The sequence below is a fragment of the Rossellomorea vietnamensis genome (genome assembly GCF_025398035.1).
Classification (GTDB): domain Bacteria; phylum Bacillota; class Bacilli; order Bacillales; family Bacillaceae_B; genus Rossellomorea; species Rossellomorea vietnamensis_B.
Genome location: NZ_CP104558.1, coordinates 2011256 through 2672500, shown reverse-complemented (window position 1 = coordinate 2672500; position 661245 = coordinate 2011256). Strand labels below are relative to the sequence as shown.

Below are 661245 nucleotides of genomic sequence, written 5' to 3'. Positions count from 1 at the left end.
CGGGTTACCGAATTCAGACAAACTCCGAATGCCAAAGACTTATCCATGGGAGTCAGACTGCGAGTGATAAGATCCGTAGTCGAAAGGGAAACAGCCCAGACCACCAGCTAAGGTCCCAAAGTATACGTTAAGTGGAAAAGGATGTGGAGTTGCTTAGACAACCAGGATGTTGGCTTAGAAGCAGCCACCATTTAAAGAGTGCGTAATAGCTCACTGGTCGAGTGACTCTGCGCCGAAAATGTACCGGGGCTAAACGTATCACCGAAGCTGTGGATTGACACCTCTAGGTGTCAGTGGTAGGAGAGCGTTCTAAGGACTGCGAAGCTAGACCGTAAGGACTGGTGGAGTGCTTAGAAGTGAGAATGCCGGTATGAGTAGCGAAAGATGGGTGAGAATCCCATCCACCGAATGCCTAAGGTTTCCTGAGGAAGGCTCGTCCGCTCAGGGTTAGTCGGGACCTAAGTCGAGGCCGATAGGCGTAGACGATGGACAACAGGTTGATATTCCTGTACCACCTCTTTTCCGTTTGAGCAATGGGGGGACGCAGGAGGATAGGGTAAGCGCACTGCTGGATATGTGCGTCTAAGCAGTTAGGCTGATGATGAGGCAAATCCCGTCATCGTGAAGGCTGAGCTGTGATAGCGAGCGAATTATAGTAGCGAAGTTCCTGATTCCACACTGCCAAGAAAAGCCTCTAGCGAGGAAAAAGGTGCCCGTACCGCAAACCGACACAGGTAGGCGAGGAGAGAATCCTAAGGTGAGCGAGAGAACTCTCGTTAAGGAACTCGGCAAAATGACCCCGTAACTTCGGGAGAAGGGGTGCTCTGGTAGGGTGCAAGCCCGAGAGAGCCGCAGTGAATAGGCCCAGGCGACTGTTTAGCAAAAACACAGGTCTCTGCGAAGCCGTAAGGCGAAGTATAGGGGCTGACGCCTGCCCGGTGCTGGAAGGTTAAGAGGAGTGCTTAGCGCAAGCGAAGGTGCGAATCGAAGCCCCAGTAAACGGCGGCCGTAACTATAACGGTCCTAAGGTAGCGAAATTCCTTGTCGGGTAAGTTCCGACCCGCACGAAAGGCGTAACGATCTGGGCACTGTCTCAACGAGAGACTCGGTGAAATTATAGTACCTGTGAAGATGCAGGTTACCCGCGACAGGACGGAAAGACCCCGTGGAGCTTTACTGTAGCCTGATATTGAATTTTGGTACAGCTTGTACAGGATAGGTAGGAGCCTTGGAAACCGGAGCGCCAGCTTCGGTGGAGGCATCGGTGGGATACTACCCTGGCTGTATTGAAATTCTAACCCGCGCCCCTTATCGGGGTGGGAGACAGTGTCAGGTGGGCAGTTTGACTGGGGCGGTCGCCTCCTAAAGAGTAACGGAGGCGCCCAAAGGTTCCCTCAGAATGGTTGGAAATCATTCGCAGAGTGTAAAGGCACAAGGGAGCTTGACTGCGAGACCTACAAGTCGAGCAGGGACGAAAGTCGGGCTTAGTGATCCGGTGGTTCCGCATGGAAGGGCCATCGCTCAACGGATAAAAGCTACCCCGGGGATAACAGGCTTATCTCCCCCAAGAGTCCACATCGACGGGGAGGTTTGGCACCTCGATGTCGGCTCATCGCATCCTGGGGCTGTAGTCGGTCCCAAGGGTTGGGCTGTTCGCCCATTAAAGCGGTACGCGAGCTGGGTTCAGAACGTCGTGAGACAGTTCGGTCCCTATCCGTCGTGGGCGCAGGAAATTTGAGAGGAGCTGTCCTTAGTACGAGAGGACCGGGATGGACGCACCGCTGGTGTACCAGTTGTCTTGCCAAAGGCATCGCTGGGTAGCTATGTGCGGAAGGGATAAGTGCTGAAAGCATCTAAGCATGAAGCCCCCCTCGAGATGAGATTTCCCATCACGTAAGTGAGTAAGATCCCTAGAAGATGACTAGGTAGATAGGTCAGAGATGGAAGCATGGCGACATGTGGAGTTGACTGATACTAATCGATCGAGGACTTAACCACAAAGAGTCATTATTTTAATGAACAACAATTGGTCGATATTCGGCTTTCTTGACATCAATCCTTTATCTAGTTTTCAGGGAATAAATTTTCATTTATACCTTGATTTTTATCGAAAATATTATATAATAATATTTGTCATTGTAAGCAATATGTCTGGTGATAATGGCGAAGAGGTCACACCCGTTCCCATGCCGAACACGGAAGTTAAGCTCTTCAGCGCCGATGGTAGTTGGGGGATCTCCCCCTGTGAGAGTAGGACGTCGCCAGGCCAAATCATTCCGCAGTAGCTCAGTGGTAGAGCTATCGGCTGTTAACCGATCGGTCGCAAGTTCGAATCTTGCCTGCGGAGCCATTGCTTCCATAGCTCAGCAGGTAGAGTGCTTCCATGGTAAGGAAGAGGTCACCGGTTCGAGCCCGGTTGGAAGCTTTTATTTTTTTTAACAAACCGGCCCATTGGTCAAGCGGTTAAGACACCGCCCTTTCACGGCGGTAACACGGGTTCGAATCCCGTATGGGTCACCAAAGTTTTTTGAGAAAGCAAAATAACTTACCATTACATAACGGAGGATTAGCTCAGCTGGGAGAGCATCTGCCTTACAAGCAGAGGGTCGGCGGTTCGATCCCGTCATCCTCCACCAAAGATTTTTGCGCCAGCAAAATATCTTTCCTTAAGCTCTTATCAATTCAATATGCCGGTGTAGCTCAACTGGTAGAGCAACTGACTTGTAATCAGTAGGTTGGGGGTTCAAGTCCTCTTGCCGGCACCATTGTTTTTTAGCTGGAGGGGTAGCGAAGTGGCTAAACGCGGCGGACTGTAAATCCGCTCCTTCGGGTTCGGCAGTTCGAATCTGCCCCCCTCCACCATTTTGTATATTTCAGTGTAAAATGGACATCCTATAAATGTCCCTTTTTTATGCCATTCACGTAATTATTGGGCTATAGCCAAGCGGTAAGGCATCGCACTTTGACTGCGACATGCGTTGGTTCGAATCCAGCTAGCCCAGCCATTACGAGCCATTAGCTCAGTTGGTAGAGCATCTGACTTTTAATCAGAGGGTCGAAGGTTCGAATCCTTCATGGCTCATCACACATTTTCTCACATCTCTTGGTGTGAGAATTTCTCTATATGGGGCCTTAGCTCAGCTGGGAGAGCGCCTGCTTTGCACGCAGGAGGTCAGCGGTTCGATCCCGCTAGGCTCCACCAAAGATATTTCTTAAATGCAAAAATATCTATCCGTTAATGAAGCGAAAAAATCATCATACATACGACATGATTAGACCTTGAATCTCTTAGGAGATTTGAGGTTTTTTTGTTTCACTAATATTCTTACATCCCATCATCAAAAACCCCTCTGTCCACGTATATATATACACAATCCTGTCCAGTTGAGTCATCGGTCTTACTAGGGATACAATAGGGACAGGACGTAAATTTTGAATAGGGGGAATTTTTGATGAAACGAAATATTTCAATTATTGGTGTACCGATGGATTTAGGTCAAATGCGCAGAGGTGTGGATATGGGACCGAGTGCGATTCGCTATGCCGGTATCGTTGAGCGACTTGAGAATCTCGGATATGACATCAAGGACCTGGGTGATATTGAGATCGGGCAGGCTGAACGTGTACATAATAATCCTGATACAAATTTACGAAATTTGAAAGCGGTTGCTGAAGCGAGTGAAACGCTTGCGGGTAAGGTGAATGATGTCATCGGCAGCGGGGATTTCCCATTGATCTTTGGTGGGGACCACAGTATTGCGATTGGAACATTGGCAGGGGTTTCTCCTCATTATGAGAACTTAGGGGTGATCTGGTATGATGCCCACGGTGATTTGAATACGGGAGATACCTCTCCGTCCGGGAATATTCACGGGATGCCCCTGGCTGTGAGCCTTGGGATCGGCCATGAGGATTTAACGGGTATCGGGCAAAGTTCACCAAAGATCAAGCCGGAGAACATCGTCATCATCGGAGCACGTTCTTTAGATGAAGGAGAAAGAGAGTTAATTAAGGAAAAAGGCATCAAAGTATATACGATGCATGAAATCGACCGCCTGGGAATGACAAGGGTAATGGAAGAATCCATTGATTACTTGAAGGGAAGAACGGATGGGGTTCATCTATCACTTGATTTGGACGGCCTGGATCCAAGTGATGCACCTGGAGTCGGGACGCCTGTCCTTGGTGGGATCAGCTACCGCGAGAGTCATTTGGCGATGGAGATGCTTGAGGAGTCTGGATTGATTACGTCTGCTGAATTCGTGGAGGTAAATCCCATCCTGGATGAGAAGAACAAGACAGCTACGGTTGCCGTTGCGCTGATGGGATCTCTTTTTGGAGAGAAGTTACTATAATAAATGTCAAAAAAGGCTGGAATCCTCTAAGGATTCCAGCCTTCATCTATTTCCCTTCAATGGTGCTTGACCACTTGATATTGATTTAACAGATCGTCAAGACGAGTACTCAAATCAACTACTTGCTCATCGGCAAAGGAAGACTTTAATGCTAGTTCGACCATTTGGCGACGGCAGTCTTCAATTTGAAATAATAAATCATTCATTCTTCTCCTCATTTCGAGATCCTCCCGCAATAGAAATATTAGTTCCTTTATACCCCTTTTCTAATAAATGTAAACACATTTCCCTAAAAATTTGTTAGGATAATAATATAAAAAAATTGAAACCTTTTGATAGGGTACTACGTATATAAATATAGCCGCATAGAGCGGAGGTTGTGAAATGGAAGCGTTAGTGAATAAACGGATAAAACAAGTATTGAAAGGTGATCAAAATGCCTTTGCAGAATTGGTCGAGCTTTATAAAGATAAAGTGTTCCAAATTTGCTTTCGGATGCTGGGGAATCGTCATGAGGCAGAGGATATCGCCCAAGAGGCATTTATTCGGGCATACGTAAATATCGAGACTTTTAATCAAAAGAGAAAGTTTTCGACATGGCTGTTCAGGATTGCGACGAATCTTTGTATCGACCGGATCAGGAAGAAAAAGCCGGATTACTTCCTGGATGCAGAGGTGGCAGGAACGGAAGGATTGACGATGTACTCACAGGTGGCTGCTGATGTTCAGCTCCCGGAAGATGAAGTGGAGAATATGGAGTTGCAGGAGACCATACAGAAAGAAATTTCCAAGTTGCCGGAGAAATATCGATCGGTCATCGTTTTAAAATACATTGAAGAGCTCCCGCTTCAGGAAATCAGCGAAATACTGGATTTACCGTTAGGAACGGTTAAAACGAGAGTACATAGAGGGCGAGAAGCCCTCAGAAAACAATTACGATCACTGTAGAGAGGGTGAGTGAACATGAAGCCTTGTCCTGAAGAAATCATTGACTATATGCACGATTATTTAGATGGAGACTTAAATAGGGAAAAAGAAGAAACGCTGAAACATCATTTGCAGGAATGCAGCGAGTGTCAGCACCATTTCCATGAATTGAAAAAAGCGATTGCGTTTGTACAAAGCACATCCCATATCAGTGCTTCTGCAGACTTTACAGATAAAGTCATGGCGGGATTACCGAAAGAGAAGAAGAAGATAGGGGTACAGAGATGGTTCCGTCACCACCCGTTACTTACGGCTGCGGCCCTGTTCCTGTTCTTTATGACAGGAAGTTTCCTTACCTCCTGGAATGATGAGGACTTCTCATTTACGAAAAATACTAAATTAGTCGTTCAGGATCATACGGTTGTCGTACCTGAGGGGGAAGTCGTAAAGGGTGATCTGACCGTCCGGAATGGTGATGTGAAAATAGAAGGAAAAGTCACAGGGAACGTGACAGTCATCAACGGTAATCAGTATCTGGCTTCTGCAGGCAGTGTGACAGGAGAAATCCATGAAATCGATGAGGCGTTTGAGTGGCTTTGGTACCAGATCAAAAAAGGTGCTAAAGACACGTTGGATTGGGGAAATTCGCAACTTGAAGAAAAGTAGGATAAAATAGAGGGGATGGAATGTAAGGTCCGTCCCTAAAGGGCTGACACTTATGATGTTCGTGTCAGTTTTTTTATGCAAAAACGTGAGTTCATGAAGAGAATAGAAAGAATCATGAAGCCGTGGGTGTCTTTCATTTGACAGTGATAAAATGTGCTATAATAGGAACGTTACGAAAATGGAGAAGCCACACATGGCGGCTTACGCTTTCGATTAAGCTATTGGAGGATGTAATATGCCGTTTATCGATATTTTTTCGGATTACTCCGCGCTGGATTATGTCTCTGATATTGTAGATATACTCGTTGTATGGTTTGTAATCTATAAACTGATCATGCTGATAAAAGGAACGAAAGCAGTACAATTATTAAAAGGTATTTTTGTCATCATCATTGTAAGGGGCCTGAGTAGTATCTTTGGTCTCGATACACTGGGGTGGATGATGGAACAAGCCCTCACATGGGGGTTCCTTGCGATCATCATCATCTTCCAGCCTGAACTCCGCCGGGCCCTTGAACAGCTTGGGCGTGGCCGATTGTTCTCAAGGACAGGGCTTCAGGAGGAAGAAGAGCAGGAACAGATGATTGAATCCATGACAAAAGCCGTAAGCTATATGGCAAAGCGGCGGATCGGGGCACTCCTTACTCTTGAGAGGGAGACGGGGATGAGTGATTATATTGAAACAGGTATACCCCTTGATGCGAAAATTTCGTCCCAGCTGCTCATTAATATCTTCATCCCGAATACACCACTTCATGATGGAGCGGTGATTGTACAAAAGAATCAAATCGCAGCAGCCGCATGCTATCTACCGTTATCAGAAAGTCCTTTCATCTCTAAGGAACTGGGAACAAGGCACAGAGCTGCACTTGGTGTCAGTGAAGTGACAGATAGTATCACCATCGTTGTGTCAGAAGAAACGGGAGCTATCTCCATTACGAAAAATGGGGAGTTGCATCGCGACCTCTCTCTGGAGCGCTTCAGGGAAATTCTTACGTTAGAGCTCATTGGCGATAAAACGAATGCTTCCTCGACAAAATGGAGCTTTAGGGGGAAGAAAGAAAATGGATAAATTCATGGAAAGCCGTTGGTTCATGCGTATCGTCGGACTCATGTTAGCTTTCATTCTTTATCTATCCGTGAACTTTGACGATATTCAGAAGACGGCCAACAATAGTAGCGGTACGTCCCAGAATGCGATTGAAACGATCCAGGATGTCCCGCTTGAAGTGTTCTACGATAGTGAGAACCTGGAAGTGTCAGGCTTGCCGGATACGGTGAACGTGACCGTGGAAGGATCAAAAGCGATTGTCCAACAGACGAAAACCCTGAAAGACTTTCAAGTATATGTTGATTTAAATGATATTGGAATAGGTGAACACCGGGTGGACATCCAAATTCAGAACATCTCTGATAAATTGGATGTGAAGATCGACCCTGATTTCGCCAATATTTCCGTACAGGAAAAGGTCACGGAAGAATTCACCATTGAACCTAAATTCAATGAGAGTATACTATCCAATGGATATGAGGCAGAAGGTCTTGCCGTCGATCCGAAATCCGTGAAGGTGACAGGCTCGAAGGATGAGGTAGAGCGGATCGCCTACGTGATTGCCACACTCGATGTAGATGAAGAGATCAATGAAAATGTGACAAGGGAAGCCAGGGTACAGGTACTTGACCGGGAATATAACAAGATGGATGTCCAAGTGGATCCTGAAGTGGTGGATGTGACCGTGTCGGTCGTGAATCCGAGTAAGGCCGTACCAGTCACCATCAAACAAAAAGGAAGTCTTCCGAAGGGTACCACCCTTGAGTCGATTTCAGTGGAACCTAAAGAAGCAACGGTGTTTGGAAGGCAGGATGTACTCGACACAGTGGAAGAACTCCTGGCAGAAGTCGATCTTTCCAAGATCACGAAGGATTCGACCATTACTGTGCCACTTGCCCTCCAGGATGGATTGAATAAAGTGGCTCCTGAAGAAGTGAAAGTCACAGTTGATGTGAACACAACCGAAGAGAAAAGCTTATCCGGGATCGAAATCAAACCTAAAGGATTGGCTGACGAATATGAGTACACCATCATGGAACCTGAAAACGGAGTAGTGGACGTGTCACTGAAAGGTGAGAACGAAGAAGTGAGTAGTGTGAAGAAAGAAGATTTCTCTCTTGCTCTCGATCTTACAGGGCTCGAACCCGGGGAACATGAGGTAGAAATAGAAGCGGAAGGGCCGGAGAATGTTGAATGGACCCTTTCGCAAGAAAAGGTAAAAGTAGAAATTAAAGAAAAGAACACATCAGCATAGAGCTGTAAAAAGGAGAGAATGACAATGGGTAAGTATTTTGGAACGGATGGAGTAAGAGGTGTAGCGAATACCGAATTGACACCGGAATTAGCGTTTAAGCTCGGCCGATTTGGTGGATATGTTCTGACAAAGGATGCTACACGTCCCAAAATATTGATTGGACGGGATACCCGGATTTCCGGACATATGCTGGAAGGGGCTCTTGTAGCGGGACTTCTTTCAATAGGGGCTGAAGTGATGCGCTTAGGCGTGATTTCAACTCCTGGTGTCGCTTATTTAACGAAGGCACTGGGAGCACAGGCAGGGGTCATGATTTCCGCTTCTCACAACCCGGTAGCCGATAACGGAATTAAATTCTTCGGACCGGATGGCTTCAAGCTTTCCGATGACCAGGAAAGTGAAATTGAAGATCTGTTGGACCAAACCGTTGACGGACTTCCTCGTCCGACCGGCGCGGACCTTGGGCAGGTAAGTGACTATTTCGAAGGCGGTCAGAAGTATCTGCAGTATTTAAAACAATCAGTAGACGAAGATTTCGATGGTTTACATATTGCGTTAGATTGTGCACACGGTGCTACATCCGCTCTTGCCACTCACCTGTTTGCTGATCTGGATGCCGATATTTCCACAATGGGAGCATCGCCGAATGGATTGAATATCAATGAAGGTGTCGGGTCCACTCACCCGGAAACATTGGCAGAAATGGTGAAAGAAAAAGGTGCGGATCTGGGTCTTGCCTTTGATGGAGATGGAGACCGGATCATCGCCATCGATGAGCACGGACAGATCGTCGACGGCGATCAGATCATGTATATCTGCGGTAAGTACTTGAAATCACAAGGGCAATTAAAACAGTCTACCGTTGTATCGACTGTAATGAGTAATCTAGGGTTCCATAAAGGGCTTGAAGCGAATGGCATCCAGAGTATCCAGACAGCCGTTGGGGACCGCTATGTGGTAGAAGAAATGAAGAAAAACGGCTACACACTCGGTGGTGAGCAATCAGGCCATATTATCTTCCTCGATTACAATACGACAGGGGACGGACTTTTAACGGGAATTCAGCTGGTGAACATCATGAAGGTGACGGGTAAATCACTTTCTGAACTTGCCGGAGAGATGCAGAAGTTCCCTCAGAAGCTTGTGAATGTACGAGTGACGGATAAGCACCATGTCACGGATAACGATACGGTGAAAAACGTCATTCAAAAGGTGGAAGAAGAAATGAACGGAAATGGCCGTATTCTTGTACGTCCTTCCGGAACAGAGCCTTTGGTGCGTGTAATGGCGGAAGCACCTACGGAAGAACTTTGTGAGCGATATGTGAATGAAATCGTACAGGTCGTCGACCAGGAAATGGGTCTGAACGAATAGTTGATTTTTCATGCACAAGGGGTCAATGTGAGCCTCTTGTGCATATTTAATTAGTAGAGTCCTTTTGAAAGGGTTTATCACTATACTGTGTCGGGAACATGACAAAGGGATAACAACTTCTTGATGTCGTCAGATTTATATTGACGAAGGGAAACCTGCTGGTGTATGATGATTTTGTTTTCGTTTTTCAAATAAAATGGGAATATGATTCAAGAAGGAAAGGTGGATTGTAAGGAATAATCCTATAAAGCGCCAGGACTAAGCGATGGATACGTAAAGGATCGTTTAGTTGACGAGGTGGAGGTTTATCGAGTATTCGGCGGATGCCTCCCGGTTCGCATATGTCACCGGACCGAAAGTTTCGTCCTTAAAACGTTAAGGCAACTTAATGCACAAAGGGAAGAAAAAAGTGACCTAAAAAACTAATGACAAACAGAGATAAGGGGGCAAGTTGTCCCCAAAAGAGTTCTTGCCCCCTTGCATGTTCAGGGAGGATATATTAATTATGTGTGGAATTGTTGGATATATTGGAAGTTCAGATACAAAGGAAATTCTTTTAAAAGGTCTTGAGAAGCTTGAGTACCGCGGATATGACTCTGCAGGCATCGCCGTTCAAAACGATGAAGGGATTCATGTCTTCAAAGAAAAAGGCCGTATTGCCGATCTTCGCGGAATCGTGGATGACAGTGTATCAAGCAACACTGGAATCGGTCACACTCGCTGGGCTACCCACGGTGTACCAAGCCAGGTGAATGCTCACCCTCATCAAAGTAACTCAGGCCGTTTCACGATCGTTCATAACGGAGTAATCGAAAACTACTCTCAACTGAAGCGCGAATACCTGACAGACGTAACGTTCAAGAGTGATACGGATACAGAAGTCATCGTTCAGCTGATTGAAAAGATCGTGGGAGAAGGAAACACAGTTGAGGAAGCGTTCCGTCAAACGCTTATGCTTCTTAAAGGCTCTTATGCGATCGCCCTTTTAGATTCTGAGAACGATGAAACCATCTATGTAGCGAAAAACAAAAGTCCACTTCTTGTCGGTCTTGGAGAAGACTTCAACGTTGTAGCAAGTGATGCTATGGCGATGATTCAAGTAACGGATCAATATGTTGAGCTTATGGATAAAGAAATGGTCATCGTAACGAAGGAAAAGGTCGAAATTCAAAATCTGATCGGTGAAGTAATGGAACGTGCTCCTTACACGGCTGAAATCGATGCCAGTGATATCGAAAAAGGAACATACCCTCACTACATGCTGAAAGAAATCGACGAGCAGCCATTAGTGATGCGTAAAATCATCCAGGCATACCAAAACGAGAACAACGAGCTTCACATCGATGAGCCGATCGTCGGCGCGATGAAAGAAGCGGATCGTGTCTACATCATTGCATGTGGAACGAGCTACCACGCTGGCCTTGTTGGAAAGCAATTCATCGAGAAGAGCGCAGGGATCCCTGTAGAAGTTCATGTAGCAAGCGAATTCAGCTACAACATGCCTCTACTTTCTAAGAAACCATTGTTCGTATTCATCTCACAAAGTGGAGAAACGGCAGACAGTCGTGCCGTACTTGTCCAGATCAAAGAGCTTGGACATAAATCATTGACGATCACAAACGTAGCGGGTTCTACCCTGTCACGTGAAGCGGATTACACATTACTTCTTCATGCAGGACCTGAGATTGCGGTTGCTTCAACGAAAGCGTACACAGCTCAGCTTGCAGTGCTTGCGATCCTTGCACACGTTGCCGGGCAAGCTTGCGGAAACAACCAAGACTTTGACCTTGTTCAGGAACTGGGTATCGTGGCTACTGCCATGGAAGCACTTTGCGATACGAAAGAAGAGTTTGAAGATATCGCACGCGAATATCTTGCAACTACTCGCAATTGTTTCTTCATAGGCCGTTCACTCGACTTCTATGTAGGTCTTGAAGGTGCATTGAAGCTGAAAGAAATCTCTTACATCCAGGCAGAAGGATTTGCCGGAGGAGAGCTTAAGCACGGTACAATCGCCCTAATCGAAGAAGGAACACCGATCGTTGCCCTTGCAACACAGGAAGAAGTAAACCTAGGCATCAGAGGGAATGTGAAAGAGGTAGTGGCTCGTGGAGCAAACCCTTGTATCATTTCCATGAAAGGCTTAGAAGACGAAGAAGATCGCTTCGTCATCCCGGAGGTTAACCCATTGTTAACACCTCTTATCTCTGTCATCCCATTACAATTAATCTCTTACTATGCTGCCCTGCACCGCGACTGCGATGTGGATAAGCCGCGTAACCTGGCGAAATCTGTTACGGTTGAGTAAGGATTGAATAGAAAAAACCGGTTGGTCCGTTTGGGCTGATCGGTTTTTTTCCTATTCTTAAAGGTAAATCTGGTACTAGTTGTATCTAAAGTAACATATAAATACAGTTAGCTGTACTTTGAACTGCTACTTGATACCTAAGGAATTTGAATTTTTCTGAAAATAGTAGTTGACATGTTCTTTATACAGAACTAAAATGAAAGAGGAATAGATTGGAAGAAAAATAAAAGGGGAATTAGCTCGAATCATAAATTTTCAAATCGATTTTCCAGCAAGGATTCTTTTTTTGTTCTGGTTGTTCGTTATAATGAATTAGGTATTCTCTCATATTGTTTCTAAAAAAACTTCAATAAAGGTGGTTTCCATGGGAAGTTCAAAACAATCAAACTATATGGTGAACAATGTCGCGAGAGAAATAAATTTAAGAGAGTATTATGAAGTCATAAAAAAACGGTTATGGCTTATTATTCTTATCACATTCATCACCACGGTTGCCGGGTATGTATACAACTACTATACACAAACGAATCTATATGAATCTTCCAGACGGGTGATCATCGGCTCAGACAGCGGAAATATGAGCACATTAATGGTTATGATTAAGGATCCAATCATTATGGAGAAGGTCAGGGATGAATTGAATCTTTCACGATCACCGGAAGGAATCGCCAATCAAATTACGGTAGCTCAAATTGATGATTCACAAGTCATCAAAATTTCTGCCGTTGATGCCGACCCTAAAGTAGCCATGGCGATTGTAAATTCCACAGCTAAACTTTTCAAGAGTGAAATCGCTACAATATTAGATTTCAAAGAGGTTCAATTATTATCAGAAGCAAAAGAAAATCCATATCCGATCAATCCCTCAGGGAATCGGATTACGATCATCGCTTTTGTCTTAGGAATGATAACAGCTATTGGATTGGTATTCCTATTGGATTCACTGGATCAGACGATTAAAACGAATAAGGATATCGAAGAGTACTTGGATATTACCGTGCTTGGCAAGGTGTCTAACATGAATAAAAAGAAATTTGTCATAAAGCGGAAATCTCAACCTGAAATGGAGTTAAGGGGTGACACAGTTGGCATTAAATAGGAAGAAACAATTAAGTAAGATGAAACGAAGGCATCTTGTCACGTATTCCCATCCAGAATCGATTATTTCTGAACAGTTTCGCGAAATAAGGACGAATATGAAATTCATCAATAAAAGTGAGAACAAAATCTTTCTCGTTACATCTCCCAAGGCTGGGGAAGGGAAATCAACCATGGTCGCGAACCTAGCCGTTTCCATGGCGCAGCAGAAAGAGAAGATACTCGTCATCGATGCCAACCTGAGGGAGCCGATCATTCATTCGATCTTTAAAATTCCGAATGAGAAGGGACTGACCAATGTATTAACCGGTCATACGTCGTTAGAAGATGCACTCTATCAAACGGAGGTCAGTCGACTGGAAGTATTGACAAGCGGTTCCCATTCTTTTAACCCGGCTGAATTATTAGAAACGAGGGGAATGAAGGAACTTCTTAAGAAGCTGGCTGAGTTATATGATGTTGTGCTGATTGATGCTCCTTCTGCGATAAAGTCCACTGAAACGAGAGTCATAGCCAATCAATGCGATGGAGTTGTCTTGGTACTGAATAAAGGGAAGACAGAGATCGAACTGGCGATTGAAACGAAAAAAGTGCTGGAACTGGCCCATGCCAAGATTGTTGGAGCCATTTTAAATGAAGGATAAAATTTTTTTAATTGCAATGTTCGTTATTAAGAATTAATTGTGCGTTAAACTTAAATGTTTTATCGGTGATGTCTCCTTTCCGTTATCCATGGAGGCACTCGGTCATGCTGTGGGTTGAATAAACCTTAGACGCTAAGTCGTCGGTGGTGTGGTGTGAGGATGGGTTAGATGCCCACCATTTTAATGTTTTTATGTAGGGAATCTTTTTTTGAAGATAGCGTACATAAAGACATTAATGAATAAAAGGAGATGGTATGAAGATATGATTCTATTAGATGAACAGCCTAAATCCATTAAGAAAGCGATCAGGTATATAAAGCAGGATGCCTCGAAAGAACAGCTGAAAGAAATAAGAAAGTTATTAGACTACGCTATTTATAAAAGATTGAAAGTACTTGATGAAGGAAAGGAGGTATAGCATGACCTACAGGCAGAGATTATCTCTATTCATTCTAGTTGATTCACTCATTGTCCTGACCGCTGTCTTCGTCAGCAAAATGCTGACCGGCTCCACCATCCAAGTCATAACCCTTCCTGTTGTCATCAGCTCTATTACAATGCTCATCAGTCACCAAATCTTTTCAATGAAGCACAAACTTTATAAGAAAGCATGGGAATATGCAAGCATAGGGGAATTATTAATCATTTTTAAAGTAGTGAGTTACTCGGTGCTATCAGGAGCGATGGTTCAACAAGTAGCACTGCAGGAAATTCAATTTAGACTTCTTGCTGTTACCTGGATGCTTCACTTGATGCTCATTGGAGGTTCAAGGTTTGTATGGAGAGTCTATCGAGACACCTTTATCTCCATGGTGGATAATCGAAAACGGACATTGGTGGTGGGTGCCGGAGCTGCCGGAACAATGGTAGCGAGACAGCTTCTAAAGAACGAAGGGGATCTTGTCCCGGTTGCATTCATTGATGACAATATCAGAAAGCAGAAACTGGACATATTAGGCATACCCGTCGTCGGCGGCGTGGATCGAATTGAAAAAGCAGTAGCTCAATATGACATTGAGCACATCATTATTGCCATTCCTTCCCTCAGCAAACAAGAGCTGAATACCATCTTCCAGGAATGCTTGAAAACCAAGGCGAAGACGCAAACCCTTCCGATGCTGGAGGATTTGATCACTGGGAAAATTTCCGTCAATCAATTCCGTGATGTACAGGTTGAGGACTTATTGGGCAGGGATACAGTGGAAATCGATATGTCCAGCATCTCTGAATATGTCACAAACAAAGTGGTACTTGTATCAGGTGCAGGGGGCTCTATAGGTTCTGAAATCTCCCGCCAGATTTCTCAATTCAATCCGAAGCAATTGATCCTCCTCGGGCATGGAGAAAACAGCATTTATTCCATTGAGATGGAGCTGAAAGAATCATTTGCAGGAAAGAGAATTGAGTTCATCCCTGTCATTGCTGATTTACAGGATGAAAAGAAGATGATTCAAGTGATGAATGAATACACTCCGGATGTAGTCTATCATGCAGCTGCCCATAAGCATGTGCCTCTCATGGAGAGAAATCCGGAAGAAGCAGTAAAGAACAATCTTATCGGTACAACAAATATTGCGAAAGCGGCAAGCTGGAGCGGAGTCAAAACCTTTGTCATGATCTCCTCCGACAAGGCGGTTAATCCGACGAGCGTCATGGGCGCGACGAAACGGCTGTCTGAAATGGTCATTCAGAGCATGGATCAAACGAGCTCAACGCGTTTTGTGGCCGTCCGATTTGGAAACGTATTAGGCAGCAGGGGTAGCGTCATTCCTTTATTTAAGAAACAGATCGAAAAAGGGGGACCCGTTACGGTCACCCATCCCGATATGGTCAGGTACTTCATGACCATTCCGGAAGCATCAAGACTTGTCATTCAAGCGGGGGCCCTGGCTCAAGGAGGGGAAATCTTCGTATTGGACATGGGTGAACCGGTGAAAATAGTTGATTTGGCAAAGAATCTGATCAAGCTCTCAGGTCATTCCATCGAGGAAGTCGGACTGAAGTTTACAGGGATGAGACCAGGGGAGAAGCTATACGAAGAACTTCTGAAGGATGAAGAAATCCACGAACAGCAAATTTATCCGAACATCTATATAGGGAAAACCGCACATCTTTATTTAGAAGAAATCGATGAAATCATCGAAACCTTTAATGATATGGATCGAGTTGCGCTAAGGGAAAAATTAGTTTCGCTAGCCAATACAAAGGAAATCATTGAACCGAAGCCAGTCATGTCGATATCAAGCTAATAGGAGTGAGAATCAATGAAGGTTAGAAAAGCAATCATCCCCGCTGCTGGACTTGGAACAAGGTTTCTTCCAGCTACAAAGGCCATGCCTAAGGAAATGTTACCGATTGTGGATAAACCAACGATTCAATACATAATCGAAGAAGCCATTGAGTCGGGAATTGAAGATATCATCATCGTCACGGGAAAGGGAAAAAGAGCCATCGAGGATCACTTCGATCATTCATTTGAACTCGAACAAAATCTTCTCGATAAAGGCAAGTTCGAACTATTATCAGAGGTTCAAAAGTCTTCAAAACTTGTAGATATCCACTATATCCGTCAAAAGGAACCAAAAGGATTAGGGCATGCCATCTGGTGCGCCCGCAAATTTGTGGGAGACGAACCGTTCGCCGTCTTACTTGGCGATGACATCGTAAGGGCTGAAACCCCATGCCTTAAACAAATGATCCAGCAATACAACCGGTACCAATCTTCCATTTTGGGAGTTCAAACCGTAAATAATGAAGAAGTATCCCGTTACGGAATTGTTGATTCTAATCAAATCGGTGACCGATTCTATGGAGTGAACGGGCTTGTGGAAAAACCGCTTAGAGAAGAAGCCCCTTCGAATCTGGCGATCATGGGTCGATATATCCTCAGTCCGCGAATCTTCGATGTGCTTGAAAATCAGCCACCGGGAGCGGGAGGAGAGATCCAGCTGACGGATGCCATTGCCGAACTGAATCATCACGAAGCGGTATACGCCTATGACTTTGAAGGGACCCGTTATGATGTGGGGGAGAAAATGGGCTTTATCCAAACGACGATTGAATTCGCTTTACAGCGGGACGATTTGAAAGCCGAGTTGCTGGATTACCTATCAACCGTCATGGACAGGGAACTAGCTAAGAAAGTGGAATGAGGTGATGGGAATGGTTTATTCAATCCTGTTTTGCGCAACCGTCGACTACCATTTTAAAGCTTTCCATTTACCTTATATGAAATGGTTCAAGGAACAAGGCTGGGAAGTTCATGTAGCGGCAAGTGGTGAAAACGAGCTTCCTTATGTAGATAAGAAGTTTACGATTCCGATCCAGAGATCACCGTTTTCTCTGACTAACATAAAGGCCTACCAAGATCTAAAAGATATCATTGAACACCATCAGTATAGGCTGATTCATTGCCACACCCCTATGGGAGGAGTGCTGGCTCGATTGGCAGCTCGAGGGGCAAGAAAGAATGGTACAAAGGTCATCTATACCGCACATGGATTTCATTTTTGCGAGGGTGCGCCCATTCAAAACTGGATGCTTTATTATCCCATTGAAAAAATGCTGTCACGGTATACAGACTGTCTTATTACGATTAACAAAGAAGACTATAACTTGGCCAAACACCGATTCGATATTCCCTCCATTGAACATGTTCAAGGAGTGGGGGTGAACACCGAAACCTTCCAACCTATTTCTGAAAAGGATAGAGCAGAAAGAAAGAAGTCATTTGGATATCAACCAGATGACTTTTTACTATTTTTTGCTGCCGAATTCAACCAGAACAAAAACCAACAAATGCTGATTAAAGCGTTAGCCTCCATCAAAGAAGAGGTTCCAAACGCAAAGCTGTTGCTTGCAGGGGAAGGAACCTTGCAGAAGACATGCAAGGAGCTGGCAAAAAGGTTGGAAGTGGAACATATGGTCCGTTTCCTGGGATTTCGAAAGGATATACCTGAAATCCTCCCTATGTGTGATGTGGCGGTTGCATCAAGCCTGCGTGAAGGACTTCCGGTAAATATTATGGAAGCGATGGCTTGTGGGTTGCCTGTGGTGGCAAGTTTGAATCGGGGGCACCGGGAGTTGGTGAAGGACCATCAAAATGGTTGGATTGTATACCCAACAGATATTGACGGCTTTTCGAATAAGCTTAAACTCCTTGCTGTGTCAGAAGACATCAGAAGGCAGATGGGAATGACCGGAAGAGGCATGATTGAGAGTACCTTTAGTGTCCAACGAATAGTAAATGAAAAAAGTCGAGTCTACCAATCTTATATGAAAGAGAAGGAGGTGGAAAAATGGGCAGTCCATTAAGAGTTCTGCATGTGGTCGTGAATATGAACCGGGGCGGAGCGGAGACACTGATTATGAATCTGTACCGGAATATCGATCGAACGAAGGTTCAATTCGATTTTTTAACATGTAAAGAAGGTGTTTTCGATTCTGAAATTCTTGAGATGGGCGGAAAGATCCATAGAATTTCCTACGTGACAGAAGTGGGGCACTCAGGGTATGTGGAGGAATTAGATATGTTCTTTAAGGAACACTCCTATTATCAAATCGTTCACTCACATCTGGATAAGATGAGTGGGCTGGTGTTAAGAGCTGCCAGGAAAGCGGATGTTCCTGTGAGAATCGCTCATAGTCATAATACCCAGAGTGAGGGAGGCGCAGGGGCAAAGGTTTATAAATGGTTAGTCGGCCAGCAGATAAAACGGAGTGCGACTCACTTATTTGCTTGTTCAAATGCTGCCTCTAAGTGGTTGTTCGGAAATCAGGCAGATAAAGCACAGCTTATAAAAAACGGAATCGAGTTCGATAAGTTCCAATTTTCCTTCTATATTCGAAATCAGGTTAGAGCTGAACTTCAGCTGAATAAAGAAACGTTAGTTTTAGGTCATGTTGGAAGGTTTTGTGAACAAAAAAATCATATGTTCTTACTCGAAACCTTTGCCGAGATTCACAAAAAGATACCCGATTCAAAGCTAGTCCTGGTGGGGGACGGACCTTTAAAAGGGAAGATCAACGACAAAATAAAAAGCCTGCATTTACAACAAGCGGTCATGGTTCTGGGCGTAAGGGAAGACATTCCTTATTTACTACAGGCATTCGACACTTTCATGTTTCCCTCTTTTCACGAGGGTCTTCCGGTTACATTGATTGAAGCACAAGGTGCAGGGTTACCGTGTTATATTTCAGAAACCATTACAGATGAAGTAGATATGGGAAATGAGTTAGTCCGTTTCTTACCTATTACAAATAAGAGTGTTTGGGTGGAACAGATAGTGAATGAGAAACATACACAGACAGCCAGAAATGTCTCACATGCGGCTCTTACTCTTAAAGGATATGACATTCGTAAAACAGCTGAAGATACTGAGAAGTCATACATCATGCTGGGAGGGAGAACGGGATGAAGCAATTAACGGTCTTCACTCCAACCTATAATCGAGCATACTGTCTTGGTAAGTGTTATGAAAGTCTAAAAAGGCAAACCAATAAAAATCTCACATGGCTGATCATTGATGACGGGTCAACAGATCATACAAATGAACTTGTGGCAAAATGGATCAAGGAGGAACATGTTCACATTATCTACCACTGGCAGGAAAATCAGGGCATGCATGGAGCCCACAATACCGCCTATCAGTTAATCCATACAGAGCTGAACGTATGCATTGATTCTGATGATTATATGCCAGATGATGCTGTTGAAAAGATCCTGTCGTTTTGGAATGATCATGGAAGCTCTAAAGTAAGTGGAATGATTGGGTTGGATGCCTACCATGATGGGGATGTCATCGGCACAAGGTTACCAGACACAGTCGGTTCTTCCACCTTATTCGATTTATATAATAAATACGGAGTAACAGGGGACAAAAAATTAGTCTACCGCACAGAGTTAACGAAGAAATACCCTTATCCAATCTTCTATCAGGAAAAATACGTCGGCCTTGCCTATAAGTATTTCATGCTTGATAAGGAATATAAAATGCTTCTGATGAATGAAGTGATTTGTCGTGTGGAATATTTAGCTGACGGGTCTTCAGTCAATATGTTGAATCAGTATCGGAAGAATCCCAAAGGGTTTGCTTTTTACCGGAAGGAACTGATGAAATTGCCATTCGCCAGTACTACGTTTAAATTTAGGCAGGCGATTCATTATGTGTCGAGTAGTTTACTAAGTAGAAATCGGAACTTTCTAATAGAAACCCCGCATAAGTCACTCACATTTTTAGCAATTCCATTGGGATTTATATTATATATATATATTATTAGTAAGACAAAAACGATCATGAGTTGATGATAACAGAGCGGAAAGGGTTTTATTAATGACTGTGTTATGGTTGAATCTTTTATTGGTTTTCATTTTCGCCTTTTTTGCACGTTATTCAGCTGTATTTGCTAATGGTGTCTACTTTAATATAAAACCGAATAAGCTTTTGGTCATGTTAACCTTATTAACCTTGGTGTTAGTATCTGGATTGCGTATAAATATGGCAGATACTTATTTTTATATGCATTCATATGTAATAACCCAGTTTTCTTGGGAAGGAGTGTTTGGACAAAGGGACTTTGGTTTCTATATACTTCAACTCCTCTTGAAAAAATATGTATCTACTGATCCCCAAATTCTAATATTTATTACAGCATTACTTACGAATTTTTTTATTGTATTAGTGTTATATAGATATTCTAGAATGCTTGAATTAAGTCTATATGTATATATTACCGGGGGCCTTTATTTAACTTCCATGAACGGAATGAGACAATTCTTAGCTGCTGCAATTATCTTCATAGCAACAAAGTACATTTTTGATGGGAACTGGTTAAAGTATATATCTTTAGTTATTTTAGCATCTACCTTTCATCAAAGTGCTTTAGTACTAATTCCAATATATTTTTTAGTAAGAAGAAAGGCGTGGACAAAAACAACTCTTGTCTTGTTGTTAATATCAGTCCTAATAGTAGTGGGATATAATCAATTTTCCGAGTTGTTATTTAAGGCAATTGATAATACTCAGTACGGGGGATATGACAATTTCACAGAGGGTGGAGCCAATATACTTAGAGTAATAGTACACTCTATACCGGTAATAATAGCTTATATAGGGAGGGAGAGATTAAGTGAATTATATCCTAAAGGTGATTATATAGTTAATCTAGCTCTATTAGGTTCAATTTTCTTAATCATCTCAACTCAGAACTGGATATTTGCAAGGTTCAATATTTATTTTGGGCTTTATCAAGTCATACTAATATCCTGGGTAATCAAGTTATTTGGGAAAAAGGATCAGAGGATCATATACCTTGGAGTTATAGTGTTTTACCTGATTTATTTTTATTATGAGTGCGTAATATCATTTGGGACAGTTTATCAAAGCGATTACATTAACTTTTAGACTAAAGGAGGTACTGATTTAAATGAAAAATTTTATTGCTGGAAAATTGACTAGACTAGATTCATTAACCTCCTTTAGGTTTATTGCTGCATTAATGGTGTACTTATTTCATGTGGGAATTTGGTCGGAATTTCAAACAGGATATATAGGCGTTAGCTTTTTTTTTATACTTTCAGGTTTCATATTGACCTATAACTACAGTAATAAGTTAATTCACTTAGACAAAAAAATGGTTGGAAAGTTTTATATAGCAAGATTTTCTAAAATATACCCCATCCATTTGTTAACTTTTTTCTTAGCAGTACCTTACTATTTTTTTATTCCATTAAAGCATGAACCTATATTATATGTGTTCCAAGCCATTACGAATATAACTTTAATCCACAGTTGGATTCCGTTCGGTAACATTTCATTCAATGGAGTGTCCTGGAGTCTATCAAACGAAATGTTTTTTTATATGATTCTACCTTTAGTTATAATGTGTGGCTACAAGTTTAGGACTAAAAAGTTAGTACTTGGAGTAGTTATTGCTGGCTTTAGTCTATTATTACTTACTACATTAATCTTATTACCTCCAACTAACAATTTCTCAAGATGGTTTGCCTATTACTTCCCAGTAACAAGAAGTTTGGAGTTCATAATTGGTATATTCTTGGGGTTTGTATTTTTACGAACTAAGAACTTAAAAATGAATGTACCTAGAGGCATTTTTACAACTATTGAAGTCATCACTTTAAGTTTATTGATTCTAATTATAATACTCTCACCAAATGTTCTTCAGAATTTACGTTATGGAATGGTGTTTATTCCTTTTATGGGTTTACTAATAATTGCTTTTGCTTTTCAGAAAGGGCTATTATCCCGTCTACTTTCTAATAAGGTATTAATATATCTAGGAGAAATTAGCTTTTCCTTCTATATGATTCATAATTTAGTTCTTTCATATATCTTCTTTTTATGGAAGCCGCAGATTAACCAAAATTTGTTGATAGTTATTTGCCTACTATTATCTATAATCTTGTCATCAATTATGTATCATTTTTACGAAGAACCAATGAGAATAAAAGTAAAGAACAGACTAGGAAGTAAGTTTTCGACTGATCAAAGTGTAGTAGAGACAAATAAAAAGGTTGTTTGAATAATTTTTGAAGAGGAGAGAATTTATGACGATATTAATTACCGGAGGAGCAGGTTATATCGGAAGCCACACGTGCATTGAACTACTAAATGCAGGTCATGACATTATCGTAGTAGACAATTTTTCAAACAGTAAACCTGAAGCACTCAAAAGAGTTTCTGAAATCACGAGAAAGTACTTTCGAACATACTGCCTGGATTTACAAAACCGGGAAGGTCTGGAAAAGGTATTTACAGATAACGAGATTGAGGCGGTGATTCATTTTGCTGGCTTCAAGGCGGTTGGGGAGTCAGTTCATTTTCCCCTTAAATATTATGAAAACAATATGAACAGCACCATCACTCTCTGTGAAGTCATGAAAAAGTTCCATGTAAATAAACTCGTATTCAGTTCATCAGCAACTGTATACGGTGTGACGGATACGGTACCGATTACAGAGGAGAGCCCTTTAAAGGCGACAAATCCATATGGTCGGACAAAGCAGATGATTGAAGAGTTATTGCAGGATCTTTATGATTCTGACCGTGAATGGAGCATTGCCCTGCTTCGTTATTTCAACCCTGTAGGGGCTCATGAAAGCGGTCGAATCGGTGAAGATCCAAATGGAATCCCCAATAACCTCATGCCATATATTTCTCAAGTGGCGATTGGGAAACTGGAAAAACTTCAAGTGTATGGTGACGATTACCCAACAGTAGACGGCACCGGAGTAAGAGATTATATTCATGTGGTCGACCTGGGCCTTGGTCATGTCAAAGCTCTGGAAAGAATGCTTACTACCAGAGGAATCGATGCATATAATTTAGGCACCGGGAAAGGATACAGTGTGCTTGAAGTCTTATCAGCATACGAAAAAGCAGCTGGGAAAACCATTCCATATACCGTAGTGGAAAAACGGCCGGGAGATGTAGCCGTTTGTTATGCTGATACATCAAAAGCGAAAGAAAAACTAAACTGGGAAGCGGTTAAAGGAATTGATGAGATGTGTAAGGATTCTTGGAGATGGCAACAACATAATCCGTTTGGCTATGAGAAACAATCCAAAATGTTAGTGAAGAACTAGGTACAGGTGCTACTCATAGCAGCTGCTTTTTTTTATGTTCAGTGTAAGGAGAAGAAATATGAATCTAACTGAAAATCTAACACTCGAGGATCTTCAGGAGCTTTTAAAAATAATATATCAAAAGGGTATTCAATCAGAAGAAGTGAATACAAGTGAATTTCTAGATGAAATAAAAGAAAGCATCATCTCCCTCTGTACTACAAATGAGATCATCAAGGAAGTGATTTCAAATGATCAAACGAATGATTGATATTAGTGTTTCAATGATTTTACTTTTGATTCTTATCCCGATTATGGTTCCGATCATGTTATGTATCAAGAATAAAATGGGATCACCTATAGTGTTTTGTCAGCAACGGCCAGGGTTATACGGGAAACCATTCATCCTATATAAATTAAGAACGATGTTAAATGGTGATGATATAGCGGATGAACTGAGATTGACTCCTATTGGAAGGTTTCTTAGAAAGTATAGCCTTGATGAATTTCCCCAGTTAGTCAATGTGCTGAAGGGTGACATGAGTTTAGTGGGTCCCAGGCCATTGTTAATGGAGTATCTGCCACTATATTCTGAAGAACAATACATTCGGCATCACGTGAAGCCTGGAATAACCGGATGGGCTCAGGTGAACGGGAGGAATGCGATCTCATGGGAAGAAAAATTCTTATTGGATATTTGGTACGTCAAGAACCAAAGTTTCCTTCTCGATATGAAAATCCTTGCCAGAACCTTCTTCAAAGTGATCAAAAAAGAGGGAATCACCGGTCAGAATCATGTAACGATGGAAAAGTTCAAAGGGTCGAAAGAAGTGGTCTGATATGAAGGTCGTAATAATCGGAAATGGCGGGCATAGTAAAGTCGTTCAGGAGATGGTGATAAGACAGGGGTACAGTCTTCATGCCATATTAGATGACAAATATGAACGTGAGCAGATTATTGACGGGATTGTGTATGCTCCATTGTCTTCTATTCATAAAATACTGGATCAAGAGACCCAAGTGGTCGTAGCGATTGGCAGTAATATGGTTAGAAAGCGGGTGGTAAGTAAGTTAAAGCTCCCTGGTGAGCGGTATTTAACCGTTATTGATCCTACTGCAGTAGTAAGCAACTCGGCAGCCGTTGGATATGGAACAGTTGTCATGCCAAAAGCAGTGATCAATGCAGATGCCCACATCCATGATCACTGTATCATCAACACCGGAGCTGTTATTGAACATGATAATTTAGTATGGGATTACTCACATATTTCCCCTCATGCCACATTAACAGGAAACGTAACAATCGATGAAGGTGTACATATAGGGGCTGGTGCTACAATCATTCCTGGTGTAAAAATCGGGGAGTGGTCGATCATTGGAGCCGGGGCGACAGTCATTCGATCTGTCCCTGCCCATAGTAAGGCAGTGGGGACACCAGCCAGGATCATCAATAGGAGCATTGGAGCAGTGAAAGATATCATGTAGAGAAAAGGTGGTTGTTAGATGAAGAAGCCGAGAATCTACCTTTCCCCTCCCCATATGAGTGGAAGGGAACAAGAATATATTAAGGAAGCCTTCAGGACCAATTGGATTGCCCCATTAGGTCCGAATGTGGACGCATTTGAAAAAGAACTAGCCTCATACGTAGGAGCCAGTGAAGCGGTGGCCGTTAATTCGGGAACATCCGCCATCCACTTGGCTCTTTCTTTATTGGGAGTCACCCGGGGAGATATCGTTTTCTGTTCAACACTGACATTTGTGGCGAGTGCGAATCCCATACTATATCAAGGGGCAGAAGCGGTTTTTATAGACTCGGACTACGATTCCTGGAATATGTCCCCACAGGCGCTTCAACGGGCATTACAAGATGCTGCTCTTCAAGGAAAGCTTCCAAAAGCCGTCATCATTGTGAACTTATATGGTCAAAGTGCGAAAATGGATGAACTTCTTACTCTCTGTGAACATTATCAGGTCCCAGTTGTAGAGGATGCAGCCGAGTCACTGGGATCCACTTATAAGGGAAAACCTAGCGGGACATTTGGTCATTATGGAGTCTACTCATTTAACGGGAATAAAATTATCACAACATCCGGCGGGGGCATGCTGGTTTCCAATGATGTTGAATCCTTACGGAAAGCACGATTCCTCGCTACCCAGGCAAGAGACCCGGCCCCATATTATCAGCATAGCCAGGTAGGTCACAATTACAGACTGAGTAATATCTTAGCCGGTGTGGGGAGAGCCCAATTGGAAGTAATCGATGAAAGGGTAAAAGCCAGAAGGCTCATATTTGAACGTTACCGGCAATCCCTATCCCATATCCCGGGTATCTCATTTATGCCGGAATTAGAAAACAGTATGACAAACAGATGGCTTACAACCCTTACCATTGATGAGAAAGAAACAGGAATAAAATCATCTCAGTTAATAGAAGCAATGGAAAAAGAAAATATAGAAGCACGTCCAGTATGGAAACCTCTCCATCTGCAGCCGTTATTTAAGGAGGCATCTTTCTTCTCTCATAGTGAAGATGAAGATGTCGCTCAGCAACTGTTTTCCAGAGGTGTTTGTCTTCCATCAGGGTCAAGCATGACGGAAGAAGAACAAGGGAGAATTGTTGAGTGTGTAATGAATACGATTGAGGGTGTGTACGCAAGGCAGGGTATAATATGATGTCAAAAATATGAGGTAATGAGAATGATAGGTTCAAATATAAGTACAATTCGAAAACGCAGAGGGCTTACTTTATCCGAACTTGCAGATCGGGCAAATGTTTCAAAATCCTATCTGAGTAATTTAGAGAGGAACTTAAATAAGAATCCCTCTATTCAAGTCATAGAGAAAATCTCGACTGTATTGGACGTGGAATTAATGACGATTCTTCAATTCAATGCACCTGAAGACAACAGGGAACTCCTTGAAAGCGAATGGCTGGACTTTATTAATGAATTGAAGGATTCAGGGATTGAGAAAGAGCAATTACAACAGTATAAAGCGGTGATTGAATTTATAAAATGGCAGAATCATAAGGTTGAGGAAAAATAATATGTTGGGAGGAGGAGAATGCTCTGATGAGCAATAACATACCTAGTACGATTCATTATTGCTGGTTTGGAGGAAAGGAAAAGCCTGAAATAGTAAAAAGATGTTTGGATAGTTGGGGAAAACACTTACAAGATTACGAAATAATTGAATGGAATGAAAGCAATTTTAATATTGATCAAAATGCATATGTAAAACAAGCTTTTGATTATGGAAAATATGCATTTGTCAGTGATTATGTAAGAGTGTATGCGCTGTACCATAACGGGGGGATATATTTAGATACAGATGTAGAAGTTTTTAAATCCTTCGACGATCTATTACACCATGAATCTTTCTGGGGATTCGAGCAAGGAAACTTTATTGCAACCAGCACAATTGGAGCAACAAGAGAGAACCGCTTAATCAAATCATTTTTAGATTCATATGAATCAAGGACATTTATTAAAGGTGACGGAAGTTTGGATGAGTTGACTAATGTAGCTACCGTCACAAATATTTTAATAGATATGGGACTAAAACGGGATGGGAACTATCAAGAGATTAAAGGTATAGGAGCATTTTATCCTCAATCCTTTTTTTCTCCCTACGATTACATCAATTGTAGATCCTTAAAAAATGAAAATACGTATGCTATGCATCATTTTTATAAAAGCTGGTTACCGTTAAAAGCTAGAGTGAAAAGCAGTTTAAAAAACAAAATAGCATTACTAATTGGTGGAGATAATATAGCAAGATTAAGAAGGTTTAGTCACAAAAGCACTAATTGAAGGGGAATTGAAATGATTAAAATTCTCACAAAAACGATCAATACAATCATGAATGATATTCATAATAGGGGGTTATTTATTACCTTATATATGAATATGTCTCACTTTATTGGGGTACTAAGAGGTTTCTTGTTTAAAGTAATATATTCAAAAAATATTAAATCAACAATCTTCTCTTTACAGTCCAATAGCAGTATTGAAATCTTTAACAAATCATCTAGACTGTATATTGGGAAATTTGCTTTTATCCGCAAGAACGCCAGTATAAGGATTGATTTCAATGGTCTTCTTACAATAGGAGATAAAGTCTTTATAAATGATAATTGCACTATCAATTGCGTAAAACATATCTCAATCGGTAAATTCACCAAAATCGGACCCAATGTTTCTATTAACGACCATGATCATAATTATAAAAATCATTCAAATGGTCATTTGGTCAAAGGAGATGTGTATATTGGTGAAAATGTGTGGATTGGCTCTAACGTAGTAATTGTTAGAGATACTTTTATAGGAGATAACGCAGTCATTGCAGCTGGGAGTGTTGTCAAAGGGAAGGTCCCGGCTAATTCATTATATCTTAATAAACGAGAACCAATTATTAAACCCTTCACAACAGGAGAAAAAGTGAGGGAGATATTATGAAAAAAAATATTTTAATTGCGGTTTATAGCATGGGAATTGGAGGAATCGAAAAAAGTTTAATTAATATGCTAAGCAGCTTTGATTATAGCAAGTATAATGTTGATCTTTTTGTTTTTGATCATTCAGGGGAACTACTGAATGATATACCCGAGGAAGTAAACCTATTACCAGAAATTCCGAATTACTCCGTGTTTAGAAGGCCAATTAAGCAATGTCTAAAGGAAGGTGAAATATCCACTTCGATTATTAGGGTGGTCAGTAAACTACTTGCAACAGTTGAAGCCAGGCTGAAAAAATTCAAGGAAGGACCTGGATACATTCAGATGCAATTGTCTTTTAAGTATTCCAGTCTCATTATGCCTAAAATAAAAAAGGAGTATGAGGCTGTTATTAGTTATTCCTGGCCTCATGACATTATATTTAGAAGCGTGAAGGCGGAGAAAAAAATAGCCTGGATTCATACAGACTATAGTCAGTTAGAAATTAATCATTCAGTTGATTTCAAAGCTTGGAAAAAATTTGACTATATCGTATCTATTTCAGAGGATGTGACAAAAGCTTTCCTCACTCAATACCCTTCATTGCGCAGGAAAATAGTATTATGTGAGAATATCACTTCCCCAGAAGTTATTAAACAATTATCTGGACATGATATCGAGGGATATGATCTGGATACTTTTAAGATACTCTCGGTAGGAAGACTTTCTTATGTGAAGGGGTTTGATATAGCGATCAAAGCTTTGAAGTTGGTACATGAGAAAGGTTTAACGACAATTAAGTGGTATGTCATTGGTTATGGAGGGTATGAGGAAGAACTGAAAAAAATGGTGAACGATTATGGGTTAAATGAATCTTTTGTTCTGTTAGGGAAAAAAACCAATCCATATCCATTTTTGAATAAATGCGATTTATTTATTCAGCCGTCCAGATATGAAGGAAAAGCGGTTACAGTGACGGAAGCTAAGATATTGGGTAAACCCATTTTACTTACAGATTACCCCACTTCTCGCAGTCAAATTGAAGAAGGGAAGGAAGGGATCATTTGCGATATGAACCCTGAAAGTTTAGCTGATTCTATAGAAGAACTATATAAAAATACTCAACTTAGAGAGGGGCTGTGTTCATACCTTCGAAAACAGGATTTTAGCAATTCCGTTGAATTAAAAAAGCTTTACTCACTATTGGAGGGGGATATTAGGAAAGAAGAACCCATGAATGCTGTTAGCGTCCCAATAAGAAAAGGGGGGATTTAATTCTTGATTATTAAAGTCAGTGTCATTATACCAGTCTTTAATGCAGAGAAATATATAGCTCAGTGCCTGGACTCCCTTTTATCTCAAACGCTTTATGAGTGCGAGTTCATTTTTGTAAATGACGGTTCAAAAGATAAATGCAAGGAAATTATTGAAGAATATCAACTATTAGATCAAAGAGTCAAGCTTATTAACCAAGAAAATCAGGGTGTCAGTATAGCTAGAAATAATGGGATGAAGGTGGCAAAAGGTGAGTACATTGGTTTTGTTGATGCGGATGATTACGTGGGAGAAGAATACTTTAAAACACTGTATCAGGCAGCCATAGAAGATAGTCATGATCTAATTATTTCGAATTGTAAAAGCTATTGTGATGGCAAAGTATTTATTACCACTTATTCCTTCCCAAAGAATCAGACTCTTGAAGAAGGTATGATAAAAGAACTAATTTCCTATTTTTTAAAAGAAGACAATTGTAATTCTGTGTGGAATAAATTATATAAACATCTAGTTATTAAAGAGAACAACTTGGAATTTCCGAAGCAAGTAGCTCTGGGGGAGGATGGGTTGTTTAATTTGTATTTTTTATCTTTCTCAAACAAGGTAAAGTATATTAATTACACAGGATACATCTATAGAGAGGTAAAAGGAAGTGCAACACGAAATATCCAAGAAAAGGACTATTTTCAAAGAGCGATTGATGTTTATCAATATAAGTATCCAGCTTCATTACAGCTTCAATTGGATTATCAAAAGGTACGGACCTTTAAAGCAATAAAATTGATAAAGAATGTAATGTCATTTATTCATCTATATTATACTCCCACAAAAGAAGTGAGTTTTAAGAAAAGATATTTGTACATAAAAATGATGCTCTCGCACCCATCAGTTATAGAATCTTTACCGTTATTTTACAGTGAAGATTATCCATTCTTAAGTAGATATGAAAAATTATTTGTTAAATTAATAAATCAAAGATCAACGTTGGGTCTTTATTTAGCTACTGCTTATAGCAGATTTAGGAACAAATAGGAGGAGAAAGAAAATGAAAGTGCTTATGTTTTTTCATGGTGGGAGTCAGAATAGAGGTTGTGAAGCAATCGTCCGGTCTTCCACGAAACTAATAAAAGAGTATGTAAAGGATGCTAAGGTATATTTAGTTTCAGGAAGACCTAAAACAGATGAAATCATATCGGAATTGGATGCTATTTATGATGGTTCTGATTGTTCCATAAATAAATTTTCATATGATTGGCTCTTATCTTCAGTAAAAGTAAAATTATTTAACGATGAGTCATTTGCGTTAGGGAAAATACATCAAAATATCATTAAACATATTAATCAAGCAGATGTTTGTCTCTCTATTGGTGGAGATAACTATTGCTACGGAGAACAACCAGGGTGGTATGAAATTAATAAGAGAGTAAAAGCTCAAGGGAAGAAGCTTGTGCTATGGGGATGCTCCATTGGAGAAGAAGATCTTTCAGAGAGGAAATTAGAGGATTTAAAATTATTTGATCTTATCCTGGCACGTGAAACACTTACATTAAATGTATTAAGAAGCAAAGGATTATCAAACGTTAAATTATGTGCAGACTCTGCTTTTACTTTAGAGAAAGAAGAGCTCCCCTTACCTGAAGGCTGGCAGGAAGGAAACACAGTTGGTATTAACTTCAGTCCACTTGTGTGGAGAAGAAACGAGAAATCAAAAGCAGCTGTAAAGAGCTTAATAAACCACATCCTCGAAACGACTAATTTGACCATTGCCCTTACGCCCCATGTCATTGATGATGGTAATAATGATTATGAGATACTCAAGTCCTTTCATGAAGAATATAAACATACAGGAAGAGTTTTATTGTTACCAGACCATTTAAATGCAACACAATATAAAGGTTATATTGCAAGAATGAGATTTTTTATAGGAGCAAGAACCCATGCAACCATTGCTGCATACTCAAGTTTAGTCCCGACCATGGTATTGGGATACAGTGTGAAATCAAAAGGAATTGCAAAGGATATTTTTGGGGAAGAAAAGCTTGTATTGGGGATTGATGAAATTTCAGAGAGTAAAACTCTTATCGGAAAATTTAATAAATTAATAGTAGAAGAAGAGGAAATTCGTCAGAAACTAGAACAGTCCATCCCTGAAATTAATAAAATGTCACACAAAGCTGTCAGCTATTTAAATAATCTTTTTGCATTGGTGTGAGGAGAAATATGAAAAAAAACATCCTGTTTATTATGCCAAGTCTGTCAGCGGGTGGAGGGGAAAAAAGTTTAGTGAATCTGTTATCACAGATTGATTATACTTTATACAATGTAGATTTATTTCTGTTTAACCATGAGGGTCTTTTTATGGATTTTATACCTAAAGAGGTAAACGTTCTACCTTTACCTAAAATGCTCACTATTTTTTCTTCACCCTTATTATCTTCTGTAACAAAGTTCCTTCTAAAAGGGAAATTAAATTTAGTTTTTAACAGATTCATGTTCTGGCTTAACAACAGAACTAAAAACAGTATCTCAATCAAAGAACAGAAAAGTTGGAAGTATCTATCAGCATCAATAGCTGGAATTCAGAAAAAGTATGATACTGCTATAGGTTTCCTAGAAAAAACCTCTACGTATTTCTGTGTAGAAAAAGTTGATGCCAAAAATAAAATTGGTTGGGTTCATATCGATTACGATAATCTAGGCATGAACCCTGATATAGATGTAAAATATTTCGAAAAACTAGATAATATCGTTACTGTTTCGGAAGAATGCGCTGCAATTCTGCGAAATCGATTCCCGACAGAAAAAGAGAAGATTAGTGTAATCTATAATATTGTATCTCCTACTATGATTAATAAGATGGCAGATCAATATAATGATAAAGTATACAACAAAAAGGAAAACGAAGTGACTATCTTATCCATTGGGAGGTTGCATTATCAAAAAGGATATGAGCTTTCAATTAGAGCGTGTAAAAAGCTGGTAGAGGATGGATATAATATAAAATGGTACGTCATTGGAGAAGGTGAGGAGCGAGCCAAGTTAACGAATTTAATAAGTGAGCTTAACTTATACGATCATTTTATATTATTAGGGTTAAAAGCAAATCCCTATCCTTTCATTAAACAGGCAGATATCTATGTTCAAACGTCTAGATTCGAAGGGAAGTCTATTGCGCTAGATGAGGCTAAAATTCTAAAGAAACCAATTGTTGTAACTAATTTCAGTACAGCCAAAGATCAGATTAAACATAAAGTGGATGGAATGATCGTGGAAATGAATCCATGTTCGGTAGCTTCAGAAATAGAATCAATTATAGAAAATCAATCATTAAGGGAATTACTAATAAATAATCTCTCTAAATTAGACTTGGGGACGGAACAAGAGATCCAAAAACTTTATCAGATTTGTAATTAGGTGGGAGAAAATGAAGAAAAATCTGTTATTTATTATGAATAATTTGAACTGTGGAGGCGCAGAGAAGTCATTAGTTACCTTGTTACAGTCTATAGATTACTCGAAGTATAATGTTGATTTATATCTCTTTAAACATGAGGGATTGTTTATGGGGAAGATACCTGAACAAGTTAACATTCTTGAACAACCAAATGAATTTAGATATTTCAATATGTCATTAAAAAATGCATTAGTTGAATGCTTAATAAAAAAGAAGTTTAGTATTGCTTTAGGAAGAATTTGTACAGGAATAATATACAAGGTTGAAAAGAATGCATTTCGATCAGATCAAAGAGTTTGGAAGTATGTCTCTAAAGCATTGGGAGAAATCGAAAGAGAATATGACAGTGCTATTGCATATTTGGAAATGGCCCCTATTTATTTTATTGTTGAAAAAGTAAAGGCTAAAAATAAGATTGGATGGATTCATACAAACTATACAAACTCAGGAATGGATAAAACGATTGATAAACCTTTTTTTGAAAAACTAAACTATATTGTTACCGTATCGAGTGAATGTGCGAAGTCCTTACAACTCAATTTTTCTCCTATCAAAGATAAAATACAAATTATTAATAATATCGTTTCTCCTAAGGTTATAAATAGTCTTGCAAAAACTAAGAAAGAAATAATAAAAAGTCAAGATCATTTAACGGTTATGACTGTGGCTAGACTGTGTGAGGTAAAAGGAATTGATTTAGCAATAGAGGCATGTGAAATATTAGTTGCAAAAGGTATAAAAATAATATGGTATGTAATTGGGGAAGGTGAATATGCTTATTATAATAACCTTATTCAATTAAAAGGACTTGAAAAACACATTATTCTTATGGGAGTAAAAGAAAATCCCTATTCTTATATGGAACAAGCTGATATATATGTCCAGCCATCTAGGTTTGAAGGTAAGTCAATTGCTATCGAAGAAGCCAAAATACTACAAAAGCCCATTATTGTAACAAATTTTAAAACAGCTAAAGAGCAAATAGTTCATAACGAAAATGGATTAATTGTAAAAATGAATCCATCTTCAATTTCAGAAGGGGTAATAGAGTTGTTATCGAATAGGGATCTAAGGAATAAATTTAGGAGAGCATTAGCATTAGAAGATCTGGGTAACGAAAGTGAAATTAATAAATTTTATCAATTATTATAATTTCAAAAAAATGTATTGGGTGTTATTATAAAACGAATAATGAAGTCAGAGTTCTTACAAGGATAGATGATTATATAATAAACATCAAATAAAATACAAAACGCAAGAGTTAATAATGAAACGTGGACAGCAGGTTGGAACTTCATTAAAAAGGAGTTGCTAAACGAACTGAATAAGGAATCTGGTAATGTAAAATAAGGTATCACCTGAGAAAGGGTAGATAAAATGATTCGTGAAACCGCAATTATTGTTATCGTATTTGTCCTATTGTTAGTTGTTACATTTGATCTGTATCCTATTATTAAAAGGTGGGTATTAAGAATTCATATAGGGAGATATCAAGATCAACAATCGTGGAACAAATCAATAATTAATAAAGCAACTGTTTGGATAAATCATACTCCGAAAATTAAAGTCACGGATAACTCAAGGTTAGTTGTAATAGACATTTTAAAAGGAAATTACACAAAAAGTGCAATCCAGCATTGGCAAGAAGCATCTCTTTTACTGGGTTTAGCAGAATACATTAAATCTCAAGAAGATTCTAAGATTAAGGATAAAATAACAATATATTTAAACTCTAAGTTTACTAGTGATGGGCAATGGGCTCAAAAGCCTGAACATATTGATTGCGCAATATTAGCTTATTCAATATTTAAATTGCCATTTATCGAGGTTGAAAAATATAAACCAGCATTAGATTACACTTGGGAATTAATCAAACAACATATTGGAAATGATGGTACAGTGGGATATAGAAAATCTATGATGAACTACAGGTATGTAGATACAATAGGTTTTATATGTCCCTTTTTGATAAATTATGGAGTCTATTTTAACAGTGAGGAAAGTATTGAGTTAGCAATAAAGCAGATTAAAGAGTATGAGCAAAATGGTATGTTAAATGGCTTTCATATCCCATCCCACGTATATAAGGTGGAAAAAAAATTGCCCTTGGGATTAATCGGGTGGGGAAGAGGGTTAGGATGGTTTGCTATTGGAGTAGTTGACTCGTGGTTAGATTTACCGATTAGTCATAAATACAAATCCACTTTAGAAGAGAGTGTAAAGAAAGTTGCTATAGCAGCAATGAACTTCCAACAAGAAAATGGCAGTTGGAATTGGACGATCACTCGTAATGAAGCAAGAGCAGACTCATCAACAACTGCTATGCTAGCTTGGCTACTCATAAACGCGTCTGAAATAAATGAAATAGGTGAGAGGAGTTATCGAAGTTCTGAGAAAGCTATACAATACTTAATGAGTGTGACCAGAAGAGATGGGGCAGTAGAGTTTTCACAAGGAGATACTAAAGATATTGGTGTTTATTCCAATTCTTATGAGGTTCTTCCATTTACCCAGGGGTTTTGCATAAGAAATATTAATTCTTACAATAGGTTACTCAATAAACTAAAATTAACTTCATAACATGAATGAGTGCGTAAGAATGAATATAAAGCGCAACCCTACTTTTAATAAAATGAAAAAATTCCAAAATTGTTTGAATTCTGTTTGGAGGCTTTCTTAATATTGCATTATGAATTAAGGGGATAGTTATGAGAACCAAACATTCTATTTTTAATATTACTGCAGGACTAGCAAATCAACTGATCATCACTTCATTAAGCTTCATATCAAGGACCATATTTATCAGTGCTTTAGGAATCGAATACTTAGGTATCCAAGGTCTATTCACTAATATCTTTGCTATGCTTTCTCTGGCTGAAGCGGGAATTGGTTCTAGTATTATTTACAGTTTATATAAACCTGTAGCTGATCATAATATTGGCAGGATAAACGCTCTTATGAGGCTATATAAACATGCGTATCTTGCAATTGCAGTGGTAATTCTAATTCTGGGTCTACTATTATTCCCGTTTCTTCCCCTATTTTTAAAAGACTCGAGTGTAGGTCAAATCAACATTATTTACTTTATATTCTTACTGAATACAGTAGCCCCTTACTTGTTTCAGTATAAGATTTCATTTCTGAATGTTAATCAAAAAAACTATATTGTTACTTTAATATATTCGGCATCATCAATCATTACTATGTGCTTAAAAATCGGAATACTTTACTATACTAAAAACTTTATATTATTTCTCATAGTAGAAAGCGTCATTACCATAAGTACTTCAATCCTTTTAGCAGGGTTAGTGGATAAAAGGTATCCATTTTTAAAAAATATTGAAGCAATTAAACTGGACGCTGCAACAAAAAAAGGAATAATAAAAAATATAAAAGCGATTATCCTGCAGAATGTGGGTGTTTTTTTAGTTTTAAGTACAGATAACATCATTATTTCTTCTTTTGTTGGTGTAGCGGCAGTTGGCCTTTATTCAAACTATAGTATGTTGATCGAAATATGTCGTAATTTTTCTTATCAAATTTCAAATAATATTCATCATAGTGTAGGGAATTTAGTAGCTACAGAAAATAAAGAAAAGGTTTATAGTATTTTCAAGGTTTCTATGTTCTCAAATTTTTGGCTGTATTCATTTTCGTCTATTTTTCTGTATGTGGTTATTGAGCCATTTATTACGCTCTGGATTGGTAAAGAGTTTCTAATGAATAAAACTATACTAATTATTTTGCTATTGATATTTTTCGAACGCGGAATGAGAAACTCCATTACTATGGTTAAAAATACAGCAGGAATATATCATGAAGATCGCTTTGCTCCCTTAATTCAAGCTGCGATAAATTTAGGTGCATCTCTGATTTTAGTAAAGTTTATCGGGATTACAGGTGTTTTTCTAGGAACATTAATTAGTGTTATTTCTGTGCCATTATGGCTGACTCCGTTGCTAGTATACCGAAAAGTGTTCCAGATGCATTTCTCTAAATATTTGAGGATTTATTTCTGTTATTTCGTAGTTGGTCTAGCCACATGCCTTATTACCGAATCTCTTTGTAAATACATCCTTCCCCAGGGTGATTTAAACTTCATACTGAAAGTTATTACTTGCTTATTGGTACCTAATATAATATTTACCGCTCTATTTTTTAGGACACAAGAATTTAGTTATCTAGTAAATGTGGGGGTAAGCACATCAAGGAATATTTGCAAAAGAATTATGATAAGGAGCCAACATAGAAAAAAAGTCAGTGCATGAAATAGACTATTGAAGTAATAAACGTTCCGCTTTTGGGTTTAGAATCGAGTTGGGGGGGAAGGGGTAAAGACTTTGTGAATTTGTTGCTGTATGTAATATTAATAGAGTTGTAAGTAGCGGACAAATAATAAAATTTAAAGTGAGGAGTTGAATTAGAAAAGAAAATAGATTTAGTTACTGCTTATTTTTTCCGGTATCCTTTCCTTCCTCTGTATGTTCCAATCTTTATAAAAGATAACTTGTTATTAATACCGAAAATATTTAAATCAAATATATTTTTTGAAGGTTGTCTTTTTTATACCTCGAGATGTTATTGAAGGCAAATAAGAAATGATCGACAACCATCTAAGCCATGGTAAAAAGAATTTTGATAAATATTGCTTCAAAAATCTCTTGAATACTTTATTATCACTTGCGTTCTTTATAAAATTGTAGTATTGTTCTTTATATAGTACAAATTAGGTATTTATAACCAGTTTGGGGGGATGAGTACAATTTGACCCTTTTTCTAAAGAAAATTGTGTTAGGATTACTCACTATAGGCTACATGACGCTCATTTGGTACCAATCAAGTCACTTTAATCCTGAAATCATCTATTACAGTGGTCTCACTCTTGCTCCACGTATTATTTTATTAGCGGGCCTTATACTGGAATCACTTCACTTAATAGAATTTGGCATATTATATGTACTCATTACTTCTTTTCAGCTGTCTTTTGGCAACCTCAACCACCGTAAAGAAATCACTGCAATCATCCTTTCTTTTTTATATTCAGTTACTGACGAGTTACATCAGTTATTTGTTCCATTCCGCACCTTTTCAGTAGGTGACCTTATTAAGAATTTAATTGGAATTCTTATAATGTGGTGGCTATTTAGATATTTACATTACAGAAAAAGAATGAAAGCAAGGGAAAAAACGTTTCCTTATTAAATTAGTATTGATTGTATGTTCGTTATTAAGAATTTAGTGAAAATGGGGGAGGGTTTTCATGAGTGCAATTGCTGGAAGTTACAACATTAATCAAGAGCCGATATCTTATGACCACATATCCACAATGATGAATGCCTTAAACAAATACCCGGCTGATGATATACAGATTCTTCAAAAGGATAACGTGTTTTTCGGGTGCCATTCTCAATGGATTACCCCTGAATCAGTTGGGGAAAAAAACCCTTTATATGATTCTGAAAGGCAACTGGTAATTACAGCAGACGCCATAATCGACAATAGAGAAGAGCTTTTTAATAAATTGAATATAAGCAAGAGTAATAGAAAAGAGATCTCAGACAGTAAACTAATTTTACTATCGTATTATAAGTGGCAAGAAGATTGTCCGCAGTATTTGGTTGGGGATTTTGCATTTGTGATTTGGGATGAAAAGAGACAAAAGTTATTTGGAGCAAGAGATTTTTCAGGAGCCCGTACGCTCTATTATTATAGTGATTCCAATAAGATAGCCTTTTGCTCATTAATGAAGCCGTTGCTTAAGCTTCCCTATGTGGAAAATGAAATTAGTGAACAATGGACGGCAGAGTTTCTGGCCATTCCATGGAATTTTGAAACCGTTGATACTGGAAGCACTGTATATAAAAAAATTAAACAAATTCCACCTTCTCACTCCATTACCTTGTGCGATGGGGAATTGAGACTAAATCGATATTCAACTCTTATAGCAAAAGATAAGCTGAATCTGAAATCCAATGAAGAATACGAAGAAGCATTTTTAGAAGTTTTTAATGAAGCTATTCATTCAAGGTTACGTTCAAACTATTCAATTGGCGCACACTTAAGTGGAGGTTTGGATTCAGGCTCAGTGGCATGTTTAGCTGCAAATTCTCTTAAGGAAGAAAAAAAAGAGAAGTTACATACCTTTAGCTATATTCCTATTGAAGGATTTATCGATTGGACACCGAAAAGCCGAGTTGCAAATGAAAGACCTCTCATCCAATCAACCGTAAATTTTAATGGAAACATCAAAGATCATTATTTTACCTTCGAAGAAAAAAGCCCTCTTAGCGAAATAGATGGCTGGTTAGATGCTCTTGAGATGCCCTACAAGTACTTTGAAAATACATTCTGGCTTAGAGGAATGTTTGAAAAAGCTCAAGAACAAGGAATCAGAATTCTACTGAATGGGCAAAGGGGAAATTGGACAGTTTCTTGGGGACCTGCGATTGATTACCAAGCAAATTTAATGAGGAAATTTAAATTTCTTCGTTTTTACAAAGAAATATCAGAGTATAGTGCAAATGTTGGTGTTCCTAAATCCAGAGTACTGTCTGTAGTTTCAAAAAAGATGTATTCAACTATTAATAAGTATAAAAAGCAGGAATTATTACCCTCAATGATCGATTCAGACTTTGCTAAGAAAACAAGGGTATATGAAACGTTACAACAGCATGAGATAGATTTAACAGGTACTCTAACCGATTCATATGAAATAAAGAAAAAGCAATTTGAACAACTTTTTTATTGGAATATAACGGGTACCTATAGTTCTAAATTATCCATCCATCACGCTGTATGGGATCGGGACCCTACAAACGACTTAAGGGTAGTGAACTTTTGTTTATCCGTTCCAGAGGAGCAATATGTACAAAATGGATTTAGTAGATCGCTTATTAGGAGATCCACAAAGGGTATTTTACCGGATAGCATTAGACTCAACCAGCGTACCAGAGGGGTTCAAGGTGCCGATGGTATACACAGAATGATGCCAGTCTGGAGGGAGTTTATACAAGAACTTGAGGAATTAACTAAAGACTCTTTGGTAGCTGATGTAATGAATATTCCGGCGATAAAGAGTGCGATTGACACGTATAAACACGAACCAAGGGCAGAACAAATTTATGATTTAGATTTTAGACTATTGATGCGCAGTTTAATTTTTTATCGATTTATGAAGAAGGTATCTTGAAAGGGGGTGGGAAAATGAAAAAAGCGTGGGAGAAACCAGTTTTAGAAGTTCTAGATGTGAATATGACAATGGCTGGACCAGGAATCAGAACTCCAGATGGAGTACAGCCGGATGTAGATGAAGTTGTACATTACAGCTAATTATTATTTGTATTAATCTTTGGCCCTTATATCAGTATTTGAAATATAAGGGCTTTTACTAAATATACCTTTGGAGTGAAAAAAATGATTAGTACGATAAATAATACAATTTATAATGCCTTTGGATTACACATATCCAGTGAAATAAGATTACCCGAGGTTCCAATTGCGTCAATTATGTTAAATGACGTCAATGTCAAAATTGTATTAGAAGATCTAACAGAATGTTGGAATCAAAAGGGAATAGAAGGGAAGATTGTAGTTGTAGAAGAAATGGTAGTGTTTAAGGTAAAGAACCTGGCGATCTTTTCAATTCAAGAAGGAAAAAGAGTTATCGTATCACCATTATCTGAATGGGATGAAAATAAAACAAGACTTTATCTGTTGGGAACTTGTATGGGAGTTATTTTACTACAGAGGGGGATGATCCCATTACATGGGAGTGCCATCGTGATTGATGGAAGAGCATATGGGATCGTAGGGGATTCCGGAGTGGGTAAATCAACTTTAACTACAGCGTTTATTAAATCAGGGTATAAGTTTTTAAGTGATGATGTGATAGCTGTTTCTCTTTCTGAAAAGAACATTCCATTCGTTAATCCGTCCTACCCGCAACAGAAATTATGGCAGGATAGCCTAGATGTGTTTGGATTTGATTCTCAACAATTTAAACCATTGTTTGATCGAGAAAACAAATATGCGGTTCCTGTAGAGGAGAATTTTCATTCTGAACCTAAACCTCTCGCAGGAATAATTGAATTAATTAAAACAGAAGAAGAACATATGGAAGTTTGCCAACTGAGCAACTTAAATAAGGTACATACATTATTTAAACACACATTTCGTAATTTCCTGGTTCAAAGATTAAGTTTATTAGATTGGCACTTTCACCATTCAACCGAAATAGCCAATCAAATACAGATACATCAACTGAAAAGACCCTTACAAGGAATGACTCCAGAACAATTGGTTCATCATGTATTAACATTATTTGAAGAAGGGAGAACTTAAATGATTAAGCACAAAAAGTTAACTCCGACTAATCATATTCAACAAAGAAAAGGAAATATTGTAAGCAATATGAACGGAGAAATGGTGATGTTAAGTATTCATAATGGTAAGTATTATAACTTTGGAGAAATTGGAGGACAAATATGGAGGTCGATTAATGGTACAATTTCCATTGATTCCTTAGTAGGTACATTAATGGAAACGTATGAAATTGAGGAAGAAACATGTAGAGAGCAGGTACTTTTATTTTTAGAAGATCTTCTGACTGAACAGTTAATCGAAGTGGTTAAATATGACTGAAGCATATTAGGTGATTACATTGAAAAAGATGACAGCATTTATTTCATTAAATCATAGAGAGCGAGTAATGCTACTTGAGGCATATTTGTTATTAGGGTGGGCAAGAGTTTTAAAGTATTTTCCTTTTTCAAAGATAGCTCCTTCACTTGGTGAATTTATGACTGAATCTACCTATCTCCCTAAAGAAAAGGATATAGAAATAATAAAAAGCGTTAAAAGCTCTATTGAGATTATGAGCAAATATACTTTTTGGGAAAGTCAATGCTTAGTCAAAGCGATTGCCGGGATGAAAATGTTAAGGAGTAGAGGTATTGAATCCACCCTTTATCTGGGGACTGGTAGAGAAGAAGATAAATTAATTGCGCATGCATGGTTACGCAGCGGATCTTTGTATATTTCTGGAGCAGAGGGGATGGAGAAGTTCACGGTAGTTGGAAAATTCACTAAGAAAATAAATGGTAAAGGTGAAAAAAATGACTCCCAAACAGAGGCTTGATTTGAGTGGAATACCAAATGAACTACTATTGATTATAGATATTCTTAAACATGATACATTACAGGAAAATCGATTCCGTGCATCTTCAATAGACTGGGAAGAATTTATTAAACTTGTTAAACATCATCGTGTATATCCTCAGGTGTATATAAAGCTAGTTGAATATCCAATCACCTTAATTCCGCATCATGTAATGGAGCTCCTGAAACAACTCTATCAAAAAAATACCTTTCATATGCTTCACTTAAGTGGAGAGATGGTGAAGGTAAGCCAGTTATTTAGTGATAATAGTATTAAAGCTTTGTTCTTAAAAGGACCTATTCTCGCCACAGATATTTATGGGGGGCTTTCATTGAGAACATGCAGTGATCTGGATGTTCTAATACATATAGATTATCTTGACGAAGTTGACGCCCTTCTTAAATATAACGGATATAAAAAAGATGATTATATCACTACAGTTTTGAGTGACTGGAAATGGAGACACCACCATGTCACTTACTATCATCCAGAGAATAAAGTGAAAGTTGAAATTCATTGGAGGCTTAATCCAGGACCTAGTAAGGAACCAAGTTTTAACGAATTATGGTCCTCAAGAAGAGAAAAGCCCATCAACAGCCATAGTTCCCTTGCGTATTTAGGCAGAGAACATCTACTTTGCTTTTTACTTACTCATGGAGCTAGGCATGGATGGTCCAGGCTTAGGTGGTTAGAAGACGTTCGTTTACTCTTACAACAAGATATCGAGTGGGAAGATCTCGATGGAATATTAAGTGACTATCAATGTACTCATATATACAAAAAAACTCTGCTTTTATGCACTGAGCTATTTAATACAACTACTCATTTGGGAGACGAAAGGATTTTTGTGAATAAACAAACTTTCCGTTTAGCCCAGCAAACACTTTATTATTTGGAGAATAAGGTGAACCTTCACTCACCATCTCTTTCCGTTGAGATTGCTGAGTACCATAAGAAATATTTATTTTTAATTAAACCATTTCAACAAAAGGTATGGTTTTATTTAAGTCTTTTACATCCCTATCCAGAAGACTTACACACATTGTACCTCCCAAAAAAACTACACTTTTTATACTTTCCATTACGACCATTCTTATCAGTTTGGAGAAGAACAAGGAAAAATGCGTTGCAATAGGAGGGGGAAATATGAGTTCGGTTTGGTATTACCTAAATAAATTACGATCTATATCTGGGAAAATATTATATATCAATCTGATAGGTATGGTGATCATCAGTCTGTTGGAAGGGGTAGGTATCTTATTACTTATTCCTTTATTAGAGATAAGCGGTTTATTAGAAATGAATTCTATCGTAGAATCTAACCAACTATTCTCTCAATTCACTTCTTTGTTACCTCCTTCTATGTTACTTATCATTATACTTACAGGATTCCTCCTGATAATGGCTGGACAGCATTTGTTACACAGAAAAGTTTCTATACAAAATGTTAAAATTCAAGAAAAGTTTGGTAGGCAAATTAGAATTGATTTATATAAATCAATTCTTCATTCAAACTGGAGTTTTTTCTTAAGGAAGAAAAAGTCCGATCTAATTAATTCTTTAACTACAGAGCTAGCTCGTGTAATTGGAGGAGTTAACTTAGTTCTTCAGCTAACGTCAAACTTTATCTTTACGGTAATACAAATTGGTTTAGCTTTTTGGTTGTCAGCAGAAATGACATTCATGGTAGTAGTGTTTGGTCTCATTCTTAGTTTCTTTTCAAAAAAATTCATTATCCGATCAAAAAAAATTGGTTCACAAACATCGCTGAATGCTCAGGAGTATTTATCTGGAGTCACCGACCAATTTAATGGAATTAAAGAAGTCAAAAGTAATTTATTAGAAGAAACTCATTTACGCTGGATACAGGGATTAACCGCGAAAATGAGTGATGAGCAAATAAATTATATTAAGTTAACCACCTCTTCTCAATTATTTTATAAGATCTCTTCAGCGTGCTTGATTGTGATCTTTTTATATGTTTCATTAACGTTTTTTACGATTCAGAAAGAACAACTACTATTGGTCATTCTTATTTTTTCGCGTTTGTGGCCAAGATTTACGAGCATACAAACAAATATTGAAAAAATTGCATCAACTTTACCAGCGTTTATATCGATTAATGATCTTCATAAAGAATGTGTAGAAGCAACAGAATTCAATGGTGAAACTAGATATGACGATAATGAGCCAATAAAGATAGTGAAGAGCCTCAGTTGCAGGGACATAGCATTTCGTTACCATAAGAAAAACTCGTTATTCGCTTTAAAGGATATTCACCTAACCTTTCCCGTCAACAAAATGTCCGCAATCGTAGGACCTTCCGGAGCTGGAAAAAGCACATTGATTGATATCCTCATGGGGCTGAACCGTCCTGAGAGAGGGGAAGTACTGATTGATGGTATCCCACTCACCGCCAATAACCTTCTGTCTCTTAGAAAATCAATTAGCTATGTACCACAAGATCCATTCCTCTTTAATGCAAGCATACGTGAAAATCTTCAAATGATTCAGCCGGAAGCCACTGATGAAGATATCTGGGAAGCACTACAATTCTCATCAGCAGCTGAATTTGTTATGAACCTGCCAGAAGGGTTAGATACTCTAATTGGGGACCGGGGCATACGCTTATCCGGGGGAGAAAGACAAAGAATCGTACTTGCTAGGGCAATCTTGAAAAAACCATCGATACTCATACTAGATGAAGCCACCAGCGCCCTCGACAGCGAAAACGAAGCCAAAATTCAAGAAGCAATTGAGCGACTCAAAGGCAAAATGACCATCATTGTCATCGCACACCGCCTATCAACCATCCGAAATGCGGATCAGGTCATCGTATTGGATAAAGGACGTGTCGTTCAAGCTGGCGGATTTAATCAATTGGCAAATGAGAAGAAGAGCATGTTCAGTAACTTATTAGAAAAACAGATGAAGGCGATCCCATAAAAGCAACTGACTGTAGTCATTGCTTTTATGGGGTCTTTTTTGGTGGGGAGAAATAAAACAGCCCATCTAAAAATAGATGAACCTTCACATTATAGGTATTTCACTTCTAACTCTTCAACAACTTTTCGATAGGTCAATTCTGCTTCTTTTGGTTGTCCTTTGTTAATGAAATCCACGCATTTTAATACTAAGTTTTGATAAAGGTTTTGATAGATTTCTAACGAGTTTTCTTCTGATTTAATGCGCTCAGAAATGATTGGGGCATATTCATAATATCTTCCGACTAATTTTCTTCCTTCAACCGTTTGGACCAATATGGAATCTCTAAAATTCCTTATAATGGTTAGTTCTTCGCAATCATCCGGCAGGTGGTTGGCTTTCACACAGGAGTCTGTAATGAAGCAATGGCCAGGCGGTTTCCATGGCTTATGTTTTCTATGTAGTTTGCAGATATAGAATGGTGGCCAGCAACAGCAAACCTTTCCATCGTCTCCGCCTCCACCACCACCTCCACTAATGGTGGTTTCAAATGAGATCGTCTGATGGTCGAGAATCTTTGGAACATGCATCTCCTCTTTCTTCAAAACATCGCCTCCGTCTATAGTAGAAATTGGTTTGTGAAAAAGTGTATCAAAAGTACTATATTTATATTCTATGCTGAGGGTTGTTCTTAATAAAGTTATTCTGTTCGACAAATAATGAGGTTTTTTGAATAAAAAAATAATTTATATGGGTGATTGTCGAATGATTTGTTCTTTAAAAAGAACAAAAGATGTAATATAATGATAAAAGTAATAGGTAAATAGATCTTCGTGGCTAACAAAAATAATTACCTGTTCGATATAGTAAAATCATTCAATCACAAGAGAGGTGAAAGAAATGTCACATGAAACAAGGCAGTATAAAACAAATAATAAACCTGAAGTATTATCACACCAACAAATAGTATTTGAAACGGCACAGAGTTGGAATAAAGGAAAAGGAAACTTAAATCATCCGGGAACGGGTAACGGTGGAGTGAATTACCCTAATGATCCATACACAGGCCCACATCATGGAAATGGTGGAGGAAATGGCAAAGGAAAAGGAAAGAAATAGATAAATAAATTTAATTATGGATAGAAATCAGTGAGTTGATCTCTATCCATAATAGAACCAAGAGGAGAATCTCATGAACAGCTTGCAAGTTGAAATTGGTGAGCACATTATCAACGTATCCTTCGATTCATATCAGTTATTAAATTTCTTTTCAAAAAACTTCTCCATCTTATCTAATAATAAAAAAAATCCGGATTTGATCGTAGCAATATCATCTGGCTATGGAATCCGCTTCGTTCATTACCAAGTGTCCATCACTGAACACGCTCAAAGTATTCAGTATGAAAGACCAGATTACCTCATTAAAGTGGACAGGGATTTTACAAAAGCCGAAATCTTCGCCCATGATGAGCTAGCCCTAAAACATGCACTCATGAATATTTATAGTGCTTTTATTCTCCACCATAACTGGGGATTATTAATCCATTCGTCCTGTGTTATAGATGATCATAAGGCACATCTATTCGCCGGTCATTCTGGAGCTGGCAAATCAACAGCTGCGAAATTGTCCTCACCTAGACCACTGCTTTCAGATGAAGCCACTCTTGTGAAAGTGAGCAAAGACGCGGTCATAATCTATGATTCTCCATTCCGTAGTGAGCAGGAAGGCAGAGGTGATCAATCACCTGTCCCTTTGATCAGTATTCAATTACTATTCCAATCTACGCAAATTGAACGCCTACAATTAATGAAATCTGAAGCGTATATCCAACTTATTGATAAAGTTTTCTATTGGAAACGAAATGGTGAGGAAGTTACAAGGATTATGAAGATGTTAAAAATGATTGTTAACCAGGTACCTGTATATAATCTTAAGTTCCAAAAGAACAATAAATTTTGGGAGTTGATATCATGATGACTAAATTTGTGAAAACCAAGGATTATGAGGCTTCCCGATTCGATGATGAATGGGTCATTTTAAATACAGATCAGTTTACTGCCACCAAGGTCAATGAAGTGGGAGGATTTTGTTGGGGGCTGCTTGATGATGTTCAGACCGTTGATTCGATTGCGGAAGAAGTAAAGCATCATTTCAAGATAGTAGAAGATATAGAATCATTTAAGCAGGACATTGATCAGTTTTTAAGAGATCTTCATCACTATGGACTAGTAACATATGCTGGCTAATCAAGAAGCGATTCATTTAATTTCCAATGTGATGAAGAAGCATAAATGGATCGACTTGCCTGCACAGGGTACCAGTATGTTTCCATATATTCAAGATAGGGATGTATGTACGTTTGTGACGTGTTCACCGGCAGAGCTGCAAAAAGGGGATACGGCTTTGTACCATACTGTGCAGGGGAAATTGGTTACACATCGCTTTGTGAAGAAACAGACAATCAACGATGATACATTTTATATGTTTAAAGGAGATACAAATCTAGGGTTTGACGAGCCTATAAGGGATCAACAGGTTATCGGGAAGCTCATCTACATAAAGAGAAGGAGTAAAAGGATTTCAGCAGGGAGCGTACGTTGTATTTTATGGAGTAAAGCAATCCTTTCGTTGCCTTATTTATCTCAATGGTTGAGAAGTTATCTTAACAGTAGGGATACGGTTAGAATTTAACCCAATCTGGAGTGTAAATATGAAAAAGAGAATCGGTCAATTAATAGCATTAATTAAATTATATCTCAATTTCAGTGACATGAAGAGGACGTTCACCCTGCTTAAGCCATTTCTTTATCGTCAACGGAAAGCCTATGCAGGAATGCTGCTACTTCTATTTACAGATATTTTCTTGACCATTGCGTTTGCCTGGTTTTTTGGGAATATGACAGATGCAGCTGTTCGAAGTGATTTTAATGAATTGAGAAGACTGGTACCTATTGGGGTCTCCCTGGTCGTACTTAGTATCGTGTCAAACTTCGCTTCCATCTTGATTGAGACGGTTACGACCAATGGGCTAAAAAAGGACTTAAAAAATCATTTGTTTCACCATATGTTACGTCTTCCTTTGGGAAGAGTCACCTCTCAACGATCGGGGGAGATCATGTCCCACTTTACAAACGATATTAATAGCGTCGATGGGGTGGTGGGAAGCAGTTTAATCGACTTAATAAGACTTCCTCTTATATATGTTTCAGTATTCATTTATTTATTAAATATTAACTGGAAGCTTTCTTTATTAAGTGTTTCAATTGCTCCTTTAGCAGTCGTTGCAGGTGCTTTTTTTGGTCTGTTGTTACGAAATAACAGTCGGATGATTCATGACATGTATGGAAAAATCAACAGCTTATTAACTGAATCATTACAAGGCTTTCAAGTGATCCGTTCTTTTACAATGGAAAAGCTTATATATAATAAATACGCCTCTCAAAACCAGAAACTCTATGATTTGGAATTAGCGAATGCTAAATTAAGTGGCTGGTTCAATTCAGGGGGACAGATAGTCACCTCCATAACGTATCTAGTTAGTTTGTGTTTGGGTGCCTACTATGTGACACAAAACATCATTACAGTAGGTTCTTTGTTAACCTTTGTTAGCTTAGTGAATCATCTCGTTAACCCTTTAACAGGCCTTGCCGGACAATGGGCTGGATTTCAATGGTCCGTTTCTGCCTTGGAAAGGGTTGTTGATGTATTGGAATCGCCCACAGAGTCTAACACTCTTTCTGCTTACTCATCCCTAAATGATGAACCAACTTCCATCTGCTTTAGTGAAGTGTCATTTGGTTACGATGAAAATAACCGGGTATTTGAAGAATTCAGTTTACACATACCGTCTGGGAAAATGGTAGCCATCGTTGGACCAAGTGGTGCAGGAAAGAGTACACTCCTGAACCTATTACAAGGGTTTTACCTTCCTCAAAAAGGAAAGATATATATAGGGGGTAAGCAGACTGATGAGTTCACGTTATCTCAATTAAGAAGCTCTATCGCTAATGTGCCACAGGAAACTTTCCTGTTTGCGGGCACCATTAAAGAAAACTTACGATTGGCTTTACCTAATCTTTCAGACGAGCAAATTATAACGGCGACGAAAAAGGCGGAAATTTATGATTTTATCGCATCCCTTCCTGACGGTTTCGAAACAGAAATAGGAGAAAGAGGAATAAAGCTATCAGGTGGACAAAAACAGAGAATGGCCATTGCCAGGGCTATATTAAAAGATGCCCCGATTCTATTGCTTGATGAGGCTACGTCTGCTCTGGATAGTGAAACAGAATATTATGTGAAAATAGCTTTGGAATCATTAATGAAAGACCGTACTACGATTGTCATCGCTCATCGGTTATCAACCATTCAACATGCGGATATCATTGTTGTGATGGATCAAGGAAAGGTTACACAAATCGGCAGTCATGAAGAGCTCCTGAATAAGGAAGGTTTATATAAACGCCTTCATGATCTCCAATTCTTTGAAAAGAAAGAGAAAATTGTCGCTTTAAATGCCTAAAGGAAGGGAAGAAGAGATGATGATTAAAACTCTCATTCATTCACTATATGATAAAAAGGCAAGCCGTCCTCACAAGGCTTCTTACTACCACCAGGCAATCGACGAAATAGAATCCCACTCCATCTCCCCCCAGATCTATCACTTGTTAAAGGAGAAGGGAAGCCTTGAAAAAACACCTTTATTCTTTCAAGTACGCCTAAAGCAAAAATACGATGAGGTACTATTCAAAAATATCCTTATCAAAAGTGAAACAGACAAAATCCTTAACTTTCTCGAAAAAGCTAAGATAGAAGCCATTCCACTCAAAGGAGTATATTTTGCCCAGGAATATTTCGGTCACCTGGCTGCCAGAGGGACATCTGATATTGATATTCTTATAAAGAAAGAAACGATGGAAGAAACGGTACAGCTAGTAAAGTCCTTGGGATTCGAACAGGAGGAAGAATGGATCCCGGACCATTTTCATTGTTCCTTTAGTAAACGAATTCCGGGTTCACCTGTGCCACTTGTAGTAGAAATTCATTGGTGTATTGTGAAGGAAAAGACCTCACACTTAAAGATGGCTCCCTTCTGGAAAGATGCTACGTCTTTAGGAGATCATTCCTACATTAAAAGATTGTCTGATCAACATACATTTTATTTCATTTGTCTGCATGGATGGAGACATAACCTGGATTCTCCGCGATATTACCTTGATATCATTCAGTTGATTTATGGCATGAACGATCGAATAGATCTTCATCAATTATTTCAACAAGCCAGAAAAGATGGGACGTTGAAGAGGATGGTTCGTACTCTTTCCATTGTATATGGTGAGTATCCAATGCTCGAGAACATGTTGAAACTGCCTGTAAAAAGACAAATAATGGGTCGTAAACGTGGACTGTTTCGCTATTGGGATTTCATCGACTTTCAATTCTTAAGCTATGACACATTTCAGCATAGTGTGAGAGAGTTATGTAATTGGTTATTTCCTAGAAAGAAGGACATTTTTACGGAATTAAATAAAAAGTATCAAGAGTCTTCCTATATAAATAGTATTATCCTCTTATATAAAGCAAGGTTGGGAAAAGGATTAAAAGCAACGTATCTGTTGGTCAGGGGTGCCAATCAGCCTTAGCAGAAAGCACTTTCCTTTACCCACCCGCCCAAAACCCTTATAATCATACAAATAGATTCCGTTCTCTTCGTGCACCAGCGAATGTGAGTAACCTGCTGCTTCTTGCAGTACAGGTTACTTTTTTATTGGAAAGGGTACGATAAAAGAGAATGAAAAACGGTGCGTAGATAAGGGTTTGATGAGAGATGAAACATTTACATAGACAACATATATGGCTGGGGAGGATCCTTGCTTCCGATCCCGGCAGAAAAAGATTTCAGCAGGCGGGTAAAGCTACGATCAGCTTGATATCGGCTGTGTTTACGATGCTTTTCTTATTGAAGCAGTTCGACCATCCTTCCATCACCCCGGCCATTGTGTCGGGTATGGTGGGGATGCTCGGGATTTTTGTCGTCATGGATGATACGACGGGGAAAAAGAAGATCACGACCTTGCTGGTTGGTGTTTCAGTTGCCGCCGGGATCACACTGGGTTCGGCCTTTGCCCATTACAGTCTCGTGGTGAACGCTTTATTGGTAGGGGTCATTTTTAGCGCTTTTTACTTTTCACGTTTTGCCATCCGCTATTTTTCCATGGGAATGGCAGGGTTTATGTCGATCTATATATCGTCGATTTTACAGCTGGATGTGGCCCATCTTGAATGGTTTTACCTCGGGATCGTCATTGGGCTCGTGTTCGCGTTTCTTTATAACTTCATCATTTTTAAGGATTCTGTCCACATGTTAAGAAGGAGTATGCGTTCGTTTCATATTCAATCCAACTTGACGTTTACCATTTTAATGAAGATGATAGAGGATCCGAATACGAGCGGTAAGCGGAGAAAGCAATTGGACCAGAATGTGAGAAGGCTGAATGAGTATGCGAGAAGCGTAGCGGGTGACATTAATGAAAATGATTTAAAGAAGCTGTGGCCCGGTATCGAAGCGTCGCAACTTCGGTTATATGTCTTTGACACTGAAATGCTCATACAGACTCTCACAGATTCATTGAAAAAGCTGAAGGATCTGGAAGCTTTGGAGGTCATGGAACTCAGGCGCCTGCTCGTATGGGTTATCCGTTCTCTCCGTGACGCCGAGGTACTGGCCCAGGATTATGATCCCCGCTCCCTTGAAGAGGCAGAAAAAGCCATCCAGGCCTTACGTCTCTTATTGTCAGAGGTTCTGAATCAAGAAGAGAAACCTGAAGGCTGGGTGTATCTCCTGAGACGGATCGAGTCCATTGCGAATCATGTCCTGGAAGCGGCCATTACGATTCAGGAATCACTGAAAGTGTCTGAGTACAAGGAATCGACTGTAGAGAGTGATACTGAACCGGAGGAAGAAGACAAGGAAGATGAGTCTGAAGAGGACAAGAGTTTAAAACCGTCTACTCGTAAAGCGATACAGGCCTTGGTAGCGGGAACGCTTGCGATCATCGTCGGGGTTCTGATCGCACCTGCACAGCCGTACTGGGTCTTGCTTACGACCTTTATTGTCCAAATTGGCACTGAAACGGTAGGCAGAACGTATATGAAGGCTTTCCAACGATCGATTGGAACGGTGATCGGCGCCATCATCGGATTCGGAGCCGCAAACCTTGTATCCGGAAATTCACAGCTGGAGGTTGTTCTCCTGTTTGCTGTCCTGTTCCTCGCCTTTTATCTGTTCCCGGTTTCGTATACATTGATGAGCCTATTCATTACGATGCTCATCGCCTTTATGTATGACCTCCTCCTCGGTGGAATCAGCATTCAGCTCATGGGGGCACGTGTCATCGATACGATTGCAGGAGCTATTATTGCCCTGATTGTCTCAGCGTTTGTATTTCCAAAAAGAACAAAAGACAAAGTCGCCGATAGCTTTGATGATTTCTTTGGGGATCTGGAGGGGTATGTTTCTTCCTATATTAACACCTTCATGGTCCCTGAAGACAAAGCGTTGACAGATCAGGCGTTTGATCTGGATCAGAAGCTTCAGGCGATCAAGGACGAGGCACAATCCCTTCTGCAAAGACCGGGATCTTTGACGAGGTCGGGTGTCGGGCGCTGGATCACGGTTGTGACGGCCATTAATTATTACGCAAAGCACCTGCTTGCTTCCTCCCATCGAAAGGTGCCGGCAACGGTTTCAGAGGAGCTCAGCAGTGCGTTTTCAGAAACGGAAGAAAAAATCTCTCAAAACATCGAGACGCTCCGGCAATTGTTAAAAGAACAGGGAAGTGCTCCCGTCATGTGGGATTTAAGCCCGGAGCGGGAAAGAATCGAGACTCAGGCTCCGAGCTGGCGTAAGTCCCAGGTGGACTTTATTCACCATTTCTATTATGTGTGGAGAATCAATCAATCGATCGTGGCACTTGGAGTGGAGTTAGGGGCAGAGGTAAAGAAAGGGTAAAGCGGATTCCGCTTTACCCTTTTCAATGATGGCAGTAGTTTTTTGTCAGTTATTGTTTTAACCTGTCGCAATTCGGGAAGAGCATACCATCGACATGAATTTGAGGTGGAAGAATTGACAACGAACAGTTTATTGCTGACAAAAGAAGATATGACAAACCCTGAGATTGTCCCTCAATGGGTTTTAGAAGAATATAAGAACTTTCATGACGTTGTAACGGATCGTACTTTCCCTTGTTACTTCGGTATGACCGGAGAGAAGAAGGGTGAGCTTCGGTATTCCTATATCAGTCATGACAATTGGGAGCATCTCCCCCAAACGATTCAGGAGTTCATCGACTTGTTTGATGTACCCGAAGGAGAGCGCCTGATCCGTCACGGTTTCTTTTTATTTGTGGAGCCTGAAAGGGAGGAGAGGTCCGTCCCTCATTACAGGGATTATTTCTGGAGAATCCTGCAGTTTCTCCATGGTGAGGATAAGGAGGATTGGCCAGAGGATTATCCAGAGGATCCGGATCATCATTTATGGGCATTTTCCTTTGCAGGGGAACCTTTCTTCGTGTTTGGGAATGCCCCTGCCTACAAGCAGCGAAAGACGAGGGATCTTGGGAATAGCTTAGTGCTTGGATTTCAGCCTAGAAGGATTTTTGAAGGATTGGAGGGTACGTCCAAGGGAGGGATCATGTCCAGGGAAAAAGTAAGGGAGCGGGTCGAAAAATGGGACGGCTTACCGAAGCATCCTAATATCAGTCATTACGGGGACCCTGAACACCGTGAGTGGAAGCAGTATTTTATTGGGGACGATGTGGAACCGATTGAAGGGAAATGTCCATTCCATCATAAATAATGTGAAAGAGTGCCGGGATGTTCCCGGCACTCTTCTTTAATAGATATCCACATTTCCACTGGACACTGAAACATCAATAGTATATTTCCCAGAGCCAGCGACCCCGGAAATATCCCCATCTTCTATCTTCTGATTCTTTAAAGGAAGATTGCAGAAAATATCCCCGCTGCTTGCATTGCCGTTCAATTTAAAGCTCGCGTTCTCCGGTAAATCAAGATTCACTCCACCTGAGCTGACGTCAAAATTCAGGTCTCCCTTTAAAGCATTCATGGTGACCGTCAATTCCCCTGAGGATAAGTCACCTTCAAGGGGACCTTCAAAGTTCGATAACTCTACATCCCCCGAACTGATTTCCACTTTTCCATTCTTTGTGGTGAGTCCGCTTACGACCAGATCCCCTGAAGATCCATCATGTTCGAACACATTTGTCTCGATGTTTTCAAGTTCCATATTCCCTGATCCCATGTCAATGGACAATTCATCAAGCTTCCATTTCGCTGAATCAGATTCTCCCGCCATCACAAAATTGCCGGAGCCGATATCAATTTCCATGCTGTTCCTATATTCTTTCGGAATATAAACCGTTACGTTTGATTTGCGATTGAATCCGATCCATTCATACCATTTATGCTTGACCACAACGTCAATCGTATCTCCATTCCCTTTTAATGTCATCGTCCCTTTTCCCTCTATATCGACCTGTACTTCATTCTTGTCAGTCGGTATGACTTCTGTGTCGCTATTTTCCAGGTCAAGATCGATATGTTTGATATTATTCGTCACTTCAATCCGATCCCCTGACTGACTTTCTTTTGCAAACAATGATGTATTGTCATTTAGGATGACATAGAGCGTCCCCAATGCAAGCAGTGCAATCATGACGGCAAATGCGTTTTTCATTCCAATCCCTCACTTTGGTTTGATTTTCCAATTGATACATTTATTTTAAAGCAGTGGAGAGACTACGACAATGAGCCATAGGATTATTTTTGAATGGGACCAGAGGCGTAGGGGAGCCGGAATTAAAATATCGAAGCGTGGAATCTACTACGATCGTCGCTTGATTTAAATAGGCAAAGGTAGGGTACAAATAGATTAGACAATGCAGATAAGGAAGTGAAATCATGGAAGGAACACCTATGCCCCCAACCTTTTACGAGCAGCCGACCCTGGAGCTTGCGAAAGCACTGTTGGGGTGTGTATTAGTGAAAGAAACGGAGGAAGGAATCGCTTCAGGTTATATTGTGGAAACAGAAGCATATATGGGGCCGATCGACAGGGCCGCACACAGTTATGGAAACAGGCGCACAAAGCGGACGGAAGTGATGTTCCATGAAGCTGGCCGCATATATACATACGTTATGCATACTCACTGCCTCGTCAACGTAGTGAGCGGAGAAAGGGAGAAGCCTGAAGCGATCCTCATCAGAGCGGTAGAGCCTCTCCATGGACAGGAGCTCATGGAAGCGAGGCGCCCCGGTCATGTGAAGAAGAATTGGACCAATGGGCCGGGAAAGTTGACGAAGGCTTTAGGCATTACCATGGAGGATTATGGGGGGAGTTACTTACAACCGCCGCTCATGATTACAGAGGGGTATCAACCTGAAAACATTTCCGCGGGGAAACGTATTGGGATTGATAACACGGGGGAAGCCAGGGATTATCCATGGCGGTTCTGGGTTAGTGGCAATCCATATGTTTCAAGATAGGCCCTCTTTATGAATTTTCTAATAATTTATAGAAAATACACCCCATAAGTACTAGTTATGTGGTATATTTTTCTTATAAGACAAATATCTTTATATGCTGACCATTCGACTGGGGGCTTTGAACCTAAATGATAGATGGGCGCTTACATTTAGGGGAGCCAGTAGCGCAACCGACCACATGCGAACGCGGATAATGCGTTTTTGTGTGGTTTTTTTGTGGGTAAGACCAAAACTAAAGAGAGAGTATAGGGGTCCTATGAACATCTTTACTATTTTCCAAGACGACTTTATCTACCATGATTTTCAGCCATTATATGATATGGGTGAACATCGAACCCTCTATGCTTATGAGGGTCTATTGCGAAATAAGTATAATGAAAATCCCGAAAGTGTATTTCAATCGGCTATGAAGGCGAATATCTTGTACAAACTGGATACGCTGTCCATCTCAAAAGCCCTTGAAAGTTTTTCGGAAAACGGGATCGGGGACTGTAAACTGTTTCTCAATATTTATATCACCACGATCTTGCACCCGAGCTTTCACACTTATTTTTCCGATCTTATGGACCGCCATTCTGACATGAAGGGACGTCTTGTGCTTGAAATTAATGAGTCCAGTGCGGAAGAGCTTTGGCAGAATCCGTTGTTGAAAGAGTCTTTGAAGGAACTGAAGCAATATGGTGTGTGGTATGCGATTGATGATTTCGGGCAGGGGACGTCTTCCATCAAGAAATCCATTGAATATGAACCGGAAATCATCAAGCTTGACCGTTATTTTGCCATGAACCTGGCACAGGATGAAAAGAAACAGCGATTCCTCTCTTTTTTTAGCCAATTCTACGGAAATGATACGTTGATTGTCTTAGAGGGGATCGAAACAAAACAGGATATGCAGGTGGCAAGGGAAATCGGGATAACCATCGGACAGGGCTTTTATTTGGGAAAGCCGAGCCGGTTGCTGGCGTAGACCGGAAGAGTGACTCTGACTTAAAGAGTCACTCTTTTTGTTATTAAATTGTCAGATTTGAAATAAAATTGAAAAATTTTAACATTTCTATTAAACTGAGGAAAAAGAGAATAAAAGGGGATTCAATGTATGAAATATCTCAAGTTTCCGATCAGGTTCATTTTTTATTATATTCTCGGTCTAATTGGGATCCTGGCCGTGAGTATTGCTCCGGAAGTGTTCAAGGAAAGAGGGCTATATAATGTTGTTGGCTACTTGGAGGAGTTCATCAAGTTCATCTTTGTTTTCATGGATGGGGCCAATTGGAGTTACTCATATAAAGGAATTACCGTCGATTTCCTCGATATGCTTTGGGGACCATACTTGTATTCACTGCAAATTATCGGAGGTGCCTTGGGTATAGGGCTTGGTATTGCCTTTATTCTTACCGTCTTCACCGTTTTTTTACCCCGACCGATCACCTCGGCCCTTAAGAAGGTATTGAATCTCCTGGAGACGGTGCCTGATTTAATGTTCGCGTTCATGCTCCAACTGATGATTGTCTATGTATTTAAATATTTCGGTGTGGAACTGATGAATTTTACTGAGTTCGGGGAGGAGAAGATCTTTCTTGCCCCGATGATCACGCTGTCGATCATACCGATGATCTCTTTCTTCCGGATCCTCATTTTCATTATGGAAGAAGAGTTATTGAAGCCTCACATCGAATTTGCCCAAAGTAAAGGGATGTCGAAAGGGCGGATCCTCTTTTCACATGTTTTGAAAAATATCTCACCAAGTCTTTTCTATCATGGAAAGCTGATCATTTGGGGGATGCTTTCGAGTTTATTCATCATTGAAACCATTTTTAACATGAGAGGAATCACCTATTATATCATACAGGATTTCAGGCCGATGGTGATTGCGATCTCATTGATTATGATCTACACACCTTTTTTCATCGTGTACCAGGGTGTCTATCTGTGGATCAATCACGAAAGCAGTGAAGATCACACGAAATATAAGCGGGATAAAACAAAATGGACGGAATGGAAGATATGGGGCTTTCTTTCAACCCTTCGCAGGCTGTGGTGGCAGCATATGCATAATGGCAAGTTCGCCACCGGATTCATGGTGTTATTTGGTTTGATTGCCGCCAGCTTTCTCTATTCGACATTGAAAGAAGAGCCCATCAAACAAATTCAATTTATGAAGAATGACGAGGGGCGGATCATCAGTGCCCCTCCCCATAAACCATTTGGGGACATGATTCTGGGATCCGATTTCTTCGGTTACAGTATTCTCGATCAACTTATTGTAGGGGCCAAGTATACCCTGTTGTTTGCTTTGATTGTTGCTTCCCTGCGGGTGATCGGGGGCTTCTATCTTGGTATTGCCTATCATTTTCACTTAAAAGAAAGCAGGAAGAACTGGCTCGACCGGATGGTGGATTCGATTCACTTTCTTCCTTTAAGTCTTATCGCTTATCTCTTATTAAGACCGGTCCTTTGGGGGCTGCCTGTGTTGGGGTGGGATCACTCGATCTTTGAAAGATTGGTGTTCGAAGCCGTTGTCTTAACGATCCTAGTCCTGCCGTTGACCACTGTGTTAATCGGGAATGAACTTAAATTAATAGGGAAGCAGGATTTTGTCCTGTCTGCGAAGCTCCTTGGAGGTAGCAACAAGCACCTGCTTTGGACGCATCTCTTCCCTCACCTGGCTCCGAGGTTGTTTATTATATGGGGACAGCAATTCATCCAGACGCTTCTTATCCTCGTCCATCTCGGGTTATTTCATCTTTTCCTGGGAGGGACGATCATTACCGGCGGTCTGGTCCCGGATCCACCGAAGTCAGGAACATTTGAATGGTCGGGGCTGATCAGTTCCACGAAAAATTCCCTTATGACAGGCAAGTACTGGATTGTCATTGCTCCCCTCGTTGCCTTCATGATCGCAATCATCGCCATGCAGCTGATTGTACAGGGAGTGAAGGAAATCCAGCAAACGAAAGTCGGGGTGCTGGTGAACGACAAACCAATCAAGGTGAAACGTAAAGCAGTTAAAAAGAAAACGAATCGTCCCGCGGTGGAAGACTTCCAATTTGTCCGCCGGGAAACCTTTAAAGGATAAGGAGGAGACGAAAGGTGAGCAGAAAAAGCGCAAAACTTCCATTGACTGATCAGGAGAGGTCAGCCCTCCGTAAAGCCAAGATACGACTCGGGGATCTACATGAATGTTCTCCTGAACTTCTCCGGGAGAAACTGAACATTACAATGGAAAGATCCCGTTACTTAGTCGGCATGTCCATATTCCAACAGATCCCTTCTATTGGACCCAATATGGCTCACAATGTTGTAGAGGATCTTGGATTTTATACCTTCGAAGAAATCAAGGGAGAGAAGGGGGAAGATCTTATCATCGACTTAGAAAAGAAGTACGGTGTGTGGATGGATCCATGCGTAGAAGACTCACTCAGATGTGTCGTCCACCACGCCAATCACCCTGAAAGCACCCATAACTGGTGGGATTTCACAACAGAAAGAAAAACATATCGCCAAACCCACGGCTACCCTAAAGACCGCCCCACCAAAGCCTGGGATCAATAGGTCCGTCCCTCCTGAATTCCAAGCCGGGAAGCATATTTACGCTTCCCGGCTTGGTTTTTGAGGGACGGACCTCATTCGTATATCCTCCTTAAAATGGACATCATAAAGAAAAAGGAGTGATGCTATATGAGAACCCTTGTTATCTGTTTGCTTATGACGTTTTCTATACCTATGTCCGTTTCAGCAAGAAACATCCTTCCCCTTCCGGCACATCAGAATGAACTCGCGATTGTGATCGATGATTTAGGAAACGACATGAAAGGGACAGAGGAAATTCTGAGCCTTCCTGTCACTTTGACGATCGCGGTCATGCCTTTTCTCCCAACGACCAAGGATGATGCGGAAAAGGCCCATAAAAATGGACATGAGGTCATCGTCCATCTTCCTATGGAACCGATGTCAGGGAAAGCGAGCTGGCTCGGGCCGGGGGCCATCACGACCTCACTATCCGATGAAGAAATCAAGAAGAGAGTGGAGGAGGCCCTGGAAGAGGTACCTTATGCAGTGGGAGTCAATCATCATATGGGCTCGAAGGCCACCGCCGATGAGCGGGTCATGAGGATTGTACTCGGCATATGCAAGGAAAGGGGTTTATTTTATCTGGATAGTAAAACAACAGGAAAGAGTGTCATTCCGAAGCTGGCAAAGGAATTGGGCGTCCCATACCTTGAAAACGAATTATTCTTTGATGATGTCTACACGATCCAGCACATTGGGAAGCAGGCGAGACTCCTTTCAAAGGCATTGGATCGGGATGATGCGACCATCGCGATCGGGCATGTAGGGGTTACAGGCATGAAGGTCGCCACCATGTTAAAAGAATTTCTCCCCCTTTATGAGAAAAAAGCATCAATCGTGCCCCTGTCAGATCTCATCCCCGAATATCATTTGATCGATGAAAGCATGCCTTGATGGCGTCCTTTTTTCACGGACGTATATAATAGGGATTTGTAAAGATTCGGTTCATTCGATGCTTAATTTTTTGAGGAAAGGAAACTCTCCTTTATAATCAGTAGGTAAGAAGGAGATGATTCAGAATGGATTACGCAATCGTGACTGGAGCAACAAGGGGATTAGGGGAGTCCGTCGCCAGGCTGTTTATTGAAAAAGGCATCGGCATGATCAATATTTCCCGTTCGGATAATGACAGCTTACAACAGCTTGCACGTGAAAAAGAAGTCTCGTATGAATTCTTTCCCTGTGATCTATCTCAATCGGGACAAACAGAAGCGGTTTTCCGCGAAGTAGGGTCAAAGGTATTTGGCTCTGAAGCAGAGACGGTATATGTCGTTCAGAATGCCGGCGTGGTGACCCCGATCAATACGTCGGGTGAAGTGGAAAATGAGGCATTGGAAACGAGTGTGCATGTCAATCTGCTATCACCTATGATCGCCACCAATGAATTGCTTAAAGCAGCCAAAGGCTCTGAATCGAAGATGATCATGGTCAACATCAGTTCAGGAGCGGGAAGCCGTCCCGTTTATGGCTGGAGTACGTATTGTGCGACGAAGGCGGGAGTCAATATGCTGACTGAAACGGTGAGCCTTGAGCTCTCAAATACGCATAGCCGTCATCAGGTCATCGCCTTCAGTCCGGGAGTGATGGATACGGATATGCAGGGGGAAATCCGCTCGTCCTCCAAAGAAGCCTTTGCCGAGGTTGAATCGTTCCAGCGCTACAAAGAAGAGGGGATGCTGCGCAGCCCGGACACGGTAGGGGATGCACTGGTGACTCTCGTAACCAAAACCGATATTGAAAGTGGCAAACTGTATCATGTGAATGATTTGTTATAAGAAGAGAGCAGATTCCTGAAAGCGGGATCTGCTTTTTTAGTGGCAACACAAAAAGAGACAAACCCAAGCGGGTTTGTCTCTTTTCCAACAGATTAAGAAGACCGGACCGGGTCTGTATCCGTAACGGATCTCCGGGTGAACTTAGGAAGGGCGAATTGAATCGCAATCAGTCCGCAAACGGCAATCAGGACAGGGTAGAAGGCATATGGGATGATGCTGACAGGTGATATGCCGGCTACTTCCGCCACTAACAGTGCCTGTGCACCGTATGGGATCAACCCTTGAACGGCACAAGAGAAAATATCGAGGATACTGGCTGACTTACGGGAATCTACGCCATACTGATCGCTAAGCGTTTTGGCCAGTGGTCCTGCGATGATAATGGAAATCGTGTTATTGGCTGTGCAAAGATTCGTCGAACTGACTAAACCTGCTGTAGCAAGCTGTGCTCCTTGAGGAGATTTGATCTTACGCGTGGCATGGTAAAGGATCGCTTGAATCCCGCCATTGTGACGAATGAGTTCGACGACTCCACCGATCAGGATGGAAAGGATCACAATCTCTGCCATACCTGTCATCCCGTCGGCTACACTGCCAAAGTAACTCGATGGGGTGAAGCTTCCATCCGCAAATCCGATCATTCCTGCCAACACAATCCCGCCTATTAAGACGACAAATACGTTCAATCCTGCAAGGGCACCGATGATGACTCCAAGGTAAGGAATGATTTTAACCCAATCGAAGCTTCCTGCGTCGACGGAGGATGGAGTCCCCATCGTAAGGACAAAAAGAATCACCATGGTGATGATGGCTGCCGGTAATACAATGAAGAAGTTCACCTTGAACTTGTCCTTCATTTCTGTTTTCTGTGTGCGTACAGCTGCAATCGTTGTATCCGAGATGAACGATAAGTTATCCCCGAACATCGCTCCCCCGATAACGGTGGCCATAGCAAGGGGCATGGAAATGTCGGCTCCTGAGCTGATGCCCACTCCTATCGGGGCAAGTGCGGCGATCGTCCCCATGGAGGTCCCCATTGATAAGGAAATGAAAGCAGCGATGATGAATAATCCAACAATGACCAGATTACCAGGAAGCACGGATAGGGCAAAGTTGACGGTTGAATCAACGGCCCCCATCTTTTCTGCTACACCGGAAAACGCGCCGGCTAATAGGAAGATAAAAACCATGATCATGATATCCGGATGCCCGGCGCCTTTTGCGAACCGTTCAACCTTAGAGGTCAACGATTCTTTACGATTCATCGCCAGGGCAACAACCGCGGCAATGATGATGGATACGAGAACAGGGAATGCATAAAAATCTCCTGAAAGGATCCCCGCTCCAAGGAACAGTGAAACAAATATGATCAAGGGCAATAAAGCCAGTACATTACCTTTTTCTTGGTTCATGTCAAACACTCCTTTGTCGTGTGAAATCAAATAAAAAAACCTCTTCCAACATAAGAAGAGGTTTCATTCAAACGAAACACTCCTCTTATCTTTCAAGCATTACGCTTGCTGGATGTGGCACAGCACTCATTATGAGTCCGCTGCCGAGACATCACAGGGCCAGTCCCTCCGTCTCTCTGGATAAGAAGATATGTTATTCAGTTCATTTAAAATATACTTCCATACTTTAAAGGGTTTAATCGAAAAAGTCAAACGGTAATTTATTGGAAATAAAACGAAGAACCCGGCCACAGCAGCTGGATCAAACAAAAGCGGAGGGAGATTGCTCTAGCAAGGCATGCTTTAGAAATCGCGGGACTTTATCCATAAAAAGGTATAAATTCATAGACAATTGAACGGTCAAGGTCTACTATAAGATAGACAAAAAACATCTTGGGGGATACGGTAGTGGAAAGAAATGTGCGAAATCAGATTTTTACGTTACAAGGGTTTTATCTATTGACCTTCTTCGGGGTTGGAAGTTTATATCCTTTACTCAGTGTCTATTTAAGTGAAAGTGTGGGATTAAATGGGTATCAGATCGGTACCATTATGTCTGTCGGCCCGATCATGATGATTTTCTTTCAGCCGATATGGGGGATGGTCAGTGACACAACCAATAAGCCAACCGTCGTGTTAGGATTAACTTCCTTAGTTGCAGGGATCTTTGCGCTTGGGTATTTATTCATGGATGTTTACTATGGACTATTGGTGGTCGCGATTTTAGTTGCGATCTTCCAAAGTGCCATCATCCCCGTATCCGACAGCATCAGCTTGAAGTATACAAGTAAAGTCGGTTATAACTACGGTAATATTCGTCTGTTCGGCTCATTGGGATTCGGGATCGCCGTGTTCATCATGGGGAGGCTTTCGGAAGGATTCATCGGACCGACGATCATTTTCTACTCTTTCTTTATCTGTCTGGTCCTATCGGGATTCCTATCCTTCCGTTTTCCTAAAGAGAGAGCGGCAGCAAAACTTGATCTAAAAGCCGGGATGAAGGAATTATTCACGATGAAAAAGTTTCTGATCTTCCTGGCCGTCACGTTCCTGGTGTTCGGCCCGAATTTAGCCAATAACGTGTATTTCGGATTATTCGTTGAAGATTCAGGTGGTACGTACGCCGGAATCGGTCTCGCATTTCTGATTGCCGTCCTGTCAGAAGTACCGTTCATGAGAATCGCGGGAGGGTGGATTGATAAGTTCGGTCTCTTGACCGTAGCGGCACTGGCAGGTGCTGCATCCATGATCCGCTGGCTATTTTACTTCACAGAGCCAAGTCTATGGCTGGTATATTCTTCAGCAGTGATGCAGGGTCTTGCCATCGGATTATTCATTCCTGCGGGTCTCCGCTACATTAAAGAAATCACGCCGGCACATATTACAGCTACTGCTGTCACGGTTTATTCCGCCATCGGAAATGGCCTCGGGAATTGGTTCAGTACCTTCGTGGGAGGTTTCATCTATGAAACCTATTCCATCTACACGGTATACCTCTTCTTCGCAGTCCTGTCACTCCTTGGCATCTTCCTCTGCTTCGTCCTAATGAAAGAAGAAAAGAAGAATGCACTAGCTTACTAAAAAACAGGCATCCGCTACCCGTGGATGCCTGTTTTTTATGTAAAATGAATAAAAGGAAGGATTTTCCTTATAGGATGTATAAGTATATATAAGTGGCTTAATCCCCGGTTGATTGTACAGCTCAAAAAAAGAAAACGTTAAAAGGTTTTGATTTTAGATATTTGTGGTACAAAAAGGATAAGTCATTCATTGAAATTTATATAAATACAAGTTAAAATAATATTATTAGAAAATTCTTTCAATTAAAAAGAGAACGATCACTTTAACTAAAAAGGGGACTTTAAAATGGAAAATACATTCGTTTACTCAAAAGAGAATGCAAACCTTGGGGATACGATCCAATTTAAAAGAAAGAAACATGTCATCAATGGTGTCGTCACGACCTTAAGAGAAAATACCGTCATCGTGAAAATGGACAGGGAAATTGCGAAGAAACTGGATTTACCCGATGATCAAACGGTGGTAGCACATAAAAACTATGTGGTGACAGAACGAGCAGAAAACGATACACAGCCTGTATTTGTTTATGATGGGTGGAATAGCGCATTAAAAGCCTAAATTTCAGCCTTCAAATAAAATACCCCTGATACGGCCTCACCATCAGAATGGTTGTAGACGTATCAGGGTTATTTATGTTGTGCAGCTTATTTTAGTCTCGCGACATATTCCTCGACCATTTCCGTAATCACAAGCTTTCTTTGCGGAACGACCCCGCGTCTTGCCAGGGTATTGATTTCATTTGTTACTTGATTAATGTGATCCGTTGTAAAAGGTTTTCCCTCAGAACAAAGCTGAACAGCTTCGTCAATCGCTTTTTCTCTCTGCTCATCCAGTTTCATAAATTGCTGAACAAGCTGATTTTGCATGTTGGAATGCTTGGAAATTTCTTTGTGCACACTCATGATCTCATCCCTCTCTTTTTCTTTCACAATAAGTCTATTATGCCTTTTTCTATCCGCACATGGCAATCTCCAATCAACCCTTCTATAAGATGGGGGACAACAGCCTTGATATGGATTCCTTCACTTTGATCGTCAAAGGTCTTTGATGATAGTCTTCCATCGTTAATTCCGTGCTCTTTTCAATGTCGTTTCTAAACACAGCCCCTAGATTTTCAGAGAGTGCCTGATCATATAAAAAGGCATTGACCTCGAAGTTTAATCGAAAGCTTCGTACATCGATATTGGCTGTACCGACAGAAGAAATGACCTCATCGACGACAATCGTTTTGGCATGTATAAATCCATTATCGTAAATATAAATTTTCGCTCCGGCTTTCAGGAGCTCCCCGATATACGAATACGTCGCCCAATAGACAAATAGATGGTCGGGTTTATTCGGGATCATGATCCGGACATCCACCCCTGTAAGAGAAGCAATCCTTAAAGAATCGAGGAGACTGACGTCTGGAATGAAATAAGGGGTCTGGATGTAGATCGATTCCTTGGCTGATGAAATCATTTTGATATAGCCGTTTTTTATCTGCTCCCATTCCGAGTCGGGGCCGCATGTGACAATCTGAACCCCTGCATCCCCCGTGAAAGAAGGCGGGGGAAAATATCGCAGGTCATAGGCGATCTTCTTGGACCGGCTGGCCTGATTCCAATCGAGGATGAACCTTGTCTGCATGGCGAGTGCAGAACTGCCGGCGATTCTGAGGTGGGTATCCCGCCAATAACCGAACTTTGGATTCAAGCCCAGGTATTCATCTCCGATATTAAATCCGCCTACATAACCAACTTTTCCATCAATGATCACAAGCTTCCTGTGATTTCGATAGTTTAAGCGGAGGTTGATAAAGGGGATCTTCGAAGGGAAAAACACTTCCACCTCACCACCGGCAGAGAGGAGTTCCCTAAAGAATCCCCGCCTCGTTCGCCGGGACCCCATTTCATCGTATAGGACCCTGACCTTTACGCCTTTCTTAGCTTTTTCCGTGAGCTTCTTCAAGATGCGCTTACCTAGTTGATCTTTTTTGAAAATATAATATTGTATATGAATATGATCATCTGCTGCGTCGATGTCTTCTAATAGCGCTTCAAACTTGTCTTCTCCGTGTGTATAGTAGGTGACCTCATTATCCTGGGTCAATAGAGCCTCATTATTGATCAAATGCATATAAATAAGATCCTGATAACGAAAGGCGATTTCATTTTTAAAAGGAAAACGATGTTCCTTCAAGGATTGAATCTGATTGTGAATAAAGCCTTCAATTCCGATCTTTTTCATATCCTCCCAGTCAAATAACCTTTTCCTGCTCAAGTTTTGCCCGAATACCAAATAGAGGATGAAGCCCAGAAATGGAATGAAGAACAATACCATCAGCCAGGCCCAGGTCGCTCCCGCATCTTTCCGCTCCAGGAATATGATGACAGCGGCAAGGATCAGGTTTAGAAAAAATAATACCCCTAGAAGAGCAGATAGGATACTCATCATGTTATGGCTCCTTTGACTAACTTTCTATCAATAGTATACCTGAGAATGGAATAGAAAAAAATGACAAGAAAAAAGAGCAGGGACCTGCTCCTGCTCTTTCGTATAAGTTTGTTATTCATTTACTGCTTTTTTAGGCATGTCACTTTGGCGCTTTGGCCAGCATTCGACATTCTTTAAACCGGGAATGTCATCTGCATAGAAGACCGGATCCAATCCTTGACGACGCTGCGTCATATAGTTGTCCAAAGCTTTAAAGGCAATCGGTGCCAGGACACCGATGGCAGCCAAGTTCGTAAGGGCCATCAGGGCCATTGAAAAGTCAGCCAGGCTCCAGACGATATCAAGACTTGCGACTGACCCGAAGATCACCATTCCCAGTGCAATGAAGCGGTAGATCATAAGGCCGGTCTTGCTTTTATTAATGAATGGGAGATTGGCTTCACCATAATAATAACTCCCAATGATGGAACTGAAGGCAAAGGTAAAGATGGCAATCGCCAGAAAGATTCCGGCCCATGAGTTAAAGTGTTCAGACATGGCTGCCTGAGATAGTTCGATTCCCGTTAAACCGGAACCGTAGGCGTCTGACGTTAAAATGATAAAGGCCGTCGCGGAACATACGAGAATCGTATCAAAGAATACCCCCAGTGCCTGGATGAACCCCTGCTTGACTGGGTGGGAAACCGATGCCGTAGCCGCCGCATTCGGTGCACTACCCATTCCGGCTTCATTGGAGAATAGCCCACGCTTTACTCCGTTCATGATTGCAGCTCCGATACCCCCACCGACGACTTGTTCAAAGCCGAAGGCACTCTTGAAAATCATGGCGATGACGCCGGGCATTTCCGTGATATTCGTAATGACGACAAATAGAGCGAGTACAATATAAAAGCCTGCCATGATCGGTACAATGAAAGATGAAAAGTTGGCTATGCGTTTCACACCGCCAAAGATGATGAGTGCAGTCAAACCGGCCAGCACAATTCCAATGACAAACGTATTGATGCCAAATGAATTACTGAAGGCTGTTGCGATGGTATTACTCTGGACAGCATTAAAGGTTGTCCCAAAGGAAAGGATGATGGTAACCGCAAAGATCGAACTCATCCAGGGCTTGCCCAGTTGTTTCTTCATATAGTAGCCGGGGCCGCCTTTGAAGCCTACCTTATCCTTTTCTTTATAAATTTGTGCCAATGTGCTTTCGACAAAGGCGCTGGCTCCTCCCAGGATGGCGACGAGCCACATCCAGAAGACCGCTCCAGGTCCCCCAATTGCTAAGGCAATGGCTACTCCTGCTAAATTACCTGTACCAATTCGAGTACCTGCTCCAATAAAGAATGCCTGTAAGGAAGAAATCTGCTTTTCCCCTTCTGCTTCCACGACATCTTTATCCCCTAATAATCGAAGCATTTCACCTATGTGGCGAATTTGAACAAATTTAGATCCGATTGTGAAGTATAATCCTAAAATGAGCAGTACACCGATTAAAATATACCCCCATAATATGGAGTTTGCTTCCGTAACTAAATTGTTTAGAATATCCATGATAACCCCCTCAAAAATTTGTGTCGGTTACATATATTATTATCTGAAAATTTAAAATGAAAGTCAAGTTATTATCTGAATATTAAAATATTACCAGCTTTTATTTAGTGAATCGAACTATTTTATCATAGTAATAAAGGTTTTCAGGATGCGGGTAAGACAAAAGTAATAGGGTGAATTATTATCTTGAAATAACTTATTTAGATTTATTTGTATAATGTTTTTATGTGGGGTGTGTAGCTCGGAACACACAAAAAAAGCCATAGAAATCCATGGCGGCGGTTAAGCGTTCAAGCTATTAAAATAGGATAAATAATGGCAGTGATCTTCGATTAGTAAAAATCCCAAAATCCTAAAACAAATAACAAAATCCCCGTGATCATTGAAATACCAAATAACATAAATAAGAAATCAAGAATGCTGTCGGCGAAGACTCTTTTGCGGTTCTCACGTTTAAAATGACGAACTTCTTTACGGTACGATCGTGCAGCACGACTCATACAAAACCTCCTCCTCCATAAACACCTTTTGCATTAATCACAAATTCGTCACAAACAAAGAAAATCCTTCCTGAAAATGAAAAAAATGACGATATACCCATCTCTTCGTCATAATAAGTCGATTAAGATCTCTTTACATGCTGAATAAGGGGCTGCAGAAGCCCCTTATTCAGTAAAAGAAAGCTATGAAGTTTCAGCTCTTAAACCTTTATTAACGAAGGTGATTCTGGGAGATTCCGCTTAAGGCGCTTCCGGCGCTTTGATCGGATTTCTGCTGTACTGCCAAATCTCCTAAAGCCAGCATCCCGACCAGCTGACCGTTTTCCACAACAGGCAAACGGCGCACCTGATGCTGGGACATCAAAGCCGATGCTTCTTCTACGGATGCATCAGGAGAAATGGTCACAACTTGCTGTGACATAACCTGAGAGACATTTCCCTGTGCACCTTGAGAAAGCCCACGAGTCGCAATATCGCGGTCAGTAATCATCCCGACAACCTGTCCATTTTCAACGACAGGAACGGAACCAACGTTTCTGGAACTCATCTTGGAAGCGACGCTCTCAAGTGAATCCTGGTTAGAAGCTGCTTCCACATTTGTCGACATAATATCACGTACTTGCATGAAAAATTCCCCCTTGATCATAATGGCAGTACACCCTTATTATCCACCCTATTTCCGCCCTTATTCTGAACATGTTTTTCCAAACTTAGTTGAGCTTTTGGAGGGACGGACCTTCCTCATTCAGCTGTTTATTTCGCAATAAACAGCTGTGTCCAGTACGACCCGTAAGTCCCACCATCGACATACCCTACGCCTACATGTGTATAGGCCCTGTTGAGAATGTTCTTACGGTGAACCGGACTGTCCATCCAGTCCCGGACAACCTTTGCAGGACTCATTTGACCGGCAGCGATATTTTCACTAGCTTCGCTATATACGATGTGGAAACGAGTGATCATCTCCTCGGGGGTTCCGTAGGTCGGGCTTCTATGGGAGAAATATCCGGCATCCCTCATATCCCGGGACTTATACAAAGCGACCCCAGAGAGATTTCCGTCAGCCTGAAGAGGAGGGAGGCCGTTTTTCTCCCGTTCCTTATTTGTTAATTCAATGACTTGGTTTTCGAATGAACTTTGGGATGTGATGCCAGGGATCTTAATGTTTTGACCCGGATAAATGATGTTTGGATCTTTCAACTGGGGATTCGCACGGATCATTTCAGATAATCCGATTTGGAACTCCCTGGAAATGGTCCAAAGTGTATCTCCTTTTTTTACAATATACGTGCTTACGGCATTTATTTTATGTAGACCAATTAGACTAAAAAAAAGGGACGTTGTGATTAGAATACATGTCAATTTAGTTTTCATGAGTATAAATTGTGTAATTCGAAACAAATTATTCTTCTGAAATGTGTAAAAGTAGGATTATCGTTTCATTTTTAGGGAAAAGGAAAACCATATTACAATAAGTGAAACCTTTTACGGAGTAAAACGTACAAATAGGTAACGATATTTTAAAAAGAGGTGAATAACGTGGTAAAGGAGAACGATCGCTTTAAAAAAGTGATAACGAAATTGTCGAACGTCGGTGTGAATATTTCAAAAACGAAATCAAGACGGGAAATTCTTCATTCACTAAAGCAGTATCAACCATTACCTAAGACGTTAACACAAGATTCATAATCCATGCTTATCCGAATTATGGGACAGACATAATTCCCGATTCTTCCCGATATACTATAGCTAAAGGTAAAGGGGAGGGTTAGGCATGGAAAGAATGATGTTTGATCCACAAGCATTAAAGGAAATCAGAAAGAAGGCAGATGAGATTTCATACTACTGTATGAGCCGGGACCAGCTTGCAGATCCACATCGTATAAGCATGGCATTGGATCAGGTCTGTCGTGCACTGGCTATGTTTGCAGAAATGGAGCTTCATCGCATGCAGCATCAGCATATTCCCTATGACCCCCAAAGCTATATCAAAGGGCGTCTCGGAATTGCCTATCGATCTGTACTCCAAGTCCCTCAGGAAGACTCGAATACGGCATAGTAAAAGAGGTTGACCCAAAATTCATTGGCTTCAAAAGCCGGTAAGTACCCATGATAGGTTGAAATATTTTCTAATCATATGGCCTGGTCCGATAAGGATGATCATCACTCATCGTTTTGGGTCAGCCTCTTTTTATGTACCATACTAAATCTATAGGTTAGGTGACGATATTCATGGCGAGATTTTCGGAAGTATTGCTTATATGCAATGGCAAGGCAGGTCAAGGGACACTCGAAACCCTGTTGAAGGATGCCGTTCCCCCTTTATTGGATATCTGCAACGAACTCATCATTCATAAAACAAAAGAAAAGGGAGATGCAGAAAGGGTCTGCAGGGAATCAGGGAGTCGCTATGAGCTGGTGGTCATCATGGGCGGGGATGGTACGATCCACGAAGCCATCAATGGGCTATCTGTTCTCAGTGATCGTCCGCTTGTCGCCATTCTTCCTGGTGGCACATGTAACGATTTTGCCCGCTCCCTGCGCATTCCGATGAATATTGGACAAGCCGTCCGTCTTATAACCGAACAGCCTTATGAACAGGAAATCGACATTGTGAAAGCAGGAGAGAGGTATTTCAGTAACTTCTGGGGCACGGGATTGGTTGCCCAGACGAGCGATAATATTGATGTAGGATCAAAGAGCGTCCTCGGGAAACTGAGTTATTATATCAGTGCATTCCAATCGATTCAGGATTCACCTATCCTGAATGTGAAGGTCACGACGGAAAATAAGGTAGTGGAAGAAGAGGTCGTCATGCTGTTGGTCGCAAACGGACGTTCGATCGGATCCAATCCACTGCCTACGTGTATCAATATGGACGATGGATTGATGGACATATATGTGGTGAAGAAAAGTGGATTTCCATTGCTGAAGGAATTTCTCGTCATTAAAAGTACTGGCAATATCAGCGAAGAATATGACGATATTATGCACATTCAAGCAAAAGAAGCCCATATTGAACTCGGACAGGATGAGAAGCTTGATATGGATGGGGAACTCTATGAAGGCAGCAGGCAGTCCCTACGCGTATTACATAAGCATCTGCGCTTTGTCGTGGGAGCTTCCGAATAAAAAAGGAGCATGGGATGATCCCATGCTCCTTTTTAGATCAGCTGATCAAGGAGTTTGCTTTTTCTTTTTGATGACCAAGTAGACGAGATAGACAAGAATCAGTACACCGCCTGCAGCAAGTGTCAGTATAGTGAAGTTCTCTTCGATAAAAGGTTTTGCTTTCGCTCCCAATGTGAGAATGATTGCACCCTCCAGGAAAAAGCGAATCCCCCTGCCGATGATCGACCAGATCACAAGTACCCGGATCTTCACGCCGGAAACCCCTGCGAATATGGTGAAAATCTTATACGGGACCGGTGTCAGACCTGCAATCAGTAATGCCATTGGGCCGAACTTTTTGAAGTACTCTTCTACTTTTTGAATTCTTGCTTCAGAGAATAGCCGAACAAGAATCGGGCGACCCAGCTTTTTCCCGATCAACCATCCAAAAAGGGCTCCGATGACGGAAGCGATCGTCGTATAAAGTGCGTAAAGCAGTGCACTGCCGGGGTTGGCAATCGCCAATGGAATCAGTAATACATCAGGTGGAATGGGGAAGAAAGATGAATCTGCGAAAGAGACGATGATCAGTCCCCATACACCGTAATCCATTAACCATGCTTCGAACGTGTGAAGTAGTTCAGACATAAGTAATCTCCTTTATGAATAAAGCGTTAGTTTCGTTTTTAATAGAACATAAGAAAGTATATCACTTTTCATAAAGGGAGTCATGAAATATCCTATTCCACCTGTACTTAAAGAACTGAATCGTTCACATTCTCGAAATAAATCTATTTCTCGGGAAATAGTGACAGTATTCTTTCGGATTCTACATTTCAGCAGGGGATTTCGTCCCCAATAATCGCAATCCTTCGGCAAGGACAATCCCCACGGCATGAACCAGGGCCAGACGGGAATGTTGCTGATTGTCACCCGAAATGATTTTGGTTTTAGCATAATAACGGTTGAAGCTTTGTGATGTGGCGATTAAATATTTGGCAATGACAGATGGAGCATAATGCTGCCATGCTTTTTCGATAATTTCCGGAAATAACCGCAGCTGTTTAATCACGTCCCAGCTTTCGGCATCTTCAAGACCTTCAAATGTCAGTGGCTCGCTCTGACCTGCTTTTCTAAGGAGGGACTGGGCTCTCGCATATGTGTATTGAATATAAGGACCAGTTTCCCCTTCGAACGTGAGCATATGTTCCAGGGAGAATTCAATATCATTGAGCCGGTCATTTTTCAGGTCATGAAAAATGATGGCCCCGACCCCGACATCTCGAGCAACCGCATAAGCATCTTTTAAGTCAGGGTTTTTTTGCTTGATGTTGTCCTCCGCCATTTTGATTGCTTCCTGAAGCACTTCTTCAAGTAGGATGACCCTTCCTTTTCTTGTAGACATCTTCTTTCCATCCTTTAAATACAAACCGAATGGAATATGCTTCATTTCATCCGCCCAATTGTACCCTAGCTTTTTCAACACATTCATCACTTGCTGGAAATGGATGGTCTGCTCCTGTCCTACAATGTACAGGGCTTCATCAAAGGCATATTGACGATGACGATAAAGGGCAGCAGCAAGGTCCCGTGTGGCATAAAGGGTTGCTCCATCAGTTTTCTTGATCAGGCAGGGTGGCAGATTCCCGTCATCCATCCTAACGACTTGTGCCCCTTGGGATTCCTCAAGGAGATGTTGTTTCTTGAGCAGGGTCACGACTTCTTCCATCTTATCATTGAAGAATGCTTCACCGTTATAGGAATCGAACTCGACGCCAAGTAAAGAGTAGATCGTCTTAAAGGCTTGGAGTGATTCATCTTTAAACCATCTCCAAAGCCCGGTAATCTCTTCATCCCCGTCTTCGAGGAGCTTAAAGGCTTTTCTTCCTTCTTCCTCAAGGGAAGCGTCGAGTTCTGCTTCTTCATGAAACTTTTTATAAAGAATGAACAACTCAGCAATGGGATTCTCTTTGACCTTATCAGGGTCTCCCCATTTTTTGAAAGCGACGATCAGTTTGCCGAACTGTGTTCCCCAGTCTCCGATGTAATTGATTTTTTCGGTACGATAGCCGCATTTTTCGGCAATGGTGGCAATGGCATTGCCGATGACCGTTGAACGGAGGTGCCCCATGGAAAACGGCTTGGCGATGTTGGGGGAGGACATGTCTAATACGACGGTTCTGTTTTCTCCAAAGGTGTGGGTTCCATAATCCTTTCCTTTCGCCAATATCCCCGACACGATTTCTTTTCCTGCTTTACTACCGTCAAAATGGATATTGATATAAGGTCCAACCGCTTCCACCTTGGTGAAAAGGGGAGAGGTAATCTCAGCGGCCATTTCCCTGGCGATCTGTGCTGGAGCTTTTTTCATGGTTTTGGCCAACTGGAAGCAAGGGAAGGCTAAGTCCCCTAAATGACTATGCTTCGGAGTTTCAATCAAATCGTATAGTTCTTTCTCGCTCCAGTCCTGCAGGAGCTGAGTCTTTAATTCTTGGGCAAATATTAATTTCAAGTCCATCTTGTTACACCTCCCATTAGTATAAAACACAAAAAAACCCGTCTCTATACAGAGACGAGTTTAGCTCGCGGTACCACTCTTATTCCCGATTAAGGACACTCATTGTATAACGGGAGATCCCGGTCCTTCCCTACTGATTTCAAGAAGAACTTCTCAGAAGTGCGGTTCATCCAGGGCTTCATACCGGGCTCCCACCGCCCCCGGCTCGCTTAAGATCCACGTCGGGATTACTCTCTTCTTCACAGAATATTCCATATCTAATTACTATTATTTTACACATTTCCCGGATGAATGCAACCGGGAATTAGGAATCTTCTGAAGAAAACATATACGTCTTATGATGAAACCTCATACTGAACACAAGGCCGAGGGCCAGCATATTCCCCATGAGGGAGCTCCCTCCATAACTGATGAACGGAAGGGGGATACCGGTGATCGGGAGTAACTGGATCGTCATTCCGATGTTCTGGAACACATGGAACGTGATCATACTGATGATCCCCGCACACACATAAGCGTTGAAAGGCTCTTTCGTATCAAGGGCCGTCTTGGTTAGGTGGTAGATCAGCAGGAAATATAAGCTGATGACGACACTTGCGCCGATAAATCCGTATTCTTCACCGATGACACTGAAAATAAAGTCTGTATGATTTTCCGGGATATACACTTCCCGGTCACTGTAGCCTTTCCCGAAAATCTGTCCCGAACCAATGGCGTTAAGGGAGTTGATCAAGTGAAATCCTTCTAATTTCGCATAATTGTACGGATCGAGCCAGGCATAGATCCGTCCGAATTGGTAAGGTTTCACGTTTAAATATTTCTCCAATAATTGTGGTGCCCATATGACCAGTGAAAGGATGCCTGCACCTAAGACTCCGATCGAAGCATAGATAGGCACAATCAGCTTCCACGTAATACCTGAAACGAGGATGATACCCGTCATGATGGCTAGTATGACCAATGATGTCCCTAAATCCGGCTGCTGCATGATGAAAGCAAGTGGGAGAAGGGTGGTCAAGCCGATTTTAATCAATAACTGAAAGTCTGTCTGCACTGTTTTTCTTGGATTAAGTTCATGATGATTGGTAATGACACGTGCCAAAGCAAGGATTAAGAATGTCTTCATGAACTCTGAAGGCTGTATCGATCCAAGCGGTCCAAGCATGAACCAGCTTTTGGCCCCATTCCGGTGAGGTGCGATGCTTTCCGGAGAAATCAATAATAAAACGAGCAAGAAGATTCCTGCGCCGTATATGTACCAGGCAAGCCGTTTATACTGATCTGAGTCGAGAAATAACGCAGCGCCGATGATGATACCGCCCACTACGTACCAAAAAGCCTGTCTAATCACAAAGTTTGTCCCATATTGCCCTGAGGTCTGGGCACTGCTGATTCCCATTGCACTTACAATAAAGAACAGCATCAATAAAAAGAGAAGACCCCAATCGATCTTATCAGCAAATCGCTGGCGAGTTTCCATAATCTATTCACCTGAATTTCTAAAGATTTCACATTCCTAGTCTAATAGAAATGAAAGGAAATTTCTACTCATGACACGAGAAATTCAAGAACTTCTGTCGGGATATGACAGGTATTTGGAACAGGTGATTATTTGTATTCACTGGGAATGTTGATGGCAGAAGGGATTAGGGGGAAAACAGAGAGGGGATATTCCATTTATTACATGTTTATAGTGGGTAATTGATATTGAAATAGATTCTATTTATAAATATGTGGTTTAGAAGCTGATATCGATGCTAATCTTCAACACATAGTACTGAAATATGACTATTTCCGACAATTCCCTGCGACTTTTGTCATCATTTTGAAATGAAATAGAAAAGAACAAGTAGGTCCTATATTTGATAAAATAGAAACTATGAACTGTGCACCGTGTTAATCAGATGGAGGGAATGTTCTTGAAGGCAAATAACCAAGTTAAAGATATCATCTATGTTCACAAGAATCCGGATCGCCACTATGTCGTTTCGTACGGAATCCATTTCAACGAGTTTGCAATGAATGCCCGTAAACCCTTAAAGAACTTACTTCTCATCAAGCATCAGTACGAACATGGTGCTTTCAATATACATACCCATATGGAATATGTAGAAAAGGACGAAATGAAGAAGATCATCGATGACGGGGTTCAGAGCTATGGAGACTTCTGCTGGATCGATTTCGAAGAAGAGGTCGGAGTCGATGAATTGAACGGACAGGAAATTGCAGAACTCCTTTATATGGGGCATATCAAGCAGCCATTGAACCCTCCATTTTATTCCAAACTGAATAACCGCTACGCCTATCTTTCCCATGATGACGGCTGGTTCAATAAGGTTTATTACCGGGACTTTGAGGACTTCTATCATATGCTGGGGGCGACCCTTTCATCAAAGCTCAGTACGATGAAGAGTGGAAAAGGCCTCTTCGGTATGAAGAAGGAAAAACCCTACCCTGTGATCGGAAAGGAAGTCATTCATTCCTTCCAGGATAAGTTAAAAGAAGGAATGGTCATCTCCCTTGAAAAAGCAGTATTGACAAGAGGGAAGATCGAGATTCCCATATGGGTGATCGGTGATTATTATGACATGGATGAAATGACAGAGGATTATAAGCAGATTCGCAAATTACCGGCGAACGGGTTACTTTCATATGACCGTAAAACCAAGAGCTGGAGCGCCTTACTTAAATGAAGGACCGTGACGTTTTAGCAGATATTTCATTCCATGACACGTTGGTGCAAGCCGTCTTTCTCGAACGTCTCAATCGGTTTGTGCTGGAGTGCGAACTTCCTTCAGGTACAAAAGAAAAAGTCCACTTACCCGATCCGGGCAGGCTCAAGGACTTATTGGTACCCGGAGGGCCGATCTGGCTGCAGGAATCCAAGGACCCCAAAAGGAAAACAAGGTGGTCAGCGGTTATGACCCATGATGCTGTAAATGATATGTATGTTTCCTTGAATACGCAATATCCAAACCGGTTGGTACTGGAAGCCCTGCAGTTGGAAGTACTGGAGGAGCTGAAGGGCTGGCGCTTGGAAAAAGCCGAATATAAGGTGGGGGGTTCACGCTTTGACTTCCTCCTCACTCATAAACAAAATGATGAGAAATTACTACTCGAAGTCAAAAGCGTCACGATGGTCGAGGCCGGAATGGGTAAATTTCCCGATGCCGTCACAGCAAGGGGAGCGAGGCATGTAGAGGAACTGACCCATTTGCAGATGAAGGGAAGCTATCAAGCTGCGGTCTTATTCATTGCCCAACGCACGGATCTCAGGGGAATCACTTCCGCTCCTGAAATCGATCCCCATTTTGCCCGGGTCATGGAAGAAGCCGCAAGACACGGGGTCAGGTTCTTCGGGAGAAAATGCATTGTCACGCCTGAACGCATCTCCCTCAGTGGGTCTATCCCCGTTTACACAGAAAAGGATTAATCTCGCCGTGCCCCGCCCGAGATTAATCCTTTTTTTAATGTCCCTATTCCACCACTACTTTAGCCGTCGCTTTATAGTCCTGATCCCCCTTGGCGGTCATCCAGACGGTCAATGTATAAGAGCCGCTTTCCACCTTTGGGAGGACGATTTCACGGGAAAACGCTTCCCCTTGTTTCACTGTGATTTCCTGTAATGCCTGTGTATACATTTTATTCTTTGAATCTTTATAAACGATCTCGCCTTTTTCGTTTCGAAGTTCATAGTCTATCGTCTGGCCTGATGAGAAAGAAAATATTTTCTCCTGCTCTGTTTGGTTTTTTACACTATATACATACACCATTTGACCATCTGCATCTTTCTTGGTTAATGAAGGTTCCATTTCGCCTGCGACAATTCCTTTCTGTACAGAAATATCTTCACCCGCTCCCTGTTCGGTCTCATCTTTTACCGGCTGGCTGTCGTTTTCATCAGCTGTTCCACAGCCGGCCATTCCCGCTATAAGAATGAATATCATCATGAATCGCTTCACGCTAGAGTCACCTCCTTACTGTATTAGACAGAGTTTGTTCAAAAAGGTTACAAGCCTTCAGAATATGAGCACGAAGGCATGGGGGATGTGCTCTTCTAGTTTCTTTCACCCACAATTCGGGCATTCATTTACATATGTAAGGCAGATTACTTTTTTATATTGTACGGTTTAGTACTATATAATTATAGAAAAGCGCAGAGGAGCATGATGGATGAGAATAGGGTTAACGATTGTAAGTGTATTTTTCTTACTATTAGTATCGGCTTGCGGTTCGACAAATGCAAACGATAGCGGGAAAATACCTGATGAAGAGTGGGGAACGATCACGTCGAAAGCAGAAGGGACCAAAGTGAATATGTTCATGTGGGGAGGAGATGACGGGATCAATCGATATATCGATGAGGTCATGGCCCCCATGATAAAAGAAAAGAACAATATCGAATTGAACCGGGTTCCTTTAGACACACCGGAAATCCTGCAGAAGCTGCAAACCGAGAAGCGGGCAGGAAAAGAAAAGGGGACGATCGATATCATCTGGGTCAACGGTGAAAATTTTAAAAATGCGAAAGAACAAGATCTGTTGGCAGGTTCCTTTACTGACAAATTGCCTAACTACAACCAATACTATGATACGGACAGTGACGCCTTTCAATATGACTTCGGAACCGAGACAGAAGGGTTCGAAGCCCCTTGGGGAAAAGTTCAATTCGTTTTTTTCTATAATAGTGAAAAAGTGAAAAGCCCGCCGGCCACCTTGGAAGATTTAAAAACACTCATGAAAGAGAATCCCGGGAAATTCACTTATCCTAACCCAAGTGATTTCACTGGGAATGCATTTCTAAGGCATCTCCTCTATGCCAAAACGGATTCGAATCTGGCCCGGGACGGGTTTGATGAAGAAAAGTCGGAAGAAATCGGAGCGGAAGTATGGGACGAATTAAACACCCTGAAGCCTTATCTGTGGCGAAAAGGCGAGACATATCCATCTACCTTGACGGACCTTGATAAGTTGTATAGTCAGGAAGAGGTATGGATGACGATGGGGTATAACGAAGCCAGGGCGGAACATTTGATCAAGGATGGCGTGTTTCCGGTAAGCACGAAGTCATTCATATTAGAGGACATCGGGTCGATCGGGAACACTCATTTCCTCGCTATTCCTTTCAATAGTCCCAATAAAGAGGGTGCCCTGGTGGCCATAAATGAGTTTCTCTCCCCGGAAGCGCAGTATGAGAAACTCAAGCCGGATTATTGGGGGGAAAGTTCGCCCATTTCCTATGACAAGCTTGATGAGGAGTGGAGGAAGAAGTTCATGGAGATCGATCGCGGTGAAAGTGTACTGGAGGCATCAAAGCTTGAAGAAAACTTCAAGGGTGAGCTTGATGCTGCCTATGTTGAATGGTTGAAGGAGAACTGGATCCGTGAAGTGGCCAGCCAATAACGCACTTCTCCTCCTGCCGGGCCTCCTCTTTTTCCTCCTGATCCCGGGACTCGGGGTCGTTCTTGCGATGTGGGAAAGTGTAAGGGGCGGGGGAGTCTTTACATTCGAACATTACCGGGAATTGTTTGAGCAAGATCGTTTTATTACATCTGTCCTGTTCAGTCTGACTGTGACAGCGGTCTCAACGATCCTGTCCCTTTTCATTGGATTGGGTATCGTCAAGGGCTTCTCTCCATTGTTAAAGGAAACCAGGCATAAACTGCTGGTGTGGATCCCGATGCTCGTCCCCCATTTTGTATGGGCGTATCTCGTCTACTTACTCTTTAATCAGAGCGGCTTTTTTTCAAGTATCGCCGGGGTGATGGGTTGGATTGACGATCGCAGTCAATTTCCTATATTGGTACAGGACCGGAATGGGATCGGGATCATGTTGACGTATGTGTGGAAAGAAGTTCCCTTTGTGACCCTCATGCTGTTGCCCGTGTATGCCACCCTATCCAAAGGGTATAAAGAGGTCGCTTCGTTATTGGGAGCGGGACCGTATCAAACGTTCAGAGTGGCAGAATGGCCCTTCATCTATCCTGTCCTCATTGAAACAGGGGCCATTCTTTTTGCCTTTATCTTTACCGCCTTTGAAGTTCCACGGTTGTTGGGGGTAACGTCTCCACAAATGCTTGCGATCCTTGCATACGATTGGTTTTATAGCGGTAACTGGAGTGACCGTCCACTAGCGTTTGCCTCCCTTGTCATGACCGGACTCGGCATCGGGGTCCTCATGTGGCTCGTTCTATACTTCACGAACAAGAAACGGATGCACATTACTAAAGGGATTGGGAATTAGGGGGTCATGATGAAAAAAACGTCATTTTACAGCATATCCTTTATCCTTTTTGCCTTTCCCCTTCTCTTCTTGGTGTATAAAAGCTTTTACGGTGTAGCGGCATGGGGGAGTCCTGCTCTGGGTGATCCAAGCGTAAGGGCGTGGGAACTCTTGATGAACGAAGGAGGGTTTCTGAATTCAGTATGGGTGTCGGTATGGATTGCAGTAATCGTGTTGGTTCTCAATCTTCTGATCGGCATCACAGCGGGAAAAGTGTTTTCCTTTTCTTCTTTCAGGGGGAAAGCGTTGATGGAAGCGCTCATGATGCTGCCCCTGTTCATTCCTGTTTTAGTCGTTGCCATCGGACTTCATATTACCTTCATACGATATGGCCTCTCCGATCACTGGCTCGGGGTCGCCCTCGTTCATTTGGTGCCGACGATTCCTTACAGCATTAAAATGTTTAAAACAGGCTATGAGCGGATCGGCTCGAAATTACTCGAACAATCAACCATCCTGGGAGGAAGTGCCGTCAAGCGCTTATACCATATCGAATTGCCTTTGCTCCTTCCAAGCATACGCAGTGTATTGTTCCTGACGATCGTCATCTCTTTAAGTCAATACGTGTTGACGGCGATCATAGGCGGGGGGAACGTCGTAACCCTTGCAATGGTCTATTACCCATTTACCGATACGGCAGATGAAGCGGTCATGGCGGCATTCTCCATCGTGTTCGCCCTTATCCCCCTCATCTTATACATCATACTTGAGGGGTGTTTGACATTCATACTCCCTTATCAGCATCTAAGAAGGAGGAAGAGGAAGTGAGTCCATTCATACATATCCAGGGAGTGTCCAAAACCTTTAAAGAGAAAGAGATTTTGAATGAGGTAACCTTCTCATTGAAGAAAGGGGAGATCCTTTCATTGGTGGGAGCGTCTGGTTCGGGGAAATCAACCTTTTTGCGGATTCTCTCAGGCTTAGAATCTGCTACAAAGGGAAAGGTATTAATAGATGGTAACGATATTTCTTCAACCAAACCTCAAAACCGACCGATTGGAATGGTCTTTCAGCAGCCTTTGTTATTTCCTCATATGAATGTTCTTGAAAACGTCATGTACGGTCTGGAAATGAGGGGGAAAAAGAAACGTGAAAATAAAAGGAAGGCGAAAGACTATATTCAAAGAGTCGGTTTAGGTGAAGTCATGCATCATTACCCCTTTGAGCTATCGGGAGGCCAGCAGCAACGGGTGTCCCTTATCCGCTCCCTCATTCTGAAACCAAAGCTGTTACTCTTGGACGAACCTTTCAGCAGCCTCGATCTGCAACTGAGGAGAGAGTTGAGGCAGTGGGTATTGAACGTATTTAAAGAAGAAGGAACCACAGTCTTGTTCGTCACCCATGACCGTGATGAAGCCTATGAGGTGGGAGACCGGGTGGCCGTGTTACACGAGGGACGATTCCTGCAGGCGGGGACACCGGAGGAAATCTATTACCGTCCGGGCTCCTCCTTTGTCGCTTCTTTCATGAGTGACGGACTCATACTGTCTCCGAGACAATTCATTCATGCTTCCCATCTGTCCATAAGCGCTTCAGGACAGAATCTGCCTTACCCAAAGTGGAAGGGAAAGATCCAGCAAAAGCTGTTTGTAGCTGGAACGAACATCCACGAAATATGGGTGGAAGAATTGAAGCAGAAACTCCATCTCCCCCTTGAATGGGAATCCTCCCACGGGACGGTTTGGCTATATGCCGAGGAAGAGAACATTCAAACGTTTCAGAACGAGGAATAGGAGGGAAGAATATTGAAGAAGAAGGAAATCGGCAAGATCTTTCTATTCATCGCGGTATTACTGTTCCTCATGTGGCTCAGCCGCAATTTCTTTCACATAAAGCCTCATGATATCAGGGATTGGATCGTGTCATTCGGCATATGGGCCCCGATCGTCTTTATTGTCGTTTATACGGTCCGCCCATTGATCCTTTTCCCGGCTTCCATCCTGTCGTTCTCGGCTGGCCTTGCTTTCGGTGCGGTGGAAGGCTTCTTTTACATTGTACTGGGGGCACTGGGGGGTGCGACGGTTGCCTATTATGCAGCAAGCATCCTGGGGGCGAAACTGTTAAAGAGACCATCGCCACGCATCGTGAAGATACGGGAAAAGATGGAGGAGAGCGGCTTCATCTATGTCCTTGTATTGCGTCTGGTGCCGTTCTTGAACTTTGATTTGATCAGTTACCTGGCCGGAATGGGGAAAGTGAGATACCTTCCATTCATTCTCGCCACAGCCATCGGAATATTACCAGGAACGTTTGGCTATGTCTTTTTAGGATCAAGCCTGGTAGGAGAAGATCGGACGAATTTATACATTGCCATAGCGTTTTTCTTGGCCATGATCATCGTACCCCTCATTTTTAAGAAGAAGATGAAAGCATGGCTTGGATTATCGGGCAAAGAAGATAAGTAAGGGGTGTGAAGTACATGTTAGACACGCATGCCCGTAAGTGGGTGCAGCCAAGTATAGAGGGAACGGCGCGTCTGTTCCTGAACAAAGGATTAACGGCCAATCAAGTGACGGTCACCGCCTTCATCATAGGGTCTGTGACCGGCCTGGTCTATTACCTGGGTTTCCCGATCATGGCCGTTCTTTTATTATGGCTGTCGGGATTCCTGGACGCCGTGGATGGAACCATGGCCCGATTGACCAAACCATCTCCCTTTGGCACCGTCATGGATGTCACGTTTGATCGGATCGTTGAAATCAGCGTCATCCTCGGGGTTGCTTTCCTTCATCCTGACATCATGTGGGCCCTCCTCTTACTCAGTGTCTCCATCATCATTTCCATGACCATTTTCCTGACTGTGGGAGCTGTATCAGAGAAGCAGGGTATGAAGTCCTTCTATTATCAAGCGGGACTGGCTGAAAGAACGGAAGGATTCATCCTGTTCAGTCTCATGATGATATTTCCCACCATTGTCTTGTGGACCACCCTCCTGTTTTTTGCAGTGGAGTTATACACGGGAATCCAACGATTTCTAGAAGCGAAACGACTACTTTCATAAGGAGAGATTCAGATGGAACAATACGATTTAATTGTCATAGGAGGAGGGGCAGGCGGATTGACCGTCGCCTCGGGGGCCGCTTCACTGGGAGCTAAAGTGGCACTTGTTGAAAAAAGCGGCCTTCTGGGCGGGGATTGCCTTCACTTTGGCTGTGTCCCGTCCAAGGCGTTCATCCAATCGGCAAGGGAAGTGGCGACCATACGTTCAGCCGCGGATTACGGATTTGAAACAAAAGGATCCGTCGATATGAAGAAGGTAAAAGAACGAGTCAAAGGGGCCATTTCACACATTCAACAGCACGATGATCCCGAGCGCTTCCTGGAGCTTGGGGTCGATATTTATTTCGGGGCAGCCGAGTTCCTGGATCCCCATACCATTCTGGTGGAGAAAGAGGACCGGATCTCCGGGAAGCGGGTGGTTGTGGCGACAGGATCAAGTCCCCTTATCCCGGAAATCGATGGCCTTCTTGATGTTGAATACCATACGAATGAAACAGTATTCGAAGTGGACGAACTCCCTAGCCGGGTGGTCTTCATCGGCGGAGGTCCAATCGGTCTTGAACTGGCACAGGCTTTCTCCCATTTAGGCTCAGAAGCCGTTGTCCTTGAACAGCATGATGAAATCCTGGTGAAAGAAGATAAGGAAATCCGGGAAGTGGCCACCGGGTTATTGGAAAAGGATATTCAGTTTGTATTTGGAGCGGAAATCAAACGTGTGTCGAAGCGGGATGGACTAAAGGTGGTTCATTACGTAAAAGATGGAGAAGAGCAGTCGATTGAGGGGGACCTTTTATTCCTTGCGACAGGTCGCAAGCCGGGTACAGAATCCTTGAATCTTTCCGCTGCCGGAGTGGAGACCGACGACCGGGGATTCATCGAGGTGAATGATGAACTAAGAACGAATCAATCCCATATTTTCGCCATAGGAGATGTGAACGGCCGCTATCCATTCACTCACGGTGCCGGAATGGAAGGGAAGCTGGTCGTCCAGAACGCCGTATTCGGATTGAAACGAAATGTCTCTTATAACAAGCTGCCCTGGACAACCTATACGACACCGGAAATCTTTCATATCGGCTTGACCGAGGAAGAAGCGGTGGAAAAAGGAATGGAATACAAGGTCTATAAGAAAACGTTAGACGAGGTTGACCGGTTCGTGGCAGATCAGAAGACAGAGGGACTCGTCAAAATCATCACAGACCTGAAAGGCAAGATCCTCGGTGCCCACGCAGTAGGCGCGGGTGCAGGGGACTGGATGCAGCCCGTCGTCTTTGCAATGGAAAAGGGGAGCAAGATCGGTGCCCTATCCAACATGGTCTATCCTTACCCGAATCACGCAGCAGCCGTTCAACAGACAGCGGACCTATACTGGAGAGAGAAGCTGTTCGACGGAGTATTGCCTGTGATTAGTAAGAAGTATGTGGAATTGTTTAGATAAGGTGTTTACAGCGCGACTGCTGGGAGGCGGTCGTGTTTTTTTGTGGCGGAAGCTGCTTAACCCTCACTCCCGATACTTCCTCATAAACCGCTGATCGATCCAGTCCTTCAACCTCCAGGCCCATCCGCTGACCAATGAAAAGGATCCGTAGGTTAGGAAGCCACGCTTGTCCCCCACAGACATGATAGCGAGATATCGATTCTGGGGCTCAAAGGGAATGATTTTTCCATTGGCTGCGGCGCCGTTCAAGTTTTCCCATAGGACGGGCCCTTGTCTGACGGCCGTTACGCCGTTTTTAGGCACATCGGGAAAGTCTTGTAAGGTAGCGCAGTCACCGGTTCCAAACACGTTTGGGTATTCCACTGATTGAAGGTAGCTGTTGACGAGCAGGTATCCTTGTTCATCTGTCGGAAGCACGCTGCTCCCGAATAGGGGAGGTGCTTTAGGTCCTCCCAAGAAAATCACCTCTTCATAATCGAGGATCTCCCCTTTATCTGTATATAAACGGGACTCCTCCACTTTCGTCACACGCCCCGGATGCAGGTCGACGCCTTTTGTGAGGGCGATATCCGTCATTTTTTTAGACGAAAAGATACCGGCTTTTTCTAATAGTGGAGAGGAGTGGACGACTGTGATAGCATGATTGTCAAACCCTTTGTCCCTTTTCCATGCTTTCAGGGATAATGCCATTTCAATACTTGCTGCACCGCCACCGATAAAAATGGTTTTTCGGCTTTTCTGCAGTTTCCGGATTTGCTCGGGGAACCGGTAATTTGGTTTGATAGGCAGGTTGTGTGTATGTAAGCCTTTGATCTCCATTGAGTCATTTCGGGATCCGATGTCGAATGAAACAAAGTCGTATGTGAAGATCTCTCCTTTGTCTGTTAACAGGTGCTGCTGATCGGGATCGATGGAGAGAACGGCACTTTCGACAAAGTCACAGCCGGCAGCTTTACACAAGTTCTCTAAATCGATCCGGGTTTCTTCCAATGAATAGATTCCTTCCGTGTACCCGGAGAACATCCCGGAATAATATTGATAACGGGAAGGGGAAATGAGGACCCATTTCACGTTTTCCTCCTGGTGTCGACTCTTTTTTATGCAGTGGAGGTGGCTGTGTCCGCCACCGACTAAGATGATTGTTTTCATTGTGGGTCTTCTCCTTTTTAGAGAGAGCGTTTCTCTTCCCATTCTTCCCTGATTATGCCCATGCGAATGGAGTCATAATAAACCCCGTTGTAGTACCGGCATTTTCTCATACGTCCTTCAAGCTGCATCCCGATTTTCTCTGCGGCCTTCATCATCCGTTCATTCCCTGACCACGTCGTGATGCCGACCCGCCCGATTTCCTTCGTCATAAAGAGGTGATCGACCCATAGGGATAAGGCTTCGGTTCCATATCCACCGTTCCAATAGGCAGGATCGTAGATGACGATTCCCGCTTCAAGCCATCTGGTGGGCTCGTAATCCCAATAGTATCCGACGGTTCCGATGATGGTACCATCGACCTCGATGACCCGTTGGAACTCATCGCTGCGACTTTTGTTTCTGATGGATGATTCCATATACTCTTCAAAGGGGACGTACGTATGTTTAAAATAAGGGGCATCCCATTTTTTCCACTCGGGGGAAGGGTCGCCGTAAATATAGTCCCAAAGACGGGGAAGGTCTCTCTCTTCTATTTTTCTAAGTGTTACACGCTGACCGGTTAATTTCAATTCATGAGCACTCCTTTATTGTGTTACTATTTCCATTATACAGAAAACATCCAGAATAATCAGAATGAATAATAAGAAAAAACAGAGGTCCGTCCCTCTAAGGTGAGGGACGGACCTCTGTGTGGTTAACTTGCTTTAATGGAGGAGACCCGTGCTTTTTTCTTTTGGGTCAGTTTGTCGACGATGGATGTGATGGCACCGTCGCCTGTTACGTTGCAGGCAGTTCCGAAGCTGTCCTGTGCAAGGTAAAGGGCAATCATGAGAGACGTCATAGTCGGTCCGAATCCAAGCATCGTTTCAAGTAAGCCAAGGGCTGCCATAACGGCTCCACCGGGAACACCAGGTGCTGCAATCATCGTGATGCCGAGCATCAAAATGAATGGGAACAGTTGAGTGAATTGCAGTGCTTCACCCTGGATGAACATGACGGCCATGGCGCAGCTCACGAGTGTGATGGTGCTTCCTGATAAATGAATGGTGGCAAGGAGCGGGACAGAGAAGTCGGCAATCCGTTCTCTTGAACCGATTTTTTTGGAACGTTCAAGGGTGACGGGAATCGTTGACGCCGACGACTGTGTTCCGAGTGCCGTGAAATAAGCAGGGAGCATCCCTTTCATCATGGAAAGCGGGTTCTGCTTTCTCAGTGTACCGGCGGCTGTATATTGAACAACTAAAAAGACAAGATGTAATAGAATGATCATGACAAAAACTTTTGCAAATACAGACATGATGGCACTCACCTGTCCGCCTTGTGTCATATTGGCAAAGATTCCAAGGATATGAATCGGTAAAAGTGGAATGATGATCTTTTCAATGACAAGTTCCACGATATTCCTGAATTCATCCATCCCTTTTTGAAGGGTATCTCCTTTAATGGCGGCCATTCCCAGTCCAATGGTGAACGCGATGAGTAGTGCTGACATCACGCCCATGATCGGAGGCATGTCCACAGTGAAGAATCCTTTGAGAAGAGCTTCTTCTGGATTTTCAAATGATTGGGACGTTTGATTAGCGAGTAAAGTTGGGTAAATAGACTTCGCAACCGTAAAGGCGAGTAAACCGGCTAACACGGTGGAACCATACGCAAGGGCAGTGGTCAATCCGAGAAGTTTCCCTGCCCCTTTACCCATGGAGCCAATCCCCGGAGCGATGAAGCCGATGATGATCAATGGAATCGCAAATCCGAGGAAATTACCGAATAGTCCATTGAATGTAGCGAAGATCTTTACAAACCATTCTGGTGCATATGCTCCAATGACAATACCTAACGCGATACCTAAAAGGATCTTAGGCAGTAAACCGAGCTTTCTCATCTGGTGTCCTCCTTGAAAGTACAAATGTTTTTAATACGAGGATTATACACCTAATAGAGTGATAATTTAATAGCTTTTTAAATAGGCGAAATCTTAAGTGTATTCAGAATAATAATTGAAAGAACTGTCGCCGGACTGGTTTTCGTTTGCATACATATATAATGGGTCGTGATCCGAATGCCATTTGAATCAAGACAAATGTGGTAATTTTTATTTTCCAAAGGAATCATTCTTTCCCTTTCCGGTGAAAGTGATAAAATAGAAACATCTATTGTGAATATTGGAGGTAACGAAATACATGAAAACGAAGTTGTGCTTACTGTACGGCGGTAAATCCGCTGAACATAATGTTTCCCTGCAAACAGCCAAGGCCGTAATCGGTGCCCTGGACTTAAATAAATATGAAATCCACCCTATCTTTATTTCAATGGAAGGTAATTGGATGAAAGGACCACAATTGAATGCTCCCGTTGAAGATGTGAAAGCATTGCAGTTTAAAGAAGGCGAAGAGATCGCTCCCAATGCCTTGAGTACTTCGATCGCTCCTTCTGAATCGGAAGGCTATGACATGATCTTCCCATTGCTTCACGGACCGAATGGTGAAGATGGGACGGTTCAAGGGATGCTTGAGCTGTTGAATCTTCCATACGTAGGGAACGGAGTCCTTGCTTCATCTGCCGGAATGGATAAAGTCATTATGAAGAATCTATTTGCTCAGGCGGGCATTCCTCAAGTCAACTACACGTGGTTCATCCGCAGTACGTGGAAGGGGAACCCGGAATCTGCCTATAAACAGGTGGAAGAAGAGATTGGTTACCCATGCTTCGTAAAACCTGCCAACTTAGGTTCATCTGTAGGGATCAGCAAGTGTACGTCCCGTGAGGAATTAGCGGCTGCCTTCAGAGAAGCATTCCAATTCGACCGTAAGATCATCATCGAAGAAGGCGTGAAGGCCCGGGAAATTGAGCTTGGCGTACTTGGCAACGATCAGCCCGAATGCTCCGTGGCAGGAGAGATCGTACCTAAGAAAGATTTCTACGATTATAAAGCCAAATATGAAGATGGGGATACAGCCCTCATCATTCCTGCAGAAGTAGAAGGAAGCATCTACAATGAAATGAAGGAAATTGCGATTCAGTCATACAAAGCCCTGGATTGTTCAGGACTTGTGCGTGCAGACTTCTTCTTGACGGAAGACGGTCAGATTTACATGAACGAAGTGAACACGATGCCAGGTTTCACACCGTACAGCATGTTCCCGCTTCTTTGGAAACACACTGGAGTCGATTATCCTACCCTGATCGGGAAACTAGTGGAGCTTGGTTTGGAACGCTATCAAGACAAACAAACGATCAAACATACGATGTAAACAACTTGGGACTGACCACATCTAGAGGCAGTCCCTGGTCTATTTTGATGAAAAATGAGTAAAAGGAGAAAACGCATGTTCGAAAAGACGATTAGAGAGATATGTACCATGCTTGATGTGAAAAATGACCTTTCTGCATTTGATTCAGTGATTGTAAAAGGTGTTTCCATCGATACGAGAAAAATTGAAAGTGGCAATCTGTTTGTTCCTTTTAAGGGGGAGAATGTGGACGGTCACCAGTTTGTCCGTCAGGCCATTGAGAATGGAGCCTCTGCAGCACTATGGGATGTGAATGTCCCAAATCCTCCTGAGGATATACCTGTGATCGTGGTGGAGGACCCACTCCTTGCCCTTCAGGCTTTAGCGAACAAGTACCGCCATGAGCTGGATCTAAAGGTAATCGGTATTACAGGAAGCAACGGGAAAACGACGACCAAGGATATTGTGGCCAATCTGTTATCTGTAAAGTACCGAGTGCATAAAACACAGGGGAATTATAATAACCATATCGGTCTGCCGTTAACGATCCTTTCCCTGCCACAGGACTCGGAAGTGGCTGTACTTGAAATGGGGATGAGCGGATTTGGCGAGATCGAGCTCCTATCTAACATTTCTCAGCCTGATGCTGCCATCATCACGAACATCGGAGAATCCCATCTTCAGGATCTTGGCTCCCGTGAAGGCATCGCCAAGGCAAAGCTCGAGATTGTCAAAGGCCTTAAACCTGACGGGTTGTTTGCCTACTACGGAGATGAACCGCTTCTGCAGGAAGGCGTGAAGGGGATTGGCATCAAGAATATGGAGACATTCGGAAGAAGTGAATCCAATAATATTTACCCGACAAAGATCGAAATGAACAATCAAGGAAGTTATTTTGAGACTTCTGTTGCTGAAGGCGAAACGTTCTTCCTGCCTGTATTGGGACAGCATAATATCCATAACGCCCTGGCCGGTATCCTGATCGCCCGTCATTTCGGACTCAGTGTGGATGAAATGAAAGAAGGCCTGCGATCATTGAAGCTGACTCAGATGAGGATGGAAATGGTGGAAGGGAAGAAAGGCGAAAGCATCATCAACGATGCCTATAATGCGAGCCCCACTTCCATGAAAGCGGCCATCGGACTGGTGTCAGAGCTGGAAGGATTCCGCACAAAAATCCTTGTCCTCGGTGATATGCTCGAACTTGGAGATGACGAAGAAGAATTCCATCAAGAGATCGGACGCTTGATCGATCAGGAAAAGGTTCAGCAAGTGTTCACGTTTGGTCGGCTTGGAACGTTCATCGCAAAAGGGGCACTCGAGAATTTCCCTGAAGAGCGCGTGCACTCTTTTATGGACAAAGAGAGTCTGGCTCAGGAACTGTCTTCCTTGATCAAAGGGGATGAATTGATTCTATTTAAGGCTTCCAGAGGAATGAAACTGGAAGAAATCATTGAAGGATTAAAGGGATAAGTTTAAACCTTCATTGAAATGAGCAAAATGAGCTTAAGCCGGGAGAGTGGCTCGCTCCCTACCTTTTAATAAGTAAGAGGGGATAACATGATCGGTTGTTTATTAATCCATGGTTTCACCGGGAGTCCGTTTGAAGTAGAACCCCTGGCTGAATTCCTCCAGGACAGAACCGATTGGAAAATCGTCGTGCCGACTCTTCCGGGTCATGGGGAAACCCTCGAACTGAAAGGGATTAAGCATATCGAGTGGATCGAACATGCCGAGTCCGAGCTGAAAGCCCTGTTGAACACATGTGACGAAGTGTACGTAATCGGATTCTCAATGGGCGGATTGATTGCCTCGTATCTTTCGGTCAAATATGATGTAGATAAGCTCGTCCTGTTAAGTGCGGCGGCCTATTATATAAATGCCAAGCAATTACTGAAAGATATTGGAAATTTAATTAAAGAAGGAATACAGGGAAATATACTGGAAAATGAGCTGTACAAACGGTACAAATTCAAAGTGACCCAAACCCCGATCCTGTCCACATACGAATTCAGGAAAGTCGTCCGTATTGCTCGTCCGCTCCTTCGGGAGGTAAGCATCCCAACCTTTATCGCCCAAGGAAAGAATGATGGAATAGTCCCCCCTAAAGCTGCGAAATATATATATGAGACTATTTCCTCAAAGAAGAAAAACCTATTTTATTCCCCTGAAGCCAAACACTTGATATGTCACAGCCAAGATAAGCACGAACTTTTTGATAAGATCTACCAATTCCTTCAAATTGAATAGATTGACTATTTGACATTAGATTGAAATTCATTTCTAGAAGTGGTAACATAACTACAACATAGTTCTTAATTTGTTGGACGTGCTAGCTCTTCTATTTTGAAGAGTGTATTTTTTTGTACCAAACATAAAACTAAACATCTCATATAGACGGTTTTAGATTAGATACCGAAGTCTTTCGGTGGATAAGATTTCGTTCCGACCTAAAAATATAATCAGATATTGATTAGTTATAAAAGATGTAAATTAAAGGAGAATGTAACATTGACTAAGTTTGCAGATTTAAACTTAAGCGCATCTACGTTGAAATCAATCAAACGTATGGGCTTTGAAGAAGCAACACCAATTCAGGCAAGTACGATTCCAGTCGGTTTAGAAGGTAAGGATATCATCGGTCAGGCACAAACAGGAACAGGGAAAACGACAGCATTCGGTATTCCGATGATCGAGAAGATCGATGTCAAGAACCCTAAAGTCCAGGCCCTTATCATTGCACCAACACGTGAACTTGCGATCCAGGTTTCTGAAGAGTTATACCGTATCGGAGCTGACAAGCGTGCCCGCGTCCTATCCGTATATGGAGGTCAGGACATCCAGCGTCAAATCCGTGCGATGAAAAAGAACCCTCATATCATCGTCGGTACACCAGGTCGTCTACTTGACCATATCAAACGTAAAACACTCAACCTTGAAAACGTTGAAACATTAGTACTTGACGAAGCAGACGAAATGCTGAACATGGGCTTCATCGAAGACATCGAAAGCATCCTTGAGACTGTACCAAGCACAAGACAAACACTTCTATTCTCTGCCACAATGCCGGATCCGATCCGTCGCATTGCGAACCGTTTCATGACAGAGCCGGAAGTAATCAAAGTGAAATCAAAAGAAGTAACCGTTTCGAATATCGAACAGTACTTCACGAAAGTAAGCGAAAAAGAAAAATTCGATACACTTTCCCGTTTAATCGACGTACAATCACCTGAACTTGCGATTGTATTCGGCCGTACAAAACGCAGAGTAGACGAATTAGCGCGTGCTCTTAGCATCCGCGGCTACCTTGCAGAAGGTATTCACGGAGATCTTTCTCAAGCCCGTCGTATGACGGTCCTTAAGAAATTCAAAGAAGGACGCATCGATATCCTGATTGCAACAGACGTTGCTGCCCGTGGATTAGATATCTCAGGCGTAACGCATGTTTACAACTTTGATATTCCTCAAGACCCTGAAAGCTACGTTCACCGTATCGGACGTACAGGTCGTGCAGGTAAGAAAGGTATGTCCATCACTTTTGTTACACCAAGAGAAATGGGTTACCTGAAGATCGTTGAACAAACAACGAAGAAGAAAATGACGGCCCTTAAGCCACCTAGCTTAAACGAAGCACTTGAAGGTCAGCAACGCCTGGCACTAGAGAAGCTGGTTGAAGCGGCGAAGGAAAGCGATCTTAAAGATTACTATCCATTAGCAGAAGAATTCCTTGGAGATCACGATCCTGTTCAAGCAGTTGCTGCAGCGATCCGTGTATTGACGAAAGAGCCGGATACGACTCCTGTAGAAATCACGGAAGAACGCCCACTGCCATCAAGAGGCGGCGGAAATCGTGGCGGCGGTAACCGTGGTGGATACAAAGGTGGAGCACGCAGCGGAAGTCGCGGTGGATCTTCACGCAGCGGCGGTGGAAATCGCGGAGGCGGAAGCCGTGGCGGAGACCGCAACCGTACTGGCGGCGGCAGACCACAATCTTCAAGCAAACGTAAATCTTATAACAATTCTTGATTAGATCAATAGGACACGATGACCTTTAGGGGTTGTCGTGTTTTTTTGTTTGGTTCGTTTGGGAAGTGGGGTGGGGGCGGATCGGATGAAGAGCAACGAATTCCAATTTATGTAAAAACACACAATTACCACCTAAAATGACGCAAAGAATCCCTTCAATATGAAACCCAAGGAGAAACAAAATCCGTCACCTATTCAAAACCCGTCACCTATTCAAAACCCGCAAGATAATTCCCCCAGAGAGCGCACATACTAACCCAAAAAAGGAGTCCAACATCCATGACACTCGTAAAACTCGGCTATGTTGCCATGAGCATGAACCTTCAAAATGCATCCCCTTCCCAAACGATGACCTATAAGCAATTCGAGGGCATAAAGGATCGAGAAGCAGCGATCCATAAATTAGAACGGATCGCCCGGTCGAATTTACACAACTGCCTCAGGCTTTTAAAGCATAATGTCCTGAATGAAATCCACTTCTTTCGATTCAGTTCAAAACTGATCCCTCTTGCAAATCATCCTGAATTGAAGGGATGGGATTTCATCTCTCCGTTACAGGAAGAACTCCGGGAGATTGAAGAATACTTGAAGCTTCATCCCATGAGGGTCGGTTTTCATCCTGATCACTTTGTTCTGCTGAATTCCAGTGATGTGGATGTGTTGAAGAACACGTTGAAGACGTTGAAGATGCACGAAGCTTTGTTAAAGGGGATGGGGATCGATCCGACCCACCGCTGTGTTCTTCATGTGGGTGGGGCATATGAAGATAAGGAAAAGGCACTGGAGCAATTTATTCATAATTGGGGGCTGACTCCGGTCTCTCTTCAGCGGATGATCATTCTTGAGAACGATGATACGGTGTTCAGCGCGGCGGATGCCCTTTATTTGTGTGAGAAACTCGGCATCCCTCTTGTGTTTGATTATCATCACCATCTGGCCTATAACGAAAGGGACTGGCTGCTGGATTGGGATAGAGTGGTTGGGACGTGGAGTCAATCGCCTTTGCCGGTGAAGATCCATATATCCAGCCCCCGGTCCCGGGAAGAGTACAAGGCCCATGCTGATTTCATCGATCCCGGGATGTTCCTTGACTTTTTACACGGAATGAAAGGCTCAGTCGATGAAATCGATTGTATGATCGAAGCCAAGAAAAAGGATGATGCGCTATTCAGACTGGTAGAGGATTTGCAAGGAAAGGAAGGAATTGAATGGGTCGATAAAAGTTCCTTTATAGTGAAGTAGATGTCATGAAATTTAATTCTCCCCACAATCTGAAACCATCTCTGTTCCGAAACGTATATTTACTGTAAGATTTAGTAAAAGAGAGAGGGGGATTTGAATGATAGGGGAACCGCAAAAGAGAATATCGCCAATGGCTTTGAAAGTATGGAAGATATATGGAGTGCTGGAATCGTTGATCGTGGCTGCCTTGGCAGTCGGAGCCATTGTTTTGACGTATATATTTGATTGGTCCCATTGGGTGACCGTAATAGCTGTAGGTGTAGTGATCCTCTTTACATATTTGTTCGTATTTTTACTTCCGACCATCAAGTGGAAAAGGTGGCGGTATGAAGTGAGGGAACAGGAAATTGAACTGCAGAGGGGAATACTGATTGTGAAACGTACGCTGGTTCCGATGGTGAGAGTTCAGCATGTTGATACAGTGCAGGGGCCGATTCTAAAAAAATACGGGCTGTCGACGATTACCATCTCCACTGCAGCAAACGTCCACGAAATCCCTGCTTTGGACATGGAAGAAGCGGATGAACTGAGGAATTCGATATCGCAGCTGGCAAGGGTGGCGGAAGATGATGTCTGAACATAAAAGGCTTCACCCAATATCTGCTGTGGCGAGTTTTGTTAAACAACTGAAAGATTTGATTGTTCCGTTCGTATTTTTGTTTGTCATAAACAATCGGGGGGAGAAGAATGGATTTTGGGATTATATGCCGCTTCTATCCATGGCTCTTGTCCTTGTCATCGTTCTTGTTTTCGGAATCATTAAGTGGCTTCGTTTTACCTACCGGCTTGAAGAGGGCGAACTGAGGATCGAGTACGGGCTGTTTGTGAAAAAGAAGCGTTATATCCCGATTGAACGGATCCAGAGTCTGAACTTCTCGGAAGGCATTTTGCACCGTCCTTTTGGGCTTGTAAAGGTGAAGGTCGAAACAGCGGGGTCTTCAAGTTCCAGGGAGTCGGAAGCGGAACTGACCGCGATTTCTAAGGAGGAAGCACTGGATTTAGAACAGATGATTTATCGGGAGAAGAAGGGTGAGAGCGTGACGGAGGATTCTTCTCTGGAGCAGGCTGCCATTCAGGAAGATGAACCTTTTTTCACCCTAGGTCAAAAAGACATCTGGGTTCTTGCGGCGACCTCTGGAGGAGTAGGGGTCATTATTTCAGGGGTTGCCTTATTCTTATCGCAATTCAATGAACTCATTCCCTATAAGGCTGTATATGAAGAAGTGGCCGTGTTTATAAAAAGTGGCGTGTTCATCGTCGCATTGACGGCATTTATAGGTCTGATTCTTGCCTGGTTCCTATCGATCGTCTGGACATTTATCATTTATGGTGATTTTAAAATCAAAATAGTGGATGACCATATTGTCATGACAAGAGGACTGCTTGAAAAGAAGCAGGTGACGGTCCCGTTAAACCGGGTGCAGGGGATCCGGATAGTGGAGAACCCGATCAGGCAGCTGATTGGGTATTGCACCGTGCATATTGAAAATGCCGGTGGATCTGTTTTAGAGAAAGACAGTACGAGTATTAAGTTGTTCCCGATTATTAAGAAGGAACAAGTTCCGGAGTTGTTAAATGGATTGTTTCCCCAATATATCATCCATGATGATTTTGAAGGGCTGCCGGTAAGTGCCATGAGGAGATATGTATTCAGACAATCGGTCTGGGTATTGGTCCCCGTCGCTGCCGCCTGCTATTTCTTCTGGCCATATGGTATTTGGGCAGCGCTCTTGATCCTGCCTTTTGGAGTGCTCGGCTACTATCAATACCGCGCAGGCGGATTCAGAATCGATGGGGGGCAGTTATCTTTACGGTATAGAGGGGTATTGAAGAATACGATGTATATGAAGAAAAATCGGATTCAGTCCCTTGATACGAAAGAGAGCTGGTTTCAGGCAAGAAAAGGATTGGGGAGTCTCACGACTACGGTGAAATCAGGAGCAGCCGGTTATGCGAGTCAGGTGAGGGACCTTAAGAAAGAGGATCTGAAAAGGATTGCCTCCTGGTTTTCCCATAGTATATAAACAAAGAAGCGGCCTGTTCATTCCGGCCGCTTCTTGCTCATTCTTATTTCCTCCCGGAAATCCATCCGATGACGAAGCCTGCGATCAATCCGAAGATATGGGCGGTAATGTTAATGCCTGACTGCATGAAGGTCATTACGACCCCGATGATCACGATAGGAAGGATGATCTGCCGGCTTTCCCTGGTGATGAAATGATTTTTCAGAACGATCATGGCAATATAGAAGCCGAATAACCCGAAGATGGCTCCTGAAGCACCGACGTGGCTATAGGTAAGAGGCTTGATTAGATAAGTGATGATATTGGCAAACACACCGCTTGCTAGGTAAAGGGCAAGGAACTTTGCCTTTCCAAGGTGTTTCTCAAGAGGTGGTCCGAATAGGACGAGAGAAAACGAGTTGAATAATAGATGGGCAAAACCCATATGGACGAATATCGGTGTGATCAGTCTCCACCATTCCCCTTCTTTTATGAATACATTCACACCAGCGAGTTGCTCATACACCCATAATTGAGGGAAGATGGGAAGGGCACTGACTGCAAATAGGGCGATATGAATCAGGACGATCAAGGAAATAATAGGATAGTATCGTAAAAATTGAGAAAAACTTTCCGTTCGTACAAACATAGTGTATCCTCCTAAATGGGCTTGGTACGCAAAAATAACAGTTAGTACTATAGTATAAGAAAAAGATGAAAATCACGAGTGGAGTTCATTATTAAAATATGCAGGACAGGACAAGAGTAGAAGGGGAGACGCATATGATTAAGGGAATAGGGTTGGATATTGTAGAGATCGGGCGCATACGGGAATTACTGGAGCGGCAGCCGAAGTTCTTGAAGAGGATCCTGACGGAAAGGGAAGAGGATGCGTTCTTTTCGTTGAGTGAAGGGCGCAGGATTGAATATGTGGCCGGTCGTTTTGCAGCGAAAGAGGCGTACGCGAAAGCACATGGAACCGGGATCGGGACGGTGCTTTCGTTTCGGGATATTGAAATCAGCAAGGATGGGAACGGCAAGCCATATTTCTCAAAGCCGGAGGGGACGCATACCCATCTATCCATCACTCACAGCAGGGAGTTTGCGGCGGCCCAGGTGGTCATAGAAGAGTAATTAAATTTCAAGCTTGTCATCTTCACTAGCATAATCCCTCAGGTTGTCTCATATATTCAGTAGTGCAATAGGAGAGACAAGGCCAGTTGTTTAACAATCGCGGTTCGTTGGCGAATGGAACCGGGCATTCTTTCAAGGATCGTCCATTCTTTGACAGGTGGCCTTCCCCTCTCTCAATTACGTTTATCCTGGGACAAAAGGGGTTGAAAAAATGAAGAAAAAGCTAGTGATACTAGTGATGGCCATGTTGGCGGTGCTTGCACTCGCTGCCTGTGGAGAGAAATCGAAAGACGATGTAACCAAGGATCTTAAGGCAAAAGTAGAAGATATGAAGGGGTACAAAGCAGATGCGAAGATGACCCTGCAGGTGGGGGAAGAACCTCAAACCTATGATGTGGAAGTATGGCATAATGACCCTAATTATTATCGTGTAGCTTTAAAGAATGCTACGAAAGATCAAAGCCAAATGATCCTGCGTAATGATGAGGGAGTGTTCGTCCTGACACCGGCTCTGAATAAAAGCTTCCGATTCCAAAGCAACTGGCCTGAAAACAGCAGTCAGGCATACTTGTATGAATCACTTGTCAAGGATGTGTTAGAAGACAAAGATGCGACCTTCAAAGAAACGAAGAGTCACTATGTCTTCACAACGAAAACACGTTACCAGAACAGTCAGATGCTCCCTACACAGGAGATTGCTTTCAACAAAAAAGACCTGACGCCTGCATCTGTCAATGTGATGGATTCAGATCAAAACCCGCTTGTAAAAGTGGAATTTTCTAAGATGGACATGAAAGCCGCGTTTGACAAAAAAGATTTCGATATGAAGAAAAATATGACCGGCGCCCAGCTTGAGGTTCCAGTGACAGCGGCAGTGGAAGATACGGAATTCACCGTTCTTTACCCGATGTCTGAAATCACCGGTACGGAATTGATAGAAGAAAAGGAAGTGGCGACGGATACAGGAAAACGCGTCATTTTAACCTATGACGGTGAAAAATCCTTTACGATCGTTCAAGAGAAGACGACTGTCGTCCCTACGATGACCGTTTCTACATCCCTTAAGGGGGAATTGGTGGACCTTGGCTTCACCGTAGCGGCCATGACGGATCAATCCATCCGATGGACGAATAATGGTGTGGATTATATGCTCGCATCAAATGACCTCACTCCTTCGGAAATGGTCATGGTGGCACAATCCGTGCAAGGTTCAATGGTGAAATGATGTATATGATCGGGGTGGGCCTATCTGGTCCGCCTCTTTTCAATTAAGAGATAGAGAGTCAAGTCCCTTCCCCAACCATATGCCCCTCCAACATTCCCCATCAAACCCCAATCGATCTTTCATTCCTTCCGAAAAACCCAAAATCTATTCACCACAATACATGATAATATGAATAATCCGTGGTATTCTTGAATAGAATGACAATGTTTTGTGTAACGATATGAGGAAGTGAACAGAGTGGAAACCCAGACGCAATTTTTTCGAGATACATGGGCTGAAATCAATTTGGATCATTTATATGAAAATGTAAAAAATATTAAGGGTCATATCCCTGATGACGTGAATGTATTTGCCGTCGTAAAGGCTAATGCCTACGGGCACGGGGATGTTCAAACATCTCTCACTGCCCTCGCTGCAGGGGCGCATGGATTGGCCGTTGCCTTCCTGGATGAAGCGATCTCTTTGAGAAGGGGAGGCATCGCCGCTCCGATCCTTGTCCTGGGGGCTACGCGGCCCAAAGATGTGAAGATTGCTTCTCAATTGGACATTTCCTTAACGGTCTTCCACAAGGAATGGCTCGTGGAAGCTGAAAAACAGTTGTCGAAAGAAGATCATTTACGCCTTCACATCAAATGTGACACCGGTATGGGGAGGATAGGCGTTCGGACCTCGGAAGAATTAAAGAGTATCGAGGGGTATATTCATTCTCACCCGAAATTTGAGCTTCAGGGGATCTTTACCCATTTTGCTACGGCGGATGAACTGAATGATGACTATCTTGAAGAACAGTTGAGGCGCTTCGAATATATGCTTCAACAACTGGAATCGCTTCCTGCGTATATCCATTCTTCCAATAGTGCTGCCACTCTAAGGAAAACGAATACCCTTTTTAATGCTGTAAGAGTGGGAATCGCCATGTATGGCCTTACACCATCGATCGAGATGAAACCTGAACTGCCATTTCCATTGAAGGAAGTCTTTTCACTCCATTCCAGACTCATTCATACAAAAGAACTTGAAGCTGGTGAGAAAGTCAGTTACGGAGCTACGTATGAAGCTTCCGAATCGGAATGGATCGGGACGATTCCGATCGGATATGCAGATGGCTGGCTGCGGAAATTACAGGGTCAGGACGTTTTAGTGGACGGAAAGAGAGTTCCAATTGTTGGAAGGATCTGTATGGATCAATGTATGGTCCGGCTGCCTGAATCCCGTCCGATCGGTACCCGTGTCACGTTGATCGGCAAGCAGGTTGAAGCTGCCATAACGATGGATGAAATCGCCCAAAAGCTTGATACCATCAACTATGAGATCCCTTGCATCATCTCGACAAGAGTACCGCGCATATATATACGGAACGGAGAAGCAACGGAAGTGTCGAATAAGCTCTTATCGACAGGAATGGACAGTCAACGGGAAAATAACGCCCCGTTTGATGAATAATTAGTATTTTAAATGGTGGATAATAGAAGAGATTGATAAATTAACTTTTCATTCCCTGTATTTGATGGTATGATAAATATGTTAATGAACAGAAACGGTATGTAGTGATTGGTGGAGGTGTAGTTTGTGTCTGAATCCAGCGCAACAACAGAAATCTTAATTCGTCTACCGCAACAGCTCGTTACAGAATTGGACGGCTTTGCAGATCAAGAAAATGTGAATCGCAATGAGTTTATTTATCGTGCAACCAAAATGTATTTACGAGAGCGTAAGAAGAGACAATTACGTGAATCTATGAGACGCGGCTATATGGAAATGGCGAAGATTAATCTCGCAATCGCTTCAGAAGCGATTCAAGCAGAATATGAGGCAGAACATACAGTCGAACGCTTAGTAAGCGGAGGTTAATCCTTTGATTGTAAAGCGTGGTGACGTATATTTTGCAGACCTTTCTCCTGTTGTAGGTTCAGAACAAGGCGGAGTTCGGCCGGTACTTGTTATTCAAAACGATATAGGGAACAGGTTTAGTCCCACAATTATTGTAGCTGCCATTACCGCACAAATTCAAAAAGCAAAACTGCCTACTCATGTTGAAATTGATGCAAAACGTTATGGCTTTGAACGTGATTCCGTTATCTTGCTTGAACAGATTCGAACGATTGATAAACAACGTCTTACCGATAAGATTACACACCTGGATGATGAGATGATGGAGAAAGTGGATGACGCCCTGCAAATCAGTGTGGGTCTGATCCAGTTTTAACTCATATCCGTCCTTCGTGTTAATCCATTATCACGTATATAATAGAGACAGTTTACCTGCAAACAAGAAGGCTTGCTGATCAACAAATGCTTGATCAGCAAGCCTTTTTGTTTTGCTTTTTTTCGTTTCATACCCATTGAAGCCTGATTCTGCCTTGTAAGAAGAATATGGATAATGGAAATATAGACAATTTTATGACAAAACCAGGTAAACAATTTATAATGGGAAAAGAAAGCAATAAAAATACCCGAAAAGGCATAGGCTTTTTCTTTTCCATATTTATTTGTTAGTATTAAAGTAATTAAGTCATTTTCGTTCTTTGTTGTAAACTACTTTAAGATTGGGTTACATCAATCGGCCTAAATACTGGGGTTAAATTTCATATGATAGAATGGAGAGAACAAAATGTTTAGTGAAGTCACGGCTTATATTCAGGACAATAAATCAGAAATCACCAGTACTTGGATGGATCGTATGCGTAATGAAGCGGATGAGAAGTTTCTTCAAGTCGTTTCAGATCAGGTCTTCACCAAGACAAGCCATGAGTTTGTTGAAATGATTGCCGCTAATTTGAGAGATTCGAAAGAATTCAACAGCCGCCTCGAAGATTTCGCTGAGAAGGTTGTTAGATTAGGGTGGCCATTAACATTTGTAACAACCGCTTTAGGGACATTTGGTAAAGTGGTATACGAAGGCATGACGGAGGATCAGCTGATCACAGATGAAAATCACGCTTCGCAGGTTGAGAAGTTTGATCAATGGCTGACACCGATGTATAACAGAGTGGTAAAAGCTTATACAGAATCATGGGAAAGAACGGTTTCTCTTCAAAAGATAGCATTACAGGAATTATCTGCACCACTAATACCGGTATTCGAAAAGATTTCCATTATGCCGCTTGTCGGCACCATCGATACGGAACGTGCCCGTTTGATTATGGAGAACCTGTTGAATGGTGTGGTGAAGCATCGGGCTGAAGTCGTTCTGATTGATATTACCGGTGTTCCGGTGGTAGATACGATGGTCGCCCATCATATCATCCAGGCTGCTGAAGCCGTTCGTTTAGTCGGGGCGAAGTGCATGCTGGTGGGAATCAGACCGGAAATTGCCCAGACGATCGTTAATTTGGGAATTGATCTTAATCAGTTCAGCACAAACAGCACGTTACGAAAAGGAATAGAAAAAGCTCTTGAAATGACAAATCGAAAAATAGTTTCGGCGGAGGGATTAGAGTGAGAATACCAATTTTAAAGCTGCATGATTGTTTGTTGATTTCCATTCAGTGGGAGCTGGATGATCAGACAGCCCTTCAATTTCAAGAGGATCTTCTCCAAAAGATTCACGAAACAAGTGCGAGGGGAGTTGTGATCGATATTACTTCTATCGATTTTATTGACTCATTCATCGCTAAAGTACTTGGGGATGTGATCAATATGTCCAGGCTGATGGGAGCAAAAGTTGTCATCACGGGCATTCAGCCTGCTGTAGCGATTACGTTGATCGAGCTTGGAATCAGGTTAGAGGACGTCCTGACCGCTTTGGATCTGGAAAAAGGTCTGGAGAAATTACAATTGGAACTGGGGGACTAGGTATGGATAGCCAATCCTGCGTGAAGATCACGAATGAATGGGACATCGTTGCTGCCCGCCAGTTAGGGAGGAATGTAGCGAAAGAGCTCGGATTCGGCACAGTTGACCAAGCTCGTATCACTACGGCTATCAGCGAATTGGCAAGGAACATCTATTTATATGCCGGCTATGGTCAAATTTGTATTGAAAAATTATTCGACGCCGGAAAAAAGGGCGTGCGTATCATCGCCTTAGATGAAGGCCCTGGTATTGCCGATATCAGAAAAGTAATGGAAGATGGATATTCCACATCAGGCGGATTAGGAGCAGGTTTGCCTGGAGTTAAGCGTTTAATGGACGAATTTAACGTCGAATCTGTACCAGGTGAAGGGACAGATATAAGGGCGACCAAGTGGCTCCGCTAGGGGGAGTTATATGAATTTCAGAGAATTGATGGATTCAAAATATAGAGAGATTATTGAGCACTATTTAAACGACCAGGATGAGAAAGCTCTTTATTTGGGACAGAAATTCAGTCGTAAATCAATTGAGCATCACGTATCACCGGAAGAAATCATCAGTCTCCATAAGAATGTCATCCTGGAGATGGAACCGAACATACCGCATCAGGTGCTGCATTCTTTCGATATTCTCCTGGAAGTCATGATAGGTTATGGCTTTGCCTATCGTGAACATCAAAGCTTGAGAACGAAACAACAGGAATTGAATAATGAAATAGATGTAGCATCCAATATGCAGCAAACCCTTCTCGGCACGGTCATTCCTTCAGTCGAAGGATTGGATATTGGAGCGGTGAGTGTACCGGCAAAGAAGATGAACGGTGATTACTATCACTTTGTCCAGGATGAAAACGACAGCGTAAGTGTGGCCATTGCAGACGTGATTGGGAAGGGGATACCAGCGGCACTTTGTATGTCCATGATCAAGTATGCCATGGACAGTTTACCAGAGTATCGCCATGAACCGAATGCTGTCTTGGAAAGCCTGAACAGGGTAGTCGAACAAAACGTGGACGCGAGTATGTTCATTACCATGTTTTACGGCGTGTATAATTCTGAGAAACATCTGTTTTCATACTCATCAGCTGGGCATGAACCCGGCTTTTTTTATAGAGCGTCAACCAATGAATATGAGGACCTTGATGCCAAGGGCCTTCTATTAGGGGTCGATAAAAAAGCAAAGTACAGACAATATGAAAGACGCGTGGAAGTGGGGGATATGATCATTCTCCTTTCCGATGGAGTAACAGAATGCCGCACGGAAGAAGGTTTTATTGAGAGGGAGGACCTGGTCCAGTTGATCAGCCAGTATACACATCTCCCTACTCAGGAGATCATCAACAATGTCTATAAGCAACTTGAGAAGCTGCAGCACTTTGAGCTTAGGGACGATTTCACCTTGATCATCATAAAAAGAAATTCGTAATGTTGTTTATTTTTATCAGAAATAGGGTAAATGAATAAAGACGTATTATAATGTTGCCAAAAAGGTGGTCTTTTTATGAACTTATCAATAGATATGAAAGAAAAAGAAAACGAGCTGCTCGTTAAAGTAGCCGGTGAAATTGATGCATATACAGCTCCAAAACTTAAAGAAACGCTTCAGCCATCTGCTGAATCTGATGATAAAGATATAACAGTCGATCTTTCGGAAGTATCATACATGGATAGTACGGGGCTCGGCGTGTTCGTCGGTCTGTTTAAAACGGTCAAGGCCCGCGGTGGACAGCTTAATCTAATCGGACTATCCGATCGTTTACAAAGATTGTTTGATATTACAGGTTTAGGGGATATTATGAATATCAATTCCAAAGTAGAAGGTGGAGTGGAATGATGCAAGCTTTTGATTACATCGAGATGAAGATCCCCGCAAAGCCGGAATATGTCGGGGTCATTCGTTTGACGCTTTCGGGAATTGCAAGTCGTATGGGGTTTGACTATGATGCAATTGAGGATTTGAAGATTGCCACAAGTGAAGCAATCACTAATGCGGTTCAGCATGCGTATAAAGATAATGATGGAGAAGTCGTTGTCGGATTCGCGCTGTATGGGGATCGCCTTGAAGTGATGGTGGCTGATCATGGTGAAAGTTTTGATTTTAAAGAAATTCGCAGTGCTGTTGGTCCTTATCATGCCGATCATTCCGTTGAGTTCTTAAGAGAAGGTGGGTTAGGTCTTTACCTTATTGAGAGCCTTATGGATGATGTAAAAGTGCATCACAAGGAGGGAGTGACAGTCTTTATGACTAAATTCCTATCAGGGGAGCAGGTGGAGAGGGATGAAAAAACTATCTCAACCTAACCAACAGGCTCAAAAAGAAAAAGTACTCAAATGGATCAAGGATTATCAGGAAACCCAGGACGATGATGCCCAAAGTCAGCTCATTTTACACTATCAAAACCTTGTTGAGTCCATTGCGAGGAAATATTCAAAGGGCAGGTCTTTCCATGAGGATATAATCCAGGTAGGGATGATTGGACTGCTTGGAGCGATCAGAAGGTACGATGAATCGTTCGGCAGATCATTTGAAGCCTTCGCGATTCCAACCATTATCGGGGAGATTAAAAGGTTCCTAAGGGATAAAACGTGGAGTGTACATGTTCCCCGGAGAATTAAGGAACTTGGCCCTAAAATTAAATCGACGGTTGAAGAGTTAACAAATAAATTAGAACGCTCTCCACAGGTTCATGAGATTGCTGAGTACCTGGAAGTAAGTGAAGAAGAAGTTCTGGAAGCGATGGAAATGGGTAGAAGTTATCAGGCTTTATCTGTGGATCACTCAATTGAGGCTGATTCAGAAGGAAGTACGGTGACGATACTGGATATCGTGGGAGATCAGGATGAAGGTTATGAAAAGGTTAACCAGCGACTCGTTCTGGAGAAAGTCCTTCATGTCCTTTCCGACAGGGAAAAAGCGATTATACAACACACTTATTTAGAAAACCTAAGCCAAAAAGAAGCTGGGGAAAAGCTCGGTATTTCACAAATGCATGTGTCCCGCCTGCAAAGAAGAGCGATCAAAAAGCTTCGGGAAGCCATTCAAGAAGAGATGAACGATTCGGAGAGTCATTATTAATGGCTTATCTTCAACAAAATGAAATAGAGCTTTATGCAGAACAAGTATCGAAAAATGGGAATCCCTTTTGTGGAGATAGTTATTTCTATACTTCCACAAACGATTACTTCATCTGTGTCCTGGCCGATGGTTTAGGCAGTGGTAAGTATGCCTATGAGTCGTCACATGCTGTCGTGGAAATTGTAGAAAAACATCATCATGAAGATGTCGAGACCCTCATGAGTCTTTGCAATGATGTCCTTCAGAAGAAACGTGGAGCTGCCGTGGCGATTATTAAAGCGTATTACCATTCCAAAGAATTTGTGTATAGTTGTGTAGGTAATATCCGTTTTTATATGTATGCACCCGAAGGAAAGATGACCTATCCTTTACCGGTCACAGGCTATCTCTCCGGACGGCCTCAAACGTATAAAACCCAACGTTTTCATTATAATGCCAATTCAAGATTTCTCATTCACTCAGATGGATTGAGTATTTCCGGCGTAAAGAATATCCTTCAAAGATATCCGACCCTTCATGGGGCGCTAGGTGATATCCAATCATTAGTAGATGGCACATCAGATGATACAACTTATATCATTGGAAACTTACTCTAACAGGCTTAGGGTAAGTTTTTTTGTTTATCAACACCCTGCGGAAAGCAAGTACTTGGATAAGTGATTCATCTATTACCTAAGCCACCGTTTCAATCCCCAAAGACAGATATGGTAAAATAAATAAAGAATCCTATCAATGGAGGTAATACAATTGGCAGCAACATTAACAAAGCAAGAACCATTACTTCATCAAGTATCCAAAGAATTGAACTTATCAATAAAAAATGTAAAAAACGTCATTTCTCTTCTGGAGGAAGGGAATACAGTTCCTTTCATCGCGCGTTATCGTAAAGAGCAGACAGGCGCACTGGATGAAGTCCAGATTCGCAATATCATGGACAAGTGGAATTATCTGTTGAATCTTGAGCAGAGAAAAGAAGAAGTCATCCGTCTCATAGAAGAACAGGGGAAGTTAACGGAAGAATTAGCCCGGTCCATTGAAAAAGCCGATAAGCTGCAAATGGTGGAAGATTTATACCGTCCATATAAACAAAAGAGGCGTACCAAAGCAACCGTAGCAAAAGAAAAAGGCTTAGAGCCCCTGGCTGAATGGATTCTGACATTCCCCTCAAAAGGAGCTCTTACAAGTGAAGCTTCAAGCTATATCTCTGAAGAGAATGAAGTGACAACAGTGGAAGAAGCCCTGGGTGGAGCCAAGGACATCATTGCTGAATACATATCCGATGAAGCTTCTTACCGGGACTACATAAGAAAATATACATTCCGTAAAGGGTTAATCGAATCAAAGGTGAAGAAAGAAGAGTTAGACGAAAAAAAAGTGTTTGAAATGTATTATTCCTATCAGGAACCCATTCACAAGGTTGTACCCCATCGTGTGCTGGCAATGAATAGAGGGGAAAAGGAAGACATTCTAAAAGTGAATATCCAGCCAGATACAGAGGGTATTCAAAAGTATTTGGAAAAGCAGGTCATTAAGAATATCCACTCCATTTCCGTGCCCCTTGTGAAAGAAGCAGTGGAGGATAGTTATAAAAGGCTCATCCAGCCATCGGTAGAAAGAGAAATCCGAAATGAGTTAACTGACAAAGCGGAAGATCAAGCCATTCATATCTTCTCTGAAAACTTGCGTAAATTATTGCTTCAGCCTCCGATGAAAGGGAAGATGGTATTGGGGGTCGATCCTGCATTCCGGACTGGGTGTAAGCTAGCTGTCATTGATGAAACAGGGAAAACCCTCGATATCAATGTCATCTATCCACATACATCTCAAGCTCAACGAAATAAGGCGGAGGACGCTTTTAAATCGATTTTGACAAAATATTCGATTGAAGTTGTGGCTATTGGAAATGGAACAGCGTCGAGGGAAACCGAACAATTTGTTGTGGATTTATTAAAAGAAGTAGGCGGTAATATCTCTTACTTAATAGTCAACGAAGCGGGAGCAAGCGTATATTCTGCATCGGATGTGGCGAGAGAAGAGTTCCCCGACCTTCAAGTAGAAGAAAGAAGTGCTGTCTCCATTGCCCGGAGATTACAGGATCCATTAGCAGAATTAGTGAAAATTGACCCTAAATCAGTCGGGGTCGGGCAATACCAACATGATGTTTCCCAAAAGAAGTTGAACGAATCGTTAACGTTTGTAGTAGAAACGGCTGTAAACCAAGTGGGTGTAAATGTAAATACTGCATCTTCTTCCTTATTGCAATATGTAGCGGGGCTTTCTAAAACAGTGGCCAATAATATCGTGAAAAAGCGGGAGGAAGAAGGGAAGTTTCAATCCAGGGCGCAATTGAAAAAAATCCCAAGGCTGGGTGCGAAAACATTTGAACAATGCATTGGCTTCCTGAGGATAATGGATGGGAAAGAGGTCCTTGATAGGACGTCTATTCACCCTGAGAATTATACCGTTGTAAAGAAGCTCCTCTCAAAAGTGGGGATGGGTGTAAATGACATCGGGTCAGATAAACTCAAACAGTCTCTGGAACAATTGAATATAGATGAAGTGTGTGAAGAGTTGGAAATTGGAAAACTGACATTGAAGGATATCATCGATGCACTGATTAGACCCGGTCGAGATCCGAGGGATGAGTTTCCTAGACCGCTTCTGAAGAAGGATGTTCTAAAACTGGAGGATTTATCTGAAGGAATGGAATTACAAGGAACCGTGCGAAATGTAGTCGATTTTGGTGCCTTTATTGACATTGGAGTGAAACAAGATGGACTTGTCCATATCTCAAAACTGAAAAATGGTTTCGTGAAGCATCCATTAGATGTGGTTTCAGTCGGGGATGTTGTGACTGTTTGGGTCGATAGTGTAGATGTCCAAAAAGGCAGGGTTGCACTGACGATGGTCCCTTAAGAAATGGATAGGAGCTGACTGAATGATAGGGAGCTATCTTGTGGTCAGCTCTTTATTATATAAGATGGAATAACTTTATAATAGAAAAACACCATTAAGAGCAGTTCTTCTTTCTGTAGAAATTCCAACATTGATTAAGAAGTTTGATCTGGTATCGATCTTTCTCAAGATAAGCTTTCCGCAATTGATTGACAAGCCAATTTGGCATGATTGAACCTCCTTATCCTTTTGAAAGTGCCGCTAAATAGAATACGGTCTTTCTCCGGGTAGTTTGTCAGTTTGAATCAATAAGGGTGATACCTAGTTTATGCTATAATAGGTTGTCATGTTCTAATTAAGAAAGAAGGATTTGTATGACGAATGCTGAGCTGCAGCAATTAGTTGAAAAAATTTCAATCCAATTATTCCAAAAGCCGTTCCGCCATAAGGCATTTTTCAATCCAAGATTACGGACCACGGGTGGAAGATACATGTTAGGCAGCCATGATATCGATATTAATCGAAGATATCTGGATGAGCATGGAATGGAAGAATTGATCGGAATTATAAAGCATGAGCTATGTCATTATCACTTGCATATTGAAGGAAAGGGATATAAACATGGGGATCAGGACTTTAAGAGACTGCTCAAGCATGTCGGGGGACCAAGGCATTGTTCTTCGTTGCCCAATGTGAACAGGAGAAGTCGGGTGTTACACTATGTCTGTTCTCAGTGTGGTCTGAACTTCGAAAGAAAAAGAAAAATCAATACAACGAAATATGTGTGTGGCCGCTGTAAAGGAAAACTTCGCCTCGTAAAGGAAGTTGTGATTGAAAGAGGGTAGTTACAAAAGGCGTTTTTCTTGTGGAAAAAGTGACTGAAAGTAGTTGACAAGAAATTGATGAGTCATTATAATCTAAAGAGTCGATAAGACGAGTTAAGCGTAAGAATACTTCACGTTCCGCAGTAGCTCAGTGGTAGAGCTATCGGCTGTTAACCGATCGGTCGCAAGTTCGAATCTTGCCTGCGGAGCCATTTTTATGGAGAAGTACTCAAGTGGCTGAAGAGGCGCCCCTGCTAAGGGTGTAGGTCGGGCAACTGGCGCGAGGGTTCAAATCCCTCCTTCTCCGCCATTTCTATTTAGAACGTGGCCCGTTGGTCAAGCGGTTAAGACACCGCCCTTTCACGGCGGTAACACGGGTTCGAATCCCGTACGGGTCATTTTACTTACTTAAGGTAAGGATAGTTATTTTCGTTATCGCGAAGGTAATGAAAGTTATTTTGCTAACGCAAGGTAAGGATAGTTATTTTGACTATCGTCAAAAAACTTTGGTCCGGTAGTTCAGTTGGTTAGAATGCCTGCCTGTCACGCAGGAGGTCGCGGGTTCGAGTCCCGTCCGGACCGCCAGATTTATTTTTAAAAAACGATTGACTTCATCGAGGTGGACATGTTAATATTAAAACCTCGTCACTTTTTGAAAAAGTATTGGGCTATAGCCAAGCGGTAAGGCATCGCACTTTGACTGCGACATGCGTTGGTTCGAATCCAGCTAGCCCAGCCATAGCGAGCCATTAGCTCAGTTGGTAGAGCATCTGACTTTTAATCAGAGGGTCGAAGGTTCGAATCCTTCATGGCTCACCAAAGATTTTTGCGCAAGCAAAATATCTTTCCATTGTAATTCAGATTCATGCGGGTGTGGCGGAATTGGCAGACGCACCAGACTTAGGATCTGGCGCCGCAAGGCGTGGGGGTTCAAGTCCCTTCACCCGCACTTTTAAAACCTTTTAAAAAAGTTGTTGACAAAATAGATTTTCCTCAGTTATAATAGTGTTTGTCGCTTTAAAACGCGGTCGTGGCGGAATGGCAGACGCGCTAGGTTGAGGGCCTAGTGGGGGCGACCCCGTGGAGGTTCAAGTCCTCTCGGCCGCACCAAAAGGTTTCAAAGACATATGCGCCCGTAGCTCAATTGGATAGAGCGTTTGACTACGGATCAAAAGGTTAGGGGTTCGACTCCTCTCGGGCGCGCCATCTTGCTTCTACTAGAGAGTATCTGATTCACAGTAATACATATGCTTTTCTGACGGGAAGTAGCTCAGCTTGGTAGAGCACTTGGTTTGGGACCAAGGGGTCGCAGGTTCGAATCCTGTCTTCCCGACCATCATAATTTTATATGCGGGTGTAGTTTAGTGGTAAAACCTCAGCCTTCCAAGCTGATGATGAGGGTTCGATTCCCTTCACCCGCTCCAATTTTAACCTTAATTATTGAACCTTGAAAACTGAACAAAACAAGACAATACGTCAACGTTAATTCTAGATTTATTTTTAAAGAGCTATTCAAACTTTTATCGGAGAGTTTGATCCTGGCTCAGGACGAACGCTGGCGGCGTGCCTAATACATGCAAGTCGAGCGGATTGATGGGAGCTTGCTCCCTGATATCAGCGGCGGACGGGTGAGTAACACGTGGGTAACCTGCCTGTAAGACTGGGATAACTCCGGGAAACCGGGGCTAATACCGGATAACTCATTTCCTCGCATGAGGAAATGTTGAAAGGTGGCTTCGGCTACCACTTACAGATGGACCCGCGGCGCATTAGCTAGTTGGTGAGGTAACGGCTCACCAAGGCAACGATGCGTAGCCGACCTGAGAGGGTGATCGGCCACACTGGGACTGAGACACGGCCCAGACTCCTACGGGAGGCAGCAGTAGGGAATCTTCCGCAATGGACGAAAGTCTGACGGAGCAACGCCGCGTGAGTGATGAAGGTTTTCGGATCGTAAAGCTCTGTTGTTAGGGAAGAACAAGTGCCGTTCAAATAGGGCGGCACCTTGACGGTACCTAACCAGAAAGCCACGGCTAACTACGTGCCAGCAGCCGCGGTAATACGTAGGTGGCAAGCGTTGTCCGGAATTATTGGGCGTAAAGCGCGCGCAGGTGGTTCCTTAAGTCTGATGTGAAAGCCCACGGCTCAACCGTGGAGGGTCATTGGAAACTGGGGGACTTGAGTGCAGAAGAGGAAAGTGGAATTCCAAGTGTAGCGGTGAAATGCGTAGATATTTGGAGGAACACCAGTGGCGAAGGCGACTTTCTGGTCTGTAACTGACACTGAGGCGCGAAAGCGTGGGGAGCAAACAGGATTAGATACCCTGGTAGTCCACGCCGTAAACGATGAGTGCTAAGTGTTAGGGGGTTTCCGCCCCTTAGTGCTGCAGCTAACGCATTAAGCACTCCGCCTGGGGAGTACGGTCGCAAGACTGAAACTCAAAGGAATTGACGGGGGCCCGCACAAGCGGTGGAGCATGTGGTTTAATTCGAAGCAACGCGAAGAACCTTACCAAGTCTTGACATCCTCTGACAACCCTAGAGATAGGGCTTTCCCCTTCGGGGGACAGAGTGACAGGTGGTGCATGGTTGTCGTCAGCTCGTGTCGTGAGATGTTGGGTTAAGTCCCGCAACGAGCGCAACCCTTGATCTTAGTTGCCAGCATTCAGTTGGGCACTCTAAGATGACTGCCGGTGACAAACCGGAGGAAGGTGGGGATGACGTCAAATCATCATGCCCCTTATGACCTGGGCTACACACGTGCTACAATGGACGGTACAAAGGGCAGCGAGACCGCGAGGTTTAGCCAATCCCATAAAACCGTTCTCAGTTCGGATTGTAGGCTGCAACTCGCCTACATGAAGCTGGAATCGCTAGTAATCGCGGATCAGCATGCCGCGGTGAATACGTTCCCGGGCCTTGTACACACCGCCCGTCACACCACGAGAGTTTGTAACACCCGAAGTCGGTGAGGTAACCTTTTGGAGCCAGCCGCCTAAGGTGGGACAGATGATTGGGGTGAAGTCGTAACAAGGTAGCCGTATCGGAAGGTGCGGCTGGATCACCTCCTTTCTAAGGAAGATTTACTAAAACGTTTGACACGTCGAAGTTTTGTTCAGTTTTGATGGTTCAACCATCAAAACATTTTTTATCTCTTACGAGATAGAAGTTGTGTTTGTTCTTTGAAAACTAGATAAAGATAAATTGATAGTCAAGAAATTACCGAGTATCGCCATTTTAGGTTTTAAACCTGATGTAACAACCAATTCGGTTAAGTTATGAAGGGCGCACGGTGGATGCCTTGGCACTAGGAGCCGACGAAGGACGGGACTAACACCGATATGCTTTGGGGAGCTGTAAGTGAGCTTTGATCCAGAGATTTCCGAATGGGGGAACCCATTGTTCGTAATGGAACAATATCCTTACTTGAATACATAGAGTATGGAAGGCAGACCCAGGGAACTGAAACATCTAAGTACCTGGAGGAAGAGAAAGCAATTGCGATTCCCTGAGTAGCGGCGAGCGAAACGGGATATAGCCCAAACCAAGAGGCTTGCCTCTTGGGGTTGTAGGACACTCTATACGGAGTTACAAAGGAATGGAGTAGACGAAGAAGTCTGGAAAGGCTCGTCAAAGAAGGTAACAACCCTGTAGTTGAAACTTCATTCCCTCTTGAGTGGATCCTGAGTACGGCGGGACACGTGAAATCCCGTCGGAAGCTGGGAGGACCATCTCCCAAGGCTAAATACTCCCTAGTGACCGATAGTGAACCAGTACCGTGAGGGAAAGGTGAAAAGCACCCCGGAAGGGGAGTGAAATAGAACCTGAAACCGTGTGCCTACAAGTAGTCAGAGCCCGTTAACGGGTGATGGCGTGCCTTTTGTAGAATGAACCGGCGAGTTACGATCCCATGCAAGGTTAAGTTGATAAGACGGAGCCGCAGCGAAAGCGAGTCTGAATAGGGCGATTTGAGTATGTGGTCGTAGACCCGAAACCAGGTGATCTACCCATGTCCAGGATGAAGTTCAGGTAACACTGAATGGAGGTCCGAACCCACGCACGTTGAAAAGTGCGGGGATGAGGTGTGGGTAGCGGAGAAATTCCAATCGAACTTGGAGATAGCTGGTTCTCTCCGAAATAGCTTTAGGGCTAGCCTCATGTGTAAGAGTCTTGGAGGTAGAGCACTGTTTGGACTAGGGGCCCTCATCGGGTTACCGAATTCAGACAAACTCCGAATGCCAAAGACTTATCCATGGGAGTCAGACTGCGAGTGATAAGATCCGTAGTCGAAAGGGAAACAGCCCAGACCACCAGCTAAGGTCCCAAAGTATACGTTAAGTGGAAAAGGATGTGGAGTTGCTTAGACAACCAGGATGTTGGCTTAGAAGCAGCCACCATTTAAAGAGTGCGTAATAGCTCACTGGTCGAGTGACTCTGCGCCGAAAATGTACCGGGGCTAAACGTATCACCGAAGCTGTGGATTGACACCTCTAGGTGTCAGTGGTAGGAGAGCGTTCTAAGGACTGCGAAGCTAGACCGTAAGGACTGGTGGAGTGCTTAGAAGTGAGAATGCCGGTATGAGTAGCGAAAGATGGGTGAGAATCCCATCCACCGAATGCCTAAGGTTTCCTGAGGAAGGCTCGTCCGCTCAGGGTTAGTCGGGACCTAAGTCGAGGCCGATAGGCGTAGACGATGGACAACAGGTTGATATTCCTGTACCACCTCTTTTCCGTTTGAGCAATGGGGGGACGCAGGAGGATAGGGTAAGCGCACTGCTGGATATGTGCGTCTAAGCAGTTAGGCTGATGATGAGGCAAATCCCATCATCGCGAAGGCTGAGCTGTGATAGCGAGCGAATTATAGTAGCGAAGTTCCTGATTCCACACTGCCAAGAAAAGCCTCTAGCGAGGAAAAAGGTGCCCGTACCGCAAACCGACACAGGTAGGCGAGGAGAGAATCCTAAGGTGAGCGAGAGAACTCTCGTTAAGGAACTCGGCAAAATGACCCCGTAACTTCGGGAGAAGGGGTGCTCTGGTAGGGTGCAAGCCCGAGAGAGCCGCAGTGAATAGGCCCAGGCGACTGTTTAGCAAAAACACAGGTCTCTGCGAAGCCGTAAGGCGAAGTATAGGGGCTGACGCCTGCCCGGTGCTGGAAGGTTAAGAGGAGTGCTTAGCGCAAGCGAAGGTGCGAATCGAAGCCCCAGTAAACGGCGGCCGTAACTATAACGGTCCTAAGGTAGCGAAATTCCTTGTCGGGTAAGTTCCGACCCGCACGAAAGGCGTAACGATCTGGGCACTGTCTCAACGAGAGACTCGGTGAAATTATAGTACCTGTGAAGATGCAGGTTACCCGCGACAGGACGGAAAGACCCCGTGGAGCTTTACTGTAGCCTGATATTGAATTTTGGTACAGCTTGTACAGGATAGGTAGGAGCCTTGGAAACCGGAGCGCCAGCTTCGGTGGAGGCATCGGTGGGATACTACCCTGGCTGTATTGAAATTCTAACCCGCGCCCCTTATCGGGGTGGGAGACAGTGTCAGGTGGGCAGTTTGACTGGGGCGGTCGCCTCCTAAAGAGTAACGGAGGCGCCCAAAGGTTCCCTCAGAATGGTTGGAAATCATTCGCAGAGTGTAAAGGCACAAGGGAGCTTGACTGCGAGACCTACAAGTCGAGCAGGGACGAAAGTCGGGCTTAGTGATCCGGTGGTTCCGCATGGAAGGGCCATCGCTCAACGGATAAAAGCTACCCCGGGGATAACAGGCTTATCTCCCCCAAGAGTCCACATCGACGGGGAGGTTTGGCACCTCGATGTCGGCTCATCGCATCCTGGGGCTGTAGTCGGTCCCAAGGGTTGGGCTGTTCGCCCATTAAAGCGGTACGCGAGCTGGGTTCAGAACGTCGTGAGACAGTTCGGTCCCTATCCGTCGTGGGCGCAGGAAATTTGAGAGGAGCTGTCCTTAGTACGAGAGGACCGGGATGGACGCACCGCTGGTGTACCAGTTGTCTTGCCAAAGGCATCGCTGGGTAGCTATGTGCGGAAGGGATAAGTGCTGAAAGCATCTAAGCATGAAGCCCCCCTCGAGATGAGATTTCCCATCACGTAAGTGAGTAAGATCCCTAGAAGATGACTAGGTAGATAGGTCAGAGATGGAAGCATGGCGACATGTGGAGTTGACTGATACTAATCGATCGAGGACTTAACCACAAAGAGTCATATTTATATGAACAACAATTGGTCGATATTCGGCTTTCTTGACATCAATTCTTTATCTAGTTTTGAAGGAACAAACCTTCAATTGAATATTCGTCTGGTGATAATGGCGAAGAGGTCACACCCGTTCCCATGCCGAACACGGAAGTTAAGCTCTTCAGCGCCGATGGTAGTTGGGGGATCTCCCCCTGTGAGAGTAGGACGTCGCCAGGCGAAACAATTCTTTTTTGTACAATCACTTTATTTGTGAAGGTGCATATAGTAAGATAGAAGATAGAATCATTCTTATCGTCGCGGGGTGGAGCAGTTCGGTAGCTCGTCGGGCTCATAACCCGAAGGTCGCAGGTTCAAATCCTGTCCCCGCAATACCATTTTTGACTTGTTTTATCAAAGGTTATCGCTAATCTTTCATGAGTCACGCATGGATAGTTATTTTCACTATCGTGAAGGTAATGAAAGTTATTTTGCTTACGCAAAAAACTCTGGTCCGGTAGTTCAGTTGGTTAGAATGCCTGCCTGTCACGCAGGAGGTCGCGGGTTCGAGTCCCGTCCGGACCGCCATTTTTGTTCATTCAAACGAAACGTTGTTTCGTTTTTTTTATTGTCTTTTTTCAGAACCTTTACTCTCATACACTAAAAAGGGTAAACTACATATATACATTCTCCCTTAGGGTAACAAACGATCCTAAGGTTTTTTTATACTCTAAATGATGATTGAGGAGATTAACATGAATCAGTTTGAGATTATGACGAATAGTCCGGAGGAAACAGGCCACTTTGCAGAAAAGCTCGCAGGACTATTAAAGCCTGGGGCTGTGTTGACGCTGGAAGGTGATCTTGGGGCAGGGAAGACAACGTTTACGAAAGGACTTGCCAAAGGTCTTGGTGTCACTAAAACCGTGAACAGTCCCACTTTTACCATTATTAAAGAATATAAGGGGCGTCTGCCTCTTTATCATATGGATGTATACAGGCTGGACGATTCCTTTGAAGATTTGGGATTTGATGAATACTTTGAAGGAGAAGGAGTGACCGTCATTGAGTGGGCTCACTTAATTAAGGATCAGCTTCCGAAAGAATTATTAAGCTTGTCGATTTACCGGGAAGGCGACTCCAAGAGAAGGATCGTGTTGAAGCCGTATGGAAATCGATATAGTGAATTGTGTAAGGAGATTGTGTCATGACGATATTATCGATAGATACCTCCAATTATCCGTTTGGGGTTGCCCTGATTGAAGAGGATAAAGTAATTGGGGAATACATCACGTATATGAAAAAGAACCACTCTGTGAGAGCCATGCCGGCTGTCGAACAGTTGTTAAAAGACTGTGGGGTAGGGGCAAAGGAATTAACGAAGATTGTTGTTGCAAACGGCCCAGGTTCCTATACGGGCGTACGAATCGGGGTCACCTTGGCCAAGACACTGGCATGGTCATTGAATATCCCCCTGATCCCGGTGTCCAGTCTCGCGACATTGGCTTCGTCTGGACGATATTTTCAAGGGTTTATCGTTCCGTTGTTTGATGCCAGAAGAGGACAGGTATACACAGGACTCTATGAGTTTCAGGAAGATCGATTGGTTTGTGTGGAAGAGGATCGCAACATCATGCTCGATGAATGGGTGACAAAGTTAAAAGAGTTAGATAAAGATTTGTTATTTGTCGGAAATGATGTCTCCATCCACGAGAGCCTGATTAAGGAAGTACTTGAAGATCAAGCGAGAATCGCACCATTTGTCAGTCATAATCCCCGTCCTTCTGAACTGGCTTATATCGGCCTTGGTTTAAAAGAGATGACGGCACATGAAGTGCTTCCCAACTATATACGGATGGCGGAAGCAGAAGTAAAATGGCTGGAGGCCCAAAAAAAATCTGAATAGAAGATAAGGGATCGTTAAAATATGGATATACGATTTATGACAGTTGATGATTTAAACGAAGTTATGGAAATTGAAAATCAATCTTTTAGCATTCCCTGGAGCCGGGACGCTTTCTTGAATGAACTTGAGCATAACCACCTGTCCACCTACCTCGTTGCAGCAGATGGAGAGAACCTTGCGGGTTACTGTGGCGTGTGGCTGGTCGTGGATGAGGCCCATATCACAAATGTAGCCGTGCTTCCTGATTACCGGGGACGTGGCTTGGGGGAAGGTCTTATGCGTAAGATAATGGACATAGCGATTGAATTTGGCGCTCGCGTGATGACACTCGAAGTCAGGGTTTCAAACATGCCTGCGCAGCACTTATATCGTAAGCTCGGTTTCAAAGACGGCGGGATTCGTAAGAGGTACTACTCGGACAATCAAGAGGATGCTTTAGTAATGTGGGTGAATTTATGAAAAAAGATACATTAGTATTGGGAATTGAAACAAGCTGTGATGAGACAGCTGTGGCGATTATACGAAATGGAACAGAGATTGTGACGAATATTGTTTCGTCCCAAATTGAAAGTCATAAGCGATTCGGTGGAGTGGTCCCTGAGATTGCATCGCGTCATCATGTGGAGCAGGTTACGTATGTACTGGACGAAGCCCTTGAACAAGCCGGGATGACGATGGATGATATCGATTGTGTGGCGGTAACGGAAGGTCCTGGCTTGGTAGGAGCCCTTCTTATTGGCGTTAACGCGGCAAAGGCACTTGCTTTCGCCCATAACAAACCGTTGGTGGGAGTCCATCACATTGCAGGGCATATCTATGCGAACCGCTTAGTGAAAGAGATGAGGTTCCCTCTTCTTTCCCTGGTTGTTTCCGGAGGACATACGGAGCTTGTACTCATGAAAGATCACGGTTCCTTTGAGGTCATCGGAGAAACACGCGATGATGCTGCAGGAGAAGCGTATGATAAGGTAGCACGGACATTGGGTCTTCCATATCCAGGAGGACCGCATATTGACAGGCTGGCACATGTTGGGGAAGCGACTCTTGATCTGCCCCGGGCATGGCTGGAAGAAGGATCCTATGACTTCAGCTTCAGTGGTTTGAAGTCAGCGGTTATCAACACGCTTCATAATGCCAAACAAAAGGGAATGACCATTCATCCACAGGATTTGGCCGCGAGCTTTCAAGCAAGTGTCGTTGACGTGTTAGTAACGAAAACGGTTAAGGCTGTAAAGGAGTATGGAGTGGAGCAAGTATTACTTGCCGGTGGAGTTGCGGCCAATAAAGGCTTGCGTGCTGCACTTGAGGAAGCCTTTGAGGGAATGGAAGCGGAATTGGTCATCCCTCCCCTATCCCTTTGTACAGATAATGCCGCTATGATTGCAGCCGCAGGAACGGTTTTATTCCAACAAGGAAAAAGAGGAAGCATGGATATGAACGCTCATCCAGGACTTGATATCGAAAATTTCTAAAAGGGAAAGCTTGAACGAATATCGTTCAAGCTTTTTTACTATATGTTGATATCCTGTGAGTAACGTACAAAGTTGAAAAGGTGAAAGAGAAATGGGAGGGACGAACATACGTTTTATCAACAGGTTGTGGATAAGTTGTTAATAACTACTTATTTAGTGTGTATACATTGTGAAAAAGACGAGTGTTTTTCACCCTAAATAATGGTAAAAGCTGTGGATAACATAAGTTATTTTTGTGTATAGTGTGGAAAACTACTGTGAATAACGTTATATAAGTATTTTAACTGTGGATAATAATGTGGAATAAGAAAGGATTGGGGAGTGATTGTTATCCCCAATCCTGTGGATTACTGCTCTTCTTGAAGGAGTTCTTCCAGTTCGGTCCATTCTTCCAATAAAGAATCAAGCTCTTCTTTCGCTTTTGTGAGTGATTCATTAATATCCTGGACTTTCTCGTGATCTTGAAAGATATCAGGATCGCAGAGAAGATCTTCTTTTTCCTGAATGGTTGTTTCGAGTGTTTCCATCAGGCCTTCGATTTCTTCGACTCTGCGCTTTCGTTGACGTTCGAGTTTTTTCGCTTCTTTATCAATCTTGTGGGATTGTTTTTGAGTCGGCTCCTGTAATTGTTCACCCTGTTCCATGCGTTCTAGTGCCGCCAGTTCTTCCTGCTGCTGTAATTTTTCTACATAATAATCGTAATCGCCAAGATACTCCGTCGAGCCTTTCTTGGATAATTCAACGACTTTTGTGGCAATTCGGTTGATGAAATACCGGTCATGGGAAACGAAGAGAATCGTCCCGGGATAATCGATCAGGGCATTTTCCAACACTTCTTTGCTATCCAGGTCAAGATGGTTCGTCGGCTCATCCAGAATCAGGACATTCCCTTTTTCCATCATCAGCTTGGAGAGGGCTAACCGTGCTTTTTCTCCACCACTTAAGGTAGAAACGGGCTTTAGGACATCTTCCCCTGAAAAGAGGAAGTTACCGAGGACCGTCCGGATTTCTTTCTCCATCTTCATCGGATATTCGTCCCACAGTTCATTTAAGACCGTTTTGTTCGATGATAGTTCGGCTTGTTCCTGGTCATAGTAACTGATGGTCACATTGGATCCGAATTTAAATGTGCCGTCGAGAGGCTGAAGTTTATTCACCAATGTTTTTAAAAGCGTCGATTTCCCGATTCCGTTCGGTCCGACGAGTGCGATACTGTCCCCTTTTTTGACAGAGAAATCGATATGGGAGGAAATCGTCTCGTTTTTCCCGTAGCCAATGGTAAGGTCTTGGACATGCAGCACGTCATTCCCGCTTGGGCGGTCGATTTGAAACGCAAAGCTGGCAGACTTCTCATCTCCTAGTGGCCTGTCCATCCTATCCATACGTTCCAATTTTTTTCGTCGGCTCTGTGCCATCTTGGTGGTGGAGGCCCTGGCGATATTCCGTTGAATGAAGTCCTCGAGCTTTGCGACTTCCTGCTGCTGACGCTCGAACATTTTGAGTTCTTTCTCATAGTCTTCCGCTTTTTGTTCAAGATACCTGCTGTAGTTCCCAAGGTATTTCTTACTCCTGTTCCGGGAAATTTCATACACTTGATTAACGACGCTGTCTAAAAAGTAGCGATCATGGGAAACGATCAGGACGGCTCCTTCATAGCTTTGAAGATACGTTTCAAGCCATGATAAGGTTTCGATATCCAAGTGGTTGGTCGGTTCATCAAGGATGAGGATGTCAGGCTTGGTCAGTAGAAGCTTACCAAGGGCAAGGCGGGTTTTCTGACCACCGCTCAATGTGGATATCTTTGTTTCGTAATCAAAATCGGCAAAGTTCAATCCGTGAAGGACGGAACGGATATCCGCTTCATACTGATAGCCGCCGGAATCTTTGAAGAGAACCTGGAGTTGATCGTATTCCTTCAATACCCGTTGATAGACATCCTCTTGTTCATATACCGAAGGATCGGCCATTTGCTGCTCCAATGATCGTAATTTCTTTTCCTGCTCTTTCAATTCCTCAAAGACGGTCAGCATCTCAGACCAGATGGAAAGATCCGATTCGAGACCCGTATTTTGGGCAAGATACCCGATGGAGACGCCTTTTGGCTTTGTGATCTCCCCGGAATCGTAGGAAAGGTGACCTGCTATTATTTTTAGAAGAGTCGACTTCCCCGCACCGTTACGGCCTACAAGGGCAACGCGATCTCTAGTCTGTATTTCAAGTTTAATATTTGATAGGATATTATCTGCACCGAAGTTTTTTGTTAATTGATTCACTTGTAAAAGAATCATGACGTTTCACCTCTATTTCATAGTGCTAGTGTACCGTATAAGAGAGGGAAACGGCAATAAAACACCTATTAATCTTCGTACACTTAGGATAAAATATAGTGTATGATGAGTAGTAGAGTTTAATAAATTCTGGATGCTTTCAATTTTGGAAGCGGTATCAGAGGTTTTGAATAGATGTGGGGGAATACAATATGAACCAGGATACAACGAAAATTCCACAGGCAACGGCCAAGCGCCTTCCGCTATATTATCGATTTATCAAGAATCTGTACTCATCCGGTAAGCAGAGGGTTTCATCAAAGGAATTAAGTGAAGCGGTGAAAGTTGATTCTGCTACGATCCGCAGGGACTTTTCTTATTTTGGTGCATTGGGTAAAAAGGGATACGGCTATAATGTCAATTATCTGTTATCCTTCTTCCGTAAGACACTGGATCAGGATGCCCTTACAAAGGTCGTGCTGATCGGGGTGGGGAATCTTGGTACAGCGTTTCTTCATTATAATTTCATCAAGAATAATAATACGAAGATTGAAATGGCTTTCGAGGTAGATGAAAAGAAGGTCGGGACTCAAATCAGCGACGTACCCGTTTTTCATTTAGATGATTTAGAAGAGAAGCTTGTGGGGCATGATATTGAAGTAGCGATTCTGACGGTACCGGCATCTTCTGCTCAGAATATCACAGACCGATTGGTTTCTTCGAATATAAAGGGGATACTGAATTTCACCCCTGCGAGATTGACGGTGCCCGACCATATCCGCGTCCATCATATCGACTTGGCGGTGGAACTTCAGTCACTCGTATACTTCTTGAAGCATTACTCGGAGGATGACACGGAAATGTCACAAGATGGAATCATAACAGAATAGAAAATTCTTCATATTTACGTTATGATAGAATGGTAAAAGAGGAGGTGTCTCATTATGCCAGGTCCAGGTAGCCTCGTATTAATAGCAGTCGTTGCTTTACTTATTTTTGGCCCTAAGAAACTTCCGGAATTAGGAAAAGCGGCAGGAAATACATTGCGTGAATTTAAAAATGCAACAAAAGGCTTAGCAGATGATGAAGACGAAAAAAATAATAGTGCTAAGTAGAGTAGGATGAACGCCATGAGTCAAAGAGACATGACAGTTTATGAACATATAGGAGAATTGCAAAAACGACTCATGTTTGTAGTCGTTTTCTTCTTGTTAGCAGTTGTGGTAAGCTTCTTTCTTGCAGAACCGCTGATCAGATACTTACAGCATGCCGATGAAGCGAAAGAGTTAACCATGAATGCCTTTCGTATCACAGATCCTCTCAAGATCTATATGGAAATGATCATGTTCATTGCTTTGATCATGACATCCCCTATCATTCTCTTTCAAGTCTGGTCTTTTGTGAGCCCTGGTTTATATGAAAGAGAAAGAAAAGTGACGCTTAGTTATATTCCAGTTTCCCTTATCCTTTTCTTAGGCGGATTGTCATTTTCTTATTTTATTTTGTTTCCATATATCGTGAAATTCATGATGGGTTTATCAACGAACCTAAATATAGAACAAGTGATAGGGATAAACGAATATTTCCATTTCTTATTCCAAATCACGATTCCTTTCGGTTTTCTGTTTCAGCTACCCGTAGCCATGCTTTTTCTTACAAGGTTAGGTATTGTCACACCGATGATGATGGGAAAAATGAGGAAAGCAGCCTACTTTATCTTATTGGTCATCGCGGCCCTTATCACCCCACCGGACATCGTGTCCCATCTAATGGTGACGGTACCGTTGTTCATACTATATGAAATCAGCATCTGGATATCCAAGATCGGATATAAAAAGGTGATTGAGGCAGAGCAGAAGCTTGAAATGGAAAAGTACGAGGATATAAATAAGGATTGATCAAATGATCAATCCTTATTTTTTGTGCTTTATTTGTTTTTTGATTTTGAAATGCAGCATGACCATCCGTAACCCGGAACCGAAGTCCAGGGTTGCAAGAAAGATGAGCATATACGTGAAAAATCCCCAACCTTCATCATTCTGTACGTTTTGTACAGCAAAGTATGTGAAGAGCACACCGAGAAGGAGATAGATCACTCCTGAGAATAATGGTGATCTCCTCATAGAAATAATCCTCCAATAAATCCTTGTATTTTTTCAGCTTCATTCATCATTTTATCGATTTCGTCCTTATAGATAGATTGCATTAGAACGACCGTTGTATTCATGGCCACGTGAGCAAATATTGGCACAAGGATCCGCTTCGTTTTTACATAAAGAAAGGCAAAGGTGAATCCCATTGCTGAATACAGGATCACATGCTCAGGCTCGAAATGGGCAAGAGCGAAGATGACCGAGCTGATGAGAGCAGCAAAGAAGAAATGCATCTTCTCATACAGAACGCCGAAAATGATCTTTCTGAATACGATCTCTTCCAGAATGGGTCCGATGATGGCCGCGACCAGCATGGATAATGGAACCTTTTCAATGATGCCGATAATCATCTGGGTATTTTCAGAACCCATTTGGATTCCTAATGCATATTCAACCTGTATGGCAACCGATTGAGCGATGAATGCCATGAAAATCCCGAGAACCGCCCAAACAATCGAACGGCCGGCACCAATGGGAGCACTCCGTTCAAGCCGGGTGCTGGTTTCGCTTTTCCTTAAGATGCCTCCCACAATGAGAAGGGTCAGCGTGAAGCTGATGACAAGCCAGTATCCGGGGACAAGGCTCCGTACCGTCTCATCGGGCTTACTGAGGACGTCGACACCGATCTTATATAAAAGGGGTACCCCGACAATGCTTGAAAGCTGCATGACGATATAGGCAATTAAAATAAATCCGAAATGTTTTTTCAACGTTTGATCTCCTTTAGCACCTGTAAGATAACGGTCATGTTACTCCTGTACAATTCTACTAAGAAAACCGTAACTGTTCAAATCTAAGGGTTTTATTCACCCTGGAATATATGGGGAAAGGAGGGCATAGGATAGGAGGGTGTGAAAAAAAGAGAAAAATGACGAAAAAAATTTTAGGCAGGACTCTTGCAAAATGAAAACGAATTAATTAATATAATAGTTGTGTTAGCACTCACAGTGAGCGAGTGCTAATAAAAAACATTTACATAATTCAAGGAGGTTGTTTCACTTGTTAAAACCACTAGGTGATCGCGTCGTTATCGAGCTAGTTGAGTCAGAAGAAAAAACAGCAAGCGGTATTGTGCTACCGGATTCCGCAAAGGAAAAGCCACAAGAAGGTAAAGTGATGGCTGTAGGTACTGGTCGCATTCTTGACAACGGTGAGCGCGTTGCTCTTGAGGTAGCTGTCGGCGATCGAATCATTTTCTCTAAATACGCTGGTACAGAAGTGAAATACCAAGGCACAGAATACCTGATCCTTCGCGATAGCGATATTCTGGCTGTAGTTGGCGAATAATTTAAATTCCGTAATAGTAAACCATACATTATTTAAATAAGAGGAGGACTTTATAATGGCTAAAGATATTAAATTCAGCGAAGAAGCACGCCGTTCCATGCTTCGCGGTGTCGATCAATTAGCAAATGCAGTAAAAGTAACTCTTGGACCAAAAGGACGTAACGTGGTGCTTGAGAAGAAATTCGGTTCACCACTTATCACAAATGACGGTGTAACCATTGCGAAAGAAATCGAACTGGAAGATGCATTCGAAAACATGGGTGCAAAACTGGTTGCTGAAGTAGCAAGCAAAACAAACGAAATCGCCGGTGACGGTACAACGACTGCAACGGTCCTTGCTCAAGCTATGATCCGTGAAGGTCTTAAAAACGTAACAGCTGGTGCAAACCCAGTTGGCGTACGTAAAGGGATTGAAAAAGCGGTTCAAGCGGCTATCGAAGAATTAAAAGTGATCTCCAAGCCGATCGAAGGCAAAGATTCCATCGCTCAAGTTGCGGCAATCTCAGCAGCTGACGAAGAAGTCGGCCAACTGATTGCAGAAGCAATGGAGCGCGTTGGTAACGACGGTGTTATCACAATCGAAGAATCTAAAGGATTCACAACTGAACTTGATGTAGTAGAAGGAATGCAGTTCGATCGTGGATATGCATCTCCATACATGGTCACTGATTCTGATAAAATGGAAGCTGTCTTAGAAAATCCATACATCCTGATCACTGACAAGAAAATCGGTAACATCCAGGAAGTACTTCCTGTTCTTGAGCAAGTCGTTCAACAAGGTAAGCCACTATTAATGGTAGCTGAAGATGTTGAAGGTGAAGCTCTTGCAACGCTTGTTGTGAACAAACTTCGCGGAACATTCAACGCAGTAGCTGTTAAAGCTCCTGGCTTTGGTGACCGTCGTAAAGCAATGCTTGAAGACTTAGCAGTTCTTACTGGTGGAGAAGTGATCACAGAAGATTTAGGCCTAGACCTTAAATCTGCGAACATCACTCAACTTGGCCGCGCTGCGAAAGTAGTTGTAACGAAAGAAAACACGACTGTCGTAGAAGGCTCTGGAGATCCAGAAAAAATCGCAGCTCGCGTAAACCAAATCCGTGCTCAATTAGAAGAATCCACTTCTGAGTTCGATAAAGAAAAATTACAAGAGCGCCTTGCTAAGCTTGCAGGTGGAGTAGCAGTTGTCAAAGTCGGCGCTGCAACTGAAACTGAGCTTAAAGAGCGTAAACTACGTATCGAAGACGCCCTGAACTCTACTCGCGCAGCAGTAGAAGAAGGGATCGTATCCGGTGGTGGTACGGCACTCGTGAACGTATACAACAAAGTAGCATCAATCGAAGCGGATGCAGATGTAGCAACTGGTATCAACATCGTGCTGCGTGCTCTTGAAGAGCCGATCCGTCAAATCGCTCACAACGCTGGACTCGAAGGTTCTATCATCGTAGAACGTCTGAAGAAGGAAGAAGTAGGTGTCGGATTCAACGCAGCTACTGGTGAGTGGGTCAACATGATCGAAAAAGGTATCGTAGATCCAACCAAAGTAACTCGTTCTGCGCTTCAAAACGCAGCGTCTGTTGCAGCAATGTTCCTGACTACTGAAGCAGTAGTAGCGGACATTCCTGAAGAAGGCGGCGGCATGCCGGATATGTCCGGTATGGGCGGCATGGGTGGAATGGGCGGCATGATGTAATACATCATCGCCCATTTCCTGGAGCTATCCAGATAAAAGTGGTCATTCCTTATGGAGTGACCACTTTTTTTACGTCCTAAGAGAGTTAAAGAGTTTACAAAATCACCATATAGGTAAAAAGTATGATAAAAACACATCCATACCGAAACGATTTACGTATACTGCGTGTGACTTCTACTTTTTAACTAAACCAAAGCAGGTGATAACATGAACTATACAACGATGGATCTCAGGACGCTGGTAGAACGGATCATTGAAGGGGACGAGCGGGCTAAAGAAGAATTTGAAAGACGATGGGAAATTCCATGGGAACAAGTCGGGACAGTACCAATATCGATCGAGAAGAAGCCAAGGGACTGACGTGGTTCCATCCATCCTTCTTATGATAAAGTATGGATAGAACATTTCAGAAAGAGGGTTACCGATGACAGTCAAACAATACTATCAAGATGCCTATATGAAAAGCTTTCACACATCCATTCAGGATCAGCAACAGGATGAGTCAGGCTGGTACGTCGTATTAGAGCAAACGGCTTTTTATCCGACAGGTGGCGGTCAGCCCCATGATACGGGAACGTTAAAGGATAAGAGGGTTATCAACGTTGAAGAGGTGAACGGAGAAATCCGTCATTACATAGAAGAACCGTTTGAAGACATTTCAGAAGTTATCGAAGGGCAGATCGATTGGGAACGCCGATTCGATCATATGCAGCAACACGCCGGTCAGCATATCCTGTCGGCCGCATTTGCAGAAGCACTGCAATATGAGACGATCAGCTTTCATCTCGGGAAAGAGTTCCTCACCATTGACTTAAACGTCAGTGACATCAGCAACTCAGATGCTTCGAAAGCAGAGGAGCTAGCCAACCGGATCATAAGGGAAGCACGTCCGATCGAGACGAAGTGGGTGACGGAAGCGGAACTGTCCGACTATCCGCTGCGCAAACAGCCATCCGTCACAGATGAAATCCGACTCGTCTTCATCCCGGACTTCGACTACAACGGGTGCGGTGGAACTCATCCACGTTCCACGAGCGAAGTCGGGGCCATCAAGATCCTTGATTGGGAAAAGCACAAAGGCCATATCCGCCTGCAGTTTATCTGCGGTGACCGGGTCCTCCATCAACTGCACCGGAAGCATGGACTGCTGAAAGAGCTCACAAGTGTCCTGCAGGCACCGGAAGAAAACATGGTATCGACGGCTGAGCAGCTGATTTCCAAACAGAAAGAGCAGGAGAAAGCACTGGAAGGCTTGAAAGAGGTGCTGTTGACGTATGAAGCTGAAGGGTTACCTGAACTCCCAAAAGATGGCTATATGCTTATCCAAAGAGCTTACAATGACAGACCAATCCAGGAACTTCAGAAGATTGCACAGCACATCATTTCTAAGAGAGAAGATGCGATTGTGATGCTGGTCGTGCATAATGATCAAAAGCTTCAGCTCGTAGCGGCTAAGGGATCGCTCCCGACTATTAACTTAAGAGAAGTCGCACAAAAAGTATTTCCGCTCATCAATGGAAAAGGCGGCGGGAAAGAGTGGTTTGTTCAAGGTGGAGGAGAGGCGATTATGAGTAAGGAAGAGTTGCTAGAAGCTCTGACAAAACAACTATAAAAGATGTGATAGAGCCACCGGGCATGATTGGGTGGCTCTATTTAATATTCAATTATTTTCTTAGGGACAAAAGAATGGATATTTCCACATTCTAATCACCACTTAACGGCATGTGCATAAAATAAAGCATGTCCAACTATTACTTTATTACTATTTTTAAAGAAAAGTGAATAATGGATACTGGATAAGCAAATGTGAATTTAAGAAATATACTAAGGAGGCTGTGTAGATGGCAGTCAACGAATCAGGTAATAATGGAAAGATCATCATTAATGACACGGAAATTGTTGTTTATGATGACAGTGGAATTCAAGCGGAAGTTGATCAACTCGAAACCAGGTTGAATCAACTAGATCAAGAAAAGCATATGCATTCAAATAAATCCATCTTAGATAAAATTGAACAAACGGGTTCTGAGTCTTCCATAGACTTAAGTGAAATCTCAAACCATGAAACGGCTATTAATGATTTAACCACCTCAAGTCATTCCCATCCTAACAAACCCACTCTGGATCGATTAGGGATCTCCTCGTCCAACAAACTTACCATTGACGGTGAAGAACAAGTTAGTACTGAATATACCCATCCTGAATCACATCCGGCAAGTATGATAACGGAAGATGAAGATCATCGATTTGTGACGGATGATGAGAAGGTTAATTGGGATTCTAAAGCGGATGCTGCTCATAGTCATAGCCTGTCTGATCTACTGGATATCGAACTGCCGCCTAATCAATTAACGGATGGGGATGTATTGGTTTATTCCCAGGGTAAGTGGAAAGCCGGTAAACAAAATGTTGGTGGAGGTTCTTTGAGTTTAGAAGACTATTCTGTAGACGAGCCTATTCGTTACGTCATTCCACTGGATGTCATTGAACTTCAAGCGCTTAATATTACGAAAAATTCTATAACGCTCAATTGGAAACCTAACTTCAGGACGAAAGATTCTTTAGAATATCTAGTATTTGTAGGGGAAACTCTGGTAGGTACTACAACAGAAACATCATTCGAGATTACCCAACTAATGAGTTCCACTGTATATTCATTCAGAGTCGTTACGAGAAATGAAAATAATCATGAATCGAATGGTAGGTCGGTTGTCTCTAAAACTCAAGGTGATGTAGTTTTATCTCTTAGAGGAGGAAGCGATTATGTAGAAACTCCTCAAATCACCTTTGACGCTATGGAAATACAATGTTCCCTCAATCCCAAAGTCAATTCCTGGAGTAACTATTTAATAGAGGGGGCAACATCTGGGGTTCAAATTTATACCCAGCACAATGGTGCCAGCTATCGCCGCTCAGGGTGCGAATTATATGTAAATGGAAGGTATGAAGCGAGTACAAGTTATGCAGTGATTCCTTCCGGGCAATTCGTAACTGTTCGGATTGAAGGGGTAAATGAGGCTGAAATAACTGATCGATTTAATTTATTCGCAAGTAAGAATAACACGACAACTATGCAGGGGTTATTATACCGAGTTAAACTTTATGCCAGAAACGGGCGGGGAGATTTAATCCTTAAATCTGATTTTGATTTTACCAATGAATCCACCAATCAATATGTAACGGATATACTGAATAATTCTCCTGCTCTAATGATACATGGAAGTTCATTTATTGAGAATTAAATAGGGGTGATAATGTTGGATGGTAGAATAAAAAAATTGATAGATGAAGAAGGGACACTCGCTTTTCCGATAACGGTAGCAGATTCAGTATTCATAAATAAAGATCAGAACCTTGCGGAGAAGTTATTCTCAGAAAGATATGGGCATGGAACGTATGTAATCGATTTAGAGCATTGGGGGATTCAAAAAGGTTTGCCACAGAAACCCTACTCTGAAGAAGATTATCATAAAGCATATAACAATATTAAAGGCATTAACCGGGCATTAAAATATGCACATGGTAAAGAATATACACTCGTTATGTTACCAAGGGGTGAATATTCAATTTGTTACCCTTTGTCGATTAACTTGGTGGATAACATTACGTTCAATCTAAACGGTTCAACCTTAAAGGTGATGTACGACTCTGACAATAAATCCCCATATGATGAGCGAACTTCTGGAGCGATTCATTTGTTTGCCGGAGTATCCTTTAAGTTTCACCAGGTAAAGAATGCACATTTAACCAATGGGAAAATAATAGGCGATATGTATGAACGCAGTTTTAACGATCCGAGTGAAAAATATGTAGAACACACATATGGAGTATCCTTTACGTATGGAGCTTCTTATTGTTCTTTGAGTCACTGCGATATAAGCGGTTATGCAGGGGACAATGTCAATTTCACTTCAGTTGGATGGATTCGAGGAAGTATACCGGGTACTCCGGTGCTTGGGGACATGGATGGGAATGGAGTAGTCACCCCATCAGATAATAGTATCATTACGGATTATGTTACGATACCTGCTGGTGAATTTAGTGTGATTTCTCTTTCGGGACAAGGTTATTCAAGGCAAACCAGCTTAAACAATAAAGAATTCAATATAGCTTTTTATACAGAGGATAATACATTTATAGGCAGAACCACCAATATGCGTGTGCTATTCCCCATCTCAATCCCTAAAAGAGCAAAGAAAATCAAATTCATATTTAGAAATGAATCCGATCCAGGCAGGAACCTGAACATATTTACAAACTTTGGAGGGATGCCTGCACATAATGTGGTGGAATTCAATGAAATTTATGATGGTCACCGCGGCGGGATCACAATGGGTGGTTCGTATTGTATTATTAAAAATAATCGTATTCGTGATAACGGGAAGTTCAATACGAATTTTTTAGATGGTGCTCCGCAATTTCCTGATTCTACAAAGTATGCGATTAACCAGGAAGATTCATATGGAGACAACAGTATTATTCGAGATAACTTGATCACTGGAGGATTTCATGGGATATTGACCAGGGGATACTCGGTGTTTATTGAAAACAATGTCATCACAAATATGGGTGGATCAGGAATTGTTATATATGATCAGGAATTTGCCACTATTAAAGGAAACTATATGCGACGGGCAGGTTTATATTTATTCGGGGCAGGCGGTCAAAAGAATGCTTTTGTAACTATTTCAAATAATTATATTGAAGGAAGCTTTAATGTAGAAAACCCCAGCTATAATACTATTGTTTCAAACAATTTCTTTAAAAATGGCATAGGAACTTTAGGGAATGCTGTGTATAAGGATAATATAGTGAAATTGGTTGTAGGAGGTGCAATACTAAAGGCTGCGACTAAAATAAGTGATTGTATCTTTTATTCAGATCCCAGCGATCAATTCCAACCAGAGGTGCATTTTTCGAATGACTTCGTAAACTGTCAATTTAAGAACCTACTGGTAACACTTAACACTGGAGTGCCAAGCAATATCTCGATCGGTGATTGTGTGTTCAACGATTGCAGGTTCCGGACACTTCAACATTTTCACAATGTACAATTTGAAAACTGTCGTTTTGTTGATTCTCTCGTCCAATCCACTTGCGTAAACAGTGAGAAAAGAAAAAATAATATGATGTTTAATCAGTGTCATTTTAAATCAACAAAGATGTCTTACTTCTTTCAAGCGATGTCAAATATATCAGAGGGTGTAAAGGTAGGCTTTCATGAGTGTCGGTTTGAAATCAGTAATAGCAGTATTGAATCGTTATTCGATAATAACTATATAACCGATTCAATCATTGCGTCAGTAATAGGAAACACGATTGAATACAAAGGAGACACACCAATCACAATCCCATATTTTAAAAGTGACAAAGAAGTATGGGAAGCTCATATCGCGAACAATAAAACGTATAATATCATCCTGACCCTACCCAATCTAGTTAGATACAAACTATTTGATCCTACTACACATTCCGTCACTTCTCCTTCATCGGGTATTTTTTCAAGAGGCGAAATAATTTATAATGCCATGCCTGAAGCAGGCGGGAATTTAGGATGGATTTGTATTCAGTCAGGTCAGGCAAATACGAATGCATGGATTCCTAACACTCCCTATTCACTAAACGACCTAATCAATTCGAACGGGTTTGTCTATAAATGTACGCTTGCTGGAACATCTGGACAGTCAGCTCCTACTCACACAAGCGGGAGTGCAATGGATGGCACCGTTCAATGGGAATTTATAAAGCCTTTAGCGGTGTTTAAAGAATTTGGTGTTATTCAAGATTAGAGGACTGACTCAGGTCAGTTCTTTTTTTTGCGAACTTAAACATCTAAAGAAGGAATGACGGTTCTTGTGGTTTCATTCCATGAATGGTTATTAAAGCTCTATTTGATTGAAATTTTTCCATTAATATGTTTCAAAAACCATTGCAGTGGTAAATAAGATATGAAATATTTCCAAAATATTGAATTTTAATACCTGAGTCGCATTTCTGAGTATGAATTCGAACAACCTAAAACTAAGGGCAGGAGGGATTGGTCATGTTTCTTATGTATTGTTTATTTACATTCGGGCTGGTTTCCTTATCTATGTTGATGTATTATCCAAGAATTTTCATTAAAGGAATGATAAAACCTAAAAATCAAAATACCACAACGGTCTATTATCGATTCATTCATCTTTATTTTATTATCATTGTATATGGTTTGTTCATATTGTTTAGTTATTTGACTTTTTCACAATTTCCTATCCTAATGGTAACTGAGTCTTTTTTGCTGCTTATTTTAGTGTTGCTTTATTTTATTAATAGAAAAATAGGGGAAACGTTATCTCCCGAAACGGTCAGTGAATACTTTACCTCTTTATTTTCAGGTGATTCCACTTATGGTCCGGAGATTGGCAGCGGTGGAAATTGTGGCGGGGATGGTGGAGGAGCGGGTGCGGACTGAAACTTAACGAATGCACCTCATTTGTTCGTCCCAGCATTACTAAAATTAGCCTGGATGGTTGTGGAAAGCTATCGGATGGTATTAAGCATTTGCCCTGAAATAGAGAAGTAATTTATAAGTGGTACACCCCCCAACCCTAATCATTCGATATCCCACCCAATATTGGTTAAAATAGAAAAGACTCAATCATGTTCAACAATTGGCTATAGCTTAAAGGAGAGAAATACATGACGAACTATGCAGATGATAGTTTAGCGTTGCATACAGATTTGTATCAGATCAATATGACGAAGGCTTACTGGGATGATGATTTCCATAATCGAAAGGCTGTTTTTGAAGTGTTCTTTCGAAAGCTGCCTTTTGGCAATGGATATGCGGTATTTGCCGGGCTCGAACGGATCATTGAATATGTGAAAAAGTTTCATTTCTCGGAGAGTGATATCGAGTACCTACGGGAGCTGGGGTATGAGGAAGCGTTCCTGGAATACTTGGCGGAGCTTCGTTTCACTGGGACGATACGGTCCATGCAGGAAGGGGAGGTTGCGTTCGGGAATGTCCCCCTTGTCCGTGTGGAGGCGCCTCTTGCTCAGGCTCAGTTATTGGAGACGGCAATCTTGAATATCGTGAACTATCAGACGTTGATTGCGACGAAGGCGAACCGGATCAAGCAGGTGGTGCAGGATGAAGTGGTGATGGAGTTCGGGACGAGACGTGCCCATGAGCTGGATGCAGCCATTTGGGGAACCCGTGCTGCGTATATCGGCGGCTTTGATGCGACGAGTAATGTACGGGCCGGGAAGTTATTCGGTATGCCGGTTTCGGGAACTCACGCCCATGCTATGGTGCAAGCCTACCGCGATGAATATCAGGCCTTTCATAAGTATGCAGAGAGCCACAAGGATTGTGTATTCCTCGTGGATACGTATGATACGTTGAAATCCGGTGTCCCGACGGCAATTAAAGTAGCGAAGGAGCTTGGCGACAAGATCAACTTCAAAGGGATCCGTCTTGATAGCGGGGACATGGCGTACCAATCGAAGATCGCTCGCAAGATGCTTGATGATGCAGGCTTTACGGATACGAAAATCATTGCCTCCAATGATCTGGACGAATATACGATCCTGAACTTGAAGGCGCAAGGGGCACAGATTGATGTATGGGGTGTCGGGACAAAGCTGATCACAGCGTACGATCAGCCTGCTTTAGGTGCCGTGTATAAGCTCGTGTCCATTGAAAATGAGTCAGGTGAAATGGAAGACACGATTAAAATTTCGAGCAATGCCGAAAAAGTTTCAACTCCCGGGATGAAAAGGGTTTACCGCATCGTCAATACGGTTAATCATAAATCAGAGGGCGAATATATTGCCCTGGAGCATGAGCACCCTGAAAGTCAGGAACGGTTGAAAATGTTCCACCCTGTTCATACGTATATCAGTAAGTTCGTCACGAATTTCGAAGCGAGGGAACTTCATGTGGAGGTATTCAAGGACGGTGAGCTTGTGTATGATACGCCTCCATTATCAGAAATGAGAAGTTTCGTAAATGAAAATCTTGAATTGTTATGGGATGAGTATAAGCGTTCCATGAATCCTGAAGAGTACCCTGTGGATTTAAGTGAAGAGTGTTGGAACAATAAGATGGATCTGATTCATCGTGTAAAAGCTGAAGTGAAAGAAAAACAAAGCGGAAATTGGTGAGATTCCCTTTGTTTGGGCATGATAAAAAGATATAATATGATGTAATAAAACCTAACATGGAGTGTGAAGACATGGATTCTCTTCAAAAACAAATCGTAAAAGAAATGATGGTCTCCCCGGAAATCAATCCCCAGGAAGAAATCCGTCGCAGTGTCGACTTTATGAAGGCTTACTTGAAGAAGCATTCATTTATGAAAAGTCTGGTCCTCGGAATTTCAGGAGGTCAGGATTCTACTTTATTAGGGAAACTGGCACAGATGGCCATTGATGAAATGAATCAGGAATCCGGTTCGTCGGATTATGCTTTTTATGCTGTCAGGCTTCCTTACGGGGAACAGGGAGATGCCCAGGATGCCATTGATGCCGTGGAATTCATCAACCCGACCGTGTCGATGACGGTCAATGTCCAACCGGCAGTCGATGCAAGCGTCGAAACGTTGAAGAAAAACGGGATCGAGCTTTCAGACTTTGTCAAAGGGAACGAAAAGGCCCGTGAACGGATGAAGGTGCAATTTGCCATAGCCGCCATGAAGAATGGCGTGGTGCTCGGTACGGATCACTCTGCTGAAGCAGTCACAGGCTTCTACACGAAATACGGCGATGGAGCGGCAGATCTCGTCCCCCTTTTTCGCCTGAACAAGCGTCAAGGGAGAGCGCTTTTGATCGAGCTCGGCTGTCCTGAACACTTATACAATAAGAAGCCGACAGCGGACCTGGAAGAAGATCGTCCGTCGCTTCCGGACGAAGAAGCCCTTGGCGTCACGTACGATCAGCTGGACGATTACCTGGAAGGGAAAGAAGTCCCCGCTGAAGCCAAGAAAACCATTGAAGGTCACTACCTGAAAACACAGCATAAACGTCATCTGCCGGTCACGGTTTTTGATGATTTTTGGAAATAATCACAAAAGGTTGGCCTGCTTATTAAGCTGGGTCAACCTTTTGTTTTGGGTTCATTATTATAACTAAGATATGTATGTGAGGAGAGTATGAAATGATCGAAATGCAAGGTGGAGAAGACTTGCGCTACACGAACCAGCTACCGGATTATGCTCTAAGGTTTCACAGGGGGTTAATCACTGTCTTCGGAATCATATCATTAGGTCTGCTCTGGTTAGTCCTATATTTTTTGATCTTTGATTTTTTTCCGGTCATGGCAGGGTTTATCTTCTTTGTATTTGCCATAATGGCCTTTTTAACAAGGTTTAGCTATAACAATTTGAAGCAATATACGAATCTGAACATCATAAAGCATCTTAATCATGAAGGTTATTATTTTTATTATAAAAATAGTAAAACAAAAGAAGAAATAGAAGAGCTGATTACTTACAATCAAATGGATCAGGTGATTATCGGTCACACTTTAAGATATATACCGAATACAAGTAATGCAATAAGAAGCCCACGTATCATTGGGGCTAGGATTATCATTGTTTGGGATAATGGTGGAGAAATGGACTTTCGGATTTTTGATATAGAAGTGCAAGATCAGTTGGACGGTTGGATTGATAGAATGCGATTTCATGACATTCCAATATATATGACTGAAAAAGACGTAGGAAGTGTTCCAGGAGAGGAGTACATTAATAAGTTTTTGGGGGAAGGGAGAGACTTGGAAGAATTAACAACGCGATTTAGTGTCGGTGGAAGAACAACGAAGAAATTGGAAAAATATTAATCTGTGTATTCCTTATGTGGGGCCTCCTGTATTTTATGGGAGGCTTTTTTTAGTAGTGGCGAAAGCAACTCTGTAAATATTGAATGGTTTACTCACTAATGCACCTCATATCCTACCAATTCCCTAAAAATTATCTACCAATTTCCCAATTTATAGAGGATTTTCGACTTTTTAAACGAAAGTAGTAATAGTTAAAGAAGAGTTTGAATCATTCAGGAGGGGTACGATGTCACATGAAACAGTGAATCCAAAGTTACAAAGTATCATTGATAATATAGAGAAAGTCATGATCGGGAAGAGGAAGGTAGCGGAACTGAGTATCGTATCCCTGCTTGCCGGGGGGCATGTTCTGCTTGAAGATGTTCCGGGTGTAGGGAAGACGATGATGGTTCGCGCATTGGCGAAATCCGTTGGGGCGAGCTTTAAACGGATTCAGTTCACCCCGGACTTACTGCCTTCTGATGTGATCGGGGTATCGATTTATAACCCGAAAGAGATGGAGTTTAATTTCAGACCTGGACCGATCATGGGGAACATCATTCTTGCGGATGAAATCAACCGTACATCACCGAAGACACAGTCCGCTTTACTTGAAGGGATGGAAGAAAGCAGCGTGACGATTGACGGGATGACCCGGAAGCTTGATAAGCCGTTCTTCGTTATGGCGACCCAGAATCCGATTGAATATGAAGGGACGTATCCGCTGCCGGAAGCTCAGCTTGACCGATTCCTTCTGAAGATGAAGATGGGGTATCCGGAACCGGAAGAAGAGATGGAAGTCCTTCACCGCGCTCAGAGGACTCCGCCGATCGATGAATTGGAGCCTGTTATGACCCTTGAGGAATTGAGGTATATCCAGGGGGATGTCAAGGAAGTATTGGTGGACGACACCATTAAGAAATACATTGTGGAGATTGCGAACCGTACGAGGATCCATGCGAATGTGTACCTGGGCGCGAGTCCCCGTGGATCGATTGCCCTGATGAAGGCTTGTCAGGCTTATGCCTATTTACGAGGAAGGGATTATGTAGTTCCCGACGATGTTCAATTCCTGGCGCCTTTCGTATTTTCTCACCGGATCATTATGAAGTCGGAAGCGAGATACGAAGGGATTACACCTGAAGAAGTGGTAGAGAGAGTCATGGCGCGAATACCGGTCCCGGTACAAAGGCTTGTGAGATAGATGAAGACGAAACTTCAATTTCTTAAACCGCTGGGGAAGTTTCTGCTCCTGCTTATTCTGATGGGTGTGACTTTTTCGTATGCGATGTTTCAAGGTGGGTTTGTAAGCTGGTTTCTGTTCTATAGTTTCTTGCCGTTCTCCCTTTATTCGGTTTTTGTTTTCTTATATCCGTTATCAGAGTTTTATGTGGAGCGGAGTTTTGAATCTGCTGAGTACAAGGCCGGGGATGAATTGAAGGTGACCATCACCCTCACCCGAAAGCTGCCATTTCCTCTGTTTTATTTGGTGTTGGAAGATGTGGTGACTGATTCTGTCTTTCATCAGTCCGGTTTTCAGAAGGCGAAAGCAATGATCCATCCCGGCTTCAGAAGACGGATCATGCTGACGTATTACATTGATGAGCTTCCCCGTGGAGAACACATCTTTTCTAATGTCAGGTTCAAAACAGGTGATTTCTTTGGTGTTTTTGAAAAGGAAGCCACGGTGGATTGTGTGGACAGGCTCCTCGTGTACCCGTCGATCGTCGATGTCCCTTATCGACCATTGGAGAATCGATATGACCAGGGGATGACGACTTCAAGTGTGAAGATCCAAAAGGATACGACAATGGCGACGGGTATCCGTGAGTATCAACCCGGTGACCGCTTTTCGTGGATTCATTGGAAGACCTTTGCGAGGACCAATGAGCTGATGACGAAGGAGTTTGAGGAACGTCAGTCCCATGACGTCCTCATTGTACTCGACAGGGAGTCCTCGCAAGCGTTTGAGGCGATGGTGACCTTTACGGCATCGATGATCAGGTCCATCGTCAAAAAGGGGGCTCAGGTCGGCCTTGTGTCAATTGGTGGAGATCATGTTTCATTTCCCATCCGGGGCGGGGATGAGCACTTGAGTCAGCTGAATTATCACTTGGCAAAAGTGAGGCAGGACAGCCCGTTTGCTCTGGGGAAAGTCCTGCAGGGAGCGGGATTGAACTATTCTCAATCAGCTGCGGTGCTATTCGTGACCTCATCCGTTTCGAAAAAAATGATCATGAGCGTGAATGAATATGCGAAGCGGAACAGCTCTGTCGTCATCTTTTTGGTGAAGAGGGCAGGGGATTCGTACACGGCAGAAGAGAAATCGCTGAAAGCTTACGCCTCCTCGCGCGGCATTCGTTTGCAGGTATGCTTTGAAGGTGACTTCTCGTCGGCATTTCTGGAGGTGAAACGGGCATGAGGCAAGAAACTCCGCGTTCATTTTTTAAGGTCGTGATTTATTTATTTGGGTTTTTGCTTTTATGGGAGTGGTTAAAACCACTTAAAGTTGTGACGGACACAGCGAGTCTGACCTATTTTATCGTCTTTATCGCCTTGGCACTCACCCTGTCTTATTTCCGGATTCATTATGCTATCACGGCATTTGTGAAAATCCTTTTTATTCTGTACAGTCTGCATGGGTTGTATTACATGGGCTCTTTCTTCTCTCCCAGGTGGTTCAGGGAGTTCAGTCATGATTTATGGGAGAATCTCGGACTGACCCTCGGACGTGAATGGCCAAGTTTGTCTTTTGAGTATAGAAGCCTGTTGTTCTTTGTGCTTCTGTGGCTGATGACGTACTTGATCCATTACTGGTTATCTGTTCGGAAAACGATTCTTCTGTTTTATGTGATGACGGTCACTTATGTGTGCTTGATTGATACTTTCACGGTATATGAAGGGGATAAATCGATTATACGCGTCGTCATTTTCGGCTTCCTTCTCATGGGATTATTGGCCCTTGAAAGGCTGGTGCAAAGAGAGCAGCTCCTTGGTTCCAAGATGAGCCGCCATCGCTGGATCGTTCCGCTGACGGTGATGCTCGGGATCAGTTCGGTTGTTGCTTTTGCAGCTCCTAAAGCCGACCCGATCTGGCCGGATCCTGTTCCGTATCTTCAATCCTTTTCAGAGGGTGCAGGTGGAAGTGGTGTCAACAAGATAGGCTACGATACGGATGATACTAAGCTTGGGGGTCCCTTTGTCGGTGATCCCACGGTCATTTTCAATGCAGAGGTGACACGGGAGCATTACTGGAAGATTGAATCGAAGGATTTATATACGGGGAAAGGATGGGAGCAGTCCATTTCTGACGATCAACAGGACCCACTCACGTTTGATCCGGGGAAAAAGGTTCCGATCCCTTCACCACAATCGGATGAAGAGCGGGACCTGGAAAGTGAGAAGGTCATGGTCGAGCGTACCTATTCCCATGTCGCTTATCCTTACGGGGTAGAAACGATCAACGGGAATGAAAATGGGTATTTCAGCTTCAATCCAATAGATGAAAAAGTGACGAGTTATAAAGAACCAGATGAAACGGTCAAGCTTGAAGAGTATGAGCTGTCCTACCGCTCCCCGTCCTATTCCCAGAAAAAGATGAAGGCGGCCAATGAAGAGCAGGAAATCATGCAGGTCCCTGAATTCGTCGATCGTTACACCCAGCTGCCCGATACGATTCCTCAGCGAGTCAAGGACCTGGCTGTTGAGATTACGGCGGAAGAGGATAATTGGTATGACAAAGTAAGGGCGATCGAGCAATATTTTTCAAAGGAAGCGTATGTATACGATCAGTTCGATGTACCGGTTCCTGAAGAAGAACAGGATTACGTGGATCAGTTCCTGTTTGAAACGAGGCGCGGATACTGTGATAATTTCTCTACTTCCATGGTGGTCCTGGTCCGCTCACTCGGGATCCCGGCGAGATGGGCCAAAGGCTATACAGAAGGGGAATACAGCAGGCAGGTGGATTCCACGTATAAACTCTACGAAGTATCGAACAACAATGCCCATTCATGGGTAGAGGTATTCTTCCCGGAAGTGGGCTGGGTTCCGTTTGAGCCTACTGTCGGTTTCAGCAACAATGTTTCTTATCAGTATGATATTGATATACCTGATTCTGATAATAATGAAGTCCCTATTCCGGAGCAGAAGGAAACACCGAAACAACCCCTGCAGCCTGAAGAAGATACCGCATCTTCCGGTGATGGTTTTTCTTTATCGAAGCTTTGGGATGACATCACGTCATTCATTGCGGACAATTGGGGCAAGATCGTGATGGGAACCATTCTGCTGATCATCATGGGGATTGCATTATTTCTGGTGAGAAGGCGCTGGATGCCGTATGTCCTGATATTATACTACCGCAGGAAGTCATCGGATGACGTATTCTCGGAAGCCTATCTGTCCCTCATGAAACAATTGGAAAGATACGGATTGAAGATGGATGACGGTCAGACATTACGGGGGTATTCGAGATACATCGATCAGTTCTTCGGTACCCGTGAAATGACCAGTCTGACCAATAATTATGAACGTGTACTATACGGTCAAAGCCCTACAAAAGAAGACTGGGCAAAGATGAGGGAATTATGGGAAAATTTAATTAAAAGGACAACCGGTTGACCCCGTTGATCACAAAGTATAAAATGATGTCAAATTCAAATAGCGTTCGTTAGCATCCTTCGTATATCCTCGATAATACGGTTCGAAAGTATCTACCCGGTCACCTTAAATGACTGGACTATGAAGGCAGTGTTCTTAGTTGACATCCGTGTATGCAAAAAACTAGAATTCTGCCTTTTTTTAAGGCGAAGTCTAGTTTTTTTTATATTTTTTTGGAATGCTAACAACAAAAGATGGTAGTAGGTAAATAAATTGAAGAGGTGAACTGAATGCTTGGTAAAGAAGAATTGCACAATCAGGAAATGATCGTCGTTTTGGACTTTGGAAGTCAATACAATCAATTAATCACGCGAAGAATCCGTGAGTTTGGTGTTTACAGTGAGCTCCATCCGCATACAGTTACCCTTGAAGAAATCCAGGAAATGAATCCGACGGGGATCATCTTCTCCGGCGGACCGAACAGTGTGTACGGTGAAGATTCATTCCGTTGTGATGAGCGCATCTTTGATCTTGATATTCCGATTCTTGGGATCTGCTATGGCATGCAGCTTATGACGATGCACTTTGGCGGGAAGGTCGAACGCGCGAAGCACCGTGAGTACGGGAAGGCAGCCATCAATATTGAGAAGCAATCCAAGATATTCTCGAATCTTCCTGAAGAGCAAGTCGTATGGATGAGTCACGGAGATCTTGTGGTCGAAGCTCCTGCAGGATTCGATGTGAACGCAACGAATCCATCTTGCCCGATCGCTTCTATGAGTAACGAGGAAAAAGGGTTATATGCGGTACAATTCCACCCTGAAGTACGACATTCAGAACACGGAAATGAAATGCTGAAGAACTTCGTATTCGAAGTATGTGGGTGCACAGGCGACTGGTCCATGGAGAACTTCATCGAAATGGAAATGGACAAGATCCGTCAAACCGTGGGGGATAAAAAGGTCCTTTGCGCATTAAGCGGAGGTGTCGATTCTTCCGTCGTGGCCGTCTTGATCCACAAAGCAATCGGTGATCAACTGACATGCATCTTCGTCGATCACGGACTTCTTCGTAAAGGGGAGGCAGACAGCGTCATGAAGACATTCGCTGACGGCTTTAACATGAACGTGATTAAAGTGGATGCCCAGGATCGTTTCTTGAATAAACTAAAAGGTGTATCCGACCCTGAGCAAAAACGTAAAATCATCGGGAATGAATTCATTTACGTGTTCGATGATGAAGCGACGAAGCTTAAAGGAATCGAATATCTTGCACAAGGTACGTTATATACAGACATCATTGAAAGCGGTACGGCGACTGCGCAAACGATCAAGTCCCACCACAACGTCGGCGGGCTTCCTGAAGATATGCAGTTCACCCTGATCGAGCCGTTGAACACACTCTTTAAAGATGAAGTACGTGCCTTAGGTTCTGAGCTTGGTATTCCCGATGAGATCGTATGGCGCCAACCATTCCCGGGACCGGGTCTTGGTATCCGTGTCCTTGGTGAAATTTCGGAGCAGAAGCTTGAAATTGTCCGCGAGTCTGATTACATTCTTCGTGACGAAATCAAGAAAGCCGGACTTGATCGTGACATCTGGCAATACTTTACGGTCCTTCCTGATATCCGAAGTGTAGGGGTTATGGGAGATGCGAGAACCTATGACTACACAATCGGAATCCGTGCTGTCACATCTATTGACGGTATGACCTCGGATTGGGCGCGTATCCCATGGGATGTATTAGAGAAAATTTCCACACGCATCGTGAACGAAGTCGATCATATTAACCGCGTGGTGTATGATGTGACGAGTAAGCCACCTGCAACGATTGAGTGGGAATAATGGTATAGAGGGTTGTAAAACTGACAGGTTTCTTCCGTTTCGACAAAGACGGAGGATACCTGTCGTTTTTTGCATTAAACGAACATTATAATGAAAAATATATAATAATGTTCGTATTTTTTATTGACGGGCTCCTTTCCCGTTGGTACAATAGTACTGTAATCATAACAAAACATTATAAAAGTATTACGTCGTATAATTTCGGGAATAAGGCCCGAGCGTTTCTACCAAGCTACCGTAAATGGCTTGACTACGAGGTGATGGATGATAGGTCCGTTTTTTTACGCCTGTCAATCTGGATCTTAACAGTCAAAGCCTTGAACTCTGGTAGTTCGAGGTTTTTTTATTTTCTACGGCGACTCTATAGGAGGAGTACAAGCATGAGGAATTTCTTTCAGTTTGACCAGTTAGGAACGAATTATAAAAGGGAGATCATCGGGGGACTGACCACTTTCCTATCGATGGCTTACATCTTAATCGTAAACCCGCTCACGTTGACTCTTCAATCTGTTCCGGATCTTCCGGATAGCATGAGAATGGATTACGGTGCCGTGTTCGTGGCGACAGCATTGGCTGCGGCCATCGGGTCGTTAATCATGGGGTTGATCGCCAAGTATCCGATTGCTTTGGCACCGGGAATGGGCTTGAATGCTTTCTTCGCATACACGGTCGTATTAACAATGGGTGTACCTTGGCAATCAGCTTTGACGGGAGTCTTAATTTCAGGACTGATTTTCATCGCCTTGACACTTTCGGGCATCCGGGAAAAGATCATTAACTCAATTCCAGCTGAATTAAAATACGCTGTTGGAGCCGGGATCGGTTTATTCATTACCTTCATCGGTTTTCAAAATGCAGGAATTATCGTAAACAACGATGCAGTATTAGTGGGACTTGGAGACTTAACGAAAGGAACCACGCTGCTTGCCATTTTCGGAATCATCATTACGGTGATCCTGATGACAAGGGGCGTTAAAGGCGGTATTTTCATCGGGATGGTCGTAACGGCCGTCGTGGGAATGATCGCCGGCCTTATCGATACACCGGAAAGAGTAGTGGACGCGGCACCAAGTCTTGCTCCGACATTCGGTGCAGCACTGGAACCTTTATTCAATGATGCAGGCAGTATCTTCACGATCCAGATGCTTGTGGTCATCCTGACGTTCTTATTCGTCGATTTCTTTGATACGGCCGGTACCCTCGTGGCGGTGGCCAATCAGGCAGGTCTGATGAAAGAGAACAAATTACCCCGTGCGGGAAAAGCGTTATTCGCAGATTCTTGTGCAACGGTAGTCGGCGCTATCTTAGGAACGTCCACCACAACCTCTTATATTGAATCATCTGCAGGGGTTGCCGCTGGAGCAAGGACAGGATTCGCATCGGTTGTGACTGCCATCCTTTTCGTCCTTTCGATTTTCTTCTTCCCGTTACTTGCCGTCATCACATCGGCTGTGACGGCACCGGCACTGATCATTGTCGGGGTACTGATGGTTTCGTCACTAGGTGAAATCGACTGGAAGAAATTCGAGGTGGCTGTACCGGCATTCCTTACCATTGTCGCTATGCCGCTTACGTACAGTATTGCAACGGGTATCGCCATTGGATTCATTTTCTATCCGATTACAATGATTATGAAAGGTCGCGGAAAAGAAATCCATCCAATCATGTATTTCCTGTTTGTGATTTTTGTACTGTACTTTATCTTCTTAGTATAAGATTAGACAATCATTCAGAAGCTGATCTCTTGCAGATCAGCTTCTTTTTGGTTTTTATCGGAGAAAGTGTAGAAAATAAATAAAGGGAATAGCGACAAAGGTAGAGAAAGTAGTACTAAGGTAAGAAGTATCAATTGAAAAATGGGTCAGTTTTCGTTAAAATCATGGAATCGGGTAGTGTCGAAAATGGTCGAATATATAGGGAGAATTGAGTATGTCTACTTTAAATGTAAAAAAAGTCTTGAATAATAACGTATTGATTGCCGTTCACGAGAGCTACGGTGAAGTCGTGCTGATCGGGAAGGGGATAGGGTTCAACCGGAAAAAGGGTGATCCCATCCAAAATGATATTGCCGAAAAGATGTTTGTCCTAAAAGGGGAAAAAGAACAGGAGCAATACAAAAACCTTCTTCCTTTTTTAAATGAGGATATGTCAAACGTCATTATCTCTGCCATTGAATTGATCAGGAAAAGAACCAATTCATTCCTTAACGAGCATATCCATATCGCCCTTACAGACCATATTTTATTTGCCATTAACCGATTGATGAGAGGGATGGAAATCAGGAATCCGTTTCTGGTGGAAACGAGAACGCTGTATCCTTTTGAATATGAAATTGCGAAAGAAGTCGTCGGCATGATCAATGATATGACCGATGTGCATCTGCCTGAAGGGGAAGTGGGGTTCATTGCCCTTCATATTCACAGCGCCATGATGAACAAAGATCTTTCCGAAGTGAACCAGCATTCTCAATTGATCAGTCGGCTGATAGGGATGATCGAACAACAGCTGGACGTTGAAATCAACAAAGAGAGCGTCGATTACATGAGGCTCATACGACATATCCGGTATACGATTGAACGGGTTTTGAGGGAAGAAAGAGTAGAAGAACCAGAAAAAATAGCAAAACTGTTGAAAGAAGAATATCCTGTCTGCTATAATCTATCATGGAAGCTGATTAAGATGATGCAGCAAACCTTGCAGAAACCCGTGTACGATGCAGAGGCAGTATACCTCACGATGCATCTTCAACGGATTCAAAATAAAGTGAATTAATGTACTTATCTTTCTTACGTGTTACTGATTCGATCAGGCATGAGTGAAGAAGATAATTGAAACGTGTATTTTGGGGTAGTCTATCCATATACGTTCATTATCCTCTTTTCTCATGCCTTTTTTGTTTGGCGCAATCATCTAATTAGTCGGAAAATGAAAAATAAAGGGAGGAAACTCACATGTTTAAAAAGGCTTTTGGTGTACTACAAAAAGTCGGTAAAGCATTAATGCTTCCAGTTGCGATCTTACCAGCAGCAGGACTTTTACTAGCGTTTGGTAATGCCCTTCAAAATCCAACGCTTCTAGACATTGCCCCATTCCTTAATAACGGCGGCGTTGAAACCGTTGCCAGCGTAATGGAACAAGCGGGTGGAATTATCTTCGGAAACTTGGCACTGCTCTTCGCGGTCGGTGTTGCCATCGGTCTCGCCGGTGGAGAAGGGGTGGCCGGTTTAGCGGCTATCGTTGGTTTCCTCATCATGAACGTAACAATGGGTACAGTAGAAGGATTAGGTATTCCTGATGTTACAGGTGATAACGTAGATCCTGCATTTGCACTGGTTCTCGGTATCCCAACCTTACAAACAGGTGTATTCGGCGGTATCATCGTCGGGATCCTGGCGGCGTCAATGTACAATCGTTTTTATCAAATCGAACTTCCTTCATACTTAGGATTCTTCGCAGGTAAACGATTTGTTCCAATTGCAACAGCGGCATCTTCAGTCGTATTAGGATTATTGATGTTATTAATCTGGCCACCGATCCAAGATGGTCTTAACACATTCTCAAACTTTATGCTCGGTGAAAATAGAGCATTTGCAGCATTCGTATTCGGTGTAATTGAACGTTCACTTATTCCATTCGGATTACATCACATTTTCTATGCTCCATTCTGGTTCGAATTCGGTTCTTACACATCCGCAGCGGGCGACGTTGTGCGTGGGGACCAGGCAATCTTTATGAAACAAATTCAAGATGGTGTACAAGACCTTACTGCCGGTACATTCATGACAGGTAAATTCCCATTCATGATGTTCGGACTTCCAGCAGCGGCATTAGCGATCTACCATGAAGCGAAGCCGGAACGTAAAGCCGTTGTAGGTGGAATCATGGCATCTGCTGCCTTGACTTCATTCTTGACAGGTATTACAGAACCAATCGAATTCTCATTCTTATTCGTGGCTCCAGTACTATTTGGAATTCACACAATCTTCGCCGGGCTTTCATTCCTTACGATGCATCTATTAGATGTTAAAATCGGTATGACATTCTCCGGTGGTTTAATCGACTACGTCCTATTTGGACTGATCAACCCGCAAACGAATGCGTGGATCGTCATCCCGGTAGGTATCGTGTTTGCATTCATCTACTACTTCGGATTCCGTTTCGCTATCCGCAAGTTCAACCTTATGACTCCTGGTCGTGAGGACGTAGATGAAGATGATGACGCTCCTGCAAGTTCAGCTGGCGATCTTCCATACAACATCCTTGACGCAATGGGTGGACAAGAAAACATCGCTCATTTAGATGCATGTATCACGCGTCTGCGTGTATCCGTCAACGACGTGAAACAAGTAGATAAAAACCGTCTGAAAAAACTGGGTGCTTCAGGTGTACTTGAAGTAGGAGATAACATCCAAGCGATCTTCGGACCAAAATCAGACACAATCAAATCACAAATGCAAGACATCATCCGTGGGAAAGCTCCACGCAGAGTAGAAACAAACGCAAACGAAGAAGTAGAGCAACAAATCGAAGAGGTGAATCCGGAAGCTCTTCAAACAGAACGCGACAACGAAAAATTCGTAGCTCCGATCACAGGTGAGATCAAAGACATCACAGAAGTTCCTGACCAAGTATTCTCAGGTAAGATGATGGGTGACGGTTTCGCGATCGTGCCGACTGAAGGAACAATCGTTTCTCCAATCACAGGTAAAGTCGTGAACGTATTCCCAACGAAGCATGCCATCGGACTTGAGTCCAAAGCAGGCCGCGAAGTCCTGATCCATGTTGGAATCGATACAGTGAAACTGGAAGGGAAAGGATTCGAAGCCCTAGTAAAAGAGGGAGACCAGGTAGAAGCCGGTCAACCATTACTGGAAGTGGATCTTGACTACATCAAAGCTAACGCACCTTCCATCATGACACCGATTGTCTTCACAAACCTAAAAGAAGGTCAACAAGTCACAATCGAAAAGTCTGGTAAAGTGAATCGTAACGACGAAAACGTCATTAAGATCGACTAATATTCAAATGATAAACCGGCTCACCTGCCATCAGAGGGTGAGCCGGTTTTGTTTTTGTTTATATTATAGAAGATAATGGGTGTTTTAAATAGAAGAATTACGAACTCATAGTAGGAGGGTATGAAAGTTTTTAAATTAAATCTATTAAATCTATTGACGAATATCTAATAGCTTGATATACTTTAAAAACCGTCGCAAGAGAGCAGCGGGTTACATAAACAACATTCAACGAGATCATACCATTTCAAAAAAGTTGTTGACAAACACACTGTATTCTTGATATGATGGTCAAGTCGCTTCGAGAGAAGCAACGGAACATTGAACCTTGAAAACTGAACAAAACAAGACAATACGTCAACGTTAATTCTAGATTTATTTTTAAAGAGCTATTCAAACTTTTATCGGAGAGTTTGATCCTGGCTCAGGACGAACGCTGGCGGCGTGCCTAATACATGCAAGTCGAGCGGATTGATGGGAGCTTGCTCCCTGATATCAGCGGCGGACGGGTGAGTAACACGTGGGTAACCTGCCTGTAAGACTGGGATAACTCCGGGAAACCGGGGCTAATACCGGATAACTCATTTCCTCGCATGAGGAAATGTTGAAAGGTGGCTTCGGCTACCACTTACAGATGGACCCGCGGCGCATTAGCTAGTTGGTGAGGTAACGGCTCACCAAGGCAACGATGCGTAGCCGACCTGAGAGGGTGATCGGCCACACTGGGACTGAGACACGGCCCAGACTCCTACGGGAGGCAGCAGTAGGGAATCTTCCGCAATGGACGAAAGTCTGACGGAGCAACGCCGCGTGAGTGATGAAGGTTTTCGGATCGTAAAGCTCTGTTGTTAGGGAAGAACAAGTGCCGTTCAAATAGGGCGGCACCTTGACGGTACCTAACCAGAAAGCCACGGCTAACTACGTGCCAGCAGCCGCGGTAATACGTAGGTGGCAAGCGTTGTCCGGAATTATTGGGCGTAAAGCGCGCGCAGGTGGTTCCTTAAGTCTGATGTGAAAGCCCACGGCTCAACCGTGGAGGGTCATTGGAAACTGGGGGACTTGAGTGCAGAAGAGGAAAGTGGAATTCCAAGTGTAGCGGTGAAATGCGTAGATATTTGGAGGAACACCAGTGGCGAAGGCGACTTTCTGGTCTGTAACTGACACTGAGGCGCGAAAGCGTGGGGAGCAAACAGGATTAGATACCCTGGTAGTCCACGCCGTAAACGATGAGTGCTAAGTGTTAGGGGGTTTCCGCCCCTTAGTGCTGCAGCTAACGCATTAAGCACTCCGCCTGGGGAGTACGGTCGCAAGACTGAAACTCAAAGGAATTGACGGGGGCCCGCACAAGCGGTGGAGCATGTGGTTTAATTCGAAGCAACGCGAAGAACCTTACCAGGTCTTGACATCCTCTGACAACCCTAGAGATAGGGCTTTCCCCTTCGGGGGACAGAGTGACAGGTGGTGCATGGTTGTCGTCAGCTCGTGTCGTGAGATGTTGGGTTAAGTCCCGCAACGAGCGCAACCCTTGATCTTAGTTGCCAGCATTCAGTTGGGCACTCTAAGATGACTGCCGGTGACAAACCGGAGGAAGGTGGGGATGACGTCAAATCATCATGCCCCTTATGACCTGGGCTACACACGTGCTACAATGGACGGTACAAAGGGCAGCGAGACCGCGAGGTTTAGCCAATCCCATAAAACCGTTCTCAGTTCGGATTGTAGGCTGCAACTCGCCTACATGAAGCTGGAATCGCTAGTAATCGCGGATCAGCATGCCGCGGTGAATACGTTCCCGGGCCTTGTACACACCGCCCGTCACACCACGAGAGTTTGTAACACCCGAAGTCGGTGAGGTAACCTTTTGGAGCCAGCCGCCTAAGGTGGGACAGATGATTGGGGTGAAGTCGTAACAAGGTAGCCGTATCGGAAGGTGCGGCTGGATCACCTCCTTTCTAAGGAAGATTTACTAAAACGTTTGACAGTCGAAGTTTTGTTCAGTTTTGATGGTTTAATAAGGTTTTTTGCGTCAGCAAAATAACCATCCATCAGGGATTTTTGCGAAAGCAAAATATCCACCCAAAATGTCTCTTACGAGACAAATGATTGTTCTTTGAAAACTAGATAAAGATAAATTGATAGTCAAGAAATTACCGAGTATCGCCATTTTAGGTTTTAAACCTGATGTAACAACCAATTCGGTTAAGTTATGAAGGGCGCACGGTGGATGCCTTGGCACTAGGAGCCGACGAAGGACGGGACTAACACCGATATGCTTTGGGGAGCTGTAAGTGAGCTTTGATCCAGAGATTTCCGAATGGGGGAACCCATTGTTCGTAATGGAACAATATCCTTACTTGAATACATAGAGTATGGAAGGCAGACCCAGGGAACTGAAACATCTAAGTACCTGGAGGAAGAGAAAGCAATTGCGATTCCCTGAGTAGCGGCGAGCGAAACGGGATATAGCCCAAACCAAGAGGCTTGCCTCTTGGGGTTGTAGGACACTCTATACGGAGTTACAAAGGAATGGAGTAGACGAAGAAGTCTGGAAAGGCTCGTCAAAGAAGGTAACAACCCTGTAGTTGAAACTTCATTCCCTCTTGAGTGGATCCTGAGTACGGCGGGACACGTGAAATCCCGTCGGAAGCTGGGAGGACCATCTCCCAAGGCTAAATACTCCCTAGTGACCGATAGTGAACCAGTACCGTGAGGGAAAGGTGAAAAGCACCCCGGAAGGGGAGTGAAATAGAACCTGAAACCGTGTGCCTACAAGTAGTCAGAGCCCGTTAACGGGTGATGGCGTGCCTTTTGTAGAATGAACCGGCGAGTTACGATCCCATGCAAGGTTAAGTTGATAAGACGGAGCCGCAGCGAAAGCGAGTCTGAATAGGGCGAATTGAGTATGTGGTCGTAGACCCGAAACCAGGTGATCTACCCATGTCCAGGATGAAGTTCAGGTAACACTGAATGGAGGTCCGAACCCACGCACGTTGAAAAGTGCGGGGATGAGGTGTGGGTAGCGGAGAAATTCCAATCGAACTTGGAGATAGCTGGTTCTCTCCGAAATAGCTTTAGGGCTAGCCTCATGTGTAAGAGTCTTGGAGGTAGAGCACTGTTTGGACTAGGGGCCCTCATCGGGTTACCGAATTCAGACAAACTCCGAATGCCAAAGACTTATCCATGGGAGTCAGACTGCGAGTGATAAGATCCGTAGTCGAAAGGGAAACAGCCCAGACCACCAGCTAAGGTCCCAAAGTATACGTTAAGTGGAAAAGGATGTGGAGTTGCTTAGACAACCAGGATGTTGGCTTAGAAGCAGCCACCATTTAAAGAGTGCGTAATAGCTCACTGGTCGAGTGACTCTGCGCCGAAAATGTACCGGGGCTAAACGTATCACCGAAGCTGTGGATTGACACCTCTAGGTGTCAGTGGTAGGAGAGCGTTCTAAGGACTGCGAAGCTAGACCGTAAGGACTGGTGGAGTGCTTAGAAGTGAGAATGCCGGTATGAGTAGCGAAAGATGGGTGAGAATCCCATCCACCGAATGCCTAAGGTTTCCTGAGGAAGGCTCGTCCGCTCAGGGTTAGTCGGGACCTAAGTCGAGGCCGATAGGCGTAGACGATGGACAACAGGTTGATATTCCTGTACCACCTCTTTTCCGTTTGAGCAATGGGGGGACGCAGGAGGATAGGGTAAGCGCACTGCTGGATATGTGCGTCTAAGCAGTTAGGCTGATGATGAGGCAAATCCCATCATCGTGAAGGCTGAGCTGTGATAGCGAGCGAATTATAGTAGCGAAGTTCCTGATTCCACACTGCCAAGAAAAGCCTCTAGCGAGGAAAAAGGTGCCCGTACCGCAAACCGACACAGGTAGGCGAGGAGAGAATCCTAAGGTGAGCGAGAGAACTCTCGTTAAGGAACTCGGCAAAATGACCCCGTAACTTCGGGAGAAGGGGTGCTCTGGTAGGGTGCAAGCCCGAGAGAGCCGCAGTGAATAGGCCCAGGCGACTGTTTAGCAAAAACACAGGTCTCTGCGAAGCCGTAAGGCGAAGTATAGGGGCTGACGCCTGCCCGGTGCTGGAAGGTTAAGAGGAGTGCTTAGCGCAAGCGAAGGTGCGAATCGAAGCCCCAGTAAACGGCGGCCGTAACTATAACGGTCCTAAGGTAGCGAAATTCCTTGTCGGGTAAGTTCCGACCCGCACGAAAGGCGTAACGATCTGGGCACTGTCTCAACGAGAGACTCGGTGAAATTATAGTACCTGTGAAGATGCAGGTTACCCGCGACAGGACGGAAAGACCCCGTGGAGCTTTACTGTAGCCTGATATTGAATTTTGGTACAGCTTGTACAGGATAGGTAGGAGCCTTGGAAACCGGAGCGCCAGCTTCGGTGGAGGCATCGGTGGGATACTACCCTGGCTGTATTGAAATTCTAACCCGCGCCCCTTATCGGGGTGGGAGACAGTGTCAGGTGGGCAGTTTGACTGGGGCGGTCGCCTCCTAAAGAGTAACGGAGGCGCCCAAAGGTTCCCTCAGAATGGTTGGAAATCATTCGCAGAGTGTAAAGGCACAAGGGAGCTTGACTGCGAGACCTACAAGTCGAGCAGGGACGAAAGTCGGGCTTAGTGATCCGGTGGTTCCGCATGGAAGGGCCATCGCTCAACGGATAAAAGCTACCCCGGGGATAACAGGCTTATCTCCCCCAAGAGTCCACATCGACGGGGAGGTTTGGCACCTCGATGTCGGCTCATCGCATCCTGGGGCTGTAGTCGGTCCCAAGGGTTGGGCTGTTCGCCCATTAAAGCGGTACGCGAGCTGGGTTCAGAACGTCGTGAGACAGTTCGGTCCCTATCCGTCGTGGGCGCAGGAAATTTGAGAGGAGCTGTCCTTAGTACGAGAGGACCGGGATGGACGCACCGCTGGTGTACCAGTTGTCTTGCCAAAGGCATCGCTGGGTAGCTATGTGCGGAAGGGATAAGTGCTGAAAGCATCTAAGCATGAAGCCCCCCTCAAGATGAGATTTCCCATCACGTAAGTGAGTAAGATCCCTAGAAGATGACTAGGTAGATAGGTCAGAGATGGAAGCATGGCGACATGTGGAGTTGACTGATACTAATCGATCGAGGACTTAACCACAAAGAGTCATATTTATATGACCAACAATTGGTCGATATTCGGCTTTCTTGACATCAATCCTTTATCTAGTTTTGAAGGAACAACCCTTCAATTGAATATTCGTCTGGTGATAATGGCGAAGAGGTCACACCCGTTCCCATGCCGAACACGGAAGTTAAGCTCTTCAGCGCCGATGGTAGTTGGGGGATCTCCCCCTGTGAGAGTAGGACGTCGCCAGGCAAATAGGGAAAAGAGTAGCTCTTAGGAGTTGCTCTTTTTTTGTTTTAATTAAATTGTTCGAAGAACATAAGTGTTTTATCCGATTTCTCCTCGACCGCAGTGCGAGGGTAGGGAGGAGCAAGAAGGTCGAGGACGCGAGGGAGTGAAGACCTTCGTTCAGGTTCCCACACGAGGATCTGAACGAGTGAAGCGGACGAAGAGATTCGCCGCTCATCACTAGCCGCAGCCTTCAGTGACGATGGTAGTTGGGGGATCTCCCCCTGTGAGAGTAGGACGTCGCCAGGCAAATAGGGAAAAGAGTAGCTCTTAGGAGTTGCTCTTTTTTTGGTTCTTGTTCAAAGAACATAGGGAAAGATACGCTGTTTTAAGAACGAAGGGGCTGCCTGTTGACGAAGAAGGGAATGGGTGATGGATGAGTGTACAGCTAAGGACGGTGTAAAGAATATTCGACAACTTGGCACGATTATTTGAAATGTCGCATGATAAATCACAACCTCGCATGAAAGCCCCAAATCCAGCACGATAATCATCAATCCGGCATGATTCCCAACAAAACCCGCATGATTGTTCTTTCTAAGAAGAACTAAACAAAAATTCTCCAACTAATCTGTCCCAGGATCCCCATCTAAGATTTCATTCTCAGCTGAAATAGCCAATCTACACTTAAAAAACTAATCAAAAACCTGAAGAGGGGTTATTTTAGGGATCGAACATACACCCACCCCATGTTTCAATCCGCCCAAAACAGGAAACACACGTAATAAGACCTCGGATTTTCTAGAAATTGTCATAGAGTAATCACATGAATTTTTCATGAAGTGGTTCATATTATGAATTTTTTCTAGTAAAATAGAAACTTAATTTGAGCATACTACAGGTAGTAGTGGAGAGAGGAGCATCTTGGTGTTAGACAATAGCTTTGTGATGGTAGCGATCATCTTAATTATCAATGTTGTATACGTATCTTTCTTTACGATCAGGATGATTTTGACGTTAAAGGGTTACCGATATATTGCTGCATTTGTAAGTACATTTGAAGTAGTGATTTACGTGGTGGGCCTTGGGCTTGTACTGGACAATCTGAATGAGATTCAGAACTTGATTGCGTATGCGGTCGGGTATGGTCTTGGTGTGATTGTAGGGATGAAGATCGAGGAGAAGCTGGCTCTTGGATATATCACGGTGAATGTGATTACGAAGGAGTATGATAAGTCACTTCCGAACGAGCTTCGTTCGCGGGGATACGGGGTGACGAACTGGGAAGCGAATGGTCTTGAGGGGAACCGGATGGCCCTGCAGATCCTGACTCCGAGAAAGTATGAGATGAAGCTGTATGATACAATTAAGGAGCTGGATCCGAAAGCATTCATCATTGCCTATGAACCGAAAGCGATTCACGGAGGGTTCTGGGTGAAGGCGGTGCGAAATATACGTAAAGGAAAATTAAAAGAATGAGTAAAAAGAAATTATTATTTGAAGTACAGGAAAACGAGACGATTGCAGACTGCCTGGATCGTATGAAGGAAATGGGCTATATGCCGGTAAGACGGATGGAAAAGCCCGTGTTTGAAGAGCAGAAAGAAGGTAACAAAACGGAATATGTCCCTATTAGACAGACAATTGTCTTTGAAGGGAAGAAGATGGAAGAGTAAACGCTTCAAATCCGAACAATAATTTTCAGACTTTTAGTATCGTTCGATTATTCGTTGACAGAGTCTTCATATCACGTTATGATGGAGACAAATAAACCGAATACCCTCATATAATAATGGGAATATGGCCCATGAGTCTCTACCTGACTACCGTAAATGGTCGGACTATGAGGGAAAGTAGATGTCTGGATGCAGATCTCAAGGTGAGGACCTTACTCTGATATAAGGGACCATTCTCTGTAAAATACCCAGATCAATTGCTTTCTCTCGAGTGTAGAGAACAATTGATCTGGGTATTTTTCTTTGAAAAGGGACTAAGGTAAACTACGGGAGGTGCCTGTCACCATTATGATTTCAGTGATCATGGGAAGTACATCGGACTGGGAAACAATGAAGCATGCGTGTGAGGTATTGGAGGAGCTTGAGATTCCATTTGAGAAACGTGTTGTATCGGCTCACAGGACGCCTGATTATATGTTTGAATTTGCGGAAGGTGCCAGGGACCGGGGAGTGAAAGTCATTATTGCAGGTGCAGGCGGGGCTGCCCATTTGCCGGGCATGGTGGCTGCGAAGACCACATTGCCTGTAATCGGTGTACCGGTTCAGTCTAAGGCACTGAACGGAATGGATTCACTGTTGTCGATCGTGCAGATGCCAGGGGGCGTCCCGGTTGCGACGGTGGCGATCGGGAAAGCGGGGGCAACCAATGCAGGACTCCTTGCTGCACAGATCCTTTCGATTGGAAATGAAGAGTTGGCGAAAACGTTGGAAAATAGAAGAAGTGCACTACGGGAAAAAGTGATGGAAAGTAGTGATGACCTTGAATAAGAAGACGATTTTACCAGGACAGACAATCGGGATCATCGGCGGCGGACAGCTTGGCCGGATGATGGCACTGGATGCGAAAGCAAGAGGCTTTCGCGTGGCGGTATTAGATCCTTCTCCGCACTCACCATGTGCACAGGTGGCGGATTATGTGATCACGGCAGGCTTTGACCAGTATGATGCTCTATATAGACTGGCGGAAGAGTGCGATGTGATTACATACGAATTTGAAAATATCGACTATGAAGCGCTGAAATGGCTGTCGGAACGTGCTTATTTACCTCAAGGGGCTGAATTGATCCGCATCACTCAGGACCGGATCATGGAGAAGGAAGCCCTTACGCTGGCGGGGGTGGAAGTCGCTCCTTATGCTGTGATTAAACAACAAAAGGACATCTATGATAATATAGAAAAGCTTGGCTATCCAGTGGTTTTAAAAACGACGAGGGGCGGTTATGACGGAAAGGGACAGTATGTGATCCGGGAAGCGGGCGATATAGATGAAGCCGCTGCTTTATTGGAAAACGGTCCGTGTGTGTTAGAGAAGTGGATTCCTTTTGAAAAAGAGTTATCCGTGATTGTGACACGTAATCCCGACGGACAGCAGACGAACTTTCCGGTAGTGGAGAACATTCATGTGGATAACATCTTACATGAAACAATCGCACCGGCAAGGGTGAGCGAAGTAACAGCAGAGAAAGCGATCGGGATGGCGACGAGAATCAGTGAGACACTTGACCTTGTAGGGACACTTGCCATAGAAATGTTCCTGACGGCAGACGGGGATATTTATATCAACGAACTGGCTCCAAGGCCACATAACTCCGGCCATTACTCGATTGAAGCATGTGATTTCTCCCAATTCGCCCAGCACGTCAAAGCGGTTTGCAACTGGCCGCTTGTTCAACCGACCTTATTAAAGAACGCTGTGATGGTTAATCTATTAGGAGAGCATATCGAGCCTATTATGAAGGCTGTTCCAAAGCACCCTGACTGGTTTATCCATCTGTACGGCAAGGATGTACCGAAGCCGAAGCGGAAAATGGGGCATGTCACGATCTTAACGAATGATATGGATGAGACATTGTCGAACATAAACGAAGCAGGGATTTGGAAGGTGCAAGAAAAGATCGGAGGACGACTGGTATGATAGAACGTTATACACGCCCTGAAATGGGAGCAATTTGGACAGAGGAAAATCGTTTTCAAGCATGGCTTGAAGTAGAAATCCTTGCTTGTGAAGCATGGGCTGAGATCGGGGACATTCCAAAAGAGGATGTTGCGAAGATCCGTGAAAACGCTGGATTCAATGTAGATCGCATCAAGGAAATTGAAGAAGAAACGCGACACGATGTTGTAGCTTTCACTAGAGCAGTTTCTGAAACCCTCGGAGAAGAAAGAAAATGGGTCCATTATGGATTGACTTCTACTGACGTAGTGGATACGGCCCTTTCGTATCAATTGAAGCAGGCCAACGACATCATTCTAAAAGACTTGGAACGGTTCGTTGAAATCTTAAAGAACAAAGCGATCGAGCATAAGCATACGGTCATGATGGGACGTACGCACGGTGTTCACGCTGAGCCGACTACATTCGGTCTGAAGCTTGCCCTTTGGTATGAAGAGATGAAGCGTAATGTGGAACGATTCAAGGCAGCGGCTGATGGAGTGGAATTCGGTAAGATTTCCGGTGCTGTTGGAACGTATGCAAATATCGATCCTTTCGTGGAGTCTTACGTGTGTGAAAAACTTGGCATCACGCCAGCACCGGTTTCCACACAAACCCTTCAGCGTGATCGCCACGCTCATTACATGGGGACACTTGCACTGATTGCGACGTCCATCGAGAAGTTTTCTGTAGAGGTCCGCGGATTGCAGAAGAGTGAAACACGCGAAGTGGAAGAGTTCTTCGCTAAGGGTCAAAAGGGATCGTCAGCGATGCCGCATAAGCGTAACCCGATCGGTTCTGAAAACATGACCGGGATGGCACGCGTGATCAGAGGATACATGCTGACAGCGTATGAGAACGTGCCGCTGTGGCATGAGCGTGATATCTCTCACTCATCTGCAGAGCGTGTGATCCTTCCGGATGCGACGATCGCCCTTAATTACATGCTGAACCGTTTCGGAAACATCATCAAGAACTTGACGGTCTTCCCGGAGAATATGCAGCGTAATATGGATCGCACACTTGGCTTGATCTACTCTCAACGTGTTCTTTTGGCCCTTATCGATAAAGGGATGACTCGTGAAGAGGCGTATGATACGGTTCAGCCGAAAGCAATGGAGGCGTGGGAGAAGCAAGTGGCATTCCGTTCTCTTATCGAGGAGGATGCAACCATCACGTCCAAGCTGTCGCCGGCTGACATTGATGACTGCTTCGATTACAACTATCACTTAAAACATGTAGATACAATTTTTGAACGTTGCGGCTTGGTATAAGTCCTTCTGACAAATGAATAAGGCAGGGGTTTTTAACGGAATCCCTTCCTTTTTTTATGAAAATATAGACTGAAGATTGGCAATTTTCAATGAACAGGGGGATTTCATATGGAAAAAGGAACGCTTTTATATGAAGGAAAAGCTAAGCAGATCTTCGAAACGAACGATGAAGACGTTGTCTGGATTCAGTATAAGAATTCTGCCACTGCTTTCAATGGGGAGAAGAAAGCGGATATCGACGGCAAAGGGGTTTTAAATAATAAGATTTCAAGCTTGCTATTTTCAAAGCTTGCTGAAAAAGGGATACAGAGTCACTTTATTAAACAGATTTCAGAGGATGAGCAGCTGGTCAAACGTGTAAGGATCATTCCACTTGAAGTCGTGGTCCGGAACGTGATTGCAGGAAGTCTGTCAAAACGGATTGGAAAAGAAGAGGGGACACCCATTCAAAAGCCGATCATCGAATTTTACTATAAAGACGATGCCCTTGGAGATCCACTGATCACCGATGATCATATTGATTTCCTGGAGATCGCTACACGGGAAGAACGTGCCGAGATCAGAGAGATGGCACTCGGTGTGAATGAAGTTCTTCAAGGGATTTTCAAGGAAGCGGGAGTCACGCTTGTCGACTTCAAATTAGAGTTTGGGAAAGATCGAAATGGGACGATTCTATTAGGGGATGAAATCTCACCCGACACATGCCGTCTGTGGGACGCCGAAACGAATCAGAAACTAGATAAAGATGTTTTCAGAAGAGATATTGGGAGTTTAACAGAAGTATACTCAATCATTTTAGAACGCTTAGGAGGAAACAAACTATGTACAAAGTAAAGGTTTATATCACATTAAGAGAAAGTGTATTAGATCCTCAAGGAAGTGTTGTGAAACAGGCGCTGCATTCAATGGAATTCAAAAGTGTTGAAGATGTGCGCGTCGGGAAGTATATGGAGTTGACTCTTCCATCATCTGTTGAAAACGTGGAAGCGACGGTTGAAGAGATGTGTCACCGACTGCTTGCCAACCCTGTCATCGAGGATTACCGATATGAAATCGAGGAGAGTGTCGCTCAATGAAGTTTGCAGTAATTGTATTCCCAGGCTCTAACTGTGACATCGATATGTACCATGCGATCAAGGATGAAATCGGTGAAGAAGTGGACTACGTTTGGCACGATGCTGATAATCTGGAAAACTATGATGCGATTCTATTACCAGGGGGATTCTCGTACGGGGATTACCTTCGTTCAGGAGCGATTGCCCGTTTTTCGAACGTGATGAAAGAAGTGGTGAAAGCGGCGGAGCAAGGAAAGCCGGTTCTGGGTGTGTGCAACGGATTTCAGGTTTTACTGGAAACAGGTTTATTACCAGGGGCTATGCGCCGGAATGACAGCTTGAAGTTCATTTGTAAGACAGTGCCGTTAACCGTCGAGAACAATGAGACGATGTTCACGAATGGCTATGAAAAAAATGATGTGATCCAAATTCCGATCGCCCACGGTGAAGGAAACTACTTCTGTGATGAAGAGACGATGATCACACTTAAGGAAAACAATCAAATTGTCTTCACGTATACGGATGAAAATCCGAACGGGAGCGTTGAGAATATTGCAGGAATCACTAATGAAGCAGGAAATGTTCTTGGAATGATGCCTCATCCGGAGCGCGCCATGGACACTTTACTAGGTAGTGAAGACGGGAAGAAACTATTTCAATCGATTGTGAAACACTGGAGGGAAAAACATGTCGTTAATGCTTGAACCAACTTCAACAAGAGTGAAAGAAGAGCAGCTTTATCGTGAAATGGGTTTAACAGACGAAGAATTTTCAATGGTGGAAAACATCCTCGGAAGAACGCCCAACTACACAGAGACCGGTCTTTTCTCTGTAATGTGGTCAGAGCATTGCAGCTATAAAAATTCGAAGCCTGTACTGATGAAATTCCCAACGACAGGTGAACGCGTTCTTCAAGGACCTGGAGAAGGAGCTGGGATTGTTGATATTGGCGATGATCAAGCAGTGGTGTTCAAAATCGAGAGTCACAACCATCCTTCGGCAATCGAGCCTTATCAAGGAGCGGCAACGGGCGTCGGGGGTATTATACGAGACGTATTCTCGATGGGGGCAAGACCTGTCGCACTCCTCAACTCTTTACGCTTTGGAGAGTTGGATTCTCCTCGTGTTCAGTATCTATTTAAAGAAGTCGTAGCCGGAATTGCAGGATATGGGAACTGTATCGGGATCCCGACGGTCGGCGGGGAAGTTCAATTTGATGCCTCTTACGAAGGAAACCCCCTTGTAAACGCCATGTGTGTCGGATTGATCGACCATAAGGATATTAAAAAGGGTCAGGCCCATGGTGTCGGGAATACCGTCATGTATGTCGGGGCGAAAACAGGTCGTGACGGCATTCACGGAGCCACCTTTGCATCCGAGGAATTAAATGAAGGATCGGAAGAGAAGCGTCCGGCTGTTCAAGTGGGCGATCCATTCATGGAGAAATTATTACTTGAAGCGTGTCTGGAGCTTGTTCAGAACGATGCCCTTGTCGGCATTCAGGATATGGGAGCAGCCGGTCTTACAAGTTCATCAGCTGAAATGGCAAGTAAAGCGGGATCCGGAATCGAAATGGATCTTGATCTTGTACCGCAGCGTGAAAGAGGCATGACGGCATATGAAATGATGCTGTCGGAATCACAGGAACGCATGCTGATCGTCGTGGAAAAAGGTCGCGAGCAAGAGATTGTCGATCTTTTTTCTAAATATGACTTAGAAGCGGTTTCCATCGGAAAGGTAACGGACGATAAACGCCTCCGTCTTCTTCACAAGGGTGAGGTTGTGGCAGATGTGCCGGTGGATGCCCTTGCTGAAGAGGCACCTGTTTATCACAAGCCTTCTCAGGAAGCGGCATACTATAAAGAGTTTCAAGCAATGGAAACACCTGCTCCAAAGGTTGAAGATTACAAAGATACGCTTAAAGCATTGTTACAGCAGCCTACGATCGCAAGCAAAGAGTGGGTATATGATCAATATGATCATCAGGTGAGAACGAGCACGGTTGTGAGCCCGGGTTCTGATGCAGCCGTTGTACGGGTACGCGGCACGAGAAAAGCCCTTGCCATGACAACTGACTGTAATTCCCGTTATTTATACCTGGATCCGGAAGTTGGAGGGAAGATTGCGGTAGCAGAGGCCGCTCGTAATATCGTATGTTCAGGAGCGATCCCACTTGCGATCACCGACTGCCTGAATTTCGGAAATCCTGAGAAACCGGAAATCTTCTGGCAGATCGAGAAGTCCGTTGAAGGAATGAGTGAGGCGTGCCGAGAGCTGTCGACTCCAGTCATCGGTGGAAATGTTTCTTTATACAATGAATCCATGGGGACAGCCGTTTATCCCACACCTGTTGTAGGAATGGTTGGTTTGATTGAGGATATCGACCATATTACGACTCAAAGCTTCAAGGAAGCCGGGGACTCCATTTATGTCATCGGTGAAACACGTGAAGAGTTTGGTGGAAGTGAGCTTCAGAAGCTGACAGAAGGGAAAATCTTTGGTCAGGCACCGACGATCAATTTACAGACGGAGCTACGCCGCCAAATGCAGCTGCTGGAAGCGATTCAGAAAGGTCTTGTGGCATCTGCCCATGATATCTCTGAAGGTGGTTTCGCCGTCGCCCTTGCAGAATCCACTTTTGGAACAAAAGGATTGGGAGCAAACGTCCACGTTTCAGGAGAAAGCAATGTGGCTGACCTTTTCAGTGAAACTCAATCTCGGTTCATCGTTACAGTCAAATCGGAAAACCAGAATGAGTTTGAGAAGCTCGTTCCGGATGCGAAGGTCATTGGGGACGTGACAGACCTTGGAGCCATCAAGGTGTCATCGGCAAATGGGGACACCATTTTAGAAGCGTCCGTTGAAGAATTGGAGTCAGCTTGGAAAGGAGCGATCCCATGCCTGCTGAAATCAAAGGTTTAAACGAAGAATGTGGCGTATTCGGGATATGGGGACATCCCAATGCCGCACAAATTACGTATTACGGGCTCCATAGCCTGCAGCATAGGGGACAAGAGGGAACAGGGATCGTCGTTTCTGACGGCGACAAGTTACGCTGCCTAAAAGGGGAAGGCCTCGTAACGGAAGTGTTCCAGGAAGGCACCATCGAGAAGCTTGAAGGCGATTCGGCCATCGGTCATGTGCGCTATGCGACCGCCGGGGGTGGAGGCTACGAGAATGTTCAGCCCCTCCTTTTTAACTCGCAGAATGGCAGCCTGGCTCTTGCCCATAATGGGAATCTCGTCAATGCGAACGCCTTGAAGCATCAGCTTGAAGGACAGGGGAGTATTTTTCAAACAAGCTCGGATACAGAAGTGCTGGCTCATTTAATCAAGCGAAGCGGTTATTTCAACTTGAAGGACCGCGTGAAAAATGCGCTGACCATGTTGAAAGGTGCCTATGCCTTTGTCGTCATGACAGAAACAGAGATGATGGTAGCGCTTGATCCACACGGTCTTCGTCCATTATCTCTCGGTAAGCTTGGGGATGCTTACTGTGTTGCGTCTGAGACATGTGCCTTTGATATCGTAGGCGCTGAATTTGTACGGGATATCGAGCCGGGGGAGCTTGTGATCATCAATGATGAGGGATTGACCTCAGAACGGTTTAGTTTTTCAGGCGGTAATGCGATGTGTACGATGGAATACGTATACTTCTCACGACCGGACAGCAACATCCAGGGCATCAACGTCCATTCCGCGAGAAAGCGGATGGGGATGGAACTGGCGAATGAAGCACCGATTAAAGCGGATGTTGTCACAGGTGTGCCGGATTCGAGCATTTCAAGTGCCATCGGCTATGCGGAAGCTTCAGGCATTCCGTATGAAATGGGACTCATCAAGAATCGTTATGTTGGACGTACGTTCATTCAGCCTTCACAATCCCTTCGCGAGCAGGGTGTGAAGATGAAGCTTTCTCCTGTAAGAGGGGTGGTAGAGGGGAAACGCGTCGTCATGGTGGATGATTCCATCGTCCGGGGAACGACGTCTAAGAGGATCGTCACCATGCTGAAGGAAGCGGGAGCGAAGGAAGTTCACGTGTGCATCAGCTCACCGCCAATCAAGAATCCTTGCTTCTACGGCATTGATACATCTACTCATGAAGAACTGATCGCGTCTTCGAATTCAGTGGAGGAAATGCGCCAGATCATCGGAGCAGACTCGCTGACATTCTTGAGCCCGGAAGGTGTGATCAAAGCCATCGGCCGTGAGGATTCATCAGAGAACCGAGGTCAATGCATGGCTTGCTTTACAGGGAAGTATCCAACGGAAATCTACCCGGATACACTTCATCCACATGAAAAAGAGTTAGTGAAATAGGGGGAATCATGATGGCAAATGCGTATCGTCAGGCAGGAGTAGATATCGAAGCGGGATACGAATCCGTCGACCGGATCAAGAAACATGTGAAGCGAACGGCCCGTGAAGGCGTTTTGGGTCAATTGGGAAGCTTCGGAGGAATGTTCGATTTATCTTCCTTGAACTTGAGTGAGCCCGTGCTCGTCTCGGGTACAGATGGAGTCGGAACGAAGCTGAAGCTTGCCTTCATGGCAGACAAACACGATACGATCGGGATCGATTGTGTGGCCATGTGTGTGAATGACATTGTCGTCCAGGGAGCGGAGCCACTGTATTTCTTAGATTATATAGCGACCGGGAAAGCACTCCCGGAGAAGATAGAAGGTATTGTAAAGGGTATTGCGGACGGATGTGAAACAGCGGGCTGTGCGCTGATCGGCGGAGAGACTGCCGAGATGCCGGGTATGTATTCAGATGAAGAATATGATATCGCCGGCTTCGCTGTAGGGGCCTGTGAAAAAAAAGAGATCATCACAGGCGAGAAAATTTCTGAAGGAAATGTGTTAGTAGGACTGGGCTCCAGTGGTATACACAGTAATGGGTACTCCTTAGTGCGAAAAGTATTCTTCGAAGATCAGTCGTTTTCTTTGGAAGAATCACTCCCTGAAATCGGGACCACACTAAAGGAAGCATTGCTTGCACCGACGAAGATTTACGTGAAACCGGTACTGGCGGCGCTGAAACGATTCTCCATCAAGGGGATGTCCCATATCACCGGCGGAGGCTTCATTGAGAATATTCCGCGGATGCTTCCAGAGGGATTGCGAGCTGAAATCACAGAAGGCAGCTGGGATATTCCCACAATCTTCACTGCCCTTGAGCACTATGGGGACATCCCCCGGAGTGAAATGTACAACATTTTCAACATGGGGATTGGATTTGTGTTAGCAGTAGAAGAAAGTGAAGCGGAAGACATCCTTCAATTTTTCAACGAACAGGGTGAAGACGCCTTTATCATGGGACGTGTGACGAAAGGAACAGGGGTACGCTTCGTTCGTTAAATGAAGGGTGAGCATGTCAATAACGGGGGCGAGTCATGAGACAGATTGCCATTTTTGCATCAGGAAGCGGAAGTAATTTTCAAAGCTTGGTAGATGCGGTCCAAAGTGGAACCCTTAAGGCGAATATCAGGCTTCTTGTATGTGACCAGCCGGGCGCGTTTGTCATACACCGTGCCCAAACAGCAGGAATACCGACGTTCGTCTTTCGGGCAAAGGACTATGAGAACAAGCAGACATTCGAACAGGAAATCCTGAATGAGCTTGCTCATTTGGGTGTTGATTTTATTGTACTGGCAGGATATATGAGATTAATTGGTCCAACGCTCCTTGAAAGCTTCGGTGGAAGGATCGTCAATATCCATCCTTCACTCCTTCCTTCTTTTCCAGGGAAAGACGCCATCGGACAAGCCATCGAAGGCGGAGTGAAAATCACCGGCGTCACGATCCATTTCGTAGACGCAGGAATGGACACAGGAGAAATCATCGCACAGGAAATCGTCCGTGTCACAACAGGTGAAACCAGGCAGTCACTGCAGGACAAAATCCAGCATGTCGAACATCACCTCTACCCAACCACCCTGAACCATCTCTTCCTCACCACCGGTCACTAGAGATGGGGAAGGATGGTTGCTTTATCTTGGTAGTGTGGTAAAGTGATGAGGGACGGACCTTGGGTTTGAAAATAATGAATTAATTTCAGCAAAACAGCAGGCAGAGGAGGATCAGACATTGAAAAAGAGAGCATTGATCAGTGTTTCAGATAAAAGTGGTGTCATCGAATTCGCAAAGGAATTGAAGACATTGGGATACGATATCATTTCGACTGGAGGAACGAAGAAGCTCCTATTGGAAAATGACGTAGACGTCATGGGAGTGGAAGAGGTAACAGGATTCCCGGAAATTTTGGAAGGTCGTGTAAAAACCCTTCATCCCAATATCCACGGTGGACTACTTGCTAAACGCGGGGAAGAAAGTCACCTCAGGCAGATGGAGGAACAAGGGATCGAAGGGATCGACCTCGTATGTGTCAACCTTTATCCGTTCCAGCAAACCATCGCAAAGCCGAATGTCAGTGTAGAAGAAGCGATCGAGAACATCGATATCGGTGGTCCGACGATGCTTCGTGCGGCTGCTAAGAATCATCAATATGTAACGGTTGTAGTCGATGCGTTGGACTATGATGAAATCATTGCAGAATTAAAGCTTCATGGTGAACCCTCATTGGAAAAACGTCGCAAGTTAGCCGCCAAGGTATTCCGCCATACGGCAGCTTACGATTCATTCATTGCTGAATACATGACAGACGTCTCAGGTGAAGAGAATCCTGAACGCTTTACAAGAACGTATGAATTAAAGCAAACGCTCCGTTATGGAGAAAACCCTCATCAACAAGCTTCGTTCTACCGTGCGCCGCTCGGCTCTGAATTTTCAGTGGCCATGGCAAGGCAGCTTCACGGGAAAGAGCTTTCCTATAATAATATCAATGATGCCAATGCAGCCCTTCAAATTGTAAAAGAGTTCACGGAACCGGCGGCTGTTGCAGTGAAGCATATGAACCCGTGTGGTGTAGGTGTTGGTTCTACGATCAATGAGGCCTTCTCGAAAGCCTATGAAGCAGATTCCACATCCATTTTTGGAGGGATTGTCGCGTTGAATCGTATGGTGGATGAAGACACAGCGAAGCAGCTTCATGAAATCTTCCTGGAAATCGTCATCGCGCCGGCTTTCAGTGATGAAGCCTTTGAAATCCTTTCTGGCAAGAAGAATATCCGATTATTGACGGTTCCATTTGAAACCACAAACAAAATCGAGCGGAAGTTAACGACGGTTGAAGGTGGATTGCTTGTTCAAGCGGATGACACGTTCACCCTTGACGATGCAGATTTGAGAGTCGTGACCAAGCGTGAACCGACGGAAGCGGAATGGGACGCTATGAAGCTCGGCTGGAAAGTCGTGAAGCATGTGAAGTCCAACGCAATTGTTGTCACAGATGCTCATATGACAGTTGGAGTCGGTGCGGGACAGATGAACCGCGTAGGCGCTGCAAACATCGCGCTCGAGCAAGCCGGTGTGAAAGCCAAAGGAGCCGCCATGGCATCTGACGCATTCTTCCCTATGGACGACACCGTAGAAGCCGCTGCCAAAGCTGGCATCACCGCCATCATCCAACCTGGAGGCTCCATCCGTGACGAAGACTCCATCAAAAAAGCAGACCAATACGGCATTACCATGGTCATGACAGGCATCCGCCACTTCAAACATTAATGGGAGGGACGGACCTCGGGTTGTGACCGATACTCCAATGAAACAAACTGTACAAACCTTATGATTAAAGGACTTTCAAGATTCTTAACTGGTTCAGGGGAAGAGAAATGAGGGGCGGACCTTCATTCTATTTCTCTTTCCAGTGCGAATCCTTTTCAATTCATCCATTTCACATATAAACCTCTCCTCATCTGCACCACAGGAGAGGTTTTCTTTAAAGGGGGCTTTTTCAAGATGAAAGTATTAGTCATCGGACGTGGCGGCCGCGAGCATGCCATATGCAAGAAGTTAGCGGAAAGTGAAAGTGTGACTGAAGTGTTCTGTGCGCCCGGTAATGCAGGGATTGAGAGCATTGCAACAAACCTCCCGTACACTGAATCCGACGTGAGTGAACTGATTGATTTTGCCAAGAAAGCAGACATAGCGTATACGTTTGTCGGTCCTGAAAATCCGTTGCTTGAGGGAATCGTCAACCGCTTCCAGGAAGAAGGCCTGCACATATTCGGACCGACCAAAGAAGCGGCCATCATCGAAGGAAGCAAATCGTTCTCGAAAGAATTAATGAAAAAGTACAATATCCCGACGGCATCGTATGAAGTGTTCACAAGCGTGGAGAATGCGATTGAATATGTGAAGGAAGCAGGTGCGCCGATTGTCGTGAAGGCTGATGGACTTGCGGCAGGCAAGGGTGTAGTCGTTGCGGAAACAGAGGAAGAGGCCATCCGCGCATTAGAAGAAATGCTTCTGGATGAAAAGTTCGGGGATGCCTCCTCGAAAGTGGTGGTGGAAGAATGCTTGTTTGGAGAAGAGTTTTCACTTATGGCTTTTGTAAGGGGCGAGTCGGTATATCCAATGGTGATCGCACAGGATCATAAGCGCGCCTATGATGGTGATCAAGGTCCGAATACGGGCGGTATGGGTGCGTATTCCCCGGTTCCGCATATTTCGGAAGAGGTTGTACAAGAAGCGATTTCCACGGTCCTCTACCCTACTGCTCAAGCGATGGTGAAAGAGGATCGTTCATTTACCGGGATTTTATATGCCGGGCTTATGTTGACAAGCGAGGGCCCGAAAGTGATCGAATTCAACGCACGATTTGGTGATCCTGAAACGCAGGTAGTACTGCCGCGTCTGACTTCTGATTTCGCTCTCGTCGTGAAGAACATCATCGAAGGAAAGCCTGTCGATTTGGAATGGTCAGATGACGCGGTCCTTGGCGTGGTGCTGGCAGCAGAAGGGTATCCGGGTGCCTATGAGAAAGGGATCCCACTGCCTGATCTTGAAAAGTCGATGGATGATAAAACACTCGTTTATCATGCAGGAACTGAATTAACAGAAGACGGTTCCCTTGTTTCAAATGGAGGAAGAGTGTTACTGGTCGCTTCCTCTGCTCCCACTGTAGAAAAAGCGCAAACAGCCGTTTATAAAGAATTAGCTAAAGCAGAGTGCAAAGGCTTGTTCTATAGAAGGGATATCGGCCGGAAAGCTATCGAACACGTCTCTTCCTAGATTTACGGACATACACATAGGCAATGGCGACGATGCCGCCGATCAACGAAAACAGAACATACGACATATCGGTTAAATATTCCCAGAACAATACAAACAACTCCTTTATCAATAGAGATACAAGATTGCCGAGGAATGTCCAAATTAGAGGGACGGACCTCGGCAATCTTGCTGTTTCACGGATTTATAGTCAATCAAAATCCCGCCGTTACGGCGTTTTAAGTGTATCGTAAGCCTTCCAGACCCCTAAGAATGAAGGTCCGTCCCTCTAAAATCGTTCCCTTTAGAACCACCCAGCGCTTCCTGGACTTCCTGGTTGGTGAGTTCTTCTGGGTTGAAGTTGGATTCTTTCTTGGTGTGTTTCAGCGGGTCTTGGTTGTGTTCGTGAGTTTGCTCGTGATGCTGCCCGTTGTCCGTGTGATCCTTCTTGTCGGATTTCAGCATGTCTTTAAAGTTCATCATATCCTTTGCTTTAAATCCTCCGAAACCGCCGTTCTTGCCTTCTCCATCTCCACCTTTTTCAAACAGGGCCGTGACAGGGCAATAACGCAGGATTCCTTCTCCGACTTTCATGGCGCCGATTACGGCCATGACAAGATAGGAGTCTCTCCATGGACGTCTTGCAAGCTTTGATGTACTCCACGCTAAAATGGTGAATCCAACGGTGATGCGGATCAGGGCATTGATGATCCCGATGTTTGATGATACTTTCATTTGTAAATTCCTCCTTAATCGAAAATTCACATAATTGTTGTAAACCTTTAATGCGTTAAATAGTAAAATATGTTAACATAAATTGAAACTCAAACTAATACCATTCCACTAGAGGAGTGTTCACATTGGAACAGCGCTACAGATGGAAGAACAAACAACTGCGAGAACATGTACAAGTACTGAACGGAGAATTGTCTCCCAGTCTTCTTTTAAAAAATGCAACATACCTTCACTCGACGTTAAAGAAATGGGTGCAGGGACATATTTGGATTTACGGGGACAGGATTGTCTATACTGGTGACCAGCTCCCTGAAAACCTTGAGCAATGCGAAGTGATGGACTGCGAATCACAGTACCTCGTTCCCGGATATATCGAACCGCATGTACACCCGTTTCAGCTTTATAATCCCCAATCTTTTTCCAAGTATGCATCCCAAACCGGTACAACGACATTCGTCAATGATAACCTGATGATGTTTTTACAATTGGAAAAAAAGAAAGCGTTTACTTTATTGAGGGAGTTCAGCAAAATGCCTGTCACAATGTACTGGTGGACGCGTTTTGACTCTCAAACCGAGATGGTAGATGAAGAGGTTACGTTCTCAAATGGGGAAGTGAAATCGTGGCTCGAACATGATTCCGTCCTTCAGGGCGGGGAACTGACCGCATGGCCGCGGCTCCTTGAAGGAGATGACCTGATTCTTCACTGGATGCAGGAAACCAAACGGATGAGGAAAATTGTGGAAGGGCATCTTCCAGGGGCTTCCGACAAGACGATCGCCAAGCTTCGTTTATTGGGCATTGACGGCGATCATGAAGCCATGACGGGTGAGGATGTATACAAGCGCCTGATTCAAGGACTGACGGTCACACTGCGTCATTCCTCGATCCGACCGGATTTACCGGCTCTGTTAGACGGACTGAAAGAAAAAGGCATCGATTCATACGATTCCCTTCTTTTTACCACAGATGGATCGACACCGGGATTTTATGAACAAGGTGTCCTGGATTTCATGATCAAGATGGCCATCGACAAGGGCGTACCTCCAATCGAAGCCTATAATATGGCAAGTTACAACGTTGCCAATTATTACAATATCACCCATCTGCACGGGATGATCGCCACTGGCCGGGTCGCAAACATTAATTTTCTCCGGTCAAAAGATGATCCGACTCCGGTCTCCGTGCTTTCCAAAGGTACCTGGGTCCGTAAAAACGGTGAACAGATGGAAGATTCCACCGAAATCAATTGGGGACCAAGCGGATTCACCCCGTTATCCCTTGATTGGGAAGTGGGGTATGACGATCTCCAATTCTCCATGCCGTTCGGGATCGAAATGGTGAATGATGTCATCACCAAGCCTTATTCCATCTCCATCAATCCATCAGAGGAATTGCTTGATTCCGATCATGACCAATCATTCCTCATGCTGTTGGACCGGAATGGCAAGTGGAGGATCAGCACCATGATCAAAGGATTCTCTAAAGGTGTGATGGGGTTTGCATCGTCTTACTCCAATACAGGGGACATTATCCTGATTGGAAAAAGTAAGCCTGATTTGATTGCGGCTTTCAACAGGATGAAAGAAATCGGTGGCGGGATCGTTCTTGCAGAGAACGGTGAAATCCTGCACGAGATTCCACTGCCATTAAGCGGATTGCTTTCAGAGAAGGAAATGCCGGAGCTGATTGAGGAAGAGAAAACACTTAAAGGCTTGTTGAAAGAGAGGGGCTACCGCTTCTCTGATCCGATTTATACATTGCTGTTCCTTCAGTCCACTCATCTGCCTTATATAAGGATGACACAAAAGGGAATCTATGATGTAATGAAGAAAACGGTACTCTTTCCAACAATAATGCGTTAAAATAGTAAAGTAAATAGGGGTGTCAAAAACATGCTGAAAAGAGCTTTGATTATTGCGTTAAGCTCGTTCGCACTTGTCGCATGTAGTTCAGATAAAGAGATAAAGAAAGAATCTGATAAAGAAGCCGCAACTCCAGTGGTGAAGGAAGAGACAGGCGTAGAAACAGAAGAAATGAATCAGTATCCTTTAACCGGGATGGCTGAAAAGGAAGAATCAATGAACCGGGCGGTCGCCGTGATGGTGAATAACCATCCGAAGGCAAGGCCCCAATCCGGACTGTCGAAAGCGGATATTGTGTATGAAGTGTTGGCCGAGGGGGATATCACCCGTTTCTTAGCCATTTTCCAAAGCAGGATGCCGAAAGAAATCGGCCCTGTCCGAAGTGCCAGAGATTACTATATAGAGCTTGCAAAAGGGTATGACAGTCTCTATGTCGCTCACGGATACAGTCCTGAGGCGAAAGAAATGCTGACCAACGGTTTTATCGATGACCTTAACGGAATCCAATATGACGGGACGTTATTCAAGCGGGCAAGCTTCCGGAAAGCCCCTCATAATTCTTATATCACATATGAACATATCAAAGAGGGAGCGGAAAAGAACGGCTTTGACATGGAGCGACCGCCTGATGCACTGAATTTCAGTGATAAAGGGAAAAGTAATGGGGAAGCTGCAAATTCCGTGATGATTTCATACAATCATAATCCCCTGTTTAATGCTGTGTATGATTTTAATGATAAAGAAGGCCGATACGAGCGTTTTTCAAATGGGGAGCAGACCATCGACTATAAGTCGAAAGATCCCGTCCTGATCGAAAATCTTTTCATCGTAGAAGCTCCACATAAGATTGTCGATGACAAAGGACGCCGGGATATTGACCTCAAATCGGGTGGGAATGCATACTTGATACAGGAAGGGAAGCTCCGGAAGCTTCAATGGAAGAATGTGAATGGCCGGATCCTTCCTTATGAAAAGAATAAACCTGTGAGCCTGCGAAAGGGCTCGACGTGGATCAATGTCATTCCAAGCTCTCCGGGGCTCGCGGGTTCGGTATCCTACCAAGAATAGAAGGAAAAAGGAGTCTTTTTAATGCAAATAAATAAACTACGAGGCAAGGAGCTGGATCAGTTATTCAACGCTGTTCTTTCCCTGCAAAATCTTGAAGAATGTTATCGTTTCTTTGATGACCTTTGTACGATCAACGAAATTCAATCTCTTGCCCAGCGCCTTGAAGTCGCACGTATGCTTCAGGACGGGAAGACGTATCACAAGATTGAAACTGAAACAGGTGCAAGTACGGCAACGATTTCCCGTGTGAAGCGCTGCTTGAACTATGGAAATGATGCCTATCAGTTAGTATTGGATCGTGTACATCAAGAAGAAAAATAAGAAAAGGGCCGCTGTCTATGACGAGCGGTCTTTGTTTTTGTCCAAAGGAGATCGTTCTTCCCTCTGCTTATACAAAGTTTAACAGCGGACGGGGTGATGCGACTCGCTTCTACAAATGATATAATACGTTAGATGGATGTATGAATGGAGGAACAGAGCATGTATGATGTCCAAAAGTGGAGCCATGTGTTTAAACTAGATCCGAATAAACGAATAGATGATGAAGATTTAGAAGCAGTATGTGAATCAGGAACAGACGCGATCATCGTGGGGGGAACGGACGGTGTAACCCTTGAAAAGGTTCTTGATTTGATGGCACGAGTGAGACGATATACGGTTCCTTGTATTCTGGAGGTATCAAATTTGGAGTCGATTACTCCCGGCTTCGATTTGTATTTCATTCCGATGGTGATGAACAGTCAGAACATGAACTGGGTGACGGGACTGCATCACCAGGCTGTGAAGGAATATGGAGAAATCATGAATTGGGACGAAATCCTTGTAGAAGGATATTGTATATTGAACCGTGACTGTAAGGCGGCGAAGGTAACGGAAGCGAACACAGACATTTCAAGTGAAGACGCGGCAGCTTATGCCATGATGGCAGAAAGAATGTTCAACCTGCCGATCTTTTATCTGGAGTACAGTGGTACATATGGAGATGTTGAAACGGTAAAAGAGGTAAAGGATTCACTGGAAAACACGACATTATTCTACGGCGGGGGAATTGAAACCCGGGAGCAGGCGAGGGAAATGGCTGCTGTCTCAGATGTTGTCGTCGTTGGAAATGCTGTATATGACAATCTGCAAGAAGCATTAAAGACGGTTAAAGCAGTGAAAGGATAAGGATCGAACTGGTGGTCCTTGCCTGATTGATATATAATAGAAATACAAATATAGAACGTACGTTCGTTATGGTGGTGTGAGACTATGCAATTTTTGACTGATCGACTGTTGAATGGAATGAATCCCGAGCAGGCAGAAGCTGTGAAGGCAACGGAAGGGCCGTTACTGATCATGGCAGGGGCAGGCTCCGGGAAGACAAGGGTATTGACGCATCGGATTGCGTATCTAATGGTGGAAAAAGGCGTCAATCCTTACAATATTTTAGCGATTACCTTTACGAATAAAGCGGCAAGAGAGATGAGGGATCGTATTGAAAACATCCTGGGCGGGGCATCTGAGAACATTTGGATCTCCACTTTTCACAGTATGTGTGTGCGAATCCTGCGCCGCGATATTGACCGCATCGGGATGAACCGAAACTTCACGATCCTTGACTCGACGGATCAGCAGTCTGTTATTAAATCAATTTTAAAAGAAAAAAATATCGATCCGAAAAAATTTGATCCCCGTTCGCTTCTCGGGTCCATCAGCTCTGCAAAAAATGAGCTGACGACTCCTGAAGAGTTATCCAAGCAGGTAGGCGGGTACTATGATCAGGTGGTCTCTGATGTGTATACAGAATATCAGAAGCGTTTACGCAAGAATCAGGCCCTTGATTTTGATGATTTGATCATGACAACGATCCAATTATTCCAGCGTGTGCCGGAAGTATTGGAATACTATCAGCGGAAATTCCAGTACATCCACGTGGACGAGTATCAGGATACGAACAGGGCGCAGTATATGCTCGTGAAACTGCTCGCTTCCCGTTTCCAAAACCTGTGTGTCGTAGGGGATTCGGACCAGTCGATTTATCGCTGGCGCGGTGCGGACATTGCCAATATCCTTTCATTTGAAAAGGATTATCCGCGGGCGACCGTCATTTTCCTGGAACAGAACTATCGTTCAACTAAGCGGATCCTCCAGGCGGCGAACGAAGTCATCCAGAAGAATTCGAATCGTAAACCGAAGAATCTTTGGACGGAAAATCATGACGGCGAAAAGATTTCCTACTTCCGGGCGGATACGGAGCAGACAGAAGCTCAATTCGTCACAGGGAAAATCAAGGAATTGATGGAAACCGGTAAGAAGAAGTATTCTGATTTTGCCATCCTGTATCGTACGAACGCACAGTCCCGTGTCATGGAGGAAGTGCTGCTTAAATCGAATATCGAGTACTCCATCGTCGGCGGCATCAAGTTCTACGATCGTAAGGAGATCAAGGATATCTTAGCGTATCTCAGGCTCATTTCGAATCCCGATGATGATATCAGCCTTCAGCGTGTCATCAATGTTCCGAAAAGGGGTGTCGGAGCCACTTCGATCGATAAAATTGCCCGTTATGCACAGGATCATGACATTTCCATGTTCAGGGCACTCGCAGAAGCCGACTTCATCGGACTCAGTCCCAAGATCACCAAAGCTGTGATTGAATTCATGGAAATGGTGAAAGGCTACACCAGTATGCAGGAGTATCTGTCTGTCACGGAACTGGTAGAAGAGATTCTTGAGAAATCAGGCTACACCGATATGCTGAAAGCGGAAAAGTCCATAGAGTCTCAATCAAGGCTCGAGAACTTGGACGAGTTCCTGTCTGTAACGAAAAGCTTTGAACAATCCAACGACGATAAGAGCCTCGTGGCATTTTTAACGGACCTTGCATTAGTCGCCGACATCGATAAGCTTGATGAGGATGACCAGCCGAAGGATTCTGTTATCCTGATGACACTGCACGCAGCCAAAGGTCTGGAGTTCCCTGTCGTATTCCTCATGGGAATGGAGGAAGGGGTGTTCCCTCACAGCCGTTCCCTCATGGAAGAGGATGAAATGGAAGAAGAACGCCGTTTGGCTTATGTGGGGATTACCCGTGCGGAAGAGCAGCTCTTCCTGACCAATGCCCAGATGAGAACGCTCTTCGGTCAGACGAAGATGAACCCGGTTTCCCGTTTCATCAATGAAATTCCTGCAGACCTGCTGGATGATGTGATGGCAGAGAAGAAAACGGCCTTCACTCCATTCGGGAAATCAGCGGCGAAATCACCTTCCCGCCCCGCTCCCAGAAAGCCAGTTGCACGTCCGGTCCAAACCACGACGGGTGGAGAATCCGTTGCGTGGCAGGTTGGCGATAAGGCACAGCATAAGAAGTGGGGAACAGGAACGGTTGTCAGTGTGAAGGGATCGGGAGACAGTGTCGAGCTCGATATTGCTTTCCCGAGTCCGATGGGAGTCAAGCGGCTCCTGGCCAAATTTGCTCCAATTGAAAAAGCATAATAGGTCGGAAGGGGTCCCCTTCCGGCTATAACCGAATATAAGCAAGAAAGGGTTGTGGAAATGGATCGACAATCAGCCGAAAAGCGTATCAATGAACTTCACGAACGACTGAATCAATATAATTATGAATATCATGTCCTCGACAAGCCTTCTGTTCCGGATTCAGAGTATGATCAACTACTCAGGGAACTCATCGAGCTCGAGGACCAGTTTCCGGAATTGAAATCAGCGGATTCGCCTTCCCAGCGTGTTGGTGGGACCATTCTCGATTCGTTCGAAAAAGTCGAACACAGAACGCCGATGCTGAGCCTTGGGAATGCCTTTAATGAAGAAGATCTTCGTGACTTTGACCGCCGTGTCCGTCAAGCGGTTGGGGAGGACTTCTCCTACGTTTGCGAGCTGAAGATCGATGGTTTAGCCGTTTCTCTCAGATATGAAGACGGGGCGTTCGTCCAAGGGGCTACGCGTGGGGATGGATCCATAGGTGAGGATATCACATCCAATCTGAAGACCATCCGTTCCATCCCGTTAAAGATTTCAGAAAAAATGTCCTTCGAAGTCCGGGGAGAGGCATTCATGCCGAAAGGATCCTTCGAAGCACTGAATAAGATCAAAGAAGAAAAAGGGGAAGAACCCTTTGCCAACCCGCGTAACGCAGCGGCAGGTTCACTCCGCCAGCTGGATCCGAAAATAGCGGCATCCCGGAATCTCGACATTTTCCTATATGCCCTGGCTGATATCGGGGATACCGGAATCGATTCCCATAGCGAGGGATTAGACACGCTTGATAAATTGGGGTTTAAAACAAACCCGGAACGCAAACGATGTGCGACCATTGAAGAAGTCCTTGAATTTGTCGGGAAGTGGACAGATGAACGTCCGAATCTATCCTATGACATAGACGGGATCGTCATCAAGGTCGACTCCCTTGATCAGCAGCAGGAACTTGGAACGACAGCGAAAAGCCCGAGGTGGGCCATTGCGTTCAAATTTCCTGCCGAGGAAGTCGTTACGGTGCTGAAGGAGATTGAACTAAGCGTAGGACGTACAGGAGTCGTCACACCGACGGCCATCCTGGAGCCGGTCCGTGTAGCTGGAACGACTGTCCAGCGTGCCTCCCTTCATAATGAAGATCTGATAAGGGAGAAAGATATCAAGATCGGTGATCACGTCGTCATTAAAAAAGCTGGGGACATCATTCCTGAAGTGGTCAATGTTCTTGAAGACAAGAGAACCGGTGACGAACAGGAATTCCTGATGCCGACTCATTGTCCGGAATGTGAAAGTGAACTTGTGAGACTTGAAGGGGAAGTGGCCCTTCGCTGCATCAACCCGAAATGTCCTGCACAAATCCGGGAAGGGCTCATTCACTTTGTATCCCGCAACGCCATGAACATCGATGGCCTGGGTGAAAAGGTGATCAGTCAGCTGTTCAGGGAAAAATTGATTGAAGATGTAGCCGATTTATACAGACTCGAGCGCGATCAGCTTCTTAAGCTGGAACGGATGGGCGAAAAATCCGTTGATAATTTGTTGGAAGCCATTCAAACGTCGAAAGGGAATTCCCTCGAGAAGCTGTTATTCGGTCTTGGCATCCGTCACGTAGGAGCCAAAGCGGCGAAGACGTTGGCGCAGGAATTCAGCTCAATGGAAAGGCTGATGGAAGTGGGGAAAGAGGAACTGACGAATGTGAATGAGATCGGGGATAAAATGGCCGACGCCATTGTCGCTTACTTTGAAAACGATGAAGTGAAAGAACTCATTCAGGAGCTGAAAGATGCCGGCGTGAACCTTGAATACAAAGGACCGAAGCCTGTATCAGCCAGTGACGTCGACTCTTACTTTGCAGGCAAGACCATAGTCCTTACAGGGAAAATCGAACTATTGAGCCGAAATGAAGCAAAAGAAAAAATCGAGATGCTCGGCGGGAAAGTTACCGGCAGTGTCAGTAAGAAAACCGATCTTGTCATTGCAGGCGAAGAAGCGGGATCAAAGCTTACGAAAGCGAATGACTTAAATATAGAAGTCTGGGATGAGGATAAGCTGATGGAAGAACTTAACCGATAAGAGGTGTAACGAGGAATGAAAAAAGGGATTTCGGTCGCTCTCTCCGCATTAGTGTTACTGGGAGGCTGTGCTCCGACATTTGAGAAACAGGATCAGGTCGTCCAGGAAAATCAGGATAGTGAAGCCAAGAAAGCCATCATACCAAGCTTTCAAATTTCGAAAGAATACTACAAGACGATGCTTCCGTATGAAACGAGTAATACCCGGGGAGTCGTCGTGAATGACCTGGGTTCAAGATATGATATTAATGAAATCGAGACGGGCTTATTAAGGGTTGCCCAAAATCGGTTTTCGACGGATGAATATTTCTTCAAAGAAGGCCAATTCCTTACCAAGAAGACGGTGGATAGCTGGCTGCAACGAAAGTACACCAGTGAACAGCTGAAGGAAAAAGGGTTGAAGGAATCTGAAAATGTCGGACTTAATCCCGTGCAGTCAAAAGGGGAAAATGCCCCGATCTATTTGGCCCACGTCGTCGAACATAATTACTTGATGAAAAAAGAAGATAACAAGGTGCGTCTTGGTGGAGTGGCCATCGCCTTGTCCCTGAATTCTGTCCAATATGAGACCAATATGTCAAATGGGACAAGAACTGTAAAGAATCTTTCCAATGAGGTTTTGAAAGAACAGGGAGCGAAAATCGCGGGTGAAGTACTCAACCGGCTTCGTCAGAAAAAAGAACTCCAAAACGTGCCGATTATGATCTCCCTTTATAAGCAGGCTCCGAAAGATCAGGTCGTCCCTGGTCACTTCTTTGCCTACACAACCGTGGAACCGGACCAAAACGGCATTCAGGACTGGAAAGGGATCAATGAAGACTATTATTTATTCCCTTCCCCGGAAGCCCAGGAGAACCACCCGAACGATTTCAAAGTCTTTAACGAACTGAAAACAGACATCGAAAAGTATTTTCCTGTATACACAGGACTGACAGGACAAGCGCTCTATCAAGATCAGAAGCTGTCCAAAATGGAATTCGAAGTGGCCCTTTCCTTCCAGGGGAAAGCGGAAACCATCGGATTCGCCCAGCATCTGACCAATATGATCGGCAAACAGACCCCGGACAGCTGGGAGGTAGAACTCCTCGTCTCCTCTTCCTATGGACCTGAAGCGCTGATCATCAAGAAACCGGGCAGTAAAGAAACCTATTTACACATTTATGAATAAGTAAAGAAAGAACTAATCCAAAAAGGGTTAGTTCTTTTTTTGAGGGACGGACCTTCTGTATTTCCAAAAAAATGAAACTATCAAGTTGATTCATACGTAGAAAGATTAGTGAACCAATCGAGTGGATCGGAAGGATAGACTTTTATACACCAAATTGGAGAAAAGGAGGTAGCTCAGATGATGAGTTTTATCGCTCTTATAGTGGCTGGAACGTCCTTGACATTTGCAACTATAGTCTATGAACAGAATAAAAAAATGGAGAAGAGAATGAAGGAATTGGAGAACAAACTATAAATATCGAAATGGTTATGGGTACTGAAGGTCCGTCCCTCACTGCTTTAATGCGATGAGGGACGGACCTCTTTTGTAGTGCGAAAAATGTCGAATAAAAATTCTGAAAAAAGTGTTCCAAATTCAATCTATCTGTTATACAATACAAACATGTCAATTAATCTGTATTATAACAATGAGATTTGTTTAATACACTTAAGGAGTGAATACGTTCTATGTCGACTCAAATGGTTGGTATCAAGGTAACCGGTGAACTTAAACCGGGCTTTGATGAAATGTTATCCTCTGAGGCACTGCAGTTTTTAGAACAGCTGGAGCGCAGGTTCGGGGAGAAACGCAGGGAGCTGTTACACAACAGAGAGAAGAAGCAGGAGCGGATCAATGGAGGAGAGCTTCCTCACTTTTTGACGGAAACCGAATCGATCCGCCAAGGGGAGTGGAAGGTTGCTCCGATTCCAAAAGCACTGCAGGATCGAAGGGTGGAGATCACAGGCCCGGTTGATCGGAAAATGGTCATCAACGCCCTGAATTCAGGAGCAAAATGTTTCATGGCATGTTTTGAAGATGCCACCTCACCTACATGGAACAACCTCATAGAAGGACAAATCAACCTCCGAGACGCTGTACACCACACGATAGACTTCGAGAAAAACGGGAAGCGTTATGAATTGAACGAAGAGCACGCGGTTCTGATCGTAAGACCCAGAGGACTTCACCTGGAAGAGAAACACATCGAACTGGATGGAGAGCCTCTATCAGGAAGCCTTGTGGACTTTGGCTTATTCTTCTTCCATAATGCGACTCACTTAACTTCACTGAATAAAGGCCCTTATTTTTACTTACCTAAATTAGAAAGCCACGAGGAAGCACGATTCTGGAATGAAGTATTTGTATTTGCCCAGGATTATGTGGGGATTCCCCAAGGGACGATCAAAGCGACGGTCCTGATCGAAACAATCACAGCCGCATTTGAAATGGATGAAATCCTTTATGAGTTAAAAGAACACTCAGCAGGGTTGAATTGTGGAAGATGGGATTATATCTTCAGCTATATCAAAAAGCTTCGGGAACAGGAAGATGTGATACTTCCCGATCGTTCATCGGTCACGATGACGGCGCCATTCATGAGGTCATATTCCCTGCTTACGATTAAGACCTGTCACAGAAGGGGAGCACCTGCAATAGGCGGTATGGCGGCGCAGATTCCTGTCAAGAACGATCCTGTCAAGAACGAAGAAGCGTTCAATAAAGTGAAAACAGATAAAGAACGGGAAGCAAGGGATGGTCATGATGGAACGTGGGTCGCGCACCCTGGTCTGGTACCGGTTGCCATGGATGTATTCAATCGGGAAATGAAAAAAGAGAACCAGATCGAAGAGAAAACCTTGCTGGAGCTGGAAGTATCTGAACAGGAGCTTCTCGAAGTTCCTCAAGGAGCGATAACCGAAGAAGGTGTCCGATTGAACATTAATGTAGGCATTCAATACATTTCATCGTGGCTCAGCGGACAGGGGGCGGCTCCGATCCATAATCTGATGGAGGATGTGGCCACGGCAGAAATCTCGCGTGCCCAGCTATGGCAATGGATCCGTCATCCGAAAGGGATTCTCGACGATGGCCGGACTATCACCTTGGAACTCTATGAACAACTGAAGCAGGAAGAGCTGACAAAACTCAAAAGCCAACTGGGAGAAGACCGATACAAGGAACGACGATTCTCTGAAGCCGTCGACCTGTTCGATCAGCTCATACAGAACGACCAGTTCACAGACTTCCTCACCATTCCCGGTTACCGGATCCTTTAAAGAAGCGGACCCGGTCAACTGTTGGTACAACAGGCATAATCACTTTATTCAATTACCGCTTCACCTGGATGAGGGACGGACCTCAGCCAATGACGCAAGACCATACATCAAACATACACCGGTATGTATAAAAACAAAAAAGGAGAGATTTAACATGGTAAAAGCAAATAACGAACGTGTAACGGCACTACAGGAAAACTGGGAAATGGATCAACGCTGGAAGGGGATTACACGCCCGTACTCAGCTGAAGATGTTATTCGTCTTAGAGGATCCATCGACATTGAGCACACTCTGGCCCGCAGGGGTTCGGAAAAGCTGTGGAATCTCCTTCACGAAGAAGACTATATCAATGCTCTTGGCGCCCTGACAGGAAACCAGGCGGTTCAACAAGTAAGAGCCGGACTGAAAGCCATTTATCTAAGCGGATGGCAGGTTGCAGCGGATGCTAACCTTTCAGGTCATATGTATCCGGATCAAAGTCTGTACCCGGCAAACTCAGTTCCATCCGTCGTAAAGAGAATCAACCAGGCCCTTCAGCGCGCAGATCAGGTCCATTATGTAGAAGGGGATGAATCGATCGATTGGTTCGTGCCGATCGTGGCCGATGCTGAAGCCGGATTCGGTGGCCAGTTGAACGTGTTCGAATTAATGAAGGGGATGATTGAAGCAGGGGCTTCTGCCGTCCACTTTGAGGATCAGCTTTCGTCTGAGAAGAAGTGCGGTCATCTGGGAGGGAAAGTCCTTCTTCCTACCCAAACGGCTGTTAAAAACCTTATTTCCGCCCGTCTTGCTTCAGATGTAATGGGAGTGCCGACGTTAATCGTTGCGCGTACGGATGCCAATGCCGCGGACTTGATCACGAGCGATGTTGATCCATATGATGCCCAGTTCATCACCGGTGATCGAACTCCTGAAGGGTTCTTCCGTACAAATGCCGGCCTTGATCAGGCCATCGCAAGAGGCCTGGCATATGCTCCTTATGCGGATCTTGTGTGGTGTGAAACATCTGAACCAAATCTTGAAGAAGCGCGTCGATTTGCAGAGGCGATTCATGCTGAACATCCAGGTAAATTACTGGCTTATAACTGTTCCCCGTCCTTTAACTGGAAAAAGAAATTGGACGATGAAACGATTGCCAAATTCCAGGTGGAGCTCGGTAAAATGGGCTATAAATTCCAGTTCGTTACACTTGCAGGCTTCCACGCTTTGAACCACAGCATGTTCGAGCTTGCGAGAGGGTACAAAGATCGCGGTATGGCTGCTTATTCACAGCTGCAGGAAGCAGAGTTTGCCAGCGAAAAGCACGGATATTCCGCTACAAGGCATCAGCGTGAAGTCGGAACCGGCTACTTTGACGAGGTATCCATGGTGATATCAGGTGGTACATCCTCCACAACAGCTCTGAAAGGTTCAACGGAGGCAGCACAATTCTAAATTATGATTAATATACTCATAAAGGTCCGTCCCTCAACAGCGAGGGACGGACCTTTATATGTTTCTAGTACTATCGGAGCGAATTTGTGAATAAAGTAACTTTATAGAAAAATTTATAAATATACTATTGATTTTATTAATATACACTCATATAATTAGACCTAATTTAAATTAATTGTGTGGGGTGAGAGGTATTGGATGTTGGTATTGTTGGTAGTACTGGGTACGGTGGTGTGGAGTTGTATCGTCTGTTGTCGAATCATCCAAATGTGGATGGGTGTATTTTATATTCATCTTCTCTGGAAGGGAGTTCATATGCGGAACAGTATCCGCATTTATCCGGGCTTTCCCATGAAAGTGTGAAGCCGATCATGATCGAAGAGATGCAGCAGCTTGATTTCGTATTCCTGGCGGTGCCTTCCGGGGTTTCAAAGGAGCTTGCTCAAAAGCTCATGGGAAAAAAGGCGAAAGTGATCGATCTTTCCGGCGATCTGCGTTTAAAGGTTCCGGGTGAATATGAAGAGTGGTATAAAGGAGAATCTGCTCCGCAGGATGTCCTCGGGAAAGCCGTCTATGGATTGACTGAAATCAATCGACACGCCATCCGGGAAGCAGAACTCATTGCCAACCCCGGCTGCTTCCCGACAGCGACCCTGCTGGGGCTGGCTCCACTCTATCAACAGGATCTTATAGACCCTCACTCCTTGATCATCGATGCCAAAACAGGTTTATCCGGGGCGGGGAGAAAAGCGAGTCAATCCAGTCACTTTGCCGAGACTCAGGAAAATCTACGAATCTATAAAGTTCATCAGCATCAGCACACACCAGAAATTGAACAACAGTTGAAGGAATGGAGCAGCGAAGCGGGCCCGATTACATTCACAACCCATCTCATTCCCATGACCAGGGGAATCATGGTGACGATGTACGCCGACTTAAAGGACAGCTGCACCACTGAGCAGTTACATACCCGCTATCAAAGCTTTTATGAAAAGCATCCATTCGTCAGGATTCGTCCGGTCGGGCAGTTCCCGGGCACCAAAGAAGTATTCGGCACGAATTTCTGTGACCTTTCCATCAAAGCAGATCCACGGACGAACCGGGTCACGATCGTATCAGTGATCGATAATTTGGTAAAGGGAGCGGCGGGTCAGGCGGTGCAAAATATGAACGTGATGCTTGGGTTGGACGAAACGACCGGTCTTCATCACTATCCTATTTATCCATAAGAGGGGGAGAATCAATGAAACTGGTAAAAGAAGAAACAGTGAAACCGATCAAAGGAGGAACGATTCTGTCACCTCTTGGATACAAGGCAGGGGGACTCCACACAGGTCTTCGATACGCAAAAAAGGATTTTGGTGTCATTTACAGTGAGAAACCTGCACAATGCGGAGCGGTTTATACGCAAAGTCATTTTCAAGCGGCTCCCCTCAAAGTCACACAGGAAAGCATCTCCCACTCTCATACACTACAAGCAATCGTCGTGAACAGTGCCATTGCAAATGCGTGTACAGGTGAACAAGGGTTGAGGGATGCGTATCAAACGAGGGAATGGACCGCAGAACGGTTCCAGATCCCCGAAGAGTACGTCGCTGTTGCCTCCACAGGTGTCATCGGGGAATGGCTTCCGATGGATAAGGTGAAAAAGGGCTGCAGTGACATCCAGGTCGAGGCGGGCCCGGAAAGTGCAGAGTCTTTCCAACAGGCCATCCTCACGACGGATACAATCGAGAAATCGTCGTGCTATCAGGTCATGATCGACGGGAAGACCGTCACTATCGGAGGCTGTGCGAAAGGCTCGGGGATGATTCATCCGAATATGGCAACGATGCTCGGCTTTATTACAACCGACGCCACCATATCATCGGACGTTCTGCAGAATGCCCTTAAAACTGCCATCGATCAATCCTTCAATCAAATCACCGTGGACGGGGAAACGTCCACCAACGATATGGTCATCAGTTTGGCGAATGGCATGGTGGAACATGAAGCCCTTCACGAAAATCATCCTGACTGGACTCACTTTCAAAAAGGATTGACCCTTGTATGTGAAGATCTGGCGAAACAAATCGCAAGAGATGGAGAAGGCGCGACCAAACTGGTGGAAGTGAATGTGACAGGAGCCCCGTCTCATCAAGATGCCAACATTTTAGCAAAAAAGATCGTCGGTTCCAATCTGGTGAAGACAGCACTCTTCGGAGGAGACCCGAACTGGGGAAGGATCGTCGGAGCGATGGGACATAGCGGAGTCGAACTAATCCCTCATCAATGTGATATCCGCATCGGGGACACACTCGTTTTTTCAAAGGGGACTCCTCAACCGTTCAATGAAGAAGAAGTCAGCGGGTACATGCAAGCTGAACATGTGAGCATCTCGGTATCACTGCAAAGTGGGAAGGGATTCGGAAAGGCCTGGGGGTGCGATCTTACGTATGACTACGTCAAAATCAATGCAAGTTACCGAACATAAGCCTGTGATTGTTGTGAAACTCGGTGGGAGTATCATTTCCAAGCTGTCGCCCCGTTTCTATAAAAGCATAAAAGATCTTCAGAAGCACTACCATGTGATCCTCGTTCACGGCGGGGGTCCTGAGATTACGGCAACACTTAAGGAGCGTGGAATACAATCCACGTTCATCAACGGCCAGCGAAAGACCACGAAGGATGTTTTCAACATTGCCGAACAAATGCTGAAGGGGAAGGTGAACAGCGCACTGGTCCACCGACTCAACCGGGATGGGGTAAAAGCTATAGGGTTATGCGGGTACGATGCTCAATTACTCGAGGCAAGTTTTATAGATGAAGAGTCTCTTGGATTGGTAGGGAAAATTGAAGAGGTCAATCTCACGCTGCTTCACAATCTACTGTCTTTAAACTACTTACCGGTGATCGCCCCCCTTGCAACGACAGTGGAAGGAGAAAGGGTAAATGTGAATGCCGACCTTGCTGCAGCAGCCGTCGCCCAAGCACTGAAGGCTGAGAAACTGGTGTTTGTCACCGATGTACCTGGGATCTTGAAAGATGGTGAACTTGTTTCACGTGTAACAATCGAAGTCATTCAGCATTATATTGAAACCGGTGTGATCTACGGCGGAATGATCCCTAAGGTGCAGGCGGCCCTTTCGGTTTTAAACAAAGATATTAAAGAAGTGATGATTGTCGGATGCCGGGATTCCATCATCCAGGATGGGGAAATGATCGGCACCCGAATGACAGAAGGAAAAGGGGTTCAAGCGATATGAGTCATGTATTCCCAACGTATAATCGGTTAGACATTGAATTGGTCTCGGGTAAAGGTACGGAGGTACAGGATCAAAATGGTACATCCTATTTGGATTTCATCTCAGGAATCGCCGTTTGTAACTTAGGGCATTCCCCTTCTGTTGTAAAAGAAGCAGTGGAGAAGCAAATGGAGACGCTTTGGCACGTATCCAATCTGTTCACGATCACGAAACAGGAAGAGGCAGCCACACTCCTCGCTTCTGCAAGTGGCCTTGATGCCGTCTTCTTCTGCAATAGCGGAGCGGAAGCGAATGAAGCAGCGATTAAGCTTGCGAAAAAACATACAGGAAAGACGAAGATCCTGACCTTTAAGCAATCCTTTCATGGCCGTACATTCGCAACGATGAGTGCGACCGGACAGGAGAAGATCCATAGCGGATTCGGTCCCTTGCTGCCGACATTTGAATATCTTCCATATAACGATGAGGAGAAGCTATCAGAAGTGAAGGATGGGGATGTGGCGGCCATCATGCTTGAAGTGATCCAGGGGGAAGGGGGAGTCAACCCGGGAACACTTTCCTTTTTGCGGGCGGTTGAAGCCAAGTGCCGCGAATTGGATGCGTTACTCATTATCGATGAAGTCCAGACAGGGGCGGGACGGACGGGACTGCCCTTTGCTTACCAACACTATTCCCTCAATCCGGATATCGTCACGGCTGCCAAAGGACTCGGGAGCGGATTCCCGGTGGGGGCCATGCTGGGGAAGAAAGAACTCATCCCATCCTTTTCGCAAGGCACACACGGATCGACATTCGGAGGGAATCCGTTAGCGATGGTGGCAGCGAAGGCAACCATGGAAACCATTTTCGAAGAGGAATTCCTGAAAGATGTTCAACATAAATCGGAGTATTTCATGGAACAACTGACCCTCAAGCTTCAGGAATATCGCATTGTCCAAGAAGTAAAAGGGATCGGTTTTATGATTGGTATTTCCTTCGATAAGGATGTGAGTGATATTATTGCCGAGCTCCGTCATAATGGATTATTGACCCTTCCGGCAGGAGCACATGTAATCCGGTTATTACCACCATTGACGGTCACCAAAGGGGAACTCGATCAGGCTCTTCACATTTTAGTCCATACAATCAAGCAACATCAATCAGCAGAGGTCTGCTAAATTTTTTTAATTGAAGATGTATAAAAATACTTAAATATAATTATTTATTCATTCATAAAAGGAGGTCAACTCATGAAAGGATACTTATGCTTGAAAAACGGCAGCACTTTTACAGGGGAAATCATGATGGAGGAAGAGAAACCCGTTCAGGGTGAGATTGTATTTTTTACAGGAATGACGGGGTATCAGGAAGTACTGACGGACCCTTCCTATAAGGACCAGATCGTTGTTTTCACTTACCCTCTCATCGGCCAGTACGGTGTGAATGAAGACGATTTCGAAAGTGGGAAGCCTCAGGTGAAAGGGGTCGTCATGCTCGGTTCAGCCGAATTGTTTTCCCACTATAAAGCCACGTCGTCCCTTAAGGACTATCTTCATAAATGGAAGATTCCTTTTATGACAGGGGTGGATACGAGACAGGTTGTGAAAGAGATCCGTCATGAGGGAAGTCAGAATGCATGCATTTCATATACGGAAATGCTGCCTGAGGAAGAAACACTCACCGGCCAAATCGAAAAAGTCGCTGCTTCAGAAATTTTTCAAATGGGAAGCGGCAGCAAGCATATAGCGGTCATTGATTTCGGTGTGAAGAAATCGATTGTATCCTCTCTGTTGGAAATGGACTGCCTCGTGACCGTCATTCCGTATCACCAACTGGAGGAGTTGGAGCAGCTGGATGTCGATGGACTGGTATTATCCAACGGCCCTGGGGACCCGAAGGAAATGATGTCCTTCTTACCTCGGCTGAAAGAGAAAATCCTGCAAATGCCGACGCTTGGAATCTGCCTGGGTCATCAATTGATCGCCCTTGCACTGGGGGGGGAGACGGATCGATTGTTATTCGGGCACAGAGGGGCAAATCACCCGGTCATGGACAACAATTCGGGTGAGGTTTTCATCACATCGCAAAACCATAATTATGTCGTGAAAAAAGATAGTTTATTCGGGACAGGGCTTGAACCGCGATTTATAAATGTCAATGATGGTTCCCTTGAAGGCCTTCAGCATCATAGTAAGCCGATCCTTTCCGTTCAATTCCATCCCGAAGCACGTCCTGGACCAGAAGACGCTTCGTGGATATTCCAGCAATTCTATCAATCGATCAAACAACCGGGGAGAGAGAAAATGTATGCCTAAAGATTCCAGTATTCAAAAAGTCCTGATCATCGGATCGGGACCCATCATCATCGGGCAAGCGGCTGAATTCGATTATTCCGGTACGCAAGGGTGTCTTGCCCTGAAAGAAGAGGGCTATGAAGTCGTGCTTGTGAATCACAATCCGGCCACGATCATGACGGATACGGCTTATGCCGATACAGTGTATTGTGAACCACTGACCGTAAAGACCTTGATGGCCATCATCGAAAAGGAACGACCACAAGGGTTGGTGGCGAGTCTCGGTGGGCAGACCGCCTTGAATCTGGCCGTCGGGCTCCATGAGAAAGGGGTGCTTGAGAAGTACGGTGTGAAACTGCTCGGTACGTCTGTTGATTCGATTCAAAAAGGGGAGGACAGAGAAAAGTTCCGTTCATTAATGGAGGAGCTGGGTCACCCGACGGCGGAAAGCAGCATCGTCCATGACCTGGAAGAGGCACTGATTTTTTCTGAAGAGATTGCCCTTCCGATCATCGTCCGCCCTGCTTATACGTTAGGCGGGAGAGGCGGCGGAATTGCTTCTACTAAAGAAGAATATAAGAAATTCGTCTTATCCGGTTTAAAAGCTAGTCCGATCCATCAAGTGCTTGTGGAAAAAAGCATCGCCGGTTTCAAGGAAATCGAGTATGAAGTGATGAGAGATTCGAAAGGAAATTGTATATCGGTCTGCAATATGGAAAACTTCGATCCTGTAGGGGTCCATACGGGGGATTCAATCGTCGTGGCCCCGTCCCAGACATTGACAGACCGGGAGTTTCATATGCTCCGTACGGCCGCCTTTGATATGGTCAGCGCATTAGAAGTAGTGGGAGGATGCAATATACAATTTGCTTTAGACCCTAACAGCAACCAATACTATGTCATTGAAGTGAATCCCCGTGTGAGCAGATCATCGGCCCTGGCATCCAAGGCAACGGGGTATCCCATCGCCAAAGTAGCGGTGAAGATTGCGGTCGGATACACATTGGATGAAATCATCAATCCCCTGACCAGGACCACCTATGCAAGCTTTGAACCTGCCCTTGATTACGTCGTGGTGAAATTCCCGAGATGGCCGTTCGATAAATTTCCTGAAGCGAACAGGGTCCTCGGCACGAAGATGAAAGCAACGGGAGAAGTGATGGCGATCGAGCGCTCATTAGAGGCGGCGTTTCAAAAGGCGCTTCAATCGTTGGACCTTTCACTGGAGAGCCTGTATGGGGGAATGTCAGATCTGACATTGGAAGAATTGGAGAAAAAGGTTGTGACGCCGACGGATTCACGATTCTTTGAACTGATGGAGTTGTTAAGAGGGGGACGATCCATCGATGCCCTCCACGAAATGACGGGGATCGATAAGCTGTTCCTGTCGGTGATGAGCAATCTTGTTTATATGGAACATAAGCTCAGTACATCTTCATTGAGTGCAGAGCTATTGAAAGAAGCGAAGGAGTTACGGTTTGAGGACAGTACCATTGCAGGGCTGACGGGAATGGCTGAAGCGTCTATCGTCGAATTGCGGATGGAAGAAGGAATCGTTCCCGTATTTAAAATGGTCGATACGTGCGCCGGCGAGTTTGAGGCCATCACGAACTACGCCTATTCAACGTATTATGGGACAAATGAAATCGAGTCTTTACCAGGGGAGAAAAAAGTCCTGATCATCGGGGCGGGACCGATCCGGATCGGTCAGGGAGTCGAATTTGACTACAGCGCCGTCAAGGCCATCAAGCGTTTGAAAGAGCACGGGTACACCACGATCATGGTGAATAATAATCCCGAAACCGTCAGTACCGATTATGAAACCGCGGACAGATTATATTTCGAACCGATTACGAAAGAAGCGGTCCTTGCCATCATCAAGCATGAGAGGATCGATACCGTACTGGTTCAATTCGGTGGACAAACGGCGTTGAACCTTGCCGATATGTTAGAAGGAGAGGGAATCACACTTCTTGGAACGTCATCCGATATCATTGACCGGGTTGAAGATCGGGAGCGTTTTTATCAACTCCTTGATGGATGTGCGATCCCCCGTGTAAAAGGGGACATCTGCCACAGTAAAGAAGAAGCGATTCATGTTGCGGGAAACCTGACCTTTCCTCTTCTATGCCGCCCTTCCTATGTCATCGGTGGTAAAGGGATGGTGAAAGTGAAGAGCCTTGAGGAAATGCAGCGCTTCATCCAAACCGCAGATGAAGAATATTTTCCTGTATTGGTAGATGAATTTAAAGAAGGCCGGGAAGTGGAAATCGATCTTGTAGGAGATGGGGAAGGCGTCTATGTTCCCGGAGTGATGGAGCATATTGAACGGGCCGGCGTCCACTCAGGGGACAGCATGTCCATCTTCCCTTCCGAATCCCTGTCGGGGGAAATCAAAGAGACGATTGAAGAGTATGCCCGTAAAATAGTATCCGCGCTTCAGTATAAAGGAATCATGAATATTCAATTCCTGCTGCAGGATCGAAATGTGTATGTATTAGAAGTCAATCCCCGGGCCAGCCGAACCGTACCGATCGTCAGTAAGGTCCTTGGCTTTCCATTAATCGATATGGCCACGGATCTCATGTGCGGGGAAAGTTTGACCATCGATGCCTTTGACCCCCCTTCCAGTATAAAAGGAGTCGGGGTGAAGTATCCCGTGTTCTCATCCCATGCTTTACCTGAGATCGATCAGATCCTCGGTGCGAATATGAAGTCGACGGGAGAAGGTCTATGTCTCGGGGAAACCGTTGAAGAAGCTCTATACAAAGTATTTGAAGAGCTGCATGGGGGAGTTGAAGCAGGGGGAACCATCTACGTCGATTGTGTGCAGGCTAAGCAATATCAAACGGCTGAAGAAGCATCATTCAGTGAATGGATCAAAACCGATCATGCATGTGTCTACTTCAATGATGAGGAAACGGACGCGAAGAAAAGAATCGCTGCATTGGAAGCGGGTGTCACCGTGATAACCGAAGCGGAAACCCTGCACGCCTTCATGCGAAGCAAAAACGCACACGTCCAGCCGAAGCCTTTAGTCCATTCAAAATCCATTCAGGGAGTGAGCCGAGTATGAACCATTCAACCATTGCACCGTCTCCGGAGAAAGTGTCGTTAAAAGGAAGAGACCTCGTCACGTGGCTCGATTACACGGCGGAAGAGGTCCATGAGCTCTTATCGTTGGCTCAGTACTTGAAGGAAAACCCTTATTCGAAGAGCCTCGAAGGAAAGACTCTCGGAATGATCTTTGAAAAGTCATCCACGAGAACACGAGTGTCATTTGAAGCGGGGATGCTCCAATTGGGAGGTCACGCCATCTATTTGAATTCCCGAGATATCCAGCTTGGGAGAGGGGAGTCGATTGCGGATACGGCACGCGTCCTGTCGTCTTATGTGGACGGGATCATGATCCGCACGTTCGAAACCGAGAAGGTGACACAGCTGGCAGAGTATGCCAGTGTCCCCGTCATCAACGGTCTTTGCGATACGTATCATCCATGCCAGGCGTTGGCCGATGTCCTCACGATCCTGGAAACCAAGGGGACGCTGAAAGGGGTGAAGGTCGTCTATATCGGGGATGGCAATAACGTGGCCCACTCCTTCATGATCCTCTGTGCCATGCTTGGGATGGAGGTCGTCGTTTCCTGTCCTGAAGGGTACGAACCGAAGGAAGATATCATAGGGAAAACGGTGGATCTGACCGTAGAAAGCGGAGGGAGTTTCACCCTGACCCATGACCCGAATGAAGCGGTGAAAGGTGCTGATGTCGTCTACACGGACGTTTGGGCCAGTATGGGGCAGGAAGAAGAAGCGTTCAAGCGCCTTCAGGACTTTAAAGGATACCAAGTGAATGAAGAGCTGTTGAGTCATGCTTCTCCCAATGTGACATTTCTCCATTGTCTTCCGGCACATCGGGAAGAAGAAGTCACTGCAGCCGTCATCGACGGTCCTTGTTCCGCCGTATTTCAACAGGCGGAGAATCGATTGCATGTCCAGAAGGCAATTTTACAATCGTTGTTTATATAAAATGGCAAAGGGTCCGCTCACGTTTTCAGAGCGGACCCTTTTAGTTGCCTGAAAGCATTCCCATAAGAGAAAATGGGACAGAACCAAATGAACACATGTAAACATATAGTGTAGGAGAAACTGTAATAAGACGTTTTGGAGGTGCAATGTTTTTGAGTAAGCCAACCTTAGATGATTACTTGGAAAATGGAATATATGGGCAAAAACAAACCAAGCCAGATGAAAGAAGGAAGTTTCTGGGGACCCTGAGAGAGCGGATCGTCATTGCCCTTACCCAAAGCCAGGTGAGGGAAAAGGGAATATACAAGGAAGTTCAGGATCAATTGAAGAAGCATCCAGATGCAAAGCTTTTACTGAATGGTAACATGAGCTACACCTTTTTATCTAAATACATCAAGCTTGCCGATACGTATCATGTGTCGTTCTCCATGGTTACCAATAAGGAGATTGAAACGGATATCGGGCTTGTTCTCGCTTATGACCATGCCATTGATCAGGAAGAGATCTATGTGCAGAAGAAAAGTGAGAAAGCGGTTGAAGCAAAGTCCAAGCCAAAGCAAAAGAAAAGCCTATTTTCATCCATTAAAAATAAGCTTTTCTAATCATGATTGCCCTTATGAAATATAGAGAGTTTAAAAAGCCCTTTCAAAATCGCTGGGATGATGAACAGAATAAATAAAATCCGGAATAAATGGTATCCGGTAATGATGGAAAGATCTGCGTTGACGGCTTGTCCGACCAGTGCCATCTCTGCCATACCCCCGGGAGCCATGCTAATGAATGCAGTCAAAAAAGACACATCATGCCAGCGGCTCAATAAAAAGCTTAGTCCCACACAACCTAAAAGCAGGCACAGGGAAGTAAATAACGACCATAAGATGAACTTGCCCATCGAGTTGGATGACGAGAAATTCATCATGAAACTAAAATAAATACCCAGGGATAACTGAGCAAGGATAATGAACAGTCCGGGCATATGAGGGACCGGCCATTCAGCCACCATGAAACCGCCGATCACCAGGATCGGGCCAAGTAAAGTCGGGGTGGGAAGGTGGATTCTTCTAGCTAAGAAGCCTGCTGCAATGGCAATCATGAAAAATAGGACAAACCCCCAGTGAAAAGAAGGGATCTCAAATTGACCACTGGCAGGACCCGGACCGTTTCCTCCTCCAGCTAAAAGAGGACTGAACACAAGGAACGGTACCACGAAAATGACAGACAACAGCCGGATGACCTGAAGGATCGTCACGACGGTTAAGTCAATATCCTTCATTTCCTCCCCGAGAGCCACCATTTGTGAAAGCCCACCAGGTATACTACCGGTAATCGTCGAAGACAAACCGATCCCCGTCATTTTGGACGTAATGTAAGCAAGGACCATACTGAAGGCAATGATCGCAACCGTCATCGTCAGCATCGAGGGAAGCTGAGTGAAGATTTCAATCATCGTTTTCTGACTGAACGACTGCCCGATAGCATAGCCGACGATGATCAATCCAAGATCCCGGAGATAAGACGGCCAGGCAAGCTCGAATTTTGTCCATTTGTTAATGAGAAAGACAGAAACCATGGAACCGAGAAGCCAGGACAGGGGAAGATGCAGGAGCGTGAACAGCCCACCGCCTATAACCCCTGCCAAGAAGGCTAATAGAATTGGATGCATTGTGAAAACCCTCTCCATTTACGTACTCTATTTAAAGGTAATCAAATGGAGGAGAGGAAGCAAATGGATTGCTTTAGTTAGAAGGGAGGTATCGCTCGGGGTCGAGTCTGCTTCCTTCGGCTACAATGGCGGTCATACCATCAACGGATCCGGATTCATGCATTTCACCCTCCTGCCAAAAGACAGCCATGCCCGGTTCCACCATGATTTTTTCTCCCCCTTCGATCCTCACCCATCCACGTCCTGACGTGATCATCAGAAGCTGATCGCACATGGCTGGATGCATGCCCAGCACGCTGTTTTCCTCTAAGTAAAAATACCCGATTTGGAATGGATCGTCTGGCTTAAGCAAAGGATGGATCATAACGTTTTGACTATTGAATTGATGAATGGATTTTCCGGTACTTTGTTTAAAACTGTATATTTTCATGAAATCACCTCTTTTTATAGATTCGGTTTAGGGGAGGGGGAGTCCTTTATTTGGGATAGTGAAAAGTTTGATTTTATACATTATATGGTAATTAACGCAATTAAAAGAAAAACGACGCAATCACCGGCCAAAATGACGCAATCCATCCCTATCATTTTTACAGGGGTGGACTGTCTAAACCAGTGTTCCTCACAAACTCACACCCACCCCTCATTTCGTGATAGAATAGACGGAGGTATGGACAAGAATCATCCATGCCCCTAACAATGGTTATCTCTTATCATAGTTGCTTTAATGAAGCGAATTTTGGTATTATCAATAGTATTGTGAGTGTTCGAACATATACGGAGGTGAAGAAGATGTCTAGAATTTCTGAAGAGCAGGTAAAGCATGTTGCACACCTTGCACGACTAGCCATCACAGAGGATGAAGCGAAGAAGTTTACGACTCAGCTGGATGCGATTATCGGGTTTGCCGAGCAGCTGAATGAATTGGATACTTCAAATGTGGAAGCAACGAGTCATGTACTGGATATGAAGAACGTGATGCGTGAAGATAAGCCTGTTGAAGGACTGCCACGTGAAGAAGTATTGAAGAACGCACCAGACAAACAAGATGGACAAGTTCGCGTTCCATCGATCTTGGACTAAGGAGGGGACCTCATGTCATTATTTGACCATAAATTATCAGAGCTTCACGAGCTTTTACATAAGAAAGAAGTTTCTGTCACAGACCTGGTAGACGAGTCGTACAAACGAATCGATGCCGTGGAAGATAAAGTGAAGGCGTTTTTAACATTAGATGAAGAGAATGCCCGCAGTAAAGCGAAGGAAATGGATTCCAAGCTTGGTACGGATGAAAGTAAAGGCCTTCTTTTCGGAATGCCGATCGGAATCAAGGACAATATCGTTACAAAGGGTCTTCGTACAACCTGTGCAAGTAAAATCCTTGAAAACTTCAATCCGATTTATGATGCGACGGTCATCAATAAACTACATAGTGCCGATACGATTACGATCGGTAAATTGAATATGGATGAGTTTGCAATGGGTTCTTCTACTGAGAACTCCGGTTTCCAGAAGACGAGTAATCCATGGAATCTTGAAACGGTTCCAGGTGGATCTTCAGGAGGTTCAGCGGCATCCGTTGCAGCTGGGGAAGTTCCTTTCTCACTTGGTTCAGATACAGGTGGATCGATTCGTCAACCGGCGGCATTCACGGGTACGGTCGGGTTAAAACCGACTTATGGACGTGTATCCCGTTTCGGTCTTGTTGCATTTGCTTCATCTCTTGATCAAATTGGACCGATCACCCGTAACGTAGAAGACAATGCGTACTTGCTACAGGCAATCGCCGGGCTTGATCCAAATGATTCGACATCAGCCAATGTGGAGGTTCCGAATTATGCGGAGGCCCTTACAGGTGATGTAAAAGGTCTGAAGATTGCTGTGCCGAAAGAATACTTGGGTGAAGGTGTCGGGGAAGAAGCCCGCCAGGCCGTCCTTGCTTCATTGAAAGTGTTGGAAGGCATGGGTGCAACATGGGAAGAGGTTTCCCTTCCTCATTCTAAATTCGGTGTTTCAACGTACTACTTATTAGCATCTTCTGAAGCATCTGCCAATCTTGCACGCTTCGATGGTGTTCGTTACGGATACCGTACGCCGAACGCAGAGAACCTTCTTGATCTTTACAAAAAAACCCGCGCAGAAGGCTTCGGGGATGAAGTGAAGCGTCGTATCATGCTTGGGACGTTTGCATTGAGCTCAGGTTACTATGAAGCGTATTACAAGAAAGCACAACAGGCCCGTACGCTGATCAAGAAAGACTTTGAAGATGTATTTGCGAAATACGATGTTATTATTGGACCAACAACACCAACTCCAGCTTTCAAAATCGGAGAAAAAATTGATGATCCATTAACGATGTATGCCAATGATATTTTAACGATTCCAGTAAACCTTGCAGGCGTGCCGGGAATCTCGGTTCCTTGTGGATTCTCTTCAACAGGACTGCCGCTTGGACTGCAGATCATCGGAAAGCATTTTGACGAAAGCACGATTTATCGCGTAGCCCATGCATTCGAGCAGGCTACAGATTTCCATACAAAAAGACCACAACTGTAAGGGGTGAAATCAATGAACTTTGAACCAGTAATCGGACTAGAAGTCCACGTAGAATTAAAAACGGACAGTAAGATGTTCTCTCCGGCACCGAACCATTTCGGGGCAGAGCCGAACACAAATACAAACGTGATCGACCTTGGATATCCTGGTGTTCTTCCGGTCGTTAACAAACGTGCCATTGAGTTCGGTATGAAAGCCGCGATTGCACTGAACTGTGAGATCGCGACGGATACAAAGTTTGACCGTAAAAACTATTTCTATCCTGATAACCCGAAAGCGTACCAAATTTCTCAATTTGATAAGCCGATCGGTGAGAATGGCTGGATCGAGATTGAAGTGAACGGTGAGAAGAAACGCATCGGGATCACTCGTCTTCACCTTGAGGAAGATGCAGGGAAACTGACTCACTCAGGCGACGGCTATTCCCTTGTCGACTATAACCGTCAAGGAACGCCACTGATCGAGATCGTATCCGAGCCGGACATCCGTACACCTGAAGAGGCGTATGCGTATCTTGAAAAGCTTAAATCCATCATCCAATACACAGGTGTTTCCGACTGTAAGATGGAAGAAGGATCGCTTCGTTGTGACGCCAATATTTCCCTGCGTCCAATCGGACAGGAGAAGTTCGGAACGAAAGCCGAATTGAAGAACCTGAACTCTTTTAACTTTGTTAAAAAAGGATTGGAATATGAAATCGTCCGCCAGGAAAAGGTTCTATTATCAGGTGGGATGATTCAGCAGGAAACACTCCGTTTCGATGAATCAACGGGCAAAACGATCCTTATGCGTGTAAAGGAAGGATCGGATGATTACCGTTACTTCCCTGAACCGGATTTACTACACCTGCATATCGACCAAGAGTGGATGGACCGTATCCGTGCAGAGATCCCCGAGCTTCCGGATGAGCGTAAAAAGCGCTATGTAGAAGAACTTGGCTTACCTGCGTATGATGCCATGGTTCTGACATTGACGAAGGAAATGTCTGATTTCTTCCAGGATACCGTTGAAGCAGGTGCAGATGCGAAACTTGCCTCTAACTGGCTGATGGGTGAAGTTTCGGCATACCTGAATGCACAGCAGAAAGAACTGGAAGATGTTAAGCTGACTCCTAAAGGACTCGCAGGCATGATCGAGTTGATTGAAAAAGGAACGATTTCTTCTAAGATTGCGAAGAAAGTGTTCAAGGAATTAGTAGAAAACGGTGGAGATCCTGAACAAATCGTGAAAGATAAAGGCCTTGTTCAAATTTCGGACGAAGGTGCCTTACTCAAGATCGTGACGGAAACGCTGGATGCGAATCCACAATCCATCGAAGACTTCAAGAACGGGAAAGACCGTGCCATCGGCTTCCTTGTCGGTCAAATCATGAAAGCGACAAAAGGTCAGGCCAACCCGCCGCTTGTAAACAAATTATTGCTTCAAGAAATTCAAAAACGCTAACATTTTTCATATTGCCCCCCGAAAACATTTGGTTTTCAGGGGGCTTTCCTATGGGGAAGAGGGACGGACCTTGAAATAGTTCAAGGTCCGTCCCTCTTTTTGTTCAAATTTTCCTGATCCTAGTGGTTTTTACCTGTTTTGTGTAGGTCATTTAACCCGAGGTTGGAAAAGGTGAATATTAGGTCTTTCGGCTCGTTCGTAATATAGAAGGCTTGTATTATAGTATATCTAATGTTTCAAATAGTTTGAAAATTCTTTCAAAGAGGTGTTGTAATTGAAGAAAAAAGTCGTTGCACTAGGATTGACAGCAGGGTTAATGATGAGTCCGGTCTTGGCCTCGGAAGCATTTGGAGCTTCAAATGTAAGTGAAAAGGTGAATTTCAATTCACAGATGGGAACTCCTCAATTTATTTCGGGTCAATTGACGAAGGCATCTTCAAAGGCTCCGGAAACAGTTGTATTTGATTATTTAACAGACAAACAAAAGACGTTCAAGTTTAAAGGTGATTCAAAATTATCGTTCAAAGTAGTAGACAAGCAGAAGGATGATCTAGGATATACATATCTTCGCATCCAGCAAGTATATAAGGGAACTCCTGTTTATGGGGCTGTGCTGACAGCACACGTAAACAAGGAAGGGGTGCTCACAGCTCTATCAGGAGCGCCGGCAGCAAACCTTGATGAGAAACAAAACCTGAAACAAACGAAGAAACTAACTAAAAAAGAAGCCGTTTCATCAGCCGAAAAAGATCTGGTTAAGGCAGTAGGCAGCCAGCCTGATTACGAATACGCCCCTAAGTCCGAATCAGTGATTTATGTGAAAGACGGTGAAGCTCATTATGCCTATCTCGTAAACTATAATTTCCTGGCACCTGAGCCTGGGAACTGGAATTATTTCGTGGATGCGGTCACAGGTGATATCCTTGCCAAGGTGAATGAAATTCATGAAGCAGGGAAAGGAGCCGGTAAGCCTGGAGGCGGTGGAGGTGCCGCTGGAGGTACAGACACTGTCGGATCCGGTAAGGGAGTGTTGGGAGATACGAAGTCACTGAATACGTACCTTTCTTCTTCCACTTATTATTTACAAGATCGCACAAGAGGGAATGGTATTTTCACGTATGATGGTTCGAACCGTACACGTCTTCCCGGCTCCCTGTGGGCAGACAGTGACAATGTGTTTAATGCAAGCTATGACGCAGCAGCGGTAGATGCCCATTATTATGCAGGAACCACGTACGATTATTATAAAAATACCCATAATCGAAATAGCTATGACGGAAATGGAGCAGCCTTGAAATCGACTGTTCATTACGGCAGAAACTATAATAACGCATTTTGGAATGGTCAACAGATGGTATACGGTGATGGAGATGGATCGACGTTCATATCATTATCCGGCGGACTTGATGTCATCGCCCATGAGCTGACTCATGCCGTCACGGATACAACAGCCGATTTGATCTATCAAAATGAATCGGGGGCCATCAATGAATCTATGTCGGATATTTTTGGAACATTGGTAGAGTACGACGCAAATAACAATCCGGATTGGGAAATCGGAGAAGACATTTACACGCCAAATAAGAGTGGGGATGCTCTCCGTTCCATGTCTGATCCTGCGAAGTACGGTGATCCCGACCACTATTCTGTAAGATACACAGGAACTCAGGATAATGGCGGGGTTCATATCAACAGCGGAATCGGAAATAAGGCGGCATACCTGTTAAGTCAAGGTGGGACACACTATGGTGTGAAGGTAACGGGAATCGGAACGGCCAAGACCGGGAAGATCTATTATCGTGCCCTGACTCAATACTTGACACCATCATCCAACTACAGCCAGCTGCGTTCGGCGGCAGTTCAGGCAGCAACGGATTTATATGGTGCAGGAAGTGCTGAAGTGGCAAGTGTGAATGCGGCGTATAATGCGGTAGGCGTCAACTAAACAGGTAAAGAGAAGAGAAGGGCTGAAATGGCTCTTCTTTTTTTGTACCGTATTTTTACAAAGAGTCCGGTGAGGAAACATCACATTTGCTTCCTTTTCGCCTTTTCCAGGATCTGTTTGGCTAAACGGTAATACGTATCGGCTTCTACTTTCGATTCAGCTCTTTTTAGCTGCATCATATAGTTTTGAAATCGAAGTTTGTCGATTGACGAGACTTTCATCACAATTTTTCGCATAATGGCGCTCCTTTAGTGGACAAAATTGCGTCCAATTATCTATTCTGAATTTTCTGTAAATAATATATAATAATAGTAAATGATTCCAGAGGGTGGATAGAATGTCCTTATTCGAAGTGATCTTGTTGCCAATGTTGATGGGTGGTATTGGGGGCTTAGGACATATTCTGGTTTTCAAAAACGGTCATTTCACTTTTCCGCGAAAATTTATTGATGACCAGGGTGAGAAACATTATCTTTTTGGCTCAACGAAGGATATTATCATAGGCGTTCTGGCAGGATATTTGTCCGTGTTACCGGTAGTTGATACAGTCCCGATCTGGTATGTGATCTATATCAGTTTATTATCCGGAATCGGGGGAAGTTCCGTCATCACACGAAAAATCGAACAAAATTTAGCAGCGACCAAAGCATCCTATATTCAAGAGCTATCTCATTATCAGCTCGAACCGACCTCTAAGGGAGGATCTCCAAACCATAATGAGGTGAAACCTGTTGGCGAAGTGGAAGAAAAAAAGAATCAAGGTTGAACTGCCACCAGAAGATTATGAAAAAGCGAACCACTATTTAAAGAGGCTGAAGGAGGCAGATAGCCTAGTCGAGCTGGACTACTACTACAATAAAGTGACAAAAATAATTGAGAAATCACAGGATGTCTAAGATGGTTCAATGGAAAGCGTCGTCCTATATCCATTTAATGTAACCAAAAAGTGAGAGGATGAAACTGACAATTGAGTCAGCTTTTTTTCTGTCAGGGAAAGATGCAAGAAAGAGATGCCTCTTTCCATACTTACCTATTTCCACCCCCCTCTGGAATATAGGTTTTAGGAGTAGCGTAACGCAGCTATTCCTTTTTTCATGGAAGAGTTTCGTCAGGGGCAGTTCATTCGAACCTGTTCACGAAGTTGCTTTTCTTATATTATATTCCTACAGGCATAATCGTACAATTGAAATTTTGATTGAATTCTATATGACTTTCACTTGTAGATTACGAGAAACATGCATATGCTAGAGAGAGAATTTCCAAGAAAAGAGCACAGTGATTCACTGCCTGAGAACCACTGGAGGAGGAAAAAGAATGAACTTGGAACATTGGTTTGATAAAGGACTGACACCGGAAGAATACATAGAAAATATGAGTGCTCATAAAGAAAATACAGAAGCCATCCGAAAAGGTTTTAAGATTCCGCGGGAAGACGTAGAGGTGTTAAATCAACTGGGAGAGCAATCTTTACGGGTGATTGCCATTACGGAGGATTGGTGCGGTGACGCCATGCTGAACATCCCGATCCTTCTTTCTGTTGCGGAGGCGGCCAATCTGGACGTTCGCATGATTTTGAGGGACGAAAATCTGGAACTGATGGATCAATATCTGACCAATGGAACGTCGAGAGCGATCCCGATCTTCATTTTTATCGATAAAGAAGGAAAGGAGAAGCTGGTATGGGGGCCTCGGGCTCCGATGGTGAAAAAAATCGTCGATGATGAGCGGGCGAAGCTTCCACCGAGGGATCATGAACTGTTCCCTGAAAAGCAGAAAGAGATGATCCAGCGCCTGACCTCCCAATACATCAAGGATAGAAGGGTATGGGAGGAAGTATACGAAAGCTTGAAGACGAGCCTCGTTCAAAACGTATTGATGTAGCACGATTAAGATGGGGGAGACTTCCGGGACACGTTCCGGGAGTCTTCTTTCATTTGGTTCATGATGCTTCATGGATGCTCAAAAGGAACTGGTCATAAGTACCCGTCGGGATGGTATTTATTGCCGGTTCACGAATGGGGGTATTCACGTTAATATGATATAGGATGAGGAGTTGAAGCATCATGATTCACCAAAAGACAAATACAATTGTTATAGAAGCGCTAAATAAATTTCCCCATAAAATTCACATTAAATTGGGAGAAATCCTGCGCGAACGAGGATTGACTCAAGGCGATCTTCACCGCTTAACAGGATTAAGAGTGGCTACGATCAATGAGTTAGTGAATTTCAAGAAGAAATCCTTAACAGTGGCTCACCTTGTATCCATTATGATCGCCCTTAGAATTACAGACATTCGTGATCTAATTGAAATAGAATTCGACCAGGAAGTCCAAGACTACTTCAACGAAGAAAATCAGCGAATGAAAAATGGATTCACCCCGGACCTCACGAAAACCGCCGAACAAAACGTAAAGCGGATCGCAGCCGGAGCCAACAGCTAACGTGCACAGCAAACGGTCATCTCTGATGACCGTTTTTTTTTAGGGACGGACCTCTATTCCTTCATGAAATCCCTCTCTAAAATAATAGAAATATAATTTACGATAAGGTTTATCGCGAGTGGAAATAGGATAATTTCTTAAAGTAACCGATCAATTAAAGGATTACAAATTATGACGATATAAAGGTAAGCGAGGTCCGTCCCTCGGCAGGAGTTTCCCCTTGGCATACAGAATGTAGTATGTAGGAAGGCTCTTAGTGCAGGCGGTTGTGATGGAGTTGACATGAAATCGTAACGTTCAGCAGAGTGAAAATCAATTATGATAGGGGAAGAGAGTGAATGGAAGTGAATTTTGGTAATGTGACCTCCCGTTACGCTGCGTCTTGTGATGATATTCCGCATCAATTTTTTGATACGTTGAAGGTAAGAGGAATCGTGTGGGAAGGAAGGAAAGTGGCTGAAATTGGTGCAGGTACCGGAGCCCTGACACGAAAGCTTCATAAGCGTGGAGCCGAAGTGATCGGAGTCGAACCTTCTATTGACCTGAGGAAAACGGCCAAGGCATTGGAAAGCAGGCAATACCTCGAGATCCCTTATCTGACCGGCACTGCAGAATCAACGAATCTGCCAGATCACTACTACGATATCACGATGAGTCATAGAAGCTGGCATTTATTCGATCGCCCGAAAGCGATACATGAAATGAAGCGGATTTTGAAGGAGAAAGGAACGTTCATTGTAAGCGATTCAAGCTTCCTTCCAAATCAGGAAGTCGTAAAGGATACGATGACGTTTTTACATGAATATATTGGTGAAACCCCGGAAGGAAAAGCTGATCCGGGCAATCAAGTAAATGGATTTCCCGTGGAATGGTTGTTAGAATGGCAGCAAGCCGACTTTACGATCAAAGATTTTTATACATTTTACTATATGGTCGATTTCACCATACAGTCCTGGTGCGAGCGCGTAGGATCCCTTTCCTTGCTCTCTCATTTAGAGGATACGGAGATAGAAGGATTACTGCAGTCATTACATACCTTCTTATCCAGACGTCACGATTCCCTCCATGAGTTTACTCTTCAGCACCAGTTTACAGTCTGCCTGATGAAAAAGTAGAAAGAGTGATCGGATTGGAAGCAGTAAAAAAATATGTGAACTATTTAAATATGGATATCGAGCCCCCTACGTTGAACTACTTACAGCGGTTGATCCAACAGCATCTGATACGGATTCCCTATGAGACATTCAGTAAATTTTATTATTTCTCAGAGGGTGGCTCCTTTGTCCCCTCGTTGGAGACATTTGCGGAAAATCTCCATTTGAAAGGGTGGGGAGGAACGTGCTTTACGCTGAATATTAATTTTGGAAGGTTGCTAAAAAAACTAGGCTTCCATTGTCAATTTGTCAGAGTGAACCCGGGACACCTGGGACTGATGATTTCGATTGATAACCGTAAGCTGTATGTCGATGTCGGTTATGGTTCTCCCATCATGAAGCCTGTGGAGCTCGAGGCGAGACAGAAACATCTGCTTCACGGATTTGGAGAGGAAATCATCTTTACCCAGAAGGACATCCGTGAGTTCGAAGTCGATCGCCGTTCGAACGGGAAGACGTTTGTAAAAAAGACCATAGAGTGGATACCGCTAGAAGAAGAAGACCTGGAGAGGGACATACAGGCTTCCTATCTGGATTCCGATGACAACATCACCATGAGAAGAATCACCGCCGTCCGCTTCCAGGGGAACCAGTGTTATTTTCTCCGTAATCGGACGTTGAAGGTCATGACCTACCGGAATATCCGGGAGTATCAAATGAAGGATCTGGATAAGTGGAAAGACATCATCGGTGAAGTCTATCATTTTGATATGAAGTCCCTTGACGAATCCATCCATTTTTTGCAAAAACGGAACATACATCTATTCCCATAACCGTACAGAATATCAGGGTGATATTCTGTACGGTTATTTTTTTGCTTCCCTCCCAGTATAACTCCCCATTTATGAATTCTTTCTGACAATCATGGATCCGGCTCCCATCAGGCGTGGGAAATTTCATATTTCATTAGATTTTTCCTGTGAAAAGAGTTATGATATTGACCGGTGGACGATTTGAAAAATCCTGCCTTTTGAACATATTTTGCATGAATAAATTAAATTGGTATATGATGTTAAAAGATGGTATATACATGGACGAGTTTTTTTAATCAATACAGATTAGGATGATGGGTATGAAACGAGCAAGAATAATATACAATCCGACTTCGGGGCGGGAGCTTTTTAAAAAACACCTCGCTGAAGTATTAATCAAATTGGAGCAGGCAGGATATGAAACATCTGTACACGCCACCATTTGTGAAGGGGATGCAACCGAAGCGGCACGGATCGCTGTTGAACGCAAATATGATATCGTCGTCGCTGCAGGTGGGGACGGTACGTTAAATGAAGTCGTGAATGGATTAGCTGAACAGGACTACCGGCCGAAGCTGGGGATTGTTCCGATGGGGACAACGAATGACTTCGCCCGTGCCCTGCACATTCCAAAGGATATCAGCTCGGCCATTGATGTGATTACGAAGGGTGAAACGATCCCAGTCGATATTGGACGCATGAATGAGCGCTATTTCATCAATATCGCCGGTGGGGGAAGAATCACGGAATTGACCTATGAAGTACCGAGTAAGCTTAAAACCATGATGGGGCAGCTTGCTTATTATCTGAAGGGCATTGAAATGCTTCCTTCCATTAAACCGACGGATGTATCGATCGAATATGATGGTAAGCTGTTTGAAGGACAAGCGATGCTTTTCCTCATCGGATTGACCAATTCGGTCGGCGGCTTCGAGAAATTGGCTCCCGATGCTTCAATCAATGACGGTTTATTTTCACTCCTGATTCTGAAGAAAACGAATCTGGCAGAATTTATCCGCATTGCTTCCCTGGCAGTACGTGGAGAGCATGTGAATGATCCGAACGTCATTTACACACAAGCCAATCGAATCAAAATCAAGGCGAAAGAAAAGGTGCAGCTGAATGTGGATGGCGAGCTTGGAGGGGTCCTGCCTGCCGAATTCGAAAACCTGTATCGTCACCTGCAAGTCTTCGTCCCACTTGATAAGATCCGGCCGGAAGATAAAGCAGAATGATAAAAAGGAATGCCGTTGGGGTTACGGCATTCCTTTTTTTTATGAACATAATTTAGTTAACGAACAAAAAAATGGAAAACGTCAATGGAAATCCGATTAAAAAGCCCCATCCGATCTGTTGTTTATGGCGGAAAGGAACCTTCCGGACGATCCAGGACAATAGATGGGCGACAATCACAAAGGCAAAGACCCATATCAGTTGCCCGACGACAAACACAAATAAATAGGCAAGGATCGATTCTTTATTCAACAAAAGGGATATCCCGAATCCAAAGGTCAAGGTTAAAAAGGTGAGTCCGATCAGTATATAGGGTAGCCACCACCTTCTTGACTTGAGAGCGAATAACACTCCAAGAAAAACATTCCCTACAAGGATAAGGTTTACTAAGAAGTCTGGGTTCATATTTATCTACCTTCTCTTTCTAGAATTGTTGCACATACCATTGTACCCTTTGTAGATCGGATAAAACGCGGTAAGTTTTTACATCCTAACAAGAAAATGTACATTGTGTCTCTTTCTTTTGCAGCCTGTTAAATTTTGTATACCCCGGCACTCCCTGACTGTGTTACAGTGAATAAAAAGCGTGTCTGATCATGTGCCGCTGAGAAGGAGAATATCATGTATATCGTACATTCAACATTTGTAGTGCCTGATGAGAAGGCAGAGGAAGTCATATCAATCTATCATACCCGTTCAGGTCTGGTAGACAATGCAGACGGATTCCAACGGTTCCTCCTGCTGCAAAATGAGAAAAAGCCGGGAGAGATCACCGTCCATATGGAGTGGGATACGAAAGAAGATTTCATGAAATGGGTACAAAGTGAAGACTATAAGCGGATTCATGATCTGGAAAAGAAATACCCGGATCAGGAATTGGCATCCATCATCCCGTCCATTGACCGGTATAAAGTGGTGGCGTACTGATGGAAAATAAATATAAACATGTTATAGATGAAGCCGTTGTGAAACTATACGATCGATACCCGGAATTGGATGAAAAGTTTGGAGAAGCCGGCCGGAAGAAATGCTATGAAGATAATATCCATCACTTCAATTACCTGGAGTCTGCTGCCGATGTAGGTGAATCGAAGGTGTTTTCCGATTATGCCCTCTGGCTGAACAGCGTGCTTGTGAGCAGGGGCATGAAATCCGATCATCTTATCGATAATTTCAAGTGCATCATGGAATCCCTCGAAGAGACCCGTGTTGAAAAGGGTGAAGCCTTCGAGCTTTATCTGAAACAGGCAATCGAATCCATCCAGGCCGCAGACAGGGAAGAACCCGCCTCCTCCTGAACACAAAAAGCATCGGCCCGTCGATGCTTTTTTTCATAGAGAGGGACGGACCTCCATCCATTTCATTCTCCCTATCCATTTATGGTACAATCAGTAGAGTCTTAAAAAGGAATTCGTAAAGGAAGATACACGTGAGTAAAAAAGCACCCGTTCAAAAAAATGATTATATAGATGAAGCCGTATTCGAGGATTTGACCCATGACGGCAATGGAGTAACAAAGGTCGACGGATACCCATTATTTGTCCCCAATGCCCTGCCCGGGGAAGAAGGCCGGGTCAAAGTCGTGAAAACGAGTAAAGGATACGGGTTCGGCCGACTGTCAGAACGCACGAAAGATAGTCCGTTTCGTCAGGAGCCTCCTTGTCCGATCTACAGGGAATGCGGAGGCTGCCAGATCCAGCACATGACGTATGAAGGTCAGCTGGAAGCGAAAGAGAAGAACGTAAAGGCCGTCATGCAGCGTATCGGTAAGCTTCATGACCTACACGTGCACCCGGTCCTTGGAATGGAAGAGCCATGGCGCTACCGCAATAAAGCCCAGGTTCCTGTAGGGGAAAAGGACGGACGGTTTGTAGCAGGATTCTATCAAAAACGAAGTCATGAAATCATCGATATGGACAAATGTATCATTCAATATGAAAAAAATGATGAAGTGATCCAGCATGTGAAGGAAGTATGTGAAAAATTGGAGGTCCGTCCCTACGATGAGAAGAATCATAAAGGGACTCTCCGCCATATTATGACCCGGACGGCGTATACGACGGGTGAGGTAATGGTGGTATTGGTCACGCGGACGCCTGAGCTTCCACACAAGAAGGCGATAGTGGATGCACTTATCGAAAATATTGAAGGCTTAAAATCGGTCGTTCATAACGTGAACTCTAAACGAACAAATGTGATCATGGGCGATACAACCCGCGTCTTATGGGGGGAAGAAGTGATCCACGATTATATCGGTGATGTGAAGTTCGCAATCTCAGCAAGGTCCTTTTATCAGGTGAACCCGGAGCAGACGAAGGTGCTTTATGATAAAGCGTTGGAGTATGCCGATTTGCAGGGAGAAGAAACGGTCATCGATGCGTATTGCGGAATCGGTACAATCTCCTTATTCCTCGCTCAAAAAGCGAAGAAGGTATACGGGGTGGAAATCGTTCCACAGGCGATAGAAGATGCGAAGCAAAATGCCGAGTTAAATGGTATGGCGAATGTGGAATTCAAAGCGGGACCTGCAGAAGTCGTCATCCCCGATTGGTATAAAGAAGGGATCAAAGCGGACGTCCTTGTCGTGGATCCACCGCGAAAGGGCTGTGATGAAGCACTTCTGAACACAATCCTTGCCATGAAGCCCAAGCGGGTGGTCTATGTATCCTGCAACCCGGCAACCCTTGCCCGTGACCTTAGAATATTGGAAGACGGCGGGTATAAAACAGCGGAGGTGCAGCCGGTCGATATGTTTCCACAGACGATGCACTGTGAAGCCGTTGCGAAGATCGAGTTAGTAGAATGAAAAATGTAGAGGTCATCGGCCTCTACATTTTTTTCATTCGATCTAACAATAATCCATCGGTGGTATCGTTCTTACCAACGACGAAGTCTTTCATATAGTATTGAACATACTCACCATAGCGACTCCCTGTTTCGGTCAATAGTTCATCTACATATCTCACTCCGTTCGGCAAAGGATCAAGAAGAAGGGAAGCGAAACCGGCATAAATCCCACAGGCCACTTGAAAATAGGTGGCGTTCGTTTGATACGTTTCATAGATCTCTTGATTGCTCAGCTCATTATACATATATAGCTCCCGGTCGTTATAAACGAGCAGGACCCCTACTAAATCTTTTCCTATTAAAGGGTGTTTGCCGGGATCAAGAGTTTCCATTGGGAAATCCCATATCTTATCCACATCATCGAGGTTATTTCGGATGAGAGTTGTGGTATGATCATTCACTTTATATAGAAAGCCCCCTTCCATATTGAACCTCCTGCATAATGTGTACACTTCTTCATGGGGCATCAGGCATCCATTGAACGTCACTTCACCAAGGGTCACTTTGAATTCCAAATCATATACATTTTCATAGAGAAAGAGTGGTGTTTTCTCTTTCATCATCATCGGAAAACTTAGAATCGCTTCATCAAGGAAACATTCAGGGGACCATGTGGTGTAGACACAATTCTCCTTTGCAACGGTTTCATCTTGAAAGAAAGAGGTATCATGCTCCACAATGTAACAGGCGAGGGGCGGCTCTTTCATGGCCTTCATTCTTTCGATGGCCATCCACTGTACCACCCCCGGATTCATTCCAGAGCATACAATCCCTTTCATATTCGTATAGGCAGACTTGTTCTCTTCAAAGATACGGAGGCGTTCCATGAGGGGAAATCCTTCAAACTCATCTTCGTTATCGTCTACCATTTTATTTTCCAAAGCGGTATTGATATATTGTATTCCCAGTTCATTGCAGCATTGAAGCATCTCTACTGTGTCGGCCCAAGAAACATCCAATACAATCGATGTGTTGGAATCCCTTAAATGTTTTTGAAAGAGGGGGAGGTTATGAAGGTCAAAGTTCATTATACGGAATTGATTGAATAAATGGGGGAAAAGAGCGGAGTAATAGCTGGATTCTTTTTGATTGTGATCGATTAAATAAATCACGGCATCCCGGATTACGTTGTGGATGGGGTCCTCATGATCCTGAACAGATTTGTTGAGGATGGAAAGGACTGATTTTGCCACACCTCCTGCACTACCAAGAATCGTTATAATCGCTTTCGTTTTTAGCACGTTTCTTTCATCCCTTCATTATGGAATCTTCGTTACTTTTAATTTTCCTTCTCCTCTGGTGAGTTTGATCATTTCCTGTTTTTTAGGGTGCAATACGGAAACCAAATAGAGAACCGCATCCATGGGATCGATTGTATCTCCACATGTGTATCCATCTATGGCTGCAAATCCCTTTTCAGGATACGTGTGAATGGAAAGGTGGCTTTCGGATAAAACAACAAATACAGTCACTCCAAAAGGTTGAAAGGTTTTACTTTCACATGAAAGAATAGTAGCGCCAATATCCTTTGCAGCCTGTACTAAATGTTTCTCCAGCAATACTGGGTCATTTAATAGATTGAACTCCACTCCCCAAAAGTCAGCAATAATATGGGTTCCGGATGTACTGTACTCCACTTCCACAACTCCTTTCCTAAATGTAATTACCTACTATCAGATTATGTCCTCTCTCATTTGATGGGACCGGCTATCCATCATTTAACGGGAAAATCCACCGTATCACTAGTATGATATCTTCCCAGCAGGATAAATGGCTTAGCGTGGACCCCTGTCGGGTCAAATAGGCTGGGTTGAGGTGAACGTATAGGGCTGAAGGATAATACACTATTTTGATATCAAAAATTCTTAGGTGCAGGGAGGAATGAAGGTGAGTAGAAAAAAAGATGAGCCATGGCTTTCAGATCAATTCAACCCCTTAAAGAATACGGATAAAAACCAAGGAGGCGGTCATGATCCTGAACCTGGTTCTTCCGGAGATGAATGGGATCGAGTGGGGCTCAAAGAAATACTGGCGGGGGATCATACCGAACTTTATCAAGGGAAAAGTAAGTTTCAGGATATTCACTTGTTATGTACAGAGGATATTCGGCTATATTTAAATGGCCAATTGCAATTCAGTTCAGTGGATGAACGGATATATCATGAGGCATTTGTACACATTCCGTTTTATCTGACAGAAAATGTTCAGTCAGTGTTGGTATTAGGAGGAGGGGACGGGCTCGCTCTCAGGGAAATCCTTAAATATCCGGAAGTGAAGTCTGTGGATCTTGTTGATATTGATTCCAAGATGGTTGAGCTCGCTCAACATAATAATGACCTGATGAATTTAAATAACCGGGCGTTTAATGATAAGAGGGTAAATGCCTATATCAAAGATGCAAAGCAATACGTAAAGAAGAATAGAAAGGTGTATGATTTGATCATCATCGATTTTCCTGATCCATCAAATGAACTGCTGGCGGGCTTATACACAGCGGAATTATTTATGGATCTCCGAAATGTCCTCAGTGATGATGGGGTGATCGTTTGCCAATCTAATGCGTTGGACGCAGCGCCGACAGTGTTTTGGAGCATTGGATCGACATTTGAAAGAGCAGGATTTTATACGGATCAATACCACACGATCATTCCTTCGTTTGGGGACTGGGGATTCACACTGGCTTCTAAAAAACGGATGAAAAGGCGATTTGCCAGAAGAAATGGCTACCACCGAACGCTGCCCGATGACATTGAACGATTATTTCAATTTCATCCTGATTATCTGCATTATAAGAGAAGGGCAATCGTAAATTCAGAAAGAAACCTGAAGCTCCACATCATATTTAACGAGGAAAATGACTGGTAACATGATTCTTCCATACCAGATGTGCTCCATTTGGTATGGAAGAATGATGTCGACAGGTTTTGAAAAAAGATGAAAGGTAAAGTATGATAGAAGATAGTTATTCAAACTTGTACAAGCTAAGAAAAGTGAGGAAGAACGTTATGTATCTCACCATCAAAGAAACAGCCGAATATTTGTCTCTGCCTGAATCGTATATCGAAAGCCTCGTGCAGCAAAGGAAGATAAGGGCAGTTCATGACGGAGAACAGTATTTACTATACCGGGATCAATTCAATCAGCATCTCGAGCAAATGGAGAAAATGAAGCGACAGCTCGCAGAATATCTAAGTGAACCGATCCCTGAAGATATTGATGTGAAGGATGAAGACTAGTCCTGGACGAATCCAGAAATTTTTTGAGAAATGGAGAATACAATGAACGGACAACAGCGTTCCAATATAAAACCGGGTCTTGAAGTGGACATCGTCCTGAAAAAAGACCAGCGCACAGACAAACTGACCCGGGGGATCGTGAAAGACATACTAACGAATTCCCCCAATCACCCACACGGCATCAAAGTCCGATTAGCAGATGGACAGGTTGGCCGGGTGAAGAATATTATTGAGAAATAAGAGGCCGGTGCGGTCTCTTTTTTCTATATCTTGAAAAGTGATGTACCAAAGTGGTGTACCCGGTACAATTCAATGGGATTGTACCGGGTACAAAAAATCAGCTGACAAAAAAAGACCTCGATCTCCTCAAAGGGACCCGAGGTCTTTCGATTTTTATTTAACTAAACAATTGAGGGATGCCTTGAATCAACGAGTACACACCCATATAAGACATGGCCACGACAATCAGAACACCGAATACGGTCATCCAGATCGGGTGCTTGTAGTCACCGACGATTTTTGCTTTATGGGCGGCAATCAGCATGACACCAAGGGCGATCGGAAGGATCAGTCCATTGAGGGACCCGACCAGGATCAAGATGGCAACCGGTTTACCGACAATCACGAAAACAAGTGTTGAGATCGTAATGAATCCGACGATCAGCCACTTATGATATTTCTCAAGGAGCGGGCTGAATGTACGGATGAAGGATACAGACGTATAGGCTGCCCCGACAACGGATGAAACAGCGGCAGACCACATGACGATTCCGAACATTTTGTACCCGATATCACCGGCAGCCAGTTGGAATACTGACGCAGGTGGGTTCTTAGGGTCTAATGTAAACCCTTGAGCGACAATCCCCAATGCGGCAAGGAATAAAAAGATCCGCATGATGGACGCGATCCCGATGGCTGATACGGAGCTTTTGGTGATTTCAGGAAGAGCTTTTTTTCCTGTTATCCCGGCCTCCAATAATCGATGCCCCCCCGCAAAGGTGATGTATCCACCGACGGTCCCACCGACCAGGGTGATGATCGCGAGAAAGTCGATGGTGTCGGGAGCGAATGTTTTCGTTACGGCTTCGCCGACAGGTGGATTGGCTGTGAACATGACATATACCGTAAGGATGATCATTAATAGTCCCAGAATTTGAGCGAATTTGTCCATCAATCTGCCCGCTTCCTTTACCAGGAAGATTCCGACAGCGACGATCCCGCTGAACAATGCGCCCATTTCAGGTGAGATCCCGAACAGGACATTCGTACCCAGTCCTGCACCGGCGATATTTCCGATGTTAAAGGCAAGGCCACCTGCAACGATGAGGATGGCAAGGAAATACCCTAATCCGGGAAGGACATCATTTGCGATATCCTGAGCCCTTTTTTCAGAAATGGCAATGATGCGCCAAATATTCAGCTGGGCGCCAATATCGATAAGGATGGAAATTAAAATGACGAAACCAAAGCTTGCGGCCAGCTTTTCGGTAAAGACGGTTGTTTGAGTCAGGAAGCCCGGTCCGATGGCGGAGGTCGCCATCAGGAACGCTGCTCCCAGTAATAGGCTGAAATTCGATTTTTTCTTCAAGTGGTTCTCTCCTTTGTTGTGAACTAAGAGTTAAATTTCAAGGCGATTCCTTGCTTTAAGTGGTTTAATTGTCGCTCGCGATCTATGTATAGCTCCTGAGCCTTTTCATGGGAGATCATGGTGAATGTAATGTCTTCTCCCGGCTTCGTTTGAGCAATGAGGGGAAGATCCACGGATGCAATGTATCCCATTCTCGGATAGCCTCCCGTCGTTTGCCTGTCAGCCAAAAGAATGATCGGCTGCCCATTCGACGGAACCTGAATCGTTCCAAACACCACCGCTTCTGAAATCATATCGAACTTCTCATCAAGATGGAGGGACGGACCTTCAAGACGGTATCCCATCCGATCTGATTGCGAAGACACTTTAAAAGGCTGCTTGAAAAACTTCTCGCGGCTCTCTTCGGAAAATAAATCGTACTCCGTTCCAGGGATGACCCGAATGACTTTCTTCTGATGATAGGATGAAATGAATTCAGATGATATCGACCAGTCGATTTCCGTGAAGTCACTCTTCTCCACATAGGGAAGTAAGTAGTCGATCATATTGGCAGATTCTTTGTTGAGAGGTCCTGCTTCCAACGTATCGCCAGGCTTAAGGGGACGACCTTCGAATCCCCCAATTCCCGCCCTTACATATGTGGACCTGCTGTTCATGACTTTTTCGACACGAAAACCTCCTGCAACCGCAAGATAACTGCGGCAGCCATTCGTGCATGACCCGAACTTCAGGATGCTCCCGGCTTTGATCAACAGGGATCTCCTTAAAGGAACGGGCTTCCCGTCAATGGTCGGAGTTAAATCTCCCCCGCAGATCGAGATCAGGGAGGTTTCCTTGAATTCAAGGACAGGTCCCATCAGGGTGATTTCAAGGGTTGCCTCGTCCACTTCGTTGCCGACGAGGAGGTTCGCAATTTTGTGGGCGAGGGGATCCATGCTCCCGCTCACGATGACGCCATGTTTTTGGTAACCGTTCCTTCCTAAGTCCTGAATGGTCGTCAGGAGGCCGGGTTTGATGACATTAATCATTGTTCCTCCTCCAATGCTTTATATTCTTCAAGGGAAATCGGAGTGAAGCGGATTCGGTCCCCGGCTTTCAATAAGCTTGGTGACTCGTCATTATCAGGTTGGAACAGTTTTAAGGGTGTACGGCCGATCAGCTGCCATCCACCTGGTGTTTCGATGGGGTATACCCCTGTTTGTTCCCCGGCTATTCCAACTGAGCCTGCCGGTATTTTCAGGCGTGGGGACTCTCTTCTCGGCGTCGCGATTTCCGGCGACATGCCTCCGATATAAGGGAATCCTGGAGCGAAGCCGATCATGTATACGAGATAGTCACCGTTAGTATGTTTCGTGATGACTTCTTCAGGGGATAATTGATGATGGGTGGCGACTTCTTCAAGGTCAGGCCCGAATTCTCCGCCGTAACATACGGGGATATCGATGATTCTTGCTTCTCCTTTTTCTTCGGTTTTCAGGGTTGAAAGCATGTGTTCGATTTCAGAACAGACGACCCTATATGGAAGTGTGTTTTGAAAGGGTTTGTGAGATTCGGTGATTTTGATTGGATCGTAATAGAGTGTGACAGTTGTGAAGGCCGGGATATATTCTACCAGCCAGTCGAATGATTGGGTTTCGATTATGTTTGTTACCGCTTTCACCAAGTCGTGCGTTTCTTGCTGGATCGAGCTGCCTAATTGGATGACGACGGCGTGGTCGCCTAATGGGCGTAACGTATAATTCAAAGAATGACCTCCATTCATGGTTGTATTTTTATAGGAAATAAAAAGTAAATATGTATGAGTGGCCGTGTAAATAAGATTATTCAGAAAGTTTGGCCATGTTGTTATTATAGTATAATTCTTTGTGTTTTCAATAAAAGTATGGGAAATAGCTGTGTGAATAAGGAAGATTAAGACTTTGCACCTAATGATAGTGCAGGAGTTTTTTGGCTTATTCGAGTGAAACGTTCGTTTCACTCGCCTTTCAGCTTATGCTGAAAGGCCGGGGATAGGGGGACAACCGACAGAATAAAATGAATTTTCTCCTGTCGGTTGTCCCCCTATCCCCGGAATAAGCCAAAAAACAGTAAAGAATTATTTTCTTCATAATAGTGAATGTAGGCTCATTGTTACTATTTGCATTCTGTTAAAAACTTACACATTTCCGTTGTTTTATTTCGTATCACAAATGTGTTTTATGTGCTATTATTTAGTAATCCGAAATAATATCTCCATCATCTGATGGGGTTTGATAGATGGGAAGGGAGGTTTTTTTATGAAGGTGAAGGATCCTTTATGGACGAGGTCTTTTATTATGTTAATGGTGGGGAATTTGTTTGTGTTTATGTCGTTTCAGATGTTGATTCCGACGCTTCCTCCTTATATTAAGTCGATTGGGGCTTCAGGGCTTGAGATTGGATTGGTTACGACGCTGTTTTCCATCGGGGCTGTGTTAAGCCGGCCGTTCATTGGGTTTATGTTGGAATACAGGGACAGGAAGCCCCTTGTCTTGATAGGGGTGATCTCGTTACTCGCGATTACGGTGATTTATCCATTGTCGAGTGTGGTGTTCATCTTTCTTTTATTCCGTTTTGTGCACGGACTCGCATGGGGCTGGTCCACAACGGTTAATGGAACGGCAGCCGTCGATGTGGTGCCTAAATCCCGTTTAGGAGAAGGAATGGGGTACTACGGTTTGTCAATTACGATCGGAATGATCATCGCCCCGAGTCTCGGAATCTATTTGTTCCAGGTCACGACCTTCACGAATCTGATCATCACTTCAAGTGTACTGGGTGTCATCGCGATCTTCCTGTTGGGAATCGTTCATTATCAGACACCTAAAGTGGTCAAAGAAACGAAGAAAGAAGATTTGAAGTTTTCCTATCTTGGTTCTTTAGTCGAAAAATCCAGCTGGTTCCCGGCTTTCATTACCATCATGGTGACCTTTGGATACGGATCGATCGTAACATTCATCGTTATCTTCGGGGAAGAACGCGGAATACAGCATATCTTCCTGTTCTATTTATGTAATGCGATCATGGCGTCCCTTTCAAGACCGATTGCAGGAAAGTGGTTTGATGAACGGGGACCAAAGGGACTTGTGCTCTTCTGTATCGTCGTGACGTTTGTCGGCATGTGGGCACTGTCTTTCGCTCATTCCGATTTGCTGATCGTCGTATCCGGTCTTCTTTTCGGAGTTGGATTCGGCTCACTGATTCCGACTCTTCAATCGTGGACATTGTCCATGACGCCGGATCATAGACGTGGAGTGGCGAACGGCATGTTTTTCTCTTCCATCGATCTTGGTATCGGGTTGAGCGGCCTGGTATTCGGCGTGCTGGCTCAGTATGTCGAGACGGGTGTGCTATTCCAAATTTCCAGTCTGTTCTTACTTATTGCCCTCGTCGTGGCGATTCTTGAAGGCAGAAAACAAAAAAAGCTTGTCCATCAGACTTCCGCATAGTTTGATGGGAGAATAATAGTGGTAAGTATAAAGGACTATCTATTTTGAAAGGGCAGCAAAGCCTTTCGTAATGGATAGTCCTTTCTTCTGTAATGGAAGTGATTCCATTGAATCACGGCAGAAAGTATCAATCGGAAAATGAAAAGGAAATGAAATTTTATCCCCATGAAATTCTGTTAGAATGAGAGAAATAGACAAGTCTGTGAGGTTTCCGGCAAGGGAGGCCCACATATAACGGAGGACATTATGACAGAAGAAAAATTACTGATGGAGAAGTCATTTTATCGAACTTTTTTAGTAGATCAGGACACGAACCGTCATCCAATAGAAGTACTTGGAGGAGCATTTGTCGAAGAACAGCAAAACGAACCGTATGATTTAACGTATATCCGCTATGCCCAGGGGGAGGTTTATTTTCACAGCCGGGACTATGAAGCGGCCATCTTCAAATGGGAAAGCATCCTGAACGAACTGGAGCCATGGGCTAAGAAGAACATTGCGGATTCTTACTATGAGCTTGGGATGCTGTCATCGGCCGAGGATGTATACACAGCCATCCAAACCGATAGTACGATCCTAACCATGGAGGTGTCCCTGCAGCTATTCTCCCTTTACATTGAGAGGAACAAGATCCAATCGGCCTATCACACGATCGAGAAAGCTTTATCGATCGAACCGGATTATCCGAACGTCACGGAACTTGCAAGGTCCTTTTATGAGGAGCAGGGGGACTGGAATAAAGCGGTGGAACTGGCGGTGAAGGAATCCATCCGGACGAGGCAACCTGCATGGTTCATGATTTTGAGAGAGTATGGTGATCAAGGGTACACAAGGTCATTTGCTCCGGATTATTTCTATGATCTATTGATCGCAGTGTATGAAAAAGACCGTAAACAATTCAAGGATCTCGTATCCAGTCTCTGGGCGAGTTACAGAGGCCACTCCGCTGCCCATATCGAATGGATGCTGACGGTGAATACGATCTTTGAATATGTGGAAATCCTTCCGAACGACTCTTGGCAGGAAATTCTTTCCCACTTCAAAGAGGCATATATCGGATTCCTTGAAGGTGACTACCTTGTGAAAGACCTTGAAGGCTTCATGCCGAGTATGCTGACGAACTGGTTGAAGGTGAGCAGGGATCAAGAGCCGCTATTTCCGGCGGCAGCCGTTCTGGCCTGGAACGATGTCTTTTCCTACAGCATCGAACCAATGGTGACGGAAGAAGCGGAAATGATCCTGTTAGAGGAGAATTCCTATCAGGCGAGGTTTGATGACATCATCCTGTTCTTGAATAAAATCATTCAGTGGGCGGAACGGAATGACGCACCTGTCGGATACAAAACTCAGTGGATCGCAGAGCAGTTGATGGATCTGAGTGAACACCATCTACTGATTGCAGGTAGTGCATCAAGCGGGAAGTCCTCTTTTGTCCAATCCGTCCTGGGTGAAAGTGTCGGAGAAGCGGAAGATTCAACGATCATCTACAGCTATCATGATCAGCAGGTGGAAGTGAAGGAGATTCATGACCAAGGGGTCCACCAGGTGGAAAGCATCGCAGACTTCGAAGAGTTGATGCAGCGTGAAGCCTTTGTCGAGTATAAGCTTCCATCAGAGTTCCTTAAGAAAAATGGAACGGCCCTCATCGATGTTCAAACGGGTAAGAGGAAGCTTGACGATCTGACTGCCTTTTATCCTGCTGCGGATGGTTTATTGTATGTCCTGAATGCCGATGCCCCGTTTAATGCAGAAGACCGTCAGACCTTACGGAAATTAGCGGAAATCGGACAGCCTGTGAACGTACATTTCTTATTAAATAAGATGGATAAAGTATCCCACACAGAGAGAACGGAAGAAATCATTGAATCTGCACGAAACAAAGCCCGTGAATGGTTCCCGGATGCAGAGGTGCTGCCTTATTCGTCCCTTGAAGCCGTTCATCTTCAACGTAAAGATGTGGAGACGTTCCTCGGGGATCATTATCAGGTGAAGAGCGGTGCCCTTAAGGGAGAGCGTGGAAGCAAACTATTTTATTTAGTGAGAAAAACGTTAAGGGATCTATACTCCAAACGAAAGAATCATGAAAAAGAGTTGAAAGAGAGTATTGAGAAAAATGAGGACATCCTCACACGTCTAAATGGATTTGAGAACTACTTGGGAGACATGCAAAGCGATAAGGTTTCCATCATCAAGGATTCCTTCCATCAAAAGAAGGAAGCCATGAAGAAGGAAATCTCTGAGAAAATCCCTGCGATCCTCAGCGGTTGCTCGGAATTGATCAGCGAAGAAAGTGATTTCAAACAAATCCATACGGAATTAAATGATGCGATGAACACAAGGATCCAGGAGTACATCCAGGACGATCTCATGCCCCGTTACGTCACGTCGCTTGAGGAATGGCTTGCCTTTTCAAAACAGGAGTTGCAGGACAGCCAGGACTACTTGAATGAAATGAGTGAAACATTCAACGGACTATTCGGAAAAGATAAAGTCGTTTTACAATGCGATTTTCAAGTGGTTGATGATTGGCGCAGAGACGTCAGCAGAATGGGAACGAGGGCACAGATCGACAAAGAGAATATACTTCTGCGGTTTAAGCCGGCTCAGTTCCTTCTGAAAAGCGCAGGAAAGCTGCTAGGGGTCCTGCCGCAGAATAAGTCATTATTATATAACCAGTACAAGCGTTATCTGGAGAACGAAGATTATCAGGATATTACGGCATCCGTTGTCCAGAAGTTCTTCCTTCAGTTTGATCTGTTTGAGAAATCTCTGCAGCAGGATGTTCATTCATTCTTCGCGGAGCCGTTCAAGCAGCTGGAGGTAACGATCAAGGATACGGAAGCGGAGATCGCATCCGATCAGGATGCATTGAAGTTAATGAAAGCAAATCCGGAACGATATTTCGATCCGATCACCCTGTTTGAGGTGAAACTTCTTCAGCATGAATACATGGTGAAGGCAAGTTACAACGCTTCACATCATTTTTCATAAGATAAAAAGACTGATTCAATCCATTGGCCACACCTTGGATTGGATCAGTCTTTTCTTTCGTTCGCTACTTACATATGCAAAAAGCTGCTGTTTTCCTGGATGACTTCGGCGATGATCCGTTCCAGGGAGTTTTCGGTATGGATGGTGGAGAAGTCGAGTCCGAGGTGGATCGCTGTCTGGGCGACTTCAGGTCGGATACCCGTGATGACGGATTTGACTCCCAGCAGATTCAAGGCATCGATGAGGCGGAAGATCTGCTGTGCCACCATGGTGTCCACCAATACGACCCCGGACAAGTCGATAATCAGCATGGACAGATGGGCATCTGCACTTTGCTGAAGGGTCGAGTCCATGATCATTCGTGCACGGGTTGTATCAATATCCCCAATGATCGGAAGCAGCCCAACTTCCGAGGTTAGAGAAATGACAGGTGTACTTAATTCCTGGATCAATGTGGACTGAGCCTGAAGCCTATTCATTAAGATACCAAGGAATGTCGAAGTGAACGTTTCCAGGACATAATCCAAGGCGAAGTTAATCTTGCGCTCCCACTCGAAGACCTCTTTCAATTGGATGTGTAGTTCAGAGTGTTCGTCGACGAATCTTTCGACATACGTCCAATACACCCTTCTGAAAATACCTGAGTTTCGCACGACTTCATCAAGGGTCGTACTGGATTTGCTTCGGTCGGTCGCCGTTTCCTTCGTCCACTCAGAAATCAATTGTTTTGATTCCTCATCTGAAAGTAATAGGCATCTTGCAATGACCTTAACATAATTGGAGTTCTGTTCTTTGATTTTATTCAGAACCTCCGGTGGAGAATCAAGAGAATAGTGCGATCCAGTTTTAATATTCTGAAATCTCAGCCAGTCTTCTGTGAAATCTAAGGCGTGGTCAGTTAAGTATTCATATAAATGAGACGAATGAGTGTCCATAAACTCTCCCTTTGAGAATGACTTATTCTTCTATTTTGAAACCTATTGGAAGGGCTGTCAATGATTTGGGTTGAAATGACCAAAAAGCCAATACATCATATAAATCTTTTAATCTCTAGGATCTACGACAAAAGGAGCCCTCACCAAGGCTCCTTTTCTTATGCAGATATTTTCATTTGTACGATGGAATACAATTGCTTCCTGGCCCGGTGAAAACGGGTTTTTACGGTGGAAGGGGACAGGTTCAGCTTTGTGGCGATTTCACGGTCACTCATGTCTTCCGTGACTTTCAGTGCCATGACTTCCTGCTGAGTGAGTGGAAGATGTGTGATATGATCCTGGATGCTGCTCTTAAGGAAGCGGGCATCGATTTCATCTTCCAGGGAGCGGTGATCCTCTATGGAATGGAATTCTTCGTGCTCTTCTATGCAGGTTTCATTGCGCTTGGACCTTTGGCGGACGATGTCGATGGCTGTACATTTTGCAATCGCAGTGAGCCATGATTTAATTTTTGCCGGGTCTTTAAGAGTATCCATTTTGATATAAGCTTTAAGGAACGTTTCCTGGACGGTATCCTGTGATAAATGAACGTCCTTGGTTATGTTATAAGCAATGTGATAAATCAGCTTATGGAATTGTTCATACATCTCCTCGAAGTTCAGAGGAGATGATGATGTATTTAGTGTGTCCATAGGATCACCTCGACTTTCTATAATCAATCGTTCAGTTCTCTTTTGATGAAGGAAGGGGCATCTTCCTTCTGTAATCCAAGAGTTTGGATGGATCCGTGGTTTTTGTACTTGATGGTGACGGTGTACGAACTGGTCATAGGATCGTATACAAGATCATCCATGATAGATTCGATCTGTTCCGCATCTTTCACTTCGATTCCCTTATTTTCTTTCTTTAACTGGAGGACCGCCTCTTCCACCGGTTGAGAGAAAGGATCGGTGTAATCAACTGGCTGCGTCACATACATCCATTCGATATCAGATGCCGTCATCTTAAGATCTTCTAAGTATCCTTTATCCTCAAGCCATGCAATAAACTTCTTATCGCTCTTTTTAACGCCGGTATTTGCCCATTTGTCTTTGGACATGAGGAATTCAACATTATAAAGATTGATTTTGTCACGGTTTTCAAAGGAATCATTGTACGTTTCTTCTTTCAGGATATCGATGGCTTCCTTGATATCTGCGGGGTCTGCTACGGTGATGGCAGGTTTATTCCCCATCTCGTTATAAATGGTGAGTTTGTCGACTTTATCTGAGTCCACACCAAAAAGTTGTTGTGTTTTTTCTTTATAATTCTTGCTTTCATAAAGAGAAGCATACTGAGATTTCACATCATCAATATCGATCAGGTAATTCCGTACGATTTTGCTGCCGTCTTTCATCTTGTAATAAAGAAAGATCTGTTCGTTTTTCTCAGTTACTTCCTTCTTAGAACTCTGATGTTCCACAATCGCTTCATGAAGATCCAGGACGGCTTCAATCGCTTTCGGATCATTCATAAAAGGATCTTTAATCAGATTGTCAGGGTTGTCCGTCAGGGAATAATAGCTCTGACTGACATGAACCTCCTCTACATCTGCCAATTCGGGCACTTTCTGCTCATAGTGAAACAGGTCGAATTGAATGATGAACCCGAGAAGGGCAATGACGATGGCAAATCCTGCGTATCCCTTCCATCGACGGAATACTCTCCAATGTTTCTGCAAGATCATTTCACCGATGTAGTACCCGATGAGTGAACCGAAGAAATATCCGAATAAGGTCCAGCCATCAGACTGATAAATGCCTTCGAAGTACATCCCGCCGACCAGCATGAAGCAGAAGGAGATACCATATTTAAACAACGGTCTCAAGAAAGGATAGACAATCGCCTGGGAGGCAGCCTCCACTTTTCTCATTTTGTATAACACATATGAGAAACCATAGAATACGAGAGTGATCAAGGTGAATAACAAGACATCTGTACCGGACAGGAGATCGTTCTCAAGATAGACCGTTTTGATGAGTGGGGAGTATTTCTCGATTTGTACATTGAAGAAATAGTCCTCGGGAAATCCGAATAATAGATTTTTCAAACTATAGCAAACAAGCATAAACATTCCTGCAGGCAATAGGAGGAGAATATATGTCAATGCACCCTGCACGGCAGTCAGTCCCGTTATCATCGCAACGAAGGTAGAGGCTGTGAACAGGAGCATACTCATGAGTACCGTAATGCCGCACCATGTGAAAATATCCTGAACCCCTATATATTGCTGAAGATCCGTGAATGAATAAAGGGAAAGTAATATCACGGTATTCAGTACAACCGGAAGGATGAGGATCCCAAACCCCGTCCCGGTAAAATGGAAAAACAATGTTCTGCGAGTGATCGGCAGGCTGTGGATAAAGTCCCCAGCCTGTTTCACATGCAGATAACGAAATAGAAATAAGGAGAGAATGACCGGGATGATCAGCAACAATCCTATTTGGATCGGGTATTGCATTTTAAACAGATTTTCATAAATCGCAATCGGGTACGATTGAGGATCCCTGGATAATTGTCCGATGATGTCGACAGGTAGAGAAAACAGAAGTCCGGTAAAGTAGACGATGCCGACCCATCCAACATTCCGCAGGCTTTGAACGATGATTTCCTTATTGATCCATGATGTTTTGGATGGCATATCCGACGTCCTCCATTTCATAAACAAAAATTTCTTCTAGTGTCAGGGGCAATAAGTCGAAAATGACCGGGTGGTAGGACTGAATCAAGCTCCTCACCCGCTGCTCGTCGCCGCGGACGATACAGAGGGACACGCTTCCTCTTGTTTCGTTATGCAGAATGTCAAGATCACTAAAGAGCTGCTCAGGGATATCCCCCTTGAATGCCAGCTGTACTTTGTGGATGCCGGACTTTAAATCATCGAGTTCCTTCTCCAGCAAAAATTCCCCTCCATGCAAAATCCCGATATGGTCACAAATATCTTCCACTTCCCGGAGATTGTGAGAAGAGATGATGATGGTCATGTCCCGGTTGGCCACTTCTGAAATCAGTACGCTTTTGGCTTTTTTCCTGACAACGGGATCAAGGCCGTCCATCGGTTCATCCAGGATCAGCACATTGGGTTGAGTGGCCAGGGCCAAGATGAAAGCCGCCTGCCGCTGCACACCTTTAGAGAATTTATGAAGGTTTTTGTGAGGATCAATCCCGAATAATTTACTCAATGATTGAAAGCGATCCTCATCCCAACGGCTATAAGTGTTCTGATAGAAACGAGCCATTTGAGTCAATGAGTAATGAGCAAAGAAAAACGGTTGATCAGGAATGAAAAACAAGGTTTCCTTCGTCGGGATATTTTCATAGACGGGCTGGGCGTTCACTGACACCTCTCCGCTTTCAGGCTTCAACACTCCCGCAATAGTCTTCAACAAAGTGGTCTTTCCTGCACCGTTCGATCCAAGCAGACCATAGATCGAAGCTTTTTGAACAGAGAAAGAGATGTCATGTAAGATTTTTGTGCCTTCAAAGGCTTTATTTATGGATTTAATCTCGATCATCAGTTTGATTACCCCCAACCGTTGCCTCGATTTCTGCAATCATCTGTTTTAAGTCTTCCGTTGTGATCCCCAAGTAAAGGGCTTCAGACAAAAGTTTAGACAACTCTTCTTTTACTTTCATGATTTTCTCCGCGTTTTGAATGTGACTTGAAGGATTAACAAAGCTACCCCGTCCTTTCACAGAATAAATGAATCGTTGAGATTCCAGTTCCCTGTAGGCTTTTTGGATTGTGTTTGGATTTATGGTCAGTTGCTGTGCCAGGGCACGAACGGAAGGCAATTGTTCATCCGGCTTCAGCACTTCATTAATGATTAATTCTTTTAGCTTTTCGACTAATTGTTCATAGATGGGTTTACGACTTCTTAAATCAAGCTCAAACATATCCACCCTCCCGACTGTATGTAGTGTACTACGTGTCTTAATACAGTTAAAGTATATAACAAGTTCTGCCAGTTTGGGAAGGGGGAAATGAAAATATTTTAACAGGAATAAGTTTAGTGATATTTAGTATTCGCTGACCATAAAATGGAATTTATGTTAGCATATAGGCATATCTAAAGAAAAAAGGGGATTGTTATGGACGGACGTGAACCGGTTTTGTCGATCAGGGATTTGAAGAAGAATTTTGGGAGTAAGGAAGTGTTGAAGGGTGTCCGGCTGGATGTGTATGAAGGACAGATCATCGGCTATATAGGTCCGAATGGTGCCGGGAAAAGTACGACGGTCAAAATCATCCTTGGCCTTGAAGAAGGGTACTCGGGCCAGGTGACGCTCTTTGGTAAAGATATATCTGATAGTTCCGTAGAATATAAGAAACGGATTGGCTATGTGCCTGAGATGGCAGATCTTTATGATAACCTCACGGCAGAAGAGTACCTCACATTCATGGGGGAACTATATGGAATGGAACAAAAAAAGGCGGGGGAGAAAGCGGAGAGACTCATCGGATTGTTTGGACTTTCAGAAGTGTATGAGTCAAGGATTGCCTCTTATTCAAAAGGGATGAAGCAGAAGATTCTGATCATCTCGAGTTTATTACATAATCCCGATGTTTTATTTTTGGACGAGCCCATCAATGGATTGGACGCCAACTCGGTCATGATTTTTAAAGAGCTCCTCGCCCAGCTTGCCGCTGAGGGGAAAACCATCTTCTACTCCTCTCACATCATGGATGTGGTAGAGAAGATCAGCAACCGGATCGTTCTTTTGCATAACGGGCAAATCGTGGCGGATGGAAGTTTTGAAGAATTGAAGAATCAGAATATGGAAGGATCACTGGAGGAAATCTTCAACCAATTAACCGGATTCAATGAGCATAAAGAAACGGCAGCGGAAATTGTTTCTGTTGTGCAAGAGGCGTAGGGGGGATGAAGGAATTTCGTACCCTTTTGTTTCTGGATTGGTTTCAAGGATTGATTACGAGGCTTGGATTCGATTACAGGTTGTTGAGAAGAATCCTTCAAGTCAAGCTGACGATGGATCAAAGACGTGTGCCTACGATATTCCAACAGCAAGGCAGGAAGAAAGGGAAGGATGAAAATCGTTTCATTAAATCCCTCTGGGTGTATGCGTTGTTTGGATTATTCGTCATCCCTTTCATTGTGATGGGAGATCAATATATCTTTCAGATGAGCATCACCTTTACCGTGCTCATCTTCATCGTCATGACATCAATGATTTCAGATTTCTCAGTCGTCATACTGGATATCCGGGATCATACGATTCTCTTTACCAAGCCTGTTGAAAGGAAAACCATCAGCCTGGCTAAAACACTTCACGTATTTATTTATCTGTTTTTCCTGACGGGCTCCCTGACCGCCATTCCACTGGTCGTCGGCTTAATCAATCAGGGTCTTTCCTTCTTTATTATTTTCCTGACAGGGATCATCCTGATGAATATCTTCATCGTTGTGTTTACGGCCATGCTCTATTATTTCATCCTCCAATACTTTGATGGGGAAAAACTGAAGGATATCATCAACTATGTGCAGATCGGTTTATCCATTGGACTTGCAGTGGGATATCAGGTTGTGGCGCGTTCCTTTGAATTTGTGGATTTGACGGTTTCGTTTACAACGGATTGGTGGAATATCTTTCTGCCTCCCATCTGGTTCGGGGCTCCGTTTGAATGGTTCCTGAACGGTAATCACGAGACCATGATCCTGGTTCTTTCATGTACAGCTGTACTGGTTCCATTCCTGGCTCTTATCGTTTATGTGAAAGCATTGCCGACCTTTGAGAAGAATCTTCAGAAGTTATCCTCCCATGGCGGTAAGAAGAAGAAAGCCCGTTTCCGGTTGGGGGATGGACTCATGAAGGTATTGTCCAAGTCGAATGAAGAGCGGGCATTTTACCGGTTCGCCCATTATATGATGAAAAATGAAAGGGAGTTTAAGCTGAAGGTGTATCCCGCCCTTGGGTTTGCCATCATCATGCCGTTCATTTTCATCTTCAATGGATTGATGGATGGGACGAGGGAAGATCTCCTGACTTCAAGCATGTACCTATCGATCTATTCAAGCTTCATCGTTATACCGACAGTCGTGATGATGCTCAGTTATTCAGGGAAATACAAGGGGTCCTGGATATATAAAGTAGCGCCTGTCTCAGGCAGGGCGGCTATCTACAAAGGGACATTGAAGGCTTTTCTAATGAAACTGTTCCTTCCGTTGTATTCCATCATAAGCATTGTCTTCATCATTCTGTTTGGGTACCGTGTGATCCCTGAAATCATCATCGTCTTTGTCAGTGCCTGTATATTCTCCGTCATTTGTCTGAGCCTAATGAGGGGGACACTGCCATTTACAGAAAGTTTCGAAGGTGTCCAGCAAAGTGACAGCTGGAAGGTGCTGCCCTTCTATCTCATCGTGGGGGTCTTCTTTGGCCTCCATTACCTTGCCCTGCAGATTCCATTCGGTATCCCGGGCTACCTCATCCTTCTGTTCGTCTTGAACCTTATTTTATGGAAAACAGCCATAAGGGACGAATAGGAAGCACGTTCCTGTCTTTAAGGCAGGGGCGTTTTTTTTGTATAGTCTTTAGATAAAGATGGAAAGTATAAACGATACATACACCATTTGAAGCGAATGACATATACATAGAAAAATGATGGGCTCTGGTAAATAGGTAGTATGACATTTCCTTTGACAAAGAAAGTTTCCTTGATGCAAGATGGTAGTATTCAAAATGTTTGATCGGAGGAGAGTGGTTCGTATGTTCATAGACTGGTTAAGTGGATTTAACCCCACGATGCAGGCGCTGTTCGGCGGTCTGGTGACATGGGGGCTGACGGCCCTTGGAGCGGCTACGGTGTTTTTCTTTACGAAAATTGAAAAGCATACGTTGAATATGATGCTCGGGTTTGCCGCAGGAGTCATGATAGCGGCATCGTTCTGGTCACTGCTTGCGCCTTCAATAGAGTTCAGTGAGCAGAACGGGCAGATTCCCTGGCTTGCCCCTGCGATTGGCTTTTTACTTGGAGGCATATTTATTAGACTTTTAGATTTTGTCGTACCGCATTTACATTTGGGCAATGAATCGGAAGATGCGGAAGGACCTCCAACTAAATTCAAGAAATCGACCTTATTATTCCTTGCGATCACCCTCCATAATATTCCGGAAGGTCTTGCCATCGGGGTTGCCTTCGGTGCTGCCTCACTCGGTCTCGGGGATGCAACATTAGTGGGGGCCATTGGCCTTGCCATTGGAATCGGGATCCAGAATATGCCTGAAGGGGCTGCTCTTTCCATCCCGCTAAGGGGAGAGGGGCTGTCCCGTTTGAAATCCTTCCATTACGGTCAGCTATCAGCCATTGTAGAGCCGATAGCCGCTGTGATCGGGGCTGCTGCAGTCTTGATGGTGCAGCCCCTCCTGCCCTATGCCCTTGCTTTCGCGGCAGGAGCGATGATATTCGTCGTCGTCGAAGAACTGATTCCTGAGTCACAATCTTCAGGGAGTACGGACTTGGCTACATTGGGACTGATGCTCGGGTTCGTCGTGATGATGATTCTGGACGTCTCCCTGGGCTGATCGAAAAGAAGGCATGCGTCCAAAGCGCATGCCTTTTCTCTTCCATAAACTAGTATAATGGATGGGGGAGGGGATGTGTATGAAGGTTGGTCTCATAAGGCATTTTAAAGTAACGAGGGGCTATCCGGCTTCATATGTAACGAGTGATGAGCTGATGAAGTGGGTGGAAGAGTATGATGCCTCGGACGTAGAGGGCAATGAAGTTGATCTTAAAGATATTGATTGGGAAGGCTGCTACTCCAGTGACTTATCCAGGGCACAAATAACGGCTGAAGCGGTTTATGAAGGAGAAATCACCTTTCTAAAGGAACTGAGGGAAATCAGATTATCTCCCATCTTCCGGTCTGACAGGAAGATGCCGCTCTTTCTTCATATGGCATCCATCAGGCTCGCCTGGTGGTTCAACCATCGTTCCCAGCCTGAAAGCAAGCGGGAAATCGAAGAGAGGATCCGTGTGGTGGTCGATCGGGTCGTCCATGAAGGGAAGGATGTACTCATCGTAGGTCATGGAGGAATCATGATATTCATGAGGAAAGAATTACGAAAGCGGGGATTTACCGGACCGTCGTTCAGGAGACCCTCCAACGGAAAGGTGTACGTTTATCAAGGCGGGACAGGGTGATCATTTACCCAAACCATACAATTATAGAAGAAGGGAGGCCGTAAAATGGAAGAAGTTCATACACTAAAAGCCATCCATGAAAAGCTGGAAGCTGAGAAACTGCTACTGCTATACATATCAAGGCCCGATTGTTCTGTTTGTCACGCACTCCTGCCACAGGTGGAAGAGATGTTGAAGGATTTCAAATCTGTGAGGTCCATCCATGCCGATGCAGAAGAAATCCCGGAAATGGCAGGGGAGTTTTCCATTTTCACCGTTCCAGTCATCATCGTATTTGTAGACGGCAAGGAGATGTTCAGAAAAGCACGCTTCGTTCCAATCGACGAACTCCACAGCCAAATTTCCCGTCTTACTGAGATGTTAGACAACTAAACAAACGTTTGATTAGTACGCGAAAACGTTGGTTGGTCTGGCCTGGATGGGTTAAACAGTTGTTTAAGGCAAAGAATGAAACAAATAGTGACCAACTGGAAGAGCTGTTATCATAATGGCTCTTTTTTTGTTTGAATGAAAATTTTTCCTGAGGATTTGAAACCAAAGCGGTTACGGTAACGACTAATAGATACAGTAAAAGGGGGGATGACTTTGAATGAGGGTCAATACCAATTAGAAGAGCTTTATGAAAAGTTCTTTCATGATGTCTATCAGTACTTATTGTATTTTACAAATAATTCATCTGAAGCAGAGGATTTAACGCAGGATACATTTATGAGAGTGTTCAAAAGTTATCAAAGCTTCAAAAATCAATCCTCTTTGAAAACATGGATCATCTCCATCGCCAAACGAACAGCCATCGACCATTACCGGAAGAAAAAGCTTATCTCCCTTCTCCCTGACGTCCTTTTAAATATACGTAAAAGTGAGGATGGCCTGCCGGAAGAGGAGATGGAGAAGAATGAAGAGTGGGAAATGGTTCAAGCTGCCCTTTCAAAGCTGAAACCCGATTATCGGAATGTTGTCATTTTAAGGGGGTTAAGGGAATACTCGGTCAAGGAAACAGCGGAGATCCTCGATTGGAAGCCTTCGAAGGTGAAGGTGGATTATCACAGGGCACTAAATCTGTTGAAAAAATCATTAGGAAATTCCAGTGAAAAGGCGGTGCAGGTATATGAACGAAAAATTCAATGATGACTTCTTGCAATCTTTGAAAAAACGACCAGACCTTGCTCCGCGAAAAGAGTTTAAGCAAGAGTTGAAAACCAAACTATTGAATGAAATGAGTGACACGGAAAAGAGCAGGGGGAAAATGAGAAGTTTGGTTCCGAATATACTGGCAGCAGCTTTTATATTGGCGGGGGTGTTTTTGACCTTTGAACTGATAGGGATCGGAAGGGACGGTCAAAATGCTTCCCGGGAGCAAGACAGCATAGAGCAGGTAGAGCCAACCTCACAGGAACCGACTGAGCTGGATGAATCCACAGCCGACAAACTGATCGGAGAAGCGTTCTCTCGATATGATCATATCCTTAACGATGAAGGGACCGGCGAAACCTTTATATTTGAAGGAAAACCTTACCGGTATATGAGTGGAGAATTGGATTCAAAAGAAAAAGTGATCCGTTATCTATCAGAAAGTTTTACGCCTGATGCTGCGGAGAAACTCATCGGGGATCTTCCTTTCATTACGTTCAAAGGAAAATTAGCGCAGCCTGATGTATCATATGAACCTGGGCAGTTGTGGACAGCCACTACGGCAATCAAAGTGAGGACTTCAGAAACGATGAGTGATGTGACATACGAAATACCGGTTTCAGAAGGTTACCAGAAAGCAAGTGTTCAAACTTTCAGATTGCTTTATGATGATGGATGGAAGTTTAGTGTGGTGATGCCATTTTCTTTTAGAAAAGTGGAAAAGGTGGAAACAGATAGTCGCTCCCCATTCACGCTGACACAGGAAGAAAAGGACGCCTATCAGGAGTTCTCCGAAGATCCAACAGAAGTCCATTTGAAAGGACTGTCACCCATCAGTCTAGCCAAACTATATGTCCAGGCATCGCTGGACGAACGATACGACCTTGTTTATGAAATGTACACGGACAGACCGGATTATATACGATGGACAAAAGAAGAAGACGAGGAAATACCGAAAACGGACAGGGGTACAAAAGAAAATATCCTCAATACCTTCAAAGGAATCGAAAATGGTGAATTTATTCAAACAAGCGATATCGATGGCTATATCAAGTATGATAACGTCGGTGAAGGCACCATGGGCTTTCAGATGATAAAAGATGAAGACGGCTATTGGAGCGTAGGCTTCATGCCTACTCAGTAGACAATTTAGTTTAGTTTAAATTGAATAGAGCACAACACTCGCTTATGAAATAGGAACAAGAAATAAATAAAGATAAAAGAGCTGCTGAAAATGGGTATTTTGACACACACCATTAGAGTAGCTCTTTTGTCATGGTTCAGTGAATAGGTATATAATAGAGAGTATAAGAGTATAGTAGTTATGAGAAATGAAAGGGGGCTTGATGAATGATCAGATTGTCCAGGACAAAGAAAGTCATGTTACTCTGTTTCGCAATCATCCTCATAATAGTAGCCAACCGGATTTCAACTGTACAACATCTGACAGCAAGAATCGCCACCAACCTGTATGTGAGCCTGAAATACCAGGACCTTGACCTTGAATACCAAAACGTCGAATTCTCACCCCAGTTCGGAGATTATTCTGTAGCGTATAAGGACAAAGATGGAAAGGTATATGGATTCATGGTAACCCCTAAGTCAATGCCCGTCATCATCCTTCATGATCCTCTAAGAGAGACACCTTAATGCTTTTCAAATATCATTCTTCATGTATAATGAACCTTAACAACTTTATAAACGGTACCACAAGGGGAGCGAAAGCTGAGAGTGAACAATCTGTTCTGACCCTCTGAACCTGTTAGTTAGGACTAGCGTAGGGATGTGGAAAATAGGCAGCATTGTGCTTATTTCGATTGTTCCATTCTCCCTCCTTATGGTTTCGTTTCAGTTCATAAGGAGGATTTTTTTATGAAAAACACACGACTTGTCGTATTGCTTGAAGCTTCATTGATGGCGGCTTTTGCGGTCATTCTCGATTTGCTGCCTTCTATTAAGCTATCACCGAGTATCTCGATTTCGATTGCCATGGTTCCGATCTTTCTATTATCTTATCGAAGAGGGTGGAGAGCCGGACTGATAGGAGGCTTTTTATGGGGGATCCTGCAGATTGCCCTCGGGGATGCCTGGATTGCGACCCCGGTCCAAATGGTGATTGAGTATTTCATCGCTTTTGCTTTTATCGGTTTTGCCGGGATGTTTGCCGGGAAAATCCAAAGCGCATTGGGAAGCGGACAACGGCCCAGAGCGTTCTTCTGGGTAGTACTGGCAACATTCGCAGGAAGCCTTGCCCGTTACTTCTGGCATTTCATCGCCGGCTTCGTGTTCTTTGCGGAGTATGCACCGGATGAGATGTCCCCGCTGCTATTTTCTCTTATAGTAAATGGGATCACCATGTTGGGGTCGGCAGTTTTATGCTCCGTTGTGATGGTGATCATCGTCAATATCGCACCAAGATTGATCAAAGTGCAGTCGCATCAACAGGAAATCAGCCGAAAGGCATCATAAAGGAACGAAAGACCGGCCTGTCTCAGGGCCGGTCTTTATACTGTCAATACATCTCAAGACTTAGCGCAAATTACCTCTGCGGATTCTGTTCGTATAAGAAGGTCTCTTCTATACTGAAGATACAAGCTTACAGGAGTGATTCACATGACGGAATGGTTGATAAATATAGCAGAAGAATGGGGGATATGGGGTGTACTGTTTTCTCTATTGATTGAAGGGAGTGCTTTTCCTTTTATTGGGACGTTCTTTATCGTAACAATGGGATTCATCCTCCACCTGACGTGGCTGCAAATGGTGTTCATATCTTTAGCGGGAAGTCTCCTATACACAGTGGGAAGCTATGTTCCTTACTATATCAGTTTAAGACTGGGAGATAAGATAGAAGAAAGGCTTAAGCCCCAGAAACTTGAGAAGCTCCGAACAGCCCGGAAAAAATTCAATCGATACGGTGTTTGGAGCGTGGCGATTGCAAGCCCGCTTCATATAGGGAATGTCATCCCGTTCCTTGCAGGTATGGCGAGAATGGATGTGAAGGCGTATTCCCTTCTTACCATGCTCGGTATTGCGCCATCCACTTTTCTGTTTTTGACTATTGGGAAATTATATGACGGGGAAAAAGAAGTGATCCTTGAAGTGATCGAAAACTACCAAATGGTTGTCCTCATAGGGTTTATGGGGATGACGGGTGCGTACATAATATATAAAAGAAAGATAAAAAGGGGGTCCCTGCCACCAAACAACCCATCGGAACATAAAGCATTCCAGGAGAGAGAGGAACGTTAATGATGATTGAACCTGCCTTCTTTCCAACCCTCAAGATTAAATCTAAGGAAAATCCCCCCGTTCCTCATTGCTTACACCTCTGCTTTCCTATAAACTAGACCTATTCAAAAAATAGTACGTGTGGAGAGATCGTATGGAAGCAAAAATGATAAGAAGATATGACATTATGGAGGTCAGCCTGCTGGCGGGGAAAATCATGCTGCAAAGCGGGGCGGAGACGTATCGCGTCGAGGACACGATGATGCGCATCGCCGCTTCTTATGGGATATCGGAATCGCATAGCTATGTGACCCCCACTGGGATCATCTTCTCGATTGAAACGTCGGAACCGACCAAAACGAAGCTGATCCGAATTAATGAAAGGTCTACGGATCTAGAGAAAGTGACCCTCGTGAACAGCATCTCAAGGCAAATCAGTAAAGGGCATTTGACCCTTGAAGAAGCATACAATGCACTTGAAAAGCTGGATCAGTCCGATCTATCTTATTCCTTCCTGATTCAAGTGGCTGCGGCTGCGATTGCAAGTGGTTGTTTTCTCATCATGTTCCAGGGGATGTGGAAGGACTTCATCCCTGCTCTGATTACGGGAGGCGTCGGATTTACGAGCCTGATTTATTTACACCGCCTCGTTCCTATAAAGTTCTTCGCAGAGTTTCTTGCTTCCTTTATCATTGGCATGGTGTCCTACGGATTTGTCCAGCTCGGTATCGGACAGGAATTGGATAAGATCATCATTGGATCCGTGATGCCCCTTGTTCCCGGTCTCCTGATCACCAATGCGGTCCGGGACTTGATGGCGGGTCATCTCGTTTCGGGTCTGTCAAAGGGCGCAGAAGCTTTTTTAACGGCATTTGCCATCGGGACGGGCATTGCTGTCGTGTTTACATTAACGTAAAGTGAGATTGGAGTGAAAAGGGAATGCACATCATCGAACAATTAGTGACCAGCTTCATTTCCGCCGCTGCATTCGGGATTATCTTCAATGCTCCAAAGCAGTCCCTTTTCAAATGCGGAATTGTCGGGATGCTGGGCTGGATCATTTACATACTCATGAGTTTAAATGAAGCCGACACCGTTCTTGCCACGCTGCTTGCCTCCTTTGTGGTGGCTGTGGTGAGTCAGGTATTTGCGAAGATGTACAAAACCCCGGTCATCATCTTCTCTGTTGCCGGGATCATCCCCCTCGTACCCGGGGGCCTGGCGTACGATGCCATGAGAAATTTCGTCCAAAATGATTACAATGCCGCCATCAACCTGGCAGCCAAAGCCTTTATGATCTCCGGTTCCATTGCCATCGGGCTCATATTTTCGGAAGTCATCAACCAGGTCATCCGAAATGCGCGCCTGAACGCCAGTGCACGGAGGATGAGATAGAGGGACGGACCTTACTCTTCGGAGGTCTTGGTTTGAGAAGCTTAATAAAGGTCGATGAATCACATATATAAAGAAGAGACCGCGCAATTGTCGCGGTCTCTTTTTGAATCCATATTTGGGAGCACGGCCGGTGCTTCCAACTACCACCCTGCATAAAAAAACGATATGATGATACATATAAATAATGGCAGATATTTGTTTAGAGGGGTGTTCGTTTGAAGGTCATACGTTTCTTAAAGCCTTACCGTGCTGCCATGGCCGTTGCCTGGAGTCTGATGCTGGTAGAGCTTGCAGTAGAACTGTTGAATCCGCTGTTCATGGCGCGGATCATCGATGAAGGAATTCTGAATAAAGATTTGGACACCGTGTTGAAATGGGGATTCATCATGGTCGGGATGTCTCTCGTAGCCTTCTTTTCAGGTGTGACGAATTCATTTTTTGCGGCACATACGAGTCAGGGATTCGGGTATGATGTGCGGGAAAGCCTGTATAGGAAAGTTCAGTCGTTTTCGTTTGCGAGTTTTAATAAGCTTCCGGCCTCTTCTCTCATCACGAGGATGACGAATGATGTCAGGCAGCTCCAGAATACGATCTTCATGAGCCTCAGGATCATGCTAAGGGCTCCATTGCTTGTAGTGGGTTCCACCATCATGGCCCTGATCGTCAATGCCCGGCTTGCGCTGATTCTAATCGTTGTGATTCCGGTGTTATGGCTGTTCCTGTTTTGGGTGTTGAAACGCGGGTGGAGTCTGTTTGAAAGAGTTCAATCAAGGCTCGATAAAGTAAACGAGGTCATGAAGGAAAACCTTTCCGGAATGAGATTGATCAAAGCGTATACAAGGAGTAATCATGAAGAAAGCCGATTTCATGAAGCGAATGTAGATTTGAAGGATCGAACGGTACGTGCCCTCAGGTTCATGGAAATCATTATGCCTCTCTTGATGCTTGTCATGAACCTTGCCCTTCTTTCCGTTCTATGGTTTGGAAGTATTGATGTGGCCTCAGGTGGTACCAAGGTTGGGGAAGTAGTAGCGATTGTCACCTATGTCACGAGAATCTCATCTGTATTTTCCATATTCTCTTTTATCATCACCAGTTTTTCAAGAGCAAGGGCTTCTGCTGAAAGGGTCGAGGAAGTACTTGAATCGGAGATCGACTTGAAGGATGGAGAGGATGTAGACTCCCGCAACAAAGTGGTCAGAGGAGAAATATCGTTTAAGGATGTATCGTTTCAATATCCATCCACCAGGGGGAAGGTGCTTCGGGATGTTTCCTTTACGGTGGAAGCGGGACAAACCGTTTCCATATTGGGGGCTACGGGATCAGGTAAAAGTTCACTGTTTCAGCTCATCCCCCGTCTGTATGATGCAACAGAAGGGGCCGTTCAATTGGACGGGCGGGAAATCCGGACCATTCCTTTGGCTAAAATAAGAAAAAATATCGGATATGTCCCTCAGGAAGTCATCCTATTCTCCGGATCGGTTTCAGAAAATCTCTTGTGGGGAAAGGAAGATGCCACAAGGGAAGAAATGATTCAAGCGGCAAAAGATGCCCAAATCCATGAAACCATCCTGAATCTCACGAACGGATATGATACGGTCCTCGGGCAAAAAGGGGTCAACCTTTCTGGGGGTCAGAAACAAAGGCTTTCCATTGCCAGGGCCCTCATTCGAAAACCGAAGATCCTCCTGCTGGACGACAGTACGAGTGCATTGGACTTGAAAACGGAGTCGAAGCTCCTTCAAGCATTGAAGAAATATGAGTGTACCACGATGATCATTACACAAAAGGTCAGTACGGCGATGGAATCTGATTGTATCCTGCTTCTGGAAGATGGCGTATTGATCGGAGAAGGGACTCACGAGTCACTCGTAGAGGATTCCGTCCTCTATCAACAGATTTACCAGTCTCAATTCGGAGAGGGGGAAATCCATCATGTCTAGGCATATACGAAAGAAACTGGGGGAGAACGACAAGGCGAAAGATGCAAAAGGCACACTCAGGCGTCTGTGGAGCTACCTTTCCAAAATGAAGATTATTTTGTATTTGGTCATTTTAATGGTGTTCATCAGTTCGGCAGCGGCACTTCTCGGACCCTTCCTTGTAGGGAAGGCGATTGATGACTATATCGTCACGAAGGAGACCTCGGGGCTGGTGGGACTGATTACAGGCTTGATTGCGGTGTACATCCTGCATTCTCTGTCCGTGTGGTTCCAGAATTATTGGATGATCGGTGTCGCGCAGGATACGGTCTACAGGTTGCGGAAGGACCTCTTCCATCAATTGCATCAACTCTCCATCCCATTCTTTGATAAACGGAAGCATGGCGAACTGATGAGCAGGGTGACCAATGATATTGACAATGTGAGTGCCACCTTGAATAGCTCGTTCATTCAAATCATATCCAGTGTCCTTACATTAGTGGGGACCGTCTCGATCATGCTTTGGTTAAGCCCGCTCCTCACTCTCATTACCTTGACCATTGTCCCGCTCATGGTCTTTGGCATGAAGTGGATCACGAAACGGACAGGCCGTTTATTTAAACAATATCAGCATAATATCGGTGAATTGAACGGATATATCGAAGAAACGATCTCTGGTCACAGCATCATCAAAACGTTTTCCAGGGAAGAAACGGCCATCAAAGAATTCGGTGAAAAGAATCAGAGGCTAAAGACAGCTGCTTATTGGGCGGATACGTATTCCGGTTTCATCCCGAAACTAATGAACGTTCTGAATAATCTCAGCTTTGCCGTGATTGCCGGAGTAGGAGGTGTCTTTGCCCTGAATGGCATGATCACGATCGGTGTCATTGTCATATTCGCAGAGTATGCCAGGCAGTTCACGCGGCCACTGAATGAGCTTGCGAATCAGTATAATACGCTCCTCTCAGCGATTGCAGGTGCCGAGCGTGTATTTCAAATTTTAGATGAAGAAGAAGAAGCGAAGGACGAAGGAGATGCCGTGGAAATCGAGTCCGTTGAAGGAAAGGTCGAGTTTCAACATGTTTCGTTCTCCTATGAAAAAGGAGAACAGACCCTTGAGGATGTATCCTTTTCCATACGACCCGGTGAAACCGTTGCCCTGGTCGGACCGACAGGGGCTGGTAAGACAACGATCACGAATCTCCTATCCCGGTTTTATGAATTGAATGAAGGCAGGATAGAGATCGACGGCCAAAATATTCAGGCCATCAAACGTAAAAGCTTACGTCAACAGATGGGCTTCGTTCTACAGGATAGCTTCCTCTTCCAGGGGACGATTGCCGACAATATCCGTTATGGCCGGCTCGATGCGAGCGATGACGAAGTGAAGGATGCCGCTAAGCTTGCCAATGCCCACACCTTCATTGAGAAGATGCCCGAGGGCTACGATACGATGCTGAGGGCGGATGGAAGCGGAATCAGTCAGGGTCAGAAACAGCTGCTGTCCATTGCGAGGGCCATCCTTTCCAATCCGTCCATCCTGATCCTGGATGAAGCAACGAGCAGTATCGACACGATTACGGAGCTGAAGATCCAGGATGCCCTCAAACGGTTGATGAACGGACGGACGAGCGTGGTGGTGGCGCATCGCCTTAACACGATCCGGCAGGCTGATCAAATCCTGGTCCTTGATGGAGGAAGAATCATTGAACAGGGCACTCATGATGAACTTCTTGAGACGAAGGGCTTTTATCATGGGTTGTATCACAGCCAGTTGAAGGAGAGCGGTTGAGATTCAACGAGTACACAAAAAAACACCTCAAAAGTCAGCGCTTTTGAGGTGTTTTTCCTTATAAAGGGGCTAATCATCCCGTTAGCGATCCCTTTGGTACTGCCTTTAATCGGATAAAGGCAATTCTGTAACTTGCAACATCACAAGTAATATATTTATATCTTGAACGTTGTTTGCAGATAATAAACAGCCGCGGGCAATTCCTTGAGTCGTTTGATATACCTAAACGACGTAAGCCCTACCTCTCTTACATCCTAACGGCTCCGAAGCCGATCCAGTGTGAATAAGTTGTTAAATCAAAACAGAATAGAATTACGAATTATCTTCTCTATCGTTTCAATGTATGTTACAAGATTACAATAACTAAATATATCATTAATCTTATAACATGTCAAGGAATCATTTTAATTATAATTCAAGCGACTGCGGCGAATCTTCTTCATCGTTCATCAGACGAATGGCTGTCGGCTGGATTTTCAGGACGATGTAATTGGGATCGTCCGGGCCTTCAAACCATCTCTTCATATGGTCATTCCATAGTTTTTCTTTGTAATGGGCAGAATCTTCGACGGAAGCGCGTCCTTCGATTTCAACGAATGTGTCGCCGTATCCTTCCCCTTCATAGCCAAGGAGGATGTGGACATTGGGATTATCTTCGATTTCATCGGTTTTATGCGTTTCATTGCTCGTTGGCGTATATAAAGTGAGTTCATCATGTGAGAACGTCATATAGCGGGAATGAGGCTTATTATTCTTCACAGTCGCCAGCGTACCTACTTTGCTTTCGTCAAGAACCTTTAAGATTTGTTGTTTCAATTCGGCTTGTGACAATCAATCCATCTCCTTTAATCTTTCTTTTACCCATACTATTCCTTTTCTGAGAGGGAAATAAACATGTGAATGTGTAGACTCCTATCACATCGGGAATAACGAAAATAATAAGGAGTGAAGGATGATGCGCGTGATACCGGAAACACTGGTGAATCTGTGTAAAGAGCGGATGGAAGGGTATAACTGTGAAGGCTTTGTCTATGGGAGGGGACCGATGAACCCTGCCATCATGATTGTAGGGGAGGCACCGGGGGAAACCGAAATTCATAATGGGATGCCCTTCAGCGGGAGAGCCGGTAAGGTGCTGGATCAGTTCTTTCATTACCTCGGTATAGGAAGGGAAGACATATACTTTACCTCTACTGTCAGAAGCAGGCCTTACAAAATCGTACAAAAGAAGACCGTGGACAATGAAATGATCGAAAAGAAATACAACAGGGCGCCGAATCTTAAGGAACAGCTGGCCCATGCACCGATATTGGATTATGAGCTCCAACATGTGAAGCCGAAACAGCTTGTCACATTGGGGAATATAGGGTTGCAAAGGCTGCTGGGGAGGAAATATACGATTTCGGACTGTCACGGCCAGTTGATTCAGTCGAAGGTCAGGCGGTTGAAAGAATTCGATTCCAACGAATGGACCTGGAGCGAGGAAACCTACTCCATCTTTCCAACCTTTCATCCAGCTTCGATTTTCTATAATCGTTCGTTGGAAAAAGACATCTATGAGGATCTTGACCACTTGAAAGATATACTACACAAGAAGAAAAGCTGACATCAGGTGTATGTCAGCTTTTTGAATGATCATTTTTTCGACATATTCTCCTGAGCCATTCTGACAAGTTCCTTCACCATATTACCACCGATCGACCCACCGACTTTCCCCGCTTGTTCGGACGTTAATTTCCCATTATAACCTCTTTGAAGGGGGATTCCCTGTTCCTTTGCGACTTCATATTTGGCTTCTTTTGGATCCAGGGTACCCGATACTCTCGCTTTGAGCTCATCCATTGCGGCTCGGGATTCAGGGACGAGAAGTTTTCTTTTCGACATTTTATCACCTCTTTTATAGAGTGCCCCAAATTTTTTTTGCAAGTATAAAGTATTGTCATATAAGGGTTTTTCTACGTTTATAAAATTTTCGTTATAAAAAAGGATTGTCTATTTTGTGTCAAATAAAATATAATTCTTAATAGTTAGAAAATTTCTATAAAAATAAAAGGGGGAAATGCCGTGGAAGAATTCGTTGGCAAGCTCGTAGGGATCCTTTGGTCCCCGGTCATGATTTATTTTTGTTTGGGCGTAGGCTTACTATTTTCTATTTTAACGAAGTTTTTGCAGGTCCGGTTGATTAAAGATATGATTGTTCAAATGTTTAAGGGTGGAAGCTCAAGTGCAGGGGTGTCTTCATTCCAGGCTTTGGCTCTTTCATTATCCGGACGTGTAGGAACGGGTAACATCGCCGGTACGGCTACTGCCATCGCCTTTGGTGGTCCCGGAGCCGTCTTCTGGATGTGGGCGATTGCCTTCATCGGTGCAAGCAGTGCCTTTATTGAGTCGACATTAGCTCAAATTTATAAGGTGAAGCAGGACGGGGAATACCGTGGTGGACCAGCCTATTATATTGAAAAGGGTATTGGATGGAAGTGGTATGCCGTACTATTCTCATTTGCGACATTACTCGCTATGAGCATCCTAATGCCGGGGATCCAGTCAAACTCCATAGCATTAGGACTGGAGAATGCATTTGGTCTTAATACGACGGTCACAGGTATCGGTCTTGTCGTATTAATTGGGGTCATCATCTTTGGGGGAGTCAAACGTATTGCGGGAGTGGCTTCATACGTCGTGCCGTTCATGGCCATTGCATATATTCTTCTTTCCCTTATCATCGTCGGAATGAATATTGCGGAAATCCCGGCTGTCTTTGGCCTTATTTTCAGAAGTGCATTCGGTGCCGATTCTGTATTCGGCGGAATCATCGGTATGGCTGTTTCATGGGGAGTAAAACGCGGAATCTATTCCAACGAAGCAGGTCAAGGAACAGGACCCCATGCTGCTGCGGCGGCAGAGGTTTCCCATCCGGCGAAACAAGGATTGGTTCAAGCTTTTTCGGTTTATATTGATACCCTTCTTGTTTGTACGGCAACAGCATTCATGATCCTGTTTACGGGCTCATTCAATACGGAAGGTCCTGACGGGACGATGCTTGCCAACAATCTGGATGGTATCGAAGCGGGTCCTGGTTATACACAGGCTGCCATTGAATCCGTCATTCCTGGATTCGGGGCATCATTCGTCGCGATCGCTTTATTCTTCTTTGCCTTTACGACGATCATGGCCTACTATTACATGGCTGAGACGAATGTGGCTTACTTGTTGAGAGGCAAGAATTCAAAGGCGGCCATGGTGGTCCTGAAGGTAGTCCTTCTTGGAGCCACTTTCTACGGAGCGGTAAGAGAAGCGGCCCTTGCGTGGGCGTTGGGAGATATCGGCCTTGGCCTTATGGTATGGCTGAACCTGATCGCGATCCTCATCCTTGCCAAACCGGCACTTAAAGCGTTGAAGGATTACGAAGAACAGAAGAAGCAGGGACTTGATCCGGTCTTTAACTCGAAAAAACTCGGTATCAAAAATGCAGAGTTCTGGGAGCAGGAATACAAAGTCGAAGATAAAGAAAATGCATCATAAACTATAAAAAAAGAAACCTGTTGCCACTGTGGCAGCAGGTTTTTTACTGAAGTGGGGCTTTGATTTTAGAATAAAGCCTTTCCCCGATATATTTTTGGAAAGCATACATGAGCAGTGATTTCATGAAAAACAGAAGAGATAGCTTGTATTGCTTTAAATGAGTCAATTTCCACACACCCAGTTTTTTGAAAAGGGAATAAAAAGGGTATGTAAAAAATGTATCAACCACAATGTTGACGAATACATAAAGGTATATGTTTTGATAAGTGAATTTAAGGATCCACACCGATCCTGTCAGGAAAACCCCGATGACAAAAGGCATAACGCCGTTTACTTTCGGGAAAAGCCTTGTTGAGATGGTCCACCAATTGATTCTCTCTGCCAACACATTCTCAGAATACACAAGAAGTGACATGAACATAGAGGCGGGTAAATATCTTTTTAAGGTTTCTTTTCCTGCCAATAAGAGAAATACCCACGATATGAGCATCAGTATCAATATGTACCGTTTATTGCGTTTGTGGCTCAAGGTCATTTCCTCCTTAGTGTGTGATGTTATTTATAGAATGTTCATTGTGAAAACAATTATTCGGTTTAAGAAGAAAATGTAAACCGATCAGATTAGTAAGCTTTATCTTTGAGTCAGGCATTGAAATTGATTATGATAAACGTAGAAGAAAAACGTCATTTTATCATTGGGAGGTGCTGTTTCATTGGATGTATATCAATCGTTTATACAGAATGAACGCCAAAGGAAATTGGTTGACTTAGCCGGGGAACTTGCCGATGCGTTTTCTGAACGGGGGGAGAAGTACGATAGAGAGGATGCGTTCCCTTATGAAAATTTCGACGACCTCAAAAAAAGTGGATACGGGACTCTGTCTCTTCCGAAAGAATATGGGGGAGAAGAGATCAATTTATATGAGCTTGTCATGATCCAGGAGAGACTGGCTACAGGGGATGCCGCAACGGCATTGTCCATTGGCTGGCATTTGGGGGGATTGATGGAGCTTACAGAGACCCGTGTGTGGGAGGAAGAGGTCTTCAAGGATCTGTGTGAGAAGATTGTATCAAACAAAGCTCTCGTGAACCGTGCGGCCACAGAACCGGCAACGGGCAGTCCGACACGTGGGGGACTGCCTCAGACCAAGGCGATCAAAACCGAAAAGGGATGGAGAATAACAGGCCGGAAATCCTTTACTTCAATGGCGAGGGTGCTGGATTATTCCTTAGTATCGGCTGTGATCGGTGATACGGAGGAGAAAGGCTTCTTCCTTGTGGATCATGACTTGGAAGGTGTGAGCATTGAGGAGACGTGGGATACGATTTCCATGAAGGGAACAGGGAGTGATGACCTCGTTCTTAAAGACGTCCAGTTACCGTCTTCTTCCCTCGTGGAGCGGGACAGCGATCAAGGGAAGAGTGATCTTCCCAAAGCATGGCTGCTACATATCCCTGCCTGTTATATAGGGGTGGCGATGGCAGCGCGTAATGATGCCATCCAGTTTGCCAAAGACTACTCCCCGAACAGTCTGCCCGGTCCGATCAAGGATGTTCCCGAGGTCCAGCGGAAAATCGGTGAAATTGAATTAGAGTTGTTTAAAGCCAGGCAGATCCTGTATTCCGTGGCAGATAAGTGGGTAAGGGAGCCTGCAAAACGGGGGGATATGGCTGCAGAACTTTCTTCTGTCAAGCACATTGTCACAAACAGCGCCTTTCATATCGTGGACACTGCCATGAGGATCGTGGGAGCGAGGAGCCTCTTCCGGACCAATTCCATGCAGCGCTATTATCGTGATGTGAGGGCAGGGCTCCATAACCCTCCAATGGATGATATGGTCATTTCAATGTTGGCGAATAACGCCTTGAAATAAGGTTTGAGACAAATGCGTTTCAGACTAAAGAAATCCGAACGATCACTCGACATTCTTTAGTGAATATCGAATTCGTTCGGATTTTTTCGTTTTTGTAAAAGGACTAAATCATCATTCCGGGTACAGTGCTTTTTCCAATACGTTACGATGCTGTGCCTCAAGGAGATGGATCTCACTCAGCTCTTCAATAAGATCATGAATGGATAACAGTTCATAAAGCATGATGGTTTCGCAGGAGAAGTGATGCTTCATGGATTGAAATGGTTTCATATGAAGCCCCTCCTGATCCTCCCAGAATTCCTCCAATAAATTCTTCATAAGGGTAAAATGCTGGTCTGGAATTTGAAATGAAGGGTGGTGCATGATTCCTTTTAAACTTAATGTCGCATCCATGATCCGTTCTTTTTCTTCTTCGCTGAAAGAGTAGTGGACGGGTAGATAGATGATGTTACCGATATGAAAAAGGATCTGTCTCAAGATGTTCAGTTTCTTATACTCATAATGGAAGCAGCGCATTTCCTGTCGGTTGGAGCGGTGGAGCTTCCATTCTTCTTTCTGGTATTCGCAAAGAGTATCCGTCAAATCAATCTCTCTTAAAATATCATTGAATATCAATTTCGTCTCTCGGTGCAGAGAATGATTCTGGAGTACCTCAGAGCCCCTTCTTTCCAACAGATTCCCTGTTTTGAAATAGAGATTATGAATATTGGTTGAAATCGTGTTGCTGTACTTAGGTGGAAGGATCCACAGATTGACCAAAGTCGATACAATCAGTCCGATGGTCGTCGTTCCCAGACGAATGAAAAACGTCGCTACGTAGTGATCATGGATTGTGGGGATCATGGCGATTCCCGTTAGTGTAGCGACGAGGATACCCGCACCCAGATGAAGCTTATGGCAGGTGATGATCGTCAGTAGCGCGACCAGAGCATAGGTAAGGGCATGGTCCCCTAACGTATGAGTGATGATCACGGCAAATAACGCACCGATAGCCGATGCCGGAAAGCGGACATACGCTTTTTTGATTGAATTGGCAGCCGTCGGTTCAATGGTGACGATAGCGGTTATGACGGCAAAGGTCGCCGGCCAGTTCAACAGTTCACATACGAGGGCAGTAAGAAAAACGGCAAGTCCTGTTTTGGCAATCCTTCCCCCGACAAATTGAAATTTTTTCAGAAAACCCATAATAAGCCCCTCTTTAATAAAATCACTATGTTCTATTATAAAGTAAGAAAAAACCAAATTAAATAAATTGACAAAAAAAGAACTGTTCAGGGAACAGTTCTTTATATATGATAACTCATCTTAGAGGCAATGGCCGTAATAGGATTTGGATTGACTGAGGCATCTTCCGTTCGTTCTGTGCCTCTTTTAAATACTTGAACATTCTTTTGCCCGCGCCAGAGTTTGCGGAATGAATCGTGATTCTTTCTGCAAATAACTGTTTTTCCACCATGTAGTGGACGAGCATTAAACCATTACGTGTCTTACTCTCTAAGTCGTGATCCAGTGAGAGATGAGCGATAGAAAAATTAAGTAGCAGGTCAATACATTCATCGATGTCTTTCGCGAGAATGTACCCTTGTGGACAGTGACGATAATCATCTAAAAACACATTTACTGTCATATTTATTCTTCTTTCGTCATTTGACTTAATTTAAGCCTAACAGAGATTGACAAATACTTATATAGGTCAATAGTATGAATAATACAAATATATTTGTAATTTTTTTGTAGGTTTTTGGTGAGGAATCTTTATGTCTTACAATTTTCGTAGAGAAGAAAGTATTATCTCTCCCCGAGTATGTTCAATAATAAATCAGGTCGATCGGTGATGATGCCGTCTGCCCCGAGGTTTATGAGTCTTTCCATGGTTTCCCGGTCGTTGACGGTCCAGTAATGTACCTGAAGGCCGATGCGGTGGGCGCCTGAGATCAGAATCGGTTGCGTCAGGTCCAGATTTCCTTCTTGCAGGGGAAGTTGAAAAGCGTCGACACTCGTTTTATAAAGATTTCGCATGAACAGTTTATGCAGGATGACGAATTTTTTTGCCTCTTGTTTGCCTCCTTGTGTGGCAACCATTCCCTTGGAGTAGGTTTCGACTAAATTGATAATGTCCTGGTCGAAAGAGGCGATGAGGACTTTATCCTCCATATCGTATTCTTCAATCAGTTTTATTAACTTCTGTACCATTTCCTCTATCCGTTCTTCCGGGTTGTCGTCTTTCACTTCAATATTGATCCTCATATCGGGAAACCGCTGAAATACTTCCTCTAGGGTCGGGACATATATATGTTTTCCTCTGAATGAGTATTCCCCCTTCAGATCTTGGAAATAGTATGCCGCATCCAGCCGTTGGAGCTCTTTCAACGTATAATCCTTTACATAGCCACGTCCGTCCGTTGTCGCATCAACTGTGGGATCATGAATCGTTACCAAATGGCCGTCTTTTGTAATATGTATATCCGTTTCAATGACATCGGCTCCAAGGTCCACGGCATTTTGGAACGCTTCAATGGTATTCCCGGGTGCAAGATGCTTCCCCCCCTGATGGGCAATGACGAGGGGACGCTCATTTTCCTTTTGCAAGAAAGGGGGTGGTGTGCCCTTTTCAACTGGCAGCCAGTATACGATGATGGAAAACAGGACAAAGAAAGCGATCATCATCTCGATGACGATGCGCTGTTTTTTGGGTGTTTGGGGTACATGCGTATTTTTCATCTGCGTTCATCCTTTTACATAAAGAATCTTATTTTTCATTATAAGTACGACCTTGGATATTTAGGACAATAATGTAAGAGAAATTCAGATTAATATAAAAAGTGGAATAAGTGATCATGAATGATTATTACTTTTAAAAGTAAAAAAATTACGCTTTAAATATAAAAAAGTGTTGCTTTTGGAAGTAAAATCGATTACCTTATAAAGTAAGGAGGGGATATTTACCATGAAAGATCATTTGAGGTTAAATGTTTCATTGCTGCGCAAGCGTGTACCGAATCTCACATCTGCGGCCAAAACGGTGGGATTAAGGCCTGCCACTGTGTCCAATTTATGTACAGGGAAAATATCGGTGGGCCGCGCCGAAGTGAAAACGATCGTGACCCTTGCAAACCTGGCAAATTGCACGTTGGATGAATTAATTATTCAAGGAGGGAAAGTAAGTATGATTGAAACGGGGATTAAACCGCTTGATTTATTTGCACCCATTGTTCAGGGGGGGACCAACGGATTCGTTGCGAGATCCCAGATCGGCCAATTTGTCGTTTTGGCTGAAATGACACAAGTATTGAAAGAGAAGGGTTACCATGCCATTTTAATAACTCCGGATCAAACTTATCCCGGTTTAAGTGACCTTGAAGGATTCGTCGATGCGAAATGCCACACGATCGGGGATGCCTTTGCGGAGGTTTCATTGGTGGGGGATAAGGAAAGTATTCTCTTGTATGTTGATCGTTCGTTTATTGTCTCAGGGGAGCTGTATGAATTGAGAGAGAGGTTCGAAGCAGAGGGCTATCCGGATATCACCACCATTTTATTTGATCCAAGCGGAGAAGCAGTGGATGAAGATGACCCGTTTGGTCCACTTGATACCTTGTGTTATTTCGACATAGATCTTGCTACCCGTGGAATGTACCCGGCCATTCATCCCGTTCAGTCGACATCTATCCTGCTCGAAGACGAAGCTTTGGATGCAAGCCACGCTGCGACCCATAAGAAGGCAAAGAAAGTGTTAAGGCGATATAAAGAAATCCGCGTCTTGATGAATACGATCGGTAAGGATAAAATCCCCGACGCAGACCTTGAGCTGTTCGAAATAGGAGAGAGACTCGAAGCATACTTGAGTCAACCTTTCTATGTCGCGGAGGAATTCACCAAGGTGAAAGGACAGAGTGTACCGGTCCAACAAACCATCGGGGACATACAGAACATACTCCAGGGCAACTACAACCACCTCGACCCCAAAGACCTCACCTATAAAGGACAATTGAATTAACCTTCTTATGAGGGACGGACCCCGGGCAGGAGTGCCGAGGTCCGTCCCTATGACTTTTTTCGTTATTTTATGTCTATTGAGAAAGGATTTATCCAAATTTTGTCGTATGTGTAAAGTAATACTTTTTTCTGGGAGACATTTCGATGCTGATTGAGAAATTATTATTACATGTACTGATTATATTGGCTCCTGTTCTCATTCAAACCTCTCTCCTGGAAAATCACAGGCTGGGGAAATCCCCTGTTTTCATTGGTGTATTACATGGGATTGCAGCGTTCATGTGTTTGATTTTCGCCTTTGAAAGCTTTGGGCTGTATTGGGATTTCAGGTATATCCCATTGGTTCTTTCCATGTTGTACGGTGGAAGGAAAGCCGGGGGCATCGTCTTCATGTTTATCTTGGCGGCACGTATCATCCATGGGGGTGATGCGATTCTCTTTGGATTCATCAGTGCTTTCCTGGCAGGAGTCCTGCCATTTTTGATTTCCAATCGCTTTTGGTCATTCCCTCCACGAAAACGAGTGACATTTGCTGTGTTACTGGGGTTTTGGCCGGCCCTGGTCATGCTCGGGATCCTGCTTTCCTTTGCCTTCCTATCCGGTGTCCCTGTTTCGGGTAACCGGGAGATGGGTATCTATGTCCTTATATTCGGAGGGATCCAGGTGCTGGGAGTGGGACTCGCAGCTCAACTGAATGAATGGATGATTGAAAAGAAGATCATGCGGGAAGAAATCATGAAGTCGGAGAAACTCAATACTCTTGGTGAACTCGCCGCCTCCATCGCGCATGAAGTGCGCAATCCCCTGACGGTTGTGAAAGGATTCCTTCAATTAATGAAAAAGCAGGTCAAAGGTGATCATGAAGAATATTTGAAGATCGTACTAAGTGAATTGGGAAGGGCAGAGGACATCATCAACGATTATTTGAACTTCGCCAAGCCGGAGCTCGAAAAGGTCGAGAAGATCAATGTCAAAGAAGTCCTTTCAGATGTCACCGTCCTCCTCAATGCCTACGCATTGAAGGAAGGGGTTTATCTTGAGGCGGACTTGAAGGAAGACGGGTACTTATTGACAGACCGGAATAAATTGAAACAAGCATTCGTCAATATCATCAAGAATGCCATTGAGGCAACCCCTCCCCAAGGAAGTGTCACCATACATCTGGAAGTCACCCATACACAGGTGATCATCACCATAACAGATACAGGCAAAGGAATGACGAAAGAACAGATCGCACGAATCGGGACACTCTTCTTCACGACAAAGGATCAGGGGACCGGTCTCGGAACATCCGTGTCCATGCGGATCATCGCCGCCATGGGTGGGCATGTCCATTATTCAAGCATTGTGAATAGAGGAACAGTGGCAACGATAAGCCTGCCGTTAAATCAGTCTGCTAAATTTGATTCGAATCTTGAAAATGCTTATATGAATAATCAAAACGCTTAGGGAAAGGACTAAGTGTTTTTTTGTTGAATCAAAAAATCCCTCAGCTCCATTTCCCGTACATACGTTCCATGATAGGATAGAAGATATGAATGATAAAGCCTAACGTGCAGGCGACAATGACCGTTCCGATACCGACAGCCCCGTGGAAGACCATGGCGAGGGTGATGGCAATCGCTTCATTTAGCAAGCGGGAATTGCGCAAGTTTAACCCGAACCGGTGATGGATCGCCACCATGAACGTATCCATGGGGCTTGAAGGGAGCTTGGCTTGAAGATAGATGGAAATCCCAATCCCCAGGAGCAGGATGCCGATCAAGACAAAAGATAGTTGTTGAACAAATCCAATGGGTTCAATTGTTTTGAGACCGGACGTGATCCAGTAATCAACCATCATCCCGATCACAAAGATGGAGAGGGCGGCTAACCATTGGATCCCTTCTTTTAATAAAAGTGCGTTTATGAGGATGAGAATGCATCCATTCATGAAAATGCATGTCCCGATAGAAAGGTGAAGCAGGGTGGATTCCCCGACGGCCAGTGCATCCCAGGGAGCTGCTCCCAAATCCCCTTTGATAATAAGTGACACCCCTAATGATAGAGATAGTAATCCAATGCAATAAAAGATGAATCTTGCCTTCATTCTCCCGAATCCTCCGTTCCGAACAGCTTGTCTAATATATATGTACATCTGAAAAAAGTTAGAATATCAATTTCCTTTGAAAACTGGAGGTGAAACGTACGTGAAGAAAATCATGAAGGTATCCATCAGGGAGTTAGTGGAGTTTGTGTATAAGGAAGGGAGCATCGATCTGAGATTTCAGGCTCGTTCCTCTGCGGTCAACGGCACAAGACTCCATCAGAAACTGCAGAAACAATATAAAGAAGGCGATGAAAAGGAAGTATTCCTGAAAGGAGAGAAAGCAGCCGGTGGTCTCGTCTATCATCTTGAAGGCCGTTGTGATGGCATTCACTATGATGACAGTGAAGTGACCGTGGAGGAAATCAAATCGACGGCAAAAAAACTGGAATTGATTGAAGAAGGAAGCCGGGTTCACTGGGCTCAGGGTGAATGCTATGCATACCTGCTGGCAAAGGAAAAGCAGCTCTCCCATGTGGGTGTTCAATTAACCTATATCGAGGTTGAATCAGAAAGAACGAAGTCATTCAAGCAAATCTATTCCATTGGAGAGCTTGAACGCATCGTGAATGAAACCCTGGTCGCGTATACACCGTTTGCCAATGTGATTCTGACAAATGAAGAAAACAAAATGAAAAGTGTCACCGATCTGATATTTCCCTATCCTTCGTACCGAAAAGGGCAGAAAAAACTTGCAGGTGCCGTATATAAAACCGTATCCGAATCGAAATCCCTTTATGCCAATGCTCCTACGGGAACAGGAAAAACCATCTCCACCCTTTTCCCTGCCATAAAAGCAATGGAAGAAGGGAACAGCAGGTGGTTTTATGTGACGGCAAAGACGATCACCCGTACAGTGGCAGAAGAGGCCCTTCTTCTTTTGGAAAAAGAGGGTCTGGCCCACAGGACGGTTACGATCACGGCAAAAGATAAAATCTGCTTTAAAGAAGAAACAATTTGTCAGAAGGAGTATTGTGAATTTGCAAACGGATATTATGATCGCATTAACGGAGCGCTGATTGATATTTTGACACAGGAAACCATCATCACGCGTCCCATCCTTGAATCCTACGCGAGAAAGCATAAGGTATGTCCTTTTGAATATTCCATCGACCTTTCCTACCTGGTGGACGGAGTCATCTGCGATTATAACTATATCTTCGATCCGAGGGTTTCCTTGAAAAGAATGAGCGATGAAAGTAAGAAAAAGACGAATCTGCTCATAGACGAGGCCCATAATCTGGTAGGAAGGGGAAGGGAAATGTATTCTGCCTCCCTGAAAAAGTCTGCTTTCTTACAAATCAAAAAGATGTACCCTGACCATGACGGGTTGAGGCAGGGAATTACTGCAGTTAATAAACAATTACTGCGATTGAAAAAAGAAGACGGTGCTGACACCCGGGCCGAATTGGATGATCAACTCGTTGAGTCGGTAGTAAGCTTCATTGAAATTGCTGAACAGTGTCTGGGGGAAACGGGCAGGGAATGGTCGGACGAATTTATGCAGTTGTATTTCGATAGCATCAGTTTTGTGAGGATTTCAAATCTCTACTCTGAGGAACATCGTTTTCTCATTGAGCGAAGCTCCCGTGAATTAGAAGTGAAACTTTACTGCATCGATCCATCGAAGCTTATTAAACAGGTTACACGTCCGTATCAATCATCGGTATTTTTCTCTGCTACACTGCATCCGTTTTCGTACTATTTTCAGCAGCTGGGCGGGAGTGAAGAAGATTATCGGTTCCTGATTCCTTCCCCATTTGAGCATAACCAGTGGAAGGTAGGAATCCACCCGATTTCCACCCGATTCAGGGACAGGGAACGGACCCTTCCCATCATTACGCGTTCCATAGAGGAGACGTTCAATGGGTACAAAGGAAATTATCTCGTCTTCTTTTCTTCTTACTCTTATATGCAGGAAGCGTATGACAGGCTGAATAAAGAATCATTGGACGCCGTGGTCCTGATTCAGGAACCGAATATGAGGGAGGGAGAAAGAGAAGAATTCCTCGGGGAGTTCCGGAGTGATAGAGAACAACCCGTTATCGGTCTTGCGGTCCTGGGAGGGATCTTCTCAGAAGGGATCGATCTGAAAGGAGACCGGTTAAAGGGTGTGATCGTGGTAGGGGTGGGGCTGCCCCAGCCTTCTGTGGAACAGGAAATCATCAGGGATTATTTTAATGGCATGGGAATGAACGGGTATGATTATGCCTATGTGTATCCCGGGTTGAATAAAGTATTTCAATCAGGAGGAAGACTCATCCGTTCGGAAGAGGACAGGGGAGTCCTGAAGCTGATCGATGATCGGTATCTGACCCCTAAATACCAGGCTTTATTGCTGGATGAATGGAAAGGGTATCGCATCGTAACGTAAAAAAGACCGCTGAAAACAGCGGTCTTTTATCATTAGTTAAAAGAAGGATCCTTTAACAGACGGTCAAATTCTTCAAGGTGATGCGTTTCATCGGCGATCATATCATCAAGCTTGATGCTGAGCTCAACAAGACCCAATTCCTCGGCTTGTTCTTTACGCTTCTTATAACGCTCAATGGTATCTGCTTCGGCTTTACGGCCTTCTTCCAGCATTTCCTTCACATTATCCGTTTGTTTAACTGCAGCAGGCGTCGTTGTCGGCTGACCACCCAATGTTTTAATCTTTTCAGCAAGGTATAAAGCGTGACCCTGCTCATCAGGAATTTCTTCTTCAAAGAAAGGCTTTAAGATTTGACGATACAAGCCGCTCACTACAGCAGCGTAGTTAGTGTAAAGAATGACTGCCGCATATTCATTGGCTAAATCTTCGTTTAACCCATCAATCAATTCATGTAATTTTGCTTCATCCATGTAAATACCACCCTTTTTCATTGTTGTTATAGAGACTATTTACCCGGGCTGATGTAAAAATAAACATTCCGGCGGGAATCGAATGCCCTTCAAATATTTTGCCTGAAAATGGGGATTCTAATTCTATAAAAGTCAGAGGAGGGATGAGCATGTCTAAGCAGGGTAGGAAGAGTATGGACCAAACTTCTCAACAGCTGGCAAAACAAAAGGCCAAAAACGATGTGGAATTTGCATCTGATACCCAGATGGGAAATTCAGAGGGACAAAGTCAGAAAAAAAGCGGCAGACAAGTAAATAAAAAATAATGGACGAATATCTTTTTCATTGAAAGAAAAACCTATATGTAGAACCAGGAGGTGTAAAGGCATGAGAATTGGTGTTGAACAATCCTTAACTAACGTTGTTGAAGCCTTACGGGCACAGGGGCATGAAGTAGTGGAGCTTAAGCAGGAATCAGATGCAAACGGGTGTGACTGCTGTGTCGTGACAGGAATGGATACAGATGTAATGGGTATTCAAAATGTAGCGACTCAAGGCCCTGTCATCGAAGCAAGCGGACTGAGTGCCGATCAAATCTGCCAAGAAGTCGAAAGCAGACTGCAATAACCCCAACACAAAAGAACAGCCATCAATGGCTGTTCCAGCTTGTAGACAAAGTCTAAGAATTAGACCAAGTCTACAAGCTTTTTTTGTATAATAGAAAGGAATAAAGCTTTTGTGGGGGATAAAAATGTTATCAAAACACACTAAAGAAGGAAGAAATCAAATTGAAATGGTTGCGCTAGATGAACTTGTTCCTGAGGATCATCTAGTTAGGAAAGTTGAACAAGCGATTGATTTTGAATTTATTTATGACTTAGTAGAAGATAAATATTGTTTAGACAATGGGCGGCCTGGTATTGATCCCGTTGTTCTCATTAAAATGGTCTTTACCCAATACCTCTTTGGCATACGCTCCATGCGTCAAACCATCAAAGAAATCGAAACCAACGTTGCTTATCGATGGTTTATTGGGTATTCGTTCAAAGAGAAAATCCCTCACTTTTCAACCTTCGGTAAAAACTACGTTAGGCGCTTCCACGATACGGATCTCTTTGAACAAATTTTCTACCGCATTTTGAAAGAAGCGATGACCAAAGGATTGGTGGATCCATCCGTTGCGTTTATAGATTCTACTCATGTAAAAGCGAATGCGAATAAGAAGAAATTCGAAAAGAAAATAGCCCGAGTCGAAACTAGAACGTATCAGGATCAGCTGGATAAAGAGATCAACATTGACCGAGAGGAACACGGAAAAAAGCCCTTCCCCCCACAGAATAAAGAAGAGTCAAAAGAAATAAAGGTCAGCACGACAGACCCTGAAAGTGGGTATTACGTAAAAGATGAGCGCGAAAAGCTGTTTGCGTATTCTTTTCATACGGCAAGCGACTCCCGGGGTTTTATCTTAGGATCTCTTGTCACGGGAGGAAATGTTCACGATAGTCGGATGTTGGACAAGCTCGTCACTCAAGTCACGGATAAAGTCGGTAAGCCCAGTTCTGTCGCTGTTGATGCAGGATATAAAACACCCCACATCGCTAAATTCCTCATGGACCAAGAAATCAGACCCGTTATGCCTTATACACGGCCGAGAACGAAAGACGGATATCTTAGGAAATACGAATACGTTTACGATGAATATTTTGACTCCTATCTTTGTCCCGAAGGACAAATTTTACCTTACCGTACTACCACAAGAGACGGGTACAAACAATACGCTTCAAATCCTTTGGAATGTAAAGACTGTCCTCTGTTAGAACGTTGTACACAAAGTAAGAATCACACCAAGATGATTCATCGACATGTGTGGCAGGATTACATAGATGAAGTAGAACATTTGAGACATACAGAACTTAATAAAACTCTATATGCGAAACGCAAAGAAACGATCGAACGGGTCTTTGCGGACGCAAAAGAAAAGCATGGCATGCGTTGGACGACCTTAAGAGGTCTTAAAAAAGTTTCAATGCAGGCGATGCTTACATTCGCTGCCATGAATCTTAAGAAGTTGGCAAACTGGACATGGCGAGGGCCATGTCCAGCCTAGAAACAGGAGAAAAATCTTTTAAAATATCAGAAAACCCCACCTTCGGTTAAAGTGAAGGTGGGGTTTGTCTACAGTCTGGAACAGCCATCAATGGCTGTTCTTTTTGTGTCCATCACCCAATCTGGGCAAGAGGCTGGTTTCTCAAGTGCTCGCGCAGGAGGTCAGGAGCAGTTAAAAAGACCAGGCCATTCCCTTCCAAAGTTTTCGGGAATCCAAGTGGTACAGTCCGCTTAATGAGCTGCGCATATACTTCACATTCAGAAAGTTTCCGGTCAAAGGATGCTTGTTCAAATTCTTTGATCAGGGCTAATGCTCCAGAGATGTGGGGAGCTGACATGGAGGTTCCGCTGAGCTTGGCGTATTTTTCTCCGGGAATGGTCGATAGGATTTGTTCGCCGGGGGCCACCAGGTCAACTTCATTGTTGGAATTGGTAAAGTAGGAAGACTTTCTTTGAAGATCGATGGCGCCGACCGAAATGACTTCATTGTAGCAGGCAGGGTAGGAAAATTCATCAGTGCCGCTATTGGAGTCGCCTTCATTCCCTGCAGCGCACACCACGAGGATATTGGCATCCACCGCTTTTTGAATGGCTTCATGCAGAGGATCATAATCCGAAGGCCCCCCCAAAGACATGGAAATGATGTCGACCTTTTGCTCGATGGCATATAGAATACCGTTCACGATCCAATCATACTGACCACTTCCGCGGCTGCCGGCGAGAACTTTAATCACCAGTAAGTCAGCCATTGGAGCCACTCCGATGACCCCGTCACCATTTTCGTTTGCGGCAATTGTCCCAGCCACATGGGTACCGTGTCCGCTGTAATCCGTCACATTATCCTCTGCACCGTCATCATCGTCGGTGAAATTTCGGAATCCTTTCACCCTTCCTGTAAGATCAGGGTGGTTCATATCACATCCCGTATCAAGGATTGCGATGGTGACACCTTTCCCTTTATACCCATTTTTCCACATGCTTGGGGCTTGGATTAAGTCAACGCCTTTAGGAATTTCATTTGCATCCACAATCATTTCGTCCATGAAATAGGGAATTAACCTCATTTCACCTTGCATAGCAATCCCTCCTAAAATAGTGTTGCACACAGGAAAATAAATCAGAAGTTTCTGAAAATATAACATTTTTTGGACAAAATGAAAAGGGATAATAGTAATAGGAAAATAAAACCAGTCATATTTTCTTTCACCTTTGCATATAGGGAGGACTGACCCATCTGATTGAGGGGATGAGCGGGGAGGTCGCTCATTTGGGTGATGAAAATTTAAACAAACGTTTGAATAACGGTACGAACCCTTGATAGGAAAAGGATTTTCGATGTTAAACAAACGTTTGGTTAAAATCACTGTTCCAGGTTTTTCATCATGTCGCCCCGGGTTCCAACATAAAATAAGGTGAAGAAAGGGGGCACACGGATGAATTATTATCAATATGGCTATCCTGCCTATTCCCATTACCGAAATGCTCCGAACATGGCATACGCTCACATTCAGGGTGGTCCACTCGCTCCAGGGCTCAAAGGATATGTGTTTTTTCGGGAAGTGCAAAATGGTGTTGAAGTATTTGCCGAGGTGACAGGTTTACCTTCCTATAAAGAAGGAGAGGGTGATCAAAAGCCGATCGGTCCCCACGGATTTCACCTCCATGAAAAAGGGGTATGTGAAATAGGGGAACCCAATGAACCATTCACGTCTGCAGGAGGGCATTGGAATCCGACCAACCAGCCGCATGGGAATCATGCAGGGGATTTTCCTGTTTTGTTTTCAAATGACGGCTACGCAAAGATGTCCTTTTTCACGAATAAATTCAACGTGAAAGATGTGATAGGGAAGGGTGTCATCATTCATCAAAACCCGGATGACTTCAGGTCACAGCCTTCAGGAGATGCAGGGAAACGATTGGCGTGCGGAGTGATCATGGGGTATGGAGCATCATAAAGAAAAGGGTTGACCCGCGGCTCGGGTCAACCCTTTTGTATGTCCTGGGAGGGGTTAAAACACTCCCAGGACATCAAGCATGACGAATAGTATTAACACCGGCGCCACAAAGCGGATCAAGAAGAACCAGGTTTCAAACAATCCCCGTTTCAACCCGCTGCCCTGCTTCAATTCATCATATAAAGCAGTTTTCTTCATTTTGAGCGGTACAAAGAGAGCTATGAGCAATGATCCGATGGGAAGCAATACATTACTTACTGTAAAGTCGGCTAAATCAAAGATGGTTTTCCCAAACAATGTGATATCACCAAGTACCCCGAAAGATAAAGCCGATGGGATACCGCAAACGAAGATGGCGAGACCGATGATCCACGACCATTTCGTACGCTTTCCGGGGTCCCCCTTCGAAATGACCGATACGATGATCTCAAGCATCGAGAACGCTGAAGTCAATGCTGCGAACAAGAATAGTACAAGGAATGCGATAAAGAAGAGCATCCCGAAAGGAAGCTGACTGAACACAGTGGGCAGTACATTAAATAGCAGCACCGGACCTGCGCCGGGCTCCAGATCAAAAGCGAATACTGCCGGGAAAATCGCAAGTCCAGCCAGTAATACGATGAAGATATTCATCGCCACGATCGAAATGGCCGAACGGGGAAGACTTTGTGTTTTCGGAAGATATGAGCTGTATGTCACCATCACCGAAACCCCGACACTTAACGTAAAGAACGATTGACCCATCGCCTCTAAAATCGTCTGTGACGTTACTTTGGAAAAGTCCGGCTGGAGCAGGAATGTAACTCCTTCCGCTGCACCATCAAGGGTCACTGCGCGGATCACTAACAAAATGAAAAGAATGAATAATGCCGGCATCATAATTTTACTTGCGAGTTCAATCCCTTTTTCAATCCCCTTGGCCACCACGATGATGGTCATCAGGATGAAGAGGAGCTGGACGAACACACTTATCCCGGGGTTTGATATCGTTGCCCCGAATACTTCTGCGTATTGATCTGAAGAAAGGCCGTTTAATTGTCCTGTAACAGCTTTGAATAAATAAACGACGATCCATCCCCCGATGACACTGTAGAAGGAAAGCAGAATGAAGGATGTGACCATCCCGAGGACCCCCACCCAGTGCCATTTGGTCCCGGGAGCAATCTTTCGGTACGAATCCACCGCATTGCTTCCCGCCGTACGTCCGATTGAGAATTCAGCCAGTAATAATGGAAGGCCGAGTATTAAAGTAAATAAAATAAAGATCAGGAAGAATGCTCCGCCTCCATTTTCACCGGCAATATAAGGGAATTTCCATATGGCCCCCAATCCGATGGCAGACCCGGCTGCCGCCAAAATAAAGCCGATTTTCGATGACCATTGTTCACGCTGACTCATTCTCATACTCCTTTCGGTTATTATTGACGTGTGAGGGTAATTTCTGACCAAATAAAAAAATCGCCCCTACATATCGTAGGGACGATTTGAATATCGCGGTACCACCCTAGTTATGAGAAAATGTTTCTCATCACTCTTCACACATAACGGTCTTACCCGTCTTTTGATCTCGTCAAAAGAAGCTCCGGAATCGAAATTCGCTTCATCTATGTACCGGTTCACACCAACCACCGGCTCTCTTAAACAGGGAAATGTCCGCTACTAGTTTCCTTCAAAGCTTATTCAATATTAGGTTATACAATTTTTATCATGAATCAAAACAACTTGTCAATCTATTTTGGGAAAAGTAGTGAGAATTGTCTGGAATTGATGGTGGTTTTTGGTTTGGTGATGATTGTGTACCTGGTCCATATAGGAGGGGATGTACCTGGTACAAAAAGGGCAACTTGTACCAGGTACAAGCTGATTCCCATCCATTGAAACGTCCAGCCATTGAGTTCGCCCCTCTTCTCAAGTAAAATAAAGAAAAAATGGACTGAAAAGGTGTTTTGCATGAAATCATATATCATCATTGGGGGAGGCATTCTCGGGGCTTCCGCAGCGTATCATCTTGCGAAAGCAGGAGCGGATGTCACGATTATTGACCGGAATGACCCTGGACAGGCAACGGATGCAGCGGCAGGGATCGTCTGTCCATGGCTTTCACAGCGCAGGAATAAAGTGTGGTATCGCCTGGCAAAGGGTGGGGCGAAGTATTATCCGAGCATCATAGGACAGTTAGAAGCAGACGGAGAAACTGAAACAGGTTATAAACGTGTGGGGGCCATCAGCCTCCACACGGATGTGAATAAGCTCCATAAAATGATGGAGAGAGCAGAGAAACGCAGGGAGGATGCTCCGGAAATCGGTGAACTGACGCTTCTGACTTCAGAAGAAACACGTCAGCGCTTTCCGCTGTTATCAGAAGAGTTCCAGGCTGTTCACGTAAGCGGCGCAGCCCGGGTGGATGGCAGGGCAATGCGGGATGCGCTCTTGAACGGGGCTAAAAAGAACGGAGCAACACTACGACAAGGGGATGCCGGATTGTTACACGAAAAAAACAGGGTCACCGGTGTCCAGATAGCGGATGAAGTGCTTCGGGCGGATGGAGTGATCGTAACTGCCGGTGCCTGGGCAAAGGAACTCTTTCAGCCTCTCGGAATAGACTTTCTTGTAACCTCCCAGAAAGCCCAAATCCTCCATCTGGAAATAGGAGGGGGAGAGACGGGTGAATGGCCCGTCGTCATGCCTCCGAATGATCAATACCTCCTTGCCTTCCCCGAGGGGAAAGTCGTGGCTGGAGCCACACATGAAAACGATGTGGGCTTTGATCACCGGGTGACAGCGGGCGGTCTATACGAAGTCCTTCAGAAGGCAACGGCTGTCGCACCTGGGATTGGAGACGCGGCAGTAGTGGAAACGAGAGTCGGATTCAGGCCGTTCACTCCTGGATTCCTTCCGGTTTTCGGACCGGTACCGGGGCTGGATGATGTCTGGGTGGCAAATGGTCTTGGGGCATCGGGTTTGACGGTTGGTCCATACCTTGGATCGGAACTTGCCAAACTGGTGATGGGTGAAACGACTGAACTTGATCCCGCTGACTATGACGTAGCCGGGGCCCTCGGGTAAGCGTTAGTAAAAAAACACCAGCTCATTTCCCCCTATCTTCTAAGCAAAAGGACCCTTATAATAGAGAGAGCGAATTTTAGTATAGAAAGAAAAGGTGTTTACGACATGAGTTTATTAACAGTCAAAAATTTAACCCACGGTTTCGGTGACCGTGCGATTTTTAATGACGTTTCTTTCCGTTTGTTGAAGGGTGAGCATATCGGCTTGATCGGTGCCAACGGAGAAGGAAAGTCTACATTTATGAATATCATTACAGGAAAGCTTGAGCCCGATGAAGGAAAAGTCGAATGGGCGAAGCGGATCCGCATCGGTTATCTGGATCAGCATGCGAAGCTGAAGCAGGGGATGACGATCCGGGATGTATTGAAGACGGCCTTTCAATACCTCTTTGATATGGAAACGGAAATGAATGAGCTTTTCGCCAAGATGGGGGAAGCTACCCCTGAAGAACTGGAAGAATTACTTGAGGAAACCGGGACCCTTCAGGATGCACTGACGAATAATGATTTCTACATCATTGATGCCAAGGTGGAAGAAATCGGCCGTGGACTTGGGTTGGATGATATCGGATTGGATAAGGATGTCCACGATTTAAGTGGAGGGCAGCGGACGAAAGTATTGTTGGCAAAGCTTTTACTTGAGAAGCCGGATATTTTATTACTCGATGAGCCTACCAACTATCTTGATGAGCAGCATATCAATTGGTTGAGACGTTACCTGCAGGAATACGAAAATGCCTTCATCCTGATTTCTCATGATATCCCGTTCTTAAATAGTGTCATCAATTTGATCTACCATATGGAAAATCAGGAATTGAATCGCTATGCGGGGGACTATCACGAATTCAAGCGTGTCCACGAAATGAAGAAGCAGCAGCTTGAGTCAGCTTTCAAGAGACAACAACAGGAAATATCGGAGCTGAAGGATTTCGTGGCCCGCAATAAGGCCCGTGTATCCACCCGTAACATGGCCATGTCCCGTCAGAAGAAGCTTGATAAGATGGATATGATCGAACTGGCTGCGGAAAAGCCGAAGCCGGAATTTCATTTTAAACAAGCGAGAACCGCAGGCAGGGTCATCTTTGAAACGAAGGATCTTGTGATCGGGTACGATGAACCGTTATCAAAGCCTCTCAACCTCAAGATGGAGCGCGGGCAGAAGATTGCTCTATCAGGAGCCAACGGAATCGGGAAGACGACTCTATTACGGAGCATCCTCGGGGAAATCAAACCGATCTCCGGTTCAGTGGAGCTGGGTGATTATCTTCATATCGGTTATTTCGAGCAGGAAATCAAATCAAAGAACAATAACACGTGCATCGAAGAGGTATGGAATGAGTTTCCTTCCATGAACCAGGCAGAAGTACGTGCAGCACTTGCTAAATGCGGATTGACGACGAAGCATATCGAAAGCAAGGTAGAAGTGCTGAGCGGTGGGGAAAAAGCAAAGGTACGCCTATGCAAATTGATGAACAAGGAATCGAACGTCCTTGTATTCGATGAACCGACCAATCACTTGGACGTTGAGGCTAAGGAAGAGTTGAAGCGGGCATTGAAGGAATACAAAGGAACCGTGCTCTTAATCAGCCACGAACCTGACTTCTATCAGGATGTAGCGACGGAAGTATGGAACTGTGAAGACTGGACAACGAAATTGTTTTAATGAAAAAAGCCGAACCCCGCAAGTTACGGGATTCGGCTTTTTTTGCGTTATTATAGTTATTCCTCCAACACAGACTCCAACGAAGAATACCCACTCTCCTCTAACCGGAGATCATCAAAGCTGTGCTTCATGTGAAGATCAATCAATTCCAGCAGCGTCTGCTGATCCCTGTTTTCAATGGCCTTCACCATTTCCTCATGTTCCCGGAAACGGACATTTTCCCCAGGTTCAACATGATAAAACACATCAAATAAAAACAAATAGACATTGGACTGGGTAAGCATTTCATCCATATAGCGGATCAGAAACTTATTTCCGCTTACCTCCGCAAGGAACAAATGGAATTGCTTATTAAGCTCGACGTATTTTAACAAATCCTTTTGTCTATACGTTTCCTGTTCTTCTTCCAGAAACGAATAAAGCTTAGGTATATCGGATTTTCTAACTTTAGGAAGGCCGTACTTTACAGTCAGGAATTCGATTTCTTTCCTCAATTCAAAAAAAGAAATGATCTCTTCCCTGGTAGGATGGACGACGAATGCGCCGCGATTCGGTATGATCTGAACCAGCCCCTCTGCTTCCAGCCGTTTCAACGCATGTCGGATAGGGGTCCTGCTTACAGCCATCTTCTGAGAGATGATTTGCTCGACCAGCTGGGTACCGGGTGCGATCTTCCTCGCCAATAGCGCGTCCTTCAGATGGCTATATACTTTTCGTTCTGTGGTCTGTCTTTTCTTCACGGTCATCATCCATTCAATCGAATATTTCCTTTTCCTATCATATATGAAAAAGGGGCCGAACCAAAATCAGGTGCCTTCTATCCGAAGACACCTGACTTGCGAAACAGCCATTTAAGCAAATGATTTAAAGTTATTTCCCCAGATTTCGTTCATGCTGTGAACCGTAATGAATGCTTTCTCATCGGTCGATTGGATATATGATTTCAATTTGGAGAAGTCTTTGCGTCCGACAATGGTCGTGATGACTTCTTTCTGATCATCGGAAAAGGCTCCCTTGGCCGAATGGACGGTGGCCCCTCTTTCCAGGTCACCAACGATGTACTCCTTGATTTCTTCACTGTGTTCGCTGATGATGACCACTTCTTTGTTTTCATTGAAAAATTGAAGCGTGCGGTCAATCATCATCCCCTTGAGCAACAAACCAAAGAATGCATATAGTCCGACCTGCAGTCCGAAGAACCAGGCAGACGCAAGGACAATCAGAACATCCGAAGCAAGAACGGCACGTCCCAGTTCCAGTCCGGTGAATTTGTGGATGATTTTTGCCAGGACGCCGGTACCTCCGGCGGAAGCACCCTGGTTAAAGATCATGGCGACTCCGATGGCTCCAATCAGCGTCCCGATGACAATTTGAATCAGGACATCATGACCGATTGGGTTGCGGAGAGGATGGAACATCTCCAACCCCCACACCATTCCGCTGAGTGAAAGACTGGCGAACACGGATTTCAATCCGAAACTTGGGCCGATCAATAGCAGGCCGAGAACGAATAATAACATGTCCAGTGTAAACATGATGACGCCTACAGGTAAGTCCATGAATTGAGAAATCACGATGCCGGCTCCGCTCGTGCCTCCCGTACCCACCTTATTGGGTGAGAGAAAGAAATGTATATTCAATGCGATTAAAAACGCACCAAGAGATATGTTTAACAAAGATTGAACTTGTTTCATCATGGAGCACGCTCCTTTTGAATTGCGGTAGTTTGAAAAACAATCAACCCGATTATAAAGAGTGTATAACCCCATGTAAATGATAAATTCTTATGAAAGCATTTACGTATAAAAGTTTTTATAATGCATGTTTTCTGATATTTTTGCTGCCGAAAATAGGGGAGAAAAAAATATTGACTTTTTTACATAAGGTGATTAATATTTAAACAGGTTAAATATTAAATGGTTGAATAGAAATGGGGGATGATCTTGGACCTGGAACAGATCCAGCACTCTTATATAGATCGCTTGTTTACAGCATTTCACGTAACGAATCGCCATATTCAGCAGGAAATGGCGGTTGCATTGAAAGATATGAATTTAACGGGTCCTCAGTTTTTCATACTATATCTTTTGTCGACTTCAGAAGATATGAAATCGACGGAGCTTGCTGAGAAGTTAGATGTTAAGCCCAGTGCGATCACGGTCATGATCGATCGATTGCTGAAGAACGATTTTGTATCAAGGCATAGAGACGAAAGCGACCGCCGGATTGTAAAGTTACAGCTTACGACAGACGGGCGAGAGGTTTTCGAGAGTGCGAAAAAGGTGAGGAGGGGGATCTTCTCCCGATACCTGTCCTATCTTGAAGAAGAAGATGTGGAACAACTTGTCACCATCTATGAAAAGCTCGCTGCAGCCGTTGAGAACAATACAGAAGAATAAGGAGAGAAACATATGTCAGTACAACCAGGGATAAATAAACGTTTAGTTCTGACCGGCCTGATCATCGGTATGTTCTTTAGTGCCCTTGAACAAACGGTGGTCGGGACGGCGATGCCGACAATCATCGCAGAATTGAACGGGTTTTCCATTTTTGCGTGGGTGACCACGGCTTATTTGATCACTTCCACAACGGTTACACCGATCGTGGGTAAATTATCGGATTTGTATGGCAGACGATTATTGTATTTAATCGGAGTCATCATCTTTATTATCGGGTCAGGTCTATGTGCCACGGCCACTTCCATGGAGCAGCTCGTGCTGTACCGCGGTCTTCAGGGGATCGGCGGAGGGATGATCATGCCATTATCCCAAACCATCATCGGAGATATCTTCACCGCTGAGCAGCGTGCAAAATGGCAGGGTGTGTTCGGGGCTTTATTCGGATTGAGCTCGGTCATCGGCCCGTTCATTGGCGGCTTCATTGTCGATACGATCAGCTGGCACTGGATTTTCTTGATCAACGTACCATTTGGCTTATTATCGGCCCTTTTATTATTCATCGGTTTGAAATATGAAAATGTCGGTCGCCCGACGGATAAGGTAAGCATTGATTACCTGGGAATCATCACCCTGATCCCGGCATTGGTCCTCTTATTACTAGGACTGAATTTCGGTGGGGATAAATTCGAGTGGGTGTCAGGAACGAGCTTCATGCTATTTGGCGGATCCATCGTCTTGCTTCTGGTATTCGGGTTCATTGAAAACAAAGCGAAGGAACCGATTCTCGATTTAAGCCTGTTTAAAAACCGGGTCTTTGCCACAACGAATGCTTTAGGGTTCCTTCTCGGATTAGGAATGTTCGGTGCGATCATGTTCGTACCGATGTTCATGCAGGGGATCCTCGGGGTGACGCCTACTCAAGCGGGATCTACCATGACACCGATGATGATCGCCTTGATCACGGCGAGTATCATCGGCGGAAGATTATTATTAAGATTGCGATATCGTACAGTCCTGACGGCAGGGATGCTGATCACCGTGGTTGGATTCTTCCTGATGAGTACGATGGGTCCTGAATCGAAGGAATATACAGCGTATATGTACATGATCGTGATGGGATTCGGAATGGGTCTTGTCATGCCGACCCTTATGATCGCGGTTCAAAATGAATTCCCTAAATCGAGGCTGGGAGCCGTCACCTCTTCCGCAACGTTCTTCCGGTCCATCGGGGGGACAATCGGAATCACCGTATTAAACGCTGTGATGAATCAATCCCTTCAGGAAAATATGAAGGATGTAGCGGCACAGCAGGATAATCCTGCGGCAGCTCAGATCCTTGGCGGATTAAGCGAAAAGACGGATGCGCTATTCGGACTCCTCGTGACCCCGGGGTTACTGGAAGTACCGAAAGAAATCGGCAGCATCGTGATTGCATCGATTGAAACCGCATGGTCCGATGCGTTCACAACCGTCTTCTTAACTGGCCTGATCTTCATTGCGATCGGTGTCGGAGTGGCCCTGTCGGTTGGAAACGGGAAGATTAAACGTGACAAAGAATTACAGGAAGAAGCTGAGAAGGAAGAGACAATCCTTAAACCGGCTACTGAATAAGATGGAAAGAGCCTGCCTTGGAGGAATTCGAGGCAGGCTTTTTTATATTTAATTGTTTTTTCGGACCTCATACAAATGAAACGACAATCCAAATGGATCCGATATCATTTCACTTTTCGAATGATAGACATGATCTACCCTGCAGCCGCTGTCCAGGAGCTTTTGCTTACTTCTATCAAAATCATCCACAGCGAACTCGAAATGCACGGTGTTATGATCACTATCTTCAATGAAGAAATTCCGCCCATTCATCGAGAACTTTGTTTCCTTTTGTCCCTGCTCTTCAACCTTCATTCCAATGATATTCGTGTAAAATTGAATCGCTTCATGGTAATGCTTCACTCCAACTGCAACATTATGAGTGAGCTGAAAGGATGAACGAAGGTTATGCTTCAGCTGAGGGACAAAATCTTCAGATGGAGCATGTAATAAATCCAGTAAAGAATAAATGACGCAATATTCGTCTCCGGGCCCGAAGTAAGCAGAGCTGCAATGATAAATCATGCCTTCTTCATTTTTTTTGAAAGTGGATACTCCAGGCATGGAGGTTTTCCCGTTTTTAAACCCGAGATCTTGTGAAAAAGTGTTTTCTTTCGATGATACAAGTGGAAAGGCCCACCCTTTTGAAGCTGCAAAGTCTTCTTGAACGGCCGGGTCGTCTGGAGAGGATAGCACAAATTCACAACGACTTAACAAATGATGATACACCCCATTAAAGCCATCTCCCCACATGGAACAATAGCGACAATTCCTCCCCATATTATGGATGATGATAAGTTCATCCTTGTCTTTGAAAAGTTCCTCCAATGTAACGGTTTGTTGATCAGTTGTTAAAAAGAGGTAGTTTTCAACCTTTTGCGGCGCTTGTTCTTTGCGTAGCTGTGCAAGCTGCCTTTTCTTTTCCATGATTTCCAACTCTAATGCCTGTATTTCCTTCGTTCCTTCAAAAGTGGTCATATTATTGCCTCCTATTTGAACGTGTCATATGTAAGATTCTGTATTTGTATGAGATGTCCTTCTTTTCAGGAAATAGATTGTACCTTGCCTTGCCGTCAACAAATGTACTTTAATTAAATTTTCTGAAAATATATTGACAATTTTCAGCAGACACGTTATCTTTTGAGTAGTTGAATATAACACATATTTTTATAAACGAATTAATAACGTTATATAAATATATTTTTATATCATATCAGGGAGGCCGATACTTTGATTTTGCATGAGATTGAAACCGCCGGTCGAACGCAAATGGAGCGCCTTCAACTAGAGAGACTGCAACATGTTGCTTCAGTCGTTTATGAGAAAGTTCCCTTTTACCGGGAACAGTTTGAGAGAAGGGGCATCAAGCCGAAGGACATAAAGTCTTTGTCAGACTTAAAAATGTTACCGCTTACAATCAAGAAAGACCTTCGGGATCATTATCCATTCGGCCTGTTTGCCGTAGAGCGCGAGGAAATGGTAAGGGTTCACGCTTCAAGCGGTACGAGCGGGAAGCCCACTGTCGTAGGCTATACCCAGAATGATATTGATATGTGGGGCGGAATCGTTGCACGGGCAATCAGCATGGCAGGCGGGAAACCGGGGGATGTCCTGCATAACGCATATGGATATGGTTTATTTACCGGGGGCCTTGGCCTTCATTATGGTAGTGAGAAGCTCGGGATGATCACAGTTCCGGTGTCAGGAGGGAACATGTCCAGGCAGATCACATTATTGGAAGACTTCAAGCCGTCCATCATATGCGGTACGCCTTCTTACGTTCTCAATTTAGCTGAATCCATGGAGGCACAAGGAAAGGATCCGGCGTCCCTTTCTGTGAAATATGGAATCTTCGGGGCCGAGCCTTGGTCAGATTCAATGAGGAAGACGCTGGAGCGGAAGATGGATATTAAAGCATGCGACATTTACGGGTTAAGTGAAGTCATCGGGCCCGGGGTTGCCATGGAATGTCATGAAGCACGGGACGGTCTTCATATTGCAGAGGATCATTTCCTTGTGGAAGTCATTAACCCTGATACATTAGAGACCCTGCCGGAAGGCGAAGTAGGGGAGCTTGTGTTTACAAGCTTGACGAAGGAAGCCTTTCCGATCATCCGGTACAGGACCGGCGATATCGCTTCGATTCAGCACGGAACATGCTCATGTGGACGAACCACGGTGAAGATGTCCAGGGTGAAAGGAAGAGTCGATGACATGCTCATCATCAGGGGTGTGAACGTGTTTCCATCGGAAATGGAGCATTTTCTGCTTCAGATAAGTGAACTTGCACCCCATTATCAAGTCCATTTAAAGAAAAAAGGGGCACTGGATTTGGTGGAGCTGCAGGTCGAGGTGACGGATGAATGTTTCAATGGGGTATCGAACGACTTACATCATGACCGTCTGAGTGAACTGGAAAGAAAAGTGAAGAGCCTGATGAAAGATCGTTGCTATGTTTCCATGGATGTCAAAGTGAGAGCTCCCAGGGAAATCCCCCGCTCGGAAGGTAAAGCCATCCGGATTGTCGATTTTAGGGGAGAAGCCATTCTTCAATAAATTTTTTTGAGAAAAATACCTATCACACGATTTCAGTATAACGTTGAAATGGTGTGATGAAGGAGGGACTGTAATGAGTGACGTATTAACCAATCAACCATTGACGGATGATGAGCGTATGGCTCATTTTATGAAAAAGATCGAAAATGACGAAAAGATAGAAGCCGATGATTGGATGCCGGATGAATACCGGAATGCACTGATCAAGCTGATCTCCATGCACGGCATCAGTGAAATCATGGGGGCGCTCCCTGAGAAGGAGTGGGTTCCGAAAGCACCTACCCTCAGAAGAAAACTGGGGATCATGGCGAAGGTTCAGGATGAAATGGGGCACGGACAGCTTCTGCTTCGTGTAGCGGAGGATTTGATGAAGCCTTACGGGAAAACGAGAGAGCATATCATGAGGGATTTGTTTTCCGGAGATTTAAAGTTTCATAACGTCTTTCATATGGAGGCACCGACCTGGGGGGATGCAGGATTGATTGGCTGGCTTGTGGACGGGGCGGCGATCATCACGCAAACGAATATGCTTCATGCTTCCTACGGACCGTACGCCAGGGCGCTGAAGAGGATTTGTGCCGAGGAGGTATTCCATGCCCAGCATGGTGAGGCCATCATCATGGCCCTAGCAGAAGGAACACCGGATCAGAAGGCATTGGTTCAGGATGCGGTGGACCGTTGGTGGGAATCGCTTCTGATGTTCTTTGGACCAGGTGATGCGAAGACGACGGGCTCTTCCAAGCAGGATATCACCATCAAGTACAACATCCGGACGAAAACGAATGAACAGCTTCGTCAGGACTTTTTCACGAAATATGTTCCAAGGATGCTGTCATTGGGACTGACGCTCCCGGATGAAACCATGTACTTTGATGAAGAACAGGACTTATGGATCTATAAGCAGCCCGACTGGAGCCGCTTTAAGGAAATCATCCGCAACAACGGACCGAAATCGAAGGACCGCCTCCGTTTAAGGGAATTATCCTACGATAACAATGCGTGGGTCCGGGAAGCGTTAAGCCCTGGTGACCGAGTAAGTTAGAAGGGAATGAGATGAGATGTCAGACAAGGGTCAGAACTTTTATCAGGAATTTGAAGTGTTCAGTAAACGGTCGGACGGAGCACAGATGCAGCATCAGTTCAGTCTGCTGGCTCCCAACCATGAGCTTGCCATGGTGATGGCTCAGGAGAATTTCATGAGACGGGAGCCTGTTTCGGATATATGGGTCGTGAAACGGTCGGATGTCCGGATGATGACGCCTGAAGAAAGAGAGAGCGTCTCCCGCCTTGATAATAAAGATTACCGTAACGCCAAGGGCTACGGCTATTTGAAAAAGAAGTGGAGACAGTACGAACAGGAAATGCTTGATGAGAAAGAAATCATGTCGTGGGGAGAGTTGGTGAAGAAGAAATGAACGTGAAACGTCCACAGGATATTCCGAATGCTGATTACAGGGAAGCCCTCTTGAGCCTCTTATATCAACTGGCTGATGACGATTTCATCCTTGCTTACCGGGGATCTGAATGGCTGGGGCTCGCTCCCCATATCGAAGAAGATGTCGCGTTTTCTTCCATCAACCAGGACACCATGGGACATGCGACCATGTTTTATCAGCTGCTTGAAGAATTGGGAGAAGGGGATCAGGACCATCTCGCCCATGGTCGGAAAGCGGCAGAAAGAAGAAATGCCATTCTCCTTGAAGAAGTGAATGGACCCGGAAACTACATGGAAGAACCACGTTATGATTGGGCCTTTGCAGTGGTGCGGCATTATTTTTACAGTGTAGCAAAAAAAGTGCGGATCGATGCACTTAAGAATTCTTCCTATGAACCACTTGCCGAGATGGCCGTCAAGATCAACACTGAATTGTACTATCACCTGCTTCACTGGAAAACCTGGTTCATACAGTTGATGAATGCCGGCGGGGAAGCAAGGGAGCGCATGAAAAAGGCAATGGAAAGAGTACTGGGAGAATTCGGGGGAGTCCTGACCCTTGGGCCAAGGGGGAAAGAAATGTCCCTTATGGCTTTGATCGAAGGGGAGGAAAGTTTAACAAAACGTTGGGAGCTCGCACTCGAGCCGGTCTTCAGGTCCTGTCAACTCTCCTTTCCACCGATTGTAGGCATGAAAAAGGGGAATGGACGCTTAGGTGAACACACCCCTGAACTGGATACGGCACTTTCGACCTTAAGCGAAGTCTATCAAACAAATCCGGCTGCAAGCTGGTAAAGGATGAGGGAAAATGACTGCAACCGTTTTAGATGTTCTTCAAACAGTGAAAGATCCTGAAATCGATTCCATCAGCATTGTGGACCTCGGAATGGTCAATCGCGTCGATCAACAGGCAGGGAATGTTGTGATCGAACTTCTTCCCACTTTTGTAGGCTGTCCTGCACTGGACATCATTAAAGGCAATGTGGAGAAGGCGTGCAGGGAACAACTGGACGTCCGAACCGTACAGGTGGAGTTCGTCTATTCTCCGCCATGGACATCGGATCGACTGACGGTGAATGGACGGGAGCGGCTGAAGGAATTCGGCATTGCGCCTCCGCCGGAACATTTTACAGGGGAAGAAGATTGGGAGATTCACTGCCCGTACTGTGATTCCCCCTATACATCCATGGAGAACCTGTTCGGGCCAACCGCCTGCAGAAGCATCCTCTACTGTAAACAATGCCGGAACCCGTTCGAAGCCATGAAACCTATATCCACGATGATGTGAAAAATCTAGTAAACTACTGAAAATCAAAGGAGAGATTCCATTATGGTAAAACTAATCGCGTTATATAAGCACCCTGAAAACAAAGAGACATTCGATGAACATTATTTCAACACCCACGGTCCGATCACAGCGAAGATCCCTGGCTTGAAGAAGATGGACGTCACTCGCATTGTCGGATCTCCGATGGGTGGGGAAGGCAAATATTACTTAATGTGTGAAATGTACTATGAAAGCCATGAAGCACTGAAGGCAGCCATGAAATCCGACGAAGGAAAAGCTTCCGGGAAGGACCTTATGGGCTTTGCCGCAGATCTTGTCACCCTTATGATCGGCGAAGAAGTGAATGAATAAAGAGTACGAATATATCGTTGTGAGCGAGAGGGACGGACTTGGTTTCATCGAACTGAACAGACCGAAAGTCCTGAACGCCATCAATCGTCCCATGGTATCGGAACTGGTCCATGCAATCGAAGCGTTTGACCGGAACGACAATGTGAAAGTGATGGTGTTATCCGGCAGGGGGAGAGCGTTCGCCGCAGGAGCTGACATCGATGAAATGGCAGAGGACGGGGCCATTGATCTGGAGCTCTTGAATCAATTCACCGAATGGGACCGCCTTGCCTGGATCAAGAAGCCGATCATCGGAGCGGTCCAGGGGTTTGCGTTAGGCGGAGGATTTGAGCTTGCCCTCTGCTGTGACCTATTATTCGCAACGGAGGATGCAAGCTTCGGTTTTCCCGAAGTGAATCTTGGGGTCATGCCGGGAGCAGGCGGGACACAAAGGCTCACGAAGCTGATCGGGAAATCCCGTGCCATGGAATGGTTGTTATCAGGAGACATGTTTACAGCCGCCCAAGCACTCCAATGGGGAGTCATCAACCGGACGATTCCTAAAGAGTTATTAATGGAAGAAACAGAGAAATTTGCGAGGAAACTGGCTGCCAAGCCTCCGCTTTCCCTTCGCTTGATCAAGGAGTCTGTACATAAAGCCGTGGATTCCTCGATTTATGAAGGAATGCAGTATGAGCGTAAGAACTTCTATCTCCTTTTTGCCTCTGAAGATCAGAAAGAAGGCATGAAGGCTTTCGTGGAAAAACGCAAACCTGATTTCAAAGGAAAATAAGGAGGCTGCAGGATGTTTGAAACGATTACCTATGAAGTGAAAAATAACGTAGCCTGGATCACCCTGAATCGTCCCGATAAGCTGAATGCCTTCATCCGTCAACTGAATCTCGAAATCCAAAAGGCGATAAAAGAGTCTTCACGAAATGAAGAAGTGAGGGCTATCGTCATCACAGGGGAAGGCAGGGCCTTTTGCTCGGGGCAGGATCTGAGTGAAGTGGATGAAAGCATGGACCACGGTGAAGTGCTGCGAAATAATTACGGGCCGATGGTGAAGGAAATCGAGCAGTGTGAAAAACCTGTCATCGCCGCTGTCAATGGAGTGGCCGCAGGAGCGGGATTTAGTCTGGCGCTGGCTTGTGATTTCAGGCTCGTGTCAGAGAAAGCGAGCTTCGTTCAGGCATTTGTGCATGTCGGACTCGTTCCGGATTCAGGAAACCTTTATTACTTATCAAATATTGTTGGATACGCCAAAGCACTTGAGCTTGCCGTATTCGGCGAGAAGATCAAGGCAACGGATGCTGAAAAACTTGGTCTCGTCACGAAAATCATCACAGTGGATGAGTGGCAGGAAGAGACGGCTGCCTTTGCCGAAAGGATAGCCTCCATGCCAACGAAGGCAATCGGCTTGATGAAGCGCTTATTAAAGGGAAGTGCCGATCTATCCTTCAACGAATACTTAGAAAAAGAAGCCTGTGCCCAGCGGATCGCAGGTAGGACTGAGGATCACCGCGAAGGCGTGACAGCCTTTATGGAGAAAAGAAAACCAGCCTTTCACGGAAAATAATTCAATCAAAAAGGAGATGGAGTTATGTCTACAGTAAAAGAGCAAAGCTTTGAAGTCCTTGAAATGAAAAGAGAGCATTATTCATTGGTGATCAACGGTCAGCGTATGGAAAGCACGTCTGGGGAAACCTTCACGACGTACAACCCTGCAACAGGTGAAGCGATCGCAACCGTATCACTTGCTTCAGTGGAAGATGCGGGAAAAGCGGTGGAGGCAGCAAGGAATGCATTCGACTTCGGTAAGTGGAAGAAGTTCCCGATCAATAAGCGTTCCCGTGTGCTCAATAAAATTGCCGGCATTATGAGATCCCGTTTCAATGAACTTGTTTCCCTTGAAATCATGGACAGCGGGAAATCGTTATCTGCGGCACAAGGTCAAGTGATGCAGGCAATCGAAGACTTTGAATTCTATGCAGGTGCGATCGTAGGTCACCGTGGATCGGTCAATAACGTACCGGGTCAATTCACAAACGTCGCAGAGAAAGAACCGGTCGGTGTCTGTGCTCAGATCATCCCTTGGAATTATCCACTGATGATGGCCGCATGGAAAATTGCACCGGCTATCGCAGCAGGCTGCTCGGTAGTAGTGAAACCGGCGACGCTCACACCACTTACGGCCATCGTCCTAGGTGAAATCTGTATAGAAGCGGGAGTACCTGAAGGGGTCGTCAACATCATCCCGGGTGCAGGTTCTTCTGTCGGTAATTACTTGGTGGAGCATGAAAAGGTAGATAAAGTGGCCTTCACCGGTTCCACTCCGATCGGGAAGAACATCATGGAAAAAGCGTCTCAAACGTTAAAAAGAGTCACTCTTGAATTAGGCGGGAAATCCCCTAATATCGTGTTTGAAGATGCAGATGTGGATGCTGCTGTGGATGGTTCCCTATTCGGAATCTTCTATAATACAGGGCAATCCTGTGAAGCGCGTTCCAGATTATATGTGCACGAAGATATCTACGATGAGTTCATGGAGAAGTTCGTTGAGAAGACGAAGAAGCTGAAACTCGCTGATCCTCATGACAAAGGAACACATATCGGGGCAATCATCAACCAGGGTCAGCTGGATACGATCGATGGATATGTCCAGTCCGCCAAAGAAGAAGGAGCAACAATCCTCGCCGGGGGTAGCACGGCCAAGGTGGAAGGCTTCGAAAATGGCTACTGGTATGAGCCAACCATCATCACCGATGTGAATCACGATATGAAGGTGGTAAAAGAAGAGATCTTCGGACCTGTTGTGGTCGTAATGAAATTCAAGGATGAAAAAGAAGCGATCAAACTGGCGAACGACAGTGAATATGGATTGGGTTCTGCCGTATGGACTCAAAACCATGGACGTGCGACAAGAGTATCGAAGGCGATCCAGGCTGGGATCGTCATGGTGAACTGCCCGTTCTCGGCATTCCCGGGGACACCATTCGGAGGCTATAAGCAGTCCGGGTTCGGCCGTGAGCTCTGTGTAGAAACCCTGGATCTGTATACTGAAACGAAGAGTATCATTTCGTACTTCGGAAACCGTCCGTTAAATCCATTTGGCGTATAAAAAACATCAAGCAGGGGTTGTCCTAACAAGGTCAACCCCTTATTGCAAGAAAGGGGAAATGTAGGATGACACAGCATATCGTGGTAGTGGGTTCGGGTGTGATGGGTAGAGGGATAGCCTATGTAAGTGCAACAGGAGGTTTCAGAACCACACTGGTTGATATTAAACAAGAGCAGTTGGATCACGCGAGAGAAGAAATCGAAATCATCTTCCGGAAGGGGATCGAAAGAAACAAGCTTACACAGCAGGAGTATGTAGAAGCAAAAGAGCTGATGAGCTATTCAACGAATCTATCGATTGCCGTCAGGGATGCTGACGTTGTCATCGAAGCCGTTCCGGAAAAAACAGACATCAAGCGTGGCGTATTCGAGGTACTGGATGCCCATGCACCTGAGTATTGCTATCTGGCGACCAATACGTCCACCATGAGTCCGACTGAAATCGGATCCTTTACGAAACGTCCGGATAAAGTAATTGCCATGCACTTTTTCAATCCTGTACATAAAATGCCACTCGTCGAAATCGTGCGGGGATTGGAAACGAGTGATGAAACGGCAGAGGTCATCGGGCAGGTTGCCCGTCTGATGGGGAAAGAAACAGTGGTCATCAATGAATTCCCGGGGTTTGTTACAAGCAGGATCTCGGCGCTCGTCGGGAATGAAGCCTTCTACATGCTTCAGGAAGGACTAGGGTCTCCCGAGGAAATCGATAAAGCGATCAAGCTTGGCTTGAATTACCCGATGGGTCCCTTTGAACTCGGTGATTTAGTCGGATTGGATGCAAGACTGAATAATCTAAAGTACCTTCACGAAAAGCTTGGAGAGAAGTATCGCCCGGCGCCATTGCTGGAGAAGTATGTAAAGGCAGGCCGCCTTGGCAGAAAAACAGGCAAAGGGGTCTATGATTATTCAGAAACAAAAGAAAAGGAGCATCAATCATGAGAGAGGTTGTCATTGTAGATGCCGTCCGGACCCCGATCGGAAGATACAAAGGAGCATTAAAGGAAGTGCGTCCCGATGACCTTGGAGCTCATGTCATCAAAGCCCTGGTGGAAAGAAATCCCCTCGTGCCCGTCCATACGATCGAAGAAGTGGTACTGGGAAATGCCAACGGCGCCGGAGAGGATAACCGGAATGTGGCACGGATGTCGACTCTCCTTGCGGGTCTTCCTGTCGAAGTCGGTGCGACGACCATCAATCGTCTATGCGGCTCGGGACTGGACGCTGTAAACTATGCAGCAAGGGCCATTTTAGCAGGAGAAGGGGAGGTCTTCATTGCAGGTGGCACCGAGAGCATGACCCGTGCACCGTACGTCATGGCCAAGCCTTCAAAAGAATTCCCGAGAGGCAATATGGAAATGTTCGATACGACCATCGGCTGGCGTTTCGTCAACTCCCGTCTGAAAGAAAAATACGGGACCGATTCCATGCCGGAAACGGCTGAAAACGTGGCGAAGCAGTTCGGCATTTCACGTGAAGAACAGGATCACTTTGCGTATTGGAGCCAGGTGAAGGCGAAGCGTGCCATGGATGAAGAACGTTTCAAAGAGGAGATTGTACCGTTGGAGCTTCGTGACCGCAAAGGAAATGTCTCTACCTTTATGATGGATGAGCATCCAAGACCCGACACCAATAGTGAGAAGCTCCAGAAACTAAAGCCTCTGTTCCAGGGGGGGACCGTGACGGCCGGGAATGCTTCCGGTGTGAATGACGGGGCCTCAGCCCTTTTACTCATGAGCAGGGAGAAGGCCGAAGAATTAGGCGTCACCCCCCTTGCCCGCTATGTGACGTCTGCCACTGCGGGCCTTGAACCTTCTGTCATGGGACTGGGTCCGATTTATGCCACACAAAAGGTCTTGAAGCGTTCAGGCCTTGCCCTTGATCAAATCGGTTTGGTGGAACTGAATGAAGCCTTCGCGGCCCAGTCCCTCGCCTGTATCCGTGAACTTGGACTGAATGAAGAAATCGTCAACGTCAACGGAGGGGCCATCGCCTTCGGTCATCCGCTTGGAGCAAGTGGAGCCCGTATCCTTACCACCCTTCTCTATGAAATGAAGAAAAGGAAAGTACGATACGGCCTCTCCACCATGTGCATCGGAGTAGGTCAGGGAATCGCGACCCTCGTTGAAAATATAGAATCGTAAGTGCCCTGTTTTGCAGGGCTTTTTGTGATTAAGAGGTTTCCTTTTTAGAAAGGATAGACGTGAGGTGATAAAGATGGAATTTGAAATCATGACAGTCGAAAGCGAAATTCCTTGTCTCGTCGTCGCAGATGAAGATAACGGCAGATTTATGATCAGGAAGGCGGACACGAGCGGGGAAGTGTTCAACAGTCAGGAGGAGCTTGTAAAGTGGATCGAGGCAAACTGGTCCAGGGAAAAGGTCGTAAACACGTATGACTTTGTGAAGATGCTGGAGATGTTGAGGGTGTATCATTGAGGGGCAGGCTCTTTGGGGGAGCCTGATTTTTTAATTTAAAATATGTATCCAAGAATATTCATTTATCTTCCTGGATTTTTTATGCTATTATATTTACTAAACGTAAAATTAACGTCATAAATGAATGCGATAGGATAAAAGGAGAGGCAGCGATGAATACAAGATCAATGATCTTTACACTATACGGAGACTATATCCGCCACTACGGAAATAAAATATGGATTGGCAGCTTGATTCGCCTGCTGAACGAATTTGGTCATAATGATCAGGCCGTCCGTGCCGCGATTTCCCGGATGAACAAGCAGGGATGGGTCCAAGCAGAGAAGCAGGGGAACAAAAGCTATTACTCCCTGACTGAACGCGGTGAAATACGCATGGAAGAGGCGGCAAACAGGATATTTAAACTAAAGCCTGAGCAATGGGATGGTAAGTGGAGGATCCTCATGTATTCCATTCCTGAAGAAATCAGGAGTATCCGTGATGAGCTGAGAAAAGAACTGGTTTGGAGCGGATTTGGAACGCTGTCGACGAGTACGTGGATTTCTCCCAACAATCTGGAGAAGCAGGTGCAATCCCTTATCGATAAGTACGATATTAAAGAGTACGTGGATTTCTTCATCGCAGAACATAAAGGTCCAAATGACAATCAACGGTTAATCGAAAAGAGCTGGGACCTGAACGAGATCAATGACCGTTACCAGGAATTCATTTCCCGGTACAGCCAACAATACATGATTGATAAGAGTAAAATCAGTAAAGGGCAAATGAGCGACGCCGAATGCTTCGTGGAAAGAACGAAGCTCGTCCATGAATACCGGAAATTCCTCTTCGTCGATCCTGGCCTGCCGGAGGAACTACTGCCTGAAAAATGGCTCGGAGCCCACGCAGCCACTCTGTTCGGAGAGTACTACAAAGAACTCGCAGAACCGGCATCCCGATTCTTTGAAAGTGTGTTTGAAGACGGAAACGAACTGAAGAACAAAGATGTGAGCTATAACGTGATGACACATCCGTTATTACTTGACTGAAAAAACCACCTGCCGTTTTGAATCGGCAGGTGGTTTTTTAGAGGGACGGACCTCTTGAATTTGACGAATGCTCTTGTCGAACAACACCAAAAAGTATAACATAAATTTAACGAAGGGGGATTATGATGAATAACCTATCGAACGTCTTACATATAAAATATCCTATCATTCAAGGTGGCATGGGGAACATCAGCAATGCCCCGTTGACGGCGGCAATCTCTGAAGCAGGAGCACTTGGCACGATCGGAGTCGGGACCATGGGCGTGGAGGAAGTGGAAGGGATCATTGTTGAAACGAAAAAGAGAACCAGTAAGCCTTTTGCCCTGAACATTCCGATTTCCATCACACCGCATCTGAAGGAGATGGTTCGCTTAGTGGTGACACACAGCATACCGGTCGTTTCCTTATCAGCGGGAAATCCATCCCCGCTCATTCCCTATTTCCATGAGCACAATGTAAAGGTGATCTGTGTCGTCGCTTCGAAAAAACAGGGAAAGAAAGCGGAAGAGGCAGGGGCGGATGTGATCGTCGCGGAAGGATATGAAGCCGCCGGGATCAACTCCAATCTGGAAACGACCACTCTGGCCCTTATTCCTCAGCTCGTGGATACGGTAAAAATTCCGGTAGTGGCAGCAGGTGGGATCGGTGATGGACGGGGACTTGCTTCCATGCTTGCCCTTGGTGCAAGCGGAGTGCAAATGGGAACACGGTTCATCGCGACCATGGAAGCTCCTTTTCATGAAAACTATAAATCTACCCTGGTGGATGCAAAGGACGATAGCACGGTCATCGTGGGCCGTTCTGTCGGCAGGGTGAGACGTGTGATGAAGACACCTTATGCAGATGGGTTGCTTCAAAAAGAGCGGGAGGGGGTCGCTCCTGATGAGTTCAACCACATGACATCCGAGGATCATCACCGGATTGGGGCACTTGAAGGGAAACTGGATCAGGGCTTCATCAACGGCGGGCAGGTGTCCGGTCTTGTAGGGGATATTCCAACGGTAGAGGTGCTGCTGGAAAGAATGATGAGCGATGCAAACAGGATTTTTAAAGAGCTTTCCAGTTACGGAATGCGCTCTTAGTAAGATGGAGGTTTTTTAAGCGCTGCTCCTTATAGGGAGGGCGCTTTTTTTGGTAGGGTTCACAAAGTGGCACAGATTCCATCCTCATGTCAGAAAGCTATTGCACAAAAATTTTCCGTAACTTCCTCTAGATATTCCCCCCAAGACCGACTATACTAGTATTAATTTTTAAATTTTCCGAATATTATTGACTATTTTGTGACTGGAGTGATAATATAACGTTGTATTTACGTTCGTTCATATTTTTATCATACATGGATTTGCTAGTCTAGTAGACTACTGATCATATATCAGGAAGAGAAAAAGGGGGATTTCTGTGAAGAAGAAGAGTTTATTACTTGTTGTGATCTCTATGTTATTTGGAATGCTGATTCTATCAGGATGTGGTAGTGATAAGAGTTCCGGCGGTGGAGATGGTGAGAAGCAATATGTCATCGGGGTAACCCAGATTGTGGAACATCCATCACTGGATGCGGCATTTGAAGGTTTTAAGAAAGCATTGGATGAAAACGGTTTCAAAGAAGGCGAAAACGTTAAGTATGATGTTCAAATCGCTCAAGGAGACCAAAGTAACTCACAAAGCATTGCGAAGAACTTTGTCGGGGACGGTGTAGACCTCATCTTTGCAAACTCTACCCCAAGTGCCCAAACTGCCCTGAATGCAACGAAAGACATTCCAATCGTATTCACCTCTGTCACGGATCCTGTCGGTGCTGAACTGGTCAAGTCATTTGACGAGCCAGGTGAGAATATAACAGGTACGACAGATACTCACCCAGAAGCGATTTCAAAGACACTCCACTTTATTACAGATGAAATGAAAGCGAAGAAGATCGGGGTTGTGTATAATTCCGGAGAACAAAATGCTGTCGTGCAGGTAGCTGAAGTGAATAAGCTTGCGAAAGAAGCCGGTGTTGAAGTGGTTGAGGCCACTGTTTCAACGTCTGCAGATGTCAAACAGGCGACTGAATCCATGGTAGGGAGGGTCGATGCCCTTTACATCCCGAAAGATAACACAGTCGTTTCAGCTCTTGAATCGGTCATCACGGTAGCGAATGAAAAGGATATTCCTCTATTCGTCGGGGAACTCGATTCATTGAAAAAAGGAGCCATTGCAGCGAGTGGATTCAACTATGAAGATCTTGGTTACCAAACCGGGTTGATGGCGGTGAAGATTTTAAAAGGAGAGAAAAAGCCTTCTGAACTCCCTGTACAGGCTCCGGAAAATTTCGAGTTGATGTTCAATAAAGCGGCAGCTGAAGAACAAGGTGTGGAAGTACAGGAAGCCTGGTCAGATCTTGGGAAGTTTATTGAAGAAAAATAGAAAGGGATGATGATTCGTGCCAACAGCAATATTCGCATCCTTTGAATCTGGAATCATTTACGCTATTATGGCCCTCGGAGTCTATCTGTCCTTTCGGATATTGGATTTTCCTGATTTAACAGTCGATGGCAGCTTCGTAACAGGGGCCGCTGTCGCTGCAACCATGATCGTCAGTGGCGTAAACCCCGTCATCGCAACGATTACGGCGATAGTGATCGGATTTGTAGCAGGATGTATAACAGGTTTACTTCATACGTTTGGTAAAATCAATGCCTTATTATCAGGGATCTTGATGATGATCGCCCTATATTCCATCAACCTCCGGATCATGGGAAGATCGAATGTACCCCTGCTCAGTCAGGATACCGCGTTTACAGGGATAGAAGGATTCTGGTCCCCTCTTGGAATCGATGCCGCCCTTAATAAAGTATGGACAGGCATCGGACTTGGAGAACCTGTTCCGGGAACGTGGAGCATCCTATTTATCATGACGATCATCACGCTTGTGATCAAATTTTTGACAGATGCATTTTTGAAAACGGAAATCGGGTTGGCGCTGAGAGCGACAGGGGATAATCAACGGATGATCCGCAGCTTCTCTGCCAATACGAATCTGATGATCATACTAGGATTAGGGATCTCGAATGGAATGGTGGCGCTATCCGGTGCCCTGATCGCCCAGTACAGCCGTTTTGCCGACGTGGGAATGGGGATCGGGATGATCATCATCGGGCTTGCCTCTGTCATCATCGGGGAAGCATTATTCGGAACGAAGACGATTGCCCGTACAACCTTAGCTGTTATCGGCGGGGCGATCATCTATCGATTGGTCGTTTCCATGGCTCTTCGCGTAGATTTCCTTGAAACAGGAGATATGAAACTGATCACGGCGACCATCGTCATTCTGGCCCTTGTCATGCCTAAGGTGATGGATCGTTATAAGGATAAGAAACGAAAGGCGCAGCGGATGGCGGAACGGGTAAACCAAACGCCGATTTCAGAGAGAAAGGGTGATGGCGGTGTTACAATTAAATCGAATTCATAAAGTATTCAATGAAGGGACACCCGATGAAAAAATCGCCCTTGATGATATTCAGCTCTCTCTGAATCCAGGTGATTTCGTCACGGTCATCGGGAGTAATGGAGCCGGGAAATCGACACTGATGAATATCGTCTCAGGGGTGTTGATTCCTGATATCGGAAATGTGTTGATCGATGACCACGAGGTATCGAAGGTTTCTGAGTATAAACGTTCAAAGCTGATCGGGCGCGTATTTCAGGATCCCATGGCAGGGACGGCACCATCCATGACCATAGAAGAGAACCTGGCCATGGCGTATTCACGCAACCGGACGAGGACCTTCAGGATGGGGGTCACGAAGAAACGGAAAGTGTTCTTTAAAGAAGTACTTGAAACCCTTCATCTCGGACTTGAAAACCGCCTGAATGCCAAGGTAGGGTTATTGTCGGGTGGAGAACGGCAGGCCCTTTCCCTCTTGATGGCAACATTCACAGAGCCATCGATCCTGCTGCTGGATGAACATACGGCTGCCCTTGATCCGGCCCGGGCGGATCTGATTACGAACCTGACAAAGGAAATTGTGGAGAAGTACAAGCTCACTACATTGATGGTCACCCATAACATGCAGCAGGCCCTGGATCTCGGGAACCGTTTGATCATGATGGATAAGGGACAGATCATCCTTGAAGTGAATGAAGAACAGAAGAAGCATCTCACCGTCGAAGGACTGCTTCACGAATTCCAGAGGATTCGAGGCAGTCAACTGGCAAGTGACCGTGCCCTTCTATCATAGAACGTTAAAAAGAATAAACAACCTTCTGTAAAAAGCAACGGGACTTTGATTCCGTTGCTTTTTTGCGTTAATAGAATCACTTTGCATAACTTATATTAATATAATATTTTAAATATTATAACAATTCATTGACTATTTATAAAACAAAATGTTATTATATCGTTGAATTAACGTTATATAAAAATATATGATTCGTTGGTTTAAAGGGGGAAAGCAATGAAGTCTGGATTAGCAGTAGGACATACCGCCGTCATTACGACTGAAGTCACCCCCGGCATGTATGCCCAGTTTGAAGGAAACGTGGTTCATCCCGTGTATTCAACGGTGTCGATGGTATATCACATGGAATGGGCATCCAGGAAAATCATTCTACCCTATTTGGAAGATGACGAAGAAGGAATGGGGGCAGAGGTGAACGCCCGGCATGTGGCTCCGGCGAAAACAGGTTCCCTTCTTGAAATTAGAGCGAACGTTATTGAACATGAACGAAACGTCATCGTAACGGAAGTGACTGTCAGAGATAGAAAGAGTGACAGACTCATCGGAAAAGGTGAAGTGAAGCAAGTGGTATTACCGAAAGAGATAATCAAAGAAAGAATACAAGATAGCTAGAATCATTTATGAAGCGGGTAGTAAAAGGAGGAAGCAAAGTGTCTAAAGTATCGACTGAATTGAAAGCGGTTACAAACAGAGAGCTTGTAGGGGGAAATGATATGGATATGTTCCAGAAAATACAGAACCATGAGCAGGTCGTGTTTTGCAACGATGAAGAAACAGGGCTTAAAGCCATCATCGCCATACATAATACCACCCTCGGTCCAGCTCTTGGCGGATGCCGCATGAGACCTTATTCATCAGTAGATGAAGCGCTTGAGGATGTGCTGCGCTTATCCAAAGGCATGACGTATAAATGTGCAGCGGCCGACGTCGACTTCGGTGGAGGGAAGGCGGTCATTATCGGTGATCCGGAAAAAGATAAACATCCGGAGTTGTTCCGTGCCTTCGGTCAATTCGTTGAATCCCTTAACGGACGATTTTATACAGGGACGGATATGGGGACCACGCCTGAAGATTTCGTTTATGCCTTGAAAGAGACAAATTGTATCGTCGGCGTCAATGAAGAGTACGGCGGGAGCGGTGACTCATCCATCCCGACAGCGATGGGCGTGATTTATGGGTTGCAGGCGACAAATCAAAATGTCTGGGGCTCAAAAGACCTTCATGGAAAAAGCTACGCCATTCAGGGGCTCGGGAAAGTCGGGTTTAAAGTAGCCGAGCGACTGCTGGAAGAGGGAGCAGATCTATATGTAACGGATATCAGTCAGAAATCCATCGATCTATTGGTTGCGAAAGCGAAGAACATGGGTGCGGCCATCAAAGTCGTATCGGGAGAAGAAATTTATTCTGTCGATGCGGATGTCTTCGTTCCGTGTGCGATCGGGGGAGTCATCAACGATCACACGGTGGATCAGTTGAAAGTAAAGGCGGTCGTGGGTTCTGCCAATAATCAGCTATTAGATCTTTCCCATGGGTTGAGGCTTCACGAAAAAGGGATCCTGTACGCACCTGACTACATCGTCAATGCCGGCGGGCTGATCCAGGTGGCGGACGAATTATATGAGCCGAACAAAGAACGGGTCCTCCAAAAGACGAGTGCCATCTACAACAGCCTTCAAAACATTTATCTGCAGTCAGAAAATGAGCACATGACCACGGTGGAAGCGGCCAACCGTTTCTGCGAAGACCGGATCCACGCACGCACGAGAAGAAACAGCTTCTTCTCCCATGCGAAGCGTCCGAAGTGGTCGGTGAGAACGTAAATCCAGGCAGTTTCATGATTATCCCTAATCTCCAACAATATTGCACCACACGAGGTGATGAAATGATCGAGGAATTTCAACTGGTCCAAGTGATGGACCAACAAGGACAACTGGTTCAAAGCGAGTATGAAAAAGATATTTCAGAAGTATTGGCCCGTACGTTTTACCGGCATCTCATCAGGATCCGCACTTTCGATCGTAAAGCCGTCAGCCTCCAGCGCCAGGGGCGGATCGGAACGTATGCACCATATGAAGGCCAGGAGGCATCCCAGGTGGGGAGCGCACTTGCCCTGCAGGAAAAAGACTGGTTATTTCCATCCTACCGCGATCATGGCGCAACCATGACATTCGGACATTCGCTCCTTCACATCCTTCTTTTCTGGAAAGGGAGGAATGAAGGTTGTGTGCCTCCTGAAGGGAAGAACATCTTTACTCCAGGCATCCCGATTGCGACCCAGCTTCCACATGCGGTAGGCGCGGCTTTCGCCGAGAAGAGAAAAGGAACCCGGAATGCGGCGATTGTCTATTTCGGAGACGGCGCCACTTCTGAGGGGGATTTTCATGAAGGATTGAATCTGGCAAGCGTATGGGGGGCTCCGGTCGTCTTCTTCAATCAAAATAATCAATATGCCATATCTGTCCCCATGCACAAGCAAATGAAGACGAAGACCATTGCCCAGAAAGCACTGGCCTACGATATCCCAAGCGTCCGCATCGACGGCAATGATATTTTTGCCGTTTATTTTGAAACATTGAAAGCACTGGAGCGTGCAAGGAACGGGGACGGACCTACCTTGATCGAATCGGTGACATGGAGATACGGTGCCCATACGACAGCCGATGATCCGACGAAGTACCGTAACCAAGAGGAAAGCGAGTCCAGGCGTAAAGATAATGACCCCGTCGACCGTTTAACCAAATACATGAGGCTAAGGGGCTGGCTTGACGAGGAATGGACGGCTTCTGTCCAAAAGGAATGTGCGAAGGAAGTGGACCTTGCCGTCGACGAACTGGAAGCATATACAGCCGCGGATCCGAGTTTGATCTTCGACTATGTGTTTGCCACCCCGACTTGGACGATCCAGGAACAAAAAGAAAAGCTCCTTGAGCAATTGAGAGGTGAATAGAATGAGCACCTTAACGAAAATGAAGACATTGACGATGGTTCAGGCCATCACGGATGCGATGAGAGTGATGCTAAAGGAAAACGAGGATGTCCTGTTGATGGGTGAGGATATCGGGGCGAACGGGGGAGTGTTCCGGGCGACTGACGGCCTGCAACAGGAATTCGGCGAAGACCGGGTGCTTGATACACCCTTAAGTGAAGCCGGCTTTATCGGTGCCGCCATCGGGATGGGATTGAATGGATTCCGCCCGGTGACGGAGGTACAGTTTTTAGGATTCATCTACCCGGCATATGAGCAGATCATGACCCATGCTTCCAGATTACGTGCACGGACACTCGGCCATTTCACCTGCCCATTGGTCATCAGGGCTCCTTATGGGGCAGGGGTCCGGGCACCTGAAATCCATTCCGATAGCACAGAGGCACTTTTCACTCATATGCCGGGAATCAAGGTTGTCTGTCCGGCCACACCGTATGATGCAAAAGGTCTTCTGATCGCGGCGATTGAAGACCCCGATCCTGTCCTCTTCCTTGAGCCCATGAGATGCTACCGGTCTTCCAAAGAGGAAGTGCCGGAAGAGAAGTACACCGTGGAAATCGGGAAGGGCAAGGTAGTAGCAGAGGGTGAGGATGTCACGATCATTGCTTGGGGTGCGATGGTGAAGGTAGCCGAGGACGCAGCGAAGGAAGCGGCGGATAAAGGCATCTCCTGTGAGGTGCTTGACCTCAGAACCCTCTATCCCCTTGATAAGGATCTGATCTCGAACTCTGTCCAGAAGACGGGGAGGACCGTCATCGTCCACGAAGCCCATGCAACGGGTGGGGTTGGAAATGATGTGCTTGCGATCATCAATGACACATCCTTTTTATATCAAAAAGCGCCTACAGAACGCGTAACAGGATTCGATACGCCTGTTCCGTATTTCGGGTTTGAAGATTTCTATTTGCCTGACAGTAAACGAGTGCTTGCTGCAGTGGAGAGAGTGGCACGCTATTAGACAAGGAGGGAGTCCATGGAAGTTAAGCTTCATGATATCGGGGAAGGGATGACCGAAGCTAATATCAATCACTTTCTTGTGAAGGTGGGGGATGTGGTGAGAGCGGATCAACCACTTGTAGAGGTACAAACAGATAAAATGACGGCGGAGATCCCGGCACCGTTTTCAGGTGTGATCAAGGAATTCACCGTAAGTGAAGGGGAGACCATTCCCGTTGGATCGACGGTATTGTTGATGGAAAAGGAAAGCAGGGATGAAAGCCGCCGTACCGTTCCCCAAACGATTCAGTTCACGAAGAAGAAGAGGATCCTTGCTTCCCCGTATACGAGAAAAATCGCAAGGGAAAATGGAGTCAATATAGAAGAAGTGGTCGGTTCAGGGGCCGGGGGCAGAATCGTCGATGAAGATGTTCTCCTCTATATGAAAGGCGAAGTAGGGACACCTCCAAAACCTGAAGTGGAAACTGTGCCTGCTGTTCAGGTAAGTCCAGCAGAAACCGCGCCGAAGACCATCCCTTTCAGGGGCAGGCGAAAACAAATTGCTTCCAAGATGGCTCAATCACTCAGAACCATCCCTCACTGCACCCATTTTGAAGAAATCGACGTGACGAATCTATTAATCTGGAAAGAGACAATGAAAAGAAGTGGTCAGTCCATTTCCATGGGTGCTTATTTTATCAAAGCTCTTTCTGTCTGTTTAAAAGAGTTCCCAATTTTCAATGCCCGCCTCAATGAAGAAAAAGAATGCATCGAGCTTCAGCCACACCATAATATCGGTGTCGCAGTCGACACGGATGATGGTCTGATCGTTCCTGTCATCAAAGGGGTGGAAGGAATGACAATGGTCGAAATTCAAGCTGAAATGAAGGCCCTCACCGTCAAGGCTCAGGAAGGCAAGCTTACGATGAAAGAGATCAAAGGAGGTACCTTCACGGTCAGTAATGTCGGCCCGCTGGACGGCTCGATCGGGGCCACCCCGATCATAAATGAACCGGAAGTAGCCCTCATCGCTTTTCATAAAACGAAGAAGCGTCCGATGGTGAACGAACACGATGACATTGTCGTCCGCTCCATGATGAATGTCTCCATGTCCTTTGATCACAGAGTGGTGGATGGCGGGACGGCCGTGACATTTACAAATCGTTTGAGAGATTTGATCGAAGAGCCTCAATCCATGCTTTTGGAGTTGATATAAATGGTAGTAGGGGAAATTACAGAAGAAAAAGATGTCATTATCATCGGAGGAGGTCCCGGAGGCTATCACGCAGCCATCAGAGCAGCCTGCCTTGGCAGACAGGTCACCCTGATCGAACGGGAGGACCTGGGGGGCACCTGCTTGAATAAAGGCTGCATCCCGTCAAAGGTATTCACTCATTTTGCCCAGGAATTCAAAAAGACGAAGCATCTGAAGGAGATGGGGATGGAGTTCGGGGAAGTGGAAGCAAACCTTGCGACTCTTCAACACTATAAAAATAAAAAAATCACCCAGCTCCGGACCGGTGTGGAATCCCTCTGTAAAGCAAACAAGGTTGAAATCATTAAAGGGACGGCTTCATTCCTGTCCGAATCCCGTATCGGAGTCGAAAACGGACATGAATTCAGTCTTCTGAATTTTAAAGAGGCGATTGTCGCAACAGGTGGAGACTTTCACTATCCGGATGAAATCATCTTCAATGATGATACGGTCCTGAAGGAAAGACAGGTGTTCGAGCTGGAAGACATCCCCAGGGAACTGATCATGTATGGGGCAGATTATATTTCACTGGAGATTGCCTCCGTTTTCTGCACATTGGGTAGTCGGGTCACGTTAATCCTGAGGGAAGAATTAGCATTGGATCCCTCCCTTTCCAAAGAATTGTCCAGGCAGTTAAAAAAGCAGAAAATCAGTGTCATCAAAGATTGCGTACTGAAAAAGGCCAGTGAGAGGGAAGGACATGTCCTTGCAGAGCTCAAAAACGAAGAGGGAGAAACGGTCTCCATCGAAGGTTCTCACTTTGTTGTGAGCGGCCAAGTAAAACCGAATCTATCAGATCTCGGTCTCGACCGCCTTCGTATCGAAACAACCGGGCGGGGATATATCCAGACAGATCGGGAGGGACGGACCTCCATTCCCCATATTTGGGCGATCGGGGATGTGACGGAAGGTCCGTCCCTCGCCGTGAAGGCGATCAAGCAGGGGAAGGCAGCTGCAGAGGCAATGGCGGGACTTCCGGTAGAGGTGGATCTGCGGTTCGTGCCTACGGTGGTGCAGATGAGTCCCCCGATTGCGTACGCAGGCCTTACAGAAGAGGAAGCGAAGAGTGAAGGGTATTCGGTCACGGTGAGTGAGAACCCTGTCAGGGGAAATGGGTACGCCCAGCTCACAGAGGAGAAGGACGGATTCGTCAAAGTCGTGTCTGACAGTGAAACGGATGTGATCCTTGGTGTCCATATGATGGGAATGGGGGCGGTCGAGCTGATCACGGCAGGTGTAATGGGACTCGAAATGGCAGCGAGGGATGAGGACTTTCGCTTTCCGCTCTATCCCCACCCCAGCATGAATGAGACCATGCTCGAAGCGGTCGAAGGGTTAAAGGGGGACGCCGTCCATATGCCTCCCAGAAAAAAGGAACCAGTGAGATGAAAAGAGGGACGGACTTCATCACAGAGAAGCGTTTAAGCTTTACTAGCCATTCTTGAGAAGTTATACAAAACGATTTAATATAATATTCAGAATATACTTACGTTTAATGGAGGGGTTAATATGCAAGAGAACGTGGCAAAAAAACAGGTTAAGGCAGAAGAGGTCTTCCCGGTAAGAGATGTCGATTATTTAGAATATTATACAGGCAATGCCAAGCAGGCAGCCCACTTCTTCTGTACAGCATTCGGATTTAAGACCGTTGCCTATTCAGGGCTCGAAACGGGCAATCGGGACACGGTATCCTATGTACTGCAACAAAACAAGGTGAGATTGCTCATTACAGGAAGTCTGCATGAAGGAAGCCGGGTATCCCAATTCGTGAAGAAACACGGAGATGGCATCAAAGACATCGCACTTGTCGTGGATGATATTGAAAAGGCTTACAGTGGAGCGGTGGAACGTGGTGCCATTGAAATCATGCCCCCTTCCACACTGGAAGATGATAACGGAACAGTGAAGAAAGCCGTGATTGGTACATACGGGGACACGATCCATACACTTGTGGAACGTAAAGATTACAAAGGGATTTTCATGCCTGGATTTGAAAAATATGATACCGCGCTTAAAAATGAAGATGCCGGCATCATCGCTGTCGACCACGTCGTCGGAAACGTGGAGCGCATGGAAGAGTGGGTGGAATACTACGAAAAAGTGATGGGCTTCAAGGAAATGCGTCATTTCACGAATGAGGACATCACAACAGAATATTCTGCCCTGATGTCCAAGGTCATGCATAACGGGGGCCGCATCAAATTCCCGATCAATGAACCTGCTGAAGGGAAACGCAAATCACAAATCCAGGAATATCTTGAGTTCTACGGTGGTCCGGGAGTGCAGCATATTGCCATCCTGACAGAGGATATTGTGAAGACAGTCGGGATCCTGAAAGAAAATGGAGTAGAGTTCTTAAGCACTCCTGATTCCTATTACGAAATGCTCTCAGAGCGTGTAGGTGAAATTGATGAAGAGATTTCGCAGATCAAAGAGTTGAATATTTTAGTAGACAGGGATGACGAAGGATATCTGCTTCAAATTTTCACGAAGCCGATCGTGGATCGTCCGACACTATTCATCGAAGTGATCCAGCGTAAAGGGGCGAGGGGATTCGGCGAAGGAAACTTCAAAGCATTATTCGAATCCATCGAACGCGAACAGGAACGCAGAGGGAACCTATAAAAAAATAGATAGATAGAATATATATAACGGGGGTCAAAGGACCGGTCAGGGGGTTAACTCATGAAGAGATTAGCTGCTTCTACGCTTAATATCGTACCGATTGCAGGTACATATTTGAACGGGGAGATAAGCTAACACATGAGTCAACCCCCTTCATCCATGAGGAAGGCGAGGGTATATGTATGGCATTGAAGTTCAAAACAAGGGAAGCGGTCACACATATCGCTCCATATGTGCTAGGGAAGACGCTTCTGGACTTAAAGAAGGAGCATGGACTCAGCTCCATCAGAAAGTTATCAGAAAATGAAAATATATATGGCTGCTCCCCGAAAGTGAAAGAGTGGTTTAAAGAAAACGGAAGCGACCTGTTTTTATATCCCGACGGGGCTGCGGTGGATCTGAGTCAAAAAGTTTCAGCGTTCTTGGGCGTTCCGAAAGAACAACTCGTATTCGGGAACGGATCGGATGAAGTGATCCGGCTGTTGACGAGGGCCTATTTGAGCAGCGGAGACGAGGCGATCATGGCCGACGTGACGTTTCCAAGGTATCAGACCAATGTGTTGTTAGAGGGAGGCACACCCGTCATTGTCCCTCTCGTAGCCGGTACCCATGATTTACAGGGCATGCATGACCACATCACTCCAAGAACAAAATTGATCTTTGTCTGCAACCCCAATAATCCAACGGGGACCATCGTTGGTAAAAGGGAACTCCTGCAGTTTATCGAAAGTGTCCCATCACACGTTCTCGTGGTGGTGGATGAAGCCTATATGGAGTACGTGACAACCGATGATTATTTAGAAACCCTGCCGCTTCTTACGGCATTCGAAAACCTGATCGTCCTCAGGACATTTTCAAAAATTTATGGCCTTGCCGGGTTAAGGGTCGGGTTCGGAGTCATGAATGAGGAAATTGCTGAACAGCTCCGTAAAGTGAAGGATGTCTTCAATGTGAATACCGTTGCCCAGAAATCGGCGATCATTGCCCTGGAAGATCAGGCGTTTATAAGGGAATGCACCCATAAGAACGAACAGGGTCGTCATTACTTGGAGGGGGAATTCGACCGGATGGGCTTATCCTATTTCCCTTCTCAATCCAACTTTATCATGGTGGACACAGGCTTGAATGGGGACGTGGTGTCCCATGAACTCGTAAAAGAGGGTCTCGTCGTTCGTTCAGGAACTCTACTGGGATACCCGGACACGGTCAGGGTCACGGTTGGAACAGAAGAGGATAATAAACGATTTGTTGCAGCGCTGGAATCCATTTTGAATAACAAAGGGGTGAAGTGAAATGGACATCAAACCCCAGACCCTTGAGTGGCAGTCAGCGTATAAATTGATGATCGGCTCGATTCTGCCAAGACCGATTGCCTTTGTTTCATCCATTGATGAAAAAGGGAATGCGAACCTCGCTCCATACAGCTTCTTTACGGCGATTTCTGCAGAGCCTATGCTCGTCTGCTTCTCTCCTATGAGAAGAGGGAAAGATGGCAGCAAAAAGGATACTCTTCGAAATATCGAGAAAACGAAGGAATTTGTCATCAACATCGTCAGTGAAGAGTTTGTGGAGGAGATGAATAACTGTGCCATCGAATTTGATTCCGACGTGGATGAATTTGAACAGGTCGGACTGACGAAGAAAGAGTCCATCACTGTAAAGCCTCCTGGAGTGACGGAAAGCAAGGTTCAGTTGGAATGCGTGCTTCATGAGGTCCTTCACTTCGGCGATCATCCCGGTGCAGGAAGCCTTGTCATCGGGAAGGTGGAGTGTGTCAGGATCAATGATGAACTCTACTATGACGGGAAAATAGATTCAGAGAAACTCAAACCGGTGGGAAGGCTTGCCGGCCAGATGTACACCAAACCATTATCCGATTCATTTGAATTGATTCGAAAAAGGTGATGACACGTGAAGTTGGTTAGTTTTTTAATAGATGGAGAAGTAAAGGCGGGGATGGTTCAGGATGAACTTGTCGTGGATATCCATGCTGTGAGCGGAGGCTCACTTCCTAAAGATATGATATCCATCATCAATCTTGGTGACGAAGGACTGAAACGGATGAAGGAGCTGGGTGCTTTTTCAGAGGGAGAAGAGGGAGTGTATCCATTACGGGACGTCACACTGAAGGCACCGATTCCAAGACCTGTGAGCATCCGGGATTTCTATGCCTTCGAAGAGCATGTGAAAACGGCCCGTAAACGGAGGGGGCTCGACGTGGTGCCGGAATGGTATGACATTCCCGTGTTTTATTTCACCAATCACTTAGCTGTAAAAGGTCCAGGCGATCCCATCGCGAAACCTGCCGGCTGTGAGTGGCTCGATTACGAGCTGGAAATCGCCTGCGTCATCGGAAAAGAAGGCAGGAACATTTCCCCAGGAAGCGCGCAAGACTTCATTTACGGCTATATGATCATGAATGACTGGAGTGCAAGGGACATCCAGAAGCATGAAATGAAAGTCGGGCTCGGTCCTGCGAAAGGAAAGGATTTTGCCACGTCATTCGGACCTTATTTAGTGACGAAGGATGAGATGGATACGTATCGAAACGGGGAACGTCTTGATCTGCCCATGACGGCAAAAGTGAATGGGAAGCACTTATCCGAGGGGAATTATCAGGATATTCATTATACATTTGAAGACATGATCGAGCGCGCATCGAAAGACGTCACCCTGTATCCCGGTGAGGTGATCGGATCCGGTACGGTCGGCAGCGGCTGCATTTTAGAGCTTGGTCCCGAGAAGCATCCGTGGTTGAAGCCCGGGGACGTAGTGGAATTAGAGATTAAGGGATTAGGAGTATTAAGGAATACGATTGTAGAGAGAAGAAAGGGGGAAGACCATGTACTATCGTCAATTGGGGAACATACCTCATAAACGTCACACCATGTTTAAAAAGGAAGACGGAACGCTTTACAGGGAGCAGGTCATGGGAACGAAGGGATTTTCGGGAACCCAATCGATCCTGTATCATCATCACTTGCCCACGGCTGTGGCGAAAACAAAGTTTTTAGGCAGTTATATGCCGGAATTTGAGGAAGAGGGTGCTCTGCGTCATCGACATTTCTTTACAGACAAAGTCGAGAAGAAAGGCTGTGCCTTAAAGAGCCGTGAGTATTTACTTGGTAACTCCGATTTATTGATTGGAACCGCCTATGTCACGGAAGAGATGACAAGCTTTTACCGGAATGGTGACGGTGATGAAATGCTTTATATCCATTTTGGTAAAGGAAAGGTAGAGACGATGTTCGGAACGATCACGTATGGAAAAGGTGATTATGTGGTGATTCCGATCGGAACCATCTACCGGGTCGTTCCTGAAGAAGAGACGAAGATGCTGATCGTCGAGTCCTTCAGCCAGATCACCACTCCTCGTCGCTATCGTAACGAGTACGGGCAGCTGCTGGAACACAGTCCGTTTTGTGAGCGTGATCTGCGGGGACCTGAGAAGCTTGAAACGAAGAATGAAAAGGGAGAGTTTGAAGTGATCACCAAATCCAGGGGTGCGCTTCATTCCCATGTCTTGGATCATCATCCACTGGACGTCGTCGGATGGGATGGATATTTATATCCATGGGTATTCAACATAGAGGATTTCGAGCCGATCACCGGCCGTGTCCATCAGCCGCCGCCTGTCCACCAGACGTTTGAAGGTCATAACTTCGTCGTATGTTCATTCGTGCCGCGATTATATGATTATCATCCTGAATCGATCCCGGCTCCCTATAACCACAGCAATGTGAACAGTGATGAACTGCTGTATTATGTGGAAGGGAATTTCATGAGCAGGAAGGGGATCAAGGAAGGGTCGATCACCCTCCATCCGAGTGGAATTCCACACGGGCCTCATCCAGGAACAACGGAAGCCAGTATCGGAAAAAAAGAAACCTTGGAGCTCGCTGTCATGATCGATACCTTCAAACCGTTGAAAATCGTCAAAGAAGCAAACGATGTCGAAGATCAGAATTATATGTTTACATGGGTATAAAAGAATCAATCCAGGGGACCGGCTCTGGATTGATTCTTTTTTTGTGCAATGGAAAAAGCATGTCGCTTGTAAGGTGGTGAAAAGGATGCACCAGACCCAAATCCGACTGGGTACAAACTCCCCCAAACCCCATCCCTGTAGGATTTTGTCGAAAAATTTTTGATTGGTATATACGCCGCTTCTGAATACCGATTCACCCCTCTAATGAAAAAAATCTTAAATATTTTTTTCTCATGCTAAACTCTATTAGGACAAAGATGTAAGCGTTTACTTATAATCAGATTAATCTAAATAGTCAAATAATTTACAAAAACCCTGTTGACCTTCCGGGGAAACGGGAGTAATATTGTCCTCAATATAAAAACCTGAGCCGGCGGGAAGAGGCAATCATAAACCGATTCAGCCCCCTCTCAACAGGCTTACAGTCAACGTACTTTCGTTGCAAAAATAAATTTCCGAATAATCAAATAAATTTCAACCGGGAAAGGAATGATTAACATGAACGAACAGTGGATCTACTTAGACGGGCAATACGTAAAAAAGGAAGACGCAGTTGTATCTGTGTACGACCATGGTTTTCTATATGGAGATGGAGTGTTCGAAGGGATTCGAATGTACGATGGGAACGTGTTCCGTCTGGATGAACATGTTGATCGCCTTTATGACTCAGCAAAATCCATCATGTTGCACATTGAACTCTCTAAAGAAGAAATGAGCGACATTATCGTTGATACATTGAAAAAAAATAAACTCGAGAATGCCTACATACGTGTGGTCATTTCCAGGGGTGTTGGAAACCTGGGGCTGGATCCATTCACTTGCAGGAAGCCACAGATCATCGTCATTGCTGAACAGCTGGCTCTATTCCCTAAAAGCTTATATGAAACGGGCATCGATATCGTTACCGTCGCAAGCCGGCGAAATCGTGCAGATGTACTTTCACCTAAAGTTAAATCATTAAACTATTTAAATAACATTCTCGTTAAAATCGAAGCAAATCTTGCAGGCGTCAGCGAAGCATTGATGTTGAACGATCAAGGATATGTAGCAGAAGGATCGGCCGATAACATCTTCATTGTGAAGAAAGGAAAAATCCTTACACCGCCGGGGTACGTAGGGGCCCTCGAAGGGATCACCCGGAATGCCATCATCGAAATCGCCGAAAAAGCAGGTTTCGTGATGAAAGAAGAAGTTTTCACCCGACATGATGTATACACGGCAGATGAAGTGTTCTTAACAGGGACAGCCGCTGAAGTCATCGCCGTTGTAAAAGTTGACGGACGTGTCATCGGAGACGGAAAACCTGGGAAGTATACGAATCAATTATTGCAGGAATTCAGAAATACTGTCACGCAGGATGGAAGAAAAGTTTACAAACAAAATGCTCAAGTCGGCTAAGTTGGAGGTGATGACGTGCGAAGTGACATGATCAAGAAAGGGATCGACCGGGCTCCCCACCGCAGTTTACTCTATGCGACGGGAGTCAAGCTCGAAGACATGGAAAAACCATTTATCGGGGTATGTAATTCTTATATCGACATCATCCCCGGTCATATGCATTTAAACGGATTCGCCCAGGTGGTGAAAGAAGCGATCCGGGAAGCGGGGGGAATCCCGTTCGAATTCAATACGATCGGTGTCGACGACGGGATCGCCATGGGACATATCGGGATGAGGTACTCACTCCCGAGTCGCGAACTGATCGCCGACTCGGCAGAAACCGTCATCAATGCTCACTGGTTCGACGGAGTATTCTACATTCCAAACTGTGACAAGATCACACCGGGAATGCTGATGGCATCAGTCAGAACCAATGTCCCTTCCGTTTTTGTATCGGGTGGCCCGATGGAAGCAGGAGTCTCAAGTGAAGGGAAGCCATTATCACTCGTATCCGTTTTCGAAGGGGTCGGCGCCCACCAGTCAGGAAGGATGACGGCAGAACAGCTTCTCGATATCGAAGCAAATGCCTGTCCGACCTGTGGGTCATGCTCCGGGATGTTCACGGCGAACTCCATGAATTCCCTGATGGAAATGCTAGGAATGGCTCCACCGGGGAACGGGACGATCGTAGCCACCTCAGAAGAACGTCACAAATTGATCAAAGACGCAGCGAAACATCTTGTGGAAATGGTGAAAAAAGATATCAAGCCACGAGACATCATAACAGAGGACACCATCGATGACGCATTCGCCTTAGACATGGCGATGGGAGGCTCGACGAATACCGTCCTCCATACGCTGGCAATTGCCAATGAGGCGGAAATCGATTACGACATCAACCGGATCAATAAAGTCGCAGAAAGGGTTCCCTATCTATCCAAGATAAGCCCGGCCTCGGATTACTCCATGCAGGATGTTCACAATGCCGGAGGGGTCAGCGCCATCATTAAAGAGCTCTGTGAAATGGAAGCCGTACACAAAGACCGCATCACCGTTACAGGGAAATCCCTTTATGAAAATGTGAAGGATGCTCATATTCAAAATGATGATGTCATACGCCGCAGGGAAAATGCCCACAGTCCAGTCGGGGGATTATCCGTCCTCTTCGGGAATATCGCTCCTAATGGCGGTGTCATCAAAGTGGGGGCAGTCGACCCATCCATTAAAACATTCATGGGCGAGGCGATTGTATATGAATCCCAGGATGAGGCACTTGCCGGAATTGAAAGCGGAGAAGTGAAAGAAGGTCATGTTGTCGTCATCAGATATGAAGGTCCAAAGGGCGGACCGGGAATGCCGGAGATGCTGGCACCGACGGCAGCCATTGCAGGACGCGGACTTGAGAAGCAAGTCGCACTCATGACAGACGGCAGATTTTCAGGAGCATCCCGGGGCATTTCAATCGGGCATGTCTCCCCTGAAGCAGCTGAAGGAGGACCGATCGGTGTTGTGGAAAATGGAGATCCCATCTTCATTGATCTAACGAACCGGACGATTTCCCTTATGGTTTCTGAAGAAGAGTTGAGGTTCAGACAACAGGAGTGGGTACAGCCTCCTCCGAAAATCAAAAAAGGGTATCTTGCAAGATACGCAAAACTTGTTACATCAGCAAGTACAGGTGGGATCTTGAAAACCGAATAAGTGAAAGCGTTGAAGAGGTAAAAGGATTGGGAACCGTATTTTCAGAGAGCTGGTGGTGCTGCAAACCGGCAATACACCCAATACCGACATCCCCTCTGAGTATCGTTCTGAACCGTGTAAGTAGGAACGATCGAGTAGATGATACTCGTTACAAAAACAAAGGCTGGTGAAACCGATCAGCCTGCCAAGGGAGATGATATCGATCATCTCTGAACGAGGGTGGTACCGTGGAAAGGATGTAAGACCTTTTCGCCCCTGCGAAAGATGAACTCTGTCGTAGTGGGTGGAAAGGTCTTTTTTGTTTGAATCAAATGGATGAACAATGCTCCGGGAAAAATCAATCACAGCAATTTAAAAAAGGAGAGGAGAGATAGGCAATGAGAGCAAAGGTAGAGGCAGAACCGGCTTCACAGACACTGACAGAAAACGTCAACGGTGCTGATATGCTCATGAAAGCTTTGAAGGAGGAAAAGGTTGAGATTCTGTTTGGGTACCCTGGAGGAGCGGTCTTGCCGATTTACGATGCTCTATACAAAGCCCCGATCAAGCACGTACTCGCCCGCCATGAACAAGGGGCCATCCACGCAGCGGAGGGATATGCAAGGGTATCGGGTAAGCCGGGTGTGGTCATTGCGACCTCTGGACCTGGAGCGACGAATCTCGTGACCGGGATTGCAGATGCCATGATGGATTCACTTCCGCTGGTAGTGTTCACGGGGCAGGTGGCGTCGGGTGTCATCGGAACCGACGCATTCCAGGAAGCGGACGTGGTAGGCATCACGATGCCGATCACCAAGCATAATTACCAGGTACGGGATATTAAAGATTTACCGAGGATAGTGAAGGAAGCCTTTCATATCGCATCAACCGGGAGGCCCGGACCCGTACTCGTCGATATTCCAAAAGATTTGACCTTAGAGCAGGCCTATCCGGTACATGAAGTGGAAATGGACTTACCCGGTTATCAGCCCAACTTTTATCCGAATCCCCTCCAAATCAAGAAGCTGGTGGACGCGATCAAGGTGTCGAAGCAGCCTGTCATCCTTGCAGGGGCAGGAGTGCTGCACGGGAAGGCGACAGAGGAATTGAAGGCATTCGCTGAACAATATGACATCCCGGTGGTTCACACCTTATTGGGATTAGGGGGATTCCCGGCAGACCATACACTGTTTCTTGGCATGGCAGGGATGCACGGATGTTATGCGAGTAATATGGCCATCCATGAATGTGACTTGCTCATTAATATCGGTGCCCGTTTCGATGACCGTTTAACAGGGAATCTCGCTACCTTTGCACCAAGGGCCAAAGTGGTTCATATCGATATCGATCCGGCTGAGATTGGTAAGAACGTTGAAACCCAGATCCCGATCGTGGCCGATGCGAAGCAGGCTCTTGCCAGACTCCTTCAGCATGAACCCGAGAAGCCTGATTTTGATAGATGGCATCAACACCTTACATCATACAAAAAGGAATATCCTTTCTGGTATAACCAGGCCCATGATGTGTTATCACCTCAGCGGTTGATTGAGCAGGTATACGAAATGACGAACGGCGAAGCCGTCGTCACAACGGACGTCGGTCAGCATCAAATGTGGGCGGCCCAATACTATTCTTTTAAAAAGCCGAATAACTGGGTCACATCCGGAGGACTTGGCACGATGGGATTTGGATTCCCCGCAGCGATCGGGGCACAGTTAGCAAACCCGGACAGTACAGTTGTCGCCTTTGTAGGGGATGGGGGCTTCCAGATGACTCTCCAGGAGCTTGTTCTCCTGAAAGAATTGAACCTTCCTGTAAAAGTGGTCCTTCTCAATAACGGCACACTTGGAATGGTGAGGCAGTGGCAGGAAACGTTCTTTGAAGAGAGATATTCCCAATCGGTGTTCTCCACCCAGCCTGATTTTGTGAAACTGGCTGAATCATATGGAATCAAAGGATATAAAGTACAAACCCAGGAAGAAGTCGATTCTGTTTTGAAAGAAGCCTTAACAAGTGATGAACCGGTGCTCATCGATTGCTGGGTGAACCCGAAGGAAAATGTCTACCCGATGGTGGCTCCAGGAAAAGGATTACATGAAATGTTAGGAGTGAAACCATGAGGAAACGGATTGTAACAGCCCTTGTTCATAACCGGAGCGGTGTCTTGAACCGGGTGACCGGATTGTTTACAAAGCGTCAGTTCAACATTGAAAGTATTTCGGTCGGATATACAGAAACGGAAGGGATTTCGAGGATGACCTTCGTTGTCAACGTAGAAGACGATCGTAAAATCGAACAGCTCCTGAAGCAGCTCCATAAACAGATCGATGTCCTCAAGGTGTCAGACATCACGGATCAAGGAGTCGTTGCCAGGGAACTGGCCCTTATCAAGGTGTTGAGTACGGGGCAGACACGATCTGAAATCAACGGCATTGTCGAACCGTTCAGAGCGGCCATCATCGATGTGGCAAGGGACAGTGTAACTGTCCAGGTAACGGGGGAAACCTCCAAAATAGAAGCGATCATTGACTTATTAAGGCCTTATGGCATCAAAGAAATTGCCCGAACAGGCATCACAGCTTTCGCCAGGGGAAATGGAAAGTCGGTCACAGACCTGAAACAGTATTCAATTGTAAACTAGAAGTATCCTGAAAAAACTTATTATTCAAAAAATGGAGAGGATGAGGGAAATGGTAAAGGTATATTATAACGGAGATGTGAATGAAGAGGTTCTAAAAGGGAAGAAAGTAGCGGTTGTCGGTTATGGCTCACAGGGTCACGCACATGCTCAAAATCTGAAGGAAAGCGGATTTGATGTTGTAGTGGGATTGAGAAAAGGAAAGTCGTGGGACCAGGCGGAAAAGGACGGCTTCGATGTCTACTCAGTGCGGGAAGCATGTGAACAGGCGGAAGTCATCATGGTCCTCCTTCCGGATGAGCATCAGCCGAAAGTGTATGAGGCAGAAATCAAGCCGGCCCTGTCATCAGGCAAAGCACTCGCATTTGCACACGGATTCAATATCCATTTCCATCAGGTCGTCCCTCCGGAAGATGTGGATGTCTTCCTTGTTGCCCCTAAAGGACCCGGACATCTTGTAAGAAGGACCTTTGAAGAAGGAGCCGGGGTACCTGCACTCTTCGGGGTTTACCAAGACGCTTCAGGTCAAGCTGCAGAACTGGCCCTGGCGTATGCCAAAGGTGTAGGCGCAGGACGTGCAGGAATCTTGGAAACATCCTTCCAGGAAGAAACAGAAACCGATCTCTTCGGGGAACAGGCAGTCCTTTGCGGAGGGGTGACATCCCTTGTGAAAGCAGGATTTGAAACACTGGTCGAAGCCGGTTATCAAAAAGAAGTCGCCTATTTCGAGTGTTTACATGAATTGAAGCTCATCGTCGACCTGATGTATGAACAGGGATTGGAAGGAATGCGCTATTCGATCTCAGACACGGCTCAATGGGGAGATTTCGTTTCAGGTCCAAGGGTCGTGAACGAGGAAACGAAAGCCCGCATGAAGGAAGTATTGACGGATATCCAAACAGGAAAATTTGCGAAGGGATGGATCCTGGAGAATCAGGCGAACCGTCCGGAATTCAACGCTATCAATCAGCGTGAAAGTCAGCACCCGATTGAAGTCGTTGGAAGAGAGCTTCGTAAAATGATGCCATTTGTACAGAAACCTTCAACTAAAGAAAAGGAAGTGGTAGCGAGTGCGAACCATTGAGATCTTTGACACGACTCTACGGGACGGAGAACAGTCAGCGGGCGTAAATCTGAATACAATCGAAAAGATCGAGGTGGCGAAACAGCTGGAGAGACTCGGGGTGGACGTCATTGAAGCTGGATTTCCTGCAGCTTCAAAAGGGGATTTCGATGCCGTGCAGCGGATCGGTTCCACCATCAAGAACAGCTCGGTAACAGGGCTTGCACGGGCGCAGCAGCGGGACATCGATGCCGTATGGGAATCCCTTAAAGGCACGGCGGAACCAAGGCTGCATGTTTTCCTTGCTACCTCCCCGATTCACATGACCCATAAGCTGAAGATGACACCGGATCAGGTCATCGATACGGCCGTCCAGGCGGTTCAGTACGCGAAGAAATTTTTCCCGGTCGTTCAGTGGTCGGCGGAAGATGCTTGCAGATCGGATCTCAATTTCTTAGTCAAAATCATGGAGAGGGTCATTGATGCCGGAGCTTCCGTCATCAATCTTCCCGATACGGTGGGGTATATCACCCCTCATAAATACGGAGAGCTGTTTCGATACGTAAGAGAAAATGTACCGAATATCGGCGGGGTAAAGCTATCGGCACACTGCCATGATGACCTTGGCATGGCGACAGCCAACTCCCTTGCAGCCATCGAAAACGGAGCCGATCAAATCGAGGGGACCATCAATGGAATCGGTGAACGTGCAGGGAATGCCGCCTTGGAGGAAGTCGCTGTTGCCCTTCGCATCCGTGAAGATTTCTACGGGGCGACGACCAGACTGAAGCTGGATGAAATCAAGAAAACAAGCTCTCTTGTCAGTAAGCTGACGGGGATGAGGGTACCGGCTAACAAAGCGGTTGTGGGGGATAATGCCTTCGCCCATGAATCTGGCATCCATCAGGATGGCGTATTGAAAGAGAAGACAACGTACGAAATTATCACACCGGAACTGATCGGAGTGAATTCCAACCGACTCGTTCTTGGAAAACATTCAGGACGTCACGCGTTCAAGAATAAAGCCGTCGAGCTGGGCTTTGACTTAACGGATGAAAAGTTGAACGAAGCGTTCCACACCTTTAAAGATCTTGCGGATAAGAAGAAGGAAATCGTCGATGAAGATCTCTTCAGCATCCTGACGAATAAACAGACGGAAATGACTGAAGGTGTCGGATTCACACTGGAAAGAATGCAGGTTCAATATGGGATGGACAATATCCCGACGGCTACGATCGAATTGAAGTTTGAAGACGGAAACGTCACCCGCCTTGCTTCAACGGGATCCGGAAGCGTGGAAGCCATCTACAATACCATCGAAAAAATCCTTCCGGGCAAGTCAAAGCTCTTGGATTACAAAATCAACTCAGTTGGTGGCGGCCGTGATGCCCTTGCCGAAGTGTATGTCCGACTGGAGTATGACGGTGAAAATACAAGCGGACGCGGAACCGCTCAGGATGTATTGGAAGCATCTGCCCGCGCGTATCTAAATGCTGTGAACCGGTCGGCACAGCGATCACACTCAAGAGGGAAAGAAGCGGTGCAAGCCAGCTTATAAACCACGGGAGCCTTGAATTATAAGGCTCCTCATAAACCAAAAAATCAGGAGGTAATTCTAATGAAGAGAAAAATCGCTGTACTACCAGGAGACGGTATCGGTCAAGAGATTATGGACGGGGCATTAGAAGTACTGAAGGCAGTGGGTGATTGGTTCGGTCATGAATTCGAAGTCGAGAAAGGATTCATCGGGGGATCGGCCGTTGATCGCTTCGGTACACCGGTACCTCCTGAAACGATCAAGCTTTGTAAAGAGAGCGATGCCGTCCTATTAGGGGCAGTCGGAGGACCGAAATGGGAGCACTTGCCGAAAGAAATCCGTCCTGAAAAAGGGCTCCTGGCCATCCGAAAAGAGTTCGACCTTTTCGCGAATCTGCGCCCGGTGAAGGCATTTGAAAGTTTACTGGGGGCATCCCCGCTTAAACGGGAGATTGTGGAAGAAGTAGATTTGGTGATTGTCAGGGAGCTGACGGGTGGATTGTATTTCGGTCAGCCGTCCGGCCGCCAGGGGAAGCGGGATGAAGTGGCCGTTGACACCCTGGTCTATGAAAAAAGTGAAATTGAACGGATCGTCCATAAAGCATTCAAGCTGGCTCAGAAACGCAAGAAAAAACTAACGTCCGTCGACAAGGCAAACGTTCTGGAAACCAGTCGAATGTGGCGTGAAGTCGTGAACGAAGTGTCCGGTGAATATCCGGATGTAGAAGTCGAACACATGCTTGTGGATGTCGCAGCCATGAAGCTGATGTATCAGCCGAAACAATTCGACGTGCTTGTGACCGAGAACATGTTCGGTGACATTCTGAGCGACGAAGCTTCCATGATCACAGGCTCACTTGGGATGCTTCCTTCCGCCAGTTTAAGAGGGGATTCATTCGGTCTTTACGAACCGGTTCACGGATCCGCCCCTGATATCGCCGGAAAAGGAAAAGCCAATCCACTGGCTATGATTCTATCGGTTGCCATGATGCTTCGCCATTCCTTCGGCTTGAAAGAAGAAGCGGAAATGATCGAAATGGGGGTCCAGGAAGTCCTGAATGCAGGTTACCGGACAGGAGATCTTTGGACGATGGGACGCGGTACCGTCGTCGGAACGGGTGCCATGAGTCAGCTGGTCGTAGAGCGTCTGGAAGCGGATCATGCCTTGTCCTCCATCCTGGCAGCGTACTTGTAATAATAAATTTTATGGAGAAGGTGACCGAAGCAAAATCTACGGTCACTCTCTAACCGAAACAATCTTCATTGAAATAAAATCTTACCAAAACAGGAGGGAGTTCATGGCAGGGAAAAATATCATCGAAAAGATATGGGAAAAACACATCGTACACAGGGAAAAGGGAAAGCCGGATTTATTATACATCGATCTTCACCTTGTACATGAAGTAACATCCCCCCAGGCATTCGAGGGGTTGCGCCTGAAAGATCGCAAGCTAAGGAGGCCGGATCTGACTTACGCGACCATGGACCACAACGTGCCGACAAGGGAGCGTCACATTGTCAGAGATGAAGTCGCCAGGCTGCAAATGGAGACATTGAAGAAAAACTGTGCAGAATTCGGCGTCACCCTGGCAGACATCCATCATCCCGATCAAGGGATCGTCCACGTCATCGGTCCTGAACTGGGTCTGACCCAGCCGGGGAAAACGATCGTGTGCGGAGACAGCCATACTTCAACCCACGGAGCGTTTGGGGCACTGGCCTTTGGGATCGGGACGAGTGAGGTGGAGCATGTACTGGCGACCCAGACATTGTGGCAATCGAAGCCCCGGACCCTTCAAGTCGAAGTTTCAGGGGAGCTCGGATTCGGTGTCACGGCTAAAGACGTGATCCTGAACATCATTTCCACCTATGGAGTCGGTTTCGGCACCGGATATGTCATCGAATTCACGGGAGACGTGATTCGCAATCTGTCCATGGAAGAAAGAATGACCGTCTGTAATATGAGCATTGAAGCAGGTGCGAAAGCCGGATTGATCAGTCCCGACGAAACGACTTTTGACTATTTAGAGGGCAGGGAATACCTTCCCAAGAATAAAACGTTCCAGCAGTGCAAGGAAGAGTGGCAATCCCTGACAAGCGATCGTGACGCCACCTATGATCACAGAATTGAGGTGAGGGGTGAAGAAATCGAACCTCATGTAACATGGGGGACGAACCCGGGGATGGGTGCCGGGATTTCAAGGTCCGTCCCTCATCCGGATGAGTACGGGGACCCTTCTGAAAGGGAAGGGGTGGAGCGGGCGCTTCATTATATGGGACTTGAAGCCGGAATGAGAATCGAGGACATTGAGGTTGATTATGTATTTATCGGTTCTTGTACGAATTCACGCTTGAGTGACTTGAGGACGGCGGCTGAAGTGGTGAAAGGGCACAGCGTTAAGCAGGGTGTCACCGCTTTGGTTGTGCCAGGCTCGTTTAAAGTGAAGAAAAAGGCAGAAGAGGAAGGCTTGGATACGATCTTTACAGAAGCTGGTTTTGAATGGAGGGAAGCGGGCTGCAGCATGTGTCTCGCCATGAATGACGACATCGTCCCACCCGGCAAACGCTGTGCATCGACTTCCAACCGGAACTTTGAAGGCAGGCAGGGGAATGGTTCAAGAACCCATCTTCTCAGTCCTTCCATGGCAGCAGCCGCGGCCATCACAGGGAAATTGACCGACGTACGAAAGCTTGAAAAAATGCCGATTTCATAGGAGGTGAAAAGGGTGGCAATCAATCATGTGGAAGCGAATGTATTTCCTCTCAGGAGGGACAACGTAGACACGGATCAAATCATACCGAAACAATTCTTGAAAAGGATCGAGCGTAAAGGCTTCGGTCAGTTCTTATTTTATCATTGGCGGTTTGAAGACGATGGGAAGTCCTTGAGAAGAGACTTTTTATTGGATACCCCAAAATACCGGGATTCCGAAATTCTTCTCGGTGGAAAGAATTTCGGATGCGGGTCTTCACGGGAACATGCACCCTGGGCCCTTCAGGACTATGGATTTCAGGTGATCATCGCGAAGAGCTTCGCGGACATTTTTTATAACAATTGTTTAAAGAATGGGATCCTGCCGATTCAACTGGATGAAAAAACAGTCGATGCCCTTTTGAAGAATGAGAGTCAAGTGGACTTATATAAAATCGAAGTGTCCCTTGAGCACCAGACCATCTGTGATTCTGAGGGGCTGCGTGTCTCCTTTGACATTGATCCTTATTGGAAAACAATGCTTCTGAAGGGTCTGGATGAAATCGATTTAACGTTGCATTACGGTACACAAATCGAAGACTACGAAAAAAAATATGAGGTGAGTGACTTGGGAATTTAATGGATAACACTGAAGTGGTAGAAGCAATGGAAAGAATCAGTCATCAGGTGCATCGAACACCGTTAAAGCAATCGTCGACGCTGAATGCGTTCACTGGTGGAGAAGTCTATTTGAAAATGGAGAACCTGCAGCGGACAGGTTCCTTCAAAGTAAGGGGCGCCATGAATAAAATCATGTCATTGTCTGAAGAAGAAGCAGGGAGGGGGATCATTGCCGCATCTGCAGGAAATCATGCCCAAGGGGTGGCGCTGGCTGCTGCTAAGCGCGGGATCCCTTCAAAAATCTTCATGCCAAAGCGGACGCCGTCCACTAAAGTTGCGGCAACGAAACATTACGGAGCTGAAATCGTTTTGACTGGAGACACCTATCAGGAAGCCTACGGGGCAGCACTTGAGGAGAAAATCAAAAAAGGCTCGACGTATGTTCATGCATTTGATGATCATAAAGTGATGGCTGGACAAGGGACAGTCGCACTGGAAATGCTTCAACAGCTCAGTGATTTAGACATGATTCTCGTCCCCGTCGGTGGAGGGGGCTTGCTCGCAGGGATGGCACTGGCCGTGAAAGCCTTTAATCCCCGCGTACAGATTGTCGGCGTGCAGGCACTGGGGGCGCCGGCCACGTATAACTTTTTCACGGGAAGCAATAAGGGTTCACTTGAGCATGTTCATACCATTGCTGACGGGATCCTCGTCAAGAAGCCTGGAGAGCTCACGTTTCCGATCATCCGGAAGTATGTGGATGATATGGTCACCGTGACCGATGAAGAAATCTCCTATAGCATCATGTTCATGCTTCAACGGGAGAAAACCCTGGTTGAAGGAGCGGGAGCCGCATCCTTGGCGGCAGCCATGTGTCAAAAGGTCAAGGTACAGGGGAAGAAGGTAGGGTGCGTCATCAGCGGCGGGAACGCCGACCCGAGTAAAATCCCTGTTTATCGGGATTTGTCCAAAATGGCCAGACAGCTGCATCATATTGTGTAAAGATGGGACGGCTCTTAACTGCGTGAGTAGTTGGGGGCGGTCCTCTGTTTTTAGCAAGTTGATATGATTTTTCGTGGAGATAACTAGAACGATCATAATCAATTAAACTTGTAAGCTCTTACATTCTGAAAATACGCAAAAACCTATTGTAATAGGTAATTTTTTCAACTATAATGTCCACTATACAAATACAAATGTACATCAGAAATAAACAAATGGAGGTTTTCGGCTTATGGAATCAATTTCAATCGGACTTTTAGGACTCGGAACGGTGGGAGCCGGAGTGGTGAAGATAGTAGAGAATCATCAGGATAAATTGTCTCATCAGATCGGCTGCCCGGTGACGGTGAAAAAAGCCCTCGTTCAGGATTTAGAGAAAGACAGGGGACTGGATATCGAAAACAGCATATTGACCTTGAATCCTGAGGAAGTCCTGTTTGACCCTGAAATTGATATTGTGGTCGAGGTCATGGGTGGAATCGAAGCAACGAAGGAGCACCTCCTGCATGCGTTACACGAAGGTAAGCATGTCGTCACGGCAAACAAAGATCTCATGGCCCTCCATGGACCTGAATTATTAAGAGCGGCCTCGGAAAATGGCTGTGACTTATTCTACGAAGCAAGCGTCGCAGGAGGCATCCCGATTTTAAGAAGCTTAGTAGACGGCCTTGCCTCGGATCGCATCACGAAAATGATGGGAATCGTCAACGGGACCACGAACTTCATTTTGACAAAGATGACGAAAGAGGGACGGACCTTCGATGATGTCCTAAAGGAAGCCCAGGATCTCGGCTATGCTGAATCGGATCCGACGGCAGATGTCGGTGGATTGGATGCAGCAAGGAAGATGGCGATCCTGTCCACCCTGGGGTTCTCCATGAATGTGGACCTGGCGGATGTGAAAGTGAAGGGCATCACGGAAGTAACGGGAGATGACATCCAATATGCCGAACAGTTCGGCTACACGATGAAACTCATCGGTTACGCCCACCGGGAAGGGGAAAAGGTCGAGGTAAGCGTCGAGCCGACCCTGCTGCAAAATGAACATCCCCTCGCGTCTGTACATGATGAATATAACGCCGTGTACGTGTACGGCGAAGCAGTGGGGGAAACGATGTTTTACGGTCCCGGTGCAGGAAGTCTCCCTACTGCGACTGCTGTAGTATCCGATATGGTGGGAATCATGAAGAATATGAGATTGGGCGTGAATGGGAAGAGTGCCGTGAATCCGCAGTTCCCGAAGAAACTAAAAGAACCTGATGAAATTCATTCGAAATATTTCCTGCGGCTGCACGTTCGTGACGAAGTGGGCGTATTGGCCAAACTGACGTCCATCTTCTCGAATCACGGAGTCAGTTTCGAAAAAATACTTCAGAATCCCCTGGACAGTGATGAGTTTGCTGAAATCGTCCTGGTGACTCATAAGGCATCCCTGGAGCATTACGAAGATATCCTCATGGAGCTGAAGGATTATGAAGCGGTTCATTCGATCGAAAGCTCATACCGCGTAGAAGGAGGAGAAAAAGGATGAGATGGAAAGGACTACTGGAAGAGTATGGAGAACATCTTCCATTAAATGCAGATACTCCCCTTTTAAGTCTGAACGAGGGAAACACACCATTGATCGAGCTGAAGTCGTTGTCCGAGGAGTGGGGCATTGAGCTTTATGCAAAGGTTGAGGGGGCGAACCCGACAGGCTCCTTTAAGGACCGGGGGATGGTCCTGGCCGTTGCGAAAGCGGTGGAGTCAGGCAGCACGACGGTCATTTGCGCTTCGACAGGCAATACTTCTGCTTCAGCTGCAGCTTATGCAGCAAGAGCGGGGATCAAATGCGTCGTCGTCATTCCGGAAGGGAAAATCGCTCAAGGGAAATTGGCTCAAGCCGTCATGTACGGGGCCGAGATCATTTCAATCGAAGGGAATTTCGATGAAGCCCTGGAGATTGTCCGTGAGCTGAGTAAAACGGAATCCGTCACGCTTGTGAATTCAGTGAATCCATATCGACTGGAAGGACAGAAAACGGGGGCCTTCGAAGTCATCGAAGGATTAGGGGAAGCCCCTGATGTGCTCGCGATACCTGTCGGGAATGCAGGGAATATTTCAGCATACTGGAAAGGATTCAAGGAATATTCTGAGCGCAGATCTTCATCGCTTCCCCGCATGTTCGGCTTTGAAGCATCGGGGGCAGCGGCTCTCGTCCACGACCGCGTGATTCCCCAGCCCGAAACGATTGCCACTGCCATTCGCATCGGGAACCCGGCGAGCTGGACATTGGCCGTCGACGCATTGAAGGAATCCAACGGACATATTGATGAAGTGACGGATGAAGAAATCCTGGAAGCCTATCAGCTGATGGCAAGGAAAGAAGGGATCTTTGCGGAGCCGGCTTCCTGTGCTTCCATCGCAGGGATCAAGAAGTCATTGGAAAAAGGGCTCCTTGAACCAGGGTCGAAGGTTGTCGCGGTATTGACGGGGAATGGATTGAAAGATCCGGTTACGGCCATGGAGTGCAGCCCGGTGACACCGGTGAAGCTGCCAAATGATCGTGAACTGGTGAAGGATTATATCAAGGGAACGATCGGGGTATGAAGGGCCGGGAACCTCGCTCGTGGAAAATCATCGTCCCGGGGAGTACAGCCAATTTAGGAGCAGGATTTGACTCACTCGGTTTGGCTTTGGATGTCTTTTTAACCGTGGAGGCACATGAAGCAGATGACTGGCATGTGATCCCTTTGTCAGCGGCCCTGGAGGTATTTCCTGAAGATGAGTCGCATTTCATCGTAGAAGTCGTCAAGGAAGTGGCAGATGAATATGGAAGGAAGCCTGCTCCATGTCATTTATACGTATCAAGTGATATCCCATTAACCAGGGGTCTCGGATCCAGTGCAGCGGCTGTCGTGGCAGGGGTCGAGCTCGCCAATGCTTTATGCGACCTCAAGTTGACCCAGGAAAAGAAGCTGGTTCTGGCAAATCGTTTCGAAGGTCATCCCGATAACGTCGGGGCATCGCTCTACGGAGGGTTTGTCGTCAGCTGTCAGGATGAAAAGGGTGTTAACCTGATCACGGTTCCTGACCTTCCAATCGATGTTGTATGCGTCATTCCGAAAGCGGAGCTGAAAACGTCGGATTCGAGAAATGTCCTCCCATCATCTCTGTCGTTTGCAGAATCCGTTGGTGCTGGAGCGGTATCGAATGTTTTGGTCGCGGCGTTCCTTAGCGGTGATTGGGAAATGGTCGGGAAGATGATGAAGCGGGATCGTTATCATCAACCTCACCGTAGAAAGCTTCTTCCCCATTACGATGCCGTTGAAAAAGTGGCAGATCGATTCGGTGCTTTCGGCGTCGCTTTAAGCGGGGCCGGCCCAACGGTTGCCTGCTTTGTGGAACGGGAAGCAAGTGAATGGCTCTTCCGCCAGCTCGAACAATCCTTCCCGACCATGGACGTCCGCAAACTATCCATCTCCCAAACGGGCAGCAGCATCACAACCCAACAACCAAAGGTCCGTCCCTCATCGCTTTAAAGCAGCGAGGGACGGACCTTATTTTATTCTTTCTCCGTTGTGATCATAAAACAGTTGTCTTTTTCGTTGACGTGCAGGCAGTAGGAGGATGGATACGCCATGCCCATTTCTTCCCGGAGTTCCTTCGGGATGTGGACCGTTCCTTTTTCTGAGATGTAGCGTTTGTTGTGGGTTGAGTCCCGCGTGGCCTGCTTAATATAGAGGCAGTTGTTTTGATAGACGAGCTCTGCAAGTTTTCCCGGCAACAGTCCAAACTTCTCCCTCCATTTATGGGGGAGAGTGATTGTACCGCTTTTACTGAAAGGTTTGCTCCCATACATCATACTTAACATTCGCATCACCTGCCTTCACTATCATGTTGTTCTCTTTTTACCTTTCCTGAGAAAAATAAACACCAATTTGAAAAATTAGGAAAAAGGGCGGAGTTTCTTTGATGGGGTGGGGGAAACCGCAGGGTGAAAACGATCATTTAAAATCCGATGGCTCATACTATTATTTATTCTCTTCCTTCAGGCTCCCTATGTTATGATTAGGTGTGTTGTCAAAGTAAATGAAACAGATGAAGATACTCTCGTATTTCAGTCTTATGAGTATTTTTGATAAATGGATAAGAACTGAGAAACCATAGGGGAAAGACTATTGGAATTTAGGTGAATTTCACATCATGAAACAAGCTAAAGATATTGCCTTGAGAATATCCGTCACCTATGTATTGTTAGGCGCATTATGGATTGTGTTTTCAGATTATGCTTCCATGATCATCGCACATGAGAAGCTTAGTATGTATATTTATTTTCAGCGCTATAAGGGCTGGCTATTTACGTTTGTAACAGGTATCATCATATTCTTCCTGATATACCGCAGGACCAATGAGCTGATTCTCTCCAACGATAAACTATCGAATAAAGAGAAACAGCTTCAGATAAGGAATCAGCATTATCATTCATTGTTCGAACAAAATCCCGATGCCGTCTTGGAGCTGAGTTTGGATGGACATGTCATATCTGTCAACGCAGAAGCCGAGGGATTGCTTGAATTCACCCATGAAGAGTTAAAGGAAGTGAAATTCAGTAAGTTCCTGGATGAAGAAGAAATGAAGCGGGTGACAGACTACTTTTTCGCTACGTTCAAAGGCTTCGCATCCACCTTTGAAACGATGATCCGTATCGGCGATAATAAAGGAAAGATCCTCAGATGCTCCCTCGTTCCGATTATCATTAATCGTGAGGTGACAGGAATGTTCGCCATCGCAAGGGATATCACATCCAATCGGGAAAACGAAGAAATGGTCGTCGCATCGGAAAAGCTTTCCGTCATTGGTCAGTTAGCAGCTGCCGTTGCACATGAAATCCGCAACCCGCTCACATCTCTCAAGGGATTTATCCAACTTATGCAAACGACCAATACCATTAACCACGATCATTTAGACATTATGCTCTCTGAAGTGGATCGAATTGATTTGATCTCAGGTGAGATGCTGATCCTTGGAAAACAACAGGAAACCCACTTCCGTCCTGAAAGACTCGATGATATCCTCCAGCAGGTCCTCGTCCTGATGGAAGCACAGGCTAATCTTGATAATGTGTCCATTACATATGAGAACCTGTCTGAAAAACTTTTGTATGTGTCAGCCGAGTCCAATCAGCTTAAACAGGTTTTCATCAATATCATAAAAAATGCCGTGGAAGCCATCCCCCCATCCAGGGATGGGAAGGTCTCGATCACGTTGGAAGAGCAGGGGACGAACGCTCAAGTAGTTGTGAAGGATAATGGAGTCGGCATGGAGCCTGAAAGAATCGAACATCTGGGTGAACCGTTTTACTCGACGAAAGAAAAAGGCACGGGCCTCGGTCTTGCCGTGTGCAAAAAAATCATCCAACGCCATAAAGGACAAATACACTTTCAAAGTGATATAGAAAAAGGAACGGCAGTGGAAATCAGCTTACCCATTGAGGAAGAGCCTTCTGCCTTTACCGATTAAGAAAGGACGAAACGAATGAATTCAATCTCAAGCATCATCCATTCGCCAATACTACAGAAAAACTGGGAAGAATCAGGTTTTACTGCATTCACTCCCGTACAGGAAAAAGTTGTGCCCCTTATCATGGAAGGGAAGGACGTTGTGTGTGAATCACCAACGGGGACAGGGAAAACCCTGGCTTATTTACTCCCGATCATCCAGGCCATCGATCCATCAAGAAAACAGGCACAGGCTGTCATCCTTGCACCATCAAGAGAGCTGGTCATGCAAATCCACCAGGAAATCCAGAAATGGGCTAAGGGGACGGACATTACGAGTGCTGCCTTCATCGGTGGTGCGAACGTCAAGAAACAAGTTGAGAAGCTGAAGAAAAAGCCTCATATCGTAGTCGGCACAACGGGTCGCCTGATCGAACTGATGAAAATGAAAAAACTGAAGATGCATGAAGTGAAAACCATCGTCGTCGATGAGTTTGACTTAATGATTTCATCAGAGCATATCCGGGAAGTGAAGGATATCATCAAATCGACTTTGAAAGAACGTCAGGTGCTGTTCTTCTCGGCAACTTTATCAGATGAAACGGAACAAGTAGCCGAATCTCTCTTACAGAACCATGAAATTGTCAAAATGGAAGCCAACCTCGATAATCCGAAAGTAGACCATGTCTTTGTATATAGTGAATTGCGGGATAAGGTGGAAGCCCTCAGAAGTATCTCTTACTTCAAAGGTATCAAGGCACTTGTATTCTTCAATCAACTGGAGAGACTCTCTGAAATGGAAGAGAAGCTTAAATATAAGGGAGTCGAGCTTGAAGTCTTAGCAGGAGAATCGAATAAGATGGAGCGTAAGCAATCCCTGGATCGTTTCCGCTCAGGGAAAGTGTCCATGCTCCTGACAACCGATGTCGCGGCACGCGGCCTCGATATCACCGATGTCACACACGTAATCCATTTCGATTTCCCGAGCGACACGAAGCAGTATATCCACCGTTCAGGAAGAACCGGCCGCATGGGGGCAGAAGGAACCGTCATCTGCCTCGTATCCAAGCGCGAACTGAGCTTCCTTGAAAAACTAAGTAAAGAACTCAACCTGCCATTCCAGGAAAAAACCATCCGCGGCGGCGGACTGCAACAACCGGAAACAAAATAAAAAGATAGGTCCGTCCCCGGGTTTGAGGGACGGACCTCTTTTTCGTTATACACTGCCGCTATTTTTCATACACAATCCTGCCGTCCATCAGTGTCATCCATACACCCGTCTCAAGGAGTTCTTCCGCACCGACTTCGAAAGGATTCCGGTCCAAAACGGCTAAATCAGCTTTCTTTCCGACTTCGATCGTTCCTAAATCATGCTCCCTGAAGTTTCCGTAAGCAGGGGATTTCGTGTAATGAATCAGGGCATGGGCCAATGAAATTTTCTCAAGAGGATTCCATCCGCCTTGGGGAGAGCCGTCTTCGTGCTTCCGTGTGACGGCCCTGTAAAGGCCGAGCATCGGATTCAAGTCCACAATCGGAAAGTCCGTTCCAAACGCAATGGCTGCGTCATGCTTGTCCAATGAACCGATCGGCCACGTATAGTGTGCCCGCTCCATCCCGAGTCTGTCCAGATATGCATGGGAATCCATGGAACCCGACGTGAGATGCTCGGGCTGGATGGATGCGATGACCCCGAGCTTCCGGAAGCGCTCGAAATCATGTGGGTCGCATACTTCAATATGTTCGATCGTATGTCTGGAATCCCTTGCACCATTGACCTTCCTCGCATGCTCATACACATCCAGGCCCAACCGGACAGCTGCGTCCCCGCAAGCGTGCAGGCGGATCCGGAAGCCTTCCCGGTCAGCATCCTCGATCCACTTTTGATAAACATGTGGTTCATAAATGGTCCCGCCAATTTCCGTCGGCCGGTCTGAGTATGGCTGAAGCAAATACCCCGTATACGTCAGGGGGACCCCATCGAGGAACTGCTTCAAACCAGAAAACTGAAGCTTATCCGATTGATACTTCTCCCTGAATTGAATGCCACGCCCGAGGTCACCATCCAGCACGTCCAGGAAGTGAATGCGGGTCGTCAGCTCGCCTTTTTCTTCAAATTCCCGATAAAACCCGGGATCTCCCAATGTATAGCCGGGAAGAGGCAGCATGTCGGCTACAGATGTGATCCCGTAGGATGCCGTCTTCTTCAGCATTCCGTTCATCAATCTGTTCTTTACTTTCTTCTCGAATGTAAAAGCTTCCGTCACATACTGAACGGCCGTCTCATATAAGAATCCGGTTGGTTCACCGTCGGCATCTTTTTCAATTTTACCAAAAGGAGGTTCGGGAGTATCCCGGTGAATCCCCAATTTCTCGAGGGCAGCTGTATTCAGCCATGCGCTATGAGCTTCTTCATTGAGGAGGACAACGGGGCGGTGGGGCAGGTATCGATCAAGTGAGTGGCGAGTGGGGGTGGTCTGGTCCGGCCAGCGGACATGATGCCATCCGAATCCAAGCACCCATTCCTCATCGGGATGTTCCCGGGCATATTCAGCCACCATTCTCGCTGTCCTATCCTCTGTTGTCCCGAAGGTCAGTTGACAAAACCCCTCAAACATCGCTCCTAAAAACCAATGAAGATGAAAGTCATGGAACCCTGCCGTCACCAGGCGGTTTCCGGCATCCCTGATGTCCGTAGAGGGCCCTATGAAACTCTCCATCTCTGAACGGGGGCCAACCCCAATGATCACATCATCCTTTACGGCAACGAAGCCGTCGATGGGAGCAGCTGCATTCCCGGTGAATAGGGCAGTGCTTACCAGTATTTTATCGGCCTTCATGTCATCCCCATCCTTTTTCATCTATTACATCGATTGTAACCAGATGAAGGAAAGAACACAAACGGTGAATTAATAAAAATTTACTCTTATAAGAAGGCATTGGAAAATCCCATGTTGAATACATAAGGAGAACAAGAAGAAAAGGAGAATGAAAATGTTGACACGAACCTTTCCGGCATTTGAAACAGATAGATTTCGCTTAAGACAGATGAAAGAAGGGGATGCTCCCCGTGTTTTTGATTATTTCTCAAAAGATGAAGTCACCCGATATTATGATCTGGAATCGTTTCAAGAGGAAAAACAGGCACTGGAGATCATCGAGAAGTGGAACGAAAGGTTTTATCTGAATGAAGGGATCCGTTGGGGGATTGCCCTGAAAGAATCCGGCGACATCATCGGCAGCTGCGGGTTTCATCAATGGGAGAAAGAACATTTTAAAGCCGAGGTGGGGTTTGAGGTTCATCCATCCTATTGGAGGCAAGGGGTCATCACAGAAGTATTACAGCCGGTCCTGAGATACGGCTTTGAAGAAATGAATCTTAATCGTATTGAAGCGTATTACGATCCGGAAAATGTGGCATCGAAGAGGAGCCTCGAAAAAGCAGGATTTACATTTGAAGGCGTATTGAGAAAAGCGGCATTTGAAAAAGGCGTTTTTTGTGATGCGGCTGTCTGCTCTTTATTAAAAGATGAATATTGAACACAAATTTAAGACGCTGCTTATGCCTATACCACATAAACAGCGCCTTAACTTAAGTAAATCTTATTCAATTAACTTTACTATCCTTTCTTACTAATACACATACGTAACATTCATTTAACATTAAATTAATGGTCTTGCATGGTTTATTAGTTTATTTTCATTTGCCGCTGATTTTCCCACACGCCCACATGTTACGAAGATAGTTTTCACGGGCTATCTTCTTGCGTACCATGATGTTAGCATGCTTCGCTTACATTCTTCATTGGAATCATCTCCTGAAATAAGATTGCGCATTCCCGCATATCCACACATCTTGAAATCAGTTTTCACGGGCCGATCTCAAAAGCGAGATGTGATGCTGACATGCTTTGCTAACTCACTTCATTGGAATCACGCCTTCCTTTAAAGATTGTTTTGTAAATCATTTATTAATTATATATTAACAAATTATAAAATTAATGCAAATGTTCAGAATAATCAATATAGTGCGATTTTGGGTGGTTTTTGAATTGAAATGGGCGGTTATCTTGGTTTATCTCATTTTTTCTTGTTTTTTAAAAAATTTTATTAGTCCTAAAGAGTAAATTCAATATAACGGAGACCGTTCCTTTTCGCTGCAGGTGCTCGCTTTCCGCGGGGCGTGAGTTGAGCCTCCTCGGGCTTGCCCTGTGGGGTCTCAACTTTCCCGCTATTCCCGTCGGAGTCGAGCACCTTTCGCTTCAATCCACTCTGTGCTTTTTCATAATATTTTCTTTGGATAAAGATCAAACAGTAAAAATCATTTGAAATCAGTGTTGAACTTTACTTCAAAATCAGACATTCTACATTGGAACAGCGCTAATTTCATTATATGAACAAAAAAGAGCGTTAATCCAATCTCCTATTAAGGTAATTCTCCTCCAGATCCATTTCCCTGTTCACCAGCAGTTCCATTTGTTCTAGGTGATGGGTTTCGACGACGGGGTCGAGGTGGGACCAGTGGATTTTGTTGATGAAGTAGTAGTTTCTGATTTTCCTCAGGATGACGAGGGAGTGGGGGAAGTGGTCGAATTCTGCTTTTATGCTGTTGAAGCGGGTGTAGCCCCATTTTGTCAGTTTCATTGTTTATCACCTATTGTTCTATTACCTTTTCTTTCGATAGATTAATCCTCTGGGAGCATATCTGATTTAAACAAACGTTTGTTTAGTGTTTCAAAACATTTATTCTACTAGGGTTCGGGGGATTAAACAATCGTTTAACAGTATTTACATATCGTCCCGTGCATCTGTTTCGTCCTGAGATTGTCATTGCTATTCACGGAGGGCTCTTGTTATGATGAGAAGGTTATGAATCGAAAGAAAAGCTAGGAGAATGAGCTTTGAATAAAGTAGTATCCAACTATTCCATTTATCCATATGAAGCAGATAAGAAGGAGATTCCCGTGGCTCCGCTCCATAAGGGGGAAACCACGAAGCAGCTGATATCCTCCCGTGACGAGGATGCTTTTTTCTTTCGGACGATGGAGGAAGCGGGGATTCATCTGAATGCGGCTCAGGTTGAAGCGGTCCGTTGTGTGAAAGGACCATGCTTGACTCTTGCCGGTGCAGGAACGGGAAAAACGACGGTGCTCGTCTGCCGTGCAGGTTACTTGATGGCCGTGAAAGACATTCAGCCAAGAAATATTTTGCTTGTCACATTTACCAAGAAAGCATCGGAAGAGATGAAGCAGCGGATTTCAAGGCTTCCGGGAGCAGAACATGGTGGACAGGTACATGCCAGCACGTTTCATGCCCTGTTCCTTTACTTGCTCAGATCCCGCCATTACACACAGGAAGTGATCGGGAACGAGCGCTATAAACAAATCATCTTGAAACAGATCCAGAGAGAAATGAATATATATGATCCGTATGATGCTGAGACGCTCCTTGCCAAGCTTTCTCATTATAAGCTCAATCAGAAAGATATACGGGAGCTCCCTGAGAAGTCCAAGTCAGAAAAAGAAGTGCGAAGCATCCTCTTAAAATATGAAGAGTGGAAGCGCGTGAATCATAAGATGGATTTTGATGATATTTTGACAGAGGCCTATCAACTACTGTTGGGAAATCCGAATCTGCTGACTTCCCTTCAGCACCGGTTTCAATATGTGATGGTCGATGAATTCCAGGATACGAATCTGGTTCAATATGAATTGATCAAATTGATTGCGGCTCACCGTAATCTGTTCGTGGTCGGGGATGATGATCAAACGATTTACACCTTTAACGGAGCTCGGAACGAATTCATTTTGGATTTTGATGAGGAGTTCACGGATGCCAAAGTCGTGACTTTAAAAGAAAATTACCGGTCTGACGCTTATATCATCGGACTCGGGAATGAAGTCATCGGGCGGAATGAACACCGGCGGAAAAAAGAGCTGATCGCAACAAAAGTGGAGGGACAGAAGCCCCTCTATTCAAGACCCGCCACAGCCGATGAAGAAGCCGTCTGGATCACAGAAGAGATTCAGAGATTACGAGAAGAAGGCTACGGTTATGGAGATATGACGATTCTCCATCGCACCATGAGCAGTGGGCGTGCCGTCTTTGAACAGCTCCTGTTAAAGGAGATTCCTTTCACACCATACAATCAGAAGGATTCCCTTTTCTATGATAACTGGACCGTGAAGCCCGTGGTGGATTACTTGCGATTATCGATCGTCCCACGAAATTTCTCAGCCATGGAATCGCTGTTGCCCACCCTTTTCATACGAAGAGACCGGGGAATGGCTCACATCCTGGAAGAAGAACAGAAGGAGCGGAAGAAGTATCCCCTCATTCACTTAACGACTTTATCCGGGCTGAAGCCTTTCCAGGTGAAGAATGTGAAAGAACGGATGAAGTTCCTGAAGGCGATCGGTGACCAATCACCGGAAAGTGCCATCAAACGTATCCGGAAGGAATTCTATCACCAGTACATCGACGCCCAGGAATCCCACGTGGTGACGGAGCAGAAGGAGCTCATTAAAGAAATGCTGGACGAGCTTGAAGGCTCGGCAAAGCGCTTTGATACGATTTCAAGCTTCATTACCTTCATTGATGAAATGAAGGCGAAGTATGAGGAAATCTATTCGAATCAAAGGGGAAGCAGGGATACGGACAGTGTGTCCCTCATGACGATTCACCGGTCAAAGGGCCTTGAGTTCCCCGTCGTGTTTTTAATCGGGGCCATCGAAGGGAATCTTCCCCACAGTTCAGCCCTTAATGCCAATAAGCTTGAGGATAAAGTCTACAAGGACCCGGGCCAAAAAGAGAAGACAACGGGTGCTGTGGAGGAAGAAAGGCGCCTTGCCTATGTAGCCATCACGAGGGCAAAAGAGAAATTGTTCATTTCTTCCCCGGCCTATTATCAAGGCGAACAGCGTAAGTGCTCGCGCTTTATTGCGGATTTATTCAAACAGACGCCACACGCTGATCCGAAGCCAGCTAAAAAAGTGAGAAACGGAAAGGTGAGCAAGATTCTTGCCTGGGTGTGCACAAGCTCTGAGTGCATTGCCTGGCAGAGGCCCGACACCCATGAAGATACCGAATCCAAGGTTTGTCCCCTTTGTTCAAGCCCTATGAAACTGGGAGAAAAGGACATTATCGAATAAAAAAAGCCCCGGCGTCCTGGAAAGTGAAGGACGCCGGGGCTTTTTGCGGTTTATCGACCGTTCTATAACATGCTGCACATACAAACGAGCATCAATAAACCGGCCCCTCATTGCGAAAAATGATCATCCCGCGAATCAACCTTCTTCGAATCATTCGGATCCAAGGCCTGTCTTAAAAAATAAATAAGAATTCCCATGATGATTCCAAGTATCGCGATAAAACCGATGGTAATGGTGATTCCCATCATAAACCCCACTCCTTTTTATAGCTATCACTATAAGATTTCAGCCGTCTACTATCAGTCTATGAAAAAGGAGTGGTGATATATTCGAAGCGAAGGACAAAAAAGGTTTGCGATTTTACGTCCGGTCAATCAAAACGGCACGAACCGGGGATCCGTCCCCTTCTTTAAGAGGAAGGGGAAGGGCTACCAGCTCGTATATCCCAGGGGTTACATGGGTAAGGTCGATCCCTTCGAGAATCCCGATGTCATGTTCCCGCAGTGAGTGATGGGCGTCCAATTCCTTGCTGTCCAAAGGATCAACAGAGGGAAGGTCCACCCCGATCAAATCAATGCCCTTTTCCTTTAAAAAAGGGGCAAGTTCTTTCGTGACAGGGGGAATGTGCCCGGGGAATCGGGTTGAATCACTCCAGGCGTTGGTTTTGAACAGAACTTTTTTGACATCAGTCAAGTCGATCTCTATTAATCGTTCAGGACTGATTTCAGGCTCGCCTTCCAACGAAACCACGATGGCCGGTCCCATAAAACGTTCCGGGGCCATATCGAGGACCCGATTCCCGTCACTGTCGAAGTGGAAGGGGGCATCCACATGGGTCCCGGTATGGGAGCTCATGATCAGCTGGCCGACATTGACGGATCCTGATTCTTCCTTCGTCCAGTTCAAGGAAAAGGAAAAAGGCGTGTCTCCCGGCCAAACAGGGGTTTCATTATGCAGGGGTCTTGAAATATCGATCATTTTCATGAGTGCCTCATCCTTTCTGTATTAAGCGACGACGTTCCGTGTATTTTCAAACTGCTTGTATTCTTCTTTTTCCATGATGCTTTTTAAGATGTAAATCGTTTCCCATACATCTTCGTACGACGAATAAAGAGCCACAGGTGCCAGTCGGATCACATTGGGTGCCCGGAAATCAGGTGTCACCCTGTTTGCTTTCAAGGCTTTACAGATCCTCGCCGCTTCCTCATGCTGCAGGCTGATATGTCCGCCCCGGCGTTCATCTTCAAGGGGGTTACAGATGGTAAAGCCATAGCCGTTAAGCTCCTGCTGGAATACATCCATCATGAACTTTGTAAGAGAAAGGGATTTCCGTCTCAGATTCTCGATCCCGGCTTCTTCAAATAACTGGAGGGAGCCGAGGAGGGGGGCACTGCTCAAAATATGAGGAGTCCCGATTTGGAAAGCGCCGGCAGAATCAGCATGAGTGAGCGTATGATCCATATCGAACTGGGCATCCTTCCGTGAACTGAACCAGCCGGAAAGACCGGGCTTTTTCCCTCTGTGGCGGTTGTGAACGAATAATCCCCCGACACCACCCGGGCCGCTGTTTAAGTATTTGTAATTGCACCACACCGCAAAGTCCACGCCGTCTTCGTGGAGCTGATGAGGAAGGGCGCCGATCGAATGGGCGAGGTCGAATCCGATGACAATGCCCCGTTTGTGGGCTTCATCCGTCAAGCGTTTGATATCCAGCAGCTGCCCGCTTCGGTACAGGACGGACGGTAGGAGGATAAGGGCGATCTCATCGGTCATTTGATGAATGATGTCTTCCTCATGCAGGGTAAACCCATCCCTGCTTTTTACCTGAACCAGATGCTCTTCAGGGGAATACCCCTTTAATTCAAGCTGACTTTGAACCGCGTAAATATCCGACGGGAAAGTCAGTTCATCTGCCAGGATCCTCGTTCGTTTTCCTTGAGGTTGATAGAAGGTGGCCAGTAACTGATGAAGATTCGTCGTGATGGAACCCGTCACAATGACTTCTTCCTTTTCTGCACCCACTAAAGGAGCCGTCATGTCTCCAAGCTTCTCAGAATAATAGAACCACGGCTCCTGCCCGTCCATCCAGCCATCGATTCCATGTTCCTTCCAATCATTCAATGAGGTCAAAAGTGACTCCTCGGCTCGCTTCGATAATAGGCCAAGGGAGTTCCCATCCATATAATAGTGATTTTCCTTTATGTAGAATTCCTTTCGGAAATGGGCAAGCGCATCCTGTTTATCCATTTCTTTGGCGTGTTCCAACGTTAAAGCATGTGTCATCCTTATCCCACCTTTCACAGTCTTACCAAAATGATAATCGAAATGATTTGAATAGTAAAATAATTGTTTTGTAAGAGAACGGGTTTTTATACATTTATAAATAAATTATTCAAAAATGTATAAAAAGTCAAAATAGTCTGGTATAAATGGATTAATATAATAAAATTCAGTGAAATTATTCATATTTGAATAATCCGGAGAAGATGAAAGGGGTGACCACGGTGAGTGAGACGAAAAAAAGTTGGAATGAAAATGAAGCAATCCTGCACTCATTGCAGGACGATATTTTAGTAACGAATACAGATGGAATCATTTTGAAAGTCAGTGAGGCGACAGGTGGTATTTATAATGTGAAGTCAGAGGATATGGTAGGGAAATCCGTCTATGATCTTGAGAGAGAGGGAATCTTCACGCCGATTTTGACTCCATTGGTTTTAAAGGAAAGAAAGAAAATCACCCTGGTTCAGACAAGTAAGGATGGAAAGAAGCTCCTGGTTACAGGGATCCCGGTTTTCCATGAAAATGGGGAGCTTGTGCGGATCGTCAGCTATTCACATGACGTAACGGAATTATTGAATATGAAGAAATACTTAGAGGACATGGAAGATCAAATGGAAAGGGTGAAAAGTGAACTCGAAATCCTCAGGAGCCGCCATTATTATTCGGAAGGGATCATTGCCACAAGTGATGAGATGAAGAGGGTTCTCCAAATTGCCCTGCAGGTGGCGGAAGTGGATGTGAATGTCCTGTTGCTGGGGGAATCCGGTGTCGGCAAGTCCCATATTGCGAAATTCATCCATAATAAAAGCCAAAGAAAAGGGGGGCCTTTCATTGAGGTCAATTGCGGTGCCATACCGGAATCCTTATTTGAAGCGGAGTTCTTCGGTTATGAACCCGGCTCGTTCACCGGGGCCGATCGCAAGGGGAAGGTAGGATTGGCTGAACTTGCAGAGGGAGGTACTCTGTTTCTTGATGAAATCGGGGAGCTGTCTCAACCCAATCAGGTGAAAATCTTGAAATTCATCCAAGAGAAACAATTTTACAGGGTAGGCGGTACGAAGCAAAGGAAGGTGGACTTCCGGGTCCTTGCAGCGACGAACAGGGATTTGGAGATGGCCGTGGAGAACAGGGAATTCAGGCAGGATCTATTCTTCCGCCTGAATGTCGTTCCCATAACCATCCCGCCTTTAAGGGAACGGACATCGGATATTATTACGATGATCGATTACTTTGTGGGCTATTTTTGTGAAAAATACCAGCGCCGGAGGACATTGGATGGTGGGGTGATCCATCAGCTTCTTATTCAGGATTGGAAAGGGAATGTCAGGGAGCTGATGAATCTGATCGAGAGGCTGATTGTCACATCTTCGAGGCAGCTCATTGAAATGGAAAACCTGCCCGGGCGATACATAAAGCATAGTGGGGATCTGTCAGAGTTTGACCGTGAAGGACAATCATTAAAGGACGTCCTGGAAGCGGTTGAAGAGCAGGTGCTGAAGAAAGCGAGGCAGCAGTATAAAACGACGACTATAATGGCTCGAAATCTTGGAATCAGTCAGCCTTCGGTTGTCAGAAAAATGAAAAAATACAGCATTAGATGAAAGGTTGGCATGATACTTGCAAGTTCTTTGGTGAGTAGAAGGAAAATAAATCATTTCAAAGGGGTGTTTGACAATGGAGGTTGGAAAACAGAATGTCAGTCAGTTACAAACCCGGTCCGGGAGATCAGCTAAGGAAGCAATGAAGTTTATCATTCCTTCCTTAATAGGAGTATTGCTGTTTTTGGTTCCTGTGACGTACGAAGGGAACATGACTATCGGGGTCGGGATCTTTGCTTCTTATTTTCAGGGGATGTTAGAAGGAGTATTGCCATTATTCATGACAATCATATTTGGGATTTCCGCTCTCATGGCCATTTATACAAAGCTTCTTCAACCTAAGTGGATCGTCACCCAGCCATTTTTAAAAGGGCTGTTCGATGTAGGTACGTTCTGGATCGCCATCCGAGTCATCGGTTCAGTCTTTGCCATCATGACCGTCAACGGGATCGGCCCGGAATGGATCATATCCGACTATACAGGCGGAACGGTTCTGTATTCGTTGGTCCCTGTTTTAACCACATGGTTTTTGTTTGCAGGATTATTGATGCCTCTTCTATTAGATTTTGGACTGATGGATTTCTTCGGGACCCTGCTGCAGAAGATCATGAAGCCTTTATTCCAGCTGCCGGGACGGTCTTCCATCGATGCCCTCGCTTCCTGGATGGGGAGTGGGACCGTCGGTGTCCTCATTACAACGAAACAATTTGAAGAAGGCTACTACACAAAACGGGAAGCTGCCGTCATTGCAACCAACTTCTCTGTTGCTTCCATCGCTTTCAGCCTTGTGATCGTCAGTTTCATAGGTTTGGAATCCATGTTTGTGCAATTATACGGTACCGTCGTCATTGCCGGGATCGCAGCCGCGGTGATCTGCCCGCGCATCCCGCCACTTTCCAGAAAAAAAGACACATACTATGAGCCCGTTGGAATGCAAATCTCTGAATCAGTACCTGAAGATGTTTCCCGTCTTCAATGGGGCTTCGAAAAAGCTGTTGAAAAAGCTTCTGAAGTGAAAAGTGTCGGTGAAGTGACCAAAAAAGGACTGCAAAACGTATTTGATATCTGGTTCGGACTCATTCCACTCGTCATGGCCCTTGGAACGCTTGCTTTAGTCGTGGCAGAATATACACCGGTGTTTGATGTGCTGGCTTACCCGGTCGTTCCACTCCTTGAGCTATTGCAAATCCCGCAGGCTGCGGATGCTGCCCCTGCCATGATCGTAGGGTTTGCCGATATGTTCCTGCCTGCAGTGGTGGGTAGCGGGATCGAAAGTGAGTTAACGAGATTCGTGATTGCGGCCATGTCTTTGACTCAATTAATCTACATGTCTGAAATCGGGATCCTGCTGATCAAATCCAAGATCCCCATCAGCTTCCTGGATTTATTCATCATCTTCATCCAACGAACCATCATCACGTTACCAATCGTCGCATTACTGGCGCACTTTTTCTTTATGTAAAACCTCGACAATCTAGCATTATACTATAAGAATATCTGGGGGTACTGAAATGGAACGAACGTTTGAACAGCTTATCGAGAGGATGCCGGATCGTCTGGCACCGAGCATGGCAAAGGATCATCCGAATTTACCGGTAGTGAAAGAAGAAGGGTGCTACTACTATGGGCTTGACGGGAGGAAGTATCTTGACTTCACCTCTGGCATCGCCGTGACAAATGTGGGCCATCGTCATCCGAAAATCGTCCAGGCGATCAAGGATGCAGCGGACGGCCTGATGCACGGTCCTTCCGGTGTCATCATGTATGAATCGATCCTTCGCCTGGCTGATGAACTGGCAGAGATCCTTCCGGGTGACCTTGATAGCTTTTTCTTTGCCAACAGCGGGACGGAAGCCATCGAAGGGGCGATCAAGCTTGCTAAATATGTAACGAAGCGTCCTTATGTCATATCCTTTACGGGGTGTTTTCATGGCCGCTCATTGGGTGCACTCAGTGTCACGACCTCAAAGAGTAAGTATCGGAAGTTCATGCAGCCTTCGGGTTTGACGTATCAAATTCCGTATGCGAATGAACGGGAGTGTCCGGAGGGAGAGGATTCAGCCTGGTATGTTGTCAGCAAGCTTGAAAAGGATTTTGAAACGCTTTTTGGCCACCAGGTCACCCCGGAAGAAGTGGCGTGTGTCATTTTAGAACCGGTGTTGGGGGAAGGGGGATATATCGTCCCTCCGAAAGCATGGCTCAAGAAGGTAAGGGAGATTTGTGACCGGCATGATATTTTACTGATTTTCGATGAAGTCCAAACGGGCTTCGGACGTACGGGTAATTGGTTTGCGGCACAAACCTTCGATGTGACGCCGGATATCATGGCGATCGCGAAAGGAATTGCGTCGGGTCTTCCCCTTAGCGCGACGGTGGCGTCCAATAAGCTGATGAAACAGTGGCCCCTTGGAAGCCATGGCACGACGTTCGGGGGGAACCCGATCGCCTGCTCTGTCGGTCTTGCCACCCTTGAGGTCATGAAGGAGGAAAAACTCCTTGATAATACGAAGACGATGGGTGCATACGCCGTTTCAAGGCTCGAGAAGTTGAAAGAAAAACACCCTGTGATCGGAAGCATCCGGGCTGTGGGATTGATGATCGGGATAGAAATCGTCCATCCAAAAACGGGTAAACCGAATCAGGAAGGCTTGATGGACATTCTTGACCGGGCGCTTGAAAAAGGGGTCTTATTTTATCTGTGCGGAAATCACTCCGAAGTGATCCGCATGATTCCACCCCTTACGGTGACAAAAGAGCAGATCGACGCCGGTCTTCACATGTTGGATGAAGCGGTGACGGAGTATGAGGCGTCACTGATGAGTCATCTGGATTAAAATAAAAAAAGGTTGATCAGTTCTGAACTGATCAACCTTTTTTTATAGCCTTTTAACCGAAATGGCCTTTCTCATCTTCCGGAGGGCATCCTGTCCTTCTGTTTCCCTTCTCATCATTAAGTTCACATAGAGAGCATCAATCAATGTTAACTGAGCAATCCGGGAAGACAGAGCTTCTGAACGGTAGTCGGTTTCCTCTGAAACGGTGAAGAGGGGTGTGTCGACCCTCTGGCTTAATGGGGACTTGGCGAAATTGGTGATGCAGATGGTCTTTGCCCCGGTTTCTTTGACGATGTCGAGCACTTGGAGAATATCCTTCGTCGATCCTGAATGGGAGATGAACACGGCACAATCGTCACTTGTCATCTGGGAAGCGGTCATCAACTGAATATGACTGTCACTAGCCGCATGCACGCGTAAGCCGGTCCGGATGAATTTATGGTAGGCGTCAAGGGCGATGACACCGGACCCGCCGCTTCCGAAGAACTCGATGGAACGGGCACTATTCATAATATCCACAGCTTTCAACAGCTTCTTCTCATCTACCACCATCAACGTGTCTTCGATCGTTTTAATGTTGGACCTGAACACTTTTGTGGCGATCGTCTGTGCCGTGTCTCCTTCATCTATGCGTTCGTGAATGTCCTTAAGTCCAGTCACGATTTCAGAGGCAAGGGCGATTTTCATCGCCTGATAGCCTTTAAAGCCGATTCGTTTACAAAAGCGAAAGACAGTAGAGTCGGCCACTCCCAAGTCTTCCGCCAGACCGTTGATCGTTGAATGGATGATCTCGTTCGGATTTTCGAGTATATAGTCGGCAATTTTTTTCTCCGTCACACTGAACTGAGGATAGTGAGAACGGATGCTTGCTAAACAATGTTGATGTTGACTCATTGACACCACTCCTGTAAGGGTTTTCATAGTTTCATTATACAAGATTCCAAGAAAAATAAAAATAATTTCTGTAAACGGTTGCAAAAAGAAAAATATTTTTTATAATAGAGATAGACAGAAAATAATTTTCCTGCTTATTTTGTTCCCTCGAATTGGCAACTTTCATACTGAAATGGGAGAGTCATAGTTACATAGAGTGTTTTGCAAACGCTTTACTTGTCCGTCGGGAACAAATAAGCAGGATCAAGTGGTATAAAAAATTTGGCAGCAGGGCTGCCGTGAGGAAAGAAAGGTAGGGATACACAATGTCAGATCAAATGCTCATTTTAGTGGCACTGGCCGGAATTTTTCTTTTATTATTTTTAGTTATTAAAACAAAGCTTCACGCTTTTGTTGCCCTATTATTAGTCAGTTTAATCGTAGGGATCGCTGCCGGCATGCCGCTGCAGGAAGTAGTGGCATCGATACAGAGCGGTATGGGCGGGACCCTCGGGTTTGTCGCCGTCGTCGTTGGTTTAGGTGCGATGTTCGGACGCATGCTTGAAGTATCAGGGGGAGCGGAACGACTGGCTCAGACCTTGATTAACAAATTTGGGGAAGATAAGGCACAATGGTCCCTTGGGATCACAGGTTTCCTCGTTGCCATTCCCGTATTCTTTGATGTAGGATTCATCATCCTTGTCCCGATTGTATACGGATTGGCCAGAAAAACAGGCAAGTCACTCCTGTACTATGGAATTCCATTGCTTGCAGGTCTTGCCGTCACACACAGTTTCATCCCACCGACTCCGGGACCGATCGCGGTTGCTGATTTGATCGGGGCGGACCTTGGATGGGTCATCCTGTTTGGTGCGATTGCCGGTGTTCCATCCATGATCATCGCTGGTCCACTTTTTGCAAAATGGATTTCAAAACGAATTCATGCAGTGGTTCCTGACTATATGCAGGCGGAAGAAATGGAATACGATAAAGAGCTTCCAAGTTTCGCTCTGATTGCTTCTCTTATCTCGATTCCATTAGTATTGATTCTATTGAATACGCTTTCGGGTGTTGTGTTAGATGAAGGAAACATGATTCGTTCCATCCTGACTTTCTTGGGACATCCATTCGTCGCTTTGACGATTGCCACACTGCTTACGTTCGTTCTATTAGGAACGAAGCGCGGATATTCCCGTCAGGAAGTTCAGGACATTGCAACGAAAGCACTTGAGCCTGCGGGGATCATCATTCTTGTAACAGGTGCCGGTGGAGTATTCAAGCAAGTATTGATCGACTCCGGTGTTGGAGAAGTATTAGGGAATATGATGGCTGGTTCAAGCCTGCCGCCGATCGCCCTTGCCTTCTTGATCGCCATGGTCGTTCGTGTCGCTCAAGGTTCAGCGACTGTTTCAATGGTAACAGCGGCAGGATTGATGAGCCCGCTGATCGAAACCCTTGGTATGCAAGGTCCCGTTCTTGGTTTGATGGTTATTGCCATCGCTTCAGGGGCGACAGTCTTCTCCCATGTGAATGACAGTGGTTTCTGGTTAGTGAACCGTTACTTTGGATTAGATGTAAAAGATACGTTAAAATCCTGGACAGTGATGGAGACACTCATCGGGTTTGTAGGATTTGCCGTTGTGTTCATTTTAGGGATATTCATTAGCTAAAATAGGATAGAATAATAGTAGAAGAGGGAAGAGCCATGTCGCTTCTTCCTTTTCTCTATTTATTTAGGAGGAACGAAGATGTCAGAATTCATGATCGGTGTCGATATCGGGACCACCAGTACAAAAGCCGTACTATTTAATAAAGAAGGAAAAGCGATCGAGCGTCACGGGATCGAATATCCATTACATACACCCACGCCCGGGACGGCTGAACAGGATCCTGAAGAAATTTTTCAGGCAGTCCTGAAGTGTGTCAAGGAAGTGGCTTCAAGTACAAATGAAACGATTTCATTTGTGTCGTTCAGTTCTGCCATGCACAGTTTGATCCTTGTGGATGAAAATGACCAGCCATTGACCCCTTCGATTACATGGGCTGATAACCGAAGTGCTGCGTGGGCCGAGAAAATTAAGAAAGAAATGAACGGGATGGAGATTTACAGAAGGACCGGTACGCCGATCCATCCGATGTCACCCCTTGTGAAGCTTGCCTGGCTGAAGGATGAAAAGCCGGAATTGTTCGGAAAAGCGGCCAAGTTCATCTCGATTAAAGAATTTGTTTTCCATCGTTTGTTTGGGAAGTATGTAGTGGATTATTCCATTGCTTCTGCTACAGGGATGTTCCATCTGGAAAACCTGGCTTGGGATGAGGAAGCCATGAAAGTGGCCGGAGTCTCGAAGGATCAGCTTTCGGTTCCGGTATCCACAACTGAAAGTCTCGTCGGCTTAAAGTCCGAATACACAGAAATGCTGGGATTGCCTGCCGACACCCCATTTGTTGTTGGAGCAAGTGACGGGGTTCTATCAAATTTAGGAGTGAATGCCATCGAACCTGGTGTGGTGGCTGTGACGATTGGAACGAGTGGGGCGATCAGAGCCGTGACCGACCGTCCTGTGACAGATCCGAAAGGCCGGATCTTCTGCTATGCTTTAACAGAAAAGCATTGGGTGATCGGAGGTCCCGTGAACAATGGCGGAATGATCTTCAGATGGGTCCGGGACGAGCTTGCTTCCGGTGAGGTGGAAGTGGCAAAACGATTAGGGAAGGATCCCTATGAAGTGCTCACGGACATTGCGGCCAAAGTGGAGCCGGGATCTGAAGGACTGCTATTCCACCCTTATATGGCGGGAGAACGTGCTCCCCTTTGGAACGCGAAAGCCCGCGGCTCCTTCTTCGGACTCGGGATGCATCACAAAAAAGAGCATATGATCCGTGCCGTCCTTGAAGGGATCGTCATGAACTTGTACAGTGTTCTTCTTGCCCTCGAGGAATTGATCGGTACGCCGAAACGGGTGCAGGCAACCGGTGGATTTGCCCGTTCTGAATTATGGCGCCAAATGCTTGCCGACGTTTTCGACCAGGAAGTCGAAGTACCGGAAAGCTTTGAAAGCTCATGCCTTGGCGCCGTCGTACTTGGCATGTACGGGAGCGGAATGATCGACTCTTTGGAAGCAGTAAGTGAAATGGTCGGCTCCGTCCATTCCCATCAGCCCGATCCGAAAGCAACCGAAGCGTATACTAAACTCATGCCAATCTTCATTCGTGTACCACGCTTGCTGGAAGAAGAATACGAAGCCATCAGTGCTTACCAGGAAAGAAGCTGACTCATCTGAGTCGGCTTTTTTTCGGGAGGGGATGGAAGGGAATCACTTAGCCAAAAGGTGCCCTTTTCATGTATAATAGAAACGAATATACCTTTTATGATCAGAAACTATCCATAGATATATGAAAGAGAGTGAAACGATATGGGACGTAAGTGGAATAATATTAAAGAAAAGAAAGCGTCTAAGGATGCCAATACGAGTCGTATATATGCCAAATTCGGCCGCGAGATTTATGTGGCAGCGAAACAGGGAGAGCCGGATCCTGAACTTAACCAAACGCTGAAATTCGTTCTTGAACGTGCGAAAACGTATAGCGTTCCGAAACACATCGTCGATCGTGCCATTGAAAAGGCAAAGGGTGGATCTGAAGAGAACTACGACGAATTACGCTATGAAGGCTTCGGACCGAATGGTTCCATGGTCATCGTGGATGCACTGACAAACAACGTAAACCGTACAGCTTCCGAGGTGCGTGCTGCATTCGGTAAGAATGGCGGTAACATGGGCGTGAGTGGATCTGTCGCCTACATGTTCGATGCGACAGCCGTCATTGGGATCGAAGGGAAGTCCGAAGAAGACGTCATGGAAATCCTGATGGAAGCGGACGTGGACGCACGTGATATCATCGAAGAAGAGGATTCCGTGATCGTCTATGCCGAGCCGGATCAATTCCATGCGGTACAAGAAGCATTCAAGGGTGCAGGAATCACTGAGTTTACAGTAGCGGAACTTACGATGCTTGCACAGAATGATGTAGAACTTTCTGAAGACGATCAAGCTCAATTCGAAAAAATGATTGATGCGATTGAAGATCTGGAAGATGTTCAGCAGGTATATCATAACGTTGATCTAGGTGAATGATAGAGTAGAAACAACCCCTGATGCCGGATGCATCAGGGGTTGTTTTATGTCGTAGTTTATGTCAGTTTAACACTTTATTTGTCGAAAAGACTGAAAATTCAGCATAATACTTCATTATCATAAGGCCCTTTGTTATGCTAGGGGAGAATCTGAATAAATTCGTGAAAGAGGGAGAGGAAACTATGGGACTAGATCAACTTGAAAGACAGCAAGCAGAACAGAGCGCGAAGGATAAAACCAAACCATATCTAACGGCACTCATCGGCTGGAGCCTGCCGGCGATCGAGGCGTGTACCAAACTGAACAGACCATTCGTCGTCGTTGGACCGCCTGATTTCGAAGCCTATGCGGAAAAGCATGATATCGCTTTTATCGGCTGGGACTTCGACCGCTTGAATGAAGGTTCAGATCATCTCTACAAACAACTGAAAGCCCTTGGTGCTGAAGTCGCCATTCCGTTATATGAAGAATGCGTGGAGTGGGCAGGGGCGTTGAACTCCCGTTTCCGCAGTGAACCCCGTGTCTTTAACCGGTCTCTCCTCTTAAGGGATAAAGGGATGATGAAGCGTAAAGCTCAAATTGCGGGAATCAAGGTGGGTGTATTTGAAGAGGCACGGGATAAGGAAGACGTGAGACGTTTCTTGAAACGGGTGAATGAAGCCTTATTGAAGGTCGAAGGAGATAAGAATGATCCGATTCACGTCAAACCGCTGGATAAAGCAGGATCGGTCGGCCACCGGGCCATCGAGAACCCGGAAGATATCGATGCTCTCACGGAGTCGGAATTCCCTCTATTAATGGAAAGTCATTTAGACGGGCAGGAATTCTCGTGTGAAGCATTCATTCATAAAGGAAAGATCCAGTTTTTAAATATAACGGAATACGTGCGATTGGGTTATTCCAATTTCGTACCTGCTTCTCCAACCCTTGAAGAAAAGCGACCGATTATACGTGAGGCCATACAACAGCTCATTGATGCGTTTGAAATAGAATATGGAGTCATCCATCCTGAATATTTCATCACGTCCGACGGTACACTTCATTTCGGTGAGGTTGCGGCAAGGGTGCCGGGTGGACATATCTTTGATCTGATTGAGCGGGCGTATGGGTTTAATGCGTACCAGGCACAGATTCTTTGTGGAGATCCGAACACAACGGAAGAGGAGCTGAGAGAATTCTTTCCTTCGACAGGTGAGAAAGCCGAGGCACATGCAGGATGTTTAATGGTTCACCCGCATGTCAATTATGTAGAAAAGCTTGAGGTGCCTGACGAGCTTGAGAATCATCCATATTTCGAAAAACATGATATGTTCAGCCCGGCCCAGGGAAAAGTGGCCCAGAGGATCGGGTTCGGAAACCATTACGGGACCATCTTCTTCTATGGGGAAGACAGCGAAGTGATGAGGAACCTTTTAAAAGAGTACGAACAATTTAATTTCTATATTTAGACTGGTCTTTTGCCTGAACAACCTGTCCGATATTCTGATCGATAAAGGAGTTTTGAAATGGCTTTTGAATTAACTTCCAAGCTGGAAGAGCGATTTTTGCAGGCGCTGAATGAATTGGAGAGTGCAGCTTCATTTGCGAAATCAATGTATCAAACGGACGTCTATCAGGAAGCTCAACGATTACTGGACACTGACGAAGGGCTCGGGATTTTATACCAAAGTGCAAGCCGCTTTGAAAAAGCCGGGGTTTTCCAGGACGGTCCATGGGAAAAAGCATCCAAGCTTCAACCGCCTCTTGTGGCGGGATCCCTGCAGGCAAAGGGTCTGCCTTCGATTATTGAAATCCTGAGCGAGCTAAGGATGCTTTCCATTGCCGAAGCTCAATATGAACATCCCGATGTGACGGCAGAGATGGCGCAGGATTTCCTGAATGAAGTAATGGTACTGAACCTGAATCTGCTTTTCCCTGAAGCGACGGAAGCGGCTCGGATAGAAGGTGGAGAGCAGAGTGAAAGGGCTACAGAATTGTTTCACTTCCTTTCAGATAAATTGTCTTATCAAGCCCTTACGACTACGCTGATCAAAGAGATTGAACGGTTGACGGCACAGCGTCCGATCATGGTGAAGCGAACCGTTTCCATGATCGAGACCGCAAAGAAAATGCTTCATTCCGATCTTAGTGCAGCGGAACGTCTGGTGTTGGAGAAATACGTTTCGGCGATTGAAGGCCCGACCCCGTTAAGTAAAAGTATTGTCAAACCGGGGGAATACCGCAAGAAGCTGTTGGAACTATCTCAAGGGGAGCTTGAGAAGGAGGCGGTTCATTTTGCAGGGTCCATGCGTGACACGGGATTAGTGGCTCCCCAACACGCCATCCTTCTGAGATATTTATGCAGAAAGTTTCCGGAGCTTGTACCCACAGCTCTTCAGTTAAATGATAAAGGTAAAGCAAACCTGGATGAAAATGCCGAGCTTGTATTTCAACTTGTGAAAGTGGCGATCTACCCGGCCACGAAGCAGTCCGTATACGGACTTGCCCTCATGCTTGAACGAGGGGTTCTATCTTATCCCCCTGTCTCCCCGGGACTCAAAAGACTGATCGAACTCGATATCAGGGCCGAAGTGAGAAAGACGCTTCTGAATTCATGCAAAACGGGAGACGGCATTACAGCAAACTCCGTACTCCTTGCAGGTGTCATCAATGTACTCGGGCAGCCCATCGGTATCGGACAAGGCCTGAACCCAACCTGTCAAACAGCGCGGGGAATCAGCCTCTGGGCCCAGCATGCTCCCGGGTATCTCCTTGAACTGATCCCAAGGGCTGCAAGGGATGGCGACATCGATATCATGTTTGAAGGTACACCGGTTCATTCCAAGGACTTGAGCGGAGGACTGGCGCCTGAGCTTCATCAGGAGCTTGATCCCGTTTCACTCGTTCTCGTCCCCCATCTTGATCGTATTTATAGTGAAATGATGAGAAGGGTTTCTCTCAGAGGGGAAGATGGCCATCGTTGGGTGAATCCGGAGTTTTATGGAGATTGGGTGCAGAAGGGTTTCAGCACGGTCATCGATCCGTTGACCGGACTTATTTCTGACTATCCGGGTTTTGTCAGGCTGTTTTATGCGACTCATCATCCAGAATACAATGATGATTACGGATTGATCTATCCGAATCCGGTAGGGATTTTCATCACGAATGTCCACGGGAAGCTCCTTGGATTCCACGCCGTATCCATTCTCCGGATCACACAGGATCCGAAGGGTGAGTACCGGATTTATTTCTATAATCCGAACAATGACGGTTCGCAGAATTGGGGCCAGGGAATCGAACCTTCCGTTATGGATAACGGGGAACTGGAAGGCGAATGCTCCCTTCCGTTCCATGAGTTCGTATCCCGGCTCTATGCCTTCCACTACAATCCGTATGAGCAGGGGGATGCATTTGCGGTTGAGAATGAAATAGTCGACGAAATCAAGGTCCTTGCCAGGGAAAGCTGGGGAAAGGATTATACATGGGTTTAATAGGTTGAAATGCGCCTGAGCGACGGTCGTTGCTCAGGCGCTTTTTAAATTGGAATGATTCTCCTGTAGTGAGCCATACTAAATAGTGGAGGTGATACAAATGAGTAACGACAAGAAATCGGATGATGTGCTTATGGACACCCCGTTGAATCCTGAATTCACCATGAATGACCGGCGACGCAATCCGAGCCAGGTGTACGTTCCGGGAGAATCGTTGGATGAACACCATGCGGTGGAAGAAGGAAACGCGGTCATTGCAGAGAAAGTCATCGGTCAATCAAATGAGAATGGATAGGAGGGGTCGGCTATGAAAGAATATCCCGTAGCGGATTTGTCTGAAGATGCCTTGAATAAAGTGAAGAGTATGGAAAATGAACTTTGTCAGCAATCTGCGGATGACATCGTTTTGATTGCTTATAAAAATACGGATAGAAGCAGGGAGGGGGCAAGATAAGATGGATAAAGGAAATAAAGATATGCCAGACTTCAACGAGTTGAATGACCGTGTCATTGCCGAGGAACCAAAAGGTCCATTTTTCGCTATCAAAACAAATTTGGATACACAAGGCGTAAAAGATAATCCTTATGCGTCAGAAAAAGCAAGCCCTGAGCAAGAGGAGAAATTACAGCAGTTTTTTGAAGATGAAGAGCTATAGGGGTAACCCAAAGGCGTTAATCACCAACCGTTGATTAACGCCTTTGCAGTTGGAACCGTCCTCTGGCTATAGAGAGAAGGCTATTAGTGGTTACATAAGGATTTTATTCGAAAATGCATTATACTTAAGAAAGAACACTCATATAGAGAGGGGGAAATAATGTGTCTAAAGTAGCCTTAATCGCAGGGGCGACGGGCCTGGTCGGTTCCCACCTGGTGGATATACTCCTAAAGAGTCCTGAATACACAAAAGTGATTTCCTTTGTAAGAAGGGATAGCGGAGTGAAGCATGAGAAGCTGGATGAACGGATCATTTCATTTGATGGGATGAAGCTCTTGCCCCATGAAGAAATTGATGATGTGTTTTGCTGCCTCGGAACCACGATTAAAAAAGCCAAGACGAAACATGCTTTTAAGAAAGTGGACTATGAGTATCCCATTCAACTTGGGAAGCTCGGGAAAGCGCATGGAGCAAGACAGTACCTCGTGATCTCCTCGATTGGTGCAAGTCCGGAATCACCGTTTTTTTATAGTAAGGTCAAAGGGAATTTGGAGAAGGAATTGAAGGAGCTTCATTATCCTTCCCTTCATATATTCAGGCCATCCCTTTTACTGGGGGAGAGACAGGAGTTCCGATTGGGAGAAAAAGCGGGAGAAATCTTCTCGAGAGCGGTCCGCCCTGTCATGGTAGGCAGGTTGAAACGATACAGAAGCATTCCGGGTAAACAGGTTGCCTATGGTATGTACCGGGCGGCGATAGGTACGTTCAGTGAAGAAGTCACCATACATGAATCGGAGCAGATTCAAGCGTTTTAGGAAATAGGGGAAACGATGAAAGACCCGCGTGAGGAGCGGGTCTTTCATTATGATTGTATTTGATAGAAATGTTTTAATGCATTTATAAGATGCTTCATTGAAGAGTCTTCGGCAAGATTCATAAGCATCCCTTTAATGACGACGGGGCGGGTTTCGTCTTTTTGTATTTCTTCTCTGATGACTTCGAGGGAAATCCGGATACTCTCTTCCTCGGCAACCTCCAGCGCGTCCTGGATCATGTGAATGAGTGTTGACTCATTGATTCTAGACGAAGAGGTAAAGTCCTTCACCAGATCATCCAGTTTTTCAAAGGATAACACCGGCTTATCTCCACTTTTGAGCAAACCATCCACAAGGTCATCGGTTCGTCTCAATATAAAATGGGATAGGTATGAAAAGTCCAGATCGATTTTATCCAGCATGACCAATTCTAAATAAGAATGGAAAAAACCTTGAATCATCATGGTAATGTCCCAAAAATAGGGTTCGATCTTTTTTCCATAGATCCCGAACAATCTTCTTCTGTAATACCGGTGAGTGTTCATCTTCATCTCGCTGAGTAGATCATGGATTTCATCATTGAACGGCATGGCGTTCTCCCGGATCTGCATGATGATGAACTCTTTATGTTTACAGATTTCAATCAGCTGACATTCTAATTGCTTTTGGAATTTATCGTATGGTGATAAATCCTCGTTCTCGATCTCGTTTACTTTGTCCGTGATCATGGTGAAATAGTAATTCATAATGGCGAGCAGAAGGGCTTCCTTTGACTTGAAATATAAATAGAAGGCACCCTTCGATATATCGCATTCATTCACGATTTCTTGAACGGAGGTAGCGTTGAACCCTTTCGTGGCAAAAAGCTTAATGGATGTTTCAATGATTAATTTTTCTTTTTCCTTCATACTTTCCTCTCCTTGATAAACTCCTTATCTATATTATGACCGATTGGTCACAAAAAATAAACCTTTTCTTTTATAAGTATATTGACTTATGACTACATGGTCAGTTATATTAGATTGTGTTATGACTAGTCGGTCAGAATAAGAGTGAAGGGATGAATACAACGTGAATAGTATTATTAATTTCGTACTTAAGAATAAGTTTGCTGTTTGGCTGATGACGATCATCGTCATTGTGGCAGGCTTATATTCAGGATTTAATATGAAGCTCGAAACCCTGCCGAACATCAATACGCCGATTGTCAGTGTGACAACCGTGTATCCTGGCGCCACGCCGGAAGATGTTGCAGACAAGGTTTCAGAACCGATTGAAAAACGCTTGAAGAATTTAGATGGGGTAAATGTCGTCAGCTCTACCTCATATCAGAATGCTTCAGCCGTTCAGATAGAATACAAGTTTTCAAAGGATATGGATGAAGCCAAGACCGAAGTGGAAGAGGCTCTTTCCGATCTTCCTTTCCCGGATGGAGTCAATGAACCTGAAGTTTCAAGACTTAACTTTAACGCCTTTCCGGTCATCGCTCTCAGTGTAGCAAATGAAGGCCAATCATTGGCACAATTGACCTCAACAGTAGAAGATACGATCGTTCCGGAACTCGAAGGAGTGGACGGGGTAGCTTCTGTACAGACTTCAGGTCAACAGGTGCAAGAAGCTCGTCTTGTATTTGACGAAGAAAAGCTTCAAGAGTACGGACTTACAGAAGAAACGGTTCAAAACATGATCAAAGGCTCGGACGTGACGGCCCCATTGGGATTGTACACGTTCAAAGACAGCCAGAAATCCGTCGTGGTCGACGGGAATATCACGACGATTGAAGATTTGAAAGAAATGAAGATTCCAGTGACGCCAAGCACTGGTGAAGCCTCAGCACAAGGGCAGCAACAGACTTCTGCACAAGGGCAAACGCCACAAGCACCTCCTGCTGGAGCAGCATCTTCAGGCATGAAGATCCCAACGATTCAACTTTCAGATATTGCTGATATTGAACTGGTTGGTAAAGCAGAATCCATTTCCAGAACAAATGGAAAAGAATCCATCGGACTTCAGGTGGTGAAAACGGCAGACGCCAATACGGTGGATGTTGTCAATGCCGTCAAAGATAAGGTCAAAACGTTTGAAAAAGACATTGATGGTGTAGAAATCATTTCTACCTTTGATCAGGGGGAGCCGATTGAAGAATCAGTCAGCACGATGCTGAACAAAGCATTATTCGGTGCTGTGTTCGCGGTCATCATCATTCTCCTGTTCTTACGAGATATCAAATCGACGCTGATTTCCGTCGTTTCGATTCCGTTATCGCTATTAATCGCGATTCTACTATTAAAACAAATGGATATCACGTTGAATATCATGACCCTTGGTGCGATGACTGTGGCCATCGGGCGGGTTATCGATGACTCCATTGTCGTCGTGGAAAACATCTATAGAAGGATGTCACTGAAAGGTGAAATGCTGAAAGGGAAGGACCTGATCCGTGAAGCGACGAAAGAAATGTTCGTTCCGATTGCGTCTTCCACGATTGTCACGATTGCCGTGTTCCTTCCATTAGGATTGGTTCAAGGGATGATCGGGGAACTATTCCTGCCATTCGCCTTAACGATTGTGTTTGCCCTGCTGGCTTCCCTTCTTGTAGCGGTTACGATCGTACCGATGCTTGCCCACTCCATGTTTAAAAAAGGAGTAGGGAAAAAGCACATTGAAAAGAAAAGCCGTTTAGCCAACTGGTACAAAGGCGTACTGAATTGGACGCTGAACCATAAGATCATCACATCGATCCTTGCCATCGCCATGCTGGTCGGAAGCTTGTTCCTGGTTCCATTGATCGGTGTCAGCTTCCTTCCATCCGATGAAGAGAAGATGATCATGGCGACGTATAAACCAGAACCTGGTCAAACGGAAGATGATGTCCAGAAAATCGCACAGGATGCAGAAGGATATTTCCAGGACCGTAAAGGGGCTCAAACGATTCAGTACTCTGTCGGCGGGGAAAACCCGATGAGTCCGGGAAGCAACAATAATGCGATTTTCTACGTTCAATATAAAGACGATACAGAGAATTTCTCTGAAGAAAAAGAAAAGGTCATCAAAGACCTGCAACAAGCAACAGACAAAGGGGAATGGGCTTCACAGGATTTCTCTGCAAGTGCCGGCAGCAATGAGATTGTCGTGTACGTATACGGGGAAACCTTGAAAGACATCGAACCTGTTGTCAACGATATTCAAGACATGATGGAAGACAAGAAAGACTTCAAAAAAGTCGGATCAAGCATTTCTGAATCCTATGATGAGTACTCGTTCATCGCCGATCAGGAAAAGCTGAGCGAACTGGGCCTCACTGCAGGTCAAATCGCCATGGAGCTTGGACAGACTCGTCAGCGTCCGGTCCTTACGACCATTGAAAAAGACGGGGAAGAAGTAAATGTCTATCTTGATGTTGAAAAAGAAAAGTATGAAAACATCAACGACTTAACGGATAAAACCATCCAGTCACCACTGGGTGTGGAAGTTCCGATTAAAGACGTTGTTGAAGTACAGGAAGGTGAAACATCCGATACCGTTTCACGTCGGGACGGAAAAGTCTTTGCTCAAGTGAGTGGGGAACTGAAAACTGACGATGTGTCGAAAGCATCCCAGGATATTCAGAAAGAAATCGATGAAATGGATATCCCATCCGGTATCGACGTGAACATGGGCGGGGTAACGGAAGACATCAAAGAATCCTTTACACAATTAGGATTAGCAATGCTTGCAGCGATCGCGATTGTCTACCTGATCCTTGTCATCACATTCGGTGGCGGTCTTGCACCATTCGCCATCCTGTTCTCACTGCCATTCACGATTATCGGAGCACTGGTAGCGCTATTGATTGCAGGGGAAACGATCAGTATTTCCTCTATGATCGGGGCACTGATGCTGATCGGTATCGTGGTCACCAATGCGATCGTTTTAGTCGATCGTGTCATTCATAAAGAAAACGAAGGCCTATCCACACGTGAAGCCTTGCTGGAAGCCGGTTCCACCCGACTTCGCCCGATCCTCATGACAGCCATTGCCACAATCGGGGCCCTGTTCCCACTGGCACTCGGTCTTGAAGGAAGCGGACTGATTTCGAAAGGTCTCGGTGTCACCGTTATCGGAGGATTGACCAGCTCGACCCTATTGACGCTCGTCATCGTGCCGATCGTGTATGAAATCCTAATGAAAATCAAAGGGAAGATCGGCAGGCGTAAACGTAAAGTAGTGAAAGAATAGTTTGATAGAAAAGCAGTCCTTCAGGGGGCTGCTTTTTTGATTTGTGAGGACTTGAGGGAGAGAGGGTGAGGGTTGTATGTTCCAAAATATGTAAAAAGGCTGGATACTCTGTTAATTCGGCTGGATTCCGTCCAGTTTCGGCCGGATTTCCGCTCATTCCGGCTGGATTTTTATCCGAAGCGGCCGGATTACAACCTATTTCGGCTGGATTCCATTCATCCCCACACTCATTAACTCAGCGGCATGGCAGCATCTCCGAAACTTTTTAAAGTTTTCTAAAAATAGTATTGATTCCATCAAAAGTCTGGACTATAATAACAATTAACGAAAGCGCTTTCGATGAAGAGGAGACAGCAATGGTTACAATCTATGACTTAGCAAAACGCACTGGGTTTTCCAGTACGACAGTTTCTAAGGCTCTTAACAATTATTCGGATGTGAGTCAAAAGACGAAGCAAAAAATCCTCGATGCAGCGGCTGATATGGGTTACTTACCCAATGCCCATGCCCAGTCCTTATCAACGAAGAAATCATGGACGATTGGGGTCATGTTTGCAGAGGACAATGAGGTCGGATTGAAACATCCTTTCTTCAGCGCCCTTATTGAAAGTTTCCGCAAGTATGTGGAACGGGAAGGGTATGATTTGATTTTCGCATCAAGGAATCTGCGAAATCGGGATACAAGTTACCTGGAGCACTTCTTATATCGTGCCGTGGATGGAATCGTCGTGATCTGTTCAGATCCCCACGATCCCCAGGTTCAGGACATGATCAATAGCCACCTGCCGATTGTCGTGATCGACATGAGCAACCAGAACTGCTCTGTTGTCTATTCCGATAATATCGAGGGTGGAAGGTTGGCCGTCAAATATCTGCATTCGTTGGGCCATACCAGAATCGCCCACATTTCAGGGGATCCGTCGATCGATGCGGGAGCACAGCGGATCAAAGGCTTCACGAAGGGTATGGATGAGCAGAACCTCCCAATTCTTGATGGGTATCTTGTTAACGGCGGGATGTTCTCGATTGAAGAAGGAAAAGCTGCAATGGAAACACTCCTGGAACTTGAAACCATCCCTACGGCAGTCTTCGTTGCAGGTGATCACATGGCCATCGGTGCCATGGAAGCCATCAAAGAAAAGGGATTAAGAATTCCCGAGGATATCTCCATCATCGGCTATGATGATATCGAAATGTCTTCCTATCTCACGCCGAAGCTGACCACGGTCAGACAGGATACGGACCGGATCGGGGCACGGGCGGGTCAATTGCTGATGAAGCAGATCATCCAGAAGAAGAAGCTGTTATCCACAGAAGTCATCCCGGTGGAACTCATTATCAGGGAATCTTGTACGATGGTAAAAAAAGAAAAAAAGAAATAATCTTATATTTTTTCGGGAATTTCGAAACCGGTTTCGAAATTTTTAATTGAAGGTAACCGAAACCGCTTTCGTATCTATATCTACAAATGTAAAAGGGGGATTAAAATGAAGAAGATTTTGGCAATATTCATGACGGTTGTACTGGTTGCAGGGGTACTTTCGGCCTGTTCGGGAGATTCCAAGTCGTCTGGCTCGAAAGATAAAGACGTAGATTTAAAGGTATGGTCCTTCACGGATGAACTGAAGAAACCGATCACGAAGTTTGAAGAGAAAAATGGTGTGAAGGTAGAATTGACGATCGTTCCGATTGCCGATTATCCGACGAAATTAAAGCCTGTTCTTGAAAGTGGCGTAGGGGCACCTGATGTATTCACAGGAGAAATCGCGTTCCTTAAGCAGTGGGTGGACGCAGGCTACTGGGAAAACTTATCAGAAAAACCATACAATGTTGATGAAATCAAAGATAAATATGTACCTTATGTATTTGACCTAGGTAAAGATAAAGACGGTAATGTAAGAGCATTATCATGGCAAACGACTCCTGGTGGAATCTTCTACAGAAGAAGCATCGCGAAAGAAGTACTTGGTACAGATGATCCAACTGAAGTAGGAAACATGATGAACTCAATGGACAATGTATTTAAAGTGGCTGAAAAGATGAAGGAAAAAGGTTACAGCATGTTCCCGGATGAAGGCTCCATCCGCTGGTTCTCTCAAGGAGATAATCCACAACCTTGGGTAAATGACAAGAATGAGCTTCAACTGACAGATGAAAAGATCCAGTACATGGAATCAGCGAAGAAACTTCGTGAAAACAACTATACAGCTCTTGCTGCAGAATGGTCTCCATCATGGTTCGAAGCGATGGATAAGCCGATCAAAATGAAAGAAAACGGTAAAGAGAAAGAAACACAAGTATTCTCTTATGTTCTTCCTACTTGGGGACTTCACAGCGTCCTGAAAACGAACGTAAAGGAAACAACAGGTGACTGGGCTGTTACAAGTGGACCAAGCCCGTACTTCTGGGGTGGAACATGGTTAGGGGTTTACAACAAATCAGAAAACAAAGAACTTGCTTATGACTTTGTGAAAATGATGACTCAGGATGACGAATTCCTGACAGATTGGGCGAAAGAAACGGGCGATGTCCTTGCCTACAATCCTGTAACGAATGCGATCAAGGATGACTTCAGCAGTGAATTCCTTGGTGGACAGAACAACTATCAATTCTTCCTTGAGCAGGCGAAAGAAATCGAGCCTGGTATAGTAACGAAATACGATCAGCAGCTTGATACGTTCTACGGAAATGCCGTTCAACAATATGTGGACGGAAAGAAATCCAAAGACGATGCCATCAAAGAATTCTATAAAAAAGTACAAAACGCATATCCGGACATTAAAGTACCAAAAAACTAATAGAGTAAACATTTAATGGCAGGCGGCGTGGCTTCATGTCGCCTGCCGAAAATCTATTAATCAACTAGGGGGGCTGGGGAATGAAGAAAGTAGATCGATTTGGTTATCTGTTTATCGCCCCGTTTTGGATCATCTTTTTAATATTCAGTATTTATCCTGTTGCTCTTACATTCTATTACAGCTTTACAAACTATTCAGGAAGCGGGACAGCGGAAGTCGTCGGTCTTGCCAACTACACCCGTTTACTCACAGACAGCTATTTTGTGGAAGCATTTTTCAACACGTGGAAAATATGGGGAATCAACTTTGCCCTGCAAATTGGTCTTGCCCTTGTACTCGCATTAATCTTCTCTGATATGAGAATGAAGTTGAGAGGTTTGGCGTTTTTCAGATCAATCTTTTATTTACCTAATTTAATCACGATTAGTTCGGTCGCCCTGTTGTTTGGTATCTTACTGGACTGGCAGCATGGATCATTAAATATGATTCTATTAAATATAGGTCTTATATCAGAACCGATTAATTGGCTGAACGAGCCTGCGACTGCACAGTTGTCAGTATCCCTGATCCTTACGTGGATGTGGTTCGGTCATTCGTTCATCGTCGTCATGGCGGGGGTTTCCGGAATTTCGAAGGACTACTATGAGGCTGCTTTGATCGATGGTGCAAACAGATGGCAGACGTTTACGAAAATCACGATCCCTTTATTAAAACCGATCTTGCTTTATATCATGATCACATCCCTGATCGGCGGTCTTCAATTATTCGATCTGCCAATGCTTCTGACAGATGGTATCGGTTCTCCGGATGGATCGCTGAATACGATGGTACTGTATCTATACAATCAGGCATTCAAGTTTAATAACTATGGATATGCTTCAGCTGTCGCATATGGATTGTTCGTCATTACCTTGATCTTCTCGGCGATTGTCTTCAAAGGGATGTATGGAAATGAACGCAAACAAGCAAGGAAGGTGTAAAGCATGTTGGGGAAAACAGCGGTAGAAAAAAATGTACCGGCTCAAAAGGTAGAAAAGTCAAAGCCTGAACTTTTGCCACATGAGTCCAAACTGAAAACCAGAAATACCATTGTGAAGAGCATCATTTACATCGTACTGGTGTTGATGGCGATTGTCTGCTTCATTCCATTCCTGATGATGCTTGTGAATGCGACAAGGTCAAATGAAGCGATTCTGTCTGGATTCACCTTGGTACCGGGGAGTTCTTTAGTTGAAAACTACACGACGATGATGGAGTACGTAAACATCTGGTCGGGGTTCAAGAATAGTCTGATCATCTCTGTCCTTACGACTTTATTATCAGGGTATTTCTCAGCATTGACTGCCTATGGATTTGCCTTTTACACATTCAAGGGGAAGAATTTTCTGTTCGTGTTCATGCTTGTGATGATGATGGTTCCAGGACAATTGGGGCTGATCGGCTTTTATGAACTGAGTAAGAATCTGGGGATCCTCGATTCCTTCATCCCACTGATCGTTCCGGCCATCGCAAGTCCGTTCGTCGTATTTTTCTTAAGACAATACATCCAGACGACGCTTCACCCAAGTTTAATCGAGGCTGCCCGCATCGATGGGGCAAGTGAGTTCAAGATTTTCCATACAGTGGCGATCCCGATCATGATGCCGGCAGTTGCGACGATGTCGATCTTCACGTTCATCGGATCATGGAATAACTACATCATGCCACTCGTCATCCTGTTCTCACCTGAGAAATATACCCTGCCAGTATTGATGGGATTCTTGAAGGGATCTCAAGTGGCACAAAATTTAGGTTCAATGTACTTAGGAATCGCGATTTCAGTCGTACCAATCATGATTGCCTTCCTATTCCTGTCTAAATATATCGTCAACAGCATTTCAGCAGGATCAATCAAAGAATAGAGGAGAGAATGACCGATGAAATTTGATCAAACATTTACCTTTGGAACCGCCACATCATCGTATCAAATCGAAGGTGCACATAATGAAGGAGGAAGAACTCCGTCCATCTGGGATATGTTCTGTGACATTCCAGGGAAAGTATATAAGCAACATAATGGTGATGTCGCTTGTGACCACTACCACCGATTCGAAGAAGACATTCAGCATATCAAGCGCCTTGGTGTAGACACTTATCGTTTTTCCATTGCCTGGCCTCGTATCTTTCCTGAAAAGGGGAAGTACAATCAGGAAGGAATGGACTTTTACAAAAAATTGGCGGCAAAACTTCAAGAAGAAGGCATCAAGCCAGCTGTGACACTGTATCACTGGGACCTGCCGATGTGGGCCCATGAAGAAGGTGGATGGGTCAACCGTGAATCTGTAGAATGGTTCATGGACTATGCAAGAGCGTGCTTCGCGGAACTTGATGCGGTCGTCGATTCATGGATTACCCATAATGAACCTTGGTGTGCAGGGTTCCTTGGCTATCATCAAGGCGTCCATGCACCGGGTCATACGAATCTGGATGAAGCAGTGAAAGCGGTCCACCATATGCTTCTCTCCCACGGAAAAGCGGTTGAACTGCTGAAGAAAGAATTTAAATCTCAAACCGACATCGGCATCACGTTGAACCTGTCACCCGTGTATCCAAACACTGATTCAGTGAATGACCTTCTTGCTGCCAACAACGCGGACGGATACTCGAATCGCTGGTTCCTGGATCCTGTATTCAAAGGGGAATACCCGAAAGACATGATGAACCTGTTCTCGAAATATGTTCATACGTATGACTTCATCAAAGAAGGCGATATGGAACTGATTTCGACGGAATGCGATTTCTTCGGCATCAACTATTACAGCCGTGGAATTGTCGAGTTCAGTGCCGCCAATGACTTTATGCATAAGGGAGCTTTCTCCGACTATGAGAAAACAGGCATGGGCTGGGACATCGCGCCGAATGAATTCAAGGACCTCATCCGCCGCCTGAGACAAGTTTATACGGATCTGCCAATCTATATCACGGAAAACGGAGCGGCGTATGATGATGTGCTGGAAAATGGAAGAGTGCATGATCACGAACGCGTCAACTACTTGAATCTGCATCTTCAAGCGGTTTCTGACCTTAATGAAGAAGGCATGAACATTCAAGGGTATTATTTATGGTCACTGATGGATAACTTCGAGTGGAGTTTCGGGTATGATAAGCGTTTCGGCATCCTTTATATCGACTTCGATACGCAGGAGCGGATTTGGAAAGACAGTGCCTTCCGTTATGCTGAAGTCATTCGGGATCATAAAAAGAAGCATGGCCTTCATACCAATGCCGAGGAAGTCGCTCAATGAATATGAAGGTGATTTTGACAGCCAAAGAAACAGGAGATCGGTTCTCTGAAAAAGAACCGGTTTCTTTTTCTGAAGACCGTGCTTCTATCCACATCCAACTCGATCGGGAGCTTAAATATCAGGAAATATTGGGATTTGGCGGTGCATTCACCGAAGCGGCGGCTCACAGCCTTTCCCTCATCAGCCCTGAAAAAAGGAAAGAAATCATCCACCGTTATTTTGATCCGTCTGAAGGACTTGGTTACCGCTTCGGCCGGACGCATATCAACAGCTGTGATTTTTCATTAGGAAACTATTCCTATGTGGAAGATGGAGATACTTCGTTGGAAAGCTTCTCCATCGATCGTGAGAAGAAGCTCGTGATTCCCCTTATCCAGGAAGCAAAGGAAGTAGCGGGAGGAGAACTTTCTATCGTGGCTTCTCCGTGGAGTCCTCCTTCATGGATGAAAACGAACGGTGAAATGAACAACGGAGGGAAACTATTGCCCGAATTTCAATCCGTGTGGGCAGACTACTACTCGAAGTACATAGAGGCGATGGAAGAAGAGGGGATCGGAATCTGGGGATTGACGATCCAGAATGAACCGGAAGCGAAGCAGGTGTGGGATTCATGTCTGTACACAGGGGAAGAAGAACGGGACTTCATTAAAAATCATCTAGGTCCGTCCCTCGTCGGACATGGCCACGGGGATGTAAAGGTCATCATCTGGGATCATAATCGTGATGTGATTCATGAGCGTGCGAAGGCGGTCCTGTCCGATCCCGAAGCGGCCAAATATGTGTGGGGAACAGGGGTTCACTGGTATGTATCAGAGGAGTTTGAAAACCTCTCTAAAGTGCATCACGACTTCCCTGATAAGCATTTGATCTTTACAGAAGGATGCATCGAAGGCGGAGTCAGACCCGGCGCCTGGGATACGGGTGAACGCTATGGCCGGAATATCATGGGTGATTTGAACAATTACCTTGAAGCGTGGATCGACTGGAATATCGTACTGAACGAAGAAGGCGGACCGAACCATGTCGGGAATTACTGCGATGCACCGGTGATTGTCGACACTGTGAATGACGAGGTCCGGTACAACAGCTCATACTATTACATTGGGCATTTCAGCAAATATATCAAGGTCGGAGCAAGACGTATCGGATGTCAGATTTCCAATGACGCTGTATCGGCTGCTTCCTTTGAAAATCCAGACGGGGAGATCGTCGTCATTGTGATGAATGCGAATGACCGTGAGGAAGAGATCTCGCTTGCCATAGGTGAGGGAAATTTCAATATGACTCTTCCATTGCATTCGATTGCCACTTTTATTATCGGTTAGTTGGAAAGCAGTCCTTTTGGGGGGCTGCTTTTTTATGTATTAAGCACACCCCCCTGATCTACCCACACCCCGCCTCATATTCCCCGGACAACCATCATAGAATAGACCATCTTACATAAAGGCAGGGTACAAGCATATGAGTCTGTTTTTAAGGGGTACATTGGTGTTGGTGGTGACGGCATTCTTAGGGGAGTGCCTGGAATTTATCATTAATATGATCCTGGCCAGGGAGCTTGGGGAAGCAGGGCTTGGCACATACATGTCGATTCTTCCGACGGTCTTCCTGATCGTCATATTGTCGAGCATGGAACTGCCGATCAGCCTTTCCAAATTCTTTGCAGAAAAGGAGGAACGGTATCACAGGGGGATGCTGCACTATGCTTTCAGGTTTGCGGTCATCACGACATGCATTCTTTTATTGATCATGGTGATGGTTTACGCCTGGACTCCTTTATTCCAAGGATATCATTCCGGGATTCGCTGGCTCGTCCTGATCGTGATCCCGATTGTAGCCTTCACCTCCATAACAAGAGGGTATTTCATGGGGATCCAGCAGATGGGGAAAATCGCGGCAGCTAATTTTCTTCGTAAAGGAATCCAGTTATTTTTATTGGTGTCCATCTATCAATTTTTATCCTTTGGCATCGATACATCCATCTTCATTGCCCTTGGGACGTTAATTGCCAGTGAAGTGGTGGTTTTTGTATATTTGATTCATGCTTACGTTCTTGAAATTAAGGGTAAAAGAAAGAACAGCCATTCTACACTATCAACAGGTGAAATGAGAAAGTCAGTGCTATCTGTTTCGATTCCGACCACGGTCCTTCGCATCTTCCATGCGCTGACCCATGCCATACAGCCTTTTTTGATCAAATGGGCCCTCGTCCTTTCGGGGATGGGAGCGGTGGATGCGAATGAACATTTCGGGATGCTGGCGGGAATTGCCCTCACCATCGGGTTCTTTCCTTCGTTCATTGCTTTTTCGATGTTGATCGTGTTGATCCCGACCGTATCGGAAAAAGTATCATCGAATGATTTTAATGGGATCCTGACCCACCTTAAGCAAGTGATGTGGCTCACATTGGGCTACGGTGTACCGGCCGTGATCATTTACTATACGCTCGGAGACTACATAACAGGGACGTTTTTTCACTCTGTTTCCTCCGCCTATTATTTAAAGCTGCTCTGGCCGTACTTCCTGTTTCATTTTCTGGTATTTCCCCTTCAGGCCTTTTTGATCGGTCTTGGACTGGTGAAGGATGCTCTCCTTCATACCATCTGGTCGAGTGTCTTTTCGTTTTCACTCATTTACCTGCTTGGTTCCCGTTTTGGAATGGAAGGCGTCATCCTGGGCATGAATGCAGGAGCCGTCTTGATCACCATGCTCCACTATGTGACCATCTGCAGGGAATTGGAAACGACTCTTTGGTTAAAATCAGCCATAAAAATGTAAACTATACAAAACAAATGTGCTGACGCGAGGCATTTGTTTTGCAATAGGAGGGACACTCCTTTTATTCTATTTGTAATCTGTAACACCTACATACCATTCTTTTGTTATGATGGCTGATTTCATAACCTTTAAAGGAGAAATCTATGATCGATTCTATTTTATTCAACATCATGTTAGTCGGAGTACTCGGGATCGCTTCCCAATGGCTTGCCTGGAGATTCAGGCTGCCGGCCATCGTCGTCATGTCGATTGTCGGATTGCTCGTAGGTCCAATTTTTGGCCTCATCAATCCTAAGGACGATTTTGGAGATGTATTTAAACCTATTATATCGATGGCTGTGGCCATCATCCTCTTTGAGGGAAGCTTGAATCTTGATTTCCGCGAAGTGAGGGGACTCGGGAAACCGGTCTTCAGGATCGTGACGTTCGGGGCCCTCCTTGCCTGGATCCTTGGTTCCCTTGGAGCCCATTATGTTGCAGGTTTATCGTGGGCTGTTGCCTTCGTGATCGGAGGGTTATTCATCGTAACAGGTCCAACGGTCATCCTTCCGCTGCTCAGGCAGGCGAAGCTTAAGCCGAGACCTGCAGCAATCCTGAAGTGGGAAGGGATCGTCGTCGACCCATTCGGCGCATTGATTGCCGTATTTGCCTTTGAAATCATCAACTTTTTGATCAGTGAAGATGTAACCGGACTTTCTTTATTGCTTTTCTTTGCCGCTTCCCTGTTTGCCGTCGTCTTTGGCTGGGCACTCGGGAAGTTCACAGGCTTTATCTTTGAAAATGGACATGTTCCGGAATTCCTTAAGTCACCTGTCGTGTTCGCACTTGTCCTGGCCTGTTTCACGATTTCGGATCATATTACTCATGAAACCGGCCTTCTTGCTGTAACGGCCATGGGGATGACGTTAGCGAATATGCATATTTCATCCATCGACGATATGCGTCACTTTAAGGAAAATATTTCGGTGCTGCTCATATCGACCATATTCGTGATGCTGACGGCTTCCTTGACCGTCGATACCCTATTCCAGATCTTCAATTGGAATATCATTGCATTCGTCCTGCTCATGCTATTCATCGTACGGCCGGTGTCCATCTGGCTTTCCACGATAGGGACGGACCTCTCCATCAGGGAGAAGATCCTTGTGGGATGGATCGCACCGCGGGGAATCGTCGCTTTGACTGTATCAAGTTACTTTGCGTCGGTATTGTTGGAGAAGGGGTTCGAGGATGCGAAGATTTTGACATCCCTCACTTTCGCCCTTGTATTCTCAACCGTATGCGCACACGGATTTTCGATTAAATGGCTGGCTAAGAAACTGGATCTTGCCATCAGTGAGCAGCCGGGTGTCATGATTGTCGGAGGAAGCAAGTTCAGTACCGAATTTGCCAAAACCCTTCAGAATATGAAGATACCGGTCCTTATCACAGATTCCTCCTGGCAGCGATTGTTTTCGGTCAGAAAAGCCGGGATCCCATTTTACAGGGGAGAGATTTTATCCGAGCAGACCGAGTACTATCTGGATATGACCCCATATGAATATATGATCGCAGCAACGGAACTCGATTCCTATAATGCCCTCGTCTGTACGACATTCGTACCTGAGGTCGGCAGGAATAACCTGTTCCAGCTAAGCCTCAGAAGTAAGAATGATGATGATCTAGAGGACATGGTCCATACGATTGGAGGACGTATCCTTTTCCAAAATCATGTGACGTGGGAAGAGCTGAATAAACGTGTCGAACGAGGGGACGTCTTCAGAAAAACAAATATTACGGAGAAATATACCTTTGAAGAGTATCTGAAAGAACGGGATGAAAATACCCTTTTACTGTTTGCTCATAAACCAACGGGCAGAATTGAGTTCTTTACAGAAGGTTCTTCGCCGAAGATCGAGCAGGGAGATGTCATTGTCAGCCTGACTCAGCCATGTAAAGAGCTGAACAAGATCCAGGAAAAGCTGACCGTTCAGCGGGAAACGAAAGCAAAGGAAGACAAAAAGAAAGCAGATAAACCGAAAGAAAGCGCCGATTGAGTCGGCGCTTTCTTTTACTTTTTACCGGTATACTGCTCTCCAAGCATCTGTTTAACCTGATTGTAGGTGAGGCCTGAATGGGCGTTCTGACGTTTGACTTCATCAATATCCGTCCCTGTCTTCGTTACCTTTTTGTTCGGCTGATCCATGCTGACACCCCCTGTACTTAATGTCAGTCAGGGGAGGTTATTCTATGCAAGAAAAAAGGTCCGTCCCTCCGTTTGAGAGACGGACCTTCGAATCATTTATGCGTGCGCTTATAGACAAGGTCAAAAATCAGGATGATGACGGCAAGGGCATAGGCGGTATATGAATAGGTGGAGTGATCTGCCATGTTCTTCACGCCGATACCGATGAAGGCCCATACAAAGACGAGTGGGTATAGGAGATCATGCTGGGTGATGCGGAACCAGAAGGCAAGGACAGTAGCGACAATCAATCCGTGATAGGCCCAGACAAGCTCGGAAATCCCGAATCCGTTCCAGCCGATATCCGTTAAATAATAGGTGATATTCACAATCGTCGCAATCGAAATCCATCCTAGATAAATCGAGAAAGGGGCCGAATCCAAGAGGGACGGACCTGTGCTCTTCACCCGTTTATACAGGGCGATGAGGGTTAATAAAAGTCCGAGCATAACAAACACGGAAACGAGAAAATAATTATAGTGCCATACCAGGATCCATCCGGAATTCAAAAGGCAGCTGAGGACAAATAATCCGCTTGTTTCCTGATAAAGCGGGAGCTCCCGTCTTGCTTTAGGGAATTGACGGATGATCCAGATGGCAAGCAGAAGGTAAATGAGGCTCCAAATGGAAAAAACATAGCCTGCAGGAGTGATCATGATATCCAGCCGGTCACTGATTTCGCTCGTGGATTGATTGTTCAAAGGCAGTGTGACAGCCAGTGTATTCATGACGATCACCAATGCGAAGGCTAGAATATTTAAAATCAATTTCATAATGTATCCTCCTTGAAAAATAATGGTGATGCAGGAAAGGATCCCTTTCAAGACCTGTTGTTTGCTATATACTATTCCACTTTTATCCGTTTAAAAACCAAATGAAGAGAGTTTAGGTAAAAGGAATTGTAAAAGATCATGAAGGATTTAGAGGTTTTATCGAGAATTAAAAGATAGGATAGGGACAATTTACATATTACATTAGGGGGACATTATGGACCATACAACTCATACATATTCAACGGTTTGGAATTTAGATGTTTTTTTCCAAGGAGGAAGTGAATCACAGGAATTCAGGAATCATCTCGATACATTGGAAAAGAAGAAAAATGATTTCGCAGAGAATGCCCTTGCCTTTCATCCGCCTCAATCGGCGAACGATGCGGAGCTGGTGTGGAAGCTCATTGATGAAGCGAAGGACGTGATGTTGTATTTGCGCCAGGCCGGAGCTTTTGTCAGCTGTCTGGAAGCTCAGAATATGCATGACCGGAAGGCGGATGCTCTCAGAAGCGAAGTCACAACCCTGAGCGCCGATTTCTCATCGACCTTCACGAAATTCCAGCAGCAGCTTTCAGATTGCAGGGAAGAAGTGTGGGAAGAACTGCTGAAGCATGATCGTCTGAGTGAAATCACGTTTGTGCTGAATGAGTGGAGACATAAAGCGAAGGACAAGCTTTCAAGCAGTGAGGAATCCTTGATCGGGGCGCTCGCAGTCGACGGATATCACGGCTGGGGACAGATGTACGACACGATCGTGGGTGCGATGGACATTACTCACGACGGAAAAAGCCTCTCGGTGGGACAGGCCAATAATCTACTATCAAGCCCCGATCCGAAAACCCGTAAAGAGGTTTTTGATAAACTGGAGAACGCATGGGAACAGAATGAAGAGCTTTTTGCCCGTACCCTTAATCATCTTGGCGGCTTCCGCTTGAATGTGTATAAAAAGCGGGGCTGGGACGAATTGATGAAGGAGCCCCTTGAGTACAACCGAATGAAGCAGGAAACCCTGGACGCCATGTGGGGGGCCATCAGCAAAAACAAAAAGCCTTTCGTCCAGTATCTGGACCGGAAAGCGAAATTGATCGGCAAGGATAAACTGGACTGGTATGACATGGACGCTCCGGTGGCGGAGTCGACGAGCACGATGTCATACGATGAAGGAGCGAAATTCATTCTGAAACAGTTCGCCCGTTTCGGAAGTGAAATGGCCCAGTTTGCAGAAAAAGCCTTTGAGGATGAGTGGATCGAAGCAGAGGACCGTTCAGGAAAACGTCCCGGCGGCTTCTGTACATCATTCCCGTTAAGCGATCAATCACGGATTTTCATGACGTACTCAGGCTCGATGTCGAATGTTTCGACACTAGCCCATGAATTAGGCCATGCATTCCATTCCTATGCGTTAAAGCCAATGCATACGTTAAATCGCAATTACGCCATGAATGTCGCAGAAACGGCCTCCACTTTTGCCGAAATGATTGTGGCGGATGCAGCCGTGAAGGAAGCGGAAACGAAGGAAGAAAAGATTGCCCTTGTCGAAGATAAACTTCAGAGGAGCGTGGCGTTCTTCATGAATATCCATGCCCGCTTCTTATTCGAAACCCGTTTCTATGAAGCACGCAAAAAAGGGGTCGTGTCTGTCGATACGTTGAACGATCTGATGGTGGAAGCCCAGAAGGAAGCATTCGCCGATTCTCTGGGAGAGGTCCACCCGCGTTTCTGGGCATCAAAGCTCCATTTCTATATCACAGGAGTGCCGTTCTATAACTTCCCGTATACATTCGGCTACCTGTTCTCGCTGAGCATTTACGCGAAGGCACTGGAGTCCGGCGAAAGCTATGAAGAGAAATACATGGCCCTGCTCCGTGACACAGCCGTTATGAACGTGGAAGACCTTGCCATGAAGCACCTCGGTGAGGACATCACCAAAGAAGCCTTCTGGCAAAAAGGAATCAACCTCTGCATTGCGGATGTAGAAGAATTCCTCGAACTGACGAAGTAAATATACGTATTGAGGTCCGTCCCTTGTATTGAGGGACGGACCTTTTTAATGTTCAGTCCTATCCCTCCTAAGCCTCAAGTCTGATAGTAAAATAAAGCTCCGGCTCGTTATGGGAAATCCGGAAACCAGGTAGGATAGAGACATGAAGAAGAAAGGAGGCAACAACATATGAAGAAAGTTGGATTGCTTTTAGCCGGAGGAATTGCAGCGATCGTACTGCTGGCCAATTTAGGACCGATTGTGGGGCTTGCGATCTCTTTATTGATCATGTACTACAGCTTTAAAGGTTTCGTCAAGACGGACTCCACAGGGAAGAAAATCCTCTGGGCACTGATCGGTCTTGCCGCATTCAGTGCAACCGTATCGAACTTCCCGGCCATCATCGGGCTCGTTGCTCTGTATGTCCTGTATGTCATCTATAAGAACTGGAAGAAAGAAGATGTCATCATAGAGGAAAAATCGTCTGACCCTTTCACGAACTTTGAAAGAGAATGGTCACAATTAAAAAACTAAAGGAGAGATTTAATAATGGCTAATTTATTTCAACGATTAAAGAATACCGTCATGTCCGACCTGCACGAAGCATTAGATAAGAAAGAGAAGAAAAACCCCATCGCCGTCCTGAATCATTACTTAAGACAGTGTGAGCAGGAAGTGGAAAAGGTAAGAAAGCTTGTCGAAAGGCAGTATCTCTTGAAAGAAGAGTTTCAAAAAGAGTACCAGCAGGCTTCGGTTCTTGCTGACAAACGGAAGTACCAGGCAGAGGTAGCGTCAAAGGCAAATGAAGAAGGCCTGTATGAATTTGCCCTGCAGGAACAAAAATACTATGAAGAACGTGCCGTCCGCATCCAGGAATCCAAGCTGCAAGCGACAAAAGAGCTTGAAGAGCTTGAACGTAAATATGAAGAGATGAAGCACAAGCTGAAGGATATGTACATCAAGCGCATGGAGCTGATGGGCAGGGAAAATATCGCCCGCGCTCATAACAAAATGAACTCTGTCCTGGAATCATCTTCAGGGTATAACAATCAGGCATTTTCTAAGTTTGATGAAATTGAAACGTACTTAGACCAACTGGAGCATGGAGTGAATTCCTCGTATTACCGAAACACGATCGACGCCAAGATCGCCAAATTGGAAAAAGAAATGAAAAATGAGGAAACAGAAGCCATTCCGTCCTGAAACATGGTATTCTAAATGAAGAAAAACATGATAACGTAAAAAAAAGGGGGAGCCCATGATGGGTTCACCCCGTTTTATCTTAGGATTTGAGCCGTTACATACATAACCGGAAAGGAGGGACCCCCATGTTCAATCGCTTACGCTCTGACGGAATCAGTTGGATCATCTTAATCGGGACATTACTTATACTGTTGGAAGTATCCTTTTATGATGGGGGGGTTCTTGTCTTTCTATCCATTGCGGCATTCTGCATTTATATCGGACGAAAAAAACTGCCGAGGACGTCGGGGAAGATTCTGCTGTGGTTTGGGATCATCAGCTTAGCGATCAATATTTTCAATACGGTCGCATTTAAATTCCTGCTATTTGGCATTCTTCTCTTTATCATTGTACGCTTTGCCGATTCAAAGAAACATCCGAAGTACATCACGCCGTCCATCAAGGAAACGTTTACCCAAAGCCATGAACCGCTCATGATGAAAAGGTCGGCTCTTCAGAATGAGTGGTTCGGTCCAAAGCGGACGCCGGATGATGTGTATGAATGGAATGATATCAATATCCAGGGTGTCATCGGGGACTCGGTCATCGATATCGGGAATACGGTTCTTCCAAAGGGTACTTCCATTGTGTCCATCCGGAATATACTGGGGAATATCGAAATCCTGATCCCGTATGACGTGGAAGTGAGTGTGCATCATTCGGTCCTGGCGGGATCGATCGAGATTTTTGATGAAGTCGAGCCGAAAGCGATCAATCAGTCCCTCTATTATCAAACACCGGGATACGATGAGGCGGTCCAGCGTGTGAAGATCATCACCTCCATGTGGATCGGGGATTTTGAGGTGAAGAGAATATGAGTACGGTCAGTAAGCAGGTCGTTGCAGGTATCCTCTTTTCCCTTGTCATGGTGCTGTTTTTATCCTTTTCCTTCTTCTATTTATATCCGTTACAGGATTGGTCCCTTTTATGGGAAGTGGAAATCATGGATATCCCTGGAGCGGGGTTTATTCTCGTTTTCAGTATTGTGATCGGGATTGGTTTCGGCATCCGGAGCGGCTTGAAGGATAAGCGGCAGCTGCGGGAAATGGAAGATGCCCTCCATCACGTGGAGCAGGGGCGCACGATCACCATCCCTGAAACGGCAACCTCCGAGGTGCAGCAGGTGTGGAAAAAGGTCGACGCCCTTGGGAAACATCTCACCGATCAAGCCCGGTACTCCCAGAAGCTTGCCAATGAAAAAGCCGAGGAACAGGAAAAAAGGATCCAGGAAATCGTATCTCAGGAGCGGAACCGATTGGCGAGGGAATTGCATGACTCGGTCAGTCAGCAGCTGTTCGCCGCCTCGATGCTCATGTCAGCGATCACGGAGACTCCCTCCTCTCACAGGACCCCCCATGAAGAGAAGCAGCTGGGAATGGTCGAACAGATGATCCATCAGTCGCAGCTTGAAATGAGGGCGCTCCTCCTCCATCTTCGCCCCGTGGCGTTAAAAGGAAAGAATCTTCAAGAAGGAATGAAGGAGCTGTTGGTCGAATTAGCTCAGAAGGTCCCCCTTGAGATCGAATGGAAAATTGAGGACATGAGCCTGGATAAGGGAATTGAAGATCATTTGTTCCGGATTTTGCAGGAGTCGGTTTCGAACACACTTCGCCATGCCAAAGCGACTTCCCTCGACATCCGCCTCATTAAGAGGGAATCGATCATCATCTTGAGGGTGGTGGACGATGGCCTCGGGTTTGATGTGAATGAGTCGAAGGTGACGAGCTCGTATGGGCTTCAAAATATGAGGGAACGGGCCATTGAAATCGGAGGGACGTTTAAAGTCATTAGTGTGCCAAATAAGGGGACGCGATTGGAAGTGAAGGTTCCCGTTGTAGAGAATGAAGGTGAAAAGAATGATTAAAGTAGTATTTGTGGATGATCATGAAATGGTGAGGATCGGTGTATCATCTTATTTGTCGGCCCAGGCGGATATCGATGTCGTCGGGGAAGCGTCAGATGGGAAAGAAGGTGTACAACTGGCCTTAGAACTGCGGCCGGATATCATCCTGATGGACCTTGTGATGAAGGAAATGGATGGGATTCAGGCGACGAAAGAAATCATCCGGGAGTGGCCGGATGCGAAAATCATCATTGTGACAAGCTTTCTCGATGATGATAAGGTGTATCCTGCCCTTGAAGCGGGTGCCGTCAGTTATATGCTGAAAACATCGAAGGCCAGTGAAATCGCAGAAGCGGTTCGCAAAACCCATAACGGTCAGTCGATACTCGAGCCCGAAGTGACGGGGAAGATGATGACACGGATGAGGCAGAAGACCGTTTCCCATCCCCATGAGGAATTGACGAACCGGGAGCTTGAAATCCTCCTTCTCATGACGCAGGGGAAAACGAATCAGGAAATCGCAGACGAATTATTCATCGCCCTGAAAACAGTGAAAACCCACGTGAGCAACATCCTGTCAAAGCTCGGAGTACAGGACCGGACCCAGGCCGTCATCTATGCCTTTAAACATGATCTCGCTAAATAATATAAGAAAAGTGACCCAGAATGAAAACTTTTGGGTCACTTTTTCGTATAGAAAGAAGAAGGCAGGGAGCATCAAATGCAAATGGAACCATATGAATAGGCATAGGATGCGGATAGTAAATTAGTGCAGAAAAATGACAAATATTTCATCAACTGAAGGAGGAATAATGTTAAAATAAGCGATATATTGTAAAAATTTGAAAAATAGCGGAGGGTCAGAATATGAACGCACAATTCAGTAAACCAAAGCGATTCGGTGAAATACTGGATCATACATTTCGACTAAGTAAGAACCATTTCAAAGATTTTTTCCTGATTGTCCTTGTATTATTGGGACCTGTCTATTTGTTACAGGCTCTCATTGATCTTGCGTCTGGAGTCAGTTTCTTTAGAACGACAGGGTCAGGGGAAACCTGGTTTGAAGGAATTGTCAACAGCTTTTCAGGAGAGTTTTCACCTGAGGAAGGGCCGGCTGTGAATGTGGGAGCGGAACTCGGCGCGGCACTGATTGGTCTTATCACGATGATTCTGTCACCGATCGCCCAGGCGGCGATATTGTTCACCCTGAATCATATGAGGAAAAATGAGGACTACTCGGTCAAGCTGGTCATCAAAGAAGGATTCTCCCGTTTTTGGCCGATCATCGGAAGCAGTATCCTATTCGGATTGATCGTGTTTGGATTCATCTTTGTCCCTATTTTCACAATCGGGATCGCTGGGGTATTCAGTGCTGCCTTATTTGATACAGGGGTCGGGGTAATCATTACGATCATCGTCTTATTCCTCCTCATTGCTGCTGTAGTCGCTTATCTCTTAACACGATGGAGCTTCTACCTGGGAGCTGCGGCCATTGAGCATGACGCACCCGGACTTGGAAGAAGCTGGAGACTGACGAAAAAGCGCACATTCACCATCATTGGATTGTATATTGTGTTCGGGCTGATCATCGGGATCGTCAATACAGCATTTGAATTGACGTTCGGCCTGGTATTGGGGAATAGTGTTTTATACGGGATGATCCTCAATGTGGTGACATTATTTACGACCATGTTGTTCGCTGTTGGTTTCGGAGTGATGTTCTTTGACCTGAAAACAAGGCATGATGCAGATGATTTAAATGAGATGATCGATGACTATACGACGATTTAACCATGAAAGTAAACAGTCTGGCCCGGGGTTCCGGGCTTTTGATCTGAAAGCCAGGTGAAGAAAGTGTTGAATGAAAACAGAGCACGGGATCAACTCGAAGAAATTCTGGAAAGGGAAGAATACAAAGCCTATCTTCAGGATCATGAGGGCCTGCTGTCGGGCTTGTGGGAAAAGGCAAAGGAATGGATCAGGGATCTGCTCGGAAACATTGACCCTTCTCTTGAGCCGACAGGCGGGGCGGCATCGGGGATCCTGATCACACTCATCGTCATCGTTGTGGGCATCCTTCTCCTCATAGCATTCAATGCGGTGCGTAACGGGGTGAGAAGGCGCAGGTTCCGTTCGAACAAGCCCCTTCAATCCATGAACGAGATGGAGTGGTCCTATACAAGGCATCTTGAGGAAGCCCGTAAGCATGAGGACCTGGGTGATTATTCGAAAGCCACCCGTCACATGTTCCTTGCATTGCTTCTGTACTTTCACGAAAGGGAGTATCTGGAGGCGCGGGTGTGGAAGACGAACTGGGAGTATTACGACGAACTGCGTAAAGTGAATCAAAGATGGGCGGATCGATTCTACCGGCTTGCCCTTTTATTCGACGAGGTTGCGTATGGTGAACGTGTAGTAGAGAAAGAGGAGTATCTACACTATAAACAGGAAGCCCGCGGCTGGTTGGAAAATGGAGATTCATAGATGGACAGTGTAAGGGAAAGGAGGTAGGATCGGGCATTGAAGTTAACTATAAAAAGGTGGATCCCCCTGGTGGGTCTTCTTGGTGTATTCATCGTGATCGGGGTCTTTCTTTCTCCGGAAAAGCTGAAGGAGTATCCCGCTTATGTATCAGAATCCCCCTCGCCAACAGGGATAAAGGCCCTTTACACCTATTTAGAGGACGAAGGGGATGCCATTTCCAGATGGTCCCTTTCACCTGACCGGTTGTCCAAAAAAGAAACCGGCCAGCTTCTGATCATGGCGGAGCCCTTTACAGTCCCGGATCAGGAAGAAATGGAAGAATACGAGGATTTCATGAGGCGGGGAAATACCATCCTCCTTCTGAAGGATAATCCAAAAGGGATGTTCGATATCAAGACGGAAATGATAGGAGACAACCCCATTCTTCCACTTGTACGTGACGGGAATGGAAATACATATAAGACCGATACTTTATCCGGCGTCCGCCTTGAAGAAGAGGCGGGAGACACGGTCCTCCTGGATGACGTGGACGGAACGATCGCCTACAAAACGGACGTAGGTCAGGGGTCACTGATTGTTTCCACCACACCTGCCTGGATGACGAACGGCAGTATCCTGGAGAAGGATCATCTTTCTCTCATTCTTCTTTTGTTAAAAGAAGGTGGTGCAGAAGAGGGGACCATCCTGTTTGATGAATTCCTCCACGGAGGAGAAAGCGGGGCAACCCCTGCGAATCTTTATCCGCAATGGCTATTGCTCCTGCTTCTCCAATCAGCCATCTTCACTTTACTTGGGCTATGGATGCAGGGGAAACGGTTCGGGGGAATTCTCACCCCCCGGGAGGAAACGGTCCGGTTCAGCGATGAGCGAATCAAGGCCCTTTCAGCGTGGTACTTGAAAGGGAAACAATACAGGGACTCCCTTCTGATCCAGTCTGATTATGTAAGACTCCTGTTCCAGGAACGGTGGGGGATCCCGACGAGTAAAGAGTGGGGGGACTTGAAAGAACCGCTGGAACGGAGACTGCAAACCGTCTCCGAAAAGGAAATTGCCTCTTTTTTAATGGGGATAAAGGGTGTACTGAATAAAGAAAGAATCAGTAAACAGGAATACATCATGTGGTCGAAAAGATTAGAATTATTCAGGAAAGAGGTGGAGGATCGTTGAAAACAGAAATCACATCCTTAATGGAGATATTTGAAGAGCGCATCGTAGGACAGGGGACGAATCTTAAACTCTTGCTGTCTTCGATTCTCGCAGGAGGACATGTATTGATCGAAGGGGTCCCGGGCACCGGGAAGACTCAAATGGTCAAAACATTGTCCCGTTTGCTTGGAGGAAGCTTTAACCGGATTCAATTCACCCCGGACCTGCTGCCGAGTGACATAACGGGAAGTACGATTTATAACATGAAGGACAACCGTTTCCAAACGATTAAGGGACCGATTTTCACCAACGTCCTATTAGCCGATGAAATCAACCGGACACCCGCGAAGACCCAGGCGGCACTCCTTGAAGCCATGGAAGAAAAGCAGGTGACGATCCAAGGATCGACGTACCCCCTTGAAGAGGTATTCTTTGTGGTGGCAACCCAGAATCCGATTGAATTCGAAGGTACCTACCCGCTTCCCGAAGCTCAGCAGGACCGATTCCTGTTCAAGCTCGATATTGATTTCCCTTCATTTGAAGAAGAGAAATCGGTTTTAAAACAGGTGATCGAGAACCATGTTGACCGGAGTGAAGTGGGGGCGGTCCTCGACATTGAAACCTTCTTATCCATCAGGAAAGAAATCGAGGAGGTCACCTTAAGCGACGCAGTATTGGATTATATCATGCAAATCGTCAGGAAAACCCGGGAAACGGAGACAATCCGCTTCGGTGCAAGTACAAGGGCGGCCATTTCGATCGGCAAGGCAGGCAGGTCGTGGGCCTATCTGTCAGGGAGGGACTATGTCACCCCTGATGATATCAAAATGGTGGCAAGACCTGCCCTCAGACATCGCATCCAGCTATCTCCGCACGTAGAATTGGAGGGACTGACCATTGACCAAGTCATCCAGGAGCTTATTGGGTCGATTACTGTTCCAAGATAAGGGGATCCTGCCGACTGGGCGGCTGCTGATCGTGTACACATGCTTTTCAGGTATCCTTTTTGCAGGTACGCTGGTTGGGCTGTCATGGACATGGATCTTTGTATTGAATGGTTTGTTTCTCGCTTTGAGTCTCATCGATTTAACGTTCTCTCCTTCAAAGAAAAATATTGAAGTAAAGAGGAGCATCCCTGATCAAATGGAAAGGGGACTTGATTATACGGTCGAGTTAACGATCCATAACACATCGGATCGGGATATGTCGTATCGTCTCTTGGACGGGACACCGCAAAGCTTTCAAGCCACATTCCCGCTTAAAGGGAAGCTATCCGGACATTCAACTGTTAAGCCCTCTTACCATGTGGTGACCCCTGTACGGGGGGACTATGAGTTAACCCGGCTCTATTTCCGCTACCGGAGCTCACTGGGACTCTGGGAGAAACAAAAAACCGTTGAAACGGTGGAGAAGGTGAAAGTCATCCCCGATCTCACTGAAACGAGAAAGGTACTCGAAGATGCCCAGCTGTTTTTACTGTATGAAGGGGTGAAAATCCGGAAGATGCAGAGTGGCGCAGGGGAGTTTTCTAAAATAAGGAATTACGTCGTCGGGGATGATCCAAGAAAGATCAACTGGCGTCAAACGGCAAAGCTCAGAGAAGTGATGACGAATGAATATGAACCTGAGCATGGAAAGTATATCACGATTCTCATTGATTGCGGACGGATGATGGGGGCGGAGCTGAAGAAAGGGAACCGTTTGGAGAGGTCCCTTGAAGCCGCCATGACCGTCACGGCGGCTGCCCTTCAGAACGGGGACTATGTTTCGGTCCTCGCTTTCAGTAAGAATGTGAAGGTCTACATCCCGCCTGCCAAAGGGATGGCGCATCTCCAGACCATCCTCCACCGCATTTATAATCTCGAGGTGGACGCGGCGGAATCCAATTATGCCGCCGTCCTCCATTACGTCCAGACGGTCCAGAAGAAACGGAGTCTGCTGTTATTATTCAGCGATATCCACACATTCCTCCATGAAGATAATGCTCTCTATTATCTGCAGCGACTGCGCAGGCAGCATCTCTTTTTAATGATCGGGATTGAAGATGAGATGTTGGTGAAAAGGATCAAGTCGGAGCCGGTTGACGAGATCCAGGCGATGATGAAGAGTATGGCCCAGAAACAGATGCTCGTTAAAAAGAGGGAGAAATCCAAGTGGGAAAAACAGGGCCTCCTGATGGTGGAGGCCCGTGAAGAGAAACTGGCAACGACCGCCGTTTCGTACTATATAGATCTGATGAACCGCGGATTAGTGTAGCCTGCTGAGTCGGAGCTTACCGATGGCCACATAGAGAATCAGTCCGGCAACCGTCAACAGAGCGACCATGTACTTCGCAGGAAGTGAAATCGCTGCCGGTGTGATGAAGCCTTCGATGATACCGGCGATGACAAATAGCGGGATCGTACCGAGGAGGAGCTGGACGGATCGCTTCGCCTGCTCCTTCAGTTGATATCCCCGCGTGAAGCGTCCGGGTACGAAAAGCTTATAACCCATCAACAGTCCCGCACCACCGGCTATGAAAATGGCCGTAAGCTCAATCATGCCGTGTGGGACAATATATGCCCAGAATTCGTAGCTCATTCCCTGATGCCAGAAGACGGCGGCAAGGGCACCGACTATGATGCCGTTGTATACAAGCATATACATCGTCAATAAGCCGAACGTAACACCGCCTGCAAAAGCAAGGAAGGCCACTTTGATATTATTGGTCATGATGGCAGCGGACATGATGGAAGAATTCACTTCCCCGTCACTTTTCCCCAGATTACCGGGGTCCACTCCCTGAGACATTTCAGGGGGGAGGATGGAATAAAGATGCAGGGGATCATTCACGACAGAAAGAAAGGCAGCCAGTGCACCGATCGTAAACAAGACCATTGCCAGGACAACGAATTTCCATTGATCGAGAAGGAGACCGATAAACGTCGTGGAGAAAAAATGCCGGATTTGCTTTCCGCTTGTGATCTGATCTTTATAAAAGAGATTGTGAGATTTCGACACGAGTCCGTTTAAATAATCCGTCACTTCTTCTTCAGGGAAATAGGTCTGGCTGTAGGATAAATTCTGGGCAGCCTTTTGATAGAGGCGATTGAACTGATCGATGGACGTCCCCGTCATATTCTTTCTTTTTCGCAACGTTCCGAGGAGATCCTCAAGAGACTTCCAATCATCCCGGTGCTGTTTGACAAATTGCTTCACTTTCATTGTGACACCTACTCGTTCATTGGATTTCTTATCTCTTATTATAGTAAGTTTAGAAAAAAATAGAAACTATTAAAGGCAAATTCAACCAAAAGGAGGGGATGGATATGCATGAAGAACAGGTCGATATCCGGACGCCCGAATATGTATCCCTGAAATTTCAGCCGGCGGGACTGGGGAGTCGTGCCGCTGCACTTATGATCGATCAAATCATCTTGACCATCATTAACATCTTGATTGTGGTGCTCCTGTTTTTCGTCCTTGCAGACGATAACCTGAAACTAAATATGTTCGATTTCAATTCCGTTTTTCTCGGGTTCTTCTTGATCACCATCTTCGTCATTAATTGGGGATATTTCTTCGCCCTGGAATACTTCTGGGGAGGGAAAACAGTGGGGAAACGGATGTTGGGCATCCGCGTGATACAGGAGAATGGACACAGTGTCACACTCTTATCCTGCTTCATCCGTAATCTGATGAGAATCATCGACATGCTTCCGGTCTCTTATTTTCTCGGGATAATCATGATCTTCCTTCACTCCAAGCACAAACGGCTGGGTGACATCGTGGCAGGAACCATCGTCGTGCATGAACGGCGGGTCAAAGGAAAGAGAAAAGAGAAAGCCATTGAAAAAGAAATCCAGCAGCGTGGGCTCAGGCAGGAAGACCTGTCAGTCGAAGAATGGACGTTGAAGCAGCTCGGTACGAAAGAATGGAACCTGGTCAGGACGTACGCGAATCGCTTCCTGCAGCTGCCCCTTTCAGAGCGAAATCATTTAAGCAAAAAATTGGCCGATATCCTGTTTCCGAAATTGGGGATGGATATGGATGGGATGACCTATGAAGAACTTGAAAACACCCTTCTTCTTCTGTACCTGGTAATGAGGGAGGACTGGGAAATTGAATTGTAAACAGCAGAGTCTGAAGAGGACTTTGCTGTTTTTTTATTGGGTCTTTGTACCTGAATGGGTTTCTTCCTTTAGTTTAAACGTTTGTTTCCAAATAGACCAAATATATTAGTAAATAAAGTAAAACTAGTAGGAATATAGTGATGACGATTTACACTGAATCTACAAAATTTACAAAATGGTTAGAAAAATCATGTCCATTCTCCCCTTACATTACAAAATGCGACAAAATATACTTGTACTGTAATCATTTTAATATCTTTGCATTCTGAAAGGGGAAAGGGCATGAGGACCAAAAAGGTATCATTATCGATCATCAGTATCCTGTTTTTATTGACGGGAGGATTCATACAGCCACAGGGTGGGATGAATAAGAGCGTGGAAGCGGCCACCCAGTCAGCCGTCATCAATGAAGTGGCCTGGATGGGAACGACAGGTTCCTACAATAATGAATGGATGGAACTCCACAATCCGACTTCAACGGATATTGTCCTTGATGGTTGGACACTTGAAGCCGGGGACGGTTCACCGAGCATTGCTTTAAGCGGAACGGTTGGGGCACAGGATTATTTTTTGCTGGAAAGAACGAGCGACAGCACGATCTCAACTGTTACAGCTGATCAAGTATATACAGGAAGCCTTGGGAATTCCAATGAAACCCTGTATTTGAAAGATGCATCGGGTACCATCATCGATGAAGTGAACGGATGGTATGCCGGGGACAATACGACGAAAGCGACGATGTCGAGGATCGATCCGTCTGTCAGTGGGATCGTCACAACGAATTGGAGTACGGCAACCACTTCATACGAAGGTGGATTCGGGACACCTAAAGCGGCTAATGCCGAAGCTCCGGCGGGTGATGGGAGTGAATCCCTTACGAATGTGAGCGAGGAGCTGGGGGCCATCAATGTCTATTTCAATAAAAGCGCCTCTACACAATACGCCATGCCGGGTAATGAAGCAAACTACAATGTCAATCTCGAAGATCGATTATTAAAGCGATTGAATGCAGCGACAACGTCAATCGATTTCGCCACATATGAAATCAATCTGCCGCGGGTGGTGGATGCGCTAATGGAAAAAGCCGCTCAAGGAGTGGACGTACGCATTCTGGCAGACGCAAAGGACGGAAGTGATCCTCACTATGCAGAACGCTATGAGACGATGCGTCTAAACTTGGAAAAGCTTGTCCGAGGAAAGGATGGAGTAGTCGGAACTGGGGACGATGCCCATATTTTATCGGATTCTCCCATGTTTGTCGTTGAAGATGCAACGAAGCGTGGGGCCTATGGTTTACCAGCAAGCTTCAATGACTTTCCAAAGCGTAATGTGACAGTCGGAAGTACGGCGACTACAGGCTATATGTTTGTCGAAGGAGAACTGAAAGCCACGGACAGCTACTATTCTCCCGGTAATCAGATGCATAATAAATTTGCTGTGATCGATGGGCAATGGGTCTTCACCGGCAGCTGGAACTTTACCGTTACAGGACTTTATGGAACAGAAGAAAACATGGAGCAAGGAATCCTTGACGGAAATCAGCAGCATGTCGTAGAGGTCCATTCACCTGAGCTTGCCTCTATCTATAAAACAGAATTTGAAGAAATGTGGGGAAGCGGGACGACGACACCGGATAATACGGTTTCTAATTTCAGTACCCGCAAAATCGATAATACGCCTCATACCCTGACCATCGGTGGCGGTAAAGTTGAAATTTATTTCTCTTCAGGGGATGACGCTGTTGGACGCATGAGGGACCTTGTGAAAACGGAAGCGGACGAAAATGCGTACTTCACCATTTTCGCCTGGAGCGATCAGGCATTGGTGGACGAATTGAAGAACAAATGGGAAGGAAGCTATGTGGATAATCAGGGGACACGGACTGGCTTTGACGTAAAAGGCGTGTTCGATCCAAGCTTCTGGAATCAATGGTGGTCAGCGAGCATCGAAATGACAGGAAGAACAGCCACCCAAACGAGTACGAATAACCCGAATACACGCTGGGCGAATCCTGCACCTGTCTACGCAGCCAATGAAAGTCGCAAGCTGCATGCCAAAACGATGCTCATCGATGCGGACACAAACAGTGATCCAACGGTCATTGTGGGGTCGACCAACTGGAGCGAAAACGGTAATAATGTGAATGATGAAAATATGCTCATCATCCATGACGATAGCATCACGAATCAATTCCTGCAGGAGTTCAATGCAAGATACGAGAATGCAGGCGGAATGCTTCAATAAATATAAAAAAAAGGATGGTCCTCATTTCGGGAACCATCCTTTTTACTTGTTCATTCCATCCCGGGGGCCTTCTGAATTTCAAAGATAAGGACAATTGCAGTGATTGCATGGGCAATCAATCGGATAATCGGGAAGAAGTTCAGAAAGGAAGCAAGAATTCCAAGGAGACTGCCAAGGATCGGCTGATCTTCCGACCTGGAAATGTACAATACGCTCGCATGCCACAGAGCTATTAGACAGAGGAGAAAAGGAATCGATTCTCCGGCGATATTACCAAAGATGGGGACAGCGAGAAATAATTCAATTGAAAAGGACAGCCATTTTATTCGTGAAAGCACGGACACACACCTCCTTATTTCAGTGTATGAACGAAGGGGGGACGTGTGCCTGTTTGAGTGGAGGATTATCCAACAAAAATCCACCGTCCGGATAAAGGACGGTGGGCGCTAAGGTTATGCCAGTATTTTCTCCACGACTTTATGTTCATTTTCATTCAATAAGTTTTTTCCGATGGTTTCATGGACTTCTTTATTCATGCTCTCTTCCAGTACAGCGGCTTCTTCCTTATCCCCGACGAGGATGATTCGTTCCCATTTTTCATCGGCTGCTTTTTTGTCGAGGATGCTGCCGAGACTTTTCCACCAACGTTGTTGATTGGCTTTCAAGCGGTTTTCGTACTCCTCCTGCTGATTGGCTTTTCCGCCGCCGCTTCCCATGCTGACATCAGCATGATGCGGTCCTTCGTGCTTACGCCAGTCATCGGTTTCCAGATCGAATTCCATGAACTCGCTGGACTGAATTTCTCCGAACGCAGAAGTGAGGATTTTGATCTGATTTTGTTGAAGAAGCACGAGCCCCGTAAAGGGATGCTCTTTATGCAGAGCCTTCAATTGGTCAAGATGAGGGTTCTCCTCCCAGTAGAAATTCGTTTCCACAGGCACCTGAAGTTCAAACGTTTCCCAGATCCCGCTATCCGCGGAAGCGAAAATGATGAAACTCCGTGGCAGCTCGCGTTCAAGGCTATGCACGTGGTTCTCCACTTTCGGCCGGATGGTTTGGAGCCTTTCTTTTTCTTCCGGTGCGCTTTCAAGATATTCTTCGAGTCGGTTGAACCCATTCTTGAGGGCGATCTTCCACTCCCCGCCCTGCTGATCAGGATCGCTGCGGTCGGTATTTAAGTAGATTGTCAATAACTTGTCCGGCTTCTGTAAGTATAAGTTTTCCAACACACTGATGGTCTTACTTAAAGACATGGAATTCCTCCTTATAGAATCGTTACTTTTCATATAAACGGTGAAGGAGGTGTTTAAACATTATTTTGTAAAATAAGGGAATTTAATCTGGGGAAACGGGTAAAAAGCTGCAATGTTCCTCTGTCCATTTTTTCTCCAAGAAATCAGATAAATCATGTTTTATGTTCTTTACACCGGGTAAATATGTACTAAATAACAATCGACGGGAGAGAAAAAACATGAGCTATATTAACCAGGGCAGAGAGCGTATTCAATTTGATCGGAAAGGGAAGACAAAGGATTTACATATACTGGAGTGTACGCGTTGTTCGAATGAGTTCCGTTCGACGATGAATGTAAATCAGATAGAGTGTTCGAATTGTTCTACATCGACCAATCCTAAACTGGATCTGTCCCTCTTTAAAGTCATCGGTTTCATTGAAAATCTTCAAGGGAGTGAAGTTCGTTGCTAAATAAAGATAAAATGGCTGATTTGAAAATGGATTTTAATGATATTCTATGGATGAGTTCCGGTGTTGCAATCATTCTATTATTAATTGCGTTGGCGAATTTCTTTATCATCTCTTAAGTGTCTCATATACCGTTTATTAAAAAGTCCTGAATTGCAGGGCTTTTTTTGTTGGGAAAATGTATCATAATAAAAAAGCCTGACCCGAGGCCAGGCTTTTCGTTCTGTTAACCTTTATAGTTTTCATCGTACTCGAGATAAACAACATGTGTTTCAAGGTATTCATTCAGTCCGTGTTTCCCGTCAGCTCCACCGATTCCGGATTGACCACGGCCGGCATGGAATCCATTGATGGCTTCGAAGTTTTCACGGTTGACGAAGGTTTCCCCGTATCGAAGCTCGTTAGCGGCTCTCATGATCTCATGCAGGTTCTCGCTGAAAATCGAAGACGAAAGACCATACTCCGTATCGTTGGCAAGCTCGATCACTTCATCAAAATCCTTGTACGTCATGATCGGCAATACCGGTCCGAAGATTTCTTCCTGGATGATGTCCATCTCCTGCTTTACATCGACAAGGATGGTAGGTTCATAGTAGAATCCTTTTTCCACGTTTACCGGTTTCCCACCCGTAAGAACTCTGGCTCCGTTTTCGACGGCGGTGTTGACCATTTCCGTCACGGTTTCAAGGCGGTCTTTGTTGACGAGAGGACCGATATCATTATCGCGGTTTGTCGGATCCCCGACCGTTGTGTTTTTCATGGCTTCGGTCATCTTGCTGATAAATTCTTCCGCTACATCCTCATGCACATAGACACGTTCCGCGTTTGTACACGCCTGACCTGAATTCGTAATTCTGGACGTTTTGATCTTTTCGACGGCAAGGTCGATATTAGCATGTTTCGTGACAATCGCAGGAGCTTTACCGCCGAGTTCAAGATTTACTTTCGTAATGGACTTGGATGCTGCTTCCATCACTTTCGAACCTGCAGGATAACTTCCCGTCATGGACACCATACGCACTTTAGGGTGACTGGACATTGGATTTCCGATATCGGAGCCTTTTCCGGTCACCAGATTGAAGACCCCTTTAGGCAGTTTCACTTCATCTATGATTTTAGCAAATTCACATGCCGTATTCGGTGTGTACTGACTTGGTTTCAGAACGATTGTACATCCTGTCACGAGTGCAGGTGCCACTTTTCTGGCCAGGATGAACATTGGGAAGTTCCAAGGTACGATCCCTGACACAACCCCGATCGGTTTCTTATAAACGAGTATGTTCTCGTTCGAACGCTCACTCTCTAGGATCTCTCCTTCGTAGCGAAGCGCCCAGCCCGCCATGTAGCGGAAATACTCGATGGCAAGGTCGACTTCTCCTTCGGAAGCTGCAAGGGTCTTCCCGTTTTCATCTGTCAGCATCTGAACGAATTGATCACGGCGTTCCTCCAGCTTATCAGCAATTTTATATAAATAGGAAGCCCGTTCCTTGGAAGGAACCTTGCTCCACGAAAGGAAAGCCGTATGGGCAACATCCACGGCGTGGTTGACATCGTCTTCCGTACCAAGCGGAATAGAAGAAATCGTCTCCTCATTCGCCGGATTAATCACATCCCACGTCTCTTTCGACATACTATCCACAAACTCACCATTCACATACATCTGGTACTTCTCCACTATACTTCCTCCTTCAAGAACTGTTTTCTCACATATCTCTTTCTTTTCCCGTCCGGTGGGGAGGAGTAAACATAGGGATGTGCAAAAGGAAGAGGGACGGACACCCTTCACACTTACCTGAATGTTGTTTTATCAGGGTTATGGGTGTGAATATGGAGGTCCGTCCCTCAAAAGGGCTTATTTAGATGGTTCGGCGATTTTGACGAGTTGTTTGCCGATGTTCTTGCCTTGGAAGAGTCCGAGGAAGGCGTCGGTTACGTTGTCGAGGCCTTCTGTGATGGTTTCTTCGTATTGGAGTTTTCCTTGTGAAAGCCACTCCCCAAGCTTTGTTGCGCCTTCTTTGAAGCGGTCGTTGTAGTCATTGACGACAAAGCCTTTCATGAGTGCGCTTGATTTGATCAGTCTTGATTGAACACGTGGTCCAAGGTCACGATCTGTTTTATTATAAGACGAAATAGCCCCACACACTGGTATACGCGCATGTTTATTTAGTAAACTAAGGGCAGCGTCTCCGATTTCACCACCGACGTTTTCAAAGTACACGTCGATACCATCCGGACATGCTTCTTTTAACGTTTTATAGATGTTGTCTGTTGTTTTATAGTTGATGCCTTCGTCAAATCCGAGAGTATCCGTCAGGTAGCTGACTTTTTCATCAGATCCTGCAATGCCGACGACACGGGCACCTTGGATCTTCGCAATTTGCCCTACGACTGAGCCGACTGCACCTGCAGCACCGGACACGACGACGGTTTCTCCTTCTTTCGGCTGACCGATGTCCATGAGTCCGAAATACGCAGTAAGTCCTGTCATTCCAAGGATACTTAAGTATGTGGAAATCGGTGCGACATCCGGATCGATGGTGCGGACCTCTTTCTCTTTCGCAACGGAATACTCCTGCCAAGGAAGCATGCCGACTACGAAGTCCCCTTTTTGGAAGTGTGCAGATTTTGATTCCACGATCTCTCCTACCACTCCGCCGGCCAATGCCTCGTTTAGCTTGAAAGGTTCAACATACGATTTGGCATCAGACATTCTTCCGCGCATATAAGGATCCACGGAAAGGTAAATCGTTTTGACAAGCACTTCCCCATTTGAAGGCTGTGGCACATCGATTTCTTTATAAAGGAAATCTTCTTTTACAGGCATTCCTTCTGGTCGGGAGACTAATTGAATTTGCTGCTGTTTTTCAGGTAACATTACAATTCCTCCTTGATATTTGACTATAATCATTTTTTCCGATTACTTGAAACTTATCACAAGAAGTTCTGGTTCTACAAAGAATAACACTTGAGAAAGGTGTGGTAATGTGGCGCATCTATGGGACGCAGAAGTAGCTGTCACCACTTGTCAGGCCAAAAGGTTGATCGAGTCCCAGTTTCCGGACTTGATCCCTGCTGACATCCAGATCATGGATTATGGTTTTGACAATACGGTCATGAACGTAAACAATGATTGGGTTTTCCGGTTCCCAAGGAGGGAGATCGCTGTAAGGCTTTTGGAAACGGAAGGAAAGCTATTGCCACTCCTTGCAGAAAGCGGTGGGGGCCTTCAGATTCCGGTTCCGACTTATTACGGCATGCCTTCGTCTCAGTACAAGTGGCCATTTCTCGGATATCGTTTTGTGAATGGGACCATCCCGTCACGGGCAGCATCTGTCGTGAGAGAGGGGGAGTCTGCCATTGCATTGGCCCGGTTCCTTAAAAAGCTTCACGGAACGAGTGTGGAGGCAGCAGAAAAACATGGGGTTCCTTATGACGAGCTGTCTCGGTTGGATGTTGAAAAGCGGCATCCCATATTGGAAAAAAACAAGGATGAACTCAAAGGTCTCAATCTATTTCATCAAGTGGATAAATTAGAGACGTATCTTCATAACCTACCAAGTAAGGCTTTGCCTGAAGAAACCACACTGGTACATGGCGACCTTCACTTTAAAAACATTGTGGTGGACAAAGAGGGCATTCTGTCAGGGATCCTTGATTGGGGAGATGTCCATCTTGGTCACCGTGCCATTGATTTAAACCTGATCTACAGCTTTCTTACTCCTGAAGGAAGGACCCAATTTTTAAAAGAATATGGAGAGGTCGGGGAGGAAGAATTGGACTATGCCCGATTCAAAGCGGTGTATACGAACGTGGTGTTACTGCTTTACGGCTACCATGAAGGGCAGCCTCATACAGTGATGGAAGCCCGGAACAGCCTGGAGCTTGCCCTGACATGAAAAAGCCGGGTTGACTACACAGTCAACCCGGCTTTGCTTCTTACTTTACATTCTTTTGAATATATTTCACGATTTTACGAAGTTCATTGGCATGGGGACGGCCGAAAGGACTCGTTTGTCTTTGTTGGTACATGGCTTGTCCTTTTTCGTTCACTAGGAAATAAGCAGGTTCTCCATGTTGGCCATGATCTTCGTAAGGGGCATCCTCGCCATGATAGAAGACATCATAGGCTTTGATCGCTTCTAATTTTTCGTCGGCCAATACAGGGAAGGTCAGGTCTTCTTTATTGGCGAACTCCTGTAAATCGGCCATCTTATCACTCGAAATCGTCAATAAGTGCACATTATGTTTCTCAAAGTATTCTTTGTTCGCTTGAAGCTCCCTTAACTCTTCCTGACAAACCGGACACCATGATCCACGGAAGAACACAATGAGATGCCAGCTTTGATGTTCCTTCTGATGATCCTCAAACGAGAATGTTTCACCAGAAACTGCGGGGAGCGTGAAATTTGGTACCTTATCTTTTAATTGAAAAGCCATTATTCATTCCTCCTAAGTGTTTTCTTATTTGTCAAATAGGCGTTAGGACAAACCCGAACTTTTTCCATCACATACAGTATAGTAATGTAAATTTCTTTCATAAGGTGTATTTCCCTTTTGGTGAGAAATAAAACGTACAAATGTGCAGATCATGAATGGAGAGGAAGAATACGATGAGAAATAATGACAGACCGAAACTATGTATTTTCCCGGAATACAAGTGGTGCGGTCCGGGATGCAGTGGACCGGGGGCACCCGTCAATTCGGTGGACGCCGCCTGCAAAGCCCATGACCTTTGCTATGACCGGTACGGACCGACATGTGAGTGTGATCGGATGTTCATGAAGAAACTGGAGGGGGAAATCGACCCGCATACACGAAAAGGGCGACATGCTTTCCTCTTTTATCAATACATGCAGCTGCAGACGAAGGTGAAGTGCAAGGGGAGTCGATGTGAGAGGGGCCGGTGCAGGGGGTCTTGGATATAGAGATAGACTGCTTGAATTGTTCAAGCGGTCTTCTTTATTAGGGTAAATAATGCTTTGTATCCATTTATATCCTCTAATTCAATTAAGTTGATGTTGAAATTGGTCGCTATTTGTTGAAAAATGTCTAATATACCTTATAAGTCATTATTCTTATTTTTATGAATGTAAAAATATAGAAATTCTTATTTAATAAGGTTTTACCCTGCTTCAGACGATTTTCTAAGCGGTTGTTGGTATGAAAGTATCCGAAATGAATTTAGAACTAAAGTTGCTTTTTAAGTTAGCTCAGGGATTTTCATGCTTGATTCTATTACAATTACCTATGATATCAACAGAAAGAAAGGAGAGAGACCGTGTCAACAAAAAAGAAGAAATATCTTTTTGAAATCCATTTTTTGAGAGCATTTGCTTGTTTAGCTGTATTGGGAGTTCACGTATCAGCTACTTATTACTCAATGAATGATAATACATTTAATTGGTTTTCATACTTTCTAAACCAAGTTGGACGTTTTGGAACGCCTATATTTGTTGTGATAGCCGGGTTTCTCTTATTCTATCAGGTGAAAAGAAACACGTATTCCTTTAATAAATTTGTTACTTCCAGAATATCAAAAATCATTATGCCACTAATTTTATGGAGCTTGGTTTACCGTTTCTTACTCTATTATTTTGATAACCAACAGATTGGAGCAATAAAAACAGAAATTGTAAAGATCTTTACTGGCGGTCACTTTTATCATCTCTATTTTATTGCCATAATTGTTCAATTTTATTTTATCTTTCCCATTCTTCAAAAAGTTTTCAGAACTAAAATGGGATTGGTTGTTTTAACCGTTATCTCCTTCTTTATCAGTTATCAAATGATAGGTTTTGATCCCGAAATTGATGGATTCATCGGCAACTTCATGGCAAGTAAATCGTTTATGCCGTTATGGATTTTCTATTTTTCATTCGGTGGGTTGTTGGCATTCTTCTGGGAGGATATCAGAGATTTTGCAACTGACTTCCCCTGGACGATGTTAACCCTGTCATTACTCCTCACGGCAGGGGCAATCATAGAGTATACAATTAATGGAGACCTTACCAATAGGAGACCAAGTAATTTATTGAATATACCTCTATTGAGTATTGCGACTATTGGTATGTATCCTTTACTTTCTAAGTGGAGTGTTTTGAAAAAGCCCCTGACGTTATTAGGAAAGTATTCAATGGGGATTTACCTGATCCATCCCTTTGTTCTTCACTTGATGAAATTTTATTTACCTTCTTCGACGTGGAACATGGTGTATCTGCCAATAACATTTGTCGCAGTATTATTAATTTGTGTAGGAATGATTCGACTTATTCAGTACGTACCATTAAGCAGTTATTTCATTCCTGTACCAAGAATTAAAACACCAAACAAAGAAAGCATGAGAACTATTTCATCTAATGAAGCAACAGCATAGACGAAAGAACCGGGCTGGTTTTAATTATCCCCCGGTTCTTTTTTTATTGATTGTTTAGCTAAGTGGAAGTGTATAGTGATACACCATCTCTTCCTTTATATACCCATTCTTCTCATACAATGCCTGAGCCTGAACGTTGTCCCGGTCCGTTTCCAAAATAACCGACTTTGCACTGGTTTGCACCGCATGTTCCTTTGCTGCGTCCAGTAACATCTGTCCGGCACCCAGTCTGCGAGCTTTTTTGGAAACATAAAGGTCATTCAGCTTCCAGATCCGCTCCATATAAACGGAGGAGAAAGAAGGATACAGCTGGGTGAACCCTGCATATTCATCATCGTGAATGGCCACAAAGATTACAGATTCATCATGTGATAGACGCTTTTCGAGATACTGCCTCGCTCCCACGGGATCCGACTTCTGATGATAAAACATGCGATAATCATTAAAAAGTTCCATAAGGCCTTCCAGGTCTGAAAGGCGAGCACGAAATACCTTCATCCAATTCCTCCTTCCATACACTATTTTATGAATGGTGGGGAAGAAAATGACGGTGAGGTGCAATATGAAAAATTTCGAGAAATGACTTCTTAAAATAAAAAACCAGCCTGCACTAAAAGCAGTCCGGAGACTCAGATTAAAACGGTTTGATAGACATTAAGATAATAAGAATAATAGCGGCACTATGTATAATGATGTTGTATGGTTTTAATTCTGAGTTTATTTTTCCATAAGATTCAGGGACATCTTCACCTTCGTGGCTGTGGATGATTTCGGCCATCAGCTTTACTTTTTTCGGCATGATACCGGCAACGATGAACTGGACACCGATATAAATCACGATGGAAGCAATGTACCAGCCGGTTTTGAATAGATAAGGGTTGATGATGCCCATAATCAGACCGGTGATAAGGAGTACAATACTGCCCACTTTTGCAAAGGTCTCGATTTTTTTACTGAGATCTAACGAGAATTTCGCCTGATGGGACGTTTCAGGTGTTCTCATCACGACAGGCATCGAGAAGCTTGCACCAAGGCCTGCGACCGCTGCAATAATATGGACAAGAACCAATAAACCGTAAATTGACATGTTATTCACCTCCATATTAGGTAATTTTGAACAGGTTTCATTGTATAGTAAAATAGTACCTGTTTCCAGGTTTTTTTGAAAAAAGGGGAGAAAAAAGTATGAGTGTGAAAGATGAAATCAGGCATAAAGTATGGAATGCGCTGACAGAAAAGAAATTGGGCCGGTTTCCTTTTCCATTAGTGGGAAGGATCCCGAATTTCAAAGGGGCAGAGAAAGCTGCATCATTTGTGCAGAGTATGGACATCTATAAGACGGCGAGTGTGGTGAAAGTAAATCCTGATGCCCCGCAGCTTCCTCTGCGGGCAGCGATTCTAAAGGACGGCAAAACGCTCCTCATTCCGACACCAAGGTTGAAGGATGGGTTTGTCATGATCAAGCCTGATTCTGTTCCAGCGGGAGAGGAAAGGAAAGCAGCGAGCATCAAGCATATGAATACTTACGGGAAAGTGGTGCCTTTGACAGATATTCCAAGTATTGACCTCATCGTGGTCGGTTCCGTTGCCATTCACCCCGATGGAAGAAGACTTGGAAAAGGGGAGGGGTACGCCGACCGGGAATATGCCATCCTGCGGGAAATAGGAAACAAACCGGTGCCGGTCATTACGACGATAAACTGTGAACAGCTGGTAGGGGACGACATTCCAAGAGATTCCTATGACCTTGCAGTCGACTGGATCATCACAGAAGAAGGAATCACGGAAACCAACACCCCGTACCCAAAACCACAAGGCATCCAATGGGAGCACGTAACCGAAGAGGAACTCGAGAACATGCCGATCCTCAAAGAATTGAAGGGATTTAGAAGAGGGACGGACCTCTGATTTGATGTTGAAAAGCTTGATATGACAACGTTTACCATCTCAATGTTGCCGAATTTCGAGGTCCGTCCCTACACAAGGGATATGAAAAAACCATGAAGGCGAATTTGCCTTCATGGTTTTTTAGAAGTTATGCTTGTCTGAACTGACCAAGCCGCCTCCGCTTTTCTTAGTACCCTTCTACTACCAGATCAAGTTTCCCGGTTTCGGGACTGATGACAAGTCCGTGAACAGGGATCTTTTTGTCCATCAATGGATGGTTCTTGATCATGTCGACGCTGTGGGCGACGCTTTCCTGTACGGAGCTGAAGCCTTTCAGCCAGTCGTGGAGGTCGATTCCCGAGTAGTTGACGGTATCGAGTGTTTCTTCCGTAATGCCGCGTTCCTTCATTTTGTCAAGGATACTGTCGCTGTTGATGGCGCTCATGCCGCAGTCGTGATGACCGATGACAATCACTTCATCCGCCTGCAGTTCGTAGACGGCCACAAGCAGGCTGCGCATGATGCTTCCGAATGGGTGGCTTACGATGGCACCTGCGTTTTTGACGACTTTTACATCTCCGTTTTTCATGTTCATGGATTTAGGGAGCAGCTCTACTAAACGAGTGTCCATACAGGTAAGAATCACTAAGCGTTTGTCCGGGAACTTGGTGGTCCGGTACTCTTCATACGATTGCTCTTCTACAAATTGTTGGTTGTACTCAAGTATGTTCGTTAATAAAGTCATATCGTCTCTCCTATAAAATAAAATTATTTCACATTTTGTTGAATGTGATGTTCGATCTCTTTTATTTTATCCATAACTTCTTGCCGATTCCAATCAGATGTATTGGAAAGCTTTAAAAATAAAGAAGAAATTTTCGCCAGTGCTTCTGTGAGGTTCGGTTCTCTCCTCGAATATGCGGGGTTACCCATCAAATCGAACAAGCCGTTCATTTGTTCGGATACTTTTTTGTATTGATGATCCTTGGCAATCAGGACCACATGGTAATATTGCTGAACATCTGAAAACTGGAAGAAGATATCGAATAGCTCAAAAGTTTCGTTTTTCTTTACATTCAGTTCCATTTCGCCTTTTGGATGCTTATGAATGATCCGGGCGAACTTTGGTGAACTTTCTTCTTCCACGATGCTCATGAAGTTTTCGCCGGGCATCAAGAAGTCATAACCGGTATTTGAAGCATCTATTAAGTTAAACTGCCTATCCAGTAAGAGATATGGAATAGGGCATAAGTGTAAATTTTCCACATGATCACTCCTTAGAGAAAGGTTCCGGACGTCACTCTTGCGTCTCGTAAATTAAGACCAATGGTACGAATACCAGAACCTCATATTGTCGGCTGCATGTGATTAAGGAGTTAGCCCTTCAAGGAAACAAGCCCGTTGGACATATCGTTAAGATACTCATTGAGTTCCAACAAGTCATAAAAGCTTGTTACCTTTGATTTTTCCAAGAAATCGAGAGAGTAGTGGGAGACGAGTCTGCCACCGACGAGAATGTCAGTCTCCTGATGGTGCGCTCTGATTTCTTCGATGCACTCTTTTAATCGGGTCAGTTCCGTGGTCATACCAATGGATATTCCAATGGCATGTGGTTTCCAGGCGCTAATGAAGGTTAACGCATCTTTGACCGGGACGTTGGCTCCCAAGTAACGGGTATTCCATTGCTTTTCTTTGAATACTTCGTTCGCAAGCTCCAGTCCCAAACTGTGATGTTCACCCTCAATACAAAATAAAAGAGCTTTAGGTTGGTTTTCTAAAGCCTCTTGATGGGTAAAAATAGTTGCAAGTAAATATTTAAGGGTTGCAGTAGCCAAATGTTCATCTGCAACGGTAATTTGATTTTTCTCCCAAAGCTCACCAATTCTATACATAGATGGTTTAATGATTTTTTCGTAAAAAGTAAAGTTATCTATTTTTGAATCGATGGAAGACGAATACAGTTCCAGTAGTGCATGCACGTCTCCTGCAAGAATAGACTTGGTGAAAGCCTTGACCAGCTGATTCATTCATCATCACTCCCAGCAAAAATACCAATTACTATATTCCATAGATAGAATCGAAATTCCTGCTGCAAATTTCAACCTATAATTGGATTGACTTTCCCAAAATTCTTATTTAATATAACCTCTGTAACACTAATTATCGCTCACGTACCTGAGAGAGGTTCATAGCATTAACCCTCTATAAAAAACTATGGTTCTATGAATCTAACATGAAGTTTTCTTAAACATGTTATCCTTTAAGCATAACAGGATATAACAATTTTTTCAATTCACCTGCCTGTTATGTCGATTCTTAGGCTAATGCTATGTCCTCCTTCATTCGAGGCACTCTGAAGGGGAGGATTTTTTACATGTCAGGAAGAAAAGACGAAGATTTAACAGATTTATCATTATTAGGGAATCAAGGGACAAATTACTTGTTCGAGTATGCTCCACACATCTTGGAAGCATTCGATAATAAGCATCCGAACCGGGATTATTTTGTGAAATTCAACTGTCCTGAATTCACCAGTCTCTGCCCGAAAACGGGTCAGCCGGATTTTGCTACCATCTATATCAGCTACATCCCTGGTGAAAAGATGGTGGAGAGTAAATCTCTCAAGCTCTATCTGTTCAGCTTCCGTAATCACGGTGATTTCCATGAAGACTGCATGAACATCATCATGAACGATCTCATCGAACTGATGGATCCCCGTTATATCGAAGTATGGGGGAAATTCACCCCGCGTGGAGGAATCAGCATCGATCCATACTGTAACTATGGAAAGCCGGGGACGAAATATGAGACGATGGCCGACCATCGCCTGATGAACCATGATTTGTATCCGGAGAAAATTGATAATCGATAAAGTGTAAAAACGATCCCTGAGTGGGATCGTTTCAGACTGTAGACAAACCCCACCTTCACTTTAACCGAAGGTGGGGTTTTCTGATATTTTAAAAGATTTTTCTCCTGTTTCTAGGCTGGACATGGCCCTCGCCATGTCCAGTTTGCCAACTTCTTAAGATTCATGGCAGCGAATGTAAGCATCGCCTGCATTGAAACTTTTTTAAGACCTCTTAAGGTCGTCCAACGCATGCCATGCTTTTCTTTTGCGTCCGCAAAGACCCGTTCGATCGTTTCTTTGCGTTTCGCATATAGAGTTTTATTAAGTTCTGTATGTCTCAAATGTTCTACTTCATCTATGTAATCCTGCCACACATGTCGATGAATCATCTTGGTGTGATTCTTACTTTGTGTACAACGTTCTAACAGAGGACAGTCTTTACATTCCAAAGGATTTGAAGCGTATTGTTTGTACCCGTCTCTTGTGGTAGTACGGTAAGGTAAAATTTGTCCTTCGGGACAAAGATAGGAGTCAAAATATTCATCGTAAACGTATTCGTATTTCCTAAGATATCCGTCTTTCGTTCTCGGCCGTGTATAAGGCATAACGGGTCTGATTTCTTGGTCCATGAGGAATTTAGCGATGTGGGGTGTTTTATATCCTGCATCAACAGCGACAGAACTGGGCTTACCGACTTTATCCGTGACTTGAGTGACGAGCTTGTCCAACATCCGACTATCGTGAACATTTCCTCCCGTGACAAGAGATCCTAAGATAAAACCCCGGGAGTCGCTTGCCGTATGAAAAGAATACGCAAACAGCTTTTCGCGCTCATCTTTTACGTAATACCCACTTTCAGGGTCTGTCGTGCTGACCTTTATTTCTTTTGACTCTTCTTTATTCTGTGGGGGGAAGGGCTTTTTTCCGTGTTCCTCTCGGTCAATGTTGATCTCTTTATCCAGCTGATCCTGATACGTTCTAGTTTCGACTCGGGCTATTTTCTTTTCGAATTTCTTCTTATTCGCATTCGCTTTTACATGAGTAGAATCTATAAACGCAACGGATGGATCCACCAATCCTTTGGTCATCGCTTCTTTCAAAATGCGGTAGAAAATTTGTTCAAAGAGATCCGTATCGTGGAAGCGCCTAACGTAGTTTTTACCGAAGGTTGAAAAGTGAGGGATTTTCTCTTTGAACGAATACCCAATAAACCATCGATAAGCAACGTTGGTTTCGATTTCTTTGATGGTTTGACGCATGGAGCGTATGCCAAAGAGGTATTGGGTAAAGACCATTTTAATGAGAACAACGGGATCAATACCAGGCCGCCCATTGTCTAAACAATATTTATCTTCTACTAAGTCATAAATAAATTCAAAATCAATCGCTTGTTCAACTTTCCTAACTAGATGATCCTCAGGAACAAGTTCATCTAGCGCAACCATTTCAATTTGATTTCTTCCTTCTTTAGTGTGTTTTGATAACATTTTTATCCCCCACAAAAGCTTTATTCCTTTCTATTATACAAAAAAAGCTTGTAGACTTGGTCTAATTCTTAGACTTTGTCTACAAGCTGAAACGATCCCTGAGTGGGATCGTTTTTTTAATAGAAGCTAAAATTCTTCCTATACCCAGAAATAAAGTCAGTAAACCTGACCCTTGCCCTCATCACATCTGCAAACCCTTCCAATTTTCACAATTATTAAACCTTATTTTTTTGACCGGATTCCCTTTACAAAGGGTCTTGATGGGCTTTATAATCCCGTTGTTCAACTATTTACGGAAAACCAACATAAATTTTAAAGAAAAAGGAGGTTGCGGTGATGCGACAAAGAATATTTTCCTTCCTAATGATGAATCTCGGGGCATTTCTTGTTTCGGTGAATGTCCATTTTTTCTTATCGCCTAATAATTTAGCGACAGGGGGAGTCAGTGGATTGTCGATCATCATGAACGATCTGTTTCCGGGAATGTCCCTTGGACTGTTCATGATTATCATCAATGTGATTCTGTTTATCGTCGGTGTGATATTTCTTGGTTTTAATTTCGGAGCGAAAACGATTTACGCGAGTTTCGCCCTTTCGTTCTATGTCTGGTTACTCGAGACAATTGCACCGATGAGCGCGCCGCTCAGTGATGATATCTTGATTCAATTGATCATCGGTCAATGCATTGCCGCAACCGGAATGGCGATTGTGTTCAACCAGCAGGCATCAACAGGTGGAACGGATATCGTGGCCCTGATCTTTAATAAATATTTCAATATAGATGTAGGCAGAGGCGTGTTATTGGCGGATTTATCCATCGCCCTGTCCTCAGCGGTCCTATTCGGACCTCAAGTCGGAATGTACGCATTCTTCGGGGTCATCTTGAACGGACTGGTCATCGATTATGCACTGCAGCAGTTTAATTCAAATAAGGAAATTGTGATCATCAGCCGTTACAGTGATGAAATCAAGTCGTACATCGTCCACGAGCTTGGAAAAGGGGCGACGATCCATACGGCAACGGGAGCGTTCACTTCCGATGAAAAGGAAGTCATCACGACCATCCTTGGACGCAAGGACTTCTCCAGGCTGAAAGGCTTCATCACCCAAATTGATAAACGTGCATTCATCACGGTTCACACGATGAATGAAATCCTTGGACAAAACTTTAAACGATTAGCATAGAAACGAAACTCCACCTGCTTATAGGGTGGGGTTTTTTTATTGTAACTTCAAAAAAATATAGGAAAATATTCCATTCTTCCTGTATAAATAGAAGTAGGGGGGTGGAAGTATGGAAAAGGAAGAACTGAAGAGGTTGGAGCAAAAAATCAACTTTCTCGAAAAAGAGCTTTATCTCGTGAAACGGCAGTTGATTCAGGCAAAGAATGAATACGAATCACCCGTTATCCAAAAAGCAGAAGTCTACACAGAACCTGAAAAACCAATTCCTGCTGAATCATCAGCAGATCCCATCGTGGAAAAAGAACCCTTTGATTTCTCAGTCGAACGCTGGCTCCCGAAAGTATTCTTGTTCGTTCTATTAATAGGAAGCATTTGGGGATTCATGGCGGCTTCCCAAAACGGCTGGGTCTCACCGCGACTCCGGGTGCTGACGGGTGGAGCGATCAGTATCGTGATGTACGCACTTGGTGAAAGGTTCAGCCGGGATCAGCATAAACTGTCCATCACGCTCCTTTCTGGAAGCATCGTCCTCGCTATCATTACGCTGTTTTCAGCAAATATCCTATACGGTTATATCGGGGGACTCATCACGAATCTCTTATTGATCCTTATCATTTCTGTTGGGCTGTGGGCATCCCATAAGCATGGATCCCAACTGATTCTTTGTTTGATAGGCGCAGGGGCATACCTGTTTCCGTTCATTTTCGCAGGGGATGAGCGGAATGAATGGCTGTTTTATGGTTATGAGCTTGTGCTGTTCTTTGTATTGATGACGTTCAGCACGTGGAAAAGGTACCGCATAGCCTGGAATATTCATTATTATCTACTGTATTTCTCACTGTTTTTCTTTGCAGTGTTTGGTGTCGGGGAGATGACACTGACCGTCCTTATTCCATTTGCCATTCAGCATGCGTATATCTTGCTCCTGATCATCCTTAACGGGGATGAACGGGTGAACGCTGAGATGATACCGGCCCTCGTGACAGGCAGTTTCATCCTTCTGGGTCTGCTGAATGATGTTTATACGGCGATTCCTCTTAGCTACTATGCCATCTTTGCAGCTGTTTATATCGGGGCTGCCTTTATTGAACCGAAGCAATTGAAGAGAACGAAGGATACTTTGCTCGTCCTAGGATTCCTGCATATGCTTCTTTTCCTCTTTGATCTGTTTGAATATGATTGGCGCTTTGTGCTGATTGCCATACAAGCGAATGCCCTTCTGTGGCTGGCGGGGAGAAGAGAAAGCTATGTCAGCCTTGCAGGTTCATTCCTGTTGATGCTGCTCTCATTCCTTGGAATGGTGACGGGATCACAAGCCGATTTCATTGCGATTGAACTGCCGATTTTTATCCTGGCATTTGCCTATGTCTATTTGTTTGCCCATTTCAATCAGCAGGAATCCTCCTTCCTGAACGTCTCAACGACGACAATGAAAGTCGTGCTGACAGGTCTCGTGATGTTCTTCATCCTGAGGTTGACCGAGTTCATCGTGATCGGTTGGGATTATACCCCGCGGACGACTGCCTACACCGTGGCGATTGCCGCCCTGTCCATCGGGTATCTCATCTATGGGGAAAGCAGGAAGGACATGTTCTACCGGTGGGTGGGAATCATCTTCCTTGCACTGGCTCTGTTGAAGTTTTTCCTTGCCGATCTCGTGTTCCTCGATTTCACGATCCGTGCCATGATCCTGATTCCAATCGGTGTGATCGGCCTTGTGCTATCAAGGATTCTTTATAAAAAAGAATAAACACATTGCAAAAGCTTTCAGAATAATTATATAATGGTGGTATCAATATTCGTGTAATGAAAAAGGAGGTGGAATTGAGATGAATCGTTCTGTAGGATTGCGTGGGAAGTATTTAGACTATATTTACATTTGCCGTGCAATTTTTCATGCATTTGCGTTCAAGGGGACACGTATGCCCTTTTTCACCAAATGAATATGAATACTGAACGGTAAGAGGTCTCAATTCCAATCACTTTTTTATTAAGAATCGGAAAAAATGGGGGCGTTTTCGCTCTCTTTTTTTGTCCCTTCTTTTATGAAAGGGGAAGTGCGGTGCAGTAAAGTCCCGCACTTCCGTAGAGCCATGGGCGAGCCTTCTGCTCCCCCATGGCTTTTTCTATGAACCTCTTACCTCTGAATAGATACCCGAAAGGAAGAGGAAAATGATTATTTGCAGCGCACAGGAAATCAGTAAAATGTTTGGTGGTCACTTGATATTTGAGGATTTGAGCTTCGAAATACCTGAGAGGGCCCGGATTGGCCTTGTTGGGCGGAATGGGACCGGGAAGACGACCATCTTTAAATTATTGTCAGGGGTGGAAGCTCCGGATAAGGGGCTCATTCATCTGAAAAAAGGGGCAAAGGTAGGGTACTTGGCTCAGATTCCACAGTATAAGGAAGGTACGAAGGGAATCGATGTATTGCGTTCCGCGTTTTCAGAACTGATCCAGATTGGTCTCCGATTAAAAGAGCTTGAAACCAAAATGGGGAATGAACGGAACCCGGATACTCTCAACCGATTACTAGAAGAATACGGAAAGCTTCAGGATCAATTCACCCTTTCTGGAGGATATGAGATCGAGTCCGATATTGCGAAGATCGTGAACGGCCTCGCCATTGGGGAACTGGTTGAGAAGGATTTTAACGCGTGCAGCGGCGGGGAGCAGACAAAGCTTTGTCTCGGTCTGATCCTCCTCCAGAAGCCGGATCTGCTGCTTCTTGACGAACCGACGAATCATCTGGATATCGGGGCGGTGGAGTGGCTTGAGGATTTTTTGAAAGAATATGATGGAACCGTGGTTTGCATCTCCCATGACCGCTATTTCCTCGATCACGTCATTACAAAGGTATATGACCTGGAGGACGGGGAGCTGACGATTTACCATACGAACTACTCCGGATTTGTAAAGGAAAAGGAAGAGCGCCTGATGATCGAGTTCCAGGCGTATCAGGAGCAGCAGAAGAAAATCAAGAAGATGAAGGAGGCCATCAAAAGGCTGAGGGAATGGGCGAACCAGGCGAACCCTCCGAATGAAGCCCTGCACAAGCGGGCACGGAATATGGAGCGTGCACTGGAACGGATGGAGAAGATCAAGCGGCCGATCCTGGACCGGAAGAAGATGGGGCTGGAATTCGACGAAACCGACCGGAGCGGGAAAATCGTCTTTTCCATGGAAGAAGTGACGAAAGCCTATGGAGAAAAGACCTTATTCGAAAAAGTCGGCCTCCATGTCCATTTTAAGGACCGCACAGCGATCGTCGGTCAAAATGGTACAGGGAAATCAACGATCATCAAGATGCTCCTCGGGGAGGAGTCAGCGGATCATGGCGTGGTGAAACTCGGAAGCAATGTGAAGCTCGGCTACCTGTCCCAGCACTTTACTGTCGCCGATCCGTCGGTCAGGTTGATTGATGCGTTCAGGGAAGAAGTGGCGGTGACGGAAGGGGATGCCCGGCATATCCTCGCGAAGTTCCTGTTTTATGGACCGAATGTGTTCCGGAAGGTCGGTCAGCTAAGCGGCGGGGAGAAGATGAGGCTCAGACTTGCCCAGCTTATGCATCAGGACATCAACTTCCTGGTCCTCGATGAGCCGACGAATCATCTGGACATTGATTCAAGGGAAGTATTGGAGGATGCCCTGGAGGATTTCAAAGGCACGATTCTCGCCGTCTCCCATGACCGGTACTTTTTGAATAAGCTGTTTAAGAAAACCTATTGGATCCACCGGGGTGAGCTTTATTTCTTTGACGGGCCATACAGCTGGGCGAAGGAAAAGCTGCCTGAACTCGCGCCGGAACAGCCCGTCGTACAGGTGGTGAAACAAGCGGGGCCTCAAGCAACCCCTGTGAAAACTTCCCGCACGATGGAAGAAATCGAAGCCGGCCTTGAAAAGGTGGAAGAAGAGATCTTTGCCATTGAAGAGAAGCTTCTCTCACAAGGAGACCTTGATGTCATCCAGGAGCTGTACAAGGAAAAAGAACAAAAGGAACAGGAACGGAACAAGATGTATCAGGATTTAGAAGAATTATTGGCATAGGAAAAGGGAGATGACGGATGGAGTCATCTCCCTTCCAATTTTTCAGAATAAATTCGTATAATAAAAGGAAGAGAGGATGAGAAGATATGGAGACATACGAAGTGATCATCATTGGAGGAGGCCTGTCAGGTATCATGGCAGCGAGGACGTTGATGGAAAATGGTGTAGAGGTCCTCATAGTGGAAAAGAGCAGAAGCGTCGGTGGCAGGCTTGCCACCAGGCGGATCGGGGAAGGGAAAGCAGATCACGGAGCTCAGTTCTTCACGGTCCGTTCCCCGGAGCTGCAAGAGGACGTAGAGAAGTGGCTGGAAGCGGGATGGGTGAAACGCTGGTTCGGCACACCTTATCCAAGATACACATCGACGGCCGGCATGAATGCCCTCGCGAAACAACTGGCAGGGTCCATCCCAGTCAAACTGAACACCAGGGTTTCTTCCATTCGAGACGGGAGGGACGGACCTCTGGAAGTGGAACTTGAAAATGGTGAAAGGATCACCGCAAATCATTGCATAGTGACGGCTCCCGCACCCCAGGCGTTACAACTGCTTACAGGAATCGCACCACCGGAGGTATCCACTATTTCTTTTGCCCCATGCTTCGTAGGCATGTTTACCTTTGACGGGCCAAGCAGCATTCCGTCCCCAGGTCATGTAGATGAAGGGCTTCCTGACGGCGTGGAGCGGGTGGTGGATCACAAAAAGAAAGGCATTTCATCCACTGTTACGGTCAGCGTATATATGACCGGGGATTGGTCGAAGAAACACGTAGATATGGAAGAAGACAGCATTATAGCTCCCATCCAAAAGGTGGCCGAGGGTTTTCTTGAAAAAGGAAGCAGGGTGACGGGGGTTCAGCTGAAAAAGTGGAAGTACGCGGAAGCAGAAGCTGTGGTACGCACCCCATTTGTTGAAATGGGTCACAAAGGGCGGATTGTCCTATGTGGGGATGCATTCCTCCGGGAGAATGATGAAGCCGGACGTACGCGGTTTGAGAGTGCTTATTTATCAGGGATTTCAGCAGGCAAAAGGGTCCGAGAGAAACGGTAATGAACAGATCAGTCCGTATAACGGCTGTATTCCTGACAAACACTACAAAGAGTTACATAAACTAATTGATAAGCAGGGGAATAGCATGAATATACAATTAAGACAGGCAACGGAAGAACAGATTGACACCATCATGGACGTGTATATCAGGTGTAAACATGATCTGGACGAAAAAGGGTTGCTGCAGTGGAATGACCATTACCCAAGCAGGGAATATTTCGAGGAAGAATTGGGTGACGGGAACCTTTATGTATTGATGGTGGACGATGAACTCGCAGGGTCCGCGACTCTCAACGAGTGGCAGTCACCTGAATGGTCGGACATCCCATGGAAACTTGGAAACGAATGGGTGATCCACGCGTTGTTTCTCGACCCCCTTCAGCAAGGGAACGGATTGGGGACAGTATTCATGAAAAAATGTGAGGAACTGGCTGGGGAAAAAGGGTATGAAAGTATCCGGCTGGATGCTTACTCCAGAAACACAGGGGCAAACGCCCTCTATGAAAAGATCGGTTATGAATACCGGGGCTCGGTTTATTTCACCTCGAAGCCAGAGGGGCATCAGGAGTATCGATGCTATGAAAAAGAGGTCACCCTCTAAAATTCAAGGGTTGTTCAAATGTACCAGGGAAAAAGGTATGAGAAAAATGATATACTTCAAGGTACAGTATACGCTGAATAAGATAGCAGGGAAGCGATTATATTGACACCGATTTTGGATGAGGCGAGGTCCTTTATAGAACAAATGTTTAAGGAACTGAATAAAAGCGAAGCGGACATAGCGATCCGCCTTCAACATATAGAAAATGAACTTGCTGAACAAGGAACGTATACCCATACTCACGAAGAACTGGTCCATGGTGCGAAGATGGCCTGGAGAAACAGCAATCGCTGCATCGGCCGCTTGTTCTGGAATTCACTGAATGTGTTTGACGAACGGCAGGCGGCCTCAGAGGAGGAAGTGTTCCAGGCCCTCGAGCGTCATTTGGAATATGCTTCGAACGGGGGGAGGATCCGTCCGACGATTACGGTATTCAGACCCTCACATCCGGACAAGCCTGACATCCGATTGTGGAACCATCAGCTGATCCGATATGCGGGCTATGAGGAAGAAGGCCGATATACCGGCGACCCCCATTCCATCGAATTCACTCAAAAATGCCTGGAACTTGGCTGGGAGGGGGAGGGAACAGACTTTGATGTCCTGCCCCTGGTCGTGCAGATTGGGGATCGGCCTCCGGAGATGAGGGAAGTTGAGCCGCGTCTTGCCCTTCAAGTATCTCTTCGTCACCCTGAATTTGATTGGTTCGGGGACCTTGGACTGAAATGGTACGGCGTCCCGATCATCTCGGACATGGAATTGAAGATCGGTGGGATCTCATACAAGGCGGCACCGTTCAACGGCTGGTATATGGAAACGGAGATCGGGGCGCGTAATCTTGCTGATGAGAACCGCTATAATCAGATTCCGAAAGTGGCAAGCTGTATGGGACTCGATACATCGAGAGCGGCCACATTGTGGAAGGATAAGGCGCTGCTCGAATTGAACATCGCTGTGCTTCATTCGTTTAAAGAAATGGGTGTAAGCATCGTGGACCATCATACGGCTGCCCAGCAGTTCCGCCTTTTTGAAGAAAATGAGAAGAGTGCCGATCGCGATGTAACCGGAGATTGGACGTGGCTGATCCCGCCCGTATCTCCTGCCACGACTCATATTTTTCATAAAGAGTTTGATAACACATGGCATTCGACCAATTACTTTTATCAAGATAAACCTTACTAAGAGAAGCTGTTTTCTGTCCTGTGCAGAAGACAGCTTTTATTTTGCGTTAAAAAGTGAACGGCGGCCGCTTGGATACTTCATAATATTGAAACCAGAATCTGAACTCGTCGAATAATACGGGACCATCGAATGTGAAGTTCTCAAAGAAATCTTCAATTAATCCGGCATCGGCATCATCCATGATCCCGGTGACATAAAGGGGAGTCTTAAATCGCTTGTACAAATCTTCATATCCATAAAAATGAAACAGATCTTCCAATTGCTCCTCGTTCATGCTATCACCTTCCTTACTAGTAGCTTTTCTATTTCTTCTAAAAATATCCATAAAAAAACAGCATCGGAAGGGATTCCATGCTGTTTCATCAGGATTTCAATTCAGTATAGACGACCAGTCGTTTGCTGTAATTTCGAGCAGAATGGTCAAAGTCCCCGGTACAGGTGATGAGGTTAAGAGAGCTTGCAGGGGAATAGCCAAAGATGGATTTCAAGGGGGCATCATCCCATGGGTATTCTTTCTTTTCCATCACCACAAAGGTCCTCTTTTCACCTTCTTTATTTTTGACGATGATTTCATCGCCCTTTGAAAGCTTATTCAGCTTATAAAAAACGGCGGGGCCATTCCGGCTGTCCACATGACCTCCGATCACGGCATTTCCGGGTTCACCGGGCTTGTAACCACCCTCGTACCAGGCAGTCGTCTCAAAGCTTTCTGTTACGGCCATTTCGCCATTTTCCTTCAATCCGACAGCTTCGATGCTTGTGGAAACATCAATGGCAGGGATTTCAATCGTGGCCGGTACGATTCCGCTGCGTTCATCTTTGATGATCGTGTCTGCAAATTGGGATGGGGAAGTGGTGGTGCTGGCCATCTGAGTTGTCGGTTTTTCCTGCTCCTTGGGGGTTTTCGCCTTTTCTTCTGAAGGATTTGAACTAATTCCTGCAGAACAGGCAGAAATGGGCAATAGTACAAGCACAAGTAGTACAACCCTCATAGTATACATTATGTGAAGCCACTCCTTTCATTCTTCACACTGGGGGACGGACCTATAATAGGTCCGTCCCTCTCATGTTAAAGATTATTGTTTATGTGAAGCGTATTTTTTCATTCCAAGGGTTGTACCACCCGCGATGATCAACAGGGCTGCAAGAAGGTATTCGAATGGGAATTCGTTGTTGTCAGCCGTTCCACCCATCCCGGTATTTGGCATTTCAGAAGGCATGTTGGCTTTGAACTTGTCAGGGAATTGATCCGCGAAAGCTCCTGATAAACCTTTTGCAGGGTTCAGCATATGTTCATATGCCATGCGGATTCCATCCCAGGCCTTTTCATAGTCGCCTGCTACGTAGCTGTCAAAAGCACCAATCAATTGTTCAACGTGCATTTGAAGGCCATCTGCAAGAGCGTCTGATTCTAAACGTCCGTCTGTAGCTGTTTCCAGGAATTTAGAGAATTCAGCACGGTAGCCATCAAGATTCTTGATTGCTTCTTCTTTTGCGGCTTCATCTTCAGCACCGGTCGCCTTTACATAGTCCACGAAGAACCCGATGTGTTTTGACCACATGTCCTTAAATTGGTTTCCGGCCTCTTCACCGTATACAGAAGCAATCGCTGCTGAAAGATCTTCCGTATTGGCATTCAGCGCATTGACGGAAGCATCGAAGTCTTTAGAACCGTCGATCCCGTTTTGCATCGCCATTGTCGCAAGGGCCGCATGCTCTGTTAAAAGATGGTTAAGTGTAGAGCGTAAATCCGTTGCCGGTGTTACCGCCATCGTATTTTCGAATTTGTCCGGGTATTGGTCCGTGATCGCACTTGAGAGACCTTTTGCTACCATTCCCATATGACCGATCGCTTCACGTTCATATTCGTAAGCCTTTTCATAGTCGCCGGCTACATAACTGTCAAATGCGCCGATCAGCTGGTTGATATGCATTTGAAGCCCTTCTGCCAAACTATCGGATTTTAATCGTTCACCCGTTGCTGTTTCCAGGAAATTAGAGAATTCTTCTTTATATCCTGATAGATTCTTAAGGGCTTCATCTTTGGCAGCCTGGTCATTGGCACCAGTGGCTTTAACATAATCAACGAAGTATCCGATATGATTGGTCCAGATCGTATTGAACTGATTTCCTGCTTCTTCACCATAAACGGAGGCAATTGCGCCTTTTAAATCGGCTGCGTTATCATTTAAAGCACCTGCTGCTGCGTCGAAATCTTCAGCGCCTTCTGCTCCGCGTCTCATGGCTTCAACCGCTAAGTATGCATGCTCTGTAAGTAAGCGATCCAGTGTAGTTCTTAATTCCCCTGCCGGCGTATCTACTTTAGCGTCATGTGAATGATCTTCACCGTTGTGTGCTGATACTGCACCTGCAGTTGGAATCAGTAACGTCATACTTAAAGGGACGGCTAAATAACTTTTTTTCATTTTCATAATGTAATCTCTCCTTTTGGTTTTTTATATTTTCATAAAGCTAACGACAGAAGTTGAAACATGGATCACTTTTTTTGAAACTTTTTTCTATTCTTTTTAATTAGGTTAAAAAGTAGGGTGATAGATATTGAGTGAATCTAGCTTCTTTTACTATGTAATCCATTATAAAAAAAGTAGAATGGAAATAAGTGAACATTTGTTAAATATTTGTACAACTTCTGTTATATAGGACTTAATTCCCTGGTTCGAATTCCTTAAACATTTCGATGTGCGAAAAATCTGAAACCACAAGATCAATCAGACATAAAAAGAGCCCGGCAATTAAGGATTGCCGGGCGAATAACAGTGTATAAAATTTTTTTTTTAAATTTCGGAAGCCAACACGATGTCCCCCTGAGGAAGCTGGCTATTGGCATCGGGTTCAAGGGTGATCGCCACCGTATCCCAATCCTTTTTCGTAAACTCTTCGTTGAATTTGAATACAACCGAGCCTTTTCCGTCCTTACTCGTGACGAATGTACCGGCGCGCTCAGGTTGATCATCTTTAATGAGCCATACCTGATACACCTCTTCATTTGAAAGTTCCTGCAGTTCTGAAGCCTGGACGACCATACTTGTTTGTGCACCCTGCTTGATGATGCTTGCAGTTCCTCGTGCGTTTCCATTGACTGCAGCCAGATCGACATATTGTACGACCTGATCGATCGTTGCCTGTTCCACGACTTCATCCTGATCTTCAAGCTGTGAAAATAAATAGGCATTGCCGATCAAGGAGAGGAATAGAGCGGCAGCGACAGAAGGGAGGAACCATGTTTTCTTTTTCTTTTTGGCTGGAGGTTCGACATTTGCGGTTCGTTTCTCTTCTCCTAGAATGCCGGCCATCACACGGTCTTCCAGGTCCTTGGGAGGTTCGACAACATCAGATGCGAAAGGCATATAGTCCATTAACTGCTCCAGTTCATGAAGTTCCTCCTGACACTGCGGGCAGCTCTTCAAATGTTTCTCAAACTGAGCTTTCTCAAGTTCTGATAAATGTCCGTTGTAGTAATCCAGTAATTGATCGCATTGTTGTGTGGTCATTCGAATGTACCTCCTTTCCCTTTTAGACACGTGTGTAAATGTTTAAGAGCCAAACGGATCCTTCCTTTAACCGTCCCGATTGGAGTGTCAGTGGATTCTGCGATGGATGCTTGAGTCAAGCCTTTAAAGTAGAATAGTTGCACGATTTTTTGCTGATCCTCTTTCAGGGTTTTTATGCAGTCCCTGATCGCATTCCCTTTTTCTTTCCACTCCAATTGATCGGCTGGCGTTTCATAGGTGACTTGAAGGGAGTCTTTTTCTATATATTCAACAGACTCATGCTTCTTTCGTTTTCGTATGGCATCGAGGCAGGTGTTCCGTGTCATCGTCAACAACCATGATGAAAATTTCCCTTTGCTATGGTCATATGGAGAATGTTTCTTCCAGAGCTTCATGAAAACCTCCTGGATCACTTCCTCCGCGATCTCACGGTCTCCTGTCATTTTATATGAGAAGGAATAGATCAATTTTTCATATTGCTGATAAAGCTGTCGTAATGCAGTCGAATCTTTTGCCAAAACTTGTTGATACAGTTCTAAATCCTGACGATCATTGGGCATAGTACGCTCCTTATCTTTGACATATAAAATAAGGATACTAAACAACGGGACGGAACTCAATTTTAATAAGCTAACGAGGGAAATAAGAATTTGGATCACAAATGTTTGAAAAAAATGTTAGTGGGGTACATAGAAGAGTTTGGTGTTTTTTAAGTGCAAAAAAATCCCCCAAACGAATGGGGGATGTCTTCTTGCTTATTTGACTTTTTGCAGTTTGTGGATCACGGATAGGGAACGTCCTGTTCCGATGGCCACTGATTCAAGCGGGTTGGGAGCTAAGTGAACCGGTACAACGATTTCCTGGCTCAACCAATCTTGAAGTCCGTTCAATAGGGCTCCGCCACCTGTCAGGATCACACCGCGGTCAACGATATCCCCACTCAGTTCAGGTGGACAATTTTCCAGTGTCGCACGGATTGTCTCCAGGATATGAAGGAGGGATTCCTTCAATGCATCCTGGATTTCGTTCGATGATAATTCAATCGTTTTCGGAAGACCAGTGACGAGATCACGTCCACGGATATCCATTGTTCTTTCTTCATGATCAATCAAAGCCTGTCCGACTTCGATTTTCACTAATTCAGCCGTTCTTTCACCGATCAGGAGATTATAACGTTTACGAACGTATTGGACGATATCTTCATCCATTTGGTCTCCACCGATACGGATCGTGTTACAGGAAACGACACCACCGTAAGAGATGATCGCCACTTCCGTCGTTCCACCACCGATGTCCACGATGACGTTGGCAACAGGCTCTCCAACCGGTAAGTCTGCTCCGATCGCGGCAGCTACAGGTTCCTCGATAAGGGTAACGGATTTCGCACCGCTTCCTCTCACAGCATCCTGAATCGCCCTTCTTTCAACACTTGTTGCACCTGAAGGCGTACATACGACCACGGTCGGCTTACGGATAGAGAATCCAAGTTTTTTACTCGCTTTTTTCATCACTTGCTTCAGCATCTCAGTCGTCACATCAAAGTCGGCAATCACACCATCTTTAAGAGGGCGTACAGCCACGATCTTTCCCGGTGTTTTCCCAATCATGCTTTTCGCTTCTGTACCAACGGCCAATACCGTTTTGTTTTCGGTGTCAATCGCCACAACTGATGGCTCATTAAGTATAATTCCTTTATTTTTACTATAAACAAGTATATTTGCAGTTCCTAAATCGATCCCAATTTCAGAGTTTGATAACATCAGTATTCCTCCAACTATAAGAATTCTACACACACTATAACCTTCTATACAGTATAGGAGATTTTCGGGGGTTATGAAGGTGGAGATATTTACCACCGACAAATTGTTACAAAGTATGACAGATATGAAAGCGCTCCTCAAAAAATAAAACGTTTCTACAGAGCCTTTTTAAATACCCATATATGTATGCAGGGACGGACCTTCCCTTTTTGTTCGTTAAAAAAATTTAAACGTTCTGTAATAAACATAGGGGTGATTTTGACTAGTATTTTAGGATCCGGGAGGGTGGACGTAGGGGAATGGTGTGAGGTTATTGTCGGAATGTGGAAGATTCGTGGTCTATGAGGGCACCGGGACATTTCGTATCAGAAAAACGTCCAAACACCGCAGCTTTTCTAATCAACAAAAAGAGAATGCCCAATTTAAAAGGCATCCTCTCAATCTTCTAAAGGGTAAACCGTTCCAACTCTTTCTTCATGTCTACCGTCATTTTATTCAATTCGCCAACTTGCTCATTCATGCGTTCAAAGTATCGAAGCTGTTCTTCCGTGGATGAAGAAATTTCTTCTGTACCCGCAGCGGTTTCTTCCGTGATGGCTGAAATGTTTTCAACGGCGGCAATGACCTGACTGGTTCGCTCGGAAGAAGCAATCATCCCCCTCTCGAGCTTGGAGAGATTATCGAATATAGTAGAAACATTTCCTGAAATCTCTTCAAAAGCCTGCTCCGTCACAGTCATGGAATCAACTTGCTGGGTGGAAAGGGTTTTCCCTTTATGGGAAGCATCCATGATGGACTGAATGCCCTGTTTAATGTTCCCTACCATGCTGCCGATCCGCTCTGTTGCAACGGAAGAGTCTTCCGCAAGCTTCCGCACTTCCTGGGCCACAACGGCGAAACCTTTCCCGGCGTCTCCTGCACGGGCCGCTTCGATCGCTGCATTCAATGCAAGGAGGTTCGTTTGATCGGCAATTTCCCTGACCGCCTGGGCGGCATTTTCAATTTCCCCCGTATATTGGGCGAAGGATTCCACCGAGTTCATGATCGATGACGAAGATTCGGCGATCATCCCGGCAAATTCCTGCTGCTTATTTAAGGAAGTTCGACCGTTTCCGACCGAGGTCATGGCGACTTTGCTGCTCTCGGAAGATTCTGCACTCTGTTCGACATTCCGGGCAAAGTCATCCCCCATCACAGCCATAAGGGAAGCGGTGGATTGGATATCCTCAGAAATCGATTGGCTTCCTTTTGCGAGCTCTTCTGTGGAAAGTGCCACCTGGTTGCTGCTTTCCGTCAGACTCGACATTTGCGAGCGGACATCCTGAGTGAATCTCTCTACATTGGATCCGATGTCATGCACAGATTGGACCGTACTCCGCAAATTTATGACCATATGGTGAAATACCGTTTGCAGCTTATCGACTTCGAATCTGCTGTTCTTCTCTTTAACTGCGTCGATGGTGATCGTTAAATCCCCATCGGCCAATTTTTCAGCGTTTTCTACCATCCGGTTCAATGGTTTGACAATTCTCCTGGTAAGCAGGTTCGATGCTAAAAGAGAGAGGAAGATCGTCACGATGAAACCGATGACGGAAGCCCAGACGATGAATTGGATTTCATTTTTGTTTTCTTTTAATAAACCCTGGTACCAATCATTTGTTTGTTTATTCAGTAGATGCATATCGTTTAGAACGCCGGAAATACGTATCGACTGCCGTTTGATCTCTGCTTTATTCATTTCACTGAGAGCGGAATCCGAAGCCGACTTCAGTTCAGTGAATTTGGACTCTATGGAAGACAGGGTCTCCTTTTGATCTTTAACGGAAATAAGTTTCTTCAACTCAGTGATTTGAGCCGTGGTTTCATTCAATAAACTTTCGACCATTTGCTTATTTTCTTCCGTCGAATTGACCGAGTAGTTCGATAGGGCTTGTTTCGTAACGATGAGATCCCCTCGTAATGTTTCCGTTTCGAGCAGTACCTGCACATCTTCCTTTGCAGAATTCTGGAGGGAAATCAATTGAGAAACGATGTAGCCGATAATGATGGTTGAAAGGACAAGGGGAATCAGCCCCAAGATCAATAAACGTTTTTTTAGTGGCATGACTTTTCTCCTTAGATGAATTTATGGCAACTTGACCGAGATATCTCCCGAGATGATTTTGTTTTTAGCGTCTTCCAGTTTTTTTGTTTCCTCCGGAGACAGACTGGTGACACGAATCGGGGCAAGGCCGACACCGTCTTCTTTAAGACCAAGTTCATAAGCGTGCTGAGAGATTTTTCCGTCGGTGATAAGTTCGTTTGTAATATTAAAAACAGCGTTGTCTACTTTTTTGACCATGGAAGTGACAACCGATTTTTCGGCAATGAAATATTGATCCGAGTCGACTCCTCCAGAAAGATGGCCAGCTTTTTGAGCAGCCTGGATGGCCCCGACCCCTGTAAATCCGGCAGCAGGGTAAATAAAGTCCGCGCCCTGTTTCATTTGTTTCTCTGCAATCTGCCTGCCCAGTTCTGCGTCACCGAAGTTATTGGCATTGTCCTTTAACACTTTAATAGAAGGATTGATATATTTCGCTCCTTGTATATAGCCTTGTTCAAAGCGCGCGATGACCGGTACATCGGCTCCGCTGATGAATCCGATCGTTCCTGTCTTGGTTTTCATGGCGGCAACCATACCGAGAAGGAAACTTCCTTCATGCTCCTTAAACGTAATCGACGTTATATTATCCATTTCTGAAAAACCGTCAATCAATAGGAATTGTTGATCGGGATTTTCTGCTGCAACCTTTTCAAGGGCATCCTGAATCGAAAAACCAAGACCAATCACAAGTTCATGATCCTGTTTAACTAGTTCCTGGAGGGCCCCTTCAAAATTCCCGTCCGGAGCTTCTCTATAATCGAATAAAATACCTAATTCGTCACGGGCACGTTCAAGACCCCTGAAGGCAGAATCATTAAATGATCCATCTCCAAGACCTGTGTCCGAGAGCAGGATTCCGATGCTATGCTGTTTCTCTGTGCTGGTTTCTTCCGTCATAGGCGTAGAACACCCTGCCACTATAAGCAAGACAAGAAGAAACATACTGACTATATTCTTCAAACCGTAACCTCCATATATGGTAATAATAAGACATCCTACATGTCCGTACCTCTGTATTATCGGAGGGACGGACCTATTTTGAAGGGGGATGGGTAAAAAATATGGGGAGGATCTGGAATAGGGTTTATGTGATTGTGAGCGGGAAAAGAAAGAAGGGTTTGGAGTTGTTTCCATACAAGAATCGGTGGGGTGGAGCTTGCGGGAAGGGAAAACGGCGAACGCTGTCTTTGCCACATAAAAAAAAGAGATGCTCTATAACAAGCATCTCCATCCATCTAATACGCTTTACGGAAAAATTCCGCCAGCTCTTCACTATGTTTTTTGCGTGCTTTACGGTGCTCGGCACGATTTTGGGCTGTTTCGTTCAGCCATTTCTCTTCTTCTGTTTCCGGCACGACTTCAGGGATGATCGCCGGTTTATTTCCTTCCAGGGCTACAAACGTCAAGAAGGAAATGGCAGCCACATTGGTTTCTCCTGTGAGAAGGACTTCTGAAGTCACCTTCACACAAATCTCCATGGAGCTGCGCCCCGTATACGTTACCATCGCTTCAAGTGTAACTGCGTCGCCGACTTTAATGGGCTGAAGGAAGTCGACGGAATCCGTGGAAGCCGTTACGACGGGTTTGCGGGCGTGACGGGTGGCGGCAATGGAGGCCACGTCGTCTATATAGGCCATCAGTTTTCCACCAAACAGCGTACCGTGATGGTTCGTGTCAGGTGGAAGAACATGGGTCGTTTTACTGGTTTTCGTTTCTTTCATGGTCTTTTTTTCTCTCAATGGTTTCACCTTCCGTTGTCAATGTGAAAAAAGATTACTACCTTATACTATTCACTAAATGGCTCGGGAAGAAACATAAAACACGCAAAAAATTATAGAAATATACTAATGATGATGGCAGTGATGAAGCTTGCCAGGGTCCCTGCAAGGATGGCTTTCAAGCTTAACTTGGATACCATCGGCCGTTGCGTAGGTTCCAATGAACCAAGTCCGACAATCAGCTGTCCGATGGAAGACAGGTTGGCGAAATTACATAGAGCGACTGAAAGGATCGCCACGGTCTTTGGTGAAAGCTCGCTCATCATTCCTGAAAGTTCTTTGTATGCGACAAACTCGTTCACAGAAAGCTTCGTTCCGATGATGGACGCTGCACGGAATGCTTCATCCATCGGAATGCCGACGAGTAATGCCAGTGGATAGAAGATGTACCCGAATACCGTTGAAAGGCTCGTATCGACGAGGCCTAATAATCCATTTACGGCGGCAAGGATCCCGATGAAAGCAATCAGTAATCCACCAATGTTAATCGCTAATTGAGTTCCGCTCAGTGCGCCTTCGGAGATTGCTTCAAATACATTCGTATGAGTGGTCTTCCCTAATGAAATGTCTCCATTTGTTTGTGATTCTTCCGTTTCCGGCTCGATGATCTTCGAGATGACAAGGGATACGATAGGAACACTGAATACAGATAATAGAAGGAATTTCATATCGATCCCCATCAACGAGTATCCAATCAGGATGGCACCGCTGGCTGAAGCCGTTCCCCCGACCATGACGGCAAAAAGCTCGGAGCGAGTCAACTTTACTAAATAAGGCTTGATCAACAGGGGAGCTTCTGCCAATCCAAGAAACGAATTCCCGATTGCATTAAACGATTCCACCTTTGTCGTACCCAGGATTTTTCCGAGTCCAATTCCGATATATTTTACGAAAAACGGGATGATCCGTAAGTAGTAGAGAGCTGAAATCAGGGCTGAAATAAAGATGATCGCACCTAACACATTGATGGCGAAAACGAAGGAGATGTTCGTCCCTTTTTCAAAGAATCCTCCGAACACAAACATGATTCCTTCATTGCTGTAATCGATGACCTTCTGAACACCGAGGGCGGCTTTCTTCAGGACCGTTTGTCCAAAAGGAACCTTCAATACAAAAAGAACCAGCAGAAATTCAAGGCAGATGCCGATGATGATCGTCCGCCATTGGATGGCTGAGCGGTTGCTGCTCAGGAGCCACGCCAGAAATAAAACGCCAAGTAACGATAAGATGCCATATACTAAACTCACAATATCAATCCTCCAAATAGTTTCTTCATCGAATGCTGATGTCGTATGATGTCAGACTTCTTAAAAAGAACAAATAAAAAAGTGCATGAAGACTTTCTCTACTAAAATAGGGAAAGCCTCCACACACTTATAGAAAGCATATAGAATAGACTTTCCTTATAGTCCGGCACTTTACGGCTGCCAGGTAGAGACTTATGGTCCATATCACCATAGATATATAAGGAATTCGTATGAAGTTATGTTTAAAATATGTCCTTTACTTTATCACAGGATGAAAGCCCTCCACAACCGTTTTTTAAAAAGAAAATCAATGGAAAAACGTGGTGGTTCCATATGACTATTTTTAACAATATTCCAAACATAATAGTTTACTAGTATAATTTTCGGGGAACTTCTCAAACACATGTAATAAATTTGAAGGGAAGAGGAACGATGTTTGAGAATGGTTTGCTTTTTACAGTCTTATCCTGTGTCTTTTTTATGGGATTGGTTGCGTGGGTTTCATACATAAAAACAAAGGGATCTTTGAATGATTCCACTGGTTATTTTCTGGCAGGGAGGGGGCTTACGGGAACGTTCATTGCCGGTTCGCTTCTACTCACCAATTTATCTGCTGAGCAATTGGTGGGTTTGAACGGGCAGGCGTTCCGTGCGAACCTGTCGAACATGGCATGGGAAGTGACGGCGGCATTTGCCATCATCATCATGGCCCTGTATTTGCTCCCGAAATATTTGGGGAGGAGCTTCACCACATTACCTGAGTTCCTGAACCAACGATATGATAAGGGCGTTCGTCAGTACACGACCATTCTCTTTATGCTTGGCTATGTGTTTGTGACAATTCCTTCGATGCTCTATTCAGGGGCACTTGCTGTCTTGAAATTATTCGATGTCCCCGAACTGCTTGGGATTTCCTATACTCAATCGATTTGGCTGATTGTTTGGACGATCGGGATCATCGGCAGTATCTATGCCATTTTCGGCGGACTGAAGGCTGTGGCCATCTCTGATACGTTGAATGGTGTAGGGTTGCTGATCATCGGGATTCTCGTACCGATACTAGGATTCTATGCCCTGGGAGAAGGAAACATCCTTTCAGGAGTGAAGGAAATTGCGACGAAGAACCCTGAGAAGCTGAATTCTATCGGATCCGCATCGGATTCCGTCCCGTTTTCTACCATCTTTACCGGTCTGCTTTTTGCAAATCTATTCTATTGGGCTTCCAATCAGTATGTCATTCAGCGTACCCTTGGAGCGAAGAATTTAGCAGAAGGACAGAAGGGTGTCATCATTTCAGGTTTCTATAAACTACTCGTTCCCTTTATGATGATGCTTCCCGGAGTCATTGCATTCCATCTGTATGGTGACTCTTTGAAAAGTGTCGACTTGGCATACCCAGCATTGATCAATGCCGTACTGCCATCGTATTTAACAGGGTTCTTCCTGGCTGTGTTGCTTGGAGCCGTGTTAAGCTCCTTTAATTCATTGCTGAACAGTGCAGCGACGCTTTTTGCACTTGATATATACAAGCCTCAGTTCAATCCGGATGTGAGCGATCAGAAATTGATTACGATCAGTAAATGGTTCGGAGCCCTGCTGGCCGTAGTATCCATGTGTGTGTCCCCGTTACTGATCAATGCGACGGACGGATTATGGGACTTGATCAGAAGATTCACGGGATTCTTTAATATCCCGATCATCGTGGTTTTACTTGTCGGGGTGTTTTCAAAACGGATACCGGCAGTGGCTGCGAAAACGGTCATCATCCTTCATGTCATCACGTATTATATGCTCGTGTGGGGGACGGGACATCTATTCGGCTTCACAATCGATATCAACTTCATTCACATCTATGGGATTCTCTTTGTAGCAGAAGTGGCCCTGATGCTTGTGATCGGCTGGTGGAAACCGATGAAGAAGCCGTACGAATATCGTTATAATCCAAAAGTGGACATGATGCCATGGAAATACAGTATTCCATTATCCATCGTCCTGATGGCCTCGGTCGTACTGACGTATTTCATCTTCTCACCGATCGGTCTTGCATATGAATCAGCGGTCATTTCACCTTATTTCTGGCCTGCCACCGGAGGACTGTTCCTCCTGACAGCAGGACTCATCGTCTGGTCGCTGAAAAGCTGGAACCAAAAATACAGAAACTATCTACTCAAAAACAAAACATACAAACTGAACCGGACAAAAAAATACACCATCCAACCAAACCTGAACCCAATCTACTCAACCAAATTGCTGAAATAAAAAAAGGGACGGACCTTCATTCCTATGACCTGGTCATAGGAATCGAGGTCCGTCCCTCTTATTTTTATTTTGTACGTTCTAATAGGTTAGCTAGAACGTGTTTTTTGTAGGATTCTACTTTGCGTTCTTCATAGCGGCGTACCCCCGCTTTTTTTAGTTCTTCTACGTACCAGCCTTTGCTTCCGATATGCATTGAAATCAACATCCTTTCTTTGCGTAGTATTGATTGGAATCTCCGACTAACTCTCGAAAGAGCTACGTTAAGATTGCTTACGGTTGTACATTGTAACATCTCATTTTTTATGAAAAAAGGGGGTAAACGGAATTTTTCGGATTCATCCTTTTCTGATAATTTTTCAGGAGAAAATTAATTTTTTTATAAAAAAGTGATCCAAATATGAACCGGCTTCGTTAGCTTAGTGAAAATCGGATACAGTAGGGTTTTTTATTATGATGATTGCAAATTGTACCTGGTACAATGAATGCTTTTTGTACCAGGTACAACAGATACAGCACCATCCTAAAAAACAATTCAGCATCCGTTATTTGAATCGGAAGGAGGTGACAAGACGCAGTGCAAAAACGCCTCATTCAGGCTTTGCTTTTTCTTGGAGTCATCAGTATTCCAACCTTTGCTTCAGCAGAGGGCGGACTTCTCTCCAACGTGACGGATGAAGTCAACACTGTCACGGACAGCGCGACAACGACCGTGAATGAAGCCGTGTCCGCTCCTGACGAGGAGAAGGGCAAACCTTCTACGGATGATCAGCAGTCGAAAGGAAATATTCTTTCCAATACGGTTGATTCGGTGACAGACACGGTCTATGAGACGACAGAATCGGTAACAGGTACAGTAAACGCTGTAACGAAGACCGTCGGGAACACAGCGGACAAAACCGTTGAACAAGCGACAAAACCAGTTACAGATATCGCAGGGGACTCAGCGGCTCCTGTAACGAAAACGGTGAACAACACCACTAAGGCCGTTACCAAAACCGTTGAAAAAACAACGAAATCTGTAACCGGAACGGTGGATTCGACGACGAAGACGGTCACGAGCACCGTGGAAGAAACAACGAAACCTGTGACGGAATCATTGTCAGACGCTGAACCTCTGTTGGAAGTGGATCTGTCGGATGAACCCGAAGTGAAAGTGAATACAGGGGTCGCCGATGTGGAAGTATCCAAAGATCCACAGGTGAAAGTGGATACCGGAGTAGTCGACGCCGATGTTTCAAAGGAACCAGCTGTCAAAGTGGACGTTGAAACAGAAGTGCCCGACGAGCCTGTGGTCAACACAGAGGATAAAGATCGTGACGTCGAAGTGGAGAAAGAAAATGTTCGAAAGGAACCGGTCAAACAAGACGTTCCCGTCGAACCAGAGATGAGCTCCACTAAAATAAGCAAAGCCAAAAGACTAAGTGAAACCATACTTACAAAACCGGTTGAAGTAGAGGAAAAGGGTTCAGTTACGATGGAAGAACCTAAAAGTCAGAATGAACAACAACCTTTTCCGCCACGTAAAAAGATGGAACCGGTCCTGACGACGACTACGATGAATTCAACAAGTCAGTCATCCAGTACAAGTGGAATGAGCGCTCAGGTAACAGGATCATCTTCTTTATGGGGTGTGTCGGAGCAATATGCAACGGCGGTCAACTTCCAAAAAGCCAATTTGTACGAGAAAAAGAATCTCTACTATGATCAGTGGTTAAACGCACCACCGTCCCAACCACCTCAAGATTCTCTTCTTTTCAAAAGTATATAAACTAAAAACTTTTAAAAGGAGAGAAAAATAAAATGAGAAAAAGCGTATTTAGAACATTGGTTATGACAGGTGGATTAGCAGCAAGTCTTGCAATCGGAGGTCACACAAGCTTAGCGGCAGGGAATGATTCACTGCTGAACAGCGATGATGGATTATTGGAAAACGTCAACATCCTTGATTCGGAAGACGGTTTATTGAATGGATTGAACATCGGTGGATCAGACAACGAAGAATCAAATGCGGATACAAATGCTGATGCGGATGCAACCATCGTAAACGAGACGGCTGTAGACGAAGAAAATGATTCTGTTACGACCAGCAACGGTGCAGAAGCAACTTCAGATGTAAACGCAGCGGTTGAAGGAGAAGACGAATCGGCAGAAGTGAATGCAGACACGGACGCAGCTATCATGAATGAAACGACAGTGGAAGAAGATTCAGCGACTTCTAAGACAGAAGCGGGAGCATCCCAGGATGTAAACGCGGCAGTTGAAGGAGAAGACGAATCGGCAGAAGTGAATGCAGACACGGACGCAGCTGTCATGAATGAAACGACAGTGGAAGAAGATTCAGCGACTTCCAAAACAGAAGCAGGAGTATCCCAGGATGTAAACGCAGCGGTTGAAGGAGAAGACGAATCAGCCGAAGTGAATGCTGATACAGACGCAGCTGTCATGAACGAAACAATGGTAGAAGAAGATTCAGCGACTTCCAAAACAGAAGCAGGAGCATCCCAGGATGTAAACGCGGCAGTTGAAGGAGAAGACGGTTCAGCATCAATAGACGCTATGACCGATGCGGGAATCATGAACGAAACCATGTACAATGAAGAAGATGATTCTTATGCTTCTACTACTTCCGGGAACCTTACGTCTGGTCTGAATGCTTCGGCATCTGATGAAGAGAATGAAGTGAGTGCTGATGCGATGACCGATTCCGATGTATGGGTGATGACAGAAGGCAGTGAAGAAAACGATTCTTCTAAAACGTCCATCGGTACTGAATCTGCAAATGGTCTAGTACTTGGAACAATGGATAAAGAAGATGGAGATTCTTCTGAAGTAGAAGCAATGAACGATACTTCTGTCATGACAACTGTTGAAAACAGCGACGACTATTCCAAGTTCGAAGCGAATGCAGCGAATAACCTTATGCTTGGTGCTATGACAAACGATGAAGACAATGAATCTGCAGCAACTGTCATGAACGCAGTGAATGCGGGACTATGGGCTGAATCAATGGATTCTGAAGAAGAAGAGTATACGAGTGCAGGATTAAATGCAGGTACGGATACTGCTCTTGGATTCTTATCTTCTGGCGAGGACAACGAATCGTCTCTTCTATCAAACCTTGGTGTGAATGCAGATGCAAGCTACACACAATGGGAAAATGAAGAGTCTTCAGATTCAGAGTTCAACCTTGGTCTTTCAACAGATCTTGGTCTAAATACAATGCTACAGTCTGATGATGAAGGATTTGATCTCGGACTGTAATAGAAAAGGGAAAGGAATGATCCATTGCGGATCATTCCTTTTTTAATGAGCAGGTTTCTTCAGTTCCAATTCTTCCTTCTCAAAGCGCTCGAACATGATGAAGAAGAGTCCGGCACTCAAAAGAGCCAGGATAGAAAGGAGGATGAACGTCCAATCATACCCTACATATAAAGAAAGGGTGATGGAGAGGGGCGCAATCGTCCTCGCGATCGTGAAGCGCAGGCTGGCTGCGGCAAAATACTGCCCACGCATATGATCCGGTGCAAGCTTCGATACGAAGCTTTGCTGGATACCGGCCGTCATCAGTTCTGCGAACGTGAACACCGCCATGCTGATCACAAACATCCATACGGAACTCGTTTGACCAAACATGAAGATCGAAACCGCATAAATGAGAGAAGATAGAATGAACACATTTCGTTCACGAAATTTAGTGATCCATCGTGTAATGACCACTGTAAGAAGGGCCACCAGAAATCCATTTTCCGACAGGATCAAACCGAATACCTGCTCACTTACGAGTGTCAAGGACCAGTCCCCAAAGCTGAACAGAGTGGCTTTATCCATGACATCTTTTATATACACGGGAATCAGGAGGTCCAATTGCATGAACGTTTGACCTACCAGGACCCCGGCTAAAATAAACAATAAAAACGTTTTGTCTTTAAAAATAACGCTGTAATCCTTGAACTGATCTGTCAACACACTATGCCAGGCTTTCTTTTTCCCTTCTGTGACAAGAAGTTTATTCTTATCTGCCGGAGCCGTTTCCCTCGTCATTTTATATAAAAGAAGAGCTAAAAGCATGCAAATAAGAGCGGCTGCGATTAATAATTGAAAGCGATAGTGGACATAGAAAATGCCTCCTAATATTGGCCCGACGACGACGGCGATGTTAATGGACGTGTAAAAGACGGCAAATACGTGGCTCCGATCCTTCTCATCCACCACATCGGCAACCATGGCCTGACTTGCCGGCCAGTAAAAGGAACCGAAGACCCCGACCAAACTGAAACAGATAAACCCAATCATGGCAGAATCAAGCCAAGGTGAACTGGCAAGTCCAAAGATCAGAAAAGCAAAGCCTTGTCCAAAAGCCGAAATGACCATCATTCGTTTACGTCCGAATCGATCCGCGCAGTAGCCTCCCATCAGATTCGCGAGTACGGCAAATACCTGTGAAAGAACCAATAATAATCCTGCCGTCTGTTTTCCGAATGACTCTGTAAAATAGATCGTCAAAAACGGAAAGAACATCCAGAAAGTAATGTTAATCGCTGCTTCCCCAAACAGCCGGACCTTCAAGTTACGGTCCCAATCCCGAATTCTCACCTAAATCCCTCCCCTATGTAACTCTAGATGAACTAGATTATCATAGCCCGACAGGACAAATTAAACAAGACTGATTTACTGGAATTTTACAAAATATTTACTCATGCCAACGGTGTGGCTCGGGATACCCTTTTCCCCATTTGGAATACATTAGAAGTACTGAGGAAGAAAGGGTGGATGGTGGTGAGCGATAGACTAATTCTCATTACTGGGGTGTGGACCCAGGTCGTCGGAACAGTGATTGCTGCCATCGGTGAAACCATGATCATTCAGGAAGAGCGGTTGAATCTCCCGCCACTCGGATTTCGCTTGGTCTCCATCGGAAATGGTTTCGAGGCCACTGGGAATTCCCTGCAGGCGGTTGGGGCGGAAAAACTGTCGGATGGTTCCATAGGGGAAACGTACCGGATAGCCGGTGACTGGATCCAGGCCTCGGGGAACGTCACAAATGTATTTGGTGCAGAGCTTCAATTTTACGGTAAAGAGGTGGAGGGATTGAAACTCGATATATTCGGGGACACCGTCCAGTCTATCGGAGCAGGACTCGAAGCCTACGGGGCAACATTGAGTACACGTGCCTATTCCGATCTTCTTGCTGCTGGAAATACGATTCAATCCCTGGGGGCTGCCCTCGAAGCAGTGGGGGAGACATTCATTTTAAAAGGAATGAGGGAACTGGGGCTGCAGATTACCACCTTCGGAAGCTATGCCCAGGCAGCCGGTGCGACAATCGCTGCGATTGCGTTGACGAAACAGTATGGGTAGGGGGGATCTTTGGACTGAAAGAGTGAGGTTTTCCTTAATCAATGGATATATGGTTGTTTGCTAAGGGGATAGAGTGCTACAAACTTAGTCTCGAAGAAGGGATTGCGTCATTTTTAATGGTAATTGCGTCAAAATAAAATTTATTGCGTCATTTTTAAAATATTCGCGTCATTCTCGAATCGCATTGCGTCAAAATGCGGTTTGATTGCGTTTTTTAACAATTGTATCCATTCGAGTGAGCGCTCAGTCAAACGTCCGTATACCACCCAACCCCTCTCATCCAAAACAAAAACCCCAAAAAGACAGCCAAGCCGCCTCCCAGGGGTTCACACTACATACGTATATTAAAACGCCCAACCGCCATCACGGAATACTGCTTCAGTCGAGCCGTCTTCTTTTACTCCATCGATGTTCATTTTGTCAGAACCGATCATGAAGTCAACGTGAGTGATGCTGTTGTTCAAGCCGTTTTTCTCAAGCTCTTCTTCGCTCATTTTCTTTCCGCCTTCGATACAGAATGCATAGGCATTACCGATCGCAAGGTGATTTGATGCGTTCTCATCGAATAATGTGTTGTAGAATAGCACGTTCGATTGAGAAATCGGCGATTCATGAGGTACAAGAGCGATTTCTCCAAGGTAATGAGATCCTTCATCGGTATCGACAAGGCGTTTGAGGATTTCTTCGCCTTCTTCGGCCTTTACGTCCACGATGCGCCCGTTTTCAAATGTGATTGTGAAGTTGTCGATCACATTGCCGCCGTAGCTAAGAGGCTTCGTGCTTGATACTTTACCATTTACACCGGTCTTAAGTGGAACTGTGAATACTTCCTCAGTCGGCATGTTCGCCATGAAAGTCGTTCCTTCTTCGTTCACACTTCCAGCCCCTACCCACAGGTGACCTTTCGGAAGTTCGATCGTAAGGTCCGTCCCTGGTGCAGTGTAATGAAGCTTCTGGTAGTTCTTTTCGTTCAGGTATTCTACTTTTTCGTGAAGGTTTGCGTCGTGATCCTTCCATGCCTGGACAGGGTCAGCCTGGTCGGCACGGACCGCTTTGAAGATCGCGTCCCATAATAGGTCCACTTGTTCTTCTTCAGAAGCATCCGGGAATACTTTTGCTGCCCAGTCCTTCGAAGGAGCGGCCAGCACACACCAGCTGACTTTGTCGGATTGGATGAACTGACGATACTTGGACATCGCTTTACCGGCAACCTTTTGGAAGTTCGAGATGCGGTCAGGATTTACCCCTTTTAACAGGTCAGGGCTTGAAGAGACGATGCTCATGAAGGCAGCTCCGCCTTCAGCAAGCGTTTCGACTTCACGTGCTTTCCACTCAGGGAACTCCTGGAATGCTTCATCCGGGGCAAGGTCGTATTTCGTACGGTTGACGGTGTCATCGCTCCAATTTACATATACGTGTTTAGCTCCTACTTCATAGGCTTTCTTTACTACTAAGCGGACGAATTCTGCAGAGTCTATGGACGTGTTGATGACGAGGGTCTGACCCTTTTGAACATTCACTCCGACTTCGACTGCAAGACTTGCGTATTTCTCTAAATTTTGTTGGAAATTAGTCATATGTATTCTCCTTTTTTCAGAATGTTCTATTACATTCTTATTGTATCAGGGCCCACACCGTTTGCAAGTGTTTACACCTATCTTTGTATCGTATGCCTAAGAAGGGAAAAGTATTTATTCACGCTAAATTTGAACGTTGTATGGCATCGACTCAAGATTCATAGCCTGGATTCGGACAACTATATTATAATGATGGAAGTGCGTTTATAAATAAGGGGGAAGACGACATGCCTTGGAATGTCCTATTATTACGAATGTCAGCGATTTATGGGTTTATCGGAGCATTTCTCGGGTCTCATATGGCAGGGGCCGGATCCTATGCATTCAAACCGATCCACGCCCATATCCTGGTGGTCGGATGGTTGAGCTTATTTGCCTACTCTTCCTATTATCGATCCTATCAGGTACCGAAATCTTCTAAACTGGCATTTGCCCATGTGTGGACGGCGATCATCGGTTCGATCGGATTGACAGTCGGGATGTGGATGTACAATTTAAATCCATTCAATCTGCCGGCAGGCTTTACGACCGTCTTTTATATTGTCGGGGGAAGTACGCTGTTACTCAGCTTTTTCCTGTTTCTATTGATGACATTTAAGTATAGCGAGAGTAAGAAGTAAGGCCGGTTCCGGTTGGGAGGCAGGCTTTATGTGGCGGTCAATGGTTCAGCTGCTGATTATGGAGGAATAGTCAGCAGCTGAATAATGGCTTATTTTCAGCAGCTGAACAAAAAAAACTCCCCACCACAAATCGGTGAGAAGCATTCTTCAAGTCGACGTTTCATCCCGTTCCTTCTCTTGAAAGAGGAATCGGTAGTCCATGGGATTCTGGATGAGATCAGACAGGGTGTAATCATCGAGGACGGAGAGATAGGCGTTCAATGCTTTACCAAGGACATGCTTCAAACCGCATACCGGTGTGATGATGCATGAGTTGTTTTCGGCATCGAAGCATTCGACAAGATGGAAATCCTCTTCCGTCGCACGGACAAGTTTGCCTATATTGATGTCTTCAGGTGACTGTGCAAGCCTGATCCCGCCGTTTCTGCCACGGATCGTTTCGATCATCCCCATCTTTCCGAGTTCATACGTCACTTTCATCAGGTGATTCTTAGAGATGCTGTAGGCATCAGCGATTTCTTTTATATTAGAGAGTTCGTCCTTTGGTTTTGAAGCCAGGAAAATCAGGACCCTCAGTGAGTAGTCAGTGTATAAAGTTAGTCTCATGTATCTCACCTTTCCGTTCCACTATCCCCATTATACAAAAGGAAGTAAGTTTGTGTCTAAATGTGACTGTTTTGTTAAAGATGTATTTTATATATTGCTTTAATTGGTGAGCAGGAGTAGGCTAAAGGTGTATTCAAAATATATCTTTAGAGGTGACCAATATGCTATCTCAAAAAACCATTGAAATCGTGAAATCCACTGCACCTGTATTAGAAATCAAAGGAACGGAAATTACATCTGTTTTTTATAAAAATTTATTTACCAACCATCCGGAATTACTAAATATTTTCAATCATGCCAATCAGAAAAAGGGTAGACAACAAACCGCCCTGGCCAATACCGTGTATGCTGCCGCCCAAAATATCGATAAGCTTGAGATGATCCTCCCTGTTGTAAAGCAAATCGCTCACAAGCATAGAAGTTTAGGCGTTAAGCCTGAGCATTATCCAATCGTTGGCGAGCATCTGCTTCAAGCCATCAAGCAGGTTCTTGGAGATGCAGCGACAGATGAGATCATCGAAGCGTGGGGAGACGCATACGGTGTCATCGCCGGAGTCTTCATCGATGTAGAAGAAGAAATGTATAAAGAAACTGAAAACAAGGATGCCGGCTACAGGGACTTTAAACCGTTCATCATTGCTAAAAAAGTAGTGGAAAGCGACGTCATCACTTCTTTTTATCTTCAACCGAAAGAAGGCGGAAGTGTCCCAACCTACATGCCGGGTCAATATTTATCAGTCAGAGTGACGATCCCCGGGGAAGAATTCACCCATATTCGTCAGTACAGTTTATCAAGCGCTCCAATGGACGATCAGTTTAGAATTTCTGTTAAAAGAGAAGCAGAGTGCGATCCACAAGGGAAGGTGTCCAACTTCTTACATGATCAAGCAGTCGTAGGAAGCGAGATTGAAGTCAGCGCACCTGCCGGGGATTTTTATTTAGAGGACGGGGACTCACCTGTTGCGTTTATAAGCGGAGGCGTTGGGATTACACCTATGATGAGTATGCTCGAACAAGTGGCCAAATCCACACCTGAACGCAAGACAGCATTTATCCATGCGAGCAGACATGAAGGCGTGCATGCCTTTAAAGGGGACGTCGAAAAGCTCATGACAGAACTTAAGAACGGGGAAGCGTGCTTTGTTTATGAAAATCCACGGGAAGAATCTTCATCCCACTTTACAGGCTATGTGAATAAAGAGATCCTGAAGCAGTATGTGGACGCTGGAACCGAATGCTATGTGTGTGGCCCCGCACCATTCATGAAAGCCGTTATCGGGACATTGAAGGAAATGGGCGTATCAAAGGTGCGTTTCGAATTCTTCGGTCCGGCAATGGATTTAAGTAAGCAGGAAAGTGTGACGGTTTAAACGATTTGAAAAGAAAACTGCGTTTTTCAAAATAAAATTGAAAAAAAGAAAATAAATCCTTCTCATTTGAAAATAAAGAGCTTTACTGATGGATCAGCATCCAGATGCATCTCATTTCGATGAAGGAAAACAGAAAAACGCTAGGATTCCTAGCGTTTTTCGACTTTAGTAGCGGTGTTCATCGTTATCTTCACGATTTTTAAACGCTTCCTGTGTCACGATCAATTCTTCATCACCGACGGCATCCTCGGAATGTTTACTAGATGTACTATTTTGAGGGAAGTTCCCCGGGTGTCCTTTTTTCTTTGATTCGAATGATTTACCACGTGCCATATGAGCCACTCCTTTTCGTTCGTGATACAGGTAGTTTTTCCAAGGGGACTGAAAATATGTGAAAGTGAATTGTCAGAAAACGGACGCATCTCCCATGTGCAGGAACACGTCTATTTGGATATAATGGTCATAACACGTGAGGAAATGCTTCTTTAGAATCAATCAATTCCTGAGGGGTGATAGCGTTGGATTTTTCATCAATTGTGTCGGAACAGCGGATTAAGAAGGCATATGAGGACGGGGAGTTCGAGAATCTTCCCGGCTATGGAAAACCTTTGAATCTCGATGATGACAGAGGGATTCCCCAAGAATTAAAGATGGCCCATCGGATCATGAAGAACGCAGGATTCACAACGGATGAAATGAATGTGAAAAAGGAAATGATGAGGATCGAAGACTTGATCAGAGTCTGTGAGAATGAAGAGGGAGAGCGGGAATTAAAGCAGAATCTGAATGAAAAAATGCTGAAATACAACAGCATGCTTTCAAAAAAGAGAATCAAAACAAATAGTTCCTTGTTCAAAAATTATGAGCATAAGCTGGAAGGCAAACTGCTAAAATAAAGAAAACACCACGTTCATCACGGAACGTGGTGTTTTCTTTATTTCGGTTCCCCGTCTTCTTTAAATAAGAAGAAGGAGATCACGCCGGATAGGAGGGTGCCTCCGATGATCAGCATGAATTTTGAACCAGTTTCGATCTCGGCATAATATTTGCCAAGCATCCAATAACATGCAACGGCTACGAGTATCATGATGGGAATGATCATGGTGAATCGTTTTTTCAACAGTGCCACATCCTTTAAAGCTTCTCTTCTCAGTTTACCACAGATTATGCGTTGACACTGTTCTGAATACGGGCTGCACTTGTGGCAGTATCTTGAACATATTGGGCAATCGTCCGGTTGTCACCGTGAAGGGTTTCAATGGTGGCGCTGATTTCCTCGAGGCCCGCAGAAGTCTGTTGGATGACAGCCGCGAGTTCCTTCGTTGACAACTCAGCTTCCTCGGTCTGCCCCCTTACGTCTGATGCGGTGGTGGTGAGGCGCTGGAATTCATTTGACAAGGCGTCAAGCTTCTCTCGCAATGATGTAAAATACGCCGTGACCTCACCGGTAGCCCCCACATTCTCATTAAGCTTCTCAGAACTTAGATTCATGATTTCCACAGCAGAAGAGTTCACCGCATTGACAGATGCCAGATTGTCATTGATGCGTGTCGCCGTATTCCGGGTGATTTCCGCCAATTTCCGTATTTCATCGGCTACGATACTGAAGCCGCGTCCTGCTTCTCCTGCCCGTGCCGCCTCGATGGATGCATTCAAAGCGAGCAGATTGGTTTGATCGGTAATGTCCTGGATGCTGCCGATAAAGCTGTTGGTTTCTTCAATTTTACTGGTGAGTTCTTTAAAGGTCTGGTGAAGGCCTTCAATGATGTTTTTCAATTCGATCATGTTTTCCTGGAGATCCATGACCCGCTCGCTTCCAGACACGGCAATCGCATTCGCATCGGTTGAATGGGCGGTAAGGTCATCAGACAGCTTTGCGACTTCTTCCATCTTACCCATTGTCGTTTCTGTGACAAGGGCGATGTTATTGATCTGATCACTTTGGGTGACACTTCCTGCTGAAATTTCATTCACTGCCGTTTTCATTTCATCATGGGAGACGAGATGGGTCTGGATCTGTTCATTGATTTGTTGGATGCTTCCTGAGATGGTCCCCAGTTCTTTTTGTAAGAAGTTTCGCTGGTTTTCTTTTTCTTCACTTTCACTTTCCGTTTTATGAATAAATTCCTGAAGCTGCTTGAATTGAGTGCGGTTTAAGTGGATGACGACCCAAAGGACGATGCCCAGCAATACATAGCTCAGTAATGCAGGGACAAATAGTTCGGCGTAAATCGGATCTCCCTTTGGAGCAAGCACCCCATTCATGACGAGTAGGACGAGACCGGATGTGAAGCCGATTCCAAATATGACAGGATTAAAGTGAATGGCGCTGATCACCGCTAAAAATAATAGGATGACCAAATCGGGTGGATTGGATCCTTCTAGAAACAGCCAGATTCCCATTAAGGCATACACAGTCGGTATGCTGAAATAAACAAAAGAATGCGGTTTCTTTACGATCAATTGCAGGACAACGAAATATCCTGCAAGAAAAGCGATCTGAAGGGAAAAGATCGTGACGGTAATCGTTCCTGACTTGTGGATGATCGAATACGAGAGCGCAGCTGCAAGGCTGATTCCGTACGTGATCAGAAGCAGAAGATTCTTTCTTTTACTATCGATTTCTTTCAATTGCTTGGGGGTCATGACAATTTCTCTCCTTTTAATAAAATCCCGTATATTCCATATATCGACAAAAAGAGTGTGTGGTTTTATAACGTTTTACAGTAATTTTTACAAAATTTTGAATAGAATTACCACTCAATAATCAGTCGTTCTATCCGATATTAGTAATAGACTACGATGAGTAAGGTGGAGCGATCAGATGGATAAGACGTCTTTAATAGGAGTCATTTTAGGATTGATAGCGGTGGGAGTAGGGATGGTATTCAAAGGAGTAAGCCCGGTTGCTTTATTGAACCCTGCAGCCATTTTGATTATTTTACTCGGGACGGTGGCCGCAGTGACCATTGCATTCCCGACTCACGAAATCAAAAAAGTACCGAAGCTCTTCGGCATATTGTTTAAAGAACAAAAATTGCAGGACCCGAAACAAACGATTCAATTCTTTTCACAAGTAGCAGATCTTGCACGGAAAGAAGGGCTGCTTGCTCTGGAGGCCAAAACCCAGGAAGTGGATGATCCATTCCTCAGGGACGGACTTTCATTGGCGGTGGATGGACAGAGTGCCGATTACATAAGGGATGTGCTCCATGAAGAAATCGATGCCATGGAAGAGCGTCACAGTGCAGGAGCCCTCATCTTTACACAGGCAGGGACGTATGCACCGACACTCGGGGTCCTCGGGGCCGTCATAGGGTTGATTGCAGCCCTCAGCCACATGGATAATACCGATGAGCTCGGCTATGCGATCTCTGCGGCCTTCGTTGCGACATTGCTTGGTATCTTCACGGGTTATGTGTTGTGGCATCCCTTCGCCAACAAGCTTAAACGGAAATCCAAGCGTGAAGTTCAAATGAAGATGATGATGGTGGAAGGCATTCTTTCCATCATTGAGGGAGAATCTCCCCGGGTGATCGAACAGAAGCTTGCATCTTATTTACCGGCAAGTGAGCGGATCTTGTTATTAAAGGGGGAAGAGGATGAGGCGGCGTAAGAAGAAACATGACGACGAACATATGGACGAGTCCTGGCTCATTCCGTATGCTGACTTGCTCACCCTGTTGCTGGCCCTGTTTATCGTCTTGTACGCATCAAGCTCGGTGGACGCCCAGAAGTTCAAGGAACTCTCACAGGTATTCAGTGAAATCTTCACCGGAGGCACGGGGATGATGGAGTATCCAAGCCCCGTCGCCCCCCAGCAGTCAAGCGATCAAGAACAGAAGCAGGCTGCATCAGCCGGGATCGATAAGGAAAAAGAAAAGGAATTAAGTAAAGATGAGCTGGAGAAGCAGGCCTTCATGAAGGATCAGGAAGAGCTGAAGGAAATCCAGAAAAAAATAAACGAATACATTAAAACGAATAATCTGGAGCTTCAATTCATCACCAAGCTGACGGATGAAGGGCTTCTCCTCACGATTCGCGACAATGTTTTGTTCGACTCGGGGTCTGCCACGGTCCAGGGCAGTGACCAGAATGTTGCCCAGGAATTATCGGGCCTTCTCGAAATGAATCCGCCGCGAAACATCATCATCAGCGGCCATACAGATAATGTGCCCATCCGTAACGCGGAATTCGACTCGAACTGGGAACTCAGCGTCATGCGGGCGGTCAATTTCATGAAAATCATTTTAGACAATCCTGCTCTTGATCCCCAGTGGTTCAGCGCGAAAGGATTCGGTGAATTCGAACCGATCGCAGACAACGGAACAGCAGAGGGACGGGGACAGAACCGCCGGGTGGAAGTGTTGATATTACCGAGGGTGACAGAATAGAAGAGGGTACCTGCAGCTGAGGATCGGCTGCAGGTTTTTTGACGTATTTCCGGGGAAATGGAGGGATCTTGTCGAGGGACGTCACTCATCAAATGATTGATCTCTCATGGTAATGATCTCCCACAAGGAAGCTTCTGCACACACTTTATAAGAATTCTCCCTAAAATGTTTTACAGCCCCCATATTAGGGAAAAGTCTGGAAAAGCATGTAGAAGTAGTGGCTAATTTTTCAGGATTCGGGGTCTGTGTTATATAAATGATAGGCTTTATACATACGTAAGAAACAACAATTCCCCCGTGCTTTATTCCAAACGTTAGCCACTGCCTCTATCAAAGGAGGAGCACGATTGGATACGTTTTTTGATATCATAGGTAAAGTTTCGGCGTGGTTATGGGGTCCACCATTGATCATTGTCCTGGGTGCAACCGGTTTGTACTTAACAGTTTTATTGAAATTTATACAATTTCGATATCCTCTTTACATTTTTAAGCAAACGGTTGGAAGTGTGTTTAAGAAGCCGAAGGGAGAAGGGACGGTCACTCCCCTCCAGGCGCTGACGTCCGCATTGTCGTCCACGATCGGGGCCGCGAATATCGTCGGTGTCCCGGCGGCGATCATGTTCGGTGGTCCCGGGGCCGTTTTCTGGATGTGGGTCATTGCCCTTATCGGGATGGCGCTTAAGTTCTCGGAGAGTGTGCTCGCGGTCCGCTATCGTGAGAAGAATGAAAAAGGTGAATTTGTCGGCGGTCCCATGTACTATATGACGAAAGGATTGAACATGAGGTGGCTTGGCGTCTGGTTCGCCTTTGCCCTTATGATCGAGCTGATCCCAAGCGTCATGGTACAGGGGAATGCTGTAGCTTCTACAGTGGAAGAAACGTTTAATGTAGATGGATTGATCACGGGTATCATCGTTGCGCTTATCGTCGTGCTGATTGTATTCGGCGGCATTAAACGGATCGGTAAGGTGACGGAAATCTTCGTTCCGTTCATGGCCCTGATTTATGTCGGGAGCGCCTTAGTCATTTTGTTTATGAATATGGATGCAGTACCTGAATTCTTCAGTTTGATTCTGTCACATGCCTTTCAACCCATGTCTGCAATGGGAGGGTTTGCCGGGGTAGCCATAGCAGAGACGATCCGCTGGGGATTTGCCCGGGGATTATACTCCAATGAGGCAGGGCTCGGAACGGCGCCGATTGCCCATGCAGCAGCCCAGACGGATCATCCTGTCAGGCAGGGGCTTTGGGCGATCGTTGGGATCGTGATCGACACGATCATTGTCTGTACAGCTACGGCTTTTGTCGTCTTATCCTCAGGGGTGTGGACGGCAGAAAATGCTTTGGATGATCCTTCAGCCCTGACAACAGAGGCATTTACGAACTATTTCGGAGAGTTTGGCGGAATCCTCGTCACGATTTCTTTGATTTTCTTCGTCCTGTCCACGATCATCGTCATCGTCTTTTATGGTGCCAAGCAGGCTGAATTCCTGTTCGGCTGGAAGGCGGCTCAGGGGATCAAAGTGGTTTATACCGTTGCCATCGTCCTTGGATCCATCGGGGCGGCCAAGGTCATCTGGCAGTTCCTTGATTTAGCATTGGCAGCCATCCTGATCCCGAATATCATCGCGGTCCTTCTACTAAGTAAAGAGGTTAAAAGACTCACGAACGAGTTCTTTACTTCCGAAGAGTACTATTTGAAGGACACTGGCAAATTAAAAGAAAAGAAAATATCTTAAACTGATAGACTTGTTTTTCCGGTGGGAAGAGCAAGTCTATTTTTTTATATAAGCTCTTTTCGCAAAGATTGTTGTTAACTAACTCTATACCTATAAAGTTGATTGTAGCGGAAGGTGCTCGACTCCGACGGGAATAGCGGGAAAGTTGAGACCCCACAGGGCAAAGCTGCACTGGCCCCATAATGTTGGACACTTAAATTTCTAAGCAGCTAATTCAGTACTTACTCGATAAGCTACCGGACTTTTTCGTTTTAACCTTGATTTGATTCTCAGGTGATTGTAGTAATACATGTATTCTTTCAGTTCTTCTTTAAAGTGCTCGATACTATCAAATTCCTTTAAGTAAAGGAACTCAGACTTCATTATCCCAAAAAAGTTCTCCATGACCGAGTTGTCGTAACAGTTTCCTTTACGAGACATACTTTGGGTGATGTTATGTTTTTTCAGTGTCCTTCGGTACTGAGCCATTTGATAATGCCACCCTTGATCTGAATGGATTAAGAGCTCATCGCCTTCATTTACATGTTTTAATCCTTTTTCTAACATCTTCTCGACCAAGTCAAATGTCGGCCTTGATTGGAGCGTATAGGTAATGATCTCTCCGTTAAATAGGTCTAGAATGGGGGACAGATAGAGCTTTTGACCGAACAGTTTGAACTCCGTTACGTCTGTCACCCATTTTTGATTAGGTTTATCGGCTCTAAAATTACGATTTAGGATGTTGGGAGCTACTTTTCCAACTTTCCCTTTGTAGGATTTATATTTTTTCATTCGCACAATGCATTTAAGGCCCAATTCTCTCATGATTCGAAGGACTTTCTTTTTATTTATATCGTGTCCTTTTGCTTGAAGAACGTCCGTAATGCGACGGTACCCAAGGCGTCCTAAGTGTTTATGGTAGATGAAATTGATCCTTCTTTTCCATTTGCGATCAGGATCTGGTTGGTCTAATTTTTTTGTGATGTGATAGTAAGTACTTTTAGGCAGCTTAGCTACTTTTATCATTTTAGTCACCGGGAATTCGTTCCTTAGTTCAAATACTACTTTCGCTTTGATTTCGTTGGTGATGGTTCTTCCTGAACTAAGGCTTTTAGCTTTTTTAAATACGCATTTTCCATACGAAGGTATTCCAGTTCTTTTTTCATATCTTCCATCGTTTGGTTAGAAGAGTTATCTTTGATCTTCTTATCTTTATGATTAGATGTCATTGTAGAAGGCCTCATTTCTAATGATCCGAAGGCATCTTCTCCAGCTCTTTCCCACTTTTTGACCCACCTACGAACCATACAGGGGTCTGGGATATGAAAAATGGCTGATGCCTCTCGAATGGAGCAATTCTTCTCCGTAATAAATTGAATTACCCTCAGTTTAAAGGCGGAAGGATAGTTTGTATAGGGAAAGGTAAAGGCTTGGTCCCCGTGGTGACGAACTAACATCACCCAATAGCGCAGAACAGATTGATCAACCCCCACTTGATTGGCAAGATCTCGATAACTAACGAGTTCATTAAGATAACGTTTAGCAGCTTTCAATTTAGATTCTTGAGTAAACTTGGCCATACGTGCTGGCACCTCCTATTGTTGGTTGGGGTGTCCAACAATAGGGGTGCAACTCAAGCCCGAGGAGGCTCAACTCACGCCCCGCGGAAAGCGAGCACCTGCAGCGGAAATCAACCACCACTCGCTACCATAAATAGCAACAAAGGTTACGCAAAAAGTTTTTCTAATTTACGAACTTCCAACTTGTGTAAAATAAAACAAAAGTTTAGAATATTAACAAAAGTTACTTTTCTTTATAGGGGTGGGAGAAAGTGAACGAGAAGGAAAAGCTTTTATTGTCATTCATAGAAGAAAATCCGTTTATGACGCAGCAGGAATTATCTGAGAGAAGCGGGATTTCGCGATCGGCCGTAGCCGGTTATATTTCCAATCTGGTCAGACAGGGGAAGATTTTAGGTCGTGCGTATGTGATACCAAAGAGGAACGGGATCACATGCATAGGGGGAGCCAATATCGACCGGAAGATGCAGCTGCTGGGTGAGATGATCCCTGAGACATCCAATCCTGCGACAACGGAACAGACGAGTGGGGGTGTCGCGAGAAATGTTGCTGAGAATCTTGGGAGACTCGGGAAGTCTACCAATCTCATTACTGTTGTGGGGGAGGACACAGAAGGCAGCTGGCTCATGGAACAGACGAAAACCTTTGCTGATGTGTCCGGGTCCCAAAGGCTTGTAAATGAAAGTACAGGAGCTTACTCTGCCGTATTGGACGAAAAGGGTGAATTGTTATTTGCCTTGGCTGATATGAACATTTATGAAAGCGTTGACATTGGATTTATAGAAAGGCGGTGGGGCTTGATTGCCTCTTCAGAAATGGTGCTTCTCGATACGAATTTCCCTGAAGATGTGTTGAAGTACATCATACGAAGATGTCAATCCGAAGGGGTTCCCTTGGCGGTGATCCCTGTCTCGGCTCCAAAGGTGAAGAAACTCCCTCCTTCATTGGAAGGGGTCTCATGGTTCATTTGCAATAAAGGCGAAGCAGAGATGTATCTGGATATGACGATTGAAACCGAGGGGGATTATTTTAAAGCGGCGAAGGATCTGACAATGAGAGGCGCAGAGCGTGCTGTCATTACCCGTGGGGATCAGGGCCTGATTTATTACACTACATACAAAGAAGCAACGGCCATCCTGCCTCCGAAGGTTGAGGTGAAGGATGTGACCGGGGCGGGGGATGCCCTTGTAGCCGGCATATTATTTGGCTATTTAAAGGGATCCGATACGGACGGGGCGTGCAGGATCGGTGTGATTTGTTCGTCGATCACCCTTCAGTCGAGGCATACGGTGGCACCGACTCTTAACGAAAGCAAGCTTCAACAGGAATTCAGTCTCTATTATTAAGGGGGAAATGGTTGTGAATATCCATCCATATGTAGAATACTCAGAGGAAGTAAAAGAAGCAAAAAGAAAGGGCATGGCGATCGTCGCATTGGAATCAACGATTATCTCTCACGGTATGCCATATCCACAAAACGTGAAGACGGCAAGGGAAGTTGAAGACATCATTCGATCAAAAGGGGCGGTACCGGCAACGATCGCGATTTTGAATGGAAGGATTAAAATCGGATTATCCCAGGAAGAGCTTGAATATTTAGGGCAGGCAACAGACGTGATCAAGGCGAGCCGTCGTGATATCCCTTATATCCTCGCAACCGGTAAAGACGGGGCCACGACGGTAGCGGCAACGATGATTTGTGCAGAGCTTGCGGATATCCCGGTATTTGTGACAGGTGGGATCGGAGGGGTGCACAGGAACGCGGAAGTGACGATGGATATTTCTGCGGATCTTGAGGAACTCGCCGTAACGAATGTGGCTGTCGTCTGTGCCGGGGCCAAGTCCATATTGGATATCGACCTGACCCTCGAATACCTGGAAACAAAGGGAGTACCCGTTTTAGGATACAGGACCGACTCATTGCCGGCGTTTTATACAAGAAGCAGCCCTTATTCCGTGAACTATAAGGTGGAAACAGCAGAGGAGACTGCAGGCATATTGAAAGCGAAATGGGAACTTGGCCTGAAGGGCGGAGTGGTTGTAGCCAATCCAATTCCGGAAGCGGATGCCATGGACGAGCAGGAGATGGATCATATCATTGAAACAGCGTTAAAAGAAGCGGATTCAGAAGGAATCAAAGGCAAGGAAGCCACTCCCTTCCTGCTTGGGAAAGTGAAGGAGTTGACGGATGGCAGGAGCCTGACGGCGAATATCGCCCTCGTGAAGCATAATGCTCAAATCGGGGCAGAAATTGCCGTCCGGTATGCCGAACTTGTCCGGATCGAAGCCATTTAATGTTAGATGACAGGAAGGAGCCCGGGCAGAAAGGTGGTGCCCGGGTTTTTGGTGTGAATTGACATTCGCCGTTTATATGTTGGGAAAGGTAGGGTAAAATGGGGGTAATAACGTTACGATAAAGGAAGGTACTATGGCTCAAATGCACTCTAACCATGCATTGAATGTAGATTCAATTCCAGCCCCGGCAGCAATAATCGATGTGACACAACCATCTTTTATAGAACAAAATGAAGATTGGAGGGGGATCACCCTCAAGGAAGACAATCTCCTCCTGAAAATTCTGGAGGATGACGATTATTCCATTCGCTTGCATCATCAATACTACGGATTTAAGAGGAAACGGATAGATGAGTCCAAAGAATTGGTCATGATGATCCCCGTGGAGTCCGGCGTTTTGCGCGAAGATGTAAATCATTCCCATTCGGCGATTTATGAAGCCCTTATCCACAATACGCCTACATGTGTTTGTATCATTGATAAAAACGGAAACGTAATGGAAATGAATCAGTCTTTCCAGAAGCTGTTTCAGATTTCTGATGCGATTCTGGGGGAGTCCCTCTGTCAGCAGCCGCCACTGCAGAATGGAGCCTTCCATTCCATTGTGAAAGATGGCTTGAAAGGCTTGAATACGACAGGGGAAGAAGTGACTTTCCAAATGGGTACGCACAGGAAGATCACCTGCAATATTACCATTTCCCCAGCTAATTATAAGAGTGACGGAACGGTGGATAGTGTGGGGATCATCCTCCATGACATCACGGAAAAGAAAAAGTATGAAAATGAATTGATGTCCTTAAAGGTGGAACTTGAAAATACCCTCCGCCTTCAAAAGACGATCACGTACAAGATAAAGAAAAGCGATCAGGATTTCGTCATTGAAATGGCGGCGGGGGAGCTATTGAATAAGCTGAACCTGACTCCTTCGAAAGTGATCGGGAAAACGATTCAGGAAGTATTCGATTCCCATCATCTGGGGAAGATCCAACCAAAGTTAAAGCGGATATGGGAAACGGGTGAAGAGCTGACCTATGAAGACGAATACAAGGAATTGGAGTATCTGGCTTCCATCGTCCCTGTAGTTCAAAAAGGTGCCGTAGTGGAAATCATCGTGTCGATATCAGACATTTCCCTGATCAAGGATATCCAGAGAAAGCTGATCGAAAGCGAACAGAAGTATAAATCAATCGTAAAATACAGTCCCGACAATATTTATATGGTCGATACTAACGGCATCATACAAGAAGTGAATCCAGCGGTGAAAACCCAGTGGAACCACATTTCACCCCATATGATCGGAACCCACTTCAGTGAGTTCATAGCAGAGGGCAGCAAGGAAACGGCCATCAAGAAATTTGAAATCGCCCTAAAAGGAGAAGCGTCAAGATTCGTGACCACCTTCGAAAATGGAGAAGGTGGCAAAAGCCATGTAGCCGTCACCAATATCCCGATCCGTGTAAAGAATAAGGTGATCGGGATCTACGGATTTGGACAGGACATCACGGAAAAACTGCAGATGGAAGAAGAACTGAAAGAAGCGAAAGAGCTTCTTGAAGCCTATTTCGAGCATGCAGGAGACGGGATCGCCCTTCTGGATCCCGAAGGGAAGGTCTTAAAAGTGAATCAACAGTTCGAATCGATGTTTGGATGGACGAAGGATGAAATCACAGGAAGGGAAATCACCTTTCTCCATCAGGACGATCAGGTCGTTCAGTTCAAACAAAACCTGGCCACGGTGATGGCCGGGAAGCGGATCAAAGACTATGAAACCGTCCGGTACCGGAAGGACGGCTCACCGGTCGAAATTGCGTTTAATATGAATCCGATTTTGAATGATGGGGGACGTTTGATCGGTATTTCTGCCATCATACGTGACTTATCCGAGAAGAAGCTTAATGAAGACCTGCTGAAGAAGTCAGAGCAGCTGGCGATGATCGGTCAGCTCGCAGCTGGCGTGGCTCACGAAATCAGGAATCCCCTGACGACTCTGAAAGGATTCCTCCAGCTCATGAAGGAAAATGCCGAGGATGACTTTTATCTTGGTGTCATCCAGGGAGAACTCGACCGGATCGAAATCATCACCAATGAGTTTCTGGCACTGGCTAAACCAAGGGCCGTCAAGTTTTCCCTGACATCCCTCACAACCCTTCTCACAAGTTCCGTTGAATTCATCAAGATGGAATGCCTGAAGCAGGGGGTCGATGTGAGGTTCTCTGTGGAAGAAGCCGAAATCTACTGTGATTCCCATCAAATGAAACAAGTCATCTTGAATGTGATGAAAAATGCCCTGGAAGCCATGCCTGCAGGCGGACTCCTGAATGTTCAGCTGGAAAAGGTGGATGGCCATGGGAAGATCTCGATACAGGACAACGGGAGCGGGATCCCTCCCGAGCGAATGAAGCATCTTGGTGAACCATTTTACAGCACGAAAGAAAAAGGGACCGGGCTAGGACTGATGATTTGTCAAAAGATCATCAAGGAGCATCACGGCTCACTATCCATTCAAAGCAACGTCAGTGAAGGGACAACCGTCACGATCCTTCTGCCGATTGCCAACAATCATTAGAAAATATTCCACGATGAGAGATGAATCTTGTCGTGGTTTTTTTTATTTGCACGGGTAATGTCGATTTTGAAAACGGAAAAAATCCGACAAATAATGAAAAGACGTTAGTAAGGAGTGAGGGATAATGCTGATATTTTCCCGGGAAATAGCGTCTTCTACAAATTTCTTCAAGGAGGTTCTCCTGCAAGGAACTTGTCACCTCCTGGCGAGAGCACACCGGCAAGTTTCAACATCCTGGAAATAGGATAAATGAATGGAAAGAGGTGAAGAAAGATGAAGACGAACGTCTTTATAAGCGGTGGAGGCATTGGCGGCCTGACACTCGGGCTGAAACTCGCCCGGTGTAACATCGATGTCACCGTCGTAGAGCGGCTGCCTGGGCCGGGATCCGTCTACAAGGGTGAGCTACTCCAACCGAAGAGCCTGGAAATATTCGATTCCCTGGGAGTCATAGACGATGTCTTTCAAAACGGACACAGCATTTCCGATCTGGAACTGATTGAATTGAAACGGGCGAAATCCAAGGCTGAACATTCAACCATGAGCTACTCCATCCTTCCAACCCCGTATCCATTTTCCCTCATGATCCATCATGAAACCTTAAAGGACATTTTGCGGCAAAAGGGGGAAGAGTATCCATCCTTCCATTATCGGGCGAATACCGTCTGTAAAAAGATAAATGGTCATACCGTCACCGTCGAAGATCGGGAAACGAAGGCAGAAACGGAGATTCATAGTGACTTCATCATCGGTGCAGAGGGAAGGAGCTCAGTCACCCGTGACTATATGGAAGTGGATGTGAAGGAGAAAAAGTATAATCATCATTTCCTCACGGTCACATTCCCACGGCCAATGGAAATGGTGAAGGGGCGTATCATTTCTACATATCAATCATTTTTAGGATTATTTCCACTTCCGGACAATGAAGTGAGGTCGGTTTATCTTATCCCGGCAGGTGAATACAAAACACTCCGGAAAAAACCGATTTCAGAGTTTCATAAACTCTATATCGAAATGTGCCCGGATCTTGACGGGTATGTGAACCAGATAGAGGATTGGAAGAAAATCCAGCTCATGGTTCCATTGAAATATCATGCTGAGACCTATGTGAGAGATCATTTCGCCCTTATCGGAGACGCCGTCCATACGGTTCATCCCATGGCGGGGGAAGGGATGAATATGGCGATCCAGGATGGAAGCATCCTCGGTGAGCTATTATGTGACATGTATAAAGAGGGGAAATTGAATCCAGCCAATTTGGAATGGTATCCAAAGGTGAGGAAAAAGCGGGTCGCCCACCAAATGCACCTCAGTCACTTATCGGCCCTCGTCTATTCCTATCCTTACCGACCCGTCGGCTGGCTCCGGAATAAAAGCCTGCAGAGGATGGAGAGGGACTCGATATCCCACTACAAACAGATGCTGAACATCTCTGGCCTCGGCATGTGGAGGGAAACCCTATATGACCGGATGATCCAGGGGGGCATGCTCCCGATCAGACATGATTCATTAACAGACGAAGAAAAATCAACGACTACATTTACAGAAAATCAGGACTATCCCTGGAAAGGAAAGGAGGCATTACAATGATTGGAGAAATGGTGAAGGTATGGCGGGCCCGTACCTGGATGAAAAAGAATGTCCCTTTCCTATACAGCTGGCACGCCTATGTGGGCTATGAAATGGACCTGTTCGATCAATTTACAAAGCCTGCTTCCATTCAGGAAGTGGCGCTCTCTCAAAATATCGAAATGGATCTCCTTGAACAATGGGTGGAGGTGGGAATCACCATCAAGCATCTGAAACGGGTGGAGGACGAGAAAGTCACGACAAGAAACAGATGGAAGCTGCCGACTTCCAAGAAAGATCCCCACTCGTCAGGGATCCTGCTGAAAGAAATGATGGAGCTGCATATCCCGGCCCTGTTGTCGTATCCTCAACTACTTCGGAATCAGACGAAACAGCACTTCAATTCGGATGTCCACGGCTCCACCGTAGCGAAAACATCGATTCTATTGGAACGATTCGCTTTTCCAAAGGTGCAGAAGGCGATTAAAAAATACAATGTGGACTCCATACTGGACTTGGGATGCGGTGAAGGAGGATATGTGAAAAGGATAGGGGAGCGTTATCCCGAAAAGAAAATGGTGGGGATCGAGATCCATGAAGCCGTCGCCAAAGCAGCGGAACAATCCCTGCAAGACTTTGAAAATATCGACATCCACTGTGGGGACCTGCATGAATATGAGCCGGAACAGCCCTTCGATATGATCATGGCCAATAATCTTTTTCACTATATCGACCCATCCGAACGTCTGCAATTCTTTGAAAAAGCATCTACATGGCTCGGGTCCGAAGGCTTGTTCTTCGTCTTGACACCGATGCAGAAATCCAAGCATGGAAAGCAATTCTCCAGTGCCTTCAACAGCTTCTTCATGACATTCCAGAACCTGTACCCGATTCCTTCCCAGAAGGAAATGGAGACACTGGCCGGGAAAACTCATTTCAAAGTCGAGTCCGTCGAACCGATCGTGAAAGAAGGCGGATGGTACGCGATGACTTTCAGGAAAAACGGATCCTTGTGAGAAGGGATCCGTTTTTTGTTTGGGGTCTGCTTTCGTTCAGCTGCTGAGTAATGGATGAAAATCAGCAGCTGAATAACGCATGAGCTTCACCTGTCAAAATTCTAAAGAAATTCAGCAGCTGAACCCTCATGGTCACACATTCCTCATAATTATTTTCAAGAAACAGGGTAATCACCCGTCCTTTTAGGGTAAAAATAGAAAAGTAGATCATGAATGTGGAGGAGAGCCGATTGAGTAAACATGAAATATTCGACTGTATCGGAATCGGGATCGGGCCGTACAATTTGAGTTTGGCTGCCCTGATGGAGGAGGGGACCGATCTGAAGGTGAAGTTCTTCGATCAGACCCCGGAGTTTCAGTGGCATCCGGGAATGCTGATCAACCTGACAGATTTGCAGGTGCCGTTCATTGCGGACCTGGTGACGTTTGCCAATCCACAGAGCCGGTACAGTTATTTGAATTATTTACATACCCATAATCGTTTATATAAATTTTTCTTTTTTCAAAAGTTTGAAATGCCGCGTCAGGAATACAATGATTATGCCCGCTGGGTCTCGGCTCAGCTGAGCTCATGTCAATTTCACAGCGAAGTGATCGGGGTAACGGATGTTGGCGACTGTTATAAAGTGGTGGTCGATAACCGGCTGGAAGATGAGCGTGAGGTTTATTATGCGAAGCATATTGTGATGGGAACGGGAAGCAAGCCTCTTATTCTAGAAGGAATGGAAGGGCTGCCGAATGAAGACGTCCATCATACGAGCAAGTATCTGTTTCATAAAAAAACGACGATGGAAGGGGCCGCCATCACGATTGTGGGATCCGGTCAAAGTGCAGCCGAGGTGTTCTTCGATTTATTGAAGGAACAGGAAAATCATTCGTATCAGCTGACATGGCTGACCCGTTCCGAAGGGATCCTGCAGCTTGAATCGTCAAAGCTCGGGCAGGAATTCTTCGCCCCTGACTATGTGGACTATTTCCATGGACTCTCGTATGATAAGCGGATGGAAGCCCTGAAAACCCTTGATCAGCTCAGGAACGGGATCGATCCGGACACCCTCAACAATATTTATAATATACTCTACAACCACTCAGTCAGCGACCGGTCACCCCGCACGACCATCCAGCCCCTGACGGAAGTGAACGAGATCCGGGATGAAGGGGACGGTTACGTATTGAGCTGCCGCCAATGGCAGGAAGATCGCGAATTCACGTATCAAAGCGATAAAGTGATTTTAGCGACAGGGTACAAGCCGAATATTCCTGAGTGGTTCTTCGAAGAGTTCGAAGACAAAATCGTGTGGGAAGATGATAAGAAATTCAAAGTCTCCCGTAATTATCAGCTTCAGTTTAAAGAGAAGCCGGATCGCAATCATCATTTTTACACCGTGACGAATCTGGAGCATTCCCACGGGGCCGGGGCGACGAATCTTGGATTGGCCGTCGACCGGAATATCCATATCATCAACGACATCATGGGGAAAGAAGTGTATGAAGTACAAAGGGATACGATCTTCTCCCAATTCACGATGGGTAATGATGGGTTTTAATCTTTGTGTGCCGGGTAAAGTATAAGTGTGATAAGAAATCAAACAATAATAGGAGTGTTATATTTTATGGCTAAGATTGCAACATTAATTACAGACATGTTTGAAGACGTAGAATTTACAGATCCTGAAAAAGCATTTAAAGAAGCAGGCCACGAAGTCGTGACGATTGAGAAGGAAAAAGGAAAATCAGTCAAAGGCAAACAGGGCGATGCAACGGTGAAGATCGATGAAAGCATCGATGACGTCAATCCTGCAGACTTTGATGCCTTATTATTACCAGGCGGATTTTCTCCGGACCAGCTCCGCGCAGATGACCGTTTCGTGACATTCACCAAGCATTTCATGGATGAGAAAAAGCCGGTATTCGCGATTTGCCACGGGCCACAATTACTTATTACGGCAAAAGCACTGGAAGGACGAAAAGCAACGGGCTTCAAGTCCATCAAAGTGGATATGGAATACGCAGGCGTGACATACCAAGATAAAGAAGTCGTCGTGTGCGGCAATCAGCTTGTAACAAGCAGGACACCTGATGATATCCCGGCATTCAACCGTGAATCACTGGCGCTTCTTTCTAAATAAGACAAGTAAATGAAAGGGGACATTCCCCAAGGTATTTTGTACCTTTGTGGGAATGTCCCCTTTTTCAATTTACTGTTCACGCTTTCCTTCGAAGGTTACCCATTTCTTCAATGATGGCGTTCATCTCGCTCGGGCTGAAATGATCCTTGCGATTCACCATGACATAAAGGTCGTGGAGATCTTCATACATTTCTTCATTGAAATCTTCAGGCTTGACCGCACCTGCATTGACCATTCTCAATTTTTCTTTAATCGCTGTAACCATGAATTCGATGTTTTCTGCTGTGTTTTGTGATAAATCCATCTCCGAATCGTCCTTTCTGACGTGCAATGTAGTACATTTATCTTTCCATGATTCCATCATCCTGTCAATAAGGCATGGATAGAAGAGGATTTTTTTCAGAGAATGTTTTACACTATAAAGGAATGGGAAATGAGTAGATAAGCTAATTCGTGAGAAAAAATATGATGTAGTGGAATCCGGCTGCAGCCGATTGCTGAATAAAAAAAGACAATCATTTGAAGGAGGGTAATACATATGGGAAGAAATAAGTTTTACAAAGGGGTCATGCTTGGTGCTGTTGCAGGGGGGCTTCTGTCTCTATTGGACAGATCGACACGTCAGGAAGTGGGCTCCACTTTAAAGAACAGTGGACAGTATATCTCCACCTATTCAAAAAATCCTCAGAGATTGCTTGAGACATCGAAGGAAGTGTATGAGAAACTGCGCATGACGGCGGATCAGGTCTCGAGGGACATTCACTTCATAAGTGAAAAGGTAGATGAAATCAAAGGGATGACCCCTCAGGTGAAAGAGATCATCGAGGAGACGAAAGAAACGTTTGAAGACTCATCAGAAGCGTATAAAGATACATTCTCAGGTCAAGAACCATCGAATGAACTAACTGCTCAGGATGAAGAGAGCCAACCGATTGCTTCTTCATTTAAGGGGTATTAACGAAATGAGGTGAAAGCATGTCGGATGAGACGGTCAAAGGAGAATGGAAAGGATTTTCGAAAAGTCTTTTCGCCAACATCAGTGCGAATGACGTAACGGGCCTTGCTGCGCAAATTGCCTATTACTTTCTTTTATCGCTCTTCCCACTGCTGATTTTTGTCGTCACACTCCTTCCATATCTGCCCGTTAATCAGGGGGATATTCTCGGATTGGTGAGGGATTTTGCACCCGGTGAAACGATGTCGATGATCGAGGAAACACTGCAGGACGTCATGTCCAACCGCAATTCCGGATTGCTGTCCGTCAGTATCATCGCCACGATTTGGTCGGCATCCAATGGGATGAATGCCATAGTGAAGAGCTTGAACCGGGCATATGATGTCGAGGAAACCAGGTCGTTCATCGCCACGCGCCTGATGTCCATTCTGTTGACATTCGCCATGATCCTGGTATTTGTCATCGCTCTCCTGCTTCCCGTATTCGGAAAACAGATTGGTCTTTTCCTATTTTCTCAATTCGGGTTTTCAGATCAATTTTTAACGATATGGAACGGGATACGTTGGGCCATCACGCCCATCATCCTCTTTATCATTTTCGTCGGATTGTATTATTTCGCTCCAAGTAAAAGGATCAAATGTTTAAGTGCGTTTCCGGGAGCGATCTTTGCGACGCTTGGTTGGGTACTTGCATCCTTGGCCTTTTCGTATTATGTAGGGAGTTATGGGAATTATTCCGCCACATACGGCAGCATCGGTGGGATCATCGTCCTCATGATCTGGTTCTACTTAACGGGGATCATCATCATGATCGGTGGAGAAATCAATGCACTCGTCACGATTAAAGACAAAGATTCGTGTTAAAATAGGGGAAATCATCCCCCGGACATAGTAAAGGTTGAAGTAGGGGAAGATTCTATTAAACATTCGTGTTTAAGGGGTCTTCTTTTTTTATGTGATAGAGAAAGCGAGGTGGGGAATATGTTGATTGCTGCAATGGTCGAACGGCTCGGCATCATCGTGACGATTGCCTTTGTGATGACGAGGATCAGCTTCTTTCGGCATCTGATTGAAAAACGGACCCACGTGAAGAAATCCCAGACAGTCCTTCTGATCCTGCTGTTTGGTTTCTTCGGGATCGTTGGTACATATACAGGATTGATCGTGAATCCGTTTCAGGAAGAATATACGAAATGGCAGTGGCATCTTCAACAGAATGAAGCGATTGCGAACTCTCGGGTCATCGGCGTTGTGGTGGCAGGACTCCTCGGTGGTCCCTGGATCGGTCTCGGGGCCGGACTGGTGGCGGGTGTCCACCGGTTTTTCCTTGGCGGATTTACAGCCTTTTCATGCGGGATCTCGACGGTGCTTGCAGGTCTATTGGCAGGATGGATCGGCAAGCGGGAAAAGAAAAACAGGCTCGTTTCTCCGCAAAAGGCATTTCTTGTCGGCTTTATTGCAGAGGGGATGCAGATGCTTCTCATCCTGTTATTGTCGAAGCCATTTGACGATGCTTACCTGCTCGTGTCTGATATCGGCTGGCCGATGATTCTCGCTAATGGTGTCGGGACCGGGATTTTCCTGCTTATCATCAAAAGTGTATTTCAAGAAGAGGAACGGATGGGGGCTGCTCAGTCACAGAAAGCACTGCGCCTGGCAGACAGCACGGTGCAATACATGCGAAAAGGATTGAATGCATCGTCAGCCCGGGCAACATGTGAAATCCTCATGAGGGATGTCAATGCCCTGGCGGTTTCCATCACGAATACATCCCATATCCTCGCTCATGTCGGACTTGCCTCTGATCATCACCATGAAGGGCGGCCGATCCAAACGGAAGCGACGAAGCGGGTCATCGAAACCGGTGAGCTCATGAAGGTGGGACGGGAGGATATCCAGTGTGACAGGAGCGGATGTCCATTAGGAGCGGCCATCATGGCCCCGCTATTAAAAGGGGATGACATCGTCGGGACCCTTAAATTCTATTTTCATTCCGAAAAGGAAATCTCACCGATATTGATGGAGCTGACAAAAGGGATTGCGACACTTCTCAGCCATCAGCTGGAGCTTGCTGAAATCGATACCCATAAGGAGCTCGCGAAGGAGTCCGAGGTAAAGGCGCTCCAGGCTCAGATCAACCCTCATTTTCTGTTCAATACGATCAATGTCATTGTGTCATTGACCCGGATCAATCCCGATAAGGCCAGGACACTGCTCATTTCCCTTTCCCAATTCGTCCGCCAGAATCTGACGGGGAGCACGAAATCGACGTCCACTCTCAAAGAAGAAGGACAGCATGTGAAAGCATACCTGGCCATTGAAGAAGCACGATTCTTTGACCGGCTGAAGGTCGAGTATGAAATCGATGAAGATGCGTTACAGGCGAAAGTCCCGTCCATCACCCTTCAGCCCCTGGTGGAAAATGCAATAAAACATGGGATGAAAAAGGTAGAAGAAGGGTTTGTGTTAACGATCTCCATAAGGAAAGAAGGAGAGAAAGTGACCGTCAGCGTGACGGATAATGGATGTGGCATCGCTGAAGACAGACTGAGTAAGCTATTATCGGAGCCCGTGGAATCAGAGGCAGGCACAGGGATCGGCCTATACAATGTGAACAAACGCCTGGAAATGATGATGGGAAAAGAAGCAGGGCTGAAGATCTCATCTGCAAAGGGAAGCGGGACCACCGTTGCCTTTACGTTAAGGAGTGAAAAGGAATGAAAATCGCGATCATCGATGATGAACCATACAGCAGGGAGGAAATGAAGCATCTCCTCGGCAGTTATCCCTGGGCAGAGGTGGTCGGGGAAGCAAGCTCAGCCGAAAAGGGCCTCGAAATCATACTGACGAAAGAGCCTGACGTCCTGTTCCTCGACATCGAAATGCCCGGCATGAGCGGAGTGGATCTCGCCGAGGCCCTTCAGAACATGAAGCATAAGCCGGAAATCGTCTTCGCCACGGCGTATCCTGACTATGCCCTTAAAGCGTTCAGGGTCGAGGCTGTCGATTACCTGCTGAAGCCTTTTGAAGAGGATCAGCTTGCCCAAACGATGGAGAGACTGAAGTCATTAGTAAAGGTCGGACCCCGTGAAAATCCATCCCTCGGAAAACTGGCCGTCCATGATGAGGATAAGATTGTATTCGTCAAACCGGAGGATATTCTCTATATTTTCAGGGAAGAGCGGGAAACATTCATCTGTACGGAAAAAAAGAAATACACGTGCAGGCTGCCAATCAAGGAACTGGAAGCCAAACTCAGCACCTATCCGTTCTTCCGCGTCCACAAAAGCTATCTCGTTCAACTCCCCTTTGTGGAAGAGTTGATTCCATGGGGGAGCGGCGTATACCAGTTGAAGGTTCATGGGGCTGATGAGGCGATTCCGGTGAGCCGGAATTATGTGAAGGAATTACGGGAGCGATTGGAGTTGTAGTGTAGTGGCGTGTACCTGGTACAATCGGAGGGATTTCTACCAGGTACATTTTTTGATTTTTGTACCAGGTACAAATTGGTTGATGGGTGCCAGGTACAAATCGAGCATTCGGTGCCAGGCACCCATCCATTCCACCATGCACAATAATCCCCTCCCAGAACATCTCAACCCCAATTTTCGACATCTTAAACAGAATGTGACGAAAATGTGAATATGGTTGCTATAATGAAAGCGTATTCATAACTGAACGAAAGGGGATCATATTCATGGTCACATTCCTGGTCTCGATTGTTGTCTTAATTATTGGTTACTTCACATATGGAAAATTGATTGAAAAGATTTTTGGAGTGAATGAAAGTCGTTCCACCCCTGCTTATGCAAAAGCGGATGGAGTGGATTATGTTCCGATGAAAACTGGTAAGAACTCCATGATCCAGCTGTTGAATATCGCTGGTGTCGGCCCGATCTTCGGTCCGATCATGGGAGCTTTATACGGACCGGTTGCTTTCCTTTGGATTGTACTTGGGGCGATTTTCGCCGGAGCGGTTCATGATTACCTGACGGGGATGATTTCAATCCGTAACGGAGGGGCTCATTTACCGGAGCTTGCAGGACGTTTCCTTGGTAAAACGATGAAGCATGTGGTTAACGCATTCTCGATTCTGTTACTTGTATTGGTAGGGACGGTGTTCGTTACGGCACCTGCAGCCCTGATTGCGAATCTGACTCCGGCATGGATTTCACTTGGTGTCATCATTGCAGCGATCTTCATTTACTATATTGTCGCAACGCTACTGCCAATTGATAAAATCATCGGTAAAGTGTATCCGCTGTTCGGGGCACTGCTTCTGATCAGTGCGGTAGGTATCGGAGCAGGATTGGTCATTACGGGAGCAGATATTCCTGAGGTTTCCCTAACAAATATGCATCCTGATTCAGTCGCTATCTTTCCTTTATTATTCCTGACGATTTCGTGTGGGGCCCTTTCAGGCTTCCACGCAACACAGTCACCGATCATCTCAAGAACGACTCAAAACGAGAAGAACGGACGCAAGATTTTCTACGGCATGATGATTTTAGAAGCGATCATCGCGATGATCTGGGCAGCAGCTGCCATGAGCCTGTTCGAGCCTGGTGAACTGAATGCGATCTTGAAAGACGGAGGACCTGCTGCAGTCGTGAGCGAAGTGTCTGTTCTGATGCTTGGTTCCATCGGCGGAACCCTTGCCATCCTTGGAGTCATCGTTCTTCCGATCACTTCCGGTGATACATCATTCCGGAGTGCACGTATGATCATTGCCGATTACATCAAGGTCGGACAAGTGAAAATGTCCAGTCGCCTTTGGATTGCCGTTCCACTGTTCGTGATTTCAGTCGTATTGACACGCATGGACTTCAATCTCTTATGGAGATACTTCTCATGGGCAAACCAATCGACGGCGATGATTGCTCTTTGGGTAGGCGCCATGTACCTGGCCTTGCAAAAGAAACCACACTGGGTCGCAACGATCCCGGCCATCTTTATGACGATGGTGACGTTCACGTATATCCTGAACGCTCCGATCGGATTCGGGCTTTCCATGGGCACAGCCTATATGGGAGCTGCCGTCATAACGATTGTGTCAATCCTTGCCTTTATCTACACATTAAGAAAGCGCTTAAACGATGGTACTGTCATACAGGTCGACGAAGACGTGCCGCAGCCAGCAGCGTAAATGGAGAGTTTTCCGGTTATTACCGGGAAACTCTTTTCTTTTTTTGTACAAAATAATAAGGATTCACAAACTATGTCTTAGGAGTGATTCAGCATGACAAAGAAAACGAAAAAAGACGGCGGTACAAAGCAAAACGGGAAACACACACCGAAACAAAAAACATCCGGTTCTGCAAACGGACAGAATGGATACCACTAGAAACCATTAAGCCAATCCTTCAGGGGGTTGGCTATTTTATTTGTCAGGCAGATGTCTTTATTCGGGTGGATGTATTATAATGGAGGTAGTTTCAAAAATTTAGTAGTCTCAAAAAGGAGATCCCATTATGTCGAATACTAATGATCAACAAATACAGCCAGAAAAGAAAAAAATCAGCCTTCAGGAAGCGATGAAGCAACAGCTTGCAAAGAAGAAAGAAGCACAGGCAGGCGGCAAGCAGGCAACAGGCGGTCTTGCATCCAACCAACGCATGCAAAGTCAGCAAACGAAGAAACCAAGCAATACCCGCCGGAAGATGGGTAGCTAATTGGGGAGAGGAGCGCTCTTGTGGAGTGCTCTTTTTTTGAAGCTGATTATGTGATTTTCATTTACTTTCCATCCCAACCATGCTACCATAGTAAAAATTTCAAAAAAATGCCATGAAGAGAAGAGTAGATATCAAGACTTCTTTAAAGAGAGCTCCGGCAGCTGAAAAGGGGCAGGAAGGACGATATTGAACCAAGACTCTGAGCAGCGCATCGGAACCGGAAGCGGGGATGGTGTGACGGGAGCTCCCGTTACGGAGCTAGGGTATACGCCGAAGGGCCGTACCCGAAAAGGCCGGTATGGTGACATGCTGGTGAACTGGGGTGGCACCGCGATATAGAATCTCGCCCCCAAGACCAACGTCTTGGGGGTGGGATTTTTTTGTTTTACACAAATCGCGGGGAGGAATAGTGGATGAAAAAGTGGAAGGATCCTTTGTTGCTTTTATCGGGTATCGGGATTTCGAGTATCGGGGGTTGGATTTATCTGATTGCCCTGAATTTGATTGTATTGGATGAGTGGGGATCGCCTGTGGCGGTGGTGATGTTGTATGTGTTGAAGCCACTTGCGGCGCTAATCACGAACGGTTGGGCGGGGAGTTTGATTGACCGGGTCAATAAGCGGAATCTGATGGCGGCCCTGGACTTTTTCAGAGCGGTTTTAATCGCGATGCTGCCTTTCGTTTCAGCGGAGTGGTGGATGTACGCCGTTGTGCTTTTCATCAACATGGGGAGTGCCGTCTTTTATCCGGCGTCGATGGCGTATATCACGACCTTGATTCCGAGTGGGAACAGGCAGCGGTTTAATGCTCTTCGGGGGCTGATCGGGTCAGGGGCGTTTCTGATCGGACCCGGGGTGGCCGGTCTGATGTTCTTGATGGGGACGCCGACTTTTGCCCTTTATATAAATGCCCTGGCCCTCTTGTTATCGGGAGTGATCACTCTCTTTTTGCCGAAGCTTGCGGATGGGGATCCGGCTCACATAAGCGGTATCAACTGGGAGATGGTCAAGGGTGATTGGCGAGTCGTATGGGGGTTCAGCAAGAAAGCTTCGTATGTGATGATCCTGTACGTATTGTTCACCTGCATGCTCGTCATGACCGCGGTGATTGATTCCCTTGAAGCCGCTTTTTCTAAAGATGTGCTGCATCTCTCTAATAGCACCTACGGATATCTGGTGAGCATTGCAGGGGGAGGATTTGTACTGGGATCTCTCCTGAATGCGGCGTTTTCTCATAAGTTTCATCATATGCACCTCATGGGTGTCGGCTCTGTCATCGTCTCTATTGGATATATCGTGTATGCATTTTCACACGGGTTCTTGACGATTGCGATTGGATTCGCTCTTTTATCCTTTGCCCTGGCCTTTGCAACAACAGGGTTCGAGACGTTTTATCAAGAACATATCCCCGTTGAAATCATGGGTCGGGTAGGGAGCCTGTATGGATTGCTTGAAGGGGTCCTTGTCATCTTGCTGACGGTTCTGATCGGACTGGGGGCAGAGGTGGTGTCGATTCGGGCTGCCGTCGCTGGAGGTTCGATCGTCATGCTTGGGGTCACCCTGGTTCTATGGGGAGCAATGAGGAAGAATTCTTGGAAAAAACAGTTAAATTATAATTCAGAATGTTATAATAAATAAAAACGCACTCATGAAGGAGGTTCGCGGATGAAGATGACGGTGGATCAATATTGGGATAAATGGGAAGAGCTGATGAGTCGGGAAGAAGCGAGCTTTGAGAAATGGGATGGGTTGGAGGATCTGTTGTTCATCGCCCAAAAAGAAGGGGATCTTTATAAGGAATTCTGCTGTCGGTTCGGAATCATGAGGACCGTCAACTATCTTGGGGAGTATGAGGAATTATTCGATCATTTCGAGTGGTGCAACGGTTTCTTTTTAGATAATGAAGAGAACTTGGAGGATTGGGTGGAAAGCTTCCTCTGGATCTATAAATGGATGGCGGAGCATTTGGTAAAGATGCCGGGCATTGAGATGGAGCTCCTGGATGCTTTTTTCAATGACTTCGAGGAAGCGTATGACCGCTACGGATACAGTCTGCGCCCTTATTATCAGCATCAGCATAAACGAGCTTTGAAGACTGGGGAAGCAGAGGACGCTCACGCCTATTATCATGAATGGCTCGCCGCAGAGCGGGATTCCCTGGCGGATTGTGAAGCGTGTGAATATCAGACACAGCTTGAGTATTTCTATTTTACCGGGGAAAAGGAGAAGGCGGCTCCCATCGAGAAGCTGTTATTATCCAAAGAAGTGTGCTGCGGGGAAATTCCGCATCTTACGTACAGTAAGCTCCTCCTTCCTTATTATGAGGACGGACGGGTGGAGCAAGCCGTACGTTACCAATCCGAGGGATACTTTTTCATTTACGATAAACCCCACTTTCTCATTGAGGCATCCGAGCATATCCGGTTTCTTGCTTTAACGGAACCTCTCAGGGGCATCAAGGTATTGGAGCGCCACATCGAGTATGCCGACAGCGGGAAAGACCCGTATGGGATGTTCTATTTTTATATGAGCGCAATCGTTCTCCACCGGAAGCTCCTGGAAGCGGGGCATCGCCCGGGATTTGCGGTGGATGTGATGAGTGAAGTGGCCGAGGAGATTGCGGGGGATTTTGATGCAAGGAATGGGAATGATTTCTTTGAGCGGGAGATGGAGAGATTCTATTCCCTCTAACAGATATTGACACTCCCATGGAATCTCTATATAATCATCTAAAATAACTGAAACATTGAAGAGGACCAGTAAAGGGATCTTGTCTTTTAAAGAGAGGGAGCGGTTTGGTGAAAAGCTCTCATGGATGAACCTTTGAACCTGCCTCCCAGTTCTGTATCGAATGAAGATATCAGCGGTCCGAAACCGTTATCATGGAATGAGTGTAAAGCTTTGCTTTGAATCAGGGTGGTACCGCCAGAAATGGTCCCTGATGAGAAGCAGGGCTTTTTTTGTTACCGTCGGGCGGTTCGTTTATATATGTGGGATTTCGCTGAAAAAATGAAAATTCCGCTGATAAAACCAATCCAACTAAAAAATGAGGTGCTCTCAAATGGCTAAAGAATTTGTAAAAGATGTAACGGGCATGGATGAAGACTTTGCCCAGTGGTACACCGATGTCGTGACGAAGGCGGAGCTGATCGACTACTCCAGCGTCCGGGGCTCGATGATCATCAGACCGTACGGATATGCAATCTGGGAAAACATCAAGGATGCCCTTGATGCGAAAATCAAGGAAACCGGGCATGAAAATGTGTATATGCCCCTTTTCATACCGGAAAGCCTGCTGCAAAAAGAGAAGGATCATATCGAAGGATTCGCTCCGGAAGTCGCATGGGTGACCCATGGCGGTGATGAGGAGTTAGCGGAACGGCTATGCGTGCGTCCGACGTCAGAAGTGTTATTCGGTGAGCATTACAAAAATATCATCCATTCCTACCGGGATCTGCCGAAGCTCTACAACCAGTGGGCGAATGTGGTCCGCTGGGAAAAGACGACCCGTCCGTTCCTCCGAACGCTTGAGTTCCTGTGGCAGGAAGGCCATACGTGCCACGAGACCGATCAGGATGCCCATGATGAAACGGTTAAGATGCTCGAAGTGTACGCAGAGCTTTGTGAAGAGATGCTGGCGATTCCTGTCATCAAAGGTCAAAAAACAGAGAAAGAGAAATTTGCCGGTGCGAAATATACGTACACGATCGAGAGTCTGATGCATGACGGGAAAGCGTTGCAATCAGGAACGTCTCACCATCTCGGGGATGGATTTGCAAAATCATTCGGCATCCAGTTCACGGACCGTGACGGCAAGCTTCAATATGTACAGCAAACATCATGGGGACTCACCACACGCATCATCGGGGCCATGATCATGGTACACGGGGACGACCGGGGACTTGTCGTGCCGCCACGGATTGCTCCGACCCAGCTGATGATTGTGCCGATTGCCCAGCATAAAGAAGGTGTCCTTGATTTTGCCTATAATCTGAAGACGCAGCTTGCGGGTGTCGCCCGCGTAGGGATTGACGCCAGTGACAAAAAGCCGGGCTGGAAGTTCAATGAATATGAAATGAAGGGGATCCCACTCCGCCTGGAAGTCGGTCCACGGGATATCGAGAACGGGCAGGTGATTCTGGCGAGACGTGATACCGGGGAGAAAATCACGGTGACGATGGAAGAGCTGGAAGGGAAAGTCGCCGCGCTTCTCGTAGACATCCAGAGCAATCTATTGGAAAAAGCGAGAGAACACCGCGAAGATAAAACGACGATCGCCAAAACGTTTGAAGAGTTCAAAACGACAGTGAATGAAAAAGGTGGGTTCATCAAAGCGATGTGGTGCGGAGATCGTGCCTGTGAAGATAAAATCAAGGAAGAAACAAGTGCCACATCACGATGCATGCCGTTTGAACAGGAGCAGGTGTCCGATACGTGCGTGTGCTGTGAAAAGGATGCCAAACAGTTGGTCTACTGGGCGAAGGCGTATTGAGTTCCACCTGACAGGGGACTTTCGCACCTTTCCGGACTTTTTCTGACTAAAGTCTTCTTTTTTCTATGTTTACTTAATAAATATAGGTAAAGGAGGCGTCGATTAATATGGATGTGGGACTCATCGTCATTTTTTTCATGGTATTCGTGGTAATCAGCCTATGGATCGTGCATTCCAAGCTCAACCGGATCACCGAGCATGTTCAGCAGCTTGATGAGGAGTATTTATCCGATGAGGAAATCGAGAAGGAATTAGAGGAAGAATGGAATAATGAGAAATAACGAAGAAGGCGTTTCTCCGTAGAGAGGCGCCTTCCGTTTTTATAAAAAGGCTCTTTTCGCATACTTTGTTGTTAAGGAAGCGAGTGGTGGTTGATTTCCGCTGCAGGTGCTCGCTTTCCGCGGGGCGTGAGTTGAGCCTCCTCGGGCTTTGCCCTGTGGGGTCTCAACTTTCCCGCTATTCCCGCCGGAGTCGAGCACCTTCCGCTCCAATCAACTTTACGGGGATAAAGGACTAATCTACTAGCATACACGTCGAAAAAACACCTTTTCACAGTGTGGAGTGACCAATTGTAGCTGATAGTAAGATGCAAATTCATTCATTATTCTCTACTCAGCTCTGTCACGGTATCTCTTCAAGATGGTGATGGGAACGGCGTAGACTCCTGCGGAAAAACGGGCGTGCCGAGACCCCGGAAGCGAAAGCTGAGGAGGCTTGGCCGTTCGTCCGCCGGAAAGCGAAGCCGTTCCCATCACCATCTATCGCACTCACACATAGACAGAGCCTTGGAGTTCCTATGTAAGAAAACAACAATTCTGAGAAAAGAACTACCAATCTACTTAGGTGGTTGGTACTATTAACGTAATACATATAAAGGAGGGCGCAGAGGATGAAGCATAAGGACTTAACGATCGAAACAGCACGGTTGGTGATCAGGCCCTTCGTGAATCAGGATTATGAAAACTGGTTGAGGGAACATCTGAACAGGCTCCCGTCACAGCATAAATATGATGTCGGCTATCAGGATATGAGCGAGTGCACGGAGTTCTGGTTCAGGGAGATGCTTGAAAAGCATGACGAAATGATCGAGGGGGATCAGGTGTATATCCTCGGGATCTTCCTGAAAGAAAATGGCGCCAACATCGGGACGATCGATTTCTCGACGCTGATGCGGTACAACTTTAACTGGGGAAGGGCGGGCTATACGGTGCATAATCGTTACTGGAACCGTGGTTACGGGAAGGAAGCGATGAAGGCAGCCCTTCAGCTCGCATTTGTGAAATTGAATTTTCACCGCATCGAAGCTCATATCAATCTGGATAATACGCCTTCCATCCGTCTTGCGGAAGCCGTGGGCATGGAGTATGAGTGCACACGAAAAGGGTTCATTTATGAGTTTGGGGAGTGGACGGATAATCTGGTGTATTATGTGAATGCGGGAGAATAGAAAAAGGCCGGAATCAGCTGATTCCGGCCTTTCGTTTATGGTTGTAATCCTTCGATCGTCATCTCTTTTACAGGGAGGAAGGCTTCTCCTGTATCCATATACGTGACGTTGACCTTATCATTTTCCTTCAAGTAGATGGCAAGTAAGCTGTTTTCGGAAGAAACGATATAATTTTTTCCGTTATCCAAGAGGAAGGAAACGACGGTGTAGTCCCCGGATTTTTCTTTGTAGACCCGGACGACCGTACCATTTGCTTGCTTCTCCTCGGCTTTCGAGCTGCCGTCGACGCTTCCGCCGCCGCGTTGCAGGGCGGTTTTATAAGCTTTCAATGCCTGATTTGGAGTGTTCGCATAAGCTGAGATTTCAGGGTTGGCGGCTGATACGATGAAGTAGTTCTGTAAGAAACCATTCGCATCAAGGACCGGAGTCAGCCAGCTTGCTTCACCGTAGAAGTTATAGAGCACAGGCATTTCGCCGTCCCATTTCTTCTCGATGAATTTCTTCTGGATGATCTGCAGGGCACCTTGTGAATCCATGTACGATTCTTCAAGATTTCCTGTGTAGAATGTCGCTTCACCCGTTCTTGAATTGGTCAGGGAGTACCCCAGCATGGAATCGACGCCTTCTTTTGGCGATGTGAAATCGGTGAAGTAGTACATGTCACCATTTTCGTCAAAAATAGGGCTCACGTTCGCTTCCGTTCCTTCATCAGATGGCAGTTTCACATCCGATTTACCGAAGCGGCTGTTCCAGAAACCTTTCACATAGTTACCGAAATAGCTGTTCTGAAGGCTGACCGTTTCAGGAGAAACCGCGCCGTCGATGAACGCCGGTACATCTTTGATTGCATAGGACTTCGTTTTACCGTTCTCGGGGTCGACCATGACGATTCCTTTTACATCGAAACCGTTACGGGCAGAGATGAAGTTTCCGTACGTCTGGATATAGAACGGTTTACCATCATCATCGATTTCAAGCTGGACGTCCCCGTTGAAGATTTCCTTCGGATAGTTCAAGCGGATATGACGCTCCACTTTTTTATTGAAGTACGAAGAAGGTGTGTACACCATTTCTTCTTTGATGAATTTAGGGTTGGCGTTTGAATCCGTGGCACTCAGCTTGAAGTAACCGGGTGTCGAATCCCCTTTGAACCATTTAAAGAAGCCGGAGAATTCGACAGGTGCGATGTAGACATACTCACCGTCCACCTTCTGGATCTGCAGGTTGCCGAGCTCATAATAGCTTGTATTCGGAACCTGGCCGAACGCTTTCTTCATTTTGTTACGGGCGAATTGTGGAGGGACGCTTGCAGGCGTTTCCTTTTCGTCAAAAGCCTCGATCTCTGTTTTGACATCCATTTTCGCCGATTCGAATTTTTCATCGGCATTGAAGACGAACGCTGTCAGGAAGTAGGCACCGACGAAGATGCTCGCCAGGAACAGAATTCCTTTTATCATCCGTTCTTTCCCTGTGGCAAATGCTGCCCCGAAACCGGAGGCGATGATCAGGAGGATCCATATGCTCGTGAAATTCTGATCGAGATTCGATAGATAATAGAATAGGAATACCACAACGGTCGTGATGAGTAATGTGGCTCCAAATAGTGCAGGGAAGGATGGATATCCCTCTTTTTTATGTTGTTTTTTCATGACGGCCATCGGTACGAGCAATAAGGCCATGACCAAACCGACAATCAATGAAAATAGTAAGATGTTTCCCATAGTGTTCCCCTTTCAAGGTTGTGATTCTGTTTATAGTGTATATACGGATGAGGGGGCGGGGAGGTTTCATTTGTTTTTGCCGCATACCCAACCCACTCATCATCCGTTATAATAGGAAGAAGTAACCACTCAGGAGGAAAGTATGGATATATTTGATATAGCGAAGCTAGCCGGGGTGTCGAGGAAAACGGTGCAGCGGGTGTTGAATGATTCGCCCCAGGTACGGACCGAAACCCGGGAGCGGATCTTGAAGATCATGGAGGAGCATCAGTATCAACCGAATGTGTCAGCGCGGAGACTGGTGAAGAAGAAGACCCATACGATCGGGCTGTTCATCATTCAGGACCCTGGTAAGGATCGGATCTATTCCGACGATCTTTTTTACAGCGTGGTGATCGGGGCGGTGATCAATGCCTGTTCTCTTCGGGGGTATAAGGTGCTCGTGACGATGGCGGAGGTGGATAATCCGTCTCCCGTGTTGAAGCTTTACCGGGAAAAAAGCATCGATGCAGGAATCATCATCAGCTGGAGCAGCGTCCAGTCGATCGTCGATGAAATCCTTTCCGCCAACTTTTTGGTCGGGGTTTTCGATCAGAACAACTTGACCCATCGTACTTCTTCCATCCCCATGCCTGTATTGGAAAATGAAGCGAGTGCCATGGAGGCGACCCGTCACCTGCTTCAGCTTGGGCATGAAGAAATCGGCATCATTACGGGGGACCAAGATAATCCTGCAGCGGTGGAGCGACTAAATGGCTACCAAAAGGCATTGAAAGAAGCAGGGATCAGAGTGAAGCCGGAGTACATCTATACGGGCAGGTTTGTGGAAGAGTCGGGAAGGGACGCCGTCCATCATTGGATCCGGCAGGGGGATCTTCCTTCCGCTATTTTCTGCTCCAATGATCATATCGCTTTCGGGGCCCTCAAGGCATTGAAGGAAGCGGGCCGGGATGTACCAAGGGACGTTTCACTCATCGGTTTTGATAATATTTTGCTGACAGAATACACATCGCCTGCCCTTTCGACCATGAACGTTCCGAGAGTGGAGATGGCGGTAGCGTTAGTGGAGGAGCTGATACAAAGGGTTGAAGGGGAGCCATATGAAACGATGAGTCCTTTTCAAGCTACTTTGGTGATCAGGAATTCTTGCTTAGAGAAAAAAGCCTGATTCCCTTAGGGGCGGGCTTTTTCTATTGAAAGGGAAATCATTATGGTAGAAAAATGTTGTCAAACGATCGTGGTGGTTTTATAGTTATATACAAATGTCCCACGTGAGACATAAATGAAAACAGGAGGAGTTCACATGTTAAAAAAAGCAGTCACTTCGTTTACCGCTGCATGTCTCATCATGACTCTGCCACCCGCGAACATAGGTAGTGCCGCCCCACAAAAAGACAAACCTTTTCACCTCAAAGATTCAACCTTAAAAGATAGAACGATAGAAGGCGACCTCGTGATCACACCGGCTGCCGGAAAGGATATCACCCTTGAAAACGTGACGGTAGAAGGGAAGACGCTGATCAAGGGAGATGCACCCGATACACTTCAATTGACAGATTCCGAGTTGAAGAGCCTTTCAGTTAAAGGACCTGGTCATTTGTCGACGATCACGGTTTCCGGGGATTCGGTCGTTGAACAAACCTTCCTCGAAGGAAATGTGTTATTGGAAGAAAACGAGATTACGTCCGAAGGATTTCAAGACGTTACGGTCTCGGCATCAAATGTGAAAACGAAAAACGCCGATTTGAAAGGTGAATTCGATACAGTTTCCACGACAGGGAAAAAAGGAGAAGCAGAACTGGAGCTTGACGGCATTGCCGATCGGTTAGAATTGAACACGCTTTCAAATGTCTCCCTTACGCCTGATGGGATGGTGAAGGAGCTCCTCGTTTCGAAAGCAGGGAAAGGGTCGGCCATCGATGGAGAAGGTTCCATCGAAAAAGCCACGCTGGAAGGCGCCATCGTTTGGAATGGAAAAGAAACAAGTGAAGCCTCTTCTATTGTCACGCCATGGACCCTTGTGTGGAATGATGAATTCAATGAGGATGAGATCGATCGCGACAAGTGGACGTTCGATATCGGCAACGGATATACCGATGCGAACGGTACCTTCATTTCAGGATGGGGAAATAATGAAAAGCAATACTACACGGACCGTCCTGAAAATGCGAGGACTGAAGACGGGAAGCTTCTGATTACGGCTAAAAAAGAAAACTATCAAGGATACGGCTATACGTCCTCCCGTTTAAAGACGAAGGGCCTGTTTTCCAAGACGTATGGAAAATTTGAGATGAAGGCCTCCCTTCCGGTTGGAAAGGGATATTGGCCGGCTTTCTGGATGCTTCCGGAAGATGACCGGTATGGCGGATGGGCTGCTTCCGGTGAGATTGATATTTTAGAAGCACAGGGCAGCAATCCGGGTGAAGCAATCGGGACGCTTCATTACGGGGAATCGTGGCCGAATAATAAATACACCGGTGATCACTATAGCTTTGAAGATGGATCGACGATTGCCGACGAGCATGTGTACTCCGTTGAATGGGAGCCGGGGGAAATCCGCTGGTATGTGGATGGGAAACTCCGCCAGACCCAGAACAATTGGTACAGCAAAGGGACCGGCAACGCTGCCAACTTCACGTACCCTGCGCCGTTTGATCAATCTTTCCATATGCTGTTGAATCTTGCGATAGGCGGAAACTTCGACGGTGAACCGACGGAAGAGACGATGTTCCCTCAATCCATGGATGTGGATTATGTACGTGTGTATGACTTGACGGGAAGACCGTATCAAACGCCGGAACTGCCGGAATTTGAACAAGCTCCATTGCCTGACGATGCGAAGCAGCCACTCGAAGACGGAAATCTCATGTACAATACCGGATTTGATGGGGAATGGGAAGACGTTGACGGGATTCCGGGAGTGGAAAATACGGATTACTGGTACTTCTTGACCGTCCCTGACTTCGGCGGGAAAGCCAATGTCTCCCTTGATCAGATCGAGGGAAGGAATTTTGCCAAAGTGGATGTGGAAGAACCGGGAAGCCAGCCTTATTCCGTTCAGCTCATCCAGGACGTATCACTCGGGAAGGGCCGTTACTACCGGGTATCCTTCGATGCAAAATCGACGGGATCACGGAAGGTCAATGTAAAAGTCGGCGGGGGTGAAGCCAGGGGATACAGTGCCTATTCAAACAGTGAATCTTTTTCACTGAAAGATGGGGTGGAATCCTATGAAATGGTCTTCCAGATGACCGAAGAAAATGATTTGGCAGCCCGTGTGGAATTTAATCTCGGATTGTCCAAGCTCCCTGTTTGGCTCGGAAATATCCGGGTGGAGGAGATCCCGCCTGTCGAAGTGGATCCGGATGCTACCAAACCTGAACTGCCGACGGGGAACCTTATATACAATGGGACGTTCGACCAGGGATTCCCTGACCGCCTTCTTTATTGGCATCTGCTAGGTTCCGGGAATGCGTTGGGAGTGGACCCTGACGAGCGGTTATTCTCAGCCAAGCCTTCCAGCGAAACGGAAGAAGCCGGGCTGGTGCAAAAAGGCATCCAGCTTAAGGGGTTGAATGAATATGAATTGACGTTCGACGGAGTGGCAGAAAGTCGTCGTGATATACAGATCGAGATGAGAAGCAAGGATGGGGAAGAGGTGTACGCAACGGAAACGATCCCTCTCACCGCTGATTGGGAGAAGCATGACATGACGTTCACGATGCCGGATGTGACGGATTTGGAGTCACATCTGGTGATTGATCTGGGTGGCAGTACCCATGAAGTGAAGATCGATAACCTTTCGTTAAAGAAGAAAACGGGACCTCCGGGTGCAAATGTCATCCAGAACGGATCGTTTGATTCTGATTTAGAATACTGGGCGAATTACATCCATTTCGATGCTTCTGCCGGTATCTCTTCTGAAGACGGACAGGCAAAGATCTCGATCGGAAGCGAAGGGAACGAAACATGGAGTGTACAGCTTTTCCAAGAAGGACTGAAGCTTAAGCCGGGAGTGGAATACACCCTTTCCTTCGATGCGAGTTCGACGGTCGACCGGACGATGGAAGTGACGATTGAAAATGCTGCGTATACACGCTATTTATCAGAAGTCGCTCAGTTGGGTGGAGAGATGACGCATTATGAGTATACGTTTACGCCACCTGTGGGCGAGGACACGAGCCTTAAGTTCCTGATTGGAAAGAGCGGTTCGTCGATTGGTGCTCATGATGTAGTGATTGATAATGTGGAATTGAAGTAGGAGTGTGGGGCACGGCGTCTTGTTTTGCGGCGCTGTGTTTTTTTTGTGGATGAAGTTGACTGAGCGCTCGGTCTGGGAGGGGGCGGGTTTTGTCGGCAATGAAGAACGGTCAATATCCAATCCCTTCACCTCCAAAAAAAAGAAGCAGCCGACATCAGCTGCTTCTTTCCATTATGACAATGCCTTTTCCGGTTTGATTGGATGCAATCGTCCGTCTTCATCCCGGAATACGATGTGCTCACGCCCGAATTTTGTCGGTGTATCGATCCCTGCGGCAGCGGCCAGGTTGTACAGGCCTTCGCGGAGGGAGATGATGTAGTTGCAGACGCGAAATGACTTTTCTTCGACGATCAATGCCCGCTGCAGCTTCTTGTCGGTGGTGGCAACGCCGACGGGACAGTTGTTCGTGTGGCATACTTGAGCCTGGATGCAGCCTACGGAGAACATCAGTCCACGGGCGATGTTGACAAAGTCTGCACCTAGGGCGAGTGCAAAGGCAATCTTGTCGGGTGTTAACAATTTTCCGGAAGCGAAGATTTTCACTTTGTCCCGGACGCCGTGTTTCACCAGGGTGTCGTGAAGGAAGGGAAGGGCGGATTTGATCGGGACTCCGGCAGAAGCCGCCAGTTCCTGATACGATGCACCTGTTCCTCCTTCTCCCCCGTCCACGGTGATGAAGTCGGGATGTTTTCCTGACGTGGCCATATAGGAAGCGAGGCTTTCGATATCATCCGTGTTCCCGACGACCAGTTTGATTCCGACGGGTTTGCCGCCGACTTCCCTGAGCTGTTCGATGAAATCCAGCATCTGTTCATTGTTGCTGAATTCCTTGAACCGGTTCGGACTGTCGATGGATTTCCATGGTTCCACGTTTCGGATGTTGGCGATCTCTTGTGTCACTTTTTTCCCGTCAACATGTCCGCCGCGGGTCTTGGCGCCTTGGGCGAGTTTCAATTCGAATGCCTTCACTTCCTTGAGGTCACTCTTTTTCTTGAATTCTTCCCATGAAAATTTGCCGTCCTTCGTTCTGACGCCGAATAAGCCAGGGCCGATCTGGCAGATGATGTCGACTCCGCCTTTCAGATGATGCTTGGATAATCCGCCTTCCCCGGTGTTCATCCATGAACCGGACGCAAGGTTTAACCCGGTCGATAGAGCCGTGATGGCCTGCTCTCCGAGGGAGCCGTAGCTCATGGCGGATTGACCGATGAGTCCTTTCACTGTAAAGGGATATCGGCAGGTGTGTTGCCCGATGACCTGGGCATCTTCGTCTTTCAGGAGAAAGGGATCGGCTTCAGTTTCTTCACGGTGTTCCCTTCGGCTGAGAAGATTGTCTTTATCAAGTTTGTAGACTTTGGTTTTGACTTTTTGTGAGTTGTCGATGCGGAGTTCGTCCCGTTGGACAGGGAAAAGGGTGTTTCGTATGTAATAGCCTTCCTTTTCGAAGTCCCGCTCGGATCCAAAGCCGAGCATCCGGGATTTGTATTTACCCGCCATGACGGTATTCGTGTATTCAAGTCTCGAGAAGGGTTTTCCTTCGTTGTCATTATGAAAGAGGTATTGTCTCAGTTCAGGCCCGATTTTCTCGAGGATGTACCTCATTTTTCCGAGAACCGGAAAGTTCCTCAATACCGCATGCTCCTTTTGTTTTTCATCGGTCATCCATAAATAAAGAATAAGGGCAGCAGGGATAAGCAGTGCGAGTACGATGATGATAAGGAGAATCCACTGAATGATGGATATGCTGTTCATATTCATTCCTCCATTAGGGAAAAGGAGCCCTTTTACAGGCCCACTTCTTTGTTAAAATAGTCGTTTCATGGCCTTGCGTAACGGTGGCATCTCGGCTTCATGCTTCTTGAAGAATTTCTTCATGACATGCTTTGAATAACCGGCTGCCTGTTCGAAGTTGATCTTACCGGGTAGGGGTGGCTGATCTTCGATGACACAATCGATGATGACCGGCTTATTGGATTTCGCTGCCATTTCAAAGGCAGGCTGAAGATCCTCATGTTTGATGACACGATAGCCTTCCCCTCCGCATGCTTTGGCGAACTGGGCGAAATCGATGTCCTGAAGATCCGTTTCATATTCCAGGTGGCCGATGGATTCCTGTTCATACTTGATCATGCCGATTTTACTGTTGTTCATGACGACGACGATGATCGGCAGCTTGTATTTGACGGCCGTGACGAAATCATGCATCACCATGGTGAACCCGCCGTCTCCGCATACGGCGATCGACTGGCGCTCAGGCTCTGCCAGGCCGCTTGCGATCGCCCCGGGAAGACCGCATCCCATGGTCGCCATCCAGCTGGAAATAATCATTTTCTGGTTGGTCATCTTGAAGTGTCTGGCGGTCCAGACGGTCACATTGCCGACATCGACGGACAGGATCGCATCGTCGTCTGCAATCTTCTGCAGGGCCGCAATGACTTGAGGAGCCTTCATGGGCATCGTCGCTTCAACTTCGTCTTTTTCAACATGCTTCCACCAGTTATTCATATTGTTCTGGCATTCTTCCAAAAAGGATCGGTCCTCTTTGACGGGAAGCTGTTGATTCCATCGTTTCAACACAAGGTTCGAATCTCCGACGATCCCGACGCTAACGGGGTATCTCTTACCGATTTGTGCCGGATCCGCATCGATCTGAACGGCGGGAGTATCATCGGGAAGGAAATCACGATAAGGGAACGACGTACCGATCATGATGAGAAGATCTGCTTCCTCCATGGCTTCATATGCAGGTTTCGTCCCGATTTGACCGAGCTGACCGAGATTATGGGGATGCTTGTCAGGAAATATTCCTTTAGCCGGAAGGGTAAAGATGACCGGAGCCGCGATTTTATCGGCGAAAGCCTCAAGTTCACGGGCGGCATGCCTGGATCCCGTTCCTGCAAGGATGACCGGACGCTGTGCCCTATGTACATATTCCATTCCGGTTTTCACATCTTGTTCAAGGGGAGCGGCGATGGTCGCAGCCGGGATACTGGATGTATCTTTTATGGAGTCCTTGATTTTTTGCCCGGGGATGTCGTCGGGGATGATCAGAACGGATACCCCTTTTTTTGCATAAGCGGTCCTGATGGCCTGATTCATGAGATCGGGAAGTGATTCAGGTGATGAGACCCGTTCACAGTAAACGGAAACATCAGCAAACACCCGGTCCAGATGAACTTCCTGAAAGGAATCCATGCCAAGCTCCGCAGTCGCGACCTGTCCGGCCAAAACCAATACGGGTGCTCCGTCGGCTTTAGCGTCATACAAACCATTTAACAGGTGGATGGCACCGGGTCCGCCAATGGATAAACATACCCCGATGTTCCCCGTGAGTTTGGCATACGACGAGGCGGCGAGTGCCCCGACTTCCTCATGTCTGACCTGGATGAACTCAATTTCCTCTTTTTCACTTCGCAGTACGTCGACAAAGTGATTGATGGAATCACCGGGAAGACCGAATACATGCTTGATCTTCCATTGTTCCATGATGTCGGCAGCTGCCTGCCCTGCGAGTTTATGTCCCATAGTTGTACCTCCTTTTAGTGGATAGTGATTTTTTACCACTGATGGGGATTTATTAAACGTGGGGGAAGAGGGTGGTTGCGGAATTTGTCGAGAGATGTAGAAAGGTCGATGTTTTTCCACGAACGCAAAAAAAAGCAACCGATCCACGATCAGTTGCTTTCTCCTAACACCACTTCGACTCCGAAATGGTCCGATACGACAGGTTTATTACCATCGTTAAAGATGACCCGGGATGAAGCTACATCTATTTTTTCACTGGAGAGGATAAGGTCGAGCCGCAAATCGACTGTATTCTCATCCCAACCGGCAATGTTTCCCCGGACGGTGATGCCGCTGTCCCGTTCAACGGCTACCCCGAATGTATCCAGTAGTCCTTTGGAAAGGAGATAATCGTATCCTTCATCACGAACCAGGGCATTGTTATTGAAATCGCCCATCAGGAAGAAGGGTGATTCCGGGGTGACCTGTTCCATTAAGGAGTCTACCTGGTACTTGAATGGTTCTTCTTCGTCCGTCCACCAGCCGAGGTGGCAGGAGTAGAAGGTAAGGGGCTTTCCATGATAAGAAATGGTGGCCCCTACGATCTTACGGGTTTTCCAATAGGATTGATCATGGCTTTTCGAGATGAAGAAGCGATGTTCCTCCACGATGGGGTGCTTCGTTAAAATGGCGACGCCTTCTTCGTAGACATCGTAGCCGATATGAGCGAAGTCCCAGACGAGTGTGTAATCTGTCACGCCTCTCTTCTCCAGTTCCCCAAGGAGGACAAGGGCGAAATTGTCTTTTTTGACCAGGCCATGGACGATTTCGCTTTCGATCAGCTGACTGACTTCCTGAAGGGCGATGACATCGTAGGATTTCTCCTCGATGTCATCGGCTAGAATCGAGATTTTCCCCAGCTGGTTGTCTTCCTGCCAGGAGTGACAATTCAGCGTCAGTAATTTCATGACTTACGCTCCCAGCAGGTCTTGAATGTCTGACTTGATGACGTCTGCTTTCGGACCGTAAATGGCCTGGACGCCTTTATCTTTCAGGATGAGGCCGAGTGCCCCGTTTTTCTTCCATTCCTGTTCCGTGCCGACAAGGCTTGTGTCTTTTACCGTTACACGAAGACGGGTCATGCAGGCATCGACGTCCACGATGTTTTCTTTACCGCCAAGCATGGCAACGACTTTCGGAGCGATGGAATCGGCACTGACCGTACCTCCGCCTGTTGAAGCTTCATCTTCAATATAGTTACCATTACGACCCGGTGTCGGGAAGTTGAACTTTTTGATCAGGAAGTTGGCAACGGCAAAGTTCAAACCAAAGAATACCAGGCAGGCAATGACAAAGTTTACAAGATCTACCCACAGACCAGCTTTGATGATCATCGGTACACGGGTGAGAAGCTCGATGGACCCGAATGAGTGAACGCGGATGTGAACGATATCCACAATCGCGAATGCAAGTCCCGTCATGATCGCGTAAACCACATAGAGAAGCGGGGCAGCGAACATGAACATGAATTCGATCGGCTCGGTTACACCTGTCAGGAATACAGCTAAACCAGCTGAGAAGAACATGGATTTGTATTTCTTCTTCTTATCTTTATCCACATTGCGGTACATGGCGTACGCAATCCCGATCAGGGCAGCTGTGGATAAAATCATTTGACCGACTTTGAAACGTGCCGGTGTCACATCGTTTAACAATTGTTTGTAGCTTGCCGTGTCTCCTGCTGCCAGGAAGTTGTTCAAGTCAGCGATCCAGGCAAGCCATAATGGATCTTGACCGGCAACCGTGGATCCTGCACTTGAACCCGTAAGGATTGTGTAAGTCCCGCCAAGTTCCGTGTAGTTGATCGGAACCGTCAGCATATGATGCAGACCGAATGGCAATAACAGACGCTCCAATGCACCGAATACGAAAGGTGCAATGATCGGCGCAGTGTTACGTGATGTGGCGATCCACTGACCGAAGTCATTCAGTAAACCTTGAATGAACGGCCATACAACCGACATGATGACGGCGATGATGACCGATCCGACGATGACGACAAATGGTACGAAACGTTTGCCATTAAAGAAGGAAAGGGCATCAGGCAATTTGCTGTAGTTGTAATACTTGTTGAAAAGATTCGCTCCAAGGAAACCGGAAATGATTCCGACGAATACACCCATATTAAGGGCAGGTGCACCAAGTACCGATGTGAAATAATCTGAAACGACCAACGTTTGTCCGAATAGGGAAGAGACCGTTGCTTCGGGATCACCGAGCATATCCCCACTCACTCCGAAGATCGCTCCTGTGATCCGGTTAATCAGGATGAAGGCAATCAGGGCAGCGAATGCTCCGCCTGCACGTTCTTTCGCCCATGAACCCCCGATGGCTACGGCGAACAAGATGTGAAGATTCGTGATGACTCCCCATCCGATATCTTCCATTACTCTTGCAATCGTTTGCACTAATGTGATGTCTCCACCCATCATGGCAATCAATTTACCGAGGGAAATCATGATCCCTGCAGCTGGCATGACGGCCACGACCACAAGCAATGCTTTCCCGAACTTCTGCCAAAAATCAAATGACAATAAATTCTTCATAAACCCGTTTCCTCCTTTAATATCAATCTATTGAACTATATTTCTTACATTGGATGACATGTGTGCGTTTACATTTCAGCTTAAAATGAAATGCTTGTCGCTGTGTCTTCATGGTATAGTGCTATGTACATGAAAATGGTTGCACAATAGATGCAACCGTTTGCACTAGCTAAACACATTTTATGATATCCCTTTCAAGAAAGCAATAACAAAATAGTATTTTAATAAAATATTAATAGTGAGAGGGACGGACCTTGGTAGGAAGAGGGTTGGAGGCGGGATCGGGGAAGTGATAGATAGTTGTTTAGTAATGGGTGGGAGGTTGTGGATAATACTCCATGGTTACGGAGGTTATTCACATGTGGATAAAAGCAGGAGTTTTCATACAAAAAAGAGCACCCTACTGGATGCTCTCCATCATTATTTCAATAAACGTAATCCATTTAAAATAACCAATATCGTACTTCCTTCATGTCCGATGACTCCATAGGGGAGGTCGAGGATCTGCAGGAAGTTGGAGGCGATCAACAGCATGATGACCGCGATGGAGAAAACGACGTTTTGTTGGACGATGCGCTTCATTTTTTTCGATAGTTTAATGGCTTCGGCAATCCTTGTCAGATCGTTTTTCATCAAGACGACATCGGCTGTCTCCAAGGCAACGTCGGTTCCTTCTCCCATGGCGATTCCGACGTTGGCCGTTGCGAGAGCCGGTGCGTCATTGATTCCGTCCCCGACCATACCGACTGTACCGAATTGATCCTTCAACTTTTTCAGTTCGTCTACTTTCGTTTCCGGCAGGCATTCGGCAATGAAGGAAGCGACGCCCGCTTCTTCTGCGATGGCACGGGCTGTTTTTTCATTGTCCCCTGTCAGCATGATGGTCTGGACGCCTTCTTTTTCCAGAAGCTTCAGTGCTTCGATGGTTTCATTCCGGACGACGTCTTTCAGGGCGATCAATGCGACGATTTCATTTTCTTTTGCCACAAATACGGTCGTCTTTCCTTCAGAGGCGATTCTTCCGTATGCTCCGTTCATAAACTGTTCTGCCAACCGTTTATCCACAAAGTCGGCTTTCCCGATTTTCCATTCGGACCCGTCCACAAGAGCTTTGACTCCCCATCCGGATACATCTTCCAGTGAATCTGGCTGGAATAGTTGTACGTTGAACTCGCGGGTTGCGTGACCGACGATGGCCTGGGCGAGTGGATGGTTCGACTGATTCTCTATGGAAGCGACTGCGCTTAATACGTCACGTTCATTCATATCATCACGAATCAGGATATCCGTCACGACGGGTTTCCCTTTTGTCAAGGTCCCTGTTTTATCAAAGGCAATCGCCTTGATGTTACTCAAGTTCTCCAGGTGGGCGCCGCCTTTGAAAAGGATCCCGTGGCGGGCACCGTTAGAGATCGCCGAAAGACTGGCCGGCATGATGGCTGCGACCAGGGCACACGGGGATGCGACCACTAGGAGGACCATGGCACGGTAGAATGTTTCCGTCCAGCTCCATCCGAGGATGAAGTGAGGGAGGAACATCATCAGGAACACGACGGCGAGGACGATTTTTACATAGGTCCCTTCGAAGCGTTCGATGAACTGCTGTGAAGGCGATTTTTCGCTTTGCGCCGATTGAACCAGGTCAATGATTTTTTGGAAAAGGGTTTCGCTGCTTGGTTTGGTCATTTCAACCGTGATGGCACCGTTGATGTTGACCGTTCCCGCGAACACTTCATCTCTTTGACCTTTTGTGACAGGGACGGCTTCACCGGAAATCGCTGCTTCATCGATGGACGTTGTTCCTTTTACGACCACACCGTCCGTCGGTACCCGTTCACCCGGTTTGATCAGGATGTGATCGCCGATTTCGAGGCTAGAAACATTGACTTTCTTTTCGCCTGAACCTGTGACAAGCCATGCTTCTTCCGGTTGAAGCTGCATGAGGGCGGAGATTTCCTTCTGACTTTTGTTCATCGTATAGGTTTCAAGGGCTCCGCTGACGGCGAAGATGAAGATCAGGATCGCCCCTTCCGTCCAGTACCCGATGATGGCAGATCCGACAGCGGCAAAGATCATCAGCATTTCAACATTCAATTCTTTGTTTTCGATGGTTTCTTCGATTCCTTCTTTCGCTTTCGCAAAACCGCCGATGGCAAAAGCAAGGAGGTAGAAGATGATGCTCATGCTTGAGTCATCATTTGATGTCAGCCATCCAAGTAGTATGAACACACCGCTGATGAGGGCAGCGATCAATTCGGCGTGAGGCTTAATTTTTTCAATGAAGTGCATATTATCTTTCGGTGACCCCATGGATAGTGCTTTGGATTGTGAGCTCATAGGTATTCCTCCTTTTAGTAAATGAAAATGGGGGATTCTCATTGAGAATAATAATCAACGTCATTACCCCTATAAAACGACGAAAGCTGCCACCAGTGAAAGGTGACAGCAAAACGGCACGTGCTCTTAGCTGAAAATATATGAAGTTTGTAATTTGTAATGATTATAATCTAATCCTACCACATGTATATGAGGATGGGAAGGATTTTGTGCTAGTTATTCTGGGTTATTTCTCCACGCCGATTTTGAAGGGAAAAGACAAGGAGACTCACAAAAATCATCAGCATCATGCAGGCGATCAAATAGAAGAAGCTTGATCCTTTGAACCAGTCGATGGTGATACCGCCGATGAATGGCCCGATCATGCTTCCGAAGCTGAAGAAGATCCCGCACATGATGTTTCCGGCAGGAAGTAATTCCTTTGGCAGGAGGTCCGTCATGTAACTGATGCCGAGTGAAAAAGTCGAACCGACAGCCATACCGGCTAACGTGAAGCAAATAAACAGTCCGACCGTGGACTCAGAAACGATTCCAGCAGCCGAGAAACAGAGGAAGCCGATCATCATGACGATGAGGAGGACATTCTGTCTGCCGTATTTGTCGCTCAGGATGCCAAGGGGCACCTGTGAGATGATGCTACCCACTGCAAACGCAGGGAGGAGGATGGCGACGGCTTCGATGGAAAGACCGTTTCGCAGGGCGAAAACAGGGAAGTTCCCATTTAATGAAGCTTCCAGGAAGCCATATCCGAGAGGCGGCAGCAAGGCGATCCATGCATATTGAAGGACCTTTCCGAAACGGTGGAATGATCCGAGAAACGAGGCGCTGCCGATGTTCTGCTCTTCGGGAAATTCATTTTGCAAGCGAAACACGAACATCCATACCGTCAGGCTTAATAAGGAAGAAATGATGAACGGTAAGGCTTGATGGATCGTGATGAGCTGCGTCATCATCGGTCCGACGGCGAATCCGATCCCAAAGGATACCCCGTAAATGGAAATGTTGCGTCCCCGGTGTTCTTTCGGCGAAAACGACGTGATCCATGTCTGGGTCGCGAAGTGGAGCATGTGATCCCCGATCCCGATGAGAAGGCGAAGGGCGAACCAGAACCAGAAGGATTTCCAGACCGGGAACAGTAAGAGCGAGACGGCGACGACGATCCCGCCGATGATGATCATCGGTTTATAGCCGATTTTCTGCAGTGGTCGTTCCATTAATGGCGAGGCGAGCAGGATTCCGATATAGAGGGCCGTTGCGTTCAACCCGTTCAGGGAGGAGGAAAGTCCATCCTGTTCGAAAATGATGGCGATGAGGGGAAGGAGCATTCCCTGTGAGAAACCGGAAATGGCGACGATCCCGACAAGTACCCTGAAACGGAAGGCTAATGTTTGATTCATTTTGTCAAAACTCCCAATCGTAGTAAATATCTTCTTTGATGGTACCCTCAATTTCAATGTTTGGCAATACGGTGGGAATAGAGTAAAATCAAAACATCTACTAGCATATTAGGGAAGGAATGATGAAAAAATGGAATATAACATGCAAGAAGGCGGATTTTACAGTGATTTAGGGTTTGGGAAGCTGGAGGTATCGGGTAACGAAGAGTATGGTTTCCGACCATTTCAATTATTAGTGTCATCAGTTGCCGTATGCAGCGGTGGCGTACTGCGCAAAGTACTGGAAAAAATGCGCATCCAATTTGATGACATCCACATCAAAGCCGACGTCACCCGCAACGAAGACGAAGCCAACCGCGTCGAAGCCATTTCCCTCCACTTTACGATCCGAGGGACGGACCTTGATGAAGCTAAGATCGAGAAAGCCATGACGCTCACACGCAAGAACTGCTCCATGGTGCAATCCGTGCAGGACAGCATCAAGATTGAAGAAACGTTCGAGTTGGTTGGGTAAAGAACGGTGAGGGACGGACCTCAGAAATTTTTGCTTTGGTTGAGGTCCGTCCCTAAAAGTGAAGTGCGTAATGAGAAGAGGGACGGACCTCTAACTGGAAAGAACGCCGTGCATGCGTCTGACCATTGGAAGGTCCGTCCCTCAAGAAGTCCCTACAGCTCCTGGGGCTCGCTGCCGGGTTTTGAGTAGTAGAGGATGGTTTTGGGAGTGAGTTTGAGGAGCAGGTATTCGGGATCATCGGGGCTTGCGATCCAGTGTTTGAGCTCCTCTTTCCAGAATTTCGCTTTCAGTTCCTGTGAGTCTTCGACGGACGCCTCAGCTTCGATTTCTACATAATGTTCATGATCGGAATCGCGGTCATAGCCGAGGAGGATGTGCACATGCGGGTTCTGTGCAATGTCTTCCGCCTTATGGGCATGTTCGTTGGTTGCTGTATACAGAGTAAGATCGTCGTGATCGAACATCATAAACCGTGAGTACGGTTTGTTGTCACGGATGGTGGCAAGGGTACCGATTTTATGATGGGAAAACAGCTCTGTTATTTTATCTTTCAAGGTTTGTGCCATAGATATTCCTCCTAATTGGGTTCTATCTATAATGTGTCTAAACAGGCCTGTTTTAACCAAATTTATTATAAAGGATGGGTCATAAAAGTGAATAAAGTATTTACGCTGCTTGTATTTGCAGGGGTCCCGGTTTCGGTGATCGGTTCCCTGCTTCATTGGCCTAGTGTCATTATGTTCGTCATTTATTGCGTCACGATCATTGCCTTAGCTGCGTTTATGGGCAGGGCGACGGAAAGCCTGGCGGTTGTGTCGGGTCCACGTATTGGCGGACTTCTGAATGCCACCTTCGGGAACGCCGTAGAACTGATCATCTCCATTTTTGCGCTGAAAGCCGGTTTGATCGGGGTCGTACTGGCTTCCCTGACCGGGTCCGTCCTCGGGAATCTACTCCTGGTTGCAGGATTGTCCTTCTTTGTCGGAGGCGTGAAGTTCAAGCGTCAAAAGTTCAACGTGTTCGATGCACGCCATAACTCAGGGCTCCTCATGTTCGCCATCATTGTGGCCTTCGTGATTCCGGAAGTGTTCTCCATGGATATGAATGAAGGGAGGACGATGAGCCTTTCCATCGGGATATCGATCATTTTGATCCTCCTTTATCTATTCGCCCTGTTCTTCAAACTCGTGACGCACCGCGGTGTGTACCAGAGTGAGAACAGCGAAGGAGCCCACGAACATGATGAGGAACCGGAATGGAGCAAGGGAAAAGCGTTACTCATCCTCGCTCTCTCTACTGTTGCCGTCGCCTATGTATCTGAACGCCTTGTCCATACGTTTGAAGAAGTAGGGGAAGCGTTCGGTTGGAGCGAGCTCTTCATCGGGGTCATCATCGTCGCGATCGTAGGGAATGCGGCGGAGCACGCGTCAGCCGTGATCATGGCGTATAAAAACAAGATGGATATCGCTGTTGAGATTGCTGTAGGGTCCACCCTGCAGGTCGCCATGTTCGTCGCACCAGTGCTCGTGCTGGTTTCATTATTTTTTGAAAAAAGCATGTCACTCGTGTTTACGTTACCGGAACTGGTGGCAATGGTCTCAGCGGTCCTGCTCACAGTGATCATCTCAAATGATGGGGAAACGAATTGGTTTGAAGGATTGACTCTTCTGGCAGCTTACGTCATCATGGGGATCGGATTTTATTTACTATAGTTGTCAAGAAAAGACCCGGCAGGATTTCTGCCGGGTCTTTTTACTTGGAAAATCAATTCCGTGAGAACCGCCTACTCATTCTTGAATAAGATAACAGGAGAGTTTTTGTGTAAAGGAATGAGTAGCGTGAGAAAAAAGAAAAAACCGACGAACGGTAAAGTCATTGATTGCAAAATCGATTTACCTCCGAGAGGATGTCCAGGGATTTTTCCTTTTGAAGGATGCACGAATCCAACCATCCAACTTGATGATATCGGCATCATCAGTTGCGAGGGCATCATCAGCGGAAGGGTCCTGTGCGATTATCAGCCCCTTCAGGGAGTGACGGTTACGCTAAAATCCTCGTTTCCGGGTCTCGTCTTTGAGGATCCCACACCGGTCACGGACAGCACGGGCCGGTTTTCCACGAGGGTGACCGTGCCACTCGGGACTCCGATTACACCGAATGTCACGATCACAGCAACGGCGGTCGTGATCGGAAAGACCATCAGTGATACGATTTTTGTCAGGGTGGATTGCATCCGATGTAAATACCCAGTGCTTACACTCGAGCCGGTTCCTTGTCCGGTCGGCTGCAAGGGTACACAGATCAGAGGCAGACTTGTTTGCGACGGTCAGGCAATAGGGAGTGCAGCCATATCGTTTATCATCGAATCCGCCTCCAACCGTGTCGTCATCACCCCAAATCCCGCGATTACAAAGAGTGACGGGAGATACACGGCGACACTGGTCCCTTTTCCCGATGTGGATGAAACGATCCGCATCACGGCCGTGACAAAGATCGGCGGATTGAAGGTGGTTTCGAAAACGAGGGAAGTGGCTGTGCGATGTGTGAAATGTAAGAATCCGGAGATCAAGCTGAACAAGTTGAAGAAGATCGACTGCCGATCAACCATTTCAGGGAAAGTCACATGTGATGGTGTCCCGCAGGCGAATGTTCCGGTCACATTATCAGGTTCATCCATTCTAATGTTCCAGACACCGAATCCCGTCACGGATGAGAACGGAAGATTTTCATCCATTGTCACCGTGAAGAAAGGGACGCCGTTTCAGACCGCTTCTTATACAGCAACAGCCGTGATCGATGGAAAGACCATCAGTGCCACGGATACCGTAATTGCAGGATGTAAAAAGTGCCGCAATCCTAAGTTGACCCTTGAAGTTCCATGCGATACCGTCACATGCGAAGGAACGAAATTGACGGGAAGGCTGACATGCGACGGAGTGCCTGTTAAGCATGGCAGGATTTCGTTTACGGTCACGGCTTCTGAGCCGGATGCAGTGGAGATCGATCCGAATCCGGCATTTACCGATGAAGAAGGCAGGTATGTCACCGAGCTCTGCCCACGACTCGGAGTCCATGAAACGATCATCATAAAAGCGTCGGCCACCGTGGAAGGGGAGCAGGTTGTCGCGTCCCGGGAGGTCAACATCGATTGTCGATGCAAGCATCCAAAGATTCATATCAAAGAGAACAAAAAGCTGAATTGTAAGGGGATCATTTCAGGATGTCTTTCCTGTGAAGGATTTCCACTGGCGAATAAAGAGGTTTCGTTTTCAAGTCCAGTGTTAAGCTTTAAGCCAGAGGTTGTCACTACTGATGAGAACGGGGAATTTTCAACCCTTGCCTTCGTTCCTCCGAATACCCCATTCAGGGAGGTCCCATTTACGGCGACGGCTGTGGTAGGTGGAAAAGCGGTTTCGGAGATGGTGTTCGTCTATGCCGGGTGCCTCATATGCGAAAAGCCTAAGCTGACATTATGTGTACCGGATTGTGTAGAATGCGAAGGAGCCGCGATTACCGGGAAATTCACCTGCAATGGAAGGCCTGTCGCCAATGTGGGGATCAAGCTGAATATCACCCCTGAGGTTGCTAGCATCACCCCCGATAAAATCAAAACGAATGCAAAAGGGGAATATGAAGCGGTGCTTACCCCGGATTCACATGTATCCGGAGAAGCTGTGGTTCAGGCAATTGCCTTGATCGAAGGAAAGGAAATAATCGTTGAGGAGAAAATCATCAACATTCATTGCACCTGCCCTCACCCAAAGGACGACCTGGATGAAATGGAACCAATCGACTGCTGTGAAGAAAGTAGCGGGGATGGTGAGTGTGTGAGCAATGCCCGGGACGAAGGGGAAGTCGAATCGAACCCGCCACTTCCTGAAAAAAGAGCGGATGATGACATAAGCCGTTCAAATGACTTCACACTGATTTCAAATGGAGAAGCTGACATCATTCCTGCAGAAACGGAAAGCATTTCAATTGAACCAAAGGAACATGTGAAGCCAAGTGTATCCCTGAATGTTCCGGTGATTGTAAGCTGCAAGGGAGGGTGCCTCACGGGGAAAGTTCAGTGTGAAGACATGAAACACATCGAAGTATATTTCGAAGTATTGGAAGAACATTTGAAAAGTATTATCAAACCGAATCCTGCGATTCCCGATGAAGACGGGAATTATTCCGCAGACATCATCCCAAAACACGGTATGACCGAGTGCATCACAATCCGGGCATTCATCTTTTGGAAGGGAAAGAGGATCGTTTCCCATCCGGGTTGCACGATTCTTGCATGTTCTTCTAAAAATAAGGATGACGATTAAAAAAGCCATGGAATCTTAGGAGATTCCATGGCTTTTTTTAGGGAATGCAGGAATGATCGGAAACGCCGATTTGCTTTGTAGGAGAAGCTCGGACGTCCCCGCTTCAATAATGCTAGTATAAAATAATATTTGAATTTTGTAAATATTCTTTCTAAAGAAGTTTTTTGGATAAGCTTCACCTTCTAGGAAAAACTAACGGCAAACCCTTATATGCTTGAAAGGAGTCAAATACATGAAATTAATGCGCACTGCTCTTATGGTCATACTCGCATTTTTCGTTGCAACTACAGGGATTCACGCCCAAACCAGTCCTAAGAAGGAAAGTAAGCCAAAAACGGAGAAAGCTCCGGAGTCCACTAAGGATTCTAGCGTAAAGATCCCAAACTCAGTTCTTGATATCGCCAAGGAAAATACGTATCCAAATTCTACACAGGATCAGCCTTATCTGCAACCGAGCGAGTGGAGTCAGGAGCTGATCGAAACCTCCAATGTGAGGATTGAAAACCCGAACCTGATCCGTATTCTGAACGAGTCCACGGTCAATAAAGCACCGACGATCGGACTTCGAGCCACCATCTATCTTGGGGAATGGCCACTGAACTATGCATCAACGGAAACCTCCCCGAACTGGGAGTATCAAAAGGTCAACACGAATTACTTTGATAACCGCGGAGGAAAATCCAACTATCAAATTCACTACCTCCAGGAAGCACAGAAGGTCGTAAAGGGTGGACTCACGGCAAAGGTTCCCCATGCAGATGATGTGGAGAAAATGATGCTCATCAAAGCCATGGATAAATCCAAGCTGCCACTCGCCTTCCAAACCATCGTGGGGGCAGGCACAAAAAAAGATCAAGTGTACAACATCTCCCCTAAACGACTGGGCTATCTATATGCATATGCACCAGCCATCAATGAAAAAGGGAAAGTGACCTATGGGGAAGTGTACCTCGTCATGAAAGGTACAAAGCGCTCCATTGTCGTCAAAAACGTGACTTCTCAAGGAGTCGGAGCCTGGATTCCAGTTCAGGATCACGTCCACTTCGGATTCATGGCAAGCGAATCTCCAAGATAAAAGTTTAAGAAAGGGTGAAATCGGGTAAATCCTAATTTCACTCTTTTATTATTTCTGGTCATATGTTATAATAATTAGAATATTCTGAATTAAAAGGAGGGAATCACATGGAGTATCTATTACTATTCGGCGGACTACTGGTGGCATTCATCACACTTCGCGTATGGTTCGGCGCCAGAAGAGCGAGAATCTATGCAGAAATCAAGAAACAAAAATACAACGTCATGGACCCGGCACTCGAAAAAATCACCACCCCAAACAGCGACCGCAAGCCCATAGGATAAAAAGCACTTCGGATGTACATCCGTGGTGTTTTTTTTTGTGGGTTGGAGGGACGGACCCTAGTGTTGGATGGGGAAAAGGCGTTATATAAAGGTTTTAGCGGTGGAATGGAGGGACGGACCTTCAATGGCGGTTCTTCACTATTCGGAATGTCAAAGTAGGAATACTTAACTCCACGCTCCTGGCACTGAATTCATCTAAAAAAGCCCAAATCCATACAGATTTGAGCTTTCACCTTCATTTTATCGGGAAATCTTCGCTTCACGCTTTGAAAAGTCTACATCCTTGTAGTACATCGACTTCACGAGTACATTCGGTCCGAGGCAGCGGGCCATGGGACAGTGGCAGTTCAGTTCTTTTGCGAGAGGCTGACCTTTCCACTTTTCAAAGATATCGGGCAGTGTATCTTTGGTGATATTCCCGAGTGGCGGCGTATCCCCGAAGTCGGTGACGATGACATCGCCGGTGAAAATATTCACGTTGAGACGGGAACGGCCGTCGGGATCATTCCTTACGCTCACTTTTTTCGCAGCATACAGCTCCTTCAGAAAATCCAAGTCTTCCTGTGAAGAGCTGCATGGATAAAATGGAAGAGTGCCGAATAGCATCCACACATTCTCGTCGCGGAACCTAAGGATATCCCGGATCGCTTCACGTGTTTCTTCCAATGATAGAGTCTCAAGGCTTGATGCAAAGTCGGAAGGATACATAGGATGAATTTCATGACGTCCGCATTTCATTTCATCGACAACCTGGCGATGGATCTTTTCCAGGTACGGCAGGGTGTTTTTATTTAACATCGTTTCCGCCGAGACAAGGACCCCGCGTTCTGAAAGGGCACGGCTGTTTTCGATCATGCGGTCAAATAGCTTCCGGCGCTGCTCCCTCGTTGGCTTCCGTTCCATATTGGCAAAGCCGACATCGATGAATTCATCGATCGTTCCCCAGTTATGGGAGATGTGCAGGACATCGAGGTACGGGGCGATCATCAAGTAGCGGTCAAGGTCCAGGGTGAGATTCGAGTTAATCTGGGTATGTACGCCCCTGGAATGTGCATACTTGAGTAATGGAAGTACATAGTGTTCTACGGATTTCTTGGACATCATCGGCTCCCCACCGGTAATACTAAGGGAACGGAGCGTTTTGATATCGTCCAGTTTCCCTAGGATTAGTTCAATGGGCAGGGCACTCGGGTCCTTCGGCGACAATGTATATCCGACGGCGCAGTGCTCGCATCTCATATTGCAGAGGGTCGTGGTCGTGAATTCGATATTGGAAAGCGTAATATCACCATGCTCATCCACATCTAAATAAGCCTCCCAAGGATCATGGTCAATCGACATTTTCTTGGAGAGAGTATCAGTTTTCATTTTGTAAAAGCTCCTTTATGATTCGGTCATCTATCCATTATTGAGAAAGGGCCAGCCCTTGTCAATCGCAAAGTTATTGGTTACCATAGTAAACGTATTGAAAGGAGAGAGAACTCTTGGGTAAAGCTATCAATGATAAAGACTCACAAGTAAGCTATTTGAAACAACGACTGAACCTGTTCGTGGACGTGCTGGATTCAATCGACCCGGAACAAGCGGACATTGACGATATCGATCGCCTGATCGCCATGATCGATGACATAGAAGTGAAATGCGAACAATTTAAGAAAAGCGAGTAGGAGTCCTTTGTGGGGCTCTTATTTTTTTGAGGGACGGACCTTGGTGTGGGAAGTCGGTATTTGTCGTTTTTCTCATAACGGTCGATAAATCCCCATAACGGTTGATACCTCCATCTTTCATCCTATGTCCTGTATAAGACAGGAATGCACAAGCAGGATTTTCCTATCAACATGTCTAACTTTAATACAAAACCATCTATTAAAGGAGCGACACCCCATGATCATCACACCCATCGAAGTACACCAAAGCGAGCAGGCAAAAGAGGTGATCCTCTCCGGATTCCTTGAACGGTTCGGATTCATCGATCACGCGCTGAACCCGGATATTCATGATATTTCCACAGAGTATGACGGCACGCAGCATCATTTTTTTGTAGGGAAAGAGAATGAGAACATCATCTGTACCGGAGCGATCCGGAAAAAATCAGAAGACACCTATGAGATTGTCCGGATGTCAGTGCTGGCCCCATACAGGAAACGCGGACTCGGCCGCATCATGCTCGAGAATCTCCAAGACAAAGCACGATCCCTTGGCGCACGCAGACTCGTCCTCGAAACAAACAAACAATGGGCGGACGCCATCACATTTTATAAAAATAACGGGTTTATTTATATGGAAGAAGACGATGTTTCGTGTTATTTCGAGAAGGAAATTCCATTGTGAAATCCCTTTCAATCTCAATCTTATAGGAGTATAATGATGTATGAAAATTACGACTGTTATTGAGATCTTTAGAGGGGGAGAACGATGAATAAAGAGACATTACAGCAAAGTATGTACGATTTGATTGTGGAGACGTCTACGAATCTGCCTAAGGATGTGCGGCGTGCGATCCGCTCGGCGAAAGCCCGTGAGAACGCAGGGACCCGTGCGGCGATGAGCCTGGACACCATTTCAAACAACGTAAAGATGGCGGATGACAATGTATCCCCGATCTGTCAGGATACAGGTCTTCCAACTTTTAAAATAAAAACACCGGTCGGCGTGAATCAGCTTGAAATCAAAGAAGCGATCTATGCGGCCATGGTACAGGCAACGAAGGATGGAAAGCTCCGTCCGAACTCTGTTGATTCTTTGACGGGTGCCAACTCAGGAGACAATCTTGGTCTTGGGACGCCTGTCATCAAATTCGAACAGTGGGAAAAGGATTATATCGATGCGCGCCTGATCTTAAAGGGCGGCGGTTGTGAAAATAAAAACATCCAGTACAGCCTTCCGTGTGAACTTGAAGGACTTGGCCGTGCCGGGCGCGACCTTGACGGAATCCGTAAATGTGTGATGCATTCGGTGTATCAGGCTCAGGGGCAGGGCTGTAGCGCCGGGTTCATCGGCGTCGGAATCGGCGGAGACCGTTCTTCCGGGTATGACCTTGCGAAAGAGCAACTATTCCGTTCCGTCGATGACGTGAATCCGAATGAAGATCTTCGGAAACTGGAAGAGTATGTGATGGACAATGCGAACGAGCTTGGAATCGGCACGATGGGATTCGGCGGGGAAACGACGCTTCTAGGATGTAAAGTGGGCGTCATGAACCGGATTCCTGCAAGCTTCTTCGTATCTGTTGCCTATAACTGCTGGGCATTCCGTCGTCTGGGCGTGAAGCTTGACGCAACAACTGGCGGAGTCGATGAGTGGTTCTATCAGGAAGGCGATAAGATCGACCTCACAGAAAGGTCAGTTGCTGAGCTTGAAACGGCAGCGGCAACTTCTGGTGAACAGCCAAATGTGGTGGTCCTTGAAGCCCCGATCACGGAAGAAAAAATCCGTGAGCTGAAAGTGGGAGACGTCGTTCACATCAACGGCCGCATGTACACAGGCCGTGACGCGATCCACAAGCATCTGAGCGAAAACGATGCACCGGTTGATCTCGACGGACAAATCATCTATCACTGTGGCCCCGTCATGCTGAAGGATGATGAAGGCAACTGGCACGTGAAAGCGGCAGGCCCTACAACGTCCATCCGCGAAGAGCCTTATCAAGGCGATATCATGAAGCGCTTCGGTATCCGTGCCGTCATCGGTAAAGGCGGAATGGGTCCGAAAACCCTTGCCGCTCTGAAGGATCATGGCGGAGTGTACCTGAATGCCATCGGTGGAGCGGCTCAGTATTACGCAGACTGCATCAAAGGTGTAGACGGTGTCGACCTGATGCAGTTCGGTATCCCGGAAGCGATGTGGCATTTGAATGTAGAAGGTTTCACAGCCGTTGTGACAATGGATTCACACGGAAACAGCCTTCACGCGGAAGTCGACAAATCTTCTTTGGAGAAGCTGGCTCAGTTCAAGGAAAAGGTTTTTAAATAAGAAAATGGTACCATCCCGTACGTGCGGGGTGGTTTTTTTATTGGTTATATATGTTAAAATCAGGATGAAACTTTAACGAGCGTTCATTCGTATATCATACAAACAGGAGTTGGAGGGCGAGTATGATTTTTAATAAATTATTTGGCATGTTGCTACTTACGTTGATGATTTTCTTAACAGGATGTGCAGCCAATCCTGAAAAAGAAGCGGATATTACGTCCATTGACGATGTGAGTGTGGATACATTGAAAGAAAATAGCGGAACCTATGTAGGAGATAACTCGAAAGTACAGGCGATCCTGCAAGAGCTGCCCGGTGCTGAAACGATCAAGGAAATCGATCTGTCCGGTGAAATGGTGAAGGTGACATACGGCTATGAGGAAGAAGGGAAGTTGTCTGAAAGCGATGTGAATGAATACTGGTTTGACGGCAGCAACGTCAATCGGAAGAACTTTTACTACAACGCCATCTACCTGACGCTTCTTATACCGAATGCGAAAGAATATCACTTCACCGTCGACGAATCGATGGTTTCGGTCTCCAGGGATAAAATGGTCGCAGGTTTATCCAAAGAATTCAGCGACTTCCCGAAAGGCGACGACATCTGGGACAGAAAAACTGTCTCCACCTTCATCGAAGAACACGAAGGCAAACTGACCGAAATGGCAACGAAGTATCAGACGTTTTTTGAGTAGAGGGACGGACCTTGGATGGTAATCGTCAAAAGTGCAGCAACAAATACCGCAACAAAACGAAAAGAGACACGATCCACCACATCAACACCCATTTCTGGATACTATTAGTACACATGAATCCTTCCACTTCTCAAAAACTAAAGGAAACGGAAGTGAAAGAAGGGTTCAATATTGCGAAAATCACTAAAAGTGTTAATCATAGCGGCAATCTTAGTATTGCTCATACCCGCCGAGGCTTATGCAGTATCCAATAATCCAATCGGCTGGGGATTCAAAAAGAGTCAAAATGAAGAGCAGCCGGAAGCGGGAGCAGCGTATGACCAGCTCCTCGATAAGTACGATGCCTTCTATAAAGGCTCACCGGATAAAAAAGTACTCTACGTCACATTCGACAACGGGTATGAAAATGGCTATACAGAAAAGATTCTCAATGTACTGAAGCAGGAAAAAGTACCGGCCACCTTCTTCGTGACCGGTCATTATTTGCTCAGTGCCGAGGATCTCGTCAAGCGTATGGTGAAAGAGGGACATATCATCGGAAACCATTCCTGGCATCACCCTGACTTCACGGCAAGCTCCGATCAGAAGATCCGGGAAGAGCTCGAAAAAGTGAAAGTGAAAACAAAAGAATTGACCGGGCAGAAAGAAATGAAGTATCTGCGTCCGCCAAGAGGGGTCTTCTCTGAACGCACGCTTCAGATCGCGAAAGAAGAAGGCTACACCCACGTATTCTGGTCACTAGCGTTCATCGATTGGAAGACCGACCAGCAAAAAGGATGGAAGTATTCCTATGACAACATCATGGCCCAGGCTCACCCCGGTGCCATCATCCTCCTGCACTCCGTCTCCAAAGACAACGCAGACGCACTCGAAAAAGCCATCCAGGACCTCAAAAAACGGGGCTACACATTCAAAAGCCTTGATGAGCATCCGATGATGAAATAAGAGAGGGACGGACCTTCATTCCTAGGACTTGGTCCTAGGAATGAAGGTCCGTCCCTCTTCCGTTTATGCTATAATACACATACAAGTTTTGTGCGGAAGGGTGAGGAGTATGGCAAGCAGGAATGTTAAGGTTGAAGGTCCGTATGATTTTGACCGCGTGCTGGACAGGCTGGCGCTTGATCCGTTGAATGCAGTGGATCAGGAGAACCGAAGCGTGAAGGTCCCGTATTATCATGGCGGGGAAAATGGTGAGGTCATCGAGATTCAGGCAACGGGAACAACGGATGAGCCGGAATTCATGATCACGTTTGAAAATGAAGAAAATATGGAAGCGAAACAAAACCGAATTTCAGACATTTTCCAATGGCAAACCGGTCTCCATGACATGCACGCGCATTTCCTGGAAACCGACCTGAAGCCGATCTTTGAGGAGCATATCGGAACACCGCTCGTCCTGGAGTTCGATCCCTTCGCAACCATCGTCAAAAGCATCATCCATCAGCAGCTGAATCTGAAGTTCGCCTTCACCCTGACCCATCGATTCGTCACCACATATGGCTGGGAAAAGGATGGCGTCTGGTTCTACCCGTCACCGGAAAAAGTAGCGGGACTCACAGTGGAAGAACTCAGGGGTCTCCAATTCAGTCAGCGGAAAGCGGAATATGTGATCGGTATTGGAGAGAAGGTGTCAAGTGGGGAACTGGACCTGAATCAACTGGCGGAACAAACAGACGAAGAGGTTATCAAGGAGCTCACGAAAATCCGCGGCATCGGTCCCTGGACGGCCCAGAGCTTCCTCTTATTCGGACTCGGACGACCGAACCTGTTCCCGAAAGCGGACATCGGCATCCAAAACGCCATCAAACAATTATTCCAAATGGAACAGAAGCCGACCATGGACGAGCTGGATGAATTCAGCGCAGCCTGGCACCCTTATTTAAGCTATGCATCACTGTATTTATGGAGAAGTATTGAATAGAACGGACGTGAACCAATGAAAAAGCAATATGCAAAAAAGCCGCAACATAATGATGTGAAAATCGAGCTGAAACAACAGTTTCCTCTGACCATAAAGAAAATCGGCATCAACGGGGAAGGAGTCGGTTTCTTCAAGCGTAAAATCGTCTTCGTGCCGGGAGCCCTGGCAGGGGAAGAAGTGGTCGTCGAAGTGACCAAGGTCCACCCGAAATTCACCGAAGCCCGTATCAAAAAGATCCGTAAGAAGTCACCACAGCGTGTGAAAGCGCCATGCCCGGTCTATGAGCTATGCGGAGGCTGCCAGCTTCAGCATCTGTCTTACGAAGGGCAGCTAGATGCCAAACGCGACATCCTTCTTCAATCCCTTGAGCGCCACACGAAGCTGAAGCTTGAAGACATGGATATCCGTCCGACCATCGGCATGGATAACCCGTGGCACTACCGGAACAAAAGCCAGTTCCAGGTCGGGACGCAAAACGGCAAGGCCATTGCAGGCTTGTACAGCATGAATTCAAACAAGCTGATCGACATCGATGAGTGCATCGTGCAACACCCGCTCACGAATAAAGTGACCAACGAAATCAAGCGGATCATCAACGACTTCAACATCCCTGTTTTTGATGATAAAAAGAAAAAGCCGATCCTGAAAACGATCGTCACGCGTGTCGGGTTTGAAACAGGGGAAGTTCAGGTTGTACTTGTGACGTCTGAGAAAAAGATTCCCCGTAAGGAATTGCTCATTTCGGAAATCCAGAAACGTCTTCCGGAAGTCGTTTCCATCGCCCAGAACATCAATCCCCAGAAAACGGCCCTCGTCTTCGGGGACGAAACGATTCATCTGTCCGGAAAAGAAAGCATCGAAGAACGTCTGGAAGAGTTCACTTACGAACTGTCCGCACGTGCCTTCTTCCAGCTGAATCCGATCCAGACGGGCAAGCTGTATAACGAAGCGAAGAAAGCCGCAGCCCTTACTGGTGAAGAAAGAGTCGTCGATGCCTACTGTGGAGTCGGGACGATCGGATTGTGGCTAGCAGATGGAGCGAAAGAAATCCGCGGAATGGACGTCATCAAGGAAGGAATCGATGATGCGAAGAAGAACGCGAAGAAATTCGGAGTCGAGCATGCCGAATACTTTGTCGGCGGTGCTGAAACCCTTATGCCAAAATGGAAAAACGAAGGCTGGCGTCCCGATGTCGTCGTGGTCGACCCGCCGAGGACCGGCTGTGACAATAAGCTTCTGGATACGCTGAAAGAAGTGAAACCGAAGACGTTCGTGTATGTATCGTGCAACCCGTCGACCCTTGCGAAGGATATCGACTATTTGAAGAAGCAGTACCGTGTCGAGTATTTGCAGCCGGTGGATATGTTCCCGCAGACGGCGCATGTGGAGGTTGTCGCGAAGCTGGTACTTAAGTGAAAAAAAGATTCACTGTGACACCCTCTATTTTACTGGTTACGATCACACTTTAAAGCAAATACTAGGGCATCCCTCCATCATCGAGGGATGCCCATTTTTGATCATACCGGCACATCCTTCAAGCAGATGACTGTTCAAATAGTTAAACATCTATTAAGATTTCCTTTGAACAACCACAAGGAGGCAAAATCATGAACAACAAATATAAAGAGTTAGTATCTCCCTATACATTTAAAAACGGAGTCGAATTAAAGAACCGCATCATCATGGCACCGATGACGAACTTTTCGTCAGATGAAGAAGGTAACGTAACGGATGCTGAGGTTACGTACTATGCGAGACGTTCCAAGGACGTCAGTATGGTGATTACGGCCTGCACATACGTAACACCTGATGGGAAGGGGTTCCCCGGTGAGTTTGGCGGGGATTCCGATGAAATGATTCCAAGCCTGGAACGATTGGCGAAAGGAATCAAGGATCAAGGCGCTAAAGCGGTCCTCCAGATTTTCCACGGGGGTGTACAATGCCCACCTGACCTGGTTCCTGATGGGGATGTTGTCAGTGCCAGTGACGTAATGGGTGAAAATGGAGAGAAGAAAGCGAGAGGCTTATCGGAAGCAGAGATCGAGAATATCATCGAAGCGTTCGGTGAGACGACCCGCCGCGCGATTGAAGCAGGCTATGATGGTGTCGAGATTCACGGAGCGAACGGCTACTTGATCCATCAATTCTTCTCCCCGATGACCAATCAGAGACAAGACCGTTTTGGCGGCAGCCTTGAAAATCGCATGACGTTCCCACTTGCCATTGTGGACAAAGTAAAGAGTGTGGTTGCGGAGCATGCGGATCCATCTTTCCTCGTTGGATACCGTTTCTCACCTGAGGAGCCGGAAGACAATGGATTCACAATGGGGGATACCCTTACCCTCGTGGATGCACTGGCAGATAAGGATCTTGATTACCTTCATGTATCCCTGTTCGATTTCTTCTCGAAGCCAAGAAAGGGCGTGGAGGATCTCGAGAAAACAAGAATGGACTATCTGTTGGAAACGATCGGAGACCGCGCGCCATTAATCGGGGTAGGTTCAATCTACTCTGCAGACGATGCCCATAAAGCGTTCGCGTCAGGCGTCCCGTTACTGGCTCTAGGCCGCGAACTCATCATCGATCCTGATTGGCTGAAAAAAATCAAAGAAGGAAAAGAAGATGAAATCGTGACGGAAATCGACAAAGGAAAGCAGGAAGAATTGGTCGTTCCTGATCCGTTATGGAATGCGATTGTGAACACTCCTGGCTGGTTCCCTGGAGTATAAGATTTCGATCAAGCATATTTTTTATAAGAAAATGGCGTGCCATCTGACACGTCATTTTCTTTTTTTTATGAATGGATGCCAACTGAATAAAATCCGCACAAAACAGATTACAAAATGTCATTTATAATTGACATTTTGTAATCTGTTTAATAGTATATATATGGAAGGAGATGAATTTCCTTGAAAAATAAACGGATGAAGATAGCCCGCGTTGAATCTGATGTATCTCAAGAACAATTGGCAAGGATTGTCGGAGTGACCAGGCAAACCATTAATTTAATCGAAGCAGGTAAATACAACCCTAGTCTGAAACTATGTATTGACATTAGCAAAGCACTGAATAAGACGTTAAATGATTTATTCTGGGAGGAATGAAGAATGAGTGCTGAAAAAATTGTGAAAGAAATCAAATTGACCATTCTTGTATCGTTGCTTGTCAGCATGGCCCTTTTAGTCACGTGGTTCATTTTCGAAATATCGGATATTCCATTCGCCAACAAATCCCTCTTAGCCCTATCCCTCATTTCTTCTAGCGCAGCCCTGGCTTCTTTCCTAAAACTATTGAAAATAAAAAAGGATCCTAATGTGATGGTGTCCGAGACGGATGAACGATTGGTGGCAGAGAAGAATGAAGCCGATTCGAAAGCCCTGAAGTTACTTCAAGGTGTTATGTTTTTATCGTATTTGGGATACACATTTATCATTCCAGAGGATATCTTCAAAGCGACCGGCTGGTGGATCTCGTTGGGGACCCTGCTTTTATCCTTGTTCGCTCCATTGATGTTTCGACGTATCACGAAAGAAATGTAAGTGAATCAGATGGTATTCCTTATAGTCACGTGGAAGTAATGACTTGAAGAGAGGTGGAGGTAAAAATGGCAAAGGGTATGTTTTTACTCATTATTGTATTAACCGTAGTCATTATTATAAGAAGAAAAAAGAAATAAATCTTCAAAAAATGGCGTAGTCATATGACCACGCCATTTTCTCTTTCATTGCTTTTTTATCCCACATTTTGCTCAGAGCCCTTATTACCGGGGGCAAACCAGCCCAACAAGGCAATCCCCACAAGGACTCCATAGAAAATCAGGGTCCATACGGTACTATGGGGAAAATCATGATCGAGCACCCCGATATCCTCATGGGCTAGGGTGATGACGGCAAGCTTCACTCCGACCCAGGCAACAATGGCATAAGCTGTCGTTTCCAGAGCAGGACGCTTTTCCAGCAGCTGCACGAACCAGGTTGCCGCGTATTTGATGAGGATCAATCCTGCAATCCCGCCAAGGACGACCACGATGAATTGTCCGCCATCCATGCCGCCGAAATCTCCAAGGGGAGAGTCAGGCAGGCCAAGGGCAAGGGCGACAGCGGCAAGGATCGAATCAATGGCAAATGCAAGGTCTGCCAGGGCGATTTTTCCAACCGTCGGCCAGAATCCTTTGCCGGCTGCTTCTTCTTCCGTTTCTTCCTGATTCTTTTCATTATCCTTCCCGAACTTCGCTTTGATGACATGTTTGAGTCCCAAATAAAGCAGGTAAGCTGCCCCGACCGCCTGGATCTGCCAGACATTTGCGATGAACGAAATGGCAAAAAGGGCCACAAACCTAAAGGCGAACGCCAGAAAAATCCCGTATTTTATCGCTCGTTTCTTTTCATCTTCTGGTAAATGCTTCGCGATGACTGCGAGCACGAGGGCGTTATCTGCTGACAATAAGCCCTCTAGGCCGATCAAGATTAATAAAGTCCATCCATATTCTAACCAAATTGATTCCAAATGTATCGCTCCCATCAAAAATGATAGCCTTAAAGAACTCTTTAGCTTATCTTACCACTTATTTTCCATCTAATACGAATCTAAAATGGTTTTGCACGATAGGCGGTTTTCGTGGTATAGTAAATTTACTAATTATGACAGGAGTGATGGGTGGACGATGAAGAACTAATCTTATTTTCGAGACGTTTGAAATTCCATATTTCAAATTAACCTAAATAGGATTAGTCTGCCCATTTTTATATGCGTTTTTAGCTATTGAAAGATGAATAGCTTTCTTTGTGTACGTGACAGGTACGGCTAATCCTTCCAGAACCATTGGGAGGATTTTTTGTTCTCCCTTTTTTGAAGAGAGGGGAAGATACTATGAGAGAAATGTTGAAATTATTGAATATACGGTATGAATTAATGGATCAAAATATATTTGAAAAGGTGAATGGCAGCGTGCAGGAGGGAGACGTCATCGGGGTCATCGGGAATAACGGTGCCGGAAAGTCGACCTTGCTTCAATTAATCGCGGGTGAACGGACACCAACGGGGGGACAGATCCAATGGCTTCACCCCGATGTGACGATCACCGTGGTCGAGCAGGAAACCGAAACCCATTCCACTGAAGGAATGACCCCAACGCATTCCGCCTTACTGGATAAATGGCACGTCCCAAACCATGAATTTCAGCAGCTGAGCGGTGGAGAAAAGCTGAAGGCGAGGCTCGCAAAAGGGTTTTCGCAAAAGTCTGATCTGCTCTTACTGGATGAACCGACCAATCATCTGGATCAGCCCAGCCTGGCGTTTTTGACGAAGCAAATCAAAGAGTTCAAAGGCACCATAATACTCGTGTCACACGATCGTTATTTCTTGGATGAAGCCGTGACAAAGATCTGGTCCATCGAAGGTAAGACGCTCATGGAGCATAAAGGCAATTATTCGAGCTACATGGAGGTACGGAAGCAGAAAAGGTTGACTCAACAGCGTGAGTATGAGAAACAGCAGAAAATGGTGGAGCGGATCGAGAACCAGATGAAGGAGCTCACCTCCTGGTCCGAAAAAGCCCACGCCCAGTCGACGAAACAGGAAGGCTATAAAGAATACTACCGCGTCAAAGCAAAACGTACGGATAGCCAGGTCAAATCCAAGCAAAAGCGTCTGGAAAGAGAACTGGAAAAAACAAAAATAGAAGCAGTCGAAAAGGAGCATAGCATCCGCTTCTCGATCCAATCGACTAACAGAACGGGGAAGCGATTAATAGAAGTAAAGGGACTGAAGAAATCATTTGAGGGACGGACCTTATTCAAAAACGCCCATTTTACCATCCAACACGGAGAAAAGATTGCAATCACCGGACCGAATGGAAGCGGAAAGACGACGCTGTTGAAGATACTCATGGGAATGGAAGCAGCTGAGGGGGGCGTGTGGATATCGCCATCCGCTAATATCGGCTACCTGACACAGGAAGTATTCGACCTCCCCCTCGATGAGACGCCGGGAGAGCTCTTCCATAAAGAAACCTTTACTGAACGAGGAAAAGTCCAGACTCTGATGAAGCATCTTGGATTCCAGACATCTCATTGGCATTCCCCGATTCGAAACATGAGTATGGGTGAACGGGTGAAGATCAAGTTAATGAAATACATCCTCGAGGAAAAAGACGTCTTGATCCTCGATGAACCGACGAACCATTTGGATCTTGCTTCCCGGGAGCAGCTGGAGGAAACCCTGTCTGAGTACAATGGTACCCTGATCGTCGTCTCCCATGACCGTTATTTCCTTGAAAAAACGACGGAAATCAAGCTTGTGATTGAGAACGGAGCCATAATGAAACAGCTGGATGAACCGCCTGCTGAACGGGATGACAAGGAAGAACGGCGCTTGAAGCTCGAGACGGAAAGGCAGGAAGTGTTGGGGCATCTGAGTTTTATGCTGCCGGGGGATGCGGGGTATGCTGAACTCGACAAGAAGTTTATCGAATTAACAAAACAAATCAATGAACTGAAGTAACAAAAGGGACGTTCCGATTCAAAATCGGTACGTCCTCTTTTTATGACCTACACCAAAAAAGTCCAGACAATACCAAAAGAGTGCTAGTGAAAGCGATTACAAACATTCTGAATTCTCAATATAATTAACCTTGAGCTTGATAACAAAGGGGGAGTAAGAAGTGAAGAAGACGTTAATGTTCATGGTTCTCATTCTATTTATGGGTATGCTTGCAGCATGTAGCAGTAGTACAGGTGGTAAGAAAGGCGTCAGTGTCGGGATCGTATTACCGACAAAGGACGAGCCGAGATGGGTTCAGGATGAAAAGCGCTTTAAAGATGCGTTGAAGGATTCCGAGTATACAACGGAAATCCTGTTCAGCCAAGGTTCTTCTGCCAAGGAAAAGGAAAATGTAGAAACATTGATCAATAAAGGTATCGATGTGCTGATCATCACTCCACAGGATGGGGATGCGGCAGCAGCTGCTGTGGAGTCAGCGAAAAAAGAAGGAATTACGGTCATTTCGTATGATCGTCTGATTACGAATACAGATGCGGTTGATTATTACGTAACATTTGATAGCGTTGCCGTTGGGGAAGCACAGGGACAATATCTGATCGATCACGCCGAGGGCAAAGATGTACCACTTTATTTGTATGCCGGTGCAGCTTCTGATAACAATGCGTTCTTGTTCTTTGAAGGAGCCTGGAAAGTGCTTCAACCGAAAATTGCGGATGGAACATTTAAAATCGCGAATTCAAGCGAAGCAGAATCACTTAAGGATACAGCTGAGTTGAGCCGTGACGAAATGAGTGAAATCCTTGGTCAGGTGACGACGAACTGGGATCCGAACGAAGCGAAGAACAAAGCACAAACCCATCTGACAGCAGCAGGCGCGGATATGAAGGGGAATGTGGCCGTCCTTGCACCGAATGATGGTACAGCACGATCGATCGCTGATGTATTTGCTTCTGACAAAGCAGTAACCAGCTACGTTGTCACAGGTCAGGATGCAGAAAAAGCGTCTGTTCAATATGTGATTGATGGTAAGCAGTCCATGACAGTCTTCAAAGACGTACGCACCCTTGTAACCGATGCGATGGGTATTGCCGTTGACGTACTGGATGGAAAAACGCCTGAAACGACTGGTTCTTATGACAATGGTAAGAAAGATGTTGAAGCGAAGCAAACGGAAGTCATCGTGGTCGATCAAGAGAATGTGAAGGAAGAACTGATCGATTCAGGATATTACAAAGCGGATGAATTTACAGGATTAAAGGAATAGCAATAAGCGGGATGGTGGCCGGAAAACCGCCGCCATCCTGTATTGTCATTGTTTTTGTTAAAGGGGGTTAAGTGTGATGAAGAAGTATTTGTTAGAAATGAATGGTATCTCCAAGGAATTTACGGGTGTGAAAGCACTGAGTGATGTGAATTTCAAAGTGGAAGAAGGGGAGATTCATTGCTTGATAGGTGAAAACGGTGCTGGGAAATCCACGCTAATGAAGGTGCTGAGCGGGGTGTATCCGTTTGGGACGTATACGGGGGACATCGTGTTCGATGGAGCCGTTCAGCAATTTAACAAAATCAGTGACAGTGTCAACACAGGGATTGCCATCATCTATCAGGAGCTGGCTCTCTTTCCGGATCTGACCGTTTATGAAAATATTTTTGCAGGGAATGAAGTGAAGCTCGGCGGTTTCATTGATTGGAACCGAACCATCGTGGAGGCGCAGAAGCTTCTGAAAAAAGTGAAGCTGGATGTGAACCCCGATACTCTGGTGAGGGACCTAAGCGTAGGGAAACGCCAGCTGGTCGAGATTGCGAAGGCTTTGAGCAAAGATGTGAAATTATTGATTTTGGATGAACCGACAGCAGCATTGAATGAAGATGACAGTGAGAATCTGCTGGAATTACTGAAGGATCTGAAGAAACAAGGCATCACATGTATCATGATTTCCCACAAATTAAAGGAAGTCATTCACATCGCCGATAAGGCGACCGTTCTCAGGGATGGTAAAACCATTTGCACCCTGGATGCATCAAAGGAAGAAGTATCGGAAGGGATCATCATCAAGAATATGGTGGGCCGCTCCATTGAGGATATCTATCCGAAACGGCCCAATAAATCCCATGGTGACACCATTTTGGAACTTCAAAACTGGTCTGCTTATGATCCGCAGCTTGGCAGACAGGTGATCAAGAATGTGGATCTTCAAGTGAAAAGAGGGGAAATCGTCGGGATTGCGGGTCTCATGGGATCAGGTCGAACAGAGCTTGCGTTGAGCATATTCGGCAATGCGAAATCATACAAGCTTGAGGGAAACCTTGTTTGGAATGACAACCTTACCACACTCAAACATACAAAGGATGCCATCAAAGCAGGAATTGCTTATGTCACAGAAGATCGTAAAGATGACGGACTTTTCCTTTTGCAGGATATAAAAAGTAATATATCAGCTGCCAACTTAGGCGGGATCTCCTCCAAAGGGATCATCAATGATAATGAAGAAATCAAAGTGGCTGAACGCTATCATTCTTCTCTTCATATCAAGGCATCTTCTCTTGAACAGATGGTAGGGAACTTGAGTGGGGGAAATCAGCAGAAAGTATCCATCGGGAAATGGCTCTTCGTCGGACCGAAGCTTCTCATCCTCGATGAACCGACGAGGGGAATCGATGTCGGGGCGAAGTTCGAAATCTATACGGTGATGAACGAGCTGATCGAACAGGGACTCAGCATCATCATGATTTCCTCCGAGCTCGGGGAAGTACTGGGAATGAGTGATCGTGTATACGTCATGGCCCAGGGTGAAATCAAAGGGGAATTACTGGTGGAAGACGCCAATCAGGAAAAAATAATGGAACTTGCAACGCAATAAGGGGGTAAACACATATGAATATCTTTCAAGAAGCAAGAATGCTGATTCGCGACAACATACGTGATTACGGCATGTATATTGCGCTATTCGCTATCATACTTACATTTACGTTTATGACGGACGGCTTATTCATAACGTCCAGGAACATTAGTAATCTATTGGACTCCGCAGGCTATATCGCCGTGCTCGCTGTCGGGATGACCCTGGTCATCGTCATCCGGCATATCGACCTGTCCGTTGGATATGCGGCGGGATTCCTTGGTGCCATTGCAGCCATCCTGTTGACACAGGCGGGTCTTTCCACATGGCTGACGATTCCGATCATCCTCATCATCGGAGCCATCGTCGGGCTGTTCAACGGTCTTCTTGTGGCCCAGATCGGGATCCCATCTTTCGTGGCGACGTTAGCCGGAATGCTGATCTTCCGCGGGGCGCTTTTGCAGGTGACGGAGAAGACAGGGACCATCATCATTCAGGATGACCATTTTAATGCCATTGGGAACGGGTTTATCCCATCCCTGATGGAAGTGGGCGGACTCCATCTTCTATCCCTTCTTGTGGGGCTCGTCGGGATCATCCTATATATTTATAGTGAAATCTCGACAAGACGAAATAAGATCAAATACGAGTTTGAAGTCATCTCTTCACCGATTTTCGCCTTGAAGCTCGTCTTCGTTTCGGCCATCATCGGATATGTGACATGGATTCTTGCGGGATATCATGGATTTTCCTGGACGGTCATCATCATTCTGATCGTTGTGGTCGTCTATCACTTCCTGACCTCCAAAACGGTCCTTGGCCGCCATATTTATGCCGTGGGAAGCAATCCCGAAGCGGCTCATCTCAGCGGGATCAATGTAAAGAAAATCACCTATATCGTCTTCGGTTCAATGGGGATGCTTGCAGCCCTATCCGGTATATTGTTCACATCACGTCTTCAATCCGCCACGACCACTGCGGGAACGTTATTCGAACTGGATGCCATCGCTGCTGCCTACGTGGGAGGGGTGTCCTCTGCAGGTGGTGTCGGGAAAGTAACGGGTGCCATCATCGGAGCCATCGTCATGGCTTCATTGACAAGTGGAATGAACCTCCTTGGCGTCGGAATATCCTATCAATATATGATCCGTGGAGGGGTGCTTGCCGGGGCTGTCATCTTTGATGTGATGACCCGCAAGAAAAGATAATTGAAGCAGCCGGATTCCTAAGGGATCCGGTATTGTTCTTTTTTAAAAATATTGCTGTAGTAGATTGTGAATATTCAAAAAGTACAGGAACCTTCCCCGAGTTTCCTGTGCTATGATAAAAGTAATGGTTCTAACTGATGGGAGGGGGCGTGTCGGGTGCGTAAGATCCGTTTTGTCGGCCTTTTAGTGGTCGTACTTATGTTGTGTCATTTAACATTTATATCTGCAAAAAAGGTATTCGAAGCCGACGCGCACCTGCCCGGTGAGATAGGGACGGCGGGGGAAGACCGGCACAGGCTTGTGCTGATTACTCAGGATACCCGGACGCCGTTTTGGGACAAGGTAGCGAAGGGTGCGAAGCGGAAAGCAGAAGAAGAAGGTGTGAGCCTTGAAGTATGGGGAAGCTTCGGGAAAAATCAGGAGGAGTTCCTGAAAAACATTGAAATCGCCATTCAATCGAAGGTCGATGGGATCCTGATCCAGGGGACGGATACACCTGAATTTAAGGAGCTCACAAAGGTGAAGGCTTCCTTCAATGGAATTCCTGTCATAACGGTCGCCAATGATGTTCCAATGGAGGAGAGCCTGCGCCGTACATATGTAGGGTCTGATCAATATGAAGCAGGGAAGCTGGTGGCAAAAGAACTCCTCCGTAAAATGGGGGATAGGGGAAAGATTGTCCTCATGGTGGATCGTGATCAGGAATATTATCAAAAAGAACGGGTCAGGGGCATCCGCGATGTGATGAAGGGATACCCTTCCATAAAACTTGTGGTGGGGGAAACGGGAAGGGATCGTGATCAGATCATTACGATAACGAGGGATGTCATGAATCGCTTTCCGGATATCGATGCGTTCATCTCTGTCAATGCGAGTAATCTCGGGGCGATGATCGATGAAATAAGTAAGCGCTCTCAAGAGGAGTCGTATTTCATTTATTCCTTTGACGATGGACCGGAATCATTGACGCTATTATCACGGGGGATGATCGACGGTGTGGTCGAGCAGGAGCCTGAGAAAATGGGAGAAATGAGCGTCCGTCTCATGGAGGAGTGGCTGAATGGGGAGACCGTTCCCCTTGATGAGGAAGGGTATCTGACCGAATTGAAGATGTTGAAAGTGGAGAAGGACCAATGACAACTATCCAGAAAAAGATCCTCACCCTTACTACGGTGGTCATGATCATCATGTCCGCCATCTGGCTCGCTCTGACTTACTATAATTATAGAACGCATGAGCAATACAATGAGATTCTAAAGCGATATCTGAACATGAATGAAGTATCAAGGGCAAGTCAGCAGGTGGTCACCGACTTGAATAACTATATGGTCGACACCAATGACAGAACCCTTAAACAACTGGAGAAAAGCAAGGAAGGACTTGAATCGACCAAGTCCGGTGTCTATTCCCTGCGGAACCGGGATAACGACTTTACCCTGACCAACTATCTTAACCTGATTGATAGTCTGGTAGAAACGACGGACCGATTGATCCTGTTCCAGAAAGAACGGGATGCCGAAGCTTCTGCACAGGAGTTTGCCGAGGCAAACCGGATATCAGGCTATATATCTGAGATGACCCTTACGTTAATTGATAAAGAATTGACGACGTACAATGTGATGTACAGGGGGATCATGGAGCAGTCAGCGGAGGTCATCAAGCTTGGAATTTGGGTGCTCCTTCTCATTACTTGTCTGCTCTTGATTGCTTCCTATTGGTTCTCACTCGGGATCACGCGACCAGTCTTTCAGCTGACGAGAGCTGCAAATGAACTGTCAAAGGGGAATTTCAGCCGGCAGGTAAAGGTGGAAGGAAGCGATGAAATCGCCTTTTTAGCGAAGACCTTCGACCGCATGAGGATCAATATCAACAATCTGATCTCGGAAATCAAGCAGAAAGCGGCACTGGAACGGGAACTTCAGGAAAGTAAGCTTCTTTTACAAGAAAGCCAGTTTAGAAGCCTCCAGAGTCAGATCAACCCCCATTTCTTATTTAATACGTTGAATACCCTTTCAAAAAAAGCGTACTTGGAAGGATCAGAGGAGACGAGCGACCTCCTTGTGAGCGTGGCGGGGATCCTCCGTTATAATCTGAAACGGCAGAACAGGTCTGTTACATTAAGGGACGAGATTCATGTACTGGAACAATATATGCACATTCAAAAAGCGCGTTTCACCGATCGATTGCAGCTGCACATGGAAGTCGATGAAGCCTGCATGGACGTTCGAATACCGGCATTGACCCTGCAGCCCATCGTTGAAAATGCCGTTATACATGCAGTGGAACCGAAAGAGGATGGGGGGGCGATCTGGTTTCGTGTCCGGGAAGAAGACAGTATCATCCTTGTTGAGATCCAGGATGATGGTGTGGGAATGTCACAGGAGAAAATCCGGCAGATCCTCCATGAAGAAGGATCCCGTGAAGGCCATTCAACAGGGATTGGCTTTAGCAATGTGGTAAAGCGGCTGCAGTTGTTTTATGGGTTTGAAGATGTCCTCCGGATTGAAAGTGAAGAGGGCAAGGGTACTAAAATTTCGCTGAGGATTATAAGGGAAGGAGCAGGTACGGATGATCAAGCTTCTCATAGTGGATGATGAGCAGTTGGAACGTGAAGGAATGCAGACGATTTTACAGAAGAATTTCCCCGGGCTTGATATTCAGCAGGCGAAGAACGGGATGATGGCTGTGGAGATGGCAAAGGAATATGCTCCCGATCTGATCTTGATGGATATTAAAATGCCCGTCATGAATGGTCTCGAGGCTATGGAAATCATCAACGGGGAACAGCCTCATATCAAATTCATCATGGTGACGGCCTATGATACTTTTTCGTACATGAAAGCAGCCATCAAGCTTGGCGTCAAGGACTATATACTGAAGCCGAGCAAAGCTTCTGAAATCGTCCATACGATCAGCAAGGTGCTCGAACAGATTGAACAAGAGCGTGAGCGGCATGTAGAAAACCTGCATCAGAAGGAAAGATGGCAAAAGACACAGATGCTGGTGGAAACCGATGTGGTCACCCAGTTATTATTCGATCACGTCCATGACGTTCATGTCGATATGCTCATGGACATGCTCGAAATTCCTTCGTCTGAGGAAATGTTCGTGATGGTCCTTCACCTTCCTGGAGGAGGCGAAAAACAGTACTCCGCCATCCGGAAGAAAGTGTTACAAAGTGGATGGACCGGGGCATTGTACGGCAGGCAGCTCCCCATCATTGTGTTCAGGCAGCCTGCGACAACCTACAGGTCCCAGGCAACCGCTTTGGCAAGGGAGCTGCTTTCACTTGCTAAAGATAATGAAAAGGAATGGTTCATCGGAATCGGAAAGGTGTATCATTCAATGGATCAAGTGCGTCATTCCTATCAGGAAGCGATGCTTGCCACTGTCGATACACAGGGGCGAAAGAAATACCGCTTTTTCGAAGAAATTCCCCTGGAGCCCGGGAAACGTGAACAAGCCATGATGGATCAGAAGGACTTAATGGAGAAAATCAGACTGGGGAAGTGGGATCAGGTGCATGCCCGGATCATGAATTCTTTCACATTATTGGAGAAAGAGCGGACACCCCTCGTTTACACCCAGCAGCGGACCCTTGAGGTACTGTGGATGATTTCCCGGACCTTGAGTGAATGCGGGGTCGAAACGGCCACGCCGCTTTTCGCCTTACAGCCAATGGATTACCGCCAGCTGCGGGAAGAGACCGAACGTCTCCTAAGCGGGATGAAGGACTCTTATACAGAACGCTTCAACAGGATGGAGAGCGATACGTTCCAACAAATCAAACAGTTCATCCAAGATCATTCCCATCAAGACATATCATTGGATACCCTCGCACAAAAAGTGAATTTGAGCCCTATTTATATTAGTAAGATGTTCAAGGAGAAACAAGGAGTCAACTACATCGATTTCCTGACGGAGTGCCGAATGGAGAAGGCGAAAACATTGCTCGGTGACATGGAGAAAAGCATAAAGGAAATCACCTTCGAAGTGGGATACCATGACCCGAATTATTTCAGCAAGGTCTTTAAGAAAATGACCCATTATTCTCCAAAAGAGTACCGAAAGACATTGCTTGGCCAACATGCATAAAGGGGAAGGAACGCCATGGTCCATTGGAAGAAACGGATAAACATAGGCTGGATCATGATCATAGTGCTGATACTGACTGCATGCGTGCAGACGGATCCAGTCGAACAGATGCCTAAGGAAGAAGAGAAAGTCCCTCCCGACGTCGTGAAGATCGGATTCTCCATGGATACACTCGAGGAGGAACGATGGGTGAGGGACCGTGATTTATTCAAACAGGCCGTCGAAGACCTGGGGGCGGAAGTGGAGATCATGGAGGCAAGAGGGAACGATGCCCTTCAAGTCCTTCAGGCAGAAACGTTGATCAGTCAGGGAATCGATGTGCTGGTCATCGTCCCTTATAACGCGGAAGCCGCGGCGGCCATCGTGCAGAAAGCCCATCGCGCCGGCATCAAGGTGGTTTCGTATGACCGGCTTGTGAAAAACGCCGACATCGATCTGTATGTCTCATTTGATAACGAACGGGTAGGGGAGCTCCAGGCAAAGGCTCTTACACAACGTGTCCCTAAGGGGAAGTATGTGTACATTGGAGGGGCCGATACCGACTACAATGCCCACCTGATGAAAAAAGGCGTCTTCAGCGTACTGGATCCTCTAATTGACCATGGGGATATCCAAATCGTCTATGATCAATGGACAGATAACTGGCTCCCCGGAAACGCCTATTCCAATATGAAAGAGGCCCTGGCAGCCAACCACAATGAAATAGACGCGGTCATTGCGGCCAATGATGCAACTGCCGGAATGGCATTGAAGGCATTGGAAGAAGCCGGCCTCGAAGGAAAAGTCCCCATCGCCGGACAGGACGCAGAGCTTGCCGCAGCACAAAGGATCGTTCGCGGTACACAAACAATGACCGTCTACAAACCGATCAATACCCTTGCCAGTGAAGCGGCATCCCTTGCCATCGCACTCGCCAAAGACGAATACATCGACACCGATAAAAAAATCAACAATGGGAAAATCGAAGTCCCATCCGTCCTCCTTGAACCCATTGCTGTAAACCGGGACAACCTCGATCGCACCATCATTGCGGATGGTTTTCATTCGAGGGAGGACGTGTATAAGTGATCTGCGAGAAAAGCATCCGAAATTTTTCTAAAAGGAAACCGACGAAAAATCGCACCTCTCATCAAGAAAAGGGGAAAGAACCCTGCGAAAACAGCACTTTCATATTTTTTCCAATTCGGTTATACTCAACATAAATGAATGGAATGGGGGATGGGGAAATCGTGCGGAAAATGGCTTTTATGCTCCTGACTGGTTCTATACTCTTTGCAGGGTGTTCGAATACAGAACAGGCAGATGAATACACCGTGAAGGAAGCGACTGACAATGGTGACACGCTCGTAGATGAAGAAGGGGAAGTAACCAATCTGGACAAACTATTGAGTTTTGTAGATGGGGTGCAGGAGAAAAAAGAGTCTGAAGTGACCGTATCGAACTTTTTCAACAACCAGGTAAGTGTCAATGAAATATCGTTCGATGGAAATAAAGTCAACTATGTGCTGAAGACCGGGACCGGGGAAGAAAAGAGAAGTGCGGTTTGCGACGGAATCGAAGAGAGGACCGGATTCATCTCATTGCAGGGGTGTGACGGGGAAGAAGATTCCATTGGGATCGTGCAGGTCTCGGAATATAAAGTAAATAAGGCTAGGGCTTCGATGAAAGACTGAACGGAAGCATCCATACCCTTTAGATAAGAAAGGTTACTCCCCTGAGAGTAACCTTTTAGATTGTTATAGATTCTAAGTTTATCTTTCCCTTTTTATTGGGGAACCCCATGCCATTGAAGAGATTCGTGTCGTTTTCAGTTACCCCCTGTATACCATTTGTAAGAATTGGACTGTCCACGGCAAGAGCTGTTGAAGCCTTCTGTTTTATGAGTATTGTAGCTTTCTCCTTTAAGATACCCTTGTGAAAAATATCTCTCCTTAATGCTGCCCACGATGACAACTCCAACCATGAACGAAAAGGGAATCAAAACGAATAACCAAACCATCAGCACAACCTCCTTTTTTAATAGGAAAAGCAGGTGAACTTCCAACTTTTGTCATATCTAATACTATTGTACCACATATGATATGGAAAAATATCGATGGTCATTCCGGGTAAGGCATCCCTTCTATCCCCCGCATACCTTAAGACGTTTCCGAATATGATTTTTAACAGGACGGTCCTATCCACCGTTCATCTGGTATATAATGAATCTATCACCTTCAGGAGGTACATATGAAACAGCAAAACTATGAAAATCACAGCAAGGTTGATCCGGTGTTTCATGTAGGAATTGCCCTGTCAGCCCTTGTTACCCTTATTTTGACGATGATATTTTTCGTGATGAATGTGGGTACGGAGACATTGCTTAGCTTTATCGTCCTTCTAGTCGTGATCACGTTGATCCTGGTTGGGGTGAGGCTCCGGACGTATGCCCTTCAAGTTCAAGACCGGGTGATCCGTACGGAAGAGAATTTCCGTTACTACCGTCTCTCAGGGAATGAACTGGATGACCGACTGTCCCTTAAGCAGATCATCGCACTCAGGTTTGCTCCGGATGAGGAATTCCCGGTGTTGGTCGAACGGACACTGGCGGAAAACTTAACACCCAATGACATTAAGAAAGCTGTACAGAACTGGCGTGCAGATCATCATCGCGTATAAACAACAAGGATTGGACCGCTCATTCATGGGCGGTTACGTTTTTTTAGAAGGAGGCTCGTTATGCCGAACGAAATCATGGTGGATGTAAAAGAGTTAGTGAAAAGATATGGTTCCTTTACGGCGGTGAAGGGAGTCCGCTTTCAGGTGGAGAAGGGGGAGATCTTCGGATTGCTTGGGCCAAACGGGGCCGGGAAGACGACGACGATCGAGATGCTCGTGGGACTCCGTAAACCGGACGAGGGGACGGCAAGCTTAGCCGGATTTGACGTGAAAAAAGATGTGAATAAAGTAAAGGAAGTGATTGGGGTCCAGCTTCAGTCGACCTCACTGTTTGAACTGCTCAAGGTGGAGGAGATCCTTCATTTGTATGCGAGCTTTTATCCGAAGAACGTGGACATCGATCAATTGATCGAAGATATGCTGCTGACGGAGAAGCGGAAGGACCGGATCAAGGGACTGTCAGGCGGGCAGAAGCAGCGTCTGGCGATTGCCCTGGCACTGATTCATGATCCCAATATCGTGTTCCTCGATGAACCGACGACGGGACTGGATCCCCAGGCAAGAAGGACGCTGTGGGATATTGTGCTGCGACTTAAGGAGCGGGGGAAGACGGTAATTCTGTCGACTCACTATATGGATGAAGCTCATGTGCTCTGCGACCGGATCGGCATCATGGACCAGGGGGAGCTCATCGCCCTCGATACACCTGGAAATCTCGTAAAAACGCTGCAGTCGACCAGTACGATCGAATTCCATCTGGACAATCCTCCTGAACAAGTTTGGTTCATGAAAATGGATGGAGTGGAAGAAGTCGCCATCAAGGATACATTCGTCCAGCTATACACAGATGAACTGCAAAGGGCATTGACATCCTTAATTACCTTATCGACAGAGCATGATTTGAAAATCGAGGACCTTCAGACGCGTCAGGCGACGCTCGAGGATGTCTTCATTCATATGACAGGAAGGAGGCTGCGGGAATCATGAGAGCGTATTGGCAGCTGACACTGGCACAATTGCGGATTTTTGCACGAAACAAACAAGTATTATTCTTCACACTGCTCTTCCCGGTCATCCTGATGGTGGCCCTCGGTTCATTCGCAGGGGGAGGGAACTCGGTTTCCCTGACAGTAGGGATGGTCGACAATGATCAAACCAATGCCTCAAAGGATTTAAAGGACTTATTCTTAAAAAATGATGGAATTGAAACAGCGAAATTTGATACTGTCAAAACGGGAAAAAAAGCCGTGAAAAACGGTGATATCCAGCTTCTGATCACAATCCCGAAAGGATATGGGGAAAACGTGAAGGACAGGGACGAAGCGTTCTCGATTCCCGTCTACTATAACGAAAAGAACCTGACGACCGCGGAACTTGGACTGACGGTAGTGAACGGAATCATCGATCAATACAGTAAGGACCTTGTCGATTATAAGCCTGTCGTGACGGTCGAGAAAGTCGGGATCGAGGCATTGAACATCCGCTATGTCGATTTCCTTGTACCGGGGATCGTCGCCATGATGATCATGAGCAACAATATGAACGGGGTGGCGGGCCAGATCTCCGCGTGGCGTGAGCGTGGAATCCTCCGACGCATGCAGGGGACGAGGCTGAAGGCTTCCACCTTCATTGCCGCACAGATTACGGCCCGTCTCATGCTGAACGGTACACAGGCCCTGCTCGTCGTACTGATTGCCGATCTTATTTTTGACATTAATGTAGCAGGCTCGTGGCTTGCGATGATTTTCTTCATCATCCTTGGGACCCTGGCGTTTATGTCACTCGGCTTCATCATTGCGGGTATGGCGAAGAACCCGGAAAGTGCGGGACCGATCGCGGGCTTCGTGACGTTTCCGATGCTGTTTCTTGGTGGTGTGTTCTTCCCCATCAACAATATGCCGGACATCATCCAGCCCATCGTGAAGGTGCTGCCGATCGCTCACCTCAGTTCCGCGCTGCGGGAGACGATGAATCTCGGGACGCCGTTCCTGGAGCTTGGGACGGAGACGCTGATCCTTGGAGCGTGGCTCGTCGGAGGATTTGCTTTAGCCAGTTATGTGTTTAAGTGGGAATAGAAAAAAGTCCAATCGGATCAACCCGATTGGACTTTTTTCATGCCCTCTTCTCCAAATCCTTCGCCGTCTCACTCATCTCCACGTCACTACCTTCTTTGTAAGTTCCGAACAACACATCGACAAATGGGGTGGAGACCCCGTACCAATAGTTCTCATTCTTATAATGATGGAGAATATGCGTCTTTTTAAGCCAGCGGCCGAACCGCGTCTTCGGCTTCATGGGACGGTGAGCAACGTAGTGTTTCCATTCATACACAAAGAACATGAAGAGAATCCCGGTGGTGAAAGCAAGGGTGAATGACATTGAACCGGTCAGGAAATAAAACAACAAACACAGGACAAAGAGGTTGGGTGCGCTGTACCAGACGGGCAGAAAGAGGAGCTTTAAGTCATTCGGCTTTTTATGATGATCATAGTGCAGGCGCTTGATTAAATTTAGTAAAAAGGGATTCTTCGGGGGCTTGATGTGAAAGAGGAAGCGGTGGGTGAGGTATTCACTGAACATGTAGGTGACGATCCCGACGGCAAAAAATAGCAAGCTGAATAGGGAAAGCTCCATTGTGAACAAAAATCCGAGTACCAAGAGAAATATGCCCACCATGACTAAAATATCAAAGTGTAAAAAGAAATCCCGATACAATCGATTCTTTTTCATCCTTCCTTGCCTCCATTCATTTTTTGTTTCCAAAGCGTAATGCTCGTTTCCATCATGTCCCGGATGGTTTGTTCGGCTTGTTGAAGATCCCCATCCAATATCCATTTTAGAAGGGTACCGTAATAATCCCGTGAAGCGGCACGATGGGTGGAATCGCTGAAATATTTTTCCGCCATCCTGATATACACATCCCTAAAGCTGTTCAGGATCAAGAGATAAATCGGATTTGGCGACAACATGGCAACCCGATGCTGAATATGCCAGTCGAATTCCGCATACGTTACAGCTGTGTCATTCATATCTTCAAACGGAGCGAAGAGGGAGATGACCTTCAGCTTGTTGTTCTCCATGGCGTCCCTGAAATAGGCGGGGGTAATCGCTACGCGCAGTTCCAACATATGAATGATGAATGCATCCGGGATCTCCTCTTCATGCTGAAGGATCGTGACAATCGTCATCAAGTTCCCCTGCTTCCAGTAATCATTCACGACGGCAGGCATTCCTTTCCGGCTCCGGGTCCAGCCGTCCCGTTCCAATCTCTGCAGTGCCTCGCGAATGGTGGGACGCCCCACTTTGTAATGAATAGCCAGATCTCTTTCTGATTGAAGGGATTCCTGAATCTTCAGTTCCCCACCCAGTATGGACCGGGTAATGTCACGGGCAATGAGATCGGAAGAACGTTCTTTCATTGAGTGTACCTCCTGATTGGTCATACCAATTAAAAGTTTGGTAATACCATTATATGATTCTAGTAGATGTATTTGTCAATAAATTCTGAAATTTAATTACGGTACTTTTCAACACCTTATTTCTTGACTCTAACTAGTTGACCCCCTAAACTATAAAATAGAATAATTAGTTTAGGGGGTCAACTAGTTGGATAAGCGCTTAATTGAAGCAGTCGAGCTGTTCGAGGATGTGATGGTATTCGGAACAGATCGGGTGCTGAAGAATGTAAAGGCTGATGTGTGGCAGGAATATTCACCTGAACAGATTCAGGTGCTGAAGCTTGTGAATAAGAACGGCCCGCTTGCAGGGGGTGTGATCGCTGAGCTCCAGGGGGTTCATAAGAGTGCGATTTCGAACCGTTTGAAGAGGCTTGAAGAAAAGGGTCTCATTGAAATCGTGAAGGCAGAAGAAGATCAGCGAAGCAAGCTTGTATGCCTCACGGAGGATGGGCAGAGGGTCGTAACCGAGTCCGATCAAGCGGTCTATGCCTATATCGAAGACTTATTCGCCGATCACGTGAAGGACGAGGAGCTGGATCAATTCCTGACCATGTTCAGGAAGATCAGATCGATTTTGAAATTGGAGGGTGAAAAAGGATGAAATCCATCATCAAATTCAAGTGGCCGGTTACGATCGGTCTTCTTATTATAACGGTTTTATTGTTTATGATTTCGCCCAACCTGTCGAAGCAGGCAGAAGATGCGGGGACGTTCCAACTTCCTGAGGATGCCGCGTCAAAGAAAGCGATGGAAATGCTGAATGACGCCGGAGCAGGGGAGGAAACGATATCCCTTGTGTATTCACTGGACGAAAAGTTGACGGATTCAGCGAAGAAAGACATTGCGTCAAATGTAGATGAATTGAAAGAGCTTGGGGATCCTGTCAGCTCGGTCCTCGATCCGTTTGAAAGCGAGGAATTGGAAGCCCAGCTCGTCTCAAAAGATAAAAAGACCGTCCTTGTTCCGATCACCGTTGACGGAACACAGGAGGAAGTGGTGGAGCTTGCTGATTCCATCAAGTCAGATATCCTGAAGGATCAGTCATCCGTGTACCTGACAGGGGAAGCCATCATCAATAATGATGTGAACCTGAGCGCGCAGGAAGGATTGAAACGGACGGAAATCATTACGGTCGTGTTGATTTTTGCCCTGTTATTAGCCGTATTCCGTTCGATTGTGACCCCTTTGATTCCGTTAGTGGCTGTTGGGATCACGTATTTACTCAGTCAATCGATCGTCGCATTTTTCATCGATTGGTTCGGCTTTCCCGTATCGAACTATACGCAGATTTTCCTTGTGGCCATCCTGTTCGGGATCGGGACGGATTATTGCATCCTGTTACTGAGTCGGTTCAAGGAGGAGCTGGGTGCAGGTCAGCCCATCAACGAGGCAATCATCCGTACGTATAAGACCGCGGGACGCACGCTTTACATAAGCGGTCTCGCCGTGTTCATAGGGTTCTTCGCCATCGGGTTTGCCGATTTCCCAATCTTTAAATCAGCTGTAGCCGTGGCGGTGGGGATTGCGGTTCTGTTATTGGTGTTAAGCACCGTCATGCCGTTCTTTATGGCAACCTTGAAGGAAAAATTGTTCTGGCCTTCGAAGAAATCCGTTTCTCACAATGACAGTAAGTTATGGGCATGGATGGGCAAGCTTTCCGTCAATCGTCCGCTATTGTCCATGGCAGTGGTGGCCGTCATCACGGTTCCGCTATTATTCACCTATGACGATGCGCTTTCTTTCAACACGGTGGATGAAATCGGAGACAGCTATGATTCAGTCAAAGGTCTACAGGCGATTGAAGATGGATTCGGTCAAGGGGATTCCCTTCCTGTCCAGGTTCTTCTTTCAAGCGATGAGAAGCTTGTGACCGAAGATGCCGTTCCTTATGTAGAAAAGCTGAGTCGTGAGCTTGCAAAAGTCGACGGGGTGAAGAGCGTCCGTTCCATCACGCGACCTGCCGGGGATGCGATTGAAGAATTCAATGCAGACTACCAGCTTGGAAAAATTGCTGAAGGGGTGAACGGAGCGGCTGACGGTCTCGACCAGGCCGTAAAAGGACTCAGCCAGCAGGCTGCCTTAGCAGGTCAGGGTCAGGCGCCTCAACCGGGAGCACCAAATCCACTGGATGGTCTGAACCAGATCACAGGTGGATTGAAGCAGGCGGGAGATCAGCTTCAGGGGATGAGTGACAGCGAGACCATCCGCGATACCGGGTTATACTTACCGCCGGGTACATTAGAAAATAAAGAATTTGCCCAGGTGATCGACCGGTATTCTTTCGGTGAAGAAAAAGGGATGAAGCTTGAAGTCATCCTGTCCGATAATCCGTATTCACCGGAAGCCATCGACACCGTGGACCGGATCAATGAAACGACGGAACGTGTCATCAAGGATACACCTCTTGAAGATACCGAGGTCGCTATCGGAGGAGTTTCAAGTATCAACCGTGACCTTAGCGATATTTCAACGAGTGACTTCACCCAGACGGTGACGATCATGCTCATCAGCTTGTTTGTGGTCCTCGCAATCCTTTTCCGTTCCTTCATCATGCCGCTCTACATGATCGGATCCCTGCTACTGACGTACTTCACGTCTGTTGCCGTAGCCGAGTGGATCTTCGTAGAAGGATTAGGATATGACGGCATCAGCTGGGCCGTTCCGTTCTTCGGATTCGTTATGCTTGTAGCCCTTGGGGTCGACTATTCAATCTTCCTCATGGACCGTTTCCGTGAACAATCAGCAGGAGGCATGACGGTGACCGACGCCATCAAAGCATCGATGGCGAAGATGGGGACCGTCATCATCACGGCAGCCATCATCCTCGCGGGAACATTCGGGGCCATGGTGCCGTCGGGGGTACTCAGTCTCGTGCAGATTGCGACCATCGTCATCACCGGACTGCTTCTGTATGGACTGATCGTCCTGCCACTCTTGATCCCTGCCATGACCGTGTCCTTCGGAAATGGAGTGTGGTGGCCGTTCCGACCGAAGAAGGAAAAGTAGATTGATAGCAGCCCGTTCTATTAGAGAGCGGGCTGTCTTTTGAGTGCAAGACTAGTTTAGTCAAAAACAGGCGAAATACTCTGAATTTTAGTTCGATTTAAAGGAAAAAATATTTTTCTGAAAAACTAATCAGAATCTCCACTGATGTGGTCGGGTTTCTCTTTGACATATAAGGGTTCAGAGGGTGTGAAGGTACTTTCAAACCTGTATCACCAAGTGTTCAGGACACTATTTTCACTTTTGTTTTTTCGTAAAATAGTTTATAATAATCAGATAATACTAGATATTTTACCCTATGAATCATTATAATAGAAGATGGTATGATTTTTTTTGACACATGAAGGTGCTGGATTGAAAGCGCCTGCAAATATAGTGGATGAGGAAGGTTATAATGAGCAGCTTACAGAAGAAAACAGATGTTATCTTAATTGGTGCTGGTGTCATGAGTGCGACTTTAGGGGTAATCCTGAAAGAGTTGGCGCCGGAATGGGAAATCACAGTGTTTGAAAAGCTCGCGAAGCCTGGGGAAGAAAGCTCGAACGAATGGAATAATGCCGGAACCGGACATTCTGCACTATGCGAGCTCAACTATACGTCCGAAAAGCCTGATGGATCTATAGACATTACGAAAGCAATCAAAGTCAATGAACAGTTCCAACTATCAAGACAATTCTGGTCTTATCTCGTCAACCGCAATCTCATTGGTAAACCACAGGACTTCATCATGCCGATCCCGCATATGAGCATGGTTCAAGGTGAAGAAAATGTGGCGTTTCTGAAAAAACGTTTGGAAGCGCTGTCAGCAAGTCCGTTGTTTGAAGGCATGGAGTTTTCCGATAATCCGGAGAAATTGAAGGAATGGATCCCGCTGATCATGGATGGCCGTGAATCGGATGAACCGATCGCAGCGACGAAGATCGATTCAGGTACGGACGTCAACTTTGGGGCATTGACCCGCAAATTGTTCGATCATTTGAGTGATAAAGGCGTCGAGATCAACTACAACCACAGTGTGGAAGATATCAAACGTAAATCCGACGGTTCGTGGGAAGTAAAGGTCCATGATATGGACGGCATCAAGATGGAATATCATACGGCGAAGTTCGTCTTCATCGGCGGCGGTGGCGGAAGTCTTCCGTTACTTCAGAAAACAGGTATCCCTGAGTCGAAGCAGATCGGCGGATTCCCGGTATCAGGACTCTTCATGGTGTGCAATAACCCTGAAGTCATCGAAAAGCATCATGGGAAAGTGTACGGAAAAGCCAAGGTCGGAGCTCCTCCGATGTCGGTTCCGCATCTTGACACCCGTTACATCGATAACAAGAAATCCCTTCTGTTCGGACCGTTTGCCGGATTCTCACCGAAGTTCCTGAAGACGGGATCGAATATGGACTTGATCACATCGGTCAAACCAAATAACCTTTTCACCATGCTTGCTGCAGGCGTAAAGGAAATGGGATTAACAAAATACTTGATCCAGCAGGTACTCCTGTCCAATGAAAAGCGCATGGAAGAATTACGCGAATTCATCCCGAACGCCAAGAGCGAAGACTGGGATATCGTCGTAGCCGGCCAGCGTGTGCAGGTGATCAAGGACACCGAAGCAGGCAAAGGAACCCTTCAGTTCGGTACAGAAGTGGTCAGCTCCGCTGATGGTTCAGTGGCAGCCCTGCTTGGTGCGTCTCCAGGTGCTTCCACAGCCGTTCATGTCATGCTTGAAGTATTGGACAAATGCTTCCCGCAGCACATGAAGGAGTGGGAGCCGAAGATCAAAGAAATGATCCCATCTTATGGAGTGGCATTGGGTGAAAATCCTGAGCTCTTCAGGGAGATTCATACATCGACTGCGAAGGCGTTGGGTTTGAGGGATAAAGAGGTTGCGTATAGTTAAGTGAATGAATGGAATGCCCTGTGGATGCAGGGCATTTTTTTATCGAAATATTGTATTAAGGAGAAATGCATCATGATCGTAATTGGAATTCTAGCACTCATCACCCTTTTCTCCATTGAACTACAGGTGAGGAGAATGAATAAATCAAATGAACGGGTTGTTGAGTTGTTGGAGGAAATGAAGGAAAAGAACATGTAGAAAAGGAAAAGGGGTGCAATCTTGAGATCGAATCTTATTATCGTCGAAGGGATACCAGGGTCAGGCAAGTCGACCACGGCCCATTTTATTAAAGAGCATTTGGAGAAAGAAGGAATAAAGGCTAAGCTCTTTCAAGAAGGAGACACCAGTCATCCAGCTGATTATGAATCGACCGCCTGTTTAAATGAGGGACAGTTCAATGCGGTACTTGATAAATTTCCTGAACATCGGGAGAGTATCAAAGGGGATGCCGAGAAGAAAGGTAATCACTATTTTATTTCGTACCGTCATTTTCTTGATACGGATCCTTCTCTTGTTGAATGCCTGGCTTCTTTTGATGTCTACGAGTTGGATTTGGATACGTTCGAAGAAGTCTCCTATCATTATTGGAAGGAATTCGTGGAAGAAACGGATTTTGGCGATGACGTGTATATATTTGAATGCTGTTTCCTGCAAAATCCGTTTACCAAGTTCATCGCCATGCATAATGCGGAACCAAAGAGGCTTGAGAACCATTTAAAGAAAATCAGCTCGTGGATTGAACCATTGAATCCTCTGCTGATTTATTTTTATCAGGAAAACCTGGATCAATCCTTCCATCATGTCTATGAAGAGCGCAGTCAGGAGTGGCGTGAGTTCTTCACGGATTATCATGTGAATCAAGGGTATGGGAAAGAGAATGGGTTGAAGGGATATCAAGGGCTTGTGGAGTTTTTGGAGATGCGCAGGGATTTGGAGTTGCGGATTCTTGAGGGGTTGCCGGTTAGGCATATGATTATTGAGAATGGAGAAAAGGACTGGGATCTTTATTACGAAAAAATGAAGATAGCGATTAAGTAGCTGGAAGTTAGACGTAAGATAAACAGAATGGTGAAGAACAGTAGGCGGCTCACAGGAGGTCGCCTTTATTTGTGTTTATACCAGTAATTTGAAATAATTACATAATAATGACTTTGTGAGGGGGATGCATGTGAGTCATATGGAAAGCAGGCTAAGTAAAATGAACCTGGAAATTCTGAACATGAAGGAAATCGGTGGCGCCCATGCGGGATACATTTGTAAAGTCGAAGCTCTAAGGGGAAATGAGAATACGAGAGAGCACTACATTTACAAGGAATTTGCTGAGGGACGGGATCAGGAAGTAGAGGTTCATAAGAATATAGAAGAAATAATGCCGTCTTTTAGTAGAGTCGTGAATGTATGGGAGACGTCCCCAAAAGCGATGTTGATGTGGGATTTGGGGTGCCCAGTTAAAGCTGGGTTTGAAGCAATGTCTATAGGTGAAAAGAAAATGTTGATCAGTGATATTTTAAAAGTTTTGGCTTCTCTTCATGGTATGGATACCCCTCAGGACAAGCTTCCTGCCCACCAATTAAACGCTGAATGGAAGAATTGGTGCTTAGATCAGATGGGCAAGTTATGCTCAAGAAAATCGTGGGCAAGTCCACGATGGGAGAGAACAATCCAGGAAGCATACGAGCGACTGGATATCCCACATTATCAATCGAAATGTCCATCCGTCATAACCCACGGGGATCCACATCTTGAAAATGTATTTTATAAGGATAATGAAGTCTGGTTCATTGATTGGGAATGGGCAGCCATCGGGTCTCCTTTAAGGGATGTGACGATCTTGATGCAGGATTTATATGACGATGATCTGATTGCCTATGTCCCTGAATACTACCTGAAATGCATGAGGGAACGGGGGATCACTCTGGATAATGACGATTTTTGGAGTGATCTGAGCTATCTATACATAGACCATTTGACGATGATGCTTGCCTGGGAAGTGGAGAAGTATTTTCAGGGGTATCTGTCAGAAAAGGGGATTCGCAAAATCATAGAGTGGAAGATTGGGGAGATTGAACGGGTGAAAACTGAAGGAATGGATAGAAAAAAATTTAGTTATTAGCCCATCTTATAATAAGGGGGAAGAGGATGAAAAATGAGTTTAATAACATACACTTTACACTTAAAGAGGTCAAAAAGGGTATCTATGCCGCAATTTCAAAACCAGGTGGCGGTGCAGTTGCAAATGCCGGATTTGTTGATTTGGGCGATGGAGTAATCGTCTTTGATACGTTTAACACCCAGCAGGCGTCAAAAGCGTTGAGAGATGCCGCCGAAAGAATCACGAATCAGAGTGTCACGTGGGTTGTGAATAGCCATTATCACGGAGATCATGTTCGCGGCAATCAAACATTTAAGGGCACTTCTATTCTTTCAAGCGAGACCACCTTTGAAAAAATGAAGGAAATCCACCCTCCCAGAATAGAGAAACAGAAAGCGGACATCGACGGACTCACTCAATATATAGAATCTCTCGAAAAGCAGCTTGATGAATCCGGGGAAGCAACCCTTCAAGATCAAGTGAGCTTTTTACATGAAATGAAACGGTCTTTACCTGAACTGGAGTTGACTCTCCCAAATGAAACATTTAAGGAAGATAAGACTATACAGGGAACACGGAGAAGCGCAACACTATTTACGTTGGGAGGGGGGCACTCTTTTTGTGATAGCATGCTTTACCTTCCGGAAGAGAAAGTGATCTTTATGGGGGACTTGGTATTTGTTCACTGTCACCCGACATTCTTTGATGAAACCGATCCAAGAAAATGGATGGATATTTTACGAAAAGTAAAGAAGTTGGATATTGAAACTGTCATTCCTGGACATGGCGATATTGGGACGAAAGAGGATATTGATATAATGATTCTTTATTTGACACACCTCTTATCTGTTCAACATAAAGAAAGTGCTGAAATCCCTCCTCTTTATAAAAATTGGGCTTCTCCAGAGGTATACTTTCAGAATATAAAAAATGTGAAGAGCAAAAAGGGGACTTCCGTACATGAATAGAGAAATGTTGGCACCAATTAATAGCTTTAAACTATACGCCAAACTAACAGGTAAGAAAAAAAATAAACCCACGGTGGTGATGGATGCCGGCTACGGGGACTATTCTAAAGCCTGGGATTCAGTGATTGGGGAACTATCAGAAATAACAGAAGTGCTGGTATACGACCGTGCCGGGCTGGGGAAGAGCGAGAAGAGTCCAAATCGGAGGACGAGCCTCGAGATGGTAAAAGAGATGAAGGAACTTCTAAGCATCCTGGACATCAAACCTCCATATCTTTTTGTCGGCCACTCTTTCGGTGGAGTGAATGTGAGTGTATATGCTCATGAATATCCTGAAGAAGTCGCGGGCATGGTGCTGGTTGATTCAACTCCGGTTGATTATAGGGAACGCTTCCTTCCTACGATGACGAGTGATTTCCAGGAAGCATATCGCAAGCAGTTTGTCCGGGAAGGCAACTACGAAGAATTTATGGAAAGCCTGGGGCAGTTAAAAGAATATGAGGAGACTTTAAGTATGCCGGTCATCGTACTTTCCGCTGGTAAAAAGGATCATTATTCAGAAGCATCCCAGGAATTGTGGAATATCATGCAGAGGGAGTTGGCACTGATTTCTTCTAAGGGTGAATGTGTGCTTGCCGAGAACAGTGCTCATTATATTCAACGGGATGAACCACAGGTGGTGATAAAGGCGGTTGAAAAGCTGATCAAACTTCATTCCGACGAAGAAGTTGAAACCATCTCTGCCATGAATACGTAAAGTAAGAAAACCCCACGGAGGTGCAACCATGTACGAATACACATACGTCCAAACCAGTCTGGGCGGATTTTTCACCGAGCCGAAGCACAGGGAGATCATAGAGGAGTATGCCGCTGACGGATGGCGGCTCGTTCAGGTGCTTCCGCTAAAGTACAACGGCCACGGAAAACCGACGGATTATGAGATCATTTTTGAAAGACCGTTGTCTTAAAAAAGCGGATTTCTCACTTAGAGAGATCCGCTTTTTATTAGTGTGAAATTCTCGAATTGACGGATTTGATCGCTTGATTTAGTTCTGTCAAATCGACTTCTTCTGTTTGGGTATCTTTCAGATTGTACTTTTGTTTCAGGTTGATGATTCTTTTCACACTTTCATCAATTCGCTCTTCTGAGATTTCTCCATTTTTAACGGCTGATTTCAGTGCCTTCATGGCTGCTACGGCTTTAGGAGCATCATGGGCGATGAGGATCAGGTCGCTGCCGGCTTTGACGGATTGCACCGCTGCTTCTCCCATTCCGTAGTTGTCCGCCACGGCTTTCATGGTCATATCATCGGTGATGACGACACCCTTGTAGTTCAGTCTCTTTCGTAAAAGATCCGTCACGATGGCCTTCGATAGTGATGAAGGATAGGTGTCATCGAGTTCGGGAAGCAGGATGTGTGCCACCATGATGAGATCGGCTCCGTCATCGATGGCACGCTTGAAGGGGATCAGTTCCAGAGTCTCGAGTTCTTGCAGGCTTTTGTTGACTACGGGAAGCGCCAGATGTGAATCGACGGATGTGTCTCCGTGGCCAGGGAAGTGTTTGATCGATGACAGGATATTCTGGGATTGAATCCCTTTCATCGTCTGGATTCCCAGTTCGCTGACGATATCAGGGTCCGGGCTGAAGGATCGGTCGCCGATGATCGGATTATCCGGATTGCTGTTCACGTCAAGTACCGGTGCGAAATCCAAATTGAAGCCGTACTCTTTCAATCCTTTGCCGAGAATGGTGCCGATCTCATAGGAAACGTCGGGGTCGTTCGCGTTCCCGATTTTTTGATTGGTAGGGAAGTGCGCGAGTCCTCCGGGGAGTCGCGTCACATTCCCGCCTTCCTCATCGACGCTCAACAGGAGAGGAAGAGGGTTATCAGCGTTTGTTTCTTTCAGTTGATTCAGAAATTGGACGGTTTGCTCCGGGCTTTTTAAATGGTCCGAGAAGAAGATGAATCCGCCGACTTTGTGCTGCTGGATCAGATTCTTCGTCGGCTCATCCATTTGGGTTCCATTGACGCCGGCTACGAGCATCTGCCCGATTTTTTCATCAAGGGTCATATCTGAGATCAGGGAACCGGCGTCACCCTCTCGATCTTTGCCCCCGATCGGATTAATGGCGAAGTAGGATAGAATGAATACAAGAATCATGACGATTAAAAGGGAATAACCAATCTTATTTTTCGACATATCATTTGTTCCTTTCAATGTTGGATACTTGGTATCATTCTGTTCGTATCTGGTGGGCCGTAAACGGGAAAATAGAAAAAGACCCGGTGTGAAGGTATCGACCCCAAAAAGTTAGAGTAGAAAACTAACTTTTGGGGGTGTTTTTATGGCTAAATATAGTGAAGAATTTAAACTAAAACTTGTCACCGAGTATCTGGATGGCCATCTTGGATATAAATCATTGGCGAAAAAATATAACCTACCTTCTAAGACACCACTACTAGATTGGGTAAGAGCTTATAAAACACAAGGAATAGAAGGTATAAAGCGAAGAGAAATAAACAAAGCGTACTCTGTTCAATTTAAATTAGATACGATACTATTTATGTTAGAGACAGGCGCTTCTTATCAGGAAACTGCGGAACAATTTAAGCTGAACAATCCTTCATTAATTCATTCTTGGACGAAAATATTTAATGAACAAGGAGTAGATGGCCTGAAACCTAAATTAAAGGGGAGACCTTCTATGTCTAAGAAACCTAATAAATCGGAGAAGAAGGAAGAGAAAAAGGTAACACGCGAAGAGGAATTAGAACGCGAGAATGAATTACTGCGATTGGAAAATGCGTACCTAAAAAAGTTGAGAGCTTTTCGGGAGAATCCGAATGCCTTCCGCGAAAAGCACAAGCCAAGCTCGCATTCGAACTTAAAGAAGAAGGATTCCGATTAAAAGATATTTTTCAAGTAGTGGGGATTCCCGAAGCAACCTACCACTATCATGTGAAGGGTTTTGACAAAGAGGATTCAAATGCAGAATTAAAAGAACTCATTACTTCCCTATTTAAAAAATTTCATGAACGTTATGGGTATAAACGGATTACGAAGGAATTAAAGAAATTAGGTCATCATATCAATCATAAAAAAGTATATCGTATTATGCGAGACATCGGATTGAAATGTGTAAAATTCATGCGGAAATCCCGTAAATACAATTCGTATAAGGGGAACGTTGGAAAGGTGGCAAAGAACCGATTATCACGCCGGTTTAACACGCATGTCCCTCTACAAAAATTAGTAACTGACATTACAGAATTTAAATGTCTAAACGAAGAGAAGTTATATTTAAATCCCATTCTTGACCTCTATAACGGAGAAATCATCGCGTACGGAATCAGGAAACGTCCCACGTTAGATCTAGTCACGGAACCTTTACATGAAACGATAGAAATAATAAGAGATCACGCAATCTATCGAACCACCATCCATTCTGATCAAGGCTGGCATTACCAGCACAATCAATGGGTGAAGACATTAAAGAAGAATAATGTATTCCAAAGCATGTCACGGAAAGCTACATGCGCAGACAACGCTGTAATGGAAAACTTTTTTGGTGTTTTGAAGCAGGAAATGTATTATGGAGAAAAATTAGTTACCTTTGAGGATTTGAGAAGCCGGATTGAAGAATATATCCACTGGTACAATCATGAACGTTCAAAAGAAAAATTGGATGGACTTAGTCCAGTCGAATACCGAACTCAGTCCATCCAATCAGCTGCATAACAAAACTCTAACTTTTGGGGTTAGCCACCGAACGGGTCTTTTCTATGATTATTTAATTCAATTTGTCGAAAAATCTTTGCGACCTACACATCATCACACCTGAAACACCCACACCACAATCGGCCCAAACACCGAACCTAACAGGGCACTCAGCGTCATGGATACGGAGCTCATGGATACGGTCAACTCCCCATATTCCATCGCTTTCGACGTACCGAGGGCGTGGGATGCGCTGCCAAAGGCAATCCCGCGTCCGAGTGAGCTGTGGATGCGGACCATTTTCAGGATCATCGGTCCGAGGATCACGCCTGAGAATCCGGCGATCATGACGAAGACGACGGTCATGGCGGGGACGCCACCAAGACCGGATGCAATCTGGATAGCAACGGGTGTCGTGATCGATTTCGGCACGATGGAAAGGATCAATTCATGGTCGACGCCGAGAATCCGTGCAAACAGGAGTCCGCTCACCATTCCGGTCAAGAGTCCTGCGAAGACACCACCTATGATTGGGAAGCGGTATTTCATCAGGATCTTCCGCTGCTTATATAGAGGATACGCAAGGGCGACGACGGCGGGACCAAGCAGGGAGTGAATCCATTTCCCTCCGATCATGTATTCATCATATGGAATATGCATAGACATCAGCAGTCCGACGATCACAATCGTGGTCGTGAGGACCGGAATCAATACGGGATACGAGAACCGTTGATACACCTTCACCATGGCAAAATAAAGGACGGCGGTGAGGGTGATGATCAGGATTGCGATCAGTGCTTGCTGCATGCTTGTTCCCTTCTTTCAGATCGTTTTTCTAAGTGCTGACTGGCAAAACCGGATACGGCCATGGTCACAACCGTGCTTACAACGACAATGAGAAAGAGCATGGCACCGGTTCCCGATAAAAGAGCGGGGTAGTTCATGACCCCGGTCATGGCCGGGATGAATAACAAAGGCAGGATGGCGAGTAAAAAACTTGCTCCGTCCTCCACGATGATCACGGGGACCACTTTCAACGACAGGCATGCAAGAAGCAGGATCAGGCCGATGATGCTTCCGGGTATCGGAAGGTGGAGGAGATGCTCTACGGCTCCGCCTATAAATGAAAAGGCATAAAGAATGCCGATTTGGATGATGATTCGAATGATTTTCATAACGCAGGACCTCCCGACAGGAAGCCCTTTTTCCCACCTTTCAATGAAAACGCTTTACTTTTCCTGGGATTACTTGTACGATACAACTATATACTTGTATTATACAAGTACCTGCAGTGTTGTCAATGAATCTGTCAGGTTGATTGACGTAAGAAGGAGGGATTCCTATGTCCAAAGAGAACGCAGTTGAACGGATTGAATATGAATTGACCACCCTAATTCGAAAGGCGGTCTTCCGGGATCAGTCTGAGCGGAAAATCGGGATATTGGAGAGGGCGGCCTATCTTTTGATGAGACAGTTAGATGAAGGTGGGCCATCACGCCTGAAGGAATTGGCCGAAGCGTTTCAACTTGATATTTCAACATTATCCAGACAGGCGGCTGCCCTTGAATCAAAGGGGCTCATCCAGAGGTTTTCAGACCCTGGTGACGGACGTGTAAGCTTATTTGATCTTACTGAGCTGGGCAAGGAAAAGCTCGCTCTCGACAGCCACATGAGACTCGAATGGTATGAGGGACTCCTTGAAGGCTGGTCCGAAGAAGAGAAGAGAATGTTCGGGAAACTGTTGGTCCGGATGAACGGTGCGTTTGACGAATAAAATAGGTCCGCTTTCTGTTGTTTTCACACATAGGAAGGCGGATTTTTTTGTCGAAAAATAATCATTGACCTTGGAAATATCTAACAGTAAAATAAAAATTGTTCAATCAATCATTTTTGAGCAAAGGAGGGAGAACAACATGTCACGAGAGGAAAAGATGATGAAAAAGAGAGCGGCGATCCTGGGAGCAGCCGTGAAAACATACAGCGAAAACGGATTTGCCGAAACGACCATTTCGGCCATTGCGAAAGAGGCGGGGGTCAGCTTCGGATCCGTGTTCACATACTTTGCGACAAAGGAAGTGCTCTTTGAAGCGGCGATCCTTGAGCCTCTGGAGGAGATTAAGCCCTATTTCAGTGAAATAGAGGAACGGTACAGTGGGAATCCGATGGAGATGGTCAGGAACATGATCGACTGTCAGCTGGATGTGTTTGCAAGGAATAAGGATTTCCTTCGCCTTTCCCAGCAGGTATTGGCGAGACCGGACAGGTATCCCGTGCTGTTTGCAGAGTTGAGTGCCTTTGTCGATGTGTTTGCAGAACGCATATATCCGGTCATTGAAAGGGGCCAGAAGGAGGGATGCTTCTATGAAGGATCGCCGGTGCTGATGGCTCAATCGTATATTTCCTTATTGAATGGGCTGAGACTGACCTTCATCGATGACCATACGAATCTGATCTGGAGCAATATGAAAATACAGGCCCTGCGGTTATTCGGTCCTGTGACGGAAGGGTGGGAATCTTGATGAGGATACGGGATATTCATCCTAACCTGAAATTACGGCTTGCCATGCAGTTCCTCGGGGGACTTGTGTCCATGGCCGTCATTCCGTTCATGGCCATCTATTTCGCCCAGAAAATCGGGGCAACCCAAACGGGAGTCATCCTTGTGTTGATTGTCATCAGCGGAATCATCGGCGGCTTTATTGGCGGACATATTTCCGATAAGATCGGTCGCAGGAAGATCATGATTTTTGCCGAACTCGGCATCATGGGATCGTACTTCTTCATTGCTCTGTGCAATTCACCTTGGGTGGATTTGCCATATGTTACAGCGGCATTCTTCGTTCTCAACATGTTTGCCGGCGGGATGTTCCAGCCTGCCGCACAGGCGATGATCATCGATGTGACGGATTCGGATTCACGGAAGCTTGTTTTCACTGTCAGCTACTGGCTCGGAAATCTCGCGACGGCCATCGGAGGCATCATCGGTGCGTTTCTATTTAAAGCCTATCTGTTTGAATTATTCCTTGGTATTACAGGAATCACACTCCTGTCCGTCCTGATCACCATTTTCTTCATCTCAGAAACCTACACACCTGAACCCGCAACCAATCAAACCACTTCTTCATCCAACAGGATGGTTCAAAGCTATTCAACCGTTTTAAAAGATAAACTATTCATGATGTATATCTTCGGGGCCGTTTTTATTCTCACCCTGGAACAATCCCTGACCAATTACGTGGGAATTCGCCTTGAGAGGGATATCCCCGAGCAGCAAACTTCTCTCTTAGGCTTTGACTTCACGCTTGACGGTACGAGGATGCTCGGATTTCTGCGGACGGAAAATACGATTATCGTTGTGGTTTTATCCGCCTTCGTCTTATTTTTGTTTAAAAAGTGGAGTGACCGCCGGACGCTGGTGGCGGGAATGTTCATCTTCACCCTTTGCTTCAGCGCCTTTGCCTTCACCAACAATATTTTATTCCTTTTTATACTTGGCTTTATCGGGACGTTCGGGGAGCTCATGTATGTGCCGATCAAGCAGGCGATGATCGGGGACCTGGCTCCGACCAATGCCCGCAGTACGTATATGGCCTTTTACAGCCTTACCTTTTATGGCGCCATGATCATTGCATCCCTGCTTATCATTGTAGGGGAATGGGTGAGTCCGCTGATGATGGGAGGCATTCTGTTGCTCCTCGGGATGACCGGGACTTTCATGTATCATCTGATCATGAAAACATTGGAAGCAAAAGCAGTGCCGGAAGTCGAAGTGAAGGCATCGGTTTCTTCTTGATAACGAGTGAAGACCCTGATCGCAGGGTCTTCTTTACTTTCTGATGAAAATCGTATGTTTCTCCAACTGGCTCTCTCCATAAGCCTCTGCGATGCCAATCTGCCGGATCGCCGCCTTGTCCACTTTTTTATAAGGAAGCGTCACTTGAAAGTCCGTTTCAAAAGGATAATCATCCAACGTCACCTCATGCTCATTCACCCACCTGGCTTTAAGCTTTTGATTCCGGGAATGGAAACTTTCCGTATTCTTAAATCCGTCCTTGAACCACGGGTGCTCGTTTTCTTTCCCCACCCCCGGCTCGTTCAAGCAGAAATAGAGTGATAGATTATCTGAAAGTTGAAGGAGCTGAAAGTGCTGGGTGAGCAGTGCTTCATCGAGTTCTGGCAGCTGCTTTCGGATCTTCTGTTGCCTACTTGCTTCATCCTGTAAAAATTGCAGGCAGTGCGGGTCCTTCGATTTGGCGAAGAATGAACAGAAATGAAGGCTGCATAGGAGGGTCGCATAGAGGTTCACCTCCTCGATTTCATTCAGCCCGATTTGATAGAATGCAAGTTTTGGGAGCAGGGGATAGTCTGAGAAAGTGAAGGGAATCTGCTTCCCGTCGTTCCAGACCGGCGTGTCGTCGAGTCCGATCCAGCTCCGGTCGTGCTGATGGGATGCGTATACGAAGTCATCGAAAAACTGATCGGAATGTAATAGATTGTGATTGATGTGTTTGATCGTTTCGCCGGATACATAAGCGTGGTCGTGCTGTTTGATCATGATGAAAGAATCGTCGGTTTCTCGGATAATCATAGAATCAACATCCCCTTTTTATGACCATTATAGCAAACTAGACATCTCTTGTTTTGTCAAAAAAAGATCGAAAGCGGCATGGGCTTTCGATCTTTGGATGTTAATGGTGCTGACTGTGATCTCCACTCTCAGCAGGAGCGTGATCATTCAAGGCTTCGACGTCTGCTTTGGAGAGTTCACCGACGGCAAAGGGCAATGTCGGCATGATGGTGGAGCCGTTGTTTCCTGCATGGACTTTGATGTAATAAAGTCCGTCTTCCGTCAGGTTCTTATTGAATGTGTAAATGCCGTCTCCAGCATTCTCGGTTTCTTCCATCCCATCATGGAAGGATCCGTCGCCTTTCCAGATTTCCACATGAACAAAGTCGGCATCATCCACTGTTTTGCCGTCTTGTGTGAGCTCGATCTTGATCGGGTCACCGCTTCCGGAAAATTCGTCCGGCATCGTAATATCAGCCTGGAGTGGCGATTCCTGCTGGTACAATTCTGCAGCATCTTCCTTCGGGGCGCAGGCACCTAGTAGCGTGCACAGGAAAAGGATACTCAAATATTTAAAGGTTGTTTTCATATCGCATTGTCCTTTCTTATGCCGCACCGAAGAATTTTTTCGTAGCAGGGATTTTTTTGATCAATAACCGGTCAAGAAGCAGGATGACAATCAGGGAAGCCCCGACGAGTGGAAACAGGATCCCGAGTGCAATCATGACAAGCAGGAAGTACTTCAAGTTCAGGATGCCCGGTGATTTTGGTGCACCCATTTCTTTTTTCGGTTTCCGTTTCAGCCACAGATAGAATCCGCTGATGGCGACCAGCATAATGCCAAGGCAGATGAGCAGGCTGAACAGCTGGTTAATGAATCCGAACTGTGTGCCTGTGTGAAGGGTGATCCCCATGGCGACGATTTTCCCGCCGATCCCGTAGTTATCGAAACGGTAATCAGCAAGGACCGCTCCTGTGTACTGATCAAGGTGCATCGTGACTTCATTTTGTGCTTTGGCAGGGAAGGCGGATAGAGTATAGACCCCTTTTTCATCCTGAGGGATGTAGACGGTGTAACTCGGATCGATTCCTTCTCGTTTTGCTATCGATACCACATCATTCATGGATAATGGCGTGTACCCTTCAAGGGCTGATACGGGAACCTCCAAGTTTTCCGCGGCCCAAGGGACGTCGGCGATTTCCTTTGTTTTCACGACGGATTGAGGTGCTTCCCCTGTCCAGATGGACGGAGGATAACCGGCACCTGCGTTGGTCATGAGATTCTGAAAGTTGGTTCCCCAGAATCCGGACCAGGGAAGTCCCGTCATGATCAGAAACAGCATTCCTGCTGTGACCCAGAACGCAGGGACAGCGTGAAGATCCCTTCTGAAGATCTTCTTTCCTTTATTCAAGCGAGGCAGGAACACACCCGATAGCTTGTCTTTCTTACGGGGAAACCATAGGAATAATCCCGTGACAATCAGGACGATAGCCCAGCAGGCAACAAGTTCGACAATGCGGTCGCCGAGGGTACCCGCCATCAGTTCCCCGTGAATTTCTTCGACTTTATTCATGATCCGGTCTTCAGGCTTCAATTCACCCAGTGACTTACCTGTGTAGGGATTCAAGAAGACTGTAGCAGAGCCGTCTTCTGTACTGATGCCAATTTCACTGGAACGGTCGGCGCTCTCCCCGGGGCGGAAGCTTGTCACCTGTGCATCGGGATGAAGCGTTTTCACTTTCTCGATGAGTTCAGTGGCTTGAAGCTTCTCCCCTTCTGGATTGACTTCGTAATACTTTTGATAGAGATTCTGTTCGATCTGGGGCTTGAACAGGTAAATCGACCCCGTCACAGCGAGGATCAGCAGAAACGGGGCAATGATGAGGCCCGCATAGAAATGCCATCTCCAAATCGTTTGATATGATTTTTTGTCCATCGTTTTTTCCTCTTTTCCTAGTCGTGGCAGCAGCCCGATCCTTGCATGTCATTTGAAATCGCCGTGATGGCTTGTGGAAGCGTGCAAATTTTACCCCCGAATCCGGTCTGAAATTGTTCGGCCTGCTTCCTCGACTCAAAGGAAATGACCTGTGGCTGACAGCAGTTCAGGTTCAGATCCGCATCAATCAGGTATGTGGCGGTTTTTCCGCTGATCGTCATATCCGTCAGGAAGTCACGACAGAGGATCTGCACCACATCCTCCTTGATGTCTTCATAACGAAGTAATCCACAGTGCGGACAGCAGGTTTGTTCGATGGTGTGATCCTTCTTGATGAGTTGAGCCGATCTTCTTGAAGTGGTCGGTTTCAGGCAATATACACAGGAGTCGGATGGGATCCCTTCCGATTCCATAGCAGAGATGCCGTTTGAAGTCTTGCGGACTTTGTTCGTTTCCATCAGTGGCTTCAGGTCCCGGTAGACCGTCATTTCGGATACCTCGAGGCGGGTGCTGATGTCTGATACACGCAGTGTTCCCTCTTCTTTTAGCCAGGTTAAAATCTGTTGTTGTCGATCAATTGGCAGCATAATACCCTTCCTTTCTTCTCTGTTTACTAGATTCATAATAGTTAAGCTTCAACCTTTGTTCAATAATATTTGTGTGAAAAAAAGTGAAGAAATGTTGAAGTGTAACATAAACGACAAAGAAACTTTTGAATTTCCTCACAAATGATTTATATGAAGAATACGTAATGGTAGAGGGATTGGATCATAAAGGTTTATTATTCGCCGATTTATTTCTGTTTGTTTTTGTTAATCTCCTGTGATTTCATGTGTCAGAAAGCAAGTATACTAGAATGAACCGTATGTTTAAAAATATAAAAAAAGGTTTTCTTCTCTGAACATCGAAATCATTATAATGAAAGATAGTATATAGGAGGTATGAACAATGGGAAGAATGGTACATTTCGAAGTGCATGTGGATGATATGGAACGGGCCAAGACGTTTTACGGGGAAGTATTCGGCTGGAAGTTCGAGGACTGGAGCGAATATGCCGGAATGCCTTATGTGGGGGCTGTGACAGGGGATGAGAATGAGATGGGGATCAATGGTGCCTTGATGCAGCGTCAAAGTCCTCCACCTCAGCCGAATCAGCCGATGAATGGATATTCGTGTACGATGGGCGTCGGAAATTATGATGAAACCGAGAAACTGATTCTTGAGCACGGCGGCAAGGTCGCCATGCCGAAGTATGCTCTGCCGGGAATGGCATGGCAAGGATATTACATAGACACGGAAGGCAATGTGTTCGGGATTCATCAGCCTGATAAGGACGCGAAGTAGAGGATGGGGTGTCTGACCTGAATCGGGGGTCAGGCCCTTTTTTTGTTACATAAGAAGAAATGAGGAATCCACTGTGCTGAAAAAACTAAGAAAAACGATAAGCGTCATTGTGTTGGCACTATCACTTTATGGTTTAATCTCAAATAATAATGAAGTCCTTCCTTTTACCATGGCAGGTCTGGCGATCCTAATGGTCGTGATGGGAGCGGAAGAACGACAGAAGAATCGGAAATCGTATCGAAGCTATCTGTTTTTTGCTGTATCCCTTTTCTGGATCCTGGTGTCCATTGAAGGTTTTATCTACTAAATTCACGTTCATGAAAAGGAGAATGCCCCCTGTTTGTGGAATGGATTCAAGTGAAATTTAGGAGGGGAAGTAATAGTGGAGTATCGATTGGAGCAAGTGAATGATCAAATATATGTGCTGGCGATATGGGATACTGAGTGGAATACCTATACGAATGCGTACATCATTGAGGAAGAAGCAGGATTGACTGTGGTCGATTCGTGTAAAGAAGGTCACTTGATGTTTCTGCAGCACGCTTTAAATAAAATCGGGAAAACGGCAGACGATGTAAAGCTGATGCTCGTCACTCATGGTCACGAGGATCATGTGGGAGGGGAGACGCTCTTTACGAAGGCAAGGAAGGTCATCCATGCTGATGAGACGCCGCCGCCCGGGTCTTCCATCAGCGGGGAGCTCTTGGATAAGGGGACCATAGGGGATTACGACTTTACGACGGTCGGCTATCATTCTCCGGGTTCTGTCGTGTTCTTTCATAGGCCGAGCAGAACGCTGTTCACCGGGGACTTTCTCTGTTTCTTTGGTGATCCTTTGTCGGAGGATGGACTTGTTTCAAAAGGGGATGACCTCAGGAGAGCCTGGATGGAGTATCTTCAGGGAGGTGGGGTTAGTGACCTTCCTGTGTTCCTGAATGGACTGAGAATCATGAAGGACTATGATGCGGATGTGCTGTGTACAGGACATGGAGGCGTGCTGGTGGGGGAAATCGACGTGTTCCTCCAGGAGTTAATCGCCATTGGGGAAAAGAATCAGTAGGATAAGAAGGGATGGGCAGGAGTAAATGGGCCAATCCCTTCTATTTTATTTCAACAAATTATCTTTTTCTGGTCATGACCTCTATGAAATCTTTCACGAACATTTGGTAGTCGATTTCCAGATAGATGTTGATATTCTTTTCGGCCGGTTTGGAGCTGACCCTGAAATCGGCGATGGAGGTGCCTTGCCCGAGGCCGGTGGTCAGTACTTCGACATCCCTTCTGATCGTTTTCCCCATCTCCGGGTTCACCATCAGTGAGAGGGTGACGACATCGTGGAGGGGGGCACCGTTTATCCCCGGGATGAGTTTCTTATAGGCATCGATATAGTAGGTCATGACGTCATCCAAGATCTGAACGAGGGGGTTACCGTTCATCTCCTGGATAGTTTGGATGTGTTCGAGGGTGACGATGGCCTTGTTGGTGACATTTAATGGGGCGATGTACAGATTGTCGAGATTCTTGACCACGAGTTCAGATGCAATCGGATCTCCGTAGAAGTTGGCTTCGGCTGACGGGGTGACGTTTCCCGGTACGAAAAAGGCTCCTCCCATGATATAAAACTCTTTAACGTCATTGGCAATATTTTCTCCTAAGATGTAAAGGGCGGCGAGAGATGTATTCCTGCCAACATCCACGATGGTGACGTCTTTATTTTCTTTTATGATGGTGTAGAGTTTGGAGAAATTGGTGAGTTCCCCCGAGAAGTTTTCCGGAGGCCGTATTGGTCCCAAACCTTCCTTTCCATGGATCTCGGGATAGTAGGTCGGAATTTTCCCCGATGATGGGCTGTTGGAACCACCGATGATCGGAATATCCGTCCTTCCGGCAAGTTTGAGCAGATAGGCGATGTTATCGGTGGCCTGATTCTTTTCGACATTTCCGTAACTGGATACGATGCCGAGTACGTTAATGTCCGGATTCAAGAGGGCGTACATAATGGCAACAGAATCATCTATACCCGGATCGGCAAATAAGAGAATATTTTTCATGGGGATTCTCCTCGGCTAGCGTTTTTTTAAAAACATATCGGAGAAAAGGAAAAATTATTCCATTTGTCGATAAAATGAAACTGTAGCCTCAGCCATCTCCAGGACCTTCTGTTTCAGATCAGCAGGTTCAACAATTTTGACTTGATCGGTGAACCCGATCATATAGCCTTTTGCCTCTTCTTCCGTATCGAAAGAAAGCGTCACGGGTATCCATTCCGCGCCTCTCCGTTCCCCGACTTCAAGGACCCGGGCAAACCGTCCCGTAAAGGTGAGCCTTGATAACGTCTGTGGTGCCACCTCGACTTTCACTTCAAAAGAGGGAAGAGTCTTGATAAAGGATGTTGTGGAGGATGACCAGTAATGTGCCAGGTCAAAGCCGTCCGGTCTTTGGAATGTCTCATCCACTTTTTCGGCATGATGAATCCGGGAAACCCGGTAGTTACGAATATCCCCGTTTTCCTTCGCTGCGACGAGGTACCAAAGCTCCCCTTTCGCCACGAGCCCCAGTGGTTCCACCACGCGGTCATCAATTTCGCCGTCAGCTCGTTCGTAGGTGATGGCTAATTTGGTTTCCTGGAAGATAGCCCCTTTGATCATTTCAAGGGAGGCTGTCTTATCCTTCTGCTTTCGCCAGGAACTGGTGTCGATGTGGATCCGGTTCCACACGTCTTTCGCCTTTTCCCTGACAATCGATGGGAGGGAGGCAATAAGCTTGTTCCGCGCTTCTTCCGTCGTGCGGGTCAGTCCGAGATCGTCCAGTAGATGAAGGGAAGGAGACACGAATAGTGCCCGGATTTCCGATTCTTTCAACCCGGTCAGATCCGTCCGGTAATCTTCGAGGAGCGACCAGCCCCCGTTTTGACCGCGTTCCGCCACGACGGGAATCCCGGTGCCGCTCAGGGCATCCATATCCCTGTGGATGGTCCGCTCGGATACTTCCAATTTCTCCGCCAGTTCCTTCGCGGTCATTCGGCCGTGTGCTTGCAATAATAATAGAATGGATACCAATCTGTCTCCTCTCATATCGATCACCTTTTTCTTCATTTTTCTTTTATTTAATGAAATATGACAAAGGATGTCAAGAATGGAATCGTATAATGGGGTTATCTTAGATGATGAAAGGAATGGTTGGATGAAAACACTGACAGGAAAAGTAGCACTCGTAACAGGGGGAAGCCGTGGAGCGGGGCGGGCAATTGCCATAGAACTTGGGAAAGCAGGAGCCACGGTTTATGTCACCGGGCGCAGTACGAAAGGGAATTCAACACAGAACTTTCCGGGTACCATTGATGACACGGCAGCCCAGATTGATGAAGCCGGTGGCACAGGGATTGCGGTACGCTGTGATCATACGGTCGATGCCGAAACGAAAGCAGTCATTGAACAAATTCGGGAGGAACAGGGAAAGCTTGATATTCTCATCAATAACGTATGGGGCGCACATGATATCGGTGTAAATCCGGGAGCATTCTGGGAACAGTCCCTTGAAAATTGGGATACGATGTTTACGGCAGGCGTTAGGGCCCAGCTTGCGACCAATCATTTTGCCATACCCCTGCTTCGGGAAAATAAAGAAGCTCTGATTGTTCATACGACATTCTGGGATGAAGGGAAGTACACCGGACAGTTCTATTATGACTTGGCAAAAAATGCTCTCGTCCGCATGGCGTACGGTCTTTCAGAAGAGCTGAAAGAAGAAGGGATTGCGGTCATGGCTGTATCTCCGGGGTTCATGAGGACAGAACTTGTACTTGAACATATGGGAGTAGACGAGGAAAACTGGCAGGAATCCGAAGACTTGAAGGTATCTGAAACCCCTTATTATGTAGGACGTGCCATCACGGCGCTTTCGTTGGATCCCCGGGTGATGGAGAAGACAGGACGTGCGTTGAGGGCAGGGGACCTTGCGAAAGAATACGATTTTACGGATGTGGATGGGCGGTATATTCCGCCGTTTACGTTATAGGATGGATGTCCCCTCTCGAAGGGGGCTTTTTTATTGAAATGCAGACTTAGTCAACCCCTATGCCGAATAAACTATCCATGATAACCACTTTTCAAAACGAATAGGGGTGGCATGATGTTTTCCGTGACAGAGATGCAAACGTTCGAGTTGTTTTCTGTTCCCCATATCTCGGTGCTGTTGATGTTTGTGGCACTATCATTCTGGCTCGTGTACTTCAGGCATTTCCTAAAGAGGTATCAAGCGGTGTTGAAATGGACGTTATTCTGGATGCTGGTGCTGAGTGAAGTGTCGTGGCATATCTGGCTCGTGTCAACGGGACAGTGGGAGCTGGGGGATCTGCCCCTGCAGCTTTGTTCCGTCAGTACGTTCATCGCGATTTATCTATTTTTGAAATCAAACCAGAAGGTCTTTTATCTCCTGTTCTTTATCGGATTTCTTCCCCCAATCTTAAGCATGGTTACACCTGAAATGACTTATCAATTTCCTCATTACCGCTTTCTTAAATACTTCCTTCATCATGCAGCCATTGCGTGGTCCGTCCTTTATTTCATTGTATATGAGGGCTACCGTGTCCCAAGGAAAGCCATATGGACCGGATTCCTCATGGTCAATCTTCTCGCCGTACCCATCTTTTTCCTGAACATCCTTCTTGATACGAACTTCTTCTACCTGGCGAATCCCACAGAATCAAAAACGATCTTGTCCTTTTTCGGATCAGGGATCATATATTATATTAATCTCGAAATTGCGGCACTTGTCGTGTTTTTTGTGACGTATGTTCCGATGGGAATGCTTGTAAAGAGGGAGAGGGTTAAAGGGTAACCCTTTTCCTATGGGATACGTCTAACGTTTAAAAGGGGAGATGAACATGAGAAAGGCATTGGCAGTGAGCAATATCATTGCAGTGATCGCGATTATTCTATTTATTATTCAACCTTTCCGAACCGCACCGCCGACACCAAATGTAACAGCAGGAGAAGTCAGTATCCCGACAACAGAAGGTTCCTATTGCTGGGACGGACTCCTTTCAGGGGGATGTGTGGATAAAGCGTATTCAAGTGTAGTGGCGATGGCAGGGGAAGATCAACCAACCTCCGTGTCCCCAGGTGAGAAGATCACAGTGACATTTAAAAAGAAGCCTCAACAGATCGGTGCAGAAAAGTGGGTCGGAAAAGAGCAGGTGGAAAGCGTGAGCATGAAGGATCATACGATCGTGGTTCCTGACCAGAAAGGGGTCTATGTCTATCATCTGGTCGCCCACTGGAAGCAGGGGGACGGGAGTTATGTGTTTTCGGTGGAAGTGAAGTAACCAAAAAGGCTCTCACACCAAAACGGTATGAGAGCCTTCTCCTTTATACCTGAACCTCAAACTGCTTCGAATACAGTCTGGAATATTGACCATTCTGCTCGAGCAGCGCTTCATGTGTCCCTTCCTCGACAATCCTTCCATCTGACAACACCACGATTCTTCCTGCGTTACGGATCGTCGATAAACGATGGGCGATGACGAGCGTCGTCCTGCCCCTTGCCAGTAACTCCAGGGATTCCTTGACGATGCTTTCGCTTTCATTATCAAGGGCGCTCGTCGCCTCATCAAGAATGAGGATGGGCGGATTCTTCAAAAATACACGGGCTATACTGAGCCGCTGCTTCTGACCGCCTGATAACCGGACGCCGCGCTGACCGATTTCGGAATGATACCCTTGTGGCAAACGGGTAATGAATTCATCGGCGTTCGCTTGCTTTGCCGCCTTCATCACCTCTTCGTCGGTTGCTTCAGGTTGACCATAACGGATATTCTCCATGACAGTGCCGGAAAAAAGGTACACATCCTGCTGTACAATTCCGATGTTGCTTCGGAGAGAATTCAAGTCCAGGTCTTTCACATTTTCCCCATCTACAAAAATCCCACCTTCAGAAACGTCATAAAAACGGGATATCAGGGAGCTGAGCGTCGTTTTTCCCACTCCCGATGGTCCGACGATCGCGACGTATTCCCCTGGGAGGACTTCAAGAGTTAAATCCTTGAATACAGGCCCTAAGGCAGAATCATAATGAAATGATAGGTTCTTCAATAAAATATGTCCCTCTACCCTTGAAAGAATCTTTGCATCAGGGGCATTCTCGATGTCAGGTTTGATATTCATGATCTCCATGAATCGCTGAAACCCTGTCACACCTTCTTGAAATTGAGTACTCATATGAGTGAGCCGCTGGATGGGCTCGATCATAAAGCCGATATACAGAAGAAACGTAATCAAGTCGGCCAGGTCAAGGGACGCATTCACAATCTGAATGGACCCGAAGATGACAATGGTGACCGTAATCAGCTGAATGAATGCTTCCGTCCCGTTATAGAAGTACGCCTCTGCACGGTAGGTTCCTTTTCGGCTTTCCAAAAAACGTTCATTCTCCACATTGAATTTCCTGATTTCAAGAGATTCATTGGCAAACGACTGAACGACCCGGATGCCTGATAAGGAATCCTCCACTTGGGCATTGATGTCTCCGATCCGCTCTTTATTATCCGTCAGCGCACGGTTCAACTTTTTATTGAAATAAAGGGAGAAGAACCCGAGGACCGGAAAGAAACAAAAAACGGTCAAGGTAAGAGGAGCGTTGATCCAGAACAGAATCACAAACGCCCCAAGAAAACGAACCAGGTATTTCACATAATCTTCAGGTCCGTGATGATAAAGCTCCGAGACCATCAACAGATCATTCGTCACCCGGCTCATCAACCGGCCCGTATTCTCTTTATCATAAAAACGGAAAGACAGCTTCTGCAGATGAGCGAATAACTCACCTCTCATATCGGTTTCCATTCGTGCCCCGATTTCATGCCCCTTGTAATCCACAATGTAATTCCCGACATTTTGAGCAACGACAAGAACCACCATCACACCGCCGACCCAAAGAACATCCTCAAAAGCTGTAGAAAGACTTCCGGCCAGAACATCCTTCGTCACATAACGGACAAGGAGCGGAAAAACGAGAGTCAGGGAAGACGTGATCAAAGCACTGAACAGCACAATCAAAAAAATTGAACGATACGGCTTGTAATACGAAAGAAATTTTTTCACAGGAAAAGTCATAACATACCCCTTTATGCGTTAGTTCACAAAACGCATATAAGGGGGAAGACCGTCACGTTAAAAAGGCGTTCCACCCTTATATGTTCGTACGGTTACCATCGCAATGTTTCTCATGAAAACAGCCTCCTTTAATTTCGATATATTCATTGTATGATGGGGTTGGTAAAAAATAAAGTTAATTTTCTGATAATTAATTGAATCGGAAAACTTGTATCACACGGTATCCAGTTTTAAATCAAGTCAGTATATTAAGGTTGAGGGTGAATGGGGGCATACATATGTAAGATAGAAAACAACATGATTCAAGGGTCTTGTCTTAACCTGGTGACCCCTTATTTCCCTTGCCCAAAACGATGTGAATCACCCATGGAACCCAAGCGAAAACAGACTTTAGATCTTAAGAGAAAGAAGAGAGAAAACAACACCAACAACGTGCGTGTAGCGGGCGCGCGTAGAGATGGTGTCAGTATCCTGAAAGGAGGGACAGAAGGAAACCTATTCAACCTTTTCAGTCAAAAAATCTATGATTCTATCCCTCGCTTTTTGTGAGGATTCTTTATGAAAATTCGACGAATAGGGGTCACTGAATCCATGTGTACCGCTATATTTTTGAATGTCGATGTTCTTTCGTTCTAATTTCGCAATCACTTCATCCACTTGGAAAGAGGGTTCTTCTTCTGGGAAAAACAACATGGTTGGACACAGTGGTGTGACCTCTAAATAGTTTCGTATCCGTGAACCGTAGTAGCCGATGACACCATCCACCCTTTCATCATCGCTGCATAACCACGCAACCGTCGCCCCTGCACTGAACCCTATGATCACAATTCGCTTGTATTTCTGTCGATAGATTGAGAGAATGCTCTTTATTTTGACAACCGCCTCTTCAAATCCTATGTCCTTGACGAAAGAACGGTAAGCCATCTCTTCCTGAGAATAATCAAAAGCCGATCCCTTTTCTAAAAGATTCGGACAGATGACGTCCTTACCTTGTGATGAGATGTATGAGCAGAAGTCTTGTATATGTTGGTTGATTCCATAGATTTCGTGGATCACTATCACTAGCGTACTAGAGTTTTGTTGAAGCTGAATCATGTTATTCCTCCTTTCAAGCTTCTTTTATTTTACTCGTTTTTAAGGGTGAGCTGAATAAAAAGGAATGGATATGTTTTCCTATTGAACCACATGGGTACTTTGGAAAATAATGATAGATGGACCATTTTATGAACATACATAAACCATCCAAACATTGAAAGGAGAACTTCATGAAAAAAGTAGTGTACACGTTGATTTTGATGGTGCTGTTTGTGGCATTAGCTGCCTGCAATTCCAATGAATCTGCAACATCTCAATCTGAAGAGAAAGAACCAAAAAAAGAAGTAAAGGTAAAAAAGGATAAAGAGGCGAATAAGGAAACGGAAGAAACAGACAAAGACTATCCCCCGGTACCGACGACATTCTCGGAATCAGCCGAGTATCCAACGATTGGGGAGTTTTCCGGTAATGAGTATGAAAAAGGCTTTACCGGTGAGGAAGACATAAAAAAGAAGCTTGATAGCCTGCCAAAGTTAACGGAGGAGTCTCCTAAAGAGGATATCGAAAAGATGCAGCGGTATGTGTATTCCCTTTTTAAAGAGGATTTGACGAAGGTGGATGTACCAATCGATCAGTGGAAGTCCATGCAGTTTGAAGATCCGAACGGCAAAGAGGGTGAGCTTCAATTAAAAGAGAATTACAATGTTGCCATTCTGTTGGATTCAAGCGGCAGTATGGGGAAAATGGAAAATGGGAAGACACGGATGGACCTTGCGAAGGATGCCATCCAGCAGTTTGTGAAGGACCTGCCTGAGAATGCCAATGTTTCACTCAGGGTCTACGGACATGTGGGCACGGGCAGTGATAAGGATAAAAAGGCTTCCTGTTCTAAAATTGAGGAGGTCTATCCATTCGGAACATATGATGAAGGGGAATTCTCAGATGCGCTGAAACAGTTCGAGCCCGCTGGATGGACGCCTATGGCTAAAGCCATCGATGAGGTAAAATTGGAGTTCCAACAATATGACGGGAAACAAAATACCAATATTATTTACGTAGTCAGTGATGGAGTGGAGACCTGTAGCGGTGACCCCGTGAAAGCAGCCAAATCCCTGGCAGATTCCAATATCAGCCCGGTCCTGAATATTATCGGGTATCAGGTAAACAATGAGGGATTAGCACAGTTGAAAGAAATGGCCAATGCTTCCGGGGGAAATTACATCAATGCGAGAAGTCACGACGACTTGGTGACGGAATTCAAACAGACAGCGGATATGGCGAAGGTTTGGTCGCATTGGCATGAGGATTCGGTGAAGGCGTTGAATGACTTGTATGATACCATCAGAACGCAATTGGATAGTTGGTATAACGAGCAACAAGAAAATAGTAATCGGGAATTTAATAACCTGCAGACGGCAACGAACTACCTCAATGCGGAGGAAATCATCGATAATCGAGTATTCCTTGACACAATCGATCTTTACAGAGACTATTTCCTTACCATAACAGATGAGGCCAGAGATCAATTCCTTGATTTGTATGATACAAACAGAGACAACTTCTTAAATAAACATGATGAAGTCACAGACCGGTTCCTGGAATCGGATGAATGAGTAAGGAAGAAGGTCCGTCCCTCGAGAATGAGGGACGGACCTTCTTCGCATATACCAATCAATCCATTGCCCGTGGTCTTTTTTTCTGACAACCTCAATATCCTTATACTGTAGGGTTATCCACACCACAAACCTATAAGAACGAGCTACAGGGGGGTTAGAGATGAGCAAAAGGAAGTCGTTCCGTTGGGTTGTCATTGCTTTGGTCTTGTGTTTAATCAGTGCGATAGGTGCCTCGTTTGTACAAACGTCAGGTGGGAAGGTGACCGTAAAAGATCTGCGGTGGGAAACTCCCTCGGGTCATATGATGAGTGCGCTCTTGTATGTTCCTGATGATGTGTCGAAGGACAATCCGGTACCGGGAATTGTGACAAGTCACGGGTGGTACAACACGAGGGAGATGCAGGATCTGAATTATGTGGAGCTTGCAAGACGCGGGTACGTCGTCATTTCAATTGATATGTACGGACATGGAAATTCGGATGCCGTGAAACCGGAGGAATGGATGAACCGCGGGACGGGCATGTATGATGCCGTAGAGCTACTGGCGGATCTTCCTTATGTAGATAAAAGTAAGATTGGGGTGACGGGTCATTCCAATGGAGCACGTGCTGCCAACTGGTCCATCAATGAAGATAATAAGAAGGATGAACCTTTGATTTCGTCTGTGCTGTTAATTGCCAATGATGCCATGTATACGAGTGATCCGGCAGAGCCATTGTATTGGTCGATGCAGCCGAAGGATCGTGAGTATGTGAATGTATATGGATCAAGGGATGTTGGAATCGTGGCCGCACAGTATGATGAATTTTTCTTCAGAAGTTTGAAAGAAGACGGTACTGCCACTGTTCCGAGGGATTTTATTGATACGGAACCTGCACAATCATTCCTGAATTTCGGGATTGATCCATCCGGAGGTGAGAAGCGGAAGAGCTACGAGATTTATAAGCAAGAGGTAGACGGTCAAGAAGCAGCGAGGGTCATTTATAATCCCGCGCAGATCCATCCGTGGAACCATATTTCCAAGGATGTCGTGACGAGTACCCTTGAGTTTTTCGAAGAATCTCTTGGGGCACCTCATCCAATCGCAGCTGACAACCAGGTTTGGCAGTACAAAGTGTTCTTTAATGCTGTAGGCTTGGTCGGATTTGTGATTTTCATCGTGAGCATCACCAAGTGGCTTCTTTTCACTGAAACATTTGCTTCACTACGAGCTGAAAAGGTAGCAGAGCCTATGACATTCCATGATGGACGTGGAAAGCTTTGGTTCTGGGGCGGCCTCATTGCGGGTGCGCTCGTATCTTATTTCAGTTATTTGAAGTTATCCACTTGGACCGTGGAACATATTACACCGTTCTTTCCGCAGTATCCGCCTTTTTATATCGGGATGTGGTGTTTGGTCACTGGTCTCTTTACGTTAATGGTTGTGGGGGCATGTTATTTCTTCTATTCCAAGAAGAATGGAATGGATCTGAGGGTGTCTGGGGTGGTCATCAGCTTCCGGACGCTGGTGAAAACGTTCGGGTTAGCCCTTTGTGTCACGGTATTGTCGTACAGCCTCGTGTTCATAGCGGATTATTTCTTTAAAACAGATTTTCGTTTATGGGTACTGACTGTAAAAGCATTCACCCCTGATAAACTGTTGATCGCATTGAAATATCTACCTTTCTTCCTTGTATTCTATGTAGCGAACTCCATTGCCATCAATAGTTTTAATTTTATCAAACTAGGGCAGAAAGAATGGATGAACACGGCCGTATTGACCCTGTTCAATTCACTTGCCATCATCATCCTGGTGGCCATCCAGTATATTACCTTCTTTGTGACGGGGGAAGTATATTACAATGATTTGTCCCACATCATCGGAATTTGGCTGTTCCCGATCATCGTAATCCTGATGGTGGCAGCCGTTATTTCCCGTAAGATTTACAAGGTGACGGGAAATCCTTATCTTGCAGGGTTCATCAATGCGTTCATCATTACGATTATGACGGTGACGAATACGTTGACGCAACTTTAAAATAGAAAAGCCTCCGGAGTCCTCTATAAGAAGGTCCGGGGGCTTTTTTTACTGCCTGGGACCCAGCAGCATCACACCAACCCCAACGATACATATCCCGGCACCGACCCAGTCATAGAGATCAGGTGTCTTCTTATCGATTCCCCATCCCCACAGGACGGACAGGACAATGAACACCCCGCCGTAAGCAGCGTAGACACGGCCAAATGAAGGGAAGGACTGGAAGGTGGCGATGACGCCGTAGAGTGCCAGAGCGATCCCGCCGGCTACTCCCCAATAGGCGGGTTTTCCTTCCCGAAGCCATAGCCAGATAAGGTAACCCCCACCGATTTCGGCGATTCCGGCAAGAATGAATAAGATGATGGCATTTATCATGTGATCACTCCTTAATTTCTTTACGTAATTGAATTATAACGTGAAATCAGCTTGATAAACATTTGTCTATTTTCCTCAAACCTTCTACAATGAAAAGAACAAGAGATCGTCAAGAATCTCAATACGGAGGTGGAACGGAAATGGACAACACGGAGAAACATTTTTCTGAAGAGAAATTTTGGGATAAGTTAAAAAGATATGGTGTGAAGGCCGGACATTCCGTCGTGTATACGGCGCTTCTCCTTTATTTTGTCCTGCAAAAGCCGGATGTTCCAAAGAAATCGAAGATGGTCATTATCGGTGCACTCGGATATTTCATCCTTCCAACGGATTTCATCCCGGACATGGCAGTGGGGGTAGGGTTTACCGATGACCTTGGCGCACTGGGTCTCGCGCTATTGCAGGTATCCATGTATATCGATGATGAAGTGAAAGCGAAGGCCAAGGCGAAGCTGAGTGACTGGTTCGGTGATGATGTGGATACGTCTGAGGTGGATGGGAAGTTGTGATGGGAATCGGGCAAGGTGGCTACACTTCCAGTCTAATGATTTAAAGAATAGTTGAGTGAAAACCAAGGCTCTGAATCTATATGATTCAGAGCCTTTTATCATTGAATTTATTTTTTGCACATAATTCCGAGTAATCTTATATAAATAATAAATATTAAAGTTCATTTTGAAGAAAAGAGGATTTGAGATGAGAAAATTATTGATCTTTGCTATAGTCGGTTTCTTCGCACAGTTAGTGGATGGTTCGCTGGGGATGGCGTTTGGATTGACGTCATCGTCCTTATTGTTGGCGTATGGAGTGGCTCCCGCCGTTGCTTCTGCATCTATCCATATGTCAGAGATTGCTACGACTGCAGCATCCGGTTTCTCCCATTATAAATTTGGAAATGTAAACAAACGGATGGCCATCTTGCTGGCGATACCAGGGGCCATCAGTGCTTTCGTAGGGGCAGCATTCCTGAGCAATATTCCCGGAGGTTTAATCAAACCTTATATTTCCTCATTCCTGCTGCTGTTGGGAGCGTATATATTCGTCCGATTCCTGCTCACTTCCAGGAGACAGGTGAATGAAGTGACTTCGAGTGGTGACGGGCAACTGTTAAAGAAACGATTTCTTTTCCCGCTCGGAGTAGTAGCTGGATTCTTTGACGCGATAGGTGGAGGCGGTTGGGGACCAATTAACACCCCCATCCTGATGGCAAATAAACACACTTCCCCCCGTGAAGTAGTAGGGACGGTTGATACAAGTGAATTTATCGTTACGATTGCAGCAACCGCGGGGTTTGTTCTGTTCCTTGGTTGGGAGCAATTCAACTGGTTCTGGGTTCTGGCATTTGTCATTGGAGGCGTTCTGGCTGCACCACTTGCAGCGTGGCTGGTTAGAATCATGCCTTCCTATCTTCTCGGGGTTCTAGTAGGAGGGTTTATAGTCCTTACCAATCTCAATACGTTATTGAAAGCGGGAAGTGTCAGCGGGGATATTTCCATGGGAGCCTATATTCTTGTTGCAGTCATTTGGGTTGGTGGAATCATATTTAGTCTGAGGAAGAATAGGGGCAGGAAAGCTTAAAAGGAAATTTGTTTTTTTGAGGAATGGGAGAGGAGGGGGAATGTGATGGAGGATGCTCAGCGTCCAGTGAAATCTCTACTCCCCCAACAAATTCAAGATCGCACACTAGACCAAAATCTGCGTTTCTTCCACTCTCATCCCAAACAACCATCATTCTCCCTTGAACGTATCGTCGTACAAATCTTCATCCCCCTGTGGTTCTTTGATTCCATGCTTTTCTTCGAGATACCTGCCGATTACGGAGTTATTAATGCCTTCCCGAACGGCCCGTTCCACTATGATATAAAAGATAAATAGAAACACGATGAGGATGATGACACTTATGAAAATAATAAAGAGTTCCATGCTTTTCACCTCCGTATTTATTGAATGACAATATTCCCAACATACTGCGCACTGCCTCTATCCGTTTGAAGGTCGATCTCCAGTACGTAAGACCCTCTTCCTTTAGGGAATGTGAAGGAACGGTCCTCCTCCATATCCAGCTGCAGCTTTTCATTCCCAAGCCATAAGAATGCACGTAACTCCTCGACGGCAAAGTCTTCACTGTCAAAAAGCACGTCTACCTGCTGACCGGATGGGAAGGTGAGTTCCTTCTGTTTCCGTGCGAAGTCTACTACTTCTTTCGTTTCTTTTTCCAATGGTTTACCGTTTTCTCCACGCCAATCAATATTGGTTTCGGTTAATTCAACGGAGTCGACGCTGTCTGTCTCCATAAGCGTCACAGTCGGGGGAGTGAAGTCGTAGTCTTCACCAATACATCCTGTCAGGAAGAAAATAAGGAATAAACAGACGAGAGCCCTTAAAGAATGTTTCATACATACAAATCCTTTCTTTTCTGAGGTTGTAAGTCTAGTTTATCCACCCATTCAACACCATCCCCACGTTCATCACCATATGAAAGGCGATTGAAGGATAGATGCTATCTGTCTTCAAGACTACGATGCTGTAAAAAAGTCCGCCGAAAGAGAATAGAAGACTGAGGAGGAGCGGGATCCCGATGGAGAGATGCAGGAGTCCGAATCCAATGCTTGTCACGGTGACGGCGTAAATGACAGAGGTATTCCGGATCAATGACGACAGCATGACGCCTCTCCAGATGAGTTCTTCCAGTATAGCGTTCAGGATGGTGAATCCTATTGCGAATAGGAATAATGATTTCATCTCACTCATCCCCTCCGACCAGATGAGGGGAATGAAGATGGTGCTTGATCCGGCGAGTCCAATCAACAAAAAAAGCGGCATTGAAATAGTGTGTGAAGGCATGGAGATGCGCTTACTCCAATCCGGAAATCTCATGTAGAGAAGGACCTTTTTCTTTGCTATCCATTGTGAGACGGCTAAGGTCACCAGGATGAATATGAGAAAACTTCTGTTGAGAAGGATGTTGGTTTCTTTTGAGATATCCCATCCATTGATCCAGTCTGTTGCACATTGGAAGGTCAGGAATCCGATTAGGAATAATAGGAATAAGGAAGCGATTGTCCGGTTGTTATTGGCAGATAAATAGAGGATGAGAAGCCCAAGCATCAATAGCAGTCCCCATCCGTATGCTCGATACGAAAGAAGGATGATCCCTGAGAAAAACAGGGCGGCAGAGCTTATCAGGAAAAAGGTATGCGATGAGTGGGTCATATAGTCCTCCTAAGGCAATCGATGAAAATAGTTTAGCATAATTTTCCTGTTTTGTATCTGTTCATTTTTCATTGTGGTACGATGAAGATAGTTTACATAAGAGAGGGGATTGGACATGTACAAGCATATCATGTGGGACTTTGACGGCACTCTTTTTGATACATATCCCGTGATGGCGGGAGCCTTTAAAGACACGTTGGACAGCAAGGGGATCGAGGAACCGTTAGAGGACATCATGAAACAAATGAAGGTATCGATGACTCACACTTTTAAACACTATGGTGAAAAATATGGGATTGGGGACGAGTTTATCGCAGCTTACAATACCCGCAGAAAAGAAATCGAGTTCGATTTTTCCAAGCCCTTTGAAGGAATCGCTGAAATATGTAAGTATATTCATGAATCGGGGCGCAGGAATTACCTGTACACCCACAGAGGTCAGTCTTCCATTACGATGCTGGAGAGCTACGGGCTGACGGGTTACTTCTCTGATTTCATCACCTCCGAACACGGATTTGAAAGAAAGCCGAGTCCTAATGCCATTCAGCATCTGATCCGCACACATGATATCGAGCCATCAGAAGCGATCATGATCGGCGACCGGGATCTGGATCTCGAATCGGGGAAAAATGCCGGAATCAGTTCCTGCTACTTTGCAGATGAGATGGTAGAAAATCCTCACGCTGATTACGTCGTGACGAGTGTGGAAGAATTGTATAAGATTATTTAAGGATGGAGACCATTGAGGGACGGACCTTGATGGTTCTTTTTATGGGTGATTTTGGTAAATGACGCAATTATCGTGAAAACGACGCAATAAATCTGAAAATGACGCAATTAATAAAAAAACGACGCAATTCCAGTCCACCGACGTCCTTCTAAACATCTATCCACTCTTCAAAAGTCTATAATACTCTCTAATTTGAAAAGATCTTTCCGTTCGTTACCTGTTCTCATACAAATTAATATCTCCGCTCCGGATCTATCACTCTTCTATTCGTTTTTTCTTATGATAGCTGCAAATATGATGTTGACTATCCCTACATAGAAGATAAAAAAGTATGGGATTTCAATAGAAGTGAATTTGTTCAAACTATAAACTGTGGCGATGGCAAAGATGAACGCGATAGAGGTGGAAATCAGTAGATTCTTCATTTTGGTCAGATACCTCATGCCAAAAACAAAAACAGAGAACAAGACCGTGAAGATTGCCCATTCTGAATACGGCAAAGAAGGCAACACCATTAATGAGACGGCGATTATGACAATTAAGAAATATGCTGTGATCACAGTACCACTCCCTTTTGATGTATACATACCCAAGGATGGATCTTTTATGCTTCACTTCCAAAGGTGCTCATCTGTGTTTTGAAACTCCCCATTTCGGATACATTATATGAGCACACACCAAACAGATGATTTGTCATCACCCTAGCAAACATGTGATGATGAATTCACACTAAAATTATCGGAATAAGGAGATGAGGTTATGAACGTAGCAGTTGTTGGAGCAAATGGACAGATCGGGAAGCAAGTGGTCGGATTCTTGAAGGAAGACGGACATACTCCGAGAGCCATTGTGAGGAAAGAAGAACAGGTACAGTCGTTTGAACAAGAAGGCGTGGAGGCTGCACTGGTTGATTTAGAAGGCACGGTTGAGCAAATCTCAAATGGATTGAAGGGAGCCGATGCCGTCGTATTCTCTGCAGGATCAGGTGGCAGCACGGGTTCAGACAAGACCCTCCTCATCGATCTTGACGGAGCGGTGAAAACGATGGAGGCTGCAAAAGAGGCTGGAATCGAACGCTTCATCATCGTGAGTGCGCTGCAGGCTCATCACCGTGAGAACTGGAACTACTCCCTGAAGCCTTATTATGTGGCGAAGCACTTCGCGGACCGTGCACTTGAGGACAGTGGACTTACCTATACGATCATCCGTCCGGGTGGATTGCTGAACGAAGAAGGCACCGGCAAAGTATCGGCGGCTGAGAATCTTGAAAGAGGTTCCATTCCGCGTGAAGATGTGGCAAGAACCATTGTGGCATCGTTGACGGAAGCGAGCACGTTTAATAAAGGATTCGATCTTATTTCTGGTAGCACTGGAATAGAAGAAGCCGTTAAAAACGTATAAATAAGAGGAAGGAATGATCATCGTTGGATGGTCATTCTTTTTTTTATGTAAAATCGGGAGGACCAGTATATGGGTATAGATGGTAAAATATGATGTATAGAGAAAAAGGGGTGATATCCATCATTAATATCGATTATTCATTTAGCATCGTGTCGACCGTGATGTCCATCATAGAATGGGCGCTCATTGGCTTTCTTGCATTTAGAGTGTATAAAAAGCTTTCACCCAAACCAAAGGTGTGGAAAGTCATCCTCGCCATTTTTGTCGGCCTGTTTTCCTTTACCATCAACATGGAATGGTTTCATACCTTTGTGAAAATTCCAATCCTGCCACTTGGTGTGTGGATCTTATACGCTGTTCTTAATCGAAAAGAAGATCGCTGGGATACCTATCGCCGGTTTGCCTGGATCGGATTCCTGGCCAACTTCATCTTCCTGGCAGGAACCTTGCTCACCATCCCGGTCCAATCACTTCTCTATCCAGAAAACCATCTCTCCACCTACATATCAGGCACCAAAGAAGCTTCCGTCAATGTCATCCATCCATCTGGTGAGGGACGGACCTTAGATCAGGAGGAACTGAAGAAGCAGCTTTCTGATGTGGAGCAGGTCGAATTTGAAAGTTGGCAATGGTTTGATGAAGCAGGCGGCCGTTATTCGAATCACGAACGCTTTCCGTTTCAGTTGGTCGGCACTAAGCCGAAATGGGGAAGCGGTCTCGATCCGGATATCTATGTAGAACAGGACGGGAAAGGGATCCTCATCTCAACCCGAAAGACTCAGTATTATTACCACTTCCCTGAAACGGTGCTGAAGGAGGCAAAACGATGAAGAAGAGAAGCATCCTGGCTGGGGGAGTCCTTATCGTAGGGTTATTTGCCTTCTATTGGCTGTATGTAGGGAAAACAGATTCACGTCCGAAAAATGAAGAAATACTGTCACAGATTAATTCCTCCCTTCAGAATGCACAAGCCGTTGAAATACAGGATTTTCTGAAGCTCGATGATGGTCACGGGGTGGCACCTTTCATTTCAGATAGGGAGCAATATGGTGTTAGCTATTGGGAGAGACATCTGACCGGCTGGAAGGTAATTAGCATCCGGACCGACGGGGAGCCAAAGGTATGGATGCTCGACGGGAATGATCCGTCAAGCTTCTATATCGTCTGGAACATCAACCACGGCAGTGACATTCAAACATTGCAGTATTATTTCACGAGGGAAAGGGGTTTCTCCAGTAGCGGAGAACAACAGCATTATGTTCCCGGTATCTTGATGAAGACTGAAGCCTCTTTGACAGGCAACTCCTACGGGGCCATGAAGGTTCCCGGAGAATGGGGAGACGCATTGACTTTATCAGATGGCAGTGATGCTCCTGACCCACTCTTCGGCGATAACATCAATATGGGAATACACTCCCGGTTCGGCTGGATACCACTTGATGCGAATAACAATCAAGTCGAATGGAAAAACAGTACAAACAACTCAAGTTACTACAAAGGGAATGTACGGGAGCAACATATGCAGTTGCTTGACCAGTATCAGATTAATCAGGGCGAGTTTTAAGAAAAAAGAGGAATGATCCATAACCGGGTCATTCCTCTTTTTGGGTTGAGAATATTGCGTTAATTTGGAATAATTGGTTTAGGATTACAATTTGTTTAAACAAAGAGGGCGGATAAGTGAAAAAAGTATTCGGTGAAAAAGTTCCTGGATTGGATTATCGAAAGAGAACAGGTGTCTATGCCGTCATCTTTCATCAAGAAAAAGACAAAATCCTGACGTTTCGAAACGAGATAGGGCATCACTTTCTACCTGGTGGCGGCATCAAAGAGAATGAAAGTCATGTAGAGTGCCTGGAAAGAGAAATGATGGAGGAGACAGGTTACTGTGTATCGATTGGTTCTTATATCGGACATGCCATGTACTACTTTTTTTCAAGAAAGGGAGACCCACTCCTTGGTGAAGGACACTTTTATCTGGTTGAGCTGAATGAAAAGATGTTGGAACCAATGGAAGATGAGCATGCTCCAGTGTGGATGGATCGTAAGGATGCGAAAAGGCTCCTGATACATGAGCATCATTACTGGGGAATAGAGGAAGTGTGGAAGCTGAATGAGGAAATCGGTATACAAGCCAAACAAAAAAATTATGAACATAGCATCAACATGGAAAATAATGAAGTGAAAAAGGAGAAAAAATGTTAAAGCCATTTCTAACAACCACAGCACATACAGAACAGGAGATCATCAACCAAGCTCTTAAAAACGAAGGGTTAAAACAAATCTCAAGTGATTCCGAGATCACCAGATTAGGAGAAGGTGCATGGCACTACGCTTACTTAATCGAGGCAGAACAGCTCGTCCTCCGCATTCCGAAAAGGATCGCCTATGAAAAAGAGGTCGTCTTCAACCAGGACGAGCTGACGGCGGATTATGCCGGGACCAAGGCCTTTTATGAGCATGCCAACAGGACGGGGAAAGGGATGTGTCCAGAGCATTATAACTACCATGTTTCCGACGAGTTAACCTATACCATCGAATCCTATGTCGGAAAATCAATCGGGCTTGCCGAACTGACCCCGGACCAATCGAAACGGTATGGAAGTGAACTAGGTGAGTTCTTCATGGCCCTTGAAGAGCTGAATTCACCGATTCCGGGCATTGGATACATAACTGTCGGGGAACGTGGAGAAATCAAAGGTCTATACGAAGGGGACCTAAGTGCCTTCATCCGGGAAGAAACGGGAGAGTACAAGGAAGAATGGGAGTCCCTTCTAGAAAGCTCCTATTCTTTTGATAAGGAAAAAGTGAGAAAGAACGGAGAAAATTTAATTGCCGCCCGCTCCATTGAACGGGAAAAGCTCGTCCTGACGAATCAGGATACGTCGCCTGAGAATATGATTTTCACCAGTAGCGGCGTGCGGATGATCGACCCGTTCCCGATTCTCTATACGGGAACATCACTCGCTGCCAATTACGTTTTCAACTACCGGGCCCTGTTTCACTCCCTGCACAACACAAAGCGGCATGGCAAGAACCAATACCACCTCCTGATCCCACAATTGAAGGCCAGTGCAGAAGGGTTCGTGGAAGGGTATGTGAACGGTTCGAAGCAGAAATGGAATGACCTGAACGTAGAAGTGTATTTGAAGCTCGTCACCATGACCCATGAACATGATCAGCTGCTGAAGCAGGAGTCTTTGAGCCGTGAGCAAGTGATCCGGTACGGGACGAAGGACCAGATTCAGGAGCGGATCGGTATTTTCTTTAAGGAACTTGAACGATTTTAAGAAAGATGGTGTTGAAAGCCTATCCGACTGCACCTTCTCGAATAATTCCTGACATGAAACCCGTTATTCCTCATAAACTATTCTGAGGTGAGTAAAATGCCAAGAGTCAAATACACCGATGCCGATGTGGCCTTGATGGCGAGGATGATGAGAGCGGAAGCGGAAGGCGAAGGGAAACAAGGTATGCTGTACGTGGGCAATGTCATCGTAAACCGTGCGAAGGCGGAATGTTTGGACTTCAAACAAGTAAGAACCATCCGGCAGGTCATCTTCCAGGTCCAGGGTGGGAACTATTCATTTGAAGCCGTCCAAAAAGGGAATCTTTTCTATAACCGGGCAAGGTCGGTCGAGAAAAAACTGGCCAAAAAGAATCTGGATTATTGGGCCCAGCACCCGGCGAAATTTGCCCTTTGGTACTTTAATCCTTATGCCCCGTGTCCCCCGACATGGTACGATCAGCCGTTTGCCGGGCAATTCAAACAGCATTGTTACTACGAACCGGCGGCAGGGACATGTGCAAGTGTATATACCGGCGGGTGAGGATATTTAGAACTTCCTGGTTAGAATCGGGTGGTTCTTTTTTTGTTCGCATTCATTTGAAACTATTTCCAATTGAGAAACGTATAGTTAGTAACAAATGGAAATGAATGGAGGGGATGGAACACATGAAGACGGTTGGGAAGGCGCTACTCATACCGGCATTATGCTTCATGTTTGTGGGATGCTCCAATAAAGAGCCAGTGGATAAGAAGGAACAGGAAACGCCTATCACCTTCTCCCACGAGGAACAGAATTTCGAAATCATTTATATGTATGATGAAGTGCAGGAGTACGTAGACACCGTACGGGAAAAGACGGGAAAAAGCAATGAGACCGTGTTTATTGAAAAGGTGTTTGAGCCATTTAAAAAGAAGTCCAATATGGAGGAAATCAGCTTGCGATATACGTTTGATCCGTCCTCAGAAGTGGACAAGCTTGAAGAATCCATAAAGGAGTTGGAAAAGGACAAAGATACGACGAGCAGGATTATGAAAGAAGCATTGATGAAATCAGCTAAAGAACTTCCGGGTAAGGATAAGAAATATATTATTTTTCCAGCGAACCCAGAGGATACGTTTATAGTGGAGCAAATGGGGGGTGTATCGGGGTTTGTCCTGTCAGAGGATGTCATTGTGCTGCAACTTTCACCATCCATGCAAAAAGACATATTGAAGTACACGGTCGCTCATGAATACAACCATCTCATCGCAGAAGAAAGTAATCACGGAATGATCAGGACCATCCTCGGCGGGGTTGTGGTGGAAGGAAAGGCAGATGCCTTTGCCCATACCATCTATCCAAAGATCCAGGCCCCTTGGCAAAAACCGATGACACCGGAGGAAAAGAAAAAGGTAGTAGCTGAGATTACGGAACTTAGATACTCCGATGATATGAAGTACTACGAGAAGCTAAGAGCAGGAAACTCTTCTAAAGGCATTCCCCAATGGGCCAACTACAAAATCGGATATGAAATCGTCCAAAGCTACAGGAAGAATCATCCTGAAATCTCTACGGAACGATGGACCAGCATGCATGAAGCCGAAATCATAGCAGGAAGCGACTTTGAGAAAATCACGGCCTATGATTGAGACGAACTCAGACTTCAGGCTGATGTAAAATTTTCCATTTTTCTATACCATCATAATAGAGTAATAGGAGGGGATGAATGTGAATCAAGTACGTGACAAGCAATGGAATCTGGGAAGTGTACGACCGGGAAGCGGACCGGTGAAAGATCAAATTCAGGAGATTCTTCTACATATCGAGGAAACGCAATCCGTATTGAAGCAAGGGATGAATCCCGATGAAGCGGTTGACATCACGAAACGTGTGCAGGACCTTTATACGAAAGCGTTTCACATGGATGAATACATCATCTGCCTGCTATCGGTGGATGTTCTGGACGATGAAGCGCAGGATCTAAGTGCCAGGAGCACTCAGCTGCAGGCAAAAATGGACACCTTGCTCCTCGGATATAGCCAGTGTCTTGCCCATATGGCGGACGAGGACTGGAGAGCCTTCATCGGACGCAGGGAAGTGGCAGGCAGTGAGCGGTTCTTGAAGCAACAGAGAAGAAAGGTGAAGGACCAGCTTGCTCCCGAGATGGAGAAGTTGATTCATGCCCTTTCTGTTGACGGATTTGCCGGGTGGGAAGATCATTATGATCAGGAATACGCCCGACTGAAAGTGCCCGTAACGGATAATGGGAAGACGGAATACATTTCTTTTGATATGGCCTATATTCGCGGGATGCTCTCAAATGATCGGGAGACGAGGATGGAAATGGGTGAAGCCATCTCCAAGGTTTGCCGTGAGAACGAAGACCGGTTTGCCTCGATCTTCAACCATTTTGCCGGCTTCCGAAATGAACTGTATCGCCTGAGAGGATGGACGAATCCCCTGAAGGAAATGTTCGAACAAAACCGGATCAGTGAAAGGTCCGTGAACACCATGATGGAGACGCTCCATCAACACAAATCCTTGCTTCACCGGTTTTTTGAACGAAAAGCCAAACTGATTCAAATGGAAAAACTGAGCTGGTATGACATCTATGCCCCGACCTTCACGTCCAAGACGACCTTGACGTATGAGGAAGCGGCAGATATCGTGATCGGGCAGTTCCGTCGCTTTAGTGAGAAGCTCGGTCAATTTGCCCAAACGGCATTTGAAGAAGGATGGATTGACGCCGAGCCTGGAGATTCCAAACAGCACGGTGCCTTCTGTGCTTCATTCCCGAATGCGAAGGAAAGCCGTGTCATGCTTTCTTTTACGGGCAACTACAACGATGTCGTCACCATCGCTCATGAACTTGGGCATGCCTATCACAATTCCCTGCTTCATGAACAGCCTGGTTTCTCCCATAAGGTGGGGACGGGACTAGCCGAAACAGCGTCGACGTTCGCGGAGAATCTCGTACTGGATGCGGCGATTGATATGGCGGAAACAGAGGAAGACAGGCTATCTCTATTAGAAATGAAAATCACCAACGGACTGAAATACACCACCTTCATCCCGGCCAAGTTCGAGTTCGAAGCGGCCTTTTACAAAAAACGGCTGAACGGTAAGCTTTCAGCAGGGGAGATCGTTCAACTGATGGAAGAAACAGAGAGGGACTGGTTCCACGACTCCGTGGATGAAGTGAATGCGCATAATTGGATGACCATCCCGCACTTCTTCAGTACGGAGAAAGCCTTTTACAATCTGCCGTACACCATCGGCTATCTATTCAGCAACGGAGTCTATTCACTCTATCAGCAGGACAAAGAAACATTCCCGGACCGGTACGACCAGCTGCTTACACGATCGGGGAACCATTCCATGGACGAACTGAGCATCGAATTCCTGCAGGAAGAATTAGGGACGGACTTCTGGGAGGCGGCTGTACGTCCGTTGAAGGAAGCGGTTGAGATGTATTTGGAAGAGACGGAAAAGTATAGTTGAGTTTTTAAAAGCAATCTCTGTCATAGGAGGTTGCTTTCTTTTTTGCATATGAGGAACCTATCCCTTCCTACTCTACTAAACATGCATATACATAGTAACAGAAGCCAGGGATAATGATGCTTTGGAAATTCACCAAACCTTTATACTTTTGTAATCTTCCATTATTAATTCACAGTTACTATGAGGGTGCATTAAAAAATTGTCTGGAGGTTTTACATCATGCATCGTTCTCTCATGAAAACGGTTATTGTATCTGCGCTATCTCTTTCTACTATCCTGACGGTAGGATGGCAGGATCAAGATGCCGAGGCTGCCAATACTCAGGAACTTTCAATCGGTAAGAACCATTTACCTGAAACACGAGTCACACAACCATTAGCCAAGGGAGTAACGTATACAGATATTACAAGAGGTTATTATTCAGATAAATCGTACTGTACGGTGGATGTAGCCTTTTTTGATACAAAAGAGCAAGCCCGGATCCTTATTCAAGATCTGAAGAAAAAAGGATACAAAGTAAAGCTTCATAAAGTAGAGAATAAATACTCGCAAAACACAGATGTCAAAGAGAAGACCATCGGATATGTGGTTCGTACCGGTGAATTCAAAGAAGAGAAATCAGCGAATGATTTAGTCGATCAATTAAAAGCTCAAGGATTTGAGAAGGCTAAAGCCACTTATTCAGAATATGATGGAACAATGAATTCAACGGGGCCATGGAAAATTGATGTACTTGAGATCGATCCTGATGAATTTCAGGGTGAGCTGACGAATTCTTTGGCAAAGGGTACAATCACAGGTCGCGAAACCGTATCGTCCATGGCTGGTCGGACTGAAGCGTTAGCTGGATTGAATGGGGGATACTTCGTAGTAGGTTCAGAGGATGGAATCCCTGGGGATCCGGCAGGGATTTCAGTCGTAAACGGCCAGTTAGTAAGTGAAGCGATTGGAGATCGGACAAGCCTCATTCTTTCTGATAATGAAGCAGATATAGCCAATACTTCCACTTCATTGAAAATAGAAACGGAATCTGACGAAAGCTCAGTGATTGATGGGATCAACCGTAAGCCGGGCTTGATCCGCAGTTGCGGAGGGGTTGGGGACAAGGAAACCAATCAGCCGAAGCATGATGTGACATGTACGGATGCAGAAGAGATCATTGAATACAACGCAGCTTTTGGTGATGAAACGCCAAAAGGGGAAGGTTTCGAGGTCTTACTGGATGAAAAAGGTAAAGTTGTTGATACGTACAATGAGCGAGGCAACAGTATTCCTAAGAACGGCAGTGTGCTATCAGCGACAGGTGCTCAGGCAGAATGGTTGAAGGGGAATATCTCAGAAGGAGAGACGTTATCGATAACAAGAAATGTATCAGCTGATGGAAAGCAGGTTAAGACTTCACCTGACGTAGATATCATCGGCGGAGCACCTCAACTGCTTGAGGATGGAAAGATCGACATTCAGGCAAAAGAAGAAGGATTTGCCTGGAGTCATGACTTCTATTATCATTTTGCACAATACCGTCATCCAAGGTCCTTTGCCGGCGTTAAAGAAAACGGAAATATATTATTGGTTACTGTAGAAGGCCGTAACCCTGAACAGAGCATTGGTGTCAGTTTCCATGAAAGTGCTCAAATCCTGCAATCTCTTGGAGCGGTTAAAGGAATGAACCTTGATGGCGGTGGCTCCTCAGCAATGGTGGTTCATGACCAACTTGTAAACAGGCCGTCAGATGCCACTGGTGAACGCCCTGTGTCAGATGGCATCCTCGTTTTGCCATAATAGAAGTGCTAACGATAAAAGCCAATCCACCGGTACACTGGTGGATTGGCTTTTAATATGGATTGATTTCTCAAAGCTGACTCCAGCGCCTTTCCTTGAAAAAATCATTGTGATAATACTTGTTATTTGAAATAATTGGTATAAAAGATAATATGTCTCAACTTGATTGGGGAGGAAAAAATGAACAAGTACGGATCAGTATTATTTAAGGGATCTGCACCCTATTACTCAAAATACAGACCAATCTATCCTTCAACTTTAATCAGACTCCTAGTAAAAGAGTTCTCATTAAACGGAGAACAGAACCTCTTGGACTTGGGCTGTGGGACGGGACATCTGACCATTCGATTTTCAGATTGGTGCAAAAGAATCGTCGGGATCGACATGGAGCCGGAAATGATAGAAGAAGCGGAACGGCTGCACGGTGAAGTGAGGGTAGGAGACATTCAGTGGTTCAATGGTGCGTTGGAAGAATACAACCATTCCCAACCATACCACCTCGTGACGATCGCCAAAGCCTTTCACTGGATGGACCGGGCAAAGGTATTGGATGAATTATTCGACATGGTGACACCAGGCGGCGGGGTAGCGATCATAGACAACTACGAGCCGGATAAGACATTGCTACCCTGGCAAGTAAAGTTCAATGAACTGGTCCATAAATGGTATGGAAACGAACGGAAAGCCGGAAACTCCACCTATAACCATCCCGTCACCCCTCACGAAGATATCCTTTCTCAATCTAAGTTCAATCTTGAAAAACATACTCTGCCTACATACGAAATCACCTGGACGATTGAGTCGCTGCTCGGGAACCTTTATTCGACTTCATATGGCTCGAAGCGTTTCCTTGGATCGGATGTACCTCTATTTGAACGTGAAGTGAGAGAGGCGATGCTTGAGATGAGTGCATCGGGAGTGTTTAAAGAGGAGTCGAGGTTGTCGGTGAAGATTGGGAGGAAAGGTTTATCATGATGGGAAAATACAGGGTGATTACGATAACCAATCTACTTGAGCAAGACTTACATACGTTAGTCCAAGAAAGTAAAGAAGAAGGTTTCCGCTTTGTAGAAAGACTTCTGAACGATTATCAGGATGGCACCAATCGTTTCAATAAGCAAGGTGAAGCTTTCTACGGTATTTATGATGAGGAGAATGAGCTTGTAGCGGTGGGTGGGCTGAATGTCGATCCATCTTCGGCTGAAACCGGCAGAGTAAGAAGGTTTTACGTGAAAAAAGAATGCAGGAATGAAGGGGTAGGTACTCTTCTATTAAAGCAAATCATCCTTGATGCCAAACGTTCTTTCAGTGTTTTGATCCTCCATACAGATACCGAGAAAGCGGATCATTTCTATACATCGTTCGGTTTTACTAGAGGCAATCAGTATCCGAATTCTACGCATTGTTTGGATATCAGTGAGGATCGCAAACTTTTCAGAATCGATTGTGGAGACATTTATCTACAGGAATTCTCCATTGAAGACGCCAATCATATCCACAAAATTTCCAATCAACCGGAAATAGCCCAATACCTCCCTGACTGGAAATCAACAGTGGAACAAAGGGTCGAGTGGTTGACCCATTATGAAATACCAGCTAATAAAGCTTTTCTCGACGCGGCTGCCAATACAGGGAACGTAGCGGATCATTTTTTGAAAATGGGGGTATTTCGAAAGGATACAGAGGAGTTGATCGGCTGGTGCTGTACAGGGATAAAGGAAGAGTTGCCTGCATCGAATCGGGAAATCATGTATGCCATTTCCAGCGAATATCAGGGGAATGGCTATGCAACTAAGGCATCTATTGGGTTGATTGAGTATTTATTTACTCAGACCAACGTGGACCTCCTGAACGCCCTAGCCCTCATAGACAATGATTCATCTATAAAAGTCATAGAGAAGTGTGGTTTTACTTATGAAGGACAGGTAACGATTGATGAAGAAACGTATCTTCATTATCGATTGAACAAATCGGATTACGAAAGGAGCGCAAAGCGATGAGCGATAAATGGCTGGAATGGGCGCAACGGATACAGGCGTTATCTCAATCGGGTCTGGCCTTTTCCAAGAACGTTTATGATCGGGAAAGGTATGAAGAATTAAGGGCGATCAGTGCGGAAATCATGCAGGAACATACCGGCTTGGAGATGACGAAGATAAAGGATTTGTTCGCGAACGAATCAGGCTATCAGACGCCGAAAGTCGACGTGAGGGGTGTCGTCTTCAAAGACGATAAAATACTGATGGTCAAAGAAAAAATCGATGACAAATGGTCGTTGCCGGGCGGATTCTGTGACATCGGCCTGTCCCCTGGTGAAAACATCGTAAAAGAAATAAGGGAAGAATCAGGATATGATGTCACCCCTGTAAAATTACTCGCACTGCTCGACTTGAACAAACATCCCCATCCCCCGCAGTCACACCATTACTACAAAATATTCATCCAATGTAGCATGACCGGGGGAGAAGCCAGAAGTGGCGTCGAAACGAATGGAATCGGATTTTTTGAAGAAAACGATTTGCCGGAGCTGTCCGTTGGAAGAAATACAGAATCGCAGATTAAGATGATGTTTGAATTTTTGAGGGATGGTGGGAAGGAAGCGGTGTATGATTGAGCCCGTTTATGTCCTATCAAAAAGGCTGTAGATAACAGGGGGAGTGGATGATGGTACGCTGTATCCTTTGTAAAGCAAACTTGTCTTGGTTATTTATTTTCAAGAGATTAATGATTATCAAAAGACCTGATATTGAATGCCCATCATGCCGTCATAGGTTATATTTTACTTCCCGTTCTAAGAGGTTTTTAATGGGTATGACCCTGCTGATACCCGTGTTATTTGTGCTTGCGTTCATGCTTGGCTACATGGTTCTGTACATGGTGTGGGTCATTGGGCATGTACTGGTGCTGCCATGGTTCGTGACTGTCACCGATAATGACGAGCCATTATTCTAACAGATGGAGGTTGATCAAATGAGACGGGTGCCGTTCGAACGACCAACGGAATATTATGATGAAAAACTTTTACCAATCGATGAAGAACTCTGCTCATTGCTACAACAAAGAAAACAAGTATCCCATAACAATCTGGGTTATCCAAAACTCCAAGATATTGCAAAATGGGCAGAAAAGTATGATGTGTATGAGGACCTTTTAAGGTCGATCTTTGGTGTGCTGGAAAATGAAGAGGCTTTCAAGCCACAAATTGAACCCGAGGATTTTCAAACATACATAAAAGTTCTCCAATCGGCTGAACAAGATGATTGTTTGTATACCGTCCCGTTTATTAAGCAATATGCGAATGCCAGTGTGGTCCACTTGAACATCGACCGTGAATACGATGAGAATTTAGAGCGGGAAAGGTTTCACCGAAACAGCTTTTGGCACTTGGAGATAGGAGACAGCTATGATTGCCGGGTAACGGGTGGGGGAGGATCACAGGAACATACGAGTTTTGACTTTATTGTGACTCCTAGGTTACCTGAAGACCTATCCGGATTGACTTTGAGGTTCAAAGAATATGGAACTCCTTTTAAAAAGAAGCCGACGGATGTGGAGGTTAGCTTTACAATAAAATGAAAGGTGAAACGAATCATGAACCAGATTCCAACTAAATGGAAAACAAAGAGATTAATAGTGGCTGATCTCAGAAAAGAGGAGATTCACCATGTTCAGGCCCTCTATGAAAAGGGCAGCTACATCCATCAATGGGACGGCGGAACGTTGGATGAAGGGTTTGTTAAGCGCTGTTACTTGGAGGGCGACCTGCCGCCGGGTGGAACGAAAGAAAACTTTAGGATTCAGGTGATCCGTATGAAGGAGTCCGAAGATTTAGTTGGTTTGCTTGTGAGCTATCATGGTCACCCTGTAGCGGAATCCTTTTATATCAACTATCTATCGATTGATCCTGACTATCATAAACAAGGGTTGGGACAGGAAGTAGTGGAGGAATTACTGAATATGGTGAAACAGCACGAATTCAAGGAAGTTCGTGCCAATGTCGCGTTGAAGAACTGGGGAGCCATTCGTTTCTGGACAAAGCTTGGGCTTGATACGATTAATGGAATCTACGGAGATTCTGAGTATGGAGAAAATCGCTTTGCGGATATTGAGCTGGTGAGGAAATTTTAACGAAGGGATTTTTACATAAACGATGAAAAAAGCACTTGGGATAGTATTGATGCTTACTTGGATCACGTTGTTTTTTACTATTTTAATATGATCATGCCGAAAAATATATTGTACTGGATAGTGGCGCTGCCGGCAGTTTATGTTTCGTCGGCATTCGTTTTGAGGAAGTGTGGAATTGAAATATAACGATTCGATGGTTGAAAGGGTAGTGAACACTCATGGAACATTTGAAAGAATTATGCTTCCAAACCCATCTCGGCGAATGGATCACAGATCCCGTTAAAGTGTCAGGTGGCCTCTTACATACCATGTATGCAGTGGTAACTACTACAGGAAAATATGCCGTCAAAGCATTGAACCCATCCATCATGAAAAGGCCGGATGCCCTTGGTAACTACATCCGTTCAGAAAAGGTGGCCCGACACGTATCCGAAAATGTGCCGGCTCTTCCGGCAAAGACGTTCGATGGGGATTCGATTCAGAAAGTGGGGGACCAATGGTTTCTGGTGTTTGATTGGGTCGAAGGCAGAAGTGTAAAACAGGATGAGATCAGCATTGAACATTGTAGGATGATAGGTTCACTTCTGGCAGACATTCATACAGATTTTCAAGGAATAGAAATAGAACCGGAAGAGACAGAGGTCCGTCCCTCGATTGATTGGTATGCCTATCTACAGGAAGGTCAGGATATGAAAGCAGAGTGGGTGAAGTCCTTCGATGATATCATTGAGAATCTGTATGAGTGGGATGCAGGGGCACGTGAAGCGGAGTCAAGGCTTGGAAACGATAGGGTGATGAGTCATCGGGATTTAGAGCCGAAGAATGTGATGTGGGTGAAAGGAGAACCGGTCGTAATTGATTGGGAGTCGGCGGGTTTTATTAATCCGATGCATGATTTGGTGGAGACGGCCCTTTACTGGTCCGGTGCGACCAATCAAGACCGGTTTTCTGCGTTTATCAGAGGCTACCAAGGTGAAAATGGTGCCATTACCTCAGACTGGGAAGCGGTCCTTACAAACGGGTTCTCCGGAAAATTGGGATGGTTGGAATATAACTTGAAAAGGTCATTGTGGTTGGAATGTACGGACGAAGAAGAGCAGCGGTTGGGGACCAGGCAGGTCATCGAAACGATAGGAGAGCTCGGGGAGTATGCAGATAGAATACCGGAATGGTTGAAGTGGCTAAAAGAAATGAAATAAAAGGGCGGTGAAAAAGTGAAGAAGAAAAGCGGCTACGTTGCAATGGGAATGGGACTGCTGATGCTCATTTTGTTAGGGGTGAACTTCACTTCATTTGATGTAAATCAAGGCTCCTTTATCCAATCACAGTTCGGGATAGCGGAGCCGGCAGGGACGGTTGCTGGTCTTACTCTAGTTGTTTTATTGTTAGGAACCGCTTTTCGCTTAATCTGGAGTGCCCCCTTAAAACGAATCATGATCATTGGTTTGCTTTCCATGATTGGAGTCTTCCTTCTACCACTCATCCTTCTCCTTTTTCATGCTGGAGAGCTTTAGATCCATAGACCATATTAATTTCACTTCGTTCTCTACTAAAGAATCACGGTATCCATGTTGATCAATCGTCTCTAAAATAAATCCCTTGCTGGAATAAAACGTACAGGCAGGGGCATTCACGTTCTGGGTTTCCACCATCAATGTTTTGTAATCACGGTCTTTCGCCCAATGGATGACCGTGTCCAGCAGTTTCCCGCCAATGCCTTTCCCCCTGGCATCGGGCTGCACGCGCAAGTCCCATAAGGTCGCGGTGCCTTCCGTTTCTGGAGCCACCGCAGCAGCCCCAACGTACATGCCGTTTTCGATAGCCAGGAACAATCCCCATTCGTCTAAGTCAAACTGTTTTGTCCAATAAAGTGGATGACAATTCGGTAAGAGATCATAGTCCTTCACATAGGGGGAGCACGGCTTTTCAACCAACCGAAGCCCTCCCAGCCCGTTGTGAATGGGACAAACGTGTAGCTCGGTTGTCACTTCATATGCAATTGAAACGGTTGCGTACTGGGAAAGCTTTGAACGGTCAATTTGTTGAATGTGCATGGTGTCCTCCTCTACCTGAGCCCAAACATCCCTTTCCCATCCTCCATACTGATCGGCAATGAAGAATGTTCGTGGGTGATGAGCCATGTATCCTTTACTTTTTCCAAGCAGAATGTAAAGCGGTTCGTCATCTGGCGAAGTTTCTCCCCCGATGCTTCTTTGTGGGCAGCAAATGTCACGGCACAGTGGGCAAAGGCAAGATGGGCATTTTCCTCCATCACCACATCCTGAAAGTCGACTTTCAGGATTTCTCCATCAGCCTTTAATCCGATAAACCACTCCGTCACATTCTCCTGCCATGAAGCAAGTCCGATACACTCCCATTTCCCCCAGCAGTCATAAATATGGACAGCGGGGTCATAGATGGAGAGGAAACTTTCGATATCTCTTTCGTGAATAGCATCTTTGTATTGTTCGAGCACGTCCTGGACAGTCATTTTCTCATCTCCTTTGATCTCATCTTAACTATTTCAAGACACTGAGGTAATTTCCCTCCTTTGATTTTTTGGAAAGAGGTTGTCATCACTCTGAACTTTGTATTAACATGATACTAAATTGGATTTGTTTTCCAAAAGAGTCAGGGGGGATTGAATGGAGCGTAAATTCGGTCGTTTTTTGATTGTTTTAGTAGCCATTACGTTAAGCGTCATCTTTATTTGCCATATTCCAGCACTTCTGTTTAAAGACATTCCGCCACCGGCTGATCAGCCTTTTGCAATGGAAACAAAGGAATTAGGATTTTTTCCAGGAAACTATTTCATTGAATTAAAGAAGACGTTTATTGAGCTGTTGCACTTTAAAGAGATCAGCTATATAGCACAGGGTACCAACGTCGAGAGGACGATTTTTCCGTACATACTGGAATCCTATACGTATTCACTTCTTCTCCTTTTTGTCTCACTTTTCATTGCGTTATTCTTCGCGGTTATTTTTACGACGGGAACGTTTTATTTACCCAGAAGGATGCAGGAAGCAGCGAAAACCTTTCTTACGGTTCTAGAGGCGCTGCCCGATGTATTCGTGATTTTCTCCTTGCAGCTGGGGGCCATTTGGGTATTTAAACATACGAATCTACTTGTGACAGAGCCCTATTCAGTATCCGGACAAAAGATCTATTTTCTGCCGATACTCACGCTGTCATTGATCCCCATGATTTATCTCTATAAAAATACGATCTTGATGTATGAGAATGAACTCGGTAAACCCTATGTCGAGCTTGGGGTGGCAAAGGGGATGGGGAAGCTGTACATCTTGGTACGGCATGTGTTTCCCAACGTCCTTTATTCCTTTTTTTATAACTTGAAATATATGTATCTACTGCTTCTATCCAACATGATCATCCTTGAATACATGTTTAACATCTACGGCATCTTACAATTCATGACCAATCATCCGAGTTACGAAATCATATTGGCCGGCTTGATCTTACTCACACTCCCATTGTCGATCGTCTTTTTCTTGATTCAATCATTTCTGCCGAAAGGAGTGATGTATGTTGATCAGAAGGCTATGTAAGCATGGAAGCCTTATAGTGGGTCTAGTGTTGCTGGTCCTTTTGTTAGGTACAAGCTATGTAAATACTCACTTCTTTAAAGAAGACATAGGAAAGATTTCACAAGAAGATTACTATAACAAAAAGCCACTCCCTCCCTCATGGGAACATCCTTTTGGCACTTCGACCGGCGGGATCGATATGTTTGATGCGACTTTAGGACAAACCATGACGACTCTGAAGTTTGCCCTTGTTGTCACAGGTGGGAGAATGCTTATTTCCATGGTATTGGGACTTCTTTACGGACTCCTTTATCGAAGGCTGAAATGGTTGGATGTTTTCATAGAAGGATTTCATTTTGTCCCGACTACGCTTCTCGCCTTTCTATTACTCTACAGTATGAGATTAATGGATTTTAATCTTTTTATGGGAGATCCCGACTTCAGGTGGACCATGACCACGTGGATCTTGATCGGAGTCGGCATCCCCTCATTATCGCAGCTGATCGGAAAAGAAACCTTTCTGGCCATGCAGCAGGAATTCATCCAGGGTGCCCGGGTGCTGGGAGGAAGACATCTTCACATTCTTGTAAAGCATGTCATTCCGAGCGTGAGAGGGAAGTTCCTGTTAATATTCAGCGGTCAAATGATTGCTGTATTGACCCTGATGATGCACGTGTCGATCCTTGGTTTTTATATTCCCGGGTGGACGGCATTCATCGGGAGCAACTACTATGAATTGATGCTGTCTCCATGGATCATTTTCTTCCCGGTCCTCATGTTGACCCTTCTGATTGTGTCACTGACCCTGGTGACAAACGGAGTCCGGACCCTTTTCGATGGAGATTATATGAGGAGAAGGTCATCTTTTCTTTCGGGTGATCGTGGTGTCCGGAATCATTCGACTAAAAATATTTCTTACTAACATATCTTGAACAATCGGTTGTGATATAAAAGGAGTGGGAAGCTATGACCACACATTTGAGTGATGATCTGAGGGGAATCGAGCAGCGTTTTAAAAAGGAAATCGAACCCTATCGATCGGATTTGTGGAAGTATTGCTATAAGTTAACCCGGTCGCCCTGGGATGCAGAGGATCTGGTGCAGGATACACTGTTCAAGTCCCTTGCCATCCTTGCCAAATTGCATCGGCCTGTAAAGATGAAATCGTATTTATTTAAGATTGCGACCAATCTGTGGATTGATCGTTATAGACGCAATCCTTATACGGTCCAGTCTTTGGAGGAAGAGATTCAGCCTGACCGCAAGTCAACTTTCGACTTTGACATAATGGATCACCTAGAGTTTCTCATGCAGCATGTGACTCCCCATCAATATGTCTCACTTCTACTCGCAGAGGTTTTCCAGTTCAAGGCAAGTGAGATTGCAGGCATGATATTGACGACGGAAGGGGCAGTATATACGAACCTGACGAGAGCAAGGTCGGTCCTTAGAAAAGCAAAGGAAAGGCAAGTGACAACCACACCTGCCCTTAATCCGGTTCCCAATGCGACCCTTAATACGTTATTGAATGGTTTCAGAAATAAGGATCCCGAGTTGATTGCTTCTGTGCTGAGTGAAAATGTCACAGTCAATATCGTTCACGCCGGAATTGAAATGGGCAGAGATGAAACGAAGGGGAATTCCCTCAAAGATTGGAAGGAAGTCGTCGATACGCAGCATCAAATCGTTGCCGAATATAGAATACTCTGGGGCAAGCAGGTCGTCGTCGAGATGGAGAGGAAGCTTGACGGAGATCTGTATCTCAATAATCTCCATTTAATCGAGACGGTTGGAGAGGAGATCACGCACTGGGCTTTCTATTGTTTTTCATGGGACTTGATGAAACAAGCCGCTGATGAGCTGAAGGTGAAATTGAATGCCACCTGTTTTTATCATATTTTTTAAATTCACCTGTAAGGTTTTGACCGTTTCCTGCGTTGTTATGGATGAAGACATTCAAATGATAAAGGAGCGGGAAAGCAATGCAAAGTCCGATTTTAAATCAAATCAATACGGTGTTCGTCCATGTCAGCAATCTGAAGGAATCCGTCCGATGGTACTCCGAGTTACTGGGACAGGCGTATGATATCGATCAGGTGGAAGATCCCGTCTACAACCTGGCTATCAATCATTTTACGGGATTGACCCTGGATGCAGGACCAGGGGGTGTCACGAAAGAGGCTGATCAGAGTAAGTACCCTCTCTTTAATTTTCACACTGAAAACATTGAAGAAGCCTATTCCTATGTAGAACGGTTGAAGTATGAAATTGTCTCTGACATCACAAGATTCGATGATTTTTCCTTCTTCATCATCCAGGATCCCGATGGCAATCGAGTGATGATTTGTACGGGATAATGAAAACAGGAATGTCCAGGATAATGGACATTCCTGTTATTATATTTTCAAATGGAGAACATGCTGAGGTCCTTTAGGTCCCACATATACTTCGGCTTCGTCGGTGAAGCCCGTCTTCAGGTAGAGACTGATGGCGGCTTTATTTCGTTTATTGACGCCAAGGACCACTTCGTCGGTCTCGGGAAGATGTTCCCTGATGAAACCTGGCAGCTGGTTCAGCCCCTCCTTGGCGATGCCTTGTCCCTGGTGTCTTGCATCGATAGAGAAAGAGGTTAAAAGTCTTGCGTTAGGGTTATTCGAATATTTACGGAGTTTATCCCCGTTCTCCAATGCAAAATAACCGACAGGTACGTCATCACGTAAGATCACGATGTGGCGGGTGTCTGGTGAGATGGTGGGCTTATGGATTTTATCAAGGGGCAGGCTCGTGAATTGGAGCTGCTCTTCCGGGAGATGGAAGTCCTTAAGCTGATGTTCATGGGTTTCGTTGTATAAGGCTAAAGTGATTGGCACGATAATTCCTCCGTTTAGTAGTATAAGGGAATTATAGTCTATTTAGAAAATTGGGACAAATTTTGATTGGAAGATAGTAGAAAATAAGCTAAAATAAGAACATACGTTTGAATAGGAGGGTACTAAATGAATGCAATTCAATTAATCATACTTAATTTGGAAGAAGTGAGACGGAGAAGCGTAAAGCTTTGGTCGGGCATTCCAAAGGACTTTTTACATTGGAAACCAGATGGTGAGGCCATGTCTTGTATCGAGATGGTTCGTCATGTGTTGGAAAGTGAACATTATTATCACATGGCGTTAATCAATGGAGGGAGTTTAAGGGAATACGAATCACCCTTTGCAGGTAAGCCGTACATTTCAGTGGAAAACGAGTTGGAGCTTGCCGGGCCGTTCAGAAAGAGTTTCCTGGAATATGTGTCGGAATTGAACGAAGAATCGTTATCTGCAGTTAAGATTGATCGTTCCGATGTAGGTTATGTGAGGGAAATGGGCGACATGCTGATGAGAATCGCTTATCACGAATCCGTTCACGCCGGTCAGTTATTAGATTACTTACGAACAGGTGGGATTACGAGGGCGAATCTCTGGGATTAGGGGGAGAATGGAATATGAATGATACTGATTATAAGGTGGTTTGGAATCTCGACAGCATTTTCAACGGAGGAAGCGCATCACCCGAATTAGAAGACCATATGAAACAGACGAAAGCCAGGGTTTCCGAGCTGGAAGAGCTGATGCAGAAAGTGGAGCTGGATCCAGATCAACTGGGGAATGTTCTTGATCGGCTAAGAGAGATAAAGGTGTCGATATCACAGATGAGATCATTTGCCATCTGTCTGCTTTCGGTGGATCCGGACGACCAGGGAGCGCAATTTTATAGAGGGGAAACGACGGCTCTTCAATCAAGTTATGACTCTATCACGAGTGACTTGAAGAGAATGTTAGCTTCCATAGAGGAAGTGGTATGGGGATGTCTGCTTACTTCAGAGAATCTTAAGGATTACCGGTTCATACTGAACGAGTGGCGGGAAGAAGCGGTGCGGGAGCCTTCTAAGGAAGTATTAGATCTCATGGCAGACGGATACCACGCATGGGGCCAATTGTATCAGTCGTTCATGAGCAGCATCAAGGTAAGGGTGAGAGGAGAGGAGCTTTCGGTTGGACAGGCCATTAATCTCAGAACCCATGCCGATGAGTCGATAAGAAAAAAATCTCATGAAGCGCTGGTGGCAAAATGGACCGAGCAAGAGGGACAGTTCGCTCAGATCCTGAATCATCTGGCAGGCTTCAGATTGAATATGTATAAGAGCATGGGCGTCGAGGATGTTCTTCAGATTCCTCTTGCTCAAAACCGGATGAAGCCGGAAACGCTGGATGCGATGCTTTCTGTGATGGATAAGTATAAAGAGCCGTTTGCGGAATATCTGAATGTCAAGGCAGGGATGAATGGCGATGCCAAAATGAAGTCCTATCACTTCTGGTCCCCGATGAATCATGACCATCAAGGAATGGAGTACGGAGAAGCAGCCGAGTTGATCGAGGAGCGGTTTCGTGCATTCGGAGCAGAAATGGGGGAGTTTGCGGATACCGCATTCCGTGAAGGGTGGGTCGAAGCGGAAAATCGTCCCGGTAAGTCGGCGGTTCCCATTTGTGCCGGGTTTCCGTTGACGGGGGAGTCAAGGGTGTTTATGACGTTCCCGGGTACATTTAAAGGCGTGCTGACCCTTGTACATGAACTGGGCCATGCCTTTCATAACCATGCCATGAAACAGGTAAACGGGATGAACAAATCGTATCCCATGAATTTGGCGGAAACGGCGTCCACCTTCGCAGAGATGATCATCCTTGAAGCGGCCATGGACCAGGCGGCGACTGACGAAGAGAAGCTGTTCCTTCTAGATGAGAAATTGAAGAGGAGCGTCATGAACTTTATGAATCTGCATGCGAGATTCATTTTTGAGAAACAGGTTCACGAAGAACGGAGAAAAGGATTTATACCTGCCGCACGTCTGAACGAGCTGATGGGGTCGGCCATGAAAGAGGGGTATGCTGGAGCCCTTGATGAGGTCCCTGTTCATTCGTGGATATGGACGCCCCATTTTTATAAAACGGAATCTCCTTTCTATAACTTTCCGTACACATTTGGTTATTTACTGGCCCTCCATCTTTTCGCCAGGGCGAAGGAAACAGGAAAAGGATTCGAGGACGATTATATGGCTCTCCTGCGGGATTCAGGCAGCATGTCGGCAGAAGAACTCGTCATGAAGCATTTGGGGGAAGACATTACGAAGGAATCCTTTTGGGAAAAAGGGATGGAGCTGTGCGTGAAGGATAGTGAGGAATTTGTGAGATTGGCGAAGTTACAGTGAAGCAGCTTCAACTGCTCATAGCGCTTCCCTCTATTCTGTTATTAAGTGTGGCTTTGTTTTTTCACCTCGATTTCCTCTTCTATCTTTCGTTGGCCGGGATCTTTCTGGCCATGATGATCAAACAATTCAGCATGCGTGGGCAGATGTATGAAATGAGGCATCCAGACGGTGTAGAAGAAGATGGTACAGAAATCGATGTCAGCGGAGAAGAATAATAGTTGGGAGAAGGAGTAAATCCATGGATAAAATCTTACATACCATAGCCGATCGATTGACGAAGCAGGAAGGGAAAATGGTCATCGGCATCTCAGGACACGGTGCTTCTGGTAAAACGACATTTGCGAAGAAACTGTTGGCGCTGCTTGGCGAAGTCAATTATATCAACACTGACCCTTATATCGTGAGTTCGGCAGTAAGGAAGCATTCTTTCATAGAGTATGAATATAAGAACGAAAAGCATCAGTCCAAAATGACCGCATGTCATCCGGACGCTCATCATTTATTCGCCCTAGATCGGGACATCAGGATGGTGCGGGAGGGAATGGATTTGTACACGTTGGACGTACCATATGAACCGAGCCGGCTCATTTCTTCCCAAAACAACCTGACGATTGTAGAAGGGATGTCCGTCGCGTTCAGCAAACCGGATTTATACGATCTGAAAATATACTTCTACACAGATGGGGAGACAGAGCTCAAGAGAAGGGGTATCCGCGACATAAACGAAAGAGGGATGGAAGAGGATTATCTACGAAAGACCCATGACGAGCGAAGGGTTCAATATGAAGTCTTCATGCATCCGAAGAGTGAGCATTTTGATGTGGTGGTTAGGAATTCGGATAAGGGGTGTTGGGTGAAGAAAAATTCTTTAAAAATGAAATAGTGATTGAGGATAATGGTTTATTTTGACATAATTGGTATTAGTAAAATATACGATTAAGCGATGGGGTGGTGGAAGAGTTGAAGAGACCAATTGGTGTATCCCTAATTGGATATTTCTATCTGTTTGGAGCAGTGGTGTTAGTATTCACCGCCATTTTTTATCAGGCAGATGCTGACGCCATCAGCATTTCGGAACGCTTTGGTGTATCGATCCTTCCTGAACGGATGATGAGAGTAGTATTGGCACTGTTTTCTCTGTTGATGGTGTATGGATACATGAAGTTGAAAAGATGGGGATTCTGGTTGTTCGTCTCGTACTCAGTGCTGTTTGGCGTGATCAGTTCGGTTATCGCAACGAACCATCCTCAACAACCATTTATAGGGAATGTTGTATTTTCGGTGATTGTCTTGATCTATACGGTTTATGTGAGAGGGGCATTTTTCACGACTGCTGGAAGGGGTCAGCCTATATAAAACAAGTGGTTTTAAGTAACGGGGGGTTATCGTAGAAGGTAAGCTCCTTTTAATATAAGGGGGAAGCATGATGACACAACAAACATACACACCGCCTAAACATATCGTTTCAGCGGCTACGATTGTTATTAATGAAAACCGGGAAATCTTATTAATAAAGGGACCAAGACGTGGTTGGGAAATGCCCGGCGGTCAGGTGGAAGAAGGGGAATCCTTAAAAGATGCGGCAATCAGGGAGACGAAAGAGGAGACAGGTATTGATATAGAACTGCTGGCTTTTTGCGGAGTATTTCAGAATGTGAAACGGTCCATCTGTAATACCTTATTTCTCGCAAAGCCTGTTGGAGGAGTACCGACTACTTCTTCTGAAAGTCTGGAGGTAGCATTTTTTCCGATTGACGAGGCGCTCAACATGGTGACGCATTCGAATTTTAGAGAGCGGATCGAGTACTGTTTGGATGAGAGTCAGCATCCGTTTTTTGTGGAGTTTTAGAAAACGTCGGATATTACCTGAAGTAAGGGGAACTTAAAATGAGTTCAGTTGAAAAAATATCAAGGTTGACCCAGATGCAACGCTTCCTTGACCAGATAAAGGTAGATGTGACAAGAGATAGAGAAAAACTATTCATGGAAACGTTCCAGCTTCCAAAAGAGGAGCTTGATACCAGATTATTTTTCGGAATGTTTGATCTTCATTCAGATATAGATTCTTTAAAGCAGCAATTAAATAGAATAAGTCTATGTGATTACGAGTCATATATACAAAACGAATTGACAAGATTACAAGCAAAATATCCTTCAGGTAAACCGATCCAATTTGAATTGTTTATTTTAGATCAGCATGATGAATTTGTGAAAAAAAAGCTTGGCGGGGTTTCTGCCTATACAGAATGGAACGGCCATATGTGCTTTATCGTGGGAGCGGATGAAGGTGTGAGAGACACATTGAAGTCGGTAATTTTTCACGAGTACCATCATCACTGGAGAATGAGTAAACTCAATATGACCGAAGGAAATGAGACGCTGCTGGACCGATTGGTTTTAGAAGGATTGGCTGAGCATTTTGTAAGAATTGAATTGGGTGATGCTTTCCTGGGTCCTTATAAAAGTGTGCTCTCAGAAAAAGAAGCACAAAAACTGTGGGACACAACGTTTAGGCATCATATCCATGATAGAGGAAACAGAACAGATTCCTACATGTTTGGGGATAAAGAAATGCAACTCCCTTTTTGGGGTGGATATTCACTAGGCTATCACCTAGTGGAGTGGTATTTGAATGAAAATAGTGAATGGAAGATAGAGGAGCTTACAGAGCTGCCTTCAAAATCATTCATAGTAAAGAGGTGATAAAAATGAATAAAGACGCCATGAAATCCAACCTCTTTGACAGGTTCAGTATTTCCGGTGCCGATTTTCTTGGTGCCGGTATGGAAGCGGAAGTATATGCCTTAGATGATGAGAGAGTATTGAAAGTATATAATGATTTGTCTGATGCACCGAGACAAGAGAGATTAAGGAAATTCTATGCCGGACTAAAGGCGGATCAATTGAGCTATGAGCTCCCCTATATTCACGAGATCTTAGTAGAGAATGGAATGTTAGTGACGATTGAAAAGAGGATGCAGGGAAGCGATTTGCAAAGCAAGCTTGCGGGGATGACCCATGACGAGCAGACAAACATGATGAAAAAGTATCTTCAGGCAAATCTGGAACTGCAATCCCTTCAAGGAAAATCAACAATGGAAGGATTCCAACTATTTCTTGACCACCGTATGTCATCAGGCAGGATGGATAATTGGTATGACCTATTAAGTGAAACGATAAAGCTTAAACAGCCAGAGTTGAAACCTTATTTTGAGAGGGATGTCCGGGATTATGAGGGAAAGCTTGCTCTTACTATGGAAAGACTTGCATCGGGGTATCAAGGGGACTATTCCATCATCCATGGAGACTTCTACCCTGGGAATATCTTAATCAATGAGAAAAATGAGGTAACAGGGCTGATTGATTTTGGAATGCTGACCATGTATGGGGATTATCTGTTTGATGTGGCGATCGGATGGGTGTGCCTGGATATGTATAATCAACTGAATGCTAGTCTACCCGAGAGGTACTTGGACATCATTGTTTCCACTTTGGGAGAAGGGGTAAGGAAAGATTTATATTTCTATGTACTAATCTATAGTTTGATGACAGCGAATCTTTATTCTCCGACGTGTGAGGATGGTCATTATCGGTGGTGTGTGGAGAATTTGAATCGTGAAGAGTATTGGGAAGTTATCTAATCCACTCGTCTGTGACCTCGTTTTGACTGGAATTTGAAACTTTTTACAATCCCCGAACGTAAGTATAAATAATACGAGGGGGAATCAAAATGAAAAAATTCTTCACAAGAACATCTTTAGTGACGGCCGTGATCCTTGCCGTTGCGATTTGGATCGGGAGTCTTCTGTTATCATTTTCTTTCGGGGAATGGAGCTTTTTCATCGGTCTTGGATTAACAGTGGGACTTTTCTTTTTTAATAGCAGTGGCGGTGCGTTATCCAAAAACGCTACACTCGGAGCAAGTCAGGCAGGGTGGAAGATTCAGAAGGATAATGAGCTGAAATCCAATGTAGGATCGGTGTTTTATGGTGTCCTTTTGTTTACGGTTGTTAGTTTTGTTGTGATGATGGTGACTTATTTTTAGATCGGAGTGACGGCATGATTTACTTTAAGGGTACCCCTGTTTTAAGAACAAATCGACTGAATCTTAGAAAGTTGTGCATGGACGATACGCAAAGAGCCTTTGATCACTGGCTATCTGATGAACGGATTTCCGATCATCGTGTCAGTCCTGCGCACAAGACCATTGCTGAAACACATAAGCGGATGGAGAAGACTGTGGATGGGTACGTTTCAAAAGAGTTTTGTCACTGGGGAATCGAACTCAAGGATGGTAGTGGCCTGATCGGAGAGATTGATTTATATGATTTTGATTCCTCTACAGGAAACTGTGAGGTCAGTTATTCCATTGGATATGATTGGTGGAATAAGGGGTATGGGACCGAGGCGTTGAAAGCCGTGGTGGAATTTGCCTTTATTCACATGAATGTACACAAATTATCCGCCGCCCATAATACGGATAATCCCGCTTCAGGCAGGATCATGGAAAAAGCCGGGATGAAGCAGGAAGGCGTCATCCGGCATATGATCAGGAATGCAAAGGATCAATATAAGGACTGTGCGGTGTATGGACTTCTGCGTGAAGAATATCTTCTCCAGAGGGAAGGGGACGTATGAAAAGGATAGCCATTGATATGGATGAAGTAATCGCTGACTTACATAAAAAGCACCTGAATATATTTAATGATAAATATAATGAGAGTTTGACTCCAGAAGACTTACAGGGGACCAGACTATGGAAAATACGTCCCCATGATGCCGATGACATCCTTTCGTATATAGATGATCCCGATTTCTTCAGGGATTTGGAAGTGATGGAAGGGAGTCAGGAAGTGATCAAAGAGCTGAGTGAATCCTATGAAATTTACATCACGACTGCTGCAATGGAGCATCCCACTTCTTTTACGGCAAAATACGAATGGCTAAAAGAACATTTCCCGTTTCTATCAGACTTACAATTTGTCTTCTGCGGTAACAAAAGCATTATTCATGCAGACTATTTAATAGACGACAGCCCAAGGCATTTTAAAGACTTTAAGGGGGAAGGGATATTGTTTTCAGCTCCTCATAACCGGTATGAGTCGGGATATGTACGCGTAGAGAATTGGAATGAAGTGAGGTCGTTCTTTTTATCATAAGTCCTGATTTTTTAATAAGGAGGAGTAAAGCATATGTTCAAGAAATTAGCCATCCTATTTATCCTGCTCTTCTCCTTTGGACAGACGGCTTATGCAAAGTCCTATAGTATCGATGAAGTTCAGATCCGTGCGTGGATCCAGCCGAATGGAAATCTGCTGGTGAATGAATTATTCACGTACACGTTTGATGGAAAGTACAACAGTATCAGAAGGGCCATACATGAGGATCACCATGAGGGAGTGCAGTGGTTTAAAGCCTCTGAACTGATCAATGATGAGGCGGAGCTTGGCTTCATTGAAAATAGGGATATTCGTCAGCTTGATGTGAAACGGGAGGATGGTACGTATCGTTCACCATTCCCCGTGGAGGACGCCACGAAGACCATTTTATTTGCGTATGAGTTGAAGGCTGCCGTGAAATCGTATGATTCATACAGCGATGTGACGGTTCCTTTTTTCGGAACAGATACTAATCATGATATTGATTTACATAATGTGACGATTGATTTCGTTTTTCCTGAAAAACTCGACCCGGCGGAGTATCATGCTTTCTTTCATGGTCCAAAGGGGAAGGTGGAAGATGAGGGGCCAGAGGTGGTGCGCTTTACAACGCCTGTTTCCGATATGTACACCTTAACGGAAACTAGGCTGCTCTTCCCGTCTTCAGTCATGAGTGAGCAGGAAAAGACCGCTGCTCCAAAATCATTGGAAGCGGCCATTCAGGAAGAAGAAGACCGTGTGGCCCTTGTCGCTCACAGGGAAGCTCAAATGAAAACATACAATAAAGTGCTGGGTGGGCTCGCACTCACCCTAGGTGCCGTTTTATTCATCATGATGCTTGGATTCATGATTGGCCGAATAAAAGGAAGTGGGAGAACGAGGGATGTACTGGAGTCGGATCCCCTTCTTTTATATATGGTCCACAGGCGGGGGAAGTTCACCCACGGAGCATTGATGGCAGGGCTGTACTCCCTGGTGGAAAGAGGGAAGGCGACGGTCCGTAAACAAAAGGCGACGACCCGTTTTCTCAGCGATGCCAGGTCACCGGATGAGACCTTGTTCTTTACCCTAACCTCTGAAAGTCAATTATCGGCGATGGAAGAAAAGCTGGTGTCCTGGATTTTTAAAAGAAGAGGGAAGAACGGTTCCGCATCCTTTGCCATGACCGATCTTGCCGGGGCGACAAAGAGTGAGAAAGATCTCAGCCGCCATGTGAAAAAGTATCATACAAAAGTCAAGACGCTAAAGGAACAGGAAAGAGAATGGTTTGCCGAAGTGTTGAAAGAAGCCAAGGAAGCGGGACTTCTGCATGACCGGTGGTTCCACTTCGTTACGAAGCTTGCACCACTTTCTGTTGTGCTTGGAACTTTATGTGCCTATCACTTTGACATGAAATCGATGTTTGCCATGTGGTTTTATGGAATCATTGGTTGTGGGTCCCTTGTATTACTATGGTGGAAGAATGAAAAGAAGTGGCCGGCACTTGTTTTTGGTGTGATTTCATTTTTTGCGATTGCTCAACTCAAGGATGAAACCTCCTTCTTTCTCCTGTTTTTGTGCCTTTTAATAACGTTATTTCTCTTATTCTTCGTCCCTCGCCATACGTTGTCGGGAGCGGCACTTGATGTAAAAGCGGGCATCCGTCGATTCCGAAAACAGGTGAAGAGAGAAGGGTACCCGAAAGGAAACGGGGAGGAGATGGATAAGTGGATGGTCCGGACCCTCCTGTTTGAACGAAAGAGGAAACTGAAAAGGATATCGAGTGAAGGCATGGAAGACAGTACATTGTTTTCAGCAGCCCCCCTTACAGCCCTTATCCTATCGGGACAGGATCCTCATGAGTTTCTGACGAATTCATGGAAGTGGAGCGGTCCCCCTCCTAGCACGTCTTCCGGTTCCTCTGACGGTGGATTTTCCGGAGGAGGCGGAGGATTTGACGGCGGTGGAGGTGGAGGTGCCGGTGCAGATTGACCAATAGCGGTTTACGAAAGGGGAAACGCCCATGTCAAAGGATACCTTGACTACTGTCATCACCCTGGGTATTTTGTCAACGATAGCGGGATTTATCATGCTTTTCTTTAATGTTTATTTTGGAAATGCCAGTGCCGAGTCATGGTTAATCAATAATGGAAGCGACGGTCTAAACTATAACGTTATTTTAAAAGGATATATGAATACTTATTTGGTGGGAGGAAGCATCTTATTTGTGATGGGCGTGTTGGCTACTTTCTTCGGATATCATCAGCTTGAATTGAAAAAAGCAAGTGACTTACAGCTAGATGAAAGCATTCAGGATCGGGAGGAAGAAAAGTGATAAAAACGATAGAGAAAACCATGAAAGAAATCATCTTTGTCACCACCAACAAAGGGAAAATTGCTTCTGCCCAAAAGGAGTTGGCGAACATAAAGGTGTTGCCGATTGAAGCAGAATTAAATGAACCGAGAAGTGATGATATCAAGGAAATCGCAAAACAAAAAGTATTGCAGGCATACTCCATCGTGAAGAAGCCATGCATTGCCCTGGATTCCGGCTTTTTCATCCCGACATTGAATGGTTTCCCGAGGGCATATGTGAATCACATGCTGGACACGATCGGCATCGAGGGGATTTTAAAACTGATGCTTGGGGAGAAGAATAGAGCATGTGAATTCAGGTCCTGTCTGGCTTACTACGACGGGGAGGAAATGAGATTCTTTGAGAGTAAGTCTCCTGGCGTCATCGCAGAAAAAATACGAGGATCCGAGAATGTGAATAGCTGGTCGGACCTATGGTATATCTTTATTCCAGACCATTTTCATAAAACGATGGCTGAGTTTGGTGAAGGGGATTTCTTCGAATACAATCGGCTGAAAGAGGATTCGGGTATGAAGAAGTTTGGGGAATGGTATTCGGGATCACGGTAGGGGGATGATGGGGCTATTACTCTATTCACTATTGGGTTTTTGACACCTGTGGGCTCAGTCATGACTTTACTGGTTTCTGCGATTCTGGTGTTTTCCTATGAAAAAGGGTACTTGTAGGAGGAGCTGAGAACTTGTGTTTAAATCTGAAAAGGTGAATCGAATTCTGGCAATCGTTATGTATTGGGGGATTGCTGTGTTTATAGTAAGTGGAAATCAGGAGTTTTTAAACAATCCGTTTTTATTCTCACTCACCGCCATTTTGACATGTTCATTCACGGCGTTCCAAATGGTGAAGATAAGGAATATTGAAAGGTAGTGAAAGGGAAGAGGATAACCTCGTGGCAACGTGTATTTGAGTTTTAAATGTCCTTTCCCTGTTTCATCCATGCATATCAAAGTTGGATGGATGGACGGAAGGTTTCTTTTCTTCTTTATGGATTTGTAGGAATATTTCTCCTGACAATGTACACTACGAGTCTGATTAAGTATGTGAGGACAAGAAGAGAGAAGTCGTCGATATATTAAGCAAAAAAAAACAATCATTGATGTAGTCGAGCAGGCTCAATAACACAAAAGCTCCCGGCAGCACTAAGTCTGCCGGGAGCTTTCTGTCTTCATTAGGACAGTTTGTAATTCTGGACGAGTTTCTTTAAGGAATCTGCCATTTCTTTCAGTTCCTGATTTTGATTGCGTAACATGTTGACGGTGGTGTGCTGTTGTTGAGAGGCGGCTGAGATTTCCTGGATGGTGGCGACACCTTCTTCGGAAATGGCGGCTACTTCATGGATGGATTCGACTGTCTGTTGGGATGTGCCTTGTATGTCCGCCACATTTTCTACCATGGCAGCTACTTGAGCAGTCAGGGAATCAACAGCCTGGAAAATCTGTTGGAACAGTTCACCGCTTGTTGCCACAAGGTCAGCACCCTCTTTGATATCTGTGTTGATTTCTTTATTAGCGTGCAACATTTCATTAGTCTGGTCTGTGATGTCTTTCAGTACTGCATTGATGGTTTTGACATTTTCGTCGGTAAGGCTCGCCAATTTTTGTACTTCTTGAGCAACGATGGAGAATCCTTTTCCAGCTTCTCCTGCACGCGCAGCCTCTATGGAAGCATTGAGGGAAAGCAAATTTGTTTGATCTGCTACATCTTTAATAAGGCCGATGTCCCGGTTGATTTGAGAAATCTTTCCATCAAGTTGAGTCAATTTAGTGGAATTGATTTCCCCGTTGGATCTGATTTTGTTCATTTGGTCTTGGATTTTCTTGATTTTTCCGGTTCCTTCTTTGGCGATTTGACCGGTGTTTCGTGTGAATTGGTCAATTTGTTTTGTTTGATTGGCGACGCTGGTGATTTTGTCGGACATGAGAGTCGTTCCATTAGATATTTGATCAATATGGACAGAACGGCTTTCGCTGGCATTGGCTTCTTCGCTAGTTCCGATGGCAATTTGATTGGAGCCGTCTGCCAACTCATCAAAGGCTGTTACGAGCACGGCACTTGTATCATTGATCTGGTTGGCGTTGCCCTTTACATGGTGGATCACCTGTTTCAGGCTCGTTCTCATTTCTTCATAACGAAGGGCAAGTGTGCCGATTTCGTCTGCTCGATCAATGGTGATGCTTTCCGTTAAGTCGCCATTGGTGACCTTATTCATAGAAGAAAGAAGCTGTTCAAAGTTTTTCTTCATCCGTCTGCCGATGATGTACGATAAGATTGCGCCGAGGAGAACAGCGACCCCGATGAATATGGACTGGAATATAGTGATATTCCGTTTTAAGTCAGAAATAAATTGAGCACTCATGTCGATACCGACAATGGCATTCGTTCCTTCAAGCGGGACGAAATATGATTTATGCATTCCCCACTCATCGGAATAAATCGATGAAAGAACTGGTTCCCGGTTGGTGAATGCCTTTGCCTGATCATCGGTGAAGGGGGATTCGACCATTGTGTCAGGGCTGTCGTTCAGTCCTACGATGAAATCTTTTCCATTCTTTTGTGTGAGGACATACACATACTCAATGCCTTCTCTGCCTTCAATAAACTGGTCTAACTCACTTCCAATGGCCCCGTTGCTTTGATCCTCATTTAGGATGATTTCATTCACGATTGTTTCGTCGATGGACCTAGCCAAATTTTCTCCATTTATCGTCAACAACTGATCAAATTGTGGCAATACATGCTCATCAAAAATGTACCCCGTCAAGAATCGTATAAATAAAAAGATAAGTGCGCCTAAAATGAAAAAGGGGATAATGAAACTTAAGAATAGTTGTGCTTGAATCGATTTTTTAGGATTGAATAAATTCTTCATCATACGGCCGTCTCCTCTGTTTGAACTAACGTGATGAAAGTGGATAAATCCAGATGCAATAACGATTGCAATTCATCCAGATCAGCCGTCTGGAAGAAGATTACGGCAAAAGTCCGGTCATTGGATGCCTGAATGGCCCGGTACTCAATGACGTGGCTGAATTTATTCATAAGTCCTTCATGATCGATGGATTCAATAAAATGCTTACTGATCTCCAAAGGGATCTCTGCACAGAAGAAGCCGTAGACCTCATTTCCTTTCTGTGCCAAAAGGTCTTCCCATTCGGGTTCTTTATCTTGAAAATAATGTTCCGCTCCATTGATTCCGAATGCGTGATGACTCAAGTCGGTCGTTCCCGCTCCTGCAAATCGTAGTGGATTTAGTTCGATGGCTCTGATCCCTTTCCGGCTCTTTCTCACTTCGAGGTGGAAAGGGAAGTTCTTTACATCCATTCGCTCACTTAGCATGTGGAGGAAGGTCTCGATTTCTTCCTTGATCTCGTTGATTACTTGTTTCGACGTGAAGTAAATCCTGTCTGATGTGTCCCGGTTATTCATGAACGTCCTTTTAAGAATGTTCAGGACCACTGGCTTACCGGATGGAGTGACATAACAATCCACGGCATATTCGTCTCCATCAATCCATTCTTCAATGATGATTTCTTCTCCGTCAACAACCGCATTTGAATATGTATTTTTTGTGAGAATCAGGTCTGCATATAAGCTTTCCACAGCTTGGTCCCACTCTTGTTCCGTTTCGATTATATATACACCGATACTTGAGTATCCTTTATTCGGTTTAATGACCACCGGAAAAGGGATTTCTTCCTTGTTCAAATGAAGTAGGTCTTCAAGGGAGATGAGGCGGAAGTAATAGTCTGGGTATACACTTGATAAGAATTGGCGGAAACCGGCTTTGTTCTTCACCAGCTTGGATGCGGTGGAGAAAGGATGGGAAGGAGCCTCTTTTTCCAAAACGGTCAAGCAACTTTCAGAATTGGTCAGCACCTTATCCTCTTCATGGATTATCGGATGTCGCCCGTCCGTATCGTAGTAGATTGGGAGCTTTAAATCAATCGCAGTCTTTAATAATAAAGGTGAAACAATTTGGTTTTCTAAAATAATAATAAAAAACACCTCCTATTTTATATAGTAGTTATCGGTCTTAAGGTTGGTATGTTAATAAGGATTACCGTATTCCGAAAATTCCAGTAATGAAGATGTGTTATTGAGAACGGGTTTAGCGGGTCTGTAGCTGGAAAGTTCTTTGTTCATGGGGTAGGTGGGACAAGTGGTAAGGCAGGTATGGATACCAAATATAATGGTGAAAAGAGGGGGTTTGTTCTTTATTGCATGTTTGGTTTTTTTAATGAATTGTCTGAAATTCAAGGTTCTTCTTTTAAAAATGTAAACTATCGTATTTTACATTACATACCGGTGAAAAGTTTTTTTAAAAAAAAGTGATCCATTTCAAAATCTCCTACGTTATCTTACCAGAATACAAAAAACAAAACGAAAAAGGAGATTACAAATAATGAAAAAAACAAAATTACTTAAGAAAATTGCAGCACCGATGTTAGGATTATCTCTACTAGCTCCAACGGCAAGTTTTGCGGCAGAAACACCGACAGCGGTGACGCCGGCTTCCGATCTTCGTTCTACACTGGATCAATTACTATCTGAACACTATGTATTAGCGGTCAACGCCATGGTGAAGGATTACAAAGACGCACCGGATGAGAAAGAGGCTTATGAAGCACTTAATCAAAATGCACTGGATATGACACCGGCGATTGAGTCGATTTATGGTAAAGAAGGGGCTCAGAAATTCGAAGAGATCTTTGCGGGGCATAATGAGTATTCACCGGATTTTGTGGAAGCAGCAAAATCAGACGACGCGGAAATGAGAAAAGCAGCTGAAGCCGAAGTAAAGGATTTCGTTAATGAATTCTCAAGCTTCCTTTCAACTGCAACAGAAGGAAATCTTCCAGAAGCGGCAGCGAAAGAAGTTTTAACAGCCCATGAAATGGATGTCATCGAAGCATTTGACAGCTATGTAGAAGAGGACTACAAAGGATATCAAACGAACTTCAAAGAAGGGTACGACAGAATGTTCGATATCTCAAAAGCATTATCCGGAGCGATCGTGACGCAGATGCCGGATAAATTCAATAACACGAAAGTAGATGCTCCGGCAGCGGAATTACGCTCTACACTCAATAATCTGGCTGCAGAACACTTTGCGCTGGCAGCGATGAGTATGCAAAAGGGTGTCAACGAAGCGCCTGATTATGATACAGCGACTTGGGTAGAAGATATGAACACAGAAGCTTGGACGAAAGCGATCGGATCCATTTATGGTGAAGAAGGTGCGGCACAATTCAAGAAATTATGGACAAGTGAGCACATCAATGCGCAGGCAGACCTTGTGAGCGCGACATTAGCTGGTGACGATGAAGGCGTGAAGGCAGCGAAAGACAGCCTCGGTATGTTCACGGAAGAATTCGGTACATTCCTTGCAACGGCAACAGAAGGAAATCTTCCGAAAGACGCAGCCATCTCTTCTCTTAAAACACATGAAGATCAAGTCGTGAAAGCGTTCGACTCCTATGTAGCAGAAGACTATAAAGCAAGCACCGATACATTCCGTGAAGGATATGCGTTCATGTTCGGTGTAGGGAAAGCTCTTGGAGATGCGATTGTGAAGCAAAACCCTGAGAAGTTTGCCTCAAGTGACATGCCGGAACAAATGCCAAACACCGGAATGGGTGGAGCAGCCGATGAGGGAATGCCAATGGCTGCCTGGATCACATTTGTAGCGGTAGCAATGATGGCAGGTGGAATCATCATTAAGAAGAAGTTTGCGGATCAACAATAATCATAGAGCCATGAGAAGAGCGGGATCCTGCTCTTCTCTCTTCTCTTAAGTGGAGGGAATACGATGAAGAAACGAATGCTTATCATCCTGATCGCAGTCCTGATGATCGGGGCAGTCAGCTTTCAGGCCATTGCCAAAAACGGACCGGAGAAAGAAACCGGCACCGCTCAATCAGTGGAGAAACCAACAGTGAAAAAAGAAAAAGCCAAAAGCGGGGTGGGTACCGCCCACAAGGAAGAAGAATTTGTTCTTCTTGACTCTTTAAAGAAGAAGAAAACAGAGCTTGAAGAGCAGGTAAAGGTTCAAGAAGAAGGAATTACGCCTTCCCGTGTCCAGATCCCGAGCATGGACATCGATACGAACGTCATCCCAGTCGGACTTCTTGAGAACGGGGAAATGGAAGTGCCAGAAGAAACGGATGTCGTCGGCTGGTACGATCGCGGTGTAAAGGTCGGAGCCAAGGGAAATGCCGTTCTTGCAGGTCATGTCGACAGTAAAAAAGGACCGGCCATCTTCTTTTATCTCAAGAACATCGAAATAGGGGAAAAGGTCATCGTGACAGATGAACAGGGGATGAAACGAACCTATGAAGTGAAGTCGAAGGAAAGCTATCCGAGTGATGAAGCGCCGATCGAGAAAATCTTCGGACCATCGGATAAACGCAACCTGAATGTGATTACGTGCACAGGAACGTTCAATCATGACAAGCACCTTTATCCGGACCGGCTTGTCGTATATACAGAACTCATTTCTGAAACGAACGTCAATGAAGCGAAGGCTCCAGAACCTCCAACGACCGTGCAGGTAGACACAGGGTCGGTTTCATGGCATTCGGTAAAAAGTGATACGGTCATGGGATATAGAGTCTATAAAAAGGACGCGGATGCGAAAGAGTACAAACATATCGCAAGTATTTCTGCACATGAGCGGAAGAGTTTCTTCGATGAGGAAGCCGAACAGGGGGATTCGTATTACATCACCACGGTGAATATCGAGGATAAGGAATCCGCTCCGTCTGACAAGGTAGAGGTGGATTAAGCACTTGCAGGGATACCCCCTGGAGAGGCAGAACGTAATACTAAAAAGATTAAAGGCAGCCGTGATCGTCGAAACGATCACGGCTGCCTTTTTTATTTCACAAACATAAGCCTGACCGGCTTTACAGATTCCGTACTGGCTTGATATAAGGTAATCTCCCCTGAAGGAGGTTTAGGATCATTGGAGTGGCTTTCGAAATTTTCATTCAACGCGATGGTCCATTCCGCTTCCCCATCATGCATCAGGACGATGGCGATGGTGCCGAATTGGACGACATTGTCCCAATTATATTGACCGGATTTTCCGTTGTAGTTGACGGAGATTCCTTCTGGCCTGCTGTCGATTCTTGCACCGTTTCCTTCCCACTGACCTTGAATCGTCGGTCCCACATAGGAATAGGAAATGCCCGAATCCCTTGCGCCGTATGTACCGATATACTGATGGAGGCTGTTGTCAGAGGCACGATAGGTCAATGCCGCAATGTCATTTTCAAGCCACTTCAGCTTGAATTCCCCTTGTGTTTTGTAGGGAAGGACTTCTTTAGGACGGGCGAAGATCCGGTAATAGGTTCTGTAATATACGGCTTCCCCCGTATTTCTGTCTTCTTTTAAAACGAACTGATTTTTCATATCTGGTGAAAAGCTTACAATCTGCTTCGTTTGCTGACCATGGTTCAGGATGAGTCCCCCTTGAAGGAGGATAAGAATACCTGCTGTCACGTATGAGACGATCTTCCACGCTTTTGGAATGGTAAAGAGGAGGAAGATAGAAACGACCATGCCCGCCACAATCAGTATATTGAATGCATAGAATAGGCGATGATCGATGTATTCCAATTCATATGATGTGTGAAGGAAGAGGTACCCCATCTGGAAAATGAACAGTGCGATGGATAAGATGAAAAGTATCCGTCCGGTTAGTTTCTTAGTCTTCATCTGGCCGGACCTCCTCCTGGAATGCCCAGGTCCTTCCCTGATCATCTGAGATGAATTTCCCTTTTACTTTTCCGCCTTCATAGTCACCGTTCGTACCTTGATTGACGTAGACGGCCAGGTGATCTTCTTCTTTGAAAGGTATTTCCGCTATGACAAAAATCCTTTTATACTGATCCGGGATCTCCATCGTTGCCTTGCTCCACGATTTCCCCCCGTCCTGTGTGACATGCAGGTCCGGTTCTTCCGGGTTAAGGATGCCGAAGGAGAGGAAACCGGTGTCTTCGTCGACAAAGCCCCCGTCATAGATGAGCCGGGTGATGTCAGGACGCGGCATCTCTTTCCACGTCTTCCCGCCGTCTTCGGATAAGTAGACCGTGATCATTTCCTGTGACATCGTCCGGTCGGCAGAAAGAATCACATAGCCGAAGGATTCATTGAGGAAGCCGACCTTCCTGAAACGGATGGGCGGAGAAGCGGGTGTGACTTTGGCATCTTCCCATGTCTTTCCTTTGTCCTTTGAAAAAAGCAATTGGACGCTTTTATCGACGGAATAATCACGTGCATATAAGAAGGCAGTAAGATCTTCTGTCAGGATATAGCTATCCGGTATCAGCTCATCCTCACTCCCGGCATACTCCCCTTGGAATAAATTCTCCTTTTCTACAGGTACTTGAATCCACTTCTCTCCATGGTTGTAGGTGATCTGCAGCTGATCCTGTTGGAGCGAATACCCTACAGGTGCCGTTTCATCCACCGATTGAAGTGGAGGGGGACCGGGATCACGTATTTCCGCCGTCTCCGGTTGACTTACTTTAGGTTCTTTTTCAAAAAAGTACGTGCCTGCGATGATCCCGATGACCATCAGACAAGCCGTCCCGATCATGATGTATTTCACATTACCAGACTCCTTTGGTTATATTTTCTATTTTACCATGAGGAAAGGATTGAATAGGTTAACATATTTTGGAATAATGAAGGGGAGGAGGGGATTATGTGAAAATAAATACGTATCTCATACGCTTGTCGTTTTCCATTATGATCATCTTTGGTGGGACGCTTGCGATTGTATATATAAAAACGGGAGATCTTCTTGGGTACCATCTGATTGCAACGTGTGCTGGGGTAGTTCTCCTATTAACTTCATGGTTGTGGAGATCAAGGAATAAGGTAAAAGAGGGGGAAATGGCATGATCGTTTGGCTGAATGTCGGCAGCCTGCTGCTTGGGCTTCTGGCGTGGACACTTCCGTTCGTAACATTTAGAAAAAATCAACTCAGCCTTGCCGTCATGAGCATGGGAGCGTGCGCCCTGTCTCTTTCCTTCCAGATTTTCTATCACCATCATCTGGTCAAAATCGGGGACTGGTCGGCGCTCATGGATACATCGGGAGCCGTCGCGTTCGCTTCTGCCGTGCTGATCATCGTCACGATTCTAGTAAATGCGTTGACACTGATGCGAGAGAAGAAAGGAGTGGCAGCATGACTTTCAAGGAAAACGTGAAGATATGTGACAACGGACATACCTTTGTGAAAAAAAGTGATTGTCCGACCTGTCCAGTATGTGAAAAAGAACGGAAACCTGACACAGGATTTCAATCTGTGCTCTCAAGCCCGGCGAGAAGAGCGTTGGCGAATAACGGGATCACGACGCTTGAAGAACTGGCTGGGTTCAGTGAGAAGGAGGTTCTGGCATTTCACGGAATGGGGCCGTCGTCGATTCCGAAGCTTAAGAAGGCGCTTGGGGAGATAGGATTGGGGTTTAAAGGAGAGGGGTGAGGGAATATGGCGGTCATACATAGACAGTACGAAGGTATACAAGATTATGACGAAATTCGAGAGTTCCTGGAAAAAGAGTACGGTAACTATGAGACGAGGTTTGATCATAATCTCACACTATTTGAATTTCAAACTGCCCTTTCATGTGGATTGGGAGATCAGGTTAAGACGATTGATGAAGTACTGGAGAAAGTACACCTTTGGTTTAATGGCGATCGATTAGTCGGGGTTCTTGAAGAAGGGGCCTTCTATGTAGCTGCCGATAACCGATTCATTTTTGACGAAATGGTGGAGGTGGGGGAAAACAGTTTTCCTGAGATGGAATGGGAGGTTTATGACGGTGACTCAGATTTTGAAGAAGTTCTGTCAAAGAGGGTATTCCTCAAGTCAGAGGAATACTGGGTAAGAAGGGATTTCGATCTTAGCCAAACGGTAGATGGACTCGGGCTGGCTAAGGGCTATGAGGTCAGGTCCGTCCCTGATCTTCAGGAGCATGAAGAAGTCTTTCAGGCTTATAAACTATGTTACGGTCTATTATTCAATCAGACGATGTTTGAGCGTTTCTATGAAACATCCACCTACAGAAAAGAGTTGGATTTGGTCGTGACGGGTCCTGATGACCAGATTGTCGCGTTATGCAGTGGGCGATATGATAAAAGGAATGAGCTGGTGACGATTGAGGCGGTCGCCTGTTTTCCTGAGTACAGGGGGAGAGGGATAAGTAAAGCTTTGTTACGAGCATCACTTATTGCCGCGAAAGAATTGGGAGCCACTCAAGCGACGGTGTATACAGGCATGCCGGAAAAATTCCCTGCACCGAATAGACTGTATGAATCGGCGGGTTTTGAACTGGTCGGGAAGAGGTATGTTTGGAAGAAAGAGTAGGGAAACATTGATCAGGTTAAGCACCAGAGCCGACAAATAGACGGAAAAACTCCGCCTATTTAGCCATTACTAGGTGAAAATGCCTGAAATAGACGGAATAATTAGTCAAGTCCTTTATATTGTGTAAATTCCATACTTGTCTTTCTTAACTGTAAATTGAATATAGGTATTCCATTCAACATTTTTTTGCGAAACTTCCATAATTAATTTATTCATAGCCAGGGCAGGCTGTCAAAGGCTCCTCACTTTGACAGCCTGCCCTGGCTATGACACCATTCGAATGGGAAGTTTCATTCAAAAATGCTTAGGGCTTTTAAAAGAATTTTCTTTTTGAATAATTGGTCTCTTGGTAATGAAATAATACTGCCCCAACCAACCGAAAAGCTGACTGCGTATTAGGGAAAATCCGTATGACCTTTTCTCTTCTTCGAACCTCTTGGTTTAAGCGTTCCAAACTGTTTGTACTACGAATGTGTGGTCGAATTTCCTCTGGGTGCTCCATGTACTGTATGGTATCTTCAAAGCCTTCATCTAAGATGGCCAACGCTTTTTCATATTTTTTATTCTCGCTAAACTGACTCATCAGTTCTTCTTTAAAGTTCCTCATATCTTCGATTTTGACGGCTTCAAATACCCGCTTAATCATCGTTCTAATTTCTTTGGAATCTTTCTTAGGGAGTTGGTTAATAATATTTCGTTTGAAATGTACATTACACCTCTGCCAACTGGTTCCAATAAATTCACGGAGAACGGCTTTTTGTAGGCCCTTATGGGCATCTGAAATCACAAGCTTAGGTGACTGTAAACCGCGCGATTTCAGCTGTTGAAAGAACCTACTCCAACTTTCGTAGCTCTCGACATGATCGACCATTAATCCTAAAATCTCACGATTATTTTTCTCAGTAAGAGCTGTCGCAATGTAGACGGCTTTTGAAACGACACGATGGTGTTCGCGAACTTTTATATACATGGCATCTACAAATATAAATGGAAAATAAGTTCCGTTCAGAGGTCTCTTAGCCCAATCATTAATGATAGGATCTAATTTTTGAGTCAGGGAAGAAACGAATGATTTTGAAACTGTTTCACCACAAAGCTGTTCCACAATATGAGTAACCTTACGGGTAGAAACACCATTGATCACCATTTCAAGCATCGAAAGAACAAAAGCTTGATCACAACGTGAGTACTTTTCAAATATGGAAGGAGAAAAATCTCCATTACGGGTGCGTGGTACCTTCAATTTGATCTTCCCAACACTCATCGTGAAATCACGCTCATAGTATCCGTTACGATAATCTAAACGATCAGTAGATCGTTCGTAGGAAGCTGCTTGTAGGTACTGGTCTCTCTCCCTTTCCATGTATTCATTTAATACAAGGACGATGGCTGAGCGAACCACCGTTTCGATGTTAGAATTTATTACTGCTTCTTTTAAAGAATCCAAATCTAGGTTAAACTGTAATTGAGTCATCTTTATTCCTCTTCTCATTGTTTATCGTCGTTGAAAACAGTGTTGACAAGAAGGAATAAAATGACTCTTTCTTTTTACACAATTATATGGACTTAATCGAATAATTCCGCCTATTAAGATTCAAAGTGAAAAAATAGGTGATTTTTCTGTGCGTAAGCGGAATAACTCCGCTTATTCACCCCAAAAACAAGGTTGATTCTGAAAGTAAGCGGAAAAACTCCGCTTATTTTCCTTTGGCTGGTTCTTCTATTCAATAGATTGCGATGAAAAGTATCTCAAGTATGAAGATAACTAGTCAAAGTTTGCTCCTCAATCAATTCCCCGTCCTTAACATTTATAATGAGTTTGTTATGATTATAAAGGAATGGATATCAGAAAAGAAGGTGCTCAAGTGGACATCAGACACTTAAAATATTTTATAGAAGTAACGAGATTCAAAAGTTTCACCCGTGCGGCGGATCACCTGTTTGTGACGCAGCCGACGATCAGTAAGATGATCCGGAACTTGGAGGATGAGCTAGGAGTTGAGCTGTTCGACCGTTCCCGGAAGCAGCTTGTGCTGACGGACGCGGGGCGGGCGATTTTGACCCAGGCTCAGACGATCGATAAGGCGTTCGAGAATGTCCAGCATGAGCTTGATGACCTGATCGGGTTGCAGCGGGGGCATATCCGCATCGGTTTGCCGCCGATCATGGATGCGGGGCAGTTCATCAAGGTTCTGGGGGAATTCCATGCGCTCTATCCGGGCATCACGTTCCAGCTGATCGAGAACGGGACGAAGCGGATTGAAGAGGATATTCTTGCCGATCAACTTGATGTCGGCGTCGGGGTGCTGCCTGCCGCTGAGGAGGATTTTCATCATTTTTCCTTTATGAGGGAAGAACTCCGGGTTGTGGTGCCAAGGACGCACCGGTTAGCGGGCAGGAAGCAGGTGAAATTAATGGAGCTCGAGGATGAACAGCTCATTCTTTTTAACAAGGACTTCGCGTTGAATGACCGGATCCGTGAGGCGTGTAAAGAAGCTGGATTTCTTCCGAAAGTGGTATCAGAAAGCTCTCAATGGGATTTTATCGGTAAAATGATCGAGGCTAAGCTTGGGATTTCAATCCTGCCTTATAGCGTCTATGAACAGTTGAAGGAGGATTTGGTATCCATCCGGGTCGTTAAACCTGTCATCGAATGGGACCTCGCCATCATTTGGAGGAAAAATCAATACTTATCGTATGCCACGAAAGAGTGGCTCACCTTTACCCAGGAACGATTAATGGGGGGCATTTCCGACTGAGGAATGCTCTTTTTTTTGCCCTCATTTAGGAAAAATGGAGATTGATACCATCCGATTGTAAGCCGTTGCATAGACAGCATCTATGCTGATGATAAGGAACATTCATTTCACTTATCCTGATTCGGGGCGTACACTTTGGGTATCAAACGTTTGAAATACCAGTACACAAACAGAAGGGACTTGTTCTTCATGCCAAATAAGAAGCATCCGAAAGAGAGTCTGGTCGTCAGTACGGACCAGGTCATGATCAATGATTTAAACAACTACAATACCCTGTTCGGTGGGGTTTTGATGAAGAAGCTTGATAATAATGCGACGCTATCCGCCAGACGTCATGCACGGGTGAAGGAATGTGTGACGGCGTCAACGGATTCCATCGACTTCCTGTATCCGATCCATCAAAGCGATTCCGTTTGCGTCGAATCTTTCGTTTCCTATGTGGGGAATAAATCGATGGAAATCTTCTGCAAAGTGATTGCCGAAGATATGATCACAGGTGAAAGACGAATGGCAGCGACCGCTTTCCTAACCTTTGTTGCACTTGATGAAAATAAAAATCCCGTCAAGGTACCGGAAATCGTACCAGAAACAGAAGAAGAAAGATTCCTGTTCGAATCAGGAAAAGAACGTGCGGAAAGAAGAAGGGTCCGCCGCAAGCAGAGTAAGATCCTGAATGACATCATTGGACTCGAGAAACCTTGGAACATGGGAGGGGAGGCATCATGAGCTTGATGGTAGCAGGAATGAATGAACTGCACGAAGCGAAAAAAGATGTAGAAGCCCTGAAACAGGATTACCCTGAACTGAATGAGCAGCTCGTCCACGTCACAAGCCTGACCCGGCAACTTCAGCTGAAGTATGGCTACATGGGGTCCTTACTCCGTGACAAAGAGCTGCCGGATTACGAACCACAGTTTGTCCGGGAGTCTATCCTCTCACTCTATCAGGACGAGGTACAGAAACTGAAGGCACACCCAAATATCGTTCAGCTGAAAGACATCATGAAAAAGCACAGACAAATCAGTGACTCGAAATTATTCTTATTGATCCTTGGCGCGAAGCCGGAACTGCTGCAGGGATCCACGATCATAAAGTAATGGAGAGTGAAGCCGGAAGAGGGGAGTCTTCCGGCTTTTGCTTTTTGATGGGGCTATAAATTTCGTTAAAAATAGCCATGATCATCTCCAAATCACCCCTTTTTTTCACACATTCACCATTTCCTGAATGGTTTCTGCTGGGAAGCACTTAGCCGGAGCTCGTCATAACTCATATAATTCTCCAGTTACATCGATTGAGGTTTTTTGCTTCAAAAAAAGGATTGAGAAGGATTCCATTTTTTGAAATAATTAGAAAAAAGGTGTGGAGGGTTCGATTAAAATGATTATGAATGACATCATCGATATCCTGAGCGGGGTCGGGGTTGTCTTTTTAATCTTGATCTCCTTTTTGATTTTTACGATTTTAAAAGATAAAAAGAAGGGTTGAGGTGGACCGTGAAGAAACGAATGGTGAAAAGGCTCATTTACCTTGTGTTCACGCTGTTCATATTTATCGTGTTATGGAAAGGGACGGCTTTCTTGTGGGAGGCTTTCGTGCCGTGGAACTTTAAAACCGATATGGCGATGCTGTTTATTGTAACGCCAATCCTCATCGCCTTGTCATTCCTATTATCAACCCTTGCTTTTCAATACACGAAGGACTCCTGAGGAGGTGCTTGGATGAAAGCAGATATCATTCCCTTTGCCCCGAAGTATGCCGAAGAAACGGTGGCTATGTGGAGGGAAAGCAAAGAAAGAGCCATTGGACAGAAGGAAAAGCATAGTGTGGAAAGCCACATCTACTTTTTAACCCAAATCCTGCCTGAAGAGTTTGAAATTGATTTGGCATTGATAGACGGAAAAGTCGTTGGGATGGCCGCGTATAATGGAACGGAAATCAATCAGCTTTACATTCACGTTGATTATCAAGGATTCGGAATCGGTCAGATGTTGCTGGATAAAGTGAAAGCGAAGTCCAGGGGAAGTTTGACTCTTTATACCTTTGAAGTGAATGAGAACGCCCAAAGGTTTTATGAAAAGAACGGGTTTGTGGTGATCGGCAGAGGTCACGAAAATGAGGAGAATCTGCCGGATATTCAGTATGAATGGAGACGGACATGAGAAGAGATTTGGGACTTGTATCGATTTTTATCCTGCTCTTAACGTTCCTGGTGTTACAATCTCTTGTCGGATTGGAAAAGGAAATTATATAGGAAGGAGAGGGAGTGCATGTCTAAGGTAAGAGTATTACCCAAACCACATCTATATGCGGTGTGTGCAGATGCTGACATACCGATTAAAGAGTTCTATAGAGATGCATTTGAAGAGGTATTCATCTTCTTCCATCCATTTATTAAACCTCTTAGCATCGACTTTGAACTATTTAATCCAGATACCTACCCAGGGAAAAGGGAGATTGTGAATACTTGTGAAAAAATGACGTGGAACGAGTTTCTCGACATATCCGGATTATCGAATTTGGCAGAGGTTGATATCGGACTTAGGAGTATCATCCTTGGACTTAATAAGAAATATGAAAATAAAACTCTGGCCAACCGTATCATCCACATATGCGAGGAGAAAAAGATTGTGTTTCCTTCAGAGGGGCTTTTACCTGAGCTTGTCATCGAGGATGTACTTCGTGCCATGGAAAAAGAAGGCTATGAATGGATATGGTGCGGAGATGAGTTTTGCACAGAAAGAAAGCTTGAATACATGGACGATGTCATAAACGATGATGGTATCATCCTTCACCGGGACTGTCGAAATCTCTTCACACACGATCAAAAAATTCTTGTGACCACTCATTGGGACAGTCATTTTTCCATGATATGCGGTGAAAGGAAAATGATAAAGAGAATCGTTGAATCAGCTGATCTGGAAGGGTTCTTCTGCGATGAAGAGACTGAGATCTATTGGAGTCTCAAGGAAGGTGCTGTGGAAAGGTGGAAATATGACAAACGAAAAGCAGAAGCGGATCCAAGAACTATATCGGAAGAAAAAAAGGGAGGGCCATGCGAATAAAGCGTGGTCTCTGTTATTGATTCTATGTATCATCCCGGTACTAATCCTACTTGTGACGAGCGTTTTGTTCGATCTGGGGATTCAGCTGCCGGAGTTATTTGGAAGATAGGGTGTGTGGAGATGAAACAATTATGGATTGGGTTAACAAAGAGGACTTCATCGCAAGTCCTCTTTTATATAGCTCGCACTGGGTCCCTTCTCCTCAACTTAAATGATATCCCGATCGACACAACGGAAAGAACAACAATCATCGCCACGACACCTGCCCAATCCCACTGATGATAGAAGCTTCCACTGACAGTACCTCCCACACTGGATCCGGCATAATAAGCAGACAGATAGAGTGCCGACGCCTGTGCTTTATCATGCACGGCTAATCGTCCTACCCAGCTGCTGGCGATCGAGTGTCCTGCGAAGAAACCGTATGTAAAGACGGCGATTCCGATGATTTTCACCCATAGATTCGGGTGCAGGGTCGTCACGACGCCTGCTAACATGATGACGAGCGACAAGGGCAGGATTTTCTTTTTTCCAAATTGATCGGCGAGCATTCCCATCCACGTGGAGCTGAACGTGCCGACGATGTAGACGATGAAGATGAAGCCGACGACGGTCTGACTGAGTGAGTAGGGTGGTGCGATCAGCTCGAATCCGATGTAATTGTAAAGGGAAACGAAGCCGCCCATCAAGAGAAATCCAATGATGAACAGGTATGTGAGTCCCGGAACCTTAAACTGACTGAACAGGGAGCCTGCCAGGGACGTGAGCTTAAAATTCTGGGGCTCAAAATGGGCAGACTTTGGAAGCAGGACCATGAAAATGATGCTTGAAAGCAGGCTGATGACCCCGATTCCCATCAGGGCAATTTGCCAGCTGAAATAATCGGTCAGGATGCCGCTGATGATCCGTCCGGACATGCCCCCGATGGAGTTCCCGCTGATGTACAATCCCATGGCCATCCCGAGACTTTTCGCTTCGATTTCTTCACCAAGATAAGCCATGGCGACGGCGGGAAGCCCTGCAAGGGTAATCCCTTGGAGGATCCGGCCAATGACGAGCATATGGAAGCCTGATGCAAATCCCGTACAGATGGCCAGGATAGAAGAGGCCAGTAATGAGAAGGTCATCACGGATTTCCGGCCGTACACATCCGATAACGATCCCGCAATCAGCAGACTGATCGCGAGGGCAATGGTGGTGGACGATTGGGTGAGACTCGATGTGGCCGGGGAGACATTGAACTCACGGGCGATCTCAGGAAGCAGGGGCTGCGTCCCCCACAGAATCGCGAACGTACTGAATCCTCCTGCAAACAAAGCCAGGTTTGCATTCTTGAAAGCAGATGTTCCCCGCTTGATGTATTCCATATTACAAGACTCCTTCGTTCAATTCGTGTAACTTCATCATACACCTACGTGGGAAGCACTTCTAATAAAAGGAACTATGCCCCAAAAGTATAAATCAAATTACATAAATGTTAAAAACCCCCAAATCTGTTTATCTTTCGTTTCACGAGGTATATAACCAATGTACAATCGTACAACACCATTTAACCAAACATAAGGAGGATTTTATTTATGTCAAACAGTAACAACAACAGCAACAGTAACAACGGGAAAATGAGCTACGAAGAAGCCGGCCGCAAAGGCGGGGAACAGACAGCGAAGAACCATGACAAGGAATTCTACCAGGAGATTGGTGAAAAAGGTGGAGAAGCCACTTCAGATAATCATGATAAGAAATTTTATCAGGAAATCGGAGCAAAAGGCGGAAGTCAGTCCAGCAACTCAAGCAACAGCAACTCGGGTAATTCAAACAGCTCAAACAGCTCGAATAATTCAAACAGCAGCAAATAACTAGAATCTGAGTCCTTGGTGATTTCATGAATATAAACGGTACTAACTTTAAGGAGGATTTTATTATGGCAAACAACAATAACAACAATAGTGGTAACAATAACAGCAACAACAATAACAACAATAGCAACAACAACAAAATGAGCTACGAAGAAGCCGGCCGTAAAGGCGGGGAACAAACAGCGAAGAATCATGACAAGGAATTCTACCAGGAGATTGGTGAAAAAGGCGGAGAAGCGACGTCCGAGAATCACGATAAGAAGTTTTATCAGGAAATCGGAGCGAAGGGCGGAAGTCAGTCCAGTAACTCAAGTAATTCAAGCAACTCGGGTAACTCAAGCAACTCCAGCCGCTCAAACAACTCAAATAACAATAACTAGCACCGGATGATTTCCTGAAATGAAAGAAGACCTGTCGATCGATAGACGCGACGGGTCTTTTTTTTTGTGATCGTATGTTTTTTATCGAGCAAGGCTTTTCAAATCGTCTAATAATGATTCTAACCTGGCTAAAGCGGACGATAGGTCCGGATAGGTTTCCACAGAGTCATGTTGTGTGACGACAAAGACTTTGGATTCATGGGAATAAGAAACCTTCAATAGGTCAGTATCATGTTCAGAAAATGAATGGGTGATGTCACATTGGGAATAGGTCTCCAGTGTCCGTAAAATGGTGTACAGCTCATTATTTTCTGACATTCTCTACATCTCCTTTCAGAAAAGGGAAGATTATTTGTCTGATTTTGGCTTATTTTAACATGAGTAAAAGAGAGGGGGAAGGGAGAAAAGTTGTGTTTTACATATATGTTTAAACTATCGGGAATGTAATGGGGATGAAATGAAAAAGGGAGCAAATCTGCCCCCTCAATTTTTATTATAAAAGAACTAAATAAAGGAAAGTCAGCCCGCCGACAAGCAGGCCGCTCGATAGAGAAAGCCATTTCCACTTTGTCAGGGATGCTTTCGTTTTCATCAATACTGTCAGCTGCAGGCAGATGGATAAAATGGCAAGGGATAAGAGCAGGAGGAGAAGGGTGGAACGATCAAGTTGCTCCCTGCTGTATTCTACAAGTACATATCCCCCGATGGCGGAACCGATCACGATGATATAAAGGAAGAAGAAAGCAGCTTTTTTCACGTTTATCCCACCTTTCCAAACAGATAGACGAGGGTGAAGATCAAGACCCATACTATATCCACGAAGTGCCAATAAAGGGAGAACACCGAGAGTCTTGAGGATGTTTCCCGGCAAACCCCTTTCACTCCGAAGTGTATGAGTAAGATTCCCATCCAGATGACCCCTGCCAGGACATGCATGCCATGTGTCCCGACCAATAGGTAAAAGGAGGATAGGAATGGACTCGTGTCCAGTTCAAATCCTTTTTCATAGTAGTGGAAAAACTCCCTTGCTTCCATTATCAGAAAGACGGCTCCGAGGAGAAGGGTCAGTAGTAATAGAAGGAGCGTTTGCTTCGTTTTTCCCTTTTCACTCGAGCTGACACAGGCATAGATGGTGAAGCTGCTTGATAGAAGAAGGACCGTCGAGATCACGACACTCTTCAATTCCAGCATTTCTTCACTGGATGGACCGTCGGATAGATGGGATTTAAGGGTTAAGTACACCCCGAACAGGGAGGCGAAGATGACGACCTCCGCCGCGATAAAGAACCACATGGCAAGCTTCTTGTCCTGCTGTTGTTCGATTTCGAAAGCGTGTTGACTCATTGGGAACTTTTCCTCCTTTCTGCCCGCAGTTCATCAGGCGTATAAGGCGTCCATGTGCGTCCGGCCGTGAAGGAGCGGAGCGTCAGCATTCCGATTACACTGGCAAAACCGAACCATTGCAGGGGTGGGAAACCAAAGATGAAGCCAAAGGAAGAGACGAACAGGGATCCTGCAAGCATCAGCGGCTGTGCCGCAGGATTCGATACGAAAATGATGTCTTCTTCCTCTGCCGTTCGAATGGTTCCATCCCCTTCCTGCTTTTCATACCAAAGCTGATCGATCGTGGTGACAAGGGGACGCTTGATGAAATTGCCCAGTGGCGGCGGTGATGGAATTGACCATTCAAGGGTCCGTCCCTCCCATGGGTCACCGGTGAGATCACGCTTTCCGTTCCGGTAACTCCAGAAAATATTCCAGAGAAAGATCATCACAGCCAGTGCCATGAGAAAGGCTCCGATTGTGCTGATGAGATTCAATGTTCCTAATCCGTCGCTTTTTAAATACGTAAACACACGGCGGGGCATCCCGTTCAATCCCATGAGATGCATGGGGAAAAAGGTGACATGAAAGCCGATGGTGAAAAGCCAGAAATGCCATTTTCCCAATACTTCATTGAGCAGGAAGCCGAACATTTTCGGCCACCAATAATACACTCCTGCAAAGATCCCGAGGACGGTCCCGCCAACGATGACATAGTGAAAATGTCCGACGACAAAGTAACTGTCGTGGTACTGATAATCGGCAGGGGCCGATGAAAGCATGACACCCGTCGCACCGCCAATGAGGAAGGTAGGGATGAACGCCAGTGAAAATAACATGGCGGTCTTAAATCGTATGACCCCTCCCCGCAGCGTGAAGAGCCAGTTGAATACTTTAATACCCGTCGGAACCGCAATCGACATGGTGGAGAGGGCAAAAATGGCATTTGAGATCGGCCCGAGCCCCACAGTGAACATGTGATGGATCCACACCATGAATCCGAGAAACCCTATCAGGACGAGGGCAAACACCATGGCCGGATAGGCAAACAGATTACGTCTTGAAAAGGTCGTGATCACATCGGAAAAGATGCCGAAAGCCGGCAAAATCAAAATATATACTTCCGGGTGACCGAAGATCCAGAATAAGTGCTGCCATATGATGGGGTTTCCCTCAGTCCCCGTCAGAAAAGCCGTTCCATACACCCGGTCCATCGTCATGAGTAACAGGGCGACGGTCAGGGCGGGAAAGGCGAATAAAATCAGGATCGATGTCACGAAGGAGGACCACGTAAATAATGGCATTCTCATAAAAGTAAGCCCCGGGGCCCGTTTGCGAATGATTGTCACCAGGAAGTTAATGGCGGACATGATCGTCCCGGCACCGGCGATCTGGATTCCGATGGCATAATAGTCGAGACCGGGACCCGGGGTATACACATCAAGGCTTAAGGGGGCATAGCCCGTCCAGCCTGCGGAAGGGGATCCACCGAGCACGAAGCTGATATTGACCAATGCCCCTCCGACAAGGAACAGCCAAAAGCTCAACAAGTTGAGGTGGGGGAACGCCAAGTCCCGGGCACCGATTTGAAGGGGAACGGCGACATTCATCAGCCCGATCAATAACGGCATGGCGACGAAGAAGATCATCGTCGTTCCGTGTGTGGTCATCATTTGGTTATACTTTTCACCCTGGAAGACCCAGAATTGATTCTCGGGAAGGGCGAGCTGAAGCCGTATGATCAGGGCATCCAGACCACCTCGAAGGAAGAAGGCCCCTCCTGCCGCAAGATATAAGATGCCGACTTTATGATGGTGAGTGGAGGTTGCCCAGTCCCAGGCCCACTTCCACTTTTTATAACGGGTCAACAAGAACAGGGCAGCCACGGCCATGAGGATGATCGAGATGTCTGCCGCAACGATATCAGAGGGGAATACGAATTCCCGTCCGAAAAGGGTGTACTTGATATCCATATTCTCCACCTCCTATTCTAATTGGGAAAGATACGTGCTTAAGGCGTTAAGGTCTTCTTCTGTCAGGTCAGGAAACGAAGGCATATTGACGTCCGGTTTGAATGAGGACGGGTCCCTGATCCATTTCTTCCTATTTTCATCTGTGTTGGGGAGAACATTCCCGATCCGCTCTTTACCGGCCATTCCGGAAAGATTCGGTCCTTTGCTTCTTTCTGAAGGCGATACCGCATGACAGGTTAAGCACTTGGAAATAAACAGTTTTTCTCCTTTTTCAGATGCCGTGGTCACCGCATCTGGTGCCTTTTTCTTCTTTTCCTGGTCGATCCATTGAGCGAACTCACTTTCTTCGACTGCTTGAACCTGGAATCTCATATAGGAATGGGAAGCCCCGCATAACTCGGCACATTGGCCTTTGTAGACGCCTTCCTCTGAGGCATTCAGCGTCAGCGTATTCGTCTTTCCTGGTAGGAGATCTTTTTTTCCGCCAAGCCTTGGCATCCAGAAGGAATGAATGACATCGTCGGATTTCAACTGGAATACGACAGGCCGATCCACTGGTATGTATGCTTCGTTTGTAAGGGTGATGCCCTGATCGGGGTAGTGGACCTCCCACCAATATTGGTGTCCCGTGACCTCGATCTTCAGAGGGTTATCGCTGTTTTCATCCGATTCTGCAAGGGAAAAGGTTCCCTTCACTGTTGGGACGGCGAGAATCACCAATAAGAGAATGGGAATGACGGTCCACGTCACTTCAAGCTTCTTGTTCCCTTTGACGTTTGAAGGAGTGACATGTCGGCGCTCCGGCGTTTCCCGGTACTTCCACGTGAAGTACACGAACATGGAAAACACGACAAAAAAGACCAGCAGCATGATCGCAATGGAAATTTGAAATAAGTTCAATTGAAGTTCGGCCACGGTTCCTTTCGGATCGAGGACTTTAAAAGAGCTGCAGCCTGTGAGGAACAATACAGCCGGCAAAATAGCGAAACTAAGACGCTTCATGGAATCCTCCTTTCAACATTTTGCAAGGTCCGTCCCTGAACATAGGACGGTAAGCCTTTCCATACATACCCTACCTCTTATTCCTGTCGATTAAACGAAAAATTTAGAAAATAGTGAGGAGTGGGGGATTTGTACCATGACGGAGAATATTATCTCTTGATTGGCAAATACTATTTTCGAATTAGTTAGCCTGCATTCAGAGCCCTCTTAGATCATCTATGAGGGCGTTTTTTAAAAGGGGATAGTGTATGCAAGAACGATATGATCAAATAAGAGAGAAGTCTTTGGAAGTTACCCGGGAGAATATCGACTATTGGCTGGAGTATTGTTTTCTAAGTCCTCGCTGGTGGTTCACCCTCGCTCTTTTCATCCTGACCTGGGTGGTGTTTATTCGTTTGACGAGAAACGAAACGAATAAGCCAAAACTGCTATTTCTTGGACTTGTATGGATCATCGTTGCCGCCAATTTAGACGGATTTGGGTTTGATCTTGGAATGTGGGGATACCCTGGACAACTGATCCCGATTCTGCCGAAAGCATACTTATTCGACTATGCCTTAATCCCGGTCACCTTCATGCTGTTATATAGATATTTTCCCAAAGGGAAGCCGTTCTTTTATGCCACCCTTGTTCTTGCCGGTGGAGCGTCATTTGTTGGAGAGACTCTATTTGAATGGCTCCATATTTACAGGACCTATCACTGGAAAATGTGGTGGTCATTTGTGATTTACTTTGTTCTTTCCTATTTGATCAGAGGAATGGTTGAGTATATTTTTAGAAAAAAGGAACCAACCGGTTGAATATAGTAAGTAGAAAAGCTAACGTGATGTGTTGGCTTTTTTTTATGGGGAAGAGATTGGCAGGGAATACCATCATCCTTGCTATCTACTAAAACAACCTGTATCGTAGAAGGAAAAGGAGTGATAAAGTGAATGTTTCAATTGCAGAAGTAGATTATAAAGAAGTTATGGAATATTCACGGGATCCACTCATCATCCATACGGACTATAAGGTCCTGTACATAAACCATGCAGCAGAAGAGTTCTTTAGAAGCACCAAAGAAAGCATGATGGGTGCGAGCCCCCTCGATATTTTCCAGGAAAGCTCAAAGGCCGCGATCAGCCGGAGGATTCAATCTGCATATGGAAAACCGGCGGATGTCATTGAAGAGACCGTCTTCCGGATGGATGGGACGAGAGTGGAGGTCGAGTTGTATTGCCACCCTGTGAAATTTGGGGATACGAAGGCGATTCAAACATACGTCTGGGATATCACGAGTCGGAAAGAAACAGAAAAGAATCAACATGACATGAATGAAGAAATCAATGAATTGTCAGCGACCATCGTACCGTTGATCGATGATGTGGCGGTTCTTCCGCTAAGAGGGAAGATAAATCAAGTGAAAGCGATGACGCTCCTCGATTTAATTCCGGGCAAAGTAAGGGACCAAAACGTCAATCGCTTAATCATTGATTTTTCCGGTGTTTATACGCTTGATCGCATGGTCATCGATTATCTCTTCAAGATTACGAACGTATTATCCCTGCTCGGTGTGCATTCCATCATATCAGGAATTAGACCGGAATTAGCCGTTGAAGCAATTGAGGTGGGGGTCGATTTATCCACGATTCCAACGGTGGCTAACGTGAAAGAGGCCCTGGCCCAAATAGGGATGATTCTACAAGAACAACATTAATCATAGGAAAAGCCCCCAAAGATCTCTCTACTGGGGGCTCGGAACTGTGTATCTTAATTGGTTTGATCTGCAAGTTTCACTAATACATGAGCCATATGCTCACGCTCTTCCTTGTTGGCTACATGCCACATTTCATTCAGCACTTTCTGCTCCCGGTTACGCGGTTCCTCATGCTCCGCTAAATAATCGGCCACGCGCTTAGCCCCTTTTGATAGAGCTTCTTCACTCAGTCCGAGTTTTTCTCCTTTGTGAACCTGATCTCCCAAATAATCCTTGAAAGAATCGAAATGCTGCATAATCTCTTCCTTTTTGTCTTCATTCATATTTGCCGCTGCTTGTTTCGGATCGTGTGCGATAATGAATTCCTCCTTTTGTTGGTTGTAGTTGTTTGTTTCCCTTTTAGAAGTAGATTAAACAGGTAAGAGCATATTGAAGCCTTATTTTAAGAAAATATTGGAACAATTCTTCTTTTCGTGTAAAATTACACTAGGTGAATAATGTGAAGTAGGTGAGTCGATTTAAAAAAGGTTCTTTATTCTTTGGTGGGGGCATTGCTTATGTGCCTTTGTATATTCAATTTTACTGACATTCTGAGCAATACAATTTCGTGGGGAACCTTCCTAATTTCCGGTTTCTTATCTTTAATTGTAAACGGTCTTTTCATCAGGGTCTGGCACCTTAAAGGAGTTTTTTTAAAAGGCGGAATGTATCCTAGTGCCCTCTATCAGGTCATCTTTATGATCGTGATTGGCTTTCAAATCATCACAGTCTCTGACAAACCGTATATCATGGATGCCTGGGATGGAATGTCTCCCTACGTGACGCTTGTACTGGTTTCTCTCGTTCATGGATGCGTACTGTTGTTGATGGTGAAATGGAATAAAAAGCTACTTTAGTTGGCGATTGAGAGAAATCACATTATATGGTAAAGTTTAATTGTGAAGTAATTCACAATATCTTTGTGGAGGTTTCTCAGGTGAATAAAATCAAAGCAGCACTCTATACCTCCCTGATCCTTTCAACGTTTATGATGGTCATAAGCATAATGGACGGAGGGCTGTGGATCTTTCCGATTGTTCTGATCTATGCTTTGGCCGGAAATGTTGCATATGGAATTCCTGTGTCCCTGCTGTCTGATTTGCTGACGAAAAAGATATGGAAAGGGCGGTTGATGACCGCAGGATTTATCCATGCTCTATTTGGCGGTCTTACATACTTTGTGATCGAGGGATTTGCCTGGTTCGCCGTCATCTGTGCGGTGATCTTTTTCTTCATAGATGAATGGTTGAAAAGGAAGCATGGGTCTAATGTTGATTCCGATAACAAGAGGTTTTACCTGAAATTAGGAAGCGTTGTGACTGTTTTAGCCATCGTGATTGTAGCTGTAAATTGGATACCCGGTAAGGAGAGGGAAGAAGGGATCAAGTCTCAGTACCTCATCCAAGAAGGACATGAGGGGACAATCGTTGTTTTCTATGGCGTTGCGGATCAGCCACCACTTGAAAAAGAGAATGGGTTTTCCATCGTTCCAGTCGGGATTGAAAGTTTGCCTACCCTCATGAGGACGGATATTGAACGATACGGAGTCTATCGGACTTCGACAAAAGATCAAGTCCACCATGTGAGTGAAAATCAATATTTCTATGTGGATGAAGAAGGGAACCATGCTCTGATAGAAGATGAATGCATTTATCATAGCGGAGGAGGCAGGGTGACTCAATCCGACGGGGATGAGATGACGTACGATGAATTCCAGGTGACGAAATCTGCATGCGGGGAAGACTTCCATCTAAACGGAAATGAACGATACTCAGCACAGGGAAGAGAAATCGAAAAATATTATGAAGAGTATGGGGAGCGTGACGAATGAGTCGGGCTTCTTTTTTATAGGGATTGAGTTTATGTCTTCGATTTGAAATAATTGGTAGAAACGAAGTGTAGGAGGTTACAATGGACAATCAATCATTTCGAGCAGCTCTTGACGCATTTTTACAAGCATGGGAGAATTCATCACTCATAGAATTGGAGACATTCATTTCCGCTGATTATCAAGCGAGGGAAGTCAGGGGTGGAGACATCGAGGCATTCGGATATGAGGAATCGGTAGAAGGCTGGAAGCAGGGATTTGCCTACGTGAAAGGCGAACAAGCAGAATGGGACATTCGCGAAGTGTCGGTCATTACAATGAAAGAGGATGAAACGATGGTTATTCTCTACGCCACTATCGTACTGGACGGAAAACCGATGGAAACGGGAAACATGTTCTTCAACACCTTTAAGAAACGAAAAGAAGGATGGAAGCTGGTGAGGGGTTATATTGAGACCGGGGTTTCTATTGGAGGGACGGACCTCAAAATCGGGTTTTAAGAGTTGGGGTGTTTGGAAATTGGAGGTCCGTCCCTCCAGGATGGGACGGTTGCTCATGCAGGGGCAAGGCGAGAGGATTTCGGTGGTTAATGGCTAAATGGGAAGAATAATACTGGCATTTTATAAGGAGTACATAATATATATGGGACCAAATCGTGGGGTTGAAACTGAAAAGAAAGTGGTCTTTACTGTTTTGGGTCTCTTTGCTGTTTGTGTGATTGGATTTGGGATCTATGCAGTCTATTGGGCATTTTATGATATGAACAGGCTGCCGGAAGGGGAGTTTTTGACAGAAGAAGCGTCTCCTGATGGGAAATACACGCTGCGGGCATATGTCACCAATGGGGGAGCTACGACTTCTTATGGGGTTAGAGGCGAACTGGTGGATAACGAAAAAGAAAACAAGACGAAAAATATTTATTGGAACTATCGGGAAGAGACGGCCGAGATTTCGTGGACGGATGAGGATACGGTCGTGATCAATGGAGTAACGCTGAATGTACCCGGTGAGGAGTTTGATTTCCGGCATCAATGAAGATGATCTGGGCCACTTTTTCCCTGTGGAAAATGATATCGAAATCATTGATATAACTGGGATTTCCCCATGTCAACGTGGGGTTGCGGGTGTGTGCAACGATCCCGTTCTTTACGTTTGAAAGATGATGGGCAACAATGAAACTATCAACAGCGAAAGGTGACTGATGGAATGGTTTTCGGTGAGAAGTTAAAGAGGGAGAGAACCAATAAAGGGTGGTCCCAGGGTGAATTGGCAGAGCAATTGTTTGTCAGCAGACAATCGGTTTCGAAATGGGAGAACGGTCAGAATTATCCGAGTATCGAAATCATTATCCGATTGAGCGACTTGTTCGGAGTGACAATTGATGAACTATTGAGGAGTGATGAAGAGTTGAAGGAGAAGGTCATTCAAGACAGTAAACAACTCGCTTATCCGAGGGTTAAATTTATGTTCGATGTGTTGTTTTTAATAGGTTTCATATTACTTGTCATCAAATTGATCGTCCTGGGGGTGAATCATTTCACCCCGATGGATGCGACTTTATATGGCGGTTCATTTTTGTGGAATTTCGGTCCACTGATTCTTATGCTTGGAGGGGGATTCGGTTCTGGTGTGGTGAAGGATAAGTATAGGGAGGAGTAGGGGAGATTTATATTAATAATAAAATCATCAACTAAAAGGGGCTTCACAGCCTCTTTTTTTCATGCCAAGAAATTTGAGTTCCCCGTCCAGATTTGGAATAATGAATAGTGAGAAAACTCATTGGAAAACAGGGGGGCCAACATGAAAACAGTCATAGCATACAGCGGTGGAAAGGATTCCACTCTGGCATTATATAACATACAGCAAAATCCTGAATACGAGGTGGACTCGCTCCTCGTGACGCTGACGGAAGGGTTCGACCGGGTGTCGATCCATGGGGTCCGGTATGCGATGTTAAAGCAGCAGTCGGAGTCCCTTGGTATTCCGCTGCGTGAGGTATGGATCCCGCAGGACTGTCCGAATGAAGTTTATCAGGATCGGATGGGGAAAGCCGTTTCCGGAATGCTGGAGGACGGGGTCACGCATATGGTCTTCGGGGATATTCATCTTGCGGATGTACGGGCATATCGGGAGAAGATGCTTGAAGGGACGGGCATTACGCCGGTTTTTCCATTATGGGGTCGGGATGTTGGGGAACTAGGTCGCGAGTTTATCGAGCGCGGATTCAAGACTGTGCTCACCTGTATCGACATGGAACAGCTTGATCGGTCGTTTGCGGGAAGAGTATATGATGCGGATTTCCTAAGGGACTATCCTGAGAACTGCGATGTGTGCGGAGAGAATGGAGAGTTCCATACATTTGTATTTGACGGGCCGAATCTTGAATTTCCAATCCGGTACGAGCTTGGGGACGAGAGAGTGACCCCGGACGTGGTGACGGGGCGGGACCGCTTTTTGTTTCGGGATGTGGTCCCGAAACGGATTTAGGAATCGCTGATATATTCGGAGTTTCGCTGATAAGTGGCTCCTAAGTGATCTTTTCACATAAAAGTATATTTCTAGTAAGGAAGTGTTCACATGAAACTGCACCACATCACCATCAAGGGGGAAGGACCTCTAAACGAGGATGCTTTGATCTTCAATGAGCAACAGTCTCTATTTGGTATCGCAGACGGCGTATCCTCCCTCGTTCCGTTCGTCTCCAAAGAGAATCTAACAGGAGGATACATTGCCTCCCATACGGTGAAAGAAGAGCTTGAATCAATGGAGTCGGGGGATCAGTCACTCTATGAAGCACTGACCAGAATCAATGAACGTTTACATATGAAAATGACAGACTATCAAATTGATGGCAATCGGAAGGAGCAGCTGTGGGGGACGGCCCTTGCAGCGGTCCGCGTGCAGGATAGCGGGATCGAGTTCATCCAGACCGGGGATTGTATGATCCTTGCCGTCTACGAGAGCGGAGAGGTCCGTCCCTTGACAAGGCTGCAGGTGGAGCACCTGGAAGAGACGGCGATTGAAGTGTGGAGGGAGTGCATCCGACGGGGGTTCAGGACGAAGGATGAAATTATGCCCCATGTAAAGGAACAGCTGATTGCAAACAGGCAGCTGAGCAATGCGAAAGGGGGATATGGAGTCCTGAACGGGGAGCCGGAAGCGGTCAAGTATTTTGAATACGGGAAGATCAACAAAGTCGGGCTCTCCCATTTGATCCTCTTGACCGATGGATTATTTCTTCCGGCGGAATCGATACCAGAAGGAGAATCATATTGGGAATTCATAGCGTGCAGTATTCTTGAAAAAGGAATCGAGAAATATGCTGCCGACCTGATTGATCTCGAAGAATCAGACCCCGAATGTATTACCTACGCCAGATTCAAAAAAAGCGACGACAAAGCAAGCATAATCATAGACTTCGAACTCTAGTTAAGGAACTGGTATGAGGGACGGACCTCCAAACAGAATCCTGAAGATTTTCCTTTCGGCAGAATGGAGGTCCGTCCCCAGTCTTCTTATTTATAAGGAGGAACTTATTGATTAGGATTCCTGAAATGGAATATATTTGAAAATAGGCACCGTTATATAGACGATATGACGGTTTTTTCTATTTCCGTTACATAGGATAGAGTAATAGAGAAAGGTGGCTAAGAAAAAACCACCCAAAATGTGTTATCAATTATCAGGATGGGGTTTAAGTGCACAAGTGTTTTTTTCAATACTCATAAAGAAAGGGTGGGCTGGGAAAGAGTAAATCTTGAGTTTAATAAATCTTTTCAAATAGGAGTGAAAGAATTGAGAGAACAATTTAGAAATGGGTTACCGAGGTTAAGAAGAGGGACTAATTTTCCAGCAAGCGCAAGCTTCTTTCCTGAGAGTTGCGATATCTTTCCATATGAGTGCAATTGTCCTCCTGGTCCAACCGGAGCCACAGGGCCCCAAGGACCCCAAGGACCACCAGGACCACAAGGTGAAACAGGTGAAACAGGAGCCACTGGAGATACAGGAGTTCCAGGCGCGGGCTCTATTATTCCCTATGCTTCTGGACTTCCAGTTGCATTGACCACCGTTGCTGGAGGATTGGTAGGTACGACAAGTCTTGTAGGTTTTGGTAACAGTATTACCGGGGTGACACTACTTGAAAGTGGACAAATTGACCTGACCGGAGCTGGAGGAACGCTACTAAACTTTGCCTTCTCAGTTCCCAGGGGAGGGACCATCACTTCCATGTCTGCATTCTTTAGTGCGACTGCCTCCGTAACCCTTGTGGGTGATACCACTATCATAGCTCAGTTATATCGTTCAGCCGATCCTTCCACGAATACCTTCGATCCGATCCCCGAGACCCTTGTTTCCTTAAATCCCACTATTACTGCCCCTATTACCCTTGGTGATGTCAGTAGAGGAGCGCTATCAGATCTAGCAGTCACTGTTGATCAGGGGGACAGGCTATTAATGGTGTTCTCTGCTACTGTAACAGGGATTACACTTGTAGGTACCGTATTAGGGTACGCGAGTGCAGGGGTTACCATCAACTAGTTTCAAAGTATTAACGGATTAAGCAACGCACATATTGGATAAGGACTTTAATAGATTTAAAGTCTTCATAAACTTTGTGGGAGGGACGGACCTCTGTTTCAGTGAAACAGAGATCCGTCCCTCCCGTATTAGCAGGCAATGATAGAATATATATGTTAAAATTTAGTGGATTGATAAGGAAGGGAAATAGAAGATGCAAGGACTTCCGCTTTCAGACGAGAAGTCAGGGGGTTAAAACATAAAGAGGTCCGTCCCTCAAATCAAGGGACGGACTTTAGTAAGAAATCTCCTTAGTTCCGAATCAGATAGTCAAACGCGCCGAGTGAGGCGGTGGCTCCTGATCCCATGGAGATGATGATTTGGTTGTAGGCGTTGTCTGTACAGTCTCCTGCAGCGAATACGCCAGGGACGTTGGTGGCACCGTGTTTGTCCACGATGATTTCACCGAATTTCGTGCGTTCTACAAGGTCGCCTAGCCAGTCCGTGTTTGGAACGAGACCGATTTGGACGAATACGCCTTGCAGTTCAATGTGTTTCTCTTCATGAGTATCACGGTCGGTGTAGGTAATGCCGTTCACCTTATCCGTACCGGTGATTTCCTGTGTTTGTGCGTTCGTGATCACCGTCACGTTCGGCAGGCTGAAAAGACGCTTTTGCAGTACATCGTCGGCTTTCAGTTCAGAGTTGAACTCAAGGACCGTAACGTGTTTGACGATTCCTGCAAGGTCGATGGCTGCTTCGATACCGGAGTTTCCTCCGCCGATGACAGCGACATCTTTGCCTTCGAACAGTGGTCCGTCACAGTGAGGGCAGTATGCCACTCCTTTGTTCTTGAACTCCTGTTCACCAGGAACGTTGATGTTGCGCCAGCGTGCACCTGTCGAGATGATCAGACTCTTACTCTTCAGGACGGCGCCGTTTTCAAGCTCAAGCTCCACAAGATCTTTCTTCTCGAGGCGTTTTGCACGCTGAAGGTTCATGACATCGATGCCGTAATCCTTCACATGCTCTTCAAGGCTCGCCACAAGTTTCGGACCTTCCGTCTGCTTCACGCTGATGAAGTTCTCGATGCTCATCGTGTCAAGGACCTGACCGCCGAAGCGTTCAGCGACGATTCCTGTACGGATTCCTTTACGTGCCGCATAAATCGCCGCACTGGATCCTGCAGGTCCGCCACCGACGACAAGGACGTCATACGGATCTTTATCCGATAGCTCATCCGCACCGGGACCTTCCACGATTTTAGATAGGATTTCTTCTAACGTCGTACGTCCGCCGTTGAAGAATTCCGCATTCAGGTAGACAGCAGGAACGGCCATGACGTTCTTGCGTTCCACTTCTTCCTTGAACGCAGCTCCGTCGATCATCGTATGGGTGATGTGCGGGTTCAGGACACTCATGATGTTCAGTGCCTGCACCACGTCCGGACAGTTATGACAGCTTAGGCTGACATACGTCTCGAAGTGGTGTTCACCTTTGATACTCTTGATCTGATCGATGACGCTTTGATCCACTTTCGGTGCTCTGCCGCTCACTTGCAGGAGGGCAAGGACAAGGGAAGTGAATTCATGTCCAAGGGGAATCCCGGCAAACGTGATGCCGGTCTCCTCACCAGGACGATTCACGCTGAAGCTTGGTGTTCTGGTCAGTTCTGCTTTTTCCACTGAGATGCGGGATGACATGGAAGAGAGCTCTTCCACAAGAGAGAGCATCTCCTTCGATGTGTCATCGTCGCCTGCGCTGACTTTCAGGACGATGTCGCCTTCCATCATCTGCAGGTACTGTTCTAATTGTGCTTTAATATCTGCTTCAAGCATGTTCAGCACTCCTTATAATTTACCAACTAGATCAAGGCTTGGCTTAAGTGTTTCAGAACCTTCCTGCCATTTAGCCGGGCAAACTTCGCCTGGGTTGTTGCGCACATATTGTGCAGCCTTGATTTTGCTTACTAAGATATCTGCGTCACGGCCGATTCCGCCAGCATTGATTTCAACTGCTTGGATCACACCATCCGGATCGATGATGAATGTTCCGCGGTCAGCAAGACCATCTTCTTCATTAAGTACATCGAAACCGCGAGTGATGCGTTGTGACGGGTCACCGATCATTGCGTATTTGATTTTACCGATTTTTTCAGAGCTGTCGTGCCAGCCTTTATGTGTAAAGTGCGTGTCCGTAGAAACAGAATATACCTCTACGCCAAGCTCTTTAAGTGTATCGTAGTTATTTTGAAGGTCTTCAAGTTCTGTTGGGCAAACAAATGTGAAGTCTGCAGGGTAGAAGCAGAAAATGCTCCATTGACCTTTCAGGCTTTCGTCTGTAACAGTGATGAACTCACCGTCTTTGAATGCTTCTGCTTTAAATGGTACGACTTGTGAACCGATTAATGACATAGTGTAAATTCCTCCTAGTAGTGGTTGTGATTGAGAATCATTAACAGATTGTAATAATTCTAATTCGATATTCATTATTATATAAATGCGTTTTTTTGTCAAGGGAAAAGATTCTGTTTTAGAAGAGGGGGATTTTATGTTGAAAAAAGCAATGATATTACTGTTCTTGCTCATACTTTTTCCACTACAGATCAATGCCGAAACATCCGAGGTGATACAAGAAGGAAGTGCGGGTGGGTACCATTATCAAATGAGCATGGGAGGTCGTACGCTAACTTGGGAAATCGGGCATGAGAAACGTAAGAAGACGTTCTAGGAAAATAATGAAAACGAAGAAGCACTGGAGAGTTTTCGGGAAGCGGTAAACGAAGCTGCAGGTCACCGATTCACCATGATCATATCAGCTGGATATTTTATCATTGTCTGCCTTACTACAATTATTTTTTATAAAAAAAGAAAACATGTTCCTAGGTTAGCTTCGATCCTCATTGCCTGTATGGGTGGTCTTGGGCTATTTTTTGCATTGATGAATTATATGGATATGCGGGCTGCTCTTCAGGATGCAGGGTATTATTATGCAGTGTTGTTGGAGTAAGGTCGAATATGTAGGAAGGGAAAAAACATATGAACAAGGAGAGGTAGAAAGAAGCTCATGGGGACTATGAGCTTTTTATTTGCGTATTTTTGAAAAAATTTAAAAAGCCGGTTGCAAAGTGACACTCGTGTCGATATACTAAGATTAAGAAAACGACACTAATGTCATTTTTAATAAAGGGGCGATGGGAAATGGGATCTTCTTTGCGAAAAAATAAGGGGTTCATCACGTTGATGACGGCGCAGGCGATTTCGGGACTTGGGGATTGGTTGAGTATTGTGGCGATCATTACGCTGGTTGGGTTAAAATGGGAAGCAACACCGATGCAGATGTCGTTGATCATCTTGAGCCTGGCGCTGCCGATGGCTTTATTCGGACCGATCACGGGAACGATTGCCGACCGGATGGAGAGGAAGACGCTGATGGTGTTTTCCGATGTGGTGAGGGGTGTGCTGATTCTGCTCCTGACGCTTGCTACGAATGTGTGGATGGTGTACGGCTGTTTGTTCCTGACGGGGATTTTCTCCTCCGTGTTCATTCCGGCAAAGAATGGGAAGCTGAAGGAACTTGTGGCAGATGAAAACATCAAGGGGGCCATGTCGCTTTCGTCCACCATCGATTCAGGCACAAAGGTCATCGGGCCGCTCGTGAGCGGGATCCTGGTGTCCTTGATCGGAACATACAACGTCTTCTATCTGGACTCCGCCACCTTCTTCCTGTCGGCGATCTTCATCTTCCTTTTGCCAAAAGCCGTGAAAGAAGTGAAAGTGGAAGAGGAGAAGAGGGACGGACCTTCCTTCAAAGAGGAAATCAAAGTCGGATTCTCATTCATTAAGAAAAGCCGTTTCTTATTATATGGATTGTTTTTACTTGGGGTCAGCTTGCTGATTCTCCAACTATCAGATTCTCAGTTCATCGTCCTGCTTCGACAGTTGACGGATGTTTCACCGAATCTCCTGGGGTATCTGGTGGCAAGTGCAGGTGTCGGAATGCTGATCACAGGGATTTATCTGTCGAACAAGACCGATTATAACGCATTCGTCTATATGTGTGTCGGTGTTTTCGGAATCGGGTTGGGATTTGGTTTGATGGGGGTCCTTACGCATTATGACCTCCGCCTGTCGATGCTGTGGGTTCCCGCTTTGGGCTTGATGGCAGGGGCATCTGCCGGCCTCGTCTTCATCCCGTTCCAGGCAGCGACCCAGGAGAAGACGCCGGTTCATATGACGGGAAGGGTATTCGGGGTCGTCAATAGCACCACGACAACGGCCACGATCATCGGACCGCTGGCAGGGGGAGCCCTTGCCACCGTGATCGGGATCATCCCGTCTTTCATCATCACCGGTTCATTATTAATCATATTATTCTTTGTATCCATTGCAGTAAGAAACAAAGTAGAGGAGGAGACGGATGTCACCGAAAGTCAGTCAGGAGCACAAGGAGCAACGCCGCTCTAACTTATTGAAAGCCGCAAGGGAAGTCTTCTGCGAGCACGGCTATGAAAACACGACCATGAAACACGTCATGGAGCGGGCCGGTGTAAGCCGTGGTGGATTGTATCAGTATTTTGAAAACAAAGAAGATCTCTTCGAGGCATTGATCGAGGGGGAGCAGGAGGAGGTCATCGAAGGAAGCATCCAGGCCATGTTGAAGCAGCAGGGTAGCTATTGGGATGTCCTTCTGATGAGCTTTCTTGGGGAGAGTAAACAGGCGACGAATAACATGGATGCCCTCGCTCCATCAAAGCTCGAATACTTCATTACAGGGCGGAATGACGAAAGCAGGAAAGTACACGCGAGGAAGCGATTCCTTCAGGCCTACCAAATGACCTTCAACATCATTGAAGAAGGCATTAAGGCAGGGGAATTCACACCCCGATTTGATCCTGAAGTGATTGCCAAAAGCATCATCTCCCATATCGATGGGATGGCGGTGGACCATGCGATCCTGGACTCAGAGACGATTCAGTTGAAGGAACAGACGGAGTGGTTGATGGGGTATGTGAAGTGGGGATTGGGTGTGGATGAGTAGAGCGAGATGGATGAGAAATGTTGATTTCGCTGATAAATGCTCCCCCTACAAAATGACCAGGGAAGGGTACTCAGTACCTTTCCCTTTTTCTGCATGGCAAAGACAAAAAAAGGAATAATAGTACGGACAAGCAACCAGGAGGTATAAGAATGACCCACGTACTAGAAGCGATATCAGCCATCATGAAAAATTTCACAGATGAAGCACCAAAGCCACCCCTCCATGTCGGAGAGGTGATGGATCTTTGGACTGCATTCACGGCATTTCATGAAGCTCATGCTCTTTATCAGATTGGACTGAACACCACGACGGATAAGGATTTGAAACATGTGCTAGAGAGCGCATTGGAAGGAAGCAAGCTGGATACGAAAAAAATTGAGAAACTCCTACTAAAGGAAGGGGTCCCACTGCCCCTGGTCAACCCGCGAAAGCCGTTATCAGAACAAAGCGCCGTGCCGGAAGGGGTCAGGCTGTCCGATGACGAGATTGCGAATCTCATCTCAGCCAAGGTGGCAGCATCCATCACCTATTGCGCCCAGGCCATGTCAAAGACCGTCCGGACCGATGTCGGGCTGATGTTCTTTTCCATTCAAATCAACTTGATGAAATTCGCTGCTCCGTTGAAGAATTTGATGATTTCAAGGGGATGGCTCAGAGTCCCGCCGTTTTACAATCCTCCTGGGGCTCCGGAGAGAAAGTAGGCTTGTTCCGGATGCGTGTGCAAACAATGAAAATGGAGATCTCGGGATTTCGCCAATAAAATGAAAAAAATTAGGGGACAGGTACCTTGGTTCAATTAAGACCACGGTACTTGTCCCCTTGGCTGTCTCTTTTATGAAGCTCGTTTTCTCGTCCGCCAAAACACCACGATGCCCAATAAAAAGGGGATGATGAATTGAAGCGGAATATGCAGATAGTAGGGGACGAGCTTCAGTCCCACATATAAATGCTCTGCGAAGTTGCTGCTTCGGTGGAGGGAGAGGAGGTACACGACCGCCATTAATATGAAGACGTGCCAATTCTTTTGCTTCCTGTTGAACAGTTGGGTGAGGACGACCCGTGCAGCGTAGAGGAATACTGATACTTTAATGAACCCTCCACCGATCAATAGGAGGTACGTGAAGACCTCCATATGCTGGATGACCCCTAAATATGAGATCAATTCCATCGCTTTCACAAAAGGAAAATAGTAGGTGTTGGCGAAGGGGGCATGAAGGATCCCTATGATCAGTTCCATGGTGATCATGATGATCAGGCCTGCAATGACGATGGGAATCCACACGACTTTCTGCACTTTCTCTTTATTAGCAATGTACGGCAAGAATACAAGAAATACAACCAGTTCTCCGTAAGGGAACGTCAGACCTGTAGGGAAAATCATCTTCCCAAGGGGTTTCCATCCATGTGAGAAGAGTGGCAGAAGGTACCTTGCCTGGAATTCTTCCGAAAAGAAACCGAGGAGCCATAATACGACCAGTATCAATAGAAAAAAGAAGGTCATGATGACAGCGCTTCTGGAGATCGCTTCAATTCCGAGCATCGTGCTATAGCCGACAACGAGTAAGAACGGGAAGGAGGCAATCCAGTTTGGGGCATCCGGATAAAGGATCTGGGTCGTGAAAAAGGCAAAATCATTCATGACCCTTGCCGCTATGTATAAAAAGTAAAAACTGAATAAGACGGCCATGATCCTGGCCAAGAAGGAACCGAACCCCATCTCCAAAAGGGGGACGAATTCCTTCCAGGAGCTCTTCTTCACGATAAGAAGATAGAAGTAGAATAAAATGATCCCAAACCCTACTTCCATGGCAATCGCCAGAATGCTGTCTTCCATGGCGGTAAAGTTCAAACCGACTACGATCGTGCTCCCTGTAAGAAAAAGAAGCATCATGGAACATAACTCAAGTGCGGACATGGATACCTTATTCATGACTTCTGCCCCCTTTCTGGATTATTGTTTAACGTGACCGAATCGAATGAACTCCACTGTGACACTTGTGTCCACATTCACCGTCGCTAGAAAATCTTTCTCGTTCCGCTTCTTTTCCCACATCTTCGGCTCTTGGCGGTATAGGGCATCCTTCAGTCCAAGGACGTCTGTACCGTCTTCCTTAGACTTCTTGATGACTGCGTCCATATCGGATTTGATTTTCTTTTCTAATTGAGATTCCAGTGTTTTTAGGGAAGAGAGCTTTGTAAGATCCTTCCCACATCCGAGTTGATCAAGGTTTCCTTTGATCTTCACCTTCAGGCGGAATGAAACAGGTTCAGTGTCTGCTTTCAAGGAGGCAGAGGTGGAGATGGTCTTGATTGTGAATTCATCATTTGAATCCCCGCATGGAGCGGAAATGTTTACAACCTGGTTAACTCCCCTCATAAGCGCTAATGTATTGCTTTCCTCGTTGGTCAAGTAGGAGTTCAGCTTCTCCCCTTTAAACGTCGCAAACCCTTCGAGGGAAACATGGGAGGCAGGGGAGAAACGTTCTATATTCTCCTTCGTCATCCCTTTAGCGATGTCGCCATGAATTTCCACATACGGTACGATGATATCCGACGTACGGTCTGTTAAATAACTTAGGATGCGTTCGGATGATGTGTTCACGAGACTTCCCCAGATGGCTTTTGAATTCCGCAGCATCGTATTGGTATAAAGGGCAGTCAGTTTCTCCTGGGGTGTGAACAAGGTTAAAAAGGATTCAGGACTATCATTTTTAACGATGATGGTGTTAATGCTTGCCGGTATACGGGGATTGCGGACGAGAAAATCCAATGTTTCCTTCAAGCCCTCCTCTTTCACAAGCCTTTCGCTCAGGGTGACCACTTGCAGAGTATCAAGAATCGGTTCCTTCAAGCTTTCTTTTTTAATTTTTTCAATGGCTTCCGGTATGGTCTTGCCGATCTGGGTATAGGTGAATCCGCCTGTCGGATCCACAGAGTTCTTTTGATTGGCAGACGGGTTAAAGATTTGCAGGGTAACCGCATATTGACCGTCTAATTGATCAATTCCTAGCCCTGACACCAGTTCGACTTCGTTTAATTGGTTGTTCCTTATAAATCCCACGACGATGGTTCCCAACAGGATGAACAGAATCGTGATGAGACGCAACTTAGATAGATTCACGAGTCATTCTCCTTTTTCGGCGGCTCTTCCATTTGTTCCTCCTTATGAAATACAGGAACGGTTTGGTTGATTTCAGGAATCGGCTTCCGGATGAAGACATCCTTATCCATGTCCTGACGTGAAAATGGGGAAATCGGCGCAAGGTAAGGGACCGTGAACGATCTCAGATAGCAGAGATGAACCAAGAGTAGTAATGTGAATAGGGCGATCCCGTATAATCCAAGCAGGGCCCCGATCAAGATCAAGCTGATCTTAATGATTCGGACCGAATAATTTAAAGAAGCAATCGGGATGATGCTTGAAAAGATAAACGAAATACTGATGATGACCAGGGTGACGGGCTGAACAAGCTGTGCTTCCACTGATGCCTGACCGAAAACGATGGCACCAAACAATGAGATGGTGATGACGAGGTTCTGTGGGAGACGGCTTGATCCTTCATAAATGGCATCGGTCAAGGTCAATACAAGAAGTGTTTCAAAAACGGTGGGAAATGGAACGGATTGTTGCTGCGCAGTAAATCCCACCAATAAATTCACGGGCAAGAGACCTTTATGGAAGGTCGTGAACGCAACATATAAACCCGGTATGTAAAGGGATAACCAGAAGAAAATAAACCGCAATGGCCGCACATATTTGGTGGCTTCGCTGCTTAAATAATAATCATCGGGTGACTGGAAGAACTGGATGAGGACAGCAGGTGCAATCAGAACGAACGGGGTCCCGTCCACCACGATGCACACCCTCCCCTCCAATATCTCCGCTGCCGCCACATCGGGTCTATCAGAGTTCAAGATTAACGGGAAAAGGGATTTTGATTCTTTTGTCAAATACTCGTTAATATAATTCGAACCGATGACTGAATCATAGGGCATTTCATTCAGCTTTTTTTGGATGCTGGATAATATCTCGGAATCGACCAGATTTTCAAGGTAAACAAGTGTGACAGACGTATTGGTGATCTTCCCATAGGTTTGGGTATGGACCTGGAGCGTAGGGTTTTTGATGTATTTCCGGATGAGAGCCACATTCCCGCTTCGGCTCTCAGTAAAGCCGATATCTGGACCCTGTACCGTTCGCTGACCCTTTGGATTAGAGAGGGACCTTTCCTCCCATTTGGAGGTGTCAGCTGAAAGAACGTCTGACTCTTCATCAAAGAGGATGATGGTGGACCCATTCACCAGCTTATCAGGGATCTGGTCCATGTCTTTGACGACCTCTATATCAGAGATCTGAAGGACCTCTTGTATGATAAAAGGGAGGTGTGATCCCTCTCCCTCCGGCACCGGTTTCTGCACCAAAGGTTCAATGATATGTTCATGAATGGCCACCGTATCCACGATGTTTTCTATGTAAAGGAGGCAGACAGATAGCTGGTCGCCGGGTAACTTTAAATAACGGGTTTTGACATCCGAACTATCCCCGAAGGATGCAAGAATCCCTGAGACTCTATCTGCTAAATTGCCTGAATGGTTCTGATTCATTCCGCTCACCCTTTTGATAGTATCGATAGGATAGTATGTGCTGAAGGGACGGATGTCATTCTTGTGGTAGGGGAATTTTGGGGTTGTTTTGGCTGATAAAATCCCTTTAGGCTGATAAATGATCCAGACGCCAGGAATCACACATGAAAACGCATACCCGATTCCCCATCCGGACAACCTTAGGACATATGTCCTTTCACAAAAACACAACCTCCTATTTAATAGAACAAAGAATAGGAGGACGAACGATGAAAGGTGCTATTTTTGCCCTGTTTGGGGGTCTTTGCATTACGATGCAGGGAATCTTCAATGCACGGATGAGTGATGCGATCGGCGGGTGGCATACGACGTCGATGGTCCACCTCGTGGCGTTTGCAATTTCGATGACCATATATATGAAAACAAGGGATGGAAAAGGGAAGAGCTTCAGAAAGGTGCCGTTTTTGTACTTGATCGGAGGTACGTTCGGCGTGATCGTCGTGTTCTCGGAGCTGACGGCGATCCACAGCATCGGGCCGGCAGCAGCGATTGCAATTCTGCTTGTGGCACAGATCGGGACGGCCTTTCTCATCGAGTCTAAAGGATGGTTCGCGGAAAAGAAGATCCCGGTCACAACGCGGCAGGTGGTCGGACTTACAATGATGCTTGCAGGAGTCATCCTGTTTCAATTGTAGAAAGGGAGTCGGATGATGAAAGAAATTCAAGGTGCAAATCCAGACCGTTATATCACTCAATTTGAGCTGGACGAATTATTTCCGGCTGAATTCAGAAAACATATCAACATCTATTCCTTTGAAAAAGGAGATGTCCTTTTTTCCACAGGAGAAGAATTAGATGAACTGTATTTCCTTATTGAAGGGAAGATCAAGATTTTCACCCATACACCGGAAGGCAAGCTGTTGATCAACCGGTTCAAGCGGCCACTGGCCCTGATCGGGGATGTGGAATATTCGAAGGGAACGGCGGTTCTCAATTCGGTGGAAGCCGTCACGGACGGGGTGTTTTTATCGGTACCGTTCACGGATCTCTCAAGACTTGAGAAGGAGAATCCCGCCATCATGCGCTTTCTGTTTGATACGGTGGCCCACAAGTTTTATACGGAATCGCATATTACGAGCATGCATATGCTGTACCCCGTCGAAGTGCGCCTCGCAAGCTATTTGCTGTCGATATCAGAAGCAGGGGAAGGGACCATGTTCCATCAGGAAATGCATACGTCGAACCTTATGGAGCTCGCCGAATGGATCGGCACGAGCTACCGCCACCTGAACCGGGTGCTGAAGAAGATGGCGACGGATGACCTCATCGAGCGGGTCAACGGCTCCATCACCATTAAGGATCTGGAAAAACTCAGCACCCTTGCAAAAGGGAACATCTATGAATAAGGAGGGTCTTATATGTTCGGAATCGGATTAGCCATTATCGCAGGTATATTGATCAGTTTACAAAATGTATTCAACGCACGTGTCAGTGAAAAGACGGGACCATGGGCCACGACAAGCCTGGTTCTGGGACTCGGTCTCGTCTGTTCACTGCCGGTTTTTTATAGTATGGAAGATAAGAGTCTATTTGACTTCAGCGGTGTCGATCCCGTGTTTCTTTTCAGCGGAGTGTTCGGAGTCGGCATCGTGTTCTTCCTGATGAGGGGAGTCACGCTCATCGGCCCGGCGTATGCGATCTCGATCGCACTTATTTCGCAAATCACGATCGCGTTCATCGTCAACACGGGAGGCTGGTTCGGGTTTGAACCGTCCTCATTGTCCTGGGAAAAGCTGCTTGGGATCGCGTTGTTGATCGGCGGGGTGCTTGTGTATAAGTTGGAGAAGCGGACGGAAGGTAATGAGGAAGAAGTACGGGAAAGTATCGGGGCTTGATGCCCGGTCACATAGGAAAAACGCCTGTCCCTTGTGGGGAACAGGCGTTTTTTTAATGACGGTTATTGTAGTAGAAGCAGGTAGGGTAAAATAAGCGGAAATTTTCCGGTTACATGTAGGATGAAGTCTGTTTTGGTAGTGAATAAGCGGAGATATTCCGCTTACACCTAGAAAAAAACAATTATATTTGTAATTTTTAAGCGGATAGACGGAATTTTTCCGTCTATTTCAGCCTTTTTAACACTTCATTCTTAATTAAGCGGAGATATTCCGGTTATTTTTCAGCTCTGGTGCTGAACGCGATCTCTCCACCAATCTGTGCAACCCACCTTATCGGGAGCAGGCATCCTTTTTATGAATGCCACTTCCCAATTTCCTCACCCATCTTCACCGGTCCTCTTTCCCGGGTGAAGCTGAACTTTCCTTTCGGCACACAAACCACGACCGTCGACCCGAATGAAAAGTACCCGTAAGGATCTCCCCGGTGGACGAAGTCACTCATATTCGTCCGGACGATCGAGTTCACGTTCAACGCGCCGACCATGACGTGGGCAAGAGGCGATCCATCCACATCAAAGCGGGAGACGAGGCGGTAATTTCGGGTAAGGGGACGGACACCGTGCGTCAGTCCGAGCTCATTCACGGGATCGGCATGTCTACCGAGTGTGTAGACTTCCTCGACCCGTGCATCGACCGGTACGTGGACCCGGTGGTAATCGGTGGGGCTCAGGTAAAAGATGAGAACCTTCCCGCCGGCATAGGCTTCTGCCTTGGCCGGGGACCCTAGGAGTTCTTCCACCGTATAATCCTGACCTTTGACCGTGAAGGTGCTTTCCATAGTCAAGTCATCCACGACGGATAGATAGGCGTCGCATGGGCTGACGAAGGCATCCGGAGAATCGGCGACCGGCCTTGCATCGGCTTTCAGTTCCCGCGTGAAAATATCATGAAGCGTTCCATATTCACGGAGTTCCCGCGTAGCTTCTTCCATGTTCAACTTATAGACTTTGGCAAAAGAAGCGATGAACGGTTTGCTCATTTTCGATTGGGCGAACGAGCGTAATCCCTTGGCGATGATGGGATGGCCGTTCAGTTCGAATACTTTTCGGTAAAATGTTGATCTTATCATGTGTGGTCACGTCCTTTGGGTTCTGGGATAAGCATTTGGATGAGGGAAATCTTTTCGTTTCCATCCGTCGGTCTGTTCGATTTGAATTTACTCAGGAGCTCATTCATGCCTGCAGTCAACTCCTTGAGCTCATCGGGTGTCACGTAAAGGTCCAGCTGGTTATATCCGAAGGAATCCCGGGCAAGATCCGGGTCGTTCAGAAGATAGCTCCTGGCCTGTCCTGTCACGGAGGATAGGAAGGTCATGAACAATTTAAGATGTTCTTCGCCTGACAGCTGCTCCAATTCTTCCACGGTCATATAGGGGCTGTCTTCCTGCATGGCATAGGTTTTCTCGACGGCTCCCCGGATCTTCCGTTCGTCGACGATATGAATGATCTTATTCTTTGTCAATCGATTTAAATGCCGGTAAAGGGTGGCCTGGGGGACATCTGCCATCCATTCTTTCAGCTCATGTACCGTCGCGGCTCCCTTTGAAAGGTGTTGGATGATCCGCATGCGGACCGGGTGGAGGAATAGGTCGGTATCTATTTGGGTCATTCCATTACATCCTTTTGTGATTGTTATCGATATTGATAATAATGGAGGGAGGGGGATTTGTCAATGGAATTGTGGGGGGATGAAATGGGACTGTGCAAAAAAAAGCCCCTTCCATCAAGGAAGAGGCCCACTACTCATTATCTCAAATCAAATCGATCTGCATCCATCACTTTTGCCCACGCGGCAACAAAGTCACGGACGAATTTTTCTTGATTATCATTCTGCGCGTATACTTCAGCCAGGGCACGCAGCACGGAATTCGAGCCGAATACCAGGTCAAAGCGCGTAGCTGTTCTCACGACTTCACCGGTCTTGCGGTTGCGGCCTTCATATTGATTGAAGCCGGCCGGTTTCCATTCGATGCCCATGTCGAGGAGGTTGACGAAGAAGTCGTTCGTCAATGCACCGACGCGGTCCGTGAAGACGCCGTGTTTTGAATCGCCGTGGTTGGCGCCAATTGAACGCATGCCGCCGATGAGGACGGTCATTTCAGGAGCAGTCAGGCCAAGAAGCTGTGATTTGTCCACGAGCATTTCTTCCGGGCTGACGGCGTATTCTTGCTTCTGATAGTTGCGGAAGCCATCTGATACTGGCTCCAATACGCCGAAGTTTTCGGCGTCGGTCTGTTCCGCCGTTGCATCGCCGCGTCCAGGTGAGAATGGAACGGTCACATCGAACCCTGCTTCACGCGCTGCTTTTTCGACTCCAGCGTTCCCGCCAAGCACAATCAGGTCGGCAAGGCTGACTTTTTTATCAAGCTTGCTATGAAGATCTTGGTAGACACCTAGAACTTTTTCGAGTTGAGCCGGCTCGTTCACTTCCCAGTCCTTCTGAGGAGCGAGACGGACGCGGGCACCGTTCGCTCCGCCGCGCATGTCGGAACCGCGGTAGGTGCTTGCGGATGCCCAGGCGGTTTTCACGAGCTCGCTTACGGTTAGGCCGGTGTCAAGGATCTGTTGTTTCAGCGAAGCGACTTCACTGTCGGAAAGATCGTAGTCCACGGCTGGAATCGGATCCTGCCAAATCAATTCTTCGTCCGGAACCTCTGGACCCCAGTAGCGCGCTTTTGGTCCCATGTCGCGGTGAAGGAGCTTGAACCAGGCACGGGAGAAGGCGTCGGCGAATTCTTCCGGATTTTCATAGAAATGACGGGAAATCTTTTCGTAATCCGGATCCATGCGGAGGGCCATATCAGCCGTCGTCATCATCGTTTTCACTTTGATGGATGGATCTTCGGCATCCGGTGCCATATGTTCTTCGGTCATGCCGACCGGTGTCCATTGGGAAGCGCCGGCTGCACTCTTTGTTTTCTCCCACTCGTAGCCGAAGAGAAGGTCGAAGTAGCCGTTATCCCATTTCGTCGGGTTCGTTGTCCAGGCACCGTCGACACCACTTGAAATCGTGTCGCGGCCTTTTCCGCTTCCGTATGAGCTGATCCAGCCGAGGCCTTGATTCTCGATGTCCGCAGCTTCCGGGTCGTCACCGACAAGCTCGGCATCACCCGCACCGTGGGCCTTCCCGAATGTGTGACCGCCTGCGATCAGGGCGACGGTTTCATAGTCGTTCATCCCCATCCGTCCGAATGTGTCACGGATATCACGGGCACTCCCCAGTGGATCCGGTTCGCCGTTCGGTCCTTCCGGATTGACGTAGATGAGCCCCATCTGGACGGCAGCGAGTGGATTTTCAAGCTCCCGGTCACCGGAGTAACGGTTGTCGGCGAGCCATTCTTTCTCGTTACCCCAATACACATCTTCTTCCGGATGCCAGATGTCTTCGCGACCGGCACCGAATCCGAATGTCTTCAAGCCCATGGATTCCAGGGCGACGTTTCCAGTCAGGACGAGGAGGTCCGCCCATGAAATCATATTGCCGTATTTTTGCTTGATCGGCCATAACAGGCGGCGGGCTTTATCGAGGTTGACGTTATCCGGCCAGCTGTTCAGTGGAGCGAAACGCTGTGAACCTGATGAACCGCCTCCGCGACCGTCCGTTTCGCGGTATGTACCTGCTGCATGCCAAGACATACGGATGAAGAAGGGACCGTAGTGACCGTAGTCGGCGGGCCACCAATCCTGGCTGGCTGTCATGAGATTGTGGAGATCCTGCTTCAATGCATCATAGTCAAGCTTTGCGAATTCTTCTTTATAATTGAAGTCTTCCCCCATAGGATTGGACTTCCGGTCATGCTGGCGAAGGATGCTGAGGTTGAGCATGTTCGGCCACCATTCTTTGTTCGTCGTACCTCCAGGAGCTGTCGTCGTCGTGATGGCACTGTCCTTGTGATGAGTGAACGGACATTCTCCGGATGCTGCGGAGTGATCCTTTTGATCAGGGCGATTTTCTTTTTCCATTACGATTCACCTTCCTGTTTTAAAATATGGGGCAAAGCAAACTATCACATGAATAGTGTGATAATTATAATAATTCTTAATTATCATTATAAAAGATGAGAATGGTTATTGAAAGCGTGAAGCTTCTCTGGATGGTGAATTTTTACAAGGGGTGGTTTGAAAGAGGGGAGGAGCGGGGAAGGGCTCATGGTTTGGTAGATCCTTTCTTTCTTTTCTTGATCACCTCATAAGCCGTTTCGCCAAAAAAGAGGAAGAGGAGGATGAAGAGGACAAACAATTCGGCCACTTCCATGACGCGAAAGGGACTGACGGCATTTTGCCAGGCATCTGACACGTCGAAACCTTGAAGAATATCGAGGCCTAACGAAAACCCCATTAAACATCCCATCATTAATAGTGTAATACCCATGATTTTCATGCTGATCACGCTCCTATCCTTAGGTTCTTCCCATGGATGGAGGTTCATTCCTTTGTTAAAAATTACATAAAAACCCCTCATTTGGTTACAGTAATAAAAAATGAGAAAAGGGTGCCGGAATCTATGTCTTCGTTCTTTAAAGGTCGTAAACCAAAGAAGAACCAACAATCAGAAAACCAAGCTTCTGATACCTCGGAAGAATATATACAGCGTTCATTATCCGTCAATCTCGATATGATCCGGCAGAAAACGGGGAACAGTTCAGATGTTGTGATCCGCCGGTTGAAAATGGGAAAGGATGCCTCCATTGAAACGGCGATCGTGTATGTGGAAGGGATCGTTGACAATCAATCGATTCAGGAGTTCCTGCTGCAGTCCATGATGAAGGATGATCATAAGGAAGAGTTGAATGAAGGCGATGCGATCAGTCTGATTTCGGATGACATGATGACGGTGGGGAATATGTCATCGACCGATCAGTGGGTGGAGCTGTTCGGCTCGTTGATGGCAGGTGATACGATTGTCCTGGTGGACGGGACAGCCAAAGCGTTGAGTGCCTGCACGAAAGGGGGCGAAACGCGCTCCATATCGGAATCCACCACACAAATGGTCGTCCGCGGGCCGAAGGGGGCGTTTACGGAATCGATCGGGACCAATACGGCGATGGTACGGCGCATCATCAAGACCCCTGATTTATGGCTTGAGTCCATGAAGATCGGCCGCGTGACGAAGACCGATGTGACGCTGATGTACATACATGGCATTGCCAATGAAGAAGTGATCGAGGAGATCCGTCAGCGGTTGAAGAAGATTGACATCGACAGCATTTTGGAATCGGGGTATATCGAACAGCTGATAGAAGATCAAGCGATGACGCCGTTTCCGACGATTTTCAATACGGAACGGCCGGATGTAGTGGCAGGGAATCTGTTTGAGGGACGGATCGCCATCTTTGTGGATGGAACCCCTTTTGTGCTGATTGCCCCTGCCCTGTTCATTCAATTTTTCCAGTCGGCAGAGGATTATTATGCCCGTTTCGATATTGCGACATCGATCCGGCTGCTGCGGATCTTGATGTTCACGATTTCCCTGATTGCCCCTGCGACCTTTGTGGCGGTCACGACTTTTCACCAGGAAATGGTGCCGACGACCCTCATTGTCGCGATTGCCGCCCAGAGGGAATCGGTTCCGTTTCCGGCATTCGTGGAAGCCCTCCTGATGGAAATCACGTTTGAAATCCTGCGGGAAGCGGGGATTCGATTGCCGAAAGCGATCGGTTCTGCCGTCTCGATCGTCGGTGCCCTTGTTATCGGACAGGCAGCCGTGCAAGCGAGCATTGTGTCACCGGCGATGGTCATTATTGTATCAATCACAGCGATTGCAAGTTTTGCGACGCCATCATTTGATATGGCGATTTCGGCCCGTCTCATCCGCTTCTTATTCATGATCGGTGCCGCGACCTTTGGCTTCTACGGGATCATTTTGATCTTCCTTTTGATGGTCGTCCATTTATGCAGTCTCCGTTCCTTTGGGGTGCCTTATATGGCCCCGTTCGCTCCATTCATCCCGGTGAATAATAAAGATACCTTTGTGCGGCTGCCCTGGTGGACCCTCAGGCAGAGACCGCGTCTCATAAGCGCCAATGCGGTAAGGGAAGGGACCAATCAAGGTCCGGAATCGCCTGCCTCCCGTACAATGGTCAACGGGGAGGGAAAAGGAGGGGATAACAATGGCTCGTAAAATGAAGATTCTCTTCATTCTAGTGTCCATTTCTTTCTTTTTGTCCGGCTGTTGGAGTAAGAAAGAGTTGACCGATCTTGCCATCGTGGCCGCGATGGGTGTGGATAAAGCGGAGGACGGGAAGTACGTCATGACCCTTCAGATCATTAATCCCGGGAACGTAGCTGGAGGCATGCGGGGCGGCGGTTCTCAAAGCCCGCCCGTGACGATTTATTCGGCTACAGGGGACAATTTAGTAGAAGCAAGCAGGCGCGCATCCAGCAAGATCTCCCGGAGATTGTATTATGCCCATACCAATCTGGTCGTGATGGGGGAGAATCTTGCGAGGGAAGAAGGAGTGGCGACATTCATCGATGCCATCGACCGGGATCATGAATTCCGGATCACGACGACTATGGTGATCGCGAATCATTCTTCGGCAGAAGAACTGCTCCGGACTTTGACCCCCGTTGATAAAATTCCGGCGAATAAGGTGCTGAAGACATTGGAATTTTCCCAGAAGAAATGGGGGCATAACGTAAAGACGTCGATTCAGGATGTGATGAAAGGGCTGCATTCATCCAAAGGGGCGACCGTAGTGTCGGGGTTTCGTCTCCTTGGCGATCCTAAGCACGCAGGACTGCCTGAAAATATCCAGGAAAGTGAGCCTGAATCAACCCTTGAATCCAGTGGGATCGCGATTATCAAAGACGGGAAATTAGTCGATTGGCAATACGGCAAATCGGCAAGGGGGACCGTGTGGATCAGGGACGAGATCCAGGGAACGGACATCAACATCGATTGGAAAGGAAAGAAAGAGGTCATCGCCTATCAAACGAACCGGCAAAAAACCACCGTGTCAGGGAAAATGAAGAACGGCCGGCCACATATCTCGATTCATACACGGGTCGAAGGAAGCATAGGAGAGATGAGTGAACCCATCGACATAACAGGTGGGAAGATGATCCCACAGATGGAGAAAAAGATCGAGAAAGAGATAGAGGGAGAAATGAAAAAAGCGATCGAACAGGCCCAAACCAATAAAGCGGACATCTTTGGTTTTGACGAAGTCATCCGCCGTTCGAGACCGGATGATTGGAATAAGCTTAAAGAGATGTGGAATGAGGTTTATTTTCCGGATGCAAAGGTGGATATTACGGTGGAAGCCTACATCCGCCGGGCCGGACTGAGGAATAAATCGTTTCTTTCAAGTTTAGAAGAAGCGTGAGGAAAAGGAGGGACCCGTACAGTGGAAAAGGCGAAAATCAGTAGCATTCAGCTCTTTGTCTTAATGGTGTTGTTTGAAATGGGAAGCTCTTTACTGGTCCCCCTTGCCATCGATGCGAAACAGGATGCGTGGCTTGCGATCATGTTCGGGATGATCGCAAGTTTCGTCCTGCTGCTCGTCTACCATAAACTGTACTCGTATTATCCTGATCTCCTGCCGACGGAATACATGCAGAAGATTCTCGGGAAAGTGGCTGGGACGGTCCTTGCCTTCCTTTATCTGTTCTATTTCATGTATGAGGCGTCCAGGGTTCTCCGGGACTTTGGTGAAATGCTGTTGACCTTTGCGTATCCGGAAACTCCCCTGTTCATTGCCAATGCCCTCTTGATGCTGGTCATTATCTATACGGTGCGAAAAGGGATCGAAGTCATCGGACGGTCGGGAGAGCTGCTGTTTATGTTCATGTTTACCCTTTCAGTCGTTGGATTCATCCTGATCGTCGTTTCCGGTCTGATCGATATGACCAATCTGCAGCCGGTCCTGGAAGAAGGGCTGATGCCGGTCTTGAAAGTGACGTTCACCCAAACCTTGTATTTTCCGTTTACGGAAGCCTTTGTCTTTACGATGATCCTGCCGTACCTGAATAACCCGAAGAAGGCGAAGCTGACGATGTTTTGTGCGACGGGACTGAGCGGGATCAACCTGATCCTGACGATGCTCATCAATATCAGCGTCCTCGGGGTGGATCTCACAGCCCGTTCCCAATTCCCCCTTCTTAGTACGGTACAGTCGATACAGGTGGCCGACTTTCTGGAACGCCTGGATGTCTTCTTTATGCTTGGCTTGGTGATCGGGATCTTCTTGAAGATCAGCATCTTTTTTTATGCGGCGGTCATCGGAACGGCAAGCGTGTTCAAGATTCAATCGCCATCACGACTCGCCTATCCACTCGGCCTGATCGTCCTATTCATGTCGATGTCGATTGCGAGCAATTTTCAGGAACATATCCATGAAGGGCTGAAGGTAGCCATGTATGTGCTGCATATGCCTCTGCTTGTCGTCATTCCGATCCTCCTCCTTCTCATTGCTTTCGTGAAAAATAGAAAAAATAAAAGGGACAGGGCGATGTAAGAAGAATACATATAAGATGGATAAATAAAGGAAGTGGATGGAATGGATCTGGAAACGGTGATGAAGGAACTGGAAGCCCTCGGCAAGGAACGAACGAAGAAAATGTACCTATCGAACGGTGCCCGTGAGCCGGTATTTGGCGTCGCGACGGGTGCCATGAAGCCGATGGTTAAGACAATCAAGAAGGATCAGGCCCTCGCCGAGAAATTATATGCTACGGGAAATTACGATGCCATGTACTTTGCCGGCGTCATTGCCGACCCGAAAGCGATGACCGAAGCGGACTTTGACCGCTGGATCGAGGGGGCGTACTTCTATATGCTCTCCGATAACGTGGTGGCGGTCACCTTGTCAGAAGCCCCTATCGCACAGGACGTCGCCGATAAATGGATCGCAAGCGGGGACGAATTGAAAATGTCAGCGGGCTGGAGCTGCTACTGCTGGCTCCTTGGGAATCGGAAGGATGAAGAATTTTCCGAAGAGAAGCTTCGGGGGATGCTCCAGAACGTGAAAGACACGATCCACGATGCCCCCGAACGGACGAAATCGTCGATGAATAACTTTGTCGGGACCGTGGGAGTGTCGTATGTGCCCCTTCATGAAGAGGCCCTCGAGACCGCAAAGGAAATCGGACCGGTCGAGATGGTCAGGGAAGGGAAGAAGAATAGTGTCCTGAAGGCTGCCGATGATATTCAGAAGCAGGTGGAGAAGGGACGGATCGGGTTTAAGCGGAAGTATGTGAGGTGTTGATGCGTCATGGGAGGAGGGAACACTATGAACAATAAAATATCCTTTATTCGATCATCACAATTGGCACATGTTGATTATGCCTACGCTTCAAGAGTACCTTCAGACATGGACCTCCTTTTTTTAGCGGGAGCCTGTCCTTTAAATAAAAATGGAGAAGTCCCTCATGCACAGGATTATGAACTCCAAGCCAAGCTCTGTGTGGAGAATATGAAGGAAGTACTGAAAGAGAGCGGTGCCTCCCTGAAGGACGTCGTTTACACCAGGGTCCTTGTAGCCTCTCATCTACAGTCCGATTTAGTGACGGCTTGGGAGTCGATAAGAAAAGAGTTTGGGGATCATGATGTTCCGAGTACATTATCAGGAGTGACAGTGCTCGGATACACACATCAGTTGGTGGAAATCGAGGCGGTTGCGGCATTCAGGACCGTATAAAACCAGAGGGACAGGTCCCGCGGCTCATTTTGAGACTCGGGACCTGTCCCTCTGGCGCTTGTGAAGGGGGAAACGGATGTATGTTAACACAACCTGAGTTCAACCAGGGAAAAATCATAGATGGATTAAAAGAACATTTTAACGTGGCAGCGAAAGAAGTGACGTTCCTGCCCATCGGACATGATCCGAAAGCGGAAGTTTATCGTGTCGCTGGGTGGAATGGCGAGGTCTTTTTTCTAAAAATGATTCAAGGTTCCTTTGATGACACGGGGATCCGGATCGTTCATTTCCTCTCCACTCAAGGGATCGACGCGGTCATACCGCCTATCCAGCCCACTAATGATGAGCTGGCGGTCCATGATGAAGGATACCACTGGATCCTCTCGCCATTCGTAGACGGGCGAACGGGTTTCGAATCACCGTTAAGCGAGCAACAGTCGATTCGTTTTGGTCAGATCCTAAAATCCATTCATTCTGCAGGGGTCCCTCATGACCTTCAGGAGCAGCTGCGCCAAGAAGATTTCTCCGGTCCCTGGTGTGAGAAAGTCAGGGAAATCGACCGGGAGATGGATTCAGACCTTCCACGTGACGAAGTGGCAGAGAAACTCATTGATTTTTGGAAAAGAAAGCGCGGGGACATCCTGACCCTAGTCGAGCGGACGGAGGAGCTTGGACAGAGGCTGCAGGATCATGATAAAAGTGGATTTGTTTTATGCCACGGGGATATCCATCCCGGGAATGTAATGATCGATGGGAATTCAAAACTATTCATCGTCGATTGGGACGATCCCGTGATGGCCCCTGTTGAAAGGGATTTGATGTTCCCGGGAGTGGGCTTGGGGTTGTGCTTCAAGGATGAACGTCGTGAGCATATTGATCTTTTCTACAAGGGTTATGGAAAAGTGGAGGTGGATCCGGTCCTTCTCGCGTATTACCGGAATGAGCGGGTTGTGGCGGATATCGCTTCGTACGGCATGCAGTTATTGAATGAAGGCGGGAATGTGGAAGACCGGAAGAATGGCTTGCGGTTGTTGATGGGGCAGTTTGAAGCGGGGTATGAGGTGGAGATTGCGGGGAGGACGTATGAGGAAATGGAGTAGAGTCATAGAAAGGTGGAAGGCTCTAACTTTGCTCTAGTAAACGTATGAATTCTGAATCTAGGAGTGGTACCATGCGTGAAATCGATCTGGAATATCACATTATAGGAGAAGGAAAGCAGACCCTAGTCCTTGAAACTGGAATCGGTAATTCCTTCTACAGCTGGATTCCGTTTGTGGACAGGATCAAGAACGATTTTACCGTTATCTTGTATCATCGGGCAGGTTATGGGAAAAGCGGGACATCGCCGGAGCCTCGGACTACTGCGAATATCGCAAGGGAGCTCAATGACCTGATGGAACATCTGCAGATCGATCGGTTTCTATTAGCCGGCCATTCATTCGGCGGGCTATGCGCTCAGGCATATGCGAGGATGTACCCTGGAAAACTGGACGGGGTTCTCCTCATCGATGCGACCTCCCACAACTTTCAACGACTCTATGATCTCAATCTGCCGGTCATGTATTCTATGATTTCGTTGGAGCAACTGATTGAAGATAACGAGGAAATCGCAGGGAAAAGCAGAGCTGAATTGGAAGAATGGTATAAAGAAAGGAATAGAGAATTGTTAGGTGAAGATGAAGCGTTTCTGACTAACCCTGTCCTCTACCAAACGATTGCCGATGAATTTACCAACTGGTCTGCCAGCAGCGAAGAAATCAAAAATGGTGAAGCATTTCCGGATATCCCCCTGATTGTCTTCGCAAGAGATGAAGAATTCTCTGCCAAGCCTTACATTGCATATGGCATACCGGAAGAGGAAGCTTTGCTTCATGAAAAGGTGTGGCGTGAACTGCAAGTCGTAATTGCCCAGTTATCAGAAAAAGGGAAACTTGTCATTGCGGAGGGGAGTGACCATGAGGTACATAAAGATAGGCCGGAAATCGTGGTGGAGTGTTTACATAGATTAAAAGAGGGACAGGTTCCCCGGTCCACTTGAGCCAAGGGACTTGTCCCTCTGGTACAAAAGGAAGCAAGAGAACCTTCCCCATGCTTACCCCCATGCTTACCCCATACGTCCATACATCTTTCGCTCTACTGAATAGTATGGTATAGAGGTGAATATTATGAAAAAACAAAACTATGACCATCTATTACCAAAGCTTAGAAGAGGTGGTGGCGTAAATCCGAATTCAGTCTCGCTTCCTCCTCAAAGCTGTGATTTTTATCCTTTTAAATGTGATTGTCCTCCCGGGCCGCCTGGACCACCGGGGCCACAAGGAGCCCCAGGACCTCAGGGATTACCGGGTCCACAAGGGGTGCAAGGACCTCAAGGAGATACTGGCCCTCAAGGAGACACTGGCCCTCAGGGAGACCAAGGTCCCCAAGGAATTCAAGGAATCCAGGGGGAGCAGGGACCACAAGGACCGGGTGTCTTTGAATGGGGAGAACTGATCATTTGGGCTGATTCCAATGCACCGGGGCCGGGAGACGGAACACCATCTGACCCTTACACTTCCCTCCAGGCGGCAATCAACGCCGGGGTCAACAGTCCGGAAGCTGTCCAGTTCGGGATGAGGGCGAGGATCATCATCCTGATTGCCATCAACTCTTCGTTCAACGAAGATGTGGTCATCCCACCTGCAAGGCATGTTCAATTGCTGGGATTCGGGCCGTGGCAGCTCGGGGATTCGACACTTGCAAACTTTCAATCGTCCGTTCCAAGAAACATTACAGTCCAGGTAAGTGCAGCCGCTGAGGCTTTTTATTCCTCTCAAGGCGCCGCATTTGTTGCCCGACCTGTGACGGTAGTAGGAACGATTAATAATGGGACGACGGTTAGTACCAACACTGGGTATACAGACGGAGCCATTATCAGTGGAAATATCACCTTCCAAAGTATGAATCTAGCAGACGGGTCTTCAACGGTTGAATTTCAATTGCTTAATGCATGGGTTCTGGGAGGCATTCAGCAGGTACTTCATTCTGGACAATTGAACACGTATATGTACCATAGCCGGATTAATACCATAGCGCATACCGGGTTAAGAATTCAGCGTATGTTTGACTGCCGGGCAGATGGAGCAATCAACTGTGCAGTATATAGCAATATTGTGAACACATGGTTCCGGGGCAATGTAACCATCCCGAATACTACAGCGGATGTGCCGCCAACAGGAATATTCAATAGTCAATTCAATGGGGTTATCTGGACAGGGCAATTGACACTTGACGGTGCATCCAACTACTACTTCGTAAATCTGAGTAACGGGAATACTTTGGTAGGGACTAAGACAGTGTTGTTTGCTCCTTAGACGTATGATTGGTACAAGCATGGGTGTGGAAATGAAACGTGATGGAGCAAGCTTTACTATCTTTCATAAAAAAAGAGGATGTCCCTCGTGACGGCAATCCGTCCACTGGACATCCTCTTCTTCTCTTACGTCTTCGGAAACGTAAACCCTTCCCCAAACACATCCCGCACATCATGTACAACCACGAATGCTTTCTCATCAATCTGCTGGATCATTTTTTTCAGGAGAAAGAGCTCCTGTTTGTTGATCACGACGTAGAGAATGTCTTTCGATGACTTGGAATAATGGCCACGAGCGTTGATGACCGTGACGCCTCGGTCCATTTCGGCGCTTACTTTTTCGGCGATGGCGTCGGTATCCTCGGAAATGATCGTAACGGCTTTTCGTGTATCGAAGCCGTCGATCAGGTAATCAAGGATCTTCGTACTGATATAGATGGAAATCCCTGTGTACATCGTATTCTCGATTCCGATGACAAACGAGGAACCCAGCACCACAAGGATGTCGAACACGAACATCGTCGTGCTGACGGCCCAGCCGAATTGCTGGTTGAGCATGCGGGCAATGATCGTGGACCCACCCGTCGTCCCACCTGAACGCAGGACAAGTCCTAGTCCGATCCCGATGAACACACCTGCAAACACGGTGCCGAGCATGATGTCGACGGAATTTCCCATCCCTTCTGTCAATTGAATGAAGAGGGACGTAAAGAAGATGGCAAGCATGGTGTACCAAGTTACCCGTTTATTTAAAACCTTATATCCGATCGCCAAGAGGATGCCGTTCATGACAAAGTTCGTGATACCAGGAGACCAATCCAATACATAGTAGAGGGTCATGGAAATCCCCGTCACGCCACCTTCCCCCAGCTCATTCGGGATCGCAAACAAATTGACTCCGAGGGCGAAGAATAAGGAGCCGATGATGATCAGTGTGATTTCTTTCGTTGTTGAATTCATGTGCTCACTCCGTTCTCAATTGATACTAGGATACTATAGCACATGGGGGACCGCGGGGACAGGTCCCTTGGTTGTTTTTTAAAAGGTGGATTATGGATGGTTGAGGAATTATAAGAATAGATCTTTAGTCTTACTTATTATTCGTTTTAGCGTAATAAAGTAATTGTCGAAACGTGTCAGAAGTGCTAGAGTTAAAATGTAATACCAAAAATAATTGGAATTTTGAGGGGAGGAAGGTATGTGTCGTTTTGGGTTTAAGATAATAACAATACAATGTGGCGGCTGGACTGTCGAAAGGATGGAATGTGAATGAATACGCTAAAAGCAAAGAAGTCTCCTGAATTGACAGATTTTTCCGTAATTTCACTGAGGCGATTAGAACGGATCGATTTCAAGATGATCGCTTCGATCGTCATCAGCTTGCTGATCAGCACCCCCATCTCCGCTTACATAAACGGCCTCATCAAAGACTATATCGATGGCAGTTACGGTGTTTATGTGAACACACTCATATCATTACTTGTAACCACAACGATCATTTCATTATTTGTACGTTTTCTTATCATCAATCCATTGAACAAAGTAGAAGGAGCCATCAAGCAGGCTGCCCAGGGTGATTTGACGGTAGCTGTTAATAGCCGTTCCAATGACGAAATCGGCCGACTGTCGCATTCATTTGATAAGATGGTTGCGAACCTTGGTGATCTCCTTGAAAAATCCAATCAGACCGTGATAAAGGTCAGTGATTATTCAACCCAGTTAAATTCCATCGCAGAAGAAAATACCAAAGCCATTGATGCCATCACATCCACCATCCAGGAGGTGGCAGCGGGTTCCGAGGGGCAGGCAAAAAGCTCTGCGAAACTTGTGATTGCCTCCAAGGAAATCGCAGAAGGAATGGAACAATCGGCGGCAGCCATCCAATCCGTCGCTAAAACGTCTATGTCGGCAAGCGGCAAGGCGGCGAAAGGTAATGCGGCAGCAGTGGATACGGTTAAACGCATGCAGGAAATCCGACAGTCGGTTGGCGAGACATCTGAATTACTTCAAGCTCTCGATAGCAAATCGGATCAAATCGGCGAAATCGTCAAGATGATCACGAGCATTGCCGATCAAACCAATCTCCTTGCATTGAACGCAACGATTGAAGCAGCAAGGGCCGGTGAACACGGCAGGGGATTTGCGGTCGTGGCAGAGGAAGTCCGCAAGCTTGCCGAGCAATCCGGGAATGCGGGGGACAAGATCCGCTTCATCATCCAGGAGATCCAATCGGAAACAAACAAAGCGGTCCAATCGATGAATCAAGGCAGGACCATCATCGAAAGCGGCATCGTGATGGTCGACCGGACGGGGGACAGTTTCAAGGAAATCACCGGCGACATCGAGAATGTCTCCCGCCAGACCCATGAAGTCTCAGCCATCATCGAGCAAGTGAACGCAAGCACCGTCAACATGCTGACCATGATCGAGAACATTGCCGTCATCGCCGACCAGACGTCGGGAAGCATCCAGACAGTCAGTGCTGCTTCAGAAGAGCAAGCCGCTTCCATGCAGGAAATCGCCTCCAACGTCAACATGCTCAATGGCATGTCACGGGATCTGCGTGGGGATTTGAGCCGGTTTAAGGTGAACGGGGAACTTTGAGATTCAGAGAGCCCACTAATGAATGGTATGCCAAGGGAACAGTCCCCTTGGCATATTTTATTGTATCCGTTCCGATATCTGTCCAGTAAAATTGACTAATATAAGTTCCAAATTTTTTTGTAACAAAATTACTCCATCACAGTCTTACTTAGGAAGGGAGGCAGGCGGGTGAAAGAGTTTGAAAAGATTTATGATCAATATTTCCGGGAAGTGTACGCATTTATACTCTCCCTGAGCCGTGATGAGAAGCTTGCGGAAGAAATTACTCAGGAAACGTTTTTCAAAGCATTGAAGAGCATGAATTCATTTCAAGGCCATTCTAAGATGAACGTATGGTTGTGCCAGATTGCAAAAAATACATACTTCACCCATTACTCCAAGCAAAAGCGGTATGTCACGGAAGAGGGGAAGGACCAACCCGGTGACTTGATCCTCGAGAAGCTGATGGAAAGCAAAGAAGCCGCCTTCCTTGTCCATAAAGCCCTTCATTCCATGGCTGACCCATATAAGGAAGTATTCACCCTGCGGATCTTCGGGGAGCTTTCGTTCAGGGAAATCAGTGAGCTGTTCGGAAAGACCGAGAGCTGGGCAAGGGTCACGTTTTACCGGGCAAAACAAAAAATACAGGATGTTGTGAAGGAGGAATGACGATGCGGGAAGTACCGTGTGAAATCATTGAGGATATATTGCCGCTTTATGTAGATGACGTATGCAGTGAGGAAAGCAAGAATATCGTAGAAGAGCACCTTTCACACTGCGAACAGTGTCAAATGAAATGGAAGCGGATGAAGGCAGACCTGCTCATCACGGAAAAAAAGAAAGTGGATTCAACAACCGATGACCGCCTCATCAAAAGGATGGCCGCTACTTGGAAACAGGGTAGGAAGAAGTCATTTATGAAAGGGGTCTTCATCTCCGCCTTGACCATTGCTGTCCTGCTTCTCGTTTATGTCGGCTTATTCCAATGGCAGATTTCAAGTGTGCCGGCAGACAAGGCGGAAATCAGTGATGTCGGTGAAACGGGAGACGGGAAAATTATGTATCACCTGAACATAGATGATGGTTACAGTGTCAATACCCTAAAATACAGCCTGGACGACAACGGGGACTTCTACATCACTGCGAAGCGTCCGGTTGTGAAGGAGAAAGCACAGCCTCTATCTACTTTGGAAAAAGGGTATGATTTCATCGATATCCCCGAACAGGAAAACATCCGGAGTCAGAAAATCAAAGCGATCTATTTCGGAACATCTGATGACAGAACACTGATCTGGAAAAAAGGGATGCAGCTGCCCGATGCAAGTGAAGAGGCAAAAGAGAGATTTGGGTTTTAAAGAAGCAAGGGGACGGTTCTCCTGCTTCCTTTTTCTTAAAAAGAAAGGTGGATCACAATGTATATCCCAAAAGACTTTAAGATCACGGATCAATCGGTAGCGTACAAGATCATCCAAGATCACAGCTTTGCGACGCTTTTTTCCCAACACGATGGGAAGCCGGTTGCGACGCACTTACCGCTCCTGTTAAACAAGGAGAAAACGCACTTATACGGACACTTTGCCCGGCCGAATCCCCAGTGGAAAGAAATCGAACAGCAAACGGTGCTGGCCGTTTTCCACGGTCCTCATTGTTATATCTCCCCGTCCTGGTACGAGACGAATCAAACCGTCCCGACCTGGAACTATGTATCGGTCCATGTGTACGGAGAAGTCGAGCTTGTCGAGGACGACCATGAGCTCGTCGAATCGCTACATGAATTGGTATCAACGTTCGAAGCCCCCGACAGTTCCTACAGCCTGGGGAATCTTGACCCTGCGCTGATCGCCGGTATGAGCAAGGGAGTACAAGGGTTCAAGATTAACATCAATCAGATGGAAGGAAAGGCGAAGCTAAGTCAAAACCATTCAACTGAGAGGCAAGGGCGGGTGATCCGAGAGCTTGAGCAGAAGCCGACCACGGATGAACAGCAGATTGCTGCTTGGATGAAGGAGAATTTGAAATAAGAAAAAGAGCATAGGTCGTAATAAAAGCCAGGTGAACATGATAGACTGTCCACCTGGCTTTTACGTTTAAAACAAGTTTATAAAATTCCTCCCCAATTTCCATTTATTAACCATTCTGTCACAATCCCTTGTCTATTAAAGAAAATACGGTAAATAACCCTATACATCCTACACGGGATACCTTACCTTTAAGATAAAAAGGATATATATGGTATTAAATTCGCCACCCAACCGATATTTCCTTGGATATAGGAGGAAGACCATGGACACTCAACTGATCATCTCACTCGTTATCCTGATTGTACTGGCGGACATCGGTGCCATCATTCTTTTTATAAAATATAGAAGAGGAGACATGGAGAAGAATCCCTTCATCACGATTCTAAAGAAAGAGGCAATTGTCTTCTACTATGCCCTGTTCAAGTGGAAAGTGAGGCGGACGGAAGGAACCTATGCCTATCACAAAGGCTCCAATTATTTCTGGCTGTTCATCGCGCTTCTTCATGAACAGGTGATTGAAGCATTCGCGTTTCATTACTATTTAAAAGACGTGGACCCACTCCGGGCGGATATCCTTGTCGTACTGCATGTCTACAGCATTCTTTATATGCTCGGGGACTATAATCTTGTCCGGAACTCACCGATTGCGTTCAAGGGGAGCGGGGTACAGATGAAAATCGGCGTGCGGAGGTCCCTTTGTTTTAATATAAATGATGTTGCAGCCATTCAATCGGCCAGGACCCAATATGCAAAAAGCGGGGGCATCATTCATGAGAAAAATGTGTTTCATGTCGCCATGCTGCCAAGGGTGTTCACCCGCGTCTTCGGGATGATCGATGAGTTGAGGTATGAAATCATCTTCAAGGAACCGATTGAGGCGCGAGGCTATTTCGGGCAGAGGAAAGTGGTGAAGAAGGCGTTAATTTATATGGAGGATGCGGAGCCTTTCATCCAGGACCTACGGAAAAGGGTGTTGGAGGAGGATGAGGCATTGGCATAAGGGAAGCACGGGGACGGTTCTCGTGCTTCTTCTTTGGAGAAAATGGGAGCAGAAGAACCGTCCCCGTGCACACGCAAAAAAACAGCCGGCACTCGCCGGCTGTCACTCACTCATTATCCCTTCATCGCTTCCATTTCTTCCTTACTCGGACCATACACGCCAGGCACTTTCAAATCAGCTTGACGCATGAGAACGGTCAGCTGACCACGGTGATGAGCCTGATGCTGAATCAATAAGCGGAAGACGGCTTGAACCGGCATTTCCATTCCAAAGAGATTGACCATTTCGTTCATCTTCTCATCTGATACTTGCTCAGAAACGGCTTCTACGAGGCGGTTGCTGACGAGCTTATACGTTTCGCTGATTTCGGCAGCGGATGTCGGTGCGTCTTTGCGAAGATCCGGTACTTCAAACGTGATGCCGACTTGAGCCGGGAAGTAGTATGTAGCTCCCGTGATGTGCCAGGCAACGCTTCCAATGCTGTATAGGTCAGGTGCCACTTCCTGTTTCAGTGACTCGTCTGTCAGTGCGTCCATTACCTTTTGGGTGACTGCGGCTTCTTGTTTCCATTCTTGTAGGAAATCATTTTTAGATGTGAACATGGTATTCCCTCCTGATTTTTAAATGATACTTTCCTGTTTATTGTATCATGTTGAACTCGTTGTTACTTCCATTTTGTATACTGTTATTGACAGTGTACTGTTATTAGCAGTATACTGTTTTTAACAGTTTAAATCATATTGTAGGAGGTCATCATAGATGAAACATACAGGAAGACATACAGGCGCCTTTCTTTTGATGTTTTTAACAGAGGGGGATTGCTACGGTGGTCAGCTTCTTCAGAAGTGTCAGGATGAAATTCCGGTCAACCCCATTGACAGTGCGATCATTTACCGCACTCTGAAAAAATTGGAGACGGAAGGTTCCGTGGAGTCTTATTTCAATACATCAGGGGAGAAGCCGATCAAGATGTATCGAATCACTGAAACGGGAGAAAGGACAATGGAGGACTTTCATGAAGATATTGAAAGCAAGATCAAGAACTTATTCTTTTTCCTAGGTAAATATGAGGAATGGAAGAAGGGACCCAACCATGATTAACGGTCTGATTCTTTACGGGACCGCTCTTATCTTAACCGGAATTTCATTCGGGAAAGACAGGGAAAAGACGAAAGGAGCCATCCTGAAGGCGTGGAAAATGTTCAGCAATATTATGCCTGATGTGCTGGCGATTATGCTGTTCGTCGGCTTATCATTATCCATCCTCACACCTGAACTCATTTCTTCCATTGTCGGGAAGGAATCGGGCATCATGGGGGTCGTCTACTCCACGGTCATTGGTTCTGTTTCCCTTATCCCAAGCTTTGTGGTGTTTCCACTAGGTGCGACACTGGTGGAAAACGGGGCGGGTCTTCCCCAGGTGGCAGCCTTGATGGCATCGTTCATGGCCGTCGGGATCGTCACGTTACCTATGGAACAAAAGGTGTTTGGACGTAGTTTTGCGATAGCGCGTAATGGGGCAGCCGTGGTCATGTCTGTTCTATTCGCCGTTCTGATTTGGGTGGTGATGGCATGAAACAGGTAAAGAGATATCGATTCTTTCTTATTCTCCTTGTCGGCCTAATCGTTCTGACTAGTGTAAACAGGTCAGCAGGATGGAAGGCTGCAGTGCTGACGGGGAACAGCATGCTGGATATGCTGTTCCTGCTGCCACCGGTCCTCGTGTTAGTGGGATTATTGGACAAATGGGTGGAAAAGGAAACGATGATCCGCTATATGGGGAAAGACTCGGGATTCTATGGCATCCTTTTTTCCCTGTTACTCGGAACCATCGCAGCGGGGCCGTTGTACGTGGCCTTTCCCATGGCCGTCCTCTTTTTGAAAAAAGGAGCAAGTGTCCGCTACATCGTCTTCTTCCTCGGAGTCTGGTCGACATCGAAATTGCCGGTCGTGATTTACGAGCTGGCCTCCTTTGGGATGAAATTCACCATGATCCATATCGGATTCGGTTTATTGTTTGCCTATTTCCTCGGTGTGTTGTTTGAGAAATTCTACCAGCCGGGGGAGTTGTTGGAGTATGATGGATTGGAAGAGGTGTAAACAAAATGTGAGGGGGAAAGAGGATGAGCTTTACATTAAATGAAGGAATCGAGATTCTGGAACGCACTCCGGTCACTCTTGAACATTTCCTGACTGGTTTGTCAAAAGGGTGGATTGAGTGCAACGAAGGCGATGGAACGTGGAATGCGATCCAGGTAGTGGATCATCTCAATGAAGGGGAAAAACATAACTGGATCCCGAGATTAAAGATGATTTTTCAAGAAGGTGAACATGCAGTGTTTCCTGTATTTGATCGAGATTCACATTTGAATGGAAATGCTTCAGGAACTCTTGCGGAGAAGCTACAGGAATTTGCCACCCTTCGATCCCGAAACATCAATATGTTAAACGAGTTATTAACTCAGCACGAAAACGCCCTTGATCGAACGGGTGTGCATCCTGCTTTCGGTACAGTCACCGCCCGTGAGCTCATCTCGACTTGGGTGGTTCATGATCTGACCCATCTGTCACAAATCGTGAGGGTGTTTTCGAAGCGATATGCAGAAGATGTGGGGCCGTGGCAGGAGTATTTGGGAGTGTTGAAGTAGAAGCAGGGGGACGGTTCTCTTGCTTCTTTTTTTTGTGAGATTCATGTGGACCCATAGGGAAAGAAGGAGTTTCCAACTAAGGTGAAGAATAGGGTAAGGGATGGATAAGAATGGGTTAAGTAGGTGAAGAAATGATACATTATTCTGGAACACCAACGTTAGAAACGGACCGATTAGTACTGAGGAAGCTGGAAGGTTCAGACGCTCAAACTGTCTTCGACCATTGGCTTTCCGATGATCGCGTGATGGATAATCTCATTAAGGGAGCACACAAGTCTGTAGAGGAAACCATTAAGAGGGTAACGGAAATCGTTGATCAGTATGAAACGGAAGAATTCTGTTATTGGGGAATCGAACTGAAATCAAGTGGGGATTTGATTGGGGCAATTGACCTTTTTCATTTTGACCCGATGACGGAGAATTGTGAAGTGGGGTATACCATCGGTTATGATTGGTGGAATAAGGGGTATGGAACCGAGGCCTTGAGTGCGGTGATCGAATTTGGCTTTAGAACGATGAACATTCATAAGATATCAGCAGCACATAATACGGATAACCCCGCCTCCGGAAAGATTATGAGTAAAGTGGGAATGCAAAAAGAAGGAACCATTAAACATATGATCCGCAATGCGAAGAATCAGTATAAGGACTGTGCGGTCTATGGGCTTCTTCAGGTGGACTATTTTAATGATGTGAAGTGAAGCAGGGGGACGGTTCTCATGCTTCTTTTTCTTATGAAATGGAAGCAGAAGAACCGTCCCCTTGCATCTTCTATTTCAGTGGCAACTCAACTTCATATTCCTTCATTTCACTCTCAAAATCATCTTCCGCTCCCCCATGCCCGTTAAATTCCATCTTGATCCACTCGATGTCTTCGGCGTGGCCCCGTTCCAGGTACCAGATGATATTGCCTTCCTTGATGACGCCTTTATCGATCTCGCCGCCGATGCTGTCTGATACCCACATGTCGGGCATGTCAATTTGTTCACCGGTGCTCGTGACGAGGACGGCCTGGTCCGGATAGAAGGTGAATTTGCCTTCGGTTGTATTTTCCATTTTGAATTTCACACCGACGGCCGACCCCTTGGCGTTCTCGTCTTCCATGGTAGGGGCTTTATCGCTCACGACCACCTTCTGGATTTCCATCTTCAAACCGTTGTAATCATCGGACCAGGTGGCGTCATTGTAATACGTCCAGATATCTTCTTCCTGGGCTTTTTTCTCTGTTTTTTCTTCGGACGCACTCGTCGTCTTAGCCTCGGCTTTTTGCGTTTCATTTTTGTCCAGTTCCTCGACAGCCGCATCCCCACCACAACCTGCAAGCATCATGACCAGGGCCCCAGCAAATAGAAAACTCATCTTTTTCATAAAACTATTCCTCCTCATAGGATTGAAATGTAAAGCACTTCCTTGTGATTTATTGTAAATAATTACCTTCATGAATTTTTGGTAAAGGGGAGGTTCTAAATTTTTAAATAGAAGAATGTACGATTACGTTGGAAAAATGTATAATGGCGTAATATACATTTTTAACCAAGGGGGCCCGCAAATGCGTCAAGAAGCAGCGGTAGAAAAAGTACTCGAAAGCCTAAAAAAAGATCCAAGCGTCCGGAGCGTATTCCTCAAGGGATCCATGGGACGGAAAGAACACGATGAACACTCCGATATCGACCTGTACTGTTTAGTGGAGGAAGGGGAAGAAGAGGGATTCCTGACCCGCCGCCTCGATCATTTGAAAGCGTACAAGGACCTCATCTTTCACGATGACATTTTTATCATCGCGCCGCAGATCATCGCCATTTATGAAGATTGGCTGCACATCGATCTGTTCACGGTGACGGAGAAGACCATACAGGAGAAGGATTTCTTTACGGTGTTATACGATACTGACAATTTGATGGGAAAATATGAATCTACCCAAAACCTCACCGTTTCAGATGAGGAGTTCACGGATCAGGTCCTCGACGCCGCCTGGTTTCTGTTTCAGTATCAGAAAGCAACGGCGAGGGGGAATGCTACGTGGGCTGTGGAAATGCTGCGGCACTCGATGAGATGTGTGACGATCATTCTGCTGTCCCGGTACGCAAAGGAGCGGGCAGTGCTTGGTTTGAAAACGATTCACAGGGATTTGCCACAAGAGCGTCAAGATCGTGTAGTGGAGATTTATGAGGCGATGACACCGTCACACCATGGAGAAGCGGTGCGGAAGATTGCGAGTCTGTTAGAAAGTGAGTTTGATTGGATTCGGGAAGAGCTTGGTGAGGGAGAAGTCGTTTCGTTTATGGGATTGATGGTTGGGAAAGTGTTGGAGGGGTGAAAAGCACGGGAAGCATGGGGACGGTTCTCGTGCTTCTTTTTTACGTCAGACGGAAGCAGCGGAACCGTCCCCTTGCTTCCCTAGAAGAAGCGTTACGGATGAATAATTTCTATCTTCTTATTCCTATGCACCTCCTCCGTACCGGCTTCTAAAGCGGTCTTATAATAGCTGCATTTATGGTCGATGACTTCCATGGTTTGCTGGAGTTCTTTGATCTTTGCTTCTACGGATGCTTTCCTTTCGAGGAACATGTCATAACGGTTTTGCAGGGTGGCATCGCCTTCTGCGCACCAGTCGATGAAGTGCTTGATTTCCTTGATGGGCATGCCGGTGGATTTCAGGCATTCGATGATATGTAATGCGGAGATATCCGATTCTTTAAATCGTCTGGTGCCATTTTCTGTTCGTTCAACGTAAGGCATGAGGCCTTCTTTGTCGTAGTATCGCAGGGTATAGATGGAGAGATTCAGTTCTTTTGCCACTTCTCCAATGGAATAAGTTTTCATATTCGCGCTCCTTTTTCGAAAAAACTAGACGTCGAGTTAACTCTATGTTTATGGAAAAATCGTAGCACGGTCATCACTCGCTGTCAAAACAGATTCAAGGAGGGTTATCTCTTGACCTAGAGTTAACTATAGGGATTACCATGGAGATAACAAGAGTTCATCAGGTTTGTTCACCTGTCTCTTGAAAGCTACTATTACAGGAGGTTTTTATTCATGGTAATTGCTAAAGCACGAGCTGTAGACGGTCCTGACAAATCTTTCAGAGAGGCTGAAATCGAGAGGCGGGATCTTGATAAGCATGATGTTTTGATTGAAATCAAGTATGCAGGGATCTGCCATTCCGATATCCATACAGCACACGGTGAATGGGGAGAAGTGAAGTATCCACTTGTTCCGGGACACGAGATTGCGGGGTTCGTAACGGAAGTCGGATCCGAGGTAACGAAGTACAAAGCCGGCGACCGGGTAGGAGTAGGATGTATGGTTGGTTCCTGCGGCGAATGTAAGAACTGCCGAGATGGGGAAGAGCAGTACTGCCTGGAAGGAAACATTCCTACGTACGCAGGAGTGGACAAATATGGTGAGCTGACTCAAGGCGGTTATTCGACCCATATCGTTGTAGAAGAAGATTTCGTCCTTCGCATCCCTGATAACATCGAGCTGGATGCGGCGGCACCTCTATTATGTGCAGGGATTACGACCTTTTCTCCACTGAACCATTGGAATGCCGGGCCAGGGAAGAAAGTAGCCGTTGTCGGAATGGGTGGACTTGGTCATATGGCGGTTAAGATCGCACATGCCATGGGAGCCGAAGTGACGGTCCTTTCCCGTACGTTAAATAAGAAAGAAGACGGCTTGGAATTTGGGGCAAAAGCCTATCATGCCACGAGCGATCCTGAGACGTTCGAGAAGCTTGCCGGTACGTTCGACCTGATCATCAACACGGTCAGCGCCAAGATTGATATCAGTGCATACCTTTCCCTGCTGACACTCGATGGGGCAATGGTGAATGTGGGTGCGCCTGCAGAGCCATTGGAAGTGAATGTGTTCTCATTGATCGGCCATCGCCGTTCATTTGCCGGTTCCCTGATCGGAGGCATCCGTGAGACACAGGAAATGCTCGATTTCTGCGGGGAACATGGAATCGTACCTTCCATTGAAGTGATTTCGGCCGATTACATCGATGAAGCGTATGAACGGGTATTGGGTTCAGATGTGAAGTATCGTTTTGTGATTGATACGAGCACGATTTAAATAGAAGGAAGCAAGGGGACGGTTCTCTTGCTTCTTTTTTATATTATATGGAAGCATGAGAACCGTCCCCGTGCTTCACCCATGCTTCATCTAATTCATATTTCTGCCGCAGATGATGACGGAAATGCATTCCAACGAGGTCAAACCATTCCTGGGCATTCAGCCATCCGAAGCCTCCATGCTTCTGTTTGGAGTTTGGGTTGATTTCATCTACCTTGGCTTTCAACTCTTTCATTCGTTCCATTAGTTGATCGAGCTCACAATTAATATCCTCTTTCGTTTTTGAATTGTCCGGGGCAGTGTTAAGTTCTGGCGGTAATTGGATTTTAATTGGCGGGAATCCACCATTTTTAAATAAATATTCTCCAAACTCTGTTTTCCCATCCGTTTGCTCTCCGCCAGCCAGCGCACAGGCTTCCACACTGTCCAGATACTCATGAGCCACGACAAGGAGATGGTCATACATTTGACCGATGGACCAGACGCCTGGTTCGGGGATATACCTTAGCTGCTCAGGAGAATATGATTGTAAAAAGCTTTTGTATGTTTCAATTAATGTAAGGTCATTCATGTCATTCCCCCATCTTTGATTTCTGCTTACTTATCATTCTTAAAGTAATGAACAGGCCGAATCTCGATGCGCCACCCAAATTCTTCCCCTATATTCAATTGCGTGGTCGGATGAATAGAGGCGAGCTCTATTGCTTCATCCATGTTCTCTGCTTCAAAAATGAATATGCTTCCGATCAGCTCTTTTGATTCTGTAAATGGGCCATCTGTTACCATGACTTTCCCGTCCACACGGCGCAAGTTTTTGATTTCTGACTCCAAACCTGCATCAAGGAGCACCTTCCCGGTTTCATAAAATTTCTCCGTGTGAGGCTGGCATTCCTCCATCACAGCCTCAATCTCCGCACTTGGACGTGCATCCATTTTTTCAGAGTTAAAATAGCCCATACATAAAAAGATCATCTTTATCTCTCCTAGGTCATTCGAATTTTTTGTATCTATTTATACAACGATCAGCAAATCGGAAAATCGACATAACTATTAATTATTTTTTTATTTCATACAATCTTTAGCCTGTTTCAATAGAAATTTCTGTTCCTGCACATTTTGTGTTAACGAAGCAGCACGCTGGAATTCTTTACATGCTTCATTCTTTTTTCCTAACTTCAGGAGGAAATTGCCTTTGACACTTGGAAGTAAATGATAGTTATTCAACGCAGGGTCCATAAGTAAAGAGTCGACAATCTCCAACCCTGCACTTGGTCCATAGGCGATTGAAATGGCAACCGCCCGATTCAGTTCAACGACGGGAGAAGGAGCAATTTCTGAAAGTGCATCATAAAGAGTGGAAATTCGCTCCCAATTCGTTTTCTCTGGTGTGGCCGCTTCTGCATGACAAGCAGCTATAGCAGCTTGCAATGCATACATTCCGATTGTGCCTCCCAAGTCTTCTACTTTTTTTAGTGAGGCAAAACCCCGGTTGATGTGTTCCTGATTCCACAACGAGCGGTTCTGATCCAACAGCAATATCATGTCACCTTCCGTATTCGTTCGGGCTTCAAATCGAGATGCTTGTATTTCCATTAGCGCAACAAGACCATGAACTTCCGGTTCCAGACGAATGAGATCTGCTAAAGCTCTTCCCATTCTTAATGCTTCATTACATAGATTCATTCGAATTAAGTGTTCACCCGAAGAAGCCGAATAGCCCTCGTTGAACATAAGGTAGATCACTTCCAATACGGAAGAAAGCCGTTCTGCATACTCTGCCTCCTGAGGAACATCGAATGGAACCTTGACTGCCGCAAGTTTTCGTTTTGCCCTAACCACACGCTGGGCAATCGTCGATTCATGTGCAAGAAACGCGTTTGCGATTTCTTCTGTTGTCAGTCCCGCAACCAGTCTTAGGGTAAGAGCTACACGTGCGTTTGTTGATAACACCGGATGACATGTCATAAAAATCAGCCTCAGTACATCATCCTCAATCTCTTCATCCATTTCATCAGTCCAGTTTTGATCATGATGAATATTCATTGAGTGAGCCATTTGTTCATATTTTTGATCCAGTCTTTTTTTTCTGCGAAGCATGTCTATGGCTTTTCGTTTAGCCACGGTCATCAGCCATGCACCAGGGTTATCAGGTATATCAGAGACTGGCCAACGCTCAAGCGCTATGATCAGTGTGTCTTGAGCAAGATCCTCCGCAATGCTTATATCCCTCACCATCCGAGTAAGGGATGCTACTACTTTCGCTGATTCCGCTCTCCAAATCTGCTCAATTCTTTGGTGGATTAAAGTCTCATTCATGTATGTTTCTCCTCCCCGATGCATTCCGCATTCTGTAATCAACCACGTCGATTAATTATAAAATTCTGATAATGTAATTTTATCATAATGAGAAACTACAAAAACGATTTAAGATCAAGGAGGGACGGACCTCGTGCTTTTTTTCTACTCCAAGAAGAAGCAACAGAACCGTCCCCATGCTTCTTCCTTTCGTTTTCACGTGGTGAGTGAGATAATTTGAGCAACCACAAAACTGAAGGAGGAGTTATGAATGAAGAAAGTCATGAATGAACCTGAAGATTTGGTCGTGGAGATGTGCAATGGGATGGCCATGGCTCATCCGGAGCTTGAGTTTATGAAGAAGTATAAGGTGATGAAGAAAAAGGATTTGAATGAAGATAAGGTAACGTTGATCAGCGGCGGCGGAAGTGGTCATGAGCCTGCACATGCGGGGCTTGTGGGGAAAGGGATGTTGGACGCTGCCGTGTGCGGTGATGTGTTTGCCTCGCCTTCACAGATTCAGGTTTATCAGGCGATTAAGGCAACGGCTGGTAAAAGGGGAGCCCTGCTCGTCATTAAGAATTACAGTGGGGATATCATGAATTTTAAAAATGCGGCTCACATGGCTGCAGAAGATGGCATCCCTGTGGAATACGTCAAAGTGGATGATGATATTGCCGTGGAAGACAGCCTTTATACAGTGGGGCGTCGTGGTGTCGCGGGAACTGTGTTTGTACATAAAATCGCCGGAGCGGCTGCGGAAGAAGGTAGGGACTTGCTGGCCGTGAAAGCTGTGGCAGAAAAGGCGGCAGAAAATGTCCGGAGCATTGGGTTCGCACTGACATCCTGCACCGTCCCAGCTAGTGGATCTCCTACGTTCAAATTGGCTGATGACGAAATCGAATACGGTGTTGGAATTCACGGGGAACCGGGAACAAGACGGGAACAAATGGCGTCTGCGGACGAACTGGCAGAGCGGATGGTCAACGATCTTCTGAAGGATCTGAAAATGGAAGAGGGGGATTCTTCCGAGGTCGCGATTCTTGTAAACGGCTTTGGTGGTACGCCGCTTCAGGAGCTCTATCTCTTTAATAATAGCGTTACCCGAATTCTGTCCGGGAAAAAGGTATCCATTAACCGTGCCTTTGTCGGCAACTACATGACAAGCATCGATATGGCAGGTGTTTCCCTAACCGTAATGAAGCTGGATGAAGAGTTGAAAACATTGCTGTCCAGTGAAAGCGCAGCGCCTGCGTTCAGGGTGGATGGACCGGTACCGGGTGTGGAGTATATCGACCTTGAGGAAGATGAAGAAGCGAAACCCGTCTCCTTTGAAGTGGAAACACCGGAAGAACATGCTGTAATAAAAAATAATACAGCAACACTCGAAAACATCATCTACCTGGTGGATAAAATGAGCGACACGATCATCAAAAATGAAAAACCGTTCTGTGAATTGGATTCACATGCCGGAGACGGGGATTTCGGAATGAGCGTCTCCAAAGGGTTCAAGCAATTGAAGAGGGAATGGAAGGATATCCTTAGTCAAGAAAACCTCACAATCGGCGGCTTCCTGGATGCAAGCTCCATGGTCATCATGGAATATTGCGGCGGTGCTTCCGGTCCGATATGGGGATCTGCATTCCGTGCGGCAGGGAAATCGGCAGGGGACCGATTGGAACTGACCGTGAAAGAATTCGCGGATATGCTGCAGGCGGCCGTGAAGGGAATCCAGGATACAGGCGAGAGATCCTTCGGCAGAGGAGCAGAGGTCGGGGACAAAACCCTCGTGGACGCACTCGTTCCATGTGCGGACTCCTGGTCGGCAAGTGCAGCGAACGGAGATGACTTCAAGACTGCGTTTGAAAAAGGAGCAGCCGCCGCTATAGATGGAGCCGAGAAAACCAAAGATATCGTTGCCCGGATGGGTCGTGCCGGTACGGTTGGGGAACGAAGCCTTGGACATCCGGATGCAGGTGCTTATGCGCTAGGGGTTATCTTTACGGAGCTTGCGGAGAGTTTGAAGTAAGGAGTTGGAAGCAAGGGGACGGTTCTCTTGCTTCCTTTTTTTATGGGTTGGAAGCGGAGAACCGTTCCTGTGCTTCCATAAAAAAGAAGCAGGAGACCAAATTCAGTCTTCTGCTTCTATCTTTATTATAACAAATAATTATTGGAATTTTCAGTCTGTAATTTGGATTATTTTTCTTTTATGATGTGAAAGAACATAAAGGGGGGATGTGAATGATTTCCGGTTATGCTTCTTTAAGTGGAACAAGTGACTATTTGAGTAGGTTTTCTTTGGCTTGTCGAGAATCGCCAATGTTTTGCGCTTCTCCTATTGCGCTTGGGACTCATCTGGGGGAAATGAATGAGGAAGACTCAATGCTTTATCGTGAAGGGATTGAGTACGGGCTGTTGAATGGATTGAATTTCATCGATACGGCCATTAATTATCGCGGGATGAGATCTGAAAGAGATGTCGGCTATGTTTTAAAGTCGTTAATCAAGAGGGGATCAATTAAGCGAGATGAGGTGATTGTATCTACCAAAGGAGGCATCATTCCAGGGGACATCGAGGCAAGCTTGGTCCCATCTGATTTTTTACAAAAAGTCTTGTTGGAAGGTGAAATTATTCAAGAAACGGACGTGAATAGCGTTGATACCCATCGGCATGTGTTAGCTCCCGATTATTATCAATTTGCCATTGATACCAGTAAGAAACATCTTCACTTAGAAACGATTGATATTTATTATATCCATAACCCAGAGATCTCCATGATGGTCCTTGGACCGACGCTTTTTTATACCCAACTGGAAAAGTTATTTTCCTTCTTTGAAAATCAAGTGCAACTAGGGAATATTAAGTATTATGGGTTTGCTACCTGGTTCGGGTTTCTCAAAGATCCTACGGAAAAGGGCTATCTTTCAATCGAAGAGGTTATAAATATAGCCAAAAAAGTGGCAGGGGAAGAGCATCACTTCAAATTCATCCAGTTTCCGCTGAATAAGCATATGAATGAGGGAATTCTAAAACAGAATCAACAGGTAAATGGAAAGTGGGTTTCTGTCCTCGAAGCTGCACATGAGCTGGGAATCTATTCAACAACAAATGCTCCATTTCATCTAGGGAAGGGGTTTGATGGGGCAAGTGATTCAAGATGTATGTTAACGGAGGTCACTTCCACCAAAGGTGTCTTCTCTACAATGGTGGGAATGAAGAAGGTTGAACACATCAAGGAGAACATTCATATCTTGCAGGGGGTGTAAACGTTTATATAAGCACGGGGACTGTTCTCGTGCTTCTTTTTTTATAAATTGGAAGCAGGAGAACCGTCCCTTTGCTCCCCATTAACGAAACTTTCCAATCCATTTAAACGTATACATATATAAAGAATAAACAGTGGTGGATTTAAGGAGGCAGTCAAATTGGAAGTGTATATCTTTCTAGCTGTTATCGGTTTATATGTACTGATTTCCCTATTGATCTTACCTATGCAATATCGCTTCTTGATCGCTTTAAAAGCTGAAGAGGAGAAGAACCGATTAAAAGGGAAGAAACAGGGAGAAATGTATGATGCCATGAATGTTGGTGAGCTGAGCCTTCATGGGAATATGCAGGGGAACCCGTTATTCTTTTTGGCTAATCTTTTTGCTTCGATTCTGTATAGAGTGAGGCATGGTGGGGATCGGAAGTAGGCCAGGGGACCTGTCCCTCTGGATCGCGATCCTAGACGAATAAATCATAAGAGAGAAGGGGGATCTATTCGTTTGTACTTACTATTATCGGTGTTTTCAGCCAGTATACTAGGTTTGATCTTGTTTATATCCGGGCCCTGGATAGGCGGCATCCTGGCTTTCGGCATCATTGCAGGTTGTTTGTTCAGGGGGCTTTATTTGCTAAGTGATCTACATAAAAGAATAACGAAAGAAATGCCAGGAGCGGATAAGGCAAGGGAAGTATATGAAAACTACATAAAAGAGGTTAGAGAAATGGATACCAGAAACCGAAAACCGCCCAGGCTAAGAAGCTCTGGGCGGTTTTTGATGTGGCAGGTCAGCTGCCTGTATGCTGCTTGTCTTTTTCCACCGCTGTCAGTCGTTGACCTTCGTCTTTTGAAGGATTCTTTTCCTGGTCATGTCCATTCACTAAATCGCTCGTAGCACTTTTGAATTCCTTTAAGGTCGTTCCGAATGCCCGTCCGATTTCCGGTAGTTTTGACGGGCCAAAGATGATCAGGGCGATCACGAGTACGAGAATTAATCCCGGGATTCCGATATTTGTAAGCATAGATTTCTCCTCCTGTCAGTTTGATTTGTGCGTGGGTACACGGATGTGCCGATCCCGATTACACTCAAGAAGCCTCTTCTGTTCATTCCGAGCCTCTTCCTTCATAGAGCAACATTCTCTTGACCTGCATTTGACTCCGCAGAAGGGGAAGCCTTTTTCTTATACGCCATGGTTGAGCAGGTGATGCTGATTTCATATAAAAGAAGGAGCGGCAGGATGACCAATACATCGGAAAGAAAATCCGGCGGTGTAATCACGACTGAAATGACGATCAGCAGGAAATAGGCGATCTTTCTTGATTTTTTCAACTTGGAAGGATCCAAAATGCCAAGTACCGTCAGAAAGACGATGACTAATGGCATTTCGAATAACAATCCAAAAGGCAGGGTCAGGTGTAACATAAATCGGAAGTATTTCTCCGCCGTGAACATTGTTTCAAATTGGTCGGCTGACAGGGTGGTCAAGAAGCTCAGGACGATCGGAAAAAGTAGAAAGTAGCCGAACCCGATGCCGAAAATGAACAGAAAGAACAAGGCGGGTATGAAGCGTAACGTGACTTTTCTTTCTGCCTCATTCAGAGCCGGAGACACGAAACGCCAGATCTGATAGGCAGCGACTGGGATGGTGGCAGCGACTGAGAAAACGGATGCGATCATCAAGTACACCCACAAAATGTCACTCGGTCCGAGGATCGCGAGTTTCATGTCTATATCCCTGATCAGCCATCCGTAGATCGGTTTCATAAAAGAGAGCCCCACGATCAGGAAACCGATAAAGGCGAGTACGGTTTTAATGGCGCGGCTCCTGAGCTCTTCCAAGTGTCCGATCACCTGTTGGTTGCAATCATTCATGGCCTCAGCCTCCTTGGTGCTAGTTCATTTGCATATGTTTGCCTTTTTGGGCTTGCTTTTTATGGGCGCGGGCATGCGCTTCATGACGATCGTCTTCCACCTCGGAAGACAAGGGTTTCCCTTCTGGAACGGTTGACGTTGACACTTCCTTCAGTCCTTCTGCATTTTTTTCGTACACGAAGGAGGCTCTGGTAGAAATATCCGCGCCTGGACTCGAGACGAAAGGAACGACACGATAATCGGCTCTCCACTGGGCGGGCGTGACATGGCAGCGGACATATCCGCGATAATCATTGAAGAATTTAATATGTTCGTTCTGGGCAAGAATGCGGTCCGTGTCAGCGCGCTTGTCTGCACCGTCCCCGCCTGATGTGATCGATGTGCCGACAAACTCGGCTCCAAGCAAGGGGGAAGACGGTTCGTCAAAGTCTGCCAGGATATTCGAGGCCCAGTTTGCGTGTACATCACCTGTCAGGACAATCAGGTTATCCATGTTTTTCTGACGGGCAAAGTCCGTGATGCGTTCCCTGGCAGGGGTGTAGCCATCCCAGCCATCCATGCTGTAACGCGGTTGATCAGGGCTTGGACCATAATTTCTCTTGGCAAAAAAGATTTGCTGGGCCAGTACATTCCATGAGCTGTTGGAGCTGCCGAGATGATCAAGCACCCATTGTTCCTGTTCGCGGCCCAGCAAGGTGCGTGAAGGGTCCAGGGATTCTGCCGTCTGGGGAGAGCTTTTATCTCCATTTGCCTGATCGGAACGATACTGACGGGAATCGAGGACCATGAAATTGGCCAAGTTTCCGTAAGAGAACTGACGGTAGAGCTGCATGTCCACTCCATGAGGCATGGAAGATCTCCTTAACGGCATATGCTCATAGTAGGCCTGGTAGGCTGCAACACGCCTCCTCACGAACTCTTCCACAGACTGGCCTTTTTCAGGAATCATGTCGGCATAGTTGTTTTCCACTTCATGGTCATCCCATGTCACCACCCATGGAAAAGCCGCATGGGCAGCCTGGAGGTCGGCATCCGTCCGGTATTGGGCATGGCGGTTGCGGTAGTCCTCCAACGTGCGGATTTCAGGACCTTTATGGTCTCGTACATTTCCTGATTTAGCTACATACTCATTCGGGCCGTATTCATAAATATAGTCTCCAAGATGGAAAATGAGATCAAGATCTTCTTTGGCCATATGCTTATAGGCCGTATAATAGCCGTGCTCATATTGCTGGCAGGAAGCAAAGGCAAAGGACAGGCTTGAGACATCTGCATTCAAGGCAGGTAGGGTTTTCGTCCTTCCGATCGGGCTGAAATCCTTTCCGACTTTGAACCGGTAATAGTACACCGTGCCTGCTTCCAGGTTCCCAACCTCGGCATGAACGGAGTGAGCGAGGGACGGACTTGCCACTTCCGTACCTCGCTGCACGATATGCCGGAAATGTTCATCTTTCGCGATTTCCCACTTCACAGGAATCTTGCGGTCAGGCATGCCCCCGCCATTAAGGGGGTCAGTGGCTAAACGTGTCCATAATACGACACTATCCGGCAGCGGGTCACCGGAAGCTACCCCAAGTGAAAAAGGGAAATCCTGAAATCCGGCTTCTTCTGCCGAGACAGACAAACCGCCCATCGATTGAGCAATCGCCATCCCCAGGGAAATGCCTGCGACTTTCCCCGCCCCTTGAAGGAAGTTGCGGCGGTCGACCCCTTTATATAAGGTCTCTACATTCAGCTTTTGAATCCAATTTTCCATTGATCTCTCATTCGTCATATGGATGACTCCCTTCATGAATCTATTGAATCGAACAGTTCATATTATAGGAGCCCACTTTTAACTTGTTGTAAATGAATGTAAATAGAGGGAGGAAGAGGAGGGGACTCATTCCTGGGACAAAAGCCCATTTTTATTTGAATGTTTCAATAAGTGAGAAAGATTCAGTGGATTTCATCCATTTTAGTAGGCGGACAGACCTGTTTTTCTTAACATGGGTGAAAAGAAAACAACATAATAGAATGAGAGGAAGCACGGGGACGGTTCTCGTGCTTCTTTTTAATGAGGAGGAAGCAGGAGAACCGTCCCCTTGCTCCCAAAAGGTTTTAGATATTGAATATCGTGGTACAAAAGAATCATGAATAATTTCCTTTTTTTGTTATATTCTCATTGCTGAGTAGAATGATGAACAAAAGGGTGGTACGATATCAAAGATGATTGGAATTTTATAGGTATATTAGCGGATTAATTGGTAAGGGAGATGCCGAAATGGGACTCTACAATGAGTTAAATTACATTCAGAGTGTGATCCATTCCCAATCGAGCGATATTCAGGAAAAGATTTCGCGGTTGAGGGAAGCGAAGAACGCCATTTTGCATGAGCAAAGTCAACTACTTAGTGAAATTAAACTAATTCAACAGCCGGAATTACATAAAAGTTGGATGGGCCCAAGGTCTGAAAAATATCAAACGGAACGGGATTCTGCCCTCCAGGCCATGAGGCAAATCGGACATGAAAACTATGACGAGTATGTCAGTTCAATAGAATCAAAGATTCATGTATTGGAAGCTCAGCAGGGTGTAATGAACTTCTATGGTCATTTGGCTCAAGATGCAGAACATTTACTTTCCAAAGGGGAAGATTTTTATGAGCAGGTTTCTCATAAACTCAGTGACTTGAAAGGGAGGTTGTTTTAGATGAATGTGAACCCGGGATCTGGAGGGGGATCAGCACAGCAAATCAAGCTCAACCATCATGCAGTCATGGCAAAACTGAATGAAGTGATGCACAATCTGGAACGGCTACAGTTGAATCCACCTGCACAAGAGCAGTTGGGACGGAACAAGCTGCATTATACAGATGCATGGATCCAACGTGAACAGAATATTCACCAGATATTGAAGGACTACATCGCCGTTGTTGAAAAGAATATACAAGATACAAAAGCGAATGTAGAAGCTTTAAAACAACAGGATGAAGCTGTAACTAAATCCTGAAAGAAAGGCAGACGCGACCATTGAAAGTATATGAAGCCCCTACTTTACTCGACGCAATGTCATCACGCCGACATGAATACGAAACATTAAAAGATCAACTGATAACACTTAAACACTCTTTTCAAGCCATTGTGGACCTAGACGATGAATTCCAGGGAAAGGGTGCCGATGCCATTAAAGGTTTCTACGGCGCTCAAATCGATGTCGTTGAGGTTTGGATTCAACTGGCTGAAAGGAACATCGCTTTCTTCGACGGCATTCATGGTGACGCCGATGGAAGAAACCTTGGCAGGGAATCGGTGGGACTTCCATTCCTGGAGGAAGATCTCCGACAGAGTGAGAGACGATCAGATGAAATGGTTGCTGCACAACAGCAGGAACTTCAAGGAATCCTCAATCGTATAAGCGATATCCATCCATTGAACGTCTTTTCGAGGGAACGGTTCGATGCCCATATGGAAGACGCGAGGAGGAAGCGAGAAGATACACTTGACGCCGTCAATCAATTTGATGAAGAATTAACACAGGAATATCAACATTTAGAAACCAGTGAACAGGTACTCACAAGTCTTATGAAGCAGTTAATGGACTCGTCCACGCAGGGCAGTCACATATCACCGCTTTATTTCAATGCAGCAGCTTATTACTCCAGTGATACCTATCAGCTAACGGATGATATTACAGCAGAGACAGAATCTTATTTGAAATTCAAGGAAGCCCAGGAACAGGCAAGAGAGCCCAAGCCCCTTCTGGAAGAAGAAGTCAATGAGAATCCGTTCATGGAATCCCTTAACAGCTTTAAGGAAATCGGACAGGATCTCTGGGCAGGGATGGAGAAACGGAATGAAGAGAAGTTTGACTCCGTCTATGATTTTGGGAACTATATTACGGCTGGCGGCCTTGATTTAGGCAAAGGCTTTATGAGTGGTCTGAATGAAAGAGCGGAGGTAGCAACCGAATCCGGCTCTGACTTTATCAACTACCTGACGATGGGTGGGATGGACCTTTTCAACGGGGCAGTCAATCCAGAAGACACCTACTCCAAAGAACACTGGATGAATAGCTTTGGCCTGGCAGCACTTCTTGTCGGAGGTGCCAAACCCGGGCTGAAAGTGAAAGGTGGCACGAATATACCAACTCCTGCACCTAGGACAGTTCCGAAGGTTTCATTGACTCATAGATGGAATCAGATTCGTTTGGGGGTTGATGATCTTTATAACCGGCCGATGGTAGCTGCTGATAATGGTATGTTGGTTGGTGGAGAGCCTGGGTGGAGTCGGTTTTCTGTAGAAAGTGATGTTAAGGTCCAGGAAAGTGGAACTAGGAAAAAGGTTTATACAGATGATGAACCCGGTATTGTCATAACCGACAAAGATAAAAATAAACTCGCTGGGTGGAAGTATTCTCCGCATGAAGAACTTTATATAGAATATAAACATGTTTATGATAATCCTAAATACTATGACCAGAAGACTGGAGAAATAAACTGGCCAGGGACAAAAGGAGATCCCAATATTGATGGTTTCGTTAAAGGAGAATATAAGGTAGAAACCCTTAAACCAGGTAATGAAATTGATAGGTACGGAAGTAATCCAACTGGCAAATACTTTTCTCCTGTAGGGACAAGTTATGAAAAAAGGGCATTACCCCCTCATATGAAGGATCAGCCATACACAAAATACCGTATAATTAATGGGTTTGAAGTTAGATCTGGAGAGATTGCCCCCTGGTTTGATGAGTTAGGTTATGGAGTACAATATAATACTCAAATTAAAATTATGGATGACTATGGAAATATGGTCGAAGCAACAGTAGAAAATTTGCTAGATTACGGGTATATTGAGAAAATAATTGAGTAATGAAGGGAAGGAAGATTTCCTTGAACACTAAACAGTTACTTCGTATATGTAAAGATTTAGGTATAAACCTCCTTGTAGATGATATATCGATAAGAGAACAAACTGGATACTATGAAAATTACAATCAATTAGAGGCTAATAATAATGAATGGTATTATTCTGAGATGAACTTTGAAAATCGGCCTTCCCCAGAAAGAGATAAAATCAAAAAATTCCATAATAAAGAAGATGCAATTAAATATTTCTATTTAAAGACGTTGAGGAAATTTTATTTTAAGAAAATTCATTTTCCTAATAACCCTATTAGAAATTTAAAAACCCGGGAAGAAACAAAGATGTTCTTTGATTCTTTAGGCATTAGGGAGGAATGTTATAGTTTCACTAAAATGAGACCGCAATCAATTTTTGCCGAGGTGTCAGAAAGTAAAATGGTAGTGAGTTATATTGATCAACAAAACAATAGGAAATTTTCTACATTGCCCTTGAATTTAGAAAGGGGTATCTTTGCAATGTACAAACTGGCATATGCTCTTCACCTGCTTAAAGTAGTGGAAAAGACATATTTAGAAAATGGAGTATTAGAAAATAAATTTGATGATAATGATATTGAGATTTTTATTAAGTGAAGGAAAATGATAAAGCAGTTGATGGAACATAAAGCACAGGAGTAGATCTTGTGCTTCTTTTTACATTAAACAAAAAGGAGTCTAGAATGTGGCCATAAATGGTATATATCATTTCATTGAGACGGAATTTAAAGTAATGAAAAATGAAAAAGATATTATTTGCGTCGCACCAGTAAATGGAGGGGATTATCCTGAAACCACCGTTAAATTAACTTTAAATGAAGGAATGGACCTTTATGAGCTTTTTGAGGTTAACGATGGAAATGAATACAAAGTAGATGTATTTACTGATAAATATAAATCCATCATAGCTCTATATTTCTTATCAAAGAGTAAATTAGAAGAAAGAAAATATAATACAGATGGTCACATTGCGGTTGAAAATGTAGCATCACTAAATGATCTTCAAAAGATGTTAAAAACATTTTTAGATGGAAACTATTATTCACTATTAAAAATGATGCCTGATAAAATAATATTAGAAAAAAGTACGAACGATAAGTACAATGTTCTATTCTTAGGAAAGCGTGATTCTAAGACGTACATAACTAAATCTAGAAACTTGAATAGTGCAGCTATTGTTTTATATAATTTTTCTTTTAAACTAAGCCAATTTTATGCTCTTATTAATAAGACTGAAGTGAAAAACGATGATGATTTTATAGAAACGTTAAAAGAATTATATCTGCTGGGATAGAGGTTTGACTGAATAGAAAATGAGAGGTACGGAAGCACGGGGCGACTCGTGCTTCTTTCATTTTGTATGAAGCGATAGAACGGTCCCCAAGTTTCCGTAGATTCTCCTTTTTTACTCGTGAAGTACTAAAATTTCGTTATTATCTGATAAATAAGCAATTTTATAATACAATTAACATACAAATCTGTTAAACAATTTTGCGGTCAGCCAAAGGGGATCAAGAATTTTTTTAACGAAAAAGGAGTGCTAAAATGAACGGATCACGTATGATCTTGGCTGCCGTTGCCATCGTTGTCACCATGCTTCTGACGATGATAACGCCTCTAGCTTGGGTTGGATTATTGATCGTGGGGTTTAGCTTATACCAAACTTCTCAAAAGAGAAAAGGCAGAAGGATGTTCTTAAGGAAACCAGGCTGGTTGATTACGGTCGGAATTCTGGGAATCATCCTCGGGGGCTGTGCAGCTCCATCAGATCAAGTGGATAAAGCAGCAACCACTGAGAAGGATGATAAGGAAGTCGATCAAAAGGCAAAGGAAGATAAACAAGCGGTAGAAGAGAAGAAAGCCAAGGAAGAAGAAGATACGGCAGCAAATGAAAAAGCTGAAGCTGAGAAAGAGCAGCAGGAGCTTGCCGACACATTCGGATTAGAAGAAGTGCTGGTTTCCCGCGTGGTGGACGGCGATACAGTCGAATTGAAGGATGGAAGAAAAGTCCGCTTCATCGGCGTCAACACCCCTGAGTCCACAACGAGAACAGAAGAATACGGAAAAGAAGCCAGTAACTATACGACCGAAAAGCTGGAAGGTAAGACGGTCTGGCTCCAAAAAGATGTGTCCGAAACGGACCGTTACAATCGTTCCCTGCGTCTTATCTGGCTTGAGATTCCTAAGGATGACATGGACGAAGAAGAAATCCGGACGAAGATGTTCAATGCCGACCTGGTGTTAAACGGATATGCAGAGCCGTCGACCTACAATCCGGATGTGAAGTACAGCGACTACTTCGTGAAATTTGCCCGGGAAGCAAGGGAGAATGGAACGGGTCTCTGGGCATACGGGGAAAATGGTACGACCAAAGGGGATCTGGATGCAAAGGAAGAAAAGAAAACAACGACAACATCTAATTCCAGCTCCAGTGCCTCAACGGAAGAACCCGCAGCTGCTCAAGAACAAGAGTACTATCAAAATTGTACCGAACTGAGAAAAGTCTATCCGGATGGAGTCCCTTCCGATCATCCAGCATATGCACGGAAGCATGACCGTGATAAGGATGACTGGGCGTGTGAGAGATAAAGAGAGAGTATGTGCCGTTCCTTTTGTGAGGGAACGGCTTTTTTTTACTTGTAGAATGACTGGAACTTATCCCCATCTCAATCGTATATAAAGGAGAGAATAAAATGGGGGGCACTACTATGAAAGAGCTTTACATCAAACAGAAAGTATTCAGTCTGAGCGAAAAATTCACCGTAAAGGACCAGGATGAGAAGGACGTTTATTATGTCGAGGGAAGTTTTATGAAGGTCCCGAAGACATTCACCATTATGAATCAAGATCGGGATGAAGTAGCCCTGATCACGAAAAAGGTGTTGAGCTTTCTGCCGACATTTTTTGTCGAGGTGAATGGTGAAGAGGTTGTGACGATCAAGAAGGAATTATCCTTTCTGAAGGCCAAGTATTCCATTGATGCGGAAGGCATTGAAGTGGAAGGAAGCTGGATGGATATGAACTTTAAGGTACTGCACCAAGGCAGAGTCGTAGGCGAAGTAGGGAAGGAATGGTTCAGTTGGGGGGACAGCTACAGGGTGCAGATACTGGAGGAAGAGATGGAGACTGTGATCCTGGCGCTTGTGATTGCGATTGATTGTGTGAAGGCGGATCAGGCGAATAATACTGCAACGTTTTAAAGAAAGAAGCACGGGAACCGTCCCCGTGCTTCTTTTAACTTTCAACCTTCTTCTTCGAAAATACATATCTAGCATTAATGAAAAATAAAGTGCCAAAGAAAAACAACCCGGTAAGCACCCAGCAGGCGATCGCCCAATACTCTCCGTTTAATAGATATCCACTTATCAAATTCACACATATCATCATAGACATAACCACATACATGCCGACTATGTATTTCATTTCAGACACACCTTTCTAGATTGTTAATAGAAGCAAGGAACAAGTATGATGCTTGCTACACCATTTGCCTGTTCCCAGTATAAACCAAATTGTTGGGTCAGAGCCATGATAATTCTTTTGTTGATACTTAATCTCTTCTTTTACTGAAGATTTGGGGTCAGTCCCCCTGCACACCCTCTTGAACATGGATCGTATTTTCAGTTCGAACTAATTCCATTAAGATTTTTTATATAGGTACAATCGCTTATACAGCTAAAGGGAGTTTCTCATAGATTGGAGTAAAAGGAGTAATGATAGATGGGAAAAAAGAAAAAAGCTATGTATAGCAATGAATTAATGGATTTGATAAAAGCGCAAGGCGGAATCAATATTAATCAGGTGGTAAACGTGCATTGTAATGATTCTGCCAAAAAGAAGAAGTGTGAATGTAGCGGAGTTATTAATGCAGCTCGTTTCCAAGCAAGTATTTGTCCTGATTGCGTGAATAAAGATAGTTTTGTTACGTTTGATTTTGAAACATTTGAATTTAGTTCTAGTAGTGTAAACAGCCCAGTGTGTGTGGAAGAAAATGACGTCAAGTATTTAACGGTTGTGGGAACGGGGAGGATCACCACTCCGGGATCTTCAGATGTAGAAGGGGGGTTTACCCTTATAATGGAAGAGGCTGTGTCTTATTTTTCATTTTTAGGAATAACGCCTTCTGGTGAAGTACAACTCATTTATTTCGCTGGTTATGGAGGGAATACAACGATTACCCCATGCCCGGATTCTGACAGTTCATGTAAGAAGCATGATTCTGTGTCAGCTAAATTACCTACTCTGCAAGATTCTGTTGAACCTTCAGCTAAGGAACCTCATGCAAAAAAGATGATCATCCGCTCTGATGGCAGAGTTGAAGAAGAAGACTTAAGTCACCTTTTTCATACATCCATCTGATGCGGAAGCGCCATTCAAAAACTACATGATTTTTATAAAAAAGTATGTATGTTTAGGCGATTAAAATAGCATCAGCTCTTATACTGCTCACTTTTAAAGGCTGTCCATTAAGGACAGCCTTCAGCTTTGTCATGTCACAATGGAGTATTTGTAATAAGTATACTAGGCCACCTTGGCGGCACCGACATTCTCATTCATAGTCACCCTTACAAAAATTCTCCATTTTATCAAAAACTTTTCCGGAAAAACTAACGAACGATACAGAAGAAGACAGTGAACCATAACTCGCATTATAGCCTACCGGGATTGCTGGAATATCTGTGGATGTTGTACTTAAAACAGGTGTAAATGTTACAAGTGATAGATTGTTTACTTGCGCACTTATGGTATAGACATGCTCTTCTTTGGATGGGTTTTGATCAATAAATTGAAATGTGGTGGTTGCTGCAGGCGGTGTCCCAGTAGAAGTGGCTGCTACAGGGCGGAGAGCGATACTTTCTAGCCTTGTGACACCCGTAATAGATGTTACCGTACTTGGTATATTGGCATTGTACAAAAGTGTTCGATAATCCGTCGTTTTGTATACAGATACCCCATCACGATACACATTAAATGTGATTGGTACCTCTAGTAGAAAATATAAGGGTGTTAGGTTAGTTGTTAACAACTGATCAGTTCTTGGGATAGTAATTTGGACAGCAGGAGATCCTCCTAAATGCGCCAGCCAATTTGTTGTGGCAATTAATTCTATCCGATCATGTGAGCAGATACGTTTTAAGTCTAATGCAACATCCAATGGTGTTTCACTGGTACCACTATTTGATATCATTTTTAAATATGAAGAAGATGTTTCAATTGAATCGTAATATTTTAGCAATTCATCAGAATTCCCATGGTGGCCGATTTTTGATTGATAGTTCATCATTAACACCTCCTTTCAATTATTTTAGGATCTCTTAATTGTGTTTGTTGATTTTCATTGAAGGTACTCAGCAACACCTGGATTGGCCAACTTCAACTCGAATCAACGATGTGCAAAAAACAACGGAGTTTTACAGAATTTCATTTTAAAAAGTGAACATAACTACGTCTCCAGGATGTTTAATTATCCTCATTCTTTTCAACAATGACTTTTCCTGTAAAATGAACGGACGAAACGGCAGCAAACTTAGAATAAGGTATAGTCCAGGCAGTTCTTATCGGTATGAGTGGAACTTCTGTGGATGTTGTACTTAGAACAGGTGTAAATGTCACTAGGGAAAAACTGGGTATTTGAGCAGTTATGCTATACACATGATCACTTTTTAATGGGTTTTTATCAAGACACTGAAATGTCGTGGTTGCTGAAGGAGGTGCCCCTGTAATAGTAGGAGATAATGGTCTGAGAACGATATCCCCTATAGTTGTAAAATCCGTGATGACAATACTTGGAATATTGAATGAGAACAAAAGTGTTCTAAAATCCATTGTTTGGCGCATGAATACACCATCACGATAAACAGTAAAGACAATAGGAACTTCCAGCAAATAATGTATGTTTGTCTGGACAGTTGTCACTACCTCCTCAGTACTTAGAAATTGTTGGGCAGCGACAATAGGAGTTCCTCCTAACGCAGCTAACCAATTAATGGTTGCAATTAGTTCTATCTGATCTCCCGGGCAAATACGTTTTAAACTCAAAGGAACTTCAAGCCCTGTTTCAGTAGTACTCACCGGTATTACTTTTAAAAATGTACTTGAGGTTTCAACTGCATTGTAATACTTAAGGAGGCTTTCAGACTTCTCATACTGATCGCTTATTGAATGACTTTTCATGAATATCACCTCTTTTCTATCATTAGTTTAAGCCACACTTCCAAATGTCATTTTACCGCTATTCGTCATAACCCCTACTTCATCACCTATTTTTGAGTTTAATAGATCAGATCATCTCTCAATTCTTTTACTTCCTAGCCCAATTGAACTTTTAATCTATCTTCTAATTGTTTAACAGCTTCATGCTTCAGTTTCATAGACTTCTCTCCTGTTATCTTTCAATCGTTACTCTATAAGGTATGTCATTATGAAAGATTGGTATAGGCAAGTCTATTTATTAGGCTAAAGGAATTAAAAATCCGTGGATTCATCATTTTTCCCCATAATAGGCAAACGAAATCCCATTTTTCCCCTTTTTGCATAATGTATTAAAAGAAAGGAGGTGATTTCATGAAAACTATTAAAACAAACTATTCAGTATCCAATCGTGTTTTATTAGCAACCTTCGATAAAAACTGGGATCGCTCATTATCGGACGGCGTGGTACTTTATACAGCAAAATCAAATGATTCAGAAGTAGAACTGACTTTGCAAGGAATCGATGCTCAAACACTTATATTTCAAGAAGGTCAACGTATCCTTGTTATAGGTGGGACGTTCCATTTTCCACCTCACGAGTATTATCGTAATCCTCTGGAATGCTAGTATTTTGTAAATGTTTAAAGGGTTTATCGTTTGATAGAAAAGAATCTATCAAAAGGACTAAATGAATTTCTGTCCCTTCACTCCATCTTATAGCCCCTATCTCTTATAGAGAGTGTGCTTATATGCGGATGAGGTTCAGACAGGAGTGTATTTCTTTGTGAATTTTGAGCCCATAGTAAGTCATTGCTATGGGTTTTATTCATCTTTAAGAAATGTCATTTCACTTAAATGAAAAAATGCAGGGACTTTCCACGGTAATTGAACGTGACATTCATGCAGACCCTGATAGTAGATTCTTCTATTAATAAGTGCTTCAGGAAGTTACAAAAATTTAAAAGGAGAAAAAGTAATGAAAATAGGTAATAGTATGAAAGAGTTGCAAAAATCTATTGATGAAAACGGGATATATTTTATAAATGTAGTAGAAGAGGATCGTCCAGGAATTATAAAAGCTATAGAAAATTTCAAAGAAGAAAATGAAGGATTTGAGGGTGAAACAGGAGAACAAGTGACTGTCCCTTCCTGCGGTTCAGCACCTTGTAATCGTCTAGTTCCGTTTCGTATAAGAACGGCTACACCGTTTTCTTCATGTGGATATGAAAGTATAGAGGTTGATTTTGCCATTGATGCTTGCTGTATTCATTGTGTTCCTGAACCCTGTATTCTTGAAGGTGCAACCGTTACGAGTCCATGTCCCGGAGAGCCTCCAATTACAGGATGTGAGATTGCCGTAAATCGTGTACGTGCTGTTGGTTCCCTAAGACTTTCCCTAAGTATACACTCCACTCCAAACTGCGGTTTTGGATTAGTTACTGCAGCTAATAGAGAAACATTCTGCGTCAACAATGTTATCTGCTACACTTGTACTCCCACTCCTTGTCCTGACTTCTGCCAAATCGGTATAGGTGCTAGATCATATGCCATCGAAATAGACTCTCTTGGAAATATACAATTAACTATAGCTGGATTTTTAGTTCTTCCTACTTGTGTATAAAAGCTGAATTCGCCAAAAATAAATGGGTAGGAAAGCATGGGGACGGTTCTCATGCTTCTTTTTAATAAAGAATACGTCTAATTACTTTTTTGTTACTTAAGAAATGAGCACTATTTCCTAATTCTAGAAAAACCTTGGTTCATAATAGAATGACCACAGAAACGATGGTACGATATTCTATGAATTGGAATTTTATAGGATGTTAAAAATAAATAGATTTATATAGAAAGGACCGATCATATGCACACTGAAATCCAGATTCAGTACTCAGAGACGGAGAGGGCGCTTTCCAAGCTTCGTCAGACGATTGACGCTTGGAATACGACGTATCCAAAGCAGATTGGCGGGGCGAATGAACTGGAGGTCATCAACAAGCTGAATGAACTCAATGAACAATGCCAAAAGATGCTGGAGAGCTATCAAGAGCTTCTGATGGAAAACCAGGCGGCCACGCAACTTTCTGTAGAAGGCATGGAAGAAACCGATCGCACTCTTTCTTCTACCATGACCTTGAGCCGGTAAGGGAGGCACTCTATGAAAATACTGGATGTTGACGGCTTTCACAATGGAATGAACGAAATAGAAGAAACCCTGTCCTCTCAGAAAGATCAGGTACAACAGATGGAAAGAGCCGTTCAGGACGTGGTCAATCTGGATGATGCGTTTAAGGGGGAGGGCGGGAATGCAATCCGGGATTTCTACCGGAGTCAGCACCTTCCCATGTTGGAACAGTACCGGTTGTTTTTATCCGACTATCAATCCGTCATTCGGCAGATGAAGGAGGCTCTAGGTCACTTAGAGCCATCGCCTGACGGGTTCATGAGGCAGAGCTTTCTGGACAATGAAGTAGAAGAAGGGCTTCACCGGGCACGGCAGATAACGGTGGAACTGACGGGGGAAGCCAATGCTACCATCAGAAGTGTATCAGACATCGTATCGGTGCCAAGAATCCAGGACTGGTCGTTTTTACAGCAGGTGACCCATGCCCAGGAGGAAAAAGAACTCAGCCTCCGAAAGCTGCATGAGTTCGACCATACTCAAACGGCCTCTCTATCTTCCCTTGAAGAACAGGTCCACACGATGACGCAGCAAATCGCTCGGCTCCAAACTGTTTTTCAAAAAGGAAAGCTTGGTATAATAGAGAAGAAGGCTCATCAGGAAGACTCATCGTTTCTATTCAAACTATCCGAGTTTACATCGGTCATGGTCAAAAATAAAGTATCCGAATTTCTTGGGACCGTGGAAGGAGCCCTGTTTGCGATTGTGGATATCGTCAGCGATCTCGTTGACACGCTCATCGCCCTGTTCACCGATCCCATCGGATTCTTCAAAGGCATCATTCATACCGTCCTTCACCCCATCGACACGGCGAAGTACATATGGAAGGACCTGAAACAATCCTTTGAAGAAGAAGTCGTCAACGGAGATGTGCGAAGCCGGGCGAGATACTTTTCCTACGCGGGAACATACATCGCCGCATCCATTTTCGGAGCGAAAGGCGTAGACAAAGTCGGCAAGATGGGCAAAGCCGGCAAAATGAGCTCCAAAACGGACGTACCCTACAACGTTATGACGACGGCCAGTATCAAATCCTTCATCCACAACGGAGTCAAAAGCACCTTTGGAAAAGTGGAAGACACCGCACATCAGCTGCTTTCTTCCCGAACCGGAAAAAGGGCACTGGGATTGAACTCTTTTTCTGGACTTCTTCAAGAGCTGTTCCGGAAGACCAAACATGTCCTGAATCCAGGGAAAGTGAAATCGGTGATGGAGAAGACCTATCAAAAGGTAGTGGCCGGTCCGGTTTCGAGGGTGGCTCAGTCGGAGACTTTCTCGAGGATGGGGAAGGTGTTGTTGAATGAGGATGGGCATGTGGTGGTTTCTGGGAAGAACTTAAAACATGCACCTAGAGTTATAGAAATAGAAGTTAATTTTAAGTACAATGCAAAATATGATTCAGAAGAGTTTGTGAGACAATTAAAGGATCAGGAAAAAGGTATGAATGAATTAACGATTGACGAATATCTGAAAAATAGAGATAGGTACATTGCTGAGGGACGAGCGATAGAAGGCAATGTTGCTCAACAAACGGCTCGAGAGGAAGCATTTTCTGATAAGGTTGGAGAACTAATGGATAACGGGAAATCATTTGATGAAGCAGAAAGTGAAGCTAAAGAATGGCTGAATACTCAAGCGGCGCTTCATAATCCAGATCAAATTGCAGGTGGAAAACCGGATCAAATTGGTGGCATGGGGCATAAGGGAGTTAACTCTTCAATTGGATCTCAATGGAGATATAGAATTGATGTTATCGATGAAAAAATACGGGAAATGGCAAAAAATATGACACCAGAGCAATTGGAAAACACCTATTTAAATGTAAAATTAACACATTAAGGAGGTTTATTGTATGGAAAAAACACTAAATGACTTTAAGATAACAAGTAATGTTCCAAGCGTAGTAATAGAAAAATATAAAAATCTTGTTCCAAAAGAAATAATAGATATGTGGCAGGAATATGGATTTGGAACTTTTATGCAAGGGTACTTGAAAAGTGTTAATCCAGAAGAGTACGTTGATATTCTAAAAGAGTGTAGCCAAAGATATACGGATTCTGTCGTGCTATTTGCTACTGGAATGGGAGATTTAGTTTTATGGGCGGATGGTTATGTAAGATTGCTTAATTTTAGATATGGAGTAATTAAAACAGTTATGCCGAATTTTTTGCATTTCTTCAGTAGCTTAGAATCAGAAAAGTTTCGAGATGAGTATTTGAAGTGGAAACCATATCCCGAAGCTGTTGAAAACTTTGGAGAACTATCTTATGAAGATTGCTTCGGTTATACACCTCTTCTAGGTCTAGGTGGAGAAGAAAAAGTCGAGAACTTAAAAAAAGTCAAACTTAAAGAACATATTCTTATTATTACTGAATTTATGGGGCCAGTTCAATAATGTTTTAAATTCAGTTACTAGTTAAATTACTAAAACACTTGCTTGTATTTAGGCAGCAGGTGTTTTATTTTTTTATTCTAACAAAGGTTGCACGAGGGCGAATCTCGTGCTTCTTTTTATGTTAAATGGAGAAAACTCTAACTGTAAAATTTTTTATTTACCTAGTCCCAAAGACACATGTACTCCTCCCTCCCCCATAAAAAAATAACAAAGAAATAATCAAATTTCTTACTAAGAAGGGGTACCTATGAACGAGATCAAGATGAGAAGTTTGGTGAAGCAGCTGCACAGTGCGGATCCGGGGACGCGGTATGAGGCGCTTGGGAAGTTGTATGAGTTGAAGGGGCAGGATGATCTGAAGATCCGGGTGGAGATGTTGAAGGATATGGTGAAAGAGGCGGCTTCAACGTTTCCTGAGCGGGTGGATGTGTGGGATAATCCTTCCCTTGGGTTGGTGGAGTTTGTGTGTGATTATCCGATGCCTGAGATCATTGATGAGATGCTGTTGCGCTTTGATGGGTTTGATCCGAATGCGAAGGTGCGGGCTCTTGAGTGTCTGCTGCTGACAAAGGATGAGGGGATCTTTCAGGAAATTCATGACAAGACGGTGCAGTTGGTTACCCATGAGGAAGTCGTGCTGCCGGTTGAGGAATTGTGTGAGTTTCCCGTGCTATTGAAGGGGATTGTGGATAAGACGATTGATCAGTTGGAATCCCCTTATTATAAATATATGTACTATGACTTCATTACAGCGATCAATGAGTCGGGAGTGGAGGCAGGGTATAAGAGAGCGAGGATCCTTCCGTTGCTGCTGGCTGATTATGCGAAGCTTCGGGACGAGTACCTCAAGTACTACAAGGAATACCGGTCCAACTATGCGTATCAATCGTGGAAAGAGTCGTACTTCCGGCTGAGGTACCGCCTCAATGTACTGATCGGGTTGATGAACTTCTATTACTCCGAAGAGGCAGAAGGTTTCCTGAAGGAGGCGGTGTCGTTCAAGGATCCACGCATCAGCACGAATGCGGTCGTGGTTGCGATGAATAAGAACATCCCGGTTGAACCGGACATCCTCCAATCGCTTTCCACCCATGTCGAAAGTGCAGAAATGATGTACTGGGGGCTCGCGGAACACAATAAAGAGCATCTCTTCCCGGTCAGTCCGAAGCAGCCGGTGCTTGCCAAGGCACATCTCTTTAACCATCTGGTCCATTTGCAAGATGAAGAAGGAGAGGAGCTACATATCTTTCCGGAAAACATTCAGGTCGTCGATTCCGTGGAAACCGTGAACTCATACGGTCAGCCCCTGCGCTATTATCTGATGAGCTTCTCCCATGGGGACGAGGTACTCGCTGCCTGGGTGGGAGGACATAGCCTTGAGGAAGAAGGTGACAGTGCGGACATGTGGGAAGGCACCCATACCGACCTCAAGCAGATACAAAACAGAACCGTCGAGGAGCACAAACAGCACTTCCTGAAAAAACGGGAAGAATACGCACGTGAGAATGAAGAGACCGTCTACTACGAGAGCTCACCAAGCCTACCTAAAGGCCTGTGGTTCTTCTATGCCATCCTGATTTCCCACTGGATCAGGGTCTTCATTAATGGCATCACGGAAACCGAAGTCTACATCTCCGTCGGCTTCACTCTCCTTGGAGGGATCCTGACCCTCTATGAACTATGGAAGAAAAAGAGGAGTGCCGTCGTCATTGTGGGCAGGGAATTGAGGAAGGTCACGGGTGAGAAGAAGGAGAGCATTCCCCTTCAGGAGATTAAGAAGGTGACGTATGATAAGAAGCAGATCAGTGTTTACAATAAAGAGAATGTTCTTACGATGAAGGTTCCATTGCGCTGGGTGGAGTATGGAGAGTTTTATTATGTGATGGTGGAGCAGACAGGGCATTTGAGGGAGTTGCCTTATATTGAGGAGTAGAGGACAAGGGGAGGTCTTGTCCATTTCTTGTTTAAGTTGTCAGCATTTAGAAAAGATAAAATCTTAAAGGCTGATTTAATGCAACTTGAAGGATTATATGCAGAAGGAGTGATAATCTTTAAAGGATTTTACAAAATATTTAGAAGCTATTTAACAAAAGTTCTAAATTCTTGTGTCCTAACCCTCTCTAATCGTCTATTTTCATTTGATAAATAAATAATATCATCCTTAATAGCGATTATTATTCCCGTTAATTCATCATCGTTGTATTCATTTGAGTCTTTAGTAGAATTCCCTTCATACAATGGTTTGCTATAAATCATTACTTTTTCTTTTTTTATTGATTGATTAGGTATAAAACTACTAATGTACTTCCCTGTTATTAAAGATGAAGAAGGTATTATGATTAGAATAGTAAGTATCAGAATAGAAAAAGAGTTTAACAGAGTGTATTTATTATTCTTTTCAAAAAAGTGAACGAAATTATCAAACCCCTTTTTCTCCTCTAAACCGTCATTCGCATTTTCAGGAGAATGATTGGAGGTATTGAACCACTTTTTAGGGACTACGAATGATGCAGAATAACCTGATATTATTATTAATATTTGTGCAATTATTAAATAGTTAGTATCATCTATTCTTAATAGAGATATATTACCTAAATAAAATATACATAGAAATAAAGGGATGAGAACAAAGCGTTGTAGCACCCTGAATTTTTTATATAGGAAAGTAATTGTTATTCCAGTAAAGGGTATTAAGAATAAAAGTATCAAATAACCAAGGTCACTATTTATTTCAATTGATATATTTAAGTAGTAAAAGATCACGATTCCTAGTGCTGCCCCAGAGCTACAGGAGAGAATATTAGTCGAGGTTAGAAATGCAAAGTAAAATATGCTAGAAAATATTGCGGGTAGAAACCACATTGAAAGAGTATATAAAAGGTTCTCAAAGTTCACTTCTCCAGTGAAAAAGGTCGTTAATAAATATTGGAATACGGCGAAGAATATTAAGGAAACAAATATAAGTAAAATATTTTTCGTTTTTATAACATGTATCAAAGAATAAATAAATACAACAGAAAGAACTATATAAGTGCATATCACTATTATAGAATACTTGTTAAAAGGAACGATGACAGTAATTAGCTCCATGATTGATGTTGCTGAAGAGACATCTCCACTAAAGTAATATCCATATAGAAAAGCATACCCAATAGATAGTGTAATCAGGCTTATACCTGTAACTAATAATGCAATAGTAGAGAAGATTCTAAGAGCAAATACTATATTTTTGACCCACTCTTTTTTCCTATATTCATTTATGCTATTTAAGAATTCAAACAACAAGTTCATGTCTCCTTTTTGTAGAAATTTAACCTATTATATTCGTTTCTAATTTATTGTTAATGAATTTGTGTTTAGTACCTAGGTAAACTAATTTGTTATTGTGACGGAGGACTGACCACATCTTCAAAATGAAAGTCTGTCCATTAAAAGGGAGAGTTCGGACCAATTTCTGTTATCCCTACTCCAATCTCCCACCTATAATAATCCTTCAGCCAATACGTCAACGTTCCATCCTGCTCAATGATAACGCAGATCAGCTTTCTGCAATCCTTCAATCATTAATGGACGTAAATATCCTTTCTTCTATATAAGTAGAAAGGATTTCATGTGATTTCGTTGAGTTTCATTGGTTATCCACAGATGAAAAGTGTTAAGAGGATAAATCTGGTGACTCCCCATGACCATTTGGGAGTTTTTTTGCTTTTAGGCCGATAACGATCATCATTCCAGTAATCTCTTTCTACTATAGGCATAAATGGTTCCTCGTTTCATTGAATACTAGTAAAATACTCCTTTTATGTTACCATAATATTACATAGTAAAAACCAAGATTGGGGAAATTTCATTATACTTTTGAAAATCCAGTCAGCAACTATTTATGTAATTAACGAAAAACTTTTTAACCTTCACTACCCTAAAAGTAAGGAGGCCGCAAAATGTCAGATTCGTCCAAAATAAAATACACTGTCTACTTAATAAAAGAAGAGTATACCGAATTTGAAGATGTATTAGATGATGAAAAATATGATCAGGTTGTTGAATTAAGAGAAGGGCTTGACTTGAATGGTAAAGTATTCATTGGTCATAATGATTCAAGTGAACCTTCTTGGTACTCGGAAGTGAAGGAAGGGTTGACCGATCCACCGAGCTTAAATAATCAATCTACAAGGTTGGTTTTGCTTATTAAAAGAAGCAGACGAATCTTTGCTTTTGTTTTTGGACATGGAAAGCACATGCTCAAACCAGAATCATATGAAAGGGGATTTGGTTTTAAAGTAGTGCTTAATAACTGTGAAGTAAGTAAATTAAAAAGTATTGATTCGTCTACAATTGACACTGTTACTGTTCAATCCAGAACACAAACGAGCAAATCGTCAAATATTTATGAGTTTAACATTGATGATACTAGGGATTTATTGAAGTCTGTAACAGCTGAAGCCAGAGATTTCAATAGATATGGAAAGGTAATTGCCGGTAGAGATCCATTTCACTTTTATTATGATTTCTCATTTGCTACCCTGAAAGATTTGTGTGACAGGGTGTTGGAAGATAGTCGATCCACCAGGTATAAAGAACATTTTGAATGGATTGATTATCTATCTGAAATAAAGGACCCTTTACTAATTAACTCGTTAAATGCTGGTTTAGTTAACAAGATTAATGAATGCTATCGTAATGGTGTTGAGGATGAATCAATTCACCTTGCGCCTCCGGAAATAATAAATATGGAGGACCATTTAGTGTATTCATTCTTAGCAACTGGCAATAAAGAAGATGAGCTAAGTTTAGCTTCGTATATTGGAAATAAAAAGCCAAAAGGAGATAATGATACTCTTTAAAGAAATTGAAGAGTGATAAAGTTTTAGTATTTAATTCGTCTACTGAACAGTTAGTTGATCGGTGGCCGGTATATAACTGCTTAATTGGTGAAGTAGAACATGAGGAAAACTACTTCATATTAACTCTCGGTCAATGGTATTTAATCGATAAAGAGTATTTAAATCAAATTAATTCTTATATAGAAAACATAGAAGAAATAAACATTGATTTGATTGAGTACGATAGTTCTACTCTCAAAACTGAGAATGCCTATAACGTTGCTGCAGCTGAAAATCATGAGAGCCTTTTATGCATGGATAGAATTAATATAGTGATAGACAATGCTAGATTTGAACTTTGTGATCTTTTATCACTAGAAAAGCATTTGATCCATGTGAAACCTTGGAGTAGTTCTTCTACTTTGAGCCATTTATTTTCTCAAGGAAGGATTAGCGCTGAAACTCTAGTAAATTTTCCTGAAGAAGTACTACCTACAATCAGAACAAAGATAAAAGAGAATCAGGGAGAAAATGATGAATTTGAGAACGTATTTGTTTCTAACGCCTTCAACCCAGGGGATTACACAATTGTGTATGCTATCATATATGAAGGTGAGAAAGAAATCCATAATAGGATTCCTTTCTTTTCAAAATTAAATTTTGTACACAATGTTAAAGCACTAAAGAGAATGCAATTTAATGTCCAAAAAGCCCACATTCTCAAAACATAATTAACAGTAAGACCAGCAAATTCGGAATAAGTGGATTATAATTATAAAATATAACAGAAAATTTTCAATAGTAATTCATTTTAGTTTGTAAGGGGGAAATGTGGTCATGAACGTATTAAGTATAAGTGTAAGCAAATCAAAACAAATACTGAAAGAACAAAAACAAGAAGTAACAATAGATATAAGCAAACGAAAGTCCGGTTTTAAGTTTTCTGAAGCGCTAATGGAATCAACAGATGACTCATGTGATGCTTTTTACTTTACGGATATAACTAACTCTGATAGAAAAATAAAAATCTATGTGTTTGAAGAAATTTATAATGAAACAAAGGAATTTAATAAGGGTGACAAGGAGAACGTTGATGGAATAGGGGAGCAAGATGATAATTCTAGAAGGTATTCCTATCTAATATTAGATAATGGACCTGGAACTTTAGTGGATACAGTATTCGATTTTGGAAAAGAAAAAACCAAAAGGTTTCGTAATTTAAATGCTTTAAATTCATTAAATGGCTTATTTCATTATGGGATGTCTTCCCATTTGAACGTAGGAACAAGATTATACTTTTATTCTAGAACCAAAGAATCGGGATGGTGGATGAATTGTTTGGAAGGCAGTGATATTTCAAACAAAATTTTCACTTATCAAGCGAAACTTCATCCTGAAATAACAGTTGGAGATAAAGAACTAAATCTAGATGATCCTGAATTCAATGTAAGAACTGTCGTTCATGTTCAGGGAGTAAGGAAATCCGAGGTTGAGGCAGATGGTGTACCTGGTATAGTTAATAGTCTGCTGAAGCAGTTTGGTATTACCTATAGTGATTACTTAGAAATGGGTACTAATATATTTATCAATGACGAAAAAGTAGAGGCCATTGATCCATTTCTAAGAAAAGAATTATATGTAGAGTATGGAATAGGTTCAAAGTTAATAGACAGAATAGAAATTACCTTAAAGGATATATTAAAAATGGAAGACTCCTATGTGAAGGAAAGTATAAAGAGAAAATATAGGGCCTTCTTTGAAAGTGATGATGCTTTTTTAAGTCAAAAAATTATAATAAATATGTATCATTTAAATGCTGCTTTCTTAATAGCAAGTGTCAAAAGTAAAGTAAATAGAGATTTACCAGGTTGCATGTTACCTTCTATTGAAGATTCAGGTTTTTATATTAAAAGAAACCATCGTTATATAGGTAGGGCAGCGAAAATATTAGGTGTTGATCATCCATCTTTGAACTATTTAAGGTTTGAAATGGCTTTTTCACCTATATTTGATGACTTTCTTGGAATTCAAGTTAACAAAAATAGATACGACTTAAAACACTCATTAGCGTCACTGATAAAAGATAGAATCAACGAGAAGGTTAATACTACACTGTCAAGTTATACAAAAAACTATAGAAGTAAAGCGAAGCCAAAAAAAGAACCAAAACTTAATGCTCCGCTAGTTTCCCGTCTTAAAAGCAAGTCTGAAGAAGCGAACTATTATGAGGTTGAAATTGAGAATAATATTGCTAAAGCCCGATCTATAGGTACCCAAATTGATTTAATCCCTGTTAAGGATGCTGTTGCAGAATTGAATAAACAAAATGGTTATATATCCCAATTTATTACTAATATAGTTGATGGAAATAAATTAAGTGGTGCCGAAACCAAAAGTGCTGAAAAATTAATTAGTAATATTGAGAATGTAGTAAAAGATGCTTCGCAGAAACTGGCACAACTTAAAAGTATTATTAGCTCAAAGACAAAACTATTAATTGAACCATCAAATGAATTAGTTAATCGTGTGAATAATGCTAAAAGTAAAAATAGAAGATTAATTAAGTCGAATTTTTTAACTCAGGAAAAACCATTCACTGGTACCTTACTTGAGCCTTTAAATGAAGTACAAACATATGGCGTTTTATACATGTTTTTAAATCTTTTCCCAGATAAATTTGACTTTATTTTATTAGATTATAACGAATCTAAAGGAATAGATTGTGTCGCTAAGATTAAAAAGGGTTCATTGTATAATGCACTTAATATGAAGGTCCGCTTTGAGAGCAAATGGAATAGTGAATGGACTGAGTTTTCAAATAATAATGAAGGTGCTTATTCCTATGTGGAATTAAAGTATAAACTAGGTGAGAAAGATAATTTAGGACACTCGATGGTGCTTGTTTCACATTTAATATGTTGGGATTTTGAAGAAGAAGGATATACTAACTTCGATGCAGATGATGGTAGATATACTTTAACAGAAGATAAAGACTATCTTGTACATCATGATGGAATCAAGAAGATTAAGGTAATATGTTTAAGAGAAAAGGTTGAAGAGCTTTTACTTGAGGACTTTTACAACTCTAGTGATGATTTAAGAGATTATATTTCTATGACTGAGAAGCAACAATTGTTTTAATTCTGTAGCACATTCTTAACAGCTAATATTGCCTCTTAAAGCAACCTAACAGTGAAATTACTTGAGGTTTGTTAGATATCAATGGTAAGATACAAAACAATAAAGAAAGCTATGGCTTACTTCCTATGTAAGTCATAGCTTTCTCTCTTAGCTAGCTTAATAACTTCCTTCACATCCGAACCCCTATATATATAAGTTCTTCTATTATGATCTGTAAAATATATCTCCCCATAATCATGTCCAAGGGTAAAGCCGATAATCAAAAAATTATATGTGTGCTTCCCTTTTAATAGAATCAATTCTTGTTTCTTAATGGTAAGCCCCCCGATTAACTACCAAGTCATTCTTCTTCTGACTTATTCTTTTTTTTCTAATCTATCAATTTCCTGAAAAATCCGGTCAATACTAATTCCTGTATTATTATGTATTCTACTTAGTGTTAGTGAGGTTGGAATACTTTCTCCTCTCTCGATCCTTCCGTAGCCTTCTTCAGACATTTTAGTGATCCAGGCAAACTCAGCCTGGGTCATATCCATTTCAACCCTTCTTCTCTTCAGTAGCTTACCCAGTAATTCCGCAAAAGGCTTATTATCTTCTTTTACCAAAGGATTCTCCCCTTTTTAGAACCATTATCAAATTGGGGAAAATCATGCACCACGAACAGTAAGTAGGATTATTACAAATTATGTAAAATAAATTAAATTTATTTTTCCACTGGTTATTTCAAAGGGATTACTACATTCAGGTGGCTAATAGGAATTGAGAATTGGTAAAAAACCCATCTTTGCTCTATGGACTCCATTTAAATGTTAAAATATAGATAATATAATCTATAGGAGGTCACCAGCATGCCGACCTACAACAAGTTAATACGGGATAAAATCCCACAGATCATTGAAAGTAAAGGTAAGGGGTTTTCAACAAGGATCCTCAACGATGAAGACTACATAAAGTATTTAAAAGTAAAGGCTTATGAGGAACTAGACGAGTTCTGTGCGGCTGAAACAGATGGAGAAGCAGTGGAAGAGCTTGCTGATTTGTTGGAGGTTATCAGGTCTTTGGCGAAGCAGCATGAATCTTCTATCGAAGAAGTGGAAGCAATTCGGGTAGAGAAGGCTGGGAAGCGTGGGGGATTTGAGAAAAAGATATTTCTGAATGGGGTAGAGGATTGATTCAATTAAATTTGTAACTCATCTAATTTATATGAATAAATAAATCTCTAAGCAAGGTGGAAGCCAACTAACAAAACAGCTTTGAAGGAAGCGAGGGGACGGTTCTCTTAATTCGGAGCCAGTAGAACCGTCCCACTTACTTCTAATTAATTGTAACGGTGTAGAATGGGATATTTCGTCTCAAATTAAGAACAATGATTTGAGCTGATGCTTCCTCTCTTGGCTATTTTAATAACTTCCTTCACATCGGAACCTCTATAAACAGAAGTTTGCCTATTGTGATTGGTAAAGTAAATTTCCCCGTATTCCTCTGCACGGGTAAATCCGATAATCATAAAATTGTACTTTTGCTTATTTTTGAATAAGATTAGTTCTTGTTTTTTAATGATAATCCCCCCGATAAATACTTTACAGCATACCTTTAATTTGTTCATAAATATAATCTTTACTTAACCACCAAGCTTGTTTTGTCATATAATCATCTGTGAAATTTTCTTTTTCATTTTCTGGTCGATTTATCCATTTAGCTGGACTGGGTAATTTCCTGGCATTATTCATTAATTTCTTTTTAGGAATACCGTTGTCTACCACGTTTTTATAGTATTGTGATTTGTATTGTGCAACTTTGGCATCTGGACGAAGATGTAAGATAGCTTCGAGAGAGGGTTTAATGAAGTTATTTTTCACTTTGATTTCATCCTTATCATTTTTGGAAAAAGTTAATTCAACACCATTTTTCATTTTGTTTACTTCTGTTTCCCAAATATTCCGTACTGTCCCATCTAAATCAGAAATTGGCATATTCCAAAAGGTAGCGCCTTTGAAAATAATTTTCTCACGGTTAGCTTCGTAAGACTTTCCATCCTTTTTCTTTTTATTGAGATCATTAAAGACAAGGAGTAGAAATTTTTTTCTTTCTAAGAAATCATTTACTGAGGATTCCTCCCATGATTCGTTAACTAGATTGATAAATGAAGGGATTCCCATAAATTTAAAATGCTCTTTTGGTTGACCATTCCTTAAAGCAACCGTTTTTAAGCTAATATCTGCTTTTTCAATTTCTTCTGATGTAACTTCATCTGTAGTGGTTGGCAAATTTAGAATACCACGAATTATCATATTGTTAATGTTTTTTTGTGGTTGGCTTTTTCCTATTCTGATTCCAAGTTTTTGTATTAATTCATTTTGGTTCATACCGTAATAAGGTTTGAACCTAGATAAAATTATTTCCTCCAGAGTTTTACTTTTTAGTTCACTAACATCTTTCACAATGCTTACAATTGCATCGGTGTGGTCTTTACCAATAATATGATTATTAATAAGTTCATTAATGAATTTTGCTTTAAATGAATAGGCTCTAGGCTTCGCAGGGACAGTTGTATTCTTTTGTTTTGTAAAAACAGCACTTGTTGTTGATTTTGTACAAGCTCCTAGATAATTTGTAATCCCTTCAGATATTTGATGAGCTTTACTGGAGTTTATGAGTTCGGATATTTTATTCCAGTCTTGCTTGATGATTTCTAAATCTTTTTCAGGGATTTTTATTACCGTGTCTTTAGGCAAATCAAATTCTTTTAACTCTGTCATTGTAAGAAGGTTAGCGTATGAAACTCGAAATTTTGTCTTATCCTCTATCATCTCTCCACTAGAAATCTTTTTCTTATCTGCTACATCACGTCTATAATATTGAATTAATTCGATTAGCTTATTCTTATGCCAGAATGAACTTTGTTCAAACGATTTACCAAATTCATTTTGGTAATTAATCTTATTTAAGACTAGTCTTTCCCCAGCAATGATTTTTGTGATTTTTTTCTTGTTAATTTTTTTTGTTTGTATATCAATTGGAGTGACCTTTAATTCTACTCCAGCTTCTGGAAAGTCTGGATCTGCATTATTATCCGCTGGGTGATCAAACCAGATTTGTTCTATTACATTACCTGGATAAGATTTATTATTAATATTCAAAGTTCTTTTAACATCAATTTCTCCCAGGGTCTTTCCGATTGCTTCCAATGCTCGTTTGTGTACTTTCTCTTTGGAATTATAAACACTACTCAAACTAATCTACCCCTCTTACAATATTATCAATAATTGTTTATATATAGTATATCAATGGCTGTAATAACGTGGTAGCTAAGTTTTGATAATCTTTCTATAAGAATTAGTATTTGATTTTATATAATATTGACAAATATCCATTCATCATAAGTATTTAAGTATGTAACCAATTCCGACTTCGTTCGCATGCTTTATTTTTCCGAAGATATACTGCAAAAGTATTTTAAAACGGGGCCTGCCCCCCATTCAGCTTAACTGCATATTCTTACAGGATAGTCGGTATCTACTTATTTGATGGAGTAGGGTTCCTCTTTTTGATATGGAGTTCTTTTAGTTTTAAGGCGCTTTGCTTCACTCTTTATAATAAGGAGAAATGAAATGATTAACCCGATTACCATCAATGTCAATGTTTATGAAAGAAACCCACATGGCCGTAAAAAATGTATGGAGTATTATGGTGTCGAGTGCCAAATTTGTGAGCTTAACTTGGAGGATATGTATGGGGAGGTCGGAAGGGACTTCATTCATGTCCACCACATAGTACCGCTTCATGAAATCCAAAAAGACTACAAAGTGGATCCAATCAAAGACCTCATCCCAGTATGTCCTAACTGTCATGCCATGCTTGATAGGAAAGAAAATGGTTTATACTTTGACAGTACAACTTACCCCGCTTAATCTTGCTAAAGCCTTCTTCTGACATATGACATATGAGTTTTTTCTGCTTTTTTCAAAGAGTCCTCCCATTTTTTCAATCATTAAAATAATATTAAATAGGGTAGAGTTACATGAAAAAACCCGAAAAGGGAAGACGATTTATATTATTACATCAGTCATTTCACGTTGAAATGACTTTTACGTTTTGCTGCACCAAAAGGAGCAGATATCAAAATACTCACGAGTGATTAGTATGATATCAATTAGCCCGAAGCCGTGATTAGTTTATCTATTGAAACGAATCATACCTTTCGTTAGTAAGAACAATTCAAATTGATATTTGCTTTCTTCATATACTACTCATCGATTCCTTCTAATTCTGGAAACAAAATATGGTCAATATGTTCTGAAGATGCAATATATGAGATTAAATTGAACATCCTGTTAGCAATTGAATCATATGTCCCCTCATGAATAGAAAGAGGATTTTGATGCCCTTGGTCCCACACCTCATCAGTACCTGAGTATAATAACTTCAATTCTACTATAGGAACTTTTCTTAATACACCCAAAATATAATCAATGATTTCTTCATAGAAAAATCCTAGGTGATAGTCGTAACCCTCTTGTATAATTACACAAAATTCATCCCAATAACTTTGAATCTTATAATCTTCAAAATTGGCTATACCGCAGGGGATGGCCATTATGTGTTCTAATATTTGATGAATATAAATGTCATAGATTTCATCAGATTGTAATGATAGGAGGATAAGAACTTTTTTATTTGCCAGTTCAATAATTCTTCTTGAAATTTCTTGTAAAAGAGACTCCTCTTTTGCATATACATCTTTCCTACTTATTCCCATTGAAAGTAAAGTCAGTTCTTTTATTGGCGTTCTTTCGAGAAGACAATAAGCCATTCTAAAAAGGTGATTTTGAAAAAGTTCATAAGAGTTTTCTTCATACATAAGGATAAAAGTGAGTTCTGCAAAAACATTTTCAAAAGAGATACCGTAGGAGTGGTAATGGAGACCATATTTCATTTTCATTTTTTCTGATAAAAGTTCATCACATAATAACTCTAGTTTTTCTTCCATAAAATTATTTAAGAATTCATTTACTTTATTTACCATTAATATATTCACCACGTTTGTAGGGATTTAATTCTTCAAATCACAAAAAAACCATTTAAAACTAATAATAACAGTTTACCAAATATTACATATATATGGTGTGTAATATTTAAAAGGGGAATTGAGTATGCAAAGTAACTATATCAAACCCTATTAATTAAGATTTATATACTGGATATCAGAAATATTTACTATAATCTGCACTATATTGATTAACATTTTTTCTGTTATAATATATTTTTGTGGTAAGTTAATGAATTCCAATGAATTTTAATATTCTTCAACAAAATAGTTGATCTTTTGGACAACTTTTAATATAATATGAATAAGTAAAAAACCGAAAGGATGTTCGGTCATGATAAATGTAATAGAATTATTTGCCGGAGTCGGCGGCTTCCGAATAGGTCTTGAGGCTGCAGGCGGTTTTGATGTTGTGTGGGGTAACCAATGGGAGCCTTCCAAGAAGGCGCAACATGCATTCGATTGTTATGCACGTAGATTTGAAGGTCAAGGTGAACATTCCAATGAAGATATCAGCAAGGTGGATGGAGAGACTTTCAAGAACGAGGATATCGATATGATTGTGGGTGGATTCCCTTGCCAGGATTATTCAGTGGCGAGGAGTTTAAATGGGGAAAAGGGGCTGCAAGGTAAGAAAGGGGTCCTCTTCTGGGAAATTACCCGCCTGATGAGGGAGACTAGCCCAAAATATGTTTTGCTTGAAAATGTGGATAGATTGCTGAAGTCACCTTCCAAACAACGGGGAAGGGACTTCTCAATCATGTTGGCGAGCTTCAGGGACTTGGGATATTCAGTGGAGTGGAGAGTCATCAATGCGGCTGAATATGGACAAGCCCAGAGAAGGAGGAGGGTCTTCATTTTTGCCACTAAGAATGAAACCCCTTATGTCGATAATAGAAGAGGGTTCGATGAAACTCAGATGATACACGGGGAAGGCTTCTTTGCGAAGGCATTCCCTGTGAAGGAAGGTATTTCTGAAAAGAAAAAGCCTCAATCTTTTATCATGAAGAAGGACCTTGTTGAAATCTCAGATGAATTTTCGATGAGTTACTATAATGCCGGCATCATGAGAGACGATCTGGTTTATACGGAAGAAGTCACACCTTTAGAGGATTCACCGACTCCATTGAAGGATATCCTTCAATCTGACGTTGACGAAAAATATTATTTGTCGGAAGCGGCCATTGAAAAGTTCACGTATTTAAAAGGTCCCAAAAGGATTGAAAGGACGTCAGCCACAGGCCATAAATACACATTCTCCGAAGGTGGCATGGCTTTCCCTGAGGCGTTAGACAAGCCAGGAAGGACGATGTTGACAAGCGAAGGCACTGTCAACCGGAGCACTCATGTAGTGGAAGATCCACAGACGAAAAGACTTCGTATCCTGACACCGGTCGAATGTGAGCGCCTTAATGGATTCCCGGATGATTGGACGGAGGGGATGACCGACCGGATGAGATACTTCTGTATGGGGAATGCCTTGGTCGTCGGTTTGATAGAGCGCATGGGTAAACGGGTATCGCAAATCGAGCAAGAAAATATAGATGGGAATCAAGTTGAACTTGACTTGGTATTTTCGGAAACCGATGGACAATGAGCAAAAGAACTCTTCTGATTTGATTAGGAGAGTTCTTTATTTATATTCCATTTTTGCTTCATCAATGAAGTCACTAATCTTTTGAATTGCGGTTTCGAATTCCCCTCGTATTTCATGTTCCCAAAGGCGCAAAATATTCCATTTCTTTTCCTCGTAGTATTCAGTCACTTCCTTGTCTCGTTCTTGGTTCCTGGTAAGCTTTTCAGTCCAGAACTCGACGTTGGATTTAGGTATCTTGCCATGAATCGGGCATAGATGCCAAAAGCAGGAGTCAATAAAGACCACTATTTTATACTTTTTTATGGCGATATCGGGCGTTCCTTTTAATGACCTAACATTTCTACGAATCCTGTAACCCCGGCTCCACAATTCCTCGGTCACCATGTTTTCCAATTTCGAGACAGCTTTGATGGACCCCATGATTCTACTTCTGTCCTCGGTTGTTTTAGGGTTCTTCATTTTAACGAACTCCTTTTTATGGTATATGTTTATACTACCTAGCTTTTGGGAGAGATAAACATCGCTCAATAGGGTTCCTACATATAAATATTTTGGGCTTAAAAGAAAAAGCCACAAGAAGGAACTTGCGGCTTACAATTTATCTTTTATCTAATCTTTTTTGTATATACTCTTTATCCAGCCAATAGCCTTGTTTAGTAATCCATTTTCCTTCAGGAAGCATTACTTTATCATCACCGTCTTGGGCTTTTAATCTTACATGACAAATTCTATTGAACTTGGAACCAGCAAGATTAAATCGGAATATCAATAAAAGATACTTTTGCTCTGAGAACATATTGAAAAG

Annotated in this window: 635 protein-coding genes, 22 tRNA genes, 8 rRNA genes, 3 pseudogenes, 7 riboswitches and 4 other annotated features (1 of these 679 running past the window's edge); of the genes and pseudogenes, 506 read left to right on the top strand and 162 right to left on the bottom strand. The window is 45.1% G+C overall.

Annotation, left to right across the window (positions count from 1 at the left end; translation table 11 throughout):
- The 12 genes from N5C46_RS13755 to rocF form a co-directional block, all read left to right on the top strand.
- A 23S ribosomal RNA gene (locus tag N5C46_RS13755) occupies positions 1-1998 on the top strand (it extends 938 nt beyond the left edge of the window).
- A 152-nt stretch (positions 1999-2150) separates the two neighbouring features.
- Positions 2151-2267 (top strand): 5S ribosomal RNA (rrf, locus tag N5C46_RS13750).
- Positions 2268-2275: 8 nt separating this feature from the next.
- Positions 2276-2350: transfer RNA gene (locus N5C46_RS13745), tRNA-Asn, on the top strand.
- Between the two features lie 2 nt (positions 2351-2352).
- Positions 2353-2425, top strand: a tRNA-Thr gene (locus N5C46_RS13740).
- A 20-nt stretch (positions 2426-2445) separates the two neighbouring features.
- Positions 2446-2520 (top strand) — tRNA-Glu (locus N5C46_RS13735).
- A gap of 40 nt (positions 2521-2560) precedes the next feature.
- Positions 2561-2636, top strand: a tRNA-Val gene (locus N5C46_RS13730).
- 53 nt (positions 2637-2689) lie between these two features.
- Positions 2690-2765: transfer RNA gene (locus tag N5C46_RS13725), tRNA-Thr, on the top strand.
- A gap of 13 nt (positions 2766-2778) precedes the next feature.
- Positions 2779-2862: transfer RNA gene (locus tag N5C46_RS13720), tRNA-Tyr, on the top strand.
- A gap of 68 nt (positions 2863-2930) precedes the next feature.
- Positions 2931-3005: transfer RNA gene (locus tag N5C46_RS13715), tRNA-Gln, on the top strand.
- A gap of 4 nt (positions 3006-3009) precedes the next feature.
- A tRNA-Lys gene (locus N5C46_RS13710) sits at positions 3010-3082 on the top strand.
- A 44-nt stretch (positions 3083-3126) separates the two neighbouring features.
- Positions 3127-3202 (top strand) — tRNA-Ala (locus N5C46_RS13705).
- Positions 3203-3452: 250 nt separating this feature from the next.
- Positions 3453-4355 carry an arginase gene (gene rocF / locus N5C46_RS13700; RefSeq protein WP_034765818.1) on the top strand — a complete coding sequence of 301 codons (903 nt, stop codon included), beginning with the start codon at positions 3453-3455 and terminating at the stop codon, positions 4353-4355.
- A 56-nt stretch (positions 4356-4411) separates the two neighbouring features.
- On the opposite strand, the gene N5C46_RS13695 is transcribed toward rocF, so the two are convergent.
- Positions 4412-4573: an aspartyl-phosphate phosphatase Spo0E family protein gene (locus N5C46_RS13695; RefSeq protein WP_034765819.1), complete on the bottom strand. Its 162-nt coding sequence runs from the start codon at positions 4571-4573 to the stop codon at positions 4412-4414.
- A gap of 166 nt (positions 4574-4739) precedes the next feature.
- Between N5C46_RS13695 and sigW the strand changes: the two genes are divergently transcribed.
- The 39 genes from sigW to N5C46_RS13505 all read left to right on the top strand — a co-directional run bounded on the left by sigW (position 4740) and on the right by N5C46_RS13505 (position 44528).
- Entirely contained in the window at positions 4740-5303 is a 564-nt protein-coding gene (gene sigW / locus N5C46_RS13690; protein ID WP_034765821.1) for an RNA polymerase sigma factor SigW, read from the top strand.
- A gap of 15 nt (positions 5304-5318) precedes the next feature.
- Complete coding sequence (locus N5C46_RS13685; protein WP_229596921.1) at positions 5319-5948, top strand: anti-sigma factor family protein; 630 nt, start codon at positions 5319-5321, stop codon at positions 5946-5948.
- 235 nt (positions 5949-6183) lie between these two features.
- Positions 6184-7020 carry a diadenylate cyclase CdaA gene (gene cdaA, locus N5C46_RS13680; RefSeq protein WP_034765824.1) on the top strand — a complete coding sequence of 279 codons (837 nt, stop codon included), beginning with the start codon at positions 6184-6186 and terminating at the stop codon, positions 7018-7020.
- Positions 7013-8254, top strand: coding sequence for a CdaR family protein (locus tag N5C46_RS13675; protein WP_261749097.1), 1242 nt, complete (start codon positions 7013-7015; stop codon positions 8252-8254). The genes cdaA and N5C46_RS13675 overlap by 8 nt, the downstream gene beginning before the upstream one ends.
- A 24-nt stretch (positions 8255-8278) precedes the next feature.
- Positions 8279-9628: a phosphoglucosamine mutase gene (gene glmM, locus N5C46_RS13670; RefSeq protein WP_159360938.1), complete on the top strand. Its 1350-nt coding sequence runs from the start codon at positions 8279-8281 to the stop codon at positions 9626-9628.
- A gap of 505 nt (positions 9629-10133) precedes the next feature.
- Positions 10134-11936 carry a glutamine--fructose-6-phosphate transaminase (isomerizing) gene (gene glmS, locus N5C46_RS13665; protein WP_261749096.1) on the top strand — a complete coding sequence of 601 codons (1803 nt, stop codon included), beginning with the start codon at positions 10134-10136 and terminating at the stop codon, positions 11934-11936.
- 364 nt (positions 11937-12300) lie between these two features.
- Positions 12301-13035 carry a YveK family protein gene (locus N5C46_RS13660; protein ID WP_252189264.1) on the top strand — a complete coding sequence of 245 codons (735 nt, stop codon included), beginning with the start codon at positions 12301-12303 and terminating at the stop codon, positions 13033-13035.
- Complete coding sequence (locus N5C46_RS13655; protein WP_261749095.1) at positions 13022-13678, top strand: CpsD/CapB family tyrosine-protein kinase; 657 nt, start codon at positions 13022-13024, stop codon at positions 13676-13678. Before N5C46_RS13660 ends, N5C46_RS13655 begins: the two co-directional genes overlap by 14 nt.
- A 262-nt stretch (positions 13679-13940) precedes the next feature.
- Positions 13941-14096, top strand: coding sequence for a hypothetical protein (locus tag N5C46_RS13650; RefSeq protein ID WP_261749094.1), 156 nt, complete (start codon positions 13941-13943; stop codon positions 14094-14096).
- A gap of 1 nt (position 14097) precedes the next feature.
- Complete coding sequence (locus tag N5C46_RS13645; protein WP_261749093.1) at positions 14098-15927, top strand: polysaccharide biosynthesis protein; 1830 nt, start codon at positions 14098-14100, stop codon at positions 15925-15927.
- Between the two features lie 15 nt (positions 15928-15942).
- Entirely contained in the window at positions 15943-16830 is an 888-nt protein-coding gene (galU, locus tag N5C46_RS13640; RefSeq protein ID WP_261749092.1) for a UTP--glucose-1-phosphate uridylyltransferase GalU, read from the top strand.
- Between the two features lie 10 nt (positions 16831-16840).
- Positions 16841-17992 carry a glycosyltransferase family 4 protein gene (locus N5C46_RS13635; RefSeq protein WP_261749091.1) on the top strand — a complete coding sequence of 384 codons (1152 nt, stop codon included), beginning with the start codon at positions 16841-16843 and terminating at the stop codon, positions 17990-17992.
- Entirely contained in the window at positions 17977-19095 is a 1119-nt protein-coding gene (locus N5C46_RS13630; RefSeq protein WP_261749090.1) for a glycosyltransferase family 1 protein, read from the top strand. Before N5C46_RS13635 ends, N5C46_RS13630 begins: the two co-directional genes overlap by 16 nt.
- Positions 19092-19982, top strand: coding sequence for a glycosyltransferase family 2 protein (locus tag N5C46_RS13625; protein WP_261749089.1), 891 nt, complete (start codon positions 19092-19094; stop codon positions 19980-19982). The genes N5C46_RS13630 and N5C46_RS13625 overlap by 4 nt, the downstream gene beginning before the upstream one ends.
- 28 nt (positions 19983-20010) lie before the next feature.
- Complete coding sequence (locus N5C46_RS13620; protein ID WP_261749088.1) at positions 20011-21081, top strand: EpsG family protein; 1071 nt, start codon at positions 20011-20013, stop codon at positions 21079-21081.
- Between the two features lie 22 nt (positions 21082-21103).
- Positions 21104-22219: an acyltransferase family protein gene (locus N5C46_RS13615; protein ID WP_261749087.1), complete on the top strand. Its 1116-nt coding sequence runs from the start codon at positions 21104-21106 to the stop codon at positions 22217-22219.
- A 25-nt stretch (positions 22220-22244) separates the two neighbouring features.
- A complete protein-coding gene (gene galE, locus N5C46_RS13610) occupies positions 22245-23282 on the top strand; it encodes a UDP-glucose 4-epimerase GalE (RefSeq protein ID WP_261749086.1) in 1038 nt (345 codons plus the stop codon).
- A gap of 58 nt (positions 23283-23340) precedes the next feature.
- On the top strand, positions 23341-23532 hold the full coding sequence (locus N5C46_RS13605) for a YwzD family small protein (protein ID WP_261749085.1): 192 nt from the start codon (positions 23341-23343) through the stop codon (positions 23530-23532).
- Positions 23516-24100, top strand: a complete 585-nt coding sequence (locus tag N5C46_RS13600; protein ID WP_272501237.1) for a sugar transferase — start codon at positions 23516-23518, stop codon at positions 24098-24100. Before N5C46_RS13605 ends, N5C46_RS13600 begins: the two co-directional genes overlap by 17 nt.
- Before the next feature lies 1 nt (position 24101).
- Positions 24102-24746: an acetyltransferase gene (locus N5C46_RS13595; RefSeq protein WP_261749083.1), complete on the top strand. Its 645-nt coding sequence runs from the start codon at positions 24102-24104 to the stop codon at positions 24744-24746.
- A gap of 18 nt (positions 24747-24764) precedes the next feature.
- A complete protein-coding gene (locus tag N5C46_RS13590; protein ID WP_261749082.1) occupies positions 24765-25934 on the top strand; it encodes an aminotransferase class I/II-fold pyridoxal phosphate-dependent enzyme in 1170 nt (389 codons plus the stop codon).
- Between the two features lie 24 nt (positions 25935-25958).
- On the top strand, positions 25959-26306 hold the full coding sequence (locus N5C46_RS13585; RefSeq protein WP_261749081.1) for a helix-turn-helix domain-containing protein: 348 nt from the start codon (positions 25959-25961) through the stop codon (positions 26304-26306).
- Positions 26307-26332: 26 nt separating this feature from the next.
- Positions 26333-27073, top strand: a complete 741-nt coding sequence (locus N5C46_RS13580; RefSeq protein ID WP_261749080.1) for a glycosyltransferase family 32 protein — start codon at positions 26333-26335, stop codon at positions 27071-27073.
- A gap of 12 nt (positions 27074-27085) precedes the next feature.
- On the top strand, positions 27086-27718 hold the full coding sequence (locus tag N5C46_RS13575) for an acyltransferase (protein WP_261749079.1): 633 nt from the start codon (positions 27086-27088) through the stop codon (positions 27716-27718).
- Positions 27715-28971 carry a glycosyltransferase gene (locus N5C46_RS13570; protein WP_261749078.1) on the top strand — a complete coding sequence of 419 codons (1257 nt, stop codon included), beginning with the start codon at positions 27715-27717 and terminating at the stop codon, positions 28969-28971. The genes N5C46_RS13575 and N5C46_RS13570 overlap by 4 nt, the downstream gene beginning before the upstream one ends.
- A 3-nt stretch (positions 28972-28974) precedes the next feature.
- Positions 28975-30003, top strand: a complete 1029-nt coding sequence (locus N5C46_RS13565) for a glycosyltransferase family 2 protein (RefSeq protein ID WP_261749077.1) — start codon at positions 28975-28977, stop codon at positions 30001-30003.
- A gap of 13 nt (positions 30004-30016) precedes the next feature.
- Positions 30017-31183 carry a polysaccharide pyruvyl transferase family protein gene (locus tag N5C46_RS13560; RefSeq protein ID WP_261749076.1) on the top strand — a complete coding sequence of 389 codons (1167 nt, stop codon included), beginning with the start codon at positions 30017-30019 and terminating at the stop codon, positions 31181-31183.
- A gap of 8 nt (positions 31184-31191) precedes the next feature.
- On the top strand, positions 31192-32385 hold the full coding sequence (locus N5C46_RS13555; protein WP_261749075.1) for a glycosyltransferase: 1194 nt from the start codon (positions 31192-31194) through the stop codon (positions 32383-32385).
- A gap of 10 nt (positions 32386-32395) precedes the next feature.
- Positions 32396-33577 carry a glycosyltransferase gene (locus tag N5C46_RS13550; RefSeq protein ID WP_261749074.1) on the top strand — a complete coding sequence of 394 codons (1182 nt, stop codon included), beginning with the start codon at positions 32396-32398 and terminating at the stop codon, positions 33575-33577.
- A 225-nt stretch (positions 33578-33802) separates the two neighbouring features.
- Entirely contained in the window at positions 33803-35005 is a 1203-nt protein-coding gene (locus N5C46_RS13545; RefSeq protein WP_261749073.1) for a glycoside hydrolase family 88 protein, read from the top strand.
- A gap of 128 nt (positions 35006-35133) precedes the next feature.
- Positions 35134-36693 carry a lipopolysaccharide biosynthesis protein gene (locus tag N5C46_RS13540; protein ID WP_261749072.1) on the top strand — a complete coding sequence of 520 codons (1560 nt, stop codon included), beginning with the start codon at positions 35134-35136 and terminating at the stop codon, positions 36691-36693.
- A gap of 547 nt (positions 36694-37240) precedes the next feature.
- Positions 37241-37627: a VanZ family protein gene (locus N5C46_RS23325; protein WP_420720461.1), complete on the top strand. Its 387-nt coding sequence runs from the start codon at positions 37241-37243 to the stop codon at positions 37625-37627.
- 58 nt (positions 37628-37685) lie between these two features.
- Positions 37686-39614, top strand: coding sequence for an asparagine synthase-related protein (locus N5C46_RS13535; protein ID WP_261749071.1), 1929 nt, complete (start codon positions 37686-37688; stop codon positions 39612-39614).
- Between the two features lie 14 nt (positions 39615-39628).
- A complete protein-coding gene (locus tag N5C46_RS13530; protein ID WP_261749070.1) occupies positions 39629-39754 on the top strand; it encodes a paeninodin family lasso peptide in 126 nt (41 codons plus the stop codon).
- 84 nt (positions 39755-39838) lie between these two features.
- Positions 39839-40765 carry a phosphoenolpyruvate carboxykinase (ATP) gene (locus N5C46_RS13525; protein WP_261749069.1) on the top strand — a complete coding sequence of 309 codons (927 nt, stop codon included), beginning with the start codon at positions 39839-39841 and terminating at the stop codon, positions 40763-40765.
- A complete protein-coding gene (locus tag N5C46_RS13520; protein ID WP_261749068.1) occupies positions 40766-41065 on the top strand; it encodes a lasso peptide biosynthesis PqqD family chaperone in 300 nt (99 codons plus the stop codon).
- A 28-nt stretch (positions 41066-41093) separates the two neighbouring features.
- Positions 41094-41561, top strand: coding sequence for a lasso peptide biosynthesis B2 protein (locus tag N5C46_RS13515; RefSeq protein WP_420720460.1), 468 nt, complete (start codon positions 41094-41096; stop codon positions 41559-41561).
- Positions 41539-42717: a nucleotidyltransferase domain-containing protein gene (locus N5C46_RS13510; protein WP_261749066.1), complete on the top strand. Its 1179-nt coding sequence runs from the start codon at positions 41539-41541 to the stop codon at positions 42715-42717. The genes N5C46_RS13515 and N5C46_RS13510 overlap by 23 nt, the downstream gene beginning before the upstream one ends.
- Positions 42718-42728: 11 nt before the next feature.
- Entirely contained in the window at positions 42729-44528 is a 1800-nt protein-coding gene (locus tag N5C46_RS13505) for an ABC transporter ATP-binding protein (RefSeq protein ID WP_261749065.1), read from the top strand.
- 89 nt (positions 44529-44617) lie between these two features.
- Here the strand turns inward: N5C46_RS13505 and N5C46_RS13500 are convergent, their stop codons facing one another.
- Positions 44618-45112 carry a CFI-box-CTERM domain-containing protein gene (locus N5C46_RS13500; RefSeq protein ID WP_261749064.1) on the bottom strand — a complete coding sequence of 165 codons (495 nt, stop codon included), beginning with the start codon at positions 45110-45112 and terminating at the stop codon, positions 44618-44620.
- Between the two features lie 295 nt (positions 45113-45407).
- On the opposite strand from N5C46_RS13500, the gene N5C46_RS13495 reads away from it, so the two are divergent.
- From N5C46_RS13495 to N5C46_RS13460, 8 genes are all read left to right on the top strand, one after another.
- Positions 45408-45626 carry a hypothetical protein gene (locus tag N5C46_RS13495; protein WP_034765892.1) on the top strand — a complete coding sequence of 73 codons (219 nt, stop codon included), beginning with the start codon at positions 45408-45410 and terminating at the stop codon, positions 45624-45626.
- Positions 45627-45699: 73 nt separating this feature from the next.
- A complete protein-coding gene (locus tag N5C46_RS13490; RefSeq protein ID WP_261749063.1) occupies positions 45700-46482 on the top strand; it encodes a hypothetical protein in 783 nt (260 codons plus the stop codon).
- Positions 46479-46754 (top strand): PqqD family protein, encoded by a 276-nt coding sequence (locus N5C46_RS13485; protein WP_051758543.1) that lies wholly within the window; start codon positions 46479-46481, stop codon positions 46752-46754. Before N5C46_RS13490 ends, N5C46_RS13485 begins: the two co-directional genes overlap by 4 nt.
- Complete coding sequence (locus N5C46_RS13480) at positions 46744-47199, top strand: signal peptidase I (protein ID WP_261749062.1); 456 nt, start codon at positions 46744-46746, stop codon at positions 47197-47199. The genes N5C46_RS13485 and N5C46_RS13480 overlap by 11 nt, the downstream gene beginning before the upstream one ends.
- Positions 47200-47218: 19 nt before the next feature.
- A complete protein-coding gene (locus tag N5C46_RS13475) occupies positions 47219-49030 on the top strand; it encodes an ABC transporter ATP-binding protein (RefSeq protein WP_261749061.1) in 1812 nt (603 codons plus the stop codon).
- Between the two features lie 16 nt (positions 49031-49046).
- Positions 49047-50150, top strand: a complete 1104-nt coding sequence (locus N5C46_RS13470; protein WP_261749060.1) for a nucleotidyltransferase domain-containing protein — start codon at positions 49047-49049, stop codon at positions 50148-50150.
- A 185-nt stretch (positions 50151-50335) separates the two neighbouring features.
- Positions 50336-52519, top strand: a complete 2184-nt coding sequence (locus tag N5C46_RS13465; protein WP_261749059.1) for an FUSC family protein — start codon at positions 50336-50338, stop codon at positions 52517-52519.
- Positions 52520-52669: 150 nt separating this feature from the next.
- Complete coding sequence (locus N5C46_RS13460) at positions 52670-53365, top strand: YqcI/YcgG family protein (RefSeq protein WP_261752354.1); 696 nt, start codon at positions 52670-52672, stop codon at positions 53363-53365.
- Between the two features lie 36 nt (positions 53366-53401).
- Here N5C46_RS13460 and N5C46_RS13455 read toward each other — a convergent pair whose 3' ends face one another.
- Positions 53402-54265: a LiaG family protein gene (locus N5C46_RS13455; RefSeq protein ID WP_261749058.1), complete on the bottom strand. Its 864-nt coding sequence runs from the start codon at positions 54263-54265 to the stop codon at positions 53402-53404.
- 224 nt (positions 54266-54489) lie between these two features.
- Here N5C46_RS13455 and N5C46_RS13450 point away from each other — a divergent pair, with 224 nt between their 5' ends.
- From N5C46_RS13450 to N5C46_RS13425, 6 genes are all read left to right on the top strand, one after another.
- Positions 54490-55074 (top strand): DNA-3-methyladenine glycosylase, encoded by a 585-nt coding sequence (locus tag N5C46_RS13450; protein WP_261749057.1) that lies wholly within the window; start codon positions 54490-54492, stop codon positions 55072-55074.
- A 104-nt stretch (positions 55075-55178) separates the two neighbouring features.
- Positions 55179-55259: riboswitch (cyclic di-GMP riboswitch) on the top strand.
- A 71-nt stretch (positions 55260-55330) separates the two neighbouring features.
- Positions 55331-56041: an EAL domain-containing protein gene (locus N5C46_RS13445; RefSeq protein WP_261749056.1), complete on the top strand. Its 711-nt coding sequence runs from the start codon at positions 55331-55333 to the stop codon at positions 56039-56041.
- A gap of 129 nt (positions 56042-56170) precedes the next feature.
- A complete protein-coding gene (locus N5C46_RS13440; RefSeq protein ID WP_261749055.1) occupies positions 56171-58150 on the top strand; it encodes an ABC transporter permease subunit in 1980 nt (659 codons plus the stop codon).
- Between the two features lie 14 nt (positions 58151-58164).
- Positions 58165-58626, top strand: a complete 462-nt coding sequence (locus tag N5C46_RS13435; protein ID WP_261749054.1) for a helix-hairpin-helix domain-containing protein — start codon at positions 58165-58167, stop codon at positions 58624-58626.
- A 126-nt stretch (positions 58627-58752) separates the two neighbouring features.
- Positions 58753-59538, top strand: a complete 786-nt coding sequence (locus tag N5C46_RS13430; protein WP_420720414.1) for a divergent polysaccharide deacetylase family protein — start codon at positions 58753-58755, stop codon at positions 59536-59538.
- 125 nt (positions 59539-59663) lie between these two features.
- A complete protein-coding gene (locus tag N5C46_RS13425) occupies positions 59664-60419 on the top strand; it encodes a (S)-benzoin forming benzil reductase (protein WP_261749053.1) in 756 nt (251 codons plus the stop codon).
- Between the two features lie 92 nt (positions 60420-60511).
- On the opposite strand, the gene N5C46_RS13420 is transcribed toward N5C46_RS13425, so the two are convergent.
- The gene (locus N5C46_RS13420) at positions 60512-61831 is read right to left on the bottom strand and encodes a Na+/H+ antiporter NhaC family protein (protein WP_261749052.1); all 1320 of its coding nucleotides are present in this window, start codon (positions 61829-61831) and stop codon (positions 60512-60514) included.
- Positions 61832-61913: 82 nt separating this feature from the next.
- Positions 61914-62018: riboswitch (SAM riboswitch) on the bottom strand.
- A gap of 260 nt (positions 62019-62278) precedes the next feature.
- Here N5C46_RS13420 and N5C46_RS13415 point away from each other — a divergent pair.
- Both N5C46_RS13415 and N5C46_RS13410 read left to right on the top strand, forming a co-directional pair.
- Positions 62279-63451, top strand: a complete 1173-nt coding sequence (locus tag N5C46_RS13415) for an MFS transporter (protein WP_261749051.1) — start codon at positions 62279-62281, stop codon at positions 63449-63451.
- A 285-nt stretch (positions 63452-63736) separates the two neighbouring features.
- Positions 63737-64009 (top strand): DUF2187 family protein, encoded by a 273-nt coding sequence (locus N5C46_RS13410; RefSeq protein ID WP_051758445.1) that lies wholly within the window; start codon positions 63737-63739, stop codon positions 64007-64009.
- A gap of 86 nt (positions 64010-64095) precedes the next feature.
- On the opposite strand, the gene N5C46_RS13405 is transcribed toward N5C46_RS13410, so the two are convergent.
- From N5C46_RS13405 to N5C46_RS13380, 6 genes are all read right to left on the bottom strand, one after another.
- Positions 64096-64353: a YpbS family protein gene (locus N5C46_RS13405; RefSeq protein WP_261749050.1), complete on the bottom strand. Its 258-nt coding sequence runs from the start codon at positions 64351-64353 to the stop codon at positions 64096-64098.
- Positions 64354-64435: 82 nt separating this feature from the next.
- Complete coding sequence (cls, locus tag N5C46_RS13400) at positions 64436-65884, bottom strand: cardiolipin synthase (protein WP_261749049.1); 1449 nt, start codon at positions 65882-65884, stop codon at positions 64436-64438.
- Positions 65885-65998: 114 nt separating this feature from the next.
- A complete protein-coding gene (locus N5C46_RS13395; RefSeq protein WP_261749048.1) occupies positions 65999-67432 on the bottom strand; it encodes an alanine/glycine:cation symporter family protein in 1434 nt (477 codons plus the stop codon).
- A gap of 332 nt (positions 67433-67764) precedes the next feature.
- Positions 67765-67932 carry a hypothetical protein gene (locus N5C46_RS13390; RefSeq protein ID WP_160316896.1) on the bottom strand — a complete coding sequence of 56 codons (168 nt, stop codon included), beginning with the start codon at positions 67930-67932 and terminating at the stop codon, positions 67765-67767.
- A 211-nt stretch (positions 67933-68143) separates the two neighbouring features.
- Positions 68144-68557 carry a CBS domain-containing protein gene (locus N5C46_RS13385; protein WP_034763135.1) on the bottom strand — a complete coding sequence of 138 codons (414 nt, stop codon included), beginning with the start codon at positions 68555-68557 and terminating at the stop codon, positions 68144-68146.
- A 128-nt stretch (positions 68558-68685) separates the two neighbouring features.
- Entirely contained in the window at positions 68686-69153 is a 468-nt protein-coding gene (locus N5C46_RS13380) for a CAP domain-containing protein (protein ID WP_420720413.1), read from the bottom strand.
- A gap of 309 nt (positions 69154-69462) precedes the next feature.
- Between N5C46_RS13380 and N5C46_RS23320 the strand changes: the two genes are divergently transcribed.
- The 3 genes from N5C46_RS23320 to N5C46_RS13370 all read left to right on the top strand — a co-directional run bounded on the left by N5C46_RS23320 (position 69463) and on the right by N5C46_RS13370 (position 71064).
- The gene (locus N5C46_RS23320; protein WP_306471845.1) at positions 69463-69621 is read left to right on the top strand and encodes an Lmo0850 family protein; all 159 of its coding nucleotides are present in this window, start codon (positions 69463-69465) and stop codon (positions 69619-69621) included.
- A gap of 85 nt (positions 69622-69706) precedes the next feature.
- Positions 69707-69991, top strand: coding sequence for a hypothetical protein (locus N5C46_RS13375; RefSeq protein ID WP_224521628.1), 285 nt, complete (start codon positions 69707-69709; stop codon positions 69989-69991).
- A 173-nt stretch (positions 69992-70164) separates the two neighbouring features.
- Positions 70165-71064: a diacylglycerol/lipid kinase family protein gene (locus tag N5C46_RS13370; protein ID WP_261749047.1), complete on the top strand. Its 900-nt coding sequence runs from the start codon at positions 70165-70167 to the stop codon at positions 71062-71064.
- A 45-nt stretch (positions 71065-71109) separates the two neighbouring features.
- Here the strand turns inward: N5C46_RS13370 and N5C46_RS13365 are convergent, their stop codons facing one another.
- The 3 genes from N5C46_RS13365 to N5C46_RS13355 form a co-directional block, all read right to left on the bottom strand.
- Entirely contained in the window at positions 71110-71691 is a 582-nt protein-coding gene (locus N5C46_RS13365; RefSeq protein WP_034763130.1) for a YqaA family protein, read from the bottom strand.
- A gap of 181 nt (positions 71692-71872) precedes the next feature.
- Positions 71873-73561, bottom strand: a complete 1689-nt coding sequence (argS, locus tag N5C46_RS13360; protein WP_261749046.1) for an arginine--tRNA ligase — start codon at positions 73559-73561, stop codon at positions 71873-71875.
- Positions 73562-73608: 47 nt separating this feature from the next.
- Positions 73609-73813 (bottom strand) — a binding site (T-box leader).
- 52 nt (positions 73814-73865) lie between these two features.
- Positions 73866-75041, bottom strand: a complete 1176-nt coding sequence (locus N5C46_RS13355) for an FtsW/RodA/SpoVE family cell cycle protein (RefSeq protein WP_034763125.1) — start codon at positions 75039-75041, stop codon at positions 73866-73868.
- Positions 75042-75480: 439 nt separating this feature from the next.
- On the opposite strand from N5C46_RS13355, the gene N5C46_RS13350 reads away from it, so the two are divergent.
- Together N5C46_RS13350 and sfsA are read left to right on the top strand one after the other, a co-directional pair.
- Entirely contained in the window at positions 75481-76254 is a 774-nt protein-coding gene (locus tag N5C46_RS13350; protein ID WP_261749045.1) for a hypothetical protein, read from the top strand.
- Complete coding sequence (gene sfsA, locus N5C46_RS13345) at positions 76251-76994, top strand: DNA/RNA nuclease SfsA (protein WP_261749044.1); 744 nt, start codon at positions 76251-76253, stop codon at positions 76992-76994. Before N5C46_RS13350 ends, sfsA begins: the two co-directional genes overlap by 4 nt.
- Before the next feature lie 43 nt (positions 76995-77037).
- On the opposite strand, the gene N5C46_RS13340 is transcribed toward sfsA, so the two are convergent.
- The gene (locus tag N5C46_RS13340) at positions 77038-77523 is read right to left on the bottom strand and encodes a BsuPI-related putative proteinase inhibitor (RefSeq protein ID WP_261749043.1); all 486 of its coding nucleotides are present in this window, start codon (positions 77521-77523) and stop codon (positions 77038-77040) included.
- A gap of 211 nt (positions 77524-77734) precedes the next feature.
- Between N5C46_RS13340 and N5C46_RS13335 the strand changes: the two genes are divergently transcribed.
- From N5C46_RS13335 to N5C46_RS13305, 7 genes are read left to right on the top strand one after another with little or no spacing between them, the layout of a single operon-like run.
- Positions 77735-78964, top strand: coding sequence for an ABC transporter substrate-binding protein (locus N5C46_RS13335; RefSeq protein ID WP_261749042.1), 1230 nt, complete (start codon positions 77735-77737; stop codon positions 78962-78964).
- Positions 78945-79805: an ABC transporter permease gene (locus N5C46_RS13330; protein WP_261749041.1), complete on the top strand. Its 861-nt coding sequence runs from the start codon at positions 78945-78947 to the stop codon at positions 79803-79805. The genes N5C46_RS13335 and N5C46_RS13330 overlap by 20 nt, the downstream gene beginning before the upstream one ends.
- A gap of 9 nt (positions 79806-79814) precedes the next feature.
- Positions 79815-80612: an ABC transporter permease gene (locus N5C46_RS13325; RefSeq protein ID WP_261749040.1), complete on the top strand. Its 798-nt coding sequence runs from the start codon at positions 79815-79817 to the stop codon at positions 80610-80612.
- The gene (locus tag N5C46_RS13320; RefSeq protein WP_261749039.1) at positions 80609-81577 is read left to right on the top strand and encodes an ABC transporter ATP-binding protein; all 969 of its coding nucleotides are present in this window, start codon (positions 80609-80611) and stop codon (positions 81575-81577) included. Before N5C46_RS13325 ends, N5C46_RS13320 begins: the two co-directional genes overlap by 4 nt.
- Positions 81578-81589: 12 nt before the next feature.
- Positions 81590-82249 (top strand): TVP38/TMEM64 family protein, encoded by a 660-nt coding sequence (locus N5C46_RS13315; RefSeq protein ID WP_261749038.1) that lies wholly within the window; start codon positions 81590-81592, stop codon positions 82247-82249.
- 14 nt (positions 82250-82263) lie between these two features.
- Positions 82264-82845, top strand: a complete 582-nt coding sequence (locus N5C46_RS13310; protein WP_261749037.1) for a CDP-alcohol phosphatidyltransferase family protein — start codon at positions 82264-82266, stop codon at positions 82843-82845.
- Positions 82846-82857: 12 nt separating this feature from the next.
- On the top strand, positions 82858-84282 hold the full coding sequence (locus N5C46_RS13305; protein ID WP_261749036.1) for a dihydrolipoyl dehydrogenase family protein: 1425 nt from the start codon (positions 82858-82860) through the stop codon (positions 84280-84282).
- Positions 84283-84345: 63 nt separating this feature from the next.
- Here N5C46_RS13305 and N5C46_RS13300 read toward each other — a convergent pair whose 3' ends face one another.
- From N5C46_RS13300 to N5C46_RS13290, 3 genes are all read right to left on the bottom strand, one after another.
- A complete protein-coding gene (locus N5C46_RS13300) occupies positions 84346-85431 on the bottom strand; it encodes an FAD-dependent oxidoreductase (protein WP_261749035.1) in 1086 nt (361 codons plus the stop codon).
- Between the two features lie 17 nt (positions 85432-85448).
- On the bottom strand, positions 85449-86000 hold the full coding sequence (locus N5C46_RS13295; protein ID WP_261749034.1) for a GNAT family N-acetyltransferase: 552 nt from the start codon (positions 85998-86000) through the stop codon (positions 85449-85451).
- 125 nt (positions 86001-86125) lie between these two features.
- Positions 86126-87313, bottom strand: a complete 1188-nt coding sequence (locus N5C46_RS13290; RefSeq protein ID WP_034763095.1) for a dicarboxylate/amino acid:cation symporter — start codon at positions 87311-87313, stop codon at positions 86126-86128.
- A gap of 298 nt (positions 87314-87611) precedes the next feature.
- Between N5C46_RS13290 and N5C46_RS13285 the strand changes: the two genes are divergently transcribed.
- The 7 genes from N5C46_RS13285 to N5C46_RS13255 all read left to right on the top strand — a co-directional run bounded on the left by N5C46_RS13285 (position 87612) and on the right by N5C46_RS13255 (position 95953).
- A complete protein-coding gene (locus N5C46_RS13285) occupies positions 87612-88682 on the top strand; it encodes a D-alanine--D-alanine ligase (RefSeq protein WP_261749033.1) in 1071 nt (356 codons plus the stop codon).
- Between the two features lie 75 nt (positions 88683-88757).
- Positions 88758-90134, top strand: a complete 1377-nt coding sequence (locus tag N5C46_RS13280; protein WP_261749032.1) for a UDP-N-acetylmuramoyl-tripeptide--D-alanyl-D-alanine ligase — start codon at positions 88758-88760, stop codon at positions 90132-90134.
- An 87-nt stretch (positions 90135-90221) separates the two neighbouring features.
- The gene (locus N5C46_RS13275) at positions 90222-90911 is read left to right on the top strand and encodes an alpha/beta hydrolase (RefSeq protein WP_261749031.1); all 690 of its coding nucleotides are present in this window, start codon (positions 90222-90224) and stop codon (positions 90909-90911) included.
- Positions 90912-91172: 261 nt separating this feature from the next.
- Positions 91173-92687, top strand: coding sequence for a degradosome RNA helicase CshA (locus tag N5C46_RS13270; RefSeq protein WP_261749030.1), 1515 nt, complete (start codon positions 91173-91175; stop codon positions 92685-92687).
- A 279-nt stretch (positions 92688-92966) separates the two neighbouring features.
- A complete protein-coding gene (gene uvsE / locus N5C46_RS13265) occupies positions 92967-93929 on the top strand; it encodes a UV DNA damage repair endonuclease UvsE (RefSeq protein ID WP_261749029.1) in 963 nt (320 codons plus the stop codon).
- A 97-nt stretch (positions 93930-94026) separates the two neighbouring features.
- On the top strand, positions 94027-94506 hold the full coding sequence (locus tag N5C46_RS13260; RefSeq protein ID WP_261749028.1) for a PH domain-containing protein: 480 nt from the start codon (positions 94027-94029) through the stop codon (positions 94504-94506).
- Positions 94499-95953 carry a PH domain-containing protein gene (locus N5C46_RS13255; RefSeq protein WP_261749027.1) on the top strand — a complete coding sequence of 485 codons (1455 nt, stop codon included), beginning with the start codon at positions 94499-94501 and terminating at the stop codon, positions 95951-95953. Before N5C46_RS13260 ends, N5C46_RS13255 begins: the two co-directional genes overlap by 8 nt.
- 43 nt (positions 95954-95996) lie before the next feature.
- Here the strand turns inward: N5C46_RS13255 and N5C46_RS13250 are convergent, their stop codons facing one another.
- On the bottom strand, positions 95997-96581 hold the full coding sequence (locus tag N5C46_RS13250) for a rhomboid family intramembrane serine protease (protein WP_034763076.1): 585 nt from the start codon (positions 96579-96581) through the stop codon (positions 95997-95999).
- 134 nt (positions 96582-96715) lie between these two features.
- On the opposite strand from N5C46_RS13250, the gene acpS reads away from it, so the two are divergent.
- The 14 genes from acpS to N5C46_RS13180 all read left to right on the top strand — a co-directional run bounded on the left by acpS (position 96716) and on the right by N5C46_RS13180 (position 108077).
- Positions 96716-97066, top strand: a complete 351-nt coding sequence (gene acpS, locus N5C46_RS13245) for a holo-ACP synthase (RefSeq protein ID WP_261749026.1) — start codon at positions 96716-96718, stop codon at positions 97064-97066.
- Between the two features lie 211 nt (positions 97067-97277).
- The gene (locus N5C46_RS13240; protein ID WP_061811059.1) at positions 97278-98291 is read left to right on the top strand and encodes a LolA family protein; all 1014 of its coding nucleotides are present in this window, start codon (positions 97278-97280) and stop codon (positions 98289-98291) included.
- 237 nt (positions 98292-98528) lie between these two features.
- Positions 98529-99734 carry an alanine racemase gene (gene alr / locus N5C46_RS13235; protein ID WP_261749025.1) on the top strand — a complete coding sequence of 402 codons (1206 nt, stop codon included), beginning with the start codon at positions 98529-98531 and terminating at the stop codon, positions 99732-99734.
- Positions 99735-99860: 126 nt separating this feature from the next.
- Complete coding sequence (locus N5C46_RS13230) at positions 99861-100142, top strand: CopG family ribbon-helix-helix protein (RefSeq protein WP_032085355.1); 282 nt, start codon at positions 99861-99863, stop codon at positions 100140-100142.
- Between the two features lie 4 nt (positions 100143-100146).
- The gene (ndoA, locus tag N5C46_RS13225; RefSeq protein WP_034763063.1) at positions 100147-100497 is read left to right on the top strand and encodes a type II toxin-antitoxin system endoribonuclease NdoA; all 351 of its coding nucleotides are present in this window, start codon (positions 100147-100149) and stop codon (positions 100495-100497) included.
- 405 nt (positions 100498-100902) lie between these two features.
- Entirely contained in the window at positions 100903-101733 is an 831-nt protein-coding gene (locus tag N5C46_RS13220) for an RsbT co-antagonist protein RsbRA (protein WP_261749024.1), read from the top strand.
- On the top strand, positions 101730-102086 hold the full coding sequence (locus N5C46_RS13215) for an STAS domain-containing protein (RefSeq protein WP_034763058.1): 357 nt from the start codon (positions 101730-101732) through the stop codon (positions 102084-102086). The genes N5C46_RS13220 and N5C46_RS13215 overlap by 4 nt, the downstream gene beginning before the upstream one ends.
- 2 nt (positions 102087-102088) lie before the next feature.
- Positions 102089-102490, top strand: coding sequence for an anti-sigma regulatory factor (locus tag N5C46_RS13210; RefSeq protein ID WP_034763056.1), 402 nt, complete (start codon positions 102089-102091; stop codon positions 102488-102490).
- A 10-nt stretch (positions 102491-102500) separates the two neighbouring features.
- Complete coding sequence (locus tag N5C46_RS13205) at positions 102501-103511, top strand: PP2C family protein-serine/threonine phosphatase (protein ID WP_034763053.1); 1011 nt, start codon at positions 102501-102503, stop codon at positions 103509-103511.
- A 75-nt stretch (positions 103512-103586) separates the two neighbouring features.
- On the top strand, positions 103587-103919 hold the full coding sequence (locus N5C46_RS13200; RefSeq protein WP_261749023.1) for an anti-sigma factor antagonist: 333 nt from the start codon (positions 103587-103589) through the stop codon (positions 103917-103919).
- Positions 103919-104386 carry an anti-sigma B factor RsbW gene (gene rsbW / locus N5C46_RS13195; protein WP_034763252.1) on the top strand — a complete coding sequence of 156 codons (468 nt, stop codon included), beginning with the start codon at positions 103919-103921 and terminating at the stop codon, positions 104384-104386. The genes N5C46_RS13200 and rsbW overlap by 1 nt, the downstream gene beginning before the upstream one ends.
- Positions 104364-105161, top strand: a complete 798-nt coding sequence (sigB, locus tag N5C46_RS13190; RefSeq protein ID WP_261749022.1) for an RNA polymerase sigma factor SigB — start codon at positions 104364-104366, stop codon at positions 105159-105161. The genes rsbW and sigB overlap by 23 nt, the downstream gene beginning before the upstream one ends.
- The gene (locus N5C46_RS13185) at positions 105161-105757 is read left to right on the top strand and encodes a PP2C family serine/threonine-protein phosphatase (RefSeq protein ID WP_261749021.1); all 597 of its coding nucleotides are present in this window, start codon (positions 105161-105163) and stop codon (positions 105755-105757) included. Before sigB ends, N5C46_RS13185 begins: the two co-directional genes overlap by 1 nt.
- Before the next feature lie 136 nt (positions 105758-105893).
- Positions 105894-108077 carry a Tex family protein gene (locus N5C46_RS13180; protein WP_420720412.1) on the top strand — a complete coding sequence of 728 codons (2184 nt, stop codon included), beginning with the start codon at positions 105894-105896 and terminating at the stop codon, positions 108075-108077.
- 94 nt (positions 108078-108171) lie between these two features.
- Here the strand turns inward: N5C46_RS13180 and cmpA are convergent, their stop codons facing one another.
- The gene (gene cmpA / locus N5C46_RS13175) at positions 108172-108285 is read right to left on the bottom strand and encodes a cortex morphogenetic protein CmpA (RefSeq protein ID WP_094075192.1); all 114 of its coding nucleotides are present in this window, start codon (positions 108283-108285) and stop codon (positions 108172-108174) included.
- A 145-nt stretch (positions 108286-108430) separates the two neighbouring features.
- On the opposite strand from cmpA, the gene N5C46_RS13170 reads away from it, so the two are divergent.
- From N5C46_RS13170 to tsaD, 21 genes are all read left to right on the top strand, one after another.
- Positions 108431-108901: a SprT family protein gene (locus N5C46_RS13170; protein WP_261749019.1), complete on the top strand. Its 471-nt coding sequence runs from the start codon at positions 108431-108433 to the stop codon at positions 108899-108901.
- A 116-nt stretch (positions 108902-109017) separates the two neighbouring features.
- Positions 109018-109092, top strand: a tRNA-Asn gene (locus N5C46_RS13165).
- A gap of 7 nt (positions 109093-109099) precedes the next feature.
- Positions 109100-109190: transfer RNA gene (locus tag N5C46_RS13160), tRNA-Ser, on the top strand.
- A gap of 16 nt (positions 109191-109206) precedes the next feature.
- Positions 109207-109278 (top strand) — tRNA-Glu (locus tag N5C46_RS13155).
- A gap of 110 nt (positions 109279-109388) precedes the next feature.
- Positions 109389-109465: transfer RNA gene (locus N5C46_RS13150), tRNA-Asp, on the top strand.
- A gap of 79 nt (positions 109466-109544) precedes the next feature.
- Positions 109545-109619: transfer RNA gene (locus N5C46_RS13145), tRNA-Gln, on the top strand.
- Between the two features lie 4 nt (positions 109620-109623).
- A tRNA-Lys gene (locus tag N5C46_RS13140) sits at positions 109624-109699 on the top strand.
- A gap of 48 nt (positions 109700-109747) precedes the next feature.
- Positions 109748-109829 (top strand) — tRNA-Leu (locus N5C46_RS13135).
- Between the two features lie 75 nt (positions 109830-109904).
- A tRNA-Leu gene (locus N5C46_RS13130) sits at positions 109905-109990 on the top strand.
- Between the two features lie 19 nt (positions 109991-110009).
- Positions 110010-110086, top strand: a tRNA-Arg gene (locus N5C46_RS13125).
- Positions 110087-110139: 53 nt separating this feature from the next.
- A tRNA-Pro gene (locus tag N5C46_RS13120) sits at positions 110140-110216 on the top strand.
- A gap of 14 nt (positions 110217-110230) precedes the next feature.
- A tRNA-Gly gene (locus N5C46_RS13115) sits at positions 110231-110304 on the top strand.
- Between the two features lie 96 nt (positions 110305-110400).
- Positions 110401-111951 (top strand): 16S ribosomal RNA (locus tag N5C46_RS13110).
- 197 nt (positions 111952-112148) lie between these two features.
- A 23S ribosomal RNA gene (locus N5C46_RS13105) occupies positions 112149-115084 on the top strand.
- Between the two features lie 102 nt (positions 115085-115186).
- Positions 115187-115303 (top strand): 5S ribosomal RNA (gene rrf, locus N5C46_RS13100).
- The 16S, 23S and 5S rRNA genes sit together here with 13 tRNA genes alongside, the layout of an rRNA operon.
- A gap of 79 nt (positions 115304-115382) precedes the next feature.
- A tRNA-Met gene (locus N5C46_RS13095) sits at positions 115383-115456 on the top strand.
- Positions 115457-115574: 118 nt separating this feature from the next.
- A tRNA-Asp gene (locus N5C46_RS13090) sits at positions 115575-115651 on the top strand.
- Positions 115652-115818: 167 nt separating this feature from the next.
- Positions 115819-116274: a tRNA (adenosine(37)-N6)-threonylcarbamoyltransferase complex ATPase subunit type 1 TsaE gene (tsaE, locus tag N5C46_RS13085; RefSeq protein WP_261749018.1), complete on the top strand. Its 456-nt coding sequence runs from the start codon at positions 115819-115821 to the stop codon at positions 116272-116274.
- Complete coding sequence (tsaB, locus tag N5C46_RS13080) at positions 116271-116969, top strand: tRNA (adenosine(37)-N6)-threonylcarbamoyltransferase complex dimerization subunit type 1 TsaB (RefSeq protein WP_261749017.1); 699 nt, start codon at positions 116271-116273, stop codon at positions 116967-116969. Before tsaE ends, tsaB begins: the two co-directional genes overlap by 4 nt.
- Before the next feature lie 36 nt (positions 116970-117005).
- Positions 117006-117428, top strand: a complete 423-nt coding sequence (rimI, locus tag N5C46_RS13075) for a ribosomal protein S18-alanine N-acetyltransferase (RefSeq protein ID WP_261749016.1) — start codon at positions 117006-117008, stop codon at positions 117426-117428.
- Positions 117425-118441, top strand: a complete 1017-nt coding sequence (tsaD, locus tag N5C46_RS13070; RefSeq protein ID WP_261749015.1) for a tRNA (adenosine(37)-N6)-threonylcarbamoyltransferase complex transferase subunit TsaD — start codon at positions 117425-117427, stop codon at positions 118439-118441. Before rimI ends, tsaD begins: the two co-directional genes overlap by 4 nt.
- Before the next feature lie 347 nt (positions 118442-118788).
- On the opposite strand, the gene N5C46_RS13065 is transcribed toward tsaD, so the two are convergent.
- A complete protein-coding gene (locus tag N5C46_RS13065) occupies positions 118789-120729 on the bottom strand; it encodes an ABC-F family ATP-binding cassette domain-containing protein (RefSeq protein WP_261749014.1) in 1941 nt (646 codons plus the stop codon).
- A 191-nt stretch (positions 120730-120920) separates the two neighbouring features.
- Here N5C46_RS13065 and N5C46_RS13060 point away from each other — a divergent pair, with 191 nt between their 5' ends.
- The 3 genes from N5C46_RS13060 to tatC (N5C46_RS13050) are packed head-to-tail and all read left to right on the top strand — an operon-like array spanning position 120921 to position 122606.
- Positions 120921-121598 carry a redox-sensing transcriptional repressor Rex gene (locus N5C46_RS13060; protein ID WP_034766052.1) on the top strand — a complete coding sequence of 226 codons (678 nt, stop codon included), beginning with the start codon at positions 120921-120923 and terminating at the stop codon, positions 121596-121598.
- A 54-nt stretch (positions 121599-121652) separates the two neighbouring features.
- Positions 121653-121823, top strand: coding sequence for a twin-arginine translocase TatA/TatE family subunit (locus N5C46_RS13055; protein WP_034766054.1), 171 nt, complete (start codon positions 121653-121655; stop codon positions 121821-121823).
- Between the two features lie 15 nt (positions 121824-121838).
- Complete coding sequence (tatC, locus tag N5C46_RS13050) at positions 121839-122606, top strand: twin-arginine translocase subunit TatC (protein ID WP_261749013.1); 768 nt, start codon at positions 121839-121841, stop codon at positions 122604-122606.
- Between the two features lie 15 nt (positions 122607-122621).
- On the opposite strand, the gene N5C46_RS13045 is transcribed toward tatC (N5C46_RS13050), so the two are convergent.
- Both N5C46_RS13045 and N5C46_RS13040 read right to left on the bottom strand, forming a co-directional pair.
- Positions 122622-122831 carry a YdiK family protein gene (locus tag N5C46_RS13045; protein WP_034766057.1) on the bottom strand — a complete coding sequence of 70 codons (210 nt, stop codon included), beginning with the start codon at positions 122829-122831 and terminating at the stop codon, positions 122622-122624.
- The gene (locus N5C46_RS13040; RefSeq protein WP_261749012.1) at positions 122828-123571 is read right to left on the bottom strand and encodes a CPBP family intramembrane glutamic endopeptidase; all 744 of its coding nucleotides are present in this window, start codon (positions 123569-123571) and stop codon (positions 122828-122830) included. The genes N5C46_RS13045 and N5C46_RS13040 overlap by 4 nt, the downstream gene beginning before the upstream one ends.
- A gap of 289 nt (positions 123572-123860) precedes the next feature.
- Between N5C46_RS13040 and groES the strand changes: the two genes are divergently transcribed.
- From groES to purD, 34 genes are all read left to right on the top strand, one after another.
- Positions 123861-124148: a co-chaperone GroES gene (gene groES / locus N5C46_RS13035; protein ID WP_034766060.1), complete on the top strand. Its 288-nt coding sequence runs from the start codon at positions 123861-123863 to the stop codon at positions 124146-124148.
- A gap of 55 nt (positions 124149-124203) precedes the next feature.
- Positions 124204-125838 carry a chaperonin GroEL gene (gene groL, locus N5C46_RS13030; RefSeq protein ID WP_034766062.1) on the top strand — a complete coding sequence of 545 codons (1635 nt, stop codon included), beginning with the start codon at positions 124204-124206 and terminating at the stop codon, positions 125836-125838.
- A 207-nt stretch (positions 125839-126045) separates the two neighbouring features.
- Complete coding sequence (locus tag N5C46_RS13025) at positions 126046-126198, top strand: hypothetical protein (protein WP_224521598.1); 153 nt, start codon at positions 126046-126048, stop codon at positions 126196-126198.
- 64 nt (positions 126199-126262) lie between these two features.
- Complete coding sequence (locus N5C46_RS13020; RefSeq protein WP_261749011.1) at positions 126263-127450, top strand: alanyl-tRNA editing protein; 1188 nt, start codon at positions 126263-126265, stop codon at positions 127448-127450.
- Positions 127451-127679: 229 nt separating this feature from the next.
- Positions 127680-129080 carry a fibronectin type III domain-containing protein gene (locus N5C46_RS13015; RefSeq protein ID WP_261749010.1) on the top strand — a complete coding sequence of 467 codons (1401 nt, stop codon included), beginning with the start codon at positions 127680-127682 and terminating at the stop codon, positions 129078-129080.
- A 15-nt stretch (positions 129081-129095) separates the two neighbouring features.
- Positions 129096-131627, top strand: a complete 2532-nt coding sequence (locus N5C46_RS13010) for a right-handed parallel beta-helix repeat-containing protein (protein WP_261749009.1) — start codon at positions 129096-129098, stop codon at positions 131625-131627.
- Between the two features lie 254 nt (positions 131628-131881).
- Positions 131882-132289: a hypothetical protein gene (locus N5C46_RS13005; RefSeq protein ID WP_261749008.1), complete on the top strand. Its 408-nt coding sequence runs from the start codon at positions 131882-131884 to the stop codon at positions 132287-132289.
- A gap of 227 nt (positions 132290-132516) precedes the next feature.
- Complete coding sequence (locus tag N5C46_RS13000) at positions 132517-133986, top strand: nicotinate phosphoribosyltransferase (protein ID WP_261749007.1); 1470 nt, start codon at positions 132517-132519, stop codon at positions 133984-133986.
- 71 nt (positions 133987-134057) lie between these two features.
- Positions 134058-134885 (top strand): NAD(+) synthase, encoded by an 828-nt coding sequence (gene nadE, locus N5C46_RS12995; RefSeq protein ID WP_261749006.1) that lies wholly within the window; start codon positions 134058-134060, stop codon positions 134883-134885.
- A gap of 92 nt (positions 134886-134977) precedes the next feature.
- Entirely contained in the window at positions 134978-135661 is a 684-nt protein-coding gene (locus N5C46_RS12990) for a hypothetical protein (RefSeq protein ID WP_261749005.1), read from the top strand.
- Positions 135662-135887: 226 nt separating this feature from the next.
- Positions 135888-136844, top strand: a complete 957-nt coding sequence (locus tag N5C46_RS12985; protein WP_034766072.1) for an AAA family ATPase — start codon at positions 135888-135890, stop codon at positions 136842-136844.
- On the top strand, positions 136845-138062 hold the full coding sequence (locus N5C46_RS12980) for a DUF58 domain-containing protein (protein WP_261749004.1): 1218 nt from the start codon (positions 136845-136847) through the stop codon (positions 138060-138062).
- Positions 138059-140263 (top strand): transglutaminase TgpA family protein, encoded by a 2205-nt coding sequence (locus N5C46_RS12975; RefSeq protein WP_261749003.1) that lies wholly within the window; start codon positions 138059-138061, stop codon positions 140261-140263. Before N5C46_RS12980 ends, N5C46_RS12975 begins: the two co-directional genes overlap by 4 nt.
- Positions 140264-140302: 39 nt before the next feature.
- Positions 140303-140404: riboswitch (purine riboswitch) on the top strand.
- Between the two features lie 128 nt (positions 140405-140532).
- A complete protein-coding gene (gene guaA / locus N5C46_RS12970; RefSeq protein WP_034766078.1) occupies positions 140533-142086 on the top strand; it encodes a glutamine-hydrolyzing GMP synthase in 1554 nt (517 codons plus the stop codon).
- Positions 142087-142257: 171 nt separating this feature from the next.
- A riboswitch (purine riboswitch) is annotated at positions 142258-142359 on the top strand.
- Between the two features lie 107 nt (positions 142360-142466).
- Positions 142467-143801 carry an NCS2 family permease gene (locus N5C46_RS12965; protein WP_261749002.1) on the top strand — a complete coding sequence of 445 codons (1335 nt, stop codon included), beginning with the start codon at positions 142467-142469 and terminating at the stop codon, positions 143799-143801.
- Positions 143802-144015: 214 nt separating this feature from the next.
- Entirely contained in the window at positions 144016-144858 is an 843-nt protein-coding gene (gene glcT, locus N5C46_RS12960) for a glucose PTS transporter transcription antiterminator GlcT (RefSeq protein ID WP_261749001.1), read from the top strand.
- 179 nt (positions 144859-145037) lie between these two features.
- Positions 145038-147104, top strand: a complete 2067-nt coding sequence (gene ptsG, locus N5C46_RS12955) for a glucose-specific PTS transporter subunit IIBC (protein WP_261749000.1) — start codon at positions 145038-145040, stop codon at positions 147102-147104.
- A gap of 398 nt (positions 147105-147502) precedes the next feature.
- Positions 147503-149053, top strand: a 16S ribosomal RNA gene (locus tag N5C46_RS12950).
- 245 nt (positions 149054-149298) lie between these two features.
- A 23S ribosomal RNA gene (locus N5C46_RS12945) occupies positions 149299-152234 on the top strand.
- A 102-nt stretch (positions 152235-152336) separates the two neighbouring features.
- Positions 152337-152453: ribosomal RNA gene (rrf, locus tag N5C46_RS12940) — 5S ribosomal RNA — on the top strand.
- A gap of 903 nt (positions 152454-153356) precedes the next feature.
- Positions 153357-153908, top strand: coding sequence for a DUF2179 domain-containing protein (locus N5C46_RS12935; RefSeq protein ID WP_261748999.1), 552 nt, complete (start codon positions 153357-153359; stop codon positions 153906-153908).
- A complete protein-coding gene (locus tag N5C46_RS12930; RefSeq protein WP_261748998.1) occupies positions 153905-154105 on the top strand; it encodes an NETI motif-containing protein in 201 nt (66 codons plus the stop codon). Before N5C46_RS12935 ends, N5C46_RS12930 begins: the two co-directional genes overlap by 4 nt.
- 86 nt (positions 154106-154191) lie before the next feature.
- Positions 154192-154293: riboswitch (purine riboswitch) on the top strand.
- 160 nt (positions 154294-154453) lie between these two features.
- Positions 154454-154933: a 5-(carboxyamino)imidazole ribonucleotide mutase gene (gene purE, locus N5C46_RS12925; RefSeq protein ID WP_261748997.1), complete on the top strand. Its 480-nt coding sequence runs from the start codon at positions 154454-154456 to the stop codon at positions 154931-154933.
- On the top strand, positions 154920-156080 hold the full coding sequence (gene purK / locus N5C46_RS12920) for a 5-(carboxyamino)imidazole ribonucleotide synthase (protein WP_261748996.1): 1161 nt from the start codon (positions 154920-154922) through the stop codon (positions 156078-156080). Before purE ends, purK begins: the two co-directional genes overlap by 14 nt.
- Entirely contained in the window at positions 156077-157372 is a 1296-nt protein-coding gene (purB, locus tag N5C46_RS12915; protein WP_261748995.1) for an adenylosuccinate lyase, read from the top strand. Before purK ends, purB begins: the two co-directional genes overlap by 4 nt.
- A 108-nt stretch (positions 157373-157480) precedes the next feature.
- A complete protein-coding gene (gene purC, locus N5C46_RS12910) occupies positions 157481-158206 on the top strand; it encodes a phosphoribosylaminoimidazolesuccinocarboxamide synthase (protein ID WP_261748994.1) in 726 nt (241 codons plus the stop codon).
- On the top strand, positions 158194-158448 hold the full coding sequence (gene purS, locus N5C46_RS12905) for a phosphoribosylformylglycinamidine synthase subunit PurS (protein ID WP_034760827.1): 255 nt from the start codon (positions 158194-158196) through the stop codon (positions 158446-158448). The genes purC and purS overlap by 13 nt, the downstream gene beginning before the upstream one ends.
- Positions 158445-159131, top strand: a complete 687-nt coding sequence (gene purQ / locus N5C46_RS12900) for a phosphoribosylformylglycinamidine synthase subunit PurQ (RefSeq protein WP_159361075.1) — start codon at positions 158445-158447, stop codon at positions 159129-159131. Before purS ends, purQ begins: the two co-directional genes overlap by 4 nt.
- Positions 159115-161349, top strand: a complete 2235-nt coding sequence (purL, locus tag N5C46_RS12895) for a phosphoribosylformylglycinamidine synthase subunit PurL (RefSeq protein WP_261748993.1) — start codon at positions 159115-159117, stop codon at positions 161347-161349. Before purQ ends, purL begins: the two co-directional genes overlap by 17 nt.
- Positions 161325-162746, top strand: coding sequence for an amidophosphoribosyltransferase (gene purF / locus N5C46_RS12890; protein ID WP_261748992.1), 1422 nt, complete (start codon positions 161325-161327; stop codon positions 162744-162746). The genes purL and purF overlap by 25 nt, the downstream gene beginning before the upstream one ends.
- Positions 162747-162757: 11 nt before the next feature.
- Positions 162758-163786: a phosphoribosylformylglycinamidine cyclo-ligase gene (gene purM / locus N5C46_RS12885; protein WP_261748991.1), complete on the top strand. Its 1029-nt coding sequence runs from the start codon at positions 162758-162760 to the stop codon at positions 163784-163786.
- 35 nt (positions 163787-163821) lie between these two features.
- Positions 163822-164397 carry a phosphoribosylglycinamide formyltransferase gene (gene purN / locus N5C46_RS12880; protein ID WP_261748990.1) on the top strand — a complete coding sequence of 192 codons (576 nt, stop codon included), beginning with the start codon at positions 163822-163824 and terminating at the stop codon, positions 164395-164397.
- Between the two features lie 118 nt (positions 164398-164515).
- Positions 164516-166051 carry a bifunctional phosphoribosylaminoimidazolecarboxamide formyltransferase/IMP cyclohydrolase gene (gene purH / locus N5C46_RS12875; protein ID WP_261748989.1) on the top strand — a complete coding sequence of 512 codons (1536 nt, stop codon included), beginning with the start codon at positions 164516-164518 and terminating at the stop codon, positions 166049-166051.
- A gap of 234 nt (positions 166052-166285) precedes the next feature.
- Positions 166286-167560, top strand: coding sequence for a phosphoribosylamine--glycine ligase (gene purD, locus N5C46_RS12870; RefSeq protein ID WP_261748988.1), 1275 nt, complete (start codon positions 166286-166288; stop codon positions 167558-167560).
- Here the strand turns inward: purD and N5C46_RS23270 are convergent.
- Positions 167538-167651, bottom strand: a complete 114-nt coding sequence (locus tag N5C46_RS23270) for an EYxxD motif small membrane protein (RefSeq protein WP_324295670.1) — start codon at positions 167649-167651, stop codon at positions 167538-167540. The genes purD and N5C46_RS23270 overlap by 23 nt on opposite strands.
- Positions 167652-167806: 155 nt before the next feature.
- Positions 167807-168274 carry a YgaP family membrane protein gene (locus N5C46_RS23265; RefSeq protein WP_336275489.1) on the bottom strand — a complete coding sequence of 156 codons (468 nt, stop codon included), beginning with the start codon at positions 168272-168274 and terminating at the stop codon, positions 167807-167809.
- Positions 168275-168399: 125 nt separating this feature from the next.
- On the opposite strand from N5C46_RS23265, the gene N5C46_RS12860 reads away from it, so the two are divergent.
- The 17 genes from N5C46_RS12860 (at position 168400) to N5C46_RS12780 (ending at position 191595) form a co-directional block, all read left to right on the top strand.
- On the top strand, positions 168400-170139 hold the full coding sequence (locus N5C46_RS12860; RefSeq protein ID WP_261748987.1) for an adenine deaminase C-terminal domain-containing protein: 1740 nt from the start codon (positions 168400-168402) through the stop codon (positions 170137-170139).
- 30 nt (positions 170140-170169) lie between these two features.
- The gene (locus N5C46_RS12855; protein ID WP_261748986.1) at positions 170170-171207 is read left to right on the top strand and encodes a DUF3048 domain-containing protein; all 1038 of its coding nucleotides are present in this window, start codon (positions 170170-170172) and stop codon (positions 171205-171207) included.
- 21 nt (positions 171208-171228) lie between these two features.
- A complete protein-coding gene (locus tag N5C46_RS12850) occupies positions 171229-171528 on the top strand; it encodes a YerC/YecD family TrpR-related protein (protein WP_224941839.1) in 300 nt (99 codons plus the stop codon).
- 159 nt (positions 171529-171687) lie between these two features.
- Positions 171688-172374 (top strand): heptaprenylglyceryl phosphate synthase, encoded by a 687-nt coding sequence (locus tag N5C46_RS12845; protein WP_261748985.1) that lies wholly within the window; start codon positions 171688-171690, stop codon positions 172372-172374.
- A gap of 84 nt (positions 172375-172458) precedes the next feature.
- Complete coding sequence (pcrA, locus tag N5C46_RS12840) at positions 172459-174684, top strand: DNA helicase PcrA (protein WP_261748984.1); 2226 nt, start codon at positions 172459-172461, stop codon at positions 174682-174684.
- A 60-nt stretch (positions 174685-174744) separates the two neighbouring features.
- Positions 174745-176751, top strand: coding sequence for an NAD-dependent DNA ligase LigA (gene ligA, locus N5C46_RS12835; protein WP_261748983.1), 2007 nt, complete (start codon positions 174745-174747; stop codon positions 176749-176751).
- Between the two features lie 15 nt (positions 176752-176766).
- The gene (locus N5C46_RS12830; protein ID WP_261748982.1) at positions 176767-177918 is read left to right on the top strand and encodes a CamS family sex pheromone protein; all 1152 of its coding nucleotides are present in this window, start codon (positions 176767-176769) and stop codon (positions 177916-177918) included.
- 506 nt (positions 177919-178424) lie between these two features.
- Complete coding sequence (gene aceB / locus N5C46_RS12825) at positions 178425-180014, top strand: malate synthase A (protein ID WP_261748981.1); 1590 nt, start codon at positions 178425-178427, stop codon at positions 180012-180014.
- Between the two features lie 154 nt (positions 180015-180168).
- On the top strand, positions 180169-181449 hold the full coding sequence (gene aceA, locus N5C46_RS12820) for an isocitrate lyase (protein WP_261748980.1): 1281 nt from the start codon (positions 180169-180171) through the stop codon (positions 181447-181449).
- A gap of 194 nt (positions 181450-181643) precedes the next feature.
- A complete protein-coding gene (gene argC / locus N5C46_RS12815) occupies positions 181644-182678 on the top strand; it encodes an N-acetyl-gamma-glutamyl-phosphate reductase (protein WP_261748979.1) in 1035 nt (344 codons plus the stop codon).
- Positions 182679-182692: 14 nt separating this feature from the next.
- On the top strand, positions 182693-183922 hold the full coding sequence (argJ, locus tag N5C46_RS12810; protein WP_272501209.1) for a bifunctional ornithine acetyltransferase/N-acetylglutamate synthase: 1230 nt from the start codon (positions 182693-182695) through the stop codon (positions 183920-183922).
- Positions 183885-184694, top strand: coding sequence for an acetylglutamate kinase (argB, locus tag N5C46_RS12805; RefSeq protein ID WP_261748978.1), 810 nt, complete (start codon positions 183885-183887; stop codon positions 184692-184694). The genes argJ and argB overlap by 38 nt, the downstream gene beginning before the upstream one ends.
- Positions 184691-185851: an acetylornithine transaminase gene (locus N5C46_RS12800; protein WP_261748977.1), complete on the top strand. Its 1161-nt coding sequence runs from the start codon at positions 184691-184693 to the stop codon at positions 185849-185851. The genes argB and N5C46_RS12800 overlap by 4 nt, the downstream gene beginning before the upstream one ends.
- Before the next feature lie 72 nt (positions 185852-185923).
- Entirely contained in the window at positions 185924-186988 is a 1065-nt protein-coding gene (locus tag N5C46_RS12795; RefSeq protein WP_261748976.1) for a carbamoyl phosphate synthase small subunit, read from the top strand.
- Positions 186981-190043, top strand: a complete 3063-nt coding sequence (locus N5C46_RS12790; RefSeq protein ID WP_261748975.1) for a carbamoyl-phosphate synthase (glutamine-hydrolyzing) large subunit — start codon at positions 186981-186983, stop codon at positions 190041-190043. The genes N5C46_RS12795 and N5C46_RS12790 overlap by 8 nt, the downstream gene beginning before the upstream one ends.
- The gene (argF, locus tag N5C46_RS12785) at positions 190040-190993 is read left to right on the top strand and encodes an ornithine carbamoyltransferase (protein WP_261748974.1); all 954 of its coding nucleotides are present in this window, start codon (positions 190040-190042) and stop codon (positions 190991-190993) included. Before N5C46_RS12790 ends, argF begins: the two co-directional genes overlap by 4 nt.
- Before the next feature lie 146 nt (positions 190994-191139).
- Positions 191140-191595, top strand: coding sequence for a YueI family protein (locus N5C46_RS12780; RefSeq protein ID WP_261748973.1), 456 nt, complete (start codon positions 191140-191142; stop codon positions 191593-191595).
- On the opposite strand, the gene N5C46_RS12775 is transcribed toward N5C46_RS12780, so the two are convergent.
- On the bottom strand, positions 191592-192656 hold the full coding sequence (locus N5C46_RS12775; RefSeq protein WP_261748972.1) for an AbrB family transcriptional regulator: 1065 nt from the start codon (positions 192654-192656) through the stop codon (positions 191592-191594). The genes N5C46_RS12780 and N5C46_RS12775 overlap by 4 nt on opposite strands.
- A 73-nt stretch (positions 192657-192729) precedes the next feature.
- The gene (locus tag N5C46_RS12770) at positions 192730-193086 is read right to left on the bottom strand and encodes a cupin domain-containing protein (RefSeq protein WP_261748971.1); all 357 of its coding nucleotides are present in this window, start codon (positions 193084-193086) and stop codon (positions 192730-192732) included.
- 359 nt (positions 193087-193445) lie between these two features.
- Between N5C46_RS12770 and gatC the strand changes: the two genes are divergently transcribed.
- The 4 genes from gatC (at position 193446) to N5C46_RS12750 (ending at position 198597) form a co-directional block, all read left to right on the top strand.
- Positions 193446-193736 (top strand): Asp-tRNA(Asn)/Glu-tRNA(Gln) amidotransferase subunit GatC, encoded by a 291-nt coding sequence (gene gatC / locus N5C46_RS12765; protein ID WP_034760864.1) that lies wholly within the window; start codon positions 193446-193448, stop codon positions 193734-193736.
- A gap of 12 nt (positions 193737-193748) precedes the next feature.
- Positions 193749-195209, top strand: coding sequence for an Asp-tRNA(Asn)/Glu-tRNA(Gln) amidotransferase subunit GatA (gatA, locus tag N5C46_RS12760; protein WP_034760866.1), 1461 nt, complete (start codon positions 193749-193751; stop codon positions 195207-195209).
- 12 nt (positions 195210-195221) lie between these two features.
- Entirely contained in the window at positions 195222-196652 is a 1431-nt protein-coding gene (gene gatB, locus N5C46_RS12755) for an Asp-tRNA(Asn)/Glu-tRNA(Gln) amidotransferase subunit GatB (RefSeq protein ID WP_258263427.1), read from the top strand.
- A 316-nt stretch (positions 196653-196968) separates the two neighbouring features.
- Positions 196969-198597, top strand: a complete 1629-nt coding sequence (locus N5C46_RS12750; protein WP_420720459.1) for a M4 family metallopeptidase — start codon at positions 196969-196971, stop codon at positions 198595-198597.
- A gap of 80 nt (positions 198598-198677) precedes the next feature.
- Here the strand turns inward: N5C46_RS12750 and N5C46_RS12745 are convergent, their stop codons facing one another.
- Positions 198678-198833: a hypothetical protein gene (locus tag N5C46_RS12745; RefSeq protein ID WP_156030059.1), complete on the bottom strand. Its 156-nt coding sequence runs from the start codon at positions 198831-198833 to the stop codon at positions 198678-198680.
- A gap of 101 nt (positions 198834-198934) precedes the next feature.
- On the opposite strand from N5C46_RS12745, the gene N5C46_RS12740 reads away from it, so the two are divergent.
- The 7 genes from N5C46_RS12740 (at position 198935) to N5C46_RS12710 (ending at position 204182) form a co-directional block, all read left to right on the top strand.
- Positions 198935-199363 carry a DUF4257 domain-containing protein gene (locus N5C46_RS12740; RefSeq protein ID WP_098438368.1) on the top strand — a complete coding sequence of 143 codons (429 nt, stop codon included), beginning with the start codon at positions 198935-198937 and terminating at the stop codon, positions 199361-199363.
- A complete protein-coding gene (locus N5C46_RS12735; protein WP_156030061.1) occupies positions 199329-199493 on the top strand; it encodes a hypothetical protein in 165 nt (54 codons plus the stop codon). The genes N5C46_RS12740 and N5C46_RS12735 overlap by 35 nt, the downstream gene beginning before the upstream one ends.
- 418 nt (positions 199494-199911) lie before the next feature.
- A complete protein-coding gene (locus tag N5C46_RS12730) occupies positions 199912-200478 on the top strand; it encodes a thioredoxin family protein (RefSeq protein ID WP_261748969.1) in 567 nt (188 codons plus the stop codon).
- A 182-nt stretch (positions 200479-200660) separates the two neighbouring features.
- Complete coding sequence (locus N5C46_RS12725) at positions 200661-201041, top strand: helix-turn-helix domain-containing protein (RefSeq protein WP_226671697.1); 381 nt, start codon at positions 200661-200663, stop codon at positions 201039-201041.
- Between the two features lie 338 nt (positions 201042-201379).
- Positions 201380-202156 (top strand): class I SAM-dependent methyltransferase, encoded by a 777-nt coding sequence (locus N5C46_RS12720; RefSeq protein ID WP_261748968.1) that lies wholly within the window; start codon positions 201380-201382, stop codon positions 202154-202156.
- Positions 202157-202170: 14 nt separating this feature from the next.
- Positions 202171-202968, top strand: coding sequence for an arylamine N-acetyltransferase (locus N5C46_RS12715; protein ID WP_224521563.1), 798 nt, complete (start codon positions 202171-202173; stop codon positions 202966-202968).
- Between the two features lie 299 nt (positions 202969-203267).
- Positions 203268-204182: a diacylglycerol kinase gene (locus tag N5C46_RS12710; protein ID WP_034760879.1), complete on the top strand. Its 915-nt coding sequence runs from the start codon at positions 203268-203270 to the stop codon at positions 204180-204182.
- Between the two features lie 52 nt (positions 204183-204234).
- On the opposite strand, the gene N5C46_RS12705 is transcribed toward N5C46_RS12710, so the two are convergent.
- Positions 204235-204585, bottom strand: coding sequence for a hypothetical protein (locus tag N5C46_RS12705; protein ID WP_061810366.1), 351 nt, complete (start codon positions 204583-204585; stop codon positions 204235-204237).
- A 216-nt stretch (positions 204586-204801) separates the two neighbouring features.
- On the opposite strand from N5C46_RS12705, the gene N5C46_RS12700 reads away from it, so the two are divergent.
- The 3 genes from N5C46_RS12700 (at position 204802) to rlmD (N5C46_RS12690) (ending at position 206986) form a co-directional block, all read left to right on the top strand.
- Positions 204802-205107, top strand: a complete 306-nt coding sequence (locus N5C46_RS12700; RefSeq protein WP_261748967.1) for an antibiotic biosynthesis monooxygenase family protein — start codon at positions 204802-204804, stop codon at positions 205105-205107.
- A complete protein-coding gene (locus N5C46_RS12695; protein WP_061810368.1) occupies positions 205107-205478 on the top strand; it encodes a hypothetical protein in 372 nt (123 codons plus the stop codon). Before N5C46_RS12700 ends, N5C46_RS12695 begins: the two co-directional genes overlap by 1 nt.
- Before the next feature lie 131 nt (positions 205479-205609).
- Complete coding sequence (gene rlmD, locus N5C46_RS12690) at positions 205610-206986, top strand: 23S rRNA (uracil(1939)-C(5))-methyltransferase RlmD (protein WP_261748966.1); 1377 nt, start codon at positions 205610-205612, stop codon at positions 206984-206986.
- A 22-nt stretch (positions 206987-207008) separates the two neighbouring features.
- On the opposite strand, the gene N5C46_RS12685 is transcribed toward rlmD (N5C46_RS12690), so the two are convergent.
- Both N5C46_RS12685 and speD read right to left on the bottom strand, forming a co-directional pair.
- The gene (locus N5C46_RS12685; protein WP_261748965.1) at positions 207009-208268 is read right to left on the bottom strand and encodes an S-adenosylmethionine decarboxylase related protein; all 1260 of its coding nucleotides are present in this window, start codon (positions 208266-208268) and stop codon (positions 207009-207011) included.
- Between the two features lie 18 nt (positions 208269-208286).
- Positions 208287-208664 (bottom strand): adenosylmethionine decarboxylase, encoded by a 378-nt coding sequence (gene speD, locus N5C46_RS12680; RefSeq protein WP_261748964.1) that lies wholly within the window; start codon positions 208662-208664, stop codon positions 208287-208289.
- 250 nt (positions 208665-208914) lie between these two features.
- Here speD and N5C46_RS12675 point away from each other — a divergent pair, with 250 nt between their 5' ends.
- From N5C46_RS12675 to N5C46_RS12665, 3 genes are all read left to right on the top strand, one after another.
- A complete protein-coding gene (locus N5C46_RS12675; RefSeq protein ID WP_261748963.1) occupies positions 208915-209892 on the top strand; it encodes a spermine/spermidine synthase domain-containing protein in 978 nt (325 codons plus the stop codon).
- A 140-nt stretch (positions 209893-210032) separates the two neighbouring features.
- Complete coding sequence (locus N5C46_RS12670; RefSeq protein ID WP_034760887.1) at positions 210033-210263, top strand: excisionase family DNA-binding protein; 231 nt, start codon at positions 210033-210035, stop codon at positions 210261-210263.
- Between the two features lie 42 nt (positions 210264-210305).
- Positions 210306-210503 carry a YwbE family protein gene (locus tag N5C46_RS12665; protein WP_254652855.1) on the top strand — a complete coding sequence of 66 codons (198 nt, stop codon included), beginning with the start codon at positions 210306-210308 and terminating at the stop codon, positions 210501-210503.
- 157 nt (positions 210504-210660) lie between these two features.
- Here the strand turns inward: N5C46_RS12665 and N5C46_RS12660 are convergent, their stop codons facing one another.
- The 3 genes from N5C46_RS12660 to pxpB all read right to left on the bottom strand — a co-directional run bounded on the left by N5C46_RS12660 (position 210661) and on the right by pxpB (position 213595).
- Positions 210661-211803, bottom strand: coding sequence for an NRAMP family divalent metal transporter (locus N5C46_RS12660; RefSeq protein ID WP_406688065.1), 1143 nt, complete (start codon positions 211801-211803; stop codon positions 210661-210663).
- 71 nt (positions 211804-211874) lie between these two features.
- A complete protein-coding gene (locus N5C46_RS12655; RefSeq protein WP_261748962.1) occupies positions 211875-212879 on the bottom strand; it encodes a 5-oxoprolinase subunit C family protein in 1005 nt (334 codons plus the stop codon).
- Positions 212876-213595 (bottom strand): 5-oxoprolinase subunit PxpB, encoded by a 720-nt coding sequence (gene pxpB / locus N5C46_RS12650; protein ID WP_272501208.1) that lies wholly within the window; start codon positions 213593-213595, stop codon positions 212876-212878. Before pxpB ends, N5C46_RS12655 begins: the two co-directional genes overlap by 4 nt.
- Positions 213596-214127: 532 nt before the next feature.
- On the opposite strand from pxpB, the gene N5C46_RS12645 reads away from it, so the two are divergent.
- Together N5C46_RS12645 and N5C46_RS12640 are read left to right on the top strand one after the other, a co-directional pair.
- Positions 214128-215318, top strand: a complete 1191-nt coding sequence (locus tag N5C46_RS12645) for an MFS transporter (RefSeq protein WP_261748960.1) — start codon at positions 214128-214130, stop codon at positions 215316-215318.
- Positions 215319-215564: 246 nt separating this feature from the next.
- Entirely contained in the window at positions 215565-218309 is a 2745-nt protein-coding gene (locus N5C46_RS12640; RefSeq protein WP_261748959.1) for a GTP-binding protein, read from the top strand.
- A gap of 68 nt (positions 218310-218377) precedes the next feature.
- On the opposite strand, the gene N5C46_RS23225 is transcribed toward N5C46_RS12640, so the two are convergent.
- The 5 genes from N5C46_RS23225 to N5C46_RS12615 all read right to left on the bottom strand — a co-directional run bounded on the left by N5C46_RS23225 (position 218378) and on the right by N5C46_RS12615 (position 223180).
- Positions 218378-219244 carry an STAS domain-containing protein gene (locus tag N5C46_RS23225; RefSeq protein ID WP_272501207.1) on the bottom strand — a complete coding sequence of 289 codons (867 nt, stop codon included), beginning with the start codon at positions 219242-219244 and terminating at the stop codon, positions 218378-218380.
- 158 nt (positions 219245-219402) lie between these two features.
- On the bottom strand, positions 219403-219936 hold the full coding sequence (locus N5C46_RS12630; protein WP_261748958.1) for an RNA polymerase sigma factor: 534 nt from the start codon (positions 219934-219936) through the stop codon (positions 219403-219405).
- Positions 219937-219959: 23 nt separating this feature from the next.
- Positions 219960-221924 (bottom strand): DUF6449 domain-containing protein, encoded by a 1965-nt coding sequence (locus N5C46_RS12625; RefSeq protein WP_261748957.1) that lies wholly within the window; start codon positions 221922-221924, stop codon positions 219960-219962.
- A complete protein-coding gene (locus tag N5C46_RS12620) occupies positions 221896-222798 on the bottom strand; it encodes an ABC transporter ATP-binding protein (RefSeq protein WP_261748956.1) in 903 nt (300 codons plus the stop codon). Before N5C46_RS12620 ends, N5C46_RS12625 begins: the two co-directional genes overlap by 29 nt.
- The gene (locus N5C46_RS12615) at positions 222785-223180 is read right to left on the bottom strand and encodes a GntR family transcriptional regulator (protein ID WP_159361106.1); all 396 of its coding nucleotides are present in this window, start codon (positions 223178-223180) and stop codon (positions 222785-222787) included. Before N5C46_RS12615 ends, N5C46_RS12620 begins: the two co-directional genes overlap by 14 nt.
- Positions 223181-223375: 195 nt before the next feature.
- Here N5C46_RS12615 and N5C46_RS12610 point away from each other — a divergent pair, with 195 nt between their 5' ends.
- The 14 genes from N5C46_RS12610 (at position 223376) to N5C46_RS12545 (ending at position 236924) form a co-directional block, all read left to right on the top strand.
- Entirely contained in the window at positions 223376-224161 is a 786-nt protein-coding gene (locus tag N5C46_RS12610) for an ABC transporter ATP-binding protein (protein WP_261748955.1), read from the top strand.
- A 5-nt stretch (positions 224162-224166) separates the two neighbouring features.
- On the top strand, positions 224167-225789 hold the full coding sequence (locus N5C46_RS12605; protein WP_261748954.1) for a hypothetical protein: 1623 nt from the start codon (positions 224167-224169) through the stop codon (positions 225787-225789).
- Between the two features lie 223 nt (positions 225790-226012).
- Entirely contained in the window at positions 226013-226828 is an 816-nt protein-coding gene (locus N5C46_RS12600; RefSeq protein WP_261748953.1) for a ZIP family metal transporter, read from the top strand.
- A 79-nt stretch (positions 226829-226907) separates the two neighbouring features.
- On the top strand, positions 226908-227450 hold the full coding sequence (locus N5C46_RS12595) for a histidine phosphatase family protein (protein WP_261748952.1): 543 nt from the start codon (positions 226908-226910) through the stop codon (positions 227448-227450).
- A gap of 45 nt (positions 227451-227495) precedes the next feature.
- Positions 227496-227822 (top strand): thioredoxin family protein, encoded by a 327-nt coding sequence (locus N5C46_RS12590; protein WP_261748951.1) that lies wholly within the window; start codon positions 227496-227498, stop codon positions 227820-227822.
- Positions 227823-228029: 207 nt separating this feature from the next.
- Positions 228030-228578, top strand: coding sequence for an RNA polymerase sigma factor (locus tag N5C46_RS12585; RefSeq protein ID WP_261748950.1), 549 nt, complete (start codon positions 228030-228032; stop codon positions 228576-228578).
- Positions 228559-229725, top strand: coding sequence for a DL-endopeptidase inhibitor IseA family protein (locus tag N5C46_RS12580; protein ID WP_261748949.1), 1167 nt, complete (start codon positions 228559-228561; stop codon positions 229723-229725). Before N5C46_RS12585 ends, N5C46_RS12580 begins: the two co-directional genes overlap by 20 nt.
- Positions 229726-229931: 206 nt before the next feature.
- The gene (locus tag N5C46_RS12575; RefSeq protein ID WP_034760911.1) at positions 229932-230231 is read left to right on the top strand and encodes a hypothetical protein; all 300 of its coding nucleotides are present in this window, start codon (positions 229932-229934) and stop codon (positions 230229-230231) included.
- Between the two features lie 52 nt (positions 230232-230283).
- Positions 230284-230382, top strand: a riboswitch (TPP riboswitch).
- Between the two features lie 71 nt (positions 230383-230453).
- Positions 230454-231050: an energy-coupled thiamine transporter ThiT gene (gene thiT / locus N5C46_RS12570; protein WP_261748948.1), complete on the top strand. Its 597-nt coding sequence runs from the start codon at positions 230454-230456 to the stop codon at positions 231048-231050.
- Between the two features lie 144 nt (positions 231051-231194).
- On the top strand, positions 231195-231833 hold the full coding sequence (locus tag N5C46_RS12565; protein WP_261748947.1) for a DedA family protein: 639 nt from the start codon (positions 231195-231197) through the stop codon (positions 231831-231833).
- Positions 231834-231966: 133 nt separating this feature from the next.
- Positions 231967-232728 carry a threonine/serine exporter family protein gene (locus N5C46_RS12560; RefSeq protein WP_261748946.1) on the top strand — a complete coding sequence of 254 codons (762 nt, stop codon included), beginning with the start codon at positions 231967-231969 and terminating at the stop codon, positions 232726-232728.
- 23 nt (positions 232729-232751) lie between these two features.
- Entirely contained in the window at positions 232752-233207 is a 456-nt protein-coding gene (locus N5C46_RS12555) for a threonine/serine exporter family protein (protein ID WP_034760918.1), read from the top strand.
- A gap of 254 nt (positions 233208-233461) precedes the next feature.
- Positions 233462-235150, top strand: coding sequence for an ABC transporter ATP-binding protein (locus N5C46_RS12550; RefSeq protein WP_261752350.1), 1689 nt, complete (start codon positions 233462-233464; stop codon positions 235148-235150).
- Positions 235143-236924 carry an ABC transporter ATP-binding protein gene (locus N5C46_RS12545; RefSeq protein ID WP_261748945.1) on the top strand — a complete coding sequence of 594 codons (1782 nt, stop codon included), beginning with the start codon at positions 235143-235145 and terminating at the stop codon, positions 236922-236924. The genes N5C46_RS12550 and N5C46_RS12545 overlap by 8 nt, the downstream gene beginning before the upstream one ends.
- 408 nt (positions 236925-237332) lie before the next feature.
- Here the strand turns inward: N5C46_RS12545 and N5C46_RS12540 are convergent, their stop codons facing one another.
- Positions 237333-237755 carry a pyridoxamine 5'-phosphate oxidase family protein gene (locus tag N5C46_RS12540; RefSeq protein ID WP_061809989.1) on the bottom strand — a complete coding sequence of 141 codons (423 nt, stop codon included), beginning with the start codon at positions 237753-237755 and terminating at the stop codon, positions 237333-237335.
- Positions 237756-237879: 124 nt separating this feature from the next.
- On the opposite strand from N5C46_RS12540, the gene N5C46_RS12535 reads away from it, so the two are divergent.
- Entirely contained in the window at positions 237880-238530 is a 651-nt protein-coding gene (locus tag N5C46_RS12535) for a uracil-DNA glycosylase (RefSeq protein ID WP_420720411.1), read from the top strand.
- Positions 238531-238559: 29 nt separating this feature from the next.
- Here N5C46_RS12535 and N5C46_RS12530 read toward each other — a convergent pair whose 3' ends face one another.
- Complete coding sequence (locus N5C46_RS12530; RefSeq protein WP_261748943.1) at positions 238560-238808, bottom strand: alpha/beta-type small acid-soluble spore protein; 249 nt, start codon at positions 238806-238808, stop codon at positions 238560-238562.
- Positions 238809-238988: 180 nt separating this feature from the next.
- Here N5C46_RS12530 and N5C46_RS12525 point away from each other — a divergent pair, with 180 nt between their 5' ends.
- Positions 238989-240446: an alanine/glycine:cation symporter family protein gene (locus N5C46_RS12525; protein ID WP_261748942.1), complete on the top strand. Its 1458-nt coding sequence runs from the start codon at positions 238989-238991 to the stop codon at positions 240444-240446.
- A 43-nt stretch (positions 240447-240489) separates the two neighbouring features.
- On the opposite strand, the gene N5C46_RS12520 is transcribed toward N5C46_RS12525, so the two are convergent.
- Complete coding sequence (locus tag N5C46_RS12520; protein ID WP_261748941.1) at positions 240490-240975, bottom strand: hypothetical protein; 486 nt, start codon at positions 240973-240975, stop codon at positions 240490-240492.
- Between the two features lie 184 nt (positions 240976-241159).
- On the opposite strand from N5C46_RS12520, the gene N5C46_RS12515 reads away from it, so the two are divergent.
- Positions 241160-242320, top strand: coding sequence for an acyl-CoA dehydrogenase family protein (locus N5C46_RS12515; protein ID WP_261748940.1), 1161 nt, complete (start codon positions 241160-241162; stop codon positions 242318-242320).
- 111 nt (positions 242321-242431) lie between these two features.
- On the opposite strand, the gene N5C46_RS12510 is transcribed toward N5C46_RS12515, so the two are convergent.
- The 3 genes from N5C46_RS12510 to N5C46_RS12500 form a co-directional block, all read right to left on the bottom strand.
- The gene (locus N5C46_RS12510; RefSeq protein ID WP_261748939.1) at positions 242432-243505 is read right to left on the bottom strand and encodes an aromatic acid exporter family protein; all 1074 of its coding nucleotides are present in this window, start codon (positions 243503-243505) and stop codon (positions 242432-242434) included.
- A 115-nt stretch (positions 243506-243620) separates the two neighbouring features.
- Entirely contained in the window at positions 243621-243947 is a 327-nt protein-coding gene (locus N5C46_RS12505; RefSeq protein WP_229596116.1) for a cyclic-phosphate processing receiver domain-containing protein, read from the bottom strand.
- 161 nt (positions 243948-244108) lie between these two features.
- Positions 244109-245041: a glycerophosphodiester phosphodiesterase family protein gene (locus N5C46_RS12500; protein ID WP_261748938.1), complete on the bottom strand. Its 933-nt coding sequence runs from the start codon at positions 245039-245041 to the stop codon at positions 244109-244111.
- A gap of 226 nt (positions 245042-245267) precedes the next feature.
- On the opposite strand from N5C46_RS12500, the gene N5C46_RS12495 reads away from it, so the two are divergent.
- Positions 245268-246317, top strand: a complete 1050-nt coding sequence (locus N5C46_RS12495; protein ID WP_261748937.1) for an ATP synthase beta subunit C-terminal domain-containing protein — start codon at positions 245268-245270, stop codon at positions 246315-246317.
- A 197-nt stretch (positions 246318-246514) separates the two neighbouring features.
- Positions 246515-247765: an ATP-binding protein gene (locus N5C46_RS12490; protein WP_420720458.1), complete on the top strand. Its 1251-nt coding sequence runs from the start codon at positions 246515-246517 to the stop codon at positions 247763-247765.
- Positions 247766-247805: 40 nt separating this feature from the next.
- Here the strand turns inward: N5C46_RS12490 and N5C46_RS12485 are convergent, their stop codons facing one another.
- Positions 247806-248405 carry a YczE/YyaS/YitT family protein gene (locus tag N5C46_RS12485; protein WP_261748935.1) on the bottom strand — a complete coding sequence of 200 codons (600 nt, stop codon included), beginning with the start codon at positions 248403-248405 and terminating at the stop codon, positions 247806-247808.
- 100 nt (positions 248406-248505) lie between these two features.
- Here N5C46_RS12485 and N5C46_RS12480 point away from each other — a divergent pair, with 100 nt between their 5' ends.
- Entirely contained in the window at positions 248506-250776 is a 2271-nt protein-coding gene (locus N5C46_RS12480; protein ID WP_261748934.1) for an ATP-dependent DNA helicase, read from the top strand.
- Positions 250777-250808: 32 nt separating this feature from the next.
- Here the strand turns inward: N5C46_RS12480 and N5C46_RS12475 are convergent, their stop codons facing one another.
- The gene (locus N5C46_RS12475; protein ID WP_034760943.1) at positions 250809-251246 is read right to left on the bottom strand and encodes a ferritin-like domain-containing protein; all 438 of its coding nucleotides are present in this window, start codon (positions 251244-251246) and stop codon (positions 250809-250811) included.
- A gap of 149 nt (positions 251247-251395) precedes the next feature.
- On the opposite strand from N5C46_RS12475, the gene N5C46_RS12470 reads away from it, so the two are divergent.
- The 3 genes from N5C46_RS12470 to N5C46_RS12460 all read left to right on the top strand — a co-directional run bounded on the left by N5C46_RS12470 (position 251396) and on the right by N5C46_RS12460 (position 253332).
- Positions 251396-251551: a hypothetical protein gene (locus tag N5C46_RS12470; protein ID WP_261748933.1), complete on the top strand. Its 156-nt coding sequence runs from the start codon at positions 251396-251398 to the stop codon at positions 251549-251551.
- Positions 251552-251612: 61 nt separating this feature from the next.
- Positions 251613-251852 carry a YkuS family protein gene (locus tag N5C46_RS12465; protein ID WP_060671538.1) on the top strand — a complete coding sequence of 80 codons (240 nt, stop codon included), beginning with the start codon at positions 251613-251615 and terminating at the stop codon, positions 251850-251852.
- Between the two features lie 124 nt (positions 251853-251976).
- Complete coding sequence (locus N5C46_RS12460; RefSeq protein WP_261748840.1) at positions 251977-253332, top strand: IS1182 family transposase; 1356 nt, start codon at positions 251977-251979, stop codon at positions 253330-253332.
- Positions 253333-253444: 112 nt separating this feature from the next.
- Here N5C46_RS12460 and N5C46_RS12455 read toward each other — a convergent pair whose 3' ends face one another.
- On the bottom strand, positions 253445-254407 hold the full coding sequence (locus N5C46_RS12455; protein WP_261748932.1) for a S8 family peptidase: 963 nt from the start codon (positions 254405-254407) through the stop codon (positions 253445-253447).
- A 357-nt stretch (positions 254408-254764) separates the two neighbouring features.
- Between N5C46_RS12455 and N5C46_RS12450 the strand changes: the two genes are divergently transcribed.
- Positions 254765-255286, top strand: a complete 522-nt coding sequence (locus N5C46_RS12450) for a superoxide dismutase family protein (RefSeq protein ID WP_261748931.1) — start codon at positions 254765-254767, stop codon at positions 255284-255286.
- A 54-nt stretch (positions 255287-255340) separates the two neighbouring features.
- On the opposite strand, the gene N5C46_RS12445 is transcribed toward N5C46_RS12450, so the two are convergent.
- Complete coding sequence (locus N5C46_RS12445) at positions 255341-256684, bottom strand: sodium-dependent transporter (protein ID WP_261748930.1); 1344 nt, start codon at positions 256682-256684, stop codon at positions 255341-255343.
- A gap of 74 nt (positions 256685-256758) precedes the next feature.
- Positions 256759-256968: a binding site (T-box leader), on the bottom strand.
- A 268-nt stretch (positions 256969-257236) separates the two neighbouring features.
- Here N5C46_RS12445 and N5C46_RS12440 point away from each other — a divergent pair.
- Positions 257237-258352, top strand: a complete 1116-nt coding sequence (locus tag N5C46_RS12440) for an NAD(P)/FAD-dependent oxidoreductase (RefSeq protein ID WP_261748929.1) — start codon at positions 257237-257239, stop codon at positions 258350-258352.
- 105 nt (positions 258353-258457) lie between these two features.
- On the top strand, positions 258458-260014 hold the full coding sequence (locus tag N5C46_RS12435) for an ABC-F family ATP-binding cassette domain-containing protein (protein ID WP_261748928.1): 1557 nt from the start codon (positions 258458-258460) through the stop codon (positions 260012-260014).
- 56 nt (positions 260015-260070) lie between these two features.
- On the opposite strand, the gene N5C46_RS12430 is transcribed toward N5C46_RS12435, so the two are convergent.
- Together N5C46_RS12430 and N5C46_RS12425 are read right to left on the bottom strand one after the other, a co-directional pair.
- Entirely contained in the window at positions 260071-260754 is a 684-nt protein-coding gene (locus N5C46_RS12430) for a GntR family transcriptional regulator (protein ID WP_261748927.1), read from the bottom strand.
- A 111-nt stretch (positions 260755-260865) separates the two neighbouring features.
- On the bottom strand, positions 260866-261711 hold the full coding sequence (locus tag N5C46_RS12425; protein WP_261748926.1) for a YitT family protein: 846 nt from the start codon (positions 261709-261711) through the stop codon (positions 260866-260868).
- Positions 261712-261957: 246 nt separating this feature from the next.
- Here N5C46_RS12425 and N5C46_RS12420 point away from each other — a divergent pair, with 246 nt between their 5' ends.
- Positions 261958-262413 carry a MarR family winged helix-turn-helix transcriptional regulator gene (locus N5C46_RS12420; protein WP_261748925.1) on the top strand — a complete coding sequence of 152 codons (456 nt, stop codon included), beginning with the start codon at positions 261958-261960 and terminating at the stop codon, positions 262411-262413.
- Positions 262414-262425: 12 nt separating this feature from the next.
- A complete protein-coding gene (locus N5C46_RS12415; RefSeq protein WP_261748924.1) occupies positions 262426-264024 on the top strand; it encodes an MDR family MFS transporter in 1599 nt (532 codons plus the stop codon).
- Positions 264025-264072: 48 nt separating this feature from the next.
- Here N5C46_RS12415 and N5C46_RS12410 read toward each other — a convergent pair whose 3' ends face one another.
- Positions 264073-264981 (bottom strand): DUF899 family protein, encoded by a 909-nt coding sequence (locus N5C46_RS12410; RefSeq protein ID WP_224521521.1) that lies wholly within the window; start codon positions 264979-264981, stop codon positions 264073-264075.
- A gap of 252 nt (positions 264982-265233) precedes the next feature.
- Between N5C46_RS12410 and N5C46_RS12405 the strand changes: the two genes are divergently transcribed.
- The 41 genes from N5C46_RS12405 (at position 265234) to thrB (ending at position 308342) form a co-directional block, all read left to right on the top strand.
- Entirely contained in the window at positions 265234-266559 is a 1326-nt protein-coding gene (locus tag N5C46_RS12405) for a phenylacetate--CoA ligase family protein (protein ID WP_261748923.1), read from the top strand.
- Positions 266560-266632: 73 nt separating this feature from the next.
- Positions 266633-267601, top strand: coding sequence for a 1,2-phenylacetyl-CoA epoxidase subunit PaaA (paaA, locus tag N5C46_RS12400; protein WP_261748922.1), 969 nt, complete (start codon positions 266633-266635; stop codon positions 267599-267601).
- A 16-nt stretch (positions 267602-267617) separates the two neighbouring features.
- Positions 267618-267974 carry a 1,2-phenylacetyl-CoA epoxidase subunit PaaB gene (gene paaB / locus N5C46_RS12395; RefSeq protein WP_034760966.1) on the top strand — a complete coding sequence of 119 codons (357 nt, stop codon included), beginning with the start codon at positions 267618-267620 and terminating at the stop codon, positions 267972-267974.
- Complete coding sequence (gene paaC / locus N5C46_RS12390; protein ID WP_261748921.1) at positions 267971-268789, top strand: 1,2-phenylacetyl-CoA epoxidase subunit PaaC; 819 nt, start codon at positions 267971-267973, stop codon at positions 268787-268789. Before paaB ends, paaC begins: the two co-directional genes overlap by 4 nt.
- A 13-nt stretch (positions 268790-268802) precedes the next feature.
- Positions 268803-269282 carry a 1,2-phenylacetyl-CoA epoxidase subunit PaaD gene (paaD, locus tag N5C46_RS12385; RefSeq protein WP_261748920.1) on the top strand — a complete coding sequence of 160 codons (480 nt, stop codon included), beginning with the start codon at positions 268803-268805 and terminating at the stop codon, positions 269280-269282.
- A gap of 42 nt (positions 269283-269324) precedes the next feature.
- Positions 269325-269633, top strand: coding sequence for an EthD family reductase (locus N5C46_RS12380; RefSeq protein WP_261748919.1), 309 nt, complete (start codon positions 269325-269327; stop codon positions 269631-269633).
- Entirely contained in the window at positions 269626-270405 is a 780-nt protein-coding gene (locus N5C46_RS12375; RefSeq protein ID WP_261748918.1) for an enoyl-CoA hydratase/isomerase family protein, read from the top strand. Before N5C46_RS12380 ends, N5C46_RS12375 begins: the two co-directional genes overlap by 8 nt.
- A 12-nt stretch (positions 270406-270417) precedes the next feature.
- Positions 270418-271191: an enoyl-CoA hydratase-related protein gene (locus N5C46_RS12370; protein ID WP_261748917.1), complete on the top strand. Its 774-nt coding sequence runs from the start codon at positions 270418-270420 to the stop codon at positions 271189-271191.
- A 24-nt stretch (positions 271192-271215) separates the two neighbouring features.
- Positions 271216-272733, top strand: a complete 1518-nt coding sequence (locus N5C46_RS12365) for an aldehyde dehydrogenase family protein (RefSeq protein WP_261748916.1) — start codon at positions 271216-271218, stop codon at positions 272731-272733.
- Between the two features lie 65 nt (positions 272734-272798).
- A complete protein-coding gene (locus tag N5C46_RS12360) occupies positions 272799-273674 on the top strand; it encodes a 3-hydroxyacyl-CoA dehydrogenase (RefSeq protein WP_261748915.1) in 876 nt (291 codons plus the stop codon).
- Positions 273671-274876: a thiolase family protein gene (locus N5C46_RS12355; protein ID WP_261748914.1), complete on the top strand. Its 1206-nt coding sequence runs from the start codon at positions 273671-273673 to the stop codon at positions 274874-274876. The genes N5C46_RS12360 and N5C46_RS12355 overlap by 4 nt, the downstream gene beginning before the upstream one ends.
- 73 nt (positions 274877-274949) lie before the next feature.
- Positions 274950-275171 (top strand): hypothetical protein, encoded by a 222-nt coding sequence (locus tag N5C46_RS12350; protein ID WP_261748913.1) that lies wholly within the window; start codon positions 274950-274952, stop codon positions 275169-275171.
- Between the two features lie 152 nt (positions 275172-275323).
- Positions 275324-276199: a phenylacetic acid degradation operon negative regulatory protein PaaX gene (gene paaX, locus N5C46_RS12345; RefSeq protein WP_261748912.1), complete on the top strand. Its 876-nt coding sequence runs from the start codon at positions 275324-275326 to the stop codon at positions 276197-276199.
- A gap of 125 nt (positions 276200-276324) precedes the next feature.
- Positions 276325-277281 (top strand): NAD(P)H-dependent flavin oxidoreductase, encoded by a 957-nt coding sequence (locus tag N5C46_RS12340; RefSeq protein ID WP_261748911.1) that lies wholly within the window; start codon positions 276325-276327, stop codon positions 277279-277281.
- A gap of 352 nt (positions 277282-277633) precedes the next feature.
- On the top strand, positions 277634-278605 hold the full coding sequence (locus tag N5C46_RS12335) for an ABC transporter substrate-binding protein (protein ID WP_261752349.1): 972 nt from the start codon (positions 277634-277636) through the stop codon (positions 278603-278605).
- 16 nt (positions 278606-278621) lie between these two features.
- Positions 278622-279650 (top strand): ABC transporter permease, encoded by a 1029-nt coding sequence (locus N5C46_RS12330; RefSeq protein WP_261748910.1) that lies wholly within the window; start codon positions 278622-278624, stop codon positions 279648-279650.
- Positions 279625-280419: an ABC transporter ATP-binding protein gene (locus N5C46_RS12325; protein WP_261748909.1), complete on the top strand. Its 795-nt coding sequence runs from the start codon at positions 279625-279627 to the stop codon at positions 280417-280419. Before N5C46_RS12330 ends, N5C46_RS12325 begins: the two co-directional genes overlap by 26 nt.
- Positions 280420-280635: 216 nt before the next feature.
- Entirely contained in the window at positions 280636-281031 is a 396-nt protein-coding gene (locus N5C46_RS12320; RefSeq protein ID WP_261748908.1) for a thioesterase family protein, read from the top strand.
- A 101-nt stretch (positions 281032-281132) separates the two neighbouring features.
- On the top strand, positions 281133-282239 hold the full coding sequence (locus N5C46_RS12315; RefSeq protein ID WP_261752348.1) for a Leu/Phe/Val dehydrogenase: 1107 nt from the start codon (positions 281133-281135) through the stop codon (positions 282237-282239).
- 62 nt (positions 282240-282301) lie between these two features.
- Entirely contained in the window at positions 282302-283366 is a 1065-nt protein-coding gene (gene pdhA, locus N5C46_RS12310) for a pyruvate dehydrogenase (acetyl-transferring) E1 component subunit alpha (RefSeq protein WP_261748907.1), read from the top strand.
- A 1-nt stretch (position 283367) separates the two neighbouring features.
- On the top strand, positions 283368-284363 hold the full coding sequence (locus N5C46_RS12305; protein WP_272501206.1) for an alpha-ketoacid dehydrogenase subunit beta: 996 nt from the start codon (positions 283368-283370) through the stop codon (positions 284361-284363).
- A 15-nt stretch (positions 284364-284378) separates the two neighbouring features.
- A complete protein-coding gene (locus N5C46_RS12300) occupies positions 284379-285557 on the top strand; it encodes a dihydrolipoamide acetyltransferase family protein (protein ID WP_261748906.1) in 1179 nt (392 codons plus the stop codon).
- Positions 285558-286985: a dihydrolipoyl dehydrogenase gene (gene lpdA, locus N5C46_RS12295; protein ID WP_261748905.1), complete on the top strand. Its 1428-nt coding sequence runs from the start codon at positions 285558-285560 to the stop codon at positions 286983-286985. It begins immediately after the preceding gene.
- A gap of 120 nt (positions 286986-287105) precedes the next feature.
- Positions 287106-288221: a 4-hydroxyphenylpyruvate dioxygenase gene (hppD, locus tag N5C46_RS12290; protein WP_061810017.1), complete on the top strand. Its 1116-nt coding sequence runs from the start codon at positions 287106-287108 to the stop codon at positions 288219-288221.
- Between the two features lie 182 nt (positions 288222-288403).
- The gene (gene hisC / locus N5C46_RS12285) at positions 288404-289513 is read left to right on the top strand and encodes a histidinol-phosphate transaminase (protein WP_261748904.1); all 1110 of its coding nucleotides are present in this window, start codon (positions 288404-288406) and stop codon (positions 289511-289513) included.
- Position 289514: 1 nt separating this feature from the next.
- Entirely contained in the window at positions 289515-290126 is a 612-nt protein-coding gene (locus tag N5C46_RS12280; RefSeq protein ID WP_034761025.1) for a flavin reductase family protein, read from the top strand.
- A gap of 6 nt (positions 290127-290132) precedes the next feature.
- Entirely contained in the window at positions 290133-291098 is a 966-nt protein-coding gene (locus tag N5C46_RS12275; protein ID WP_261748903.1) for a fumarylacetoacetate hydrolase family protein, read from the top strand.
- Positions 291064-292209 carry a homogentisate 1,2-dioxygenase gene (locus N5C46_RS12270; RefSeq protein ID WP_261748902.1) on the top strand — a complete coding sequence of 382 codons (1146 nt, stop codon included), beginning with the start codon at positions 291064-291066 and terminating at the stop codon, positions 292207-292209. The genes N5C46_RS12275 and N5C46_RS12270 overlap by 35 nt, the downstream gene beginning before the upstream one ends.
- Before the next feature lie 498 nt (positions 292210-292707).
- Positions 292708-293607: a branched-chain-amino-acid transaminase gene (gene ilvE, locus N5C46_RS12265; RefSeq protein WP_261748901.1), complete on the top strand. Its 900-nt coding sequence runs from the start codon at positions 292708-292710 to the stop codon at positions 293605-293607.
- A gap of 15 nt (positions 293608-293622) precedes the next feature.
- Positions 293623-295290, top strand: a complete 1668-nt coding sequence (ilvD, locus tag N5C46_RS12260; protein WP_261748900.1) for a dihydroxy-acid dehydratase — start codon at positions 293623-293625, stop codon at positions 295288-295290.
- Between the two features lie 377 nt (positions 295291-295667).
- Positions 295668-297389, top strand: a complete 1722-nt coding sequence (gene ilvB / locus N5C46_RS12255; RefSeq protein ID WP_261748899.1) for an acetolactate synthase large subunit — start codon at positions 295668-295670, stop codon at positions 297387-297389.
- Positions 297386-297910 (top strand): acetolactate synthase small subunit, encoded by a 525-nt coding sequence (gene ilvN, locus N5C46_RS12250; RefSeq protein WP_034761039.1) that lies wholly within the window; start codon positions 297386-297388, stop codon positions 297908-297910. The genes ilvB and ilvN overlap by 4 nt, the downstream gene beginning before the upstream one ends.
- A gap of 49 nt (positions 297911-297959) precedes the next feature.
- Positions 297960-298991: a ketol-acid reductoisomerase gene (gene ilvC, locus N5C46_RS12245; RefSeq protein ID WP_261748898.1), complete on the top strand. Its 1032-nt coding sequence runs from the start codon at positions 297960-297962 to the stop codon at positions 298989-298991.
- Positions 298978-300528: a 2-isopropylmalate synthase gene (locus N5C46_RS12240; RefSeq protein WP_061810024.1), complete on the top strand. Its 1551-nt coding sequence runs from the start codon at positions 298978-298980 to the stop codon at positions 300526-300528. The genes ilvC and N5C46_RS12240 overlap by 14 nt, the downstream gene beginning before the upstream one ends.
- 60 nt (positions 300529-300588) lie before the next feature.
- On the top strand, positions 300589-301701 hold the full coding sequence (gene leuB / locus N5C46_RS12235; RefSeq protein WP_261748897.1) for a 3-isopropylmalate dehydrogenase: 1113 nt from the start codon (positions 300589-300591) through the stop codon (positions 301699-301701).
- A gap of 103 nt (positions 301702-301804) precedes the next feature.
- On the top strand, positions 301805-303220 hold the full coding sequence (gene leuC / locus N5C46_RS12230; RefSeq protein ID WP_261748896.1) for a 3-isopropylmalate dehydratase large subunit: 1416 nt from the start codon (positions 301805-301807) through the stop codon (positions 303218-303220).
- Between the two features lie 12 nt (positions 303221-303232).
- Complete coding sequence (gene leuD / locus N5C46_RS12225) at positions 303233-303838, top strand: 3-isopropylmalate dehydratase small subunit (protein WP_261748895.1); 606 nt, start codon at positions 303233-303235, stop codon at positions 303836-303838.
- Positions 303839-303864: 26 nt separating this feature from the next.
- A complete protein-coding gene (gene ilvA / locus N5C46_RS12220) occupies positions 303865-304821 on the top strand; it encodes a threonine ammonia-lyase (protein WP_261748894.1) in 957 nt (318 codons plus the stop codon).
- 232 nt (positions 304822-305053) lie between these two features.
- Positions 305054-306352, top strand: a complete 1299-nt coding sequence (locus tag N5C46_RS12215) for a homoserine dehydrogenase (RefSeq protein ID WP_261748893.1) — start codon at positions 305054-305056, stop codon at positions 306350-306352.
- The gene (gene thrC, locus N5C46_RS12210; RefSeq protein ID WP_261748892.1) at positions 306349-307410 is read left to right on the top strand and encodes a threonine synthase; all 1062 of its coding nucleotides are present in this window, start codon (positions 306349-306351) and stop codon (positions 307408-307410) included. Before N5C46_RS12215 ends, thrC begins: the two co-directional genes overlap by 4 nt.
- Positions 307407-308342: a homoserine kinase gene (thrB, locus tag N5C46_RS12205; RefSeq protein WP_261748891.1), complete on the top strand. Its 936-nt coding sequence runs from the start codon at positions 307407-307409 to the stop codon at positions 308340-308342. Before thrC ends, thrB begins: the two co-directional genes overlap by 4 nt.
- Positions 308343-308365: 23 nt before the next feature.
- On the opposite strand, the gene N5C46_RS12200 is transcribed toward thrB, so the two are convergent.
- Positions 308366-308674, bottom strand: coding sequence for an AbrB/MazE/SpoVT family DNA-binding domain-containing protein (locus N5C46_RS12200; RefSeq protein ID WP_261748890.1), 309 nt, complete (start codon positions 308672-308674; stop codon positions 308366-308368).
- A gap of 332 nt (positions 308675-309006) precedes the next feature.
- Here N5C46_RS12200 and N5C46_RS12195 point away from each other — a divergent pair, with 332 nt between their 5' ends.
- Positions 309007-310323: an ATP-binding protein gene (locus tag N5C46_RS12195; RefSeq protein WP_261748889.1), complete on the top strand. Its 1317-nt coding sequence runs from the start codon at positions 309007-309009 to the stop codon at positions 310321-310323.
- Between the two features lie 15 nt (positions 310324-310338).
- The gene (locus N5C46_RS12190; protein WP_261748888.1) at positions 310339-311472 is read left to right on the top strand and encodes a DEAD/DEAH box helicase; all 1134 of its coding nucleotides are present in this window, start codon (positions 310339-310341) and stop codon (positions 311470-311472) included.
- 58 nt (positions 311473-311530) lie between these two features.
- On the opposite strand, the gene N5C46_RS12185 is transcribed toward N5C46_RS12190, so the two are convergent.
- Entirely contained in the window at positions 311531-313138 is a 1608-nt protein-coding gene (locus N5C46_RS12185) for an amidohydrolase (protein ID WP_261748887.1), read from the bottom strand.
- A 154-nt stretch (positions 313139-313292) separates the two neighbouring features.
- On the opposite strand from N5C46_RS12185, the gene N5C46_RS12180 reads away from it, so the two are divergent.
- Complete coding sequence (locus N5C46_RS12180) at positions 313293-313838, top strand: GNAT family N-acetyltransferase (RefSeq protein WP_261748886.1); 546 nt, start codon at positions 313293-313295, stop codon at positions 313836-313838.
- Positions 313839-314708: 870 nt separating this feature from the next.
- Here the strand turns inward: N5C46_RS12180 and N5C46_RS12175 are convergent.
- Positions 314709-314942, bottom strand: a complete 234-nt coding sequence (locus N5C46_RS12175; protein ID WP_034761070.1) for a hypothetical protein — start codon at positions 314940-314942, stop codon at positions 314709-314711.
- A 257-nt stretch (positions 314943-315199) separates the two neighbouring features.
- Here N5C46_RS12175 and N5C46_RS12170 point away from each other — a divergent pair, with 257 nt between their 5' ends.
- On the top strand, positions 315200-317449 hold the full coding sequence (locus N5C46_RS12170) for a UvrD-helicase domain-containing protein (RefSeq protein WP_261748885.1): 2250 nt from the start codon (positions 315200-315202) through the stop codon (positions 317447-317449).
- Between the two features lie 107 nt (positions 317450-317556).
- Here the strand turns inward: N5C46_RS12170 and N5C46_RS12165 are convergent, their stop codons facing one another.
- The 3 genes from N5C46_RS12165 to kynU form a co-directional block, all read right to left on the bottom strand.
- On the bottom strand, positions 317557-317697 hold the full coding sequence (locus N5C46_RS12165; RefSeq protein ID WP_261748884.1) for a hypothetical protein: 141 nt from the start codon (positions 317695-317697) through the stop codon (positions 317557-317559).
- A 112-nt stretch (positions 317698-317809) separates the two neighbouring features.
- Positions 317810-318433 (bottom strand): arylformamidase, encoded by a 624-nt coding sequence (gene kynB, locus N5C46_RS12160; RefSeq protein WP_261748883.1) that lies wholly within the window; start codon positions 318431-318433, stop codon positions 317810-317812.
- Positions 318434-318454: 21 nt separating this feature from the next.
- The gene (kynU, locus tag N5C46_RS12155) at positions 318455-319732 is read right to left on the bottom strand and encodes a kynureninase (RefSeq protein ID WP_261748882.1); all 1278 of its coding nucleotides are present in this window, start codon (positions 319730-319732) and stop codon (positions 318455-318457) included.
- Positions 319733-319935: 203 nt separating this feature from the next.
- On the opposite strand from kynU, the gene N5C46_RS12150 reads away from it, so the two are divergent.
- The 3 genes from N5C46_RS12150 (at position 319936) to N5C46_RS12140 (ending at position 324164) form a co-directional block, all read left to right on the top strand.
- Positions 319936-321333 (top strand): sigma-54 interaction domain-containing protein, encoded by a 1398-nt coding sequence (locus N5C46_RS12150; RefSeq protein WP_420720457.1) that lies wholly within the window; start codon positions 319936-319938, stop codon positions 321331-321333.
- A gap of 73 nt (positions 321334-321406) precedes the next feature.
- On the top strand, positions 321407-322792 hold the full coding sequence (locus N5C46_RS12145; RefSeq protein WP_261748880.1) for a YjiH family protein: 1386 nt from the start codon (positions 321407-321409) through the stop codon (positions 322790-322792).
- Between the two features lie 49 nt (positions 322793-322841).
- Positions 322842-324164 carry an aspartate aminotransferase family protein gene (locus N5C46_RS12140; protein ID WP_261748879.1) on the top strand — a complete coding sequence of 441 codons (1323 nt, stop codon included), beginning with the start codon at positions 322842-322844 and terminating at the stop codon, positions 324162-324164.
- 42 nt (positions 324165-324206) lie between these two features.
- On the opposite strand, the gene N5C46_RS12135 is transcribed toward N5C46_RS12140, so the two are convergent.
- Positions 324207-325058 (bottom strand): MurR/RpiR family transcriptional regulator, encoded by an 852-nt coding sequence (locus N5C46_RS12135; protein WP_261748878.1) that lies wholly within the window; start codon positions 325056-325058, stop codon positions 324207-324209.
- 305 nt (positions 325059-325363) lie between these two features.
- Here N5C46_RS12135 and N5C46_RS12130 point away from each other — a divergent pair, with 305 nt between their 5' ends.
- The 9 genes from N5C46_RS12130 (at position 325364) to N5C46_RS12090 (ending at position 334111) form a co-directional block, all read left to right on the top strand.
- On the top strand, positions 325364-326707 hold the full coding sequence (locus tag N5C46_RS12130) for a GntP family permease (protein WP_261748877.1): 1344 nt from the start codon (positions 325364-325366) through the stop codon (positions 326705-326707).
- Between the two features lie 78 nt (positions 326708-326785).
- Positions 326786-328309: a gluconokinase gene (gene gntK / locus N5C46_RS12125; protein ID WP_261748876.1), complete on the top strand. Its 1524-nt coding sequence runs from the start codon at positions 326786-326788 to the stop codon at positions 328307-328309.
- Between the two features lie 141 nt (positions 328310-328450).
- Positions 328451-329170, top strand: a complete 720-nt coding sequence (locus N5C46_RS12120; RefSeq protein ID WP_261748875.1) for a YebC/PmpR family DNA-binding transcriptional regulator — start codon at positions 328451-328453, stop codon at positions 329168-329170.
- Between the two features lie 182 nt (positions 329171-329352).
- Positions 329353-330618 carry an ATP-grasp domain-containing protein gene (locus N5C46_RS12115; protein ID WP_261748874.1) on the top strand — a complete coding sequence of 422 codons (1266 nt, stop codon included), beginning with the start codon at positions 329353-329355 and terminating at the stop codon, positions 330616-330618.
- A gap of 57 nt (positions 330619-330675) precedes the next feature.
- Positions 330676-332640, top strand: coding sequence for a hypothetical protein (locus tag N5C46_RS12110; protein WP_261748873.1), 1965 nt, complete (start codon positions 330676-330678; stop codon positions 332638-332640).
- A 100-nt stretch (positions 332641-332740) separates the two neighbouring features.
- Complete coding sequence (locus tag N5C46_RS12105) at positions 332741-332935, top strand: hypothetical protein (RefSeq protein WP_261748872.1); 195 nt, start codon at positions 332741-332743, stop codon at positions 332933-332935.
- 12 nt (positions 332936-332947) lie between these two features.
- Entirely contained in the window at positions 332948-333094 is a 147-nt protein-coding gene (locus N5C46_RS12100) for a hypothetical protein (RefSeq protein WP_156030069.1), read from the top strand.
- 1 nt (position 333095) lies between these two features.
- The gene (locus N5C46_RS12095; protein WP_261748871.1) at positions 333096-333296 is read left to right on the top strand and encodes a hypothetical protein; all 201 of its coding nucleotides are present in this window, start codon (positions 333096-333098) and stop codon (positions 333294-333296) included.
- A gap of 161 nt (positions 333297-333457) precedes the next feature.
- Complete coding sequence (locus tag N5C46_RS12090) at positions 333458-334111, top strand: NAD-dependent epimerase/dehydratase family protein (protein ID WP_261748870.1); 654 nt, start codon at positions 333458-333460, stop codon at positions 334109-334111.
- A 47-nt stretch (positions 334112-334158) separates the two neighbouring features.
- Here the strand turns inward: N5C46_RS12090 and N5C46_RS12085 are convergent, their stop codons facing one another.
- Complete coding sequence (locus tag N5C46_RS12085) at positions 334159-335019, bottom strand: TetR/AcrR family transcriptional regulator (protein WP_261748869.1); 861 nt, start codon at positions 335017-335019, stop codon at positions 334159-334161.
- Positions 335020-335182: 163 nt separating this feature from the next.
- Here N5C46_RS12085 and N5C46_RS12080 point away from each other — a divergent pair, with 163 nt between their 5' ends.
- The 9 genes from N5C46_RS12080 to N5C46_RS12040 all read left to right on the top strand — a co-directional run bounded on the left by N5C46_RS12080 (position 335183) and on the right by N5C46_RS12040 (position 349225).
- Entirely contained in the window at positions 335183-338329 is a 3147-nt protein-coding gene (locus N5C46_RS12080) for an efflux RND transporter permease subunit (RefSeq protein ID WP_261748868.1), read from the top strand.
- A gap of 356 nt (positions 338330-338685) precedes the next feature.
- Positions 338686-339711, top strand: a complete 1026-nt coding sequence (locus tag N5C46_RS12075; protein WP_261748867.1) for a LacI family DNA-binding transcriptional regulator — start codon at positions 338686-338688, stop codon at positions 339709-339711.
- A 105-nt stretch (positions 339712-339816) separates the two neighbouring features.
- A complete protein-coding gene (locus N5C46_RS12070; protein ID WP_261748866.1) occupies positions 339817-341127 on the top strand; it encodes an ABC transporter substrate-binding protein in 1311 nt (436 codons plus the stop codon).
- An 80-nt stretch (positions 341128-341207) separates the two neighbouring features.
- On the top strand, positions 341208-342107 hold the full coding sequence (locus tag N5C46_RS12065; RefSeq protein ID WP_034761119.1) for a carbohydrate ABC transporter permease: 900 nt from the start codon (positions 341208-341210) through the stop codon (positions 342105-342107).
- 144 nt (positions 342108-342251) lie between these two features.
- Positions 342252-343028, top strand: a complete 777-nt coding sequence (locus N5C46_RS12060; protein WP_051758424.1) for a carbohydrate ABC transporter permease — start codon at positions 342252-342254, stop codon at positions 343026-343028.
- A 15-nt stretch (positions 343029-343043) separates the two neighbouring features.
- Positions 343044-344411 (top strand): GH1 family beta-glucosidase, encoded by a 1368-nt coding sequence (locus N5C46_RS12055; RefSeq protein ID WP_261748865.1) that lies wholly within the window; start codon positions 343044-343046, stop codon positions 344409-344411.
- Complete coding sequence (locus tag N5C46_RS12050; protein WP_261748864.1) at positions 344408-345736, top strand: glycoside hydrolase family 30 protein; 1329 nt, start codon at positions 344408-344410, stop codon at positions 345734-345736. The genes N5C46_RS12055 and N5C46_RS12050 overlap by 4 nt, the downstream gene beginning before the upstream one ends.
- Before the next feature lie 136 nt (positions 345737-345872).
- On the top strand, positions 345873-347189 hold the full coding sequence (locus tag N5C46_RS12045; RefSeq protein ID WP_261748863.1) for an oligosaccharide flippase family protein: 1317 nt from the start codon (positions 345873-345875) through the stop codon (positions 347187-347189).
- A gap of 143 nt (positions 347190-347332) precedes the next feature.
- On the top strand, positions 347333-349225 hold the full coding sequence (locus tag N5C46_RS12040) for a cation:proton antiporter (RefSeq protein WP_261748862.1): 1893 nt from the start codon (positions 347333-347335) through the stop codon (positions 349223-349225).
- Positions 349226-349239: 14 nt separating this feature from the next.
- Here N5C46_RS12040 and N5C46_RS12035 read toward each other — a convergent pair whose 3' ends face one another.
- Entirely contained in the window at positions 349240-349374 is a 135-nt protein-coding gene (locus N5C46_RS12035; RefSeq protein WP_034761128.1) for a hypothetical protein, read from the bottom strand.
- A gap of 92 nt (positions 349375-349466) precedes the next feature.
- The gene (locus tag N5C46_RS12030; protein WP_261752346.1) at positions 349467-350189 is read right to left on the bottom strand and encodes a tryptophan-rich sensory protein; all 723 of its coding nucleotides are present in this window, start codon (positions 350187-350189) and stop codon (positions 349467-349469) included.
- Between the two features lie 211 nt (positions 350190-350400).
- On the opposite strand from N5C46_RS12030, the gene N5C46_RS12025 reads away from it, so the two are divergent.
- From N5C46_RS12025 to N5C46_RS11975, 11 genes are all read left to right on the top strand, one after another.
- Complete coding sequence (locus tag N5C46_RS12025; protein WP_261748861.1) at positions 350401-352188, top strand: M3 family oligoendopeptidase; 1788 nt, start codon at positions 350401-350403, stop codon at positions 352186-352188.
- A 168-nt stretch (positions 352189-352356) separates the two neighbouring features.
- Positions 352357-352701: a lmo0954 family membrane protein gene (locus tag N5C46_RS12020; RefSeq protein ID WP_261748860.1), complete on the top strand. Its 345-nt coding sequence runs from the start codon at positions 352357-352359 to the stop codon at positions 352699-352701.
- 15 nt (positions 352702-352716) lie between these two features.
- Positions 352717-353370, top strand: coding sequence for a PspA/IM30 family protein (locus N5C46_RS12015; protein ID WP_261748859.1), 654 nt, complete (start codon positions 352717-352719; stop codon positions 353368-353370).
- A gap of 125 nt (positions 353371-353495) precedes the next feature.
- Complete coding sequence (gene liaF / locus N5C46_RS12010; protein WP_261748858.1) at positions 353496-354227, top strand: cell wall-active antibiotics response protein LiaF; 732 nt, start codon at positions 353496-353498, stop codon at positions 354225-354227.
- Entirely contained in the window at positions 354224-355273 is a 1050-nt protein-coding gene (locus N5C46_RS12005) for a sensor histidine kinase (RefSeq protein WP_261748857.1), read from the top strand. The genes liaF and N5C46_RS12005 overlap by 4 nt, the downstream gene beginning before the upstream one ends.
- Positions 355266-355898, top strand: a complete 633-nt coding sequence (locus N5C46_RS12000; protein WP_034762656.1) for a response regulator transcription factor — start codon at positions 355266-355268, stop codon at positions 355896-355898. The genes N5C46_RS12005 and N5C46_RS12000 overlap by 8 nt, the downstream gene beginning before the upstream one ends.
- 221 nt (positions 355899-356119) lie before the next feature.
- A complete protein-coding gene (locus N5C46_RS11995) occupies positions 356120-357046 on the top strand; it encodes a hypothetical protein (RefSeq protein ID WP_034761146.1) in 927 nt (308 codons plus the stop codon).
- 63 nt (positions 357047-357109) lie between these two features.
- Positions 357110-357739, top strand: a complete 630-nt coding sequence (locus tag N5C46_RS11990; RefSeq protein ID WP_261748856.1) for a DUF4129 domain-containing protein — start codon at positions 357110-357112, stop codon at positions 357737-357739.
- 36 nt (positions 357740-357775) lie between these two features.
- The gene (locus N5C46_RS11985; RefSeq protein WP_261748855.1) at positions 357776-358906 is read left to right on the top strand and encodes a DUF4350 domain-containing protein; all 1131 of its coding nucleotides are present in this window, start codon (positions 357776-357778) and stop codon (positions 358904-358906) included.
- Positions 358903-359832 carry an AAA family ATPase gene (locus N5C46_RS11980; RefSeq protein WP_034761154.1) on the top strand — a complete coding sequence of 310 codons (930 nt, stop codon included), beginning with the start codon at positions 358903-358905 and terminating at the stop codon, positions 359830-359832. Before N5C46_RS11985 ends, N5C46_RS11980 begins: the two co-directional genes overlap by 4 nt.
- Positions 359783-361141, top strand: coding sequence for a DUF58 domain-containing protein (locus N5C46_RS11975; protein WP_261748854.1), 1359 nt, complete (start codon positions 359783-359785; stop codon positions 361139-361141). The genes N5C46_RS11980 and N5C46_RS11975 overlap by 50 nt, the downstream gene beginning before the upstream one ends.
- Here the strand turns inward: N5C46_RS11975 and N5C46_RS11970 are convergent.
- Positions 361133-362089: a stage II sporulation protein M gene (locus tag N5C46_RS11970; RefSeq protein WP_261748853.1), complete on the bottom strand. Its 957-nt coding sequence runs from the start codon at positions 362087-362089 to the stop codon at positions 361133-361135. The two genes, N5C46_RS11975 and N5C46_RS11970, sit on opposite strands and share 9 nt — an antisense overlap.
- A gap of 104 nt (positions 362090-362193) precedes the next feature.
- On the opposite strand from N5C46_RS11970, the gene N5C46_RS11965 reads away from it, so the two are divergent.
- Both N5C46_RS11965 and N5C46_RS11960 read left to right on the top strand, forming a co-directional pair.
- Positions 362194-362997 (top strand): RDD family protein, encoded by an 804-nt coding sequence (locus N5C46_RS11965; RefSeq protein WP_261748852.1) that lies wholly within the window; start codon positions 362194-362196, stop codon positions 362995-362997.
- A gap of 282 nt (positions 362998-363279) precedes the next feature.
- Positions 363280-365241, top strand: coding sequence for a phospholipase D-like domain-containing protein (locus tag N5C46_RS11960; RefSeq protein WP_261748851.1), 1962 nt, complete (start codon positions 363280-363282; stop codon positions 365239-365241).
- Positions 365242-365291: 50 nt separating this feature from the next.
- Here N5C46_RS11960 and N5C46_RS11955 read toward each other — a convergent pair whose 3' ends face one another.
- Together N5C46_RS11955 and N5C46_RS11950 are read right to left on the bottom strand one after the other, a co-directional pair.
- Positions 365292-365579, bottom strand: coding sequence for a hypothetical protein (locus N5C46_RS11955; protein ID WP_079530780.1), 288 nt, complete (start codon positions 365577-365579; stop codon positions 365292-365294).
- Between the two features lie 114 nt (positions 365580-365693).
- Positions 365694-366494 carry a VLRF1 family aeRF1-type release factor gene (locus tag N5C46_RS11950; RefSeq protein ID WP_261748850.1) on the bottom strand — a complete coding sequence of 267 codons (801 nt, stop codon included), beginning with the start codon at positions 366492-366494 and terminating at the stop codon, positions 365694-365696.
- 218 nt (positions 366495-366712) lie between these two features.
- Here N5C46_RS11950 and N5C46_RS11945 point away from each other — a divergent pair, with 218 nt between their 5' ends.
- Entirely contained in the window at positions 366713-366946 is a 234-nt protein-coding gene (locus N5C46_RS11945) for a hypothetical protein (protein ID WP_034761169.1), read from the top strand.
- Between the two features lie 223 nt (positions 366947-367169).
- On the opposite strand, the gene aldA is transcribed toward N5C46_RS11945, so the two are convergent.
- Together aldA and N5C46_RS11935 are read right to left on the bottom strand one after the other, a co-directional pair.
- Positions 367170-368618 (bottom strand): aldehyde dehydrogenase, encoded by a 1449-nt coding sequence (gene aldA / locus N5C46_RS11940; protein ID WP_261748849.1) that lies wholly within the window; start codon positions 368616-368618, stop codon positions 367170-367172.
- Between the two features lie 177 nt (positions 368619-368795).
- Positions 368796-369818 carry an NADP-dependent oxidoreductase gene (locus N5C46_RS11935; protein WP_261748848.1) on the bottom strand — a complete coding sequence of 341 codons (1023 nt, stop codon included), beginning with the start codon at positions 369816-369818 and terminating at the stop codon, positions 368796-368798.
- A gap of 109 nt (positions 369819-369927) precedes the next feature.
- On the opposite strand from N5C46_RS11935, the gene N5C46_RS11930 reads away from it, so the two are divergent.
- Positions 369928-370839, top strand: coding sequence for a phosphotransferase (locus tag N5C46_RS11930; RefSeq protein ID WP_261748847.1), 912 nt, complete (start codon positions 369928-369930; stop codon positions 370837-370839).
- Positions 370840-370879: 40 nt separating this feature from the next.
- On the opposite strand, the gene N5C46_RS11925 is transcribed toward N5C46_RS11930, so the two are convergent.
- Positions 370880-371383 carry a peroxiredoxin family protein gene (locus N5C46_RS11925; protein ID WP_034761180.1) on the bottom strand — a complete coding sequence of 168 codons (504 nt, stop codon included), beginning with the start codon at positions 371381-371383 and terminating at the stop codon, positions 370880-370882.
- A gap of 170 nt (positions 371384-371553) precedes the next feature.
- Here N5C46_RS11925 and N5C46_RS11920 point away from each other — a divergent pair, with 170 nt between their 5' ends.
- Complete coding sequence (locus N5C46_RS11920; protein WP_261748846.1) at positions 371554-371868, top strand: phospholipase; 315 nt, start codon at positions 371554-371556, stop codon at positions 371866-371868.
- Between the two features lie 353 nt (positions 371869-372221).
- Entirely contained in the window at positions 372222-373316 is a 1095-nt protein-coding gene (locus N5C46_RS11915) for an acyltransferase (protein ID WP_261748845.1), read from the top strand.
- A gap of 54 nt (positions 373317-373370) precedes the next feature.
- Here the strand turns inward: N5C46_RS11915 and N5C46_RS11910 are convergent, their stop codons facing one another.
- Both N5C46_RS11910 and N5C46_RS11905 read right to left on the bottom strand, forming a co-directional pair.
- The gene (locus N5C46_RS11910; RefSeq protein ID WP_261748844.1) at positions 373371-373814 is read right to left on the bottom strand and encodes a GNAT family N-acetyltransferase; all 444 of its coding nucleotides are present in this window, start codon (positions 373812-373814) and stop codon (positions 373371-373373) included.
- A 136-nt stretch (positions 373815-373950) separates the two neighbouring features.
- Positions 373951-374403, bottom strand: a complete 453-nt coding sequence (locus tag N5C46_RS11905; protein WP_261748843.1) for a DUF2269 domain-containing protein — start codon at positions 374401-374403, stop codon at positions 373951-373953.
- A 98-nt stretch (positions 374404-374501) separates the two neighbouring features.
- Here N5C46_RS11905 and N5C46_RS11900 point away from each other — a divergent pair, with 98 nt between their 5' ends.
- Positions 374502-375224: a 5-formyltetrahydrofolate cyclo-ligase gene (locus tag N5C46_RS11900; RefSeq protein WP_034761188.1), complete on the top strand. Its 723-nt coding sequence runs from the start codon at positions 374502-374504 to the stop codon at positions 375222-375224.
- 166 nt (positions 375225-375390) lie between these two features.
- Here N5C46_RS11900 and N5C46_RS11895 read toward each other — a convergent pair whose 3' ends face one another.
- The 3 genes from N5C46_RS11895 to N5C46_RS11885 form a co-directional block, all read right to left on the bottom strand.
- Positions 375391-375948, bottom strand: coding sequence for a beta-class carbonic anhydrase (locus N5C46_RS11895; RefSeq protein WP_261748842.1), 558 nt, complete (start codon positions 375946-375948; stop codon positions 375391-375393).
- Between the two features lie 23 nt (positions 375949-375971).
- Entirely contained in the window at positions 375972-376469 is a 498-nt protein-coding gene (locus N5C46_RS11890) for a hypothetical protein (protein WP_034761192.1), read from the bottom strand.
- Between the two features lie 110 nt (positions 376470-376579).
- Complete coding sequence (locus N5C46_RS11885) at positions 376580-377230, bottom strand: cobalamin B12-binding domain-containing protein (RefSeq protein WP_261748841.1); 651 nt, start codon at positions 377228-377230, stop codon at positions 376580-376582.
- A 347-nt stretch (positions 377231-377577) separates the two neighbouring features.
- Between N5C46_RS11885 and queF the strand changes: the two genes are divergently transcribed.
- Complete coding sequence (gene queF / locus N5C46_RS11880; protein WP_034761195.1) at positions 377578-378075, top strand: preQ(1) synthase; 498 nt, start codon at positions 377578-377580, stop codon at positions 378073-378075.
- Between the two features lie 110 nt (positions 378076-378185).
- On the opposite strand, the gene N5C46_RS11875 is transcribed toward queF, so the two are convergent.
- Positions 378186-379541 carry an IS1182 family transposase gene (locus N5C46_RS11875; RefSeq protein ID WP_261748840.1) on the bottom strand — a complete coding sequence of 452 codons (1356 nt, stop codon included), beginning with the start codon at positions 379539-379541 and terminating at the stop codon, positions 378186-378188.
- 336 nt (positions 379542-379877) lie between these two features.
- On the opposite strand from N5C46_RS11875, the gene N5C46_RS11870 reads away from it, so the two are divergent.
- From N5C46_RS11870 to N5C46_RS11845, 7 genes are all read left to right on the top strand, one after another.
- Entirely contained in the window at positions 379878-380726 is an 849-nt protein-coding gene (locus N5C46_RS11870) for a YitT family protein (protein WP_261748839.1), read from the top strand.
- Between the two features lie 109 nt (positions 380727-380835).
- Positions 380836-382476 (top strand): DUF2339 domain-containing protein, encoded by a 1641-nt coding sequence (locus N5C46_RS11865; RefSeq protein ID WP_261748838.1) that lies wholly within the window; start codon positions 380836-380838, stop codon positions 382474-382476.
- Positions 382477-382555: 79 nt separating this feature from the next.
- Positions 382556-382669 (top strand): RAxF-45 family protein, encoded by a 114-nt coding sequence (locus N5C46_RS23260; RefSeq protein WP_336275484.1) that lies wholly within the window; start codon positions 382556-382558, stop codon positions 382667-382669.
- Between the two features lie 229 nt (positions 382670-382898).
- Complete coding sequence (gene abc-f / locus N5C46_RS11860) at positions 382899-384773, top strand: ribosomal protection-like ABC-F family protein (protein ID WP_261748837.1); 1875 nt, start codon at positions 382899-382901, stop codon at positions 384771-384773.
- An 86-nt stretch (positions 384774-384859) separates the two neighbouring features.
- A complete protein-coding gene (locus N5C46_RS11855) occupies positions 384860-385819 on the top strand; it encodes an NAD(P)/FAD-dependent oxidoreductase (protein WP_261748836.1) in 960 nt (319 codons plus the stop codon).
- Positions 385767-386420 carry a GNAT family N-acetyltransferase gene (locus tag N5C46_RS11850; protein ID WP_261752345.1) on the top strand — a complete coding sequence of 218 codons (654 nt, stop codon included), beginning with the start codon at positions 385767-385769 and terminating at the stop codon, positions 386418-386420. The genes N5C46_RS11855 and N5C46_RS11850 overlap by 53 nt, the downstream gene beginning before the upstream one ends.
- Before the next feature lie 144 nt (positions 386421-386564).
- Positions 386565-387602: a nitric oxide synthase oxygenase gene (locus tag N5C46_RS11845; RefSeq protein ID WP_261752344.1), complete on the top strand. Its 1038-nt coding sequence runs from the start codon at positions 386565-386567 to the stop codon at positions 387600-387602.
- A 46-nt stretch (positions 387603-387648) separates the two neighbouring features.
- Here N5C46_RS11845 and N5C46_RS11840 read toward each other — a convergent pair whose 3' ends face one another.
- The 10 genes from N5C46_RS11840 to N5C46_RS11795 all read right to left on the bottom strand — a co-directional run bounded on the left by N5C46_RS11840 (position 387649) and on the right by N5C46_RS11795 (position 398042).
- On the bottom strand, positions 387649-387876 hold the full coding sequence (locus N5C46_RS11840) for a hypothetical protein (RefSeq protein WP_060671434.1): 228 nt from the start codon (positions 387874-387876) through the stop codon (positions 387649-387651).
- An 88-nt stretch (positions 387877-387964) separates the two neighbouring features.
- Positions 387965-388603 (bottom strand): class F sortase, encoded by a 639-nt coding sequence (locus tag N5C46_RS11835; protein WP_261748835.1) that lies wholly within the window; start codon positions 388601-388603, stop codon positions 387965-387967.
- 75 nt (positions 388604-388678) lie between these two features.
- Positions 388679-390034 (bottom strand): copper amine oxidase, encoded by a 1356-nt coding sequence (locus N5C46_RS11830; RefSeq protein WP_261748834.1) that lies wholly within the window; start codon positions 390032-390034, stop codon positions 388679-388681.
- A gap of 363 nt (positions 390035-390397) precedes the next feature.
- Positions 390398-391114 (bottom strand): anti-sigma factor, encoded by a 717-nt coding sequence (locus N5C46_RS11825; protein ID WP_261748833.1) that lies wholly within the window; start codon positions 391112-391114, stop codon positions 390398-390400.
- Positions 391111-391674, bottom strand: coding sequence for an RNA polymerase sigma factor (locus N5C46_RS11820; RefSeq protein ID WP_261748832.1), 564 nt, complete (start codon positions 391672-391674; stop codon positions 391111-391113). Before N5C46_RS11820 ends, N5C46_RS11825 begins: the two co-directional genes overlap by 4 nt.
- A 195-nt stretch (positions 391675-391869) precedes the next feature.
- Positions 391870-392874, bottom strand: a complete 1005-nt coding sequence (gene mreBH / locus N5C46_RS11815; protein ID WP_034761217.1) for a rod-share determining protein MreBH — start codon at positions 392872-392874, stop codon at positions 391870-391872.
- Between the two features lie 445 nt (positions 392875-393319).
- Positions 393320-394978 carry a methyl-accepting chemotaxis protein gene (locus N5C46_RS11810; protein WP_261748831.1) on the bottom strand — a complete coding sequence of 553 codons (1659 nt, stop codon included), beginning with the start codon at positions 394976-394978 and terminating at the stop codon, positions 393320-393322.
- A 21-nt stretch (positions 394979-394999) separates the two neighbouring features.
- Positions 395000-395977 carry a BMP family lipoprotein gene (locus N5C46_RS11805; protein WP_261748830.1) on the bottom strand — a complete coding sequence of 326 codons (978 nt, stop codon included), beginning with the start codon at positions 395975-395977 and terminating at the stop codon, positions 395000-395002.
- A gap of 275 nt (positions 395978-396252) precedes the next feature.
- Complete coding sequence (locus N5C46_RS11800) at positions 396253-396756, bottom strand: acyl-CoA thioesterase (RefSeq protein WP_034761222.1); 504 nt, start codon at positions 396754-396756, stop codon at positions 396253-396255.
- Between the two features lie 92 nt (positions 396757-396848).
- The gene (locus N5C46_RS11795; RefSeq protein ID WP_261748829.1) at positions 396849-398042 is read right to left on the bottom strand and encodes a NupC/NupG family nucleoside CNT transporter; all 1194 of its coding nucleotides are present in this window, start codon (positions 398040-398042) and stop codon (positions 396849-396851) included.
- Between the two features lie 139 nt (positions 398043-398181).
- Positions 398182-398283, bottom strand: a riboswitch (purine riboswitch).
- A gap of 191 nt (positions 398284-398474) precedes the next feature.
- Here N5C46_RS11795 and N5C46_RS11790 point away from each other — a divergent pair.
- On the top strand, positions 398475-400301 hold the full coding sequence (locus N5C46_RS11790) for a solute:sodium symporter family transporter (RefSeq protein ID WP_261748828.1): 1827 nt from the start codon (positions 398475-398477) through the stop codon (positions 400299-400301).
- 64 nt (positions 400302-400365) lie between these two features.
- Here the strand turns inward: N5C46_RS11790 and N5C46_RS11785 are convergent, their stop codons facing one another.
- Positions 400366-400494 carry a YflJ family protein gene (locus N5C46_RS11785; RefSeq protein WP_079530789.1) on the bottom strand — a complete coding sequence of 43 codons (129 nt, stop codon included), beginning with the start codon at positions 400492-400494 and terminating at the stop codon, positions 400366-400368.
- A 381-nt stretch (positions 400495-400875) separates the two neighbouring features.
- Here N5C46_RS11785 and N5C46_RS11780 point away from each other — a divergent pair, with 381 nt between their 5' ends.
- Both N5C46_RS11780 and N5C46_RS11775 read left to right on the top strand, forming a co-directional pair.
- Complete coding sequence (locus N5C46_RS11780) at positions 400876-402069, top strand: hypothetical protein (RefSeq protein WP_261748827.1); 1194 nt, start codon at positions 400876-400878, stop codon at positions 402067-402069.
- A gap of 32 nt (positions 402070-402101) precedes the next feature.
- Positions 402102-403562 carry a hypothetical protein gene (locus N5C46_RS11775; protein WP_261748826.1) on the top strand — a complete coding sequence of 487 codons (1461 nt, stop codon included), beginning with the start codon at positions 402102-402104 and terminating at the stop codon, positions 403560-403562.
- Between the two features lie 42 nt (positions 403563-403604).
- On the opposite strand, the gene N5C46_RS11770 is transcribed toward N5C46_RS11775, so the two are convergent.
- A complete protein-coding gene (locus N5C46_RS11770) occupies positions 403605-404894 on the bottom strand; it encodes an MDR family MFS transporter (RefSeq protein ID WP_261748825.1) in 1290 nt (429 codons plus the stop codon).
- 183 nt (positions 404895-405077) lie between these two features.
- On the opposite strand from N5C46_RS11770, the gene N5C46_RS11765 reads away from it, so the two are divergent.
- The gene (locus N5C46_RS11765) at positions 405078-405659 is read left to right on the top strand and encodes a DUF6944 family repetitive protein (RefSeq protein WP_261748824.1); all 582 of its coding nucleotides are present in this window, start codon (positions 405078-405080) and stop codon (positions 405657-405659) included.
- A gap of 344 nt (positions 405660-406003) precedes the next feature.
- On the opposite strand, the gene N5C46_RS11760 is transcribed toward N5C46_RS11765, so the two are convergent.
- Positions 406004-407236, bottom strand: a complete 1233-nt coding sequence (locus N5C46_RS11760; protein ID WP_261748823.1) for an aminopeptidase — start codon at positions 407234-407236, stop codon at positions 406004-406006.
- Between the two features lie 227 nt (positions 407237-407463).
- On the opposite strand from N5C46_RS11760, the gene N5C46_RS11755 reads away from it, so the two are divergent.
- Positions 407464-407856: a hypothetical protein gene (locus N5C46_RS11755; protein WP_034761232.1), complete on the top strand. Its 393-nt coding sequence runs from the start codon at positions 407464-407466 to the stop codon at positions 407854-407856.
- Positions 407857-408003: 147 nt separating this feature from the next.
- Here the strand turns inward: N5C46_RS11755 and N5C46_RS11750 are convergent, their stop codons facing one another.
- Positions 408004-408462: an RrF2 family transcriptional regulator gene (locus N5C46_RS11750; protein WP_079530791.1), complete on the bottom strand. Its 459-nt coding sequence runs from the start codon at positions 408460-408462 to the stop codon at positions 408004-408006.
- Between the two features lie 161 nt (positions 408463-408623).
- Between N5C46_RS11750 and hmpA the strand changes: the two genes are divergently transcribed.
- Complete coding sequence (hmpA, locus tag N5C46_RS11745) at positions 408624-409832, top strand: NO-inducible flavohemoprotein (RefSeq protein WP_261748822.1); 1209 nt, start codon at positions 408624-408626, stop codon at positions 409830-409832.
- A gap of 165 nt (positions 409833-409997) precedes the next feature.
- On the opposite strand, the gene N5C46_RS11740 is transcribed toward hmpA, so the two are convergent.
- The gene (locus N5C46_RS11740; RefSeq protein ID WP_167562132.1) at positions 409998-410165 is read right to left on the bottom strand and encodes a hypothetical protein; all 168 of its coding nucleotides are present in this window, start codon (positions 410163-410165) and stop codon (positions 409998-410000) included.
- Between the two features lie 185 nt (positions 410166-410350).
- On the opposite strand from N5C46_RS11740, the gene N5C46_RS11735 reads away from it, so the two are divergent.
- Entirely contained in the window at positions 410351-410728 is a 378-nt protein-coding gene (locus N5C46_RS11735; protein ID WP_261748821.1) for a DnaJ family domain-containing protein, read from the top strand.
- 38 nt (positions 410729-410766) lie between these two features.
- Here N5C46_RS11735 and N5C46_RS11730 read toward each other — a convergent pair whose 3' ends face one another.
- Entirely contained in the window at positions 410767-410952 is a 186-nt protein-coding gene (locus N5C46_RS11730; protein WP_406685756.1) for a histidine kinase, read from the bottom strand.
- A gap of 44 nt (positions 410953-410996) precedes the next feature.
- Positions 410997-412478, bottom strand: coding sequence for a methyl-accepting chemotaxis protein (locus N5C46_RS11725; protein ID WP_261748819.1), 1482 nt, complete (start codon positions 412476-412478; stop codon positions 410997-410999).
- A gap of 178 nt (positions 412479-412656) precedes the next feature.
- On the opposite strand from N5C46_RS11725, the gene motA reads away from it, so the two are divergent.
- The 3 genes from motA to N5C46_RS11710 all read left to right on the top strand — a co-directional run bounded on the left by motA (position 412657) and on the right by N5C46_RS11710 (position 415965).
- Positions 412657-413448, top strand: coding sequence for a flagellar motor stator protein MotA (gene motA / locus N5C46_RS11720; protein WP_034761239.1), 792 nt, complete (start codon positions 412657-412659; stop codon positions 413446-413448).
- Positions 413435-414226: a flagellar motor protein MotB gene (gene motB, locus N5C46_RS11715; protein WP_261752243.1), complete on the top strand. Its 792-nt coding sequence runs from the start codon at positions 413435-413437 to the stop codon at positions 414224-414226. Before motA ends, motB begins: the two co-directional genes overlap by 14 nt.
- Positions 414227-414573: 347 nt before the next feature.
- A complete protein-coding gene (locus tag N5C46_RS11710) occupies positions 414574-415965 on the top strand; it encodes an alanine/glycine:cation symporter family protein (RefSeq protein ID WP_261752242.1) in 1392 nt (463 codons plus the stop codon).
- Positions 415966-416166: 201 nt separating this feature from the next.
- On the opposite strand, the gene N5C46_RS11705 is transcribed toward N5C46_RS11710, so the two are convergent.
- Positions 416167-417524, bottom strand: a protein-coding gene (locus N5C46_RS11705; RefSeq protein ID WP_261749909.1) for an IS3 family transposase whose coding sequence is annotated in 2 segments (ribosomal slippage) — positions 416167-417053 and positions 417053-417524 — 1359 coding nt in all. Because the reading frame shifts where the segments join, the coding sequence is not laid out codon by codon here.
- A 251-nt stretch (positions 417525-417775) separates the two neighbouring features.
- On the opposite strand from N5C46_RS11705, the gene N5C46_RS11700 reads away from it, so the two are divergent.
- The 7 genes from N5C46_RS11700 (at position 417776) to N5C46_RS11670 (ending at position 427099) form a co-directional block, all read left to right on the top strand.
- Positions 417776-418870 carry a carbohydrate kinase gene (locus tag N5C46_RS11700; RefSeq protein ID WP_261752241.1) on the top strand — a complete coding sequence of 365 codons (1095 nt, stop codon included), beginning with the start codon at positions 417776-417778 and terminating at the stop codon, positions 418868-418870.
- 73 nt (positions 418871-418943) lie between these two features.
- Positions 418944-419819 carry a pseudouridine-5'-phosphate glycosidase gene (locus N5C46_RS11695; protein WP_420720456.1) on the top strand — a complete coding sequence of 292 codons (876 nt, stop codon included), beginning with the start codon at positions 418944-418946 and terminating at the stop codon, positions 419817-419819.
- 133 nt (positions 419820-419952) lie between these two features.
- Positions 419953-422385, top strand: a complete 2433-nt coding sequence (locus N5C46_RS11690; protein WP_261752240.1) for a PAS domain-containing protein — start codon at positions 419953-419955, stop codon at positions 422383-422385.
- A 273-nt stretch (positions 422386-422658) separates the two neighbouring features.
- Positions 422659-423975 carry an FAD-dependent oxidoreductase gene (locus N5C46_RS11685; RefSeq protein WP_261752239.1) on the top strand — a complete coding sequence of 439 codons (1317 nt, stop codon included), beginning with the start codon at positions 422659-422661 and terminating at the stop codon, positions 423973-423975.
- Positions 423972-424970, top strand: coding sequence for a class I SAM-dependent methyltransferase (locus tag N5C46_RS11680; RefSeq protein WP_261752238.1), 999 nt, complete (start codon positions 423972-423974; stop codon positions 424968-424970). The genes N5C46_RS11685 and N5C46_RS11680 overlap by 4 nt, the downstream gene beginning before the upstream one ends.
- 230 nt (positions 424971-425200) lie before the next feature.
- A complete protein-coding gene (locus tag N5C46_RS11675; RefSeq protein ID WP_261752237.1) occupies positions 425201-426517 on the top strand; it encodes a lysine N(6)-hydroxylase/L-ornithine N(5)-oxygenase family protein in 1317 nt (438 codons plus the stop codon).
- A 66-nt stretch (positions 426518-426583) separates the two neighbouring features.
- Positions 426584-427099, top strand: a complete 516-nt coding sequence (locus N5C46_RS11670; RefSeq protein WP_261752236.1) for a type 1 glutamine amidotransferase domain-containing protein — start codon at positions 426584-426586, stop codon at positions 427097-427099.
- A 76-nt stretch (positions 427100-427175) separates the two neighbouring features.
- Here N5C46_RS11670 and N5C46_RS11665 read toward each other — a convergent pair whose 3' ends face one another.
- A complete protein-coding gene (locus N5C46_RS11665) occupies positions 427176-427403 on the bottom strand; it encodes a DUF1128 domain-containing protein (protein ID WP_061809186.1) in 228 nt (75 codons plus the stop codon).
- A gap of 234 nt (positions 427404-427637) precedes the next feature.
- On the opposite strand from N5C46_RS11665, the gene N5C46_RS11660 reads away from it, so the two are divergent.
- The 11 genes from N5C46_RS11660 to N5C46_RS11610 all read left to right on the top strand — a co-directional run bounded on the left by N5C46_RS11660 (position 427638) and on the right by N5C46_RS11610 (position 439663).
- Positions 427638-428057, top strand: a complete 420-nt coding sequence (locus tag N5C46_RS11660; RefSeq protein ID WP_261752235.1) for a hypothetical protein — start codon at positions 427638-427640, stop codon at positions 428055-428057.
- Between the two features lie 17 nt (positions 428058-428074).
- Positions 428075-428917, top strand: a complete 843-nt coding sequence (locus N5C46_RS11655; RefSeq protein WP_261752234.1) for a YihY/virulence factor BrkB family protein — start codon at positions 428075-428077, stop codon at positions 428915-428917.
- A 117-nt stretch (positions 428918-429034) separates the two neighbouring features.
- Entirely contained in the window at positions 429035-430774 is a 1740-nt protein-coding gene (locus N5C46_RS11650) for a sensor histidine kinase (protein WP_261752233.1), read from the top strand.
- Positions 430771-431484, top strand: a complete 714-nt coding sequence (locus tag N5C46_RS11645; protein WP_261752232.1) for a LytR/AlgR family response regulator transcription factor — start codon at positions 430771-430773, stop codon at positions 431482-431484. The genes N5C46_RS11650 and N5C46_RS11645 overlap by 4 nt, the downstream gene beginning before the upstream one ends.
- 266 nt (positions 431485-431750) lie before the next feature.
- Positions 431751-433199, top strand: a complete 1449-nt coding sequence (locus N5C46_RS11640) for a carbon starvation CstA family protein (protein ID WP_261752231.1) — start codon at positions 431751-431753, stop codon at positions 433197-433199.
- A 325-nt stretch (positions 433200-433524) separates the two neighbouring features.
- The gene (locus N5C46_RS11635) at positions 433525-433725 is read left to right on the top strand and encodes a hypothetical protein (RefSeq protein WP_034761269.1); all 201 of its coding nucleotides are present in this window, start codon (positions 433525-433527) and stop codon (positions 433723-433725) included.
- Between the two features lie 103 nt (positions 433726-433828).
- Positions 433829-434079, top strand: a binding site (T-box leader).
- A gap of 59 nt (positions 434080-434138) precedes the next feature.
- Positions 434139-435362 (top strand): MFS transporter, encoded by a 1224-nt coding sequence (locus N5C46_RS11630; RefSeq protein ID WP_261752230.1) that lies wholly within the window; start codon positions 434139-434141, stop codon positions 435360-435362.
- Positions 435363-435389: 27 nt separating this feature from the next.
- Positions 435390-436415, top strand: coding sequence for a hypothetical protein (locus tag N5C46_RS11625; protein WP_261752229.1), 1026 nt, complete (start codon positions 435390-435392; stop codon positions 436413-436415).
- A gap of 46 nt (positions 436416-436461) precedes the next feature.
- Positions 436462-436667: a binding site (T-box leader), on the top strand.
- A gap of 118 nt (positions 436668-436785) precedes the next feature.
- Entirely contained in the window at positions 436786-438216 is a 1431-nt protein-coding gene (gene proS / locus N5C46_RS11620; RefSeq protein WP_261752228.1) for a proline--tRNA ligase, read from the top strand.
- A gap of 107 nt (positions 438217-438323) precedes the next feature.
- Complete coding sequence (locus N5C46_RS11615; RefSeq protein WP_156030071.1) at positions 438324-438497, top strand: hypothetical protein; 174 nt, start codon at positions 438324-438326, stop codon at positions 438495-438497.
- 608 nt (positions 438498-439105) lie between these two features.
- Positions 439106-439663 (top strand): GNAT family N-acetyltransferase, encoded by a 558-nt coding sequence (locus N5C46_RS11610; protein WP_261752227.1) that lies wholly within the window; start codon positions 439106-439108, stop codon positions 439661-439663.
- Between the two features lie 35 nt (positions 439664-439698).
- On the opposite strand, the gene N5C46_RS11605 is transcribed toward N5C46_RS11610, so the two are convergent.
- Entirely contained in the window at positions 439699-441384 is a 1686-nt protein-coding gene (locus N5C46_RS11605) for a DUF3159 domain-containing protein (protein ID WP_261752226.1), read from the bottom strand.
- Positions 441385-441526: 142 nt separating this feature from the next.
- Between N5C46_RS11605 and N5C46_RS11600 the strand changes: the two genes are divergently transcribed.
- Positions 441527-442552 (top strand): LacI family DNA-binding transcriptional regulator, encoded by a 1026-nt coding sequence (locus N5C46_RS11600; RefSeq protein WP_261752224.1) that lies wholly within the window; start codon positions 441527-441529, stop codon positions 442550-442552.
- A 135-nt stretch (positions 442553-442687) separates the two neighbouring features.
- Positions 442688-445645 (top strand): carbohydrate binding domain-containing protein, encoded by a 2958-nt coding sequence (locus N5C46_RS11595; protein ID WP_261752223.1) that lies wholly within the window; start codon positions 442688-442690, stop codon positions 445643-445645.
- Between the two features lie 171 nt (positions 445646-445816).
- Here the strand turns inward: N5C46_RS11595 and N5C46_RS11590 are convergent, their stop codons facing one another.
- From N5C46_RS11590 to N5C46_RS11565, 6 genes are all read right to left on the bottom strand, one after another.
- Positions 445817-447397: an FMN-binding glutamate synthase family protein gene (locus N5C46_RS11590; protein ID WP_261752222.1), complete on the bottom strand. Its 1581-nt coding sequence runs from the start codon at positions 447395-447397 to the stop codon at positions 445817-445819.
- 51 nt (positions 447398-447448) lie between these two features.
- Positions 447449-449170 (bottom strand): pyruvate oxidase, encoded by a 1722-nt coding sequence (locus N5C46_RS11585; RefSeq protein WP_261752221.1) that lies wholly within the window; start codon positions 449168-449170, stop codon positions 447449-447451.
- 149 nt (positions 449171-449319) lie between these two features.
- A complete protein-coding gene (locus N5C46_RS11580) occupies positions 449320-450117 on the bottom strand; it encodes an endonuclease/exonuclease/phosphatase family protein (protein WP_261752220.1) in 798 nt (265 codons plus the stop codon).
- 3 nt (positions 450118-450120) lie between these two features.
- On the bottom strand, positions 450121-451755 hold the full coding sequence (locus N5C46_RS11575) for a PTS transporter subunit IIBC (protein WP_261752219.1): 1635 nt from the start codon (positions 451753-451755) through the stop codon (positions 450121-450123).
- Between the two features lie 420 nt (positions 451756-452175).
- Positions 452176-454092 carry a heavy metal translocating P-type ATPase gene (locus N5C46_RS11570; RefSeq protein WP_272501235.1) on the bottom strand — a complete coding sequence of 639 codons (1917 nt, stop codon included), beginning with the start codon at positions 454090-454092 and terminating at the stop codon, positions 452176-452178.
- A gap of 212 nt (positions 454093-454304) precedes the next feature.
- On the bottom strand, positions 454305-455489 hold the full coding sequence (locus N5C46_RS11565) for an MFS transporter (RefSeq protein ID WP_261752217.1): 1185 nt from the start codon (positions 455487-455489) through the stop codon (positions 454305-454307).
- 130 nt (positions 455490-455619) lie between these two features.
- On the opposite strand from N5C46_RS11565, the gene N5C46_RS11560 reads away from it, so the two are divergent.
- Entirely contained in the window at positions 455620-456003 is a 384-nt protein-coding gene (locus N5C46_RS11560) for an OsmC family protein (RefSeq protein WP_261752216.1), read from the top strand.
- A 152-nt stretch (positions 456004-456155) separates the two neighbouring features.
- Here the strand turns inward: N5C46_RS11560 and N5C46_RS11555 are convergent, their stop codons facing one another.
- Positions 456156-456569, bottom strand: a complete 414-nt coding sequence (locus tag N5C46_RS11555) for a pyridoxamine 5'-phosphate oxidase family protein (RefSeq protein ID WP_261752215.1) — start codon at positions 456567-456569, stop codon at positions 456156-456158.
- Positions 456570-456656: 87 nt separating this feature from the next.
- Between N5C46_RS11555 and cax the strand changes: the two genes are divergently transcribed.
- The 4 genes from cax to N5C46_RS11535 all read left to right on the top strand — a co-directional run bounded on the left by cax (position 456657) and on the right by N5C46_RS11535 (position 461678).
- Positions 456657-457715 carry a calcium/proton exchanger gene (cax, locus tag N5C46_RS11550; protein WP_261752214.1) on the top strand — a complete coding sequence of 353 codons (1059 nt, stop codon included), beginning with the start codon at positions 456657-456659 and terminating at the stop codon, positions 457713-457715.
- A 126-nt stretch (positions 457716-457841) separates the two neighbouring features.
- Entirely contained in the window at positions 457842-460319 is a 2478-nt protein-coding gene (locus tag N5C46_RS11545) for a transthyretin-like family protein (protein WP_261752213.1), read from the top strand.
- Between the two features lie 232 nt (positions 460320-460551).
- Positions 460552-461394, top strand: coding sequence for a YfkD famly protein (locus tag N5C46_RS11540; RefSeq protein ID WP_261752212.1), 843 nt, complete (start codon positions 460552-460554; stop codon positions 461392-461394).
- A 107-nt stretch (positions 461395-461501) separates the two neighbouring features.
- On the top strand, positions 461502-461678 hold the full coding sequence (locus tag N5C46_RS11535; protein WP_261752211.1) for a hypothetical protein: 177 nt from the start codon (positions 461502-461504) through the stop codon (positions 461676-461678).
- 240 nt (positions 461679-461918) lie between these two features.
- Here the strand turns inward: N5C46_RS11535 and yfkAB are convergent, their stop codons facing one another.
- Complete coding sequence (gene yfkAB, locus N5C46_RS11530) at positions 461919-463046, bottom strand: radical SAM/CxCxxxxC motif protein YfkAB (RefSeq protein ID WP_261752210.1); 1128 nt, start codon at positions 463044-463046, stop codon at positions 461919-461921.
- A 116-nt stretch (positions 463047-463162) separates the two neighbouring features.
- On the opposite strand from yfkAB, the gene N5C46_RS11525 reads away from it, so the two are divergent.
- The 10 genes from N5C46_RS11525 (at position 463163) to N5C46_RS11480 (ending at position 471808) form a co-directional block, all read left to right on the top strand.
- The gene (locus N5C46_RS11525; RefSeq protein ID WP_034761313.1) at positions 463163-463345 is read left to right on the top strand and encodes an SE1561 family protein; all 183 of its coding nucleotides are present in this window, start codon (positions 463163-463165) and stop codon (positions 463343-463345) included.
- Positions 463346-463562: 217 nt separating this feature from the next.
- Positions 463563-464009, top strand: a complete 447-nt coding sequence (locus N5C46_RS11520) for a GNAT family N-acetyltransferase (RefSeq protein WP_261752209.1) — start codon at positions 463563-463565, stop codon at positions 464007-464009.
- Between the two features lie 84 nt (positions 464010-464093).
- Entirely contained in the window at positions 464094-465650 is a 1557-nt protein-coding gene (locus tag N5C46_RS11515; protein ID WP_261752208.1) for a fumarate hydratase, read from the top strand.
- Positions 465651-465772: 122 nt separating this feature from the next.
- A complete protein-coding gene (locus N5C46_RS11510) occupies positions 465773-466345 on the top strand; it encodes a DUF4825 domain-containing protein (RefSeq protein ID WP_261752207.1) in 573 nt (190 codons plus the stop codon).
- Between the two features lie 171 nt (positions 466346-466516).
- On the top strand, positions 466517-467290 hold the full coding sequence (pdaA, locus tag N5C46_RS11505) for a delta-lactam-biosynthetic de-N-acetylase (RefSeq protein ID WP_261752206.1): 774 nt from the start codon (positions 466517-466519) through the stop codon (positions 467288-467290).
- A gap of 109 nt (positions 467291-467399) precedes the next feature.
- Positions 467400-468269 carry a DNA-3-methyladenine glycosylase family protein gene (locus tag N5C46_RS11500; protein ID WP_261752205.1) on the top strand — a complete coding sequence of 290 codons (870 nt, stop codon included), beginning with the start codon at positions 467400-467402 and terminating at the stop codon, positions 468267-468269.
- A gap of 15 nt (positions 468270-468284) precedes the next feature.
- Complete coding sequence (gene rlmD, locus N5C46_RS11495; RefSeq protein ID WP_261752204.1) at positions 468285-469685, top strand: 23S rRNA (uracil(1939)-C(5))-methyltransferase RlmD; 1401 nt, start codon at positions 468285-468287, stop codon at positions 469683-469685.
- 191 nt (positions 469686-469876) lie between these two features.
- On the top strand, positions 469877-470998 hold the full coding sequence (locus N5C46_RS11490) for an NADH-dependent flavin oxidoreductase (protein ID WP_261752202.1): 1122 nt from the start codon (positions 469877-469879) through the stop codon (positions 470996-470998).
- Between the two features lie 180 nt (positions 470999-471178).
- Positions 471179-471373: a helix-turn-helix transcriptional regulator gene (locus N5C46_RS11485; protein WP_219167645.1), complete on the top strand. Its 195-nt coding sequence runs from the start codon at positions 471179-471181 to the stop codon at positions 471371-471373.
- A gap of 3 nt (positions 471374-471376) precedes the next feature.
- Entirely contained in the window at positions 471377-471808 is a 432-nt protein-coding gene (locus N5C46_RS11480) for a hypothetical protein (protein WP_261752201.1), read from the top strand.
- 193 nt (positions 471809-472001) lie between these two features.
- On the opposite strand, the gene N5C46_RS11475 is transcribed toward N5C46_RS11480, so the two are convergent.
- Positions 472002-472775 carry a TerC family protein gene (locus N5C46_RS11475; protein ID WP_261752200.1) on the bottom strand — a complete coding sequence of 258 codons (774 nt, stop codon included), beginning with the start codon at positions 472773-472775 and terminating at the stop codon, positions 472002-472004.
- A 363-nt stretch (positions 472776-473138) separates the two neighbouring features.
- Between N5C46_RS11475 and abc-f (N5C46_RS11470) the strand changes: the two genes are divergently transcribed.
- From abc-f (N5C46_RS11470) to N5C46_RS11430, 9 genes are all read left to right on the top strand, one after another.
- Positions 473139-474770, top strand: coding sequence for a ribosomal protection-like ABC-F family protein (gene abc-f / locus N5C46_RS11470; protein ID WP_261752199.1), 1632 nt, complete (start codon positions 473139-473141; stop codon positions 474768-474770).
- 199 nt (positions 474771-474969) lie between these two features.
- A complete protein-coding gene (locus tag N5C46_RS11465) occupies positions 474970-476034 on the top strand; it encodes a sugar ABC transporter substrate-binding protein (protein ID WP_261752341.1) in 1065 nt (354 codons plus the stop codon).
- Between the two features lie 76 nt (positions 476035-476110).
- A complete protein-coding gene (locus N5C46_RS11460; protein WP_261752198.1) occupies positions 476111-477631 on the top strand; it encodes a sugar ABC transporter ATP-binding protein in 1521 nt (506 codons plus the stop codon).
- 14 nt (positions 477632-477645) lie between these two features.
- Entirely contained in the window at positions 477646-478818 is a 1173-nt protein-coding gene (locus tag N5C46_RS11455) for a sugar ABC transporter permease (RefSeq protein WP_261752197.1), read from the top strand.
- A 156-nt stretch (positions 478819-478974) separates the two neighbouring features.
- Positions 478975-479955, top strand: coding sequence for a sugar ABC transporter substrate-binding protein (locus tag N5C46_RS11450; RefSeq protein WP_261752196.1), 981 nt, complete (start codon positions 478975-478977; stop codon positions 479953-479955).
- Positions 479952-481412, top strand: coding sequence for a sensor histidine kinase (locus tag N5C46_RS11445; protein WP_261752195.1), 1461 nt, complete (start codon positions 479952-479954; stop codon positions 481410-481412). The genes N5C46_RS11450 and N5C46_RS11445 overlap by 4 nt, the downstream gene beginning before the upstream one ends.
- Positions 481387-482913 (top strand): response regulator, encoded by a 1527-nt coding sequence (locus N5C46_RS11440; RefSeq protein ID WP_261752194.1) that lies wholly within the window; start codon positions 481387-481389, stop codon positions 482911-482913. The genes N5C46_RS11445 and N5C46_RS11440 overlap by 26 nt, the downstream gene beginning before the upstream one ends.
- Before the next feature lie 15 nt (positions 482914-482928).
- The gene (gene xylF, locus N5C46_RS11435; protein ID WP_261752193.1) at positions 482929-483981 is read left to right on the top strand and encodes a D-xylose ABC transporter substrate-binding protein; all 1053 of its coding nucleotides are present in this window, start codon (positions 482929-482931) and stop codon (positions 483979-483981) included.
- Positions 483982-484142: 161 nt separating this feature from the next.
- Positions 484143-484586, top strand: a complete 444-nt coding sequence (locus tag N5C46_RS11430) for a hypothetical protein (protein WP_261752192.1) — start codon at positions 484143-484145, stop codon at positions 484584-484586.
- 134 nt (positions 484587-484720) lie between these two features.
- On the opposite strand, the gene N5C46_RS11425 is transcribed toward N5C46_RS11430, so the two are convergent.
- Positions 484721-484912 carry a hypothetical protein gene (locus N5C46_RS11425; protein ID WP_261752191.1) on the bottom strand — a complete coding sequence of 64 codons (192 nt, stop codon included), beginning with the start codon at positions 484910-484912 and terminating at the stop codon, positions 484721-484723.
- Between the two features lie 230 nt (positions 484913-485142).
- On the opposite strand from N5C46_RS11425, the gene N5C46_RS11420 reads away from it, so the two are divergent.
- Genes N5C46_RS11420 through N5C46_RS11410 form a run of 3 tightly spaced genes read left to right on the top strand, consistent with a single transcriptional unit; the run spans position 485143 to position 487646 of the window.
- On the top strand, positions 485143-485571 hold the full coding sequence (locus tag N5C46_RS11420) for a DUF6526 family protein (protein WP_261752190.1): 429 nt from the start codon (positions 485143-485145) through the stop codon (positions 485569-485571).
- Positions 485572-485631: 60 nt separating this feature from the next.
- Entirely contained in the window at positions 485632-486558 is a 927-nt protein-coding gene (locus N5C46_RS11415) for an ABC transporter ATP-binding protein (protein ID WP_261752189.1), read from the top strand.
- Positions 486555-487646 carry an ABC transporter permease gene (locus N5C46_RS11410; RefSeq protein ID WP_261752188.1) on the top strand — a complete coding sequence of 364 codons (1092 nt, stop codon included), beginning with the start codon at positions 486555-486557 and terminating at the stop codon, positions 487644-487646. Before N5C46_RS11415 ends, N5C46_RS11410 begins: the two co-directional genes overlap by 4 nt.
- Before the next feature lie 37 nt (positions 487647-487683).
- Here N5C46_RS11410 and N5C46_RS11405 read toward each other — a convergent pair whose 3' ends face one another.
- Positions 487684-488301, bottom strand: a complete 618-nt coding sequence (locus N5C46_RS11405; RefSeq protein ID WP_261752187.1) for a sterol desaturase family protein — start codon at positions 488299-488301, stop codon at positions 487684-487686.
- Positions 488298-488990 (bottom strand): GntR family transcriptional regulator, encoded by a 693-nt coding sequence (locus N5C46_RS11400; RefSeq protein WP_261752186.1) that lies wholly within the window; start codon positions 488988-488990, stop codon positions 488298-488300. Before N5C46_RS11400 ends, N5C46_RS11405 begins: the two co-directional genes overlap by 4 nt.
- 187 nt (positions 488991-489177) lie before the next feature.
- Here N5C46_RS11400 and N5C46_RS11395 point away from each other — a divergent pair, with 187 nt between their 5' ends.
- The 9 genes from N5C46_RS11395 to N5C46_RS11355 all read left to right on the top strand — a co-directional run bounded on the left by N5C46_RS11395 (position 489178) and on the right by N5C46_RS11355 (position 497954).
- Positions 489178-489630 carry a MarR family winged helix-turn-helix transcriptional regulator gene (locus N5C46_RS11395; RefSeq protein WP_261752185.1) on the top strand — a complete coding sequence of 151 codons (453 nt, stop codon included), beginning with the start codon at positions 489178-489180 and terminating at the stop codon, positions 489628-489630.
- Positions 489627-492035 carry an MMPL family transporter gene (locus N5C46_RS11390; protein WP_261752184.1) on the top strand — a complete coding sequence of 803 codons (2409 nt, stop codon included), beginning with the start codon at positions 489627-489629 and terminating at the stop codon, positions 492033-492035. Before N5C46_RS11395 ends, N5C46_RS11390 begins: the two co-directional genes overlap by 4 nt.
- Positions 492036-492426: 391 nt before the next feature.
- On the top strand, positions 492427-493926 hold the full coding sequence (locus N5C46_RS11385) for a malate:quinone oxidoreductase (protein WP_261752183.1): 1500 nt from the start codon (positions 492427-492429) through the stop codon (positions 493924-493926).
- Positions 493927-493998: 72 nt separating this feature from the next.
- The gene (locus N5C46_RS11380; protein ID WP_256503986.1) at positions 493999-494124 is read left to right on the top strand and encodes a hypothetical protein; all 126 of its coding nucleotides are present in this window, start codon (positions 493999-494001) and stop codon (positions 494122-494124) included.
- A 21-nt stretch (positions 494125-494145) separates the two neighbouring features.
- Positions 494146-494964 carry a P-loop NTPase family protein gene (locus N5C46_RS11375; protein WP_261752182.1) on the top strand — a complete coding sequence of 273 codons (819 nt, stop codon included), beginning with the start codon at positions 494146-494148 and terminating at the stop codon, positions 494962-494964.
- Between the two features lie 139 nt (positions 494965-495103).
- Positions 495104-496039 carry a phosphotransferase family protein gene (locus N5C46_RS11370; protein ID WP_261752340.1) on the top strand — a complete coding sequence of 312 codons (936 nt, stop codon included), beginning with the start codon at positions 495104-495106 and terminating at the stop codon, positions 496037-496039.
- A gap of 26 nt (positions 496040-496065) precedes the next feature.
- Positions 496066-496986: an MBL fold metallo-hydrolase gene (locus N5C46_RS11365; protein ID WP_261752181.1), complete on the top strand. Its 921-nt coding sequence runs from the start codon at positions 496066-496068 to the stop codon at positions 496984-496986.
- Complete coding sequence (locus N5C46_RS11360; protein ID WP_261752180.1) at positions 496979-497743, top strand: alpha/beta fold hydrolase; 765 nt, start codon at positions 496979-496981, stop codon at positions 497741-497743. The genes N5C46_RS11365 and N5C46_RS11360 overlap by 8 nt, the downstream gene beginning before the upstream one ends.
- Positions 497744-497771: 28 nt before the next feature.
- The gene (locus tag N5C46_RS11355; protein ID WP_034761370.1) at positions 497772-497954 is read left to right on the top strand and encodes a DUF4177 domain-containing protein; all 183 of its coding nucleotides are present in this window, start codon (positions 497772-497774) and stop codon (positions 497952-497954) included.
- Positions 497955-497991: 37 nt separating this feature from the next.
- Here N5C46_RS11355 and nagZ read toward each other — a convergent pair whose 3' ends face one another.
- Positions 497992-499191 (bottom strand): beta-N-acetylhexosaminidase, encoded by a 1200-nt coding sequence (gene nagZ / locus N5C46_RS11350; protein ID WP_261752179.1) that lies wholly within the window; start codon positions 499189-499191, stop codon positions 497992-497994.
- 145 nt (positions 499192-499336) lie between these two features.
- Between nagZ and N5C46_RS11345 the strand changes: the two genes are divergently transcribed.
- Both N5C46_RS11345 and N5C46_RS11340 read left to right on the top strand, forming a co-directional pair.
- The gene (locus N5C46_RS11345) at positions 499337-499900 is read left to right on the top strand and encodes a transposase (RefSeq protein ID WP_261749724.1); all 564 of its coding nucleotides are present in this window, start codon (positions 499337-499339) and stop codon (positions 499898-499900) included.
- A complete protein-coding gene (locus N5C46_RS11340) occupies positions 499786-500730 on the top strand; it encodes an IS3 family transposase (RefSeq protein WP_336275584.1) in 945 nt (314 codons plus the stop codon). The genes N5C46_RS11345 and N5C46_RS11340 overlap by 115 nt, the downstream gene beginning before the upstream one ends.
- 93 nt (positions 500731-500823) lie before the next feature.
- Here N5C46_RS11340 and N5C46_RS11335 read toward each other — a convergent pair whose 3' ends face one another.
- Entirely contained in the window at positions 500824-501516 is a 693-nt protein-coding gene (locus N5C46_RS11335) for an LrgB family protein (protein ID WP_261752178.1), read from the bottom strand.
- On the bottom strand, positions 501501-501884 hold the full coding sequence (locus N5C46_RS11330; protein ID WP_254653008.1) for a CidA/LrgA family protein: 384 nt from the start codon (positions 501882-501884) through the stop codon (positions 501501-501503). The genes N5C46_RS11335 and N5C46_RS11330 overlap by 16 nt, the downstream gene beginning before the upstream one ends.
- Positions 501885-502051: 167 nt before the next feature.
- Between N5C46_RS11330 and N5C46_RS11325 the strand changes: the two genes are divergently transcribed.
- From N5C46_RS11325 to N5C46_RS11315, 3 genes are all read left to right on the top strand, one after another.
- On the top strand, positions 502052-502483 hold the full coding sequence (locus N5C46_RS11325; protein ID WP_261752177.1) for a MarR family winged helix-turn-helix transcriptional regulator: 432 nt from the start codon (positions 502052-502054) through the stop codon (positions 502481-502483).
- 139 nt (positions 502484-502622) lie between these two features.
- Complete coding sequence (locus N5C46_RS11320) at positions 502623-503228, top strand: TetR/AcrR family transcriptional regulator (protein ID WP_254653010.1); 606 nt, start codon at positions 502623-502625, stop codon at positions 503226-503228.
- Positions 503228-504502, top strand: coding sequence for an MFS transporter (locus tag N5C46_RS11315; RefSeq protein ID WP_261752176.1), 1275 nt, complete (start codon positions 503228-503230; stop codon positions 504500-504502). Before N5C46_RS11320 ends, N5C46_RS11315 begins: the two co-directional genes overlap by 1 nt.
- A gap of 33 nt (positions 504503-504535) precedes the next feature.
- Here the strand turns inward: N5C46_RS11315 and N5C46_RS11310 are convergent, their stop codons facing one another.
- The 4 genes from N5C46_RS11310 to N5C46_RS11295 all read right to left on the bottom strand — a co-directional run bounded on the left by N5C46_RS11310 (position 504536) and on the right by N5C46_RS11295 (position 507800).
- Positions 504536-505297 carry a DUF3891 family protein gene (locus N5C46_RS11310; RefSeq protein WP_261752175.1) on the bottom strand — a complete coding sequence of 254 codons (762 nt, stop codon included), beginning with the start codon at positions 505295-505297 and terminating at the stop codon, positions 504536-504538.
- 100 nt (positions 505298-505397) lie between these two features.
- Positions 505398-505865: a FixH family protein gene (locus tag N5C46_RS11305; RefSeq protein WP_261752174.1), complete on the bottom strand. Its 468-nt coding sequence runs from the start codon at positions 505863-505865 to the stop codon at positions 505398-505400.
- A 16-nt stretch (positions 505866-505881) separates the two neighbouring features.
- Positions 505882-507213 carry a PepSY-associated TM helix domain-containing protein gene (locus N5C46_RS11300; RefSeq protein WP_261752173.1) on the bottom strand — a complete coding sequence of 444 codons (1332 nt, stop codon included), beginning with the start codon at positions 507211-507213 and terminating at the stop codon, positions 505882-505884.
- A 17-nt stretch (positions 507214-507230) separates the two neighbouring features.
- Positions 507231-507800: a DeoR family transcriptional regulator gene (locus N5C46_RS11295; RefSeq protein WP_261752171.1), complete on the bottom strand. Its 570-nt coding sequence runs from the start codon at positions 507798-507800 to the stop codon at positions 507231-507233.
- 361 nt (positions 507801-508161) lie between these two features.
- Between N5C46_RS11295 and N5C46_RS11290 the strand changes: the two genes are divergently transcribed.
- From N5C46_RS11290 to N5C46_RS11280, 3 genes are all read left to right on the top strand, one after another.
- Positions 508162-508557 carry a VOC family protein gene (locus tag N5C46_RS11290; RefSeq protein WP_060673648.1) on the top strand — a complete coding sequence of 132 codons (396 nt, stop codon included), beginning with the start codon at positions 508162-508164 and terminating at the stop codon, positions 508555-508557.
- 73 nt (positions 508558-508630) lie between these two features.
- Positions 508631-508864, top strand: coding sequence for a hypothetical protein (locus tag N5C46_RS11285; protein WP_261752170.1), 234 nt, complete (start codon positions 508631-508633; stop codon positions 508862-508864).
- Positions 508865-508939: 75 nt separating this feature from the next.
- The gene (locus tag N5C46_RS11280) at positions 508940-509617 is read left to right on the top strand and encodes an MBL fold metallo-hydrolase (RefSeq protein WP_261752169.1); all 678 of its coding nucleotides are present in this window, start codon (positions 508940-508942) and stop codon (positions 509615-509617) included.
- Between the two features lie 58 nt (positions 509618-509675).
- Here the strand turns inward: N5C46_RS11280 and N5C46_RS11275 are convergent, their stop codons facing one another.
- Both N5C46_RS11275 and N5C46_RS11270 read right to left on the bottom strand, forming a co-directional pair.
- Entirely contained in the window at positions 509676-510608 is a 933-nt protein-coding gene (locus tag N5C46_RS11275) for a nucleoside hydrolase (RefSeq protein WP_261752168.1), read from the bottom strand.
- 54 nt (positions 510609-510662) lie between these two features.
- Positions 510663-511631 (bottom strand): helix-turn-helix transcriptional regulator, encoded by a 969-nt coding sequence (locus N5C46_RS11270; RefSeq protein ID WP_261752167.1) that lies wholly within the window; start codon positions 511629-511631, stop codon positions 510663-510665.
- A gap of 109 nt (positions 511632-511740) precedes the next feature.
- Here N5C46_RS11270 and N5C46_RS11265 point away from each other — a divergent pair, with 109 nt between their 5' ends.
- From N5C46_RS11265 to N5C46_RS11255, 3 genes are all read left to right on the top strand, one after another.
- On the top strand, positions 511741-512574 hold the full coding sequence (locus tag N5C46_RS11265; protein WP_336275587.1) for an SDR family NAD(P)-dependent oxidoreductase: 834 nt from the start codon (positions 511741-511743) through the stop codon (positions 512572-512574).
- A gap of 114 nt (positions 512575-512688) precedes the next feature.
- The gene (locus N5C46_RS11260) at positions 512689-513396 is read left to right on the top strand and encodes a YwaF family protein (RefSeq protein WP_261752165.1); all 708 of its coding nucleotides are present in this window, start codon (positions 512689-512691) and stop codon (positions 513394-513396) included.
- A 46-nt stretch (positions 513397-513442) separates the two neighbouring features.
- Positions 513443-513883 (top strand): hypothetical protein, encoded by a 441-nt coding sequence (locus N5C46_RS11255; protein WP_261752164.1) that lies wholly within the window; start codon positions 513443-513445, stop codon positions 513881-513883.
- 43 nt (positions 513884-513926) lie between these two features.
- On the opposite strand, the gene N5C46_RS11250 is transcribed toward N5C46_RS11255, so the two are convergent.
- Both N5C46_RS11250 and N5C46_RS11245 read right to left on the bottom strand, forming a co-directional pair.
- Positions 513927-515669: an ABC transporter ATP-binding protein gene (locus N5C46_RS11250; RefSeq protein ID WP_261752163.1), complete on the bottom strand. Its 1743-nt coding sequence runs from the start codon at positions 515667-515669 to the stop codon at positions 513927-513929.
- 495 nt (positions 515670-516164) lie between these two features.
- On the bottom strand, positions 516165-516764 hold the full coding sequence (locus N5C46_RS11245; RefSeq protein ID WP_261752162.1) for a dienelactone hydrolase family protein: 600 nt from the start codon (positions 516762-516764) through the stop codon (positions 516165-516167).
- Positions 516765-516934: 170 nt separating this feature from the next.
- Between N5C46_RS11245 and N5C46_RS11240 the strand changes: the two genes are divergently transcribed.
- Together N5C46_RS11240 and N5C46_RS11235 are read left to right on the top strand one after the other, a co-directional pair.
- Positions 516935-518317, top strand: a complete 1383-nt coding sequence (locus tag N5C46_RS11240) for a vWA domain-containing protein (protein WP_261752161.1) — start codon at positions 516935-516937, stop codon at positions 518315-518317.
- A gap of 163 nt (positions 518318-518480) precedes the next feature.
- Complete coding sequence (locus N5C46_RS11235; protein WP_261752160.1) at positions 518481-520337, top strand: dienelactone hydrolase family protein; 1857 nt, start codon at positions 518481-518483, stop codon at positions 520335-520337.
- Positions 520338-520385: 48 nt separating this feature from the next.
- Here the strand turns inward: N5C46_RS11235 and N5C46_RS11230 are convergent, their stop codons facing one another.
- A complete protein-coding gene (locus N5C46_RS11230; RefSeq protein ID WP_061809130.1) occupies positions 520386-520712 on the bottom strand; it encodes a YnfA family protein in 327 nt (108 codons plus the stop codon).
- A 140-nt stretch (positions 520713-520852) separates the two neighbouring features.
- Here N5C46_RS11230 and N5C46_RS11225 point away from each other — a divergent pair, with 140 nt between their 5' ends.
- Positions 520853-521221: a YkvA family protein gene (locus N5C46_RS11225; RefSeq protein WP_226671951.1), complete on the top strand. Its 369-nt coding sequence runs from the start codon at positions 520853-520855 to the stop codon at positions 521219-521221.
- Between the two features lie 187 nt (positions 521222-521408).
- Positions 521409-522290, top strand: a complete 882-nt coding sequence (locus N5C46_RS11220) for a sulfite exporter TauE/SafE family protein (protein WP_261752159.1) — start codon at positions 521409-521411, stop codon at positions 522288-522290.
- 150 nt (positions 522291-522440) lie between these two features.
- On the opposite strand, the gene N5C46_RS11215 is transcribed toward N5C46_RS11220, so the two are convergent.
- Genes N5C46_RS11215 through N5C46_RS11205 form a run of 3 tightly spaced genes read right to left on the bottom strand, consistent with a single transcriptional unit; the run spans position 522441 to position 523925 of the window.
- The gene (locus N5C46_RS11215) at positions 522441-522635 is read right to left on the bottom strand and encodes a hypothetical protein (RefSeq protein ID WP_261752158.1); all 195 of its coding nucleotides are present in this window, start codon (positions 522633-522635) and stop codon (positions 522441-522443) included.
- A 17-nt stretch (positions 522636-522652) separates the two neighbouring features.
- Positions 522653-523108, bottom strand: coding sequence for a hypothetical protein (locus tag N5C46_RS11210; RefSeq protein ID WP_261752157.1), 456 nt, complete (start codon positions 523106-523108; stop codon positions 522653-522655).
- A 34-nt stretch (positions 523109-523142) separates the two neighbouring features.
- Positions 523143-523925 (bottom strand): CPBP family intramembrane glutamic endopeptidase, encoded by a 783-nt coding sequence (locus N5C46_RS11205; RefSeq protein ID WP_261752156.1) that lies wholly within the window; start codon positions 523923-523925, stop codon positions 523143-523145.
- A gap of 115 nt (positions 523926-524040) precedes the next feature.
- Here N5C46_RS11205 and N5C46_RS11200 point away from each other — a divergent pair, with 115 nt between their 5' ends.
- Entirely contained in the window at positions 524041-524655 is a 615-nt protein-coding gene (locus N5C46_RS11200) for an HAD-IA family hydrolase (RefSeq protein WP_261752155.1), read from the top strand.
- A gap of 263 nt (positions 524656-524918) precedes the next feature.
- On the opposite strand, the gene N5C46_RS11195 is transcribed toward N5C46_RS11200, so the two are convergent.
- Positions 524919-525215: a hypothetical protein gene (locus N5C46_RS11195; RefSeq protein ID WP_261752154.1), complete on the bottom strand. Its 297-nt coding sequence runs from the start codon at positions 525213-525215 to the stop codon at positions 524919-524921.
- A 199-nt stretch (positions 525216-525414) separates the two neighbouring features.
- Here N5C46_RS11195 and N5C46_RS11190 point away from each other — a divergent pair, with 199 nt between their 5' ends.
- The 18 genes and pseudogenes from N5C46_RS11190 to N5C46_RS11105 all read left to right on the top strand — a co-directional run bounded on the left by N5C46_RS11190 (position 525415) and on the right by N5C46_RS11105 (position 540250).
- On the top strand, positions 525415-526056 hold the full coding sequence (locus tag N5C46_RS11190) for an SDR family oxidoreductase (protein ID WP_261752153.1): 642 nt from the start codon (positions 525415-525417) through the stop codon (positions 526054-526056).
- Between the two features lie 89 nt (positions 526057-526145).
- A complete protein-coding gene (locus tag N5C46_RS11185; RefSeq protein ID WP_261752152.1) occupies positions 526146-526886 on the top strand; it encodes a hypothetical protein in 741 nt (246 codons plus the stop codon).
- A complete protein-coding gene (locus N5C46_RS11180; RefSeq protein ID WP_261752151.1) occupies positions 526883-527620 on the top strand; it encodes a hypothetical protein in 738 nt (245 codons plus the stop codon). Before N5C46_RS11185 ends, N5C46_RS11180 begins: the two co-directional genes overlap by 4 nt.
- 116 nt (positions 527621-527736) lie before the next feature.
- Complete coding sequence (locus N5C46_RS11175) at positions 527737-528261, top strand: NUDIX domain-containing protein (RefSeq protein WP_261752150.1); 525 nt, start codon at positions 527737-527739, stop codon at positions 528259-528261.
- Positions 528255-529346, top strand: coding sequence for a hypothetical protein (locus N5C46_RS11170; protein WP_261752149.1), 1092 nt, complete (start codon positions 528255-528257; stop codon positions 529344-529346). The genes N5C46_RS11175 and N5C46_RS11170 overlap by 7 nt, the downstream gene beginning before the upstream one ends.
- Positions 529347-529442: 96 nt before the next feature.
- Positions 529443-529886: a cell wall hydrolase gene (locus N5C46_RS11165; RefSeq protein ID WP_261752148.1), complete on the top strand. Its 444-nt coding sequence runs from the start codon at positions 529443-529445 to the stop codon at positions 529884-529886.
- A 125-nt stretch (positions 529887-530011) separates the two neighbouring features.
- Positions 530012-530974 (top strand): DUF2268 domain-containing putative Zn-dependent protease, encoded by a 963-nt coding sequence (locus N5C46_RS11160; protein WP_261752147.1) that lies wholly within the window; start codon positions 530012-530014, stop codon positions 530972-530974.
- Positions 530975-531053: 79 nt separating this feature from the next.
- Entirely contained in the window at positions 531054-532826 is a 1773-nt protein-coding gene (locus tag N5C46_RS11155; RefSeq protein WP_261752146.1) for a M3 family oligoendopeptidase, read from the top strand.
- A 219-nt stretch (positions 532827-533045) separates the two neighbouring features.
- Positions 533046-534608 (top strand): phosphodiester glycosidase family protein, encoded by a 1563-nt coding sequence (locus N5C46_RS11150; RefSeq protein WP_261752145.1) that lies wholly within the window; start codon positions 533046-533048, stop codon positions 534606-534608.
- A gap of 180 nt (positions 534609-534788) precedes the next feature.
- Entirely contained in the window at positions 534789-535583 is a 795-nt protein-coding gene (locus N5C46_RS11145; protein WP_261752144.1) for a class I SAM-dependent methyltransferase, read from the top strand.
- Positions 535580-535924 (top strand): annotated as a pseudogene (locus tag N5C46_RS11140) (GNAT family N-acetyltransferase); the annotation flags it as partial. The gene N5C46_RS11145 and the pseudogene N5C46_RS11140, both read left to right, overlap by 4 nt.
- Positions 535925-536020: 96 nt before the next feature.
- Positions 536021-536608 (top strand): GNAT family N-acetyltransferase, encoded by a 588-nt coding sequence (locus N5C46_RS11135; protein ID WP_261752339.1) that lies wholly within the window; start codon positions 536021-536023, stop codon positions 536606-536608.
- Positions 536605-537222 carry an NUDIX hydrolase gene (locus tag N5C46_RS11130; RefSeq protein ID WP_261752143.1) on the top strand — a complete coding sequence of 206 codons (618 nt, stop codon included), beginning with the start codon at positions 536605-536607 and terminating at the stop codon, positions 537220-537222. The genes N5C46_RS11135 and N5C46_RS11130 overlap by 4 nt, the downstream gene beginning before the upstream one ends.
- 47 nt (positions 537223-537269) lie before the next feature.
- The gene (locus tag N5C46_RS11125) at positions 537270-537560 is read left to right on the top strand and encodes a TIGR04104 family putative zinc finger protein (RefSeq protein WP_336275576.1); all 291 of its coding nucleotides are present in this window, start codon (positions 537270-537272) and stop codon (positions 537558-537560) included.
- An 18-nt stretch (positions 537561-537578) separates the two neighbouring features.
- A complete protein-coding gene (locus N5C46_RS11120; protein WP_261752142.1) occupies positions 537579-538184 on the top strand; it encodes a hypothetical protein in 606 nt (201 codons plus the stop codon).
- A 15-nt stretch (positions 538185-538199) separates the two neighbouring features.
- Positions 538200-538736 (top strand): GNAT family N-acetyltransferase, encoded by a 537-nt coding sequence (locus tag N5C46_RS11115; protein ID WP_261752141.1) that lies wholly within the window; start codon positions 538200-538202, stop codon positions 538734-538736.
- A gap of 218 nt (positions 538737-538954) precedes the next feature.
- The gene (locus tag N5C46_RS11110) at positions 538955-539935 is read left to right on the top strand and encodes a phosphotransferase (RefSeq protein ID WP_261752140.1); all 981 of its coding nucleotides are present in this window, start codon (positions 538955-538957) and stop codon (positions 539933-539935) included.
- Positions 539936-539950: 15 nt separating this feature from the next.
- The gene (locus N5C46_RS11105) at positions 539951-540250 is read left to right on the top strand and encodes a hypothetical protein (protein ID WP_261752139.1); all 300 of its coding nucleotides are present in this window, start codon (positions 539951-539953) and stop codon (positions 540248-540250) included.
- On the opposite strand, the gene N5C46_RS11100 is transcribed toward N5C46_RS11105, so the two are convergent.
- Both N5C46_RS11100 and N5C46_RS11095 read right to left on the bottom strand, forming a co-directional pair.
- Entirely contained in the window at positions 540209-540790 is a 582-nt protein-coding gene (locus tag N5C46_RS11100; protein ID WP_261752138.1) for a GNAT family N-acetyltransferase, read from the bottom strand. The genes N5C46_RS11105 and N5C46_RS11100 overlap by 42 nt on opposite strands.
- Positions 540791-540801: 11 nt before the next feature.
- Positions 540802-541227 (bottom strand): YybH family protein, encoded by a 426-nt coding sequence (locus N5C46_RS11095; protein WP_261752137.1) that lies wholly within the window; start codon positions 541225-541227, stop codon positions 540802-540804.
- A gap of 154 nt (positions 541228-541381) precedes the next feature.
- Here N5C46_RS11095 and N5C46_RS11090 point away from each other — a divergent pair, with 154 nt between their 5' ends.
- From N5C46_RS11090 to N5C46_RS11075, 4 genes are all read left to right on the top strand, one after another.
- Positions 541382-542305 carry an ABC transporter permease subunit gene (locus N5C46_RS11090; RefSeq protein WP_261752136.1) on the top strand — a complete coding sequence of 308 codons (924 nt, stop codon included), beginning with the start codon at positions 541382-541384 and terminating at the stop codon, positions 542303-542305.
- Positions 542286-543206 (top strand): ABC transporter permease subunit, encoded by a 921-nt coding sequence (locus N5C46_RS11085; RefSeq protein WP_261752135.1) that lies wholly within the window; start codon positions 542286-542288, stop codon positions 543204-543206. The genes N5C46_RS11090 and N5C46_RS11085 overlap by 20 nt, the downstream gene beginning before the upstream one ends.
- Positions 543207-543250: 44 nt before the next feature.
- Positions 543251-544189, top strand: coding sequence for an RNA polymerase sigma factor (locus N5C46_RS11080; protein ID WP_261752134.1), 939 nt, complete (start codon positions 543251-543253; stop codon positions 544187-544189).
- Between the two features lie 77 nt (positions 544190-544266).
- A complete protein-coding gene (locus N5C46_RS11075; protein ID WP_261752132.1) occupies positions 544267-544641 on the top strand; it encodes a VOC family protein in 375 nt (124 codons plus the stop codon).
- Positions 544642-544680: 39 nt separating this feature from the next.
- On the opposite strand, the gene N5C46_RS11070 is transcribed toward N5C46_RS11075, so the two are convergent.
- Positions 544681-545154, bottom strand: coding sequence for a GNAT family N-acetyltransferase (locus N5C46_RS11070; protein ID WP_261752131.1), 474 nt, complete (start codon positions 545152-545154; stop codon positions 544681-544683).
- 126 nt (positions 545155-545280) lie between these two features.
- Between N5C46_RS11070 and N5C46_RS11065 the strand changes: the two genes are divergently transcribed.
- The 14 genes from N5C46_RS11065 to N5C46_RS11000 all read left to right on the top strand — a co-directional run bounded on the left by N5C46_RS11065 (position 545281) and on the right by N5C46_RS11000 (position 555589).
- The gene (locus tag N5C46_RS11065) at positions 545281-545751 is read left to right on the top strand and encodes a DinB family protein (protein ID WP_261752130.1); all 471 of its coding nucleotides are present in this window, start codon (positions 545281-545283) and stop codon (positions 545749-545751) included.
- 14 nt (positions 545752-545765) lie between these two features.
- Positions 545766-547526: a M3 family oligoendopeptidase gene (locus tag N5C46_RS11060; RefSeq protein ID WP_261752128.1), complete on the top strand. Its 1761-nt coding sequence runs from the start codon at positions 545766-545768 to the stop codon at positions 547524-547526.
- On the top strand, positions 547523-547741 hold the full coding sequence (locus N5C46_RS11055; protein WP_261752127.1) for a hypothetical protein: 219 nt from the start codon (positions 547523-547525) through the stop codon (positions 547739-547741). The genes N5C46_RS11060 and N5C46_RS11055 overlap by 4 nt, the downstream gene beginning before the upstream one ends.
- A gap of 23 nt (positions 547742-547764) precedes the next feature.
- Positions 547765-548409, top strand: coding sequence for a uridine kinase family protein (locus N5C46_RS11050; RefSeq protein WP_261752126.1), 645 nt, complete (start codon positions 547765-547767; stop codon positions 548407-548409).
- Positions 548410-548486: 77 nt separating this feature from the next.
- Positions 548487-548882: a hypothetical protein gene (locus tag N5C46_RS11045; RefSeq protein WP_261752125.1), complete on the top strand. Its 396-nt coding sequence runs from the start codon at positions 548487-548489 to the stop codon at positions 548880-548882.
- A 67-nt stretch (positions 548883-548949) separates the two neighbouring features.
- On the top strand, positions 548950-549375 hold the full coding sequence (locus N5C46_RS11040; RefSeq protein ID WP_261752124.1) for an NUDIX hydrolase: 426 nt from the start codon (positions 548950-548952) through the stop codon (positions 549373-549375).
- 38 nt (positions 549376-549413) lie between these two features.
- On the top strand, positions 549414-550229 hold the full coding sequence (locus N5C46_RS11035; protein WP_261752123.1) for a DUF2268 domain-containing protein: 816 nt from the start codon (positions 549414-549416) through the stop codon (positions 550227-550229).
- 5 nt (positions 550230-550234) lie between these two features.
- Positions 550235-551167: an aminoglycoside phosphotransferase family protein gene (locus N5C46_RS11030; protein WP_261752122.1), complete on the top strand. Its 933-nt coding sequence runs from the start codon at positions 550235-550237 to the stop codon at positions 551165-551167.
- A gap of 89 nt (positions 551168-551256) precedes the next feature.
- Entirely contained in the window at positions 551257-551571 is a 315-nt protein-coding gene (locus tag N5C46_RS11025; protein ID WP_261752121.1) for a hypothetical protein, read from the top strand.
- Positions 551572-551585: 14 nt separating this feature from the next.
- Positions 551586-552164 (top strand): GNAT family N-acetyltransferase, encoded by a 579-nt coding sequence (locus tag N5C46_RS11020; RefSeq protein ID WP_261752120.1) that lies wholly within the window; start codon positions 551586-551588, stop codon positions 552162-552164.
- Complete coding sequence (locus tag N5C46_RS11015) at positions 552161-552685, top strand: 5' nucleotidase, NT5C type (RefSeq protein WP_261752119.1); 525 nt, start codon at positions 552161-552163, stop codon at positions 552683-552685. The genes N5C46_RS11020 and N5C46_RS11015 overlap by 4 nt, the downstream gene beginning before the upstream one ends.
- 33 nt (positions 552686-552718) lie before the next feature.
- Positions 552719-554656, top strand: coding sequence for a DUF2207 domain-containing protein (locus N5C46_RS11010; RefSeq protein ID WP_261752118.1), 1938 nt, complete (start codon positions 552719-552721; stop codon positions 554654-554656).
- 31 nt (positions 554657-554687) lie between these two features.
- Positions 554688-554999, top strand: a complete 312-nt coding sequence (locus N5C46_RS11005) for a hypothetical protein (RefSeq protein WP_261752117.1) — start codon at positions 554688-554690, stop codon at positions 554997-554999.
- The gene (locus N5C46_RS11000) at positions 554996-555589 is read left to right on the top strand and encodes a non-canonical purine NTP pyrophosphatase (RefSeq protein WP_261752116.1); all 594 of its coding nucleotides are present in this window, start codon (positions 554996-554998) and stop codon (positions 555587-555589) included. Before N5C46_RS11005 ends, N5C46_RS11000 begins: the two co-directional genes overlap by 4 nt.
- A gap of 617 nt (positions 555590-556206) precedes the next feature.
- Here N5C46_RS11000 and N5C46_RS10995 read toward each other — a convergent pair.
- Both N5C46_RS10995 and N5C46_RS10990 read right to left on the bottom strand, forming a co-directional pair.
- Positions 556207-557910 (bottom strand): methyl-accepting chemotaxis protein, encoded by a 1704-nt coding sequence (locus N5C46_RS10995; RefSeq protein WP_261752115.1) that lies wholly within the window; start codon positions 557908-557910, stop codon positions 556207-556209.
- On the bottom strand, positions 557907-558914 hold the full coding sequence (locus tag N5C46_RS10990; protein WP_261752114.1) for an ATP-grasp domain-containing protein: 1008 nt from the start codon (positions 558912-558914) through the stop codon (positions 557907-557909). The genes N5C46_RS10995 and N5C46_RS10990 overlap by 4 nt, the downstream gene beginning before the upstream one ends.
- Before the next feature lie 526 nt (positions 558915-559440).
- Here N5C46_RS10990 and N5C46_RS10985 point away from each other — a divergent pair.
- Together N5C46_RS10985 and N5C46_RS10980 are read left to right on the top strand one after the other, a co-directional pair.
- Positions 559441-560784 carry a copper amine oxidase gene (locus tag N5C46_RS10985; RefSeq protein ID WP_261752113.1) on the top strand — a complete coding sequence of 448 codons (1344 nt, stop codon included), beginning with the start codon at positions 559441-559443 and terminating at the stop codon, positions 560782-560784.
- Positions 560785-560847: 63 nt separating this feature from the next.
- Positions 560848-561822, top strand: a complete 975-nt coding sequence (locus N5C46_RS10980; RefSeq protein WP_261752112.1) for a class F sortase — start codon at positions 560848-560850, stop codon at positions 561820-561822.
- A gap of 92 nt (positions 561823-561914) precedes the next feature.
- Here the strand turns inward: N5C46_RS10980 and N5C46_RS10975 are convergent, their stop codons facing one another.
- Together N5C46_RS10975 and N5C46_RS10970 are read right to left on the bottom strand one after the other, a co-directional pair.
- Complete coding sequence (locus N5C46_RS10975; protein WP_261752111.1) at positions 561915-562757, bottom strand: hypothetical protein; 843 nt, start codon at positions 562755-562757, stop codon at positions 561915-561917.
- Positions 562747-563652, bottom strand: coding sequence for a WD40/YVTN/BNR-like repeat-containing protein (locus N5C46_RS10970; protein ID WP_261752110.1), 906 nt, complete (start codon positions 563650-563652; stop codon positions 562747-562749). Before N5C46_RS10970 ends, N5C46_RS10975 begins: the two co-directional genes overlap by 11 nt.
- 98 nt (positions 563653-563750) lie before the next feature.
- Here N5C46_RS10970 and N5C46_RS10965 point away from each other — a divergent pair, with 98 nt between their 5' ends.
- The 4 genes from N5C46_RS10965 to N5C46_RS10950 are packed head-to-tail and all read left to right on the top strand — an operon-like array spanning position 563751 to position 565416.
- Entirely contained in the window at positions 563751-563948 is a 198-nt protein-coding gene (locus tag N5C46_RS10965) for a hypothetical protein (RefSeq protein ID WP_261752109.1), read from the top strand.
- Positions 563945-564238 (top strand): hypothetical protein, encoded by a 294-nt coding sequence (locus N5C46_RS10960; protein ID WP_261752108.1) that lies wholly within the window; start codon positions 563945-563947, stop codon positions 564236-564238. Before N5C46_RS10965 ends, N5C46_RS10960 begins: the two co-directional genes overlap by 4 nt.
- Positions 564235-564531: an RNA polymerase alpha subunit C-terminal domain-containing protein gene (locus tag N5C46_RS10955; protein WP_261752107.1), complete on the top strand. Its 297-nt coding sequence runs from the start codon at positions 564235-564237 to the stop codon at positions 564529-564531. Before N5C46_RS10960 ends, N5C46_RS10955 begins: the two co-directional genes overlap by 4 nt.
- Positions 564532-564537: 6 nt before the next feature.
- Positions 564538-565416: a GNAT family N-acetyltransferase gene (locus N5C46_RS10950; RefSeq protein ID WP_261752106.1), complete on the top strand. Its 879-nt coding sequence runs from the start codon at positions 564538-564540 to the stop codon at positions 565414-565416.
- A gap of 313 nt (positions 565417-565729) precedes the next feature.
- Here the strand turns inward: N5C46_RS10950 and N5C46_RS10945 are convergent, their stop codons facing one another.
- Positions 565730-566890, bottom strand: coding sequence for an IS256 family transposase (locus N5C46_RS10945; RefSeq protein ID WP_261749904.1), 1161 nt, complete (start codon positions 566888-566890; stop codon positions 565730-565732).
- Between the two features lie 391 nt (positions 566891-567281).
- Between N5C46_RS10945 and cidR the strand changes: the two genes are divergently transcribed.
- The 6 genes from cidR (at position 567282) to N5C46_RS10915 (ending at position 571237) form a co-directional block, all read left to right on the top strand.
- The gene (gene cidR, locus N5C46_RS10940) at positions 567282-568175 is read left to right on the top strand and encodes a cidABC operon transcriptional activator CidR (RefSeq protein ID WP_261752105.1); all 894 of its coding nucleotides are present in this window, start codon (positions 567282-567284) and stop codon (positions 568173-568175) included.
- Positions 568176-568364: 189 nt separating this feature from the next.
- A complete protein-coding gene (locus N5C46_RS10935; protein WP_034761531.1) occupies positions 568365-568901 on the top strand; it encodes an acyl-CoA thioesterase in 537 nt (178 codons plus the stop codon).
- Positions 568898-569272 (top strand): hypothetical protein, encoded by a 375-nt coding sequence (locus N5C46_RS10930; protein ID WP_261752104.1) that lies wholly within the window; start codon positions 568898-568900, stop codon positions 569270-569272. The genes N5C46_RS10935 and N5C46_RS10930 overlap by 4 nt, the downstream gene beginning before the upstream one ends.
- A 396-nt stretch (positions 569273-569668) precedes the next feature.
- On the top strand, positions 569669-569881 hold the full coding sequence (locus tag N5C46_RS10925) for a hypothetical protein (protein WP_261752103.1): 213 nt from the start codon (positions 569669-569671) through the stop codon (positions 569879-569881).
- Positions 569882-569893: 12 nt separating this feature from the next.
- The gene (locus N5C46_RS10920; RefSeq protein ID WP_261752102.1) at positions 569894-570334 is read left to right on the top strand and encodes a GNAT family N-acetyltransferase; all 441 of its coding nucleotides are present in this window, start codon (positions 569894-569896) and stop codon (positions 570332-570334) included.
- A gap of 108 nt (positions 570335-570442) precedes the next feature.
- A complete protein-coding gene (locus N5C46_RS10915) occupies positions 570443-571237 on the top strand; it encodes a DUF2711 domain-containing protein (RefSeq protein WP_261752101.1) in 795 nt (264 codons plus the stop codon).
- 173 nt (positions 571238-571410) lie between these two features.
- On the opposite strand, the gene N5C46_RS10910 is transcribed toward N5C46_RS10915, so the two are convergent.
- Complete coding sequence (locus tag N5C46_RS10910) at positions 571411-572604, bottom strand: MFS transporter (RefSeq protein ID WP_261752100.1); 1194 nt, start codon at positions 572602-572604, stop codon at positions 571411-571413.
- A gap of 210 nt (positions 572605-572814) precedes the next feature.
- Between N5C46_RS10910 and N5C46_RS10905 the strand changes: the two are divergent.
- Together N5C46_RS10905 and N5C46_RS23255 are read left to right on the top strand one after the other, a co-directional pair.
- Positions 572815-573027 (top strand): annotated as a pseudogene (locus tag N5C46_RS10905) (KGG domain-containing protein); the annotation flags it as partial.
- 131 nt (positions 573028-573158) lie between these two features.
- Positions 573159-573404, top strand: a pseudogene (locus N5C46_RS23255) (KGG domain-containing protein); the annotation flags it as partial.
- 150 nt (positions 573405-573554) lie between these two features.
- Here N5C46_RS23255 and N5C46_RS10895 read toward each other — a convergent pair.
- The 5 genes from N5C46_RS10895 to coxB all read right to left on the bottom strand — a co-directional run bounded on the left by N5C46_RS10895 (position 573555) and on the right by coxB (position 577771).
- Entirely contained in the window at positions 573555-573791 is a 237-nt protein-coding gene (locus N5C46_RS10895) for a hypothetical protein (protein ID WP_261752099.1), read from the bottom strand.
- 175 nt (positions 573792-573966) lie between these two features.
- A complete protein-coding gene (locus N5C46_RS10890; RefSeq protein ID WP_261752098.1) occupies positions 573967-574230 on the bottom strand; it encodes a hypothetical protein in 264 nt (87 codons plus the stop codon).
- A 2-nt stretch (positions 574231-574232) separates the two neighbouring features.
- Positions 574233-574817 carry a cytochrome c oxidase subunit 3 gene (locus N5C46_RS10885; protein ID WP_261752097.1) on the bottom strand — a complete coding sequence of 195 codons (585 nt, stop codon included), beginning with the start codon at positions 574815-574817 and terminating at the stop codon, positions 574233-574235.
- Entirely contained in the window at positions 574814-576688 is a 1875-nt protein-coding gene (locus tag N5C46_RS10880) for a cytochrome c oxidase subunit I (RefSeq protein WP_261752337.1), read from the bottom strand. The genes N5C46_RS10885 and N5C46_RS10880 overlap by 4 nt, the downstream gene beginning before the upstream one ends.
- Before the next feature lie 93 nt (positions 576689-576781).
- Positions 576782-577771: a cytochrome c oxidase subunit II gene (gene coxB, locus N5C46_RS10875; RefSeq protein WP_261752096.1), complete on the bottom strand. Its 990-nt coding sequence runs from the start codon at positions 577769-577771 to the stop codon at positions 576782-576784.
- Between the two features lie 248 nt (positions 577772-578019).
- On the opposite strand from coxB, the gene N5C46_RS10870 reads away from it, so the two are divergent.
- Complete coding sequence (locus tag N5C46_RS10870; protein ID WP_261752095.1) at positions 578020-578571, top strand: CBO0543 family protein; 552 nt, start codon at positions 578020-578022, stop codon at positions 578569-578571.
- Between the two features lie 128 nt (positions 578572-578699).
- The gene (locus N5C46_RS10865) at positions 578700-579467 is read left to right on the top strand and encodes a PAS domain S-box protein (protein WP_261752094.1); all 768 of its coding nucleotides are present in this window, start codon (positions 578700-578702) and stop codon (positions 579465-579467) included.
- 53 nt (positions 579468-579520) lie between these two features.
- Here the strand turns inward: N5C46_RS10865 and N5C46_RS10860 are convergent, their stop codons facing one another.
- The gene (locus tag N5C46_RS10860; protein WP_159361303.1) at positions 579521-579790 is read right to left on the bottom strand and encodes a DUF3243 domain-containing protein; all 270 of its coding nucleotides are present in this window, start codon (positions 579788-579790) and stop codon (positions 579521-579523) included.
- Between the two features lie 414 nt (positions 579791-580204).
- Here N5C46_RS10860 and N5C46_RS10855 point away from each other — a divergent pair, with 414 nt between their 5' ends.
- The 8 genes from N5C46_RS10855 (at position 580205) to N5C46_RS10820 (ending at position 585873) form a co-directional block, all read left to right on the top strand.
- Positions 580205-580363, top strand: coding sequence for a hypothetical protein (locus N5C46_RS10855; protein ID WP_261752093.1), 159 nt, complete (start codon positions 580205-580207; stop codon positions 580361-580363).
- Positions 580364-580443: 80 nt separating this feature from the next.
- Complete coding sequence (locus tag N5C46_RS10850) at positions 580444-581337, top strand: DUF6843 domain-containing protein (protein WP_261752092.1); 894 nt, start codon at positions 580444-580446, stop codon at positions 581335-581337.
- An 80-nt stretch (positions 581338-581417) separates the two neighbouring features.
- A complete protein-coding gene (locus tag N5C46_RS10845; protein WP_261752091.1) occupies positions 581418-581834 on the top strand; it encodes a nuclear transport factor 2 family protein in 417 nt (138 codons plus the stop codon).
- A 142-nt stretch (positions 581835-581976) separates the two neighbouring features.
- Positions 581977-582369, top strand: coding sequence for a DUF5412 domain-containing protein (locus tag N5C46_RS10840; RefSeq protein WP_261752090.1), 393 nt, complete (start codon positions 581977-581979; stop codon positions 582367-582369).
- Positions 582370-582540: 171 nt separating this feature from the next.
- Positions 582541-582993, top strand: a complete 453-nt coding sequence (locus tag N5C46_RS10835) for a helix-turn-helix domain-containing protein (RefSeq protein WP_254653091.1) — start codon at positions 582541-582543, stop codon at positions 582991-582993.
- A 141-nt stretch (positions 582994-583134) separates the two neighbouring features.
- On the top strand, positions 583135-583821 hold the full coding sequence (locus tag N5C46_RS10830; RefSeq protein WP_261752089.1) for an adenine nucleotide alpha hydrolase: 687 nt from the start codon (positions 583135-583137) through the stop codon (positions 583819-583821).
- 90 nt (positions 583822-583911) lie between these two features.
- Positions 583912-584763, top strand: coding sequence for a PP2C family serine/threonine-protein phosphatase (locus tag N5C46_RS10825; RefSeq protein ID WP_261752088.1), 852 nt, complete (start codon positions 583912-583914; stop codon positions 584761-584763).
- A 366-nt stretch (positions 584764-585129) separates the two neighbouring features.
- Positions 585130-585873 carry an exosporium glycoprotein BclB-related protein gene (locus N5C46_RS10820; RefSeq protein ID WP_261752087.1) on the top strand — a complete coding sequence of 248 codons (744 nt, stop codon included), beginning with the start codon at positions 585130-585132 and terminating at the stop codon, positions 585871-585873.
- Between the two features lie 290 nt (positions 585874-586163).
- On the opposite strand, the gene ahpF is transcribed toward N5C46_RS10820, so the two are convergent.
- On the bottom strand, positions 586164-587690 hold the full coding sequence (gene ahpF, locus N5C46_RS10815) for an alkyl hydroperoxide reductase subunit F (protein WP_261752086.1): 1527 nt from the start codon (positions 587688-587690) through the stop codon (positions 586164-586166).
- A 12-nt stretch (positions 587691-587702) separates the two neighbouring features.
- Positions 587703-588266, bottom strand: coding sequence for an alkyl hydroperoxide reductase subunit C (gene ahpC / locus N5C46_RS10810; protein ID WP_206855898.1), 564 nt, complete (start codon positions 588264-588266; stop codon positions 587703-587705).
- A gap of 136 nt (positions 588267-588402) precedes the next feature.
- Here ahpC and N5C46_RS10805 point away from each other — a divergent pair, with 136 nt between their 5' ends.
- From N5C46_RS10805 to N5C46_RS10790, 4 genes are all read left to right on the top strand, one after another.
- Complete coding sequence (locus N5C46_RS10805) at positions 588403-588582, top strand: hypothetical protein (RefSeq protein WP_261752085.1); 180 nt, start codon at positions 588403-588405, stop codon at positions 588580-588582.
- A 470-nt stretch (positions 588583-589052) separates the two neighbouring features.
- Positions 589053-590318 carry an MFS transporter gene (locus tag N5C46_RS10800; protein WP_261752084.1) on the top strand — a complete coding sequence of 422 codons (1266 nt, stop codon included), beginning with the start codon at positions 589053-589055 and terminating at the stop codon, positions 590316-590318.
- Positions 590272-590892 carry a TetR/AcrR family transcriptional regulator gene (locus tag N5C46_RS10795; RefSeq protein WP_261752083.1) on the top strand — a complete coding sequence of 207 codons (621 nt, stop codon included), beginning with the start codon at positions 590272-590274 and terminating at the stop codon, positions 590890-590892. Before N5C46_RS10800 ends, N5C46_RS10795 begins: the two co-directional genes overlap by 47 nt.
- A 149-nt stretch (positions 590893-591041) precedes the next feature.
- A complete protein-coding gene (locus N5C46_RS10790; RefSeq protein WP_261752082.1) occupies positions 591042-591593 on the top strand; it encodes a DUF3231 family protein in 552 nt (183 codons plus the stop codon).
- Positions 591594-591724: 131 nt separating this feature from the next.
- Here the strand turns inward: N5C46_RS10790 and N5C46_RS10785 are convergent, their stop codons facing one another.
- Genes N5C46_RS10785 through N5C46_RS10775 form a run of 3 tightly spaced genes read right to left on the bottom strand, consistent with a single transcriptional unit; the run spans position 591725 to position 595497 of the window.
- Positions 591725-592822: a GerAB/ArcD/ProY family transporter gene (locus N5C46_RS10785; protein WP_261752081.1), complete on the bottom strand. Its 1098-nt coding sequence runs from the start codon at positions 592820-592822 to the stop codon at positions 591725-591727.
- Between the two features lie 21 nt (positions 592823-592843).
- On the bottom strand, positions 592844-594013 hold the full coding sequence (locus N5C46_RS10780) for a Ger(x)C family spore germination protein (protein WP_261752080.1): 1170 nt from the start codon (positions 594011-594013) through the stop codon (positions 592844-592846).
- On the bottom strand, positions 594010-595497 hold the full coding sequence (locus N5C46_RS10775) for a spore germination protein (RefSeq protein WP_261752079.1): 1488 nt from the start codon (positions 595495-595497) through the stop codon (positions 594010-594012). The genes N5C46_RS10780 and N5C46_RS10775 overlap by 4 nt, the downstream gene beginning before the upstream one ends.
- Before the next feature lie 248 nt (positions 595498-595745).
- On the opposite strand from N5C46_RS10775, the gene N5C46_RS10770 reads away from it, so the two are divergent.
- From N5C46_RS10770 to N5C46_RS10760, 3 genes are read left to right on the top strand one after another with little or no spacing between them, the layout of a single operon-like run.
- Entirely contained in the window at positions 595746-596171 is a 426-nt protein-coding gene (locus tag N5C46_RS10770; RefSeq protein WP_261752078.1) for a DMT family transporter, read from the top strand.
- A 15-nt stretch (positions 596172-596186) separates the two neighbouring features.
- Positions 596187-596882, top strand: a complete 696-nt coding sequence (locus tag N5C46_RS10765) for a Crp/Fnr family transcriptional regulator (RefSeq protein WP_261752077.1) — start codon at positions 596187-596189, stop codon at positions 596880-596882.
- Between the two features lie 12 nt (positions 596883-596894).
- A complete protein-coding gene (locus tag N5C46_RS10760) occupies positions 596895-597371 on the top strand; it encodes a DMT family transporter (RefSeq protein WP_261752076.1) in 477 nt (158 codons plus the stop codon).
- Between the two features lie 352 nt (positions 597372-597723).
- Here the strand turns inward: N5C46_RS10760 and N5C46_RS10755 are convergent, their stop codons facing one another.
- From N5C46_RS10755 to N5C46_RS10740, 4 genes are all read right to left on the bottom strand, one after another.
- A complete protein-coding gene (locus N5C46_RS10755; RefSeq protein ID WP_261752075.1) occupies positions 597724-598500 on the bottom strand; it encodes a phosphatidylserine decarboxylase in 777 nt (258 codons plus the stop codon).
- Positions 598497-599039, bottom strand: coding sequence for a helix-turn-helix domain-containing protein (locus N5C46_RS10750; RefSeq protein WP_261752074.1), 543 nt, complete (start codon positions 599037-599039; stop codon positions 598497-598499). Before N5C46_RS10750 ends, N5C46_RS10755 begins: the two co-directional genes overlap by 4 nt.
- A gap of 137 nt (positions 599040-599176) precedes the next feature.
- A complete protein-coding gene (gene katG / locus N5C46_RS10745) occupies positions 599177-601393 on the bottom strand; it encodes a catalase/peroxidase HPI (RefSeq protein WP_261752073.1) in 2217 nt (738 codons plus the stop codon).
- Positions 601394-601577: 184 nt separating this feature from the next.
- On the bottom strand, positions 601578-601811 hold the full coding sequence (locus N5C46_RS10740) for a YczF family membrane protein (RefSeq protein ID WP_261752072.1): 234 nt from the start codon (positions 601809-601811) through the stop codon (positions 601578-601580).
- A 123-nt stretch (positions 601812-601934) separates the two neighbouring features.
- Between N5C46_RS10740 and N5C46_RS10735 the strand changes: the two genes are divergently transcribed.
- From N5C46_RS10735 to N5C46_RS10700, 8 genes are all read left to right on the top strand, one after another.
- Positions 601935-603551 (top strand): spore germination protein, encoded by a 1617-nt coding sequence (locus tag N5C46_RS10735; protein ID WP_261752071.1) that lies wholly within the window; start codon positions 601935-601937, stop codon positions 603549-603551.
- The gene (locus N5C46_RS10730) at positions 603541-604758 is read left to right on the top strand and encodes a Ger(x)C family spore germination protein (protein ID WP_261752070.1); all 1218 of its coding nucleotides are present in this window, start codon (positions 603541-603543) and stop codon (positions 604756-604758) included. The genes N5C46_RS10735 and N5C46_RS10730 overlap by 11 nt, the downstream gene beginning before the upstream one ends.
- 21 nt (positions 604759-604779) lie before the next feature.
- Positions 604780-605889, top strand: coding sequence for a GerAB/ArcD/ProY family transporter (locus N5C46_RS10725; protein WP_261752069.1), 1110 nt, complete (start codon positions 604780-604782; stop codon positions 605887-605889).
- Positions 605890-605931: 42 nt separating this feature from the next.
- Positions 605932-606639, top strand: coding sequence for a DNA alkylation repair protein (locus N5C46_RS10720; RefSeq protein WP_261752068.1), 708 nt, complete (start codon positions 605932-605934; stop codon positions 606637-606639).
- 24 nt (positions 606640-606663) lie between these two features.
- Complete coding sequence (locus tag N5C46_RS10715) at positions 606664-607071, top strand: RidA family protein (protein ID WP_261752067.1); 408 nt, start codon at positions 606664-606666, stop codon at positions 607069-607071.
- A gap of 80 nt (positions 607072-607151) precedes the next feature.
- Positions 607152-608171, top strand: a complete 1020-nt coding sequence (locus N5C46_RS10710; RefSeq protein ID WP_261752066.1) for an aminoglycoside phosphotransferase family protein — start codon at positions 607152-607154, stop codon at positions 608169-608171.
- 71 nt (positions 608172-608242) lie between these two features.
- Entirely contained in the window at positions 608243-609109 is an 867-nt protein-coding gene (locus tag N5C46_RS10705; protein WP_261752065.1) for an alpha/beta hydrolase, read from the top strand.
- Between the two features lie 127 nt (positions 609110-609236).
- Complete coding sequence (locus N5C46_RS10700) at positions 609237-610424, top strand: collagen-like protein (RefSeq protein WP_261752064.1); 1188 nt, start codon at positions 609237-609239, stop codon at positions 610422-610424.
- Positions 610425-610549: 125 nt separating this feature from the next.
- Here the strand turns inward: N5C46_RS10700 and N5C46_RS10695 are convergent, their stop codons facing one another.
- On the bottom strand, positions 610550-611383 hold the full coding sequence (locus tag N5C46_RS10695) for a YitT family protein (RefSeq protein WP_261752063.1): 834 nt from the start codon (positions 611381-611383) through the stop codon (positions 610550-610552).
- Between the two features lie 309 nt (positions 611384-611692).
- On the opposite strand from N5C46_RS10695, the gene N5C46_RS10690 reads away from it, so the two are divergent.
- The 5 genes from N5C46_RS10690 to N5C46_RS10670 all read left to right on the top strand — a co-directional run bounded on the left by N5C46_RS10690 (position 611693) and on the right by N5C46_RS10670 (position 616027).
- Positions 611693-613027, top strand: a complete 1335-nt coding sequence (locus tag N5C46_RS10690) for a methyl-accepting chemotaxis protein (RefSeq protein WP_261752062.1) — start codon at positions 611693-611695, stop codon at positions 613025-613027.
- A 168-nt stretch (positions 613028-613195) separates the two neighbouring features.
- Positions 613196-613675, top strand: coding sequence for an RNA polymerase sigma factor (locus N5C46_RS10685; protein ID WP_261752061.1), 480 nt, complete (start codon positions 613196-613198; stop codon positions 613673-613675).
- A 2-nt stretch (positions 613676-613677) separates the two neighbouring features.
- A complete protein-coding gene (locus N5C46_RS10680) occupies positions 613678-614361 on the top strand; it encodes a zf-HC2 domain-containing protein (protein ID WP_261752060.1) in 684 nt (227 codons plus the stop codon).
- A gap of 57 nt (positions 614362-614418) precedes the next feature.
- Positions 614419-615027: an FMN-binding negative transcriptional regulator gene (locus N5C46_RS10675; RefSeq protein WP_261752059.1), complete on the top strand. Its 609-nt coding sequence runs from the start codon at positions 614419-614421 to the stop codon at positions 615025-615027.
- A 262-nt stretch (positions 615028-615289) separates the two neighbouring features.
- Entirely contained in the window at positions 615290-616027 is a 738-nt protein-coding gene (locus N5C46_RS10670; protein WP_261752058.1) for a hypothetical protein, read from the top strand.
- Positions 616028-616140: 113 nt separating this feature from the next.
- Here the strand turns inward: N5C46_RS10670 and N5C46_RS10665 are convergent, their stop codons facing one another.
- Positions 616141-616629 carry a DinB family protein gene (locus N5C46_RS10665; protein WP_261752057.1) on the bottom strand — a complete coding sequence of 163 codons (489 nt, stop codon included), beginning with the start codon at positions 616627-616629 and terminating at the stop codon, positions 616141-616143.
- 157 nt (positions 616630-616786) lie between these two features.
- Between N5C46_RS10665 and N5C46_RS10660 the strand changes: the two genes are divergently transcribed.
- The 5 genes from N5C46_RS10660 (at position 616787) to N5C46_RS10640 (ending at position 619376) form a co-directional block, all read left to right on the top strand.
- A complete protein-coding gene (locus tag N5C46_RS10660; RefSeq protein WP_261752056.1) occupies positions 616787-617128 on the top strand; it encodes a PadR family transcriptional regulator in 342 nt (113 codons plus the stop codon).
- A complete protein-coding gene (locus tag N5C46_RS10655) occupies positions 617121-617603 on the top strand; it encodes a hypothetical protein (RefSeq protein WP_261752055.1) in 483 nt (160 codons plus the stop codon). The genes N5C46_RS10660 and N5C46_RS10655 overlap by 8 nt, the downstream gene beginning before the upstream one ends.
- Positions 617600-618127 carry a permease gene (locus N5C46_RS10650; protein ID WP_261752054.1) on the top strand — a complete coding sequence of 176 codons (528 nt, stop codon included), beginning with the start codon at positions 617600-617602 and terminating at the stop codon, positions 618125-618127. Before N5C46_RS10655 ends, N5C46_RS10650 begins: the two co-directional genes overlap by 4 nt.
- Positions 618128-618150: 23 nt before the next feature.
- Complete coding sequence (locus N5C46_RS10645; protein WP_261752053.1) at positions 618151-618675, top strand: DinB family protein; 525 nt, start codon at positions 618151-618153, stop codon at positions 618673-618675.
- Between the two features lie 131 nt (positions 618676-618806).
- Positions 618807-619376, top strand: coding sequence for a GNAT family N-acetyltransferase (locus tag N5C46_RS10640; protein WP_261752052.1), 570 nt, complete (start codon positions 618807-618809; stop codon positions 619374-619376).
- Positions 619377-619446: 70 nt separating this feature from the next.
- On the opposite strand, the gene N5C46_RS10635 is transcribed toward N5C46_RS10640, so the two are convergent.
- Entirely contained in the window at positions 619447-620043 is a 597-nt protein-coding gene (locus N5C46_RS10635) for a hypothetical protein (protein ID WP_261752051.1), read from the bottom strand.
- A gap of 181 nt (positions 620044-620224) precedes the next feature.
- On the opposite strand from N5C46_RS10635, the gene N5C46_RS10630 reads away from it, so the two are divergent.
- Positions 620225-620992 (top strand): nucleotidyltransferase domain-containing protein, encoded by a 768-nt coding sequence (locus tag N5C46_RS10630; RefSeq protein ID WP_261752050.1) that lies wholly within the window; start codon positions 620225-620227, stop codon positions 620990-620992.
- Between the two features lie 92 nt (positions 620993-621084).
- Here N5C46_RS10630 and N5C46_RS10625 read toward each other — a convergent pair whose 3' ends face one another.
- Positions 621085-621498 (bottom strand): MerR family transcriptional regulator, encoded by a 414-nt coding sequence (locus N5C46_RS10625; protein WP_261752049.1) that lies wholly within the window; start codon positions 621496-621498, stop codon positions 621085-621087.
- Positions 621499-621711: 213 nt separating this feature from the next.
- On the opposite strand from N5C46_RS10625, the gene N5C46_RS10620 reads away from it, so the two are divergent.
- Entirely contained in the window at positions 621712-622752 is a 1041-nt protein-coding gene (locus N5C46_RS10620) for an NAD(P)-dependent alcohol dehydrogenase (protein WP_261752048.1), read from the top strand.
- A 43-nt stretch (positions 622753-622795) separates the two neighbouring features.
- On the opposite strand, the gene N5C46_RS10615 is transcribed toward N5C46_RS10620, so the two are convergent.
- The 3 genes from N5C46_RS10615 to N5C46_RS10605 all read right to left on the bottom strand — a co-directional run bounded on the left by N5C46_RS10615 (position 622796) and on the right by N5C46_RS10605 (position 625068).
- Entirely contained in the window at positions 622796-623323 is a 528-nt protein-coding gene (locus tag N5C46_RS10615) for a DinB family protein (RefSeq protein WP_261752047.1), read from the bottom strand.
- 26 nt (positions 623324-623349) lie between these two features.
- Positions 623350-623724, bottom strand: a complete 375-nt coding sequence (locus N5C46_RS10610; RefSeq protein ID WP_261752046.1) for a YciI family protein — start codon at positions 623722-623724, stop codon at positions 623350-623352.
- 90 nt (positions 623725-623814) lie between these two features.
- Positions 623815-625068 carry an RNA polymerase sigma factor gene (locus tag N5C46_RS10605; protein WP_261752045.1) on the bottom strand — a complete coding sequence of 418 codons (1254 nt, stop codon included), beginning with the start codon at positions 625066-625068 and terminating at the stop codon, positions 623815-623817.
- A gap of 250 nt (positions 625069-625318) precedes the next feature.
- On the opposite strand from N5C46_RS10605, the gene dhaK reads away from it, so the two are divergent.
- The 3 genes from dhaK to N5C46_RS10590 all read left to right on the top strand — a co-directional run bounded on the left by dhaK (position 625319) and on the right by N5C46_RS10590 (position 628743).
- Positions 625319-627076, top strand: a complete 1758-nt coding sequence (gene dhaK / locus N5C46_RS10600; RefSeq protein ID WP_261752044.1) for a dihydroxyacetone kinase subunit DhaK — start codon at positions 625319-625321, stop codon at positions 627074-627076.
- Positions 627077-627429: 353 nt separating this feature from the next.
- Positions 627430-628314 carry an aldo/keto reductase gene (locus N5C46_RS10595; RefSeq protein ID WP_261752043.1) on the top strand — a complete coding sequence of 295 codons (885 nt, stop codon included), beginning with the start codon at positions 627430-627432 and terminating at the stop codon, positions 628312-628314.
- Between the two features lie 165 nt (positions 628315-628479).
- On the top strand, positions 628480-628743 hold the full coding sequence (locus tag N5C46_RS10590) for a DUF3949 domain-containing protein (RefSeq protein WP_261752336.1): 264 nt from the start codon (positions 628480-628482) through the stop codon (positions 628741-628743).
- Between the two features lie 358 nt (positions 628744-629101).
- On the opposite strand, the gene N5C46_RS10585 is transcribed toward N5C46_RS10590, so the two are convergent.
- The 3 genes from N5C46_RS10585 to N5C46_RS10575 all read right to left on the bottom strand — a co-directional run bounded on the left by N5C46_RS10585 (position 629102) and on the right by N5C46_RS10575 (position 631960).
- On the bottom strand, positions 629102-629335 hold the full coding sequence (locus N5C46_RS10585) for a twin-arginine translocase TatA/TatE family subunit (RefSeq protein ID WP_224521201.1): 234 nt from the start codon (positions 629333-629335) through the stop codon (positions 629102-629104).
- Positions 629336-629436: 101 nt separating this feature from the next.
- Positions 629437-630186: a twin-arginine translocase subunit TatC gene (gene tatC / locus N5C46_RS10580; RefSeq protein WP_261752042.1), complete on the bottom strand. Its 750-nt coding sequence runs from the start codon at positions 630184-630186 to the stop codon at positions 629437-629439.
- 19 nt (positions 630187-630205) lie between these two features.
- Positions 630206-631960, bottom strand: coding sequence for an alkaline phosphatase D family protein (locus tag N5C46_RS10575; RefSeq protein WP_272501234.1), 1755 nt, complete (start codon positions 631958-631960; stop codon positions 630206-630208).
- A 489-nt stretch (positions 631961-632449) separates the two neighbouring features.
- Here N5C46_RS10575 and N5C46_RS10570 point away from each other — a divergent pair, with 489 nt between their 5' ends.
- From N5C46_RS10570 to N5C46_RS10535, 8 genes are all read left to right on the top strand, one after another.
- On the top strand, positions 632450-632878 hold the full coding sequence (locus tag N5C46_RS10570; RefSeq protein ID WP_261752041.1) for a DUF5082 domain-containing protein: 429 nt from the start codon (positions 632450-632452) through the stop codon (positions 632876-632878).
- Positions 632879-633178, top strand: coding sequence for a YwqI/YxiC family protein (locus N5C46_RS10565; protein ID WP_261752040.1), 300 nt, complete (start codon positions 632879-632881; stop codon positions 633176-633178).
- Between the two features lie 20 nt (positions 633179-633198).
- Positions 633199-635037: a T7SS effector LXG polymorphic toxin gene (locus tag N5C46_RS10560; RefSeq protein WP_261752039.1), complete on the top strand. Its 1839-nt coding sequence runs from the start codon at positions 633199-633201 to the stop codon at positions 635035-635037.
- A gap of 20 nt (positions 635038-635057) precedes the next feature.
- Positions 635058-635663: a hypothetical protein gene (locus tag N5C46_RS10555; protein WP_261752038.1), complete on the top strand. Its 606-nt coding sequence runs from the start codon at positions 635058-635060 to the stop codon at positions 635661-635663.
- Between the two features lie 88 nt (positions 635664-635751).
- Complete coding sequence (locus tag N5C46_RS10550; RefSeq protein WP_261752037.1) at positions 635752-636360, top strand: hypothetical protein; 609 nt, start codon at positions 635752-635754, stop codon at positions 636358-636360.
- Between the two features lie 251 nt (positions 636361-636611).
- The gene (locus N5C46_RS10545) at positions 636612-637655 is read left to right on the top strand and encodes a thermonuclease family protein (RefSeq protein ID WP_261752036.1); all 1044 of its coding nucleotides are present in this window, start codon (positions 636612-636614) and stop codon (positions 637653-637655) included.
- A 119-nt stretch (positions 637656-637774) separates the two neighbouring features.
- Positions 637775-638266, top strand: a complete 492-nt coding sequence (locus N5C46_RS10540) for an LURP-one-related/scramblase family protein (protein ID WP_261752035.1) — start codon at positions 637775-637777, stop codon at positions 638264-638266.
- Between the two features lie 520 nt (positions 638267-638786).
- The gene (locus N5C46_RS10535; protein WP_261752034.1) at positions 638787-639425 is read left to right on the top strand and encodes a hypothetical protein; all 639 of its coding nucleotides are present in this window, start codon (positions 638787-638789) and stop codon (positions 639423-639425) included.
- Positions 639426-639615: 190 nt separating this feature from the next.
- On the opposite strand, the gene N5C46_RS10530 is transcribed toward N5C46_RS10535, so the two are convergent.
- Positions 639616-640347, bottom strand: a complete 732-nt coding sequence (locus N5C46_RS10530; RefSeq protein WP_261752033.1) for a hypothetical protein — start codon at positions 640345-640347, stop codon at positions 639616-639618.
- A 179-nt stretch (positions 640348-640526) separates the two neighbouring features.
- Positions 640527-641240, bottom strand: a complete 714-nt coding sequence (locus N5C46_RS10525; protein WP_261752032.1) for a hypothetical protein — start codon at positions 641238-641240, stop codon at positions 640527-640529.
- A gap of 390 nt (positions 641241-641630) precedes the next feature.
- Between N5C46_RS10525 and N5C46_RS10520 the strand changes: the two genes are divergently transcribed.
- The 6 genes from N5C46_RS10520 (at position 641631) to N5C46_RS10495 (ending at position 647765) form a co-directional block, all read left to right on the top strand.
- Positions 641631-641885, top strand: a complete 255-nt coding sequence (locus N5C46_RS10520) for a hypothetical protein (protein ID WP_261752031.1) — start codon at positions 641631-641633, stop codon at positions 641883-641885.
- A gap of 349 nt (positions 641886-642234) precedes the next feature.
- Complete coding sequence (locus N5C46_RS10515) at positions 642235-642879, top strand: hypothetical protein (RefSeq protein WP_261752030.1); 645 nt, start codon at positions 642235-642237, stop codon at positions 642877-642879.
- 240 nt (positions 642880-643119) lie between these two features.
- Positions 643120-643401 carry a YwqI/YxiC family protein gene (locus N5C46_RS10510; protein WP_261752029.1) on the top strand — a complete coding sequence of 94 codons (282 nt, stop codon included), beginning with the start codon at positions 643120-643122 and terminating at the stop codon, positions 643399-643401.
- A 12-nt stretch (positions 643402-643413) separates the two neighbouring features.
- Positions 643414-645276: a T7SS effector LXG polymorphic toxin gene (locus N5C46_RS10505; RefSeq protein ID WP_261752028.1), complete on the top strand. Its 1863-nt coding sequence runs from the start codon at positions 643414-643416 to the stop codon at positions 645274-645276.
- Between the two features lie 13 nt (positions 645277-645289).
- Positions 645290-645832, top strand: coding sequence for a T6SS immunity protein Tdi1 domain-containing protein (locus N5C46_RS10500; RefSeq protein WP_261752027.1), 543 nt, complete (start codon positions 645290-645292; stop codon positions 645830-645832).
- A 247-nt stretch (positions 645833-646079) separates the two neighbouring features.
- Positions 646080-647765 (top strand): hypothetical protein, encoded by a 1686-nt coding sequence (locus N5C46_RS10495; RefSeq protein WP_261752026.1) that lies wholly within the window; start codon positions 646080-646082, stop codon positions 647763-647765.
- A gap of 146 nt (positions 647766-647911) precedes the next feature.
- Here N5C46_RS10495 and N5C46_RS10490 read toward each other — a convergent pair whose 3' ends face one another.
- The gene (locus N5C46_RS10490) at positions 647912-649117 is read right to left on the bottom strand and encodes a hypothetical protein (protein ID WP_261752025.1); all 1206 of its coding nucleotides are present in this window, start codon (positions 649115-649117) and stop codon (positions 647912-647914) included.
- Positions 649118-649773: 656 nt separating this feature from the next.
- Here N5C46_RS10490 and N5C46_RS10485 point away from each other — a divergent pair.
- The 3 genes from N5C46_RS10485 (at position 649774) to N5C46_RS10475 (ending at position 653796) form a co-directional block, all read left to right on the top strand.
- Complete coding sequence (locus N5C46_RS10485; protein WP_261752024.1) at positions 649774-650676, top strand: DUF6119 family protein; 903 nt, start codon at positions 649774-649776, stop codon at positions 650674-650676.
- A 5-nt stretch (positions 650677-650681) separates the two neighbouring features.
- On the top strand, positions 650682-651386 hold the full coding sequence (locus N5C46_RS10480; protein WP_261752023.1) for a TIGR04141 family sporadically distributed protein: 705 nt from the start codon (positions 650682-650684) through the stop codon (positions 651384-651386).
- A 106-nt stretch (positions 651387-651492) separates the two neighbouring features.
- Complete coding sequence (locus N5C46_RS10475; protein ID WP_261752022.1) at positions 651493-653796, top strand: hypothetical protein; 2304 nt, start codon at positions 651493-651495, stop codon at positions 653794-653796.
- Positions 653797-654152: 356 nt separating this feature from the next.
- Here N5C46_RS10475 and N5C46_RS10470 read toward each other — a convergent pair whose 3' ends face one another.
- Entirely contained in the window at positions 654153-654401 is a 249-nt protein-coding gene (locus N5C46_RS10470) for a helix-turn-helix domain-containing protein (RefSeq protein ID WP_261752021.1), read from the bottom strand.
- 243 nt (positions 654402-654644) lie between these two features.
- Between N5C46_RS10470 and N5C46_RS10465 the strand changes: the two genes are divergently transcribed.
- On the top strand, positions 654645-654968 hold the full coding sequence (locus N5C46_RS10465; protein WP_261752020.1) for a nucleoside triphosphate pyrophosphohydrolase: 324 nt from the start codon (positions 654645-654647) through the stop codon (positions 654966-654968).
- Between the two features lie 408 nt (positions 654969-655376).
- Here N5C46_RS10465 and N5C46_RS10460 read toward each other — a convergent pair whose 3' ends face one another.
- Complete coding sequence (locus tag N5C46_RS10460; protein ID WP_261752019.1) at positions 655377-657029, bottom strand: Sau3AI family type II restriction endonuclease; 1653 nt, start codon at positions 657027-657029, stop codon at positions 655377-655379.
- Between the two features lie 378 nt (positions 657030-657407).
- Between N5C46_RS10460 and N5C46_RS10455 the strand changes: the two genes are divergently transcribed.
- Positions 657408-657707: an HNH endonuclease gene (locus N5C46_RS10455; protein ID WP_261752018.1), complete on the top strand. Its 300-nt coding sequence runs from the start codon at positions 657408-657410 to the stop codon at positions 657705-657707.
- 335 nt (positions 657708-658042) lie between these two features.
- Here N5C46_RS10455 and N5C46_RS10450 read toward each other — a convergent pair whose 3' ends face one another.
- Positions 658043-658822, bottom strand: coding sequence for a hypothetical protein (locus N5C46_RS10450; RefSeq protein WP_261752017.1), 780 nt, complete (start codon positions 658820-658822; stop codon positions 658043-658045).
- 355 nt (positions 658823-659177) lie between these two features.
- Between N5C46_RS10450 and dcm the strand changes: the two genes are divergently transcribed.
- Positions 659178-660440: a DNA (cytosine-5-)-methyltransferase gene (gene dcm / locus N5C46_RS10445; RefSeq protein WP_261752016.1), complete on the top strand. Its 1263-nt coding sequence runs from the start codon at positions 659178-659180 to the stop codon at positions 660438-660440.
- A 36-nt stretch (positions 660441-660476) separates the two neighbouring features.
- Here dcm and N5C46_RS10440 read toward each other — a convergent pair whose 3' ends face one another.
- Positions 660477-660899: a very short patch repair endonuclease gene (locus N5C46_RS10440; protein ID WP_261752015.1), complete on the bottom strand. Its 423-nt coding sequence runs from the start codon at positions 660897-660899 to the stop codon at positions 660477-660479.
- Between the last annotated feature and the right edge of the window lie 346 nt (positions 660900-661245).

What these genes read in the sequence shown, in the direction of transcription:
- rocF (WP_034765818.1), top strand. Translation starts at nt 3,453, where the DNA reads ATGAAACGAAATATTTCAATTATTGGTGTACCGATGGATTTAGGTCAA.
- N5C46_RS13695 (WP_034765819.1), bottom strand. Translation starts at nt 4,573, where the DNA reads ATGAGGAGAAGAATGAATGATTTATTATTTCAAATTGAAGACTGCCGT.
- sigW (WP_034765821.1), top strand. Translation starts at nt 4,740, where the DNA reads ATGGAAGCGTTAGTGAATAAACGGATAAAACAAGTATTGAAAGGTGAT.
- N5C46_RS13685 (WP_229596921.1), top strand. Translation starts at nt 5,319, where the DNA reads ATGAAGCCTTGTCCTGAAGAAATCATTGACTATATGCACGATTATTTA.
- cdaA (WP_034765824.1), top strand. Translation starts at nt 6,184, where the DNA reads ATGCCGTTTATCGATATTTTTTCGGATTACTCCGCGCTGGATTATGTC.
- N5C46_RS13675 (WP_261749097.1), top strand. Translation starts at nt 7,013, where the DNA reads ATGGATAAATTCATGGAAAGCCGTTGGTTCATGCGTATCGTCGGACTC.
- glmM (WP_159360938.1), top strand. Translation starts at nt 8,279, where the DNA reads ATGGGTAAGTATTTTGGAACGGATGGAGTAAGAGGTGTAGCGAATACC.
- glmS (WP_261749096.1), top strand. Translation starts at nt 10,134, where the DNA reads ATGTGTGGAATTGTTGGATATATTGGAAGTTCAGATACAAAGGAAATT.
- N5C46_RS13660 (WP_252189264.1), top strand. Translation starts at nt 12,301, where the DNA reads ATGGGAAGTTCAAAACAATCAAACTATATGGTGAACAATGTCGCGAGA.
- N5C46_RS13650 (WP_261749094.1), top strand. Translation starts at nt 13,941, where the DNA reads ATGATTCTATTAGATGAACAGCCTAAATCCATTAAGAAAGCGATCAGG.
- N5C46_RS13645 (WP_261749093.1), top strand. Translation starts at nt 14,098, where the DNA reads ATGACCTACAGGCAGAGATTATCTCTATTCATTCTAGTTGATTCACTC.
- galU (WP_261749092.1), top strand. Translation starts at nt 15,943, where the DNA reads ATGAAGGTTAGAAAAGCAATCATCCCCGCTGCTGGACTTGGAACAAGG.
- N5C46_RS13635 (WP_261749091.1), top strand. Translation starts at nt 16,841, where the DNA reads ATGGTTTATTCAATCCTGTTTTGCGCAACCGTCGACTACCATTTTAAA.
- N5C46_RS13630 (WP_261749090.1), top strand. Translation starts at nt 17,977, where the DNA reads ATGGGCAGTCCATTAAGAGTTCTGCATGTGGTCGTGAATATGAACCGG.
- N5C46_RS13625 (WP_261749089.1), top strand. Translation starts at nt 19,092, where the DNA reads ATGAAGCAATTAACGGTCTTCACTCCAACCTATAATCGAGCATACTGT.
- N5C46_RS13620 (WP_261749088.1), top strand. Translation starts at nt 20,011, where the DNA reads ATGACTGTGTTATGGTTGAATCTTTTATTGGTTTTCATTTTCGCCTTT.
- N5C46_RS13615 (WP_261749087.1), top strand. Translation starts at nt 21,104, where the DNA reads ATGAAAAATTTTATTGCTGGAAAATTGACTAGACTAGATTCATTAACC.
- galE (WP_261749086.1), top strand. Translation starts at nt 22,245, where the DNA reads ATGACGATATTAATTACCGGAGGAGCAGGTTATATCGGAAGCCACACG.
- N5C46_RS13605 (WP_261749085.1), top strand. Translation starts at nt 23,341, where the DNA reads ATGAATCTAACTGAAAATCTAACACTCGAGGATCTTCAGGAGCTTTTA.
- N5C46_RS13595 (WP_261749083.1), top strand. Translation starts at nt 24,102, where the DNA reads ATGAAGGTCGTAATAATCGGAAATGGCGGGCATAGTAAAGTCGTTCAG.
- N5C46_RS13590 (WP_261749082.1), top strand. Translation starts at nt 24,765, where the DNA reads ATGAAGAAGCCGAGAATCTACCTTTCCCCTCCCCATATGAGTGGAAGG.
- N5C46_RS13585 (WP_261749081.1), top strand. Translation starts at nt 25,959, where the DNA reads ATGATAGGTTCAAATATAAGTACAATTCGAAAACGCAGAGGGCTTACT.
- N5C46_RS13580 (WP_261749080.1), top strand. Translation starts at nt 26,333, where the DNA reads ATGAGCAATAACATACCTAGTACGATTCATTATTGCTGGTTTGGAGGA.
- N5C46_RS13575 (WP_261749079.1), top strand. Translation starts at nt 27,086, where the DNA reads ATGATTAAAATTCTCACAAAAACGATCAATACAATCATGAATGATATT.
- N5C46_RS13570 (WP_261749078.1), top strand. Translation starts at nt 27,715, where the DNA reads ATGAAAAAAAATATTTTAATTGCGGTTTATAGCATGGGAATTGGAGGA.
- N5C46_RS13560 (WP_261749076.1), top strand. Translation starts at nt 30,017, where the DNA reads ATGAAAGTGCTTATGTTTTTTCATGGTGGGAGTCAGAATAGAGGTTGT.
- N5C46_RS13555 (WP_261749075.1), top strand. Translation starts at nt 31,192, where the DNA reads ATGAAAAAAAACATCCTGTTTATTATGCCAAGTCTGTCAGCGGGTGGA.
- N5C46_RS13550 (WP_261749074.1), top strand. Translation starts at nt 32,396, where the DNA reads ATGAAGAAAAATCTGTTATTTATTATGAATAATTTGAACTGTGGAGGC.
- N5C46_RS13545 (WP_261749073.1), top strand. Translation starts at nt 33,803, where the DNA reads ATGATTCGTGAAACCGCAATTATTGTTATCGTATTTGTCCTATTGTTA.
- N5C46_RS13540 (WP_261749072.1), top strand. Translation starts at nt 35,134, where the DNA reads ATGAGAACCAAACATTCTATTTTTAATATTACTGCAGGACTAGCAAAT.
- N5C46_RS23325 (WP_420720461.1), top strand. Translation starts at nt 37,241, where the DNA reads ATGACGCTCATTTGGTACCAATCAAGTCACTTTAATCCTGAAATCATC.
- N5C46_RS13535 (WP_261749071.1), top strand. Translation starts at nt 37,686, where the DNA reads ATGAGTGCAATTGCTGGAAGTTACAACATTAATCAAGAGCCGATATCT.
- N5C46_RS13530 (WP_261749070.1), top strand. Translation starts at nt 39,629, where the DNA reads ATGAAAAAAGCGTGGGAGAAACCAGTTTTAGAAGTTCTAGATGTGAAT.
- N5C46_RS13525 (WP_261749069.1), top strand. Translation starts at nt 39,839, where the DNA reads ATGATTAGTACGATAAATAATACAATTTATAATGCCTTTGGATTACAC.
- N5C46_RS13520 (WP_261749068.1), top strand. Translation starts at nt 40,766, where the DNA reads ATGATTAAGCACAAAAAGTTAACTCCGACTAATCATATTCAACAAAGA.
- N5C46_RS13515 (WP_420720460.1), top strand. Translation starts at nt 41,094, where the DNA reads ATGACAGCATTTATTTCATTAAATCATAGAGAGCGAGTAATGCTACTT.
- N5C46_RS13510 (WP_261749066.1), top strand. Translation starts at nt 41,539, where the DNA reads ATGACTCCCAAACAGAGGCTTGATTTGAGTGGAATACCAAATGAACTA.
- N5C46_RS13505 (WP_261749065.1), top strand. Translation starts at nt 42,729, where the DNA reads ATGAGTTCGGTTTGGTATTACCTAAATAAATTACGATCTATATCTGGG.
- N5C46_RS13495 (WP_034765892.1), top strand. Translation starts at nt 45,408, where the DNA reads ATGTCACATGAAACAAGGCAGTATAAAACAAATAATAAACCTGAAGTA.
- N5C46_RS13490 (WP_261749063.1), top strand. Translation starts at nt 45,700, where the DNA reads ATGAACAGCTTGCAAGTTGAAATTGGTGAGCACATTATCAACGTATCC.
- N5C46_RS13485 (WP_051758543.1), top strand. Translation starts at nt 46,479, where the DNA reads ATGATGACTAAATTTGTGAAAACCAAGGATTATGAGGCTTCCCGATTC.
- N5C46_RS13480 (WP_261749062.1), top strand. Translation starts at nt 46,744, where the DNA reads ATGCTGGCTAATCAAGAAGCGATTCATTTAATTTCCAATGTGATGAAG.
- N5C46_RS13475 (WP_261749061.1), top strand. Translation starts at nt 47,219, where the DNA reads ATGAAAAAGAGAATCGGTCAATTAATAGCATTAATTAAATTATATCTC.
- N5C46_RS13470 (WP_261749060.1), top strand. Translation starts at nt 49,047, where the DNA reads ATGATGATTAAAACTCTCATTCATTCACTATATGATAAAAAGGCAAGC.
- N5C46_RS13465 (WP_261749059.1), top strand. Translation starts at nt 50,336, where the DNA reads ATGAAACATTTACATAGACAACATATATGGCTGGGGAGGATCCTTGCT.
- N5C46_RS13460 (WP_261752354.1), top strand. Translation starts at nt 52,670, where the DNA reads ATGACAAACCCTGAGATTGTCCCTCAATGGGTTTTAGAAGAATATAAG.
- N5C46_RS13455 (WP_261749058.1), bottom strand. Translation starts at nt 54,265, where the DNA reads ATGAAAAACGCATTTGCCGTCATGATTGCACTGCTTGCATTGGGGACG.
- N5C46_RS13450 (WP_261749057.1), top strand. Translation starts at nt 54,490, where the DNA reads ATGGAAGGAACACCTATGCCCCCAACCTTTTACGAGCAGCCGACCCTG.
- N5C46_RS13445 (WP_261749056.1), top strand. Translation starts at nt 55,331, where the DNA reads ATGAACATCTTTACTATTTTCCAAGACGACTTTATCTACCATGATTTT.
- N5C46_RS13440 (WP_261749055.1), top strand. Translation starts at nt 56,171, where the DNA reads ATGAAATATCTCAAGTTTCCGATCAGGTTCATTTTTTATTATATTCTC.
- N5C46_RS13430 (WP_420720414.1), top strand. Translation starts at nt 58,753, where the DNA reads ATGAGAACCCTTGTTATCTGTTTGCTTATGACGTTTTCTATACCTATG.
- N5C46_RS13425 (WP_261749053.1), top strand. Translation starts at nt 59,664, where the DNA reads ATGGATTACGCAATCGTGACTGGAGCAACAAGGGGATTAGGGGAGTCC.
- N5C46_RS13420 (WP_261749052.1), bottom strand. Translation starts at nt 61,831, where the DNA reads ATGAACCAAGAAAAAGGTAATGTACTGGCTTTATTGCCCTTGATCATA.
- N5C46_RS13410 (WP_051758445.1), top strand. Translation starts at nt 63,737, where the DNA reads ATGGAAAATACATTCGTTTACTCAAAAGAGAATGCAAACCTTGGGGAT.
- N5C46_RS13405 (WP_261749050.1), bottom strand. Translation starts at nt 64,353, where the DNA reads ATGAGTGTGCACAAAGAAATTTCCAAGCATTCCAACATGCAAAATCAG.
- cls (WP_261749049.1), bottom strand. Translation starts at nt 65,884, where the DNA reads ATGAGTATCCTATCTGCTCTTCTAGGGGTATTATTTTTTCTAAACCTG.
- N5C46_RS13395 (WP_261749048.1), bottom strand. Translation starts at nt 67,432, where the DNA reads ATGGATATTCTAAACAATTTAGTTACGGAAGCAAACTCCATATTATGG.
- N5C46_RS13390 (WP_160316896.1), bottom strand. Translation starts at nt 67,932, where the DNA reads ATGAGTCGTGCTGCACGATCGTACCGTAAAGAAGTTCGTCATTTTAAA.
- N5C46_RS13385 (WP_034763135.1), bottom strand. Translation starts at nt 68,557, where the DNA reads ATGCAAGTACGTGATATTATGTCGACAAATGTGGAAGCAGCTTCTAAC.
- N5C46_RS13380 (WP_420720413.1), bottom strand. Translation starts at nt 69,153, where the DNA reads ATGATCCGTGCGAATCCCCAGTTGAAAGATCCAAACATCATTTATCCG.
- N5C46_RS13375 (WP_224521628.1), top strand. Translation starts at nt 69,707, where the DNA reads ATGGAAAGAATGATGTTTGATCCACAAGCATTAAAGGAAATCAGAAAG.
- N5C46_RS13370 (WP_261749047.1), top strand. Translation starts at nt 70,165, where the DNA reads ATGGCGAGATTTTCGGAAGTATTGCTTATATGCAATGGCAAGGCAGGT.
- N5C46_RS13365 (WP_034763130.1), bottom strand. Translation starts at nt 71,691, where the DNA reads ATGTCTGAACTACTTCACACGTTCGAAGCATGGTTAATGGATTACGGT.
- argS (WP_261749046.1), bottom strand. Translation starts at nt 73,561, where the DNA reads ATGGACTTGAAATTAATATTTGCCCAAGAATTAAAGACTCAGCTCCTG.
- N5C46_RS13355 (WP_034763125.1), bottom strand. Translation starts at nt 75,041, where the DNA reads ATGGAAACTCGCCAGCGATTTGCTGATAAGATCGATTGGGGTCTTCTC.
- sfsA (WP_261749044.1), top strand. Translation starts at nt 76,251, where the DNA reads ATGAAGGACCGTGACGTTTTAGCAGATATTTCATTCCATGACACGTTG.
- N5C46_RS13335 (WP_261749042.1), top strand. Translation starts at nt 77,735, where the DNA reads ATGAGAATAGGGTTAACGATTGTAAGTGTATTTTTCTTACTATTAGTA.
- N5C46_RS13325 (WP_261749040.1), top strand. Translation starts at nt 79,815, where the DNA reads ATGAAAAAAACGTCATTTTACAGCATATCCTTTATCCTTTTTGCCTTT.
- N5C46_RS13310 (WP_261749037.1), top strand. Translation starts at nt 82,264, where the DNA reads ATGTTAGACACGCATGCCCGTAAGTGGGTGCAGCCAAGTATAGAGGGA.
- N5C46_RS13305 (WP_261749036.1), top strand. Translation starts at nt 82,858, where the DNA reads ATGGAACAATACGATTTAATTGTCATAGGAGGAGGGGCAGGCGGATTG.
- N5C46_RS13300 (WP_261749035.1), bottom strand. Translation starts at nt 85,431, where the DNA reads ATGAAAACAATCATCTTAGTCGGTGGCGGACACAGCCACCTCCACTGC.
- N5C46_RS13290 (WP_034763095.1), bottom strand. Translation starts at nt 87,313, where the DNA reads ATGAGAAAGCTCGGTTTACTGCCTAAGATCCTTTTAGGTATCGCGTTA.
- N5C46_RS13285 (WP_261749033.1), top strand. Translation starts at nt 87,612, where the DNA reads ATGAAAACGAAGTTGTGCTTACTGTACGGCGGTAAATCCGCTGAACAT.
- N5C46_RS13280 (WP_261749032.1), top strand. Translation starts at nt 88,758, where the DNA reads ATGTTCGAAAAGACGATTAGAGAGATATGTACCATGCTTGATGTGAAA.
- N5C46_RS13275 (WP_261749031.1), top strand. Translation starts at nt 90,222, where the DNA reads ATGATCGGTTGTTTATTAATCCATGGTTTCACCGGGAGTCCGTTTGAA.
- uvsE (WP_261749029.1), top strand. Translation starts at nt 92,967, where the DNA reads ATGACACTCGTAAAACTCGGCTATGTTGCCATGAGCATGAACCTTCAA.
- N5C46_RS13260 (WP_261749028.1), top strand. Translation starts at nt 94,027, where the DNA reads ATGATAGGGGAACCGCAAAAGAGAATATCGCCAATGGCTTTGAAAGTA.
- N5C46_RS13255 (WP_261749027.1), top strand. Translation starts at nt 94,499, where the DNA reads ATGTCTGAACATAAAAGGCTTCACCCAATATCTGCTGTGGCGAGTTTT.
- N5C46_RS13250 (WP_034763076.1), bottom strand. Translation starts at nt 96,581, where the DNA reads ATGTTTGTACGAACGGAAAGTTTTTCTCAATTTTTACGATACTATCCT.
- acpS (WP_261749026.1), top strand. Translation starts at nt 96,716, where the DNA reads ATGATTAAGGGAATAGGGTTGGATATTGTAGAGATCGGGCGCATACGG.
- N5C46_RS13240 (WP_061811059.1), top strand. Translation starts at nt 97,278, where the DNA reads ATGAAGAAAAAGCTAGTGATACTAGTGATGGCCATGTTGGCGGTGCTT.
- N5C46_RS13220 (WP_261749024.1), top strand. Translation starts at nt 100,903, where the DNA reads ATGTTTAGTGAAGTCACGGCTTATATTCAGGACAATAAATCAGAAATC.
- N5C46_RS13210 (WP_034763056.1), top strand. Translation starts at nt 102,089, where the DNA reads ATGGATAGCCAATCCTGCGTGAAGATCACGAATGAATGGGACATCGTT.
- N5C46_RS13205 (WP_034763053.1), top strand. Translation starts at nt 102,501, where the DNA reads ATGAATTTCAGAGAATTGATGGATTCAAAATATAGAGAGATTATTGAG.
- N5C46_RS13200 (WP_261749023.1), top strand. Translation starts at nt 103,587, where the DNA reads ATGAACTTATCAATAGATATGAAAGAAAAAGAAAACGAGCTGCTCGTT.
- rsbW (WP_034763252.1), top strand. Translation starts at nt 103,919, where the DNA reads ATGCAAGCTTTTGATTACATCGAGATGAAGATCCCCGCAAAGCCGGAA.
- sigB (WP_261749022.1), top strand. Translation starts at nt 104,364, where the DNA reads ATGAAAAAACTATCTCAACCTAACCAACAGGCTCAAAAAGAAAAAGTA.
- N5C46_RS13185 (WP_261749021.1), top strand. Translation starts at nt 105,161, where the DNA reads ATGGCTTATCTTCAACAAAATGAAATAGAGCTTTATGCAGAACAAGTA.
- N5C46_RS13180 (WP_420720412.1), top strand. Translation starts at nt 105,894, where the DNA reads ATGGAGGTAATACAATTGGCAGCAACATTAACAAAGCAAGAACCATTA.
- cmpA (WP_094075192.1), bottom strand. Translation starts at nt 108,285, where the DNA reads ATGCCAAATTGGCTTGTCAATCAATTGCGGAAAGCTTATCTTGAGAAA.
- N5C46_RS13170 (WP_261749019.1), top strand. Translation starts at nt 108,431, where the DNA reads ATGACGAATGCTGAGCTGCAGCAATTAGTTGAAAAAATTTCAATCCAA.
- tsaE (WP_261749018.1), top strand. Translation starts at nt 115,819, where the DNA reads ATGAATCAGTTTGAGATTATGACGAATAGTCCGGAGGAAACAGGCCAC.
- tsaB (WP_261749017.1), top strand. Translation starts at nt 116,271, where the DNA reads ATGACGATATTATCGATAGATACCTCCAATTATCCGTTTGGGGTTGCC.
- rimI (WP_261749016.1), top strand. Translation starts at nt 117,006, where the DNA reads ATGACAGTTGATGATTTAAACGAAGTTATGGAAATTGAAAATCAATCT.
- tsaD (WP_261749015.1), top strand. Translation starts at nt 117,425, where the DNA reads ATGAAAAAAGATACATTAGTATTGGGAATTGAAACAAGCTGTGATGAG.
- N5C46_RS13065 (WP_261749014.1), bottom strand. Translation starts at nt 120,729, where the DNA reads ATGATTCTTTTACAAGTGAATCAATTAACAAAAAACTTCGGTGCAGAT.
- N5C46_RS13060 (WP_034766052.1), top strand. Translation starts at nt 120,921, where the DNA reads ATGAACCAGGATACAACGAAAATTCCACAGGCAACGGCCAAGCGCCTT.
- N5C46_RS13055 (WP_034766054.1), top strand. Translation starts at nt 121,653, where the DNA reads ATGCCAGGTCCAGGTAGCCTCGTATTAATAGCAGTCGTTGCTTTACTT.
- tatC (WP_261749013.1), top strand. Translation starts at nt 121,839, where the DNA reads ATGAGTCAAAGAGACATGACAGTTTATGAACATATAGGAGAATTGCAA.
- N5C46_RS13045 (WP_034766057.1), bottom strand. Translation starts at nt 122,831, where the DNA reads ATGAGGAGATCACCATTATTCTCAGGAGTGATCTATCTCCTTCTCGGT.
- groL (WP_034766062.1), top strand. Translation starts at nt 124,204, where the DNA reads ATGGCTAAAGATATTAAATTCAGCGAAGAAGCACGCCGTTCCATGCTT.
- N5C46_RS13025 (WP_224521598.1), top strand. Translation starts at nt 126,046, where the DNA reads ATGAACTATACAACGATGGATCTCAGGACGCTGGTAGAACGGATCATT.
- N5C46_RS13020 (WP_261749011.1), top strand. Translation starts at nt 126,263, where the DNA reads ATGACAGTCAAACAATACTATCAAGATGCCTATATGAAAAGCTTTCAC.
- N5C46_RS13015 (WP_261749010.1), top strand. Translation starts at nt 127,680, where the DNA reads ATGGCAGTCAACGAATCAGGTAATAATGGAAAGATCATCATTAATGAC.
- N5C46_RS13005 (WP_261749008.1), top strand. Translation starts at nt 131,882, where the DNA reads ATGTTTCTTATGTATTGTTTATTTACATTCGGGCTGGTTTCCTTATCT.
- N5C46_RS13000 (WP_261749007.1), top strand. Translation starts at nt 132,517, where the DNA reads ATGACGAACTATGCAGATGATAGTTTAGCGTTGCATACAGATTTGTAT.
- nadE (WP_261749006.1), top strand. Translation starts at nt 134,058, where the DNA reads ATGGATTCTCTTCAAAAACAAATCGTAAAAGAAATGATGGTCTCCCCG.
- N5C46_RS12990 (WP_261749005.1), top strand. Translation starts at nt 134,978, where the DNA reads ATGATCGAAATGCAAGGTGGAGAAGACTTGCGCTACACGAACCAGCTA.
- N5C46_RS12985 (WP_034766072.1), top strand. Translation starts at nt 135,888, where the DNA reads ATGTCACATGAAACAGTGAATCCAAAGTTACAAAGTATCATTGATAAT.
- N5C46_RS12980 (WP_261749004.1), top strand. Translation starts at nt 136,845, where the DNA reads ATGAAGACGAAACTTCAATTTCTTAAACCGCTGGGGAAGTTTCTGCTC.
- N5C46_RS12975 (WP_261749003.1), top strand. Translation starts at nt 138,059, where the DNA reads ATGAGGCAAGAAACTCCGCGTTCATTTTTTAAGGTCGTGATTTATTTA.
- guaA (WP_034766078.1), top strand. Translation starts at nt 140,533, where the DNA reads ATGCTTGGTAAAGAAGAATTGCACAATCAGGAAATGATCGTCGTTTTG.
- N5C46_RS12965 (WP_261749002.1), top strand. Translation starts at nt 142,467, where the DNA reads ATGAGGAATTTCTTTCAGTTTGACCAGTTAGGAACGAATTATAAAAGG.
- glcT (WP_261749001.1), top strand. Translation starts at nt 144,016, where the DNA reads ATGTCTACTTTAAATGTAAAAAAAGTCTTGAATAATAACGTATTGATT.
- ptsG (WP_261749000.1), top strand. Translation starts at nt 145,038, where the DNA reads ATGTTTAAAAAGGCTTTTGGTGTACTACAAAAAGTCGGTAAAGCATTA.
- N5C46_RS12930 (WP_261748998.1), top strand. Translation starts at nt 153,905, where the DNA reads ATGAGTAAAAAGAAATTATTATTTGAAGTACAGGAAAACGAGACGATT.
- purE (WP_261748997.1), top strand. Translation starts at nt 154,454, where the DNA reads ATGATTTCAGTGATCATGGGAAGTACATCGGACTGGGAAACAATGAAG.
- purK (WP_261748996.1), top strand. Translation starts at nt 154,920, where the DNA reads ATGACCTTGAATAAGAAGACGATTTTACCAGGACAGACAATCGGGATC.
- purB (WP_261748995.1), top strand. Translation starts at nt 156,077, where the DNA reads ATGATAGAACGTTATACACGCCCTGAAATGGGAGCAATTTGGACAGAG.
- purC (WP_261748994.1), top strand. Translation starts at nt 157,481, where the DNA reads ATGGAAAAAGGAACGCTTTTATATGAAGGAAAAGCTAAGCAGATCTTC.
- purS (WP_034760827.1), top strand. Translation starts at nt 158,194, where the DNA reads ATGTACAAAGTAAAGGTTTATATCACATTAAGAGAAAGTGTATTAGAT.
- purQ (WP_159361075.1), top strand. Translation starts at nt 158,445, where the DNA reads ATGAAGTTTGCAGTAATTGTATTCCCAGGCTCTAACTGTGACATCGAT.
- purL (WP_261748993.1), top strand. Translation starts at nt 159,115, where the DNA reads ATGTCGTTAATGCTTGAACCAACTTCAACAAGAGTGAAAGAAGAGCAG.
- purF (WP_261748992.1), top strand. Translation starts at nt 161,325, where the DNA reads ATGCCTGCTGAAATCAAAGGTTTAAACGAAGAATGTGGCGTATTCGGG.
- purM (WP_261748991.1), top strand. Translation starts at nt 162,758, where the DNA reads ATGGCAAATGCGTATCGTCAGGCAGGAGTAGATATCGAAGCGGGATAC.
- purN (WP_261748990.1), top strand. Translation starts at nt 163,822, where the DNA reads ATGAGACAGATTGCCATTTTTGCATCAGGAAGCGGAAGTAATTTTCAA.
- purD (WP_261748988.1), top strand. Translation starts at nt 166,286, where the DNA reads ATGAAAGTATTAGTCATCGGACGTGGCGGCCGCGAGCATGCCATATGC.
- N5C46_RS23265 (WP_336275489.1), bottom strand. Translation starts at nt 168,274, where the DNA reads ATGAAAGTATCATCAAACATCGGGATCATCAATGCCCTGATCCGCATC.
- N5C46_RS12855 (WP_261748986.1), top strand. Translation starts at nt 170,170, where the DNA reads ATGCTGAAAAGAGCTTTGATTATTGCGTTAAGCTCGTTCGCACTTGTC.
- N5C46_RS12850 (WP_224941839.1), top strand. Translation starts at nt 171,229, where the DNA reads ATGCAAATAAATAAACTACGAGGCAAGGAGCTGGATCAGTTATTCAAC.
- N5C46_RS12845 (WP_261748985.1), top strand. Translation starts at nt 171,688, where the DNA reads ATGTATGATGTCCAAAAGTGGAGCCATGTGTTTAAACTAGATCCGAAT.
- pcrA (WP_261748984.1), top strand. Translation starts at nt 172,459, where the DNA reads ATGCAATTTTTGACTGATCGACTGTTGAATGGAATGAATCCCGAGCAG.
- ligA (WP_261748983.1), top strand. Translation starts at nt 174,745, where the DNA reads ATGGATCGACAATCAGCCGAAAAGCGTATCAATGAACTTCACGAACGA.
- N5C46_RS12830 (WP_261748982.1), top strand. Translation starts at nt 176,767, where the DNA reads ATGAAAAAAGGGATTTCGGTCGCTCTCTCCGCATTAGTGTTACTGGGA.
- aceB (WP_261748981.1), top strand. Translation starts at nt 178,425, where the DNA reads ATGTCGACTCAAATGGTTGGTATCAAGGTAACCGGTGAACTTAAACCG.
- aceA (WP_261748980.1), top strand. Translation starts at nt 180,169, where the DNA reads ATGGTAAAAGCAAATAACGAACGTGTAACGGCACTACAGGAAAACTGG.
- argJ (WP_272501209.1), top strand. Translation starts at nt 182,693, where the DNA reads ATGAAACTGGTAAAAGAAGAAACAGTGAAACCGATCAAAGGAGGAACG.
- argB (WP_261748978.1), top strand. Translation starts at nt 183,885, where the DNA reads ATGACTACGTCAAAATCAATGCAAGTTACCGAACATAAGCCTGTGATT.
- N5C46_RS12800 (WP_261748977.1), top strand. Translation starts at nt 184,691, where the DNA reads ATGAGTCATGTATTCCCAACGTATAATCGGTTAGACATTGAATTGGTC.
- N5C46_RS12795 (WP_261748976.1), top strand. Translation starts at nt 185,924, where the DNA reads ATGAAAGGATACTTATGCTTGAAAAACGGCAGCACTTTTACAGGGGAA.
- N5C46_RS12790 (WP_261748975.1), top strand. Translation starts at nt 186,981, where the DNA reads ATGCCTAAAGATTCCAGTATTCAAAAAGTCCTGATCATCGGATCGGGA.
- argF (WP_261748974.1), top strand. Translation starts at nt 190,040, where the DNA reads ATGAACCATTCAACCATTGCACCGTCTCCGGAGAAAGTGTCGTTAAAA.
- N5C46_RS12780 (WP_261748973.1), top strand. Translation starts at nt 191,140, where the DNA reads ATGTTTTTGAGTAAGCCAACCTTAGATGATTACTTGGAAAATGGAATA.
- N5C46_RS12775 (WP_261748972.1), bottom strand. Translation starts at nt 192,656, where the DNA reads ATGCATCCAATTCTATTAGCCTTCTTGGCAGGGGTTATAGGCGGTGGG.
- N5C46_RS12770 (WP_261748971.1), bottom strand. Translation starts at nt 193,086, where the DNA reads ATGAAAATATACAGTTTTAAACAAAGTACCGGAAAATCCATTCATCAA.
- gatC (WP_034760864.1), top strand. Translation starts at nt 193,446, where the DNA reads ATGTCTAGAATTTCTGAAGAGCAGGTAAAGCATGTTGCACACCTTGCA.
- gatA (WP_034760866.1), top strand. Translation starts at nt 193,749, where the DNA reads ATGTCATTATTTGACCATAAATTATCAGAGCTTCACGAGCTTTTACAT.
- gatB (WP_258263427.1), top strand. Translation starts at nt 195,222, where the DNA reads ATGAACTTTGAACCAGTAATCGGACTAGAAGTCCACGTAGAATTAAAA.
- N5C46_RS12750 (WP_420720459.1), top strand. Translation starts at nt 196,969, where the DNA reads ATGATGAGTCCGGTCTTGGCCTCGGAAGCATTTGGAGCTTCAAATGTA.
- N5C46_RS12745 (WP_156030059.1), bottom strand. Translation starts at nt 198,833, where the DNA reads ATGCGAAAAATTGTGATGAAAGTCTCGTCAATCGACAAACTTCGATTT.
- N5C46_RS12740 (WP_098438368.1), top strand. Translation starts at nt 198,935, where the DNA reads ATGTCCTTATTCGAAGTGATCTTGTTGCCAATGTTGATGGGTGGTATT.
- N5C46_RS12730 (WP_261748969.1), top strand. Translation starts at nt 199,912, where the DNA reads ATGAACTTGGAACATTGGTTTGATAAAGGACTGACACCGGAAGAATAC.
- N5C46_RS12725 (WP_226671697.1), top strand. Translation starts at nt 200,661, where the DNA reads ATGATTCACCAAAAGACAAATACAATTGTTATAGAAGCGCTAAATAAA.
- N5C46_RS12720 (WP_261748968.1), top strand. Translation starts at nt 201,380, where the DNA reads ATGGAAGTGAATTTTGGTAATGTGACCTCCCGTTACGCTGCGTCTTGT.
- N5C46_RS12710 (WP_034760879.1), top strand. Translation starts at nt 203,268, where the DNA reads ATGAAACGAGCAAGAATAATATACAATCCGACTTCGGGGCGGGAGCTT.
- N5C46_RS12705 (WP_061810366.1), bottom strand. Translation starts at nt 204,585, where the DNA reads ATGAACCCAGACTTCTTAGTAAACCTTATCCTTGTAGGGAATGTTTTT.
- N5C46_RS12700 (WP_261748967.1), top strand. Translation starts at nt 204,802, where the DNA reads ATGTATATCGTACATTCAACATTTGTAGTGCCTGATGAGAAGGCAGAG.
- N5C46_RS12695 (WP_061810368.1), top strand. Translation starts at nt 205,107, where the DNA reads ATGGAAAATAAATATAAACATGTTATAGATGAAGCCGTTGTGAAACTA.
- N5C46_RS12670 (WP_034760887.1), top strand. Translation starts at nt 210,033, where the DNA reads ATGTATCTCACCATCAAAGAAACAGCCGAATATTTGTCTCTGCCTGAA.
- N5C46_RS12665 (WP_254652855.1), top strand. Translation starts at nt 210,306, where the DNA reads ATGAACGGACAACAGCGTTCCAATATAAAACCGGGTCTTGAAGTGGAC.
- N5C46_RS12660 (WP_406688065.1), bottom strand. Translation starts at nt 211,803, where the DNA reads ATGGCGACCTCCGCCATCGGACCGGGCTTCCTGACTCAAACAACCGTC.
- N5C46_RS12655 (WP_261748962.1), bottom strand. Translation starts at nt 212,879, where the DNA reads ATGATTAATGTCATCAAACCCGGCCTCCTGACGACCATTCAGGACTTA.
- N5C46_RS12645 (WP_261748960.1), top strand. Translation starts at nt 214,128, where the DNA reads ATGAAGGTGAAGGATCCTTTATGGACGAGGTCTTTTATTATGTTAATG.
- N5C46_RS12640 (WP_261748959.1), top strand. Translation starts at nt 215,565, where the DNA reads ATGACAGAAGAAAAATTACTGATGGAGAAGTCATTTTATCGAACTTTT.
- N5C46_RS23225 (WP_272501207.1), bottom strand. Translation starts at nt 219,244, where the DNA reads ATGGACACTCATTCGTCTCATTTATATGAATACTTAACTGACCACGCC.
- N5C46_RS12630 (WP_261748958.1), bottom strand. Translation starts at nt 219,936, where the DNA reads ATGGACACACTAAATACATCATCATCTCCTCTGAACTTCGAGGAGATG.
- N5C46_RS12625 (WP_261748957.1), bottom strand. Translation starts at nt 221,924, where the DNA reads ATGCCATCCAAAACATCATGGATCAATAAGGAAATCATCGTTCAAAGC.
- N5C46_RS12620 (WP_261748956.1), bottom strand. Translation starts at nt 222,798, where the DNA reads ATGATCGAGATTAAATCCATAAATAAAGCCTTTGAAGGCACAAAAATC.
- N5C46_RS12615 (WP_159361106.1), bottom strand. Translation starts at nt 223,180, where the DNA reads ATGTTTGAGCTTGATTTAAGAAGTCGTAAACCCATCTATGAACAATTA.
- N5C46_RS12610 (WP_261748955.1), top strand. Translation starts at nt 223,376, where the DNA reads ATGGACGGACGTGAACCGGTTTTGTCGATCAGGGATTTGAAGAAGAAT.
- N5C46_RS12605 (WP_261748954.1), top strand. Translation starts at nt 224,167, where the DNA reads ATGAAGGAATTTCGTACCCTTTTGTTTCTGGATTGGTTTCAAGGATTG.
- N5C46_RS12600 (WP_261748953.1), top strand. Translation starts at nt 226,013, where the DNA reads ATGTTCATAGACTGGTTAAGTGGATTTAACCCCACGATGCAGGCGCTG.
- N5C46_RS12595 (WP_261748952.1), top strand. Translation starts at nt 226,908, where the DNA reads ATGAAGGTTGGTCTCATAAGGCATTTTAAAGTAACGAGGGGCTATCCG.
- N5C46_RS12590 (WP_261748951.1), top strand. Translation starts at nt 227,496, where the DNA reads ATGGAAGAAGTTCATACACTAAAAGCCATCCATGAAAAGCTGGAAGCT.
- N5C46_RS12585 (WP_261748950.1), top strand. Translation starts at nt 228,030, where the DNA reads ATGACTTTGAATGAGGGTCAATACCAATTAGAAGAGCTTTATGAAAAG.
- N5C46_RS12580 (WP_261748949.1), top strand. Translation starts at nt 228,559, where the DNA reads ATGAACGAAAAATTCAATGATGACTTCTTGCAATCTTTGAAAAAACGA.
- N5C46_RS12575 (WP_034760911.1), top strand. Translation starts at nt 229,932, where the DNA reads ATGATCAGATTGTCCAGGACAAAGAAAGTCATGTTACTCTGTTTCGCA.
- thiT (WP_261748948.1), top strand. Translation starts at nt 230,454, where the DNA reads ATGAAAAACACACGACTTGTCGTATTGCTTGAAGCTTCATTGATGGCG.
- N5C46_RS12565 (WP_261748947.1), top strand. Translation starts at nt 231,195, where the DNA reads ATGACGGAATGGTTGATAAATATAGCAGAAGAATGGGGGATATGGGGT.
- N5C46_RS12560 (WP_261748946.1), top strand. Translation starts at nt 231,967, where the DNA reads ATGGAAGCAAAAATGATAAGAAGATATGACATTATGGAGGTCAGCCTG.
- N5C46_RS12555 (WP_034760918.1), top strand. Translation starts at nt 232,752, where the DNA reads ATGCACATCATCGAACAATTAGTGACCAGCTTCATTTCCGCCGCTGCA.
- N5C46_RS12550 (WP_261752350.1), top strand. Translation starts at nt 233,462, where the DNA reads ATGGCCGTTGCCTGGAGTCTGATGCTGGTAGAGCTTGCAGTAGAACTG.
- N5C46_RS12545 (WP_261748945.1), top strand. Translation starts at nt 235,143, where the DNA reads ATGTCTAGGCATATACGAAAGAAACTGGGGGAGAACGACAAGGCGAAA.
- N5C46_RS12535 (WP_420720411.1), top strand. Translation starts at nt 237,880, where the DNA reads ATGCGCGTGATACCGGAAACACTGGTGAATCTGTGTAAAGAGCGGATG.
- N5C46_RS12530 (WP_261748943.1), bottom strand. Translation starts at nt 238,808, where the DNA reads ATGTCGAAAAGAAAACTTCTCGTCCCTGAATCCCGAGCCGCAATGGAT.
- N5C46_RS12510 (WP_261748939.1), bottom strand. Translation starts at nt 243,505, where the DNA reads ATGGGTTTTCTGAAAAAATTTCAATTTGTCGGGGGAAGGATTGCCAAA.
- N5C46_RS12505 (WP_229596116.1), bottom strand. Translation starts at nt 243,947, where the DNA reads ATGACAGTAAATGTGTTTTTAGATGATTATCGTCACTGTCCACAAGGG.
- N5C46_RS12500 (WP_261748938.1), bottom strand. Translation starts at nt 245,041, where the DNA reads ATGAAAAATACGCATGTACCCCAAACACCCAAAAAACAGCGCATCGTC.
- N5C46_RS12495 (WP_261748937.1), top strand. Translation starts at nt 245,268, where the DNA reads ATGAAAGATCATTTGAGGTTAAATGTTTCATTGCTGCGCAAGCGTGTA.
- N5C46_RS12485 (WP_261748935.1), bottom strand. Translation starts at nt 248,405, where the DNA reads ATGAAGGCAAGATTCATCTTTTATTGCATTGGATTACTATCTCTATCA.
- N5C46_RS12475 (WP_034760943.1), bottom strand. Translation starts at nt 251,246, where the DNA reads ATGGATGAAGCAAAATTACATGAATTGATTGATGGGTTAAACGAAGAT.
- N5C46_RS12470 (WP_261748933.1), top strand. Translation starts at nt 251,396, where the DNA reads ATGTCTAAGCAGGGTAGGAAGAGTATGGACCAAACTTCTCAACAGCTG.
- N5C46_RS12465 (WP_060671538.1), top strand. Translation starts at nt 251,613, where the DNA reads ATGAGAATTGGTGTTGAACAATCCTTAACTAACGTTGTTGAAGCCTTA.
- N5C46_RS12460 (WP_261748840.1), top strand. Translation starts at nt 251,977, where the DNA reads ATGTTATCAAAACACACTAAAGAAGGAAGAAATCAAATTGAAATGGTT.
- N5C46_RS12455 (WP_261748932.1), bottom strand. Translation starts at nt 254,407, where the DNA reads ATGCAAGGTGAAATGAGGTTAATTCCCTATTTCATGGACGAAATGATT.
- N5C46_RS12450 (WP_261748931.1), top strand. Translation starts at nt 254,765, where the DNA reads ATGAATTATTATCAATATGGCTATCCTGCCTATTCCCATTACCGAAAT.
- N5C46_RS12445 (WP_261748930.1), bottom strand. Translation starts at nt 256,684, where the DNA reads ATGAGTCAGCGTGAACAATGGTCATCGAAAATCGGCTTTATTTTGGCG.
- N5C46_RS12440 (WP_261748929.1), top strand. Translation starts at nt 257,237, where the DNA reads ATGAAATCATATATCATCATTGGGGGAGGCATTCTCGGGGCTTCCGCA.
- N5C46_RS12435 (WP_261748928.1), top strand. Translation starts at nt 258,458, where the DNA reads ATGAGTTTATTAACAGTCAAAAATTTAACCCACGGTTTCGGTGACCGT.
- N5C46_RS12425 (WP_261748926.1), bottom strand. Translation starts at nt 261,711, where the DNA reads ATGATGAAACAAGTTCAATCTTTGTTAAACATATCTCTTGGTGCGTTT.
- N5C46_RS12415 (WP_261748924.1), top strand. Translation starts at nt 262,426, where the DNA reads ATGTCAGTACAACCAGGGATAAATAAACGTTTAGTTCTGACCGGCCTG.
- N5C46_RS12410 (WP_224521521.1), bottom strand. Translation starts at nt 264,981, where the DNA reads ATGACCACTTTTGAAGGAACGAAGGAAATACAGGCATTAGAGTTGGAA.
- paaA (WP_261748922.1), top strand. Translation starts at nt 266,633, where the DNA reads ATGAGTGACGTATTAACCAATCAACCATTGACGGATGATGAGCGTATG.
- paaB (WP_034760966.1), top strand. Translation starts at nt 267,618, where the DNA reads ATGTCAGACAAGGGTCAGAACTTTTATCAGGAATTTGAAGTGTTCAGT.
- paaC (WP_261748921.1), top strand. Translation starts at nt 267,971, where the DNA reads ATGAACGTGAAACGTCCACAGGATATTCCGAATGCTGATTACAGGGAA.
- paaD (WP_261748920.1), top strand. Translation starts at nt 268,803, where the DNA reads ATGACTGCAACCGTTTTAGATGTTCTTCAAACAGTGAAAGATCCTGAA.
- N5C46_RS12380 (WP_261748919.1), top strand. Translation starts at nt 269,325, where the DNA reads ATGGTAAAACTAATCGCGTTATATAAGCACCCTGAAAACAAAGAGACA.
- N5C46_RS12375 (WP_261748918.1), top strand. Translation starts at nt 269,626, where the DNA reads ATGAATAAAGAGTACGAATATATCGTTGTGAGCGAGAGGGACGGACTT.
- N5C46_RS12370 (WP_261748917.1), top strand. Translation starts at nt 270,418, where the DNA reads ATGTTTGAAACGATTACCTATGAAGTGAAAAATAACGTAGCCTGGATC.
- N5C46_RS12365 (WP_261748916.1), top strand. Translation starts at nt 271,216, where the DNA reads ATGTCTACAGTAAAAGAGCAAAGCTTTGAAGTCCTTGAAATGAAAAGA.
- N5C46_RS12360 (WP_261748915.1), top strand. Translation starts at nt 272,799, where the DNA reads ATGACACAGCATATCGTGGTAGTGGGTTCGGGTGTGATGGGTAGAGGG.
- N5C46_RS12355 (WP_261748914.1), top strand. Translation starts at nt 273,671, where the DNA reads ATGAGAGAGGTTGTCATTGTAGATGCCGTCCGGACCCCGATCGGAAGA.
- N5C46_RS12350 (WP_261748913.1), top strand. Translation starts at nt 274,950, where the DNA reads ATGGAATTTGAAATCATGACAGTCGAAAGCGAAATTCCTTGTCTCGTC.
- paaX (WP_261748912.1), top strand. Translation starts at nt 275,324, where the DNA reads ATGAATACAAGATCAATGATCTTTACACTATACGGAGACTATATCCGC.
- N5C46_RS12340 (WP_261748911.1), top strand. Translation starts at nt 276,325, where the DNA reads ATGAATAACCTATCGAACGTCTTACATATAAAATATCCTATCATTCAA.
- N5C46_RS12335 (WP_261752349.1), top strand. Translation starts at nt 277,634, where the DNA reads ATGTTATTTGGAATGCTGATTCTATCAGGATGTGGTAGTGATAAGAGT.
- N5C46_RS12320 (WP_261748908.1), top strand. Translation starts at nt 280,636, where the DNA reads ATGAAGTCTGGATTAGCAGTAGGACATACCGCCGTCATTACGACTGAA.
- N5C46_RS12315 (WP_261752348.1), top strand. Translation starts at nt 281,133, where the DNA reads ATGGATATGTTCCAGAAAATACAGAACCATGAGCAGGTCGTGTTTTGC.
- pdhA (WP_261748907.1), top strand. Translation starts at nt 282,302, where the DNA reads ATGATCGAGGAATTTCAACTGGTCCAAGTGATGGACCAACAAGGACAA.
- N5C46_RS12305 (WP_272501206.1), top strand. Translation starts at nt 283,368, where the DNA reads ATGAGCACCTTAACGAAAATGAAGACATTGACGATGGTTCAGGCCATC.
- N5C46_RS12300 (WP_261748906.1), top strand. Translation starts at nt 284,379, where the DNA reads ATGGAAGTTAAGCTTCATGATATCGGGGAAGGGATGACCGAAGCTAAT.
- lpdA (WP_261748905.1), top strand. Translation starts at nt 285,558, where the DNA reads ATGGTAGTAGGGGAAATTACAGAAGAAAAAGATGTCATTATCATCGGA.
- hppD (WP_061810017.1), top strand. Translation starts at nt 287,106, where the DNA reads ATGCAAGAGAACGTGGCAAAAAAACAGGTTAAGGCAGAAGAGGTCTTC.
- hisC (WP_261748904.1), top strand. Translation starts at nt 288,404, where the DNA reads ATGGCATTGAAGTTCAAAACAAGGGAAGCGGTCACACATATCGCTCCA.
- N5C46_RS12280 (WP_034761025.1), top strand. Translation starts at nt 289,515, where the DNA reads ATGGACATCAAACCCCAGACCCTTGAGTGGCAGTCAGCGTATAAATTG.
- N5C46_RS12270 (WP_261748902.1), top strand. Translation starts at nt 291,064, where the DNA reads ATGTACTATCGTCAATTGGGGAACATACCTCATAAACGTCACACCATG.
- ilvE (WP_261748901.1), top strand. Translation starts at nt 292,708, where the DNA reads ATGAACGAACAGTGGATCTACTTAGACGGGCAATACGTAAAAAAGGAA.
- ilvB (WP_261748899.1), top strand. Translation starts at nt 295,668, where the DNA reads ATGAGAGCAAAGGTAGAGGCAGAACCGGCTTCACAGACACTGACAGAA.
- ilvN (WP_034761039.1), top strand. Translation starts at nt 297,386, where the DNA reads ATGAGGAAACGGATTGTAACAGCCCTTGTTCATAACCGGAGCGGTGTC.
- ilvC (WP_261748898.1), top strand. Translation starts at nt 297,960, where the DNA reads ATGGTAAAGGTATATTATAACGGAGATGTGAATGAAGAGGTTCTAAAA.
- leuB (WP_261748897.1), top strand. Translation starts at nt 300,589, where the DNA reads ATGAAGAGAAAAATCGCTGTACTACCAGGAGACGGTATCGGTCAAGAG.
- leuC (WP_261748896.1), top strand. Translation starts at nt 301,805, where the DNA reads ATGGCAGGGAAAAATATCATCGAAAAGATATGGGAAAAACACATCGTA.
- ilvA (WP_261748894.1), top strand. Translation starts at nt 303,865, where the DNA reads ATGGAAAGAATCAGTCATCAGGTGCATCGAACACCGTTAAAGCAATCG.
- N5C46_RS12215 (WP_261748893.1), top strand. Translation starts at nt 305,054, where the DNA reads ATGGAATCAATTTCAATCGGACTTTTAGGACTCGGAACGGTGGGAGCC.
- thrC (WP_261748892.1), top strand. Translation starts at nt 306,349, where the DNA reads ATGAGATGGAAAGGACTACTGGAAGAGTATGGAGAACATCTTCCATTA.
- thrB (WP_261748891.1), top strand. Translation starts at nt 307,407, where the DNA reads ATGAAGGGCCGGGAACCTCGCTCGTGGAAAATCATCGTCCCGGGGAGT.
- N5C46_RS12200 (WP_261748890.1), bottom strand. Translation starts at nt 308,674, where the DNA reads ATGTTAAGTATGATGTATGGGAGCAAACCTTTCAGTAAAAGCGGTACA.
- N5C46_RS12195 (WP_261748889.1), top strand. Translation starts at nt 309,007, where the DNA reads ATGAAACAAGCTAAAGATATTGCCTTGAGAATATCCGTCACCTATGTA.
- N5C46_RS12190 (WP_261748888.1), top strand. Translation starts at nt 310,339, where the DNA reads ATGAATTCAATCTCAAGCATCATCCATTCGCCAATACTACAGAAAAAC.
- N5C46_RS12185 (WP_261748887.1), bottom strand. Translation starts at nt 313,138, where the DNA reads ATGAAGGCCGATAAAATACTGGTAAGCACTGCCCTATTCACCGGGAAT.
- N5C46_RS12180 (WP_261748886.1), top strand. Translation starts at nt 313,293, where the DNA reads ATGTTGACACGAACCTTTCCGGCATTTGAAACAGATAGATTTCGCTTA.
- N5C46_RS12175 (WP_034761070.1), bottom strand. Translation starts at nt 314,942, where the DNA reads ATGAAACTGACAAAATGGGGCTACACCCGCTTCAACAGCATAAAAGCA.
- N5C46_RS12165 (WP_261748884.1), bottom strand. Translation starts at nt 317,697, where the DNA reads ATGATGGGAATCACCATTACCATCGGTTTTATCGCGATACTTGGAATC.
- kynB (WP_261748883.1), bottom strand. Translation starts at nt 318,433, where the DNA reads ATGAAAATGATCGATATTTCAAGACCCCTGCATAATGAAACCCCTGTT.
- kynU (WP_261748882.1), bottom strand. Translation starts at nt 319,732, where the DNA reads ATGACACATGCTTTAACGTTGGAACACGCCAAAGAAATGGATAAACAG.
- N5C46_RS12150 (WP_420720457.1), top strand. Translation starts at nt 319,936, where the DNA reads ATGAAAGGGGTGACCACGGTGAGTGAGACGAAAAAAAGTTGGAATGAA.
- N5C46_RS12145 (WP_261748880.1), top strand. Translation starts at nt 321,407, where the DNA reads ATGGAGGTTGGAAAACAGAATGTCAGTCAGTTACAAACCCGGTCCGGG.
- N5C46_RS12140 (WP_261748879.1), top strand. Translation starts at nt 322,842, where the DNA reads ATGGAACGAACGTTTGAACAGCTTATCGAGAGGATGCCGGATCGTCTG.
- N5C46_RS12135 (WP_261748878.1), bottom strand. Translation starts at nt 325,058, where the DNA reads ATGAGTCAACATCAACATTGTTTAGCAAGCATCCGTTCTCACTATCCT.
- N5C46_RS12130 (WP_261748877.1), top strand. Translation starts at nt 325,364, where the DNA reads ATGTCAGATCAAATGCTCATTTTAGTGGCACTGGCCGGAATTTTTCTT.
- gntK (WP_261748876.1), top strand. Translation starts at nt 326,786, where the DNA reads ATGTCAGAATTCATGATCGGTGTCGATATCGGGACCACCAGTACAAAA.
- N5C46_RS12120 (WP_261748875.1), top strand. Translation starts at nt 328,451, where the DNA reads ATGGGACGTAAGTGGAATAATATTAAAGAAAAGAAAGCGTCTAAGGAT.
- N5C46_RS12115 (WP_261748874.1), top strand. Translation starts at nt 329,353, where the DNA reads ATGGGACTAGATCAACTTGAAAGACAGCAAGCAGAACAGAGCGCGAAG.
- N5C46_RS12110 (WP_261748873.1), top strand. Translation starts at nt 330,676, where the DNA reads ATGGCTTTTGAATTAACTTCCAAGCTGGAAGAGCGATTTTTGCAGGCG.
- N5C46_RS12105 (WP_261748872.1), top strand. Translation starts at nt 332,741, where the DNA reads ATGAGTAACGACAAGAAATCGGATGATGTGCTTATGGACACCCCGTTG.
- N5C46_RS12100 (WP_156030069.1), top strand. Translation starts at nt 332,948, where the DNA reads ATGAAAGAATATCCCGTAGCGGATTTGTCTGAAGATGCCTTGAATAAA.
- N5C46_RS12095 (WP_261748871.1), top strand. Translation starts at nt 333,096, where the DNA reads ATGGATAAAGGAAATAAAGATATGCCAGACTTCAACGAGTTGAATGAC.
- N5C46_RS12085 (WP_261748869.1), bottom strand. Translation starts at nt 335,019, where the DNA reads ATGAAGGAAAAAGAAAAATTAATCATTGAAACATCCATTAAGCTTTTT.
- N5C46_RS12075 (WP_261748867.1), top strand. Translation starts at nt 338,686, where the DNA reads ATGGTTACAATCTATGACTTAGCAAAACGCACTGGGTTTTCCAGTACG.
- N5C46_RS12070 (WP_261748866.1), top strand. Translation starts at nt 339,817, where the DNA reads ATGAAGAAGATTTTGGCAATATTCATGACGGTTGTACTGGTTGCAGGG.
- N5C46_RS12065 (WP_034761119.1), top strand. Translation starts at nt 341,208, where the DNA reads ATGAAGAAAGTAGATCGATTTGGTTATCTGTTTATCGCCCCGTTTTGG.
- N5C46_RS12060 (WP_051758424.1), top strand. Translation starts at nt 342,252, where the DNA reads ATGGCGATTGTCTGCTTCATTCCATTCCTGATGATGCTTGTGAATGCG.
- N5C46_RS12055 (WP_261748865.1), top strand. Translation starts at nt 343,044, where the DNA reads ATGAAATTTGATCAAACATTTACCTTTGGAACCGCCACATCATCGTAT.
- N5C46_RS12050 (WP_261748864.1), top strand. Translation starts at nt 344,408, where the DNA reads ATGAATATGAAGGTGATTTTGACAGCCAAAGAAACAGGAGATCGGTTC.
- N5C46_RS12045 (WP_261748863.1), top strand. Translation starts at nt 345,873, where the DNA reads ATGAGTCTGTTTTTAAGGGGTACATTGGTGTTGGTGGTGACGGCATTC.
- N5C46_RS12040 (WP_261748862.1), top strand. Translation starts at nt 347,333, where the DNA reads ATGATCGATTCTATTTTATTCAACATCATGTTAGTCGGAGTACTCGGG.
- N5C46_RS12035 (WP_034761128.1), bottom strand. Translation starts at nt 349,374, where the DNA reads ATGGATCAGCCGAACAAAAAGGTAACGAAGACAGGGACGGATATTGAT.
- N5C46_RS12025 (WP_261748861.1), top strand. Translation starts at nt 350,401, where the DNA reads ATGGACCATACAACTCATACATATTCAACGGTTTGGAATTTAGATGTT.
- N5C46_RS12020 (WP_261748860.1), top strand. Translation starts at nt 352,357, where the DNA reads ATGAAGAAAGTTGGATTGCTTTTAGCCGGAGGAATTGCAGCGATCGTA.
- N5C46_RS12015 (WP_261748859.1), top strand. Translation starts at nt 352,717, where the DNA reads ATGGCTAATTTATTTCAACGATTAAAGAATACCGTCATGTCCGACCTG.
- liaF (WP_261748858.1), top strand. Translation starts at nt 353,496, where the DNA reads ATGTTCAATCGCTTACGCTCTGACGGAATCAGTTGGATCATCTTAATC.
- N5C46_RS12005 (WP_261748857.1), top strand. Translation starts at nt 354,224, where the DNA reads ATGAGTACGGTCAGTAAGCAGGTCGTTGCAGGTATCCTCTTTTCCCTT.
- N5C46_RS12000 (WP_034762656.1), top strand. Translation starts at nt 355,266, where the DNA reads ATGATTAAAGTAGTATTTGTGGATGATCATGAAATGGTGAGGATCGGT.
- N5C46_RS11995 (WP_034761146.1), top strand. Translation starts at nt 356,120, where the DNA reads ATGAACGCACAATTCAGTAAACCAAAGCGATTCGGTGAAATACTGGAT.
- N5C46_RS11970 (WP_261748853.1), bottom strand. Translation starts at nt 362,089, where the DNA reads ATGAAAGTGAAGCAATTTGTCAAACAGCACCGGGATGATTGGAAGTCT.
- N5C46_RS11965 (WP_261748852.1), top strand. Translation starts at nt 362,194, where the DNA reads ATGCATGAAGAACAGGTCGATATCCGGACGCCCGAATATGTATCCCTG.
- N5C46_RS11960 (WP_261748851.1), top strand. Translation starts at nt 363,280, where the DNA reads ATGAGGACCAAAAAGGTATCATTATCGATCATCAGTATCCTGTTTTTA.
- N5C46_RS11950 (WP_261748850.1), bottom strand. Translation starts at nt 366,494, where the DNA reads ATGTCTTTAAGTAAGACCATCAGTGTGTTGGAAAACTTATACTTACAG.
- N5C46_RS11945 (WP_034761169.1), top strand. Translation starts at nt 366,713, where the DNA reads ATGAGCTATATTAACCAGGGCAGAGAGCGTATTCAATTTGATCGGAAA.
- N5C46_RS11935 (WP_261748848.1), bottom strand. Translation starts at nt 369,818, where the DNA reads ATGTTACCTGAAAAACAGCAGCAAATTCAATTAGTCTCCCGACCAGAA.
- N5C46_RS11920 (WP_261748846.1), top strand. Translation starts at nt 371,554, where the DNA reads ATGAGAAATAATGACAGACCGAAACTATGTATTTTCCCGGAATACAAG.
- N5C46_RS11910 (WP_261748844.1), bottom strand. Translation starts at nt 373,814, where the DNA reads ATGAAGGTATTTCGTGCTCGCCTTTCAGACCTGGAAGGCCTTATGGAA.
- N5C46_RS11905 (WP_261748843.1), bottom strand. Translation starts at nt 374,403, where the DNA reads ATGTCAATTTACGGTTTATTGGTTCTTGTCCATATTATTGCAGCGGTC.
- N5C46_RS11900 (WP_034761188.1), top strand. Translation starts at nt 374,502, where the DNA reads ATGAGTGTGAAAGATGAAATCAGGCATAAAGTATGGAATGCGCTGACA.
- N5C46_RS11895 (WP_261748842.1), bottom strand. Translation starts at nt 375,948, where the DNA reads ATGACTTTATTAACGAACATACTTGAGTACAACCAACAATTTGTAGAA.
- N5C46_RS11885 (WP_261748841.1), bottom strand. Translation starts at nt 377,230, where the DNA reads ATGAATCAGCTGGTCAAGGCTTTCACCAAGTCTATTCTTGCAGGAGAC.
- queF (WP_034761195.1), top strand. Translation starts at nt 377,578, where the DNA reads ATGTCAGGAAGAAAAGACGAAGATTTAACAGATTTATCATTATTAGGG.
- N5C46_RS11875 (WP_261748840.1), bottom strand. Translation starts at nt 379,541, where the DNA reads ATGTTATCAAAACACACTAAAGAAGGAAGAAATCAAATTGAAATGGTT.
- N5C46_RS11870 (WP_261748839.1), top strand. Translation starts at nt 379,878, where the DNA reads ATGCGACAAAGAATATTTTCCTTCCTAATGATGAATCTCGGGGCATTT.
- N5C46_RS11865 (WP_261748838.1), top strand. Translation starts at nt 380,836, where the DNA reads ATGGAAAAGGAAGAACTGAAGAGGTTGGAGCAAAAAATCAACTTTCTC.
- N5C46_RS23260 (WP_336275484.1), top strand. Translation starts at nt 382,556, where the DNA reads ATGAATCGTTCTGTAGGATTGCGTGGGAAGTATTTAGACTATATTTAC.
- abc-f (WP_261748837.1), top strand. Translation starts at nt 382,899, where the DNA reads ATGATTATTTGCAGCGCACAGGAAATCAGTAAAATGTTTGGTGGTCAC.
- N5C46_RS11855 (WP_261748836.1), top strand. Translation starts at nt 384,860, where the DNA reads ATGGAGACATACGAAGTGATCATCATTGGAGGAGGCCTGTCAGGTATC.
- N5C46_RS11845 (WP_261752344.1), top strand. Translation starts at nt 386,565, where the DNA reads ATGTTTAAGGAACTGAATAAAAGCGAAGCGGACATAGCGATCCGCCTT.
- N5C46_RS11840 (WP_060671434.1), bottom strand. Translation starts at nt 387,876, where the DNA reads ATGAACGAGGAGCAATTGGAAGATCTGTTTCATTTTTATGGATATGAA.
- N5C46_RS11835 (WP_261748835.1), bottom strand. Translation starts at nt 388,603, where the DNA reads ATGTATACTATGAGGGTTGTACTACTTGTGCTTGTACTATTGCCCATT.
- N5C46_RS11830 (WP_261748834.1), bottom strand. Translation starts at nt 390,034, where the DNA reads ATGAAAATGAAAAAAAGTTATTTAGCCGTCCCTTTAAGTATGACGTTA.
- N5C46_RS11825 (WP_261748833.1), bottom strand. Translation starts at nt 391,114, where the DNA reads ATGACCACACAACAATGCGATCAATTACTGGATTACTACAACGGACAT.
- N5C46_RS11820 (WP_261748832.1), bottom strand. Translation starts at nt 391,674, where the DNA reads ATGCCCAATGATCGTCAGGATTTAGAACTGTATCAACAAGTTTTGGCA.
- mreBH (WP_034761217.1), bottom strand. Translation starts at nt 392,874, where the DNA reads ATGTTATCAAACTCTGAAATTGGGATCGATTTAGGAACTGCAAATATA.
- N5C46_RS11810 (WP_261748831.1), bottom strand. Translation starts at nt 394,978, where the DNA reads ATGCCACTAAAAAAACGTTTATTGATCTTGGGGCTGATTCCCCTTGTC.
- N5C46_RS11790 (WP_261748828.1), top strand. Translation starts at nt 398,475, where the DNA reads ATGTTTGAGAATGGTTTGCTTTTTACAGTCTTATCCTGTGTCTTTTTT.
- N5C46_RS11785 (WP_079530789.1), bottom strand. Translation starts at nt 400,494, where the DNA reads ATGCATATCGGAAGCAAAGGCTGGTACGTAGAAGAACTAAAAAAAGCG.
- N5C46_RS11775 (WP_261748826.1), top strand. Translation starts at nt 402,102, where the DNA reads ATGAGAAAAAGCGTATTTAGAACATTGGTTATGACAGGTGGATTAGCA.
- N5C46_RS11760 (WP_261748823.1), bottom strand. Translation starts at nt 407,236, where the DNA reads ATGACTAATTTCCAACAAAATTTAGAGAAATACGCAAGTCTTGCAGTC.
- N5C46_RS11755 (WP_034761232.1), top strand. Translation starts at nt 407,464, where the DNA reads ATGCCTTGGAATGTCCTATTATTACGAATGTCAGCGATTTATGGGTTT.
- N5C46_RS11750 (WP_079530791.1), bottom strand. Translation starts at nt 408,462, where the DNA reads ATGAGACTAACTTTATACACTGACTACTCACTGAGGGTCCTGATTTTC.
- hmpA (WP_261748822.1), top strand. Translation starts at nt 408,624, where the DNA reads ATGCTATCTCAAAAAACCATTGAAATCGTGAAATCCACTGCACCTGTA.
- N5C46_RS11740 (WP_167562132.1), bottom strand. Translation starts at nt 410,165, where the DNA reads ATGGCACGTGGTAAATCATTCGAATCAAAGAAAAAAGGACACCCGGGG.
- N5C46_RS11725 (WP_261748819.1), bottom strand. Translation starts at nt 412,478, where the DNA reads ATGACCCCCAAGCAATTGAAAGAAATCGATAGTAAAAGAAAGAATCTT.
- motA (WP_034761239.1), top strand. Translation starts at nt 412,657, where the DNA reads ATGGATAAGACGTCTTTAATAGGAGTCATTTTAGGATTGATAGCGGTG.
- motB (WP_261752243.1), top strand. Translation starts at nt 413,435, where the DNA reads ATGAGGCGGCGTAAGAAGAAACATGACGACGAACATATGGACGAGTCC.
- N5C46_RS11695 (WP_420720456.1), top strand. Translation starts at nt 418,944, where the DNA reads ATGGCGATCGTCGCATTGGAATCAACGATTATCTCTCACGGTATGCCA.
- N5C46_RS11690 (WP_261752240.1), top strand. Translation starts at nt 419,953, where the DNA reads ATGGCTCAAATGCACTCTAACCATGCATTGAATGTAGATTCAATTCCA.
- N5C46_RS11685 (WP_261752239.1), top strand. Translation starts at nt 422,659, where the DNA reads ATGAAGACGAACGTCTTTATAAGCGGTGGAGGCATTGGCGGCCTGACA.
- N5C46_RS11680 (WP_261752238.1), top strand. Translation starts at nt 423,972, where the DNA reads ATGATTGGAGAAATGGTGAAGGTATGGCGGGCCCGTACCTGGATGAAA.
- N5C46_RS11670 (WP_261752236.1), top strand. Translation starts at nt 426,584, where the DNA reads ATGGCTAAGATTGCAACATTAATTACAGACATGTTTGAAGACGTAGAA.
- N5C46_RS11665 (WP_061809186.1), bottom strand. Translation starts at nt 427,403, where the DNA reads ATGGATTTATCACAAAACACAGCAGAAAACATCGAATTCATGGTTACA.
- N5C46_RS11660 (WP_261752235.1), top strand. Translation starts at nt 427,638, where the DNA reads ATGGGAAGAAATAAGTTTTACAAAGGGGTCATGCTTGGTGCTGTTGCA.
- N5C46_RS11655 (WP_261752234.1), top strand. Translation starts at nt 428,075, where the DNA reads ATGTCGGATGAGACGGTCAAAGGAGAATGGAAAGGATTTTCGAAAAGT.
- N5C46_RS11650 (WP_261752233.1), top strand. Translation starts at nt 429,035, where the DNA reads ATGTTGATTGCTGCAATGGTCGAACGGCTCGGCATCATCGTGACGATT.
- N5C46_RS11645 (WP_261752232.1), top strand. Translation starts at nt 430,771, where the DNA reads ATGAAAATCGCGATCATCGATGATGAACCATACAGCAGGGAGGAAATG.
- N5C46_RS11640 (WP_261752231.1), top strand. Translation starts at nt 431,751, where the DNA reads ATGGTCACATTCCTGGTCTCGATTGTTGTCTTAATTATTGGTTACTTC.
- N5C46_RS11635 (WP_034761269.1), top strand. Translation starts at nt 433,525, where the DNA reads ATGTCGAATACTAATGATCAACAAATACAGCCAGAAAAGAAAAAAATC.
- N5C46_RS11630 (WP_261752230.1), top strand. Translation starts at nt 434,139, where the DNA reads ATGAAAAAGTGGAAGGATCCTTTGTTGCTTTTATCGGGTATCGGGATT.
- N5C46_RS11625 (WP_261752229.1), top strand. Translation starts at nt 435,390, where the DNA reads ATGAAGATGACGGTGGATCAATATTGGGATAAATGGGAAGAGCTGATG.
- proS (WP_261752228.1), top strand. Translation starts at nt 436,786, where the DNA reads ATGGCTAAAGAATTTGTAAAAGATGTAACGGGCATGGATGAAGACTTT.
- N5C46_RS11615 (WP_156030071.1), top strand. Translation starts at nt 438,324, where the DNA reads ATGGATGTGGGACTCATCGTCATTTTTTTCATGGTATTCGTGGTAATC.
- N5C46_RS11610 (WP_261752227.1), top strand. Translation starts at nt 439,106, where the DNA reads ATGAAGCATAAGGACTTAACGATCGAAACAGCACGGTTGGTGATCAGG.
- N5C46_RS11605 (WP_261752226.1), bottom strand. Translation starts at nt 441,384, where the DNA reads ATGGGAAACATCTTACTATTTTCATTGATTGTCGGTTTGGTCATGGCC.
- N5C46_RS11600 (WP_261752224.1), top strand. Translation starts at nt 441,527, where the DNA reads ATGGATATATTTGATATAGCGAAGCTAGCCGGGGTGTCGAGGAAAACG.
- N5C46_RS11595 (WP_261752223.1), top strand. Translation starts at nt 442,688, where the DNA reads ATGTTAAAAAAAGCAGTCACTTCGTTTACCGCTGCATGTCTCATCATG.
- N5C46_RS11590 (WP_261752222.1), bottom strand. Translation starts at nt 447,397, where the DNA reads ATGAACAGCATATCCATCATTCAGTGGATTCTCCTTATCATCATCGTA.
- N5C46_RS11585 (WP_261752221.1), bottom strand. Translation starts at nt 449,170, where the DNA reads ATGGGACATAAACTCGCAGGGCAGGCAGCTGCCGACATCATGGAACAA.
- N5C46_RS11580 (WP_261752220.1), bottom strand. Translation starts at nt 450,117, where the DNA reads ATGAAATTACTGACGCTGAATTGTCACTCCTGGCAGGAAGACAACCAG.
- N5C46_RS11575 (WP_261752219.1), bottom strand. Translation starts at nt 451,755, where the DNA reads ATGAAGAATTTATTGTCATTTGATTTTTGGCAGAAGTTCGGGAAAGCA.
- N5C46_RS11570 (WP_272501235.1), bottom strand. Translation starts at nt 454,092, where the DNA reads ATGAGCTCACAATCCAAAGCACTATCCATGGGGTCACCGAAAGATAAT.
- N5C46_RS11565 (WP_261752217.1), bottom strand. Translation starts at nt 455,489, where the DNA reads ATGAATCAAACATTAGCCTTCCGTTTCAGGGTACTTGTCGGGATCGTC.
- N5C46_RS11560 (WP_261752216.1), top strand. Translation starts at nt 455,620, where the DNA reads ATGGAATATAACATGCAAGAAGGCGGATTTTACAGTGATTTAGGGTTT.
- N5C46_RS11555 (WP_261752215.1), bottom strand. Translation starts at nt 456,569, where the DNA reads ATGGCACAAACCTTGAAAGATAAAATAACAGAGCTGTTTTCCCATCAT.
- N5C46_RS11540 (WP_261752212.1), top strand. Translation starts at nt 460,552, where the DNA reads ATGAAATTAATGCGCACTGCTCTTATGGTCATACTCGCATTTTTCGTT.
- N5C46_RS11535 (WP_261752211.1), top strand. Translation starts at nt 461,502, where the DNA reads ATGGAGTATCTATTACTATTCGGCGGACTACTGGTGGCATTCATCACA.
- yfkAB (WP_261752210.1), bottom strand. Translation starts at nt 463,046, where the DNA reads ATGAAAACTGATACTCTCTCCAAGAAAATGTCGATTGACCATGATCCT.
- N5C46_RS11520 (WP_261752209.1), top strand. Translation starts at nt 463,563, where the DNA reads ATGATCATCACACCCATCGAAGTACACCAAAGCGAGCAGGCAAAAGAG.
- N5C46_RS11515 (WP_261752208.1), top strand. Translation starts at nt 464,094, where the DNA reads ATGAATAAAGAGACATTACAGCAAAGTATGTACGATTTGATTGTGGAG.
- N5C46_RS11510 (WP_261752207.1), top strand. Translation starts at nt 465,773, where the DNA reads ATGATTTTTAATAAATTATTTGGCATGTTGCTACTTACGTTGATGATT.
- N5C46_RS11500 (WP_261752205.1), top strand. Translation starts at nt 467,400, where the DNA reads ATGGCAAGCAGGAATGTTAAGGTTGAAGGTCCGTATGATTTTGACCGC.
- rlmD (WP_261752204.1), top strand. Translation starts at nt 468,285, where the DNA reads ATGAAAAAGCAATATGCAAAAAAGCCGCAACATAATGATGTGAAAATC.
- N5C46_RS11490 (WP_261752202.1), top strand. Translation starts at nt 469,877, where the DNA reads ATGAACAACAAATATAAAGAGTTAGTATCTCCCTATACATTTAAAAAC.
- N5C46_RS11480 (WP_261752201.1), top strand. Translation starts at nt 471,377, where the DNA reads ATGAGTGCTGAAAAAATTGTGAAAGAAATCAAATTGACCATTCTTGTA.
- abc-f (WP_261752199.1), top strand. Translation starts at nt 473,139, where the DNA reads ATGAGAGAAATGTTGAAATTATTGAATATACGGTATGAATTAATGGAT.
- N5C46_RS11465 (WP_261752341.1), top strand. Translation starts at nt 474,970, where the DNA reads ATGGGTATGCTTGCAGCATGTAGCAGTAGTACAGGTGGTAAGAAAGGC.
- N5C46_RS11460 (WP_261752198.1), top strand. Translation starts at nt 476,111, where the DNA reads ATGAAGAAGTATTTGTTAGAAATGAATGGTATCTCCAAGGAATTTACG.
- N5C46_RS11455 (WP_261752197.1), top strand. Translation starts at nt 477,646, where the DNA reads ATGAATATCTTTCAAGAAGCAAGAATGCTGATTCGCGACAACATACGT.
- N5C46_RS11445 (WP_261752195.1), top strand. Translation starts at nt 479,952, where the DNA reads ATGACAACTATCCAGAAAAAGATCCTCACCCTTACTACGGTGGTCATG.
- N5C46_RS11440 (WP_261752194.1), top strand. Translation starts at nt 481,387, where the DNA reads ATGATCAAGCTTCTCATAGTGGATGATGAGCAGTTGGAACGTGAAGGA.
- xylF (WP_261752193.1), top strand. Translation starts at nt 482,929, where the DNA reads ATGGTCCATTGGAAGAAACGGATAAACATAGGCTGGATCATGATCATA.
- N5C46_RS11425 (WP_261752191.1), bottom strand. Translation starts at nt 484,912, where the DNA reads ATGGTTTGGTTATTCGTTTTGATTCCCTTTTCGTTCATGGTTGGAGTT.
- N5C46_RS11420 (WP_261752190.1), top strand. Translation starts at nt 485,143, where the DNA reads ATGAAACAGCAAAACTATGAAAATCACAGCAAGGTTGATCCGGTGTTT.
- N5C46_RS11415 (WP_261752189.1), top strand. Translation starts at nt 485,632, where the DNA reads ATGCCGAACGAAATCATGGTGGATGTAAAAGAGTTAGTGAAAAGATAT.
- N5C46_RS11410 (WP_261752188.1), top strand. Translation starts at nt 486,555, where the DNA reads ATGAGAGCGTATTGGCAGCTGACACTGGCACAATTGCGGATTTTTGCA.
- N5C46_RS11405 (WP_261752187.1), bottom strand. Translation starts at nt 488,301, where the DNA reads ATGAAAAAGAATCGATTGTATCGGGATTTCTTTTTACACTTTGATATT.
- N5C46_RS11400 (WP_261752186.1), bottom strand. Translation starts at nt 488,990, where the DNA reads ATGAAAGAACGTTCTTCCGATCTCATTGCCCGTGACATTACCCGGTCC.
- N5C46_RS11390 (WP_261752184.1), top strand. Translation starts at nt 489,627, where the DNA reads ATGAAATCCATCATCAAATTCAAGTGGCCGGTTACGATCGGTCTTCTT.
- N5C46_RS11385 (WP_261752183.1), top strand. Translation starts at nt 492,427, where the DNA reads ATGAGCAGCTTACAGAAGAAAACAGATGTTATCTTAATTGGTGCTGGT.
- N5C46_RS11380 (WP_256503986.1), top strand. Translation starts at nt 493,999, where the DNA reads ATGATCGTAATTGGAATTCTAGCACTCATCACCCTTTTCTCCATTGAA.
- N5C46_RS11370 (WP_261752340.1), top strand. Translation starts at nt 495,104, where the DNA reads ATGGAAAGCAGGCTAAGTAAAATGAACCTGGAAATTCTGAACATGAAG.
- N5C46_RS11365 (WP_261752181.1), top strand. Translation starts at nt 496,066, where the DNA reads ATGAAAAATGAGTTTAATAACATACACTTTACACTTAAAGAGGTCAAA.
- N5C46_RS11360 (WP_261752180.1), top strand. Translation starts at nt 496,979, where the DNA reads ATGAATAGAGAAATGTTGGCACCAATTAATAGCTTTAAACTATACGCC.
- N5C46_RS11355 (WP_034761370.1), top strand. Translation starts at nt 497,772, where the DNA reads ATGTACGAATACACATACGTCCAAACCAGTCTGGGCGGATTTTTCACC.
- nagZ (WP_261752179.1), bottom strand. Translation starts at nt 499,191, where the DNA reads ATGTCGAAAAATAAGATTGGTTATTCCCTTTTAATCGTCATGATTCTT.
- N5C46_RS11345 (WP_261749724.1), top strand. Translation starts at nt 499,337, where the DNA reads ATGGCTAAATATAGTGAAGAATTTAAACTAAAACTTGTCACCGAGTAT.
- N5C46_RS11335 (WP_261752178.1), bottom strand. Translation starts at nt 501,516, where the DNA reads ATGCAGCAAGCACTGATCGCAATCCTGATCATCACCCTCACCGCCGTC.
- N5C46_RS11330 (WP_254653008.1), bottom strand. Translation starts at nt 501,884, where the DNA reads ATGAAAATCATTCGAATCATCATCCAAATCGGCATTCTTTATGCCTTT.
- N5C46_RS11325 (WP_261752177.1), top strand. Translation starts at nt 502,052, where the DNA reads ATGTCCAAAGAGAACGCAGTTGAACGGATTGAATATGAATTGACCACC.
- N5C46_RS11320 (WP_254653010.1), top strand. Translation starts at nt 502,623, where the DNA reads ATGTCACGAGAGGAAAAGATGATGAAAAAGAGAGCGGCGATCCTGGGA.
- N5C46_RS11315 (WP_261752176.1), top strand. Translation starts at nt 503,228, where the DNA reads ATGAGGATACGGGATATTCATCCTAACCTGAAATTACGGCTTGCCATG.
- N5C46_RS11310 (WP_261752175.1), bottom strand. Translation starts at nt 505,297, where the DNA reads ATGATTATCCGAGAAACCGACGATTCTTTCATCATGATCAAACAGCAC.
- N5C46_RS11305 (WP_261752174.1), bottom strand. Translation starts at nt 505,865, where the DNA reads ATGAAAACAACCTTTAAATATTTGAGTATCCTTTTCCTGTGCACGCTA.
- N5C46_RS11300 (WP_261752173.1), bottom strand. Translation starts at nt 507,213, where the DNA reads ATGGACAAAAAATCATATCAAACGATTTGGAGATGGCATTTCTATGCG.
- N5C46_RS11295 (WP_261752171.1), bottom strand. Translation starts at nt 507,800, where the DNA reads ATGCTGCCAATTGATCGACAACAACAGATTTTAACCTGGCTAAAAGAA.
- N5C46_RS11290 (WP_060673648.1), top strand. Translation starts at nt 508,162, where the DNA reads ATGGGAAGAATGGTACATTTCGAAGTGCATGTGGATGATATGGAACGG.
- N5C46_RS11275 (WP_261752168.1), bottom strand. Translation starts at nt 510,608, where the DNA reads ATGAAAAATATTCTCTTATTTGCCGATCCGGGTATAGATGATTCTGTT.
- N5C46_RS11270 (WP_261752167.1), bottom strand. Translation starts at nt 511,631, where the DNA reads ATGAGAGGAGACAGATTGGTATCCATTCTATTATTATTGCAAGCACAC.
- N5C46_RS11265 (WP_336275587.1), top strand. Translation starts at nt 511,741, where the DNA reads ATGAAAACACTGACAGGAAAAGTAGCACTCGTAACAGGGGGAAGCCGT.
- N5C46_RS11260 (WP_261752165.1), top strand. Translation starts at nt 512,689, where the DNA reads ATGTTTTCCGTGACAGAGATGCAAACGTTCGAGTTGTTTTCTGTTCCC.
- N5C46_RS11255 (WP_261752164.1), top strand. Translation starts at nt 513,443, where the DNA reads ATGAGAAAGGCATTGGCAGTGAGCAATATCATTGCAGTGATCGCGATT.
- N5C46_RS11250 (WP_261752163.1), bottom strand. Translation starts at nt 515,669, where the DNA reads ATGACTTTTCCTGTGAAAAAATTTCTTTCGTATTACAAGCCGTATCGT.
- N5C46_RS11245 (WP_261752162.1), bottom strand. Translation starts at nt 516,764, where the DNA reads ATGATTCAGCTTCAACAAAACTCTAGTACGCTAGTGATAGTGATCCAC.
- N5C46_RS11240 (WP_261752161.1), top strand. Translation starts at nt 516,935, where the DNA reads ATGAAAAAAGTAGTGTACACGTTGATTTTGATGGTGCTGTTTGTGGCA.
- N5C46_RS11235 (WP_261752160.1), top strand. Translation starts at nt 518,481, where the DNA reads ATGAGCAAAAGGAAGTCGTTCCGTTGGGTTGTCATTGCTTTGGTCTTG.
- N5C46_RS11230 (WP_061809130.1), bottom strand. Translation starts at nt 520,712, where the DNA reads ATGATAAATGCCATCATCTTATTCATTCTTGCCGGAATCGCCGAAATC.
- N5C46_RS11225 (WP_226671951.1), top strand. Translation starts at nt 520,853, where the DNA reads ATGGACAACACGGAGAAACATTTTTCTGAAGAGAAATTTTGGGATAAG.
- N5C46_RS11220 (WP_261752159.1), top strand. Translation starts at nt 521,409, where the DNA reads ATGAGAAAATTATTGATCTTTGCTATAGTCGGTTTCTTCGCACAGTTA.
- N5C46_RS11215 (WP_261752158.1), bottom strand. Translation starts at nt 522,635, where the DNA reads ATGGAACTCTTTATTATTTTCATAAGTGTCATCATCCTCATCGTGTTT.
- N5C46_RS11210 (WP_261752157.1), bottom strand. Translation starts at nt 523,108, where the DNA reads ATGAAACATTCTTTAAGGGCTCTCGTCTGTTTATTCCTTATTTTCTTC.
- N5C46_RS11205 (WP_261752156.1), bottom strand. Translation starts at nt 523,925, where the DNA reads ATGACCCACTCATCGCATACCTTTTTCCTGATAAGCTCTGCCGCCCTG.
- N5C46_RS11200 (WP_261752155.1), top strand. Translation starts at nt 524,041, where the DNA reads ATGTACAAGCATATCATGTGGGACTTTGACGGCACTCTTTTTGATACA.
- N5C46_RS11190 (WP_261752153.1), top strand. Translation starts at nt 525,415, where the DNA reads ATGAACGTAGCAGTTGTTGGAGCAAATGGACAGATCGGGAAGCAAGTG.
- N5C46_RS11185 (WP_261752152.1), top strand. Translation starts at nt 526,146, where the DNA reads ATGATGTATAGAGAAAAAGGGGTGATATCCATCATTAATATCGATTAT.
- N5C46_RS11180 (WP_261752151.1), top strand. Translation starts at nt 526,883, where the DNA reads ATGAAGAAGAGAAGCATCCTGGCTGGGGGAGTCCTTATCGTAGGGTTA.
- N5C46_RS11170 (WP_261752149.1), top strand. Translation starts at nt 528,255, where the DNA reads ATGTTAAAGCCATTTCTAACAACCACAGCACATACAGAACAGGAGATC.
- N5C46_RS11165 (WP_261752148.1), top strand. Translation starts at nt 529,443, where the DNA reads ATGCCAAGAGTCAAATACACCGATGCCGATGTGGCCTTGATGGCGAGG.
- N5C46_RS11160 (WP_261752147.1), top strand. Translation starts at nt 530,012, where the DNA reads ATGAAGACGGTTGGGAAGGCGCTACTCATACCGGCATTATGCTTCATG.
- N5C46_RS11150 (WP_261752145.1), top strand. Translation starts at nt 533,046, where the DNA reads ATGCATCGTTCTCTCATGAAAACGGTTATTGTATCTGCGCTATCTCTT.
- N5C46_RS11145 (WP_261752144.1), top strand. Translation starts at nt 534,789, where the DNA reads ATGAACAAGTACGGATCAGTATTATTTAAGGGATCTGCACCCTATTAC.
- N5C46_RS11130 (WP_261752143.1), top strand. Translation starts at nt 536,605, where the DNA reads ATGAGCGATAAATGGCTGGAATGGGCGCAACGGATACAGGCGTTATCT.
- N5C46_RS11125 (WP_336275576.1), top strand. Translation starts at nt 537,270, where the DNA reads ATGATGGTACGCTGTATCCTTTGTAAAGCAAACTTGTCTTGGTTATTT.
- N5C46_RS11120 (WP_261752142.1), top strand. Translation starts at nt 537,579, where the DNA reads ATGAGACGGGTGCCGTTCGAACGACCAACGGAATATTATGATGAAAAA.
- N5C46_RS11115 (WP_261752141.1), top strand. Translation starts at nt 538,200, where the DNA reads ATGAACCAGATTCCAACTAAATGGAAAACAAAGAGATTAATAGTGGCT.
- N5C46_RS11110 (WP_261752140.1), top strand. Translation starts at nt 538,955, where the DNA reads ATGGAACATTTGAAAGAATTATGCTTCCAAACCCATCTCGGCGAATGG.
- N5C46_RS11100 (WP_261752138.1), bottom strand. Translation starts at nt 540,790, where the DNA reads ATGCACATTCAACAAATTGACCGTTCAAAGCTTTCCCAGTACGCAACC.
- N5C46_RS11095 (WP_261752137.1), bottom strand. Translation starts at nt 541,227, where the DNA reads ATGACTGTCCAGGACGTGCTCGAACAATACAAAGATGCTATTCACGAA.
- N5C46_RS11090 (WP_261752136.1), top strand. Translation starts at nt 541,382, where the DNA reads ATGGAGCGTAAATTCGGTCGTTTTTTGATTGTTTTAGTAGCCATTACG.
- N5C46_RS11080 (WP_261752134.1), top strand. Translation starts at nt 543,251, where the DNA reads ATGACCACACATTTGAGTGATGATCTGAGGGGAATCGAGCAGCGTTTT.
- N5C46_RS11075 (WP_261752132.1), top strand. Translation starts at nt 544,267, where the DNA reads ATGCAAAGTCCGATTTTAAATCAAATCAATACGGTGTTCGTCCATGTC.
- N5C46_RS11065 (WP_261752130.1), top strand. Translation starts at nt 545,281, where the DNA reads ATGAATGCAATTCAATTAATCATACTTAATTTGGAAGAAGTGAGACGG.
- N5C46_RS11060 (WP_261752128.1), top strand. Translation starts at nt 545,766, where the DNA reads ATGAATGATACTGATTATAAGGTGGTTTGGAATCTCGACAGCATTTTC.
- N5C46_RS11050 (WP_261752126.1), top strand. Translation starts at nt 547,765, where the DNA reads ATGGATAAAATCTTACATACCATAGCCGATCGATTGACGAAGCAGGAA.
- N5C46_RS11040 (WP_261752124.1), top strand. Translation starts at nt 548,950, where the DNA reads ATGATGACACAACAAACATACACACCGCCTAAACATATCGTTTCAGCG.
- N5C46_RS11035 (WP_261752123.1), top strand. Translation starts at nt 549,414, where the DNA reads ATGAGTTCAGTTGAAAAAATATCAAGGTTGACCCAGATGCAACGCTTC.
- N5C46_RS11030 (WP_261752122.1), top strand. Translation starts at nt 550,235, where the DNA reads ATGAATAAAGACGCCATGAAATCCAACCTCTTTGACAGGTTCAGTATT.
- N5C46_RS11025 (WP_261752121.1), top strand. Translation starts at nt 551,257, where the DNA reads ATGAAAAAATTCTTCACAAGAACATCTTTAGTGACGGCCGTGATCCTT.
- N5C46_RS11020 (WP_261752120.1), top strand. Translation starts at nt 551,586, where the DNA reads ATGATTTACTTTAAGGGTACCCCTGTTTTAAGAACAAATCGACTGAAT.
- N5C46_RS11015 (WP_261752119.1), top strand. Translation starts at nt 552,161, where the DNA reads ATGAAAAGGATAGCCATTGATATGGATGAAGTAATCGCTGACTTACAT.
- N5C46_RS11010 (WP_261752118.1), top strand. Translation starts at nt 552,719, where the DNA reads ATGTTCAAGAAATTAGCCATCCTATTTATCCTGCTCTTCTCCTTTGGA.
- N5C46_RS11005 (WP_261752117.1), top strand. Translation starts at nt 554,688, where the DNA reads ATGTCAAAGGATACCTTGACTACTGTCATCACCCTGGGTATTTTGTCA.
- N5C46_RS10995 (WP_261752115.1), bottom strand. Translation starts at nt 557,910, where the DNA reads ATGATGAAGAATTTATTCAATCCTAAAAAATCGATTCAAGCACAACTA.
- N5C46_RS10985 (WP_261752113.1), top strand. Translation starts at nt 559,441, where the DNA reads ATGAAAAAAACAAAATTACTTAAGAAAATTGCAGCACCGATGTTAGGA.
- N5C46_RS10980 (WP_261752112.1), top strand. Translation starts at nt 560,848, where the DNA reads ATGAAGAAACGAATGCTTATCATCCTGATCGCAGTCCTGATGATCGGG.
- N5C46_RS10975 (WP_261752111.1), bottom strand. Translation starts at nt 562,757, where the DNA reads ATGAAGACTAAGAAACTAACCGGACGGATACTTTTCATCTTATCCATC.
- N5C46_RS10960 (WP_261752108.1), top strand. Translation starts at nt 563,945, where the DNA reads ATGATCGTTTGGCTGAATGTCGGCAGCCTGCTGCTTGGGCTTCTGGCG.
- N5C46_RS10955 (WP_261752107.1), top strand. Translation starts at nt 564,235, where the DNA reads ATGACTTTCAAGGAAAACGTGAAGATATGTGACAACGGACATACCTTT.
- N5C46_RS10950 (WP_261752106.1), top strand. Translation starts at nt 564,538, where the DNA reads ATGGCGGTCATACATAGACAGTACGAAGGTATACAAGATTATGACGAA.
- N5C46_RS10945 (WP_261749904.1), bottom strand. Translation starts at nt 566,890, where the DNA reads ATGACTCAATTACAGTTTAACCTAGATTTGGATTCTTTAAAAGAAGCA.
- N5C46_RS10935 (WP_034761531.1), top strand. Translation starts at nt 568,365, where the DNA reads ATGCCAAATAAGAAGCATCCGAAAGAGAGTCTGGTCGTCAGTACGGAC.
- N5C46_RS10930 (WP_261752104.1), top strand. Translation starts at nt 568,898, where the DNA reads ATGAGCTTGATGGTAGCAGGAATGAATGAACTGCACGAAGCGAAAAAA.
- N5C46_RS10920 (WP_261752102.1), top strand. Translation starts at nt 569,894, where the DNA reads ATGAAAGCAGATATCATTCCCTTTGCCCCGAAGTATGCCGAAGAAACG.
- N5C46_RS10915 (WP_261752101.1), top strand. Translation starts at nt 570,443, where the DNA reads ATGTCTAAGGTAAGAGTATTACCCAAACCACATCTATATGCGGTGTGT.
- N5C46_RS10910 (WP_261752100.1), bottom strand. Translation starts at nt 572,604, where the DNA reads ATGGAATACATCAAGCGGGGAACATCTGCTTTCAAGAATGCAAACCTG.
- N5C46_RS10895 (WP_261752099.1), bottom strand. Translation starts at nt 573,791, where the DNA reads ATGTCAGAAAATAATGAGCTGTACACCATTTTACGGACACTGGAGACC.
- N5C46_RS10885 (WP_261752097.1), bottom strand. Translation starts at nt 574,817, where the DNA reads ATGAGTCAACACGCTTTCGAAATCGAACAACAGCAGGACAAGAAGCTT.
- N5C46_RS10880 (WP_261752337.1), bottom strand. Translation starts at nt 576,688, where the DNA reads ATGGCCGTGGCTGCCCTGTTCTTGTTGACCCGTTATAAAAAGTGGAAG.
- coxB (WP_261752096.1), bottom strand. Translation starts at nt 577,771, where the DNA reads ATGAAGCGTCTTAGTTTCGCTATTTTGCCGGCTGTATTGTTCCTCACA.
- N5C46_RS10870 (WP_261752095.1), top strand. Translation starts at nt 578,020, where the DNA reads ATGCAAGAACGATATGATCAAATAAGAGAGAAGTCTTTGGAAGTTACC.
- N5C46_RS10860 (WP_159361303.1), bottom strand. Translation starts at nt 579,790, where the DNA reads ATGAATGAAGACAAAAAGGAAGAGATTATGCAGCATTTCGATTCTTTC.
- N5C46_RS10855 (WP_261752093.1), top strand. Translation starts at nt 580,205, where the DNA reads ATGATCGTGATTGGCTTTCAAATCATCACAGTCTCTGACAAACCGTAT.
- N5C46_RS10845 (WP_261752091.1), top strand. Translation starts at nt 581,418, where the DNA reads ATGGACAATCAATCATTTCGAGCAGCTCTTGACGCATTTTTACAAGCA.
- N5C46_RS10840 (WP_261752090.1), top strand. Translation starts at nt 581,977, where the DNA reads ATGGGACCAAATCGTGGGGTTGAAACTGAAAAGAAAGTGGTCTTTACT.
- N5C46_RS10835 (WP_254653091.1), top strand. Translation starts at nt 582,541, where the DNA reads ATGGTTTTCGGTGAGAAGTTAAAGAGGGAGAGAACCAATAAAGGGTGG.
- N5C46_RS10830 (WP_261752089.1), top strand. Translation starts at nt 583,135, where the DNA reads ATGAAAACAGTCATAGCATACAGCGGTGGAAAGGATTCCACTCTGGCA.
- N5C46_RS10825 (WP_261752088.1), top strand. Translation starts at nt 583,912, where the DNA reads ATGAAACTGCACCACATCACCATCAAGGGGGAAGGACCTCTAAACGAG.
- ahpF (WP_261752086.1), bottom strand. Translation starts at nt 587,690, where the DNA reads ATGCTTGAAGCAGATATTAAAGCACAATTAGAACAGTACCTGCAGATG.
- ahpC (WP_206855898.1), bottom strand. Translation starts at nt 588,266, where the DNA reads ATGTCATTAATCGGTTCACAAGTCGTACCATTTAAAGCAGAAGCATTC.
- N5C46_RS10805 (WP_261752085.1), top strand. Translation starts at nt 588,403, where the DNA reads ATGTTGAAAAAAGCAATGATATTACTGTTCTTGCTCATACTTTTTCCA.
- N5C46_RS10800 (WP_261752084.1), top strand. Translation starts at nt 589,053, where the DNA reads ATGGGATCTTCTTTGCGAAAAAATAAGGGGTTCATCACGTTGATGACG.
- N5C46_RS10795 (WP_261752083.1), top strand. Translation starts at nt 590,272, where the DNA reads ATGTCACCGAAAGTCAGTCAGGAGCACAAGGAGCAACGCCGCTCTAAC.
- N5C46_RS10790 (WP_261752082.1), top strand. Translation starts at nt 591,042, where the DNA reads ATGACCCACGTACTAGAAGCGATATCAGCCATCATGAAAAATTTCACA.
- N5C46_RS10785 (WP_261752081.1), bottom strand. Translation starts at nt 592,822, where the DNA reads ATGAATAAGGTATCCATGTCCGCACTTGAGTTATGTTCCATGATGCTT.
- N5C46_RS10775 (WP_261752079.1), bottom strand. Translation starts at nt 595,497, where the DNA reads ATGAATCAGAACCATTCAGGCAATTTAGCAGATAGAGTCTCAGGGATT.
- N5C46_RS10770 (WP_261752078.1), top strand. Translation starts at nt 595,746, where the DNA reads ATGAAAGGTGCTATTTTTGCCCTGTTTGGGGGTCTTTGCATTACGATG.
- N5C46_RS10765 (WP_261752077.1), top strand. Translation starts at nt 596,187, where the DNA reads ATGAAAGAAATTCAAGGTGCAAATCCAGACCGTTATATCACTCAATTT.
- N5C46_RS10760 (WP_261752076.1), top strand. Translation starts at nt 596,895, where the DNA reads ATGTTCGGAATCGGATTAGCCATTATCGCAGGTATATTGATCAGTTTA.
- N5C46_RS10755 (WP_261752075.1), bottom strand. Translation starts at nt 598,500, where the DNA reads ATGATAAGATCAACATTTTACCGAAAAGTATTCGAACTGAACGGCCAT.
- N5C46_RS10750 (WP_261752074.1), bottom strand. Translation starts at nt 599,039, where the DNA reads ATGACCCAAATAGATACCGACCTATTCCTCCACCCGGTCCGCATGCGG.
- katG (WP_261752073.1), bottom strand. Translation starts at nt 601,393, where the DNA reads ATGGAAAAAGAAAATCGCCCTGATCAAAAGGATCACTCCGCAGCATCC.
- N5C46_RS10740 (WP_261752072.1), bottom strand. Translation starts at nt 601,811, where the DNA reads ATGAAAATCATGGGTATTACACTATTAATGATGGGATGTTTAATGGGG.
- N5C46_RS10735 (WP_261752071.1), top strand. Translation starts at nt 601,935, where the DNA reads ATGTCTTCGTTCTTTAAAGGTCGTAAACCAAAGAAGAACCAACAATCA.
- N5C46_RS10730 (WP_261752070.1), top strand. Translation starts at nt 603,541, where the DNA reads ATGGCTCGTAAAATGAAGATTCTCTTCATTCTAGTGTCCATTTCTTTC.
- N5C46_RS10720 (WP_261752068.1), top strand. Translation starts at nt 605,932, where the DNA reads ATGGATCTGGAAACGGTGATGAAGGAACTGGAAGCCCTCGGCAAGGAA.
- N5C46_RS10715 (WP_261752067.1), top strand. Translation starts at nt 606,664, where the DNA reads ATGAACAATAAAATATCCTTTATTCGATCATCACAATTGGCACATGTT.
- N5C46_RS10710 (WP_261752066.1), top strand. Translation starts at nt 607,152, where the DNA reads ATGTTAACACAACCTGAGTTCAACCAGGGAAAAATCATAGATGGATTA.
- N5C46_RS10705 (WP_261752065.1), top strand. Translation starts at nt 608,243, where the DNA reads ATGCGTGAAATCGATCTGGAATATCACATTATAGGAGAAGGAAAGCAG.
- N5C46_RS10700 (WP_261752064.1), top strand. Translation starts at nt 609,237, where the DNA reads ATGAAAAAACAAAACTATGACCATCTATTACCAAAGCTTAGAAGAGGT.
- N5C46_RS10695 (WP_261752063.1), bottom strand. Translation starts at nt 611,383, where the DNA reads ATGAATTCAACAACGAAAGAAATCACACTGATCATCATCGGCTCCTTA.
- N5C46_RS10690 (WP_261752062.1), top strand. Translation starts at nt 611,693, where the DNA reads ATGAATACGCTAAAAGCAAAGAAGTCTCCTGAATTGACAGATTTTTCC.
- N5C46_RS10680 (WP_261752060.1), top strand. Translation starts at nt 613,678, where the DNA reads ATGCGGGAAGTACCGTGTGAAATCATTGAGGATATATTGCCGCTTTAT.
- N5C46_RS10675 (WP_261752059.1), top strand. Translation starts at nt 614,419, where the DNA reads ATGTATATCCCAAAAGACTTTAAGATCACGGATCAATCGGTAGCGTAC.
- N5C46_RS10670 (WP_261752058.1), top strand. Translation starts at nt 615,290, where the DNA reads ATGGACACTCAACTGATCATCTCACTCGTTATCCTGATTGTACTGGCG.
- N5C46_RS10665 (WP_261752057.1), bottom strand. Translation starts at nt 616,629, where the DNA reads ATGTTCACATCTAAAAATGATTTCCTACAAGAATGGAAACAAGAAGCC.
- N5C46_RS10660 (WP_261752056.1), top strand. Translation starts at nt 616,787, where the DNA reads ATGAAACATACAGGAAGACATACAGGCGCCTTTCTTTTGATGTTTTTA.
- N5C46_RS10655 (WP_261752055.1), top strand. Translation starts at nt 617,121, where the DNA reads ATGATTAACGGTCTGATTCTTTACGGGACCGCTCTTATCTTAACCGGA.
- N5C46_RS10650 (WP_261752054.1), top strand. Translation starts at nt 617,600, where the DNA reads ATGAAACAGGTAAAGAGATATCGATTCTTTCTTATTCTCCTTGTCGGC.
- N5C46_RS10645 (WP_261752053.1), top strand. Translation starts at nt 618,151, where the DNA reads ATGAGCTTTACATTAAATGAAGGAATCGAGATTCTGGAACGCACTCCG.
- N5C46_RS10640 (WP_261752052.1), top strand. Translation starts at nt 618,807, where the DNA reads ATGATACATTATTCTGGAACACCAACGTTAGAAACGGACCGATTAGTA.
- N5C46_RS10635 (WP_261752051.1), bottom strand. Translation starts at nt 620,043, where the DNA reads ATGAAAAAGATGAGTTTTCTATTTGCTGGGGCCCTGGTCATGATGCTT.
- N5C46_RS10630 (WP_261752050.1), top strand. Translation starts at nt 620,225, where the DNA reads ATGCGTCAAGAAGCAGCGGTAGAAAAAGTACTCGAAAGCCTAAAAAAA.
- N5C46_RS10625 (WP_261752049.1), bottom strand. Translation starts at nt 621,498, where the DNA reads ATGAAAACTTATTCCATTGGAGAAGTGGCAAAAGAACTGAATCTCTCC.
- N5C46_RS10620 (WP_261752048.1), top strand. Translation starts at nt 621,712, where the DNA reads ATGGTAATTGCTAAAGCACGAGCTGTAGACGGTCCTGACAAATCTTTC.
- N5C46_RS10615 (WP_261752047.1), bottom strand. Translation starts at nt 623,323, where the DNA reads ATGAATGACCTTACATTAATTGAAACATACAAAAGCTTTTTACAATCA.
- N5C46_RS10610 (WP_261752046.1), bottom strand. Translation starts at nt 623,724, where the DNA reads ATGATCTTTTTATGTATGGGCTATTTTAACTCTGAAAAAATGGATGCA.
- N5C46_RS10605 (WP_261752045.1), bottom strand. Translation starts at nt 625,068, where the DNA reads ATGAATGAGACTTTAATCCACCAAAGAATTGAGCAGATTTGGAGAGCG.
- dhaK (WP_261752044.1), top strand. Translation starts at nt 625,319, where the DNA reads ATGAAGAAAGTCATGAATGAACCTGAAGATTTGGTCGTGGAGATGTGC.
- N5C46_RS10595 (WP_261752043.1), top strand. Translation starts at nt 627,430, where the DNA reads ATGCTTTATCGTGAAGGGATTGAGTACGGGCTGTTGAATGGATTGAAT.
- N5C46_RS10585 (WP_224521201.1), bottom strand. Translation starts at nt 629,335, where the DNA reads ATGCTTACAAATATCGGAATCCCGGGATTAATTCTCGTACTCGTGATC.
- tatC (WP_261752042.1), bottom strand. Translation starts at nt 630,186, where the DNA reads ATGAATGATTGCAACCAACAGGTGATCGGACACTTGGAAGAGCTCAGG.
- N5C46_RS10575 (WP_272501234.1), bottom strand. Translation starts at nt 631,960, where the DNA reads ATGACGAATGAGAGATCAATGGAAAATTGGATTCAAAAGCTGAATGTA.
- N5C46_RS10570 (WP_261752041.1), top strand. Translation starts at nt 632,450, where the DNA reads ATGGGACTCTACAATGAGTTAAATTACATTCAGAGTGTGATCCATTCC.
- N5C46_RS10565 (WP_261752040.1), top strand. Translation starts at nt 632,879, where the DNA reads ATGAATGTGAACCCGGGATCTGGAGGGGGATCAGCACAGCAAATCAAG.
- N5C46_RS10545 (WP_261752036.1), top strand. Translation starts at nt 636,612, where the DNA reads ATGAACGGATCACGTATGATCTTGGCTGCCGTTGCCATCGTTGTCACC.
- N5C46_RS10540 (WP_261752035.1), top strand. Translation starts at nt 637,775, where the DNA reads ATGAAAGAGCTTTACATCAAACAGAAAGTATTCAGTCTGAGCGAAAAA.
- N5C46_RS10535 (WP_261752034.1), top strand. Translation starts at nt 638,787, where the DNA reads ATGGGAAAAAAGAAAAAAGCTATGTATAGCAATGAATTAATGGATTTG.
- N5C46_RS10530 (WP_261752033.1), bottom strand. Translation starts at nt 640,347, where the DNA reads ATGAACTATCAATCAAAAATCGGCCACCATGGGAATTCTGATGAATTG.
- N5C46_RS10525 (WP_261752032.1), bottom strand. Translation starts at nt 641,240, where the DNA reads ATGAAAAGTCATTCAATAAGCGATCAGTATGAGAAGTCTGAAAGCCTC.
- N5C46_RS10520 (WP_261752031.1), top strand. Translation starts at nt 641,631, where the DNA reads ATGAAAACTATTAAAACAAACTATTCAGTATCCAATCGTGTTTTATTA.
- N5C46_RS10515 (WP_261752030.1), top strand. Translation starts at nt 642,235, where the DNA reads ATGAAAATAGGTAATAGTATGAAAGAGTTGCAAAAATCTATTGATGAA.
- N5C46_RS10510 (WP_261752029.1), top strand. Translation starts at nt 643,120, where the DNA reads ATGCACACTGAAATCCAGATTCAGTACTCAGAGACGGAGAGGGCGCTT.
- N5C46_RS10505 (WP_261752028.1), top strand. Translation starts at nt 643,414, where the DNA reads ATGAAAATACTGGATGTTGACGGCTTTCACAATGGAATGAACGAAATA.
- N5C46_RS10500 (WP_261752027.1), top strand. Translation starts at nt 645,290, where the DNA reads ATGGAAAAAACACTAAATGACTTTAAGATAACAAGTAATGTTCCAAGC.
- N5C46_RS10495 (WP_261752026.1), top strand. Translation starts at nt 646,080, where the DNA reads ATGAACGAGATCAAGATGAGAAGTTTGGTGAAGCAGCTGCACAGTGCG.
- N5C46_RS10485 (WP_261752024.1), top strand. Translation starts at nt 649,774, where the DNA reads ATGTCAGATTCGTCCAAAATAAAATACACTGTCTACTTAATAAAAGAA.
- N5C46_RS10475 (WP_261752022.1), top strand. Translation starts at nt 651,493, where the DNA reads ATGAACGTATTAAGTATAAGTGTAAGCAAATCAAAACAAATACTGAAA.
- N5C46_RS10465 (WP_261752020.1), top strand. Translation starts at nt 654,645, where the DNA reads ATGCCGACCTACAACAAGTTAATACGGGATAAAATCCCACAGATCATT.
- N5C46_RS10455 (WP_261752018.1), top strand. Translation starts at nt 657,408, where the DNA reads ATGATTAACCCGATTACCATCAATGTCAATGTTTATGAAAGAAACCCA.
- N5C46_RS10450 (WP_261752017.1), bottom strand. Translation starts at nt 658,822, where the DNA reads ATGGTAAATAAAGTAAATGAATTCTTAAATAATTTTATGGAAGAAAAA.
- dcm (WP_261752016.1), top strand. Translation starts at nt 659,178, where the DNA reads ATGATAAATGTAATAGAATTATTTGCCGGAGTCGGCGGCTTCCGAATA.
- N5C46_RS10440 (WP_261752015.1), bottom strand. Translation starts at nt 660,899, where the DNA reads ATGAAGAACCCTAAAACAACCGAGGACAGAAGTAGAATCATGGGGTCC.